Genomic DNA, 900940 nt, shown 5'->3' on the forward strand with positions numbered 1-900940 from the left:
CAGCTCCACTAATCAAAGCACACAAAAGTGGTATTTGAAGACGATTTGCACAGCGCAAACGAGGATAAAGGAGAGAGTCATTCTGCAAATTTTGATCCAACAATGACAGAGCCGACCATGACCGAAGAGAGGACAAAGCTTGAGGCCAGGGCTCATTGTCGAAAAGCAACTCGAGCTCCATACGGAGACGAGTACCCAACGCAGGCGGAACCAAATCAACAGGGTCTCCAATGCGCCAAGACCAAGGCCACAGTTGCAGGGTGGACTTAACCTGAAGAATGGATTGCACACCCAAAGTAAATCCCAAACGAGCTGCATAGCGAGCACCGCGTATGACCCTGCTGGGATCTTCCGCCACGCTTTCATCGTGAAGAAAAACGAGTTCCCGAGCGATCAAATGCTGGCGCCCACCATAGGGATCCAAGAGGTGCGAGTCGCCGTCAGCATTAAGTACCAAAGCCATAGCATTGACAGTGAAATCACGTCGAGAAAGATCATTTTCAAGCGAACTAAAAACAACCAGAGGATTCTCTGCAGGAAACGGATAAGTCTCAAGGCGTGCAGACGCCAAATCAATCATGACCATATCCAGCCGTAAATTCGCTGTTCCAAAGCGATCATGAAGCCGTAATTCCTGAATACGTCTGGGACCAAAATATGTCTGCAAACGAGTACAAAATAAATTCATATCACCCTCATATACAAAATCGAGATCAGGTGATCTTGGGTAGATGCAAGGGTCTATCTCAGAAAGAAGAGCATCGCGAACTGCACCTCCCACCAAAGCCAAACGACCATTATGCAAGTGCTCGGCCTGTAAAGCCAAAGCAGTGATCAGATCAGAAGGAATATCGAGAAACTCTAAGGCGCTAATAAGTTTCATTCATTACACCATTTCTACACAACTAATGGAAGTAAAAAAATTGCAACTGGAGAACATCAGCCCCAGAAACACGATCTAATATTAGCGGAACATCAGCGAGTGAGCAGTGCCGTGGCACCGGCCAATCAATTGAGAAAAAGTCAATAGAAAAAGATGGTGACAACGGAACTAACAAATCATTATCAATAAACCGCATAAGCAATAAATAATCACTCTCTTCTCATCGTTGATTGGTGACCGAGCATCATGACAGGGTTATTGGCAAGAACAACCAATGACCCACCAACCCAAAAACCAGGCAATAGAGCTGGATGACCTGAGAAAGACGCGAGTATCAAGGCCTGAATCCAAAGGAAAGCAAGTGCAAGTCCCGTGATATCAGGACCAGGATCACTCCACTGGATAACCAACTCTGTCCAAATTGAGTGAATAACTGTAGACAAAAATATTATCAAAACAACAAACATCAATAATCCACCAATAACATAAGATTCGAGAAGAATATTATGGGAATACCAATGACTTGCTGGCTCAGGCAAAGCCTTCATCAAAGCCTGAGCACGAAAACCCAAACCTAAAAATGGGTTGGCGCAGATCCACTCCCAGACAGCAGCAAACCTCATCAGCCGACCAGATGAACTGGAATCCTGGAAAAACGTACCTTTGTCAAGAATATCGACAATCTTGGGAACGAAAAAAACTAAAGTTGCGCTGAATGCAGCTAAACAAAACCAGCGGCAGTGCGGTACTCGCCTCCAAAACCACAAAAGGCCAAAAATAATCAGTGGCAATAATGCCAAGTATGCACTCCTAGTCACAGAAAGCCGTACACCCCACGAACCAATCAAAACAGCGCAAGCAGCATTCAATACAAGTAAGTTAGACCCGAGAGAACGATCTTCTGTATAACGGAAAACAAACAATAAAACACCTAAGACAACTAAGGATGCTGAAGAATGCCCAGCGGGAATTGGATTCAAGTCTTCAAAACCGAAACGCGAGTAATAAATACCGTCTTTCATTGGCATCATCAAATAAGCAACAGCACCAATGCATACAGAAATACTCCCCAACAATGCACATAAATCAATAGAAAAAGAACTGCGTCGCATCATCAAAATCCAAGGCAAACATAAGATTGAAATCAATGTTGAATTAACAAAACTCTTGGAAAGAGTAAAACCGCTTTCAATGAAGTCAACTGGCTCTATGAAAGTATCGAAACCAAGACGCAGAAAATAAAGAACCCAAAAGGCAAAGAGAGCGCTGGCAGTCAAAACAACACGACGTCTCTTCAAGAAAGAAACAGGTTTCCACCCAATATCATTAAAGGCAATACAAGTCAGGCCAATACTTATTAAGTTGGTCAATAAGAATGGCCTTGATTCTAATCCAAAATAATGCTGGATAGCGGCTAAGGGAATACGTGCGAAAACAAAAGCCCATAGCCAAACCACGAAACCAAAAGACAAAACACATCGATGAAACGCAGCAAGCACGGAAAAACCCGATTTAATCTTTGACTATAGACCTGAAGAGTAATACTCAATTACAAAACGACACCATTATTCCATTATACTCTGATAAAAGAACAAAGTGAATGCTAAACTTAAGGCACTATTCCCTAGTAAACTTTTAGATAGGGATCAATTAACAAAGTCAATCAATTTTGATGTCATCCTCTAACCGGAACAATTCTGAACAATGAAAAGCGGAGAAGCTAAATTCACCGTAGGCTTAAGCATTCCTACTTATGATAGAAAAGAAGAGCTCAATAGGCTTCTAGAAAGCTTGTCGCATCAATCATTGCTCCCAGATCAGATCATAATAGTCGACCAGAATGAGCCTGGGTTTCTAGATTTAGTTATTAGTGAATGGGCAGATAGACTACCGATTCAACACGATGTTGTGCCATATAAATCAGCCTCCAAAGCCAGAAACCACGGAGCTCAGAAGCTGACGACTGAAATTATTGCGTTCCCGGATGATGATTGTGTTTTTACAGAAAGGACTATTGAACTGGTCAAGCAAACCTTTTTCAACAATCCAAGCGTTGACGTCATTATCGGACACAAGCCAAACAGACAGTCTAAATCTTCTGCGCATATAACCAAGATTAAGCCAATAACAACGATTTTAAATTTATTTAACGCAAAAGCTGAGACATCAAATATATTTTGCAGAAAGGAGTTGATGCTGAAAATGCCAACACTATTCAATGAGTGTATTGGCCCTGGCGATCAAACAACCATTATCTCGAATGAAGAAACGGATTTGCTCATCAGGATGCTTAGAGAAAATGCACAGATTGGCCTTTGTGCAGAAATTCAGATTGAACATCACTCTTCACAAGTTTCTTTTAAAAGATCACTAAAATATGCTGAAGGTCGTTATGAACTCATCAGACGTCAAAAGCTTGGTCTATTTTATTATCTGATCAATCTTCTGCAGCCTCTCGTGAGACTTGCTAAGCATCCAAGTCTTGAAGGGCTAAAATATTGTGTAGCAACAATGCTGGGACGATCTGGTATTACCAGATTGATTCATCATTAATCAAATTTATCGCTTAAAGATCTTAGATTCAATGACTACAGAGCTTGACATTATCATTCCTGTTTACAATGACCAAGAAGGACTAAATAATACTTTGGCTTCAATAGAAAATCAAAATGTATCAAAAGAGCTGATTCGAGTGTTAGTCGTCGACAATGATTCGTCACCGGCGATACAAATACCCCCTACTAGTTTCGAGGTACATCTTCTGCACTGTGATCAAACTGGATCTTACGCTGCTCGTAATACAGCTTTGACAAAAGTGCAATCCAAGATTGTCGCTTTTACCGATGCTGACTGCATTCTTGATAGAAATTGGGTTAAGACTGGGATTCAAAACATTAACATCACTAGCAAACAATTGAGCAAACCAGGAATTCTTGCTGGAGAAATCAGCATCATCCCATCAAAACAGCCAGAAACTTCCGCTGATTTAGCAGACATACACTTCGGTATGACACAAAAAAAGTTCGTTAACCGCGGTCGGTATGGAATAACCGCGAATTTGTGGGCTAGAAGCGAAGATCTAGTTTTGCTCTCTGGATTTAATGAAAGCTTGAAGTCAGGTGGAGACCGTGACTTTTGTCTTCGTGCTCAACAACAATTAAATGCCAGTCTAATTTACGACCCTGATTGTATTGTTTACCATCCAGCTCGAAGCAAGAAAGAGCAAATTATTAAATCAAAGCGGCTGCTTGGAGGTCAGTTTGATAGGGCAAAAGGAAATCACGCAAAGGAGATTGCAGCATTATTTTTACATCTTAGACCTCTAATCAAAGAGACACTTGAGTCATTGATGATTCCAGTTTCAGCCAAAAGACGACTTGCGCTAATGTTTTTTGTATATCAAATCAGATTCTCTACAATTTCAGAATGGATAAAACTTTTTCTAAGAAAGAAAAAATCTTCAAGACTATAACTCAATCCAAAAACTATTCATTTGACTGCTGTAATTGGACAAGTCGTTTAAATGTATTAGATTTTTCTTGAAGATCTTGGTAGCTGCCTTGATGAACAATACGACCATCGCAAAATTCAAAAATACGATCACAACGTTGAATTGTCGTTAAACGATGAGCAATCACTACTGTTGTACATCGACGACCAATAAGGTCCAAAGCTTGGATCACATCTGATTCAGTTTGATTATCAAGTGCACTCGTTGCTTCGTCGAGAATCAGAAACTTGGATTGACGGTAAAATGCTCTTGCAAGAGCAATTCGCTGACGTTGCCCTCCCGATAAAGCAATGCCATTTTCGCCAATTTGTGTATATAAACCATAAGGAAGGTCAGCAACAAATTCATCGAGTTGAGCAGACTCAAGACATTCCCAAACACACTTCATATCAACATCATCTTCATCAATGCCAAAAGCAATATTAGATAAAACGGAATTATCAAGTAGCTGAATATTTTGTGGAACTTGAGAGCAGCATCCATGCCATGCATCAATTTCTTGTTCCGATATGACGTCGACACCATCCAAACACAATGAACCCTTTTGAGGTTTCAACAGTGATAGCAGCAAATTTGCAGCAGTACTTTTTCCACTTCCAGTAGGACCAACAAAAGCCACTCGCGAACCTACAGGTATTGAGAGAGTGATATCACTCAGTACCCAACGATCAGAAGAAGGATAGCGATAGGAAACTTGCTGAAGAGACACTGTTCTCTTAGGCAATATCCCTGCAGATGAAACATAAAGAGGTGAATAAAACGATTGTTCGACTTTTAATCCAAGCAATCGGTTAATGAGTGACAACTCTGGCAAACCACCACGCAGTTTCGCAATTGCAGTAAAAAGATCCTGTAAAGGTTTAGCCAACCTTAAAGCGCCAACAGACAACACTGCTAAGAAGGGCAAGATCTCAAGAATCTGGGATCTATCCTCAGAAAGCAGTCTAGGAATAACCCCTATTGCAAATATTGCAGTAATACCCAAGGGCTCAATGATCATCCTTGGGATTTCAGGAAGCACAATTGATTGAGCATCCGCCTGCTTAAACATTAACGTTGCGTCTTTAAACCGTTTAGAGAAATAATTTTCAACTCCAGCCAGTTTGACATCATTAATTGACTTAAACACTTCAAAAAAAGTTTGAGTAAAGACATCTCTTGTTCTCACTTTCTGAGACGAAGCCAATCGGAGCGTTGGAGTCATTAATGCTGTCATCAAGATATAGGCAACAAGCATGACGAACAACAGCCCGACAGCAGTTATCCCTCCGATATAGATGATTCCAACCGTCAAGATTGCAATTGTGACTATATTACTGATGCCTCGCAATATTGGAGTAACAATTTCGCGCAATAAACATTCTAAATTCCCAAGCAATTCAGATGAAAGTCGAGCGAGGTTATTGGAAAGGTGATACTCATAAGGTTGCTGAATGATCCCTGAAAAAATGCGATCAGACAAGTCCAGCCAAATATCACTGGCTATCTGTTCCTGGACGAAGCGGAGAGTAATCTTAACTATTGATTGCAACCATATTAGGCCAATAAAGATAATCGCAAGCCAGAGAGATTGTTCGAGCTCGCCACCACCAAAAAAACGAATTCCAGGAAATATATTACTAAGACGGCCACCCACTAAGGCCCCGGAGAGCCGCCCCACAACAGCAATTGATGCAAAATCGAGAATACCGGGGACCAAGGAAAGCCAAAAAAGCCCTCGCATCGACCTAATGCGTCGCTTCGGGAGATAACCGAGCAGCTGCCTGAGCTGATTGATGGATTGGCTTCCACCGATGCCCGCCACGTTGAACGCTTCACTGTCTGTTCAATTTATTGGCGCACAAGCCAATTAAGTCAGCGACAAGCCAGACACTAAACTGATCGTCCAACAATAGTCGCCAGAATTCTCTTCAGTATTGCTTTAATCCTGCTGATCCGATGGCGTTGGCGTAAAACAACAGTGGGTGAACTGCGGAGTAGATCAGAGTTTATATGCCAAAAATAAAATCCTGATTCCAACTGCTTGATCACTGATGACCAGCCATCGATCAAACGTTGTTCAGACACTTCATTCAAGATGCTACTGATTTCATGATCATCGCCACTCCACTCGAGTGGGTAATTGACGGCAGCCAGAATCCTGCTGACATCATATTTGAGGTTTCCACAGCCGATCTGATGAGCAGTAGTCCCTGGCGTCAGTAAATCTGATAGAGCATGATTAAAGCTCGTAAAAACAACACAACCACTGGCTAATGCTTCTACTGGAGGCAAGCCAAAACCCTCAGATACACCCCTACCACGCCAATACTCGGCAGAATCATAGATATATACTTTGGCGTCTCTGAATAATTGAACTAAATCATCAACCCAACCAGACTGAAGGCAAACATTAAGACCCTCATCTCTCAGTGCTGGCAGCAATTGATTGATCACATAAGGACTGCTTTTCCTCGCTTGAACCAAAACATCGATTGGCCTGGGCCTTGATACTGCTGGATCATTTGGCCTCATCCACTGAGGCTCTAGAGCATTAGGCAGAAAGAAGAGAGGATTGCGTGGTGCTCGATCAGCCCAATAACCCAGAGTATTTCGGCTTACTGCAATGACAGGTATTCCAGGAGGAAGATCAAATCCATAACCAGTGCTATGGGCTTGATAAATAACCTGACGACCACGAAGTTTCTTCAACAGTTTAGGAACATCAAATCCCCAACTGACCAACCACAAAGAACGATCATCATCAGCTGGCAAAACAAGAAGATCTTCGAGGAAAGAACAGTCTGGATTCCTTTCTCGATAAGTCACAACCTCCGTGGTCAGAAGGCCTGAAAGAATCCTTGCTGTTTGCAGAGCGACAGTTAGCCCACCACAGCGAAAACGGGCTCCTGTACCAGGTACAAGAACCCTTACTCGGTCAAAGCGACGCTGATTGTCAGTGTCGATAGGCTGGTTCAAGCAGCGGCGGTTTCTGTGCTGCCACTGCGCTGACGGCGGGTCAGGAAGCCGAACAGCACCTTGCCGATGGCCGCCACCAAATTGCCTTCAAGCTCCTTGAACATATGCATGTTCATGTGAAAAGCGTTGTTCGCTTCCTCAACGATGCGATCAGCGGTATCCTGATCGATCGGAAGCTCATCCATTGTGGCGCGATAGGTCGTTTTGAAGGCCTTCTCGTCAGCGATTTCATCGAACACGTAGAAACGCAAACCGTCATCTCCATCCATGTTCATCGCTTTCTGAGCGATGTTCTTCAGGATCTGACCACCGGAGAGGTCACCCATGTAACGGGTGTAGTGATGACCAACAAGCAGTTCGGGTGACTCCTTAGCCACTTCACGAATCCGCTCGACATAAGCCACTGCAGAAGGTGAGGGCTGGATCTCATCGTTCCAGTTTTCACCGAAGTAATAGACAAGATCCTTCTCAAGCGACTCACGTCGGTTCAGCTGCTCCATCCCCACAGGGCCGACCACAGGGTGGTCTTTGAGTTGACCCACTTCTTCCTCCATGGCGGAGTAAACGAAGTAGAGGTCGGCAACGAGCTTGCGATAGCTGGATTTATCGACAACACCCTTAAGGAAGCAGCTAACGAAACCGGTGTTCTCGGCCATCGTGTGAGCTTTCTTGGTGCCTTCACGGAGCTGAGCAGCCAGAGCTACGGACATGGGATGGACACTTGATCGGGGTAAGCAACCATAAAATCGATCTTCGTTTGAGAGACCGAAGGGTTGCGAAGGGTTACGCCGCTGTGCCCGTCGCTGCCGGATTGGAGAACAAATAAAACAAGTCTCGACAGATTCCACGCAGCTGCTGAACCTGCTCGGGCTGAGGCAGGTGCGAACCCTCAGGCTGCCAATCGCCCACGGTCACCAAACGCCAGCGTTCACCGTCGTAAGTCATTCCACGCATCAACACCCCCAGCAGATCTGGGGCGGCGGGAGATTCAGCCGCATCAGCCTTCTGCAGCCGTAACTGCAACAACAGACTGCGGCACTCCAGACGAGGACTCCAACCGGGGAAGTGAAAGGCCAGATCCAGTGTCTGATCCTCTTGCCAGCGGCGCGTTTGGGGATCATCGCGCCAGGGATTGAGATTGACGCTGGCGGCCGGGAAACGATCTCTCACCAGGGTCACGGCCGAAGCCAAAGCCTGAGCGAGCTGCACGCTGTCAACCGCTTCTCCTGCGTTCACCAGTTCATCGTCGATGACCACAGGTTGAAGGCTGCCGAGCCGAAGCGCCAGTGGCCGTTACGGTTGCGATCATGATTCCGAGCACTCTCAGCTCCCGACTCAGCCTCTACGGACTAGTGGGCGTGGTAGCCGCAGCCGTGCATGCCCTGGTTTTGTTGGGGCTGGGCCTATTCATGCCCCTGTGGCTGGCGAATCCCCTGGCCTTTCTTGCCGCATCACTTGGCGGCTATCTGGGGCATGCACGATTCACCTTCCGCCCGGAAACCGGTGGCCAAAGCTTTGCCCGACGCTGGCTGGTCATTCAATACGTGGTCAATCTCACGGTGAGCGGCGTCTTGCCTCTCGCCCTCCCCAACGCGCTAGGCGAGCCAGTGCGTGTCGCCATGCTGGTGTTCACCCCCACAGCACTGAATGCCCTGATCTGGTCTAAGGCAGCACGGTTCAGCCAGCGGCGGAGGGATTGCCGAGTCACCCCACGACGCCATGCCGATGATCTCGGACTCAGCCCGGCCACCAACCAGGCCATTCTCGAACTCGCCAGCCAAGGAAGGCTGGACAGCAGCAGCCTGCTGGTCAATGGCCCTGTGGCAGCCGACGGCTTTCACGCTTGGCAGAAGCTGAGACAGACCCATCCTCAGCTGCAGATCTGTATGCACCTCTGTCTCACCGAAGGACCGTCGAGCGCTGACCCCGCTTTGCTGCCTGACCTTGTGAATTCACACGGCCATCTGAAGCGATCGTTCGGACAGTGGTTGTTGCTGTCGCTGCTACCGCGCCGACATCCCACCCGACGTCGAATCGAAGACCAACTGGGACTGGAATTAGACGCCCAGATCAAACGCTTCCGCAGCTTCTGCGGTGATGCACCTATTCATCTGGATGGCCATCAACACATTCACTTGGTGCCGATCGTGCTGAGGGCTGCTCTGGCGAGAGCTGGCAGCAACAGCATCACCTGGATGCGCCTGACAGAGGAACCGCTGCCCACTGGTCTGCCCTTGCGCTATTGGAGAGCAGCCATCCGTCACTCAGGACTTTTGAAATGGCTGGTGCTGCAACTGCTCAGCCGCAGAGCTCGGCCCGCCATCCGGCGCTTCGGACTTACCAGCAATCAGAGCTTCGCCGGCGTGCTGTTCACCGGCCAAATGGCAGGAGCTCCAATCCTTGCTGCCTGGAGGGAGCTCAGCAGTGTGGAACCACAACCTGGAGCCACCCCGCCGCTACTACTGGCCCACCCCGGTGCTCCACTCAAGCTCGATCTGGTGAAAGCAGGATTCTCCGTATCCCAGAGATTCGCCGCTTCAACCTGGCGACAGCGCGAATGGCGTGCTCTTCAGGACTTGTGAACCCGGCGGATGAAGTAGTGAGGGCGTGACTTCGCCTCCACATAAATGCGGCCGACATATTCACCAAGCACCCCGATGCCGATCAGCTGAATTCCTCCGATGAACAGCACCGCCACCATCAAGGAGGCATAACCCTCAACATCCACACCAAACAGAGCCGTGCGCAGGATGATCACCAAGGCATAAAACAGGCTGAGGGAAGAGACCAAAACGCCAATCCCTGTCCACATTTTGAGTGGCAGAACAGAGAACGAAAAGATCCCATCGAACGCATAGCCAAACAACTTGAGCGGACTCCAGGAGGTCTGCCCTCCCTGCCGGCTAACCCGCTGATAAGGCAGCTCGACGCTCGAATAGCCCGTCCAGGGAAGAAGACCTTTAGAGAAACGACTGGACTCGCGCAACCGGGTGACTGCATCAAGAACAGCGGCATCCAGCAGTCGGTAATCACCGGCTCCCTCCTGGAGCTCAATCGAATCGACCACCTTGTTGAACACCCGATAAAACCAGTGCGCGCTGGCAACCTTCAAGCGAGATTCCTGATCCTGTTCATCACGCACCGCCGTGACCACTTCAGCTCCGGCACGCCATTGGCGCACCATCTCTTCAATCAGCTCGGGGGGGTGCTGCAGGTCTGAGTCAATCAACACGGCTGCGCCGCAACGACCGTTGACATGGTCAAGGCCGGCCAGCATCGCTGCTTCCTTGCCGAAATTGCGGGTGAGTTCCAGCAACGTCACTGGCGAGCCCCCATGATCCTGAATCCAGGCGCGGATGCGTTCAACGGTTGCGTCGGACGATCCATCGTCAATCAGCACCAGCTGATCCACACCAGGCACTGCCAACACGCGCTCCACAAAACGCATGATCACCTCCTGTTCGTTGAAACAGGCCGCGACGACCCAGACACCCTCTGACTTCGACATGGGATGGAGGTCGGATCGCAAATGACTGTAGGGATCACCCTTCAAGTCATAGGCTCTCGACAACGTGATGTCGCCCGTCGACAACCCAGCCATGGCTCAGTTCGAGAAGCTCACAGCCCCCACAAAGGGAACGCCGATTCGCTTTGAGAACGGACAGCCCGTGGTGGCCGACAACCCGATCATTCCCTTCATCCGTGGAGATGGAACGGGCGTCGACATCTGGCCAGCGACGCAGAAAGTGCTAGATGCTGCCGTAGCCAAGGCCTACACCGGCACCAAAACAATCGAATGGTTCAAGGTCTACGCCGGTGATGAGGCCTGTGATCGCTACGGCACTTACCAGTACCTGCCTGAAGACACTCTCGAAGCGATCCGCACCTACGGCGTTGCCATCAAAGGCCCCCTCACCACCCCTGTTGGTGGAGGCATCCGTTCACTGAATGTGGCGCTCCGTCAAATCTTTGACCTGTACTCCTGCGTGCGTCCCTGTCGTTACTACGAGGGCACACCAAGTCCACACAAGCGACCGCATGATCTCGATGTGATCGTCTACAGGGAAAACACTGAAGACATCTACATGGGTGTGGAGTGGGAGGCCGATGACGTTGTGGGTCAGGAGCTTCGCAAGCACCTGAATGAAGTGGTGATTCCTGCCAATGGCAAACTCGGCAAGCGCCAGATCCCTGAAGGCTCAGGCATCGGCATCAAGCCGGTCAGCAAGCACGGCAGCCAACGTCACATCCGCAAAGCGATTCAACACGCCCTGCGTCTGGAAGGCGACAAACGCCACGTCACCTTGGTGCACAAGGGCAACATCATGAAGTTCACCGAAGGTGCATTCCGCGACTGGGGTTATGAGCTCGCAACGACCGAATTTCGCAACGTTTGCATCACTGAGCGGGAAAGCTGGATCCTCGGAAACCTGGATGAAAATCCTGATTTAAGTGCGCAATCCAACGCGCGCATGATCGAGCCCGGCTACGACAGCCTCACGCCCGAAAAGAAGGCTGAAATCGACTCAGAAGTTCAGAGCGTGATCGACACCATCGGGCCGAGTCATGGAGACGGCAAATGGAAGCAGATGGTGATGGTCGATGACCGCATCGCCGACAGCATCTTCCAGCAGATCCAGACACGTCCTCAGGAATATTCGATCCTGGCTACCCTCAATCTCAATGGTGATTACATCTCCGATGCAGCCGCCGCAATGGTGGGTGGCCTGGGGATGGCCCCGGGCGCAAACATCGGTGAGACAGCAGCAATCTTCGAGGCAACACATGGCACGGCACCAAAACATGCCGGCCTCGACCGCATCAACCCTGGCTCAGTCATCCTGAGTGGAGTGATGATGCTGGAGTTTCTTGGATGGCAAAAGGCCGCCGATCTGATCACCAAAGGCCTCAGTGCAGCGATCGCTGACCAGCAAGTGACCTATGACCTGGCCCGACTCATGGACCCGCCGGTCGAACCTGTGAGCTGTAGTGGTTTTGCTGATGCGGTCATTCAACACTTCTGATCGCAGCAGAAGCACTGCGTCACAAACGATGATCAATGACGTGGTGAGGCTGCAACAGGAGGCCTGCAAAAAATGAGACAGGACCGGTTAGAAGAACTGCGCGATGGCCTCATTGGAATCGTTGGGGAACAGCAGGTTCTAACCAGCGCCGAGCAAACCAAACCCTATAGAACCGGAATTCGTGTTGGCCAGGGTGGAGCCTGTGCAGTCGTGATCCCACGAGATCTGTTGCAGCTTTGGCAAACCCTGGAACTTTGCGTAAAGCTCGACAAAATCATCATTCTTCAGGCCGCAAATACTGGCCTGACCGGTGGATCGACTCCCGACGGAGACGACTATGAAAGGGATCTCGTCATCATCAATACATTAAATCTGAATCGCTTAATTTTACTGAAAGGCGGAGCTCAGGTTGTTGCCTTTGCTGGCTCAAGTTTATATCAACTGGAAGAAAAGCTCTCACCACTGGGCAGAGGACCTCACTCTGTGATTGGTTCATCCTGCATTGGCGCATCCGTCGTCGGGGGAATCTGCAATAACTCGGGCGGAAATCTTGTCAACCGTGGTCCGGCCTACACGGAATATTCACTCTTTGCACGTGTCAATCAAGATGGAATACTGGAACTCGTGAATCATCTCGGCATCGAACTTGGCGCATGCCCTGAAGAGATACTGACCACTCTGCAACAAGCTGATTTCAACACAGAAGACCTAGCAGAATCTGAGCGACTGGCCTCTGACCACGACTACCAAGAACGGGTGCGAGAAATCACATCTCCCATCCCAGCACGCTTTAATTCTGACAAAAGACGCTTGCACGAAGCCAGTGGTTGCGCAGGAAAACTGGCGGTCTTTGCGGTACGGCTCGACACTTTTCCAAAACCCAAGAAAGAGAAAGTTTTTTACCTGGGCACCAACAAACCCGAAGACCTAACCGAACTACGCAAACAGATCCTTACCAACTTCAAAGTCCTCCCAGATATGGGCGAATATCTTCATCGCAGTTATTTCGATGGTGCTGATCTTTATTGCAAGGATGCTTATCTAGCAATTAAATATTTCGGCACTGGATTTATTCCGAGGTTATTCGGAATCAAGCGAAACGTTGATCGAATCGTATCCCAATGGCCAATAACACTGTTTCAAGATCACTTTTCCGACAGAACGCTGCAATGCATCTCCAGGCTAACGCCGGATCATTTACCACCCAGAATGAGATCATTTCGGAACCAATATGAACACCATATGATTCTCCTTTCAAGCGACCAATCGATCAAAGAAACTCAGAGATTTCTCGAAAAATGCTGGCAAACCGATGAAAATCATGCCTATTTTGAATGCTCCGAAACCGAAGGGAAAGCAGCCTTACTTCACCGCTATGTTGCTGGGAATGCACCAGCTCGCTACCAGACCTTAAACAAAGAAGATTCTGGGGAATTGCTACCACTTGATGTTGCCTTGCCCCGAAACTGCGAAACGTGGCACGAGATTCTGCCTGAAGAGATTCTCTCGCAGATGGCCGAATCCTTCCAAATGGCACATTTCCTCTGCATGGTCTTTCACTGGGACTTTGTTGTCAAGAAAGGAGTCGATGCAGGAAAACTAAAAAAGCAAATTTTAGATCTCCTCGATCAATCAGGCGCTAAATACCCTGCTGAACATAATGTTGGTCACTTATACAAAGCAGAAACAGATCTCTCCAATTTTTATAAAAAAATAGATCCAACCAACAGCTTCAATCCCGGAATTGGCAAAATGTCAAAGTCAAAAAACTACCAGCAATGCACCACCCCAGGCTAATTCGAGAAAAAAGCAAATATGCAGAACTTCTGCAGAAAATCTCTGATTCGTCATTAAGGGGTAAAATTATCAGACTTAATGTTATCCACTGCCTGGGATGAATCAAAACGTTTCCGCCCCACGAGTGGTCAATGTCTCGGACCTCCGCGATCTTGCCAAGAAACGTTTGCCAAAAATGGTTTTTGGCTACATCGACAGTGGTGCCGACAGAGAACAGACCTTGGCACAGAATTGCAGTGCCTACAATGAAATCCTGTTCAGGCCTCGATGTGCTGTTGCGACCCCTGAGGTTGAATTAAAGATTTCAGTACTGGGGCAGAATTTTAACTTGCCATTCCTGCTTGGTCCTGTTGGCAGCAGCAGAATGTTTTACCCTCAAGGAGAAGTTGTTGCCGCAAGAGAAGCAGGTAAAGCAGGTACTGGATATACCCTGTCGACACTTTCAGGATGCCGACTGGAAGATGTGAAACAAGCCACTGAATGTCCTGCCTGGTATCAGCTTTACCTGCTGGGAGGCCGAGACGTTGCCCTGAAAACAATTGAACGCGCAAAATCAGCTGGATTTTCAGCGATCGTACTCACGATCGATACACCGGTATCCGGCTTACGTGAACTTGATGTTCGCAACGGAACCAAAGAACTGCTGTCTCAGAATCCTCTGACGATGTTACCATTTCTCCCACAAATGCTGGCAAAGCCTTGTTGGTTAAGTCAATGGTTTGGAGATGGAGGGTTAATGAATTTCCCCAATGTGGTCCTTGAAAATGGACCGATGGGATACACCGAAATTGGACCAGCACTGGAGCAATCTGTTGTCACCTGGGATGATCTCAAATGGATACGAGAAGCCTGGGGAGGAAAATTAATCATCAAAGGAGTTCATATTGGTGACGATGCTCGCAAAGCAGTCGACCTTGGAGTCGATGCTGTGGTTGTTTCTAATCATGGTGCTCGGCAATTAGACAGTGTTGCACCAACGATTCGTGTTCTTCCTGAAATCGTGAAGGCCGTAAAGGGGGAGATCGATGTCTTGATGGATGGTGGAATCCGACGAGGTAGTGACGTTGTGAAAGCTTATTGCTTAGGAGCCAAAGGAGTGTTGATTGGCAGAGCTTATGCCTATGGGCTTGCTGCTGGAGGTGGTCCTGGCGTTGCCCGTGCCATCGAAATCCTGAAAACGGACATCATCAGGACGATGAAATTACTGGGCTGCGATTCAGTTCACAAACTTGACCGTTCATACATTCAAACCCCTCAATCTTGGGGGTCCTGAACAAGCACCACCAGGCCAAAGATCCTGACCTCGAACCTTCATGATTTCAGCCCAGCTAAATCATCAATGCGACAAAATGATCTCGGGTGAACAATTGATTGACGTTATCTAACTTCAAGTTGTTCCATCATTCTCCAGGCCTTAGCGAGTGTTTGGCCATCACCAAGATTGCCGGGGAATGTGATCACAGGCAGACCACTCACATCAGCGATGCCGTCTTCAGGCATGGGCCGCACCATCGAGAGCCCTGGCATCAGCTGGCCCTCCAGCAGCACAGTCCCCAGGCCCAGCCCATCAGCCAGCACGCTGCCGGTGGTGATCCCCCCTTTGCTTATCAGATAGCCCAGCTGAGGCGCGAGCGCTGCCACCAAACGTGCTGTGAGCTGAGCAAGAGCCATGCCAAAACGGAAACGCCGACGGTCGGCGGCCGGCCCCTCACCGAATTGCAACTCCCCACGACTGGTGTAGAGCACAGGTGTTTGTTGCCGATCCAAAACCAACCGAATCCAGTCCAGCCATTCCAGCTCCAGATCAGCCAGCAACAAATCTGGGGTACTCCCCTCAAGCACCCTGGCAATCCGGGCCACCGGCAGCTCAAGCCCAGTGGTCCCTGATTCATTCAGCAAAACCTCCAGCTGCTGGTCTGCCAGAGGCACATGGGAGCCCACCACGACGAGCCCCGGAAGCAACGTGCCATCTGAATCACAACGACGCAGCTTGACCAGATCATCAACCTTGAGAGGCTGCGGACCGAGGGGCTGTCTGCCCCCATTTACCAGCCCATTAATCAGGCTTGCAGCTGAGCGAAACAGGAATCTGCGCCTGCCCTGCAAGTAGTGCACTGCCGCCCCAAGTGCATCCAGTTGCTCTTGTCTCTCGGCATCCACAACCACTGAACAGTTGCCATCCAGCGCCTCCAGCCAGCTCACCAATGCTGTGAAACCGTTCGAGCCATCAGCGCAGGGTTCGCCCTTCCTTTGAGCAGCAGCGCGGTCGAGCTGCTGCCCTTGCAAGCGCAGGACAGAAGCAGCTGCAATGGCGCCGCCACTCTTTTCCTCCAGCCAGGCATCCAGACAACTGGTGCTGAAACCAAAACTGCGGTCGCGTGCGAAGGGGGTCGTATGGACCGGTTGACCATGGAGAAGGTGCACCCCGTCCACGGTGGTGCGTCCACCGGGCAGAAATGCAGGCACATGCAGCGTGGCGTGGACTGCACTGAAGCGATCACCCAGCTCCGCCGCCAACACAGCGGGCTCAAGCACCCCATGACCACGCAAGGTGGAGTCCCCCCTGCTGACCAGCAAAAATTGCTGGTCATTGATGCCCTCCGCTGCAAGAGCTTGCTCAAGCGAAGCAACGATCTCACGATTGCGTGCAGCCGCGGCCTCCGGCAACAGAGCACGGGTGTTCGCCAACACGAACAGCAGCGGAGAAGGGTGACGCAGTCCCTGACGCAGGGTCTGTACATCCCAGCGCAGCAGCAAGGGACAGCTATGCAACGTTTGGGATCCGGTGGGATCGTCGTCGATCACCACAATCTTCCTGGCAGCCTCAGCCACTGCAGCTTCGGCAACGCTCACGACAGCGTTTTGCAAATGGCCACTGGACTTCGCCAAAGCCTGTTCCTGTGCATGAGCATGCGTCAGCTGACGCTGTAGCGGCAGGAGAGCGTGGTGCTCTCGCCAATGCCCAGCTGCAGCCTTCGATCACCGCTGATCAGAGCCTGCCGCGGGCCTGTCCAGGGCTCAAGGCAGACCATGGATCGAGGAGGCTCGGTCCAAACCACCGTGAGATCCATGGGCTCGTGATGCTGAAGCTGCAACCGGGTGCCTGCCTGCTCATCCACCAGCGTCACCGCTCCGGCGGCGTGCGCGAGGAAGTCGACCCCCTCAGCCAGGCGACTCAATTGGACGGAAGTCTCGGCTTCAGCCATCTCCAAATGATTGAAACAACGGCCAGGCAGACCTTCTAAATCGATGCAGGAGAGATCAGTCACCTTGAAATAGGGGTGAAGCCCGAAGCTGAAGGGCATCGGCTCGCTTTCAGACTCGGAGGTGTTGCTGACCGTGATGGTGATCTCAAGCGCAGCACTGAGCGGCCTGATCTCCATCTGGATTCTGAAACCAAAGGGGTAGGCCTTCCAGGTGTCAGCACAGTCCTCGAGGCTGAGCATCACACCACTCTGATCAGCCAACAACGCAATCTCCCAGGGCAGGTCACGAGCAAATCCGTGCTGCTTAAGGGTGAAGTCACTACTGGCGAGCGGCAGAGAATCATTCGGCAGATTGCCGCAGATCGGAAACAGCACCGGAATGCCACCCCTGATGCTCTTGGCTGGATCGGCGTAGCGCTCCTGATCGAAATAGAGCATTTCGCGGCCGTTGCATAGCCATTCCGTGACCAGGCCACCACGCTCGGGCACAACCCGCAAGCGATCACCACTGCTGGGATGCACATACTCCCAGTGGGCATAGGGAGCGGACTGTTGGCGAAAGGTCATGGCCACAGGACCGGGACACCCAAGATTGGCCAGAAACTACCGGGAAGGCTGCAGATCCTGCTTGTTTTCACCAGCAAGATTCGACAACCACTCCAGCAATGCCGCATTGACCTGATCAGGGACCTCATCATGCGGACAGTGACCGGCTTCAAGCACAACCTCAGTGGTGGCCTCAGGCGCATGGCGCTGGAAGCTGGCCCGACGACCTGCAGCATTGATCCAGGGATCGCGGATGCCCCAGAGCAAAAGCAAAGGCGACTTCAGACAAGCGAATAACTCATCCAACGGCTGTCCGCGGGGGATATCGAACACCGTGCGGAACACTCCGAAAGCACCGGCATCGAGAGAGGGGCGGCGAATGGCCTCGATCAACCAGTCATCAACGTTGGTCTTATCGATGTACACCTGATTGAGGGTGCGGCGAATCGTGGCGGGTCGCCTGAGGTTCTCAAACAACAACCGCTGCAGGACAGGATTCTTCAGCAATGCTGTGCTGATCGAGCGCCGTGCACTCGGCCACCAGCCTTTGGGTTTCGCCGACTGCTCATCGCTGAAAGGGCCAGCAGCGTTCAGCAAGACAACGCCGGCCGCTTCATCCCCTAACTCAGCCCCAGCGGCAAGAGCAGCGAATCCACCCAGTGAATTGCCTGCGATCACCGTGGGCCGGCCAATGCGTTCGCGTACATAGGCCACCAACTGATCACGCCAGAGAGCACCGCCATAGGCCAGACCTTCAGGCTTGGCACTGCGACCAAAACCGAGCAGATCAATGGCATGAACCTCGTGGGTGCTTGCCAGCACTGGGATGTTGTGGCGCCAGTGATCGGTGGAAGCCCCAAAACCATGCACAAGCAACACAGCAGGCCGCTCGAGATGACCCGACTCTGGATCAGGCCCAACACAGAGACCATGCACGGCATGACCTTGGAACTGCCACCAGGGCTGCTGGGCCTCTCTCACCGCGTCCTTTGCTTGAGGTAGGGATGCTAAGCATCCTTTTTCGCCATCGACCTGACAGGCCGATATCGCCGCGATGCTCGATCAGACCACAGGCTTGCTTCTGCAAAGCAGCACACTCAGCGGTGGCCTGTTCTGGGCCATTGCCGTCTATCTGCCACTGAGTGCACCACTCAGCCGCTTTGAAGCGAGCCTCGAAAGCGGTCCCCTCAGCGCCCCATGGCGTCAGGCCGCATTGGTGATCAGCAGCTTGCTGCTGGCCCTCACCGTTGGCGTGGTGGTTCAACTGCTGCTGGGTTGGGCTCTGGGTCCGGGCTGGGCATCAAGCTTGGCGCTAATCACTATTGGCTGGAGTCTGTTTCTGTCCCTGGCGCGGAAGGACTGAGGCTCAGAGCAGACCCACAGGATCTGCGGCCACCTCCTCATCAACCTTGTCGTCGTCATCTGGCTTGTCGTCGCCGATCACCAGACGCAGAAGCACAGGAGCGAGGAAGGTTGTGCCGATCACCATCAACAGGATGGCCGCCTCGAGAGACGGAGACAGCAGCTTGGCGCTGGTGCCAAGACCCAAGAAGATCAGGCCGACTTCACCGCGGGGCATCATCCCCAGGCCCACGACCAGGCGCCGGGTGGGTTGCTTGCTGACAAAGGCCCAGCCTGAGGCAATCTTGCCGATGATCGACACCACCAGCAGAAAGCCTGCAACGATCAGCGCCGTCTTGCTGGAGGGATCGGATGGATTGATCACAGAGAGATCCATCCCCGCGCCGACCAGCACGAAAAACACCGTGGCGAAAAGCGTCACGATCGGCAGAACCGCCTCCTGAATGGCACGGTTGTGCTTGGAGCTGCTGAGAATCAGACCGGCAGCGAAGGCGCCCAGAGCAGCCTCCAAACCGATCGCCGTCGCCGCGAAACAACTGATGGCCAGGATCACAAAGGAGGCCACCAGCACTTCCCCAGGGGCCTTCAGCTTGTCGATCAACCAGTCAAAGGCGGGCGCCGCCGTACGGCTAAGGCCAATAGCCGCCACAACGAACACGGCAGCAGCAGCGACCAGCTTCACGATCGGGCCGATCTCCAGGGAGCCCCCGCCAGCCAAGGCCACCACGATGGCCAGAATCACGATGCCGAGGATGTCATCGAGAACGGCAGCGCCGATCACGATCTGACCTTCACGGGTTTTGAGGTATCCCAGCTCACCAAACACGCTGGCGGTAATGCCGATGCTGGTGGCCGTCATGGACGCACCGGCAAAAATCGCCGGAATCGCATCCACGTGAAAAATCGCCATCAGACCCCAGGTGCCAAAAGCGAAGGGCAGCACCACACCAGCGACGGCAACAGTGAAGGCCTGTGCGCCGACAGCAATCAGTTCCTCCAGCTCACTTTCCAGGCCGGTGAGAAACAACAGGGCATAGAGACCCAGCTCAGCCACCGACTCAAGCGAGGGAAAACTCTCGCTGTAGATCTCCGGAACCACTTCCGGGGGGACATTGACCAGCCCGCTGACCAACCCCACCAACCCTTGACTGAGCTCCACCTGGGTTTCCGGCGGCACCAGCAGATGCAGTCCTGAAGCACCGATCAGCACACCGGCCAGCAGCTCACCAAGGATCGTGGGCAACTGCAAACGCACCAACACTTCGGCAAGGACGCGGGCCGCCACGAAGATCAGCACAAATCGGGCCACCCCGATCAGGGTTTCCGCCATCTCCAGATCATGAGGCGAAATCTCAGCCAGCAACGGCATGAGTAAAGGCGGCATCGCAGCAGCGAGCATCAGAAATGTTGATTCCTCTCGGTGGGACCTTATCCCTAAACGGGTTTCCGCAATGCTCAAGCTGACGCTTCAGCGGGAGCATCACGCCCTGAACTGATCCTGAGAGTGCAGCTGCATAGCGCCAACGGTCGGAAAACTTCCGCCGAAACAAATAGATGGTCTGACTGGAAACCCTGAATTTCATGCATTAAGGATGCGATCCGAGCCAACCTCAAGGCATCTCCCGAGAAGCGATGAGCACCTCCGAGCCCCTCGACCTGCGATTACCGACTCCGGGATGTTCCGTGGATCCGGAACGAGCTGGGCTCGATGCCGATTCCGTGTTCGATGGAATGACCGAGCACTTATTCTTCACCCTCGGCAAACTCGCACCGTCAGCCAGCCCCCATGACCTCTACATGGCGCTGAGCTATGCAGTACGCGATCGCTTGATGACGCGTTTTCTGGCCAGCAAGGAAGCGATCCGCGCCAGACCCCAGAAAACCGTGGCCTATCTCTCGGCTGAGTTTCTGATCGGTCCGCAGCTGGCTAACAATTTGCTCAACCTGGGCATCCAAAAGGAAGCGGAAGAGGCGCTCAAACGCTTCGGGATCGAATCGCTGCAGCCGATTCTTGAGGTGGAGGAAGAGCCCGGTCTGGGCAATGGCGGGCTCGGCCGTCTTGCCGCCTGCTACATGGAATCGCTGGCCAGCCTCGAAATTCCTGCCACCGGCTATGGCATTCGCTATGAGTTCGGCATCTTCGACCAACTAATCCGCGACGGTTGGCAGGTGGAGGTCACCGATAAGTGGCTTAAGGGTGGCTGGCCCTGGGAGCTGCCACAACCCGATGAAGCCTGCTTCGTGGGCTTCGGCGGCCGCACGGAGAGCTACATCGACGACAAAGGCAACTACCGCTCGCGCTGGATCCCCTCAGAACATGCGATCGGCGTGCCTCACGATGTGCCTGTGCTCGGCTACCGCGTGAATACCTGCGATCGCCTGCGTCTATGGCGAGCGGATGCCACCGAAAGCTTCGACTTCTATGCCTTCAACATCGGCGATTACTACGGCGCCGTGGAAGAAAAGGTGGGCAGTGAAACCCTCTCGAAGGTGCTGTACCCCAACGACGGCACCGATGAGGGACGTCGCCTGCGCCTGAAACAGCAGCACTTCTTCGTGTCCTGCTCGCTACAGGACATGCTGCGCAGTCTCGACTGCCGCGGCCTGCCTGTGGAGGACTTCCCCCTGCACTGGACCGTTCAGCTGAACGACACGCACCCTGCCATTGCCGTGGCCGAGCTGATGCGTCTATTGATCGACGACCGCCACCTGGAGTGGGACAGAGCCTGGGACATCACCAGCCGCTCGGTGGCCTACACCAACCACACCCTGCTGCCTGAAGCTCTGGAGAAATGGGATCTGGACCTGTTCAGCAGCCTTCTGCCACGCCACCTCGAGCTGATCTATGAGATCAACCGTCGCTTCCTGCAGCAGGTGCGGCTGCGCTATCCAGGCAACGACTCCATCCAGCGCAAGCTTTCGATCATTGATGAAGATGGAGGCAAGGCCGTGCGCATGGCCCACCTGGCCACCATCGGCGCACACCATGTGAATGGCGTTGCTGCTCTGCACTCCGACCTGGTCAAACAGCAGCTGATGCCGGAATTCGCTGCGCTATGGCCCGAAAAATTCACCAATGTGACCAATGGCGTCACGCCCCGTCGCTGGGTGGCTCTCTCCAACCCCGAGCTCTCGGCGCTGCTCGATGAACATGTGGGTCCGGAATGGGTCACCGACATGGATCGGCTTCGCTGCCTCGAAGACCGTCAGCACGACCATGAATTCCTCGAACAATGGGGCGACACCAAGCTCTCCGTTAAACGCAAGCTCTCCAGCTACATCCACCGCAACACAGGGGTTCTGGTGGATCCCTCCAGCCTTTTTGATGTGCAGGTGAAGCGCATTCATGAATACAAGCGCCAGCACCTCAATGCGCTGCAGATCATTACCCAGTACCTGCGCATCAAGAACGGCCAGGCCGACGGATTGGCTCCACGCACGGTGATCTTTGGCGGCAAAGCAGCCCCTGGCTACTACATGGCCAAGCTGATCATCCGCTTCATCAACGGCATCGCCGAAACGATCAACGCCGATCCCGATATGGACGGTCGCCTGCGGGTGGTCTTCCTGCCGGACTACAACGTGAAGCTCGGGGAGCAGGTGTATCCAGCCTCTGATCTCTCCGAGCAGATCTCCACGGCTGGCAAGGAAGCCTCCGGCACCGGCAACATGAAATTCGCCATGAATGGGGCACTCACCATCGGCACCCTCGATGGGGCCAATGTGGAGATTCGCGATCGCGTGGGTTCAGAAAACTTCTTCCTGTTCGGCAAGACAGTGGAAGAGATCGCTGCACTCAAAAAGAGCGGCTACCGCCCTCGCGAAGTGATCGGAGCGATTCCGGAGCTGGCGGAAGCCATCCGACTGATTGAAATGGGTCACTTCAGCAATGGCGACGGCGAACTGTTCAGACCACTGCTGGACAATCTCACCGGCAACGATCCTTTCTTCGTGATGGCCGACTTCGCGGCCTATTTGCGGGCCCAGGATGCTGTCAGTCGCGCCTGGACGGATCGCATGCACTGGAACCGGATGAGTGTGCTGAATGTGGCTCGCACGGGTTTCTTCTCCTCAGATCGCTCCATCCGCGATTACTGCCGGGAAATCTGGAACGTGGAAGCGATGCCTGTCGAGATCACCTGCGACATCAACTGAGGTCTCTCACAACAACCGGGCCCTGATCAACAACCGGGGCCTTCAAAGTTGTCGTCTTCAGATTCGTCTTGTTCAGATTCTCAGTTGTGATCAGGCAGATCAGGAGTTTGGTGGAGAAGCCGGTTTAACCGCAGCCGATCAGCGTTGAGTGGATCAGGCGCCAGCTCGCCCGCTAATTCGCGGAACTTTTGCTCAATATCCTCAGGAACGCGGACGTCAAAGATGCGTTCCATTAGCGCCTCTATCGAGAAAAGATGCGCGTTGATGTTCTCCATATCAGCCATCGCCTGCTGAAGAGCATCCGTGGGCTCATCAGCGCTACCCACTGGAGTGGCATGCACCTGACCATCGCTGGAGCGAGGACCGTGCTGCTTTTGCAGGTCTTCCAGCACCCGGCCAGAGAGTGTGCGGAAGGATTGAAGAGCTGCCCAACTCAATTCCTGCTGCTGGCGGAGGGTGGGGTTCTCGCGAATCAGCCGATCATGCTCCCTGTAGAAGCGTTGACAGTCTGGACATTGGCAGGGTTCTTCTGGCACTAGGAACCCGAAACTCGAGAACCATCATGACATCTGATCAGGCTGCGAGGGGCGGCTCAGACGAAAACCCACCGTCGCTATCGCTACCTCCATCAAAACGGTTGTCAGCATCTCCCTCAGCAAGACCTGGCAAAGGGATTTCGATCGAGGTCACGACTTGGATCACATCTCTTAAGCGCATGGAATCGGCAAACCAACCCATAGCTTGCTCCGTATCACCACGACGTTCCGCATCACTTGCTTGATCGTCGTGCGCTTCTGCCAGCAAAGCCAACCAACAGAGGCAACGCGCCTGAACCACAGAAAGATCGAGTTCCGTGGGCTGCGAGTCGGCAATGCGCTCGCTTTCCTGTTGCACCAAAAGCTGAAGCCGTAAATCGTGAAGCTGGGTCATGGAGCCGGATTCACTACTACAACGCTAGCGAGGGCGTCGAGCCTGGCTACCCCACTAAATGTAGTGCTAACTACCGCTAGACGTTTGCGCGAACCCAGGTGTAGCGCCCGACAAGCATCAGGGCTCGAAGATCAGATGGGCAAGCAACTCAAGACCTCTTGAACAGGCACTCAAATCGCGCGCAAGAACCCAAAAAGCAGGACTGAATACGGGGCTGGCGGGACTCGAACCCACGACCTACGGTTTAGGAAACCGTCGCTCTATCCAGCTGAGCTACAGCCCCTTTACAAGTCATTATGGGGTTTGAAAGCAGGAGAGGTGATCGCAACCGAATTGCAGCCCAGTGCTGAGATCCGGTTGAGGAAAGTCCGGGCTCCCCGATGGCCAGGCTTGCTGGGTAACGCCCAGTGCGGGTGACCGTGAGGAGAGTGCCACAGAAACACACCGCCGATGGCCGGTTCGCCGGCACAGGCAAGGGTGCAAAGGTGCGGTAAGGGCGCACCAGCAGCATCGAGAGGTGCTGGCTAGGTAAACCCCGGCCGGGAGCAAGGCCAAGGAACGATGACTGGCCATCTGTCCCGTTCCGATGAGTGAGCCGCTAGAGGCCGCCGGAGACGACGGTCCCAGATAGATGATCACCCCCTTCCCTCGGGAAGGAGAACAGAACCCGGCTTATGACCTGCTTTCACACTTTTAAGGGAACTGCTCAGAGCACATGAGCCCACCACCACGGCCACTGGAGGAGCTCTGGGATGCGCTCAACCAGCCCTCCAAACAACTCGAGCAAGGGGATAAGGCCCTGTTGCAGGAGGCACTCACCCACACCTCCAGTGGCTTGAACCCTCATCACGAGCAGCTGGAATTTCTCGGCGATGCGGTACTCCGTCTCACCGCCACTGAATTCATCGCTTCCGTGTATACCTATATGCCCGTGGGCGAACGCTCCAGCCTCAGGGCCCAACTGGTGAGCGACCGCTGGTTGGCGGAGCTGGGTTCAACGATTGAGATAGAGCGCTGGTGGCAGATCGGCCCCAAAGCCAGCGGCGACCTCACAGCTGCAGCCACCATCCGCGCAGAACTCAGCGAAGCATTGATCGGAGCTGTTTACAGGATCAATGGGCTGACAGCCGTGCATCAATGGCTGACACCCCACTGGCAACGCAGCGCTGAGGCGGTTCTCTCGGACCCACACCGCGGCAACTACAAATCCGCCCTGCAGGAATGGAGTCAGAGTGGGGACCTTGGCTTGCCTGCCTACACCTGCGAAGAAATCAGCCAACGCCATGGTGACCCGCGCCGTTTTCGCTGCAGGGTGACCCTGCCGCCGCAGCTGGCAGCTGAAGGATGGGGCCGCTCACGGCGTGACGCCGAACAACAGGCCGCCCGCGCCGCCTTAGATCAGCTGACTGGCAGTTGAGCGGAGCCCTTCAGCTCAGCACCGCAATGATCGCAATGGCTGGCCTCGCGGCGATGGTCGCGATGACCGCAGCTGCTGCAGACACGCCTGTCTTGCCGGGCCTGCTGAATCGATTCCACCGTGACGATGCCAGTGGGGATGGCGATGATCCCGAAACCCAGCAACATCACCACCGCCGCCAGCAAGCGTCCAAGCACTGTCTGGGGCACGAAATCGCCGTAGCCCACCGTGGTCATGGTCACGATGGCCCAGTACACGCCCTGACCAACGGTCTGGAACTGGGTATCGGGATGACCGCTCTCGATCACCACCATCAGATAACCCAACACCACCTGCGCCATCACCACAAAAAACAGAAACACGCCGATGCGGCGAGCACTGGCGCGCAGTGCACGGCCCAGCATCTGCGCCTCATCCAGAAAGCGCAGCAGCTTGAACACACGCAACACGCGGGCGAACTTGAAGACCCACAGCACCAGGCCACTACGGATCTGTGGCACGAAAAAAAACAGAACGGCTGAAAGATCAATCAGCCCGTAAAAGCTGCGCGCATAGGCCAATGGCTTCGGCGAGACCCACAGATGCAGCAGGTAATCCGCCATGAACACCAGCAGGCAGAAGTGTTCAAGCGTGCCCACCCAGGCTGGAATTTCCCCGGGCATTGCCACGCGCATCGGGTGCGGTTCAACCAGCAGTCCTGCCACGCTCAGCAGGATCGTGCCGAAAATCACTAGGTTGTAGACCCTCCCTGAACGGGTATCGGAATCAAGAACGACTCGCCGGAGCCGCTGGCGCAAAGCGACCTGCATCGGCGCTAGTCGGCGCTGAGATCTTTGATGCGCAAGGTGACGAGCTTGTCCCAGTTACCACCTTCAAACAACACGGCGGCTCGATCCCCACTGATGCGCTGCACGAAACCGGTGTAACCGTTGTAGATGGAACGCTGATCCACCACCGTCACCGTGGCACCGGGCAGAATCGGAGCAGCGGAAGCCATGAAATCGCAGGTCAGTCGTCGAGTCATTATCGACAAACGTCTGGATAGTTGGTCAGAAACCCCAAACCCATTTGATCCAGCCGTTGCGACGGTCCATCGATCAGGCTTGATTTCACTGAACAAAAAAGAGGTGGTGAGTTTACTTTGCGAGTCTTAGAAAACAACGACTCTTCCAGTCATCGCCGATCAGATGGTTTCCGCAGAAAACAAAAGACGGGGCATTGTCTTGGCTGGAGGAAGCGGCACTCGCCTGCACCCAATCACCCAAGCCGTGAGCAAGCAGCTGCTGCCGGTCTACGACAAGCCGATGATCTATTACCCGCTCAGCACGCTGATGCTGGCGGGAATTCGTGAAGTCTTGATCATCACGAACCCCCACGATCAACCTGCCTTTGAGCGGCTGCTCGGCGATGGATCGCGGTGGGGTATGGACATTCAATATGCCGTTCAGCCCAGTCCTGATGGACTGGCCCATGCCTTTCTGATCGGTGCTGACTTCCTCAATGGATCAGCTACAGCACTCGTTCTAGGCGACAACCTGTTCCATGGTCATGACCTCGTCCCACAACTGGTCAGCAGTGATCAACACAGTGAAGGGGCCACGGTGTTCGCCTACCCGGTGAGCGATCCAGAACGCTATGGCGTCGCTGAGTTCGATTCGGATGGAAAGGTTCTCAGCCTTGAAGAAAAGCCCGCCAAGCCCAAAAGCCGGTATGCCGTGACGGGTCTGTACTTCTACGACTCCAGCGTGGTGGAGCGCGCCAAAAGAGTGAAACCCTCCCCCCGCGGAGAACTAGAAATCACCGATCTCAATCAGATGTATTTGGACGACGGGTTACTGCGCGTGGAGCTCATGAGCCGTGGCATGGCATGGCTGGATACAGGGACGTGCGACTCTTTAAATGATGCAGGGAGCTACATCCGCACCCTCGAGCACCGTCAAGGGCTCAAAGTCGGCTGTCCAGAGGAAGTGGCCTGGCGCCAGGGCTGGATTAGCAACAGCTCCCTCGAAGCACTCGCCCTTCCGCTGAAAAAGAGTGGCTATGGAACGTATCTGCTGCAAATGCTGGAAGAAAGCGTTAGCGACCATGCCACTCTGCAAAGCAGCCTTGGGGTGAGTCATGCAGGTTGAACAGCTGCACAGCCCAGGGGGGGCAACAGTTGAAGGTCCCTTACTGATCACGCCAACGATTTTTAGCGACGACCGAGGTTGGTTTTTTGAAACTTGGAACCAGCGCATCTTCAATGACGCCGTTGGCGAAAGCGTGGTCTTTACCCAGGACAACCACTCGCGCTCAACCCAAGGCGTATTGAGGGGACTGCACTACCAACTGGCACCAGAACCTCAGGCCAAACTTGTCCGAGCCAGCACGGGTGCCATTTTTGATGTGGCTGTTGACCTGCGTCAGAGCTCCCCAACCTTTGGTCAATGGGTTGGAGCCGAACTCAATGCGGAGAACAAGGCCCAGCTTTGGGTTCCTGAAGGGTTCGCCCATGGCTTCCTCACCGTGAGCAAAAGTGCAGAGGTGCAATACAAGGCTCGAGGCTTCTGGAACAAGGCCTGCGAACGGGCCATTCTGTGGAGCGACTCTGATCTTGCAATTGCCTGGCCGTTGGAACGGCTCGAGGGTGCAGGTCTCAGTCTGTCCGGCAAAGACGCTGTAGCCCCAGGTCTTCAAGCAGCAACGACGACGGGAGATGTCTTCTCATGAAGGTCTTGCTCACAGGTGCAGCGGGACAACTAGGCCAGGCCCTACAGGCATCAACCCCGGCTGAAATCTCACTCATTGCCACGTGTCGAAACGGCGGGGATGGTCGAATCGCCCTCGATCTTGCCGATGCGAATGCCTGCCAAGCCGTTGTGCAGGAACACAGTCCCGACTGGGTACTCAATGCCGGGGCTTACACCGCTGTGGACCAAGCGGAATCGGAACCAGAGCTCGCCAACGCCGTCAATGCGGAAGCTCCCGAGGCCTTCGCAGTAGCCCTTAAAGCGATCGGAGGGAGGCTCCTCCAAATCAGTACCGATTTTGTTTTTAACGGAGCTCAAGGGTGGCCTTATCAGCCTGATCAAACCAAAACTCCACTTAACGTATACGGCGCATCAAAAGCAGATGGTGAAGATGCAATCCTGCGCGTTTTTAAGGACGAGGCTCGCGCCCACATCCTTCGCACCAGTTGGATGATGAGTCCAGTTGGGAACAATTTTGCCCTCACAATGCTTCGACTACACCGTGAACGCGAAACCTTCGGAGTAGTGAGCGATCAACTTGGCTGCCCAAGCAGCACAATCAACCTGGCAAGCGCCTGCTGGCAAATCATCAAATTGGCCTCTCAAGGCAACCTACCTACGGTGATGCACTGGTCTGATGCAGGCGCCGCCAGCTGGTATGACCTATCGGTGGCTGTAGGCGAACTGGGGGAAGAACTCGGCCTGCTCAACACTCCCGCGCTGGTGCATCCAATCCAGACCAGCGACTATCCAACACCGGCTACACGGCCGAGCTACTCACTGCTGGATTGCAGCGGGACACGCAAAGCACTACAGCTCAACGGAGAGCACTGGCGAAAAGCCCTCAAAACCGTTTTGTGGTCAAACGCTCAACAAGCAAGAGCAACTCATTGATCCGCTTGATTGCCCAATACCAGTTCCTTCGCCCCCTCCTTCTCGAAACGGTTCATGTCCACCTCGATGCCCACCGCCGCCGATCTCCTCGGACGACGTAAACGCATTCTCGTGACGGGCGGAGCTGGGTTCATCGGCGGTGCGGTCGTCAGGCGGCTCCTGAGCGAGAGCGATGCGATTGTGTTCAATCTCGACAAAATGGGATACGCCAGTGATCTCACGTCGATCACACGCACCTTGACTTCCCTAGACACAGGGAGGGCGCAGCGGCATCAACTCCTCAAGGTTGACCTATCAGATGCCGAGACGGTCCGACAAGCCGTCCGTACAGCAGATCCTGACCTGGTCATGCACTTGGCTGCAGAAAGCCATGTGGATCGTTCCATTTCTGGGCCAGGGGTTTTTATAGAGAGCAACGTGCTCGGTACATTCAACCTTCTGCAGGCCACCCGAGAGCACTACGAAAAACTCGATGGGCATCGCAAGGATGACTTCCGATTGCACCACATCAGCACCGACGAAGTGTTCGGCTCCCTTGGAGCCGAGGGACGATTTTCTGAAATAACGCCCTACGACCCGCGGAGCCCCTACTCCGCCAGCAAAGCAGCCAGCGACCATCTGGTTCAGGCATGGCATTACACCTACAACTTGCCGGTCGTTCTCACCAACTGCTCAAACAATTACGGACCTTGGCAATTCCCAGAGAAACTGATCCCGGTCGTGATCCTCAAAGCATCAAAAGGAGACGACATACCGCTCTATGGCGATGGATTGAATGTTCGCGACTGGCTATTCGTTGAAGATCATGTGGATGCACTCCTGCTGGCGGCATGCAAAGGAATGAATGGTCGTAGCTACTGCGTAGGTGGCCATGGAGAAAAAACAAATCGCGACATTGTCGAAACCATTTGTAGACAACTGGATCAACTTCAGAGCACTGAATACTCCCACCTTGAACTCATTCAACGCGTCACAGATCGACCGGGGCATGATCGTCGATACGCCATTGACCCGACCCGCATCAGCACAGAACTAGGATGGTCACCACGCCATAACATCAGCGAAGGATTAGAAGCAACGGTTCGCTGGTATCTCAGCCATCAAGATTGGTGTAAAACTGTTCGAAAAAAATCTGGCTACGATGGAGAAAGGCTAGGGTCATTATAAAATTAACTGACAGTGAAACAGTTATGATAGTCGCCGCGAAAGACAAATAGGCGCAATTGATTACATCATTAACATGCAATTCTTGCCCGCAGGCCGCATTGATTGATTTAAATAAAACACAATAGCAGAATATTTGGAGGAAATTTCTAGCAGAAAAAGATTCTTTCTTGTCGCATCCTTGTGTCTTTATAAATAACTCAAAATACGTAAATTTACGGCACAAAGCCAAAATGATCTTTCTTAGATAGAGAGCTCATCCACCACCATCAACGTTGCACCAGGCAGGATCTGACCGGCGGAAGCCATGCAATCAAGGGGAAGTCGTGGAGGCATTATCGACAAACGCCTCCAGAGCTGTCATCCGTGGCCTCAGACTCCGATTTCCAGACTGCATCAACCGACGAGGGCTGGCTGGCCGTTGGCACGGTTGTGGCTGCACAGGGCTTAAACGGCGAGCTACGCGTGAACCCAGCCAGTGATTTCCCCGAACGTTTCACAAAGCCAGGGCCTCGTTGGCTTCGGCACAAAGGCGCAACTCCACAGGAAATGATGCTGATCAGCGGTCGCCAACTCCCGGGCAGGAGTCTGTTCGTCGTGCGTTTCAAGGGGGTCGACAGCCGAAGCGCTGCTGAAGCTCTGGTGGGTCAGAAGCTTCTCGTGAGCTCCACAGATCGACCCGAGCTTCAGGAGGGAGAGTTCCACCTGCTCGACCTTGTAGGCCTGGAGGCCCGTCTCAATGCAAACGACAACGCTGTGGTCGGCACCGTGAGCGATCTAATCAACGGAGGCAACGACCTGCTGCAAATCACCCGGCCGGATGGACGCAAGTTGCTGATTCCCTTTGTGGAGCAGATCGTTCCAGAGGTGCATCAAACAGAAGGCTGGCTACTGATCACCCCACCGCCGGGACTGCTGGACCTGTGATGCCTACCGGGTGACAGCAACAAAAAAGCTGCGCAACAATGGCGCCAAACACCGAGCGTGTGCTGTGACCACCTCTCTGATTCCGGTGATCCTCTGTGGTGGCACAGGAACGCGCCTTTGGCCTCTCTCCCGAGCGAGTTATCCGAAGCAGTACTGGGCACTCGGCGGCAATGGCGATGAAACCCTGCTGCAGCAGACCCAGCAACGTCTAGAAGGCATCGAAGCACTGGGTGATCCTTTGCTGATCTGCAACGACGACCACCGTTTCATCGTGGCCGAACAGATGCGCCAAATCGGCATTCAACCTGGCGCCATCCTGCTCGAACCAATGGGGCGCAACACAGCTCCAGCAGTGGCGGTTGCCGCCCTGCAAGCGACAGCCGACGGCGAAGATCCACTTTTGTTGGTGCTCTCTGCTGACCACGTGATTCGCGATGCCGCACACTTCCGCAGCGCCATCGAAGCCGGCCGCAGTACAGCCGAGGCAGGGCGTCTGGTGACCTTCGGCATCGTGCCCACCGCTCCGGAAACCGGCTACGGCTACATCGAGGCTGCCGAATCCCTCCAAAAGAGCAGCCTCACGCCGGTGCCGATCGCACGCTTTGTAGAAAAGCCAGACCAGGCCACCGCAGAACAATTCCTGGCCAGTGGATGCTTCACCTGGAACAGCGGCATGTTTCTGTTCAGGGCAAGCGCCATGCTCTCGGAACTCGAACGCCTGGCGCCGGAAGTGGTGAGCTGCTGCAGGGCCGCCCTAGAGCAGGATGTGGCAGATCTCGACTTCCTGCGACTGGAGCGCGAAGCCTTCGCCAAGTGTCCCAACGTGGCCATTGATGTGGCTGTGATGGAGCAGACCCAGCTCGGTTCAGTGATTCCCTTAGCTGCAGGCTGGAGTGATGTCGGCAGCTGGAGTGCCCTCTGGGAAACCGCCGACCGCGATGAGGACGGCAACGTGCTGCGTGGGAAAGTGATCAGTGAGGGAAGCCGCAACTGCTACCTGCGCAGCGAACACCGCCTGGTGGTGGGACTCGGTGTGGAGAATCTTGTCGTGGTCGAAACCGACGATGCGGTACTGATTGCTGACCGCAATCAGGCACAGAATGTGAAAACGATCGTGAAGCAACTGGAAGCTGATGGCAGCCCTGAAGGCAAAGCGCACCGCAAGATTTATCGTCCTTGGGGCCACTACACAGGCGTCGTAGAAGACAGCCGCTGGCAGGTGAAGCGCATTTCAGTGAAGCCAGGCGCCAGCCTTTCCCTGCAGATGCATCACCACCGCGCCGAGCACTGGATTGTGGTGAAGGGCACTGCCGTCGTTGAGCGAGACGGCGAGTCGCAGATGATCGGTGAAAACCAAAGCACCTACATCCCCATGGGCTGCAAGCATCGACTCACCAATCCCGGCCGGATACCGGTTGAGCTGATTGAGGTCCAGAGTGGGGCCTATTTGGGTGAAGACGACATCGTGCGCTTCGACGATGTTTATGGGCGCAGCAATGTAGAAGCAGCCGCTCGAGCTGCAATCACTCGACAGTGACGCTCTTAGCCAAGTTGCGGGGCTGATCGACATCCAAGCCGCGGTGAGCAGCAATGTGATAGCTGAGCAATTGCATCGGCACCACCGTGAGCAAAGGGCTGATCCATTCGCTCACCTCAGGCACCGGTAGCAGTTCATCAAACAATTCCGTGTCTGCGCAGATGGGGGCAACACCGATTAACTGAGCATCGCGGGCCTTGGCCTCCTGGGCATTACTGAGCACTTTTTCGAACACCGAGCCTGGTACGGCAATCGAGATCACCGGCACATTCGTGTCGAGCAAGGCAATTGGGCCATGTTTCATCTCACCTGCGGGGTAACCCTCTGCATGGATATAACTGATTTCTTTGAGTTTCAGAGCCCCTTCCAATGCGATCGGGTAGTTGATGCCACGCCCTAGGAAGATCACATCCTGGGTTTCAGCAAAACGGTGGGCCATCGCCTCAGAAAGCTGGTCATGCTGGGCCACAAGCGAACTGAGCTGGTCAGGCAAACCGCGCAGCTCATTCACCAGGGCAGCGATCTCAGCTTCGCTGCGGGTGCTGCGCCGCGCCGCAAAGGCCAGGGACAGGGCATAAAACGCTAAAAGCTGGCCAAGGAAGGTCTTAGTGGCTGCAACCCCCACTTCGATGCCGGCACCAACGTCAAGGATGTAAGGCACCTGACGAGCCAGAGAGCTTTCCACCCGGTTGGTCACGCCCAACTGACGTGGAGCGAAGGCAGGATCGTCATGGACACGCCGCCGTTCAGCATCCATGGCCAGAGCGGCCAGGGTGTCTGCCGTTTCACCGGATTGGGTTACGCCGATGGTGAGCGTGTTGGCAGCCAACGGTGGAGGGGCATAGCGGAATTCACTGGCGTAATGCACGCTGGCTGGAACGCCCGCAAACTGCTCCAGAAGATGGGCTCCCACTAGCGCCGCGTGGCGACTCGTCCCACATGCCAGGATCTGGAGACGCTCGATGTCGGCGTAAAAGCCTTCATCAAAGGGCAGAGCTACGGGATTGGCAGCCTGCAAATGCAACGGCAAGTGCCTTTCAACCCACAAGCGTGCGGTCTCAGGCTGCTCATGAATCTCCTTGAGCATGAAGTGGCGGAACTGGCGCTTGTCGGCCACATGCTCCTGGCCGCTGAGCAGCGTCGGGCTGCGCTGCTGACGCTCACCGACATCGTTGTAGAGCTCAATGCCAAGCGGGCTAAGCAAGGCCACCTCACCGTCCTCCATCGGCAAGACGGTGCGGGTGAAGCCAGCCAATGCAGGCGTATCGCTGGCACAGATGAATTCGCCCTCCCCCAAACCAATCAGCAAGGGTGCCGCCTTGCGAGCCACCACCAGAGCACCGGGAACATTTGCCCACAACACCGCCAAGGCATAAGCACCTTGAAGCCTTGGCAACACGGCCTGTACGGCCCGCAACAGCGTGTTGCCATCAGCAGGCTGGCCAGCGGCACACTGTTGCTGCAGCTCCGCGGAGACCAAATGCGGAATCACCTCGGTGTCGGTGTCTGAGCGGAAGCTGACTCCTCCGCTCGTGAGCTCTTCACGCAGGGCCCGATGGTTTTCGATGATGCCGTTCTGCACCACGGCCACATCACCAGCACCATCGCAATGGGGATGAGCGTTGTGGACCTCCGGCTTGCCGTGCGTCGCCCAGCGGGTATGGCCAATACCACAGAAACCGGGTGCACCCTCCTGATCCACCCTTGCGGTGAGATTGACGAGCTTGCCCTTGGCTCGAATGCAGTGCAACTTGGCAGTCGCATCGTTCGCCGACATTTCAATCGTGGCGATACCAGCGGAGTCATATCCGCGATATTCCAGCTGCCGGAGCCCTTCAAGCAGGAGAGGTGCTGCCTCTCGGGAGCCAATCACCGCGACTATTCCGCACATACAAAAAAGCCCGGCGATGCCAGGCCGAGCTTATGAGTAACTGAGCTAAAAAACGACTTTGACGATCAATACGCCAGACCCATGCTTCGGGTGGTCTCATCACCGAGATAGACGCGGATGCTGAGGAAATCTGTTGGGCATGCGGTTTCACAACGCTTGCAACCAACACAATCTTCCGTGCGTGGAGAGGATGCGATCTGGCCAGCCTTACAGCCATCCCAAGGCACCATTTCGAGAACATCCAGAGGACAGGCACGAACACACTGAGTGCAGCCGATGCAGGTGTCGTAGATCTTGACGGCGTGGGACATGAATCCCTCTGAGAACAGGTGACTTGGTATCAAAGTAACGGGCCTTGGGGACACTGAGGCCGAGCGCGCTCTCGGCCGTCACCGTTGTTAACGCCAGGTGGTTCTCCAAGCCCAAAATTGGAAAGACTCAGGCAAGCCCGTAAGATGCGGCGTCCCGTCTTCACGGCCATGTCCCAGGAAGCGATCCTCGAAAAAGTCCGTTCGATCGTGGCTGAGCAGCTCAGCGTCGATGCCGGCGAAGTCAAGCCCGAATCGAATTTTCAGAACGATCTTGGTGCCGACTCACTAGACACCGTCGAGCTGGTGATGGCACTGGAAGAAGCCTTTGACATCGAAATCCCAGACGAAGCCGCTGAAGGCATTGCCACCGTCGGCGACGCAGTCAAGTACATCGAAGACAAGCAGGCCTGAGGATCGGCAGCATGGTGGAGGGTCTCCAACGCGTCGTGGTCACCGGCCTCGGCGCGGTGACACCGATCGGCAACAGCGTTGCCGACTATTGGTCCGGTCTCACCTCCGGCAGCAATGGGGTGGCATCAATTTCATTGTTTGATGCCTCTCGGCATGCCTGTCGATTTGCCGCGGAAGTGAAAGACTTCGATCCAACTGGTTTCCTTGAGCCCAAGGAAGCGAAGCGCTGGGATCGATACTGCAAGTTCGGTGTTGTCGCAGCCAAACAGGCTCTTGCCCATGCAGGGCTGGAGATCTCCGAAACCAACGCGGAGCGGATCGGCGTCAGCATTGGCTCCGGCGTGGGCGGGCTGCTCACGATGGAAACCCAAGCCCATGTGCTCGAGGGCAAGGGACCGGGGCGAGTGAGCCCCTTCACGGTGCCAATGATGATCCCCAACATGGCCACGGGCCTGGCAGCGATCGCCCTCGGAGCCAAAGGGCCAAGCTCAGCTGTCGCCACGGCCTGTGCAGCGGGTTCCAATGCCATCGGCGATGCCTTCCGTCTGCTGCAAATGGGCAAAGCCGACGCCATGATCTGTGGTGGCGCAGAGTCCGCCATTACTCCCCTGGGAGTGGCCGGCTTCGCTAGTGCCAAGGCACTGTCGTTTCGTAACGATGATCCAGCCACTGCCAGCCGACCGTTCGACAAAGAACGCGACGGCTTTGTGATTGGTGAAGGATCAGGCGTGTTGGTGCTTGAAACCCTCAGTCACGCCAGGGCCCGCGGCGCCACGATCCTGGCCGAAATCGTTGGCTACGGAACCACCTGTGATGCACACCACATCACCTCACCAACACCCGGCGGTGTCGGCGGAGCAGCCGCCATGCGCCTCGCTTTGGAGGACGGAGGTCTGAGTGCCGAGAGGATCGACTACGTCAATGCTCACGGCACCAGCACCCCAGCAAACGACAGCAACGAAACCGCAGCCATCAAGAGTGCTCTCGGCCAACGCGCCCAGAAAATTCCTGTGAGTTCGACCAAATCGATGACAGGACATCTCTTGGGTGGCTCTGGCGGCATCGAAGCCGTGGCCTGCGTGCTTGCTCTGCAACACAATGTTGTTCCCCCCACCATCAACTACATCAATCCCGATCCCGACTGTGATCTGGATGTGGTGCCTAACGCCGCCCGCGAGCACACACTGACAACAGTGTTATCCAACTCGTTCGGTTTCGGCGGCCACAACGTCTGCCTTGCCTTCCAGCGCATGAACTGAACCCCTGAAGTCAGGTTCACCTCCGGTGACTCTGACAATGCTGTTTCAGACTGATCCAACTCCTTACTGCTTCTCGAATCTCACGCCATGGTCGCCGCGCCCGCATCTCTCGACACCCTCTGCATCAACAGCATCCGCATGCTGGCCGTTGATGCGATCAACAAGTCCAAGAGCGGCCACCCAGGTCTGCCCATGGGTTGCGCCCCAATGGGGTATACGCTCTGGGACAAGTTCCTGCAGCACAACCCGAAGAACCCCAAGTGGTTCAACCGAGATCGCTTTGTGCTATCTGCCGGTCACGGCTGCATGTTGCTTTACGCACTGCTGCACCTCACGGGCTACGACTCGGTTTCGATCGATGACATCAAACAGTTCCGACAATGGGGATCGAAGACGCCTGGACACCCTGAAACCTTCGAAACACCCGGTATCGAGGTAACCACAGGCCCCTTAGGTGCAGGCATTTCCAACGCTGTGGGTCTGGCCATCGCCGAATCTCACCTTGCTGCAAAGTTCAACAAGCCCGACGCCACTGTTGTTGATCACTTCACCTACGTGATCATGGGTGACGGCTGCAATCAGGAGGGTGTGTCCTCCGAAGCAGCGTCCTTAGCTGGCCACCTGAAGCTGGGCAAGCTCATTGCCCTCTACGACGACAACCACATCACCATCGATGGCCGCACGAACGTTTCCTTTACCGAGGACGTGCTCAAGCGGTATGAGGCTTACGGCTGGCACGTGCAGCACGTGGCTGATGGCAACACCGATGTGGATGCCATCTCCAAGGCCATTGAAGCTGCCAAGGCTGTCACCGACAAGCCCTCGATCATCAAGATCACAACGACAATCGGTTTCGGCTCACCCAACAAGAGCGACACCGCTGGGGTACACGGCGCTCCACTGGGTGATGAAGAAACGGAACTGACCCGCAAGCAACTGGACTGGAACTACGGTCCATTTGAAGTGCCTCAGGACGCGTACGACCAGTTCCGTCAGGCCATCGATCGCGGCGCGAGCCTGGAGGCGGAGTGGAATCAAACCCTGGCGACTTACCGCTCCAAATACCCGACAGAATCAGCAGAGTTTGAGCGCATGCTGCGCGGCGAACTCCCTCAAGGTTGGGACAAGGATCTGCCCACTTACACAGCGGACGACAAAGGTCTTGCCACCCGTAAACATTCCCAGATATGTCTGGGTGCATTGGGTCCCAATCTTCCTGAACTGATTGGTGGATCTGCCGACCTCACCCACTCCAACTACACCGACATCAAAGGCGAAACAGGTTCCTACCAGCCAGAGACCCCTGAGAAGCGTTATCTGCACTTTGGCGTTAGAGAACACGCCATGGCAGCTGTACTCAACGGCATCGCCTATCACAACAGTGGTTTGATCCCCTACGGCGGAACTTTCCTCGTCTTCGCCGACTACATGCGCGGCTCGATGCGCCTCTCGGCACTGAGTGAGCTGGGTGTGATCTACGTGCTCACCCACGATTCCATTGGCGTTGGAGAAGACGGACCCACCCACCAGCCAATCGAGACCATCCCTTCATTGAGAGCGATGCCAGGCCTGCTGGTGTTCCGACCCGGCGATGGCAACGAAACAAGCGGCGCTTACAAACTGGCGATCGGCAACCGTCACCGTCCCAGTGCGCTCTGCCTCAGTCGGCAAGGCATGGCAAATCAAGCCAATTCATCGATTGAGAAAGTGGCACTGGGTGGTTACATCCTCGAAGACTGCGATGGGACGCCCGATCTGATCCTGATCGGTACCGGCACCGAGCTTGACCTCTGCGTGCAAGCCTCCAAACAGCTCAGCGCCGAGGGCAAAAAAGTTCGCGTGGTCTCCATGCCCTGCGTCGAACTGTTTGACGAGCAAAGTGATGCCTACAAAGAAGAAGTTCTTCCCAGCTCTGTTCGCAAGCGAATCGTCGTGGAAGCCGCCGAATCCTTTGGCTGGCACCGTTTCATCGGCCTTGATGGCGACAGCGTCACAATGAACCGTTTCGGCGCGTCCGCGCCTGGCGGCACATGCATGGAGAAGTTCGGCTTCACCGTTGAGAACGTAGTAGCCAAGTCAAAGTCACTACTCGGTTGACGTTCAAACAAGCTCCAACATCGTCAAAACACGGAGGAGGAAGATATGTTCCTCCTCATTTTTTGAATCCAAAATCAGGAAAAGGGAGGAAGAGAAGATTCTTCTTAAGTGGTATTACAAATGTGTTCATCACAAACCTAGTCCTTCAAAGCTTATTAATAACCCAGGCAACATCTATAGGCATGGCTACAATGATAAGCCAAGTCTGCAACGGATGCTTTGGGTATATTTTGTATGGAAGACTAGTCTTCAATTTCTCTGGAGGTAATGATATTAAAAAAATATCACGTTACTACATATGGCTTGCCGGAGCCTGGCTCATCAATTGGCTTGGCATAGCATTACTAGTAGAGAAAGGCGTCAAAGAAAGCCTAGGGGGAATTATCATGATAGCTCCGTTAGCCTGCGCGTCATATATAATTCAAAAAAACTGGATCTTCACTGATGGCAATACTTAGTATAATCATCCCTTGCTACAACGAAAAGAATACAATCAAAGAGCTTTTAGAAGCAGTGAACAAATCTCCACTCTCTGAAAAAGAAATTATAGTCGTAGACGATGGCTCAAATGATGGAACTAGAGATGTTCTCAAGTCAATAAGCGATCAACAGGATATTAAAGTCATTTTTCACAAGGAAAACCGAGGTAAAGGAGCGGCCCTAAGAACAGGATTTCAATCTGCCACAGGGGATATATGCATCGTTCAGGATGCTGATTTGGAATATGACCCACGTGAGTATTCGTTAGTGATAGATCCCATAATTCAAGGCAAAGCAGATGTTGTTTTTGGCAGTCGCTTCCAAAGCGGACGGCCACACAGAGTAGTGTATTTTTGGCACAGGATAGGAAATGGGATTCTGACCCTGCTAAGCAATATATTTACTGACTTAAACCTAACCGATATGGAAACATGTTACAAAGCATTCAAAACAGAAATAATTCAATCAATAAGAATACAAGAAGACAGATTTGGTTTTGAGCCGGAAATTACAGCAAAAATATCGAAAAAAAATCTTAGAATATACGAAGTTGGAATATCGTATTACGGCAGAACGTATGCTGAAGGCAAAAAGATAGGATGGAAAGATGGAATACGTGCGATCTACTGTATACTAAAATACAATCTAGCGTGAGTATCGCGAGCCAACGGCAAACAAGATATTAAAAATAACATGACCACCAATTTGGCTAGCACAAAATAAATAAAACAAAAATCAACTTTAACGCAACTGCTTAATTTCAACCGATTCAATGTAATCATTCACCATATCAAATCCAGTAACTCCGTCTAGATTTCGCAAAACACTAAGACTAAAAATAGCATTAAGCAGTTGAAGGCCTAACAACAAAGAGATGCCCAGTAAAAAGACAAGAATCGATGAAGTCCATCCAGGTATAGGAGGAAAAACTCCAAAGAAGAAATTAATCACCAAGATCAAAGAAACAAAAAACATTGAGCAAAGAGCAAAACTATTAACAATCAGAAATCTCGTGATAACTTCTTCAGCAAATGTACCAATCGCGATAATTCCAAGTGTGATCAGCTTGGCCTTACCGCCCATTTTCGAAGATCCTGAATAACGAAACCCCCTAGATACTGGAAGAGACGTAAAAGGGAAACGCGAACGTATAAGAGCGGTGGCAATATGGCTTTGGGCGACAGGACTTTTAATAAGAGCCAACGCACAAGTAGAACGGAGAATCATAAAGTTTCCAAAGTCTATTCTTTTACCTGATAAGAATTTGAAAAAAATTTTATATAGAAAATAACCAAGCTTAAATACACGATCTTCATGACGTCTCTTTCGGGAAGCAACTACAGCAAATGAAGTGGGGGTAAGATTATTTATTGAATCATAAAGACGTGGAACATCTATGGGACGATCCTCTCCATCACAATCCATCAATATATATTGACTGTTATGTGCGTATTTGTTGTAAGCATAAGCCAATCCAGTTATTAATGCCTTTTGATGACCGAGGTTTTGAGATAAATTCAGTCCAATAATTTCAGAAATTGAAAACGGAGCAAGAGACATTTTTACGGCATCTACAAGATTATCGATGGGAAAGTAATTCCATGGCGAATCATTAACATAAACCAACGAAACGTCAACATTATTTCCGATGAGATGAAGTGCCTGGTTTAAACCCAAGAACAGTTCCTTGAGAGATATTTGGTCTTCGTACGAAGGCGTAATTATTGTAAGACGCTTTCTCATTCAGCAATGAATTTCCAGTGGTCATATGCAATAATGGTACAGCACTTTAAGCAGTTTTGGGACATATTGCGTATCAGTACCCTGGATCAGAGTTAGAGGTTTTCGCGAAAGCAACAAGATGGAAAAAATATTGGAGCACAATGATCAAGGAGCATATAGGGCAACGAATATTAGAGATTGGCGCAGGGATAGGGAGCAATATGAGCTATTACATATCAAATAAAACCAAAAGTATTACATTGATTGAGCCAGACAAAATGCTATGCACTGACCTGAAAAATGAATATGCCAACAACCATTCGAAATTGAATATAAGAGTGATAAATGGCTGCATTTCAAGCATCAATTCAAGTGAGCATAAATTTGATTCAATACTATATATTGATGTACTAGAACATATCGAAAAAGACAAAGAAGAATTGCTCAATGCATCAAAGTTTTTGGACAAAGACGGATGCATTGTGATACTTGCACCAGCTCATAACTACTTATATTCAACCTTTGATCAAGCTGTGGGCCACTTTAGGAGATATAACAAACAAATGCTATTACTGGCAGCACCCTCAACATTAACGTTAGACAAAGTAAGCTACATAGATTCCGTGGGTTTGTTACTATCATTAGCGAATAAATTAATACTTAAAAAGGCAATACCAAATCATAGACAGATAAGATTCTGGGACTCGAAAATAATTCCGATTTCAAAAAAGATCGACAGGATAATTAACTACAGCTTCGGAAAGACAATAATTGGAATATATAAAAAGTTACCAACAGAAATTAAACAATGAAATCAAGAACAAAACAGCGTGCTGCTATTACTGCAACAACAGTAATATGTGAGCTATTAGGTAGGTTTTTATTCCCCAACTGGGATGTCAATTATCTAATCTACGGAGCTCGTTATTACATGGAAAATGGTGCTCCTTGGATGGATGTTTGGACAGGATTAGATACAATTAACGGCATAATAGGGCATCTACTAGGTAGTCCCGAGCTGGCAATAACTACTGTAGGCATAATAGTGGCAATAACTGCGACTCTAACAATTGATGAGGTTTTCTATCGACTAGAAGCATCAAACAAGGCAAGGTTTGCTGCAATTATAGGTACTGCTTTATTTTTCAAACCCACTCTAGGTGGATGGGTTTCTGATCATGTGAGTTACATAATAGGATTAGCGCCAGCAATCATATTTGTATTCAGTAGATTTAAGTTATCCAAATCACTGATAATTGCAATAGGTGCTTGTTTGTCTATTGGTCTTACTCTGAAATTAAATTCTTTTTTAACAGGATACCTGTTTAGCGTTGGCTGGATAGCACTCTATCTAATACTTGAAAAATTAAATACAAAGAAACCCATCACAATGCAAAAAATATATAATTACTTTGCAGTATGTTTAATTTCGACTGGAATTGTCGCTGCAATAATGACATTACTAGCAGGTCTTGGGCCGAACTTATATATTAATATTTTCAATACCTATAAGTTGGCATCTGAGTCAACTGCGATTAGCCAGTTTTCACTAGAAAGGGTTCTAAGATTGCCATTACAAATCAATATTCAAGAGGCAATTAGCAATAATAGTCGCGGAGTACTAATCTTTGTCCCATTCGTCGTACTTTTTTGGACATCCCTAACAAGATCGACAATAAATATTTTGAAAAGCAATGACAAAAAACAATTTGATAGGCATTGGGTTGCACTATTGCTGATAGTCTCAACGTCAATAGTGTGCTTTAGCTTAGGAAGAGGTCTATCACATCGACTATTTTTACTTCCAGCAGGGATACTCTTAAGCCTAGATAAAGCAAGCACAAACAAGATATTCAATAAAATTTTTACATCTGCGCTCGCTTTTTACTTTATATTTACCTGGACAAGTCTTGCATGGGCTCAAAAAAATCTAGAAAAAAATCGTCCCTATAACTCAAGAATTTATCTTAACAAAAACCCGCAAATAAAAAAGCTATGCATGACAAGTATTGATGCTAATAAACAAGTCAACTACTCAGAATTTGCAAAATTAAAAATTTTACCAATCAAAATCAACGAAGAATCAAATAGTTATAAAAACAAATGCTGGAACTCAAACCAAGCTAGAGAACAAATTGCTGGTTTAATGCATGTCCAAGAGCCAGCGAATGCATTGGGTTTCAGCTTTAAAAACGTTTATCCAGGTGAAGGAGATTACACTGAAAAATGGGATGCCAACAAACGAAGTCCTACATATCGAGAAGATTGGGTCAGGCGCCAAGCGCAATGGATAAACTCTCATAAATATCCTTACTTTATGGAACGAATAGAAATCATGGCAGAAGAAGAAGCCGTGCCAGGTTACTTAGAAAATAAAGTTCCTAGAATAAAACAACTACGGAAATTAGTCGTGTTAACAGACAGTCGATTGATAGGCACTATAGATGATATAGGTTTTTGGGAAACAAAGTGGGGCAGGGAAGAATAAAATTGAGCAAGTAACGGCAGGATATGAATTATCGACAGCTAGGTTTTAAAATATTCATTGAATTGAAATTTAGTGGCCAAAAGTACCATGCATACGGAAGCAAATGGGACTACTGTGCATAACATTCTACTAACATCTCCACTCATAAGCACGAGAATAATTGAAATAACAAGTACATACAAGAACTTCCTGAAAAACTGCAAAATTGATCTTGATGTTTCAAAGCTCTTATTCGACAAATACAAGTATAATGCAACAAATATACTTACAACTTGTAGAATGCCAAGATCAATTAAAATATGTCTGGCCAGGATGGCTGGATGTGAAATATAATGCCAGGAAACTTGTTGAATATTTCCAAAATGATGCAAGGTAGTGGTGAACAAATCATAAGAGTAACTATTTTCCGAGATAGCAAAATCTTGAGTAGGGAAATAGTGGTTGACAGTGATCTGGATTAACTTATTAACAGCAATTGAAAGAATAATTGATAAAGACAAAAGGCTTAGGGACCTTTTTTTACTTGATGAAGCGACCATCATCTGAGGCAAATAAGCAACAATGCGTTCATTTAATGGTGTAAATATGATTGATACAAAAGGTGTCCAGTATTCATTTGAAACTATTGAAATGTAAGTGATTAAAATTGCAAATAATGGGACTGCTGAGTCAACCATTGGCGTAGAGATATTCTGAATCGTTGCTGGGTTTAAAAATGACAGAGCCACAATTGCAAATGATGAAAACCATTCACTATTTTCAACCACATGTAAAGCGAGCAAAAGTGTAATAGAAGCTGCTAAAGAGACAATAGCTGTGTTAACAATAAAAAAAGATAATCTTGCTTGTGGAGCATCTTCTGAAGATAATTGATCTGTTGAATCTAGGCTCAAAACATTTGAAAATTGTCTAGCAATAATAGGAATTCCGACGCGATATTTATGTATTGGACTAACATTAAAACTCCCATCGTGCATTTGAATATAACTAATTGAATCTCCTTGGCCTGTATTTTGATCTAAATCAAAGAAGTAGAAAGACTTATAACCTGCTCCAAGAAAAATTAAAAAATATACTAACGTAGGCGCAACAAAGTGTAAAATGAATTTTTTTATTTTATTCATCATTAATTTGATTTGTCTGTGCAATCACGCAAAACAATCTAAATGCAATGCATGTGGTAACTAAATAATAGCGCATACCGTGACGGCAGACTCAGATCCAGAAATTAATTTGCTTCTAATAAAAAAATAAGTGCTGAATTGCGAAGAAATGACCATGTATAATGAAGAAACTAATTAAGGATTGAATTTAAATGAAATTAAAAATTCTCTCAAAATCAATCTATATTTTTCTTTGCAGTTTAATGCTTTATTTATGCATGTCACGTAGCCTAGCAATGCCTATTCAGGGAGATGAAGCAGGTACATATCTTCGCCATGTGACTCAAGGCTGGAATGGTTATTTGAATTTGAGCACAGCTAATAACCACCTTTTAAATACAAGTTTAGTTTGGATTTCTACACTATTTGCACCATTCTCAGAAACCGCAATTCGATTACCAAGCCTATTAATAAGTGCTTGGTTTTTTTTGTGGTATATACCAAAAAGATTCACACCGAGCTCCTGGATATTGCGTCTAATGTTTGTAAGTATTGCGTTTATACCATATTACTTCAATGAATATCTGTCTATGGCAAGAGGCTATGGAATGGCATCGATTTTTGCATTATGCTCACTGAACGAATTAGCAGCATTTCAACAAGCAGAGTCGCGACATATAAAGCTTTACTTAACCTCACTATTCATAAGCTTGAGCTGCTTATCTTCGCTAACAATATTTCCGCTTTTCATTGTAGTCAATATCGGTATTTTAAATTACTTGCTTAACGATAGCAAGTGGGTATTTGGTTGGACAGACTTAAAGCGTTGGGAAAGAGTAAAAATCATTTATCTAATCCCAATGGTATTCACACTTTTAATATCTACATATACTTTCATTCGAATTAAATTATCAGGCGTAGCTACGATTGCAGGAGGTTCTGAAAGCTTTTTTGGGTGGCTGATCGAAATTCCCAATGGCATTATTACACCCTTACAAGGGGCTATGCTTGGAGGAGACTTTCCGCGGTTAGCACCAAGCCCATACCTCGAACACATAATAAGTATTCTAATACTAGCCTTAATTTCTTATCAATTAGTGAGATTTTTCAAAACCTCAAATAGAAAAAATCCCTGGCTATTTGGATTTTTTTTGGTTCTTATATCAATAACTTTAATCTACTTTCTTTCCCTGATTGGAAGCTACCCACATGGAAGAGCTTGGATTCCCTATTGGCTGCCTTTAGTTTACATAGCACTTACTCCTATCTTCAGCTTAAATCAATTAGCGATTAACTCTGAACAATTCGCTGGCTTAGAAAAAAATCTACTAGCAATTTCAATTATACTATCGTTAATTACTATTGCATCGACCTTAGCTCAATTTGAAACCAGATTTACCTATGAGTTAAGACCCTTTTATTATCAATATAAATCTCTAATGCATCATTCGAGGGCAGGAACAATACACTGCTTAGCCTACAAAGATATAAACGATGAGGTTTTAAAATTTTATTTCCTTAACAAGGAAGGTCCGATAAAACCACTCATTCAATGCCCGAAAGGGATAGACTCTCCAACAGGGTTCATGCAATTTTCTCATAAAAATAAAGAACCATTTTTCAAACAATGAGGATTAAAATGTTTGCCAACTTTATATCTTGGCTGCCAGCATACGCTTAAAGCAAAGTGTCATTTCAAAAGTTGTCAATCATAAAGGTTTAAGGGGATCACGAAAATTCTCACTAAAGAACTGGGGGATTAATAGATTAATCTTATGACTTATTTAGAAATCAAGAGCATTGGCCAATTTGAAATCAGAAAAGTTCAAATGCAAAGCTACCATATAGAAAAGATATTGCTCTTTTTCAAGAATTCAAAATAATGTCATTCAATAATAAAAGTATGCGAGAGTATTAGTGAGAAACCAGATCTCTCATTCTCGACCAGAGTCAGATGTCAACCTTCATTCAATATCGCTACAGTAAGGAGTTATAAATTTTCGATGACAGTGCCTGGTTCAGCAAAACGTCGAGCAGCGAAATTCCTGAACGAGGGAAGAAGCTGCACCAGTCATATCAAGTGCAACGCCATAGTCTACAAACTGCCCAAAACTGTCCAAAAGCCACTAATAAATGGCCCGATGAGGCTGAGTCTGCTCAAACCAAAACCGGAGACGCTTAAACGGATGTAAAATAGACCTACTATTCGCTTAACGTGAATTCATTATGAAAAAATGACATAAACTTCATGCTTACAAGCTTTATCCAACAAACCTGAAATGTCAAATCAATGCGGAATTTAATTACAGGCGGTGCCGGATTCCTTGGCTCCCACCTAACTGATCGCTTAATGCAAGCTGGCGAAGAAGTAATTTGTCTGGACAATTACTTCACAGGCAGAAAAGAGAACATCAGAAACTGGATTGGACATCCCAATTTTGAATTGATTCGCCACGATGTCACAGAACCAATCAAATTAGAAATCGACCGCATCTGGCATCTAGCATGCCCAGCCTCTCCTGTGCATTATCAGTTCAACCCAATCAAAACAGCCAAGACAAGTTTCCTAGGCACATACAACATGCTAGGACTGGCAAGGCGAGTTGGAGCACGCTTCTTACTTGCCAGCACCAGCGAAGTGTATGGGGATCCAGAGGTTCATCCCCAACCGGAAAGTTACCGAGGCTGTGTCAACACAATCGGTATTCGCAGCTGTTACGACGAAGGAAAACGCATTGCTGAAACCCTCTGTTTCGACTACCAGCGCATGCATGGATCGGAAATCCGTGTGATGCGGATTTTCAACACCTATGGCCCGAGGATGCTTCCAAACGATGGACGGGTTGTCAGCAACTTCATCGTTCAAGCTCTCCAAGGACAAGCACTAACGCTGTATGGAGATGGCAGTCAAACCAGATCTTTTTGCTACGTGGATGACCTGATCGAAGGCATGATCAAACTGATGAACGGAAACAAAACCGGTCCCATCAACATTGGGAACCCCAATGAATTCACCATCCGTCAGTTAGCGGAACTCGTGCGCGATCGCATCAATCCAAAACTGGAACTCATCACCAAAACCCTGCCCCAGGACGACCCACTCCAACGCCAACCCATCATTGATCTAGCAAGGCAGGAACTTGGCTGGGAGCCCAAAATTCCCCTCTCAGAAGGTCTTCAACCCACCATTGACTGGTTCCGCAAAGAACTCAAGAAGAAAGTCGAATAAACCACGAGCACAATGAATCACCACCAAAAGCAATCACTTTTGCTCTTGGCAGTGATTAGAACAGAACTCAATCATTCAGCTTTATCCATCTTCACCCCGGACAACTCAGCACCACCTTTGACTTCCAACACCTTCTCCAAACCTTCAAGATCCTCATCGGTGATCTTGGTCTGCATCGGACAGTGCTTGGGACCACACATCGAACAAAATTCAGCCTGCTTATAAATATCAGCAGGCAAAGTTTCATCGTGATACTGCTTGGCACGCTCGGGATCAAGCGACAACTCAAACTGTTTGTTCCAATCAAAGGCGTAGCGAGCCCGGCTGAGCTCATCATCTCGATCACGGGCACCGGGGCGATGCCTGGCGATATCAGCTGCATGCGCTGCGATCTTGTAGGCAATCAAGCCTTCACGCACATCATCGGCATTGGGAAGACCCAGATGCTCTTTCGGAGTCACATAGCAAAGCATTGCAGTGCCATGCCAACCGGCCATGGCAGCGCCGATCGCCGAGGTGATGTGGTCATACCCCGGTGCGATGTCAGTTACCAAGGGTCCCAGAACATAGAAAGGTGCCTCGTTGCACTCCTCCATCTGCTTCTTGACGTTGAACTCGATCTGATCCATCGGCACATGGCCTGGACCCTCGACCATCACCTGAATATCTTTCTCCCAGGCACGACGCGTCAGTTCACCAAGGGTATGCAGCTCGGCCAGCTGAGCAGCATCCGAAGCATCGTGCTGACACCCCGGCCGTAACGAATCACCAAGCGAGAACGTGCAGTCGTAGCGCTTGAAAATCTCGCAGATGTCATCGAAGCGGGTGTAGAGAGGGTTCTGACGATGGTGATACAGCATCCACTGGGCGAGGATGCCGCCGCCACGACTGACGATCCCGGTGATGCGACCCTTCACCTTGACCAGATGTTCGATCAGCAGGCCAGCGTGAATCGTCTGGTAGTCGACACCTTGCTGACAGTGCTTCTCGATGATGTGGAGAAAATCATCCTCCGAGAGCCGTTCAATCGATCCATGCACACTTTCCAGAGCCTGATAAACAGGAACGGTGCCAATCGGCACGGGTGAAGCCTTGATAATCGCGGTGCGCACATCATCAAGATTGACGCCGCCGGTGGACAGGTCCATCACGGTGTCGGCACCATATTTCACAGCCAGATTCAGCTTCTTGACCTCTTCCTCGGCGTCCGAGGCATTGGGAGAAGCGCCGATATTTGCATTCACCTTGCACTTGCTGGCGATCCCAATCGCCATGGGCTCAAGATTTTCATGGTTGATGTTGGCGGGAATAACCATCCGGCCACGTGCCACCTCCTCCATCACCAAGGTCTCGGGAAGGTTTTCCCTCCTGGCGACGTAGACCATCTCCTCGGTCACCAGGCCCTGACGGGCGAAATGCATCTGGGAAACGTTGGACTGTCCGCGACGGGACTGAACCCAGGAGGCACGCATGATCCATTCAGCGAAGGAACTGCCAGGGGCCGGCCTGCTAACCGTGGATCACATTGGTCACTTCCCTATCGCCGGAATGACCCGGATCAGGTTCAGAGGGTGTGATCTCAGCCATGAGGATCGCGAACGATCCAGGGCACCCCTAGTGGTGACCAATTACTAGCAACGCCGTTGGGAACGCACCGTCATCGAAGCTGCAATCCGTTGAGTGCCGCTGCGATGACTCGATGGTCTACGTCTTGCTGCAGTGGCAACAATAGAGCTCTGGCTTGCTCACCAATCGGTTGATCAACGCTTTCACGAACAATGCGGCCCAAAATCTCTGCTCCGCTGACGCGAACAGTGCCATCCGCATCAGTGATCGCGGTACTGGCCAGGTCAAGTAGCCAACCGAAATCGATCTCCGGCTGTTCCGCCAGAGCCGAAAGAATGCTGCAACGCACAAGCCATGCACTATCGGCATCAAATGCTGACTTCAGCAATGGCCAAGCGCGGGCAACGCCATAGCTGGCAAGGGCATTGGCAGCTTCGGCACGCACATTGGCATCACCATCACTGCGCAGCAGCCGCTCTAATACGGTCCAACCCTGCTCAGTGCGCTTGTAGCCCAAACCGCTGCAGCTCAAGGAGCGCACGAGAAAAGCCTCCTGCTCACTGCCCAGCACCAATAGAGGAACAGCGTCCTCATCTCTGCAGAAGCGCAACTGGGTGAGGGCCGGCATCGCTCGCAATGGATCACCAGAACCGATCGCCTCTCTCAGGGCATTGAGATCAGGTTCACCGCCCTGAGGCTGCTGCGGTGTGGACGCCATCAATTCAATCCTCCTGAAAACGACTGCTTCGCAAGGCCACCAGCAGCTTGTGCCGCCGTCGACGACGACCCACCACTGCGTGGATCACCAAGCCAGAGCCGACCAGGATGGCAGGAACAGACTGCCAACGCTCGGTGCCCTCTCGCTGAACAAGCGCTAAGACGCCCAGGCACACCAGCAAGGGTGCGGCCAAAGACAACAAGACTTGCAGACGGGTGCGAGGCGGACGATTCATGTCGTCGGTTCCCAGGCCAGCATCGTTGCTGTGAGCACACGGATTCCGACCCCTAGGCAGCGTTCATCAGGCAAAAAGTGTCCGTTGTGAAGCGGCGCACATCCCTCAGGACCCGCCACACCGAGCCGAAACATCATGCCCGGCACATCCTGGATCAACTCTGCGAAATCCTCGGCGCCTAAGGAGGGCTGTTCCAAGCGCAAGACCTGATCTGGGCCAAGCTGCTCGATGGCACAGCGCTCAAGCAGAGCCGTGAGTCTGATGTCGTTATCCACCGGTGGAGCAATACAGCGATAGCGGACCGTTGCTGTTGCACCGAAACCCTCGCAAAGAGCTCGCACCGTCTCCTCGATCCAACGAGGCAGATGATCGTGCAGATCGTTCGATAGACAGCGCACCGTTCCCAGGAGGGTGACCCGGTCGGCAATCACGTTGAACGCCTTGCCCCCTTCGATACGCCCGAAGCTCACCACAACTGGGTGCAAGGCATCAAGCCTGCGACTGATGGCCTCCTGGAGGCCAGTGACCACCCTTGAAGCGATCCAGATCGCATCCACCGACTGATGAGGCCTGGCGCCGTGGCCCGCCTGGCCATTGATCTCGATTTCCAGTTCACCTGCCGCCGCTGTGAGGCTGCCGCTGCGCAAACCGACGCTGCCTACAGGCAAGGAGGGGAACACATGCAAACCAAACAACGCTTGAAGGCCATCGGTGGCTCCTGCCTCGCGCATCCAGCGCGCCCCTTGAGCGATTTCCTCTGCTGGCTGAAACAACAAGCGCATTCCAACAGGTAGGTGCGGCTCAGCCGCCAGCAACTTGGCCACGCCTAAACCAACCGTGCTGTGCAGGTCATGCCCGCAGGCATGCATCACGCCCTGCCGCAAGGAGGCATAGGGCAACTCCGTTTGCTCCTCAATCGGCAGTGCATCCATATCCACGCGCAAGCCGAGTTTCGGACCCTGCTCAGGGCCAAGATCAGCCACCACACCCGTGCGTCCAACGCCTTCGCGAACACGCCAACCGGCCTGGCGCAGATCACCCGCAATCAGTGCAGCGGTTTGATGCTCTTCGCCACTGAGCTCAGGATGGGCATGCAGGTGACGACGCAACTCAATCAACTCCGGCAACAGCGCGTCCAAACGCTCGGACCAGGTAGCAGTGAGGTTCATGACACCTCCAGAGCGAGAAAGCGCTCAAGATCGGCAATCGGCCGTGGCGGCCAGCGGCGCACCTCGGCCAGCCAAGCGGCATCGCGATAACTGGGATCAAGACCTGAAGCAGCGGCCCAATGGCTTTCCGCTTCACCGCGCGAACCTTCACTCCAGAGCAAAGCACTCAAAGCTGCTCTGGCATCGGCGAACAAGGGGTAGCGCCGGATAAGATTGCGCAAATTTCGTTCTGCTTCTTTCAGATCATTGAGTTGGTAGAGAGCCAGAGCATCACTGGATCGGGCCATCGCGAATCCTGGCCTTGCATCAGCGGCTAAGCGATAAAGACGCTGGGCTTCCTGCCATTCTCCCTCTGATCCACGCACATTGCCGAGGTTGTAGAGGGCTGAGGCATCACTCGGGTCTCGTTCCAGAATCCAGTCATAATCGGCTGCGGCCTCAGACCAGCGCTGCAAGGCCTCTTCAGCCGTACCACGATTGAGATGGGGGTCAGCATCGTTGGGGGCCAGCTCCATGGAGCGGGTTTGATCGGCGATGGCTCCCTCTGGATCACCCAACATCAAACGTATGTTGCCGCGATTGCTCCAAGCCGCCGCATCGTTAGGAGCAAGATCGAGCACCTGATCCCAGACCGGAAGTGCCTGCTGCGGATCGCCTGCACGGCTGAGAGCAAGAGCACGATCGAACAGCTCCGGCAAGTGATCAACTTCAGCTGCCAATGCCGAAACAGGAGAGGCGATCAACCAAAGCGGTAGGAACCAACCGATCAGGCTCTGCATCCGACTCAACCACCATGACGCCCTCGACTTCATCACAGTGAACACGCTGTGCCTTGAAGACCATCAAGCTGCGACCAAAAGAGCAGCGTCACCGTTTCTTAAATCGTCGAAGTCTTCAATCAGCGTATCGAGCATGAACAGCTCTGTGAGAGAGCTGAACAACACCGAGCACAGTTGTCAAGCAGCAGCGAGATGGTCACGACCAGCAGCCGTCACCACCCGGCCACGCGGAGTGCGCTGCAAAAAACCGAGCTGAAGTAGATACGGTTCAACCACTGACTCCAAGGTGGTGGGATCTTCTCCAAGAGCCGCCGCAAGGGTATCCAGTCCGGCGGGACCGCCTCCATGGGATTGGAGCAGAAGCTCCAGCAGCCTGCGATCACTGGCGTCCAGACCGCGGCCATCCACCCGATGCAACGTGAGGGCTTCATCGACTAATGCACGGTCGATCACTCCGGAGCAGTCACGAACACAGGCCACATCTCGCACCCGACGCAACAGTCGGTTGGCAATGCGAGGCGTCCCCCTGCAGCGGAGTGCAATCTCAGCGCATGCATCGGCCGTGAGATCGAGGTCGAGCAAACCGGCGGCCCGCTCGACAATCGACTGCAAGTCGTCCAAGCCGTAGAACTCGAGACGCTGAATCAAGCCAAAGCGATCGCGCAACGGTGAACTCAACGCACCTGCGCGGGTTGTGGCACCGACCAGTGTGAACGGCGGTAAGTCCAGTGCACGGGTTCGCGCAGTGCTTCCCTTGCCAACGGTGAGGTCGAGTCGACGATCCTCCATGGCCGGATAGAGCAGCTCCTCGGCCACCCGGCTGAGTCGATGAATCTCATCGATGAACAACAGCTCTCGTGGCTGCAGATTCACTAAAAGACCAACGATGTCGCGGGGGCGCTCAAGCGCCGGGGCGCTGGTGATGCGGCATTTCACTCCCAACTCCTCAGCCAGCACCATGGCCATGGTCGTTTTGCCAAGACCAGGCGGGCCGTAGAGCAACACATGATCGAGAGCATCGCCGCGGCCCAGCGCGGCTTGCACCGCAATGACAAGCACCTGCTTGAGCTCACGCTGACCGATGTAATCCTTCAGACACTTGGGCCTTAAACCGTCATCGCGAGAGGCCAGCGCCGCTGGATCGAGACCGTCTCCTGGTTGCCGGCCCGCATCGACCACCCGATTGGGCTCACGCTCCTTGCGTGGACGTGGGGATCCTGCGCTTGAGGAAACAATGGCCATGTGGGAAGAGTACCGAGACCTGGATAGGGTCGGAGCATCAAGCGGCCGATAGGCCAAACAGGCAATGGCCAAAGGTGGAGGCAAGAAAAATGCGGCAGCTCGCGCAGCGGCCAATCGCTTACTGGCAGACAACAGGCTGGCCAGGCATCAATACGACATCCTGGAAACGCTGGAAACCGGCATTGAACTAGTGGGCACCGAGGTGAAATCCATTCGAGCCGGCCAAGCCAATCTCCGGGATGGTTTCTGCCTGATCCGGAAGGGTGAAATGCAGCTGCACAACGTGCACATCTCACCCCACACCCATGCAAGCGGGTATTACAACCACGACCCGCTGCGCGTGCGCAGGTTGCTGGCCCACCGACGCGAAATCGACAAGCTGCGAGGGCAACTCGATCAAAAAGGGCTGACGCTGATCCCGCTCAACATGCACCTCCAGGGCTCCTGGATCAAACTCACCATCGGTCTTGGCAAAGGCCGCAAGTTGCATGACAAGCGCGCTGCCGAAAAGGACAAGCAAATCAAGAAAGAGACCCGGGCTGCCATTGCCCGCTACTGACTGCCCTCATTGGGTTCTGCAGTGGAATCAGAGGTGGAGTCACTGGTCAATGGATTGGCTGCATCAGCCTCTTCACCGGGAGGATCCTCAGCACCAGCAGGCCGGGGACCGGGGGGTTCCGGAAGCGCCTCGACAGGGCCCTCAGCCCCAGTGGCCGAGTCGGGAATCGGGTTGAGATCAACCTCCGGCAACGGTTTCGGTGCTGGCGCATCGGCGCGACAGGAGAGCGTCAACAAACCGGACGACACGCCGTCGTTGGTGACCAGCACCTGCACAGGCGAACCTGCTTCCTCAGGCAAGGTCACAACACGCAGCGGTCCGCGATCGGCAGCGACCTCACCATTGGAGCCATAAACAGTCATCTGCATCAAAGGAGTGCCGTTGATACCCAACACCAGGCGACGACCAGCGGGGACCGAGATCGAGATCAGGCGTGCACCACCAGCGGAGACTCGGCTGGACAGAACCGTGGGCGCCTGTGCACGCGCTTGGACCTGTTCAATCCTCACATCCTCAAGGCTGCGCAATGCGGCAGCGATCCACAGCTGACGGAAAGGCTCAGGCGGCTTCACCCCTGCCGGAACTCCAGGAAGCAACGCCTGAGCCGAAGCGCTGACCAGCTGCTCCACCACCTTGTTGTTCACACCCTGCGACACAAGGGCCTGGCGTTGCCTTTGCCAGTCGGCAGGCTTGAGCTGTCCCAGACGACTGCGCAGCGCCGGCGGCAGTTGCTCCACCCTGGCCAACCACTCCTCGGCGAGTTCGTTCCAGACACTCCTCAAAGGGGTGTCTTCGAGGGAATCACTCGGCAGACGACCGCCACGCTCAGGGAAACGGGCCATCAGGCTCGCATCCACCAACTGCAGAAACCAACTGCGATCAACCTGAAGGGCTCGTAGACGACTGAGCAGCTGCTGACGTTGATCAATCTCCGCAGGAGGAAGGCTTGCGGAAGGGGAACGCCCGATCAGATCGCGAGCCGTGGAGGGGGCACCAGTGGGGGAATTGCCGCGAGTGAGCAGAAACCAACCTATGGCTGTTCCCACCAGAGCCGAGACCAACAGGGCACCGACAACGGGCCAGAGACGGCCTTCCGCCGCAAGCTGTCGCTGCTCCGCTGAAGGTCGGCGCCGTGCTTCCTCACGAGCTGTGGCGCGAGATGGGTTGAACGACGGCAAATCCGGAGACTCACTTGCCACGAGCGGCGAGTGATCCGAAACAACTGGAGCCAAAACCAGGGTGCGCTCAGCCCGCGCCTGAGGCCCTGTTGTTTCAGGCATCGACACAGCCTGCAAAGCCTGGAGGGCATCAGCAGCCACCTCAAAACGGTGCCCGAGCTGTTCAGACAGCAATCTTTCCAATACCTCTCGATAGGAAGGATCCAGATCGAGCTCGTTGGGGAACAACCATGCCTCCGCATCTACCTGCAACAACTGCGCAGGGGGACGGCCGGTGAGCAGGGTCAGAGCCGACACACCGAGACCATGCAAATCCATCCACGCAGCTGCAGGGTCCTGCCGGACCTGCGAGGGAGGCGCATAAGCCGGCGAGGCTGCGATGAGAGGCTGCTGACCGCAGCGCTGCAGCAACCCGAAATCCAACAGCACGGGCAGACAATCCTGATCGCGCCGCAGCAGATTGCGGGGATTGAGATCGCCATGGACCAGCTCCTGACCGTGCAGCACAGCCAGAGGAGGCAACAGCTGCCTCATCAGCAGCAGCACCTCTCCAGGGCCGAACACCAACTGGCGCTGAAGGCGTTGGGTCTGGATCTGACTCAGAGTTGAGCCCTCCTGCCACTCACGCACCAGCCAAAGACTGCCCTGTTGCTCAAGCAGGCCTCCAAAGCGTGGAATCTGGGGATGCAGCAGTGACTGCATCGACGGCCACAGACTGCGAAAGCGATCCTGAGTCGCCTGAGTATTGAGTTGCCGCAACGCAACGGGTGCATCACCCGCCAACTGATCAGCGGCACGCCAGAGAGTCCCCTGGGGATGGTCTGGATCAGACGACAGACAGCGGTCTAGGCGATACCGGTCGGCCAACAACGTGCCGATCACAAAGGAGTTGCGATTTGGGCCGATGGTAGGGGCAGTCTTGCGCTGACACCCGACGGGGATCCCACTAACGTCACCGCCAGCATGATTCCCATCCATGGCTTCCGGCTCACTCCTGAATCGACTGATGGAGGTGCGTCGGACCAGTGAGGCATTGATTGAGCCCCTCAATACCGAAGACCTCAACCTGCAGGGCATGGCCGATGCCAGCCCACCCAAGTGGCACCTTGCTCACACCACCTGGTTCTTCGAAACCTTTGTGCTGAAGCCCAACCATCCGGACTACGTCCCAGCGGACCCGCGTTGGAGCTATCTGTTCAACTCCTATTACGACGCTGTTGGCCCACGCCAACCGCGACCGCAGCGAGGGTTACTCAGCCGGCCACCGATGGAGGAAGTTACAGCCTGGCGGAAGCGGGTGAATCTTGCTCTCGAAGAGCTTTTGAAGCGCCACAGCGAAGCACCTTGGCTGGATCTGGTGGAACTGGGACTTCACCATGAGCAGCAGCATCAGGAACTGATGTTGATGGACCTGCTGGATGGATTCAGCCGTCAGCCGCTCGAACCGGCCTATCGCAGCGACTGGACTGAACCGTTTGATGATCAGCCGATCACTACCGGCAAAACGTCAGGCTCCCAACGCCACGAACCCTGGCTCGACTGCCGTGGGGGCCTGGTGGAAGTGGGCCACAGCGGTGATGCCTTCCACTTCGATAACGAAGGCCCGCGGCATCGAACCTGGCTGGAGCCCTTCAGCATTGCGTCTCGGCTGGTGAGCAATGGTGCTTACCGGTGCTTCATCGACGATGGCGGTTACCAACGCCCTGAGCTCTGGATGAGCGAGGGCTGGGCTGAGCGCAGTCAGCGCAACTGGGAAGCACCCCGCTACTGGAGACGTGATCCGGATGACCAAGGTCCCTGGCGTTGGGAGTTCACCCTCGCTGGCCGCTGCCCACTGGAGGATCACCTGCCAGTTCGACACCTCAGTTGGTTCGAAGCGGATGCCTATGCGCGCTGGGCCGGCGCCCGCCTGCCAAGCGAAGCGGAATGGGAATTAGCCAGCCATGAGCACGGGGCATCACTTCAACAGAGCCATGGCCAGCTGTGGCAATGGACCTCAAGCCCCTATCGCCCATACCCAGGCTTTCAACCTGCAGCGGGAGCTGTGGGCGAATACAACGGCAAATTCATGACCTCCCAGTTCGTGCTGCGGGGCAGCAGCCAGCTCACACCCAGAGGCCATTCCCGCGACACTTACCGGAACTTTTTCACCCCGGCCAGCCGCTGGATGGCGGCAGGTCTACGCCTGGCCCAATGACAACCCAAACGCCTGCGCGTCCTCAACTGATCGATCTGCATCCGCCCAGCGCAGACATGCACCGACTGGTGCAGGACGGTCTGCAACGAGAGCCCCGTCAGCTACCAGCGTGGTTCCTCTACGACAACAAGGGTTCTCGCCTGTTTGATCAGATCTGCCAGCAACCGGAGTACAGCCTCACCCGAACGGAAATCGCCTTACTGGAATCGGCAGCAACGGACATGGCCCGTGCCATTGGATCAGGTGTGATCGTTGAATTCGGCGCAGGCAGTGCCCGCAAGGTGGGGCCGCTGCTGGAAGCGATGCAGCCTTCCGCCTATGTGGCCCTCGACATCAGCGCCGAGCACCTACGCCAGTCAACGTCGGCACTTCAGACCCAACATCCCGGGGTGCCGATGCTGGGAATCTGCTGTGATCACAGTCAGCTTGATGTGCTTCCAGACCATCCGTTGATCCGTGGGACAAGGCGGGTGGGGTTCTTTCCTGGCAGTTCCCTCGGCAACTTCACTCGTGACGAAGCCATTGCGCTGCTGCGCAGATTCCGGGACCTGCTCGATGGAGGACCGCTGTTGCTGGGACTTGATCAGCCCAAATCAAGGTCCAGGATGGAGGCCGCCTACAACGATGCCGCAGGTATCTCCGCCGCCTTCGCCTATAACCTGCTGCAACGACTGAACAAGGATCTGGGCGCAAACTTCAACCCAGACACGTTCCGTTACGAGGCCGTCTGGCAGGAAGCAGAGAGCCGAGTGCGCATGGCCCTGATCAGCGAAGGCAACCAAACGGTATTGGTGGCTGGTGAACCATGGACCTTCAGCGCAGGACAACCGCTTGTGACCGAATACAGCGTCAAATACTCAGTGAAGATGGCCCTTGAGCTGGCCAAGGACGCAGGCTGGCGCTGGTGCCAGCGTTGGCATGATCCTGCTGATGACCTTTCCCTGCACTGGCTGGAAGCGGCAGACTGAACAGAAACACGTTCAGCCCTGATTTCATCATGAGCATGAGCAACGCTGCCAGGGCTGATTGATGTCGCCGACTTGGCTGGATCAGCTTGAACAGAACCTGGAAGAGCGGTTGGATGCCTTTCTGCACTCCAATCCCGATCAAGACCACCTGCTGCAGGAGCAGCATCTGCAAGACCGACAGCGCGATCTCAGCAGCCGACGTGATCTGATGCAGATCCAGGCCAGAGATCTGCGACGGCAGCTGCTGTCACTGGCAGAGCAAGTTCAGGCCTGGGGAGAACGCACCAAGAAGGCGCGCGATGCCGGAGCCGATGACCTGGCATTGCGAGCTGAACAGCATGTCAAAACCCTGATGAATCAGGGCAGAGATCTCTGGAATGAGCTTGACGAGCTGGGTCGGAATTTCCGAGATCTAGATCAACAGATTTCCCATCTCAATCAGAAGGCGTCACAACAACGAGGACATCGCAGCCTGGATGAAGACTGGGCCTTGTTTGAAGCCCACCAAGAATTAGAGGAGATCAGACGTCGCCAAGGGCTCAGCTGATTCCTGGATCAATCAAGCCTTGGGAGCAGGAGGCTCAAGGCTGACGTTCTCGGGCGGTGGGGTCGGATCAGGATCGGCAATCAGCATGTGCTGAAGCACGATCTCAGGACGCTCGCTGTCGCGCCAGCGAATCCGATAAGCGGGCATCTTGGTGCCTCGGCTGGTGGTCTGCTCAACGGGCTCCATCACCCAGCCGCGGCGGGAGCGCCCCTGGGGATTGCGCTTGACCACCGCATCGGCGTGCTTGAAGCGGAAACCTACGCGCTCACCACTCATTGGAAAGGGACCATGCCACTGTGCTCCATTATCCACCCTGAGGGCACAAGGCAACCTTCCAACACACTCAAACCTCAGGGCGAAGCAGCGGGAAGGCAATCACGTCGCGGATGGAAGGGCTGTCCGTAAGCAGCATCACCAATCGATCGATGCCGATGCCGAGGCCACCTGTGGGAGGCATGCCCACCTCCAGAGCATTGACGAAATCCTCATCCAAGCCCTGCGCCTCCAGATCGCCAGCGGCTTTGCGCTCCTGCTGTGCTTCCAGGCGCTGACGCTGATCGACTGGATCAGTGAGCTCGCTGAAAGCATTGGCGTGCTCTCTGCCAACGATGAACAGTTCAAAACGTTCAACCAACCCGGGCTTACTGCGATGCGGACGAGCCAGGGGCGAAATGTCCAGGGGATAGTCCATCACGAACGTGGGCTGGATCAGAGTGGACTCCACAGCTTGTTCAAACGCTTCATTCAGAAGCCGTCCCACGGAATCGGCCAATACAGGAACGTGCAGACCCTTCGCTGCCATAGCCGCTGCGGCTTCCTCTCGATTGCTGAAGGCATGAAAATCCAAGCCGGTGGCGTCCTGGACCAGCTCATGCATGGTTGCGCGCCTCCAGGGAGGAGTCAGATCAATCTCGGTGCCTTGATAGGTGATGGTCTGACTAGCACAAACCTCCTGGCAGACAGAACTGATCATCTGCTCAGTGAGCTCCATCATCCCCAGGTAATCGGAGTAGGCCTGGTACACCTCCACGGACGTGAATTCAGGGTTATGTCGAGTGCTGATGCCCTCGTTGCGGAAGATCCTGCCGAGCTCGTACACACGCTCAAAGCCCCCCACAACCAGTCTCTTGAGGTGCAATTCCGTGGCGATTCTCAACGTCAGCGGCAGATCCAGAGCGTTGTGATGCGTTTCAAACGGCCGAGCATCAGCACCACCCGGCTGGCTCTGGAGAACGGGTGTCTCGATCTCGAGGAAGTCGCGATCATCCAACCAGCGCCGGATTGAGCTCACTGTTAGCGCACGCCGCCGGAAGGTTTCCCGCGACTGAGGGGTCACGATCAGGTCGAGATAGCGCTGCCGGTAGCGCTTTTCCACGTCGGCGAGACCATGCCACTTATCAGGCAACGGCTGCAGCGCCTTGGTGAGCATGGTCCACTCGGCAACTTTCACCGAAAGCTCACCGCGATCCGTTCGGCGCAGGATGCCGCTCACACCGATGAGGTCGCCCGCATCCACAAGCGACGTGATCTGGGCAAACGACTCGCCCAGAGTCGACTTCTCCAGAAACAGCTGGATCGTGCCCGTCTCATCAGACAGGGTGAAGAAAGCAAGTTTGCCCATCACCCGTCGCGTCATCACCCGACCGGCGACGGCCACGTTGAGATTCCGCTCTTCCCCATTGGGCAGATCAGCGTGGACGGCCTGCAACTGAGCCATCCGATCGGTTGGATCGAAATGGAGGGCATAGGGGTCTACACCCTGCTCCCTGAGTGCATTCGCCTTCTCTAAGCGGGTCTCTCGCAGTTCTGACACGGAAAAGAACTCACATGGGCGCCATCCTGCCGGTCGATGGTGCCATCAAGTGAGAAATCGGCGTCAGAACGTCAGCAGGACGATCTCAACTCGCCACTGCTGCAGGAGCGTTATCACCCATGCGCTGGGAGGAATAGCCGATACCGCGCACCGTGAGAATCAGTTCAGGATTCCGGGGATCCGGTTCAAGTTTGCCGCGCAGGCGCGCCACATAAACATCAACCACTCGCAGATCCGCAGCACGGCGAGGTGGATAACCCCAGAGCTGCTCAAGAATTTCTGCACGAGGAACAACCCGACCAGGTTCCCTGAACAAGAGCTCAAGCAAGCTGAATTCGGTGTAAGTCAGTGAAATGCGCTCACTGCCTCGCGTCACTTGGCGACGGTTGGTGTCCACAACAAGGTCACCAACGCGCACGACTCCTTGCCCAGTCGGCAATTCACGAGGCTCAGCGGTGGCCGAACCTCTCCCTACGCGACGGAGAATCGTGGCAATTCTGGCTTCCAGTTCTTTGGGACTGAAAGGTTTGGGAAGGTAGTCATCTGCACCGAGGTCAAGACCTGCCACTCGTTCAGAGATGGCTTCAAGGGCCGACAAGAAAATGATTGGGACACAGGATTCGGCCCGCAGACGCCGACAAACTGCGAAACCATCCAGTTTCGGAAGCATGACGTCGAGAACGACGAGGTCTGGCGATTCGCGATGGAACACCTCAAGGGCCTCCTCGCCATCTTCTGCACAGACAACGCGATAACCAGCTAACTGAAGTCGCATCACCAAGACACGACGGACTGCAGGCTCGTCGTCGACGACCAACAATGTGGCCTTGACGGACTCTGGAGCTCCCTGGAGAGACCCATCGCCATCAAGTTGGTGGGATGGGCCTTCGGGCATACACTCCATCGGGTAAGAATTGCAACCCTACAGTTCGACGTGAACGGATCGAGCTCCGCGATCCAAACCGGGAACAGGTTTTGGCTTCTTTTAAGAATTGAAGCAGTCGCTCAACAAGGGGTTCAGGGCCATCGGGCACTGGCATAACGGTTCCATTGCTGCTCTGCCTCAAGCACGGCCTGATCACTGCTGATCTGACCCAACATGGCCCGCTGCAACTGGGTGTAGATGATGCTCTGCAAGCGCTTCACCCCCGGAGTCGCAGGCACAAGCACCCGGGCAGTGTTCAAGGTCTCCGCCGACAACAGACGTGCGTCACGGATCTGAGCCTCAGCAGGATTGGATGGCTGCTCAGCCTCAAGCTCGGCACGAATCGCAGACAGCGCTTCAAGAGAAGACGGCAGCACTCTCGCCTCTCGCGCGAAACGAGCTTGATTGGTTCCGTTGGTCAAAAACAGGGCCAGTTCTACAGCTTCGCCAGCCTGCTGACTCTGCCGAGGCACGGCAAGCGTCATCAAGGCCACATTGGCTGTGCCGTCCGAACCAGTCAGAGGTGGCTGAGGCGTGGTCACCGCAGCCACACCGGGGGCATTGGTCTGAATGCTGCGCAGAAACTCAGCGCCGCTGGCAAGCAATGCAAGCTCACCACTCTGGTACAGCTCAATGGCCCGCCGCTGCCCCTGACTCACCACTTCCCGAGGCAACAAACCTTCGCGATACAAATCAGTCCAGAACGCAAAGGCCTTGCGACCTGCCGGCGTGTTGAATGCGGCTCTCTGACGTGCATCCAGAAGACGGACGCCCATCTGCACGAACGACTCCAAAAGCTCTGCGGAATCGTCTGGAACCGTAGTCACAAAGAGGCCGTAACGACCCGTGCGCTCGCGGATGCTGCGGGCATACGCAGGCACTTCATCCCATCGACGAGGAGCCCTGGGGAGACCCGCCTGACGCAGAAGGTCACCGTTCACCAAGCTCAGACGGACCGTCAGATACCAGGGGATGGCGATCTGACCTGCCTCAGGATCCCTGGCTGCCTCCCAGACTGATGGCAAGTAGTTCTGCTCTGCACCAGGCGGCAAAAGAGCTGTGAGATCAGTGAGGCCACCCTTGCTGGCCAGATTGGCGGCGAAAGGAGGATTGAGGTTCACCACATCAGGTGCGGTGCGTGCAAACACAGCCGCTAGCAGCTTGCGCTCTACCGACCCCCAGGGGAGGTCTGTCCATCGCACCGGTGCCTCTGGATGGAGCTTGTCCCAAGACCCAAGCAGGTCATCCATATAAGGGTTGAACTTTGGGGCCAACTGCAGGGTCCAAAGCTGGAGAGTTCCCTCAGGAACGAAACCCGGACGACACCCCCAGATGAACACCGCCAAACCGGAGAGAGCCAGGCCGGACAGAAACCGGCGCCGTCGCAAAGACACAATCATGCGGGTGCTCGCCGTCGCCACAAAAGCAGCTGCCAGGATCCAATTAACGGTGCCAGCAGTCCAGTGATCAAAGCCTGGGCGAGCGTGGTGTGCAGCGCCCACGACTGGGTCAGTCCATCGGATGATCCCAGCACCAGCCACTGGAGCCATAAGGACAAACCCAGAACCAGCGCGCCGATCCAGGCCAGCAATCCCAGATTGAGGCTGCGCTGAATCGGCGGGCCGCGGCGTCCCAGCCGTCCCCACCACCAACCCATCAAGACCAGAGCGGGCACCTGACTGACATCCCCGAGGCTCAGACCATCCAGCACAAGTCCAATCGCTGCTCCTGCAATAGCACCGGCAAGCGGACCATCCACCAATGACCAGGGCAGCAACCAGAGGATCGCCCAACTGGGCGGAACACCATCCAGGTTGATCCAGGACGGTACTGCCATCTGCAGGATCGGCACCAAGAGGGCAGAAGCCACGCAGATGGGTTGTCGATGTAGGCGCGTCATCCGTCAGCGCACCTTGACCTGGACCCAATCGATGGCATCAGGCGGGGCGATCAGCTGCACGAGAGCGGTTGGCGCCGGGACCGATCTGGCATTAAGCGACTGCACCACTGCCACGGGCAAATTTGGTGGCAGCAGAGTGCTCGCCGGTGAGGTACTCACCAGATCACCTGGACGGACCTGGATGTCCTTATCGAGAAATTGCAACTGTGGCCGGGCTGTTCCAAGGCCTACCAGCAGCCCATGCTGCTGGGTGCGCGGCAACCAAACGCCGATGCGACTACCAGGAGCCGTGAGTAGACGGACGCTGCTGGTGGTGGGTGTCACGCTCTGAACCCTGCCGACCAGGCCTCCAGGACCGATCACTGCATCATCCTTGCCCACACCTTCAATCGAACCTTTGCCCAGCAGCAACTGTTGCCACCAACCCGATGCTGTGCGTGAGATCACCGCAGCCTGAAGCCAGTCTCCCGACGACTGCTGATCCAGCGCCAACAAACCCCTCAGGCGAGCGTTATCTTGCTCCAGAAGCTCCAGCCGGGACAGCTGCTCCTGCTGTTTGGCAGTTTCAATCCACTCGCGCTGAGCAGCCCCGGGCCAGAAGGGCCGACTCAGCAAGGCGAAGCCATCAGCAAAGCCAGCCCCTTTGCTCAGACGGACCAAACCAAGGGCTAGCAACAACACCAACCAAGGCCATAGCAGCTGGATGGAGCGCAGCCTTAAGCCCTGGGGCCTCTGGGAGGAACCCATGGCGATTAGAGAGCGGAAGCAGAGCGAACAAATTCAGGTGTGTCGAGCACCCTCTGCAGACGCTTGTAATCCTCAAGGACCTGACCACAACCCTTAACCACGCAAAGGAGTGGCTCCTCGGCGATGTGGGTGAAAATCCCAGTTTCATGGCTGATCAGATCACTGATGCCGCGGACCAACGCTCCGCCACCGGCCAGCATGATTCCACGATCGACGATGTCGGCGGCAAGCTCGGGCGGAGTGCGCTCGAGGGTGCGCTTCACAGCCTCCACAATCACGTTCAAAGGCTCTGCAATGGCCTCACGCAGATCGCCTGCCTGCAACTGAATGGTGCGTGGCAGCCCAGACAGCAGGTGAAGGCCGCGCACATCCATCACCGTTTGATCGAACTCGTTATCAGGGAACGCCGAACCGATGCGGATCTTGATCTCTTCAGCGGTGCGCTCACCCACGACGAGGTTGTGCACTTTCTTCAAGTAGACGCCGATGGAGTCACTGATCTCATCTCCGGCAACGCGGACCGACTCACTGAGCACGGTGCCACCCAGACTGAGCACCGCCACCTCGGTGGTGCCGCCGCCAATGTCGACAATCATCGTGCCAACAGGTTCAGTGACCGGCAGACCGGCGCCGATTGCAGCAGCGACAGGCTCATCAATGAGATGAACTTCCCGTGCTCCGGCAAGGCCGGCCTCACGGACAGCACGTCGCTCCACGCCGGTGACCCCACTAGGGATCCCCACAACCAGACGAGGGGCCACGATGCCGCGGCCTTCATTGCCTTTCTGAATGAAGGTTTTCAGCATCTGCTCAGCCGCATCGAAGTCGGCGATCACACCATCGCGAAGGGGGCGAACAGCACGAATATTTCCAGGCGTGCGACCCAACATCAGCTTGGCCTCGTCACCAACGGCCATGGTCACGCCGCGTTCGAGATCCAGGGCCACCACGGAGGGTTCCTGCAACACGATGCCCTTGCCAGAGACGTAAATCAGGGTGTTGGCAGTACCCAGGTCGATGCCGATATCGCGGGACAACTGGAAACGGCGGAACAGCACTGGCGAGAACACATTTCGGCGAATCATAGGGGCAGTCTCAGACCCCATCTGTTACAGATTCGTTTGAAGATGGAACTTCTAGAAGGCAGCCACGACAACCGACAGTTTTGACAATCGTGGCGCATCATTGACCCACAAACAGGAGAGATTCAATGGGTGTCAACTCCGTGACTTTGGTCGGACGTGCCGGCCGTGATCCAGAAGTCAGGTATTTCGAATCAGGCAGCATGGTGGCGAACCTCACCATCGCCGTGAACCGCCGCAGCCGCGACGACGAGCCCGATTGGTTCAATCTAGAAATCTGGGGAAAACAGGCTCAGGTGGCAGCCGACTACGTGAAGAAGGGTTCCCTGCTCGGCATCATTGGAAGCTTCAAGCTGGACCGCTGGAACGACCGCAACAGTGGTGAAGAGCGCTGCAAACCCGTGGTTCGGGTTGATCGACTGGAACTTCTGGGCTCGAAGCGAGACAACCAGGAAGCAGGCGGCAATTTCGGAGGCGGAAGCCCCAGCGACGAAGAAGTGCCCTTCTGATGTTGGCCTGATCGCTCAGTCCGCCATCAATCGGCGGACTGACGTCGCCTCCAAATCCGAAGACCCAACCAGATCCCCCCAGCGAGAACGGCGACCAACAACAACACCTTGATCACCTTGCTGACCGGATCGATCCAGACCTCCACGTTGCTGTAGCCCTCGCCAAGGATCATGCCGGCGACAGTCAGCAACAGGGTCCAGATCAAACTGCCGGCCGTCGTCCAGATCAGGAAAGGCGTGATCGGCATCAACTCGATCCCAGCTGGCACTGAAATCAGAGTGCGAATGCCTGGCACCAGTCGCCCCCAGAACACCAAGGCAGTTCCATAACGGCTGAACCAACGGCGGCTACGAGACAACTCCTCAGGGCTGATACCGATCCAGCGACCATGTCGACTGAGCCACTGCTCGATACGTTCTTCATTGATCAGGCGGCCAATCCCATACCAGGGCAAAGCACCAAGGACGGTGCCAAACAGACCCGCGATGACGACTGGAACCAACTGCAGCTGGCCTTGCTGAACATAAAAACCTCCCAGAGGCATGATCAGCTCGGAGGGGATCGGAGGGAACAGGTTCTCCAGGAACATGGCCGCAAAGATTGCGGCGTATCCCGCCCAGGGATTGGCTTCTACGGCTTGGCCAATCCAATCGGGCAGTTGGGTTACAAATTCGGTGAGCCCCATGGAGCATGCTGAAGTCGTGGCAAGTCTTCCATGAAGCAACCCTGAAAGCTCAGATTGAGACCATCAGAGCTTTCATTGATGTCTTCATCCAATAAAAAAGCCAGATCACAACAGTGACCTGGCTGAAGAAAACAAGCGAGAAAACTTGTTCGGCCAATAATTCAGTAGCGGTAATGATCCGGCTTGTAAGGACCTGCAACCGGCACATTGATGTAATCGGCCTGATCCTTGCTGAGCTCAGTGAGCTGGGCACCGATACGACCAAGGTGTAAACGCGCCACCATCTCGTCGAGGTGTTTCGGCAGAACGTAGACCTCCTTTCCGTACTCTTTACCCTTAGTGAAAATCTCAATCTGAGCCAACACCTGGTTGGTGAAAGAGTTACTCATTACGAAGCTGGGGTGACCTGTGGCGCAACCCAGATTCACTAGACGACCCTCTGCAAGCAAAATGATCTTATTGCCGCTGGGCAGGGTGATGTGATCAACCTGAGGCTTGATGTTTTCCCACTCATAATTCTTGAGTGAAGCAACATCAATTTCATTATCGAAATGACCGATGTTGCAGACGATCGCCTCATCCTTCATCTTCACCAGATGCTCATTGCGGATCACCTGATAGTTGCCCGTGGCAGTAACGAAGATGTCCATTTGTTCGACAACATCTTCCAGACGGACGACGCGATAGCCCTCCATGGCTGCCTGTAAGGCACAGATGGGATCGACCTCAGCAATGCAAACGGTTGCGCCCAGTCCACGCAAGGACTGAGCGGAACCCTTGCCCACATCGCCATAGCCGATCACCAGCGCCTGCTTGCCAGCAACCATCACGTCGGTGGCACGCTTGATGCTGTCAACCAGTGATTCACGGCAACCGTAGAGGTTGTCGAATTTGCTCTTGGTGACCGAGTCGTTGACGTTGATGGCAGGGAAAGGCAACTCGCCACTCTTCTGCATCTTGTAGAGACGAGCCACACCCGTGGTGGTTTCCTCAGTGACACCCTGAATCTGCGCTTTTGTGCGGCTATAGAAACTGGAATCCTGAGCAAGCTTCTTCTTAATAGAAGCGAAGAGGTAGGTCTCTTCCTCATTCGAAGGGTTGTCGAGAACAGTGATGTCCTGCTCAGCCTTGCTGCCCAACATCACCAGACCTGTGGCGTCGCCACCGTCGTCGAGAATCATGTTGGGTGAGCCACCATCACCCCACTCGAGGATGCGGTGGGTGTACTCCCAGTATTCCTCCAGAGTTTCGCCCTTCACTGCGAACACGGGGATTCCATTGGCTGCAATCGCAGCTGCAGCATGGTCCTGCGTCGAGAAAATATTGCATGAAGCCCAACGCACGTCAGCGCCAAGCTCAACCAGCGTTTCAATCAGAACCGCGGTCTGGATGGTCATGTGCAAAGACCCGGCGATGCGGGCACCCTTCAGGGGCTTTTCGCTGCCATATTTTTTGCGCAATGCCATCAGGCCAGGCATCTCGGTCTCGGCGATATCGAGTTCCTTGCGGCCGAAATCAGCCTGGTTGATATCAGCAATGACGCAATCGACGCCAAGCTTCAGCTCAGCCGCGGACGTGGGCGCTGCCACCATGGTTTGTGTGCTCCCTAAAAGAGTGTGGAGTTGAATATCTGCGGAGACTCCGAGGCTTCGGGCTCGCTGCTTAAGCAATCTACCGATTGGAGCTGGATCCTGAAGGACCTGGAGGCCACACGAGCCCTGGGTAGGTATCTGGTGCAACAGCCTGAGCGTCCATCACTACTACTGCTCGAGGGCACTCTCGGTGCAGGGAAAACCTCACTGGTGCAAGGCATTGCCTCTGCGATAGGCATCGACGAACCAATCACCAGCCCAACCTTTGCCCTTGCTCAGCACTACCCCCAGGGCAAACCACCACTGGTTCACCTGGATCTCTATCGCCTGGAGTTGGCAGCCGCAGCCGATGACCTATTCCTTCAGGAAGAGGAAGAAGCAGTGGGGATGGGAGCCATCCTGGTTGTGGAATGGTCGGAACGACTCAGCCTTGCCCTGCCGGAAGCCTGGCGAGTGAAGCTGACTCACCGGAGCGAGGGAGGCAGGCTGGCAACACTGAACAAAAGCGATCAGATCAGAACCCAGACCCATCAGGAGTCGAGTTGATCGAGAAACTCCACAACCATGCTGGGCAAAGGTTGAGGATCGATCGCCCCGGCACCGGAACAGACCAGCGCTCCGCAGGCTGCCGCATAGCGCACAACCTGTTCCACCACAGCTGCACTGAGCTGAAGTGACTGGCCAGTTGAAGGGGTCAGTGTCACCAGTTGATGCAGCAGTCCTGCCGTGAAAGCATCTCCAGCTCCGGTGGTATCAACAATCTGAGCCGGTTCCAGAACCGTCATCGAACCCTTGTGTCCGGCCATGAACCACCGCACCGGATGACCGCCGTCAGTCACCAGCACATCCGGCTGCTGAGGCAACGAAGTGCTGATCTCTGCGGGATCACTGCTGCAAAACAGCCACTCCGCTTCTTCCCTCGCCAGTTTGATTAATCCAGCTTTCTGAAGAAATGGTTGCATCAGAGCCAGCGCATGCGGGGAAGGACCTGCAACTGGGTCCGCTGAGGGATCCCAGAACGTGGGCCGCCAGTTCACATCGAGGGCTATCTGCACTCCATTCCGCTCGGCCTGACTGACCGCAGAGCGCAAGGTTGCCGCAGAGTCCTCTGTGGCCAGAGGAATGGTGCCGATCAACAGCCAGCGAGCTTCCGCAGCCAAAGCACACCAGATCGGATCAAGACTGCTCTGATTCAAAGCCTGATCGGCAAAGCCCTCGCCACGATCGCCAGCAAATCCCTGAAAGACACGTTCTCCAGTGGAATCACGGCGCACAAGCACCACGCGGCTGGGGCGTTGCGGATCAATCTGGAGACCACGCAAATCAACCCCGCGATTGCCCAACATCTCCTGAAAGTTATTACCGATGACATCGGCACCGAGCCGACCGATGAAGGCGACCGATGTTCCAAGCCGCGCCAACGCGCAGGCCACATTGGCAGGAGCGCCACCAAGACGGTCATCACAATCCACTGGAGCAGCCAAGGCAGGGTCACACCCCAGTGGTCCGAGCCGATCAACGAGGGCTTCACCAAGACACAGCACCTGCGGAGCGGAATCAGACATCAGAGCTGCGGCAGCTATCAGCAGCGTGGCCAGAAATTCCGCAGACGTCAGGCAGCGCAATCGCTGTTCAGCTTCAAAGCACGTTCAGTCGTCATTCAAAGAATGGACGTGCAATGAAACACACTTCAACCAAGCCGCTCAAGCAAGGTGCTCAAGCAGGGCGGCGATGATGCGTCCATTCGCGGCAGGGAAGGGGTAATCAGCGAGGTTGGACGGCTTCACCCAGCGCACCTGCTGACTGGCTAGAGGTTGGGGATCTCCTGTAATCCAACGACAGAGATAAACCTCAAAGCGAAGCTTTTTGTGGCTGTAGGCGTGATTCACCGTGATTAGCTTTTCATCAACGCTGACTTCAATAGCCAGCTCTTCCCGCAACTCACGTCGGATGGTGTCTGTAATGACTTCATCAGGCTCCTGCTTGCCCCCTGGAAATTCCCATAGACCACCCAACAGGCCCTCATTCAGGCGCTGATCGATCAGAACCTCAGCTGCGTCGTTGAGGACCACACCCACACCAATCACTTGAAAGGGGATGTCACGTGGTGCCTCTTTCACGGGGTATTGCTGAGGAGAACCGGCAGCGTAAGCAGCACAGTGCGCATCCCAGGGACAAAGCTCACAAGAAGGACGACGTGGGGTACAGACCGTGGCACCGAGATCCATCAGGGCCTGATTGAGATCACGGCTGAGGCCTGGAACGGCATCAATCAACTCTTCGCTCCAGGCCCAAAACTGAGCCTGCGCTCGGATTGGAGGCACTGGATGGGCATGCAACCTAGCCAGCACCCGACGCACATTTCCGTCGAGGATGGCCAGAGGGCTATTGAAGGCCGACGACAAGATGCCACCGGCTGTGCTGCGGCCGATACCGGGCAATGCCAGCCAGATCTCCTGGTCGAAAGGCCAATTATTGAAAGGCATCGGATCGTTTCCATCCCGTTGATGGCGCTGCAATTCAGTGAGCAGCAACCGAGATGTTGCGTGCAAACGACGGGCACGTGAGTAATAACCAAGGCCCTGCCAAAGCAACAACACCTGCTGCTCCGACGCCGCAGCAAGCACCTCAAGCTTGGGGAAAGCCTGCATCCATCGCTGCCAATAAGGCAGCACCACTTGCAACTGCGTTTGCTGCAGCATCACCTCAGCAATCCAGATCGGGTAAGGATCAAGACCTTCCTGAGCCGCAGGCCAGCGACCATCGGCCCTGAACATCCAGGGCTTCTGCTTTGGATCGCATCGTCCATGCTGCTGCCACCAGCTCAACAAAGACCGCGCAGCACATTCAGAACTTGTTGGAGACAACAAGGGTTCGCCGCACCGCTCAAACAGTGCTGTGGATTGATCCTTCACAGCGTGCAGGACTCCTCCTGACAAAACAGACCGCCGAAATGATGACGCACCTGCAAAAGGTCTTTGCAACCGTGCTGAAAAACGAATCCTGCAATGTCTGTCTGCATCAAACGATCGTGATCCCACTGGGGATCCTTTTCAATAAAAATCTCCAGGCGCGATGAAGACTTTCTACTAAATGATTTTCCACACTGACGCTGGCAGAGATCGCGTCTGGGGTCTCGTGCAACTCAGGCCGTTGACTGTCAACCTACCCATCACACTATGCCAATCAACTGACAACCAAAAAAGCGAATTGTTGGCAAACAAAAACCACTGATCGCGAGAAACGAGTGGTGAAGAGGCTTTTGCCTGCTTGCAAAAGCAACCTTTCACAGGCAAAAGCAACTTTTGAAGCTTCCGTAAGAAGTACGGGACTTTTCCCTGCCGCAACCAAAAGCCGCTCCCGCAGCGGAGGTCTACCCAAATAGCCCTGTGGAAAAACTGTGCAAAACCCCCGATCAACACGAAAACAATCGTTGTTCAGGGCTGCTGATCAATCCAAATCGGACCAGCAGAATCATCAATTTCTGCGTCCCCGATCACCGCCCAACAGAAATGTTCACGCATGCTCTCTGATGCGGTGTGGTCTGAAAAAAACCGGTAACGTCCGCTCTATCTGAGTGAGTTTCTGTGCGGCGAACCGTGTTGTGCACTTTTGCCGCCGCTGCACTGCTGGCCGGCTGTGGTACGAGCAAACAGGCAGCGCAGATGATGACCGTGCAGACGGCAACGATCGCCGAAAACACCTTTGAACCCAATATCCAGGCCATCAGTGTTTTGGAGTCCACCACCAATGTGGCCTTGATGCCAGAGGTCGATGGTCGTGTGGTCCAGGTGCTGGCTAAAGACGGTCAGAAGGTCAAAGCCGGTCAGCCAATTCTTGTCTTGGACAACGTTCAAGAAAGCGCTGCCCTTGATGCCGCAAAAGCACAGGCAGTCACCGACAAGCTCAACGCTGAGCGATACGAATTCCTTTATCAGAACGGGGCGGCCTCAGCCAAACAGCGTGATCGATATGCCACCCAGGCCATTGCCTCCCGTGATCAGGCGCGCACCGCAGCAGCCAACCTCGGGTACAAATTCGTTCGCTCGCCCATCGACGGCGTCATCGGCGACCTCGACAAGGTGAAGTTGGGGGATTACGTCAAGACCGGTCAACCGATCACGGGCATCGTTAACAACTCCAACCTGTGGACCTTGATGCAGATTCCTGCAACACAGGCGGGAGATGTGGCAATCGGCCAGGCCGTGAAGGTGGTCTCGCAGGGAAATCCTCCGGTGCAGGGAGAGGGGTCGGTGGTGTTCATTTCCCCCTATTTCGGAATGAGCGGCAACTCCACTGCCCCCAACACCTTGATGGTGAAGGCAGAGTTCCCCAATCTGACTGGAAAGTTGAAGACTGGTCAGTACGTCAAAAGCGCCATCATCACCGGACGCAAACAATCGCTCGCGGTGCCTGTACAGGCCGTGATGATGCAAGCGGAACAGCCTTTTGTCTACAAATTGATCCCTTTGAGCAGGGCTCTGCCAAAGATCAAGGCATCCGCAAATGTGCCTGCGGCAACGAAGAAAAAACTAGAAAAACTGCCCTCCAGCACGCCAATCGTGATCCAAACACCCGTGCAGCTGGGTCTATTGCAAAACAATTTTTATCCCGTCAAATCAGGGCTGAATCAGGCTGACGTCGTGGCGATCAGCAATACCAGCCGCCTGCGCAGCGGCATGCCGGTGAAAGTGGCGCCAGCCAGTTCTGCCACAACATCCAAGGACTGAATCAGCGATGTCCTTTTCCGACAAGTTCATCAAACGGCCGGTGCTGACAACCGTCTGCAGCATCTTGATCGTGCTCGTAGGCCTGATCAGCATCCCAAATCTGCCGATCGCCAACCTGCCGAACATTGCCAATCCACTGATTCTGGTTTCAGCCGTGTATGGCGGTGCCAATGCGGAGGTGACCGAGCAAGCGGTGACCAATCCACTGGAACAGCAAATCAACGGCGTCCCCGGCATCAGTTACATCTCCTCCAACAGCGACATGGAGGGGAACAGCGCGATCAGTGTCTATTTCGATGAAACGACCGACATCGACATCGACCAAGTCAATGTGCAGAACAGGGTCTCCCTGGCGATGACCCAGTTGCCATCGCAGGTTTCAGAGACGGGCGTCTCGGTGAAACAGAGCAACCCTTCCATCTTGTTGGCCTACGAGGTGGGTTCGAGTGAAGGCCAATACGACGCCGGTTACCTCAATGGCCTGATCTACGAGCAGCTCTATTACCCACTATCGAGGGTCGAAGGCGTGGCAACGGTGACCGTCTACGGCGGCGCCAATCCTGCCTTCTGGCTGTTCGTGGATCCCGACAAGTTGGCTGCGAATGGTCTCACGTCCGAGAATGTGATCTCGGCAGTGAAATCCCAGAACAGCATCGCTGTTGGGGGCCTAGTCGGTGGACCACCGGCCTCAGGCGATCAGGTCTTCACCTACCCGATTCTTGTTGAAAACAACGGCAATCTGATCTCGATCGAGCAGTTCGAAAATCTGATCATCAACCGGAGCGAGACCGGCAATCTCCTCAAGCTGCGTGATGTCGGAGAGGTGCGCTACGGCACCAACACCTACTCGGTTCAGGCCACCGATAAGAGAAGCAACCCCGCCCTCACTGTAGCGGTTTACCAGACGCCATCAAGCAATGCACTGGACGTCTCCAACGCGGTGGTGGAACAGATGGAACAGTTCGCAGCAAACGTTCCGCCAGGCGTTCAGGTCAAACAGATCTACAACATCGGTCAGTTCATCGAAGCCTCAGTCGATGGAGTCATCGATGCACTCGGTCTGGCAATCGTGCTGGTGCTGGTGATCCTGTTTCTGTTCCTCCAGAACTGGAGAGCAACCATCGTGCCAAGCCTGGCGATCCCAATCTCGCTGGTGGGCACCTTCGCCTTTCTGAACGTTTTCGGCTTTTCGATTAACCAGCTCACACTGCTTGGTCTGGTGCTGGCAACGGGCCTGGTCGTGGACGACGCCATTGTTGTGATCGAAGCGGTCTCGAGCAACATCGAGAAAGGCATGAAACCCCGTCAGGCAGCACTTGAGTGCATGGGAGAACTGTTCGGTGCCCTAGTCGCAACTGCTCTGGTGCTGATGGCCGTGTTCGTACCAGTGGCCTTTTATCCAGGCGGCATCGGCATCATCTACAAACAATTCGCGCTGACGATCGCTTTCTCGATTGCCATTTCAGCCTTCAACGCCCTGACGTTTTCACCCATGCTTTCCGGGCTGATCCTTCCAAAGGAGCAACCGAGGCAACCCAAAGGCTGGGGATGGATCGTCGCCGGAGTGATTGTTGGACTCGCCTTCGGGAAGTTCAGCGCCAACTCTTTTGGCAACTGGACTTACATCGCCGGCGTGCTGATCGGCGGCTTTGCCGGTGCCAATCTCATCAGGATCTTCCGCAGCTTCAACGCCGGATTTGACCGACTGCAAAAGGGATACGCCAATCTGCTGGCGCGATTGATCAAAGCAAGAAAGCTCGTGATGGGAGGGCTGGCAGCAGGAATACTGATCACTGTGCTGGCCTTCAGCACAATCCCCAGTGCCTTCATTCCAGAAGAAGATCAAGGCTACGGACTCGGCGTTTTCCAGCTACAGAACGGTGCCTCCTTGGTCGAGACCAAAAAGCTCGGCACGCAAATTGCCCAAGTTCTCAGCAAAGAAGACGACATCGAAAACGCTTCAATCATTAGCGGCTCGGGCTTCAACGGTTCCAGTCCAGACCAAGGTCTTTTCTTCTTCGGACTCAAACCGCTATCGGAACGCAAGGGAAGTGAGCACAGTGCCGATGCCATCATCGATCGCCTGAATTCCCAACTGATCGAATTGAGTGGAGGACTGGCGTTTGCCATCGGTCCAGCCGCTGTGCCGGGCTTTTCACCCCAAGGCGGCTTCTATTTCCAGTTCAATGACCTCAGCAATGGCGCCTACAACTTCAACGAGCTCTCCGAGATGGCTGGCGAGCTGATCACAACAGCCAACACCAGTGGCGATTTCTCCAAGGTGTACACCCAGTTCAATCCCAGCTCCCCTGCAATCGGTCTTTCCATCGATCGTGACGTGATGGGTGCTCTGAACGTCGACTACCAGGAGGCAATGGACACGATCGCTGTTATTGCAGGTAGCAATTACTCAGGCCTCACCTACGAGAGCGGTCAGGTCCGCAACATTTACGTGCAAGGGCAAGCTGATCAGCGCAAGAGCGTTGAAGACATCCTCGATATCTACGTGCGCAGTCGAGATGGTGGCTTGGTGCAGGTGTCGCAGTTCGCCAGTGCTGATCTAAGCAGTGCTCCTTCCGTGATTAGCCACTACAACCTGTATCGCACGATTCTGATTCAGGGTGCCGAGGCCGTTGGCAAGAGCAGTGGTCAGGCGCTCACAGCCATTCAAGAGATCTTCAAGAAGCAAAATTTCACCAACATTGGCTCCGCCTTTACAGGCCTTGCCGCCCTTCAGCTCTCCGCCGGCAGCGCCAGCGTGGTGGTGTTTGGTCTTGGCGTACTGATCGTTTATCTGGTGCTCTCTGCGCAGTACGAAAGCTACGTAACGCCTGTGGTAATCCTTGCCACGGTTCCTCTGGCAATGCTGGGGGCACTGGCGTTTCTGGGAATGCGTTCGATCGATCTCAACATCTACGCACAGGTCGGTCTCGTTACCCTGATCGGTCTCGCAGCCAAAAACGGAATCCTGATCGTTGAAGTGGCTGAGCAACGGCTGGAACAGGGCATGTCTGCTACTCAAGCCGTAATCGAATCAGCCGAGTCGCGGCTACGCCCGATCTTGATGACAGCAATCGCGGCCCTCGCTGGTTTTCTACCACTAGTGGTCGCCAACGGGGCTGGTGCCCACAGTCAGCAGTCACTGGGAACCGTGATTTTCGGTGGCCTCGTTGTGGCCACGGTGCTGTCTCTGGGTGTAGTGCCGCCCTTTTATGTGGTGATCAAGGGCCTTGAGGCACGGTTGTTCAACCAAAAGCAGCAGGATGGCAACGACGATGCCTCAATCGCTGGTGCCAGCTGACTCAATCTGGACCTGGAAACAAGCCGATGGCTGCAGCCTCGAAGTCGCCTGGCAATGCCATGCAGACACTCCAGAGCATGGGCAAAAGAGCAGTGTTCCCGCTGTCGTCCTGGTGCATGGCTTCGGCGCCAGCGGCAATCACTGGCGGCACAATCTGCCTGTTCTGGGGAAGTACACCCGCACCTATGCCCTCGACCTGATCGGCTTCGGCAACAGCAGCCAGCCTCAGGCTTTGCTGCCAGGGGAGCAACCTGGATTTCACCAGTCAGATTGCAGTCAGGCCCTGGTCTACAGCTTTGATCTCTGGGGCCAGCAGGTTTCCGACTTCTGCAACGCCGTGGTGCAAGGTCCGGTGCTTTTGGTCGGCAACTCCATCGGCGGAGTGGTCGCGTTACGCGCAGCGCAGCTGCTTGAAGACCGCTGCAAAGGAGTGGTGCTGATCGACTGCGCTCAACGGCTGATGGACGACAAGCAACTGGCGACCCAACCTGCCTGGATGGCCTGGATACGTCCGCTCTTGAAAACATTGGTCAGCCAGCGCTGGCTGAGTACAGCCTTGTTCCGCAATGCTGCACGGCCAAGGGTGATCAGAAGCGTCCTGAAACAGGCCTACCCCAGTGGCAACAATATTGATGATCAGCTGGTGGAACTTCTCTACAAGCCAACGCAACGACCTGGAGCAGTAGAAGCATTTCGCGGCTTCATCAATCTGTTTAACGATCACCTCGCGCCAGATTTACTGGACCACCTTCAACAGCCCGTGGATCTGATTTGGGGCCAGAAAGACCCTTGGGAACCTGTTACTGAAGCCCAAGAGTGGGCAAAACGCTTCAGCTGCATTCACTCATTAAAAATATTGACCAACGCAGGTCACTGTCCCCATGATGAAAACCCAGAACAAGTCAACATCGAATTGATCAATATAATCCAAAGATATTAATTTACCGATAAAATATCGCCTGTTGCTTTGAGCTAAATTAAAAATTGTCGCCTGCTGAAAGAATTCAGCAGGCGACATAAGCCTCAACCTGATCACTGAGGCGACGCAGTCCAGCCAAACCATCACGCTCCAAATTACGGACCCGATCACGGCTGATTCCGATCACTCGACCGATGCCCGTGAGGCTCATCGGATCTTCCCCGTCCATCCCGTAGCGCATCCGCAGCACACGCTCCTGAAGTTCAGGCAGCTGACCCAACAGATCACGCAGATCTCCCTTCAAGCACTCACCTTCCACCTGCTCGCTCGGCAGTTCACCATCTCCTGCCAGCAGATCCAGCAGTTCGGTGTCATCACCGTCGCCCACCTTCATCTCCAAACTCACAGGCTGACGCGCACGGCACATCAGTTCCTTCACTTCCTCTTCCGGCAGCTCCACAAAGCCCGCCAGTTCGGTCACCGATGGCGTCCGACCCAGCTCTTGGCTCAGTTCACGCTGACCTTTCTTCAGCTTGTTCAGCATCTCCGTGATGTGGATCGGCAACCGGATCGTCCGGCTCTTCTCCGCAATCGCACGCGTGATCCCCTGACGGATCCACCAATACGCATAGGTGCTGAACTTGTAGCCCCGCGTCGGGTCGAACTTCTCCACACCACGCACCAGACCGATCGTTCCCTCCTGGATCAGGTCCAGCAGTTCCATATTCCGCTTGGTGTACTTCTTGGCAACACTCACCACCAGGCGCAGATTCGCTGCCACCATCCGCTCCTTCGCGCGGCGACCAGCTTGCAGCTTGCGCTTCAGCTGCGCTGCACTCAGTCCTGCTGCTTTAGCCAGCTCTGCAGGGGGCACCATCTCGCCACCACGCTGATCGCTCAGCTCTGCTTCTTGAGCTTCCAGCTCCATCAGCTCTTGCACCTGACGACCCAGCGTGATCTCCTGCTGATGGCTCAGCAGCGGCACACGGCCGATGTCACGCAGGTAGGAACGCACAAGGTCGACATCAGCACCTGCTGAACGAACAGCAACCGACTTACCGACAGAGCCCTTGGAGGATGCGGCTTTTGAGGGAACGGCCTTGAGAGGAGTCGCTACGGGCGCAGCGGCGATAGCAGGAGCCATGACGCTTCATTGAGTTGTGTAAAGCGTACTCCTAAGAAACGTAAACGTCCTCTCAGAAATGGCTGGCAGCGAGTAATTGGGTAGAAATACCTGCATTTGAGAGCAGCTGCGGCATGTTCAGCAACAGCCACTGCGCTGTTTTTAGATAAATAAGAGTGCCCACCACATCCGTGCAGGTGGTGATGAACGGTGTGGACATCAGCGCCGGATCCCAGCCCAGACGGTTGAACAACAAAGGAAACGCCGCGCCGGCCGTTGCAGCCAAGGTGGTGATTGCCAACAGACTGGTCCCCACCGACAGACCAACCAGCGGGCTTTGACCACGCCACCAGGCAAAAGGAACCACCAACAGCATCATCAACAGACCCAGCAACAGTCCTGCAGTCGCTTCGCGGGCAACAGCCCTGAACTGGCCAAGGGAGGTGATGCTTTGCGTGCTTAAACCACGGATGACGACAGTGGAACTTTGGGCACCCACGTTGCCGCCGGTTCCTGCCAACAGCGGAATGAACGCAGCCAGAAGCACCACCTCTTTGAGCACCTCTTCATTAAGGGCAATCACCTCTGAGGTAACAAAGCTGGCCACAACCAACACCGACAGCCACACCACCCGGCGTCGAGCGACCGTGAACAGATTGCTCTGGAAGTAATCGTCCTCATCACCGGCCTCCACTGCACCTGCTGCGTAAAGATCGCGCGTGGCCTCCTGCTCGATCACGTCAATCACGTCATCCACAGTGACGATGCCCACCAGACGTCGCTCCCGGTCCACAACCGGCACAGCCAGAAAGTCGTAACGCTGGATCGCCCGAGCCACCTCCTCCTGATCCGTATCGGTGTTAACGCTCACGACCTCCCTGGTCATGACATCGCCAATCCGGTCCTCAGGGTCTGCGGTCACGAGATCCCGCAGCGACAAGATCCCAGTGAGATGGCGCTGCCCATCGGTGACATAAAGGCTGTAGATCGTTTCTGTCTCACGTGCGCGGCGTCGCACAATCGTGAGTGCCTGAGCCGCGCTTTGAAACTCTTTCAAATCGATGTATTCGGTCGTCATCAGACGGCCAGCCGTTTCACTGGCGTAGCCGAGCAGCTGAGCCGTCACACGACGCTCCACTGGACTGAGCTCCGTAAACAGACGACGCACCACCTTGGCCGGCAGTTCATCAAATAGACGCACCCGATCATCCGGAGACATCTCCTCAACCAGCTCGAGCACCTCGCCGGAACGCAAGCGCTCCAGAAGGCTCTGCTGAATGGGTGGCTCAAGGTACTCATAAACCTCAATGGCCTCGTCTTTACCGAGCAAACGAAACGCAAGGGCCTGCATCGTGCGGGGCAGGCTGCCAATCGCCTCAGCCACATCCACGGGCTGCACCGGTGCAAGCAGAAGCTTGACACCGTCGTAATTACCCACACTCAGCATGGACTCAAGCTGGCGGGCGACCACTTCGACGACCCTCTGGTGGGAAGGGACATCGCTCAAAGCGAGGCTTTCACTAGAACCCGGTGCCTGATCCATGCCCCGTGTCCAGCGCACTCAAGTGTATGCCGATCCAAGACAGTTATCGTCTGCGCCAAGCGTTATCCAAAGCCATGGCTACCAGCATCAGCAGCGTTTCCGTGCGCACCCCCGACGGCAGCGAAAAATCTCTTGGCGCCTATGCGGGCAAGGTGCTGTTAATCGTGAACGTGGCCAGCCGCTGCGGCTTTACCAACCAATACACCGGCCTCCAGGCCCTGCAAGACAAATACGGCGCTCAGGGCCTTTGCGTTCTGGGGTTTCCTTGCAACGACTTCGGAGCCCAAGAGCCTGGCAGCCTTGATGAAATCAAGAGCTTCTGTTCAACCACCTACGGCGCCAGCTTCGAACTGTTCGACAAGGTGCATGCCACAGGCAGCACGACCGAGCCCTACACCACCCTCAATCAGACAGAGCCTGCTGGAGATGTGGCCTGGAATTTCGAAAAATTCCTCGTGGGCAAGGACGGCACCGTTCTCAATCGCTTCAAGAGCGGAGTGGCTCCTGAAGATGCTGAGCTCAGCAACGCTATCGAGGCGGCTCTGAAGGCTTGATCGCCAACGCATCGACGCTGCGGCCGATCCATAAACCCAGGGCTGCGCCACCAAGGCCCAGACCCAGGGTCAGACCAATCAGGCCAATGGCTGCAAGCTGTTGGCCTGAAACAATCAGGTCCACGCTATTCACCATCCAGCTGCTGAAGGTGGTTAACGAACCACAGAAACCAATCCCCACCAGCAACTGAATCCGGGGCCGATAGGGCAAGCCCAGCAGCAAGCCCAAAATCAGAGAACCGAGCACGTTAACCAGCACGTCTTTGTCGTCCAGCACCACACCAAACTGCCAGCGCATCAAGGCCCCTGGGACTGCCCCCACGGCGACCAACAGCAGCTCCTGAAGCTCCGTTCTGAAGGAAGGCAACTGTTCAGGCATTGACGAGTCCCAGACTGAAACCTGCAGCAGCAATCAGAAGACCAGCGATTACCGAGCCGGCGGTGAGCAACACGGCTTCGCCCCAGCGGCGATCACGCAACGTGACAAGCACCTCCACAGCAAAAGTGGAAAAAGTGCTCAGGCTGCCAAAAAAGCCTGTGCCAATCAGCAAAATCAGTGCAGAAGTAGGTGTGGATTGGTCGCAACGACCGGCGCGTTCGAGGCCGAGCAATAAGCCCAAGGCAAAGGCAGCCACAAGATTCACCACAAAGGTTCCCCAGTGTTTGCGCGGAACCAACGGTTCAAAGTGGTTAACCAGTCTTAAGCGCAGCCAAGCCCCAGGGATGGCACCCAAGCCAACCATCAACGCCTGGTAGGGACTGAACTCAGTGATGAATCCAACCCCGTTGCCGCTCGACGGAATCCGTCAGTGCAGGGCCAGAGCTGACCTTCACCTGAATCCAGTCACGGCCGTCCTCACTGCGCCAGCGACGCAACAACTGCAACGGTGTTCCGATCTCCAGTCGCCGTACAGCAGGAGCTGCAACGAGCGGACTGGATTGGAGCACACAGTCGCTACCACTGAGGAGAGGGCCACGGCCCTGCAGGCGGCGAACCTGGGGTAGGCGACGCTCAGCCCCTCCAGCTGGCAAAGCCACAGGGCCAAACAACGACACGCCAAGCAACCAGCTCCAACGCAGCATCACAGTTGCGGAGTGATTCATCAAATGTCGAGTGCTGACATATCGAGCTCAGCACTATGGGTTTCAATAAATTCACGCCTAGGCGCCACTTTATCTCCCATCAAAATTGTGAAAATGCGATCTGCTTCCAAAGCATCTTGAACTTCAACGCGTTTCATCGTGCGCGTAGAGGGATCCATGGTTGTTTCCCAAAGCTGCTGGGGCATCATTTCACCCAAGCCCTTAAATCGCTGGATGTTGTAGTTGGCCTTTTCGCCAAAACCATCCAACGTTTTTTGCAACTGCTGCTCGTTGTAACAGTAAGAATGCTTCTTCCCGCGCTCAACCTTATACAAAGGTGGGCATGCAATATAGATATACCCACCCTCGACTAACTCCTTCTGATATCGGTAGAAAAATGTCAAAATCAAAGTACGAATGTGGGCGCCATCCACATCAGCGTCTGTCATGATCACAACTCGGTGATAACGCAGATTTTTGGCATCAAAATCTTCCCCTTTAATCCCCAAACCCAGCGCAGTAATCAGGGCCTGGATTTCAGTATTTTTATAAATCTTAGCATCATCAGTCTTTTCAATATTGAGGATCTTGCCTCTCAAAGGCAGGATTGCCTGGAAACGACGATCACGGCCCTGCTTGGCGGAGCCGCCAGCAGAATCTCCCTCAACAATGTAGATCTCGGATTCAGCAGGATCGCGAGAACTGCAATCCGCTAACTTGCCAGGCAATGTTGAACTTTCTAAGACACTCTTACGCCGGACCAACTCCCGAGCGCGGCGAGCAGCTTCTGCTGCATTAAAGGCCTGAATGGCCTTCTCGAGGATCATGTCGATCACTCCCGGATTGAATTCCAGGTACTGACTGAGAGCCTCACCGACGAGATTATCGACGATGCCACGGACTTCCGTATTACCCAGCTTCGTTTTGGTCTGACCCTCGAATTCAGGCTCAGGCACTTTGACCGACAAGACTGCTGTCAACCCCTCACGAATATTTTCTCCAGCCAGATTGCTGTCGGCCTCTTTTCGCTTGCCTCGCTTGCGCGCAAAGGTATTGAGTGTTCGCGTGAGAACGGTCTTCAGACCCTCGATATGGGTGCCGCCATCCACCGTGCGGATGTTATTGGCAAATCCAAGAATGCTGTCGGAATAAGCATCAACGCACCACTGCAGCGCTGCTTCAATCGACACACCATCCTTTTCAGCATTCACATAAATAATTTCGGGATGCAATGCATCTTTTTCGGCATTCATATAGGCGACATATTCCTTGATGCCGCCCTCATAGAAATAAATTTCTTCGTAGGGCTTGCCTTCGGCATCACGGGCAGTTTCACGTTCATCGCGGAAAACAATCCGCACTCCTCCATTGAGATAGGCGAGTTCGCGCAGACGCGCCGACAGCGTGGCGTAATCAAACTCGATGCCGACCGTGAAAATTTGAATATCGGGCTTGAAGCGCACACTGGTGCCTGTCAGACCATTCTCAGAAGAAGGCTGATCTTCAGACACAAGACTCCCAATCGGAGCTCCACGCTCAAAGCGTTGACGGTGCACCTTGCTCTGACGGCGAACGGTGACTTCCACCCATTCGCTCAGAGCGTTGACCACCGACACGCCAACACCGTGAAGACCACCGGAAACCTTGTATCCACCTGCACCAAACTTGCCACCGGCGTGCAGCACGGTCAGCACCGTTTCCAGCGCACTCTTGCCAGTGCGGGGGTGAACGTCGGTGGGAATACCACGACCGTTATCGGTGATGCAAGCGGAACCGTCTTCACCCAGCACCACCTGAATCTCAGTGCAGTGGCCGGCTAGAGCCTCATCGACCGAATTGTCCACCACCTCATAAACCAGGTGATGCAATCCCCTCGGCCCGGTCGTGCCGATGTACATCCCGGGGCGCTTACGGACGGGCTCGAGACCCTCCAGCACCTGAATTTGTTCGGCGCCATAGGCCGCCTGAACTTTCGCGGCTTCGCTCATGCGATTTAGGTCGGCCAGGCTTCCTGTCAGGCTGAATCTACCACTGGCATGCCAGAGACGCTTGCAGAGGCCTCTGAGGCATCATTTTTTCAGGGGGTCCACCCCCGTTCCTCTCCATGTCCGACCCCAGCCCACCAGCAGCGCCAGGATCAGCGCAGCTCACACCACTGGTGGTGGTGCTGCTGGGACCCACTGCCAGCGGCAAAACGGCTCTAGCCCTCGACCTCGCTGAACGTTTTGAGCTGGAGATTCTGAACATCGATTCACGGCAGCTTTACAAGGAGATGAATGTGGGCACCGCCAAACCCACCGCCGACCAGCGACAACGAGTGACCCATCACCTCCTCGACCTGCGCCGACCTGATCAACCGATCACCCTGCGCGAATTTCAGGACGAGGCCCTTGCAGCGGTGAACAACAGCCTGGAGCAACGAGGTGCAGCTTTCCTCGTGGGAGGAAGCGGGCTGTATCTCAAGGCACTCACTGCTGGGCTGAAGCCACCCTCGGTCGCACCTCAGCCGGCACTGCGTCAGCAACTTGCACAACTAGGCCAAAAGGCCTGTCATCAACTTTTGAAGGATGCAGACCCTGCAGCAGGGCAACGAATCGCCGCGGCGGATGCAGTCCGCACCCAACGCGCACTGGAGGTTCTCTACGCTACTGGCAGGCCGATGAGCTCCCAGTCGAGTGCCAGCCCGCCTCCCTGGCGCGTGCTCGAACTCGGCCTCAATCCAGCCAACCTGCGCGAGCGGATCAGCCAACGCACGGAACAGCTCTATACCGAGGGGCTGATTGAAGAAACCCAGCAACTCAAGCAGCGCTACGGAGCTGACCTGCCACTCCTGCAAACCATTGGCTACGGCGAAGCATTACAGGTGCTGGGAGGGCATCTCGATCGAACCAACGCCATCGCGCAAACAACCAAGCGCACGCAACAGTTCGCCAAGCGCCAACGCACCTGGTTCAGACGTCAACACCAGCCGCACTGGCTCAGTGATACCGATCCCTTGAACGATGCCAGTCAGCAGATCGAAGCCGGTCTAGGGTGAGTCATGAAACCCCGCCGGGCCGAGATTGTTCTCCGGCAGCCTCTTCATCACTGAATGCCACCACGTCCCCGTTTTGACCGCCGTGCTCCTGTCAGGGAGCTCCCCAACATCAACGATCGCATCAACTACCCACAGCTTCGTGTGGTGGATGCAGACGGCACTCAACTTGGAGTGATTGATCGCGAAGAAGCGTTATCAGTGGCCAAAGAACGGGAACTGGATCTTGTTCTGGTGAGCGAAAAAGCTGATCCGCCGGTTTGCCGGATCATGGATTACGGCAAATACAAATTCGAACAAGAGAAAAAGGCCAAGGAAGCCAAGAAAAAATCGCACCAGACTGAAGTTAAAGAGGTCAAGATGCGATACAAAATTGATCAGCACGATTACGACGTGCGAATCGGCCAAGCCCAGCGTTTCCTCAAGGCTGGCGACAAAGTGAAATGCACCGTGATTTTCCGCGGCCGCGAGATTCAACACACCGCTCTTGCTGAGGTTTTGCTCAGGCGCATGGCCAAGGATCTAGAGGAACCAGCCGAGATCCAGCAGCCTCCCAAACGCGAAGGCCGCAACATGATCATGTTCCTCACACCGCGCAAAACGCCCCTGGCAAAGCAAGACGAAAAGGAAGAAGCTGCCAACAAAGCGGTACGCACGATCACAGCACCTCCGCGCGCGGCAGCAGCCAGGCAAATCAGCAAGCCTGCTGGGAACGGCTAACCAAGCCAATCAATAATTAGGTCAATAAAGCATTTGCAGATCGTCACAACTGAACTGGCAGTTGTGTGATGGCGTTGCTTCAACAAAAATTGTCAACACAATCGCTGCTTCGATGGCATCACATTGAGCTGAGCAACGCAGAGGCGCACAAAACTCATCGAGAAGCTCCAAACAACTGAAGGCGGAGCACTCTCAGCAATCGGCACAGGGACACTGACCACCAAAGCGATTGTCACCGACCCGTTAAGTCCTTAAGGTGGCCGCATCTTGATCTGGCCCAACGGCGTGCGATTCCACATTCAACAGGAAAGCGATATCCCGGCGTCGACCCAGCTCTACAACCAAATCTGCTTCGCGATAGCCGCTCGGCATTACCCACCAGGCCATCGCCTGCCAAGCACGCGTCAGCTGGCCATGCAAACAGGCCTTCACCGCAACACGATTAGCAAGGTCTACCGCCAGCTGGAGACCGACGGGGTTGTGGAAGCCATGGCTGGATCAGGGATTTATGTGCGCGATCAGCAGAAGCCACGAGAAGTCCGCACACCAACGCACATGCGCAATCGCGGGGTCACTGACCTCGACCGCGAAGTACGCAAATGTGTGGATGGTCTCTTGAATGCAGGCTGCACACTGCAACAGACACGGGATCTGCTCACTCGAGAAATTGATTGGCGCCTCCGATGCGGCGCCAGAGTTTTAGTCAGTACGCCTCGGGAAGACATCGGGGCCTCGATGTTGATCGCAGAGGAACTCGAACCAAGTCTTGATGTACCAGTGGAAGTGGTGCCGATGGAGGAGCTGGAAAGTGTTCTTGAAAGCGGCAGTAATGGCACCGTGGTGACCAGCCGCTACTTCCTGCAACCCATGGAAAAGCTCGCAAAGCAACATGGGGTGCGTGCGGTGGCAGTCGACCTCAACGATTTCCGTGAAGAGCTGGCCATGCTCAAAGAACTGCGTCAAGGCAGCTGTGTTGGTCTGGTCAGTATTAGCCCAGGTATCTTGCGCGCGGCGGAAGTGATCCTTCACAGCATGCGCGGCAACGAGCTGCTGCTGATGACTGCGACTCCGGATATCGGCAGCAGACTGCTGGCACTGCTGAGAGCATCAAGCCATGTGCTTTGCGATCGACCGAGTCTTCCTCTGGTCGAGCAGAGCCTGAGACAAAACCGGGCTCAGCTCATGCGCATGCCCCAAGTTCACTGCGCCGAGAGTTATCTGAGCGGAGACACCATCGAACTGCTGCGTAAGGAGATTGGCCTTCAAAGCAGCTGATACCTATCAGCTGCCAAAATGGCTACCCCCAAGCGCTAAGGGCGCGGCGCCAAGGCATGTTCCATCACATCAGCGCCGATTTGGCGATCATTCGTGAGCGTGACCCAGCAGCACGCGGAGCACTTGAAATCCTGCTCTGCTACCCAGGTTTCCAGGCGCTAGCCCTACATCGACTCAGTCATCGCCTCTGGCGTTCGCGTCTACCCCTGAAATTGCCTGCAAGATTGCTGAGCCAGCTTGGGCGAAGCCTCACTGGTGTTGAGATTCACCCTGGTGCAACTATCGGCCAAGGCGTCTTCATTGACCATGGCATGGGTGTGGTGATTGGTGAAACCACTGAGATAGGAGATCGCTGTCTGCTGTATCAGGGCGTCACCCTGGGAGGCACGGGCAAAAACCATGGCAAACGTCACCCCACGCTGGGCACCAACGTTGTGATTGGAGCCGGCGCCAAAGTATTGGGAGCCATCGAAGTGGGAGCCAACACACGCGTAGGTGCAGGATCAGTCGTCGTACGCAACGTGGAAGCGGATTGCACCGTTGTGGGGATACCTGGGCGCGTAATCCACCAAAGCGGTGTCCGCATTAATCCACTGGCTCATTCAGCACTGCCAGATGCTGAAGCGAGCGTCATCCGCAATCTGATGGAGCGCATTGATCAGCTGGAAGGACAAGTACGCAGTCTCAATGAGAACCTCAAAACCATGGCCGCGGCCACTGGTCGCCCACTACACGAGATGCGTAGCGGAGATGCTCAAAACCTCAAAGACCGCGAGATCCTTGAATTCCTGGGGGACAGACCTCCCAGCAGGAGCTAAATCAGGCTGTTGTTGTTGACCCTACGGATTGTCCGGAAGGCGGTGCCGGCTGGAACATGAACATCGAGTAGATCACGTTGCGACGCATGTTGGTCATCATGTCCAAGAACATGTCGTAGCCCTCGTTCTTGTATTCGATCAAGGGATCCTTTTGCCCGTAGCCGCGCAGGCCAACCGACTCGCGCAGGCCATCCATGGCCTGCAAGTGTTCACGCCAGAGCGTGTCAATCTGCTGAAGGATGAAGAAGCGCTCGGCTTCGCGCATCAGACCAGGCCGTTGCTGTTCGATCTGACCTTCCTTGAGGTCGTAAGCATTACGCAGCTGTTCTTGCAGGAAGGCCTTGAGCTCCTCCATAGAGAGTCCCTGCAGCTGGTCGGCGTTGAGATCTTCCAGCAAATACACAAACTCCTGCACCTTGCTGACCAGCTGAGCCACATCCCATTCCTCAGGAGGAAGATCCGGATTCACGTAGGCCTCCACGATCTCGTTCATGGTGCGCTCGCCATAGCCCACAACCTGCTTCTTGAGCTCGCGGCCATCGAGCACACGGCGCCGTTCTGAATAAACCGCTTTGCGCTGGTTATTCATCACCTCGTCGTACTCAAACACCTGCTTACGGATGTCGTAGTAATACGTCTCAACTTTTTTCTGGGCCCCCTCCAAAGAGCGGGTCAGCATGCCGGATTCAATCGGCATGTCTTCCTCAACGCGGAAGGCATTCATCAGACCAGCAACACGCTCACCGCCGAAGATGCGCAACAGGTTGTCGCCCAGCGACAGAAAGAAGCGAGTGGAGCCGGGATCACCCTGACGACCAGCGCGGCCGCGTAGCTGGTTATCTACTCGACGAGATTCGTGGCGCTCGGTTCCAATAACGTGCAGACCTCCCGTCTCTCTGACTCGGCCCTCTTCCTGCTTCACCACCTCGTCGTATTCGCCCTTGACCATGGCGATGGCAGCACGCAGTGCCGCAATCTGGGCATCATCGGTAGGTGCCTTCTCCGCCGCCGTTGCAATGCGGTCTTCCAGTTCAATCACCGTGAGAGCACGATCGCCCCAAGCCTTCACCAGATCCCTGGCGAGCTCAGCAAGAGCCTGATCAGTGACGTCAGTGAGCTGACAGGGATAGAGGCTGCCAAGGGCTTTGGCTTCGCTAGGAGCACTGCCATGGGGCCCGGAAGCCGGCGCTGCTTTTGCTGCAAAACCATCACCACCGTCCGTGCTGCGCTGCAGCGGCACGGGGGGACGATGGCCCTCCTCCGGACGTACCAGTCGTGGTAACAACACTTCCCGCAACTTGAGGCGAGCCATGTAATCGCTGTTGCCGCCAAGGATGATGTCGGTGCCGCGACCGGCCATGTTGGTGGCGATGGTGACGGCACCAGAGCGACCAGCCTGAGCCACAATCTCGGCCTCCCTCTCGACGTTTTCCGGCTTGGCGTTGAGCAGGTTGTGGGGAATGTTCTGTTCAGCCAGCAGAGAGCTGAGCAACTCGCTCTTTTCCACGCTGGTGGTGCCCACCAACACCGGCCGGCCCTGCTGGTGAACCTCAGCCGTCTCTTGAGCTACCGCACGCCACTTAGCTCCTTCTGTTTTATAGACCTGATCCACCCAGTCCTGACGAGCGCGCACCCGGTTGGTGGGCACGATCGTGGTTTCTAGCTTGTAAGTCTTCTCGAACTCGGTTTCCTCAGTCTTGGCCGTGCCGGTCATGCCTGCCAGGCGCGGATAGAGCAGGAAGAAGTTCTGATAGGTAATCGACGCCAGAGTCTGGGTTTCGGGCTGGATCTGCAGTTCTTCCTTGGCTTCAATCGCCTGATGCTGACCGTCACTCCAACGGCGACCCGGCATAACCCGACCGGTGAATTCATCGACGATCACCGCTTCACCGTCGCGAACGATGTAGTTCACATCACGGGTGAACAGATCCTTGGCCTTAAGCGCATTGGTGATGTAGTGAGCCCAAGGATCCTGAGGGTCATACAGATCATTCACCCCCGTCATCTGCTCGGCTTTGGCAAAGCCTTCATCGGTGAGGGTGCAGCTGCGCTGCTTCTCATCAACCTCATAATCGCCTTCAGGATCAATGCCGTCCTTGCCCATTTCAGCGGCACGCACCAATGCGTTCGCCACCTCGGCAGCCTTCTGATATTTCTCCTGCGGACGTTCCACCTGACCGGAAATAATCAGAGGCGTGCGGGCTTCATCAATCAGAATTGAATCGACCTCGTCGATCACGCAATACTGAAACTCCCGTTGAACCACTTCACTAATATCGGCGGCCATATTATCGCGCAGATAATCAAAACCAAGTTCAGAATTGGTGGCGTAAGTGATATCACAACCGTAATTAATGCGACGCTCTGCAGGAGCCATATCCTGCTGAATTAAACCCACAGAAAGGCCTAGAAAACGATGCACCTGACCCATCCATTCGGCATCGCGACGGGCCAGATAATCGTTCACGGTCACCACGTGAACGCCACGACCCGTTAAAGCATTCAAATAGCTGGGCAAAGTGGCAACCAGGGTTTTTCCTTCACCAGTTTTCATTTCTCCGATCTGGCCCTCGTGCAGGACCATTCCGCCGATCAACTGCACATCGAAATGGCGCATGCCCAGCACCCGCTTAGCGGCTTCGCGCACCACTGCGAAGGCATCGGGCAGGATCTCATCAAGAATTGGACGTTGGTTCTGAAGGCTTCCAGCCTCAGCCAGACGTTCCTGAAACGCAGTCGTCTTGGCGCGTAGCTCGTCATCACTGAGCGGCGCAATCTCCTCCTCCAGCAGATTGATATCGGAAACAATCGGCTGATACCGCTTCAGCTTGCGGGCATTGGGGTCACCCAGCAGGAGCTTGAGCATGGTGTTGACAACTACCCTCGAGCCCGAAAGCCTACCGGGATCTGGGAACAATTCATGGGGTTGCTCCAGCCTTTGAGCTGATCCAGCCAGATCCTGCGGCAGAAAAGCTGCTGATAACGCAGGCGTGCCTGTAGGCCGAGATGGCGTAGCAAAACCGGATCATCAGCAAGCTTCTGCAGCACCAACGGCAAATCCTCCGGCGTCTGCGACCAGTCGAGATCGGCCAGCTGACAGACCCAACCCATGCCAGAACGCCAACGCTGAAAAGCCAAAGCAGGCAGACCAGCAGCCATCGCCTCGAGCTGAACGATGCCGAACGCCTCATTGGAACTCTCTGAGGGCAACACGAGCAGATCTGCCGCCAGCAGCTGGCTCAATTTGTCGGCCTCAGGCAAGCGGCCATGAAATCGCACTACGCCATCAGGGCGAGATGCCATGAGCTGAGCACTGAGTGCTTCAAAGTCAGCCCGCCGCGGCCCATCACCGACAACATCAAGCGACCAGGAGCTCTCAACACTCGCCAGGCTTTTCAACAGCCAATCCAGACGTTTGTAGCTGCCAAGGCGACCTATGAACAGCACCCGCATCACCGGCTTGGCTTGCATCTGGAGCGATGACCGCGGCGCCACTAAGGCCGCAGCTTCCTGGTCGTGGCTGAGGCAGCAGGGCAAAACCGCAACTCGTTCAGAGCGGCAACCGCAACGCACCAATTCGTCTTTGAGCAAAGGCGAGGTCGTGATCACCCCGGAGAGCCAGGACACAACCGTGAGCGCCAGCCACTGATAAACGATGAAAAAGCGTCCTTTTAATCCTGAAGCAGGTTCGAAAAAAAAGTGCCAGTGGGCCGTCACACGTCGCCGAGGACGAACCAGACGGGCGAACAGCAGAACCAACAGCACCCCGATGGAGGGCAGATGACCATGCAGAGGCTCCTCCGAGCGCAACAACGACCACAACCCAGCCGATGGCAGCGGTAGAACCAATCGACCCAAGGGAGAAGTCCGCGCAAGCCGTCTGCGCGGGTAGTGGGCTGCGATGGCGTCCTTTTCGCTCAGGCAGCGACCCTGCGCATCCAAGCTCCAGACCGTTCCTCCCCAGACCATCGCCAACTCATGAGCCACCCGTTCGACCCCGCCATACCCCGGTGGCCACTCGCGCAGCAGCTGTTGGATGGGCTGGGGCCGCTGTTCACCAGGCACTGACGTCATTACCTCGGCGCTTTAAGGCCTTGAAACAGGTGAATTTTGTTGCACACAACAAGTGAAGACACAGGGAGACGGATGATGAGGCCTGCATCAAATGACCATGGCCCGCATCCATCTGGTTGAACATGCACCAGGAGCCCCAGGCCTGCGCCTGATGGGGCTTGGGCCAAACCTACGCCCGACACGCGGTCTGCTCAAACTTCGGCGCTTGCTTAATAAACACGCCTTCTGGGCCCAGGGCCGCAGCCGTCAACAACTGCGCGAAATGCTCAAAGGCAGCCTGGTGGTTGTGAGCCTCTGGCGCGGCAAACGCATGGTGGGCTTCGGGCGAGCCAGCAGCGATGGGATCTACAGAGCCGTGCTCTGGGATGTGGTGGTGGCCGGCGACCTTCAGGGTCGTGGGCTCGGGCGGCGGGTCGTTAAAGCGTTGCTGGCTTCCCCAAAATTGCGTGAAGTGGAGCGGGTGTATCTCATGACCACCAACAGCAATGGCTTTTATGAACAAATGGGATTCAGCAGCGTTTCCTCTCAACACTTGCTGATCCGAAAGCAATGATTCAACAAGCGGATGAAGAGATTCGAACTCTCGACCCTCTCCTTGGCAAGGAGATGCTCTACCACTGAGCTACATCCGCAGGCCAGCCGGTGAATGTCACCTGACGACCCGAGAAGCATGCACCACCAAGGGGCCGTTGGTCAATCCACCGTTCAAGCCACTGGCAATGCCTTCACAAGAGAGCCCATTTCCAGAGCCTGCAGGGCATAACTCCATCCCAGATTGCTCTTGATCCCTGCCCGCTCGAGCGCCTGTTGCATCGTGTCGGTTGTGAGCACCCCGAAGATCACGGGCACACCGGTGTCACGAGACACGCTGGCAATTCCCTTGCTGGCTTCGGCGACCACAACATCGAAATGGGGCGTGTCACCACGAATCACAGCCCCAAGCGTGATCACAACTTGATAACGACCGCTGCGAGCCAGCTGCTGGGCCACCAGAGGTAACTCAAAAGAACCAGGCACCCAGGCCGTATCCAGCTGATTGCTGTCTGCACTGGTGTCAATCCCATGGCGTCCAAGACAGTCAAGGCAGCCGCTCAACAACTTGGCCGTGACCAGATCGTTGAATCGGGCAACAACGACAGCGATGCGCAGTCCCTGCACATCGGTGAACCGTCCTTCAAAGGTGGCCATTACGCCTTGATCCGTTCATTCCATGTTCACACCCGGCCGGCGTGAACTGGATAAAAAAGATGCCCTTAGGCCTGGCCTCAGACCACGAAGAAGCTCATGCCCCAGTTCACCAGCACCAAGGCCACCCAGGCAATGCCACCCAGCAGAATCAAGCGATTGGAGCGGCCGCTGTCTTCATTAGAGGCGTAAAGAACAGGCACAGCCACGATCAACGCAAAGGACATCACCACCAAGGCCAGAACGGTGAGGGTGTTAAGAATCTGCATGGTGAATCGGTCGACGCCAGGTCGTTCACGGGGATTCTCACATGTAGAGGAGAGTCGTCTCCGTCGTCTGCGCATCAAGCTTCACAGCTTGTGGTGAACGCCATCGGTACGATCCAGCGACTTCCGGATGTCTCATGCCCCGCACCTGCCCCCAGCCCGAGGAGCAGTCGCTGCAGGGGAATCTGTTCGGCACTCCGGAACCGACTGATCAACCCACAGCCAGCTCTGCCAGGGCTTCTGAGGCCTTAGCCGCGGATGCACTGGCTGAGCTCACTGACGCCAGCCTCAGCGCTGATGCCTCTGCCCGCCCCAGACAGCGACAGGGCAACAACAGTGATCCCGACAAGGCCTCCAACCAGGCCGAGGAGCTGACCGGCTCAGACAGCGACGACAGCGATTCCCCGCCTTGGGCCCACCACAGCCAGGTGGATCAGACCCTGCTGACGCCGATGTTGCGCCATTACGTAGAGCTCAAGGCGGAGCACCCTGAGCGCGTGCTGCTCTACCGACTCGGTGATTTCTTCGAGTGCTTCTTCGAGGACGCCGTCGAGCTCTCACGTGTGCTGGAACTCACTCTCACCGGCAAGGAAGGTGGCAAGGCGATCGGACGCGTGCCGATGGCGGGAATTCCCCATCACGCCGCCGAGCGCTACTGCGCTGAACTGATCCGTCGTGGTTACTCCGTGGCGCTCTGTGACCAGCTGGAGAACACCCCCGCCAAGGGGGCCCTGCTCAAGCGCGGAATCACCCGGGTGCTCACCCCGGGCACGGTGCTGGAAGAAGGCATGCTCGCTGCCCGCCGCAACAACTGGCTGGCAGCGGTAGTGGTGGAACCTGCCAGCAGCAAGCAACCCTTGCGCTGGGGCCTGGCCAGCGCCGATGTGAGCACGGGCGACGTTCAGGTGATGGAACGCAGTGGCAGCGATGCCCTGCACCAGCACCTGGCCCAACTTGAGGCCTCGGAACTACTCTGGGCAGCCAGCGATGACGCCAACACGCAACGACCTGACTGGTGTCCTGAACGGCTGAGGCTCAGCCCGATGGCGCTCACACCCTTCAGCCGCCCCCAGGCCGAACAAGCCCTGATCAAGCACTACCGGCTGGCTGGGCTGGATGGCCTTGGCCTGCATGAACTACCGCTGGCCCTGAGAGCTTTTGGTGGGCTGCTGCAGTACGTCAATGACACCCAGCCGCTCGTAGAAGCAACCCTGGTGCCCCTGGATGTGCCGAAGATCGTGCAGGCCGGAGATGCCCTGGTGCTCGATGCCCAGACCCGACGCAATCTGGAACTGACGGCCACCCAACGCGATGGACAACTCCAGGGTTCACTGCTCTGGGCCATCGACCAGACCCTCACCGCCATGGGGGGACGATGTCTGCGCCGCTGGCTGGAAGCGCCGCTGATGGACCTCAACGCCATCCGCGAACGGCAAAGCGTGGTGAGCCTGCTGGTGAACCAAAGGCCCCTGCGCCAGAGCTTGCGTCGACTGTTGCGGCCGATGGGTGATCTGGAACGATTGGCGGGTCGGGCCGGCGCCGGTCATGCCAGTGCCCGCGACCTGGTAGCCATCGCCGATGGACTGGAACGCCTGCCACGACTAGCCAGTCGCCTGGAGGGAACGCTAGAGACATGGCCACAGGTGCTGGAGGCGCTGCTGCCACCCAATCCAGCACTCGCTGAGCTGGCCGCCGCCGTTCGCCATGCCTTGGTGGACGCCCCGCCTCTTTCTCTGAGCGAAGGCGGGCTCATCCACGACGGAGTGGATCTGCTGCTGGATGGCCTGCGCAATCAACTCGATGACCAGGACGCCTGGCTGGCCGAGCAGGAGCGCTTGGAGAAAGACCGCAGTGGCATCAGCAATCTGCGTCTGCAATACCACCGCACCTTTGGGTATTTCCTGGCGGTGAGCAAAGCGAAGGCATCCTCCGTGCCCGACTACTGGATCCGCCGCCAGACGCTGGCCAATGAAGAACGCTTCATCACGCCCGAGCTGAAGGATCGCGAAGGCCGCATCTTCCAGCTGCGGGCACGGGCCTTTCAGCGCGAATACGAGCTGTTCTGCAAGCTGCGCGACCAAGTGGGCTGCATGGCAACACCAATCCGCGAGGCCGCCCGTGCCGTAGCGGGTTTAGACGCACTCACGGCCCTGGCAGACACGGCTTCCACAGCAGGCTGGTGTGCTCCACAGCTGAGCGACGATCGCACCCTAAAGATCACCGCTGGCCGCCACCCAGTGGTGGAACAGTTGCTGGTGGAAACTGCCTTCACCCCGAACGATCTTGGTTTGGGAGCTGACACCGACCTGATCGTGCTGACAGGGCCCAATGCCAGCGGCAAAAGCTGTTACCTGCGCCAGATCGGCCTGATCCAACTGTTGGCCCAGATCGGCAGCTGGGTGCCTGCATCATCCGCGCAGGTCGGCCTTGCCGATCGCATCTTCACGCGGGTAGGCGCCGTGGATGATCTGGCTGCAGGCCAGTCCACCTTCATGGTGGAAATGGCCGAAACCGCCAACATCCTTCACCATGCCAGCGACCGCTCCCTGGTGCTCCTTGATGAAATCGGTAGGGGGACAGCCACCTTCGATGGCCTCTCGATCGCCTGGGCCGTGAGCGAACATCTGGCCGGCGATCTCAAGGCACGCACGGTGTTCGCCACCCACTATCACGAGCTCAACAACCTGGCGGAACAGCGGCCCAACGTGGCCAACTTCCAGGTGATGGTGGAGGAAACGGGCGAGGATCTTGTGTTCCTGCATCAGGTGCAGATCGGCGGTGCCAGCCGCAGCTATGGCATCGAAGCCGCCCGCCTGGCAGGGGTGCCCTCCCGCGTTGTGCAACGGGCCAGGCAGGTGCTCGATCAGCTGGCGGCCTGAGCGGCTCGCAGCAGGGCATTGGCTGCTGCAGCCACCAAACCGGCTCCACCGCGCGTTCCCTCCAGGCGGATCTGAGCCAGAGCCGTCGCCGCCAGATGGCGCTTGCTTTCAGGGACGCCCACGAAGCCAACCGGCATGCCAATCACCAGCGAAGGGGCAGGGGCCCCGGCATCCAGCTGATCAAGCAACTGCTCCAACGCCGAGGGAGCACTGCCCACCAGCAACACCGGCATGGGCTGGCCCTTCGCGCTTGCCACCTGCGTGAGCTCCGGCCAAGCCCTCAACATCGCCACGGCGGAACGGGTGGAGTCTTGCGGTGAAACCTCAGGAGCCCAATCAAGCAGGCAGCGCACGGACGTGCCCAGTGTGCGCGCAGCCATCGGCGTCACGGCAGCCGCAGCCATCGCCGTATCGGTGAGGATCGCTGCTCCAGCCTGCAACGCCGCAAGTCCCTGCTCACAGGCCCCCTCGCTGAAACGCAACAGCTGCTGCAGGCCTGGATCCCCGCTGCTGTGCACCAGACGTTCCAACACCTGCTGCTGCAGAGGATCAAGTCCCGTCTCCCCCAACAAGGCCCGAATTCGACGGATGCTTTCCGTGAAGATCGGATGGTCGGCCATTGCTGCACATTCCTCTGACGGGGACTGCCAGTCAGGGCAGACTTCGACATTGTCCGACGACACGCCTCAATGCCGATCCAGTTGTTCTGGGGCGATGATTCCGCCGCGCTGGAACGGGCGGTTCAGGCCTTGATCGAGAAGGCGGTGGATCCGAGCTGGGCGAGCGTCAATGTGAGTCGATTGGATGGCAGCGAGGCGGGCCAGGCCAGGCAGGCTCTGGAAGAGGCACGCACACCGCCTTTCGGCGCTGGCTCGAGGGTGGTGCTGCTACAGCGATCTCCCTTCTGCAACGCCTGTCCCAGCGAGCTGGCCGATCGCTTCGAAGCCTCTCTGAATGGCATCCCTGAAAGCACCCAGCTGCTGCTCTGCCATCCCTCCAAACCTGACGGTCGTCTGCGCACCACAAAAGCGCTGATGAAACGCATCAAGGCGGGAGAGGCCTGCGAGCGCAGTTTCAAGTTGCCGGCGGTCTGGGATGGGGCTGGGCAGCGCCAGCTGGTGGAGCGGACCGCTGAGGAACTGAACCTGAGGCTGGAGTCTGATGCGGTGGATGCCCTGATCGATGCCATCGGCAATGACAGCGCCAGGCTGACCATGGAACTGCAAAAGCTGGCTCTGCATGCTGAAAGCAGCGGAGAGGCACGCATCAGTGCCAGCTCCGTTGACAGCCTGATCGAGGGGCTCAGCACCAACGCTCTGCAGGTGGGGGACGCGCTACTGGCAGGCGATGCAGGCCAGGCGATTGCCTTGCTAGATGCCCTCAATGATGCCGGCGAACCGGCCCTGCGCATTGTTGCCACGCTCACTGGTCAAATCAGGGGATGGCTTTGGGTGATGCTGCTGGAACAACAGGGGGAGCGGGACGTTGGGGTAATCGCCAAAGCGGCGGGAATCGGCAACCCCAAGCGCATCTATGTGATGCGCAAACAGTTGCAAGGGCGTTCACCCCAGCGCTGCCTCAACCTGCTGGGCCGCCTGCTGGATGTGGAAGCAGCCCTCAAACGCGGCACCCAGCCCGGAGATGCTTTCCGCGATGGGCTGCTGGGCGCAACACAGTGAGACAATCGCCTGCGACATGAGGCGGCATGGATGGCCCTTCTGGTGCAGAAGTTCGGCGGAACCTCCGTCGGCAGCGTGGAGCGCATCCAGGCCGTGGCCAGGCGTATCGCCAACTGCAAGGAAGAGGGGCACGATCTGGTGATCGTGGTCTCGGCCATGGGTCACACCACCGATGAACTCACCGCCAAGGCCAACGCCATCAGCAGCAATCCACCCCAGCGAGAGATGGACATGCTGTTGGCCACCGGTGAACAGGTGTCGATTGCGCTGCTCTCCATGGCGTTGCATGAGCTGGGCGTCCCAGCCATCTCCATGACCGGCCCCCAGGTAGGAATCGTGACCGAATCCGCCCATGGCAAGGCCCGCATCCTCGACGTGCGCACCGATCGTCTACGCAGCCGACTGGCCGAAGGCCGCGTGGTGGTGGTGGCAGGGTTTCAGGGAACGAGCCAGAGCAGTGGCGGCACCGCCGAAATCACCACACTGGGGCGTGGAGGCTCCGACACCTCAGCAGTCGCCCTAGCGGCAGCCCTCGGTGCCTCGGCCTGTGAGATCTATACCGATGTGCCAGGCGTGCTCACCACCGATCCCCGCAAGGTGGAAGACGCCCAGCTGATGCCTCAGGTGAGCTGCGACGAAATGCTCGAACTGGCAAGCCTTGGCGCTGCCGTGCTGCACCCGCGCGCCGTGGAGATCGCGCGCAACTACGGCGTCACGATGGTGGTGCGCTCCAGCTGGAGTGATGAACCCGGCACCACACTCACCAGCCGCAACTCGCGGCCCATTGGCCGCGAAGGTCTTGAACTAGGCAGACCGGTGGACGGCGCCGAGCTGGTGGAAAACCAAGCCGTGCTGGCTCTCTCGCATGTGTCCGATCAGCCCGGCGTTGCCGCCCAGCTGTTCGAAAGCCTGTCTGAGGGCGGAGTGAATGTGGACCTGATCATCCAGGCCACCCACGACGGCAACAGCAACGACATCACCTTCACCGTGGCTGAAACTGACCTGGAGAGGGCTCGCAGCATTTGTGAATCCCTGATCCAGAAGCTGGGCGGTGAGTTGGTCGCCCAGTCCGGGATGAGCAAGCTGAGCATCAGCGGCGCCGGAATCATGGGCCGCCCTGGTATTGCCGCGGGCTTGTTCCAGACCCTCTCCCGGGTGGGAATCAATCTGCGTGTGATCGCAACCAGTGAAGTGAAGGTCAGCTGTGTGATCAATGCCGACGTTGGCAGCAAAGCTCTGCAGGCCACCCAGGAGGCCTTCGAACTGGAGGCCGGTCAGATCAGCCTCAATCCCAGTGCGAGCGGAGAAGCTGAGCCGGAAGTGCGTGGCGTAGCCCTCGACCGTGACCAGGCCCAGGTGAGCGTGCGCCATGTGCCCGACAAACCCGGAACCGCCGGAGCCCTTTGCAATGCGCTGGCCGACGCAGGCATCAGCCTCGATGCAATCGTCCAGTCGGAACGCCAGCACATCGATGGCAGCCGAGATATCAGTTTCACCCTGAAACGTGACGACCGCACTGCGGCGGATCGCGCCCTGAGTGCACTGCTGGCTCAGTGGCCTGGAGCCCAGCTCGAAGACGGTCCAGCCATTGCCAGGGTCAGTGCCGTGGGCGCGGGCATGCCTGCTACAGCGGGTACCGCAGGACGCATGTTCCGTTTTCTGGCAGAAGCAGGCGTGAACATCGAAATGATCGCCACCAGCGAGATCCGCACCAGCTGCGTGGTCGCTGAGGCCGATGGTGTGGCAGCACTTCAGGCCGTGCATGCCGGTTTCAAGCTGGGCGGCAGCACCCGCCATGCCGCCAAAGGGAGCGAATCACCTCTGGTGGCCTAGCTGAACCTCGGCAACTCAGCTCTGACCCACAAGCTTCTGGCGGAGCTTCTTGATCCGATCTCGAAGGTTGGCAGCCTCCTCAAAATCGAGCTTCTTGGCTGCGTCTTTCATCTTGACTTCAAGCTGATCGATCAGTTCGGGCAAGGCATCGAGAGCCATACCATCACTGTCATCCTCCAAGGCTTGAACCGCCTTGCTGGCGACCTGCACCAGGTCGGCATCGGGGCCATCGGTCTTGAGTTTCCGTGAGAGCTCGAGAAACGAAAGAATCGAATTGCTGGCTTTTTTACCGGCCGCCGTCGGCACAATTCCATGTTTTTCGTTGTGGACCTGTTGGATCTTGCGCCGCCGTTCGGTCTCCTCGATCGCCCTCGCCATCGAATCGGTCATGTTATCGGCATAGAGCAGCGCAACCCCCTCCACATGCCGCGCAGCCCGGCCGATCGTCTGAATCAATGATCGCTGCGCTCGCAGGAATCCTTCCTTATCGGCGTCCAGGATTGCAACCAGGCTCACCTCGGGCAAATCCAGGCCTTCCCGCAGCAAGTTCACACCCACGAGCACGTCGTACTCACCCAGGCGCAGGTCCTGAATGATCTCGATGCGCTCAATCGAATGGATCTCAGAATGCAGGTAGCGCACCCGCACCTTGTTCTCGGCCAGGTAATCCGTGAGGTCTTCCGCCATGCGCTTGGTGAGCGTGGTCACTAGCACGCGCTGCTGCTTCTCGGCCCGCGTGCGTATCTCTCCCAGCAAGTCGTCGATCTGACCTGTTGTCGGCCTCACCTCCACAACAGGGTCCAGAACTCCAGTGGGACGGATGACCTGCTCCGCCACCTGGCCATCACTCACCTTCACTTCCCAATCGCCGGGCGTGGCACTCACAAACACGGTCTGGCGTGCCTTCGTCCAGAACTCTTCGCCTTTGAGCGGCCGATTGTCGGCTGCACTGGGCAGACGAAAACCGTGGTCGATCAATACCTTCTTGCGGGCCTGATCGCCGTTGTACATGGCCTGAAGCTGTGAACAGGTGACATGGCTCTCATCAACAATCAGCAGCCAATCGTCGGGGAAATAATCGATCAGGCATTCCGGCGCGGAGCCCGGTTCACGTCCGGCCAGATGACGGGCATAGTTCTCAACGCCATTGCAATAGCCCACCTGCTGCAGCATCTCCAGGTCGTAGGTGGTGCGCTGCTCCAGTCGCTGAGCTTCCAGCAACTTGCCTTCGGTTTGCAGGAACTCCAGTCGGTCTTTGAGCTCATGGCGGATATCCTTCACCGCCGAATCCAAACGATCCTTCGGCGTTACAAAGTGCTTGGCCGGGTAAATGTTGATGGTTTCAAGACTCTGCAGGATTTCGCCGGTGGTGGGGTCGACGTAGCGGATCGCCTCCACCTCATCACCGAACAGCTCCACCCGAACAAGACGATCTTCATAAGCAGGCCCGATTTCCAGCACATCGCCCTTGACGCGGAAGCGACCGCGGGTGATGTCCATGTCATTGCGGCTGTACTGGTTATTCACCAGTTCGCGCAAAGAACCCCGAAGATCAAGAGATTCACCAACCCGAAACTGCACCGATGCCTTTAAGTATTCACTGGGTATTCCCAGGCCATAGATGCAACTGATGGAAGCCACAACAATCACATCGCGGCGTTCAAACAACGATCGCGTCGCTGAGTGACGCAGCATGTCGATCTCTTCATTGATCGATGCTGTTTTGGCGATATAGGTATCACTCACCGGCACATACGCTTCCGGCTGGTAATAGTCGTAATAGGAGATGAAATATTCGACAGCATTGTTGGGAAAAAATTCCCTCAGCTCATTGCAAAGCTGTGCAGCCAAAGTCTTGTTATGAGCCAACACCAGGGCGGGACGACCGGTCTGAGCGATGACATTGGCCATCGTGAACGTCTTGCCTGTGCCGGTCGCACCCAGAAGGGTCTGATAACGACGACCACCATTCACACCCTCCACCAGTTGAGTGATCGCCGTCGGCTGATCACCTTTGGGGGTGTAGGGCGCAGTCAGGTCATAGGCAGGCATGGTCCTCGCGCTGTAAACCCTGCAATGGGCACCCACGTTACGGGGCCCATTGGGGCGAGCGTGTCCGCAGCAATCAGACCCGGCTGGTGACCTGACTGCCTATGGCTTCACGCAGACCGCGCACTACAGCCACCATGGCCAGCTCATCATCAAGGCGATTAACCGCAGAACCAACGCCCACACCGGCTGCGCCGGCTGCGATCGCCATCGGCACGGTGACAGCCGAAAGACCTGATGCACACAGCACCGGTGCCGTCTCACCGGCGTGCTGCAGGGCAGCGCTGATGCTGTGAGCCGCGGCCAGAGTGGGAGCAGCCTTCTCAATCAGGCCAAGGCTGCCGGCACTGAAGGGTTTGGCACTGGTGCCACCTTCGGTCTGAATCAGATCGGCACCGGCCGCCACCAGATCCACCGCCAGCTGTTCCTGCTGATCCATCGGCAACACATGGGGAACGGTGACGCTCAGCACCACCTCAGGCAACAAACCGCGGGTACGGCCTGTGAGTTCCAGCACCTCTTCAGCTCCGAAGATGCGCCCCTGGGGATAGAAGGCATCGAAATTACCGATCTCCACCATGGCCGCACCTGCAGCCACAGCAGCCGGAAACTGCTCGGGATCCACCGACGACACGCAGACCGGCAGGCCACCGGACGCCTCAACCACCAACTTCACCAATTGCGCATCACAGGCCACATCAATCAGATCTGCTCCACCCAATCCAGCCGCGCGGGACACGCGAGCGACCGAATCCGCATTGAAGTTCATCAGACCGGCGATCACCTTCAGCGCGGAACGCTGTTCAAGGCTGCGGCGGAGGGCAGTAGGCAGCAGAGAAAGGCGGGACATCAAGCTGACATCAGATGAATGCATTCTCACACCGCACGAACAGGCAGGATCGAATCGACCTTCACCCAGAGCGATGAGAGCCGGCGAGCCTTGGCTGAACTGGCACGACAGACTGCACCGCCAACTTCTACAGAATCCCCAGCTGCTGCCCAAAGGGGCAACACTGTTGCTGGCGGTTTCCGGCGGTCAGGACTCGATGGCTCTGCTGGGGCTGCTGAGGGATTTGTCTGATCGGCATCACTGGACTCTGCAGCTCTGGCATGGAGACCATGGCTGGCATCCAGAGTCCGCATGCATTGCCAGCGATTTGGAGAGCTGGTGCCAGACGCAACAGCTGCCCCTGCTGATCAGCACCAGCAGCTTCAGCACCACCGGCAGCGAAGCTCAAGCCCGTGAATGGCGTTACACCGAGCTGCATCAGGCCTGTGAGCAGCTCAACCTCAACAGCCCTGCCAACCCCTGCCGCACGGTCGTGACCGGACACACCGCCAGCGACAGAGCCGAATCACTGCTGATACAACTCTGCCGAGGAACGGATCTGGCCGGGATGGGCAACCTGCGTTGGCAGCGCCCCCTCAATACTGAAGCAAGAGAAGACATTCACCTGGTGCGTCCACTGCTGCAGTTCAGCCGTGACGAAACCGCCGCCATCTGCCAGGACCTGCAACTACCGATCTGGACAGACCCGAGCAACAGCGATTCACGTTTCGATCGCAACCGCATCCGTCAGGAGGTCTTACCGGTGCTGGAGGCTCTGCACCCCGGCTGCAGCAGGCGCATGGCTGAACTGAGCGAGCGAGTGTCCCAGCTGCAGGACACCCAGAGCGCACTGGTGACGCTGAGTCTGGACAACCTGAAACGACAGGACGGCGCCTTACAACGATCGCCACTGCAACAACTGCCCGGTTCAGCACGACGACTGCTCTTGCATGGATGGCTGCAGACCCAAGGCATGCCAGCACTCTCGGCCAGGCAGCTTGAAGAACTGAGCACTGCCATCGGTCCAAGCCAACCACCTGGTGAGCGTCATCTAACCGGTCGGAAGCGACTCCACTGGTGCCGGGACTGGGTACAACTGGAAGACAGGAACTGAACTCACTTGGACGGCGACTTCCAAAGCAACTATCTCGCCGCTGAAGAGGCCTACGGCACTGGTGACTTCGAAACTGCGCAATCCATCACTGTTGAACTGCTCAATCAGCTGGAGCCAATCCCGGACGAGGGTGCTGAACGGGATGCAGTTCTGGCTTGGCGAGCCTTCGTGGCTTTACTAGCGGGCCACATTGACCTCTACGGCTTTCAAGCCCCTGATCAAGCTGAAAGGCATTACCAGCTGGTGCTGGCCAGTCACCCACAGGACACACTGCGGGAACTGGCGGAACAGGGACTGGAACGGATCAGGAGCGGTCGTGAGTCGGTGACCAGATCCACGCAGGCGACTGATCCAACTGAGGACCGATTCATGGCGTCTCTGGCAATCAAGGGCTCCCTTGCCTTAGTGGCTGACCCTTTTATCAACGAGGCATCCCCGGCCGTGGACTCTGTGGAGCCGAGCGTCGTCACAACCGCGATGCCCTGGCTCAACAACGACAAACAATCAGACGACGGTCATGACCAAACTCTCTCCATCGAGATCAATGCTGTAGCTGCGCCTGAGCCCGAAACTGAACCTCAGCCGATCAGTGAACAGGAACCTGAGCCTGGATCCGAACCTGAACCAGGCGGTGAACTTGGTCAGGAGACAACGACTGAAGCCTTAACCCAAGCAACCAAGACCAAAGCCGACCCGGAGATCAGCGACACAACCCGGAAACGTTTAAGGGAAGGCAGGATTGTGGTGAAACTTCCAGCAAGAGCCCAAAAGCCATCCGAGAACAACTCGGACAGCAGCCAGGCCCCTAGCCGATGGTCGTGGCTACAAAAAGCCTTACGCCGCAGCTGAGCGGCGACGGCGGGTACGGCCAGCGGGCATGTCTTGATCGACTGCTGGCGCTGCAGAGGCGGGTGCAGCAGGCGCAGGCTCCTTGGAGGGCGTGGGGGCTGGCGAAGCTGCGGCCACAGGTTCCTTCACTGGAGCCGACTTGGCCTCAACAGCAGCTGAGCGAGCTGTCGTGATCACCCGCGCTGGAGTTCCTTCACGGTTGCGATCTCGGCCACCACCACCGTGCCGACCAGCTCCATGACCACCGCCATGGCGACCACCACGTCCACGGGGCGCTGGACGATCATCGGGCTCAGCGTCCGCACGGCCTTTGTACACAGGTGTTCCTGCTGGTGCCGGCTGCACCAAACAGAGGATCAAAGGCTCCACCTGAAGTTCTCGGCGCATACGGCGGCTGAGACCGACTTCCACCTCCCGCTGCACACCCATCCAGTCGACATCCGGGGCCTTGCCACCGGTGTTGCGGGTGAGCTGCTTCCAGCGATTCTCAAGCACCCACTTGATTTCGCGTTCCGTCCACAGCGACATCTTGCGGGCATCGGCAGTGGTGACGACACCGCGAAGATTCACGCGAGGTGGAGCCACCATGGCGCCATCGGTACTGATAGCAGCAAGGATCGTGACGATGCCATCTTCTGCCAGTTGCTGACGTTCCTTCAGCACGCGGGCATCAACAATGCCGTTGCGCGACTGATCGAGCAGCTCGATACCAGCCTTCACAGGGTCCGACTTGGTGATTGAGTCTGCGGTGAGCTCAACAACATCGCCGTTATCAATGATCAGCGTGTTGTCCTCAGGAACGCCCATGGAATGACCGGTCCTGGCATGACGCACCAACATGCGGTGCTCACCGTGCACGGGCACGAAAAATTTCGGACGTGTGAGAGCCAGCATCAGCTTCTGGTCCTCCTGGAAGCCATGGCCAGAGACATGAATGCCCTCTCCCTTGCCGTACACGACCTTGGCGCCCAGCATCATCAGTCGGTCGATCGTGTTCACCACAGAAATGGTGTTTCCGGGAATCGGGCTCGCGGAGAAGATGATTTTGTCTGAGCTCTTGACTCTCACCTGCGGGTGTTCACCGCGGGAGATGCGACTTAGTGCGGCAAGGGGCTCACCCTGACTGCCGGTCATCAGCAACAGGGTTTCACGATCGGAGACATTGTTGATCTGCTTGATCGGCACAAACAGCTCATCCGGAGCACGCATGTAGCCCAGCTCACGGGCCTTGGCGATCACGTTGAGCATGGATCGACCCAGCAAGCCAACCTTGCGGCCGTTCTTAAGAGCAAGCTCAAGGATCATCGACACACGATGAATTGAACTGGCAAAGGTGGTGACGATGACACGCCCCTCGGCCTCGGCGATATGACGGTCAAGGTTGGAGAACACCGACCGCTCGGGAGGACAGAAACCCGGCACCTCGGCATTGGTGGAATCGCTGAACAAACAGAGAACACCCTTGTCGCCGTGGTGAGCCAGCCGAGCCAGATCGAAGTGCTCGCCGTCGACAGGGGTGTGATCGAACTTGAAGTCACCCGTGAAAATGATGGTTCCCACCGGTGTGGAGATGGCCAGCGAAAAGCTGTCGGCCATCGAGTGGGTGTTGCGGATGAACTCCACTGAGAAGTGCTGACCCACCTTCACCACGTCGCGAGGTCCGACGGTCTGCAAGGTGGTGCGATCGGCGACGCCCGCCTCATCCATCTTTCCGGTGAGCATCGAGAGAGCCAGTCGCGGCCCGTAGATCACAGGGATGTTGAAGTGCTTGAGATGGTGAGCAATGCCACCGATGTGGTCTTCATGACCATGGGTAACAATCATGCCGCGGATGCGCTTCTGGTTTTCTCGCAGAAAGCTGGTATCGGGCAGAACCACGTTCACGCCGTGCATGCCATCGCTGGGGAAAGCGAGGCCGGCGTCAACCAGCATCAGGTCATCGCCATATTCAAAAACGCAGGTGTTCTTGCCGATTTCATGCAGTCCTCCAAGAGGAATCACTCTCAGGGTGGGTTGCTTGGTTTGGGCAGTTGTGACGGTCATGGGGTCGCTTGCGTATGGAAAAAATCAATCAGGGAGGCGCACATCAGCGCTGTCAGCAGCCTTGGCGTCAGGTCTGACGCAGGGCATCGAGGGCTTCGGAGAGGGCAACGCGCATGGCGGGCTCCAGCGGAACGAGGGGAAGTCGGGGAGCACCCACCGGCCAGCCACTCAACTCCAGAGCGGCCTTCACCGGAATGGGATTGGTGGTGGCGAACATGGCCTTGAACAGTGGCAGTAACTGCTCATGCTGCGAAAGGGCAACCGCGTTCTGACCAGCCAGATATGCCTCAATCATGTTGCGCAGTCGGCGCCCCACCACATGGCTGGCCACACTGACAACGCCCACGGCTCCAACCGAGAGCATCGGCAGGGTGAGAGCGTCGTCACCGCTGTAGATCGCCAGGCGATGACCGCAGGCCTGACGGAGCTGGGAGACTTCTTCAGTGGTTCCGCTGGCAGCCTTGAAGCTCACGACATTGGCGCAATTCATCAGCTTGGCAACTGAGGCCGGCTGCATGTTGGAACCTGTCCTACCGGGAATGTTGTAGAGCATCAACGGCAGGTCAGACGCAGCTTCCGCAATGGCACGGAAATGGGCTTCCATCCCGTCTTGAGGGGGCTTGTTGTAGTAAGGCACCACCACCAATGCACCATCGGCACCGGCTGCCGCTGCCTCACGCGTGGCCTCAACCGCCTCACGGGTGCAATTACTGCCAGTTCCCGCAAGCACATGCACGCCAGGGCCCACGGCCTGCCGCACTGCCTCGAACATCTTCAGTTGCTCGCTCCAGCTGAGCGTGGGGGATTCTCCTGTGGTGCCGCACACCACTAGAGCTTCCGATCCCTCATCCACCAGGTGACGTGCCAGACGACCGGCGAGCGCCAGATCCACACCGCCCTCTGCATCGAAAGGGGTGACCATGGCTGTCACCAAACGGCCAAAAGGAGTGGGAGAGAGTTCTGCAGCAGTGCTCATGGCGTTCAGGCGGCGGGCAACAGCAGTTCAGCGATCTGGATGGCATTGAGAGCCGCACCTTTGCGGATCTGATCTCCACACAGCCAGAACTCAAGTGCGTTCTCTTCACTGATGTCCTGTCGAATCCTCCCCACAACCACCGGATCACGGCCAGTCACGTCCGTCGGCATGGGAAAGCGATTGCTGGCATGGTCCTCGAGCAGTTCCACCCCGGGGGCAGCGGCGAGCAGCTCGCGGGCTTCCGTCACGGGAAAAGGCTCAGCGAATTCCACATTGACTGCTTCTGAATGGGCGCGCAGAACCGGCACCCGTACACACGTCGCCGTGAAGCGAAGCTGCGGCAAACCCATGATCTTGCGGGTTTCATGGACCATCTTCATTTCTTCTTCGCAATAACTACTGGACTGCAATGGTGAGTTGTGCAGAAAAAGGTTGAAAGCCAATGAGTGGGGGAGAACCTCACTGTTGGGCGTGCCGCCATCAAGCACCACACGGGAGAGATCCTTCAGTTCCTCCATGGCCCGGGCCCCAGCACCACTCGCTGACTGATAGGTGCTGACGACCACCCTGTGCATCGGACGCTTCGCAGCCAGAGGGGCCAGAGCCAGCGTGAGCAAGATCGTGGTGCAGTTGGGATTGGCGATCACACCGTTGTGCTCAGCAGCAGCCTGCGGATTCACCTCAGGAACAACCAGAGGCACGCCGTCTTCCATGCGGAAGGCACTGGAGTTATCCACCATCACGGCACCAGCGGAAACAATCGCTTCACGCCATTGGCGAGAGACCGAACCGCCAGCAGATGCGAGCACCAGATCGACGCCCTGAAACGAGGAATCGCAGACTTCCTGAACCGTGATCGTCTGTCCATTCCAAGAACAAACCTGCCCAGCGGAACGGGCAGAGGCCAGCAGACGCAGCTCAGCAACCGGAAAGTTGCGTTCCTGAAGCAGCTGAAGCAGTTCCTGGCCCACCGCACCACTGGCACCAAGGACGGCCACCGTTAGAGGTCGATTCGGTAACGAGTTAACGGGGGTCAAACGGACGGGGACACAGAGACTGACGGGCAGGTGGTGCAACCACCGGCTGCAACGACCCTGAACACTTGAAGCCAGGGTGTGGCTTTTCCTACAAAGCAGCTTACGCGGGGGTGATGGTCAGGCACTTAATTAATGTGTTGGGCTGCTTGTACCTGCGACCCAGCCGATGAGTGCCGCCAGCCTGAAGGTTTCCACCTCCTCCCGTCCCGGTAGCCGACTGGCCGTGGAGGTCGCTGTTCCTGCGGAACGCTGTGAAGCCAGTTACGAGGAAGCGATCAAACGACTGAGCCGCAGTGTCAATCTGCCGGGGTTCCGCAAAGGCAAGATTCCCCGCACCGTGCTGGTGCAGCAGCTCGGAGCTTTGCGGATCCGTGCCACAGCGCTGGAAACGTTGGTCGACAGCGTTTGGCGCGATGCCCTCGAACAGGAAACCATCGAAGCTCTCGGCCAGCCTGAACTGAGCGGCGGCTTCGATGAACTGCTGGAGAGTTTCAAACCGGGTGAAGGCATCACGGTGACGCTGGAAACCGATGTAGCTCCCACACCAAAGCTGAAGAGCACAAAGGGTCTGAAGGCCGAAGCGGAGAGCGTCAGCTACGACCCGGCCCGCGTGGACGAAATGCTCGAGGACTCACGCCGCCAGCTTGCCACCGTGGTTCCCGTGGAAGGACGCAAGGCAGAGAAGGGAGATATCGCTGTTGTGGGATTCAAAGGCAGCTACAGCGACGACGGCAGTGAGATCGAGGGCGGCAGCGCCGATTCCATGGATGTGGACCTCGAGCACGGCCGCATGATCCCTGGCTTCATTGAAGGCGTGGTGGGCATGGCGGTGGGAGACAGCAAAACCGTTGAGTGCACATTTCCCGATGACTATCCCAAGGAGGATGCACGCGGTCGCAAGGCCAACTTTGAGATCGAACTGAAAGACCTCAAGACCCGCGAGCTACCTGAACTGAACGATGACTTCGCCAAGCAGGCCAGCGAACAGGAGTCTCTAGCCGATCTGCGCAGCGACCTTGAAAAGCGTCTGAAGGATGACGCCGAGCGCCGCGCACGCAGCAACCGGCATGACGCCTTGCTTGCCGCACTCGTGGAACAGCTCGAGGTTGAGCTTCCCGAAAGCCTGATCCAGCAGGAGGTTCGCAATCTGGTGGAACAGACCGCTGGACAATTTGCCCAGCAGGGCATGGATGTGAAATCTCTGTTCACTCCCGAACTGGTCCGCAACCTGATGGACTCATCACGCCCTGAAGCGGAGGAGCGCCTGCGCCGAAGCCTCGCCTTAACAGCGCTGGCCGAGAGTGAAAAACTCACAGTCGAAGACGGTGAAATTGACGCCAAGCTCGAGGATGTGAAGCAGCAACTCGCCGGCGAACGCGACATCGACCCAGAACGTCTTCGTCAGGCCGTGTTGGACGATCTGCTTCAGGAGAAACTCATGTGTTGGCTGGAAGACAACAGCACCGTCACTGACAAAGCACCTGAAGACTCAGGCAAAGAGAGCAAGGGAACAGCCAAGAAGGCCGCGGCCAAGAGTGGAAAACCCGCTGAAAAGAAAAAAACCACCAAGGCGAAAAGCGCCAAGAAGGACAATGATGACGCCGAAGCCTGATCTACAGCCATAGATTGCATGCAAAGCCCGCCAGCCGCCGAGTGATCGACGTCCGCAGTCACCATCCAATTCAGAACCGCTGGCAGGGGATTCAACCTGTCTCGCAGCATCCTCAGGCAGCTCCTGGAGTGCTGCCCACGGTGGTTGAACAGTCTGGTCGAGGTGACCGCGCCTTCGACATCTATTCCAGGTTGTTGCGCGAGCGGATCATCTTTCTTGGCACCGGTGTTGATGATCAAGTGGCGGACGCCCTTGTGGCTCAGATGCTGTTCCTCGAAGCGGAAGATCCCGAGAAAGACATTCAGATCTACATCAACTCCCCAGGCGGCTCTGTGACTGCAGGTCTGGCGATCTACGACACCATGCAGCAGGTGGCTCCTGACATCGTCACCATCTGCTACGGCTTGGCAGCCTCCATGGGAGCATTCCTGCTGTCTGGAGGTGCCAAAGGCAAGCGACTGGCGCTTCCCAACGCACGGATCATGATTCACCAACCCCTTGGTGGCGCTCAAGGCCAGGCTGTTGATATCGAAATCCAAGCCAAGGAAATCCTGTTCCTCAAGGAAACTCTCAACGGTCTGATGGCCGATCACACCGGCCAGCCCTTGGACAAGATTGCCGAAGACACGGACCGAGACAACTTCATGTCTCCTGCTGAAGCCGTTGATTACGGCTTGATCGATCGGGTTGTGGACAGTTTCGGAGACGGAGAAATCGTTACGGAGGGCTGACACCAGCCCGTTCTGTCGCGATCCTCAGTATCTGGGTTGAGATCTTTCCGATCCTGCTCTGTGTTCCGACTGACCTGCGAAGCGCCCGATGGCCAAGTTCGACGCCCATCTGAAGTGCTCCTTCTGCGGAAAGTCCCAGGAGCAAGTGCGCAAGCTGATTGCCGGACCCGGTGTCTACATCTGTGATGAGTGCATTGATCTCTGCAACGAGATCCTGGACGAGGAACTGATCGACGCGCAGGGTGGTGCCCGCCAAGGCAGTGAGCCGACGCGCAAGAGCGGCTCAAACCAGACTCGCAAGACCACAAAGCCTGCCCCGACCCTCGCCTCCATTCCTAAACCACAAGAGATCAAGGGTTTCCTTGACCAGCAGGTCGTGGGACAGGACGCTGCCAAGAAAGTGATGTCGGTGGCGGTTTACAACCACTACAAACGGCTGGCCTGGCAGGGCGACGGCAAAGGGGAAACGGAACAGACCGCCACCAGGCTGCACAAATCCAACATTCTTCTGATCGGCCCCACGGGGTGTGGCAAGACGCTGCTTGCCCAAACCCTGGCGGAGATGCTGGATGTGCCCTTCGCCGTGGCCGACGCCACCACCCTCACGGAAGCGGGCTACGTGGGCGAAGACGTGGAAAACATTCTGCTGAGGCTGCTGCAGAAGGCCGACATGGATGTGGATCTCGCTCAACGGGGGATCATCTACATCGACGAAATCGACAAGATCGCTCGCAAGAGCGAAAACCCATCGATCACCAGGGATGTTTCCGGTGAAGGGGTGCAGCAAGCACTGCTCAAGATGCTGGAAGGCACAGTCGCCAATGTCCCGCCGCAGGGGGGTCGCAAACATCCTTATCAGGACTGCATCCAGATCGACACCAGCCAGATCCTTTTCATCTGTGGCGGTGCATTCGTGGGGTTAGACGATGTGGTGCAGAAACGCATGGGTCGAAACGCCATTGGCTTTGTGCCCAGCGACGGACGCGGTCGCGGCAAGGCCACACGCGACCTTCAGGCTTCCCAGGTGCTGCGTCACCTCGAGCCCGATGACCTGGTGAAGTACGGACTGATTCCTGAGTTCATCGGCCGCATGCCGGTGAGCGCTGTTCTTGATCCACTGGACGAACATGCCCTGGAATCCATCCTCACCGAGCCCAGGGATGCCTTGGTCAAGCAGTTCAGAACACTGCTGAGCATGGACAACGTGAAACTTGACTTCGAGGCAGGAGCCATCGAAGCCATCGCTCAGGAGGCGCATCGACGCAAGACCGGAGCTAGAGCCTTGCGCGGCATTGTTGAAGAGCTGATGCTCGACCTCATGTACGAGCTCCCCTCTCGCAAAAACGTGCCGGACTTCACAATCACCCGCGCCATGGTGGAGGAGCACACTGGCGGCAAGGTGGTGTCGCTGCCCGGCAAGGATCGCCAGCAGGAATCAGCCTGATCGGACCAACCCCAGCGGTTCGGAAGACCCCCACTCTCTGAGCCTGTCTGAACAGGAACTTCGCGAGAGACTCAGGTCAGCCCACGATCAAGGCCATGGCCACCGCCGACCATCTAAGGGTTCCTCGTCAGCACGGTTTGTTCCTGCACCACGGGATCGATCTGGGCGATGGCTCGGTCGCCCATTACCTGGAAGGTCGGGAAATCCTGCGAAGCTCCCTCGAAGAGTTCAGCAGGGGGCAAGAGGTGAGCATGGTGAGCCATGAACAGGCATCACCGGCGGGGGTGACCCTGAGAAGGGCCATGAGCAGGGTTGGCGAACAGAACTACAACCTGCTGTTCAACAATTGCGAGCACTTCGCCAACTGGTGCAAAACAGGGCGGCATCGGAGCGGTCAGGTGGAGGACTGGCTCCATACAGGCAGCCTCGGTGCACTGGCACTCGGCCAGCTGATGCCTGCGGCCCTGCTCACCGGCCTGGGTGTGCTGCTGCGCAAGGGAGTCATCGATGAACAGTCTCGCCAACGTGCCAGGCGAGCTCTGGAACAACTTCAGAAACTGCGAATACGACTTATGCAGAAACTGGACAGCACCCTGGAACAGGCGGAGACCTGGATGCAAGGCATGCCTGGTCAGGGGGCTGATGAACGCGTGAATCGACGCAGTCGGCAGCTGTTGCTCACAGGCCGGAGCATCGCCGATGAACTCGCAACCGTTGAAGACATGGAAGAAAAGCTCCATTCACTGCTGGATAAGACCTCTCAAGCAGAAAACACAGTCTCAAGACCTGAACCTCGGTAGCCTCAGAATCCTGCCGGCAGTGCATGAGCCAGCCGTACCAGCCACTGCATCACAAGTACCGGCCCCAACGGCTTAATCAGCTGGTGGGCCAGGAAGCGATTGCGGCCACCCTTGGGCATGCACTGCGCACCGGACGCATTGCCCCGGCCTATCTCTTCAGCGGACCTCGCGGAACGGGTAAAACTTCCAGCGCTCGCATCCTGGCCCGGTCACTCAACTGCCTCAGCAACGACGGTCCGACGCCGGAACCCTGTGGCAACTGCGAACTGTGCAACACGATCGCCTCAGGCACAGCACTGGATGTCATCGAGATTGATGCCGCCTCCAACACCGGCGTCGACAACATCCGCGACCTGATCGAGCGCTCAAGGTTCGCTCCAGTGCAGGCGCGCTGGAAGGTTTATGTGGTTGACGAGTGCCACATGCTCTCCACCGCAGCCTTCAATGCGCTGCTCAAGACCCTGGAGGAACCACCTCCACAGGTGGTGTTCGTGCTGGCCACAACCGACCCACAGAGGGTTCTGCCCACCATCCTCAGCCGCTGCCAGCGATTTGACTTTCGGCGCATTCCTCTCGATGCACTTGAGCAGCACCTCCAATGGATCGCCTCAGAGGAGTCGATTCCCATCCAACCGGAAGCTCTGCATGTGGTGGCCCAACGAGCCCAGGGGGGCCTGCGCGATGCAGAGAGTTTGCTGGATCAGCTCAGCCTTCTACCTGGACCGATCGAAGCCGGAGCGGTATGGGATTTGCTGGGAGCGGTTCCTGAACAGGAGTTACTAGAGCTGGTGAAGGCCATGAGCACCAGTGAGCCCGTGACGCTGCTGGAAGCGAGCCGTCAATTGCTTGACCGCGGCCGTGATGCCGGATCCGTTCTTCAGGGCATGGCAGGGATCCTGCGGGATCTCGTGCTGATGGCCGCTGCTCCAAATCGACCTGAACTCACCGGTGTCTCCCCACAGTTCCGCGATCAACTGCCGGACCTCGCCAAATCCATTGGCCGAACACGACTGCTGCAGTGGCAAGCTCAGCTTCGAGGCGCTGAACAACAGCTGCGTCAGAGCGTGCAACCTCGGCTCTGGCTGGAGGTGCTGCTGCTCGGTTTGCTGGCTGAACCAGCCGCAACGACAAGCGCAGCAACTTCAGCACCAGCTCGAGTGAGCTCTGCGGCTCCTGAGGCTGCTCCAACACCAGCGCCTGCCCCAGCACCAGCTGTTGCTTCAGCATCCATCTCTTCAGCAGCCGTTGCCTCAAAAGCCGATCTCTCAACAGCCGTGCAAGCGGTAAGCCTTCCAGACACATCCAACACCCAGTCGCCGCCTTCACAGGCAGCTGCAACATCCGAGCCCCCAGCTGAAGCAGCTGCAACTACTCCCGCTCCAAGCGAAGACCTTGGTGAGCTCTGGCAACAAATCCTGGCCAGTCTGGAACTTCCCTCCACGCGCATGCTGCTGTCGCAGCAGGCCCGGCTGGTCCGGATCGACAGCCACCGCGCCGTCGTGCAGGTTTCCGGGAACTGGATGGGCATGGTGCAGAGCCGAGCAACCTTGCTGGAAAAAGCGATTGCAACTGCCATGGGAGGCAACCGTCAGCTGGTGCTCGAAAACCATGGAGGCGCAGCTCCGATGGCAGCAATGCCGAACCCAACAGCATCCACAACGGCACCACCACCTGCACCAGCTCCCAGCAAAGGCGTTCAGCTGCCTTCCCCCCCTGCATCGGCCGCTGTGGTGCCAAACAATGCAGCATCTCCAGCACCCACATCAGCAACGGCTTCTGCCCAGCCGCCGCAGGCAACTGCAGCTCCCTCGATTACCACCAGCCAGACAGCACCCGTTCAGACAGGCACTGCCGACGTGTCGGCTCAAGCAACAACAGTCCCGCCAGTGCGCGCTGAGCCTTCCGCCATGGATGAAAAGGTGAAGCGCTTCGCTGACTTCTTCAATGGTCAGGTCCTGGACGTGGACCTCAACAACTAAATCCCAGGTTCTGAAGCCTGAAGCTTCTCATCCTGTCCGCTGTGCGTGGTCTTGGCCCAGACCAATCGTTTGGGAAGAAACGCCATGCGCAGGGTGACCCAGGGGATCACAAGGAACCAGTGACTGAGATAGGCGATGCCCAGCAGAAGATTGAACAGACCCGGCGAGGGCAAATCGGGCCCTTCGCTGGGGCGTCGACAGCCACGCCAATAGGCAACCCCGGACACGCTGAAGGCCACGATCGACAGAGGCCAATAAGCCGGCGTGGTGCGGCTGATCACACTGGTGAACAGATCCGCCCAGGAGACCACGGGAAGGGCGTACTGAAGCAGGAAGAAACATGCCATATCCCTTCGCTGGGCAGGGGTCAGACGCGAAGAGATCAAGCCCGACCAGTAGTCGAGAAAGCGTTGCAAGCCTCCTTCGGCCCAACGCTGGCGCTGCTTCCAGAGTGCCTGAAGCGACTCAACGGCCTCCTCCTGCACCGGTGGATCCCAGAGGATGCCAATCCGAGCTCCGTGAAGCATCAAACGAAAACTCAGATCCAGATCGTCAGTGACGGTGTCCTCATTGAAACCACCGCAGGCTTCCAGCAGATCCCGGCGCAACAGCTCACCATTGCCGCGCAGTTCAGCCACTCCACCACCGGCAAGCCGTCCATCCTGAAGCTGGGCATCAAAGGCCATCTCCATGGCCTGAACACGGGTTAACCAGTTGCTGCTTGCATTCGTTACAGCTTTGCGCATCTGAACGGCGGACCAATCACCGCTGGTTGCGAAGGGCATCAACCGTTCCAGCTGATCCGAACTCAGCTGGGCATCCGCATCAAGAATCAGCAGCCATTCACCCTCGGTTTGAGCCAGAGCGGCATTGAGAGCACCCGACTTTCCTCCGCCGGCATTCCGAGGCCGGCTGATCACCCGCAAAGAAGGGAAACGGACCTGAAGCTCTGCGAGACGGTCGGGAGTGCAGTCTTCGCTGCCGTCATCCACCACACACAAACTCAGACGTCCATCGGGGTAGCGCAAGGCACTGAGGCGCTCCACCAGGCGAGTGACCACCGCTTCCTCATCACGGGCAGCAACCACCACATCCACCGTGGGGAAGAGCTCCGCTGACATGGCAGCTGAGAAGGACGGGGAATCATCCGGATCGCTGCCCTTTCTCTGCATGGTCTGCTGATCAGGGCCTCGCATCAAAGTGCGCAGGGCGTAGCCCCCGAGCACCATCGCCAGAGTGAAGGCAGGAATCAGGCTCCGGGATGGATCCAGCCAATGGGGCGCCGCGCCGGCCCAGCCACAGGCCGCCAAGAAGAAGACCGTCTTGCCGCGGCGGTGATCTCCAGTCCCTGCGGCCACAGCCCTCCCACCACGACGAAACATGGGGAACTTTAGGGGGCCTTAGCAGGAGCGTACCCAGAAGGGGCTGTGAATGGCCCCAGCTGGGTTCCGGGGTAATAGTGCTGCAGGATTCGCTGAGCACTCCAACCGCGATCGGCCATATCGATCGCACCTGCCTGAGACAGCCCCACTCCATGGCCAAATCCTCCGCCTTGGAAGCGCCAGACCCCCGCCCCTTCAGCGTCAACAACGAACAACGTGCTGGGCAAACGGCGAAGGGTGCGCCGGATGGCATCCAGTTCCAAGACCAAGGGTTTGGCTCCACGATCCCGATCAATCTCAAGGGCGAGAACCCTTCCGCTGGGCCCGCGCTTCTGCACGCTCACCGATGTCGGGACAGTATCTCCCTGGTCTGCAGCGGCTAGGGCCTGGGCTAGCTGTCCTGCGGTGTAAACACGGCTCCAGCGAAAACGGGGATGACCTGCTCCATAGGCACCACCCCCATTGTTCAACAGAGCCTGAACGTCCTGGTTGCTGCGCAGAGGCAGGGAGATCGACTGACCCCAAGCGGCCGCACCATCCGCTTGAACCTGCACGTAGGGAAGTGGCTCCATGTTCCAGGCCTCCTCAGCGTGAGCACTCACACCGCCATTGGTCGCGTGATACACCGCATGAATCGGCTGGCCATCCCACAACAAGACCTCCCCGGACGTGGCACGGATGGCCTGTCGAACGGCTGGGCTTGCCAGCCGTGGATCGCTGTACACCTGGCATTGGGTGTCACTGCAGAGGTGATACCCATCCAGAGCAAAACGATGGCTATTGGCCAAAGCCCATGTGCGAGCCAGCACAGCCTGAGCCTGCAAAGCAGCCGCTGGGGATCCCGCTCCGATCTCATGGGGCACCACCCCCTCGAGATAACGCTCGAGCGGAAGCTGCTCCAGCAACGTCCAGCTGCCATAGGCATCCGCCTGCAGGCGAAACGGTCCGCGCAGAACACCACCGTTCCAACGCATGCCATCAGGAGCTTGCACTTGCAGAGGCCCCTGCAGGGTGCGTCCTCCCTCGGGCCCCTCGAGCACGGGCATCACAACACTGCTGATGCGCTGACTGACCTCACGCAGGGACACACCTGCAAGATCAAGCGCATCAGTGGGGGCCCAAACCTCCCATTCGCCTGGATGAGCCACCTGAGCCTCCACCCCCTGACTACGCCATCGCTGAGCAATTTGATCGGCTGACTCGAAACTCGCAAAGGGTCCGGCCACACGTCGGGCCACATCGAGAGGTTCCGGGAGAGCGACGCGTCGCCAGCTGAAGCGCAGCCTGTCAGTCGACAACGCAAGCTTTCCGGCTTGATCCAGCAGTCGTAGTGGAGCAGCTCCCGCGCTGATCAACGTCAATTGAGAAGCCGATCGATCGGACCGAGTTCCTGCACCGAGATGATCGTCGAGTGACACCCAGAGAACGGAGTTACTGGCCGAGGGCGGCAATGGCACGCTTCGATGAGTCGGCACCACAACAGCCTCATCTTGAGCTTGAGAAGGAGGCGAAGGCTGCTCGACGACTTGGGCCTGACAACCCAGGCCCGCCCAAACCGGAAGCCAAATCCAGGAGAGAAGCCTGAAGACTGCAACTGGAGCGGAACGGGGCATCACTGCGGGCTGGACAGCTGATCTGAGCATGAACCTGAACAAAGGGTTTGGCTGAAGGCAGGTTGAGGTTCTATGTTTGTCGTTTGTGCCGCGCACTGCCAGAGAAATGCCCAAGCTCAAGACCCGCAAAGCAGCCGCCAAGCGGTTCAAAGCAACAGGCACTGGCAAATTCCTGAGACGCCGCGCGTTTCACAACCACCTGCTGGATCACAAAAGCCCAAAATTGAAGCGGCACCTGAAAACGAAAGCTGTCGTTGATCGCACCGACGAAGAGCGTGTCGCCCTGATGATGCCCTACGCCTGAGACGCGGCCTGCTTTCCAAGCAGTAGCTGATCACATTTTCCTTTAATTCCCTTTCTCAAGACCCATGGCACGCGTTAAAAGAGGCAACGTCGCCCGTAAGCGTCGCAACAAGATTCTCCGTCTGGCTCGTGGCTTCCAAGGCAGTAACGGAACCCTCTTCCGCACCGCCAATCAGCGGGTCATGAAGGCTCTGTGCAACGCCTACCGCGATCGGCGCCGGCGCAAGCGCGACTTCCGCCGTCTGTGGATTGCCAGGATCAATGCCGCAGCTCGCATGAACGGTGTGAGCTACAGCCGTTTGATCGGTGGTCTCAAAAAAGCTGATGTGCGAATCAACCGCAAAATGCTGGCACAAATGGCCGTGGTGGACCCCTCCAGCTTCGCCAGTGTGGTGAATGCAACTCAGGGTTGAATAGCGTCCCTTCACGGGAGCTCAACCAGCCTTCATGAATTCCTTCCTGCCGCAGACCTACCTGCTTGGACTCATTGGCTTGCTTGCTATTGCGGCTGTCATTGCAGGTCGGCAGCTTCTGCGGGTTCGTCGTGATGAATTAGAGCTCATTCGTCTTGAGCAATCCGAAGCTGGATCCTCCAAGGATGCTGGCGATTTGTATGAGCTCGCCTCCGTCCAATTACGCAAACGTCTTTATCCGAAGGCCACAGCAACATTGCGTCAGGCCGTGAAACGCCTGAACAATGAACCTCAAGAAGCACGGGCTCTAATCCAGAACGCGTTGGGATTTTCCCTGGCTGCTCAGAAGGATTTTTCAGGAGCTGTACGGCATTACAAATTTGCCCTGCAGGCCAAGCAGGACTATCCAGTGGCCCTGAACAATCTCGCCTTTGCTCAGGAGCGTTTGCTCAACAGGGAGGAAGCAGCAGACCTTTACCGCAAAGTGCTGGCACTTGAACCGTCGAACAAAACAGCAAAAAACCGACTCAAACGCTTGGAACGAGCAGCAGGAGGCCAAACAACCAGCTCATTCATCGAATCGCAGAAGAGCTCACCAGAGAGCTCTGACAGCAGGGGCTTCTGATCCAGGACAGCTTGGAGCCAAGCTCAGGCTGCCGCCGCGATTGGTAAGCCGTGGTGCCTGCCAGCTCGAAAGGGACATTCCCTGAAGAGCGAGGTAACTGCCACCAGGCTCGAAGTCGTCCGTGAGCTGGCTGGCAAGCGGCAACAAATCCAACTGATCCGACGATGCATTGAGATTGCCCTGCACCGGCGTGCTGATCTCGCCGATCTGCATGTTTCCTCTCAGATCAACCATCTGGCCGATGGGCTGAACACTCGCAAAGGTGAGTTTCACATCCACGCTGTTGCCACTTGAGAACGACATGTAACTGCCGCACCACTCTCTCGGCATCGACATAGCGATATTGGCGGCCCTGGCAATCGGATCAAAACGCTGAACCGAACCTTCAAGATCAATTGGCTCCGTCAAGGCGGAGGCATCGAGAGGTAGTGACGGTTCGAACGTCGCCGGAATCTCAATCGGCGCGTTCATGTCCATAGTGATGGGCATGACAAGAACGGAGGATGGCCGCAGGGTAGGTCCCTCAATCGTGGCCTGTTCGACTTCCGATCCGGTTCCCCACTAGTCCGCAGCTCATTCAATGGCTTCGACCCCGTCCAACACCGACCCACTTCTGATCGGTGGTCGGCAGTTCAACAGCAGGCTGTTCACCGGCACGGGCAAGTATCCGAATCTGGAAGCGATGCAGCAAAGCCTCGTTCGCTCCGATTGCGACATGGTGACCGTGGCCGTCAGGCGAGTGCAGACCGTGGCAGCCGGCCACGCCGGCTTGATGGATGCCATCGACTGGAAACGCATCTGGATGCTGCCTAACACCGCTGGCTGTGCCAACGCGGATGAAGCCGTGCGTGTGGCCAGGCTGGGCCGCGAGCTGGCCAAGCTGGCAGGCCAGGAAGACAACACGTTCGTGAAGCTGGAGGTGATTCCCGACAGCCGGCACCTTTTGCCGGATCCCTTCGGAACTCTTGAGGCTGCTGAACAGCTTGTGAAGGAGGGATTCACAGTGCTGCCCTACATCAATGCCGATCCGCTGCTCGCCCAACGGCTTGAAGAGGTGGGCTGCGCAACAGTGATGCCCCTGGGTTCACCGATCGGATCCGGACAGGGGCTGCGCAACGCATCAAACATCGCGCTGATCATCGAGAACGCCTGTGTTCCCGTCGTGGTGGATGCCGGGATCGGGGTCCCCAGTGAAGCCGCCGCCGCTCTGGAAATGGGCGCCGATGCCGTCTTGGTCAACAGCGCCATTGCCCTAGCGGGCAACCCTGCGGCGATGGCTGAAGCGATGGGTCAGGCGGTTCAGGCGGGCCGCACTGCTTACCTTTCTGGCCGACTGCCAAAACTCGAACAAGCCAGTGCCAGCTCTCCAACCACCGGCCTGGTCAAGTAAAGACTGGTGAAGTGACATGAAGCAAGCGACATAAATGAGGTCATTAAGCAATTGCACTCATAAGGTCCGTCCAGTCACAACGGACCCATGCAGGTCACAACCGAAGACGGTGGACGTCTGAATGCCTTTGCCAAGGAGCCCCGCATGGAGGTCATGGCCAAGGAAACCAGCCGCAGCAGTGCCTCCAGAGCGTTGATCATCAGCGGCTCAGTGCTGGTGGTGGCACTGATGGCCCTAACCGTGGCTATCAGCTGAAAACCCTGTAGTAGCTTGCACCTCATTGGCGGCTCGCACGCTTCAGCAGGAGTTTGGGGTGAAAGTTCTCGTTCTCGGTGGTGACGGCTTCTGCGGCTGGCCCTGCGCCGTGAATTTGGCTGATCAGAGCCACGATGTTGTGATCGTGGACAACCTGAGTCGCCGCAAGATCGACATCGACCTGGAGGTTGAATCGCTCACACCGATTGCCAACATCGGTGATCGCCTCAAAGCCTGGGAAGAGACCGGCGGCAAGCCCATGCGCTTCGTGCACATGGATATCGCCCACGAGTACGAGCGCCTGGTGGATCTGCTCAACCAGGAGAAGCCTGAGGCGGTCGTGCACTTCGCTGAACAGCGCGCAGCGCCCTATTCGATGAAAAGCAGCGCGACCAAGCGCTACACGGTCGACAACAACGTCAACGGAACCCACAACCTGTTAGCCGCCATCGTGGAATCCGGCCAAGACATTCATGTGGTCCACCTAGGAACCATGGGCGTCTACGGATACGGCTCCCACAGAGGCGCCACCATCCCAGAGGGCTACCTGAAAGTGGAAGTGCCCCAGCCCGATGGCAGTCGCTTCGAGGAGGAAATCCTCCACCCGGCAAGCCCTGGCAGCGTTTATCACATGACCAAGACGCTGGATCAGCTGCTCTTCCTCTATTACAACAAGAACGACAAGGTCCGCATCACAGACCTGCATCAGGGCATCGTCTGGGGCACGAACACAGAGGCAACCGATCGCGACCCACGGCTGACCAATCGTTTTGATTACGACGGCGACTACGGAACGGTGCTCAATCGCTTCCTGATGCAGGCGGCCATTGGCTATCCACTGACCGTGCACGGCACTGGGGGGCAGACACGCGCGTTCATTCACATCCGCGACTCCGTGCGCTGCGTCCAGCTGGCCCTGGATAACCCACCAGAACAAGGCGAAAGGGTCAAGATCTTCAACCAGATGACCGAAAGCCACCAGGTGGGTGAACTGGCCAAGAAAGTTGCAGCCCTCACTGGAGCCAAGGTGAACAACCTGCCCAATCCCCGCAACGAAGCAGTTGAAAACGACCTGATCGTTGACAACCGTTGTTTCATTGAGCTCGGGCTCAACCCCACCACACTCGATGACGGTCTGTTGAAGGAAGTGGTGGACATCGCCACCCGTTACGCCGATCGCTGCGATCGCAACCGCATCCTCTGCACCTCAGCCTGGACCAAAACCCAGGCCCAAGCCATCGGCTCCGCCTCCTGATCAGGCCATTCCCTTGAAAATCGCCTTCTTCACCGAAACCTTCCTGCCCAAGGTCGACGGCATCGTGACCCGCCTCACCAAAACGGTGAAGCATCTGGTGGACGCCGGCGATGAGGTGATGGTGTTCTGTCCAGAAGGCTGTCCGGAGGAGTACATGGGTGCCCGCCTGATCGGTGTGCCCGCCATGCCTCTGCCGCTCTATCCGGAGCTGAAGCTGGCTCTGCCGCGGCCAGCTGTCTCCGAAGCGATCGACAGCTTCGCGCCAGACCTCATCCATGTTGTGAATCCAGCGGTGCTGGGGCTCGGGGGCATCTGGCTCGCCAAGACCAAATCAATCCCGCTGGTTGCCAGCTATCACACCCATCTGCCCAAGTACCTCGAGCACTACGGCATGGGCATGCTCGAGCCATTGCTATGGGAACTGCTGAAAGCCGCCCATAACCAGGCCCTTCTGAATCTGTGCACCTCCACCGCCATGGTTCAGGAGCTCAGTGACAAGGGAATCCAGCACACGGATCTCTGGCAGCGAGGGGTGGACACCGACCTGTTCAGTCCTGAGCTGCGCAGCAATGCAATGCGCCAACGCTTGATGGGCGATCAAGACGACCGCGGCGCTCTGCTGCTCTACGTAGGCCGGCTCTCCGCCGAGAAGCAGATCGAGCGGATCAAACCTGTGCTCGAAGCTCTTCCCGATGCTCGTCTGGCGCTGGTCGGTGACGGACCCCACCGCCAGCAACTGGAAAAACATTTTGAAGGCACGGCCACCACATTTGTGGGCTACTTAGCCGGTGAAGAGCTGGCAAGCGCCTATGCATGCGGTGATGCTTTCCTCTTCCCCTCCAGCACGGAAACTCTCGGACTGGTGCTGCTGGAAGCCATGGCAGCCGGTTGCCCGGTGGTTGGAGCCAACCGCGGCGGCATTCCCGACATCATCACCGACGGCGTGAATGGCTGTCTCTATGAACCCGACGGCAACGATGGAGGTGCTTCCAGCCTGATCACAGCCACGCGTCGCCTGCTCGGCAATGACATCGAACGCCAGTCCCTGCGCAGAGCCGCCAGAGAAGAAGCAGAACGCTGGGGCTGGGCAGGTGCAACGGAACAATTGCGCGGCTACTACCGAAACGTTCTCCAGAAGCAGCAACTGAGCGCTGCCGCCTGACTCATTGCTTGCCGCGGGTGCGGTTCCAAACCTCCATCACCTTTTTGGCCATTGGCAGTGCATGCACTGATCCGCCACCAGGTGTGTTCTGGGCAAAGGCCACGATCACGATCTTCCCCTCTGGATAGGGCGCATACGTGGCGAACCAGGCGTGGTCCGGTCCACCGGTGCTGTCTTCAGCAGTTCCTGTCTTGCCTCCGGCCGGTGGAATCCCAGGACCGTTCAATCCGTAGCCAGTGCCATCTGATACCACCTTGCGCAGACCCTCGCGGATCGTGTTGAGCGTGGATGGTTTGATATCGACTTTTGTGCGCCGAGCAGGGTCAGTCCAGTCGAGCCCCTGATCAGCCAGATGGGGGGTGACCAGCCAGCCACCATTGGCGAACACGGAATAGGCCCTGGCCAACTGGAGGGGCGTGATCTGAACCACCGACTGCCCAATGGAAGCACTGGCCATGTCTTCCGGAATCCAGGGGGTCGTTCCAGGGTCGGCCCAGCCACGACCGGCCGCCGCCCAGTCTTCATCACCCACGAGCCCCACACTTTCCTCCCAACCGATCTCTATGCCGGTCTTCTGTTGAAAGCCCAGCGCATCCGCCGCTTTCTTCAGAGCAAGGGATCCTGAGCCAACGCCCACTTGGTAGAAAAAGGTGTTGCTGGAAAAACGCAACGCATCGGCATAGCCGATACGGCCAAAGCCGGCACCGTTGTGATCAGGGAAGCAATGACCTCCATAAGTGATGCAGGCGGTGGTGTTGAGTTGCGTATCAGCAGGAAACTTGCCGGACTCCATGCCGGCCATCGCCGTCACAGCCTTCCAGGTGCTGCCGGGGTCATAAGCATTCATGGACCGGCTGAGCAATGGCTTTTTCGGATTGGAAAACAGTGCGTCGTACTCCTTCTGGGTGGTGACGAGCTTGGAGAAGAAATTGGGATCGAATGTGGGCTTGCTGGCCAGAGCAAGAAGGTCGCCATTGCTGGGATCCATCGCGACGATCGCACCACCAGGCTTGTCGGCCAAAGCCTGCTCCGCTGCCTTCTGTAGATCCAGATCCAGCGTGAGCTTGAGGTCCTTGCCGGCAACCGAAGGTCGATCGCCAAGATGACGCTGCACCTCACCCATGGCGTTCACCTCGAGCATCTGCCCACCCCAGGCACCGCGAAGATGGGTTTCGTAGGCTGCCTCCACACCGATGCGCCCGATGCGATCTCGGATTTTGTATCCCTTTTCGGCGAGGGTCTTGTATTCCTGCTCCGTGATGGGCTGGGTATAACCCAGGGCATGAGCCGCCAGGGTTCCGTGAGGGTAGAAGCGCAGGATGTCCACATCCACCTGAGCCCCCTTCAACCCCTGCGACTGCTCACGGAAACGCAGAACCTGCTCAGGCTTGAGATCGGTAGCCAAATTGATGCGATAACCGTCCCGTGCCTGTCCGCTGCCGCGGCGCTGATCCAGAACGGCCTCATCAAGACTCAGCAAGCGGGCCAGACGATCGCGCAGGGCCGGCCAGCTGGCATCGTCGACCAAGCGAGGCTCGACATAAAGGGAGTAGGTCAATTTGCTGGAGGCCAACACCCGCCCTTTGCGATCCAGCAGCCGTCCTCGTGTCGGTGAACGAGGAACAAGGCGAATGCGATTCTCATCAGCCAGTTCGCGGTAGCGGGACCCCTCAAGCACCTGAAGCCACACCAGGCGGGAGACCATCGCCGCACTCACCAGCAGAACGAGCGCCAAAAGCACCAGTGGCTGCTGCCGCAAACCGCTCTGACGCTGACCATCCCGTTGCGAGAAACCAGAACCCGCCATCCCAGTCAACTCACCCTGTTCATCAGCGCATCCAACCGCTGCAGACGCCCATCAATCCGTGCCAGAACGTCCTGCAACTGCGACGCGTCACTGTGATCCGAATCGAGACTGTCTTGCGGCGCCACAGGCTCATCCACCTCCACCTGGACAGACATCACAGGATTTCCCAGCCCAGGGCTGATCTGATCCAAGCGTTCACGAACCTCCCGAGCCGCGGCTTCACCCTGCTCTCGCAGATCGCCAAGGGGATCATCCCCTCTGGCGACGGACTCAACGGCCCTGGCGGGGCCATCCGTGCGGACGCGATCGACAAACGCCAAACCCATCGGTAGAACCTCCTGCATCAGGGCCAGGCGCAGCGAATCAAGTGGTTGGCTATCGGCCATAGAGGCGGGCCTAATGATTCAACGAAGTCCAGTCTGCTCCGAAGGGAGAACAAGTGTCGGACAGGCTGAACGAGAGGACCCCAATGACCAGCCGATCACACCGGACAGCACGACAATCGCCACGATCGGAACCAAAGCATGATGCGTAGTCTCGAGGGCAATCCACTCAGACCAGCCACGCCAGAAGCGATCCCGGGCAAACCGACGCTTCTCCCGGCTTTGAAGTCGTACCCGCCTTCGGTACGACTTCTCCACCCATCGCTCGAAGGAGCGCTTCTTGGTGATCGCCATCTTGCGCTCGACCTCAAGCAGCTGGCCTGACGTGAGCTCGGGATGAAACGTTCCGATCAGTTCCAGACTTTTCAGGAACATCTCCACCGCGCCATCCTTGATCTCCTGATCGGAGGGATCCAGCAGGGCCCACTCCAACTCTGGATAGAAACGGCCGCGATTCTGCTGGATCTGATCCTCATTCAACTGTCCAGGCTCGCGCAACCAGCGATCGGTGTTGCTGTCGAAGCGTCGCCAGTAGAGAAACGGATTGATGTAAACGGTCTTGCCAGCAAGCTGGATGCTGTCCTGCTGAAGACGTCGCTGCAGTTGCTGGTCCTGCTGTTGGGCAGCGGTCACATCCTTGAAGCCGGGGGCCAAGGTTATCGGTGCTGGCAACGGCCTACCAGCCCCCTGAAGGGACTAATTGACACTCCCATTAAGGGCCAACTTGGACTGGCAAAAAAAGCAACTGACTCAGCAATGAGCCAGCCAGTGCTGGATTTCAAAGCCTGAACTATTCCCACTCAATGGTGCCAGGCGGCTTGCTGGTGATGTCCAGCACCACACGGTTCACACCTTTCACCTCATTGACAATGCGATTGGAAATGGTCTCCATCAAGTCGTAGGGCAAGCGCGACCAGTCAGCGGTCATACCGTCTTCACTGGACACGCATCGGAGCACAATCGGCCAGGCATAGGTGCGCTTGTCACCCATCACCCCCACCGATCGCACAGGTAACAGAACAGCGAAGGCCTGCCAGATGTCGTGATAAAGACCAGCCTCCTTCACCTCTTCACGCACGATCAGGTCAGCATCACGGAGGCAGTCGAGCTTCTCAGCTGTAACTTCGCCAAGGATGCGAATAGCCAGACCCGGACCAGGGAAGGGATGACGACGCACGATCTCCTCAGGAAGTCCAAGTGAACGACCCACCTTGCGCACTTCGTCTTTGAACAGCTTGCGCAGCGGTTCCACCAACTTGAACTGAAGATCCTTGGGAAGGCCACCCACGTTGTGGTGGCTCTTGATCTTCACGGCAACCCGCTCACCGGTCTTGGGGTCAACGTTGGTTCCTGCACTCTCGATCACATCGGGATACAGCGTGCCCTGGGCCAGGTAATCAAAAGGACCTAGGCGACGACTCTCCTCTTCAAACACACGGATGAATTCGGTGCCGATGATCTTGCGTTTCTGCTCGGGGTCCGTGACGTCCTTGAGCTTGGTCAGGAATCGTTGCCGGGCCTTGATGTACTCAACGTGAATATTGAACTTGCGGTCGAAGAAGTCCATCAGGAACTCAGGCTCGCCCTTCCGCATGAAGCCCTGATCAATGAACATGCAGGTGAGCTGATCACCAATGGCCTTCTTGAGCAAAAAGGCCAAGGTTGATGAATCCACGCCACCTGAGAGAGCGAGCAACACCCTCTTGTCACCCACCTGATCGCGGATCTGCTTAACAGCTTCCTCAATGAACGTTGCTGTCGTCCAGTCAGGCTCGCAACCGCAAATGTGATAAACGAAATTACGAATCATCGCCATGCCGCAGGTGGAATGGACCACCTCGGGATGGAACTGCACGCCATACAACTGGCGATCATGATTGGCAACGGCCGCCTCAGATGTATTGGCCGTATGGGCAAGACGCACGAATCCCTCCGGCAGCGCCTCCACCGAATCCCCATGACTCATCCACATCGTGGAGCCGTTATCCACATTGGTGAGTAATTCCGTGGGATCGTCCACTTCAAGCGGTGCTTTGCCGTACTCCGCTTTACCGGTGGCTGCCACCACACGACCGCCCAACTGCTGCACCATCAGCTGCATGCCGTAACAAACACCGAGAACTGGAATCCCCATCGACCAGATCTGTGGATCACAGAGGGGAGCACCATCGGCGTACACCGAACTTGGGCCACCGCTGAGGATGATCCCCTTAGGCGCGATTTGACGCAGCTCTTCAACGGATGTGCTGTAGCCCAGCACCACGGAGAACACCTCGGTCTCTCGGACCCGGCGGGCAATCAGTTCGGAGTACTGGGAGCCGAAATCAAGAATGACGATGGCCGGCTGACGCGGACCTTCAATCGGAACCTGGGACATCTCGCACGAAAGCCGTGGAACGGTAGGCCGCGAAATCGGCCGCCAATGAATCAGCGTAGAGAAGGGCCTTGACCTGAATCAGCAGCCAAAGGATGCAGTTGAACGCCGCAATGCCGAAGCATCAGTAGAGCTTCAGGCCCTGCCCAACGCAGCTGACGATCGCGGTTGAACAAGGCTGCCCCAACTCGCATGCCGGTGCAGCCATAGCGCTTCAGATACGCCTCACTCCTGCCTTCAACCGCCTCAGCCACGGCCATCCAGAGACCCATAGCCTGCTCCAGATCATGGGCTTGCAACCAACACCAGGCCTGTTCCATCGAAGCGGTTTGAAGCAGGGCGCGAATGGATTCCAGATCGAGGCCCTGCTGCACGGCCAGAGCAGCCAATACTTCAAGACGTGCATCAGCGAGGTGGTGATGGGTGTGAAAGATCCCTCCCGCCAATTTGATCAGTTTTCCGTGATATCCGAGCACGAGCAGCTGCCGCACTCCGGATTCAGCAGCAGCCACCAACAAGGGGCCGATCCAGTTTCCTGACTTCAGTAGCGGCTGATGATCAGACAGTCCCAGCTGCTCAGCCAGATCCAAACCGTTTTCACCAATGACAAGCGTCAACCGACCTGCGAAACCGTTCTGATCAGTGAGCTCACGCAACCGCTCACGAGCCAACTGCAACTGATCAGGGGAAGCGCTGGTCTGCACCTCAGCCTGCGTGCCAATCAACGCGAGACCCTCAACCACACCGAAAGCTGAATTGCTGGTGCGCAATGCCAACTCCCGTCCGCGGGGCAACACCACCTCAACATCCAGGCCACCCAAAACCTGCAACAGATCGCTGAGATTGAGCTCAAGCAACTCACGGGCGAAACCTGAAATACACAGTGACCCGTCTTGCTCCAGCCGACCAACGCCCTCGCCGGCGTGGATCTGCAATCCCTCCCCAGGGGAGCGAAGGCTCACAAGCACCCAGATCTCCAGGCCGCGGGTGAGATCCAATCCAGCTCCGGGATCGCAGATGCTGATCGCCATTGCCTTGTCACCACCATCCAGCAGCGAGGCCGCATGCAGCTCCACACGACGCAGCCCCTGTTCAGCAGGAATCCTGAGATCAACGCTCGTGGGCGCTGCGGATCGAGCAAGAACAAGCGCCGCAGCTCGCGCCGCAGCCGCCACCCAAACAGGCAGGGTCAGCCCGAATCCTGAATCGGCAGACGTTGTGGCGATGGGAAAACCTACAGATCATTTTTTAGAATGGACGATTGGCACCCATCGAGCCCGTGCAGGACAAGCTCACCCTGATGATCCCGGGACCCACCCCGGTGCCCGAAACAGTGCTCAAGGCCATGGGCCGCCACCCGATCGGCCATCGAAGCGGCGAATTCCAAGCCGTGGTGGAACGCACCAATACACAGCTGCGCTGGCTGCATCAAACCAACAGCGATGTGCTGGTCATCACCGGTAGCGGTACCGCCGCCATGGAGGCGGGAATCATCAACACACTCAGCCGCGGAGACAAGGTGCTCTGTGGTGACAACGGCAAGTTCGGCGAACGCTGGGTGAAAGTGGCGCGGGCCTACGGCCTGGATGTGGAAGTCATCAAAGCCGAGTGGGGTCAACCACTCAATCCAGACACCTTTCGCAGCGCACTGGAAGCCGACACGACCAAATCAATCAAGGCAGTGATCCTCACCCACTCCGAAACCTCCACCGGAGTGATCAATGACCTTCAGACCATTAGTGGCCATGTCAAAACCCACGGCACGGCTCTCACCATTGCGGACTGCGTCACAAGCCTTGGAGCCGCGAACGTGCCAATGGATGCCTGGGGCCTAGACGTTGTCGCCTCCGGCTCCCAAAAGGGCTACATGATGCCCCCTGGCCTGAGCTTCGTTGCCATGAGCGATCGAGCTTGGAAGGGCTATGAACGCTCCGATCTCCCGAAGTTCTACCTGGACCTTGGCCCTTATCGGAAAACAGCCGCCAAGAACAGCAACCCCTTCACTCCGGCAGTGAATCTCTACTTCGCACTGGAAGCAGCGCTGGAGATGATGCAAACCGAAGGCTTGGAGGCAATTTTTGCTCGCCATTCCAGGCATCGGGCAGCTTCCCATGCAGCCATGAAGGCTATCGGTCTGCCACTGTTCGCCGCGGAAGGGTATGGCAGTCCTGCCATCACGGCTGTAGCACCGGATGGCATTGATGCGGAACAGCTACGCAAGGCTGTCAAAGACCGCTACGACATCCTGCTCGCAGGCGGTCAGGATCATCTCAAGGGCAAAGTCTTCCGAATCGGACATCTTGGATTTGTCTGTGACAGAGACGTGCTAACAGCAGTGGCAGCAATCGAATCAGTTTTGCAATCACTCGGTCTGCACAAGGGCTCGATGGGTGCTGGGTTGAGTGCCGCCTCAGAGATTTTGAGTCAGTGAAAAGCTAGAATGACTATTGAGAAGTTTCCAACATGAGATAAGATATTCGAATGCGGGTGTAATTCAGCGGTAGAATGTCAGCTTCCCAAGCTGAACGTCGCCGGTTCAAATCCGGTCACCCGCTTTATAAATTGATGAACAATAATCTTCTAGCTTCGACTACCCCAATTGGATGTTGAAGCTCTCGGTTTAATCAGTTGAATAACCTGTGGGCCAACGCTACCGGCTCTGCGTTCATGATTGAGAGCCCTTAAGATCATTTGAGCTGATCCAGCAGTATTTCCTTCGCTTGCCTGAGCGCGCGCTTGATCAAACCATTGGCGTGCTCGGATGAGCAGTTGTTCGCGATCAGGCTCCACGGATTGAAGAGGTACAGCAGATTTCAACAACGTCGTCAAAGCGACAATGCAATAATTGCATGAATAATATCAAACGATCGCGGAAAGTATCAATTCACAAAAAGCGAAGAGTCCAAATATTTGAACTCGGGCTTCTTGCGTCTCAAGCCCGTTTCATGTCGACAGGAGCAATCACAACTCAAGTGCCTGGTTCTTCGATATTGCCGCCCATATCCGCGATCTGAGCACGCAACTGATCAGATCTTGATCGATCGCCTCTGGTAATGGCTACAGCTAAAGCGAATTCAAGCTTTTCAAGCTGATGACCACCTTCAAAGAAACCGCTGCAATTCGCAGACGACAATCCGGGTGAACTTGGAGCGTGGGAACAACGGCTGTTGCCGGTATTGCGAGGACCAGAGGTTGAAAAAGTGGTGGATGCCATGATCGGCTTTCTTTTTATTTTGCCACCTGTGACCAGCTTTATGCAGCTTCAGCCTCGTATTCAGACTCACTCATAGAAGGCTGAGACAACGCTCCTGCAGAGTCGGAAGCCGCATCCGAACTGAGCTCAGTGCTGTTGAGCAACTCCTGGCAATCAAGCAGAAGTTGGTCCACGTCATCGAGGCGCTGCCGTTCTTCAGCAGGCATGGTTTCTGCCTCGCTGCGATGTTGACGGACCTGCAGTTCCAGACTCTCGAGCCGCTGTTCAAGCTTCACCAAGCGCTGCGACAAGGCGTTGAGCATCTGGGCGACATCTTCCGCCGTACGAGTGATGCGGAAGGACACAGACTGAGTCATCCGAAGACAGGCGAGTGTTGGCCTGATGACAACACATGGGTGGCCAACTCTCAAGAGCAGTGCAACAAGGCCATCCCGCTCTGCCTTCAAACTGAGAGATCTGCTGCCTGCGGGTGCCATGCCTTCTCTGATGACCCTGCTGGTGTATGCCCTGGCCGGCACTGGCATGGGACTGCTCGCCATGAAAACTGGAATTCCCGCAGCACCGCTTGCGGGCGCACTGATCGGTGCTGCAGTCGTGAGCATGAGCGGACGCGTTGAAGTTGCCGCATGGCCGCCCGGTACACGCACCGCTCTTCAAATCGGAATCGGGACTGTGATCGGCACCGGACTGACGCGAACCTCTCTTGAGCAGCTGCAACAACTCTGGAAGCCTGCGGTGCTGATCACGCTCACGCTGGTGATGACAGGTCTAGTGATTGGTTTGTGGACCAGTCGTCTGCTTGGTGTCGACCCGCTCATCACCCTGCTGGGAGCAGCGCCCGGTGGAATCAGTGGTATGAGCCTGGTCGGAGAGGATTACGGAGTTGGCGCCGCTGTTGCGGCACTGCATGCCGTACGACTGATCACCGTGCTTCTGGTCCTGCCACTGGTGGTGAAACTGCTCACCCCTCTCGGACTGGGCAATTCCTGATTCACCTCTGGACAGCCAAACGCGAGCCGATACGTTGACGTATATCGCCTTTTCTGTCCATCCATGGCCAGCCTCCGCACCCGCCTCGCCGTCCTGCTGCCTCTGGCGGGGATGCTGCTCGTAGCTGCACCTGTGGAGGCGGCCAGCGCCGACTCAAAAAAAGGCGCTCAGGTTTATTGCTACATGCGCAGCAACGGCAATAGTCACGCCGTGAGCTTCGAAGCCTCCTATGCCTTGATCAAGCGTCAAAGCAGTGGAGTATTCAAAACATCTCCGAAGCATGCGGCGGTGATGATCACCGAAACCGTGGTGGAGGAACCGGGCAGCTATCCGGATTGCGGTCGTTATCTCGGAGATCTATTCGGAGACAAAACCTCCAAGAAGTCCTCAAGAGCCACTCGTCAGAGCTCAATCACTAGTAGTGATTCCAACAGCGAGACTTCAACGGACTGGGATGCTGATGCTCGTTACAGCTACTGAAACCTTTGTCATTGCTTAGGCCTGCGCGAGCCGATTGGCGTTCCACATGGCCGCAGTCGGCTCTCCTGATTGGTGTTCTGCTGCTCACGATCCAGGCCTGCAAGAAGACCGAGAGTCCTCAAGCTGCGTCACCAAATCCCCAGGTGACAACATCCAGTTGCCTTGAAAACCTCAATCTGGAGCAACTGGACAAAGCCCTAGAGCAGTGCAATGTGGTTGTGGCAAGTCACCCTGACAATCCAGTACCGCTGACCGACAGGTCACTGATCCAGACCCTCATGGGGCGTGATGATGAGGCTTGCGCTGATGTGAGCCAGGCCATCTCCCTGCTGAATAGCCGGAACAAATCCAAAGACCCTCTTCTCAAGCACGAGCTAGAGGTTCGTCAGCAATCCTGCAAACATCGGGCCACCAGCGCCGGCAACGGCTGACGATCCACATTGATGCGACGGGGACCCAGCAGCAACTCGATCTTGTCAGCTTTGCTCGCCACCAGACCATCCACAAGTTGATCGGCCAGACCAAGCTGAAGCCAATGGCTGGTCAGCCCACCATCCATGCCGATGCGGTGGCAACGATCCTCAGCCTGGTCAACATCGCCTGGAGTCCAGGGACGCTCCAGAAGCACAACCTGACGTGCCCGATGCAGTGTGAATCCCAACCCTCCGCAGCCATAGGTCGCCAAAAGCAGGTCGGTTCCACCAGCCTGAAAATGATCGACTGCAGCCTGTCGCTGTTCCGGTTTTTGCCGACCGGTTAACAGAACACCACCCAGCCGCTCCTGCAGGAGCTGCAGCGGTGACACGAAGGAGCTAAAGAGCACGATCGCCTGACCATCAGCACGCAACTGCTCCACAAGCGCCTGAGCAGCGGGGAGCTTGAATTCGGCCGCAATCATGCGCAGGGAGGTGAGCACAGCCAGTGATTCAGCATCCGAACGCACTTCGCCGAGCTGAACGCGTCGGCGATAGTCCTCCACCACAAGACGCAGGCGGTGATCGAATCCCAATGCCTGATCGGTAGCCAGTGCAATGCCATGGCAGCGGCGCTGCTTGGCGGGAAGCCCCAGCACCTGCTGCTTGCGTCGATGCAAAACCAATGGTCGGGTAAGGCGCCGCAATTCCTCCAGACGACTTGCACCATCGGCACGCCAGCGTCGCCGACCACCCTGCTCAGTCCAGTGTCCTTGGCAAAAGATCTCCTCAAAGGAACGCTGATCACGAGCCAGTGGATGATCCATGGCCGCCAGTAGCGGAAAAAACTGAATCGGTCGACCATTGCGGATGGGTGTGCCCGTGAGCATCCACACCGCCCGCAGCCGCGGATGGCGGGCCAAGCGCAACAGGGCCTGGGTTCGCTGAGCCTGAAGCGACTGGGCGAAATGAGCTTCATCAACCACCAGAAGTGTTCCGGCTTCTGGAAGGTCGGCCGGCAACCGGGCCCAACTGTGCAGTGTGCACTCGAGATCGAGAGACTCCACTTCGCGCTGCCAGTGCGGATGAAGTCCCACAGGAGCGATCACCATCAAGCGCAGAGGTACGGCACGCATCAGTGCGCGAGCCGCCAATAGCGACGTGAGCGTCTTTCCAAGACCCATCTCATCAGCCAGCAAGGCTCCGCGACGTGCCAGCAACCAACGAGCACCCGAGCGTTGATGAGGCAGCGGTACACGGCCATCCGCTAGGGGCTGATCCAGGTCGGCACGAGCCATCAGCTCCCGGTGACGAGGAAGCGGTGGCAGTGGATGACGATGCCAGTCCAGCCAACGCAACAGTTCGTCTTCAACCCGAAAACGTGAACCCAAACGGTCGAGTAGGTACTCGGCTGATGCCAGTGGAAATTCCCAGCCATGTTGCGAACCTTTCCAGAGTCCCCGAGGCCTGATCCGGCCCATCTGCGCATGGGTGACGGCATCAAAGGGGTAGGTGACCCTCACCAGTCCTGAAGGGGTCAGCCCAAGACTGCAGCAGGACGTTGATGATGCCGTAACGACATTTCAGCAAATGCAATTGTATTGCTTCTTGTGCTCCCAACAAGGGGCTTGAAGCTCAAAGATCACACTTCAAAAAGTGCCAAAAATGCAGCGAAGAACACATTGACGAACCCAGCGAAAGCGCCAGAATTCTCTCAACCGAACCATTCGGATGCATAACAGGGACGCGGTTTTCCTTGAAGATCTATGCCCCAAACTGCGAGTCCGAAGATGGCGTCAATCACTACATACTTACACCGGTAAAAGCTGTATTTACTGCGGAAAACAATCTGAATCGATTGATCATATTCTTCCAAGAGCTAAGGGCGGTTTAAGCACCACCGAAAACTGCGTTCCAGCCTGTCTCTCATGCAATGGGCACAAATCTGATTCTGAAGTTTTTGATTGGTATCGACGCCAACGCTTTTACGATCCGCGACGAGCCATGGCGATCCGTGCCTGGATGGATGGAGATTTGCGGCTTGCCCTGAGACTTCTGCAGTGGGCTCAACCCGAATTGAATCAAACCACTCATGCATCAATGGCACCTGATGCATCACTCAATCACCAGAGTCATCAGAACTGGGGCCTCGAGGCTGCCTGAAACGACTGAACCCGATCCTGCATCACCAAACTCTGCAAGCTTCTGCTGAATGATGCTGCTGACAAATTGAGGCCTGCTGTTCAGGCTGCTCGGGTGCCAGCACAAAGGCCGCACTCACCAACACCGAGGCGAAGACGGTTGCCGCCAAGCGACGCAGAGCAGTGCTCTCGCCAGTTTCCACGACCATGCTGCGATTGCCAGCACTTCGAGGCAGCATGGATGACTGAGACGACATCAGGGGAAGACAGGAACTGGTCACGGCTGAATTACCATTGATACGTTTGTACTCATGACGGAATCACTTGTCAACCGTTGCCGATCGCTGCCAGCTGGATCCACGTTGTGCATCCTTGGAGCCGGCTTCAGTGGACGCCGGCTGGCGACACTGGCTGAGGCCCTGAACATCAGGGTGCTCACCACGAGCAGAAACCCCGATCCCGAGAGCAGAGATCTACGTTTTGACACTGCTCAAGACCTGATGCCAACTGACGCTGAGCTGGATGGCGTGACCCATCTACTGAGCACGATTCCACCAGGGCGGGATCAGAACGACCCTGTGTTGCGGACACTGGGGCCTCAGCTCAGGCAACTGCCGCTTCGTTGGGCGGGCTATCTGTCGACCACAGGCGTCTATGGCGACACAGAGGGGGCCTGGGTGAGTGAAGCGGATCCACCACAACCCGGTCAGGACCGCAGCCGCAGACGCCTGCTCTGTGAACAGGAGTGGCTGAACAGCGGTCTGCCGGTGCAGATTCTGCGGTTACCAGGGATCTACGGACCAGGTCGCTCACCCCTAGCGGCTGTGAAGGCCGGCAGCCTGAAGCCTGTCCATAAGCCGGGCCAGGTGTTCTGCCGGGTGCACGTCGATGACATCGCCGCGGCCTGCCTGCACTTAATGCACTGCTCTGCTGCAGGACAGCACCCTCCCGTTGTGAACCTCTGTGATCATGAACCCGCTCCAAGTCATGTGATGCAGCGCCATGCCGCAGACCTTTTGGACTGCGACCTGCCAGAGACTCGCAATTACACGGATGCTGAAGCTGACATGAGCGCCATGGCCCGAAGTTTCTGGGCCGAAAACCGCAGAGTGAGCAACGATCTTCTCTGCAAGACACTTGGCTACACCATGATTCATCCCAACTTCCGCAGTGGGCTTGCCCACTGTCTGAAAGCGGAAAGACTCATGGGGAATCCGACTCAGAGCGCTTCGGACTCAGCAGAGGAATCTGATCCAGCTTTAAGGGCTGATCAGGATCGATAAAGGTCAGACCTGCATCATGCAGCAAGCGACTCCACTGAACTTCCAGCCATCCCTGCCGAAACGCCGTTCCCAGGCCGTAGAGCAACAGGCCGATCACCAGCCAACGCAGCATGACCCCATCCATCGAATGCCATGAAGCTAAGCAGCGCCTCGTAATCGCACTCGGTGATCCTGCTGGGATCGGCATGGAAGTCACGCTGAAAGCCCTGGCTGATCCCAGGCGGCCAGCGGACATGCCGATGCCTCTGCTTGTCGGCTGCAAGGCCAGCCTGCAAAAGACCGCTGACCAGCTCAGAGTGCATTCGCAGGATGCCATCGCAGATCCAGATGCATTGAGCATTGAGGATTTACCAGTGCCCGGAGGGCCTCTCGAGCCCGGCGAGGCAGGACCAACAAGTGGAGAGGCCGGTTTCCAATGGCTGAGCAGAGCTGTGGAGCTGGTCCAACAACAACAAGCACGGGCACTGGTGACCGCACCGATCGCGAAACATGCCTGGCATCAAGCCGGACATCGCTATCCCGGCCAGACCGAACGTCTTGCGGAACTGGATGGACGCGACACTGCCTCGATGCTGTTCACGGCTCTCTCACCGGCAACCGGATGGAGGCTGAACACCTTGCTGGCCACCACACACATCCCGCTTGGACAAGTACCAGAGGTTCTCACGGCGGATCTGGTTGAACGCAAGCTCGATGAACTCGCTGGGTTCTGCCTGCGTTTCAATCCCGCTCCTCAATTGCTGGTGGCCGGCCTCAACCCGCATGCCGGAGAGCAAGGACAACTGGGAGGTGAAGAGCAGCAGTGGCTGAACCCGCTACTGGAGCGCTGGGCGAGCAAGCATCCTTGCGTGCAACTGAGAGGCCCCCTCCCTCCAGACACGTGCTGGTTGAGTGCTGCTGAAGCCTGGAGCAACAGTGCTGCTCAGGCCGGACCTGATGGAATCCTGGCCCTGTATCACGATCAGGGCCTGATTCCGGTGAAGTTGCTGGCCTTCGATCAGGCCGTGAACACCACTCTGGGCCTGTCTTTTCTACGAACCTCCCCCGATCACGGCACCGGCTTCGACATCGCCGGACAAGGAGTGGCAAGAGGAACAAGCATGCTGGCCGCCATCCAGGCGGCCTGGGAACTCAGCCGGGCTTGACGCGCATCAGCACCTGACCGAATTCCACCGGGGTGCCGTTATCCACAAGGATTTCAACCACTTCACCTGCGACCTCGGCCTCCAGCTCGTTCATGAGCTTCATGGCTTCAAGAATGCAGATTGTCTGACCGGCATTGATCCGATTACCGATCTCCACGAAGGGAGCTTCACCTGGGGCAGGAGCGGTGTAGAAGGTACCGACCATGGGTGCTATGACATCCACCAGGTCAGAACGGGAACCCGCCGCAGCCGGTGGAGCCGCTGAGGCTGATTCTCCCTGGGCGGGAACATCAACTACTGGCACCGGTGCTGGAGCCTGGGCAACAGGGACCACCGGGGCAGCCACGGCTGTAACCGGCAGGTTGCGACGAACTTCCAGACGGAAGTCGTCGCCTTCAAGGCGGAACTCCTGGATATCGCTTTCACCCAGGGCATCCAAAAGCTTGTGCAGCTGATCGTGATCGAGTTGCATAGTCAGCTGCTCTCCCGACCCAGATAGGAATCATTGCGCGTGTCCACCTTGATCTTCTCGCCAATCGAGAGAAACAGAGGAACCATCACCTGAGCACCAGTTTCAAGGATCGCAGGCTTGGTTCCACCGGTGGCAGTATCACCTTTCACACCAGGATCGGTCTGGGCGATCTCCAGCACAACGGAGTTGGGCAATTCCACTTCGAGAGGCTTCTCGTTCCACGAGACCACACTCACTTCCATGCCCTCCTTGAGGTACTTGCGGCTGTCACCGATCTGCTGAGCGGTGAGGCGAGTTTCCTCATAGCTCGACATGTCCATAAAGACATAGTCCTCACCCTCCATATAGGTGTGCTGGAGAGTGGCTTTCTCCAGAACAGCCTGAGGCAGCATCTCTCCGGCACGGAAGGTTTTGTCGACAACGCTCCCGGTCTGAACCGCCTTGAGCTTGGTGCGAACGAAGGCCGACCCTTTGCCAGGCTTCACGTGCAGGAACTCGACCACGCGCCAAACGGCACCGTCGAGCTCGATCGTGGTGCCGGTGCGAAAGTCGTTGCTGGAGATCATTCCCGCCGAACGGTTCAGGGGATCATACGGCTGTGCCAAAGTCCTTTCAGCACCTGGGGTTCTCCTTGGCGATTCGGTTGGGATTTCAGCGCAATAGCGCATGGCTTATCAGCCTGCTGATCATGGTTGGCCTGGCCTGGACTCCTCCGGCCTGGGCGGGACTCCCCCAGGGAAACGCCGTGCAGGATCCGGCAGCGATCCTGCGTGATTCGTTGCCCATGAATCAGCAGGACCTGCGCGATCTGCAACATCAACTTGAAGGCACCAGTGATGACTTGCGTGCCAAGCGCTGGAGTGCTCTCGGACGCGGTCTCAAACGCACGCAATCCCTGCTGAGCAACAGAAGGGAGGCGATCATCGCCGCGATGCTCAGCGAGGATCAATCCAAGGCCGAGCAAATCCTTGATGCAGTGGCCGATGAACTGAAAGTTCTGCAGGAACGCATTGAAAACAAAGACAAAGCCGGATTTATCCAGTCACGCCGCAAGACCCTCAGCCAGATCGGTGATCTGGAATCACTGCTGATTGATGATCGGCTGCCTGACATCCCATCGGAATTCGACGACCTGCCACGGCTGGCAGGCCGAGCCACCGTGGTCATCGAAACCACTGAAGGCGATCTCACGGCTGTGGTGGATGGTTACAACGCACCGCTGACTGCGGGTGCATTCATTGATCTCAGCCTGAAGGGCTTCTATGACGGCCTGCCCTTCAACCGTGCGGAAGATTTCTACATCCTGCAGAGCGGAGATCCCAAAGGACCTGACATTGGCTATGTGGATCCAAAAACCAAGCAGGAACGCCACGTGCCCTTGGAAATCCGTGTTCCTGATGAACCGGAAACCCTTTACAACCAAACCTTCGAAGACGTCGGCATGTTCAAAGCCACTCCGGTGCTTCCCTTTGCCACCCTGGGAACGCTGGGTTGGGCACACTCCGATCAGGCCCTTGATGACGGCTCATCCCAGTTCTTTCTGTTTCTGTACGAAGCAGAGCTGACACCAGCAGGGCTGAATCTGGTGGATGGGCGCAATGCAGCCTTCGGTTATGTCGTTGACGGATTCGATGTGCTCGAGGAACTGGGCGTCAACGATGAGATCAAACGGATCAAAGTGGTCGAAGGGGCCGATCGACTCCAGAAGCACGCCTGAGCTCCGTGACGGTCACACTGGCTGGGCTGGGTGAAGCGGAGCTGCTCAGGCGGCTAGCTCGTTTCGCTCCTCCTGGCCAGCTGGCTGATGACACGTGCACCTTGGCCGCCGACACCCGGCAGCTGCTGGTGAACACCGACGTGCTTGTGGATGGCATTCACTTCAGTGACCGCACCACAAGTCCAGCGGATGTGGGCTGGCGGGCCGTGGCAACCAACCTGTCGGATCTGGCAGCCAGCGGAGCCGTTGCTGTGGATGGGATCACAGTGGCTCTGGTGGCACCGGGAAGCACTCCATGGAGCTGGGTTGAGGATCTGTACCGCGGTATCAGCGAAGCTCTCAACTGCTATGGAGGGATCCTGCTGGGAGGAGACTGCTCCGCAGGCACAGAAAAACTGATCTCGGTCACCGCACTCGGTCGACTCGGGCCTTTACGCCTGCACCGTGGTGATGCTTGTCCAGGCGATTGGCTCGTCACCAGCGGGCCCCATGGACTAAGCCGTTTAGGGCTAGCACTGCTTCAAGGTGATCCGACTCTGGATGGCACCAGTGCACTGATGGAAGCCCTTCAACACCAGGCCATCAGCCAACATCGCCGCCCCAGACCCAGGCTGGATGCCTTAACCACACTGATCGACAACAAGCCTGAAAACTTGCCCTGGAGAGCCGCCGGCACGGATAGTAGTGACGGTCTCCTTGCAGCGGTGCAGGCTCTTTGCAACAGCAGTGACTGCGGAGCTCAACTCACCCATGACTGGCTTCCGCGAGCGGAAGGCTGGCCCGCTGGCGAGCTCTGGGATCAATGGTGCCTGAACGGTGGCGAGGATTTCGAATTGGTGCTGAGTCTCCCAGCCTTCTGGGCCCAACGCTGGCTTGAACATCAACCGGACAGCCGGCGGATCGGCTGTATCATCGAGGAGAGCAATCAGATCGTCTGGAGTGAGACCGGCCGTCCTGTGACCGCTGCAGAGTTTGATCACTTCGAATCTGCTCTGAATGATGCGTGACCAAAACAATCCCTCCCAGTGGGAGGGATTGAAAATCAGCTCAAATCCTGATTATTTCCAGTTCCTGGCCACGACCTCGGCGAGGTCCACAACTCTTTGGCTGTAGCCCCACTCGTTGTCGTACCAGGCAACGATTTTGAAGAAATTGTCACCCATGGCAAGGGTCAGATCCGCGTCAAAAATGGTCGACTGATTCGTGCCGGCATAGTCGCTGGACACCAAGGGCAGATCGCCGTACTTGATGATCTTGCTCATCGGACCATCAGCAGCTGCCTTGAGGATCGATTTGATCTCATCCACGGAAGAGGAGCGGTTGGACTCGAAAACCAGATCAACGGCTGAAACGTTCGGAGTCGGAACGCGCATGGCGATACCAGTGAACTTGCCCTTCACAGCGGGGTAGACCAGAGCCACGGCTTGGGCTGCACCCGTGGAAGTGGGAACCATGTTCACAGCAGCGGCACGAGCACGACGCAGATCGCGATGGTTGTTGTCGAGAATCCTCTGGTCGCCTGTATAGCTGTGAATGGTGGTCATCAGGCCACGGTTGATGCCGATCGACTGATCGATCACTTTCACCAGCGGGGCGAGGCAGTTTGTGGTGCAGCTGGCGTTGCTGAGGATGTCGAAATCTTCATGACGGTATTGATCCTCATTCACACCGACCACGAACGTGCCGACCTTGGGGCCTTTGCCAGGAGCGGTGAGAATCACCTTCTTAGCGCCGGCCTGAATGTGCATGCTGGCCTTCTCGTCGGTGTTGAAGACACCGGTCGACTCAAGAACCAGATCCACACCCCAGTCCTTCCAAGGGCAATTGAGGGGATTGCGGTCGGAGAAGAACTTCACCTGCTTGCCATTGACGATCATCGAATCGTCAGTGGTTTCGATCTTCACGCTGGGATCCAGCTTGCCCAGAATGGAGTCGTAGGTCAGCAGGTGAGCACTGGTCTTGGGGTCCGAGGTGGCATTTACGCCCACAATCTCGATGTCGGTGTCAGCGCCACGGCTGATCCAACCCCGCATCACATTGCGACCGATTCGGCCGAATCCATTGATCGCAACGCGCAGAGTCATATGAGGAGCGGACAATCCGCAGGGAATGGCCGCTGATCATACAGAAATCGCTAATTTCCAATGAATCAGCCCCAGCATCAAATTTTTGAGGGGGCTAGCGCGACAGTCTGCGCCGATTGGTGGTCAGCAGGAAATGCTGATTTATCGTGCGCGTCCACGGCATTTGTTCTTGAGCAGATCGCTTGACAGCCCTTCCTCAGTTCACTTCATCGGTGCAGGGGGAATCGGCATGTCTGCCCTGGCGAGAATTCTGCTCAGCCGCGGTCACCAGGTGAGTGGCTCCGACCGCAAAATGTCCCCAGCAATGGAAGCCCTCCAATCGCTTGGGATGGTGGCTTTCGCCTCGCAAACTGCAAATAATTTTGATGAACTGAAAACACGTGGTTTAGCCACGCCCTTGGTTGTGATCAGCAGCGCCATCCCCGAAAGCAATGCTGAACTGGCCGCAGCCCGGCAATTGCAGCTAACTGTCTGGCACCGCTCCGACCTACTCGCTGCCCTGATCGATCAACAGCCGTCGATCGCAGTCGCGGGAAGTCACGGCAAAACCACCACAAGCACAGTGGTGACGTCACTTCTTCACAGCGCTGGTGAAGATCCAACCGCTGTGATTGGTGGCATCGTTCCCTGCTACGGAAGCAACGGACATGCGGGCTCGGGCCGGCTGCTGGTGGCAGAAGCCGATGAATCCGATGGCTCCCTGGTGAAATTCAACGCAACCCTGGGGGTGATTACCAACCTGGAACTGGATCACACCGATTACTACAGGGATCTCGATGATCTGATCACCACCATGCGCCGCTTCGCCGCCGGTTGCGGTCGACTGCTTGCCAATCAGGACGACCCGATCCTGAGCGAACACTTCCAAGCTGATGCCTGGTGGTCAGTGCAACGCAGCGACAATGTTGATTTCGCCGCTCTGCCGGTAGCCCTTGAAGGCGATCACACGGTTGCCGATCTGTATGAACAGGCTGAGTACGTCGGCCGAATCACGTTGCCGCTGCCAGGGCTGCACAACCTGAGCAATGCCCTGGGGGCTCTCGCTGCCTGTCGTTTGGAAGGAATTCCTATCGAGCGTCTGGTCACCCATCTGAACGAACTCAAGACACCTGGACGCCGCTTCGACTATCGGGGCGACTGGCAGGGACGTCTGGTGGTGGACGACTACGCCCATCACCCCAGTGAAGTGGCGGCGACCCTGGCGATGGCCGCTCTGATGGTGTCCAGCGGGCGAAGCCCACTGCCGCGAAGTCCAAAACGACTGTTGGCGGTCTTCCAACCGCATCGATACAGCCGCACTCAGGAATTTCAGAACGAGTTCGCGGTGGCTCTCTCCAACGTCGACATCGTTGTTCTGGCTCCGGTGTTTTCAGCCGGTGAAACTCCAATCCCCGGTGTCAGCAGCGAAGCCCTGGCATCGTGCATTCAGCAACACAGTGCCGATCAGACGGTTCTGGTAGCCGACACCATGGACGAACTGGCTGATCTTGTTCGGGAGCACAGCTGTGCTGATGACCTCGTACTGGCCATGGGAGCCGGTGATGTGAACAGTCTCTGGTCACGGCTGTCACCGAACGCCTTGCAGGAGCAGACGTCATGTCAGTCGACACTGACAGCTTGAGAGACCTGAAGGAACAGGGAATCCTGCAAGAGCAGGTGTCCCTGGCCCACTACACAACCTGGCGAGTGGGCGGACCAGCGCAATGGTTGGCCGAACCGAATCAAGCCCAGCAGATTCCCACCCTGCTCCATTGGGCAGCAAACGAAGGATTACCCGTCCGTGTGATCGGTGCAGGCTCCAATCTGCTGATTGCTGATGCAGGGCTTCCAGGACTCACTCTCTGCCTGAGACGGCTGCAAGGACTTGATCTGGACGCCCAGACCGGCAGGGTGCGGGCAAGTTCCGGTGAACCGATCCCGACCCTTGCAAGACGTGCGGCGAGAAAAGGATTGCAAGGACTGGAGTGGGCCGTGGGCATCCCTGGCACCGTCGGCGGAGCCGCTGTGATGAACGCCGGTGCCCAGGGTGGGTGTACCGCTGAACGGCTGCTCAGCGTGGATGTGGTTCCTCTGCAAGGCGATGATTTCAGGGTCCGGAGGCTTGCGCGGGAATCGCTCGATTTCGCGTACCGCCACAGTGCTCTACAGACCCAACCATTCCTGGTGATGGCCGCCGAATTTCAGCTGGAAGCAGGTCATGATCCGGCCGAGCTGCAACAGCGCACCAGCGAAAATCTCAACCATCGCACCAGCACCCAGCCCTACAAGCAACCGAGCTGTGGCAGCGTCTTTCGCAATCCAGAACCTGCAAAGGCCGGTCGTTTGATCGAAGGTCTTGGCCTGAAAGGCCGCCGTGTCGGTGGGGCGCAAGTCTCTGAAGTGCACGCCAACTTCATTATCAACACTGGAGGAGCCCGGGCTGCAGATATCCGCAGCCTGATTGGCTTGGTGCAACAGGAGGTAGCCGATGCCCACGGCATCCAGCTCCAGCCTGAAGTAAAACGACTGGGGTTCGAGATGGCGGCCTAACCTTTCGGTTCCTTCAGCGATGCCATGGCCGGGTTCGGACTTCCCAATTTTGGACAGCTCACCGAAGCCTTCCGTAAGGCACAGCAGATCCAGCAAGACGCTCAGAAACTGCAAGAAGAGCTAGATGCCATGGAGATCGAAGGCAGCAGCGAAGACGGCCGAGCCTGCATCTGGCTCTCCGGCAACCAGCAGCCCCTACGTGTGAAGTTGGATCCCAGCCTGCTGAATGAAGGGCAAGAAGCCGCTGAAGCGGCCACACTCGACGCACTTCAATCGGCCTACGAACGCTCCACTGGAACCATGAAGGAGCGAATGCAGGAGCTCACCGGCGGGCTCGATCTCAACCTGCCCGGAATGGGCGGCTGATCTCAAGAAGCTGCTCCACAGCTTTGCGATACATGGGATAGCGCTCCCAGTCGCGAGTCACACCACAACCCGGTTCATCCCGGTGCAGGCAGTCACGGAAACGACAGGGATGTTGATCAAGCTGGACACGCAGTTCTGGGAACAGCACTTCCAGATTGGAAACATCATCCGGTAATTCCGGACGGTTGAACCCTGGAGTGTCAGCAACCCTGGAGCCAGGAGAGAACGCATGCAATTCCACATGACGCGTGGTGTGACGCCCCCTCTGCAGACGACCTGACACCGCACCCACCCGTAACGCCAGTCCAGGCAGGAGACCATTCAGCAACGAACTCTTACCCACACCCGAGGGGCCGCAAAGCACCGAGATCGGAACAGTGGCTAAGTGGGCGCGCAGTTCTTCCAGGCCCATTCCAGAACGAGTGGACACAAGAATCGGTTCATACCCCCATCCCTGCAAACGTTTGCGCAGTTTTGACAAGGCATCGGCATCCAGCAGATCGCACTTGGTCAGCACGAGCAACACCTGCAATCCGGTCTTCTCAGCCGTGAGCAAGAACCTGCTGACCTGATCGGCATCAAAAGCAGGTTGCTCAACGGCGACCGCCACCAGGATGCATGAGGCATTGGCCACGGGAGGACGAACCAGAAAACTGCTCCGAGGTTCCACTTCCGCCACCACAGCCCTGGCGTGATCACAGTCAATGGCTTCCACACGCACACGATCACCCACATGGACCGCAGCACCACGATGGTTCAGTCGGGTGCGACGCGTGCAGAGCAAACGGGGAGGAACATCGACAGGTGGGGCCTCAAGCTCCACCTCGAGATAGTTGGCCTGCAGTGCAACGACCATGCCCGGATGCAGCTCATGGCTAATCACCGGCACAAATCACCTTCAGTCGCACCTGAACATCCGAGAGACGCTCCACATGGACCTGATGGCCATCACGGCGCAGTCCCGGAACCACCATCTCTTCTGGCTCACCAGGATCGAGATCCACCTGAAGGCACTGACCAGCAGTCATGCTCTCAAGAGTGAGCCGACAGCGAATGAAATTGAGCGGACAGGGCGTCCCACAGAGATCGAGCTGACGATCGGGGAGACGTTCCGTCATGGTCAACGCTGTCCGAACAGACGAGCAAACAGGCCACTCTTGTGGTGATGGTGCTGCTCTCCCCTGGCGGAGTGATGACCGGCCAGCTCTTCGAGCAGTCCCTTCTCTTCAGTGTTGAGACGAGTTGGCAGCTTCACATTGACCGTGATGCGTTGATTGCCGCGAGCCACAGGGTTGCCCAGCTTGGGAATGCCCTTGTTGTCAAGGGTGAGAACGGCATTGGGTTGCGTTCCAGCAGGAATCTCGAGGCTGGTTGGCCCGTCCACTGTGTCCACTTCGATGGTGTCACCGAGAATCGCCTGGAGATAGCTCACCTTCACTTCGGAGTGGACCGTCAATCCATCCCTCTGCAACGACGGATGGGATTTAACAGTCAGGAACACGTACAAGTCGCCAGAGGGGCCACCCCGTAAGCCAGCATTGCCCTCACCGGTCACCCTGAGACGAGTACCGGTGTCAACACCAGCAGGAATATTGATCCGCAACTTCTTGCGCACCTGAGTGACACCCTGTCCGCCACAGGCATTGCAGGGATCAGCAATCACCTGACCACTGCCATTGCAGCTGGGACATTCCGCCACTTGGGTGAAACTGCCGAAAGGGGTCCTGGTTGCCCGGCGCACCTGGCCAACACCTCCACAGGTCGAGCAGGTGGTGGGGCCACTGCCGCTCTTGGCACCGCTACCGCTGCAGGTGCTGCAGGTTTCCAAGTGAGGAACGCGAATCTCCCGCTCCTGTCCGAACACCCCCTGCTCAAAGTCGATCGTGAGGTCATAGCGCAGGTCATCTCCCTGCTGAGGTCCGCGACGGCGTTGCTGACGACCACCACCGGCGGCTCCACCGAACCCGCTGAAGAAGGTTTCAAAAATATCGGCAAATCCACCCATGTCGCCCATGTCGGGCATGCCAGCAGCGCCACCGAGCCCCGCCTCACCGAATTGGTCGTAGCGACCACGGGTCTGGGGGTCACTGAGAACCTCGTAGGCACGTCCGATCTCTTTGAATCGATCCTCTGCGCCAGGGTCTTTGTTGATGTCGGGGTGATATTGGCGAGCCAGTCGCCGATAGGCCCGTTTGAGGGTGTCGGCATCAGCATCCCTGCTGACACCGAGTAGCTCGTAGTAATCGGCCATCAGCTGGACGTCCTGAAAATCACAGTAAAAGCAGAGGTCTGATCAACTGTTGGCATCTCCCGAAACCTCCCCTTCAGAGGCGACCTCAGCATCAGAAGTGGACGTCTCGCTGCCGGCAGCTTGTTGTGGACCAGGCCCCATCGACACCTTGACCATGGCGTGACGCAGGACGCGGCCATCGAGGTGATAACCACGCTGCAGCTCCTCAATCACCACATCCTCTGGATGCTCCTCACTGGGCTCACGCAACACCGCCTCGTGCAGGGTTGGATCAAACTCCTGGCCAACCACTCGCATCGGAGCAACACCCAGCTGTTTGAGCACCTCAACCAGCTGTTTGTAGAGCCCCTGATAGCTGCGGTGAAGCCCCTGCGCTTCTTCCGTCTGAGGATCGAGCTGCTGACGAGCACGCTCGAAATTGTCCACAACGGGAAGGATTTCAGTGAGGGTGCTGCAGATGAGCTGCAGCTTGAGATCGTCCTGGTCGCGACTCTGACGCTTGCGGAAGTTGTCGAAGTCCGCAGCAATGCGTACGTACTGACCGCGCAACACCTCATGCTCTTCTCTGAGCGCGGAGTGCTCCTTCTCGAGCTGCTCAAGACGGGCGTCGTTGTCAACGGACTGAGTCCCTGACTCCGATTCGGCTGTCCCTTCAGTCGACGCTGACTCGTCCACGACTGGTGTCGTGTCCAGAGTTTCATTTGGCGTCACGGCAGGTTGCTGGCCGTCGGAACCAGCCGATGACGGATCCTGCGCTGGGGTGGAAGCATCGCCACTCATGCTGACCGGTTGCGAATTCACGTCTAGACATGTTGATAGGTGAGGCAGTCCTCCCACAAGCGGGGGAAGCCCGCACCTTTCTGCGACTTTGATCCGTGAGCTACGACCGCCGGCATCTGGAACTGGAACTTCTGTTGCAGCGAAACATCCCAGGCGAGCTCGTCAGCACCGATGAACCCTCACTGCTCCAGGAACTGAAAGCGAAGGGGTTTGATCCTGTTCGCCACTCTGCACTTGCCGAACGCCTGACGGAGCTGCTCAGCAAGAGCGTAGGGATTAAGGATGAAGTTCCGGCGCAAGAACCAGCGATCACAGAAACATCGCAGCGATCCAACGCCGCCGTCGCAACCAACACCCAGACCTCGGCTCCGGAAGGTTCAGACAGCGAAAGCGTGGCGGAAACAGCCACGTCTTACCTAAAGGATTTCACCGTCGACGGGATTCTGGAAGCCGATCCAGATGAAAAAGCTGAGGACTCCACAGGACCGCAGGATCTTGAATCCGGCCTCAACGATGCAGAACGCTCCCCCGTGATCGATCTGGTAGATCGCATCCTGATGCAGGCCCTTGAACTGGATGCAAGCGACATCCATGTGGAGCCTCAGCAAGCCGGACTTCAACTGCGCTTCCGTCAGGACGGAGTGCTGCAGAGCCAGATCGAAACCCTTCCGAGCCGACTGGTGCCGGCCGTGACCTCCAGGTTCAAGATCATGGCGGACCTGGACATCGCCGAACGGCGCGTCCCACAGGACGGTCGCATCCGGCGAAGGTTCCAGAACCGCACGGTGGATTTCCGCGTGAACAGCCTGCCGAGCCGCTACGGGGAAAAGATCGTGCTGCGGCTGCTGGACAGCTCCGCCACGCAGCTGGGGCTCGACAAGCTGATTACCAATGCTGAAGCACTTCAGCTCGTGCGCACCCTGGGGTCCAAACCCTTCGGGATGATCCTGGTGACAGGGCCGACTGGATCGGGCAAGTCCACCACGCTGTATTCCCTGCTGGCCGAACGCAATGAACCGGGGATCAACATCTCCACAGTTGAGGATCCGATCGAATTCGCCCTACCAGGTATTACCCAATGCCAGGTGAACCGGGAAAAAGGCTTTGATTTCAGTCAGGCACTGAGAGCCTTCATGCGCCAGGACCCAGACGTGCTGCTGGTCGGCGAAACACGCGATCTGGAAACAGCGAAAACAGCCATCGAAGCTGCTCTCACTGGTCACCTGGTGCTGACCACGCTCCACTGCAATGACGCCCCTAGCGCCATCGCCAGACTCGACGAGATGGGTGTGGAGCCTTTCATGGTCAGCGCCTCACTGATCGGGATCGTGTCCCAGCGTCTACTTCGGCGGGTCTGTCCCCAATGCCGTGTTGCCTACCGGCCGGATCCCGAAGAACTAGGTCGCTTCGGGCTGATGGCAAGCAACGAGGCGGACGTCAGTTTCTTCCGTGCCAACCACCATGAAGGCCAGGCCGAGCCTTGCCCCATGTGTCAGGGCAGTGGTTACAAAGGGCGAGTCGGGGTCTACGAAGTGCTGCGCATGAACGAAGCGCTGGCGACCACCGTGGCCAAGGGCGCCACCACCGACATGGTGCGCCAGCTGGCTCTTGAGGGAGGCATGAAAACACTTCTGGGTTACAGCCTCGATCTGGTGAGAGAGGGGCACACAACCCTGGAAGAAGTGGGCCGCATGGTGCTCACGGATTCCGGCCTGGAATCAGAGCGACGGGCCAGAGCCCTGAGCACGCTCACCTGCGGTGGCTGTGGTGGCGGACTTCAGGAAGGTTGGCTGGAATGTCCTTACTGCCTGACCCCACGTCACTGAGGAGCAAGCGATGGAGCTGATGATCGAGGACCTCATGCAGGAACTGGTGGAGAAGGGAGGCAGTGACCTGCATATCGCCAGCGGCCAGCCCCCCTATGGACGCTTCAGCGGACACCTACGAGCGATGCGGGATGAGGCTCTGCAGGAGGAGAGTTGCAACCGTTTGATCTTCTCGATGCTCAACAACAGCCAACGCAAGACTTTGGAGCAAACTTGGGAACTCGACTGCGCCTACGGACTCAAAGGAGTGGCGCGTTTCCGGGTGAATGTTTGTCGCCAGAAAGGCAGCTATGCGGCCTGCCTTAGAGCACTGGGCAGCACGATCCCAAGCATCGAATTGCTGAACCTCCCACCCGTGGTGGTGGAAACCAGCAAGCGACCACGAGGACTGGTGCTGGTCACCGGACCAACAGGCTCAGGCAAGACGACCACCCTGGCGGCGCTGCTCGATGACATCAATCACACCCGCGCCGAGCACATCCTCACGATCGAAGACCCAATCGAATTCGTTTACAAAAGCGATCGAAGCCTGGTGCACCAGCGCCAGCTCAATGAAGACACCCGCAGTTTTGGCAATGCACTCAGAGCAGCCCTGCGTGAAGACCCGGACGTGATCCTGGTGGGTGAAATGCGCGACCTGGAAACCATTCAGCTGGCCATCAGTGCCGCGGAAACCGGTCACCTCGTCTTCGGCACTCTGCACACCAGTTCTGCCGCCCAAACCGTGGACCGCATGGTGGATGTGTTCCCGCCCGCACAGCAAACCCAGATCCGCGTGCAACTGTCCGGAAGTCTGGTGGCGGTCTTCTCCCAGACGCTTTGTCGTCGCAGCAATCCCGAGCCTGGTCAGTTCGGCCGAGTAATGGCGCAGGAAATCATGATCAATACGCCTGCCATCGCCAACCTGATTCGCGAAGGCAAGACCGCTCAGCTGTATTCACAGATTCAAACCGGAGGCGAACTGGGGATGCAGACCCTGGAAAAAGCCCTGGCAGATCTTGTAAGTGATGGCGACATCGCTCTACAGGAAGCATTGGCGAAAGCCAGCAAACCTGCTGAGCTTGAACGGCTTGTCGGCAGCTGAGAGGTCCACTCCCACCATGGCCACATTCACTGCCACCTACACCTCCGCGACCGGTCAGGAGAGAACGCTCACGGTCAAAGCCAACGATGTGGCCACGGCCAGGCGTCAGTTGAGGCGAAGAGGCATTAAAGCCACCGAGTTGCGTACCAGTGAAACCGGTTCTGGGCGAAACAGGAAAAAGGAAACCTCTGCCAAAGCCGATGGAACATCCGGCGGGAGCTTGCTCTCAATCGATCTGGGAGAAGCTTTCCAGAAACCTCCAGGCGTGAAGGAAAAAGCAGTCTGGGCGAGCAAGCTGGCGGTGCTGGTGGATGCAGGGGTGCCGATCGTGCGCAGCCTCGATCTGATGACCACTCAGCAGAAGCTGCCGATGTTCAAAAAAGCGCTCACTGCAGTCGGCACGGAAGTGAACCAGGGCACCGCGCTGGGCACTGCGATGCGTCAGTGGCCCAAAGTGTTCGACCAGCTCACCGTGGCCATGGTGGAAGCCGGTGAAGCCGGCGGGGTCCTGGATGAATCACTGAAACGGCTGGCAAAGCTTCTTGAAGACAACGCCCGCCTGCAGAACCAGATCAAGGGTGCACTCGGTTACCCCGTGGCGGTGCTGGTGATCGCCATCCTGGTGTTTCTGGGGATGACCATCTTCCTGATTCCAACATTCGCGGGGATCTTCGAAGATCTGGGCGCGGAACTACCACTGTTCACCCAGGTAATGGTGGACCTGAGCGAGCTTCTGCGCTCATCCGCAGCTCTGCTGTTTGCCGGTGGTCTTCTGGTGGCTATATGGCTGTTCAGCCGTTATTACGCGACCGATAAGGGGCGGCGTGTGGTGGATCGCTTGATGCTCAAAGTGCCCCTGTTCGGGGACCTAATCATGAAAACGGCAACCGCACAGTTCTGCAGGATCTTCAGCTCACTGAGTCGAGCAGGCGTCCCAATCCTGATGGCGCTAGAGATCTCCAGTGAAACGGCAGGGAATTCGATCATTTCCGACGCGATCCTCGACTCGAGAGCACTGGTTCAGGAAGGAGTACTGCTAAGCACAGCTCTGACACGTCAGAAAGTGCTGCCCGACATGGCTCTGAGCATGCTCTCGATCGGCGAAGAAACTGGCGAAATGGACCAGATGCTCAGCAAGGTGGCCGACTTCTATGAAGACGAGGTGTCTGCCTCAGTGAAAGCACTCACCTCAATGCTGGAGCCGGCAATGATCGTAGTGGTGGGTGGCATCGTTGGTTCGATCCTGCTGGCAATGTATCTGCCGATGTTCACCGTGTTTGATCAGATTCAGTAACCACCAGCTGGGATTCGGCAGCGGCGATGGCCTGGCCAGCCAGCCAGCCGCCACTCCAGCAAGCCTGGAAGTTGAATCCGCCGGTGACACCATCCACATCCAGCAGCTCACCGGCGACATAGAGCCCTGAACAGCGACGACTTGCCATCGTGGCCAGATTCACTTCGCCGAGGGCCACTCCACCAGCAGTGACGAACTCCTCACCAAATGGGCCGCGGCCCTGAATAAGCAGGCGCTGAGCGCTGAGAATATCGACTAGGTGGCGTTCAACCTTCAACGGCAGATCCGCCCAACGGCGCTCACCATCCACAGCAACAGCAGACAGAAAAGCCTGCCACAAGCGACGCGGTAAGTGCTCAAACGGTTTGGCCGAAATCAAGGTGCGACGTGCCATGTCCACCCGCCACTGCCGCAGCCTCTGCTCCACACCCTGACGGCCTAGGCCCCCACTCCAGTCCACCTTCAGTTCGCCCTTGTAGTGGCTGTCGTGAAGCGCCCGAGCGGCAAAAGCCGAGAGTCGCAGCGTTGCCGGACCACTGAGTCCGCGATGAGTGATCAGGACCCGACCTGTTTGCCGGAAGCGCTGATCACCGAGCTTCAGATCAAGGCTCACCTCATCAATGGCAATGCCACTGCAGGCGGAAAGTGCTTTGGACTGCAGCGACAGGCTGAACAACGAAGGAACAGGCGGCACCACGTGATGACCGAGGGACTCCGCGAGCTTTCGACCACTGGGATGACCACCGGTGGCCAACATCACATTGCGAGCCTTCAATGGCTGATCAAGCCCACGCCCATCAACCACAAAACCACCATCCCTCTGCACCTCAACCCGCTGCACCATCACCTTGGTCCGCAGTTGCACACCCACCCGAGTCGCGGCGTTCTGCAAGCAGTGGATCACCGCCTCCGAACGGTTCTGCTGCGGAAACATGCGTCCGTCTGGTTCCTCAACAAGGGTGAGGCCATGGTCATCAAACCAGGCGACCGCATCACCACAGGCGAAACGACTGAACGGACCCCGCAACGGTCGACTGCCACGGGGGTAATGGCTGGACAGTTCAGCGGGATCCCAGCAGGCGTGCGTGACATTGCAGCGGCCACCACCACTGATGCGCACCTTCTGAAGTGGCTCCGGCGTGGCCTCCAGAACCACAACCTCGCGCAAACCCTGCTCAGCCGCAGTGATCGCTGCCATGTAACCAGCAGGACCACCACCGATCACAATCAGATCAAGCGGCCTGGAAGCGCAGAGCGATTCCGTTGTTGCAGTAGCGCTTGCCGGTGGGCCTGGGACCGTCATTGAACACATGACCCTGGTGGCCGCCACAGCGGCTGCAGTGGTATTCCGTGCGCGGAACAATCAACTTGAAATCTACTTTCGTGTCGATGGCACCTGGCAGGGGCTGCCAGAAGCTTGGCCAACCCGTGCCACTGTCGAACTTGGCCTGCGATGAGAACAACGACAGATCGCAACCCGCACAGTGATAAATACCGGATCTCTTCTCGCTGTTGAGCTCACTGGTGAACGGGGGCTCGGTGCCTTCCCTGCGAAGCACCTGATACGAATCCGACGACAAACGTTTCTTCCATTCCTGATCGGAGAGATCCCACTTGGAATCCGATGCATCAGAGGCAGCGGCAACCTGCTTCGGAGACCGGAAAACACCAACCAGGCCTGAAATCGTGGCGAACAGCATGGAGCGCCTGCTCAATAGCCACTTTTCGAAGCTGGAGGGCATCACAGATGTCGCGTCGTTGCTTGAACCGTTCTAAACAACTCGGAACCAAGAACCAGGCAGCATGGAGGGATGGATTCCCTCACCAGAACCGATCGGGAACCTTGCTGGCGCTTCAGCATCGCTCCAATGCTGGACTGCACAGACCGGCATTTCCGCCAGCTGATGCGCCAAATCAGCTGTCATGCATTGCTGTACAGCGAAATGGTGGTAGCCCAGGCACTTCACTACACCAAGCGAAGGGAACGCCTACTCGACTTCGATGTAGAGGAGCATCCGATCGCACTGCAAGTTGGCGGCGATCAGCCATCACTGCTCGCCGAGGCCGCTCGCATGGCAGCGGACTGGGGCTATGACGAAATCAACCTCAATGTGGGCTGCCCAAGCCCTCGAGTTCAGGCCGGCAATTTTGGAGCCTGCCTAATGGCAGAACCCGAACGCGTCGCCCGCTGCGTAGAAGCGATGGTGACCGCCAGTGCCCTGCCGGTGACGGTGAAACACCGTGTTGGTATTGATGATCTGGATAGCGACACCCTGCTCACTGCTTTCGTGGATCAAGTGGCCGCGGCCGGTGCCACCCGCTTCAGCGTGCATGCGCGCAAAGCCTGGCTGGATGGCCTCGATCCCAAACAGAACCGCACGATCCCTCCGTTACAGCACGAGCGTGTGATCGCGCTCAAGCAACGAAGGCCCGAGCTCATGATCGAGCTCAACGGCGGACTCGATACCCCAGAGCAGTGCCTATCTGCTCTGAATCACTGCGACGGCGCAATGGTTGGCCGGGCCGCCTATGCCCATCCTCTGCGCTGGGCAGCGATGGATGCCCTGATCTATGGCGATGCTCCACGGACCTTGAAAGCCTCGGACGTGATCACAGGCCTGATGCCCCATGCCGAACGCCACCTTCAACGGGGTGGCCGTCTGTGGGATCTCTGCCGCCACTTAGTGCAACTGGTTGAAGGGGTTCCGGGTGCCCGCCACTGGCGACGTGACCTTGGTGAGCAAGCCCAGCGCACAGGGACAGATCTCAGCGTGCTGGAACATTCAGCCCGGCAACTCAAAGATGCCGGGCTTTAAACGTTGAACTGAACGAATCGGTGACTCAACCTTCGGCGCCGCCGTAACCGCCGTAGTCATCTCCACCGCCATCACCGCCGCCGTCATAGCTGCTTCCACCATCGTTCGGGGAAGCACCACCACGGCGACGACTGCGTCGACCCTCTTCCACACCACCTCCGTAAGGAGAACCGGACTGATCTCCACCGCCAGCAGCTCCACCACCGCTGTAACCGCCACCGGACGAACCGCCGCCATAGCTGCGATCTTCCCAGCCTCGGGCACCGGAGCGACGATCGCCACCGCCGCCGCCGTAGCCACCACCGCCGCCGCCGTAGCCACCACCGCCGCCGCCGTAGCCACCACCGCCGCCGCCGTAGCCACCACCACCGCCGCCGTAGCCACCACCACCGCCACCACGACGAGGTGCACTACCGCGGGGCTCAGCCTTGTTGATGCGGAGGGGACGACCCATTAATTCAGCGCCCTGGAGAGCCTCGATCGCCGCGGCCTCCGCCGCTTCATCGACCATCTCCACAAAGGCGAAACCACGCTTGCGACCGGTGTCACGCTCAAGAGGAAGGGCACAGTTCGTGACCTCTCCATGAGCGGCAAACAGTTCGATCACGTCTTCCTGCTCAGCGCGGAAGGGCAGATTGCCGACAAAAATGCTCACTTGACTGCTGGACCTGAAGAGAAAGGACCCAATCGGATCAGACAAGCCATTAGTTCAGGATCCATGGAAGGACCAACAACCTCTGGCTCTCTAAGGGTAGACCCGGTCTCGCGAAATGATCAGTGATTCGTTAATCCGAGCCGATCGCTCCAGAGCGCCAACTGCTCCTCAACCCGCTCAAACCCAGTACCGCCTTCACTTAGGCGAGCGGCGACAACCTGACGGGGAGCGAGAGCATCAAACAGGTCTGCGTCTATCGAGGGGTGAAACTGCTGCCAACGTTCAAGGCTCAGATCACGCAGCAACACTCCATCGCTCAGACATTGCTTCACCACGGAACCAACGATTTGATAGGCCTCGCGGAAAGGGACCTGTCGGGCCACCAGATAGTCGGCTACATCGGTGGCATTGGAGAAATCTGATCCAACAGCAGCCTCCAGCCGATCAGGACGAAAGCTCAGCCCTTCCTCGATCAGGATCGTCATCGCCTCAACGCACTGGACGATGGTGTTCACCACATCAAACAGCGCTTCCTTGTCTTCCTGAAAATCCTTGTTGTACGCAAGCGGCAGCCCCTTGATCATGGTCAGCAGCCCCTGCAGATGACCAAACACCCGACCACACTTGCCACGGACCAGTTCAGGAACATCAGGATTCTTCTTCTGTGGCATCAGGCTGCTGCCAGTGGCGCAACGGTCGCTCAGACGCACAAATCCGCATTCCTCCGAAGCCCAGAAGATCACCTCCTCGGCCAGACGGCTGAGGTGCACCATCAACAACGATGCTGCAGCTGAAAACTCCACAGCGAAATCGCGATCACTCACAGCATCAAGACTGTTGGCATAAATCCCCTCGAATTCAAGGGCTGCAGCAGTGCTGCGACGATCAATCGGCACCGGCGTTCCAGCCAAGGCTGCGGCACCCAGTGGTGAGCAGTTGACCCGCTTGCGCACATCCTGAAACCGTTGACGATCCCGCTCGAGCATCTCCACGTAAGCAAGCAGGTGGTGCGCCAAACAAACGGGCTGCGCCCTCTGCAGGTGGGTGTAACCGGGAATCAGCGTGTTGCGGTGCTCAAGCGCCTGACGCAGCAGAGCGGTCTGAAACAGCCGCACCTGCGGGTCGAGCTCATCGATTCGACGACGAAGCCACAGACGCAGATCCGTACCCACCTGATCGTTGCGACTGCGGCCGGTATGCAGCTTTTTTCCTACCGGCCCCAGCAGTGCAATCAACCGACGCTCGACAGCGAAATGCACATCCTCATCGTCGAGACCGGGATTGAAGCTGCCGGCAGCCGCCTCTGCGCGGATCTGTTCCAGACCGCTGCAGAGCTGATCAGCCTCCACCGACTCAATGACTCCGCACTCAGCCAACATGCGGGCATGGGCCACAGAACCATCCAGATCCTCCTGAAGGAGATGGATGTCGAAGCCGATCGAGGCATTGAAGCGTTCGATCGCCGGATGCAGTCCCTGTTCGAACCGGTCACTCCAGGTGGCGGAGCCTCCGCCCGTCACTCCACCTGCCATGGGCCACCCTCAACACAGATCCCTTCAGCTTGTCAGGCCGGAGACCGTGGAACCGATGGCAACATCAACCCTTCCCGAACCTTGAGAACCACCATCGAGGCATCATCCTCGAGCTGTCGATCCGGCCCCACAAAGCGATCAAGACGGCCGAACAACTGATCAAGGATTCCCTGCGAACCCGTACCCGAACGACAGGCGGTCTCGAGGTTGCGGATCAGGCGTGCCTCATCGAAGCGGTCACCCGTCAACCCAGGGGCTTCGGTGACGCCATCGGTGTAATACAGCAGCACATCACCGGGTTCGAGCACCGTGGAACCACTTCCGTATTCCGCTTCAGGCTGCAGACCGATCAACAGACCAGGTGCATCCAAACGACTGATGCAGCGTTGCTGAGCCCGCCAGATCAAAGGCGGATTGTGCGCAGCATTGGCAAAGCGAAGCCGACGCGTTCGCGGATCAAAATCCGAATAGAACAGCGTCACAAAACGGTGCGACTGGGATAGATCCTCAAGCGCGAGCTGGTTGAGGTCATGAAGGATTCGGTCCGGCGGTAATCCGCTCAGCACTTCCGCACGCAACATGCCGCGCAGCATCGTCATCAGCAGACCGGCTGGAACGCCCTTACCCATCACATCGCCCATCACCAGCGACCAGCGACCTCGCTCACGACGACGACCGATCAACTCCGGTCGGGTGGGGATGAAGTCGTAGTAATCACCACCCACCTGAAAAGCCGGACGGCAACGGGCCGCCAGTTCGACCCCCTCAATCACCGGACAATGATCCGGCAGCAACTGGGCCTGAATCTCAGCACCGATGCTGAGCTGGCGATCCATTCGCTCATGCAGGCGGGCCTCCTGGAGCATCTGATCGTTTTCGATCGCAACACCGGTGAGATCAGCCACCAGCTGCACATTGCGACGATGGGCATCACTCCAGACCAGCGAGCCAGACGTGTTGAACACATAGAGACGTCCGCGCTGGCGACCTCTGGCCACCAGAGACGTTGCGAACACACCAGCCGATCCGAGGTGACTTTGCACCAGTCGATCCAGGCCAAGCACGAGGGCATCATCGGAACCGAACCCGGCCGAACGTCCAGGCTCATGGTTGATCACCGCCTGCAATAAGGTCTCCGACCGCAACACGGACTGCATCTGCAACTGGTCAGTCCACAGACGCCCGTCAGCCTGATACGGGATGAGCAATGCACCATCGACACCCACCAGACGAGCAGCCACCACGGGCACAAGCTCAAGGAAACGATTGAGGTTGGTGAAACTGCGCAGCGCAAAACCAATCGAGACAAGCAGCTCTTGATTGGCGCGCTGTTCCTTGGAAAGACTGTCGAGCAACTGACGCAGCGACGTTGTCGCCGTCAGTGACGGAGGCCCCGAACGAAGCGAAGAAGCCGGATGGCGCCGTGATGGATTGCTGCTCACGGCAACCCCTGGCAGGAACCGCAAGGTAGCAACTCTGACCGGAGAAAGCTGAAGGCTTTAGTTCCGCCTTGGGAACAACCTTCAGCGACCTGCCAGCAGTGCTTCAACAAACTCGAAACTGTTGAACGGCCGCAGATCCCTAATTCCCTCACCGGCTCCGATGAATCGGATCGGCAACCCTGCCTCGGAAGCGACCGCCAGAGCAACTCCACCTCTGGCCGTTCCATCGAGCTTAGTGATCACCACACCGGTGAGACCAACAGTTTTGGCAAAGGCCATCGCCTGGTTAAGACCGTTTTGTCCCTGACTGGCATCCAGTACAAGCAGGGATTCCACATGAGCTTCAGGAGCCAGACGATCCACGACGCGACGAATCTTCTCCAGTTCTTCCATCAGGTTGTGTTTCGTCTGCAGGCGACCGGCCGTGTCGACCAACACAAGATCCGTGCCCTTGGATCGGGCGGCTCCAATGGCATCGAACACCACTGCCGCTGGATCAGCGTTGGACGAAGGGTTGGCAATCACCGGCACATCACTGCGATCTCCCCAGACCTGCACCTGCTGTACGGCCGCGGCACGGAACGTGTCGGCCGCTGCGATCATCGCCGAGTAACCACTACGGACCGCGAGGTTGGCAAGTTTGCCAAGAGTGGTGGTTTTACCCACACCGTTCACACCGACCATCAACCACACATTGAGCTGATCACGCTGAGGAGCCAGCAACTTCACGCCGCTGTCGCGCGTGGGCTGATCGAGCAGATCACGCAACTGTTCCTTGAGGAAGCGGATGCCCTCGGTGGGATCCACCACCTGCTCATTCATGCGCCGTCGCAAAGCATCCAGCACCTGGTCTGTGGCCTGAACTCCAGCATCTGCGCGCAGAAGCAGTGACTCGAGGTCATCAAGCACCTCCGGAGTGAGCGGGTCATCGCCGAGGTTTTCCAGCAGACCTGTGACAAAGCCCTGACGGGTCTTCTCAAGGCCCTGTCGCAGACGCCCAAGCCAATCGATCTCTTCAAGAGTGATCTCATCAGAGCGAAGACCTTGAGCGGCAAGAACCTCTGCTGACCAGGTGAAGGTTTCGTCGAACTCGCCAAGACTGGGCTCATCGGATTGATCAACGGTCTGCTGAGGCTGAACAGGCGCGGGCTTGGCTTGCTCAGCAACAACAGGGGCTGGAGCCTGCTCCAACTGCTGCTGTCGTTCCTGCCGCTGAGCCGCAGCCTGCTCAAGCAGAGACAGTCCAGGGGCAGGGGGCTGTTGCTGTGAGGAAGGCTGTGGCGCATCGGATTCCGATGCTGAAACCACAGAGTCAGGCGCAGGTGGCTCAGAAGACACCACAGGCGGTTCATCCGTCACGGACGATTGCGGCGCCACGGACTGCGTGGTCTTCTCAAGCTCCTTCTGGGCTTTCAGACGGGCATAGGCCTGCCGTGCCCACTCAAGTGGGTCATCCTCTTCCGAAGCAACGGCCCGCTCGGATTCAGCTCCAGCGGACTCCGGTTCTGACTGCGGCGATTCTTCGGCCGGTGCGGCCTGTCTTGAATTGTCCTGAGCAGTTGCAGGATCGAGGGTCTGCTCAGACTTCGATGGCTGCTCAGAAGGCTGGGGAGCCTCGGCGCTTCGATTGAACCAGTCGTAAACCATTCGAATAAAAGCAGCGCCTAAGCGGTGGCGTTCTGAAGACGCCGCAGAACCCCATTGATCATGCGACGGCCCTGTTCATCGCTGTAGCGATTGGCCAGCTCCACGGCTTCACTGCAGGCTACGGAGGCCGGCGTGTTCATCGAACGAAGATCAACCACAGCCAAGCGCAGGATGTCGCGATCAATGCGAGGCAGCCGACTGAGTCTCCAACCCTCCATGACGCCGTCGAGTTGATCGTCAATGTCCTGACGAGACTTCAGGACTAGCTGAATGCGGCGCATGGCTTCCTGACGAACCTGTTCCTGATCAGCAAGCGCCAAAAGACGCGGCAATTCAAGACTGGCCGACAGACCATTGAGAACTTGTTCTGCCCCTGTGAGCGTGTCGCGCAAATGGGTCCGCACAGAAGCCAGATCAGTGGAGTCACTGCCCTCCTGCAACTCACTATCGAGCAGCGATTGCTGAGCTTTTTCCAGATCGCCAGCGCAATGATCAAGCACCTCGCGCCAGTGCTGCATCAAGCTGTCGAGTGCTTTCTGAAGCAGTGTCTCGAGATTCTCCTGCGCCGCTGAGGAACGCTCTCGTTCAGCGCACTGACCGAGCACAAACAGTGCAAGCTCACGGGAGAGGGTTCGGGTCTGCATAAAGCGGCGGGATGTCTCGAACGACTCAGGACGATGAGGGTGCCACAGATGCTCTGAGCTGAGCGATCAGACTGGAAAAACTGCGATTCACCGGTGCTTCGCGTTCATCCGGATTCACAATGCCAGCGGAAATGATGGTTCTGAACGCATCCTCTACAGAAATATCGAGTTCTCTGACTGAGGCCTCAGGGACAAGCGTGTACCAACCTGTGGTGGGATTAGGGGCCGTAGGAATAAACACGCTCAGCAAGTTCTGACCGAGATCGGACTGAAGAGACGGCCCCACCTGGCCTGTGACAAAACCAACGCTGTAAAGACCTTCGCGCGGGTACTCCACAAGCACGACGCGTCGAAAGCGGCGGGAGTTATCGCGGAGAAACGTTTCCAGGAGCTGCTTGAGCGTTTTGTAAACGGAACCAGCGAGAGGGATGCGCTGCAGCGTTCCTTCTCCGAATTCCAGCAGCCATCGACCAACGATGTTTCTCGCCATCAACCCAATTAAGAGGATTCCCATCAAGGGAACCGTCAGCCCAAGCGCCAGATTGATCAAATCCTGGAGCAGAGGATTGAGATTGATGAATGGATTGAACTGTTTAGGAATCGATGTGACGAACGCCAGCACAAATTTGCTGACAATCGTGGAAAGCCAAATGGTGGTGGCAAGCGGAATGACCACCAGAAGACCCGCAATCAGATCGTTCTTGAGATCATTCTGCAGCCTGGCGCTTAGCGGCAGGTCAGGTCTTGGATTGGACTGAACCAAGGAACGCCTGGGGCCTGGAGCCAACGAGTCACACCAACCTAACCAGCGGTCAGAGGACAGCGCCGAGAGCGAGCAAGACCAGCGCCACTGCCAACACAACAGCACTGATGGTGCCGCCGAAGAAACGCTGGTTCATCGTGAGATCACGTTGGCGTTCCGCCTGCTGAATCTGCTCAGTCATCTGTGAGAGCTGTTTGTCAATGAACGTCTCAGCAGCCTGAATTTTGTCCTCCTCGGTGGCATCAACTGGAAGCTGACCTGCCTGAGCCAACTGCTCGCCAAGAACCTTCACGTTCTCTGGATTCGCCGACTGTTGACGGGCCATCTCGAGCTGACTGCGCCTTTGCTCAAGGGTCTGATCCGCCTCTCCCATCAGGGATTGATTCCCTGTAATTCCAAGCGGAATCACCGCGATCATGACCACGGCGAGAACTGCGGAAATAATGCAAACGACCCAGCGAATCGGCGTGCGGAGCTGTTGCGGGTGATCCAGACGGGACCCAATCAGCATCAACAGCAAACCGACAAAACCCATCGGAGCCTGGCTCACAAGGCGTTCGATCAAAAGCTGTTGAAAAACCCCATCACTCCATTCGGCAGCACTGAGCACCACTCCGATCTGTAATGCGAGCAGAAGCACCAAGGTGATTCCCAACCAACGCAACAAGGGCGCGGCACGCAAAGAAGAGTATTGGGAGGGAGCTGACACGGCACGATGCCAAAAGGGTGCCCAACTTTAAGGTCAGGTTTTTGAATGTTCCATTCAACGTTGCAGAGCTGAGCCTGGCCCTCAAACAAAGGGCCGAGGAGGAGGGATTCGACCCCGTTGGCATCGCTTCACTACCAGGCAGCCAACGTTTGCAAATGCGGACTGCAGCGTTGCAGCGCTGGCTAGAAGCAGGCCACCAAGCAGACATGAACTGGATGGCGGCACCGCGTCGCCTTTCAGCAGCAAGCCTTTTGGAGGGGGCGCAAAGCATCCTGGCGGTGGGCTTGAACTATCACGTCGATGCCGAGCGCCATCCCAACCGTTTAGCAGTCGCCCGCTACGCCTGGGGAAGGGATTATCACAGGGTTGTGAATCAGCGACTTCGACGGGTCGGTCGCTGGCTGGAAACCATTCGACCTCAGTGTCGCTGGCGCGTCTGCGTGGATGCTGAGCCACTTCTCGACAAAGCCTGGGCGGAAGAGGCTGGGCTTGGCTGGATCGGCAAACACAGCAACGTGATCCACCCCAGGAGGGGCTCATGGATGGTGATCGGCCATCTGATTACGACAGAACATCTCCAAGCCGATCAACCAGCCAAAGCACGGTGCGGTCAATGCCGCGCCTGTATCGAAGCTTGTCCAACCAGTGCGATTACAGAACCGTTTGTGGTGGATGCACGACGCTGCATCGCTTTTCACACTCTTGAAAACCGCAATCCAGAACTGCCTGCTGCCATGGCCGAAGCCATGGGGCCCTGGGTCGCTGGATGTGACATCTGTCAGGACGTCTGCCCTTTCAATCAGGGCGCGATTCCATCCAGCGATGATCCTGATATGCAACCGAGATCCTGGTTGCTGGACCTCCAGGCAGAGCACATCCAACGCTGGACGGACGAGGACTGGGACGAGCGGCTGCGGGGATCGGCGCTACGCCGGATCAAACCCTGGATGTGGAGACGCAATGCCGCTGCAGCGAGACCTGACAATCCCCCTAGTGTGAGCTGATTCTTGGATCAGCGATGGGAGTTCAAGCTCGTAGAGGACGGAGCTGGCATCGGGCTCTGATGATCACGATGCTGACAGGGACCCTTGGTGCTCTCAACGCTGCACCAGCGAGGGCTCTGACCCCATACGTCTACACACCCAGCTCCCAGGAGCTGGAGGGAGCCGGTGTCGGCATCGGCCGTACCGCTGCACAATTGCTGCGCCTGGGGCAACCGGAGGAAGCAGCAAGTCTTGCTGCACTAGCGGTCAGACTCCAGCCAAATGACGAACGACTGTGGTCGGTTCTGGCTGAAGCACAGCTGCGCAGCGATCAGCTCAAAGCGGCCGCCGGCTCACTGGCCAAGGCCAAAGCACTGAAACCGGGGAAAGCCGGACTCTGGTTTGCAGAAGCATCGATTGCACTGCGCGACGAGCGTCCTGATGACGCCATCTCTCTTCTCGATGAGGGTCTACGACTAGACCCCAAAAACGCAGGTGCTTACTTTGATCTCGGCAATGCCCGCGTGATGCAGTCGGACCTGAGACAAGCTCTGAAGGCTTTTGAACAGGCCACAACCATCAAACCCAGCTTCTGGGAAGCACTGAATAATCAAGCTCTGGTGCTTTTCGAAATGGGCAACACACCCGAAGCCATCAAACGCTGGCGTTCCGTGCTGTCGATCAAACGCAACCCAGAGCCGATGCTGGCTCTGGCCGCTGCGCTCAATCAACAGAATCCTGACGACGCTGAATCGCTTGAACTGGCTCGCAAAGCGCTCGCTGAAGATCCCAACTACGTGCTTCCAGGGCATCAGGAGAATCAACTCTGGGGCTCGAAACTTCGCCAGGCGACTGACGTTCTGCTGACGACACCCAGCCTCAGAGAAGCCGTCGAACGTGCTGAAGCCAATGCCGATCCCAAATCAGCTGAGTGATTCAGAACGAAGATCTGTAGGCTAAGCGCCTTCTGCCTTCTTGATTCCGGAGCGGATGGCCGAGGAGCGCGTTCAACCGATCGCCCTGCATCACGAGATGCAGCGCTCCTATCTCGAGTACGCGATGAGCGTGATCGTGGGTCGGGCCTTGCCGGATGTCCGCGACGGTCTCAAACCAGTTCAGCGCCGCATCCTGTACGCGATGCACGAGCTTGGGCTCACACCGGATCGCCCGTATCGCAAATGCGCCCGCGTCGTCGGCGACGTTCTCGGTAAATATCACCCTCACGGTGATCAGGCGGTTTACGACGCGCTGGTCAGACAGGTCCAGACCTTTTCCAGCCGCCATCCGCTGCTGGATGGCCATGGCAACTTCGGTTCCGTGGACGATGACCCACCTGCCGCAATGCGTTACACCGAAACGCGACTGGCACCGATCGCTCATGAGGCACTGCTCGATGAGATCGGCGACGACACGGTCGATTTCGCTGCCAACTTTGATGGGTCCCAACAGGAACCGACAGTCCTGCCGGCACAGCTGCCGTTTCTGCTGCTGAACGGCTGTGCTGGCATCGCGGTGGGCATGGCCACCAGCATCCCGCCCCACAACCTCGGTGAAGTGGTGGATGGGCTGGTGGCGCTGGTGCGGAAACCAGATCTGAGCGATGAGAAATTGCTGGCTCTGATCCCAGGTCCAGATTTCCCCACAGGCGGTGAAGTGCTGCTCGGCAGCGGAATCCGTGATACCTATCTGCGTGGTCGAGGCAGCATTCCGATGCGGGGCGTCGCCCACGTGGAGGAAGTGCAACCAGGAAAGGGCAAACACAAGCGCAACGCGGTGATTGTCACTGAGCTGCCCTATCAACTGAGTAAGGCTGGCTGGATCGAAAAGCTTGCTGAACAGGTCAACGACGGAAAGATCGGTGGCATTGCGGACATACGCGATGAAAGCGACCGCGAAGGCATGCGGATTGTGGTGGAACTGAGGCGAGACGCTGATACGGACACCGTTCTCAAGGACTTGCAGCGCCGAACGTCTCTACAAAGCAATTTCGGAGCCATCCTGCTGGCACTGGTAGACGGTCAACCTCGGCAACTGTCGCTGCGGCGAATGCTTCAGACCTTCCTGGAATATCGGGAACTGACGCTGATTCGCCGAACCAGCCATGCCCTGCGCAAAACAGAGGACCGGCTCGAGGTGGTGGAAGGCCTGATCACAGCGCTGGCTTCTTTGCAGAAAGTCATCGCCATGATTCAGGAGGCGCGCGACGCATCAACGGCCCGAGCAAGCCTGATGGTGCAACTGGATCTCAGCGAGCGACAGGCTGATGCGGTTCTGGCCATGCCCTTGCGACGGCTCACGGGGCTGGAGCAAGAGAGCCTGCGCCAAGAAGCCGATGAACTGCGAGCTGAACGGCAACGACTGAAGCTGTTACTGGACAATCGCGAACAGCTTCTGGATGCCCTGGTTCAGGAGCTCCGCCAGCTGAAAAAACGCTTTGCCACCCCTCGACGTACACGTCTGGTGGAAGGAGGTGATCACCTGCTGGCGGAACGGGCAGCAAGCCAGCGCCCCAATGCCGAACTGCAACGCCGTCAGGCCCTCGATGCTCTGCCACCTGAATCGCGCATCCTGATCCAAACCGACGGTCAAGTGAAGGTGGTGAGCCCCCAGCTGCTCGGCCGATTGCACCTCAATGAAGCAGTCGATCTGGGCGACGAACCCTCTCCGGCACGACTGATCCTGCCGATCAACCCTGCACCGCGATTGCTGGCACTCACCGCCAGTGGTCGGATCGCACTGGTGCGCTGGGAGTTTGCAGGTCAGCAACCTGGAGGCCTGGAGCGATTCCTCCCGACAGCTTTAGAGGGCGAAACAGTGATCAACCTTCTTCGACTTCCCGCTGTTGATGACAAAGACACCAACAGCCGATCATCGCTTGGTCTGCTGACCACAGACGGACGCTTCAAACGACTTCCATTAGATGAAATTCAGGAGCTCTCAGGTCGCGCTGCCACCATCTTGAAACTGAAGGAAGGTGTTTCACTGCTTTCAGCAGTGATCTGCGAACAAGGTGGAACCGTGGCTCTAGTGAGTGACATCGGTCGAATTCTCTGCCTTCCAGTGGAAGAGCAGTGCCTGCCCTTGATGGGCAAGTTGGCCCAGGGGCCAATGACCATGCGCATGCTGCCCGGAGAAAACCTTGTGGGAGCTGTCAGCCAACCCGCTGACAGCAGCAGTTCTGAATCAAACAACAGTGGGGAGGTGCTGATCGGCACCAACAACGGTGGCCTGATTCGCGTCTCCCTAAGCGAACTGCGCCGATGCAAACGTGGAGATCTAGGGGAAATCGCTGTGAAACTGAATGGCGATCAAAAAGAAAGCGAGCGACTGGTCTCAGTCTGTGAAAGCGCGGATCTAGTGGGTGTGATAACCAACAAAGGGCGCCATGCCCGCATCGAAAACACAACAATCAGCATGGATAGCAATCAACCTACGCAGCTGAGATTCAAAGCAGAAGAAACACTGGTTCAGCTTGTTCCTCTAATGAGCTGAATTCATTTCAAGAACTGCAGTTCCCCTCCAACCACTCGAAGTAGTTCTCATCAATATCTCCAGTCACATAGTGACCATCAAAACAAGACATTTCAAGTTCCTGGATATCAGTACCTTGAACAATGCTTTTCTTGAGATTATCAACACTCTGATACACAACATGATCGGCAGCAAGAACATCTGCGATTTGATCAGTCGAGCGTCCATGAGCTAGAAGCTCTCCCCTCGTGGGCATGTTGATTCCATACACATTGGGAAAGCGCACAGGCGGCGCAGCCGATGTGAATGTGACCTGATTGGCTCCAGCGTCGCGCGCCATCTGCACAATTTCCCTGGATGTCGTACCACGCACAATGGAATCATCCACAATCAGAACATTCTTTCCAGCAAATTCAGTCCCCAACGCATTGAGTTTTTGCCGTACTGATTTTTTTCTTTCCGCTTGTCCTGGCATGATAAACGTACGACCCACATAACGGTTTTTATAAAATCCTTCGCGATATTCGATCCCAAGTTGTTTTGCCACCTGCATTGCGGAAGGTCTGGCTGAATCTGGTATCGGCATCACAACATCGATATCACCAGCTGGTATTGAGTCAGAAATTGTTTTTGCAAGCAGATCTCCCATGCGAAGCCTTGTTTCATAAACAGAAATTCCGTTCATAACGGAATCTGGCCTTGCGAGATAAACGTATTCAAAAGCACAGGGAACAAGCTGAAAAAACTGCGCACATTGACGTTGGTGCAGGTTGAAATCAAAGTCGATAAAGATTGCTTCTCCAGGTTCAACATCACGAACAATTTCATAACCACTGTTTTCAATCACGAGCGATTCACTCGCAACGATCCATTCATCTCGTCCGTTTTTCGCAGCCCTGCGGCCAAGAATTAACGGTCTAATGCCAAAAGGATCACGGAAAGCAAGAAGGCCGCGGCCTGAAATCAGAGCAATCGCTGCATAGGAGCCCTTGACTCTGCGATGCAACGACGACACGGCATCAAACAACTGATCGGGAGAAAGATCAGGACCAGTAAGATGGGATTGAATTTCAGTGGCAAGAACATTCACCAACATCTCCGTGTCGCTGGAGGAGTTGGTGTGACGTCGATCAATCTTGAAAAGATCCTGTTCGAGCTGACTGGTATTGGTCAGATTGCCATTGTGAACAAAGGTGATTCCATACGGAGCGTTGACATAAAAAGGCTGGACTTCATCTTCAGCTGCAGCAGCTCCACTAGTGGCGTAACGAACATGGCCAATACCAACATTGCCAAGAAGTTTGCGCATATCGCGCGTTCGGAATGCTTCACGAACCCGTCCACGTTGTTTATGGACGTGAAATGTATAGTTATCCATCGTGACAATTCCTGCAGAATCCTGTCCACGATGCTGAAGCAGCAGAAGATTGTCATAGATCTGCTGATTAACAGAATCAACAGAAAAAACTCCAATAATTCCACACATAACTACGACTCGCTAACAAAGTTATTCAGTGATTCAAATATGACAATTAAATTCATAAATAAATCATCAATATAATCAGCTCGAAAGCCAAACAACGCAGGAAACAAAGTCATTTCAATTTTAGCAAAGCGACATATGGTCATTCAGCAAGCTCCCCGTTGCTATCAATTCTTCGCGGTAATGAACTGCTGTAGACATCACGACACTGCTCAATCTCCAGATTCAGACAAGGGTGATGATCAACACGAACCTGAAGGCAAGGCTGTTCGGTCACAACACCAATCCGAGTGATTGGCAGATCGTCCTGCTCAACTAACAGCGCTTCCCATGGACCCATGCGATCTGCCTTGACCGACACCACGATCCGACTCCCACCTTCCGCAAAAAGAACACGATCCAAACGCACACCCTGAACACTGAGGTCGATCTGGATTCCCAACCCCGAAGCAATCGAAGATTCCGCCAAAGCCACGCAGAGACCGCCATCGCTGCAGTCATGAGCTGAGCCCAGCAGACCGCGAGTAATCGCCTCACGCACAAGACAGCCAACCTTGGCTTCCATCGGAAGATCAGGCAAAGGTGGTCGTCCAGCCAAAGACCCTGTGATCAGCTGTTGATAGGCACTGCCTGCCAAGCCCAGAGAGAGAGCCTCGGCGTCATCAGGGCCGACACCAATAAGGTAAATGGAATCCTGAGCCTGTCGCCATCCCAGACCAATCACGGTCGCGATGTCATCGACACCACCCACCATGCCGATAACAGGCGTGGGGTGGATCGGCTGCAGGGTGCCGTCATCTTTTTTGATCTCGTTGTAGAGCGAGACATTGCCACCGGTCACCGGGGTGTTGAGAGCTCTGCAGGCATCCGAGATACCGCGGCATGCCTTTGCAAGCTGCCAGTAGCCCTTGGGGGTTTCAGGCGAAGGAAAATTGAGATTGTCGGTGACAGCGAGAGGTTCAGCACCCACACAACTCAGATTGCGTGCAGCTTCAGCAACAGCTGCCTGGGCACCCCGTTCAGGATCCAAAGCAACCCAACGATTGGGACAATCCACCGTGGCAGCCACTCCCTTGGTTGAGGCATCCAGCGATCCTTCACCCTGCTGCGGCCGAAGTCTGACCACCGCTGCGTCTGCGGATCCAGAAGACACCACGGTGTTCGCCAAAACCTGCTGGTCGTACTGACGATGCACCCAGCGTTTGCTTGCAATCGTTGGATCATCCAACAAGCACAGAAGACTCTGACTCCAGTCATGGTCTTGGCTTGGGAGGGGAAGATCCGCTTCTGACCAACGCCACAGCTCCTGAATCTCAGCAGGAGGTTCGCTGAGCAAATCATGGTGATTGATCGGCGTGTCTTCCGCCAAAGCCCTCGAAGGGACCTCTGCAGCCACAACGCCTGCCTGAAGCACGCGAACCACAGGATCAGCCAAGACACGACCCACGACAGCCGCCTGCAGACCCCAGCGGCGGAAACGCTCCATCAGAGGCTCTTCGCGGCCAGCACACACCACGAACAGCATGCGCTCCTGCGATTCAGACAACAGATATTCGTAGGCGGTCATGCCCTGCTCCCGCGCAGGAACTTTGTCGAGATCCAGCTCAATTCCCAGATCTCCTTTGGCTGCCATTTCCGAACAACTGCAGGTGAGACCAGCAGCCCCCATGTCTTGAGCGGCGACCACATCACCGCTCTGGAATGCTTCCAGACAGGCTTCAATCAACCCCTTTTCCAGAAAGGGATCTCCCACCTGCACAGCGGGACGATCATCCAGAGAAGCGGAACTCAGCTCAGCACTGGCAAAACTGGCACCTCCCATGCCATCACGACCGGTGGTGCTGCCCACATAAACCACGGGGTTACCAACTCCAGAAGCCCCGGACTTCACAATGTCGTCGGTCTCCATCAGACCGAGGGCCATCGCATTGACCAGAGGATTGCCGCTGTAAGAGGGATCAAAAGCCACTTCACCACCCACGGTGGGCACACCCACGCAATTGCCGTAATGGGCAATGCCAGCCACTACGCCCTGCATCAATCCAACATTGGCGGGATCATCCAGGGGGCCGAAACGCAAGGCATTCAGCAGAGCGATCGGACGAGCACCCATGGTGAAAATGTCGCGGAGGATTCCACCAACACCTGTCGCGGCACCCTGAAAGGGTTCCACTGCCGAGGGGTGATTGTGGCTTTCGATCTTGAACGCGAGGCGATGGCCTCCGCCAAGATCCACCACACCGGCGTTTTCACCGGGACCCACCAGGATGCGAGGTCCGTCTGTTGGAAAACCACTGAGCAGCGGTCTGGAGTTGCGGTAACAGCAGTGCTCTGACCACATCACCCCGAACATGCCGAGTTCAGCCCGGTTGGGGTCTCGCCCCAGGCGACGTTGAATCTCGACGTAATCCTGCTGCGTGAGCCCTTCCTGACGGAGGGCGGCCGCGACATCAAACGTCTCAGCCGCAGAAGAAGACTGGACCACAGTCAACAGGTCATCTGCTCCCAGTGTTGCCGACGGCCCGACCGTGCCAATTAGATCCAGGGATCTCCATCTCGTTCACCAGGCCGTCGGTTCTGCATGGCCGGCTCTCGATCGATCCAGTCGTCGTCATGCCAATCCTCCAGCGGATCTGAATCCATAGGTTGGGAACGATCATCAGGCTCGTTGAGATCACGGCGAGAGGGGTAGTCGTCCCAGGGAGGTTCCTCCAACCACCCCTCAAGCCGTTCACCGGCACGATCACCAAACTGTTGCAACTGCTCCCGCCAGTGACGAGACCGACGAACGAAATCCTGACGAACGCTGGAGCGCGCCTCGGGAAGATCATCCAGATCACGAAGACCGGTGGAGACCAACCCAGGCTGCTGGTCAACAATGCGATCAGGCGTGAGCCGCCAGCGGCTGCTCCCTGGCAGACGTGGATCGCTGCGAGACACCAGATAATGCAGGATCTCTCCTGTTGAGGGAACAAAGGCGAGGTCTGCAACCTGGCCAAGGCGCTCTCCAGCGACATCGAGCAAGTCGGCATCCAGCAGGGTGGGAAGCCGCTCAAGGGTGAGCTGATCAATGTCTGAAGGAGCCCCTTTCACAAACACCTGCTGATCATCGAGACCACGACACTGATCAAGTCTCCAGACAGTGCGGGAGTTACGCAGAGCGGAAGGACGACTCACCCAGCCCAACAGGCGATGCACCGGAGGATGCATCCAGGCCATCACCCCAATGCCGTGATCAAGTCCCTGATCACAACGCACACGGTGCCTGAGTAGATCGCTGAGCAGAAGTGGGTCAGGCAGCGTCAAGGTCAGGAACGAATCTGAACAGGCATCACTAGATATGTGAGGCCTGAAGCATCATCTGATGGTGAAAGGATGGCTGGGGTTGTCGGGGCATTGCACTGCAGGCGAACGCGTTCCGAATCCATCGCTTTCAAACCATCAAGCACATAACGCACATTGAATGCGATCTGTACAGGGTCACCTTCAATCTGAGCCGATAGGGACTCGGAACCACTGCCAACATCCTGAGCATCCGCACTGATCTGAACCAGACTCTTGTCAGGATCACTGCCGATGCGAACAACATTGTTGTGCTGATCAGCCAAAACAGCGATGCGTTCGAGTGAAGCCACGAAGGCCCGACGATCAAGATCAAGCGTGCGATTGAACGAATCTGGAATGAGCTGGCGGTAATTCGGGTAGGTGCCCTCAAGGGTGCGACTGGTCACCATCTGATCAGCGGCCAGAACCACAACCTGACCGCTTTCGCAAAACAGACTCACAGCATCTGTTCCTTTCCATCCCGCCATCAGACGTTCCACTTCCCTCAGGGAACGGGCCGGAAGGGTGACAGCAAGGCCAGGCTCTTCCGAAGCCTCCTGGTCAGAGAGAGCAAGAGGGTCCTGCAGTGCGTCATCGACACTGAGCACTGCCAGACGATGACCATCCGTGGAAGCAGCCTCAAGGCTGGTGCGATCAAAACGGAGATGCACACCTGTGAGCAGCTGCTTGGCTTCGTCGGAACTGCTGGCAAACAGCGTGCTGCGCAGTGCTTTAACCAGAGCTGCTGGATCCAGTTTGAGCGCTGTGCCGTTCTCGACCAGAGGCAGCTCCGGGAAATCATCCGCAGGCATGCCGCGCATCTGGTAGCTGCCACTCAAGCTGGTGAGTTCAACCTGTTCTCCGGCTTCATCGGTGACAAGGGTGATGGGCGAATCGCTGGAAAGACGCGAAACGATCTCACCAAACAGTCGTGCTGGCAGCGTGACCGCACCACTGGTTTCAACGGTCGCAGCCAGGGACGTCTGAATGCCCAGATTGAGGTCAAAACCAGTGAGGCTCAACCGATCAGTGCCGGCATCCGCGGTCAGCAACACGTTGGCAAGTACCGGATGGGTCGGTCTTACTGCAACCGCCCTGCTGACCAATTGCAGCGCAGCGTTGAGTTCCGTTTGGGAACAAACCAGTTTCATGGCGACGTTGTCCGCTGCAAGGCCTGAGGTCACCCACGGTTTCACAGGGACGCACGAAGCGCAATGGTCCAAACGAACTTGCAGTTCTTTCTGCTTACTGGCTGTTTAAGTCTTTTAGAAAAAAACTAAAACAGTCGTAGTAGGGCCTGTGGAAACCGTGGAAAACCATCAAGCCCCTTGCTGACCAGCTCTTTTCTGATCACACAGGCCTGGGGAATCTTTTTGCGCTGATGAGGAGAAACGGCTGTTTTTCACAGAATTAACAGCCTGGGGAAATCTGAAGGGTCATGGAGGAGGGTTTTTGAGCCTGGATCTCCACAGCTTTCAGGCATGGTTTTCCGCCAGCTTCCGCAGGCAGTTCGTCATCTGGTTGCTGTTCCTCTTCGCTCGTTTGACATCAAAAAACCCCTTTTTGGAAGGGGCTCGTTCGAGATGGAGACCATGTGCGGCTGAGCTGATGATTCAGAAACCCATCACTTTGGCCACCGTGCCCAGGTCGGGGTTCAGATCGGTATGGAAGGCAGCGTCGTTGTTGTTAATGGCGCAATCGGGGTCTTTGAGTCCGTTGCCTGTGAGCACGCAAACCACTGTCGCTCCTGCAGGCACTTCATCTTTGCGTTTGAGCAGACCTGCCACTGAAGCCGCGCTGGCTGGTTCGCAGAAGATGCCTTCTTGTCCTCCCAGCAGCTTGTATGCCTGAAGGATTTCCTCATCGGTCACATCCAGGAAAGCGCCGTTGCTTGCTGCCCGTGCGGCCATGGCTTTCTCCCTGTTCACAGGATTGCCGATGCGAATCGCTGTGGCAATCGTTTCTGGATCGCTCACGGTCGTTTCGTTGACCAACGGAGCTGATCCACTGGCCTGGAACCCCATCATTCTCGGCAGAGTGCGGCTTCGGCCTGCCTGGTGATACTCCTGGAATCCCATCCAGTAGGCGGTGATGTTGCCAGCGTTGCCCATCGGGATGCATAACCAATCTGGGGCGTCACCAAGAGCGTCGATTAGTTCGAATGCGGCTGTTTTCTGGCCCTGCAGGCGATACGGGTTCACCGAATTCACCAAGGTGACTGGGTACTGATCTGACACTTCCCTCACAATGTCGAGTGCCTTATCAAAGTTGCCGCGAATGGCGAGCACCTCGGCGCCGTAAACCAGTGCCTGAGCCAGCTTCCCTTGGGCGACATATCCATCGGGGATGAGCACGAAGGCCCGCATCCCTGCCCGTCGTGCATAGGCCGCGGCTGCCGCTGATGTGTTGCCGGTACTGGCACAGATCACCGCTTCACATCCAGCCTCCTTGGCCTTGCTGATCGCCATGGTCATCCCCCGGTCCTTGAATGAACCAGTCGGATTCAACCCGTCGTATTTCACGTAGACCTTCACCCCTTTTCCGATCCGTTCAGCGATCGCAGGCACGGGGATTAACGGGGTTGCGCCTTCCCTCAAGGTCACCACCGGAGTCGAGTTGCTCACTGGTAACCAGGTTCTGTAAGCCTCAATCAGCCCTGGCCAGTCCTGCATGACGGGAGCAGGGGAGAAACGGCGACGGAAGCTGTTGAGCAGTGACACCTGCGCAGGGCAATATTCCTCAGGAATCTATGTGGCAGGCACTGCAGCCTGGTTCAGTTGCTGCCGTCCTTCAGACCGTCCAGGGGGGAATCTGAGAAGAACTGCACTAAGCCCGCGATGGATTCTGCTTTTTGTATCACGGTAAGGAGTGCAGGGATATTCACTTCCATCACGTCCGATGGATAGGCCTCAAGAAATTTGATCGCCGTCAATCCGCCTTCACCGATCTGCAGACCGTTGATAACGCCAGCGCGGATGGCTGGAACACTCACCGAGGGAGCGGGCAGTCTCAGTGGATAGATGATCCGAGCCACCCTGGTCAGAATCACATCTCCGATTCTTGTGGACATCAGCCTGCTGGTAAGCACCAGCGGCAGATTCAGCTCCTGATTGAGCAGTTTCGCCACGTCCTCAGGATCCTGACGACTCAGTTTGAGGAGGTCGACCAGCAGTCCTCGCGCTTCGCCTGTTTCAGCCAGGTAAGCGAGGTCCGCAACACTGATTGAACGGATGAAGGCTCCACTGACTAGTGCAATGTCTTTGGCGGCGTGAACGGGTTGGAAACAACTCAGTAGGCTCAGAGCCATCGCCGAGCCTGTTGCCAGAGCGTGCCTGCGAAGGCGTGATCGTGCAGACATGGGCAAATTGAGTTGTGCGGAATCTAGGGGGAGACTCCTGCTGCTGCTTTGACCAGTCGGACAACTCCTCGTTCGGCCAAACCCTGTGCGAGTTCAACTCCCATGCGACGTGCGTCGGGTTCACGCATCAATCGGGGTAAGCGGCTGAAAAGCAGATCTGGACTGAATCCAGGCAGTTGTTGGAGCACTTGGATCAGCTGACGGACGGGTTCAAGATCCATATAGAAGTCCTGATCCAACTCGGCTCCTGACGCCATGAGGCGGGAGGGTTGTAACGGACGGGGCAGACGCCGGCCAAGGCGTTGCAGGGTCATCCATCCCAGTGAATCGATGCGATCGGCTGCGGTTTCAACGAGCTGATGGCGCAGCATGCCCCCATGGGTTGACACCAGGAAATCCAGAACTTGGTCCAGCAGGGCTTCCAGGTCCAGCTGATCTTGACTTGCTGCACTGGCCACCAGATTTTCTAACCGCGTCCAGCTGAAGATGTCGCCGTCGAACAACATCTCCTTCAGGCTCTGGCGAAGCTGTGGATCAGGATCTTCCATCAGCCGGCGGGCGAAGTAGGGATAGGCAGCTCCGAGAATCTTGAAATCGGAATCCACGCTTAGGGCAATCCCCTCCAGGGTCACCAGTGAGCGGATTATCAGTGCGTAGTAGGGCGGAACTCTGAACGGGAACTTGTACATCACCCCAGAGAGATCATCGGTGACCGCTTTGAAGTCCATGCGGCTGACACCTGCTTCCAGCGCCTGACTGAACACGGTTTCAAACGCCGGAACAATGGGCTCCAGATTCACGTCCTCAGCGAGGAAACCAAGGTTGACGAAATCCTTGGACAATTTGCCGAAATTGCGGTTCACCAGATGGACCACGGCTTGGATCAATCCGGTGCGTGATTCCCTAGAGACCTCGCTCATCATTCCGAAATCCAGGTAGCAGAGCCGTCCATCAGAGAGGGCCAGCAGATTGCCTGGGTGTGGATCGGCGTGAAAAAAGCCGTGCTCAAGAAGCTGTTGCAGGCTGCAGTTCACGCCCACAGACACCATGTCGTCAGGATCAATGCCCATCTCTCTCACCGCCTCCAGGTTGGTGAGCTTGACTCCGTCGATCCATTCCATCGTCAGTACCCTTCGACTGGTGGCCTCTCGATAGATCTTTGGAACGGCGATCCGGGGATTCTGTTGATGCAGCTCGCTGAATTTTTCCGCATTCGAGGCTTCATTGAGATAATCCATCTCTTCAAACACCCGACTGCCCAGTTCATCAATCAGGGCAACAAGATCGCTGCGGATCAGGCCGATGTTGCTGTTGAGCCAGGCAGCGATGTTGCGCACGATGTAGAGATCAAGCGTGATCTGCTCGCGTAAACCTGGCCTCTGCACTTTCACAGCAACGCGTTGACCGTCGTGCAACGTTCCCCGATGCACCTGGCCAAGAGAGGCAGCGGAGATCGGCTCGCGTTCCAGTTCCGCGTAAATGCTGTCGACGGGAGCGCCCAGGTCGTCCTCGATACAAGCCATGGCCAGAGCGCTGTCGAACCCTGGAAGTTGGTCCTGCAGCTGGGCAAGTTCCTCCAGGAGCACCGGAGGCACGATGTCTGGACGTGTGGAGAGAGCCTGGCCCGCTTTGATGAAGGCCGGTCCAAGTTCCACTAATAGTTCAGCGCATTCTCGTGCCCTGTTTCGAGCCCGTTTTTGATCCTTGAGCAGCTGGAAGATCCAGTCGAAACCGATGCCGATCAGCAGCATTCCAATCGGCACCAGTGTCTGCCAAAGACGCCGCAGCAGCCGTTGGGGATGACCCGCGTAGATCCGGGTGATGGCTGCCGGGTCATACGTGAGCAGACCGGCAGCTTCGATGAAATCTCCGAGTTCTTGAGGGGCCACTGGCCTCAATGCCATGTGCACCCCTTCTAAACGAGCTGAGCCGCCGCTACGGTCGGCTCCAACACCGTGGTCTGCCGTGCTAACCGGCCTGCGACTCGAGAACATCGCCTTAATCGACAGCCTTGATCTGGCATTTGATCAAGGTTTTTCGGTGCTGACCGGCGAGACGGGAGCAGGAAAGTCGATCCTTCTGGATGCTTTGGATGCCGTGCTTGGAGGTTTGCAGGCAGGTGCAGGTGCGCGTCTGCTGCGGTCCGGTTGTGACCGAGGCGTGATCGAGGCCAGTTTTCGTCCTGGCGCAGCCGCCAGCCGCTGGTTGCTCGAGCAGGAGATCAGCCATGGAGAGGAAGACTTGGTGGTGAGCCGTGAATGGCGGCGTCAGGAGGATCGCCTTAGCAGCCGCTCAAGGCTGAACGGTGTGATGGTGAATCGTCAGCAACTACTGGTGCTGCGTCCTTTGCTGATTGATCTCACCGTTCAGGGTCAAACCCAGCAGCTGGCACGTCCTGGTCAGCAGAAACGCTGGCTTGACCATCTCGGCGGAGCTTCTCTTGATGCTGAGCTCAGCCAGGTTCGTCGTCACTGGAACGATTGGCTTCGCTGTCAGTCCGAGCTTGAGCGGGCTGAAACGGATCGGTTGCGTCTGGATCAACAGCGTGAGGAGCTGGAGCTGTTGCTGGCTGAACTCGAGCGAGCTGAGCTTGATGACCCCGAGGAAATTGATCAGCTCGAACGAGAACAGGATCGTCTCGTTCATGGGGTGCGCCTGCAGGAGGGTCTGGGTCTGTTAATCGGGCGTCTTCAGGACGGTGCTGATCAGGCACCCTCAACGCTTGATCACTTACTGGCCTGCAGCCACGAGCTGCAGCAGATGCAGGGTCTCGACCCGTCGCTGCAGTCTTTGAGTGAGCGATGTCTCGATCTTGAATCAGGTGTTCAGGATCTGATCAGGGAGCTGGAGGGTTACGGAGCCTCTTTGGACAGTGATCCCCATCGTTTGTCAGTGCTTCAGGATCGTCTGGCCGAGCTCAAGCGCCTGGAACGCCGGCATGGTCAGGATCTGATTGATTTGATCAAGCGCCGCGATGAGTTGCGTGACCGTCAGCAGTTTGGTGGCGTTGATGCACTGCTTGAGCAGTTGCGCAGCCAGGAGCATGCGGCTTGTGTCAACCGTGATCGCAGCAATGCTTCGCTGAGTTCAAAGCGGTTGATTGTTGCGGCGGAGCTTCAAGAGCGGTTGATGGACCATCTCAGGCCGATGGGATTGTCCAATGTGCGTTTTGAGGTCTCTGTTGAGCCGTCTGAACCTGGCGAGAGCGGTGCGGATGCGGTGTGCTTCTTGTTTTCAGCGAATCCAGGCCAGCCCATGGCACCGCTTGCTGAAGTGGCTTCCGGGGGGGAGATGTCGCGTTTTCTGCTGGCTCTCAAGACCTGCCTTGCCGAGGTGGATGGATCCAGCACCCTGCTCTTCGATGAAATCGATACCGGAGTGAGCGGTCGTGTCAGCGGTGCCATGGCTGATCTGCTTCGCCTGTTGTCGCGCCATCGTCAGGTGTTCTGTGTCACCCATCAGCCACTGGTGGCTGCTGCTGCTGATCATCATTTCCGCGTCAGCAAAGATGTTTGCGATGGGGTCACCCATTCGCGAGTGTCCCAGCTGCGGGACACTCAGGAGCGTCAGCGTGAGCTGGCTGAACTGGCAGGCGGTGAGCGCCGTGAAGCCGAGGCTTATGCAGCCAGCCTTCTGGATCAGAAAGCAGCATGAGCATCATCTGATCTCAGTAGAATCATCAGTTCCTGAGATCCAGCCGTATGGGGCGAACCGCTCCCACATCAAAGGCCTCGTCTCCTGCGGAGCCAGTGAAACTCGCGATTGGATCAGAAGAGAACGTGATTCGCGTTCGCGGTGCTCGCCAGCACAATCTCAAGAACGTTGATCTCACCATCCCTCGCAACAAGATGGTGGTGTTCACCGGGGTGAGCGGCAGCGGTAAAAGCTCCCTGGCTTTCGACACCATTTTCGCTGAGGGTCAGCGTCGCTACGTCGAGAGTCTTTCCGCCTACGCGCGTCAGTTTCTGGGTCAGGTCGACAAGCCGGATGTTGATGCCATTGAAGGCCTTTCACCGGCGATCTCGATCGATCAGAAATCCACCAGTCACAACCCACGTTCGACTGTCGGAACCGTCACCGAGATTCAGGATTATCTGCGTCTGTTGTTTGGTCGGGCCGGCGATCCGCATTGCCCTAAGTGTGATCGTCCGATCCGGCCGCAGACCATTGATGAAATGGTTGATCAGATCCTCACCTTGCCTGAATCCACGCGGTATCAGCTGCTTGCTCCGGTTGTGCGTGGCAAGAAGGGCACCCACGCCAAATTGATCAGCGGCCTGGCCGCCGAAGGTTTTGCCCGGGTGCGGATCGATGGAGAGGTGCGCGAGCTGGCCGACAACATCGAACTCGACAAGAACCAAAGCCACAACATCGAAGTGGTGGTCGATCGGCTTGTTGCTCGTGAGGGAATCCAGGAACGACTCACTGATTCCCTGCGCACCTCACTGAAACGCGGAGATGGCTTGGCCATCGTTGAGGTGGTTCCTAAAAAGGACGAGCAACTTCCTGAAGGAGTCGACCGGGAGCGTTTGTTCTCCGAGAATTTCGCTTGCCCCGAGCATGGGGCGATCATGGAAGAGCTTTCACCAAGGCTGTTCTCGTTTAACAGTCCTTACGGTGCTTGCGAGGCTTGCCATGGAATCGGCCACCTGCGCAAGTTCACGCCTGAGCGAGTGGTTCCAGATCCCTCACTGCCTGTCTACGCCGCAGTGGCTCCCTGGGCCGAGAAAGACAATTCCTATTACTTCTCCCTGCTTTATTCCGTTGGGGAGGCCTTTGGGTTCGAGATCAAGACTCCCTGGAAAGACCTGTCCGAAGAGCAGCAGGATGTACTGCTCAATGGCAGTCGCGAACCGATCCTGATTCAGGCCGATAGCCGTTATCGCAAGGGAACCGGTGCCTATCAGCGTCCTTTTGAGGGGATCCTGCCGATTCTTGAGCGGCAGTTGCGTGATGCCAGTGGTGAAGCCCAGCGTCAGAAGTTGGAGAAATATCTGGAACTGGTTCCCTGCTCCAGTTGTGCAGGCAAAAGATTGCGCCCTGAGGCATTGGCCGTGCGCATGGGCTGCTTCCGAATCACGGATCTCACCGCTGTGAGCGTGGGCCAGACCCTTGACCGGATTGAGCAGTTGATGGGTGAGGGTGCTTTCGAGGGCAGTGAACCACTTCTCACGAACCGTCAGATGCAGATCGGAGATCTCGTGCTGCGCGAGATCCGCATGCGATTGCGTTTTCTGCTGGATGTTGGTCTCGACTATCTGAGCCTTGATCGGCCGGCGATGACGCTGTCCGGTGGAGAAGCGCAGCGAATCCGTCTGGCGACTCAGATCGGTGCCGGTCTCACCGGAGTGCTGTATGTGCTCGATGAACCAAGCATTGGTTTGCACCAGCGAGACAACGATCGCCTGCTCGCCACCCTTGAGCGTCTCCGTGATCTGGGGAACACGCTGGTGGTTGTGGAACACGATGAAGACACCATTCGCGCTGCCGATCACGTGGTGGATATCGGTCCAGGAGCCGGTGTGCACGGAGGCCACATAGTGGCGCAAGGATCTCTGGATGATCTCCTGAACGCGGAGGACTCCGTGACAGGTGCTTATCTCAGTGGTGAGCGAAGCATTCCCACGCCTCCGGAACGGCGCTCGGCAGGGACTCGCAGCCTCAAGCTGCTCAACTGCAATCGCAACAATCTCAAAGACCTGAGCGTGGAGTTTCCGCTCGGACGCCTGGTCTCCATTACTGGAGTGAGCGGTAGCGGCAAGAGCACGTTGGTGAATGAGTTGCTTCACCCTGCGCTGGAGCATGGCCTCGGCCACAAGGTGCCTTTCCCCAACGGTCTCGGCGAGATGCGTGGCCTCAAGTCGATCGACAAGGTGATCGTGATCGATCAGTCACCGATCGGCAGGACTCCCCGTTCCAACCCCGCCACCTACACCGGTGCCTTTGATCCGATTCGTCAGGTGTTTGCAGCCACGGTTGAAGCGAAGGCCCGCGGTTATCAGGTGGGTCAGTTCAGTTTCAACGTCAAGGGCGGTCGCTGCGAAGCCTGTCGCGGTCAGGGGGTCAATGTGATCGAGATGAATTTCCTGCCGGATGTGTATGTGCAGTGCGACGTGTGCAAGGGCGCCCGATTCAATCGTGAGACTCTTCAGGTCACCTACAAGGGGCACACCATCGCCGACGTTCTGGAGATGACCGTTGAGCAGGCGGCAGACGTGTTTTCTGCCATTCCGCAGGCGGCTGACCGACTACGGACCCTGGTGGATGTGGGTCTTGGGTACGTGAAGCTGGGTCAGCCGGCACCCACGCTCTCCGGCGGTGAGGCGCAACGGGTGAAGTTGGCCACTGAACTGTCCCGCAGGGCCACCGGCAAGACGCTGTACCTGATTGATGAGCCCACTACTGGCCTGAGTTTCTATGACGTGCACAAGCTGATGGATGTGATGCAGCGTCTTGTGGACAAGGGGAATTCGATTATCTGCATTGAACACAATCTCGATGTGATTCGTTGTTCCGACTGGTTGATCGATCTCGGTCCCGAGGGTGGTGATCGCGGTGGAGAGTTGGTGGCCTGTGGAACTCCAGAAGAGTTGGCCCAGCACCCAACCAGTTACACCGGTCGCTATCTCGCCAGGGTTCTGAAGCAACATCCCCCTCAGAGTGCTCCTCTGGCGGCATGACGTCCTTCCCGTATTTCCGCTTGCGAGGCTTGGCTGCAGCCTTGGCTTCGCTGCTGGTCGCCCAACCGGTGGAAGCGGTTGAGCGGCTCACCTTCACCTTGCCTTTGCTGGATGAGAACATCAGCCTGGATTTGAGTAGGGCCACCAATGCTTGGGAGCTGATCGATTCCAATCCAGATCTGCAGGAGCTGGATTTGGCAGGCGATGGATCTGTGCAGAAGTTGATTGAATCGCTGCTGACGGCCCCTCTCCCTGAAGAAACCAGCAGCATTGTTCGCCAATCTCTTGGCCATCCCCTTTTTGAACAGCTGCTTTTGGCTGTTTCCGAATTGGTTGAGGTCAAGGGTCTTCCAGCCGACACCAGCGGGCGCATGGTGTCTAAGGCTCTGGCCGCGGCCTATCGGGATGATCAGCCCCATCTACTGGGATTTTTGCGTCAAGTTCCAGGAGATGAGCTCTCGATCAATTTGCAGGCGCTCTCTTTCTACGCCAAAAGACTCAGAGCCAACCAGGACGATGCACGGGCCTTGGTGCAAAAGGGCACCGCAGCCAAGCCTGTGTCTTCAACGATCGTCGCTGCAGCGGCATCCGGCTGGACCCGCAGGCAACGCTCCGTTGCGGTGAACCATCGTCCGCAACCTCTACAGGTCACGGAGATCTTCCCGAACGCAAAGTCCAACGGTCGATTGGTGGTGATCTCCCATGGGCTCTGGGATGACCCCTCCAGTTTTGAGGGGTGGGCCTATCTGCTCGCTGCCCATGGCTATTCCGTGTTGCTTCCCGGTCACCCGGGCAGTGACGCAAAGCAGCAGGAGTTGATGATCAAGGGCAAACAGCCACCGCCGGCTTCAGAAGAACTGCGTTTGCGTCCGATGGATGTCACGGCCGTGATTGATGCGGTCGAAACCGGCAATCTGCTTTCTGGTTCCTCTGTGCAAACCGATTCCGTTGCGGTTGTGGGTCATTCCTGGGGTGCCACCGCGGCTCTGCAGCTGGGTGGTCTTCAGACCACAAGCCGAAAGCTGAGTGCCCGTTGTCAGGATCCACGTGATCCAGACCGCAACCTCAGCTGGGTTTTGCAGTGCAGCTGGCTCAAAGGTGCCGATCACGGCTCGTTGGCTGATCTCAGGGTTCGGACAGCGGTTGTGGTCAGTCCTCCTCTACGACTGCTGTTCGACGAAGCCAGTGGCCCGTCGATGCATGCCAAGGTGCTGCTGGTAAGCGGGACCCGCGATTGGGTTGTTCCATCGGATCCTGAAGCGGTCGTTCCGCTTCGCAATGGTCAGCCTTTGGCCAATGGACACCGCATTGTGTTGGCCTCAGGAGGTGATCACTTCAATCTCTGGGCTCCTGTGGGTGCTGAAGAACCACCGATCCTGGGACCCTTGATCCTTGCTTGGATCAATGATCATCTGGGAATCACTGATTCGCTCAGCTTCCAGGGCGGTGGTTGGGGTCATCAACGTGTGCCACTGATGGATGTCACCAGCCAATTATGAAAATTCTTTACGCCATATCAGTGTTGTAAACAAGACTTTTTTGTCTGCATTTCTACATCCAAAAAATTCTCAAGTCACAGTGCTGGTCGGCCTTAAACCACCTTGAAGGCAAGCGATTTGGGCGTGTTTTTGCATTGCCGTCTTTCAGTTGTCAGATTGTTTTTATCTTTTCGAAGTTCTAGATCACCTAACCCTTGATCGGACACCAGGACCTGTTCCTGAACGTGTTGGAGGTCTTGTGGGACTGAAGCTGCTGCATCTTCATCTCCATGGCTTATTTCGCTCGCAGGATTTGGAGCTTGGCCGTGATGCGGACACTGGAGGTCAGACCCTCTACGTGTTGGAACTGGCCCGCAGCCTGGCCAATCGCGCCGAGGTGGCTCATGTCGAGGTCGTCACGCGGCTGATTCAGGATCGGCGAGTGTCTCTCGACTATTCCAAACCTCTCGAGCCGATTGCACCTTGTGCATCGATCCGACGATTCAGTTTTGGTCCGCGGCGTTATTTGCGTAAGGAACAGCTTTGGCCGTATCTCGATGAGCTCGCCGATCAGCTGGTTCGTCATCTTCGTGACAGCGACAATCGTCCCGACTGGATTCACGCCCATTACGCCGATGCCGGCTATGTGGGGGCCCTGGTCAGTCGACGTCTTGGAATTCCCCTTGCATATACAGGCCATTCCCTAGGACGTGAGAAGTTGCGCCGTCTGCTTGCGGCTGGTGGAGAGCATGAACAGATCGAGCAGAATTATTCGATCAGTCGGCGCATCGATGCTGAGGAACTGGCTCTTGCTCATTCCGATCTGGTGATCACCAGCACGCGACAGGAGCGTGATGAGCAATACGCCCGTTATGGCTGCTTCAACCCTGACCATGCGGAGGTCGTGCCACCGGGTGTAGATAGCAGACGTTTTCATCCTCAAGGCAACTCGGATGAGTTCACTGAGGTGTCAGAGCTCTTGAGTTCATTTCTGAGGGAGCCCGAGCGTCCACCTCTGCTGGCCATTTGCCGTGCAGACCGGCGCAAAAACATCCCTGCGCTCGTTGAAGCATTTGGTCGATCTGCGGTCCTGCGGCAGCGTCACAACCTGGTGCTCGTGCTTGGCAATCGTGAGGACTCTCGCCAGATGGATCGTCAGCAGCGGGAGGTTTTTCAGCAGATCTTTGATCTGGTTGACCGTTATGACCTCTATGGCTCCGTTGCCTATCCCAAGCACCATCGCCTTGATCAAGTCCCGGCCATCTATCGCTGGGCCGCGGCTCAACGCGGTTTGTTCATCAATCCAGCGCTAACCGAGCCTTTCGGTCTCACGCTGCTTGAGGCTGCGGCATCGGGTTTGCCGATGGTTGCCACCGATGACGGGGGGCCTCGAGAGATTCTGAGTCGTTGCGACAACGGACTTGTCGTTGACGTGACCGACCGGGAATCGCTCCAGGATGGATTGGAGCGTGCCGGTGCTGATCGCGATCGCTGGCGGCGGTGGAGCGACAACGGCGTGGAGGCTGTCAGCCGTCACTACAGCTGGGATGCTCATGTCTGCGGTTACCTGGCGCTGATGCAAGAGCGTCTGAAGCGCTCGAGCACGGTGACTGTTTCGTCGCAACTGTTGGCGACGCCATTGGGGCTGAGTCCTTTTGGCTCCCGTCTGCTGCTGCTGGATCTCGACAGCAGTCTTGAACAGCCGGATCTCAAGGATCTGCAGAGTTTGCGTCAACAGCTGACGGCACCGTCTGCCCAAGCTGCCCAGACCAGCTTCGGCATCACCACTGGACGGCCTCTCGGTGTGGCCCGGCAGCGTTTCTCGGAGCTTCATTTGCCTGACCCGCAGGTCTGGATCACCCAGGCGGGTACACAGATCCACTACGGCGAAGAGGAGCAGGCAGATCGCTTCTGGCAGGCTCAGATCAGCGTTGACTGGCAGCGCGAGTCTGTGGAGCAGACCCTCTCCGATCTTGGCGATCACATCAAACTGCAGAAACCTGAGCACCAGGGTCAGTTCAAGGTCAGTTATCTGCTGGAGCAACCGGGCCCTTCCGTGTTGCCGCTGATTCGCCAGCGTTTGCGCCAGAGCGGCCTGCATGCAAGGCCTCAATTGCGCTGTCACTGGTTCCTTGATGTGCTTCCCATGCGGGCCTCGCTGAGTGAGGCGATTCGCTTTCTATCGCTGCGCTGGGGTTTGCCTCTGGAACACATTCTTGTGGTGGCCAGTCAGCAGGGGGATGCGGAGCTGGTCCAAGGTCTGCCGGCGGCTGTGGTGACTGCCGATCATGACCCCTGTCTCGATGGCTGTCGCCATCAGCAGCGGGTTTATTTCGCCAATCGGTCGCGTTTGATGGGTGTGCTGGAGGGTCTCCAGCACTACCGCTTCCTCAACGCCCGGTCCCGACTGGATTAGGCCTCGATCTGAAGCGTCATAGCACCAGCGCTGCGATCAGCCTTTGCCTGGGCATCAGCTCGGTGGTCGCCACAAGCCAGAGCCACACCCATGCGCCGGCCGGGGCGGGCCTCTTCTTTCCCGAACAACAACACTTGGGTGTCGGGTTCGCTCAGCGCTGACTCCAGGCCGCTGAAGCTCACCCGGCTGCCATGACGGTCCGCAAGAATCACTCTGCTGGCAGCCGCTGTGGCACAACGGATCGTTGGGATCGGCAAACCAAGCACAGCTCTCAGATGCAGTTCGAACTCACTGAGGTTCTGGCTGATCAGAGTGACAAGACCCGTGTCATGGGGACGCGGGGACAGCTCTGAAAAAATCACCTCATCACCGCAGAGAAAAAACTCCACTCCGAACAGACCGGCCCCCCCCAGGTTGTCGGTCACGGTGCGGGCCATGGTCTGCGCTTTGTGTAACTGCTCTTCGCTCAGTTGGGCCGGCTGCCAGCTGCATTGATAGTCACCATTGGCCTGTTCATGTCCGATCGGTGGGCAGAAAAGGGTGGATCCGTCGCGTTGGCGGATTGTGAGCAGAGTGATTTCCTGATCAAAGTGCAGGAACTCTTCCACGATCACCTGGTTGGAGGTGCCACGTGCATTGGCCATGGCCGCTTCCCACGCCTGATCAAGATCTTCAGCGTTTTTCACCACGCTCTGCCCCTTCCCGGAGGAGCTCATCACCGGTTTCACAACCACCGGCCACCCCAAGGGTTCTGCAGCGTTGTGCAGGTCTTCGGCACTGGACGCATAGGCGAAGCGAGCGGTGCTCAGCTCAAGCTCTGCTGATGCCAGGTCGCGGATTCGATCACGGTTCATTGTCACGGCAGTGGCGCGGGCCGTGGGAATCACGGTGATGCCTTCGTCCTCCAGTTCGGCCAGTGCATTCACGGCCAGAGCTTCAATCTCTGGAATTACCACGCTGGGCCTGTGGCGTCGCACCACCTCCAGCAGTGCCTCAGGCTCGGTCATCGGCAGCACCTCCGCCAGATCTGCCACCTGCATGGCCGGTGCCCCGGCGTAGCGATCGCAGGCGATCACCCTGCAGCCCAGGCGCTGGGCGGCAATGGCTACCTCTTTGCCGAGTTCACCACTGCCTAACAGCATCACGGTGGCTGGAAACGTCGTCATGGCCTTTTTCAGGGCAGCATGGATTGATCCTCGCCCCACGCCTGATGCTCTCATCACTGAGCTTCACTCCCGTCGCATTTACGACGGCTGGAGATGCTGCTGATGGGCTGATGTTCGGCTGGGAGATCGCCACGGTGCAGAAATGGGCCTTGATCTATCTGGGTGCTTCGCTGCTGGCGTTTGTCATCGTCTGGCTCGTTGGAGCTCTGCGCACGAGGGTCTGAGATCCATCAGCCTCACGGTTCGAGGTCATGCATCAGGGTCAGTTGGCGTTCCGCTGGTTCCTCGTTCACAAAGCCCCACGACTGGAAGATGTCAGCATCCGTGTGGGTGATGTGTTGAGCGCCATTGCGCTGTTCCAGCACGAATCCTCTGTCGGCCATGCGGCGCATCAGGCTGGCGGCCTCCTCGAAGCGAGAGGCCATTGCCTCAAGGCTGGTGCAGTCGGCGGTTAGACCTGCTTCTTTCCAGGTGAAGTAACTCATTGTCGGCCGGCTCAGGTGGGGCGGAGAACGATACCCAGCATGATCAGCCCTGCTGTCGCGAGCCAGAACATCGGCACCACCACCTGCTCAGATGTTCCACCCAGTTCGAAATGGTGATGGAGAGGGGCCATTCGCAACACCCGGCGTCCCACACCATCCGGCCCCTTGGTCGCCTTGAACACCCACACCTGGATGATCACCGACAGCGATTCAGCCAGGAAAACACCACCCATCACCAGCAGCGGCCAGAGGCTGTTGGTCAGCAACGCCACGGCACTGAGTGAAGCACCCATCGCCAGGGAGCCCGTATCTCCCATAAACACGCGTGCCGGGTTGCGGTTGTGAATCAGAAAGCCGAGCCAGCAACCGGCCATCGCCATGCAGAACGCTGCCATAGCAGGGTCACCCTCGTTGCCGCGCAGCATCAACTGCAATCCCAGACCTGTGAAGATGAGGGCCCCGCAGCCTGAGGCGAGGCCGTCCAGTCCATCGGTGAGGTTGGTGGCGTTACTTTCCGCAAGGAACACAAACAAACCCAGTGGCCAGATCAGCCAGCCAAAAGCAATCACCATCCCGAAGGGCAGGTTCACCGTGGCAGGGATCCATCCCTGCCAGGCTGACCAGCCCAGAAACACGATGGCTGCTGCACTTTGCAACAGAATTTTCCCTCTGGGTTTCAGGCCTGTGTTGGTGCGTTTGGTGAGGCTGCTCCAGTCATCGATGCCGCCAATCACCATGTAGGCCAGCGTGACCAGACCAACAGCCAACAATTGGGCGGCGCTGCGGCCTTCCCAGCTGATCAAGCATCCTGCAATCACGCCGATGGGGACCACCAGCAGGCCACCCATCGTTGGCGTGCCGGATTTAGTTTGATGCGTTTCAGGACCCTCGGTTCGGATCACCTGGCCCATCTTCAGTGCCCGCAGTCGCGGTGTTCCCCACCAGGTGACAACAGCAGAGATCAGCGTTGCCGTGAGCAGTGGGAGGCTCAGCAGGCTGTTGGGAATCCAGCGGTCTGATGCAAAGGCCGCCATCACGACGGCCATGATCAACACAGCAGCTGGAACACGTCCGTCGAGACGAGTGGATCGATCTGCAGAAGCGCTCAAGTCCCGTGGACGAATCGCAGGGACCTTAAATCAGTCTTCCCAGTTTTCTTCGTTCTCTTCCTCGGCCTTGTAGTCCTCTTTCTCGCCCATCAGCGCGGAGAGCTCTTCCTCTTCCACCGTGCTCACCTCGGGTGAACTGGACTCCTCGTCCTCCACCAGGCGACCGCTGGTTTCAAGCCAGCTCAACAAATCGGGCTCCTCTCGCAGCGGAAGCACCGGTGCAGGCTCTTTGCGTCCGTAACGGGTCAGGGCCGGGTTGACGTTGTCGAGGCCGCTCAAGTCTGTGAGAGCTGAGGACAAGATCTTCAGAGCCAATCCTTCATCATAGAAGACTGCGCATTTCCTGTTTTTGAAGAAAGCGGCGATTCTCGCTTCCGTCTGGGGAATCTCTCTACTGATCAGTGCGCTTCTGCGCGTCTGGGGACAGCACCATCCACAGCCTCTGCAGCCCAGTGCCGTTCCTGTGCTGGTTCTCCTGTTCGTGCCTTCAGGGCTGATGGCTGGATGGCTGCTCTGGTCGTCCCGCGGGAGTGGAGAATCGGAGTAGTTCCGATACAGATCAGGAGTCCGCTTGATGGGACGCGCCAAGAAGGTTGTGCTCGCGTATTCCGGAGGTGTGGACACCAGTGTCTGCATTCCTTACCTCAAGCAGGAGTGGGGAGTCGACGAGGTGATCACCTTCGCTGCAGACCTCGGTCAGGGTGATGAGTTGGAGCCGATTCGCCTGAAGGCTCTGGACGCTGGTGCAAGTCAGTCTCTGGTTGGTGATCTGATTCAACCTTTCATCGAGGAGTTCGCTTTTCCAGCGATCCGGGCCAATGCTTTGTATGAAGGCCGCTATCCACTCTCCACAGCCCTGGCACGTCCGCTGATCGCCAGAAGCCTCGTGGAGGTGGCTCGGGAGGTTGACGCCGATGCCGTGGCTCATGGCTGCACCGGCAAGGGCAACGATCAGGTGCGCTTTGACGTGGCGATTGCTGCCTTGGCTCCTGATCTGAAGGTGCTCACACCTGCCCGTGAATGGGGAATGAGCCGCGAGGAGACCATTGCCTACGGCGAGCGTTGTGGGATTCCCGCTCCAGTGAGCAAGAAGTCTCCCTATTCAATCGACCTCAACCTGCTGGGCCGCAGCGTCGAGGCGGGTCCGCTTGAGGATCCGATGGTTTCGCCTCCGGAGGAGGTGTTTGCGATGAGCGTTTCCGTGGATGCGGCGCCGTCTCAGGCTCAGGAGATTGAAATCGGCTTCGAGGCAGGTAACCCTGTGAGCATTGATGGCGTGCGGCTGGCTCCGGTTGAGCTAATTCGTGAAGCCAACCGTTTAGCCGGAATGCACGGTATCGGCAGGCTCGACATGATCGAAAACCGGGTGGTCGGTATCAAGAGCCGAGAGATCTATGAAACTCCCGGTTTGCTCCTGCTGATTCAGGCCCATCAGGAACTGGAGAGCCTCACACTGGCTGCTGATGTGCTTCGCACCAAGCGTCAACTGGAGATGCAGTGGGCGGATCTGGTGTATCAGGGCCTCTGGTTCGGACCGCTCAAGGAAGCTCTGGATGGATTCATGGATCGCACTCAGACCCACGTGAATGGCATGGTCCGCCTTCGACTGCAGAAGGGCAATGCCATCGTCACGGGGCGCAGGTCCAGAGACAGCAGCCTCTACGTTCCTGAGATGGCCTCCTATGGAAGCGACGATCAATTTGATCACCGTGCTGCAGAGGGTTTCATCTACATCTGGGGATTGCCCATTCGGCTCTGGTCGGCAGCCCGACGTCGTTAGTTATTTGTGAGTTGCGGACTGAATCAGGCGGCGTTCCGATCGGATCGCCGTTGAAGGTTCTGTCGTGTGTTGCGCCAACGTTCCAGGAAGGGAATGGGAATGTCGCTCAGCGGCTTGGAACGCTCCTCAATCAGGGGCAAAGCAGGTTCACCCAGCATCTGCTGCGCTCTCGCTAGCAGCCGGTAACGCTCCATCAGTGGTTCGAGGCGTTGCTGAAATTTGCGCTCAAACAGCTCTGGAAGCTCACTCAGCAGGGATTCATAACCCTCGATCATCTTTTCGAGTTCAGAGATGCGCGCTCGCAGAGCATCCGTTTCGTGTTCGTGCTCTCGGTCAGCCTGCACCACGTCCAGTGATGGGTTCCAGAGAGGCAATGGTGCCTGATGGTCGGCTTCCTGAGGCTGCATGACCGAACGGTATCGCCCGGTCAGCAGTTGATCAATGCCCTTGCTTCAAGCGGAAGCTTCGGCTGTTTCAGGCTGTGCTGCGGGTTCAGTGCCTGGAGCCACGCGGGGAGCCGGGAGTGGTCCCTCTTGCTTGACGGTGAGATAGCGGATGACGTCTTCGCTGAGGCGCATGGCTTTCTCAAGAACCGCAACCTGCTGTCCATCACCGTTGTGGCTCAGCTGAACGTAGATGCCTTCCTTATGCTTCGCGATCGGATAGGCGAGGCGACGCTTGCCGCGCATCTGGTTGTCCAGAACATCAGCACCGGTTTCCACCAGGATGTCGCGGTACTTGGTGAGATGAGACTCAACTTCCTCTTCCGGAATGTCCGGTCGAAGGATGTACATGGTCTCGTAGTAAGGCGTCTGGGTCATGGAGACAGATCCGACAGGGACTGAAGGCTCACTGCGTGAGCGACGGATTCAACAGCCTATCTCCTTGGGGTTGACACTCTCAGTAGAGCTGCATGCGGACCGCTTGGCTCAACCCGGGAAGATCGGGCTCTCTGCCGCGGATGCATTCGATCAAAGCGAAGAGCACCACGGCCAGCACCGCCACCACCACCGTGCTTGAAAGCGTGCGCAGCATCAGACCACTGCTGAGCGGTTGCAACAGGATGGCAAAGGCGTAGCCGAGCAGCACCACGATGATGTCCACCAGCAGGGCCTGGAGCGTGTTGAAGCGCAGGAAGTAAGGCACGTTTGGATTGCGCACGACAGCCAGGAACAGCAGGAAGAACACCAGCAGATTTCCGAAAGGGATGCCCCGCTCGAGCAGCACCAGAGGCAATGCAGGCAGCGTGAGCCACTGCATCCAGGGGAACTGACCCATCAGATGGCTTCCGAAGGGAATCGCATCGCTCCAGGGCAGCACGTACACCAGCAGACCCAGGAACCGTTGCCAGACGGGAATGGCCATCGCAGCCTCGATAGTGGCCCGAGCGTAGAGCGTGTCATTCGATTCAGTTGGGGGATCGTTCGGGTTAAGCCTGATGCGCATTCAGGCTTCGAAGAGCGCCTTCCCGCATCTGATCAACCGGCACATCCGCGCGACCTGACCATCGACGCAGGGCGGCAGCTCCCTGCTGAACCAGCATTTCCAGGCCATCGATGGTGCGGCATCCGCGCTGTTGACCCAGTGCAAGCCAAGGCGTTGGTCGTGGCGTATAGATCAGGTCGTAGAGGGTCACGGATGCATCAACACCTGCCCAGAGATCACTGCCGAGCGGCATGGCGTTGTCACCTCCATGGCCCTGCATTCCCACAGGAGTGGTGTTCACCACAAGTTTCGATTGCTGCAAGACCCTGCCGAGCGGTTCCGGATCAAAGCTCATGGCGATCAGCGGCGCGCTGTCGCTGCCCTGGCCTGCACGCAGGTCGTTCAGAAAGTCAGCCAGCGCATCAGGGCGTCTACCGGCGACATGGATTGCGGTTAGGGGAAGTTGCTGCAGCCCCGCCACCACGGCCCTGGCGCTGCCACCGCAGCCCAGCACGACTGCTTCGGCACCCTGCCACTGCTCTGCTTGCAGCTTCAGTGGCGCCAGAAAACCCTCCATATCAGTGTTGTGGCCATGCCAGCCTCCTTCTTTGAGGGGTGTGAGCGTGTTCACGGCACCCAGTCGTTTGGCGAGGGGGCTCAGCTCTCGGCAGAGACCCACCACCTGCTGCTTGTGCGGAATCGTCACGCTCAGGCCGCGGCACCCCATGGCTTGCAATCCATCGAGCACCGCCTTCAGATCTTCAGCGTCACAGGGAAATGCCAAGTAGCGCCAATCGAGCGCCATGGCCTCTAGGGCGGCGTTGTGCATCACCGGTGACAGGGAGTGGCTCACGGGTTGTCCCAGCAAGCCGATGACTGCAGTGGTTCCGCTGATCATTCGGGGAAGCGCGATCCTCTCCACCAGCCTGCTGCGTCATCGGTCTGTTCGGGAACCACACCTCGCCTGGAGGCATTGCCTCTGCCGAAGATGCAGAGGATCTAATCAGTTACTAAGCGGAGCAAGGAGGCACGGATGGGCAAGGTTGTCGGCATCGATCTCGGAACCACCAACAGTTGTGTGTCGGTGATGGAGGGCGGCAAGCCCACCGTGATCGCCAATGCCGAGGGCTTCCGCACCACGCCGTCGGTGGTGGCCTACACCAAGAACCAGGATCAACTGGTGGGTCAGATCGCCAAGCGCCAGGCGGTAATGAATCCCGACAACACCTTTTATTCCGTGAAGCGATTCATCGGCCGTCGGGTTGATGAAGTGAACGAGGAGTCGAAGGAAGTCAGTTACACGGTGGAGAAGGCTGGCTCCAATGTGAAGGTCAAGTGTCCGGTTCTCGAGAAGCAGTTCGCCCCTGAGGAGGTGTCTGCCCAGGTGCTGCGCAAGCTGACAGAAGATGCCGGCAAGTACCTCGGAGAGTCTGTGACCCAGGCGGTGATCACCGTTCCCGCTTACTTCAATGATTCCCAGCGTCAGGCCACCAAAGATGCGGGCAAGATTGCCGGCCTTGAGGTGCTGCGCATCATCAACGAGCCCACCGCTGCGGCTTTGGCTTACGGGCTCGATAAAAAGAGCAATGAGCGGATTCTGGTGTTCGACCTCGGTGGTGGAACCTTCGACGTGTCGGTTCTCGAGGTTGGTGATGGTGTCTTTGAGGTTTTGTCGACCTCCGGTGACACCCACCTCGGCGGTGATGACTTTGACAAGGTGATCGTTGATCACCTTGCCGACACCTTCAAGTCCAATGAGGGCATTGATCTGCGTCAGGACAAGCAGGCTCTTCAGCGCCTCACCGAAGCTGCTGAAAAAGCCAAGATTGAACTCTCCAGTGCCACTCAGAGCGAGATCAATCTGCCGTTCATCACGGCCACTCCAGAAGGGCCCAAGCATCTCGACCTCACCCTGACCCGAGGCAAGTTCGAGGAACTGGCGTCCAAATTGATTGACCGCTGTCGTGTGCCTGTTGAGCAGTCGCTCAAGGACGCCAAGTTGTCGTCCGGTGAGCTGGACGAGATCGTAATGGTGGGCGGTTCCACCCGGATTCCAGCTGTGCTCGAACTGGTGAAGCGAGTTACAGGCAAGGATCCCAATCAGACAGTGAATCCTGATGAGGTGGTGGCCGTAGGTGCTGCCATCCAAGGCGGTGTGCTCGCCGGTGAAGTGAAGGACATCCTGTTGCTGGACGTCACCCCTCTTTCTTTGGGTGTGGAGACTCTCGGCGGTGTGATGACCAAGATGATCACCCGTAACACCACGGTGCCCACCAAGAAGTCTGAGACCTACTCCACTGCCGTGGACGGCCAGACCAACGTGGAGATTCACGTGCTCCAGGGTGAGCGCGAGATGGCGTCCGACAACAAGAGCCTCGGAACCTTCCGTCTTGATGGCATTCCCGCTGCTCCCCGCGGCGTGCCTCAGATTGAAGTGACTTTCGACATCGATGCCAACGGCATTCTCAGCGTCACCGCCAAGGACAAGGGCAGCGGCAAGGAGCAATCCATCTCCATCACTGGAGCCTCCACCCTCAGTGACTCCGAGGTGGACACCATGGTCAAGGATGCCGAGGCCAATGCCAGCGCTGATAAGGAAAAGCGCGAGCGCATCGATCTCAAGAACCAGGCTGAAACCCTCGTTTATCAGGCTGAGAAGCAGATGGAGGAGCTCGGCGACAAGGTTGATGCAGCCGCCAAGACCAAGGTGGAGGAGAAGCGCACCAAGCTCAAGGAGGCCACTGAGAAGGAGGATTACGATGCGATGAAGACCCTGCTTGAGGAATTGCAGCAGGAGCTTTACACCGTTGGAGCCTCTGTTTATCAACAGGCTGGCGCTGAAGCCGGTGCGGCTCCTGGTGGCGACTCAGGCGCGACTCCCGGAGGGGGTTCTGGATCTGGTGAGTCTGGCGATGATGTGATCGACGCTGAATTCACTGAATCCAAGTGATCCTTGAAGGCCAATCCACGTGGCTTGAATCCTTGTGTTGCTTTCCCCGTCTGTGATCAGACGGGGTTTTTGTTGCATAAAAAAGGGAGCGAATGCTCCCTTTTGATTTGCGAGTTGGTTGAGACGCAGTTGATCTAGAGGTTGCGATCGTTCAGTTGATGGAATCGGCAGCAGCTTTGGCTTGGCTCACAACTTCAGGTGGCAAAGAGACGTAGCCCAGATCAGGAGCTTGCGACTGTGCTTCCTCGGAAAGCATGTAGTTGAAGGTCTTCTTCAACAGTGCCGTTTTGTCGTCGTTGCCTGTCTCATAGGCCAGCACCCAGGTGAAGGTGACGATCGGATAGCCCCCATTGGGATTGCGGTTGCCTCCGATCAGATCGGGGCCGAGGTCAATGGAACCCAGAGCTTCGCTGGCTGTGGCATTGGTGGGCTTCACCTGTTCACCCGAAGCGTTCTGCACTGCAGCGGCCTGGAGAACACCCTTCACATAGGCCAATTCCACATAACCGATGCCTCCAGCGATTTGATTCAGCTGGGCGGAGACACCCTCATTGCCTTTGGCTCCAACACCGGTTGGCCATTTGACCGACTTGTCTGCACCAACATCCTTTTTCCATTCAGGGCTAATGGCTTCCAGATGTTTCGTGAAGTTGTAGGTGGTGCCGGAGCCATCGGAACGGTGAACCACATTGATCGCCTTGTCGGCACATCCGAGTTCGCTGTAGTTCGTGATCTGCCCGAGAAAAATGCCTGCCAGTTGTTGCTGGGTGAGTGATAGATCGCAGCCGGGGTTGTTGTAAGCCACGGCGATCGCACCCGCGGTCATTGGGATTTGCACCACACCGCGACTCACCTTGGCGATGGCTTCAGGTTTCATCGGCTTGTCGGATGCGCCGAAATCGACGGTTTCCGCCGTGAATTGACGCACACCAGCACCCGACCCCACGGATTGATAGTTGACCATCACGCCTTGGGGCGACAATCCCTGAAACCATCGCTGGTAAATGGCTGCAGGGAAGGAAGCGCCTGCTGCGGAGAGCTTTCCCTGGACTTTTTCATCACTACCACCACTTGAGGAGCAAGCAGCCAGGCTGAGCCCTGCGGCCACACCCGACATGACAGTCAGCGTTCTCGTGAGAAAAGAGCGTTGCATGAACTCTTCTAAAAAAATCGATGGAGAGTGAAGAACACTCGGGTTGAACTTATTGCAATGCGAGGAGTCCAGATTTAAGGGCTGGTTAGCAATTCTTTATGAATGTGTTGGCTAACCCATTCAGCGGTTGCGGGTGCCAGCAAGACGCCGTTGCGGTAGTGGCCTGATGCCAGCAGCAGTCCAGGTTCGATCTCTTCCAGTAGAGGAGCAGGTTTGCCTCGTGGTCGGGCACGCAAGCCATGCCATTGGCCGAGCAGTTGAGCATCGTCAAGCCAACTCGGGGCCAGCTCGTTCAAGCGTTTCATGGTCTCTGTGGCTGCAGGATCGGCGTTCACGCCAGGTTCCAGCGTGGCTCCGATCCACATGCGATCGTGTCCGTGGGGAATCAGATTGATGCCGCCGCAGGTGAGCACTGCTGGCCAGCCTGACCATGGCTTGGCCGGCCTGTTGAGCTGCAGCTCCAGCACCTGTCCGAGCACGGCATCCATGGGGCGTTGATGCCCAAGGCTCTGCAGCAGTTGAATGCTGCCCAAAGCAGAGCAGATCACCACCAGATCCACTGACTCGTTCCTTCCTTCAGCGGTGATGAGGCGCCACTGGCGCCGGGTTCCGCTGCCAGGGCGTCGCAGTTCCACGACGTTTGTTGCCCGTCGCTCCACGTTGTGTTGAATCAGGCTCCGCCTCAGGGCCTTCAACAGCAGCAGAGGATCGACCCGTCCATCACGTTCGGAGAGCATTGCCCCGTGACCAGCCTGGGGCCAAACCGGATCAGCCTCATCAAGCCTGTCGTTGGCGATGAACTGCAGTCCTGAACAAAGTCTTGAATCAGCAAGCTGTTGCATCCGCTGGGCTTCATCGGCACTGCCAGCGAGCTGGATCAGCGGAGTGTCCAGATGCAGAGGTGATTCCGGATGGTTGAGTTCTTCAACCCAGGCTGGCCACAGCGCCATGCTGCGTTGGCGCAATCTCCAGGCCCGACCGCTCGAACGGCGGAAGGCATGACCCATGAGCACGCCCAGTGAGGCTGTGCTTCCATTCAGATCACGATCAGCCGGCCTATCTGGGATCGGCGTAGCCAGTGATGGGTCTGCAAGCAGAACGCTGTGCCCTTGCTCGGCAAGTTGCCAGGCGGTGCCGGTGCCGGTGACCCCGGCACCAATGACGGAGATGGATGCGATCAGCTCAGAGCCTGCTCGGGGATGACAGCGGCGTAATTGGCAAAGTCAGCCTCAAGATCGTCGTAAGACTTCTGAAGTTTGGCGCTGTCCTGCAGACGAGCGGCTTCATCGAGATCAGCCATGGCGTCCTTCAGGGACGTTGCCAATTTGTTGGCTTCTGCTCGGTCCTGGGGAAGCAGCCGCTGATTGATGTACAGCATTTCGCGGCCCACTTCCTGCATGGGGCCATGGATCAGGTTGCGAGTGAAGGTCCAGTCGCGTTCGTCGACGAGCTTGGCCAGTTCAGGCAGCCGATCCCTGGCAGCCGTGAACCCTTCCACCTGGCGGCGGATCACAGCCATATCCTCTGGGCTGATGGTGGCAGGATTGGCATTGGCGCTGCCATCACAAGCTGCGAGGCCGAAACAGAGGGCGAGGCAGAGGCAGAAGGCGGCCACGCGGCGCAGGGCGCTCAGCATCGGAGTTCAAAAGAGAGGTGGCGACTTTAACCGCCACCTAAATTCAATTGATCTATTGCTTTACGAGTGTGCGCTCATGAGGGTGGACAAGGTGCTGTTGGCTTCCGTCCGCAGACCTCTGCAGCGATTTCTCGACGAAGACAAGGTGGAAGCTCTGATGGCCTCGATTCGCAAGGAGGGTTTGCGCGAACCGATTGATCTGCTGGAAGTGGATGGTCAGCTCTGGGGTTTCAATGGCTGTCACAGGGTTGCAGCCCATGAACGTCTTGGATTACGAACCATTCGTGCTCGGATCCGACAGGCCACATCCAGGGACTTGAACCTGCATCTCCGCTGAGACGCAGGCAACCCCCGGGCTCAGAATCAACGTTGTCATTTCACTGACATCTTTGTCTTCCGCTTCGGTCATCCTTCAGTTGATCTGTCCGGATCGTCCGGCACTCGTGAGTGAACTCGCCGGTTGGGTGGCTGCGAACGGCGGCAATATCCGTCATGCGGATCATCACACCGATTCCGATGCTGGTTTGTTTCTCAGCAGGATTGAGTGGGATTTGGAGGGCTTCGGTCTGCCTCGTCAGGCGATTCCATCAGCAGCGGAGTCTCTGGCACAACGGCTCGGGGGCGAGGCTCAATTGCACTTTTCCGACGATCATCCCCGTGTGGCGATTCTGGTGAGCAAGCAGAGTCATTGCCTGCTTGATTTGCTCTGGCGTGCCCGCAGTGGGGAACTGCCGATGCAGGTTCCCATCGTGATTGCCAACCACCCTGATCTGGAGAGCAGCTGCAAGGAGTTCGGGGTTCCTTTTATGCATGTACCTGTGACCCGCGAGACCAAGGCTGAAGCTGAGCAAACCATTCTTGAGCTGCTGATTGAACATCGGGTGGACCTTGCGGTGCTGGCCAAGTACATGCAGGTGCTAAGCGGTAGCTTCCTCGAACAATTTCCCAATGTGATCAATATCCATCACTCATTTCTGCCCGCTTTCAAGGGCGCACAGCCCTATCATCGAGCCTGGGAACGGGGCGTGAAACTGATCGGTGCGACGTCTCATTACGTGACCGAAGAATTGGATGACGGCCCGATCATTGAGCAGACGATCGCTCATGTGAGCCATCGCGATGAGGTGCAAGACCTGATCCGCAAGGGTCGTGACACTGAGCGACTCGCTCTGGCCAGGGCTTTGCGCCTTCATCTCTGCCGACAGGTGATGGTCTATCGAGGCCGTACGGCAGTGTTCGCGTGATGGTCTGGCTGGATCAAGGTCGACCCTCTCTGGCGTCTGCGCGTGGTTGGCGCTGCTTTCAGCTCGGCCTGTTTCTGCTGCCGTCGTCAGCCCTGCTGGGAAGTCTGCTGCTTTTCCCAGCATTGTTGTTCGGTTGCGCTGGGCGTGAATGGCCCTCTTGGCGTGACCCCTGGAATGCTCCGCTGCTGCTGGCTTCAAGCCTGATGATTCTTGGCTGCTTTGGCGCCTATGACCAGGGACTCGCCTGGGTGGGTCTGGGAAACTGGATCCCTTTTTTCTGGGGTTTCTGGGGTTTTCAGCCGTATGTGATGAGTGGTGAGGCCCGGCGCCGCTCTGCCCTTTTGCTGGTGGCAGGCAGTGTTCCTGTGGTGGTCACCGGTCTTGGCCAGCTCTGGTGGGGATGGCAGGGACCGTGGCAACTGCTGGGTGGATTGATTGTGTGGTTCATGGCAGCAGGTGGCCATCCCGAGGGGCGTCTTTCGGGACTGTTTGATTACGCCAACATCGCGTCCGCCTGGTTGTCCATGGTGTGGCCACTGACCCTGGCTGCTCTCGTGCAGCAGGGATTGAACCGCTGGCGTCGTGCGGTGGTGCTGATCCTGGCCGTGTTGTTGGTGGTGGCGTTGGTGCTCACAGAATCCCGGAATGGTTGGGGTGCACTCGTGCTGGTGGTGCCGTTGGTTCTGGGTCCACCCAGCTGGCCCTGGTTGATTCCTCTGCTGGCGGTGTCGCTTTTGCCGGTGTTGCTGGCAGTGCTTCCCGGGGTGCCGCTGATGCTCCAGGATCCTGCCCGGACTCTGGTTCCTGAAGGTCTCTGGGCTCGCCTCAACGACAGTCAGTACGCGGGAGAGCGGGTCCTGGCTTCCACGCGCATCAGTCAATGGAAAGTTGCGCTGCAATTGATTGGTGAACGGCCGTGGCTTGGCTGGGGAGCTGCAGCGTTCTCAGTGATCTATCCCCTGCGCACCGGTCAGTGGCATGGCCATGCTCACAATCTGCCGCTGGAGCTGGCGATTGGTCATGGTCTGCCGGTGGCCGTGCTGCTGGTGGGCTTTGTTGTAGCCCTGTTGGTGGTGAGCCTGCGCCGAGGACTGTCTGGGCTGTTCGACCGGGCCTGGTGGACGGCATTCTTTGGGCTGATGGTTCTGCACGGAACGGATCTGCCATTTTTTGACAGCCGTCTGAACATTGCCGGCTGGATTCTGCTGGCGGGTCTGCGAGCGTCCTTTAGTCCTGAACTGTCGGAGTGGCTCCAGCCAGAGACAGACTCTGGTGCTTGAGCAAGGTTTTTCGTCCTAAAGGCCCGTTGAGATGGTCCCAGGGCAGCACGACGGCTTCATCCCAGTTGTCGTGGACCACCTGCTCCCATGGAGGGGGCAAAGGCAGATCAACCCCACCGCTTCTGGCCCCCGGCAATTCGCCGGCTCTGCTGCTGCGGTAGGCCTTCTTCCAGCCTCCGAGGCTTTCCTGAGATCCTCGGACTGCGGCGATCACCGGAGCCAGACGGCGGTCACTGCGAGAGAGCAGAGCTTGGATCACACTCCAGCCGTAACTCTCCGGCCGTAGATCAATTCCCTTCGGCTTCAGTCGTTTGGCCAGTCGTTTGAGGCGTTTGTCGGCTTCAGGTCTCACGCCCTGCCATTGGAAGGGGGTCTGAGCCTTGGGCACAAAGGTGCTCACTCCCAGGGTGAAACGCAAACCAGGGGTGGTCTTCTTGAGCTGAAGCAGCAGATCTGCGGTTGATTCCACATCCTCCTCCTGCTCACTAGGAAGCCCCACCATTCCGTAGAGCTTGAGGGCACGCAGTCCACCTTCTTTGGCATGGCGCGCAGCGGCACTGATCTCCTCATTGCTCAGCTTTTTGTTCACCACCTCCCGGATGCGTTCGCTGCCGCTTTCAATGGCGATTGTCAGTGATTTGCTGCCGCGTCGGGCCAGTCCGCTCGCAAGCTCAGTCGTCACGGTGGCTGCCCGCACCGAACTCACACTCACTCGCACGTCATCAAAGCGGTCATGACCGAGCCAGCTGAGCAGGTCTGCGAACTGTGGATGCTGAGTGACTGATGCACCCAGGAGTCCCAGCCTGCGCGTTGCCACCAGACCTTTCTCGACAGCAGGGATCAGGCCGTCGTCTAGAGAGGGCGTGCGGAAGGGAAGCGTGAGATAACTGGCCAGACAGAAACGGCACAGTTCCGGGCAGCTGCGCACCACCTCCACCATGTGGATATCAGGCCACGCGGATTCCGGGGTGATCACCGTTGAATGGCTGAGGCTGTTGCCACGCCAGGTTTGCTTGCTGATTGTTGGTGGTAGATCTGCTTCGATCGGGTCGATGCTTTGCAGACAGCCGTCATTGCCGTAGCGGGGTGCGTACAGCGATGGCACGTAAATCCCAGGCACCTGAGCCAACCGCCGCAGGCGCACGGATCGTGATTCAGACCGCACCTCTTGAAGCGTGTCGATGAAGCTGGGCAGCAGCTCTTCGCCGTCGCCCAGCAGGATCACATCGAAAAAGGGAGCCAGAGGTTCGGGGTTTGCGGTCAGCACAGGACCGCCACCAAACACGATTGGATCCTGATCCGAGCGCTGTTCGCTCCAGATGGGAATCCGTTGTTGCTCCAGCAAATCCAGCAGCACCGGACCATCCAGTTCCCAGCTGAGGGAGAGTCCGAACAGATCGCACTGCCGATGTGGCGGATCGCTCTGATCGGTGAACAGGCGCCGCACATCAAGATCAGACCGCATGGCCAGGGTGGCCCAAACGATTTGATAACCGAGGCTGGTTATCCCCACTGTGTAAGTGCTGGGAAAGGCCATCACCGCACGCAGGGCTCCGGTTTCCGGCACAGCCGGATCAAACAGCAGCGTTTCCTGGTTCAGGAGGGCCTGGGCTTCAGATGTTCATCCTGAAGGATCAATGATTCAGATGCTCCAGCCAATGTCATCAAGGCTGTACTCCTGCGACGTGAAGATCTACAGACACCTGTTGTTTGTCTAAGCCATGGAATGAAGGGAGTTCCTATGGATCAGGCTTTTTGGTGTTGTTTTTAGGAGGTGTTGATGGTTTGGGAGGGTCAAACTTTCTGCGTCGAATCGACCCCTCCCAAGCGTGGTGAATGCCACCGCGTCGTTCCCTGCGGGCGTCTAGGTGATCCTCCTCCAACAGCTCCATGCCCAGCTGGCGCTCATAGATCGAGCGGTCATCAAACAAACGCGCCACAAGGAAGCTGGCCAGACAAGCCACCAGGATCGGCTTGAGGATCAGCAGATCCTTGGTGAGCGCAAAGGCCAGGAACATCGCCGTGATCGGTGTGCGCGAACAGCTGGCCACGAAGGCACCCATCCCGGCGAACACATAGGTGCTGGGCACGTGTCCGGTGAGCGCTTCCACCCAGATGCCGCAGGCCAGACCGATGGCGCCTCCCAAGGTGAGCATCGGATAGAACAGCCCGCCTGGAGCCCCCGATGCAGCAGCCAGACCGGTGCTGAAGAAGAGCACGATGAAGGTGCCAAGCGCCATGGGGATATCGGCCTTGCCATCAGCGATCAGGTGCTGCAGCCCTTCCAGGTTGTGAAAATCCTCAGGCAGAAAGGCGTACACACCGCCCAGAACGCCACCACTGATCACCATGCGCAGCACCAAGTGATCGCCGAACCAGGCATTGCCCTTGCGTTGCATGGCGAGCACATAGCGGCAGTAGAGCTCCGCCAGCACCCCAATCACAACGCCAAGCCCGATCAGATAGCCCAGATCGATCGGCAGGAAGTTCACCAGTGGTGTGTATTCCCGTTCCAGCTGGAATCCCTGTGTGGCATCGAGGCCGCCTCCACTGGAATTGAGGCCTGCCAGACCCAGAACGTCTGCCCAGGCATCGGCCCAGAAGGTGGTGACAATCACCAGCAGCAACACCACCGGTCTGGCGGAGTGCAGCAATTCCTCGACGGCGTAGACGAAGCCCCCGATCGGGGCACTGAACACTGCTGCGATACCGGCTCCGCCTCCGGCGGCCACGATCAAGCGGCGGAAGGCCACGGGTGCTTTCAACCAGCGCGCCATCTGCCATGCCACGGAGCCGCCCATTTGAACCGCAGGTCCTTCCGGGCCGAGAGGGAAGCCGCTGCCAATGGCCACGATCCCAGCCACCAGCTTCACCAGGCCCACCTGAAGCCCCATCGGCACCGCCCGGTGTTTCAGGAATCCCATGATGTGGGTGATGCCTGAGCCGCCAGCGGCTGGGGCCAGGTAGGCCACCATCAGCCCTGAAATCAGCCCGCCTAAGGCTCCGAGTCCAGGCAGAACAGCCCAGGCCGGCAGATCCGCCAGCAGTTCCAGTCGCCAGCCACTCAAGACTTTGATGCCGGCCTTGAACAGCACACCGGTCAGGGCAGCGCCCAGGCCGGTGAGCATCAAGGCCAGCACCACAACCCACCATCGTCTCTCCAGCAGACGTCGGATGCTGCGGCTGGAGCCGAGCTGGTGGCGGCGTTGTTTTAGTTCACTGAGAACGACCATGGAATGGCCAGTCGGGGATCAGGCCCCGGCCAGCATCTGGGCCTCCTCATCTGCGCTGACAACCCGACCCTGATCCTCGAAGCCACTGATCTGGTCAAAATTCAGATAGCGGTACAGCTCATCGGACAGAGGATCGATCTTTGCGGAGGCGATGCTGCGGTACTCGTCCGCTGTGGGGATCCGGCCCAGCTGGGCACAGACCGCTGCCAGTTCGGCGCTGCCGAGGTACACCTGGGCGCCTTTTCCGAGGCGGTTGTTGAAGTTACGGGTGCTGGTGGAGAACACGGTGGTGTCGTCCTCGACCCTGGCCTGGTTGCCCATGCACAGGGAGCATCCCGGCATCTCCATGCGTGAGCCGGCCGCTTCGAAGGTGGCGTAATAGCCCTCGGCCTTGAGGGTCTCTTCATCCATGCGGGTGGGAGGGCACACCCAGAGGCGGGCCTTGTTTTCACCGGCTCCCTCGAGCACTTTGGCCGCGGCTCGGTAATGGCCGATGTTGGTCATGCAGGAACCGATGAACACCTCCTGCACCGGCGCTCCAGCCACCTCGCTGAGCAGCTTCACGTTGTCGGGATCGTTCGGGCAGGCCAAAACGGGTTCCGTGAGTTCATCGAGGTTGATCTCAAGCACCTCGGCGTATTCGGCATCGGCATCAGCGCTGAGCAGCTGGGGATTAGATAGCCAAACCTCCATCTCCTTGATGCGGCGGGCCAGGGTGCGCGCATCGCTGTACCCACGCGCAATCATGTTCTTGAGCAGGGCCACGTTGCTGCGCAGATATTCGCTCACCGTTGCTTCGGAGAGCTTGATCGTGCATCCAGCACAGGAGCGTTCTGCGCTGGCGTCGGTGAGTTCAAAGGCTTGCTCGAGCTTCAGATCAGGGAGGCCTTCGATCTCCATGATTCGGCCATTGAACAGATTCTTTTTGTTGGCTTTCTCCACCGTCAGCAGACCGCGTTGAATGGCGACCCAGGGGATGGCGTTCACAACATCACGCAGGGTCACGCCGGGCTGCAGAGAGCCGCTGAATCGAACCAGCACCGATTCAGGCATGTCGAGGGGCATGGCGCCAATGGCCGCAGCGAAGGCCACGAGGCCAGAGCCGGCTGGGAAGGAGATGCCAAGTGGAAACCGGGTGTGGCTGTCACCGCCGGTGCCCACAGTGTCGGGCAGCAGCATGCGGTTCAGCCAGCTGTGGATGATGCCATCGCCGGGCCGCAGCGCAACGCCGCCGCGCTGAGCGAAGAAATCGGGCAGGTCCTTCTGGGTCTGAAGATCCACAGGCTTGGGATAGGCCGCGGTGTGGCAGAAGCTCTGCATCACCAGGTCGGAGGAGAAGCCCAGACAGGCCAGCTCCTTCATTTCGTCTCGAGTCATCGGCCCGGTCGTGTCCTGGGATCCGACCGTGGTCATCAGCGGCTCGCAACTGGTGCCTGGCCGCACACCAGTGAGTCCGCAGGCCTTACCCACCATTTTCTGAGCCAGGGTGAATCCTTTGCCAGTGTCTTGCGGAGCGATGGGGCGGATGAACAGCTCGGAAGGCGGCAAACCAAGCTTGGCGCGCACCTTGTCGGTGAGGGCTCGACCGATCATCAGAGGAATACGGCCACCGGCGCGCACCTCATCACTGATCGTGGCTGGCTTGAGTTCGAAGCGGCTCACCACCTCACCATCCCGTTCGATCGTGCCTTGGTAGGGGCGAATGGTGATCACATCTCCGGTGTTCAGACCGGTGACATCACATTCGATCGGTAGCGCGCCCGAGTCTTCTGCGGTGTTGAAAAAGATGGGGGCGATTTTTCCGCCCAGAATCACTCCACCGGCTCGCTTGTTCGGGACGTGCGGAATGTCGTCGCCCGTGTGCCAGAGCACTGAGTTGATAGCGCTCTTGCGTGAGCTTCCTGTGCCGACAACATCACCCACGTAGACCACGGGATGGTCACCTTGCTGCAGCCTTGTGATCGTCTGAAGGCCTTCAGGGTCTCGGGTCTCCAGCATCGCCAGGGCGTGCAGGGGAATGTCCGGACGGGTCGTGGCATGGGTTGCTGGAGAGAGATCATCGGTGTTGGTTTCGCCTTCGATCTTGAAGACGGTCACGGTGATGGACTCAGCCAGCTCTGGTTTGGAGGTGAACCACTCCGCTGCTGCCCAGCTGTCCACCACCTGTTTGGCGAAACGGTTGTCTGCCGCTAGCTCCATCAGTTCGTTGAAGGCGTCGTACACGAGCAGGGTGCGGCTCAGGCCCTCAGCGGCACATCCAGCCAGCTCTTCATCGCTGTGTTTGAGCAGCTCAATCAGGGCGGCGACGTTGTAGCCCCCCACCATCGTTCCAAGCAGACGGATCGCTTCCAGCGGTGACACCAGCGGGCTGGTCGCTTCGCCCTGCGCCACAGCACTCAGCCAGGTTGCCTTCACATAGGCGGCTTCATCCACCCCAGGTGGAATGCGTTCACTCAGCAGATGCAGCAGTTCCTGCTCTTCTCCAGCAGGCGGGTCCTGCAGCAGCTCTGTGAGCGCTTTGGCCTGGCTGGCATCGAGTGGCAGCGCTGGGATCCCCTGGGCCAGGCGTTCTGCAGCGTTCTCGCGGTAGGTGCTCAGCATCGGAATCGGCGCAGGAACGGCAAAGGCACTTCATTCTCCTGCGTCACCGTTCCATGCTCACGCCATGCGCTCTGAAGCAGCTTGCGTAACGTGACCTCATTGATTGCTCAGGGCATGACCACCACTCACGATCTGCATGTGGTGGATACCCTGCCACTGGTTTCACCGGCTTTGCTGCACGGGGATTTCCCAGCCGACGCCAGGGCCACTGAAACCGTCGCCACCGCCAGACAGCGCATCCAGGCCATTCTCCGGGGAGAGGACCATCGCTTGCTGGTGATCGTTGGCCCCTGTTCCGTGCACGACGTGGATGCGGCCCTTGACTACGCCCGCCGCCTCGCCCCCTTGAGGGCTCGTTATGCGGGGGAACTGGAGGTGGTGATGCGGGTTTATTTCGAGAAGCCTCGAACGACTGTGGGCTGGAAAGGATTGATCAACGATCCCCACCTCGATGGTTCCTACGACATCAATACCGGTTTGCGGATGGCGCGTTCTCTGCTTCTGGATCTCGCCCGGGACGGCATGCCCACTGCGACGGAATTGCTGGATCCTGTGGTGCCGCAGTACATCGCCGACTTGATCAGCTGGACTGCAATCGGTGCCCGCACCACAGAAAGTCAGACCCACAGAGAGATGGCCTCTGGTCTTTCGATGCCCGTGGGCTACAAGAACGGCACCGACGGCAGTGCAACCATCGCCATCAATGCGATGCAGTCAGCCTCCAGTCCCCATCATTTCCTGGGGATCAATTGCGAGGGACATGCGTCCATCGTGAGCACCACCGGTAATCCCTATGGCCATCTGGTGTTGAGGGGAGGCAACAGCGGCAGCAACTACCACCTCGAGGCGGTTCAGGAGGCATGCTCGGAATTGGCTAGAGCTGGCCTGCCGGATCGTTTGATGGTCGACTGCAGTCATGCCAATTCCAACAAGGACTATCGCCGTCAGGGCGAGGTGCTCAGGGCTGTGGCTGCTCAGGTTCAGAAGGGATCAACCCATGTGATGGGTGTGATGCTGGAGAGCCATCTGGTGGAAGGCAATCAGAAAATCAGCGCTGATCGCTCCTCACTCACCTACGGACAGAGTGTCACCGATGCCTGCATCAGCATTGAAGCAACGGCTGAGTTGCTAGCTGAGCTGGCTGAATCCGTGAAGAAAGCTGGCACTCCTGCATCCGGGATTCCGGTGGCTTGAGCAGTCATCAAGGTGGCGGCCGTTCAAACGGTCATCCACATCCAGCTCAGCCCCACCGCCATCGGCACAGTGAGGTTGTCGATTCCCCAGCGGCCCCATTGCTCGAGGCCAACGGCCAGAGCACAAACAGCGATCAGACGCAGGGGATGTAGAGGACTCTGGCTGATCAGCACCAGCAGAATCAACACCAATGCTGTGACCAAGCCCATCGTGACCGTGCCAGCAAAGGATTTCCGCTGTTGCCACACGGTCCAGCTGGGAGATGACACGCCTCGGCCCACAAGGCCCGCCAGCCCATCGGCACAGGCCATGACCAGCACTCCGGCGCAAACCGCAACCGCTTGTTCGGGCCAGAACAGCAGCAGCAGCAGACTGATGGCTAGTCCATACGCCACGGTTCCGTAGCTGTTGCGGTCGACATCCTCAACAGCAGGTAGAAGTTGGATACGGTGATTGATCGCGGTGATCACGGTGACGGCGATGGCCACTGGCACTGCAATCGATGCTGGAATTGAGAACCACCATGCCAGAACAACGACAGGACCGGTGCCGATGTGCACGATCTTGCGACTGAGTTCTCGTTGTTCGGGCCATCGCTTCCGACAGACCAGAGCTGCTGAGAGCACCAGTAGCATCCAGATGCCGATGATCAGCAGGGACGAGAGCAAAAACTCAGGCCGCTTGCTGATGGTTGGTCATCACACGCAACTTCAAGATGGCCTTGGCTTCCAGCTGCCGCACCCGTTCCCGCGACACATTGATTTGACGGCCGATTTCAGCCAGCGTCAGTGGTTCGGCTCCATCCAGTCCGAAGCGCAATTTGAGGATTTTTTGCTCACGCTCATTCAACTGAGAGAGCCATCCGCCCAGGTGTTCCTTTTGAATGCTGCGATCCATTCCCTCCATTGGCTCAGCACCATTGGGATCTGGAATCAGTTCACCGAGCGTGCTGCGATCTTCTTCGCCACGGGCATGTGCATCCAGGGATGCGCAGGGCGCGCTTTGGGCAATGAGGTCTTCGAGATCGCGAGGTTCGATGCCCATCGCGCTTGCCAGTTCGAGTCGATTCGGTTGCCGACCGAAGCGGTGAGAGAGCTCACGCGTGATGCGGCGCATCTTGGAGAGCTTTTCGCTGATGTGAATCGGCAGACGAATGGTGCGTGCGCTGTTGTCAATCGCGCGAGTCATCCCCTGGCGAATCCACCAGTAGGCATAGGTCGAAAACTTGTAGCCCATGGCCGGGTCGAACTTGTCGACGGCCCGCTCCAGGCCGATGGCTCCTTCCTGAACGAGATCGAGCAGCTCCAGGCCCTGGTTCTGATATTTCTTGGCAACGCTCACGACGAGGCGGAGGTTGGCGGCCATCATCCGATCCCGAGCACGCTTACCCATGCGGATGCGGTGACGCTGCCTGGGAGTGCGATCCTCCTCAGCAATGTCGAGTAGCTCCTTCATAGCTTGCACATGATGAGCAAGCTCTATTTCTTCGGCTGCAGTGAGCAGTGGAACTCGTCCAATGCTGCTCAGGTAATAACCAATTGAATCAGTGGCCAAGCGCCCGCTTTGACGTGACGAGCGACTTGAAGTTGAGCGTGAACGTGCACTGCTGTCACGACGACCAGTGGTCGGCAACACAGGCTCTGATGAAGCAACTTTTTGAGTTACTCCTTCAGATTCCAGAGGGATCCCCATCACCCTGGCCTCCTGAAAATTAGATTTGGGAAAAATTTAGCACCCGGAGCAAAGTGTGAGCTGATTAAATCGAAAGTTTTTACGAATCAATGATGCAGTGTTAAGTCTCGTGGATCGAATATGAAATAAAGACAAAAAGCACAATTTCGCTGTATCGATGAACACGGGTCTTGCTTGATCAGTTTTTTGCGATCAGCCCTTTTCTCCAGGTTTCAATCAGGCTCAACTGCGAATTACGCTCTTCGCCCTCTGGATGGCGCTGACTGAAGGAACCATCGGTCTGCATATCGAATGATCCACGGTTGTCATCGAGATAGATCTGCATCAAACGTTCCAGTTGCTCCCGAAGCGCTGGTTCTTCAACGGGTGTCACAGCTTCAACGCGTCTGTCCAGATTTCTTGGCATCCAATCAGCGCTGCCGATGTAAACCTCCGGTTCGTTGTGATTGGCGAACCAGAACAGGCGTGAGTGTTCAAGAAAGCGACCGATGATGCTCACCACGCTGATGTTGTCGCTTACGCCCTCGCGACCTGGGTACAGGCAGCACATGCCGCGCACAATCAGTTCGATCTTCACGCCTGCCTGGGAGGCTTCGTACAGCAGGGCGATGATGCCTGGATCCACCAGTGAATTCATCTTGGCTCGGATATGGCCGCCACGGTCGTGCTGAGCATGTTCAATCTCACGGCGAATTAGATGTTCCATGCCTTTACGCAGTGATACCGGTGCAACCAGCAACTTGCGGAACTCCTGCTGTTTAGAGAAGCCGGTGAGGTAATTGAACAATTCCACCAGATCCTGGCCGAGTTCGGGTCGTGCCGAAAGCAGGCCAAGATCGGTGTAGAGGCGTGATGTCTTCGAGTTGTAGTTACCGGTGCCGATATGGACATAACTGCGGAGACGTTCCTTTTCCTTGCGCACAACCAGCACGATCTTGGTGTGGGTTTTTAGGCCCAGAACTCCATAGACGACATGCACTCCTGAGCTTTCCAGGTGTTTGGCCCACTGGATGTTGTTGTCTTCATCGAAGCGTGCTTTGAGTTCCACCAGCGCCATCACCTGCTTGCCGTTTTCCGCAGCACGAATCAACGCGGCGATGATCGGTGAATCCTTTGAGGTGCGATAGAGGGTCATCTTGATCCCCATCACCAGAGGATCGTCGGCGGCCTGGTTGATGAATTCCTCCACGGATGTGGAGAAGAGGTCGTAGGGGTGATGCAGAAGCACATCGCGGCGGCGGACCACCGAAAAAATGCTCTCAAATTCCTCCTCTTTGATGGAGCCGTCTTCGAGCATGTTGCGCTGGGCGCGACGCAGTACCGAGGGTGTCTGGCCTGAGTGGGACTCGTTCTTGAGATTCGCCAATGGGATTCCCATCAGACCGAACAGATCGTCGAGGCCCAGAGGACCGTCAACTCTGTAGAGATCCTCTTCCTCAACGGACATGCCATCCATCAGCATCTCGACAACGTCCTGTGGCATTCCCTCTGCGATCTCGAGCCGCACCACTTCGCCACCCATCCGTCGTTTGCGCAGGCCCTGCTCAATGGCGATCATCAGATCATCAGCTTCCAGGTCGCGCAGTTCCAGATCCGCATCCCGGGTGACGCGGAAGAAGTAGTGCCCCTCGATGCTCATGCCTGGAAAAAGAAGGCCGAGGTTGAAGGCCACCACCTGCTCCAGGGGAACGGCCGTGTGAACTGCCTCAGATTGTTCAGCTGCGAGGTCGGTGGGTATGGCAACGAATCGAGGCAAGATCGTCTGAGGCACCTTCACGCGGGCCAGCAGCCGCTGACCGGTGTCCGGATCGTCAATCAGAGCAGCCACATTCAGACTGAGATTGCTCACGAAGGGAAAGGGATGAGCCGGATCCACTGCCAGGGGGGTTAGCACTGGAAAAATCGCCGTCTGGAAGTAGTTGTCGACCCAGAGTCGTTGGCGTTCGTTGAGCTGTTCGTAATCGAGCAGATGGGCGCCGTGTTTGTGCAGTTTGGATCTGAGCTGGCTGCGGTAGTGCTCCTGCTGTCGTTCAAGCAGGGGTGCGAGATGTTCCCGTATGGCCTGCAGCTGTTCCAGTGGCGTGCGTCCGTCCTCGCTGCGCTTATCAATGCCCGCTTCCACCTGGGCCTTGAGGGAGGCCACCCTCACCATGAAAAATTCGTCGAGATTGTTGCTGAAGATGGCACTGAATTTGGCCTGCTCCAGCAACGGGGTCCGTTGATCCAGCGCCTGAATCAGCACGCGCTCGTTGAAGGCGATCCAGCTGAGCTCTCGGTTGATGTAGAGGTCGGTGGAGAGAGCGTTGTCACTCATCGGGTGACCAGATGTGCATGAACCGACTCGCGAAACGTAGCAATCGTCCAGAGGCTGGACTGCAGGTTTTTTGATGTTCTGCAGCTGGTTGAGTCATTGCGATCTGGAGGGCAGCGGGCTGCCTCCCACCAGCAGCATCACCATGATCAGCAGACAGGCACTGCCAACGAAGGGACTGATCTGTCCCAACAGGTCGTAGCTGAGTCCGGCCAGAGGTGGTCCCAGGAAACTCCCCAGGCTCTGCAGTGCCTGAAGGCTGCCCAATGCCGTGCCCTGGCCCTCCGAGTCGAGGCGGCGCGACACAAGACTGCGCAGGCTCGGGGTGACCAGGCCTGTTCCGGTGGCGAGGATGGCCACGGAACTGAACACGCCGATCTGAGCCTGTTGAGGTGATGTCGAGGGAATCAGCAGGCATCCAAGGATCACCAAGCCCAGACCGATTAGGGTCAGTTTCCATTCTCCGAGTTGTTTCACGAGGGGACCGATAAGGCCTCCCTGCACCACGGTGGCCACCACGCCCACAATCAGGAAGGCGGTTGTGGCGAGCTCTGGTCCCCAGTTGAAGCGCTGTTTGAAATAGAGCACCAGGATGGCGGTGAAGCCGTTGAAGGCCAGAAAGAACAGGAAGAAGCTGAGACAGAGTCGCCCGACAGCGGGGTTGCCAATCACCTTGGCGATCTGGGCGAAGGGGTTGAGGTCTCGTTTGCGCGGCATGGCTTGGCGCGCCGAGCGGGGATGGGTCTCGGGAAGCAAACCCAGCACCACCAGCAGGTTGAACAGGGCGAAACCGGTGGCCACCCAGATCGGCACGGTCACGTTGATGCGGGCTAGCTGTCCTCCCACGAACGGTCCGATGATGAAGCCGAGACCAAAGGCCACCCCGATCAAGCCGAAAGCGCGTGCCCGTTGTTCCTCCGGGGTGATATCAGCCAGCACTGCTCCAGCGGTGGCTGCGGTTCCGCCGCTCACACCATCGATGAGGCGAGCGCCGAACAGCAGCATCAGCGGTAAAGTGGCTCCCTTGGGCCAGTCCATGCTCACGGTGAGGGCGAACAGGCCCAGACCCAGCACCGAGCCTGCAACGCAGGTGGCGATCACGGGCCGGCGGCCGAAGCGATCACTGAGGGCTCCGATTAGGGGTGTGGCAGCAAACTGCGCGAGTGCGTAGCTGCCGGCCAGCAGACCCAGTGTGCGCCCATCGGCGTTGAAGCTCGCCAGTAGGAATGGCAGTAATGGGAAGACGATGCTTTCGCTGAGTCGGTCATTGAGCAGCGTCAGAAAGGCGCTGAGCAGAGTGGGGACACGTGGTTGCTGCAAGGCAGCCGCTGGGCAGGTGAGACTCACATTCCCATAGGCACTGGCCATGGTCCTGCGTTTGATCGTTCCTGCTGACGAGATTCTTCTCCGGGAGATCTACGCCGATGCCATCGAGAGTCAGGCTCCACAGTTGTATTCGGATCAGCAGGTGAAGTCCTGGGCAGCACTCGCCTGGTTGCCTGGTGTGCTGGATCAAACCCTGAAGCAGGGTTCCGGCTGGATCAGTGGTGAGGATGCCGCTTTTGCGATGCGTTATCCGCAGGACCGGCTTTCTCTTCTGTATTGCCGGGGCCGTGCGGCACGTCAGGGCCACGGCAAAGCGCTCCTAGAGAGACTTGAAGCCGATGCGATCGCGGATGGCGTCAGATCTCTGCGCACCGAAGCCAGTCAGTTCAGTCGTCCGTTGTTCGAGCGCTATGGCTGGAGCCTGGTTGCTCCGGAAACGATCACGATCGCTGGAGTGCCATTTGAGCGCTATCGGATGCACAAAGCACTGGGCAAGCTGCGCAGCTGATCAAGCTGATCCAGTGCTCGACCTTGCTCGAGGGCAGTGGTGGCCATCGCAATGCCCGAATCGAGATTGTCGCTCAGGCCAGCGTTCCAGAGATAGGCCCCTGCATTCCAGCGCAGAGCTTCGCTGAGGGGACCACGGTTGCTGAGCGCTTCGAGGGCCTGGCTCTTCCAGGTGCTCTCCGACGACCACACCACGTCTGCGTTGTGGCATCCGTGATCGCGGGGGTGAAGGATCAGACGTTCAGCCTGACCATCGCGGACACGGGCTGTGATGCAGGCCCGACCGATGGGAAGATCTGTTCCTCCTTCCAGGCCTTTCACAGTGAGCAGGTCGGTTTCGCCTGCAAGCCTGAGCGCTTCCCAGGCCCGGCTTTCGGTTGGTGGGTGCACAAACCCACTCACCAGAAGGTGTTCTCCCTGGTGGGCCGTCCATAGGAGCTCGAGGCTGGCCACGGGAGGCCGTTTTCCCAGTTCTTCCCGGTAATGAATCAGTGTTTCCGCGATCGAGAAATGATCCGGTTGATGGATGAGCGCGAAGCCATGTGTGTTGAATCCTTCCTGAACAGTTCTCAGGGGCAGTCCACCCAGATTCAGATCCAGAAGGCGGAACAGATCGATGGCTGTGATGCCGTATTTGATCGGCATGCGGTCACCCCCCTGCAGCACGACCGGTTGACCGCAAGCCACCAGCACCAGGCTGGTGAGTGGGTAGATGGGCGCAGTTCTGGTCCGACCGTCAAATGGCATGCCGAAGCAGAGCGGTCTTCTCTGATCGGTAGGGCTGTAAACAACGGGCCCCATCGATCGATAGGTGTCGAGCATGCCGGTGAGCTCTTGGGGCTCCGGCCGGCGTATGCGGTGCGCAATCAGGAAAGCGCCAATCTGTGCCGGCGTGGCCTCCTCCCTGAGCATGAGTGCCAAAGCATCTGCAGCTTCCTCTCGACTCAAGCCTTTGCTGGTGTGTTCGCCGCTACCGACTTTGCGTAGGTGCTGTTTGAAGCGTTCGCGGCCGCTGCCGACAGTGCTTGTCAAGGGCGGTACCAACGCTTCATGCAGTGTTCTGCAGCGAGGTCACTTTCAGGGGTAGCGATTGCTACCGATCGTTTCACGCAAGCATCGAGAGCCCTTCGAACCGTCCATGTTGAGGATGGCTGGGATTATGGCGCCCATCGGCGTAATAGAGCCGCTCAAGCACCAAACTTGTGGTGACGCTTGAGTTGTGATTCTGGTGATTCAGCAGTGTGGCTAGTGTGCGAAAAAGAGTGTTCACCGATCAGACGTTCAGTGAATTCAATAGAACAGTTTTGAATCCATCGAGATGTAGTCAATGCATCCAAAATAGGTTTTGGTTTTGGTTGCCTTTGTAGCTGTTTTCTGCTGCAAGGCGCGACAGTCTCTTTTGGATTTTTTGTATTTTTTATGACTGTTTCGTCCATGTCCACGCCATCACTGGCGGCCCCATCGTCCTCTACATTGACCGCCTCGTTGATGGCTGCCAAAAAAGCGAAAGGGATGAGTTTCGCGGATCTTGAGGCGGCTCTTGGGCTTGACGAGGTGTGGATTGCTTCTCTGTTCTATGGACAGGCCACAGCCTCTGCCGATGAGGCGGAGAAGCTGGCGTCCTTACTGTCGTTGGACCCCGCAATCACAGCTGCGATTCAGGAGTTTCCGACCAAAGGCAGTCTTGAGCCTGTGATTCCAACCGATCCCCTGATCTATCGCTTTTACGAGATCATGCAGGTGTATGGCATGCCGCTGAAGGATGTGATTCAGGAAAAGTTTGGAGATGGAATCATGAGTGCTATCGATTTCACCCTGGATGTGGACAAAATTGAAGATCCGAAGGGTGATCGTGTTCAGATTACGATGTCCGGAAAGTTTTTACCATACAAAAAGTGGTGATTCCACTTTTTGGTTTTCACTGAAGCAGTGTCATGAATTTTTCAAGCCCGACATTTGTCGGGCTTTTGTTTGCTCAGGTTCGAAATTGCTGTTGCAATTGTTGGCAGGCCAATTGTTTGCGTGATTCACTGCTGAGCGTTTGGCTGAGCTCTTTCAGCCAACGTTGACTGATCGGAGTTGCGATGCAGCCAAGGGCACGGAACGCAGCAGCAGCGACATCGTCGGATCCGGTTTTGCACAGATTCGATAGGCGTTCACTGATTACCGCCCCATCCCTGCGTTGCAACACCCGAATCGTGGCGATCACCACTGGATCGCGGAAATCGTTGAGGGGTTCAGTGCATAACTCGAGTAATTCCTCGTCGCTCAGGCTATGAGCGCGGAAACCCACTAACTGCAATCCCGCTAAGCGATGATGTTGTCCGGGGTGATGCAAACACTCCTTCACCACATGTTCTGGAACATCTGCACCCCAGCAAGACAAAGCCTCAAGGATGCACAGGTTGACTTCAGCTAATTCGGAGCTGTTTTTGAGTTGATCAAGCAGCCAGTCCCTCGCTGCTTGCTGGTGGCATAGTCCAGCTGCCAGTACAAGATCGGGAAGTGCTCCATGCTGCTGAATCAATCGTTCAATGATTGGCCAGCCTTGTTCAGCCAGCATTCCAAGTTTTTCGCATAGCGCACGGCGTAGCTCAACTGAAAAGCTGGGAGAGTAAACCTCCTCCAGCCATTCGGGCTCCAAAGGAGCACGTCGTGATTTTGAAAGCCGTTCCCAGAGAACGGCTTCATTCACGGGTAGAGACACAGAACATCAATCAGCGGGCGCCAAGCTCAGCGGCCAGCTCGCGTTCCAGTTTGTCATCATGTTCGCGTGGCAGCACGTTACCGATGTTGGTGCGGTGGGTGCTGTAAAAGAGCATGCCGATGAACACCATGCCGCCAATGATGTTGCCAATAGTGACGGGCAGGAAGTTCCAGAAAATGCACTTCCAGAAGGGAACTCCAGATCCGAGGATTGGCCCTGCGGTGTGCAGAAACTGATTCACCACAATGTGCTCCATCCCCATGGATTGGAAGGCTGTGATGGGTAGCCAGCAAGCCAGAATCTTTCCAGGCACACTTTTACTCACTAGGGCCATTGTTACACCGAGGCAAACCAGCCAGTTGGCGATCAAGCCTCGAATAATGGCCAGGAAGAATCCCATCGACTGAAGGTTCTCATATTTGACAACAACGTTGGTTTTATTCAACGCGATGATTTTCGCTGCCACCTGTTGCCACATTCCGCCACCATCAGCAGCTGATGCTGGATCAACTGTTCCTCCACTGGTGAGGCTGATCGCCATCAGAACTGCCACAACCGCAGTTCCAATCCAGTTACCGAGCCACACCCAACCCCAGTTTCGAAAGGTTGCACCCCAGGTGCTTTTACCTGCCCAGGTGGCCATTGGCAGAAGAGCGAAGTTGCCTGTGACCAACTCCATGCCAAACAAGACAATGCTGGCGAAACCGAATGGGAAGAGCAGGGAGCCCAGCCATGGTTGACCACTTTTGAGCCCCACTGTGAGTGCAAGGATCACGGCCAGACCAAGGATCGCTCCCGAATAAAATCCTCTGAGCAAGAGGTTTTTGACGCTGACGGTGGATTTCTTGCCACCGGCACCGATCATGCCGTCGACAAGTTCATTGGGTAGGACGTAGTCCATTTGTGAAGCAGTCACACTCACGAGTTCAATGCGGTTAAGAGGGAATGAAGCGGTTGATGAAGTCCTGAGATCAACAGTTAACCGCTGATCTTGTTCATTAATCTGGAAAATGCATCTTGCTGATGCGTAGCCCGTGAAATTGGTTGTTTATCTTGGCCAGCTTTTGTAAACCAGTTGACCAGTCTTGAGAACAAATCGCTGTTGCTAGACATAAATTAATAATGCAAATTTGTTGTCTGATTGGTTTGACTGTGATGGCCTCAAAAAGTCAGCACCAACACGGCAAAACGATTGATCTGTTCAGCTGTTTCAGCTTTTAGTTCGTGGTTTTGCGCCGAACTGTTCAATCAGCACTTCGCGCAGAACCTCTTTGATGTTTTCAGCTGGAATGGCCTTCTGATGGAGTTCACCCACCGTTGGATTGGGTCCCTGAGATCCACCAAGGGTCATCGTGTAGCCATCATCTGTTTTGCCCTCACTGTTTTTGGCTTTGGCGCCTGTTAGGCCGATTGCGCCCATGTAGGCCTGGCCGCAGCTGTTGGGGCAACCTGTCCAGTGAATTTTCAGTTCTTCTGGCAGATCAAGCTCCTGATCGAGCTCTTTGGCAGCTGCCAAGGCTTGATCCTTGGTGTTGGTGAGTGCAAATCCGCAATACGTGCTTCCTGTGCATGACACGGTGCCAGCCGAAATCGCACCAGGTTTGAGCGGAAATCGTGCGAGCAGTGGATCGCTTTCAAAAGCTTCGACCTGTGCTTTCGGCAGTCCAACAATGATCACGTTCTGATCTTCAGTGAGCCGCACTTCTCCGCTTCCGTAGGTGATGCTCGCTGTGGCCAGATCATGAAGATCCTGCGCTGTTAGGCGACCAACCGGAACGTGGAGACCCGCAAAGACCAGCCCATCCTGTTTCTGCGGGTGAATGCCGTAGTGCGATCGGGGCGTGGTGTCAAACACAGACCCGGGGTCGGGTGTTAATGGCCCGAACTGTTCTTCAACCTGATTGCGGAAGTTGTCGTGGCCAACTTCATCGAGATACATTCTGAATCGACCTTTCGGGCGTTTGTTGCGTTCTCCGTTATCTCTCCAGAGACGAATCACCGTATCGGTCATCCGACAAATTTCATCTGGCTTGACCCAGGCATTCAGCGGGATGGCATAGGCATTCATCTGTGATGAAAGAATGCCGCCAATCCACACACCAAAACCCATCACACCATCTTTTTCTACGGGATGGAATGCAATGTCGTTGTGAAGAAGGAAATTGTCTTTTGCACCGGCAACTGCCGTGTTCCATTTTCTGGGAAGATTGGAATATTCAGGATTTCCTTTGCGGTGATTCGTTAAAAAGTTTTCAAGTTCATCTGTGTAAGGCCTGGTGTCGAGGATTTCCTTCGGATCAATCCCGGCGATTGGGTTGCCGGTGACATTACGAGGATTATCAAAACCCGATTGGATCGTACTCAGACCAGCTTCTTCAAGGCGCTTGAGGATTTCCGGCAGGTCGCCAAGAAGCACTCCTCTCAGTTGCAGGTTCTGCCTGGTGGTGATATCACAGCTGCCGTTCTCTCCGTAGCGCTCAACAATGGAGCCGACAACGCGCAATTGTTGAGCGGAGAGTACACCGTTGGGAACCCGCAGGCGCAGCATGAATTTGCCGGGTGTTTTCGGCCGCCAAAACATTCCGTACCATTTCAATCGCAATTGAAGGTCGGTTTCATCAACCTGCTCCCACCCCATTTCGGCAAATTTATCAATTTCACTACCAACGAGCAGGCCATCTTTGGCCGACTTGTTCTGTTCGATTTTATTCAGCTTCTTGCCATCCAGATAGGGCCTGGAAGGAGAGCTAATCGTCATGATCTTGTTCAGCGAGGGGCGAATGATTGGTCATGAAATGCTGCTGATCAATCAAAGGGTCCAGATGACCTGCGCTTCAAAAAGAAGATGAGCGCTTTCGCGGCAGTTAAGAGGCTTGTCAGGGGTCTGTCGGTAGTGGATTGAACAATTTCCCGAGCCGACTGTTCAATTCAGGTGGGATGGACGAATTAGTGACTGTGGCTACATCTCAGCCGCCCGACCGAGCCCTAGAAGGCTGCCTTTCGCGGACTCAGTATTGACGTCCAATTTCTCCAATCATTCGGATGGCCCCGTAGCGAAGCATCTGCCAGACGCGTTTCATGGCGGCGAAATCCCGGCCGAGCTCACTTCGAAATCGGGCGTCTTTGTGACTAATGCTGCGTCTGTCATCGGTATGCCAATGACGATAAGCCCTTTCCGAGCGATAGCTTTGAACGGTGGAGTCTCGCTGGAACCGACCTTCAGAGACAGTGCGATCGATGGATCGACGGCGAGACATGGCAGCAGGAGGAATGACAATCCATCGATGACAACAGTCAGTTCGACCTTTGATCCGTGGCCATTGCTACGGAATAGCGATCTTCGTTGTCAGCGAGCGATCAGGTTGGTTGTGCATGGACGCTCAGGTGGCGTCGTTCCTGAATCATTAATCGAGCTGCAGCAGGCGCTCCAGCAGTGTCGTCAGGCTCCTGTGCAGTTGGAAGTTCTGACTGCCAATACACCACCTGCGTGTCCAGAACAGGCCAGTTGGTTGGTGCCTTTGTTGTTATGGCCTGGATCGCATGCGCGTGCGGATGTGCCTGAGATCAGACATCGCATGCAGCGTGAAGGTGCGGACGTTGAGTTGCTTCCTTTCCTTGGGTCTTGGCAGTGTTGGTGGGCTCTCGTGGCTGAAGCGCTTCAGCCCTTTGCCGCTCAGGGCTCGGTTCTGGTTCATCACCCATTGAGTTCCGAAGAGGCCGATCGTTTCCTCCTGGCGTTGTCCGAGCGCATGGGGTTGCCGCTGCTGTCCTTCGACGATTGGTCTGCCTATCAGAAAAGCCATCCCGAGGCGCACCCACTGATGCTTGCGCTGGCCCCCAATCGCATGACGGAGGCTCTGAGCGAGGCTGGAGGTCTTCCACCGCTTCTTGACCTCGCTCTGATTCGTCAGGGCCTGATCGACTTGCTTGCCGCTCTGCCGTGACGACTGCTGAAATCACCGGAACCGTTTATCTCGTCGGTGCAGGCCCTGGAGATCCCGATCTACTCACTGTGAGGGCCCATCGCTTGTTGGGTCGCTGTGATGCATTGGTTTACGACTCCCTAGTTCCTCGCGAGGTTCTTGACCTAGTGCCCGAGCACTGTGAGCGCCATTTCGTGGGCAAGCGGCGTGGGCATCACTCCGTTCCTCAGCCAAGTACGAATGCGGTGCTGGTGACGTTGGCAGCCCGCCACCGCTGCATTGTGCGTCTCAAGGGCGGGGATCCCTTTCTGTTTGGACGCGGTGGTGAGGAAGCTGCGCATCTGGTGAAACACGGCGTTTCGGTGCAGGTGGTGCCAGGGGTGACCGCTGGCATTGCCGCACCCGCCTACGCCGGCATTCCTGTGACCCATCGTCGCTCCGGTTCTTCCGTCACCTTCGTGACCGGTCATGAGGAGATCGACAAGCGCCGTCCCAGTGTGAATTGGCGCTCATTGGCCACAGCCAGTGATGGTCTGGTGATTTACATGGGTCTGCACAACCTGCCGAAGATCGCCGCTGAGCTGGAGGCAGGTGGTCTCAGTGCTGAGACCCCAGTGGCTGTGATTCAGCAGGGGACTGTGGCCGGGCAGCGTTGTCTCAAGGCGACTCTCTCAGAAGTTGCTGCGCGTACCCGCAGTGAAGGCTTTGCATCGCCCTCCGTGATTGTGGTTGGAGATGTGGTGAATGAGCAGGTGGAATCCTGTGCGCCACGGCCTGCCGATGTCACCATGCCAATCCCGTTCTGATGGTCAGGTTGGTGGCTGATCTGCGGATTCCTTCAGCCTCGATCTGAGCTGCACCAGGTTGCAGGGGCGGGTTTCGCTGTTCAGCTGGGCTGATATCAGTCGCTCCCAGGCTGTGGTGACGGCATCCTGTGATCCAGGCAGAACGAAGATGAACGTGCCGTTGGCCACTCCGGCGAGGCAGCGACTCTGCAGGCTGCTCGTGCCGATGGTCTGGAACGAGAGCATCCGGAACAGTTCGCCGAACCCATCGATGGTCTTGTCCAGCAAGGGGCCGATCGCTTCAGGGCTGCCGTCGCGTCCAGTCAGGCCTGTGCCGCCCGTGGTGATCACCACGTCAACGGCTGAATCGACGATCCATTGGCTGACGAGCGCTCGAATCCGATAGCGGTCGTCCGGACAGATTGCACGAGTCTGCAAGTGATGACCGGCATCGATCAGTCGTTGCTGAAGCAGATCTCCGCTCGGGTCGTTCTCCAGGGTCCGACTGTCTGAAATCGTCAGCAGGGCAATGGAAAGCACGTAGCGTTGATTGAGGTTTGATTGACAAACGCTAGAACCGTCAAGGTTTCGCATGGCACGGATGAATCAGGGGCAATCCGATGCGCCACCTTCGGTGAAGGTGTTGTTGTTTGCCTCACTGCGGGACCAGGCGGGTTGGTCTGATCGATGTATTTCACTGCATGGGCCTGCTGTGCAGACAGCCAGAGAGATCTGGGATCAGCTTGAACTGGGTGACTTACCCCAGGTGGTGCTTGTTGCCATCAACCACCACATCGTCAGCGCCGACCATCCAGTGAAAGCGGGCGACGAACTGGCTTTCCTGCCGCCATTCACAGGAGGTTGACCGTGCTGCCGAAGCCCGTCGACGTGCAGATTGTCATTCATGACCAACCCATCTCTGGTGTCTTGCAGCTCGATGCCTGGTTGCGGTCCCATATGGATGCTGCCACCGCGATCTTCATGGGCCGCGTGCGTGATGTCGCCAAGGATGGGCGACCGCTGGAGGCCCTGGAGCTCAGTCACTATCCAGGATTGTGCGAACGTTTGATTGAGGCCTCAGCTCGCCAGCTGCTGCAGCACCATGGTGGCCGTTCCGCGCTTGTGCTGCACCGTGTCGGCCGGTTGCTGCCTGGCGAGTTGATCGTTTTGGTGGCGATCAGCGCTGATCGGCGTGGACCTGCACAACGTTGCTGTGCAGCCTTGCTTGAGGCTCTCAAGCATGACGTTCCCTTTTGGAAGCGGGAATGGAGCAATGGCGTTGGGACCTGGCTGTCGGAGAACACACCGCTGTGACCCCAGGGGTGTTTCAGAGCAATCGCCGACGCAGCAGTTGTGCCCAGAGCTGATCTCCGCGTTCCAGTTCGCCCGACTCCGCAGGGATCTCCAACAGCAGATCCGCATTCTGGAGGGAGCCGATGCGTGAGGAGGCCTGGGATCCATCGACCCGGGCACGCAGTTCTCCGTCGGCAGAGCAGACCAATGAAGCCCGGGCCAGTTCCGGCCGTCCCGGCCTGCGCCGGTAAGGCTTCTCAAGGCTTACCCGCAGTCGAGGTAACAGCTCGGGTTCCTGCTGGCCCTCCAGCAGCTGCAGCGCTGGCCAGAGCAGCTGCAATGCTGTGACGGCTGCTGCAACGGGATTGCCTGGCAGGCCAAAGAACGGCACGTTATCGCCCACGCAGCCAAAGGCGAATGGCCGACCCGGTTTGAGGAACAGTTTCCAGAAGTCCACCTCGCCAAGCTCCGTCATCAGCGGCCGGATCCAATCGCTGTCACCGGCGGAGACACCTCCGGTGCTCACCAACACATCACAACTGAAGCTCAACTCAACGATCGTTTTGCGCAGGACTTGCGGTTGATCAGCTACCACCCGGCAATCCCACGCTTGATAGCCAAGACGCTTCAGCAGGCCTTTCAGCAAGGTGCTGTTGCTTTCCCAGATGGCTCCCTCAGGTCGTTGTTCACCCGGAGACACCAATTCATCGCCGCTGATCAGCAGCCCGATGCGTGGTTGGCGATAAACATTCAGTTGCTGGACGCCACAGCTGGCAGCTTGGGCCAGATCTGCAAGTCCGAGGCGTTGTCCCGGCATCAGCAAAGTGGACCCTTGACTGCATTCTTCGTTGGCCGGCCGGATCCATGGGTTGGCCGAGGCCTCGTGTTTCAAGCAAAGACTGTCGTTCACCTTCTGCACCAGTTCCTGGGGGAGAACCCAGTCAGCTCCTTCAGGCAAGGGTGCACCGGTGAGAATTCGAATGGCTTCACCGTGGGCAAGCACAGTGGGGTAGGGGGAGGCTGGCGCGGATCGACCCACCAACGTCCAGGTGTCATCAACGGCTGGTTGCTGACTTTGGCCCAGGGCATAGCCGTCCATGATTGAGGCCCTGAAGCCGGGAACATCGGCCCTGGCCAGCACGGCAGCTGCGTTCACGCGTTCCAGAGCGTCTGTTAATGGAACCGTCTCGATGAACGCTTCAGCACGTCGTGTTGTTCCCAGTTGGATCGCGTCCAGCACACGCGTTCGAGCATCTGCAAGCTGTAGGCCCTCTCGGCCATAGGGATCAGCAGCTCCAGCTGCCATGGCGACCCCCATCCTTGTGCAACAGCTGAATTCGGTTGATCGTCATGCCCGGCTCAACCGACTTCAACATGTCGTAGAGAGTGACCAGCCCGATGGAGACGCTGGTGATCGCCTCCATCTCCACGCCGGTCTGACCGGTCGTGCGGCAGCTGACCCGCACAGTCAGACCAGGCAACGATGGGTCCGGTTCAATCTCCACTGCAATGCCGCTTAGGGGCAAAGGGTGGCAAAGAGGAATGAGCTCGGATGTGCGCTTGGCGGCTTGAATGGCTGCAACGCGTGCCACGGCCATCACGTCTCCTTTGGATGTTTCGCCGTTCATCACCAGATCCAATGTGGATCTGCGCATCACCAGCGAACCCATCGCGGTCGCCTCGCGTTTGGTGATGGCACGATCACCGACTTCAACCATGTGCACCTCACCCTGACTGGTGAGGTGCGAAAGCTGTTCAGACATCGATGAATCGGGTGCTGACTGAGTTCGTCAGTGTTGATCAGCGCTCACCCAGCACCGACCACATTGCAGCCTGGGAGGTGATCAGGGGCTCGACCTGGGTTGAAGACGTTGACGTCTCGACTGGAGCGACTGATGCTCGCTGGCTCCGGACCATCTGTACGGCCAGAGAGGCCACGATGAATGCGCCGATGAAACCTGCTGCAATGGTGATTGGGCTGCGGCTTGCGCTGGTTGTTGAGTAGGAGGGAACCATTCGGAGATGGACAATCTCCATTCACTATGGATAAAAACTGTAAGAACCGCTACTGAGCTCACTGAAACTTTGCAGTGACGAACCTTCTTGCTGGGAGTGAATTCGCAGGAGGCCGGAAGCGAGTCCCTCGGAGGCCAACCAGCCATGGGCTGAGCCAAAAATCATTCCCAGACAGAGGGCGAAACGCATTGAAGTCATCAACGTTGAGCCGAGCATCTCTGCTTTGTGCTTCGTCGTTGGTCGTTGTTGCCACTGTTTCCAGCTAGAGATATGCAAACCGTTGTTGTTACTACCAATGCATCCGCAGCTGGATCAGTCGCGGCACTGTTTTGCATTCGAACAGGACTTCATCGGCTCCTGGCGATGTATCCCCTTATGTGTTCGCCGTAAACTTGATTTGGCAGGCATCAAGCTCAAGCTCAGTCACTGGTTGGCGATGAGTCATGAGCAGCGTCAGGGCCTCGTCGACTGGGGCGATTCCCCCGAGCACTTGGCGCAGATGCGTGAACATCTGCGCGCCTGCACCGCTGTGATGGTTGATGGCATGGTCAAAGATCTGCCTCCTGCCCTGGAGGAGCCCTGGCAGCGACCGGCTCAGCTTCCAGATCAGCTTCTGGATGCGGCTCGACTTCGTGGCATCGACCTGACGTCTCAGACCTGGAAGAAGCTGCGGGAGCTGGATCGCTTCGCCCTCTGCAAGTTGGCGCGTCCTGGCCATGATCATCACAACCTTGATGCCGCGTTCAGCGAAGTGCTGGGATGAGCATCCTGCGCAGCCTCTCCAGTCGTCCGCTCTGTTGTTCGACCGGTTGCATTACCGAGACTGCAGGTGCAACCACCACCGCCGTTGCCTTGAGTTCAGGTTGTTTGGAGATCGGGCAGGCTTGATCGTGCATCAGGGTGTTGGCCTCGCAGGCTTCGGATTGCGTGAACCCCCAGTGCATCGGAAGAAAGACTGAGCCCTTGCGGATCCGATCGGTCACGCTGACGCGTGCTGTGAGTGTGCCTCGCCTGGAGGTGATCGCCGCCAGGCCTCCATCTTCGATAGTGAATCGTTCCGCATCACTGGGATGAATTTCCAGGCGGGGTTCCGGGTGCATGCTGTTCAGGCGCTTCACTTTTCCAGTGCGCGTCATCGTGTGCCACTGACCGAGATAGCGGCCAACGGTGAGCACCAGTGGATAAATCTCACAGGGTGGTTCCGCCAGGCCCAGCGGAGTATCCGATTGGAAGCGGGCACGCCCGTTGGCTGTCGGGAATCGCTTGCCGACGTACAGACGCTTGGCTGCTTGCGTTGGCTCATGGCCGAGGGGGAAAGGCCATTGCTGGGGACCATGCTCGATCAGCAGTTGGTGGCTCAGCCCTGAAACATCGCAGATCCGGCTTGCGGACAGAGCAGCAAATTCGCTGTACACCTCTGCTGATGAGGCGTAGGTGAACTGATCGACGAACCCCAGACGACGTCCGAGCTCTGCGAAAACCTCCCAGTCGGGTCGGCTGTCGCCATGCTGTGGTCTGAACGCCGGGCAGAGCGTCACACGGCGCTCAGAATTGGTCATGGCTCCTGACTTTTCGCTCCACTGCGATGCAGGCAGCAGTAGGTGGGCGTAGTGGGATGTTTCCGTGTCGGCGTAGGCTTCGCTCACCACTACGAGGGGGCAACGTTCCATCGCTGCCTTGACCCGCTCGAGATCAGGCATGCTCACCAGGGGGTTTGTAGCAGCCACCCACCAGAGATCCAGTTCACCCCGCTCCATTGCTTCCACCTGTTGCCAGGCACTCAGTCCAGGTTCTGCAGCAATGGATCCTGAGGCCAATCCCCAGGCCTGCTCTACTTCGGAGCGATGGTCTGGGTTGGTCACCAGCCTGTAGCCCGGCAGCAGGTGGGCCAGGCCACCGGCTTCGCGGCCGCCCATGGCATTGGGCTGGCCTGTCAGTGAAAACGGTCCTGCACCGGGCTTACCGATTTCACCGGTGAGCAAATGCAGATTGATCAGTCCACTCACCACGGCGGTGCCCTCCCTGCGTTGATTCACGCCCATGGACCAGAGGCTGAGGATGCCTGCCTTGCGGCTCCAGAGCCTGCCAACGTCGCGCAGTTCTTGTTCTGTGACCCCGCAGAGCTTGGCGGTCTCCTCAGCTGTCCAGGTATTAATGGTTTTGGCGTAGTCAGAGAACCCTTCCGTCGCGGCATCGATGAAATCGCTGTCGAAGCCGTTGTCTTCAATGACGAGCCGAGCCAGACCGTGGAGTAGGGCGAGATCGGTGCCCGGGGCGATGGCTAGATGATGGTCGGCAATTTTGGCTGTGTCTGTGCAACGAGGGTCCACGACAACGATGGTGAGGCCCTTGGGATCACGTTTTTTGCGTTTAAGCAGGCGCTGGAACAGCACGGGGTGGCATTCGGCCGTGTTTGTTCCGATCAGGAATGCCACGGAACAGTGATCGAGATCCTCGTAGCAACAGGGAGGACCGTCCGAGCCAAGGCTGCGGGTGTAGCCGGCCACAGCTGAACTCATGCAGAGGCGGGAATTGGCATCGAAATTGTTGGTGCCCAGCGCTCCTTTCAAAAGCTTCTGAGCCATGTAGTAGTCCTCGGTGTGGAATTGGCCCGAGCCGTACATGGCGATGGCATTGGCACCTTTGCCGCTGAGGGTGCTGCGAATCCGCCCTGTCAGGAGGTCAAAGGCACTGTCCCAGCTGATTGGCTGGAAATCATCATTGAAGGTTGGCCGGTAGAGGGGCTGAGTGAGCCTTCCCTTGGCCAGGGTCTCTCCCACCGTGGCCCCCTTGATGCAGACCTGTCCCAAGTTCGATGGATGCTGTTTGTTGCCACGTGCTGTCCACATCGGGTTGCCTTCGGCATCCCGTTTCACAGATTTTCCTGCTTCTCCCGGTGGCATCAGTTCCAGACCGCAGCCCACGCCGCAGTACGGGCACTGACTCTGAATGCTCTTGCAGGGACTGGTCATCAAAGAGTCCGATTGAATGCAAGATCCCCGGTGCTCTCAGCACCAGGGATCGGTGATCTCAGTCGAGAGTGCTGATGGCTCAGCGAGCCATGGCAGGAGCTGATGACGAGGGACTTTCCCCTTCATGCAACTCATCGAAGGATCCCTTGGGTTCCTTGAGGAAGAAGAAGCAGAAGAAAGCCACGATCAAGCCTGCGATTCCCAGAATTTGGAAAAACGCACTGTTGGAGGCTGCGATCACCTCAGGGGAAGGATCCTTCCCTCCACCCATCCAGAGCGGCAGCAGGCTGAAAATGGTGAGGTAAGTCACGGCACCGACGTTGCCGTAGGCCCCAACCAGACCTGCCACCTGACCTGTGACGCGACGCTTCACCAGCGGCACGAGGGCGAATGTTGCGCCTTCCCCTGATTGAACGAAGAAGGAAGCAAGCATGGTGATCACTACGGCAATGAAGATGCCGGTTGAACCGCTGAATGTGCCCGGTTTGATCAGGCTCATCACCAGATAGCCGATGCCGAGGCCGGCTGTGAGAAAGCCCATGGTGTTTTTTCTGCTGCCGAGTTTGTCGGAGATCAGACCACCTGCTGGACGAGCGACCAGGTTCACGAAGGCGAAACAGGAGGCCAGGATTCCTGCGGTTGCTTTCGGCAGGTCGAATGTGGTTTCAAAGAACGTTGGCAGCATCGAAACCACAGCCAGCTCGGAACCGAAGTTCACGATGTAGGTGAGTTCGAGGATTGCCACCTGACGGAACTCATAACGATCTTCCTTGGGATACACCTTGGTTCCCATGATCAGATCACGGTTGGTGCGGATGATTCCCCAGGTTTGGAAAATGAACCAGACGAGTACAGCCAGCAGGGCCAGTGGATAAGTTCCAGCGTTCAGGAATCCAACTTTCTGAAGTCTCCAGCAGAGAACACAGAGAATTGCTGCGAAGGGAATATTCATACCTAGCAATCCCCAGAAATCTCTCATCGAAGTGACTTCAAGACCTGCAGTCTTCTCAGGACGTTGATATTCCTTTCCTGGAGGGGTGTCGGTCACGTTGAAGAAGTAGATCACTCCATATATGGCCGAGATGATTCCTGTTAATGCAATCGCTCCTCGCCAGTTCAGAGTGGCGCCAGTTGGCAGTTCGAATCCCCCGGAGAAGGAGAGAAAGCCAGCCACTGCAACAAGACTCAGCGCTGAAAAAGCGGAGCCGAAATTGCCCCAGCCGCCATAGATGCCCTCCGCCAGACCGATCTCTTTGGGAGGGAACCATTCGGCCACCATGCGAATGCCGATCACGAAGCCGGCGCCCACGATGGAAAGCAGCAGACGGGACACCACCAGTTGATTGAAATCCTGAGCTGATGCAAACATCAGGCAGGGAATCACCGAGAACACCAGCAGGGTGGAATAGGTGCGTCGAGGGCCGAATTTATCCAGCAACATGCCAATCAGCACACGGGCTGGAATGGTTAGCGCAACATTGCAGATTGCAACTGTGCGGATCTGACCAACGGTTAGTCCGAGATCCGCCTTCACTGTTGTGGCCAGTGGCGCCAGATTGAACCAAACGACAAAAGTTAAAAAGAATGCAAACCAGGTGAGATGAAGTGTTCGGTATCTCCCCTGGAATGACCAGAGTTCGCCAAGCATGGGGTTTGTTGGTGTGGAGATTCAAACCCCGGTGTCGAAACGAAGGCACTCAGGATTTCAAAATGCGGCGCTCATGCAGACCGCCGGATAATTGCACCATTTGGTGGCTACATGAATCGTTGCATCGGTTACAAAATTTCAGCCCTGACAGCCCGGTGTCATTTATGTCTGTCCCTGATTTGGGCCTTTTGGTAGTCGTTGTAACTGCAATGTCATTGGTCTGAAGTGTTACCAAGGCACAAGATCTTTGGCTCTATGTCTCGTCGTCTTCTGGGCGTTGTTCTTGCCGGTGGTGCTAGTCGACGTATGGGTGCAGACAAGGCTCTGCTGACCCATCCGGATGGATCGAGTTGGCTTGAGGCTCAGGTCCAACTGTTGCGCTCAGTGGGTCTTGAGGTTTGCGTCCTGACGGGTCATGGCCGTCATCATGCGCTGCTCAGTTCCCGTGAAGGTGTGACTGTTCAAGCTGAGCCCTGGCAGCCGGCAGGTCCTCTTTGGGCCTTGAGCTGTGTCTTGCACGATCGTGATGATGAAGCGCTGCTCACGTTGCCTGTGGATATGCCGGGCTTGCGTTCTGAGGCATTGCAGCAGCTGATCCGTTTCTGGAGATCGCAGCCATCAAGGGCACTTGTTGCCGATGACGGCTCCAGACTCCAGCATCTTTTGGGCATCTATCCATGCGGTGCGCTTTATCGCAAGGCGCTTGATGATGAGCTCACAGAGGGAAAGGGTCGTTGGCGCGGCTGGCTTGAACGGATTCCCCATGACACGGTGAAACTTCCTTCTGATCAGTTGGTCAATGTCAATCGGCCCATTGATCTGGCAGCGTTAACGGGATGATTGCCGCATCTCCCCCGATTGACCAGCGGGCTCGAGCGCTCGGTGTGCTGCGGATGTCGCTCACGGCACGCTGCAATCTGGCCTGTCCTTACTGCTGCCCCGATGCTGCGGATCCCCCAGGTCTGCTGAGCCTTGAGCAGCAATTGCGACTGATCCGGGTTGCTTCCCGGTTGGGGGCCCACACCCTGCGGCTCACTGGAGGCGAACCGTTACTGAGTGATCGGTTGCTCCCGCTGCTGGAGCAGGTTGCCTTGGGGCGTGCCACTCCTGGCAATCCTCTGCAGGGTCTGCGGCAGGTGGCACTCACCAGCAACGGAGCCTTGCTGACGCAGGAGCGGGCACGTGCTCTTCGTGCAGCTGGCCTCGAACGGATCACCATCAGTCTTGATGCGGTCGAGGGTGAGGTGGTGGCGCGCATGGCTGGCCTGCGCGGTGGGGAATCGGCTGGAAACCGTTTGATTCAGCAGGTGCTGGCGGGACTCGAGGCGGCTCGTTCGGCCGGATTTGACCCTGCTGTCGGGGCTTTGAAGCTCAATGCGGTGATCCAGCGCGGCGTGAACGACGATCAGTTGATTCCTTTGGCGATGTTGGCCCGTCAGCAACGGCTGGAGCTGCGTTTGATCGAATACATGGATGTGGGCAATCGCAACGGCTGGGCCATGGAGCAGGTTTTGCCTGCAGCCGTGATGGTCGATCGCATCAGCCGCCAATGGCCGTTGTCGTCACTCGGTCGATCACCTGGTGGTACTGCCCTTCGCTGGCGTTATCGCGATGGGGTCGCTGCCATTGGTGTGATTGCCTCGATCAGTGAGCCGTTTTGCGGAGACTGCAACCGACTTCGCATCACCGCTGATGGACAAGCCTTCACTTGTCTGTTTGCAGCTCGAGGAACGGATCTGAAACCGGCTCTGACTAGTGATGATGAGCTGGAGCGAGCGATCTGTACTCTCTGGCAGCGGAGGCTCGACCAGTACAGCGAGGAGGGCCGGGGCCAGGCTGCTTTCAGGACGTCACCTCATGCAGAGATGGCTTATCTGGGTGGCTGAACCGTTATCGACGGCACCGTTTCAGTAGAGAAAGCTCGGTAAAAACAGTTCAGAGTTCGGGCCTTAATTCGGCCCATCGGTGATGTTCGAACTGTTGTCTTTCGAGCGGTTTCGCGACACGCCTTCCGTGCGTTTCTTTGACGTCACGGTTGAGACGTCCAACGCCCGTGACTTGGTGATTCACTCCGGCCCTGCCGTGAGTCCACCAGATGACCCCCAAACAGGGGCCTGGCAGTTTTATATGCATCCCAATCAGGAAGACAATCTTCTGGCCGCCAGTGGCGGACGAACGTTTTACCTAGTGAATCTTGCCTGGGAGCAGCCGTTTCACATTGTTCGGCTTGAAAGTGGTGGCGATATCCTGCGCATCCCCCCGCGGACCTTTCACCGATCCATCTCTGATCCCGAGGGCTCTGTGGTGTTGAACCAGGCTGTTCGAAAGCCTGGAGTGTCTCTTGCGCAGGAATTTCGCGTTTACAACAGCGCGCGGATCCCTTTGCTGATGAAGACAACGACGACTTCGGCAGCGAAACCTCAGCTGCATGGGGTCAGACCCCTGCCTCAAGCGGCTTGAACTAAAGACTTTGGAGCTGTTTCGCTGCTTTCTTCTTCGGCGTTGATCGTCCAACTGAGTTCGCTGTCGGTGTTAGGCGGACCACTGAATGTTCCACTCACCGCTGCAGTGAGCTCTGGTTTCGATGATGTGGCCAACACCACATAGCGGTCGTTGACCTCGCGACCGGCGCTGGGGTCGAATCCCCTCCATCCTGCTCCCGGGAGGTATACCTCCGCCCAGGCATGTAGGTCGTACTGCTCCGGTGCCGGTTGCTGAAGCTGATAACCGCTCACGAAGCGAGCAGGAAGTCCTGCAACGCGACAGCAGGCCACCATCAACATCGCCAGATCGCGGCAAGAGCCGATGCGTTCCCGCAGTGTGCGGCCTGCCGTCCAGGCAGGACCAACGTGCCGTTGCGTATACATGACGCGTTCCTGAATCAGCTCCAACAAGTGGTTGAGAAAGGCCAGCATCTGCTGGTTGCTACCCATCAGTGCCTCTTGAGTGAGGTCAATGGCTGAGGGTTCGTGCTGGCCATTGGGCAGCCAACCCTCGAGTGCTCCCAGCAGGTCAACATTCAGTTGGCCCCGTGGATAAGGCAACGGTGGCTCGAGGTCGTTGAAGCAGAGCTCCAGAGATGGCGCAGGGCGTGTCTCGACCCGACTTCGGGCTTCGATACACAACTGGTTGGTGCTTCCCACAAAGTTGAGTCGCTGGACCTCATCGCCACTGGCAGTGAGCACCTCTCGTTGCAGATGTGGCTCAGGCAAAACGATGAGCTCATGGTCCAGCAGTGTCTGGAAACCCTGCCCTCGGGGCTTAAGGCAAAGCCGGTGATCGCCGAGGCTGACCGGCGCCTCGTAGCGATAGCTCAAGCGGTGAATGATGAAAGCGCGCATGCGGGTTCAGATGATGTGCGAGGAAAGTCGGCGCTCATGAAATAGCGCTTCTCGATGAGGCAGTGGAGCCGATTGAGGTCCTGCTGCAGTTGATCGATCGCTTGGTGAAGGCCGCCTTCGATGAGGTTGTCGATTCGGACGTAGCTCCAGCGGGCAAGCAGCTGACCGCGCAAACAATCCAGGTCATCGGGTTGCTTCATGACCGGTTGGGCTTGGATTTGTTGCAACGTGTCGCTGATTCCTTGAAGGCAGAACCGAACTGATCGGGGAAAGATCGGATCGAGCAGCAAGAATTGGGCAACGGATATTGGAGTGATTCCCTTCTGCATGCTTTGCCGGTACATCTGATAAGCCCCGGCGGTTCGAAGCAGGGTGATCCATTGCAGCTCGTCGAGCACGCCTCCGACCCCTTCGGGAATAGGCAACAGCAGGAAGTACTTCACATCGAGAATTCGAGAAGTTTTGTCCGCTCGCTCCATGAGTCGTCCCAACTGGCTGAACAACCAGCTCAGATCGCGGCTGAGCGTGGCATCAGTGATGCCGTAAAAGATTTGGCAGCCGCGCCGGATGATCCTCAATTGTTCTTGTGGTGGTTCCTTCCAGATGGTTTCACCCTTCTGCAGATTCCAGTGAAGATCATTGATCTGCTCCCACATCTCCGTGGTGATGACGTCGCGAATCTGCCGTGCGTTCTCGCGAGCCATCGCGATGCAGCTGACAATGCTGTTCCGGTTGTCTTGATCAAGGAGCAGGAAGTGGATGACATCCTTGGATGATCCAGATGGATAAGCCTTGTCGAAGCTGCGGCGATCACCGGTGGCATCCACTAAAGGCAGCCACGGTTCGGCACTGCCAGGAGGGCAGTCGAGAGCCATCGCTTCGCTGACTTCGAGAAAGCGCGAGATGTTTTCGGCTCGTTCCAGATAGCGATTGATCCAGTAGAGGGAGTCTGCGACTCGGCTCAGCACAGGACGGCCTCCTTTTTCTTCTCGGTTGTGACCCGCTGCTCATCCAGAATCCAGGTGTCCTTGCAGCCACCTCCCTGGGAGGAATTCACCACCAGGGATCCTCGCTTGAGAGCAACACGGGTGAGTCCACCTGGGCTGACCCAATTGCTTTGCCCACGCAGCACGTAAGGACGAAGATCCACATGACATGGGTAAAGCTCCCCCTCGCTGAGCGATGGCACGGTGGAGAGCTGAAGCGTTGGCTGGGCGATGAAGTTGCGCGGATTTTCTCTGATCTTCGAATCGAAGTCGGCCAATTCTGAGCGGCTTGCCTGCGGCCCGATCAGCATCCCGTAGCCACCTGCTTCAGCAACGGATTTCACCACTAGATGTTCAAGGTTGTCGAGGACGAATTGGCGATCCTTTGACCTTGCGCACAGATAGGTGTGAACGTTCTCGATGACCGGTTCCTCACCGAGGTAGTAGCGAATCATTGCCGGCACATGGGCATAGATGAGCTTGTCATCGGCAACCCCTGTTCCCGGTGCATTGGCGATGGAGACTCTGCCCTGACGCAGTACATCCATCAGGCCTGAGACTCCCAGCATGGAGTCCCTCCGAAAAACGGTTGGATCGAGAAAGTCGTCGTCGATGCGGCGATAGATCACATCAACCCGTCTGCGACCGTTCGTGCTGCGCATCCAAACACTATTGTCTTCGCAAATCAGATCCCGTCCCTCTACCAATGGGATGCCCATCTGCTGGGCCAGGTAGCTGTGCTCGAAGTAAGCACTGTTCATTACCCCTGGAGTCAGGATCACAACCTGGGGTGAATCACTCCAGGGAGCCAGGTCCTGGAGGGTTCGAAATAGGTGGGAGGGGTAATCGTCAATTGGCTTGACGGTGCGCCCCTCGAACAGGCTTGGGAAAAGGCGTTTCATGACCCGTCTGTTTTCCAGGAAGTAGGCCACGCCTGATGGACAACGCAGGTTGTCTTCCAGCACACGCCAGTGGCCGTTGCCATCGCGAATCAGGTCCAGGCCTGAGATGTGGCACCAACGATTGAACGGCAGTTCAATCCCTTGCATTTGTGGGAGCCAGCCTGATGAACTCTCTAAGTCCTCGCGGTCGACGATGCCATCACGAATGATCAGCTGTGAGCCATAGACGTCGGCGAGGAAACAGTCGATTGCCTCCAGTCGCTGCAGCAGTCCCTGCTCCAGGGTCTTCCACTCGCTCAGGGCAATCAGTCGAGGCAGGGGGTCGAATGGAAGAATTCGTTCGCTTCCCTCCTGGCCAGAGTCATTGAGGCGGAATGTGGCTCCAAGCCTGCGCAGCAAGTGACTTGCAGAGGCATGATTGCGTTTTAGTTCCGGCAGTCCGATCTGTCCCAGTGAACTGAGCAGCGGGGCCAGATTTTTGCGGGGACGTGCTGTACCACTGCAGAAATATTCGTCGTAGCCGACCGAGGGTCTGTAGTCGGTGAACATCCCTTAAAGGCGGGTTTACTTCATCCAAGAGCTCGCACCAGCCAGGTCTTGTGACTGTTGCTACGGATCCGTGTCGAGGGTGGTCTGATTTAAAAAAATCAGAAATATTATGTAGTGCTCGGTACGAAATTTCCTGGTTTGGATTCGATCATTAGAGCAACGACAGCTGCTGAAAAGTTTTTAGTTGTTGGAGTAAAAAGAGGGCTGATTGGCAGGCAGCCGCAGCCGGAAAATCTCCTTGTGTTTGTGTTTGTGTTTGTGTTTGCAGCTGGAAAATTCTCTGGAGCTTGAAAGGCATCAGTTGCAAGCCTTGTCCAGTCGCCCGTTGAGCCAACACAGCTCTCTATTTGTTTGAAATAGAGCTGTGAAGCACTCGGCTTTCACTCTTTGATCGAAAAAAAAGAGTCGATCAATCAGTGGGTGTAAGCCACGCCCCTGTATTTCAGCTGGACCATCATGGGGCGAACTTCTGCCTGGCGAGTCTGATAAGCCTGCCGGCGATAAGTGAGCTGTACAGCTGGTTTCTTTGCACACTCTTTGTGCTGGTCGTAGGTGTGGCCTCGATAAATAAGCGAGCTCATGATTCAGTTCTCCGAAGCAAGCTCAGGTCCCCGTTCCATGGCCTGAGTCGTACTGCGCTCCACCCAAGGATGAAGTGAACGTTGTGTAGCAGTAACTACATAATGATTGTGATTGATTGGATTCTTGTTCTGGTGTTCAGACTGATACCACTTTCGAAAAGTTTTGGATTCAGTGGTTGCTGTTTTGTAGCTGCCTGAACACATTGGTGAACAATTGGGTTCCATTCTTTTGCAGAAGCCCGCCGAGTCGGTTCCAGTCGCGGCGTAGCTGATGGGCTCCGTTTTTTCCGATTGCGCTAACGATGTAAGCGGCGTCGGCTTGAATCCACCGCTCCAGGTTTGGTTCTGAAATTTCGAGGTGGCACTGAAGGCCAACGGCATGTCGATCGATCTTGAACACCTGCTCTGGGCAGTGCAATGACGATCCAAGCAACGTGGCTTCATTGGGGAGTCGGATGCGGTCTCCATGCCAGTGCAGGACCAGTGCACTGGGATCAAGGCCATGGAGCAGCGGTTCTTCCCTGGTGTTGATCAGCCAGTGGATGGCTCCAATCCCCAGTTCCTTCAGTGGTGCAGCGGGTTCTCCCGTGCTGAGCGGCTCCACTGATCCTCCAGCCGCTACAGCCAGCAGCTGGGCTCCCAGGCAGATCCCCAACACTGGTTTTTTCTGCCGATGCCAGCTCGACAGCCACTCCAGTTCATGCCGAAGCCAATTCATCTTCGGGTCGTTGCGTTGGTTCACCCCCATCGGTCCTCCAAGTACCACAGCAATGGTGTCTGGAGTGCTGGCCGGGTCGGGTAGTTGCTCTCCGAGATCTGGACGGATCGTCTGGATGCTCATGCCTCGTTGCATTGCGAGTTCATGGATCAGATCAGGACCCTCGTGATCAACGTGTTGAATCACCAGCAGGGAGTGATTCACAACAAGAGGTAGCGCTGGGCGAGTGGCAGCACGTCGGCGGGCTCGCAGCTGAGCAGCTGGCCATCAGCGAACACCTCATAGGTCTGAGGGTCGACGCTCATCTTCGGCAGGGCGGAGTTGAGCTTCAGGGCGCTTTTGCTCACTCCGCGGGTGTCCGCTACCGCCACACAGGTTCGTTCAAGCCCCAACTGTTGTTGGAGATCGGCATCCATCGCAGCAGCGCTCATGAAAGTGAGGCAACTGGGGGCGAGAGCTTTGCCGTAGGCGCCAAACATCGGGCGGCCGTGCACTGGGCCCGGGGTGGGAATTGAAGCGTTGGCATCACCCATCTGAGCCCAGACAATCGAGCCGCCCTTGATCACCAGCTCAGGTCGGATGCCGAAGAAGCCTGGTTTCCAAAGCACCAGATCAGCAAGCTTGCCGGTTTCGATGGATCCCACTTCGCTGCTGATGCCATGGGCGAGTGCAGGATTAATGGTCACCTTGGCGATGTATCGCTTCAGTCGATGGTTGTCATTGCGGCTGGAGTCTTCAGGCAGCGGGCCTCGCTGCACTTTCATCTTGTGCGCTGTCTGGAAGGTTCGGGTGATCACCTCGCCGACACGACCCATCGCCTGGGAGTCACTGGCAATAATTGAGAAGGCACCAAGGTCGTGAAGGATGTCTTCTGCCGCAATCGTTTCGCGGCGGATGCGTGACTCGGCAAAGGCCACGTCTTCGGGAATTTTTGGATCCAGATGGTGGCAGACCATCAGCATGTCGAGGTGTTCCTCGAGTGTGTTGGTGGTGTAAGGCCGGGTGGGGTTGGTGCTGCTGGGCAGCACGTTGGTTTCGCCGCAGATTTTGATGATGTCCGGGGCATGTCCACCACCTGCGCCCTCGGTATGGAAGGTGTGAATCGTTCGCCCTTTGATGGCGGCAATCGTGTCTTCAACGAAACCGGCTTCGTTCAGCGTGTCGGTGTGAATGCAGACCTGCACATCCATCCGATCGGCCACTGAAAGGCAGGCATCGATCGAGGCCGGTGTGGTTCCCCAGTCTTCATGGAGCTTGAGGCCGCAGGCTCCGGCTCGCACCTGCTCTTCAAGGGCTTCGGGAGTGCTGGCATTGCCTTTACCGAAGAATCCCAAGTTCACGGGAAGCCCTTCGGCGGCCTGAAGCATCCTGCCGATGTGGAAGGCTCCGGGGGTGCATGTGGTGGCGTTGGTGCCGGTTGCCGGACCCGTGCCTCCACCCATCAGGGTGGTCACGCCGCTGGCTAGCGCCGTTTCAATCTGCTGGGGGCAGATGAAATGGATATGGGTGTCGATCCCACCTGCTGTGAGGATGTGGCCCTCGCCCGCAATCGCTTCGGTGCCGGGTCCTACAACGATGGTGACCCCATGCTGTGTGTCGGGGTTACCCGCTTTGCCAATGCCAACGATGCGCCCGTCTCTCAGACCCACATCGGCTTTGATGATTCCCCACCAGTCGAGGATCAATGCATTGGTGATCACGGTGTCAACGGCTCCTTCAGCTCGTGCTGTTTGCGCCTGGCCCATGCCGTCACGAATCACCTTGCCGCCGCCGAACTTCACCTCGTCTCCATATACGGTGAAGTCTTTTTCCACCTCAAGGATCAGATCCGTGTCAGCAAGACGCACGCGGTCGCCGGTTGTGGGGCCGTAGGTCTCGGCGTAAGCCTGTCGGGAAATGCGGTAGGCCATGGCTTAGGCGTCGAGGGGTCCGTTGATGCAACCGTTGAAACCGATCACCCGACGGGCACCGGCGAACGGAATCAGGGTGATGTCGCGACTGTCTCCCGGTTCAAACCGGATCGCCGTTCCTGCAGGGATGTCGAGCCGTTGACCGCGGGCGGCGGCTCGGTCGAACTGAAGGGCTGAGTTGGCTTCCGCAAAGTGGAAATGAGATCCCACCTGCACAGGCCGATCACCGCTGTTGGCCACGGTGATTGTGGTTGTGGGCCGGCCTGCATTGAGTTCAATCTCGCCGGGTTCGCAGAGAAGTTCGCCAGGAATCAACGGGTTCATGGGTCAGTGTTCAGCGGATCGGGTCGTGAAGCGTCACGAGCTTGGTGCCATCGGGGAAGACGGCCTCGATCTGCACCTCTTGCACCAGTTCGGAGACCCCTTCCATTACCTGATCGCGGCGCAACCAGGTGGTACCTTCCTGCATCAGGTCCGCCACACTTTTACCGTCACGGGCACCCTCGAGGATCAGAAAACTGAGCCAGGCCACCGCTTCAGGGTGATTGAGATGAAGGCCGCGTTGGAGGCGTCGTTCGGCCAGCAGTGCTGCGGTCACGATCAGGAGTTTGTCTTTTTCCTGGGGACTGAGTTGCATGGCAAGCCCTGATCGACGTCAGTGTGTCGCCGATGGTCTGAGCGCATGGTTCGCAGTGAACAGTGATCGTTGCAAAGGCTGTTTCTGTAAGGGTTGTTCCTGCAAGGGCCAAACCCGTGGAATCTTTGGCTCGTTCAGGTTTCTCAACAAACGGGTCCGTCTCCAGATGCGGCTGAACCAGAAACGCGCATCTCTGCTGGATGGACCTGCATAGCGGGCGATGAATCCCTGCTGGAGGCCTCCGCATCGCATCGTTCCTTCAAGCCCCTTGCGATCCTCACGCGCAGCAGCAATCAAGTCTTTAAGGATGTGGGCATACAGGGGCATGGGAGCGGCCCAGACCAGAGTTCCGAACACCGGTTGTTGGTGCAGGCCATGTAGATCATTGAGGCTTGAGTTCCCCAGTTCGAGCCTGTCCACCAGTTCCCAGGACTGCGACTCCGATTGGTTTGCGCTTACCCGTTGGATGCTCAACGACGACCGCCAGCGGCCTTGCTGCAGTGTTTCGCCAGCGGCGGTTCGGCCCAGGCGAACAATCTCTGCTCCCAGGAATGAGGCGTCTTTCGGTAGACGCACGCTGAGTTGCTGTTCATAGAGAGCGTTGGCGTAGACCACGAGTTCTTGGGGTAACCATTCCAAATCGCTGTGACTGCCGAGTTGGCAATTCACGTGTTGGCGTGCCCAGGATCCCTGCGGAGTCTGGCGGCTGCGACCGATGGAGCCATAGACCTTTTGAGCTGCGACGCTGGTGATCAGGCTGTGGCTGTTCGTCTCAAGAGCAACATCGATGTCGAGCTGGTCGCCGCCCACCAGTCCGCCAGCAGTGTGCAGCAGTGGGATTTCACGGCGGCCGTCAGCGCCGTCTTCTGAGCGCAGCAGTTTGAAGGGAGCACTGCAGCCGCCCTGGTGAATGGTGCGTTCACCTTGCTGGAAAAACTGCAGCCGGCAGTGTCCTTGCCAGGGATCGAGGCGTTGCATCACACCAAGCTTGATGCCCCCCAGCGATCACTCTGTAGCAATGCACACGAAAAGAAGGCTTGGTTCGTGGGCAGGCTCATGGCCAGACAGGGAAGGGTGGTGGTTGAACCTGTGATCGTGCTGGAGCATCGCCTATTGGTTGGAGGATGGACCAACGCCGAGGCGGTGGGTCGTTTGCAACTGCCGCTTACCGCAGACGAACGCACGGTTTTGCGTGGCCGCCGTCGCACCCCCTGCGGCAGGGAGTTGTTGCTGCAGTTGCCTCGTGATGGTGCTCTCCAGCCTGGCGATCTGCTTCTGGATCAATTGCGCAGTTTGCAGGTGGAAGTGATTGCAGCGCCAGAACGGCTTTTACGGGTTCGCGCGGCTTCTCCGCTTGAGCTCCTGCAGGCTGCCTATCACCTTGGCAACCGTCATGTTCCGCTTGAGCTCCATGAACAGGAGCTTCTGCTGCTTGAGGATTCGGTGCTGGCCGTGATGTTGACGAGTCGTGGACTTCAGGTGAGTGCCTGTGAACGGCCGTTTGTTCCTGACGGTGGTGCTTATGGCTGTGTTCATTCGCATCCTCATGGATTCGCTTCTGCATGACATCGCTCGCCTTGCTGCAGATGGTCAGTCCGGCGCTGCCCGTGGGTGCATTCAGTTATTCCGAGGGACTGGAAGTGTTGATTCAGTCCGGTGGTCTCAGGGATGAGCATGGGATTGAGCTTTGGCTCGCTGCAGAGCTTCAGCGGGGTGGCTTGCGCCTCGAAGCTGCAGCGCTCCCGGAGTTGGCTGCTGATCTGAGGCAATGGCAGGTCAGCGCTGATGCCAGTGCGCGAACCCGGGTGGTTGATCTGGATGGTTGGCTATTGGCGACGCGCGAAGCTGCTGAGCTGCGTGCCCAACAGCTTCAGATGGGCGGCTCTCTGCTTGAGCTGCTCGCAGAGATGGGTCACCCTCTGCCAGAAGCGCTTCCTCTGGCTTGGCCTGCTGCATGGGCTTGGGCATCTGTTGCTCTGCAAGTCGCTGAGCGGGAGATGGTTGAGGGCTATCTCTATGGCTGGGTTGCCAATCAACTCAGTGCTGCTGTGCGTTTAGTGCCATTGGGGCCAACAAGAGCCCAGGTTCTGCAGCAACGTCTGCTTCCTCAGCTCGTGGATGTGGCTGAACAGTTGTCTGGTGTTCACCCCCATGAGCTTTGGAACAGTGGTGTTGGCGTCTCGATGGCGCAGCTGGCCCATGCTGAGTTGTATTCCCGCTTGTTTCGAAGTTGATGGCTAGCAAGCTTCGTTTAGGTGTGGCTGGACCGGTGGGTTCAGGAAAAACCGCATTGGTGGAGGCTCTTTGCAGAGAGCTGCGCGATCAGTTGCAGCTGGCTGTGGTCACCAATGACATTTACACCCAGGAGGATGCTCAGTTTCTGACCCATGCAGGGGCCTTGGAGCCGGAGCGGATTCGCGGAGTCGAAACTGGAGGATGTCCGCATACGGCGATTCGGGAGGATTGCTCGATTAATCGGTCTGCGGTGTCCGAGCTGGAAGCTCAGTTTCCCAACTTGGATGTGGTGTTGGTGGAAAGCGGAGGCGACAATTTAGCCGCCAGCTTCAGTCCTGAACTGGTGGACTTGTGCATCTACGTGATCGATGTGGCTGCTGGTGACAAGATCCCACGGAAGGGAGGCCCAGGCATCACCCGCTCAGACTTGCTCGTGATCAACAAGATCGACTTGGCACCCTTCGTTGGAGCCGATTTGGGGGTGATGGAGCGTGATGCTCAACGGATGCGTGCAGGCCGTCCCTGGTGCTTCACCAATCTCCAAAGCGGAGAAGGTCTGGATTTTGTTGTTGAATTTCTGATGCAACAGTTACCGAATTAAAACGTATTCAAAAATTGTTATTACTTTTGCTGCCTTTGATACGAAATCAATGTTCGGCGTATGTGGCTGCGAGCTCATCACTCGCTTGATGCACATTTGTCGCAATAGTTACTTTGCTTAGACGCTGTTTAAGAGCTTTAATGTCATTATGTCCTCGTTGATACAAAACTGATTTTGAATCAGTCTTACTCAGTCACTTCCGCCATTCGGCGAGCATCCTGAATTGAGGATTTCATGAGTAATTCTTTGTCCAATCGGTTGTTTTCTGGCTTGGCTGCTGCCTCTATAGGCCTCGGCGTCACAGCATGTGCAGGTGGCGGTCAGGCCACCAACGCCACCTGTGATGACGAAGGCAATTGCACAGTCACTGTTGGCATTCTTCATTCTCTGACAGGCACCATGGCCATCTCGGAGAAGACCCTCGTTGATACCGAGAAGATGGCCATTGCAGAAATCAACGCCGCAGGTGGCGTTGAGGTTGATGGCAAGCAATACACCATTGAAACCATCGTCGAAGATGGTGCTTCCACATGGCCGACCTTCGCTGAGAAATCGAAGAAGCTGATCGACCAAGACAAGGTGCCAGTTGTTTTTGGTGGCTGGACTTCGGCCAGCCGGAAGGAAATGCTGCCGGTCTATGAGTCGAAGAATGCCTTTCTCTATTACCCGATTCAGTACGAAGGCCAGGAGTGTTCAAGCAACATCTTCTACACCGGCGCAACCCCGAATCAACAATCGGAGCCGGCCACCAAATTCATGTATGAGAAGTCGCCTGCTGCAGGCAAGGACTTCTTCCTGGTCGGATCGGACTATGTGTTCCCCCGCACGTCCAACACGATCACCAAGGCTCAGGTTGAGCAGCTTGGTGGCAAGGTTGTCGGCGAGGACTATCTGCCTCTAGGGAATACAGAGGTGGCTCCAATCATTGCCAAGATCAAAAAAGCTCTGCCTGATGGTGGTGTCATCATCAACACCCTTAATGGCGACCAGAATGTCGCCTTCTTCAAGCAGATCCAAGATGCTGGAATTACTCCGGCTAATGGTTATTACGTGATGAGTTATTCCATCGCGGAAGAAGAAATCAGCACGATTGGGCCTGAATTTCTTGAGGGTCACTACGGCGCATGGAACTACATGATGTCGATTGATACCCCTGCTTCCAAGAAGTTTGCTGCAGACTTCAAGGCAAAGTACGGCGCTGATCGCATGGTTGCTGACCCGCAAGAGTCGGCATACAACATGGTTTATCTCTGGAAAGCTGCTGTCGAAAAAGCCAATAGCTTTGACGACGACAAAGTGCGTAAAGCACTGATTGGTATTGAGTTCGATGCACCTCAGGGTCCTGTGAAGGTGATGCCAAACCATCACCTCTCTCAGACGGTTCGAATCGGTCAAATCACTAAAGATGGCCAGTTCGCGATCCTTGAAGAGACCAATGGCCCTGTGTCACCGCAGGCGTGGAATCAGATTCACCCTGATTCCAGTGGTTATGCCTGTGACCACACCGATTCCTCTAAGGGCGGTAAGTACAAGCTCTGATTCAGTTTCATACATTGACTGATCGCTGATTGGTCTTTGGAGGAGTTCCTCATGGGACTCCTCCTTTTGTTGTTCCACCGACTGTTTCAGTCTCGACTTCCGTGCAACTGCTTTTTGAAAGCCTGTTCAATGGTGTCGCCATCGGTTCGGTCTTGCTGATGGCAGCACTTGGATTGGCGATTGTGTTTGGCCTGATGGGCGTGATCAATCTCGCCCATGGTGAGTTGATCATGCTCGGGGCCTACACGACCTATGTGGTGCAGCTCATCTTTAAGCTGCCTGCAATGCAGCCCTACTACAACGTCTATGTGTTGGTTGCGATTCCCCTGGCCTTTGTCGTCAGTGGTGTCGTCGGCATCCTTTTAGAGCGAACCGTCATTCGTCGTCTTTACGGAAGCCCTCTGGAAACACTGCTGGCCACCTGGGGAGTCAGTTTGATTTTGCAGCAGTTCGTGCGCAGCGTGCCGATGGCTTATGCCGCCGGATTGGTCCTCGCTCTGGTGAGCGGATTTGGTTTGCCGTTGGTGCTTCCCGCTCAGTGGTTGATGGCGAAGCGTGCGCGTTTGATTCGTTTTGGCTCCTGGGCTCTGTCGGCCTGTTTTGGGGTTTGTCTTGCAGGGGTTCTGGCATCGCAGATTAACCGCATAGCCCGAGCGGATGCACGCAATGTGGATGTCACGGCTCCGCAGTGGATGCGTGGCGGACTTGACTGGATGGATCTGACCTTTCCTGTTCCTCGCTTAGTGATCATCGTGATGACCGTTCTCGCGGTGGTTGGTGTCAGCTTGTTTTTGAATCGCAGTGTTTGGGGAATGCGCATCCGTGCCGTCACCCAGAACCGCTCGATGAGTGATTGCCTCGGTATTCCTACCGACACCGTTGACGTGCTCACTTTTGGTATTGGATCCGGTCTCGCTGGAGTGGCTGGAGTGGCTGTGTCTCTGCTGGGGTCGGTTGGTCCCAATGTCGGGACGTCTTACATCGTGGGTTGTTTCATGGTTGTTGTGCTGGGCGGGGTCGGAAATCTCCTTGGCACTGTTCTTGCTTCCTTCTCAATCGGTTTACTGACTGATCTGATCGGTGCAGGTCGCTTGCTCACGATCTGGCCCGAGATGCCGGTACCGCTGGAGAAGTTGGTGACCTTTTTCGCTACAACGAGCATGGCTCAGGTGATGATTTTCGCCCTGATCGTTGTGTTCCTTCAGTTCCGTCCTGCCGGTCTTTTCCCGCAGAAGGGCCGCATGGTGGAGGTCTGATCGATGTTTTCATCTTTTTCACAGCGCCGCTGGACGATCGTCGGCTTGTGGGTGTTGATCGTCGCCGTGATCGTTGCGGCGCCGGCTGTCTTGCCTGTGTTCAGGCTCAACTTGCTGGGACGATTTCTGTCTCTGTCGATCGTGGCTCTCGGGATCGATCTGATCTGGGGTTTCACCGGTCTGCTCAGTCTTGGTCAGGGCATCTTTTTCGCGCTCGGTGGCTACGCCGCCGCGATGTACCTCCAGCTCAGCAACGCAGGTGATCTGCCCAACGGCATCCCTGAGTTTTTTGGTCTTTATGGCGTCAAGGAGCTGCCATTTTTCTGGCACCCCTTCGCTTCACCTTGGTTCGCGCTGATTGCGATCTGGTTGATTCCCGGGATTCTTGCCGCTGTGCTGGGTGGCCTTGTGTTCCGTAATCGGATTAAAGGTGTCTACTTTTCGATCCTCACCCAGGCAGCATTGCTTGTTTTTTACAACCTTTTCAATGGTCAGCAGAAGCTGATCAACGGCACGAACGGCTTGCAAACTCCGGCCACGAAATTGTTTGGCCAATACGTCGGCTCCGATTTGATGCAGCGCTGGTTCTTCTGGGTCACCGCCGTGGTGGTGATTCTGATCTGGGCCTTGTTGCGTTGGGTGGTGCGTGGTCGTTTTGGTGATGTGTTGATCGCGATCCGTGATGATGAAGCGCGATTGCGCTTTGCCGGCTACAACCCAACGTTGTTCAAAACGTTTGTGTTTGGACTCGCTGGTGCATTGGCAGGTATTGGTGGCGCGCTCTACACCGTTCAGTCGGGAAGTGCGTCGCCGCAGTTCATGGAAGTGCCCATGTCGATTGACATGGTCATTTGGGTTGCGGTCGGAGGCCGCGGAACTCTGGTGGGGGCGATTCTCGGAGCTGTGGTGATTAATTTCGCCAAGAGTCTCGTGAGTGAGGCGATGCCTGAGAGTTGGCTCTTCATTCAGGGTGGTTTGTTCATCCTTGTGGTGACCGCACTCCCGGAAGGGGTGATTGGTTGGTTCCGAGGGGATGGACCAGGCAATCTTTTGAATCGTGTAGGACTCTCTCGCCCTAGTGCGACGTATCCAAGGCTTGAACTGGATGGTCAGGAGGAGGTGCAGCCATGACCATGCTCTCAACAGGAGGTGAAGCTCTGTTGGAGCTGCAGCAGATCACCGTCAGCTTTGATGGTTTTCTGGCTCTGAGAGACCTCAACCTCAGCCTCACTCCTGGCGAACTTCGGGCGGTGATCGGCCCCAATGGCGCCGGCAAGACCACATTCCTTGATGTGATTACGGGCAAGACTGCACCAACTGAAGGCGACGTTGTCTTCAAAGGTTGTTCATTGCTGGGACGTCCAGAGCACCGGATTGCTCGCATGGGCATCGGTCGCAAGTTCCAGAGTCCAAGGGTGTTTGAACATTTGAGCGTTCAGGACAACCTTGTGCTGGCTGTGAATCAGCCGAAGCAGCCCTGGTCGCTGCTGGTCGGTGGCCTGAATGCCAGCCAGAGGGATCAGGTGCATCACTTGATGAGCATCGTCAACCTGCAGAACCGAGCCGACTGGGCCGCCGGTTCGTTGTCGCATGGTCAGAAGCAGTGGCTCGAGATTGCCATGCTTGTCGGCCAGGATCCAGATCTGTTGCTGGTGGATGAACCGGTTGCTGGTCTGACTGATGAGGAGACTGATCTCACCGCAGATTTGCTCAAGTCATTAGCTGGGGATCACACCGTGCTGGTGATCGAGCACGATATGGAATTCATCCGTCGTCTTGAGAGTCCAGTGACGGTGCTGCACCAGGGGCATGTGCTTTGTGAAGGAACGATGGATCAGGTTCAGGTCGATCCACGAGTGATTGATGTTTACCTCGGAACCACAGAGGAGGACAACGGATGACAACGCTTTTGGAAATGCGCGGTCTGAACACCTACTACGGGGAGAGTCACATTCTTCGCGATGTCGATCTAACCGTGAAGGCTGGTGAGATGGTCTGTCTGATTGGTCGCAACGGGGTCGGCAAAACGACCTTGCTCAAATCTCTGATTGGCTTACTTCGACCACGTCGTGGTGAGATTGTTTTCAACGGTATCCCCCTCGATCGTCAGGCTCCACATCAGCGGGCGCGTGCTGGTTTGGGTTATGTGCCTCAGGGACGCGAAATCATTCCGCAGCTCACAGTTGAGGAGAACCTCATGCTCGGTATGGAGGCGTTGCCGGGAGGTCTTGGCCGCCAACGAGGGATTGATCCTTTCGTTTACGACTTGTTCCCGATCCTGAGGGATTTCCTTCCTCGCAAAGGTGGAGACCTCAGTGGTGGTCAGCAACAGCAATTGGCGATTGCACGCGCGCTGCTTGGAAAACCCAAATTGCTCCTACTGGATGAACCCACCGAAGGGATTCAGCCCAATATCGTTCTTGATATCGAATCTGCAGTGCGACAGATCATTTCCCAGGCTGGAATTAGTGTTTTGCTTGTGGAACAGCATTTGCACTTTGTTCGCCAGGCAGATCGTTATTATGCGATGCAACGTGGTGGCATTGTTGCCAGCGGCCCAACACAAGAGCTGAGTCAAGCAGTTGTTGATCAGTTTCTCAGTGTTTGATCAAAAAGTTCAATTGCATTCGCCTGAATTAACTTGCCATGGCTGATTCGGGAACTTGATCATTGTCCATCGCGTAGTCGGCTGCATACGCTCGTACATCCAACATCTGACCTTGTGGCGACATCAGCCAGAGTTCCAACCGAGCCTCTTGTGGCGCTTCAAACCAGAACATCTCTTTGGGCATGACAACCTTTTCCAGGTAAAAGTGCGATTCCCCAATGCACTTCACAATCACCATCTTGTTGGTGTTGTTGCGGTACACGCATTCGATCATCTTGTGGCAAAACTCATTCCCCTAATGTCGTCAAAATCTGACAGGTCAAATGTCTGATTCGTCACAAAACCAGCCTCTGCAATATTTCAATTTTACGGGCTTGATACCAAATCCCTTGATTCGGTAGTTATCGCAACATTGCCTGAAGTTCGCTGAGTAACACCCATCATTTTTTGTTCGCTGATTGGCAAGAAAGGTCTTGCTTCATGCTCAGCCTCACGCTGCTGAGATTGTTGAAGCTTTGGCCTGGTTTTCGAGTCTGGCTGGTGAATGGTTGGGACGTCTGAGCCTGATGGCGCTTGGTGTGTAGCTCGGTGACTGGTGCCCGACTTTCCCAGCTGTTGCTAGGTCCATTGCAAAGGATGGATTGCAGCTGTTCAGTCGTGACCAGCTGGGCAGCTGATGGGCGATCGGCGAGGCCAACAGACCGCTCAGGCTTGGGCGCAGCAGGTCTGCAAACCTATGCAATGCAAGCTCTTCGCCATGACGGTCGTAGGGAAGACGGTTAATGGCGGAGTCGAGCCCGAATTGACGCACTCTGTCTTCTCCGACACGCCGGTAAAGCACCTCCAGGGTGGGTAGTTGGTCCATCGACATCACGCAGCCTTCGTGTTCCATCAGGCTGCGCAGCACGGTGCAGAAGATTTCGCTGGCCATGCGCTGCAGGCCTTCGTCAGGTTTGTTCCCCAGGCTTTTGTGCTTGTGATCAAACAACCCCAGATCCACCTGCGTAATTCGGCTTGGTGCCACGTGGCGATACACCTCGGAGAGCAGTCCCATCTCCAGTCCCCAGTCGGAAGGGATCCGCAGGTTCATCGCCAGATCGCGGGTGAAGGCGAACTCACCGGCCAGTGGATAACGAAAGGTCTGGAGGTAGCGGAGGTAGGGCAGTGCTCCGAAAATCTGTTCGAGGCTTGCCAGTAAGGGGCCGACGAACAATCGTGTGGCGCGCCCCTGCAGGGCCTGGGTTTCTAGCGAGAGTCGGCTGTAGAAGGCCTTCACATAGGCCATCCCATGGGATGGGTTGAGCAGTGGTCGCAGCATTCGCTCCGGATAGCCAGAACCAAAGGTGCGGATGTCTGCGTCAAACAAGCCGATTACTTCCGCCTGCTGGCAGGCCACTCCCAGTCCTTGCCACACAGCCCAGCCTTTGCCGGGCGGGCCGGTTAGATCCAGACCCAGGCTGCCCATGGAGGAGAGCACTTCATGCACTGCCGGGCCGTTGGTCCAGTGCACTTGCACTGGGAAAGGCATATTGGCAAAGAAGGCTTCTGCGGCATTGACGTCCTCGATGCTGTCGGCGGAGAGGGCGATCACCAGACTGGATAGTCCCGTGAGCGTCGACAGCGTGTCGCGGATCAGGCTCAGGGCCGGCCGCTTGAATTCCTCCATCAGACACGGAATTAGCAGAGCTGTGGGTCTCTGCCGAAGCTCCTGGTTGAAGTCGATGGCGTCGAGATTGCCAAGGCTGTAATCATGAACCGTGGCGATCAGGCTTTGCTGAAAATCCATGCGGTGTTCGATACGACAACAGAGGAGAAGAACTTGTTCCATACCTGAACGACGTTCTGGTGGAACCTGATGCAGCCTCCGCGCGATCAAACGCTGCGAACCCTGCTTAGTGATCTCTACCCGCACAATTCTTCCGGCGATCTCCAAGCGTTGTCGTCGCAATTGCTGCAAATTCTCGGACCGGCTTCAGCGCATGCCGATTCGGCAGACGCGAATCACTGCTGGCATCGAGACGATGTGGTACTCATCACCTATGCGGATTCTGTCATTGATGATGCAAAACCTGGATTGCAGGGGCTGCACAGCTTTGTGAACCGCCATCTGCAGGTGTTTGCATCTGTGATTCATGTGCTGCCGTTTCTTGAGTCCACCAGTGATGGGGGGTTTGCCGTTTCGAGTCATGAGCATTTGGAGGAGCGGCATGGCGACTGGAGTGATCTCGCTGCGTTGGCCGAGGGCCGCCGATTGATGGCCGATCTGGTGCTTAACCATGTTTCTGCGTCTCATCCATGGGTGCGTCAGTTTTTGAGAGATGAGGAGCCTGGTCGCTTGTGTGTGCTGGAAGCTGCCCCTGGTCCCTGCTGGGATGACGTGGTCCGTCCGCGCAGTTCAGCGCTGTTCACCCATCTGCAGAGCTCTGTCGGTCAGCGTCAGGTATGGACCACATTCGGACCGGATCAGGTTGATCTGGATTGGCGTTGTCCTGAAGTTTTGCTTGGCTTCACGCGTTTGTTGAAGCAGAAGCTCGCCCATGGTGTGCGCTGGATTCGACTCGATGCCGTTGGCTTCGTCTGGAAGGAGCCGAACACCTCATGCATTCATCGCCCTCAAGTCCATCGACTGGTTGAGGTGCTGCGACATCTGCTCACCTACGCCTGCGCTGGCGCAGGCGTGGTGGTGACGGAGACCAATGTTCCGGAGGAGGAGAACCTCTCCTACCTGCGCAGTGGTCGCGAAGCCCATCTCGCCTACAACTTCCCACTTCCTCCTCTGTTGATGGAGGCCGCCATGAGCGGGTCTGCCGATCTGCTCAACCGCTGGCTTTCGCGCTGGCCCCAACTGCCAAACTCCACTGCATTGCTCAACTTCACGGCTTGCCATGACGGCGTGGGTTTGAGGCCTTTGGAGGGTCTGATGCCCCAGCGGCGTCTGTTGAATTTGCTGATTGCCTGTGAGCAGCGAGGTGGCTTGGTGAGTCACCGTCGACTCGCTGATGGGGATGACGTTCCCTATGAGATCAACATCAGCTGGTGGAGCGCCATGGCCGATGCCGGTGTCGATCCAGCTCATCTTCAGCGCCAGCGTTTTCTGCTCACCGAAATGCTGAAGTTGGTGCTTCCAGGCATTCCTGCTTTTTATCTACCAGCCTTGCTTGCGAGTCCGAATGATCTGGCTCGCTTTCGTCAAAGTGGTCATCGCCGCGACCTCAATCGCCCTCAATTCAAAGCAGCAGCGCTGGAGCGGCGCCTTGATGATCCCGATAGCGATGCAACCGCTGTGTTGATGGCTCTGCGCCATGCACTCACGCTGCGTGCCGAGCTGCCTGCACTGCATCCGGACAGCGTCTTGGACGTGCTCAGTGTCGATCGCGTGGATCGTGTTGTTCTGCGTTGCTCCCATCAGGGTCACAGTTTGGTGGCTGTGCACAACTTCACAGCCTCACGTTTGACGTTTGATCCCACCGTTATGGGCGGCCGAGATGATCTGGTCTGGGTCGATCGCCTCACTGATCAGCAGTTTGCGCCGCGAAGGCGGCATGCACTCGAGCCGTATGCCGTGCTCTGGCTGGTGCAGGCATGACGATGACTCCACACTCCAACTGGTGGGTGGTGACTGATCTCGACGGCACGCTGATGGATCATCACTACGATTGGTCAGCTGCGAAGGACGCGATCCGTTGTCTGCAGCGTCACGGCATTCCCGTGATCCCCTGCACGAGCAAGACGGCTGAGGAGGTTCTCCGCTTTCGTGAGTTGGCGGGTCTGCATGATCCGTTCATCGTCGAGAACGGTGGGGCCATCTATGGAGAATCCGCGACTGGTGAGGTATGGCGCCAAGACCTGGGTCCATCCTGGAGACAGCTCAGACCGCAACTTGCTGATCTGGAGCGTGAGCTCGGGGAGCCGCTCCAGGCCCTTGATGATCTCAGTGACATGGATGCCGATCGGCTCTTAGGCCTCAGTGGGGAGGCTCTGCAGATGGCACAACGCCGTCAGTGCAGCGTTCCCTTTGTCCCACCGATGCTCCCTGAATCTCGGCATCGTCTTCAGGTGCTGGCTGAGATGCGTCAGCTGGCAGTGGTGCAGGGCAATCGTCTCGGTCATCTGCTGGGTGCCGGTGTGAGCAAGGGCCAGGCATTGCAGACCCTCAAACAACGCCAGGGAGTTCCGGACGTGAAGGTGCTGGCCCTGGGGGATTCGCCGAATGACCTGCCGCTGCTTGATGCCAGCGACTGTGCGGTGGTGGTTCCAGGAGCAGCTGGACCGCACCCCGAGTTGAAGGCCGGCGTGGCCGAGGGGCGTTACCAACTGGCGCCAGCACCCCATGACGAGGGTTGGTCGGCAGCAGTGTTGAAGTGGATTCCAGGGTTGCAAGACAACAACACGCTCCTTAGCTGAAAGCCTGTTTTGTTTCAGCCAAGAAGCAGCTGCTGCCACAGCTGCTTCGCTTCTGCAGAGGGATGCAGTTCCATTCCGTCGACCTGTGTGAGGGATCGGCAGCCCAGGCTGTTGATCAGCAGCACCTGGTCGTCAGCTTCCAGTGTTGGACCAATGCGCGTTTCTGTGACGAGTTCTTGTTGGAGTGCTTTGGCTCGCATCACACCTGGCAGGCAACCGCTGCTCAGCGGTGGGGTGATCCAGGCGCCGTGTCGTTTCACCAGCAGGTTGGCGCTGTCGCCGCAGCAGAGATCACCACTTGTGTTGCGCAGCAGAGCCAGTTCTGACCCCTGTGCTTGCGCTTCTCGCCTGGCCTGAATCGCCTGGCTGTAGGCGAGGGTCTTGCATTGGCTCAAAACACTGTTGGCGTTGCGTTGCTCCTGAACACTAATCCAGGCCTGCGCGGTTTGAAAATTGGGCTGATGGGGTTGAAGGGTGAGCCAGAAGCGGTGCTGAGTTGGATCCGGATCAGCTGTTGGTAAGCCGATTCCGCGGCCAGCAATGCTCCCCCGACTCCAGTTGAGACGCATCGCCCCCGCTGTGCCTGTTGTGTCCAAGCGTGCACGGCTGATGGCTTCTTCAACCAATTGCTCCAGCCAGGGGCGAGCGGGAGGAGCTGCCATCCCGAGCAGTGCTGCGCCGCGCTGCCACCGCTGCAGATGTTCACTCAGCAGCTGGGCACTTCCGTCCTGGACCAGAACAGTCTCGAATAATCCATCTGCAAGCTGCAGACCTCGATCCGAGAGCGGCATGCCCAGTGCATCGGCGCTTCCCCACTCGCCGTTATGCCAGCCAAGGATTGTTGCGGTCATCTGAGTGCCTCCAGCAAGGGCAGCAGCTTCCAGTCGAGTTCGTCTGCTTCTGCTTCTGGATCGGAGTCAGCCACAATTCCGCAACCTGCATGGAGCCGTAGCTGTGTGTCTTTACGCAGCAGCGTCCGGATCAGGATGTTGCTGTCGAAGTGGCCGTTCCAGTCGAGGTGGAGAATCGATCCGCAATAGGGGCCACGGCCTTGAGCTTCCAGTTCGTGGAGCCGTTGACAGGCTCTCAGTTTGGGTGCTCCTGTGATTGAACCTCCTGGCCAGCTGGCCTCCAGTAGATCCACCCAGCTGGCGTTCGAACGCAGCTGACCGGTGACAACGGAGGTGAGATGGTGCACGCGGGCATAGCTCTCGAGCCGTACAAGATCCGGTACCTGTACCGATCCAGGCCTGCAGACACGACCGAGGTCGTTGCGTAGCAGGTCCACGATCATCACGTTTTCGGCGCGATCCTTGGCGCTGCAGACCAGGTCTGCAGCTAGGTCGTCGTCGATGCATGGATCGGCATGGCGTGGCCGGGTTCCTTTGATCGGTCTTGTCTGGACTGCTCCGCTCGCCTCCACCTGCAGAAAGCGTTCGGGGGAGGTGGAGAGAACCGCTTCACCTGTGGCAGCACCGCTGCCAACCAGCAGACCGCTGAAGGGAGCAGGGCATTGATCGCGCAACCGTCCGTACAGCTCCAGATTGCTGACATTGTTTCTGAGAGTGCTGCTTGCGCAGCTGGTGAGGTTGGCCTGGAACAGATCGCCGCTGGCAATTAGCTCACGGATTGTGCTCACGCCGGCTTTGTATGTGGACCGGTCACTGTGCCGATGCCAGCTGCATCCAAGCGTCTTCCTTTGCCATGAAGTGATCTTCGTTGGTGTCAGGCGTTCCAGGGTCCTGGCCATGGCCGCGTGGCGTATGGGGTCGACGCCTTGCAGATGGATTTCTCTGGCCTTGAGATCAAATCGCAGCACAGGATCGTGGCGTGCGATCCAGAGGGTTGCCATCACATCGCGACGCCAGGGGTTGCCAGGTTCCGTCCAGGCGGCTGCGTCGTAGCTGAGCCATCCAGTCCAGTGGCCGTCCTTGAGGTGCCGCAGCGTTGTGAAGGGATTGGACGCTCCTGGATCACCCGGCAGCCCTCGGCAGCAGTACTGCTCCAGAGGATCAACCGCCAGGGTGATGTGCCGTCCAAGTTCGCTGCCATCTCCATCGAGCCAGATCAGGCCGTTCTCACCGTGAAGGTGAGCCAGGTTTTCAGCGACCAAGGCCGGCTCCAGCCATGGCAGACGGCTGCGCAACAGGGTCATCGGTTTTCGCTGCTGCACAGATCGGGGCGGCCGGCATCGCGTAGGGCGGCATCACGAATGCGACAGCTGTCGCAGACGCTGCACGGTTTGCTCCCACCGCTGTAGCAGCTCCACGTCGACTCGATGGGCACGCCCAGGCGTAGAGCTTCCTCCACGATCCGTTGCTTGCTCCATGTCACAAGTGGTGCCCAGAGCCTGGGGCCATGTCCTTCCCGGCCCACCTTGCTGCTGAGGTTGGCAAGGGTCTGGAAAGCCTCCAGATAGTCGGGCCGGCAATCGGGATACCCCGAGTAATCCACGGCATTCACTCCAAGAACGACGCGGTCTGCGTTGCGGGCTTCAGCCAGGCTGAGGCCGATGCTGATGAACACGGTGTTCCTTCCAGGCACATAGGTGTTGGGGATGACTCCCTCCTGCACCCCATGGGTCGGTAACGCCTGTTGTTGATCCGTCAGCGACGATCCGCCCCAACTGGCCAGGTTCACGCTGATGGTGTGGTGCTCGGCCAGGTTCAGAGCTTCGGCGATGGTATTGGCTGCCTGCAGTTCACGTCGATGGCGCTGGCCGTAATCGAACGAGAGCCCGATCACTCGCCCGCCCGCTTCCATTGCCAGAGCTGCCGCTGTGGCGGAATCCAGTCCGCCTGATAAGAGGGCAATCGCGGTGAAATCGGTCATGCTGAGCATTCTGTTGCCCTTGGGCTGATGACGAAGCCTCCGCATCAGTTGTTGAACCCGATTGCCTGCTTTGGAGCTGCTCTGTCGCTCTTCGTTTTGGCTGCGCTGCCTGGTGTTGCGATTCCTCGCCTGAATCTGACCGGTTATCCGGAGCCTGCCCCCGGCCTCAAGCGTTGGGTGATTCAGCCCTCGGGGCTGCTGCCTAAGAGCACAGATCCACTCATCTCTGCACATCCACTCGACTGGCGGATTCAGTTGATAGTGGGCCAGACGGTCAGCCTCGATTGCAACACCATGCGCCTTTCAGGCTCTGGGATGACCATGCGCATGCTGCCCAAGGCATCCGGTAAGTCCCTGTTCGAAGTGAAGGGACCCGTTGCTGTGATCAGCACCAAGATGGCCTGCCCTGATGATCAGCCCACCCGAACGTCTTTCCTATCGCTGGGCAAGCAGCCCTACCTGGTTCCCTACAACGCCTCCTGGCCGATCGTTGTGGATCTCCCGGTAGGCACCGAGCTGCGTTGGCGGGTCTGGAAAGCCGAGACCCGTCAGCAGATGGGAGTGCAGCTCTGATCAGAGTTGCCGCAGCGAGTCGGTTTTGCTCTGGAAGGTGTTCAGCAACAGTTGCAGATAACTGACACTGCGCAGTTTGATGTTGGCTGTGAGCGACATGCCCACCTGAAGGGGCAGCTGCTTGCCGCTCTTGAGTTTGAGTTGCTGGCTGTCCAACTTGATCACTGCTGGGTAGGTGTACTCCTGGCGCATCTGCTGTGGATTGGGAGGAAGTGCGTCTGATCCCACCGATTCAACGGTGCCTTCCAGCACGCCGAAGTCACTGGCTGGGAAGGAGTCGATGCTGATATCAGCTGGCTGACCTGCTCGTACAAAACCAATCTTGTTACTTGGAATCATCACGTCGGCCTCCAGGGTGTTGAAGGGCACCACCTTCAACATCACTTCCGACGACATCGACTGAGAGATGAAGCCAGGGTTGTTGATCTTGAGATCGAACACGATCCCATCCACGGGTGCGCGCAAGGTCTGGTTCTTGTTGGTCACCCGCACTTCGGTGAGGTTGGCGTTGAGTTGGGCTCGTTCGCTGCGTAGACCAGCCAATTCAGCATTGAGCTGTTCGATCTGCTGGTCCACCTGGTTGATCTGACGGCGACCATCAATCTCGCGTTTGGTGAGTTCTCCTTTGAGCTCCTGCACTTTGTTGCGCTGCTGGAGGTACTGGATGTCAGGGACTGCGCCGTCTTTTGCCAGGCCTGCGAGGCGATTAAGGATTTCCTGCTCGAGGCCGAGATTGACTCTGGTACTAGCTAACTGTTCGCGATTCAGATCAAGCGTGCGCTCACGTTCCTGTTTCTTGAGCAGGAGTTGTTGTTGCTTTTGGCTGATCTGGGTTGTTTTCTCATTCACACCATTCGTCAGCGACTTGAGCTGCTCGGCGCTGCTTTCCTGATCGAGTCGGATCAGAGCCTCCCCTTTGCTGACCCGCTGACCATTTTTCACCAGGATTGCCTCCACTACTCCGCCTGGTGGAATCCGCACATCTTTGACATTGCCGACTGGTTCCAGCTTTCCAGTGGCCACCACAACTTCTTCGGTGCGAGCGATGGCCAGCCAACCGATGCCGATCACGGTGGTGCCGATCAGGCTCCAGGTGACTGTTTTCATCCAGAAACGGCTCTGCTGCAGGACGTTGTCCTGATCGGAGATCGTTGTGATCCGACTCTCAAGCGCGGAGCGGGCCTGCTTGACCAATTTGCCCGCTGAGGTGTTCTTGTCGTTGCCGTTGGGATCCATCGTCATCTCAGCTGGCCTCCTGCTGGCGGTAAAGCGCGTAGTAACGACCGCGTTTATCCATCAATTCAGCGTGGGATCCCTTTTCCACCACAGCACCCTGGTGCATCACCACGATCAGATCGGCGCGGCGGACGGTTGAGAGGCGGTGGGTGATGAAGAAAACCGTGCAGTCATGCAACGACTGAATCAAGTTGTCGCAGACCTTGCGTTCGGTTTCGTAATCCAGGGCGCTGGTTGCTTCGTCCATCACCAGCAGCTTGGGATTGGCCAGAAGCGTTCGGGCGATGGCGATGCGCTGGCGTTGGCCTCCGCTCAGGGAGGCACCCCGTTCTCCGACAGGTGTGCTGTAACCGGAGGGCAGTTCCATGATGAAATCATGGGCACAGGCCACCTTGGCGGCCAGCACGATTTCCTCACTCGATGCGTCAGGCTGAGTGAGAGCGATGTTCTCGCTGACGCTGCCTGAGAAGAGCAGCGGATCCTGTGGAACGATGCCGATCTGACGTCGCAGTGAATACAGCTCGACCTTGTCGATGTCGTAGTTGTCGATCAGGATCCTTCCTTGATTCGGGGAGTAAAGACGAGGCAGCAGCTTCATCAGCGTGCTTTTGCCGCTGCCGCTTTGGCCAACGATGCCTACGAAGGTTCCAGGCTTCACCTTTAGGCAAACATCGCTGAGCACTGGAGCCGTTCCTGGCGAGAAGGCGAAGCTGAGGTTGTCAAAGTGCACGGCACCAATGATCGGCGGGAGGGGAACCTTGGCTTTGTCTTGGTCGTCGGATTCCTGGGGGGTGTCGATCACATCAGCCAGTCGCTCGAAGCTGACCCTCAGCTCCTGGATGGTCTGCCAGATCGAGGAGAGACGTAGCAAGGGCTGGGTGACGTAGCCGGAGATAATCCGGAAGGCGATCAGCTGCCCGAGGGTGAGCTCGCCAGACAGCACGAGGGACGCGCCGACCCAGAGCACCAGCAACTGGGAGATCTTCTGCAGCACCTGAGAGGTCTGGCTCAGGGCCGTTCCTGTGATGGTTTTTTCGAAACTGCGATTGATGTACTGGCCGTAGCGGTCCTGCCACGTCCAGCGGCTGATCATTTCCACGTTCTGGCTCTTCACTGTTTGAATGCCGGTGAGCACTTCCACTAGATGGCTCTGCGTGGAGGCGTTGGCCTCGGCGGATTTGCGGTACTGCCGGCGGAACAAAGGAGCACCAAGCAGAGTCAGGCCGACTTGAATCGGCAGGACGGCCAGGGCGATCAGCGTTAGCACCCAGCTGTAAATCAGCATCACCACGATGTAGATCACGGAGAACGCCGCATCCAGCACTGTTGTTAGGGCCTGACCGGTGAGGAAGTTGCGGATTTTTTCCAGTTCGCTGATGCGGGAGCCCAGCTCTCCGACGGGGCGCCGGTCGAAGTAGCCGAGAGGAAGTCTCAGCAAGTGGTCGATAACCTCAGCGCCCAGGCGTTGATCGATGCGATTCGTGGTTTCCGAGAAGAGGTAGGTCTTGAGACTTCCTAGGACTCCTTCCAGCAGCGTTACAGCAACGAGGGCAATGCCTAATACCTGCAACGTGTCGAGGCTGCGCTGGTTGATCACCTTGTCGATGATCACCTGGATCAGAAGTGGATTGGCGAGGGTGAACAGCTGCACCACGAAACTGGCGAGCAGCACTTGAATCAGTACACCGCGGTAGCGCTTTAAGGCAGGCCAGAACCAGCCAGGTCCGAACTTCTGCTCCGGGGTGGTGTTGGTGCGATCCAACAGCAGCAGATCGATGCCCTCGGGGAAGGTGCTCTCCAGCTGATCGGCATCCAGTTCCACGAAGCCCTGGCTTGGGGAGGCCAACAGCAGGCCGCGCTGATCACTGCGCACCGCCAGGGCAAAGGCCTCACCCCAGGGCACAAGGGTTGGGGTCTGCAGGCGTACCCCCATGCGAGCTGCCACTTTGGCGCCAGAAACGTGCAGCCCGAGGCCAGCTGCAATCTGCCCACAAAGTCTCAGGCTCGGTGTTTGACCTCGCCGCAGCTGATCGCGCAGGACGCGTTCGATCGCATCGCGACGGAACGGCAGCTTCATCAACTTGGTGAGCATCTGGAAGCAGGCCAGGGTCTCCTCCAAAACCCCTTCGCCGGAAACAAAGAAATCGCGATTACCTTCGTTTGTCTGGTTAAAACGGCTGATCGGTGGGCGTATAGGGGCCTGAGGGATTGAGGCACTGTTGCTATTCCCCGCTGAGCGGCTCACCATCTCTGCTTCGACAAGCTCTGGTGGCTCTTCAAGAGCCACTTCCCTTAGAGCGTCCTTGGGTAGAGCAATCAGTCGGGCAGGCAGGCCATGTTTGTTTGGTGTTAAGGCAGCGATGGTTTCGGCATCGCTGAGCTCATCTCCGAGTGAAGCGTCCGTAGTGTTAGCCGGCTGGCTGGCGAGGAATAGTTGCATTCCGCTGCTGAGAGCGCCTTCGATGGCGCTGGAATTTCTTGCATCCAGCATCTGAGCAGCTGGCAGCAGCTCAGTCAGCAAGTCGGTGAGCGAATTTGTTTGTCTGGGCGAATTTTCGAGCTTTCTTTGCAGCAGGTCTGCCAGTTCCGCTTCCCAGAGATGGTTTTGGCAGGCCTTGGCGATGACCTGGTCTGTCGTAATCAGATTGAGTAGCTGTTCATCGCGCAAGCTGTAAGCCACCAGCTCAGTCGCAGCTCGTACCTCTTCACAGGGACATCCCCGCAGGAGAGAGGCCAATCCGATGAAGCTCCCTTGTTCAAGTCTAGCCAGGGTGCTCAGACGTCCATTCTGGTTTCCGATCAGACGGGCACTGCCACTGTCGATCAGCAGAATCTGGCTGGGTATGAAGCGTCTTTCACAAAGGGGTTGCCCAAGCGCGTAACGCTGGATTTGTCCCTGAGACAGAAATCTGGTGCGCAGAGCATCAAGCCCATCAGACATTTTGTTGTCCAGAGTCCTCAGGGCATCGAAATGCCATCTTCAACCGAAAGAAGAGATTTGACCACTGCTTTGGTTTCGCTCACCAACCAGTCCTGGAGAAGTTCGTTGGCCATGCGCTGACGCATCGCGTCGTTGAAGCTGGCCTCTTGGCGTTCGTCCAGACGAGCGACGACCCACCATTGCTCGATCAGGATTGGTTCTTGCACAACCCCTGGAGTTGCTGTTCGCAAAAGCTGTTGAAGTCTGGGATGGGCTTGTTTCAGGCTTCCTGGCCCTACTTTTCCGCCACTGCGTTGTTCAGGGCCTTCACTGTGGTCTGCGGCTAAGTTTTCAAAGCTGGCTTCATTGGCCTCTAATTGGAGGTAAAGCTCGTAGGCCATGCCTGAGTCTTTAACGCGTAGAAGGCTGTAGGAAACCTTATCTATTTCTTCTTTGCGTTGCAGAAAATGCGCCTCCGCCTGATTGCCAAATTCATCGATGGCCAGCTTAGAGAGTTTGACAGGAAGGCTTAATTGATGGAGAAGTTCATCCTTAGTAAGGTAGTGATTATCTAGCCAATTGTTCAATAATGCATCATTCTCCAGTTGCTCTTTTTGGCAATGCTCTATGAGTGCTTTTTGAATTAGGTCCACTGGAATTTTCAATGATTCAGTAGCTTTTTCAATTAACTGTCGGCGAACAAGTGATAGGAGAAGATCTTTACTTCTGAGCAAGTCAAGGGTATTTCCACCTAGGGCTGTGAGTGACGCTTGAAGAGCGTGACGGAAGTCGTCCATGAGTCAGAACCTAGCGTTGGTTCTCGGTGGCTTGCTATTGATCACTCTCAGTGAGGCAACAGCGGGCCGAGGTCCAGAGCAAAGGCCTGACGACCTTCCAGTCGTCTGAGCTCAACGTGTAGATGGTCGGTGCTGGCGGAGCCGCGCCGGCCCACTCGGCCGATGCGTTCACCAGCTTGCACCAGCTGACCGGTATGAACGTCAGCACTTTGAAGATGGGCGTACACAGTTTGCCAACCCCGGCCATGGTCGAGCAGCACCGTGAGTCCATAGCCACTGATCGACTGCACCAGCTGCACCCTTCCGGAAAGCATGGCCAGCACGGGTGTTGAGGCAGGGGCGATCAGGTCATGGCCCACATGCATGCGCCAGCGTTGGAGTTGGTCTGAGTAGCGCCAGCCATAGGGCTGAACCTCCTCGGCAGGTTGAGATAACGGGTACACCAGACGCAGCGTTTCGCCTTTGCGAAAGGGACGGTATGAGTCGGGTAGTCGTCGAGGACGCGATTGGCTCAGCAAGGCCAGATTTGAGACACCGGTGCGTTCAGGCACCCGTTCGGGTTGGACAGGCTGAGCACAGATGGTCGGACCCAGATTGACCAAGGCCATCTCGATCACCATCCCCTTCGCTGTGATCGGCAGCAGGTTGTTGCGCTGCATGGCAAACGGATCTGATTCAGCTGTTGTATCGATTCAGCGCACGCCGAGCCATTTGTGGTTCTGCAGGCTCAGCCGCCAGCGTCCGTCTCCCTGTGCTTTGGTCACCGCTAGCGCCTGGCCTTCCTGGCTCTCCCAGCCCGGTTGCACCAACCAGTGAGCCTGAGGAGCTTGAGCCGCCACCATATCGGCGAACAGCAGATCTGCAGCTTCATGAACCACCACCTTCAATTCATGGCAGCAGCTGAGTAGATCCTGCCTTGGTGGTTTGTGTCGTTTCGGTGAGAGTGTGATCCAGTCGGGGCTGCCGCTGAGGGGATCCACGCCGCTGGTTTCGAGGTGAATGGGCAGTGAACAACTGCTGCGGATCGCGCTCGTGAGCGGTTCGAGTGGGTGATGCAATGGTTCCCCGCCTGTGATCACCACGAACGCTGCACCCGCCTCGGCGGCCTGAAAGGCATCCTGCGCAAGGTCGGCGACGCTTCGTTGAGGGTGCACGTGTGCAGACCAGGAATGCTTGGTGTCACACCAGCTGCAGCCCACTTTGCAGCCACCAAGGCGGATGAAAAAAGCGCTGCGACCTGCGTGTAGCCCCTCCCCCTGCAAGGAGTGGAAGGTTTCCACCAACGGCAGGCCGTTCATGGACTCGGCAGTGCTCAAGGGTTGCGGCTGGCCTCAGGGAAGTCGCGGCCGCCGACGGCAGAACCCTGTTGACGCATTGCCTCGCTTGGACTGGAGGGCAAACGCTGTTGGGCTGCCTCGATCAAACCGCGGAACAGCGGGTGGGGCCTGCCCGGGCGCGACAGGAATTCCGGGTGGTACTGGCAAGCCGCGAAGAAGGGATGGCCCGGCAATTCGATCAGCTCCACCAGACGGCCATCCGGTGAGCTGCCGCTGATTCGATAGCCCGACTCGAGGAAGAGGCTGCGGTAGGCGTTGTTGAACTCATACCGGTGCCGGTGGCGCTCGTAGACCACTTGATCGTCGTAGAGGCGTGCAGCCATCGAGCCTTCTGCGATTCGGCAGGGATAAACTCCCAGACGCATGGTGCCGCCGAGATCGACGACGTCCTGCTGCTCTGGAAGCAGGTGAATCACTGCATGTTGGCTGTCTGGATCGAGCTCAGCACTGGATGCATCGGTGAGACCGGCCTGATTGCGAGCCCATTCGATCACCGCTGTTTGCATGCCGAGGCAAAGACCCAGGAACGGCACTCGTTGTTCCCTTGCCCAGCGAATGGCGGCCACCTTGCCGTCAACTCCCCGGTTGCCGAAGCCACCCGGCACCACAACGGCATCCATGCCTTTGAGCAGGCTTTCGGCTCCGTCGTTTTCGATCTGCTCAGCGCAGACCCAGTGCAAATCCAGTGAGGCATTCTGCGCCAGACAGGCGTGGCGAAGCGCTTCGACAACCGAGAGGTAGGCGTCGTTGAGTTGCACGTACTTGCCCACCAGCGCCACCTTCACGGTCGGTCCTGGGTTACGCATTTGATGCACTAGTTGGGCCCAGCCCGCCATGTCGCTGTCATGGTCCTCCAGTTGCAGAACATCGAGGACTTCGCGGCAGAGGCCTTCGTCTTCAAGGGTCAACGGCACGGCATAGATGCTGTCGGCATCGAGGGAAGGGATGACGGCTCGTTCAGGAACCCCGCAGAAGCCGCCGATCTTGCGTTTGAGTTCCGGGTTGATGTCCCGATCGCTTCGGCAGACCAGCACATCGGGTTGGATGCCGATGGATCGCAGCTCCTTGACTGAATGCTGGGTGGGTTTGGTTTTCAGCTCTCCTGAGGTGCCGATGAAGGGCAGCAGGGTCACGTGGATGTAAGCCAGGTCGTGGCGACCCACATCGCCGCGGAATTCACGGATGGCTTCCAGAAAGGGCAGCGACTCGATGTCACCCACGGTGCCGCCGATTTCTGTAATCACCACATCGGCGCCACTATTGGCGGCAACGCGATGGATCCGTTCGCGGATCTCACCGGTGATGTGGGGAATTACCTGCACCGTGCCGCCGTTGTAATCACCGCGACGCTCCTTATTGATCACCGACTGGTAGATCGAGCCGGTGGTCACGCTGTTGAGGCGAGACATCGCCGTATCCGTGAAGCGTTCGTAGTGACCTAGGTCGAGGTCAGTCTCAGCCCCGTCTTCAGTGACGAAGACTTCACCATGCTGAAACGGACTCATCGTGCCTGGGTCCACATTCAGGTATGGATCCAGCTTCAGGATCGACACGCTGTAGCCACGTGATTTCAGCAGGCGCCCCAGGCTGGCGGCCACGATTCCTTTGCCGATGCTGGAGACGACACCACCGGTGACGAAGACGAACTTGGCCATGAACCCCTGGTCGATTCTTCAATGTACCGATTGCACCAAGGGGTTGAGTTCTCGCTGAGGGTCAGCCCTCCAGCAGGCTCCTGAGCATCCAGGCGGTTTTTTCGTGAATCTGCAGGCGTTGGGTCAGCAGGTCAGCGGTGGGTTCATCGCTCGCGGCCTCCGCTAGAGGAAAGATACTGCGAGCGGTTCTGGCTACGGCTTCATGGCCAGTCACCAGCTCCCGCACCATGTCGAGGGCAGCAGGTTGCTCGGTGACTTCCTTGATGGAGGCCAGTCCGGCAAGGGTCGAGCCGCCGTAAGGGGCCACCACGCCGAGAGCCCTGATTCGTTCGGCGATCTCGTCTAGGGAGTTCCACAGCTCGGTGTACTGGTCCATGAACATCAGATGCAGGGTGTTGAACATCGGACCGGTCACATTCCAGTGAAATCCATGCGTTTTTCCATACAGCACATAGGTATCAGCCAGTAAGCGACTCAGGCCTGCTGCGATCTCCTCGCGCTGTTCCTGAGCGATACCGATGTTGATCTGGGGCGCGCTGGCCATGGGAGTGGATGGGATAACGGTTACTTGGAGTTAGGAATCCAGGCCCAGGATGTAGTCCTTTACCTTGGATCGCCGCTGTGGTTGACGCAGCTTGAGCAAGGCGCGCGTCTCGATCTGGCGAACCCTTTCCCGAGACAGCGCCATCGCTTCACCGATTTCCGCCAGGGTGCGCGGGTGATCATCTTCGAGTCCGAAACGGCTGCGGATCACTTCCGCTTCCCTTGGTGTGAGCTCATCCAGCAAGTGCTCCAGGTCGTCATGGAGGGAGTCGCGGGTGAGGGTCTGCTCAGGCGTGGCACTGCCGTCTTCCAGCAGGTCTCCCAGCTGGGTGTCTTGGTCCTTGCCCACGCGGGTCTCCAGGGAGACGGAGCGAGGAACCCGCATCAGGGTCATGCGCACGGTTTCTTCGCTCAGCCCCAGTTCCCTGGCCAGATCACTCACCGACGCCAGTCGCCCCTTTTCGGTGGCAATCTCCTGCTGGACGCGTTTGATGCGGTTCAGTTTTTCGGTGACATGCACCGGTAGGCGGATTGTTCGACTCTGGGTGGCGATGGCCCGGGTGATTCCCTGTCGGATCCACCAGTAGGCGTAGGTGCTGAAGCGGAAGCCTCGGGTGGGGTCGAACTTCTCAACCGCCCGCTCAAGGCCCAGCGTGCCTTCCTGAACTAGATCCAGCAGCTCCATGCCCCGTTGTTGATACTTCTTGGCCACCGCCACCACAAGGCGCAGGTTGGCCTGAATCATGCGGTCGCGGGCCCTGCGGCCTTCACGAAGTCTGCGCTGCAGTTCCTTGGCCTCAAGGCCCACCTCGTCTGCCCAGAGGCTGTACCCCTCATTCAGCAGTCGATTGAGTTCCTCCAGGGGCAATTCAGCTGCCCGTGCCCATTCCTGACGTGTGGGCCAATGGCTCACCTGATTGGCTTCGCGCAGCTGCAGTTCCTCCAGATCCAGCAGGATCCTGATTGCAGCATGGCGATTACTGAGGTCCCGCTCCTGCAACAGCAGTTTCTCCCGCGCCTGGACCAGGCGAGAGAGAGTGACTTCTTCTTCGCTCGTGAGCAGGTCGACTCGACCGATGTCCTGCAGGTACAGGCGCAGCAGGTCGTTGCCACCGCTCCAGCGGATCGGGGCATGCCCCGTCGATCGCGCGTGTTTGGCCAAGAAACCCTGGATGGCTCACTGTCCTTCCAGGGTTGATGCTCTGAGGGTTCAGTGCTCCGAACCGCTGGTTTCTGTTCGGGTTCTAGTTCGCGGTCTCGTCGTTCTCTTCGACCCAGGTGCTGGCCACATGCAGCTCCTCAAGCTGCTTGTCGGCAACACCGCTGGGAGCGTTCGTCATCAGACAACGAGCTTGCTGAGTCTTGGGGAAGGCGATCGTGTCACGGATTGATTCCTCGCCGGCCAGCAACATCACCATCCTGTCGACGCCGAAGGCTAGGCCTCCGTGGGGCGGAGCCCCCACATCAAGAGCGTCCATCAGGAAGCCGAACTGCTCCTGGGCTTCCTCCAGTGGCAGACCCACGGTCTGCAGCACCTGTCGCTGTAGGGCCGAGTCATGGATGCGCAGCGAGCCACCACCGAGTTCGAGTCCGTTGAGTACGAGGTCGTAGGCCTGAGCGCGGGCTTGTGGCAGTGTCTTGCCCCACTCCGATGGGTCGTTGCCCAGATCTTCGCTGTTGGGAGCGCAGAAGGGGTGATGCAGAGCCTCAAAACGATTCTCATCGCTGTTGAACTCGAACATCGGGAAATCCACGACCCAGAGGAAGTTCCATTGGTCGTTGTCCCGGTCGGCTTGGACCATGCCCAGCTCCTTGGCCAGATACTGACGCACACGGTCGAGGGCTTTGTTCACCGTGGCGGTGTCACCGGCACCGAACAGCAGCAGCGTGCCTGGCTGGGCTCCGGTGCGACTCAGCAGCTCCTGCTTCTGTACCTCGCTGAGGTTGTCTTTAATCGCGCCGATGGTGTCGATCTCGCCTCCTTCGCGCACGCGGATGAAGGCCAGGCCACCGGCTCCAGCGGCCTGGGCCTCACTGAACACATCTCCACCGGGCTTGATGCGCACATTGGAAAGGACGTCGTTGCCGCCTGGCACCGCAATCACCTTCACCGAGCCGCCGGACTTCACCGCACCGCTGAACACCTTGAACCCCATGTCCTTGACGATGTCCGAAACGGTCACCAGCTCCATGCCGTAACGGGTGTCGGGCCTGTCTGTGCCATAGCGTTCCATGGCGTCTTGCCAGGTCATGCGCGGGAAGGGTCTCGGCAGCTCGATTCCTTTTACCGTCTTCCAGATGGTGCAGATCAGCGATTCATTCAGCTCCAGGATCTCTTCCTGGTCCATGAAGCTCATCTCGATGTCCAGCTGGGTGAATTCCGGCTGGCGATCGGCGCGCAGGTCTTCGTCGCGGAAGCAGCGGGCCACCTGGTAATAGCGCTCGATGCCGCCCACCATCAGCAGCTGTTTGAACAGCTGGGGCGACTGGGGCAGGGCGAACCAGTCGCCGCCACACACGCGGCTGGGCAGCACGTAATCACGGGCGCCTTCCGGTGTGGAGCGCGTCAGGACGGGAGTCTCCACCTCAATAAAGCTCTGCTCCTCTAGGAAGCGGCGCGCGGCCTGGATGGTCTGGGCGCGTAGGCGCAGGTTGTCGTTCATGCGCTTGCGGCGCAGATCCAGATAGCGGTGGCGCAGGCGCAGCTCCTCGCGTGTGTTCTCCTCGTCGTGCACCGAAACGGGGAAAGGGAGGTTTCCTTTCACGCTGTTCAAGACCTTGATACCGCTGGCCAGCACCTCCACAGCACCGGTCGCCAGCTTGTCGTTGAGAGATTCGGCAGGGCGGGCTCGCACCTTGCCATTCACCTGCAGCACGGTTTCGCTGCGTAGATGTTCGGCCACAGCAAAAGCCTCAGCGCCCAGGTCGGGGTCAACGGTGATTTGCACGGTGCCGCTGCGGTCGCGCAGGTCAATGAAAATCACACCGCCGTGGTCGCGGCGTCGATCCACCCAGCCGCAGAGCTGCACCTCCTTATCAATGTGCTGCTTGCGCAGGTCGCCGCAACCGTTGCTGCGCATGGGAACTATCAGCTGGTGACAGGCGAGTTTCCCATAGCTCGGGACCCTTTATCCACGTCGGTAGAAGGGCCGCTTCACCACTGTGGCCGGTTGCACCTGCCCTCGGATCTCCACGCCCAGTTCGCTGCCGACTTTGGCCAGTTCCTTGGGCACGAGGGCAAGGGCGATGGCTTCTTCCAGGGTGGGTGACCAGCTGCCGCTGGTGACCACCCCCACCTTTTCTCCGTTGTGCATCACTGGGTAGTCGTGCCGGGCAATGGCGCGTCCCTGCAGCTTCAGTCCCACCAGCCGCTGGGAGGCCCCCTGGGCGGCGACTTGCTCCAGGGCCTGTCGTCCAACGAAGTCTTGCGGCATTTCGAGGTGCACCAGCCAACCCAGGCCTGTCTCGAACGGGTTGGTGCTGGCGGTCATGTCCTGGCCATAAAGATGCATTGCGGCCTCCAAACGCAGGGTGTCTCGTGCTCCTAGACCGCAGGGCTCGACATCCAGTTCGAGCAGTTGCGCCCAGAGTTTGCGACCGTCTGTCCGGCTCAGCAGCAGTTCAGCACCGTCTTCTCCCGTGTAGCCGGTTCGGGCGCAGAACACCTGGTCGCTCAGCCCTTGCAGTTGCAGCAGGCGATGGCCAAAGCGGGGTAGCTCGTGCAGAGACTCTCCGCTGAGTGTCTCGAGTATTCCGATCGCCTTCGGACCCTGCAGGGCGAGTAGCACGCCATCCCGCTTTTCATCTTTAACACTGAGACCTCGCGGTTCCAGCTGCTGTTTCAGCCAGGCCGTGTCGCTGTTTGAGCAGGCGGCATTGATCACCACCAGCACGGTGCCGTCGCCGGATTCAGTTTCCCCCTGGTCGTAGACGATCAGGTCATCACGGATGCCGCCTTTGTCGTTCAGCAGCACGGTGTAGCAGGCCTGCCCCACTCCGATCCGGTGCAGGTCTGTTGGCACCAGAGTCTGGAGTGAGTCTTTGGGGTTACTGCCTTCGATTCGAAGCACGCCCATGTGGGAGATGTCGAACATCCCCACGCCTTCACGCACGGCTTTGTGCTCTGCGATGAGCCCTGAGAACTGAACTGGCATTTCCCAGCCAGCGAAAGGAACCATGCGGCCCTTGGCATCTCGGCAGAGGTCATGGAGAGGCGTGCGTTGCAGATCCATGACGGAGATCAGGCGTTCACAGCGGATCCTATGGATGATGTTCCGGTTTGCGTTGGAAGTGGAAGCAAAGCCGCAGATTGCGCCTCCAGCATCGACCGCTACTCAAAGCGTCCTTAGCTTGAATGACCCCGTTCAGAAAGCCTTCTGTCAAAGTCTTCCTGCCAGTCCTGTCAGCACTGCATCCCTGCACAGGGCGGTGGGGGTGGTGGATGGTGCAGGTTGCGCAATCTGACGGTTCACGTTGAGCTTGCACGCGTGATTTGGTGCCATCACTGGACGGCTCGTGCCCCGGTGCTTCCTGGCCTCGTGCCTCCTGACCAGCCTCTCGTTGGAGGCGACCGACAGTTGGATCTTGGATCTTCCGTGGATGGTCTTGGTCAGTCCGGAGAGCCAGCGCAGGTGTTGTGAACCAACGGGGTGTGTTGTTTCAATTACAACAACCCTTGAATCGGCCGTAACAATAAGGAGACTGATCGTGATTCGCGTTTCCCTTGTCGGTCCCCACCCCTATGCCGACCGCTGTTCAGCTGATTGCTGAGCATCGCAATGTTGAGCTATTGCTGCTGCCGACAGGGAGCATCCTGTTTGAGCGGGGTGAGTCGGTGAGTGCTCTTTACGCGATTGAGCGTGGACTGGTGGAGCTCACGACCGGTGGTCGTGACCGCCTCCGCTATGGCGACGGAGAGGTCTTCTTTTATGAAGACCTGGTGGTTGATGACGCACATCACAGCCGAACAGCGCGTGCGATCACCCCGGTGCACGTGCTTCGGTTGGATCGCAACAGCTTTTTAGAGCTGATTCACAGGCATCCCACACTCGTGCTCAGCCTGCTCAGTGGTCAGCACCGACGACTGCGGGAGCAGCGTCTTGGCGCTGCTCACTTTTACTGAGCCATCAGCAGCAGCAGGCTGCGGGTCACCTTGGCTGCCAAAACGCTGCTGATGCCACTTCGGTCCAGTTGAGGAGCCAGTTCAACAACATCGGCTCCGACAAGGTTGTGGTGGCGTAATTCGCTCACCAGTTCAGCGAAGTGTTGCCAGAGGAAGCCGCCTGGTTCGGGTGTCCCTGTGCCCGGCATCACGGCCGGGTCAAACCAGTCCAGGTCAACGGTGAGATAAAGAGGTTGGCCCCGCAAATTCCGCAGTCGGCAGACCATCTGATCGATGGGCACCAGGCGATTGCTGCTGCGCAGTTCGGAGAACTCTTCCCTAGTGCCGCTGCGAATCGCGATTTGCAGTAGCTCCCGGCTGGGAAGCACGTCTAGGCAGCGCCGCATGGCACACGCGTGGCTGTGGCGAGATCCCAGCCATTGATCGCGGAGATCCGCGTGAGCATCTAGCTGCACGAGCGCCAGAGCAGGATGCCGCTTGGCGACTGCGGCGACAGCTCCGGAGCTGATGGAGTGTTCTCCGCCCAGCATCAACGGCTTGAGCTGTAGGTCTTGGACATGGATCGTGGCGTTGTGAACGGCCTCCAGCACCGGTTCGGGAGCACCAAAGGGGATCTCGACCGCTCCGAGGTCGGCGTAGGCCATGGTTTCGAGGTCAAGGTCGAGCTGGGGGCAGTAGGTCTCAAGGCCTGTACTCACCTCCCGCACGGCTGCAGGTCCGAAACGGGTGCCTGGCCTGAACGATGTCGTGCCGTCATAGGGCACGCCGAACAGGCCCACCTTGCAGCCGTCTGGATCCCGGCTGGCGCCCATGTAGATCGCCCCTTCTCGATCAAACAGTGAGTGGCCCGAAATGTTCACGCCAAGAGCTCCCGTTCGATGAAGGCAGGCATCGCTTCAAAGGCACCGGATTGCCAGCGTGGGCTCCAGATCTCGCAGGCTGCGGCGATCCTGGCCGCCCGCTCTGGGTCGGGGTTTCGGTAGCGGGGGCCGTCCACCGCCGCGAACGTCCAGCTCCACCAGCCGCTGGGGTACATAGGCACCCAGCCGTAAAGAGGGTCGGCATGGCCGAAGACATCCTTCAGCAGGCGAACAGTCTCGATATGAACCTTCCGGAAGGCTTCCGGTGATTCGCTCTGGGTGGCGAAGACGCCTCCCGGCCTGAGGATGCGCCGGCAGTGCTCGAAGAAGCTGCGGTTGAACAACCCTTCGGCTGGACCTGCCGGATCGGAACCATCCACGATCACCACGTCGTAGCTGGCGTGTGTGGAGTCCGCGGCCCAGGCAATGCCATCGCCCACCGTGAGGTGAAAGCGGGGGTCCTGCCAGCAGCCTCCACCCAGCGAAGCCAGATGCTTCTGACTGAGTTCCACCACCCGGCCATCGATCTCCACCATGTCGAGATGTTGGACGCCTTGATGGCGAAGGCATTCGCGGGCGGTACCGCCGTCGCCACCGCCGATCACCAGGACCCGTTCAGTGGCTGCGGCAGCGCAAAGAGCTGGATGCACCAGTGATTCGTGGTAGTGCCGTTCCTGGTGCTCCGCCGTCATCCAGCAACCGTCCAGCAGTAGCCCTTTGCCGTAGCGCTCGCTCTCAATCACGGTGATGTGCTGAAAGTCGCTTTGCTCTTCCACCAGCACTCGTCCTGCGAGGCCATAACGAACCCCTTCATGGTGTTCATCGATCCAGCCGCCATTGGCCGCGGATGCCTTGTTCATGAAGGTTGTGGAGGATTCCTTCCTCCAGCTAAGAACAGCGTTGGTTCATCGTTGCCCCGCAACCGACCCAGACTGCCGAGATCCCTTTCAGTGCTCGCTGGAGTCGGAGCGTGATTCAGGATCTGCCGATTAATGACCGTTTGGTGATCCCAGCCGCTGAGTTGCAGTGGCGGTTCTCCAGGTCCTCGGGTCCGGGCGGGCAGGGAGTGAACACCACCGATTCGAGAGTGGAGCTGAGATTCGACCTGAAGAGTTCCAAGGTCCTGGGTCCGTTTCGGAAGGCCCGGTTACGACAGCAATTGGCATCGCGACTGGAGGGGAACTGTCTGAGGGTGGTTGCTGCTGAGGAGCGTTCCCAGTGGCAGAACCGTCAGAGGGCCATGGCGCGACTGGCGGACTTGCTGAGAGAAGGACTTAAGCCACCGCCGCCGAAGCGCAGGCCCACACGACCGGGGCGTTCTGCTGTTCAACGCAGGCTGGATGCCAAAGGCAAGCGCAGCGAACTCAAACGTCGCCGGCAAGGCCGGCCCTCACTGGATGATTAGAGATTGGCCCAGATGCATTCCTTGGTTAAAGTGTGATTAAGCAAGCTGTCTTGGAGGTGGATTGATGAATCAATCGCATGCTCACCATCCCTCAGCTGATCTGGTCAACCTGATGCGCCTTGAAGAAGGTGCCAGGAGTTGCACAACCCGTGAACAGGCCCGCGCATTGATCCGCGAAGCCGACCAGGTCAAGCGCAGCCTCTGGGGCAAAACGGAAGGCACGATCGCTGCACACGACTAATGCCGATCAGCTGATCAGTGTTCCTGATCCTGAGATTCGCTTCGGATCGCTTGCTTGGCCTGCTGCCACAGCTCCTCCAGTTTTTGGATGCTGTGGCCTTCCAGATCACCGTCCAGAGCTGCTTCCACCCGTGAGAAGCGATCCAGGAAGCGTTGATTGGTGCCTGCCAATCCTTCCTCCGGGCTGATCTCACACCAGCGGGCCACATTCACCAGGGTGAACAACACATCTCCAAGCTCCTCCTGTGCATGGGCTTTGTCGCCTGAGCAGATGGCGTCCTTGAGCTCCTCGAGTTCCTCATTCACCTTGCTCCAGACGCCGGCGATGTTCTCCCATTCGAATCCAGCCTTTGCGGCTTTTCTGGAGATGGTCATCGCCCCAGAGAGGGCCGGCTGTCCACGCACCTTGCTGGCCAGCTGATCGCTGAGGGGAGATGCAGAAACTGCAGCAGCTTTGGCCCCAGCTTTTTCCTGCGCCTTGATGGCTTCCCAGCTGATGCGAACAGCTGCGCTGTCGCGGGCTTCGGCGTCAGCAAAGACATGGGGATGGCGACGGATCAGTTTGTCGCTGATGCCCGCTGCCACAGCATTCAGATCGAAACGGTTGTCTTCCTCGGCGATGCGTGCATGCAGCATCACCTGCAGCAGCAGGTCGCCGAGCTCCTCCTTTAAGTGCTGGTCATCGCCATGACGGATTGCATCGGCCACCTCATGGGCTTCCTCCAGCACGTAGGGGGTGAGGGATTGGTGGGTCTGTTCCAGGTCCCAGGGGCAGCCTCCTGCGGGATCGCGTAACTGTGCCACCAAGTTCTCCAGCCGGCGCAGGGGGTCCTGGTGCTGGAACACGTCGGAGCCTGAGGCCATGGAAACCGCACACGCTTGTGGTCACCCTCTCACCGACGTCGACGCCTTCGCCAGGGTTTTGCGCACTCTGCAGGCAGTGGATCTCCATCAAGGATTAGATGCAGCCATACGCTGCTTTCCAGACCCAGCAGGATGCCGATCAAGGTCCGGGGATGTTGCCTGAATGTCATCACAAGGTGTGGCCATGCCTGGGACGGGGTTGGGATGGCAGGTGCAAGCAGGGATGCAGCGCTGATCCAGATCAGCAGCATCAGGGCTGACAGCCATGCCAATCGCAGTGCCATGCCAATTAGGGGGCCGTGGGATAAGAGAGATCGATGCGGAAGCAGGCGTCGATAGGGCCACCAGATCGCACCCAATACCCCCCAGCGCCTGAGTGCGGCGGATCGCACGTCAAGGTCTGGTGATAGCCAGAGGCCTCCCACGATGAAGGCCAGCGCCGTCAGGGCACCGTTGATCCATCCCAGCCACCATCCCGTCAGCAGGCCCATGGGCAGGCACCAGGCCAGGGTGGCCCGGTCATGGTCTCGGCCTGAGGCCACAGCAATTCGTGTTGAGCTGTTCCAGCGTGCCTCGATCAGGCAGAATCGGCTTCTAGGGCGATTAGCTCAGCGGTAGAGCACCTCCCTTACAAGGAGATTGTCACAGGTTCGATCCCCGTATCGCCCATTCCGAGCCATCACTTCAAAACGCAGCTCTAAAGCGGTAACAAGGCTTGCTGCTGAGAAGCGGCCTAGGCAGGAGCTAAGCCAAGTTCTGGCTGCTGGATTGCGTTCAAGGTGTTGTTCAGCTCGGCAACATCAAGGAGCCCTTCAGCGCTGAACCATGGAGAGTTTTCCCAGCTGAAGCCTTCGCCAAAGGTGTTGTCTGGAGCGACGACATACCAATGGCAGTCAACGTCTGGTAGGTCCACCGAGCACTGCGCCCAATCGGCTTGCCATTGCGGAACTTGCACCCACATGACAGCTGCAAGGACGACTGAAAACAGGCTTTGCAGCATCGCCATCTCGATCGAGGAGGCTGACCCTACTCGTGGGTGAACTCAGAACGATGTTCAGATCTTGAATGGCCTGATCCAGCCCCACAAAAAAACGCCCCTTTCTCAAGGGGGCGCGAAATGAGGATCCGTGTCATGGGTATTCAACTCGAGATTTCTGAGCTGTCCAGCCGGTCAGTGATGACCAACTATGACTCAAGTCCGACAGCGGACTGTTGGAGAAGGTCGAAACGGACAATCAGGACGCCCCGATCCGCAGCAGCCACGCTTGTTTCCGCTGATGTGCAGATGCGCTCTTCAGCCAGCAGGGTTTCAGCACCTTTCCCAACCGAATTCAGCTGAGGTCAGTTCAGTCACCGGGAGCCACGTCAGCATCCATGTGATTGCCATGATCGAGCCGCGGGGAAATGAAAGGCCCACGCACGTCTAGACAAACCCGGCGGCGTAATGCGGATTGCAGCGTCGGGTTAGTCAACGTTGCTCAGGCGTTGAATCCTGCTTGATCAACCAGATTTTGTCGCTTTCTCGTTGGTTGATGAAGGGATCGACCAGAGCATCTCGATCCGTTGTTTGCTTTCCTCTGCTGAATGCTGTGGTGACGTCTGCCATGTGGAGGCGGCTGAGCATCGTGTTGGGCTCTTCAGCCAACTGCTTCTGGACATTGGATCCATCGCGGTTCAAGCCACCATCTCGGAAATCTGTTCTTGTGTCTGTCAAGCAGGGGACACATGTCTCGCAATGCTCAGCTGCAGGGCCCCATCGCTTTTGGCGAAGTAATCAGGGCAGGCATGAGGCTGCTGCTTGCTGGAGTCGATCGAGCCTTTGCTCACGGGAGCCCCATAGTCCGATCAGCTTAGGCCGCCTCTTGTCTGGCATGACTGAGAAGCGTTCATCCCGATAGATCTGTTTAAAGATCGCATCGACTTCTGCTCGGTAAGGAAGATCGACGGGTCTGATGCCGTCATCCTCCATGTCCACTGGCCAGCGATCAGTCATGGTGACAAAGACTACTAAATCAAGCCTCTGAAGTGTCTCTCTGACTCTCGTTAACATTGCTTCCACAAATGCATTATCAATATCGGTTGTTTATTTATCGGCTGTGTATTGCGAGTAGGCGATGTAATCAATAGGTGCGCGATCGAAAATCACAAAGTCGTTGATTGATGCATAAAGATTCACGCGACTAGCGTTGTAATACATCTGGATGCCGTTGTGAAGACGGTTGCTTTCCTGACGGACTCGGATGTCATACATTTCGCCATCGAGGGCACGAAACGGCTCCTCTTCACGTGTGTATTCGGGATGCCGTTTGATCCAGTCCCAGACCAAGGTGCTTTTGCCGAGAGAGTGAGATCCGCTGATGGCGATGCGCATGTTGAGATCGGCGGTCGAGGCCCGTCATTCATTATGTTTCGACCTCAATGAATTGATCAGCCAGACATCGGTTGAGCGTCGATGTCTGGCTTGGATCACTGTTAAAGACCAATGGTGTGGAGTAAGCCTTCGCTACTGATCAATTCCGTTGCGATCGCAGCAATGAATCCGAGCATGGCTAGACGCCCGTTTAACTTCTCTGCCCGTGCGTGGAACCCCCAACCAGCGTCAGGTCCAGCAAGTTCCATTTGTGGTTCCTTGGGGTAGACGTTGTCGTGCCCCTCAAGATCGTGAGTCACCAGTCCGGTGGGTGCCTGGAGTGTGGTTGCTGTCATGGATGTCTCCGAGTGGGACCTGTTTGGTCTACGCCTGCTGTTGGCTGCGTGGGAGGCAGGACAGCCGCCCATGCAGGTTCGGTTTCAGGACCTTTTCAGACGGGTCCCACGGGAGCACATTCATCGATTGGTTGTCCCAAGTGCGGGACACGGACCTCCGCCTACTTAGGCAAGTTTTCAACCGCACGGTGCATGAAACGTTTCACCAGCGGCATGGGCCAACCTTCGCGCTGCAGTGACTCAGCAATGTGATCAATCTGGAGGGCAATTTCCTCTGCGACTAGATCCTCCAGCAGGGATTCGGAATGGTCAGTGCTGCTTGTCATGGGGATGGATGGCATCCATTTGCTTTAGCCCTGGTTCAGACAGGCCCGCAAATGCTTCAGCAATTCAGGAAACAATTGCGCATTTGCTTGCCCAGGTGATTTGGGTTGGCCAGAACTAAACCATCCGCGCAGTCTTGATGGCACCGAGCTCTCCCCAGCGGCATCCCGACGACATCACCCACCATCTGGTGCGAGCTTTTGGGGTTCTGGTCGGGGTCAGCGTTGTGGCTGTGGTGGTCTGGCTTGTCACTGCTTCGCAAGCCAACAGCTCCAGACTGCCGCTGGACAATGCGCTGGATCGTGTTGACTCCCCCGAAAGGACTCTGATTCGAGTACCCCACTAACTCGCCAGGTCTGGACCTGTGGAGAGTCACTGGAGAGTCATGGTTTCTGTGGAGAGTCACATCTCCGAGTCTCTAGTGAACTGGCGGTGAACAGCGTCGCCAGCCTGTCTTCAGCATCGTCTCCCAAGCTTCCATGGCGTTGTGTCTGAGCATGCGTCGTCGTGACTGGGGCTCGGGCGGATGCGGTGGTACCCATCCATAAGTTCTCACGGAGACCCACTGCTCCTCGGCCGATGGCGTGTCGGGTTTGAACTGCACCAGCAGCTTTTGTTCACCGTTCACCAACCACCCCTCTCCTCCTGACTTCACTGGGGGTTCTGGGGTGGTTCGATTGCGGTTTGGCATGTTCAGCAGTTTGATCACACCCTGATCAGAAGGATCACCAGGCCCAATGCTGGCTTGATCCGTTGTTGGTGTGATTCAGCTCTTTGGACTGCATCTGTTGCAGAGCCCGAAGAATTCCAGCGTGTGAAAGATCAGCTTGAAGTTGTCCGTTTTCGGAGCCTGCACGTTCATTTCATGAATCGGGCACTGCTCGAGTGTCTGCGTCGTGCCGCAGCTCACACAGGTGAGATGGTGCTGATCACGATCGACCGGTGCGTAGAGCGCTTCGCCTGTCGGCAGATGCCGGCAGCGCACCTTGCCCTGTTGATGGAGTTTGCGCAGATTGCGATAAACGGTTGCAAGCCCCATGGCGCCCGGTTGCCCTTCCAGGGAGCGATGCAGCTGCTGGCCGGTCATTTCGGACTGACTCTTTTGCAGTTCCTCCAGCAGCAATTGCTGCCTTTGCGTGCCTGTGGATCCTTGCTGCTCCATGCTGAAATCTGACCTCATGCCGCTGCGCCTCTGCTCTGGATCAGTTCGGCACTGATTGCCCAAAGGCGCGATCTCTGTTCTTGGCTGCGAGCGGCGCGAGCCACGGGCTGCTGTTTTGGAGCACCTCGCAGTCCTCCAAACTGACTGGGGCCGTAATGCTCTCCACCTTTTGCTGAGGGGGATGTTGCCGCCAGTAGCTGCGGTAGTGCCCCCTGTACTGCGCTCTGAAACATGGGATCCATCAATCGGTAAGCCAGGGCTTCCTGCCAGGCGCCACTGGATGCCACCGAGAGCGGTTGAAGATTCGTCCGCGCCAGGCCTGGATGGGCCGCCAGCGATCTCACGCTGCTTCCAGATTGCTCGAGACGCTGATTGAGTTCCAGTGCAAACATCACATTGGCCAACTTGCTCTGGCTGTAAGCCTTCCAGCGGTCGTAGCACTTTTCACCGCTCAGGTCATCCCAATCGATCGCTCCGAAATATTGCGCTCCCGAGGTGACAGTGACGACTCGAGCGTGCTCACGGCCCTCCATCAGAGGCAGTAAGGCCTGCGTCAGAGCGAAGTGGCCAAGGTGATTCACCGCGAACTGCATTTCATGCCCCTGCTGACTCAGCAGCCGTGGAGGTGCCATCAATCCCGCGTTGTTGATCAAAAGATCCAACCGCTCGTAGCGCGACCGAACCTCTTGGCAACAGGCATCGACACTGTCGAGATCAGCGAGATCCAGGTCGAGCAGGTCCACGCCTGAGGACCCCAGCTCTAACAGTTCCGCGCGGGCCGCCTCTCCTTTGCGGCGGCTGCGACAGGCCATCAGCACAGTCGCTCCCGACCGGAGCAAGGCCCGCGTGGTTTGGAGGCCGAGGCCGCTGTTGGCACCTGTGACGAGGGCGATCCGTCCTCGCAAGTCAGGCATGTCGTCGATGGTCCAGCCCATGCGGCGAAGTCAGCGCCGGATCAGTCTCGCGGGTTCGCTCAGTCTTCGGGGAAGAGCAGGTCAGCAAGCTCGTCGGCATCCACGTCATAGACGCGCGCCAGCGAAGTTTCGATCGCGCTGGTCACCTCGCCAGGCAGGAAGCGCATGGCATTGAGAGCGTCTTCAGCTATCTCGTCGGTGAGCAGGACGTCCTCGGAATTCAGTTTTTCGTCGTTGATGATGGCCATCACCCAGCTCTGATAGGCATAAACCAGATCCGAGAACTCGAGTTCGGGATCATTGAGATCCAGGGTCATGGTCAGGCGTAGACGCGCAACACCAGTCTGACCCCCGGGGGAGAGGATGTCTTCAAGTGAGGGTCAGCATGAGCCGTCCGGATCCCGAACAGTTGCAGGGCACGCTTGTGGACTTCGCTCTGCTGGAACTGATTCGCCAGCACCGCGAGAGCTTTCAGCCGCTCTGGACCGTTGATAGCTGGGCCAAGTTGATGATCTGGCTTTCGCTCAATTGCGGTTTGTCCGGAGAACGCGATGCCCTGGAGCACTTCGCCGCTGCCCTTGGTGAACGCATTACCTCGCGGTTGCGTCGAACTTTCTTTGAGCGAGAGCTGGCGGATCTGGAACTTCAGGTGCTGGCTGATCCGGCTGAAAAGCAGGTTTTGCTGTTGTCGCAGGCTCCCCAGGACCCTGCCGTGCTCAGGCCTGATCGACTCTCAGCAGCTCTGGACAGGGTGGGACTGACCGACCGGGTTGTTGCGGAACGCAGTCGTTGGCAACAGCTGGAGGCCGTGGTGGCGATTCCCTGGAAGGGCTGATGTCTGAGAACAACGGCACCAGCCTGATCGGTCGCTACGGCAATGCCGGCTATGAAGCCGTCGCGGATGCGGTGATGGCATTTTTTGATCGACGCACTGACTTGCACCGACCGGGTGTTGCCTTCGGTCCTGCCGGAGATCAGCAGCCGTCGAAGCTGAGCACCGATATCAGCCTGGTGGCCATCGATCGAGAGGATCCGGAGTCCTGTGCCCTCTCAGAGGTGATTGTCCGGGGCGTTCGTGCGGGGTTGGATCGCTATTTGCAGGAACGCCCCCTGTTCCGTGAAGTCTGCCCTGACCAGTCTCTGTTCGTGTTGCCGATTTTCAATCTGCAGCGCTACGCGCCCGGTGAGGGATTTCGTCAGTGGCACTGCGACTGGACCATCAGCGATGAGGCGACGGAACCTGTTCATCGCGTTCTGGCTTGGATCCTCTACTGCGACACCGTGGCTCAGGCCGGTACGGAGTTTCACTGGCAGCAGCATCACGAGGAGGCGGTGCGCGGAAAACTGGTGATCTTTCCTGCTGGCCCCAGTCACATTCACCGCGGCAGGGTGACGCAGAAGCACAGCAAAACCATTGCCACAGGTTGGATCAACGCAGGGACACAGGAGGGTTATCTCCAGCGCTTGGCTCGCTCCTGAACGCTGGGATCTCACGCACGGTGTTGACCTGCTGTGGGAAAGGAATTTCAATCCCGTCCCGTTTGAACGCTGTCCAAATCGCCTGATTCACCTCACTCACAATGCCGATGTTGTTCATGGGGTCGGAGATCCAATAGCGCAGTGAATATTCGATGGCGGAGTCGCCGTAGTGCACCTGCAGCGCTCTCGGCGCTGGATGATTCAGCACTCTTGGCACGCTCAGAGCTTTCTGCTCCAGGAGCTTCAGCACCAGCTGGGGGTCATGGCGATAGGCGGCACCAACACGGATCTCAATGCGCCGCATCCGGTCGGTGGCGGTGTAACTGGTGGGCTTGCGCGGTGAAAAACATCTGGTTGGGAATCAGCAGTTCCGCGTTGTCTCGATCTCGCCAGAGCAGGGTGGCGCGCAGGCCCAGCTTGTTGTTGTCGCGGTCTTAGTTTTTTGGACAGCTCTTTTGCGAGCATGGATCGCTGTTGTTGATCGCGTCCCGTGTCCGAGCTGGCCAAGACCTATGACCCGGTGGGCACCGAGGCCCGCTGGCAGAAGGCCTGGGAGGACCAAGGTGCTTTTAATCCCGACCCCAAGGCGCCTGGGGATCCGTTTTCGGTGGTGATCCCCCCTCCGAACGTGACTGGCAGCCTGCACATGGGCCACGCCTTCAATACGGCCTTGATCGACACGATCGTGCGCTACCAGCGCTTGGCGGGAAAAAACGTGCTCTGCCTCCCCGGCACGGATCATGCTTCGATCGCGGTGCAGACGATCCTGGAGAAGCAGCTCAAGGAGGAGGGCAAGACCCGTCATGGTCTCGGCCGTGATGCGTTTCTGGAGCGGGCCTGGAAGTGGAAGGCCGAAAGCGGTGGCCGCATCGTCGATCAGCTGCGCAGGCTCGGCTATTCGGTGGATTGGGGTCGGCAGCGTTTCACCCTGGATGAGGGCCTCAGCGAAGCCGTCAAAGAAGCCTTTGTTCGTCTGCATGAGCAGGGTCTGATCTATCGGGGCGAGTATCTGGTGAATTGGTGCCCTGCCTCCGGTTCGGCTGTGAGTGATCTGGAGGTGGAGATGAAGGAGGTGGATGGTCACCTCTGGCATTTCCGTTATCCGCTCAGCAGTGGCGAGGGCCATCTGGAAGTGGCCACCACCCGACCCGAAACCATGCTTGGCGACACGGCCGTGGCGGTGAATCCCAGCGACGAGCGCTACGCCCATCTCGTGGGTCAGACCCTCACACTCCCCTTTGTGGGTCGTGAGATTCCGATCGTGGCTGATGACCACGTGGAGAAGGAGTTCGGTACTGGTTGCGTCAAGGTGACGCCTGCCCATGACCCCAATGATTTCGCCATAGGCCAGCGCCACGGTCTGCCCCAGATCACGGTGATGCGCAAGAACGGCACCATGAACAAAGAGGCCGGTGAGTTTGAGGGGCTGGATCGCTTTGAGGCGCGCAAAGCGGTGGTGGCTGGTCTCGAAGACCTTGGTCTGCTGGTGAAGGTGGAGGACTATCGCCACAGTGTTCCCCACTCCGATCGTGGCAAGGTCCCTGTGGAGCCTCTCTTGTCCACGCAGTGGTTCGTCAAGACCGAGCCGTTGGCAGCTCGTTGTCGTGAAGCGCTGGAGAAGCAGGATCCACGCTTCATTCCCGAGCGCTGGGAAAAGGTCTATCGCGACTGGCTCACCGACATCCGTGACTGGTGCATCAGCCGTCAGTTGTGGTGGGGACATCGCATTCCGGCCTGGTTCGTGATCAGCGAGACCGGTGGCAAGTACACCGACACCACGCCTTATGTGGTGGCACGCAACGACGCGGAAGCTCTGGAGAAGGCCAAGGAAACGTTCGGTTCAGCCGCCGTGATTGAGCAGGACGAGGATGTTCTCGACACCTGGTTCTCCAGCGGCCTCTGGCCCTTTTCCACGTTGGGTTGGCCTGACGCCAACAGTGCCGATCTGCAGCGCTGGTACCCCACCAGCACCCTGGTTACAGGCTTCGACATCATCTTCTTCTGGGTGGCCCGGATGACGATGATGGCTTGCGCCTTCACGGGCGAGATGCCGTTCAAGGACGTCTATATCCACGGCCTGGTGAGGGACGAGCAGAACCGCAAGATGAGCAAGAGCGCCGGCAACGGCATCGATCCGCTGCTGTTGATTGAGCGTTACGGCACCGATGCTCTGCGTTTCGCGTTGGTGAGGGAAGTTGCTGGCGCCGGTCAGGACATCCGCCTGGATTACGACCGCAAAACAGACACCTCTGCCACTGTTGAAGCCTCACGCAATTTCGCCAACAAGCTTTGGAACGCCACCCGTTTCGCGTTGATGAATCTCGATGGCGCGACTCCGGCTCAACTGGGAGATGCTGATCCTGCTGCTCTGCAGTTGGCGGATCGTTGGATCCTGTCACGCCTGGCCCGGGTGAATCGCGAAACAGCAGACCGCTATAGCCGTTACGGCCTGGGGGAAGCGGCCAAGGGGTTGTATGAGTTTGCTTGGAACGACGTTTGCGACTGGTATCTGGAGCTGAGCAAGCGCAGGCTGAATCCAGGGGACAACGCCAGCGCTGAGGCACTCGCTGACCAGCGCACTGCCCGGCAGGTGCTGGCCAAGGTGATCAGTCAGATGCACCTGATGCTGAATCCGCTGATGCCCCATCTCACGGAGGAGTTGTGGCACAGCGTTACCGCAGAGCCTGAGACTAAGTTTTTGGCACTTCAGGCCTGGCCGGCCGTCGATCAGGCAGCGCTGGATGACGATCTTGAGGCCTCATTTGCCGAGTTGATCGCCGCCATCCGCGTGGTGCGCAATCTACGCGCGGTGGCGGGCCTGAAGCCATCCCAGACCGTTCCGGTGCGTTTCGTGAGTGGCCGCGGCGATCTTGTTGAGGTGCTGCAGCAGGGGATGGCCGACATCACGGCGCTCACCAGAGCTGAAACGGTTCAGGTGATGACGCCGTCTGAGGCGGATGCAGCACCAGTGACCAAGGCTTTGGCTGGTGTCAGCGGTGAGCTTCAGGTGCTGCTTCCGATTGAAGGCTTGGTGGATCTCGATGCCTTGAAGGTTCGTCTGGAGAAGGACATCGCCAAGGCCGAGAAGGAGATCAAAGGTCTCTCCGGTCGACTGGCTAATCCCAATTTCGCTGACAAGGCACCGGCTGCGGTGGTGGCGGAATGCAAGGTCAACTTGGCTGAGGCTGAGTCACAGGCTGATCTGGCCCGCAGGCGTCTGGAGGATCTCAGCTGAGTCGCCTGTGCCGCTCAGATCCCTAGCCTTCTCCCAGCTCTGGTTGTGACCGCTGGACTCTCCGTTGATCAAGGTCGAAAGGCTGAGCAAGACGTACCGCGTTGCTGATAAGCAGCCTGGCCTGGCCGGCACCTTGCGCCATTTTCTGCGTCGTCGCCAGCGGGATGTGTCGGCGGTTCGGGATGTGTCTTTTGCGATCGCTCCCGGAGAGATGGTGGGTTTTCTTGGAGCCAATGGCGCCGGCAAGACGACCACGCTCAAAATGCTGTGTGGCCTCATCTATCCCAGTTCTGGTCAGGTGATGGTGGCTGGTCATCACCCCCAGCGACGGCACCCCGATTTTCTGCGGCGCATCACGTTGGTGATGGGCCAGAAGCAACAGCTCATCTGGGATTTGCCGCCGATGGATTCGTTGCGCGTTAACGCGGCGGTCTATGGCATTCCGAATCGAGTTGCCAGCAGACGGATTGCCGAGCTGTCGGACCTACTTGAGCTGGGCGAAGAACTCACCCGTCCGGTGCGCAAGTTGTCGTTGGGTCAGCGCATGAAGGCTGAGCTGCTCGCTGCCTTGCTGCATGAACCGGAGCTGTTGTTTCTGGATGAGCCGACCCTGGGGTTAGATGTGAACGCCCAGTTGCGGGTGCGCCAGTTTCTGGCCGAGTACAACCGCCGCACCGGTGCCACTGTTTTACTGACCAGTCACTACATGGCTGACATCACGGCTCTTTGTCCCCGTGTGTTGCTGATTCACCAGGGTCAGTTGTTCCATGACGGTCCCCTGGATCGCCTCACCAGTCGTCTGGCGCCGGAGCGCCATGTGCGGCTTGAACTGGAAGAGCCCGCTCCTGCCGAAGCCTTCTCTGGATTAGGTCATCTCGACAGCCTTGAGAACTGCGAGGTCAACCTGCGGGTGGACCCGGCATCACTCACCAGGGTTCTGGCACAGATCCTGGAACGTTTTGAGGTGCGCGATCTGGAGGTGAATGACCCTCCGATTGATCAGTTGATCGGCGAGTTGTTTCGCCAGGGAAGCCTCTGATGCGTCTCTTCGGGCTCAATCGTCGAATCGTGCGCGCTCTGTTGGGCAGTCAGTACGCGCACATGCTCGAGTACCGCGCTGAGATCGCACTCTGGGCTTTGTCTGGAGTGCTCCCGTTCATCATGCTCAGCCTCTGGAGCGGCAGTGACGCCCGGTCTCAACTGGGTTTAGACGGGGTGGCTCTGGACCGTTATTTCCTCAGCGCCTTTCTGGTGCGTCAGTTTTCGGTGGTCTGGATGGTTTACGCCTTCGAGGAAGATGCCCTGTTGGGCAGGCTCTCGCCCTATCTGCTTCAACCGTTGCATCCTCTCTGGCGCTACGTGGCCTCCCACCTGGGTGAGCAGCTCACCCGGCTGCCCTTCGCTGCCGGCATTGCCGGTGTGTTTTTTTTGATTCAGCCGCAAGCCTTCTGGATTCCATCGCTGGGTGGATTTCTGCTGGCCTGGATCGCCACCTGGATGGCCTTTGCGATCGCCTTTTTGCTTCAGAGCCTGATTGCGACGCTGTGTTTCTGGAGCGAGAAAGCCACAGCGCTGGAGCGGTTGCTGTTTCTGCCTTTTCTGTTCCTCTCCGGATTGCTGGCTCCCTTAACGGCCTTCCCACCCGCGGTGCAGAACTGGGTGCGCTGGACACCCTTCCCCTATCTGATCGATTTTCCAGCTCGGGTCTTGTCTGGTGATCCGGTGGATCTGGCAGCAGGTTTCGCTGCACAGCTGGCGTGGGTGGGCTTGCTTCTGCCGCTGGTGTTGTTGCTTTGGCGAGCCGGTGTTCGGCGCTATAGCGCCATGGGGGCCTGAGATGGGGCGCTACTTGCGAACCTTGCGACGTTTCTGGGGAACCGCTCTGGCCACCCAGCTGGAATATCAGCTGAATGTGGTGGTGGAGCTGCTGGCCGTGGTCCTCAGCCTCGGCGGCAGCCTGCTGCTGTTGTCTCTTTTCTTTGGTCCCGGCCGGGAGCTTGGGGGGTGGAACTGGAACCAGGCTTTGATCGTTCAGGGGTTTTACACCGTGTTCGACGGCATGACGACCGCCTGGCTGAGGCCCAACCTGGGAGCGATCGTCACCTATGTGCGTGAGGGCACCCTTGATTTTGTGCTGCTCAAACCGATCGACAGTCAGTTCTGGGTGTCACTGCGCACCTTCGCTCCAGCGGGACTGTCTGAAGTCGTTCTAGGCCTAGGCCTGGCCGCTTGGGGAGCGCACCAATCCGGTGTCGTGTTCACTCCGGCTGTGCTGGTCACCGTGTTGCTGATGCTGACGGTGGCCGCAGTGATTCTCTATTCGCTGTGGTTTCTGATTGCTGCCACCAGCATCTGGTTCGTGAAGACTTGGAATGCCACGGAAGTATTGCGGGCAGTGCTGGCATCGGGCCGCTATCCGCTGGAGGCTTATCCCGCTCCCTTGCGGCTTCTGTTCACCCTGGTGGTTCCTGTGGCGTTTCTCACCACAGTGCCTGCTGAGGTGCTCTTGGGCCGGGCTTCACTCCCCTTGCTTGCCTTGGGTTTTGTCTTGTCAGCAGTGTTTTTTGCTGCTGCCCGAAGCTTTTGGTTGTTTGCACTGCGTCACTACACCTCGGCGTCCAGTTAACGGAGGTGATTCGGCTCTCATGACGTTGGGTTGCTTCGATTCAGTGAATTGATGAAGGTGTTCGAATCGGAGCCTGGTGCTGGATACAGCGTGGTGCAATCAAAGGCAAAATCAGCGCCGCTGCGTTGAACAATTCCAGCAATATCAAGAAAAATGGATTGTTGAATATCAAGCCAGTCTTTCCATACCGTTGTTTTGGTGAAGCAATAAACCATCATGTTGATCGATGATGCATCCCATTCGTTGAAGTTCACAAGAATGGTTTGGCTCTGATCAATGCCTGGATGTTGCTGAAGGTGTTTTCGAACCTCCTTAGAAATGCCGTCAATTTTTCCTAAATCTTCATAGCGCAAGCTGATATTAGCTCGAATTCTGCGGTTATACATTTCGCCTGGATTTTCAATTGGGTTTGTTGCAAACACTGAATTCGGAATATATAAGGGACGGCGGTCAAAAGTGCGAATTCTGGTGTAGTACCAGCCAATGTTTTCAACTGTCCCTTCCAGGTTGTTTGCGTTGATCCAGTCTCCTTCGCGGAATGGGCGGTTGAATAACAGCATGAAGCCAGAGAGAAAGTTCTGACTGATTTGTTGGGTCGCGAAGGAGAGGCCGATTCCTGCTCCGCCCAGCATGGTGGCAATGGCTGCTGGCGGAACTCCGAAGTTCACCATTAGAACCGCGGTCGCAACAAGCAGCACAAAAATGGTGTAAATCCTGCTCATCATGTTGATCAGCATGGCTTCATCCTGCTGATCCTCAATTTGAATCCATCGCCTCATCGATGCAGATCGCACCACGGTCTGGCCGATATTCATCATGGCCCAGGTGATGCTGGCGATCACAAGGGTTGTGGAGATTTTGTTCACTTGAGACTGAGCGACTAGTCCGAGTTCAAGCTGTTTGTTCAGTTGATGGATGATCCAGCTGGCATAGAGAGAAACGCCAAGTCCGAACAGCACAGGGCGCCGCAGGGCTGCTGCCAGATGGCTGCCCATGTTGCGTCCATGACGGCTCAACACCTGAAGTAGAAGCCAGGCACCCACAAGCACCAGGGTTCCTACCAGTAATCCAGTGTTGGTCTGCAGGAATTGCAGCTGTAACTTCACAGCCAATTGAGGCCCGGGCATGAGTCTCTTGTGTCGTAGTCGAGAACCTAGCTCACGTCGGTAGTGTTTCTGCTGTGCGGAGAAACCCACCCAGCAGCACGTGCCGTCGGAGCAATTGATGTCCCATAGCAGGCCGCAGGTATTTCACTCAATGTCTCGATCGTTGAGTCAGAAAATGACTTGTTCAGTGTTCCTTTGTCAGCGCCTATCGGATCAAGAGCGGTGCGGTCCAGTTGTTCCTGCTGCGCATAGAAAGGTGATGGCACCGATGGAGGAAGTATGGAAGCTATTACTCAGCTGATTGATGCACACGCGGTTCTGGGATGGCTGGAGTCTCCCGCAGGAGCTCTGCTGTTTATTCCGCTTTATGCCATCTGGGTGACGCTGCTGCTCCCCGGGATCTGGGCTTCGATGCTGGCTGGCGCGTTGTATGGCCCATGGTTAGGAAGCCTAATTGTGTTTGCGGGGGCGAGCCTTGGAGCGGAGGCTGTGTTCCTGCTTAGTAGGAACTGGCTCAGGGGCTGGGCGCAACAACGTTTGAGCCGTTTCCCGAAGTTGCTGGCGATTGAGAAGACCGTCAGTCGTGAGGGATTTCGCCTGGTGTTGCTGACGCGCCTCTCACCGGCGTTCCCGTTTTCGTTATTGAACCTGGCTTACGGACTCAGTGAGGTGAGTCTGCGGGATTACAACTTTGGTTTGATTGGAATCATTCCCGGAACCATTCTGTTCTGTGCTCTCGGCGCTCTGGCCGGCAGCGCTGCCAGGTTTGGTGAGGTGCTAGCTGGAGAGACCTCAGCGCAGGCCTGGGTACTTCGTGTCGTGGGAGTGCTGGCCACGGTGGCAGTGGTCTGGTTGGTGGGGCGTTCCGCTCGCAAAGCCCTTCAGGAAGCAGGAGCTGATGCTCAAGATCCTGAGGCTTGATCAGGATCAGGCAGGCGCCAGTCACGCAGAGCGGCGATGACAATAAACCAACCCAGCCGGGCTTTCGATGAGAATCCGCTGCGGCTGTGGAGGTCGGCATATTTGGCTCGACCGCATTCAGTTTTGATCCATCTGAAGACCAATGGACGGAGTCTTTTTGCGGTTTTCATTGGATTGAAGATAGAGGTTTTGAGCCACTGTATTTATTGATTTGATTTGGTATTACGCTGATCGTTACGTTGATGTCTTCAAGGCCTAGATCTTCTTTTCCTCTTTTCACAATGGCTGCAGAAAGATTGTTAGATAAGTCTTCTGTAAGCACCCCTTTTGGTGCGCTGAAGACCAAGTCCACTGTGGCTTTGTTGTCACGGACTTGGACATTACTGAACAGCATACGTACTCTCTGCCAGAGGTAGGGGTTATCGCTGGTGACTTTGAGCTCACGGACCTGCCCGGCTTTAAAGGCATCGAACTTACTTTCAATCTCCTGCTTGATGCTGAAATCGTGCAGCGCGGAAGAGAGGGGTATGCATAACAGTCCAAGTAGACCCAACCAAAGCAACAGATTTCGCCAGCACTGAACAAGGCTTCCGTAGCGCTGCACAAGGAATACGAACAGGCTCGCCACCGTGATTCCGATCAGGTTGGCGAGGAACAACAGAAAGGAGCCTTCGGAAATCTGATTGGTGATGCCGGCTACCGTTCCTCGACCAAACACCGCAACCACCTCTTTGCCTATGCTCAGGCCGATACCGCAGACACACAGCGGTGGAACCAGCGCCACGGCGACTGCGACTCCGGCCAGTGAATTGGATAGTCGTTCACGGGTCATGCTGAATGATCCGGCCACAGCCGCCGCAACAGCTATGCCCAGATCGATCAGGTTCGGAGCTGTGCGGGAGGTCATCTCCCGGTTCACTTCACTCACATCCAGCAGTGATGCCAGTAATGCTGAGGTGGCAACCACGGTGAGCACGCCGATCACCACCGTCAGCAGCGAGCGCTTTGCCAGCTTGTTGTTGCTGATCGAGAGTGCAAAAGCGAGGCTGAGGATTGGGTCCATCAGCGGCGCCACGATCATCGCTCCGATCACTACTGCGGCGCTGTTGGAGATCAGTCCCAGCGTGGCGATCACCGCTGCGCAGAGCAGCAGCACGAAAAAACCGAGTGAGGGTTTCGATGAGGCGATTTGGGCCTCGTAAAGCTCCTTGCGTGGGATCCGGCTTTCGAGGTTGATCTGCCATTCACCGGACAGATTGTTCAGAAAGCTTCCACAGGGAGATGAGGAGTCCAATGGGGCTATGTGTTGAACATGACGGCCTGTTCAGTCTCCGTCATCACAACCCGCGATCGGATGCATTGATCACGGGCCACGATTTTTAGAGTTCGGTGGATTGGAGCAAGGTGATCAGTTCCGCTTCATCGATCACATTGATGCCCAGTTTGTTGGCCTTCTCCAGCTTGCTGCCGGCCTCCTCTCCAGCGAGTACGAAGGAGGTCTTTTTGCTGACGGAGCCGCTGACTTTGCCACCTGCGGCCTCAATCAGCTCTTTTGCCTGACTGCGGCTCATTGAGGGAAGTGTGCCTGTGAGGACCACGGTCTGCCCGGAGAGCACTCCATCCGATTGGCTGCGACTTGCCAAGTCTTGACGCTCTTGCTCACTGGTAGCCAGTGAGAGGCCCACGTCTAGAAGTTGCTGAATCAGCCTCTGATTGGCTCCGGTGTTGAACCATTGCTGCAAGCTCTGAGTGATCTCAGGACCGATCCCATGCAGGTCGCTGATCGCTTCTGGGTGATCAATGGCGGTTTGGGACAGCGTGGCCACGTCTGGAAATGCTGCTGCGAGGGCTTTGGCGTTGACCTCGCCCACGTGGTGAATGCCGAGTCCATAGAGCTGGCGTGCCCAGGGCTGGGCACGGGATGCCTCCATGGCTGACACAAGGTTCTCCGCGCTTTTCTCCCCCATTCTTTCCAGGCTGCTCAGCAGTGCGGCATCAAGGCGATACAGGTCGGAGATCGCATGCACCAGGCCCCTCTCCACAAGCTGTTCGATCAATTTTCCGCCCATTCCCTCCACATCGAGAGCTCCCTTGCTGACCCAGTGACGCAGAGCGCCGCGCAGGATTGCCGGGCAACTGCTGTTCACGCAGCGGGTTGCGGCTTCACCGTTTTCACGAACCAGCTCGGAGTTGCAGCTAGGGCACTGATGGGGAAGGTCAAGGGGCTGAGCGCCTTCAGGCCTGAGTTCGGGAAGCACGCGAAGCACTTCAGGGATGATTTCACCGGCCTTGCGCACCACGATCGTGTCGCCGCTGTGGAGATCCAGTTCCGCCAGCCGGTCGGCGTTGTGCAGGGTGGCCCGACTGACGCTGGTGCCAGCCAGAGCAACCGGTTCGAATTCGGCCACTGGGGTGATCACGCCGGTGCGACCGACTTGGCAGGTGAGGCGTACCAGCCGGCTTGGAGCTTCCTCGGCGGGGTATTTCAGAGCGATGGCCCAGCGTGGTGCTTTCTGCGTGAATCCCGCGGTGTCCTGTAGGCGCAGGTCGTCGAGCTTCACCACCACTCCGTCTGTGGCGTAGTCAAGGTCGTGACGGCGGCTGTCCCATGTGTTGAAGAAGGTCTCCACCGCAGCGAGATCCGGCAGCAGGGCTGCATTGGGATTAACCCGGAAGCCTGCGCTTCTCAGCCAGCTCAAGCATTCCCACTGGCTGGTCGGGCGTGGCCCATCCCAGTCTTCCGGTAAGTGCAGTGTGTACGCGAAGAAATCCAGTCGCCGTGCCGCTACGACTTTTGGATCGAGTTGGCGCAGGGTGCCGGCACAGGCATTGCGGGGATTAGCAAAGAGCGGTTCATCCCGCGCTGCACGTTCGGCATTGATGGCAGCGAAGGTGCGGTCGGGAATCAGGGCCTCGCCACGAACTTCCACCCAGTCGGGTGGGGGATTCAGATGCAGCCTCAGGGGGATCGACGCGATGGTGCGCACATTGGTGGTGATCTCTTCTCCCTGTTCCCCATCGCCGCGGGTGGTGCCTCGGATCAGCACTCCGTTCTCGTAACTCAGAGCGAGGGCATTGCCGTCGATCTTGAGTTCACCGACCATGGCTAGTGCCGGCACGGGTGCACCCGCTTGTGGCTCTCTGTCGAGCACCTTCAGCAGGCGTGCATACCAGCTGCGCAACTCTTCGGGGCTGAATGCGTTGTCGAGGCTGAACAGCGGGATGCGGTGGGTCACGCTGGTAAAGCCCTCGGAGGGCGTTCCCCCTACGCGCTGGGTCGGACTGTCGCTGATCACCAGTTCGGGGTGAGCTGTCTCCAGATCCAGCAGTTCGCGGTAAAGCCTGTCGTAGACAGCATCCTCCAGTTCGGGAGCATCCAGCACGTAGTACGCGTGGGCGGCCCTGGTGAGCAGCTGCCTCAGTTCAGCGGCGCGCTCGCTGATCTGATTCGGCGCGGTGTCTGGAGCTGGAGCGGTCACGGGCAGGACGACTCAGCTTTTGACGGTGGCGATCCGCTCGATTTTCCAGGTGTCTTCCACCTTGGTGAAGGTGAAGTCGAGGGGCATCTCTTCCTTGTTTTCCGCGATCAGCTTCACGGTGAGGATCATGCTGCCCTCCTGCAAACGTGGCCGACCGGATTTGAGGTTGCGAAAGCGGTTGAGCTTTAGGCCTGCGAGGAAGCGAATGAATTGCTGTCGGTTGACGTGCTGCCGGTACGACTTGGTGGTGAGCAGATAGGCCGCATCCACACGGCCTGCCGCCACCTGCGTGAAAAATTGCTTGATCAGCGGGTTGATGCCGCGGGCGCTGAGCACCAGCTTCACGGCGGTGATCGTCCAATAAAGAAGCAGGGCACCACCCCCGGCCAGGAGGGCCTTGCTCCCGATCTCCCGCACCAGACCCAGATCCATCAGCTGATTTCAAGTGAGTGCAGAGTCTGACTGACGGACCGCTAGATGGAGGCAGACTGGGCCGACGATGTTGTTCAAGGCCATCGCCACTCATGCCGCTCGAGCCGCTGCTCCCTCTGTTTCATCGCCTGAATCGGGAGCATTTCGAGGGAGCTCTCTGCCAAGGACATCAACCCTTGCTGGCGTTGCGTTGGAGTGATGGTCGCTTGCGTCGTACGGCCGGTCTCTACCGGCGAGGACCTGCTGTCGCGCCCCCCTTCGGACGAGAAATTGTGTTGTCCAGGCCCTTGCTGGACCCTCTACCGAGAGAGGCTACTGAAAGCACCCTCTGTCACGAGATGATCCATGCCTGGGTGGACTTGGTGCTGAAGCGCGAGGAGGGGCATGGACCCTGCTTTCGACATCGCATGGAGACCATCAACGCCGCTCAGACACGATTTGAGGTCAGCGTTCGCCATTGCTTCCCTGTGCCACAGAGCTCTCCGCGCTGGATTGCGATCTGTCCTCAATGCGGCCACCAGACTCCGTATCGCCGCAGGATGCGTCAGGCGGCCTGTCGATTGTGCTGCGATCGGCTTCATGGGGGTCGCTGGAATGCCAGTTGTCTGCTTCGCTACGAACCAGCAGCGGAGCTGAGCTGAGCGGAATGGAGGTTTTTCTCTGGGTGTTGGAGGCAGGCGGCGTTTCGATTGTGCTGATTGGCCTGCAACGGGAGCGTTGGTTGCAGCACAGACGTCGGTAACGTCGGTGCATGGATTCACGTCGACAACGCTCGCAGCGCAGTCCTGATCCCTTGGACCGGCGGCTTGACCGCTGGTTGGATACCGGACGTCAGCTCGTGGATGGTGTCTCCGGAGCTAGACCGGGGCGACGCAGTTTCGATCGCCTGGATGGCGCCTCCCGCTTGGATGCGATGGGTCGTTGGGTTGGTGACCGAATCGACTGGCTGTTGGATGAAGAGGATGACTGGCGTGAGGTGTCTGAGCGGCCGCAGAGTTGGCAGTCCGCACGGCCTAAGCCTGCGGACGTTTCTCCATCGCTTGAACGATCAACGCCTTCTAGACGCAAACGGCCACTGCAGGCGCTCTCCCGCCGCCAGCCGGTGTTGCCTCCGTCCGTAACCACGACATCGTCTGTGAGTCCGTCCGTAGAAGATGATGTCTGGCCAGAAGATGACAGTTTCCGGGTAGAGCGCTGGAAGCGATCCGCCAATCGTGATGCTGTGACAGATTCTGGTTCTTCTCCGACAGCTTCTTCTTCGACAGCCTCATCACCAACCTCTCGGTCGTCATCCCGACGTCCCTTGCCACGTTCCAGTCGCCGTCGTGATTGAGCGACAGCATTTGGAGCAGGCTCTCAAGCAAGCCGAAGCCTTACGGATGGCCTGACCCAATCAGCTCAGTGCCGGTTGCTCAGTGGCCGGCACACTTGATAGCCGCAGCCCCGCTTGTTCAGTTGATGGTTGACGTCTTCCACCAGATCGGTGGGTAGCTCTTCGGCCATCTGATCAGCTGTCGTGGTGATCGATGGCGAGCCGGCGGTCATGGCCTCCAATAGATCTGTCCATTGGCTGATGCGCTCAGATCGCGATACTGGCCTGTAACCACATCGCTCAAGAATATTGGCGCAAAGATCAGCGTTCCAGAGCACCGAACGTCCACTCCGATGTGGTGTGAGTTGATCAACGGCACCTGCCGCGAGTGCTGCGTCTGTGGGACGTCCGTGTCGGTCACGCCATCCCTCATGTTCGAGGGCACGTCCGCAGTGGATTGAGGAGATGCCGAAATTGCGGCCCAGATCGTTGAGGGTTATCCAGGTGGAGGTGGCCATGGAACCATTGCCGATGAAGCCATGATTGCTCCAGCACAAGAGCCGGCAAGTTGTCAAGTGAAAATCCGCATCAAACGCTGATTTTCTTCATGACGTTGCATGAAGCGGTCGCCGCGGCGCTTCGCCGAGCCAGCGCTCAAGTGCTGGGCTGAACACTTCACGGATCACGGTGAGTTCTTTGCCCTGCCGAAAGAAGCGGTAATGGCGGCTCCAGAAGGGCCCTTGTTCGCCAAAACCTTCTTCCAGCCATGGCTCTGTGACTAGTGCTAGTCCATCCACTTCACGGAACAGTTCCGAGCGTCCTTGGGTGAGGCTGAGCCAGATCGGCTGCTCACGGTTACTCAGATTGCGCTCCGCTTCATCCTGATTCCACCAGCTTTCGGCCCAGGCCAGTGTGGTGGCGCCACATTTCAGCCACACTTGGCGGCGCAGCAGGGGTGGTTGCAGTTCCTGAACCTCCGCGGGTCGTGGTCCACCTGTTGTGTTGTTGAGGCTTGCGTCCGCGTCCATCGCGATCAGACGCACTTGCACGCTGTGACCTGTGAGCAAGCGCAAGTGCCTGGTGGGACTGCCATCTCCGAGCAGCATCAGTCTCCATGGGCCTGGCAGCCAGCCAGGTTCGTCGCCTGCCAGAACAGAGGATGTCGGGGCTTCCCACAGCACAGAAGGGGAGGGGATCAGGGCGCTCACCGTGTTCAGAAGGCACCTCCCACACTCAGGGTTTGCCTTGCACCTGATCGCTCAATCACCGCGCCATTGGCGCTGACGCTTTGCAGAGTCCAGCCGCTGTTGCCGATTGCTTCACCAGGAACCGTGGTGAGGGAAAGGTCACCGAGTTGAAAGATGGCTGAGCCGTCCCCGTTGCCGGCGTGAACGACACCAACCAGCAGAGGTTGCGGTGCGACCGCTGGTGCTTGACCAGCGAGTGAAGTGGTGCTGGTGACCTCGGCTGTCGGCAGTGGAACCGTGATCGGATCTAGTTGTGTTGACGATGCGTTCGGTAGTGCGGCGATCTCCAGTTCGTCTGCTGTTGGAGTCGCTTCGCTCGATGGCTCCGTGGCTGTCTGTGATGTGGTGATTGGAGCAGGTTTGTTTTGGTTGTTCGTGCGTTGAATGAGTTGGTTGTTGCGCAATCGTTCGACCAAGGCGAGATTGCCTTCCCGCTCCAGCGTCTGCTGGCTCAGCCGCCAGTCCAGTGCCAGGCCGCTGCTGCCCAGAACAGCAATCAGGCCCAGGGCTGCCAAAGAGACCTGAGGCCAAGACAACTCTGCTGGACTTTGATGACTCGCTTCCTGCTTTGTTGACTGCGGATTGACCTGGACCTGCACGGTCTTCAGGATGTTGTCGTCATCGTTGAACACGCGGTCGAGGACCTGCTCAGCGCGCAGGTTCCAGTAAGCCCTGGATGTGGGGATTTGAGGGGGCAACGCAGACCGGTCGTTGGTCCAACGCTATCGAGCATTGCTGCTTGAAGCGAGTGTCGTGCGCTTCTGGTCGCGGCGCTGCTGCAGTTCCAGCCAGACGAGCAGGGCGCTGAGATCAGCCTGGCTGACACCAGGAATCTGGCTGGCCTGGCCCAGGGTTAGCGGACGCACGTCAGTCAGTTTTTCGCGGGCTTCGCGCGACAGCGTGTTGATGTTGGCGTAATCGATCCCTGCGGGCAGTTTGCGTTTGCCCTGACGTCTCACCTGATCGATTTGTTGCTGTTGCCTCTGGAGATAGCCGCTGTATTTGATATCGATCTCAGCTCCTTCCCTCACCGGTAGGGGTAGATCGGCATCAGCCAAGCCAAGGCGTACCAGGTCTGCTGCGTGCATTCCTGGTCGGCGCAGTAGGTCGGCCAGGGTGATCGACCCTTTGATCGGTGCGCCGGTCTCTGCTTCCACAGCCGCTGCCACCGGGTCGCTCACTTTGAGCCGCTTGCTCTGCAGCCTTTGCTTTTCGGCTTCCATGGCAGCGAGCTTCTGCTCGAATAACTGCCAGCGGCGGTCATCGATCAGGCCTAGGTCTCGGCCGAGAGGTGTCAGGCGCCTGTCGGCGTTGTCGCCGCGTAGCACGAGGCGGTATTCACTGCGGCTGGTCAGCACCCTGTAGGGCTCGCGCAGATCCTTGCTCACCAGGTCATCGATCATCGTGCCGATGTAGCTGCTTTCCCGGGAGAAGTGCATGGCCTCCTGGCCGCGGATGCGCCGCACAGCGTTGAGTCCGGCGACAAGGCCCTGAGCAGCGGCCTCTTCATAGCCGGTTGTGCCGTTGAGCTGACCTGCGCTGAATAGTCCCTCCACCCGCTTGGTTTCCAGTGATGGCAGCAGTTGGGTGGCTGGAAGGTAGTCGTAATCGACTGAGTAAGCCGGTCTCAGCATCACGCACTGTTCCAGTCCAGGCAGGCTGCGCAGCAATTGCAACTGGATGGGCTCCGGCAGCCCGGTGGAGAACCCTTGCACGTAAATCTCGGGAGTGTCGCGACCTTCGGGCTCCAGAAAGATCTGGTGGCTGTCCTTATCGGCAAAGCGAACGATCTTGTCTTCGATCGACGGGCAGTAGCGGGGCCCCTTGCTGTCGATCACGCCGCCGTAGATCGCGGTGAGGTGCAGGTTGTCCTTGATCAGCTGATGGGTTGCCGCAGTAGTTCGGGTGATGTGACAGCTCATCTGTTCGCCACTGCTCCATGAGCCTGGGTCAAACGAGAAAAAGCGGTCTGCCGCGTCGCTGGGTTGTTCCTCCAGTTGATCGAGCGCGATGCTGCGCCGATCGACACGCGCTGGAGTGCCGGTTTTAAGACGGTCGGTGTGGAAGCCAAGCTGCTGCAGGGCTTCAGTGAGTCCTTCAGCAGCCTGCTCGCCGGCCCGGCCAGCGGCCATCGACTGGTGCCCGACCCAAATGCGGCCTCCCAGGAAAGTACCTGCAGTGAGTACAACCGCTTTGGCGCCGTAAACGCTGCCGAAATAGGTGCTCACACCCGTGATGCGGGCGGCTGTGCCTTGGCTGGGATTCCAGGCTTTTCCGCCGCCGTTTGGATCGCCTTCGATCTCCAAACCGGTCACCATCGCTTCGCGCAGAGCCAGGTTGGGGGTGTGTTGCAGCAGTTGCAGCATCTGGCGTGAGTACTGCCGCTTGTCGGTCTGGGCACGCAAGGCCCACACGGCTGGGCCGCGGCTGGCATTGAGGATTCGCTTCTGAATGGCCGTGGCATCTGCGAGGCGCCCGATTACGCCACCGAGGGCATCCACTTCATGCACCAGCTGGCTCTTGGCCGGTCCACCCACGGCCGGATTGCAGGGCTGCCAGGCGATTCGGTCGAGGTTGAGGGTGAAAAGCGCTGTGTTAAGCCCTAGGCGGGCAGCCGTGATCGCAGCCTCGCAACCTGCATGACCTCCTCCCACGACGATTACGTCGAAGACTTCAGTGGGGTCGGGACTGCTGCTCATGCATTCATTATCGGAATCAGTAGCGCTCTGGCCCCATTCACGTGCTGAAGGTTGTTGAGAGGTGTTTCATGTCAACCGTTTCACCACAGGTCAATGGTGCTTTGGTTTTGATCTGCATCGAGGCTCGAGATGGTCGGTGCCATCTGCAGAGATAGAAAGCTCTCCCAATTTGTGTCGGGACTGGTCTGTTGGGGTGTTAGGTCAATCTCCTCAAAGCTGGAATCAATTTGGTTGGATTCTTTGGGTAGTTCTGTTGCCAGTGTGATTTCGTTGGATGGTTGATTATCTTTTTGATCTTTTCTCAACCCGTTTGTTTGTGCACCATTGATCTGCTTCATGCTGTGTATTGCCATGCTGGTTATCAGAATGAATGGAGAAAGTGCGGCTCTGAGTAGTAGGAAAGCAGGTGACTCTTCTTCTTTCACAGTGCTCAATTCCAGGTCAATATTTTGATTTTCAGAGTCTGATAGACTGGTGTTGTCTGATGCTTGCATGAAACCTTCAAGAGTTAATTCGTTGGTCTTAGGAAGACTAATTGAAAAGATTTCAGTTTGTATTTGCCCCGGATTGTTACTGCTCTGCAGGCTTATCGCAATGTCTAGAGTGGAAATAGTCTCTCCTAAGCCTCTGTTATTGAGGTTGGCCCAAACGATTTGGGGCTGGTCCCAGTTTTTAGGAGTAAAATGAAGAATATTGGTCGAAAGTGTGGCGGGCAAAGTTTTGGCCTGAAGTTGTACCTTTGTGTCCTGATCAGGTTGCTTCAAAAGAGAGATGAAAATTGGAATTTCACCTGCTCTTTGATTTGGAACAGTATCTTCCCAGTCGGTCAGTACAAAGTTGGGAAGCATGACGCGTACGCCATTGTTCAGATTAAACGATGTCAGCTGATCCCACTGAATGGGTTGTGTTCCTTCTGTGCCAGTAACACCTTTTTGGGAATCGAATAATTCCGAATTCGCCGTTTGCAACTTCAAGATGCTGAGGTCATTGGAAGCGATAAGAAATGAGTCAGCAGACGTTAGGAAGTTCGAAAATTGGTTTGTTGTCGAACTTTTGTCGTTGCTTAATGAGCCGATCAGAGCATCAACGGTTTGACTACCTGCAGAGCTAGTAGTGTCTTTTGCTCCACTGACTGTGATATCGAAATTTTGTGAGGATGTAAGCGTTCCGTCGCTTGCATAAAGTGTGAAAGACTCAGTGAATGTCTGATCTGCTGCAAGATTATCGACCGCTGCAGTGTTTGGAGTATAGGTATATGCCCCAGTTGAGGAGTTGACATTGAGTCGTCCGTAAGACCCATTCATGACAGTGCTCGTAGTGCTGCCTGAGCTAATTCCATATTCCAAAACAGCTGATTCATCCGGGTCTGAAGCTATTAATTGGCCTGTAAGGTTTGTACTAGAAATTGACGTAGAATTTTCTTGATCGGCCACTGTTCCTCTTGTGATCGAGCTAAGTGTTGGCGCGTCATTGACCCCCGTAACTTGGATTTTGATGTTGGCACTGTCCTCATTTGCGAGGTCAGTTAATGTGTATGCAAAATTATCAATTTCTTTGTCGCCAGCATCTAATTTGTCTGCGTTATTTGCTGTGAAACGATAAGAGCCATCCGAATTAACAATCAATGAGCCGTAGGTTCCTTTTAATTCAGAACCTATTGCTTCGCGACTGAAGCTGCCGCTACTTGTTTCTTCTCCTGTCTTGATGCTTTTGATAAATAGCTTGTCACCGTCAATGTCGGTATCATTTTTTAAGATACCCTGGTGAGAGTCAAACAGTTTTGAGCTATCTTCATTGACATCTGCAGCATCATTGATTGCTGTAGGTGAATCGTTTATTCCAGTGATCGTGATTGTAATTTCACCAGTATCGATGCCTTCATCAGTACTTTGACTGTCTGTTATTTTGTATGTGAAAGTTTCGGTTGCTGTTTCACCTTCGAGTAATTTTTGAGCTGCTGTTTCTTGAGCGGTATAGCTGTATGTGCCATTCGATTCAATGGTCATTTGGCCATATGTTCCTGTCAAAGTTGCGCCTGCCGCAAACTCAACATTCGATTCTTGTTCGCTGCCGGCTCGAAATGATGTGATCGAAAGTGTATGGCTTTCAGGGTCAGTATCGTTCGCAAGTAAATTTGTTTGTGTAGGCGTTGCCACTGTCGATCCTGCATCGACACTTGCTGTTTCGTTAGTCGCAGAAGGGGCATCATTTCGCCCTCCAACGATGATTTTTGACTGGATTCCTGCCGAACTTGTGTCGCCGTCGTTGACAACCCAATCAATAGTCCTTGCACCAATCACAGGGTCTGCATCATCGGTATTGGTGTATGTGACTGTTTGCAGGGCGCTGACGTAATTCGCCTTTGTTGTTGATCCGCTCAGCGTCAGTACACCTGTCGTGGAATTCCAGCTTCCTGATACCCCGTAAGCATTTGTGAATGCGAGTTGATCTTCTGAGCTGACATATGTGTCACTGGAGATTGTGACAGTTGCGGATTCAATATTGGTATCATCGATATCACGTATATCAAGACTGCCGTCGATGACGATGACGTTCCCTTGACCTTCAATATATTTTTTTGTCTTAATTGCGTCGACGAGAAATGGATCATCGTTGACACCTGTAATGGTGATGGTTAGTTCTGTTGAGTCGGTTAGTTTTCCATCGCTGAGTCTGTATGAAAATATGTCGCTTTCTGTTTCTCCGCCAGCAAGTGCATCTGCTGTCGACTTGTTGGCGATATAGCTGAATGATCCATCTGTCTGTAGTGTCAGTTGTCCAAAGTCGCCATCGAGCGCTGTATTGAATTGGCCGACGCGTGGTGAGCTTGCACTGAGTACACCAGCATGGAAACTATTGATTACTAAGGTGTCCCCGTCTTCATCAGTATCGTTGCTGAGTATGAGCCCGGAAGCTGCCGTGATGTTGAGTGTTTCGTTTTCATTCACGGACCCACTATCTGCTTCCGCTACTGGTGCATTATTGACATCGATCACATTAATGCTGATCTCTGCTGTTGTCGTCAGAGTTCCATCTGTTGCAGATATTTCTAAGGTATGCAAATCACTCTTGTCGTGGTCGAGAGATTTTCCCGCTGCTAGTAATATCTTTCCTGTGCTGGATTCAATCTCAAAGAGGTCTAGGTCATTGCCATCGGTGATTGAGTAAGTAATTGAATCACCATCTTTATCTGTATCATTGCTTGAAGTGTTGTCATTTAGATCAAGTATTTCGCTCCCGCTGCTTATGTTCTCTAGAACATCTTCGCTTTGATCGGAAATCGAAGGTGGATTGTCATTGTCAGTGTTCTTGGTCGTGGTGGTGGCTGTTTCATTGCCTGCGTAGCCGCCTGTGTTGGAAGCGGTGGCGGTGAGTGTGGTGGTGATGTCGCCATCTTGCAGGCTGTCATCAACTCCTGTGACGGTGATGGTCTGAGCTGTATCCCAGTTGGCTGCGGTGAATGTCAGCGAAGAGGAGCTGAGTGAATGCTCCGTGCTGTCGGCACCGGTGAGGGTGACGGTGACATTGGCTGTGGGTTGAGCATCAAGAACGACGGTGAATGTGGATGTACCACCGGCTTCTGTGGTGAGGAGATTGCCTGAGCCATCGGTGGTTCCGGTCTGGGCAATGGTGATGCCGGAACTGTCGTTATCAGTGTTTTTGACTGTGGTGGTGGCTGTTTCATTGCCTGCGTAGCCGCCTGTGTTGGAAGCAGTGGCGGTGAGTGTGGTGGTGATGTCGCCGTCAACGAGGTTGTCATTGGCACCGGTGACGGTGATGGTCTGAGCTGTATCCCAGTTGGCTGCGGTGAATGTCAGCGAAGAGGAGCTGAGTGAATGCTCCGTGCTGTCGGCACCGGTGAGGGTGACGGTGACATCGGCCGTTGGTTTGGCATCAAGAACAACGGTGAATGTGGAGGAGCCACCGGCTTCTGTGGTGAGGAGATTGCCTGAGCCATCGGTGGTTCCGGTCTGGGCAATGGTGATGCCGGAACTGTCGTTATCAGTGTTTTTGACTGTGGTGGTGGCTGTTTCATTGCCTGCGTAGCCGCCTGTGTTGGAAGCAGTGGCGGTGAGTGTGGTGGTGATGTCGCCGTCAACGAGGTTGTCATTGGCACCGGTGACGGTGATGGTCTGAGCTGTATCCCAGTTGGCTGCAGTGAATGTCAGCGAAGAGGAGCTGAGTGAATGCTCCGTGCTGTCGGCACCGGTGAGGGTGACGGTGACATCGGCCGTTGGTTTGGCATCAAGAACAACGGTGAATGTGGAGGAGCCACCGGCTTCTGTGGTGAGGAGATTGCCTGAGCCATCGGTGGTTCCGGTCTGGGCAATGGTGATGCCGGAACTGTCGTTATCAGTGTTTTTGACTGTGGTGGTGGCTGTTTCATTGCCTGCGTAGCCGCCTGTGTTGGAAGCAGTGGCGGTGAGTGTGGTGGTGATGTCGCCATCGTCGAGACTGTCGTCGACTCCTGTGACGGTGATGGTCTGAGCTGTATCCCAGTTGGCTGCAGTGAATGTCAGCGAAGAGGAGCTGAGTGAATGCTCCGTGCTGTCGGCACCTGTGAGGGTGACGGTGACATTGGCTGTGGGTTGAGCATCAAGAACGACGGTGAATGTGGATGTACCACCGGCTTCTGTGGTGAGGAGATTGCCTGAGCCATCTGTGGTTCCGGTCTGGGCAATGGTGATGCCGGAACTGTCGTTGTCCGCGTTTTTAACGGTTGTCGAGACAGCCTTTGATCCCGAAAAACCTCCTGTATTGGAAGCGGTGGCGGTGAGTGTGGTGATGATGTCGCCATCGTCGAGACTGTCGTCGACTCCTGTGACGGTGATGGTCTGAGCTGTATTCCAGTTGGCTGCGGTGAATGTCAGCGAAGAGGAGCTGAGTGAATGCTCCGTGCTGTCGGCACCGGTGAGGGTGACCGTGACATTGGCTGTTGGCTCATTGTCAAGAACAATGCTGAAAGCGGATGCACCACCTGCTTCTGTGGTGAGGAGATTGCCTGAGCCATCGGTGGTTCCGGTCTGGGCAATGGTGATGCCGGAACTGTCGTTATCAGTGTTTTTGACTGTGGTGGTGGCTGTTTCATTGCCTGCGTAGCCGCCTGTGTTGGAAGCAGTGGCGGTGAGTGTGGTGGTGATGTCGCCATCGTCGAGACTGTCGTCGACTCCTGTGACGGTGATGGTCTGAGCTGTATCCCAGTTGGCTGCAGTGAATGTCAGCGAAGAGGAGCTGAGTGAATGCTCCGTGCTGTCGGCACCTGTGAGGGTGACGGTGACATTGGCTGTGGGTTGAGCATCAAGAACAACGGTGAATGTGGATGTACCACCGGCTTCTGTGGTGAGGAGATTGCCTGAGCCATCTGTGGTTCCGGTCTGGGCAATGGTGATGCCTGCTGTTTCGTTGTCGGTTGTTTTGACTGTGGTGGTGGCTGTTTCATTGCCTGCGTAGCCGCCTGTGTTGGAAGCAGTGGCGGTGAGTGTGGTGGTGATGTCGCCATCCACGAGACTGTCGTCGACTCCTGTGACGGTGATGGTCTGAGCTGTATTCCAGTTGGCTGCGGTGAATGTCAGCGAAGAGGAGCTGAGTGAATGCTCCGTGCTGTCGGCACCTGTGAGGGTGACGGTGACATTGGCTGTGGGTTGAGCATCAAGAACGACGGTGAATGTGGATGTACCACCGGCTTCTGTGGTGAGGAGATTGCCTGAGCCATCGGTGGTTCCGGTCTGGGCAATGGTGATGCCGGAACTGTCGTTATCAGTGTTTTTGACTGTGGTGGTGGCTGTTTCATTGCCTGCGTAGCCGCCTGTGTTGGAAGCAGTGGCGGTGAGTGTGGTGGTGATGTCGCCATCGTCGAGACTGTCGTCGACTCCTGTGACGGTGATGGTCTGAGCTGTATCCCAGTTGGCTGCAGTGAATGTCAGCAAAGAGGAGCTGAGTGAATGCTCCGTGCTGTCGGCACCTGTGAGGGTGACGGTGACATCGGCCGTTGGTTTGGCATCAAGAACAACGGTGAATGTGGAGGAGCCACCGGCTTCTGTGGTGAGGAGATTGCCTGAGCCATCTGTGGTTCCGGTCTGGGCAATGGTGATGCCGGAACTGTCGTTATCAGTGTTTTTGACTGTGGTGGTGGCTGTTTCATTGCCTGCGTAGCCGCCTGTATTGGAAGCGGTGGCGGTGAGCGTGGTGGTGATGTCGCCATCGTCGAGACTGTCATTGGCACCGGTGACGGTGATGGTCTGAGCTGTATTCCAGTTGGCTGCGGTGAATGTCAGCAAAGAGGAGCTGAGTGAATGCTCTGTGCTGTCAGTACCTGTGAGGGTGACGGTGACATCGGCCGTTGGTTTGGCATCAAGAACAACGGTGAATGTGGAGGAGCCACCTGCTTCTGTGGTGAGGAGATTGCCTGAGCCATCTGTGGTTCCGGTCTGGGCAATGGTGATGCCGGAGCTGTCGTTATCAGTGTTTTTGACTGTGGTGGTGGCTGTTTCGGTGCCTGCGTAGCCGCCTGTGTTGGAAGCAGTGGCGGTGAGTGTGGTGGTGATGTCGCCATCGTCGAGACTGTCGTTGGCACCAGTCACGGTGACGGTCTGAGCTGTATCCCAGTTGCTGGTTGTGAATGTCAGCGAAGAGGAGCTGAGTGAATGCTCCGTGCTGTCGGCACCTGTGAGGGTGACGGTGACATCGGCCGTTGGTTGAGCATCAAGAACGACGGTGAATGTGGATGTACCACCGGCTTCTGTGGTGAGGAGATTGCCTGAGCCATCGTTGGTTCCGGTCTGGGCAATGGTGATGCCACTGGCAGCGAAAATCCTTACGTGTCCAGAATTTACGCCTGCAGCACCCCTGTGAAACATCGCTCCAACGGCAACACTTTGTCCGTCGCCGCTGAGGCTTACCCCACTGTTCCCAACAGAAGCACTTGCACGATCATCTTCTGCTACTCCATGAATGTTTGAACCAACTTTTGTCCAGGTGTCACTGCTGCTCTGATACTCATAAATTCTTACGCGGCCGGCGTTGTTAGCTGCACCATCGGCCCATTGGGCGCCTATCGCTACTCGTTGTCCGTTTGCAGAGAGACTGACGGTCCCACCAAACTGTTGGCCATTTGCGTTGCCGTCAATATCTGCTCCAAGCTGTACTTTGCTAGAACCGCTAATGTCATAGATACGAACATGTCCTTTATTGCCTCCACCATGCAAAGGAGCTCCAATTGCAATGATATTTCCGTCGTCTGATAGTGAGACGGATCCTCCAAACTTATCATGTGCTGCTGTGCCAATGATGGTGAACTTTAACGACCATGTGCTGCCGCTTTTGTCGTAAACTCTGACCCGTCCTTTGTCAGCAACTCCGCCGCTGTTAAATCCATTCGAGCCGATTGCGACTCTGTTGCCATCTTCTGATATTGCGACTGAAGTGCCTGCGTATTCTTTCTTTTGTGTGCCGAGAATATTGCTGCCAACTTGATCCCATGCTGACCCATCCCATGTATAAATTCTTGCAAATCCTTTTCCGCTAAACTTCTTGACAGAACCAAATATTACCGAGTCGCCATCTCCAGATAGTTCCAGGGATGCGCCTGCTCGTCCCCCTGAGAGGCCTGCAATCGTGCTACCAAGTTTGTTCCATGTGCTCCCTGAAAGTTCATAAATAGAGATTGCACCGGATTTATCTCCTCCGTTATCATCTCTCGGTGCGCCAATGGCGAGTCTTGTGCCATCATTCGAGAGGCTTACTGAAGCGCCAAAAAAGTCTCCTTTGTTATCGCCATCGATGATCGCAATTTGTTCCCATTCGTTGTTGTTGTTTAATCTGTAAGTAGCAACACTTCCTTGTTGAGAATTGTAAGTACGATCATTCCAGCTTCCAATCGCTAATGTGCTTCCATCGCTCGATAGGCTGACAGCTTCCCCGCTCCTTGCACCTTTTTTTCTGCCTTCGATTTCATCATCTATTTGAATCCAATCCAAATCACCTTGCCAGGATTGGAGTTCACTGATTGGAACTAGTTCGGAAAGCTGCCGAGTATCTCCATATGGATTGGAGGTCTGAATTGCTTCTTTGTTGATCCTGCTTTGGCTTGTAAAGATCTCCGCTTTGGCGATCTCTCTGAGTCGATCAATGAACGCTTGATTTTGGCCGATTTGGCAGCACCACAGCACCAACGTGCTGATCTGCCATTCGGCTATGTCGGCGGCATGGCGCAGTAACGCGGCCTGATCGATCCAGGCGTCAGCCAACTGAATCCCTTGGCTGTTGCCATGGGCTAGGAGATGCAGTTCTTTGGCGGGTGTGCCTTGTTGCCTGCGTTGCTTGAGTGCCTCGCCGATCGTCGTCAGAGGAGAGCTGGTTCGATCAAGACAGATGCCAGCTTCTGCAGCCTCATGCCGAAGGGGAGGTAGCCCCAGGCCAGGAGCGACTACAACGGCTATTGAATGGTTTCGGTGCACTGGAGAGCAGTGCGAAGCAGCAGAAGAGGTGTCAACCTCTTCTGCGTCGATGGATTCAGTTGCTTTTGGGCTGTCCTCAGCCAACTCTCATTTGAATCTCAGAAACATTATTTGCCATGACAGAGGTTTTTGCATGAATGCAAGAGCCCGAGAGTGCGAAATCTTTTAGTCACGGGTTTTTCACCTTTCAAGACGGCTTTTCGTGAGATGGTTCGTTGTGACTGCACCTCCAGGTTTTTACAACAGCACTGTGCGACCTTGCTTTGGTTTTGAAAGCCGCATTGCGTCGCGATCTCTTGACTTCTTTTGAAGGCAATTCGTTCGCGTTCAGCAGGTTGCGGCTAATCCAGATCGTGAGGCCTAGGCCGCCAGGTTGCGGAAGCGCGTGAACTGGGGCTCGAACAGCAACTTCACCGTGCCTACCGGGCCGTTGCGGTGTTTGGTCACGATCACTTCCGTGATGCCCCGGTCGGGAGTTTCGGGGTTGTAGTACTCATCTCTGTAGATCATCAGCACCAGATCAGCGTCCTGCTCAATCGAGCCCGATTCGCGTAGGTCGCTGAGCATCGGTCGTTTGTTGGTGCGCGATTCCACGCCACGGCTGAGCTGAGACAGGGCAATCACAGGTACGTTCAGTTCCCTGGCCATGCCCTTGAGCGCTCTTGTGATCCTTGAAATTTCCTGCACTCGGTTATCGGGACTGGACCCTTCCATGAGCTGCAAGTAGTCGATCACGATCAGCCCGAGCTCCTTGCCTTGTTCGGCCATCAGTCGCCTACAGAGGGAACGCATCTCCAGCACGCCGGAGTTGGGTTTGTCGTCGATGTAGATCGGCAGCTGGCTGAGGGTGTTGATGCCCTGGCCGATCAGCGGCCATTCCTCTTGTTGTAGGCGGCCTGTGCGCAGCCGGCCTGCTTCGATGCCTACTTCCATCGACAGCAATCTGTAGGTGAGCTGCTCCTTACTCATCTCCAGAGAGAACACGCACACCGGCAGGTCGTGCAACTGGGCCACGTTCTTGGCCAGGTTGAGCACGATCGATGTTTTGCCCATGGCGGGGCGTCCGGCCACGATGATCAGGTCACTGCGCTGTAGGCCCTGGGTCATGGCGTCCAGGTCGTAAAAATTCACCGGGATGCCCGCCACGGAGGTGCCCAACGAGCGGCTCTCGATTTCGTTGAAGGTGCTGGTGAGAATTTCGGCGGTGGGCGTCAGACCCTGCGATGGTTTTTCCTGACTGATTGCGAAGATGGTCTGCTCGGCCTTGTCGAGCACCTGCTCCATCGGCAGGCCCTGATCAAAGCCCAGCTGGATCACTTCGTTGCCCGAGCGGATCAGCTGCCGGCGCAGATACTTATCCATCACCAGGCGGGCCACCTGTTCGATCGATGCGGTGGAGGCCACACGCTCTACAAGCTCCACTAGCCTGCTGCTGCCACCCACTTTTTCGAGGGCACCGGTATCAGCTAGCCAGGCGGTCATCGCTGTGAGGTCAGTCGGTTTACCCTGGCTATGGAGCATCACCGCCGTGCGGAAGATCTCTCGATGGGCATTGAGATAAAACGCTTCCGGTTGCAGCACGTCGGCCACGCGACCGATGGCGTCCGGGTCGAGCAGGATGCCGCCCAGCACTGCTTCTTCCGCCTCCAGGTTTTGCGGCGGTATCGAATCGGGCAGGGACTCGAAGCTGGGTTCTTCTCTGCGGCGACCTTTGCCGAAACCGCGGCGTTCCTCCTCGGTGGACTCGCCACCGGAATCTGACAAGGGAACGCTCACCATGGCGGCAGCAGCTCAGAAAGAAGAACCACTCTGACGCACCTTGTCGGTGACATCAGAGTCATTTTTGCTCTGTGCTCAGTAGCTGACCACTTCCAGGTTGATCTCAGCGGTCACTTCGCTGTGAAGCTTCACCTGAACCTTGTAGTTTCCGGTCCGATGGATGTCGGGCACGGTGATGTCACGACGATCCACTTCTTTCTTGGTGGCTTCTTCGATCACCTCCGCCACATCACCATTGGTGACGGTGCCGAAGAGCACGTCGTCTTCTCCGGTTTGCTTCTTCACGGTGAAGCGACCGATGGTGTCGAGGGCTGTGCGGAAAGCTATGGCTTCCTCCTTGAGAGCAGCCTGGCGCTCAACCTCCTTGGCCCTGCGGTGCTCCACCTGCTTCATCACCGCGGGGGTGACAGGCACGGCTTTGCCGAAGGGCAGCAGGAAGTTGCGGGCATAACCAGGCGCAACTTCCACCAGATCTCCATCCCGGCCGAGGCTGAGAACGTCCTCATTCAGTACGACTTGTACGCGCTTGGCCATGGGAGAACGATCCTGACGACGTCTGTTTAGCGATCGACAACTTTACGACTTCACGGGCAGGCGCACTTTGGTGGCCAGGCCAAGGGCGCGCATCAGGCGGATGTGCTCCCAGGTGAGGTCGATCTGACCCGCTTGCAGGCCGTGACGAGCCGAGTGGGGGAAGGCGTGGTGGTTGTTGTGCCAGCCCTCTCCAAAGGTCAGTGCTGCGACCCACTTGTTGTTGCGCGAATCATCGCCGCTTTCAAAGGCCACGGTGCCCCAGCAGTGCGTGGCGGAATTCACCAGCCAGGTCACGTGATACACCAGCACCAGGCGTAAAGGAATGCCCCAGAGCACTAAGGCCCAGCCGCCGGCACCTGTGGCGCTGCCGATCCAGAACAGCAGACCAGCCAGGGGCAGCTGCAGAACCAGGAACCAGTTGTTCAGCCAGCGGTAGTAGGGGTCCTTGGCTAGATCACCGGCCATGCGGGGTACATCCTTCATGGCTGGAATCGCATTGAACATCCAGCCCATGTGACTCCACCAGAAGCCTTTGTTGCTGTTGTGGTGATCCGCATCCGTATCGGAATACTTGTGATGATGCCGATGCAGTCCAACCCAGTCGATGGGTCCGTGCTGGCAGCTCAGGGCGCCGCAGGTGGCAAAGAAGCGCTCCAGCCAGCGAGGCACTCGGAAGGAGCGGTGTGAGAGCAGTCGGTGGTAACCGACGGTGACACCCAAGCAGGCAGTGACCCAATACAGCACCAGCAGGCTGGTGACGGCCGGCCAACTCCAGAAGCCAGGAGCGAGTGCCAGGAGTGCCAGGGCATGGATCACGATCATGAACCCGATCGTTACCCAGCTTTTTTCGGTCTTGGCAGCCATAGGCGCCTTGCTCTTGGGGCGCCGGTAGGGCTGGATTGCCAGCTTGGGGCCACGATGCGAAACTGATTTCCGACTGGGTGGCGAAGGCGTTCTAATCGCGCTTGGTGCCATGACTTGGTCCCGGTTGATCTCTGCACACTACACGCGATACGGATACGTATCAAGCAATGGATAAGGCAAGCGGTTCTGATCATGTGACCAAGGGTTACCGCCAGCGTCTCGAGGAAGGGCGCCAGGCGATGGCCCATCTAATTCATGTGTGGCATGAGCGCAATGGCTGGTCGCACAAGGTGTTGCCTGCTCTGGCCGATGCCTTGGATCTTGGTCGTGTGCACAACTCCCAGATCTCCAATCTCCGCAACGGCAAGCTCTCGTCTCCAGGGCCGGAAGTGTTCCTCGCTCTCGGCCAGGCGAATGCCGTGCTGCACCAGGGGCTGGAGGCGATCCGCGACCAGCTGGCGGAAGTTCACCCCGATCTATTGCGGGTGCTGAGCGACAGTGCCGTTCCTCTGCTCGCGGCCCATGGTGAGCCGCTCGGTGCTGGCGAGCTGCTTGAGATCTTTGTCGGCCTCGGACCATTGCCGCCAGGTTTCGATTGGCGGATTGATCAAATGGAAGCGGCTGCCCTGAGTGCCGCGATTGCCGACAGCCTTTGCCGCGGTAAGGCTTGGCGTCAGTGTCGTGATCAGGTGATGGAGGCCTATCCGGTCACCAAAAACCAACGCCGCGATCGTTTTGCCGAAGTGATGGCTGGCCTGCGCGAATACAGCGCCGAGGAGCTCGACGGAGAGTTCCTCGACCTTCATGCCACACACATGGCCTTAGAAGGCAGCAAGGGCCAGAGCGCTGAGGCGTTTCTGGCCGAGTTGCGAACGGCTGCTCAGCCGGGATAGCGCGCCTGACGCACGCGCCTGGTCAGCCCAAGCTTCTGCAGCATCCGGATGTGCATCCAGGTGATGTCGAACTCGAACCAGCGCAGGCCGTGGCGTGCGCTGCCCGGATGGGCGTGATGGTTGTTGTGCCAACCCTCTCCGAACGACAGCACAGCCACCCACCAGCAATTGCGTGAGAGATCCGGGCAGTCGAAATTGCGATAACCGAAGGCGTGTGTTGCCGAGTTCACCAACCAGGTGACGTGATACACGACCACCAGACGCAGAGGAATGGCCCACAGCACCAGACCAACACCGCCTCCATGAATCTGGGCTGCATTGCCGTAGTAATAGAGCGCCAGTCCGATCGGAATCTGCAGCACAAGGAACCAGCGATCCAACCAGACGTAGAAGGGATCTTTGAGCAGGTCGCCGCCAAATCGTTCTTTGTGCTCAAGAGCGGGGATTTCGTGCAGCATCCACTCGCTGTGGCTCCACCACAGGCCCCGGCCTGCATCGTGATGATCATTGGGTTGATCGGAAAACTTGTGGTGGTGACGATGCAGGGCCACCCAGTCGATCGGTCCGCTTTGTGCGGCCAGGGTGCCCATGATCACCAGCACCCGCTCGAGCCAGCGGGGCACCTCAAAGCTCCTGTGTGCCACCAGACGGTGCAGGCCGAGTGTCACCCCGAGCACCGTGGCCCAGTAGAGAATTCCGAAGGCAATGGCTCCTTGAATGCTCCAGAACCGTGGCAGCAGAGCAATGGTGGCCAGCACGTGCATCGCCACCATGAAGGACGTGGTGCCGCCTTTGAGCTTGCGCTGTTTACGCGGCAGTCGTTCACGGGGCGCCATCACCGCCGCGCGCATGCGCAATTCGCGGTTTGAGGTGGTAGCTGCCGGAGTGGTTGTAACCAAGAAGTTTCTCCTTGAACCAGATCTGTCGTGGTTGGAACGGCTATAGCCGAAACCAAAACAGTTGGTTGGGAGTGTGAATGTAAAAGAAAACAGCAGGCTTTTTGCGGTTCTCCCATGCCACAGGCTTCAAATCGCTACGGAGAGAGCAGTGGTGCAGAGGGGATGAATCTCAGTGAAGCCAGGGCATTTGCTCGCAGCAAGGTCGCTTCTGTACGCGAGCGTCAGCAGCCTTTTGCCCGTCAGCGCACCGCGGCTGTGGCTGATCGCCTGCAGAGGGTTCTGGCCGCGTTTGAGGCGGAGCGGGTCGGCACTCAGCATTTCGCCTCCGTCAGCGGATACGGGCACGGTGATCAGGGCCGGGAGGTGATCGACCGGGTGTTCGCACGCGTTCTGGGTGCGGAAGCAGCCGCTGTGCGACTTCAGTTTGTGAGCGGCACCCATGCCATCGCTGCCGCTTTGTTCGGTGTGCTCCGTCCAGGCGATCGCATGTTGTCCATCACAGGGCGTCCCTACGACACGCTTGAAGAGGTCATTGGTCTGCGTGGAGAGGGGCAAGGATCCCTCAAGGACTTCGGCATCGACTACGACGAGTTGCAGCTCAGCGATGCCGGGACTGTGGACGAGCAGGCCCTCGAGCAGGCCTTGGCTCAACCGCGTCGACTGATCCTGATTCAGCGCAGCTGTGGTTACAGCTGGCGCCCCGCGCTAAGCGTGCAAGTGATCGGTCGCCTTTGCTCCCGCATTCACGAACGGCAGCCTGACTGCGTCTGCTTCGTGGATAACTGCTACGGCGAACTGGTTGAGGCCCAAGAGCCGCCTGAGGTGGGTGCGGATCTGGTGGCCGGTTCATTGATCAAAAACCTGGGAGGAACCATCGCGCCCGCCGGTGGCTACATCGCTGGACGCTCCGATCTGGTGGAACAAGCCTGTTGCCGTCTCACTGCACCAGGGATTGGCAGCGAAGGGGGGACTGGTTTTGATCTGCACCGACTGCTGCTGCAGGGACTGTTTCTGGCGCCTCAGATGGTGGCTGAAGCCTTGATCGGTGCTGATCTCGTGGCAGGTGTGTTCGCTGATCTCGGATTCCCGGTGCATCCCGTTGCGGGTGCATCCCGCAGTGATCTGATCCAGGCCGTGCAGCTGGGGGAGCCTGAGCCACTCAAGCTGATCTGCCGTGCCTTTCAGGCCTGTTCCCCGGTGGGCTCTTACCTGGACCCTGTGCCGGCGGCGATGCCAGGTTATGCCAGTGATCTAGTGATGGCCGGTGGCACCTTCATTGATGGCAGCACCAGCGAGTTCTCCGCTGACGCGCCCTTGCGCGAGCCGTTCAATCTCTACGTTCAGGGCGGGACCCATCACGCCCATGTCGAGCTGGCCCTGATCAAGGCGTTGGAAGCCCTGGCTGCGGCAGGACATCTGAATCTGGCGCACACTGATTGAGAGACGCTGGTGCGGCCCGATGGCCTTCGACTTTCCTGCCTCCTACCGCTACGCGGACAGCCATGAATACGCCTGGCAGGACGCTGATTCAATCCGCATTGGCTTGAGCGCTTATGCCGTGGATCAACTCGGCGACATTGTGTTTGTCGATCTCCCCGAGGTGGGTTCTGATCTCAGTCGTGGATCCAGTTTCGGCACCGTTGAGTCGGTGAAGGCTGTGGAAGAGATGTATGCCCCCCTCAGTGGCGAGGTTGTGCAGCGCAATGAAGCTCTGCTGGCTAATCCCGAAGAACTGCAGAAGGATCCCCATGGCGAGGGCTGGTTGCTGGTGATTCGTCCAAGCGATGAGACGCAGCTCGAGCAGTTGATGGACGCCGCGACTTACTCCGCGAAGGTTGCCGCGACCTGATATCACATCGTCGTCAGGCGCAAGTTGCCTAAAGTCTGCGCCTTCTGTGGCTGCACCATGACCCTGCTGGACCAGCGCATGGTGGAGACTGCTTCAGCAAAGGCTCTTCCGCCTTTCGCCCAACGCCATATCGGCCCGGGATCCGAAGCCAATCAGCTGATGCTCGATCGGCTCGGCTTCAGTGATCTTGAGCGCTTTTTGCAGGCCGTCGTCCCGGAGGACATTCTCGATTCAAGTCCGCCCAAGGGGCAGCTTCCGGACGGCGTTGGAGAAGCCCAAGCGCTTTCTGAACTACGTCAGCTTGCCGGTCTCAACCGCGTGACGCGGTCGTTGATCGGCCTGGGCTACTACGGCACGGTCACGCCCGCGTTGATCCAGCGGCAGGTGTTGGAAAACCCCTCCTGGTACACGGCTTACACCCCTTATCAGGCCGAAATTGCTCAGGGACGCCTGGAGGCACTGCTCAATTTTCAGACCTTGGTCAGTGAGCTGACCGGCCTGCCGATTGCCAATGCCTCGCTTCTGGATGAGGCCACTGCGGCTGCAGAAGCGATGTCGATGAGCTTTGGCGTTTGCAAGCGAGCTGAAGCCAGCCGTTTTCTGGTGGATGCCGCCGTGTTGCCACAGACCCTGGCAGTTCTGCGCACCAGGGCCCAGCCAATCGGGATTCAGCTCGAGGTGGCTGAGCCGGATCAGTTCGCCTGGGGTGAAGATGTGTTCGGAGTGCTGTTGCAGCTGCCTGGACGCTGTGGCCGGCTCTGGGACCCCCGTTCCTGTATGTCCAGGGCCCATGAGCATGGCGCTTTGGTCACGGTGGCTATTGATCCACTAGCTCAGGTGCTGCTTGAGCCGGTGGGTGCTCTCGGTGCCGATATCGCCGTAGGCAGTGCCCAGCGTTTTGGCGTGCCGATGGGTGGAGGCGGCCCCCATGCGGCGTTCTTTGCCACCCGCGATGCTTACCGCCGGCAGGTCCCCGGGCGCATCGTTGGCCAGTCAAAAGATGGCGAAGGCAATGTCGCACTGCGTCTTGCCCTGCAGACCCGTGAGCAGCACATCCGCCGAGATAAAGCCACCAGCAATATCTGCACCGCCCAGGTGCTGCTGGCGGTGATGGCTTCTTTTTATGCCGTTCATCACGGGCCGGAAGGTCTCGAGGCGATCGCTCGACGCGTGCTGCATCTGCGCTGTCAGCTCGAAGACGGACTGAGCTCGCTTGGACTCCCTCTACCCCAGGGATCTCGTTTCGACAGTGTTGATGTGGTCTGTGCTCAGGCTCCGCGCGTGCATCAGCTGGCAGCCCGAGCTGGGTTCAACCTGCGTGTTCTGCCCGATGGTGCGGCGATCGAACAGGCGGAAGGCTTCGGCATCAGCCTGGATGAGCTCAGCGACAACAAGGAGGTGTCTCGGTTGCTGTCGCTGGTGGCTGAGGCCACGGGAGGCCATCTTTCAGACCTGCCGGATACCGCAAAGCAAGAGCAAGCTCTGGCTAGCTTGCCGCTGCGCTCCAACCCCTGGCTTCAGCAGCCGGTGTTTCACCGCTATCGCAGTGAGACCGAGCTGCTTCGCTACATCCAGCGTCTGGTCAGCAAAGACCTTTCGCTGGTGCACGGGATGATTCCTCTTGGTAGCTGCACCATGAAGCTCAATGCGGCAGCGGAGCTGGCGCCTGTGAGCTGGAGGGAGTTCGGGAGCATTCACCCCTTTGCCCCCGCTGACCAGCTGAAAGGCAATCTGCGCATGGCGCAGGACCTCGAGAGCTGGTTGGCTGAGCTCACCGGTTTCGCCGGTGTGTCTTTGCAGCCGAATGCAGGTTCCCAGGGGGAGTTCGCTGGTTTGCTGGTGATTCGCGCCTGGCATCAGGCAAGAGGCGAGGGCCATCGCAATGTTTGCCTGATTCCCACGAGTGCCCACGGCACCAATCCAGCCAGTGCCGTGATGGCTGGCATGCGTGTGGTGCCGGTGGCCTGTGATGAGCAGGGGAATGTCGATGTCGACGATCTGCGCAGCAAGCTCTCTGAGCACGCCGATGTCCTGGCGGCGCTGATGGTGACGTATCCCTCAACCCATGGGGTCTTCGAGACTCGAATCCGTGAGATTTGCAGCCTGGTTCATGACCATGGAGGTCAGGTGTATCTGGATGGCGCCAACCTCAATGCTCAAGTCGGTGTGTGCAGGCCAGGAGCGTTTGGGGCCGATGTCTGCCACCTCAACCTGCACAAAACGTTCTGTATTCCCCATGGCGGTGGTGGACCAGGGGTTGGCCCCATTGGCGTGGGAGAGCATCTGTTGCCATTTCTTCCTGGTCATCCCTTGATGCCCTGCGGCGGTGACCAGTCCATTTCAGCGGTATCGGCTGCCCCCCTGGGCAGCGCAGGCATCCTGCCGATCAGCTGGATGTATCTGCGTTTGATGGGCCCTGCTGGCCTGCGGCAGGCCACGGCTGTGGCCTTGCTATCGGCCAATTATCTGGCGCATCGGCTGGATTCCCATTACCCGGTGCTGTTCCGGGGAGAAGGCGGGCTTGTGGCCCACGAATGCATTCTTGATCTGCGCGATCTGAGGCGCAGCGCCGGCCTTGAGGTGGATGATCTGGCGAAGCGTCTGATGGATTACGGCTTTCACGCTCCGACGGTGAGCTGGCCGGTGGCGGGCACCGTGATGGTTGAACCCACTGAAAGCGAGAGCCTCGAAGAGCTGGATCGCTTCTGCGACGCCATGATCGCGATCCGCGCCGAAGTCGCGGCGATCGAAAACGGTGACAGCGATCGTGAGAACAATCCCCTACGCCGCGCTCCCCACACACTGAGTGCTGTCACGGCCGACCACTGGGATCGTCCCTATTCCCGGGAACAGGCTGCCTTCCCGTTGCCGGATCAGCGGCAAAGCAAGTTCTGGCCGGCGGTGGCCAGGATTGATAACGCCTATGGCGATCGCAATCTGATCTGCACCTGCCCCAGTGTTGAAGACATGGCTGCCGCCACTTCTGAGGCGATGGGTTAAATTTTACCGAAATCGGAAATTAATCTTCGATTTCTAATCGTGCAATGAGAACTTTGATCACACTGCACAGCATTCACCGTCGCAAATGGGGAATCAATGAGTCGCGACACCAAAAAACCAATTGAAACGACGGAGCAGACCTCAGACTCGCTGCAGCTTCCCGACATTCCTGATTGCCTTCAGGCTGCCCTTGGCCGAGGGCATACCTTGCCGATCGAAGGCACCAACGTGCTGAGAGTTCCCTTTGGAATTCGTCAGGCACGACGTCAGCGTCCCGAGCGTCCTGACCGCTGGGCAACGCTGGTGATCCCCATTCAGTCTCAGGGATCGCCCACGCCACCTCCTCAGGCGGCCTGAGTCTTCAGGCGACTGAGATCAGGCTTTTGTCCTGCTCCAGTCGCCAGTCCAAGAGTGCTTTCACATCCGCCAGCGAGCAGGTCGGGGTGCGAAAGGGCAACAGTCTCATCGGGCTTCGTTCCGGTCTAACCAGCCAGCTGCTGTTGCGTTGTTGCAACAGGACAAAGCCGCGGTAGCGAACTGCGTACTGAGGATCCCGGGTCAGGCCCATTCGTGGAATGGAAATTGTTAGTGACCTCGCTATTTCAGTCCTCTAGATGTGGTGTGTGCATGAAATCCCGATTCTCTTTTGAATTGATTTCCGTTTGATTGCAGTGGCCAATCTTGATTCACCCGCTTGTTTTTGATTCATTCGCTGATTAATTCATTCACAGCTGCAGTGGTTTCATTTGCATGAGGCGCTGGATGAGGTCGGCAATGCTGTCGTCTTTCGCTGCTTTCGAGTAGTTGCTGAGCAATTGGCGCCCCACCACTTGTGCGCCGAGATGGGTGAGCTGGACCCTTAGCGACACCAGCAGCTCCATTCCGCCGCCTCCGGAGAAGCTGGCCATGGCGATCGGCCGACCGTTGAAGAGAGACCGGAAGTCATCTCCCTGAACGGACAGCCAGGCGATGGCGTTGGTCAGCACCGGCGGAATTGAACCGTTGTATTCCGGTGCGCAGATCACCCATCGCGGAGCTGCCCTCAGTTGTTGCTGCAATGGCTGCACGCCGTTCGGCATGCCTTGTTCATTCGCGCGCGGTGTGAACAGGGGCAGCTCGAGTGTGGTGAGGTCGAGCAGATCAGCGCTGCTGCCCTGAGCCTGTACTTGGTCCACGAAGCGTTGGGCCAGTTTGAGGTTCTCGCCGTTACTGGCGGCAATCACCAGCACATCAGCACTGTTCTCCTTGCTCATGATCAGTATTCATGTCGCAGGTTTGAATTGTGACGACTTTTCCCAGAGAGTGTCTGCCAAGTGGTCGTCCTCCTGTTGGGGCCGCTTAGTAGTTAGCGCCGCTACGTCGGTGGTGGACGGCTGTGGAGGCTTCCTGATCCAACACGCCGCCATGATCCAGCTCGGCATAGATCAACCAGTGATCTCCGCATTCCATGCGCTGGCTCACGCGACCTTCCAGCCAGGCCAGAGCCTCGGGGAGCAGCGGTTGTTCATTCGGACTGGTCTCGAGTTCCAGCCCGCTGAACCGGTCGGCGCCAGGTTGAAACGGTTGCAGGAACTGTTTCATCGGTCCGCTTTCGCGCCCCTCGGCCAGCACGTTCAGCGCAAAGCGATCGCCTTTGTGCAGCAGGGCTTCCACGGCGCGGTCCTTGGCTACGGCCACCGTCAGTCCAGGAGGTGTGAAGCTGGCTTGGCTGACCCAACTTGCCACCATCGCGCCGCTGAGTTCTCCCTTACGCGTGGTGAGGATGCACAGGGATCCGACCACCCGTCCGAGGGCCAGCACAGCCGGATCGCTGCGGCTTTCGCTCATGCTTCCGGCGTTACGGCGTTGGGCACGCTTCTCCGCCTGCAGCAGTTTGCGGGCGAAACGGGTGCCGGTTTCCTCCAGCTCTTTCACCTTGGCTCGATCAGGGCTGAATTTGACCCGGATCGGCTCGAAGCCGAAACTGAAGCCGCCATCTCGCAGCTTCGTTTCCAACAGGTCCACGGCTTCACCGCTCCAGCCAAAGCTGCCGAACACTCCCACCGGTTTGCTGCGGTCACCCTCTGCCAGCAGAGTTCCTAAAGCGGAGACCACCGGGGTGGGTGCGTGACCACCGAGGGTGGGTGAGCCGATCAGGATCCCATCCGCGGACTGGATCGCTGCAACGAGTTCTTCCGATGGTGTGAACTCGCAGTTGAGGCTGGTAACTCGAATGTCGGTGCGACTCACGCCTCGGGCCAGGGCATCGGCAATCGCTGAGGTGTTGCCGTAAGCGCTGGCGAACAGCAGAACCACATTCAGGCTGGATTGCTGGTGACTTTCACCCCAGCGGTGGTAATCATTCAGCAGGCTGCGCCAGCTGGCATCGATGGCGGGCCCATGGGCTGGCGCAATCGTGCGGATGCTCAGTTCCTCCAGCCGCTCCACCAGCAGGTCAACCTTGCGGGCCATCGGTGCCATCAGGCAGTCGTAGAAATGGCGACGCTCTTCTTCGGTGCTGCTTCGGTTGGCTTCCGCCCAGACGTTGGTGCAGAGATGGGCGCTGAAGAACTTGTCGCTCATCAGCAGCCCGAAGCGCTGTTCGAAGGCCATCAGTCCACCCGGCCAACGCGGCGTTGGTGCTGGCAGCAGCAGCAGGTTGCGCCCGTTGCTCAACGGTTGAAATTCTTCCCGTCGGATCACTCTCAGCGGCGGGAATGGGGGTAGTGCTGCCTGCTCCTCTTCCACTCCAGGGGGCGTGGGTTTGCGTTGGTTCCAGAGCTCCTCCAGCAGCTTGGCGCCGGGATTGGACGCGATCAGCTCAAGGCCTGGATAAATCCCGGCCAGTTCCTGCAACAAGGCCACACGGTTGGGATTCACGTGCCCCACGACAATCAGCAGGGGCTGATCCCTGGCCGGCAGAGCGTCCAGAAGAGCAGGAACAAAAACGCTGCTGTAGGCCATTCCCGGTGGATGCACGAGAACGGCGGGCTGCTCCACGCCAGTTGCATCAGGGCCTGCCTCAAACAGAAAACTGTTGGCCGTGCTGCCACGCTCCAGTGCGTATTCCAGCTCGAACCGCAGACGCTGAGGGCTCAGTCCCCGCAGGCAGATCAGGCCCTGGTCTATTGGCAGGTTGATCACCTGCCGGTCAGCGGATGCCGAGCTGGCAGCGACGGTGGTGACCATCAGTAGTGGTTGCCCGTTTTGCGGTGATGAACGGCGGTTCGCCCGTCGATGTCGGCCACGTTGCCCTGCTCAACCAGTGCGTAGATGATCCAATGATCCGGACCTTCCATCCGCTGCTCCACCCGACAGCTCAGGTAGGCCAATGCATCAGTGAGCACAGGGCCGCCTTCAGCGGCACCGTGCAGCACATTCACTCCCTCGAATCGATCGGCGCCTGGGGGAAAGCGTTTGAGGAAGTGCTGCATTAAGGGCTTGTAGCGGTCCTGCCGGAGTACGTTGATCACAAAGCGATCGCCGACCTGCATCAGCGCTTCAATCGCTCGATCCTTGGCCACGGCGACACTGAGGCCGGGGGGGCGGAAACTGGCCTGAGCCACCCAGCTGGCCACCATCGCTCCACTGCGGCGGGCATCGCCCTCGCCCTGGCTTGCGGTCACGATGTACAACCCGCCGGTGAGGCGGCCGAGTGCCTTGTCGAGGTTGGCATCAATACTGCGCAGTGCTTCGATCGATTTTTTTCGGGTCAGGATCTGTCCGAGGTCAGTTCCTGATTCCTCGCAGCGTTGGTAATCACCGCCCTGGGGCAGCTGGCGGATACGCAGCGGTTCAAAGGCTGGTTTCAGACCCTGGTTGCGCAGCTGCTCGGCAACAGCATCAATCGGCTCATCGTTGCCACCGAAAGCGTCGTAAACCCCAACCAATTGCTTGGGCTGCAGAGCAGCCAGAAGAGTTCCGATCGAGGCCTGCAGTTCACCATCCGGTTCCGCCGGCCAGGTGGGAACCACCACCGCCTTGGCTTCGCCAACCAGTGCGGTCAGTTCCTGTGGATCGGTGGCCCGCAGATCCACCAGCTGAACCTGTGCATCGGCTTTACCGATGCCGTGGGCGATGGCCTGGCTGAGACGGTCCGAGAAGCCGTACTGGCTGAGATAGCAGACGGCTGCATAGCTGTCGCCCTTGCTGCGTTGGCTGCTCCATTCCCTGTAGTCGTTCAACCAGTGGCTGAGGTGTTGGCGCAGCAGGGGGCCATGCCCCACGGCGACGGTGTTGATCTCCGGTAAGGCATCCATGCGCTTCAGTGCCTGCAACACACTGCGAGCGTTGGGGCCCATCAGGCAGTCGTAATAGAAGCGGAAGTCCGGTGCGATGGCCCCAGGGTCCGAGTCGAACAATTCTTCGGAGCAGTAATGCAATCCGAAGGCATCGCAGGTGTAAAGAATCCCGCTGCCGTGATCGAAGGAGAAGATCGTGTCGGGCCAGTGCAGGTTGGGAGCACTCAGGAATTCGAAGTGATGCTGAACGCCTGTGTCCGGACTGGTGCCCAGATCCAGTTCATCGCCGGTTTTCACAGCTCGCGATTTGAAGGGGCGGTGCACTTGGTCTTGGAGGAACTGGATCGCCACCTTGGAACCCACGATCTCGATGTCCGGATTGAGGTCGATCAGATCGCCGATCAGTCCGGAATGATCCGGTTCGGTGTGACTCACGATCAGATGATCGATTGCCATCGGATCGATCTGCTCCTTCAGCAGTGGCACCCAGGTGTCGCGGAACTTGGCGTGGCTGGTGTCGATCAGGGCGTTGCGTTCGCCGCGCACTAGAAATGCGTTGTAGGTGGTGCCGTTGCGTAGCCCAAATTCAATATCGAATCGGCTGCGTTCCCAGTCCAGGGAACGGATGGTGGTGCTGTCAGGCGCGATCGGCTCGCACTGCAATGTGAGTCGGGGGGTCACAGCAGTGGAGTTCGTGCTGTTCAGGCTTGCCGTGACCATGACTGAATCGCGCGTTGTAACCAACTTTACGGAGATCTTCAGGTCATCGGACCCGGGCTGAGGGCTTCGGCTACACGAGGCAACCAGTCCACCAGGCCTGGTACCGCGATGATCAAGGCCAGGACTGCAACCTGCAGGCCGACAAACGGCAGGGCGCCTCGATAGATATCGCTCGTGCTCACTTCATCGGGAGCCACGCCGCGCAGATAGAACAGCGCAAAGCCGAATGGCGGTGTGAGGAAGGAGGTCTGCAGGTTGGCGCCAATGATCACGCCAAACCACACCATCGCTTCGGGCCCCAGCAGCTGGCGTGCGGCAGGCAGCAGCAGCGGCACGGCGATGAAAGCGATTTCGAAGAAATCGATGAAGAAGCCCAGCAGGAAGATGATCAGCATGCTGAACACCAGGAAACCCACGCGCCCTCCCGGCAGGTTGAGCAGCAGTTCGGAAATCAGCTGATCGCCGCCCACACCGCGGAACACGAGGCTGAAGGCGGTGGATCCCATCAGGATGGCCATCACCATGGCGGTGGTCCGCATAGTGCTCTCACAGACATTCGAGAGTTGTTGGCGGCTGAAACCGCCATTAAGGCCTGCCAGCACCATGGCGCCGACTGCTCCGATCACGCCCGCTTCAGTTGGAGTTGCAATGCCGAAGAAGATGCTTCCGAGCACCGCCACGATCAGAGCGATCGGTGGCAACACCGACTGCACCAATTGCAGAGGATGACCTGAGCCGGTGAGCTCGGGCTTGAGTTCGGGTGCCAGCTCCGGCTTGAGCGCACTGATCACCAGCACGTAGATGGCGAACACGGCTGACATCAGCAGGCCCGGCAGCAGCGCTCCGATGAAGAGATCGCCGACTGAAATGCCGAGCTGATCACCCAGCACCACCAGAACAATGCTTGGGGGGATGATCTGCCCGAGCGTGCCCGACGCCACAATCACACCTGTGGCGAGGCTTTTGTCGTATCCCGCCCGCAGCATGGCCGGCAAGGAGATCAGCCCCATGGTGGTCACGGTCGCTGCCACCACTCCGGTTGTCGCCGCCAGAAGTGAACCGACAAGAACGACGGCCAACGCCAGGCCGCCGCGCAGGCGTCCCAGCAGCCGGCCCATGGTTTCCAGAAGCCGTTCGGCAATGCCGGAGCTCTCCAGCATCGAACCCATGAACACAAAAGCGGGGATGGCCAACAGGGTGAAGTTGGCCATGATCCCCAGGATTCTCTGGGGTAGGGCGGTGACGAACTGCGGTTCGATTTCTCCGCTGAGCATGCCCAGCAGGGCAAAGATCACCCCAATCCCACCAAGACAGAAGGCGACGGGAAATCCGCTCAGCAGCGCCATGATCAGCGCCAAAAACATTCCGGGAGCCAACACCGCCGAGGGGTCAAAGCTGATCACCCAGCCCAGGGCTTCGATTTCGATCACAGCGTGGTGCCTCCCTCTTGGTGCTGCTCATCGGCAGCTTGGGTGGCCTCGGGGTTGCTGAGGGCCAGCCGCAGCCGAAGTGCTTCTGCGATTCCCTGCAGCCCTAACAACAGAAAGCCAATTGGGATGAGCGATTTCACCCAGGTGCGTGGCAGCCCGCCTGGATCGGGCGACATCTCGCCAATGCTCCAGGAGCGCAGCGCTGGTGCAATGGAGATCGCCATCACTCCGAAGGCGAAGGGCAGCAAGAGCAGCAGAATGCTGTTGAGCTCCTGACGGTTGCGGCGGCGTGGTGACCAGCGGCTCTGCAGCACATCCACACGCACGTGGCCCTGTTTCTGCAGAGTCCAGCCGAGGCCGAGCAGAAAGATCAGATCGAAGAGGTACCACTGGGCCTCGATCAGCCCGTTGGAGCTGAGATTGATCCCGATGGCAGAGCCCAAATAGCGGCCAACAACGTTCCAGATTCCGATGGCCAGCATCAGCAGCACGGACCAGCGCGCCAGCCAGGCGGCCGCAGCGTTGAGGCGATCGAACAGGCGCACCATTCCGGAAAGAGGTTCGCTCATCCTTCACCTCCCTCCGCCCTGGTGTTGAACTTCGCCAGCGGCAGCTCGTTGATGCGATTCCAGTTCAGCGTTTCTTTCTGGAACAGCCGCCAGCGTTCCAGTAAATCTCGGAAGCTGGCATCGTCAGCCGCCAGATCTGCAAACAACACGCTGGTGGCTTCCTTCGCCGCTTCGAGGATGTCGTTGCTGTAGGCCTCAAGTTTGATTCCCTGCCGCCGCAGCCTCAGCAGCGCCTCGCTGTTGCGTTGTTCGTACTTGCTGAGCATGCCCAGATTCGCCTGGTAACAGGCTGTGCTGAACATGGCTTGATACTCCTTCGGCAATTTGTCCCAGGCAGTGCGGTTGACCAGCGCGGTCAGGCTTGGCCCAGGTTCCCACCAGCCTGGGTAGTAGTAGTACTTCGCTGCTTTGGGGAGTCCGAGTTTTTCGTCGTCGTAGGGGCCGGTGAACTCCGCTGCGTCGATCGCTCCCCGTTCCAGTGCCAGATAGATCTCGCCGCCTGGCAAGACTTGAACATTCACCCCCAGGTTGGCCATCACCTTGCCTCCCAGTCCTGGGATGCGCATCTTCAAACCCTTGAGGGACGCCAGGTTGTCGACAGGTCGCTTGAACCAGCCGCCCAGTTGACCCCCCGTATTTCCGGCAGGGAAGCTCTTGGCTCCGAAGTCGGCGAACAAGGCGTCCATCGCTTCATTGCCGCCTCCCTGATAGAGCCAGGCATTCTGTTGCTGGGCCGTGAGCCCGAATGGCACGGCAGTGCCGAAGGCGAACGCCGGATTCTTGCCCACGTAGTAGTAGCTGGCCGTATGGCCGCATTCCACGGAGCCGGCTTGCACGGCATCCAGCACTTCAAGTCCGGGAACAATTTCACCGGCGGCAAACGGTTCGATCGTGAACCCTCCGCCACTCATCGCCTTCACCTGTTCACAGATGGTTTCGGCACCTCCGTAAATGGTGTCGAGTGAGACCGGCCAGCTTGTTGCCATCCTCCAGCGCACCTGGGGAAGGCTGCTGCTGCCACCGTTTTCAGCACGACGAATCGTGCAAGCGCTCAGTGCTCCGGCTCCGGCTGCAGCGGCGAGCGCTTGCCCACTGGTCCGGAGCAGCTGCCGACGTTGCATCACGTGCTCCTGGTTTGGTCGCCTTGTAGACGACGCTGTCTGGGCAAGATTATCGATCGCCCCCGGTTTGATCCTGGTTTCGCAATCAAAAAAAGCCCCCTGCGTTGGCAGAGGGGTGAACCGTTCTCTTTTGGTTGAGGCTCAATGCATTGTCATCAGCTTTCGACCTTCACCGACACGGTGGTGCGGTTATCGGTTTTGGGCGCCTCGATCATGAGGATGCCGTCGCGGTAGCTGGCCCGAAGAGCGTCGCGGTCGAGAGAATGGGCAAAGCGAAAGCTGCGGCTCCAGTTGCCGTAGCGAAATTCGCTGAGCAAGGTGTTGTTGGTCGATGCTTCGGCCTCATCGGCTGAATTGGCCTGAGGGTTCAAACGCTCAGCGCTGACGCTGAGACTGCGGTCGCTGGCTTTCACGTCGATGCTGTCGTGAGCCACGCCGGGGAGTTCCAGGCGAATGGAGTAGTGATCTTCGGTTTCGTGAATTTCGGCGGCTGGTACACGTTCGACCTGTGAAAGCTGCTGGTCTAGACGCTCGAACAGATCAAACGGTGACTGACGAAGGGTGATCATGGGTAACTCCTGAAGAGTGATGTTGATGGGGTGTTGACATCACCCACAACGCCAATATGTGCGGGCTTATTGACTCTGAGCAGGGGGACAACCGTCCGATTCTGTTCGGTCTAGGCCACCAGATTCGGTTGTTACGACAGCTATTTCGCAACAACCGAACATTGGCGCATGTCGCTCACAGCCAGGACCAGCTTGAGAACGCTGCCGCCTGCCCGCAGTTTTGGCCTTTGTCGTCCCAGAGGGTCCAGATTCTTGCGTTGTTGATCATGAATCGTTGACCGGTTCGTGACACCCGCACGCCGCTATAGCCCTCGAAAGCGTCTTGGTTATGCGCGCGTTGTAGGGCGGAAGCGCGTTGCTCACGTGCTTCTTCCTCCGCGGTGCAGCGGGAGGGCATGCCGATCATTTCTTGCCAAGACCGCTCCCAAAGACGCAGAGCGATGGCATTGGCATAAATCAGGCGGGGATCATGGCTGTTGTCGTGGGCGAGAACCGCCATCTCGCTGCTGAACAGGTCCGTTGCAGGGTCTGCACAGTTCAGTAGTGGTCGCTTGAAGGCCCGTTGGTGAGACAGCATCAGCCTGGAGATCAGGCACTGCGACTCCGGCGTCTGCCAGGGCGCTGATTCAGCCACCGGCCGCCATGGCTTCCAGCATGGCCCGCTGTGCCAGGGCCTGACCCTGATCACGTAGGTGCTGCAGAAAGCGAGGTCTGGATTCGGGGAAGCGTGGCTCCTCAGCCAGGGGAAGATCGCCGGCTGCATCAAGGCCTGTATCTCCTTCCATCGCGGGGGTGATCACCACCAGATCACCATCGAGGTTGGCTTCGTAACGCCACCAGAGCGTGGGGTTCAGCACCGCTGGATGCGGCGGCGTGATGGTGTCGTCCGGGTTGGACTCGCCGCCATCCGCGGGTGGAATTGATTTGCGTTCAGCTTTGGCCTGATCGGCCCTGGCCTGCAGGGCCTTGAGTCGGTGTTGTGCCAGGTTTTCCAGCAGCTTCGTGCGCGTGCGCCCCCTCAGCTGAAACAGCACGAAGGGGTCTTCGCTGAAGCGTTCTCCCATCAGGAAGTACACCGCACTGATGTGCTTGCAGGGATTGGCTTTATCCGGACAGCTGCATTCACTGCGCACCTCCTGCAGCTTGAAGGGGAAGAGCCGGCGGCCACTGGCCGCAAAGGCTCGTTCGATGTCCGCCGGCATGATTCCGGCCAGGAGCTGTGCCGACCAGCGGGCCTTTTGCGTCAGGGCTTCCAGCACAAAGCCCCAGTCCTCATCGCTCAGCACATCAAGCCAGAGCTTCACTTTGTAGGGGTCTTCATCGGTTCCCTGAACGCGGGCATGTACTCGTCGTCCTTCAAAGCGAATCGATGTCACGTGTCCTTCACGGGCGTAGGTCCAGGCCCGTTCGAGGCGTTTTTTGAAGCGGTAGGAGTTGATCAGCTCCATCCACTGTTCAACCCACCAGGGTTGCTGTCCAAGTCCCTCGTCACTCAGTGAGGTGTTGATGCCGCTGCTGTTGGGGGTGATGGTCATCGCGTCAGGAGGGATTGTCTTCCAGGCTCACCAGCTCCTTGAGCTGGCCCATTTCGAGTCCTCCGAGCCATTCCTCGCCGGAGCCCACGATGTCTTCCGCCAGTCTGGACTTCTCGCGGATCATCCGGTCAATCTTTTCTTCCACCGAGCCGCTGGTGATGAACTTGTGCACCATCACGCGGTTGGTTTGCCCGATGCGATAAGCCCTGTCTGTGGCTTGGTTCTCCACCGCTGGGTTCCACCATCGATCGATGTGGAATACATGGCTGGCCCGGGTGAGATTCAGTCCCACGCCACCGGCCTTGAGTGAGAGCAGGAAAAGTTGTGGTCCGCGGGGATCTTCCTGAAAACGATCGACCATGGCCTGTCGCTCCGTCTTGCTGGTGCTGCCGCTGAGGAAGGGCACCTCGCTGCGCCAGCGGCGTTGCAGATACTCCCTCAGCAACGTTCCCCATTCCGCGAACTGGGTGAAGAGCAGAGCACGGTCGCCGGCCTCGACCACTTCTTCGAGGATTTCTTCGAGCCGTTGCAACTTCGCGGAACGTTGCAGGAAATCCTCACTGGCGTCCTTCTCCTTCAGCGCAAGGGCGGGATGGTTGCAGATCTGTTTCAGGCGGGTCAGTAGTCCCAGCACCTGTCCGTGGCGTTTGCCCCGCGGAGCACGGGCAATGGAATCGAGGGTGTCCTCGACGGTTTTGGCATAGAGCGATTTCTGTTCCTTGCTCAGCCCGACCCATTCGCTCAGTTCCACCTTCTCCGGCAGATCAGAGATGATCGCCTTGTCGGTCTTCAAGCGCCTGAGGATGAAGGGTCCCACCCGCGACTTGAGGTCACGCAGTGACGACATGTCGCCGTAGCGCTCGATCGGCATCCGATAGCGCTGGCGGAAAAATTCCTCCTCACCCAGAACCCTGGGGTTGAGGAAATCCATCAGAGCCCACAACTCACTCACCCTGTTCTCCACCGGCGTGCCGGTGAGGGCGATGCGAAAGCGGGTGCCCTTGCGGGTGCGGGCCAGATCGCGCGTGGCCTGGCTCTGTTTGGCCGACGGGTTCTTGATGGCCTGAGCCTCATCGATCACTGTTCCTTGCCAGTCGAAGCTCTCCAGCAGCTCGATGTCCCGTTGCACCAGTCCGTAACTGGTGAGAACCAGGTCGACATCTTTGAGAGTTTTTTTGAGAGCAGCCAGAGTTGTGGGCCGTTTGGGGCCGTAGTGCTCATGCACGTTGAGCTCAGGCGTGAAGGCTGCGGCCTCCCGTTTCCAGTTGGTCAGCACCGATGTAGGGGCCACCAGCAGTACGGGCTTCTTCAGTTCCTGTTCCACCTTGAGGTGTTGGAGGAAGGCCAGCAGTTGGATCGTTTTGCCCAGGCCCATGTCATCGGCCAGGCAGGCACCCTGGTCGAAACGGTGCAGGAAGGCCAGCCAGCCCAGCCCACGCTCCTGATAAGGCCGTAGTTGTCCACAGAATCCTTCAGGTGCGGGCAGTGGATCCGGTGATTTCTGCTGGTGGTACTGCTCAAGGACCCCCTGAAGCCTGGGGCCGGCATCGAAGGCATGCACGGGTAGGCGCATCAGCGTGTCGCCCTCGGTGGCTGTCAGTCGCAGGGCATCGTCCAGGCTGAGCTCTGGATTGGCGCCACAGAAGCGTTCAGCGTTCTTGAGGTCATTGGGCCGCAGTTCGATCCACGCTCCTTTGTGACGCACCAGCGGGCTGCGTTTGCCACTCAGGCGTTCCAGTTCGCGCAGGGTGAGCGTGACGCCGCCGATCATCAGCTCCCAGCTCCAGTCGAGGCTTTCGCCCAGGGTGAAGCCGCGGGACCGCTCGGGCAGTTCCGCTTTGATCGCCAGTCCCAGTCGGCTGGCCAGCCCGCCGGAAAGGCTCGGCGGCAGATCGACGCCCACACCCACATCGCGCAGTTGACGTGCGGCCGTGCGCACCAGCACAAAGGCTTCCGCAGGGGCGAGCTGCATTGCTTCCGGTGTGGCGCTTTCGAGGCCCCGCTCGATCGGTTCGAATACCGTTAAGGCACGCCCCATGCCCTCCAGTAGCACTTCGCTGGGGTGCTCCACGGGAATCTCTCCCAGCTGAAGACCCTTGGGGCCTGCAGCCCATGCGGCACTGGCCGGCAGCTTCAGTGTGGGGTCTGACTCCGCCTGCAGGAAGAAGCGCAGGGGCCAGAGTTCCTCGCCCTCAGCCGGTGTGGCCAGTTCGAGGCAGGCCCGTGCTGCAGCAACATTGCCGGCCACGCCCTCTCGCCAGTGGTGGCTGGCGGTGGCTAAACGCTCGGCATCTTCATCATTAAGGTTGATCACGCCGGTTTCAGAGCTGAGAGCCTCTTCCCAGGCGCAGAGCAGTGGGTCCAGGCCTTCTTGATCAGGGCTGAAGCCTTTGCGCAGCTGGGCATCCAGTAGGTCTTCCAGCAGGGTGGCTACGCGCAGCCGGCCGCTGCGGGGTCGACAACAGGCCACCGGATTGGCGGCTCGCATCGCCTCCGGTCGCAACCGGGTCATGCGGTTGCTGCGTTTTCCGGTTGGTTCGCGCCAGGGCAGGGCACAGGTGGCAACCAGGGGGAGTCCTCCCGCCAGATCCTCCAGCCGGCGCCGGTCTTCCTCCCGATTGAGCAGTGGCACCCAGCGGGCTCGGTGTGGGTAGCCCTCGCCCTTGCTCAGCTCCACCTGGGGCAGCCAGCGGCCTCGTGCCACCAGGCTCAGCGCCCAGCGCTGCATGTGGCTCCACCAGCGCAGTTCATCGGCTAGATCCGGATGACGACCTGAAAGCGGCAGCTTGGCCAGCCACTCAGTGGCAGCCATCGGTTCGATGGCCAGGCCCTGCACCTGCCAGGGCCACCATTCGGTGGTCTTTGGTATCGGTTCACCGGCCTGCAGCGGCAGACCACACCACGGTGGGTCGTCTTCGGAGGATGTCTTTGCGGCTGCCGAGCGCTGGCGTTTGGGTTTGACGCTGCGACTGGGAAGGGTCAGGCAGGCCGTTGCGTCAATGATTCCGTCTGGCAGCAGGTCACGATCCGTGAGTAAGGTTCGCAGTTCCTCAGTGCTGAGAGTGAAAGGATGAATGGCGGGGGTGGCGCCCGGTCCCATCGGCTCGGCCACACGCCAGGTGTCAGCCCACACGAGCAGAGCAGCTCGACCGGAGCTGCTGGGAGTACGAATGGCCGGAAGCCAGGTGGCGTGCAGCAGGCTCATGGCCGCGACGCAGACAACATGCGTTGGGTTCCGTGTAGCAGGAGCGAACTGCCGATCAGTGGCAGCCACCCCATCACGAAATCCTTCACTAATGATGCCAGGGAATCAGCATCTGCCCAAGGGGAGGGCAGGCACATTCCCAAACTGCGGATCCCGCAGACCGCTCCGACGAGTCCAGCCTGCAGATGAGAGTCCTCCGGATCCACACGAACAAGATGAAAGGCCAGCAGTCCGTAGAACAGTCCGCAACCGGTGGATCGCACCGCCTGATCCACTCCGCAGGGCAGGCTGAGTAGCCCTGCCGCTAGTCCTGCGATCAGGGCCCAGCCCAGGGAGCGCAGTCTCAATGCTGCGCGACTCTGCTCGTCGGTGCTATCGGCCAACGTCGGTGGCAGCTCAAAGGCGATCATGGCTGGAGGACCTGCTGTTCAAGCCCGAACCCGCCATGGCTGTTGCACGATCGTCGCGAAACGAGGCAGCTGGTCCCCGCACTGGTGCGGAGATTCGGGAAGCGTTCCTCGCTTTTTATGAGCAGCGTGGTCACAGGCGGATGCCCAGTGCCTCACTCGTGCCTGAGGACCCCACGGTTCTGCTCACGATCGCGGGAATGTTGCCGTTCAAGCCGATCTTTCTCGGTCAGCAGCAACGGCCTGCTCCTTGTGCGACCAGCAGCCAGAAGTGCATTCGCACCAACGACATCGAAAACGTGGGTCGCACAGCCCGGCACCACACCTTCTTCGAGATGCTGGGCAACTTCTCTTTTGGGGATTACTTCAAGCAGCAGGCGATTGAGTGGGCCTGGGAGCTGAGCACGGTCGTCTATGGCTTGGATCCCAAGAATTTGGTGGTGAGCGTCTTCCGGGAAGACGATGAAGCTGAGCAGATCTGGCGTGATGTTGTTGGCGTCAATCCGAAGCGCATCATCCGCATGGATGAAGCCGACAACTTTTGGGCCTCAGGCCCAACAGGACCCTGTGGTCCTTGCTCGGAGATTTATTACGACTTCAAGCCCGAACTCGGTGATGAAGGAATCGATCTTGAAGACGACGATCGTTTCATCGAGTTCTACAACTTGGTGTTTATGCAGTCGAATCGCGATGCGGAGGGCACGCTTACACCGCTGGCGAATCGCAACATCGACACCGGGATGGGTCTGGAGCGCATGGCTCAGATCCTGCAGAAGGTTCCTAATAACTATGAAACCGATCTGATTTTTCCGCTGATTCAAGCAGTAGCTGATTTGGCTGGTGTCGACTATCGCCAGCTCGACGATAAGGGCAAAACCTCGCTCAAGGTGATCGGCGATCACAGTCGAGCCGTGACGCAGTTGATCAGCGATGGCGTCACGGCCAGCAATCTTGGTCGTGGCTACATCCTGCGCCGCTTGCTGCGTCGGGTGGTGCGGCATGGACGTCTCCTGGGCATCGATAAACCGTTTCTCAAGACCATGGGTGAGGCGGCCATTGCGCTGATGCAGGCGGTGCATCCTCAGTTGGTGGAGCGTAAGGAGGTGATCCTGGCGGAGCTGCAACGTGAGGAAGCCCGGTTCCTGGAGACCCTGGAACGGGGAGAGAAACTACTGGCGGATGTGCTGGAGGCCAAGCCGGAACAGATCAGCGGTGCGCAGGCTTTTGAGCTGTATGACACCTATGGGTTTCCACTCGAGCTCACGCAGGAAATCGCTGAAGAGCATGGTCTGGCCGTTGATCTGGCCGGATTTGAACTGGCGATGGAGCAACAGCGTCAGCGAGCTAAAGCCGCTGCCGTGAGCATTGACCTCACATTGCAAGACGCCATTGATCAGGTGGCCTCGGGAATTGATGGAACCGATTTCCGTGGTTATGAGCAGCTCGAGCAGAGCAGCTGTGTTCAGGCACTTGTGGTGAACGGGGAACCGGCGCAACAAGCCGTTGCTGGTGATTCCGTGCAGGTGGTGCTTGACACCACTCCCTTCTATGGCGAGGGAGGCGGTCAGGTGGGCGATCGCGGCACTCTCGCAGGTGAAGGTCATGACGGCGACGGCCTGATTGTCAGTGTGGAATCCGTCAGCCGGAATCGCAGCGTGTTCGTTCACAGCGGTCGGTTGGAGCGCGGTGCGTTGGCGGTCGGCGATGTGGTCCAGGGTCGCGTGGACCGCAGCTGCCGTCGCCGTGCTCAGGCAAATCACACCGCCACGCATCTTCTGCAAGCAGCTCTCAAGCAATTGGTGGACCCAGGCATCGGTCAGGCCGGATCGCTGGTGAACTTTGATCGCCTGCGTTTCGACTTCCACTGTCCGCGGGCGGTCAGCCCTGAAGAACTCGAGCGCATCGAGGGTCTGATCAACAGCTGGATCGCTGATGCCCATGAGCTTCAGGTGCAGGAGATGGCGATCGACAAGGCCAAGGCCGCAGGCGCGGTCGCCATGTTCGGGGAGAAATACGCCGATGTCGTCCGTGTCGTCGACGTGCCCGGTGTGTCGATGGAACTCTGCGGCGGCACCCACGTGGCCAACACCGCTGAGATTGGCATGTTCAAGATCGTGGCGGAAAGTGGCGTCGCCGCCGGTATTCGCAGAATTGAAGCTGTCGCTGGCCCCGCCGTGCTGGGTTACCTCAACGAGCGCGATGCGGTGGTGAAGCAGCTGGGGGATCGCTTCAAAGCGCAGCCTGCCGAGATCGTGGATCGTGTGGTGGCCCTCCAGGAGGAGCTCAAGGCCACCGGCAAGGCCCTGGCGGCTGCCCAGGCCGAGCTGGCGGTGGCCAAGGCCGGTGCTTTGGCCGCCAAGGCTGAGGCCGTGGGTGAGTTCCAGTTGTTGGTGGAACGCCTCGACGGTGTGGATGGCGCCGGTTTGCAGGGGGCAGCCCAGAGCCTGGCGGATCAGCTGGGGGATGGTGCGGCCGTGGTCATCGGCGGTCTGCCGGATCCCGGCGACACGGGCAAGGTGATCCTGGTGGCGGCCTTCGGTCAGCAGGTGATTGCCGCCAAGCTCCAGGCCGGCAAATTCATTGGCGGCATCGCCAAGCAGTGCGGCGGCGGTGGCGGTGGTCGCCCGAACCTGGCCCAGGCCGGTGGTCGCGATGGTGCGGCCCTCCCTGGTGCACTTGAGGCGGCTAAGTTAGAACTTATGGCTGCACTGGGCTGATTCAGACAGCTTCTCGACTATCCCTTTGGTTTTGCCACGCGTTTGACAGGCCTGGAATGTTGTCGGCAATCAGCTAAATAGCGGAGGCCTTTTGGAGTGTTTTTTTAAAATTTAAATTCTTAATGCTGAATTTCAGCGGGCATGCTCTAGTGATGTATTTCTTGGTTAGCTCTACTTAAGTCTTTGGCTGATTGATGTGTCACGCCTGTTCGATCTGATGATTTCGATATACTGATTAAATTATTGTTGCTTCGATCAGTGATTTTTTGGATAATCTTAGAAGAAAATCTTTGATTTTTTCTTCGAAAGCTTCGACATTGCATTAAAAAGCGCACCCTCACTAAGGAGAGTGCGTATACGAATTCATAAGAACTTCTGAAGAAATTTGTTACCTCCTATGAACAGTCAAGAAGGATTCCTGGCCTCTACGGCCAACGCGATAACCAACAACTTCGACTCTCCAGATTCCAGGTTCAGGATTCGCTGTCTCCGCAACTTCCCAGACGCCGTTGATGCTGATTGATGATGCAGCGATCGTTCCGTTTGGACGCACGATCCGTAGGTCTAGATCGTTATGAGTTTGGTTGACTGATTCTGGCCACCAGACTGCCGCTTTTAATCTTCTTGCTCCACGTGGCACACGAATCGGGATTGATTGACGTCGACGGTTATGGATAACGAGCCTTGCGGAAGTCGCACTGCCTTGAGATGGCAGCTCTACGAGGCCAACACCTGTTGTGTTGTTCTGCGCGTTCCAACCACTCCTTTGACCGTTAAGCAACAAGAATGAATAGGTAAATCCTGGATTGATTCTTCCATAATTGCCCATCCATGAAGCTATCAAGTTGGCTACGGCACCGCCATAAGGTGTAGATCCCGATGTACCACTAAATGTTCCAAGGTTTGAGTTGCCTCCTTTCCTGCCGGTCTCACTAAGTGAAAAGAACTGAATGTCAGGTTTAACGCGACCATCGCTTGCTGGTCCTCTGGACTGGTTGTTGTACTGGGCAGGATTGTTGCCTCTATTATTTAGATAGATGGCTCCAACTCCCAGTGCTTTGTGAGCTCGCCCTGGGTTATTGACCGTGCCTGCTGTTGGCCCATTATTGCCATTGGCTCCAATAACAACCATCCCAGCATCGTATGCGTTATCGGCAGCTATTGCGGTAGAGCTATTTTCTCCCCCGCCGTATTGCATTTCGGCTGTGATCACTTTTGCGCTAGAGCTGACGGCTCTCTGGAATGCCCTTAGGGCCCCAGTGACACTTCCACAAGCGCGTGTATTGCAGGGGGCAGCTAGACTTGGGTTGGGATCATTGTAAATAATATAGGAATCTACTCTTGCATTTGTCACTCCTCGGAAGCGATTGCCGAGAGCGTTGGAGCCAACCATTATTGATGCGGAAGATGTTCCGTGACCATTAGGTTCGACGTCTCCAGTTCTGCGCCCTCTTCCAAGGCAATTTCTGCCTCCATTAACGCAATCCGCATTTCTAGAGATTCGATTTCTTAGAAGATTGTGTGTTGCTTGTACACCTGAGTCGAATAATGCAATCCTGTTATATCGATTAAATGGTCTGTAGCGATCACTTTCCATATCCCTGCGAACGCGTGCGACGTCATTGTTTGGACTTGCGTCTTGAGGTGCTGGGTATTTAGTGTTGTCTTCCTGGACGTACTCGATGCCTTGGCTTCCTGCAATTTTGCTAAGTGCTCCAAGATTTTTAGAAGGAATTCTTCCGGCGACTGAGTTGACGATCCAGAAGCTTTCTTCTGGCTTGAACCCTAGCCTTTTTAGAGCTTTCAGGCCCTGTAGCCTTTGCTTGCTTGTTTGGGCTTGCTTTACCAGCCGAGCAGCAGCAGCTTTGCGTTTTTGTTCCGACGTGGGGAAGTATGGAATCTTGTAATCTTGTTTGAACCTCACGACGATCGAAACTGTTCCGTCGGAGTTGACTTTTGAGTTTCGCAGGCCGGGGCTTGTTGATGAATAGCGGGGTCTTAGTGCGCTTTTTTTTGTTTTAGCTGGTTTGTAGGTAGTCTCAGTGACTTTTATTGGACTGGCTTTGCTTTTTCCAGTCTCAACTGTCACTGCTGTGTTTGGTTTAGGCATCCTTACTCCATACGGGTTGTATGGGCTTCCTGCAGGTGCGGCGCTAGCACTTCCAGCACTCAAAGCACTTGCAGTTAGGCTTCCAGCCAGTAAGGCAACAATCTTTTTGTTCATCTGCTCTATTGAGAATAAGTTTAGAGTTCCATTTTTATGATGAACACCGCTCAAAGCTGCCTACCTTAATTTTATGAATATTTTCTTTTCGGCTACATATTATGTTTCCTCGTTCGCCTACTCTCCATTCCGCTACAGTTCACGCCTTAGCTGACTAGGAATGAGACCTAAGGATGTTTGTGGCTAATTTTATTGGCTGTTATAAGCTCGATTTTTAGCCGCTAGGCTTTGAATTCTGTCGTGAAATACGAGAACATAAAATTTTGTTCTTTTCCATAGTGGCTATTTATTATCATCTTCATGAAGATACGTAATCTGATTCATAGGCAAGCTTGTATCTAGTTCAATTATCGACACGATAGAGCTTATCAGCCAAGACCAAGCAATGGTGATTAGCTCTATCTCATTATGACTTTAATTATGGGGCTGAAAAAGATTGTCTTATTGCTGCTTCAACTGTGTGTTTAATGGCTTTAGTATTTTCGCCTTGTTTGTTTAAGCCATTGACCACCATAAATCCTCTAAGTCCGTTTGTGCAACCTATCAGGACGGAGCTCAGTTGCGCATCGTAATAACCCGGTTTACCTTCTCTTTTCTGAGGTAAATACCCACCATGCTGATAGCATTTAACTCCAGAATATGGTGAAAATTCCTCTCTCAATCCCATTCGATCGGTTTGCATTTCTCTTCTAAGGCTTGAAGTCAGCAGAGGGCCGTCAAACATTGCTCTTGCGAAAATATTTAGCTCATGAGTAGAAAGTTGAACGCCAGCGCTGCCAGGCTTAAGTGACCAATCTCCGAAATTTGTTGAATTTCCGCTTCCTAAGACAGTGTTTGGCCAAGCATAAAATAATGGAGCATCTGAAGCAGGCTTGTAGCGTACATTTCTAATTCCGATTGGCCTAAACACGTTGGCGTTCATGTAGGCCTGAAATCTTTCACCCACTTTTTTCCCGATTTGCGCATGATTCCAGTTTCTATATCCATCAAGAGAAGCAACCAAGATCCTTGCTAATGCATAATTTGCATTTGCATAGACAGTATTCCCCTTCCCACAATTGACCTCTATTTCTTCGCCAGGCGCCGGGCGAAATACATCTGGGCCTGCATCTGATTCTGCTCGTTGTCGTACTTCCCCGTGAGTGGTGCCGCTGCTGCCACTACACTTTCCATCTTTATATTTAGTAAAGCCAGTCTTATGGCTAAGTACTTCCTTAAAGGTTAAGTTATTGACATAAGGCTTTGCGTTCCAGTTGGATGGCAGGTATGGACCAATTCTAGAATTTAATGTGATTCCAGGTGTGTCTGTGACAGCCTTGATTAAGCCGACAGCCGTGGTTGATTTGGTGACGCTGGCAGGATTGAGTCTGTCATTCACCGTAAATGCTCTAGAGCCAGAACCGCGATATGGGCCAGTTGCACCAGAGATTTTTGCATTTCCAAGAGAAAATTCGTATGCATATTTGTACAATTGTTTCTCGCCTAGAGGATTGACTCTTGCCTCTATATTTTGCTTTAGAGCATTGAGGCTAAAGCAGTAATTGCTTGTACATGCTTTACCACGTGTTTGTGGGTTCTCTCCTGTTCGGAAGATGACTGATATTCGTGGTTTACCGTTTTTGTCATTCGCAGTGATTAGAGCTGGAAGGTACCCCTCTTGTCGCTTGGAAAAGAAATCATAATTGTATTGACTGTTTGTTGCTCCGATATAATTAATTTGGCGTGGATCACCTGATTTTTTTTCCTCCCAAATTGCGGCATAATAGGGTATTCCGTTGAAGGTGTATGCGGAAATATGGTTAAGTCTCATTTGCTGATTTTGTCGGCCAATCTCTCTCATGAAGGCCTGGTATGTCATTCCATGTCTTGCAAACTTACGGCGGTCACCTGGATTAATTTTGTCCCAGATTGCTGTGTAATATACTTTTCCCTTTACATTGTAACCGGATACATAGCTTAAGCTGTACCCAACTCTTTTAAGGCGATTATATTCCTCTTGATATTTGCTGCTGCTCATCATGAATCCAATGGCTTGTCTTGGCACTCTTCTTTTTTCCCAGATTATCGCGTATCGATCTTTCCCATTGTCTTCATAGCCGTCTACTACAATTGCTTGGAATTCTCCCCCTTTTATTTTTTCTCTTATTTGCTTGTTGAACTCCCTGCGTGTCAATCCGTGCCTGGCTATGTAGCCGGGGCCTTGAATCTTTTCCCAGATAGCAGCAAATCGTGCGCTTCCTGATCGCGTATATCCATCTACATATTTAAGTCTGTAGCCCGCAGCTCTTCTCCTGTTCGCCTCAGATTGATATTCTTGTCCAGTCATATTGTGGCGAGTAAAGTAAGCTGGTCTCGCAAGGCTCTGTGAGCTAACTGCCAAGCTTCCAAGTATTGCAACTTGCATTAAGTTTCTGAAAGTATATTTCATCACAAATAAGTAGTTGAGGGCTTTTTTTTATAGTGCTTCTTTGCGAGAACCATTAGGCTTGCCTTCGCATTCTTTTAATTTTTTGATTGCTTTGCTAGAACTATTGTAAACATGTATCTTTTGCTTCAGTCGCGACTGCTTGTCAGTTATTTGTTTTAACGCTTCCGAGCTTTGTTTTTGAGGTTGTTTGGGATGGTGCTGAAATCTTGCTATTGGTTCCGCATTATTATCAATTCCCGTGAGATTGAATTATGTTTGTTGTTAACGGCGATTTAGTTCTAGAGGATCGGGGTTGATCAGATCCCGGATGTAATTTAGGAGTAGATTATGGTTCTCATTCTGGTTGACGTGATTGCCCCGACGGCAACTCTCACTGACTGGCGACATCATTTTCCCCACGAGATTGCTGTCAAAAAAACATGGACTGGACCAGAGATTATCATGGAATGGCCTGAAGTTGAGCTGGTTTATTTATAACTCGGAAGTCGCCGCAGTGCTTGCCATTTACGAAGAAACTAACTTCGCTCAGTAATTCTAAGGCTTCCACTTCGGCCAAAGTGTGGACTTGATTGTCGTGGCGGACATCAACTTCGATTCTGCCCTGGGTCAGCAACGTCAATGTCTCCATCGAGTCGCTTTGCCGACACACAATTTCTCTTTCAATTGCGACGATCTTCTCAGGATTGAGTTCCTGCTGGTGGGTTGCTAGCTAGCAGTACTTCGGTCGTTCTCGAAACGCCTGCCGCTGAGGTTCATCTCACTACATGGGTTTACTCCTGCTCTCTCCTGCTTGCCTCCATTCGTCCAATAACGCCAGCGCCTATGGAAGGATCAGCTAGGCATTGCTTCAGGCAGCCTCAGCTCAGTGCGCCACTCGTTGAGGGGCCGATCCCAGCCCTCTTCTAGTTTGCGTGCGATCACAAGCTCAGCATCCAATCCCATCTGGAAGCCCTTCGCTAGTGCACGCAGCATCGGAGCCAGAGGTTCATTGTTTTGCAGTGCTGTGAGCATGCCTCCGAAGATCAGCATCACCGCCAGTGGGGATCGGTTCTGTGCAAGGTTGAATCCCTGCAGGCCCAGTTCACTGACACCATCGACTCCAAACCCGGTCAGTACATGCGTGATGTCATGGGTTTCCTTCAGACGGTGCACGATGTAATCACGCTTATCGCTGATTGGTGAAGGGTCAATCAGTGTTTCGGGTGTGATTCCCTGGCTAATCAGCTGATCGGCATAGCAGCGTCCGAGCGTGCCCGCGGGAAGTTTCTGGAGTGCCGACAAGTCAATCGGCTGCGGACGCCAACCATCGCTCACCAGTTGAGCAAAGGTGGGATTGTCCAGCAGATGGCGGATCATCTGTTCGGTAAGCGGGCTGTCCTTCAAGCTGGCGCCTACGGCGAAGACGCTGTCGAGAGAGCCGGGGTTTTTCAGAAAGGCCGCTAGGCTGGCTAGAAGCTTCAGACTCTGTAATCGTTCTCCGAGTTTGATATTCATTGGTTTTTGTGACTATCTATTGTTTTCCTTTCATTCTAGCAATGTTTATATGAACTCTGGCGATGTTGCATCTTGTCCAGACGATCCTGCAAGTTTTCCACTGCAGGATCCAGTGTTTGATGTCGTTTGGAACCTTGTGGCATCGGCGATGTTGCTTACACCCATTGAATTTCCAGTTTGATAATACTTGCGGTAATTGCCAGAAGTACTGCAAACATATGTTTTCTCTGTCTTGGGCAACTTGTTGTTTGGAACTACAAGATTGTTTGCTCCGCGTAGACGTGGATAGGGTGTTCTGGCTGCGATTAGCCAGTCCGATCCCAGAATCGACAGAAGAGTGACATCAGGCACCCCATAAAGCTTCTTGTAGACCAGATTGATCGCATGACTTTCAGGTAGAAGGTTCTGGCCACTCATCGTCTCGATGATCAGTTGTGAGAAGCGATCTTTGCTCATCATTTTCTGATTCAGCAACACACCTTCGGGGCTGAAAGTTGCCTCTTCACCGGCTTTGAGTTGCACCAATGTGTCTGTATTGCCGATCAGATTGGTCATTTCTGAAATTTGTACCTTCTCTGCAGCTTGGGGTGGAGAGCTTTCGCGCTTTGGCCCCATTGCAATTTGCATAGGACTGCCTGTGTTGAATTCCCTTGCCTGCCAAGGCATCGGAGATGAGGCTGATGGTCGCTGCAGGTTTGGATCATCTACAAAGCCTCCCTTGGTGGCAAACCTGTAACTGATCTGTCCGCCGATCACCGTGTCCAGAAGATTGTCGTATTGGCCGTAGGTCGACAGCATCACCTGATTGCCGATTGGGACATTCACCCCAATCCGTCCTCCTCCAAACGATTCGCCAATCCCATAGAGCACATAAGGGGAGAGTGACAAGGTGATGGATTGATCTCCAACGTCGGCAATGGGGATGCCGATCTGACCAATCGCATATCCGAGGTTATTGACGCATTGATCCAGAGGAATCCCACCGTTCACCCCGAACTGCCAGCGCCCCTTTTGCCAAAGACCTCCTAGTGCAAGCTGAGACTGAAAACAGCCAGCGCTATCCCAGCCGTCGTACCCCATCAACACTGAACTGATACTTCTGTTATCAGGGTTGAACCACTTGTATCCCAGTTCAGTGCTGGCACCCCAGGCGGCATCAAAATTGCTGCTGGCGGTGGTGTAGCTGTACAGGAGATTGCTTCCCAAGCTCTGACTGAGCGGCATAAAAAAGGAAGCGTCACCAAGGATGAGCCCTGCTGCTTCTCCTAGGGTCTCCCCTGATGCATTGCCACCCCAAGCACTAGATCCGAAGCCGATGACTGGATTCAGCGTTGGGTACATCGACAGGATGTCCTGGCTGTCTTCCGTCTTCGACTCATGAACGGCGTCTCCCACCGAGGCTTCTCCGCTCAGCACTGCCAGTTCGTATGTGCCGTTGTCTTGAACGCTGAGCACGTAGGTCGTGCCACGGATGCCGAGCACTTTGCTGCCTAGGCAGGTGTTCTGGGGGCCATTGACCAATACCTGACCCCGATCCAGGCGGAAACAGTCTTCTCCAAGTCGAATCAGGCTGTTCTTGCCCAGAAAGCCGAGAGCGCGGCGATCGAATAGCACCTCAGCTCTGCTACTGCCGGTGCTTAGCTCCTGTCCCCGATCGGCGGTTTCATTTACTGAGGCCTGACGACGATCAATGAACACCTCACGGCCATCGATGATGCGGCGGAGGGTTGCGCTGTTGAACGGAGCTGCAGCCGCTTCAGGTGTGATCAGGACTGCGGCGCATGAGAGGGCTAGCAATTTCCTTGACACATGCATCGTTCGCTCTCTGCAGCAGACATGTCGTTGTTACTGAAGAGTGTCTGGCCGGTCGTCGGCATCAGTGTCAGTTCTAAGTGCGAACACCTGCTGCTCCCCCTGTCCTCGAATTGTGAAGGTGCCAATGTTATGCAGAGGAATATCGCCTTCGATCTGCTCGGCCACAGCCGCGCTCATCACGATCGACTGGCCAGTTTGTTTTGCGATCGTTTCCAGGCGACTGGCTGTGTTCACGGCATCACCGATAACGGTGTAGTCCATCCGGCTGGCACAACCGATGTTCCCGCTCAGGACCCAGCCATGGCTGAGCACAATCACCTGCTGCCAGGGTCTCTGGCCTTGCTCTTCCCAGCCGCGGTTGAGCTCCATCAGCTGTCTCTGCAGAGCGATTGCGGTTCTGACCGCCGCGCGCACATTTGCGCTTCGGTTCTGTTTCAGCGGCGCGCCGAACACGGCTAGGACAGCGTCGCCGATGAATTTGTCAACGGTCCCCTGCTCGAAATGCACGGCATTCACCACCTCACTGAAGTACTGATTTAGGCGGGTCACCAGTTCCTTCACCTTCCCTTGTTCCGTCATCTCCTTGGTGAAACCGGTGAACCCCCGGATATCACTCATCAGGATCACCACATCCATCATCTGTCCGCCCAGCAGGCCATCTGCCTCTTCTGGTTGGTTCGCGATCTCGGCCGCCACTGCAGGAGAGAGATAGCGCCCAAGAGTGCGGCGCAGACGCCGTCGCTGCCACTGCAGTCGCACCGTTGCATCGGCACTCGTCACGATCCCCGTGATTGCCAAACTGCCTGCTAGCCCTAGAACCGGCAGCAGAACTCCGCTCCAGACGATAAGACCAGCGCTGCCTGCAACTAAAAGCCCTGAACTTCCCAGCAGCAAACCCAGACGAGACAGCGGTCGTTCAAGTCGGGCCACGCTCACTCCGGCGACCATCACCAGCAACGCCATCACAACATTCCATGCTCGTGGTGTGGGGATCCAGTGCAGTGAGCGGGAATCAAGGCGGTTGGCCAGTTCCGTTGCATGTAGTTCAACTCCCGGCATACCTTGCGCACCTGAGAACACTGCCGGGTGGAGATCCTGCAAAACGGCTGCTGTCGGACCCACTAGAACCAGAGCATTACGCAGCAGCCCCGACTTCTTGATTGCGGCATACGCATTTGGCTCAATCAGTTCCCAGATCGAGAGGGTTGGGATGGTTCCTGGTGGACCGTAGGGATCCAGCAGGTCCCGTCTGTGGATGCTGAGATCAGCGGACTCGCTCTGTTTCCTGAGCAGCGCGACGGCCAGGCCATCAGGAATCGCTGAACCTAGCTGTTCACGTATGGGCTGACTGATCTGTCCCGGTCGGCGCCGGATTACTCCATCACTGTCCGGTTCGCCGTTGAGCAGTCCTCTATCGATGGGCTTGTCAGTAGGCCGCAAAGTTGGTGTGACATCCAGCAGGGACATTCCTGCAACGGGTCCTCGGCTGTTGAGAACCTGCACTCCAAGAACCACCTGCTCACGATGACGTTGCAGAGCCTCAGCGAACGCCGCATCGTCTTCGTTTCCATGGATGCTGGACGACTCAAACAGCAAATCGAAACCTACTGCGGTCGCTCCCGCTTCGATCAGGCGTTCCAGCACCATGGCATGGATTCGCCTTGGCCAGGGCCACTGGCTCAGGCTTTGCAGTAACGGATCGCTGCTGAGATCTGCATTGGCCGCCTGTTGCAGACTGAATTCGTCAATCGCTACGATTTTGAGCCGATCGGGCACTGGTCGCACCCCGCGGGTTTCCTGCACCACTCCAGCGAAACGCAACTCGAGGCGGCTCAACCATGTGTTGGTCATTCCCCCGCTCACGGCAACCACACCGCTGAGGATCAGGACGGCGCTGTGGCGATGCAGCCATCGCGGAACAGGTAGTTTGCTCATGACTGGTCCAGTGTCCGCTCTAGACGTCTGAGCTGCTCCGCAGTGCTGCATAGAGCCTGTTCGGTCGACTTGTCCAGCTCCTTACAGCATCGCTCCAGCAAGGGCTTGTCTCGTGTGCTGAGTGCTTCGAGACCCTCCAAAATAAGCGCCAGATGATGATTGGTTTGTCGGCATCGATGACTGCTCAGAGCCAGTAGTTCCATCACCAGATCGCTGTCATAGATAGCGGCTTGTAGGAGGTCATCCGCCTGCACGGCTAGCAGTTCCGCCGGACCGCGGCTGACGGTCACGCTGGCGCTGTGACGCTGATCGCCGATCAATGCCATTTCCCCCACCATTTCATCAGGACCGATCGTGGCGATCAGCTGTGGCCGTCCACCCGACTCAGTTCGCTCCACGCGCAGTTCACCTGCCTGTACGACCAGGATTCGTTCAGCCGGAGTGTCTTGCTGAATCACCACCTCCCCGATCGCCGGTTTGAGTGTGGTGTGATTCAAGGCTGATAAATGAGTGCTTAAAAGCATTCGCAACCGATCGCGCATCCTGCTGAGCTGTTGGTTTCTGCCCTCCATGCGCGACCTGGGAGCTGTTGAGCCAATGCTGGCCAGAGAAGATTGATGAGGCTCTCTTCCCGTCATGTACTGAAGCTCCCCAGGACCGAACGTCTTGCTGTGGCAGAGCCAGTTGCAGCCTGACGTCAACATCGTCATGGTGATCTTGTGGCTTGCCTTCCTTCCGGTCGCACTCCTTATTGACAATGCCTGCGCTCACGACTGAGGAACTTGGCTCTATGCCGTTGTTCGCCTGCCTCCTGACGGAGCAGCTGACCCTGCTGCTTGATCGTCATCGCGTGACTAGTCATCAGCTCGACCAGGTGATTGTGATGGAGCAGGACTGGGGGGAATCACTGTTCTTGATCCGTGACGGCTTAGCCAAGGTGCGCACGTACACAGCTGACGGAGATGAAGTGATCATGTCTCTGCTGGGACCCGGTGATGTCTTTGGTGAAATGGCCGCACTGGATGGCGCTTCACGTTCTGCAGACGTGGTTGCCTTGACGCCTCTGCATCTGATCAAGATGCGGTCGGCTCCCTTTGCTTCGCTGCTGGGTCAGCTCGCTCCATTCGCGCTGGCGCTGGCGAGGTTGGAGGCCAGTCGACTGCGTGATCTCAACCAGCGTTTTGCTCTACAGAGTGCCGATGCCACCACTCGATTGCTGGATGCGCTGGCGTATCTGGCGCGTAAAAGCTCAGGGGGGCAGGATGTACAAACGGAACTCCCGCCCCTTGCTCAGAAAGAGATCGCACTTTTGGCGGGTTTGGCAAGGGAGACGGCTTCACGCACGCTCAGCAAGCTGAGAACCCGCGGAACCGTGGCTGAGAACAACGGTCGGTTGCGGATCGCCGATTCCCAGCCACTGGTCAAACGCGGCCTGCTGCAGGTTTGAGCTGATCGGCGCGTTGTCAGGCCTGCAGGTATGTGCTCTGTTGCAGGCTGTTGCTCACATGGCTGATCAGCAGTCGGGCGTCACTGACCCCGAGCCTGCCTTCGCGGATGGCTTCTTCGCTGGCCAGGCGCAGGCGTTCCAGCATCAGATCAGGGTCATGTTCCATCGCTTGTAGAACATCAGCGTTGGTGTCGCCCCGCACAACATGATCCAATCGGTAGCCACCACCCGGAGCGAGGCGGATGTGTACGGCGTTTGTACTGCCAAACAGATTGTGCAGATTACCCATTACCTCCTGATAAGCGCCTGCCAGGAAGAGGCCGAGAAGGTACGGCTCCCCTTCCTGCGGGGTATGCAGTTCGAGCAGTGTCTTGCTCTTGCCTCCTTCGATGAAACGGGCCAGCTTTCCGTCGGAGTCGCAGGTGAGGTCAGCAATGCTGCCAAGCTGATCAGGTTCTTCATTCAGACGATGAATCGGCATCACCGGAAATAGCTGGTCAATCGCCCAGGTGTCCGGAGCGGATCGGAACACTGAGAAGTTGCCGTAATAGGTGCTGGCCAGACTGGCGCGCAGGCTGTGCAACTCTTCAGGCATATCGTCGTCCTGGGGGAGCAGTTTGACGATGCGACGTGCACAGGCCCAGGCGAGTTGTTCCGCCCTGGCGCGTTCTGGCAGCCTCAGATAGCCGAGACGAAAGGCACTGAGAGCATCCTGTTTGAATTTAAGAGCATCATTCCAGGCCTCCTGCAAGTTGCCCTGGCTGATACCGCCCAGCGTGTCGTGGAGGTTTCTCACGATCAGTGGGTCGTCCTCACGCGGCACCGGGATCTCGTCAGGGGCTCCGCCGTTACCGAGGATGTCGAACACCAGCACGCTGAAGTGGCTTGCCAGGGCTCTTCCGCTCTCACTCACAAGAGTGGGCACTGGCACACCGCAGGGTTCACAGCACTCCTTCACCGTCGCCACTACATCGTTGGCGTAGTTCTGCAGGGAGTAATTGGTTGAGGCTGCCGTGGCACTGCGGCTGCCGTCGTAATCGATTCCAAGTCCACCACCCACGTCCAGGTATCCCATCGGCGCGCCAAGCCGGTGCAGTTCGCCGTAGATCTGCCCTGCTTCCTGAAGAGCGTCCTTGAGCACTGCGATGTCGTTGATCTGGCTGCCGATATGGAAATGCAGCAGTCGTAGGTCGCCTAGAAGACCCGCGTCCCGAAGCGTTTCGGTGGTTTCCAGCAATTCGGGGATTGAAAGGCCGAACTTGGCGCGATCGCCCACTGAGCTGCCCCAGCGGCCGGTACTGAGGCTGGAGAGGCGGGCGCGGATGCCGATCATCGGTGCAGCTCCGAGGACCTGGCTGGCCTGAATGATCCGCTCCACTTCATCGGGTTGTTCGATCACCACCACCGGCTGCTGACCGAGACGTCGAGCCAGGATCGCCGTCTCGATGTAGCGCTGATCCTTGTAGCCGTTGCAGATCAACAGAGCCTCAGGATCGTTCAGTAGCGACAGGGCGATCAACAGTTCCGCCTTGCTGCCCGCTTCCAGGCCGAAATGCCAGCGCTGGCCGCTATCCACCAGCTGCTCCACCACATGACGCTGCTGATTGCATTTCACAGGAAATACGCCCTGATAACGACCGACATAGCCGTAGTGGGCGATTGCGCGATCGAAAGCCGCATGCAGCCTTTCAAGGCGATCTTCGAGGATGTCATCGAAACGGATCAGCAGAGGCAGTCCAAGATCCCTCTCCTGCAATCCTTTGACCAGATCGACTAGATCAATGCTGCCGCCGCGGTCACCGCGTGGTTGCACTGTGACGTGACCGCGGGAGTTCGTGGAGAAATAAGAATCCCCCCAACGGTCCAGATCGTAGAGACCAGCTCCGTTTTCAACGGTCCAGGTACCGGCAGTGTCGGAGCGAGCCATCAGCGTCAATCAGCGCTCAAAGAGCATCAGCAGCAGAAATCTAAGCAGGGTTTCTGTATAGATCAGGGCCCAGGCATCCCTGTTGCTTGCCAAGCGGGCCATCGGGCACGGACGATGGCGGCGGTTTTACTTATTTTATGGCTGCCGAACGTACCTTCATCGCCATCAAGCCGGATGGTGTTCAGCGTGGTCTTGTGGGCGAGATCCTCGGCCGCTTCGAGCGCAAAGGTTTCAAGCTCGTGGGTCTCAAGCAGATCACCGCCAGCCGTGAACTTGCTGAGCAGCACTATGGCGTGCATAAGGAGCGGCCGTTTTTCGCTGGTCTGGTGGACTTCATCACGTCGGGCCCGGTGGTCGCCATGGTTTGGGAAGGCGATGGGGTCATCGCCAGTGCCCGCAAGCTGATCGGTGCCACCAAGCCACTTGAGGCGGAACCAGGCACCATCCGTGGTGATCTGGCTGTCAACATCGGTCGCAATGTGATCCATGGCTCAGATGCGGCCGAAACTGCTGCATTCGAGATCGGGCTCTGGTTTCAGGCCTCCGAACTCAATGACTGGAGTCCTTCTGATCAGGCTTGGCGGGTCGAAGACTGATTGTCTGGCGGTTGATCTGAATCTGAATACCCTCGGAACATTGTCCCGGGGGTTTTTTTGAACGCTGAGTCGTTGCTGCTGCTCGAGGCCCTTGAAGGAGTTGTTGATCAGGCGTTTGCAGATGTGCAGCCTTGCACGTTTGCTCCAGGGGACAGTCTGATTCAGGAGGGGGGGCCTCCAGCTGACCTGATTTTAATTTCCTCAGGTGTTGTTCAGGCCAGTTGGGAGGGGTTGTCGCCACAGCAGGCTCCACTGCTAGGTCCTGGCAGCGTGCTCGGTGACATCTCCTTTCTCTTGGGTGGTGTGGCCCGGGCCAGTGTGATGGCCCGTGAGCCGGTGGAGGCTCTGCGTCTTTCGCAGCTCGCTCTCCATGAACTGATGCAGTCGAACCCTGCGCAGGGGCAGCGTGTCTTCAAGGCTTTGGCAGCCATCAATGCCCAGCGTTTGCTCACGCAGACCCATACCCATGGTCTTTGTGGGGTGGCAGGACTTGGCGCTCCTTCTCTGATGCCGCCGGAGTTGGCCGCTGCTGTGATTCGTTTCAAGCAGTGTGCCGCTGCGGTGGAAGCCGATTTTCGCCGCAGTGAACCTAACGCTGTTCTGCGCAGGGATCTGGCAGCAGCGTTTGACACTCTGGTTCGTCTTACAGGCAGTCTGTTTCCAGCACTTTCGGGAGATACCCCGGCACCTGACAACCCCGCTCTTCAGGCTCTGCGCATCGAATTGCTTCCCTATCTCTTGCTGACCCGCTCGGCGGAGAGGATGTATCGCAAGCCCCGTGGTTATGCCGGCGATTTCCTCACGATTGCCTGGATGTATGCCGATGAGCCAGGAGGTGCTGGGGAGTTGGGCACACTGCTTGATCGCTGTTTCCTAAATCAACCCGCGGCCAAGGCCGTACGCAATCGCCGTGGACTGTTGCGGGAGGAACTGCAACGTGCTCTGACACTCACCGACCAGCGGCCGTTACGGGTAACAAGTCTGGCGTGTGGTCCGGCTGCAGAGATCTTCGATCTTCTTCTTGAAGATTCCGATCTTGCTGATCAGGTGCAATTCACTTTGGTCGATGTTGATCAGAAGGCGCTTGAATATGTGCGGGAGCGTCTTGTTCGTGAAGGCCTTGAACATGTGGTGCGGCTTGAACGTCGCAATCTTCTGCACCTTTGTGTTGGTCGACAAAAACTCGACCTTGAGCCTCAGCATCTGATCTATTCCATCGGCCTGATTGATTATTTCGATGATCGGATTGTCACTCGTTTGCAGACATGGATTCACTCTTGCCTAGAACCCGGCGGACGCTCGATCCTCGGAAACTTTCATATAAACAATCCCACTCGCGGCCTGATGGATCACCTGCTCGACTGGCGTCTGATTCACCGTGATCAGGCAGCCATGGTGAAGCTGGCGGAGTCGGCCGGGTTCCCTGTGGGTCTCACTCAGTGCAGGTTCGAAGATGCCGGCGTTAATCTTTTTTCGATTGCGACCCGCGAAAACTGATTTCAATAATATTTAAGTTTTCACGCAATATGTTTTACATGACATGTAGTCATTTGCATTGATTTTTTGTTTTAATTCTGAGCATTTGCCATGAAGCTTGTGCGTCAATGTATTGATTATTTCAGTTTAAATTTGCCTTCGTTTTAAGTGAAAAAGTCGCAGAGCTGGATATTCTTGCCATCTTTGATGATTACTGGCAAGTTCTTTGCTTGTAGCAGTAGTTTTTGGATTTCTGTAGCTCTTATTCTTGTCTTCGTGGGTTCATCGATTAATTGCCGTAAAGGTGTAGAGGTGCGTTGTTGAATGCTTCTGGTAAATATGTATAGTCATGGCATTTTGACTGTTGATATGATGACTATATTATTCATGACTACCCCCGACATTATGGCTGAAATGTCAAATGAATGGACTAATAACTTGCGCAAGCGCAAGTTGGACCATGAGCGACTCCAATCCTTGTCCAAAGAAGCTCCCGATCGGCAAACTTTTTTGCAATGGCGTTCACCTCGCCCTGGTAGATCTAATCCTGAAAACCTTACTAATCAATTCTGGGTTTATGCGATACGTCACGGAGGCAGTTCATGGGGATTGAGCCAGGATTTTGGGGTACTAGATGAATTTCAAGCGGGTCCTTGCTTCTCTTTTCAGCGATATGGCCAGGCTAAGGTAATTCTCGAAGACGGAAGACGTGTTCTTATTGGGGGTGCACATGAAGATTTTTATGATCCTGGCTTTTGGATCTACAATGATGTGGTTGTTATCGAAGACGATAAAGTTACCATTTATGGTTATCCGCTAAAAACCTTTCCACCAACAGACTATGCATCAGCAACGTTAGTTGGAAATGAAATCTGGATTATTGGTAATTTGGGTTACCGGGAACATCGGGACGAGGCTCCCACAAAGGTGTTTATCCTCAATACCAACGATTGGAGTATTCGTGTTGCTGAATGTCATGGTAACAGCCCCGGTTCGATATGGAGCCACTGTGCTGAGTTATCAAGTGATGGCAAGCAGCTTCTTATTAGTTCTGGTGAATGCCATTGTAAATTAGTAGGTCTTCCGGACCAGTCTTTAATTAATCCTAGCCTGTATGTATTGAATCTGGAAAATTTTAGCTGGACAATGTTTTCAAGAGAGTCGAAATGCCGTGAGTGGCAAGTTAGTGGTATTAGCGAAAGAATGTTGAGTCGATCATTCGATCTAAATCCTGATACTATTCCGAATAGTAATATGCTCAAAAATCTCCTCCCTTTTCTACAGGGAGGCCTTCAGTTCCGTATTCCCTGCGATCCTGATGAGGATGATTTCTTGACGCTTACGGTTCAGGACTTGGGCCATCCTGTGAAAGTAAGGCTTCAGGGTGAAATAGAAAATTTTGAAAAATTTTATGATTTGCAAAAACTTCTCAACGACTTGCTGGAATTAATAGAACTCAATTATGGAATTGGTCCGCTTAAGTTGGTGCCAATGGAGAGACAGAAGGTCGTCAATTGATAACCGTTTGCATTTTGATAGTTATTGCAATGATCTAGTTGTTGTTAATAGTCTGTTAGCGCGATGTTGAGCATGTTTGTGCGATTGAATCATTTTTTGTCAATTTTGGCAGCGCTTGTGTCATCATTTTTGTGGTTTGGGGTGTTGTAGTTCTAAGGAGAATGGCTAAAGGTGGTTGTTCTTTTCCTCTCTAGTAGATACAATGTTTCAGTTGGGTGCTGTGAATCGATCCCATATAAAGTTCGGTAGAAGTTTTGCAAGATCGTTCTTCGGCTGATTCTCTGCTACAAGATCGGCGATCAGTTCAGAGGTTGCACCAGCCATGAGAACGCCGTTGCGATGATGGCCGCAGGCCAGCAGAAGCCCTGGAATCGGGCTGATTCCCAGCAGCGGTCTTTCATCAGGTGTGCAGGGACGGAACCCCCACCAACGCTCCATAGGAGGCCAGCTCTCGGCTTCGGGTAGGAGAGAAGCAATTCCTTGTTTCAGGGTGGTTTGTCCTTGTGGAGTGAGCCCTTCGCTGAAGCTGGCATTGCGTTCGCTGGTGGCGCCGACCACCACCAGCCCATCTTCGCGGGGTACTAGATAAATCCCCGGGCCGAAGATCACGCGCCTGAGGGCACCGCGCGGACTCTGCAGCGACAGCATCTGACCTTTTACTGGGAACACCGGCAGCTGAGGTAACAGCTGTCCGCTCCAGGCGCCACTGCAGAGCACGGCGCGTTCGCAGGTCAGTGTTGCTTCTCTTCCCTCCGAATCCCTTGTGTGCACTCCGCTCAGGTGGTCATTGGCCGTGAACAGTTCCAATACCTCTACTCCCTCTTGAAACTGCACACCGCGATCCACGCAGGCGCTCTCCAGAGCTCGCATGAGCTGACGTCTGTTATCGATCTGGCCGTCCTGGGCGAACAACAGTCCAGCTCTCCAGGCCGAGTTGATGCCTGGCAGTTCCTGCACTAACTGCTCGCGGTCCAGGTGCTCGCCTAATGCCGCTGTTGGGTAACTGTCCCGTTCGTCTGCGCTGTGGAAGGGCACCACGATGCCCGTGGAACGAAGCCCGCAAGGCAGACCACTATCGGCCTCGATCTGGGCGACCCAGCTGGGTATGCGTCTCAGACTGATTTGTCCTAGGTGCAGTAGCGCTCCTTCGAGGCCTTCGGCGTGGGGCGCCAACATCCCGGCAGCAACGAAACCAGCTGCTTCATTGCGGCGTCTGCTCAGCACCGTCACTGGGATGCCACGGCGTGCCAGTTGATGGGCGACGGCCAGTCCCATCAGGCCTCCACCAAGGATGAGCACCGGTTGAGGGGCTGAGCTGTCTGAGGCGGTCATGACCGAATGTCTAGCCTTTCCATAGGATCAAGCACTTATCGATCCTCTCAACGGATGTCGGCACCTTCAGCGACTGAAAAGGCCTGGGAAGCTGTGATAGGCCTTGAAACCCATGTGCAGCTGGGCACCGACAGCAAGATTTTCACGGCAGCTTCCACCACCTTTGGGGATGATCCCAACACCCACATTGATCCGGTGGTTTGTGGTCTGCCGGGAACGCTGCCGGTGTTGAACCAGAAGGTGCTCGAGTATGCGGTCAAGGCTTCGATGGGCCTGAATCTGAACGTTGCGGAGCACTGCAAATTCGATCGCAAGCAGTATTTCTATCCGGATCTTCCGAAGAACTACCAAATCACTCAATACGACGAGCCGATCGCGGAAGAGGGTTGGATCGAGGTGGAGGTGGCTGAAAAGGGCAAGGACACCTATCTCAAAAAGATCGGAATCGAGCGCCTTCATATGGAAGAAGATGCGGGCAAACTTGTGCACGCCGGCAGTGATCGTCTGGCGGGATCTACCCATTCGTTGGTGGATTACAACCGAGCTGGAGTGGCGCTTGCAGAAATCGTCAGCAAGCCGGATTTACGCACGGGTCGTGAAGCTGCTGAATACGCGTCGGAGATCCGTCGGATTGTGCGTTACATCGGAGTTAGCGACGGCAACATGCAGGAGGGATCGCTACGATGCGACGTGAATATCTCCGTGCGCCGAGGGCCTGATGCCCCCTTCGGCACCAAGGTGGAGATCAAGAATATGAACTCCTTCTCCGCGATTCAGAAGGCCTGCGAATACGAGATCCAGCGTCAGATCAAGGCCTATGAGAGCGGTGAGCCGATTGTTCAGGAGACCCGCCTCTGGGATGAGGGCAAGCAGCTCACCAAGAGCATGCGTAGCAAAGAAGGGGCCAGCGATTACCGCTATTTCCCCGATCCTGATCTGGGACCCATCGAAGTGAGTGTTGAACAGCTTGAGGCGTGGAGGGCGGAACTGCCTGAGTTGCCAGCCGCCAAGCGGCATCGCTACGCCGATGATCTGGGTCTGTCTCAGTACGACGCCCGCGTGCTCACCGATGAGCGTCCGATGGCCGATTACTTCGAGTCGGTGGTGAGTGAAGGTGCTGACTCCAAGCTCTCAGCCAATTGGATCACAGGCGACATCGCTGCTTATGTGAACAGCAACCGGCTGAGTTACGCAGAACTCCCGTTCCGTCCCGATCAGTTGGCGGAGATGGTGAAGCTGATCGATGGCGGCAAGATCAGCGGCAAGATTGCCAAGGAAATTCTTCCTGAACTGCTGGAAAAGGGCGGTTCCCCCAAGGCGATCGTGGATGAGCGTGGGCTGGGAATGATCAGCGACCCTGTGGCGATCACTGCCATTGTTGAGGACCTTCTCGCCGCTCATCCCGATGAAGTTGAGGCGTTCCGTGGTGGTAAGACCAAGCTTCAGGGATTTTTTGTGGGCCAGCTGATGAAAAAGACCGGTGGTAAGGCAGATCCGAAACTTGCCAACCAGGTTCTCAGCCAGAAGCTGAAGGGTTGAACTTTCTTGAGATCCCAATTCATCAGGGCTGTGAATTAGTGCATAGTCTCGATTAAAAACCTCTCTGGCTAAGAGAGGTTTGGTGTCTTTAGTGGATCTAAACTTCTTAGTTAAAGAGATCAGCTAGCCCTTGGCCAATGAGTTTACCGAGGTGGTTTCCAAGCGCTTGTCCTAGTTGGCCACCTGTGCTTGGTGGATCGTCGCTTTCCTCGGCGATTATGTCTTCGCTACCGTCATCGATTTGTCCCCAGTCTTCATCGGAGAAGTCGTTGGCATCATCTTGGAATTCATTGTTTTCAATACTGTCATCTTCAAAGCCGAATCCTTCGTCTTGGGAAACAGTTTCTTCATGGCTAATTTCGATCACATCTTCAGAGTGATGATCGGTGTTGTTGCCTGCTTGTTGGCTGCCAGCGCCAACAGCTGGTTGACAGCTGATTGCTGGACTTGTGATGTCGATTGCGCTGCGTGCGACTAGAGCTTCGGTTGAGCGATCAAAGCAGTCCCAGGCGATGTTCATAGCCTGAGCAGCCTGACCTTGGCTGAGGCTGGCACCTGCAGAGAGAGTCAGTGCGGTGAGAAGAGCTGCTGAGCGGTTCATGTCGTGAGGAGGAGAGGAGAAAAGAGCGGAGTGTGTTCCGCCGATGTCTTCACGATCTCCTGAATTCGCAGATGAGTTGTTGACCAAGGTCTCAGTGCGTTGTGATTCTGCTCACACCACTTGAAAAAGGCTGTTCCAGAAAGGCATCGTCTGCTGAAATCCAAGTTTTCGGGTTACGAATGGCCGTAAAAAATCCTTTTGAATAGGCATTAAATCAACCCGAATCTGCGAAAGGGGAAAGAAAGATTTATCTCGTAAATTTGAAAGGACATCCAAGTTTTTTTGGATTTTTTACGCAGTACTCTTCTACAAGTAAGCCTGCTGCTTGAGCATTGCAAGGTGCAGTGTCAGCTTTACAGCTCCACCGTCCAGAAGGCCTGGATTTGCCGCTATAGCAAATGCCTAGCCAGGGATATCTTTTTTTGGTGCGGTCGTGGTCGTACCAGTATTCTCCTCTGAATACACATTCAGATTCAAAATTTAGGACAAACTGTCCTTTCTTGCCTTCATTGTTTATGAATCTACCTTGAACTTCTTGCTCGCGTCTTGTGCTTGGTCTCCAAAATGTGTTTGTTATTTTGATTGATCCATAGCCATTTCCATACTTTCCGCGGTCGTATGTTCCGGACGTCTTTTGAAACGTCATCGGGCCAAAGCTTGTTATAAACGTCCTGGTGTATGCAGGTTGAAAAAAGCCCGAGAGGTCAAGACCACTATTGCCGCTCCCTGTCATTTTTAAAGTGCCCTTCCATGGCGCTCCTGGAGGAAAATCGCAGACCCCAAATTTACCGGAAAATTTGTTTGAATTGAACTTTAAATTGACGATTCCCCAGTAGTAAGAATCTTTTATTTTGTATTTACATCTGGGAGTATCTTGTTTTTTGTTGATCCAATGCCCTATAAAATATCCCTGCTTGCTCCTTGTTCCGAGAAGTTGATTTCCGTTAAAGATCCCAAAGTAGCTATTCCCTCCTTCGCTCTTTATTTGTAGTTCTCCCTCGCTAGAGTTCCAGTATTCGGTCGTTTGTGCATGAGTTTTATTGCCAAAGATTCCGCTAATTAGTGTTGCTGAGGCTATTAAGTATGAGAGAAGATTTAATTTTTTTGAATGCATGGTTGAATTTTTATTGCTTTAAGGTTGGCTTTGCTTGGTGGAGGCTGTCATCATTACTTTTAAATCCTTAATAAAGCTTGCAGGAGTTAGCCCCTACTCTTTTCCTGCAGTGACTCTTCAGTTAAAGAGATCAGCTAGCCCTTGGCCAATGAGTTTACCGAGGTGGTTTCCAAGCGCTTGTCCTAGTTGGCCACCTGTGCTTGGTGGATCGTCGCTTTCCTCGGCGATTATGTCTTCGCTACCGTCATCGATTTGTCCCCAGTCTTCATCGGAGAAGTCGTTGGCATCATCTTGGAATTCATTGTTTTCAATACTGTCATCTTCAAAGCCGAATCCTTCGTCTTGGGAAACAGTTTCTTCATGGCTAATTTCGATCACATCTTCAGAGTGATGATCGGTGTTGTTGCCTGCTTGTTGGCTGCCAGCGCCAACAGCTGGTTGACAGCTGATTGCTGGACTTGTGATGTCGATTGCGCTGCGTGCGACTAGAGCTTCGGTTGAGCGATCAAAGCAGTCCCAGGCGATGTTCATAGCCTGAGCAGCCTGACCTTGGCTGAGGCTGGCACCTGCAGAGAGAGTCAGTGCGGTGAGAAGAGCTGCTGAGCGGTTCATGTCGTGAGGAGGAGAGGAGAAAAGAGCGGAGTGTGTTCCGCCGATGTCTTCACGATCGCCTGCTTCGTGGGCTAAAAAGATGACCCTGATCTCGGGGATTTGTGATTTTGGTCACAGTGCATTTGATAGCTACGACAAAGCCCCTGCTTTAGCAGGGGCTTTGTCGTGCTTACTGTGTTCTCGAAATGGTCGTGAAAAAGTAAAATGGACATTAGAATACGATTGGCCATAATGCCCATTTTCTTTTACATAAGGTGGTGGTTGGGTTGATATTAGTGTAGTTCAGGTGTGGCTTAAATGTGATGCTCGTATTTGCATATTGGCGCAGTAGTTATTATTGCTTTATCCTTCTGGTACTCCAGTCCATGCCCCATTCCATGTGCCACTGTGCCTGTATAGGGTAAACGTCGGAGAATTAATTGCAAGAGCATCGATGTCTATGTGCCAAGGCCCTAATCCATAACCCACCACTTGTGCCTTGAGTGCAAATCCAGGAGTAATAGAAAAGTTGAAGTCGTATTCGTTATTCTTTCCTGTGACAAGTGGATTTGCTAAGTTTCCAGCTCGATTGAAGTTGAAGTTCAGATGACTTGTTCTTGAGCTGACTCGTTGGTTGCTGCCGTTTGCTTTACGCCAGTGCTGTCTATAACCTTTGCCTCTAGTGTTCAGTGCTAGATAAGGATTCGCCTCTGCGCCTGCTACGCCATATTGTAGCTGGCCCGCAAATAGATCAACTGGTGCCACCATTCGAGCTAAGTTGACTGTTGATGATGCATTTGGCCAGTTATATTGTCCATTGCGGATTGAATCAAGGGCAGAGCATTGGAGGCCTGAGCCATAGCGTCTCCGCATTTGATTGCAGGTTGGAAGTTTTTTCAGGAAGTCGACTTCTGGGACTGTCCATCGTGTCAAATCTGTTGATAACGGGTCTGGACCTGGCATGTCGCCAAGAAGTGCGAAAGAGCAGCTGTTTTGTTGACATAGTCTCGCGAGTAGCTCCTTTCCACCAAAAATATCTTGGTTGCGTAAGTTGCTGCCTCTGAAATCGGCCGCATTTTTATTGCCCGTATTCACATTGATGGTAATTGCCCCCGAGCGACTCCTCGAATTGGTTAGGCGCGCTGTGGTCGTAACGTTGAAGCCGGCTCGTATGCCGTAAAGATATCCATATCTGAGTTCGAATCCGAACCAGTACTGTGTGCATCCAGGCCAAAAAGGGTTGTAGTCAACGCAAACGATGTTCCAGCGGTCGCCGATTGAAGCTCGGTGGTTGTTCGTGAATCCGTTGAGTAGTTCGTACTGAGTTCTCTCTCCTTCATTGCTGACAGCCCACGCAAGTGGTTTGTGGGGTTTCAGAAGCCTCTCAGTTGTTTTGTTTGAGGCTAGTAGTATTTGGTGATTGAAGGTTTTAAGTTTTTCGGGATCAAATTCTTTCCACCCCGTGTTTATTTGTTCGGTTGAAGACCGGAGGTTTCCTGCGCCTGGCATGACGTCTCCTCCTCTTGGAATCCTGATATTTTGTCCTGGCGATGTGCCTGGAGATTGCCCTCCCGTTTGTCCTGAAGTACTTCCTGCTCCATCGCGTGGATTGCTATACGCAAAGACAGCGGCAGGTATAAATTTTGATACACGTTCTCGGACTACGGGCATCGCAGCAAGTCCTGTGTAAGCGGCTTGTAGGGTGCTCATTTTCTGTAAATTCCAGCCTCTTAGTCTTGACGCAAGCGCATGATTCGTTTTATATGTCGACTTAAATATTCTGACTTGCTTTTCTAGAGTGCGGTATTGATTCTTGTCATATTTGGACTCTATAGAGGTAAATTCTTTCGTGCTCTTGACGCAGATAAGATTGGCTGATCTACTTTTGTCATTACAGTTAAAGACTTTTTCGGGGGTAAAGCTCACCCGCTGGTAAAGAAGTACTTCTCCTGTCTTGAGGATGTCTAGTTTCACTGTTGCTCCTGTCAAGCTCGCTTGTTGTCTAAATCGTTTATCTGTGTTGATTTTGCGAATAATGAGGTTCGAGTAGATGGGGCGGAGAACTGCGTCGATAAATCCGCTATCAGTCTTTCGTACACGTGCCTTGTATGCCGCGATGACTAACGGTGAGAGAGCCTGCTTAAATCTCTTGTAGTCGCTAAGAGTGTTTATAGATAGTTGGACTGCGCTCTGCCTTGCGTTTAGCGACCTCTTAATATTTGTTACTGAGGATGTGTTTCTTTTCTTATGCGTTTGGGCTGAGGCATTGGATGTTGAAAGTGTTGTGGCAAGGGCTATACCGCTCAGAATTGCTGGGAAGAGGGCGAGACTGCGCATCTTCAAAGTATTCGGACATTCTCAATCTATATTGAACTTTTAAGCGAGATTTTGACTGTTTAATTATTTTTGCTTCTTTTCATTAAAGAAGCTTATTCAATAGTTGCTTTGTTTGCTGATGGCCTTGTAGTCTCCCTTGCCTTGGGTAGGGTGTTTTTTCTTACGCCTGTTTGGGTTGTCGGCTATGAGGTTTGTCTTGGATAGGCAGGCGCTTTTGTATTTGTGATGCCTTGACTGCGGTTAAGTGCATACGTTTTGAAGGCGCTCAAGTGGATAGAGAAGCCTTTTTTGTTACCCACGTAGATGCTCATCTGTGGAGGTGAACCAGGAGTTCCACTCCATTAAACGTTTGGTTTCATGACCAAGGCTTCGTGGAATGTATTGGTTCTTTTTTACTTTCGCGAAAAAATAGAAGTTTTGCCTGCTGGCAGAACAGAATCGATCTTTATTTTGTTTTTCATTGGGTTTCTGTTCAAATGATCTCGTTGCTGAAGCATGTTTAGATTCACTCTGATTGTGATTTCATGTTTAAATCCATATAGGAAATAGAATGTCTGCAGTTAGCACTTTTGAATTGAATGGTTTTCAGGTGCAGTTTAGTATTCAAAATATTCGATTTTTTGCTAAGGCGATTAAGCTCAGGGATTGTTGGCTGGTCCATTTGCCGAAAGTGCTCTTAAAATATCGTCCCTTTGTGTCACGGTTTTCCATTGTTTGATTCTGCTTGGTTAAGTTTTTGTTGACTGTTTTTTATTTCAAAATTTCATCTTAGTTAAGCTCGATTGCTTGTGTTCCGGGCCAATCCTCTCCCTGTTCTGTTCGTGGCGCGAATTATTATCTAACCTCGGCTTGTTGCTGTACAGAAATTGTATTTCCTTTGCATTTTACTGATTTGCGACTGTTGAGTAGACCATTTTCGGTGGGATTTGCGCATCTATATGCTTGTTGAAAGCTCATCGAAGCAATGCTGGGTTTAATGTCTCTGCATCTCTTGATTTTATTTTGAACATGTCAAATTTATTTTATGCATTAACAGTGTCCGTGGCATTTGTAGTGGTGATCACATATAAAAAGCTCCCCTGTTTTTGGGGAGCTTTGTGCTGGTGAGAGATGTCTTGAGAAGTGATCAGCGGTTGCGGTTCGAGAAGGTATAAGTGATTCGCCCGTAGTCCCCGCCTTCAGAAGTGTTGTTCACCCGCAATGTCTTGCTGATTGTTTGACCAGGGCGAACAATCATGAAGGGTGATCCTACAGATGTGCCATTGCGTCGAACTCCAATCCTGCGTCCGTCAAGGTCATTGCTGTTACAAGAAGTTCCCTCATAAAGCTCCATTGAGACCCAGATCTTGGCGACCCCCCTGTTATCAACTTCAACGCGATCCCAGTCTTCGATTCTGACTTCTCCGCCTGCGCAGTGTCGCGGGCTATTGCTGCGTCCGGAGGGCTTGAATGCGGTGGCGCTAGCCTCACGTTCTACATTGATAGTCGATGATTCGTTGTAATTTTTGAACTCATTTCTGAAGGTCTCGTCATCTTTGATGCGATAAGCCTTGCTTAGGGTCAGGCGTTGAGTCGCTGATCGTGGCGGATCAGAGATAGCACGATTCGTTAGGGGTACTGTGGCTGAAATGTTACCGTTGCTGAAGCTGAATTGGGCGCGTTGGGCCCGTGCATCTGGGATTCTGCGGATCAGTGTATTCATTTGCTGTGTGATTAAAGTATTGATGGATGGCAGATAGTTTTGGAATACGCCATTGAGCCTTTCTCGTACTTTATTGTTCATAAAACTGTCAGGAATGACATCAAAGCCACTTCTGATTGACCACTGTCCACCCACGCCAATGTTGGAGATGTTCGACAGCGTCATGTTTCTGTTGAGGATAAGATTGGCGGTAACTCGACCGTTATTCCAGTGCAGGTCAGGGACAGCATGGTCTTTCCATGATCCAAACCATTTATCCTCGACTTGAAATTCAGTTCCAGAGCTTTCGAAGGATGTTGTTAAGCGCAAGCCTTCGCGTGTGCCTGTAAGGAGCATGCTCCGACTGTTGAGATTGTCGGGCATGATTTTCAGATTGAGTGGTCCACTCGGGTTGTAATAGATGTTTGAAATTTTCTTCGTTTGTTGCGATGTGGGACCAATTTTGAAGCGGGCATAGCTTTTTCCTCTGCTGTTGTAGAGCTTCAGTGAGCTGTTGTTGAGCTGAGGCTGAACCAGTCTTGCTATGGCTTGGCTGGAGCAGGTAATTCTTGCGCTGCTAAGGCCTTGAAACTCAAGTTCGCAGCCTGCGCTTTGAATGGCGCGGAGTGCTTGCGCCTGTTGGTTGGGGCTGATGGCTTGTGCTCCCCGGGGCTGTAGTAGCTCGCCACCTGCGCCGACGCTCATCAACAGAGCAAAGGTGGCGGCAACAGCGCGCTTGGAAGGATTGCTTGGCATTGTTCTTTGAGAAGAGAATGATTTCATCGGCCGACTTGGCTGATGAACTAAGTGTTCTCTGCTCGTGTGATTAATCCCTTGATCTGGCTTTCATGAACCTGTGATTTTGGTCACAGGGCTGGCTATTTCAGATAGTCAGTTCAGATATGCCTGATGAGCGTTTCAAGTACTTCTTTGAATGCCTCTGGATTCCCGCTGTTATCAATTACCCGATCTGCGTGTTGACATTTTTTGCGCAACGGCCACTGGGCATGGATCCGTCTTGCGGCGTCCTGAACGCTGAGCCCGTCTCGCGCCATGAGTCGTTCCATTTGTTGCTCTTTCTCGCAGTGCACGACCCAGATCTCACTACAGAGCCCATCCAAACGGGCTTCAAACAGCAGAGGAATCATGAGTACAACCCTAGGCTCATGGCGAAGGCGTGCCAGCTCGGCTTCAAAACGCCTGCGCACCAGCGGATGGATCAGTTGTTCTAGCCATTGCCGCTCTTCGGGATCGTTGAACACGATCTGGCCCAGGGCGATTCTGTTGATACTGCGGTCTTGCTCAGTTGCTCTTTGAGCTGGATTGATGGGCTCCGCGATGGTCGGCCCATAGCGCTGATAAACGAGCGTGTTGCCGGGGCTTCCAGGGGCTAAGACTTCATGGGCATAAATGTCGGCATCCAGAACCGGCAGCCCGAGCTCTGCCAAGTGGCTCCCCACACTGCTTTTGCCGCTCGCGATACCTCCTGTTAACCCAATGCGGCGTTGCGTTCCTTGCCAGCGTGGCGTTGCGCTCAAGAGAGAGGAGAACAGATAGAGCATCAGTCTGTCTCTGCGGGTTCGGTTTATGGCGGCAGTTGCCGGCATTAAATAAGGCTGTGGTTTGCCTCGCTGGATATCTAGATGGCGCAATCTGTTTGCTGGTCTGCTGTTGCAGGCGGAGTAACTGCTCCAGTGGGCTTTCAAGCTGCCGGCATTACAGCTGGCCTGAAAGACTCCGGTAAACCGGACCTCGCCTTGTTGATGGCGCCGCACAATGCTGTCTGTGCCGGCACCTTCACGACCTCGGTGGTGCGTGCAGCCTGCGTTGACCTCTGTGCTGAGCGCTTGCAAACCAGCGAGGGATTTTGCAGAGCTGTACTGATTAATTCTGGCCAGGCCAATGCCTGCACCGGAGACCGTGGTCTGATCGATAGCCAGCGGGCCACTCAGGTTCTGGCAGATCGGCTGGGCCTATCAAGTGATCAGGTTTTGATCTGCTCGACGGGTGTCATTGGGGTGCCAATCCCGATGCAGCTGTTGCTGGCCGGTCTGGATCCGCTCGTGGAGGCTCTTGCAGTCGATGGCGGTTCAGCGGCAGCGAAGGCGATCCTCACCACGGATTTAGTGGAGAAGCAGATCGCTGTTGAGGCCGAGATTGAAGGCCGCATTGTGCGCATTGGCGGGATGGCCAAAGGTTCTGGAATGATTCACCCGGATATGGCCACGATGCTCGGCTATCTCACCTGTGATGCCGGAGTGCCATCAGAGGCTTGGCAGGCCATGGTTCGCCGTGCCGTTCAGCGATCGTTCAATGCCATCACCGTGGACGGCGATACCAGCACCAACGATACGTTTTTGGCCTTTACCGCGGGTGAACCTCTGCCGGCCGATCAGCTCGATCGGCTTGAACAGGGAGTGACTCTGGTCGCTCAATACCTGGCGCGTTCGATCGCTCGAGATGGAGAGGGTGCGACCTGCCTGATCGAAGTGCTGGTGGAGGGAGCTGCATCAGAAGCAGACGCATTGCAGATGGCCCGCACTGTGTGTGGATCATCGCTGGTGAAAACGGCTGTGCATGGCCGTGATCCCAACTGGGGCCGCATCGTGGCGGCGGCTGGACGCTCAGGAGTGGACTTTGATGCGCAGGCGGTTTCTCTCTGGATCGGAGAGCATCAATTAATGGTGAACGGTCAGCCGCTTGGCTTTGATCGGGAGGCGGCGGCGACCTATCTGCGAGCGCGGGCCTCAGGCCACTACCTAGACGATGATGCTGTGGTGATCCGTCTGCTGGTCGGCTCCGGTCCTGGCCAAGGTCGTGCCTGGGGCTGCGATCTGTCTGATCAATACGTGCGCATCAACGCCGATTACACAACTTGATCAATTCAAGGAGGTGATGCAGCACCGGCGATCAGAGGCGAAGATGGGCCGCGCCGACAGTTCGGTGTTGTTCGTACCTGCCCGAGCGATGACTACGACCACCTCTGATCAGCAGCGGCCTCGGCGCCCTCGTTACTGGGTGGCTCCTCTTGTGGCGGGCGCTTGTTTTGCTCTCGGTTACGGCATCACCCAGCGGGTGGTGTTGATGCGGCAGACCTTGGAAAAGCCTCAGCAGGCCACGTTCCGCCCGAACAGCTTTCCTGGAGAGACCTTGGATGGATTGAGACGACGGTATGGCGCTGATCAACCGTTGATGGGGGACGTTGCTGCGAAGGAAGCTCTGGATGCCGAGCAGCGCAAGGCCAACGAGCAGGCCGACGCCATCGCCAAGCAAGTGAAGCAGCTTGAGCAAGCGCAGCAGGCTGCTGTGTCACAGCCTGGGACGGATCAAGAGGAGCCAGTGTCCACTGCTGCACCAGTGGCGGCACCTGCTCTGGATGTTGACCAGCAGGAGAGTGCCGATGGGGCTCAGCCCGCTGAGGTTTTGACTCCCAACGATGAGGTGGTTGCGCCTGAGCCGGCGACTGCCACTGACCCTTTCGTCGAGCCTTCTGTTCAAGTGGCGCCGGAACCGGAATCTGCCGCTGTTGCCACTCCTGAGCCTGCGGTTACTCCCACTCAACCAGCCATCGATGAGTCGCTCATCATCAACGCACCACCGGCCACAGCACCGTCGACTCCACTGGCGCCCTGAGGTTGGTCACAACCCTGTCGGCGTATCTGCCACAGTTTCTTCATCGCTAGTCAGGCCATGACTCCCCCGGACGCCCTGTTGAGAGCGGCGATGAATCGTCTAATCGCCCGGGTGGGTGAAGGTGTGGCCGATGCAGCTGCTGGTGTTGCTGTTGCTGTTCAAGATGCGCCTGAGCGCATTCGGCAGGAATGGGATCTCTTTCAGGAAGAGGTCAAGGCAGAAGCCGAACGTTTGCAACACGAGGAACAGCCCCGCTCAGCATCCGCAGCTGAGCGCTCGGGCACAGAGAATGAGTCGCTGCAGCAGCGTATCGATCGGCTGCGTGCTCAGGTTGCTGACTTGAGCACGCGCTTGGAGGAACGGTCTTGAGTCGTTGGTGGGCGCGCCCTCTCCCTTGGCGCAGGGGGCTGAGAGCGCTGCGCATTTGGCGCACGGTGTTGGTGCTGCTGTTCCTGCTCTGGTGGGACAGCTGTGGTTGGACGTACCCAGGCGGGGTTTCTCCGGAGCGTCGTCAGACCCGTCAGCAGCAGCGCGCCCGCTGGCTGACCAGGGAATTGCTCCATCTCGGTTCGGCGTTCATCAAGCTCGGTCAATTGCTTTCGGCGCGTCCTGATGTGCTACCGGCGGGCTGGGTCGCTGAACTGGCTGATCTCCAGGACAAGGTTCCGGCTTTTCCGTTTGATCAGGCCCAGGCTCTGTTGGAAGCAGAGCTGGGTGCGCGCTGTGCGGAGATCATTGATCTCGATGAAAACCCTCTTGCAGCTGCATCGTTGGCCCAGGTGCATCGAGCCAGCCTGCGCAGTGGTCGTCAGGTGGTGCTCAAGATTCAACGCCCCGGTCTGGAGTCGCTCTTCCGGCTTGACCTGGAGGTGATGCAACAGGTGGCATCCGTGCTGCAGCGTCATCCTCAGTGGGGCCGAGGTCGTGACTGGGTGGCCATCGCTCAGGAATGCCGGCGTGTGCTGTTGCGTGAGCTGGATTTTCGTCTGGAAGCACAGCACGCTGCCCGCTTTCGTCAGCAGTTTCTGGATGACCCCCGCATTCGTGTTCCCGGTGTGATTTGGGAGCTGAGTACCCGTCAGGTCCTTTGTCTCGATTACATGCCGGGCATCAAGATCAACAATCGTCCTGAACTCCTGGCGGCTGGCATTGATCCGGGTGAGGTCGCTGAGATCGGTGCCGCCAGCTACCTGCAGCAGTTGGTGCGTTTCGGCTTTTTCCACGCCGATCCCCATCCCGGAAATCTGGCGGTTGCCAGCGATGGTGCCCTGATCTACTACGACTTCGGAATGATGGGGCAGCTGTCCGAGCGGTTGAGACGACGGCTGGGTTCCATGGTTCGGGCAGCAGCGTCTCGCGATGCATCGGCTTTGGTGGAGGAGATGCAGGTGGCTGGTGTTATCGCCACAGATGTGGATCTCGGGCCTGTGCGGCGTTTGGTTCGTCTAATGCTGCGGGATGCACTCACGCCTCCCTTCAGCGCTTCGGTGATCGACAAATTGTCGGGTGATCTCTACGAGCTGGTGTATGGCCAACCGTTTCGTCTGCCGGTGGAGCTGATCTTTGTGATGCGAGCGCTGTCGACTTTTGAGGGCGTGGGACGCAGCCTTGATCCCGGCTTTAGCCTGGTAGGGATTGCTAAGCCTTATCTGCTGCCTCTCATGACTTCCAGTGGATCCGGTTCCAATGATCTCTTCAATGAACTTGGCCGTCAGGTGGGCGCCCTCAGTTCTCGGGCCGTAGGGATTCCCCGTCGCTTGGATGAAAGTCTCGAGCGACTTGAACAGGGAGATCTGCAGCTCCAGATCCGTATGGGTGAATCGGATCGTCAGTTCCGCCGCATGGTCACCGCTCAGCAATCCATTGGTCAGTCGGTGCTGCTCGGAGGACTTGCTCTGGCGGCGGCTGTCATCGGTGCCAGCGTTCGTCCGCTCTGGGCTCTGCTGCCATTAGGTGCGGCTGTCCCGGTCGGAATGGGCTGGCTCAAGCTCCAGGTCAAACTTCGCAAGGATGCGCGTATGGAGTCCTTGTCTTCTTCACAACGTTAATTTGGCTTAATTGCCAAATTCTGGTTGTTTTGAGGTGAATGATTCAAGCAGTTAGCTAAATCATTTGATCTTAATTCGCGGCATGTAATAGTAATTTTGTCCGTGCCTGTTTTTCTTGAGTGCGTCTGAAGTTTTTGTTTTGCCTTCTCGCCGCAGTCGTAAATCCTTGATGTAATGACTTACCTTGCGTTCTGATGAGCTGATTCAGGCGTTGCCGCGGGGGCCTTGGCCCACTGCACCGGCATAGACAGCCTGGCTGCCCAGTTCATCCTCAATGCGCAGCAGCTGGTTGTACTTGGCAACCCGCTCACTTCGGCTCAGAGAACCCGTTTTGATCTGACCAGCCCGTGTGGCGACAGAGAGATCGGCGATGGTTGTGTCTTCGGTTTCACCGCTGCGGTGGCTGATCACGCTGGTGTATCCCGAGCGACCGGCGAGGTCGATGGCCTGAAGAGTTTCAGTGAGAGAACCGATCTGGTTCACTTTGATCAGGATCGAGTTGGCGGTGCCGCTGTCGATGCCCTGTTGCAAGCGTTTGGTGTTGGTAACAAACAGGTCGTCACCAACCAGTTGCACCTTGCCGCCGAGGCGCTCGGTCAGCAATTTCCATCCCTCCCAGTCGTCTTCGGCAAGGCCGTCCTCGATTGAAACGATGGGGAACCTCTCAACCAACTGTTCAAGTTGGCCGACCATTTGAGCGCTGTCGTAGCTGCCGCCATCAAAGGCATAACGACCATTCTCGAAGAATTCGGTACTGGCAACATCCAGAGCCAGGGCGATCTGTTCGCCAGGCTTGTAGCCGGCCTTTTGAATCGCTTCCACCAGAATCTCGCCCGCTTCCACGTTGCCCAGATCAGGAGCGAAGCCTCCTTCATCACCCACGGAGGTGCTCATGCCTTTGTCCTTGAGCAGTCCCTTCAGGGTGTGGAACACTTCGGTGCCCATGCGCAGCGCCTCTCGGAAGCTTGGGGCGCCATGGGGAACCAGCATGAATTCCTGGAAATCCAGGCTGTTGGCGGCGTGGGCGCCACCATTGATCACATTCATCAATGGCACCGGCAACAGCGTGGCCATCGGTCCGCCCAAATAGCGGTAGAGCGGCAGTCCAAGACCATTGGCCGCTGCACGGGCATTGGCCATGCTCACCGCGAGGATTGCGTTGGCGCCGAGGCTGGACTTGTTGTCGCTGCCGTCGAGTTCCAACATCGCTGCGTCTACGGCTGCCTGATCCAGGGCAGAGAGTCCACAGAGGGCGGGGGCTATGCGCTCCTCGATGTGATTCACGGCCTGGATGACGCCTTTGCCCATGTAGCGATCGCCGCCATCGCGCAGCTCGTGGGCTTCGTGGGCACCGGTGCTGGCACCACTAGGCACGATGGCCCGACCACTGGCTCCACCTTCCAGCAAGACTTCGGCTTCCACCGTTGGATTTCCGCGGGAGTCGAGCACCTCACGGGCCACGATGGTGTCGATGACGAGGTCGAGGGAATCGAACACGTGATGCGGATCAAAGACTTGGCGATCCTATGGGTCCCCCTGCAACGCTGATTCCTCATCCCTGCCAACAGGCCACGACCCCTGCTGCTCCTCTACCGCTGATCTTGGGGATGCACCATGCTGGTGACAGCGATTGACCCCGATCATGCGCATGCTGCACACCATGCTTCGGGTTGGAGATCTGGAGCGATCGCTCTCTTTTTATACCGATGTCCTGGGCATGCAGTTGCTTCGCCGCAAGGACTATGCCTCCGGTCGTTTCACACTGGCCTTTCTGGGCTACGGCGACGAAAGGGATCACACCGTGCTGGAGCTCACGCATAACTGGGACACCGAGCATTACGACCTGGGTGATGGGTATGGCCACATCGCTCTCGGGGTGCAGGACATCCATGCCACCTGTTCGGGGATCGCTGAGCGAGGAGGAAGGCTCGTGCGCGCACCGGGCCCGATGAAGCACGGCAGCACGGTGATCGCTTTTCTGGAGGATCCCGATGGATACAAGGTGGAGCTGATTGAGCTTGCGTCCCGATCGACGGCCGCTTGAGTGGAGTCGCCCGCGATGACATCCGATTTCGGCGTGACCCCTCAACCTCCAGCCAGTCTCACGGTGGAGCCAGATCGTTTCAGCGATGACGCCTGGGAGCTGTTGCTCTCTGCCCAGGATTCAGCCCGTCGCTGGCGTCACGGTGATCTGGATGTGGAGCATTTGCTGCAGGCTCTGTTCAGTGATCCACGCTTTGAGGCGGACGTGGCCACATTGCCATTGCCTCAAGACCAGTTGCTCGATCAGCTCGAGGGCTTTCTGGAAGACCAGCCCATGGCCCGAGGTGATGAGCTGTTTGTCGGTGAAGATCTTGAGACCTTGCTCGAGGCGGCCGACAGCGTGCGTGGGCTCTGGGGGTCAAGGCTGATCGATGTGTCGCATCTCTTGATCGCCATCGGCCGTGATCCACGGATCGGCGCTGATCTGCTGTCTCGTTTCGGCTTGCCGGCTGATCGCCTGGAGGCCGAGCTGCGCAGACCCACCCCATCCGCTGCCTCTCCACCGCTCAATCCTCCTGCTCCTGTGATTCGTTCAGCAGCGCCAACGCCTGTTGTTCCACCTGTTCAGTCGTTGACTGAGCCTGTTCAGATCGGGCAAGGGCCGTCGGACCCCCTTGAAGATTCGGCGCTTGACCTGGCCAATGAGCCAGAGCCCATGGCGCTGGATCGTTATGCCCGTGACCTCACTGCCGCTGCGGCGCAGGGCCTCCTGGATCCTGTGGTCGGTCGTGATAGCGAGATCCGCAGCTTGATCAAGGTGCTCTCGCGTCGGGGTAAGAACAATCCTGTTCTGATCGGAGCGCCCGGTGTTGGCAAGACGGCCATTGCCGAGCTGCTGGCCCAACGCATCGTTGCCGGCGAAGTCCCGGAATCGCTTCAGGGATTGCGGCTTGTTGCCTTGGATGTGGGTGCTCTGATCGCTGGCGCCAAATTTCGCGGGCAGTTCGAGGAGCGCCTGCGAGAGGTGCTGCAGGAGGTGAGTGATCCAGAGGCTGGAGTGGTGCTGTTCATCGATGAATTGCACACCGTGGTCAACAGCGACCGCTCCAGTGCCGACGCTGGCAGCCTGCTCAAGCCTGCTCTGGCCAGAGGCGATCTGCGTTGTATTGCTGCAACCACGCCAGAGGATTACCGCCGCACAGTGGAAAAGGATCCAGCTCTGAACCGTCGCTTTCAGCAGGTGCAGATCTCCGAGCCTTCGATCGACCACAGCGTCGAGATTCTGCGGGGCGTGAAGGAGCGCTACGAGCTGCATCACGGCGTGACGATCACCGATGCCGCAGTGACGGCTGCTGCACGCCTTGCCGATCGATACATCAGTGATCGTTGCCTGCCAGACAAGGCCATCGATCTGATCGACGAAGCGGCGGCACAACTCAAGATGGATGTGACGTCTAAGCCCCAGGTGGTGGAGGACGCCGAGATGGATCTGCGTCGCGTTGAACTGGCTGTGCTCGCGGCAGAGCAGGCTCCTGAATCGGAGCGTGTGCAGCTTCAGCGCCAGCGACTTGAGGCTTCGTCTCAACTCACTCAGCTGCGTGAGCGCTGGCAGGCAGAGCGGGAACAGCTGCAGGAACTGCGCCAGCTACTGCAGGAAGATGAGGATCTACGCCATGCCGTTGCTGAAGCAGAGCGCCAGGGCGATCTGGAAGAAGCTGCGCGGCTTCAGTACGACCAGCTGCATCGTCTTCAGCAGCGTCGCAGTGACCTGGAGGAGTCGCTCAAGAAGGCGCAGCAAGAAGGCACGGCACTGTTGCGGGAGCAGGTGGAAGCCGAGGACATTGCCGATGTGGTGGCCCGTTGGACCGGGATTCCCATCCAGCGCCTGCTGGCAGGCGAACGTCAGAAGCTGCTGGAGCTTGATCTGCGCCTGGGGGAGCGTGTCATCGGCCAGTTCGATGCCGTGGGGGCTGTGGCCGCGGCGATTCGTAGGGCCAGAGCCGGCATGAAGGATCCTCGACGCCCCGTGGGTTCATTTCTGTTTCTGGGGCCGACAGGTGTGGGCAAGACCGAACTGGCTAAGGCTCTCGCTGGCCAACTGTTCGACGAGGAGGAGTCCATGGTGCGCCTCGACATGAGCGAGTTCATGGAGCGCAACGCGGTCGCGCGCTTGCTCGGGGCCCCCCCCGGTTATGTCGGTTACGAGGAAGGAGGTCAGCTGACCGAAGCGGTGCGTCGTCGTCCTTACGCCCTGTTGCTTCTCGATGAGGTGGAGAAGGCTCACCCTGATGTGTTCAATGTGCTGTTGCAGGTGCTCGATGACGGACGTCTCAGCGATTCGCAGGGGCGCACGGTTGATTTTCGCCACACTGTGGTCGTGATGACCAGCAATCTGGCCAGCCGGGCCATTCTTGAATCAGCTCGCCAGGACAGGGAAGCGGGAGCACCAAGTGATCCATCCGCTCTAGATGGGGCTGTGGATGAAGCTCTGGGGCGACATTTTCGGCCTGAATTCCTGAACCGCATCGATGAAGTGATCCGGTTTCAGCCTCTTGGACTCGACGATCTCAACAAAATTGTGCGCCTGCAGTTGGCTGATCTGGCCACGCTGCTGAGAGAGCAGGGGCTTGAGCTGCGCGTTGAGGAAGGTGTGATTGAAGCGATCGTGAGCCTCGGTTATGAGCCGGAGTATGGAGCGAGGCCCTTGCGTAGGGTGCTGCGTCGTCGTCTGGAGAATCCCCTGGCGACTGAGTTGCTGGAGGAGCGTTTCAGCGGTGCTCAGGCGGTTCGTGTGCAGGCTGGAGCGACTCCGAACGCCCCCTTCTTGTTCGAGCCTGAATAACCTCTAATTGAGGCGTCCGGTACGATATTCAATTGCTGTCACGTGCCTTAAAAGCCGGCGTCAGCACCGGCCCAGACGACTTTTTGATCCGTCATCCGTGACCAGCCCCACTTCCGAGGACACCACAGCAGCGACGCCCCCCCCCTCATTAGGCCCTGAACAGCCTGAGAAAAAGGGCGGTTTTCTGCAAGCCACCTTTGAAGAGTTGAAGCTTGTGGTCTGGCCCAGCCGACAACAGCTGTTCAGCGAATCCATCGCCGTGATCCTGATGGTGAGCCTCTCCGCTGCGGCCATTGCCGCTCTGAGTCGCTTCTACGGCTGGGCTGCGTCCCAGGTGTTCCGTTGAGTCCTGATCCGGTGCATTTTCCCAGTTCATCCTTCGCTCCTGCCTTGCCTCGTGTCTGATCTCGATCAAAGCCAGTCGGACTCCAGTGAGGTGCTTGATCTTCCTGCGCCGAATGACGGAGAAGAGGGCACCCTTGAAACCCCCACAATCCGCACGGGCGTTGCCCGCTGGTATGCGGTTCAGGTGGCATCAAGTTGCGAGAAAAAGGTGAAGGCCACGCTCGAGCAGCGGGCTGTGACGCTCGGTGTGAGTAATCGCATTCTTGAGATCGAAATTCCCGAAACGCCTGCGGTAAAAATCAAAAAAGACGGCAGCCGCCAGTCCACTGAGGAGAAAGTGTTCCCCGGTTATGTGCTTGTGCGCATGGTGCTGGATGAAGACACGATGATGGCCGTGCGCAGCACCCCAAACGTCATCAACTTTGTCGGGGCGGAAGATCGTCGTGCCACCGGTAAAGCACGTGGTCATATCAAGCCACGCCCCTTAAGTCGTCAGGAAGTCGACCGCATCTTCAAGCGTGCTGCCGAGAAGAAGACGGTTGTCAAAGTCGATCTCATTGAGGGTGATCAGATTTTGGTCACTGCCGGCCCGTTTAAGGATTTCCAGGGTGAGGTCATTGAGGTGTCGGGTGAGCGCAGCAAGCTCAAGGCACTCCTCTCCATCTTTGGTCGTGAGACACCAGTCGAACTTGAGTTTTCCCAGGTGAGCAAGCAGAACTGATATTGGCGGCGGCCGTCTCCCTGCGGAGGGCGGCCTGAGGGGTGGTTCTTCACCCCGCCGCACCTGCCCCGAGGGCCAGGTGATCCGCAGATGTTCAACTCCGTCCGCCGATGGCCAAGAAAGTCGTAGCTGTGATCAAGCTGGCCCTTCAGGCCGGCAAAGCCAACCCTGCACCGCCCGTGGGTCCTGCCCTCGGTCAGCACGGGGTCAACATCATGGCGTTCTGCAAGGAGTACAACGCCCGCACCCAGGACAAAGCCGGGTTCGTGATTCCGGTGGAAATCTCGGTCTTTGAAGACCGCAGTTTCACCTTCATCACCAAGACGCCCCCAGCGTCCGTGTTGATCACCAAGGCTGCTGGAATCGCTAAAGGTTCCGGAGAGTCCGCCAAGGGAAGCGTTGGCTCCATCAAGCGATCCCAGCTTGAGGAAATCGCCAAGACCAAGCTGCCCGACCTCAACTGCACCAGCGTTGAGTCGGCCATGCGCATCATCGAAGGCACTGCCCGCAACATGGGCGTCGCCATCAGCGACTGACGCTCCAGCGCCAGTCATTGCTCACTTCCAATTTCTTCAGGGGGAGACCTTGCGGTCGTCTGAACCCCATCTAAGCCATGCCAAAACTTTCAAAACGCCTGGCCAGCCTCGTCACCAAGGTTGAAGAGCGTGCTTACGAGCCGCTTGAAGCCATTCAGCTGGTCAAGGACAACGCCAACGCCAAGTTCGACGAGACCATGGAGGCGCATGTGCGTCTCGGGATCGATCCCAAATACACCGATCAGCAGCTGCGCACCACCGTGGCACTGCCTCACGGCACCGGTCAGACCGTGCGCATCGCGGTGGTCACCAGTGGTGAGAAGGTTGCAGCGGCCAAAGCAGCCGGCGCCGAGCTCGCAGGCGATGAGGATCTGGTCAACACCATCAGCAAGGGGGAGATGAACTTCGACCTGCTGATCGCTACCCCAGACATGATGCCCAAAGTGGCCAAGCTGGGTCGTGTGCTCGGCCCCCGTGGTCTGATGCCCAACCCCAAAGCCGGTACCGTCACGACCGATTTGGCGGCCGCCATCAAGGAGTTCAAGGCTGGCAAGCTCGAATTCCGTGCTGACCGCACCGGCATTGTGCACGTGCGTTTCGGTAAGGCCAGCTTTGATGCTGCCAACCTGCTAGACAACCTGAAAATGCTTCAGGAGACCATTGATCGCAATAAGCCCAGCGGCGCCAAGGGTCGTTATTGGAAGAGCCTGTATGTGACCTCCACGATGGGTCCTTCAGTGGAAGTGGATATCTCAGCCCTTCAGGACATCAACAAAGAGGGTTGATCCAGCTCATCCCAGCCAGCCTCCACTCTGGTGGGGGCTTTGATGTAAGTTTGAATGCTGGCGAAAGCCAGACAACGGGCACGCGCCCGGCCAAAGACAGCAGGTTGCTTCAAGAGGTTGTTACCAACCGTTCTAGATGCATAAGTCCTGCCGAGGCAGACGCGACGATTTTGCTCCCTCATGGGATTGGATCGATACGCGGCCTCGTCTCCTTCGGGAGCACTGAACGGCCGTGTGTCCAGCTTGTTCCCCCGATCCGATCCAAATCCTATGGGCCGCACTCTGGAGAGCAAGCAACAGATCGTCGAAGAGCTCAAGCAGCTCCTCGGTGAGGCCGAAATGGCATTGGTCCTGGATCACCAGGGTCTCTCCATCAAGGAAATGTCTGATCTGAGGACTCGTCTTCGGGCCAGCAACGGCGTTTGCAAGGTGACCAAAAACACCTTGATGAGACTCGCCATTGATGGTGATAGTGCCTGGTCCAACCTCGATCCCCTTCTGAGTGGTACCAACGCTTTCGTCCTGGTTAAGGGCGATGTCGGCGGTGCAGTCAAAGCCCTTCAGGCTTTTCAGAAGGACACCAAGAAGTCCGAAACCAAGGGCGGCCTTTTCGAAGGCAAGCTCCTGTCTCAGGACGAGATCAAGGCCATCGGTGACCTTCCCACCAAGGAAGTGCTCATGGCTCAGATCGCTGGTTCCATCAATGCCGTTGCCACCAAGGTGGCTGTGGGCATCAACGAGGTTCCCTCCGGTCTTGCTCGGGCGCTCAAGCAGCACGCCGATTCCGGCGAAAGCTGAACGTCTTCGACCCGACTGTTTTTTTGATCTGTTGCTGAATCCCAACCATGTCTGCAAAAACCGACGAAATCCTCGAATCGTTGAAGTCCCTTTCCCTGCTTGAAGCTTCCGAGCTTGTTAAGCAGATCGAAGAGGCCTTCGGCGTCTCCGCTGCCGCATCCGCGGGTGTGGTGATGGCTGCCCCCGGCGCTGCCGCTGGTGGTGGTGGCGAGGCCGCTGAAGAAAAGACCGAATTTGATGTTGTGCTGGAAAGCTTTGATGCTTCCGCCAAGATCAAGGTCCTCAAGGCTGTGCGCGAAGCCACAGGCCTTGGCCTGGGCGATGCCAAGGCCATGGTCGAGGCTGCTCCAAAGACCATCAAAGAAGGTGTCTCCAAGGACGACGCCGAAGCCCTCAAGAAAGCCATTGAAGAGGTGGGCGGCAAGGTCACTCTCAAGTGATTTTGTTGGATCGGCGGCCTGCGGTTGCTGATCCTTTCCCTTCAATCGATACCGACCTTCGGGTCGGTTTTTTTTTGTCTGGACGATTGCAGCCAATCGGGTTTGGCTGTACAAAAAAAAGCTCTGCTTGAAGCAGAGCTCAGAAGTGAAACGCATGACCGGAGTCTGTCCTTGTTTCGACCCGGAAGATGCGTTGTCCACTCCTCACACTTCGACAACGTAAAAAATTGCTTTGGAAATTGCGCGTTGTGCTGGGGCGCTCTGTCAACTGTCCTTCCGTGGGGCCGCGGCTCAGGGTCGAAAGGGAATCACTGTCAGACGGACCGGTCCACTTGGCTGTGAAGGCGGCATGGGCAGGCTGGCGGTAAAGGTCAGGCTTCGATCAAACGTTCTCGCCTTGCTGACGGCCATCAGCGTGTTCATCGGCTTCGGATTGGCGAAATACACGTGGCTCAGCGTGCGCCCCTTGTAGCTGCGGCGTTCGAGCGACCAGCCTGGCTCCAGCGTCAGTTTCACAAAGGCGTTTTTATCCCTGCGTACTTTGTTGGCTCTGGCCACTGTGATGCCGCCACCGCGCACAGAGTCCATCGCCTGCAATGCCAGACCGTTTCTGCTCTGTTTCAGACGCAGGCGATAGCGCTTGTCGACATCGTTGCCGGACGTGCGCAGCGAGTAGCCGTTGCTGTCCAGGTAGCGGCTGCAGATTCCCGTGAAATCGAAGTTGTTCAGAGAAGGGTTCATCAGTCCGTCCTGACGTTCCTCCCAGCAGAGCGGCCTGGCTTTGATCTGTTCCAGCACCAGAAGCTTCCAGCGATCTCGTCCCACTGCCTGGGCCAGGATTGCGAAACGTTCCTCTTGCAGTGGACTGCTGTCGAACAGGGCCCGGGCCCATCCAGGCAGGCTCCCGGCCATCGCCGCCAGTCCTACGGCAGCAGCACTCAGCGCAGCTTTGCGGAAGTAGGTTCGGCCCATGGCCCAGTCCTCCTGGGTGTTCAAGAACCGTGTTGTACCGAAGAAGGCGTGAGGTGACCAATGGCTGAGGCTGATCAGAGAGGTCGCGTTGTGGCCGCTGCCACTGACGGAGCCTGCAGCGGTAATCCTGGCCCCGGAGGCTGGGGGGCCTTGATCCGCTTTGAGGACGGCAGTGTGGAGGAGTTCGGGGGTGCCGACCCGGCCACCACCAACAACCGCATGGAGCTGCAGGCAGCGCTGGCCATGTTGGAGAGGCTGGCGGAGTTGCCTCGTCATCCCGATCTCACCCTGCGCACAGATAGCAAGTACCTGATCGATGGCCTGGGCTCTTGGATGGCGGGTTGGAAACGCAAGGGCTGGAAAACCGCAGCGGGCAAACCCGTGCTCAATCAGGACCTCTGGCAGTCCCTCGACGCTGCCCGCCTCTCCGATGTGCCGCTGACCTACGTGAAAGGTCACAGCGGTGACCCGGATAACGATCGGGTCGATCAGATCGCTGTGGCTTTCTCCAAGGGGACATCGCCAAGGCTTGGTCGAGCGTCTCAAGCTGCCCCCTCCAAACTCGACAGAACAGTGGATGGGCCACAAACGCAGGGAGATGACTTGGCACCTGAATCCCTGCAACAGCTCCTCACCAGGCTGGAATTGGCCGATCGTTTGGCTGCTGGCGGATATGCCCTGTCCCTGGTGGAACTGGCCCAGCTGGTGGAGCAACCGCTGACGCGCCTGGCAGAACGACAACAGACCTGGAGCTGGCGTGATTGGCTGGTGGAACCGGCCGAGGGCGATTGCTGGCGGCTGCGCCGCGCCGAGGCAGGATCGAGATAGATCGAGGAACCCAGATGACCCAGCCGTCATCGTCCGGGGTGATGTCCACCGCAGGTTTCTATCGGCGCTGGTTGGGACCTGTGCTGGCCAAAGACGAAGGCATGGATGCTGAACAGCTCAGCCGTGCTGCCCTTCAGGCATTGGGTCAGTGCAGTCTTCGCCGCGAGTGGCCGGGTTTGTCTGGTGTCCTTGATGGTGTGGCAGCTGAACTGACACGCCGTGACCTGCGCTTGGAGCAGGTGTTATTCGGATGCCGTTTCAGCAATCCCGTGGGGCTGGCGGCTGGATTTGATAAAGACGGTGTTGCTGCTGGGGTCTGGGATCGTTTTGGGTTTGGGTTTGCCGAAGTCGGCACCGTCACCTGGCATGGCCAGCCTGGCAATCCGAGGCCGCGGCTGTTTCGTTTGGCCCAGGAGCGCGCGGCATTGAACCGCATGGGTTTCAACAACAAAGGTGCAGAGGAGCTGCGTCGCACCCTCGAGCGACAGGCTCTCCCGCCGCGCGGTCAGCGACCTGCCGTGCTCGGGATCAATCTCGGTAAATCGAAGGTGACGCCGCTGGAGCTGGCGGCTGATGACTACGCCTCGTCGCTGGAAATGTTGGCGCCACTGGCCGACTATGCAGTGATCAATGTCAGTTCGCCGAATACCCCTGGTCTTCGTGACCTCCAGGACGCCACTCAGTTGCGACGACTGGTGGAACGCTTGCGCAGGCTGCCGGGCTGTCCGCCACTGCTGGTGAAGATCGCACCGGATCTCGAAGATGACGCCATCGATGGCATCGCCCGCCTGGCCTATGAGGAGGGGCTCGCCGGTGTGATTGCCGTCAACACGAGTCTCGATCGGCTTGGGTTGGCTCAGCGGGTGCTGAGCCAAACTGGCCGCAGCCTTGCCCAGGAAGCTGGGGGTCTCAGCGGTGATCCGTTGCGCCAGCGGGCTTTGGAGGTGCTGCGTCGGTTGCGTGCAACTGCTGGTCCAGCACTGCCGCTGGTGGGGGTCGGTGGGATCAGCACGCCCGAGGCCGCCTGGGAGCGGATCGCTGCCGGAGCGTCTTTGGTTCAGCTGTACACCGGTTGGATTTTTGAAGGTCCGGATCTAGTGCCCCGCGTCCTGGAGGGGCTGATCGAGCAGCTGGATCGTTACGGCATTCGTCACATAAGTGAAGCGGTGGGTAGCGGCGCCCCCTGGCACTAGCCGATACCCTTCCAGCAGGGTCGCAGCACCCACTGGCTTGGAGTTGCATCGTGGTGCTTGCAGAACTGCGTGATCGCTTCCCGGCTCTGGACAGCTGGGTAATGCAGGTGCAGGGTCTGCTCGATCCACGCCGAGTGCTGCTGGCACCGGAGGATGAAGCGCTCAATCTGGCCTGCTGGTCGCAGGATGACTGGGCCTTGTCGAATCTTGTTCTTCCGCCTGATTTATGCCGCTTCGGTCAGCCTCTGAACCGTGAGGCGCTGGGGGAGACCATTGCTGATCTGCTGCTGGAACAGGGGCTGAGTCTTCCTCAGGTTGAGGTTGAGCTGCTGTTGCCTCTCACAAGTTGTCAGTGGCGTCTGCTTGAGGGGGCAGCATCGGCTGCGCTGAGCTGCGGCGCTGAGCTGCGGCAGCTGCATCCTGAGCTGGGCTGGTCGCTGGCTGTGCAAGACAGTTACCTGGATCTGCTCCCTCAGCCGCGAGCCGATTCGGCCCTGGTCGTGGGGACGGATCGACTGCTACTGCAGGCCTGGGTGAGCACCCTGGAGGAGGCGGATCTTCCATTGCGGCGTGCTGAATGGGTGTTGTCGGCCGCCTGGCGAGGGCTTCGCGATTCCCAGGCTGGCACTGATGAGCGACTGGTCTGGTTGGTGGAGCAGGCGGGTCGCTGGCGGTTGTTGTTGTTACGCAAGGGTTGTCCAGAGTTTGATTTCAACCTGCAGTCCTCGGAGCACCCTGCGCTCAGGCATGAGGTGCTGGAGCTCGTTGAAGCCTGGGATCCAGTCGGCATGCCGGGGTGGTGGATCACTGCCGCACCTGAGTGGCAGGGCTATTGGGGCGCAGAGCATGATTCCCGGCATGGACCTTTGCATTCCGATTCCGAAATGTCGTTGTTCGAGCTTGCTCTGACGGCGTCCCGGGGGAGGGACGATGCCTGATCGATCGGTTGAACAGCAACTGCCTGATCTCCTGCGGGAACGCAGGCTCGAGCTCGGGTTGCCCGAGCCTGCCGGGTCATGTCAACCCATGCGCCCGTTGCTGTTGCGCGGGGCCTTGATCGGTGGGGTGGCGGTGCTTCTGTCCCTTGGTTCGATCGTTGTCATCAGACTGATCGAAAGCCAGCACAAGCAGCAGTTGCAGCTGTTGTCACCCTTCGAGCAGCGAGTGCAATCAACGGAAGGCCGCCTGCGTATTGCCAAGCGAAAAGTGGCCACGATTCGAGAGGACAATCTGCAAATCGCTGAGCAGTTGGTGGCTGTGCCGGCGGGCTCACCCCTGCTGGTGCAGTTGGGCCTTGTGACGCCAGTGGGCGTTCAGCTCGAGGATGTTTCGGCGCAGAACGACTTGATCAAAGTGTCTGGAAAGGTGGGGCTGGGTGGTCAACCAGGTCCGCTTGAGCGAGTCAACGCTCTCCAGCTCGCGTTGGAGCGCTTGCCGATCTCCCAGACGAATGGCGTCAAGGTATTGAAAGTCACCAGGGATGATGGCGAGGCGCCTTCGGTGCGCTTCAGCCTTGACTGGTCGCTTGATGCCACGGCTAAACCCTCCCTTCAGCAGCTTCAGCAGTTCGGTGCGGTTGGCCTAGCGCAGCGCTATCGCTTGCTGGAGCAGCAGGGGGTCGCACCGTGACGAATCTCAGTCCTGATCGTTCAGCCTGGCGGCATCGAATCACCAGGGAGCGCGTTTTGGTCGCTGTTCCGGCTCTGATTGGTTTGGCGTTGGCTTCTGGGGTGCTCGCTGCAGTGGGATGGCCGGGATTGGATCGGCTCGATCAACAGCGTCAGCGGATCGCAGAGCTCTCTAGCAAGCGTGCCACTCTTCCTCTTTTGGAGGCTCAGCTCAAGCAGAGCGACAAAACGCTTGGTGAAGTGATGCAGCAACAGGCTCAGCTGATGACCCTGTTGGCAGGTCGTGGCCAGATTCAGACGTTTCTGGCTCAGCTCAGCCGTATTGCCGCCGCAAGCGGTGTGGTGATCACTCTTTATGAACCGGTCCCGGCGAGTTCACTGGAAGCCTCGAATCGCAGCGGAACCAGGGATCAGAACATCAAGCGCACGGGCGGTGCAAAAGAGACCAACGATCCACTCAAGGAGCTTGGATATGTGAAAAGCTCAGTGTTGTTGCAGGTGGAGGGGCCTTATCAGGGATTGCTGAAGTTCTTGAGGGGCATGGAGCAGCTTGAGCTTCTTGTGCAGCCGAGTGATCTCGAGCTCACTGCTCTCGAGGCTCCCGCAGAAGTTGAAGGTCAGTCGGTGAAGATCGATCTGCCTCGCACACGATTGAAGTTGAGGATGACTTTTTTTGATCAAGTGCCGAAGGCTGGCGACGGTGCCTTGAGCTCTACGGGGTCTTCTGACACGAAGGGCAAAGGAGAACAACCCTCGTAAGGCGGACTCCTGACCTATTCATTGCAGCCGTTTCAAGAGGGCTGGCCTTGGTCGAATCCGATCGATACCATCCGCCCATGTTCACGGGGTTCAGGCCCGGGTATGCCGTCCCCCTCTTCACGACTCACAGCACTCTTGCTCGTCGCTGGTCTCAGCGTTATTGAGGTGGGCCTGCTCGATGGCTCTGTCCGATCAGGTTCTCGTGCGGCACTGGCCCAGGGGGCGATCTCCCTGGGCATTCGTCGCGGAGAGGCTGGTGTGGAGGTTGTGGTTCAGGGGGTTGGCGCCCAGCCGGTTTTACAGCAACGGCTCAATGGCCAGGTTTGGGAAGGCAGGTTGCAGACGAAGGGCACCCCTGGGTTGAGCAATGGTCGTCATCAGTTGTCTGATCCCGCTTCAGGTTTGCAGAGAGTGGCCATCAGGGGTTCGGGTGATGCCTACGAGCTTGAGGTGGTTCCCCAACCGGGGATGACCTTGCAGGAGCCTGTGGTGAGTGCGGATGGACGCAACTTGATCTTGCAGTTTCCAGGTCTTGTTTCCGGTCCGATGTTGCAGACCGGGCGTTTGGATTTGAATACGCCTGGAGTCGTTCCTCAGGCCCGCTATGCCCCCCCCCTGCGTCCAAGGGCTGTGGCACCACCGCTGGGCGATATGGCTGTGGGAACGATGGTCTTGCAGAACCGTAGCTTTGTGAATGTGAGTGGGCCGCCGGTAACCCTCACACTCAACAATGCACCAGCCAAAGATGCATTGATGGCATTGGCAAGATTGGGTGGCTATGGCTTCGTGTTCGTAGCTGATCCCACTGCTGGTGGAACGGCTGGTGCGCAAGGTGTTCAGGACGATTCTCAGGGAGGTTCCGTTTCAATGGCTTTCCAGGGTGAAAGCTACGCGCGAGCTCTGAATGGTGTGTTGCTGGCCTCGGGCCTTCAGGGCAAGCTTGATGGTCGTACTTTGTTGGTCGGAAGAACAGCTGCTTCAAAAACTTTCGGGCCTCAGATATCCAAGGTGATCCGACTCAATCAGGTCAGTGCGAGGGGTGCTGCGGAATATCTAGGAAATCTCGGAGCAACTGTTAATTTTACTAATACGGTCATGATTACGTCTGGGCAGACTGCTTCGGAAGGTAACGCTGATATTAGTAATACTGCTTCTCAAGAAAGTTCTCAACTGACTTCAACGGAATCATTTGGTGCGTCGGCGGGGCCTCTTCGTGGCTTGGTGTTGACGACTGACTCAAGGTTGCAAACGGTGACTCTTGTTGGCGACTCGTTATTGGTTCAGGTGGCTGAGAATTATTTGAGGCAAATTGATCTTCGTCAACGGCAAGTTGCCTTGTCTGTGCGCATATTGGATGTAGCACTTGCTAATGATTCGACGATGTCGAATAGCTTTGCTTTCCGCAGTGGCAATAATTTTATTGTAAGTGAAAGGGGTGAGTTGGTTGGTGCTTTTGGCGCTTTGCTTCCTCCCACTGATAAAAATTTTGATACTATTTCAGGCGGAGCTTCCAGTGGGAAAAGCGAACGTGTAACTCTTGACGCTGGACAAGCAGAGATTGAACGGTCTCCGATAAGCCCTGCTCGTATTAACCCGGGAAGCGTTTATCCAGAGAATCAATATTTTAATCTTTTTAAGGCCATGATTGAGTCTGCAAATACTAAAACATTGGCGGCGCCAACTTTGATTTTGAGTGAGAATCCATCAGAAATATCTGGAGGTGCCGAAGTTGCGGCGTCAGGGGAGGATTCGGCTTTCTCCACTGCCTCAATTGGTCGTCCCCGCGCTAATGAGTCTTTCGTGACGGTGGGCACGCAAGTGGTTAAGAGTTTTGATGTTCAGGCAGGTCAAAATGGTGCGGCGAATACCTGCCAGCCAGAATTCGGAACTGCCGGCCTTACATTTGGCGCTCGGGTTTCTAAAATTGATGACAATGGTTTCGTTTCCTTCGCCCTATCTCCCTCAATTGCAGCTGTAACAAAAACGGAACCAATTGCAGGGTGCGGAACCGTCAGTATTTTGAGTGTTAGGAGATTGGATACGGGAAGTCTGCGAGTTCGAGATGGTCAAACTTTAATTTTGACTGGTGTTATTTCTGATGAGGACCAGCAGACTGTTAGGAAATGGCCGGTATTAGGTGACTTGCCCTTCATTGGTCAATTCTTCAGGAGTAGTCTAGGGAAAAGATCGAAAAGAGAATTAGTTATTATGGTCACCCCTCGCATTATTGATGATGCGAATGGCGGTAAATTTGGTTATGGGTATCGACCTAGTCTGCCTGCCGCTCGCCAAGTTTTAAGTGGAAGTTAGCCATTAATGATTTATAAACCTAGTCCTAAAGGAGTTAATGCTTTAAGAGCAATGGGTGTGAGCATTTGTAGGCTGCTGATTGCTCCCTCTAAAAGCTGTCCGCCAATGCCTTTGCCTTCGTTAGCTGATCGATCTTGAAAGCGTCGTTGGCTTACTGAATCAGCGGCCTTATTGAGTTTCTTTGCCCACTCTTTCGAGCCTTGCGCATCATATAGAGCTGCCGCGAAACGGAAATCAGTGGCTGCACGTTCGTCTTTTGCTTGCTCGCTACGGCTGATGCCTCGAGCTACCCAGCTCAAGGGGTTTTTCGGTTGGCTGCGGATCGCCTCACTGAACAACTGCTCGGCCGCTGGCCATCTGCCGGCCTGGAAAGCTTCCACTCCTGCGTTGTGCAGCGCTGCATGACTGCGGATGCCAGCACTAATGCCACTAGCACCATGCCAGTGAGCTTCATCTAAGGCGTTTGGACTCAGTTGTGCACCCGTGAGGTCTGCTTCGCGTAAATCCGTTCCGTACAGCCGAGTCCCCGTCAGGTTGGCCCCTCGCAGTGAGGCACCTCGCAGGCTGGTGAAGCTGAGATTGGCACCACTGAGATCAGCACCATCCAGCTGTGCCTGACCCAGATTGGCTCGCATCAGTTTGGCGTCGCTCAGGTCAGCATCACGAAGGTCAGCGTGTACTAAATCGGCATCCGCCAGTCGGCAACCGCTACAGCGTCGCTCCTGCAGCAGCTGAATTAGCGCATCACTGGCCTTCACCTGCGTGCTGGTGATGCTCAGCAGAGCACTTAGCACTACCACTCCAGAGAGCTGTTGGATTTTTGTAAGGCTGCATTGGGAGTCTTTCATCGGCTGCAGCTCTCAGCTGACTGGTTGTATCGGTCTCTGCCGCCGCCGTCGAGAGCGACTGGGCAGGATGATGTTGTGTGTTGCTTGCGTTGATCTTGAGCAGCGGCCTTCCACCGCATGGAGGCAATTTCTCTCAGGAAGCTCTCCGCCTCGGCTTGAAGTCGTCGCAGATCCTTGATGCCAGTGCTTCGCTGGTGCCCTTCCGTCCTCCAAGGGTTCTGCGGCGTGCTCTGAAGCAAGGGATCAGTGGCAGCGCTCTGCGCAACTATCCCGACCGCGAGCAGCAAGAACTTCGCCAGGTGATTTCCAGTTGGCATGGTCTTGAGCCCGAGACCGTGCTGCCCGGTAATGGTGCAGCGGAACTCTTCACCTGGGCTGCACGGGATGCGGTCGGGTGCGGTCTCAGTGGCCTGCCTGAACCTGGCTTTGCGGACTATCGCCGAGCGCTTGCTTGCTGGGATGGTGCTATGCGCAGACTGCCTCTCAGCCTCAGTTGGCCGGGAACCTGGCCCCAGCCATGGCCGTTGCCTGTAGGGCCGGATCAGCCTTGTCAGGTGCTCTGGATCACCAATCCCCACAACCCCACGGGTCAGCTCTGGAGTCGCGCGTCGCTTGAGCCGCTGCTGAAGCACTTCGCATTGGTGATTTGTGATGAAGCCTTTTTGCCTCTCGTGCCCTCAGGAGAAGCCCAGTCTTTGCTGCCTCTGGTGGAGAGCCATCCCAATCTTGTGGTCATCCGCAGTCTCACCAAGCTGTTCGCGATTGCTGGGTTGCGTTTGGGCTATGTCGTGGCTTCTTCAGAACGATTGAAACGCTGGCAGCGGTGGCGTGATCCCTGGCCAGTGAATGGTCTGGCGCTGACTGCCGGTCGGTCCGTGATGGCTGATCCATTCGGAATGGATCGATGGTTGCAGCGAGTGCAGGCCTGGGTTTCCCAGGAGGGGAACTGGTTTCATCGCCAGTTGACCCATCTGCCCGGTTTGACTCCCATGCCATCAAGTGCCAACTATCTGCTGCTTCGTGGCGAAGCCTCTCTTCTGGATCTGCGAGAGCGTGTGGCGCGCCGTGGGGTGCTCCTGCGCGACTGCCGTTCGTTTGAAGGTTTGGGCGAGAACTGGCTGCGCATTGGTCTTCAGGATCGCCCCGGCAACCTGCGCATCCTCAGAGCCTTGAAGCAGGAACTGCGCTAACGACGAGTTCAAGACATCAGTGCCTTCAGCACCATCGCCAGCTGCTGATCGGCGTCGCGCATCGCCAGCTGTTGCATGGCTTGTTTCATCCTCGGCAGAGGGTTCTCAGTGGCTTCACGGCCGCCGAGTCTTGTACCGATTAAACGCCAGAGCGTCTCGCGCAGGGTGGGATGGTTCGGATCGTGCTGGTGCACGATCACGGCGGCTCCCAGGGCTGCGGCACTAGCCGCATTGGCGTCCTGATGCTGATCTGCGGCCTGCGGAAAAGGAACCAACACAGAGGGCGTCCCGCTCACGGCCAGTTCGCTGAGGCTGCCGGCTCCTGCCCTGCTGATCGCTAGATCAGCATGTTGCAGCAGTCCGGGGATGTCGTCGCTGAAGGGCCGCTCCACCAGGGCGGCGTGCTCGATGCTGTTCACATCAGGGTCGTTGCTGCCTGTGAGGTGAACCACCCGGCAGCCCTTGCTGAGTAGCTCTGGCAGCAACACGCGCACCATGCGGTTGAGGCCAAGGGCTCCCTGGCTGCCGCCCATCACCACAAGCAAAGGCCCTTCACCTTTCGGGACCCAATGTGGAAGTGGCTGGGGTTGCAGAAACGCATCCCTCACCGGTGTGCCCGTGACCACGGCCGCACATCCAGGGATGCGACTTGCTGCTGCATCAAGACCAACGGCCACCCGGGTGCAGAAGCGCCCAAGCAGCCTCGTCACCCGACCTGGAATGGCATTGGATTCGTGCAGCACAACGGGGACACCGCACCAGCGGGCTCCGAGGATTGCCGGTGCGGCGATGTAACCACCGGTGGTGAAGACCGCATCGATCTGTTCCCTACGGATTAACCGGCGCACATCGCGGCTGGCCCCCAGCAGCCGCAGCAACTGGATGAGTTTGCGTAGGCCGCGGCCCTGGAGACCTCCGGCTTTCACGGTGACGAGCCCGTATTGCTCAGGCACCAAAGTGGTTTCCAGGCGATCTGGAACCCCCAGCCAGCGCACGCTCCAGTCGGCTGGAAGTGCTTCCGCCACCGACAGCGCAGGAAACAGATGGCCACCGGTGCCACTGGCGGCGATGAGAAGCCGGGGCATGGGAGCGGACTACGAAAACGCGGCCTAACTTAGTTCGACTGCTGAGGCTGATTCATGGTTCCGCTCCTGCGAGCCTCTTTGGCGACTGTGCTCTCGAGCGCGGCGGTGATCAGCACGATGCCGGCACTGGCGGCCAGCGGCGATGCTGTTGATCTGAGCGCCCGCTTGCAACTGGCCCTCAATGCAGACGATCGCGTGGAGGCCCTGTCCGCCTTGATGGCACCGGATCAGGCATCGACACTGATCGAGCGCTTTCGTCGCTTCAGCATGCGTTTTCCTGAAACCCGCTGGGCCGTGAGGCCAGGTCAGGCTCTGGATGATGGTCGCCCTACGGTGCAGCTGGCTGTGAGCGGCACCCGCCAGCAGGATGGGCTCAGCTATTCCTTTAAAGCCAATCAGCGCCTGGCTTTCTCCACAGAAGCAGGCCTGATCACTGCTCAGGAGGTGCTCAGTGATCAGTCGGTGCTCACCAGTTCCAAAAAGCCCCTGCCGATCTCATTGCTGATTCCCGACACGGTGCTCACCGGCAGTCGTTACGACGTGGATGTGGTGGTGGATCAACCCCTGGGCAAGGCAATGCTGGCCGGAGGTCTCACCCCTGTGACTGCCCAGCAGGTTCTTGTGCAGGAGAGCCCCGATGTTCAGCTCGAACCGCTCGGTGGTGGCGGCTTGTTCAAGTCGGTTCAGGCTCCCTTTCAGCCTGGGATTCAGACCTGGGCAGCCCTGCTGGTGCACCCTGACGGGGTGATCACGGTGAGCAAACGCGTGCAGGTCGTCGACGACAAGAGCAAGCTCAATCCTTGAGCTGCTGAACTCGGTAGGGGTTCGCAGGAAGATTTCGGCGCAGTGCTGACACATCCGCATTCCCGAGTCCAGCGTCCATCAGGGCCTGCTCCTGATCATGCACAGCCTCGGTGATCGGCAGCTTCAGGCCCGCTTGATGCGCTGCGTCGAGTGCAATGCCGAGATCCTTGTGATGCAGTGCCAGCTTGAAGCCGAGCGGGTAGTCGTCGTTGAGCATGGCCTGGGAGCGATGCTCCAGTGCCCAGGAGCCGGCAGCTCCCTGCCGCAGTGCATTCACCACTTGCTGCATCGGCAGCTGCAAGTGCTGTCCGAGGGTAATGGCTTCCGCTACTGCGGCGTAACTGCCAGCCACCAGCACTTGGTTGATCGCTTTGACCTGCTGTCCGCTGCCCACGTCGCCGAAATGGTGGATTGAGCTTCCGATCACCTCCAGCAGCCCTCGCGCCTTGTTCACTGCAGCAGTCTCTCCACCACAGAGCACGGTGAGTGTGCCGGCCTTTGCGCCTTCCGTGCCGCCGGTGACGGGAGCATCGATGTAGGCAATGTCTCGTTTGGCGAGACGTTCAGCCATGTCTTTTGCGGTGGATGGGCTGATGGTGGAGCAGTCGATCACGAAGCTGCCCTGTCCCAGGGCGGGCCCTGCACCCTGTTCACCCCAGAGCACTGACTCCACAGCAGCATCGTCGCTGACGCAGAGCAGCAGTGCATAACAGCCACTCACTGCTGCTGCTGGGCTTGCTGCGGGCAAGGCTCCGGACAAGCCGGAATCAGTTTCCGCCACACGACTGCGGGTGTGAACCTGCAGTGGATAACCGGCGGCTTGAAGGTTCACCGCCATCGGTAATCCCAGGGCTCCCAGGCCGATGAAGGCCAGTCGGCTCTTGGGCGTGAGATCACATCCGGTCATGGTTGCAGGCCATTTGAGTCAGATCCTGGCCCGGCACTCGCAGCAACCTGAGTGCGTTCACTGTTGATGGTCTTCATGGCGTTCACCAACCGCTGGCGACAAGCACTCCTGATTCCCTGCTTTGCCCTCACAGCTGCTGCTCTGCAGCAGTCCGGCGGAATCGCGGAAGCGGCTCCAGGCAGGCGGATGCCGGAATCACAGCTCACACAAAGTCAGAGGCAGCAACTGTTCCAGGTCCGCCGCAACTGGGGACTTCGCAGTTACGACCAACGGCTTGCGCTGCTCAAGTCTGGCCAGAGCTGCCTTGAAAGGGCTCAGACTCCACAGGCCGCTCAGGACTGCATGAAGCAACAGTGGCAAGCTCGCCGGCGTCTGATGAAGCAGGGGCGTGAGGTCGTGAATGCCGAGCGTCGCCGCTTGGGGCTTACGCCTTTGCCCGATTTTCGCTGGCAAGGCCGAGGGAGGAGGGGCTGAGGTTCCTCCCTTGGCCTGGCACTTATGAATCAGGCGGCGTCGAGGGCGGAAACGCCAGGCAGCACCTTGCCTTCCAGCAGTTCCAGGCTGGCGCCTCCGCCGGTGGAGATGTGCGACATCTTCTCGGCCAGACCCGCCTTCTCCACTGCTGCAACCGAATCACCGCCGCCGATGATCGTGCAGCAGCCTTTGCCGCTGAGTTCAGCCAGCGTGGTGGCGATGGAGTTGGTGCCGGCTGCGAACTTGTCGAACTCGAACACGCCCATGGGGCCATTCCAGATCACGGTCTTGCAGTCTGCGAGTGCGTCTTGGAACACCTTGATGGAGTCAGGACCGATGTCCAGCCCCATCCAGCCATCGGGGATGGCGTTGATGTCAGCGATCTGACTGTTGGCGTCGGGAGCGAAGTTGTCGGCCAGCACAACATCGGTGGGAAGCAGCAGCTGCACACCCTTGGCCTTGGCTTTGGCCTCGAGCTCCTTGGCGAGTTCGAGCTTGTCTTCTTCCACCAGGCTCTTGCCCACTGACAGACCACGCGCCTTGTAGAAGGTGAAGATCATGCCGCCGCCGATCAGCACCTTGTCGCACTTGTCGATCAGGGCTTCGAGCACGCCGATCTTGGAGCTCACCTTGGAGCCACCCACGATGGCGGCGAGAGGGCGCTTGGGATCGTCAACAGCACCCTGCAAGTACTGAAGCTCTTTCTCCATCAGGAAGCCTGCCACGGAGGGCTTGAGGAACTTGGTCACGCCTTCGGTGGAAGCGTGAGCACGGTGGGCGGCGCCGAAGGCGTCGTTCACGTACACCTCGGCCAGTCCGGCCAGCTTTTCGGCAAAACCAGCTTCGTTCTTCTCTTCTTCCGCGAAGAAGCGCACGTTCTCCAGCAGAACCACATCGCCGTTAGCCATGGCGTTCACCTTGGCTTCGGCGTCAGGTCCGATGCAGCTGTCGGTCTTGGAGACAGGCTTGCCGAGCAGTTCGCTCAGACGGGCAGCAACGGGTGTGAGACGCATGGCGTCATTCACCTGACCCTTGGGCCGTCCGAAGTGGGCGGACAGGATCACCTTGGCGCCCTTGTCGATCAGGTCCTTAACGGTGGGCAGCGCGGCACGGATGCGGGTGTCATCGGTGATCGCACCGGCATCGTTCAGGGGTACGTTGAAATCGACCCGCACGAGAACACGTTTTCCGCTGAGGTCGGCGCCGGAGAGGCTGGCCAGGGAACGCTTCGCCATGAGGGTTGTGTGGTGCGGTAAGAAAACGGGGAGAGATTAACCCGAGTTCTGCAGGCCCAGCGCTAGGACTGGCTTAATGGGGGGCGGAGGTCGTTTGAATGTTCGAGACCGTACTGTTGCCTATCGATCCGAGCCGTGAGGCCCTGGAGCCTGAGGGCAAGGCTCTGGAGCTCGCGCGCCGTGATGGCAGTCGTCTGGTGCTGCTGTCGGTTCTGACGCCTGTGACTGGGAAGAAGCATGATCATGAAGCAGTTGCAGGGGTGCTTAGTCAGACCCGTAAACGCTGTGAACAGGCCGGCGTCATCTGTCAGGAGGTCGAGCGCAGTGGCAAGCCGGCCTCGGTGATCTGTGATGTGGTTAATGACTTGAATGTGGATGTGATCGTGATGGGAACCAGGGGTGTGAATTTGGAATCCGACAGCGGCAGCACCGCCGCACAGGTGCTCCAGCTGGCTCCCTGCCCTGTGTTGGTGGTGCCGTGAGCTCACCACCGATTCAGTGGTATCCAGGCCACATCGCCAAGGCAGAGCAGCAGCTCCGTCGCAATCTCGACAAGGTTGATCTGGTGATTGAGGTGCGCGATGCACGCATCCCCCTGGCCACAGGTCATCCCCACCTCAGCCGTTGGATCAAGGGCAAGCAGCATCTGCTGGTGATCAACCGTCGAGACATGGTCACTGCTGAGGCACGAACCGCCTGGGAGGCATGGTTCAAGGGCCAGGGCCAGCGCACAGTTTGGTGTGATGCCAAGGCGGGCACCGGGGTCAAGCAGGTGCAGCAGGCGGCGATTCGTGCCGGCGATCAGCTGAACGAACGGCGGCGGAACAGGGGCATGCGCCCTAGGCCGGTACGGGCGCTCACCTTGGGTTTTCCCAATGTGGGGAAGTCAGCGCTGATCAACAGGCTGGTGAAGCAGAAGGTGGTGGCCAGTGCCCGTCGGGCTGGTGTCACCCGGACCCTGCGTTGGGTGCGCCTTGGCCAGGGCATCGACCTGCTGGATGCGCCGGGAGTGTTGCCGCCCAGGCTTGATGATCAGCAGGCCGCGTTGCATCTGGCCCTCTGTGATGACATCGGCCAGGCTGCCTATGACGGCGAAATGGTTGCTCAGGCGTTTTTGCGGTTGTTGATGGGTCTGCAGCAGCAGCCGTCTTCCGGTGTGGCGCTTGCTGTGTTGCAAGGGCGTTATGGCACGCCTTTGTCCGGTGAAACCGAAGACCCGGCCCTTTGGCTTCAGGCCGTGGCCCAGCGCCATACCTCCTCAGACACGGCGCGCATGGCCCAGCGCTTGCTGGACGATTTCCGTAAGTCGGCGTTGGGCAGCATCGCTTTGGAGTTGCCGGCATGACCCCTGCCTGGAGCCGCCCTCCGCTGCCGGAAGAAACGTTCACCGATGGGTTCGGTGAGGGCGAGGGGGAGTTGCTGTCGCTCACCTATCCCAAGCCGCTGCCGATGCGGCTGGACCGTTGGCTGGTGAGTCAGCGCACTGAGCAGAGCCGCGCCCGCATTCAAAAGTTTATTGATGCCGGTTATGTGCGTGTGAACGGCAAGACCGGTAAGGCCAAGACGCCCTTGCGGCCTGGTGATGAGGTACTGCTTTGGATGCCGCCTCCTGAACCGCTCCCATATCTGAAGCCCCAGCCGATGGATCTCGATGTGCTCTTTGAGGATGAGCACCTGATCGTGATCAACAAACCGGCTGGTCTCACCGTGCATCCGGCGCCTGGCAACAAAGACGGCACGCTCGTGAATGGTTTGCTGCATCACTGTCCTGATCTGCCTGGCATCAGCGGCAAGCTGCGTCCAGGAATCGTGCACCGTCTCGATAAGGACACCACCGGTTGCATCGTGATTGCCAAGAGCCAGGAGGCCCTGGTTCGCCTCCAGACCCAGATTCAGCAACGCATCGCTTCAAGGGAGTATCTGGCGGTGGTGCATGGTGTGCCCACAGGAGACAGCGGCACGATTGTGGGAGCGATCGGTCGTCATCCGGTCGACCGTAAGAAATATGCGGTTGTCAGTGGAGACAATGGCCGTCATGCCTGCACGCACTGGAACCTGGAGGAGCGACTCGGCGATTATTCGCTGTTGCGTTTCAAACTTGATACTGGCCGCACCCACCAGATTCGGGTGCATTGCGCGCACATCAATCACCCGGTGGTGGGCGATCCCACCTACAGCCGCTGCCGCAAATTGCCGATTGAATTGCCGGGCCAGGCTCTTCATGCCTTCCAGCTCGGCCTCGACCACCCGATTAGCCGTGAGCGGATGCTGTTTGAATCTCCACTTCCGCCGGTGATGGAGAAATTACTGATGGTGCTCAGAAGACGCGTTTGATCCAAGTTTGCTTTTTGAAGCAACTGTTTGCATGCTGAATGAGTGCAATTGATCGTTATCAATGGGGCCAGTAATAAGATTTTAGTTCGAGTTTATTCGTGGCATTGCTGATTACTTTTGGCCTTCTATTCCTGTAGCCAGATTCGACTCAGCTTGGCGTGAGTGCCGTCGTAATAGCTGCGCGCAATGCCGTCGTTGATCATGCGGGATCGTGGATCCTTCCCGAATTGGTCGGAGATGGAGAAGGCCATGAACAGGGTCATCAGTTTCTCCGATGCTGGTGTCACCTTCGGCTCTGGAGGCATGGTCTTCAAGGCCGAACGCATTGTCAGCATGTCGTCGAGAATGGCATCGGCCTTCTCTGACTGCAGGAGGCCAATGCAGGTTTCCGCAACGTCGCAATCCACTATTTTTGCGCCATTGCTTTTCAGGATTGACGTTTGGATATATCCAGGGATGGCGGCAAATGTGCTGTTCTTCAGGATTTCGAAGTTGAGGTCCTCCATCTGATTGCCGGAGTTCGCGTTCGTTTCGCTGGTGGCGACTTTCAGGATGAACGATGTGAAATAGGCCGTGAGCAGAACTCTTGCGAATAGGGAGCCGATGGAGATCAAACGGGTGCGGGTATGGCGTGTGTGATCCGTTGAGAGCAGCAGGGTCTTCTGAAGGATGAAGATCAGTTGGTGCCGCTTGCGCTTATCCGCAAGATCAGGCCTTTTCCGCTCCACGAACCAAACCGGTAGCGCGAAGATGCAGGCGATCAGTGCTAGTCCAAGGAAGATCAATAACACCTGCTTCGATAACAAAATGCGCAGCATTTTGATGGCGGCGGGTTCCTGGTTGTCCAGCGTGTAGATCTTCAGGTCACTGCTGGCAGTTGGAAAGGAAAACCGGAATTGTTTGCTGCGATTTTCGTTGATCAGAACACCGGAAATGGCCAGATCAGCTTGGTTGGTTTGGATGGCTTCCAGCAAGTCTTCAAAGCTGTCCGCTTTGCGAATGCGATAAGGAATCTCGCGTGTTTCGGCGATCATGCGCCAAAGATCGATCTCAAACCCTGCGGGAACGCCTTTACGGTTAACGGCGTAGGGAGGATTGGGAAACCAGATCACGTCTACAGGATCCTGAGCATCCTTGATCTCATTGTTGGCATGGGACGGCTGAGGAAGACCGCCCATCGCACAAACCCAGAGAGTGCCCAGGCTCAGGATTAGGACGGTTCCAAGTCGTCTCGACATCACAGGCCACATCGCAATGGTGACTAGTCAAATCCACGATGTGCTTTCTGCTGCGGTTGACTTTGTCCAGGGGCCTGAGTCATCCCTTTGGCATCGCCAGGGATGATTCAGGCATCTGACTCTTTGCGGCTTGGCCGTCGTGCTCAGAGCGGTGTGATTTCGCTACCTGCTGCCACCAATATGGCTTCGCTCAGCGCTCCGCTACGGCCTAGATCCGTGCCTGCGAGGGCATTGAATCCCACTGTCATGGACTGGCCAGCACCGATGGTTGAGCCCCAATCCGCTCCAGAGAGTTCATAGCGATAAAGCTCTCCATCAAGTTGCTCAGTTGCCACGTTGACTCCCCAGGATTCGCCATAAAACCTGTGGTTGCTGTTGAAGCTCACCGACCAGTTGTCAAGTTGCTGTTCGCTCTGATTCGTCACCGTGAGAGAGGCAGTGAATCCACCCCACCAGAGATCGCCACTCACTTCAACATCGACAGGTTCGCCTGTTAGAAGATCAGTCTTGTCTGGTTGTGGCTCTGGGAGAATGGGGCCTGGCAAAGGAACGGTTTGTGGCTCCGGATTGATAACTCCAGGACTTGATAGCGCCTCCAGATTTTGAGCGAGTGGATTGCCCAGCGAAACAATTCCCTGGTAATAGTTGATCACCGTGGGATCAGAAACATCCAGTGCCGGCCATTGCGGCCAGTCGAAGGTGTCATTCATGAAGGGTTGGTCCTGATCCCATCCCAGCACCGTGAGGTGGTTGATGTCATGGGCAATCGCCACACCTTCAATGTCTAAAAATCCATGGGTGCGGCCATGCATCCAGCCTCCGTAATGGGGCTCCATTTTCAAGGTGTTGATGAAGTTGTCCCTCAACCCGGATTGCTCGATGTAGTCGGCAAATCCCTCATGGCCAAACTCACGGACCATTCCCATCACGTCGTCTTGGGATCCCAGTCGTGCCGTTCGTTGGATGTCGGCCAGGATCTGAGGGTCATAGGCCTGATCTGCAATCCAGCCCACCTTGGCTCCCTGCATGGCATACCAAAGGCCAACCCCCTTGGTGTCATTTCCCCAGGCTTGAGAATTGTTGGTCAGGCCGTTGGCAAAAGCCCATTCGCCGACCGCTTCAATGCCTACAGCGTCAAGTCCTGCGAAAGCACGCAGGCCGTTGTAAGCCTCCAAGGCCTCGGTGGTGATAGCTGTGCGCCCTCCGACCAGTTCGTTGTGCTCGGAATTGTGATTGGAGTCATGGAAATTTCCCCAGCTGTTGATATCCGTGTAATTACCTGCAGTGGCGGCTTGCTGATGCATGGAGTGATCGTGGCCGGCATGGTCGCCCATTCCGGCAGTCTTCATCGACATGGCGCCCATGGCTGTTTCGCTGATCGGCATCCCGGCCATGGTCATGGCGGAGTCGGGATTGGAGTCGGTGCTGGTGCTGGTGTTCAAGCCAGCCTCTGAAACCAGCATCTGTTCGGTCAGGCTGCCGTCGCGTCCAAGGTCACTGCCCTGTGATCCGTTGAAGCCAACATTGATCGTTGCTCCTGCTGGGATGCGACTGCCCCAATTCGCTCCTGTGAGGGTGTAGCGCGTCAGTCCGTTGTCCAAGGATTCGCTTTCGAGAGCGACTCCCCAGGCATTGGGGTCGAGTTGATGGCGACTGGTGAAGCTGATGCTCCAGTCTTCAAGAGCTTGATCACTTGAATTGGTGATGGCTAGGTCGGCAGTGAAGCCGCCCCACCAAATGTCCCCACCGATTGAGACCTGCAGTGACTCAGATGGCGTCATGGCATGAATGAGAGGTACAGATCCAGTGCAGCGACGAGATGTGATTCAGATCTGTCTCACGAAAGTCGGGATGTGTCCGGATCATTTCGTGTTGAGGGAAACGCGGTCGCTGCCTTGGTTGTTCCATTCACGGCTGAAACCGTATGAACGCCAATCCTGCAAATGGGGGGTTTTCTGGAGCGCGGGTTAGGGAATGAGCCCGAGCCTTAATGCTGCGGAGACGGCACTGGCTCTGTTGCTGACGTCCAGGCGCGTGAGGATCTCACTGCAGTGATCGCGAGCAGTGTTGACGGAGATGTTGAGCTGATCTGCGATTTGACGATTGCTCCGCCCCTCGGCGACCAAGGCGAGAATTTCAAGCTGGCGTTCTGACAGCACTTTTGCATTCTCCCGGGCAAGAATTCTTTCCCCCTCCAGGAGACTTGGATCCTCATAATGTTTGCCTTGCTTCATGGAAGTCAGAGCGTTAATCAACGCTCCGGAGCGTTGCTCCACACTCCGTTCATTCAGAATTGCATCAACGTTCAGTCTTCGGGCAATTCGCAAGCTGCTTTTGCCTTGACGATTGATCAGGAGCAGTGTGCGATGGTTGATAGGGAAGCGTTTGCAGTCACGCAGCAAGTCCAGTCCGCTTCCGTCATTGAGTTGCTCGGATACGAGAAGCCAGTGAGGGGTATTGACGTTTTTCAGATAAATCATCGCTTCAGCTCTGGAGTCATAAAAGCGCCTGATTCTTTTGCTTTGCATCCCTGAAAGTCGCAGCATTTGCTCAACTGCAAAAAGATGTGGGTAGAGGCAGATGAGTAAATCTTGATCGTGGACCAGTGAACGAATTCTGCGTGCTTTTTCAAGATCGCTGGTTTGACTTTCGTTTTGGGGCATACATCAACTTGGCAAGCGCGGACAGGCTTCGACGAGTGTTCGCGTGATCTCGGCTTGTGGTTGATGCAGCAGTCGGTCGCCAGGTCCCTCCTCCACGACATGTCCTTTGTTGAGCACGATCAGTCGATGGCAGAAGCCACTGGCCACTGAAAGGTCATGGGTGATGAAAATCATGGCCAGCCCGAGCTCCTGCTGCAGCTGGCGCAGCAGTGCCAGAACCTCAGCCTGGATTTCGGCATCCAGCATGCTCACGCTTTCATCACAGATCAGCACCTTAGGTTTCAGGGCCAGGGCTCGGGCGATGGCGACCCGTTGCTGCTGGCCCCCGGAAAGCTGGCGGGGTAGGCGATTCTGATAACGATCTGCGGGTACAAGCCCGACGCGTTCCATCAGCTGACGGCCTTGTTCTCGAGCGGCCGCTGGTGAGGCCAAATTGTGGATGCGCAGAGGATCGACGATGGCGTCCACCACCGACATGGCTGGATTCAGGCAGGCCAGGGGGTCCTGGAACACCATCTGAATGGTCCGCCATACCTGGCGCGCTTCACGTCCCCGCAGTCTCAGCAGATCCTTGCCGAGGAGCTGCACCCTGCCGCCACGAATCGGTGTGAGTCCCATCAGGGCACGGCAGAGGGTGCTTTTGCCACAGCCAGAACCTCCCACCACTCCGAGGGTTTCACCAGCTCGCAACTGGAAGCTGATGCCGTCAACGGCCTTCAGCCAGGTTGGATTCCAGGGTGGACCACCCAGGTTGTGCCAGCAGCGCAGTTCCTGTACAGCCAGCACCGTGTCGGTGGCAGGTGCTTGAGGGGTGCTTCCCCCTTCTCGAGCGCGGGCAGCGGTCAGCAGCCGTTGTCCCACTCTGGAGCTGGGATAGGTGAGGACCACATCGCTGCGGTTGACCTCCACGACGCGACCACCGTCCAGCACGGCCATGCGTTCGCACCAGCGATTGGCCATGGCCAGATCGTGGGTGATCAGCAACAGAGCACTACCAAGTTCCTCACACAGCGCTCTCAGAACAGCCATCACCTGGCCTGCCACGGCCACATCCAGGCTTGTGGTGGGTTCGTCCGCGATCACCAGGGGAGGGCTCAGGGCAATGGCAAGGGCGATGGCCAGGCGCTGGCGCATGCCGCCGCTGAATTCATGCGGGTAGGCGCGGAAGCGAGTGGCGCCGATGCCCACCTGCTCCAGCAGCTCCTCGGCCCGCTGGAGACGTTCTGCATGGTTCATGCCTGGCCGATGTGCACCCAGGGTGTCCAGCAGGTGACCACCCACGGTCATCAGTGGATTCAGGCGTGTCATCGGATCCTGAAACACCAGTCCCACCGACTCACCGCGCAATCTCCTCAGATCGGCAAGGCTGAGGTTGCGGGGATCGTGACCGTTCAGGATCAGGCCTCCTTCGCAATTGCTGCCCGGAGGCAGCAGTTGCAGCACTGCTCTGGCCACCGTGCTCTTGCCGCAGCCGGAGGGACCCACCAGGGCAAGGCGTTCGCCGGGATGCAGTCGCAGGTCAAGCCCATCGAGGGTCCAAGCCTGGCTTCCTGGATAACGAAGTCGAAATTGTTCGAGCTCCAGGACAGTCCCTGGCGCGGTTGTCATGGCAATCGAAGCGCAGGTGCTCATGGCTACATACCATGGATTCACCTGTCGGGTCGGATGCTCAACGCCACCTCCGAGACGGTCGAAGTGCAGATCCGGAACGGATCCGCTGCACCGTCTTGTGGTCTTGTGGCTCTGAGAGATCGGCCTATCCGTTCAGCCGACGACTACGGTATTCACCTGCCTGCCTGGTTGCGTGAGTGCATCGATCACGTGCCACCAGGGATTGGTCATAGCTGTCCCACCGACTCAGAGGCTCTGCTAGCAGCGGCCTTCGATTTTGCCTTTCAGCTGCATGAGGGCCAGTTCAGAGCCAGCGGGGACCCTTACATCGTTCATCCGGTGGCGGTGGCTGATCTTCTCAGGGATATCGGTGCCAGCGCCAGTGTGATTGCTGCAGGCTTCCTCCACGATGTGGTGGAGGACACGGACGTCACCCCTGAGCAGCTAGAGAGTCACTTCGGTCCGGAGGTCCGGGAACTGGTGGAAGGAGTCACCAAGCTTGGAGGTCTTCACTTCACCAATCGCACCGAGGCTCAAGCTGAAAACCTGCGCAAGATGTTTCTGGCGATGGCCAGCGACATTCGAGTTGTGCTGGTCAAGCTTGCAGACCGGTTGCACAACATGCGCACGCTTGGGGCGTTGCGCGAGGAAAAGCGCCAGCGCATCGCCCGTGAAACGCGGGAGATTTATGCACCTTTGGCCAATCGGCTTGGCATCGGTCGCTTCAAATGGGAGCTGGAGGATCTGTCCTTCAAGTTGCTCGAGCCGGATGCCTTCAGGGAGATTCAGCAGGAAGTTGCGACCAAGCGCAGCGAGCGCGAGGAACGTTTAGGAGTCACCGTTCAGTTGCTCAGTGATCGATTGGCAGCTGTCGGGCTTGAGAACTGTGAGGTGAGCGGCCGTCCCAAGCACCTCTTCGGCATCTGGACCAAGATGCAGCGGCAGCAAAAAGCCTTCCACGAGATCTATGACGTGGCGGCCCTGAGGATCCTCACCCCCAGTGTTGAGGCTTGTTATCGGGCTCTGGCGGTTGTGCACGACACCTTCCGCCCCATTCCCGGGCGCTTCAAGGACTACATCGGTTTGCCCAAGCCCAATGGCTATCAGTCGTTGCATACGGCTGTGATCGGACGTCATCGTCCGATCGAAGTGCAGATCCGAACATTGGACATGCACCGGGTGGCGGAGTTCGGCATCGCCGCGCACTGGAAATACAAGGAGGGTGGTTCACCAGCCGCTGGTGGAGACACGGAACGCTTCAACTGGTTGCGGCAGCTTGTTGATTGGCAGCAGCAAGGGGGGGCTGACGACCACAACGACTACCTCGCTTCGATTAAGGAAGATCTCTTCGATGAAGAGGTGTTCGTCTTTACTCCTAAAGGCGACGTGCTGGGTTTGCGCAAGGGATCGACGGCCGTGGATTTTGCCTATCGCATTCACTCGGAAGTGGGTAATCACTGCCATGGCGTGCGCATTAACGATCGACTCTCCCCGCTGTCGACGCCGCTTCAGAACGGTGATTTTGTGAATGTGCTCACGAGCAAGACAGCGCATCCCAGCCTCGACTGGCTCAACTTTGTGGCGACGCCCACGGCTCGTAATCGCATCCGTCAGTGGTACAAGCGCAGCCATCGTGATGAAACCATCGAGCGCGGCAAGGATCTGCTCGAGCGGGAGCTCGGCCGCAGTGGATTCGACTCGCTGCTCAGCAGCGATGCGATGACGCGAGTGGCAGAGCGATGCAACCTCCTCAGTACTGAAGACCTGCTTGCTGCCCTCGGATTCGGAGCCGTCACCCTGCATCAGGTGCTCAATCGGCTGCGAGAGGAGATCCGCCTGCAGGCCACGATCGAGGAGGCGCCGCTCAGCAATGAGGATGTGGCCCGCCAGCTGGTCCAGCAGGCCGAAACTACAACTCCCCGCTCAACTCATGAGCAACAGGACCCGATCCTCGGTGTCGAGGGGCTCGACTACCGTTTGGGTGGTTGTTGCAGTCCCCTTCCTGGCGAGCCGATTCTGGGCACGGTTGCCCTCGGAAACCATGGCATCACCGTGCATCGCCAGGACTGCTCCAATGTGGAGGCGATACCCAGTGAACGGCGACTTCCCGTTCGCTGGAATCCAGTCTTGGCAGCAAGGGAGCAGCGCTTCCCAGCGCAGCTTCGCATCGAGGTGATCGACCGTGTGGGAATTCTCAAGGACATCCTGATGCGCCTCTCCGATGGACGCATCAATGTCAGTGACGCCCGTGTCAAGACCACTTATGGAAGACCGGCGCGTATTGACCTTCGTCTGGAGTTGGCCAGCGCCGAGCAGTTGCAGCGCACCATGCACCAGATCCGTTCGATGGCGGATGTGATCGACATTGCACGAACGGGTCAGTGAAGACCTCGGTGCAATGACGGACCTTTGCAAGGTTCATGTCGTGCTGGCTCAGTCTCAGGAGGAGCGTGAAGAGATCTTTGCCTTGCGATATGAAATTTATGTGGAGGAGATGGGAAAGTCTCCTCCAGATGCGGATCATCGTCGTCGCTGGATTCGTGACTCCCTCGACATAGCAGCTCGGTTGTATGGCCTTCGTGATTCTGAGGGCAAATTGGTCGGCACGCTGCGCCTGAATCTGCTTGGTGATCTCGATGACCCTGACAGTCAGCTCCGAGTGATGGCAGAGGCTTTGATGCCCTTGTTAGAGCATGTCTCTTGGAAGTCGATGTCCTACACCTCGAGATTGATGCTTCAGGCGGCGTGCCGAGGTGGCACGCCGCTTGGACTGCTCTTCAACCGCTGTTACGGAGATGCCATCCAGGCTGGAATCCGTCTGGATCTCTGCCACGCCAATCCAGGTTTGGTGGAGTTCTATGAGCAACTGGGATACCGACGTTTCTGCTCAGGGGTTGACTGGCCAGGGATTGGCTATCAGGTGCCGATGTTGCTGGCTCTCAACGATGTCTCACATCTGAAGATCAGTCGCTCTCCTCTGATGCGTCATCCCCATGGTCGAGTCGCTGAGGATCGCTGGGGTGATGGAGCTTTCTTGTCGGGGCTGTGCGCGATGTATCAGGGGTTGAATCACCGGTTGGTGGAGCCGGATCAATTTTGGGATCAGGTGGGTGCCGCTCTCTGCGATCAGAACAATGAGATTCCTCTTTTCCAGCGGATGCAGGACGAACAGGTGAGAGCACTGCTGAAAACAGGCACTGTTTTGTCATGCCAGGCAGGTGATCGTTTGGTGAGGCAGGGAGATCCTCAGCAGGATTTATTCGTTGTTCTGGAGGGGGTCGCTGAGGTTTGGCGTCAGAAGGACAACGGCGAGCGCCTTTCACTTGCTCTGCTTCGGACCGGTTCGGTTTTCGGAGAGATGGGCTTTCTCGGCCGTCAGCGCCGCAGTGCCGATGTCGTAGCAGTCACTTCCCTGCGCGTCCTGGTGTTGACTCAGAACTTTCTTCGTCGTGCGATCAAATCCCATCCCGAGGCGGCAGCGCTGATGCTGCGTAATTTGTCGATGGTGCTTTCAGAGCGTCTGTCGAAAACCACAGATCGTTTGTGGCAGCTCAGTCAATCCCCTTGAGTTCATATGGCTATGCAGTCCGATTCCTCTGCAGGCTCCTATGACTTTGCTGCTCTGGGAGAAGAGAGTGGAGAGCTGGAGCGCCTGCAGTTGCAGGCTCGACGATCGGCTGAGCTTGAACTTCAGCTGCTTCGGCGCATGGGTCTGAAAGACGGTCTTGATGTACTTGATCTTGCCTGTGGTCCTGGGGTGATCACGCGTTTGATCGCTGAGAGTCATCCATCCAGTCGTGTCACCGCGATGGATCTCAATGAGGCACTGCTTGAGCAGGCGAAGTCTGAAGCAGTTGCCGTCGGCCTTAACACCATCCACTTCGTGCGGGGTGATGTCTATCAACCTCCACTGCCAGAGGCCAGTTTCGATTTCATCTACGCAAGGCTTCTTTTTCAACATCTTGATCAACCGAGCAGGGCACTCGATCAGGTGCGGAGATTGCTGAAACCCGGAGGTTGCCTTTGCATAATGGATATCGATGACGACTGGCTCACTCTGGTCCCTGAGCCTGAAGGTTTTCGTGCTTTCACCCAGGCTGCGGCACGAGCCCAGGCCAAGCAGGGAGGAAACCGACGTATAGGCCGTGAACTCGGAAGGCTGATGCAGCAGTCGGGCTTCGTCAATGTTCACCTGAATGTCGAGACGATCACCTCGTGTCAGTTGGGGATGAGGGCATTTCTAGACATCACTCTCGGTTTCAAGCGACTTCTGCTTCAAGGTGATGAGCTCGAGGCTGCGTTGAGAACGCTTGCGGATGCGGATGCCCTGATTGATGCCCCCGATGCGTGGGCATTGGTTGGAGTCTTTCTCGCAACTGGTGAAGTCAGTTCTGAATGATTAGTTCTTCGAGCTGGTCAGTGAGATATTCGGAGCGTGGGTATGACTTCGGCGTTCGAGTCCATGAAATAGATGACCTTGAAACTGTTGCTTACCGGGCGTGATCGCTCTTTGATGATTCAACGGACAAGATTCAGCGTTTGCGCTCTTGCTGGTGAAGCCAACGCAGGCTGATCCACCAGCCGAGCGTCGCGCAGATGGCCCCTGTGATGCTGGAACCAAGCAGCAAACGGCTGATCACACTCCAACCCAACTGGCTGAAGCCATCCTGCTGAAGGGCGTCGAAGCCTGGCCATGCGCGACCCGGGCCGAGCACTAGAGCCCCGATCTGGTAGTTGAACCAGTAAAGCGGCAGATAGGTGAAGGGATTGCTGATCCAGGTGCCAGCGGCTGCCAGCAGATGGTTCCCGCGCACCACACTGGCGAGGGCGATTCCCACCAGTGTCTGTAAGCCAAAAATCGGAAAGCAGCCGCAGAAGATGCCGGCAGCGAGTCCACGGGCGCGCTGTCCTGGAGTGCCTTCCTGTTGCCAGATCCATTGCAGACTTCGCTGCAGGCGTCGATGTGCCTTTCTCAGCATCCGGCCCATGGGAGTGTTGGCGGTTCTCGCATGGCACTGAGGATGTGATCGTAGGGAGTGGGGTAGGGGCTGTTGCAGCGCTGCGATGCAGGAGATCAACCTGGAGAGGCAAACCATTGCTGCCGTGGCCACAGCAGTGGCGCCCGGCCAGGGCGGCATCGCGGTGATTCGCCTGTCAGGCCCTGATGCTCAGCGGGCGGTGAGCGAGATCGCTTGCTTCCCCGGTGCACAGCTGTGGGAGAGCCATCGGGTGCTTTACGGCCACGTGATGGCAGCCGATGGAGTGGAGCGACTCGATGAGGTGCTGGTGCTGTTGATGCTGGCCCCGCGCAGTTTCACCGCTGAAGACGTGGTGGAAATCCATTGCCATGGCGGCGTGATGGCCGTGCAGCGGGTGATGGCCCGTGTGCTCGAGCAGCCTGGGATTCGCCGTGCATTGCCCGGTGAATTCAGTCAGAGAGCCGTCCTGAAAGGGCGCCTCGATCTCACGCGTGCTGAGGCGATCGGCGATCTGGTGGCTGCCCGCAGTCAGCGTGCTGCGCAGTTGGCCATGGCAGGGGTGGATGGTGGCATTCAGCGCCGGATCCAGGTGTTGCGCGAACGGCTGCTGGATCAGCTCAGTGAGCTGGAAGCCCGCGTTGATTTTGAGGAGGATCTGCCAGCTCTCGATGGCCCTGCGTTGCTGAAGGCTCTGCAGTCGGTGCGCGACGAGCTGCTGCAACTTGTGGCGGATGGGGAGCGCAGTGTCGCCCTGCGTCAGGGGTTGCGGGTGGCGCTCGTCGGCAGGCCCAACGTCGGCAAGAGCTCACTTCTGAATCGGCTGAGTCGGCGGGAGCGAGCCATCGTGACCGATCTACCTGGAACCACAAGAGACCTGCTGGAAAGTGAAATCGTGCTGGAGGGCGTTCCGATCACGCTGCTCGACACCGCCGGGATCCGCAGCACCAACGATGCGGTTGAGCAGCTGGGTATTGCCCGCAGCCACGATGCTTTGGCCAGTGCCGACCTGGTTGTGCTTCTGTTTGATCTCGTTGACGGCTGGACCGCTGAGGATCAGCTGCTGCGAGAGCAGATCCCAGCTGATGTGCCCTATCTGCTGGTGGGAAATAAGGCTGATCTCAGTGATCTTGCGGCTCCGGCCGATGTGCATCTTTCTGCGGTGACAGGTGTTGGGGAAGCGCAGCTGGTGCAGGCTCTTCTGGATCGTTGCGGCGCACTCAGCGACGGCTCCCTGCTGCTGGCGCTCAACCAACGACAGGCTGATTTGGCACGGGTGGCTGCTGCTGCTCTTGATCGCAGTGAGCAGGTTGCCGCCGATGGACTGCCCTGGGATTTCTGGACGATTGACCTGCGTGAAGCCATTCACAGCCTTGGCGAGATCACGGGGGAAGAACTCACGGAATCGGTGCTGGACCGTATTTTTTCCCGCTTTTGCATTGGCAAATGAAGTTGGTAAATAAAGCGCTGCAGGTTTGGCCCGAACCGTCGTGCCCGCATGATGGATCCAGGCCTGTAAGCGGGTGGTTCCGCAGTGATGAATGTTGAGCAGCCTTTAACGGCACCCCGGCTTCAGGCGCAACTTCAGCACTGGCTGGCAGAGGATATTGGCCGAGGCGATCTCACCGCGCCCGCCCTGAGCGGACGGCGGGCTCAGGCGAGCTGGATCGCGAAGCAGGAGGGTGTGTTCTGCGGCGGCAGCCTTGCTCTGCAGCTGTTTCGCCTGTTGGATCCCAAGCTCGAGGCCGAGTGCCTGGTGCCCGATGGTGCTGCGGTGCAGTCCGGCGACACGCTGCTCCGACTCGACGGTCAGGCCACTGCCTTGGTTGGGGCTGAACGGACCGCGCTGAATCTGGCGATGCGTCTTTCCGGCATCGCCACGGCCACAGCGGCCCTGGTGAGAGAACTGCAGGGAAGCGGTGTGCGCCTTGCCGACACGCGTAAGACGACACCGGGCCTGCGCGAACTTGAGAAGTACGCCGTGCGCATGGGTGGGGGTGTCAATCATCGACTGGGCCTAGATGACGCCGCCATGCTCAAGGAAAACCATCTGGCCTGGGCGGGTGGCGTTGAAGCATCGATTGCCGCTGTGCGGGCCTCAGCTCCATGGCCGGCGCGGGTGATTGTGGAAGCGGAAACCGAGCAGGAAGCTTCGAAGGCCGTGATTGCCGGAGCAGATGCTGTGCTGCTGGATGAGTTCACGCCTGAGCAGCTGATCAGCTTGGTGCCCAGGTTGCGCCAGCTGGCGGTGGAGCGGGCTGGCTCCGGGGCTGTGGTTCTCGAAGCCTCCGGGATTCAACCCGTTGATCTGCGCGCCTATGCCGCCACAGGCATCGATCTGATTTCCACCAGTGCTCCTGTCACGCGCAGCCGTTGGCTGGATCTGAGTATGCGTTTCGCACCTGCCGGGGGATGATCAGGGCTTGCCAAGCCCGTTGATCCGTCCATGCTCCGCATCGCCAACGCCCTTGAAATACAGTTGCGCGGTGCGATGCAACGGGCGTTCCCCGAGGCCTGGGCTGACGCGGGGGAGGCTGGCTTGGACCCCCAGTTGGCGCCAGCGAGCAAGCCCGAATTCGGGGATTTCCAGTCCAACGGTGCTCTGCCACTGGCCAAGCCGCTGAAGCAGGCGCCTCGTCAGATCGCCACGGCCATGGTCGAGCAGCTGCAAGCGGATACAGCCTTCTCCGAGCTGTGCCTGGAGGCGCAGATCGCAGGCCCTGGGTTCATCAACCTCACGATCCGACCCGAGCGCCTGGCTGCGGAAGTGGCCTCCCGCCTGGGCGATGAGCGGCTTGGCGTTCCGCCCGTCCAGGTTGCTGCGCCGGTGGTTGTGGACTTCTCCAGTCCCAACATCGCCAAAGAGATGCATGTGGGGCATCTGCGCTCCACGATCATCGGCGACTCCTTGGCTCGGGTGCTGGAGTTTCGTGGCCACCCGGTGTTGCGGCTGAACCATGTGGGCGACTGGGGCACCCAGTTCGGGATGCTGATCACCCATCTCAAGCAGGTTGCTCCCGACGCTCTCGAGACCGCTGATGCCATCGACCTCGGTGACCTCGTGGCCTTCTACAGGGAGGCCAAAAAACGCTTTGATGACGACGAGGCGTTTCAGACCACATCCCGCGAGGAAGTGGTGAAGCTGCAGGGAGGGGATCCTCTGTCGCTCAAAGCATGGGGGCTCCTGTGTGACCAGTCGCGGCGCGAGTTCCAGAAGATCTACGACCGGCTCGACATCCGCCTCAGTGAACGAGGTGAGTCGTTCTACAACCCCTTCCTGCCGGCGGTGATCGATGGGCTGAAGCAGGTTGATCTGCTGGTCACCGACGACGGGGCAGAGTGCGTCTTCCTGGAAGGGGTCAGCGGCAAGGACGGCAAGCCGCTGCCGGTGATCGTGCAAAAGAGTGATGGGGGCTTCAATTACGCCACAACCGATCTGGCGGCGATTCGTTATCGGTTCGCTGCAGCTCCCGATGGTGATGCAGCCTGCCGGGTGATCTACGTGACCGATTCCGGTCAGGCCAATCACTTTGCGGGAGTGTTCCAGGTGGCCGAACGGGCTGGCTGGATTCCCGATGGCTCTCGCCTGGAGCATGTGCCCTTCGGGTTGGTGCAGGGAGAAGACGGCAAGAAGCTCAAGACCCGGGCCGGTGACACCGTGCGTCTGCGTGATCTGCTCGATGAGGCGGTGGAGCGCGCTGAAGCTGACCTGCGTTCGCGCCTCCAGGACGAAGAGCGCAGTGAGCCTGAAGACTTCATCAATCATGTGGCCAACACTGTTGGCCTGGCGGCGGTGAAATATGCCGACCTCAGTCAGAACCGGATCACCAACTATCAGTTCTCGTTTGATCGGATGCTGGCCCTCCATGGCAACACGGCTCCCTACCTGCTCTATGCACTGGTGCGGATCGCTGGCATCGCCCGCAAGGGTGGCGATCTGGATGTCTCAACGGCTCAGCTGCAGTTCAGTGAACCTCAGGAGTGGGCTCTGGTGCGTGAACTCCTCAAGTTCGATGCCGTGATTGCTGAGGTAGAGGAGGAGCTGCTTCCCAATCGGCTCTGCAGCTATTTGTTCGAGCTCAGCCAGGTGTTCAATCGTTTTTACGACCAGGTGCCAGTGCTCAAGGCCGACGCCGCTTCGCTGCCCTCGCGCCTAGCCCTTTGCCGTCTCACCGCCGACACCCTGAAAACAGGACTCGGTCTGCTGGGAATCTCAACTCTGGAGCGGATGTGAGTGGTTCCCCAGTGAGCGGTTCCTCTCTGCCTCGGCTCCTGTTGTTGGCCACTGGTGGCACCATCGCCGGCCAGGCGAGTGACGTGACCTCCTTGAATCACTACTCAGCAGGCGTCATCACTGCTGAGGAGTTGTTGCAGTCGCTCCCCCAGCTGAAGCAGCTTGCTGCAATTGAGGTGGAGCAGATCGCTAATGTTGATAGTGCGGATTTGACCTTCGATCACTGGCGCCGATTGGTGGCGCGTATCCGCGAGGCGTTGGCCGTCGATCCTGATCTGGCGGGGGTGGTGATCACCCATGGCACCAACACGCTGGAGGAAACCGCCTGGCTGTTGCAGTTGTTGATCGATGACCCGCGTCCGGTGGTGCTGGTGGGGGCGATGCGGCCGGCAACGGCACTGAGTGCTGATGGTCCGCTCAATCTGTTTCAGGCCATGCAGGTGGCCAGAGCGCCGGAGTCCCTTGGGCAGGGGGTGCTTGTGGTGATGGATGGCTGGATCCATGCAGCTCGCGAGGTCACCAAGGTCGCCACTCAGGGGGTTGGTGCCTTTGAAAGCCCTGGTGTCGGCCCCTTGGGTTGGGTGGATGATGCGGGGGTGCACCTGCCTCCAGCGCAGCCAGCACGTCCTGTTCCTTTCTCAGGCCTTCAGCTTGCCGAGCCCTGGCCCCAGGTGGCGATCCTGCATGGTTGCGTCGAGCCTCCATCGTTCCTGATTTCTGCCCTGCTTTCGGCCGGCGTCCGGGGTCTGGTGTTCACGGGCACTGGGGCTGGCCAGCTGTCGGTGCTTGAACGCTGCGCTCTTGAAGACTGGCCAGGGCCGCTGCCGCTCATGCTCAGGGCGAATCGCTGTGGTTCCGGGCCCGTGCATCGTGATGAGCAATTTGCCCGCCTTGGCCTTTTGCCCGCCGGGCGGCTCAGTCCCCAGAAAGCGCGAGTGTTGTTGCTGCTGGCTCTGATGGCTGGATTGGACAGGGCCCAACTCTCTGACTTGATCTGAACGCTGCATGCCTGGCTTGACCGTGGCTCATGAGGAACAGCTGTAGTGCGAGATGCCTCCGGCGTTGAAGAATTCCTCAGGTTTCAGTTGGTCGTAGCGGGCCGCTAATTCCAAAAGCAAGGAATCATAGGGTTTGGCGAAGACCTGCTGCAGCTCATGCACCAGGCTGTAGTCACCATGGGCTGCTTGTTCATAAGCCGGTGCAATCAGCCATTCACGCCATGTGATGGCGGGATTGGTGAGCTGCATGGATCTGGATGTCTCGCTCAGGTCGCAGTTGAGTTCCAGTTGATGTCGCCACCGTTGCAACCAATTCATCCAGCGTTGATCAATCTGGTGATCGCTGGGTCGATAAAAGCTCCGCTTCAGGGCAGCTACCTGTTCAGGGATGGCTGAGAGCTCTCGGAACACCATCGTGTAGTCCGCGGCTGAGTCGACGCATAACTGCAGGAGCTCTCTCACCAGTTCTGGGGAGTGGTCGGCAAGGCCAAGCTTGCGTTGCCACATGCTGTCGAGAGCCTCCTGCATCGCGGCTTTAAAACCCTCCTCAAGGCTCTCGAGGCGAGTCATGGCTTCCGGGTGATCCTGTAGTAACGGTTTCAGGGCTGACACGAACGTCTGATAGTTCTTGCCTGCCGCCGCCGGCTGATTGAAGAAGGCGAAATGCATGCCGCCACCGGTCCAGGGCTGAAAGCGTGGGTCGAACAGTTCGCAGAATCCGAAGGGTCCGTAATCAAGGGTGAACCCTCCGGCAGCGCAGTTGTCACTGTTGAAGTTGCCCTGGCAGTACCCCACACGGATCCAGTCAGCAACCATTGCCGTTAGGCGTCCGCGGAACAACCTGGCCAACTCCACCACCTGCTCGTTGAATGGCAACGATGGCTCGATCTCCGCGTGGTAATTCCGATCGATGAGGTGCTCCACGATCATCTGCAGCTCACTCAATGCCTTGGGGTGGCTCTTGTTGCGGGTGCGTCTGGCAAACAGCTCGAGTTGACCCACTCGCAGAAATGATGGAGCCACTCGTGTGGTGATCGCTGCAGGGTTCTCCACCAGCACATCAGGATCCATGGATCGAGACTGATCCGAATACCAGGGCCGACGTACGGTCTCGGCATGGGAGACGTAGAGGGTCAGGGAGCGTGAGCTTGGAACTCCCAGTGCATGCATGAACTCTTGGGCCAGAAATTCGCGCACGCTGGAGCGCAGCACGGCACGACCGTCAGCGCCACGGCAATAGGGCGTTGGTCCACCGCCCTTCAGCTGCAGTTCCCAGCGACGTTCCTGGAAGAGACCCTCGAATACGGAAATGGCACGACCGTCGCCGTATCCGTTGCCATTGCCGAATGGACATTGCTGATCGTATTCAGTGCCGTAGATCGACAAGGCATAACCGGTGGCCCATCCATAGGGGAGCATCGGCTCGCGACTCACGCTGATGTCGCCGGAGAACAATCGCCGGAAGCTGTCATCCTGTGCCAACTGATCACTGAGTCCCAGTTCTTTGAACAGCTCGTTGCTGTGTGCCACGTACTGCGGTGCTGGCAGAGGTGTTGGTGTAACCGGCACGTAGTGCCCAGATCGCACCTGACGCACCTGGTGATCGTGTCCGTTGACGGTGGCTTCGGGATCCGGTGTGAGTTGGCTCAGCAAGGAGTAATCGACGTGTTTCGCGAACGCGGCGAATGTGTCGGTTGAGGAGGATGCGCTCGAGCTGGCTGGCATCAGGCCGTTGACTGCAGTGTTCCCATCATCGGCATGATTGCCACGACTGTTGGGATGAGATGGAGGTCGATAGCTTGTTGGTTGACCTTCGTTGGCAAGGTTGATGGGTATGACCGCACCGATTCCTTCGCCTTCAGCACGCCCTGATGTTGAGCGCCTCAAGGGTTACAGCGCACCGCTGGAAGGGCGCCGTGGTTTGCTTCGGCTTGATTTCAACGAGAACACGATTGGCCCCAGCCCGGCGGTTGCTGAGGCGCTGCGGGCCTTTCCGGCGGATCAGATTGCGGTCTATCCGGAATACGACGGGTTGCGTGAGGCCGTGATCGCCAACCTGCAGGCGTCTCCGGCCGGGCTGGCCTATCCCCTGTCCATCGAACAGGTGGGGCTCTTCAACGGTGTGGATGCAGCGATTCATGCGGTGATTCACGCCTATGGCTCCCCTGGAGACACCCTGCTCACCACAAGTCCCACCTTTGGTTATTACGCCCCTTGCGCCGGGATGCAGGGGATGGTCGTCGAAGCAGTGCCCCATGTCCTGCCAGGTTTTCGCTTTCCGCTGCAGCGGATCCGTGACGCTCTTGAGCGACGACCACGGATTCTGATGCTCTGCAATCCCAACAACCCCACTGGTACGCGGTTGTCGGTGGAGCATGTGCTGGAGTTGGCGGCGTCCGCGCCCGACACGCTCGTGGTGGTGGATGAGCTCTATGAGGCCTTCACGGGAGACAGTGTGTTGCCGACGGTCGATTTCGGGCTGCATTCCAATCTGTTGGTGCTGCGTTCCCTCGCCAAGACGTCTGGACTCGCGGGCTTGCGTATCGGTTTCGCGTTCGGGCATGCCGATGTGGTCGATCGGGTCTGCCGCGTGACCGGTCCCTACGACGTGAACAGCCTTGCCGTGACGGCGGCTTTCGCTGCTCTGTCTGACCAGGCCTACACCGATCACTATGTGGCCGAGGTGTTATGCGCTCGCGACTATCTCGTAACTCAGTTAACGCAATCTGGTTCCGCCTTCCATTGCGACGGAGGTAACTACCTGCTGGTATGGCCGCGGCGATCGGCCGAAGAGGTGGAGCAGAAGCTGCGCAGCTCCGGCATCCTGGTGCGCTCCATGGCCGGCAAGCCGCAGCTCGATGGATCTCTGCGCGTGAGCATCGGCACCCATGCGCAAATGCAGAGGTTCTGGGAGTGTTACCGAAAGCTTGAGCGCTGAGCGGACACTCAGCGCATCACCTCGATCACTGTGCTTTCGTTCAGGTTGCTAGGCAGCGAGAGGCTGGGTCCAGCCTTTCGAACCTGTGTACCGCTCATCGCATCCAGAAAGGGCTGAACCCCACCTTGGTCGCAGCCGCTCGGAGCCTCACCATTCACGTATTGCACGGGGATGACCCGGCGTGGATTCAGCTGCCTCACCACATCGGCGGCTTCTTCGCCGTCGTACACCTTTGCTCCGCCTCCAACCCCGATGATCAGCACATCAGGGCGACCCAACAGCACCCTGTCTTCACCGCTGAGTGGGGCTGCTGTCCCTCCCAGATGGGCAAAGCTCAAGCCTCCCTGCTGCCAGCGCCAGATCGTGGCGTTGCCGAAACGACGTCCTCCCATGCGGTCATGCGGAGCGGAAAATCCCTCCAGGTCCATGCCGCCAACGCGATAGGAACCCGGCTTGGAGAGGTAGGTCCCACCACCAATCCGCGCGCCTTCATCAGGGAGTTCGGAGCTGGCAAGGGTTACGTTGGCGCTGACGCGTGGTTCGGCGAGTCCCGCAGCGCAGCCCACGGCCCGGAAGGGGTTCACCAGCACCGACTGGCCGCCGCCACGAATCAGCAGAGCGCTGTGCCCATAGCTGGTGATTGAAACGCCTGCGGCCTGCACAGCGCTGCCGCTGATTCCGCTCACCATGGCGGATGCGGCCAGGAAGACGATGGCCCGCCCAGGAACCTGTCTGTTCAGGAAAACGGTCATGGGGGAATGCCTGCTGGCTCAGGAAGCTAGCAGTGCTGAATGCGTCCTTCAGCCACGCGTAGGAAGTTGGCCAGCAGCTTGTGCCCTGCCTCCGTCAGCACGCTTTCCGGATGGAACTGCACGCCCTGGAGATGGTGATGCTCACGATGACGCAGTCCCATCACGGTGTCGTCCTCCAGCCATGCAGTGACTTCCAGGCAGTCCGGAAGACTGCTGCGATCAGCAATCAAGCTGTGATAGCGGGTGGCGGTGAGGGGCTGGGGCAGTCCCGCGAAGACGCCTTCACCGCGATGCAACACCGGGGAAGTTTTGCCATGCATTAGTTCTGCCGCCCGCACCACCTTGCCTCCGTAGGCCTGAGCCAGAGCCTGATGGCCCAGGCAGACACCCAGAGTGGGAATGTTGGGTGATAACTCCTTCAGCACATCCAGGCAGACCCCCGCTTGGTCAGGATCTCCTGGTCCAGGCGACAACAGGATGGCATCGGGACTGAGGTCGCGGATCTGGGCAACGCTGAGCGCGTCGTTGCGTTCCACGCGCAGATCCTCGGCTAGAGGGTGCTGAGCCGCTAATTCCCCGAAGTACTGCACCAGGTTGAAGGTGAAGCTGTCGTAGTTGTCGATGACAAGCAGCATCGCTTAGAGGCCAAGGCGAAGAATCAGGGGGGGAAGCACCAGCAGCAGAGCAATCACCAGAGAACTGATGGCTGCCACCAGAACCGCTGCTGCAGCGCAGTCCTTGGCGACTTTGGCCAGAGGGTGGAAGCGTCGACCGATGGCCAGATCCACCACAGATTCGATGGCTGTATTGAGCAGCTCAAGCACCAGTACGGCCGCCACAGTCAAGACCAGCACGGCCAGCTGAATCGCTGGTAACTCAAGCCACAGGCCCAGGAAGAACACAACGCTGCCGATCCCCAGGTGGATGCGGAAGTTGCGTTGGCTGATAAAGCCGTAACCCAGTCCCTGAGCCGCATAGCGGAAGCTGGACGGCAGGTCGCCAGCGATTTTCCAAGCTCCTCTGTGGGCAGCGTGGTGGGCACGTCGGGTACTGCGCTGGCTGATCTCCTCGCTCAACGGAGCTCCATCGTCAGGGGTCCGGAGTGATTTCATCTGTTGATTCACAGTTGATCTCACCGTGGGATTGAACGATACCGGCCATGGCAACCAGTTGCTCCTGGCATTGCAGCATCGCTTCCAGCTTCGAATCATCGGGATGATCCCATCCCAGCAGATGCAGCAGCCCATGGCTCACCAGCCAGCAGAGCTCTCGTTCCAGACTGTGCTCCTGCTCACGAGCCTGACGCTCTGCAGTTGGGACAGACACGATGATGTCTCCCAGCTCAACGCTGGGGCTGCCGTCAGGGGGCATGTCCGCTTCTAGTGCTGAAAAAGACAACACATCGGTGGCTCTGGGCTTGTCTCTCCAGCGTCCGTTCAAAGCGGTGATCTCGGCATCATCCACAAACTGCAGACCTAGACAAATTTCCTCGCAGTCCAACAATTGTCTGGGAGTGGTGTCGCCACCGGTGCTGATCAGGTGTTGCAGCCAGAGATCCAGGGTTGCGGCCCAGGTGTCTCCCTGGCTGAGACGCTGATGGGCTTCCGTTCCTTCTGCGGCCTGGATCAGCTGCTGTTCCGCTGGAGTGAAGGCCAGATCGATGGCAAAAGCCCGTGCGCTGCTCACTGGGGCAGCGTTGGACGCCCCAGCCAGGCGACCACAAGAATGAAGCCGATGAACCCTGCGGCCGTGAGTCCGAGATGAAACAGGCTCTTGCTGCCTTTGCGGACCATGTTGCGCATCGCCTGCTTCACGAAGCTGGGCGGTGGCGTGGTCGGGGTGCTGTCGGTCGAAGTCTCGATGCCGTCGGCCTTTGAACTCATGGTCAGCTGTCCTCATCCTGTCCTGGGCTGTCGACACCTTGGCGCAGCAGCGCCTGGATGAAGGGGTCGAGATCGCCGTTCATCACGCCCTGCACATCGTTGGTCTCCTCCTGGGTGCGCAGGTCCTTGACCATCTGATACGGGTGAAAGACATAGTTGCGGATCTGATTGCCCCAGGCGGCCTCCACGATGTCGCCTCGAATGTCGGCGATCTCTGCGGCCCGTTGTTCTTGGGCGATCACCAGCAGCTTGGCCTTGAGCTGGGCCATGGCCTTCTCCTTGTTCTGCAGCTGGGAGCGCTCCTGGGTGCAGCGCACAGCCAGTCCTGTGGGGATGTGCAGGATGCGCACGGCGGTTTCCACTTTGTTGACGTTCTGTCCACCGGCTCCGCCCGAGCGGCTGGTAGTGACCTCCAGGTCTTTCTCGGGAATATCGAGCTCAACTTCCTCCTCGAGTTTCGGCATCACCTCGATACCTGTGAAACTGGTCTGGCGCTTGTCGTTGGCGTTGAAGGGAGAGATGCGCACCAGGCGATGGGTGCCTTTCTCATTGCGCAGGTACCCATAGGCGTAGCGCCCTTCGATTTCGATCGTGGCACTCTTGATTCCTGCTTCCTCGCCCTCGCTGAGCTCATTCACCGTGACTTTCATGTCATGGTCTTCGGCCCACCGGGTGTACATGCGCAGCAGCATTTGGGCCCAGTCCTGTGCATCCGTGCCGCCGGCTCCGGCATTGATCGAGAGCACGGCTCCTTCTTTGTCGTACTCACCGCTGAGCAGGCGCTCCAGCTCCCATCGATCGAGATCTTTGCGCAGTTGGTCAAGGCCCCCCTGGGCCTCGGCGAGCATGTCGTCATCGGCCTCCAGGTCATAGAGCTCGAGCGTGGCCTGGGCATCGGAGACAGCTCCCTGCCAGGTCGTTAACTGCAGCAGCTGTGCCTTCACCTCATCGAGGCGTCGCATTTGCTTCTGAGCGTTTTGTTGGTCATCCCAGAAGTCAGGCTGGGCAGCAAGTTGCTCAAGGTCTTGTTGTCTGGCGTTCAGTGCAGGAACGTCAAAGACAGTCCTGGGCATTGCCCAGGCGATCAGTGAGCTCGGAGAGGTCGCGCTTGAAGTCGGTGAGGTCGAGCAACGGTGTGCGTTGAACGGATTTCGCGACCTTATCAGTGCGGAATCTTGGTTCCTCTCGTTCGGGATGCTCAGGTCACCCACCGTTTGCAGGCTGAGCGCCTGCATAAGATCGATGTCCCGTAATGAGGGCTCCATGCCGAGCGTCGAGATTTACACCTGGCAGACGTGCCCTTTCTGCATCAGAGCCAAACAGCTGTTGGATCGCAAGGGCGTCTCCTACTCCGAGTTTTCCGTTGATGGTGATGAGCCGGCTCGCGATGCCATGGCGGCCCGAGGCGATGGCCGCCGCAGCGTTCCTCAGATCTTCATCGACGACCAACACATTGGTGGTTGTGATGAACTGCATGCTCTCGAGCGGGCCGGTGAACTTGACGCGCTGCTCACCTGAGTTCTCTGACCCGACCGCTGCTCATGCGTCACCTGTTTGTGCTGGATCCGCTGGATCGGATCAATCCCGCCAAGGATTCCACCGCTGCGCTGATGCAGGCCGCCGCCAGATCTGAGCTGGAGGTCTGGGCTTGTACTCCGGCTGATCTGATCGCGCTTGGTGATGAACCTCTGGCGATGGCCATGCCGGTTCAGCCTGAGCCCTGGATCACTGCCGGCGAGCGTGAACGGCTGCCGCTGGCCACGTTCCAGGTGATCTGGATGCGTCAGGACCCTCCGGTGGATGAGGCCTATCTCTACGCCACCCATCTTCTCGATGTCGCAGAACGGGCTGGGGTTCGTGTTCTCAACCGCCCCGATTCGCTGCGCACTTGGAATGAAAAGCTCGGCGCTCTGCGCTTCAGTCGCTGGATGGCCCCCACCCTCGTCTCCGGCAGGGTGAGTGAGCTGAAGTCGTTTGCTCAAGCGCACAGCGAGATTGTGCTCAAACCCCTGGGAGGTCGTGCAGGTTTGGGAGTGATCCGGGTCTCGTCCCAGGCTCCTGGGCTCAAGGCTCTTCTGGAATTGGTCACAGAGCAGGAACGTCTGCCCGTGATGGCTCAGTGTTTTCTTCCTTCTGTGAGTGAGGGCGACAAGCGCATCTTGTTGGTGGATGGTGATCCGCTGGGTGCCATCAATCGGCGGCCAGCCGATGGAGAATTTCGCAGCAATCTTGCGGTTGGCGGTCAAGCGGAAGCGACGGAACTCAGTGAGCGGGAACGCCAGATTTGTTCAGCCCTGGCGCCTGCTCTGAGGGCAGAAGGCCTGTTTTTTGTGGGCATCGATGTGATCGGCGGCATGCTGAGCGAGATCAACGTCACCAGTCCCACTGGAATCCGAGAGGTGGAACGACTGATGAGCCAGCCTCTTGCTGATCAGGTGATCGCGCGTCTGCGCGACCTGCTTTGAGCGTTCAAAATTGGGGTCTGGTCATCAGGAAAGGTTTTGCTGAAAAGAGGTCTGCGTTGGGGAACAGCTCTGTTGGTGGGTCTGGCCGGAAGCCTGACCATCTCCGGTCAAGCGATGGATGCCAGCTCCACACCGCCGCTGATTCCACGTGAGGTGTTGTTCGGCAATCCGGAGATTGCCGGGGTTCAACTCAGCCCTGATGGCACCCGCATTGCCTACCTCGCTCCTTACCGAGGAGTCCTCAACCTCTGGGTCCGTGATCTGGATGGTCGTGAAGAGCCCCATCTGCTGACTCGGAAGACTGATCGGCCGCAACAGGCTGCCGATTGGACTGCTGATGGGCGCTTTCTGATCTCTAGCAGAGATGCACAAGGGGATGAAAACACTGTGCTGGTGCGAATTGACCCTCGCACAGGGGAGTCGGTTGATCTCACCCCAACATCTGGTGTCTTGGCGGTTGTCACTGCCTCAGACCGCGATGTACCTGGTGAATTGGTGGTTGGCCTCAATGATCGTGATCCTCGCTATCACGATCTTTATGTGCTCGATATTGCCAGTGGAGCGCGCAAACTGCTTTATCAAGTGGATGACGGTCGACCAGTTGGAGTCGATCGCCTCAATGGTGAGTGGCATCCCTATCTGCGCACCGAAGCCTTGGCCAATGGCGGCCAGGCCTACGAGCTTCGCTTGCCTGGTGAGAAGGAGTGGCGACCCTTTCTCAAATTCGATTTCGAAGATGCTCGCTTATCTGGGCCAGCAGGGTTTACCCGTGATGGTCAGTGGCTGTATGGGCAACTGAGCACGGGAGCAGACAAACCTCGACTTGTGCGTTGGAGTCGTCAGGAGCTGGAGCGCTGCACGACCGACTGTGGTTTTGAAGTCGTGCACCGTGCAACAAGTGGAGCGTTAGGCATCGCGTTGAGTCAAATCGAGACTGGCGAACCCTCGGTGCTGGTCGAAACGGATCTGCGCAGTCAGCGTTTCGTTTTGGATTCTTCGCTGCGCTCTGATTACGACGCCTTAGAACGTTTGGCGGGCTCCAATGAGTTCTCGGTGTTCGATCGCGACAGGAAGGATCGGCTCTGGTTGGTTGTGGTCGCTTCCGATCGTCAGGGCGAGCAAATCTGGCTCTGGGATCGGGATCGCCGTCAGCATCAACTGTTGTTTTCAGTTCAGCCAAGACTGGACGATTACACCCTGGCGTCGATGGAAAGCCTCGACCTCAAGGCCCGGGATGGCCGGCGGATTCCGGCGTATTTAACGCGCAGTGCTCTCTCCAGCGATGGGCCGCAGCCTCTTGTTCTCGTCGTTCATGGTGGCCCTCAGGCCAGAGATTATTGGGGTTTAGATCGCACCCATCAGTGGCTTGCTAACCGGGGCTATCACGTGATGAGTGTGAACTATCGCGGCAGTACTGGTTTCGGAAAGGCTCACCTGCTGGCAGGAGAAGGTGAGTGGTACGCCCGGATGCAGGATGATCTTGTTGATGCCGTTCGCTGGGCTGTGGATCAGGGCATTGCTGACCCTGACAAACTGGTGATCAAGGGCGGGTCCTATGGCGGCTATGCCGCTTTGGCTGGATTGACGCGTGATCCAACTTTGTTTGCCGCAGCGGTTTCAGAAGTCGGACCCTCCAATCTCCGCACATTGTTGGCAGCGATTCCTCCTTATTGGGAAGCCATTCGCATCAATTTTGAACGCATGATTGGTGTCGGCAGTGTGGACCTCGATGCCATTTCTCCGATCAATCATGTGGATCAGATTCAACGCCCTCTTCTGTTGGGTCACGGAGCCAATGATCCGCGGGTGAGTTTGCAGGAGAGTGAATCCATCGCCGCTGCAATGACGGCTCGCAAACTGCCAATTGATTTTGTTGTGTTTCCTGATGAGGGGCATGGCTGGGCCAATCCCCGTAATGCTTTGGCCTGGGCAGCGTTAGAGGAGCACTTTCTCCATCACCACATCGGCGGGCGCGTGGAACCCTTCGGTCATGTGCTTGAGCAGTCATCAATGGATTGGCGACTGCGCTCCTTGCCGACCCCCTGACACCAGATCAAGCTGATCGGCGAGGACGGTGAGCTTGAGCCCCACTTCCTGCAGTTCACGTTCGGCCACCGACCCGCGCACCAGTCCAGCTCCGGCCGTGAGGTCGAGCTGGGTGCCGCGGGCATGACCGCAGCGGATGGCCACACGTAGTTCCGCATCCCCAGCGCAGTCGATCCAGCCGATCGGTGCTGCATAGCCATCGCGATCGAATGGCTCAAGGCTGCGCAACCAGCTCATGGCCTCGCGTCTGGGCAGGCCTGCCACAGCCGGAGTCGGATGGAGCACTCCAGCCAGAGCAAGGGGTGATTGGCCAGGAGCTGGAGTCGTGATAGGGGTATGCAGATGGATCAGTTGCCCGTGTCTGGCCAGTTGCGGACTGCGCGGACGCCGTGGCTGCAGTCCTTGAGCAGTGAGATGCTCGGTGATCGCCTTGACCACCAGTTCATGCTCGCGCCGGTCTTTGTCGGAGTTGAGCAGCGAGGTGGCGTGGTCGTTGCGTCCGGCAGTGCCGGCAAGCGCATCGCAACGCAGCTGCCCATTGCGCAAGCTCAGCAGTCGCTCAGGTGAAGCGCCGAAGAAGCTGTCCTGCTGGTTGCGCTGCCATAGGAACCGGCAGCTGCCTGCTTGCTGGTAGCGCAGGCGTTTCAGCAACAGCAAGGGGTCCAGGGGTGAGGTCAGGCTCACCGAGTGGCGCACGGCGAGAACCAGCTTGTGCAGTTCACCCCCGTTCACCAGTTCCAGGCCTCTCTGAAGCGCCGTGGTGTAGCGCCGTTCCCAGTCGCCGGGTATGATCCTGCCGCTCAGATTGCCTGAGCTCTGGCCTGGCCAGCTCCTCCAAGACTGCAGCTTCTCTGCCATCAGCCAGAGCGACTCTGCGAGTGAGCGCACATCACTCATCTGTTGCGCAATGCCGTGCAGACGCAGCCAGCCGTGCCGTCCATGACGACTGAGTTGCCAGCGAGGCAGAACGGCCTGAACCGAGGGCATGCTGCCCTGTGGCTGGAGTTCTCCGCTCTGCTCGAAGAAGGAGAAGGCCAGCAGGATGCGGGAGCGGGCCTGAGCCGGTGCTTCAGGCGTTCCCTCGAGGATGCGTCCGAGCGTGATGTCACTGAAACGCTGAGCCAGTTCAAATCGACGGGGACCTGACATCTCCAGGTGATGGCAGCGGCCGGCTGCAGCAAGACAAATGCCTGGTGCACCATCCCAGAGGAAACGGAACGGATCGGCATCCTCGAGATCAGCAAGCTGCAGCAGTGGATCCAGCCCCTGCAGCGGTACTGCTAAGCCGAAGACTCCGTCGTCCATCTGGCGCTGATCCCACACACGCATGGCACCCTCCAGCAGGTCGCTGAAGTGCACCGCAGGTGAACTGTCGTGGGGCGCGGCCGACATCTTGACGGCAGGACGATGGATTACTGCTCAAATGTATGAGTCTTGAAGAGGGCTCCACGAGTCCAGTCCATGCCAGATCAACAGGCTGTTGCAACCCTTCACTCCCGCGGCGACGATCGCCGGCGTCTCTGGAAGGCAGCGATCAAGTGGCCGATGTACTCCGTTGCGGTGATGCCCGTGCTGCTTGCGGCCGGATGGCGACTGGGTTCAGGCTTTCCGGTGCGCTGGCTCCAGGGCTTCGTTTTTCTGTTGGCAGCGGTGCTGCTGCTGATCTGGGAGAACCTCAGCAACGACCTCTTTGATGCCGAGACCGGCGTCGATGATCAGGGCAAGCCCCATTCGGTAGTGGCGCTGGTAGGTCGGTCACGTCCTGTTCAGCATCTGGCCACGCTTGCTCTGCTTATGGGACTGATGCTGATTCTGTGGATTGCGCTCAGGAGCAGTCTTGCAGTGCTGATGCTGGTGCTGGTGAGTTGTGGTCTCGGGTATCTCTATCAGGGACCTCCCTTACGTCTCGGCTACAAGGGCCTAGGTGAACCGCTGTGTTGGCTCGCTTTTGGTCCTTTCGCCACTGCAGCTGCGTTGTTGGTCATCGCCCCTTCAACGGATGTCGTGCCCTGGGACACCGCTTTAGTCCTCGGCTCCGGCCCTGCTCTGGCGACAACGCTGGTCTTGTTCTGCTCGCATTTTCATCAGGTTGAGCAGGATGCGGCGCATGGCAAGCAGTCTCCAGTCGTGCGCCTGGGTACTGCGCGGGCAGCATCCTTGGTGCCGTGGTTCGTTGCAGGCACCCTCGCTCTGGAATGGGCCCCTGTGCTGCATGGCGACTGGCCACTCACCGCTCTGTTGGGAGCCTTGGGGTTACCGGCGGCCTCCTCATTGATCCGGTTGCTTCGCACGCATCATCACGAGCCTGAACGGATCACAGGCAGCAAGTTTCTGGCGTTGCGATTTCAGGCTCTCAATGGCCTCGGTCTGAGCATCGGTCTAAGCCTGGGTCCATGGTTTGGCTCCCCTGTTCTGCTGCCGGGTTAAGTCCATGACGCTGCGGCTGGCGATTCGTTCCTATGCCTATTCCCTGTTGCGTCCACTGCGGACCGCTTCAGGTGCTTGGCAGCAGCGTGAGGGTTGGTTATTGCGTCTGACCTGTGCGATCTCCGGTCAGGTGGGCTGGGGCGAGGTGGCTCCGCTGGATCCAGAACACCGTCCTGTCTGTGCAAGGGCTCTAACGCGATGGCAGAACTCCGGGGATGTGGAGTGCGAGCGAGATCAGCTCGAATCACTGCTGCCGACGCTGCCGGCTGAAGTTGGCTTTGCGCTCGGTGCTTCCTTAGCGGAGCTGGATGGCGTTGTTCAGGCCTGGCTTCCTGCCCCGAGTTCGGCCTGTCTGCTGCCCGCTGGACCGGCCATGCTGCCGATGCTGGACCAATTGCTGGCGACTCATTCAGTGGATGAGCCCCTCACTGTGAAGTGGAAGGTGGCAGCGACGAACTGGGACCATGAATGGTCGTTATTATCCAGGCTTCTAGACCGGCTGCCGCCCGAGGCTCATCTGCGTCTGGATGCCAATGCCGGCTGGGATCGGACTGAGGCGGATCGATGGGCTGGAGTTCTGGAGGGAGATCCCCGTCTGGACTGGCTGGAGCAGCCACTGGCAGTGGATGATCTGCAAGGCCTGCAGGATTTGGCGAAGCGGGTTCCTGTCGCCCTCGATGAGTCGCTGCTCAAGCATCCGGCTCTGCGGGAGCAGTGGCAGGGCTGGCAGGTGCGGCGCCCCCTATTGGAAGGAGATCCCAGACTCCTGCTGCGCCAGTTGCAGGAAGGCCGGCCGCGGCTGATGCTCAGCACCGTCTTCGAAACGGGTATCGGCTTTCGCTGGCTGGCGTTGATGGCAGGGCTCCAGCAGCGAGGCCCCACGCCCGTGGCTCCAGGGCTGGCTCCAGGTTGGTGCCCTGAAGGTCGCCTGTTCAGCTCTGATCCTGAGCAGGTGTGGGCTGCGGCTGCGCTGGGCTGCTGATGAGCCGTTTGAGGGATCTGCGCTGTGACCCTGCCCAGCCTGGTCAGGCTGCTGCGACTCTCGAGGCAGACCTGGCCAAGGGTGCTTGGGTGCGACTGCTCCCTTCCGACGTTCAGCCGGAGCGACAAGTCCTGGATGTTGATGGCCTGGATTGGCCTCCTGGACCAGGAGTGGTGTTGTCTACCGGAGGCAGCAGCGGTGGACGACAGCTCTGCCTCCATCCCTTGTCGAATCTGGATCGCTCGGCCCATGTCTGCGGGTCTTGGCTGGAGACGATCGGCTTGGAGCCAGCCTTAACTCTGGTTTGGAATCCTCTGCCGTTTCAGCACGTGAGCGGTCTGATGCCTTGGTGGCGTGCCCGTCACTGGGGCGCAGATCATGCCTGGATCTCCCCCGCTTTGATCAAACAGCCGGCTTTGCTTCTCAAGCACAGCCTTCAGCATCCAGTCTGGCAGCGGCGTCCAATGCTGCTTTCGCTGGTGCCCACCCAACTGCGGCGGCTACTGGCTGATCCCTGTGGACGCTCCTGGTTGGCTGAGATGGCGGTGATTTGGGTTGGTGGTGCAGCCTTGCCAACCGATCTGGCCGATCAATCGCGCGACTTGGGCATCAGGCTTGCCCCCTGTTACGGCGCGACGGAGACAGCCGCAATGGTGACGGCCCAGGCGCCGCTTGATTTTTTGGCCGGCACGGGTGGTTGTGGGCGCCCCCTTGACGGTGTGCGTCTGCGACTGAATCAGCAGGGAGCTCTGGCCGTGCACTGCGACCGCTTGGCTACAGCCAGGCTTGATGGCACAGGCAGCCTCTGTGCGCTGTCGGACGCGAATGGTTGGTGGCATTCCGCTGATTTGGCGGAACTTGAAGGCTCACCAACGGATCCCCAGCTGCATCTTTTGGGACGAATCGATGACGCCATCCATTCAGGTGGGGTCACGGTGTTTCCTTCACAACTGGAGCAGAGGCTTCTGCGCGAGGCCCGCAAGCAAGGGCTACCGCTCGATGCTGTGCTGTTGCTGGGATTGGTCAATCGTGAGTGGGGTGAACGACTGGTGGCTCTTGTTCGCTGGTCGTCTGCTGATGTGTCGTTGGACGCTTTCGACTGTTTACGCAGATTGGTGTCCGAATGGCCCGCAGCGGAACGTCCTCAGCATTGGATCCAATGCCAGGAACTGGAATGCTCTGCCGCTGGAAAGTGGGAGCGTGCGCGTTGGCAGAACTGGTTGAGCGCACATCAATCAGCTCAGTCATCAGCTCAGAAATTCTGAATGTGTAGCTCGATGATGCATTTATTTGCTCAATCATTGCTTTGTGAATATCACTTTTGAGTCGGTTCTGCTTCATTTCATTCACGAGAAACTGCCGCATGGCTGATGGTCATGAACTGGCGAGCTCAGTCGCATGACTGACGGATTTGCCTGTTGAGCGATTTGAGCTTGTGGTGGCAATGGCCCATGTCTGACCTGTGACCAGAGCATCCAGCATGCGCTGATGCCTCTCTCTGCGAATGGCTCGGGCAAAAAATCACAAAAGGAGTACGTTCTCTTTGCCACAGATGGGCGTATCAAATTTATTCCGACCCCCTGAATCGGCGCCTGAATTGTGAATTAGTTTGCGCTTTGTCCTCTTGGTATATCAACCAACTCTTAGGGTATTTTTCTGAGTTTTACTGGGTTTCTTCGTTGCCAGTTCCCCTTCGGCCTTTTCGGCCTACCTCTCAAAACATACGTGTGAGCACAATTGATGCTCCCTCGATTGAAGGGGATGTTGTTGATAACGCTGGTGATGTGATTAATCGCTGTTATCGCCAGATTTATTTTCATGCAATGAGTAGCGATAGGGATCGCTATCTTGAGTCTCAACTTAGAAATGGTTCAATTACGGTTAGAGACTTTATCCGCGGTCTGTTGCTATCAGATCGTTTCATGCGTGGTTATGTTGCTTGCAGCAATAACTATCGCCTTGTCGAGCAGGTCATCGGCAGGGCCTTGGGTCGCAAGGTGCGAGACAATACCGAGAAATTAACCTATTCCATTGTTATTGCTGAGAAAGGATTTGAGTCTTTTGTTGATCTAGTCCTCAATAGTGAGGAGTATATGCAGAGGTTTGGCTACGACACTGTGCCGCTGGAGATTTCAAGAGTTTTGCCAGGTCGGGCTGTGGGTGAAGCACCTGTTTATCAGGAGTTCCCTCGATACTCTTATGACTGGCAAGAAAAGTTGATTTCAAACGACATGATGATGTCGATTGAAGATCACCTGAACTTCGGGCCGACGAAGTCTTTCGCAGAGAAAGTGCTGTATGAGCGTCCTTCTGATAAGGCATTCCGATATATCATTCCGTCCTTTGTGATCCTTTCGGGATTGATTGTTGTTGGGGTGGTGAAAGTCTTTACAAGTATCTTTGTGGTGGGCTGAGTTGCCTAATAAGCAGCTCTCACCATTGCTTCCTTTTTCTTTTCAATCAATTCTTCGAAGCTGATCCAGTGAATGCAGTCCACTGGGCAGGTGTCGATTGCTTCGTTGATCACCATGGTTGAATCACCGTCCTGGCGAATTGCTCGGCACTTTCCAGTCTCTTGGTCCATTAAAAATGTGTTCGTCGCCACGTGGGCGCAATAGCGACATCCAACGCAGACTTTTTCGTCGACCCAGATGGCTTGCAGTCTCAGTTCTCCGCCCAAGCAAGGCTCTAGGCCTGATGGTGAGGTGATGTGATGAGACGGTGCAGTAAAGGCGGCCGAGCTTTCAAAGGCTGTTTCAAACCTCGTTTCAACGTCTGAAGGTGCTGTAAATGCCGCAGAGGTGTCGAACATTCTGGTCAGCTTCTATGGCTTACGAATCGCGAAGCTGCGCAATCTCTGCTCAATTTTGAGACTTGCGACTTTCAAAATGCTGCAGGAGGACTCCACTGATTGAAGAGGTGATGAATGGTTTGCTCTGATGTAGGAATTAAAATCTTTTTAGGAGGTTTGATTGGTTTTGTATTGCTTGATCGCAATCTGAAGCTGACCGATTGCGGCTCTACCAATGTTGTAACTGGCCCAGCCCAGGGCAAGAAAAATTGGTAATGCCACGATCAGAATTCTCAAATCCATCGCCAATTTGAGATGACTCACAAATTAGCTTTGGTGCAATTTTTTTCAGTGCTCTTTGACGGCGTCTCGCGTTGCAGATGGCTGATTTCTGCGCGGATTCTTGAACTTGTCGATGTCACAATTGTGTCGCCATCGACCTCGGGTGCTTAGGCGGATCTTGCCCCGCTACGGCCAAGAGGTTGGCTCGGTGGCTGGCTCAGAGTTCTTTGATTTGCCCAATCTCTGCAGCCTCGATCCAGCGTGAGATTGCGTCTGGTAATGGGCAGCATCGGCGCGTTTGTGTATTGATGGCCAGCTGTCTGATCAAGCCATTGGCAACGACCTGGTCGTTCAGCAGAAATTGACTGCGAACTTCAAAACATCCCTGATTAATCCGTTGTGGCGTCAGTCGAACCAGCAGTTGATCTCCCCCATGCACTGCTTTGTTGAAGCTTGCGCTGCACTGCACGACAGGTAGTGCAGTGTCGGGCCAGCGTTCCTGGTCACGACATCCAGGGAACACCGTTTTGGCTTCAATGCCATAGAGCTCCAGGCTCTCTTCCCATGCCTCATGGCACCAGCGCAACAGCTGATGGAAATGCATGACGCCAGCGGCGTCCGTATCACCGAAGCGCACGGTTCTGCTGAGGTTGAGCCAAGGGGGCCTTGCCATCAGCTCACGTTCTGGTCGCTTTGGCCAGGACTTGTCACCTTGGGATCAGTGAGAGGTTGGGGTTGATGAGGGGATTGGTGCATTTCTTCTTGGCCGATACGGGCGTGTGGACGCTGCTTTTGGCGTTGTTGTTGGGCGCCTTGCAAACACGGCAGCAATGGACTCTCAGCCGTTGGTCCGAAGCCTCTTTGCTTTGGATCGCGTTCTGGGTTCTAGGCGTGGGAGGTGTCTATGGATTCATCATGCATCTTGTCTTCGGGTCGTTCCTGGCAGAACAGATTGGTTGGCCCAACAGTCCTTTTCAGTACGAAGTGGCTTACGCCAATCTCACGATCGGCATCCTCGGTTTCAGTAGTTTCCTGTATCGCAAACGTGATTACCTTTTGGCGAGCATGGTGGCTTTCGCCAGTTGGTTTTTCGCTGACGGGATTGGTCACGTGGCTTCGCTTGTAGTGGATCAGAACAACGCTCCTTCCAATGCCGGCAGCGTGCTGTACACCGATCTTCTGACGCCTTTGCTGGTCCTTCTCCTGCTCTGGATAAGTCGAGGTGAACGTCGCCGGCTGAGCTGATCAACGATCGACGGATCCCATGATCACGTCGATAGAGCCAAGGATCGCCATGATGTCGGCAACCTTGTGTCCCTTCAGGATGTGAGGAAGGATCTGCAGATTGTTGCTGTCTGCGGCACGAATCTTGAAGCGCCAGGGTGTGACGTCGTTGTTACCCTGAATGAACACGCCAATCTCGCCCTTCCCAGACTCCAGTCGGGTATAGAGCTCGCCATTGGGGATCTTGAACGTGGGTGCCACCTTTTTTGCCACGTACTGGTAGTCAAAGCCGGCGAAATCGCTGTCTTTGCCCTCGGCCATGCGTTTGGCCTCCAGGTTTTCCGTTGGACCACCAGGAATCATGTCGCAGGCCTGGCGAAGAATCTTGAGGGATTGGCGCATTTCTTCGACACGAACCCTGTAACGGGCGAAGCAGTCGCCCTCTTTCTCCCAGACCACATCCCAGTCGAAGTCGTCATAGCACTCGTAATGGTCAACCTTGCGCAGGTCCCATGGCACTCCGGAGGCCCTCAGCATCGGGCCGGAAAGGCTCCAGTTGATGGCTTCTTCCCTGCCGATCACACCTAGCCCCTCAATGCGCCGACGGAAGATCGGATTGTTGGTGATTAGCTTTTCGTATTCATCAATCTTGGGGCCGAACCAGTCACAGAAGTCGCGACATTTTTCCAGCCAGCCCCAAGGCAGATCGGCTGCCACACCACCGATGCGGAAGTAGTTGTTGTTGATCAGGCGTTGACCGGTGGCCGCCTCCCAGAGGTCGTAGATCATCTCCCGCTCTCGGAAAATGTAGAAAAACGGCGTCTGTGCGCCGACATCAGCAAGGAAGGGACCCAGCCAGAGCAGATGATTGGCGATGCGGTTGAGTTCCAGCATCAGCACTCGGATGTAACTGGCCCGCTTCGGAACAGGAATATTCGCCAGTCTTTCAGGGGCGTTCACGACGATCGCTTCGTAAAACATGCCCGCCGCGTAATCCATCCGGCTCACGTAGGGCACGAACATGACGTTCGTGCGGTTTTCGGCAATCTTCTCCATGCCGCGATGGAGGTAGCCGATCACCGGCTCGCAATCGAGAACATCCTCTCCATCGAGAGTCACCACAAGGCGCAACACCCCATGCATTGAGGGGTGGTGGGGGCCGAAGTTGACCACCATCGGCTCCGTGCGCGTTTCCATTTGCGTCATGGGGCCGTGGCAGAGCAAGTGCGTTGGATCTTAGGAAGGACCCATGCCCGATCTGCCATCCAGTACCGCCCAGGGCTTCATGCATGTGCCGGTTCTGGCCGAATCGTTGATGCAAACGCTGGCCGCAGAGCTCAGTGAACAGCGCCAGTCAGGCGTGTTCATTGATGCGACGTTGGGTGGTGGAGGCCATAGCGGTTTGTTGCTGGATCGCTACCCACAGCTGCGTCTGCTGGGGCTCGATCACGATCAATCTGCCCGTTTGGCGGCGGCCGAGCGGCTGGAGCATCATGGGGATCGCGTCACGATCGTGGCGACCAATTTCGCTGATTACACCCCTCCTCACCCGGTTGCATTGGTCCTGGCCGACCTTGGGGTGAGCAGCCCTCAGCTGGATGTGGCGCAGCGGGGATTCAGCTTTCGGCTGGATGGTCCCCTTGACATGCGGATGGATCAAGTTGGGGGAGGGGAAACCGCGGCTGAACTGATTGCAAGGCTGGACGAATCAGATCTGGCGGATCTGATCTACGCCTATGGAGAGGAGCGCTTGTCGAGGAGGATTGCTCGCAGGATCAAGGCTGATCTGGACGCCAGCGGAGCCTATGCCGGTACGGCGGCCCTGGCCTATGCGGTGGCTGGCTGTTATCCACCCAAGGCCCGCCGTGGTCGGATTCATCCCGCCACACGCACGTTTCAGGCCCTGCGGGTTGCGGTCAATGATGAGCTGGCGGTGCTTGACCGCTTGTTGCAACAAGCCCCCGACTGGCTCCAGCCTGATGGCCTGCTGGCAATTATCAGTTTTCATTCCCTTGAGGACCGGCGTGTGAAGACGGCCTTTCTCAGTGACGATCGCCTGCAACGCGTCACTCGGAAGCCATTGAGAGCAGACGAATCAGAGCAGCAGCTCAATCCGCGCAGTCGCAGCGCAAAGTTGCGCATTGCCCGCCGCCGCCCCCCCCAGTCAAGCCCTCCCGAGCCAAGGTCTGAAGCATGACCTGGGCCTGGACGAGTGATGGGGTGTGGTGGATTGCCCTGCTGGTTCAGCTTCTGTCGATTCCAGGCTCGTTTTTGCCCCTGCTTCCAGGCCTGATTTGGTTGCCGGTGGGATCCCTTGTCTGGATGGCGGCTGTGGGTTGGGCGCAGGCCTGGCCTGAGTTTGTTCTGGCGCTTGTGTTGTTCGGCTTGGGTCTCATCGCTGATCTTCTTGCTCTTGGATTGGCATCTGCACGTCTGAAGGCCAGTCGCTGGTCTGCGGCGGGAGCCGGTGTGGGTTTGCTTATCGGCGTGCTGGGCTTGCTGCCGGCCCTGCCGTTCGGCGGGCCACTGCTGGGGGCTTTTTTGGGGCCATGGCTTGGAGCAACGCTGGTGGAAACCTTGGTCACAACAAAGCCACCCCGGAATCTGGGGTGGCTTGAAGCGTTGCGTCAGGGATCGGTGGTGGGTCTGGCTGTTGTGGCAGGGCTTCTGATTAGTCGCCTTGCTCAGCTGCTGCTGGCAGTGCTGGGTGTCGCAGCGTTTGTTGCTTTGAGTTGTTTTTAACTGTTGAGAAAACCAGTCTGATCATCAGTGCCAAACAACTGACGATAAGCAGCCAGCGAGATACAGATCACCACGGGACTTGCGACGAGCAGGCCAACACCATTGAGAATAATTCCGACGGTCAAAATAATCGTGTTGACGATCAACAGCAAAAGCATCCACCACCATGTGGCATCAATAATCTTTTGGCCTTTCTGAATGTTTTCAACCGGATTGCCTGTTTGTAGAAGTGCAATAGCAGGCAAAAGTTTTTGGTTGACTGAGAGATAGATGAAAATCACCATCCCTGTAATCAGGGGGATGAAGCCGGCGAATGTGCTTGCTGCAAAAAATTCATTGGTGAGCCACCGAAGCACCAAAACAATGATGGCAACGATGATGGCAAGAACGATTTGATTGATGAATAAACGTCCGGCTGCATTGCCGTCCCATCGCACCAAGTCAGAGAACGAAGGCTTGGCTCCATTGAGCGACTTCCAAGCTCCGCGGATCAGACCCATGATTCCCCAGAGGCTAATCACTGTGCTGCCAATGGCAACAACGAGAAAATAAGCAATGGGTACGCTGTCGTTCGCTAAGGCGTGTGCCCCGCGCACGATGATCTGAAACAGAATCCAGACGCTGCCAGCCAACAGGGTGAACAGCACCAAAGGCCATGGGGCTCTGGCGAAAGCATTCCATCCGTCTTCAATGGCTTGAAGCACGTGGAGCCGCTGCTTGGCCGGTGTCTCAGTCATGAATCACTGGGGAACTTGCGCGGAAGGTAGCTTCTCTGACACTTTTTTCCAGAGGTTGTGTTACGCGTCTTTTGATCTCAGCGCTGGGTCATTGTCTGAATTGCGGTTGTGATGACCTCGATCGTTCCGTCAATGTCTGCCGCTGTGGTGTCGCGTCCCAGGCTCAGTCGCAATGACCCTTCCGCCTCTAGACGGCTTCGGCCAATGGATCGCAGAACGTGAGATGGCTCGCCGCGACTGCAAGCAGAACCACTGCTGCAGGCCAGTCGGGATCGCAGTGCCCGATGCAGGCGACTACCTGAGATGTCGGGCACTGTGAGATTGAGGTTGTGGGCCAGCCGAGGTTGCAGCGCCCCGTTGAGCTGGATCGTTGGATTGCGATCTTTGAGCCCTTCCCACAGCTGATCTCTCAAAGCCCGCAGTCGCGCCTGGCGCTCATCCAGGTCGTGTAATGACAGCTCGGCTGCAGCAGCCATGCCCATGATCAGTGGCACCGGCAAGGTGCCCGCCCGCAGGCCCTGCTCCTGTCCTCCACCCCACTGAAGCGGTTGTAGCTGGGTGCCAAGTCTCACCACCAGCGCGCCGATGCCTTTCGGTCCATTGAATTTGTGTGCGCTGAGACTGATCAACGCACAACCCAGTGCTTTGGCATCCAGGGGGAGATGCCCGTAGGCCTGGGCCGCATCGGTGTGCATCGTGATGCCGTGGCTGCTGCAGATGGCACTCAGGGCCTGGATCGGTTGAATAACGCCGATCTCGTTGTTGGCCACCATCACACTGACCAGCTGGGTGTTGGACTGAATGGCCTGTTCCAACTGTTGTTCCGTGATCAGGCCGTTCTTTTGTGGAGTCAACAACGTGATCTCAAATCCCTCCTGCTTCAGCTGCAGAAGGGGGTCGAGCACCGCGTGATGCTCACTGGCCACGCTGATCAGATGTCCTGCTCCACTGTCGGACAGCGCGCAAGCCCTGGCATGGCCCAGAAGCGCCAGGTTGTTGGCTTCGGTGGCGCCACTGGTGAAGATCAGTTCCTCGGATTTGATTCCCAGGCTGCTCGCAAGGCGTTCTCTGGCTGAGCCGATTGCAGCGGCGGCTGTCAAGCCAAGCCGATGTTGCCGGCTTGATGGATTGCCCCACTGCTCGCGCCACCAGGGCTCCATCGCCTGGATCACTGAGGGATGACAGGGTGTGGTGGCCTGGTGATCGAGGTTGATCACAACTTCACTGCTCTCAAGTAACTGTGTGGGGTCAGCATGGTGTGACTCTCAGATTGTCGCGATGCACTCCATCCGTTGGGTCTTCAGTTTGGGGCTGCTTGCGTCGGCAGCTTTTCACCCCGCTGTCGCTGAGGGGTTCGATCGGGAGCAGATCCTGGAGCAAATGAAGGCATCGCGCCCGCTCGATCTGGTGGTGATTGATCAGCGTGATGGAGCTCAGCAATACACGCTTGGAATCTTTGCGGTTGAGGGAGATTCAGTGGATCCTGAAATCCGCAGGTTCAAGCTCTGGCACGAATCTCCCGACAATTTGTTGATACCAACTGAGTCGGTGAACTGCGGACTTGAGCAACCGCTGCGGGTGACCCGGGGTACATCAGCCATCTATGTACGCAAACTCAATCCTGGGGGGTCGATGAATGCGTCCACGCGCGAAGACCATCTGGTTTGGTGGGCGGCCTGTCATCCCGAACTCGCTGGCCAGGATCCCGCCGGTCTCGCGGACAAGGCCAGAGAGCTCGGTTATTCCACTGAGTTGATCGAATCCCAGGAAGTGTTGCGGTTGCCAGCGCCCTAACGCTCCTAGATTCCGGCCAGATGAGGTCAGGCCTTGACAACCTCCCAGCCCGAACAACCCTCTCAGGCCTCTCAGCCTGAACAGTCAAACCCTTCTGAACAGCCCACACCGTCCGAACAGCCAACGGTGCGATTGCTGCTGGTGGACGATGAACCTGGGCTGCGTTCAGCAGTGCAGGCCTATCTCGAGGATGAGGGGTTTGATGTCACCACGGCTGTGGATGGTGAGGATGGTTTCGCCAAGGCGCAGCAGATGCTGCCAGACGTGGTGATTAGCGACGTGATGATGCCCCGGCTCGATGGTTATGGGCTGCTCAACAAGCTCAGAGCTGATGAGCGTCTGGGCGGTACACCCGTGATCTTCCTCACCGCCAAAGGCATGACGGCGGATCGCACCCAGGGCTATCTGGCGGGTGTTGACGATTACATCCCTAAACCCTTTGACCCGGATGAGCTGGTCGCGCGCGTGACCAACGTGGCTCAGCGTCAGCAGCGACTGTTGCAGGAAGCAGCCCGCTTCGCTGATGCCGACATGGGCCAGATGGCCAAACAGATCACGGAGATTCGCTCTCTGCTCGCTCAGGCGGAGGCACTGCCATCCAGCGACCCTGTGCAGCACAATTTCACGCCCAGGGAATCCAGTGTTCTGCAACTGGTGGCGGAAGGATTGATGAACAAGGAAATCGCTCGCCAGCTGGAGACATCAATCCGAAATGTCGAGAAGTACGTGAGCAGGTTGTTTATCAAAACCGGCACGTCCAGCCGAACGGAGCTGGTGCGTTACGCCTTGCAGCATCGTCTGGTGGAGTGACAGGCCAACAGGCAGAGCCTTTGCCTGAAGGTTGGCGTCCAGCCGCACTCAATCAGGGATGGACGTACAGAGACATCACTGACTCTCACGATCAAGGCACGCTGATCAGCGTGCTAATGGCTCAGCGTTACGCCCACTCCTGCGAAGACGTCTGGCTTCGCCGAATCGCTGCTGGTGAACTCCGACTCAACGGAAAGCTTCTGCTCAAGGATCAACCGCTGCCGGATCAAGCAGAACTGCTCTGGTGCCGTCCTCCATGGATCGAGCCTGCCATCCCAGACATCTGGTCGGTTGTGCATGATGACGGGGATCTGCTGGTGATCAATAAACCGTCCGGACTGCCGGTGATGCCCGGTGGCGGCTTTCTGCAGCACACGCTCTCCACTCTTTTGGATCAGCGCGGTCGCCAGCTGGGTGAGCCCCTGGTTGCCAAACCCGTGCATCGCCTCGGTCGCTTCACCTCCGGATTGCAGGTGTGTGCACGCCAGCCCACCACCAGAGCCGCTCTTTCGCGAGCTTTTAAGCCGTCCTCAGGAACCCGAAAGCTTTATCAGGCCTGGTCCCAGCGTGTCGCAGGGCTTGAGTTCGGGATGTCTCTTGCGGTGAATACGGATGTGGTCGAGCGGACCCATCCCTTGCTGGGATGGGTCTGGGGACCATTGCCCCCAGCGGATGGGTTGATCCGGCGACGTCTTAAAGCCCACAGTGAATTTACGCTGCTGGAACGCTGCCCCCAGGGAGATCTTCTGCAGGTCGCGATCACAACGGGTCGCCCTCATCAGATCCGCATCCATCTCGCGCAACTGGGGTCTCCCCTGCTTGGTGACCCGCTCTACATGAACGATCAGCGCATCAGTGATGTCGCCACTCCGGGAGACGCGGGCTATCGGCTCCATGCCTGGCGTCTGCAGCTGGATGATCTGCATCTCAGCTGTGAGCCGCCATCGACGTTCTGATGCTGCTCAAACTCGCCAAGACTTTTCAGCATCGGGTGATTTCAGAGGTTGATGCCATGCCTAGGTCGGTCTCCGCGGTTTTTGTTGGCTCGCTGCTCTGTCTGCTCGCGGGCTGTTCCACCGACGGTTCCGGGGGCGATCAGCGGCAGGCCAAACAGCTCAAGGTGCTGTTCTGCAATGTGGAATCAGGCACCTTCATTGATGCCAATCGTGATTCGGTCCTGTCGGTGGGTGATTCGGTCAGCTACCGACTTGCCGTGGCCAGGCTGGGCGGAGCAGTGCAGGGGTGTGAACAGGCGAATGGTTCCTTCTATGGGCTTGAACAGGTGGTTGAACGACGAGTCCTCAAAGGCGAAACCGTGTTCCTGACCCATGCCCAGGGAACCCTCACCTTCAAGGACGGCAATATCCAGACCCGTTCCCTTGGCTCGCTTCAGTCCAGCGCCGCTGTGACACCTAGCCTGGAATCAGGGGCATTGACTCTCTCGCTCGGAGATTTGTTCCCTAGCAATCACGGGGCGACCCTGATCGGTCAGGGCGGCGCTTTCAGCGGCACTGTGGGGACTGCTGATTTTGTCAGTGATACCCCTCCCTACGCGCTGCTAAAGCTGCACAGTCAGTTCGGGTCCTGACGGATCCTGAGCCCTGGTCTTTTCGAGGTGCTGTTCAGGCCTTGTGAAATTCGATCAGCCTGGAGAAGTAGAACGGCGCTTTGTTGAGGCTGCGTCGCACTGGTTTGAAGCCGCAGGCTTCCGCGGCCGCCACAATCCCTTTCTCCTTGAGGGTGTAGGCGCGGGTGGTTTTGCTGGGGCCTGGGAATAACTGGCCGATACCTTTCAGTGCTGCCAGGAGCGGCGTGTAGGGCGCGAAGCTCACGATCAGGCGTTGTTCGCTGAGAGAGCAGAGGTGCCGCACCATCTCTTCAGCAGCCTCCTGGGGGTAGTGAATGAACACATCAAGGCAGCACACGGTGTGGAATAAGCCGCTGAGACTTTCCAGATCACTGGCTGCGAAATTGAGCTTTGCCATGTCCAGGCCCGCATCACGCGCCCGGCGCTCAGCTTCCTTGGCCATGGCTTCAGAGATGTCGCTGGCATTGATGAAGCCGGCTCCCATGCGCCCCAGGGGGACGCTCAAACTGCCGACGCCGCAACCGGCATCGCAGAAACTCACATTGTTGAACTGCCCACTCTCCTCGATCCAGGCCAGCACTTCATTAACGGTTTTCTGGTGTCCGATCCTGATATTGCGCTGGACCTTATTGACGTCATCGCTATCGCTGTAGATACGGTTCCAACGATCGAATCCCGTCGTCTCGAAATAGCCCTTCACTTCCTGTTTCTCGGCCTGCTTGTCATTCAGCAGTTGCTCGGGGGACATCAATTCACTCGCAGCGGCGGAATCTTAAGCAGCCTGCCGCCAGGCCAGCTTTCGTTCTGACTCGTTCCATTCCCAGCGCAGCAGATCGTCCAGTCCATCTCCAATCAACATGGGGTCTTCAAGGCGTTCCGCAAGCACTTCTCTGGGAGCCATGGTGGACGCCCAGATCGCACCATCCGCATCACCGCTCCAGCTGGCTAGACGGCAGGTGCCTTCGAGCAAGGGCAGGGTCACGCCGGCCAAGGTGCCGTCTTCCAGTCGGCAGGTGCCGTTGTTCACCAAGAGCACTCGCTCATCCCAGCGATGTTCACCCTCCGACAGCCCGTAGGGCGCCAGGGCATCACTTACCAAAACCAGCTGATCCCCCGCCATCTTCTGCAACAACACCGCTGTGGTGGGATGCACATGCACTCCGTCGGCAATCAGCCCAAGCGCAATGTCGCCGCGACGGCAGGCTTCTCCCAAGGGCCCAGGAGCGCGGTGGTGCAGTCCCGGCATGGCATTGAAAGCGTGCGTGATCATCTCGACGCCCTGTCTGAACGCCAGGGCTGCCTGATCGGCATTTGCGGTGCTGTGACCCAGAGCCACATGGATGCCGAGCCCTTTGAGTTCGTTGATCAATTCCTGAGCACCCGGTTGCTCCGGCGCCAAGGTGATCAGGCTGATGTCGGTTTCAAATCCTGCGATCCGTGCCTTTAGGGCCGCGACGCTGGGGGCAGCGATGTGCTCCAACGGGTGTGCACCCCGCCGTGCTTCCGCAAGGAACGGGCCCTCAAGGTGTGCTCCCAGTAGCTGGCAGCGGCCCGCTTGATGCCGGTCACGGGCCTGCCGGAGAACGTTCAGGGATTGGCGTAGCGGGGCCACAGCACAGGTGACCAGGGTTGGAGCGATCGCCTCGACCCCATCGCGCCAAAGCAGCTCCAGCAACTCCAGGAGTTTCGGCAAATCCTGTTGCGTGAGCTCCGTGAAGGCCAGGCCCAGGCCCCCATTGATTTGCAGATCGATCCCCCGACGACTAATTCTGTCTCCTTGCCAGCTTTCCCCGGCCATCGCCCCACCGGCCGGCATCGGACCAGCGGCGATGATCAGATTGCGATCATCCACGCTGAGCCAGGACAGACCTGCATGGTCGTGGTTTCTGGGGCGCTGGGGCAGACGTACATCGGTGATCCGACGCATGCGGTTGGGCCGGCTCAGGCCGGTGCGGGACGATGGCAGTCTCGCTGTCCTTCCGGTTCTTGCCTGTGGCCGAGTTGCCATCCCCCCCCATTGATCCAGGTTCGGTGCCCAGGGTTGCCGTCATCATGGGCAGTGATTCCGACCTTCCCAGCCTCCGTCCTGCCGTCGAGGTGCTGGAACAGCTGGGGGTGGCGGTGGAGGTACGCGTGCTCTCGGCGCACCGCACGCCTTTGGAGATGGTCAGCTTCGCCCAGCAGGCTCGCCAGCGTGGGCTGGCCGTGATTGTGGCCGGTGCCGGTGGCGCAGCTCATTTGCCTGGAATGGTGGCCGCACTTACCACCTTGCCTGTGATTGGCGTACCGGTGCAGAGCAAAGCACTGTCAGGCGTCGACTCTTTGCATTCGATCGTGCAGATGCCCGGTGGTATTCCCGTGGCCACGGTGGCGATCGGCGGAGGTCTGAATGCGGGCTTGCTGGCTGCACAGATCCTTGCTGTCGAGGGTGGTGCGCTGGCTGAACGTCTGGAGGCCTACCGCAAGCAGCTTCATGACACGGTTGTTGAGAAGGATGTCCGTCTGAAGGATCTGGGCAGTCGTGACTATCTCGAGCGAATGACTTGATCTCCGGCCATTGCCGACCTTCGCTGTTGCCGCCAGCCGGCATTTTTGGTGCCATGAGGTGAGTGCCGTTTTCAAGCTGAGCTCCTTTTGATCTGCACCTCCTTCAAACCATGACGTCCTGGCCAGCCTGGATTCGCTGGGGATTGGTGCTGCCGTTGCTGACCCTCAACCTGTTCGTGATCCGTCAGCTCCTCCTGCCGCTGGCTCCCTTCCCGGGACTGTTTCTCACCGCCGCGCTGATCGCGTTTCTGCTGGATATTCCCTGCCGCTGGCTCACCGGTCGAGGGATGCGCCGCTGGGTGGCGATCGTGCTTGTCACTCTCGCCACGATCGGGGCATTGGTCTTCGCTGCGCTGACCCTGGTGCCGCTGCTGATTGAGCAGCTTGGCCAGTTGATCAATGCTCTTCCAGGACTGCTCTTGGCGGCCCAGCAGTGGGTGAACCGTCTCCAGGAGTGGGCCTCAATCCGTGGGCTGCCCACGGAGTTTGGCGACCTCAGCAGTGATCTGCTCTCCCGTGCAAGCACTGTGGCCAGTCAGCTCAGCCAGAGCTTGCTCAGCATTCTCGGGGCCACACTCGGCACCACGATCAACACGGTGATCGTGCTGGTGTTGGCGGTGTTCTTCCTGATCGGAGGTGAATCGATCACGAAGGGTCTGGCCCGCTGGCTGCCCGATGCGTGGCGTGGGTTGGTGACCGGCACTCTGGCTCGGACCTTTCGTGGCTACTTCGGCGGGCAAGTGCTGCTGGCGCTGATCCTGGCCTTGGGTCAGATCGTGTTGTTCACCCTTCTCAAGATCCCCTATGGCGTGCTGTTTGCCGTGCTGATCGGATTCACAACCCTGATCCCCTACGCCAGTGCTTTCACGATCGTCGCCGTGAGCGGGTTGCTCGCTTTTCAGGATCCCAGTAAGGGCCTAGAGACTCTGGTGGCCGCAATCGTGGTCGGTCAGATCGTTGATCAGGTCATTCAGCCGCGTTTGATGGGAAGCATCGTGGGGCTGCAGCCGGCCTGGCTGCTGATTGCTCTGCCCCTGGGAGCAAAGGCCGGAGACCTTTACGGCTTTGGAGAGTTGTTGGGTCTGCTGCTGGCAGTCCCTGTCGCCAGCTGCCTCAAGACGTTCGTGGATGCCTGGGCCGAGCGTCAGGGCATCCACGTGGTCGTCAGCAGTGCAGTCGTCAGCGAGGTCAGCGCTGGGCAGGAATGATGTTTCTGGAGATCAGCTCGTTCACCACCTGATCCACGCAGTTCGTCAGGTCTGCCGCTCCGGTGTCGACAGAGAGTTCCGGAGTGTCTGGTGCTTCATAAGGGCTTGAGATTCCCGTGAATTCCTTGATTTCGCCGGCCCGTGCCTTCGCATACAGGCCTTTGGTGTCGCGCTTCTCGCACACATTCAGATCAGCGGCACAGAAGATCTCGATGAAATCTCCGTCGCTCACCAAGTCGCGCGCTTTGTCGCGGTCAGCACGGAACGGCGAGACGAATGCCGTCAAAACAATGGCGCCAGAATCCAAAAACAGTTTGGAGACCTCTCCGATGCGGCGGATGTTCTCCTCACGGTCGGCGTCGGAAAATCCCAAGTCCTTGCAGAGGCCATGGCGAATGTTGTCGCCGTCCAGCACATAGGTGCTCAGTCCTCGCTCGAACAGGGCCTGATTGACCGCGTTGGCAAGCGTGCTTTTGCCCGCACCGCTCAGGCCTGTGAACCAGAGAATGGCGCTTCGGTGTCCCCGTTGTTCAGCGCGGGCTGCTCGATCAACCGATGCCTGATGCCAGGCGATATTGGTGGAAGCACCCTGGTTGGTCAGCTGGCCGTGGCTGGACGAAGCGGTCATTGGGATCCGGCGGTCTGGGGCAGCCATTGTCCCTCAGCTTGCATCTCTTTGAGCCTCGTTCAGCTTCAGCCCCCAGCGCGCTTGGGACGGTATCCCTCTTTGTTGAGCAGTTCCAGTGCGAGCTCCACCTGATCGCCCTGAAGTTCGATCAGGCCGTCTTTTGCGGTGCCACCGCTGCCGATGCGTGTCTTGAGTTTCTTCAGCAGTGCTTTGAGTCCTTCTTGGTTGAGCTCCAGACCGCGGATCACCGTCACAGTCTTGCCGCCTTTCCCCCCACGGGTCGGCTGCACCCGAACGATTTGCTGGGCTTTTGCAGTGGGTTGCTTCTCGGGGCTGCTCGGCCGCTGCAGACTGTCTGTGTTGCTGAATTCCTGCCACCCGCCTTTCGGCATTGCTTCTGCGCATCCGACACCATCCTGCCGTTTTCGTGATGACCGACTCAGCGTCCACGCCTAGATGGGCTGACTCAAGCCAAGGCCTTGGTCGCTGGATCGAACACTTGATCGGTATTGATCTGCTGAGGCGTCCCCTGTTTTTCCAGGCACGTCAGATGATTATCCGAACGGCGGAACGCAACGGCATTCCCTGGAGAGTCCGTCGCCGTGAACTCGAGAAGGCTGCAGCACCGTTGTTGTCGAGCAGCATCACTCCAGGCCTGGTGCCGCCCGCCTACTACGTGGCGCGTTTTCACGCCTATGAACAGGGCAATCTCTGCTGGCAGGCTGCTGCCGAAGCGGAGCAAGCCACCGATGCGATGGCCCTGCGCATCTGGCCGGACGAGGCGCTGGCACCATCTGTGGCCCAAGCCCGTCTGCGGGATGAGATCCACCGCGCTTTGGCGCCGCTCCTGAACGGATCCATTGATCAGGTGCTCGATCTTGGCTGTTCAGTGGGAGTGAGCACGTTGTATCTCGCAAGCTGGTTGTCTGAGCGGGCAGAGCAGCGCCAAGAGCCCGCACCTCGGATTCAGGGCCTGGATCTTTCCCCCGACATGCTCGCAGTGGCTCGTGTGCGTGATCGGGAGGGACTCGTGGATGGCTGGTTGCATGCAGCGGCGGAGGACACGGGTCTGGCGGATGCGTCCTTTGACCTGATCAGTCTTCAGTTCGTTTGCCATGAGCTGCCTCAGGATGCGACCCACGCCGTGCTGGGGGAGGCTGCTCGGTTGTTGCGGCCAGGAGGTGCTCTGGTGATGGTGGATCAGGATCCCGCCTCCTCCGTGCTTCAGCGCCTTCCAGCGGCAGTCGCCACATTGCTCAAAAGCACCGAGCCCTATATCGAGCAGTACTTCGGCCTCGATATGGCTGCGGCCCTGCGGACGGCAGGGTTCCGGAATCTTCAAATCAGTGCCTGTGATCCACGGCATCGCGTGATTGCCTGCTTACGCTGAGCCAACGCTTCAAAGGCCGCGCGCGCGGTCAGCTGCACCTTGACCAGCACCCTGCCACCCAAGCCCACCGCTCAGGATCTGGCCCTCAGCTCCAGGCCTGCCTCCTCCGGTCGTTTCGGCCGTTTCGGTGGTCAGTACGTGCCTGAAACGCTGATGCCTGCCCTGGCTGAGCTGGAGACGGCCGCGGCTGAGGCCTGGAAAGATCCGTCTTTCACCTCAGAGCTCAACCGCCTGCTGCGCAACTACGTGGGCAGGGCCACACCTCTCTATGAAGCTGAGCGGCTCACAGCCCATTACCGCCGCAGTGATGGCGGACCCAGGATCTGGTTGAAGCGTGAGGACCTCAACCACACCGGCGCCCACAAAATCAACAATGCGCTCGGGCAGGCGTTGCTGGCCCTGCGAATGGGCAAAAACCGGATCATTGCCGAAACAGGAGCTGGTCAGCACGGGGTCGCGACGGCCACGGTCTGCGCTCGCTTCGGGTTGAAGTGTGTGGTGTACATGGGTGCTGAAGACATGCGCCGTCAGGCTCTGAATGTGTTCCGCATGCGTCTTCTTGGTGCCAGCGTTCAGCCTGTGACCGCCGGCACCGCCACGCTCAAGGACGCCACCAGCGAGGCCATCCGTGACTGGGTTACGAATGTGGAGACCACGCATTACATCCTCGGGTCAGTGGCAGGCCCCCATCCCTATCCGATGTTGGTTCGCGACTTTCATGCAGTGATCGGAGAGGAGGCCAGGGACCAATGTCAGCAAGCGTTCGGTCGTTTGCCAGACGTGCTGATGGCTTGCGTTGGTGGGGGTTCCAACGCCATGGGTCTTTTTCATCCCTTTGTGGAGTGCAGCGATGTGCGTCTGATCGGAGTTGAGGCCGCCGGTGATGGCGTCGCCACAGGCCGTCATGCCGCCACGATGACTGAAGGCAGGGTCGGTGTGCTTCACGGTGCAATGAGCCTGTTGTTGCAGGATCAGGACGGGCAGGTGCAGGAAGCTCATTCGATCAGTGCCGGCCTGGATTACCCGGGAGTTGGGCCTGAACACAGCTACCTGCGTGAGATCGGCCGGGCCGAATACGGCGCCGTCACCGACGCTGAAGCGCTCCAGGCGCTTCAACTGGTGAGCCGCTTGGAGGGCATCATTCCTGCCCTCGAGACAGCGCATGCATTCGCCTGGCTTGAGACCCTCTGTCCAACCCTGCCGGATGGCACTGAAGTGGTGTTGAACTGCTCTGGTCGTGGTGACAAGGATGTGAACACGGTCGCCGAGCAGCTTGGCGACGCACTCTGAAGATTCAGAGCATGTCTCAGCTCAGTAAGCGCTCCAGGGTGACAGCAACGGAGTTGACGGCCGCACGAGCGGTCGCGTAGGCCATCCGCATGGGGCCGATCAGGGCAACCTGGCCCACGCCTCCGTCACCGCTGCGATAGCTGGCCTGAACGACTGAGCAGCGGCTCAATGCTGTCTCAGGATGCTCACGTCCGATCCAAACGCGCCCGTCGGACCAGGCAGGTGCGGGAACAAACGCTGCCGGGTCACTGTCCATCAGGTCGAGAAGAGGCCTCACCCTGGCGCTGTCACTGAATTCGGGTTCAGCCACGAGCCGCGACACCCCATGCACTAACGGTGCCTGCTCGATCGGGCGTTGGAAGAGATTGCCGTTCTCCAGCGCGTCCTGAAGTGCCCTTCCGCAGGATTGTAGCTGCTGTGGCAGACAGCTCCAGTCCAGCTGTCCGGCCTGCACCAGTTGGTCTGAGGTCCAGCGTTCTAAGGCTTCCACCTGACCGGCACTGCCGTGGGGCAGCCGCAGATTGAGGTGATGGGCCTGGCTGGAATCGCCCACGAGCATCACCAGCAGGCGGTCCTCACTGCGCACCAGGCGAATGGTTCTGAGATTGCTTTGGGATCGTTGCGGCGGGCTGATCAGGCTCATCAGACCTGTGAAATCCGTCAGCCGGCGTGCCAGCTGCAGCAGCAGGTCATCCAGTGCCGCCCAGCGCAGGCTCAGCTGGGTCAATTCCCGCTCCAGGTGATGTGCACCCGCACCGGGTTCGGGCAGAAGGCAGTCCACATAGTGGCGGTAGCCCTGGGGGCTGGGCACGCGCCCCGCTGACGTGTGTGGCTGGGTCAGGAGTCCACGCTGTTCCAGAGCTCCCATGGCCGAACGCACCGTGGCCGAACTCGCTTTGATTCCGAATCTCTGCACTAAAGCGCGACTGCCCACTGGTTCGATGGTGTCGACATAGTGGTGGACCGTGGCCTGAAGAACCTCCTGCTGTCGTCGGGGCAGCGGCTTCACGGAGATCACCTTGCGGATCGTGATCTTACGAAGAATCAGTCAGGGAGATTGGTTCCTGTCATGAATGCATGCCGTTCGGCTGACTGGCGCGCTGATCAGTAGCGCGGCACTGCGGGATCCACCACAACGCTCCAGGCGTCAATGCCACCCTCGAGGTTCCAGACGTCCAGGGATGGTCGATTCTCGAGCAGCCAGCAACCGAAATTCCAGCTGCGCACACCGGCATGGCACAGCACCACGATCGAACCACCGTTTGGCAGCACGTCATCAATGCTCCCCATCCAGTTTTCAGCATCACTGAGGGGCAGATGCTTCACCGGGTGCGGAAATGGAGCGATCACCAGTTCCTGCTGCTCCCGCACATCCACAACGGTCAGATTGGTGTTGTCGTTGAGCCAGTCGTTCAGTTCGCTGGCCTTGAGGGGTTTTGGGGTGGGTCCATTCATCGCTTCAGTCTGGCTTTGGGCTGGCACAGCACCATGGATAGATAGAAGATGAGCACCATGTGCTTCACCGCCTGTTCATGAAAGGGCGCTCGTTCCTGTTGGCTCTGGTCGCTGTGGCGATGGTGCTGCTCACCCTGGCGCTGGGTGTTTGGTGGGCGATGGCTCGTCAGAGCCCGCTGCGGATTATGGACCGGCCCCTTGAGCTGCCCCGCGCAGCACGGTTTATGCCAAGTGATGCAGCCCTGACGCTGCACTGGCTGGTCGACTCGCGTCAGGTGCCTGCTTACGCCCAGGCCGTTGCGCCCGTTCGCCAGCGCCAACTGGTGAATGACAGCACCCGTCAGCTCAGAGATGGTGCCTTTGCTCTAGCCGGCCTTGACTTCAGCACTGAGCTGGCCGGCTGGATTGGGCCCGAAGTCAGCTTTGCAGTGCTTGACGCTCCTGCACAGCAGTCCGGGGAACAACCCAAGCAGGGTTGGGTCCTGGCACTGTCCAGCCGCGATGAAGATGGGGCCAAGCGCTTTCTGCAGCGTTTCTGGCAGACCCGAAGCCTGGCAGGCACCGATCTTCAGATCTCCCGCTACCGCGGTATGGGACTGATCAGCGGTCGCGGTGCCCTGCTGGGAAGGGATCCCCAACCGATCGCCACGGCCTTGATCGACGACGATCTGCTGTTGCTGGCTTCAGGGCGAGGCGTGCTTGAACAGGCGCTGGATGTCTCTCAACTGGACAGTCAGCATCAGCTCGGAGACCCTGTTCTGGCCGCTGATCTGCAGAGCTTCGGTCGTGGTGCTGCCGTTCTGATTGCCACCCCTGGTGCGATGGACCGCTGGCTTGGGGTCCCCTCAGCGATCACTGCCCGTGAAGACCTGCAGGGGCTGGTGGCATCGCTGACACCGCAGGGCGCTGATCTGGCGCTTGATGCCGTGGTCCACTTCCGTGAGCCTCTGATTCCCCGGATGTCTCAGCTGGCGGACAGCGATGTGTTCCTTAGAGATGCCGGTGGTGATGCGGAGACAGTCGCTCTGCTTACGAATCCTGCGGCTCTTCTGGCTGCCGATGCCAATGAGCCCCTGGCTCAGTGGATCGCTCCCCTTCTGCGGCAGTCGATCGAATCCCTGTCGACCGGGGCCGCGGCTGCCGTCGCCGGCCTCGATGAGGGGCCCATGCTTTGGCAGCAAGGGCCGCAGGGCTGGGTGTTAGGCACCCGGCCGAATCGTCCCGATCCCGAAGTGGTGGATCAGCGACTTCAGGGGCTTGGGTTGACAGGCTCCACTCTCGACAGCGAAGGTCAACCTGTTCAGGTCTGGACCCGTCTGGCTCGTCAACGACGTCGAGGAGAGGAGTCGCTGCAAGCTGAACTTGCTGTCGCTCTGGAGCGGCATATCGGTGTGAACTGGTGGGCAGAGACCCTCGATGGTTTGCGCCGTCGCGGTGAGAGTGGTGACCTGATGCAGCGACAGCAGCAGCTGCAGCAGCTGCAGTCCGCGAGTCAGTCAGTGCTGTCTCAGCAACTGGCACTCGCTGCGGCGCCAAGCCGCTTGCACCTTGGTCAGTGGCGACCCTGGGAGCTGGTGCAGGGGGTGGCAGGTCGATCACTGTTGCCAGCTGTGAAAGGTTTGGCTGTCTCTGCTGGGGCTGACCCAAACGCCACCTCCGTTCAGGATGAACGTGTGAGCAGCTTGCGTCTCCGTGCGCGACTCCAGCTCGGTTGATCTTCTTCTCCTGCGCCATGGCATTGCCGCAGAACGGTTCTGCGGCCGTGATCATCCCGATCGCCCCCTAACCGATCGCGGCATGCGGCGAACTCTGGAGGTTGTCCGACAACTGCGGATGCTGGATGTTCAGGCGGACACACTGATCAGCAGTCCTTACCGGCGATGCATGCAGACCGCTGAGTTGGCGGTCCAGGCTGGGTTAGCGAAGTCGATCTGTCTGGATTCAGCCCTGGAGCCAGGCGGTGACCCGTGGCCGTTGGTCTCCCGCGTTTCCGGCTGTTTCCTGTTGGTTGGCCATGAGCCAGATCTGAGCACTCTTGCGGCGACGCTGATCGGAGCACCCGCCAGCAGCCTGCGCTTGCGTAAGGCGGGATACTGCCATCTCAGTTGGCACGCTGACCTGAGCGATCCTCGGGGTCAGGCTGAACTGCAGGCATTACTCAGGCCTCGTCTTTTGCTCCCGCGCTCCGTTTAAGTTGCCCTTGCGCTGAAGCGGAGGTTGGTGAGTCAGAAAAATGGTGCCGAGATCCGTCATGAGCGAACGGGTCTGGTGTTCCGCCCCGGACTTGAGGGGGTGCCTGCCACCCAGTCGTCCATCTGTGACATTGATGGTCATGCAGGCTGCCTGTCCTATCGCGGCTACCCCGTCGACGATCTGGCCACCCACTGCAGCTTTCTGGAGACCACCTACTTGCTGATCTGGGGTCAATTGCCCACTCCTCAGCAGTTACGAGACTTTGAGGACGAGGTGCAGATGCACCGACGCGTTAGTTTCCGCGTCAGGGACATGATGAAGTGCTTCCCCTCCGATGGGCATCCGATGGATGCCCTGCAGTCCAGCGCAGCGTCTTTGGGTCTGTTTTATTCCCGTCGTGCCATCGACGACCCTCAGTACATCTATGACGCGGTGGTTCGGCTGATCGCCAAGATCCCGACCATGGTCGCCGCCTTTCAGCTGATCCGTAAAGGCCAAGATCCCATTCAGCCCAGAGACGATCTGGCGTATTCCGCCAATTTTCTCTACATGCTCATGGAGCGTGAGCCAGATCCTATGGCCTCAAGGATCTTTGATCAGTGCCTGATCCTGCATGCGGAGCACAGTCTCAATGCGAGCACTTTCAGTGCCCGCGTCACCGCCAGCACACTCACCGATCCTTATGCGGTCGTCGCCTCAGCCGTCGGCACGCTGGCTGGCCCCCTTCATGGCGGGGCCAATGAAGATGTCCTGGCGATGCTCGAAGAGATCGGCACACCAGATCAGGCCGCAGGCTATCTCGATGAGGCCATGGCCAGCAAGCGCAAGATCATGGGATTCGGTCACCGTGAATACCGCGTCAAAGATCCTCGTGCGGTGATTCTTCAGGCTCTTGCTGAAGAGATGTTCGAACGCTTTGGTCACGATGAGATGTACGACGTGGCCAGAGCTCTGGAGACAGCGGCGGAAACTCGTCTCGGCCCAAAAGGGATTTATCCCAATGTGGATTTCTATTCCGGACTTGTTTATCGCAAGCTGGGTATTCCCAGAGATCTGTTTACGCCGGTCTTTGCCATCGCAAGAGTGGCCGGATGGCTGGCTCACTGGCGTGAACAGCTTGGTGCCAATCGGATCTTTCGGCCATCTCAGATCTACACCGGCAGTGATCTGCGCCAATGGACGCCACTGGAGGCCCGAGTTCCAACCATCACCACTTAAGTTACATTCATCACACCTTTGCTCATGGTGACTTTCCTCGCCACCAGCGCACCGGCTCTGGTCAGTCCAGGCCTGGATCTGGAACGAAGTTTCAGTCAAGCTCTCGAGGGCTTTGGACTGTCTGAGCAAGCAGCTCGTTTGATCTGGCTGCCACTACCCATGCTGTTGGTGCTTGTCGCAGCAGTGGTAGGGGTTCTCGTCACCGTTTGGCTCGAACGCAAGATCTCAGCAGCGGTTCAGCAGCGCATTGGACCTGAATATGCCGGGGCACTCGGTGTTCTTCAGCCCCTTGCGGATGGTCTCAAATTGCTGGTGAAGGAAGACATCATTCCCGCCAGGGCCGACAGTCTGTTGTTCACGCTCGGCCCTGTTCTGGTCGTTGTTCCAGTGATTCTGTCCTGGTTGATCGTTCCCTTCGGTCAGAACCTTTTGATCAGCAATGTCGGTGTAGGCATTTTTCTGTGGATCTCTCTCAGCAGCGTTCAGCCGATCGGCCTGCTGATGAGCGGATACGCCTCGAATAATAAATATTCCCTGCTTGGAGGTCTCAGGGCAGCTGCACAGTCGATCAGCTACGAGATTCCCCTCGCTCTCGCTGTGCTTGCAGTGGTGATGATGAGCAATTCCCTCAGCACCGTCGACATCGTCGATCAGCAAACTGGAGCGGGAATCCTCAGTTGGAATATCTGGCGCCAACCTGTCGGCTTTCTGATTTTCTGGATCTGCGCCCTGGCGGAATGTGAACGCCTTCCGTTCGACCTCCCCGAAGCGGAAGAGGAGCTGGTTGCCGGCTATCAGACCGAATACGCCGGCATGAAGTTCGCGCTCTTCTACCTCGGCAGCTACATCAATCTGGTGCTCTCAGCTCTGCTTGTTTCGGTCCTCTATCTCGGTGGCTGGGGCTTCCCTTTGCCGGTGGAATGGCTGGCCGGCTGGCTGGGGCAATCGGTCGATGCTCCTCTCGTCCAGGTGATAACAGGCACAACAGGCATTGTGATGACCGTGCTGAAGGCCTATCTGCTCGTTTTCATTGCCATTCTGCTGCGCTGGTCGACGCCGCGGGTTCGCATTGACCAGTTGCTTGATCTTGGTTGGAAGTTCCTGCTGCCACTGGCTTTGGTCAATTTGCTCGTGACCGCAGCGCTGAAACTTGCATTCCCGGTCGCCTTCGGGGGTTAGGTTTAATTACCTAGGCTCTTGACTCAGCGGTCACTCCGTCTCCCTTCCCTCAGGCCATGTTCGGTTTTCTCAAACAGGTTGGTGACTACACCAGAGATGCCGTCGACGCGGCGCGCAATCTCACCCAGGGTCTGGCCGTCACCTTCGACCACATGAAGCGCCGTCCCGTCACGGTGCAGTACCCCTACGAGAAGCTGATCCCCTCGGAGAGGTATCGCGGGCGCATCCATTACGAGTTTGATAAGTGCATTGCATGTGAGGTGTGCGTGCGCGTCTGCCCGATCAATCTGCCCGTGGTGGATTGGGTGATGAATAAGGCCACCAAAAAGAAAGAACTGAGGAATTACTCGATTGATTTCGGGGTGTGCATTTTTTGTGGAAATTGCGTGGAGTACTGCCCCACCAATTGCCTTTCGATGACGGAGGAGTACGAGCTGGCGGCATTTGACCGTCACAGCCTCAACTACGACAACGTCGCACTGGGGCGTCTCCCTACCAGCGTGACCACCGACCCATCAGTTCTGCCTCTGCGGGAATTTGCTTACCTTCCGGCCGGCGAAATCGATCCCCATGTTGTGGATCCCGATCGCCCACGGGCTGGGAAGCGACCTGATCAGCTGCTGGCTGCCATGAAGTCAGCCGCAGCTGTTTCAACACTGGATGCGGGAGAATCGACCACGGTGTCCACGGATCGCAAGGAGAGTGCTGAATGACGATCGCAGCGTCAACGCAACTGATCTGCTTTCTGGTGCTCAGCTCTGTGGTTGTGCTGGGAGCTCTCGGGGTGGTGTTGCTCAGCAACATCGTTTATTCGGCCTTTCTGCTTGGGGGCGTGTTTCTGGCAGTGGCTGGTTTGTATCTGTTGCTCAATGCCAGTTTCGTTGCTGCAGCCCAGGTGCTGGTCTACGTCGGTGCTGTGAACGTGCTGATCTTGTTTGCGATCATGCTCGTCAACAAAAAAGAAGACCTTGCTCCAATTCCAGGGTTGACCTTGCGTCGCCTGCTTTCTGGTGGCGTCTGTGCCGGCCTCTTCGCCTTGTTAACAAGGGTCGTCCTAACAACTCCGTGGGCGGAAGGGCCAGAGCCGATTGGCGAAGACGCCACGGTTCGAATCGGTGAGCACCTCTTCACGGACTATCTGCTTCCCTTCGAGCTGGCCTCGGTTCTTCTGCTGATGGCCATGATTGGAGCCATTGTGCTGGCTCGACGCGATGTTCAGGCCGTCGATCCAGGCACTGGTGAAATTGCGGATCAAGGCCTGATTGAAAAGGCCCGGACTCCCCTGCTGGTTGATCAACCACCTTCCTGACCTTTCCCTGCCTTCTTGTCATGCTCTCCGAGCTGCTGTCCGGTTCCGTTCCTCTCGAGGCCTATCTGCTTGTCGCCGCAGTGCTGTTTTGCACGGGCGTCTGGGGGCTGATCAACAGTCGTAATGCTGTGAGGGTGCTGATGAGCATCGAGCTGATGCTCAATGGTGTGAACATCAATCTGATGGCGTTCTCCTCCTATGTGGATGGCCAGCTGATCCGTGGTCAGATTTTCTCAGTGTTCGTGATCACCGTGGCTGCTGCTGAAGCGGCGGTTGGCCTGGCCATTCTTTTGTCGCTTTATCGCAATCGCGTCACAGTGGACATGGAACGCTTCAACCTTCTGCGCTGGTAGGGCCGGCGCCCTCATCATGCGTCTGCATCGGGTCTGGTTGATCTATAGGGCTGAAAGCCCTCTGGCTCTGAAAGAGGCCAAGGCCTGTGCCAAGACGCTCGAGTCTCTTGGCGTAACTGTGTCTGTGGCGATGAGCGGTCTCAGCGCGGATCCCTTCCCAGGCCTGCTCGCGTCTGAACCGGAACTCCCTGACCTGGCGGTGGTGCTTGGAGGCGATGGCACGGTTCTTGGTGCTGCAAGGCATCTGGCTGTTTATGACGTGCCGATTCTCTGTTTCAACGTCGGCGGTCATCTGGGCTTCCTCACCCATGAACCAGGGCTGATTCGGCGTGATGGTCTGTGGCGACGCCTGCAGGACGACCATTTCGCGATGGAACGTCGCATGATGCTGCAGGCTGTCGTGAATCGAGCCGATGACCTCAACTGTTCTGTGTCTGGAGAAGGGGGGCAGGCCGAGGATGACATTGAGCGTCATTGGGCTCTGAATGATCTGTATCTGCGTCCCTGTCAGGAGGATCTTGCGCCCACCTGCACCCTTGAACTGGAGATTGACGGAGAAGTGGTTGACCAGGTCCGCGGAGATGGTTTGATCCTGGCGACTCCAACCGGTTCAACCGGTTACGCCATGGCAGCCGGAGGACCCATCCTTCACCCAGGAATTGACGCCATCATCGTGAGCCCCATCTGTCCGATGAGTCTGTCCAGTCGTCCGGTGGTGCTTCCACCTAGGTCGAGATTGGTGATCTGGCCGCTTGGAGACGGATATCGGCCAGTGAAGCTCTGGAAGGACGGCGCCAGTGGGCCGGTGCTGTGCCCTGGTGAATGCTGCGTGATTCAAAGGGCTCCCCATCACGCGCTGATGGTTCAGCTGGAGCAGTCGCCCTCTTACTACCGCACCCTTTCACGCAAGTTGCACTGGGCCGGGAGCCTGGTGGACACGATGCCCTCGCCCAACTGACAGCTCAGCGATGCCCCTTGAGATCGAACGCCGTTTCCTTGTGACCGGGTCTGGCTGGCGTGCCCATGCAGGAGAGCCACAGCACCTCAGACAGGGCTATCTGGTTTCGAGTGAGGACGGTTTCACCGTCCGGGTGCGGCTTCGGGCGGATGGAAAAGCTTGGCTCACGCTCAAGGCGCCCGCGGAGGGAATCGCGTGTCATGAATTCGAATACGAACTGCCGTCTGCTGATTCCGAAGCCCTCTGGACGCTTGCGCCCCATCGGTTAATCAAGACCCGGTTTTCCTTGTCGCTTCCCGGTGGCGAGTGGGTGGTGGATTGCTTTGAAGGAGACAATGCACCGCTGGTGCTGGCGGAGGTAGAGCTCAGTGACGCCTCAGATCTCGTTGACCAACCCGAGTGGTGTGGTCGGGAGGTCACCGGCGAAGGGCTCTGGAGCAATGCAGCACTGGCTTATCAGCCGATTTCAAGCTGGCCTCTGGAGATGAGACAGCGTCAAGGTCTGGAGTCGACTTAAGACAATCACTCCACGACCCTTGAAAGAGTCTTTGGTTTTCCTTTAGGTTTGGATTGGGAATCATGAAGTGACTCGTGCACGGCCTCTACGACCACGATGGAATTCTGCGATTCATCGGACTGGATCGGGAGGCCTGTGTCGCGTATGCAGAGCTGTTCGACCTTTCTCTGGCCAGTTGCTCCCTAATGGATCTGCCTGTGCCTCTGCCGCTGGCAGTCAGGACGCGTCAACGGATGATTCCGGGAGTAGGCAACAGTTGAAGCCATCGCGGCAGATTTTCCCGTGATCCATGGCCCAATTCAGCAGGGCAACTCTGTTCTTGGAGCCAGTCTTGGTGAAGACGTTGCTGACGTGATTGTCTACCGTCCGTTTGCTGATGGTGAGCCGCTCTGCAATCTCCTGGTTGGTCAATCCCTCTGCGACCAGTTCGATGATTTCGACCTCCCGTGTCGAGAGTGAGATGTTCGAGGACCCATGTCCATCGCCATTCACCATGCTGGACACCGACGATTCTTCCTCCTCCATCCTAGGCATTCTTTCCTGACTGGCGATCTTCCATAGTGGCCATCAGAAGCATTTGAAGGGTTTGGGTTCAGCGCTGCAGCGCAGTCTTGAGGCTGGTGCCGTCACCGTCACGGCTGAGGTGATGCCACCCCGTGGGGGAGATCCCAGTCATACCTTGGCCATGGCCAATCTCCTGCGCGACTGGGTTCAGGCCATCAATGTCACTGACGGCAGCCGCGCTGTGATGCGCATGAGCAGTCTTGCGGTGTGCCGCTTGCTGTTGGACGCCGGGCTTGAGCCTGTGCTGCAAATGGCAGGGCGTGATCGCAATCGCATTGGGATTCAGGCGGATCTGCTCGGTGCCCATGCGCTCGGTATCCGTAATTTGCTGTGTCTCACTGGGGATTCAGTGAAGGCTGGTGATCAACCTTCCGTTCGCCCGGTGCATGAACTGGAGTCGGTGCGGCTGCTCCAGCAAGTCAGCGCTTTCAACCGGGGTGAGGACCCTGTGAAGGAGAGCCTGCCTGATGGCCCCACAGCCTTATTTGCAGGAGCTGCCGCTGATCCGCACTGTGCCAGCTGGTCGGGGCTCAAGCGCAGGCTGGAGCGTAAACGCGAAGCAGGTGCTCGTTTCGTTCAGACCCAAATGGTGATGGATCCGCAGGTGCTAGAGCGTTTCTGCCGAGACATGGCTGCTCCGATGGAGCTGCCTGTTCTGGCAGGGGTGTTTCTGCTCAAGTCAGCGAGGAATGCCAGTTTCATCAATCAGAAGGTCCCTGGAGCCAACATTCCAGACAGCCTGATCGCGCGACTGGATGCCGCCTCAGATCCTGCGGCCGAAGGCATCGCCATCGCGGCTGAGCAGGTCCGGCAATTTGCCGGGATTGCTCAGGGCGTCCACGTGATGGCCGTGAGAGCGGAAGAGCGGATTCCTGAGGTGCTGGAGCGAGCTGGTCTCAGCTCGCAGCAGTTGTGAGGTCAGTCCCGAGCAGTTCGGCCATCGCTTTCTGCTGAGGGGATGGCTCAACCAGATCCTGGCGCCGGGCATCGGTGATCAACCAGTCGAGGGCAGCTTCCTGAAGATCGAAATGGTCGCCATTTTTGCCAACGCAGTAACGGCCGAACACCAGTTTTTCTACGAGCTGGACGCCTGCGCCGATGCGTGAGTAGTCGAAGATGATCGAATTATCGATTGTGGCGCCTTCGCAGATGTGGCAGCTGGGCCCGATCATCGTGGGGCCTATCAGCGTTGCTCCGTCTTCGATCTTGGTCATGCCACCGACATAGACGGGGCCCTGAACGTTAATCCGGTCCCAGTTGGCCGCCACATTCAGGCCGGTGTAAACCCCAGGACGAACCTCTTTGCCAGGAATGCCCACCTGGCGAACATCACCCTGAAGCACACTTCGGATCGCCCGCCAGTAATCGGGAACCTTGCCGATGTCGACCCATTCGAACTCCATGGGTAAGGCATAGAACGGTGCACCGACCTCCACAAGCCTGGGGAAGAGATCCGAGCCGATGTCGAAGGACTCACCCGAAGGGATGTGCTCAAAAATCTCTGGTTCGAAGAGATAGATGCCTGTATTGATGGTGTCGCTCAGGGCTTCGTCCACCTTCGGCTTTTCCTGGAAGGCCTGAATTCGTCCCTCTGCATCACTCACCACAACGCCATAGCTGCTGACCTGTTCCTTCGGAACGCGTTTGGTGATCAGGCTGGCGAGGGCACCTTTCTCCCGGTGACGTCTCACCGCTTCGGTGAGATCAAGGTCGATGAGTGCATCGCCACACAACACCACAAAGGTGTCGTCGAAGAACGTCTGGAAATCCTGGATTTTCTTCAGCCCGCCAGCTGAGCCCAAAGCGTCACCGATCAGTTCGCCATCTTCGATACGGCCTTCAAAGCTGTAAGCGATTTCCACTCCAAATCGCTGGCCATCTCGGAAGTAGTTCTCGATCTCCTCGGCCAGGTGGGACACATTGACCATCACCTCTGCGAAACCATGCTCCTTGAGCAGTTCCAGCAGGAATTCCATCACCGGCTTCTGCAGGATTGGAATCATCGGTTTGGGGATCACATGTGTGATCGGCTGAACCCTTGTTCCCTTGCCCGCGGCCAGGATCATCGCCTTCATCGGCGTTACAGGCTTACAACGGATAAGCCAACATAAGGGTGTGGTTAAGCGGCCACGGCCCCCTCGGCCGGCATGACAGCTGGCACGTCCAGGCTGGTCAGAGGCATCTGGGCCATGGTGCCTGGAGCAAGTAGCCGTTTGAGTCGGATCGGACCGTGTAGCGAGTCCATCTGCTCCAGCTCAACCTGGCCTTGTGAAGACAGGAACAGAAGTGCCCAGAACACCCCTACGCGGTCCTTATCCAGGTCGTCGTCGGCAATGTCGTTCCATTGAGTCACCAGGTGTTCGAAATTGACCCATTGCAGGGCTGCTTCCCAGCCGTTCAGGAAGACCCCCATGGCTGCTGTGGTTTCCGGCAGTTTCTCTCGGTGAGCGAGGGCGGCCACCTGAGCGATTGCTTCCTTGTTGGAATAGCGCTTCTGACGCTGGCGTCGGCGCATTTCCAGTTCGTCTGATTCGAGCTGCTCTGCAATCGATTCCAGTTGTTCAATCAGTTCCCCCAGCGTGACCGGGCGCCGCAGCGGTGGTGGAGCCACCGGTCGGCGTTGCAAGTGTCGCTCGGGGTGGCGAGGGATGTCGAAGCTTGGATCTAGCCATCCCTGGCTAGCAAAATCCACCTCAAACATCTCCTCAACCTCTGGTTGTGGAGGAAACGTGCTGGCTTCAAGCACTTCCGCTTTGAGGCCCACCAGCACTGACGCTGCCAGGAAGGCTTCACTGCTGTCGGCCAGGTCACGTTCATAGCTTCCGCCGCGTCGCTTCAACGCTTCCTCAACCTGGCGGGGAACTTCGATCCGTTGTTTCAGCTGATCCAGAAAGCCATCGACCACAGCGATGACATCCACATCCCATGGATCAAGATCACCCTGCTGAGCAGCGTCCTGAAGCAGGCGAATCGCGAGCCTTGCACCGGCATCGGCTCTCTGATTCAGCCCGGCATCCATCTCAGCCTGTGGCCGTCTTCAGGAAAAATACCGGTGATGGATCGACCGGGCCAGCCCCTAGCAGCGTGATTGATCAGGATCCGTTGCCAGACATCAGCTGAGGCGCTTTGAGCATGGCTGGCGCCAGGCTGCCACGCCGAATTAAAGGTGCTGTCGGTCGGCTGATCACCTCCATCGCGGCCACATCTCGGTCAACCAGTGCTTCGATCGCTGTGCGGTAGCTGTCCGTCATCAGTCGCGGATAGAGACCAATTCCGATGATCGGCACCAGCAGACAGCCGATGATGTAAATCTCGCGGGGCTCCGCATCCACCAGGTTGGTGTTGGTGGTGAGCTGAGCGTTTTCCTTGCCAAAGAAAATTTCTCTCAACATCGAGAGCAGATAGATCGGCGTCAGGATCACACCGATTGCAGCGAGTCCGTCGATCACGATCCTGAAGCTGAGTGTGTAAGCCTCGTCGGTTGCGAAGCCTGTGAACACCATCAATTCACTGACAAATCCACTCATGCCCGGGAGTGCGAGGGACGCCAGGCAGCAGACGGTCCACAGAGCAAACATGACCCGCATCTTCTGGCCCACCCCACCCATCTCATCGAGCTGCAGGGTGTGGGTGCGGTCATAGGTGGCACCCACCAGGAAAAATAGGCTGGCCCCGATCAGGCCATGGCTGATCATCTGCAACATCGCGCCACTCGTTCCTAGAGCGCTGAAACTGCCGATGCCAATCAGCACAAACCCCATATGGCTGATAGAGCTGTAGGCAATTTTTCGTTTGAGGTTGCGCTGAGCGAAGGAGGTGAGGGCTGCGTAAATGATGTTGACAACACCCAGAACGACCAAAAGTGGTGCGAACTGGGCATGCGCTTCAGGCAGCATTTCGGCGTTGAAGCGCATCAGGGCATAGCCGCCCATTTTCAGCAGGATGCCCGCCAGCAGCATGTGCACTGGAGCTGTCGCTTCACCGTGAGCATCCGGCAGCCAGGTATGCAGTGGAACGATCGGTAATTTGACTCCGAAGGCGATCAGCAGACCGGCGTAACAGAGCAACTGAAATCCTGTGCTGAAACCCTTCTGTGCCAGCACGGTGTACTCGAAGTTGGGCGTACCGCCTCCCATGAAGCCCATGGCCAGAGCCGCAAGCAGGATGAACAGCGAGCTGCCAGCCGTGTAGAGGATGAACTTGGTGGCGGCGTACTGACGCCTCTTGCCCCCCCAGATGGCCAGCAACAGATAAACAGGCAGCAGTTCCAGTTCCCAGGCCAGGAAAAATAACAGCATGTCCTGCACTGCGAACACTGCGATCTGGCCGCCATCCATGGCCAGAATCAGAAAGAAGAACAGCTTGGGTTTGAAGGTGACCGGCCATGCGGCCAGGACCGCCAGCGCGGTGATGAAGCTGGTGAGAAGGATGAGAGGCATGGACAACCCATCGGCCCCAACTGCCCACGTCAGTCCCAGATCTGGTAGCCAGCTGACCCGTTCTGAGAGCTGCAGGCCGCTGAAGCTGGGGTCATAACCGCTCAGATAGGCCCCCACCGTGATCAGAAAGGTGACGAGCGCGATGCCCAGAGCGAACCAGCGGACTTGTCGCCCTTCTCCTTGATCAGGGATGAAGGGGACGATCAACGCGCCCACGATCGGGAAAAGGATGGAAAGACTCAGCCAGGGGAACTGAGCTGGAATGATTCCTGCTGCGATATCCGCTGCAGGGTCAAAGGGAGCACTGACGGCAAACTCCAGCAACGAAAAGGCCTTTCACCACTGTTGGGAGTGTAGAAATCCTGGCTGTACTGACACTGACTCGATAGGCGTTGACACACATAAGCCGGTTGATGTGCTGATCTGCTGATCAGATCTCTCCAGAACCCTGAAGATCGGGAAAACGTTGACCGTCTCAACAACCACAACGTTTGAGGTTATTGACATGGTCGGTGCATTTATCTCCATTTCCGTGCAGCTCCCTCTTTGTCACCTTGCTGGATTCAGCACGACAAGGGCGTTGTTTTCAGAGATAAAGAACCTGTCGGTTCAGCAACAAAAAAGCTCCCTTGTTGAGGAAGCTTCACGAGTTCGAACAATCATCGAGATCTGCAGAATTCAGATCAGAAACGGAAGGAGGTCTTCACCAGGCCGCCTAAATTGATTGAAGCTTTCTTCCTGAGTTGCAGCTCCCAGAGGTCTGCTCAGCTTGAAGAAGGCATGATCCAGCCTCGATGATGAATGAGGCACTGTGTACTTGATGAGGTCAATTAATCGGGCCACCAAGCACACCAAAGAGCACCACCAGCCCAATGACACCACCAAACACGATCAGGGCGTAGAACTGGGCGCGGCCGGTTTCGAAGTATTTGAGACCTTCGCCGCTGCCCAGCGTGAGCAGGCCGGTGAGGTTCACGACGCCATCAACCACTTTGGCGTCAACTTCCAGCACCTCTCGTGCAATTTTGCGGCTGCTGCGGACGAATAGCTTGTCGTTGATGTCATCCAAATACCACTTGTTGGAAAGAAAGGCATTCACGGCTGGGAAGCGAGCTGCCACCAGTTCACCTAGATCGATTCGACGCAGGGCATAGGCGAGCACAGCCACGCTGATTCCGATCACGGAGATGGCAACTGAGGCTCCTGCCAGAGGGAGGAATTCTCCCCAACTGAAATGCTCCGCCATCTCAAGGGCTTCTTCGGGGTCAAGAAGTCCGGCAAAGCGGCTGTTCCACGGAGTACCGAGCAGACCGATCAGGACGGAGGGGACCGCGAGCACCACCAGCGGCAGGGTCATCGGCCATGGCGATTCATGCAGGCTGCCCGCATGGTGGGCATGTTCCTCATCCACAGCCTTGCCTGCGGCAGCCATCAGCTGAGCCTGCATGGCCTCATCGTTGCCGCGAAAGTCTCCCTCGAAGGTGAGGAAATAAAGCCGGAACATGTAAAACGCGGTCATGCCGGCGGTGAGAAAGCCCACCACCCAGAGGATGGGAAATGTGCCAAAGGCCTGGCCAAGAATTTCGTCTTTGCTCCAGAAACCTGCCAGCGGAGGGATGCCACTGATGGCGATGCAGCCAATCAGGAAGGTAATCGCTGTGATCGGCATCTTTTTGCGCAGACCGCCCATCAATCGCATGTCCTGGGCGAGCACAGGTTCATGTCCCACCACGTCCTCCATGGCGTGAATCACTGATCCCGACCCCAGGAAGAGCATCGCCTTGAAGAAGGCATGGGTCACCAGGTGGAACATGCCGGCAACGGGGGCTCCACAGCCCATGGCCAGCATCATGTAGCCCAGCTGGGACACGGTGCTGTAGGCCAGTCCTTTTTTGAGATCCATCTGGGTGAGGGCGATCGAGGCTCCCAGAAAGCAGGTGATCGTGCCGGTGACGGCGATGAACACGCCCACGCTCGGAAACTGGCTGTAAAGCGGTTCGAGACGTGCCACCAAAAACACGCCGGCAGCCACCATCGTGGCGGCGTGGATCAGTGCCGAGATCGGTGTTGGCCCTTCCATCGCATCCGGCAGCCAGACGTGAAGAGGGAACTGGGCCGATTTCGCCATCGGACCCATGAACACAAACAGACAGAGAAGGAGAGCTGCCCAGCCCGGCACGATGCCGTTGCTCACTCCCGCTGAAAGCCCATCGGCGATTCCCTGGAAGTCGAAACTGCCTGTGGCCCAGAACAGACCGAGGATGCCGAGCAAGAGGCCGAAGTCACCAACCCTGTTGACCACAAAAGCCTTCTGAGCGGCATGTGCTGCGCCGTCTCGGTCGTACCAGAAGCCCACCAGCAGATAGGACGACATGCCCACCAACTCCCAGAACACGTAGATCTCGAGCAGGTTGGGGCTCACCACCAGTCCAAGCATCGAACTGCTGAAGATGGCCAGGTAGGTGAAAAAGCGCACGTAGCTCTTGTCGTGCGCCATGTAGCCATGTGAGTAGATCATCACCAGCAAGGCCACAGTGGTGACCAGAGCCAGCATCACTGCGGCAAGAGGGTCGACCACATAGCCCATCGGCAGGATGAAATCCCCTGCGCTTGCCCAAATAAAAAGGTGTTCAACCGGTGGTGCTCCTCCCAGTTGCTCCAAGAGCACCGCATAACTGATCACTGCGGCAGCACCAATGCAGCTGATCAGCAGCACGGCCACCGGTTTTCGCAAACGGTTGATTGTGCGGTTGAAGCTGATCAGACCCAGACCAGTGATCAGGGCCCCGAACAAGGGCAGCACTGGAATCAACCAGGCGGAGTCGGCAGCCGAGGGCATCCAGACAAAACAGCTTATAGCGAGTGTAGGCAGCTCAGTTCAACAATTCTCCGAGACGCGAGTGCAGAAAGGCCATGCCTCCTCTGGGGATGTAGCGGTGCGCCCACCAGAACACCCCGACTGCGATGGCGATGCCCAGCTGAGCCGGTCGGACCAGCTCGCTCAACATCAGCTGTTGGCGCCCATCGATCACGGCCGCGAACGGAACCACGGATGTTTCGGCCTGAAGACTGTCGAAAGCTTCTCCAAAGCGGGCTTTGAGTCGTCGGTCGCCATGCCAGACGGCAAAGAGATGATGCGCAATCAGCCCTGCACAGGTCACCAGCATGAAGCTGCTTCCAATCCAGAGTGCATGGCTCATGCACCAGAGAATCTGACCGACAGCCTGAGGATGTCGGCTGATCCGGATGATTCCTGTGGCATAGAGACGCACCTGAGGCTTAAGCACCGCAGGGATCTCCAGCAGGTTGTAGGTGGCTGGGTAGAGGAACAGGAAACTGATCGCCGTCACAACCCAGATGGAAGGCACCATCCCTGGCACACCCTGAAGATTCCAGATCCGGATGCCGTCATAGCGGTGAGCCAGGAAGTAAGCGATCACCACAACGGCTGAGGGAATGCTCAGGGCTGCAAACACCAGTCGCCAGGCTCTCGCGCCGATCTTGGCCTCAGCCCGTGTTCGCAAGGCTGCGCCACCGCTGTGAATCACTGCGAAAACAACGAGCAACCCCAGCATCACCAGGCTGCTGTGATGGATGCCTGCTGTTGCGTCAGCCAACGAGATGCTGCGAGAGCAGTGATTCTGGCGTTCTGTAGGGAAAGGGACCCTTACAGTTTTTGGGCTTCTGCTGTTTTTCGGGCAGCTTTCCATGGCCGATCTGCCCTTCACCCTGGATCAGCTGCGCATCCTGCGGGCCATCGTCAGTGAGGGCAGTTTCAAAAAGGCAGCCGACAGTCTTTATGTGACCCAGCCGGCGGTGAGCCTGCAGATTCAGAATCTGGAGAAGCAGCTGGAGGTTGCCCTGTTCGACCGTGGCGGTCGTAAGGCTCAGCTCACAGAAGCGGGCCACCTTCTGCTCAGCTACTGCGATCGAATTCTCAGTCAGTGTCATGAGGCGTGCAGGGCGCTAGATGATCTTCACGACCTCAAGGGGGGCTCTTTGCTGGTTGGCGCCAGCCAGACCACCGGGACTTATCTCATGCCTCGCATGATCGGTTTGTTCCGCCAGAAATTCCCGGATGTGGCCGTGCAGCTGCATGTGCACAGCACCCGGCGCACCGGCTGGAGTGTCGCTAATGGACAGATCGATCTAGCGATCATCGGTGGTGAACTACCAGCTGAACTGAATGAACTGCTGCAGGTTGTGCCCTATGCCAGTGACGAGTTGGCTCTGGTGCTGCCTGTGAAGCACCCCCTCGCGCGTCTGGTGGAGCTCAGCAAGGATGACCTTTATCGGCTTGGTTTTGTGAGCCTGGATGCGCAGTCGACCACTCGCAAGATGGTTGATCAGTTGCTCGGCCGCTCCGGATTGGATGTGCAGCGGCTGCGGATAGAGATGGAACTGAACTCATTCGAAGCGATCAAAAATGCCGTTCAGGCAGGCCTGGGCGCGGCTTTCCTTCCAGTGGTCTCGATCGAGCGTGAGCTCACTGCCGGGACCTTGTTACGCCCAACCGTCGTCGACCTGCAGGTGCGTCGTCAGCTCAAGTTGATCACGAACCCATCCCGCTATTGCTCCCGAGCAGCCGAAGCCTTCCGGCGAGATGTGTTGCCGGTCTTTGCAAGTGCTGACAGTCCCTTGCGTCAGGGAAGGGCTGCCGCAGTGCCTCAGGACATCAGCTCTGAGCAAACCGGGGAGATCGATCAGAACTGATCAGCTTCCGGAGTGATTCCGACAGTGTCATCCGCCACGCCTCGGGTCAGGAACTTGTTCTGAGTGATATCAGTCTGGTAAACGCACCGCACAACAGGTTTGTCACGCACTGAGCCGATGTAGGCGAAGGTGTTCATGCGCTGTTTGCATTCTCTTTCCTGCGCTGAGGTGATAGCCCCTTCCTTGCGCAGCACCGCCCAGTTCTCTCTTCGAATCACGCATCCAGGCTGCAGGGTCGGCTGAGTGACAAAACTGCTGGATGGATTCAGCGTTGTATACATCTCGATATCCATCACAAAGGCACTGGCACCCCACTGCCTGCAGAACTCGGGATCTGGTACTGCCATGTCCAGCTGTTGTGAGCTGGCGATGTTGCCTTGGTCGCCCTGAGTGGTGCTGGTGACGGCACTGCCAATGCCGATTCCCACAATTAGAACCCCAGCCAGCACAGCAATGGTGGCCGTGTTCAAGCTCATGCCGTTGCCACCATTCTTCGGAGGTGGTGGCCCTCCGTATCCTCGGCCATCTCGACGGTCATCCCTGCGCGGCTCATCACGGCGCCGGTCACCGCTTCTCCGGTCGTAGCCGGAACGGTCGTAGGGGGATCGACTCACAGCAGTTCAGGCGTTCTGGGAAGACCCATCGAATAGTTGAGGACTCGGCAGTCGGGGTTGTAACTAAGCTTTCCGGCCTGCAGCAGCTCGCGGATGCATCCTTCGAGTTCCGTGCCGATGCGACGCAGGTTGTAGTCATTCAGAGCTTGACCGTCATGGCTCTTGACCAGTTCGCGGAAGCGTTGCTGGACAGTCTCGACGGTGCTGTCAGACCAGACGAATTCGTTGTCGGGATCCAAGTCGAGGGTGAGTTGACTCGGGTCGGCGACCAGATCACCATTCTCGACCCGCGCCGTGAATAGGCGCACGTGACGGGTGGTGCTCTTCAGCAGGGTCTCGGCCATGAATCAAGCGAAGCGATGCGAACACCGCGCAGGCGTATTGCAAGTGACTTTAGGAAGCGGAGAGGAGACCTCTCCTTTTAAGGTTGTTTTCAACTTGTGTTCAGAAGCATGCGTGTCGCCATTGCGGGGGCCGGTTTGGCAGGTCTTTCCTGCGCCAAGTATCTGGCCGATGCTGGCCATACGCCTGTCGTGGTCGAAGCTCGCGACGTGCTCGGTGGCAAGGTTGCAGCCTGGAAAGACGAGGACGGTGACTGGTATGAGACCGGGCTCCACATCTTTTTCGGGGCCTACCCGAACATGCTTCAGATCTTCAAAGAGTTGAACATCGAAGACCGGCTGCAGTGGAAGAGTCATTCGATGATCTTCAATCAGCAGGAGGAACCAGGCACTTACAGCCGCTTTGATTTTCCTGATCTGCCAGCCCCTGTGAATGGTGTGGCCGCGATCCTGGGAAACAACGACATGCTGAGCTGGCCAGAGAAAATCAGCTTCGGCCTAGGCCTCGTGCCTGCGATGCTTCGGGGGCAGGGGTATGTCGAAGAGTGCGACAAGTATTCCTGGACCGAGTGGCTGCGGGTCCACAACATTCCCGAACGGGTGAACGATGAAGTGTTCTTAGCGATGAGCAAGGCGCTGAATTTCATCGACCCCGATGAAATCTCCGCCACGGTTGTGCTCACAGCCCTCAATCGTTTTCTGCAGGAGAAGAACGGCTCCAAAATGGCTTTCCTCGATGGAGCACCGCCGGAGAGGCTCTGCCAGCCGATGGTGGAGCACATCGAATCGCTTGGCGGTGAGGTTCACCTCGATTGCCCGCTGCGTGAAATCAAGCTCAATGACGATGGCTCTGTGGCTGCCTTCCACATCGGTGGCATCAAGGGCAAGGAGAGCTTCGATCTCACCGCCGATGCCTACGTCAGTGCTCTACCAGTGGACCCTTTCAAGTTGCTGCTCCCGCAGCCTTGGAAGCAGATGGACGTTTTCAAAAAGCTCGACGGCCTGCGTGGAGTGCCGGTGATCAACCTGCATCTCTGGTTCGATCGCAAGCTCACCGATATCGATCACCTGCTGTTCAGCCGCTCGCCACTGCTCAGCGTCTACGCCGACATGAGCATCACTTGCAAAGAGTACGAAGACCCTGATAAGTCGATGTTGGAGCTCGTGTTCGCTCCTGCCAAAGACTGGATCGGACGTTCAGATGAAGAGATCATCGAGGCCACGATGGGTGAACTCACCAAGTTGTTCCCCATCCACTTCGGTGGAGATAACCCCGCCACGCTGCGGAAATTCAAGGTGGTGAAGACACCTCTGTCGGTGTACAAAACCACGCCTGGTTGCCAGCAGCTTCGTCCGGATCAGACCACGCCGATCAAAAACTTTTTCCTGGCGGGCGATTACACAATGCAGCGCTATCTCGCATCCATGGAAGGTGCAGTTCTCAGCGGCAAACTCTGTGCAGGGGCGGTGGACCGTAAGAGCGATCAACTGGCATCATCGTCTCCAGCCATCGAGCCGGTTTCGGCCTGAGACATGCCTCTCGCAGCTCCGGACCTCGACGCAGCCTTCGAGGCCTGTCGTCGGGAGACCGCCGAGTGGGCCAAAACGTTCTATCTCGGAACGCTGCTGCTCCCCCATGAGAAGCGTCGGGCAATCTGGGCGATCTACGTCTGGTGCAGACGTACCGATGAGCTCATGGATAGTCCTGAGGCTCAGGCTCGTCCTGTGGAAGAGCTGGCCGATCGTCTGAATCGCTGGGAGTTGAAAACCCGCGACCTGTTCAAGGGACAGGTCGCGGATGAGCTCGATGCGGTGATGGTCGACACGCTCGAGCGTTTTCCTCAGAGCATTCAGCCCTATCTCGACATGATCGAGGGACAGCGCATGGATCTCACCTGGACTCGCTACCCCCGTTTCGACGATCTCAGGTTGTACTGCTACAGGGTTGCAGGAACAGTTGGCCTGATGACTCAGGGGGTCATGGGTTTGGATCAGGCTTACAGCTCTGCGCCTTGGAGCGATCGTCCTGATACGTCAGATGCCGCAGTTGCCCTTGGAATCGCCAACCAGCTCACCAATATTCTTCGTGATGTGGGAGAAGATCGCGGTCGTGGTCGGATCTATCTGCCGTTGGAAGATCTTGAGCACTTCGGATATTCCGAAGATGACCTGATGGCAGGTCGAATCAATCAGGCCTGGAAGGATCTCATGGCGTTTCAGCTGAGCCGCGCTCGTGCGTGGTTTGATCGCTCTGAGGCTGGAGTGCGCTGGTTGTCCCGCGATGCTCGATGGCCAGTCTGGACATCCCTTCGCCTCTACAGGGGGATTCTGGATGTGATCGAGCGCCACGATTACGATGTCTTCAACAAGCGCGCCTACGTGGGAAAGTTCAACAAGTTCCTTGATCTTCCTCGCTCTTTTGTCCTCGCTCAGTCTCGCTAATCGTCTTAGGCCAAAAAAACCGGTCATGTCAGATGACCGGTGATGCTGATCAGATGAAACGACTGTTCAGACAGCCGTTTTCTGATTTCCAAGAAGTTCCTTGAGCTTGGAAAGTTCACCTGCCCAGCGGGGATCTGGTGCCTCTTCGGCTTTGGCATCACTGTGAACAACCTTGTTGACAGCTTTGCGAGCTGAGCCCGGTGCATGGCCACTGGCCTGTCCGCGTCGCCCACCGCCGCCGGCATTGCTGTCGCGTCGCTCCGAGCGTTCGACACGGAGTGAATTCCCTCCGAGTTCCTTGCCGTTGAACTGCTCAATCACGGCATCAGCGACTTTTTCGTCGTCGACGTTCGCGAAGCCGAAGCCCCTGCAGGCACCGGTTTCACGGTCGAGAACGGCCTTGAAGCGAATTCCCTCCCCAACGCTGGTGAGCTGAGCTTCAAGCTCTTTGCTCTCAAAATTCTGCGGCAGATTGCCGATGTAAAGACGCACGCTCATGAAACGGGGAAGGGAAACGGAAGACTGCGTGTCAGGCCGATCGTTGTCGTCACTGCAAGGGCAGTTAATCACAGGACCCATCCAGGTCTGTCTGAACCTCTTGGTGGAACAACCAGGATCGGGCTGCGTTCAGCGCCTGCTCGCGAGTTGATACTCGACCATAAGCGTGCTCAAGGCTCAAGTGTTGAATCAGAGCGCCCAGAGTGGGGCCAGGCGAGATCTGGAGGGTTTCCTGCAGGTCTGTGCCATTGAGTGGTGGCCGTGGATGGAAGAGGGGGTCCTGGGGGTCTCTCCAGCGCTCCAGCCATGACTGCTGTAGTGCTGCGGGCCAAGTAAGGATGAGCGCAGGTAAATCTTGCTCAAGATCCATGTGGAGCCGTAATCGTTCTGGCTCCGTTAAGGCATCGGGACAAGGACATCCCCCGCTGGCTGTTGAACGCTTGATCCAGTAACGCAGTCGTTCACAGCGCTGCAGCTGTCGGCGACTGAAACGAAGCTCTTTCAGTCCGGTATCCGGCAGCAGCCTGGTGATCCTTGCGAGCGGCAGGGCTTGCTGGCGTTCGCTGTCTGTGAGCAGTTCGCTTGTATTTGCCGTCCCGAGCGGTTGTTGATCACCAGGGGCTGAGCTCTGCCTCGTCCAGGGCTTCAAAAGCTCCAGTTCCAGAAGAGTCGCCATGGCGCGGTCGGCAGCAGGTGCTGCCACAAGCCGCAGCAGTTCAGCCTGCATTCGTTCCGGCGCTGCACGGGGAAGCAGGGAACGGTTGCGGTGCAGCATCTTCAGCGTCTGAGCGTCCAGGCGCATATTCAGTTCCGCGATCAGGCGCAGGCCTCGCAACAAACGCAGGGGATCCGCCTGAAGATTGGCTTCGTTAACCGCGACCACCCTGGCGTCCTGCAGATCCTCAAGACCACCTGTGGGATCGAGCAGCCTTGGGGTGCCGTCAAAGCTGAGGGCAATGGCATTCAGCCGGTAATCGCGACGGTTCAGATCGTCCTCCAGCGTCTTCCCTTCCTGTCGGGCCAGATCGATCGTCCATCCCCCCAGCACGAGGCGGGCCATGTCCCGTTGCTCATCAAGGACAACACAGGCCCCGCCAAGCTTCTGCGCCAGCTGTCGTGTGCTCTTGAGGGCGTTGTCCGGCACCACCAGGTCCAGGTCAGGAGCATCAGAAAGCCTGTCTAGGAGTGCATCGCGAACGGCCCCTCCCACCAGCACTGATCCCATCGGGAGCTCTGTGGGCCGCACCGGCCAGCTCTCTGGTTTCAAACGCTGCCAGATGATTTCAGCCAGCCTGCCGCGATCTCCCGTCAGAATGGATGACGAACTGGAGCGGGGGGGCATGTGCATCTGTGTGGACTGCCGCTGGGTGGACCGCTGTCAGGCCTATCACGCTGTGGAGCGTCAGCATGGTGCCCCCCATCTCGCTGAGACACCTGATCTGAAGCCTGCGGATCCTCGAATCCACATCAGCGTGATGGACTTGCCGGCCGGGCAGGTCGGTGTCGAATGGGATGTGCGTGGCTGTGGATCGTTTCAACTGGATCAAGGGCGTTGGAGTCGACTCAGGCCGGGTGAGGAGGTGCCTACATGAGCGACTGGCTGCTCGCTCTGCACAGCTCCACAGAAACTCTTGGGATCGCACTGGTGGCTGCAGAGGCCCCCATCGGGGAAGCCCGCGTGATGTGTCGTTCGCTTGGACGCGCGCTCACCAATGAGCTGGTGATCTCGCTGCAGCAGCTGTTGCCCGCTGATCATTGGGCAGATATCAGAAGGCTTGCCGTGGCAACAGGACCGGGCGGATTCACAGGTACCCGTCTCACTGTTGTTTTGGCCAGGACGCTGGCTCAGCAGTTGGGGACACCACTGCACGGTGTAAGCAGTTTCGCCTTAATGGCTCCAAGGCTTCATCAACAGCTGCCGGAGCTGCAGCGCGACCAGCCGTTTTCGATTGTGCAGACCCTGCCCCGTAGGAGACAGGTCGCTGGCCGCTACAGGATTGTGAAGGCCAAGGTGGAGGAACTGGAATCCCCTCGCTTGCTCAGCGAGCGCGATCAGCCTGCGCCAGCTGTTGAGATGGCTATTGATGTTCCTGCAGATGTGCGGCAACTACTGCGCTACTGCCGTGAGTGTCATGACCGAGACCTTCCAGGTCCATGGGACCCGGTCCTGCCGATCTATCCCACTTCCCCTGTGGGGCCAGTCTGATGGGGTTTGGTGGTCGCTCGCTGCTGCTCTGTGCAGCCGTTCTGACCGGAGCCGCTTTAGCTGGTCCACTGCGCCCCTTCGCGGAAGCTGCTCTCACGAATCATCAGCCCCAGCACATTCTGGTGCTCGGTGGCGATGCTGATCGTGAGCGGATGGGTCTGCATCTGGCGCGCCGGATGAACCTGCCTCTGGTCGTGAGCGGGGGTACCAACCCTGAATATGCCCAGTCTCTGGTGCGTGATGCAGGTCTCACGCAGGACCGGGTTCGATTGGATTACAGGGCGAAGGACACGCTCGGAAATTTCACGTCGCTGGTGGACGAACTGCAAAGGGATGGGGTGCATCATCTGTTGCTGGTCACCAGCGAAGACCATCTGCCACGGGCGATGGCTGTTGGCGGCATCGTTGCTGGCAGCCGTGGTATTCGGCTGACAGGTGTTCCAGTCAGCTGTCGGCCCCAATGCCTTGATGAAAGCCTGAGCAAGCGTGTTGGAGATGGATTGCGTGCGGCTGCCTGGGTAATCACAGGTCGGGATTTCAAGCCATGGGCTCGAAGACACTGGCCTCAGCTGTTCAGCGCTCAATAATCGAGCAGGGCGTTGATCCGTCGTTGCAGTTCGCGTGTCGTCGCCTCCAGGTCCGGTTTTCGCCTGCTGTTTGGTGCGGGAATGGGCGTGCCAATTCGCATCTCAAGCTTCACCAAGCGCGGCAGATTGCGACCTGTACCCAGGGCTCTGTGGCTGTTGAGGATGGCGACTGGCAGAAGCGGAGCTCCTGACCTCGCCGCCAGCAGAGCTGCGCCCGGCATGGGCTGGTTCACGCGACCATCCGACTGTCGGGTTCCGTCGAGAAAGACGCCGATGGCCCAGCCTTCGTTGAGTCTGGCGGTGGCTGTGCGAATGGCTTCACGATCGCTCGCTCCACGCTTGACCGGGTAGGCGCCGCAGGCTCGGATCAGATGGCCAAGGATCGGGATTCGGAACAGCTCGGCTTTGGCCATGAACGACACCGGTCGTCCCAGAGCATGGCCAAGCAAGGGTGGATCGAGATGCGATCCATGGTTCGCCACAACAACCAGGGGGCCGTCCATCGGCACGTTGCTGTTGCCGCGGGTGCGTCCGCGGAACAGCATCCTGAACACTGGAAACACCAGCAGCCCACTGACCAGTCTGTAGGTGAGGCTTGGACGCGGCGCCTTCAGTGGCTGCAGGTCGCTGGTGTTGGTTGCAAGGTTGCTGCTCACATTCACAGACCCAGGTCGCCAACGCTTGCAAGCTGCGACGTGGTGACCCCTTTCATGGCACGTTTGGCCAGACCGCTGAGCACGTTGCCAGGACCGATTTCAACCAGGGTGTCCACTCCCGATGAGGTCATTGCCGCCATCGTTTCCCGCCAACGCACGCCAGTGGTCATCTGGCGACGCAGTCGTTGCTTCAGCTCACCGGCATCGCGGCTGGGGGTGGGGTCGGTGTTGCTGAACACCGGGAAGCGCGCATCTGCGAAGGCCACACTGTCGAGATGGGACGCGAAGGCATCTGCCGCCTTCGCCATAAAGGGGGAATGAAAGGCTCCGGAGACGGCGAGGGGAATGGCTCGTTTGCAGGTGAGTGCTTCACTCAGCGCGTTCACCGCCTCTGGGCTGCCTGACAGCACGACCTGGGCATCACTGTTGTCATTGGCAATCACCACACCTTCAGTGGCATCCACAAGGGTCTCAAGTTGGCTGCGGTCAAAACCGATCACTGCCGTCATCGCGCCTCCTCCTGCACTCGCCATCAGCTCCGATCGGCGTTGCATCAGCTCCAGGCCGGTGGCGGCATCGAACACACCAGCCGCGTAAAGCGCCACCAGCTCGCCAAGGCTGTGTCCGGCCACCAGGTCGGGTTGCCTGCCCTGGCGCAGCAACTCATCCACAATCAGCGATTCCACCGCAAACAGAGCCGGCTGGGTGTTGCGGGTGTCGTTTAAATCGGAGGGGCTGTCAGCATCTGAGCCTTCACCCCGGCAGATCTTGAGAAGGTCTCTGCCAAGTAGGTTCGATGCCAGAGCGAAGCGTTCCTCCGCGCCAGGCAGGCTGAGGACGGGGTCGGCCATGCCGGTTTTCTGAGACCCCTGACCGGGGAACACCCAGGCGATCGACATTCACAGTGGCGCAACGGTGTTGGGAGCCTAGGCGGGACCCTGCCAGCGCAATAGGGCTGCTCCCCAACTCAGACCAGCTCCAAAACCACTGCTTGCTAGGAGGTGTCCAGGCTGGATTTTGCCGTCCCGCACGGCTTCATCAAGAACCAGAGGGATGGTTGCCGCTGAGGTGTTGCCGTAGTGCGCCAGGTTGCTCAGCACTTTGGCCCTGGGAATCGCAAAGCGATCGGCGACGGCATCGAGGATGCGCTGATTGGCTTGATGCAGGAGCAGCCAGTCGATTGTTTCAGGGCTAACCGCACAGCGTTCAAGCAGGCATTCCAAGACCGCCGGCACTTCGCGCACGGCGAATTTGTAGACCTCCTGACCATTCATCTCGATCGGTCGGTAGCCACCCCGACGATGGCGAGCATCGTCTGCCAAGGGTGCATCGCTGTCGATAGCAGGCAGGTTCAGCACCCCACCGCGGGCCCCATCACTGCGCACCAGAAACCCCAGGAGTCCGTCGTCATCGCTGGCTTCAAGGGCGACAGCGCCGGCACCATCGCCGAACAGCACACAGCTGCGGCGGTCATCCCAGTCCACGAAACGGCTCAACTGATCAGCACCGATCACAAGAGCCCGTCGCATGGCGCCTGTGCGCAGATACTGAGCGGCCGTCACCAGCGAAAACAGAAAACCGCTGCAGGCGGACGTGAGATCAAAAGCCACGGCATTCGAAGCGCCCAGTGCGGCCTGTACTGCCGGGGCTGAGCCAAACAGATCATCTGGCGTTGAGGTCGCCAGCAAAACCAAGTCGAGGCTGTTAGCGGACCAACCGGCCATCTCCAGAGCCGATCGTCCGGCATCAGCTGCAAGGTCGCTCAGGCGTTGATCTGGACTGCTCACCCGTCGCGTGGAGATGCCTGTACGGCTGCGGATCCATTCATCGCTGGTTTCCACACGCTGACCCAGCTGATGGTTGGTGATCACCTGGGCTGCCTGGGCGCTGCCGCTGCCGATCAGAGCGACGCCTCGAGAGTGCGGTGATGCTCCAGCCAAAAGAGGGTCCAAGCAGTGGCGTCAGTCAATCACAGTCCGCCAGAACGCCTGTCAGGCAAGGGGGTTGATCATGCTCGCGAGGTGGTTTTAGCTCCCAGCTGGGCGAGATGATCCATCACGCCATGACTGGCGGCGGAATGGGCCAGTCGCAAGGCGCTGACAACTGACAAGGCTTTGCTGCTGCCGTGGCCGATCACGCAGATGCCGTTCACGCCCAGCAGCAGTGCTCCTCCATGTTCGGCATGGTCCAACCGCTTTTTGATGCGCTTGAGGTTGCTGCGCAGGAAGGCGGACCCCACCTTGCCTCGACGTCCACGTGGCAGTTCGGCTCTGAGGACGCCAAGCAGCACGCTGCCAACCGATTCAAGGAACTTGAGCAGAACATTGCCTGTAAAGCCGTCACAGACCACCACATCGAACTCTCCCGACAGCACATCTCGCCCCTCACAGTTGCCGGCGAAGTGCAGACGTGATTCTTCGATGAGCAGCTCATGGGTGCGCACGGAAAGATCGTTGCCCTTGCATTCCTCCTCGCCGATGTTGAGCAGTCCGATCCTGGGTTGGTTCACCTGCAGCACATCTCTGCTGTAGATGTCTCCTAGCAAGGCGAACTGGTGCAGGTAGGAGGGCTTGCAATCCATGTTGGCTCCCACGTCGAGTACCAGTACTGGCTGGCCGGGATCTTTGGTGGGAAACAGGGCACCGATGGCGGGTCGGTCGATGCCGGCCAGTCGTCCCAGCCGGAAGATGGCTGAAGCCATCACAGCCCCGGAGTTGCCTGCGGAGTAAACGGCTTGGGCCTCGCCTCGCTTCACGAGATCCATGGCCACGTTGATGCTGGCGTCGCGTTTGCGTCGCACCACCGTGGCCTCCTCATGCATTTCAACGGAGGGGCCGCTGGTGATCAGTTCCAGCCGGCCTGCATCAAGCGCGGCATTCAATGCGTCATCAAGGCCTGCAGCGGTGGCAGCTTCCAGCACCCGGTCCATTTCGCCGACGAAGCGGATTTTCACGGCCAGCCGTTCGATGGCCTGGAGGCATCCCTCCAAAATCGGCACAGGAGCGTTGTCACCCCCCATTCCGTCCACGGCCACCCACACACGGTCGCGGTCGTCGATCTCGAGTTCTTCGCCCGGGATCCCGCCCTGAAGGCGTCGGAGGGGATCCATCACGGGTTGCAGCACGGAGCCGGCCATGCTGCCGGCGCTGTTCACCACAGTTCCCGCCATGGAGGTGACGGAACCTGCCACATTCCCGGCGGCATTCGCTGACGTGGTTGCAGTGTCCATCAGGGTGGTCACTGCAGCATTGCGCCGATACCAAATCACAAGGCGTCGAACAGCCTTGGATCGGCGGGCTTTGATCCTCGGCGCAGCGTCCGGGGTGAGGTCAGGATCCTTCGGAGGCAACAGAATCGACGATGCGCTGGAACAAGTAGCCGGTGCCGCGAGCCGTGAGGATCAGCTCGGGGTTGGCCGGGTCGTCTTCCAATTTGGAACGAAGACGTGAGATATGAACATCCACGACCCGGGTGTCGACGTGGCGTTCAGGGGTGTAACCCCATACCTCCTTCAGGATCTCACCGCGGCTGAACGGTTCGCCTGATCGGCTGACGAGCAGTTCAAGCAGACTGAATTCCATCCCGGTGAGACGGATGCGCTCATCGTTGCGGAACACCTGCCGCTTGTTGGTGTCGATCTTCAGGTCTGAGACCTGGATCACACCAGAGTTGGGGATGCCGGCAGCGTGCTCTTTTTCCACGCGGCGCAAAACGCAGCGGATCCGAGCCTCAAGCTCCTTCGGACTGAAGGGTTTGATCACATAGTCGTCCGCCCCGAGCTCCAGGCCTGTGATCCGGTCAGCGACATCGCCGAGAGCTGTAAGCATCACGATCGGAACATCCGACTCCTTGCGCAGTTCCTGACAGACCCCGTAGCCATCGAGCTTGGGCATCATCACGTCGAGTACGACCAGATCCGGGTTGCATTCCTGGAAGCTTTCCAGGGCCTCGGTTCCGTCGCAGGCCGTGACGACGTTGTACCCGATCATCGAGAGCCGGGTTTCGAGGATCCTGCGGATACTGGCCTCGTCATCCACTACGAGGATGGTTTCCTTAGAGGTGGAGGGTGCTGAGGCCGTCATATCGCCGGCAAGGAGCGAAGATAGTGCTCACAAATAGGTGATTAGCGGGTTCAGTCGTTCACGTAGCGCCAACTTTCTTCATCATTCGACGTGCCCCGATCGGCCAATCTCTACGTCTGTCAGAGCTGTGGTGCCCAGACACGGCAGTTCTTTGGGCGGTGCAGCAGCTGCGGTAGCTGGAATTCTTTGGTGGAGCAATCGGCGCCCAAGGACGACGGCCGCCGCCGTCGCTCCGGGGCCGATCCCACCGCCGCACCGAAGGCGCGTCGATCCACGTCAATGGCATCCCTCGGCGATCAGCCCCTTCAGCGCATCGGCAGTGGTTACGGGGAGCTCAATCGCGTTCTTGGCGGCGGACTGGTCCCTGGATCACTGGTACTGGTGGGGGGGGATCCTGGGATCGGCAAGAGCACACTGTTGTTGCAGAGCGCATCAGCCATTGCACGGGATCGTGTGGTGCTCTATGTGAGTGCCGAAGAATCTGCACAGCAGGTCAAGCTCCGCTGGCAGCGGCTCACTGCTGACATCAGTGATCTGCAATTGCTGGCGGAGACGGATCTGGAGCTGGTTCTGCAGGAACTAGAAGCTCTGAGGCCAGATGTGGCCGTCATTGACAGCATCCAGGCCTTGCACGATGCCGAACTCTCCAGTGCACCTGGTTCCGTTGCTCAGGTGAGGGAATGTGCGGCTGCCCTGCAGAGACTGGCGAAGCGTCAGAACACCGCGCTGCTGCTTGTGGGCCATGTCACGAAGGAAGGCGCGCTTGCCGGTCCAAAGGTGCTGGAACACTTGGTGGATGCGGTGCTCACCTTCGAGGGAGATCGTTTCGCCAGCCATCGCCTGCTTCGGGCTGTCAAAAACCGGTTTGGTGCCACCCATGAGCTGGGGGTGTTTGAGATGCGTGGTCAGGGCCTAGAGGAGGTTGGGAATCCCAGTGAGCTATTCCTCAGTGGTGAGCGGGCCAATGGTGTGGCAACGATCGTTGCTTGTGAAGGCACCCGGCCGTTGGTGGTCGATCTGCAAGCGCTAGTCAGTGCCACCAGCTATGCCAGTCCCCGAAGGACTGCCACCGGTATCGCCGTCAACCGTCTGCATCAGATCCTGGCCGTGCTCGAAAAGCACATGGGCCTGCCACTCTCAAGGTTCGATTGCTATTTGGCCGTGGCTGGTGGCCTGGATGTGGAGGAGCCCGCGGCAGACCTGGGAGTGGCCGCGGCGGTGGTGGCCAGTTTCAGAGATCTGACTCTGCCGGCCGGCACCGTCCTGCTCGGGGAACTTGGCCTGGGAGGTCAGTTGCGACCGGTGGGCCAGCTCGAGTTGCGGCTGCAGGAGGCTGTTCGTCTGGGCTTCAGACGAGCCGTCGTGCCTCGTGGGAGTGGCCTGGGTCCGGTCGCTTCTGGTTTAGATTTAGACCTGATGGAGGCGGGGTCCATCACAGAAGCCCTCGTGTTGGGCCTCGGGGTGAACCCTGAGGAGGAGGCCTGAGCCCCTGGGTCGCCTCAGAAGTAGACGTCGACATTGCTGCGGCCACTGGATTTGAGCCAGTTCTCGATGTCGAGATAGCCCCCTGGATTCAGACGCACTGCCTGCGTCCAGGCTTCAGCGGCTTTGTCGAGCCAGACGTCTGCTTCATCGCGGCGACCTTCTTCTTCGGCAATTCGTCCGCGTTTTTCGTAGATCAGCCCCATGTTTTTGAGACACGACGGCTGTTTGGGATTTTCATCAAGAGCCTGTTGATAGGTCTCGATGGCCCTGTCTTCTTCGCCGTTGCTCATATAGATGATCGCCATGTTCTTGAGGGTTTCTCCACGATCGATCGGGTTCTCCTCGAGCTTGAGGCTCTCCTCATAGTTCTCGAGGGCTTCGGCGTAATCACCGTCGTTCTGCGCAGACAGTCCGTCGCGGTAGTACACATAGGCCTCCTTGGCCCGGGCATTGATCGGCAGCAGCTTCACAATCAGGTCGGCCATGACCGTGAAGCTCTTGTCGATGAAGTTGTCGTTGCGGTTGCTGCGTGGCACGGAAAGCCGGACGGATGAAACCATCCTGAACCCAACAGGTGCTGCCTAGCGTGGAGTGGTGTGAACCGTTGAAGTGTCAGCAGCGTCTTCCCATCCACTTGACCCAACCGCTCACTCCCATGCGGTTCTCCTCGATGTCGAGGGAATGAAATGTGGGGCGTGTGTTCGTGCGGTGGAGCGCACGCTGCTCGCTCAGCCAGGTGTGCAGGAGGCAAGTGTCAACCTTGTGACCCGCAGCGCCTGGCTTCGACTCGATGGCGAGGCGACATCGTCGTCGCAACCGTTGCTTGATGACGTGCTGGCGGCTCTGCAGGGTCGTGGTTTTTCAGCACAGCCCCGTCAGAGCGGGTTGTTTGCCAAGGGAACTGAGCCCGATCGGACCAGGGGATGGTGGCAGCAGTGGCGACAGCTGATGGTCGCTCTTTTGCTGCTGCTGCTGTCGGTGCTTGGTCATCTTGCCGAGGCTGGAACGCTCTCACTGCCGTTGATCGGCAGGCTCGGCTTCCATGCTGCCCTGGCCACGGTGGCTCTGCTCGGGCCTGGTCGCCCGATCCTGATCAGTGGCTGGTCTGCGGTTCGTAGCGGTGTGCCCAGCATGGACACCCTTGTCAGTCTTGGGGTCGGCAGTGCCTACCTCGCAAGTCTGGTGGCGCTGATCTGGCCTTCGGTGGGGTGGCCTTGTTTTTTCAATGAGCCCGTGATGCTTCTCGGGTTCGTGCTGCTGGGGCGTTTTCTTGAGGAGCGAGCCCGCCGGCGGACGGGCAGAGCCCTGCAGGAGCTCGCTGCACTCCAGCCCGATAGCGCTCGCCTGTTGATGGCGGACAACACGGTTCGCGAGGTTCCCGTTGCTGTGCTCCGGCCAGGCGAATGCATCCAGCTGCTCGCTGGAGACAGGATTCCTGTGGATGGTGTGGTGAGGAACGGTTGTTCTGCTGTGGATTTGTCGAGCCTCACCGGTGAACCGCTGCCGCTCGAGGCCAAGCCAGGGACGGAGCTCAGTTCCGGTTGCCTCAATCTCGAGGCCAATCTGGAGATGGAGGTTCAGCGCGTTGGCAGCGACACGGCCCTGGCCCGGATCATTGCCCTGGTTGAGGAGGCTCAGGCCAGGCGAGCTCCTATTCAGGGGCTGGCCGATAGGGTCGCGGGCCGTTTTTGCTACGGCGTCGTCAGCCTGGCGCTCATCACCTTCCTGTTTTGGTGGCAGCTGGGTAGTCGTCTCTGGCCGCAGGTCCTGGAGGTCCCTGTGGTGCTCATGGACCATGGCCATGATGCTGCGCTTCATGGCTCCCTTGGCGTTGGGGCTCAGACACCATTAGGTCTGGGACTTCAGCTGGCGATTGCCGTGCTTGTGGTGGCCTGCCCCTGTGCCCTTGGTCTGGCAACGCCCACGGTGATCACGGTCTCTTCAGGACTTGCCGCACGCCAGGGCTGGCTATTCAGAGGCGGAGATGTGATCGAGCAGTCCGCCTCCATTCAGCGGATGGTCTTTGATAAGACCGGAACGCTCACTCTGGGTCGCCCGCTCGTGGATGCGGTAATGGCCAGTGACGATCCCTCTCGCACGATCCAACTGGCAGCGAGTCTGGAACAAACCAGCCGTCATCCTTTGGCCCATGCCCTCTTGCAGGAGGCCCAGAGGCTCAATCTCACACTCTTGCCGGTAACAGCCAGTCGGACCCTGCCAGGTTTCGGCATGGAGGGCACACTCGAGTCGCTGAAGGGACAACTGCGTGTGGGCTCTCCCGAATGGCTGCAGCAGGAAGGTGTGCTGTGGTCTGAAACGCAACGACAGGCGGTAGAGCAAGCTGTTCATCGTGGACAGACGCTCGTGGCCGTTGGTCTCGATGCCGAGCCGCTGGGAGTGGTGGCGATTGATGACCGCCTCAGGCCTGACGCCCCTGTTGCACTGCAGCGTCTCAGGGATCAAGGTCTGGCCGTTGGGATGCTCAGTGGTGATCGTCGTCAAGCCGTCGAAAAAATCGGCCAGATGCTTGGCTTTTCAGCTGACGAATTGGCATGGCAACTTCTCCCGAATCAGAAGCTGGAGCATCTCGAACACTGGCGCACTAACGAGACTGTGGGAATGGTCGGGGACGGCATCAATGATGCTCCGGCCTTGGCTGCGGCGGATCTGGGAATCGCCGTGGGAACCGGTACGCAGATTGCTCAGGACACCGCAGATTTGGTGCTGCTTGGTGATCGGCTCGAGGCTTTGCCGGAAGCCCTGACTCTGGCCAGACGCACGATGGCCAAGATTCGGCAGAACCTGTTCTGGGCGTTCGGCTACAACATGATCGCGTTGCCAGTTGCTGCAGGCGTTCTGTTGCCAGGCTTCAATCTGCTCTTGTCTCCGCCGCTTGCGGCACTGCTCATGGCCCTCAGCTCCGTGTCGGTGGTTCTCAATGCCCTCAGCCTGCGTGTCCGCTGATCATGGCTGGACGTTTTCTGGTGCTTGAGGGCATCGATGGCTGTGGCAAAACCACGCAGCTTCGTCAGCTCGCCGACTGGCTTCCAGACAGTGGTCTGATGCCCTCCGGAGCGACGCTCCATCTCACGCGTGAACCTGGCGGCACACCCCTGGGTCGTGCGTTGCGCGAGCTGCTGCTCAATCCACCTGACGAGTCGGCGCCGAGTCCCACCGCTGAATTGCTGCTTTATGCCGCAGATCGCGCTCAGCATGTGGAACGTTTGATTCGCCCTGTTTTGAATCGGGGGGACTGGGTTCTTAGCGATCGTTTCAGCGGCTCCACCATCGCTTATCAGGGTGATGGTCGTGGACTGGATCTGCAGACCATTCTTGATCTTGAGCGGATCGCCACGGCTGGTGTCACTCCGGATCTCACCTTCTGGCTTGATCTGCCATTGCAGGAGAGCCTCAAGCGTCGCGGTGCCCGCATCGATGATCGGATCGAAGCTGAAGGAGAGGCTTTCCTTGCCAGGGTGGCCGACGGATTCCAGCGGCTGTCAGCCGAGCGAAACTGGACTGCGGTGGCGGCGGATCAGAGCGCTGATCAAGTGCAGCAGGTCATTCGCACACGGCTGAGGGATTGGCTTGGAAAGGCACTGCTGTGACTGAGATGTTGTTCGGCGAGTTGCAGGGGCAGCCGCTGGCGCAACGGCTCCTCGTTGCGGCTCTGGAGAACCGCCGACTGGCTCCCGCCTATTTGTTCAGTGGACCTGATGGGGTGGGACGACGTCTTGCAGCGCTCCGTTTCCTGGAAGGTTTGTTGGGCGGAGGTCACTCCACTCTGCGCGAACGCCGGCGTCTTGAAGAACGCAACCATCCAGACTTGCTTTGGGTGGAGCCCACCTACAACCATCAGGGTCGTCTGATCCCACGATCGGAAGCCGAGTCAATGGGCGTGAGCAAGCGAACTCCTCCGCAGGTGCGCTTGGAGCAGATCCGTGAGCTAAGTAGATTTCTGGCCCGCCAGCCTTTGCAGTCACCGAGAGGTTTGGTGATTCTTGAACAACCTGAGGCCATGGCGGAGGGAGCCGCCAACGCACTGCTGAAGACCCTTGAAGAGCCAGGGCATGGGCTGTTGATCCTGTTATCCGCTGCACCGGAACGACTCCTGACCACCATCCGATCGCGATGTCAGCAGATCCGTTTCACACGCCTTAGCGAGGAGTGCATGCGTTCAGTGCTGTCGCAATTGCCTGAAGGACAAGGGGAGCAAGCACTCGGCCTGGCGGCCAGTCATCCAGAGCTCCTGGCCCTGGCTGGTGGATCGCCTGGGGCTTTGCTGGACCATGTGCGGATGTGGAAAAGCATTCCTGAAGAGCTCAGACAAAAACTCCGGACCCTTCCAACAACGCCTTTGCAAGCTCTGGGGTTGGCGCGAGATGTCTCAGAGCAGCTGGAAGGAGATCAGCAGCTCTGGATGATCAACTGGTGGCAGCACCATCTCTGGAATGCATCCAGTCAGCCTGAGCGTTTGAAGAGGCTGGATCGTCTGCGCCAGCATCTTTTGTCGTTTGTTCAACCCAGGCTGGCCTGGGAGGTCGCGCTACTCAATTTGATTGAAACTTGATCAATTTCTGATCAAGCGCTTGCGCGACTCTCCTGATCTTTTTGTTCACGGTCTTGGCGCGCCTGAGCCAAAACGTCTTGTAGACCTTCAAGCTGAGCTCCAGTGGGAAGCTCTAGGCAATAGCCGGCTCCGTAAACCGTTTTGATAAAGCGGGGTTTGCGCGGATCAGGCTCCAACTTGGTGCGCAAGTGGCGCACATGCACTCGGATCGTTTCGATGTCGTCGTCAGGCTCGTATCCCCAGACTTCCTTAAGAATGAGCGAGGGAGCAACAGTCTGACCATGACGCTGCAATAGGCAGTGCAGCAGTTCGAATTCGAGGTGCGTTAGGCGTACAGGTCGGTCAAACCAGATCGCTTCAAACCGTTCCGGCACCAAGGTGAGTGGACCGTAACTGAGGATTTCGTGATGGTTGCTGCTTGTTCCAACCGGTGCTCGATCGCTGCGTCGCAATAACGCCTTGACCCTGACTTGCAGCTCCTCCAGGTCGAAGGGCTTGGTTAAGTAATCATCGGCTCCGGAATTGAAGCCACTGACTTTGTCTTTGGTTCCACCGAGTGCCGTGAGCATCAGGATCGGGATGGCCGCTGTGCGCTCATCGCGTCGAAGACGTTGACAAAGGGTGAGTCCATCAACTTTGGGCAACATCAGGTCCAGCAGGATCAAATCCGGGCTGTACTGCAGCGCCAGTGCCTGGCCTTTGATTCCATCGTCGGCGCTTTGCACGTCGAAGCCACTGTGCTCAAGGTGACCACTCACCAGTTCACGCATGTCCCGGTCGTCTTCGATTAGCAGGATGCAGGGCTTCATCGACAGAGCAGCGGAGGAAAAAGTGGACGAGGGTATGCCGCGTCATTGCTTGACAGATTCTCTCAAGGTTCTTTGTGGCTTGCATTGATGTCCTTGAAGAGAGTCAGGTGGATCTCTTGGCTCAGAACTGCTGCTGCTACAAGGGTTTCGGCCTGCTTCGACTCGACTTGGCAGTGCGGCCTCTAAAGAAAGTCTTCGGTTTCGGAGCCCAACTGTTAAGGAAATTCCGTTTTTCAAGGCATTTTCCAGGGTGGCGATTCAGCTGCAGCGATGTTCAGCTGTTCAAGTTGGCGATAGTCCCTGAGATTTATTCAAAAAAAATCACCACAACTCCGCGAGTTATGGCGATGAAGTTGGTCAAAACTCCCCGGGCGGGATTCGAACCTGCGACCAATCGATTAACAGTCGACCGCTCTACCGCTGAGCTACCGAGGAATGTGACGTGGAGAACCTACCCCTCAGCCATGCCGTCCCGCAAGGGGTTCAAGTCGTCTTCGCAGCGCTGGACCGTTCTGCCATCCCCCGACTCGTCCTCGCTCCATCCGGGCAGCTCCATCAGCATGATCCAGCTCGCCTAGTCGGTGGGTGATCCAGAGAGCTGTTAACGGAGAGCTGGAACGGTGGCAGAGCTGTTGGACTGTGCTCAAGATTGCTGACTGACTGGTGGGATCCAGCAGGGCTGTGGGCTCGTCGAGAAGCAGAAGTGTTGCTTCACTGGCCAGCGCGCCGGCGATGGCCAGGCGTTGCTTCTGCCCTCCGCTCAGGGTGTGAATCGGACGGCCCGCCATCCCTGCAAGTCCGACCTGCTCCATCAGTCGATGGATTCTGTGCCGTTGTTCATGACGGCTCAAGCCGAGAGGCAGATTGAGCAGAAGCTCGCTGCCGCAGCTGGGTAATAACAGCTGATGGTCTGGATTCTGGAAGACCAGGGCTGGTCTTAGGTCATGGCAAACAAGGCCCGACTGAGGACTGATCAGGCCGCTGATAATTCTGAACAGAGTGCTTTTGCCGCTGCCATTGCTGCCAACGAGCATCCAAAGTCCAGGGCCCGGTACCTCGAAACTGCAGCGTTCAAGAGCTTTTGTGCCGCAGGGCCAGCTATAGCTAACTCTTTCGAACCTCAGTCCTGCCCGCGCGGTCTGTTGATCCGAGCTCATGCAGGTTCAGCCATCCAGAGAGAAGCCAGGGCGCTTGCTGCCCCCGGCTGCTGCAGTTTTTTCGTAAATCTGCACCGCAAGCAAATCGCTGGTCAGCACACTGAGCCGTTTTCCTTCAACCTTCTCGCAGGTGAGTTCGAGCAATCGTGGCTGCCCCTGCTCGAGGGCCGTCCGCACTTGTTGATAGAGCCCCTCTGCAGCGTCATGCTCCTTTCGCTGCACGGACACGGGCATGGGACTCATGCGCAGAGCCAGCTCAATCACGTACACGGTTGGATCTCTTCACTGCGCTCATCTTCGCGAATGAAAGGCAGCGGTGTAGTAATGAGCATTTCTACTTATGTCGCGCTCATTTTCTGAATCAGTGCCCACAGAATCGCTGACTCCAACTAGGCTCATTACGTAAAGCTTCATGAAGCCCCCTCATGACGATCGCTGTAGGACGCGCGCCACAGCGGGGATGGTTTGACGTCCTCGATGACTGGCTCAAGCGCGACCGCTTCGTTTTTGTCGGCTGGTCCGGCATTCTTCTCTTCCCAACGGCCTACTTGGCCATCGGTGGCTGGCTCACAGGCACCACCTTTGTCACCTCTTGGTACACCCACGGCATCGCCTCCTCGTACCTGGAAGGTTGCAACTTCCTGACTGCAGCTGTGTCCACCCCCGCTGATGCGATGGGTCACAGCCTTCTGTTGCTCTGGGGCCCTGAAGCCCAGGGTGATTTCGTTCGCTGGTGTCAGCTCGGCGGCCTCTGGGCCTTCGTTGCACTGCACGGTGCTTTCGCACTGATCGGCTTCATGCTGCGTCAGTTCGAGATTGCCCGTCTGGTCGGCATCCGTCCTTACAACGCCATTGCCTTCTCCGGTCCGATTGCGGTGTTCGTCAGTGTCTTCCTGATGTACCCCCTCGGCCAGAGCAGCTGGTTCTTCGCGCCCTCCTTCGGTGTGGCAGCGATCTTCCGATTCCTCCTCTTCCTGCAGGGCTTCCACAACTGGACCCTCAACCCCTTCCACATGATGGGCGTCGCCGGCATCCTCGGCGGTGCTCTGCTTTGCGCAATTCACGGTGCAACGGTGGAAAACACCTTGTTTGAGGATGGTGAGCAGGCCAACACCTTCAAGGCGTTCGAGCCCACCCAGGAAGAAGAGACCTATTCGATGGTCACCGCCAACCGCTTCTGGAGTCAGATCTTCGGTATCGCCTTCTCCAACAAGCGCTGGCTGCACTTCTTCATGTTGTTCGTGCCTGTGATGGGTCTGTGGACCAGCTCCATCGGCATCATCGGCTTGGCCCTCAACTTGCGCGCCTATGACTTCGTGTCACAGGAAATCCGCGCTGCAGAAGATCCCGAATTTGAGACCTTCTACACCAAGAACATCCTTCTGAATGAAGGTCTGCGTGCCTGGATGGCACCGGCTGACCAGCCGCACGAAAACTTCGTCTTCCCTGAAGAGGTTCTGCCCCGTGGAAACGCCCTTTAATCGATAATTCATTGAAGGGAAAAGCGCCTGCTTTGTCAGGCGCTTTTTTGCTTTTTCAAGAGCTAGTTACTGATCTAATTTCTCTAAAAGTCGGCGATGTGGTCACTGCTATTCTGAAAATTTGCTCAGTCTTGCAAGGCGTTACCCTTGACTCAGTAACTTTGATAAATATATAATTGCTTTCAGGATTTATTTAATAATTTTTTAGTGATCGTGAAGACCCAGTTTTTTATGTAATCTAATATAGAGTCATAATTGGTTGATTCTTATTGATATTATTGGTTTGATGAAAGTGTTTTCGCCTTGCTGATGCAGAAGCCTGAACCCGCCTCAGTCAGTTCTCAGAGATCCATCATTTGGATTGCTTCAGGCTTCTGGATTCTCACTTTCCTTATTCAGATTTGGCGCCTTGAGAGTCTTAGTGCCAGTTATGACCAAGCCCTATTTTTGCAAGAGATTTGGTCAACAGCTCAAGGTCGACCGTTTGAAAGCAGTCTTTCATCAGTTCTTTCAGGGCCGGTACAGGTAGGAGGTTCGTTGCCCTGGGTGGATTATTTGCATCTTGGTCAACACGCCAATTTTTTGACCTTGGCGGTTTCCCCATTGGTGGCATTGCTAGGTGCCTTGGCGCTTCCATTGGTGCAGGTGTCGACACTCACTGTTGCTGGTTTGTTGTTGTGGCGCATTGCATCGCGTCGTTTGCCTCCTGAGCTCGCTTTCAGGTTGACCTTGGCTTATTTCCTAAGTGGAGCTGTCATTGGCCCTGTTCTCGAAAATTTTCATGATCTGATCTGGTTGCCTTTGTTGGGTTTTTTGGTGGTCGAGGGTTTGCTTGAAAGTCGAATTTGGCAGGTGCTGATCTCGGCTTCTCTTTTATTGCTCGTAAGGGAGGACAGTGGCCTTGTGTTGTTTTCCCTTGGTCTCTGGGCGTTGGTGCGTCGTTCAGATGTGCGTTGGTGGGGATTGGGATTGATGATTGCCTCATTTGTATGGGTTCTCTTGGTGACAGGTTGGATTCAGCCATCAGTTGACTCTTCATTGGCTGATCGTTTTCTGACGGAGAAATTTGGTCACCTAGTGGATGATCCTTCAGGAGGAACTTTTAGTGTGTTGATCACTATTTTTCGCCGTCCTTTTGCAGTATTCCTCGCGTTGGTATCTCCACCTGTTGCAACTCTTGGATTCCTCTTGGCACTCAGCTTGCCTTTGCTTTTCGTCCCCCTAATCTCCGTGGATGCAGCGCTTTTGGTTTCAGGACCGTTGTTTGTTGCTTTGGTTTCCCAAGGGCAGACGGCTTTGGCAATCAATTTGCGTTATGTATTGGCACTTGTTCCTGGTCTTTATTTGGGATCTGTGTTGTGGTGGGAGTCTCATCCACAAGCTTGGCAAGGTCGACGTTTTCGTCCTTTTTGGACAGGGGTCCTGAGCCTCAGCCTAGTTCTTACTGTCGTCGGTAATCCTCATCGAAGTTTGTCGGCAATTATTCCCGATAGTTTTGTGCCTTGGGCTTACGTTTCTCCTCAAACAATGTTGGAGCGACGCGAGGCAGCTAAGAAAGCGGTTGCAAAAGTGCCAGAAAGAGTAAGCGTTTCAGCTGATACACCTTTGCTCCCTCTTTTGGCGCAGCGGGAAGAGTTGGTTCGTTTCCCGAATTCAGTCCAATTCAAGGATCGGCAGGGTGCGGTGCGTTCAGTGGACTATGTCGTGACCTTCCCTGGTTACTACACTCCCCTGGCGCCAGTTTTCAAAGGTGAGCGACGTGTGCAGATCAAAATTCGCGAGCAGGTTCGAGAATTAGTTACTCAAGGTGATTACAACCTTATCCATTGTGAAGGGGGGGCACTTGTGCTCCGTCGGGTGCCAGGCAAAGTTCCAGCCCAGAAGACCACTCACGGCATTTCCAGCCATTGCGATGCGCTTGATTAAGCAAGTCTGTCTGGATCGTTTTGGTTGAACCCCAGCCGGCATCATCTGGATTCAGCAGCATGGCCGTCCAGCGGCTGGTTTCTAGCAGTTTTTCGGATTGTTGTTTCGGGAAGGCAATCCATTGGCGTTGAGTTAGATGAGGTGCCAGGTAACTGGTACTCATCACGCGCGCGTGAGAGGGCACGAGGCTGATGGCTTCTGTCGCGTCCTGACGCATGCCGAGCCGTTCAAGGTAAGGCCCCGTGAAGAACCAAGGTTTGGCTAATGCCAGCCAGCAGAGAATTGCCCATCCCACTATAAAAGAACGGCGCTTGCGTGATACGGATCGGCCTTTCCGCTCGCCTGCGGCAAGGCCGTCGATGGCAGCAACAACGGCGATGACAGCAAGCGGCAGGCTGTAGTGATGAATCAGCGTGCGATAGCTGCTGGATGAAGAAAGCAGATTGACAACAACCAGAGGCAATCCGATCAGCAACACCGGTAATGATGTGCGTTTCCAGAGAACACCGCATGGGAGTGCAAGGAGCAGGAGGTAAAAAGCTCCTCCGATCCAGTCGAGACTGCTGAGGACCTCAACCGGGTTGCCGTTTAGGTGTCCAAACATCTGTGCTGCTGCTTTGGGTCCTTCGCCATGACGCAGCCAGGGATAAAGCCAGCGGCTGAGCATCAACAGCCAACCTCCTGACAACAAGGTGGCAGCTGTGCTCCAGCGCCAGCGACGTCGCCAGGCTTGTTCAATCGCCATGCCGGCAATGATCAGCAGTAGTCCGTCTCTGAATCCCAGCAGACTCAGCAGCAACGTGATCCACAGGATTGGACGACCCGCCCTCTCAGCCCAGAGAGCAAGTGCCAGCACAGGCATCCCCCACACTTCCGGGTGGAAATCAAACAGATTGCAGTTGAAGACCACTGGTTGAAGCCACCACAGCAGACAAGCCAGCCAGCAGAGTTTGCGTGGCAGCCGCGCCTGAGTTGCGAGCATCCAGATCGGAATTGCTGTGAAGCTCAACGCCAGAGCCTGGGAAGCCAGTAACCAATCCAGTGACGGTTGGATGGCGTAGAGCCCGCCACTCAGATAAAGCCACCAAGCGGCGTGATCTGCCAGGAGGTGGACTCCTTCCATCGACGATACCGGTGGCAGACCCTTGCTCACCAACCAAGCCCATTGATCAAAAAGCCCTAGGTCGTAGGCGTTGCTTTGCAGAAGCCAATGTCGGGTAGCAGAACAGCTCCATCCCAGTAATCCGATCAGAAGACTGATTAGCCAGAGTTGGTTCGGCAGTTTCAACGATTGGCTATTGCCCTTCATGGCCTTCCTCGATGTTCTCTGGAGAGAATGGGCAGTACCAGAGCTGCCAAGGGGCCTTCCCTTGACTTGATTTCAGTTGCGCCCCGTCTACTGCGCATCCCTTGGGAGCTTGCTGACTCACTACCCAGTATTCGCCTTGGATTTTGTTAGTGTCCTGCAGCATTTTTCGATTTGCATACCAGCCCATCGACGGTCGTGTGGGTCCATCGAGGACGACCTCGGCGTCGGCTGGTAGCTCCCGGATCGCGTTGGCAACTGGTCGAGGGTCCCAGCTCTCATTCAGCTCCCAGAGCCAAAGTTGGCTGTGCCAAAGCGCAAGCAGGGCAGAACCCCACCCTATAAGCAGTGTGATGAGCCCACGCCATCGCTGTTGTTGCGTTGCTTGAATCAGTTGTTGGCCTCCTAAGAGGAGGCCGCTCCCGGCGCAGACCACAGCCAATCGCGGCACTGCAATGGACTGACTGCTGAGAAACATGATCAAACTTGCAAGCAGCAAAACTGCTCCAATCAGCAGCCAAATTTTGCCAATCCATCGGGGTCTGCCGGAGACCAGTACGTGATGTAGGCCTTCGGCACAGAGCAAAGCAATGGCAGGCCAGAGAAGGTGGCTGTACCAGGGCAGTTGGCTGCGCAGCGGCAGCACCAGCGCAGAGCTTCCCATCATCAGACCCAGTTCCCAGCGTCCAGCTGAGTCACTTCGCTGTTGCCAGGCCAACCTGATGCCAAGCGGAAGCAGGAGCAGCCATGGCCAGCCTCCCTCGAGCACCTCAGTGATCGGCATGATGAAAGCTCCGGTGCTGTCTCCCACCACACCAGCTACACGACTGAAGCCCTGTCCGCCCCACATCACGAGCGCAGAACTACCTCTTTGAGCGAGGTGCCAAATATGCCAGGCAACCCCCGGGCTGATCCCTGCGCAAACCCAGAGAAGTGAAGTGGCCCTCCAGTGGCTTTGGCGCCGGTCCAGGACGCTAATGCCTGCTGTGATCAGCACGAACCCAACCAGTGCAGGCGCCTTCAGCATCAAGATTCCGGTGGCTCCCAGTCCTGCCAGTAATCCATGCCAAGGCGTAGAACGGCTGCTAAGCCAACCTGTCCAAAGCAGTAGAACGCTGGTCACGAGGCTCCCGTCCAGCATTGCTAGCCGCCCATGGCGTGCCATGGGCATCACCGTCATCAAGATCAAGGCGGCAAGCATGGCCTTGTTCTCTGCCCCATGCCCTCCAAGCTGACGACGCAGCAGTAGCAACAAGGGGATGGCGAGGCTGGCGATCAGGCATGGCATCAGCCTCACGGCCCACTCGTTGTTGCCGAAGAACTGAGTGGATGCTCCGATCAGCCAGTGCAGGCCAGGAGGCTTGTTGAGATAGGCCTCGTCCCATTTCCAGGCCAACAACCAGTCGCCTCCGGCAGACCCCCAATCCCATCGGGAGATGGTGGAGCGAGCCACGCTGGCGACCCTGCCTTCATCCCAGTCGCGCAGTGGCTGGTTTCCTAGACCAGGCAGCCAAAGGAACAGGGTGAGGAGCCACATCAGCACAGGCTTTGCGGTTCCGTTATGGTTCAAGTGTCCTGACCGCAGTGATGTGAAGGCATTTTCGATCGTTCGCGGTCTGGGTGGCTTCGAAGGCATCACCGGCGTTCACTTAGCCATCCGGGAGGAGGTGTCCATGAGTTCCAGTTCTTTGATGCAGGGTCTGCTGATTGCGGAGAACGCCGGCTGACGGCATTTTCTTCTGACTGATCAATCGGTTCCGCGCCAGAGTGGACCCGGCGAGAGCCCCCGGCTGGATTTCCAGGCGGGGGCATCGTTTTTGGCCCTGATCCGTAGTCAATTGTCGCCCTAGAGAGGGCTGATTTCGTCGCCGTTCTTACACAAATTGCCAATTTGTGTAGTGCTTACTACAAGTCAAGGTCTGGGCTGTCACAGAGCCTCTCTCAGTAGCTTGCTTCGTCGATCAATTTAGGTGTGGCGTTTTATACGCCGGTTCTGTGTGTGAGGACCCTTCCCCATGAAATTGTTCAAGCAACTGTTGGTTGCTCCTGCTGCCCTGGGCCTTCTGGCTCCGATGTCTGCTGGCGCGACTGACGTCAATGTTGCTGGTGTTTCCGACTACGCCTCTGTGTCTTCTGACGCGGCTGCTGCGGAGCAGGTCACCAGCATCAACCAGTTCAACGATGTCTTTCCTGCTGACTGGGCTTATCAGGCTCTTAGCAACCTGATCGAGCGCTACGGCTGTGTTGCTGGTTATCCCAACGGCACTTTCCGTGGCAACCGTGCAATGACCCGCTTTGAAGCGGCTGCACTGCTGAACGCCTGTCTCGACCGCGTCACCGAAGTGACCGACGAGCTCAAGCGTCTGATCAAGGAGTTCGAAAAGGAACTCGCCATCGTCAAAGGCCGTGTTGACGGTCTGGAAGCCCGTGTTGGCGAACTGGAAGCAACCCAGTTCTCCACCACTACCAAGATGTCAGTTAACAGCTTCTGGGTTGTTGGCGCGGCTTCTTATGGCGGCGATGCCAAAGGCTATTACGACGGAACGACTACTACAGAGTCAACCGTAGATACAGCTGATTACGCAGCGAAAAAAGCTGGTGCAACTTCATTCTCCTACGACTATCGAATTTTCCTTGATACAAGTTTTACCGGCAAAGACCTTTTAAGGACGCGAATTCGTGCCGCAAATATTTCCGATCTTTACTCTGGCAACGTTGTCTCAGCTGGTGGAACTTCAGTTGTAGGCCTTTGGAGCCAGGAATACGGATACAACACCAGCAATAAGCTTGAAGTTGACAGGGTTTACTACCAGTTCCCTGTTGGCGAAGATTTCAAATTGACTGCTGGTGCAAAAGTCCGTCAGGATGACATGTTGGCTGTTTGGCCTTCGGCTTATCCCTCAGAGATGACGGTTGACTTCTTCACCTATGCAGGTGCTCCAGGTACATACAACCTTTCCCTTGGCGCTGGTGCAGGTTTCATTTATTCCAAAAATAATTGGAACATCAGTGCCAGTTATCTGAGTATTAACGGAAACAACTCAGACCCCAATTCTGGTGGTCTTGCCAGCGATGGTGCTGGCTCGAACGGAACGGTTCAGCTCTCCTATGCTCCTGAACAATGGGGCATTGCGGCTGCTTACAATTACGGGTCAACCGACAATGGTGTCGGCCTGTATGCTGGTAACGGAACTCCTTACGCTAACAAGCTTCAGACTTACGGTGTAACGAACTCAGCAGCCTTAAGTGCATGGTGGATGCCTGCGGAATCTGGGTTGATCCCTTCAATTAGTGCTGGTTGGGGCATCAATTCAACCGGTGACTCTTCCCCTTACGGTACTAATCCGATTAAGTCTTCGACTTCTCAGTCTTGGTATGTCGGCCTCCAGTGGGATGATGCCTTCCTGAAAGGGAATGCACTCGGATTTGCAGTTGGCCAACCCACTTTTGTGACCAGTATCGATAAGAGAAATTCAGACGATGATTTCGTCGCTGATGGTAATTATGCCTTCGAGCTTTTCTACATGTTCCAGGTCACGGATAACATAGCGGTGACGCCTGCAATTCATTATTTCAGTCGCCCTTTGGGTAATTACACAGGTGGCGGTGGTAGTACCACTACATCTGGTACTTTCAATAGTTTCGGTGGACTGATCAAGACCACGTTTAACTTCTGATATCAGCCTCAGGCCTGATTCTTCATTGCCCCCTCAATTGAGGGGGCTTTTATTTGAAAAAGTTCGTTTTTAGTAAGCACTTTTCCAATCCGAAGGGCAGCGTGTTGAACTCCTTTGAGAGATGGCATCGTTTTCAATCGGTATTGGTACAAGTTGGATGATTAGATGGATTTGATTCAGCACACGACTCCTGAGCCGAATGCCCATCGCTTCTGATATCACAGCGTTGGTAGGTCGTACACCTCTGGTACGGCTCAATCGTCTTCCTAAGGCTTTTGGCTGCAAGGCTGAAATCGTTGCCAAGCTTGAGAGCTTTAACCCCACTGCTTCGGTGAAAGACCGAATTGCAGGCGCCATGGTTGAGGCGGCTGAAAAAAGTGGAACGATTAAGCCTGGCAGCACAGTGCTGGTTGAACCCACTAGCGGTAATACCGGCATTGCTCTGGCGATGGTTGCAGCTGCGCGCGGTTATCGACTCATTCTCACCATGCCCGACACCATGAGCACGGAGCGGAGATCGATGCTCCGTGCTTACGGCGCGGAATTACAGCTCACCCCAGGTAATGAAGGGATGCAGGGTGCGATCGCTCTCGCCAGGGAGTTGGTTGACGAGATTCCTGGAGCGTATCTGCTTCAGCAGTTCGATAACCCTGCCAACCCTTTCGTCCATGAAGTGTCCACTGCAGAGGAAATTTGGCAAGACACCGAAGGGCGACTCGATGCTTTAGTTGCAGGTGTGGGGACAGGAGGAACCATCACCGGTTGTGCCCGGGTGCTTCGCAGCCGGCAGCAGGATTTGCAAGTCATTGCAGTGGAGCCTGCTGCAAGCCCGGTGCTGTCCGGTGGAGCGGCGGGTCCGCACCGTCTTCAAGGCATCGGTGCTGGCTTTGTTCCTCCGGTGCTGGAGCAGGAACTCATCGATGAGGTCATTACTGTGACCGATGAGGAGGGTATGGAGCTTGGCCGGCGTCTGGCCAGAGAGGAAGGACTGCTCTGCGGAGTGAGCAGCGGAGCAGCTGTTGCTGCAGCCTTGAAGTTGGGCCAGCGTCCAGCGATGGCCGGTCGCCGAATCGTGGTGATTCTTGCCAGCTTCGGCGAGCGTTATCTCTCGACTCCGATGTTCAGTGCTGCATCTGTTCTGCCGGCGCGCAGGGATGGTCAGCTTTGAGCCCTGCATTATTCGATCATTCGGATCAGCCCCAGGATCCCTATGCAGTGCTCGAGGTGACATCCAATGCCACCCAAGCCGAACTCAAAGCTTCCTATCGACGCTTGGTGAAGCAACACCATCCCGATGCGGGAGGAGATGAAGAGCGAATTCTGTTGCTCAATGCAGCCTGGGAGCAAATCGGTGATCCCGAGGCCAGGCGAAGTTTTGATCGCGAGTACGGATCCTCGGAGTCTGCCCGTGAGGAAGCACGGGCCCGCGGTGCCCGCAATGCCCGTGCCAGTCAGGCGGCACGGCGTGCATCAGGCCAGGGAGCCAGCGAAGATCAGGCACTGTCCACTTGGCTTCAGAAGGTCTACGCCCCGATTGACCGTCTGCTCGGTCAGGTGATCAATCCTTTCACTGGGGAACTGAAAGCTCTTTCGGCAGATCCTTATGACGATGATCTGATGGAAGCGTTTTGCAGCTATCTGGAACAGAGTCGAAACCGATTGGAAAAGGTCAAAAACCTCTTTCAATCACTGCCGACTCCGCCATCGGCCCGAGGCTTTGGCCTAAGCGTGTATCACTGCCTCTCTCAGGTAGAAGATGCCGTTGCGGAGCTGGAGCGTTACACGATGGGTTACGTCGACAGCTATCTCCATGACGGACGGGAGATGTTGCGGGAGGCTCGTCAACGTCGACAGCGTCTTCAGCAGGAACGACGCAGGCTGGAGATCGGTTGATGGGTGCTTGGCCGTTCCGTTTCTGCCTGATCCTGATCTGGCTGGTGTCCACCGTTGCTGATCGTCTGTGGTGGAGCCATCACGCGGGTTTGCCGTCCTGGGATCAAGCGGATTACCTCAACAGCGCGCTTGACCATGGTCGTGCCATCGGTGTTCTGGCCGGAGGCGGTTGGCAAGGCTGGAACGCTCTCCTGGACCTTTCGCCCAAGATCCCCCCTCTGGCGTCCTTGGTGAACGGAACGGTGATGGCTGTGGCTGGCGACTTTCCTTCTGAAGCGGCATGGACGTTGAGCTTCTGGAATGGCCTGCTGCTGGTCTCAAGTGCCTTTTGGGCACTCCAGTTTCTGCGCCCAAGACGATCGGCCAGGGGATTCGCCTTGCTGGCTGCCTCGGCTGTAGCCCTGGCCCCGATGCTGCTCGAACTCAGGACTGATTACGTGCTTGAGCTGCCCTTGACCGCTTTGGTCACGTTGGCGCTTTGGCGCTTAGGAGTTTGGTGGAGTCCGCGTTGTGGAGGTCACTGGTGGCAAGCCCTTTGGGCTGCGCTTGCGGTAACGCTCTCGGTTTTGGTGAAACAGAGCGCGCTTCTGGTGTTGCTTCCTGCGCTGGGCTGGTCACTTGTTGCCGCCCTGCGGATTGGCAGAGGCCGGCGACTGCAGGCGCTGGTGGGATCCATGTTGGTTTTGGTCTCGGTGTTCCCCTGGCTTCGGCATAACTGGATCACGACCCTGGGCGGTACCAATCGGGCAGTGATCGAATCTGCCGCCCGCGAGGGTGATCCTGGTGTGTTCAGCCTTGATGGTTGGTTGTTTTATCTGCGACAAGTTCCTCCGCAGATCGGCTGGACGTTGCTTTGGATCGGGCTGGCTGGGCTTGTACTGGTAATCAGTACCCGTTTCAGGTCGCCAACCTCACTGGGCTCTGATCACCGTGATCGCAGCTATGCCTGGTGTTGGCTGCTGGGAACTCTCTTTCTGGGCTGGGTGGTGACCAATCTCAGCCCCAATAAAGATCCCCGTTACATGGCTCCGTTGTTGCCGCCATTACTGTTATTGCTGAGCCGCGGCTGGTGGCAGTGGGGCGTGTGGATCAGTCAACGCTGGCCTGCTCGATCAGCCTGGCTGCCTGGATTGGCTCTCACTGCGGGAGCACTGGTTGCGATCGCACCAGCTTGGACTGCCCAATATGCACGTCTGAAACCAGGAAATCGGCATCCGCTGCGAGCGATCGTTGAGAAAGCTGGTGGCGCGGATCCCTTCGCTGATCCAATCACCTTGATTGTTGTTCCCAGTACGCCTGATCTCAATCAGCACAATGTGAGTTACTACGGCCGCCGCAACGGAGGCCGGTTGGTGGGTCGCCAGCTCGGCGGCAGTACTGATCACATCCAGCCCGTGTTGGACCATGCCAACTGGGTCTTGCTTGCTGAAGGTGACCAGGGCTCGGTCCGCAGTTCTGCTCGTTCCTTGGATCATGCTGTTCGTGAGAGCGGGGTCTTTGAGGAAGTGGAGGTGTTTCCGCGTCCACAGGGAGGCAGTTACTCGCTCTGGAAGCGACGGATCGATTCAAAGGTTCCCCAGGGTTTCGAACAGCGGTTTCCCCAGCTCGCTGCAGGATTGGCGCAAGGACCTGCAGGGCTCGATCCCGTCTTCAGCAGTGTGGCGATCGAGCACATGCTTGATGGCCATTTCAGTTATCGAGCACCACTGCGGAGGGCGGCTCTTGAACGCCTCAAGCAGGATCAATCCGATGAAACTGCTCGCTGGAGTCTGGCCCTCCTGGCGGTCCTGACCAATCGGCCTGCTGAGGCTGCTCACCATTTCGAGCGACTGGAGAGTTCCAACCCAGAAAGTCCATGGCCTAGTGCTTATCGCAGCGTGGTTTTGCTGGCGGGCTGGAATCCTTGGTCTGCTTCCTCGGTGGCCTCAGCTGCAGTCGAGCGACATGGGCAGCATCCCATTCTGGTGAGCCTTGAATCGCTCGCAGCTGTTCTTGGCGGAGCCATCTGGCGACTTCCTGAGGCTGTTCAGTCGGTGCCCGCCGCCATCACCACAGTTGAGGAATCGCTCAATCCTCAGGCGAACGGCTCCAGCTGATCGATGCGCAACCAGACATCGGGTACCGGACGCCGCCAGCGCACCTGCCCGTAGTCGCCCTTCACTACTAACAATTCTCCAGGACCATCGAAGATGTAAGCCGGTGGATAAGGATCGCTGGCTCCGGCCTCAACGCTGCCGGCATAGGCCGCTCGGTTGACCCGCACCAACGCACCTTTTTTTAGGGGAGCGGGGGGCTTGGCAGCTGCTGCAGGGCTCGACTCTGTCTCTGCCATCACGGGTCGTTATTCGCAGCTCAGGCTAGAACCCTTCAAGACCACTTCCGCAGTTGGTTTGGACAACGGCCTCTCGCTTTATCTGGTGGCATTCGGCGGGTTGCTGCTGGTTTCAGTGCTGCTGGATGACCTTGCGGCCCGGGTGAGGGTTCCTGGAATCCTCATGGTGCTGCTGCTCGGTCTGCTGATTGAAAATCACGTAGTGGTTGTTCCCGGTAGTCATGAAATCACACTGCTGAGTCTCGATCAGGCCAAGCAGATCACTGAAGCAGCTCTTGTGCTGGTGTTGTTTTTCGGAGGTCTCACCACCAACTGGCAGCAGGTGCGTGGAGTGATTCGCCCAGCGGCTCGTATGGCCACCATAGGTGTGCTGATCACGGCAGCACTGATCACGTTGGTGGTCTTTGGCTTCGGTCTGGCGCAAGGAACGGAGTCGAGCACCGTCCTCCTCCCGCGCAGTCTTTTCGTTGGGGCCATGGTTGCGAGCACCGATGCTTCAGCTGTTTTGGCTCTGCTCCGTCCGCTTCAGGGCCGACTGCCGAAGCCGCTCACCGATCTGATCGAGTGCGAATCCGGGTTCAACGACCCCATTGCCGTCGTGCTTGCTGGACTGGCTCTGGCACTGGCCGCTGGTGAGGGCGTCGGCGCTGGTTTGCTGGTGACGGATCTGATTCGTCAGTTCCTGCTCGGAATACTGATCGGTTTCCTCGGCGGCAGTCTCACGGTGCAGTTGCTGGGAACACGCATGGGGCTGAATCAGACCTCGATGCTGCCGGTGGTCAGCCTCGCCTTGCTCATGGTGCTCAGCGGTGGAACTTCGCTGCTGGGCGGCAGTCCATTGCTCGCGGCCTACGTCGCGGGGCTGGTTCTTGGCAACAGTGCCGATCTTGACCAGAACGGCCTGGAAGAAGCCCATTCCAGCTACGCAAAAATGGCCGAGCTCCTGCTGTTTCTCTGCATGGGGCTTGTGGTGAATCCTCAGGATGTGGTTCACGCCGTCGGTCTGGCTTTCGTGCTGTTTCTGGTGATGCAGCTCGTGCGCTTGCTGATGGTGCAGATCCTGCTCTGGCGCACGCCCTTCAGCTATGGCGAACGGATTTTTGTTTGTTGGGCAGGCCTGCGCGGCGCCGTCCCCATCGCGATGGCCATCAAGGCCTGGTCGACTCCAGGTGTGGGCTGGGGTGTAGAGATGCCTCCGCTTGCTCTGGCCGTGGTGCTGTTTGGCCTCTTCATCCAGGGCTTTGCGCTGGTGCCCATGGCGCGCAAGATGAATCTCACCTTGCCAGCTGAAGACACTGATCCCTCCATCGCTTCCTAACCTCGAGCACTTGACGCCGCCGTTGCAATGCGCCTTCTGCTGATTGGATGCACGGGCTTGGTTGGTCGTGGTCTGATTCCCGTTCTGCAGGCTGCCGGTCATCAACTCACCATCGTCAGTCGCCGTGCCTCACCGGCGGCCTTCCCCTCAGACGTTGCAGGACGTCTTCAATGGATTCAGGTGGATCCAGCTATGGCATCTAGCTGGTCTGAGTCCACGTCTCTGCATGATGCATTGGCCGCCAGTGATGGCGTTGTGAATCTCGCTGGTGAACCGATTGCTGAACAGCGATGGACTGTTCAGCACCTTGAAACCCTCGAGTCCAGTCGTCTTGAGACCACCCGTCATCTTGTGAGTGCCTTGGCCACGCTGGCCAAGCCTCCATCCGTGCTGGTGAATGCCTCGGCTGTTGGCTATTTCGGCACCAGTCTTGATGGACGCTTTGAGGAGAGCAGCCCCGTTGGGCAAGATTTTCTGGCCCGTCTGTGTCAGAAGTGGGAGCAGGCTGCCGCTGAAAAGCCTGCAGCAACTCGGCTCGTTGTGCTGCGAATCGGCATTGTGTTGTCCTCTCAGGGAGGGGCTCTCGCCAAAATGCTGCCGGTATTCCGCGCAGGCTTCGGCGGCCCGATCGGCTCCGGTCAGCAGTGGATGAGCTGGATTGAACGTGGCGACTTATGCAGGATTATTCAGAGTTCCTTGGAAACGGACTCCTGGTCTGGAGTGATCAACGCTGTGGCTCCCGCCCCTGCGACCATGGCTGTCTTTGCTGGAAGTCTTGGCCGTTGTCTTGGCAGACCAAGTCTTCTGCCGGTGCCAGGTCCGATGCTGCAGCTGCTACTGGGTGATGGCTCCAAGGTTGTTCTGGAGGGGCAGTTCGTGAGTTCGAGTCGCCTCGAGGGGCTTGGTTTCAACTTCCTCTGCCCGACTCTGCCCGTTGCACTCGACGTTGCCACCAGCTCCAGCAACCGCTGAGCACGGCTGCGCCCATCAGCAGGCCGATGGCTGGTGTGAACAGGGGTTCCCAAAGGCGCATGAACAATTTCATCGGCGCTTCCAGGCCCTGACTGCTTCCAATCACTGCAACAGCGAACCATCCCGCCCCAGCCATGACCAGGAAGACATTCAGGACAAGGATGCGATCCAGCCAGCGTTTCCAGGCGGGTTCGGAGTTCGGCTGACTCATTCGGAAGGCTGCAGCAGCTGAGAGATCGATGCCGCCATCCTGCTGCCGCCGCCGGCTTTGCCGAGGCGGTTGAGTGCTTCGTCATGGCAGCGTCGCCGTAGCTGTTGATCAAGATGGCTGCGCTCCAGGAGCTCGAGGGCTAGTGCAGCTGTGCGTTCAAGGGTCGCTGGTGCGCCCACTTCGCCATCCGCACAGAACACGGTTGGACCCAACAGACGGCGCTGGGCTTCCGCAAATCCTGCAGTGAACTGAGGACCTCGACCCACCAACTGCAGCACCGGTCGGGCCAGCCCCACAGACTGTTCCGCTGCCGTTCCTGCCATGCACAGCAGCAGATCGGAACTGTGCAGGACTGCTCCGAATCCACCCCGGTGGATCTGTACGCGATGGGCGTTGCGAAACAGCAGGGTTGTTGGTCCGTTGTCGGCCTTTTGAAGGCTCCAGCCGATGGGGTTAATCAGCGTTGACAGTGCAGTGTCGGAGAGTGAGGACACCAATGCCAGTTCAAGCTGCAGCTCACCACTGCTCAGTAACGGTGCCGGTAGTTGTTCCACCACTCTCAGCAGAAGCACCAGGTTTTGCTCCAGCTCAGGTCGGCGGCTTCCTGGCAGCAGTCCCATTCGTCGGCGTGCCTGTGGCAAGCGACGATCGTCCCTCAGGATCGGATCCATGAACGGATTGCCCAGAAACATGACTGGCTTGCGCAGCTGTGAGCTCAGATCGTCTGCACTGAGCTGATCGCGGCTGAACACGGCCTGAAAACGTGGGCTGCGCAAGCACTCAGCGCACGGCCAGGGCAGTCGCAATTTCCCCTCATAGTGACTTGAGTAGGCCACGAGGTAAGTCGTGACAGGCCGTCTGCAGAGCCAGGCGGCCATTACTGGAATCACATCGCCAATTACCACCACTTGGTCGTAGCGCCCGGCGATACGCAGCAACCTCAGCAGGCGTAACAGCAGATAGGCCACCTGTCCTTGCAACAGCTCCGTCAGTCGACCACGCAAGCTGGTGTACCCCATGCCACCCGTGCTGAATTCCTGGGTGCCTCCGATCAGTGCGATTCCTGCGTCCCGATAAGGCTGTCCTTTGCCCACAAGAGGAAGAGCGTCCACTGCATGGCCTTCGCACTGGAGTGCCTGTCCAAGCAGCGCACCAGAAAGATCCTCCCCATGGCCGTTGCTGAGTAGCAGCAGTCGGCCCACGTCAGAGCTCCAACCAGGCCTTCACCTTGAGCAGTGCCGGCCACTCCGGTCGGCGGTTGAGACCGTCGTCAATGGATTCCTTCAGTTCAGCTCCAACTTCGGGTGCAAGTGCCAGCACCTGCTGAACCACTTCAATCTGATCCCTGACGCCTTTGGCTTTGGTCTCCAGCATCGCCAGACACAGATTGATGCGGGCCTGAGGATCCTGATTGTTCAGCTTGACGGCCATCCGCGCAGAACGCAGAGCTTCTTCTGACTGATCACTCAGTAACTGCAGCCATGCCAGACACGTCCAGCCTGCTGACTGGCGAGGGGCCGCTGCGGTGATGGTCTCAAAATCAGCGAGCAACTCCTGCGCAGGAGCTCCTTGCTGGTAACGGTTCATCGCCTGCTGGAAGAGACTTTCCTGGCTGGACTCCATGGAGTGCTGATCGGTCGGGCAATGACTTCAGATTCCCACAGCAGCTTGATGCTCCTCGATGGATCAAACGGCGAAGGAGCTTCCGCAGCCGCAGGTCTGAGTGGCGTTGGGGTTGGTGAAATTGAAGCCGCCGCCGATCAGCGCAGTGCTGAAGTCCAATTGCATTCCGTAGATATAGAGCAGGCTTTTGGGATCACAGATCACTTCAAAACAGGCGCCATCGGGTGCTTCGTATTGATATCGCTCGTCGTCGTTCTGAATGTCTGTCGCAGGGACAAAATCCATCGTGTAGCTCATGCCGCTGCAGCCTCCCGAGCGCACGCCCACCCTCAGAACCTGCTGGCTTCCTTGATCGCTGCAAAGTCTGGCCAGCTGCTGCATGGCAGGCCCTGTAATCAAGATGCCTTTTCCGTCTCTTGCGGTATGAGACTCACTGGCTGTCGCTGTCTCAGCTGTGGTTTCGATGCTGGACATCGGGGGCACTGGCACTGGATCCTGTGTTCACTTTATGAACCCTTCGCTTGTTCTGCCTAAAGCAGTTGAGCCTGATCAATTCATAGAGTCCTCGCAGTTGCACTGATGACGGTGCGGGTCGCGATTGTGGGTTCTGGGCTGGCTGGCCTCTCCGCTGCTGTGGATTTGGTGGATGCAGGCCATGAGGTAAATCTCTATGAGGCTCGTCCTTTCATGGGCGGAAAGGTGGGCAGCTGGGTGGACCCGGATGGCAACCACATCGAGATGGGGTTGCATGTCTTCTTTTTCAATTACGCGAACCTGTTCGCGTTGATGCGCAAGGTGGGTGCTTTCGACAATCTCTTGCCCAAGGATCACACCCATTTGTTTGTCAATCAGGGTGGTGACCTGCGGGAACTGGATTTCCGATTCCCCATCGGTGCCCCTTTCAACGGGCTTAAAGCCTTTTTTACCACCCCCCAGCTGGGTTGGATCGACAAACTGCGCAATGCTCTAGCTCTCGGCACCAGTCCGATCGTTCGAGGTCTGGTCGATTACGAAGGCGCGATGCGCACGATCCGAGCTCTGGATTCGGTCAGCTTCAAGGACTGGTTCGTGGGCCATGGCGGCAGCCCAGAGAGCATCCGCAGGATGTGGAACCCGATTGCCTACGCGCTTGGATTCATCGACTGCGAAACGATTTCCGCCCGCTGCATGCTGACCATCTTCATGATGTTTGCGGCCAAAACCGAGGCCTCCAAACTCAACCTGCTCAAGGGATCACCCCATCGTTGGCTGACCGGCCCCATTCTTGATTACATCCAACAGCGTGGAGGCAAGCTGCATCTACGCCATCCGGTGAAGCAGGTCGAGTTCAGTGACGGTGATCACCCCGAAGTGACTGGCCTGAAGCTGGGCACCCCTGATGGCGAACAGCATGTTGTTGCCGATGCCTATCTGGCCGCATGTGATGTGCCCGGTATCCAGCGCCTGCTCCCAGGCGAATGGCGTCGTTTCCCGCAATTTGAGGCCATTCATCATCTCGAGGCGGTTCCGGTGGCCACGGTCCAGCTGCGCTACGACGGTTGGGTTACGGAACTCGGCGAGAGCAAGGATGTGAGTCGTCGCGACCTTAATCACCCCGCTGGTCTCAACAACCTGCTGTACACGGCCGATGCTGATTTCAGCTGTTTTGCCGATCTTGCCCTGGCGAGCCCGGAGGATTACCGCAAGCAAGGTGAGGGGTCTCTGCTGCAGTGTGTTCTGACCCCTGGCGATCCCTGGATGCGCAAGTCCGTTAAAGACATTGTTGAGCACACCGATCGCCAGGTCCGGGAGCTGTTCCCCTCCGCCGCAAACCTCACACTCACCTGGAGCAATGTGGTGAAGCTGGCGCAGTCTCTCTACAGGGAAGCGCCAGGAATGGAGCCTTACCGACCTGACCAGAGCACGCCGATCAGCAATTTTTATCTGGCAGGGAGCTATACCCGCCAGGATTACATCGACTCCATGGAAGGAGCCACCATGAGCGGACATCTTGCCGCTGCTGCCATCCTGGGGCAACCGGCTCGACTTGCCGTGAACACCGCAGTGGCTTGAATCGATGGGACGTTGGCTCGAACATTCCGTAACCACTGAAGTAAAGGCTCCCGTTGATCAGGTTTGGCATGTCTGGAGCGATCTGGAGGCGATGCCCAAATGGATGCGCTGGATCCAATCCGTTAAAACCCTCGATGATCCCGACCTCACCGACTGGACATTGGCAGCACAGGGTTTCCGTTTTCATTGGAAGGCCCGAATCACTCAGAGGGTTGAAGCTCAGCAACTCCATTGGGAATCGGTCGGAGGTCTGCCCACCAAAGGAGGGGTGCGCTTCTACGCCGAACAACCTCAGCTCACGGCCGTGAAGCTCAGCGTGACCTATGAACTGCCAGGTGTTCTGGCCCCCTTGATGGAACCCAGCATTCTTGGTGGAATCGTGACGAAGGAACTTCAGGCCAACCTTGATCGATTCCGCGATCTGGTGGAAAGCGGATACGCAGCGCAGAGCTGAGGTGACGGCCTCCCGTATCTCGGCCTCAGTCTCTTGGGCGTCTTTGCTTTCGGTTGTCGTTCTAGGTGGCCTTAGCGGATGTGGACAGGAAGACAACAAAGCGCCATCAGCCGAGATGCTGCCGTCTCATCAGCCTGCGCCAGAGATGTCTTTGCCCAGGCCCTCCTCACTTGCTACTGGCCTGATTCCCCTGCCCACTCGTGAACAGGTCTTGTCATCCGTTCCGGAGGGTCGGGCTGACCCTTTCGCGCCCACCATTGTCAGCTCGACGGCCATGACTTCTCAGGTCGATCCGGACGCGGCAGCCGGTCCAGATTTCAAGTTGAGGGGTGTGGTGGCCGTCGGTGCTGAACTGCGAGCGCTTGTCAGCCTCTCTAAGGTTTCCGGGACGGTCTGCGTTGGACCCCGCGGCCGTTGCCCCGGTGATGCTGCGGCCCTGCTGCCGATCGGTTGGACCGTGAACAGCATCGATCTGGATCGAGGTTGTTTGAGTCTTTCAATCTCCAGAGAATCTCAGCGACTCTGCATTGCCTGAATGCAGGCCTGTACCAGTCCATCCATGTCGTGAGGTGTCGCCTCCTGATCCACTCTGCCCAGTAGTTCTTTGCAGCGTTGGCTGGTTTGTGGCCCGATTGAAACCACTGCAGGCTTTTTGAACAGCTGCTCAATGTCTGAATGTCCGAGGGCATCCGCCAGCAGCTGCACGGTGTGGGTGACGGTTTTCCCGCTGCTGAAACTGATCACGTCGACCTCTCCATTCTCCAGTGCTTTCAGGGTGTCTGCAGGAATGGATGTTGGGCAGCGGGATTCGTAGGCCGCCACCTCCACCACCCTTGAGCCGGCTTCTCCGAAGGCTTCTGCCAGAAGAGTGCGTCCGCCGCTTTGCACCCGCGGCAGCAGGATTCTCAACCCCCAGCCAGACACAGGGAAATGATCAATCAGGCTGTCGGCGACGAATGTGGGCGGTACGAAATCGGCCGGTGCCCCAAGTTCTTCCAAACGCTGAGCAGTCTTCCTTCCCACGGCTGCAATCTTGAGACTTTCGGGGCGTTGCATCAGTCCTTGTCCCTTGAGCTGCAGCCGCGACTCCACGGATTCCACACCGTTGGCACTGGAGATAATCAACCAGTGAAAGTTCTCTAGGTCAGCGAGGGCATCGTCGAGCGGAGCCCAGCTGTCAGGCGGGCCGATTTCCAGAGCCGGTAGATCGAGAACCCTTGCGCCAAGCGACTGAAGCAGCCTGCGGCCTTCGCTCTGCTGTTCACGGGCGCGTGTGATCACCACCGTGGTTCCCAGTAAAGGCTGGGTTTGATCGGCGCTCATGCGCTGGCCTCATCGTCCAGCTTCACCAGTCCATGCACCTGGGCATGCAGCGCGTTGGCTTCTTCCTGTCGCTCCTGTGCGCGCAGCAGCTCGATGGCCTGGCGGAAGCCTGTGCGAGCACCATCGATATCCCCCCCCAACAGCCTGGCCACGGCCAGGTTCTGATGGCTTTCCGCGTGGGAGGGATTCACGCTCAGGGATCGCTCGTAAGCCTTGATCGCAGCTATCAGATCGCCACGACGGCGCTCCATCAGCCCCAGGTTGTACCAGGCGAGTGCCACTTCGGGGGCCCGTTGACAGGCGGTTGTGGTGAGCTGAATGGCTTCCTCCAGTTCGTTGCGCTGCATCAGCAAGGCCGCCAGGTTGAGACGCGCACCCAGGCTTAGACGGGTCTCCAGCGGTTGTTGAAGCGCCTCTCGATAGCACTTCACGGCAGCTTCACTGTCTTCTGAAGTCAGAGCGATTCCGAGATTGAGCAGCAGTTCATAGCGTTCAGCACTGCTGCTATCGCCTTCGGGCAACTGCTTCAGGCCGTGGCGAAGAAGCCTGAGCCCCCTGTCCCGGTTGCCGTCGCTGACCTCCAGAGCTCCGAGCTTGGCGCAGGCATAAGGGTCATTCGGCTGGTCTTTCAGCCAGCTCTCCATCGATTGACGCAGCCTGTCCGCCTTATCCGATCCAGCCAGCAGATCCGGTCGATACCCCTCATGCAGCAGAGCTGGTTCGGTGCAGTTGGCAATCCGCCAGCCGGGTTCCTGCTTGAGCAGCGCATCCACGCTCTCGTCGATCATCGAGTGGTAGGGCTTGCTCCATCGCAGTCGTGGATGTCGGCGAAACAGGCGGCTCACGTTGGAGTAGGGAGCCATTGCGGCTCCCAGTTCGTGTCGCAGCAGATTGATCACCAGCACATCCGGTTGTGCCATCAAGGCTTTGAGCTGCGGGATTGCTTCTGAGCGGAGCTCTTCGTCGGCATCGAGCACCAGCACCCAGTCACCCTTCACGAGCTCTAGGGCCGCATTGCGTGCCGGCGCAAAGTCTCCTGGCCAATCCATCCGTTCCACCCGAGCGCCGCAGGCCTCTGCCAATGCGATGGTGCGATCCACTGAGCCGGTATCGAGAAGAACCATCTCATCCGCGAAGCCCTTGACAGACTTGAGGCAGTCCTCGATCCGCGCTTCCTCATCGCGCACGATCATCGAGAGGCTGAGCATGTTGGTGATGAGCACTGCCGCAGAGGCTAAGGCGGTTCCAACGCTGCGGTTTCGACAGGCTTCGTTTGTTTAGTCGGTGAAGTCTTGGCGTTCGTGCGCCTCCTCCTTCAAACCCCACATCCGATTCAAGAGCTGCTGCTGTGCTTCAGGCATCTGACCCGGGCTGTACCCCGCAGGAATGCTGTCCGGGATGAGTTTGCGCAGAGAGTCCCACCGGTAGGGACAGCCATAGACCGCCAAGCCCGATAGGCGCTCAACTCCCAGCAACTGCTGGATGGCTTCAGCCCAGGATTCTTGGCGCTGCTGGCCGGCGCGGAATGGATTGCCGCGCAGAAACAACTGCAGGAACACGGGCCCCTCTCCCAGTCGCTCCAGGTCAAGCGGCCCGGCGGGGAATTTCTCGGTGCTCCAGGGCTCAATCCCCCTCTCGTGGCAGATCAGAGTTTTGTATCCATGGCGTTCGGGTGTGGTGATCGCCGCAGTACTGGCATGCAGGAATGGGCAGGGGAGAACGCCATCCACCCGGATCAAGGCCATACCGGTTTGATCACGATGTTGTGAAAGCAGTGGGCCCTGCACCTCCAGTGAGCTGTCGATCAGTTCCATGCACAACGCGCGGTCTGTTGCTGATTCGAGCTCAACCTCGGTGTCGCTGAAGCAGAGCTTTTCGCAGCGATGCAAGGCTTCTGTTCGTCGCTTTAGTGACTCGTGCAGGCGGGATTCAGGGATCCTTCCCTCTGCCAGTGCTGCACAGATTGCATCAATCGCCGCATCGGCATCAGCGGGCATCAGGATCAGATCGGCTCCAGCAGCAAAGGCCTGAACCGCGGCTTCTCCAGGACCTGTCGTCCTGCTGATCGCCTCCATCACCAGTGCGTCGGTGACGACAAGGCCAGTGAAACCAAGCTCTGATCGCAGTAGATCTGTCAGCACCGCTTTTGACAAAGTCGCCGGCTGCGAGTCGTCCAGGGCCGGAATCAGTAGATGTGCTGTCATCACACTGGCGATTCCCGAGTCGATCAATCTCCGGAATGGCACCAGTTCCACCTGGTCGAGCCGGCTGCGTCCGTGATTGATCAGAGGCAGCGCTAGGTGGGAATCCTGGTGTGTATCGCCGTGACCGGGAAAGTGCTTGGCGCAGCCGAGAACACCAGCGGAATCAAGGCCACGTTGAAACGCTGCCACGAGATCCGCAACGGACTCAGGTTGATCGCCCCATGCCCTCACATTGATCACAGGGTTTTCAGGATTGCTGTTCACATCGCAGACCGGAGCGAGCACCCAGTTGAGGCCGCAACGTTGCGCCTGCTCCCCGGTTGTGCGGCCGTAACGCTCAGCCAGCTCTAGAGCCTGTTTCGGGTTGGTTTGATGCAGCCTGCCCAGCGCCATCGGTGGTGCCAACCAGGAAGCACCAGGGAATCTCTGGCCAATTCCTTCTTCCACGTCGGCGCAGAGCAGCAGGTCTTCGCTGTCGCTCCAGCTGCGGAGCGTTCTACATCGCTGCTGCAGCTCCGTGGCTGTGCCACCCAGCAGGATCACCCCGCCAACTCCCGACTTCAGCAGTCGCTGCAGTTCACGATTGCAGTGCTCCCAACGTGGGTACTGCCTCTGCCGGTCTTCACGATGGCCGCTGGCACGGATGACCAAAAGCCTGGCCACAGCCCAGCGACGCTCAGCCTCAGTCATTGAAGTCTGAAGACTCGGCATCGTTGCTGCCGGCGGGGGGGGTGCCCTTCACCTCACGCTCTCGCTCCAGTTCTCCGAGCAGGTGCAGAACGGACGTTCCCTTCTCGAGGCCGCGGTCGAGCTGAAACACCACTTCAGGCGCTCGTCTCATCTGCAGACGACGACCCAGTTCCCCCCTGAGGTAGCCACTGGCGGCCTGGAGACCATCCATGACCTCTATGCGAGCTTCGTCGTCCGCCAGCACGCTGACAAAAATTTTGCAGTGCTGAAGGTCGCCGCTGACCTCAACGTTCGTGATGCTCACCATGCCCTGATGCACGCGCTCATCGCGGATGCCATTGATCAGTAGCTCACTGATCTCTCTCCGGATGAGGGCTGCAACGCGTTCAACCCGACGTCCCGGGGCCATGTCAGCTCTGCGGTGCTGAAGACACCATGGCACGCAGTACAAAGCTCAGACTGAGGAACCCACTGATCAGAGCGCCGATTAGGGCGACGGCTGTGACCGGATTGCTGCGACGACGTGCGAGTGGTTCTGCGACTGAATTGATCACACCCAGGCTGAAAGCGATCAAGTAGCGCGGGTAGCGCGTCACGTTGATGAAAAATTCTTTCATGTCCAGTTATTGCAGGGTGTCTTGGGGACTCCGCCGGTGGTTCCGGAATGGCTGAGACTTGCGGCAAAGAGAGGGCACTCAATGACAAGCAGTAAGTTCTCAATAAGAAGACTTTGTTGACACATTTCAGTCTATCCGGAGCAAATACAGAAGAAGAATGACCTTCTGGTTCAGGGGTTTTCACACAGGCGACCTTGGACTCAGGAACACTCCGAGGCGGGAGTAAGTCATTTGTTATAGCGGCTAGTAATTTTTGTTGATCCAATTAAGGGGAGGTTGACGACCTCTAAATCACACCAAGATTGGGGGAGTCGGCATCGAGTCTCCTTTTTTTTACCTTTGCAGGCTCTAAGCAGGTCTGCTTGAGGAGCCCCTTCGGTATCGGTTCGAGCGGCTTTAGTAGGCGACATGATTGCTAAGGAGGATTGAATGTTGTTGAGCTTGGAAATGAAAGGTTCCTTCCTTTTCAAGGCTTTGCTGTTGCTGGGGTTCTGCGGTGGCGCCTGTGCCGGATCAGTCACGGTTGAGGGCATGGATCGAGAGATCACCGTTAATCAGGCTCGGAGCAAAGTGCCCCAAGGGAAAAAGGTGACTGATACCTCCTGCGCCACCATTTAGGTCCGTTTGGATCCGAGATATCGCTGCACTGTGATCTGGGAGTGAAATCACATCCGCTTCACCCTTTCAGCTGAATCGGCAATCAGCCATTAGTCATCGCTGTGGACAGTCAGCTCAAGTTGTCGCTGGCACTGTGCACTTCAGTTTTTGCTTGAAGCTTGGAGATCCTCGATCTTTTCCCGAGATCCATTTTCAAGGGCCATCTGCCGGAACAGCTGTTCAATCAGTTGCTCAGCATCAGCGCCGATGTTCTGGCTTATCCGGGCGCTAGTCCTGACGCTTCAGTCAAGCTGGCGGGTCAACTCAGCGAGCAACGTGAGCTCAGTGGGGGGCATCCCGCGATCCAGCAGTTGTGTTCAACGCATGTGCTCCCTGCCTGTGACCGCTGGATCGCCCATGTGATGGGTCGTCAGCCTCCGCAGGGCCGCGGTCCATGGGTGCCTGGTCGCTATCAGTTGCAGATGGTGGATCTCTGGCTCAACTGTCAACGAGCTGGCGACTACAACCCCACCCATACCCATGGGGGCAGTTTTTCAGGCGTGATCTTTCTGAAAGTGCCGCCACAAATCAATGGCCAATGCTTTGACGGTCAGCTCTGCTTTCACGGTCCTGAGGATTGGCATCTGCAGTCGTTTCGGACCGGCATGGCTCACTACGTGCTGCCCGTGCCAGGTGAGTTCTACGTCTTCCCCGCCTGGCAACCCCACTCCGTTGCACCCTTCCGGGGTGATGGAGAGCGTTGGTCGATTGCGTTCAACGTGCTGGCGGCCCCTCTTCAAGCGTCGAAGCCGGGTCAATCCACTGGTGTCTCGACCCAGCAACGCATCGGAGCCGCATCGCCTCGAAGCTCACAGTCAACGCCAAGGAATGTCTCGCTATCCAGTGGGCGAACAATGCCGAGGGGATTCTGAGCAAGGTGGGGGTTAGTCGTGAAGGCTGCTCCAGATCCGATGGCGAGGAGCAGATCTGAATGGCTACCGTTCCAGCGCCTGACCTGGCTTGGACATGCTGGAGCTTCATCAGTTTCGTCACTCGGCTTTCTGCCTCAAGGTGCGGATGGCGTTGCAAGCCAAGGGACTCAGTTTTCGCGAGGTTGAGATCACGCCTGGCATCGGTCAGATTTCACTCTTCCGTCTTTCCGGTCAGCGGCAGGTCCCTGTTCTTGTTGATGGGGATGAGGTGGTGTCCGATTCCAGTGCCATCTGCCGATATCTGGAGGAACTCAGGCCTGAGCCAGCTTTGATTCCAGCGGATCCTCGCCAGCATGCTCAGATGCAGCTGATTGAGGATTGGGCCGACACCACTCTTGCTGCTGCCGTCAGGGCTGCGCTTGTTCAGGCGGCTGCCGATGATGCTCAGCTGCGCGACGTGCTGCTTCCGGATGATGTCCCCTCACCAGTGCGCCAGGTGATGTCGGGTCTGCCAGGTGGTTGGCTCAGCAGTCTTGGAGAATTGCTTGGTCAGGAGCAGAGAGCGTCGATGCTCAGCAGTCTGTGCGCCGTCGCCGATGGCGTGGATCTCAATAGCTATCTGGTTGGAGATGGCATCAGCCTTGCGGATCTTGCGGTTGCTGCCCAGTTGTCGCTGCTGCGTTTTCCTGCTTCCTCGGGAGAATCACTCGCCGGCCGAGGGGTTCCGGGGATTAGTGATCATCCCCGTCTTCAGAATCTGTTTCGCTGGCGCGATCAACTGGAGACCCGGCTGATCAACCTTGCTCCAGCGCCAGTGGTCTGAGCGTCAGTCTGAAACGGCTGCTGCGTCCCTCCAGCGTTTGATCGGTTTTGAGCCCTGGCCCTGCATGGCTTACCTGACGCTGGTCAGCGCAGATGTCATCTCCACAGCGCACATAGTGCGTGAGAGTCTCAATCCGGCTCAGTCTCGGCGCCCCCGGCCCGTGCAGGATCTGCAGGACGAGTTCATCGCTGAAAAAATTAGAGGCCTCTTTCGGGCTCGTCTCTCGCCGGCCAATCACGGTGGTTTCGAGCAACACATCGTCTCGAAACCTCGCTAGCTGACGGTTCACCTGGCTGGAGTCCTGTTCGACCGACAGCAATTGCTCGCCAAGCAGTGCTTTTCCCACTGCGGCAGCGTTGAAAGGGCGGTCACCGATGAGTTCGCTGCGACGGTTGCGCAGGAAACGAACCTCGTGCACCAGGGGGGGATCGTTGGGAATGGGTTGGCCTGAATCATCCAGTGCCTCACTGGTCACTTCCCATATCCCTGAAAACCAGTCGGGATAGATCAGGTCTTGTTTGGCGCGGGGGCGAGGCAGAGGTGCCGGCAGGGACCATTGCGGCCAGCTTTCGAAGCGCTGCTCAAGGAAGCTGATTCCACGATCACTGGCCGCGGCGGCGGACTGGACTGACACAAGCTGCAGCAGCATGGTGATTAGCAGTGTCAACAACGCTTTTGCCATGTCCGACCCTCTGATTCGATCCCTCGATCACTACGTGGTGTTGGTGCCAGGCGAACCTGAACAGCTGCTCACAGCGGCCGACACCCTGACATGGCTTGCCGGCCGACTGCAGGATCTGGACCCCTGGCCTTCGGATCTCAGCAGTTGCAAGAGCCCGGAACAGGCGGCACTGCGCCTGTTGGATACAGCCTGTGAACTGGAAATCTCGCCTGGCATCGCTCTGCAGTGGTATGCGGTGCGTCTCGATCCACCCGGCTCCTGAGCCTCATTCCGGACGTTCTTTGGGTGGATCCTTGATTAATTCCGGCAGCAGCTGAATGATTCCGTCTGCAACGACGTCGGCTGATTCGGATTCGATCACCACTGTGAGATCGGCCTCGTCGTACAGAGGGCGTCGCTGCTTGAGAATCTCGTCAAGTGTTTCGGCAGGATCCCCTGTCATCAGCATCGGCCGTTGCGTGGAGTCGCTCTGCAGGCGTTGTAGCAGCTGACGGCGTTCGACATCGAGCCAGATCACAATGCCCTGGTGCATCATTCCCCAGTTTTCGGTCCGGGTGACAACGCCGCCACCGGTCGCCACGACAAGGGAATGACGTTCGCTGATGGACCGCATCACCTGCGTTTCGAGGCTGCGGAATTCCTCTTCACCATCACGTTCAAAGATTTCGGAGATGGTGCAGCCAGCCACTTGCTCGATCACCGCATCCGCGTCGACGAATCCATACCCCAGCCTCTCCGCCAAAGGCCTGCCGGTGCTGGTTTTTCCGCTGCCCATCATGCCCACGAGATAGAGACTGCGTCCTCCCAGACGCTGCCGCAGGGTTGGAGTGGTCTCCGCCATGACTCGGAATTGCCGTTAGCTCATTAGGATGCCCTCTGGCCGGACCGTCACATGACTGAAATGAAGTCAATTGCACGTCATGGCCGCGGACGTGGCTGCGTGATCACACGACGCGCCTGTTTCAGTGCAAGCCACCGGTACTGGTTGCCTGAATTGTCCGCTGATGACAATGCCGCGCGCTTCGGCCCCTGTGCACTGGCTCCTGGGCATGGTCACAACTATGAGCTGATCGTGTCGATGGCCGGTGGCCTTGATTCGCATGGCATGGTGCTCAATCTCTCGGAGGTGAAGCACGCCATCCGCAGCGAGGTCACCGGTCAGCTCGACTTTCGCTTTCTCAACGACGCCTGGCCCGAATTCGATGTGTCCAAGCCGGAGGGTTGTTTACCCACCACTGAGGCCATCGTCCGGCAGATTTGGGCTCGTCTGAGTCCCCATCTGCCCATCACGGCATTGCGCCTTTACGAACAACCAGGCCTCTGGGCCGACTATCTCGGACATCCCATGGACGCCTTTCTCACGATCCGCACCCATTTCGCTGCTGCCCATCGTCTGGCAAGACCTGAACTCAGCCAGGAAGAGAACGAGCGCATCTACGGCAAGTGCGCACGTCCCCACGGTCATGGTCACAACTATTTGGTAGATGTCACGGTGCGAGGCTCCATCGATCCGCGCTCAGGCATGGTTTGCGATCTGTCCGCGCTGCAACGCCTCGTGGACGACCTTGTGGTCGAGCCGTTTGATCACACATTCCTGAATAAGGATGTGCCCTTTTTCGCTGAATGCGTCCCCACCGCTGAAAATATCGCCCTTCATATCGCCGATCGCCTCTCGTCTCCCATCAAGGCGATTGGTGCCAATCTCCACAAAGTGCGCCTTCAAGAAAGCCCTAACAATGCGGCTGAGGTTTACGCCGAAGTTCCACAGCTGGAGATGACTCCTTCGGCGCTTGAGGCGGCACTTCCTGTCTGAATTCTCCTCATCGATTCAGCGCCCCACGGTTCGTCTGGTGCTGGCTGTCAGTCTTGATGGTCGTCTGGCTCCACCGAGCGGAGGAGCTGCTCAGCTGGGTGGATTGGCTGATCGTCGTGTCCTTGAGGAGGCGCTCGCCTGGAGTGATGCAGCCCTGATTGGAGCGGGCACACTCAGAGCCCATCACTCCAGTTGTGTGATCCGTGATCGTGATCTGCTGAACCAGCGTCAAGTCCAAGGACGCTCGCCTCAGCCAGCAGCATTGGTGGTCAGTCGTCAGGTTGGATTTCCTCTGGAGTGGCCTTTTTTCCAGCAACCTTTCGAACGTCATCTGCTGTCTGGATGCGACGGGTCTGCTCCTGGCTTCCAGTCCTGTTGTCGGTTGTCGTCCTGTTGGAGCGAAACGCTGAACGATCTGGCCTCCAAAGGCTGGTTCCGGCTGGTCCTACTTGGTGGCGCTGTTTTGATTCACTCTTTCCTGGCCCAGGATGCGGTTGATGAGTTGCAATTGACCCTGAGCCCCAGGATCCTGGGCGGATCCTTTAACTGGTTGCTGCAGTCGGACACTCCATTACCAGCGTCGCTGGCGTGTCCACAGGCGTGGACTCTGGAGGAGGCGCGTTGCCTTGCAGACCATGAACTCCTGGTGCATTACCGACGGAATCGCTCCATCAATGCCTGAACGGGCCTCTGATTCAGGCTGGATTGGGGCAGACCAGTCAGGGAGGCCAGGCAACGCCTTATCACCACAAGCGCGTCGTCGCCGACTCTGCCTCTCACTATTTCTGTCAAAACTCCCAGCTCTCTGCCACTGCGGCTGGTTTCTCTGACCAGACACTCACTCACAGGGCGGGCCAGTGTCCGGCAGGGCTGCTCGACGGCGGTCTTTAACAAGCTTTTCGGAGCGATTTCGGCAGCAACTCCATCCAGAGTCTGTTCAGCTAGATGACGGCATTCGCTCACAAGCAGACGTTCAATCCGAGGTTGTAACAGCTGAATCAACGGCTGGAACAGCCCCGCTTTGGCGTTTTGATGCTCGGAGCTCACTTCTAGAAGCAGCGGCGAGAGCAACAGAGCTGTGGCCCATCTCAGGTTTTGCCGAGTCCATTTGGGCATGACCACGGCCCAATCGCGTCTTCATTGTCTCCCCTTCGGGTTGCGCTGGTTAGTGTCATTGCCGAGGCGTTTCAATTGGCCCTGGATGGCATCGCTCACGGCTCGTTGGCATCGCAGCATCCATGAAATTCCCCAGTCGCAATGGGAGGACTTGCTTGCAGAACAAGTGAGCCCGTTCTATCGCTGGTCCTGGCTGGAGGCTCTGGAACACTCAGGCAGTGTGGCTCCGGATCAGGGCTGGCAGCCACTGCACCTGTCGCTTTGGAGGGGCGAAGAGAGCCTGATTGCCATCGCTCCTCTTTATCTCAAGGGTCACAGCTATGGCGAATTCATTTTCGATCAGTCTTTTGCACGCCTGGCAGGTGATTTGGGACTGCGCTACTACCCCAAGCTGATCGGCATGAGCCCCGTCAGCCCTGTTCAGGGCTATCGCTTCCATATCCATCCCGATGAAGATGCGCAGGACATCACAGTCATGATGTTGCAGCTGATTGATGAGTTTGCTGCTCGCAACAACATTCTCAGCTGCAACTTTCTCTACGTGGACCCTCTCTGGCAGCCCTTGGCGGAAGCTGCTGGCTGTGCGGCATGGGTGAATCACCAGAGTCTTTGGTCAGCAGAAGGACAGAAGGATTTTTCCGACTATCTCGCAAGCTTCAATGCCAATCAGAGGCGCAATATCAAGCGGGAACGCAAGGCGGTCAACCAGTCAGGACTGGTCGTGACCCCATTGACCGGACCAGAACTCACGCCTGAGCTGCTGGAGAGGATGCATTCCTTCTACGAACAGCATTGCGCCCGTTGGGGCCCTTGGGGGAGCAAATATCTTCAGAGCACATTTTTTGATCGACTGGTTGACCCCGCTCTGGCAGGGCATGTGGTGCTGTTTAGTGCCCACCGCGGAGATCCCGTTGAGCCTGTAGCGATGTCTCTGTGCATTCAGGATGAGTCCCATCTCTGGGGGCGCTACTGGGGCAGTGAAGAAGAGATCGATTGCCTGCATTTTGAGGTCTGTTATTACGCTCCGATCGAGTGGGCTCTGCGTCGGGGCCTGCACAGCTTTGATCCAGGAGCGGGTGGCAGTCACAAGCGCAGACGTGGTTTTGTGGCTCAAGCCCGGACCAGCCTGCATCGCTGGTATGACCCGCGTATGGATGGTTTGATCCGTTCCTGGCTACCGAGGGCGAATGGTCTGATGGCAGAGGAGATCGAGGCCATCAATGACGAGCTTCCCTTCCGCAGCAAGCCGCCTGAATTGATGGCCTGAGGCGATCATTTGTAAGGTGTGATGATGGCAGAAGTCACCTCCTCACTTGATGATCAGCTTTCACAGCGATTCATCGAGCTCGACCCGTCTGGTTACTTCCTGATCAAGCTGGATGCCGAGGCCGGCGAGCTCGTCGCTGAGCATTACAGCAATGATCTTGATGAGCGAGGCCGTGCGATTGACCCGGAAACAGGAGAGGTTCTGGCCTGCCGTGGCGGTGGCCCCCGTAAGCCGAGCACAAGCTTCCGTGGCAGAACCGCAAAGGAGCTGGGCATTGCGCTGACGGAGGCTGATGGAACTCGTCCCGTCAGCCGTCTGGATCATGCTCTGTATCTAGGCCGAGAGTTGCAAAAAGCAGAAGCCTGCCTGAAAGCTGGAGTGGCCTACACGCAGGACTGAATCAGTTCAGGCCGTCATCAGTTCGCGGGATGTGCTGGGTTCTTCGGGAGGGAGAGATTCCAGCTGTTCGCGAATTTCGCGTTGAACGATCGCGCGGTACTCAAGGAAGTGTTCGTTGTGGGCGAGCACCACCAGGAATTGCTCCAACATGGCTGGATTGCGTCGAGCCATGCTGAGCATGTAACGCCAGAAGCGAATGCGAGTGTCCCGTTTGATTCCCTGTCTCCAAACCACGATGGACAAAGCTCTGATATCAGTCCAGGTGGGCAGTTTTGATGTGCCCTTCCAGCGGGGAGCTCCCATCTTCAGGTAGTAGGAGTAAACCCGATCCATGTATGCGTTGGGTTCGTAGAGCGCACAGAAGGCATCCACGTATTCGTTGGCGATGTCCCGGATGGGTCGGGTGGGTTTGAAATTGAGCAGGTTGGTCTGGTTCACACCCTTGGCGGCGGACTTGTCCTGGATCAGTCGGCCCTCTTTCTCAAGGCGATGCCAAAGCGCTGTATTCGGAAGGGCCTGCAGCATGCCCATCATCGCCGCCGGGATTCCGGTTCTGGTCACGAACTCAACGATGCGTCGGCCGGCGCCGTCTTTTTCACCGTCGAAACCGATTATGAAACCTGCCATCACACGGATGCCGTTTGCGGTGATCCTGTCAACGGCAGCATCCAGAGGGTTGCGGGTGTTCTGGAGTTTTCTGGAGGTTTCGAGACTGGCTTCATCGGGAGTTTCGATGCCGAGAAAGACACTCTCGAAGCGCGCTTCATGCATCATGCGCATCATCTCCTCATCGTCGGCCAAGTCCACCGAGGCCTCAGTCGCGAAGCTGAAGGGATAGCCGCGCTCTTCCTGAAACTGTTTGATCTGGGGGAGTAGCTGCTTGGCGTTGCGCTTGTTGCCGATGAAGTTGTCATCAACCAGAAAGATCGATCGCCTCCAGCCGAGGTCATGCAGATACTGGAGCTCTGCGATCAGCTGTTCCGGTTTTTTCGTGCGTGGCTTGCGTCCGTAGAGAACGATGATGTCGCAGAACTCGCAATTGAACGGACAGCCCCTTGAGAACTGAACGCTCATCGAGTCGTAGGCCTCGAGCTGCAGCAGATCAAAGCGGGGGATGGGAGTGGAGGTCACATCAGGCTTGTCGCCTTCCGCACTGAACCGCCCACCACTCTCACCTCGCTGGATCGCTTCGATGAACATCGGCAGGGTGATTTCACCCTCATCGAGCACCTTGAAGTCTGCTTCGGCGATTTCCGGAGCATCCGGCGTTGAACTCGCATAGGGACCTCCAACAGCAACGGTGAGTCCGCGTCGCTTGGCTTCGGCGATCTGGGTCTGCATATCGTCTTTCTGGACGATCATTCCTGAGATCACGACCAGCTCGGCCCAGTTCCATTCGTCATCAGTGATCTCTCGCACGTTGCGGTCGACCAGCTTCATATCCCACTCCTGGGGCAGGAGTGCTGCCACAGTGACTAGCCCCAGAGGAGGCAGCAGCACCTTGCGATTTACCAACTCCAGAATCTTCTCGTAGCTCCAGAAGGTCTTCGGGAAGAGGGGGTAAATAAAGAGGGTGCGCATGATCCGGAGCGAGAAGGTGGTCTGTCTGTTACTTGCGGTCGACCCTGCGGACAGAACCTTCCGTTTCTATTTGATTTCGTTGTGCAGAAGCTTAAGGGGGATTGGGTAATTCCAGGCCTGATGTCTGATGTAATAGGTCTTGCAATCTTTGACATTCATGGGCGTCCTCATCTACGTGAGTTTGGTCGGAGCAGGGCTGGCAACTGCTGTGACGATCAGTTTTGTTCTGCGCCGGATCAAACTGATCTGACTTCAGTCAGCACAGATCCGCCGCGGCGCCAGATCTCAAGCAGCGCCAAAACAATGCCAAGAGTGCCACTAATGGTGAAGGTTGCCTGAAGACCAAAAGTGACCGTGACTTGCGCGGCGATCAGACTACTAAGCCCACCGCCACCCAGAAAGGCAATTTGACCAAGACCTGCCATCCGCCCGCGCAGGATCTGGGTCGAACCCACCTGAGTGATCAGGTTGCTGCTGCTCAGAAGCCCTGCGGTACCTGCTCCGATTAAGAGAGTCATGGCAAGCAAGAAGGGCACATCACCTCCAATGGCCATCCCCAGCTGAGCCACTGCGGTGACTAATGCAAACCCTGCCAGGGTCAGAGAGGGTCTTCGGCAGAAACGATGACTGTTGCGTTGCAGCAGCAGTCCACCAGCAATGCTTCCCAGGGCCAGAACGCTGGTGAAAGCTGCAAGATCCATCGGTGCATTCCCGAGCTCACGAGCGGCGATCAAGGGCCCAAGTCCAGGGTGGAAGAACCCCACCACACACATCAAGCCGGTGAACATCAGCACGTGCCTCAGGGTGCTGCCGCATTCCCGCCAGGCCACCCGTAACGACGCCTTTTTCCCAGGAGCACTGCGCTCCTCCAGTTCCGTTTTCGGATTCAGCAGCCAGATCACACTGGCGATCGGGAACAGATAAGTGGCTGCATCCAGAGTGAGCGCCGTGGCCGGACCCGCCAGAGTGATCAGTAGGCCCCCCAGAAGGGGGCCCATTAGCTTGCCGACGTTGAAGACCACCGAGAAGCTCGTCAGGAAGGGTGCCAGCTCGGAGTTGTCGTCCACCAGCAGAGCGCAGTACTTATTGCGAGCCGTGAGTTCATAGGCACCGGCAATGCCCACCAGCAAGGTGCTGGCCAGCAGCATCCAGACCTGTGCTTGTCCGTCGAAGATCGGGATGGAAAGCGCTCCCAGCAGGCTTGCGCATAGCAGTGCCCACTGTGCCTGGATTAATACCCGCTCACAGCCAACACGATCGGTGCGCACGCCTGCCGGGCCGCTTACCAAAATTGTGGGAAGGGAGAGTGCGGCAAAATTCAGCGCCAGCACCATGGGTGCTTTGGTTTCATCCATCAGGATCCAGCCTTTGGCCGTGATCCCTGCGAAGGAACCGGCAGTGCTCAAGCCGGATGCGATCAGGAAAATAATGCGTTGGCTTGCATGTGATGAAGGGTGGCTCAATGGCTGCTGCGAGCTGACGCAACCATCTCGCTTGCCCCCACGATCTCGCCGCTCAGGTCGTAGATGTCGGCTCCGTTGATTCGTACTGGAACCATGGTTCCCGGTTGTGCTTGCAAGCCGTCAGCACGGGGCTGAACCTGCACTTCGCCATCCACCTCAGGTGCGAAGCGAGCGCAGCGTCCGATCATGGCTCCTGTGGTCGGGTTGTGCTGCTCGATCAGGACATCCACGGTGCGTCCCACCCAGCGGGTGTTGGCTTCGGCTGAGATCGGCTGTTGCAGGGTCATCAGCCGATCTTTCCTGGCGGTGGCAATCTCGGCTGGTACGGGATTCGGGAGCTTGGCCGCAGCGGTCCCTTCCTCCGCTGAATAAGTGAAAACCCCAACGTGATCGAATCGCTGGCTTTCAAGGAACCCAGCCAGGTGGTCAAATTGCTCCTCTGTTTCACCGGGGAAGCCCACGATCAGCGTGGTGCGCATCACGGCATCCGGCAGTTGCTCCCGCAACTGACTCATCAATCGTTCGTTGACATCCGCCTGCCAGGGACGGTTCATGGCTCTCAGCACTTTGGGGTGGCTGTGCTGGAGAGGCAGATCGAGATAGGGAAGAACGTTGGGGACATCCCTGTAAGCGGAGATCACTTCAGGAGTCAGGCCTGTGGGGTAGGCGTAATGAACCCGAATCCAGGGAATCTCCACTTCGCCGAGGGCCCTGAGCAGGTCTGCAAGCCGAGGACGTCCGTAGATGTCCAGCCCGTAATTGGTAGTGATCTGGCTGATCAGAATCAGTTCCTGAACGCCCTGTTCCGCCAGTTGATGGGCTTCTGCAACGATTGATTCGATCGTTCTTGAACGCTGATTTCCGCGCAGATGCGGAATTATGCAAAACGCGCAGCGATAGTCGCAACCTTCGGCCACTTTGAGATAGGCAATCGCTTCGCCAGTGGTGCGATATCTGGGCAGTGTTTCATCGCCGACGAACGTCGGGTTTTTGCTGACCCGATTGACACGTTCTCCAGCTTCGACCCGCTCAAGCACTTCCACGATGTGCTGGTAATCGCCAGTGCCCACAATGGCTTTGGCTTCCGGCAGGGACTCGAGCAGCTCCTCCTGAAAATGTTGCGCCAGGCAGCCGGCGATGATCAGTTCCTTGCCTTGCTCAGCGAGTCCCACCAGTGTGCGGACTGATTCTTCCCGGGCTTCCTGGATGAAGCTGCAGGTGTTGACCACCACCACGTTGGCGTCACTTTCGTCACTGCTGACGCCATAGCCCGCTCGCGTCAGCAGGCCGAGCATGTGTTCAGTATCGACCCGGTTCTTCTCGCATCCCAAATGGGCGAAAGCCACGGTCGGGCGTGTGCTGACCATGTCGCGTCCGGGAGCTTGGTCCGGTGACATGGGCACGACGCATCAACTCTCACCATAAATCTCGCGCTGATTGCTGCCAAAATTTCAGCAATCAGTTTCGTGCGCATGGGTACCACCCGACTCACCAGCCGACGTCGTCAGGATCAGGGCTTCAAATGGGCACGCATCAGCATGGCGGTGCTGGCAACCGTCGGGGTGATCGATACCGCTTCGATCACCCTTAAGCGTTGGGGGATGTTCGGTGACCTCACCTGTCCGATGGGCGGAGATGGGTGCGACACAGTCCTGAATAGCCCCTGGGGGACCCTTGTTCAGACGGATGGCTTCAGCATTCCGTTGTCCTTTGCCGGTCTGCTTGCTTACCTCGCTGTTCTGGTGATGGCTCTTGTGCCGTTGCTGCCGGGATTGATGGAGAACCGCAGTGAGCTGTCCCGGCGCACCTGGTGGGGACTGTTCACTGTTTCCCTGGGAATGGCTGTCTTCAGCTTGGTGCTGCTTGGCTTGATGGTCTTCAAGATTCAGGCTTTCTGTTTTTTCTGTGTGCTTTCAGCGACGTTGTCGATTCTGTTGCTGATCCTTTCCGTGATCGGCGGTGGATGGGACGACCCCTCACAGTTGTTCTTTCGGGGCATTCTCCTGGCTTTGGCAGTGTTGCTCGGCAGTCTGATCTGGGCCTCGGTTCTGGACCCTGAACGCCCCGAAGCTGCCGTGACCGGCCCTGGTGCACCTCCTCTTGTGACGACCGAAAGCACTCCTGCCAAGGTCGCGCTGGCTGAACATCTCACCGCCATGGGAGCTGTCATGTATAGCGCCTACTGGTGTCCTCACTGTCATGAGCAGAAGGAGGACTTCGGTTTAGAAGCTGCCAAAAAGCTCACCGTCGTTGAATGTGCTGAGGATGGTCAGAACAGTCAACGCGCCCTCTGCCAGAGCAAGAAGATCGAAGGCTTCCCCACCTGGGAGATCAATGGAAAGCTTGATTCAGGCGTCAAAGATCTGAAAACCCTTGCAGGTTTGTCCGGCTTCAAGGGAGACACCAACTTCTGAAGGCCCTTCCACCTCTGAGTAGCCCAATGTCTGCCACGCCTGTTGGTTATTCAGTGACGCTGCGGGTCTGAATCCCTTCTCCTTTCATCTGCCGACTGTGTCGGCGCCACTGGGGAAGGGAGCAGGGGGCATCACTGCGGAAATGTCCTCCCCGACTTTCGGTTCTAAACAGACAGGCTTCCAGGAGCAGGGCAGTGGTGCGCTGACGATGGATGAGATCGAGTAGCAGGTTCAGTTCCTGGCGACTGGGCTCCTTCAGTTCCAGCAATTGTTGATGGGATTGGCGATGAACGATGCACAGCAATTCTTCCCGCTCCAGCGGACTCATGGCACTCCTGGTCATCTGCAGCAGTGTCTGCATCCCCGCGCGGGAGCGGTTGACTCCTGCCACATCCCAGCACTGTTCACTCAGCTGATCGATGCTGCGCGTTAGCTCGCCGATGCTGGTGTTGCTGCGGGCATGGATCTCACTGGTGCTGATGCTGTTTCCCCGGTTCCTCCAGTGTTCTCTTTCATCCTCTGAAACAGCTGGCAGGTCGATCGCTCCTAGTTGGCGAGCAAAGACGAGGCATTCCATCAGGGAGTTGCTCGCCAGACGATTGGCACCGTGCAGCCCGGTGCAGGCCGCCTCCCCAACTGCGTAGAGGCCTGGCAGCGATGTCGCGGCATTGAGGTCCGTTGCGACGCCTCCCATCCAGTAGTGGGCTGCAGGCGCCACGGGGATTGGTTGCTCAAGAGGATTGAGATTGTGGTTGCGACAGCGCTCAAGAATGGTGGGGAAGCGGCGCTCGGCCTGGTCGCGGGGGATCCCTGAAAGGTCCAGGCCGATGTGATCTATGCCCTGGAGGCGCATGCTTTTCAAGAGTGCACGGCTCACCTGGTCTCTTGGAGCGAGATCAGCCCCTGGCAGGTCAGTGACCGGACTGTTCCCCGCGGCGTCCACGAGTCGTCCTCCTTCTCCACGCACCGCCTCGGAGATCAGAAAACAGGGAGCTCCGGGAAGCTTCAGAGCTGTGGGATGAAATTGAACGAACTCAAGATCTTCAACCGCGGCCCCTGCAGCCCAGGCCAGGGCGATGCCCTCTCCTGCGGCTTGAGCTGGATTGGTGGTGTTGGTGTAGAGGTGCCCTCCGCCTCCAGTGGCGAGGACCACGGCTCTCGATCGAATCCATTGCAGCCTGCACCCGTCCAGAACCTGGACGCCGCAGCAGTGTCCGTTCTCCACCCAGAGCTGGCTGACGCGAACACCCCGCCGATGCAGCAACCCAGGCCTCTGCTCGGCATGCTGCCGAAGCACATCGACCAGAGCATGGCCGGTTCGGTCCTGGACATGCAGCACACGGTGATGACTGTGCGCAGCCTCGAGGGTTGTGGCCAGGCTCCCGTCGCTGTTCCGATCGAAATCCATCCCCAGCTCGAGCAGCCTGTCGACACAGTGCGGTGCCTGTTCAACGAGCAGACGAACAGCATCGCCGTCGCAAAGACCTGCGCCGGCATGGATGGTGTCTGTCGCATGGCTGCCGCTGTTGTCATCGCGACGAGTGACGGATGCGATCCCGCCCTGGGCCCATCGGCTTGATGAGCGCTGGCTGGTGTTGCGGTTGACCAGCAGCACTCGAAGCCCGTCTGGCAGCTCCAGGCAGGTCATCAGGCCTGCGGCTCCAGCACCAACCACCACGACGTCCCAGGGACCTGAGGGGATGGGTTCGCTGCCAGTGCCCAAGGGTTTCATGTCAGCACCAAAAAACCGCCGGGTTGTCCGGCGGTTTGACCGCAATCTGAGCAATCCAATCAGTGGCGATCGGCGTTTTCAGTGAGCTGCCTCAGCGGTACTGGCCATCATTGATCCGATCGAAACCCTCGTTGAGAGCAATCGATGGTTCGGTCACCGTGAAATTGTCGCGATACTTCTCGAACAGCTCTTTCTGCCGATCGGTGAGATCCAGCGAAAGAACGTCATTCACACTGTCGTAGGGGCCACCCAGCACGATCTTGCCGGCGAGTGTGGGATACATGCCAGGGAACTGCTGGAAGCGACGAACGGAGGAATTGTTGAGATCCACCTTCTCGCCACGCTCGGCGATCTTGTCGTCAGCCACGTTGCGGATGTCAGCCGCCTGAACGCTCGCGGGTAGTAACAGGCCCATTAGCAGGCCTGCCATCACAAGAATGCCTGTCAGCCAGGACAGCAGACGCTTCATGGAACTCTCCGTCTAGAAGATCGGAACGGGATGATTACCGGCACTGCCGGCTTGCAAACCATACAAGTGCAATTGCCGGGATCAGTTGCAAGGAGTCGCAGTTTTTTGCAGTTCGTTTCAGACCAGGCCGCTGAGTTCTGGCGCGAGCAGAGACAGCGACAGAAACAAGCCATCAATCAAGAGGGTTGTGAACAGCACTGCTGCTGCTACAGCCCAGCTTCGATCTGATGCCACGGACAGGCTGCTGCGAGATCTGCAGTACTGAACAAGCTGAAAAATGATGATTCCTGCAGCGCTCACCGTCAGCAGAGAGGTTGGCCTCAGCACGAAGGCCGCAGCGTCCTGGAGGAGAACAGAGGCTTCTGCAGGGGATGCTGCAATCACTGCAGGCCAGAGAGCCATCACACCGGTGAGTGCCATGGCCAGATCCGTAAAAGCTGTGCCTAGCAGCGATGCCAAATAGAAGACACATCCAAGACGCCATCGCGTTTGCAGGCCAGTGATTGCCAGAGGCAAGGCAAACGCTTCCACAGGGAGATGCAGTACTGGGTGGCAAGCGAGCCACCCCCAGAAAAGGCTGCCAGCCAGCCAGCTGCCACTGAAGCCAACCAGCAGAGCGCCGAAGTCCTTCCATCGACTGGGTGCGATCGAGTGGGTGATCACGCCCACTGAAAGGAGCACAAAACCGAACAGACAGGAGCTGAAGGGCTGTTCGCGCACCCATGGAGCCTGCACAAAGACAGGCAGCACCACGAGCATCGATGCCCAGAAGGGTAATCCGACCCTCCCAAGAGCGATCGGCTGGACCGGCTCAACAAGGGCTTGGTTGCGTATCAGCCCACTGAACAACGATCCACCCCCGCCTGAACGTGAAGAAAGGACTGTGACCATAGAAGATTTGCGCCTCATTGAGCGTTTTTGTGAGGCGTCTGATGTCATCGGACGTTGGGCCTGGCGATAGCGTCCTCAAACTTGTGTTCAGGACGCCAGACGTGTCAGAACCCGGACTGCTCGAGGCCATCTGGAGAAATATCGTCCTGGGAGTCGTCCAGGGGCTGACTGAGTTTCTCCCGATCAGCAGCACGGCCCATCTGAAGGTGGTGCCCGCTCTAGCCGGCTGGCAGGACCCCGGTGTGTCGGCCACAGCGGTGATCCAGCTGGGCAGCATCGTTGCGGTGATCGGCTACTTCCGCGACGACCTTGTGGGGGTTTGGAAGGGCATCAGCGCTGCCTTGCGGAGAGGTCAGTGGCGTGAGCCGGAAGCCCGCCTGGGGATTGCAATGGCCATTGGCACTGTGCCGATCCTGGTGGTGGGGCTTGTCATCAAATTGTTCTGGCCTGGTTATGAGACGTCTCCTCTGCGCAGCGAACCGGTGATCGCCGTCGTTTCGATTGTGATGGCGTTGCTACTCGCCCTAGCAGAGAAGCTTGGCCCGCGCCTCAAGCGACTCGATCAGGTGCAAGGGCGTGATGGCCTGGTGGTGGGTCTGGCGCAGGTGCTCGCTCTGATCCCTGGGGTATCCAGATCGGGAAGCACGCTCACCGCCTCGCTGTTCGACAGCTGGAAGCGTCCGGATGCGGCCCGATTTTCATTTCTGCTGGGGATTCCAGCCATCACCCTGGCTGGTTTGGTGCAATTAAAAGATGCATTCAGTGAGCCCAGCGCCGGTGGTCCGCTACCTCTATTGATTGGAATTGTTTCTGCAGCAGTGGTCTCCTGGCTGGCCATCGACTGGCTGTTGAAATACCTGCAACGTCACAGCACCTGGATTTTTGTGATCTACCGACTCCTTTTCGGAGTGTTACTGCTGGTCTGGTGGTCCGCCGCCGGCCCAAACTGAGAGCAGTTGCCTCCTTGCTGTGTGGAATGAGCCTTCCGCAGGAGTTGCTGTCACGGCTCTGGATCCTGCAAGCCCCTCACGACAGCCTGAACCTGCGGTTGTGGCTTCAGTCGAGTCAGGCTCCATTGGAGAGGAACTGGGATTTGAACCAGGAGATCAGCTGCTCAGCATCAATGGCGTCCGTCCCCGAGATCTCATTGATTACCGCTACCTCATTGTTGAGGAGGAGCTGACGCTTGAGGTTCGTGACAGCGCCGGTGAGCTGCATTGCGTCGAGTTGGAGAAGGATGCCGACGATGGTTTGGGGCTTGGTTTCACCGAAGCTCTCTTTGATGGCCTTCGTCAATGCACCAACCGTTGCCCCTTCTGCTTCATCGACCAGCAGCCGCCTGGCCATCGAGACAGTCTTTACCTGAAAGATGACGATTATCGACTGAGCTTTCTTTACGGTTCCTATCTCACTCTCACCAACCTGAGTGATGCCGACTGGGAGCGAATTGAGCAGCAACGGCTGACACCGCTTTTCGTCTCAGTGCATGCAACAGACCCCGATCTGCGCTCCACTCTTCTCGAGAATCCACGAGCAGGAAAGCTGCTGCAGCAGCTGGAATGGTTTGCGCAGCGCAAGTTGCAGATTCATGCGCAGGTGGTGGTGTGTCCAGGTCTCAATGACGGTGATGCACTCGTCAACACTCTGCGCGATCTCGCTCGTTTTACAGGTGTTGAGTGGCCTGCTGTGCTTTCAGCGGCAGTGGTGCCGGTGGGCCTGACGCGCTTCCGTCCGCCTGGTGATGGGTTACGGGCCGTCACCCCTGAAGATGCCTCGAGGGTCATTGATGCAGTGGAACCGCTGCAGTCGGAGTTCCAAGGGCGTTTCGGCAGTCGTTTTGTTTGGCTGTCGGATGAGTGGTATCTGATTGCGGGTCGTCCCCTTCCCCCTCGCCTCAGCTACGAGGATCTCCCTCAGCAAGAAAATGGTGTTGGAACGATCAGGGCGTTCCTCGAATCGCTGGATGAAGCCACGGAATCATTGCCAGAGCGTGTTGTTGAGCCACTGCGCAGCAGCTGGGTGGTGGGTCGTCTCGTGGATAAGGCTCTGGAGACCGTCACTGAGCGCCTCAACGGGATTGAAGGCGTCTGCCTGCAGATGCATGGTCTTCCTAGTCCCTACTGGGGGCAGGATCAGGTGGTCACCGGTTTGTTGACTGGTCAGGATTTGCTAGATGGCCTCAAGGATCAGGACCTGGGGGATCAGTTGCTGTTGCCATCAGTGATGTTGCGGCAGGGCCAGCCTGTATTTCTCGATGACATGACTCTGGACCAGGTTCAGGCACAACTTCCTGTCCCGATTCGGATTGTTCATGGAGCAGCTGACATCGTGGCTGCAGTGCTCGGAGATCTAGAAAAAACCACCTAAAGTTCTCCAAGACCAGGATTCAATGTGCGCCGGACAGCTGCAAGCCTTTTTCTGATTGCAGGCTTTGCGCCCTTTCATCTCGCTGGAGTTGCTTCCGCTCAAGAGTCTTTGGAAGTGTCCCCAGACAACAGTGCCGCTCTGATCGATCAGAGCACCCTGCCGACGGCCATTGAATTGAAGGGATCCAGGCCTCAGGCAGACCCCTCGTTGTTGCCTCCAGCGGCAACAACACTGCCGGACACGCTCGATTCACTGAACGCACCACCGAGCCTTGCTCTGCCCAATCAGCCTGGTCAAGTGCGCATTCGAGAGCTCAGACCGCTCACGCTCGCTGAAGTTGAACAGCTGGCTGAAGTCAACAATCCAGGGTTGAAAGCCGTGGCTCTCCAGGTGCAGCAGGCTAAGTCGAGCTTGAGAGCGGCAATCTCCAGTTGGTATCCAACTCTCAATCTCACCGCTAACGGTCTGCCTCAATACCTAGCTGGTGAACAGCAATCTTTCGCTTCTGGGCAGAGCGGAACCCTCACTAAAAGTAAAATTTCTACGGCCAATTTCGCTGCTCAGCTGAATTGGAATTTGATTGATCCTGGCCGTGTTCCTGAGATTGCCTCAGCACGCGATACTTTTGAGAAATCTCGAGACTCTTACCTCATCGCTCTCAGAGATCTTCGCCTATCTGTGGCGACTGCCTATTACGATCTCCAGCGCTATGACGAACAGGTGAATGTTGGCAAGCAGTCTGTGGCTGCTTCTCTAATTAGCTTGCGAGATGCACGTGCTCGTTATCAGGCAGGAGTCGCAACCAAGCTCGAAGTGCTTGAAGCTGAAACTCAACTTGCCCGAGACCAAGATATTCTGACCGGTAATCTTAATTTCCAGGCCCGATCCCGTCGGGACTTGGCAAGGATTACTGATTTGCCGCAGGATGTAACTCCGACTGCCGCTTCGCCCTCACGAGTTGTTGGGATTTGGCAGCCATCACTTCAGGAAAGTATCGTTGCGGCCTATGCCTTCCGAGAAGAGCTCGATCAAATTATTCTTGATATTTCAATTAATAATAGTAACGCAAATGCTGCCCTGTCTGGAGTGCAGCCAGTCCTAAGTATCTTTAATAATTTTAATTCACAGAGATTCCAAGGTCAGTCCAGAGCTGTCCCTCCCGTTAATACTGATGCCTACGGTTGGACCGCTGACAATACCGTCGGTCTTGCGGCAACTTGGAATATTTTTGATGGGGGACGCGCTCGTGCTCAGTATCGACGAAACAAGCAGGCTGCCGATGCAAGTGCTTATGAATTTGCCGATAAACGTGGAAAAATTCGCCTTCAAGTTGAGCAAAGCTTCTACGATCTACGAGACAACCAACAAGCAATCCGTACAACTTCTCGAGAAGTGTTATCTCAGCGAGAAGCGTTGCGTCTAGCCAGGCTTCGATTCCAGGCAGGTGTAGCGACGCAGCGTGAGGTGGTTGATAATCAGAGGGACCTTACCAGAGCTCAGCTGCGTTATGTAGAGGCACTTAGTGATTACAACATCACTATTTCCGAGTTGAGGAGGTATACCGGACTGGATGAGGTTGCATCCTGTCCGCGTTTGGATTTACCCGCCGAAAAATCTCAATCATTATCGATAGAAGAGTTTCCGATCGAGCCAACTCCGCTTATACCCGCCTGCCAAGCTTCTCTGCTGGGATCTTGATGATGAGGCAACGTTGACCTCAAGATTCCTCAACCCCCAGCAGTTACTCGCCGTTCATCAGCTGCTCGACAGGGTCGCAGATCGGCAAAGACAGGATTTCGGAAACATCGTTTCCGATACCAAGGCAGATGGATCCTTGATCACCGCTTGTGACCGATGGAGCGATGAGGCCTTGGTTAACGGTCTCTCTACGCTGGCTCCCGCTGAATTCACCCTCAGTGAGGAGGGAGAGAAAGCATGTCCATCTTCCTCTGCCTTCTGGGTCGTAGATCCTCTCGACGGCACCACCAATTTCGCTGCCGGAATCCCTTATTGGGCGATTTCTGTGGCTCGTTTTGTCGACGGCCGACCGACTGAGGCTTTTCTAGACATCCCCTCTCTGCGTCAACGGATTGTGGCGATTAGCGGGCGAGGAGCCTGGCGCAACGGCAACGCTCTTTCTCCAGAGACTCGTCTTCAGTCAGGCAGTACCTGTGTTTCGCTCTGTAGTCGAGCAATTCGGGTGCTGCAACGCCGGCATCAGGATCCTTTCCCCGGAAAAATTCGCTTGCTTGGTGTTGCCAGCCTGAATCTGGTCAGCGTCGCTATGGGACAGACAGTTGCAGCCTTGGAGGCCACACCCAAGATCTGGGATCTGGCAGCAGCCTGGCTGGTTCTCAGCGAACTGGGCTGTCCCCTGCAATGGCTTGATCACGATCCGGCGGCGCTGACGCCTGGACAAGATCTTTCCGATGTCAGTTTTCCTGTGATCGCAGCGAGTTCGCAGGCTGAACTTGAGCGTCTCAGGCCCTGGGGAGAGTCGTTGCTGCTTCCCTGATTGGCTGATCAGTTGCGTTAGGGGATGTTTGTGAGTTATGTTTTTGGACTGCGCGGCAGGCGGAAGCCTGGAGCGCAGCCACTGAACATGAAGAGCGCGAGCTTGTAATGTTTAGAGGTGCTTACAAGGCCAAGAGGGAGCGATCCCACGGTGTTGTAGGTTTCACAAGCGGTCGCGAGACCGCACCGCCAACCGTTCCTGATAGGGAACGCGACGGCAGAACCTGGACAATCGAAAAGTTTAGGAACTGACGCTTTCATCGCGTCGAGTTTCGGTTGCTGAGCTGAAAGGTTTGGTGATTGAGCTTGATGATATAGCGATGTAAGTGTGAGGTCCCGTCAACAATTTTTAGTTGCAAAGAAGCAGCGTGCTTACAAGATTGGAAGTTTTCACGAGCTTTTAATGTTGTCGGTGTGCGCGTTGTGGAGCAACGACCGGATCTGAGATCCTGGAAAGTCACGAGGGAGAGATTCTAAGTGCACTCTTAAGAACCCTTCTGTCAGAGGAAGGTGGTTTTAACTGCAATCAGTGCGCCAGTGCTGATGAGTGGGTAAAGCAAATCAAGTTGAAGAGGTGAAAGCCTTTAAGAGGACTTGATCTACAACGGAGAGTTTGATCCTGGCTCAGGATGAACGCTGGCGGCGTGCTTAACACATGCAAGTCGAACGAACCTTCGGGTTAGTGGCGGACGGGTGAGTAACGCGTGGGAATCTGCCCTCAGGAGGGGGATAACGGCTGGAAACGGCCGCTAATACCCCATATGCCGAGAGGTGAAATGAATTTCGCCTGAGGATGAGCCCGCGTCTGATTAGCTAGTTGGTGAGGTAAGAGCTCACCAAGGCATCGATCAGTAGCTGGTCTGAGAGGATGATCAGCCACACTGGGACTGAGACACGGCCCAGACTCCTACGGGAGGCAGCAGTGGGGAATTTTCCGCAATGGGCGAAAGCCTGACGGAGCAACGCCGCGTGAGGGATGAAGGCCTCTGGGCTGTAAACCTCTTTTCTCAAGGAAGAAGATCTGACGGTACTTGAGGAATAAGCCACGGCTAATTCCGTGCCAGCAGCCGCGGTAATACGGGAGTGGCAAGCGTTATCCGGAATTATTGGGCGTAAAGCGTCCGCAGGCGGCCTTTCAAGTCTGCTGTTAAAACGTGGAGCTTAACTCCATCATGGCAGTGGAAACTGTTGGGCTTGAGTGTGGTAGGGGCAGAGGGAATTCCCGGTGTAGCGGTGAAATGCGTAGATATCGGGAAGAACACCAGTGGCGAAGGCGCTCTGCTGGGCCATAACTGACGCTCATGGACGAAAGCCAGGGGAGCGAAAGGGATTAGATACCCCTGTAGTCCTGGCCGTAAACGATGAACACTAGGTGTCGGGGGAATCGACCCCCTCGGTGTCGTAGCCAACGCGTTAAGTGTTCCGCCTGGGGAGTACGCACGCAAGTGTGAAACTCAAAGGAATTGACGGGGGCCCGCACAAGCGGTGGAGTATGTGGTTTAATTCGATGCAACGCGAAGAACCTTACCAGGGTTTGACATCCTGCGAATCTCTTGGAAACGAGAGAGTGCCCTCGGGAACGCAGTGACAGGTGGTGCATGGCTGTCGTCAGCTCGTGTCGTGAGATGTTGGGTTAAGTCCCGCAACGAGCGCAACCCACGTCTTTAGTTGCCAGCATTTAGTTGGGCACTCTAGAGAGACCGCCGGTGATAAACCGGAGGAAGGTGTGGATGACGTCAAGTCATCATGCCCCTTACATCCTGGGCTACACACGTACTACAATGCTACGGACAAAGAGCAGCAAGTTCGCGAGGACAAGCAAATCTCATAAACCGTGGCTCAGTTCAGATCGTAGGCTGCAACTCGCCTACGTGAAGGAGGAATCGCTAGTAATCGCAGGTCAGCATACTGCGGTGAATACGTTCCCGGGCCTTGTACACACCGCCCGTCACACCATGGAAGTTGGCCACGCCCGAAGCCGTTACTCCAACCCTTGTGGAGGAGGACGTCGAAGGTGGGGCTGATGACTGGGGTGAAGTCGTAACAAGGTAGCCGTACCGGAAGGTGCGGCTGGATCACCTCCTAACAGGGAGACAAACAATGATTTTGATGTCTGAGTACTTAATTCTTAGGCCAAAATCCTGTCACCTTAGGTCGATCGGTACCTCAATTTTGAAGTCAAGAATGCATAGAGATATGGATTGCTTGATGGAAATTTTCAGTTCCTAAACTTTGTCTAGGTCACATCCCACAAGGGTTGAGTCTTCCTGGGCCATTAGCTCAGGTGGTTAGAGCGCACCCCTGATAAGGGTGAGGTCCCTGGTTCAAGTCCAGGATGGCCCATTCGGTGTTGGGGGTTTAGCTCAGTTGGTAGAGCGCCTGCTTTGCAAGCAGGATGTCAGGAGTTCGAGTCTCCTAACCTCCACTGATCGAACTCAATCTCCATCTTCTGAATGATGGAAGGTGAACTCGAATGTGATGTGATTTAGATCTGTCCGCTGGCATGACCCCAGCTTCCTGTCATTCTGAAATGACGTGAATTATCACGACCTTTTGGTTGATAAGATGCTGGGCTCGAACTGTTTTATCAGTTTGATGTCTAGCAGAACCTTGACAACTGCATAGGAAAAAGTCTGTAAGAATAAAGCATCTCTCATGGATGCATCATTCTTTTTTAGGATGATGTCAATTCTTGAGCAAGAGCCGAGACTCCATAACGTTCTTCTAATTGTGTCGAGCAATTGGGAGTTTGATGATTGATTCAGCAATGAATCGTTCAGAATCTGTTTCAACGACAGCAAGCGTTTTGGAGATGAATGGTCAAGCTACAAAGAGCTCACGGCGGATACCTTGGCACACAGAGGCGATGAAGGACGTGGTTACCTGCGATAAGTCTCGGGGAGCTGGAAACACGCTTTGATCCGGGAATTTCCGAATGGGGCAACCCTTAGAACGGCCAGCTGAATCCATAGGCTGGCACGAGCCAACCCAGCGAACTGAAACATCTTAGTAGCTGGAGGAAAGGAAAGTAAAAACGACTCCCTGAGTAGCGGCGAGCGAACGGGGAAGAGCCTAAACCGATGGTTTCGACCATCGGGGTTGTGGGACAGCAATGTGGAAAAGGGATGTTAGTGGAAGTGTTTGAAAGACACGCCAAAGAAGGTGAAAGCCCCGTACACGAAAACTGAACTGACCTAGCTGTATCCCGAGTAGCACGGAGCACGTGAAATTCCGTGTGAATCCGCGAGGACCACCTCGTAAGGCTAAGTACTACTGTGTGACCGATAGCGAAACAGTACCGCGAGGGAAAGGTGAAAAGAACCCCGGGAGGGGAGTGAAATAGAACATGAAACCGTGAGCTTACAAGCAATGGGAGCCCGACTAATCGGGTGACCGTGTGCCTGTTGAAGAATGAGCCGGCGACTTATAGGTACTGGCGGGTTAAACCGGAAATGGTGGAGCCATAGCGAAAGCGAGTCTGAATAGGGCGTTTGTCAGTATTTATAGACCCGAACCCGGGTGATCTAACCATGGCCAGGATGAAGCTTGGGTGATACCAAGTGGAGGTCCCAACCAACTGACGTTGAAAAGTCACTGGATGAGCTGTGGTTAGCGGTGAAATGCCAATCGAACCCGGAGCTAGCTGGTTCTCCCCGAAATACGTTGAGGCGTAGCGTCTCGTGCTCCAGCAGGGGGGTAAAGCCACCATTTCGGTGCGGGCTGCGAGAGCGGTACCAAATCGAGATGAACTCTGAATACCCTGTGTGTAGCGAGGCAGTCAGACTGTGGGGGATAAGCTCCATGGTCGAGAGGGAAACAGCCCAGACCGCCAGCTAAGGTCCCCAAATCAACGCTAAGTGATAAAGGAGGTGGGATTGCCCAGACAACCAGGAGGTTTGCCTAGAAGCAGCCATCCTCAAAGGAGTGCGTAATAGCTCACTGGTCGAGCGATCCTGCGCCGAAAATGAACGGGGCTAAGCGTTGTACCGAAGCTGCGGATTTATGGTAGGGGAGCGTTCTATGTGGGGCGAAGCGTTAGCGTGAGCGGGCGTGGACTGCATAGAAGTGAGAATGTCGGCTTGAGTAGCGAAAACATGGGTGAGAATCCCATGCACCGAAACCCTAAGGGTTCCTCCGGCAGGCTCGTCCGCGGAGGGTTAGTCTGGTCCTAAGGTCAGGCCGAAAGGCGTAGTCGATGGATAACAGGTCAACATTCCTGTACCGGTTATGTTTTGGGAAGAGGGACGGAGAAGGCTAGCCGAGCCAGACGTTGGTTACTGGTTCAAGCGTTCGAGGCTATGAGGAGCGGCGAAAACGTTCCGAGCTGAGGCGTGAGTACGAGCTGCTACGGCAGCGAAGTCGGTGATGTCATGCTTCCAAGAAAAGCTCTATACCCGTTAAGGCATAACTGCCAGTACCCGAAACCGACACAGGTGGGGTGGTAGAGAATACCGAGGTGCGCGAGGTAACTCTCTCTAAGGAACTCGGCAAATTAGCCCCGTAACTTCGGGAGAAGGGGTGCCACCGCAAGGTGGTCGCAGTGAAAAGGCCCTGGCGACTGTTTACCAAAAACACAGGTCTCCGCTAAGTCGCAAGACGATGTATGGGGGCTGACGCCTGCCCAGTGCCGGAAGGTTAAGGAAGCCGGTCAGCGTAAGCGAAGCTGGCGACTGAAGCCCCGGTGAACGGCGGCCGTAACTATAACGGTCCTAAGGTAGCGAAATTCCTTGTCGGGTAAGTTCCGACCCGCACGAAAGGCGTAACGATCAGGGCGCTGTCTCGGAGAGAGGCTCGGCGAAATAGAATTGTCTGTGAAGATGCGGACTACATACACCCGGACAGAAAGACCCTATGAAGCTTTACTGTAGCTTGGTATTGTGCCCGGGCTCTGAATGCGCAGGATAGGTGGGAGACGTTGATCTAGTGCTCGTGGGTACTAGGGAGTCAATGGTGAGATACCACTCTTTCAGAGCTAGGGTTCTAACGTTCACCCGTTATCCGGGGAGCGGACAGTATCAGGTGGGCAGTTTGACTGGGGCGGTCGCCTCCTAAAAGGTAACGGAGGCGCACAAAGGTTTCCTCAGGCTGGTTGGAAATCAGCTGACGAGTGCAAAAGCAGAAGGAAGCTTGACTGTGAGACCTACAAGTCGAACAGGGACGAAAGTCGGTTTTAGTGATCCGACGGTTCTGAGTGGAAGGGCCGTCGCTCAACGGATAAAAGTTACTCTAGGGATAACAGGCTGATCTCCCCCAAGAGTTCACATCGACGGGGAGGTTTGGCACCTCGATGTCGGCTCATCGCAACCTGGGGCTGAAGTCGGTCCCAAGGGTTGGGCTGTTCGCCCATTAAAGCGGTACGCGAGCTGGGTTCAGAACGTCGTGAGACAGTTCGGTCCATATCCGGTGTATGCGTAGGAATATTGAGAGGATTTCTCCCTAGTACGAGAGGACCGGGAGGAACGCACCTCTGGTGTACCAGTTATCGTGCCAACGGTAAACGCTGGGTAGCCATGTGCGGAGTGGATAACCGCTGAAAGCATCTAAGTGGGAAGCCCACCTCAAGATGAGTATTCCCATGGGGTAACCCAGTAAGGTCACGGGAAGAACACCCGTTGATAGGCTCTACGTCGAAGTCCAGTAATGGATGCAGCGGAGGAGTACTAATAGACCGAGGGCTTGACCATGATTTGGTTCTTGCCTGAGGCGATGATTTATTCGATTCAGACGCATGATCAACGATGAAAGTTGTTGGTTATGTCCTATGCAGTTCTCAGGGTTCAACCTTGGGAATGTTTTCTATCCTGGTGTCCATAGCGTTGTGGAACCACTCCGATCCATCTCGAACTCGGTTGTGAAACGCAGCAGCGGCGACGATATTTGGGGGGTAGCCCCCTGAGAAAATAGCTCGATGCCAGGTAAAACATTTCTGTCACGCATGTGATGCGAAGAAAGCCACCCTTGAGGGGTGGCTTTTTTTGTGCCCTGGCGCGCTAGTTTGGATCGATAACTTTGACAGAATTCATGGCGATGATGCTGTCGATTCGTCAAATTTGCCGCTCTCTTTGGAGGGCTTGTCTGCGTTGGGCATCTTTTGATTGTGTTGATCTCAGTGCCGCTTTCGCTTACTACACACTTCAGTCAATCTTCCCGATTCTGCTGATTTCATTGTCTTTGGCGTCCTGGCTTCTTGGACGCCAGCCGAACCTTGATGATCAAATTCTGATCTATGTCAGCAGTGTGCTACCGCCTCCTGCGGTTGAGATCATTCGCCAAACTCTTCAGCAACTTGTTTCTCAGGGATTTGGTGCTGGCCTCCTTGGTGCAGCCGTTTTGTTGGTCACTGCTGGCAATGTTTATTTGACATTGCAGCGTGGAGCTGACCGTTTATGGCGTGATGTGTTGCAGCCATTGCCTGATGCATTGCCGCTTGGAGCTCAGGCTTATCGCTTTGTGCGGGTGAGAATCGAAGCCTTTTTCGTTGTGATTTTGATAGGCCTTCTCATCGTTGTTGATCAAATCAGCGTCAATCTGCGAATGGCACCGGCGGCGTTTGTTGATGAACTGGCTCGCTCCTTGCCTTGGCTAACCGATATTTTTCCTGATTTGCCTGTGCTTCAGTTTGGTCGATTGTTGATTCCTTTTCTGGGTTTCTCAGGCATGGCTTTGTTGTTGCAGTTCTTGCTTCCAAGTCGAAAAGTTCCTTTTGTGCCATTGATTCCTGGCTCCTTGTTGATCGGGTTTTTGCTGACAATCCTCAATCTTGCTGTCAGTCGAAGTGTTTTGTCACTGGGGTCTAGATTTCAAGCTTATGGCGTTATCGGCGGAGTCCTTGTGTTGACATTGTGGATCTGGATGGTTGGCGTTGTGATTTATTTCGGACAGTGCTGGAGTGTGGAGCTGGCCAATATGCGTATGAAGAAGGGCGGTGATCCGTTCTTTCCTGTCGTTCCAGATTGACCTGAATCAGAGATCATAGAGATCCTTCGTTCAACGGGGTTTGGTTGATATGGGTCGACTGCCTCCTCTGGTCTGGCTCCTGGCCCTCTTGTTGTTGCTGCCGACGCCTCTCGGTAGAGCATTGATCGATGTGATTGGCGGAGTGGCCTTGGTTCTGCTGACACTCCCTGTGATCCTCGGGGGTGTGGGTTGGATTGGGTGGAAGGTGTTGCAAAGCCGAATGCAGTTTTGTCCCAACTGCGGTTCAGCATCGTTGCAGGCAACCCCAGTTTGTGCCGTTTGTGGGTCTTCTTTTTCAACAGCCGATGCCTCCAGTGTTGCCAACTCGAAGGTTGAAGTTGATTCAACCCCTGCCAGTTCTGTCACGATTGATGTGACTGCGGAAGATGTAGAAAACTGAGGTGGATCTGGTTGGGTTGGTCACTCAGGCATTGGATCGATCGGTTGGTTCTCTTTTTCAAGCTCCACAAGACGGCGTTCACGCAAATGCAGAAAGAAGGGTCCACCGCAGGCAAACGACACGGTGACGCAGAGCAGCAAGGAGACCCACCAGCGTTTGACCTGCAAACGGCGCCCTTCAATGGTGATCCAGATGGTGAATGCCGTGGCGCCGATGATCAGATCGCGGCTGAGGGATCGTGACGCTGCAGTCAGATTGGCATCCTTGATGAAGCCACTGAGATCGAAGCCTGAGCCCGTTCCCGTCTGCATGAATTCCAGATTGGCTTGCCAGGGCAAGACGGCACCCAGCACGGCCAGAAACAGATAGCTCCAGATCAGAACACTACGCATCATTCCGCTGCTCAAAGGTCTCAGTGGTCAATGTTTCTTGATCGAGTTGAAGAATATTCTGTTCTGTTTGGCTGAGGAGTTGTTCACATCGATTCAGATAAATCTCTGCTCGTTGATAACTGCTCTGAAGTTCGGATAACGGTAGAGCTTCATCCTGAAGTCTTGCTAGGAGCAGATCGAGAGCCTGAAGCGCCTCCTCATAGTTCAGTGCTTCAGCTTCCTTGCGCCAAGTCGCCTGTGGATCGTTCTTGATCGTTTGGGATTTTTTCGGCATGGAGAGAAGTGGGCGTTGGCATCAATTTCAATTCAGAGGGTTTCATCTGGGTCAGGGGGATCCAATCTTGGCCTGAACGGATTGGACAGTCACGCCAATCTGCCCATCTCGAAGCTGAATCACCAGATCGTCATTGGGCTTGGCTTCACTCACCGAATCCAACACTGTGCCGTTGAGCTGCATCACCTTGGCAAAACCTCGCCTCAACCAGCGATCGGGTGAGAGGGCCTTCAGCAGTTGCTGGCGTTGATCCAACTGCAGTCGGCTGCGCTGCAGCACAGTTTGTGGCTGAACACTTTGCAGCAGTTGATGCTTCTGCCGCAGCCGCTCTCGTTCTCGCTTGAAACGCCATTGTTGTTGTTGAACCAACTGCAAACGTTGCTGCCGGACTGTTTGTAAGGCTGAGTCTCGACTCGGAAAGAGGCTGACGATCGCCGCGGTGGGGGTGGCAGCTCGGTGATCCGCCACCAGATCGGCCACGGTGAGGTCGTCTTCGTGCCCCAGACCTGTTACGACCGGACAGCAGAAAGAGGCAATGGCACGACAGACCTGTTCGTCGTCGAACACCATGAGATCCTCTCGGCTTCCTCCTCCTCTGGCCAGAACCAGAGCATCCAGCTTCAACTGAGGTTGCACCTGGTTGAGTTGCTCCAGTGCTGCGCAGATTTGTGGAGCGACGGAGCCCTGAACTGGGATAGGAACAATCAGCAGCTCGGCCAGTGGCCATCGCTCTCTGGCTGTTCTCAGCATGTCCGCTAAGGCTGAACTGGGCACGCTCGTTAACAGCGCAATTCGAGTTGGGACTAACGGCAGATGTCTTCGTGCTGCTGGATCAATCAACCCTTCTGATGCCAGCAGCGCTTTGACAGCTTCAAAGCGTCGCTCCACGGTGGAGAGACTCGGGCGGATGTCGATGGCTTGTACGGCGAGACTGGCTCGTGCCGCCCAGAAATTCAGCTTTCCCACCACCGTGATGCCGTCTCCGTCCGCCGGCACGTAATCGAGTTGGTTTAACCGTGAGGCCCAGCAGACCACCGTGATGGTGGCCTCCCCATCGGTGAGGTTCATCCAGAGATGTCCCTTCTTGACCTGGGGTCGTGATGCACTGCCCTGGACCAGAAAACGGGGGGCGAAACCACGCTCGAGCAGTGAGCCGATAGCGCTGTTGAGCTCCTTGACGGAGTAGCTGGGGATAGCGTTAGCGATCAAGGCGGCGATAGGCGAAACCCCAGTAGATGCAGATAGCACCAGCGATCACACTGAGGATGCGGCCCCATTGCTGGTCCAGCTGGGTCAGCCCGATCGACAGAAGCACCAGTGCACTGCTCAGCAACCTGGCACCATCGCGGCGATTGCCGGCGAAGAAACGGGGCAAGGGCAGAGAACAACTCTGCATACTCTCTCGCAGTGACGGCAGACATTGAAAAACCCCACCGGCATGCCGATGGGGTTTTGGAGTGCTTATCGCTCTCAGTGCGTGATGTCGCGATCAGCCGAGGCCGATCTGGGACAGAATGCCTTGGCCGGTGAGCAGCTCGGTACCCAGGCCGATGACGAAGCCCATCATGGCCAGGCGGCCATTCCAGGTTTCAGCAAAGTTGACGAAGCCGAAGCGGGATGCGTTGTCAGACATGGGTCGTGATCCGTGACTTCAACCAATGTAACAAACAATGGAGTTTTGTTGCCTGTCGTGAATGCGACATTACGACCACTTCTTTGACTTGCTAGTGGGAACAGCTGTCATCGGTGATTCCGGCCACGGGTGTTTCGGGTACCGGCCGCGCATCTCACGACGCACGTCGTCGTAGCTGCCGGCCCAGAAGCCCGCAAGGTCCTTGGTGCGCTGCAAGGGACGGCCAGCTGGGGACAGCAGTTCAAGGGTCACCGGCAATGCTCCGTTCAAAAGGATCGGTCCCTGGCTGCTGCCGAACATTTCTTGCAGCTTTACCGACAGCACGGCGTCGTCATCTCCGTAAGTCACTCTGGCGTCTCTGCCGCTCGGAATCCTCAGCCGCTCGGGAAGCAAGGTGTCCAGTTCCCGTCGCTGTGCCCAGCTGAGATCACTCCACAACGCTTCGATCAGGTCGTCGCTGTTCAGGTCTTGCCAGCTCTTGCAGCTCAGGCTGGCCTCATTGATCCAAAGCTCAGGTGCTCTCTGCAGTTCTTGGAGTGTGCGATTGGGCCATGGCGACCCCAGGTGGATGTGGGCAATCTGAAGGCGCCGACGCAGCTGTTCGCAGCGTTCAGTCCAAGGGAGAGGGTTGAGGCCATGGTCGCGAAGGTGCTGCAGCAACGCATGGCTCACCAGATCGGCCGAGGGGCGGGGCAGCTGCTGGCGCTGCAATTCGATCGCACCAAGGCTCAGCACTCGCTCAGCGCGGAGTCCCTGCTGTTTGTCGTTCCACATAACCTGTTCATGCCACTCCCCCTGTTCAGACGCGATGTCTTCGAGGTAGCGCCGGCTGATGGGCACCGCCAGGCGAATGCGTGCATCGCGCTTCTTTAGATCAAGTCGGGCGATGGCCAGGGCTTCGGCGCTGCACAAGGGGTCTGATGTTGGCAGTAGAGCGCCACGACCCTGTCGCAGCAGGAATGCTCCTGGTCGTTCTGGTCGAGCCAGGGCAAGCCACTCGGGGAATGCCGTGGCGATCAGCCGGGCGACAGCGAGGTCCTCTGGGTCGTTCAAGGCCAACGGCGCCTCTGGTGGCTTGATCCCACGCAGTTGTCTTTGCCACTGCCGGCTCTGCTGGCGCATGCTGCCGAGGCCGTCGTGACGATTGGAGCGCGCTGTGTCTCTCAGCCGCTGCAGACGATGGCCGATGTCACACCCATGATCCCGGCTTCCGGGGAGATCACGTTCACTCAGTAGCGCAGCCAGATCGCAGGCCAGTGATTCAAGTCCCCAACGCCTCGCTTGGATCAACATCAGCCCCAGCCTTGGGTGCATGCCGAACGCTGCCACTTGTTGGCCAATGGCTGTGATCCGCCCCTGATCCGTCAGCAGTTTCAGCTGTTTTAGCTGTTGCTGCCCTTCCTGGAGCAGTGGTTTTGGTGGTGGCTCTAGCCAGTCGAGCTCTTCTCCCAGACCAGCACCCCACTGCGCCAGGTCAAGAACGGTGGGTTGTGGATCGGCCCGTTGCAGTTCCGGAGGGTCTTGGGCTGGTCGGCGTTGCTCGTCAGCTGCTGACCAAAGGCGCACGCAGCGTCCGGGTCCCTGACGACCGGCTCGTCCCCGCCTCTGATCCGCGCTGGCAACGCTGGCTGGCACGGTCACCAACCCCTCCATGCCGGTGCCTGGATCAAAACGCGTGTGGCGATTTAAGCCCGCATCCACCACAAGGCGTATGCCATCCAGGGTGAGAGAGCTTTCCGCGATGGATGTCGAGAGGACAATGCGTCCCTGCCAGCACTGGTCGCAGGGCCTGAGGATTTCAGTCTGAAGTTTGAGGGAGAGCTGGCCATGCAGTGTCAGCACCTGCCAGTTCTGCAGATGCTGCACTCCCATGAGCTTCTGCCGGCACCGTTCGATCTCACGCACGCCGGGGAGAAAGACGAGCACCCCAGGGGGAGTTTCTGCCGTGTGACGAGCATGTTCGAGTTCGAACAATTCCTCCCCGAGCGCCCTCAGCACATGCGTTTCAAGCTGCTCTTTGTTGCGAGGCGGGCAGTGGCGTGTCTCCACCGGGAACGCTTGTCCCTGACTGGTGAGCGTGTCAGCAGCATCGAACTGAGCACTCAGCGCTTTGAGCTGGAGGGTCGCTGACATCAGCAGCAGCTTGAGATCCGGCCTCAGCAAGCGTCTGGCTTCTCGCAGTAGTGCAAGGGCAACGTCACTGTCGCGTCGGCGCTCGTGGAATTCATCGAAGATCACAACTCCCACCCCAGGAAGGTCGGGCTGTGATTGAAGACGCCGCAGGAACAGCCCGTCAGTGATGGTTTCGATGGTCGTGGCGTCTGAGCGTTTCTGTTCGTTGCGGACTGAGTACCCCACGCGTTTGCCCACTGGTTCGCCGATGGACTCAGCCATTCTTGTCGCAGCCGCTTTCGCCGCCAGTCGTCGCGGCTCAATGAGCAGGATGCGGCCCTCAGCTCGCGGAGCGTGGACCAGTTCCCCCATTAATGCCAGAGGAACTCGGGTGGTCTTGCCTGCACCAGGTGGTGCCTGAAGGATCAGCGTTCCAGAGCTGTGCAATCGAGCGCAGAGCTCAGGCAGAAGACCATCAATGGGAAAGGAACCCAAGGGCGACGATCGGCGTCAGCTGACGAAGTTGAGTATCCCCAGCAGCAAAATGCTGGTCAATGCACCCATTGCAGTGAGCAAGCGGATGAGCGGTGCGCTGCGGTGTTTCAGCGTGGCCATGAAGAAATCCTTAAAGGCCTAACTAGAGACTTTTAGCCCGATGTTGAACGGCTTGGCTGTATCTGTAGGCACGGCGTTACACGCAACGAGCTGCCGAAGGGAAATCGCACCAGCCCCCTGAGGGCGGTCAGCGCACGTGACGAGCCCCATCAACCGGGTGGTAATCCTCTCCGGTGAGTTCCTCGTAGACGATCGCAGGCAGTCCTGTCTCGAACATCGTCTGCAGGGCTTCTTTCAAATAAGGGTTCCAGCCACCGGTGCTGACCTGGCCATGCCTGACGGTCCAGTCCCAGGTGCCCTGAAGATCCCTGGGGATTCGCCCTTCGCGGTCGCGTCGAGCGACCAGATCGAGTGATTCCACCAGCCCCACCTGGATTGGATCCTTGCCGTAGGCGGGCGTCAGGCTGAGTTCCAGACGCACAGGATCTTCCTTGAGCAGACGCAGTCGAAAGCGGGGAGGGAGTTTCACAGATTTGATCACCGCGGCAACGATCCGTGTTCTTTGATCCAACAGGAGGTTCCCCCTACGAGTCCGAGTCGAGCTGCCAAGCAGCTCACTTATCTAAGCCTATTCATTCGGGCGTACACCAGGTTCGCCAGCCTCATCCTCACCACTGAATCGAACCGTGAGCAGGTCCTCCTCGGTCAATCGGCCATCACCATCGAGCAGTTCCGGATGAATGGTGACTTTGCCCGTTCGGTCTGAAGGGGTTTCAGTCGTTCCTGGAGAACGCACCGCTGCGCTGAACCCTCGTCCCATCACCCGGAAGGCCTGCCACAGCAAGGCTAGGAAGACCAGTCCGTAAATCAGGGGAAAAAGACTGCTGATCATGGGATGACGGCGGTTGTCGAGCTGGGACACACCCTCTCTCGCCCCCCATCATCGCTATTGCTGGCCCAGTTGTGTTCGTTCATGGCGCACTGTTGGTTGCATCTGGTCATGGAATCAAGGGAGAGCCCCCCTATCCGCAGTGGATTGACCTCATTAAGGTCAGTTTCTCCACATTCCTCATTGCCCTCTCCATGGCTGTGGCACCCACTATCTCTGTCAAGAATCCTGTTGCGGTGACGCGTGTCCGCCGGCGGGTCCTGCCTCTGATGATGGGGCTGTCGTTGGCGGCTCCGGTTGGGCTGGCCTTACCGCAGCGGAGTGCTCTTGCCGCACCTCAGGTTCCAGCTTCAGCGGGTCTGGCAGCTCAATCCTTTGTGGCAGCGGCCGTGGCGAAAAGCGGTCCTGCAGTGGTCACGCTGGAAACGCAGCGAACGGTGCGAACAGCCCATGGATCTGGGTTGCCAAATGGACTGTTAATGGATCCCTTCTTTCAGCGATTCTTCGGCTTGCAGGGCTCGGCGGCTCCCAGAGCCCGAGTCGAACGTGGTCAGGGCAGTGGTGTGATCTTCGATGGGCAGGGACTGGTGCTGACCAACGCCCATGTCGTTGAGAACACGGATCGGGTGATGGTGGGATTGCCTGATGGCAGACGCGTGTCCGGCCAGGTGGTGGGTCAGGACTCGGTGACCGATCTCGCGGTCGTGAAGCTCCAGGGAGGAGGTCTCTGGCCAACCGCTCCGCTTGGCGATTCGGATCGGTTGCGCGTTGGCGACTGGGCCATCGCTGTCGGCAATCCTTTCGGGCTTGAGAACACCGTGACCCTGGGAATCGTGAGCAACCTCAACAGGAACGTCTCCCAGCTTGGAATCCAGGGCAAACGTCTGGATCTGATTCAGACCGATGCGGCGATCAACCCCGGGAACTCCGGTGGCCCTTTGCTCAATTCCGCGGGTGAGGTCGTGGGGATCAACACATTGGTGCGCTCGGGTCCTGGCGCCGGCCTTGGATTCGCGATCCCGATCAACAGGGCCAAAACGATCGCCTTGCAGCTGGTGAACCAGGGACGAGCCAGTCACCCCATGGTGGGGATCGGTTTGTCGACGATTCCAGCGTCAATGCCTGGCGGGACCGTGCCACCCGGCGCAGTTGTCCGCTCGGTGATGCCTGGTGGACCAGGAGCTCTGGCCGGCCTTCAGGTCAACGATGTCATCGTGTCAGTGGGCGGACAGGCCGTGCGTAATCCAGCTGAAGTGGTGACAGCCATTGATCGCAGCGGTGTTGGTCAGCCACTGATCCTCAGCGTGCGGCGACAGGGAAGGCAACTGCCAGTGACGGTGAGGCCCGTTGAGATGCGTGCTCTGAAGATGCCCTGATCTGGGTCAGGCGTCATCCGCATCCTTCAGTTGCTCAACGCAGCGTGTGATGCATTCACCATCGTCTAGGGAGCATGTGGTGATGCACTCGAAATAGGTTTCCACGGCATCCCATGTCTGCTCATGGTCTCCTGCTGGATTGGGGCTGCTCAGGTTGACGTCTTGGATACCGGCGGACTGAATTTCAGCGTTTCTCATCGAGTGCCGGGATCGGTGATGTCAGCCTATGCACACGTTCAGGGCGGGTAAAGTGAAATAAGTCTTCCTGCCTAACAGTTCGTGAAGTTTCGTCTTGCGTGCCGCTGGATTGGACTTATGCCGCACTTTTACGTTTCGCGTCTCGCTCTTTCTGCTTCTCGCGTTTGGCCTTTCTCTTTGCGTCCTGTTGCGCCTGCCTGAGGGCGGCTTCGGCGGCCTCTTTCTCCTCGGCTTTCTTTTCAACGTAATAGGAGTAGTCCCCTCGATAAAGCACGAGTTCGCCATCCCGCAGCTCAACGATGCGATTGGCAACACGGGAGATGAAATAACGATCATGAGACACGAGTAATGCCGCTCCCTCGTAGGCGCAGAGAGCGTCTTCCAGCATCTGTTTGGCTGGGATGTCGAGATGGTTGGTGGGCTCGTCCAACACCAGGAGATTGCAAGGTGTCAGCAGCATCAGGGCCAGTGCAAGCCGTGCCTTCTCGCCACCGCTGAGCTTGCCGACCTCTTTAAAGACGGTGTCGTTGCTGAAGCAGAAGCTGCCCAGCAGCGAGCGCACCTGGGTCTGCGTCCAGTCCGGTACCGCTTCAAACATGGTGTCGATCACGGTTTTGCTCAGGTCCAGAGCCTCTGCCTGGTTTTGTTCGAAATAACGCGCGATCACTTTGTGTTCGCCTAGGCGGGCAGATCCCTCATCCGGTGACTCCATCCCCATGATCAGTCGCAGAAGCGTGGATTTGCCCGCTCCGTTCGGCCCGACAAAAGCAATGCGATCCCCTCGCTCCACCTCGAGTTCCGCTCCGAGAAAGAGGATTTGGTCGCCGTAGCTGTGGGTGAGGTTCTCCATCAGAGCGACTTGGGCGCCGGACCGGGGTGCATCCGGGAACCGGAAACTTGGTCCGCCAACGCTTTCGATCGGAGCGTCAACCAGCTCCACCTTGTCGAGCTGTTTTTCCCTGCTCTTGGCCTGGGTGCTTCGCGTGGCACTAGCCCTGAATCGATCGATGTAGGCCTGCTGGGTGGCGATCTCCTTCTGCTGACGGTCAAAGGCCGCCTGAGTCGCCTCCTTTTCCAGCTGCTTCTGTTCCAGATGCGCGGTGTAATTGCCGAGATAACTTCTGGAGATTCCCCTTTCGGTGGCGACGATCTGGTTGCAGACTCGATCGAGAAAGGTTCGATCGTGACTGATGACCACCAGGGCTGCTGTTTGTTCTTGCAGGTAGCCCTCAAGCCACTGGATTGTTTCCACATCCAGGTGGTTGGTCGGCTCATCGAGCAGCAGTAGATCCGGTTCCTGAAGAAGAATCTTGCCGAGGGCGATGCGCATCTGCCAGCCACCCGAATAGTCCCCGACCTGACACTCCGCACTGTCTGGCGTGAAGCCGATCGTGGGCAGCAGCTTGTCGATGCGAGCATCAAGTTCGTAGCCATGCAGGGCTTCGAATCGGTTTTGCAGTTGTCCCAGCTCGTGGATCAACTCATCGAGGTGGTCGGGATCTTCAGCTGCTTGGTCAGAGCCCATTGCCTCCTCTACTTCGCGCTGGCGGTTCAGCACCCTGGCGGCTTCCCCAAACGCCTGAAAGAGTTCCTGCCGCACTGAGCGATTGGGGTCGACATCGAATTCCTGCTGCAGGAATGCGATGCGTGGTTCCCCCTGGCGAACGACCGAGCCGCTGGTCGGCTCTTCATGGCCCGCGATCAACCGCATCTGAGTCGATTTGCCTGCGCCGTTGACACCCACAAGGCCAATGCGATCGCCTGGTTTGATCTCCCAGGTGACGTCCCGAAGCACTTCCCCTGTGGGATAGATCTTGCTGACGTGCTCGAGTCGCAGCACCGGTGAAGACGCGGAGAAATTACATCATCTCGCGTCGAGGTGTGGGGCAGACTGTGCTCATAGAGAGAAGCTGCGTTGATGCGAAGGCTGGAGCAGGTCGCCGCCCTGGTAGTGGCCGCAGGGCTGGCTCTGGTGAGTTACTGGTTGTTCTTCAGCTGGGCCGGGGGAGGTGGCAGCAGGGATCGTTTGCCTGTTCCGGCTTCACCCAGCCAGTCCAGCCAACTGATCAGAGACCGCCCCTCGCTTTGACCAGCCACTGTTTGCTGAGTTCGTCATCCAGGCTGTTGATGAACGCCTTGACCTCGTCATGGGTCACTGAAAGGTTCATCTGTTCTCCCACCTGACAGATGGTCTGAACGGCTCCGTCAGGATTCTGAAGAGCCTGCCTGAACAAGGCGCGTGTCAGATCCCGGTCCTGTTCGATTTTTGCGTAGAGCTCTGCAGCGTTGCTCATGGAGCACAACCATCTCCATCAACCCTATCCATGCCCGCCCTGAGCGCCCATGGACCTTCTCTGTTAGGCAGCCTGGTCGAGATCGGCTTCCTTGAGGCCCGCTGCGGAGGCATCCTCCATGCTGCGCGCATCCATGCAGAGAACCTTGCGGAGCTGCGCATAGTTGGCCGCCTGGGACACCCTGCCTTCCTGGACAGCTCCGTATTCAGCTCGCTGCAGCACATGGTGCAGGTGTGTGAGCAGATAGGAACTAATCACAGCCGAGACCAGTACATCGCTGTTTTCAGCGGCACGGCGGGATCTACGCGAGCCGCCAGCCCTTCGGTTGCGAGGGGCTGGCTGACGGGTGCTGGGGGCCTGGCTGGTTGTGCGTGGCATGGCAGTCCTGGCGGAATCGTTGAAGTGCAGTCCTGGGGTGATGAGCCGCGTGGAAGGGGTGAATTGATGACCGCATCATAGTGCTGGATACTACCCTTGCGCATCTCAGTACACTTTTAGGTATCTCTGACTCACGATTCGTGGCGACCCGCCAAACCTCATCCAGCGGGAAGCCGAAATCGCCCCGGATTCAGGTGGTTCTGCCAGAAGATCTCTGTCTTCGCCTCACAGCTCTTGCTGAGCAGGAGTCCCGAACCGTCAGCAACATGGCCAAAGTGTTGATTCAGCAGGGGGTTCAGAGGCTGGAGCAGTCCGGTTCCGCAGTGGTGCCAGCTCCGACATCCACGGAGCGATTGCGTTCCGCTCTCGAGGCGCAGCAGCCTCGTCGACTCCGGGGCGCTCCCAGGCGGTTGCGGTTGCACCGACCCGGCTGAGAGGGTTCAGGCCGGTTCGGCGCGGACCCCCAGAACACAGCTGCGTTGAGATCCAGTGATCGATGGCGCATTGCCTGGATGATTGCGGTGATGCCACCAGGCCAGCAGCGCGAACACCAGGGCTTCGCGCGTCTCGCATGGCAGTCCCAACTCGTCGCTTGGACGCACTCTGAGGCCATGGCAACGCGCCTGCAATTCCCGCATCAGAGTTCTGTTGCGGCGCCCTCCACCGGCCACCACCATCTCTACGGGCAGGGGAAGGTCGAGATCGCTCAGATGCTGTAGATCCTGAGCTACCACTGCAGCTGTCAACGCTGTGATTGTGGCCATTTGGTCTTCGGGGCAGGCCGGTTGAAGCTCGCTGAGCCTCCGTTCCAGATCCTTGAGACCGAACAGCTCCCGACCGGTCGACTTCGGTCCTCTCTTCAGGAAATAGGGCTCATGGAGCCAGCTCGTCAGCGGCTCACCCATCACCTGCCCCAGCGCAGCCATGGCTCCGTTCTTGTCACAGCGCTCTTTCCCATCGCTAAAGACGGTCATCGCTAGGTCAATCAGGCTGTTGGCGGGGCCGCAGTCCCAGCCGAGCACAGGTTGTTTCCGGTCTGGACCTCGTGATGGGGGAATCAGGGTGATGTTGGCGATGCCGCCAAGGTTCAGTAGTGCCCGCCAGCCTTCGATCCTGCCGATCAGAGCCACATCTGCCATGGGTACCAGGGGTGCACCCTGCCCTCCCAGAGCCAAGTCGGTGGCTCGGAAGTCGTACACCACAGGTCGCTGCAGTATTTGTGCGAGCAGCGGACCCTGAAGCATCTGCCAGCTGCTGCCACGTCGGCTCTGGCCTCTTGTGTCGCAGTCAGGTGGGCGGTGCCAGATGGTTTGACCATGGCAGCCAACGAGGCTGGCTGAACGATCGGGATCGCATGCTTCAGCAGCCTTTGCCTGATGATCAGTGATCGCTTCAGCCAGTTCTAGAAAGGCCGCTGCAGGCGCTGCTTCACCCTGGGCCACGGCCAGCATGCGCTTGCGTAGATCTGAGGGATAAGGGCAGAAAGCACTGTGGATCAGGGTCCAGCGTGGGCGGCTTGATCGTCCACTGAACTCAGCTAGAACTGCATCCACTCCATCGGCGCTGGTGCCGCTCATTAGCCCGAGAACGCGCATGATTCCGCTCAGGTGCGGGGGAGGTTCTGGAGGTCATCCGTCAAACCCATCACCACCAGAACGTGGCCTTCCATCAGAACGTGTGTTGCGGGTGGATTCACCATCAGGTCGGCAGCCGGGCCGGCTGCCAGCACATTGACGCGGTAGTTCTTACGCAGGTTGAGATCGCGCAGTGAGAGACCAACAAAGCGCTCCGGCACTTTGATCTCCTCGATCGAGTTGAGCTCGTCGAGCTCCAACCGCTCCATCAGATTGGGCCGAACTAGTTCAAGACCCAGGCGCTCTCCTTGCATCCGCGAAGGAAACACCACGCGGTCGGCACCAACGCGTTTCAGCATTTTTTCGTGCAGATCGCTGGTGGCCCTCGCAATCACCCGGCGCACTCGAGTGCCCTCGCTGTCTTTGGCGATCAGGGTGGCCGTGATGCTGGCTTCGATCGGTTCGCTGATCGCCACGACCACGGTGTCCATGTCGAGGATGCCTGCTTCCCTGAGCGATTCCTCGTCAGTGCAGTCGAGGACCCTTGCTTCGATCGATGGCTCAAGTTGCCTGAGTTCCTCGATCGCCTTCGGGGAACGGTCCACTGCAAGCACGTCTGCTCCGCTCTGCATCAACTGGCGGCAAACAGCACTGCCGAAGCGTCCGACGCCCACGATTCCGAAGCTGCGGGGGTCGCTGTCTTCAGCAGGCGACCAGTGCCACCAATCCCTCATGGCATTAGCCCCAACGAGTCGCGTTCAGACATAGAGATCCTCACGGGGATAACCAATCCGATTCTGGCGCTGCAGCTGGTTTCGGTCGAAGCTCTCCCAGATGGCACTCAGCAGCAGCAGGATCCCCAGTCGGCCCACAAACATTCCCACCACCAAGATCAGCTGACCAAAGCGCCCGAGCTGTTCAGTGACGCCCAGGTCCATCCCCACGGTGGCAAAGGCTGAGATGCAAGTGAACAGCAGTTCCAGGAAGGTGAGTGGCTCTTCGCCGTTCTGATTGGTGGTGAGGGCAAGAAGCAGTGCCATCACAAGCACAAACATCAGCGATGCCATCACGATGCTCACGGCCCTCAGCACCACCTTGTCGGGAATCTGACGATGCCGGATGACGACATCATCCTGACCGCGAAGTGTGGATCGCGTGGCGGCCATCAGTGCTGCCACCGTGGTGGTCTTGATGCCTCCACCAGTGCCGCCAGGGCTGGCTCCGATGAACATCAGGGCCATCAGCAGCAATAGTCCGGAGTCGGAAACACTGTGTTCGGAGAGTGGAACAGTGGTGAAGCCAGCTGTGCGAGCACTCACGGATTCGAATAGGGCGCTCATCAGCCGCTCAGGCCAGCCCATCGTGGTGAGGATGTGCCCTTTGGAGAGGGATTCAGTCAGCAGTAGCCCGAAGGTCCCGATCAGGATCAGCAGAATCGAGGTTCTTAGCACCAGTCGCGTGTGAAGACTGAGATTGCGGCGTTTAAGTCGTTGACGGTTGCTCCAGAGATCGCTGGTCACACGCCAGCCGAGTCCACCCAGAACGATCAGCAGCATGATCACGGCATTCACCACCCGATTTGTTCGGTAGCTCTCGAGGCTGTCGTTCCAGAGGCCGAACCCCGCGTTGTTGTAGGCCGAGATGCTGTGAAACAACGATGCCCACAGCCTTTCTCCACCCGCAGGAAGGTCTGAAAAACCGTAGGTGTAGAGCACAACGGCGCCCACCATGATCAGCACCGCTGCAGTGAGGGCAATGCTTCTGAACGTGCCGCCGACGCCACCCACGCCGAATTGATCGAGGGTCTGGCCACGATCCAGGCGACGTCGTAGGGAAGCTCCCCGCACCACAAATCCCTGCAGGAATGTGGTGATCGCCATCAGTCCGAGGCCTCCCACCAGGATCATGACCGCCAGAACGCCTTGGCCGACGACGGTCAGATCCTTGCCGACGTCGATCACGGTGAGGCCTGTCACGGTGACCGCGGAGGTTGCTGTAAACAAGGCTTCCCAGAGTCCGACACTCGTGCTGGAGCAGAGCGGGCTGGACAGCAGCAGTGTCCCCAGGGTGATCACCAGCAATCCAGTCACCACCGTGAACTGGGGCACTGTGAGGCGCCGGTGCCAAGCCTGAGTGCGATGAATGGCCCGAGGCAGTGCCATGCGCTTAGCCTCCTCCCGCCTGGGCAAGGATCAGTCCTGGAACCAGAAAGGTCATCAGCAACATGAGACCGGCTCCGTAGCGAGCTACATCGAAGAAGCGGTAACGGCCTGGTCCGAAAACCATAAGGTTGGTCTGGTATCCCATCGGAGTGAGAAACGACTGACTGGCGCCAAACAGCACAGTGAGCAACAGAGCCTGGGGGGTAAGACTCAGAGAGGGTGCGAGCTGCGTGGCCACAGGAACCAGCAGTGCCACCGAGGCGGCATTGCTCATCACGCTGGTAATCAGATTGGTGGCCAGAAAAATCACCAGTAACGCCCAGTAAGCCGGCCAGTTCAGGAGCAGCCTCTCCATGTCGGACGCCATGGCATTGGCCAAGCCACTGGTCTGCAGAGCCACACTGAAGCTGGAAAGAGATCCGAGCAGAAGAATCACATCCAGTCTGATCGAGCGCTGAACCTCTCCTGTTCTTAGGCATCCCATCAGCACCAGCAGCACAACGGCCATCAGCACTGCGGCAACCAGGGGCACGGAGGTGACTGTGGGCACCAGCAGCATCAGAGCCGTAATGGTCACGGCCTGAGGCTTGCGACGGATGGTGGGTAAATCGTTTTCAAGCTGGTCGAGCACCAGCAGATCGTTGCTGGCCTGAAGCCCTCGGATCGCATCCAGAGGGGCTTGTAGCAGCAGCACATCGCCCTCACGTAGAACAGCCTGGCCAAGTCGCTCCTGAACCGTTTGCTGACCTCGGCGGAGTGCAAGCACCGTTGCGTTATGGCGTTGTCGAAAGCGCAGCTCCCGCAGACTTGCACCAGCCAATGTGGACCCAGCTGGCAGCAGAACCTCCACGGTTTTCTGACCGTCTGCGCCTTCGCTGGACATGGCTGGCTTGGCGTTGACTACGTCGAGATGATCAGCGGAAGGACGATTGGCGGAGGCCAGCTGAATCGTGTGGTCTTGTTGCAGGCGAAGCAGATCTGCGCGTGTGACCCTCAGCAGTAGGCGGTCTTCCGCCTCGATGCAGCGGTCGGCCAGGGGTGGAAGGATCCGCTCGCCACCTCGCTGCAGCTCGAGAACGTCGACATCGAAGCGACGTTGCAGCCTGCTGTGCCTCAGGGTCTGTCCGACAAGCGAGGACGAACCTGGGATGGTGACTTCGGTGAAGTATCCAGTAAGCGACTGGTTAGTGCTGAGCTGATCATCGGGCACATTTCGGTCTGGCAGCAGGGCGCGAGGGGCAAGCAGCATGTAGCTCGCTCCGGCGAGCCAGACCGGCACGCCGATGGCGCTGAAGCTGAAGAGATCCAGGGACCCATAGCCCAATTGTTGGCTGACGTCACTGGCCAGCAGATTCACGGAGCTGCCCAGCAGGGTCAGGGTGCCGCCCAGCAGTGTGGCGAATGACAGAGGCAGAAGAACCCTGGATGGTGCGATCCCTCGCTTTTGGCACCAGCTCTCCAGCACCGGAAGCAGGCTGGCCACAATCGGGGTGTTGGGCACCACGCCAGAGATCGGTGCCACCACCAGGGTCAGCAGACCCACCATGCGCCTAGGAGTACGGATGCGTTCGGAGGCAATCAGTTCTCTCAGGCGATCAAGGGCGCCGCTGCGGAACAGGGCTGCTGAAACGGCGAACAGTCCCATCAGCGTGATCAGTGCTGGGCTGCCGAAGCCGCTCAGGGCCTGTAGAGGGGTCAGCACTCCGCCAATCATCAGCAGCGAGACACTGAGCAGCCCCACCAGCTCTGGCGCCATGGCTCCGCTGATGAACAGGGCCACCGCGATCAACAGCACAGCGAGCGTGACCAGAGCGTCTCCGTTCTGCAGAGCGGCACTGAGCTCAACCATTGGGGGGTGCGCCTGTTGGCTCCGTGACAGGTGGGCTGACTGTTTCTGGTGTGGACTCCCAGAACGTCTGTTCAAGCCATGTTCGCAGACCCCTCAGGCCTGTCCCCTGCGTGGCGGAGAGGTAGAGGGCTTCGGGCTCCAGTTCACGGATCTGCTGCAAAGCTTCTGCATCACATCGGTCGATCTGGTTGGCCAGCACCTGTCTGGGCTGCTCACAGCCAAGACTGTCGAGGATGGAGTGCACAGCTTTGAGTTGTCCCTGCCAATCGGGATCTCCGAGATCCACCACCAGCAGGAGCTGGTCTGCATTGCGGGTTTCCTCCAGCGTGGCCATAAAGGCTTGCATCAAAGGGGCCGGCAGTTCACGGATAAATCCCACCGTGTCGGTGATCAACAGCTCGCGGGGTGCTGCTCCAGCCCTCGGCAAGCAGAGCCGACGTGTCGTGGGATCGAGGGTCGCGAACAGAATATTTTCGGCTTGGACCGGGCCTCCTTGAGCGCGATCACACAGCGCATTGAGTAGCGATGACTTGCCGGCATTCGTATACCCAACGAGAGCCACACTGGGAATGTCCTGACGTCGCTCTCTCAGCCGGGCTCGGTGTGCTCCCAGCTGGCGAAATTCCCTGCCTAGGTGTTCGATACGTCGGCTGATGGCACGCTTGTCTTTTTCAAGCTGGGTTTCTCCAGGTCCGCGGGTGCCAATGCCCCCCCCCTGCCGAGACAGGCTCAATCCGCGTCCGGCAAGTCTTGGCAGTCTGTAGCGGAGTTGGGCCAGTTCCACTTGCAGGCGACCTGCAGCACTGGAGGCCCGCTGGGCAAAAATGTCGAGGATCAGCTCGCTGCGATCCATGACGGGACTGTCCAGTAGCCGCTCCAGGTTCCTGGCTTGAACAGGGGTGAGCTCTCTGTCGGTGATCACGAGCGTGGCGCCGTGCTTGCGGATGTCCAGAGCAGCCTCTTGGAGTTTGCCTCTGCCCCAGAGGGTATGAGGATTAATCTGTCCCTGACGCTGGCGGCAGACGGCAACTGTATTTGCACCGGCACTGCGGGCCAACCCTTCCAGTTCGGCCAGCTCACGCTCGTTCCGTGCTGGGTCCGTGCCGGTGAGAGTGAGCAGCAGCACCTGGTCCACCGTTGCCGTGTGCTCCTGCGCTGACTGAAAGGGTTCGCTATGCGGATCTCCTTGCCCCGCAGGGGTGTCGCAGTGGCAGAGAATCGTTAGATCGCCCGTTTCGCCACAACTCCAGCCGCTCTCTGCTTGGGGATTTGGAACCCAGAGGGCACCGGAACGGATGCCACTGGGAGAGATCACTGCCTGATAACGCAGCCACGACTCCGGCTGAACATCCAGGGCGATCACCGCATCGCGACCATCAGGGACCAGGTCTGGAGAACGCCGTTCATGCAGCGTGCTGATCAGGCGCCATTGCCTGGGGCGGCGCCTGGAGCCGCCCTGAAGATGTCGGTCCAGTCGATCGGATTCTCCGAGAGGGCCAACCCAAAGCAGTCGGCAGACGCCACGGTCGTCGATCAGCAGATGCAGTGTTTCCTCGAGCTTCACAGCCAGCTCGGCAAGCCGCTCCAGCGTGAAAACGTCGGCGCCGGAATCATCGGGGTGGCGACGATGGCTGAGACGATCCAGCTGTTTGAGCTGTGATGGACGCAGCCCCCTGGTTCGTCCTGCCAGGTGAGCCTGTTTCAAGGACTGACCAGCCAGGCTCCGGCTGCGCGAAGCCCCAGCGACAGACCTGGTAACCGGGTCAGATAGGTCAGTCGGCGTAGCTTGAAGGCCAGAGGACCGGCAACGGTGAGGCCTAGGCCGGTGATCGAGGCATCGCCAATGCCGAGGCTGAGCATTTCGCCGAGATCGTTGAACACAAAAGTGTTTGCATCACGGTCCCGCAGCTTTGCCTTCAGCTCCTGAGCTGCAAATTTACCTTGCTGGATGGCTGCCTGAGCCGAATGAGGCCAGCTGGAAAGCTCATTGGCATCAGGATTCACAGCAATATCTCCGAGAGCCAGAACCTCTGGATAACCCTGCAGGCGGAGCGATTCAGTCACTGGCAGTCGCCCCTGATGGAGCTCCAACTTGGGAGAGATGTCAGGAATGCTGGGACGGCTGCCTGCGGTCCAGACCAGTCCGTCATGATTCTGCTGGGACGAGCCCTGTGCTCCGCTTAACATCACCGAAGTCGCTTTCACAGACTCCACTTTGGTGTTGAGGTGAACCGTGACACCACGCTTCTTCAAGGCTTTCTCGGCCTGCTCCCTGTTGAAGGCCTTCGATCTCGGCAGGATCTGATCACCGAGCTCAACGAGTTGCACTGTGGCGGCACCGTTGAGCATGTCCACGAGCTTGCAAGCCAGTTCAACCCCCGTGGCACCCGCACCAGCAATCACCAGGGAGCTCGTGCCTGATGGGCGCCGACGCAGCTCCTGAACTCGCTCCTGCAGAGGTTGTAGATCAGTGAGGGTATGGAAATTCAGGGCGTTGTCGCGGACTCCTTGGATTCCAAAGTCTGCGGGTTGTGCACCTGTGGCGATCACTAGCTGGCTGTAATGCAGGACGCGCCCCGATGCTGTGGTGACGGACCGGGCATCGAGGTCGATGGAGCTGGCACGGTCTTGCAGGTGACTGATCCCATGTCCCTGCAGCAACGATGCGTAGTCAGGTGCAACCTCCCATCCCTTCAGCTCTCCGCTCATTAATTCGTAGAGCAGAGGAACGAAGACGAAGCGGTCACGAGGTTCGATCAGCACTACCGCTGGTCTTGGATGCAGGCGACTGAAGGCAAGCGCCGTTGACAATCCGGCAAATCCACCACCGATCACCACGATCGGTTGAAGTTGCCCGCTGGCAGGGGGAGTCAAGGCATTCTCTGGTGCGTGTTGAAACCATAGGCAGACCTGTGGTCACCTCGGCATTGGAGGATGGAGTGCATGAGCCAGGGCATCACAGACATGATCAGCACCGCTGGTGGTGTGGATTCCGGCACAGAGGCTGCCGGTCTCGAAACCCTTCGCGCGGAGCTGGAGCCGCTGGAGCCTCTGCAGCGTCTGCAGTGGGCACTCAATCGATTCGGGTCTGGCTTCGCGATGACCACCAGCTTTGGGATCCAGTCGTCTGTCTTGCTGCACATGCTCAGCCGCCTCTCCGGAGGAGAGACCGTGCCTGTGATTTGGGTGGACACGGGATATCTGCCCGCCGAGACCTATCGCTATGCCAGCACTCTCTGCGAGCGACTGGGCACTCGGCTCGTTGTGGCGCAGTCTTCGATGTCTCCTGCCCGCATGGAAGCAGTCCACGGAAGGCTCTGGGAGACCGGACGAGAGCAGGACCTCGATCTGTATCTACGTCTCCGCAAAGTGGAGCCGCTGGAGGCAGCACTGAGTGGACGCGAGGTGAGCTGCTGGGCCAGTGGTGTGCGACGCGGCCAGACAGAGCTGCGCAAGACCATGACTGTGCTCGATCCGATTCGTGAGCGTCTGTCTCTACGCCCCTTGTTGCGTTGGACCAATCGGGATGTCTTCTATTACATGCAGGAGCATGACTTGCCTCAGCATCCGCTCTTCGATCAGGGGTATTCCACCGTTGGCGACTGGCATTCCAGTGCTCCAGACGGCCTTGAGTCCGAGGGCCGCGGCACCCGCTTCGGTGGACAGCGTCAGGAGTGCGGAATCCACGTGCCCGGAGTGATGGGCGATGGCATCTGACCATGGCCTCTGAGCAGCGCTGTCTGCTGATCGGCAATAGTCGCTGGCACTGGGCCGAGCAATCCAGGAGCGGTGTCTGGAGCTACAGCCATTCCCAGCCGCAACTGTCGCTATTGGAGGGATCTCCACCACTTTGCTCGTGGGCGGCAGTGGGACCTTTACCTGCCCATTCCGTGCTCAGGCCAGACAGGCGTCTCTGCCTGGATGGGATTCCGCTTCGACATGTGCCGGACTGGCTTGGCATCGACAGGGCGCTGGCGGGATGGGGCGCCTGGACCCAGTCAGCAGAGGCTGGCCCATTGATGGTTGTTGATGCCGGCACCGTGCTCAGCCTCACGCGCGTGACTGCAGACGGTGCCTTCAATGGCGGCTGGCTTGCGGCCGGATTGAGGCTGCAGTTGCAGGCCATGGCAGCAGGCACTCAGGCGCTGACAGATCCTGACGACCAGAGGCAGGATCCCTGCGATGGCCTGTCGTTCCCCAGGGATTCGTGTGAGGCGATGCGCCGGGGAGTGATCGAAAGTCTTGTCGGTTTGATTCTCCGAGCCCAGGACCTCGATCCTTCTCCGCTTTGGCTCTGCGGCGGTGATGCTCCGCTGCTGGTGCAAGCTCTGCAGACCCAGGGGCTTGAGCTGAATCATGCCCCTGAACTGGTGATGCAGTCGCTGGTGACGCTGGTCAGCCCAGCCCCAGATCGCTCAGCACTTGATCAGCCATTGCATCGGCTTTGACCTTTCTGTAGATCAACTCAATCTTGCCCTCAGCATCCACCACGAAGGTGTGACGCATCATTCCCATGAATTCACGGCCCATGAATTTCTTCAGGCCGTAGCTTTCGTAGCTGCTGGCCACTGCGCATGGTTCTTCGTCGGTGAGCAGGGTGAAGGGGAGTTCTTGCTTGGCAATGAAGCGTGTGTGCGATGAAGCGTTGTCTTTGCTGATGCCCAGCACTTTGATGCCATTGGTCTTGAGATCGCTCCAGCGGTCGCGGAAGTTGCAAGCTTCTTTGGTGCAGCCTGGCGTCGCATCCTTGGGATAGAAATAGATCACCACTCGCTGTCCTTTCAGAGATGAAAGCGTGAGGGGTTCGCCGTTCTCATCTGGAAGTGTGAAGTCAGGGGCGGGATCGCCGATCTGCAGAGTCATGGATAACCGGACTGTCGGCGGCAGCGTAACTGCGTTGTGGATGCAGCAGATCGCTCTTGATGCTCCGGCTGGCGACCTTGTTGTGAGCAGCCAGGAGCGTGCTTGTGCCGCAGGCCTGACGGCGTCTCGGGCACAGCAGTTCCTTGCCTCACGCGGCTGGATGCGCAGTTGTCTGTCTTCCCTGCATGGTGTTGAATCTTTGGAGGTGCCGCTGACCGCACCACCGGGTGCTCCACCTCAGCTTCCGGATGGGTGGGGCTATGTCAGCCTCAGCCACTGTGCTGATGCCTGTCTGCTGGGTTGGTCTCAAAAGCCCATCGGAGTTGACTTGGAGCGTGCCGATCGAAAGATCCATGCGGCAGCGGCCTTAGTGCGCCGTTTTTTCACCGAGTTCGAGCAGGGTGAGCTGATGGAGCTGGAAGGCGACCAGCTGCGACAGCAGGTTTTGGACCGATGGCTTCTGAAGGAGGCTGCGATCAAGTGGCAACAAGGTTCTTTGGCGCAGGATCTTGGTTTTTGGGAGGTGGGCTCCAACCTTCGTACTGCTGTGCATCACGGTTTGAATCTCAATGTTGCTGCCCAGTTGTGGTCTCAGGGGGAATGGCGACTTGGGGTTGTCGTTTCCGAGAAGGAATTTCTGCAGGACTGTGTGCTCTGCGCAGCGTGAACAATCTTCAGCTCGATCGACATGAATGCTGTTTGGGATGGACTCCACTGAATGAAGGAATCAACATTGATGCTTCGCTGTGAGATCCAAGCATCTACTGAGATACATGAGTCTTGCCGAGATGGTCCTTGTGAGGCGAATTTCTCCCCATCTGCGCTATGGGGCGGTGATTTTGTTGGCAAGTCTTTTTCCTATGGATAGGATTAAAAAGACGTCTTTTCTCGCCGTCCGTGTTCACCCGTTTTGCAGCCGGCGCTCTCGCCGCCGCTTCCATTTCCACTCTGGCTGTCGCCGCTGAAGCTGGCACCAAGCGCCCCGTGCGCTGGGTCTCAGGTGGCGCTGTCTGGACTACCAAAGCCTCATCTTTCGCCAAGTTCTTCAACGACGGCGAAATCACTGACCGTGCTCTTGAAGCTGGCCTGAACAACTCCGGTTGGACTGCTGATGAAATCCAAGAGGGCATGTCCAAGAGCTACGACGTAGATCTGGTTGGTGTTTCTCGCTTCCTGTACTCCGCCGATGGTGTGAAGTTCCTGGACGACCAGACCCGCAGCTACTTCCCCTACTGGCAGAAGAAGAAGACCGCCGTGGTCGCTCTTCGTTCCGCGATCATCCTCGATGCAGCTGATGGAGAAATCTCCTCTGCCGGCATCATGAGGCAGCTGCCCGTTGACTTCCGTCTGAACGACAACGGCGTTTCTGACGGTGCTCAGAACGTTTGTAAGGACGGTCTCAGTGGCGATCAGGCAACCTCCCTGCTGTCCTGGTATGTGTTCCTGCCCGCATGCGTGCAGGCCAACCAGATCCTCCCCGCTGAGCCTGTTCGTACCGCACCTGTTCGCGGCCTCTGGTGATTGTTGAGAACCCTCACCGGTTCATCAACTTTGCTCTTCAAGCTCCGGCATCGCCGGGGCTTTTTTATGACAGATTTTGATGCAAGGTGTCAGGCCAGTCGACCTTCGATTCGCCAGTGACGAAGACTTTGGGGGAGATGGTTGCCACGTTGCTGTAAGAGTTCGCGACGCAGCTCTGATAGTTCGGTTTCACTGGCTTCACCGGTTTTTTCAAGAGCCTTTCGGTAAGGACGGTTTTCTCCGAGCCATCGTTCGATCAGGCTCGGCTCAATGGAGAGCTTCAGGGATTCTTGCCAGCTGCTCTGGTTCGTGACCCAGCCGCAGCGCTCAAGCTGGCTTAGCAGCCTCTGACGCTGTTCCTCTTGGCTTAGCCAGATGGATTCCAGAGCAGCCAGGGTCTGAAGTGATGACATCGATGTGCTCGCTCTCTTTTCACTTATGAGCAGCTCCAGTAGTCCCCCAGCTGGCCCAAGTTGGGGTTCACTCAGCAACAGCCTCAGTTGAGCGCCGCTTGTCGAGCGGGAGCTCACACGGGCCCAGAACGTTTCAAAGTCAGCACCATTGAGATCCTCCTGATTCAGCCGCCCGCCGACCACTTCGAACTGGTGGTCCGGGCTCAGTCGTTCCAGGTCGGAAGCATCGGCCAACATGGCCGGATGATTGAGAGGATCAAGCAACTTCAGCTGTGCTTCCAGTCGTCGCTGTTCTGTTGAAGATGCACAGAGAATCGTGAGTCCTCCTTCGGCCACGGCTCCGAGGGGATCAAGCGACCAGAGCAGCGAACGCCCGCCAAGGATCAATACGCGATCCGTGCGTTGCCAGCCGAGATCGGACCACAGTTTCTGCCGCAGCTCCTGAAGTCGTTCGCCATCCACTGACAGTTGACGTTGCAGCCACCGTTCCAGCTGTGGTTGCTCCGGTCCGCTGCTCACCAACAGCGGGTGTTCGTCGACAGCCTCAGCTGAGGCTGCGAGCTGAGCAGCGCGCCGTTCCAGCATCCGTTCGCGTCGTTGTCCTTCCCAGCCCTGGCGACTAGGTGACCAGAAGGCTTCACCCTGAAGGGCACTTGGCAAATACTGCTGAGCCACCCAGTGTTCACGAAAAGCGTGGGGGTAGCGATAGCCCTTGCCGTCACCAAAGGCATCGCCATCGCGGTTGGCGTCGCGCAAATGGGCAGGCACTTCCTGACGCTGTGCTTCACGGACCTGACGCAGTGCTTCGAACATGCCGCTGGTGCTGTTGCTTTTTTCAGTGCATGCCAGGTAGAGAGCTGCCTGGGCCAATGGATACAGTCCCTCCGGCAGTCCGATGCGCTCAAAGGCCGCGGCGCAGGCTTCGACCACCACCACGGCCTGGGGGTCCGCGAGGCCCACGTCTTCCCCAGCTGAGATCAGCATGCGCCGGAAAATGAAACGGGGGTTTTCACCGGCTTCAATCATTCGTGCCAGCCAGAACAGTGCTGCGTCGGCGTCCGAGCCCCTCAGGGATTTGATGAATGCGCTGATCGTGTCGAAGTGCGCATCACCCTGCTTGTCGTAGAGCACGGCGCGCTGCTGAATGGATTCCTCAGCAATGCCAAGGTCGATGGCGATCACGCCATCCTGATTTTCAGGGGTGCTTTCCACTGCGAGCTCAAGTGCATTGAGCAGGCTGCGTGCGTCACCTCCCGCCACATTGACGAGATGGGCCGAGGCCTCAGCGCTGATCTCTACATGACGATCGCCATAGCCACGCTCTTTGTCGTGCAGCGCAGTCAGTAGCAAACGACTGAGGTCGTCCGGCCCCAAGCTCTGCAGACGGAACAACCTGGACCGACTGACCAGCGCCTTGTTGACTTCGAAAAAGGGGTTTTCTGTCGTGGCACCGATCAGGGTGAGTGTGCCGTTCTCCACCCATGGCAATAATGCATCCTGCTGGGCGCTGTTGAAGCGATGCACCTCATCGATAAACAGGATGGTGCGCAGCCCATGGCGTTCGAGGCGTTGACTGGCATCGGTCACTTCGGAGCGCAAGTCTTTCACGCCCGCCAGCACGGCATTGAGAGAGCTGAAATGGGCTCGTGTGTGGTTGGCAATGATTCGCGCCAGGGTGGTCTTTCCGACTCCCGGCGGGCCATGCAGGATCAGATTGCCGACACGATCGGCTGAGATGGCTCGCCGCAGCAGGCGACCCTCCGCCAGGATTGCTGCCTGACCCACGAATTCATCGAGATTGCGCGGCCGCAGGCGATCGGCAAGGGGAGCCTGCCGCTGCCGAGCTGCCTCGCAGTGATGGCTGAACAGATCCTGTTTCAGAGGTCCGCCCACGGCGTCGATTCCCGGTGAGACGATTCTTGCTCAAGTTGAGCCTTTGGCATCAAGAGCGCCGTCATAATGCGACCGACAGAGTCTTGACTGTGCGTCTCAACCGACCCCTGATCCCCTTGGTCCTGACGGCCTTCATGCTCGCTGCCTGCGGTAAGGGCGGCGATGCGCAGAGGCCCCTTCCAGAAGTGAAGAAGGCCGCTGTTCGCGAGGCTGTGTTCACGGAGGATGTCGACACAGTCAGCACCCTGGAGGCCGGCGATCTGGTTCAGCTTGCGGCTCAGGCATCAGGCCGGATCATTGAATTGAAGATCACTCAGGGAGATCGGGTGACTGCAGGTCAGTTGCTCATGACCCTTGATCAAGCTCAGGAGCAGGCCAAACTGGCCGGGTTGAAAGCCAAAGAGCAGAAGGATCTGCTTGAGCTGAAACGCTATGAATTTTTGGTGCCGCTTGGTGCCGCGGAAGCCTCAGAGCGTGATCAGCGGCGCGCAATTTATATCGCCTCGCGAGAAGAGGTCAGAGCTCAGGAGGCCACGCTGGCTTACAGCAATCTGCAGTCACCGATCGCTGGAACAGTGGCGGACGTCTCCGTTCAGGTCGGGGATGTGGTGAGAAATGGCGACCCATTCACCAAGTTGATTCGCAACAACATCCTGGAGGCCAGGGTGGAGGTGCCGTCTTCCTATGCCAGTCGCATCAGGGTTGGTCTACCGGTGTTGCTCAGTCTTCCGGGTCGCAATGAGGTGATGGCAAGCAGCTCGGTGATGTCGGTTGATCCTGGGATCAACTCCGGAACCCAGGCCCTTCTGGTGAGGGCTCAATTTCCCAATCCAGATGGCAAGCTGCGCAACGGTCAGAGGTTGCGGACCAGGGTTCAGCTCGACTCCCGTCAGCAGCCATCCGTTCCCTTCGCTGCCGTGACGCAGACGTCCGGTCAGAGTTTTGTGTTCCGTCTTGGCACTCTCAAGGAGCTTGAAGCGCAGCCTGGTAAGGCTGATCTGGCCAGGATCAAACGGGGGATTGACCGGGGCGTGATTCCTTCCGCCACCCTGTTTGCGCTGCAAACGCCGGTCAATCTCGGTGCCCTCCAGAACAATCGCTATCCGGTCACCAAAGGTTTGAAGCTGGGCCAGAACGTGATCACCAGCAATCTTCTGAGCCTGCGTCACGGTGTGCCGGTGAAGGTGCAGAATTGAGCGACTGAGTCATGTCCGCCTCTAATAATTTCATTACCAGGCCCGTTCTCACAACGGTTTGCAGCATCCTGATCGTGATCGTGGGATTGATTGCGATTCCAATTCTTCCGATCGAAAACCTCCCGGACATCGCTCCTCCCACCGTCAAGGTGAGGGCCAACTACACCGGTGCCGATGCCGTCTCTGTTGAGGAGGGTGTCACCAGTGTTCTTGAGCAGCAGATCAACGGTGTCGAGAACATGGACTTCATCAAGTCCAACAGTTCCGCCGACGGGGTCAGCTCCATTGATGTGGCTTTCGCCAGCGGCACCAACGGTGACATCAACCAGGTCAATGTTCAGAACCGTGTGGCTCTGGCAGAACCGCAACTCCCTGAGGAGGTGCGCAAGGCCGGCGTGAGCGTCAATAAAGCGTCCAACTCGATTCTGCTCGTTTACAACTTTGGCAGCGCGGATCCTGACCAGATCACCTACAGCGCTGAGACGATCAGTGGGCTGCTGGATCTGAACCTCACCGATGCCATCAAGCGGGTGAGTGGTGTCGGCGACCTCACCTACTTCGGCAATCGAAAACTGGCGTTTCGGCTGTGGCTTGACCCCGACAAGCTCACCAGTTTTGGCCTCACCTCCAGCGATGTGGTCAACCAGTTGTCCAGTCAGAATCGTCTTGTCGCTGCTGGCCAGGTTGGTGGTGAGCCCTCCCCGAAAGGGCAGCAGTTCACCTTCACCGTGCAGTTGCAGGGCCGCCTGCGCAGCGTTGAGGAATTCGAGCAGATGGTGGTGCGAACCGCTGAGGAGGGAGGTTTGGTGCGCCTCCGAGATGTGGGCAGCGTCCAACTTGGTGGTGAGTCATATGCCGTCAGCGCGACCGATCTTCAGGGTGTTCCGTCTGTTGGTTTGGCTGTTTATCAGCTCTCGGGCAGTAATGCTCTCGAGGTCTCCGATGGCGTGAAGCAGGTGTTGGCCGACTTTGAGAGGACCATGCCTGTGGGCATGAAGATGGAGAAGATCTACGACAACACCGACTTCATCAGCGCCTCCATCCAGGGCGTGGTGAATTCCCTGCGGGACGCGGTGGTGCTTGTGGTTCTGATTCTTTTTCTGTTTCTTCAGAACTGGAAGGCCACGCTTGTTCCGGGGATCGCGATCCCTGTGGCATTGATCGGCACCTTTGGCCTGGTCCTTGGCTTCGGCTTTTCCCTGAATCAGCTGACGCTGTTCGGTCTGGTGCTGGCTACGGGTCTCGTGGTCGACGATGCGATCACCGTGATCGAGGACACCTCCACCAAAAAATCGGAGGGGATGACGGCGTTGGAGGCAGCGAAAGCCACCATGGACGAGCTGTTCTCAGCGATCATCGCCACCTCGCTGGTGAAGTTCGCAGTGTTCCTGCCAGTTCTGTTTTTTCCTGGCGCGACGGGAACGATTTACAAACAGTTCGCAGCCACGGTGATCTTCTCGATCGCTATCTCCACCTTCAACGCTCTCACCTTCTCACCGATGTTGTCAGCACTGCTGCTGGCGCGTGAATCAAAGGATCCTGGACGGCGGAGCTATGCCATCGCCGGCACGGTGATCGGTTTTGTGTATGGATTGCTGGTGGTCGGTGCTGGAGCACCTCTGGTGCTGATCCCGATGGCGGTTGGTGCCTTGATTGGTCTGCTGCTGGGGCGCTTGATCGATCGACCGGTCACACTGCCTTTCACCTTTGGTGGAGCCATGACCGGCTTGATTCTTGTGGGGGTCAGTCGGGTCATTCCAGTAACGCTCTATCCAGCTCTAGGCCTCACCCTGGGTTGGTTCACACCGATCATTTTCGCCAAGTTCAACAGCGCTTATGCCGTGATGGAGAGCCGCTACGCCTCCGCTTTGGAGTGGGCTCTCGGTCGTCGCCGACTGGTGATGAGCATCCTCGGCATCGGCATCCTGCTCACGGCCGTTGCTTTTCGGACCATTCCCGGTGGGTTTGTGCCGATCGAAGATCAGGGTTATGCAATTGGCGTGGTGCAAGCGCCGGAGGGCGTCTCCACCCAGGTCACTGAAGCGATTAACCAGCAGGTGGCTGCCGTACTGCGTACGGAAAAGAACATCACTGCGGCATCAGTGTTTAGCGGTGCAAGCCTGGATGGCAACAGTCCCAACAAGGGCCTGTTCTTCTTTGGCACCAGGAACTGGTCCGAGCGAAAGCAACGGGATCAGACCGTGGGTGCGATCGTGGAGAGGCTCAATCAAAAGCTTGCCCGTTCGGTGGATGGTGCCAGGGTGTTTGTTGTTGAACCTCCGGCCATCCCTGGCTATGGCACTGGCGGTGGATTCGAGTTTCAGCTTCTCGATCAGAGTGGTGGGGCCTACAGCCTGGCTGATTTTTATGGCACGGCAGGGCGACTGATCCAGGCGGGTAACGCAGACCCCGATCTCAACCGTGTCTACACGCTGTTCGCTCCTGAATCGCCACAGATCGAGATTCAGGTGGATCGCGATCGCATGGCCGCGGTTGACGTTGACTTCGGAGCTGCCATGCAGACCTTCAGCATCAATTTCGGCGGCCTCTATGTGAACGACACCTTTCAGGAGGGCAAAGTGCGTCGGGTCTACGTGCAGGCTGATGCTGAAAGCCGTGCGACTCCCGAGCGCCTTTCAGCCTTGTACGTCAAAAGCTCTAACGGTGATCTGATTTCGCTCGCGGAGTTTTTCAGCGTGCGTGAAACGCTTGGCCCCACGGTGGTGCCTCACTTCAATCTCTATCGAGCCATCAAGATCGAAGGGACGCCTGCGGCCGGAAAGAGCTCTGGTCAGGCGATTACAGCGATGAAGGGGATCTTTGAGACCATCAATCCGCAGGGCCTCAGCTTCGACTGGACTGGGATTTCTCGTGAGGAAGTGAAGGCCGGTGCCTTGGCGGTGGTGATCTTTGCGCTTGGCATCCTGGCGGTGTATCTGGTGCTGTCGGCGCAATACGAAAGCTATTCCGATCCGCTGATCATTCTGATGACGGTACCGACAGCCATGCTGGGAGCACTCGCCTTCCTGGCCTTGCGGGGTGAGGTGCTCAATGTCTATGCCCAGGTGGGTCTGGTGATGTTGATCGGCCTGGCTGCTGGCAACGGAATCCTGATCGTGGATATGGCGAATCAGCGGATGCAGGCTGGTGCCGATGCACTAGAGGCTGCTCGTTTTGCCGCAGGTTGCCGCCTCAGGCCGATCTTGATGACAGCGATTTCCTCCCTATTCGGCTTCATGCCGCTCATCTTCGCCAGTGGTGCCGGCGCCCGTAGTCAGACGTCCCTCGGAGCAGTTGTGTTTGGTGGTCTGTTGATTGCCACCGTTCTGTCGCTCTTCGTTGTGCCGGTGTTTTATGTCGTTCTCAAGTCTTTGCTGGGGCCTACGCAAGACTCGAGACTGAGTAGCTCATGAGACGCGATCTGAAGCCCCAATCCTGCAACTCTGCGCCTTCTGGATTCAACGGTTTCAAGGTGCTCTGGGCTTCCTTCATCGGTACCGGCATCGGCGTCATCCTCACGATTTTTCTCGGCACATTCATTCGCAATACACCGGCCGAGATTCCTCGCACCAGATTGCTTTATCTCCGAGGCGTCGTGATCGCCTCCGCCATGCTGTTTGGCTCATCGATCGAGAGCATGCGTCAGCTCCAGGAGAGTGCATCCGAGGAGGAGTATCGCTCGCAGAAGACGACTTGGCGGGGGCAGCGGCGTCGCTGACGCTCAGGTGATCACGGTGGGGCAGTCCATTCCTGTGCGCTGCTGAATCTCCCCCAGCGAGTTGATGCTGCTGATCATGTCGGCCAAGGCGATCTGGGGATCCTGATGGAGATCACCACTGCTGGGCACATAGCTCTCGAGATACACCCGGATGGTGGCTCCCTTGGTTCCAGTGCCAGAGAGGCGCACGACAACGCGGCTGCCGTCCTCCAAAAGGATGCGCAGGCCCTGGCCCTGGGTGACCGACTGGTCCACAGGGTCGGTGTAACTGAAATTGTCGGCCCCAGTGATGGTGCGACCGGCGAAGGGTTGGCCGATCAGACCAGGCAGGAGGCCTTCGAGACGGTCATACAAACCATGGGCTGCGTCGGTGGGTACTGCCTCATAGTCATGACGTGAGTAGTAGTGCCGCCCAAAGCGCTCCCAGTGGCTGCTCATGATGTCCGCCACGCTGCAACGACGCACTGCGAGGATCTGCAACCAGAACAGCACGGCCCAAAGACCGTCTTTTTCACGCACGTGGTTGCTGCCGGTGCCGAAACTTTCTTCGCCGCAGAGCGTGATGCGGCCGGCATCCAACAGATTTCCGAAGAACTTCCAGCCGGTTGGCGTCTCGAAGCATTCAATGCCCAGTTCCTTCGCCACCACATCAACAGCGGAGCTGGTTGGCATGGAGCGCGCGACGCCTGCCAAGCCTGAGGCATAGGCCGGAGCCAGCGTGGCATTGGCCGTGAGGACGGCCAGGCTGTCGCTGGGATTCACAAAACAGTGGTGACCGAGGATCATGTTGCGGTCGCCGTCACCGTCGCAGGCTGCACCGAAGCGGTAGTCGTCTCCCTTGAGGAGAAGATCCGCCAGATCGTGGGCGTACGTGAGGTTGGGATCCGGATGCCCGCCGCCGAAATCTTCAAGTGGAATGCCATTGCGCACGCTGCCGGCTGGTGCTCCCAGCAGATCCTCGAAGACACGTTTGGCGTAGGGACCCGTGACAGCATGCATCGCGTCGAAGGCCAGCGGGAAATCGTTGCGCAGCAGATCCCTGATCTGATCGAAATCGAACAGTTGCTGCATCAATGCCACAAAGTCATCGACACCATCGATGATCTCAACCTCCATGGCACCGATGTGGTGCGTTCCTGGAGTCCCGAGACTCAGCTCGGGAGCTTCAACAATGGCGTATCGCTCCAGTGACTTGGTGCACTCGAACACCGCATCGGTGAAGGATCCTGGTGTGGGGCCACCGTTGGCTCCATTCACCTTCACTCCGAAATCGCCATTGGGGCCGCCTGGATTGTGGCTGGCTGAAAGGATGATCCCGCCAATGGCCTCTCGCTTGCGGATCAGGTTGGACGCGGCCGGTGTGGAGAGAATGCCATCGGTGGTGATGATCACCTTGCTCAGGCCATGGGCTGCGGCCATGCGCAGGATCACATTGATGGCACGCAGATTGCCGTAACGGCCATCGCCTCCGAGCACCAACGTGCCTCCTTGCACGCCCGGAAGGGTGCGAAACACAGCCTCAACGAAACTTTCGAGATAGTGCGGTTGCTCAAATTGAGCACTGCTTTTGCGCAATCCGGAGGTGCCCGGCTTCTGGTCGGTGAAAGGGGCTTCGAGCCGCACGAAGATTGGAGCGGGTTCTGCCGAGGCGGAGGCGGTCATCCCTGACGGGAGCGGATACCGGGAACCCTTACACGCCAGATGCTGTTCAGGGTTGTCGGCGCGACCAGTTGTCGCAGCTACTTTTCAGGCGTCAAGGCTTCTGAAGTGTGATGGAGATCAATCACCCCAACCCCGGCCTTCTCTATTTGTGTGCAGGAACAGAAGGTGTTTGAGCACTTAAGTCTTAGCTGGTGCAGGAGGTTGCTTCGGTTTCTCGGGTGCTGAACAGACCAACGTCAGACGGCGTGCCGGTCGATCGATACTGTCGCGGCGCTGGAAGCTGTTGGTGGTTACCACCTGTGAGGCCTGCACCAATTCCCAGACGGTGTCTTTGCAGGCAGCCGACAGTCTGGGATTGTCCATGAGCGGATCGGCAAGGCTGCGAGTTTTGCTACAGCTCTCCTGGTCGTTGGCGCGCGAACAGCTATAGGCCAGTAGCTGGAGTGAACGCAGTTCTTCCCTGGTCGGGAAAGGAACCTTTTTTGGCTTGGCTTGAGCTGTTGAGGGCAGCAGCAAGGCCAAGCCCAAAAGGAACAGTGGCAGTCTCACGGGGATGGCCCATCACGTCGCGGCATTCTGACCTGAGATCGGTCATGCCGACGATTTCAGAAACGCAGTTCAGTGATTGATCTTTGAGCTGGGGTGAGATTTCTTTTAAGCCATCGCCTGGATTGATCAATGTCTGAGTTGAGCCAGATTCGCTGAAATCTCTGAAGTTTTGCGGCAAGGGCAGATCAGTGATGCCTGCTCCCACCACTTGGCCTGCCTGGCTGCAGCTCAGCAACACTGGTGTCAGCAGGGGCAATAAGCCAAGTCGATGAACATGTTTCAGCAGCCTTTTCAGTACCTGCTGGGTTTCGACTGCTGGCAGTGTTCCACCGCCCAACATCTTGCTGACGAATCCGTCAGTGAGGCATTTCAGAGGTTTTCAACATCCCTACAAACCAGAGGCTGCTGAGCACGAGTGCCAGGCCAACACCAGCACCGATCCCGACTTTTGCCATCGTGAGAGGTACAAGAACCGGGAATGCAACGGCCCCTGCAACGGGGGTAATGGCCACAGTCCAGCGCAGGGCTTTTCGGTTCACTCTCACAGGATCAGAACCACTCAGCTTTGGCTTCGCTGGCAGGGTTGCTGTTGTCTTCAGGGGTGACGCGCTCGAAGTTGAGCGTGATGTTGCGCTTCTGCTCACCATCTGCAGCGATCGCTTCAACGGCGTAGGTCTGCTCTCCGTCACGGAAGGGAACCTGGATGCGGAAGGTTCCATCGCTGGAGAGAGGCACTTCCTCACCGCCGATGGTCAGGCGAGCGGAAGGATCAGTGGCGCCGTAAACAATCAGCTCCGCATCAGCCACAAGCCAGAAGGTGCGTTGGCGAGGGGCCACTCCTCCGAGACCGGACTCATTGAGGCCGCTTGCCCATAAGCCAGCCCCGGAATCACTGAGACCACGCTGATCCCCGGAGAGTGAGTCCTGTTCGTGCAGAACTTCTGAACCGACTCGGCGGCTGCGGAAGTGGGTGGTTGCACTCTGATAGAGACGCTCATGTAAGCCGCTGTCGGTGGGCTCGAAGCTGGGTGTGTTGACTGGTGCCGGTGCAGGAGCAGCTGTTTCGAGGCTGAAAGGTACAAACTGATCGAGGATCTGGTCGCTGGGGTGGAGGGCCGGAACCCTGGCAACAGATGAGAAGGCCAGAGAGATCCATTGGCTGCCCGCGCGGAAGCCGAGTTCAACGCGGTAGTCGCGGTCGCAGAGAGGAACGGGCAGGTACCACTCGGTGCTGTGACTATCTACAGGCACTTCCTGGAGAGTGTGGGGGTGCGCCGAGCCGTCCTGCAGGCCCGTGACATCAGCCAGGCGAAGATTCAGGTGTGCGGCGCCTTCGCTTTGAGCGCGGCGTCGGTCGTCGTCTGAGATCTCCCAGAACACATAAGCCCACTGGGGGTCTCTGGGGAGGAAGACAACGCGGGTCTCGGACGAGGGGCGCGAGGGTGGATTGAGTTCCGCTTCGATGGCCTTGAGATCACCGCCACGACGTTCCTGCTTTTCGGCAATCGCGGAGACCAGGTCTTCCTTGCTCTTGCGGCTGTAGAGAGTAACGCCGAGATCACTGGCCATCTGACGCAGCTGACGCAGGGTCATGCGGGCGAGGGATGTGATGGCTTGCGTCACGGTCGGGCTACCGGGTTTCTTTGGGATCAGTTTGCTGGAAAGTTCCCGTTTTCAGGGAGCTGGATCGCTCGTGGTCAGCATCTTCTGACTGCATGAGCTGCCCAGACCGCATCCGTTTCAGGTCTCACGCTGCAGACAAAAAAGCGGAGCCCCACAGGGGACTCCGCTCCAACATCTTCGCCTGGGGACGCGATTCAGCGGCCGATGCTGCGGTAAGGAACTTTCGAGAGATAATCCATCTCGAGGTTGCCTTCGGGAGAGGCTGAGCCTGCGACGGCCATGCCTCGAACCCAAGGCAGATAATCTTCGCTGAAACCACCGCGAGAGCGGTTGGCGCGTGCCGGAAGGCTCTTGGCTTTGCCGGTGTAGATGATCTTGGGGAAACCGAGAATTCCCCGGTAGTACTCGTCGTAACGAGGGGTGGTGATATTGAAGGGTGTCTCACCCAACTCCCTCCCGGGAAGCACGCGATTGCGTTGGAAGGGAACGTTGTCGTAGCCGAAGGCGTCGAGATATTCCTCACTGTCGAGAAGGGCATCCACGATGCCTTCGACGCCCTTGGTCGCAATCACAATCGACCAGGAGATCTCCTCGGAGCGACCGTGGGTCTTGCGTCCCAGAATTTTCTGGACAAGGTGACGAACCACTTTGTAGTTCGAGTTGAAGCCGTAAAACGTTCTTTTAAAAGTGTCCGAGAGACACAACCCGCGGATGAAGTCGCGAACGGTGATCTGCCCATCACGCAGCTGTGATTCCAGGAAGCTGTCGCGGTCGCTCTTGAACGCGTGAAAGAAGATCTGGCGGTAAGCCGACTCGATAACCGTCTCGATGTTGTCAGCGTCCATCGAGATGTCCATCTGAAGGGAACGCTGGGTTTCTTCAGAAGCAACGCTTAGAGCTGCGACGCGATTGTTTTGCGTGGTTGGTGCGTACTGAAGAAGAGGAATGGCCACTCGAGTCGGAACACACTGGCTGGATCGTATAAGTGGGAGTCATCACACTCCCTTGCGGCCTCCTGCCTACTCACAGTCCGTAACAGAAGACACTTACCAGCCGAAGGGTGATACGAGCGCTGTCATCCCTTGCGAGCCGGTGGTTGAGCTGTCGTTTTTGAGCCTGGTTTCCACGCAGAAGGACGCGTTATTGGATAGTCCCTCAACGGTGCTGGAACGGATACGCACGTCGGGGCCGGAGAAACTAAAGCGTTCCCAGACGGTCATCATTTCGTAGCTCGTGCAGAGAATCAGCCCATCCCGGTCGTCCATCTCAAAGGTCGACGTTGCTGGCGCTTTTTCTGCGTAGCCCTGATCCCGGAGCATGGTGCCGGAGCGAGCGGTCTCACTGTCTCCGATCAACGCGAAGCAGGTTTCACCGTCGTGAGCATCGCCATTGCGGTCCCATGCCATCGAGGCGCTCCAGCGCACGTAGCTGCCGCCAATGATCAGTCCAGGATCCTGCTGGTGCTGGCGTGCCATGGCCAGCAAACGTTCATCATTCAGTTCCAGGTCTTCGACCACGATGAGCGAGCCGCCTGCTTCGCTGCGACGGTGCAAAAGGTGATGCACGCTCCGTTGAGAACGCCAGCTTCCGCAGCTCAGTCGAAAGAATGTCGGCGCGTCGGGGATGTCCAGGGTCATCGGCTGCGGACGGTCTTTCTTGGATGATCGCAGGAGAGCGATCGCTTCGCGATGTTCGGAGTGCATCCAGCAATCGGTTCACTCAAAGCTCGACAAGCGCTGACGGCTGTTTGCTTCGGCGTGTTGGATCAAATCGTTGAGATGGAGCTCGAGTGGAGTGAGCTGCAGCTGCCTGGCGAGCTCTTCAAGCTGGCTCGCAATCACCGTGAACTGCATCATCAGCTGTTCCCGGAACTCCGCATCGTTGGCCAGCTGAGGCTGGCAATCACACCAGTCCTGCCAGTGATCCCGCGTTGGCAAAGGCCCTTGCTGCAGCGGCATGGCGATCTGCTGAAACGTCGCCAGACAGTGGGCCTGCAGCCGCAGAAGGTGGCGGTCGACGGCGGGCAGAAGCGTGGCGTCGATGCGTTCGATCTGCTGCCGGTCCAATGGGCCTGAAACCGGCGCTGGATCAATGCTCACGGGTGGGATCCGGGTGTGGATTCGTTGGACATCGCGCCTGATGGGCTGATCTGAAAACCGCAGGAATGTCCTGATTCCAGCCTCCAGTGCACTCTTTCCACCCGACAGTCAGGGAATGTCATCCGAATCAGTTGAAGTTCCTGGTCGCAGACAGCTGGAAATTCTTCAGCGATTCTCTGGACTGAGCAATGAAATTCATTGATGCACCAGCCGTGCCCGTTCTCCGCTTGCACCATTTCGCTGACATACCCTTCATTGCTGCGCAGGCTGACCAATCTGCGAATGCGTTGTTCAAGCGGTCCTTCGCCGACTTGGTGCCTGTACTGATGTGCTTTCTCGTGGGCCTGTCGTTCGAGCAGGGTTGCCAAGGTCTCAGGCGGCAGGCTTGTCGCCATCGACTCGAGCAGATTCAGCGCAAAGGTGTCGCTGCCATCTGGAAAGTGTTGATGGCCTTGCTGCGTGAGTCTCCATTGGTTGGAAGGCCGACCCGGTCCAGCCGTAATCGAGCTCGCTTCGACCAGTCCTTCTTCTTCCAGGGTGCGCAGATGACGGCGCATCGCCTGAACCGAGATCCCCAGTTCGTTGGCCAGAGCACCAGCACTGATCTCACCCTGCCGCAGGAGCAAGGTGAGCGTTGCTTCACGAGTGGGAGCCTGAGCTGACGCGCCCATGAGATCGGGGTGATGGTTTCACCATGCCACGGGAACGCGCCAATTGCCTTGGGTCATGCCGGGCAGGCGTGGAGAACGATCTCAGAACAAGGCTTGGTCGCTGCAACGTCCGCCGAACTGCTTGCTCTTGATTCTTCGCACTGGATCAGGGTGGCAACCGCCTCTGATGGTGAGAACGGCGTGCATCCATTGATGTCATTCCAGGCTTCCATTGGGTGATCGCCTGAATTAACGGTTCCTAAAAGCGGCTCTGGATGCCGAGTCGATCACGACCTGACCCAGGTGGAGGTGGTGCCTGTCTGGTCATTGTTTCCTGGTGGCGCCGCGCCGGCAGGGTTTTCCGGTTAGAACCGACGTCCGTCACAATGGTCACATGGTCGGGTGATGGATCCGTGCTCTAGGCTCCAAATACGAAACCATTTTGTTTCGTATCTCCCTGGCTTCGACACTCTTGCCAACGTTCGCCGCCATGACTGAAGCCCTCGCCGGCAATCAAGAGCCAACCATGGAGAGCTTGGACGTTATTCGCAATATCGCTGAGACCGGCGCGAAACGCACCAGCACTTTCTTTTTTGGCGATCGTGATGTTCTGGCCATATTTCTAAAGGAGCTGGCCCGTCACAGAAACGACCTGACGGGAGCTCTTTGCTCATGACGTCCACCTCCACGCGAGATCTCGTTAGCCAGCCGTACAAGTACGGCTTTGTTACTGATATTGAGACTGAAAAGATCTCCAAGGGCCTCAGCGAGGAGATCGTGCGACTCATCTCCAGCAAGAAAGAAGAGCCTGAGTTTCTTCTTCGCTTCCGTCTCAAGGCTTTCCGGCATTGGCTCACACTCGAAGAGCCTGACTGGGCTGAGCTGGGTTACGACCCGATTGATTATCAAGACATCGTTTATTACGCAGCTCCCAAGCAGCAGGTTAAAAAGAGCTCACTCGAAGAAGTTGACCCCAAGCTGCTTGAGACCTTCGACAAACTTGGGATTCCTCTGAGTGAACAGAAACGCCTGAGCAATGTTGCTGTTGACGCCGTTTTCGACAGTGTTTCGATTGCCACCACTTACAAGGAAAAGCTTGCTGAGCATGGCGTTGTGTTCTGTTCCTTTAGTGAAGCTGTTAAAGAACATCCAGAGTTGATTGAGCGATATCTCGGCTCTGTAGTGCCGAGTAACGATAATTATTTTGCAGCTCTCAACTCCGCTGTTTTTAGTGATGGCTCCTTTGTATTCATTCCCAAAGGTGTCGAATGTCCGATGGAGCTTTCCACCTATTTCCGGATCAATTCAGGAGATACTGGACAGTTCGAGCGCACCCTGATCGTGGCTGAAGAAGGTGCCTCCGTGAGTTACCTCGAGGGTTGCACTGCCCCGATGTTCGACACCAACCAGCTCCATGCGGCGGTGGTCGAACTGGTGACCCTTGATGATGCGTCGATCAAATATTCCACTGTTCAGAACTGGTACGCCGGTGACGAGAACGGCGTTGGCGGTATCTACAACTTTGTGACCAAACGCGGTCAGTGTCGTGGCGCACGCAGTCGCATCAGCTGGACTCAGGTGGAGACTGGTTCAGCGATTACTTGGAAGTATCCCAGTTGTTTGCTACAGGGGGCAGATTCTGTTGGTGAATTTTATTCAGTAGCGCTCACCAACAACAAACAGCAGGCTGATACCGGCACAAAAATGGTGCATATCGGTGCACGGACTCGTTCCACCATCGTCAGCAAAGGGATCAGTGCCGGCAATTCCAGTAACAGTTACCGCGGGTTGGTGCAGATCGGACCTGCGGCAAAAGGTGCGCGCAATTACAGCCAGTGCGATTCGATGTTGATCGGAGATCAAGCTGCAGCCAACACCTATCCCTATATCCGCTCTCAGCAGCCTGAATCTGCAGTGGAGCATGAGGCCAGCACCTGCCGAATCTCAGAAGATCAGCTCTTCTATCTGCAGAGCCGCGGCATCGGTTTCGAGGAGGCCGTCTCGATGATGGTCAGTGGTTTCTGCCGTGATGTGTTTAACCAGCTGCCGATGGAGTTCGCCGCCGAGGCCGACAAACTTCTTGCCCTGAAGCTTGAAGGGTCTGTTGGTTGAACCCGCCTTTCAGGCTCAATTTCTGACGATCATCTTCCCTGTTCTGTTTTAACTGTGATTCGCCCCGACGCTGAGCTTCTTCTCGACATCAATGATCTGCATGCCTCTGTAGAGGATCAACCCATCCTCAAAGGCGTGAATCTGAAGATCAGAGCCGGTGAAATTCACGCGATCATGGGCCGAAACGGCAGCGGAAAAAGCACCCTCTCCAAGGTTCTGGCCGGCCATCCCGCCTATCAGGTCACCGGCGGCAGTGTTCGTTACCGCGGAGAAGACCTGTTCGAACTGGAGGCAGAAGAGCGTGCTCGGCTTGGTGTGTTCCTGAGCTTTCAATATCCAGTTGAGATCCCCGGCGTCAGCAATCTGGAATTTCTGCGCGTGTCCACCAACGCGAGCCGCGAAAAGCGGGGTCAGGAAGAACTCGACACTTTTGACTTTGAAGACCACGTGCGCGAGAAGCTCAAGGTGGTGCAGATGGATCCTGCATTCCTCGAGCGCAGCGTCAACCAGGGCTTCTCCGGTGGTGAGAAGAAGCGCAATGAAATCCTGCAGATGGCACTGCTGGAACCGGTGGTAGCGATCCTGGATGAAACCGATTCCGGTCTGGATATCGACGCTCTGCGCATCGTGGCTGGTGGTGTGAATCAGCTCTCCAGTGAGCAGAACGCCACGATCCTGATCACGCATTACCAGCGATTGCTCGATGAAATCACACCCGATTACGTGCATGTGATGGCCGCCGGCCGCATCCTGCGCACCGGCGGCCGTGATCTGGCTATCGAGCTGGAGAAAACTGGCTACGACTGGGTTGATAAGCAGCTCGCTGCCGAGGAAGTGGCCTGATCATGGTGAGCAGTGTGCTGGCACCGGTGCAGCAGCGAGGACGGGAAGCCCTCCAACGGCTGGGACTGCCCACTCGTAAACAGGAAGCCTGGCGACTCACCGATCTCAAACGTCTTGAGGTTTTAGCCACACTTCCCGAGGTCAGCGAGACCTCCAACCCCTTGATGCCTGAGGTGTCAGATGGTGTGACGCGGCTGGTGCTCGGAGGACAGATGGATCCTCTGGACGGTGTTTCGCTTCCGGAGGGCATGACCCCTCTCACTGATGCTGAGCTGAATCGTCACCTCGGCCAGACCCTGTATCACTGCGGATGCTCCGAGGCCTGGCCCGTTGAGCTCAATCATGCTCACAGCCAGCACGTTCTCGCTCTGCGGGTTTGCGGCAAGGTCTCCGATCTGGAACTTGTGCTTGCCACCGGGGCTGGTCTGACTGCCACCCGGGTGTTGTTGCTGCTGGAGTCGAATGCGGAGCTGGAGCTTCTGGAGGTCTTCCCATCAGGATCTTCATCATCTGATGGGCAATGCGCTCATAGCCATGTGCTGGAGGTGCATCTGGGGCAAGACGCGCGGTTGAATCACGGTGTTCTTGCTAGTGGCAACGGTGACGCGTCGCTGATGGCTCACCTTGCTATCGAACAGGAGCCTCGCAGCCACTATGCGTTGACCAGTGTTTGTCGAGGTTGGAGATTCGGACGCCTCGAACCGCGTGTGTTGCAACTAGAGGGTCAGGCCACCACAGGGATCCATGGCCTCTCTTTGACAACAGCTGACGAACAATTCGCGACGCACAGCAGCATGCGTTTCGGTGGTCCTGAGGGTGAGCTTGATCAGTTGCAGAAAGCTGTTGCGGCTGATCGTTCCCACAGCATTTTTAACGGTGCTATTCAGGTGCCCAGAGCGGCACAGCGGACGGATGCAGCCCAACTCAGTCGCAGTTTGCTGCTGTCGCGGCGTGCGCGTGTTGACGCCAAGCCTGAGCTGGAAATCATTGCCGACGATGTGAAGTGTGCACATGGCGCCACGATCAGCCAGCTGCAGCAGGAGGAACTTTTCTACCTTCGGAGTCGAGGAGTTGACGGCGACGAAGCAGCTGCGCTGCTACTCAGAGGTTTCTGTTGCGAAGTGGTGGATCGCCTGCCAGGAGCTGCCAAGGCCTGGATGGCTTCCGGAGCGATCGCTGACCCCTCTCGACCCCTATGACCACACTGTCTCGTGATACCGGCGTCTCTCTAGCGGAACGGACTCGTTCTGATTTCCCGATTCTTGATCAGCGATCCTCTCAGGGCGACCCTCTGATCTATCTCGATCACGCCGCCACGAGCCAGAAACCCCGGGTAGTTCTCGAAGCGATGCAGGCCTACTACGCCTGTGATAATGCCAATGTGCATCGAGGTGCACACCAGCTCAGTGCCAGGGCCACCGAGGATTTTGAGGCGGCACGCACCACCACCGCCGCCTTTGTCGGAGCAGCTGGTCCTCAGGAGATTGTGTTCACCCGCAATGCCACGGAGGCCATCAACCTCGTAGCCCGCAGCTGGGGTAACGCCAATCTGCGTGAAGGGGATGAGATTCTTCTCACATTGATGGAGCACCACAGCAACCTGGTGCCCTGGCAACTCCTGGCTCAGCGAACGGGCTGTGTTCTGCGCCATGTCGGGGTCACCGAAACAGGTGAACTGGATGTTGACGATTTCCGTTCCAAACTCAGCGATCGCACACGACTGGTCAGCCTTGTGCACATCAGCAACACCCTGGGTTGTTCTAACCCTCTGGAGCTGGTGATTACGGCAGCACATGCAGCCGGTGCATTGGTACTGGTGGATGCCTGTCAGAGCCTTGCTCATCAACGCACCTCGGTGTCGGCTTTGGGAGCTGATTTCTTGGTGGGTTCATCGCACAAGCTCTGTGGACCCACCGGGATGGGTTTCCTCTGGGCGAAAGAAGCCCTGCTGGAGGAGATGCCGCCCTTCCTTGGCGGTGGAGAAATGATTCAGGACGTGCATCTGGATCACAGCACCTGGGCCGATCTTCCGTACAAGTTCGAGGCCGGCACGCCCGCCATTGGTGAGGCCGTGGGCATGGGCGCTGCGCTCAGCTATCTCGAGCAGATCGGTCTTGAAAACATCGCCGCTTGGGAAGCGCAACTCACGTGGCATCTGTTCAATCGTCTGCAGGCGATTGACGGTCTGCGCATTCTTGGCCCAACGCCTCAGCAACAGCCTGGTCGTGGTGCTCTCGCCACCTTTCTTGTGGATGGTGTTCATGCGAACGACATCGCCGCCATGCTCGATCTTGCTGGGATCTGCATTCGCAGCGGACATCACTGCTGTCAGCCACTGCACCGCCACTATCAAGTCACCGGTTCAGCCCGCGCCAGCCTCAGCTTCATCACAACGATGGCGGAGATCGATCGCTTTGCTGATGAGCTGCAGGGCGTGATCACATTTTTCCGTGACAATTCCTGAGCCATGGGCATGGCCTTGGCCATGAGTCGCTGCCATCACGGGTTGAGTGCTTCGCGGGGATGCTGTGAAGCGGACAGGCAGATTGGCCCAGGTCTATCGACGCGATCCGGATGAATATTGATGGCCAGGCCTGGCGCACCATCGGACTGGAACCGGACGGTCGCTCGGTCTGGGTGATTGATCAGACCCAGTTACCCCATCGCTTCGGAACCCGCTCCCTCAGCAGCTGTGAGCAGGCGGCTGCGGCCATCAGCACCATGGTGGTTCGTGGCGCTCCGTTGATCGGGGTGACCGGTGCCTATGGCCTGATGCTGGCTTTGCAGAATGACGCCAGTGATGCAGCCCTGGCGGCGGCATTTGACCAACTCAATGCCACGCGCCCCACAGCTGTGAATCTGCGCTGGGCGCTGGAGCGTGTGCGTGATCGTGTGTTGGCGTTGCCTCCGGCGAAACGGGCAGTTGCCGCTCGGGAGGAGGCCGGTTTGATCGCTGATGAGGATGTGGCCATGTGCTCCGCCATCGGTGACCACGGCCTCGAGATCCTCCAGCGGCTCGCGGCGGCCAGGCCAGAAGTCCGCAAAAACAAGCCTTTTCAGGTGTTGACCCACTGCAATGCTGGCTGGCTGGCCACGGTTGACTGGGGTACGGCATTAGCCCCGATCTACAAGGCCCGACGCGCCGGTCTTGATCTTCATGTATGGGTGGATGAGACCCGACCGCGCAACCAGGGTGCATCGCTCACGGCCTACGAGCTCGGCAGAGAAGGAGTTCCCCACACCGTGATCGTGGACAACGCTGGAGGTCACCTGATGCAGAACGGTGAAGTGGATGCGGTGATTGTGGGAACGGATCGCACCACCCGCCGTGGAGATGTCTGCAACAAGATCGGGACCTATCTGAAGGCCCTGGCGGCTTATGACAACGCGGTACCGTTCTATGTGGCGCTCCCCGCATCAACCATTGACTGGAGCCTGGATGACGGGGTGGCGGAGATCCCGATCGAAGCCCGCTCCCCCCAGGAGGTCACGGCAATTCAGGGCCGTCTGCTCGATGGACCAGCGGCAGGCACTCTGGCTCAGGTGCAGCTCACACCCAATGGCAGTGATGGCTTCAACCCTGCCTTTGATGTGACTCCTGCCCGGCTTGTCACTGCGCTGATTACCGATCGGGGTGTGGCGGATGCCAGTGAGGAGGGGCTGAAGAGTCTGTATGGCTGTGGCTGATCGCTTCGATGATCAAGTGCTGAGGCAACAGCTGGTGACTGTGGCGCGCCGCATCAATGGCACAGGCCTCAATCAGGGCACTTCCGGCAACCTCTCGGTTCGGATTGATGAGGGGATTTTGGTCACTCCCAGTTCCCTTCCTTATGAACAGATGGAGGTTGGTGATCTGGTGGCAATGGATCTGTCTGGACAACCCCTGAAAGAGAAGCAGCGGCGACCGTCGTCGGAATGGCGCCTTCATGCGGATGTGCTCAGCTGCCGCCCCGAAGCCATGGCGGTGCTTCATTGCCACCCGATTCATGCCACGGCATTGGCCTGCCATGACCGCGGCATTCCTGCATTTCACTACATGGTTGCCGTAGCTGGTGGTGATGAGATCCGTTGTGCTCCCTATGCCACTTTCGGGACGAAGGAACTCTCCGACAACGTGGTGAATGCTCTGGCCCAACGCAATGCTTGTTTGCTGGCCAGGCACGGAATGGTGACGCTGGGGAAAGATCTGGAGTCCGCATTACGAGTGGCGGTTGAGGTGGAGACCCTGGCGCGGATGTATCTGCAGGCTCTGCAGCTGGGGGAGCCCCCGCTGCTCTCCACGCACCAGATGCAAGCGGTGCATGCCCAGTTCCGCGGCCTTCACTACGGTCAGGCGAATCAGAGCCCGAGCTGACGACGGAAGAAACGCTCCGTTGCCTCCAGAACCTGAACCTTCACGGCACTGTTGCGGAAGCCATGACCTTCCTCTGCAAAGGTCTGCACCTCGACAGGAAGCCCATTGCTGCTTAGAGCGGCGGCCATGCGTTCCGTTTGTTCCGGCACCACCACCTTGTCCTGCAGACCCTGGAAAAAGATCACTGGGCAGCGAATGGATTGCGCATGCTGGAGCGGTGAGCGCTGCTCATACCGGGCCCGCGCCTCAGGCCAGGCCCCCACAAGCGAGTCGAGATAGCGGGCCTCAAAGCGGTGTGTCTCCGAAGCCAGAGAGGTGAGGTCGCTGACGGCGTAGCGGCATGCTCCTGCCCGGAACACATCGGTGAAGCAGAGGCAGGCAAGGGTGGTGAATCCACCGGCGCTACCTCCTTCGATGGCGATCTTGTGCGGATGGGCCTGGCCGGCCTCCACAAGAGCCATTGCAGCGGCGGCGCAGTCCTGGACGTCCACGACCCCCCAGCCGCTGTTCAGTCTGTCCCGGTAAGCCCGCCCGAATCCGGTGGACCCTCCGTAATTGACATCCACCACTCCCCAGCCTCGGGTTGTCCAGAACTGGATGCCAAGGTTGAGGCCGCGGCCAGCCATAGCGGTTGGTCCGCTGTGGCTTTTTACAAGTAAGGGCGTCTCGCTGCTGGCTCCACCCAGGGGCGGGTAGTACCAGGCGTGAGTGCGCAGGTTGCCAGCGCCTTCAAACCACAACGGTTCGGCGCTGCTGATGGCTTCGCTTGGTAGTGCGGCCTCGCCGGCTGGAGTGTGCTGCCAATAACCGGTGCTCAACTCCAGCTCCAGCAGACCCTGGCCGATCTGGCAGCTGCTGGCGATCACCACGGCCCGTCCTGCGTCGGCATGGAGATCGGCCAGATCATCGAAGGGCTGATCCAGGTTGAGGATCGTGCCGTCGCTTCTCAGCTGCTTCAGCTCCCAGCGACCTTCAGAGCAAATCGCTGCCAGTAACTGCTCGCCATCCCAGGCACTGGTGCTCATCCCAAACACCCACTGGGGCATGGCGGTTTCCGCCTGCATGGGCCAGGGACGCTCCCAGTTGCGCTTTCCGCTGGCGGGATCGGCAAGCCGCATCAGGTTCCACCAACCACTGCTGTCTTCGGCAACGATCAGGCTGCCGTCGGGTTGCCACAGGGGTTGAAATACGGAGATGGCCTGCTCGGCATCCGGTCGGCTCCCGGCCAGGGTCTGCACCTGCATCAGCTGTCCCTCTGGCGAGAGGCAGGTGCAACGAAGCTCGCTGGCATCCCAGGGCATGGCGGGCTGTCGCCATTCCACCCAGGCCAGCTGGCTTCCATCCGCGCTGAGCGCCGGATAGCCGACGAAATCATCGGCTGCGTGAAGCACCTTGGGATGTTGATCGCTCTGATTCAGGGCAACGCTCACCAGCTGGTCACGGCCGTTGCACTCCATCACTCCCAACCAGCGCAGCCGTTTCTGATCAATCAGGCCTCCTCCAAGGGCCCATGAGCCTGGTGCGCTGATGCGAATCGGTTGTTTCGCTGTGAGGGCTGCGCAATCCTCACTGCCCAATCCACGCCAGGTCTGCTGCCAGAGACAGCCGTCGCCGTCGTCGATCCAGGTCAGTAGCAGGTTGTCTCCCATCAGGGCCACGGCCATGGCTCCACCGCCGTATTCATGAATGCGGCAGCGCAGGTTGGCGGGTGCTGCCGTCAGCTCTTTCGCTGTTGCATCGGTCTGGAGCCAGGGGCGGATCATGGCTGTGGTCCGTCCTTTCTCATGAGGTCGCTGCTCCAGCCAGAGAACCCAGTTGCCCAGAATCCGTGGTGATTTCAAAACGGGCAGGCGTCCGAGGGCGGTCTTCGCGGACAGGGGCTGAGAGCTGCTCATCGCTGCAATCGGATCCAAATGGGAAGACTGCCTAAGATCAGCACAGTTTTGATTCAGGTTGAGACCTTGGCCAGGAGCTTCGCCCAGTTGGCACGATCCGCCGAGAAGACCAGTTCTTCAGTGGCCGTGCCTAAGAAGCCTCTGGATTCTCCTCCGCTTCACATCCACAAACTTGGTGCTGAAGCGCTCAGGGTTGAGGGCCGCCGTGTCGGCAAGGTTGATGAAACGGTCAGGGATCTGGCCAGAGACATGCTGCGCAGCATGTACTCGGCCCGTGGCATTGGCCTGGCCGCTCCCCAGGTGGGCGTCGACAAGCAGTTGCTGGTGATCGATCTCGATCCGGAAACCCCGAGCACACCGCCCCTGGTGTTGATCAACCCCGAGATCATTTCCTCCAGTGCAGGGCTAGACACCTACGAAGAAGGTTGTCTGAGTATCCCTGGGGTTTATCTGGATGTGGTGCGACCCACCGCGGTGCAGGTGAGTTTTCGCGATGAGATGGGTCGACCGCGCACGATGAAAGCCGATGGCCTGATGGCCCGCTGCATTCAGCACGAGATTGATCATCTCAATGGGGTGCTGTTCGTCGATCGGGTCACCGACAAAGACGGACTCCTCAAGGAGCTCAAGGACCACGGCTTCCAGTCCACAGACGTGCGTTCCATCCCCTGATGCCATGCCGATGAAACCCCTTGCAGGGCTGTTCCTGGCCCTGGCCTGTGTTCTCGGCATCGCTGCCACAGGAAGTGTGTTCGAACTTGCCTATGGCGATCCTGATCTTGGTGTCACGCTCACCCGATGGATTCTCGGGCTGACACTCCCGGCCACGATTGGGTCACTTTTGGTTGCGATTCGACTCAACAAACCGGCCTGATCTAGGCAGCCGAAGAGCCTCGGCACTTTTACGATCCAGATACATTCTTTTGCTTCGATGGCCCGTTTACGGATCGCCGCTGCCGCTCTCTCGGTTTTCGGTGCCACTGTCGCCACAGGACTTATCTCTTCGGTGCGTGCTCAGGGCTCCCTGTTCACGACCGCTGAGGTCGATGCAACAAAGTTTGTTTTGGTCTCTGCTCCGATCGGTTCCGGTGAACGATCCCAGCTGAACATCTACGAGCAACGCACGAGTGCTCGTCCCTGTTACTCGGTGAGTGGCGTGGCTCCGGGGGTGGTGGATCCGTTGCTGGCAACCTTTGATTTCACGGGTATCTGCAATCGCTATATCGACGGCAACGGTTATTCGCTGCGCATCGGCGCTGACGACCTGGGTACCAGCTATCGCCTTACGGTGATCAAGTCAGCGAATGACGTTCAGTTGATGGCTCTGCCCACGCGCAATCCATCGGAACCCACTTTTTTAGTGGCTCGGGCAGGCGGCTTCGGCAACAATTTCGTTCAGCTGAAGCTCGAGCCAGGCTGGCGGCTGATGCGCCGTCAATACGGCAAGCGCACCCTCGGACATCTTTATGTGTACCGCGATGGCGTGCAGTCGGACTCAGGCAGTGCGGCTGAGACAGCTGTCCCTGACGAAACCGAATAGACCTCTTGAGGTCACTTGCTAGGTTAGTGCGCTGGAAATCTCTTGCTTGTTGAATGACTCAGGTCACGGTCGGCGAAAACGAAGGCATCGAATCGGCGTTGCGTCGCTTCAAGCGTCAGGTCTCCAAGGCTGGAATCTTCGCTGATCTCAAGCGTTTGCGTCACCACGAAACACCGATCGAGAAGTACAAGCGCAAAGCTCAGCAGCGTCGCCGCCGTCGCTGAATCAGCTTCGGCCGGTGAGTCGATCAACATCTAGTTCTTTGTTGGTGCAGTTTTAGTTTTTGGAAAAGGGCCGAAAATCCGTATTTCGGCCTGTTGGCTTCCTCCTCTGTCCTGTCGAGACTGAAGGAAGAGATGAGGAATCAACACCATGGGTCGTTCACTCAATGCATTCCGCTCCTGGATGGCTGAAACCCTTTCCCATGCCATGGGAAATCCCAGAGAAGAGAAGATGACTGTTCCTCCATCCATCGGACCTCAGCCTTATCGGGATGATCCCAGGTCAGCTCGATGAGCCGTTGAGCCTGATGTCGCCTGGACCTTGGTCAGCTTCATGGCTGAGCAACATCGAAACTTCTGAAACGAAGAGCAAAGGCCAGATTCTCAATGGACACCTGGTCACTGGCACAGAGGTCGCCCACTGTCCTGGCAACCCGCAGCAGACGTAGTCCGCTGCGCATGCTCAAACGTCGTACCCGGATCACCTCCTCCAAGTGGCAGATGGTCTCTGTACTGAATCGCCAATGTTGCTACAGGCCCTCAGCATTGAGTTCCCTGTTGGTCAGACCATCAGGATTGCGCTCACGCATTCGCACCCTGGCGCGACGAATTGAGGCCGCGTTGAACGTCGGATCCTGCTCAGGGGACTCCTCAGCCATGCTTCGCCGCAAACTGTCGTGATTTGCTGGTTCGAGTTTCAATTGCAGATCCATCCGGTCGAGCAGTGGTCCTGATAGCCGCCCCCAGTAGCGACGACGTTTCAGCTCACTGCAGATGCAGCGGCGATCGCCTGACCATCCACAAGGACAGGGATTGGCCGCAGCGACCAGGGTCACCCGGCTGGGGAAGCGGCAGCTGAACCTTGCTCTGCTCAACCAGATCACGCCTTCCTCGAGGGGCTGGCGTAGCTGGTCGAGCACTGATCGAGGGAATTCGGTCAGTTCATCTAGGAACAGCACTCCACCGTGGGCGAGGCTCAGTTCTCCTGGTCGGAGATGGGCACCCCCTCCAAGCAATGCGGCAGCTGTTGCGCTGTGGTGTGGGCTTCGAAAGGGTCGTTGTTGAATCAGCTGCCCTTTCCCACGGATGAGTCCGGCAATCGAATGCAGGCGGGTGATTTCCAGGGCTTCCTCCCTGTCCAGAGGAGGAAGCAGAGACGGCAACTGATGGGCCAGAACTGTTTTGCCGCATCCAGGCGGACCCACCAACAACAGATGGTGACCTCCGTCAGCAGCGATGGCGAGTCCCTGACGAGCCAGATCTTGTCCAGGAAGGTGCAGCAGTTGATGGGTTGATTCAGAGGTTGAAGCGCTTTTCTGAATGACTGGTTGAGCGGATTGGCTGCTGCGTTGATGCGCTCCATTTCGGCCACTACGAAGACGTTCCACGAGCTCTCGAAGCGTGGATGCGCTGCGGATCAGCAGGCCGGTTACCAGGGAGGCCTCGGCTGCATCATCTGCCGATACGGCAAGCGCGCGGGCATCTTGCTCAGCCGCCTGGCAGGCGATAGCCAGGATTCCACTGCAGGGCCTGATGCTGCCATCCAGCCCCAGCTCTCCGGCACACCAAAGCCCATTGAGAACAGGTGCATAGAGCTGCCCACTCGCCACGAGCAAAGCCAATGCGATGGGAAGGTCGAAGGCGGGACCTTCCTTGCGCAGGTCTGCAGGTGCCAGGTTCACCACCACCCTCACGCGCTCCCGCGACACTGGATGGCGGTATCCGGCAAGCCCACCAACTGAAGGCCAGGCAACCCTGGAGCCAGATCCACCTCGACGGTCACAGGAATGGCATCGAAACCGAGAAGGGACGCACTGAGGCAGCGTGCCAGCATTGGAATGATGAGCGGTTCAGGGATCTGATGCCCTGCCTGTCCCATCACCTGCACGACCCCCAGCCCCTGTGCCATGGCCGAGGACACGATCTTTTCTCGCATCCTGAGGGGTGAGATTCCTTGCGATGAGGTTTACAGCGATGAGCATTGCCTCGCCTTTCGCGACATTGCTCCCCAGGCTCCCGTTCACGTGCTGGTGATTCCGCGTGAGCCGGTCGTGGGCCTTCAGGATGTCGGCGAAGAGCATGCTGCTCTGCTGGGGCATCTACTGCTTGTTTCGGCTCGGTTAGCCAAGCAGGAGGGGCTCAAGGATTGGCGAACGGTGATCAATAGTGGTGCCGCTGCAGGCCAGACCGTGTTTCATCTGCATGTGCACGTGATCGGAGGTCGCGCACTGGACTGGCCCCCCGGTTGATGCAGATTCAGTGAGAATGACTTCATGACAACCACCCCTCGGCGTCCTGCCCAGGGACTGGGTGCGCAGCTGGGCAAGCTGCAGCGCCTGGCCCAGCCCTATTTCCTCCCTGTGGAGGAAACTCGCACCTGGCAGTTCTTGTTGCTGGTGCTCTCACTGCTGCTTGTGGTGATCGGAGTCACGCTTGGGTTGCTCACGCTTGTTGTGGCACTGACGGATCAACTGATCCCGACACTGCAGGATCGCTTTCTCCCCGGAGTCGATGAGATCGTTCGATCGATCTGGTCAGGCTGGATTGGTCCGGTCGTGCTCGCTTGCTCGCTGGCGGGTGCCGGTTTCTTCATTGCGTTCCGCAGCAAACTCCGGCAAGGCCGTTGGCTTCCCTGGTTGCTGCTTGGTGTGATCGCCCTGCTGATTCTGGTGATCAACGGCATCAACGTCGGCATCAGCTATATCGCCCGCAATATCGAGAACGCACTGGTTGCCTACGACGTCTCAAGTTTCTGGAACATCGTCGCCATCTATGCGTTCTGCCTGGTTCTTGCCCTGCCGATTCGCGCGGTGCAGAGCTATCTGATCCCCAAGGTGGGTTTGATGTGGAGGCGCTGGCTCAGCTCGCGTTTACTAGGTCGCTATCTCTCCAATCGGGCTTACTACGTTCTCAATCCCAACGATGAGAACGCTTCTGATATCGATAACCCTGATCAGCGGATCGCCGACGATACCCGCAGTTTCACGATCACCAGCTTGAGTGTTGTGGTGGAGGTGATCACGGCTCTGCTCACCTTCTTCAGTTTCATCCTTGTGCTGTGGGGAATCAATGGTCGTCTTGCCCAGCTGCTGATCGTTTACTCGGTCGTTGGAACCACTCTCATTGTTTATGCCAGCCGCAAGCTGGTGGCCTTGAATTATCAGCAGCTCAAGCTGGAAGCCGACTTCCGTTATGGGCTGGTCCATATCCGCGATAACGCCGAGTCGATTGCCTTTTATGGCGGCGAAAAGCAAGAGGGGAAGGAGGCCAATCGCCGACTTGACGGCGCTATCACCAACTACAACCGACTGATTATCTGGGAGTCGCTGATCAGTGTGATTCAGCGTTCTTACGATTACTTTTCTCGCTTTCTCCCTTGGCTGGTTATCGCACCCATTTACTTCGCTAAGGAGGTTGATTTTGGTGTTTTCGGACAGGCCAGCATCGCCTTCTCTCAGGTGCTTTTTTCAGTCAGCTATATCGTCAACAACATTGATCGTCTGGCAGCCTTTTCAGCCAGCATTTCCCGGCTGGAGGGTTTTCAGGGAAGGGTTGATGAGATCACGCACCGCAGTGAAGACGATCAACTCGGCACTCTTCATGACGCCAAGGAGGTCGAGGCAAGTCGGCTACTACTCAGTCATGTTGATCTGGTGCCTCCTCAGAGCGACCGGGTTCTGATCAAAGACCTCAGCCTCAGCATGGAGGCCCGCCAGCGGCTGCTGGTGGTGGGCCCTTCAGGTTGCGGCAAGACGTCATTCCTGCGGTTGGCGAGTGGACTCTGGCCGGTCAGTGGTGACGGTCATCTGGAACGTCCTCCCGCCGGCGACATGCTCTTTATCCCCCAGAAGCCCTACATGCTGCTGGGTTCCCTGCGTGAACAGCTGGCCTATCCACTCCAGCCCGATCGCTTTGATGCTGATCAGTTCCGCTCCGTTCTCCAGGAAGTGCGGCTGCCTGATCTGGTTAACCGCTATCCCGATCTAGATGTGAAGCAGGACTGGCCGCGCCTGTTGTCCCTGGGCGAGCAGCAGCGTCTCGCCTTTGCCCGGTTGCTTCTCAATGCTCCGCACATGGTGGTGCTTGATGAAGCAACCAGCGCTCTGGACGTCGCAACGGAACGGCACCTTTATGAACTGCTTTGTCGACGTGAAATTTCATTCATCAGTGTTGGCCACAGGCCAACTCTTCGAGAGTTCCATGACACGGTTCTTGAACTCGATGGCAAGGGAGGATGGCGTCTGCTTCCCGCGGCAGGCTATGAATTCGGCCGCGTTTGATCCCCGATGACTTCCGAGACCGACTCAGCGAAGCCTCCTGAGGCTCCTGCCGACCAGACACCCTCAGCAACCACAAGTGATGTTCCTGCATTCGGCTGGAGCGGTTATGCAGAGCGTGTCAATGGCCGTTTCGCCATGATCGGCTTTCTTTCAGTGCTGCTTGTGGAAGCGCTGAGCCACGACACCTTCCTGCATTGGTCCGGTCTGGTGCCCTGAGCGGCAATCGTGGATCAAGGTAAACGGATCAGATCCACATCCCATCGCCCCTGGCGGCTCACCTGCACAGCAAGGAGACGTCCTGACCCATCCAGGCTGACCTCTCTGGGAACTCCTGCGGGTTCCACGGGTAAGCGTTGCAGGATTCCCACACCACGGCGGTAGAGCATCAGTTCCGTGCGTCCATCTCGGCTGCGGATAAGGGCAATGCGATTGCCATCAGCGCTGACGCTGACACTGATCGGCTGGGCATCCGCCTGATTGATGCCAGGCAGCGGCACCGGCTGACCGTTGCGTAGATCCACAAGCTCGACGCGCTCCCGACCGTTGCGACTGGCGATCGACGCCAACCAGCGGTTGCCCATGGAGGGCCATCGCCGGCTGTCTGAACTGCGCTGCAGGGCACTGCTGATGCCACGCTCGGGGCGTAGACCGGATGGACCACAGCCCATCAGGCAAACCCCAAGCAGCAGTGCCATCAATCGCCGCCATTGAGCTCTCATGGCTGAAGCTCTGCCGGATTTGAGCGGCGTAGCCCACCGCGTCGATCCGGTTCGAGCAGTCCGCTGAGATCAAGCAGTTCCACCTGCCAACGTCCTCGATCGGCGGTCTGCACCGCTAGCTGACGTCCATCGGGCGAGAGGCTCAGTCGCACGGGAGTACGACCTGAGGGGAGGCGAAGCGGATGGGCTCGGCCACTGAGTCGGTCTTCGATCAAAACAAGCCGTCGGTTGCCGCGCTGAATGATCACCGCCAGATAGCGACCATTCCAACTCAGGGAAGGAGAGCTGTGGGGCTGTTGCCCGTTGAGATGGCGCAGCTGCAGACGACCGCCGCCACGAAGGTCTTTTAACTGCACGGTCGGTCTGCCGCGCTGGTCAACAATCACAGCCAGCTTGCTGCCGTCTCCACTGAGGGCGGGCTCCTGCTGCTGTTCAGGAAGAAGGGAACTTGGAGCTCGCTGAGTTCTGCCGGTACACCCTGCCATCAGCAGGCCAATCAGCAGCAGCAGCGCAGGGGAGCGGATCAGTCGTCGAAGCGGGAGCTGTTGTCCCTTGGACGCGAACTGCGGGGAGGCGTTCGTCCTGAATCCTGGGGACGCGTGTCGGGCGGGGTCCCCTGGCCAGGCTGACGTCTGCTTGGGCTGTAGGCCGCATCTTCAGCAGCTTGACGGAACGGTGTCCCCTGAGGAACTCCAGGCGGTGTTGTCGCTGCTGAGCGATTGATAAAAGGCGAACGGGATACTGATCCCTGTGACTCCTCGGATGGGCGAGCGGAGGATGTACGAGCGGAAGATGCGCGAGGCGAGGCGGTTGATGGTCCTCCTTCGCGGGCAGAAGCCGCGCTGGGCCTGCTGCCGCGTCGCTGGTCCTCCCGCTGATTACGGCGATCACCGAAGCTGGGGCCCGTTGATGGGCGGTCGTCGTCTCGATTGCCGAAGCGGGCCATGCGGCGATCCTGCTCGCTGTCCTGCCTCCAGCTGGAGGGTTCTTCAGGCCTGCCACGTCGTCGACTGGCGGCTTGCTCAGGAATCGCTGCTCTGGAATTTCGGCGTGGGCGGTAGAAGTCGTCCTCCTGGCCTTCACTGCGATCAAATTCCTGGCCTGCGAAGCGGCGTCTCAGTGGCTGAGGTTCGTCGAAGCTGTCGTAGGAGTCGTCGTACCCGCCGCGCATTCCCGGGGCTTGCCCCCTGGCGGGCGGTTCGTCATCGAAGTAGGCCGAGCGGCGTGCTTGCTCTGCTGAGATTCCTCGCAAACGAACGCTCTCGTAGGCGAAGAAAACCGTTGTGCCGGCCAACAAAAACTGTCCGAACTGGAGAATCGGGTCAAGTCTCCAGCCCTGGAAGAAGAGAATTCCGCCGCAGAGCAGGCCGATGGCCGCAAAAAAAACGTCGTAATCGCGAGCGAGAGCAGGCTTGAAGCTGCGCATGAAATACAGCATTGCGCCGCCAACGGCCAGCACGATGCCAACGATGCTGGCCCAATTAAGACTGGCGTTAACCACGATTAGGACCTCGAAAAGCGTTCACCGGATTCTTCGAAACCGGGAACTGTTGATTCAAGTTTACGAAGTGCGCCAGTCCCTTCAGAGCTTTCGGTCCACCTGGTCGGTTTGGCTGAAGAGGAACAGTGCGATGGAAGCAGGCACCACCACGATCACGGCACCCGCGACCAGGCTGAGAAGGAAATTGGTGAGGGAGGGAGTCATAGCGATCGGGCCGGAACCAAACCCTGGATTCAAGGCAAGAGCGATCTTAGGGATCGTTGGCGACTTTCTACGATGCTGATCCCGTTGCTTTGAGCTTTGTGACGCCGACACTGCTTCAGGTTCTGCCGACAGTGCATCTGATCCTGGGTCTGCTGCTGGCCGCATGGAGCTTGATGTTTCTCATGCGGATCGTGCTCACCTGGTATCCCAAGGCCGACTCCAACTCAGGGGTCTGGGCTGTGGTGATCTGGCTCACAGAGCCTGTGCTGGCCATCACACGTCGTGTTGTGGCACCGATCGGGGGTGTTGATGTGACACCGGTTATCTGGCTCGGCTTGGTCAGCCTCGTGCGTGAGCTGTTGGTGGGTCAGCAGGGTGTGCTTTCACAGATCCTGATGCGTTCCCAAGCCATCGCTTGAATGGCCATCGTTCAGGTCAAGGTCAGGGGAGCATTTCCTGTTCAACGAATTTAGTGTGGACGTCGCCGTTAATGAATTCCGGTCGTTCGATCATCTCCAGGTGGAAGTCGACCGTTGTTGGGATCCCCGTGACAGCGCATTCATTGAGGGCTCGCTTCATGCGTGACAACGCATGGGTGCGATCAGTTCCCCAAACGATCAGCTTGCCGATCAGAGAGTCGTAAAAGGGTGGGATGTCGTAACCGGTGTACACGTGACTGTCGACGCGCACTCCAGGACCTCCAGGGGGTAACCAACCGGTGATCCGTCCCGGTGCGGGGCGGAAGTTGTGGCGCGCATCCTCTGCATTGATGCGGCACTCGATCGCGTGACCACGCAACTGAATGTCTTTTTGAAGAACGCTGATCGGCTCGCCTCCGGCGATGCGCAGCTGCTCAGTGATTAGGTCAACGCCTGTGACCATCTCAGTGACAGGGTGCTCCACCTGGATGCGGGTGTTCATTTCCATGAAATAGAACCCACCGCTGCGGTCCAGCAGGAACTCGACGGTTCCGGCGCCCTCATAGTCAATGCTGCGTGCTGCAGCCACAGCCGCTTCGCCCATGCGTAGACGCAGCTCAGTGTCAAGGGCTGGGCTGGGCGCCTCTTCCAGCAGTTTCTGGTGGCGGCGCTGAATCGAGCAGTCACGTTCGCCGAGATGAACGACGTTGCCGTGCCGATCGGCCAACACCTGCACTTCCACGTGACGCGGGCGGTCGATGAATTTCTCCATGTACAGCCCAGGGTTCCCGAAGGCTGCTTCTGCCTCCCCTTGTGCTGCCTTGAAGAGCGTGTCGAGCTGATCAGGGCTCTGGACGAGTCGCATGCCTCGGCCTCCGCCACCAGCCGTGGCCTTGATCATCACGGGATAACCCATGCTGGCTGCGAGTTCAGCCGCTTCCTTGGTTCCTGAAAGCAAACCTTCGCTGCCGGGAACGGTGGGAACACCCACCGATTGCATTGTGGTTTTGGCGGTGGACTTATCGCCCATCGAGCGGATCGCGTGGGGCGACGGTCCCACAAAGATGAGGCCGTGGTCGCGGCACATTTCCGCGAACTTGTCGTTTTCGGCCAGAAACCCGTAGCCGGGATGGATGGCGTCAACGCCCCTGGAGGTGGCTGCCGCAAGAATGTTGGGAACGTTCAGATAGCTGCGGTTGCTGGGGCCTTCGCCAACACAAACCGCCTCATCTGCCAGTTGAACGTGGAGAGCGTTGCGATCAACGGTGCTGTAAACCGCAACCGTGGCGATCCCCATCTCCCGGCAGCTCCTCAGAATTCTGAGAGCAATTTCGCCGCGGTTGGCGATCAGCACCTTGCCGATGGGCATCCCGCAGTTACCAAGCCAGGGCGGATCGTATCAGTGTCCGTGCTTGCGCGTTCATCCCTTCCCTGAGGGGGCAGCCGGGAGAGCATTAACAGGCACCCCAGCCGGTATGATCGGTCCCTGATGAAGCCCGAGGGGCTGAATCGACCACGCGGATGTGGTGGAATTGGTAGACACGCACGTTTGAGGGGCGTGTGGCTTCGGCCTTGCGAGTTCAAGTCTCGCCATCCGCATTTCTCTTCCAAAAGCTGATCCGCTTCGCTTGACGTTCCGATCCACGGATCCAAAGCTCTCTGTGGTGTTCGTGTCCAACGGACCCGGCGAGCTGAGCACCTGGGTTCGCCCGTTGGCGGAACAGCTGCACCAACAATTGCTGCTCAGGCCCAGAGCCATGCATTCGCCTCTCGGCCTGAGGTTGGTGCTGGTGCCATGCCCCAACGCCACAGGCATGGAAGCTGAGGCTGCCGTCCGCTGGCAGCAGTTTGATCGCATTATTCCTGCGGCTCAGTTCTGGTCTCTATTGCTTCATCCGGCTCGGTTCGGTCAATGGCCCGCTCAAGGAGTGGTGGTTTTTCTCGGTGGCGATCAGTTCTGGAGTGTGTTGCTCTCCGCACGACTGGGTTATCGACACATCACCTACGCCGAATGGGTGGCCCGTTGGCCGCGTTGGAATGACCGCATTGCGGCGATGGCTCCGGAGGTGCAACAGCAGTTGCCGAAGCGCTTTCGTTCGCGTTGCAGGGTTGTGGGTGATCTGATGGCCGACCTGTCCAGCCATGCCAGAGCAAGCGATCCTTTGCCTGAAGGGGAATGGGTTGCGCTGCTGCCGGGATCCAAGCCAGCCAAACTCAGCGTGGGTGTTCCTTTTCTGTTTGAAACCGCCGATCGATTGAGGGCGCAACGCCCAGGCTGTCGATTCCTTTTGCCCGTTGCACCCACCACCAGTGCTGAGGACCTGCTCCGTTACTTAGGCCCTGCCAATCGCATCGCGGAGGGGTATACGGCCGGTGTCAGCGAGGTGCTCCCCCCTGGGGATGGCTGGCCCTGGAGGCGCATGCTGACCGAGGCAGGCACACTCATCCATCTGCAGGAGGACCCTCCTGCCAATGGAGTGCTGAGTCAATGCTCACTGGCACTCACCACGGTGGGTGCCAATACTGCTGAACTGGGAGCTCTGGGAGTGCCCATGATTGTGCTGGTGCCCACCCAGCATCTGGGTGTGATGCAGGCCTGGGACGGTTGGATGGGCCTGTTGGCCCGCTTGCCTGGATTACAGCGACTGATCGGCCTTCTGCTCAGCGCCTGGAGGATGAGAAACCATGGTCTGCTGGCCTGGCCGAATATTTCCGCAGGCCGGATGGTGGTCCCTGAGCGGGTTGGCGCCATCACACCCGAGCAGATCGCAGCCGAGGCATCGGGCTGGTTGCAGCAACCTGAGCGGCTGCAGGGTCAGCGCGAGGATCTCAGGGCGCTGCGGGGACAGCCGGGAGCGGTGGCGGCTCTGGCTGAAGAGGTGAGGAGCCTGCTGCCAAAGGCTCTTTCCGACTAGCTTTTGATACGCAGTTCCGATCAGTGCATGACCACGCCATCAACCTCCGGTAGTGATCGCGTTGAACGCTCCCCTGAGGAGTGGAAGCAGCAGCTGACTCCTGAGCAGTTCCAGGTGGCTCGCCGAGGAGGCACTGAACGGGCCTTCACCGGTGCTTACTGGAATCACAAGGGCGACGGCATCTACCACTGCATCTGTTGCGATACCCCTTTGTTCAGCTCCAGCACCAAATTTGAATCCGGTACCGGTTGGCCCAGTTTCTGGCAGGGAGTCAGTTCCGGGGCCATCATCACCAAGGAAGATTTCAGCCATGGAATGGTGCGCAGAGAAATCGTCTGTGCACGCTGTGATTCGCATCTGGGACACGTCTTCAGCGATGGACCAGCACCCACGGGACAGCGCTACTGCGTCAACAGCGCGTCACTGCAGTTCAAGGATGGTGTTCATTCCTGAACGGATTGCTCCTGATCAGACTCTTGCACTGGCCTGATTGATTCACCAGGGATCTTCAACAGGCTCGCCGGAAGCCTGCTGTGGTGGCTCGTTATCCCATGGTTCGCGCGCTTTCGGCTCCAGGTCTAGGGGTTGGCGCTCCATGGGTTGCATCTCCATTGGTTCCACATCCAGTGGCGCTCCGGGGCGTTCTACAGGGCGGCGTGACGCCGGACGGGGACGCTCGTCATAGCGAGGACGTTCTCCATAGCTGGATGGATCGCGTTCGCCAATGGGGTTTGCATAGCTGGAGGGCTCGGGCTCTCGATAAGCCCGTTCTTCCTGGTCTTGAGTCCGGTAACGACGATCGTCAAGCTCCGGCTCGCGCCTGGAATAGCGCTCTGGCTCCCTGTAGGGCTCGGGTTCATCGATGGACAGTTCATCCAGGTAGCGGCGCCGGCGCATGTCCTGTTCCCGTGGCTGTTCCAGCTCCACATATTCCAGTTCCGGCTGTTCGGCCTCAAACCGTTCGCTCTGAGAGGCCTCAAGTTGGCGTGGTGCCGTCTCAGCTGGCTGACCAGAGCTCAGTTGGTTCTCGACGGGCACAACATTGAGGCGGTAGCGCTCCCTCTCCTGCTCCTCCCAGCTGGCACCCCCCACTCCCAGCTTTTCCAGGAATCCACTATTGAGCTGTTTGAGTTTGTCTTCGGCGCCCTCGTAAACGATGATCCGGTCAGCACCGCTGCTGACGATCTCCTCGACCGGAATCTCCCAGGTGCTCAGCACCCCTTCACCCAGCAGTGGCACACCCAAAGCCCCCATCACCAGGGTGGTTAGTTCACCGGTTTCGATGTCGAACGAGAAGCCCAGGACTCGGCCGAGTTGCTGCCCTGATTCCGTGATGACCTGGCAATTGATGATGCGGCTGTAACGATCAGCGGCAAAGCCTTCGCTCAGGGAGTCGGCTGAGTCGACAAGGATCACGTCCCCCACCTGGCGGATGCGGTCGAGGGGCATCCAGCGCGGTAGGCCAGGCAGGAACCTGGTGAGCGGGTTGTCGCGCAATCCCAGGGCCACCACTTCACGGCGGTCAATATCCACGACCACTTCTCCTACAACGCCCAGGCGTCGACCGCTGTCGCGGGTGATGACCTGCGTACCCATCAGTTCCGACCTCAACCAGAGGCGGTCACTGGGCACGTTCGCCAGGGGGTCATTCGGAGTTGACGACAAGCTCAACCGCGGGCCTCAGCCGGAGGGATGCGTGACATTTTGGCGCAAGGACCCCGCGCTGGCTGTTCAGGCTGCATCGGGAAGTCCCACCACCTGAGTGTGGGCACCGCGGGCCTGGGTCACGCCAATGGTGCGAGTGGAAGCTCCGATCATGGGGCGGCGGTGGCTCACCACCAGGAACTGAGCCTGTTCGGCCTGGCGGGCAATCAGGGCTGCCAGACGTTCCACATTGACGCCATCCAGGAAGCTGTCCACCTCATCGAGGGCATAGAACGGTGATGGGCGGAAGCGCTGCAGCGCGAAAAGAAAGCTGAGTGCGGTGAGCGACTTCTCTCCACCAGACATTGCCGCCAAGCGTCTGACGGCTTTGCCCTTGGGATGGGCCACGAGTGTGAGGCCACCCTCAAGCGGATCGTCTGGGTTGTCGAGTTGAAGCTTGCCATCGCCATCAGAAAGGCTGGCGAAGATTTCGCGGAAATGGCTGTCGACCGCCTCAAAGGCTTCCATGAAGGCTTCCTGACGCAGCGTGGCCACGGTTTCAATCCTAAGCAACAGTTCTTCCCGCTCTTGGCTGAGTACATCCAGCCGTTCGCCCAGGTCACCCAGACGTTGTTCAAGTTCTTCTAGTTCTTCCAGGGCCAGCATGTTGACCGGTTCCAGGGCTTCCATCCGCAGCTGCAATTGCTGCAGGCGTTCCTGAAGGCTCTCCAGACCACTTTCACGCAGCTCGTCGGTGATCTCCGGCAGGGGATCAGGCAGCGTTGCCCGCAGCTCCTCCAAGCGCAGTCCGCCGTTGCGCAGCTGCTCTTCGAGTGAGCTGCGCTCCTCGCGAAGGCGCTCCAGTTCCCAGCGGGCCTGCTGCAGTGCTTGCCGCTGTTCAGCGACGGCAGCCTCGGCTTCATCTCTGGCGCGTCGTTCTTCCCCGAATCGGGTTTGCAGTTCCTGCTGCTGAGTTTCCAGTGCATCCCTGCGGGTCTTCAACGCCTGTTGCTGTTCACGCCACCGGCCATGCGCTTCCGAGAGAGCCTGAACCGCCTGCTGAAGCGATGTTTCCTCCCGCTCAATCGCCTGCTGCTGATCTCCGAGTCTCTGTTGTGAGAGCTGTCGGTCGCGTTCTTTCTGCAGCAGTGCATCGCGTTGCTGCCGTGCGGCCTCAAGACCAGAATCCACCCGCTCTAGGTCCTGCTGTAGAGCTTGCCAGCCTTCAGCATCACCACTGGCTTCGAGGCTGGATTCCTGGGAATTGAGCTGATTGAGTTGCGTTTGCAGCGGGTTCAGGCTCGTTTCGAGCTGATCCAGCCTGAGGCGGTGTTTCTGCTGGGCTTGCTGCAGCTCGCAGAGTTTGCGCTGACGCTGCTGCACGCGTTCAAGTAGTGGTCCATGGGAACGCTTGGCGGCCTCGCGTTCTGCTTCCAGAGCGGCCTGGCGCTGTTCCAGCTGCCGCAATGAGGGCCGCTGCTGATCCACTGCCTCCACCAGCCTATGTTCTTCCCGTCGACAGGCGGCAAGGCTCTCTCCCAGCTCCAGCAGTCGCTGACGCAGGGGGGCCGCTTCATCGCCATCACTGCTGGCGCCGAAGCTCAGCCCGCCTCCGCGCTGCGAGAAGCTTCCGCCGGTCATGGCCCCACTTTTTTCAAGCAATTCACCCTCGAGGGTGACGGCCCGTGAACGGCCCAGGAATTGTCTGGCACTGTTCAGATCGCTGAAGACCTGAGTGTCACCGAAGACGTAGGCGAACACGTCTGCATAGATCGCTTCGTAGCGAATCAGGTCGACAGCGCGTCCCATCAGGCCACTCCCTTCATCCGCCTGGGGCCGGCGTCCACGAGCCGTAGCAGCCATCGCTCCCGCGCCAGGAGCTCGGATCTTGTTGAGCGGCAGGAAGGTGAGTCGACCGGCGCGGCGACTTTTCAGCAGATCAATCGCGCGAGCCGCAATGCGGTCATCGTCCACCACCACCTGAGCCATCCTTGCGCCGGCAGCCACTTCAAGGGCCAGGCGATGGCGTTCATCAACTTCACCAAGCTGCGCAACATGGCCATGAATTCCTTCCAGGCCCGATTCGAGCAGCAGCCTCAGTGCGCCAGTTCCCCTGCTTTCCTGAAGGGCTTCCCGACGGCTGTCGTGGCGGGCAATGTCGCGCTCGAGCCGTGTCTGTTCCTGCTCGAGTCTGGAACGGGTGCGTTGCTGGATCGCGACCGACTCCAGCAGTTGCTGAAGTTGCTCTCTGCCGCTGCGAATCGACTCCAGCAGCGTCTGCCACTCCTGCTCGAGCTGCTCCAGCAGCGTCTGGACCCGCTGATCTTCCGCCCCGTCCTGATCTCTGTCCTGTTTCAGCTCCAGTTGTCGTTCTTCGTCCTGCCGGAGCCGTTCCAGCAGCTGTTGGCGTTCCTCCTGAAGCGGTGTGACCCGACCTTGAAGCTCCTGGCGTTGGCCGGAGCGCTGCTTTTGCTCTTCGAGCCAGGTGCCTGAGCGGCCTGCTACTTCTCCCAGCCGCCGCCGGGAGAGCTCCACGGCTGCTTCGGCATCTCTGCAGTCCTGCTCGGCTTTCTCCAGCAAGCCGTTGTTGGTGTTGAGGCGTAGGTCTTCCGTTTTAGCCTGCAGCTGGCCGCGGCGAGCTTGCAGCTGATGGCGCAGTCCCTGCAGGCGTTCTCCCTCCTGCTGATGCTGGCTTGCCTGCCGTTCCAGTTCGCGGCTCTGTGGATCCAGCCCCGCCAGTTCTGCCTGCACACTCAGTAGCTGGTCTTCGCCGAGGGCTTTGACGCTCTCCTGAAGGGTCTGCAGTCGTCCCGCCGCATCTTGAAGGCTGAGATCGCGTTGTTCGATTGAGCGGGCATCGCTCTCCTCCTTGGCGCTGAGCTGTTCTTGTCGCTGCTGAAGGCGTCGGCGCTCAGCCTGAGCCGCTTCGAAGGCCAACACCAGCTCCTGCCTGCGGCCCTGCTGGAGCTGGTCCTTGAGTTCCTGATAAGCCCTGGCTTTGGCGCAGTCTTTTTCAAGCCGCTGTCGGGCCGTCAGCAGTTCCTGCTCAACGATGCGGCAACGCTCCTGGCGCTCCTGAACCTCATCGAGCTTGCGCCGGGTTTGTTCAATGCGGGTGTCGAACAGTGCCACACCGGCCAGCTCATCGATCAGGCCACGCCGATCGCGGTTGCTCATCGAAACGATGCGGGTCACGTCCCCCTGCATCACTACATTGCTGCCCTCAGGGTCGATGCGCAGTCGGCGCAGCTGGGTTTGCAATTGCTGGAGGTTGCACGCGACCCCGTCCGCGCTGTAGCTACTGCTGTAGGAGCCTCCTGGCATCACCCGCAACTTGCGCGTAACGGTCCATTCCGTCTGATCTGACCGGATCCAAGGACCCTCCTCAGGGGGTTCCAGTCCTTCCTCGGCGGCGTCAGGCTGCCATTCAGAGAGGTCGAAACGAACACTCACTGTCGTTTCTGCTGATTTGCCGGCCTTCAGCACATTGCTATTCACCAGATCAGGCAGGCGATCGGCACGCATCCCTTTGCTGTTGGCCAGGCCAAGACAGAACAGCACTCCATCGAGGATGTTGCTCTTGCCAGATCCGTTTGGCCCGGTCACCACCGTGAAACCGGGTTCCAGGGGGATGCTCATCGCTCCCCCGAAGGACTTGAACTGTGTCAGCCCGACCTGATTGATGTGGACCAACAGGGGCAACGGCTGTCAGCTTTCTGAAATTAGCGGAGCCTTGAAAAAGCTCAAGTGCTGTTTGCAGTGCAGCTGTCCTATGGCGTGCGCATGCGGCACCGCTCTGCTGTGATTTCCAGAACAACGGGTTCGCTCAGGCCAATCACAGCCATTCCTTCCAGCTCCACCTGGATGGGTTGATTGGGATCAGCGGGCAAGGCGCTTCGCATTGGGCCTGCCACGACGCGACGTGCCCAACCCCTGTTGCCGGATACGGAAGCTGCCTCCCGATCGAGCCATACCAGTCTGTGCGGTGGCAACGGTGTGGCTTGCACCGCAGGACCGTCCAATTGCGGAATTGCCTCCAAGCGCCAGCTGCGGCAGTTGTCTCCGTCCTCGAGCAACAGATCGAGGTGGCAGCCGCCCGGGTCATCCGGGGCCCCTAAATGCTCCAACAGGGCGTAGCGCAACTGATGGCCCACCAATGCCAATGGGTGTCATCTCAGAGTTACCACCCCTACCCTGCGGTAGGCCGTCAGGATCGCCATGGATTCAGCACCCTCATCAGCCGATGCGCCTGCGGACACCCAGGATCTGGCCTACCGCTTTCGGGATCGCTTTGAGAGTCTCTTGCCAGAGATCCAAAAGCGCTGGCCTGAAGTCACCCATCAAGCACTTGAAGCCACCCGCGGCAGTTTCGATGAGGTAGTTCATCTGATTTCTGCCCAGAGCGACCGGGCTGCGAGCCTTGTCACTGTTCAGCTTGAGGAGTTGCTCCATCAGGCCGGAGATCGCACCCGCAACCTCGCTGACAACCTTGATCCGCTGGAGGAGCAGCTTGAGCATCTGCTCGATGAGCTAAACCGCACTCTCAGGCCGAAGCTTGAGAAACCGGTGCGCGACAGCCCCCTGATGTCACTGGCGGTTGCTGCTGGTGTAGGGATTCTGGTGGGTGCCCTACTGACCGGTGGACGGAGATCCTCATGAGTGAACTGCCCCGTTCCGAGCAATCGCGCTCCAGAGGACTTGGCGCTGCCGCCCGGGTTACAGCACTCGCAGGCTCAGTGATGGATCTGCATGTCCGTATTGCTTTGCAGGAGGTGGATCGCGAGAAACGGCGCCTGATCAGTGGCGGTGTGTTTCTTGCCATGGGGGGCACGCTGATGCTGCTCGCCCTTGTGGCTGTTGAAGCAGCCCTACTGGTGTGGATGCTGGAATCCTGGGGTTGGTCGTTGATCCAAGCGCTGCTGGCGATGGCGATCCTCAATGTGGTGGTAGCTGGATTCAGCCTGCGGGTTGGCGGTCAGCTCGCCAAAGGGCCTTATCTGCCTCAGACACTGGAAGGTCTGATGCGAACCACGAGGGCTGTTCTCGGTAAATGAATCGTCTGTGTTCAGTTCTCCTGAAGGACTGGATCCGATGAGCGCTTGTTCAGCTCGTAGTGCAGCCAGCGGCAATCCAATCCACCGTTGTTCACGGGGATTCTGCGCTTTGCTTTGAGGCGCAGAGCTCCGGTTAATTCTCGATTGCCGCTGAGCAGCCACAGATCCCAGCCGCCGTAATTTTTTTTCAACACTGCTCCGAGCTCTCTGTAGAGCTCTTGGAGCTCAGTGGTGTGGCCCAGTCGCACCCCATAGGGCGGATTGCAGACCACCACGCCGTGGTCTGCCTCTGGAGCCGGTGCATCCCTGAAATCTGCTTCAACGATTTCGATCACGTCCTCCAGACCCGCTGCGCTGATGTTGTCGCGTGCCTGTTGGGCAATCTTTGAGTCCTGCTCATAGCCCATGATTCGTGGTGGATTGTTGATGGGCTGCTGCCGTTTCTGGGCTCTGCGTTGTTCTGCCTGCCACTGATCTGGATCGAAATCCGCCCATGACTCCAGGAGGAAGTTGCGATGCAGAGCAGGGAATCGCTGCAGTGCCATCGCGGCAGCTTCAATCAGCAGCGTTCCTGAACCGCAGCAGGGATCGGTGAGTGGGGTGCTTCCGTCCCAGCCAGTCAGTCTGATCAGCCCTGCGGCAAGGTTCTCTTTCAGTGGAGCCACCCCCACGGCGGCTCTGTAGCCCCTGCGGTGCAGGCTGCCGCCGCTGCCGTCCAGGCTCAGGCTCGCATCACCACGATGCAGGTGAACATGCAGGCAGAGATCGGGTTCGTCCAGATCGATCGACGACCGCTCCCCCCACAGATCACGCTGGCGATCAATCAAGGCATTTTTCACTTGGAGCGCCGTGAAGTGGCTGTGGTTCAGCCCGGGAGCAGTTCCGGTCACATCCACCCGAAAGCTCATCGACGGATGCAGCCAGCGTTCCCAGTCGAGGGCCTGCTGAACTCCGTCGTAAAGCGAATCGCGACCGTCGCAGCGGAAGCGTGCCATCTCCCGCAACAACCTGAAGGGCAGCCGGCATTGCAGGTGAAGCCTGTAGAAACAGGCCATGTCGGCTTGAAATGCTGCGGCACGACGGAATGGTGTGACCTCTTTGGCACCGAGTGTCTGCAATTCCTGGCTGCCGATCTCCTCGAGACCTTGGGGTAATACGGCGACGCCATGAATCAACTGCGGCGCATGTCGGTACCCACTCCCCAAGACTTCCTGCTCCGCTTCACCACTGCTGTCAGAATGACAACGTCCGGTCTCGACCGGACTAGGTGATCCACACCAGTGTTCCGGACAGCGGTTCGATTCCGCTCAGCTCCATTCCCCCTTCTCGGGGCTGCAATGGTTTCGACGGGGCATAAGGAGGGTGACTGAAGCCTGCTCGGTAAGAGCAAACCCGTAACTGCGAACAACATCGTTCGTTTCTCCCGTCAAGCAGCCCCTGTTGCTGCCTGACCCTTAAGGGAGATGGGGTGAAGTCAGCCTTATCACCCAATTGACTCGCGGGGGCTGGAAGGCCCCCTCAACTATTGCAATCACTGGAGTCTTGGATGCGATCTTCCCGAGGCTTTGGCTGTGTGACCCAGAATGTGACCCGAAGTTGGTCGTTTCCGGCCTAAGTGACCCGCCTGGGGTCACAAGCGACTGCTGGTGAGAAGCAGGGAGTTCTAGGGAAGTTGGCAGAAGTCAGGTGAGCACTGGTCTAGATACCTTTCATTTGTTATTGCAATGCAATAAAATAGGGGCGGTTCATCAAGCCGCCCCGTGAGGATCACCTACGCCGACAGATGAAACATCTGTGTCCTTAGTTTAGTTCAACGATGCCTAAACGGAGTCTTCCCATCTTTGCTGAATTGGTGCTATCTGAGTTGCAGCAAGAGGCTGCATTTCAAAAGCAATCAATTGATGATGACTGCCCCTCGGTCCCGCAGGGCTGCCCAATGTCCAATCCCCAAAGCCGTCGTGTTGCAATTGAGGTCAGCGAATGATTGATGTAGATCAGGCTATTGATCAGTCCTACCAGCAAGCGTCTGAGGTGGAGACTGTTGCCCGGCGACTAGAGGCCAGGATTGAACAGATCCCAGGTGCGAAAGGGTTTCTCCCTGGCAGGAAATATGGAACGCCGGTGAACTTCAAAGCGATCCAAGAAAATCTCACTTTGGCTACTTTGATTTCTCGTTCTGATGCTGCGCTGGCTCACTACTGCGGGCTGGATGCCTCGGTGAAGCACCGCATCGATGAGCAGCGGGAAGTTCAGAACATGCGGGCAGAGGCGCTTCGGATGCAGACCGAGCAGCTGGCAGCACGAAACCGGCAGGCACGCCAAGACCGTGAAGCCCGCCAGTCACTGGCTAGCTGGCAACGCGGTTACCGGAGCGTCTGATGCTGAGTCGTCCTCACCCTTGTCTTGGCTGGCTCTACATCAGCCCTGCTGACACCCGGCGGGTCATGGATCGCCTGCTGCACTATCGCGATCTTGAACTGGCTCAGGATCGCAACTTCACTGGAATGCCTCAGGCATTTATTGATTGGACTTGGCTTGGTTGGCTTCCCAGCAACCTTCATCGATATGAGGAGCAGGTCAGGCAACACATCGCCTATCTCGACGGGAAGCTCAGCACCCTGAACCGTGAGCTTGAACAGCTTGCTGGTGGGGTGCTGGATAACCGTGATGCTGCCGCTGATCTACGCGAACGCTTGCAGCGCCAGCTTGATGCTCGGGAGTTGCCGTGATGCGATCAGTCTTTTTGTTCGATTGGCTCTTCGCTCAACCAGTAGACACCTTTGAACTTCTTTTTCGCGAGCTGTTCAAAAGCAGACATCTCCATGTTGATCGTTGCTTTGAACTCAACGTTGAGTTCTTGACCAGCGGAATCAGCCCTTATTTTCGTGACCATCTCTCGACCTTCATGGTCGTCAGGGTTGATCGAAAAATGTCCTGGGGCAAGCATGCCCATAAGTCCTTTGCAGCTATCCCAACCATCCACCGCAGCCATGGATGGGCGCATCCCCTGATTGGGGGATTCTGCAGATGGGAGTTGGCGTCATGACCAACCTTCTTGATCACATCCCCCGCACTCCATTGCTTGATGGCGTTGACCATTGGCCTAAGTCAGCAACACGCAAGCAGTGGTTTGAGATCACACGTCGTCTTGTGCAAACCACAATCGATGAAATGGATCTGGACCCCGCTGCCATCAGTGAGGTCGAAGAAGCTTTTATCGGTGCGGGGTTGCTGTGATGCGTTCAGAAATTGCAGGCAAATCTGGCAGCCGCCGCATTCCAACCATCACCAAATGGTTCCCATCCTCTTGGCCCATTACTCAGTTTTTTTCGACAATTTGTTTCCCGTCCAGATCCATTAACAGGACCCGATTCGGTAACTCCTCCTGCTTTGAGAAAGTCGAAGGCGATGTTGTAATAAACCATGTCTCCTCTACGCAAAATCGACTTGGCATCTACCCAAGCGATAGTTCCATACCAACCCATTTCTTCACCCATAGTGCCTGGCTTTGGAGGACTGTATTCGCGCCATACAACTATCCAAGTTTCTCCAGCAGAGCTATTAGCCGGATTGAGCACTTCGATTCCAATAAATGCGCCCATCGTCAGCAATGCGCCCGACGCTGTGGCAGCAGCAAGACGCCGAATGGTCTTCATCAGCACGGAGTAACTATCCGGTAACTAGCCATGACCACCCAGACCGAAAATAAGCTCCGCGTCCGTAAGGCAGCAGGATGGATCCTGCAGGGTCACTCCATCAGCCACGTTGTGGCCAGGATGGCCGAATCCGAGGGGGTCAGCAGGCGTACGGCCCGGCGGATCGCAGCGAAGGCAATGGATCTGGTCTACAAGGACCTCGAGGCGGTGGACGCTACGAACCCTCAAATGGCCACGGTTTTGATCCACAACCTGCAGGAATGCATGGCTCGCGGGATGGAATCAAACAACATCGGTGCTGCTGTTGCTGCTGCGCGTGAGTTGAGCGCGATGCTCGGGATCGGGAAGCACAACCAACGGTCGCCGAACCAGTACTACCAGCGTTGATCACTTACAGAATTTTTTTCTGACAAGCATGATTGCTCCACCGGGAGCACCTGGAGTTGGAGGCATCCATACTCCTGGGACTGATTGATCTAATTGTGCATAGGTTGACCCAATATTTCTTTCGCAACTAGTTCTTATCCATTCATATTTTGCTTCGTCTCTGTTTTTTACTGACATATCTCCTTTTGTCGTCCTATAATACATCGCAAATTGAATTACATTTCCATCCTTTTTCACCCCGTCATTGTAATAAGATTCTCCGTCTGGTTTGTCGTAGTGGTTTATCCATTCACCACTAGCCATGTCAGGAGGAGTAGTGGGTATGGGGGCGTCCCACAGGAAGGCTGTTTCAGGCGTGAAACCCCAATCTTCCTTTGCTGCTGTTCGCTTGCAGTAAAGCAGTGCTACGGATTCAATGCCTGATCCTTTGGGGATAACGGCCCAAGGAGCATTCCGTATTGAAACACCTGTCGGTCGAAAGTAAAAGTCTTTATTTTTACAATTAATATCTAGTTTTCCTTCAACTTGCCCTTTTTCAGTTGTAAATTTGGATCGAAATCTAAAAGAGTTTTCATTCAATGGTTTATAAGTGGAAACCCTGATCCACATCACCGCAACCTTATTCTCGTTGAAGCCTGTAGGTATCCAGGTATTTTTTCCTGATCCATCTTTGATTTGAGAGCGGTCAACAGGTTCGGCATCTATTTCTTCTACTTCGTCATCCCAAGCCATTTGGGCGAGCAGAACTTCATCAATGAGGGGTGAGGCTTGAATTGCAGATGGGCAGCTGAAGCCGATGCCAAGGGCTGAAGCAGTCAGCAAAGTGAAAAAGGGTTTCATGCCGTGTTGGTCACCTCTCACCCATTCTGCAGCTGTGCCAGTCCTATCTCGATCTCATTCGCAGGCTGAGACGGGAAATTATTGGACCAGGGTTGGACACGAAAAAACAGATCTCACTGGGCTCAAATCTCATCTCATCTGCTGAGAGCCCAGGCCCCGCAGGGCCCGAGTCTCACCAGATCAGCCGAACTGTCCTGCGTCACTGTCTTTAAGACGGTTACGCCGAGCGCGACTGGCCGCCCTGTCCTTGCACTTGGTGCTGCAGTACTTACCCGGCCGCCCTCGAGTGTTGGCCGTGAAGGTCTTGCCGCACTCCAAACATGCCCGTTCTTGTGGAGCATCGGACTTTTCGGACCTTTCGGACAGGGGCTCTGAGGCCGGTGGCGAAACAGGGTCCGATATGTCCGATAGGTCCGTAGCGGGGAAGAAGGGCAGCACTGCATCGACTGGTCTGAACAACCTGGTCGGCTGACCCCTGCCATCACCTCGTGCCGAACGTTCCCGGTCGAACTGGATCAACTTCTTTTGTAGAAGCGCATCCATAACTTCCTTGGACCGCTTTCGATCGAGGCCAAGCGCAGCGCCCAGGTGCGGCCGATCCATGCCCAGCTTGGTGGTGACCCAGTGATGGGTCATGTCTCTGAGGGCACCGCTTTGCCGCTCGGGGAGTTTGTCGAGGATTTCCTCCATTGCTTGCTGCCGGGCAACCTCCGCAGCGGAGCCATGGCTGATCCAGTTGGAGCCGTCATCGACTTGCTCGATCAGCAAGTCCAACGGCCTGCCAGCTCTACCTTCTGTGGTGACCTTGACCCGATAGTCCGCTGGGGCCAGCGGGTTGTCCTCAGGATCAGAGACCCACGCCAGGCTCACGGTCTGACTCACTGCCGCAGGGAGAGCAGTGGTGCCCCGGGAGGCGCTTGATGCTCGGCCCTTCGCCGAGTGGCGGTTGCTGTGGTGAATGACGATCAGGCTGGCGTTGTACGGCGCGATCGCCTCCTGCAAATCCAACAGCGGGTCGGCATAGCTGGCGCTCTTCTCCTCCAGGCCCAGCGCAGCGGTGGCCGCGGCGTAGGAATCCAAAAGGATGATCAGGTCGGGGAAGGCCCTGCAGAACTCCACGATCTGATCGATGCCGCTCTCGTCCAAGTGCAAGGGACAGCCCTTGTGAAACACGCCAACGATGGCGTCGTCGACGTTGCCCTCTGCATCGCTAAGCCCTGCGCGAAGCAGACACTCCTGCCAGTCGTTTTCGGTTTGATCCGGACCCACAATCAGGATCAACGGCTCCGCTCCCGGTAGCGCCTGCCCCAGGAATGAATGGTCCCCGCGCCGGATCCGGCCGAGCACCATCGTCATTAGCCGCGACTTGCCGACCTTCGGCAACGCGATCACGAGTGTGGTGGTCGCTGCCATCACCACACCTGTCCACAACCATCGGGCCTTGGAGAGCTTGAGCTTCCCGCCGCGGGGCACCGGCTTGGCCGCACCGGCCAGCTCTCGGCGGGCATCCCAGATGTACTGCTTCAGCTCCTGGTTGCTGAACTCAGTTTCAACATCGCGGGTGGCATCCTTCAGGTGAACCATTCGATCCTTTGATTCGATCGAGTCGTCCTGAACAATCCGCAGGGCATCAGCCTTGATCGTCTTGATGTCGGCAGCAGGGCCGAAGCCAACGGCGGTAGGACCGGTGCTGTTCTTCAGCTCTGCGCTGAGGTTGGGGTGTTCGACGTATCCCATCACTCCACCTCCCCGAGGTAGTGCCACCGGAAGTGGTCGGCCATGGCCTTCTGTTTGATCAGTGCCCTGGAGGCCCGCTCCAAGACTGCGGTCTGTTGCTCCCAGCCCTGCTTGGCTTTGGTCTTCACCAAGCAGTCGGATACGGCTTCGGCGCTGCTGGTGATCAGTGCCAGCAAATGCTGCAGCTCTGGCCAGGGAGTGGTGTGCAGTTGGAAGTCGGTGATGGCGAGTGCAAGATCGGCGTCGGCGATGACGACCTCTATCCAGGCCATGTAGCTGGAGTCCTTCGGGGCCTGCTTGGCGACCTGCCGGATCCGTGTCTTGCCGAGCGCAGTGTGAGCGCGGAAGACATAGCTGTTGCCAGAGTGCCCGCCATCGGTGGTAACCAGTGCGGCCTGCTCACCATTGATGTCGATGACATCGCCGATGCGGATGTTGCTGGGTGGGTGGTTGGTGTCACCGATAAAGCAATGCCAGACGCCATCACCCCAACGGCAATGACTGTTCCGGCACCTGCCGCAAACCGGGCAAGGGGTGCGACGACTGGATGATTGCGTTATGCGGCCATGCCGCTGCTCTGCCTGTATTGCAGATACGCGGCCAAATTGGCGTCTCGTCCGACCGTGGCGACTGCGTTGTCGCCGGGTTTTCTGAGACTGTCGCGGATCAGTCCCGTTGTGGACTGGCTTGCTATTGAGAATTGGACATGAGTCCCTGTCCAAGACAGACAAAGACTGGGAAGACACTTGCTCCCCGGCGGTCGGGCCTAGATTTGATTCGTAGCTATTCAGATCCAGGCCCGCCGCTAGAACGGCGGGTTTTTTCATGGATCAGGCCCAGAGATTGATTGTCTTATTGATCACTTTGCCTCCGCTGCTTCGAAGGTTTCCACGGTGCTGGGCGCAGGGCGCTTCCAGTTGGTGAAAGCCCGCTCTACGGCCTCACTATTCCACTGAAGAGGGCTGCGGGCTGATGCGCCTTTGCGTCGCCAGTCCTGCCCCTCGCGGAACATTGTGGTTTTGTTCTTGAGGGCTAGAAGTGTTTTGTCGCTGATGCCGAGGATCTGTTTCATCCTCGCGGTGTCAACCCAATTGTTCACTGTGTAGGTGGGGGTTATCCGCGCATCGCTATGGCTTCTCTAACCCAAGGCTCACACCTATAAAGCCAGTTCTCATCTGGATTTTGGGCATGAGCCCTGGCGATGATTGCAGCAACAAACTCCACGCAATCTCGATTGATCTTGGAAGTGCCAGCGGGGAACTTGAGAGTCCGGCCGTTGATTTTCTTTGACCTGAGTTGTGCGTATTTGTCGTGCTTAGCCATGGGCGAAACGGGGGTGATCTATGAGGCTTGGACTAGATCAACTCCCCTCGTCCCACCGAATAATCGATAGTCAGGTTCTCAGAAAGGGAACCCACCGGATATACGATCGGCGGGGCAACTTTCGAGTGATGTTTCATATCTAGCAGGACGTTTTCTTCCCGTCTACCCCTAATTTCCCTTCAATTCCGTCCCGCGGCTTTTTCGAACGCGTCCAACATCGTTTCGGTGCTGGTGTTGATGTAACTCTCGCGGTGAACTTTGACCGAGTGCCCGCTGGCCAAAGCCGCGTCTGCATCAGCGATTCCGAAGCGTGCGCACCGGTGGGTGAATGAATCACGGAAGGCGTAAGGCTTGAGCTGGAGCCCTTGTTTCGCCTTCTCGGCGACCAGTGATTTCCATTCCGGTTGTCGGCGCAGGAACTTGCCGAGGGCTGCTCCATCGACTCTCTCGACCGGGGGCCATGGCAGATCGTTCAGGCCCCGCCAGCCGTCCCACCAGACCTTCTCGCCACCGTGATCAATGAATGGCAGGGGAACCAGCCAACGCTGCGGTGTGAGGCGTTTGCCAGCCTTCTTCTGATAGCTGCAGTGGAGCTGCTCCTGGCCGCGGCTGTTGGTTCTCAGCTCCAAGTGGCGGCTCCTGTCTGCCTCGCAGGGCCTCAATCCGAACGTGGCGCAAAGGCGCAGCACTGATGCCCACCCTGGGCTTCGCTGTTCGATGGCCTGGATTAGTTCCAGGATCTCAATGTCAGTGAGGTCGCTCTTCCCCTTCACAGCAGCGGCGGCGCTGTCTGAGCCCCGCAGGTCCTCGTACAGGGCCTCTGGGATCAGCCACATCCCTGGGCGGTAGTCCATCGAGACCGCGTAGGTCAGCAGGTTCTTGATCGCCAGGCAGCACTCCAACCGGCTTGCGTCTTGCTCGCCCCAGGTCTTCAGCGGAGTGCCGAACATCTTCCCGGGCTTCTTGTTGACCCTGGGAGCAGACAACACTGCATCCAACAGTTGAGCGCCGGTGCGCGGGGGTGTGTTGCTGCGAAGCAGCTTCAGCATCACCTCCCAGTAGCGGCCATAGGACGCCTCGAAGGTGCTGTCCTTGATCCTGTTTTTCCGAGTCTGGAGGTGGTTCCGATATTTCTCGCAGACCTGAATCCAGGTCCAATCCTTTTTCTCGGCATGGGTGGTGGTCTTGCCCAGCACCGCATCGCGTGCGGTCTTCAGGCTGTGATCTTCGGTGTGAACCGCCTTGTAGATCCGACCGATCCATTGCATCGCCTCCGCCACGTTGCGGGCCTCCCAGGTGAGGGGCAGAACTGCTTGCTCCCCAACACATCGATCGCCTGATCGGACACGCAGTCGGATTTTGCTGGTGGCGGTGTGCCGCACAACGCTCCAGCCGGGGTAAGCCGACTTCACCGCACTCTGGAAACCAGGACCGAAATCAGCCAAATGACCCGTTTTGTGACCCTGATTGTGACCCAGGATGGCCTTAGCTTCAACCCGCCTTCCGTGGGATTCCCTCGGATTCCATTGCTATGACTGGGTTAAATCTGAGACCGCAGTTTGCGACTAGGCGGCGGACAGTTGTATCACCCAATTGACTCACGAGGGCTGGAAGGCCCTCACCACCATTCCACCGCAAGCGAAGTCGGGATTACGCCACTCCCGAAAAATAGCGGTGATGCCAAAAGTGATGCCAGCATTCCGCCTGTCTTGGCAGGTATGGATAAGGCCGAGGCGTTGGCTTATGTCAGCCGTCTGTTTGATGCCACTCAGGCCGGGGCTGTCATCTGGGGAGACCGTCTCCTCCTCAAGCGTTTCCTCACACAATGCAGCCGAACTGGTTCCGCGGAGACCCAGGAGGGCTACAGGCGGGAGTTGCGGCATTTCACCCGCTGGCGGGATCAGAACCACCCGCATCTGCATCTGCGGGAGCTGGATCCTGCGCTGGTTGATGACTGGGTGTCCCAACTGCGGGAACAGGTCGCTGCCGAAGAGCTGAAGCCCCGCAGCTTTAACCGCCGGATCAGTGCTGTCTCCAGCCTTTACCGCTGGGCCTCAGAACCCACGCGATCAGCGGTAACTGGCATCCCTCGCAATCCCCTGCCCAGGCGCTCCACCTATGTAGTGCCGAAGCTGGCCAAGCCGATGTCAGAAGACGATCTCGGCATGGTGCTGGCCACCATCGCTAACGCTGCCAACAGCAGTGCCACAGCTCGCCGGGACTTCGTGATGGTGAAGGGCAGCTACCTACTCGGCTGCCGGGTTTCTGAACTGTGCCGCCTGCGATGGAGGGATATTGAGCCTGTTGAGGGTGGCGGTCAGATCGACCTCCTGGGCAAGGGGAGCAAGGCCCGAACGGTCCGCGTCAGCGCAGAGACGCTCCTCTTGTTTGAGGGCTTGGGCCGCGGCGAACCTGATGACTGGTTGTTCCCCAGCAACAGGCGTGAGGGGCCGATGACTCGGCAGGGCATTGCTGCTCGGATGGCCAAGTGGGGCAGGGCTGCCGATGTGCACCTTTATCCCCATCGTTGCCGGCACACCCACGCCACTCACAGCATCCGGCGAGGAGTTGATGTCTTCACGCTTCAGGCCACCCTCGGCCACAGCTCTGCATCCACCACCGGCGGTTATGTCGCGGCTAATCCGGGCGACAGCAGTTCGTTGCGGCTGGGATAGATGGCTGCCTACTTCTAGTATCTATGAATCAATATTTTGTCTAAAAATGTTGAGTTAATTGCTAATCCTCAAGGCTGGCACTAATTTTGCCGAAAGTTTTTATTCATTATGAACTACATCGAAAAACTTCGAGAAGACCTCGCCAGTAGCGACCCTACTGACAGGAATAATGCGATTTTTAAGTTAGTTGCCGCAGTAGCCATCACGCTGATTGTGGCTTGTGCAGTTATTGTTTCTGCCTACGATTGGATTTCGTCAGACTTTGAGCGAGTTCAAAATGTCTCCATTATTGGAGGCTTGGTGATAACCATTGCTCTTTCTTGGGGTAGTGGATTGGTTGGTAAGATTCGAAGAATCTTGAAGATAATGCTGCGCGACTTCGAGTTTTACAAATTTACGACTATCGACATTGGAGCCATTGTGTTTTGGTTCTGCCACTGGATTTTCTGGTCCGTTTTAATTGCTTCTTGTTTCATTCGTTATTTTGATGCTTCCACGAGATTTTGGTTTGTAATTCTCTGTGCTTTCCTCTTGTTGTTGTCAAGGGTATTTATCGAAGCTGTTATCGCTTTGCAGAGGGTTGCTGAGAATACCAACCCTGACAATCAAAAGAGTCTGCCTGGATCGTGATACCTATCATTTTATAGCGATGGATTATGTGATAAGTTGCTTGAAGAGTTGTAGAAATCTGGCATCAAAAAAGGGGGAGTAGTTTGTCATCTACCCCCCTCTTTTTATTGAGATCGCAGGGCACCCCCGCACTGATATTTTAGCGTAAAGAAGAGGGGATGGAGGCAGCGCTCTCTGCCAGGCTATTAAACCCCAGAGAGGTTTTTCTGTCTTGCTCATTCTGGCTCTACGGATAGAATGAGAAAGATCATCTATGTGGCTAAATGAGTCGCAGATTTTACTTTTTGTTGTTTGGCGATTTGGTGATTAGGCAGCTTCGGGATGAGTCTCAGAGGGTTCTTCATTGTTTGGATGATGGCGTGCCTAATCCTCCAGTTACTTGATGAATGATCTCCTCCGATCTCCGCAAGGTCGCAATCTGTCTTGCGGAAACTCACAAGGACTACCCGGACGCTCTGCCGGAGTTGGTGCCGATGTTTGCCGGGATCATTGCGACCACTCAGCGACAACTGCTCGCCCACCTGTTGGACACGGAGGCTGATTGGCCATTGGCAAGGCAACCAACGCCACGATGAAATCTCGGGTTGCTGCCCTGAAGGCTTTGATCCTCAGCGGCAGCTCCAACAGCACCTGCGTCGAACATGCGGCACTGGAATGGGGGTTAAGCCGTCGTCAGTCGTACCGCTTGCTGAAAACAGCATGGACTGAAGTCCGCGAAGACGTGAATGCCACTGGGCTTGAACGCCAGGAAATGCTCTGCTGGATCATTCACCAGCTGATGTCTGCTGCCGGTGAAGGCGTCAAACACAAGCAGCCATCCGTCACTGTCGGCGCTTGTAGAGAGTTGGATTCGCTGCTGGGGCTCGGCGTTAACAGCAGCAACCGTGGTCGCTATGGCTGGCGGCGCTAATTTTCCGTAATACTGATTACGACCGATGAAGTTCTTCTTTTTGGTTGCAATTTTGTTCGCGCCTTCCGTAAGAGCTGGCTTGGGCAATGCGGAACTTACCAAAAGTGATCTTAGCTATTACCACCAGAACTTTATTGTTTTTGAGGCATATTGTGGTTATAGATCAAAAAGTACTAGCAAATGCGCAGTTGCTATAACCCCAAGCAGACTCTATGTAGATGATAATTTTATTCCGCTTAATTCGATTCGAAAGGTATTCGTTGGAACAAATCACAGCGGTCTCACGGGTGATCGTTTCCGAGAGGCTGCTACCGGTCTTAAAAGAAAACGCTCTGAAGTTATGGGCTTGTACTACAAGAAAGAAGACGGAACACTAGGCGCCGCTGCGTTTGCTTTTGGACGTGAGTCCTGCAAAAATGCTTTTAATGTAACTTTAGATTTTGTACGAAACGGAGGAATTATTCCTGCTACTGATGTTCGACTTAACGGACCGTGTGGTCTAACTGATGATACATCTTTTGATTTAGAGACCAACTATAAATAGGTTTGAAATTTCTTATTCAGAAGCTTTTGACGTAACTCCAGTTACGGAAATCATTCGGGTGGAAGCGATGTTCGCCTAGGTGGTGATTCAGACCGTTGCTATGATCGTTGAACAGACCTGCTACCTATGTCAGAAGAGCAACTCAAAGCCTTCTTAGAAAAAATCAAAGTAGACACCAGCCTGCAGGAGAAGCTCAAAGCAGCTGCTAATGCCGATGCTGTGGTTTCTATCGCGAAAGAGGCTGGATTTAGTATCTCTGCTGAAATTTTGAAGAAGGCTCAAGAGCTTTCGAAAGAGGAACTGGAAAGCGTGGCTGGTGGAGGCGCTAGCTGTGGGCATTATAGCTGCTCTACTGGGCCGTGTGACTGGCACTTACTGTAAACGGTTACGGCCTACCTACTAGTGTGTGAGGCCTACTGGTTAATACTCAAGAGCCTACTCATCAAAGCCTCTGCAACTGCAGGGGCTTTTTATTTCTTCAATCACCCCATACCCACCATCAATCAGCCTTTGATACCTGGCACGATTGAGCGCAGTAATTATTAGTTAATAGCAAGTCAACATAGCTGGCAGTCTCAGCAGTCCGGAGTCACATGGGTGACCAGGTCGGCATTGACCCAGCGGATCACACCTGAATCCACATCAGCGATCTGGGACAGGTTGTGGATCTTCGGATCCTGAGCAGCTCCCCCGCAGTGGATGACCTGACCCATCCACCAGTCCTTGGTGCCGCAGATGCATGTTTCTCCACAACGCGATTGGGGTATGGGAAACCATGCTGAGGTCAGATGAGTGAAAGAGATGCAATCCCAGGTTGTGGATGATGCACCACCTTGCGGCCGAATTATTTTTCCGGGAGAGTATTTGTACTTACTTCTCCTTCATGACAAGCGAGAACCTTCTTGTTCTATTCGTCAGCTTTTCTTGCGCCTGCCTGGTCCTAAGTATCTACAAAATGAATCGCCCTGCTGAGGGCTGAAAAGCAGGCTGGTAGCGCTCCCTCGCATCAAGACAGGAACAAGTCAGTCTTCATGCGACCGCCAAGAACACCTGCTTCGGTCACTTATTAAGACGATGATCCTGACCAGAACCCAGGCAAGTGCCACGCCAAGCAGGATTGAGAGCAGTGTCTCCACAGCAAAACGATTGAGGTCACCAGCAAGCGCTGGATGAACTCAATATGCCTTCCGATCAGGGGTTTAGAGCGACAGTTAACGATCAGTCGCGTGCAGGCTTCCCCTTGTCTTTGACGATGTTGTTCTTGGCCGAAGCTTTTGAAGCTAGAGCCGCTTCCAGACGCTGCAGCTGCGCATCGCGCAATGCAGCGGAAATGCTGAGTGTCAGGTCAGTCATTGATTGGCGTTCCCGACTGCTTCAAGCGCAGGGCTTAATGCCGTCGAAAGGGGGCCTTGAGATCTGAGAACTTGCGAAACATAAACAACCCGCGGCGCCTGGCCAGGTAGCAAAAATGCTTAAGTCAGCGGTTTGCAACATAAGCATCAACAAGCTGCACCAACTCCAATCCAACGGTATTGCCCACTGGGTTGTTGCGAGACCAGGCCGTTACGGGGTGGCGGTCAACCAGTCATCAGGCGAATGTTGCGCCACAACGCCATCGAAGCCTGCGAAACGATGCAGAAGACAGGCAGTTGGAAGCGTTGCCCGCTCAGTTAGTGACTTTCCGTAAGTGCAGTTGAGACGAAACAGCGGGATAAAAGATAACAGATACTGACAAAATAGATAGAACGATCATAATGAGAATTGCTCTTTGTTAATAAATGATCAAAAGACGCGAGTTCTTATCATTATCCGCCAGCGCGGTTGCCGCATCAACCCTCATCCCGAGACCATCGATCTCCAAGACAGAGCAGCCATCATCTCAATCAACAGACATAAGCTCTCTCCGTATTTTTCCAGCCATTGGAATCTGCAGAGTCGGTGGAAGTCGCCAATGGTTTTACGCACCCGAAATTCCCGGACTCCCTCCGGAAGACAGGGATCATTACAAAGATGGCACATCCCTGGTGAAGAAGCAGGTTCAAAGGTTCAGAATCTATGCATTCGATAAGAACAATAACGTCATTGGCGAAATCACATCTAATGAGGCAGATATCACCTGGGGCACACACCTTGCAAATACAAAGGCAGCTTGGTACGAGTTCTATAATCCACTCGATAATGGCAAGCTTGCACCACCCATTCCGGGAAAAAAAAGGAACAGACAGGTCAAATCAAGCCAACAACGCGAAGGAGAACTGGTTGTCAATCCCGGACTGGTTGAAATCTCTGGCACCAATACCAATACAGGCGGGAAAGAAAGAAAATATCAATGCGTGGATGAGTTCATGCAATCACAACAAGTTAAGCTTGGACATCTGCAGACAGATCGCAATGGAAGGCTGCTTGTTTTTCCTGGTGACGGAATATCGATCAGCCCAACAGGCCAAAAAATTACAAGCTTTGCCGACAATGATGAGTGGATTGATGATTGGTGTGATGGTCCGATCTTTGCCAGGGTGCGTATAAAATCAAATGGAAAGACCATTCAGGCCGAGCATGCATGGGTGGCATGTGCTGGGCCAAACTTTGCGCCGGAAATCACCCCGATCGTCACGCTGCATGATCTGATTCAAGGCTTAAATATCAGGCAAGGTTGGAGCGAAAGCTCTAACCATGTCTCTTTCCGCCGCGACATCTACCCGATCCTGCGGCGACTTGACATGATGCGATGGGTATCTGAAGCCGCTCTGTTGCGTCAGGGCTGGGTCGATATCGGATCGATCAACAGCGAGGAAGCTCTGCAAACACTGGCGGACAACAGCAGAACAAGCCAAAGCGCGCGCAACAGAATTTTCACCAATATCAGAACCCCAGCCCATCTACGCAAAAGCAGCCATGCAACCAACGAAGGCGTCCTTCCATGGATGAAAGGTGATGGAGTCGACTATCCAGATGGACCCATGGATATGTTCAGCGTCACGGAAGAGCAATATTTGAACTTGAAGCTCTGGGCGGAGGGAGAGTTCGTCAATGACTATCAAACAATCCAACAGGAAACCATCAAAACCTTCGATGACATTCCTGTCGCACAACAGCCACAGGCTTTAAATCAGGCCGCACTGGAAGCCTGTTCCGGTGGTGCCTTCCATCCTGGTGTTGAGCTGACCTACAACCTGCGTCATCCCACCATGTATCAACGTTACTACAACAAACAGAGCGAACCCTTCCGCATTGCTCTCGGGAATCGTAGATCCCTAAGCCAAGACCTCGGTCCAGAATTAACAAGCACAATCCTGCATCAAGGGTTCAATGACGAGCCATCACCGATAGCTCAGCAGATGCCCGGAGACCTCACACGGTGGATGGGAATTCCGTGGCAATGTGATGCATTTAGTTGTCAGAACGTTGATACGGAAAGTGACTTTCCAACGGCAACCTGGTGGCCAGCGAATGTACCGATTGATGTGCTTCCAGAACACCTCTTTGAACGTGCAAACGATCCAAATCTGAGCCGAAGCGAGCGCATGCTTTTTGCTTCACAGCGAAAACGATGGTCGAGACGCGTTGCGGGTGTGGGCTATCACGCCAATCAGGGGTACTGGGATGGAATCGAAAACATGATTTCTCTATGGCAGAGGATGGGATTTATCGTACGAAGATCCCCAACGCTTCTCGATACACAGCAACTGGCGGATATCTCTGGAGACTTTTTCGTCGAAACCGGGCGGGGGCTGGTTGATTTACCGTCTCCAAGCGACAAAAATCGACCATGAGTGTTGCTGTCATCGGAGGTGGCATTTCCGGCTGTGTGGCAGTCCTATGCCTGCATCAACAAGGTATTGAAACAGTATGGATTAAACCAACCGTCCGTTTAAGCAATCGACTGGAGTGGCCTGAATCAATCAGCTGGCAAGGGCTTGAACGACTGGCGGAATTCATCGATCTGGAAACTTTTATCAATGACCATGGCTTTCCAGAACATGTACAAAGTTCATGCTGGGGCTCAAATCAACTCTTGAGCCGTTCCAAGCAGCGTATGAGCCGACAGTCGAATGACACGCAGCTTGTCAACAAAGCAGCCTTGATTGAGATTCTGTCCAGAAAAGCTGAAAGCACATCATGCGAACTGATTCGAGGGCGTGTTGAACGGATTGAACGCCAAAAAAATATCTGGCAATTGCACATCAATCACCAAGCTGTGAGATCCGTAGATGTCCTTATTTTGGCCCATGGCAATGGTCCATCAAGCCGTTTTTCTATTCCAGTGAAAGTAACAACCACTGATATCCTTCAATGCCATCATTGGATCCTGTCAAAGAACAACACGGAAGCAGAACACAGCAATACAGGATCTCTCGTTGAAGCTTGTCCCGAGGGATGGTGGTATGCAGCCACAATGGGCCTTAACAAAATCTCAATTACCTCGTTTCAGCACCCGACCACCATCACAGCTGACCATGGGCAAGCCGAATATCTGCGAAACCGACTGAACAACACGATTCACCTGAAAAGCTGGATCCAAGAATCACAGTGGCGCCATTTTCAAAGACCAAGGATCTTTCGTCTTCACTGCCAGTGCAGAGAACAATTTTCTGGGGGTGGATTTGATGCGGCTTCCCCCTTCTGGTTCAGTGTCGGAGATGCAGCCGCAACGCTTGATCCATTGTCCTCATTCGGCAGCACAAATGGAATATGGAGCGCAAGCAAAGCCGCAGAATCCATTGGCTCGATCCTCAATAACCTCAACAGCAACGCAAGCAAGAATTACAACAATGCCATGCATCGACTCCACCACATAACGCTGCTGCAAAGGCAACAGATGTATGACCTGGAACAACGCTTCAAACAGCACCCGTTCTGGATATACCGTACAGCCAGGCCCGCCGCATCAACGACCTAAGCCAAGGTTTGCTTAAACCAGAGGATTACTGATCATCATCTAGGTATATGGGTAGTGGCGGATCAATTTGCTGCTGCGATCACTACTGGTTCCAGGTTTCACAGCGAAGAGGAAAACCAGGCTGCACAGAGCCGCACAAACATATCATTTGAACAATGGAGAACATGCAGATCGGATTGCGCTAATCGAAAAGGAGATTTACGTCCCAGCATGCAAGAAGCCTAACCCTGAATATTGTCGAAAAAATCCACCTGTCTAGGCTTCAAGCGCGCTTTCTGACAATCAAAGCAACTTCAATGCTCACTGGACTTCTCCAAATGGGCATTGCCGTATGCAGCATCGTGGTGGTTACGGTTCATTGACTCAATTTTGGGCAAGAACTTCTACTAATTCATCGCTTGAAGATTTTACGATTAGTGGATGCTGGAACTCTCAGACAGGCGTTTCTCGGATAGATACTCACTCTTATGAAATGACCTCTTATGCCATGAGAAATAACGACGAGTGCTGAGTAATGTTGGTGACTCGATTCAACGCAGCGTCACCGCTGTGGAAGCGTTGCCCGCCTAGGTGGTGATTCAGACCGTTGCTATGAATGGTGAACAGACCTGCTACTCATGTCAGAAGAGCAACTCAAGGCATTCCTCGAAAAAGTCAAAGCAGACACCATTCTTCAGGAAAAGCTCAAAGCAGCTGCTGACAATGATGCTGTTGCTGCGATTGCGAAAGACGCTGGGTTTAGCATCTCTGCTGATGACTTGAAGAACGCTCCATCGATTCTGAGACGATACGCTCCATCAAGAGAGCTTTCTGAAGAGGAATTGGAAGGGGTGGCTGGTGGTGGCGAATTTACTGGGGTGGTGCTCTCTTAGAATTCTAGCTTTGAAGATAGATGTACGACGATAGTTTTATTGCTTCAATCACTCCAAAAAGACCAACAATCAGCCTTCAATACCTGGCACGATTGAGCGCAGTAATTATTAGTTAATAGCAAGACAACGTCGCTGAAAGGATGGTGAAGGCGCATCCCCTAAACGGGTGATTTCGTCAGTCAGTCGCTGGATGAACTGAGGGCTCAGGTTGAGGCTAAGGGGCTCAATCCCTAGTTGGCTTTTGGCAGTCGTACTCGTAATCAAGATCAACCGACTTTCCTTCCCAGCCCTGAGATAGCAGTTCTCTGCCCAACTCGTAACTAAAGGGTGTTAGTTCTCCTGAACTGCGATCAATGACGTTCTCGTCTCGCCAGTGGTTCTCTGTATGTTCATCCGGTGAATTCCACTCAGTGCTAATCACAATTTTGGTTGGAGTCACCTTGGTGACGATGTACTCAAACTCATAAGTCTTCCCGTCCTCGCTATCTACATATTCCATCGTGGCTATGTCTAATTTCGGGTCAATAAAAAAAGTATCGTCCCCAGATTCACCGTCCTTTGTCCAAGTGCAGGTGATCTGAAAAGGCTCTTCTGTCGTTATGTCTGCGGCACCAGCACAAGAAGCGGTGAGCAGCAGCGGCAGAGCTAGGAGGAGTCGTTTCATTAGCTGGCCTCCGCAAAGGCTTTCCGAACACTCCTCCATCCTGACGTTCGGTAGCTGCGGTGATGCACCTCAACTGTGTGTCCCATGGCCGCGGCGATCAGGGTGTCGTCTTTCACGATCCCGTGAGCCCGGACGCTGAATGTGTCCCGGAATGAATAGGGCCGCAGCCATTCACCTCTGGCCTCGTATTCGGCCACTAACTGCTGCCAGTAGGGCAGACGCCTGAGGAAGGCCCCGAGCGTCTTGCCGCTGACTGTTCGGGGCAGTGTGAGCTGATCCCAGTTCTCTTCCAGCTCGAAGGTGGTGCCATTGCGGCCCTTAATCGAATGTGTGCCCTAGGCGCTGATCAAAGAGGATCCCCCGGTCACCCGTCGCATCGCTACCGATAGCGACCGTCTCAACCGGAGTTGCGGAAAGAATTCCATCGCGGAGTTCTGGACGGTTTCGCCTTCGTGTCCACATGCCGAACAAGGACCGCCCGCAGGTTGAAAGGCACCCACCAAAGAAGGGTGTCGGCTGGCTGGTGAACACTCAGCAGGGAAAGGTCTGCAGCTTCACCAACGCCAATCCGACTTCTCATGCTCAATGGGTTGTTGTCGAGACCAGACCGTTACGCGGCAGTGGTCAGCCGGTGATCAGACGGATGCTGCGCCATAACGCCATCGAAGCCTGGGAGACCATGCAGAAGTCAGGCGCCCTGAAATGGCGGCACTCAAAAAGTTGAGATTAAGTTTATGAGCTTCGTTGAAGGCTTGAAATAGTAACTAATCCCGCAAATATCATCTGCTTTGACATCTATCAGCCCAGCATCTACGTGCTTATTTTGATTAAGCCACCATGCCGGAAAGGCAATGTCACCGTAGTAAATGCTGCCGTCTTCGGTTGTGTTTCTCGCTTGTGCGTATGTTGCAAAAGCGCCAAGACCCTTGCGGGGAAGGTTGTCACTAAATCTTGTATGGAATAAAGTCGCTTGGGTTTTGCTGTCTGAAAGCCTGCAGCTAATATTATCTTTTAATTTTGCATCTGTTGAAGTGAGCATGTAGGTAATTGATGAAACCTTTCCACCCGGAAGAACTATTGCGAAGCATGAGTAAAGCTGAGCGCGTCGAGCAGCTTCGCCAAAAATCTTGCACTCATTCTCCGTAAAACTGATGATTGCGTATCTTGTTGTATCCCCTTCTTTGAACTCAATAGATTCGCTTTTTTGCATCCCGCTCGCAAACGATCCTTGGATAAAGCCAAATATAATTCCAAGATAAATGATTGTCGCTAATGATTTCTTTGTCATAACAACCCTTTTTGATATCTCCATTGATAGCTCGCTTTTGGTCTATGCCCATACGTGACGTCTCAATCTTTTCCATGCTTGCACCCGGGGGCAGGTTTGCCCTGCTTTCAGTCAGCGATGCAGGCAGCCATCTCGATAGTTTCCGGATGCCGACCAAGGACCACCCGCTAGTTAATCGCCACGCACCAAGGAAGGGTGTCGGCTGGCTGGTGAACACTCAGCAGGGAAAGGTCTGCAGCTTCACGAATGATTCGCCCACGGCACACGCTCAATGGGTTGTCGTCGAGACCCGCCCGCTGCGCGGTGGGTGGTATGGCGCTGAGTCAGTCCTGGGCGGGGTCAGAATCGAGAAATGGGTGTGAGGGTTTGGAATCTGCAGGAATGGACCGATTCTGGAGACGTCAATGACGATGCGGTCAGACCCTGTTCTCCAGCGAACATCGTGGATACCTCTCGCCAGGAACGGGCATGCATGGCGCACCCATCGCCTAGTGGTCCATGAGGCGGAAGGCTGGGCCGAATTGCGACCGAACCTTCCTCACAGCAGGCCATTGCTGATTGTGAGTGAGGCAACGGGGCTGATCCTGATCGTCTGGCAGATCGCCAGAGACGTTCTGTCGTCCACTGATGTCGTAACGACCGGCTGGCTCGCTTGGCTGACCGTCGTTTTGATCTTTATGCCCATCTATGCACTAACGCTGCGGACGGTTGTTTTCGATTTCCGATCCGGTCGTTTCTGGGAGCAGAGGATGGCCTGGCAAGCTCGGCCGAAAGGTGCTCCCCCAGCCCCTCCGGCTCGATCAACCGCAGCTGTTGGTGGCAGTCTCAGTGGGATTTATGCCATTCAATTGCTGGGGGAAAGCGTTTCAACTTCAGGAGCATTTGCTCCTCAGGGGCTTTCGCATCTGCGACACCGATATTTCTACAAGAGCTATGAACTCAATCTGGTCAATCGTCGTGGTGGACGGCTCAATCTGATTGATCACGCTGATCTGGCCGGACTGCGTCGCGACGCTGATCAACTGGCCTGGTTCCTGGATGTTCCGCTCTGGGATGGGGTTAACAATCAAGGCATGTCGATGACCGATCTGAAGATGGAGGTGTGGCGCAACAATTTCTGACGCTCAGGCATAACGCCATCGAAGCCTGGGAAACGATGCAGAAGTCAGGCGTTTGGAGGCGTTGCCCGCACAGGTGGTGACTTAGTCGATGACTTTGGCTAGTCCTGATAGCAGCAGTTGATTGAGGCTTGCCAAGTTCCTACGGCGGCGCAAGGCGTGATCAAGGATTTAGAGCAATAGAGCCTGCATGTAAGCCGGGACCTGACTTTGAGGCATGCAAGCGTGATTTCTTCATCGCAGGAGCTGGACTCTTGTTTTGGGGTGTCGCAGCGATTGCCATTACTGGGCTTGCCAGCTGGTTTGCCTTATCCGGCAGATTGAACCTGGCGATGGTGACTCTTGAGCAAAAGATCCGGTCGATGCTTAAGTCCGAGAGAAAGTGATCCCTGCGGCATAACGCCATCGAAGCCTGGGAAACGATGCAGAAGTCAGGCGGGTGGAAGCGTTGCCCGCCTAGGTGGTGATTCAGACCGTTGCTATGAATGTTGAACAGACCTGATAACCATGTCCCTAGAAGAACTCAGGGCATTCCTCGCCAAGGTCAAAGGTGATTCCAATCTTCAGGAGAAACTAAAAGCAGCCAAGTCACCTGAAGATGTTGTAGGCATTGCTAATGAACATGGTCATGAATTCTCCGCTGACAAGCTCCGTCAGCTCAGTGAAGAGGAGCTGGAAGGTGTTGCTGGCGGGAAACTTAAGTGGCATGAAGCAGATGTGCCTTTAATGGGTTATCCCATTGATTGTCTTTGATAAAGAAAAAATCTAACACCGCGGCAGACCAGTGCTATTACTGCTGAACAGACCTGCTACCTATGTCAGAAGAGCAACTCAAGGCATTCCTCGAAAAAGTCAAAGCAGACACCATTCTTCAGGAGAAGCTCAAAGCAGCTGCTGACAATGATGCTGTGGTTTCTGTTGCCAAAGAGGAGGGATTTATGATTTCTGCTGACGACTTGAAGCAGTCTCAATCAAGAGGTAGAGAATTATCAGAAGAAGAGCTGGAAGGTGTTGCTGGTGGGGGGACTAAACAATGCATTGTAACGAGAGTTGGGTGGGACTAAGATGACCACGGCTTGATATAACTGATGAATGTCATAGGCTCTTTTAATACTAGTATTTACTATATTTTACGCATAAAAAGACCAGCAATCAGCCTTCAATACCTGGCACGATTGAGCGCAATAAGTGTTAATCATAAACTTTGCAACTGTTCGTTGCTATAACCGGTTTAACTGCGCATTCCTAATGTCAGAAGAGCAATTCAAAGCCTTTCTAGAAAAGGTCAAAGCAGACACCATTCTTCAGGAAAAGCTCAAAGCAGCTGCTGACAATGATACTGTTGCTGCGATTGCGAAAGAGGCTGGGTTTAGTATCTCTGTTGATGACTTGAAGAACGCTCAATCAGAACTTTCAGGTGAAGAACTGGAAGGCATTGCTGGCGGCAACAACTATCTAGGAGATAAAATGACTCGTCCTGGCTTTATTTGTCTCGTGTCTTTCTTCAAGTAACATACCAGAGCTTACACACTCAAAGCCCTTGCATTAGCAGGGGCTTTTTAATTCTTTGACCACTGCTTTATTACGCCTAAATGCCATCCAATATCTGGCACGATTGAGCGCAGTAATTATTAGTTAATAGCAAGACAACGTCGCTGAAGGAGTGGTGAAGGCGCATCCCCTAAACGGGTGTTTTCGTCAGTCAGTTGCTGGAAGGATGTGGCTGACGAGGTCTGCGTTCACCCAGCGAATCGCTCCGGTATCGACATCAGCGATCTGAAAGAGGTTGTGGATCTTTGGATCACGGGCAGCACCGCCGCAATGGATGACTTCACCCATCCACCAATCCTTCTCGGCCTTCTCTCCGGTCTGAAGGTCGTGTTTGACGATGACCGTCATGCCTGGAGCGACATCCAAAAAGATGGGCCGCTCTGACTCTGGTGAGTTGTAGACCCCATGGTCAACCGACATAGGCACGAAAACAGGACGCCTGTACTAGCAATGCCAAGGGCTACAAGCGTCGATCCTTAATTCCGCTTACTGCTTGCCTGAGCGAAAGCACTGCGCACGCCCTTCCATTCCGAAGTCCTGTAGCTGCGGTGATGAACCTCAACCGAGTGTCCAAGGGCCGCGGCGATCATCGTGTCGTCAATGGCGTAGCCATGCGCCCGGACGCTGAATGTGTCCCGGAAGCTGTATGGCCGCAGCCATTCACCTCTGGCCTCGTATTCGGCCACGAGCTGCTGCCAGTAGGGCAGACGCCTAAGGAACGCTCCGAGGGTCTTGCCGCTGACTGTTGGGGGCAGTGTGAGCTGATCCCAGTTCTCTTCCAAGTCAAAGGTGGTGCCATCGACGGCCACGGCCTCCAGCCAGCGTGGCTCGGTCTCTTCTTTGACTCCGCCGCGTGTTGTGTAGGTCTTGCCCTTAGTGACGCGGAGCTGTGGCTCTCCTGCGTCATTGGTGGCCAGGGCGATGAACGAGATCTCCCATGGCCGGACACCAAAAACCCTGCTGATTTTCACGACGTTGCCCCAGGTTTTTGGGAGTAGTCGGATTAGCTCCAGCACCTGCTCATCAGTTAGCACTGCTTTCTTTCTGCGCTTGCCGTCAGCACCACGCAGCTCCAGATAGTCCTTCTCACCAATCAGGAAGGTTTGCGGTTGCCGGTGTTCAGCAACGGCGTATTCCAGAAACTTCTTTAGAGCTAGGCAGCACTCCAGCCGACTCTTTGGCATTTCGATCCAAGGCTTGAGTTCTTCGCCTTGCTTGATCCCAGGCTTTTGATTGACCCTCGGATGGGCCAGGACACGCCTTGTCAGCTCTTTGCCTGTCTGTGCTGCTTTGCGGCCCTGAAGGTGCACCAGGGCGACGTTTAGATAGCGCCCATAGCTTGAGTCGAAAGTCGTCTCAGCAATTCGGTTGCCCTGAGTGAGCTTGTAATCCTTGAACGCGGTGATGATCCCGGGCCATGGAGTCACCACCTCGTCAGCTTTGTGGTCACTGACAGCCAGCACGTCAGAGATGGCGGCTTTCAACGTGACGCCGCCTTCCATGACCGGGCCATAGATGCGCGTCAGCAGACCTTGCACAGGCTGGATGCTGTTTTCCGCCCATGGGTATGGAAGCGTTGCTGATGCGCTGGCTATGCCCGTCCCTGCCGGGAATTGCAGCTTTAGTCGCACCTTTCCGTAATGCTCAGACAATCCCCATCCACGCCAGTGCGCAGACGCTTGCAGTGATCTCTCCCATGGCTGCTTCTTTGACTTCTGGGCCAAGTTTCGGGATAAATCTCGGGATAAAACTACTCTCCTCGACTCTCCTGCGCAACTGACATGTATCCAGAAGTACTGTCATAACGGGGGTTTGAGTTGAAATCCCTTGGTGTGACTAACGCTGTTTCAGTGCTATCACCCAAATGACTTTCAGGGGCTGGAAGGCCCCCGTCAGCATGTCTGGTTAGAGGTCATCAGACCATGGAGCGGCCACTTGAGCTGTGTTCCACAGTCATTTGTTGGTGGTTAGGAACCACCAACAGGCAGAGTGTGGGGATGAATCAGCCAAGTCTTCAAAAACTTCGATCACTCCGACTCGATGCACTAGCCCGTGACGACAGGGCTGTGGCTGATCTCAACGCTCGAATCTCGAACTCTCCCGACTATTTGGTGGAGGAGCTGATGAACAAGCATGGGTGGCCTGCCCATGAGGCCCTTTGCGCTGTTCAGCAACTACAAGAGAAAGTTCTTCGCAACACAACAGAGCAGGCTGCAGCCTGAGCCGTGATGTTGAGCATGGTGTTGTGCTCATGGGATGACGAGCCAATGACTTATGGATGAGGACACCAGCAAAACAACCAAAACGGTCTGGTTCTGGGCAATCGGTCTGAACGTGATCGCTTGGGGCGGCTATCTCGTGCTGACCAGAGTGATGGGAATCACCTTTGATTCGGTTCGTTAGAGCCTGAGCTCACGTTTCGTCTTCGCAGCTCAGAGCGAGCAGAAGAGATCAGATGTCAGATCGACCAAGAAGCCTTGTGAAGGACTAGATCGAACAGATCCAGGCCAGTGTCCTGATGGTGCTCAGAACTTGCGCGGATAAGGGGGATTCCCAGCCAGTTCGACGTTGATCTCTTTGCAGATATTCATCCATGCTCCAAGTCCAAAGTTCACACCGTTTGGACCGTCGATGAAATCCTGGAACTGCTGCGCAGTGATGTCCTCACGCACTTCCCAGATGCAGAACGCAGGTCCTTCTGGACCAACCGGGCAGAAGCAATGGTTATAGAAACCATCCTTCAAATTATTCGCGACTGCCTCATCCCAGCCTCCTCCCGGAGCCATGGCTTTCTGAGCTGTCTCCCACCATTGCTGGGCTTTCCCGGCCCGAAACTCATGGTGAACATGGAAGAACTTAGATGCCATCAATCGATGCCAAGTGCCTTTTTATTATCGCCTTTCTCTGCTGTTGCCCTCGTATCTGAAGCTTCTCAATACGGTTTTGATCTTCGAACGGTTGAGGTGGCAGTTTGCAACGACTCCAAAAGGATCGAGAGGTGTCCTTTTCTTTGTCTCTCGACCAACCAACGCCAGCTTGCTTGTTGAGGGGAATTGCCTGGTGCAGCACTTAAGAGGAAGACCTCGGTGATTTTTGCCAAAATTTAATGATCCAGGTATTGCTGACTTCATTGTTCCCAATCCTGCCTCTTTAGTTTGAAATTAGTTTGGGTTGTTCAATAAAAATGAATGCATTCCGGCGTATCAAAAGCAAAATCAAGGCTGAAATTCTCTCGGTTTTTGTGACCTCACTTGAAATTTGCTACGGGACCTATGGAAGCATCTGAATTGATACCACTACGCAATCTTTTTGATGTGTACCGCCTGGATCAGCTTTCTTTTGCCTCTTCTTTTGGACCGGTCCATTTACAGCTGGGGCCAATTGGACATGCTAAAGCGCGAAATGGCTTGTGATATCCCTCGCGAATAAATTCACCAATTGGTTCGGCATGGGCAGTGTGGATTTCCATTCGAATCGTGCCTCTCCCAGAGTTCTAGAGTTGCATCAGGAACAGTCAAGGTGCGATAACAATTTCTCCTCATGCCGCAGCAACCTGGCTGCTCAATAGTTCAAGCACAGGGCACTCAGCTTTGGTCAGCCTCTGCTTCACATGCATAGGCTTGCTGGGATTGGTTTCAGAGCTGCTTCCACTTGATAGCGTTGGCGAGGTCAGCTTTATTGGACGACGCCATGATTACTGCCTTGACTGGTTCGATGCCATCACAGCTCTCACTGCATATCCTTGGCTGAATCAACTCTTGGTGTAATTAGCAATGATCGAAACCACTGTTCTCGATTTCGAGCTCAGCAATACCTTCCAAGAATACAAAGCCTATATGGAAGCACTTGAGCAGCAGATCATGTTCTCAGAAATGGGTGTCAAGATTTTCTATCTCGGTGTTTCTCAGGAAAACCCAAAAAGGGCAACCGTCATCTTTCAAGGGCCGGAAAATGTTCTGTATGATATTTTCATGAACCCGCAGACCAAACCAATTGTTGAGGCTTCTGGCCATATTTATGAAGGGACGGTAATCACGCGTTGGCTTGCTGATTAGATCTATAGCGAAACAGTGGTATTTGCTCGTCTAGGGGAGTCAGTCACACCTACCTCGCTGCTTGATTATGCAATTTTTGAATCTTTAACTTGGTCTTGACTGATTTCAAGTATATGTTACGAGCGCTCAATTCATATGTTTGCTAGGTGTGTAAAGCCGCAATTCTTTAATTTGCGGTATTGACAATGGGGTTGGTCAATTCTCAGTCGCAAACAGAATATAATTATATAGCAGTTTTTTTAAGATAGTCCTTTAATTATCTTCGCTATAAACATTATTAGCCAAGGGAAACTCTGCAGCAGTGGTTCATTGCTATGCCAGATTGCTTTGAATTTTCAGGACGTTGCTTTAGCGCTTTTATAGAGACTGAGCGTGAAGCAGGCTGCCCCAAAGCTCACGACAAGAACCAGGAGATCAGTTGTTCCAAACATGGCGGTTGAATCATTTACAGAACTTTACGCAAGCTGTTGCGAAAAGTAAAGACCTCTGTGGGGGGTAGGTCGTCAGTCTGGTGATCGCTCTCGGCGACTTCCCTTGATTTCTTGGAGTGCCCTATGAGGGTTGACTTTGAGACAAGCCTGGCTTTCACAGCAAGAACTTTGTCCGGAGAATCATTTGCGACAACTCACTGAGCTGTCTGGTTGATTTTGTAAATGCTCAGAACGAGGCAGGCAGTCGAAAAGCTGACGAACAGAACAAGCAGATTTGAACTCGTCATAGAGGTGAACTAAGTACAAATACTCTAAGAGTTCAATGCGTCTGTTGCGAGTGGCTTGGTTGCTCGAATGGCAGACGTCATCGCAAGACTATTCAAGCTTGATTCATGCCCTCAAGAGAGTCGTTGCCTTTACTGAGTGATATCAGGTTGGTCACAACTTAAATATCGACTTCGACCAAACCATGAGTGAGGGCAAAAACAGCAGCTTGAGTTCGATCTCTAACTCCTAGCTTCTGGATTGTAGTACTGACATGACTTTTGATTGTTTCTGAAGACAAGAATAACGATTCTGCAATTTCAGAATTTTTCATCCCTTGGATAATGCAGCGCAGAACCTCACTCTCGCGTTCAGACAATGGATCGATGAGCTCAGGAGGTTGTTTGATCGTTGCTGTAGCGGCCGCACGAACTGATTTCGGATAATAGACACCACCATTGTTTGTCGTGGTCAGTGCATTAATGAAGTCTCCATGCCCTGATCCCACCGATGACATGAACATAACTCCATCTGCTCCAGCGTCCATCGCTTCATGGACAACATCAGTTGTTTCTCGCCCTAGAAAAATCAGGGCAGTAATTTTGGGATTGTGTGTTTTGATTCTTTCTACAAGACGAATACCATATCCTTTCTCAAGATCTTCGCTTGTAATCAAAAGGTCAGGGTTGAATTTTAGCTGTAAGTCTATTCCTTCCTCTTCAGTGGTTGCCCCACCAATCAGTGATTGTAGAATAGGCGTGCAAAGACATAAAGCAGTCAGTGTTAATCTGTTTTTACTACAAACCAAAACTTTTTTGCTGCTTAACAGCGCTTGGCATCGGTCAGCTGCTTGCTTAAGAGGAAGTTCGTTCGGGTTGATGAGCACGCGCTGGACATCTTTTGGATTAGGCTAGTGAGTTCGTGGCTTGAATGCAATTCATTGTGGCCTCACACAGCCTGAACATCTCATGTGATGATCTCTAAGGCTCAATACGGGAGCATCCCCGATTTTGGTCACTTGTGTGGAACAACCGAGACTCAATGATGCGTCAAGAGGCAATAGAGGTTTTCGCGTTGACCAGCATCAGCTTCAGCATTACTGCATAGGCATCAATAGAACAACTTATTTTAACGAATGATGCTCATTAGAGTGGTGGATTGGAATACATCAATTTAAATTTTTAATCAATTTTCTTGGCACAGTTTTCCCCTCCCGATGATGTAGCGCCTTACGCGTGGTCGCTTGTTCTGTTATTTGGAATGGTGATTTTGAGTATTGTGCCGCTTTATGAGGCTCGCTTTAAAGCTCAGTTTGAGATGAGTGATCTTTCGTCTCTACGTGCAATGTTTGATCGTTATCTCGCCTGGGGGAAAAGAGCCAGCTGGTCTCAGCAAAATAGTTTTGAATCATTCTCTCTGCATGCTCCGGTAGCTATCCTGGCTATTCTTGTTGCTATGAATGGTCTTCCGCTTCCAGCTTTTGCGGTTGTTGTTGCATTTGTGCATCCAATCCTTCGAGCTGCTTATCTTGTTTCTTATCTTGTGAATATCTCACTTCTCAGGTCCGTATGCTGGGTTTTTGCTTCGCTTTGCAGTGGCTTTCTTTACGGAGTCTGTTTGTCGGCCATAATTTCAACTTGAGGAACTTTTTGATTATTCGAGCTCTCTACTCTTATGATCAAGCTTGTACTAAATATTGTAAAATTGATGGCAATATTTTCTTTTTATTAATAATTAGTATTTTGTATTTGCGTTGATTCTAGTATTTCTCATGATCAAGATAGTTGGCAAATTTTTGGATCATATCGATGCAGAACTGTCGATCGACTCCGTGGACTGTTTTCCAGCTTTCGTACATCACACTTAGATCTTCCCAGGCATTGTCATACACAGTTCTTGGGTAGTTATTTTGCTTTGAACGATCCATGTGTTGAGTCCTATTCGTTACGAGTAGCATTTTCTTTCTAAATAGTAGCCACTTGCTATTGGCAGCTTTGCTATTGGATTAGTTGTCGTCTTGAAATTTATAAGTTATTTAGAATATTTTCACTGTTTGGCGACATATTGCATGGATTGCTGTCAGCACTAAATTCTATTTTTGACCATTGCTCAGAACGTCTCGTAGGCCAGTCCTGTTGAGACGAATAGAAAGCCTGCAATAAAAATGCCAGCATAGATCAGCATGATTCGCTTGTTCACCGGACGATTCTCGAACCGAAGTCATCAATAGCAACGGTCAATTCTCCACCCATGTGTTGCTGAGCACTAAGGAGAGCGAAGAACAGGTCTTATGATCAGATGTCTCTTTGATTAGATGCAAAAATTACTATCTGTGATCAGCAGTTTGTTTCAGTGGCTCTCTAAAGCTCTGAAAGGTGGTGAAAGCTGGTTCTTGGTCATTGATGAGGCCGTTGTTGCTCAGGAAGACTTTGCGAATCAGCAAAGGAAACTTGACCAGCAACGAGATCAATCGATTCGTCAAGATAGATTTAATCGGCGCTACGAATCCCAGTGCTTTGTGTCATCAGATCGCCTGACATTTAATGAAATCTGGATGACGTTGAGTCCTATTTCTGTCTTTAAGTTTTTGCGATATGCGCTTAGCGATGTTGTCTAATCAGCTGATCCTAATCTTATTGTATGTCTTTGCGTCTAAATTATTACGAGTCGACCTCACCTTTGCGGTGATTTGAGATTTCATTGGCGCGACGATCAGCTTTTGGAGCGCCTTGATTTTGCCCTCAGCCTTTGAGCCCGCTGTCGTCGCGGACTATGTTGTGCGCCAGTTTTTGCTCTGAGTCCGATGCACTGAAAAGCCTTCTTCGTATGAATTCATGAAGTTCTATAATGGCTGCACTTGAGCTTTGAACCATTAGCGACCTTTCTGCAAAGCGCATTCCTGCGCGTACCCTCCGACGCGGTTACATCAGTGAGTTCTTGAGTATGGCCAAAACTGTTCAACCACAGGGCTTTGCACCACAGGAGATTGATGATTTAGATGGTTTTGATTATATGGATATTGCCTCGCGGGTTAAAAAATAAATAGTGTCATGACTTTAAAGCAGTCATTTCTCAGAATTTAATTGACTTGTTTGTATAAACTAAGGTTTGAACGATGATTTCAGTGCAGGATCGTCCCCAAGTCCCACCTGCTGTGACCATCAGTACATTGCGTGAGTCGTTAGTTTGTCTATCATAAACTTAGTTTATAAATGTCTTTATGCATTTTGCTACCCCTACTGACGAAAATATTGATCTTATTTGGGCGCGTATTGTTAAAGCTATGAGTAGTGGTTCAAATCATCTTGTATGCCCCAATGCTTCTAGCTTTGTCACAACTAAAGATGGTCTTGAATGTATAGTCCGTAGTGCTAATGGAGTTTTACTGGCTAATTGTTATTCTGAAGACGATCGAATGGGTGGTCGTCGATGGACTATTAATCTTGTCAAATGAAGATATACGCTGAAATTTGTTCATTGTTTCGATTTTGAGACCTAAGTTTGTCGGTCTTGTCTTTGCTTAAAGCTTAAAAATAGCTTGCTCTTGGTTGCGTCTGTTGCCATCTCTTTCGCTGAGTTTTAAATTCAACTTATTCAATAAAGCTAAACAGTTGATGTAACTATCTTAATTTAAGATAGTTATTCATTTGTAATTGGCTTGTCAATTGCTTGTATCTTGAGATTCCTTTCGTTCTGTTTATGAACTCTCGCGAGACAATGCCCTTTTATATGGGAAGATTTCAGCAGTGTCAGCAGTCAGAACAAGATCTTTGTGCTTTCCTTTCTAGGCTCAAGGATGATGCGACTCTTCAGCAAAAAATCGCACAGGCGAATAATGAAGATCATGTCGTTGCGATTGCCTTGGCCGAGGGCTTTGTTCTCGATAAAGAAAAGTTTTGGTTATATGAATCAAAGCGATTCAAGAGATATGTTGAGCGCCGTGGCTTTTATTCAAAGGAATAATCGAATCTCCCTTTGAATACTTGTTTTTTGACATCTGGAATTTGCCTTCTTGTGGGATTGTTGTACGTTATTTTTGTTCAATTATTCAATCAGAGTCTGACGGCTTGTTCTGAATACTCTTTTCATGCTAGATCTATGCATACAAACGTAATGATCGCACTTGTTTGATTTTAATCAAGTGATTAGATTTTTGCGTGCTGCTTTTCTTATTGCAGTGCGGTCTCAGTGATTCAATCGATACATGCCTTCGCTAATTTGCATTTGCTGTTTTCCCTGATATGCAGCATTGTGCACAAGAGATTGCGTTTATTATGATTTTCATGAAAAACACTATTCTGTCAATTGTTTTTGTCTTTTGCTTGTCTTTTTTTACTGTTGTTCCTTCTGCCGAATCGCTCGATCTTGAATTAAGCCAGCTTGACCTCGTGAAATGTGATACTGCTGATCCTGCCTCTAAACAGCCAAAAGGCTATCGTTCAGGGTGCTATATTTTGGATGGGGAAATTAAAAGTACTGCTAAAAGTTTGATCAAGGATGTTGATGTTTTTGCGTTTATCTATGATGCTTCTGGCGAAGAAGTGCTACCTAATCGTCCTAGAATAGGTTCTATTAATAATGTACCTGTAGGAACTAGCCAATTTTCTGTGCGTGTGCCAATTCCATCATTTGCAGTTCCTCCATTTACGATTAAAAAAGCAAAAGCTAAAGTCGCAATACCAGTTCCAACAATATCTAAAGACTCTTCTGATGAGGATATTCTACCTCTCGAACGTAGTATCGAAAGTTAATCCTGAAGATCGATCTTTGTCAATCAAACCTATCTCTGTTTCTTTTAATTAGGTCAGACCGCTGGATGGTTTTCCAGCGTTGTACTTTAAATTCTTGGTTTTCTGATTTGTTGACTGCCGATAACCCAGCTCCTTTGCTGTTTCTTGATTGCAAATGTTTGCATATGGTTAACTTGCAGGTATCAAACCTTGGCTTAGCACCTCGCGCTAGATAAGTGTTTTTACTTAGAGTGAAGGGGTTGCATCAAGAACGTGTTTGTCGCGCTTGGTCTATTCCTTGCTTTTGGGGTTGGCTTGTTTGTGTTGTCATTGTTTGAGTGATCCCGATTGATTCATTGGCTTTTATGTCCTTGTTACTTGCGTGGGTTGTATTGATAGTGACAATTCAGGTCCATTCACAACTATCTTTTTTGTTGATTTTGTGCGATCCTGTCCAGGTCAATTTTTTTTCTTATGACTTTTTTGATGCATTGGTCTTTTAAGACTGGATACCATGAGATTGCAGCCAAGAAGTTTTTATCAACTGGTGCGCCTTTCCCAGCCTGTCAATCTTGGAAGCGCTTTCATGGCCCAGGTTCCGTCGAAGGTTGGATCTTAGTCGATGCAGATAATGCTGATGCATGTTATGAACATGCTGCTGAATGGGCAGAATATCTTGATTGGGAAGTGACTCCTGTTCTGACTGATGATCAGGCTGGTCCTCTGATTGCTAAGGCATACAGCTAATCCTATATTTTCTGCACAATGCTTCACTCGAATAGAGAGGAGCGTTGTGCTTTCTAAATGCCCTTTTTGAAGGATCTACTTACATGTTTTTCGATATTCTTATCTTCTAGCCTGCCTTCTTGCATATTCTTTTTTTTGACTATCTAATTTATCGTGTTGTAATGCATCGACTCAATTTGTGAGTGATGACTGACTTGTTGTCGACCATTCTTCAATATGCTGTTTGTTTGGTTTTAGTTTTTCCCCGCATGACACTTAGTGAGTTTTGCCAGTGGCTGAAACCCGATCGATCGTTGCCATTGCCGACTTATTTTTAGTTTTTGTAGCATCTAAACCCTTCAATTGAACTTGATGATTCTCAGCTCTGTTAAAAATGTTGAGATCTTCGCTTGTTTCTCGTTCACAATTGGCTTGCGACTTGGATAATCGCTGCTCTATCAGTCTTAATGGCTGTTTTGAGTATGATGCAGGTGGGCACCGGCATCTGGATTAAGGAGTTGTCGGGCTGACAACTCCTCAATCCCTTTTTGACTCCCTTCAAGCTGTTTTGCTTCATGGATTTGATTGTTGATCAATCAATTCCAACTTTTTTCTTTTTTAATACATAGACTTGGCCTTTTAAGGTCGAGGTAAATTTCTTGGATTAATGACAAAGCACTTAATATCACGCATGATTGATTTTGGCGACACAAATAGATGTTCTGAGATTGTTTTGTAAGACCATCCTTGTTGCCTTAGTGCCATAGCAATTCTCACGCGTTTACTTCGCCAACCTCCACTTGGCCCTAGTCTTCGAGATATTTGATTCGATGAGCTCACTGACATTCTGAGGTTATCATATGATCAATTATCGGCTTTTAAGCGATCTTTCTGTGTCAGCAATGATTGTTCCCACGGTAGATTTTGAATTCTGTATTTCTACCTAGTGGCTTGCTTACAAAGTTGATGCTGCTTTTCTTTCTTGATCTATTGTTTGATTTCCCATGCATTTTGCTTGTCACATTCGTTTCAACTTGGTGTGTGTATTGTGCCGCTCCTAGTCTTTGCTGCTTGGGCTCCAATGGCCATCATTAAGATTTGATCATATCAATACTGTTACTTCTAATTGTTATTAAAGCTGTTTAAATTCTTCATCATTTGTGACTGCTGAAAATATTTTTCTCCCTTCATGATCGTTTCACAGTCCTGGCTCTAGGCCATGTTTTGCTGGTCTTAAGGTATGGCATCTCTCGTTCCTACAACACTGATGTCATTCCACCTAGCAATATTTACTTTTCACAAGCTTTCGCTTTTTTTCGTGACGTTCCGCTCGCGTGGCTGTCATACGCTACGAGCTCGAGTTAAAAAAGAATTCATGGCTCGTCTCATAAATTTTTACCTTGAAAACTATTGTTAACGGACGATTAGAGCAAATTGATCGGTTATTAGGTTGTGATTGCCTTTCATTTTCCCAATGCAATCGTATGGAAATTCATCAGTCACTTATGACTGGTGGGCGGGAAATTCTGGAGTAGCGAAGCGCTCCGGCTCTTTCATCGCTGCGCATGCTGCACATGCCGGTCTCATCATGTTCTGGGCCGGAGCATTCACACTTTTTGAACTCGCTCGATACGACGGCTCCCTGCCGATGGGTGAGCAGGGTTTGATTTTGATTCCTCACCTGGCTGGTTTGGGGCTCGGTGTTGGGGATGGCGGAGTCATCGTCGACTCACAGCCCCTGATTGTGGTGGCTGCAACCCACCTTGTTTCTTCAGCAGTTCTTGGCGCTGCTGGTATTTGGCATACTCTTCGTGCTCCTAAGGATCTTTCCGAATCAACTGGGCGCGCCAAAAAGTTCGATTTCAGCTGGGATGATCCCAAGAAGCTCACTTTTATCCTTGGTCATCACCTGATTTTCCTTGGTCTGGGTGTCATCGCCTTCGTTGAATGGGCTCGAGTCCACGGCATTTACGATGCCTCACTTGGAGCTGTTCGTACTGTTGAGCCCAATATTGATTTGGGTATGGTCTGGGGCTATCAGACAAACTTCCTGACTATCAGTAGTTTGGAAGATGTGATGGGTGGTCATGCTGTTCTTGCGTTCATTCTCACAATTGGTGGTGTTTGGCATATCATCAGTTCCCCTTTCGGTCCTTTCAAAAAAGTCCTGATCTACAACGGTGAGTCGATCCTTTCTTACTCACTCGCGGGCATTGCATTAATGGGTTTTGTGACAGCGATTTGGTGTGCACAAAATACGACGATTTATCCCGTCGAATTGTATGGCGCTCCTTTGAAACTGAATTTCGCCTTCTCTCCTTACTTCACCGACACGTCCACTCTTCCGGGAGATGCACACACGGCTCGTGCGTGGTTGGCGAACACTCACTTCTACCTTGCCTTCTTCTTCCTTCAGGGACATCTCTGGCATGCTCTCAGGGGCATGGGTTTCAACTTCAAGAGCGTTGTGAATGCTTTTGAATCCATGGATAAGGCAAAAATTAACTGATTCCTCATTACGGTCAGTTCACTGCAAAAGCCCCTGTTTAAGGGGCTTTTTTTTGTCTATTTTTTCTTGCCCCTTGATTGACTTGTTGTCTTGAACCATTGAGTGTTGACGCAAAGAGGTGTTGTATACCTCAGATGTTGACAATGTTCTGGTATTGAATTCACATTCTCGTCAACAACTTGAGCCCTTTTGATTCATGCTTGATCCTTGCATAGACTGTGAGCTTCAGGATGTTTCGATCTGTTTTGCTGCGTTCGGTGCGTCTGGTGTCATCGTTTTTTTGCTAATTGTCGAACTGCTTAATAAGACCCCTCCGCATGATTCATTTTATACCTGAAAGCCCGCCTCCATGCATTTAGCTTTGCTTAAGGATTGCGTGTCACTCTCTTGTCTGGTAGTCAATCTGAATTGCTCGCCACTCATTCCAAGGTGGTTGATTTATACCTTGAGACAACATGTGCTGGATTCATCTCTGATAGCGCTTATCAATCTCTCATCTGTCTTGAGCAATCTGCCGACAAGATTGATCAGAAGCTCATCAAGCACCTCAAGCAGAGGATTTCACAAGGATCAATCTCTGTTGCTACTCCTGCGACCTAGTTGTCTTGTCTACGTAGCGTGATTCCATTTTATACGACGGCTTGTTAGCTGTGCTTCGGTGCCAGTGCCGCACTCTTTCAAACTAAATGAAATGGTGCAACATATGCCTCAAGACAAGGTCCTTTGGATTGATCTGCAACCGACCTTGCATTGTCTCAATAAGCGTGTTGCTCAATTACTAAGTCGATCGTTCGCTGTACAGCGATGGTCTTTTCAGCATGATCTCGATGAGTCTTGCTCTGTGGCCACGGTGCATGACCTGCTTCGACAGACCCTTGTTGGGTCCTCCGAGCCGATGCATCTGGTTGGCCACGGTATCAGTGGCACGATTGCTTGTCTTTTTGCAGAAAAGTACCCTGATCTGGTAAAATCTCTTACACTGCTTTCTGTTGATACCCTTTCAGCCAACCACTGGTCCTCTCACTACTTGGACATGCGGAGTCAATTGCCATCTTCTAGGCAAGCCATTTTGAGACATTTGTCGTCTTTGCTCTTCTCCCAACAAAATCCTCGTACTGTTGAGGTGTTTCCTTGCCTTTTGGCAAAATGTTTAGACAATGAATTTATTCAAGGTTCTATAGTCAATCAACAGCATATTCCAGATTTAAGTACACCTAGAGAGGTGCCAACATTTGTTTTGAATGGTGAAAGAGATTTTGTTGTTGACACTAATTCACGCGACCGATGGTCTAAATCGCTAAAATCTGGAGATCGATTTGTTTGCATGGAAAAAGGTCGCCATTTCTTTCAGTTTGATCAATCTCAACATGTAGCCCAACTGATTACAGCATTCATTCAAATGGTTCCTGGTCCATGGATTGACCGTGAGCTTAGTTCCAATGACTTCACCTCTCTCGCTCGGAGTTAATTATGTCGGATATTTTCGAAGCTGATGTCATCATTGTTGGCGGTGGTCCAGCTGGTTGCGCCTGTGCCCTCTATACAGCTCGCTCCTCATTGAAGACTTATATTTTAGATAAAAATCCAGCCGTTGGTGCGCTCGCAATTACCCATAAAATTGCAAATTATCCTGGCGTTCCAGCAGATACTTCTGGTGCTGATTTGCTCAAAACGATGAGAGATCAGGCAATTAGTTATGGTGCAATTTATCAGCAGGTTCAAGTCTATGGAATTGACTTATCTGGCTCTGAAAAAACAGTTTATACGCCTGAAGGAACCTTTAAAGGGAAAACTCTTGTTCTAGCAACTGGGGCAATGGGACGCACATCCACATTCCCTGGTGAAGATCAGTTTCTTGGTCGTGGTGTCAGTTACTGCGCCACGTGTGATGGTGCATTTTACAAAAATCAGCAAGTTGCAGTTTATGGTTCTAATCAGGAGGCCATTGATGAGGCTCTTGTTTTAACCAAATTTGCTTCGACTGTTCATTGGATCACGAACAGTAAGCCAAATACAAATTGCACCGGCCTCTCTCAGCTTCAATCCGCGCCAAACGTGAAGCACTGGAAGCGAACACGGTTGACTTCTGTGGATGGTGACGATTCTGGGGTAACTGCAGTTAAGCTCCAAGAATCAGGTAATGATGAAGATACTCAATTGGATGTGAATGGTGTCTTTGTTTATTCGTCTGGTAGTTTGCCAATTACCGATTACTTGCATGGTCAGATTCCTTTGACTGAAGAAGGTGGTGTTCAAGTCAACGATGACATGATGACAGGTTTGGACGGTGTTTGGGCGATTGGCGATATTCGCAATACCCCTTTTAAGCAGGCCGTTGTTGCTTGCTCGGATGGTTGCATTGCGGCAATGTCGATCGATAAATTTCTAAATCAGCGTAAAGAAATCCGTGTCGATTGGGTACATCGCTAATGAGCAATAAAAAAAGCGCCCGAAGGCGCTTTTCATTTATTCCCTGACCAATGATGATCAGGCTTCTGAATTGATTTGCGCGACCCAGGAAGACAGGCGTTGGTCGGTGAGTTCAGATTCGTTGTCTTCGTCGATAGGCAGTCCACAGAACTTACCGTCGATCACACTCTTTGACTCATCAAAGGTATAACCTTCAGGAGATACTTGACCAATCAGTTTTGCGCCAGATTTTTGGAATGCGCTATAAAGCTCTTCCATGGCGTCACAGAAATAGTCGCCGTAACCTGAGGAGTCGCCCAGTCCGAGAATCGCAACGGGCTTACCAGCGAAATCTTGATCAGGAATTTCAGTAATCAGGTCGTCCCAGGCTGTACCTGAACGTGCTTCATCGGCACCTGTGTTCCAGGTTGGAATGCAGCAGACGAGAGCTTCTGCAGAAGCCAATTCGTCGACACCGCTGATGCTGTCTACATCTTTGGCATCAGTCCCCAGAAGTTCCTTCAGGCGATCGGCAATATCTTCCGTTTTGCCCGTTGATGTTGCAAAGAAAATCGTGAAAGCCATAGGAATTGGATAACTCGATCATCATCCTTGCTTCCGGCCAAGGTTGTTCCCGCTTTTGACGCGCTTCTTGGTTGTATGTGACGCGCTCTCCTGTAATTTTGCTACAAGCTTGTGACATTTTGTGTTGACCTTGCTGTTTTTAGCACGGCTCTCGTCACATCTGCAACGGCATCCCTTTTGGCGATGTCATTTCGCGATATTCGGGCAATGCTTGGTTGAATTCAGCCTCTCTGGCGCGTGACAGCCATTTCTTGCGTTTGAGTGAGTCAGATTCGATGTAGTCGATAAACGCTTCCAGGTTTTGCTTGCCCGTCAAGGTCGTGGCTACCTTCTTCTTTTTCAAAAACTTTATCCTTCGCTTGTATTATCGCCTCCGACGTTTTTACGTGATGTTGTATCGATTGTTGTTGGTTTGATTTGTGGTTTAGGTAGTCGTATTGGTCTGACGATTTTAATTCTGATCTTTGTGTTCTCGTCGCAGGCTGTTGTTGTTATCACTCGGTAAATTTGCATTATTTTGTTTTGATGAGTTTTCAGTCTCTCTTTTATTCCTGACTATTTGTTTTAATATTAGAAGGAGTTTTTGCTTGGTTTCTGGAGTCAGTTGTTCGTCTTGTTGATCCAGTCTGCCGCTTGATCTAATGCTTCATGTCTTTCGTCGATTAGATGTTTGATTCCAAATTGCGCCAGTCTTTGTTTGACTTTTCCGCTTGCCCCCGTCACCATTACTCTGCGCTGCTGTCGTTCAGCCTCTTTAACCATTCTCTCGATGGCAAGGCTTGCTGTGACGCCTAGAAGTGGCACATCTGTGATGTCAAGAAGTAGCACTTTGTAGTGCCTTACCAGCATCATCCGTTCACTAATTCCCTTCGCTGCGCCGAAACTTAGCGGGCCTTGCATTCGGAACAGAATCAGATCATCACCACAACGTTTCATTAAACCCTGCTCTTGCGTCGTCAGATGCCCCGTTCCGGTGTTCATGTTGCCGAGTTGATGATTCGTCAGCGATTCAATCGTCAGCAAATTGGCCACGAACATTCCTACAAGAACGGCCCCGATTAGATCCCAGAACACTGTCATGAAGAGGACTCCCCACATCACGAGTGCCGTTTTGAACGACAGCCTGTGAGCTCGAAGCAGGAAGCCCCAGTCGATGATGTCCAGCCCGACCTTGATCAGGATTCCCGCTAGTAGTGCTGTTGGGATGCCTTCGGCAAGTGGGCCGGCTCCTAACAACAAGACAAGCAGCACCACGGAGTGCGTCATGCCTGACAGCGGTGTTCGTCCGCCTGATCGGATGTTGATCACCGTTCTCATCGTTGCTCCTGCACCTGGGAGCCCGCTGAACAGTCCTGAGATGCTGTTGGCAATGCCTTGACCCACCAGTTCCCGGTCTGATCGATGGCGGGTCTGACTGATGTTGTCAGCCACTAGCGATGTGAGTAACGAGTCAATCGCTCCGAGCAAAGCAAGCACCAGCCCCGATTTGAGCAGTAGCGGGAGGTGGTTGCTCCAGTTCGGAGCGCTGAAGCTCAGTCCTCCTTCAGGGATCGAACCGATGCGAGGCAGGTCTTCTGGAAATAGCCACAGCGCGAGTGGCGTGATCAGCAGAAGGCCCAACAACGGTGAGGGGATCACTTTGGTTACCCGTCTTGGTGCGGCGAACACCACCACAAGTGTCGCGATGCCGACCGCCACAGCTGCGGGGTTGGGCGTGAAATTAGTGCTCACCATTTGCAGCGAGGACGCCACTCCTCCCTGGCTGCTGATCCCCAACAAAGGGCCAATCTGGAGGCACAGAATGATCACGCCGATCCCCGACATGAACCCGGAGACCACGGAATAGGGAACTAGAGTGATGTATCGCCCGAGGCGAAGCACCCCCATCAGGATCTGCAGCAATCCTCCAAGAACCACTGCGGCCATCACCATGGCAAGCATGTCTCCCTGGCTGAGCTCCCGGATTGCTCCGACTGCCGCGAGACTGCTAATTACGCCTGCCACCGTCACACTCATCGGGCCTGTCGGTCCGCTCACTTGGGCCGGCGTTCCGCCAAACAGTGCCGCAAAAAAGCCTGTGATGATCGCTCCGTAGAGACCGTAAATCGCCCCTCCTGGGCCTAGCGCTGCATTGCCGAAAGCCAGGGCTAGGGGCAGTGCCACGACTGCAGCAGTGACACCACCTGTGAGATCTCCCCGCCAGTGTCGCCATTGAAAGCCGTTGATCAGGGGACGCCTGCTCGCGGTCATCGTGTTAGGGGGTCCCGGGCATTCCAGACCAGATCCTTAGGCCCTCCAGGGATTGCACACCTTCCCGCCGCTCACCGTTGGGCAGGATCCAGGTGGGATAAGCCCGGATTTCCTCTTGTTTGCAGGCAGCCGCTTGGATCGGTAGTTCCTTTGGTTTCCCGCATTCCACGTAGGGAAGATGTATTGCCGCATCGCCGAATAGTCGTGCTTGGTACTGACATGCCGGGCAGCGCCAGGATCCGTAATAAATGACCTTGGTTCGGCTCAGAAAGTCAGCCAGAGCGCCGGGATCGGGACTTGCTTTGGCTGTGCCATTGCCAATGAAGGCGATGTTGAGGCTGCTGAGTGCGCCAAGCAGAAGAACTTTGAGCATTTGCGAAATGTACGTGCGTTCCGACGTACGGGCATCCGGCCTCCTTCATCGGTGCCGAACCCCGGACGGAACTGGGACACTGAGACCAATCGGAGCTCTAGGAGCGCAGCGATCACCATGGCCGGCAGTGGATACCGCGATTACTTCAAGGTGCTCGGGGTAGAGCGCAGTGTTGATGCCGATGCGATCAAGCGGGCTTTTCGCAAGTTGGCGCGTAAATATCACCCCGATGTGAATCCCGGCGATGCCAATGCTGAGGCCAAATTCAAGGAGGTGAGCGAAGCCTATGAGGTGCTTTCCGATCCGGATAAGCGCCGCAGATATGAACAGTTTGGTCAGTACTGGAATCAGGCCGGAGCTCCTGGTGCTGGAGCGGGTACCGGAGGGTTTGACGTTGATTTTGGCCGCTACGGCAACTTCGACGATTTCATCAATGACCTGTTGGGTCGTTTCGGCGGCCCTGGTAATGCAGGCTTTGGAGGCGCTCCAGGCGGGTTCGCCGGCGGTGGTTTCCCTGGTGGTGGTTTCCCCCGAGGGGCCTCGAGGACTCCCTTGAATCTCGATGCTGAAGCCAGTGTGAAAGTGACCTTCGCCGAGGCTTTCCGCGGTGCTGAGCGAACTCTCTCTGTGAATGATGAGAGGGTTCAAGTCAGGATCCCTGCCGGGGTCAAAACAGGATCCAGGCTTCGGCTCAAAGGCAAGGGGAATTTGCAGCCGGGAACCGGACGCCGCGGAGATCTCTATCTCAGTCTCGAGGTGCAGGCGCACCCGGTATGGCGCCTCGATGGTGATCAGCTACGTGCGGACCTGCCCGTCTCCATTGATGAGCTTGCTCTTGGTGGCCTGGTGAAGGTCATGACACCTGACGGTGAGGCTGAGGTTTCGATTCCCGCCGGCACATCGCCTGGCAGGAGCCTGCGACTGAAAGGGAAAGGTTGGCCCTTGAAAGCCGGTCGTGGTGATCTGCTCCTCAATCTCAGCGTGCAGTGGCCCAGTCAATGGTCGGATCAGCAGCGCAATCTGCTGGAGCAGCTCAGAGAAGCCCGAACCGACGATCCCCGTAGCGACTGGCTACAGAGCGCTCGTCTTTGAGACCCTGACGGCTGTTGCCGCTTACGATCTCCTGCACCGATCAAGGCTGCTGATGGACCTCACCTACCGCCCGCGTCGCCTGCGCCGCTCGCCGGCGTTGCGAGCCATCGTCCGTGAAAACAGTCTTTCCCCAGCAGACTTCATTTATCCGTTGTTTGTGCATGAAGGTGCTGGAGTGGAGCCGATTGGCGCCATGCCGGGCGCCAGTCGCTGGAGCCTTGATCAACTCACTGGTGAGGTGAAACGTGCCTGGGATCTGGGCATCCGTTGCGTGGTGCTTTTCCCCAAGGTGGCTGAAGGACTTAAAACCGAGGACGGGGCTGAGTGCTTTAACGAAAATGGTCTGATCCCTCGTGCAATCCGCCAGCTGAAGCAGGAGATCCCTGAGATGGCGATCATGACGGATGTCGCCCTGGATCCTTATTCCTGTGATGGCCATGACGGCATCGTGAGTGATCAAGGCGTTGTGCTCAACGATGAAACCATTGAGCAGCTTTGCAAACAGGCTGTGATGCAGGCCCGTGCAGGTGCTGATCTCATCGGGCCCAGCGACATGATGGATGGTCGAGTCGGTGCCATCCGCGAAGCCCTTGACGATGAAGGCTTTGAGCACGTCGGTGTGATCAGCTATACAGCTAAATATTCATCCGCTTATTACGGCCCCTTTCGCGAAGCACTGGATTCAGCCCCGCGCGCGACGGGTAGCAAGCCGATTCCTAAAAACAAGGACACCTATCAGATGGATCCTGCCAATGCCAGGGAAGCCATCACCGAGGCCCAACTCGATGAACAGGAAGGGGCCGACATCATGATGGTGAAGCCAGGTCTTGCTTACCTCGACATCATTCATCGTCTCCGTTTGGAGTCGGAGCTGCCCATCGCTGCCTACAACGTCAGTGGTGAATATTCGATGGTCAAGGCAGCGGCCGAGAAGGGATGGATTGATGAGCGATCCGTGGTTCTCGAGACGCTGCTCAGCTTTAAAAGGGCTGGAGCTGATCTGATCCTCACTTATCACGCTTGCGATGCCGCTGAATGGTTAAAGCAGGGATGATCGTGTTGACCAGGAGCTGAGATTGGCAGTCTCTGGTGTGGGTTGCCTGAGCACTCGTTCGTTTCTGAGGGCTTTCGATCCTTTCCTGGATTGAATTCACAGTCAGGCCACCGCTCCGGGGGCTGCGACCTACAGAATATGTGGGCTGAATGAGATCGTTCATGTCTGCCGTGCAGCGCCTTGGTCATGTCGCCATCCGCGTCAGCGACATGGAACGAGCTGTGAGTTTTTACACCGGCCTTGGCATGCGCATGGTTTGGGAGGCCAACGACTGGTGCTACCTCGAAGCTGGTGATTCCCGCGATGGTCTGGCTTTGCTGGGGCCTAAATACAAGGCTGCAGGTCCCCATTTCGCCTTTCATTTCCGCGATCGCGCAGAAGTGGATGTGGTTCATGACCGCTTGAAGGCTTCAGGTGTCGCGGTGGGTGGTGTTCATGACCATCGCGACGGCACGGCATCCTTTTACCTACGCGATCCCGAAGGCAACTGGTTGGAGATGCTCTATGAGCCTCCGGGGGGAATCCCCACGAATCAACCTGGAGTCGCTCAGCCCGATTGATGTCCGCTCTTGAAGAAACACTGGAGCTGCTCGAGTGGCCGCGCCTCTGCCAGCATCTCTCCAGCTTCACCAGCACGCTCCAGGGGCGACGTCACTGCTGCCAAGGTTTACTGCCGGAATCTCTTCCTGAAAGCCTCATCCTTCAGGCGAAAACGCAGGAGATGGCAAGCCTGGATGGCCTTTTAGATGGAGGCCTCAGCTTCCAAGGGGTGGCTGACCTTGATCTGATTCTGCTGCGTTGCAGCAAAGGAGGTGTTGCCTCCGGTGAGGAGCTGCTCGCAGTTGCCGACACCCTGGCCGCAGCGCGTCGTCTGCGCCGAAAGATCGATGATCCTGAGCTCAGGCCGGTGTGCACTGCTCTGCTCTCGGATGTGGCCACCTTGCCGGAGCTGGAACAACGCCTGAAGTTCGCCATTGAAGAAGGAGGTCGCGTCGCCGATCGGGCCAGTGCCAAGCTGGAGGGACTGCGTCGGCAATGGCAAGAGCTGCGTTCACGCAGGCGCGACAAGTTGCAGGATGTGATCCGCCGCTGGGCAGCACATCTTCAGGACACGGTGATCGCTCAGCGGCATGGACGACCTGTGCTCGCTGTGAAAGCTGGAGCTGGTGGCCAGTGTCCGGGCATGGTTCATGACAGTTCCGCCTCGGGCAGCACAGTGTTCGTCGAGCCTAATTCGGTGGTCGATCTGGGGAATCGGTTGGCGGATCTCGACGGCAGGATCCGTGAGGAGGAGCAGCGTGTTCTCGCCGAAATCAGTGCTGCTGTTGCTGAGCAGGTCGATGGTTTGCTCGCACTAATGGCGGTGCTGTTGGATCTAGACGTGGCTCTGGCACGAGGTCGTTACGGGCAATGGCTGGGTGCTGTTCCCCCTCGGCTCGAGGCCGCCAGTGATGCTCCGTTCACACTGCAGAATCTGCGTCATCCTCTGCTGGTGTGGCAGGAGCGCAAAGAGCAGGGGCCATCGGTCGTTCCCTTCAGCGTTGATGTCTCGGCTTCTCTGAGGGTGGTTGCGATCACTGGGCCAAACACCGGTGGCAAGACCGTCACGCTCAAAAGTCTTGGGCTTGCTGCACTGATGGCACGTGCAGGGCTCTGGCTCCCCTGCACCGGCAGCCCAACCCTGCCTTGGTGTGCCCAGGTTCTCGCTGATATCGGCGATGAGCAATCACTGCAGCAGAGCTTGTCCACCTTTAGTGGCCATATCAAGCGCATCAGTCGCATCCTGGAGTCGATCGGCTCGGGCCCAGCTCCTGCTCTAGTGCTGCTTGATGAAGTGGGAGCTGGGACGGATCCCAGCGAAGGCAGTGCTCTGGCCACGGCTTTGTTACGTGAGCTGGCCGATCGTGCCAGGCTCACCGTGGCCACGACCCATTTCGGTGAGCTCAAGGCTCTCAAGTACAACGATCCCCGTTTTGAGAATGCGTCGGTTGCTTTCGATAGTGAAAGCCTCTCTCCGACGTACCACTTGCTCTGGGGAATTCCTGGTCGAAGCAATGCTCTCGCCATCGCCACGCGGCTCGGTCTAGATGCCGGGGTGATTGATCAAGCTCGCAGCCTTCTCTCACCACGCGGGGATGGGGAGGCCAACACTGTGATCCGTGGACTAGAGGAACAACGTCAGCGTCAGCAGGCTGCTGCCGAGGATGCAGCTGCCCTGTTGGCCCGAACTGAACTGCTGCATGAAGAGCTGCTGAAGCGTTGGGAGACACAGAAACAACATTCCGCTGAACGGCAGGAACGGGGCAGGCAGCGCCTCGAGACCTCGATTCGCTCAGGGCAGAAGGAAGTACGGCAGCTCATCCGTCGTCTCCGTGACGATCAGGCCGATGGTGAAACGGCACGGAAAGCCGGTCAGCGTCTGCGCAAGCTCGAGGACCGTCATCGACCTGAGCAAGAGCGACGACAGCATCTGGGTTGGCGACCTCAGGTGGGTGATCGCATCCGTGTTCTGGCACTCGGCAAAGCTGCTGAGGTGCTGGCTGTTTCTGATGATGGCTTGCAGCTGAATGTGCGCTGTGGGGTGATGCGAAGCACCGTTGAGCTTTCAGCTGTGGAGAGTCTTGATGGACGCAAACCTGAACCTCCAGCACCCGTGGTTCAGATCAAGGCGCGCCGAGGCAGTGGCGTTGCTGAGGTGCGGACCTCACGCAACACAATTGATGTGCGGGGCATGCGTGTGCATGAAGCTGAGGCTGCTGTTGACGACGTTCTGCGAGGGGCAAATGGCCCTGTCTGGGTGATCCATGGCATCGGCACCGGTCGCCTCAAACGTGGCTTGCGCGACTGGTTGGCTTCACTGGACTACGTGGAGCGTGTGCTGGATGCTGAGCAGGGTGATGGTGGCGCTGGATGCAGTGTCATCTGGGTGCACTGAAGAGGGCTTCGCTTCAGGTCAGATCGGGAAGCACCGGGGTGTCGTCTCGTTCTGATGGGGGTGTCGGCACGGGAATGGCGTCCCCTTGGTCGTCAAATAAGCGCCATCCATGGGGATCAGCATCTAGATGAATGCGACTTCCTGGTATTGCTCTGAGACCCGGATCTGCCCTGACCTGCACCAAGTGCTCCCCATCGAGCAGCCTGCAAGTGATCAGCTGTTCGTTGCCCAGCACTTCACTATGACTGACGTCTGCCTGCAGGTTTCGGTTGGTGGCAGGTGCCACCTTGAGATCTTCGGGACGAATGCCGCCATGGAGCCGTTGGCCCTCGAGACCTGCCAGTGCCGCACTGAGGGGACCCTCCACACTCACCCGGCGTTCGCCCAGGTGGAGTGTCTGGCTGCGACCCACCTGGACTGGCAGCACATTCATGGGAGGGCTGCCGATGAACTGGGCCACAAACAGGTTTGATGGCCAGCGGTAGAGATCCATCGGTGTGCCCAGTTGCTGAAGCCGACCCTGATTGAGTACGGCGATCCGGTGACCCATGGTCATGGCCTCCACCTGATCGTGGGTCACGTAGAGAGTGGTGGTCCCCAGCTGACGCTGGAGGTCCACGATGCGAGTACGGGTGCTGCCGCGCAGCTTGGCATCGAGATTGCTCAGCGGTTCGTCCATCAGAAAGACATCCGGCTGACGCGCCATGGCTCGCCCGAGAGCCACCCGTTGTTTCTGACCACCGGATAACTCCTTGGGCCGTCGATCCAGCAGCTGATCTAATTCGAGAGCCCGGGCCACCTCCAGCACCCGATGTTCCACCTTCGCTTCCCGTTCAGATCGGACTTGAAGCAGGCGCGGCAGCTCGCGTGTGCTGCGATGCAATTGGTCATGGAGCTGCTCGATGGCACTGCGGTGGCGGCTGCGACGCAGTCCGAACCCGAGGTTGTCGCGAACGCTGAGATGCGGATACAGCGCATAGCTCTGGAACACCATCGCCACATTGCGCTTGGCAGGCCTCAGCTTGGTTACAGCTTGCTGCCCCACCAGTATTTCACCCGCACTGGGTGTCTCAAGGCCTGCCATCAGCCTGAGCAAGGTGCTCTTACCACAGCCGGAAGGACCGACCAGAACCAGAAATTCACCATCTTCAATCGACAGTGAGAGGTCACGAATAACCTCGACGGGCCCCTCACCACCACGACCTGGATAGCTCTTGCTGAGCGCCTCGAAGCGAACGCCGGCCAAGCTCAATCTCCCGTGCCTCGCGATCCTAGGGTTGGTGACTGGTCCCGATCGAAGCTTTTCGTGCAGTTCATCGACCAGGCGCGCATCACCGTCCGTGGCGGCCGTGGCGGTGATGGCATCGTGGCCTTCCGTCGTGAGAAGTACGTTCCAGCCGGTGGTCCCTCAGGCGGTGATGGGGGGCATGGATCCCACGTGGTCCTCGAGGCTGACTCGAATCTTCAGACGCTGCTGGATTTCAAGTACAAGCGATTGTTTGCAGGCACTGATGGTCGTCGGGGCGGCCCCAATCGCTGCACCGGTGCGTCTGGCCAGCCTCTGGTCATTCATGTTCCCTGCGGAACGGAGGTGCGACATCTCACCACCGGCATCCTCATGGGTGATCTGACCGCGCCTGGAGAGCAGCTCATGGTGGCGTTCGGAGGCCGCGGCGGTCTGGGAAATGCCCACTATCTGAGTAACCGCAACCGTGCGCCCGAAAAGTGCACTGAAGGTCGCGACGGAGAGGAGTGGCCTCTCCAGCTTGAATTGAAGCTGCTGGCCGAGGTCGGAATCATCGGTTTGCCCAATGCCGGCAAAAGCACGTTGATCAGCGTTTTGTCTGCAGCCCGTCCCAAGATCGCCGATTACCCCTTCACTACCTTGGTGCCCAATCTCGGTGTGGTGCGCCGTCCGACCGGAGATGGCACGGTCTTTGCCGATATTCCTGGCCTGATTGCCGGTGCCGCCCAGGGTGCCGGACTCGGGCATGATTTTCTTCGCCACATCGAGCGCACCCGCCTGCTGATTCACGTGGTGGATGGAGGGGCGGATGATCCACTGGGTGATCTGAAGGTGGTGGAGAAGGAGTTAGAGGCTTATGGCCATGGCCTGGTGGATCGTCAGCGCTTGCTCGTCGTGAACAAGCTTGAGCTTCTGGATGAGTCGGGTCGCGACGCATTAGTGGAGGCTCTGGAACAAGAAAGTGGTCGGAGGCCACTGTTGATTTCAGCTGTGATGGGTCAAGGACTGAAAGATCTGTTGAATCAGGTCTGGATGGAACTTGGCGTCTGAGCCATTTGCTTCATCCATGGACTTCATCCATTTGTCGAGAAGCGTGTTCGGGCTCCCACGAAGACTTGTGCGTTCAGCGTTGGATGGCGATAAAGGGAACAATGAGAGAACGTCCGATGACCTTCTTCACCTGTTTCGACACCCAGGGCCAGTTGATCGCTCGCTGTCAAACGCCCCAGCAAATCGAGGCCCTGCGCCGTCGCGGTCGTCCAATTGCCGGAGTGCATGCCATGAAGCCAGAGGAAGCCGTGGTGTGCAGCCTCACAGGCAGCCCTGCCGATTTCAACGAAGATCAGTGACCCAAGCGGCATGGTTCACTATGCCGAGCTCTTGATCGTGGCTGCTCAATAAAAAAGCGGGGATCGTTCCCCGCTTTTTTATTGAGTTGATCGTGCAGCGAACGATTCAGTCGTCATAAACGCGGCACTCATCAGCTTCCGGGTTGTTTTCACAATAGAGCTCAATGGGAGTGGGATCGTGGCTGTCGCCGGGATGCTCCTTCTTGTAGTCCTGCAGGGACTCAAGCTCTTCGCTGAAGTGGCGAACCTTGGCATCGTTGCCCTCTGCCTTGGCAGCTTCGAGCTCGCTCTGGTCCTTCTTGATGTGCTCGTCGATGGATTTCATGGAGTCGTTGGCGTGTCCCAACCAATGTCGACGCCCACACCATACGGCCGTTGCGCTGTGCTGCCAGCTGCCAGACATCAGACCTCGTTTCCGTATCAACACTCATGACCTTGTCGAGTGACCTCGGCTACCAGCAAAGAAGAAAGGGTTCGTGGTCATGGTGCGAATCAGGCAACGACAGGGGCGCCACTTCATGGATGAAGAGGGCCGCATGTTCTGGATCAATGGTCCGGAGAACTTCTGCTATCTCTCAGAACAGCGTCAGTGGCGTTGCGGTCTGAGCTTTCAGGAGGTTCTTGAGTGGAAGCAATGTGCTCCTTCAGGGCTAGTGAGTCAGCGCTTCAGCTCACTACAGGCCGCCTGCGAGGCCTTCGAGCACAACCGGATTTTTTGGTCGCATGATCTTTACCTGCGTCGCATGGGTGACCAGATGGCCTTGCATCGCTCAGCGGACGATTACCGCCCCACCGTGATGAAACTGGCGGAAGCCTCTGGTCGAGCAGTGAGACCAGCGCCGTGGAGTGGTCGCCCCTCCACGCCATTGAGCTGTCCTGTTCCCTTGACGAACTCCAACGTGGGTGTGGTTGGTGACTCTGGCGGAGAACTGACGCATCCTCGTCGTCGTCGCCGTTCTCTCAGGGAACCAGTTCACTGAGTTCCAGCCAGCGTTCTTCACTGGTTTCGAGCGCTTCCAGCAGGCTGGCCAGATCGTGGCTCAGGCTGGTGAGATCGCCCTGGCCGCTGGAGATGGCTTGCTCGAGGTCTGCTTTGCGCTGCTCCATCTGAGGTAGTTCATGTTCCAGTGATTCCAGTTCTCGTGATTCCTTGAAACTGCGTCGACGTGGACCCTGGTTCTTCGAAGCCAGCTCTTTGCTGGTTTGCTCCCCATTGGAGCGATTGCGGTTGCCTTCAGCCGCGGCACTCTTTTCTTGGTTCCGGCGATGGTCAAGAAAGGCGCTGTAGTTGCCTTCAAAACGCTGCAGACGTCCTTGCTCGAAGCAGAACAGACGATCGACGGTTCGATCCAGAAAGTAGCGGTCGTGAGAGACCACCACCACACAGCCGCGAAAGTCTTCGAGCAGGTCTTCCAGAACGCTCAGCGTTTGAACATCGAGATCGTTGGTGGGTTCATCCAGCAGCAAAACGTTGGGAGCCTGAATCAGCATTCGACACAGACTCAGCCGTCGTCGCTCCCCTCCTGACAACTTGCTGAGCGGACTGTGCTGCTGAGCGGGCGGGAATAGAAATCGCTCCAACAGCTGGGAGGCACTCAGTTGCTCTCCTCCTAAATCAATTCGAGATGCGGCCTCTTCGACAAATTCGATCACCTTGCGCTCGAGTCCACGCCCTTCTGTGAGTGCATCGGTGTGCTGGTCGAGATAGCCGAGATGCACTGTTTCCCCAAGGCGGAGACTGCCAGCAGTGGCTTGCCGCCGTCCGGCGATCAGGTCCAGCAGGGTGGATTTGCCGCTGCCATTGGGTCCGATGATCCCGATCCGATCCTCGGGACTGAAGCTGTAGGTGAAATCCTTCAGAAGGACCGGGCCGTCGGCCTGGCCATCTGCGGTGACCGTCAGTTGCTCAGCTTCGATCGCGAGCTTGCCGATCCGACGGCTGACGCTGCTCATCTCCAGTTGGCTGCGATTGGTTTTCGGGTGTGCTGCCCGCATCTCCTCGATTCGCTGAATGCGAGCTTTCTGCTTGGTGCTCCGCGCCTTCGGGCCCTGACGCAGCCAGGCCAGTTCCCGTCGCATCACGCTCTTGAATCGGGCAGCTTCAGCGGCTTCTGAGACCTCCTGGTCAGCTTTGCGCTGCAGATAAGCGCTGTAATTCCCATCAATGCTGGAGGCCTGTCCCCGCTCCACTTCCACAATTCGGCGTGTCACACGGTCGAGCACATAACGGTCGTGTGTAACGAGCACCACAGCTCCTGGGTACTGATCCAACCAGCTCTGCAGCCATTCCACAGCAGCTGCATCCAGATGGTTTGTCGGTTCATCCAGGAGAAGCACATCTGGGCCGGCAACCAGTGCCGAGGCCAGGCCCACTCGCTTGCGATAGCCCCCGGATAAATCCTCCACCGGGCGGTGTAGATCGCTGATTCCTAGGCGCTGCAGCACCTCCTGGCACTGTTGCTCAAGCCCCCAGGCTCCCTCCTCGTCCATGCGTTCGCTCAGAGCACCGAGTTTTCGCATCAGCGTTGTGTCATCAGGAGACTGGGCCACCGCCTCAGAGACGGCGCTGAAGCGCAGCAGGAGCTCCCGCTTTTCTCCACAGCCGGCCAGCACCTGTTCCAGCACGGTGAGCCCAGGCTCCACCGTGCTGTCCTGACCAACCAGCTCAATTCTCAGACGGGAGGAGCAGCGCCGCTCTCCGCCTCCAAGTGGTTCCTTTCCTGACAGAACCCGCAGAAGAGTGGATTTACCGGCTCCATTCGGTCCGATCAATCCAACCCTGTCCCCTTCACGGATATGCAGCGTGAGGTCCTCGAACAGGGTTCGGATGCCGAAATCTTTGGAAGCATCAACCAGGCTGATCAGACTCACGAGCCTCCGACCTCGCGCTGGGCGTCCAGATAAGCAAACACGCTCTTGTCTCCGACATCGGCTGCTGCCTCCATGCCGAACTTCCGCACGGCGAGCACGACCAGTAGCAGCCCCGCGACCAGCACCAACATCCCGCAAGGGCCGTTGCCAATCAGCCCCAGCAGCCTTCCCAGAAGAGCGACAGGAAGGAGCAGTGTGAGGCCCACGGCCTCCGGACGACGGAAGCAGAAGAATTCCTTGAAGCCTATGCCGGTGAGAGCCGCAAACATCGGTCCAATGGCCAGGAGCCATCGGGGCTGGCTTGCCAGCGTGTCGAGGGCTTCATGGGCTGATGTCTGAAGCATCAGCACCAGCCAACCCAGACAGCCAAGCAGCCAAAACAGCTGCAGCGCGTGGTGGAGCGGCCGCAGATAAATATGAATCCACTGCAGGGCCAGCCCGAGGCTGATGCTAAGAGGCAGAAGCCAAAGCCAGGCCCAATGCCCCCCAACCAGCCACCATTGCAGCAGCCCTGCGCTCAGTGAGATGCCGCTGACCAGCAGACAGATCCTGTAACGCTGAACCTCCTCTCTGTCCGTCGACGTGATGGTGAAAGGTCCATACATTCCGTCGAACTGGGGATCGGCGGTTGTCATGGCAGGGGAATGGTGCTGTTAACCAGTGTGCTCAGCTTCGGGCCTTGCGGAACGATTCCGCCGGGATTCAGAGGAAAGAGGGCGCCGAAGTAGTCATGGCGCCAGGCTGCTGCGTCGCAGGTGGCGTCCACTCCAGGCAAAGCCATGAACCGTTGTCGCCATTTCCACAGTTCAGGCAGCATCCAAAGGGGTTTTGCGCTACATCCGAACAGGGGGGCGTAGACAGCCTCCCAGCGAATCAGGGTTGGGAACAGGCGCACGTCGGCAAGGGTCAGGGTCGTACCGCAAAGCCATGGACCATCCTGCCTGAGACTTCGTTCAAGCTTCTCAAGAGCATTAGCCATGGCGGCACTTGCCTGGTCATAGGCCGACTGGTTCCGGGCAAAGCCGCAGCGGTAAACCCCGTCGTTCACAGCTGGCTGTAGAAGCTGCTGCCAGCTTTCAATCCGTTCCTGCAGGCTGACAGGAGCCAGGTCTGGGGCTTCAAGTGCTGTAGGCCAGCGATTCAGAGCCGAGCTGAGTGGCGTGCTGTCGTTGCCGAGAAGCCGTGGCTGGTGTTGTTCGTTGCGGCCAGGATCCACCAGCACCGGCACCGTCGCTCGCAGACTGGGTTCCGCCCCGCAGCGGCGATACAGCTCTAACAAACTAGTGCAGCCCAGCCAGCTGGGATCCAGTCGCCATCGTCCCTCCTCGTGGTCAGCCTTGACGGTGATCACCTCGAGACTGCTCTCAAGACCTCGCAACTTCACCATCAGCCAGGCGCGGTGTGCCCATGGACAGCTGCGTCCGATCAGCAGCCGCGGTCGTCGGTTTGGGTCTCGCTCCTGCAGATCCTCTGCCTCCGGGACCGACGTTTGCATCGGAGCGCTGTCTGGCCGTTGGTAGTTGCCCTGGTCATCCGCGGGCCCTAGCCCTGTCATCAGGCGTCGCCACTGCCACTGCCAGCCCTTTCGCACACTGCGAACGATCAGTGGAGGAATCGACATCACGGTTCCGTTTCAAGGGATTGTCCTTCAGGCTATGGATGAGTGCAGCGACCTGATGGCAAGCCCCCGAGTGCTGGTGGTGGCTGGTACCCACGGCAATGAAGTCAATGCTCCCTGGCTTCTGGAGCAATGGGCTGTTCAGAAGGAGCTGATTGACGCGTGTGGATGTGTCGTCCAAACAGTGATTGGTAATCCGGAGGCCCGCGCCGTGGGTCGTCGTTATTGCGATCGCGATCTCAATCGTTCCTTCCGTCCCGATCTCCTGCAGCAAAGCGCGACCAACCCCGAGCAGTGCGATCGTGAAATGCTTAGGGCTCTGGAACTGCAGCGCAAGTTCGGGCCTGAGGGCCAAACACCCTGTGACCTGGTGTTTGATCTGCACAGCACCACAGCTGCGATGGGTAACTGCCTGGTGGTGTACGGCCGCAGGCCAGCTGATCTGGCCCTAGCTGCGCTGGTCCAGTCATCGCTGGGGCTGCAGATCTATCTGCATGAAGCCGATGTCGCGCAACAGGGTTTCATGGTGGAGCGCTGGCCTTGCGGACTTGTGATTGAAGTGGGGCCAGTGCCTCAAAGTGTTCGCAGACATGACATCGTTCAACAGACGCAGCTGGCGCTTCAGGCGGTGTTTCAGGCCATTGCTGATGTTGTCTCCGGCGAAGCCAGCTATCCCCACCAGCTTGTGCTTCACCGTCATCTCAAAAGCCTTGATCTGCCTCGACAGGCCTCAGGTGAAGCTGCAGCCTTGATTCATCCACAGCTGCAGGATCGCGATTGGATCCCCCTGCGCTGCGGTGATCCTCTGTTTGTTTCGGCTCAGGGAACAACCATTGCCTATGAGGGACCGGATGGAGTGATTCCCGTCTTCATTAATGAAGCGGCTTACGCGGAAAAGGCCATTGCCCTCAGCCTCACGAGCCGCGAAGAATGGCCTCTGTCCAAGAGCTGGACAGAGGCCCTTGCCCTCCTGTTGAACGGGAATCAGCGCGGCGATCCGTTGTAAATGATGCTGAGGACACTGCGACCGTCTGGAGCAATCTGAATTTCGGTTTCCGTGGTGGCAGCGCTGCCGTCTTCAGGCCAGCCAGGATTTCCACCAAGGAAGCTGAAGGTGTAACCGCTTGGAGAGTCATCGACAAGACAATCTCCGCCGCCCGAGCTGGTCTTGAACATGCAGGGCTGGGGGCGGTAGACGCTGAGCCCACCGTTCTCGGTCACAGCTGTGTTGCGCGCCAGATTTAAGGCACGCACCTGGGATGCTGGCAATGGTGCCTGTGCCATGACTGGAGCGCCGGCAAAAGCCCCTGTTCCAGCGATCACAGCCAGGGCGGTTAAGGAAGAGAGGTTCATGACCTTGGTTAAGACTCTTCTATCGGAGACAGAGCAACAGCGTCTGTCAACTAATCCGTTGTGGTCTGTTGACCGGGGATTCAGGGGATCGGACCGTTGTAAGGAACAGCCAGGATCCGCTCTCCGTCTTGTGAGACGAGCACTCTCGTTTCCAAAGTGGGACGCGGGGGTGATTGCTGCTGCCAGCCTGGTGGGCCGCCGAGGAAACCGAACAGAAACCCCTGATCCGATTTGGAGATCAGGCATGAGCTTGCCCCTGTCTCATACATGCATGCTGCGGCGCGGTAGGACGCGAGCCCACCGTTCAAAGACTCCGCTCGCATCCTTGCGAGGTTCGCTGCCTTCGGCTGTGCGACTGGCAAAGAGGGTGCCGCTTGCACAGCACCGATGCTTCCCAGGCAGAGCGCAAGCCCGGTGGCGGTTGTCAGCAGTCGGTTCATGGGTTTCCTGTCTGCGCTCACAGCCTGATGCCCATGGTTCGTGAATGGTGTTTCTCGGGACTGGGAAGGCATGTCTCGCTGTGACTGGTGATCCAATTCACTCCCTAGAGATTTATCCACAGGCCCATGTGCCCTGTTCGAGCGTGCAGGGCAAGCTGCTGACCTTGCCATTTTCCCAATAGATCCTCAGCCGATCGTCGGCGGTGCCGCTGCGGAAGGTGATGGATTTGATCGGCCCGGGTGGGACACGCTCTCCACTGTCATCACTACCAGGCATGTTTTTGCTGACTCGTCGTTCAAGCTGGTCGACACGGTTTTGCAGCTCACTGATTTGCGCGTCGCGACTGATGTTGGTTGATGGCTGAGTGTCAGCCCGTTTCTGGCAGGCACTGGTCAGAGCCGCTGTCATGAAGACGGTGAGAGCCATGGCCAGCGATCGAACGGCGGGGGCTGAAGAGGGATGCATGACCGCGGCGTTATGGATTGATTCAGTGTGGGTGTTCAGCCAGTTTCGACCAGTCGTTCACTCCAGTAAACGACTGCGCCCTGAGATTCCAGTTCATGACGCCTGTGGCGCGCTGCCTTGGTGGGAACGGTTTCCTCAAGACGCTGTCCTGCGATCAACCAACGAATGAGGACCACAGGTGTCTCCTGAGACGCAGCCTGAGAACCTTAAGCGATCCTTTAGGGGCTTTGGCTTTGGGCGGGCCGTGCCTGAGCGAGGTCTCAATGGTTCTTCACGTCGGCTTCATAAAGCAAGCGACATCTTGCGCAATGTTGCTTTACAATCATGCTTGGCAGGGCTTCCTGCCCTTCCGTAACCGTCTCCTCGGAGACATTCTTTCCCGTTCTCATGACCACCACCATTCAGCAGCGCTCCGGCGCTAATGGCTGGCAGCAGTTCTGCGAGTGGGTCACCTCCACCAACAACCGCCTCTATGTGGGCTGGTTCGGTGTGCTGATGATCCCCACCCTGCTGGCTGCCACCACCTGTTTCATTGTTGCGTTCATCGCAGCACCCCCCGTCGACATCGACGGCATCCGTGAGCCCGTTGCTGGCTCCTTGATCTACGGCAACAACATCATCTCTGGTGCTGTTGTTCCCTCCTCGAACGCCATCGGCCTTCACTTCTATCCCATCTGGGAAGCTGCTTCTCTCGACGAGTGGCTGTACAACGGCGGTCCTTACCAGCTGGTTGTCTTCCACTTCCTGATCGGCATCTTCTGCTACATGGGTCGCGAGTGGGAACTCTCCTACCGCCTCGGCATGCGCCCCTGGATCTGCGTTGCTTACAGCGCACCTGTGGCTGCTGCCTCCGCCGTGTTCCTGGTGTACCCCTTCGGTCAGGGTTCCTTCTCTGACGGCATGCCCCTGGGCATCTCTGGCACCTTCAACTTCATGTTGGTGTTCCAGGCCGAGCACAACATCCTGATGCACCCCTTCCACATGCTTGGTGTGGCTGGCGTCTTCGGTGGTTCACTGTTCTCCGCCATGCACGGTTCACTGGTGACCTCCTCCTTGGTTCGTGAAACAACCGAGAACGATTCACTGAACTATGGCTACAAGTTCGGCCAAGAGGAAGAGACCTACAACATCGTGGCTGCCCACGGTTACTTCGGTCGCCTGATCTTCCAATACGCGTCGTTCAACAACAGCCGTAGCCTGCACTTCTTCCTGGCTGCCTGGCCCGTTGTCGGCATCTGGTTCACCGCCCTTGGCGTGTCAACCATGGCCTTCAACCTGAACGGTTTCAACTTCAACCAGTCCATCCTTGATGGTCAGGGCCGCGTCCTGAACACCTGGGCTGATGTGCTGAACCGCGCCAACCTCGGCATGGAAGTCATGCACGAGCGCAACGCTCACAACTTCCCTCTCGACCTGGCTGCTGCTGAGTCCACTCCTGTGGCTCTGCAAGCTCCCGCCATCGGCTGAGGCTGAAGTCTCCAAGAGATTCAGCTTTAGCTGAATCGGACAGCCCCCTCGGGAGAGGGGGCTTTTTACTGGCTGGCTGGTCGGTCAGTGAGCTGCTGGATCAGTGAGCTCTCAGATCAGTCATTCAGTGATCCGCTTTGCCATTGCAGGCTTCTGCGGAGAGCCACGGGAAAACCAGAAACACTCACCTGCGCAGGCAGACCATCACTGTCCATGGGCTGCATGGTGTTGAGATCAATGGTTGTTTCCCGAATCAGCTTCGAGGGTCGAGACCACTCAAGAAGCGTCAGAGATGGTGGTGAAGTCACACTGCTGCCGATGATCTGGCGTGGTCCGCTGCCCATTGCTCCCAGGCTTAGCAGCCGTAAACCCATTGATTCAGAGGGGTACCAGGCGTGGTGGTGACCCGAGATCACCAGATCAACCCCACCCCTCCGCATCAAACCGGCCAGCTCCTGTGGATTGGCTATGCATTCTCCAGAGCGCGCCCTTCCTTCGCTGAAGGCTGTGAGCGGCAGATGGCCCATCACCATGCAGAGATCGTCAGGTTGGCGATGGGTGGAGTTCAATGCTGCCTCGATCCATCGTCGTTGTGAAGAATCAACGTTGGCTGAAGAGGCATCGATTACGACCAAAAACAGTCCAGGACGTCTCCATACGTACTGAAAGGGAAATCGCTCGCTTTGTATGAACCCGGATTGCAGATCTCCGCGATTCTCGTGCCAGAACAGATCAGCCTGCTGGCGCTCACGCCCATAGATCCAGCCTCCTTGATCTTGTTGACTCGATCCATCGTGATTGCCAATGGCGGGGAGCAAAGGAATCCCTGCTTGTTGAAGCGGTGCTCGAACCGTTTGATCAAGACCAGTCCACATCGCTTTGAGCTGGCTGTTGGTCAGCGATCTTTTCTGGCCAGCCACCATGTCTCCAGCACAAAGCACGAGGTCGGGTTGTTGCCGCAACAGCAACGCCACTCCACGCTCAACGGCCCTGCTGTAACTCGTACTTCCGTAGGAACCGTTGAGGTCGCTGATCAAGCCCAGTTTCAACCCGTCAAGGGTCTGAGTGGTGACTGAGCCCAGCTGTTGTGATCCGGTTTTTCGCGACAGGCCATCCAGGATGCCGCCTGAAAGAGCTGCGCCAGCGATCAGCCTTAGAAAAGTTCGGCGTCCGGTCGGGTTCATCTGCCGAGTTTATGGCCGGAATCAATGCATGGATGGCATCAGATTCCGGATGATTTGCTGAAGGTTGAGTCCTGTAATCCCTTCAGCAACTGGCAAGAAGATGGTGTCCACTCAGCAAAACTGTCATGGGGTATCGAACGCATTGCCGGAATTTTGTGACAGCGGATTGTTTTCGGGCTGGCCAGCCTCAGCCTGTTTGATTGGTGAGGGTCGTTCGATCTCAGACTGCTCGAATTCCTGAGCAGGAGGAATCATTTTTTTCGGCCCAACCACATCGACAGCGGTGCGTTGGACGACAAGCTGGTAATTACTCTGTAAGAGTTTGTTGATCTCCTCTTGTACCAAGGTGACCTGTTTGTAGCTCGGAAGGTCGGGATCTGTCACACGAACAATGATCCGAATAATGCCTTCTTCTTTATTCTTACCCTTTTGGGTTGTTTTCCAGTCAATGTCAACATGCTCCACATCAACTAATTCCGAATCGCTGAAGGTCAGAGTTTCATTGACAAGAAATTTACGGACCGTTTGTTCCACCATGGATTGCCTATTTTCTCGATTGGCTTGAGTCAATAATCCGATGAAGCTGCCTCCCAGTGGAATCAGCAACAGGCCTGTGAGTGTGAAGCTGGCCACACTGAGTCGACTTCGGATCAGCTCATGGCGGAATTCGGGGTCTTTCCAGGCCATCAGGACCAACCCGCCCGTGAGAATTCCCAGAAGATTGGTGGCGAAAAGCAATCCAGCTCCGCGGGCATCACTCCAGCTTTGGTGAGAGAGCAACAGTCCCATCACGCAGACAGGAGGCACTAGAGCCACGGCGATTGCCGTTCCCGCCAGCGAACTCACCGCATCGCTTCGCAACTTCGCATAGGTCGCTAGACCTCCTGCCACGAGTGCGATTCCCAGATCAAGCAAATTGGGCGAAGTCCTGGCCAGAACCTCAGTCCCGAATTGTGGCAAGCCAGTGACTGAACCGAGCAGAAAGGAGAGCATCGTGGTGCTCAAAACCCCCACCAGCAGAGTGCGCAGAGATCGACCCAGCAGCCTTACTTCCCCCAGCAGGATGGCGAAGGCTGCGGCCCTGAGAGGCATGATCCATGGAGCCACCACCATGCCGCCGATGACCACTGCAGAGCTGTTAGCAAGCAGGCCCAGGGTCGAGATCAGGCTTGCTCCAATACTGAGCACAATGAACACCTCGTCCAAGGTGGCATCGCGCATGTGACTGCGACGTAGTTGACTGATTTTGCGGCTGGACAAGCTGCCCGACTCCATGAACTCGTCAATGGTGAGGGCAGTCTGATTGTTGGCGCTCACCTGTTCAGGTTCGAGTGACGCAAAGAGTTCCGATCTAAGGATTCACGAATTGTTCTGAGCTTTTCAACGGTTGGTTGTCTGCTGTTATGTGCATCACAAGCTGAGCCGACGACTCAACGAATGCAATGACGTCACTGCTGTACATCGTTTTATGAGTTTTTCTGGATTTTCGGAAGGTCGTGCTTTTGCCACAGCTTTTGGCAACGAGCGCTGGGGAGAGTTCACTCAGCCAAAATCAAGGGTGATCGTATTCGCCAGTACCAACTTCCAAATCATTAAAGATTTGATTGCTGTTGCAATGGTGAATTCCAGCAGTCCTTCCATTAAGTTATGGAGCCGTCTTCTGCGCGATGTCTCCCTCTGATTTGTCTTCTTTGGAGTGGGAGGCAGATGGTGAAATGTCTGCCCAAGACACCTGGGATCTTGTGAATCGTTTAGCGAAAGTTGAAGAACAGGAAAAAGCATCGAGTTTGTTGCAGCTGTCTTCAAAGCACAGCCATTCCAAAGGAAGGAAGTCTCAGCTTGAGAACTAATTCGGCAGCGGTCAAATTTTAAAAAATAATGTATGTTTCTAGGATCGATATAGAAAGACTATAAAGTAGCAATTTGATGTGAATTAGCACCATTCTTTTTTATTGGCTCGCTCCTAAATTGCATTGTTTTGGGTGTAATGAGAGTGACTCGTTTCATGTCCTGCCTTAATCGAAATCGATGTGCGGATCAGCCCAGTGCATAGGAAGGCTTGAAGTTAGAAGGTTGATTTTGCAACGATTAAAGTTCGCTTTAGCTTTGAGCTAATTGAGGTTGCTACTTAAACTCTCAACCATTCCTTCTGTTGTCTCTATGGGGATCAACTGTCCTGTGAAGTCACAGGGAACGTTTATTTGCGACGCTTGGTAAGATCACCGAAGTCATCGTCGTTGGGTTGCATGAATTGCCAGACGACTGGCACCGTGAACACCACAACAAGCCCGATGGTGGCCCAAATTGCAACGGTGTAGTCACCCATTGAATCTATTCCTGCAGCGGTGACCATAACGGGAAACCGTCTGAACAGGCCATCATCCGTAGTCCATGATTCCCAGCCAGTGAGGATGCGATGCCTTGATCGCGCTGCTATCCATTGTCTGGATTCAGTTGGTGCCCTTGTGTGGTCTTTATCCGCCGACGCTTCCAGGAGGTGTGTGCATCGCGCTTGGCGTTCCTCCTCAGCAGGCTCTCCAATGCTTGGAGCCATGACTTATGGGGCTTGAGTCGTGCTCTTGTGGGCAGTGCGGTCTTCCCGGGACAAGTTGTTCGGCATTCACCTCTACATGTCCCACTGGATCGATTAAGGTTGAAACACGTTGGCCCTAAGAAGGGCGCAGTTCGATCTCAAGCAGGCAACGGGGTTTGAGGCGCTGTAGGAGGTTCTAATGAACACCCTCGCAATAATCAAAGAAAAAGAGCTCAAAGCTCGTCGTCTTCATGACGCTCAGCATTCTTTTGCTGCTTCGTCTGAGGGTTGTGATGTCACGTCGGCACACATGTCACCCACCAAGCTGGTGGATTGCGCGATCTGATTTCAGTGATCGGATTTCGTGAATCCTTGCCCCGTCAATGCGGGGCTTTTTTTTATGCGAGCAAACTTGCTTCGTGCTCATTGCCGACGGACGATATCTGAGTGGCTGTCTTGATTGTGTTCGTTTAGAACCCTCCGAACCGAAGGCACACTTCCAAGGCTCCAAGTCCGAACAGGAACGTGCCACCAAGAAACGCCAATTCTTTTTTACTCTTGGCCATGGGTCGAAGGGCGGGGCCCAGAAACAACGTTGGGCCAAATCTAAAGGAAATCTGAAGGCCTAGCATTTCGAAAGGTTGCCGTTTCAGAGCTCCCTCCTTCCTGTGTTGCACAGGTTCATGACATAAGCTTCACAAACCAGCTGGTTTGTGGTGTTGCTTGACAGATCTAAATACTTTTCAGAAGGAATAATCTGGAGCTACCAACCATTGCGCTGAAATTTCAGGAGAGGCTGCGGGCTGAGCTGTTTGGGTTGGGCCACGATCTCTCTAACCCGTGCCTCAGCTCCAATCCGATCTCTTAGACGCGGATGCATGGAAGCCGGAGCTGCAGGCAGAGCAGGATGAAAGAAGGCGAGACGGTCTGTTTTGGTTGGGCGTCAAAAAACCCTGTTGCAGCCGAAGTCTTCGACTGCAACAGGGTTCAACACCGAAGCCGATGACCTGACTTGAACAGGCGACCCACGCTTTACGAAAGCGTTGCTCTACCGGCTGAGCTACATCGGCGGCCTTAGGAAATTAACATTCAGGTTCACGCAAACAGCTTTTGAGCGCTGAACCCGAGGGAGATCAGGGGTTGGACCCGGCCATGCGGGAACGGCTGCTGCGTGAATCACGCACCCCCTGGCGTGGGCTGCGACGGTTGCTCTGGATCGCCTTGTTCGCTTCCGGAGGTCTCGGCCTCTTCGTGATGAGCTTCAGCATCAGTGCTGGCACCAGTGATGTTGGGACTGACCTGGCCATTCAGGTCGGGGCTGTGGTCCTCTTCGGGGGATTGCTCTGGTTCGATCGTGATCGGGGCGACGGCTGAAGCTATTTCATCGTCGTTTTCTGCAGAGCTGATTTTGCTCTTTTCCGAGCTCTGTTCAAGTAAGTCTGAATTGGCTGCCGTCTCTGCGGATTCTGGTTGAGAGTTCGGTTTTGAATCGAGAGCTGGTTTCTGAGTTGATTGCTGATCAGTTTCAGCATTGCTGCCGGCGACATCGCTGTATGAAGCGCCCTCGCCATTCTGATAGTCGTCGTCGGGCTCTTTGAGGAGCTCTTGTTCAACGTCGATGGCTTCGACGTCAATAGAGGCCACTGCGTTATCCGCGTCTTGATCGTCTCCTGAGATGACCTCTTGATCCTCGTTGTTCGTTTCAGGCAAGTCCTCCATGACGATCTCATCAGCATCGGTTTCAGCAGGATCAGTTTGGGGATCGGGCGCTGGATCAGGTGCTGATGGCTTGAGTTCGTCTTCGCTCTCGTCTTTGGGTGATGCCTTTGATGGCTGTCCACGTTTCTCTGCGGCCTCCCATTCCAGAAGCGGCGGTTGCAGCAGCCCAAGGCCAAGGGACAGGTGGGTGGTCTGCAGCTCGGCAGGGATGATTGGCGTGAGGTCTGCGAAGCTCTGGTCGCTGCGCGTTAACAGCCAGATGGCCTGGAAGAGCTGTTGCCATTGCCAGAGGATGAGTGTCAGCAACGGTCCAGCCAGCAGCAACGCCGTCAACCGGCTGCTGTTCTGCGTGGGCGAGAAGTTCACGACCAACAGAGCCGATTGGTCGACCCACCAAAACAGCGGCAGTAATAGCGCAATGCCGATGATCAAAGCTGCTTTCAGGCCAAGTGGCTGCTGAATGGCGCTGATGCGGCCTTGATCAAGACTTCGCTTGGCAGGCGCAATGCGAACCAGGAGCAGTGATGCCCAGTCGGCGGAGCGCCGCCACAGCAGCACGCCGGGTGCGACGACAGCCAGGCCCCAGATCAGCAGACGCTCGAGAGCTGGGACCGGACCGTATGCAGGTCCGGCCAAGATGAGCCTCATCAGCTCGAGCTCAAGAGGAATGACGGCTAGCGCCATCAACTGAAGCCAGAGCAGTGGCTCTCGGCGGCTGATCATCAGGTGGTGAGCTTGCGGCGCTGAGTCACCATCTTGAAGGCTTCGATGCGATCGCCTTCTTGCCAGTTAGCGAAACGATCGGTGCCCACACCACACTCGAAACCAGTGGCCACTTCTTTGACGTCGTCTTTGTTGCGACGCAGTGAGTCGAGATCGCCGGCATAGACAATCTCCTTGCCGCGGTGGACCCGAACCTTGCAGTTGCGCTGAATTTTGCCAGTGGTGACATAACAACCGGCCACAGCACTCTTGCCAATGGTGAACACGGCGCGGACTTCAGCTTCACCCAGGGCTTCCTCGACAAGCTCGGGTTCGAGAAGACCTTCCATCGCCAACTGGATATCTTCCAGCAGCTTGTAGATCACGTCGTAATCACGGACATCCACGCTGTTGGCATCAGCAGCCTTTCTGGCGCCTGAAGCCATCGAGGTGTTGAAGCCAATGATCACGGCTCCGGAAGCAGCCGCGAGGTCCACATCGGTCTCGGTGACTTCCCCAGGTGCTGAAAGCAGAACTCGCACTTGGACTTCGTCCTTGGGCAGCTGCTCCAGAGAACCGAGAATGGCTTCCACAGAACCCTGGACGTCGGCTTTGAGGATGAGGTTGAGCTCCTTGAGTTCTCCTTCATTGGCCTGTCCAGACATTGCCGTGAGCGAAACCCTGCGAGACGCCATTTGCTGGGCGAGGCGGGTCGCTCGGGCGTCGGAGGCTCGATCGCCGACAACGGCCCGTGCGGACTTCTCATCTGCGTAGACCTCAAATTCATCGCCGGCGGTGGGGACCTCGCTGAATCCGAGAGCTTCCACTGCGAAGGAGGGACCGGCGTCCTTCAGGCGCATTCCCGCATCGTCGACCATCGCCCGTACTTTTCCAAGCACTGGCCCAGCTGCCACCACATCACCTGTTCGCAATGTGCCGTTCTGAACCAGGAGCGTGGCCACAGGACCTTTGGCCTTGTCGAGGTGCGCTTCGATCACCGTGCCGCGGGCCATGCGATCGGGATTGGCCTGCAGGTCTTCTACTTCGGTGACCAGCAGCAGCATTTCCAGCAGCTTGTCGATGTTCTCTCCCTTGATGGCGCTCACAGGCACCATCACCACATCGCCGCCCCACTCCTCTGCAAGCAGGTTTTGTTCAGATAACTCCTGCTTGACGCGGTCAGGAGAGGCTCCTTCCTTGTCGATCTTGTTGATGGCCACCACGATCGGCACTTCTGCAGCGCGGGCGTGGCTGATGGCTTCAAGCGTCTGCGGGCGGACACCGTCATCGGCTGCCACCACCAGAACAGCGACGTCCGTGACCTTGGTTCCCCTTGCACGCATGGCCGTAAAGGCTTCGTGACCAGGTGTATCCAGGAAGGTGAGCTTGCGCGCTGCGTTGTTGTGTTCGATCTCGACCTGATAAGCACCGATGTGCTGGGTGATTCCACCGGCTTCTCCAGCGGCGACCCTTGCTTTGCGGATCGCATCCAGAAGACTTGTTTTGCCATGATCAACGTGGCCCATAACGGTCACCACGGGTGGACGTCGGATCAGGTGTTCCCGATCTGCTTCTTCGATCATCTCGACGGTCTTCTTGGCCGCCTCCTCAACGTCGTCTTGAAGGACCGGCACACCGAATTCCTCGGCCACCGTTTCGATCGTTGGCATATCCAGGGTCTGGGTGACCGTGGCGATGATCCCCTTGAAGAAGAGGGATTTGATGATTTCTGAGCTCTCCACGCTGAGCATGTCGGCGAGCTCCTGCACCGTGAGGTTGTCCTCCGGCACAACAATCATCTCCGGCCGTACTTGCTTGGCTTCTCGTGCTGCACGCAACTCCATGGCCCTGCGGCGCTGACGCTGGCGAGCGGTTTCCTTGCGCCGCTTGCGCATGGCCGCCACAGGTTTGGGTGTGGTTCTCTGCTGGGATTTGGGTTTGGCGGGACGAGCAAGGCTCGCCGACAACACCATGTTTTCCTGTTCACCGGCAAAACCACCGGTCTGCGCTGCCAACGAATCATCGTTTTCGCCGATGATGTGTACCTTCTGGCGTTGCTTCTGAGGAGAGCGATTGCGCAGTGCTTCGAGCTTTGCACTGTCATCCCAGTCGGGGCGGCCGGGGCGTCGTTGTCCGCCAGGACCTGCTCCAGGACGGAAGCCCGGACGACGTGGGGCCGTTGCAGGAGAGGGGGTTGGCCGATTAACCGGTGGTGTGGCCTTCGGGCCATCCCCACGGGGTGAGACAGGAGTGCCATCGGGACGGCGCGGTGGCGGTACGGCTGGTCGACCCGTGGGCTTCTGCAGTTGCATGAGCTCACCGGGAGCCACCGGTTTCCGCATGCCGGGCGGCATTGCAGGTCGATTGGAGCCAGCTCCACTGCGAGGCCCCGCACCAGGCCGCCCTCCTTCACCACGGTTGCTAGTGCTGTCGCGACGGATCGGCTTGCCCACCAACTCAAGGGTGCTTCCGGGGCGTCCGGCACCTGGGCGGCCAGATGGTGAACCCGGTCGAGTGGGTGCGCCTGGACGTTGTGCTCCAGCTGGCCGCTGGGGTGAGCCGGTGCGCTGACCAGCGGGAGCTCCGGGTCGGGGAGCCCTTGGTCTTGGGGGGGCACCTGTTCCAGGCCGCTTCGGTTGGGGGCGACCAACCATTTCAGGCTTGGCCGGCCTCTGCGGGGCTGGCACCGTTCGGTTCACCGGTGATTTGGGCTGGGGCCGTCCTGGCGGTGGAGGAGTTGGGCGCGCACCTCCTTCGCTTGGTGCCCGACGGATCGGCGCCGTATTGCGGGGTTTCGCTGCTGTTGAGGGTGAGGGCGCACTAGGTCTGGCCGGCGGCGCGGTTGGCCTGCTGGCGGTGCGATTTGGTGCTGGGGCAGCAGCGGGTCGAGGTGTCGGCTGCTGGGGTGCCTGAGATTGGCGTTCAACCGGTTTCTGAGCAGGCTGCTTCAGAGGAGGTTCCTTGCGAACCAGTGTCTGTGGTGGTGCTACGGGTTTTTGCGCCGTTGTTTTCGGGGGCGCACCGGCCTGAGGTGCTGCAGGTTTTGCAGGAGCGGCGGGCCTTGCAGGCGGTCGCTGGGGCGAAGCTGTAGCACGGGTGGGTGCTGCTGGAGCAGGAGCCGGTTTCGGCTGGGCTGGCTTGACTGGTGCAGAGGCTTCAACGCCGGCGGCCTTCTTCACCGAAAGGATTGACTTCCCTGGTGCGGGTTTCGAGGGAGCTGCAGCAGGACGGGGAGCACCACCGCTCTTCAACATCGTGCGGATCTTGCCTGCCTCGGATTCGCTGATCGAGCTGCTGTGGCTCTTGGCCGCAATGGACAGCTTCTCAGCGGCATCCAGCACGTCTTTGTTGTCCAGGCCAAGGTCCTTGGACAGCTCATAGATTCTGACTTTGCCGCTGCTGGTCATTCAGGTCTCCGGTCGGTCCGGGCACGTGGTGCTCGGGGCACCACACAAGGTGGGGCCAGTGTTCATCTTGCCTCAGCGGCTGATTCCTTGTTTGGTTTCAGCCGCGTTCTCAGCTCCTCAATCGCGCTGTCGGGCACCTGGCATCGCAGGGCTTTGTGCAGGCGTTTTCGGCGCTGTGCTTCCTCAAGACAGCTCTCCTTACGACAGAGATAGGCCGAACGACCCATGCCCTGATCCAGGAGAACCCCGTCCCGATGGTCGCGGATGACCCGCCAAAGAATGCTGCGATCAAACAGCTCTCGGCAGGCGACACACCGACGCAGGACAGGGCGTGAGGTGTTCACCGGGTTCCTTCCTCGTTGGAATCACTAACCACCTCTTCAGTCTCACCCTCTTCCTGGCCTGTGGCAGCGTCCGATGGCTCTGAGTCAGCGGCCTCTGATTCAGCTGACTCCTCGTAAATGTCAGCATCAGCCATTGCTTCGTCCGATTGTTCGCCGTACTCCTCCTCGTCTTCCGGCAGGGGATAGAGCTCGCGTAGGCGGGCATCTTCTTCCGCTCTGGCGGCCTGCTCAGCAGCGAGTCGTTCCTCGGCTTCATGCTGTAAGGCCTCCTCCTGCTCGCGTTGGGCTATCAGTTCCGAAACAACGGCATCCTCGGCGGCCTGGTCGTATTCGCTCGCGTTTTTAATGTCGATCTTCCAGCCGGTCAGTCGTGCTGCCAGCCGCACATTCTGACCTTCGCGCCCAATCGCCAGGCTCAACTGATCCGGAGGAACCAGCACGTGGGCATGTTGACCGACGGGGTCGACAAGCCGAACGACATCAACTCTTGCGGGACTGAGCGAATTGGCGATGTACTGGCCAGGATCCTGTGACCAGCGGATCACATCGATTTTCTCTCCGCGGAGTTCATTCACCACCTGTTGAATCCTGGAGCCGCGGGCGCCGATGCAGGCTCCGACAGGGTCCACCTCGCGCTCGATACTGTCCACGGCAACTTTGGTGCGGGGACCCACAGATCGTGAAGGGGGATTGGCTTCCCTCGCTACGGCAACGATGCGCACGGATCCTTCTTGGATTTCCGGCACCTCATTTTCAAAGAGATACACCACAAGACCGGCATTGGCTCGGCTCACGAACAGCTGAGGACCTCGCCTTGGCACCTCGCTGACCTCTTTGAGGAAGACTTTGAAGGTGGCGTTAGCGCGATAGTTGTCATTGGGTAGCTGATCACGACGAGGAAGCTCCGCTTCCACTTCAGGGCGCCCCAGGCCTGAACTCACAGCCATGATCACGGACTGGCGTTCGAAGCGGATCACTCGGGCCGTCAGGACTGGATCTTCAAGGTCGGCGAATTCTTCCTGAATCATGCGTCGCTGTTGATCACGCAGCTTCTGGGCCAATACCTGCTTGGTTGTGGCCGCAGCCATGCGGCCGAAATCCTCTTTTTCCGGTGTGACATCCAGGACAACCGTGTCTCCTGCCTGGGCGTCTTCAGCCACCTGCATCACTTCAGCCAGTGCGATCTGATGGTCTTCGCTCTCAACCTCCTCCACGATGATCTTGCTGGCGAGCACCCTGTAGCCCTCTTCTTCCAGATCGAGAGCGACGTCGAAATTACTGAAGTATTCCTCGTCGAACGGGTCTTCCCCAATGCCCAGATACAGAGTGCGGCGGTAGCGCTCATAGCCCTTGAGCAGTGCTTCCCGCAAAGCGGCTTCAACCACCTGCGGAGGAAGCTTCTTCTCCTCACTGATGTCATCAATCAGGTTCGTGAGGCCGGGAAGAAGAACGAGTGCCATGGCGGTGACGAGGAGGAGTGAAGGAGAGGAAAATCGGGAGCGGTTGTGATCTGGTCAGCCTGTGGGGCTTGTGAGTTCAACGCTGATCACTGAATCCCTCGGGATCCGTTTGACCCGGCCGCGCATGTTGATTTGCACGTGGTCTTCGGTGCGTTCCAGCAGGGTTCCCGACAAACGCTGCTCCCTGCCTTCGTCGTCCTGATGGACGACATCAACGGGATAGCTCCGGAAGGTCTGAAAATCCCTGTCCGACTGGAGCCTGTCCCCAATCCCGGGGCTGCTGATCTCCAGAACATAGGCCTCCGTGAGCAAAGCAGAGGCTTCGATGGCCTCTCCCATTGGTGCACTGAAACCAGCGCAGTCATCCAGGGAAACGTCATCTCCATTGCCGCGTCGGATCTGCACCTGCAGCGTCATCGGCTGCAAATGGGTCAGTACTTGGGCGCTAACCAGTGCAAATCCATGGCTTTCAGCCGTGGCCTTGGCCAAAGAAATGAGATCCGGTAGAAGTGGATGAGGCAAGGGCGAGGGAAAGGGTGGTCTCGGGCTCAGGCCCGATGGTGGATGCGTTGATCACCCTCCCGGAGAGAGGATCTCACCGGGCCGTGATTTCATTTTAAAGGATTGCCAACCCCCCAATTTCCGCGTGGAGTTCGCATACGTTTTGATCAATCCCTGCGGCTGAGCTCCGATCAGCCAATGGAAGGCCGACTCTGCACAGCTCTTCTGATGAATGACCCCAATTCTGGATTCGCTCTCGTTGATTCAGCCCAAATGTTCTGATTGGCCCCCTTAGCGTGAGCGCAGTTATTTCGCTCTTGTCTGTGGTTCCTGGCCGATTGTCCAAGCAATGGGTTCTCAGGTGGTTGGGAACCCTTTCCATTGCTCTGTCATTCATTTTCCTGCCGGCCAGGGTGCTTGCAGCCAATGCACTTCCCGGCACTCACAGTTTTGTGGCAGATGCAGTGCGCAACGTTGCTCCGGCAGTGGTCCGAATCGATACGGAGCGGGTCGTGGAGCGCCAGCCCTTTGATCCCAATCTGATCGACCCGCTGCTGAGGGATTTGCTCGGTGAGCCCGGCTATGGACCGGAGCGTCAGCGTGGTCAGGGCTCCGGAGTTGTGATCGACCGGGAGGGGTTGGTGCTCACCAATGCCCACGTTGTTGAGCAGGTGGAGGAGGTCAATGTCACCCTGGCCGACGGCGATCAACGGGATGGTGTTGTGATCGGGCGTGATCCAGTCACAGATCTGGCGCTGGTTCGGCTGGAGGGTGGTGAGTCTCCGAAGCCGGCCAGGCTCGGTGACTCCGATGCGCTGGATGTCGGTGACTGGGCCATTGCTCTGGGCACGCCCTATGGCCTCGAACGAACCGTCACCCTCGGAATTGTCAGCAGCTTGCATCGCAACATCAGCAGCCTCGGTTTCAACGACAAGCGTCTCGATCTGATCCAGACCGATGCAGCCATCAACCCGGGAAACTCAGGAGGGCCCCTGGTGAATGCTGATGGTCGTGTGATCGGCATCAACACCCTGGTGCGATCCGGCCCTGGCGCGGGACTTGGCTTTGCTATTCCCATCAATCTGGCGAGCCGTGTTGCTGAACAGCTGCAACAGGCCGGAGAGGTCGTTCATCCCTATCTCGGGCTCCAATTAATTCCTCTCACGGCGAGAATCGCCCGGGAGCACAACCGGGATCCCAACGCACTGGTTGAGCTTCCTGAACGTTCGGGTGCTCTGGTTCAGTCTGTTCTTCCTGACAGTCCTGCTCAGCGAGCCGGCTTGCGTCGCGGTGATTTGGTGGTCAAGGCAGGAGATGTTCCTGTGGATGATCCCCAGACACTGCTCCAGCAGGTCGATCAGGCTGAGATCCATCAGCCCCTCACACTGCAGATCATCCGTGGTGAAAAAGACCTTCAGCTGCCTGTCAAACCTGAACCGTTGCCGGGATTCGGCTGAAACTCTTGCTACGGTCTCGCCGGTTAAAACTTGAGCGATGTCAGATCTTCAGAACCAGATGAAACGGGCCGTCGCGGAAGCGGCGGTTGAACAGTTCCGTGACGGCATGATCGTGGGGTTGGGATCTGGTTCCACTGCAGCTCTGATGATCAAGGGGCTCGGGCAGCGCCTGGCATCCGGACAGCTCAAGGACATCGTCGGAGTCACCACGTCGTTTCAGGGTGAAGTGCTTGCTGCAGAGCTTGGTATCCCCCTGCGCAGCCTGAATGCTGTGGATCGGATCGATCTGGCCATCGATGGTGCCGATGAGGTGGATCCTGCGTTCCAGCTGATCAAGGGCGGCGGTGCATGTCACGTCCAAGAGAAGCTTGTCGCGGCTCGCGCTGAACGTTTCGTTGTTGTTGTGGACTCCACCAAGCTGGTGGATCGCCTGAATCTTGAATTTCTTCTGCCCGTTGAGGTTCTCCCCGGTGCCTGGCGTCAGGTCCAACAACAGTTGGCGGCGATGAATGGACAAGCCGAACTGCGCATGGCTCATCGCAAGGCCGGACCCGTGGTGACCGATCAGGGCAATCTCGTGCTGGATGTTCACTTTGAAGCAGGGATCATCAATCCTGTGGATCTGGAGCGAAGCATCAACAACATCCCCGGTGTGCTGGAGAACGGGTTGTTTGTAAACCTTGCTGATGAGGTGCTTGTTGGTGAAGTGAACGACGGTGTGGCCGGTGTTCGTCGATTGGACAAAGCAAGCTGATCGTCAGTCCAGCCGGACCTTCACCGAGTTTGCGTGGCTGTGCAGTCCTTCGCTGTCGGCGAGTTCCACCACAGCTCCGCCCGTGGCTTCAAGGGCTTCCCTGTTGAATTCGATCATTGAGGTGTGGCGCATGAAGGTTTCTACGCTCAGAGCGCCGCTGTAACGCGCTGAACCGCATGTGGGCAGGGTGTGGTTAGGGCCGGCGAGGTAATCACCGACCGCCTCGGGGCTCCAGGGACCGATGAAAATGGCGCCTGCCTGCTGAATGCGATCCGCCAACATCCTCGGTCGCTCGACAAGCAGCTCCAGGTGTTCCGGTGCAAATCGATCGCTGAGGCGTGCGCAGGTTTCAAGGTTGTCGCAGACCACGACCAGCCCCCACTGACCGAGGGATTGCCTACAAATGGCCTCACGGGGATGCTTGCTGAGTTGAGCTTCGAGCTCCGCAGGCAGGGCATCCGCCAGCGACTGGGATGTGGTGAGCAGGATGGCGGCAGCCAGTGGATCGTGTTCTGCTTGCGCCAGAAGATCCGAAGCGACTTGAGCAGTTTTGGCCGAGCCGTCGGCGATGACCAGCACTTCGCTGGGGCCAGCGAGAGAGTCGATTCCGACCTGCCCGTAGACCAGCTTTTTGGCGAGAGTCACGTAGAGGTTTCCTGGCCCACTGATGACATCGACGCGGGGGATGGTCTCGGTGCCCAGGGCAAGAGCCGCGACCGCTTGGGCGCCTCCGATTCGATAGACCTCCTGCACCCCTGCCAGGTGTGCTGCCGCCAGCACCGTGCGGTTTACCTGGCCATTCCGTCCTGCCGGAGTGACCATCACCACTTTTTCCACGCCGGCTGTTCTTGCAGGCACTGCATTCATCAGCACCGTGCTCGGGTAGGAGGCCCGCCCACCAGGTACATAGAGACCCGCAGCCTGCACCGGTCGCCATCGCCGTCCCAGTCGTTCGCCATGAACGCCCTGCACATCGAGATCCTGTGGCTTCTGACGCTGATGAAAATCCTGGATCCGACGATGGGCGAGTTCCAGGGCGTCTCTCAGATTTGAGGGGCTGCTCTCCCAGGCTTGTTGCAGCTCAATCGCTGGAACGCGCAACGGCTCCGGACGGAAACCATCGAACTGTTCAGTCAGCGCCATCAGGGCACGGTCGCCTTCATGGCGGACGCGTTCGATGATGGTTTCGACCGTTGCGGTTGCCTCCCTTTGGGCCTGGCCAGTGGTGCGGGTTGAAATCCGATCCAGTTGTTGCTCAGCCCCGGCTGCGCTCTCGAGGCACCTGGGCAGACTGCTCGCAGCTGGCTCTGTGCTCAGGGTGGTCATCAACGCCCGTCATCAGGTCTCTTCAAGCTAGGGCCACTGCGAATGACCTCGATGGGAACCAAGGGTCCCTGAGTTAAGGTTATGGATTGTCGATGAGAAATCCGCCTCTGTGGCCAATAACAAGTCCTCAAAGAAGCGCGTCGAGATCGCTGAGCGCAATCGCCTCGAGAACAAGGCCTATAAATCGGCCATGCGCACTCTGATGAAGCGTTGCCTGAGTGCCTGTGACGCTTACACCGCCACACCCGGCGATGAAGCGAAAGCCGGTGTTCAGACCAGTATGAATGCTGCTTTCAGCAAGATCGACAAGGCTGTCAAGCGTGGCGTGCTGCACCGCAATACCGGCGCTCACCAGAAAGCAAGACTGACGGTTGCCGTGAAAAAAGCGATTGATCCAGCTCCTGCTGCGGGCTGACTCGCGATGTCCGGGTCGGGTCTAAGGACTCAATCCCTGCAAAATGGATCCTGAAGGCGCGTTTCAGGATCCGATGACCACTCCGGTGTTAATCGACAGCCACTGCCACATCGTCTTTCGAACCTTCGAAGATGATCTTGAGGCTGTCGCCGAACGTTGGCGGGGGGCCGGTGTGACGTCGCTCCTGCATGCCTGTGTCGAGCCGAGTGAGATCCCGGCCATCCGCTCGCTGGCGGATCGATTTCCGGAGATGCGTTACTCCGTAGGTGTTCATCCATTGGATACCAAACACTGGAGTCAGGACACACCCGATGTGTTGCGCCTGGCAGCACTCGATGACAGTCGGGTGGTGGCCATCGGCGAGCTCGGTCTCGATCTTTTCCGAGACAAGAATTTGGATGAGCAGCTTGCGATCCTGCGGTCCCAGCTCGATCTTGCTGTGGAGCTCAACCTGCCGGTGATCATCCATTGCCGCGATGCGGCAGAGCCGATGTTGACGGAACTGCGTGCGCGACGGCTCGAGGGACGTTGTCCGGCCGGCGTGATGCATTGCTGGGGAGGAACCCCGGAGGAGATGCATCAGTTTTTAGAGCTGGGGCTTTACATCAGCTTTAGCGGCACCGTGACGTTCCCTAAGGCGGTGCCGACCCATGACTGTGCGCGGCAGGTTCCTCAGGATCGATTCCTGGTGGAGACCGATTGTCCGTTCCTGGCGCCGGTGCCTCGTCGGGGCAAACGCAATGAGCCTGCGTTTGTGGCTTCGGTGGCCACACGTGTTGCCGAACTACGCCAGCAGTCGCTTGAGCAGGTAGCCCAGGACAGCACTGCCAATGCAAGGCGTCTGTTCAGGCTTCCCTGACCTTGGAGGTTGCAGAAGCGCGAAAGTGTAAGATGACTTATTGGCCTGGCCAAGCATGGTTTTCTGTGCTTGGGCTCCCGAAGCGTCCATTACCGTCCGGTGCATTGACGACGTCAGCTGTTCTGACCCGAGTCTTCTGAAGCCAGCAATTGCGGAGGTCGTCCCTGCCTAAGGGGCGGCAGCCGCTGTTTTGGTTGAAAGCTCACTCCACGGTTGAACCGGCTGCCTCCTTCAGGCCCCACTGTCCCCTCCGATACCTGCAGGTCTCCGCATGAGCAGCAGCGCGATTCAGGTCGCCAAGACCGCCACCTATCTGCCCGATCTGGTGGAGGTACAGCGTGCCAGTTTCAAGTGGTTTCTTGAGAGAGGTCTAATCGAGGAGCTTGAAAGCTTCTCACCGATTACCGATTACACCGGCAAGCTCGAACTCCATTTCGTAGGTAGCGAGTACCGGCTGAAGCGCCCTCGCCACGACGTGGAAGAGGCCAAGCGTCGTGATGCGACGTTTGCTTCACAGATGTATGTGACCTGCCGTCTGGTCAACAAGGAGACAGGCGAGATCAAGGAACAAGAGGTGTTCATCGGCGAGCTGCCATTGATGACGGAGCGGGGGACGTTCATCATCAACGGCGCAGAGCGCGTGATCGTGAACCAGATCGTGCGCAGCCCTGGGGTCTATTTCAAAGATGAAATGGACAAGAACGGACGTCGCACCTACAACGCCAGCGTTATCCCTAATCGCGGTGCTTGGCTGAAGTTTGAGACCGATAAGAACGATCTTCTGCACGTTCGGGTTGATAAGACCCGCAAGATCAACGCTCACGTGCTCATGCGTGCCATGGGCCTGTCGGACAACGATGTGATCGACAAGCTCCGGCATCCGGAGTACTACAAAAAGTCGATTGAAGCCGCCAACGACGAGGGCATCAGCTCCGAAGATCAGGCTTTGCTTGAGCTCTACAAGAAGCTGCGTCCGGGTGAGCCGCCATCAGTCAGTGGGGGACAGCAGCTTCTGCAGACCCGTTTCTTTGATCCCAAGCGCTACGACCTCGGTCGAGTGGGTCGCTACAAGATCAATAAGAAGCTCCGTCTCACGATTCCAGACTCCGTGCGCACCCTCACCCATGAGGATGTGCTGTCCACCCTTGATTATCTGATCAATCTTGAGCTGGATGTTGGTGGTGCCAGCCTCGATGACATCGATCATCTGGGTAATCGCCGGGTCCGTTCCGTGGGTGAGCTGCTTCAGAACCAGGTGCGTGTTGGTCTGAACCGCCTTGAGCGAATCATCAAGGAACGGATGACGGTCGGTGAGACCGACTCGCTCACCCCTGCCCAGCTGGTCAATCCCAAGCCGCTCGTCGCCGCCATCAAGGAGTTCTTCGGCTCCAGTCAGCTAAGTCAGTTCATGGATCAGACGAATCCATTGGCTGAACTCACGCATAAGCGTCGTATTTCAGCTCTTGGTCCAGGAGGTCTGACCCGGGAGCGTGCAGGCTTTGCTGTGCGTGATATCCATCCTTCCCACTACGGCCGTCTCTGCCCGATCGAGACGCCTGAAGGCCCTAACGCCGGCCTCATCAATTCACTTGCCACCCACGCCCGGGTGAATGAATACGGTTTCATCGAAACCCCCTTCTGGAAAGTCGAGGAGGGGCGGGTGCTCAAGCAGGGCGATCCGATTTATTTGTCAGCGGATCTCGAGGACGAATGCCGTGTCGCCCCTGGAGATGTGGCGACCGACAGCGACGGAACGATCCTCGCTGATTTGATCCCTGTCCGATACAGGCAGGATTTTGAGAAGGTCCCCCCCGAGCAAGTGGACTACGTGCAGCTCTCACCCGTGCAGGTGATCTCTGTTGCCACCTCCTTGATCCCTTTCCTGGAACACGACGACGCCAATCGCGCATTGATGGGCTCCAACATGCAGCGTCAGGCTGTGCCGCTGTTGCGTCCGGAGCGTCCGCTGGTAGGAACAGGTTTGGAAACCCAGGTTGCCCGCGACTCGGGGATGGTCCCGATCTCCAGGGTGAATGGCACCGTTACCTTCGTTGATGCCACAGTGATTGTGGTGCAGGACGAAGAAGGTCTCGAACACACCCATTTCCTCCAGAAATACCAGCGTTCTAATCAGGACACCTGTCTGAACCAGCGTCCGATTGTTCGACAGGGAGACCCGGTGATCGTGGGTCAGGTGCTTGCAGATGGTTCAGCCTGTGAAGGCGGTGAGATCGCTCTTGGTCAGAACGTGTTGATCGCTTATATGCCCTGGGAGGGGTACAACTACGAGGACGCCATCCTTGTGAGTGAGCGTCTGGTCAATGACGACCTCTACACCTCGGTGCACATCGAAAAGTACGAGATCGAGGCTCGTCAGACCAAGCTGGGGCCAGAGGAGATCACCCGAGAGATTCCCAACGTTGCAGAGGAAAGCCTCGGCAACCTCGATGAGATGGGCATCATCCGCATCGGAGCATTTGTGGAGAGCGGCGACATTCTTGTCGGCAAGGTTACGCCGAAGGGTGAATCCGATCAGCCCCCTGAGGAGAAACTGCTGCGCGCGATCTTCGGTGAAAAAGCCCGTGACGTGCGCGACAACTCACTGAGGGTGCCCAGCACCGAACGTGGACGTGTCGTGGATGTACGCATCTACACCCGCGAACAGGGTGATGAGCTGCCTCCCGGCGCCAACATGGTGGTGCGTGTGTATGTGGCTCAACGCCGCAAAATCCAGGTTGGCGACAAGATGGCCGGCCGCCATGGCAACAAGGGAATCATCAGCCGCATCCTCCCGCGTGAGGACATGCCCTACCTCCCCGATGGCACTCCTGTGGACATCGTGCTGAATCCTCTCGGCGTTCCCAGCCGAATGAATGTCGGCCAGGTGTTCGAGCTCCTGATGGGGTGGGCCGCTTCCAATCTCGACTGCCGAGTGAAGGTTGTGCCCTTCGATGAGATGTATGGCCCTGAAATGTCCCAGCAAACCGTCGAAACCTTCCTGAAGACAGCGGCCAAACAGCCTGGGAAGGAGTGGATCTACAACCCGGATGACCCCGGCAAGCTTCAGCTGATTGATGGCCGCACCGGTGAGCCTTTTGATCAGCCTGTGGCAGTGGGTTACTCCCATTTCCTCAAGCTGGTTCACCTGGTGGACGACAAGATCCACGCTCGCTCGACCGGCCCCTACTCCCTGGTCACCCAGCAACCTCTGGGGGGCAAGGCCCAGCAGGGTGGTCAGCGTCTCGGAGAGATGGAGGTGTGGGCTCTCGAGGCTTACGGCGCCGCTTACACCCTCCAAGAGCTGCTGACTGTCAAGTCCGACGACATGCAGGGACGCAACGAGGCTCTCAACGCCATCGTTAAAGGCAAGCCGATCCCCCGCCCTGGGACGCCGGAATCGTTCAAGGTGCTGATGCGCGAGCTTCAGTCGCTGGGTCTTGACATTGCCGTGTTCACCGATGAAGGCAAGGAAGTGGACCTGATGCAGGACGTGAATCCACGTCGCAGCACCCCCAGTCGGCCCACCTACGAATCTCTGGGTGTCGCTGACTACGACGAGGACTGACGGATCAACGAACGAACCGACAAACCGCTCCCTCTTCCTTAACCGTCAATGACCAACAGCAACCTCCGGACCGAGAACCACTTCGATTACGTCAAGATCACACTCGCCTCACCTGATCGGGTGATGGAGTGGGGTCAGCGCACCTTGCCCAATGGCCAGGTGGTGGGCGAGGTCACCAAGCCTGAGACCATCAATTACCGAACCCTCAAGCCCGAGATGGACGGGCTGTTCTGTGAAAAGATCTTCGGTCCTTCCAAGGACTGGGAATGCCATTGCGGCAAATACAAGCGGGTACGTCACCGCGGCATTGTCTGTGAGCGCTGTGGCGTTGAGGTCACTGAAAGCCGGGTGCGCAGGCACCGCATGGGCTTCATCAAGCTTGCAGCCCCTGTCTCGCATGTTTGGTATCTGAAGGGCATCCCCAGCTACGTGGCAATCCTGTTGGATATGCCTCTGCGCGATGTGGAGCAGATTGTCTACTTCAACTGCTATGTGGTGCTGGATGCTGGTGATCACAAGGATCTCAAGTACAAGCAGTTGCTTACTGAGGACGAGTGGCTGGAGATCGAGGATGAGATCTATGCCGAGGATTCTGAGATTGAGAACGAGCCGGTGGTCGGTATCGGTGCGGAAGCTCTGAAGCAGCTGCTGGAAGATCTCACCCTGAATGAGGTGGCTGAACAGCTGCGTGAGGACATCGCCAGCAGCAAAGGTCAGAAGCGCGCCAAGCTGATCAAGCGCTTGCGCGTCATCGACAACTTCATTGCCACCAATGCCCGTCCCGAGTGGATGGTGCTCGATGTGATTCCGGTGATTCCTCCTGATCTGCGCCCGATGGTGCAGCTGGATGGTGGTCGTTTCGCCACCTCAGATCTCAATGATCTCTATCGCCGGGTGATCAACCGCAACAACAGGCTTGCGCGTCTGCAGGAGATCCTTGCCCCAGAGATCATCGTCCGCAATGAAAAGCGGATGCTGCAGGAGGCCGTGGATGCCCTGATCGACAACGGCCGCCGTGGTCGCACCGTCGTCGGTGCCAACAACCGACCTCTGAAGTCACTCAGCGACATCATTGAGGGCAAGCAAGGTCGCTTCCGTCAGAACCTGCTCGGCAAGCGTGTCGACTACTCCGGTCGTTCCGTGATTGTGGTGGGTCCGAAACTGAAGATGCATCAATGCGGCCTGCCGAAGGAGATGGCGATCGAGCTGTTCCAGCCGTTCGTGATCCATCGTCTTATCCGTCAGAACATCGTTAACAACATCAAGGCCGCCAAGAAGCTCATCCAGCGTGCGGATGACGAGGTGATGCAGGTCCTTCAGGAGGTGATTGAGGGGCATCCGATCATGCTCAACCGAGCACCGACTCTGCACCGACTCGGCATTCAGGCTTTTGAGCCCAAATTGGTGGATGGCCGTGCCATCCAGCTCCATCCTCTCGTCTGCCCTGCGTTCAACGCTGACTTCGATGGTGACCAGATGGCTGTTCACGTGCCCCTGGCGATCGAAGCCCAGACCGAGGCCCGCATGCTGATGCTGGCGAGCAACAACATTCTTTCTCCTGCCACCGGCGAACCGATCATCACACCATCGCAGGACATGGTGCTCGGTACGTACTACCTCACGGCGCTTCAGCCGCAGATGAGTCCGATTGAATTCGGGGACCGCAGTCGCACGTTCTCTGGTTTAGAGGACGTCATTCATGCTCTGGAAGACAATCGTCTGGGACTGCATGAGTGGGTCTGGGTTCGCTTCAACGGTGAGGTTGAGGACGACGACGAGCGCGATGAGCCCCTGAGCAGTGAAACCCTCTCCGACGGCACCAGGCTTGAGCAGTGGACCTACCGCCGTGATCGTTTTGATGAAGAGGGAGCTCTGATCAGCCGCTACATCCTCACCACCGTGGGCCGTGTGGTGATGAATCACACCATCATTGATGCAGTGGCAGCCACCTGAACGATCAAGACCGACCTACTCCAACAACACGATTTCTCAGCGCTGTCATGACCTCCACTCCTTCCAAATCCCGTAAATCCGCCAAGTCTTCCAAGTCTTCCAAGGCTGCCAAGGCCGCTAAGGCAGCCGCCGCCGCCGCTAAGGAGGCGCGTGCCCTAGCCAAAACTCCCCCACCCTTCCGCAACCATGTGGTTGATAAGAAGGGCCTTAAGCAACTGGTTGCCTGGGCTTTCAAGCATCACGGCACGGCGGCCACGTCTGCCATGGCAGACCAGCTCAAGGATCTTGGCTTCAAATACGCCACTCAGGCTGCGGTGTCCATTTCTGTGGATGATCTGAAGGTCCCCGAAGCGAAGCAGGATCTTCTAGGAGAGGCGGAAGAGTTGATCACGGCCACTGAAGAGTCTTATCGCCTTGGTGTGATCACGGAAGTTGAGCGTCATACCAAGGTCATCGACACCTGGACGGAGACCAACGAGCGTCTGGTGGATGCGGTCAAAAAGAACTTCAACCAGAACGATCCACTCAATTCGGTGTGGATGATGGCCAACTCCGGTGCTCGGGGCAACATGTCCCAGGTGCGCCAGCTGGTCGGCATGCGTGGCCTGATGGCCAACCCTCAGGGGGAGATCATTGACCTTCCGATCCGCACCAACTTCCGTGAAGGCCTGACCGTCACCGAATACGTCATCTCCTCCTACGGCGCCCGCAAGGGTCTAGTGGATACGGCACTGCGGACAGCTGACTCCGGCTATCTCACACGCCGGCTGGTGGACGTCGCCCAGGACGTGATCGTGCGCGAGGACGACTGCGGCACGATGCGTCGGATCGTGGTGAAGGCAGAGAACGGCAAGTTCGGCAATCGTCTGGTGGGTCGTCTCACTGCTGATCAAGTGGTGACTGGCGAGGGTGAGGTGCTTGCCGAGCGCAACACCGAAATCGATCCCCCCCTCTCGCAGCGGATCCAGAAGGCCGGGGTGGAGGCAGTGAGCGTTCGCTCACCGCTCACTTGTGAAGCCAACCGCTCGGTTTGCCGTAAGTGCTACGGCTGGGCACTGGCACACAACGAGCTGGTGGATCTCGGCGAAGCCGTCGGCATCATCGCTGCTCAGTCGATTGGCGAGCCTGGAACGCAGCTCACCATGAGAACGTTCCACACCGGCGGTGTGTCAACCGCCGAATCCGGCGTGGTCCGCTCCAAGGTTGAGGGCACCGTTGAGTTCGGTGCGAAATCACGCGTGCGTCCCTACCGCACCCCCCATGGGGTCGATGCTCAGCAGGCCGAAGCTGATTTCAAGCTCACCATCAATCCCTCCGGCAAGGGCAAGGCTCAGAAGATCGAGATCACTAGCGGTTCGCTGCTGTTTGTGGACAACGGCCAGGAGATCGCCACGGACGTGACCGTCGCTCAGATCGCTGCTGGTGCAGTCAAGAAGAGCGTTGAGAAGGCCACCAAGGACGTGATCTGTGATCTGGCTGGACAGGTCAGCTACGACCCCACGATTCAGCCCAGGGAAGTCACCGACCGCCAGGGCAACATCACGCATAAAGCACAGCGTCTCGGAAGGATGTGGGTGCTCGCCGGGGATGTGTACAACCTTCCCCCCAATGCCCAGCCTGTGGTCACCGCTGGCGCTCAGGTCACGGAAGCTCAGGTGCTCGCGGAAGCCAGTCAGGCCAGTGAGTACGGCGGTGCCGTCCGCCTGCGTGAAGCCCTTGGAGATTCACGTGAGGTGCAGATTGTCACCACGTCGATGACCTTGCGTGACTTCAAGCTGCAGGGTGAATCCACCCACGCTGGTGAGATCTGGAATCTGGAGGCCAAAGACGGCACCCGATACCGCCTCAACACGATCCCCGGCAGCAAAATCGGCAGTGGCGAAGTTGTCGCCGAACTCAACGACGATCGCTTCCGCACCCAGACCGGTGGACTGGTGCGTTTCGCTCCCGGTCTCGCCATCAAGAAAGCCCGATCTGCCAAGAACGGCTACGAGGTCAACAAGGGCGGAACCCTTCTCTGGATTCCTCAGGAAACCCACGAGATCAACAAGGACATCTCCCTGTTGATGATCACTGACGGTCAGTGGATCGAAGCCGGTACTGAGGTGGTGAAAGACATCTTCAGCCAGACGGCTGGCATCGTCACCGTCACTCAGAAAAACGACATCCTGCGCGAGATCATCGTGCGCAGCGGCAGCTTCCATCTCTGCACTGAGAAAAAAGCTCTTGAGCGTTTCACCGGTGACGGTGTGATGGTCAATCCCGGTGAACCGATCGCCAAGGGCATCAGCACCGACGCCATGGTGTACGTGCAGACCGTTGAAACACCAGAAGGCTCAGGTCTACTGCTGCGTCCAGTTGAGGAATACACCATCCCCAACGAGGCACAGCTCCCTGATCTTGGACATGTCAAGCAGCCGAATGGTCCTCACCTCGGCCTGAAGGCAACCCAACGCCTGTCGTTCAAAGACAACGAGCTGGTTAAGTCCGTTGAGGGTGTGGAGCTGTTGCGCACACAGCTGATGCTCGAAACATTCGATACCACGCCGCAGATGACGGTGGATGTGGAACGCGTGCCTGACAGGCGTGCCAAGACGATCGAGCGCCTTCAGCTCGTGATTCTGGAGAGCATCCTGGTCCGCCGCGACACGATTTCCGACTCCAGTCACGGTTCCACCCACACCGAACTCCAGATTGAGGACGGTCAGTCGATCAAGGCTGGTGACGTGGTGGCCACCACTCAGATCCTCTGCAAGCAGGAGGGTGTCGCCCAGATGCCTGAAGCCACTGAAAGTGAGCCGGTGCGCCGCCTGATTGTTGAGCGTGCGGAAGACACCGTGACCATCAGCACGTCCGCCAAGCCTGCGGTGACTGTGGGTCAGCGCATTGTTGACGGTGATCTTCTCGCCGAAGGTCAGCCCGCTGATTGTTGCGGCGAGGTGGAAAAGGTGGATGCCAAGTCCGTGACGCTGCGCTTGGGGCGTCCCTACATGATTTCACCGGATTCCCTCCTGCACGTCCGCGACGGCGATCTGGTGCAGCGGGGAGACGGTCTTGCACTGCTGGTGTTCGAACGTCAGAAGACCGGTGACATTGTTCAGGGTCTGCCCCGAATCGAAGAGCTGCTGGAAGCCCGGCGCCCGCGGGAGTCAGCGATCCTCTGCAAAAAGCCCGGCACCGTTGAGATCAAGCAGGGCGAAGACGACGAAACGACTGTGGTGACAGTCATCGAGACCGACGATGTCATCGGCGAGTATCCGATCCTGCTGGGCCGCAATGTGATGGTTAACGATGGTCAGCAAGTGACGGCCGGCGAGCTGCTGACGGACGGTCCGATCAACCCTCATGAGCTGCTGGAGTGTTTCTTCGAGGATCTGCGCAGCCGCAAGCCGTTGATGGATGCTGCCCAGGAGGCAATCGCCAACCTGCAGCATCGTCTGGTGACGGAGGTTCAGAACGTCTACAAATCCCAGGGCGTTTCAATCGATGACAAGCACATCGAGGTGGTCGTGCGTCAGATGACCAGCAAAGTGCGGGTCGAGGATGCGGGCGACACCACCTTGTTGCCTGGTGAGTTGATTGAGCTTCGTCAGGTGGAGGACACCAATCAGGCGATGTCGATCACTGGCGGAGCTCCAGCCGAATTCACTCCGGTTCTGCTGGGGATCACCAAAGCCTCCCTCAACACCGACAGCTTCATCTCCGCTGCCTCCTTCCAGGAGACAACACGGGTTCTGACTGAAGCTGCCATCGAGGGCAAGAGCGACTGGCTCCGTGGTCTCAAGGAGAATGTGATCATCGGCCGCCTGATCCCTGCAGGCACCGGTTTCAGTGGCTTCGAAGAGGAGCTTCGTGCCGAAGCCGGTCCCCATCCCGACATCCTTGCCGAGGATCCCGTCGGTTACCGCCGTATGCAGAACCTCCGTCCGGACTACACCGTCGACATGCCTGCAGCTCCCGTCAAAGATGCCACTGCGGTTCTGGATGACCCGAGCGATGCCGATCTTGAGGCCACCCGCAGCCGTCATGGCATCGAGGGCGGTGCAAACTTCGCCGCCTTTGCCCGCCCTGATGCTGATAATGAGCTGAAGGAAGAGCAGGTGGTCGATGCTGAGGCGGTTGAGGGGCTTCAGGAGGAGGGACTTCTCAGCGATGAGTGAAATCTGTGGTCGCCTTCGCGTCCATCACCCTGTCCCTTTCAAACTGTGCGCTGAAGCCGGCTCTGTTCATGCTTGAACCCACCACGATTCCCGTTCGTCGTCTGCCTCGGTATGGGTTCCACACTCACACCGAGCGTCTGAATGGACGCATGGCCATGCTCGGTTTCATTGCCTTACTTGCGGTGGAAATCAAGCTTGGACACGGTCTACTGATCTGGTGAGCAAAGCTCTGCTCGGTTGCAGCGCAGCCGAGCTCCAGGACTGGGTGGTGTCCCAGGGGCAGAAAGCCTTCCGCGGGCGTCAGCTTCACGACTGGCTTTATTCCAAGGGTGCACACTCCTTGGATGACATCACTGTTCTGCCCAAGGCTTGGCGAGCCACGCTCAGCGATCAGGGGGTGAGTATCGGTCGCTTGAAAGAGGTGCATCGCTCTGTGGCTTCCGATGCCACCACCAAGTTGCTTTTGGCCACTGATGACGGTGAAACCATTGAAACTGTGGGTATTCCCACGGATCAACGTCTGACCGTTTGTGTGTCCAGTCAGGTGGGCTGCCCAATGGCCTGCCGTTTTTGTGCCACGGGAAAAGATGGGCTGCAGCGTTCATTGCGGACCCATGAGATCGTCGACCAGGTGCTCAGTGTGCGGGAGGTGATGGATCGCCGTCCTTCTCACATTGTGTTCATGGGAATGGGCGAACCTCTGCTCAACAGCCGTGCAGTGCTGGAGGCGATCCGCTGTCTCAGTGATGATTTGGGCATCGGCCAGCGCCGGATCACAGTGAGCACCGTCGGCGTGCCAAAAACTTTGCCTCAGCTTGCTGAGTTAGCCATTGAAACCCTAGGCAGAGCTCAATTCACCCTTGCGGTGAGTCTGCACGCGCCCAATCAGCAGCTGCGGGAAGATCTCATCCCCACCGCCAAGGCCTATCCCTATGACGCTCTGCTCAACGACTGCCGCCACTATCTGGAGGTCACCGGCCGGCGGGTGAGCTTCGAATACATCCTGCTTGGACAACTCAATGACCGCCCGGAGCATGCCGAGGAACTGGCTGATCGTGTCGGCGGCTTTCAGAGTCACGTCAATCTGATTGCCTACAACCCAATTGAGGAAGAGGAGTTTCAGCGGCCATCACGTGAACGCATCGAGGGATTTCGCAGCGTGCTGGAACGCCGTGGCGTGGCTGTCAGCCTGCGCTCCAGCAGAGGCCTGGATCAGGATGCGGCTTGTGGTCAGCTGAGGCGATCGCGACAGAAGTAAGGGAGACTGCGATGATCTGCGCGACTCCATGGCTCCGATCGACTGGACCATTCTGATCGTGTATCTGGCGGCCACGCTGGCCCTCGGTCTCTGGTTGGCTCGACGCAATCGTGGTGAGGACGATTACTTCGTGGCTGGCAGGCGGCTCAGCGGCTGGCTCGCCGGTGCTTCGATGGCGGCCACCACGTTTTCAATCGATACCCCTCTTTATGTAGCGGGAATCGTGGGCACGCGGGGCCTCGCGGCGAACTGGGAGTGGTGGGGCTTCGGGCTGGCGCATGTGGCGATGGCCGTGGTGTTCGCACCGTTATGGCGACGCAGCGGCGTGCTCACTGATGCCGCATTCACGGAGCTGCGATATGGAGGCCCTGCCGCTGCCTGGCTGCGCGGTATCAAGGCTTTTCTGCTGGCGTTACCGGTGAACTGCATCGGCATCGGTTATGCCTTCCTCGCTATGCGCAAGGTGGTCGAGGCACTTGGCATCGTGTCCGATCAGCCGATTCAGGCAGCCGGTGGCCTTCCCGACACGTTGGTGCTGCTGATCATCGTGGCCGCCCTGGTGCTCGCTTACACCGTTGCCGGTGGATTGTGGGCCGTGGTGATCACCGATTTCATTCAGCTCTTGCTGGCACTGCTGGGGGCAGGTGCTGTGGCGTGGGCTGCTGTTCATGCTGCCGGGGGAATGCAATCACTGCTGGATCAGCTGGATGCGCTGGGCCGCCCTGAACTGTTGTCGATCGTGCCCTGGCGCTTGGGCTCCGATGGTTTCGACTGGATCGGTGGTGCGGGGATCAGTGTCTCCACCTTTCTGGCTTACCTCACCGTGCAGTGGTGGAGTTTCCGCCGCAGTGACGGCGGTGGTGAGTTCATCCAACGGATGCTGGCAACCAAGGATGAACAGCAGGCGCGGCTCGCAGGCTGGGTGTTCCTGGTGGTCAACTACCTGCTGCGCAGTTGGCTCTGGGTGATTGTGGCCCTGGCGGCCCTGGTGCTGCTTCCTGACCAGGCCGACTGGGAACTCAGCTATCCGACACTCGCGGTTCAGTTTCTGCCCCCGGTGGTGCTCGGACTGGTGGTGGTCTCTCTGGTGGCTGCCTTCATGAGCACCGTGAGTACATCCGTTAACTGGGGAGCGAGTTACCTCACTCACGATCTGTATCAGCGCTTCCTGCGGCCCAATGCTTCTCAGCGGGAGCTTCTGTTGGTGGGTCAGCTGATGAGTGTGTTGCTGCTGGTGCTGGGTGTGGTCACCGCGTTGATCAGCGACAGCATCGGCACGGTCTTTCGGCTGGTGATCGCCATCGGCACCGGCCCGGGTGTCGTCCTCGTGCTGCGCTGGTTCTGGTGGCGGATCAATGCCGCAGCCGAGCTGGCCGCCATGCTCTGCGGGTTTGTGGTGGGCCTGGTGACCTCGGTGGTTCCTCTGCTTCAGATCGCTGACTATGGAGAACGCTTGATGGTGACCACAGGCTTCACGGCGGTTGTCTGGATCACGGTGATGCTGTTGACCCCGCCGGAGTCCCCGGCTGTTCTGGAACGGTTCGTGCTGAAGGTTCGTCCTCCGGGACCTGGCTGGAGCCAGTGGCGCCGTGGCCTTGAGGCGACCGCATCAGAATCCCTCTCAGATCTTTTGGCTCGTTTTCTATTCAGTTCTGGGTTGCTGTTTGGAGCTTTGCTTGGATCAGGCGCATTCCTGTTGCATCAGCAGCTGATGGGTTGGTTCGGCATGGTTCTGGCAGTGGTGTCTTGGATGCTTCTGCGCTGGACCGGACGATCCGCTGCTCCGGTCTGATCGGGCGCCAGTCACAATGCTCAGACATCCGGCAGCGATTTGGCTTTTTTCCGCAGCACCTTGCTTCCCATCTTGATCGTGGCACTGTTCGCGCTGGCCCTTGTCGCTGTGAGCGCTCGCATCTGGCTCCCAGGCGACATGCTGGCGCCCGCTCCGATCAGCTGAGATTACGATTAGTAGATGGGCGATTCATCCAGCATCCAGAACGAGGAGCTCATGGCTGAGCTGGCCATTGATCCTGATGTGCTGGCGCGTGAACTCGCCGCAGAGCTCATGGGCGATCCCCTCGATGAGATTGCCCCGGATGATCCGGAAGGCGATGCCCTAGAGGCGGTTCGAGCTTGTGATGAGGGCCTGGAATGGCTCAAGCAGGGGCATGACCAGCGCCTTCAGGGACTGAGGGTGTTCTGTGAACATCGCGACCCCCGTGCCGTTCCCCTGCTCCTGCCACTGCTCGATGAAACCTGTCCAGTGGTGCGGATGAGTGCTGTTTATGCACTGGGTCGGAACCCTTCCTTGCAGGCTGTGGAAGCTCTGCTGCGGCTTCTGCAGCTCGACAGTAATGCTTACGTCCGTAAGGCCACGGCGTGGAGTCTTGGTAATTACCCGGATGCGCCCGTGCTCAATCCATTGATCAGGGCCCTGCAGGTGGATGTGGCATCTGTGCGTCTTTGGGCTTCTGTGTCACTCGCGGAGGCTGGCAGCACCTCTCCTGTGAAGGCTGATCTCGCGGCAGGTCAGCTGCTGCTGAGCCTGAAGATCGACAGTGAACCCGTTGTGCGCAGCAACTGCATCTGGGCCCTGGGACGGCTTCACGATCAGCTTGTGAAACCCCGTCAGGATGAGATGGTTGAAGCTTTCGTGGCAGCTCTGCTTCAGGATCGTGAAACAACGGTGCGTGATGAAGCCCGCACTGCCCTTGAGCAGCTCGATAATCCCGAGCTCGTGGATCGTCTTCAGACTCTGCTGGACGAAGGTCTTTTGATCTGATCCGATCACGTAACAGGGAACTCCGGCTCCTATCACTTCCCCTTAACATGCTTTCAATTCTGTGATGGAGCATGCCTCAGCGCACAGTGCGATTTCGCATTCGCCCCGATGGTCGTGTTGAAGAGCGGGTTGAAGGGGTCACCGGTGAAGCCTGCTTGCAACTCACGGATCGTCTTGAAACAGCGCTAGGCACTGTTGAACGACGCCAGCCCACTTCCGAAGCTTTCACTTCGACCCAGCCCGTCACTCAGTCCCAGTCCCAGTCCGTCGAGCCTTCCTGATGTCTCATTTCAGTACTGTTAAAACCGAACTCCGTCAGCTGGCTCCGCTGCGTCGAGCTCTCGAGGATCTGGGCTACACGCCCGGCGACAGTCAGCAGACCGTGCGTGGTTACAAAGGACAGACCGTCGAAGCTGAGCTGGCAGTCTCCGTTGACGGTGGTGCCGACTTCGGGTTCCGATGGAATGAATCGAATCATGCCTACGAGTTCGTCACTGATCTGGACTTGTGGCGTCAGCCTGTGCCTGTTGAGCGTTTTCTCTCCCGTCTGACGCAGCGCTATGCACTGCGGTCAGTGCTGGAAGCCACGCGTCATGAAGGATTTGATGTCACAGAGCAGCGTGATTGCCAGGATGGATCTATCGAGCTGGTGGTGACCCGTTGGGACGCCTGAACCAGGTCTTTTGTCCAGAAGGTTAATCCTGTGAACAATCCAGCGGCTGTCGCCTATGTCGCAACGTCTTTTGATCAAGACGAGCGGACAGGATTGGAGCCTGTTCTGGGCGGCAGGCTTCAGCCCAAGGCGGTGTGGGTTGATGAAGCGGCCTGTATTGGTTGCCGTTACTGCGCGCATGTGGCCACGAACACCTTTGTGATTGAGCCTCATCTCGGGCGCTCCAGGGCAGTTCGTCAGGATGGCGATACCTCTGATTGCATCCAGGAAGCGATCGAGACCTGTCCTGTGGACTGCATCCACTGGGTTGCTTTTAATGATCTGCCAGGGCTCAAGCGTCAGCTGGATGCTCAGGAACTGCTGCCGATGGGTGTTCCGTCTCCAGCTCGACCACGTCGTCAGCTTCCTCGTAACACTCATCACGGCTGATGGGGAGTTCCGATCTGCCAACCCGTCGCTTCGGGCGCACCGAGATTTCAATGCCAGTGCTGTCACTGGGAGGCATGCGCTTTCAGCAGAGCTGGAGTGATCTTGAGGCCGATGCGATCACAGCTCAATCCCAGCAGTTGTTGCAGAGCACGCTGAAACGAGCAGTGCAGAAGGGTTTTCATCATGTGGAAACCGCCCGCCACTACGGCAGTTCAGAGCGACAGCTCGGCTGGGCCCTGCCGGATTGTCCTGATCCATCGCGAATCCTGCAGACCAAGGTTCCACCTCAGTCAGATGCGGCGCTTTTCGAAGCTGATCTTGAACTTTCATTCACCCGTCTCGATGTGGATCGTGTGGATCTGCTTTCGATTCATGGCATTAATCTCCATTCCCATCTCGATCAGACGATCCGACCCGGAGGCTGCCTTGATGTCGTGCGTCGCTGGCAGGCCCAAGGCCGGATCGGTCATGTGGGCTTCTCCACCCATGGAGACACCGATCTCATTGTTGATGCCATCGAAACGGGCGTTTTCGATTACGTGAACCTGCACTGGTACTTCATCCGTCAGGACAACGAGCCGGCGATCGCAGCAGCCAGTCGTCAGGACATGGGCGTGTTCATCATCAGTCCCACCGATAAGGGTGGGCACCTGCACACACCCGGTCCCCGTCTGCTGGAGCTCACGCAACCCTTGCATCCGATTGTGTTCAATGATCTCTTCTGCCTCCGTGATTCGCGGGTGCACACGTTGAGCCTTGGTGCTGCACGTCCCCAAGACCTTGATCTGCATCTCGAGGCGGTTTCCCTGCTGGATCAGGCGGAGGAGTTGGTGGCGCCGATCGAATCTCGCCTTCGACTTGCGGAATGCGATGCCCTTGGTGCCTCTTGGCTGACAAGTTGGAGAGAGGGATTGCCCGAATGGCAGGACACACCAGGGGAGATCAACCTGCCGATGCTGCTTTGGCTGCACAACCTGCTTGAGGCATGGGATCTGGAGGGCTTTGTCAAGGCGCGTTACGGCTTGCTGGGTCGTGCCGGTCATTGGTTTCCGGGAGCCAATGCCGATGCGCTTGATGCCAGCGTGAGTGAGGAGCTGCTGTTGTCGGTTTTGAATGACAGTCCCTGGAGGGACCGTATTCCCAGCCTTCTGCGCAGCCTGCGTGAGCGGGCGGGCGGCTCTGTTCAGGAGCGACTGTCGTCGGCTTGAACCCCGAGGGGCATTTTGCTGGGCATGCCTGTGGCCCGTGGGTAGGCCCTGGGTGTTGCTGCTTCAGGACCAATCCTGACCAGGGTGCGAGCTCCTCGCTCGCAGGGCAGTTCCATGCGTTGCAGCCTTAGAGAGCGAGCTCTCAGCGGCTTCAGTGCTGATTGGAGCGCCATGTCATCCGTATCGTGCCAGCGCCCGCGATAGAGCAAGCCCTCTCCGCTCCTGCGCAACAACGGCACGAGGTATTCCGCCACCACCGGAGCTGCGCCCACGGCACGGGCCATCGCAAGATCAAACATGCCTCGACAGCTGGGATCTTGACCCGTGCGTTCCACCCGTTCTGTGCGGACCAGCACCCGATTGCCGAAGCCCATCGACTTCGCCATTGCAGCCACGGCCGCTGTCTTGCGTCCCACTGAATCCACCAGGGTCAGCTCAGCGCCTGGAAGAGCAATCGCCACAGCCAGGCCAGGGAAGCCTCCGCCTGTGCCCACATCGATGCAGCGGCGAGCAGTGTCTGGGCTCATCAGCTCGGGTAACAGAGGCCAGAGGCTGTCAAAAACCTGAGCAATCCAGAAATCTTCCCCCTCCACCAGCCGGGTGAGATTGACGCGGCTATTCCAGTCTTCAAGCAGCTGCTGAAGCTCAATGAACTGTCTTAGCTGTCCGGCATCAGGGCTCCATCCGAGCAATTTCCAGAGCTCGGTTCCCGGATTGGCGAACGGCGATGTGTCCGGCATGGCGGCCTAACCGTCACACCTTTCTAGAATGGCGTTGAAGCCCAGGTGCTGCTCAACGCAATGGCCCCTCAGGCTCAGGACATCACCTATTACGAGCGACTGGGTGTTTCTCGCAGTGCTGATGCTGATTCTTTGCGCCAGGCCTTCCGTCGCTTGAGCAAGGCGGTGCATCCAGACACCACCCGTTTGCCGGCACAGGATGCGGCTCGCCAATTTCGGCTGCTGCGAGAAGCGTATGAGCAGCTCGCCGATCCACGTCGTCGTCGTGTGTACGACGCTGCGCTGCGGGAAAGGGACGCGATACATCAGACCGTGATGCCTTCCCTGCCGGTTCCTCATGCGATCGGTCAGCGTCGTCCCCTCTCCGGTGGTGAATGGCTCTCACTGCTCTTGTTACTGGGGTCTTTGCTGCTTTGTCTGCTGCTTGGCGTTGGTGTGGCCTGGAGCCGAGGACTTGAACTTCAGGTGCAGCCGAGTTGGCTAGTGGAGGAGCAGACTCAGCTCATGGATGCGCAGCCCGGTGATTCCGATGGCATCACTTCCTTCAGCGGACACGCCGCTCAACCAGCATTCCCTGCGGGCACTTGAGCAGTGGTTGCAGTCGCTGGGCGCCACCCGCAGTGATCAGGACCCCTGCGACTGGGTCTGGGAGCAGCCAGCCTGGAGTGCACTGCTGAGGCTCGATCAGCAGGATCTTGGAGTGATCTGGACTTCGGAGCAGCCAACCCGCTCCTGTTCCTACCCCTATGGCCTGACACGAGAGGATGTGGAAGCTGCACTCCGTCTTGGTCCGTGAGCATCAGTGGTTTCGACCAGGGCTCATCGGCCAGGCAGAGCATCCAGCCCACTGTGAAGAGCGTCGTAGCACTGATCCAGCTGGTCGTCGCTGATGCAGAGCGGCGGCAGCAGATAAACCACATCCCCGAGGGGACGGATCAGCACGCCCTGATCTCTCACGAGGCCGCGGAGCACCTTGCCTGCAGGATTGAGATACCCCTGCTCACCGTCGGTGACGAGATCAAAGGCGGCGATGGTGCCGCAGAGCCTGACGCGTTGCACCCTGGGATGGTCGGCCAACCGCTCCAGCCTGACTTGATGGCGTTGTTCAAACTGCTCATGACAGGCAGGGTCCGCTTCGAGCAAATCCAAGCTGGCATTGGCCGCTGCGCAGCCGAGTGGGTTGGCGGTGAAGCTGTGACCATGCCACAGGGTTTTGGTTGGATCGCTGCCGAGGAATTCCTGAAAGATTGCTTCGCTGGCCATCGTGATGCCCATCGGCAGGAATCCGGCGGTGAGTCCTTTGGATAGTGCCACCAGATCCGGCTGGATTCCCGCTCGCTGGGATGCCAGCAGGCGGCCGCAACGACCAAAACCGGCAAGGACCTCGTCGGCGATCAGCAGGCTGCCGGCGCGTCTGACCTGTTGTTCCACGGCCTGCAGAAACTGAGGCCGAACCATGCGCATGCCGCCAGCACCCTGGATGAGCGGTTCGAGAATCACCGCCGCGGTGGGCGTTTGCAGAGCCAGTGCCAGGTCATCAAGAGCCCTCTGTTCACTGGCTTCTACCGTTTGGTCATTCCAGTGGGTCTGGGGCCAGGGAACCCGTCGCACCGGAAACAGCATTGGATCGAACGGTTCACTAAACAAACTGCGTGCTCCGACCGCCATCGCTCCGAAGGTGTCGCCGTGATAAGCCCCATCGAATGCGATGAGTTGCTGGCGTGGTTCGCCGCGGTTGTGCCACCACTGCACGGCTGTTTTGAGGGCTACTTCCACCGCGGTGGAGCCGTTGTCCGAGAAGAAAACACGATCCAGTCCAGTTCGCTGGGCCAGGCGTGATGCCAGTCGTTCCGCTTGAGGATGGGTGAATTCCGCGAAGATCACCTGCTCAAGCGTGGCGGCCTGCTCAGCGATTGCAGCAGCAACCACCGGGTTGGCATGGCCGTGAAGCGTGACCCACCAGCTGCTGATCGCATCAATCAGAGGTGGTCCTTCAGCTCGATAGAGCAGGGCCCCCTCACCGCGTACCACCTGCTCCAGAGCCGGCGTGGTGGTGATCGACGTGAAGGGTGGCCAGAGGTTGGGGTGATGGTTCCGTGACACTGGGCACGCTTGAAGGCCTGTGGTCATCATGGGCGCAGGACTGCGAGGCCAGCTATGGCCATGAATCAGACAGACAACCATCGAGTGCGGTCAACATCCAATCGATTTGTGGAGCCGGCTTTGCAGCGCCCTCGCTGTGGACCTGGCAGCGATGGTTGTCGAAGCATTTTTTTTGAAGGTGGATGGCCCTCGATCAAGGCGCGGCTTGAAATGCGTGGCTGGTCACCCTCCCAGATTGAACAGATTCATGAACAGCTTCGTCAGGGATGGACTCTGTCCATGGCCGTGCGCCACGTGGCCCTACTTATGGGCAGATGCCCTTTGAGATCTCGACCCATGGGTTGAAATCATTGCCTGAGCTCTCTACTTGCAGACGTTGCTGTCTTGTTCTCCGAGGGTTGCGATCGGCCCGCAGTTGAACCAGCGCACAAGCTGCACTTCAACATCGGTGAACAGCACTAGGATGCCGCCGCAGAGGAGCGCAACGGCAACTGTGGCCCAAGTCTGACGGCTTGTCATCGGTTGTCCGGATGGTTCGCAAATGCCTCGAACTTAGGGCCGAGGCCTTGGTCGCACCATGCATGGCGCAGAGTTTCCGCGTTGAGAGGATGCAGGGGGGGCAGTTCCGCCAGCACAGGAACATCGCCAATCTCACTGAGAGTTCGCGGATTGTCGGCATGGGCAGGCCCATTCAGAATCAAGCCGACCACAGGGATCTTGCGGTTGCGTAGCGCTTCAAGACTGAGCAGGGTGTGATTCAGTGTGCCCAGCCCGCTGCGGGCCACCAGAACAATGGGCAGCATCCACTCCTGCAGCTGATCGATCTGCTGCAAGGAGCGAGTTAGTGGGACATGCAGTCCGCCGGCGGTCTCCACCACCAGTGGCCTGTTCCCCGTAGCTGGAAGCGTCAGTTGCGTCGGATCAAGGCGTCTGTTTTCGAGTTCCGCTGCCCAATGGGGTGAAACAGCTGCCTGGAAGGCATAGGTCTCGGCGATCCAGCGATCGGAGGGAAGGTCGATCAGCTCCACCACACGCTCACGATCACCGCCGTCCTCCAGACCGCTCTGCACCGGTTTCCAATACACAGCATTGAGCCCCTGGACCAGCAGTGCACTGACCACTGTTTTGCCCACATCCGTGTCGGTGCCGCAGACCACAAGGCGCAGTGCAGCTGAGCTCGGTCTCATCTTTGGATCAGCAGCAACTGGATCACCCAGGTGAGTCTGAGCTGTCCCGCACCATCATGATCGGGCCAGGCCTGCTGCAGTATGCGCCAGTCTCGAACCGGCAGCGACGGCTGCGTGCTGCAGTCCGCTCCAACCTTGCGCAGCGGTTTCAGCAGCTTGGGCAGGGTTGGAGCTACAGCATTGCAGTGCATGTCTTCCCGCATCCTGATCTGATCCGCCCTGACCCATCGGAGCAAGGCTTCCATCGCTGGGAAGGCAAGAGCTGTGCAGGGGATGCCGGTGGTTTCCGCGGCCCGATGCCACTGAGGGAAGCAACCTTCGACCGGCAGTGCTACCGCCAACCATCCCCCCGGAGCCAGCTGATGCAGCCAATGCCGGATCACCTCACCGGGTGTCGGTAACCAGTGCAAACAGAAGCTTGATGCCAGCAGACTGGGAGCCTCAGGCCATCGTGGCAACGGTCCTCTCAGATCCCATTGCTGGGTTTTGGAGGAGAGCGGTTGTTGGCGAAGCATGGCCTCGCTGCCGTCCACACGCAGTACACGTTGCCCTGGGTGCCGGGCTTCCAGCGCCTCAGCCAGGTGTCCGGTGCCGCTGCCGAGGTCGACCCAAAGTCCTCTGGGGACGGCCTGTTGTCTGCAATGGTTCGCCAGCTGTCCGGCCACAGCATGCTGCAGCGTTGCTGAGGCGTTGTAGTTCTGCGCCGACTGATTGAAACGGCTGAGGACTTTGTCGCCCCAGTTGTCGATGGGGGCCATCAGTTTGCTCGACTGTTGTGATCCAGCCACTGCTGGACCCGCACGAGCAGATCCGGGACCAGCAGTGCGTGACCGACATCCTGGAGCTGCCATTGCTCGGGCGCATCCTGCAGGTGGCTCGTGAGAGCTAAAAGGTGTTCACGGCTTGCTGCCGGCGCAACGATCGCATCATCCATCCCATCTACTACCAGCACACGGGCGGTTTTTGGCAGGCCCGTTGGCAGGCCCGAGGTTTTGATCAGGCGCTCAAGATCATCTTTCAGACAGTCCCTCCCACGCTGGGAGAGTCCGTGCTGTTCCGGTCCAAGTGGCAGACCGCACAGATCAGCGGGTTGCGCTGCGCGTTTCAGGAAGGTTCTGAGCATCGTGGCCTCTCCGGGACTGCCGATCGCGTTCTGCATGCCCCGAAGGCCAGTGCGCAACGCCCTCCCCTCCAGCCCCTGCGGAACGAATCGCCCGAAGCTGGCGAGCAGCACCACATCCGTGGCCTGGTTCAGCACAGAGGGTTCCAGAAGATGGGGGCCGAGGGAATGGGCGATCACGACCCTGCGCTGCCTGGCCTTGTATGGGTTTGTGCCGCCGCTGGCTGGCTCTGCCCAGTTTGGATTGCAAGATCGCCTGTTGCCGTAGCCGCGTTCGCCGCTTTGCCAGAGCCAGCCGCGATGGCTGAAATGACGCTCCCATGGAGCCCAAGCTGTGCTGTCGCTGCTCCAGCCATGCATGGCGATGACCTGTTTCATCAGCAAACCTGGCCATCTGACAGGGCCCTCAGCAGTGATTCCAATGTCTCATCGGGAAGGAGGCGATGCAGAACCAGACGTAGCCGGGCACTGCCTTCCGGAACGGTGGGTGGGCGGATTGCAGCGGTTAAAAGGCCCGAGAGTTCGAGATGGCGTTGCAAATTCAGACATCGCTGATCCTCTCCAACGAGCAGTGGCACGATCGGCCCGCCACCTGTCGGTCGCGCCCAGCCTGCGTCGACGAGGCGGTCACGCCAGGTGTTGCTGCGTTGCACCAGTGTCTGGCCCCAGTCGGGGTTGTTCCGCATCAGCTCCAGAGCGGCAAGAGCTGCTGCAGCCAGGGGTGGTGCTAGTGCAGTTGTGTATCGGAAGGCTCCGCTTTCCTGAAGCAATTGCTCTCCAAGCTCGCCATTGCAGGCCAGGAAGGCTCCGCCGCTGCCGAAAGCCTTGCCGAAGGTGCCGCTGAGCATCGTCACTCTCCGTTCTCCAAAGCCGAGGCCACGGCCTCCTTCGCCAAGTACACCGAGGGCATGGGCCTCATCCAGGAGCAGGCTCGCGTTATGGCGCTCGCAGAGTGTTGCCAGCTCATGCACCCTTGGACTGGTGCCTTCCATGCTGAACAGGCTTTCAGTGATTACCAGCAGGTGCGCGTCTGGATGCTCGCTGCGACAGCGCAGCATCAGACGCTCCAGCGATTCAAGATCGTTGTGGACAAAACGCCGGAGTCGGGCACCGCTGGCTTGCACGCCCACCAGCAGTGAGTGATGAATCAGCCGATCCGCGACAACGGTGGTATGCCTGTTTGCCAGGGCTTTAACCGCCGCAAGATTGGCCTGAAACCCGCTTGGGAATAGCAACACTCTTTCGCGGCCGAGCCATTGCGCCAGCTCTGACTCCAATTGGTCATGCACAGGGCGGCTGCCGCTCACCAGCCGTGAGCCGCCTGCTCCTACGCCGCTGCATCGCAATTGCGCCTCGGCCGCGGCGATCAGGGAAGGATGCCGGCAGAGGCTCAGATAATCGTTGCTCGCCAAGTCAAACAGCTCCGGGCCACATGCCGAACCAGCGGTGACGGCCTGCACAAGCTCCTGCTTCCTGGCAGGCGACCAGGTGCGCAGCTGACGGAGACGGGCCGAAGAAGTGCTCATGCATGCAGTCTCGGTCCACGCCGATCGTGTTGGGGATGCACTGCCCTTTTGGCGGCGTCCCTAGGATTGACTCATGGCGGATCAAGACAACCAGCCTTCAGAGCCCGTGCAGGGAGGGTCGCCGGATCCGTCGCAGTTGTTTCCTTTTCCGCTGGATGACTTTCAGCTGGAGGCGATCGACGCTCTGAACCAAGGCCATTCCGTGGTAGTCAGTGCGCCCACAGGATCTGGAAAAACCCTGATCGGTGAGTACGCCATCCACCGCGCCATGGCACATGGCCAGAAAGTTTTTTACACCACACCACTGAAAGCTCTGTCCAACCAGAAGCTGCGCGATTTCCGAGAGCAATTCGGTGCGGAGAACGTGGGCCTGATGACCGGTGATCTGAGCGTTAACAGGGATGCCTCAATCGTGGTGATGACCACGGAGATCTTCCGGAACATGCTCTATGCCGAGGCGGACGAGCACGACGATCCACTCGCCGACGTGGAGGCCGTGGTGCTGGATGAGTGCCACTACATGAATGACTCTCAGCGCGGCACCGTTTGGGAGGAATCAATCATTCACTCACCGCCGCCTGTCCAGCTCGTGGCGCTCTCGGCCACGGTGGCCAATGCCGGGCAGCTCACTGATTGGATCGAAAAGGTGCACGGTCCCACCACGCTTGTGCTGAGTGACTTTCGGCCTGTGCCATTGCATTTCGGATTCTGCAGTGCCAAGGGGCTGCACCCGTTGCTCAATGAGCAGGGCACAGGCCTTCATCCCAACTGCAAGGTCTGGCGAGCTCCCAAGGGATACAAGCGCAAGGGCCGTTCCCCCAGGCCTCCGCAGCCCGAACCGCCACCGATCAGCTTTGTGGTGGCCCAGATGGCCGAGCGCGACATGTTGCCAGCCATCTACTTCATCTTCAGTCGTCGTGGTTGCGATAAGGCCGTTCGCGACCTGGGGGTGCAGTGCTTGGTAACCGAGGCGGAGCAGGCCCGAATCCGTGAGCGTCTCAACGCCTACACATCAGCCAATCCTGAAGCTGTTCGCGATGGCATTCACGCTGATGCCCTGCTGCGTGGCATTGCTGCGCACCATGCAGGAGTCCTCCCGGCCTGGAAGGAGCTGATTGAGGAGTTGTTCCAGCAAGGTCTGGTGAAGGTGGTCTTTGCCACAGAAACACTGGCGGCGGGCATCAATATGCCCGCGCGCACCACAGTGATTGCGTCACTGTCCAAACGCACAGAGCGTGGCCATCGCCCCTTGATGGCCAGTGAGTTTTTGCAGATGGCTGGTCGAGCAGGACGGCGTGGACTCGACTACCAAGGCTATGTGGTCACGGTGCAGAGCCGTTTCGAAGGAGTTCGCGAAGCCGGTCAGCTGGCAACGAGTCCTCCAGATCCGCTGGTGAGCCAGTTCACCCCCAGTTATGGGATGGTCCTCAACCTGCTGCAGCGCCATGATCTGGCCAAGGCGCGCGAGCTGGTGGAACGCAGTTTCGGCCGCTATCTGGCCAGTTTGGACTTGGTCGAGGAGGAGGAGATCCTTGAGCAGTTGCGTCTGCAGCTTGGGCAGTTGCAGGGGTCGGCCGGTGATGTGCCGTGGGAAGACTTCGAGGACTACGAAAAACGGCGTGGGCGACTGCGTGAAGAGCGGCGACTGATGCGCATCCTTCAGCAACAGGCCGAGGAAACCCTGGCGCATGAGCTCACGCTGGCTCTGCAGTTTGCGAGCGTCGGAACGCTGGTCAGCCTGAAGGCCCCGCAACTGCGTGGTGGCGTTACTCCGGCGGTGATCGTGGAGAAGTGCGAGGGGCCGGGACAGTTCCCGCTGCTGCTCTGCCTCACCATCGACAACGTTTGGTTGATGTTGCCCTGTCAGGCGGTGGTGAGCCTGCATGCGGAGCTGAGCTGTCTGCAAGTGGATGGCGTCTTAGCTCCAGAACTCGGTCGTTCCGGTGAGCTCCGCCATGGGGATCAGAGCAGCGGTGGTCTGGCTCTGGCAGTGGGGCATATGGCTCAGCGCCATGACATGACGACCCCTCAGTACGACCTGGCAGGAGAAGTGCTCTCCCAGGCGCAGACGGTGCAGACCCTTGAAGCCGATCTGGAAGCTCACCCCGCCCATCGCTGGGGAGATCGAAAGCAACTTAAGAAGCACCGTCGGCGCATGGAGGACTTGGAGCTGGAGATCACTGAGCGGCAGCAACTGCTTCACCATCGCGCCAACCGTCACTGGGAGACCTTTCTCGCTCTGATGGAGATCCTTCAGCACTTCGCAGCTCTTGATGAGCTCGAACCCACGGAGATCGGTCGCACCGTGGCGGCTCTCCGAGGCGACAACGAACTCTGGCTTGGTCTGGCCCTGATGAGCGGTCACCTTGATGATCTGCCGCCGTCAGAGCTGGCCGCCGTGTTTGAAGCGATCAGCACGGAGGTGAACCGTCCGGACCTCTGGAGCGGATTCCCAGCGCCACCCCGTGCCGAGGAGGCACTGCACGACCTCTCCGGTCTGCGACGTGAGTTGCTGCGCGCACAGGAACGTCATCAGGTTGTTGTCCCGGCCTGGTGGGAGCCCGAGCTGATGGGACTGGTGGCGGCATGGGCCAGTGGCACGGCCTGGAATGACCTGATTGCCAACACCTCTCTGGATGAAGGTGATGTGGTGCGGATCATGCGCCGCACGGTGGATCTGTTGGCACAGGTTCCCTACTGCGAAGCGATCAGTGAGCAGCTACGCAGCCATGCCCGTCAGGCCCTCAAGGCGATCAACCGTTTTCCTGTTGCCGAAGCTGATGATTTGCAGAAGGCTGCCGCAGCGGAGTCAGAGGGTCTCAATCCCGCTACGGAACGGGCCGCCTGATAGCGGTTTCTTCAGCCCTGCTGACGTGCCATGTCAGCGGGATCGATGATGCGGTCGAAGTCCTCAGCGCTGACATAGCCAAGGTCCAGAGCCGCATCGCGCAAGCTCAGACCCTGCTCATGGGCGTATTTCGCAATTGAACTGGCCTTGTCGTACCCGATCATCGGAGCCAGAGGTGTCACCAGCATGAGGGACTGCTCAACATCACGCTGAATCCTGGCCCTGTTCGGTTCGATTCCCTCGACCATGGCCACCCGGAAGCAGCGGCAGGCATCCGTGAGCAGGGTGATCGATCGAAGCAGATTGAAGCCGATCAGCGGCTTGTAGACATTCATCTGTAGGTGGCCGCCAGCTCCGGCCATCGCCACTGCAGCATCCAGGCCGATCACCTGAGTGCAAACCATGGCCATCGCTTCGCACTGGGTTGGGTTCACTTTGCCCGGCATGATTGAACTTCCCGGCTCGTTCTCGGGCAGATGCAACTCAGCGAGTCCTGCGCGCGGACCACAGGCCAGAAGGCGGATGTCATTGGCGATCTTCAGCAAGCTCCCGGCAAGCAGGCGCAGCTGTGCCATCGCATGGACTAGCCCGTCGTGGCTTGCCATCACAGCAAATTTGTTGGGGGCTGAGCTGAAAGCGAGTCCCGTGAGTTGCGCCAGTTCCTGAGCAGCCTGTTCGGCGAAACCATCGGGAGCATTCAGGCCCGTTCCCACCGCGGTGCCGCCGAGTGGCAATGGATAGACCTCCGCGAGACTGCATGCAACGCGAGCGCGGGCGGCCGCGATCTGGTCGCGCCACGCTGAAGCCTCCTGTCCAAGGGTGAGCGGAACCGCATCTTGCAGATGGGTGCGGCCGATCTTCACAAGGTCTTTCCAGAGCTCGGTTTTGGCTGCGAAAACATCGATCAATCGATCGAGTTCAGGAAGCAGTCGATGTTCGACACCTGCGGCGGCTGCCACGTGAATTGCCGCAGGAAAGGCGTCGTTTGTGGATTGGGAACGGTTGACATGGTCATTGGGGTGCACGGGCCGGTGGCTGCCAAGCGGCTCACCGGCAGCCTGAGCCGCCAGGTTGCTGATCACCTCATTGACGTTCATATTCGTCTGGGTGCCGCTGCCGGTTTGCCAGACGCGCAAGGGGAACTGATCATCATGCTGACCGTCTGCAATCGCTGAAGCCGCCGTCGCGATGGCGGCACAGTCGCTCTCACTGATGACGCCGAGGCGAGCATTCACGCTTGCTGCTGCCTGTTTGATGCGGGCGAGAGCATGAATCAGCTCCGCAGGTAAGAGGTCGTCCGCAATGTCGAAGTTCTTCAGAGACCGTTGTGTTTGCGCTCCCCAGAGAGCCTCTGCGGGCACTTCCACGGCTCCCATGCTGTCGTGTTCGATCCTGGTCGCTTCTGACATCGCAGGGCAGGTGAATGCGTTAAGAACGTGGACCCGCTTCGGGTCTGAGCACGAGGAAAATGATCAGCAGCATGCCGCTGACGCTGACGACCACGTAAATCCAGTCTGCATAGGGGGTCCAGAACATGGTTCAGACCAGGCCTCAAAGCCCAAGGCGTTCCCAGATCACCCCCAGATTTGCCTGGTGTAGATCGGTGCTGAAGCAATCGTCTAGTTGCTGGGGGCTCAGCTTGGCTGTGACTTCCGGATCAGCTTCAAGGTTGCGGCGGAAATCCCCCCCATCGTTATTCCAGGCGCTGTGAGCATTGCGCTGCACCACTCGATAGGCATCTTCCCTGCTCATACCTGCATCCACCAGCCCGAGCAGCACCCGCTGGCTGAACACCACGCCGCCGTACACGTTCATGTTGCGGAGCATGTTGCCGGGGTACACCCCTAGACCTGCCACCACAGCTGTCATCTCCCGCAGCATGAAATGCAGTGTCACCGAGCAGTCGGGGAGCATCATTCGCTCGGTTGAGCTGTGGCTGATATCCCGCTCATGCCAGAGCGCCACATTCTCCAATGCGGCGACGACATAGCTGCGCAGCACTCTGGCCAGACCGCTGATGCGTTCACTGCGAATGGGGTTGCGTTTGTGCGGCATGGCCGAGCTGCCTTTCTGACCTTTGGCAAAGCTCTCTTCCACCTCGAGCACGTCCGTCCGCTGAAGGTTGCGGATTTCAGTGGAAAAGCGATCCAGTGAGGCGCCGATCAGTGCCAGGGTCTGGACATAATCGGCATGTCGATCGCGAGAGATCACCTGGGTGCTCGCGGTATCGGGGGTGAGGCCCAGCCGATCGCAGGTGAGACGTTCCACCTCTGGGTCAGTGTTGGCATAGGTGCCCATGGCTCCGCTCACCTGACCCACGGCCACATCCCGCTCCAGCCGTTCGAGTCGCTCGGCATTGCGGCGGGTCTCGGCCAGCCAGCCAGCCAACTTGAAGCCAAATGTGATCGGTTCACCATGAATGGCATGGGAACGCCCGATCATCACGGTGGACTTGTGTTCAGACGCCAGTTTGGTTATGGCCGCGTCGAGGGCGCTGAGTTCATTCCTCAGCAGAACGACGGAAGCCTTGAGCTGCAAGGCCAAACCGGTGTCCAGCACATCGCTGCTGGTCATTCCTACGTGGATGTAGCGACCTGCATCGCCGACGTGCTCGTTGACGTTGGTGAGAAAGGCGATCACGTCGTGACGCACTTCCGCTTCGATTTCGAGGATCCGTGCTGGCTCAAAAGCCGACTTGCTGCGGATGTTCTCCATGGCCTCGTTGGGAACGCGTCCCAGGCTGCAGTTGGCCTCACAGGCAGCCACTTCAACATCAAGCCAGCTCTGGTACTTGGCCTGATCGGTCCAGATCGCGCCCATTTCGGGCAAGGTGTAGCGCTCGATCAAGGGATCGCAGACAAACGGTCAATCCTCGACCATACGGTGACGCAGGTTCGTTTCCAGGTTCTCAGGCAGAACGCAGGCGCCGATGTTCCACTTCCCATTGCACGTGCTGTCCCCACGCTTGTTGTCGAACCGTGCAGCGTCCACCTCGACATTCGATCACTTGGAAGGGGGGGAGATCGTTGGGGTGATTTTCGATGGTGACGAAGGTTCCGGGATGCAGGAGTTCCACCACGTTGAGAGGTCTGGGGCGGTGCCGTGGCTGCTGCTTGGCGGACATAACCGTGTTGCGGTTCGGATCGATCCTCAAGGAGTTGTCTGGGTTCCTTGGAGAACCACGCAGGTTTGTTCGGATTTCGCCTCTGCTTTTATGAAGAAATGGCTCGTAAACGCCGACTGGATCTGCATCTGCTCACTTTGGGCCTGGCTGCATCACGCCAGCAGGCCCAGCGATTGATTCGTGCCGGCAAGGTTCGTGATGTTCATGGACAGCGTCTTGAGAAGCCTGGCCAGGAAGTGGCGGAAGAGTCGCTGGTTCAGGTGGAGCAACCGCCGCGATTCGTTTCAAGGGGTGGAGAGAAGCTACTGGGTGCTTTGCAGGTCTTCCCCGTTGAGGTGAGCGGACGCGTCTGTCTCGATGGTGGAATTTCAACTGGTGGTTTTACCGATTGCTTGCTGCAGCACGGCGCTAGCCGTGTCTATGGCATTGATGTCGGTTACGGCCAGACCGCCTGGAGCCTGCGCACCGATGAGCGGGTGGTCTTGCGTGAACGAACCAACTTGAGGCGTCTGACAGCCGAGGAGCTGTATGGGGAAGCCGATCAACGCCCGACACTGGCCGTGGCCGATGTGTCGTTCATCGCGCTCTCGTTAGTACTTCCAGCTCTGCGTGGTCTGATGATCACTGAGGGCCTTGATGCCAAGGACTGCGAGGCCATCGTGTTGGTGAAACCTCAGTTTGAGGTTGGACGGCAGAGGGTCGGTAAAGGCGGTGTGGTGCGTGACCCAGCGGCCCACATTGATGCCATTAACGATGTGATCGAAGCAGCTCAGCCGCTTGGCTGGAAGCCATCGGGGCTGGTGGCGTCTCCCCTGACCGGACCAGCCGGTAACCATGAATATCTGCTGTGGTTGACCTCTTACATCGACCACGAGGTCGACACTCCAATGATTGAGAAGCTGGTCTCAGCAACCTTGAGTGAGTGATGGCAGCAGCACTTGATTCAGAGCGCTGATCCGTCGCGATCGCCTGTACGAATCCGAACCACGGTGTCAACCGGTGAGATGAAAATCTTGCCGTCTCCGATTTCACCGGTCTTCGCGGCTTCGGCAATAGCATTGACCACGGTGTCAACACGAGCATCGTCGATGACCACCTCGATTTTGAGCTTCTGCAGGAATTCCACTGTGAATTCCGAACCGCGATAACGCTCAACCTGCCCTTTCTGGCGGCCGAAACCACGGACTTCGCTCACGGTCATCCCGACGATTCCCGCATTCACCAATGCAAGCTTGACGTCTTCAAGCTTGAAAGGGCGGATGATCGCTTCGACTTTTTTCATTGCTGTTATCCGGCTTTTGACAAGCTAAGAGCTCAGGAGTGTTGGGTAGGGATCAGGGAAGGAAGTGGATTCATGCTCAGGCCGGCTGCAGAGGCGTCAAACATCAGTGTTTCAGCGTCCGTCCGACTCACAATCACGTGACCTTCGGCGAGGAGTTCCCAGTGCTCGGATTCGAAATGGGTCTGAAGCCAGAGGATTCCATGAACGCTGGCTGGGACCAACCGGAAGGAAGGGCCTTCAGCGAGCAAGCGGAGATCCATGTAGAAGCCTCAGTCGACAACCCCATTACGGCTTGCCGATGCTTTTACGGATGTACGCGTTGATACCGAATCAGGAGTTGAGTGGCTTCTTGGCCTGTTCGCGGCGGTGCTGATAAACGCTGCCGCGGTAATGGAGTTCCACGGTTGACTCAGCCGCCGCTGCATGGCAAAGAGGCGCGTCGTAGTGCTGACCGCGATAGGTGTGATCAACCCTGGCTGGGCTTAGGCGCTCATGCTGCGCCGGGTTGTAGGGGATGCCGCGATAGGTGCGTTGTGTAGTGGTCATAGGAGTGGCATCGAAGAGGGTGGTGAGTGCTCCGATCGTTGATCGGGACCGCTTCGTGGGAAGGAGCGTTGCTTCGCCACGCGGGTGGCTAGTTCCGGCTGAAGAGGTCTGTAAGAGCAGGCCCGAGCTCAACGATTTGTCCTTCAATGCATTACTACCGCATAAATGTTGTTCATGGTGAACAGTTTGGAATGAATCAAGGCTCGAAATCGTGAATTTCCAAGGTCTGTTCTGCGCTTGCGACACTCATGTCGGGTTTTAAGGTCTTCACAAACCGTTGTGTCGTCTCTCGACCATGAGTGCATCCCCCGCGGAAACCACCCGAACTCCCCTTTATGGGGAACGGGCCATTGCCGATGCAGAGCTGATCTGTTTTGAGAATCCTCGCCAGGGCCGTGCCTATGAGGTCTCGATCGAGCTGCCTGAATTCACCTGTCTCTGTCCTTTCTCTGGTTACCCCGATTTCGCTGTGCTTCGACTTCTGTATCAACCCGGGCCTCGGGTCGTTGAGCTGAAGGCCATCAAGCTCTACGTGAACAGTTACAGGAATCGCACCATCTCCCACGAAGAGGTCGCCAATCGAATCCTCGATGACTTGGTTGAGGCTTGCGATCCGGTTTGGATGCAGTTGGAGGCTGATTTCTATCCCCGCGGAAACGTGCACACTGTGGTGCGCGTCAGCCATGGAGAGCGCCAACCCTGTTAATTAGCAGGGGAAGCTCTGTGGCAAAGCCCGCAAGGTTTCGATTGCAAAGGCCGCCGACGTGAAGCTTGGCTTGCTGTGTCTCAGCAACAGCCCAGATCTGACGTGTGGCCACCATGCTCAGCCCACCCCCTAGCAGCGTGATCGCAAAGCCTGCATAAACCAGTGGCACGCCTGGATCACGCTTGAGCAGCAGTCCGCTGGCCGGCATGATCTCGACCACTCTCAGCGGCAGTCCTCGCACCTCAGCCCCGTCTCCACCGGGTCTGAGATTGGTGATCAAACTTCCGTCTGAATCAAACACCTGCACGGGACCTTGTTCACTGCCGGTGCTGAGGAACACCGGTTCACTCCCATCTGGACGTGTGGGGAGAACCAGTCCCCAGATCTGGTCGCCAAGTTCTGGAAAGTTGCTTAATGGCAGTTGCAGCAAGGGGCTGCGGCCAAGCTGCACGGTGATCGTCGCCAGCGACCAGTCCGCTTGGTAAACGGTGATGCCCTGATATCGCAAAGGATGATTCACGCTGATCGTTCGTTCCTCTTGTTGATTCCCTTGAGGGCTGAGCAGCAAGGTCGAGCTGAATTGTTCCGGTCGGCCTGCGGGATCTCTCTCAATGGCGAAATCCTGCAGGGTGAGGCTCAGTCTGTTCTCGCCGGCTGGACTCAGCAGATCAAGTGAGCGTCCAGGGGCGAGAAATCGCTCCAGCCGTTGTCCTGCCAGTGCACCCCAGGCTGCTCCAATTAGCAGCAGGACCAGACCTGTATGAACCAGCAAAGGGCCCACGCGACCGATGACGCCTCGTCGGGCGGCGAGTCGACCGTTCTGCTGTCTCACGTTCCATCCCTGTTCTCTGAGCTCCAAGGCCAGATCATTCAGTGCGGCGCTGCTGTCGCTGCAGGCGACGGTCTCTGCCAGGGCCAGTTTGCTCAGTTGGCGTGGGCGGGAATAATCCGTCCAGCGCAGAGCCGCTTTCAGTGACGGCCATTGACGCCTCCAGCTGCACAAGGTGAGTGCCAGCCCGAGCAGTGCCAACAGCGAGAGAAACCAGACGCTTGAGTAAACGTGATTGAGCTGCACTTGCAGCATCAGGTTTCCGTTGATCAATCCCAGCCATGGGTCGGCATTGAAGCGTTCCAGGTAGAGCTCAGGTGCTTCTTGCTGAGGGATGATCGTGCCTACGGCACTGGCCAGTGCAATCAGCAGCAACAGCAGAATGGCCAGACGCAGGCTCGAGAGCACTGCCAGCAATCGTTTGAACAAACGCATGCTTAGACCAGCCTCGTCAGCAAAGTGAGCGTGCCGATCGTGAGCAGCACGACACCACTGATGCTGGGGATCCAGCGACTGATCGAGCGCATCGCCATGAGCTTGGGAAGGGACGCCGCCATGCTTCCAGCAAGCAGCAAAGGCAGCACCTGGCCGATTCCGAAGCTGCTGAGATAAACCAGTCCTGTGATTACGTTGCCACTGCTGGCAATCCAGCCCAGAAGAACGGCCAACACAGGAGTAGTGCAGGGAGAAGCGGCAAGACCGAAGGCCAGGCCAGCGGCAATCGGTGCCAGCGGTGCTGGCACCTTGCGGCTCCAGGCATTGGGATCTGGGCCTGCCGGCAGGGGCAGTCGCACAACTCCAAGCAGGTTGAGCCCCATCACCACGGCCAGCAACGCAACCAGGGTGGGGATCAGACCAGGCACCTGGCCGTAAATGCCACCCAGCAGTCCGCTTAGGCTGCCCAGCATCACCAGGGCCCCCACGATGCCTCCGCAGAATGCAAGGCTTCGCTGCCAAGCAGGTTGATCGCTTTCAAATCCGGCTAGGTACGCCAGCGTCACCGGCAGCAGCGACAGTGAGCACGGTCCAAGGCTGGTGAGGGCTCCCACGACCAGAACGGCACCAAGACTGAGCGGACCAGGCTGCTGAAGTGCATGGTTCAGTAGGTCTTCACCGCTTTGGGCCAGATCGGACAGTGCCAGGTCGAGGAAGGCGATGGTGAAGCCGGTTCAGAAAAACTCGGAGTTCAGCCTATCGATCAGGGCGTGAACGGCGTTGATCCGATGCCAGTCGTTGAGCTTGGCCTCGCCCACCGATCAAGCCTGTGGATTCCAGAGAGCAGCGGATCAGAAGTCCCACGATCATCAAACTCGAAAGCAGTGAGTTGCCTCCATAGCTCACCAACGGCAGTGGCAGTCCGGTGGTCGGCATTGCTCCGGATGCCACGGCCACGTTCATCACCGATTGGCCTACCAAGAGTGTCGCGCAACCGATGGCAACGAGCCTGGCCTGATTGCTGCGGCATCGGAGGGCAACGCGCAGTCCCAAATAGCCGATCAACATCAGGAAGAGAAGCAGCAGCAAGGAGCCCACCAGTCCGAATTCTTCGGCGTAGACCGCGAAGATGAAGTCGGTGCTCTGAATCGGCAGATATTGAAGTTTCTGGGTCGAGAGACCAAAGCCCTGGCCGAAAACCCCGCCCGAGCCAATCGCCAGCAAGCTTTGAATGAGTTGATATCCATCACCCTGCGGATCCTTCCATGGATTCAGAAAGGAGATCACGCGTAGACGTTGGTATTCGTTGATCAGGATGCTGGCGGTGCCCAGCAGTGCTCCTCCGATGGCCGTCCCGAACAGCTGAAACAGCGGAAGTCCTGCTGAGAAGGCCATTAGCCAGATCAGAAGGCCGCTTAACGCAGCTGTGCTCAGGTTGGGTTGCTTGAGAATCAGCAGCACCAGAATCCCAAAACTGCCCAGCCAAAGCAGCTTCTGATCCAGCCCGGTCCGTTTCCAGTGTGCAAACAGGTTTGCAGCTTGCAGCACTACAAACGGTTTCACGAGTTCGGAAGGCTGAATCTGAATTGGGCCGATCACCAGCCAGCGGCTGGCGCCGTTCACGGTGGTTCCCATTACCAGGGTCGCTGCAATCAATAGGCAGCCAATCCAGAGTGCGGGCCCCGCCCATTTCAACCAGCGCCGCAAATTGATCGATGCGGTGAATGACATCAGGCTCCAGCTGGCTGCCATCCACACCAGCTGCCTTTTGACGTAGTACGCCCCTTCTCCTTGTTCACGGGCCGCGACCCACCAGCTGGCTGACGCGAGCACCAGCAGGCCTGCCAGGCTCCAGATGGCCGAGAGTGTCAGCAGCAGGCGTGCTTCCGCAGGCCAGAGCGACCAGTCGAGCGGAAGAAACCGCTCCCAGAAAGGCTTGGATTCAGCAGCAGCCTTCTGCTGTTCCCGCAGGGTGCCCTGACGTGAGGATCGACTCCTTTTGGAGATCACGGTGGGGCTGCTCAAAACGATCGGAGGTGTTGCATGTATTGAGCCGTCCTTAGGCCGGTTTGCCAAGGGATCACAACAAAAAACCCGACCAGAGGCCGGGTTTGAACACACCTTTGAATTGGATTTCAGTTGCCGACGTTGACCTGTTGCCCGCCGGTGCAGAGCTCCACCTTAATAATGCGTCCACCCTGTTTCTGGATGCGCTGTTGTTCAGCGAACCAGCTGTCGTAGGGAACCCACTTGGTGAAGAAGGTGTTCTGCAATTCGCGCTGCGTCCGAACCTTCTCAGGGCTGGGGATGCAGGCGGTGACTTTGAACAACCGCATGGGGCTCAGTTGCCGAGACCGGAACAGATGTAGTCGAAGTACACACCCATCTCGTTGCCAGCATCAGGGCCGACCAGTGAGGCGGTGACCTCTTTCATGGCCTGAATCGCCTGAACTGTTGCTCCGATGGGGACTCCCAGGGAGTTGTAGGTCTCTTTCAGACCATTGAGCACACGCTCATCAAGAATGGAGGTGTCGCCAGCGAGCATGGCGTAGGTGGAGTAACGCAGGTAGTAATCCAGATCGCGGATGCAGGCTGCATAGCGGCGGGTGGTGTACATGTTGCCACCAGGACGGGTGATGTCCGAGTACAGGAGCGCCTTGGCCACAGCGTCGCGGATGATGGCGGAAGCATTCGCACTGATGGTAGCGGCAGCCTTCACGCGCAGCTCACCGCTTGCGAAGTAGCTCTCGAGGTTGCTCATGGATGCCGTATCCAGGTAGAGACCTTGGACGTCGGACTTGTTGATGACGTTGGTGATCGCGTCTTGCATGGACTCAGGAGTGACGTGAAGGGGCGTTGGTTCCGGTGATCAGGCGAGAGCGCCCACCACGTAGTCGAAGTAGAAGCCGGCTTCCTCGGCATCAGCACCACTAAGGATGCCCATTGCCACGGTTTTCATCTCACGAACGGCTTCTGCCATGGCCTCGAGGGGAGTTCCGAGGGATCGGTAGAGCTCACGGGCTCCGATCACGCCGATCTCCTCGATCGGGGTCACGTCACCAGCGACTACGCCGTAGGTCACAAGACGGAGGTAGTAATCCATGTCCCGCAGACATGTTGCGGTCATTGCTTCTCCGTAGGCGTTGCCGCCAGGAGAGATGACATCAGGACGCTTCTGAAAGAGCTGTCCGCCTGCAGTCTTGACGATGCGTTCACGGCTCTCACTGAGAACCTGAGCGACTCGCAGGCGACGTTGGCCTCCGCTGACGAACGCCTTGATCTGGTCCAGTTCTCCTGGACTCAGATAGCGGGCTTCGGCGTCCGCGTTGATGATCGAGTTGGAGACGATGCTCATGCAGTTCTACCTCGAAGCAAGCAGCCACCCGTAGGAGGCCGATATCCGGTGAGTGGTGTGGTGATCTCGATTGAGATCGTGAAGCAGCTTAAGGGCCGCAGTGCCTCGAATCGCGGAGATCCGAGTCGGAATGCCATCAGATGTTGTATCTGTTGATCTTCCGTTGTGGAATGCATGCTCCTCGCAAGGCGAGGGACACATCTGCCTCCTTAATTCTCAGGCAGCGATCTGGAGAGTCTGTGTCCCGGTAACAGATCTTCATTGCCAGTGTGCCCTGCGCTGTTTGAACTTCTTGTTGTTTATTGAGGTTCTTTTTTATAAACAGCCAGCACAAACTAGGAGGGCTTAGTCACTCCACTTTGACGTTAATTGATGTTCTTTGACAGTAAAACTCTCTTTTGAACGGAATGTTCAGAGTGCTTTATCGGGTCGTGGGGTCAGGCCCGCATTCCCGCCGTAGAGACTTGCCGTTCGAGTGATGGTTGACTGCGGCACGCCACTGCGTGAGCTCAGTGTGCTGAGCCCAGGTACATCCGAAGGCTCAGAACCGGTTTCGGCGCGGAGTTCCAGCAGATTGCGCACGGCAGTCGGTTGGCCAGATGCAGCTCTCACCTGGAGGAAACGGCTGGTCTCCGATGGGGTGGAGGCTCTTCCAAGCAGAGCGATGCTCGCTGCGGTGGCAGCACGAAGTGGCGCCATCCGCGAGAGTCGATCCTGGAATGGTTCGCTCAGGGCAACTGATTCGACGAAGCCATCGAGATCAATCTGCCCATTTCTGAGCAATGACTTAGCTGACGTCAGGCGCTCTGTTTCCAGTGGCACGCGATTCAACAGTTGTCGGTAAGTCGCATCAAGGATCTCGCGTAGCTCGGATTCACTAGACACCCGCGCGAGGGATGCCTGGGTGGGAAGGCCCTCGCGTCGCTTGTAACCACTGGCATCGCCAAGAGGAAGTGCCGCCTGAAGCCCAGCTTGTCCACGGTTGGACTGGGATGGACGGGACCACTGGTTCAGCGTGGCTGCGGAACCGGATGAGCGCCGAAGCATGAAAGCGGCCAGCTGTTCCGGGGGAGTGAAGCCACTGATGTCGGCTGTCCACTTTCCGCCGAAGCGGCTGCGCTGACTCTTGTCAGCGATATTTCTCTTGGTGACGTCACCGGTCGTTCGGAGTGCTTCGCGACGGATCGCTTCTGGCCGTGGAGTCATTGACACGTTGACTCTGGCCCCGATCGAGGGATCCAATGTCCTGCGTAATCCCGGAGCACGACGGGTGGTCAGGTCTTTGGGCGTAATGAAGCGTTCGTATGGAACGGTGTCTTCACCGAAGCAGTCGCTGTAGTCCTTGCTGTCGATCAAGGCATCGACCAATCCGTAAAACCCTCGGCGAGCTGCGGTGTCGAAGAGAGCATCGATCTCCCAGCGACCGAAGGTGGGCCTGCCCAGAAGGCGGCGGTGCATCACTTCGATGGACTTGGCGATGTAAAGGCCTTCCCAGTAGCGACGGCGAAAGGCATCCGAGCGAGCCACGCTACGGATGAAGTCGCGGAGGCTGATGTCTCCGTTTTCCAGACGGGCTTCCTGGGAGTTGAGGCGTTCTCCTTCGTAGCCGGAGTTGCCAAGCACCTGGATGTAGACGGCTTTGATCACCGCCTGGGTTGAGGATTCGGTGTTGCGAATACTCGGCTGGCCGCCGCGGCGTGGAAGCGCCGAACCGCCTGTGGAGATCTGCTGGAGTCGAACCACTCGCGGTCCTACCTTGCGAGGCCGGCTGCCCCGGAACTGAGGACTGTCCATTTGTCCCGGTTGCGCCATGCCATTGCTCACCAGCAGGCGACGGGTGTCGTAGCTGAAGGGTGCGGGACGCGTCGTCACCGAAGCCGTGTCTGAAGGGAAGATCGCTCCGTACTGATTGCCGACGGGATCATTGCCGCCGCCGTAAACATGCTGATCAGCGAGAGGCTGACGGTAAGAGGCATACAGCGTGACGTATTGGGGTGCTCCCTCGAACGGTGCGCTGAAGCGGAACAAACGTCGGTTCGAGCCCCAGCCAGCACTCTCCTGTGCCTCTTCACCCAGGTCGCGCAAGTAAGGAACAGTCTCCTCACCAAAAGTTTGCGCATATTCGCTGCTGTTCACGATCACATCAATCAGACCGTTGAGTCCCTGGTCGCTGACGATCGAAAAGGCTTTGCGGAATTCCTCGAGCGAGCTGACGCCGCGTCCAAGGAAATGGCGGTAGGCCAGTTCCACCACCCGGCTGTTGACAAAGGGTCCGTAAAACTGATTCCGGTATTCCTTGCTTCGGCCCAACGCGCGGATGAATTCCCGCATTGAAATCTTGCCCTGCACCAGCTGGCTGGCTTCTGAACGACAGGGGGTCTGGGAGTAGCCCTTGGCGATGTCGCGCTCAAAGACCTGTCTGTAGGCGGCTCGAATGATTTCAGCTTTCTCCGCTCCGGACAGGCCAGGGCGCATTTCGAAACGCTGTGCTGATTCGGATGCCAGGGCGTAGATCGCTGGGAGCTGAAGCCCTTGGCTGACACGGCTGCCGAGCTTCTGTTTTGTGGAAGGCGTCGCAATGGCGAGTTCCTTCAGGAGCACGTTGAAGCAGTCGATGGTGAGTCGGCGGGCCTCTGGGCGCTCCCGAAGCAGCTCTGCGCAGGCTCCTCGCATCTCCTGAAGGGCCACATTGGTGGCGGTCAGAGAACAGTTCTTGAGAAGGATGTCGCGCAGTCCGCGCGTATTCACCGCAAGGATGCTTGGGTCTCCGGCCACCAATGCATAGCCCACATAGCGAAGAAACCAGCCCAGGTCGCGCACCGATTTGCGCATGAATGCAGGGCCGTACTTGGCCACGCTGATGGCGGTGAAACCCGTGGGCAGAACGACGCGTACATCGGCATCGCCGCCGCCGACATCGAGAAGCCGGGTGAAGAAATTGCCGCGCTTGGTGATGCTGCTGTCACCCGTGAAGGTGCGCACGGATTGTTCGAAGGCGGCCTGGTCAGCCGCCAGCGGGGCGGTATCGATGGCCTGTGCCCGGGACACTTCGCCTGTGCTGAGTGGCGCCTCGAGGAACGAAAGTGGAGTTCCTCCGACAAAAATCCTGTTGGCCGCGCGGGCGACGATCGCTTCAGCGTTGCTGGCGATGATCTTTGAAGCTTCCAGGCGGTCATTGCCGCTGCGGAAGAAGGTGATCAACGTGTCGAGTTCGCCCCCGTCAGGGAAACGGTCCTGTTGTTCCGCCTGACGAACGCTGGAGAGCGGCAGGGTGTCGAACAGCTGTGGGGAAACCCTTGGGCTGCCGCTGCTGGCGGTCACGGTCATGAACGGGAGCAAGCCGGATTCGGCCACGTTACGGCTCGTCCCGAGGGCTCTCGAACAGGCATGAACAAATGTTTGCAGGGGTTGCTCCTTCAGACCCGTTTTCGATGCCCACCCTGAAATGGTTCAGACCGAATAATGAGATCGGAAACCGACGCGCCGATGAACCCCAAGCCCTCGGATGCCGCCACCCCTGTGGTGAGTGACTTTTATGACCGGTTCCCATATCCGGGGGATCCGCTTCAGGACGGACCGCCTCCCGGCTACAACTGGCGCTGGTGCCATGAAAGCGTTCTGGCAGCAGTGCATGGTGCAGTGCCATCGCAGGCTGATCCAGCGGCTTCTCTGCGAATTCTTGATGCGGGTTGTGGGACGGGCGTCAGCACGGATTACCTCTGTCACCTCAATCCAGGAGCGCAGATCCTGGCGGTGGATATCAGTGCGGGAGCTCTTGAAGTAGCCCGTGAACGCTTGCAGCGATCCGGTGCCGCGGATCAGGTGGATGCGTTGCGTCAGGAGCAGCGCAGTCTTCTCGATCTCAAGGGTGAGGGACCCTTTGACTACATCAATTCCGTGGGCGTTCTGCATCACCTGCGCCAGCCGCTGGCGGGAATGAAGGCTCTGGGTTCGCTGTTGGCAGACACAGGATTGATCCACTTGTTCCTCTACGCCGATGGGGGACGTTGGGAGATTCATCGAACCCAGCGTGTGTTGTGCCGATTGGGTGCTGGTAGCGGAGCCGAAGGTCTGCGTCTGGGCCGTGAACTCTTTCAGGTTTTGCCTGAGGGCAATCGTCTGCGCCAGAACTATGAGCAGCGTTGGCTGATCGATACCGCTGCCGATTCGAATTTCGCTGATATGTATCTCCATCCGCAGGAGACCAGTTACGACCTCAGGCGCCTCTTCGACCTGATCGAAGCCGCCGGACTTCAGTTCGCCGGCTTCTCGAATCCCGCTGTATGGGATCTGAGCCGTTTGCTGTCAGGTGAACTGCTGGAGCGTGCAGCCATGCTCCCTGAGCGTGAACAGTGGCTGCTGGTTGAAGACCTCGACCCTGAGATCAGTCATTTCGAGTTCTTTGTGGCCAAGCAACCCGTGCAATCCAACCGCTGGGAGGACGATTCAGCCTTGCTCCAGGCCATTGGTCGGCGACAGTCGTGTTTATGGGGTTGGCCTTCCTCCAGCCTTTTGGGTCCGGATCTGGAGCCGATTGCTCTCTCGGCATCCGAGCTGGCATTGCTTGAAGCTGTTGAGCGCCAGCCCAAAACGGCTTTGGGTGACCTCAACCTCGGGCCTGAGACCGTTTCAGTGGCAAGAGGTCTCTTGTCGCGCCGGCTGCTGCTTCTGGAAGCTTCCAGAACCTGAGCGTGAGAAAACGCGTGATAGATTCCGCGCGCTTCCTCAGGCACTGTTTGCTGGCTAACGACCCCACAGAATCACCCGCGGCAACCGTTGCGATCGATTCTGGAATGGCCGACTACGCCAGACTTCAACAACGCCTGATGCTGGCCACTCTGGCGGTTTCACTAGTTGCGGTTCTTGTCGCTCTGGTTGGTTTCGACGCCATGGTTGCCCGCAGCCTGTTGGTGGGTTCTTGCGCTGGTGTTCTCTACCTGCGCCTCCTCGCCCGCAGCGTGGCTCGGCTCGGCGGAGGTTCCCGTCAAGTGGGTCGGTTTCAGTTGGTTGTGCCTGTGCTGCTCGTTGTTGCAGCGGCCAAGTTCCCTCAGCTTGAGATCCTTCCTGCTTTCATCGGCTTCCTTCTCTATAAACCCGCCTTGATTCTTCAGACCGTCATTGACGGCTGAGCTCGCGCATCCCCTTCTGCTTTCAATGGCTTTGCTGCCTTTCACACTGCCTTTCGCTGAACTGGAGGTCGGGAACCATCTGTATTGGCAGATCGGCAACCTCAATCTTCACGGCCAGGTCTTTCTGAGTTCCTGGATCCTGATCGGCGCTCTCCTTGCTCTCGTCCTTGTTGGTACGCGCAAGTTGGATCGCGACCCAAGAGGCGTGCAGAACCTGCTCGAATTCCTCTGGGATTATCTGCGTGATCTCGCTCGTGATCAGATCGGAGAAAAATATTATCGAGAGTGGCTGCCCTTCATTGGAACCTTGTTCCTGTTCATTTTTGTGAGCAATTGGGGTGGCGCTCTGATTCCTTGGAAAGTTTTTGAACTTCCTGAAGGTGAACTGGGTGCTCCTACGGCAGACATCAACACCACAGTGGCGATGGCTCTGCTCGTGTCTCTCGCTTACTTCTATGCGGGATTGAGCAAAAAAGGTCTGAGATTTTTTGAGCTCTATGTAGAGCCAACTCCGATCATGCTTCCCTTCAAGATCATTGAGGAGTTCACAAAACCTCTTTCACTGTCTTTCCGACTTTTCGGAAACATCCTGGCAGATGAACTTGCGGTTGGAGTTCTTGTTTATCTGGTTCCTCTAATCGTTCCTCTGCCTGTGATGCTGCTTGGACTGTTCACCAGTGCGATCCAGGCTCTGATTTTCGCGACATTGGCTGCCTTCTATATCGGCGAAGGTCTGCATGAACACCACTAGGTGACAAATGCTCGCCGTTAAGGCGATCTGCTAAACACTTCTGCGCGTAGGTCCGACGCTCATGACTCGGGCCCGCTCTCTTGCAACAGAGAGTGTCCCTGCGCAGGGGGAACCAATCCCCACTTCATTTGCTCAGCGCTACTGCGCATCCCCCCCCAACGCTCTCAACATGGATTCCATTACTTCCGCAGCTTCCGTCGTTGCTGCTGGCCTGGCTGTTGGCCTGGCGGCTATCGGCCCTGGTATCGGTCAGGGCAGCGCTTCCCAAGGTGCTGTTGAAGGTATTGCCCGCCAGCCTGAAGCTGAAGGCAAGATCCGCGGCACCCTGCTGCTTTCTCTGGCATTCATGGAGTCGCTGACGATCTACGGCCTGGTTGTGGCTCTGGTGCTTCTGTTCGCCAACCCCTTCGCCGGTTGATCCATCTCCTGGGAGCTCCCTCAGTTTGATGGCAGCTCCCAGGTGTGATCCTTCTTCTCTTCATCAGCTTTTCCTCAGCGCTCCTCTTTCATGACCTGGCTTCTGCTTGCTGAAGCAGCGGTGCCGGAGGGAGGTCTTTTTGACCTCGATGCCACCTTGCCTTTAATGGCAGTCCAGGTGGTTCTCCTGACCTTCCTGCTCAATTCCCTCTTCTTCCGGCCGGTCGGCAAGGTCGTGGAAGATCGTGAGGGTTACATCTCCACAAGCCTTGCTGATGCCAAGCAAAAGCTTGAGCAAGTCCAGCGTCTTGAGGCTGAACTCACTGAACAACTCCGAGGCGCTCGCCAGGCCGCTCAGGCCGCCATCCTCGAAGCTGAGCAGGAGGTTGACAATCTGTATCGCGAGGCCATCGCGACAACTGAAGCCGATGCCAATCGCACGAGGGAACAAGCCCGTCGTGAGATTGAGGCACAGCGTGAGCAGGCTCAGTCGCAGCTGATGGGCAAGGTCGATGAGTTCAGCACAAAGATCATTCAACGTCTGCTGGCTGTTTCATGATGTCTCTTGTCACCTTGTTTGCTGCAGAGGGTGGTTTCGCGATCAACCTCAACCCCCTTGAGACAAACCTGATCAATCTGGTCATTGTCATCGGGTTGCTCGTCTACTTCCTCAAGGGATTGCTTGGCGGCATTCTTGAGCGTCGTCGTGAATCGATTCTCAAGGAATTGAACGATGCTGAAAACAGGCTCAAAACTGCCACCACAGAGCTGAGCAAGGCGCAGGCCGACCTCGGTTCTGCCAAAGAAAAAGCTGAGAAGATCCGTGCCGATGGCCAAGCCAGGGCACAAGCCATCCGCACGGACGGTGAGCAGCGAACCATCGCGGCAATGGCTGCCCTCAAGCAGGATGCCCTTGCTGATCTGAACGCCGAAGGTGCTCGTCTGACCGAGGAGCTACGGCGTGAAGCTGCTCTGGCCGCCATCGACAAAGTGATGGCCGATCTGCCCGGACGTCTCGATGCTTCGGCTCAAGCCCGTCTCATCGACGCCTCCATCAACAATCTGGAGGATGCCTGATGCCCCTTCTCAATACCTTGGCCACCCCTTACGCCGAAGCGTTGTTGCAGGTGACCAATGCTCGCAATGAGTCTGATGACGTGGCAGCCCAGTGCAAGGAGCTCATTGCTCTCTGGGACAGCAGTGAGTCACTGCGAGATGCCATGACCTCTCCGGTGCTTGAGCCAACGGCCAAGAAGAAAGCCCTTGAGCAGCTCCTGAGCGAGCAGATCCAGCCTTCATTGCTGAATCTGCTCAAGGTTCTGGCCGATCGCTACCGCCTCACCGCTTTTGATGCCGTTCTGAGTCGGTATCTCGAGCTTTACCGCGAATCCCGCAAGATTTCGCTGGCCCATGTCCGTTCGGCTCAGGCCCTGACCGACACTCAAAAGGCATCGCTGACCGCCAAGGTTCAGTCCATGGTCGGCAGCGGGTCCGTTGAGATTGACCTCACCATCGATCCGAGCCTGATTGGCGGCTTCGTGATCAATGTGGGCTCTCAGGTCATCGACGCTAGTCTTTCCGGCCAAGTAAGGCGACTCGGTCTCTCGCTTGCTAAGGCGGGCTGACCGTTTTTTTCTTCACCCTTCAGATTTTTCTCTTATTCCCCGTCAAAGGGTTTACCAGCCATGGTTTCCATCCGTCCCGACGAGATCAGCGCGATTCTCAAACAGCAGATTGAGGACTACGACAAGTCTGTTTCTGTCAGCAACGTTGGTTCTGTCCTGCAGGTGGGTGATGGCATCGCCCGCGTTTACGGCCTCCAAGAGGTGATGGCCGGCGAACTCGTTGAATTTGAAGACGGCACTGAAGGCATTGCCCTCAATCTTGAGGATGACAATGTCGGCGCCGTGCTGATGGGTGAAGGCCTCGGCATTCAGGAGGGCAGCACCGTTCGTGCAACCGGCAAGATCGCGTCGGTTCCTGTCGGCGATGCTCTGCTGGGTCGTGTCGTGAATTCCCTTGGAGTTCCTCTCGACGGCAAAGGTGATCTCGCAACGACTGAGACTCGTCTGATTGAGTCTCCCGCTCCGGGCATCATTCAGCGCAAGTCGGTGCATGAGCCCATGCAGACCGGCATCACCGCCATCGACGCGATGATTCCCATCGGTCGAGGCCAGCGTGAGCTGATCATTGGTGACCGCCAGACCGGCAAGTCTGCTATCGCGATCGACACCATCCTGAATCAGGCCGATCAGGACGTGATCTGTGTGTATGTCGCCATTGGTCAGAAAGCTGCAAACGTCGCCCAGGTGACGGAGGTTCTGCGAGAGCGCGGCGCACTGGATTACACGGTGATCGTTGCTGCAAACGCCTCCGATCCTGCTGCACTGCAATATCTCGCTCCATACACGGGTGCTTCGATCGCCGAAGCCTTCATGTACAAGGGCAAGGCCACCCTGGTCATCTACGACGACCTCTCCAAGCAAGCTCAGGCTTACCGCCAGATGTCGTTGCTGCTCCGTCGTCCGCCCGGACGTGAGGCCTACCCCGGCGACGTGTTCTATTGCCACAGCCGTTTGCTCGAGCGAGCTGCCAAGCTCTCCGATGCCATGGGCAAGGGTTCCATGACGGCTCTGCCGATTATTGAGACCCAGGCTGGTGACGTTTCCGCCTACATCCCCACCAATGTGATTTCGATCACCGATGGTCAGGTGTTCCTCAGTTCCGATTTGTTCAACTCGGGTCTGCGTCCTGCCATCAACGTGGGTATTTCAGTGAGCCGAGTTGGTGGTGCTGCCCAGACCAAGGCCATCAAGAAAATTGCTGGCACACTCAAGCTCGAGCTCGCTCAGTTCGATGAGCTGGCTGCGTTCTCGCAGTTCGCTTCCGATCTTGATGCAGCAACGCAGAAACAGCTCGGACGCGGCAAGCGTCTTCGTGAGCTTCTCAAGCAGCCTCAGTTCAGTCCACTGATCCTGGCTGAGCAGGTCGCCATTGTTTATGCAGGCGTTAAGGGCCTAATTGATGATGTCCCCGAGGATCAGGTGGTTCAGTTCTCCCGGGAGCTACGCGAGTACCTGAAGAGCAACAAGCCTGAGTTCATCAAGAAGGTTCAGGACGAGAAGGTGCTCAGCCCTGAGGCGGAAACCATTCTCAAGGAGGCTATTTCCGAAGTCACCTCCACCATGTTGGCTTCCGCCAACTGAGGCCCTGAGACATGGCAAATCTGAAGGAGATCCGAGATCGGATCAAATCTGTTAAGAACACCCGCAAGATCACTGAGGCCATGCGTCTCGTGGCTGCGGCCAAGGTTCGGCGTGCTCAGGAGCAGGTCCTGCGCAGTCGCCCCTTTGCGGATCGGCTCGCTCGTTTGCTTGAAAACCTCCAGGCACGTATGCGTTTCGAAGATGCCGATGCTCCCCTTCTCGAGCAGCGCAATGTCGAGACCATCACCCTGGTCGCTGTCACCGGCGACCGAGGTCTCTGTGGCGGCTACAACGCCAACATCATCAAACGCACTGAGACGCGTTTTGCTGAGCTTCAGGGCAAGGGCTACAAGGTTGATCTGGTGTTGATCGGTCGTAAAGCCATCAGCTATTTCACGAATCGGAGCTACCCCATTCAGGCCACCTTCACTGGTCTTGAGCAGGTCCCGACAGCTGATGAAGCAGGATCGATCGCCAATGAGGTGTTCGCTGAGTTCCTCTCCGAGAGCACCGATCGTGTTGAGATCATCTACACCAAGTTCATCAACCTGGTTAGCTGTAATCCTGTTGTTCAGACTCTGCTCCCCCTTGATCCTCAGGGGATTGCTGAGGCTGATGACGAGATTTTCCGTCTCACGACCAAAGACGGAGAGCTCCGGGTTGAATCGGGTGCAGGGCCGGCTAATACCCAGCCCCAGCTGCCTTCGGACATTGTGTTTGAGCAGAGCCCTGACCAATTGCTCAATGCCCTTCTGCCCCTTTACCTGCAGAACCAGTTGCTGAGATCTCTTCAGGAGGCTGCAGCCTCTGAGCTTGCAAGCCGAATGATGGCGATGAACAATGCCAGCGATAACGCCAAGGCTCTCGCCAAGACGCTCACCCTTGATTACAACAAGGCGCGTCAGGCGGCGATTACGCAGGAAATTCTTGAGGTTGTGGGTGGCGCCGCTGCAATGGCTTGATCCGCTTGCGGATTGATGCCTCATTTTTTCGATCGTTCAGCCGGCCATGAGGCCGGCTTTTTTTTGCCAGCGCTGATGCAAGGACGCTGAGGTGGATTCAGGCGGCCTCTACGCTGAGCAGAAGCCATCGTTGGGAGTGTTCCAAGAAAGATGAGCGACACCACATCTGCTGTTTATGCCATCACCCTTGAGCTTGATGGCCAGCGTCACCATTTTCAGTGCCGTGACAACCAGACCGTGTTGTCCGCTGCTGAAGAGGCCGAAGTGCCCGTGCCCAGTTCCTGTTGCGCGGGAGTCTGCACCACCTGTGCTGCACGCATCCAAGAGGGTGAGGTTCACCAGCCTGATGCGATGGGGGTCAAGGAGGATCTGCGCAATGAGGGCTTCGCTCTTCTCTGTGTTTCCTTCCCTCGTAGTGACCTCATGGCGGTGGCTGGCCAGGAGGATGCCCTGTATCAGGCTCAGTTCGGTCAGTATCAGAGCTGATTCTTCAACAGGGTTCTGTTCATCTATCAGCAGGGATGTTTTCAAGCCTCGGCGTGCGGCAGTTCCATGAAGCTGTCGTAATCCATGTCGCGCAGCTCTTTGCCGCTGCTGGAATGCAGATTCTCAAGTGCCTCTCTCACATCTGTTTGAGGAAAGAGTGTTTGTCGGTGTTGCTGGCTTGCTCGAATGCACCGGTCAACCCGAGCACTGAGGCCTGAAACTTGCGCAGTGGATCGGTTGCGAGGATCACAGCGATGGCACCTGATTTGTTTTCGGTCTTTGCCTTTTGGTCATGAAGCTCAGTTTCAGGAGGTTGTCGCTGATCAGTCCCGAGTTGTGCGCTATCGACGATCTTCGCGCCTGGGTTCTCGAGCAGCTTCAACGGGAGGGTGAGCCGTTGCGCTGGGCGATCACCTCCATCCAACACTCCGCTGAAACATCCCAGGTTGCGCTTGAGGTCGAAGCCGTGTTGATCAACCCATGACGGTCTTCGCTGCGCCGTTGCCCACGCTGATGGTTGTGCCGACGGGTATCGGCTGTGAGATCGGTGGGTTCGCTGGCGATGCCCTGCCAAGTGCCCGCCTGTTGGCGGCAGCCAGCGGTTGCCTGATCACCCATCCCAATGTGATCAATGGAGCCTCGTTGTACTGGCGTGATCCACGCATTCACTATGTGGAGGGTTACAGCCTCGATCGTTTTGCCTCAGCTGCCTGGGGACTGCGCCCGAGGCGCAGTCAGCGCATCGGCCTGTTGCTGGATGCCGGCATCGAATCGGACCTGCTGCTGCGACATCGTCAGGTCGCGGAGGGCTGCAGGGCCAGTCTTGGCCTTGATATCAACGCGGTAGTCCTCACTGATGAGCCTCTGGGTGTGCATCTGGCTGCCGGTGACAGCGGCACAAGCTGGGGGACTTTGGATCGACCCGATACGCTCCTGAGAGCGGCAGAGCGCCTTAAGGCGGCAGGTTCCACCGCCATTGCAGTGGTGGCTCGATTCCCCGACGATCTGGACACTGAGACTTTGGCGGCCTATCGCCACGGCACGGGTGTCGATGCTTTCGCCGGCGCTGAAGCGGTGATCAGTCATCTGCTGGTTCGGCATCTGCAGATTCCCTGCGCTCACGCGCCAGCGTTGGAGGCCCTGCCCCTCGACGTTGACCTTGATCCCCGTGCTGCAGGGGAGGAACTCGGCTACACCTTTCTTGCCTGTGTGTTGGTGGGTCTGAGCAGGGCGCCTGATCTGCTGGATCTGTCCTCAGGCTGTTCGATGGCTGGAGATGATCTCGTCGCCGACCAGCTGGGTGTCGTTGTGGTGCCGGATGGTGCGCTTGGAGGGGAGGCTGTGCTTGCCAGCCTGGAACGTGGCGTTCCTGTGATCGCGGTGAACAATCCAGGCGTGCTGTCGGTCAGTGCAGAGGCTCTGGGTTGTGGGAATCAGATCCTGAAAGCCAGTTCCTACCCAGAAGCCGCGGGCCTGGTGACCGCCCTGCGCGAGGGCATCGCCACGGCGTCTCTCGTTCGACCTCTGCCTGCCATGCAGGAGCTGAATTGATGGCACTGGGCTTTGCAAATTCCGGAGAGCGTCCCTGTCCATGCGGAAGCGGAGATCCACTGCTTCAGTGCTGTGGACCGCTTCATCGAGGCAGGCTGAAGGCGGAGACCGCCGAACAATTGATGCGATCCCGCTATTCCGCTTACGCGCTCTCGGAGGTGGATTATCTGATCGCCACCCACCCTGATGCCGCCAGTGCAGCTGCTGAGCGAAAGCGAGAACTGCGGGCCAGTTGCCGCCAGACTCGATGGCATGGCCTCAAGGTGCTTGCCTCTGAGGCTGGTTGTTCGGATGATCTTGAGGGAACCGTGCGTTTCGAGGCCGTTTTCAGCGCCGGTGGGCAACGCCACGTGTTGAAGGAACACTCGCTGTTCCGCAGACGAAATGGTGCAGCGACGGGGGAGTGGCTCTACATCCGCTCCCTGGACTGAACGATCAGCGCAGGCAGGCCATCGGGTGGCGCGGTGGAACCCCCAGCGCTTTGGCGACTCCTGGATGGCAGACCGCTCCCTTGACAGTGTTCAGACCCGAGAGCAGTTCTGGACGCTCGGTGACGGCCTCCTCGAGGCCTCGGCCTGCGATGCCGAGGATGTAAGGCAGGGTCACGCTGACCAGAGCTTCGGTGGAGGTGAAGGGCACGGCCCCGGGCATGTTGCCAACGGCATAGTGCTGCACGCCGTGGATGAACACCGTTGGATCCGTGTGCGTGGTTTCACGGCTCGTGGCCACACACCCTCCCTGGTCAACAGCGACGTCGACGATTGCTGATCCTGGCGTCATCTGCTTGACCATCTCCTCATCCACCAGAGTTGGTGCCCGGCCGCCAGGGGTCAGCACTGCACCGATCAGCAGATCCGCGGTTGGTACCAAACGCTCCAGTAGTCCACGACTGCTGACCATGCTGATCAGCCGCCCACGGCGGTCGGCCTCAAGGCTGCGTAACCGCTCGGGGGAGCGATCCAGAAGCAGCACCTCGGCATCCATCGCTGCAGCGAGTCGTGCCGCATTCCAACCCACTGTGCCGGCTCCCAGCACCACAACGCGGGCCGGGCGCACGCCGGTGCAACCACCCATCAAGACGCCGCGGCCGCCATTGGGCCGTTCCAGAAGCCTTGCTCCCACCTGCGCAGCGAGTCGTCCTGCGATTTCGCTCATCGGGGCCAGTAGCGGAAGGCTTCCGTTCTCCAACTGCACCGTTTCGTAGGCCACACCTGTGGTGCCGGCATCCAGAAGGGCCTCTCCCACCTGGCTGTAAGCCGCCAGATGCAGGTATGTGAACAGCACCATGTCGTCCCGCAGAAGACTGAACTCCTCCGGCTGCGGCTCCTTCACTTTCACCACCAAGTGAGCCGCCCAGGCTTCCTCCCGGTTCACAAGCCTGGCTCCTGCCGCTGCAAAAGCGTCGTCACTAATGCCTGCCCCGGCCCCGGCTCCGTTCTGAATCCGCACCTCAAGGCCGTGGGTTACCAGTTCGCGGACCGCATCCGGGGTGAGCGCCACACGCTGTTCATCGGCCTTGATCTCAGTGGGTACCCCGATACTGGCCATCGGGGCCGTCAGAACGGAATGGGCCATGGAGGACGGAGTCGTCTCTTCAATGTAGCTCAGACGGCGGCGATCGGCAGCCGCCAGCCACTGCCGAAGGCCTGGGCACTCACCTTCAGCAACGGTGCTGCCTGTCTGCGCTTGAATTCAGCCCTTCTGAACAGGCTCTCGATCCGTTGCACCTCTTCAGGATCGTGGCCAGCAGTTATCAGCTGCTGTCCGCTAAGGCGGTGTTCGATCATGTCGATCAGCAAGGGGTCAAGACGGTCGTAGTCGGGGAGTGAGTCACTGTCTTTCTGGTCTGGGCGCAGTTCGGCACTGGGAGGTTTCTCGAGGATTGCGCTGCCGATCAGCGCTCCCTCGGCCGGCAGGGATAGGTCCTTGCGGCAGAGGCTTGCCTCGCTGCTGTCGATCCATTGGCACAACGCAAACACGGTTGATTTGTACAGATCACCGATCACGGCCAGGCCGCCGTTCATATCGCCATAGAGGGTGCAGTAGCCCACTGCGAGCTCCGATTTGTTCCCGGTGGTGAGCAGTAGCTGTCCCTGCTGATTGGCCATGGCCATCAGCAGAGTGCCGCGGATGCGCGACTGCAGATTTTCGGCTGTCACCCCTGAGGGAACGCTCTCCAGGGCTGGGGTCAATGTCGTCTGGAAACCATCCATCAGGGTTTCGATCGGAACGATGGTGTGGGTGATTCCCAGTCGATCCGCAAGGTTGAGGGCATCTGCGAGTGAAGCTTCTGAACTCCACGGAGATGGCATCAGCAGAGTTTGCACCTGATCGGACCCGAGGGCCGCGGCAGCGATCACCGCCACCAGCGCTGAGTCGATGCCTCCACTCAGGCCGAGCAGGACGTTCTGGAAGCCACATTTGCCGGCATAGTCCTTCACTCCAGTCACCAGAGTGCGGAACAGCGCTTCCATCTCCTGCTGTTCAGCCTGGATTCGCTGCGTCACGGTTGATTGATTGGCTGCAGATGGTGCCCTGTCTGCGGCATTCCAGATCTGTATCGCTTCTCGGCAGTCCGGAAGCTGCAAAAGCGGCGTCTCGCAGTTGCTGCCCATCACGAAGCTGGCTCCGTCGAACACCAGTTCGTCATTACCTCCCACCTGATTGACGTAAACCACTGGGCAGCCAAGGCGCTGCGCCGCACGTGCGGCCAACTGACGCCGCAGGGCAGCCTTTCGGCGGCCAAAGGGTGAGGCTGAGCAGTTGATGAGTGCATCGATCCGCGCGGGGATCAGATCGGCCACAGGGTCTGGTCCCACGAGGCGACGGCCATGTAGTTCTTGGTCGACCCACAGGTCTTCGCAGATGGTGATCCCCAGTCGCCAGTTGCGGTCTCCGTTATGGAGTGTGATCTGTCCAGCTCCACGGCTTGGCCTGAAATAACGCGTTTCGTCGAAGACGTCGTAACTGGGCAGAAGTTGCTTGCGGGCCACCACCTGATCACCGCCGACTTGCACGAGGGTGATGGCGTTGTACAGCGCAGGATGTAAGGCATCGTCTGCTGGATCAGCGACTCCCACCAGAAGCGCGATGTCCGACTGACGGGCGGCCAGGCCACTGCGGAGCGTGTCGAGGGCCTCCCGTTGCCGTTGCAGGTGCGTGGGGCTGAAGAGAAGATCCCTTGGTGGATACCCCCAGAGCGAGAGCTCGGGCGTGACCAGCAGGTCCGGTTGGCGGCCCGTGGTCTCGATCAGGCTGTCGAGGCCTTGCAGAATGCGGGTGGCATTGCCCAGCAGGTCGCCCACAACAGGATTGATCTGGGCCAGGGCAACGCGCATCGGCACTCAAGGTTTGGTGGCATTGAATCCATAAAGATTGTGCTTCAGCAGCAGCGGCCAGAGGCATTCCGGCACCTGATGTCGTTTCTGCTTTTGTTTCACCTGTGAACTGGCAGCCGCGGGAATGACCAGAGGCACCACTCGCGCAGAGGCACCCATCTGGCGAAGGGTCTCCAAAGTGCACGGTTCCAGGGGCCATCCCTCACGGGGCACGATGCCGAGATTGCATTGCTGCAACATGCGCTGAGACTCTTTCCATGCTGGGATCTGTTGAGCGAGATCGCTTCCCACGACAAAACAGAGGCGGTGGTCAGGCCAACGTTCGCTGGCTCGTTTCAGTGTTGTGACGGCAAAGGGGCTGCTCAGCTCCTGGGCTAGTTGAAGCCGGGGGCTGGCGATCGACTCAACTAGGGTTTTCAGCAGGTCATAACGCTGACCAAGATCGGCGTCATGGCGTTTCATCGGGTTGTCACTGGCCCATGTGGCGACTCGGTCAAACTGGGTTAACAGTCCTTCCAGCAGCGCCTGATGGCCCACGGTCGGAGGGTCGGCACTGGTTCCGAGCAGTGCAATCTCAGCTCTGGCCGTTGTCGCCATGGTCAGGGCAACAGCGAGGGCAGCGGTGGACGTGTCTGCTGCTGGGGCCACTCCTGCATCAGCTCGACGATGCCTTGATCCGACTGTGCAAGCCGCCGCATCAGAGTGGCTGGCCCTGGCTGAAGTCGGCGCCCTCGGCCCCGTTCCTCCAGTAGCCAGCGTGCCGTCATCCGACCGGTGCGTCGTGTCGTGTGCACGGCCAGTGCCGCCTGGGCCAGTGCCACGGGTGCGGCAGGGGCCAGTGTCAGGCCAGCACTGAAGGGTGCGGCCAGCAGCAACAGCTGGCGCAACGCGCCCAAGACGACCTGGAGCCCCAGCTGTGCTCCCCCCAGCAGAGCGTTCTGTCCACTCAGTTGGCGGATCAATTTGCGGGCCGCTGGTCCGCCAAGAGGAAGGCCATACAGAGAGCAAAGCTGGCGGACAAGGGCCGCATCACAGGCGAATCCCCCAGCCAGATCCAAAAGCAGCAGCGGGTTGGCAGCAACGCCGGTGGCCTTGAGCGCGGCGTAGCGCCCGATCAGTCCCTGGGCTTCCCTCCGGCGTCGCTGCAATCTGCCTGTCTCCAACTGTTGCTGAATGCGTGTGGCCTGCTTCAGGCTGTTGAGCAACAGCAGGCTCTGACCGTGTTGTTCCAGCAGACGGCTGAGACCGCTCGCCAGTGCGTCCACGTCGGCCGGTTGCTCACGGCTGCGGATGCGGCCATCGCTCAGTTGAACAGCCCGGCGCGGTGCGGCGGACACCGCCAGTGGAGTCGGCAGTCCTGCTGGAAGTCGGCTGTGGATGCTGCGCAGCAGATCCGGCAGTTGATCCTCTGGCCAGCAATCGCTGCGGTTCAGCACCGTCAACACCGGCTTGCCCATGGTCTGGAGCGTATCCAGGGCCTCAAGTTCCACACGTGTGATGTCGCCGTCCAGTACGAGAAGCACCAGATCGGCATGCAGCGCTACCCTGGCCGCCAGTCGGGCCCGAGCCGGACCATCCACTTCGTCGATGCCAGGGGTGTCGACCAGTTCGACTTTCAGCAGGCCTGGAACAGTTCTTGGCCAAGCCACGGCCTGTTGCTGACGCGTGCAGCCGTGGGCCACATCCGTGGCCATCAGCTGCTGACCGACCAGGGCATTCACCAAGCTGGACTTGCCGACGCCCACTCGGCCGAAGACCGAGATCCGAAGCCTGCTTTGATCCAGGCGTTCAAGCTGGCGATCCAGAAGCTGGAGCGCGCCGGCCAGAAGACCCTGTTCGCGCCGATTCAGTTCAAGCTTGTCTCTCCAACCCTGCAGCAGATCTCTGCAGCGATCCTCCATGGCCCTCATGGCGCTACCTCGCCTGAGGTCTTTCTCCACCAGCCGGCCAGAACGGCCAGTACGGCCTCCGGGCCAATCACGCCAACGAAGCCACCGAATTCATCCACCACGACACGTACACCGCTGTTGTCGCGATGGAAGCCGGTCAGCAGGCGGTCGGCTCGGATCATTTCGGGAACGAACTCAGCCGGCTCACTGAGATCGGCTGGCGTGAGATGTCCCTTGTTGCGCACCAAGGCGCTCAGCAAACGGTCACGGTTGGCGACGCCGAGAACCTTGTCAACCGCGTCGCCCAGGACCACCCACCACTGCGCTTCGTTTTCAAGCAGTTCAACACGCAACTTCTCGATGTTGCAGGCGCCATCCAGTGTTGGAGCTGCCACTCGCGGTGTCATCAGATCACGCGCAGTGAGGTCGTTGAGCAGGAAGACCTTGGAGATCATTGCGGCTTCATCGGCCTCGATCTGCCCTTTCTGAGATCCGAGTTTTGCCAGCAGCCGGATCTCTTCCTCATCCGTGCTGATCTCACTCTCTTCGGTAATCGCCGGAAGCAGTCGCTCCAGCAGTAGCACCAGAGGTCGCATGATCACGCCCAGCCAATGCAGAACCGGAGCGCTTGCCAGGGAGACCGGCAATGCCAGGCGGCTTCCGATCGCTTTGGGCAGGATCTCCCCAAGCAGGATCACCAGAACCGTGAGGCTGACCGAGAACAGAGCCAGAGCTCCATTGCCCGCCTCCATCTTTTCCGTGAACACCCAGGAGGCGTAGCCACCGAGCATCAGGCTTCCGAAGATGTTGAAGCCGTTGTTGGTGATTGCCAGCACCGACAGAGTCCGACCCAGACGCAGCCTCAGCTGGGCCAGCCTGCGTGCTCCGGCTACCGGTTTCGGCCGGGCCGCAAGTTCATGCACGCGCACCGGATTCACGGTGAGCAGCGCTGCTTCCACTCCGGAGCAGAGGGCGGATCCGGTCAGCACCACCACTACCAACAAGAGAAGGATCAGCAGGTCGGAGGTCATGCTCGGGCGCTTTGACTGCCATCCTGACGTTTCTCCGGTGCCCTGTCTCTGTCGTGGCTGATCTCGCCCCTGTTGTTGATGCTCAGCTGTTCGCGGATCGGCGTGAGCGGTTCCTGGCTGAACTGGGCGGGGTCGCCGCGGTGATCCCTGGCGCGACGCTGGTCACACACCATGCGGATACGGAGTGGCCGTTCCGCCAGAACAGCGATTTCTGGTATCTGACAGGGTTTGATGAGCCCGATTGCGTGGCCTTGTTCCTGCCACATCGCCCTGAGGGTGAGCGGTTTGTGCTCTTCGTGAATCCCCGCGAGCCGGCTGCTGAGGTCTGGACCGGTCGGCGCTGGGGTTGTGAGGGTGCGGTGGAGCGCTTCGGAGCTGATCTCTCCCATCCGCGCGTGGAGCTCGATGCCCTGCTTCCTCAGTACCTCGATGGTGCGGAAGGCATCGCCTTTCGTGTTGGTAGTCATCCATCGATCGAACCTCTGGTGTTGCGTTCGTGGAGTGCGCAGCTCGATCGGGTTTCACGCACCGGCAGTGCCGCGCAGGCTCTGGTGGCGCCCTGCCCGCTGCTGCATCGGATGCGCTTGCGCAAGCAACCCGCTGAGCTGGAACGGCTCCGTGAGGCGTGCAGGATCTCCGCCTCCGCCCATGAGCTGGCCAGGGCTGCCGTGCGTCCCGGAATGACCGAGCGGAAGATTCAGGCTCTGATCGAACAGCATTTCCTCGAGCTGGGAGCCCGTGGAGCCGCCTACGGCTCGATCGTTGCCGGCGGTGACAACGCCTGCGTGCTGCACTACATCGACAACAGTGCAGTCCTACAGGACGGGGATCTCCTGCTCATTGACGCCGGCTGCTCCCTCCGCGACTACTACAACGGCGACATCACAAGGACATTTCCGGTCAGCGGCCGTTTCAGTGGAGAGCAGCGGGAGCTTTATTCCCTGGTGCTTGAGGCACAGGAAGCAGCGATTGCCAGGGTCAAACCCGGTCACACCGCCGAGGACGTGCATGACGCGGCTGTGCATGTTCTGGTGCAGGGTCTTGTGGATCTGGGACTGTTGGTGGGAGAGGTGGATGGCTTGATCGAGCAGGGAAGCTACCGGCATCTGTACATGCATCGAACTGGCCACTGGCTTGGGCTGGATGTTCACGACGTCGGTGCCTATCGGCTCGGCGAGCATCATGTGCAGCTGGAACCAGGCATCGTCCTAACGGTGGAGCCTGGTCTCTACATCAGTGACCGTCTTGCGGTTCCCGAAGGACAGCCTGTGATTGACGAGCGCTGGAAGGGGATCGGTATCCGCATTGAGGACGATGTCGCGGTCAGGGACCTTGAGGACGTCTCCTGTGGTCATGAAGTACTCACTGCCGGAGCTCTCAAGGCTGTTGCAGACATGGAGCGCTAAGGGTCGGACTGCGTCAGCGAATGGACGCTGAGTGCCCCTGGTTGTCAGCTCCTTTGCTGCCCTTCGACCATTGGATCGCTGCTTCAGTACTGGGCAGGATCAGATCCGCACCGGCGGACATCAGCTGCTGCTCATAAGCGCTTCGTTCCTGACTTCCGGGCAGAAGATGTGGTGGTGACACTGCGAGACTGATCCACTGCCGATCCGGTCGTTGGGTTCTGGCGTTGAGAACAGTCTGAACATCAGCAACCGTGTCACCCAGGTAGGCGACAACGCCTCCACTGCGATGGGGTAAAAGTCTGTCGCTGAGTTGCACAAGACCTGTGGGGTCAGGTTTGTCAGGGGCATCGCCCATGGCGATCAGGGGGGGATTGACCAGTTGCAGACGCTGCTGCAGCACGAAGCGTGCCGAAGGAGGTTCCGCGCCACTCACGAATCCCCAACCCCAGCCGTTCTGATCCAGCGCGGTAAAGAAGTCGCGTTGCACTCGTAAGGGTTCATCGCTGATGTACCCCGTCCATGCGCCTGGATCGCCATCGGGATCGCCGCCAAAATAGAAATTGCTAAAGACATCGATCAGGTCATGTCTGGCTGGCAGTGATGTGCCGTGCCTGCGCAGCAGCTCGAGGCTTGCATCCCAATCGTTGTTCCAGCGTCCCTCGCCCTTGAGAGCATCGATGCAGGCCGGAGCGGGCAGCCAACCGCTGTAATGCTCAACGGTTGCCTGGAGGGCTCTGCGATAACTGCCAGATACATCACGGATCACTCCGTCGATATCGAACAGCAGAAGCTGGCTGGTGGATGCGTGCCGGTCCAGGGGGATGGGTTTTGGCGGCTGGTAGGTTAGTTCTTTGTCCTTGATTCTTGAGCGCTGACACCATGACGGTTTCCGAAGGCGCTGCCGTCGACCAAGAGGTCGCTACCGAGGCAGCAGCAGCTGATCAGGCTCCTAAGAGCACGGAGACTCCTAAGAGCGCAGAGGCCGATCAGCAGCAGGAGCCAAAGGAAGGTCGTCCAGTGATGCGTGGCGGCAGTGCTGCATTGGCATCAGCCACGATCGATGCTGATGGTGTGCCATCGGGATACACCCCGAAGGCTGATGAGGGACGCTTCCTGCTGAAGATTCTCTGGTTGCCCGACAACGTGGCGCTTGCCGTTGATCAAATTGTTGGTGGCGGGCCCAGTCCTTTGACGGCTTATTTCTTCTGGCCTCGTGAAGACGCCTGGGAGACTCTCAAAAGTGAGCTCGAAGGCAAGTCTTGGATCACGGATAACGAACGTGTTGAGGTGTTGAACAAAGCCACTGAAGTGATCAATTACTGGCAGGAAGAGGGCAAGGGCAAGAGTCTGGACGATGCCAAGCTTAAGTTCCCCGATGTGACCTTCTGTGGTACCGCTTGATTCAGCTCAATCAGCATTGTGTTGATTTCAGCAGGCAATCAATTGCCTGCTTTTTTATGTCGAGAAATCGTTTTAGGGCAATTTTTATACAGTTTTTGCCTCAATGACTGGATGATTTGGAACGCCTGCTCGGCGCCGATTTGAATTGATTGTGTACAACGATGCTTTGCTCTTGTTGCCTCTAGCCTGGAATAGTGTGTTGCTTCAGGGTGGGTCTTCGATGAGTGGGTTTTGATGCTGCCACTCATCAGAATGATTGCTTGATTCTTTGATGGTGATATTGATCACCAATTACGTCGAATTTGGCCGTCAGGTCTCCGCAATAGTCTGTTACACTCTCACGGAATATTTTTAATGGGTTGATTTCTTTCTCTCCTTTGCTCGCGCTTGGGTTGTCCTCTGCAACGTTCGCGGTGACATCCAGTGTGGATATTTTGAATGGACTCGCTCAATTCAAAATTCAGGAAATTGAAAAGTCAGCCCTTCATGTCAAGAGTGGGAAAAATGTTTTTCAGGCTCTTTCGCCACTGCTGAACAAGCGATCCATGGCCGCTTTGTTTGAGGAGCATTGTTTGCATGAGTCTGCCGCAGTCGAGGCCGCTTCTGCCCCGCTGTCTGAATCTGCTTGGGCTGCTGAAAGCTTTGAAGCGGCGCCCGATTCTGTTGCTCAAGTCTGTTCGTTTGCATCCTTCGCCGACTACCTGAATGAGTTGTCGCTGAAGGCCTATTCTCTGCCCGCTTCAGGTGTTTTCACTTCGGGCTTCGGGCCGCGCTGGTCGCGGCATCATTCAGGTATCGATATCGCTAATCACGTTGGAACATCCATTTTTGCTTCACGGCGTGGAGAGGTTGTTTTCGTGGATTATCTCGGTGCTTATGGGCTGATGGTTGAAATTAAGCACCCCGATGGCTACAGGACGCGTTATGCGCATTGCAATGAAGCTCTTGTTCGAGTCGGTGAGACTGTTAGTCGGGGTGATTTGATTGCAAAGATGGGAAACACAGGCCGCAGTACAGGGCCCCATCTTCATTTTGAGATCAGATCGCCTGAAAATATCGCGCTTAATCCAGCATCCTTCCTGGAAGGAATCCTGATTAATCAGAAGTTGTAAGCCTTTTGCTGGTTGCTGGTGAATCTCAAAGTTGAACAGCATTGATTTGCAAGATCAAACATTTGATCTCGTAAATCATCCTCTGCCTTGAGAGTGATCCCTCACGGCAAGGCATAGATCATCAACTCTGATTGATTGCTGCCTGGGCGCGGGCTCTTGCGCGGTTCAGGCTCTGTTGGGCCTTTACTTTTTCAGGCGAGGTTGGCTGGCCTTCCAATTTGCTGACTGCGCTACGTGCAGCCTGCAGTTCGCTTTCAGCAGAACCGCCATCAATCGAGCTTCCCAGTTCAGCGGAGTTCACCAACACAGTGACATCATCCGCTTCCACTTCCGCAAACCCACCCATCAAGGCGATGGATTTCCAACCGCCGTCCTGACGGACACGCAAAACGCCCACATCAAGCGCTGCCAGGAGTGAAACGTGGCCGGGAAGAATGCCCAGCTGCCCAGTGGTGCTGGGGAGAATGACCTCATCAGCAGAGCCATCGAACACGCTCTGGTCTGGTGCCAGCACGCGGAGGGTGAGGGACATGGATATGGAGTGTTTGGGTTAAAAGCTTGGGCTCAAAATGAAAGGCATCTGGGGCATGAATCTCATGCCCCAGATGCCATCACTTGGCTTCTTCGGCCATCTTTGCAGCCTTGGCCTTGACTTCGTCGATGTTGCCAACGAGGTAGAAAGCCTGTTCAGGAAGGTGATCCAGTTCACCAGCAAGAATCTGGTTGAAACCACTGATGGTTTCCTCGAGCTTCACGTACTTGCCGGACATGCCGGTGAAGATCTCAGCCACAAAGAATGGCTGGGAGAGGAATTTCTCGATCTTGCGAGCACGGTCAACGGTGCGGCGATCGTCCTCGGAGAGTTCGTCGAGACCGAGAATCGCGATGATGTCCTGGAGCTCCTTGTAGCGCTGAAGCGTGGACTGCACGCTGCGAGCTGTGCGGTAATGCTCGTCGCCCACAACAGCGGGCTGAAGCATGGTGCTGGTGGAGTCGAGCGGGTCCACAGCGGGATAGATGCCCTTGGACGCGAGGCCACGGTTCAGCACCGTGGTGGCGTCTAGGTGAGCGAAGGTGGTCGCGGGAGCTGGGTCAGTCAGGTCATCCGCAGGGACGTAAACCGCCTGGATCGAGGTGATGGATCCTTCCAGAGTGGAGGTGATTCGCTCCTGAAGTTCGCCCACGTCGGTGCCGAGCGTTGGCTGGTATCCAACAGCGGAAGGCATGCGTCCGAGCAGTGCGGACACCTCTGAACCGGCCTGAACAAAACGGAAGATGTTGTCAATGAACAGCAGCACGTCCTGCTTGTTCACGTCACGGAAATGCTCGGCCATCGTCAGGGCTGAGAGGCCCACACGCATGCGAGCACCGGGAGGCTCGTTCATCTGCCCGTAGCAGAGCGCCACCTTTGACTTGGAGAGGTCATCGGCGTTGATCACACCTGAATCCTTGAATTCCTCGTAAAGGTCGTTGCCCTCACGGGTGCGCTCACCCACACCGCCGAACACGGAAACACCACCGTGTTCCTTGGCAATGTTGTTAATCAGTTCCTGGATCAGCACGGTTTTGCCGACACCGGCACCACCGAAAAGACCCACTTTTCCGCCCTGGCGATAGGGAGCCAGGAGGTCAATCACCTTGATGCCGGTCTCAAAGACCTTGGGCTTCGTTTCCAGTTCCGTCAGTTTGGGAGCTGAGCGGTGGATCGGAGCTGTCGTGTTGGATTTAACCGGCCCCTGTTCATCGACAGGCTCGCCGAGAACATTGAAGATGCGGCCAAGGGTTCCTTCGCCGACGGGCACTGAAATCGGTGCACCGGTATCGAGGGCCTCCATGCCACGGACAAGTCCGTCGGTGGCACTCATGGAAACTGCGCGAACACGGTGATCGCCCAGCAGCTGTTGAACTTCAGCGGTCAGGGCAACCGCCTGCCCGGCGGTATTGGTGCCTTCGATGCGGAGAGCGTTGAGAATTTTGGGCAGCTTGCCGGCGGGAAATTCCACGTCCAGAACCGGGCCAATCACCTGGCGGACAACGCCCTTGGTACCGGCGGAGGCGGGAGCAGCAGCGGCCATAAGTAAGGGGGTGTGAGAGGGAAGCGTCTAGAGCTAACCCTTCCTGAGCGGGGCAACGATACCACCGTCGCGAGAGAGGGGGGCGTGGTTCGGTCACCCGCACGCTTGTCCCGTGGCCGAAGTGCAGAACCCGGACATAGGTTGGCACTCGTCGACCTTGAGTGCCAGCTCGAGTCGCATCGGCGCTTCGGCGCACTGTCCCTGCTCCTGCAAGAACCCATGGCAGCTGTTTCTCTCAGCGTCTCCACTGTTAAGCCCCTCGGCGATCGCGTTTTCGTCAAGGTTTCAGAATCCGAGGAGAAAACTTCCGGTGGCATCCTGCTCCCCGACACCGCGAAGGAAAAGCCTCAGGTGGGCGAAGTTGTTCAAGTTGGCCCTGGTAAGCGCAACGACGACGGTTCCCGCCAGTCTCCTGAAGTAGGCGTCGGCGACAAGGTCCTCTACAGCAAGTACGCAGGCACCGACATCAAGCTCGGAAGCGATGAGTTCGTGCTCCTGTCCGAGAAGGACATTCTCGCCATCGTCAACTGACTGCCTCCTGACTGCCACGCGTCTGAGACAGGTCGGTAGTCACCAACTATTCCTTTCCATCCATTTCCGCCCCCATGGCCAAGCGCATCATTTACAACGAGAACGCTCGCCGCGCTCTTGAAAAGGGCATTGACATCCTGGCCGAGTCCGTTGCTGTGACTCTCGGCCCCAAAGGTCGCAACGTTGTTCTTGAAAAGAAGTTCGGTGCTCCCCAGATCATCAATGACGGCGTCACCATCGCCAAAGAGATCGAACTCGAAGACCACATCGAGAACACTGGTGTTGCTCTGATTCGTCAGGCTGCATCCAAGACCAATGACGCAGCTGGTGACGGCACCACCACTGCGACCGTTCTTGCCCATGCCATGGTCAAGGCTGGCCTGCGCAATGTTGCTGCGGGTGCCAATGCCATAACCCTGAAAAAGGGCATCGACAAAGCGTCGGATTTTCTGGTCGACAAGATCAAAGAAAACGCCAAGCCGATTGCCGATAGCAATGCCATCGCCCAGGTGGGCACCATTTCCGCTGGTAACGACGAGGAAGTGGGTCGGATGATCGCCGACGCCATGGACAAAGTTGGCAAGGAAGGCGTGATTTCCCTGGAAGAGGGCAAGTCGATGACCACCGAGCTCGAGGTCACCGAGGGAATGCGCTTTGACAAGGGGTACATCTCTCCCTATTTCGCCACCGACACTGAGCGAATGGAAGCCGTCCTGGACGAGCCCTACATTCTGCTCACCGACAAAAAGATCGGCCTCGTGCAGGATCTCGTGCCCGTGCTCGAGCAGATTGCTCGCACTGGCAAGCCTCTGCTGATCATCGCTGAGGACATCGAGAAGGAAGCTCTTGCCACTTTGGTGGTGAACCGTCTGCGCGGTGTCCTGAACGTGGCTGCGGTGAAGGCTCCCGGTTTTGGTGACCGCCGTAAGGCCATGCTGGAAGACATGGCTGTGCTGACCAATGGTCAATTGATCACTGAAGACGCCGGTCTGAAGCTTGAGAACGCCAAGATCGAGATGCTTGGCACTGCGCGTCGCGTGACCATCAACAAGGACACCACCACGATCGTGGCCGAAGGCAACGATGTGGCCGTGAAAGCGCGGTGTGAGCAGATCCGTAAGCAGATGGACGAAACCGAGTCCACCTACGACAAGGAGAAGCTTCAGGAGCGACTTGCCAAGCTCGCCGGTGGTGTTGCTGTGGTGAAGGTGGGTGCTGCCACCGAGACCGAGATGAAGGATAAGAAGCTTCGGCTTGAGGATGCCATCAACGCGACCAAGGCTGCTGTTGAAGAAGGTATCGTTCCTGGAGGTGGCACCACCCTTGCTCACCTGGCTCCCACACTCGAGCAGTGGGCATCGTCCAGCCTGGAGGGAGAGGAGCTGATCGGAGCCAACATTGTGGCTGCAGCTCTGACTGCACCACTGATGCGCATCGCTGAGAACGCTGGTGTCAATGGCGCTGTTGTGGCTGAAAACGTGAAGGCCAAGAACTTCAACGATGGCTACAACGCGGCCAACGGTGACTATGTCGACATGCTTGCTGCCGGCATTGTCGATCCCGCGAAGGTGACGCGTTCCGGTCTGCAGAACGCTGCGTCAATCGCAGGCATGGTGCTGACCACCGAATGCATCGTTGCTGACATGCCCGAGAAAAAAGACGCCGCACCAGCCGGTGGCGGCATGGGCGGTGGCGATTTCGACTACTGAGTCGCAGCTTCTCGATCAAAGCCGCCTCGGCGGCTTGTTAAGCCCCGCTGTTGCGGGGCTTTGTTGTTGTCAGCTAGGGATTGAATTCAGGCGGCCCGTGGCGCTTTTGTCGACGTCTCGGATCTGGACGCCTCCACTCTCCCTGCCCCTCAAAATGTTCGCGGTGAACAGTTTTTGGCGCAGAGGGTCTGAAATGGTATCGACGGTTACGGGAAACACGTGTTTCAGCCTCGCCTGAGGCGATTTTTGATCGCCCTTCTGGTGGTTCCAGCATTTCAGCTGCTGAGTTCTGCCCTGCTGCCTGCGTACGCAGGTGATGCATCACTTTCGTCTGCCGACAACACTCTGATCCTCACCTCGGCGGCACTTGTGCTGCTGATGACTCCTGGATTGGCGTTTTTCTACGGAGGATTCGTTCAGGCTCGCAATGTGCTCAACACGATGGCGATGAGCTTCGTGATGATGGGCATCGCCACGCTGGTGTGGGTCAGCTTCGGATTCAGTCTTGCCTTCTCCGACGGCGGAGCTCTGAATGCCGTCATTGGCAATCCCTTCTCCTTCGCCATGTTGGAGAACGTCCCTGACATTTGGCCTGGCCTGGCGATACCTGGACTCAGCTTCGCTCTCTTTCAGGGCATGTTCGCGATCATCACTCCGGCTCTGATTTCAGGGGCCTTGGTGGAGAGGATCAGTTTTCGCTTCTGGTGCGTCTTCACCCCCGTGTGGCTCCTGGTGGTGTATGCCCCTCTTGCTCATATGGTCTGGGGAGGTGGTTGCCTTGGGAAAGACCTTGATTTCGCTGGAGGCACGGTGGTGCATATCAGCTCTGGTGTTTCTGCTCTCTTGCTTGCTGGCCTTGTTGGCTGGCGCAAGCAGTGGCCCAATTCGGTGCGCCCACCTCACGATGTGACTCAGATCTTGCTCGGCACTGGTCTGCTCTGGTTTGGCTGGTTCGGTTTCAACGGCGGCAGTCAGCTGAGTGTCAGTGGTGCTGAACTCCCCTTCACTACGACGCATATCTCTGCAGCAACTGGCTTGGTTGCTTGGTCATTGATCGAAACATGGCGTGATGGCAAGCCCACTGCTGTCGGTATGGCGACCGGGGCTGTGGCCGGTCTGGTGGGCATCACCCCAGCAGCTGGGTTTGTGACGCCAGCTGCTGGGATGGCGATCGGTGCGATCACTGGTCTGCTTTGTTATTGCTCTGTGCAGCTCAAGGTTTCGCTGCGTTTTGATGATTCCCTCGACACCTTTGCAGTCCACGGTGTCGGTGGCACAGTCGGCGCGATCCTGACCGGTGTCTTCGCTAGCACTGAGCTGATCGCCACTCACCCTGCAGCGCAGGTTTTTGCCGAGAAGGGCAGGTTTGGCTTGATCGCTGATCAGTTTCAGGTTGTGCTTGTGGCCTATGGGTTGGCGGCCCTTGGGACGCTGCTGATCGCAGCAGTCTTGCGAGGTCTTGGCCTTCCGTTCCGAGTAACGGAAGATGCTGAAAACCTTGGTGTTGATGTGCGTGAGCACGGTGAAGAGGCCTATCCGGAAAGGATTGGTTCTCCCCAGTTTCATTAAGTCGCGATTCGCTTGGAGCTGTTGTTGCCGGCCCTGCTGACTTAGTTCAGCCAACCGGCACTCAGGATCACTGCCAGGGTCAGAAAGATGGCCAGGGTGGTCCAGGTGATGCGGTTGAGGGTCGCTTCAGCGCTGCTGGCACTGGTAAACGAGGTGCTACCACTGGCCGCAAGCCCACCCATGCCATCACCTTTGGGGCTGTGCAGCAGCACAAACAGGATCAGCAAAAGGCCGCTGCCGATCCAGATCCAGGAAAGAACGGTGGTAATCATGGGCTGATTTTATGTCCGAGCCGATCAGACCGGTTGTGGCAGGCGAGCGGTGGAGGGCACAGGTGTCTCGATTGGTTCGATCAGAGTGCTGCCGGTCATGGCATCGGGTTTCTCGAGATCGAGCAGTTGCAGAAGAGTGGGTGCGATGTCAGCTAACCCGCCGTTATCTCGCAGGCGGATTGCATTCCCCATGCCACGCAATTTTCTGCGTTCTCCCTCCACAAGAATCAGAGGAACGGGATTGGTGGTGTGTGCCGTCCAGGCCTGACCATCGTCGCCTTGCATGCGCTCGGCGTTGCCATGGTCTGCAGTGATGATCATCGTTCCTCCCATGCGTCCCACGGCATCGAGCAACCGTCCGATGCACTGGTCCACTGTCTCAATGGCTTCGACGGCGGCCTCCATCACGCCGGTGTGTCCCACCATGTCTGGATTGGCGTAGTTGATCACCACCAGGGAATAAACGCCCTTCTCGATGGCTTCGATGCAGCTCACGGTAAGGGTTTCGGCGTTCATGGCCGGGGCCAAGTCATAGGTGGCGACGCGTGGGGAGGGCACCAGATGACGGTCTTCTCCTTCCAGAGGCTGCTCAACGCCACCGTTCATGAAATAGGTGACATGGGGGTATTTCTCTGTCTCCGCCGTTCGGTACTGGCGCAGTCCGTTTGATGCCACAACCTGGCCCAGCAGGTCATCAAGGGACTCGGGTGGAAAGACCACTTCCACAGGCAGCCCGGCTTCGTACTGCGTGAACGTGACCACGTCCAGCTGAGGTTGATTGGGGAGTTCGAAATCGGCGAAGTCGTTCCTCGCCAGGCACTGAATGATCTGGCGGGCCCTGTCGGGTCTGAAATTGAACATAAGCAGGGCATCGCCATCGTTCAGATGGGTTGCTTGTAGACGCGTCGGTTCCACGAATTCATCGGTGGTGCCGCCGTCGTAGCTGGCTTGCAGCACTTCAGCCGCCGACAGCTCGCTTACTGGAACCTCAGGGGAGGTGAGCAGTTCATGGGCGCGGGCTGTGCGCTCCCAGCGCCGGTCGCGGTCCATCGCCCAGTAACGGCCACAGATGCTGGAGATTTCACCCACTCCACAGGACTGGATGGTGTCCTCAACCTGCTTCAAGTAGATCGGAGCACTCTGCGTGGGGGTGTCCCGTCCATCGGTGATCGCATGGATCGCAACGTGTTTCAGGTCTTCGTCGGCTGCCCACCGCAGCAGTCCGCACAGGTGATCAACGTGGCTGTGCACGCCACCGTCCGAGCAGAGGCCTAGTAGGTGAAGCGTGCCGTTGCTTGCACGCAGACGTTCGGCCAGTTCATGCAGTTTCGGAACGGCACGCAACTGGTTGTCGCGCACCGTGTCGCCAATCCGCACGAGTTCCTGGCGGATGATCCTGCCCGCGCCGATGGTGAGATGCCCAACCTCGGAATTGCCCATTTGTCCATCGGGCAATCCCACATAGGCGCCGCTTGCCTCAATCAGCGTCTTGGGGTAAGCGTGACGCAGCGCATCGATTACGGGAGTACTGGCGGCTCGGATGGCGTTGTGGTTGGCATCGCTGCGCTCGCCCCACCCGTCCAGGATCGCCAGAACAACTGGAGCAATGGATCGCTCCCTGCTTGGTCGTCCTGTATGGCGATCGGCAACGTTCACTCAGCTCTATCCGTTCTTAAGGTCTTCTCTAGATTCACAAGTTACCCCCGGATCCCGCCCCTGGTGAACTCCTTTGCTGACGATGGTCAGCTTTTGCGGATCTGGCAGGTGATATCCGACATACAGTCATCTACCCCACTGCATCGGTCATGGTGACGTCTGGGAACAGTGAGCGGATCGAGATCCTTTCAGCCGAGGGCGTCGGCAGAACTCTGTCGCGCCTGGCTTCCCAGGTTCTTGAATGCGTGGGAGAGGTCGAGCAGTTGCTGCTGTTGGGAATTCCCACCCGTGGCGTTCAGTTGTCAGCAGTGCTGGCGCGATTCCTTCAAGAGCAGAGCGGTCAGGCGATTGCCCAGGGCACGCTCGATCCGACCTTCCATCGCGATGATCTCGAGCGAGTGGCCATGAGGCCTGTGCAGGCGACAGAGCTGCCGGTGAGTGTCGAAGGTCGTGATGTGTTGTTGGTTGATGACGTGATTTTCACCGGCCGTACCGTGCGTGCTGCGCTGGAAGCGATCCAGGCCTGGGGACGGCCCCGCAGGGTGATGCTGCTGGTGATGGTGGACCGCGGCCATCGGGAGCTGCCGATTCAGCCTGACTTCTGCGGTCGATCCGTTCCCACGCGGCGGACCGAAACCATCGAGCTCAGGCTCTTGGATATTGATGGAGAAGAAGGCGTTTTCCTCAGGAGTGTGCAGGCGGAGAAATGAATTTCCTGCCTGCTCACGGTCTTCATCGTCTCTTCGCCCTGCAGAGGCTCTCTGGTCCTTCCTCAACAAGAACGCCGCCCAGATCAGCACACCCGGCAACGAAAGCACTCCACGGATCCATGCCGCTGGACAGCCGCTCTTCGACAGCTGTATTCAGACGTTCAGGATCCACCGTGTGAGCCGGTAGAGCCCCATGGCTGTGATGTTCCTGCCGATCGCGCAGATTCTGGATGGCTTCCTCCACCTGTCTGCGAAGAGGTAGGGCATGGTCCTGCCACCAGGGGTGGTCCAGTTGATTCAGCACGCTCAGTGCTTCCCACCACTGCTGTCGTTGCACTTTGTCCCTCAGCCGCTCGTGATCGACTTTGTTGCGATTCCAGGTCTCGCGCAGGCTGTCGCTTAGCTGTGTTCCCGGCCTCTGGCCCTTTTGTTCCAGAGGCTTGAGGGTGATGAGGGCCAGTTTGAGATCTCCCGCTCGGAACTGATCCAATGCCCGCTCACGCAGGGTCTGGCGCCACAGGAGCAATCTGTATTGATCTTTGCGTCGTTGCTCTTCGCTGCCCACATTCGAATTAACAAGCTGTGACTGCAGGGTGAGTGCTTGACTGCTTTCGCCTCCTTCCCAGGCAAGTTCAGCCTGGCGGCGACGGCAGACCGCCTGCTCACTGGGTGCGTCCCGGTCCAGCCATCGCAGTGCTGCCAGCTGTTCGCCATAGCTCAGGCAGGCCTCAAGATCTTCCCGTGAAGCTGCTTCACGCAGGCGACCCGGTAACTGCTGTTCCCACCAGTACGCATAACCACAAAGGGCTGCGACACCACCCAGTGTGGCGATCAGCCAAAACCTCGCGAGATGGCGACGCAGCGCCAAGGGTGGTCAGGGAACGACAAACTCCTTTCTATAAATGTTGTCGCCAACACACACGTTCTTGTGGACGGCACGATCACCGCACGGTCCCGAGTGGTCTCGGGTCCAGGCTTTCTCCGGTCCGCAGATCCTCTCCCTCCAGGATCAGTTCCGCTTGATCATTGAGATGGAAACGAAGTTTCAAGCAATCTTCTCCAGGTTGTCCAGGAGGGTCCAGGGGGAGCTCACAGGCGGTGTCTGGCCGCCTTGTGACGTCATCCCACCCATCGGTTTTTTCAATGACCTTGGGCAGTCCATTGATCATCACCACTTCATGTCTTGTCTCCCCTCTTGACTCTCCGAGCACCAGCTCGAGTGACTGCTGGTCTGGACCACTGGCGCTCAAGATCAATTCCAACGGCTTGCTGGAGGGCCAGGGCTGACCCGGTAGGAACAGGGGATGCCAGTGATGGGTGTTGCTGCGTTGGTTCCAGCAGCGCAGTGAGATTCCACGCTGCAGCAGGTCCTGCATGCGAACTCCTGGAGTGAGGCTCAGGGCGCCGCAGGCAACCGCCTCCATCGGCGGCGGTGTCAGCAGTGGTGTGGGCGCAAGCTTCTCGGTGAGCCAATCGCGCAGCTGGGGAAGATGGGCGCCTCCTCCGACCACCACGACACCGTCGAGATTTTCGGCAGGACAGCCGTTGAGTTCCGCATCACGCAAGGTCTTGCTGAGCAGTCCTTCAAGGGCGTCAAACAGCCCTCGCTCCTCGAGCAGTCGGCTGAACTTGTGTCGATCCATCGAGAGTTTGCTCGGAGCGTCAAGATCCGGGCTATTGGCTGTTTCCGTAAGGCTCTCCCGATTGAGGATCTTCGGATCGCTCAGGCGACATTTGAGGCGTTCCGCCGCATTCAGCAGAGCCATCAGACCATTGCCTTCTTCCGGCAGGCCCTCTGGACAGAGTTCGTCGAGAATCCATCGATCAAGGTCCCTGCCACCCAGGTTGATGCCGGCTTTGCCGAGCACTTTGGCCTGACGCAGTGTCTGACGGCTGTTGGTGAGGTCCTGACCGCGGAAGCGAAGCAGCTGGGCCACTGGGGCGGCACGACCTTCACCTCCCTCGAGAGCGACCAGGGACAGATCCAGAGTTCCTCCGCCGAGATCGACCACTAAAAGCTTGGATCCAGCTTCCAGACCAGCGCCGAGTGCAGCTGCCGTTGGCTCATCCACAAGAGCGATCTCTGCAACCTGCATCGGTTCGCAGGCTTTCAGAAGCCAGTCGCGATAGCCGGAGCCCTGATCCACGGGGGCTGTCAGCACCAAGCGTTCGATGCTGAGTTCAGGGGGCATCCGCTTCCAGATTTCAGTCAGAAGCCGCGCGCCAGCCTGTTCCGGGCTGAGCCGTCTCTCGGCACTCTGCGGATCTGATGCCATGCCGATCCAACGCTTGAAGTCGCGGTGGAGCTGAGGGGCATCGCGTTCATGCAGGCCGTTTTCAAGCACCTCAAGCCCGACCAGCGCTGGACCTGAGACCGCATCCTCCGCCCAGATCAGCGATGGGATCGCTCCTGTCTCACGGGTAATGGCAGGTAGATCGAGCAGATCTATTTCAGAACGCTCAGCAGACTGAAACGCCACCACCGTGGTGGTGCTTCCTAGGTCGATCGCCAGGGTGCCGACGTTGTAAGACGCGTCGGAAACCTGAAGGTTTTGTTCGGCAGCGAGGGGCTGAACCACCGCTATGGGCAGGTTGGAGTCAGGTCGAGGCTACGGGGAGTAACGATGGATCGCTTAAGACGGCTGGTGTTTTCCTTTTATCGGGAGGATCCGCAGATCGAGGCTGAGCTCGAACCGCTTCGAGACTGCAGGATGTCACGCAGCTGGGGCAGCATCCGCATCGAGTGTGTAGATGCGCAGCACCTCGAGGAGGTGAGCGCACTACTCAGTTATTTACGTCGACCTCTGGCAGCGATGGGGCTGGGTCGCCAGATCGTTCTGAGGGTTCCAGGGCGTCCGCAACGCAGCTATCCCATGCATGTTCCTTTCCACAGCGATCTGCTCACTTAGGATTCAGGATTCTTGCGTTTTTGGCATGCTCTCTGCCGGAGTCGATCATCAGGATCTCGCCAAGCGCGGTGAAAGCCTGATCCGTCAGTCCAGCAATCGTTATCTGACCACTGTTCGGATTGCTTTCCGTGCCAAGCAGCGTCGCTTCGACGATTTCGATGGTCTGCTTGAAGAGTCCAGCGTGAAGCCTGTGCAACGCGCCATCGTTGAGCTGAGTGACGAACAGGATCAGCCTGATCTCCTTCCTGGATGATTCAACAGGAGGGCCCAGGCTGGAGATTGTCCAGGGACCCCTCCCGCTCAGTGTTTTCCGTCCTCATTGGCGGAGAACACTGGGCTCTCGAACTCACGGAGAGTGAGGCGTGCGAGCTGGCTTCACTGATCGCTGATCTGACAGATCAACATCGCTCTATTTGCGATCAGCTCATGGCGGAGGAATCCATCAGCGTGGAATTGGAGCGTGGCAGTTGGTGGGCTTGCCTTGAAGGTGATCGTTCGCGCTGGTCGCTTCGGGGTATCTGCCGCGGTGATGGTGTTCAGGCTCGTGGCCTCGAGGTCTGCTGGCCTGACCCTGCTGCGCAGGCCATCGCCGAGGCGATGAGAACGGTGTGGGACAGCAGTAAAGATTAGAGCAGCTAATCAATGGCTCTTCATTGGTTTTCCCCCGGTCTTTCCCACGCTGGAAGGTGCTTTTTCCACAGGCTTCAGAGCATTTGGGTTGGTATAGCCGACGTTTGTGGAAAACCGGATTCAGGGGGTCGGTTTTGGTTGACGAATCACGCCGATGGCTCTTTCGCAGCTAGAGAAGGAGATCGCTTGCTGGAAATGGTTCTGGCGGCTGCAGTCTCACTGGGAGAGTCAGTGGGAATGGCTCCTGAGTTGCTTCTTGACTCGGGCCGGCATCTGTGGAGAACTAGTTGGCATTCGAAGCGTTTGCATGCAGTTGGCCGATCAGTTAAAGCAGGCTCAGGCATCAGCACCAGACCAGATTGTCGAGGCGGCCACTGCTGCTGAGGAGTCAGCAGTGAGCTTTCAGTCCGAGCTTCCTCAGCCCTTGCAGCAAGCCATGGTTGCGTTCATTGAACGCTGCCCGAACTGGGATCAATACCGCCTGGTTCAGGCCGCTCTGGCCGGATTCCTGATTCAGCACGGAGTGGAGTCAAGAGAAATCACGCGCCTTTATGTGGGCAACATGTTCCGTCGAGAATCCCTGACCCAGGGCGTCTGAGTCCTGCAACTTGCCATCAGCAGTAAGGCGCTGAACGGAAGACTCAGCAGCAGGCCGAGGAAGGCTCCCATCAGGCCAATCAGGTTGACCCCGATCATCAGACCAAGCAGAGCCAGAACTTTCAGCCGATTGGTCTGAACCAGCCGGCGACTGTGTTCCATCGCTGCCAGTGGACGGTGACCGTGATGGATCAGAAGAGGAAGGGCCAGGATCTGGCTCAGGGTCCAGAGGCTCAGTGCAAGTGCTCCAGCGATCAGAAACAGAGTCGAGAGCACGCCGCTCTGCCTGGCTATCAGTGCGCCGATGATCCTGATGGAATTCAGGCCTCCGATGAGGATCACCCCTTCCAGTAGCACTAGGGCGGCTGTTTGCCGGAAGATCCATCGCAGTTGTTGACGCTCCTGGACAGGCTCGTCCTGTTGTGCCGTTTGGATCGAAGGAAGCAGTTGGTCGGCCAGGCGCAGCAAGGCCACAACTGCTAGGAGCGTCGTGGGAATCGTTGTAAGAAAGAGCACATCGCTGATGGTTGTCTGCCACCAGCCATCTCCCTGCTGAAGATCCTTAGAGATCAAACTCAGGCCTGTGACAGTGATCAGCATCAGAGCTGTGAGGCCCACAAAGCGCCAGGGAGCCTGGCTGAAACCGACCCAGGCTCTGGGAATGATGGTTGTGAGAGGAATTCGCTCTGTCAGGCGATGTTCCCTTGGTTCATTGAATTGAGCCAAGTCGCTTGAGGAGGTCTTGGGCGATTCGGTCATCCACAGGAAGAATCGACAGTCGATTGCCTCGTCGAACGACGGCTAGTTCTTCCGGTTGATAGGACTGACGCAAGTCCTCAAGACTCAAGATGTCTTGAAATCTGCCTCGATAGGCCAGACGCACGCAGTCCCAGCGTGGTGCCTCAGGTTTCGACGCAGGGTCGTGATATTTCGATGATGGATCGAATTGAGTGGGATCTACCAGTCCTGTTTCCGTCACCTCCATCAGGCCGATGATCCCAGGGGGCTTGCAATTGGAGTGATAGAAGAAGGCCTGATCGCCAACAGCCATCGTGCGCATGAAATTACGCGCCTGGTAATTGCGAATCCCGTCCCAGAGAGTTGTCTGCTCCTTCTCAAGATGATGAATCCCGTAAACATCGGGTTCACTTTTCATCAGCCAGTAGGCCACGCGTTCTACGAAATTTTTCCCAGACTAGGTTGATCGATTCGTTTCGATCAGCTTCCGGAAGTGATTGCCACGAGCTTCAAAATCGGAGTACTGATCAAAGCTGGCGCATGCAGGCGACAACAGAAGGCTTGCAGCCTGCTGCTGTCGGGCCAGTTCCAGAGCGTGCGGAACAGCCTCTTCCAGGCCTCGATGCGTGCTGACAGCGCCGGGGAAGGCAGATGCTTCGATCAGGCCACGCAGTTCGTCTGCTCCGGCGCCGAATAGCACAACAGCGCTGCTGCGCTCCTTCAGAAGTTGCAGCCAATGCTGAGCGTCGCCTTGTTTGGTCTGACCTCCTGCCAGCAGCACCACCGGATTGGGTACGGACTGCAGACCCACGGCAGCTGCGTCGTAGTTGGTTGCCTTGCTGTCGTTGAACACAGCAACGCCTTGAACGGTTCCGAGCGATTCGAGTCGATGGGGAACCCCATCGAAGCAGCGCAACGCTGATTCAATGGTTTCCGGAGCTAATCCAGCTTCGAGAGCAGCTGCAGTGACCAGAAGCATGTTCTGACGGTTGTGCTCTCCAGGCATGGCGAGAGCATCGGCGCAGAAAAGCCTTCGCTCTCCTTCGCAGACCCAGCCGTCGTCACTCAAGCTCAACCGATCGCTGGCGCTGTCTGAGCGTATCTGGCCGGTTCTGACCCAGCTCACCTGGGTGTCTCCCCAGCCGCCGCGAGTTCGGCTGATCTCAGGGTCATCGCCATTGAGAATCGCCAGCTGGGATCGTTCCAGCAGTCCGCGCTTGATCGCTCGATAGGCGTCTAGCGATCCATGTCGCTCCAGGTGGTCAGGGGTCAGCGTCGTCCAGATCCCGATGCGCGGAGCGACGACGTTGGCCGCTTCAATCTGATAACTGCTCATCTCCATGACCACCCAGTCGGGCAGAGGGCTGGAGCCTTCAAGGCAACCCAGAGCTAGTTCTGCGGCGGAATACCCCACATTCCCGGCCATAGGAGCCTTTAACCCCCCATGGTTGAGCACGTGGTGGAGGAGATGGGTCACGGTGGTCTTCCCATTGGTCCCGGTGATGCCAATCCAGGGATGTTTCTTGAGGGTCTGCCAGGCCAGAGCCATTTCTCCCTTCACCGGAACTCCCCGGCTTCGTAAGGCCTCAAGAGTTGGATGCGTCCAGGCGATGCCAGGACTGATCACCACCTGATCGATCTCATCGAGCCAGGGCTCGAAACTGGAGATCTCCAGAGGTTGTCCGAGCTGGACATCAATGCCCTGCTGTCTGAGGTCCGCGGACTTTCGCCTGCAAGAGACGTTCTCAGCCTTCTCGAGAACCAACACCTCAGATCCCTGGGCCTTGAGCAGACGGGCTGCACCGATTCCAGAGCGTCCGAGTCCGACCACGACACTCAAGGTCATGCTTTTCGTTCTCTGCTCACGAGGGAAGTGGGCGATACTGGAATCGAACCAGTGACTCCTACCGTGTCAAGGTAGTGCTCTACCTCTGAGCTAATCGCCCGCATTTTCACCCTTCAGAGGATCTGCGGTGACGGTTGAGCGCTTGCCCACCGGATGGGACTGAAGTTAGCAGCTCACCGGCGCAGCATCTCCACTCGCCAGCGATCGCGTTTCGTGATTTCGAGATTTAAGACTTCCACGCTTCCCCGGTCCTGAAGCTGGAGTCGGTCGCCGACTTTCAGCTCACGACTCGCCTGCCGAACGGGATGCCAGTTGAGCCGCAGCTTTCCATCCTTGATCTGACGAATCACCTTGGAGCGTGACAGTCCGAAACCCGCTGAGGCGATGGCATCCAGGCGGCAGGATGCCTCCACGCTGGTCAATCGCTTTGGCAGTCGTTGGGCAGGCCACTGCAAGTCGTCGATGCTGACCGCCTCGACGGTCAGCATGACGTCGCGCACTTGTCCGGTCAGGCCGTTGAGATGAAGTGCGGCCTCTGGTGTGCATACGGCCTGGGCGCCACGATCTCCCCGAAGCCAAAGATCGCCGAGGCCATCAGCTTTTGCACCAAGATCAATCAGGGCCTGGCGCATGTCTTGCGGTTCAGCCCGATCAAACAGGAAATTACCCTCAAGCCTCAATCCAGAGATTGGAGTCGGTTCTGGTGGCAGTTCTTGATCGCTGCGACTGAGCTGGAGACGACAGCGTTCGGTGTCTGGTCTTCCACCGTCGCGGACCACTCGCAGTTCAGTGAGCGACTCGAGGCGGCGCGAGTCCTCCAGTTCAGGGCCGCTTAAAAAGCCGCTCCAGCTCGGTTGCCAGGTGCGCAGCACTTCTTCCGCCTGTTCGATCATGCGATGCATGGCCTCTGGCTCAGCGAGCCCTTCGATCAACGTCTCACGAGGAAGACTCACAGCTCACTCAGGCGGACCACCTGCTGAGGACGAACTTTCTGAACGAGTTGCCAGGGCACTTCAAGGCCTGCTGGGGTTTCAAGCAGTAGCAACCAAAACTGCTCGTTATGGCGGTTGCGCAGGATACGGACTCCGTCCTCGTTGTCGGAGGGAACACTTGCTGCCGCGGCGTAGCTCCCCATCAATCCTGAGCCCATGCCGAGCAGGCCGCCGATCAGTGCTTCTCCGACAGCACCGAAGCGCGCAAAGGTATCGAGCGTGGTGATCTGGGTGAAGGTCAGCCCAGCCATGAAGCCGAAGGGCATCAGCCAGCGAGACATGGAACGCTGGCGGCGGCTGCGGGCCATGCTCGGGTTCAGCAGATCGACCTGGTCAATCTGCTCCGCTTTGAGGCGGCCCGCTTCATTGCCTTCAGCCTGTTCAGGCGCGACCAGCACGACTCGGATGAGCGGTTTACCGGACTCCTGAAGGTCCTGGACAAGAGTCTCGGCGGCGGTGCGTTCTTTGAGCACCAGGACGCAGACAGGCATAAGCGGAGCGGTGCGGACTTCCATTCTCCACGGAAGTCCAGGACTTCAGCGGGGGGCTTGGGTTCGGAGTGAGTCAATCTCCCTTTTCAACACTGATGTTCGGACCGATCTCTAAACTTCTGAACGGCTTTCTCTCCGCCGCTGGATGACCAAAGTTCTTGTTTCAGACCCCATTGATCAGGCTGGGATCGACATCCTCGGGCAGGTTGCCCAGGTGGACCAGCGGACAGGCCTGTCTCGGGACGAGCTCAAGTCAATCATCGGTGACTATGACGCTCTGATGATCCGCTCGGGCACTCAGGTCACCGCCGATGTGATCGAGGCGGCGGACCGTCTGCGCATCATCGGTCGGGCCGGCGTGGGGGTCGACAATGTTGATGTTCCTGCCGCCACCCAGAGAGGTGTGCTGGTCGTGAATTCACCCGAGGGCAACACGATCGCGGCAGCGGAGCATGCCCTGGCCTTGTTGTTGTCGCTATCTCGCCACGTGCCACAGGCGCATGCCTCCATGCGAGCCGGTGCCTGGGACCGCAAGAAATATGTGGGCAATGAGCTCTACAAAAAGGTTCTTGGGGTTGTGGGTCTGGGCAAAATCGGATCACATGTTGCCAAGGTTGCCAAAGCGATGGGGATGGAGGTGATCGCATTCGATCCCTTCATCTCCGCTGACCGCGCTCAGCAGATGCAGGTCCGACTCACGACCCTGGAGGATCTGTTCCGTCAGGCCGACTACATCACGCTGCATATACCCAGAACGCCCGATACCGAAAATCTTGTGAATGCGGAACTTCTCCGCTCAATGAAATCGACGGCCAGGATCGTGAACTGTGCTCGGGGGGGCATCGTTGATGAGGCTGCCATCGCCGAAGCCATTAATCACGGTGTGATTGCTGGAGCCGGTTTGGATGTCTTCGCCTCTGAACCTCTGGGCCAGGACTCTCCACTACGTGCAGTCGAGCGCGGGCTGGTGTTGACGCCTCACCTCGGGGCTTCCACAGAGGAAGCCCAGGAAAATGTGGCCACCGATGTGGCTGAGCAGATCCGCGATGTGCTGCTTGGACTCCCAGCTCGCAGTGCCGTGAATATTCCAGGTCTCAGCGCCGAGATCATGGAGCGTCTGAAACCCCACCTGCAGCTCGCCGAAACCCTCGGCCTACTCGTGAGTCAGCTGAGCGGTGGCCAGGTCCAGGAACTGGAGGTGCGTCTTCAGGGTGAGTTCGCTAATCATCCCTCCCAGCCCCTTGTAGTGGCAGCACTCAAGGGACTGCTCACCAGCGCTCTCGGAGAGCGCATCAACTACGTCAATGCCTCTCTCGAGGCCAAGGGGCGCGGGATCCACGTGCTGGAGGTTAAAGACGATGCCAGCCGCGATTTTGCGGGGGGGTCCCTGCAGCTCACGACCCGCGGTGGACAGGGTGGTCACAGTGTGACGGGTGCGGTGTTCGCGGATGGTGAACTGCGAGTCACCACCATCGATGAATTTCCGGTGAATGTGCCGCCGAGCCGACACATGTTGTTCACCCGCCATCGGGACATGCCTGGAATCATTGGCCATCTCGGCTCGCTGTTGGGTGAACACAACGTCAACATCGCCTCAATGCAGGTGGGGCGCAGGATTGTGAGGGGAGATGCCGTGATGGTGCTCAGTATTGATGACCCGATTCCGCCTGCGCTTCTGGCCACCATCAACGGCATTAACGGGATTCAGGAAGCCCATCCCGTCACGCTGTGATGTGGTGGCGTTTGTCTCTGCCGGTAGAGACTGAGCTGGAGGAGTCGCTTCTCTGGAAGCTGAACGTTCTCGGTCTGCACCGGGTGGCCATACAACATGCACCTGAGACGCCAGATCAACGCACTCTTCTGGCCTGGTTGCCGGCCCATGAGTGGCCTGAAGACCAGCGATCTGAGCTGATCAGCAGTCTTATGCCTCTGGCTGAAACCTTCGGCCTCGCTCTGGCTCAGCCGGTTTGGGATGAATTAGCTGATGAAGACTGGAGCCTCAGCTGGAAACAGCACTGGCAGCCAGACCCTGTGGGTGAGAGGCTGCTGATCCTGCCGGCCTGGCTTGATGTGCCTGATGAGCATGCTCAAAGGCTTGTTTTGAGGATGGATCCAGGCAGTGCCTTTGGAACCGGCAGTCATCCCACCACCCGCCTCTGTCTTGAAGCACTTGAGCAACAGCCCCCTTCAGGCTTGAGGGTTGCGGATCTGGGTTGCGGAAGTGGAGTGCTCGGACTTGCTGCACTCGGGCTTGGGGCTCGTCAAGTGCTTTCTGTCGATACCGATTCCCTGGCAGTAAGCGCAACGACAGACAACGCAGTTTTGAATGACCGTTCTGTGGATGCGATCAGGGTGAGCCAGGGGTCGGTAGAGGTGCTGGCGACGCTGCTTGAGGATCAGCCTGCAGATCTGCTCCTCTGCAACATCCTTGCTCCGGTGATTGAGGCCCTTGCGCCTCACTTTCAATCTGTGCTCCGCCCTGGGGGGCGGGGGCTGCTGAGTGGCCTGCTGGTGGAACAGGCACCGAGGCTCATAGAAGTGCTGGGGAGCCTGGGCTGGTCGGTTGAGCCGCTTGCTGAGCAAGGTCGATGGGGTTTGCTCGAGATTCGGCGCTAGCCTTGATAAGTGAGCCTTATAAATTCTTCTATTTTGATTGGGCTTACACCGAAACGGGCATCGAAGCGTGTGCCTTGACGCCTGGACGATGTAGAAATGATCAGTCCGGCAGGCTCGTTTGTTACGAGCCTCTGCAAATTCACTCCATCCATGGCTTCTTTCAAGGTCACCCTGGTCGCCGAAAGCGAGGGTCTCAACAAGACCATTGAGGTTCCCGACGATCAGTACATCCTCGATGCCGCTGAAGAGCAAGGCATTGATCTGCCTTATTCATGCCGTGCGGGTGCCTGTTCCACCTGTGCCGGCAAGATCACCTCGGGTACTGTTGATCAGTCCGACCAGAGCTTCCTTGATGACGATCAGATCGAAGCCGGATTCGTGCTGACTTGCGTGGCCTATCCCACCTCCGACTGCACCATCAAGACCCATGCTGAGGAAGAGCTCTACTGAGCTCCAGGCCTTTTGATCACAAGCCCTGACGACAGGGTTCGTTGCCACCTCCCCGCGGGGGTGGCTTTTTGCTGTCAGTGTGGTGCCATGTGGCTCTCTTGCCGATGACCGCCGTTCCCGCCGCACCGTTGAGACCTGAGGTGGAACGGTTGCTTGACCATGGATCGGTGCACACCAGCCCTGGAGGCCAGTACAGCTTTCGAGTGATTGGGCCCTGCTGCCGCCTCTACGACCGCGAAGAACTCCCCTGGCCCTGTTGTCGGCTGGCATGGCGCAGCAAGGAGCCCAGCTGGCGCCGGGTGGGCCGTCGCTTTGTTGCTGATCTCGGTTCGCGTCGTTGCCCGTCTTATTCCGTTGAACTGCTTCAACCTGGATCGAGACCAACGGTCACTGTTCTCACTCTTTTCCCCATGCGCTTCACGGCTGAGATGCAGGAGTGGTGGTACAGCCGTCGCCCTCGATCCATGGATCCGGGTAATCTTGCGCCCTGAAGGCCCACATGTTGTTCAATCAGTTCAGCTGATAGATCCGGCGTTGACCGGATCGATCCATGTGAATCAGAAGTAAATCTTGCCGCCGCCCCATTCCTGGCCAAGCACCTTCGGCGCCACGAGGATGTAGGCCGACATCAGCTCTAGATCTTCGTCGGTGAGATCACGCATTGCCGGATACAGGTCACGGCTGCGCATGCTGGGGTGAAGATCTGCAATGCTGTACTCGCCGTCGTAGGAGGTGGGATCCTGCATGTAGTCCACAAGCGCGGCGATGTTGTCGCGCGATGGTGTGGCCAGTGCCAGGGTCTCAGGATCGAGGCCAACGTTCTGGTTGGTCTTGGTGATGCCGCCGGCATGGCATGTGCCGCAGCTGGTGTTGAACACTTTGCGTCCCGCCTTGACCTGTTGTTCGCTGAAGGTCACCGCGGTGCCTTCAGGGTCGGAAGGAACGGTCAGTATCTCGGCATCCCACGGGGCGGCCTGAGCGGGGGAGCTGATCCACAAGACAGCCAGCACCGGCAGGACGATCAGCAGTCGGCTCAGCGACTGTCGCAGGTTGGAGAGAAAAGGAACCATGAAGGATGCCCGAGACAGATGGATACAGCGCACCAAGCTCTTGTATCACGCTGAAGTATCAAACTGACGCTGTTCAGGCTCCACCGATCACGAACTGTTGCAGCATGTAGTCCGTGATGAAGCGGATACATCGAGGCAGAGAAAGTCTTTTGCCAGGACCGTGTTCGGGAAGATGGCTCTGGCTTCTGTCAGTAGATCGTCTGCTGTCACTGCGTTCCCAGGCGCATAGCGGGGGCTGAGATGGGTGAGCACAAGTTGGCCGACACCCGCTTCAGCCGCGGTCTGGGCCGCCATCGTGCTAGTGGAGTGCTGACGCTGGAAGGCCATGTCGGCCTCCGCATGGGAAAAGGTGGATTCGTGAATGAGCAGGTCTGCACCCTTCGCCAGGGTGACGGCTGCTTCGCAGAACACGGTGTCCGTGCAGTACACAAGACTTGCTCCAGCTTTTTCGGGCCCGCACAGGGTTCTGCCGTCAATTTGCCGTCCATCCTCCAGAGCGACGGTTTCCCCTCGCTTGAGGGACGCATAAACCGGTCCGGGGGGGATCGCCAATTCCTGAGCTTTTTGGATGTCAAAGCGACCGGGCTTCGGTTTTTCCTCAACGCGATAGGCATAGGCAGGAACGCGATGGTGCAGCGGTGTCGCCCGCACGGTGAGATCTGCGTCCTCAAAAATGATTCGATTCGCTTCAGCGGCACTGCGGACCTGGTGCACCTCGAGGGGATACCCGATCCTGGTTGAGCTAGTTCGCAATACTCCCTCCAGATAGCTCTCGAGAGGATCGGGTCCGTATAGATCCACCCCACCACTGCTGCCGCTCAGGCCAAGACTGGCCAGCAGGCCTGGAAGACCGAAAACGTGGTCACCGTGCATGTGCGTGATGAAGATCCTGCGCAGCTGCGACAGCCTCAGATCACTGCGCAGGAACTGATGCTGGGTCCCTTCACCACAGTCGAACAACCACAGTTCCGAGCGCTGAGCCAGTCGCACGGCCACCGCTGAAACGTTGCGGGCTCGGGTTGGGACTCCAGAACTGGTGCCCAGAAAGGTGACCTGCACGGCATGGTGGGCTCAATGGTCAATCTGCCATGAAGGCCTGGCTGCAGTCCGCTGGGCGGGGCACACTGAGCAACCATTGGCCTCCCGAGTGGTTCTGCACATCTCCATCGGTCGGGCTGCTGCTGGAGTGGCTCTGATGCTGCCGGTTGCAGTGGTTGCTCTGGTTGCTGAAGCCAGGACTGCGGTGACCGCTCAGGAGCCGCAGATGCGTGTTTTGGTGGCCGAAGGTTCGGAGTTGATCCTGCGCGCCGATGGCGATCATCCCCTGCTGGTGCACGGCCTCGCCAACAACGAACGCCGCCTTCAGCGTCTGCAGGTTCGCTTGCGGGATGGTCGGCTGACGATCGCGGATGGCCGGGCCGATGGCCATGCCTCGCTTCGGATCAGCACGACTGACCCTCGCGGTATGTGGCTCGGGCGCCGCCGTTATCGCGGTGACCTGCTGCTGGTGGTCCGCGGCGGCAGGATCCGGGCGATCAATCAGCTGGGTATCGAGACGTACCTTCCCAGTGTTGTGGGCAGTGAGATGCCAGCAAAGTGGCCGCTGGCAGCTCTGCAGGCTCAGGCGGTCGCTGCTCGGACCTACGCCCTCCGCCAACGAGGACGCAAGGCGGATTTCGATGTGAAGGCCACGGTGAGCAGCCAGGTCTACAAGGGAATCGAATCTGAAACTCCAAGAACCAGGGAAGCGGTTGCCACAACGCGCTCGCTGGTTCTGGTGCATGGCGGCCGTTTGATCAATGCTGTTTTTCACAGCAGTTCAGGGGGATCCACTGAGCCCAGTGGCGAGGTTTGGCAAAACCAGCTCCCCTACCTCGTGAGTGTTCAAGATCATGACCAGCACAGTCCTGTGCATCGCTGGAACCAGCGTTTCGAGGCCGGTGATCTACGCCGCCGCTTTGAGGAGACTGGCGGACTGGAGCGGTTGCGTGTGCTCAGCACCAGCTCCACCGGCAGGGTGCGTTCAGCGCGGATTCAAGGCCCGCTTGGATCATTGGTGCTCACGGGCCGCCAACTGAGACAGCGGCTGGGCTTGAAGAGCACGATGGTGAGCTTTTCCCTGCTGCAGGGTGATGCTGGAACTGCAGTCGAGCCGTTGGATCCTGTGGATCAGGATTCGCAAGCTCCGTCTCAGCTGATCGGACTCTGGCGGGATTCCGCCAGTGGTTTCAGCGGAGCGGCTGATCAGGGACCAGCCGGTCGCGTCATTGCAGCACCTCCCTTGCCCCCTCCTCCAGTCAGCTTGCGCCAATCCTCATTGATCCCCGCTGGAAGAACTCCAGAAACTTCTCGCAGCACGATTGTGCTGGAAGCAGAAGGCCAGGGTTATGGCCACGGTGTGGGCATGAGCCAGTGGGGAGCCCATGGTCTGGCGAGTCAGGGCGCTGATTTCCGTGAAATTCTCCATCACTACTACCGCGGGGCAACGATCAGGCCATACCGACCGGCTGATGACCCATCAGTGGCATTCAGGGCCGGTTCGGAGCCAGCCTTGATGGGTTGACCTGCAGCGATCGTTGCGTGCCCCAGTTTCTGTCCAGATGTGCAGTGCAGCACCGCCCGGATCCGCGCGCATTAATGGAGGCGATTGTGGATCATGTGGCTGCCTATCTCGCCACGGCCCTTGACCATGAGCGCTTCAAGCCGCTGGGAATGGCGACCGGAAGGACAATGGAACCGTTCTACGCGGCTCTGATTAAGCGTCTGATGACATGGCCGGCGCCGCAGCTTGAACAGTTGAAGCGCTGCTGGCTGAGTTTCAACCTTGATGAATACGTGGGTCTGTCGCCAGGCGATAGCCGCAGCTTCGCCGCTTACATGCATGCCCAGTTGGGTTGTTATCTCGACCTTTCTCCCTGCCAGCTGCAGCTGCCGGATGGAATGGCCAAGGATCCTGCCGAGGAGGCGAGACGCTATGGCTCTGCGCTGCATCAGGCAGGGGGGATCGGCCTTCAGCTGCTGGGCCTAGGTGGTAACGGTCACGTGGGTTTCAATGAGCCGCCGTCTCCAGCCGGCAGTCGCTGCCGCGTGGTGACGTTGCAGCAAGCCACGCGGATTCAGAATGCCAGTGCTTTCGGCGGAAACTCCGAAGCGGTGCCTGAGCAGGCCATCACCCTTGGTCTGGATGAGATTCTTGCTGCCGACGAGATCCATCTGATCGTGACCGGAGCGGCCAAGGCGGAGATTCTGCGCACAGCGTTGCTTGACCCTTGTAGTTCCGAAGTTCCCGCCAGCTGGCTGCAAAGTCACTCGAGCGTGCATCTCTGGGTGGATGATGCGGCCTGTGCCCACCTTCCGCTGTTGTCTTGAACCGCTGGCAGTTTTGGATTGACCGAGGCGGCACGTTCACCGATCTGGTGGCACGTCATCCTTCTGGCCAGCTGTTGGTGCGCAAGGTGCTGTCTGAGCAGCCGGACGCTCCCGGAGATCCGGCTGTTGCGGCCATGCGCGAGTTGATGGGGCTCACTTCGGAGCAGCGGATTGATCCTGGATTGATCGAGGAACTGCGGTTGGGCACCACCGTGGCCACGAATGCACTGCTTGAGGCAGCTGGTGAGCCTGTGTTGCTTGTGACCAATCGCGGTCTGGAGGACCTGTTGCTGATCGGTGACCAGCACCGTCAGCATCTTTTTGCGTTGGCAATTCCCGAGCCACCTTCGCTGCTGGCCGCCGTTGAAGAGGTCCCCTGTCGTCTGGATGCGGAAGGCAGGGAGTTGGAAGCACTGCGGCTCGACGATGGGTTCATGCAGAGGCTTGTGCGTCATCACAAGGCCGGGATCCGCTCTTGTGCCATCGCTCTGATGCATGCCTGGCGTGATCCTGTGCATGAAAAGGCTCTGGCGAAGCTAGTGCGAACCGCGGGGTTCAAGACGGTGGTCTGTTCCCATGAGGCCAGCCCACTGCCGCGCCTGGTTCCCAGAGGACAAACCACGCTGGTGGAGGCTGCCGTCAGGCCTGTGCTGTCCGCCTACCTGGCACAGGTTCAAGCCGCTTTGGGGGATCAGACCCGATTGCGGGTCATGACATCCAGTGGGGCTTTGCAGCACCCCAGTTCGCTGCTTGCCAAAGACACGATCCTGTCGGGTCCGGCCGGCGGCATGGTCGGAGCTGTTGCTGCCGCTCAACAAGCTGGCCTTGGTGCTTCCGCCCTAGTGGGTGTGGATATGGGGGGCACGAGCACGGATGTGTTTTGCCTGCCGGCGGGCGCTGCCGACCGGGAGTGGGAACGGAGTGCTGAAACGGATATTGCCGGATTTCAGCTGACAGCGTCGCGGCTGCCGATCCACACCGTGGCGGCAGGAGGGGGATCGATTGTCAGTGGCGATGGCGGTCGCCTCACGGTGGGTCCACGCTCGGCAGGTGCTGACCCAGGCCCAGCCTGCTACCGCCGAGGTGGACCTCTGGCCATCACGGATTGTCATTTGCTGCTGGGCCGACTGCAGGTGACTGCCTTCCCGGCGGTGTTCGGACCGGACCGCGATCAGACTCCTGATCTTCAGGCGACCCGGGATCAGTTCCAGGCGCTTTCATCGCAACTGGGTCAGGCTCCCGAGCAGCTGGCCGAAGGTGCTCTTGACCTCGCTGTCGAGGCGATGGCGGGAGCGATCCGCCACGTGTCGCTCTTCCGTGGGCATGACATCCGTGGAGGTGCACTGATTGCCTACGGCGGTGCCGCAGGGCAGCTGGCTTGTCGCTTGGCCGAATCTCTGGGGCTGGGTCAGGTGCTGTTGCATCCTCTGGCGGGTGTGCTCTCGGCCTATGGCCTTGGGCAGGCCCGTCAGCGTCAGCTGCATCAGCGATCGATCCGCCGTCCTCTGGATGCTGCTCTGCTCGCTCAGCTGCCCGCCATGGTCAGGTCGGATCTGAACACGGCGTTCCTGGAGTTGCAGAAGCTCACGGCAGCTTCCACAACAACACCAGAGCATCAGATCAGGCTTGAGCTGCGCGATACCTCTTCGGAACAAGGGCTGATGCTCTCCCTGGTATCAGCTTTGGAAGAGCTGGATCAGGATCAGCTGGAAAGCTTGTTTGACCAGGCGCATCAACGTCGGTTTGGCTATGCGCCGCCTCGTACGGCTCCCCTGATCGCCGAACGCCTTGAGGTGGAGGTGCTGGATGCGATCGCGGAGAGCTCCTCGCCATCAACCTTTGAATGTCATGGAACCGCAGCCACTGCATCGGTCACTCGATCAACCATGGTTCAGCGTGCTCGCGTTCATTGCAGAGAGCAGGGCTGGTGTGAGTTGCCTGTGCTGGAGCGCTTGCAATTGAAGAGCGATCAGCCTCTATCGGGGCCCGCGCTCATCCTGGACCCCACGGCGGCCATCGTCCTAGAGCCAGGTTGGACGGCCCGGCTGCTGGTTGACGGCAGTGTGCTGCTCGAGGCTTCATCGAGGCCTGCCGCTGAACGGTCCTCTGCCGGGGCGGATGCCAGTGGAGTGAGTTCCGACCAGCACTTGGACCCGGATCCTGTTGATCTCAGCCTCTTCCATCACCGTTTTATGCAAATTGCTGAGCGCATGGGAGAGCGGCTGCGTCAGACCAGTCGTTCCGTGAATATGCGGGAGCGGATGGATTTCTCCTGTGCGCTGTTCGATGCACAGGGGGCGCTTGTCGCCAACGCTCCTCATATTCCAGTGCACCTGGGTTCGATGGGTGATGCGGTTGAGGATCTTCTGGGTCAGATCCGCCAAGGGGAGAGGCCTGCGTTGTCGGCCGGAGACACCGTGATCAGCAACGATCCATTTCACGGTGGCACTCATTTGCCCGACATCACCGCGATCACACCCTGCTTCGTGGAGGGAGACCCCGATCCCTTCGCCTTTGTGGCCTGTCGCGGGCACCACGCGGATGTAGGAGGGCTGACACCAGGTTCGATGCCTCCCTTCAGCTCCAGCATTGAGGAGGAAGGTCTGCTGGTGCGCAATCACTTCTTGAACCCACGGGGAACGCCGGATCGTTCGGCCTGGAATAAGTGTCTGGAGGGGGTCAGCTCACCTCCCAGAGACCCCGAACTGCTCTGGGCAGATCTTCAGGCCCAGGCAGCCGCCAATTATCTGGGGACTGAACTGTTCGATCAGCTTCTGCAGCTTGAGGGCCGCCAGCGAGTTCGGCGCTATCTGCAGCATGTTCAGGACCATGCGGCGCGAAGCGTTCAGAGGCTGATCGGCTGCTTTGAAGACAGGACCTTTGAGGTTGCGCTCGATAACGGTGCCAAGCTCAAGCTGGCCTTGACGGTCGATCGGAAACGGCAACAAGTCTTGCTCGATTTCCGTGGGACAAGTCCCCAGGGCACGCACAATTTCCATGCTCCATTGGCGGTGACCAAGGCTGCGGTTCTGTATGTGATCCGTTGTTTGGTTCAGGAGCCGATTCCCCTGAATGCCGGATGTTTTCGGCCATTAACCCTGATTGTCCCGGAGGATTCCCTGCTCAACCCCAGCGCACCGGCTGCAGTGGTCGGCGGCAATGTGGAAACCTCGCAGGCTCTCTGCAATCTGCTGTTTGCATCACTCGGGGTGATGGCCGCGGGCCAGGGCACGATGAACAATCTCACCTTCGGTGACGGGCGTCGGCAGTATTACGAGACCATCGCCGGAGGCGGAGGAGCAGGCAAGGGTTTCTCTGGATCAAGCGGTGTGCAGACGCACATGACCAACTCCAGGCTCACGGACCCCGAGATTCTCGAGCAGAGATTTCCAGTGAGGCTTGAACGTTTCGGCTTCCGCCGAGGCAGCGGTGGAGCTGGCCGCTGGCGAGGAGGAGACGGCCTGGTGAGGGAGTTTCGTTTTCTGGAACCGATGACTGCAGCTTTGTTGTCTGGTTCCAGGACCGTCGCCCCTTTTGGTCTGACAGGTGGAGAACCGGGTGAAACAGGAACGGCTCTGTTAACCCGTGCTGATGGAACTGTGCAGGTGCTGGATGGATGCGTGCAGCTTCAGGTCAAAGCAGGGGATCGATTGCTGATCGCCACTCCCGGTGGCGGTGGTTTTGACCCAATCAAACGCTCAGCTCATCCCTTAGTTCGTCCTTCAGTTCGAGGTTCGCGCTGACATTGCAGATGTCATCGAGTTCCTCCAGGGCATCAAGCAACTTCAGGCACTGTTGGATGTTGTCTTCGTTGTCCGGTCTCACCTGGGTGAGAGGGTGCCAGCAGTGCGACCATTCCGAGACTTCCCAGCCTTGATCGCGGAGTCCGTTCTGGAGGGATTCGAGTGCTGCAAAAGGACCATGCACCAAGGCCTCTTCGCCGCTTCTGAGTTCATAACCATCGGCCTCCAAATTGAGCAGGCATTCCAGTAATGCCTCCTCATTAATTACCGCGGCCTGGAGGCTCACTTCACTGCGGTGCTGGAAGAGATAACTCACGCATCCACTTTCACCGAGGTGGCCGCCGTGTTTGCTGAAGGCCAACCGCACAGCCGCTGCTGTGCGGTTGCGGTTGTCGCTCAGTGCCTCCACCAACACAGCCACTCCGCCCGGGCCGTAACCCTCGTATCGGATTGATTCAAGCTGTTCCGTGTCACCAGCCTTGCCAGAGCCTTTGGCGATGGCTCGTTCGATATTGCTCGCTGGTACGCCAGCGGCCTTGGCCTTGACGATCGCAGTGCGCAGCTGGAAATTGCCATCGGGGTCACTGCCCTGGCGTGCAGCCACGGTGATTTCGCGTCCGATCCTGGTGAACACAGCACCTCGCTTGGCATCCACCACCGCCTTGGTGCGTTTGATCTGGGACCATTTGCTGTGGCCTGCCATCGGATGCTTCGGCGTCCGTCTGCTTCAAAGCAAATTACTGAGGTTGCAGCATCAGCCCCGAGCTTCAAACACCACCTTCGGTTTCAGACCATCTTCTGCATCGGGAACACCGAGTCCGAGCATGCGCCCACCCTCACTGAGAATGACCACAGCATCCGCCGTGCCGCTGATGCCAGGAGTGATCCTGCGCCCACAGCTCCAGTCCAGCTGTTCGCTCGCAGTGAGCAGGCGCTGAGGCAGATGAGGCAAGGCCAGCTCGGGTCTTAGCAAGGTGATTTCGCCTTGGCCGACCACGTCTGGAGCATCAGGCAGAGGTACCGCCTGGTGGTCATGGAAGCCGAGGGCCTGGGTCCGCCTGAGACTGGCCAGAGAACCTCCGCATCCGATTGCTGCTCCGAGATCTCTGGCCAGTGAACGGATGTAGGTGCCTGCTGAGCAGTGCACCTCCACGCTCAACTGGGCTAGTGCAGCATCCCATCCCAAGAGATGCAGTTGATGAATGGTCACAGACCGTGCTGCAAGCTCCATCTGCTCGCCGCGACGGGCCCTGGCATAAGCCCGCTCACCATCCACATGGACCGCTGAGACCTGAGGGGGCTGTTGGCGAATGGCGCCGCGGAACTGACTGAGTGCCTGATCCAGTGTTTCTGAGCCCAGCTCGGGGACGGATTGTCTGGACAGTTCCTCTCCTTGCAAGTCGTCGGTGTTGGTGCTGATCCCTAGCTGGATCACGCCTCGATAGGTTTTCTCACCTGGTAGGTACGGCAACAGTCTTGTCGCCTGTCCCACGGCGATCGGCAGCACGCCTGTCACCGCTGGATCCAGAGTGCCGCCATGGCCAACCCTGCGGATGCCTAGCAGCCGCCTGATGCGAGCGACGCAGGCATGGGAGGTGAGCCCAGCAGGCTTGTCAATGACGGCGAAGCCGATAGGCGCAGTCAAGGTGCGAGCTATGTCCAGCTGTCGACTGTGGCACCTTGCCTTTGGCACCAGTGGGCTCGCACGTAGGTTTGCCCGGTTGCGTCCTGAAGCTCCATGCAGCCACTCAATGCCTCCGCTGGTGTGGATATTCAGGAGTTTCTCGAGAATGGCTTCTCCGTAAAGGAGCATCTGGCGTCTTATCTGTCGCTCTCAGCGGCGGATGTTGCCGAGCGATTGCCCCAGAGCACGGAGGATCTGGCGGCGATGCATCCGGGAGCTTTCGACCCCGAGCGAGCTGCTGATTTCTATGAGGACACCGTTGGCACGGGCCATTTGTTCGAATTGGCAGCATGGCATCTCAGCAGTGCCGACTACATCGCCGACACCCTGCGTCTGCAGCAGCAGTTTGCGCATGGTGACGTGCTTGATTTTGGAGGCGGGATCGGAACGCATGCTCTCGCTGCAGCGGGGCTGGAGGGCGTTCGGCATGTCTGGTTTGTCGATCTCAATCCACAGAACCGTGCATTCGTGCAGGATCGTGCTTGCCGTCTGGGACTTCAGGAGCGTGTGAGTGTCCATCGCGATCTCGACAGCCTTCCGGGGCGGCGTTTCGACACGGTGGTTTGCCTTGATGTGTTGGAACACCTGCCCGACCCCTCGGCGCAGCTCATGGAGTTTCACCGCCGCCTCACTCCAGGCGGCCGGGCACTACTCAACTGGTATTTCTTCAAAGGGCATGACGGTGAGTACCCCTTCCATTTCGATGAACCGCAGTTGGTGGAGGATTTTTTCCGCTGCCTTCAGAGTCGCTTCCTCGAGCTGTTTCATCCCTTGCTGATCACAACAAGGGTCTACCGTCCGCTTGAGAACGTCTAGCCGAAAAGATCGATGGCACAGATCGCCGGACAAGGGCGCTTGGTGGTTCGCTTAATTGTGATCAAGAAGCTGCTGCTCGCTGGGGCTCTGTTCGCGATCAGCCTGGCCGCCGTGTTTGGTGATGTTCATTACGCCGAACTCTCTGATTTCGCCGAAACCTGGGGGAATGCGGACCGTCAATTCCTTTCTTCGCTGGCAGCGAAGGGAACCCTGCTGGGCCCAACACGTCTGATGCGTCTGGCCTTGGTCTCGGGGCTCTACGCCGCTTTGATCCTTGTAGCGGCCTGGGCCACCTGGGTTGGACGCCGCTGGGGCGAATGGTTGCTTGTCGGGGTGCTCGGTCTCGCTCTGCCTCTGGAACTTGCGGATGCCCTGCATGAACAAAGCCCCAGAACATGGGTTGTTCTGGGGCTCACTGTGATTGGTCTTGTGTTGACAACCCGTCTGGCTCTGAGCTCGGAGCGGAGCCCGTGACGGGAGAGGTCGTTCTGGTCAGACCGTAGCTGTGATGTTGATGCGCTTCCGATTGCGCAGACCGCGCTTGATCGTCTCGAACTTCACGACGCCATCGGTCAGAGCAAAGAGAGTGTCATCTTTGCCGTGACCCACATTGACTCCAGGCAGCACTGAGGTGCCGCGCTGACGGATCAGGATGGAGCCGGCGGTGACGGATTCTCCGCCGTAAGCCTTCACGCCGAGACGCTTGGAATTGGAATCGCGGCCGTTGCGTGTTGAACCTGTGCCTTTCTTATGAGCCATGGGGAGGATTTTGAAGAGGAGAACTTTCGTTGACGTGGATCTGGATGATCAGCTGATGGCTTTGCCACTTACGGAAATCGACTGAACCATGACTCTTGTCAGCTCCTGACGATGACCATTCTTGCGACGGGTCTTCTTTTTGGGGCGCATTTTGTAAACGATCACCTTGGGGCCGCGGCGGTGCGCCATCACCTTCAGCTCAACACTGGCGTCCTTGACATAAGGCTTGCCAAGAGTTGTGCCCTTGGAATCCTTCACTAAGAGAACGTTGTCGAGGGTGACGGTTGCGTCGACCTCAGCATTGAGCCGGTCGAGATCGTAGTAACGATTGGCCTGCAGCCAGAACTGCTGACCGGAGGCTTCGACGATCGCGTAGGACCCTGTTTCGGGAGCTGCAGAGGTTGTGGAGCTGGTTTCGGCCATGTGCTGAGAGACGCGGTCAGGCTCGGACAAGCCGATTTGGCCTGAACCGCAATCGAAAGACAAACAAAGATCCTCGGTCTTCTTAGTCCCTTTCGTCAAGATTCAGCTCAGGACCTTGTCGCGGTGGATGGCTCGTCCGGCACTCACGATCGCTTTGCTGCTTCAAACGAGAGATCTCGTTGAGGTCTGTTGCCAATGGCTGCCGGTGAATCGCTACTCACCCGTGGATCTTGGTGCAGTCGAGTCTGGTCAGGGTGTTGTGGAACTGCTTTCCCGCCAGCGCGAAGCGGTGGATGCCGTTGTCATTGAGCAGTGCCTGCTGGACGACAAGACCCGTGAAGCCCTCAGCAGCGAGGGTTTGTTGTTCCCCGCCGTGGTGGTGGGTGAGTTGATGGGTCGCGTGGATTACCACCCTGAAGAGCTCCATCTGCCTGGAGACCAGCTGGAGCAGCTTGGGTACAACGTTGATGCCTCTATTTCACGCTTCCTGCGCCAGGGCCAGAAGGATGCCAGGCCCGAAGACGGTGCTGAACAGAACGCCATGCCTGCGATGGAAGGCAGTGCCTGGAAGCTGTCCAGTCGTCTGCAGGAGCGCCTCGGCTATCTGGGCGTCTTCTACAAGCGAGACCCCTCGCGCTTTCTTGCCAATCTGCCTCCTGATGAGCAGCGGGACCTTGTTCAGTCGCTGCAGCGCACTTACCGGGACCTGTTGATCAGCTACTTCAGGGATCCGGCTGCGGCCAACCAGGCACTGGAGAGTTTCGTGAACACAGCCTTTTTCGGTGATCTGCCCATCACCCGAGCTGTGGAGATCCACATGAATCTCATTGACGACTTCTGGAAGCAGCTCAGACTTGAAGGGCATAAAAACGATTTTCTTCAGGACTATCGCCTCGCTCTGCTCGATGTCATGGCTCACCTCTGCGAGATGTATCGACGTTCGATCCCTCCGGAGGTCTCCCTGACACCCGCGGCAGGGGGACGTCGCGTTCTCACCGATCCGGAGGTGGCTCCATGAGCCCACGCAAGACTTACATCCTCAAGCTCTACGTGGCCGGCAACACGCCGAACTCCATGAGGGCGCTCAAGACTCTGCGCAACATCCTCGAGACGGAGTTCAAAGGCGTCTATGCCCTGAAAGTGATTGATGTGCTCAAAAATCCGCAGTTGGCGGAGGAGGACAAAATCCTCGCGACACCGACTCTGTCCAAGATCCTCCCGCCGCCGGTGCGTCGGATCATCGGCGATTTGTCCGATCGTGAGCGGGTGCTGATCGGTTTGGACCTTCTCTACGACGAACTCACCGATAACAACCTCACTTCATCGTTGATGGATGCGTTGGAAGAGGCGGAGACAGGCGAATCAGATTCTTAAGCCTGCCCGTGCACTCGCAGGTGATGACTCGTTTTTTCCTTACCTTGCAGCCATAAGAGCGTCGTTATGCAGATCTCCAGCTCCAGTGGTTCTCCACAGATGCAGGTTCAGAAGCTTCCGACAGGGATCGAAGGTTTTGATGATGTGTGTCATGGTGGCCTTCCTATCGGTCGCAGCACGCTGATCAGCGGTACCTCCGGTACCGGCAAAACGGTTTTCTCTCTTCATTTTCTGCACAACGGCGTCGCCCACTTCGACGAACCAGGGATCTTTGTCACCTTCGAAGAGTCGCCGCTCGACATCCTCCGCAATGCCGCCAGCTTCGGTTGGAATCTGCAGGAGATGGTTGAACAGGACAAGCTGTTCATCCTTGATGCTTCTCCCGATCCCGATGGTCAGGATGTGGCCGGAAGTTTCGACCTGTCCGGTCTGATCGAGCGGATCAACTATGCCATTCGCAAATACAAGGCGAAACGGGTGGCGATCGATTCGATCACCGCGGTGTTTCAGCAATACGACGCTGTGTTCGTTGTCCGTCGCGAGATCTTCCGTCTGATTGCTCGTCTCAAGGAAATCGGGGTCACCACCGTGATGACCACAGAGCGCATCGACGAATATGGGCCGATTGCTCGCTATGGAGTTGAAGAGTTCGTCTCCGACAACGTGGTGATCCTGCGCAATGTGCTCAAAGGAGAACGCCGGCGGCGCACCGTGGAGATTCTCAAGCTGCGCGGCACCACGCACATGAAGGGAGAGTTCCCATTCACGATGGGTGCGCATGGGATCAGCATCTTTCCGCTTGGTGCCATGCAACTCACCCAGCGCTCGTCCAATGTGCGGATCAGTTCGGGCGTTCCCCGTCTCGACGAGATGTGCGGCGGGGGGTTCTTCAAAGACTCGATCATTCTCGCCACAGGAGCCACGGGCACTGGCAAGACCCTGCTGGTCTCGAATTTCATCGAGGATGCTTGCCGCAATAAAGAACGCGCCATCTTGTTCGCTTATGAGGAGTCGCGTGCCCAGCTGCTCCGTAACGGCACCAGCTGGGGCATCGATTTCGAACAGATGGAGCAGGACGGTCTGCTCAAGATCATCTGCGCTTATCCGGAATCGACGGGCCTCGAGCATCACCTGCAGATCATCAAGACGGAGATCAGTCAGTTCAAGCCTTCACGGATGGCTATTGACTCCTTGTCTGCCCTCGCTCGCGGCGTCAGCCATAACGCCTTCCGTCAATTCGTCATCGGCGTGACCGGATACGCGAAACAGGAAGAAATCGCTGGCTTCTTCACGAACACCTCTGAGGAGTTCATGGGCAGCCATTCGATCACTGACTCCCACATCTCCACCATCACCGACACGATTTTGCTTTTGCAGTACGTGGAGATCCGTGGAGAAATGGCCCGTGCCGTCAACGTGTTCAAGATGCGTGGTTCCTGGCATGACAAGGGCATCCGTGAGTTTGTGATCACCGGTAACGGTCCGCAGATCAAGGATTCCTTCTCCAACTTTGAACGGATCATTTCTGGGGTGCCGAATCGGGTCAGCAGTGATGAGCGCAGTGAGCTCGCGCGCATCGCTCGCGGCGTCGCTCCCGACGCCTGATCAGCTTTCTGTGTTCTGCGTCAAAGCCAGGCGTTCGTCGTCACTTTGGCGTTCAGCTTTCCACCTCAACTCCTCGGGGTCTTCCTGAGCTAGCGGCAGCTCAAACCAAAATGTGGTGCCAACGTCAGGCTCACTGGCCATTGAGATCATGCTGCCGTGTTTTTCGAGGATGCCTCGAACGATCGACAGTCCAAGGCCAGTGCCCACCTCGGTGTGAACAGCATTCTCAACCCGGTAAAAGCGCTCAAAGATGCGTTGCTGGCTTTCTTCACTGATGCCATAGCCGGTGTCACAGACTTCAACCCGGATCTTCGGCAATGGTGAACTCAGGGTGCAGGTGGGCCCATAGTTGCTGTGGATCTCTGCTTCCGAAGGTGTCATCTGACAGCTGTCTGGCCAGGTGTAAGCCCTGACCGTTAGTCGCCCGCCGCTGCGACTGAACTTCAGAGCATTGCCGATCAGATTGTCGAGAACCTGCAGGATCAGGTCCCAGTTACCCAGAACATCGGGGAGGTCGCGGTCAGCTTCCAGGCTCAGCTCAACCTGCTTGTCGCTCGCGTTGAGTTGATAGCTGCGCAGGGCTTGCTCCAGGCCAGGACGGAGATCGACTGGAGAAAACTGCACAACGCGATTGGATTCCAGCCTGGACAGATCGAGAACGTCGTTCACGAGTCGGGTGAGGCGATCTGTCTCCGAATTGGCAACGCCAAGAAATTCTTTTCGATCCTCTTCGCTGAGCTGGTCTCCCATGTCGTGGAGAGTCTCCACGTAACTCTTGATGTTGAACAACGGTGTGCGTAGTTCGTGGGAGACGTTGCTGATGAAACGGCTCTGAGCGGCATTCAGCTCCACTTCCCGTGTGAGGTCCTGGATGGTGACGGCGATGCCCTTGAGGGTGTCGCCGCTTGGTTCGCGCACCGCCTGGATCACGAAACGCAGGGTCCTCGGTGGATCGCCAATACTGCTGCGCAGCTCATTGGTGTCCGTTTGCTTTGAGAACACGGCATCGAGCGGGTCATGCAGTTCAACGGACAGCAGTTCCGGCAGCTCATTGAGAAAGTCTTGGCCTTCGAGATTGCGACCTTCCCAGCGGAACAAGCGTCGCGCCGTCGGGTTGACGAGCACGATGCGACCATCACCGTCGAGCAGAACCGCGCCGTCGGCCATGGTGGCAATCAGCGACGCCTGCTTGACCTGAGCTGCCTGTAGTTCTTCGATGTTCGCTGCGTCATAGTCCTGCAGCTGTGAGGCCATGGCGTTGAAGCCATCCAACAGTTCTCCCAATTCGCCACCCATCGGCAGGCCGATGCGAGCGCGGAAGTCACCATCACCAATCGATCGGACGCCTCTCAACAGCTCCTTGACCGGACGCGTGATGGTCAGCGCGTTAAAAACAGCGCCCAGAATCACCAGAACCCAGATTGAGATGAACACAGCCACCGTGACCTCACGGGTGAGGGCGGCACTGGCGAGAGCGGTCTCGTTGGGGTTCACTCCAAGAGCCAGCACGCCGAGGTAGTTGTTGTTCTCAACCAGCGGCACGAACACATCCGTGACTTGCCCCTGGGGCGTCATATGCTGGCGGACCAGCGGATTCTGAGTTCGGTTGCGCAGTTCATCAGGCAGTTCCAGACGCCGGCTCAGGCGCAGATCTGCATTGCTTGCATCATCACTGCCGCTGACGGGAATACCCAGATAGACAATGCCGTCAGGGTCGGCGAAAAAGATGTAGCGGAGGCTTCTGCTCGAGCGCCAGAAGGTTTCCGTGACATTGGCGAGTTCGCGATCACGACCTTCAGCCACCAGCTCGCTGACATTGCCCGCCAGCAGCAGGCCTAGATCCCTCGCGTAACGGGTGTCGTTCATCGCCGTGTCGCGCTGAATCCCATTCAGCGCGAAGAAGGTGATGCCCGTCATCATCAGGCTCACCACCAGGGTGGCCACAGCTAGCAGTTTGGTCTGAAGGCTGAATTCGGCCCACCAGGAGCGGGCCTGCGGCCAAAACCCCCTCGTGGTTGTTTGCTCAGCTCCGGCGATTGGAGTTGCCCATTCCGCAGGGGCCTCGTTCTGAGCCGTGGCTGGATCGCTGGCCATTCCGCCGAATCACATCGACCTAGCCTAGGACCGGCGCACCTGGTGACCGATGTCGCGACGGAACTGCATCCCTTTGAACCGCACCAATGCGAGTCCTGCGTAGGCGCTGGCGAAGGCTTGATCAAAGTCCGCCGCCTGGGCGACCTGCGTTAGTACCCGTCCTCCGGCAGTTATCACCTGGCCATCGTCTTGACGATGTGTCCCGGCATGAAACAGTTGCCGCTGTTGGTCGGGATCAGGCTGCAGCTGAATGAGATCTCCCTTGCGTGGAGTCTCGGGATAGCCCTCAGCGGCTGCGACAACACAAGCGCTGCATGTTTTGGCAACCGAGAGTTCGGGTGCCTGATCCAGACAGCCGAGGGCGCAGGCCTGCAGAACCTTTGCGAGTTCAGGACCCATCAGGGGCATCAGGGTCTGGCATTCAGGATCACCGAAGCGACAGTTGAATTCGATCACCTGGGGCCCTTGCTGGGTCAGCATCAGGCCGGCATAGATCACTCCTCTGTATTGGATTCCCCGTTCTCTCAGGGCCTGCAGAGTGGGTTTGAGCACAAGCTGCTGCACCTGATCGAGCCCAGACTGATCAAGCAATGGAGCGGGTGCGTAGGCCCCCATGCCTCCGGTGTTCGGCCCCCGATCGCCCTCGAGCAGCCGCTTGTGGTCTTGAGCTGGCGGTAACAGCACCATGCGCTCGCCATCGCACAAAGCGAAAACGGACACCTCAGGACCTTGAAGGCGTTCTTCCACAACCAGCCGCTCGCCTGCGGAGCCGAAGCGTCCAGCAAAGGCCTCACGGATCGCTGCGGCAGTTTCTTCGAGGGTTTCGGCGACAGTCACTCCCTTGCCGGCTGCCAAGCCATCGGCTTTCACCACCAGTGGTCGTTGCAGCTCTTCCAGCAGCTCCAGCCCCTCACTGGCGCTTGCGACAGTCCAGTGCCCCGCGGTGGGAATTTTGGCTTCGTGCATCAAAGCCTTCGCCCAGGCTTTGCTTGCTTCCAGTTGGGCTCCTTCGGCGCTGGGGCCAAACACCGCCAGTCCTGCATCTCGCAAACGGTCGGCCACCCCGGCGGCCAGGGGTGCTTCCGGTCCGATCACTACCAGATCGATCGCCTGCTCCCTGCAGGCTTTGATCAGGCCCGCGGCATCCTGTTCCCCAACCGCTAGCGATTTGCAGCCGTCGAGGTCTTCGGTTCCTCCATTTCCAGGAGTCACCCACACAGCCTCAACTCCTGGGCAGCGGCGCAAGGCCCAGGCCAAAGCCTGTTCACGGCCACCACCACCCACCACGAGTAGATGTCGGAGCGGAGGCAGGGTCTGAGGACGGGAGCTGGAATGGGCCATGGAGGCAAGCGTTTCGGGCGGAGGCCCTTAGGTTTGAACGTCCCTCCGCTGTTGTTGATGGCGGAGAGATCGTCCCATTTTTGTTGAACGCCTTCCGGCCCATGGGTTTGCTCCCTCTGCCTCTTTCACTTCTCTTGGCGGCGGTGCCAGGCTCTGCAGGGCCTGGCTCCTCGGTGTCGCTCCAATTCGCAGCGCCAATGCCCCAGGAGGCCTTTGAGATTGTGCTGATCGAAGGAGGTCTTGCTGATCTGAAACTGGCCTGCGAGCAGTCGGCCAGCTTTGGAGCCAATGAACGTCTCCAGTTGCTGCGTGATCGACTGATGCTGGTTGCGCCAGCCCCGCAGACGTTTGATGTGGTGATGGCCAATGCCAGGGCTCTGATGTCCTGCAAGGCGCCAGATAGCGCACAGGTGGTCCTTAGTCGCTACGGACCCGGTCCAGGCCCTCGCCGTCGGGAATGGTTGCTGTTGTCCTGGCAGGCTGCCAGTGCGGCATTGGACCAGGAGCGCATTGTCCTGGCGCTGTTGCGTTTGGCGGAAGGAGATCTCACCAGGCTCGATGCGGAGCAGCTTGTGGTGGGTCTGGATGGGCAAGGACTGCCCACCACTCGATCAGCTCTTGATCTTCTGGCCGAAGCGCAGATTGCCTCCGGGCAGCCCGATCAGGCTGTGATCACCTTGCTTGCCGGGCGGACGACAGGGGTCATTGCGGCACGTCGTCTGGGTCTCGCGGCTGAACTGCTGGGTGTGATGGAGTCCGAACGCAGCGCATCGTTGATCGAGGCGGCTCTCGATCAGGCGGCGGCTGAGCAGGCCTGGAACCAGGCGGAGGACTTGCTGCGGTTGCAGCTGCGGCTTGAGCTTGCCAGTGGCGGCAGCGGTGATCGTCCCCGGGAACGTCTGCGGCGGCTGGCAACCAGGGTGGATGATCGCTTCACTCTGTTGAATCTTGATCAGGATCTGCCAGGAGTGTCTCTTCATAAACACCAGCAGCTGCAGCAGCAACTGCGTTCTCCACAGGCACCGGGTGGCCACGCCGCGCTGGGAGAATCACCATCACCTGAAGCCGGCGCGACCGGCGTCAATGAGCAGCCATGACAATTCCCCACGGCGACCTTCTCTACGAGGGCAAAGCCAAGCGCATTTATGCCGGTTCAAGCGACCAGCAAGTTCTGGTGGAGTTCAAAAATGATGCCACTGCTTTCAATGCTCAGAAAAAGGCTCAGCTGGCAGACAAGGGGCGTCTCAACTGCAGGATTTCAGCCTGTTTGTTCGAAGTGCTGGAGCGGGCGGGAATTCCCACCCATTACTGCGGAATCGCTGAGGAGACTTGGATGGTTGTCCAGCGCGTCGAGGTGATTCCAGTTGAGGTGGTGCTGCGCAACATCGCGACTGGCTCGCTTTGTCGCGAGACGCCGATTGTCCAGGGCACAGTCCTTGAGCCGGCTTTGCTCGATCTGTATTACAAGGATGATGGTCTCGGTGATCCGTTGCTGACGGATGCTCGCCTGGCATTGCTGGGACTGGTCTCCAGCGAGCTGCGGGAGCGGATCGAGGTTCTCGCCAGAAAAGTCAATGTGGTGCTGATTCCTTTTTTCAAGGAAATCGGCTTGCAGCTGGTGGATTTCAAGCTTGAGCTTGGGCTGAATGCTGCCGGTGAGCTGCTTGTGGCTGATGAGATCAGCCCTGACACCTGTCGGCTCTGGAACCTGTCGTGCACAGATGCGGAGGAGCGCATCCTCGACAAGGATCGATTCCGTAAGGACCTAGGTGGAGTGATCGAGGCCTACGGGGAGGTCTGCAAACGGGTACAAGGGGCCTGCCCGACACCCCGCAACTGCAGTTAAGTTCAGCGACGTTTGTGGCCGGCTCGGCCGACTTCCGTCTCCCCAATGGTCGCTTTCTCCTCCAGCCGAACCAAGAACGCCGTTCGGCGAGGTGCAGTGGGGTTTGCCCTCGCTCTGCCCTTGATTAGTGGCCTGCCCCTTCAAGCCCAGGCTGAAGATATTCAGGTTGCTGCTGAGGCTGAAGCGGTTGATCCACAGGGTGTAGAGGCAGAGATAACGGAAGAGCAGATCGAGGTCGAGCAGATTGAGGTCAACCCTGTCCCTGCAGCAACACCTGTTGCCGAGCCGATTGACGAAGGGTCTGAACAGCCCAGGGTGCTGATTACCGAGGTGATCATTGAGGGCATCGATGGACACCCCGAACAGGAGCGTCTCGAGCTCGCTGCTTACGACGCCATGCGTGTGCGCCCTGGAAGCAGGGTGACGAGGGAGGAGCTGAAGCTTGATCTCGATGACATTTACGCCACCGGATGGTTTTCAGACGTACGCATTGAGCCGGTCAACGGTCCCTTGGGTGTTCAGCTTGCTGTTCAGGTGGTGCCCAATCCTGTGATGACTGAGGTTGTTCTCGAACCTGAGGACAACAAGATTGAGCCCCAGGTTATTGAGGACACCTTCAGTTCCGATTACGGCCGCACGCTCAACCTCAATGAGTTGCAGCTGCGCATGAAGCAGCTGCAGAAGTGGTACGCCGATCAGGGTTATTCACTCGCTCGCGTGAGTGGGCCCACCAGGGTGAGTCCTGATGGCGTCGTGCAGCTGAAAGTGCTGATCGGCAGCGTGGCGGGTATCGAGGTGAAATTCATCAACAAGGAAGGGGAAGACACCAACGAGAAAGGAGAGCCGATCAACGGCAAGACCAAGCCTTGGGTTGTGAGTCGGGAGATCTCCATCAAGCCAGGAGAACCCTTCAATCGCAATCAGCTCGAGAGCGACATCCGGCGTTTGTACGGCACCTCGCTGTTCAGTGATGTGAAGGTGACCTTGAGACCTGTGGCTGGTGAGCCAGGTTTCGTCACCATCGTTCTCGGCATCGTCGAGCAGTCCACTGGCTCCCTTTCAGGTGGTCTTGGCTATAGCCAAAGTCAGGGCGTCTTTGGTCAGGTTCAGCTTTCCGATAGCAATCTGTTTGGGCGTGCCTGGGACCTGGCACTCAATGTCACTTACGGACAGTTCGGCGGGCTGGCTAACCTCACCTTCTCCGACCCTTGGATCAAAGGAGACAGCCATCGCACCTCTTTCCGGACTTCCGTGTTCCTGAGCCGGGAAGTTCCTCAGGTCTTCCAGAGCCAGAACAATGGAGACATTGTCAGTCTTCGCGAATATCAGAACAACAATTCTGAGTATTCCTATTCAATTGACTCTACTAACAATCCGGCTAATAGTAAATTTGGTAATGTTACTGATGCCACTGAGCAATTTGGCAGCACCAGCTGGTTTGACTACGAGGGTGATTCAATCGCGTTAGAGCGTGTTGGTGGCAACGTAATTTTTTCCCGTCCGCTCAATGGTGGAGATCCTTTTAAGAAGGTCCCCTGGCAGATTCTGGCTGGGCTAAATCTTCAGGCTGTTCGTCCGATTAATTATGCAGGTGATACCAGGCCCTATGGAATACCCAACGATAAGATTAAAAATGATCGAATAGACAATGACGAAGTCATTTGTACCTCGTTTAATTGTGCCGATCGAAATACTCTTGCGAGTGTTCGACTTGCAACCACTTACAACACATTGAATGACGGTAGAAACCCGACTTCGGGTAATTTTTTCAGTTTTGGCACTGAGCAATACGTTTCGATTGGAGAGAACTCGCCAACCTTTAACCGCGTTCGCACCAGCTACACCCATTTCATTCCAGTTAAATGGTTGAAGTTCTCCAAAGGCTGTCGTCCTAAGGAGGGTGAACCGGAGAACTGCCCTCAGGCCTTGGCTTTTCAAGTCAAGGCGGGCACCGTGATCGGTGATTTACCTCCCTATGAAGCCTTCTGCCTGGGTGGATCCAATTCAGTTCGTGGCTGGTTCGATTGTGATTTGGCTGTCGGTCGCAGTTTCGGAGAAGCAACCATCGAATACCGCTTCCCAATCTTCAGTATTTTTGCCGGCGAAGTGTTTATCGATGCAGGTACGGATTTCGGATCTCAATCCAATGTTCCCGGTAAGCCTGGCGAGCTGCTGGATAAACCTGGCTCGGGTGTTTCTCCAGGTGTTGGTGTGATCGTCACCACGCCCGTGGGGCCACTGCGTCTGGAAGTGGCCAGCCAAAACTTCACTGGAGATTACCGCTTCAATTTGGGCGTCGGCTGGAAATTTTGATGGGCTTTTGGCCTCAGGATTACGACGGAGCCTGGACCCTGGAGGGACCAGCCAGCCGCAGCGGCATCGGCCTGCATAGCGGTGATCAGGTCTCCGTCACCCTTCAGCCTTCGCCTCAGCCGGGCGTCTGGGTGAGCTGGCCAGCAAACGGCGGTGAGCCGCTCAAGCTCAAGCCTTCTCAGGTGCGAGACAGTCCGCTCTGCACCACCCTTGAGCTGGGTGATCGCAAACTCGCCACGGTGGAACATCTGCTCGCAGCCATCGCCGGGTGTGGTCTCACGCACGTGCATCTCGAAGTTGAAGGCAGCGAGATTCCCCTTTTGGACGGCTCCTCTCAGGGATGGGTGGAAGCCATCGCTGAGGCTGGTCTTGCCCCGGCATCAACACCTGCTCCCGCTCGGCCGCAGCTGCAGCAACCGATAGCTCTGCATCGAGGCAGCAGTGTGATCACCGCTACTCCTGCTGAACAGTTCATGCTGGTGGGTGTGATTGATTTTCCCCAGCCGGCCATCGGTCGTCAGCAATGTGCCCTTGAGCTGACGCCAGAAAGCTTCGTGGCAGAGATCGCTCCAGCCCGCACCTTCGGCTTCCGTGAGCAGGTGGATCAACTGCGTGCAGCGGGGCTGATTCAAGGTGGAGCCCTCGATAATGCCCTGGTCTGTGATGGCGACCAATGGCTAAATCCACCTCTGCGCTATCCCGATGAACCGGTGCGCCATAAGCTTCTGGACCTGATCGGTGATCTGGCGCTTGTGGGTTTTCCGCGGGCGCAAGTGCTGGTCTACCGCGGCTCCCATGGTCTGCACACCGACCTGGCAGCGGTCCTGGCCGATCGATCCGATGCTCAGCGCTGAAACGATTTGACTTCCTCTTCCGCTACCGCCGCAGCCCAGCCTCTGCTCACAGCGGAGCAGATTATGGGACTGCTCCCCCATCGCTATCCCTTCGCGCTTGTGGATCGCGTCCTGGAGCACGTGCCAGGAGAAAAAGCAGTGGCCATCAAGAACGTCACGCTCAATGAGCCTCAGTTCCAGGGCCATTTCCCCGGGCGCCCGTTAATGCCCGGGGTGTTGATTGTTGAGGCCATGGCCCAGGTGGGCGGCCTGATCGTCACCCAGATGCCCGATCTGCCCAAAGGTCTGTTTGTGTTTGCTGGTATCGATGGCGTTCGCTTCCGCCGTCCGGTGATTCCCGGTGATCAGTTGCTGATCACCTGTGAGCTGCTGAGTCTCAAACGCAAGCGTTTTGGCAAGGTGAAGGCGGAGGCCACGGTGGATGGTCAGCTGGTCTGCTCAGGTGAGCTCATGTTCTCGCTGGTTGACTGAGCATGATGAGTGAACAGCGATCCCCCGCCGTGACTGCTGAGGACCGTCCTCCCCAGATTCATCCGCTTGCGGTGGTCGATTCCCGTGCCGAGCTCGCCGCCGGTGTCGTGATCGGTCCTGGTGCCGTTGTGGGCCCTGATGTTCGCATCGGCTCAAACACTTGGGTCGGGCCTCACGCGGTGCTTGATGGTCGACTTGTGATCGGTGACCACAACAAGATCTTCCCTGGTGCCTGCCTGGGGCTTGAGCCTCAGGACCTCAAGTACAAGGGAGCTCCGACAGAGGTGGTGATCGGACATCACAACACCATCCGTGAATGCGTCACGATCAACCGGGCGACGGACGAGGGTGAGCAGACCCGCATCGGCGACCACAACCTGTTGATGGCCTATTGCCATCTGGGACATAACTGTCTTCTGGGCAACGGGATCGTGATGTCCAACGGCATCCAAGTTGCCGGTCATGTTCTGATCGAGGACAAGGCTGTGATCGGTGGATGCTTGGGAATCCACCAGTTCGTGCAGATCGGCGGGATGGCTATGGTTGGAGGCATGACACGGGTGGACAGGGATGTGCCTCCCTATTGCCTTGTTGAGGGTCATCCTGGAAGAGTGCGCGGCCTCAACCGCGTGGGTCTGCGCAGGCGGGGACTTGATCGCAAGGATCAGGGTCAGGAAATCAAACAGCTTCAGGATGTTTGGGCACTGCTCTATCGCTCGGATAACGTCATCGCTGAAGGTCTGCGGCTGGCCCGTGAGCAGCCCCTGATGCCTCTGGCCGATCATCTCTGCTCCTTCCTCGAGGGATCGATCAGTCAAGGACGGCGTGGCCCCATGCCTGCTGTCGGTGGTCGCTGATGGTGCGTGTGCTGATCAGCACCGGTGAGGTGTCTGGTGATCTTCAAGGAAGCCTTCTGGTTCAGGCTCTTCATCGCCAAGCTCGCCTGAGGAGCCTCGATCTCGAGGTGCTGGCCCTGGGCGGACCACGCATGCATGCAGCCGGTGCGGAACTGCTTGCCGATACGGCTCCACTGGGTTCGATCGGTCTGCTGGAGCATCTTCCCCAGGTCGTGCCGACGTTGAAGCTGCAGTCGCGTGTCAATAAGCAGCTCAGTGCCAGGCCTCCTGATGCAGTGGTGCTGATTGACTACATGGGCGCCAATGTGCGTCTGGGCAAGCGTCTGCGCCGCAAATTGCCTGAGGTGCCGATCACCTACTACATCGCCCCACAGGAATGGGCTTGGCGCATGAATGACAACGGCACGAGCAGCCTTTTGTCTTTTACCGATCGCATCCTGGCGATCTTCCCCCAGGAAGCATCCTTCTATGCATCCCATGGTGCGCAGGTCACCTGGGTTGGTCATCCTCTGCTTGATCTTGCCGCAGGCAAGCCCGACCGTGCTGAGGCTTGTCGACAGCTCGGTCTTGATCCGAAAGGACGGCTGCTGTTGCTGATGCCCGCATCCAGGTCGCAGGAGCTGCGCTATTTGATGCCTGCGCTTGTTGAGGTGGCTGCACGTTTGCAGGCACGTGATCCCCAGCTGATGGTGATGGTGCCTGCAGGCCTCAGTCGGTTCGAGCGTCACCTGCAGGAAGGGCTTGAAGCCGCCGGTGTACGTGGACGGGTTATTCCAGCCGCTGATGCGGATGCGCTGAAACCGGCCCTATTCAGCGCGGCGGATCTCGCGCTTGGAAAGTCGGGAACAGTGAATATCGAGCTGGCTCTTCAAGGGGTACCCCAGGTGGTGGGGTACCGGGTGAGCCGGTTGACGGCCTGGGTGGCGCGCAATGTGTTGGGCTTCCATGTTGATCACATTTCGCCTGTGAACCTGCTGCTCAATGAGCGTCTGGTTCCCGAATTTGTGCAAGAAGACTTTGCTGCCGACCAGTTGCTTGCCAAAGCCATTCCGCTGTTGGAGAACCCTGAAGCGCGCCAAACGATGCTGAGTGGCTATGAACGACTGCGCCAAACGCTGGGGGAGCCGGGAGTGACCGATCGTGCTGCTGCCGCCATTCTCGATCAGCTGTTTACTTGAGCTCGCTTGTGATTCAGATCCTGTTGTCGATGGTTGTGGGAGCTCTGCTCCTGGTCTCACCTGCTTTAGTGCTTGCTGAGGAGCAGAGCGCCGTGCTGGCTGGGGGCTGTTTCTGGTGCATGGAGAGTGATCTGGAGAAGCTTCCAGGAGTGATCTCGGTGGAAAGCGGCTACAGCGGCGGCAGTGTTTCCGAGCCGACTTACAACCAGGTGAGTGCTGAAACCACCGGGCATCAGGAGGTGGTGGAAGTGCTGTTTGACTCCGAAAAGATCAGTTATCCGAAGCTTCTCCAGTCGTATTGGCGCAATGTGGATCCCCTCGACGGTGCAGGTCAGTTCTGTGATCGTGGCGACTCCTACCGACCGATGATTTTCACCGGTGATGATCAACAGACCAGCGAGGCTCTTGCTAGTCAATCAGCAGCTGCCAAGGAGCTCGGTGTATCTGAATCCGCTCTCAAGGTGGAGATCAAACCTCTTGAAAAGTTCTGGCCTGCTGAGGATTACCACCAGAATTTTGCCGAATTGAATTCAGTGAAGTACAAGTACTACCGCTGGGCTTGCGGACGAGATAAACGCCTCGATGAGGTCTGGGGTGACCAAGCTCGCAGCGGAGATGCTTGGACGAAGTGATCGTTGTCTACAGCGGGGCGCATCAACTTCTGATGGTTTGATTGCGGGAATCTGAGGAAATTCTGTAGCGATCGTTGCGCTCCGATTCAGTTACTTCTCAGTGAAGGTGCGGGTTTTACGCCATCGACGATACAGATTGGACTGCGTACCATTCTGCAGTGAGTTGTGAAAGGTCTGTATGTATCTGCTGACCATCAAAGACGGTCTCGTGACGCGTCATGTTGGTCCGTATCCATCCCCGAAACAGGCTTCCGACGATTTAGAGCGCGTCATGGCCAGTTGTTCGGAGAGGGCACGCTGGCAGATTCATGCGCTCGAAAATCCTCGCTCTCTGACGATGGTTGCTGCGTCCTGAGAGAGATCAGGCTCTGAAGACTCAGATCATTCGGCTTCTCAATCCTGCGTTTCTGGCCTTGTTTTTTGGCGCCCGGGATAACCACGCAGAAGTCCGGATTCGATCATCAGCCCTACGCCCGCGTTAATGGCGATCAGGCTGAGCGTGCCGTACCACCACCAGGGACCACCGTCGCTTCCCGCCAGCTGGAGTGTTCTGCGACTGACAGCCTCCCCGAACAGGCAGAGACCTGCCGGCAACAGCAAAACACCCAGCTGGGCGCGTACATACCAGCGAAGAGGGCTGGAGGCCATGTAGCTTGAACATCTCACAGGTGAATTTAGGCCTCGGCGGTTGAGGCCTGTTTCATGACCCAGTTCACCAGCGTGCGTACCCCGTAGCCAGTGGCTCCGGAGGGATTCATTCCGCGACCTTTGTCACTCCAGACCGTTCCGGCAATGTCGATGTGGGCCCAGGGAATGCCGGCATCTACGAACTCTTTGAGGAACAGGGCGGCGGTGATCGATCCACCGGGGCGAGGTCCGGTGTTCTTCATATCGGCCAGCAGCGATTTGAGGCCTTTGCGATAGGAGCTGTGCATCGGCATGCGCCAGAGTCCTTCTCCGGCATCGCTTGCAGCGGTTTCCAGATCACTCGAGAGCGCATCATCCGGGGTCCAGAGTCCGGCGATCTCATCACCGAGGGCGACCACGCAAGCACCGGTGAGCGTTGCCAGATCAACGATGGCGTCGGGCTTGAGCTTGGAGGCATACACCAGGGCATCGGCGAGGGTGAGGCGTCCCTCCGCATCGGTGTTGTTGATCTCGATTGTGGTGCCGTTGGATGCCGTGACGATGTCGCCGGGGTGAACCGCGGAGCCGTTGATCATGTTTTCGCAGGCGGCCACCACCATGTGCACTTCCACTCCTGCAGGGCGCAGCTCAGCAATGCTGCGCATCGCTCCAAAGACCGACGCGCTTCCGCCCATGTCAAACTTCATCATGTCGATCTGGGCGGCACCGACCTTGAGGTTGTATCCGCCGGAATCGAAGGTGAGTCCCTTGCCCACCAGAACCAGTCGTTTCTTGGCGACTCCGCTGGGCCGATAGGTGAGGTGGATGAATTTAGGAGCCATGTCCGAGCCCTGGCATACCGAGAGATAGGAGCCCATGCCTCGCTCCTCGCAGTCGGATTGTTCCAGCACGGTGAGCTCAAGACCATGCTCATGGGCCAAAGCTGCCGCGGTGCGGGCCAGTTCTTCCGGGGTGACGCTGTTGGGTGGTGCCGCCACCAGTTCCCTGGCCAGCTCCACGCCGGCGCAGATCGGATGAACTGTTTCCAGAGTCTGCTTCAGGCCCGTTGGCCATTGGCCCAGCAGCTCCACCTGTTCAGGCCGTGGGCTGGGTTCGGGCTTGCTGCGAAAGCGCAAGTCGCTGTAGAGCGCCAGGCGCACAGCTTCAGCAGCGGCAGTGGCATCAGCGATGAGGTCTACGGATCCCCACGGCAGCAACAGCCCAAGGGAGCCTCCCTGGCCCTGTGCTGCGCGGGCGGCGGCCGCAGCGGCCATGCGCAGGCTGTCGCGTTCGATGGATCCGGCCTCTCCCAGCCCCAGCAGCACCAGGGTGGTGCAGTCACCGCGCAGCAATTGAAGGCTGGCTAAGTCACCGCTCTTTCCTGTGAAGGGCTTCTGCTTCAGCCACTCCTTCAGCTGAATGTTGAAGCGCTGTTCCATCGCCTCCAAAAGGCCTTGGGGATCGTCCTGGGGTATGCCGAGCGCCAGAACCGAACCACTCCAGGCCTCAGGGGTGGCCGGAGAGAGGGAGATTTTCATGGAGAGCTGATGCCTGAGCCGTTGCCTGAACCGATGCTAGGAGCTGTGCTCAGTCGGCTTGAAACGGCGTGGCCCAGCGATCGCGCGTTTCCTTGTTGAACGGTGGCTGCCAGCGACGGATCAGGGTCTGTTCCAACTGCCGCCGCGCCTTGGTGGCTCTGGGCACATCGCCCCAGAAACGAATGCTGGTTCTGCAGCTCAGACCGCAGTGCATGCAGGCTTCCTGATAAGCCGCGAGGTAAGCCTTGCAATCGTGCTCCCCCTTCCAACGCCGATCGGCCGCCATGGTTTCTCCGATGTAAAGCAGGATTGGGTGTTTCAGGCCGGCGGGTCGATCCATGACCCAGTACAACGCCGCCCCTTGATGGGGGCTTTGCGGCCAGCGCCAGAAACTCAGCGGCAGCGGTTTGAGCGACAAAGGCTGAACCCTGGCCGCTTCAGCCTGCTCACTGCCGAACAGGCTGCTTTGCTCTTGCCTGGGGCTGTCGGATTCAAAGAGAGGGCTCTGGAAGCTGTGGATGCGTTCCTGCCAGCTTTTTAGCTGCTGCCAATTCAGTGCCAATTCAGCAGGTTCGTTCTCATGAGAGGCAGGGGCGGGCTGCTCGAAAAGATTGCCCTGGCGAGGAGAGGAAGGCATTGCCGTCAACCTCGCGGCGGCAGGCTCGGGCCGGCTGGTCTGGCCCCGAATCGGACACGCCCGATCAAAGCCTCTACCGTTGCCGGGGGAAGGCAGAGTCTCTCCTGTAGATCCGCGAGGTTCTGAAACGGTTCGCGCCGTCGTTCGGCGATCAGGCGTTCCAGCCGCTCATCGGGCCACGGGAGGGTTTTGGCCAGCAGGATGGGGCTGGCGGCATTCAGATCCAGCGGTGAATGCTTGGGTAACTGCGGGGCATCGCCGTGCCAGCGAAAAATCAGATGGGGTCTCCATTGCTCGCAGAGACTCTCCGAGATATCGAGCAGCTGAGCCAGATCCTCGATCTGGCTGAATTGCACTCCGCCCTGCTGTAACCGCAGCAGCTGATCCACCATCACGTCGCTGCAGCCCGGTAACTGGCGCCATTGTTCCGCCGTGGCCCTGTTCACGTCGATGCACCAACTCGGAGCGACCGTTGTTTCTTCTGAAGGCGCAGGGCTGGTGTCCACGCGCAATGGATCCTTGGGTAGATCACCCATGGCCTGGAGCACCTTGCGGGCCAGTGGATCGAGCCAGTGCCGGCGAGCCATCGCCGCGTTTCTCCTTTGCAGCCTGGCCAGGACCCTAGGTCCAGCGCGGCGGCCTGGTGGGAACCTGCACCAGCCCCTCACGAAATGCTGTGACAACAGCCATGGTTCGGTCCCTGGCCGGCAGCTTGCGCAGCAGGCTGCCGACATGAGTTTTCACGGTGTCAATCGACACCAATAAAGCGTCGGCGATCTCCTGATTGGTCATGCCTCGGCAGAGGCCGCGCAACACGTCCTCTTCCCGCATGGTGAGTTCCTGCAGTGGCACTTGATCGCCGCTGCAGCGCAGCCTGCTGTGGTGCAACACGCCACTGATCAGTGGATCGAGATACTGCCCGTCGGTTTCGATGGCCGTGAGCGCTGCAGCCACCGTGCCCGTTCCGGTGGCCTGAGCCGAGCAGATCCCATGGCAGCGGGCATCGATGGCATCCAGGATCGTGCGCGGGATGGGGCGCTGAAGCAGCATCAACACCTTGATGTCGGGGTTGTGGTCTCTCGCCCGACGCACGAGGCTGGTGCCACTGCCGCCCTCGAGGGTGTCCGTACACAGCAACAGATTGGCCGCGCTGCTTTGAAGCCTCAGCAGGCAGTCGTCCTCGCTGGTGCAGGCCGCCACCAGAGGGCCCTGGCCTTCGAACCAGGCCGTCCAGCTGCTGAGCAGCACAAGGTCAGCGGAAGCGATGGCGGTGCGACTTCGCTTGAGCAGGCTGTTGCCCTGGCGGGACCGTTGTTGCAGAGACGGGATCCGTTCGCTGAGATCCAAGGAAGGGAGAGGCTCGAGGCCGTTGCCGCTGACCAATTTATGTTGACCGGAATCGGGGGGTGTGGATCCGCACTGTTACGGGGAGCTCAAATTGTCCAGAATCACACCAGTTGATCGGTGGGCCATGGCGTTCTTCGACTCAGACATCGTGCAGGAGGAGGCCAAGCGTCTGTTCGGCGACTACCAGCAGTTGATGCAGCTGGGTTCCGATTACGGCAAGTTTGACCGCGAGGGCAAAAAGAAGTTCATCGACACGATGGAGGAGCTCATGGAGCGCTACCGCGTGTTCATGAAACGCTTTGAGCTGTCGGAAGACTTCCAGGCCAAGCTCACGGTGGAGCAGCTGCGCAGCCAGTTGGGCCAGTTCGGGATCACCCCGGAGCAGATGTTTGAGCAGATGCAAGGCACCCTGGAGCGGATGAAAAGTCAGCTGGAACAGCCACCCAGCTGAAGCGGCCCGTACGATTCAGCCCGCAATCGCTCCCTCGCCCATGGCCTCGACACCGTCTCTGCCGGCATGGCTGTCGCGTGGCATGGCCGATCTTTTTCCAGCCGGCGATGGTGATGACGCCGATCAGTCGCTGGCGGCGCGGCTGAGGCAGGCAGAGAAAGAGAGCCGCTCCCTGCGCATCAAGTTGGGAATCGACCCAACTGGCAGCAACATCCATCTGGGTCACAGCATCCTGTTTCGCAAGCTGCGGGCTTTTCAAGATGCGGGGCATACAGCGGTGTTGATCATCGGCGATTTCACTGCCCGCATCGGCGACCCCACTGGTAAAAGTGCCACACGGGTGCAGCTCACCGCTGAAGAGGTTGAGGCCAATGCCGCCACCTACCTGGCACAGCTGGGCCAGGGGCAGCCAAAGCAGACGGCACTGCTTGATTTCGAGACCCCTGGCCGCCTGGAGGTGCGCCATAACAGTGAGTGGCTGGCAGGTTTGGATCTGCCTCAGGTCATTGGCTTGTTGGGTACGGCCACCGTGGGTCAGATGCTCGCCAAAGACGATTTCTCCAACCGTTACGGCAGCGGTGCACCGATCGCCCTGCATGAATTCCTTTATCCGCTGCTGCAGGGCTATGACTCCGTGGCTGTGAATGCCGATGTGGAGCTGGGCGGCACTGATCAGAAGTTCAATGTGGCCATGGGCCGCGATCTGCAGCGCCATTTCAACAAGGGCACCCAGTTCGGGTTGCTGCTGCCGATTCTGGTCGGTCTGGATGGCGTGCAGAAGATGAGCAAAAGCCTTGGCAACACGGTGGGTCTGGAGGAAGACGCGCTGTCGATGTATTCCAAGCTCGAGAAGGTCGGCGATGCCGCCATCGATGACTACGTGACCCTGCTGACCGATCTGAGTCCGCAGGATTTGCCGGACAACGCACGCGAGAAGCAGAAGGCGATGGCTCTGGCGGTGACCGCCAGCCGGCATGGCATGGAGGCAGCCCAAAAAGCGCAGAGCGATGCAGCCACCCTGGTGAGCAGTGGCGGTGATGCCGGAGCGGATGTGCCTGAAGCCTCTCTTTCAGCAGTGAATTTTCCTGCGAAGGCCTTCTATCTGCTCAGTGCTGTTGGCATCTGCGCCAGCAGCAGCGATGCTCGCCGCCAGATTAAGGGCGGTGCGGCGCGCCTGGAGGGCGAGAAGATCACCGACCCGAATCAGGAGTTCGCCTCGGCGGCGGAACTGGACGGCAAGGTGCTGCAGCTGGGCAAGAAGACCTTCCGCAGGCTCACTTCCTGAGCAGGGTCACGCTCGCTTCGTATTCGCTCAGGCTCTGATCGCAACTCAGCAGCTTGATTTGCTCTTGCTGAGCCTGAGCAATCAGCAAACGATCAAAGGGATCCTTGTGGTGCCAGGGCAGGGTCTGAACTGCCAGGCAGTGCTCGGCTCGAATGGTTAACTCTTCAAAACCTTCCCGTTGGAGCTGCTCGCGTAATTCAGCAGCATCGAACTGAAAGTCCACCCGGTTGAGCGAGCATTTGATCGCAACCTCCCAGAGGCTGACAACACTCATGAAAAAGCGTTGTTGCCTATTTCCCAGTTCTGGGATCAGCGTGGATGGCAGTTGATCTGGTGTGAAGGCCAGCCAGATCAGCAGCTGCGTGTCGAGCAGCCTGGCGGGGCTTTCCGGCTGGACATCAGCTGAACATGGCGTTGATGTCGGCAGCAAAGTCTCCTTTCACATCAGCGGTGGCGATGCCTTGGCTGCGCATGAACCCCAGCTTTCGCCTACGCGGTGTGGTGTCCACAGGCACCAGCTTCACCAACGGTTTGCCGGCCCGAGCAATCACCACGTCATCTCCATCGAGGGCCTGCTCCACGTAACGGGAGAGATGGGTCTTGGCGTCGTGGAGATTGACCTGCATGGGGCTGATTTAGCCGGGCTGCCTGCTAAGGCATCTCAACGCCGGCGCGACAGGATGGAATACGGATTACCCACTTGCCTTGGCCCCGTCGCTCACTTCTGACCCCGCCGATCGGATCATCGTGGCCCTCGATGGCATGGCGCCCGAGCAGGCGCTGGCGTTTGCCGGCCAAGTGGAGGGGCTGCGTTGGGTGAAGGTGGGGCTGGAGTTGTTTGTGCAGGCTGGGCCGGAGGTGGTGGCGCAACTGCGCGAGCAGGGCTTGCGGGTGTTCCTCGATCTCAAATTTCACGACATCCCCGCAACGATGGCGGGGGCTTGCCGGCGGGCAGCGGCACTGGGGGCGGAACTGATCACGGTGCATGCCTGCGCCGGCAGCGAAGCACTCAAGGCGGCCCAGGCCGCGGCGGTTGAAGGGGCCCAAGGCGCTGGCCAACCCGCCACCACCCTGCTGGCGGTGACGGTGCTCACCAGCTGGGAGGAGCAGCGACTGCAACGGGAACTCGCCATTGCCCAGGACATTGCCGAACGGGTGCCGGCGTTGGCGCAGCTGTCGGCGACTGCCGGCATCGGCGGCTGTGTGTGCTCACCCTTGGAGGCCGAGGCATTGCGGGCCCGGCACCACGAACCGTTTGCGTTGGTCACGCCAGGCATTCGCCCGAAAGGAACCGCAGTGGGCGATCAGGCCCGTGTGATGGGGCCTGCTGAGGCGATTGCAGCTGGCGCCAGTCAGCTGGTGATCGGCCGGCCGATCACAAAGGCCGAGGATCCCAGTGCGGCGTTTGCCGCCTGTTGCGCAGAGCTCGTGTGCTGATCGCTGACCAGCAAGAGCTAGCCCTCTCACTCAATGGAGGGAGGGAATAGGCACCTCAGCAGCTCCCTGTGTCGCAACCAGGGTTTGGATTTTCAGTCTTTCTTGCCCACCTTGGGTTCGGTGCCGTTGATCAGCCGTTGAATGTTGCTGCGGTGGCGCCAGAGCACCAGCGCCATTGCCACCAGGGCCACCACCAGATTGGCGTTACTGCCGGAACCGGCGGCCATCAGCAGCGGCAGGCTGAGCGAGGCCACCACACTGGCGAGCGACACGATCCGGCTGAGGCTGAACACGGCCATGAACATCCCAAAGCAAGCCAGCCCCACTGGCCAGGCCAAGCCCAGGAACAAACCAAGTCCGGTGGCAACGGCCTTGCCGCCCTTGAATCCCAGCCATATCGGCCAGATATGGCCGGCCAGGGCTGCAAGACCGGCCAGCACCTGGATCCAGTCGTTGAGTGGATTGTTCTGGGTGAGGGCGCTAGCGATCAGAACCGCGGCTGCTCCTTTGGCCACATCCACCAGGAACACCACCAGAGCAGGGCCTTTGCCCACGTTGCGCAGCACATTGGTGGCGCCGGTGGAGCCGGAGCCGATGCTGCGCAGGTCGATGCCCTTGCACCATTTGCCGGCCAGGAAGCCGCTGGGTAGGGAGCCGAGCAGGTAACCCAGCAGCAGCGTGAAGAAGGGCATCAGAGCAGGTCGTCTTCGTAGTCATAGGTTTCGCCTGGACCGGCTGCAAACGCCAGCCAGAGCGGGAACTGAAGCACGGGAATGTCCACCACTCGTTGCGCTGCATCGATCAGGATCAGGGGCACTTCACCGCGCTCCTCCAGCCGGTCGGCGCGCTCCACGAGGGCATCGCCACGTTCAAACAGAACGATCCCGCTGCTGGGGCCGAAATCTTCCCGTCCCAGGCCTAGCGCATCCTGCAGGCCTCGTCGCCAGTCACCCAGCCGTTCGGGTTGTCCGGCCAGAACCAGCGTCTGGAACTGATCGCCGTAAAGCTCGCCGATGACGGCGATCAGGGCAGCCCCCAGCAGCACGTTGCGAGGTCGATTGCCGCGGCTGGCCTGAGCTCCCCTGCCGCCCTGATTGAAAAACCAGTCTTCGAGTACAGCGATGTCGCTGTCGTCGAGGCTGCGGCGCAGTTTCCAGGGTTCGGCATAGAAGTCGGGCTGCTCAAGAAAACGTCTGAGGTTGGTTCGGATCAGCTCTTCATCAGGACGGAAGGTGTCGGCCAGAGCCGGCGCGCCGCCACTGTTCGCTATGGCCTGTTCGGCGGCGGCCTCAGCTGCCTGGGCATCCAGTGGTGAAGGTTTCACCACCACAGGCTGCGCCACTAGCTCCAGCGTCTCCACTGACTGGGCCAGCCCCTGCAAGGCTCCACCCAGATACTCCTGAAACCCCTTCACACGTCTGGCGATTGCATCGGATTGGCCAGCAAAGCTGGCGGCCATGTCTTTCTCCAGTTGCTGCTTGCGCTGTTGGAGGCTTTCAATCTCCTGTTGCAGGCCGTCGCGCCGCTTCTGCAGATCCACCAGGGCCAGTTGGATCAGCGTTTCAGACGCAGGCTGCACGTCTTCGCTGGCTGTGTGGGATGCCTCGCTGGATGCATCGTTGGCTGCCTCTGTGGATTGCGGCGTGTCCTGGAGTGGCAGATCGTTGTCGTCAGGCATGGTCGGCTTCTCCTCAACTCATTTCAGCGGATTGCGGGGCTCATGGCCCAAACACAACGTTCTCGTTGTGTTCAAGTGTTGGTTTGGCTTAGGGCTTCGGGGTTTCCAGGGAGCCGACCCGTTGTTCCAACTGTTGCCGCAGCTCAGCAGGGTTGAAGAGGATCGGCAGGAAGTGGATGCTCTTGAGTTCGCGGAAATAGAACAGGCCTGGTAGCCAGGGGGCAAACAGTCGCCAGCTCTGCCATTCGGCGTAAGGGAAGCTGCGCAGCTCCTGCTTGCCTCGCCACACCACCAGAGTGTCGTTAGTGAATTCCAGCCGCAGGCTGTAGGTCTGCACCAACAGGAAAACACCAAACAGCCCCACCACCACGGTCGGCCATGGATTGAACGGCAGTGGCAGCAGGCAGAGGCTGAAGACGATGATCAGCAGCGCCAGACGGGGGCTGGGGCTGATGCTCACGCTGTTTTGGTCAGGCTCAGACGGTGTTGTGGTCATGGTGGTAAGAAGCTGCTTCAGCCTCCGAAGAGGATCTGAGTCAGGAAGACGTCCATCAGGGCCACGGTGACCAGGATCATCACCACGGCACCTGTGGTGCTGGTGCCAACCTCTTTCGGCCCTCCTTGGGTGGTCATGCCCCAGCCGCAGGACAGCACCGCAATTTGAAGGCCGAAAATTAAGGCTTTGACCAGCATGAACGGCAAATCGTCCGGATCGAGCCAGGTGCGCACTGAGGTCCAGAACACAGCGGGCGGAATCTGGTAAATCTCCGTGCTGCTGATCTGGCCTCCCAGGATTGCCACAGCAAAGAACAACAGACACTGCACCGGGGCCATCACCACCATGGCGATCAGGCGGGGAACGACCAGGTACTCCACCGGGTCGGTGCGCAACATTGTGATGGCATCCACCTGTTCGGTCACCTTCATGGTCCCTAGCTGTGCCGCGTAGGCGGTGGCCACCTTGCCTGTGAGCAGGGTGGCCGTCAGCAGAGGGGCAATCTCACGAGCTAGGCCAATCGCCAGGACGCCGCCAACCGTGGAGTTGGCGCCCATGTTGCTTAGTTCCTTGGCGACCTGGATGTTGAACACCGTGCCCGCAGCCAGTGCCGTGATGATCACGATGAGGAAGCTTCCAGGTCCGGCTTCCTGGAGTTGATCCAGCAGATCAACAGTATTAATCCTTCCCTTGGCGGTGGCGGTGACTGCCTGTCCGCCAATGATCAAGCTGCTGCCCAGCCTCTTTAGCCAGCGGGGCGATTGGATGCGGGCTCGGAGGCGAGATGAAATCATGCGCGTTGCATATGGGCGCCGCGGTCAGGCCAGCGTCGCATCACCACAAGTCCCAGACCTACTAAAACTGCTGGAATGAGGCCCATGCAAAGGCGGATGGCAATCAGAGCTGTTTGAGGCTGTTCGATAAAATTTAAGGCTCCGTCGCAACTCTTGGTGGAGATATATCCAGTTAGAGAGAGCAATGTGCCAAACACGCTCATACTCAGCCCGATGATCAGTTTTTGACCGAACACCATCCATGCGGTGTAAAGACCCGCGGGGTGAGTTGGATCAGCATCGATCGCATCGGGAAGTAAAGACCAAGGAATCAGGTAGGCCGTTGATGCGCCCAGCCCAACCAGCATGATCAGTGTGACAACGGGAATCAAAGCGTTTCGGCCACTGTTTTCAGCGATTGGAGATAGGGCCATCGAGAGCAGGCAAGCGGTGATCCAGATGCTCGACCCCCAGCCGAGAGCCTTGATTCGCCCATGGCGGTTGGACAGCACGCTCCAGAGTTGGAGTCCGATCAAGGCCGCAATGTTGAAAGCGAGCAAGAGCAAGGTGGCGATACTTGCCGGAACGTGAATGACTTGAACAAGCCAGATCAGTGCAACAACCTGCATGAGCTGGAGGCCAAACCACAGCAGCAGATACAGCCCCAGCACCATCAGAAAACGGGAATTGGAGCGAATGCGATGAAGTTGTTTGCGTAGAGGCTCCTTATTGCCACTTGGTTGTTGAGCTTTTTTGGCATAGGGGGCCAAACCCCAGCAGCAGAGCAAGGTCGCTATGGCAGCGATCGTGCCAGTGATTTGTCCCATCAAGACATAGCCGCCTCCGCCTTCGCGCAAAGCAAAAAAGGCAACGAGCAACCCCATCGTTCCTGAGATGATGGAACCGGTGAAGCGAGCTGCGTTGAGACGGGTTCGGATTGCAGTGTCTGGGCTGAGTTCTGTAGAGAGCGCGGCAAAGGGCAGATTCACGCTTGTGTAAGCGGTCATCAGCAGGATGGCCATCAGCACGTAATACAGCGTGCGTTGGCTGATGTCTCCCTCTGGAACCCACCACATGGCGGCCAAGCTGATGCCTAACGGCAGGGCGGCCCCAAGCATCCAGGGAAGTCTTGGCCCCCACCGGCTTTTGGTGTGATCGCTCATCCAGCCGATCAGCGGATCATTCACGCCATCCCAGATTTTGATCACCGTGAGCAGTGAGCCAGCAATGAACGCTGGAAGGCCTGCTGCACAAGTGAAAAAGGGAAACAGGTAAAAGCCGAGTGTTGTCGCGGCGAGTCCGGTCCCTGCGTCTCCAAGTCCATACGAAAACATCAGACGGCGGCGGGAGCCCTCAGGGCGAGCTGCAGAAGTGGTCAATCCGAATGAGGGGGCTCGCTGACCGTCATAATGCTTGGGGATATGAACGCACCAGCTCCGCCCTCTCGAAGGTTGGTTCGTTTGTATTAATGCGGGCGTAGTTTAGTGGTAAAACCTCAGCCTTCCAAGCTGATGATGCGGGTTCGATTCCCGCCGCCCGCTTTGTTGCATTGCTCCAGGCCTTTGGGCTTGCTTCTTAGAGCTTGATGTTGTCGGCGTACTCCCGAGCCATCATCACCACCAGACTTCGGGCTTCGAGGGGGACGCCGTCCGGACTCCAAGGTTCCAAGGTCTGGGGAAGGTCCTCACCTGCAGGAAGGGCCGTATCGATCAGGCGATGCCAGGGAGATGCCGGCTGGGGCAGATCAAAGTGCATGGCCTTGAAGTAAGCGTTGAAGCCAGCCCAGAGAACTGCTCCCCGTTTGCCGCGATGCAGGCTCATTGCCAGGCAATGGGACCAGCTGGCCCAGTCGGGTTTGCCCAGTTCCACCCCATGCCACTGGCGCCACAAACCATCGGGATCGCTGTTGCGGCGCTGCTGTTGCGGTTCGTAGTGGCTCATCACTGGGTTCAACAGCTCGGCGAGCTCTGAGCGCAGTCGCAGCAGTCGCTGCACGAAGATGAGCAGCTCCGTATCGCAGTGCTCCTCGGACCAGATCATCCAGCTGAGCGGTGTGTCCTGGCACCAAGTGTTGTTGTTGCCTCCCTGGCTGCGGCCAACTTCGTCGCCCATCAACAGCATCGGTACGCCGCGCGCCAGCAGCAGGGTGCTCAGCATGTTGCGTTGCTGACGCTTGCGCAGAGCAGTGATGGCAGGGTCACTGCTGGGACCTTCAACTCCGTGATTCCAGCTTTTGTTGTGATTTTCACCGTCGCGGTTGTCTTCACCATTGGCGAGGTTGTGCTTCCTGTTGAAGCTCACCAAATCCATCAGTGTGAAACCGTCATGGGCCGTGAGCAGATTCACGGAGCTGCCTAAACCTGCAGGTTTGCCGTCATAGAGATCAGGGCTGCTGCGCAGGCGCTGTGCCATGGCCCAAGTGCTGTCCTCGTCGCCTTTCCAGAAGCTTCGCAAGGCATCACGAAACCGCCCGTTCCAGGTCCCGATGCGCCGAGCCGGGAAGTCATTCAGTCGATAGAGACCACCGCAGTCCCAGGGCTCGCTCACAAGTTTGAGCTCACTAAGTAGCGGGTCAGCCTCCATCGTTTCGAACAGTGCGGGTTTGTCCAATGGCTTCAGACCTTCGCCGCGACTCAGGGCAATGCCGAGATCGAAGCGAAAGCCATCCACTCCCAGTTCCAGTGCCCAGCAGCGCAGCGACTCCAGAATCAGTTCACGGCTGAGCGGATGGTGGGCGGCAATGGTGTTGCCGCAGCCACTCACGTCTTGGTAATCACCCTTATCGGTCTGGTGGTAGTAGGTGCGATCGGCGAAGCCACGCCAGCTCAGGGTGGGGCCATCAGCGTTGCCTTCGGTGGTGTGGTTGTAGACAACATCAAGCAACACCTCCAGGCCAGCGTCGTGACAGGCCGCCACCAGATCGCGCATCTGATCTCTGGCCTTCATGGGGTCACCGCCGCCCACATAGCCCTGATGAGGAGCAAACCAGCTCAGTGGGCTGTAGCCCCAGATGTTGTCTCGCCCAGGAGGCGCATCCTGGGGATCGAAGGCCTGCACGGGCAGCAGTTCGATCGTGGTGACGCCCAACTGCTTGAGATAAGGGATCTTGTCGATCACTCCCAGCAGGCTGCCCTGTCGATCAGGAGCTACGCCGCTGTCGCTGCGTTGGGTGAAGCCTCCAATATGCAGCTCGTAGATCACCGTCTGCTGCCAACTGTGTCGAGGTCTGGGATGCGCATCGAAATCGAAGCGGTCCCGTTCGCAGACCAGTCCCTTCAGGCAGCAATGGGTGTTCGGTGAAGCACCGGTGGCGGCTTCGCGTTGATAAATCGACCAGCCCGTGATCGCGCGCGCACACGGATCCAACAGCACCTTCGCGGGCCGGAAGCCATGGCCTCCCGGTGCGAGCGGCCCGAACACTCGATAGCCATAGCAGCAACCTGCCGTCAGTCCCTCCACCTCCACATGCCAGTAATCGCCAGAACGGTGGTTGCTGTCGTTGAGATCGATCAGTTGATCCGGACTGCTGGCTTCAGCGGTGGAGAAAATCAGCAGTTCAACCCGGTTTGCACCTGGCGCTGCCACCGAGAAATTCACACCATCGGCGGTGATGCTGCTGCCAAGAGGCCAAGGCTTGCCTCGCCGGACCGTGCTCAAAGATCCACTCCCAGGAGGCGGGTTAAGCCTTCAAAGTAGTGATAGCTCCGGTGATTCATCGTGTCTGTGATGACCTCCTCGCTGGAGCCAGGCCGCCCGCCTGTGCAAATCCGGCCTGATCTCTGGCTGTTTCCGCCTAACCGCGACTGTCGTGGTGGCTCGTCCTGGTGGCTCGACGTGGATCCTGAGCCCGTTCTGATCGACTGTCCGCCGCTCAGCGAAGCCAGCTTGGAGGCTCTGCGGCAACTGGCGCAAGGCCGTTGCGCCCGCATCCTTCTCACCAGTCGAGAGAGCCATGGACGCTTGCGGAGTCTGCAGCAGCGCATGCAATGGCCCGTGCTCGTCCAGGAACAGGAGGCTTATCTGTTGCCGGGCGTTGAGCAGCTCGAAACGTTCTCCGAGGAGACCGTCACACGTTCAGGCCTGCGACTGCTCTGGACGCCAGGCCCTACGCCTGGTCATGCCGTTGTGCATGCGCCGCTGCCTGTGAATGTGCTGTTCTGCGGACGTTTGCTTGTGCCAGTGGCCAAAGATCAATTGGCACCTTTGCAGCACCGGCGCACCTTTCACTGGCCTCGGCAGCAGCACAGTCTGCGTCAATTATGCCGGTGGCTTCCATCAGAAGCCGCTCCAGCACTGGCTTCTGGGGCTGGTCTAGGTGCTCTGCGTGGTGGTCATCTGGCTCCCTTTAACAGCTGGAATCAGCAGGCCAATGCAGCATTTGACACGGTCTGATTCATATGAGATTCGGTGAAAGCATTGCGGCACGGTGTTTTTCGGTTGCAGCACAGCGATTGTCTCCATACGATTAGCCCGCCTAGGGAAGCCGTGCGGATGTCGACCTCCGCATCGTCGATCCAACCGCTTCCGCCACTTTCCCCCACCCAATGAACAAAGCCGATCTCGTCAACCTGGTTGCCGCCCGCACCGAGCTCACCAAGACCGATGTGTCTCTGGTGGTAGATGCCGCCATCGAAACCATCATCGATTCCGTTGTGGAGGGCAAAAAGGTCTCCATCCTTGGTTTCGGTTCCTTTGAACCTCGTGAGCGCTCTGCCCGTCAGGGTCTGAACCCCAAGACCGGCGAAAAGATCAAGATCCCCGCCAAGCGCGTGCCCGCTTTCACCGCAGGCAAGATGTTCAAGGATCGTGTTCAGGGCTGATTGACTGCCTGAACGCTTGATCGTGGTGGTCCTCTCGGGCCACCCTTTTTTGTGTGGACCTTCCTGATTGTCTCCGGGCCGTTTTTGAGCAAGGGCGTCAACAGCGTCTCCTGGGTTATCGCGGCCGTTTCGCTCCGACTCCCTCAGGTCCCCTGCATTTGGGCAACCTGCGCACGGCGCTGATCTCCTGGTTGCAGGCCCGTCTTCAGGGTGGTGAATGGTTGCTGCGGATTGATGATCTCGACACTCCGCGCATTCGGCTTGGCGCAGTCGACTCAGCTCTCAAAGACTTGCAATGGCTTGGACTGCACTGGGATGGTCCAGTGATCATGCAGAGCCAGCGGCTCAGGCTTTACAACTCCTGCCTCTCTGCACTTCGGAGTGACCAGCTGCTGTATCCCTGCCGTTGCAGTCGACGTCAACTTGGTGCCGGTCGGCGCTATCCAGGAACCTGTAGGGAGATGGCAAGGGGCTGGGGTCTGCAGGATGGACGCCTGCCGGCCTGGAGGCTGAAAGTGAAGGCCGTGGATGAACCCCGCTGCGGTGATCTGGTTCTGCGCCGCGCCGATGGATTTATTGCCTATCACCTTTCAACTGCAGTGGACGAGCTGGCACTGGGTATCACCGAGGTGGTTCGGGGCTCTGATTTGGCCGCAGTGTGTATTGCCCAGCAGGCGGTGATCGCTTCGCTGGAGGAGCAATCGCCCAGCTATCGACACACACCGCTGCTCTGCGATTCGGAAGGGCAGAAGCTCTCCAAACGTGAACAGGCCGAAGGGTTGGCACCTCTTCAGGAGAAGCAGTGGTCATCGCAGCGGGTGGTGGGATGGCTGGCCGCTTCGCTGGGTTTGGTCGACGAGCACTGCTCCTTATCGGCTTGCGAGCTGCTGCAAGAGATTCAGGCTCGACCCCTGCCGCTACAGGGATGTTGGGATGAGGCAGATTCTTAAGGAATCCTTCGGGATCGCAGCCGCTTGTGGCTTCCACACTGAAGTTGGGTTTTTGGGTTCAGGCATGGCGATCTGCTCCAGCTGCGGAGGCAGTGGCATTCAACGCATCAGCGAGCAGCGCTTCCGGACCTGTCATGACTGTCTGGGCAGAGGTGTGCTTCGGCCTGTCGCCTCTCCCACAACATCAACATACCCAGCGCGTTCTGTCGTTGGCTCTCTCGAGGAGCGATCTGAAAAGCTCAAAGAAGTGGTCATCAAGAAAGCGGTGATTTCCGCTTTTGCCAAATAAAAAATGCCGCTGCTGCCACGACAGCCAACAGGGGTACAGCCGTGAACAGTAAGAGTGCGACTGCGGTCCAGTCGGTATACATCCGATCATCGATCGAGTGATCTCATTCTTTCAGTTGTTCTCGCGGCCAGCTCAAGAGTTGGTTTGTGAATGCTTGGAAGCACGTCAAGTCGTTGCTCTCTTTACACCTCTTGGGTAACAACCTCTTGAACAATTTGCTCAGGGCGTGGATGTCTGGAACGATCGCTCTTGTGATTGGCAGTGTTGCAGCGCCGGTTCATGCAGCGTCTCTGGATGGAGTGCGTCCGCTTCTTTTGGCATGTTTTAAGACCGCTGATGCATCCAGCTGTGATCGAGCTCTGATGCTCACTGAGGCGATGCAGCGTCGTGCCGCCGATCGCCAGCTCTATCCCTGCCAGACCCTGCTACTTGGTCTGCAGGCGGAAGTGGTGATGGTGCAGCTTGCTGAACAACGGGGTCAGAAAGTTTTTGAGACATTGCGGGATAGTGAACGCCTCTGTGCAGGCCTTTGATCCACTGCTCACGATCCCATTCACAATGGGGTTCCATGCATCAAGCGTCGTGCGCGTGTTTCTAACGAGCGTTGTCGCTCTGGTCACGATCGGCACCAGTCTGGCCAATCCTGTTCGGGGGCAGGTGCGTTTTGATGACTGCCAGCCTGTTGCGGGTGGTGGGATCACTTGCAACACAGTTCCTTATGGCAACACCCGGGCCGACATGATTGACGGTGAGTTCGGCCTGATGGATCAGGCCAGTCCTGGCTGGGCGGAATACAACCCCTATGAGGGGTACGACGACATGCTGGGTGGCAACCAGACGTGATGGACCACCCTCAGCGTGCTGGCTGCACCACCTTGCTGAGGAAGTCATGCATGTGTTCAATAGCCAGATTCAAGTTCTGAAGTTCGCTATGCCCTGATTGTTTGCGTGGTTTGAAGCTGTGATCACCATCGGGCATCCAGGCGAGTTGTATTTGCTCTGATAGCCCATAGTTGTTCACGTCCTTCCTGTTGCCCATCGCATCCCGCTCTCCCTGTATCACCAGGGTTGGCGTTTGCAGATTCTGCAAATGCTCCACGCGTAATGTCTTTGGTTTGCCAAGAGGGTGAAAGGGATAGCCCAGACAGATGCATCCCAAAATCTTGTTTTGGCTCCACAACGCATCGGCAAGCAGGCTGGCGATCCTCCCACCCATGGATTTGCCTCCGATGATCAGCGGTCGCTTCGCGAGCAGAGAGCTCACTTGCTCGGCATAACACTGCAACAGGATGTCGGCTTTGTTGGGTGGTCTTTTGCGACCACTGATGCGTTGCTGGGCCATATAGGGAAATTCGAAGCGGATTACCTGCCACCTCTGATGCGCAAGTCCTTCGGCTATGTGCTGCATGAAAGGGCTCTCCATACCAGCGCCGGCACCATGGGCCAGCAGCACTGTCGCTGGTCCTGTCGTAGGCCCACACACCAGCGTGTTGTCCATGCAGTTCTCAGGCGGGGCGTGAGTCTTTGTTGACTCAAGGCTGTCATGCCAGCCCTGTGCAGACGCGATTGGGGGCTTGGGGCTGCTTTTGCAGACTTGTGCTCAAGAAGTGTCTTGATCAATCAGCAAATTGGTTATGAGGAATGACTTGGTTTCGGTCTTGTCAATGAATCAATATGTATCTTTAAAATGATCGAATGTCTTCATTGCACGAAGCTTTTGCTTGAAACATCTGTATTGGTGGTGAGTAAAATTATGATTTAAAATCAATGTTTATGTTGCTCGTCATCGCATCAGGATTGGCCCTGTCGGCGCAAAACAAGGCGGATTGGTCAATTTAGATCGCTTTTGAGGCGCAAATGACGCCTAGGCGGTTCAAAAATATCACCTTGTCGCCATCAATTTGATTGACAAAAATGAGTCAATGCGATTGATGCATTGAGGCCAAAATGGTGCATCAATCAATACCTAGAGAACAAGACACTTCTCTAATGTCTTTGAAACGACGTTGTTGTTGTGTTCAACTACAAGATCCTATTGGTTGCTTCCCCAATAGCTTTCTCGGTCATCAGCACCGCGTTTTGGCTGACCAGGTGGGAAATTCTTGTCTGGGGGAAACAGTTTTTTGGAGTGCCTTCGATTCAGAATCGTAAAGAGTGGATCGATAGCCCTCTGGCGCCTTTCCAAAGGAAAGATGGAGGTTACCCTGTGTTTACCGTCAGGACCCTGGCCGTGAATGCATTGGGTATTCCAACAGTGTTCTTTTTAGGTGCGCTTGCTGCAATGCAATTTATCCGTAGAGCAACGCTTTACTAAACGCATGAATTCATTTGAATTTGTTGAAGAGTTTGTCTTTGCCGCGGTATATTTCTCGGCTTTGATTTGGTTATCGATGAATTTGGTCTCTAGCTATATTTATTTAGTAAGTTGATTTTTCTTGTCCTGGGTTTTGTCGCAAGACTTTGGTCTTGTTGACCTTTTGCCTCCAGGGCCTTTTTAATAATTGAGTAAATTCGATCTTTACTGCAACGTCGAAGCTATGTTTTCGATGATATTTTGCTCCTGAAGGGTGTAGATAGCCCTGTAAAGTGCTGAGTCAGCACCTGCTTCACCGCTGTGAATCCTGATGAGAGCCTGTCGAATCAGTTCTGCAAGAAGTGCTTGAGTTTGATCTTCCAATTTTGATAGAAAACTCTTCCTTAATCTTACGTTGCGCATGATTTTTGGTACCTCATCTTGGACCTGTGCAGGCGATCAATGAGATTCAGCGTAGTGAGATATTTCTCCCGTCACTGCTCGATTTGTTTCACCTCAGCGGGTCATGTTGTCAAAGTGCCGCACTTGCTTGCCTTAAGTTTTTCAATAAAAGGAGTGCCTGATGGAATTAGTTAATCGCATTGTTAGGCCGTTGTTTAGATCCTTTGTTGCGATTCTGTTCGGCGTGCTGTTGATGTTGCCATCAAAGGCATTGGCGATTTATCCAAGCGGTGGAGGTCTTCCAGATCTTGGGCTTGATCGAAGTCTGCAGGGAAGCGATCAGGCGACAGAGGCCTTCAAGGAGAAATTTCCTTTTTACGAGCGAGATGAAGACGGAAAGCCGATCACCAAGGAGTTTGTCAAATACGACTTAGCCAATTATGACCTGTCTGGTCTTGATCTGAGAGGTGCTTTATTTAGTGTGGCGACTCTGCAAAGAGCAGATCTTGAGGGTGCAAATCTTGAGGGCAGTATCGCCTATGCAACGCATTTTGAAGAGGCAAACCTCACAAACGTGAACTTCAGAGATTCAGTTTTGACCAAGAGCTTTTTTATGGCGACGACGATTGACGGGGCTGACTTTTCTGGTGCCATTATTGATGCTCCTCAGCGAGAGGACATGTGTTCTAGGGCTACTGGCGTAAATCCAGACTCTGGTGTTGAGACCTACGACAGTCTTGATTGCATCAGCCTGAACATCCGTTCTGCAAAGTCGTAGGTTTTCGAGTCAATCTCATAATCTTTCTGATGATCGGCCCGGAGAGTGCCGTAATTTTTTCATCGCAAAATAAGATTGACCTGAAAGGAATCCGTCAATCTATATCGACTTTTGACTTGTTTTGCTTTCTATTCGGTCATTCTGCCAAGGCGAATTTGGCGTTGGATCACGTTCTGAAGGTGTTCCACTTTTCTTTCAAGTTCCTCCACTCGTTGTTGAAGTCCATCTCCTTGTTTTCGATCCCTAGGTTGAATGTTCTGCCTTCCTTCGTTCATCATTTCTGAGTAAGTCAGAGCTCTGTTGATTTTGATGTTTTTAGCATTAGATACTGCATCGTTTCCTGTGTTCGGCATCATGTGAGTAGAAAAGCTGAAAATCTTAGAGCTATATCATTAAAGATTGAGGAGTGTTGTTGTCGATTTTTAAAATAAGATGAGCGAGAGCACAATGCCAGCGACGATCCCTTTGGCAAAGGCTAACCACAAGATCTGATAATCAGATAGACCAGTCTTTTGTTGTATTTTGACGATCAATCTCTTGTGAGCACGAACGAGACGGTTACTCATCAATGATCCTTGCAGATGAGAACATCATGAGTATGACTTGCTGGGATGGCAAGTCGTTGCGATTTGCTTGGTTCAGGATCACTTGTCATCAGGCTCCCAGTGCTCCCTCTTGTTCAGCGACTCAGCAGCTTGTGAGCGCTCAATGCTTTTGCTGGAGGATTGAGCTGGGTCAGTTCGTACAACGTTAGAAGCCCTTTTCAGGTGTTTCGAACTCCCTGAACAGAGCACCGGCTTCTTCAGCGCAATCCTGTTTGATCAGTGCACGAATGCGATCCTCCCACCATGGCCCAACACTGGCCTGAGCATGTTGGAGAAATACTGGATCAGTGAATCGAGGCTTCGCATCCTCAGATTCTGTGAAGTCGCGTGTTGACAAGACTGATCTCTGTGATGGCGAAAAATTACTGCCCCGCTCAGAACAGCATGTATTGATCAGATCACGCTCAAGTAGCGATTGAAATCCCTGGCCTTGGCTGCGATGCGTTGTTGACGACGATCATTCTGCTTGTTGCTGGCTTTAAACCGGCTTGCATCGCTGCTATAACGCGTCATGCTGCTTCTGTTCTGAAACGCGTGAGGGGTTATGAAGTGCATCCCAGGGATTGGGGTCTTGGCGCTGCTCGGCCTCAGTTTGAACAGCTCTGCACTAGCCAATATCAAAGACGAATTTCAGCGTGCTCAGGGTTGTGACTTTTTCAAAGCTGAATATGTCAGCGATGTTGGTGTTTATAAGGATTCGAAGGTGCGTTTTTGCATCAGTGCTGATCGGCAAGAATTGATCTATGTGATGGCCATGGGTACATCATGGGTGGTTCCATTTAATCGTCAATATCGTTCTAGAGGCATCCTGAGCTTGAATACATTGGAGGAGAACCGCCTTGTTCTTTATCAGAAAGAAGACGGTGTGGTGACGAGAAAAGTGCTTGGGCGCAAGCGTGGTTCTTGACCCGCTGAATCGGGTCATCTAGCCAAGTCGCTCGCTCTAATCCGCTTGTCTGTTAGGGCTTTGCTGATCTGTTTTTGTTGCTGCGTCGTCGATGAACTCTTCGATCGTTAGCTATTTGACAGTCTTCCTGGGATTTCGATGAAAAGCTTTGCCAAAACGGATCAACATGGCTTACCAAGCGCGGAATTCTCAGGCTCCACGGCGAGGTTCCATGCCCCCGAAGCACCAAGATTCCACAAACTTGAAAATTGCCTCGTCAACTTCATTGACAGAAGAATGGCAGCCAAGCCAGTCACAGCTTGAAAATCAAATCAACAGCGCGATCGAAGATATCCGAATGAGTCTTCAGACCCTTCAATCTGAAATCGGAGCGAGCGATCGCTATGTCTTAGGGCTTCTGGATGTAGTTGCCGACGATTACCGTGCACAGCTGCCATCTGGGAAATCCTGATCGTTCCCATTCCGCGTACTGAAGCCGGCTTAGAGACCTTGCATAAGAGGTGATTGATACAGGCAGTTGTAAATAATTTTACGCATAATTGCCAATCATTGCAAATGATTGCTGTCTATATCAACCGACGCTCGTTTGGATTGCATCGAGAAGATGATTCATAGTTAGTTGATGCAGGAGAGGCGTTTAGGCATGGTGATGCTTAGTGCTTTGGTTGGTGTTTCACTGATTTTTTGGTTCACAATCGGTTTTTTGAGTCACGTCAGCTGGTTTCAAAACGCTTTCAGGCGTGAGGCTGAGAAGATTGACCGTCAGCAGCTGGCAAGTCAGGGTCAAAGTCAAATCGTTACTGGTGCTGGAAGCCTTACGGCCAAAAAAGGTTTTGTGCTTGCTTATTGGGACGATATCAATCAATCGTTCTCTTCTGGCGCGTCTCAGAAAGCGGAGCGTAGCCCGATTGTCTTCGATATCGCAGCCATTAATCTCGTGGCATTCACTTCGATTTGCATCCTTGCATTTGTGAGCAGGGGCCTATTTCATTCATTGGGTTTAATGTAAAAATTAGCAGTAATAAGCCAATCAGCGTTTGTATTAGTCTAGTTTAAGGCTGAATGTTAGTCGTCGATTCGCTCTAATAAGACGTTGCATTGTTGGTCCATCTTTACATCCCACTTTATGTTGTTTTTGATGGCTTCAAATTCGTAGAGGCCATCATCAATATCTTTGTCGATCACATTGAATCCTCGCGCGGTCAGTTTTTGCGCACATTCGGTAATTGTGCGGGGTTGGGCATGCGCAGCCATCGCTGTCATGCCAACCATTCCTGCCGCGATCAACAGCGAGGACTTGAAGAAAAATCTCATAGAGGCTCCGTTGCCGACTAGTCGACGTCTAGCAACGGAGGTTTGATCTTGCCAAGGGCTAGAAATTCAAATTGAGAATTAATTGGAGCTCACTTTTTTCTGCAATAGCCGGCTCCGATGTTCATCCACCCTTCCTTGCAGGCTTCTCCATTCGTGGGTGCAACCTGATAATAGATCGGTGAAACACATGTTGTACCAAGCGTGTTGACATAACCCAGGGGGCATTGGTTATGTCCCTGAGCTTTGGGGATTTTTTTCTGGGCAAGTGCAGCACTTGGTGCCACGAGCAGAGCGAGCAGAATCAGGAGTGATGGTCGCATCGTGAGTGTTGGGTGTTCTTTGAAATTTGTTTTAAGCCAGGTCTACGGTAATGGCTAGTCATCCGACCACATCTAGTTCTCCTGCAGGTTCACTGGTCGGCCCGCAAAAAGCCGTGTTCATGCGTGGGCTGACTCACCGATCGCGTCCGGCGACTCGCTTTCTCGCCGTTTTGATCTCTTCGGCTTGATTTCAATGTCTTGATGCAATCGCATTCAGCGCTGTTGCTTTTGGTCGCAGGCAGGGAGCGGTGTTTGTTGCGTTGTTGCCTTAACGCAGCGGCGGAGGCTACTGTTAATGCACCGCAATATTGAGTTGTTTCGGCCCGCAAAGCATGATTGGTTTGGTGATTGGAAATCTTGAACTTGATGCGCTGACTACGACTGTTTTTGTGATTGCAACAGTATTCTTTCTAGGCAGTTTTATCTTCGTTTCTAGGACCAATGACATGATTGGTTCCTTGAAATCTTTGTTGCCTCAAAGGAAGAACAGAAAACCTCTGCCAGGGCCGGATGAGCCACTCTGATTTTGTATTGGTTTGATTGTATTCAGTAGATTGCTTTTTGCAGATTTTCGCTATTCAGACACCCTTTTAGAAGCGGGTTTTGCAGCGAGCGCCATGAATTTGTAGCTCGCTTTCAAAGCGATTGTTCGACGGACTGTACGCGTGAGGAGCTTTATTTCCTGTGTCTAAGGCCCCGGCTGAGCAATCGAATCTCTGTTGATCAATTTTTAATTGAAAGGTCTCTACTTGCAGGCTTGGTTGTTGTTTGGGTATGGGTTTTGGCTTGCCCAATGCTGGCATCGGCGGTGTTATTGGTCCTGCTAGAAGCAATGCGACCCACATACAGCCCTCTCAGTCATTGTCGATTGTGTCCTATGTCAGCGGTGAGGGGAAGTGGGCTAGGGCTATACAGCGATGAGCTCAAGCCAAAGCAGCCCGCTGAGGGATAGTGCTGCAATGGCAAGCGGTAGCCAATTGTCTTTGAGAACGCGAGTCATCCAGTGTGCGCATCTGCCTCAATAAACCGAGCTCTGGTTCAATGGGCAAGGTTTTGAAGCATGCAAGCTGAGTCCTGAATATGGATTCAGCGGTCAGACTGGTCGCTGCTGCTTCGGTTGCATGTCACAGGAAATCCCGCTTCAGGAACAGGTGCGCAAATGGTTTCGTAGTCACCTGTTGGGCCGTGAGGTGGAGCTTCAAGAGCTCTATGAGCTTCCTCAGAGTGAATTAGATCTGTTGATGGCAGAAACCGCAGAAATCCGTTCAGACGTCGAAAACCGTGCTCGTAGCCATGGTCGCTGGTGTACTGCTGGATACATGCTGGAACTGGCCCGGATCATTGATGCCAGAAGGGCAGAGGTTTGATGAGCACTTCTCTCTTCTGGTTTTACCCCGAGTTGCGGTCCATCACTTTGTTGAGCACGGCTGTTTTGATGCGAGAGCGGTCTCGCTCTACATAGATCGCAGCCCAGTGCTCCGGCTTGTTTTTGCTATGGATCGCCTTGATTTCATCATCAAGCTTGTAAAGCACTTCATCGACAAATGCTTCCGGGCTGTTCCCAAACGTGTCGTGCTTGCTCAGCAATTTGTCGAGTTTTTTGAAGAGTTGCGTAGCTCGCGACATGAATTAGGGCAGAATTTCTCTTAATCATGCCTCTTTGCGTGGCGCGGAGCGGACTTGATTTGAGATCGCTGATTCTTGCTGCCGCCGATCGCCGATCAGCAATATCGCTGCTGATCAATTAGAAGGAGGTCGTCTGGTGCCTATTGTTCATCCATGTCCAAGACTTCTTCCCAATCCTCCGGATTCTATCCACTCGCCATGGTCGACATGTGGCAAGACATGCGTGCTCTGGTTGAGCAATGGGAATTAAAATATAACTCAAGCCCGGAAGATGCAGCTGCTGCTTTTCAAGAATTCTCTGCAGCTCTGGTGGATCAGCCGCAAAGTGCATGAATGCGAAGTGATCACCAGTTCAAGCTTTTTAAATGACAAGGACTTTATTAGCGCTTTGCATGTACACAGACACCATCAGGCTATAAGCCATGGCGATGTATTTCTTGTCTGAGTCATTGGCCTGGTTCATAGCCTAATTTAGTTTGCAAATTAATAATCTCCTCCGTGATCTATCTAGATCCATGGTCTCCTGATGCATCGATAAAGTGATCGTCTCCAAACTCATTCTTCTCTGAGGCTCTATCCGAATCAGCCGAGGAGCCCTCAGTCGAGCTGACGCTGCACTCCCACTCACTGGACATGATCCTTTGGCTGTTGATCGTGGCCCTGCGGCAGGACTTCAAACGTTGAGCTAACAGATTGCTGGTTTTGCCAACCCATTACCAGACAACGCTGCCCTTCGGCAATGAGTATGTGATCTCAGGCACATGTTCTTTGCGATACACATACTGAAGGCAGGAGAGGCGTCGAGCACTTCTCCTTTGGTGATAGGTAGACGGAGGCCGCGAAGGCCTCCTTTTTTTCTGACTGCTGCTGCTGAGAATCAATTAATCCTCGAACCCATCCCAGCCTTCCTGCCCAATTCCGTCCAGTCCGTGCAGAACGTGGGTCACCTGGGTCGGATGAACCCAGCGAATGGCTCCGTCATCAACGTCTGCGACCTGAAAAAGCGAGTTCAGCCTTGAATGTTTCTCCCATCCCTCGCAAAAAATAACCTGTCCAAGCCACCAGTTTCTTTCGATATCAACTCTTTCACTGGCTGGAGTTAGCTCTCTTACGATGACAAATTGACCAGGTCGGATCGACAGAAAAGGCGAAGCTGCATCAATGAGGTTTGAGCTGGGCGGCCCCAAGGGAGGATAGGTCGGCATGGAAGTACGTTTGTTCTTCCTCTGGTCTAACCCTGGTTCGACGTCCAAGGAAAGAGTAAACACACGCACTTACAAGGATTAGGTATTACTCCTCTGCTGACCTGCCGATGTCGTGTCATGACTGGGTTTCAAGCCAGCCTCCGCTACGGATCCAGCGAGTGTATGGTTTCGCCTAGTCCGATGCTGCCATTGAGTGGAAGCATCGGAGTCGCAGTTAGACGACCAATCGAACCTGTCGACGATTGGATTGACAGCCTGGCATCAGTTGGCCTCAGCTCCTGGCATCGCATGCTGCATGAAAAGCAATGAATTGAGCCACCAGCCTTGAATTTGTGCAACATGGCCTCGATCAACAGGCTTCCAGTTGCTGGCTGTCAGACCAGTCTTCTGACAGTGTGCTCAGCAGATCGCGAATCGCATGATTGGAACATGCGGTGTCCTGAACAAGGTCATCAAGGATCTGCTCGATCTGATCACAGGCTTGATTGACTCGTTTGAGCTGCTCCTCAACGGGCCAATGCTCCTCCATTGCCAGTGTGGTTTCGTCCATGGACCAGAGACGGTGGCAGTTCAACCGATCGTCACCACAATCACCCCATCTGTCGACCCGCATCTCTACCGGTTCGAAAGTCTCAAAAATGAGGTTGCCCTTGACGCCGTTAAGCAGCCTTGTTCTGGCCCTCAGAGAGCTTTCTATGAGCTTTATCCGCTTTGCGAATGATTTTTTGAGCTTGCTCCCTCGTTAAGCACTCTTCTGCTTTCAGCTTGAGCCTCACAAGTTTGCGGTGCTGTTTGTCTGGGTTCATCTATTTCACCTGCTTTCAGGGGCTTGTCACTCAATCGTGCTTGGAAGGTTAAAACGCGGTTAAGCAGCTTCATCTTACAGCTAGCCACCGTAGTTAGTCACGGTGCGAATGCCCTGTTGTGGAGCGTTGTTTGATCATTCAGAGATCACACCATCAGCTGTTGGTTCCTTCGCTGAGCGATGGGTGATACCAATGCTCTATTGAGCTTTCGTTGTCGCGCCAGCTCATGGCCATGATCTCGGCGCTGCATGGCTTGATCTGCTGTGGCCAAAAGCCAAGAAATTGACTACGCAATACTCGGCTCCTTTGCCATGAAAGCCCTTTCGCTGCTTTTCGCTTGAAGTCACGGTTTTAGAGTTCGCGGAAGTTCGCAGAAGTTCGCCGCTAAAGCCTCAGGAGCGACTGTTGATTATTTTTTTGAGAGAGAATCCTGGCGGCCGCGACGAAGTCATACTTTTGCATGTTTTTATTGCGCATTTGCTCACGTAGATCTGCATCGTGTTGTCTTGCTGTTGGTTGCATTCGTCCAATGTGGGCATAAGGAATTGACGAGTGAGTGTTAACCTTTAATGGCTGTATTGATGCCAATTGTAAATGTTTGGCGAAGCAATCGTTACAGCAAGGGTTTTTTGCGCGGGCAAAATTCAGTTTGAATGAAAGGGAATTCATGGAGCTTGCAAATCAAGATCTTTCCGCATATTTAATGATTGGTTCTCTGGCCGTTTTGGTCTTAGGAACGCTCTTGTATGGGATTTACACCGCATTTGGTGCTGGCTCTGCGCAGCTGACAGATCAGATTGAAGAGCATTCAAGGCTGCATAAGCTTGGTATTGCTCATTCTCATCAAGGCCAAGGCAGGGCTGTTGCTCGTGGTGGGCATGCTCATCCAAGCCATGATGTCATCAAATCCTGAGCTCTTGAGTTGTTCCATGTCCATATCGAATATCATTCGCCTTGGCCAATGACGCTGGTACACCTCGATTCCTTAGGCTTTCTCAGGTGATTGAGATGACTGGTGTTGGCAAAACGTTTATTTATACTCACATGGAAAAAGGTAGTTTTCCAAAGCAGATTCAAATTGGTTCACGGACAGTAGTGTGGTTAGAGCAGGATATTATTGAATGGATGAAGACTAAGATTCATCAGCGCTAAAGGTTGTTAGGAAGCTCGAATGAGTCCCTTCGCAGTGTCGTAATCCATTCTCCCCGTCTAGTCCGACACTGCAGAGGAGCACAGTGTCGGCTGTTTCGTAGACGACCAATCGCATCCTGTCAAGACCACGATTAGGTCTACAAAATGGCATGGAGTTCTTGATCAGTCTGCATCACTTGTATCATCATGAATGGTGAAATGACCTTCTTGGATTCGTGGTTGACTTCTTGCGTTCACGGCTCTGATTCTTAGTTAAATTCAATATGCGAGCTTGTCTCCTTCCTCAAGAATGCTGAAACAGGCTTCGCTGTTATTCGTTCTTAGGCGAACCATGTCCTGATATTCAGGTGCCTCATAGGCGGCTTTCGCTGCTTCAACGCTCGGACATTCAATCAGAACAGTGAGAAGGCCAGGGTTCCCTTCCCTGACGTCACTGTGCGCATCTCGGATAAACATTTTTGCCCCACATTTCTGGAGATAGGGTTAGGCGGCGGCGGCGTACACCATGAAGCCTCTGGGATCGTTGATGGTGCCTCTTGCCAGCCAGTAGCCCTTCGCCATGAATTGATAAAACTCTGTTGTTCATTCTGATGATCTCGTTTGTTTCACGCAGTTCTCGTTGTTTTCAGCTTTGTTTACTCAGACACAGTGATGGACCCCTTGTTTTGCGAACAAGGGGTGCACCCGTTCGTTATCTCTCAACGTCTGACAAGCAGAAAGAGAGAAGCAGTAGCAGGGCTACGGCGATCAGCATCAGCTGTCTGGATTCATTCCATCATCCCGGAAGCGGAAATAAACCGCGAGCACGAACACCCAGAACAAGGCTAGAAACGCAATCATTGTCAGATCGTCAGTGCGTTAAACCGGTGGATGGCGGCAATTATGAATGGTAATGAGTATTTATACTGTGTCCTGCGAAACCTCAGGCAGCGAACAGCGCATCGGAGGCTTTTGAGCTCAGAGGTGAGTGAGTGCTTGATTGAGAGGTCTTGTTCTGCGGCTGCTCCGTTCAGGGGCTCTCGAGGGAACGGGCCGTTCTGTCGTATTGAGTTTCAGCCTTGTCGATGACAGAGACTCAATCGCTGATCATGGTCTGCTGGGTTCGATGACTAGAGGTTCAGTTATTGCCTGTTTGATGATGATGGTGTGACTTTGACGGGTAGCAATTTTTTCCAAAGGTTCGTGGATTACCAAGCCTGCTCCGAAGATGCATAGACCAGTGAAGGCGATTGAAATAGGTAGCACCCACGTTGCAGGTGTTTTTGGATGTGATTGATCCATCTGTAACCGCGAGGCTTTGCAGTATTCAAACTGCTAGAACTGACGATGAGGATGAGAAATGGTGCTTTCTCGCGTAACAAGGCTCATCATCATGTGATGTCGATTGGTTTGATGCACTTTAGATCTGCGGTCTTGTTATAAGTTGAGAGAACTTTGGAATCGCTTAACCGATTCCCATAACTTTTTTGTAGGCAGGTCTCCGTTTGGTCTCCTCGATGAGTATGTCAATCTGCGGATAAGGGCTTAGATCTTCATTCGGAAAAAATAGCTTGATGTAGGCAAGATAAGCTGTCACCGCACAGTCAGCAGCACCCCAGGTATTGCCGACCAGAAAGCCCTCTGATAGCTGCGTGTTGAGTTGCTTGAGAAGCCTCGGAAGTATTTTCGTTTTCTGGTCTGGCACAAAAATGGCAAAGGCCAAAGTCGAATTGGCGAAATGAGTCCACTGGCTGATCAGAGACTTTTCAGATGAACTCGTCGCTTCTCTGCCGTGATGTTCGGCAAGGTGAAGCAGAATCGCACCTGATTCGAACAAGGTGGTTGGCCTTCCTGCTGCATCTGTGACCGACTGGTCGCACATTGCCGGAAGTTTCCCAAAAGGGTTCACCGAAAGAAAGTCGGCTTGCAAGTTCTGACCAGAACTCAGAGCGATGTCGACGAGTTCATAGGGAATGCCTTTCTCTTCCAGGTACCACCGGGGCATTGAAGCGCGCGTTTGCGGCCCTCCGTAAATTGTGATCGTCATTGATGGCCAGATTTCATTGGGATATTGAAAGTATCGTTCACAACAGCAGAGTCATGCTAAAGACTCTTTTAGATCATATAGAGAGGCAGGCCATTGTTGCGAAAAGTGCTATGCCTGTCGATTTTTTCCTCGTTATGAGGAATTAGCGTCTGTTTTTGTGGGATTGTACCCGAAAATGTCGAGCATTTGATTTCTCAAATTAGCCGCAATTTTTAATGCTGGTAGCAGGCGCTTCTCTTGAGCGGGTCTTTTTTTGATGACGTATTCAATGTCTTTTAAAACCATGTGAATCATATTTATTGCCAGAATGCACTGGGCTTCTTCACAATGATGTTGTCGTGTGTCTGTGTACATTGCCACAACTTCTTTGATGTAGTCTATAAAAATAATTTTTGAGTTGTCTTGGGCGAATGTATCCGCAGGCTTCCATCCCAAATGTTCAATCAGCTCTCTGCAGCCAACAAGCGCAGACCGAGTCTGTGCGTTCTCTTGAATCTGTGACTTGATGAAATGATAAATATTTGATATGCAGTATTGTATTCCATAGATAAGACTATCTTTTTCCTCTAAATCGTTTTGGATTCTCGACCAGACAATTCTTGCGATTCGATCATCTGGAAGCATTTTCGATAATTCTTCTAATTCAATTGAGCGTGAATTTAGCTCTTCATTGAGATCATGATTCATGATGATATTTCAATAGCCATAGGTAAGATCTATGGCTGAGCGCATAAGACATTCCAAGTCAATACTAGCCTGACTGCTCGATCCCAAACATCCGACGGGATTAACGATTCGCGACTGAACCAGCGGGAATGCTGACAGTCCCGAGAATCATGTTTATTGAGGAGAGGGATGCATGTGATGCTCAATGGATTTCAGCAAACTGTCAGGCCTTGTCTTGGTTATCGTTGGTGCAGTCCTTTTGGTGACCGCTGTTCAGCTTTACAGCTTCTGGGTCAGCGAAGCCCTGCTGGCCTCAGCAAGGAAGAGCTTGGACGAGAAGGTCGAGACTTTCAAACGCTCCATTCCGAACTTGTCTTTGCGACGACGTAAGGCTGCATAACAAACAGCCGCTGAGCTTGAAGATATGACGTTGTTAATGCCTTACATCCTTTCAAAAGCCTTCGTTGTTGATCATCAACCATCAATGATTTCAATCTTGAAAAGAGCGCTCTTCCATGACCTCGGTTAGACGTGTGATAGCTGATGCCAGTTGAGACTGGGGGTCAGGCTTTGATGATTCAACGACTTCTTCTTGACGCTTCATTTTTTCAACAAATCTCACAACAATAAAGCAGGCAAAAGCAATGACAATAAAATTAATCGTCGCCAGAATAATTCCTCCCCCTGGCAATTGTGCTAAGGATTGAACATTCGCTTTTTCCAATGCTGGTTCAAGTGCATTGGTCATGATTAATTTGATAGTTGCATTAGCCATCTTCCCGAATGCACCTGCGATGATCACAGCAACGGCTAAGTCGGCCACGTTGCCTTTGTTGATAAAGGCTTTGAAATCCGAAAGGACTGTTGTTCTTTTTGCCATGGTGACATGATCGTCTCTCCTACTCTTTAGCTACGGATTGCCTAATGACCCCTGGATGGAGTCATCACCATATGTCCCTACGCCTTGCCGAAGGCATTGATGGTTCTTTCTATTCTTTTTTTGATCGCATATCCGGTTGCCCATTGGACCGATGAGTACCAATCTGCAGGGTTTGTTTGAAGGATTGTCATGCTTGGTTTGATTGATATTGATTCTAATGAAGTGATGCTGTTTTTTCGAACCAAGCTGGTAAATTTCCTGATAAGCATATTGTTTGATCAGGTTCAATATGATCCTTTTCAGTTACAACAAACCATTTTTCTTTGGCATTCTCTGGTCCGTCTTCAAGATAGAGGTCGCTCGGTGCCCTGCTTGGGCATTTGCCCGTCATTAGCACGGTTTGATCGGCTGCATCAGCAACGGGGACAAGTAAGATTCGTTCTGCATTGAGCCCATAGAATTCATCGGTGACGACGTTATATTTTTGCGTGTTTGCATTTGCTCTATTGGGTGATGTCAGTAATAAGACCGCTGCCAGAATCAAGCCCCAGGTACAATGAATCAACGATGCCAATCTTTTATTAAATATCGTGGGTGACATGTGATAATTTATTGATGCTTTCATTGGTTGATGGTGATTGTTGAATATTTATTTCTTGGAGTAGATCTGGTCTAGAAAAGTGGCGGTTTCTTCAACTTCCAACATTAAATCATCCATCGACATGATCAGTGTCCATGCCGCGATGGCTGCATCTTGATCGGTCACATAAATGGCCATGAGTCTTTTTTTCCATTGCTCCGGCTGTCCGTCATAGTTGGCTTTAAATTCGTAAAAACTTGGCCTCATGGAATAATCTCTTCTTCTGTCATTGATTAACACTGCGCTTTGACCGTGCATGAGCGACTTCATACGCAAAGTTGTAGCATTTGATCGCTCTTCTGTTTGTGCGGCACTCCCGCTGGGTTTTTTAAACAGCAATTCATCGTTCTGGCGACTAGGACTGAGCCAAGCCCTCTCTAATCCTGTTCTGTTGATCTCTGCCTAACGTGATATCTTGAATAGTTCTGTCATGTCTTGGCTTAATGTTGTTCAAGTGCTACAGATTAGCAGTTGTGGAGATCATGATGGTGGCAATACGAATCTGTCTCAGAGGTGATAGGGCCTTATTTTGACGAGGTCTTTGATCGGAGTCGTGCGCGTAATCCAGTGGATTTGATGTTCTTCATCAGTTTCCCTGCGCGCCAGGATCAGCATCGGTACTGACGGTAGACCTCGTTCAATCTGGTCGCGGTAAAGGCTTACAAGCTGTCGATACCGTTGTGCTGACCACCCATGGTTTGTTTTGTCGCGACTCTGCCAGTAGGCATGCAGAGCCCGTTGACAATCTTCCATCCCAAATTCCAGCCAACAATTCTGTTGAGCCAGTAGTGGATCGATTCCTTGCGCCATCAGTTGCTGGTAATGCATCAGCTCAGGCGCTTCATCGCGTCCATCAGGAGGGATGTATCTCATCAGCTCGCTGAGTCGTATGCGATCGAGTCGCAACCAGCATCGATCTCTCAGGAGCACTGGAAGCTCCCATGACCAGGCTCTGGCTTTGCTGACATCCAGTAGGACATCACGTAGTCCAAGGCGTTGGCGTTCGGTGAGCCCTGCTAGAGGCTGAGTGTTGGATGCCACTGGTCCCTCGCCCCTCTGCAACTCCATGATGATGTCTTTTTGGATCTGCTTCCCGTTGCCTCAGCTCACACCATCACGTGGATCATTCGATCAGTGCTGATGAGCTCTGGTGGTGGTGGGGGGGGGGGGCTGAAGACGCACGTCAACCCAATGATGATCCGCTCTTGAACAAATGCTCAAGGTTCGACATCTCAAGTGAGGAGGTCAGCTTGGGGCTTGATCAGATTGCCAGACGTCTGACATTGGATCCCACACCGGCTTGGAGTAAGAGCCGCGTAGCTCCTGTTGTGGTCGTGTGATTCCAAGTTCTTGATGACACTCCTTGGCGATCTGAATGGATTTCTGGTGGAATTCCTTCCAAGGAAGCAGTCTCTTCCCATTCCAGATTGGGGGTAAACCGGTTGCATCGAAGATTTGATTGAATTCATCAAAATTTTTTTGTAGATCCTGTGGTTGTCATGTTTGTTCTGAAGCGTGGAATTTTGATGAGTTTTTCAATGGTGCTTTCTCCATACATCTTTCGAACGATTGTGTTAATAGTGTTTGTTTTTCCCAGCCTTTTTGGCCTGAAACAACCATTAGAGATGACAGTGCAATGAGAAGCACGATTCCTAAAACTAAGGTTGGACGACCTGGATGATGCTTGTTATTTTGCTCTTTCTGACTGCTCATTTAGCGTCATTCACGTTCATCCTCTGACCAGTGGCACAACTTTGTTCTGTTCCATGCCTGCAAGGCTTAATCGTGTTGTCTGTTCGGCCTTGACATGTCGAAGCTCCCCACTGTCGGTATCGACAACAGCCAACATCTTCACACCGTGAATTTCATTGAATTGATCTGGATTTCCAACGATCCATCCCATCCACCAGTCAGTATCAGTTGGGTCAGGATTGAGCGTTGACTGCACGAGAACCAAGTCTCCTGCTTTGACCCCGATAAAGGGAGGTCGGTTATTCCTTGATGGCATGGCTCTCCAGCTTTGCTGTTCAGAACCTCACAACCTGATGTCGCCAAAGGCGTAGATGTTTTCTAAGGTCTGAATTTGGAAAGGGCCATAAGCATTAGAACCTATTCAAAGATTGAGTACTGTTGTTTCGCAGGCATGCTTCATCTTTTCTCTACAATGAGTTGCCTTAAGAGTTGATCCCCATGCTGACCAACGACGAACAAGAAGAGCTGCTCGCCGCAGAAAAGCGTCAATTTCCTGGCAATGCTGATCTTGGTCGTGTCGATACCCAAAAGGCGACCATTCTCGGTCAGGCTTGGGTCAAGTGGCGTCGTGCAGAGATTCAGCGTGAGGCATCCTCTCAGGGTGAGCCATCTTGACCTCAGTTATTGACGAATCGGGTGTCTGAGAACCCCTCGCCTTGCTGAATTGGCTTTCTACGAATTGTGTTCAGATCAAGATTGCGAATGTTTTGTTGACTGATAGCCATCGTTTTGTGCCTCGCTTTTGATTGAGCCTCTGGCCTTAACCGTGCTTCGTATGTTGTTCGAGGAGCGTGTGTATTGCTCTGCCTGGCATCCTCTGACTTGAGTGGCCAAACTTTGTTGGATGACACAGCCCCACTTGTCACGATCGGGTTTTGACTGTTCCCAGGACTTTCTTATGGCAGCTGGTTAGGCCTAATGGCTCAACGCCAGAGGGATCAGATGGCTACTCAGGCAGTTCGTCAAATTCAGTCCGAGAAGATTGGATGGATTTGCGGACACCGTCGTGTTGTGTGTGTAACTTTTGATGGAGGACCGTTGGAAGACCATGGCTTTTGAAGCGAAGGACAAGACTGAGAGGTTTATGGATGCCGCTAAGGAGCGTGCTAGGGCAGCGATGCATGAGACCTCTCCCAAGCTGACGTCTCTTGAGAAGGGGATGCTGAAGGCTCTGAAAAGCCGTCAGCGACCTGTTAAGCACAATCAAAAGACCACGGTCCGAGGTTGAGCTGCTGTTGAAGCACCCCTTGATCAGCTGGAGTGTTGCAGCTAAATCCTGATGTCACCGAACTCAGATGAGAGTTCGGTGACTCATCCTCCTGTTTTCAGGACTAGAAGGATTTGCTGATGATTCCGCCTGAGCACTGTCTCCGTCACCCCCTCTAACATCAGTAGTTGTTGTGATCAGACTTGCACCAACTTTTTATTCAAAAGTAACGTGCTGATCATGATTCACCGTTCAAAACATAAATTGTGCCTTTATTTTTTTGCGGCGAATCGCGTCTCAGCGAATTCCAGTACGAATCATTTCAGCAACATTATGACCATTCGTAAGTTGAGCTAATTCACATAAACATGAATGTGAATTAATTGGCGACTTTATTTGGGCGCCGAACTTTTGCGATTTCTAAATAATTTCAGTTTTGCAATGCTAATAATTGATGCAATCTTTTGATATTAAGATGCTTTGAAAAATGGACTTATCGCATCGCGACTCGGCGGTGAATCAAGAGCAGGTCTGCGATATCGAGTTTTTCCATTTCTTCCAAGAGCTCTTCGTAGTTCAAGGTTGACGTCGCTTGGGCTGAACTTTGCGAGTTGACCATCTGATATCAACCTTAGATTATTAACAAAATAGTCGAACCGTAACGGTTTGTAAACGGTCAAATGTTGCAGCGTTGACCAGCGTGGCCTTTGAAGGAGTTTTTGCGCATGCAGAGCAGTCGCCCTGTGGCGCTTGTGACAGAGGCTTTCCATCGCATGCTCAGTGCAGGTCAGCATGACGTTTCAGTGTGCTCAAGGTCCTGAGTTATTGAAGCGATAAAGCGCTTCTGGTTCGGTCGCACACCCCATAGGTCAGAACTGGTGATCTTTCTTGTGGGTGTCTTTGCAATGCCAGAACCCAAAACACCATCATTCCCAGACGTGCCCGCACACGGCTGTCATCGGTTGAGGCATTGAAGACAGGTTGATCGTCTCGAGAATGGATGTTGGGAATCATTGCTCTCAATTGAGGACGGTCTTCTATCACGCCTGGTTTTAGGTCGATGTGCCGAATTGGGCTCCTGCGGTGCTTCCGGCTGTTTTTGTTGCACGTCAACTTGCCAGCCTTGCTTGTTGAGCCTTTTGGCTCCGATGGATGCTTGTTCCCTTGGCACTTCAACGAGGCGGAATGCCTCACCTTTGCTGCAATACAGCCTGGTTTGTCCAATCACAGCCTTGCCTCTCGATGTTTGAACACAGCCAATTCGCCTCATACCTTGTCTCGAGCAAGGTCCTAAAGGCGAACTTGCTTGGAGGCCTTTCCCAGTTCGTCAGCGACCACTAGCGCGCATCAACTGACAGGTTCTGAATTGAACGTCACCACGATAAAGGCAATATTTCCACTACATCTCTTGAATGTGCTTCAAATGAAAGAGCAAGTATTCAGTGGGGCCACAATGATAAGAATGTGGGCTTCACTCGTATCGCTTTGGTAAGCTGACTGCAAGAGCAAGGCCTTGGTTGTTCATCGAGCCAATGATGAAATCGCTGTTCATCACCCTGCTTTCGACCAGTCTTGTGGGATGCTTTTATTCATCTGAGCAGAAAGCAAAAGAAGCCTGTGAAAAGTGGAGAGTGAAGCGAGCTGAAGTTACGATTGCTAGCTTCAGAGATGAGCAGCCAGCTCAACCAGTTGATAGAGCCAAAGAGTTGGAACTCGCTTTGAGTGCGATCGACAAGGAAGATTTAAGCTCTTACAGAGATGCCGAAAAGTTTCGCGCAGAAACAAGAGCATTCCAGATTGATTTTTTCGCTGCTCTTGTGGAGGAGGATCAGAAGGGTCTTGAAATGATTGATCATCAAGTCACTGCCCGCTGGTGCAGAACAGACAGCGCGATCAGCCAAATCCTCGGTTATGAAAATAAAAAAGTTATCACAAGCGTCTGGCAGAATAAGCAAGGAGCAAAAGGCAAGGGTGAAGTGGCTAAGCGCTACCGTTATTGATTTCAGCAGATCATTGACCAGTGTTATTTGATTGGGTTGGCAGGGTGAATTGTTGGCATTCTTTCTGGGTACTATTTTGAGTTAAATGCTTCTGTCGCTGGCATCGCTTCATTCTGTTTACTGGTGTTGGTCATCATTCCTTGAGCGATTGCCAGTAGGCCCATGAGTACGCCCAGAGATAAAGCGGTCAGCATTAGTCTGTTTGTGGTCATTGATCTGCACTTCTTTAATCAGCTTTGTTGCTTGCTTGGTAGTCTTTCTGTAATGTCAGGCCTGCCATGAACCAATTGTTTGCGGAAATTTCAAGAATTGTAGGCCTTGCTGTTTGTCTACAGTTGTACGGTCTTGTACATACTCTTGCCGCTAATTATGGTACCGATGAAAATAAAGCAAAGAAGATTGAAAGAGATGGTTTCTTTTCCAGTCATACCTGGAAGGTGGCGTTGGGTGGAGCTGTTTTCTTTTGGGTCTTGGTATTCAACTGGGGTAAAACGTGCCTCAAGGCTTAGGTTTTAGTCATTCCCTGCGAGCGGCTTGATGTCTTCGACCACTTCATTCTGTTGGCTGTGAAACTCTTCTTGCTCTTGGGTCTCTGATCTTCGCTGACTCGCCGGTTTTTAGTTCTTGGATGGAATTTGGAATAGTGCTTTGGCATTTTCAGCTAACTTGTGCCAGTCGGCTACATGCTCGGCATAGCTATTCCAAATGTTGTCTTCAATGCGAAGGCTAAGAATTACTTCTCCTGATTCAGATGTGATCTTCAGTCTGATTCCTCCATTCCGATGAAGAACCCATGCTCCATCGCTATTTTCTAGGTCGATAAGGGCATCGTGCTTTTCTTTTGTGATGCACTTAGTCGTTAATTTGTATTTAGTGCAGTAATCAGCCAGTGCCATGAGTTCTGAAATTCCATTCAACCTGTGCATCCGCTGAATGGTTTGAAGTCTCTTTTCAATGCAGTTAGCGGTTTGGTGCCACTCCATATCTTTCCAATGGCTTTTCTCTTGTTTAGCTATTACTGCTTGCTGGTTGAGTGCAACGTGAGAGCAGCCTCGGGCAGGCAACAAAAAAGTGTTCCCGGTACTCCCGAAAACCCCGTAACGACTGACGCCCCCTGATGGATTCGAACCATCGATCGACTGCTTAGAAGGCAATTTTGAGCCCAGTCGTAGCACGGGTTTTCACGGCTATGACTGGCTTTTTAATGCCTGTGGTCGATTGGGGGTGACCCTGAAAAGGGCATTACTGGAGCCATCTCAGGCAGTGGCTCCAGTTCGTTTCAGGATCGACCGACTTCCTGTTGAGCAGTCGGTCTTTCGCTTGGTGGGCAGACGGTTTCGCCAGACTTCACCAATGCCCAATAAGGAAAGCCCACTCGTCGATAGGCACGCACCGAAGAACGCGTCGGCTGGTTGCTGAATGACCAGCAGGGGAATGTCTGCAGCTTCACGAATGATTCGCCCACTCCGCATGGCCAGTGGGTCATCGTCCAGACCCGAGCATTACGCGGCAGTAGTCAGCCAGTCATCAGACCGATACTCAGGCACAACGCAATCGAAGTCTGCGAGACCATGCAGAAGTTAGACGGGTGGAAGCGGTGTCAGCCCAGGTGATCCCGGACTGCTGAAAACAGGTAGTTTCACCGATGTTCTGGCTGATACAGCGCGGTTAGAAATGACACGAGGTCAGAGGTCACCGGGAGTCACCTCAACGACCTTCAGGGGCCCAGGGGGGCCCCTTCTTAATGGAGCTTTGCGGAAAAGCATTGCCGCTTGGTAGGTCCGCTTAGTGCACTAGTGGGGTTTTTTGTTTGTCTTCAGTGGGCGGGTCGGGGCGCGGGGAGTTTGAAGACAATCATGTAGGCCTGTGATGGTTCAATCCATACAGGATTGCCAAGCTTGGGGCATGTTCGCGTGCCGTGACGATGCCTAGCCAGTCAACACAACAAGCAACAAGAAGAATTCTGGAGTCCAGTGGAACACTGATCAAAAATGATCACTTTGTTTATGCATCGGGAGACCATGGATCTGGATGGATCGCGAAGGATCTCATTAATTTGAATCCTAAATTGGCCTATGAATTAGGACAATTGCTCGGCCAAGAAATTCATCGTCATGGCTTACAGCCTGATGTTGTCTGTGGACCTGCAATTGGCGGTGTCATTTGTGCTCAATACACAGCACTGGCGCTTGGCAGCCGCTGTGTATTCACTGAACGAGTCATTAATGAAGAAGGGAAAACCATTGACTTTGAAATAAAGCGTGGTTACGTCGAGGCCATCAAAAATCAATCTATTCTGATTGTTGATGACATTATCAACACAGGCTTTTCAGTGCAGCTTACTTACCAAGCCATAGCACAAGCTGGTGGTAACCCACTTGGAATTGCAGCTTATGTGAATAGAGGTAATGTTGGAGCGCAAGAGCTTGGGGTGAAAAATTTTATTTATCTCGATGAAATCAGTCTTCCAGCATGGCCTGAAGAGGCCTGCCCGCTTTGCGAAGCTGACATGCCCGTCAATGTTAAGTACGCACATGGAGCAGAATTTATCAAGCGATGACAAGTCCCTTATCCTTTTAAAAAAAGCTTGAACTGTCGATCATTCTATTTGGCTTTTGAATTTCTCTATAGCACTATGTATTGCGATTTCCTGAGTCAGCGATATCCCAAAATAATTTGAATGACAAAGATCTTGCCAAGATCCGGTACAATAAAAAATCGCTCCGTGCTTTTGCCATGCAGATCACTCGTAATTACGTTGATAATGCTATTCAATTGCTTGAAATTGGTGCTATCGATCAGTTCCTAGCCAATTATGTTGCGGAGAACGTCCAATGGATTATAACAGGCTCAAGTGTCCTTGCTGGTGTTTATACGTCTAGGATTGAATTCATCAATACTGCGATCTCAAGGCTAAAGTCTTCATTGGATGGAGGCATTCAGTGGAGGGTAAACAATGTCATCATGGATGGCTCCTTCGCTGTTCTGGAGATGACCTCCAAGGCTGTTTCTAAAAACGGTGAGCCTTACAACAATCAGTATGTTTGGATATTAGAGTTTGACGGCAAAATGTTTCACAAGGTGCGGGTGTATTTTGATGATATTTTGGTAGATAAAATTATTAAATAAATTGCAACTAAGCCGACAATGGTTTTGCCAGCATCAGGGTGCGATAGCAGTAAAAGTTTAAAGCTTTATTTGCTTGACCTCCCCACTCATATTGAACGAATGAAGCTGTTCTCTCCTCTCTCTGCCGCTGTTGTTGTCGACGCTTCATTCATTACTGTAAATCTCGTTAAAGCTCTGTATAATCATTCCTTCTCCTCTGACGTTTTAAGTGGATGCCGCTGCACTGATAGCAAAGGCTGCTACATGAATATTCAAAGTGATCTGCTTGATGCATATACAACTCGCCGTTAATGATTAGCGAATACCCTTGTCGGGAAGCCTGAAGCCATGACAGCGAGGCTGAGAGCTATACAAGACCCGAAAGGGGAAAGCAGGGGAAGTTGAGTATTCGCTATCGATCTCCCGTTAAAACACTTCAAACCAATCAAGCCACGATTCATGCGTGAGCTGGGGGGGCTTAGTTGTTCGTAGCATTGGGCTTGGTCTGATATTGAGCCAGTAGGCTGCAAAAAGAAAAAATCAGTCAACCATGTATCAAAAAATACTAGGCATTCTTGCTCTGTCTTTTGTCATCGTTGGATGTAACATTGACATGAGCAACCTTAAGGATTGCAAGGACAAAGACGGCAACCCACTGCCAGAATGGGTGTGCCGAAAAGGAGCCTCTGACAGCGAGTCAGGTGAATAAAAAAGACGCGCTCTTCTGTCGGGAAATCTGAAGCCGTCGCGTTGTGGCTGAGAGCTATACAAGACCCGAAAGGGGAAAGCAGGGGTCGTTGAGTAGTCGCTATCGATCTCCCGACAAAACAACACCGCACCAATAAAAGCTTATTTTCCCAGTGCTGGCCTGGCTTTAACCGCCATTGGACGCTTTAGGTGGGACGTGCCCGGCTTTGAGCACAGTTTTGGGCACAAAAAATAAAAACGGCTTTCAGCAAAGGCTGAAAGCCGTTCCAATGACTGACGCCCCCTGATGGATTCGAACCATCGACCGACTGCTTAGAAGGCAGTTGCTCTATCCAGCTGAGCTAAGGGAGCCTCCTAGGCATTCTTGCAGTCAAACCAAAGAGCTGCATCTAAGGTTGAAGGCTGCTCAAATTGCTCCATGGCACCCAGCCGGCTTACTGACAGTCAAAAGCAGGAGCTTTTAGTCCGTTATCGCTCCGGCGAGTCCAGCGCTGTCCTCGCTGCGTTTTACGGATGCAGTCCCAACACGGTCAGCCGCACGGTTCGCGCTCTGCTGACTCCAGAGCAATACGACGAACTCAAGTCAGTGCGCGCTCGCGCTGCCACAACCACACCCGAGGCTGATCCCGTGGGTGCCCCTGAGCTGCCTGAAGCTGCAAAGGGTCCTGGGCAACTCTCTGAGCGGTTTGTTGAGCCTGAGCAGTTGGAGGCAGAAGAAGGCGATGGCAGTGCGCCGCTCGCCCTTGATGATGCCGATGATTTTGGAGGCGACGATGCTGATGATGTCGGTGATGACGAGGCCTTCGATGGGACATCGGATGATGTCTTTCAGGAGATCGCCGTTCTGCCTGTGGATCTACCGCAAGTCAGCAGGGAGCAGGTCAGCTGTCGACCTTTTGCCGCCGGTGTGCTCCCCGATAGTGTGTACATGCTGGTGGACAAGACCGTTGAGCTGGATCCAAGGCCGCTCAGTGAGTTCCCTGAATTGGGTGTTCTGAATCCAGAGGAGCTGGTCCGCCAGGCCCTCTGCCTGTATTCCAGCCCACGTTCTGCAAAGCGTCAGTGCGGACGTAGTCAGCGCGTGATCAAGGTTCCTGATACCAAGGTGTTTGAGAGCACGTCTCGCCACCTGCTTGCCAGGGGAATCACCCGCCTCCTGCTCGAAGGTGCCTTGTATTCACTCGACGCCTGATTCAACGTTGTGAGTTCGGCATCAACACCACTGCGAGGCTGCCACCGCTGATCACTCCCAGCACAGTGCTGACGCCAACAATGAACCCTGCAGGGAGTGGGGCTGTCGTCCCAGCGCCCAGTTTCAGCCTGTAGCGCTCACTCAGGTTCTGTGCTCCAAGGCAAAGCACGACAAGCAAGGCGACACTGCCGCCCAGGGTGATCAGCAGCAGTCTCAGGCGCAGCAACATGCCGCGGGTTCAGCGAAGCTTTGCTCAGTCTGCCTGTTTCTGCTCCTCATGCAGTAGTGCGTAGAGCTCACGTCGTGATCTTCCGGCGCTCTTGGCCAGATCCTTCGCTGCATCACTGGGCTTCATGCCTTGCTCGATCAGTGCTGCGAGTTGCTCGCGGCATTGAGCGTCATTCATGGCGACTTGTGCCTGTTGCGGAGCCCCACCCAGCACCAGGGTGAATTCACCCTGGGGAGGTTGTTCTTTGAAATGCGTCAGGGCCGCGATCACGGTTGGTCCCACCTGTTGTTCATGTCGCTTGGTCAGTTCACGGGTCACCTGTAGAGCCCGTTGATCACCACAGAGTTCCTGGAGTTCTTCCAGCAGTTTCATCATGCGATGGGGAGCCTCGTAAAGCACGGTGGTGCGTTGTTCTGCAACCACTGCTGTCAATCGTTCGCGTCGCTCGCGCCCCTTGGCAGGCAGAAACCCTTCAAAGCAAAAGCGGCCACTGGGAAGGCCACTGCTGACCAGCGCTGTGGTGGCAGCGCAGGGGCCGGGAATACAGATCACGGCATGGCCGGCTTGTCGTGCTGCAGCCACAAGGTCTTCTCCAGGGTCACTGATCCCGGGTAATCCGGCATCGCTAATTACGGCAACGCTGTGGCCGCTGCTGAGTTCATTCAGCAACTGGGGAATGCGGCTGTGCGTGTTGTGCTGATGAAAGCTGCAGCGGCGCGCTTTCGATCCCAGGGCTGTGAGCAGTTGTCCGCTATGGCGGGTGTCTTCGCAGGCAATCATGTCTACGGCGATGAGCAGCGCCCGTGCTCTCGGTGAAAGGTCACCCAAATGACCTATCGGTGTGCCCACCAGATACAGAACACCAGCTTCCGGTTCGGCGCGCTGCTTCACAATGGCTCCGCCCAGATCACTCCATGATGCCGACTGCGATGAACCTGCCTGCCGGCATCAGTCAGGACAGCCTTCTAGAGGCACTGCGCCCTCTCTGCTGGGGAGCTGCAGACATCCTGCGGGCCTATGCCCGCGGTGAGCAGCCTCCCCATGGCTTTTCACGGGCACTGAGTGTTGACCATGGTGGTGAGGGACCTGTTTCTGCGGCGGATCTGGCCGTGAATCAATGGTTGCTGGAGGGTCTGCATGCAGCGTTTCCTGATGCTGGTTGGACCTTGCTCAGCGAGGAGACGGCCAAGGAGCAACTCACTGAGGGCGAGCCATTGCCTGCCGAATGGCTCTGGATTCTCGATCCTCTGGATGGCACCAAGGATTTTTTGCAAGGCACTGGTGAATACGCGGTGCATCTGGCGCTGGTGCAGGGTCAGCGTCCGGTGCTGGGTGTGGTGTTGCTTCCGGAGGCGGATGAGCTGTGGTTCGGTCTGGTGGGTGATGGCAGCTGGTGTGAAAATCGCACCGGTCAGCGCGGCCCCGTGCGCTTCAGCGACCGCAATGCTGAGGGAGAACTGATCATGGTGGCGAGTCGCAGTCATCGGGATAATCGCCTGGAGCGACTGATCGCGGCTCTGCCTCTCGCCGGCTCCAAGGCAGTCGGCAGTGTGGGCTGCAAGGTGGCCACCATCCTGCGCGGTGAGACCGATCTCTACATCTCGCTCTCAGGCAAAAGTGCTCCCAAAGACTGGGATATGGCAGCCCCTGAGGCCGTGTTGCTGGCGGCTGGTGGTGCCTTCACCCATGCGGATGGTCGACCGCTCTCTTACAACACCGGTGATGTGCGTCAGGCGGGTTGTCTGATTGCCAGCCATGGAAAAGCCCATGCCGCGCTTGAAAAGCGAGCGGCAGAGGTCATGCAGACAATCGATCCTGGTTTTCAGGTCTGAGGCTACCCCTCAGGAGAGGGGCGCAACAGGTGTTGGAGCAGGTTCCGGCTCCGTGTCTTCGCCGTTCTGGGGTACACCGCGCAGGGTCAGGTTGATCCGGCCTCGGTTGTCGATTTCGCGGACACGAACGGTGACCTCGTCGCCCACCTTCACCACGTCTTCAACCTTCTCGACCCGAGCCTCTGACAGCTGGGAGATGTGGATCATGCCCTCCTTGCCAGGAAGGATCTCCACAAAGGCGCCGATTGGAATGATCCGGGTGATCGAACCGCTGAACACCTCGCCCTCATTCACCTTGCGGGTGAGACCTTCGATGATCTTCTGAGCTTCGTCAGCCGCCGCACCGTCATGGGACGCGATGGTGACAATGCCGCTGTCTTCGATATCGATCTTGGTGTTCGTGCGCTCGGTGATGCCCTTGATCGTGCGGCCACCAGGACCAATCACGGTGCCGATCAGTTCCGGGTCAATGCGGAAGCTGAGCAGGCGAGGGGCATGGGGTGACATGCCATCACGGGGGGTGTCAATTGCCTCCAACATCTTTTCGAGGATGTGGAGACGGGCAGGACGCGCCTGGTTGATGGCCTCGGCAATGGTTTTGATCTCCAGACCGGTGATCTTCATGTCCATCTGCAGGGCGGTGATGCCCTTGTCGGTGCCGGCCACCTTGAAGTCCATGTCGCCGAGGAAGTCCTCGATGCCCTGGATATCAGTGAGGATTCGAACCTCTTTGCCCTCTTTGATCAGACCCATGGCGGCGCCGCTGACGGGTGCTTTCAAGGGCACACCGGCGTCCATCAGGGCCAGGGTGCTGCCGCACACTGAACCCATTGAGGTGGAGCCATTGGAACTAAGCACCTCACTCACCACCCTCACCACATAGGGGAAGGTGTCCTTCGCTGGCAGCACGGGCAAGATGGCCCGCTCGGCAAGAGCTCCATGGCCGATTTCGCGCCGGCCAGGGGAACGCATCGGTTTGGTCTCGCCCACCGAGTAGGGAGGGAAGTTGTAGTGATGGAGGTAGGTCTTCTCCGTGTTGGGGTTGAGATCGTCCATCTCCTGGGCATCGCTGGGTGTGCCCAGGGTTGCGGTCGACAGCACTTGCGTGAGGCCGCGCTGGAACAGGCCAGAGCCATGCACTCGCTTAGGCAGCACGCCGGCGGCCGCGCTGATTGGACGCACCTGATCGAGACTTCTGCCGTCAACACGCTTGCCGTCCTTGACGATCTGCTGACGCATCAGCTTCTTGGTCAGGGCTTTGAAGCTGGTGGGCAGTGCTTTGCCGTTGCCTGAAACCAGCTGACGGACGGGGTCGGAGTCCTTCAGGCCATCAATGGTTTCCGCTGTTTGATCACGGATGGCATCGAGCTTTTCGTCGCGCTCAGCTTTGCTTTGATCGAACTGGCTGAGCACATCGCCAATCGACTTACTGCAAGCCTTCTCCAGATAAACAGGCAGGGTGGTGTCTTCGCTGGGAGCCTCGGGCTTCACCTGCTCGATTCCAGCGTCTTTAAGGATCGACTCCTGAGCCTTGATAAGCTCACAGACAGCTTCGTAACCGAAGTCGATCGCTTCAATCACATCCCCTTCAGGCAGCTGATTCGCCCCGGCCTCAACCATCACCACGCCATCGGGGGTGCCGGCCACGACCAGATCGAGATCTCCGCGTTCGATCTCTCGAAAGCTGGGGTTGAGAACAAAGTCGTCGCCCAAGAGGCCAACCCGTACCGCGGCCATCGGTCCTTGGAAAGGAATGCCCGCTAACAGTGTTGCCATTGAAGCGCCAGTCACCGACAGCACATCCGCAGGGACGCGCTCATCGAGAGACATGCAGGTGGCCACGATTTGGATGTCGTCTCTCATCCAGCTGGGGAAGAGAGGCCGCATCGGCCTGTCGATCAAACGGCAGATCAGTGTGGCTCGCTCGGGAGGTCTGCCCTCGCGGCGCATGAAACTTCCTGGGATGCGCCCTGCTGCGTAAAGGCGTTCTTCGTAGTCGCAGATGAGGGGAAGGAAATCGATGCCTTCGCGCCCTTTGGATCGGGTGGCTGTGACGAGCACCGAAGTGTCACCGCATTCGATCATCACTGAGCCACCGGCCTGGGGGGCATACCGCCCCGTGGTCAACCGAATCTCCCGACCGTCAAAGGAGATCGACTGTGTCTGACCTTGCACTGTTGTTTATGTCTTTCTGTCAAGGTTGATTCTGGCACTTCACAGGATTGAAACGTCAATCCCACTGAATCCAATTTGAATCGCTCTGTGACATCCATCAAAAAAGGAGGTGTTCAAACACCTCCTCAACTGCATCACTTTTGAGCAAACTCTCGACAAATCACCAGCTCGACTTCACCACGCCAGGAAGCTCACCTTTGTGGGCACGCTCGCGCAGCTGATTGCGGCAAAGCCCAAAGTCGCGATAAACACCCCTGGGTTTGCCGGTGGCCCAGCAGCGGTTGCGCATACGGGTGGGTGCACTGTTGCGGGGTAGTGCCTGGATCTTGCGATGGATCGCAAGGCGCTCCATGGGGTCCTGCGCTGCGTTGAAGGCGGCCATCAGGGCAGTCCGCTTGGCTGAGAAGCGCTCAACCATCTTCTTGCGCTTCGCATCGCGGGCGATCATCGACTTCTTGGCCATGCAGCGAGTGAAAAGGAGCAGTTCAATCAGCAACCATACAGTTTCATTGGCCAATCAATTGACGCACCACCGGTAACTGGCTCGTGTCACGCACGATCAGCAACACACTGAGGCCGAGTACCAACAGCAGACTGGACTGCATCACAGCCAGCTGAAACCGTTCCGGCAGTGGGCGTCCGCGCAGACCCTCTAACAGGAGAAACACCAGCTGTCCGCCATCGAGCAGCGGCAGGGGCAAGGCGTTAAGGACGGCCAGGTTGATCGAGATCAGCGCCAGAAATAGGGCTAGACCCGAGCCTCCCTGACTCGAGAGCTGGGCTCCCATTTCCACAATTTTCACGGGGCCTGAAACCTGCTGAGCGGTGGCACCGAAATTGGTGAACAAGCCTGCATAGCCCGACACCGTTCTGCTGAAGAGCCCGCCGAACTGTTGGCTAGACACGCTGATCGCCTCCAGCAGCGAGCGCACGGGACGGGTGGAGCCGCTGACGACTTCCTGAAGCTGAGCGCCGATACGACCGACACCCTGCTGGTCGGCTGGCGTCAGCTGAAGCGGAGTGAGCACATCGTTACGCAATACCTGCAACTTGAGCGGCTGACCAGGGCTGTTGCGGATCGGGTCGACGGCGGCCTGGACGGCCGGCTCTCCACGGCCGAGATCAATGGCGTCGATCGACAGGATGCGGTCGCCAGGTTTGAGTCCAGAGAGAGCTGCCGGTTCACCGCCTTGCACGCTCATCACCATCACGCCTGGTCCTGGTTCTCCAGGAACTCCAGTGGTGGCGGTGTGTCCCACAAGAACCAACCAGGCCAGCAGCAGATTGGCCAGCACGCCTGCGCTGATCACCAAGATCTGCTGAGGAATCGGCCGGTTACGCAGTAGATCCGGATCATCTTTGGGAATGTCGCTCTCTTCATCGTCTTCGGGGAATGAAACGAACCCACCCAGGGGGAGCAATCGCAGGGCGTAGATCACGCCGCCCTGCTCGGTTTTGAGCAAGGCCGGCCCAAATCCCACGGAAAAGCCGTTGACGCGAATGCCCTGCAGTCGGGCAGCCAGGAAATGGCCCGCTTCATGAATGACGATCAACAGCCCCAGAGCCAGCAGTGAGGCCAGAACGTTCATGGAACCCGTTTCAGTCGGCTCATTCTGGCTGGATTCTGTCCCTACCGAAGTAAGGCACGAGTGCCTGAGGCAGCAACACACTGCCATCGGGCTGCTGACCGTTTTCAAGCAAAGCTGCCATGGTGCGGCCGATCGCCAGACCACTGCCATTCAGGGTGTGCACCAGCCGGGTGATTTTCCCTTCCTTGGTGCGGATCGAGGAACGCCGTGCCTGAAAATCACCGCAGACGCTGCAACTGGAGATCTCCCGGTAGGCACCGGCGCCTGCGAGCCACACTTCAAGGTCGTAGGTGCGCGACGCGGAAAATCCCAGATCACCTGTGCAGAGTTCCAGCACCCGGTAGGGCAGTTCCAGAGCCTGAAGCACCGCCTCCGCATCCGCCGTGATCTGCGCGTGAGCTTCGGCTGAGTGGTCGGGGTGCACAAACCAGTACAGCTCCACTTTGTTGAACTGGTGCAAGCGGATCAGTCCTCGGGTGTCTCGGCCGTAACTCCCCGCTTCCCTGCGGAAGCATGGGCTGTAGGCCACGTACTTCAGAGGCAGCTGATCTCCTGGAATGATTTCGTCGCGATGCAGAGAGGTGACAGGAACTTCTGCCGTGGGCGTTAGCCAGAGATCGTCCTCAGCACAACGGAAGCTCTCCTCAGCAAACTTCGGCAGCTGGCCTGATCCGGTGAGACTGGCGCTATTCACCAGTACAGGTGGCAGCACCTCTCGGTAGCCCTTGCTGCCATGCAGGTCGAGCATGAAGTTGATCAGAGCGCGCTCCAGGCGAGCGCCCTGGCCGAACAGGGTCACGAATCGGCTCTGGGCAATCCGCACGGATCGCTCGCTATCTAGCAAGCCAAGACGGTCAGCGATGGCCCAATGCTCTTCCAAGCCCTCTTGTTGGCGTGGGACGCCCCAGCTGCGCACCTCGATGTTGTCGTTTTCATCCTTGCCATCAGGGCTGTCGGTCGATGGCAGGTTGGGAAAGGTGAGCAGCTGTTCCTTCAAGCGTGAGGCGAGCTGCTTCTCCTCGTCCTCGAGAACGGACACCTTCTGCTTGATGGCGTTGCCTTGCTGACGCAGATCGGCGACTTCAGCCCCTTTGGGATCGGCCCCGGCTTTGATTTTTTGCCCGACATCCTTGCCGATGCGGTTGCCCTCCGCCTGAAGAGTGCTGCGCTCTTCTTCGAGATCCCTTTGATGCTGTGCGATCTGCTGCAGAGGGCTGAGATCCACATTCAGGCCTCGGCGTTCCAGCTGAGTCGCAATCAGCTCAGGGTTCTCTCGCACCAGACGCTGATCGAGCACAGGGGTTCGGATGATCGCGCCGGCAGCCTAGGCGTCCGCTGTCAGAGCTCTGTTTGGGCTCAGAAAACCTGGCCAACCATCACAGCCGCCACGGCTGAGAACAGTGTGATTCCAAGTGCTGTGACTGGGTTCTGGCCTTGAGCGACGGCAACCGTGGTGATAACCCCGGCTCCAAGGCAGGCAGCTGCCAATTGGGTGGTGAGTTCAGAGGAACGGTTCAATTCCAGTCTTTCGACAGTTCCTGGAACTTACGGAGCCTGACTGGGTTCGTCTCGGGTTGAGGGGGTGGATTGTTACGCCGCGTCAGGGTTCGTTACGGCTCGCAATGATGCGGGTCTGGCCCGTCCGGCGCTGGCCCATTGCTTGAGGCTTTCCATCTGCTCCCAAGCCGTGCGTGACAGGGGCACAAGTTGCGATGCCGCCAGGATCATGTCACTTTCCGTGAGTTCACGGATATCGGCGAAGGCCAGGTGCATAGCTTCAATTACCACCTGTTCCAATTCAGCGCCGGAATAGCCGTCCGTGCGATCGACCACGGTTGACAGCGGCAGATTGAGGCCAGGGCGACGCCGTTGTAGGTGAAGGCTGAGGATGCTCAGACGCTCCTCTCTTGACGGCAGATCCAGCAGGAAAATTTCATCAAATCGTCCCTTACGCAGTAGCTCCGCCGGTAGACGCTCCACACCGTTCGCTGTGGCCACCACAAACACCGCAGAGCGTTTCTCTGCCATCCAGGTGAGCACGGTGGCCAGAACGCGCTGACTGGTGCCTCCGTCACTGCGGCTGTCATTGCCGAATCCCTTGTCGATCTCATCGATCCAGAGAACGCAGGGTGCCATCGCTTCCGCCCGCTGAATCATGTCGCGGGTTCTGGCTTCACTGGCTCCAACCAGTCCGGAGAAGAGTCGGCCCACATCCAGTCGAAGAAGAGGCATCGACCAGCTATGGGCGATTGCTCTGGCGGTGAGGGACTTGCCGGTGCCCTGTGGTCCCACCAGGAGCACTCCTCGAGGCAGGGGAAGTCCGAAGCGGCGTGCATCGTCGTTGAAGGCTCTGTGTCGTTGATCAAGCCAATGCTTGAGCGTTTCGAGCCCGCCGATGTCGCCAGGTGTTGCATCGGTTCGGCAGAACTCCAGCACTTCGCTGCGGGCCAGGGAAAGCCGCTTCTCCTCCAGCACATCCACCAGGTCCTCGCGGCTGAGTGATCCACGTTGTGCGAGTGCTTTGGCGGCCACATGCCTCACCCTTGCTTCGCTCAGGCCGCAGCAGGCATGAGTGAGTTCCTCGAGCACATCAGCCTCCAGGGCCCGACCGCTGGCTCTGGCGATGTTGGCCAACAGTGTTCGCAACTCCTGCTCCTGGGGCAAGGGCAGATCCATCAGCGTGAGGGCTTCATCCAGGTCGGCTGGGGGCGTCCATTGCCCGCAGGTCACGATCAAGGTGTGTGGCGTGGTTCGCAGTTGGCTGGCAAGGTTCCGCAGCATGCGGGCGATTCCCGGGTCCTCACAGAACCGGTGCACATCCTTGAGCAGCAGCAGGGTTGGACTGGAAGGGGAGCGCTCCTGCAGCCACTGCAGCACCGCCATCGGCTGTCGGGCACCCAGCTGTTCCTGGCCCAAGGCGCCACTGAGGCCTCCCACGAAATCCCAGCAGGTCAGTGTGCGATCGGGAAGTCGCTCCGAGGTCTGACGCAGCAGCGTTTCCACGCGCTCTTCCTCATGGCTGCGGATCCAAATCAACGGTGTGCCTGATCGGATCAAGAGATCCAGCTGTGCGATCCAGTTATCAGTCATGGTTCGTCCCGTTGTGTTGCATCGACGACTGCAGATCCTTCAGGGCCTGCCAGCGGGGATCAGGTGTTGTCTCCTTGCTGGTTGAGGAAGTGTCCGATGATGTTTGCGGCATTCCTGGGCAATGCTCCCCGCAGCGATTGACGACCGACATCTGAAGGCTGAGCTGTTCGAAAACCCAGCGTTCCGGTTCGAAATCACCTCGCGGGTTCAGGCACTCCATGAGGCCATCGGGTGAAGTCGGATCGAGCCCCTCTTCGGCGAGATGATCGTCGCTCGGTTCTTGGCCCAGCCAGATCAGTTCTTTGGAGACAGCGCTGAGCTGTTGGTTGAAATGACCGAGGCAACGATCGCAGCGCAGGCAGACGATGGTCTGCACCGACCCTTCAACCTCGAGGAGATTGCCGAGATGTTCTGCCCTGAGAGTGCCTCGCACGGGGGTGAGGCTGGGCATCTCATCGAGTTGACCATCCACTGACCAGACCCTGGAGGTTCCCAGAGCTTGTAGCTCCCTGAGCGGTACCGGCTCAAGGCCGGGAATCATTTGTTGCCGCCCTTTGGCTCGAAAGGCAAACGGCTTCCAGGGACGCCACCGGCGGCGGCTGGTGCCGGTTGCTGCTTGAGCTGTTCGTCAAGGATGGCCTGGAGATTGTCTGGTAAAGCCTCACGGGTTAACAGGAAGGTCTGCAGGGCTTGGAAGATATTGGCAATGACCATGTAAAGCAGAACGCCGGCCGGCAGAGGGAAGAACAAGAACATTCCTGTGATCATCACCGGAGTGATCTTGTTGGCTGTGGACTGCTGCGGATTCGCAGGCATGCCCATCCCTGAAAGCAGCTGGGAAATGAACAGGCTCAGACCGAAGGAGCCCACGAGGATGGCGATATCCCAGTTGACGGCTCCGTCGGTGTAGAAGCCCACCTGTCCAAGAGCCTTGATGAACAGGAAACCGCTGCGGGCGGCCAGACCGGGGATCTTGCCCTCAACGGTCGCATCACCAGGAGCCAGCGCGGTGATCTCTCCAGCTTTGGAGACCGACACGATCGATTCGCCTTTGGTGACCGTCCAATCAGGCAGGAAAGACTTGCCGTTCTCGACCCCGTCCAAGACCTCTGCGAACGGCTCTCCGCTCTTGGTCTGGAGCTGGATCTGGACGTTGTCACCAGTGCCGATCTTGGTTCCACCGGGCAGGCTGGCGATCACGGGGACGTGATCAGTTTCCGTAACGAAAATCGAATGGCTCGCGCTGCTGAACGGTTTTGGCTCCACCGCCGCGATTTGCTCGGCGGGCAGCACTTTGAGATTGAGGGTGTAGGGAACGTCCGCGAACGGTGATCCACGCAGCGTGGCGAATAATGCAAACAGAATCGGCATCTGCACCAAGAGGGGCAGGCAACCGGCCAGCGGGCTGCCGAATTCCTTCATCAATTTGCCCAACTCCTCCTGCTGTTTCTGAGGATTGCTGGCGAAGCGGGACTTTATCTCGGCCTGCCGCTTCTGCATCACCGGCTGGGCGATGCGCATGCGCCGTGCGCTGCGGATGGATCCTGCGCTGAGCGGAAACAGAGCCAGGCGGATCACCACCGTGAGAGCCACGATCGCGAGCCCGTAGCTGGGCACCAGTCCATAGAAGAAATCCAGGATCGGCAGCAGCAGATTGTCGGAGATGTAACCGATCACGATGGCGTTCCGATGGGCGGTGAAGGGTGATGCCAGTGTGCAACAGCGTCGAGGCCGTTGCGTTGACGCTCAGGATTAGGCAGCGAAGCCTTTGCTTGGAATGCTGTCAGTGCTGGAACCGTTGGATTCGGGCCTGCTTTTGATGCGTTCCTGGATGTAGGTCTCGACCTGACGGAAGTTCGGCATCGAACGAAGCTCCAGTCGTGATCCATCCGTGAGCACGAGAACCATGTCTCCCCATGCGCCAAAACCACGGGGTACGCAGCGCACCTCGCGGATCTGGCTGTAGACCACCTGGCTGCGGTCCTTGCCCATCCAGCCGCCGCTCACGGACACCCGTCGACTGGTGATGCGGAAGCGCAGCCACAGAGTCCTCACGATGGCCCCCACGGTGAATGGCAGGCCAATCAGGGTGAAGCCCAGAAGAACGTTGAAGATGAGATCTCCTTTTGCAGGGCCGCCCTCGTAGAAGGTGTCTTCCTGTATTGAGCTGGTCATGACTTCAGGCCCGCCTGTACAAGCAATCTGTCGCATTCTTCCAGCAAGTCGTGATCCTCTGTGGCTGCTCCAGGCTTCAAACTGACCAGAACCCAGGCGCTGGCGTGCTCTGGTGCGTGTTCGAATCTTGAACGCAGGTGATCGTGCAGCTGTCGCCTCAATCGATTCCTGATCACGGCGCGCTTACTCACCTTGCTGCTGATCACCACAGCCACTCTGCAGGTTTCAGGAGTACTCGGGCTGACCGACGCCATCGGAGTCGCCGGGCGTTTGAGCAAGGAATGTTGGGCTGAAGCCTTTCTCAGCACCATCAAGGTGCCGTGGAAGCGTTTGCCTTTTCGATGCAGATGGTCAAAACAGCGATGGCCGCGCAGACGCATGGATGCCGGCAGGACCATCGAAGCAATCCGAACCAATCAAACGGACAGGCGTGAACGTCCGCGCTTGCGGCGGCTGCGAATCACACGACGTCCAGTGTGCGTACGCATGCGCACTCTGAAACCGGAAACGCGCCTGCGCTTGCGACTTGTGCCTCCGAGAGTTCGTTTCGTCATGGGATTTTTCCGGCACCCGGCATTTCGTCAAGGGGCGACTTTATCAGCCGGGGTCAGTCGATATCCACAAGCCAGCTGCCGAGGTAACCAGATATGGGAACGTCTCCGGGGGCTTGCGCTAGGGCATTGAACTGGAACATTCCCCCCTGGCTCGGGTTGAAGACGTTCATCACGACGGCGTAGGTGCCGCCAGTCGGGATCGGAGTGTCGGGAAAAACTTCGATCGCCGTTTGTTTCTCGTTGACTTCAAACACCGCCGGCAGCACTTCTGTGCATTTGCTTCGAGCGAGCACCCCTCCCAGCTTCATTTTGCAAAGGGATAAAGCTTCCGGACGGATTTTTGCATCGAAATAACTGGGAACAGTGATGCTTAGCTTGAGGATCGCGGTCTTGCGATCCTTCTTGCGCAGCATGAAGTAGTACTCAGAGCGATCACTTCGGCGTTGGCTGCTTTGTACGAAGTAGAGCTTGCGATAACCAGCGTCTGAATCCCATCTGAATTCCAGAAGGGAAGGTGTGTTCTGTGCAACGGCAGGCTTGATCAAGCTTGGCAGCAGAGCCGTTCCGCCGATGATTCCGCAGCCGATCAGAGCTGTCACACCAGCACTGAGTTTTGGACTGGGAGGAAAAAGTCGTTTCATCGTGATTCGGGAGCAGTCGGCGCGAATGCCGTGAGTCGTGAACGGATTGTCCTGAGAATCTTCCGAATGCAGGTGCTTCGGGGGTCGGCCCTTGATCTGTCAGTTGTGACCAGATCGGTCCGGGCGTAGACGCGCGGCTGACCTCAGGTACGGATGGTGCAGCTGCCGATCAGCAGGAATCCAGGCGTGGGCGAGTAGCCGGATGCAACGTGCAAGATCCCCCTGGACGACCATCTGCTGCACATCCAGAAGGGCCACGTCCTCCCAGCCTGATCGGTGGCGCGCCGCCGCTGCGGGAAAGCTGGCGTCCAGGTCGGAGGTCACGGAGAACGTCACCGAGACCAGCTGTTCGGGATCCAGACCGTTCTGATCCATCAGGGCATCCACCAGCTCGGCAACAGCCTCTCGAATGGCATTTGCGCTGTTATCAGCGCAGGTGGTGGCACCGCGCAGACCTCGCAGCAGCCGGGGGGCTGTCATGGTCTGTACATCCAGAGGGGTTGGCCGCTGAGCTCAAGTTCCGTGGTCAGTAACTGATCGAGTCGTAGCAGCAGACTTGATCCAGGTAAGCCCTGCAGGAGACGCTTGCGCGGCTTGCCAAGGGTCACCGGCCGGCAGCGCTCTTCATCAAGCTCAGCCAAACGGGCTGCCACCAATCGAGCCTGTTCCTCGTCGCCCAGTTCATCAACAAGGCCGAAATATTTGGCCTGTGCTCCACTGAACACCCGCCCATCAGCGAAGGTTCGGACCTTGTCCTTGTCCAACCCACGGCCCTCGGCAACGGCGCCCACGAATTGGTCGTAACTGCTGTCGATCAGGCTTTGGAGCAGCTCGCGCTCCTCCGGACTGAGGGCTCTATCAGGAGAAAGAATGTCCTTGAAAGCACCGCTCTTCACGGTTTCGAAGCGGACACCGACTTTCGCCAGCAGTTCCGAGAGGTTGTTGCCCCGCAAAATCACACCGATCGAGCCGGTGATCGTGCCGGGATTGGCCACGATCGAATCGGCTGCCACGCCGACATACACACCTCCTGAGGCAGAAATGTTGCCGAAGCTGGCCACAACCTTGCAGCCTTTTTCGCGCAGCCGCAGCAGAGCTGCATGGATTTCCTGACTGTCGCCGACTGTTCCCCCTGGACTGTCGATGCGCAGCAGGAGAGCTGGAAACTCCCGCTCCTGCACGTCGCGCAGAGCCTTCAGCACCCTGCGTCGTGTCGAGCCACTGATCGCGCCCTCAATGACGATGCGCGCCATGCGGCGTTTGGACTTGCGGCGCCACAGCCACCCCATGATCCTCTGTTCAACTCGCCGGATCTTAAAAAGGACCCTGTCGGCCTAATTCCATGACGACCCTGCAGCGCGGGCTGCTGATGGTGTTGCCCTTCGCTCTGTGGGGTACCGCAATGGCGGCTATGGCCCCTCTGGTGGAGTCGGGCGGGGCTCCTTTGGTGGCCTGTCTGCGTCTGCTTCCTGCTGGCATCGTGCTGCTGATCGCTGTGCCTTTTTTGGGGAGGCGGCTGAGCGTTGATCCTGCTGATCGTGGCTGGTTTCTGGTGTTCACTCTCGTGGATGCAATTCTCTTCCAGTTTTTTCTGGCCAAAGGGCTGCAGGGCACTGGTGCAGGCCTCGGATCAGTCTTGATCGATTCGCAGCCGCTGATCGTGGCTCTGCTCGCGCGCTGGCTGTTCGCAGAGTCGATCAATCCGATCGGCTGGATTGGCCTTGTGGTCGGACTGTCCGGCATCGTCTGTCTTGGAGTCCCGGCACCGCTGCTCCAGCACTGGTGGTTGCAGGCTGATCTTTCCGATCTGCAGACCGGCTGGCAGGACGGCACGGGCTGGATGCTGCTGGCGGCACTGGCGATGGCTCTGGGCACTGTGCTGTGTCGCTTCGCCTGCAAAAACAGTGATCCCGTGGCTGTTACCGGCTGGCACATGGTGTTGGGTGGAGTGCCTCTGCTCGTCTGGCATGGTCTCGACGCCAGCACAGCTCTGATCCCAGCTTGGTCGGCCCTCGACTGGGCTCAAATGGCCTATGCCTCGCTTCTCGGCAGTGCTCTGGCCTATTCCCTGTTTTTCTGGTTCGCGAACCGCGAGGACCTCACCGGTTTCAGTACGCTGGGCTTCCTGACGCCAGTGTTTGCACTCGTCTCCGGGGGAGTGTTGCTGGGAGAACGCCTCGACAGCCTGCAGTGGTTGGCAGTGCTGTTGGTGCTGATCTCTGTGCTGTTGGTGAGTCAGCGACAGCGCCTCTGGGAGCCCTGGGTATCGGCGTCGATCACGCGTCCTGGAGACCTGAAGGCATGACCGATCGTTCTCTAACTCTTGTGCTGGTTAGCACACCTGTCGGACAGCTCGGCAGCGGCCGGGGCGGTGGTGTTGAGCTCACGCTGGGATCGTTGGTGAAGGGCCTTGCCCAGCGTGACCATCGCCTGCACCTCGTTGCACCTGAAGGCTCCTCTTCACCGGTGAAGGATGAGCGAGTGACCCTCCACACCGTTGCGGGTGTTGATCAGCCGAGTTGGCAGCATGCGGACCGGAACGCTCCGATGGAGATTCCCAGTGATGCTGTGCTGCCTCGACTCTGGGATCGGGCGCTTGAACTGGCCAGCGATGTTGATGCATTCCTCAACTTTGGATACGACTGGCTGCCGTTATGGCTGACTCCCCACGTCGAGCCGAAGATTTTTCACCTGGTGAGCATGGGCTCCGTGTCTGCGGTGATGGACTGTGCTGTGGCCGATCTGGCGCGCTGGGATCAGCGCCGCCTCGCCTTTCACACCTGTCGGCAAGCCGACGACTTCGCCCTGATTGAGCCGCCTGAGGTGGTGGGTAATGGTTTTGATCTCTCCCGATATCAGCTGCAGTTCACAACGGATGGTCCACTGGGCTGGGCCGGACGAGTAGCGCCTGAAAAGGGGCTTGAGGATGCGGCATCGGTTGCGGCTCAGCTTGGTGAGACACTGCGTGTCTGGGGGCTGGTCGAGGACGACGCCTATGCCAGGCGCGTTGAGAGTGCTGTTCCAGCAGGAACAATTGAGTGGTGCGGCTTCAAGCCCACCGCAGAGCTGCAGCGTGAACTTGGCGGATGCAGAGCGCTGCTCAACACACCGAAGTGGAACGAGGCCTACGGCAATGTTGTGGTTGAGGCCTTGGCCTGTGGTGTGCCGGTGATCGCCTACGACCGCGGTGGTCCTGGAGAGATCATTCAGAACGGCGAAACCGGTTGGCTGGTGGCTCCCGATGATCGGGAAGCTCTTGCTAGAGCGACACTTCAGGCCTCGGCCATCGACCGTGTTGCCTGCCGCCGCTGGGTTGAGCGCTGCGCGAGTCAGGAGGGATTGGCCACTCGGGTCGAAGCCTGGATCCGCAGGGGACTGACACCAGGAGATGGCACCATCTCCTGATGACAGCGGATTCATCAGCTCCGACTTCTTCGGTCGTTCTTCCAACCGTTCGGCAGCGACGGCATGGAATGCTGCTCATCCTTGTGCTGGCAGTAGCGATCTTCTGCTGGAAGCTCGGCAGCACCGGTCTCGTTGATGAAACGCCTCCATTGTTCGCGGCGTCGGGCCGCGCCATGGCGGAGACCGGTGACTGGCTCACACCCAGGGTCAACGGCTTGCCTCGGTTCGACAAACCACCCCTGGTGTACTGGCTGATGGGCCTGGGATATGTCCTGCCGGCAGGGAGTGTCTGGGACCCTCTCGGCACTTGGGCGGCCCGTTTGCCTTCAGCCCTGGCCTCGGTGCTGACCATGCTCGCTCTTGGGGACACCCTGCTGCGTTATCCAGTGCGGGGCGATTCGTTTCCTCGTCGGACGGCCATTGCCGCATCCCTGGCTTTTGGCCTGTCTCCGCTGGTGCTGATCTGGAGCAGAACCGCTGTCAGTGATTCGTTGCTCACTGGAATGCTCGCTCTCAGCCTTCTCTGCCAGTGGCGCTGCTATGCGAGTGGATCGGGTCGGCGTTGGTGGCTTGCCTGGATTGTTCTGGCCTTCGCCGTGCTGACCAAGGGTCCGGTGGCGGTTGTGCTTACAGGCATCACCCTTGTGCTGTTCGCCTTGATTCGCCGGGATCTCTCAGGTCTGTGGACGTCTCTGAGGCCTTTGCAAGGACTTGTGATCACAGGCCTGATCAGTCTTCCTTGGTATGTAGCCGAGCTGCTGGTGGAGGGCCAGCCTTTCTGGGACAGCTTTTTTGGCTATCACAATCTTCAGCGACTTACCAGCGTTGTGAACGACCATCTGCAGCCCTGGTGGTTTTTCGGACCTGTGCTGGTGGTGGCGTCATTTCCCTTCACCCCGCTGCTGGTCTTTGGGCTGGGACGAGTGATTGCCGATTTCGCGGGAGGTGCTTCCTTGCGGCGCATTCCCGTCCGCGACAGCCTCGGTCATTTCGCCGGCTGCTGGTTGCTGGCGGTGTTTTTGCTGTTCACTGCAGCGGCAACCAAGTTGCCCAGCTATTGGCTTCCTGCCACACCTGCCGCCGCCTTGCTGATCGCTCTGACCGCTCTTCCCCCGTCTCTTCAGCAACGAAAGAGTTTGTGGATTGCTTGGTGTTCAACGGCGCTTTGCACAGTGATCCTGTCGTCTGGTCTGCTGGCATCGCCCCTTTGGATTCCACTGATTCAGGATCCGGAGATGCCCACCCTGCCGGCTGAGCTGCTGGCCAGTGGCTTGGTGATCAGGGCTGCGGTGTGTTTCGTGGTTGCCGTCCTGGTTGGAACCAGGAGTTTCTGGGGCGCTGTGCCCGGACGACTGCTGGCCTGGCAGGGACCCATGGTGCTGTTTCAGCTCATTGCGCTCGTGCCGATGATCCAGCTTGGGGACCGGGTTCGTCAGTTGCCGGTGCGCCAGGTCGCACAACAGGTTGTGGCGCAACGCCGGCCAGGGGAACCTCTGGCGATGGTCGGTGTGCTCAAGCCTTCACTCCACTTCTACACAGACCAGGTGGTGCTCTACGAAGGCCAATCCAAGTCTGCGTTCGTCAACCTCGCTGATCGTCTCAGCCGTGAGCAGCGACAAGGTTTCCAGGGTTTGCCTCGCACGGAGGTCGATGCGTCGCCCTCGGTGCTGGTTGTTATCAACCAGGGGACGGCAGCCAAGCAGCACTGGCAGGGCCTCAAGCCGCAAAAACTGGGGAGCGCCGGCATCTACGAGTTGTGGCGTTTGGACAGGTCTCGACTTGAGCAGCGTGCTGCGGATTTGCGCAAGGAGGGTGTGGATCTCACCTGGACAAGACCACGACCCGAGCGCTACTGATCGCGTTCAGCTGGTTCCGACAACTCGCTCAGCTCGATGCGGCGGCAGAAACTGCAATGGCCCCACTGGGCCATCTCTCCCATCGGTGAGGGTGTTCCACAACGTGGACATGCAGCGATGCCATGCACATCAATACGACTGGGATGGCGTTTCCACTCCTCGAGCGGATCTCCGACCACCTGACGCGGCGCAGGATGGTGTTGCTGAATCCGCAGATCGCGCACGGGATGGCCTGCGGCACGAATGGCTGCGAGCAGCTGCGGTTTGCTGTAAAGCAAGGCCTGGCGCCACTGGGGATGGCTGGCTCCCACGGTCAGCATTCCACTCCGCATGGCTAGCGGTTGGCAATGGCTGGAGAGTGGATCGCCCGCCAGTTTCGGCCAGTCTTGCCAGAGCGCAGCAAGTGAACCCTCCTGTCTCCAGCTGCTTTGGAGAGCCTCCAGACATCCGCTGATCGCCTGAACGGGTGCCGGTTCAGGTGGCATCAGCACTTCCCCTTTCCCGAAGCGGCGTCGCTGCGATTTCGGGGCCCGACCCATGCCAATTGCCGATTTGAGCCGACCTTAGGCAGGCACTGTTGATTTGCTCGCTACCCTCAAACTGCTGCTCGCCCCGATCCATGGGTTTCTTCGACCGGCTCAGCCGACTGCTGCGCGCCAATGTCAACGATCTCGTGAGCAAGGCCGAGGATCCCGTCAAGATTCTCGATCAGTCCGTGGCGGACATGCAGGAGGATCTGGTGAAGTTGCGCCAGGCTGTCGCCATGGCGATCGCCAGTCAGAAGCGCCTTCGTAATCAGGCCGATCAAGCGGAATCTCAGGCTCGCACCTGGTACGAACGGGCGGAGCTCGCTCTGAAGAAGAACGAGGAGGATCTGGCACGAGAGGCACTCACCCGTCGCAAAACATTCCAGGAGACCTCTGCCTCTCTGGCCAAGCAGGTACAGGGTCAGGACGCTCAAGTGGAAACCCTCAAGAAGAGTCTTGTGGCACTCGAGGGCAAAATCGCCGAGGCGCGCACCAAAAAGGACATGCTCAAGGCCAGGGCCCAGGCGGCCAAGGCTCAGCAGCAGCTCCAGAGTGCCGTGGGGAACATGGGTAGTAATTCCGCCATGGCAGCCTTTGAGCGGATGGAAGACAAGGTTCAGGCGATGGAAGCCAGCAGTCAGGCCGCGGCTGAACTGGCTGGGGCCGATCTGGAGAGCCAGTTCGCAGCCCTTGAGGGTGGAGATGATGTTGATGATGATCTTGCAGCCCTTCGCCAGCAACTGGCGGGTGGGCCCGAAGCTGTTGCATTGCCAGCAGCTGATCAGGGCAAAGCGGATGCTGTTCAGCCGGTGAACGTGTCTGAGGTCGACAACGACCTTGAAGAGCTCCGCCGATCCATTGACAAGATCTGATCACGGAGTCGTGATCGGCCGACGTGAACACCCGCCCTGAACCGAAGACGTCTCTTGATGATCACCTCTGATCGCCTCGCAAGGCTCGGTAGCGGTGTTTTTGATCGCAACGACCGGCGCAAGTCGGTCTATGTCGAGAGTGAACGGCAGCAGCATCAGGGTCTAATTGACTTGTCTCTCGGCTCCACTGATCTGGAGCCACCACTCGCTGCCGTGAAAGCGATGGCCGAGGTGCTTGAGCATCCCTCTAGCTCCTCCTACTGCCTCCATGCAGGGACACAATCGTTCAGGCGTGCGGCTGCCGCATGGGTTCAGCAGCGGTTCGGCGTTCCAGTGGATGCTGAGACGGAAGTGCTCCTGTTGGTGGGATCGCAGGAAGGCACAGCGCATCTGCCTCTTGCAGTTCTTGATCCCGGTGATTCGGCTCTGATTCTTGACCCCTCCTACCCCTCTCACCGGGGTGGCCTGGAACTGGCGGATGCAGACATCTACACCCTTCCGCTCACCGCTGAGCGGAATTGGGCTCCAAACTTCGACGCGCTCTCCGCTGACCAATGGCAGCAATTGCGTCTGATGGTGCTCGGTTTTCCTCATAACCCCACCGCCTGCACCGGAGAGCAGGCCTGGCTTGATGAGGCCATGCACCATTCGGTTCAACACGATTTAGTGCTGGCCCACGACAACCCTTATGTGGATCTGGCGCTGGAGGGTGATGCCCCGTCTCTGCTGCGCTGCCCCCATTGGCGGGAGCGGGGAATTGAATTCTTCTCTTTGTCCAAGGGATGGTGTCTCGGGGGCTTCCGGTTGGCGTTTGCGGTGGGAGCTGCTCCCTTGATTCATGCGTTGCGCCAGCTGAAAGGTGTCGTTGATTTCAACCAGTGCCAGGCCCTCCAGCGGGGCGCAGTGGTGGCGCTGGATCAACATGCCGACTGGCCATCACGTCTCCTGCCCATTTATCGCCAGCGCCGCGATCGCATGCGACAGGCCTTGGCTGATCTCGGCTGGATCGTGCCGATGCCATCCATGGCTCTCTACCTCTGGATGCCAATCCCGGAATGGGCGAGTGCCAAGGGCTGGAGCGACGAACAGCTTGCGGCTGAGCTGCTGGAGCACTGCGGCGTAGCGCTGACCCCTGGTTCCGGTTTTGGTGATGTGGGTCGTGGGTGGCTGCGGCTGGCTCTTGTCCGTCCGGTCGAAGAGCTGGAGAAAGCTGTCGCTCGCCTGTATCCCTGGTGGGAGCAGCACCATTGACCTTGTTGCGTACGGGCCGGGGGCGACTGCTGCACGATTTACGCCGGCATGGTCATGATGCTTGGTGGCTGAGGCGCTTGGGCGTGTGTGCCAGCACCGAGAGTGAGCTGACTCAATGGTTGGTGCAGCGGCCCTGGTCTGGCCTCTCTCCTCGTGCTGTGTTGGCTGACCATCAGATCCGTGGCCATGGACAGTACGGACGTCGCTGGATGGCGCCGATGGGCGGTGTCTGGTTGAGCGCGGCTCTCCCCTGGCCTCAGCAGCAATGCTCAACGGGGTTGTTCGGTCTCACCGTGGCCCTTGCCCTGGCGGAGCAGGTCGAGTCCACTGGCCTGCAGGTGTCCATCAAGTGGCCCAATGATCTGATGATTGAGTCCCGCAAGCTGGCCGGTGTGCTGCCCTCTCTGGTCTTCCGCGGCAGTCGGGTCCGTCTGGCTCGAATCGGGGTCGGGCTCAATGTGAATAATCCGGTTCCTCCTGGAGCGATCTCCCTGAGGGAACTGCTTTGTTCAGGGAGATGTCGGCTGAGGATCTGGCAAGGAGCCGTGCTGCGCGCACTCGACCGCGCCTGCGAGTTGGCGCTTGAGCCCAACATGGTGGTCCGTCAGGCCGAGCAGCGTCTCTGGGCTGCATCGGTGGCTGATCCAGGCACGGGAGAGTCCTGGCAAGTGCGAGGTATCGGTATGGACGGTCGTCTGCTTCTGAAACAAGGGACCCGGAGGACCAGCTGGACTCGTTGGACAGACAGTCCTGATCAGGATCTCTAGAGTCTCGCTCGATGAGACCGTCTTTATCCGTTGGTTCTGCGTTGGCTTGCCGCATCGGTTCTGTTGTCCATTCCTGCTCTGCAGGGGCCAGTGACCCCTCCTGAGCTCAAGCCGCTGCCGCCGCCGCTCAGCTTCGACCGTTCGCTGGAGTCCCTAGAGCGAAATCGTGTCATCACACCGCTCGAGCGTCGCCAGATTCAAACCGGGGAACAGTTCCGACCCATTGATGTTCCAGCCTTCCAGCAGGCCTGCCGAAGCGGTGCGTTGTCGAAGCAGGAATGCAGCAGTGGTGTGGCCGTGCGCCGCCGGAGTTATCGCCTGCAACCGCGCGTTGTCTGGAAAGACCATGATGAAACGCTGACCGGCTTGTCCAGACGCGGTTTCGATGGCACACCGCTTCCTCCGATTTCAGTACCGGTGAAGGCTTTGCTGGCAGGTTCCGCTGCAACGTTCCGTCTCGAGACGGTGTTTGCGGTATCGCCCCGACCGGCTTCGATCTCTGGCAACGGCGATCGCAAGCTGCTGTTTCCGGTCATCGGTTCAGCCATCACCACAAGTGACTTCGGCTGGCGGATCCATCCGATCATCGGAAGATGGTTGATGCATGCCGGCAAGGATCTGGCTGCTCCTGAAGGGACCCCGGTGGTCGCTGCGTTGTCAGGAAACGTGCTGAGCAGCGGTCTGGCGGGTGGTTATGGCATTGCTGTGGAGCTGGATCATGCCCAGTCCAAACGTCGGACCCTTTATGGACATCTTTCAGAGATCTACGTGAAGTCCGGCCAGAAGGTTCGCCAGGGTGAGGTGATCGGTCGTGTGGGCAGCACCGGCCTCAGTACCGGACCTCATCTGCATTTTGAACTGCGTCGGCCTGAGGCCGGCGGCTGGGTGGCTGTTGACCCTGGCGATCTGGACCTCAATCCGCTCACTGCTTCTGGCGCCGATGCCGTGTCACTGCTGGTGGGGCAACTGATGACCAGTCTCGAGCGTTCTCAAGATTCAGACGTCTGAGCCTGACGCTCTTCTCGCAAGATGAAACCCACACCTCTGACGGTGTGAATCAAGGTTGCTCGTTCACTCGATTCGATCTTTTGGCGCAAATAGCGGATGTAGACATCGAGCAGATTGTCGTCGCCGTAGAAGTTCTCACCCCAGACTCCGCGCATGATTTCAGAGCGCTCGAGCACTTTCCCCTGACCATGCATCAGGAAATTGAGTAACTCGTATTCCTTCACGGACAGCTGGATGAACTGGCCTGAACGGGTCACATCCCTTGTGCTGGTGTTCATCACTAGGTCTGCAACCTGAAGAGTTTCGGGATGATCTCCGTAGCCAGACCCTGCAGAGAACGTGCTGGCACGTCGTTGCATGGCCCGCAGTCGTGCCATTAATTCCTCAATCGAAAAAGGCTTCACCAGATAGTCGTCGACCCCAGCATCCAGGGCTGTCACACGATCAGCCACATCGTCGTGGCCGGTGAGCATCAGGATCGGTGTGGTGATGGCGCTGCTGCGGATTCGCTGGCAGATGTCCACACCGCTGAAATCTGGAAGATTCCAGTCCAGAACAATCAGGTCAGGAGATGGTTCCGTGCGGGCTCGGATCAGGCCCGTGGCTCCATCAGCGGCCACATCCACTTCATACCCCTCAACCTCCAGTTCCATTCTCAGGAGTTCCGTGAGACGAGCCTCGTCATCGACGAGCAGCAGCCTGGTCTTCGGAGTGGCTGTGGAGACCATGCAATCCAGTACACCCACGAACCAGCCTAATCAGAGCGCTCAACTCGGCCGTCACGGAAATGGGCCACCCGTTCGGCACGAGCCGCCACATCATCTTCATGGGTGACCAGCACCAGCGTGATGCCCTGGTCGTGCAGGGCATCGAACAGGTTCAGTACGTCATCCGTGGTGCGTGAGTCGAGGGCGCCGGTGGGTTCATCGGCGAGAAGAAGAGCAGGCTGATTGATGATGGCCCTCGCAATGGCGACTCTTTGCTGTTGACCGCCGGAAAGCTGATTCGGCTTGTTCTGCATCCTTTCCCCAAGGCCCACACGGTCCAGCGCTTCTCTAGCTTTGTCCCGTCTCTGCTGGGGTGAAAGCCCTGCGTAGATCATCGGCAGCATGACGTTCTCGAGAGCCGTCGCGTGAGGCAGTAGATGGAATTGCTGAAACACGAAACCCAGCTGTTGATTGCGCAGATCCGCAAGGGCATCGTCATCAAGCTCCTCCACTGCACTCCCATTGAGGTGATAGGAGCCGCTGCTTGGGCGGTCGAGGCAGCCCAGAATGTTCATCGCAGTGCTTTTGCCGGATCCGCTGGCACCCATTACGGCGAGATAGTCGCCTTTGCACACGGTTAGATCAAGTTGATCAAGAGCTCTGACCAGGCCAGCTCCGCTTCCATAGATCTTGTCGACTCCACGCAATTCAGCAACGGGGGAGCGTTGAGCCGGCGCTCCGTCAGCCAAGGGTGGCTCCGGAGGCATTGGCGATCGCTTGTTGCAGGATCGGGGTTCCTGCCACCGCATCATTGGCCCACTGGAATAGCGGATTGGAGAGGATTCCACCAACTGCGGTGACCACCACGCAGGTCACTAGTGCCACGCGCAGTGGAGGCAGTCCAATGGTGTTCCACTGGATTGGCGGATAGGACTTCACTGCATCGGAGGCTTCCTGGGGCTCCTTGACCACCATCATCTTGATCACCCCGATGTAGTAGTAGATCGACACCACTGAGGTGATCAGTCCCACCACCACCAGCAGATACTGGTGATCAGCCCAGCCCGCAAAGAAGAGATAGATCTTGCCGAAGAAACCCAGCATCGGTGGAATTCCTCCCAGTGACAGCAGGCAGAGACTGAGCCCAAGCGTGATCAGAGGATCTTTCTGGTAGAGACCGGCGTAATCGGAGATGCGATCACTGCCGGTGCGAATCGAGAACAGGATGATGCAGGCAAAGGCCCCCAAGTTCATGAATAGGTAGGCCGCCATGTAAAGGACCATGGCGGCGAAACCGTCCTCGGTGCCGCACACCAGGCCAATCATCACGAAGCCGGCCTGACCGATGGAGCTGTAGGCCAGCATCCGTTTCATCGAGGTCTGGGCGAGCGCAACGACATTGCCGAGGGTCATGCTGAGCACCGCCAGAACGGTGAACAGCAGCTTCCACTGCGTGTCGAAACTGCCGAAACAGCCCACCAGGATGCGCAGAGCCAAGGCGAAACCGGCGGCTTTTGAACCCACAGACAGGAAGGCGACCACCGGTGTTGGAGATCCTTCGTAGACGTCTGGTGTCCACTGGTGAAAAGGCACTGCAGCGATCTTGAACGCCACGGTTGCCAACACGAACACCAGTGCCAGAGCAGCTAGAGGTGTCGGACTGGTCAGCAGTGACTGCCCGATCGCTTCCAGGCTGGTGGAGCCGCTGAGTCCATAAAGCAGTGAGGAGCCGTAAAGAAACACCGCAGCTGCGGCAGAACCCACCAGCAAATATTTCAGCGCTGCTTCCGAACTGCGCGCATCGCGTTTCATGTACCCGGAGAGCAGGTAACTGGCGACTGACAGGGTTTCCAGAGACACAAAAATGCTCACCAGATCGGTGGCACCGCAGAGCAGCATGCCTCCAAGTGTTGCTGCCAGAAGGATTGCGGCGTATTCACCAACAGGGGTTCCTCCCTGTTCGGCATACCTCCAGCTGATCAGCAAGGAGAGCAGAGTTGAGCAAGCCACGACGGCCCTGAAGGCAATCGCCAGGTGATCGGAAAGAAATGCGCCCAGGAACGATGGCTCCAGTGGAGCGTTCCACTGCAGGGCAAGCAACACCAGGGCTGTGCCCAGACCTGCATAACAAATGGGTGGGACCCAGCGCACAGAGACTTTTTCGCCTGCTAAGTCCACCAGCAGGGTGGCCAGCATCGCCAGCAGAACTGCGCCTTCCGGGGCAATCGCACCGGCGTTCAGCGCAAGATTGAGAAGATCACCCGGCGCTGCCAAAGGCTGGGTGTCGAGAAGCAAGGCACCCATCTCGGGCATGGCGCGCGCAGGGCAGAGCGGTTCGGGCGACTTTAGCCGCGCTTCCGTTCCTCCTTGTGGCATCGCGCGTATTCGCTGCAACTGGAGCGGCGGTGCGATAGAGAAGGGAACGGTTATCTGCCCTCTTTTGGCGCACACCCTGGTCATCGTTGAGAGCCCCACCAAGGCCCGCACCATCCGTGGATTCCTTCCCAAGGACTTCCGGGTGGAAGCCTCGATGGGGCATGTGCGCGATCTCCCGAACAACGCCAGTGAGATTCCAGCAGCGCAAAAGGGCCAGAAGTGGGCCAATCTCGGAGTGAACACCGAGTCTGATTTCGAGCCCCTTTACGTGGTGCCGAAGGACAAGAAAAAAACGGTAAAGGAGCTGAAGGACGCTCTTAAAGGTGCTGATCAGCTTTTGTTGGCGACTGATGAAGACCGAGAGGGTGAAAGCATCAGCTGGCATCTTTTGCAGCTGCTTGCACCGAAGGTTCCGGTGAAACGAATGGTGTTTCACGAGATCACCAAGGAGGCGATTGGCCGGGCTCTTGACCAGACCCGTGAGCTGGATATGGAACTCGTGCATGCCCAGGAGACGCGACGCATCCTGGACCGTCTGGTGGGATACACCCTGTCGCCGCTGTTGTGGAAGAAGGTGGCCTGGGGCCTGTCTGCGGGGCGTGTTCAGTCCGTGGCTGTGCGTCTGCTGGTGCAACGGGAACGTGCACGTCGGGCATTCCGCAGCGGTAGTTACTGGGACCTCAAGGCTGGTCTCGAGCAGACCGGCAGTCGTTTTGACGCCAAGCTCACCCACCTAGAGGGGCAGCGCATTGCCACCGGCAATGATTTTGATGAAAACACCGGCGAGCTCAAGGCCGGGAGCAAGGTCCGCCTTCTGAGTGAAGGCGATGCCCTGACGCTCTCCGAAACGGTTAAGTCGGAGGCATGGAGCGTCACGTCCGTGGAGGAAAAACCCACGGTGCGACGGCCCGTTCCGCCGTTCACAACCAGCACCCTGCAGCAAGAGTCAAACCGCAAGCTTCGGCTTTCTGCCAGGGAAACCATGCGTTGTGCGCAGGGTCTGTATGAGCGTGGTTTCATCACCTACATGCGCACCGATTCGGTGCATCTCTCTGATCAGGCGATCAGCGCTGCCCGTAGCTGTGTGGAATCGCGTTATGGCAAGGACTATTTGAGCAAGGGGGCCAGGCAGTTCAGCACCAAGGCCCGAAATGCACAGGAGGCGCATGAAGCGATTCGTCCTGCCGGTGAGAGTTTTCGTGCTCCACAGGAGACAGGTCTCGATGGCAGAGATCTCGCTCTCTATGAGCTGATCTGGAAGCGCACCGTCGCCAGCCAGATGGCTGAGGCCCGCCTCACCATGCTGTCCGTTGATCTAAGTGCTGCTGATGCGGTGTTCCGTGCCAGTGGAAAGCGCATTGATTTTCCTGGTTTCTTCCGTGCCTACGTGGAGGGCAGTGATGATCCCGATGCGGCCCTGGAAGGCCAGGAAGTGTTGTTGCCAGCGCTCAAACAGGGGGATTCTCCCAAGCTCAAAGACGTTGAGGCGCTCGGCCACCAGACCCAGCCTCCGGCTCGGTTCTCAGAAGCGTCCCTGGTCAAGATGCTCGAGAAGGAGGGGATCGGCAGGCCCTCTACCTATGCCTCGATCATTGGCACGATCGTGGATCGCGGCTATGCCGCGATCCAGAACAATTCACTCACGCCGAGCTTCACAGCTTTTGCGGTAACGGCTCTGCTCGAGGAGCACTTCCCCGATCTGGTTGACACCTCCTTCACCGCCAGGATGGAGAACACCCTTGATGAGATCTCTCACGGAAAGGTGCAGTGGCTGCCCTATCTAGAGAGCTTCTACAAGGGCAACGAGGGGTTGGAATCCCAGGTGCACCTGCGGGAGGGCGATATCGACCCTGGTGCTTCACGCACGATCGACCTCGAGGGCCTTCCCTGTGTGGTCAGAATCGGCCGCTTTGGTGCTTATCTCGAAGCCAAACGTGTTGGAGACGACGGTGAGGAGGAGCTGATCAAGGCCACCCTTCCGCGTGAGATCACCCCCGCCGATCTCGATCACGATCAGGCCGAGCTCATCCTCAAGCAGAAGGCTGATGGGCCTGAGGCCTTAGGTGAAGATCCGGAAACCGGAGATCTCGTTTATCTGCTGTTTGGTCAATACGGTCCCTATGTGCAGCGCGGGCAGGTGAGTGATGAGAACCCGAAGCCCAAGCGTGCATCACTGCCCAAGGGAGTGAAGCCAGAGGATCTCAGCCTCGATGATGCTCTGGGGCTGCTGCGGCTGCCCAGGCTGCTGGGAGAGCACCCTGACGGTGGCAGGGTTCAGGCTGGACTGGGTCGTTTCGGTCCCTACGTGGTTTGGGACAAGGGCAAGAATGAGAAGGACTACCGCTCGCTGAAGGGCGATGACGATGTCCTCGCAGTGGGACTGACCCGTGCGCTTGAGTTGCTGGCCATGCCCAAGCGTGGTCGAGGCGGTCGGACTGCGCTTAAGGATCTCGGTAAGCCCGAGGGCAGTGATGAATCGGTTCAGGTCTATGACGGCCCATACGGTCTCTATGTGAAACAGGGCAAGGTCAATGCCTCGCTTCCTGAAGGCAAGGGTGCTGACGACATCACCCTGGAGCAGGCGGTGGAGCTGCTGGAGGCCAAGGCCGCCAGCAAGAAGGGTGGCCGTAAGGCTTCCACCACCAAGAAACCTGCCGCCAAAAAGCCTGCGGCTAAGAAGCCCGCAGCCAAGAAGCCTGCGGCCAAGAAGCCTCCCGCCACAACGAAGTCAGGTCGGTTGCGTGCCAGTGCCGTGCGCGTGATTCGCCCTGCCGATTCCTGATGGGCATCAGGCTGTTCGTTCGGTCGTTGTTGCCCTTGCTGATGCTGCTGCAGGCCTGTGATGGCACATCATTCGGCCAGCGGCTGTCTGAAAGCTTTGACTCTCAGGCTGGGGATGTCAGCCCAGCTGGCACCCAGGCCGATCCAGACACCAGCGTGGTTGCCGACAAGGGCGAGCAGCAGTCCAAGGTCAACCAGAACGACAAGCCAACCGCCAGTGTGAGCAAGGATGGGGACGCGACCGAGTCCGAAGAGTCCGACCGCAAATCCGACCGCGAGCAATCGCCAGCACCGGCAGTTGCGACCGATAGCCCTAAGCCGAGATCCACTCCGGAGCGCACCCTGCCCTATCGCATCATGATTCGCCTCTCAGCCGCAGATCCAGCTGCTCCTGCGGAGGGAGTCACGGAGGCTCTTCGGCGTGCTGGCATTGGTTTTGAGGTGGAGACCATCGAAAAAGTGCCCGCCAGCGATCTGAATCAGTCCTCCAACCTCCAGCCGAAGCCTGCTTCCTGATGCGACCAGCCCTCAGCCATCGCCAGGCCCTGCGGATGATGGAATCCTCCTATCTGGCGGCCGCGTCTGCTTTGATCTGGCTGGCGCTCTATTACCTCCCGGTGGGTGGAGCTCTGTTCCGCCTTGCCTTGCCTCTGCCACTCGCCCTGCTGGCGGTCCGTCGAGGTGCCCGTGCCGGGGTCGAGGGCCTAGCTGTGGCGATTCTTTTGCTGATCGCCTTGATGGGGCCGGTGCGTGGACCCTTGATGCTGTTTCCCTATGGCTTGCTGTCCATTTGGCTCGGCTGGTGCTGGCTGCATCGCTGCAGCTGGTGGCTGAGCTGGGGGATCGGCCTGCTGATCGGTGCTGCCGGATTCCTTGTAAGGGTTGTTGCGCTTTCTCTGTTGGTGGGTGAAAACCTTTGGGTGATTATCACCCGAGCTGGTGCAGGCCTTCTGGACAGGTTGCTGGAATTACTGCAGTTATCGCTTGCACCTGATCTGTTGCTGGTTCAGCTGATGGCTCTCGCACTTGTGCTCATTCAGCAACTGGTGTATGTCCTCGCTCTCCACGCCCTGGCCTACTGGATTTTCCCCCGGTTGCAGGCCCCCGTCCCTGACCCTCCACCGCTGCTTCATGGACTGGTCGCCCTCGACCCTCTCTGACTCTCCGTTTGGGGTGCGTCGTCTGACCGGCTCGCCGGCCACGGTTCAAGCAACTCGCTTTGCAAGCCTCTGGTCTGATTCTGCGCAGCCGCTGCCGGATCTGCTGTTGGTGCTCGCGTCCACAAGGACCGCTGAACAACCGGGAATCTCCGCGGCGGGCTGTACCCCAGCAGCACGCCGTACAACGGCTCTGGCCGATGCGGAGCTGCTGCTGAGAGGGCCATCCGTTCCTCCGCTCTGGTGCCTGCCACCTCTTCCAGCGGGGGTGTCACCAGCCTTGATCAGCTGGGTGGCTTGCCAGCAGCTCGGTCTCGATCCGCAGGTTGCAGCGCTCGGATTGCCGATGTCACCGCAGTTCCCCCATCTCCGCTTTGAAGATCCAGGTTCCGGTCCTGCTGGTTGCGTCTCCAGCGGCCGTGCGATGCAGCCCAAACGGGTGCAGCAGCTGTTGGATCGTGGTCGGCGTCTTGGGCAACGACTGCGTCGTCCACTGCTGCTGGCGGAATGTGTTCCTGGCGGCACCACTACAGCCCTGGCCGTGTTGACGGGGCTTGGGTTGCCTGTTCAGGCACTGGTTAGTGGCAGTGCTCTTCATCCACCGATGGCGTTGAAGCAGCAGCTGGTGAGCGAGGGGCTCTCGCGCCTGCCTGGCCCCCCAAGCATCGATGCACAGGCCTTGCTCGCGGCCGTTGGTGACCCTTTTCAGGCCCTTGCCACAGGGCTGTTGCTCGGGGTGCTCGATTCGGATCAGCCCGTTCTGCTTGCCGGTGGCAGTCAAATGGCCGCAGTGCTTGCGCTGGCGCTTCATGCGGTTCCAATTGATCGTCGTCAGCAGCTCTGCGATCGGGTTCTGATCGGTACCACTGCATGGCTTGCTGCTGAGCGTCTGCAGGCTGCAACGTCTAACTCTTCGTTGTTCACGCTGCTCAGCAATTTGGAGCAGCACTATTCCGTTTCACTGCAGGCCTATGCCGCTGGCCTGCGCTTCTCTGCGAGCCGCCATGCGCGCCTGCGCGACTTCGAGCAGGGCCACGTCAAGGAAGGAGTCGGTGCCGGTGGCCTTGCTCTTCTGGCTCAATGGAGAGGTGTTTCCGTCGACACTCTCGTGCAGTCTTGTGATAGGGCCGTCGATCAGTTGCTCGCGGCCGGCCATCCAGGCACTGTCGCCCCGTAGGTTCGGACCATGAAGCCTGTTGTCGACCCGGCGCCATTGTTGAACCGTCGTCGGTTTCTTCAGTTCGCTGCTGTGACAGCTGCTGCCGGTCTCAGTGGCTGCAGCCGGGGAGGATCGGCTCCCACGCTGCGTGCATCAGCAGAAACTCTGCCGTCCATCTGGCGTCGTGATCTGCCGGGCCCCTGGCGTTTCGATGCGCTTTCAGGGGCGACTGCTCTGGAGAGTCCGTGGCCGTCGCCAACGGATCTGTTGGCTTTGACCGACGGCTGGTTGTCGGTGATCAGCCCTGAGCGATTGCAGGCGATCGCTGCTGATGGTCTTCAGTCGAGGATCGACCCTCTTGGCCAACGCTTCCTCAACGAGGCTCCACTGGTTTGGAAGAGCCTGCTGTTGCCGGTGGCCTTCAGCCCGTGGGTCATGGTGATTCGGCGTGATGGCAAAACATCTCCTTCACTGGAGGCCGGTTGGGACGCTCTGCTCGACCCGCAGCTCAAGGGCAAGCTGCTGCTGCCTTCCAGCCCGAGATTGCTGATTTCTCTCGCCGAGAGAATGGGAGATGGCGATGCCTTGCGACGCCTGCGTGCGTCGGCTCTCAGTTTTGATGACCGTTTCGGCATGAACTGGCTGCTGCAGGGCGATGCCAGGGTTGTCGTGCTGCCTCTGCAGCGCTGCATGGCGGCCCTCAAGCGTGATCCCAGGCTCACGGCTGTGCTGCCAGAGCAAGGCGCACCATTGCATTGGACGCTGCTGGTTCGTCCTGCCCAGACCGCTGAACCCATCCCCCAGGACTGGGTGCTGAAAGCCTGGAAGCAACCGCTGCTGTCTCGATTGTTGGCACAGGGCTGGATTCCGCCGCTGCCCAGGGGTGAGCTTGTTGGAGCGCAAGGTCGGATTCCGCTGCGACTGCGCCCGCTGGTGCTTCCGCAGCCATCGGTCTGGGCACAAAGCTGGATGCTGTTGCCACCTGATGCTGCAGAGCAGCACCGTTTGCAGCAGCTCTGGGAGGCGTCAGCCCCATAGCCGCCGTCGCGGTGCGGCTGCCAGCAGTCGATGGGTCTCCGCCAACAGCTCAGGGATCGGCAGCTGGTGCGGGCAGCGTGGCAGGCAGTCTCCGCAGCGGTCGCATTGGCTCGCATCGACCGTTTCCCACCAGTGCCCGGCACGGCCGATCAGGTTGTAGCGCTCCCCGGCAAATTCCATCAGGTCATGGCCATGGGCAAGATTGCGCAACCTCAGCAGCTCTGGGATCGGAACATCATTGGGGCATGGCAGGCAGGCACGGCACTGGCCGCAGAGCTCATGCCCCAGACGACTCTCCCGCAGCTGTTCAAGCTGTGCAAGCGCCCTTTGCTCCTCGAGATCCAATGGACCGTCGCTGGCTGCAAGTGATCGAGCCAGTTTGAGGTCAGCGGCGCTCTGGGCTCCCACGGTGAGTGTGCTGATGCCTGCTGCGAGCAGAAAGCGATAAGCCAGCTGCAACGGCTGGAAGGGACTGCAGTCAGCTTTCAGAAGATCACTCGGTGCCTGCAGGCGACCACCCTTGTCTGCCGGTGAAATCGCAAGCACGCCCATTGACCGCTCGAGGGCCCGCTGTGCCAGAGGCATGCGCGTGGGGTCAAGTAGATGCAGATGCAGGCAACAGAACCGAAAGCGATCACTGGCGATTGCACGCTCGATCAGAGCATTGGAACCGTGGCTGCTGAAGCCCACCTGGCGGACCTTGCCACTTGTGAGAGCCCAGTCGATCAGCCGGCCTCCCTCGCCGGAGAGCACCCAGTCGAGATGGCTGTCCAGGTTCAGGCCATGAATGGCCAGGTTGTCCAGTGTGTTGATCCTGAGTCTGCCGAGGCTGCTCTCGAGAGCCTCACGCCCAGCCTGAAAACTCTGCCCAGGCAGAAGCTTGCTGGTGATCACCCAGCCACCGTCTGCCGGGGCCAAGCCCTCCTTGTTCAGCTGAGCCAGCGCCATGCCCAGAAAGGCTTCAGCTGGCCCATAGGCCGGTGCTGTCTCAAGATGGTTGATACCAGCCGCAAGAGCTGCGCGTAACACCTGCAACATCTGGTCCGGAGACTGGAGAGCGCGCATGGTGCCGAGCGTGAACAGGCTCACATCGGCCCCGTCACCGAATGAGCGGCGCAGCACAGGCCGGGGGAGTGTGCTGCTCAAGGGTCTTGGGTGTCGCCCTGGGTATCTCTGGGATCTCCAGGTTGGCGTGATTCCAGGTGTCGTCCCAGGGCGGCGGGACTGATCCCGTCGAGGAAGCGACGGAATTCATCACGATCCTCCGCATCCGCTTCGGCATCGACGGCAATCGAGGCTTCCGCAACCACCTCCTCAAGCATCCAGATGCTGCTGCCGGTGCGAATGGCCAGTGCGATCGCATCACTGGGTCGTGCATCGATCTCCAGAAGGTTGTCATCGGCATCCAGGGCAGCCTCAAGCTCATCCGTTTCGGCCGTCGTGGTGTCGTGGTCGCTGTCGCAGAGGCGCAGGACGGCCCTGAAGGTGCTGTCTTCAATCGCGTGAATGATCACCCGCTCCAGCTGCAATCCCCCTGCGTCGAGCAATGCAGCCATCAAGTCGTGGCTGAGGGGTCTGGGCTGTGGCGAGTCATTGAGCCCAGCCATGATGTTGTGCGCCTGTGCCTGATCAATCCAGATCGGCACCTGGCGACTTCGGGATGGGTCCCGCAGCAGCACGATCGGACTGCGGCTGCTGGCATCCAGGGCGATTCCCGCCACGCTCATCTCGATCAAGTACGGCTCCGCCGCTCTCTCGATTATGACCAGTGCAGAGGGGATGGAGATGGGCAATGTTCACGGGGTTGGTCCAGGCGGTCGGTCAGGTCGAGCGACGTGGTCGTGCTCTGCTCGTTGAGGGCTGTAGTGCTTTTGCTCCACTTCAGCTTGGTGACAGCGTCGCCGTCGACGGTGTTTGCCTCACGGTGGCGTCACTGGTGGGCGACGGCTTTCTGGCGGATGTGAGCGAGGAGACACTGCAGCGCACCACTCTGGGAGCGAAGGCCGCTGGAGGAGGATCTGTGAATCTCGAACCTGCTCTGCGTCTGTCCGACCGTTTGGGTGGACATCTTGTGAGCGGCCATGTGGACGGCATCGGTGAGGTGGTCGCCGTGGAGTCTCTGCCCCAGTCATGGCATTTGGAACTGCGCTGGCGGGATGCGGACTTTGGCCGCTACATCTGCGATAAGGCCAGTGTTGCGGTGAATGGCATCAGTCTCACGGTGGCGGGTTGTGCTGATGCAGGGGCACGGTTCTGGCTTGCCGTGATTCCTCATACGTGGTCGGTGACAGCCTTGCGTGACCTGCAGGTGGGCGATGAGGTAAATCTCGAGATCGATCTGCTGGCTCGCTACACGGAGCGGCTGATCAGTGCCCGTGGCCCCCAGGACAAAACACCCCCGATCAGCGCTGCCTGGCTTGCAGAGCACGGCTGGGGTTGACCGGCGTCCACAAATCATGGCGGGATTTCAGAGGTCTCAATACCTTTCGGATGTTGTTCACTCTGAACTGTTCATGAATTCCGAGGACCGCTCCGAATCCCTGGGCACCTTCAAAGCCTTCTCGATCGCAGAGGGCATTCTTCTGATTGTCTTGGGCGTCCTGGCCCTGATTTTCCCTGTCATCGCTTCGTTCTGGACCACAGGCGTGATTGCCGTGCTGTTCCTCGTCGGCGGTGTGGTCGGCTGGATCAGCAACCTTGCTCGTTCCGGTCGGATGGGGCGTTGGATTTGCTTCTGGCGTTTGGTGGTGTCCACGTTGTTCATCGTGGCCGGCGCCTCGATTATCAGTAACTTCCGTGATCCGGGTGAAGCCGCAGAGCAAGTTGCTGCGTTCGCCTTGGCCATTGGCATCGTCTTCCTTGTCGAGGGCGTCGTGGCCTTCTTCAACGGACTGGCCAACAGCGGTCAGCCCGGCGCTGGATGGGCGATTGCCAACGGCGTCATCACCTTCATCCTGGGCTTGCTGATCGTCACCCTTAAGTTCTGGGGTCTGCTCTGGGTGCTCGGAACGCTGGTCGGCATCAGCTTCCTGTTCAGCGGAATCGAGCTGATTGCGTTCAGTTCCAGCATCGATAAAGGCCAGGATCCTCCTGCCATCGCTTGAACAAAACAGCCTGAGACAACAGCCCGAAAGATCAAACCCAAGTAGCAGCTGATCGCTGTCTCCTTGGGTGAAGAATCCCAGACTGTTCAGTCAGAGATTCGTCAGTCAGCTCGATTCGGCAAGCGGCAGAAGCGTGATCGTGCCCGAATCCTTGTTCAGCTCAATCTTGAATTCCTGGCCAGGAACAAGATCAAGGCGTTTGGTGTAGGCATGGCCAATCAGAAGATTGCCGTTGCCATGAACGCGCGTACGGAACTCAGCCTGACGTCCTCGGCTGCCTCCACCTGAACCACCATTGCTGGAGGGAAGTTTGTACCCCTTGGCTTCCACCAGGGCTCTGTAAAAACTTTTGCGCATCAGGCGGCCACTAGGACCGACATAACCGCAGCCTCGGGCGATTTCATCTTCAGGGCGGTTGCTGAGAGCTCGCGCCTTGTTCAGTAATTCCTCTCCAACCAGCATGTCTATCGGAAAAGACACATCAATTCTGACTCCAGACTGCAACCCGGGCAAGGATTCCGTCGAAGTTCTTTCACTTGATTCGATCTCGATGCTTGTTAGATCAGGTACAGAATCACAAAAAGAATGACCCAGATTCCATCCACGAAATGCCAGTAGAGCTCGGCGGCCTCGAGCGGAAAATGATTGCTGGCGCTGACACGACCTGAAGGTGTGCGGCATTGCCACCACACAATCAGGATCATCAGGGTCCCCAGGGTGACGTGCAGACCGTGGAAGCCCGTGAGGGCGTAAAAGGTGCTGGCGTAGAGATTGTCAGTGAGCCCGAAGGGCAAGCTGAAGTACTCCACCATCTGGCTGGCGAGAAAGGCCAGGCCTAGACCAGCAGTCAGCATCAGCCAAAGCCGGCAGCGTTCGTTGTTCTGTCTGCCCAGATTCACGCCAGCGCGGTGAAAGGTTGCACTGCTCACCAACAGCAGAATGGTGTTGAGTGTTGGCAGCGGCAGTTCAAGCTCATAAATCGCACCTGGCATCAACGGATTGACTGCCTTGAAGGTGAGATAAGCGGCGAAGAAGCCTGCGAAGGTCATGGCATCAGCCACCAGGAAGGCGGCCAGGCCAAACATGCGGTGATCCGGATGTTCAGCTCCGTGCTCTGCTCCGTGATCATCAATGTGATCGAGCTGAGCGTTTTGAGGAGTCAGTGATGTCATTGACCGCTTCTCCAAAGATCACTCCCGCTGGCGGAGTTCAGATCGATTTCGTCGGCGGGGGTGCCGTAGCCGTAGGGATGGGTCACCAGAGGGGGATCTCCTTTCCAGTTCTCAACCGGTGGTGGTGATGAAGTCAGCCACTCAGGAGTGAGTGCTCTCCAGGGGTTATCGCCTGCGATGGCACCGTAAAAGGCACTGGCGATCACATTCCAGAGGAAAGGAAGGGTGCTGATGGCCATCAGCAGTGCTCCTGCGCTACTTATCTGATTGACGAGCTCAAACTGCGGGTCGTATTCGGCAACCCTTCTAGGCATGCCGTTGAGGCCAAGCCAGTGCTGGGGAGCAAAGCAGAGGTTGAAACCAACGAAGGTCAGCAGAAAATGCAAACGGCCGAGATGCTCATCGAGCATGCGTCCGATGATTTTGGGGTACCAGTGATAGATCGAAGCGAAAATCACAAACACCGAGCCTCCATAGACGATGTAGTGGAAATGGGCAACAACGAAGTAGGTGTCATGAACGTGAACGTCAAACGGAACCTGTGCGAGTGCGACACCAGTGATTCCTCCGAGCACGAAGTTCACAATGAAGCCACAGGAAAACAGCACAGCACTGTTCAAACTGATTCGACCTCCCCAGAGTGTTGCCAGCCAATTGAAGAATTTGATTCCGGTTGGAACCGCGATGAAGGCTGTCGCAATCGTGAAGAACAGACGCATCCAGGGTGGAGTGCCACTGGTGAACATGTGGTGAGCCCACACCACCAATCCAAGAACAACGATGGCCATGATCGAATACACCATGGATGTATATCCGAACAGAGGCTTTCGACAGTGAACCGGAAGGATTTCGCTCACCAGGCCAAAGGCAGGCAGCACCATGATGTAGACCGCTGGGTGAGAATAAAACCAGAAAAGGTGTTGGTAAACAACAACATTTCCTCCCATCCCAGGATTGAAAAAACCCGTGTGAGCAACAATATCGAAGCTCAACATAATGAGTGTGCCGGCGAGAACTGGGGTGGAGAGAACCACCAGAATGCTGGTGCCAAGCATCGCCCAGCAGTACATCGGAAGCTGCATCAGCTTCAGCCCAGGACGCCGGAGCTTGAGAATCGTAGCGATGAAATTAATGCCGCCGAAGATTGAACTTCCACCCAGAAGCAGAACACTCAGAATCCAGATGATCTGACCGGTAGCAGGCGTTGTGATGCTGAGCGGTGGATAGGCTGTCCAGCCCGACTGGGCAGCACCCGTGATGAAATAGCTGCTGATGAGCATCAGTCCTGCTGGAGGAATGAGCCAGAAGGCAACCGCATTCAGTCTGGGGTAGGCCATATCCCTGGCACCCACATAGAAGGGAATCAGATAATTTCCGAAGGCCCCGTTGACCACTGGAACTATCCAGAGAAAGATCATCACCGTCCCGTGCAGGGTGAGGATCTGGTTGTAAACATCCCTGGCCATGAAGTCTGAAACCGGACTCAGTAGTTCGGTTCGGATCGCGCCCGCCATGGCGCCACCAATCAGATAGAAGGCAAATCCGCAAACGAGATATTGCAGGCCGATCACCTTGTGATCGACGCTGAAGCTCAGATAGCGAAGCCATCCCGTTGGCTGCAGAGAAGGTGACGCAGGCGCTGTTTTTTGCGGAGCTGTGATCGTCATGCTTCAGCAGCGGGGAGCTTTCGGTTGGACTGGAGCCAGGTGTCGAAGTCATCTGCGCTGTCGACCACGACGCTTGAGCGCATGCCTCCGTGGTAAGGACCGCAGAGCTCTGCGCAAACGATCGAGTAACTGCCCGTGCGGGTTGGAGTGAAGTCGAGCACGGTCGGCTGTCCCGGGATCACGTCCTGCTTCAGGCGGAATTCCGGAATCCAGAAGGCATGAATCACGTCCTTGGCCTCCATCCGAAGTGAAACCGGCCGGTCGACAGGGACATGCATTTCTCCGGAAATGAAGTCACCATCGGGGTAATGGAAGAGGAATGCGAACTGCATCGCTGTCACCTCGATGGGAAAGGGTGGGATCCCCGCCGTCGTGGCTGTCTGGGAATCCTGCGTCGAGCCGATGCCACCCCAGACGCGCTGATCAGCCACCGTCTCCGAACCATGGTTGCCATGTCCGAGTGGAACCATCCCTCCCATGCGTTCGTAGATGTCGTAGCTGTAGAGACCAACGAAGAGAACGACGATTGCCGGCACTGCAGTCCAGAACACTTCGAGTGGAAGATTTCCCTCCAAGGCCAATCCATCGCCGAGCTGTCCGGGGCGGCGACGGAAACGCACAAGGCTGAAAAGAATTAATCCGACTATTCCTACGAAAAGGATTGTGCCGATGCTGAACAAAACGCGAAACAACTCGTCGTAGATCGGAGCGTTGGCACTGGCATCAACTGGAAGAAGGTTGATGTTCTGACCGATCCACAGCCCCCCGAGGACGAGGAGCATTCCTAAGACCAGGGTGAGTATTGCTGAGGGGATGGGCACCCCGAACCTCAATTTGTGTCTCTTCAGGCTATGGAGGTTGGTTAATAATCACCACGCGCTGATTGTTAAGCAAGCCTGAAAATCCTTCGGTTTTTCTGAGTTCAAGGTCTCTCTTGTCAGCAAAGTCGCATCAAGTCTGAGATTGCAGATGTTGCAGTCGGCTACACATCGTGCCGTTCTGATACAGACGGCTACGTTCCGTGAATAACCATCTCCATTAAGGAGTTTGCGTTGACTGCATCGACTCTCAATCCGATTCGTCTCCGCCTGGCTCAGTTGGCTGCCCATCTTGTGGTGGCCCTTGTGGCTCTGGTGGTGATCGGCGGAGCGACGAGGGTCATGGAGGCAGGTCTTGCCTGCCCGGATTGGCCTCTGTGTTACGGCAGTTTGTTGCCTGGTCGTCAGATGAACGTCCAGGTCTTCCTCGAATGGTTTCACCGTCTCGACGCCTTTGTTGTCGGCGTGGCACTACTTGTGCAGATGTCAGTCGTGTGGTGGTACCGCCGCGACCTGCCCGGATGGTTGCTGCCGCTCAGCGGGCTTCTGGTGTTGATGGTTGTGCTGCAGGGAGGTCTTGGAGCGCTCACGGTGTTGAATCTGTTGCCTTCCGGGGTGGTCACGGCTCATCTGGCCTTGGCTCTCACGCTGGTGATCACGGTCAGTGGTCTGACCCAGACTCTTCTCGCATCTCCCCAGTCCATTGCTGCCCCTCGCTGGTGGATCGTTCTTGGTTCATTCAGTGTGCTGGCTGTTTCAGCTCAGTGCCTTCTGGGTGCTGGCATGGCCACGTCCTGGGCCTCACAGCGCTGTCTTGAGGCCGGCCAGTCTTGTCAATGGCTGTCTTGGCATCGTGCCTCGGCCACGCCGGCTGCTCTCTGTGTGCTGCTGTTCGTGCTGGTGGCCTTGCTCAGTGGGCGCTGGGGGCGAGAGCAGTGGCCGCTTCTGCTGACGGCTCCTTTGCTGGTGGGCACGCAGATCGGCCTTGGTGTCACAACGCTGCGTCTTGGCCTTTCACAGCCAGCAGTGACCGTGGCTCATCAGCTCGTGGCTTGTCTTCTGGTTGCCGTTCTCGCAGGGCTGACCTGCAGGCGTCAACCAGCTCCATCAGATCTACTTCCCGTCGTTCTCGACTCTTCTGCCCTGGAGGCCTGTCATGGCTAGTTCCACCACAGCTGCACCCTCGGTTCCAATCACGCGCGAACAGGTTGTTCCATCGCGTAAGCGCGTCAAGCTTCCTCCCTGGCTTGAGGTGGCCAAGCCGCGACTGATTCCTCTGTTGTTGGCCACGACACTCGGGGGCATGGCCTTGACCGAGGGCTGGCCACTCTCCTCTCCGCGGCTGGCCTGCACGCTTGGTGGAGGTGCTCTTGCGGCCGCAGCCGCAGGAGTCCTCAACTGTCTGTGGGAGCAGGAACTTGATGGCCGCATGCAGCGCACCAGCGGCCGTGCGCTGCCCTCGGGTCGACTGTCGCCAACAGCCGCTTTTATCGGTGCAATCTCCTGCACCCTGGCGGCGGCAACATTGCTGGTCAGTGGTGTGAACTGTCTCGCCGCCGGGCTGTCTTTGCTTGGGCTCTGCAGCTATGTCTTGCTGTACACAGCACTGCTCAAGCCAAGGACACCCCAGAACATCGTTGTTGGCGGTGTGGCTGGTGCCATCCCCCCTCTGGTGGGTGCAGCGGCAGCCACCGGACATGTTGGGCTGAGTGGCTGGTGGCTCTTCGCGCTCGTGATGGTTTGGACGCCGGCACATTTCTGGGCTTTGGCCCTGCTTCTGCGTGATGACTACCGAGCCGTCGGCATTCCCATGCTGCCTGTGGTGAAGGGGCCCGTGGTGACTGCTCGCGCCATTCGCCGTTATGGCTGGGCCACGGTGTTGATCAGCATGCTCGGTATCTGGGCACTGCCGGAGGGAGGACTGTTCTATGGCCTGCTGCTGCTTCCTTTTAACGGACGTTTGCTCCAGATGATCGGCAAACTCGGGGAAGAGCCTGACAGCATTGATCGAGCCAAAGGGCTGTTTCGTTGGTCGATTCTTTATCTCTTCGGGATCTGCCTGTTGCTGATCATCAGCCGTCTTCCTGCTGCTTCCCTGTTCGATCTTCAGCTCAGGGGATGGTTGATGACGCTGAGTGCGGGATTCCCTGGGATTGCTTCCTAGATTTCAAAAGATTGTTTCTGTGGGCGGGATGTCACTGCTTGAGCTGGATCAACTGGAAAAGTCCTATGGGACCGTTTCGGCTCTGAGTGGACTCAGCCTGTCGGTTCCCTCAGGTTGCCTTTACGGATTGTTGGGGCCGAATGGAGCTGGAAAGACCACCGCACTGCGCATCCTGGCCACACTGCTTGCCCCGGATCAAGGACGTGTCGTTGTTGCTGGGGTTGATGCGCTTCAGGAACCTCGAACGGTTCGTCAACTAATGGGGTACGTGGCTCAGGAGGTGGCGATTGACAAGATCCTCACTGGCCGCGAACTGCTGGCACTCCAGGGTGATCTTTACCATCTGCCGCGGCAGGATCGGAATCACCGGATTGATCAACTGGTGGATCGGATGTCGATGGGTGACTGGATCGACCGTCGCTGCGGCACCTACTCCGGCGGCATGCGACGTCGCCTGGATCTTGCTTCCGGATTGCTCCATCAACCGCAGCTGCTTGTTCTGGATGAGCCGACGGTCGGTCTCGATATCGAAAGTCGCGCTGTGATCTGGGAGGTGCTTCGAGACCTTAGCGATCAGGGGACCACGATCCTGCTGAGCAGTCATTATCTCGAGGAAGTGGAAGCACTTGCTGATCGGATGGCGATCATCGATGCCGGTCGTGTGATTGCAGAGGGTGCTCCAGAAGCCCTCAAGCGTGAGCTCGGTGGAGATCGGGTGACTCTGAGAGTGCGCGAATTCAGTGATCAGCCGGAAGCGGAACGCGTTCGTCAACTTCTCGAAGTGGTGGACGGCGTGAGACGGATCGTGATTAATCGCGCTCAGGGTTATTCACTCAATCTCGTTGTCGATGGTGAGCATGTCCTTGCAGCGCTGAAGCAACGCCTGGCGAGCGAGGCTTTCGAAGTGTTCTCCCTGTCACAGAGTCGTCCCAGCCTCGACGATGTGTATCTGCAGGCCACCGGTCGCACGCTGATGGATGCCGAGCTTGCCGTGGCCGGTCAGCGCGATCCCAAGCAGGAGCGACGCCAATCGATGCGTTGATGCCTCCCCTGATGTTCTCTCAGTTTCCGTCCCTTCAATGACCAGTCCTGCCCTCGGTACAAATCCCTCCAACTCCGACAACGGCTCGGCGATTGCCGAGCTTCTGCAGGAAACCTTCGCTCTCACGCGACGTCTGTTCCTTCAGCTGCAACGGCGGCCTTCCACGTTGGTAGCCGGTGTGCTCCAGCCATTGATCTGGCTGGTTCTGTTTGGTGCGCTGTTCTCACGCGCACCCGAGGGACTGCTGCCGGGAGGCATGAGCTATGGGCGTTTTCTCGGAGCGGGGGTGATTGTGTTCACCGCGTTCAGTGCTGCGCTCAATGCAGGGCTTCCAGTGATGTTCGACCGTGAATTCGGCTTTCTGAACCGCCTTTTGGTCGCTCCGCTGCGCAGTCGCAGTTCGATTGTTCTGGCTTCTGTCATCTACATCACGACGTTGAGTCTTGTGCAGAGCCTGGCGATCATGCTCACGGCATCTCTGCTCGGTTATGGGTGGCCAGGCGCGGCTGGTTTGCTGCTGGTGATGGTCACGTTGCTGCTGCTGGTGTTCGCAGTCACAGCATTGAGTCTCGGACTGGCCTTTGCCCTGCCGGGTCACATCGAACTGATTGCGGTGATCTTTGTGGCCAACCTGCCCCTGCTGTTCGCGAGCACGGCATTGGCCCCTTTGAGTTTCATGCCTCCCTGGCTGGGCTGGCTTGCATCGCTAAATCCCCTTACCTTCGCGATTGAACCCATTCGTGCCGCATATGCCGGCCCGCTTGATCTGTCATCGGTTCTCTTGGAAGCGCCTTACGGATCCGTTACAGGCACCACCTGCCTTCTGGTGTTGACGCTGCTGACGGCCGCCTTGTTCCTCCTGATCCGCCCTCTGCTCAATCGCAAGCTTGCCTGATTCCGTGAACCATTCCCCTTACCAGCATCAGGACCCTCGTCAGATCAGCCTTCAGCAATTGATTGAACAGGCGCTGCAACAGGACGATCAACCGTTGCTGACCCGATTGGAACAGCAGTGGGTTCATCGCTTCGGTGTCGACTCTCTGCCGGAAGGTTTGCTGGCTTCTGAAGACTCTTCGCCACCATCCATGGCACAGCCAGTGGCTGAGGTTGCTCCGATCGCTTCGCCTGAATCGAGTGCAGCGCCTGATGCACCTGAGGCCAAACCCGAAGCAACATCAGCTGTGGAATCTGAGCCCCCTAGTCCTGGGCTGAATCGTTTCAGCGCGTTGTTGAAAAACTGTCTGGATGACGTGGGTCGCGTAGTGGATCCTGAGATCAGCGCCGACACGCCGGCCCCGAGTCTTCGCCCGGTTCCAGCGGCCGGTCCTCAACGACTACGCCGCTGGCTGACACCTGTCAGCCAGCATGATCTGCCCAAAGCGTCCTGAGACGTCATGGTCGTCTCGTCCGAGAGTCGCTTGTCCCGGGACCATCTCCAGGGCGGCTTGATCATTTCGGTTCAGGCCCCGGAGGGTTCTCCGATGCGTCATCCCGATGTGATCGCCGCCATGGCCGAAGCCAGTCTTCGCAATGGTGCCGTCGGGGTGAGGCTTGAGAGCCCGGAGCACATCGGAGCGGTTCGGGAGCGTTGCCCGGATGCTCTGATCGTGGGCCTCTGGAAACGCTCCTTCCCTGACAGCTCCGTTTATATCACGCCTCGTTGGGAGGACATCAGGGCTGTCTGGGCTGCCGGTGCCGATGTGATTGCGCTGGATGCCACCGCCCGCAAGCGGCCCTCGGGCCAAGAGCTTGAGATGCTGATCGAGCAAGCGAGAACAGAGCTTGGTGCAACTCTGATGGCGGATGTCGACAGTGTTGAAAACGGCCTGAGGGCTGCGGCTCTGGGATGTGATTGGGTTGGAACGACCCTGTTTGGCTACACAGAAGACACCGCTCAGCTGTCTCCGCCGGCCATGAACCTGTTACATCCCTTGAGAGAGCAGCTTCCCTCTTCAACACTGCTGGTTTGCGAGGGGGGCATCGCTTCGGCTGTCATCGCAGCTGATGCCATCGATGGTGGCGCGGACGCGGTGGTTGTTGGGACAGCCATCACCGGTGTTGATCTCCAGGTGGCGGCCTATTGCAGGCACCTGAAAAGGCAGACTGTCTGAGTCCCGCGAGACTCATGCCATGTTGCGCCTGATTTCCCTCCCGGCGATGGTCGGCGGACTGGTTCTGGCTCTGCCTGTTGCAGGTTTACCGATGGGCGAGCTCCAGGCTCTGAACAGAGAGCTGGGCCATCTCTGCAGCAAGCCCCCGCGAGAAGCACTGGCAGTTTGTCGGATTCACGCACGCCTGGTTCAGGTTCTCTGAGCAGAACCAGACATGCGTTGACGCTTTACATCATTCCGGGCATTCCCATACCGCCCATGCCACCCATGCCGCCCATTCCACCCATGGGATCACCGCCGGCTGCTGGCGGAGCAGCGGGCTCAGGTTTGTCGGCCACAACCACTTCAGTTGTGATCAGCAGTGATGCAATCGAAACAGCGTCCTGAAGTCCAAGGCGGACCACCTTGGCGGCATCAAGGATGCCCGCCTGCAGTAGATCCTCGTAATTGCCCGACACGGCATTGAATCCCTGGCCGGAGCGTTGCACCTGCTCCACGACGATATCCCCGTTCGCGCCGGCATTGATGGCGATCTGCTTGAGGGGAGCACTCAGGGCGCGCTGGACAATCTCCACGCCAGTTCGCTGATCACCTTGCAGCTCAGCAGCAACGGAATCAAGGGTTCCTGCCAGTTGCAGCAATGTGGAGCCACCCCCGGCAACAATGCCTTCCTCAACGGCGGCTCTGGTGGCATTCAGGGCATCTTCGATGCGCAGCTTGCGGTTTTTGAGCTCCGTTTCGGTGGGTGCTCCCACCTTGATCACGGCAACGCCACCAGCGAGTTTGGCAATGCGTTCGGTGAGCTTTTCGCGGTCGTACTCCGACTCGGTGTTGTCGAGTTCACGCCGAATGGAGGCCACACGCTCTGTCACTGCGTCTCGGCTTTCCTCGCCAGCGACGATCGTCGTGCTTTCCTTGCTGATCGTGATTCTGCGGGCGCGGCCGAGATCGGCGAGTGTGACCTTCTCGAGGGTCATCGCCCGGTCTTCGCTGATCACTGTGCCGCCGGTGAGGATGGCGATGTCTGCCAGTGCAGCTTTACGGCGCTCGCCAAACGATGGAGCACGCACAGCAGCGACCTGCAGAACGCCGCGGTTTTTGTTGACCACCAGGGTTGCCAGAGCTTCCCCGTCCACCTCTTCGGCCAGAACCACCAGGGGAGAGCCGGACTGCTGAACGGCTTCTAGAACCGGTACCAGGTCGGCCACTGCACTCACTTTGCGGTCAGTGAGCAACAGCAGTGCGTTGTCGAATTCGCAGATCTGGCGGTCACCGTCGGTGACGAAATAAGGGGAGCTGTAGCCACGGTCGAAGGCCATGCCTTCAGTGACATCGAGCTCAGTGGCCAGCGATTTGGATTCTTCGACGGTGATCACTCCGTCGACGCTGACCTTATCCATCGCTTCTTTGACCATCTGACCCACCTCTTCATCGCCGCCGGCGCTGACCGTGGCCACCTGACGGATGGCATCTCCGCTGACGGCCTGGCTTCGCTCAGCAAGACCTTTAACCACATGTTCAACCGCCGCTTCCATGCCACGGCGAAGTTCGATCGGGCTGGCTCCTGCTGCCGTGTTGCGCAGACCTTCCTCCACCATGGCTTGCGCCAGCACGGTCGCTGTGGTGGTGCCATCTCCGGCTTTGTCTTTGGTCTTGGACGCCACCTGCTGGATCAGTTTGGCGCCGATGTTTTCGAAGGGATCCTCGAGCTCGATCTCCTTCGCAATCGTGTCGCCGTCATTGATGATGTCGGGTGCTCCGAATGACTTCTCAAGCACCACGTTGCGACCGCGTGGACCAATAGTGACGCGCACTGCATCGGCGAGAGCATTCATCCCCCGCTCCAGCGCAGCGCGAGATTCATCCGAAAAACTGAGAAGCTTGGCCATGATCGACACTTACCCGTTCGTCAATGTCCCACAACGACAGGACTCTTGACTTCCTGCTGGAAGTGGGGAAAGCCGAATCATCGGGCGCTGATCTCTGCTGGAGGGGGCTGCGCTCGTTAGCGTTGATTCATGGCCAATTCAGGAGCACTGTTCTTTGTTCTGCTGGCCGGTCTGGCCGGGATCATGGCCTTGGTCTACGTGCCGTTGCGGATATTTCTTACCGCAACAGAGCGCAGCCGCAGATTCAGATTGCTGCAGCGGATCCGCAAATTGAGGGATGAACTGGGTCAACCTCTTGAGCCTTAACGCAGCAGGCCGCAGCTGACCTTGCTCAGCCCATCACCATGCCGCCGTCAACCTGCAGAACCTGACCGGTGATGTAGGCCGCAGCAGGGTCAGCTGCCAGAAACCGCACAGTCCCGGCGACCTGTTCCGGGGTTCCGAATTGACCCAGGGGGATGGCCGCGAGAATGCCTTCCGCATCCAGGTCCTTGGTCATGTCGGTGGCTATGAAGCCCGGAGCCACGGCATTCACGGTGATGCCACGGCTGGCCATCTCCTTGGCGGTGCTTCTGGTGAACCCCACGACGCCGGCTTTGGCTGCGGCGTAATTGGACTGTCCAGCATTGCCCATCAGGCCAACGACAGAGGTGATGTTGATGATCCGTCCACTTTTCTGCTTGAGCATTGGGCGGGTCACCGCCCTGGTGCAGAGGAAGACACCACTCAGGTTCAAATTGATGACGGCTTGCCAGTCTTCGGTCTTCATCCGCATCAGCAGACCGTCGCGGGTGATGCCAGCGTTATTGACCAAGACGTCGATCCGGCCACTCCGCTCGATCACGGACTTGATCAGGCCATTGACAGCGTCCTCCTCGGCAACGTTGGCCTGAAGGGCATAGGCCTGACCACCAGCTTCCTTGATCTCATTGACCACCGCATTGGCTGCATCAGGTGAGCTGGAATAGTTCACGACCACCTCCGCACCCGCCTCAGCCAGGGCGAGGGCAACGGAGCGACCGATTCCTCGGCTGGCGCCGGTTACCAGAGCGATCTGGCCATCAAGGGTGCGGATGCTGTTCATGCAAGGACCTGTGATCCGCTGATCGTACGGACCTGCAGGACCAGCTTTCATTCATTCGTTTGCATGCCTCGCATCGTTTCCACCTCGTCAATGGCATCGCCAAGAATTTGACGAAGATCTTGCAGTTGCTGCTTGCTTCCCATCACCACAAGCATCTGTCCTGGGGCCAAGGTGACTTCGCCATTGGGATTGGCCAACAGGGTGTTGTTGTCACGGATGGCGAGCACCATGGCTCCAGTGCGTCGTGCCAAGTCAAGGTCCTGCAGGCTGCGGTGGGCGATCTGACTCATCAGTAGGGGGTCTTCACTGAGGCGGAATTCTTCGATTTCGCAGTCGGATCCCGCAAGTAGATCCGTGAAGTCGACCGCCAGTGGTCGCAGGGCCGTCGTCGCCATCAGCCGACCACCGGCCACGTAAGGGCTCACCACCACACTGGCGCCTGCCAGTTCAAGTTTCGCCGCCGCTTCCTCGCTGTCAGCCCGTGCGATCAGACGACAGCGCTGCTCAAGTCCGCGGGCGCTCAGGATCACGTAGAGATTGGCTGCATTGCTCGGTAGTGCGGTCACCAGGCTTCGGCAACGATCGAGCCCTGCCTCCATCAAGGTTTCGTCCAGGGTGGCGTCGGCCTGGAGCACTTGGAGTCCGCGTTCTTCAGCAGCTTGTTTTCGCAAGGGGTCAAGTTCGACCACGAGCACCGGTGCTTGTTCGAGGAGCAGCTGCTCACCGATCTCACGACCGATCCTGCCGTAGCCGCAAAGAATGACGTGGTCTTGCATGCGCCGCAGCATCCGGCGAAACCTCAGCTCCCGTACCTGACGGAAGTATCCGGATTCTGACAACCCCAGCACGCGCTGAATCGAGAGCTGAACAACCAGCAGTCCTCCGGCAATGATCAACACCGTGACCAACCGCCCTGGCTGGGACAGAGGCTCCACTTCTCCGTAGCCAATGGTGCTGATCGTGATCAGCACCATCCAGAGGCAATCTCCCCAATCCCATCCTTCGGTGATTCGGTAACCGATGGCTCCGCCGAGGACCAACACGGTCAGTGCAAGACCTGGCACTAACCAGGGCCTCGCGAGGTGTCTCAGTTGACGGCTACGGCCACTGAGTAGATCGTGTCGTCTGCTCCGCCGGGAGCGCATCATCAGAAGCCGAGAGCTTGCATCACGTCAGAGACCGTGAGTGAGGACAGATCCTCGCGATCAAGTCTGCGAATCATCTCTCTTTCGGGAAGCTGGTCCGCTTTGGCGCCCAAGGCAACCAGAGGCAGCCCGCAGTAGGTGGCCATCAACTGGGTTAGGGAACAACTGCTCAGAACGACATCAGCGCAGGCCACGGCAGCGGCTCGCTCGGCGACGGGCAGGTTGGTCGGCAGAACAAGGCTGCGCAATTGGGGCAGCTTGTTGCGGATGGTCTCCGGGAGTGACGCCCAGCGTTCCTGAGGCCAGTCACCAGGGAATGCGCCGGGGGCTAGCAGCAGCAGGGGGCCATCTCCTGATGGCTGAGCACTGCGGGCTTTCTCCATGGCACTCGCAGGCAGGCTGAGGCGGAAGGCATCGGCATTCAGAGAAACGCCCATCGGGGACAGAAAAGCTTCAAGCTTCTGGGGTGTCCAGCCTGATTCCACCGTGGCGGATGCCGTACTGGCGAAGCCTTCCGTGGCCACCCGCATGGGGATATGGCTCATTGACAGCATTAAATTCACCTGCCTTCCGGTGGCGAAATTGAGGCATGCCTGGAAGTCAGGCTCCCTGACCAGTCCCAGAAGATTGGCCCAATCCGACAGATTCGGATCCGCCTCGAAGGGGAAGGGAATCACTTTCTTCACCGCCGGAAGCATGGTCCATAACCCGCGATGGGATGGATCGCAGGCCACCTGAAGGCTTGCCTCAAGCTGATCAGCGGCAGCAGCGAGAGCCGGCAGGCGCTCGAGCTGTTGCTGAAGGCTTCCGGGGCTGAGAGCGAGAACGCGCATGAAGCAGCAGCACAGGTGGTGCGAGCTGATTGTATGGAGGCCGTTTCAGACTGCTGGCAGCAGGAGTCGCTTGTGCATCTGTTGATTGCCGCAGCGGGCAGCGGCCGGCGTATGGGAGCTGATCGCAACAAACTGCTGCTGATGCTTCGGGGCAGGCCGCTGCTCGCCTGGACCCTGCGGTCGGCGTTTGCGGCTGAAGCCATCGATTGGATCGGGGTGATCGGTCAGCCTGCGGATCAGAACGAGATTGCCCCCCTTCTGCATGGAGCACCCAAGCCTGTTGCCTGGATCGAAGGTGGCAGCACACGCCAGGAATCGGTGGAGCGAGGCTTGGTCGCATTACCCGGGGAAGCGCGGCATGTCCTGATCCATGACGGTGCCCGCTGTCTGGTCGATCCCAGCCTGTTTAACCGCTGCGCTGCAGCGGTTCTTGGTGGGGATGCGGTGATCGCTGCGACACCGGTCACCGACACGATCAAGCGTGTGGATGGAGGGGGAGTCATCACTGAAACACCGGATCGGGCTGAGCTTTGGGCCGCACAGACGCCCCAGGGTTTTGCTGTTGCTGCCCTGCGGGAAGGCCATGCCCAGGCCAGGGCTTTCGGTTGGTCGGTCACCGACGATGCCTCCTTGTTTGAACGCCTGGGATGGCCAGTCAGGGTGCTGGATGCTGGTCCCGCCAACATCAAGGTCACCACGCCATTCGATCTCATCGTGGCGGAGGCTGTGCTTGCTCAGCGTTGATTCGGCAGCTGCAGAGTCAGGGTGGCGTTGATGCCATCCAATTGGGCGCGAACGCCCAACGGCAGAGCCGCATTGCCTCCGTTTCCGTGACCCACGGGTAAATCCGCAACCACAGGACACCCCAGGTCCTGAGTGCGTTCTCGCAAAACCTGCTCCAGGCTGAACGAGTGAGCTGGATCGCTGTTCTCTGCGTCATCGCAACCGCTGAATCGACCGAATCCAAGGCCTGCCAGATTCTGGAGAACGCCTATCAGCCGCCAGTGGGTGAGCATTCGATCAAGGCGGTAGGGAGCTTCACCCACGTCTTCGATCACCAGGATTGCGCCACGCAGATCGGGTAGGTGATGGCTGCCGAGCAGGTGGGATGCCACCGTGAGATTCACCGTGATCAATGGCCCAGATCCCGTGCCTTCAGCCCAGCTCGTCCCTTGAAGGGACGCAACTGGATGCCCAAACAGCAGATCATGAAGACGCTGTTGGCTCCATGCAGGTTCGCCAGCCAGCGTTGTGACCAATGGTCCATGGATGCCGCCTCCAAAGCCGCTCGCCATGCGGCTGCAGAGCAAGGCCGTGACATCGGAGAATCCAAGAAACCACCCTTCCTTCCAGGGAACGCCACGTTCCAGAAGACGGGCGGCTCCCCAGCCCCCTCTGGCACAGGCCAGCAGTGGGCTCCCCGCATTAGCAGACAGGTCGCTGGATCGTACGCTGTCGCGTCCTGCCAGATAGCCCCAGTGTCGCCCCAGACAGGTCGGGGTGTTCACGTTCAGCCCCCACGACTCGAGCACGGCGATCCCTGCTTGCAGGCTGGCTTCATCGCAGACCGCCGAGCTTGGAGCAGCAATGGTGACGCTGTCGCCCACCTGCAAAGGACTGGGTAATGACCAGGGGTGTGCGGATTGCGGCATCAGACCAGACGTGAAAGCACAAGGCCGATGAGCAGCAACGTACCGATCTGGACCTGACGTCCGAAATGGCGGGCGTAGACCGCTGCTGGCTGTTGCTCACTGGCTTGCAGGGTTTGTGTGGAGCGCCACAAACCAATGGTGGCAATCACCCAGAAGGGCCAGAAAACGATCCCCACATCAGCTGCTGCAGCGGCAATAGCCAGCGACGCTGCTGTGAGCCCATATCCCGCTCGCACGGTTCGGATGGCGTTGCCTCCGAGCGTCAATGCGCTGCTGCGCAGGCCGAGCCGCTTGTCATCCGGACGGTCGGCCATGGCGTAAACCGTGTCGAAGCTGAAGGTCCAGCACAGGGTGGAAAACCAGCAGCCGATCAGGGGGATCGACGGGCTGATGCTGCCTGTGAAGGCAGCCCAGGGGATCAGCACAGCAAAGCCCCAGCAGATGGCCAGCAGTGCCTGAGGGAATGGAAACCAGCGCTTTGCGGATGGGTAGATCAGGATCGGGGGGAGGGCTAGGACGGCCAGCTGCAGGCAGATCAGCATCTGGGACGACAGGCTGAGCACGACCCCCAGGGATAGAGCCAGCAGCAGCACGAGCCCAGCAGTCGCCTGGCTCCGGTTCAATGCACCGCTGGAGAGGGGACGTTGGCGTGTGCGTTCGACCTCTTTGTCAATCCTCTGGTCCCAGAGGTCATTCGCGATGCAACCGGCCCCGCTCACGGCCAGGCCGCCGATCAGGATCTGCACGATCAGTGCTGCAGGGGGCGGGGCGTCCGGTGCGAGCCACAAACTCCAGCCCGCTGGCACGAGAAGGATCAGGCGACCAGTCGGCTTGTTCCATCGTAGTAGTGCCACCCAGGGCGACATGACGCGAGAAAAGGTCGTGCCAGTCACGTGCGCAGAACCCGAAGCTTGAATTTTCGGAACCTTAATCAGCGGCCACCCGGCCCGGAGCACCGATGGCAGAGTGGGCCCGTCTCCATCACGGTGCGCCATGTCAGGTGCCGAGTCTTCCCCAGCGGCCGCGGTGGACCCCAACAATCAGATGGCGAGACAGTCATCGCACCGTGATCCGGGTGGATCGCCAAAAGTCAGAACCGTGGCCGCAATTGATGTGGGCACCAATTCCACCCACATGCTCGTGGCTTCGGTGGATGTGGCATTGGGAACGTTCAGCATCGATCTGGCCGAAAAGTCCAATACCCGTCTGGGGGAAAGAGACCCCGAGACCGGTGAACTGACCCCTGAAGCGATGACCAGAGGGTTGGAGAGCCTTCGCCGTTTTCGCGAGCTGGCTGTAAGCCATCAGGTGGAGCAGGTCGTTGTCGCAGCGACCAGTGCTGTACGAGAGGCACCAAACGGCAGGGACTTCCTGCAAACCATCAAAGATGAACTCGACCTGGATGTGGATCTGGTCAGTGGTCCGGAGGAGGCACGACTGATCTACCTGGGCGTGTTGTCGGGCATGCCCTTCGGCGATCGTCCCCATCTGGTGCTCGATATCGGCGGAGGCTCCACGGAGCTGATCCTGGCGGACGGTCGGGACGCCCGCGCACTCACTAGCACGCGTGTCGGTGCCGTGAGGCTGCAGCGGGATTTCGTCAAGGATGATCCGATCCCTCCCCAACGTCGCTCATTCCTGCAGGCGTTCATCCAGGGCTCGCTGGAACCAGCCGTGGACAAGGTGCACCGACGGATCAAGCCGGGAGAGACTCCGGTGCTTGTCGCGACCAGCGGCACGGCAATGGCTATAGGTGCGTTGGCCGCTAGCGAAGACGACCGGCCACCGCTCAAGCTTCATGGATACAAGGTTTCAAGGCAGCGCCTGAACCGTGTCGTGGACCGTTTGGCCGTCATGACACCGGAGCAGCGCCGTGGTCTGGCGGCCATCAATGATCGGCGCGCGGAAATCATCGTGCCGGGTTCGCTCATCCTGCAAACCACCATGCAGATGCTCGGAGTCGATGAACTGGTTCTGAGCGAGCGGGCGTTGCGCGAAGGGTTGATCGTGGATTGGATGCTGCGCCATGGCCTTCTCGAAGACCGCTTCAGTTTTCAAAGCAGTATCCGCCAGCGCACCGTGGTCCATCAGGTGCAACGTTTTGCGGTCAATCAGGCCCGTGCCGAGCGGGTTGCCAGTCACGCACTCACTCTCTACGACAGCACCCACAAGACCTTGCACCGAGATGACGGATCCGGTCGGGATCTCCTCTGGGCCGCAGCCATGCTTCATGCCTGTGGTCAGCACATCAACCTGAGTGCTTATCACAAGCATTCCTGGTATCTCATTCGCCACGGTGAGCTGCTGGGTTATTCCGAATCCGAACATCTGATGATCGCGGCTATCGCCCGTTATCACCGCCGCAGTCTCCCCAAGAAGCGTCATGAGTCCTGGCAGGCGCTTCAGACCCGGGCTAACCGCAGGACAGTGTCAGAGATGGCGTTGTTACTGCGTTTGGCCGCTGCGCTGGATCGACGCCCCGATCCTGTGGTTCAGACGTTGAAAGCTGAAGTGAAAGGCAGTGATCTGATCCTGGAGCTGGTGCCGGAGCGTGTGAATCAGAACCTCAGCCTTGAACAGTGGAGTCTCGAGAGTTGTGCAGCTCTGGTGAGGGATGTCACCGGTCTGCGCCTCAAGATCAGAGTTCAGGATTGAGTTTGTACCAGCGCACCTGATCGATGGGTCCGAGCGGCTTCGGTGCAGCGTCTCCCTCACTAATCAAAACCAGGTCAGGACGTCCGGGGAGGATCTCCAGTTGTGAATCTGCAGGGAGGATTTTGCTCTCAGAGAGGGTTCCCTCGTACACAACCACGCCTTCGCCATTACGGATTGAGACCCAGCTGGGTTCTGGGCTGCTGATGGAGATCTGTGCTGAAGCTTTGCCCTCGGGTGAAACGGGTGGAGGGGGTGTCGCAGTGGGTTGTTCCACCACCGTGACAGCCTTCATGGAGGCAAGCTCAACGGAGCGACGCTGACTGGCCACCACCATCGCTCCACCGGTGACAGCGCCGATCGCCAGAGCGGCCAGGGCCAGGCGCTGCCAAGGCATCACAGGCCTTTTGCTGCTTTCCGAACTCGTCGAGATACGACCATTGGCGACATCGCTTTTGGCATCAGCACCGGACAGGTTGGTCGTGGTCTTAGGCGCTGGCAAAACGTCTTGAAGTCTGCTGATCAGGGAGTCGCTATCGAGGCCGAGCTTGGAAGCGACCCTGCGGGTCATCGCTTTGATAAAAACCGGTTCTGGAAGTTTCTCCAGTTCACCTGTCTCCAGAGCCTGCAACTGTTCGCTGCCCATCTTTAAAGATTGAGCCAGTTGATCGCAGCTCAGGCCCTGTGTTTCGCGGGCCTGACGGAGCAGGTCACCGATCTCCTGCAGGGTTGAGAAGGTTGCTCCATCCTTCGCCTGCTCGGAATCCGATAACGACATCCGACCCTTACTGAATTCGTTGGAGTGAAATTAAGCTCGATTTTCAGTTCTGTCAGTGCCACGAGGCACACAGAGACAGTTGCCACATCGGAATTCATTCTTTCCTCCCTTGGCATGCGGGTTTTCGGTGATCGTGAGAGAGGGAGTTCAGCATGATGAAATCAATGCGGATCACGCAACTTTTGCTAGATGTTCTGGTGGACACTCAGATCCCCAATCGCATCAACTTCATCGGGGCTCTGGGCCGCTATGAGTCGCCGGAGTCTGCCTCGCGTGCCTGTCATCGCTGGGCGGACTCCGCTGGTCAATACAGCATCCGCAGAACTGGTCTGTGGACCAGCACTTTGCAAAATCCAGTGCAGTTTTGCAAGCAAGAAGCCCATCAATTTGTTGGTTACGAGGTGCCGAAGGAGCGTGCTGCTGAAGTCAGCGACAACCCTGAAGATCCGAAAGGATTTTTAGCAGGTGAAGTGCCAGAGGCGGAGGACTCAGGCAAGCGTTGGCGGTACAGACGCAAACGCTGGTCGCTTGTCATTCCCTTCTGAGCATGGACCCAGACGTTCGCAATCTGGTGATTGCTCAGCTGCTTGTGATCGTGATTCCCGTTGGGACATTGTTCGCCATCTGGCTCTGGATGCTCACGCTCCGTCAACGCTGATTGGAGCTGCGCGTTGAAACTTCAAGCAATGCCAATCATTGGTGCCAGCCATTCAGCATGCACGGCTGAGAGAGCTGTCATGTTGAAAGCATGCACTGCTGGATTGGTTTTATCAGCAACCCAGAGCAGCGCAAAAGGCGCATTGAGGGCGATCTGCATGCGCCATCGCCAAGTGATGATTGCCCAGATTCTTTGAAGAATCGGGTTCTTCATTCCAAGCATCGAATGACCCAGAAAGTGCAAGAATTTTGGCGTATCCACTCACGGAACTGCGGATTGACTTCTGTCGTGATACCAAGTGGTGCTCATGAGCCAAAAAAAAGGAGGGTCCCACCCCTCCTTGGTTCGACGCATCTCCGGTTGATGACCCGAAGACGGATTGATCTTGCACGAAAGTCTTTAAAACATCCGTAGTGATCAACACCTTGAAGATCTAGGCAGTCAATTCTTCTGAGATCGACAGGGTGAGGTCCGAGTGGGGTGTTCGTAGCTCAATCAGAGATTGATAGTCCGTTGACTCATAGGCCGACACGGCTGACTGGAGAGATGGGAACTCGATGATCACATTCAAAGAACCAGGGGTGCCTTCGCGAACATCACACTGAACATCGCGAACCAGAAATTTGGCCCCGACGGTGGGTAGCCATTCAGTGAGTCGACTGATGTAAGGGACCATGGCCAGTGGTGTGTGAATCGTGCCTGTGCTGATCCAGTAGCCCTTTGCCATGACAACAGAAATGTGTTGCACCGAATGTAGTTGGACTTGTCCTGATCGGAGCTGTGCATGAAGCAGGTTTCTGATCACTGAAGCTTGATCACAGCTCAACGACAGGAGTGACAACTGAAGACGGCCAAGACCGCATCCCTTGAGATGCATCACATCCTATGATTTGAATCTCGAATGCGAGACAATTCATCTCTCTGATGATTCTTTAATTCCCGGTTTCTCTGGCCTTTGTTAATGCTGATGTTGCTCAATAACTGCGCATGATAATGAGATAAAAACCCTGCCAAGCAAAGGTTTGAGATGCATGGGCGATACTGGATTCGAACCAGTGACCCCTTCCGTGTGAAGGAAGTGCGCTACCACTGTGCTAATCGCCCGATCGATCAATCCTAAAACACCACCTGTCCGGATTGTTTATCGCTTGGGCCGGAATAAGTGGTCATGATCAGGCGAATAGAGTTTCGATCGCAGATTGGTTGAACGAAAGGCCGGACTGATCACAAACAGCGTGGTGCGAATCAGATTGCGATCGTGTGTGACCTTTGCCATCTGATCGAGAGGCACCAGATCTAACGATTCATCAGGCCAGCTGACCCGGTATCCGATGGCGACCGGGGTGTCTGCGGGGTAATGCTCAAGAAGCGTCGACTGGACCTCGTCCACATGGCGGGCGCTGAGGTAGAGACAGAGCGAGGCCCGCAGGCTGGCCAGGTGCCTCAGCTCTTCGCGTTCCGGAACGCCGGTTCGGCCTCCGCTACGACTCAGCACGATGGTTTGTACAAGGCCTGGGATGGTCAGTTCCGCCTTCAGAGCCGAGGCTGTTGCCTGATATGCGCTGATGCCAGGAACCACTTCCACTTCAATTCCTGCATCGGCAAGTCCGCTGACCTGCTCGCTGAGCGCTCCGTAGAGACAGGGGTCGCCATCGTGAAGACGCACCACGTTCTTCCCGGTGCTCACACGCTCAATCATCAGTGGAAGAACCTGTTCAAGCGTGAGCGTGCTAGTCCGGATCTTTTCGCACCTGGCAGGCGCAAGATCCGCGATCTGAGGCGACACAAGTGAGTCAGTCCAGATCAAAACATCAGCATGGGCAATGCGGTCTTCGGCACGGCGGGTCAGTAGATCAAGTGCTCCCGGGCCAGCACCCACGATTGAGATCATGCTCATGAAGGGTCTGCCTTCTTGAGGCCGGGATCCGGAAGTGGCGACTTGCGTCCATACAGCCAGAACAGACCGAAGCCGGCGATGGACATCAAACTGAGGCTCATCAGCTGAGCAATGCGCAAGCCACCATCACAGAACGGAGGTTGTCCGCCAAGGCAGAGCGGGTCGATCCTCAGGCCTTCGATCCAGATGCGGCCAAGGCTGTAGCTGAGCAGATAGATGCAGCTGAGAGCTCCTGATGGCAGGGAGATTTTGTTTTGGCGGCCGAGCCGGAAAAGCACCATTAACAACACAAAGATTCCAATGTTCCAGAGGGATTCGTAGAGAAATGTGGGGTGGAAGAATTCAGCAGTTTTGAAAACACTTGGCCGGTTTGCTGCGGGAATAAAAAGTTTCCATGGCAGATCGGTGGGGACTCCAAATGCCTCTGAATTGAAAAAGTTTCCCCAGCGGCCAATGGCCTGTCCCAACACCACAGAGGGCACCAACACGTCCAAAACATTCCAGAACGACACCCGTCGCCAACGGCAGAACAAAATCACCGCCAGCGATCCCCCTAAGAGAGCTCCATGGATGGCAATGCCTCCTTTCCAGATTGCGAAGGCATCCCACCATGAGCGTTGGTAGGAATCCCATTCGAAGGCGACGTAATACGTTCTCGCACCGATGACTGCTGCCAGCACAAGGATTGGCAGCAGGTCACTGATCAGATTGGCATCCAGGCCGCGCTGTCGCGCCAGCCAGCTGGAGAGATTGAGTCCGATCAAGACTGCAACCGCAATCAGCAGTCCGTACCAACGCAGTACGAAAGGCCCGAGCTGAAACAGCTCGGGCCCGGGGGAGGTGAAAATTGCAGGGATCAACACTGAGCTCAGACACCCTCAGCGGCTTGCACCTTCTCAATCTGCTTCTTCTTCAGAACCAACATGATCTGGGCCAGCGAAACAGCTGCGAAGAACGCCAACAGACCATAAATCCGAACGGGGTTCTGAAGCACAACTTCAGCATCAACCTGTCCGAAACCACCCACATTTGGATCGTCGGTCAGGGGAGTACCCGCTTCAATGGCGTCTCCGACTCCGACAACCAGAGCAGGACCCACGGGAATGGTTTCAGTGGCGGTCTCGCCGTCGGCGCTAGCGATGCTGATGATCTTGGCCCCATTGTCGCCGTCTTCAATTGATGAGACGGTTCCAGTAGCGGGAGAGGTGTAAACGGTGTTGTTGCTCTTTTCTCCGGTCGGATAGACCTGGCCACGGCCTCGGTTACCTCCAACGAAGATCTGATATTTGCCGAAGTGGATGTTGCTGTCGGTGGCTGGATCCGGAGAAAGGACAGGGAAGACGATTTCCTGGTGCTGATCACCTGGAATCGGACCTACGAGAAGAATGTTGGGTTGATCGTCGCTGTACTGCGTGAAATAAACACCTTCGGTTTCCTCCTTGATCTCATCGGTCCAGCGGTCCTGTGGGGCCAGGGTGAAGCCATCAGGAAGCTGGATGACAGCTCCGACCTGTAAGCCAACATCGCTGCCGTCGGCTCCGATTTCCTGGAGCCCTTGCTCATAAGGAATTTTCACTGCCGCCTTAAAGACCGTGTCAGGAAGAACGGATTGAGGAACCTCTGCCTGGGTGATTTTCTTGGCGAGGTGGCAGTTAGCACACACGATCTTGCCAGTGGCTTCTCTTGGCGAGGCGTAGTTCTGCTGAGCCCAGAAGGGGTAGGCCCAGCTGCTTGATGGAGCCGTGAACACGGCAAGGCCCAGGATCAGGGCTGCGAAAAGTGAGGGGAGAATGCGGCGCATCGGAGGCGTGTTTCGGGAGAGAGCGGTGGGCAAAAGGTTCTTGATCAGCCCCACCAAGGCTTCTCACCTGTTCGGAAGTCGGTTTCGGTCCATTGGCTGACAAAAACGTTGTCGTCCTCAACGCTCACATTGGCCAGGGCCAGCGAGAGTGGCGCCGGACCTCTCACAACTTTGCCGGTGGCGTCGTACTGGCTGCCATGACAAGGGCACATGAACTTGTTGGCGCCACTGTTCCAGGGCACAACACAGCCCAGGTGGGTGCAGATGGCATTGATGCCATAACTGCCGATGGCGTCTTCCCCTTCAACGATCAAATACGTGGGATCACCCTTCAGACCCTGAACAAGGCTGCGGTCACCTGTGGGGTGGTTGCTGAGCCAGCCGCTGAGTGTTACGGCGTTACCGAGCTCATCCTTGGCACTGGTGCCGCCGCCGCTTCCTGCAGCCCGTGGAGGAATGAAGTAATTCACCACCGGATAGAGCGCTCCGAGGGCGACGCCGGTCACAGTCCCAAAGGTCAGCAGATTCATGAACTGCCTGCGGCCCATTCCGGGCACATCAGCGGCTGGCATCTGAGTCATATCTGACGTTCGTTGGGCACTGGATGGGGCCCATTATGGGCTCTATTAGGTCATGTCACACTTTGCGGAGACTGGATTTTCATTGATGTTCAAGGTCTTGTTCAGTGCGCACTGATCACTCCTCCCCGCTGGAGTCGCTCCCTCTGAGCGTCGATGAAGTCATCGACCTTTTGCGCTCTCGCTGGCAAGCCAGCTACGACCTGCAGCTGGTTACCAGGCGCCGACGGATGTACTTCCAGGTGATGTGGGCCTATCTCGAGCAACAGTCCTTCCCATTGGATGAGCCTGACTACCGGGCTCATCTCGCGGAAGTCTTGGAAATTGTGAATCGACTGGGGGAAGCGGAGACTGTCCGGGACTGGTTGCTCACGACGCGGGACAAGCCGCGACTTGGAAAGGCGCTCAGTCTGCAGCTGCAGGGGGAGGGGACTCTGGAGGAGTTTCTGCTCTGAACCGTTGAACCGCTGCGACAAGAAGCACTCCGATCAGGTATAGACCGGTGATCGCCCCAGCCAGCAGCAACATGGTGACCGGGTCTGTCGACGGCGTCAGGACAGCGCCGGCAAGGGCTGAGATCAGCACGACCCAGCGCCATGCTGAAAGCATGCGTTGCCAGTTGACCAGGCCGAAGACTCCCAAAAGAAGCTGCAGAACAGGCAGCTGAAAGGCCAGTCCCGTCGACAGCATCAGCAAGAGCACGAAGTCCAGATAGCGCTCAATCGACCAGATGGGCTCCACAACATCGGCGCCGTAGCTGACGAGAAAATTCAGCGCAGCAGGCACTAGAGCCCACCAGGCAAAGGCAAGGCCGGCCAGAAATAGAACGGCTGATCCAGCCACCGACGGCGCAATCAACCGGCGCTCTCCTTGGGTCAGGCCTGGCAGAACAAAGGCCAGCCCCTGATACAGCACATAGGGCAGTGCCAGCGTGAGACCTGCATAGCCGGCAACTTTGAAAGACACGAACAAAAATTCGCCAGGAGCCAGTTGCAGGAAGCGGATCGAACCAGCAGGCTCTTCCAGAATTCTGACCAGAGGACGCACCGCCACAAGGCAGGCCAAGGCACAGACAACCACTGCGGCAAGACTGCGCAGCACCCTCTGACGCAGCTCCTCCAGGTGGTCGACCAGAGGCATTTCCACGTCGTTGGGGGGACCGGCCTGAACTCCGATCCGAATCGGCGGCGGCGGTGACAGCTTCGGGGACTCTTCAGGCGTGATCGGCGTCAGAGGTGAGCGAGCAGTTGGCTGGAGTCAGGCTAGGGGTTCCCAAGCTTCAAGGGCTTTCTGTGCACGGTCCGGTTCCGCCCAGACCAACTCGGCTTGACGATGTCTCACGGTTCCTGGAGCAGTGCCCGGGATTCTCTGCAAATGTTCCACGCCAGTCATAACCACCGGCACACGTCTATTGCCCTTGGCCCGACTGAACCAGGCGGCAAGGTCTGCCGCAAGCTGCAGGTCTGGTTCGCCAGCGGCCGCTTCTGAGGCCTTCAGCACCACGTGGCTGCCTGGACACTCCTGCGCGTGAAACCAGAGGTCCCCTGCACGAGCTTGACGCAGGCTGATCCATTCGTTCTGGCGATGGTTACGCCCCACCTGAATCACCAGTCCATGCTGAGAGCGGATCTCCAGTGGCTGAGGTTGCCCCGGTGGCGGACCGCTACGGCGACGGCGACGGCGAGGGGTGAGCAGTTCCTCCAGTTCAGCCTTCAGCTCAAGCAATTGTTGGTTGCGGTCGCCTGCCTCGTCCCAGTCCGCCTGCATCAGGTCTGCCAGAAAGCCTGCGCTGCCGTCAATCAGCGCGAGGCGTTGATCGTGGTGGACCAGTCGCTCTTCGATTAAGGGAATGGACCTGCGCAGTCGCTTCGCCCGTTGGTAAAGCTTCTGGGCCTGCTCAATGCTTCCCCTGTCGGGAGCGGCCTGACACAGAATGGAATCCGCCTGACGTTGCAGATCATCGGCGCCGCCAGTGGCCTTCAGCCGCTCGACCTGCTCGAGGCGCTGAGCCTGTTCTCGTTGTCGGCTCTGTTCCAGAAGCTGTTGAAGGTCCTGGCTTTCTTTCAGCAGTTGTCGCTGGTTAAGTTGCTTCCGGTAATAGAGCCCTAGACGCAGGCTGAGTGATTCGCTGTTGCTCGATGAGTCGGCCGGGTCGTTCCAGACGCGATAGCCGCCGGCCTCATCCAGCTGAAGGATGAAGTCGTCACAACTGAGTTGGTTCAGCCATCGCCTCCAGCGCGTATGAAGCAATCGCCATTGCTTGTCGCTGATCTCTTCGACAGGAGTGCTGGCTGAGAGCGGTATCGGTGCCTGATCCTTCGAGGAGAAGTTGATGAGTTGCTTCGTTAGCGCGGGGCTGATGCCTTGATAGGTGTCGCGCAGCGCTTTGCCGAGATCGACCGGCACCAAGGTCAGTCTGCGCCGCCATTGTTCGAACGGTTCCTCGCAGCTTGGCGGCAGGCTCTGCAGTGCCGGTGGTGGGATATAGGGGTCCCCAGTGCTGAGCGGACGGACCCGTGACTGGTGCTGTCTGACCTGCCTGGCAATGGCGGTGATCCGTTTCTGGTCATCGAGCAGCAGCACATTGCTGTGACGTCCCATCAGCTCCAGGACCAAAGTGCGCACGCTCACCTCGCCAGGGCGTGGAGCGAAATGAAACAGCACAACCCGCTCAAAGTTTCGCTGCTCCAGTTCCACCAGGGCCAGCTGCCTGAGGCCGTGTTGAACCTGTTGAGCCAGAGTGCTGCCACTGCCAATCCGGCTAGGTGATGGAATCTGAACCAATCTGGCGGCGTCTGCCTGCCAGCTGAGTTCCAGCCACACCATTCCTTTGAGGTTTCTGAAGCCCAGATGCAGGCTCTGCTGATTGGGTTGTTGTGCTTTTTCAAAGCGACTTGGAATGATCTGTGCTCGCAGATCTGCCAGCACCGCCCGAAGGCTGGTGAGGTCCATCACCTGAAGCGTGCTCTTCGCCATCGCTAGCGGGTGGCCTTTCGACTGGGGTGCCTTCCTACCCTGCTGCCTGACCGCACACAAGCCATGGCAACGACCGACCGCCGCGCCAGGCTCGCTTTGCTGACAGGCCCCAGCGGCGTTGGCAAAGGGACTCTGGTGGCACGCCTACTCGAGCGTCATCCCCAGCTCTGGCTTTCTGTTTCCGCCACCACCCGTGCTCCAAGAGAGGGTGAACAGGACGGTGTTCATTACTTCTTTCACTCGCGCGAATCGTTTGAGCAACTGGTCAGCGAGGGAGGGTTGCTGGAGTGGGCTGAATTCGCCGGCAACTGCTACGGAACTCCGAAGCAACCCGTGATGGAGAGACTTGAGCTAGGAACTCCTGTCTTGCTGGAAATTGAACTCGAAGGTGCTCGTCAGGTGCGTCGCAGCTTCCCTGAAGCTCTGCAGATCTTTCTTGCACCCCCAAGTTTTGAACAACTCGAGCAACGAATCCGGGGCCGCGGCACCGAAATGGAAACCGCGATTGCGAAGCGTCTAGATCGCGCCAAAACTGAACTCCAAGCTCAGCAGGAGTTCGATGCTGTTGTCATCAACGATGACCTGGAAACCGCTCTAATTGATCTAGAGCGGTTGATGGAGCTTGCCGAGGCCTGAGCGATTAGAGCGGGTGGAACAGCAGGTCTGGGAAGAATCTGTTCCACTCGATCAGGATGCCCGCAGTCAATGTGAACCAGATGGCGGCAACCACAGGTGCAGTGGAGAGAAATTTTTTCATCGTTGAACAGTTCAGAGAGATGAGATCTTGTAATCAGCGGGGTGAAACTGTGATTTTCGAATCACTCTCAGTCAGCTTGCCACTGTTGAACTCTGCAATAGCAGCAACAGGCCATGTTGCAGCTTTGACAACAGAGTTCAAGGCCAATTTCATGTCCAGCTGAATCTCGAGCATGTTCTGGTCCTTGCGACCACGAATGGCTTTGAGATAGTCACGACCAGCCCAGCCAATGGTTCCTGTGATGTATAGGAACATCAGTCCGGGAAGCACGAAATCACCAGCATGGTTCCAGCGACCGTCAACGATCAGATGAGGAAGACCATCTTCACCACAGGAGGCCTTGCTGTACATCTTGAAGCGAGCGACAGCCTGTGGCGTTGAGGCTGCACTGGCACGTTGCTGGAATCGTGCACTTTCAGAACAGGGAGTCAGTCCTGCAACATCAGCTCTGGCGACCGGTGCGAAGCCGAATACCAGCAGGGCCGACAGCGCGAGGGCGAAGAAACGACGCATCGGAACGGTTCCTGTTGAACCTGCCCTGGGGAGGCAGGATGTATCAAATTAACAGTAGTGGAGGCTGTTGACCTGCATGGCCAAGGTCCTAGCCCTCGAAACAAGTTGTGACGAGTCTGCCGCGGCTGTTGTGGAGCACAGCGTCGGTCGCCTGAGGGTTCTGTCGCATCGGATTGCGTCTCAGATCGAGGAGCACGCCCAATGGGGCGGCGTGGTGCCGGAGATCGCCTCACGCCGGCATGTGGAAGCCCTCCCCCACTTGATCGAGAAAGCGCTCAATGACGCGGGACTGTCGATCAGCGATCTGGATGCGGTGGCAGCCACTGTCACCCCAGGTCTGGTCGGGGCCCTGATGGTGGGTTCGGTGACGGGCCGCACCCTGGCAGCGCTTCATCGCCGACCCTTCATCGCCATCCACCATCTCGAAGCCCATCTGGCCTCGGTTCGGTTGGCATTATCCCCGCCAGCGCCGCCCTATCTCGTTTTACTGGTGAGCGGAGGACATACGGAATTGATTCGCGTCGATGCGACGGGAGTGCTGGAGCGCCTCGGGCGCAGTCATGACGATGCCGCTGGAGAAGCTTTCGACAAGGTCGCACGTCTGCTGGGACTTGAGTACCCAGGAGGACCTGCGATCCAGGCCGCTGCCGTTCAGGGGGATGTCAGCCGTTTCAGCTTGCCGAAAGGCCGTGTTTCAAAACCCGGAGGGGGGTTTTACCCCTACGACTTCTCATTCAGCGGCCTGAAAACGGCGATGCTTCGTCAGGTGGAGGCTTGTCGGACTTGGGACGAACCCTTTCCCCTGGCGGATCTGGCCGCCAGCTTCCAACAAGTCGTTGTGGATGTGTTGGTCGATCGCAGCCTCCGCTGCTGTTCCGAGCTCGGCCTGTCCACACTGGTGATGGTGGGTGGAGTTGCGGCCAATCAACGGTTGCGTCAATGCATGCATGCAAGAGGTGCTGAGCAGGGGGTTGATGTACACCTGGCGCCGCTTAGCTACTGCACTGATAACGCCGCGATGGTGGGAGCTGCTGCCCTTGGACGTCTGAACTCCGAAGCCATTTCCAGTTCTTTGGCTCTGGGCGTTTCAGCACGCTGGGCTCTCGAAAACTGCGCTCCTCTGTATCAATCGAATCCGCCTTTCTGAATTTCAGTGCATAGGGTGTCGCGACTTGCACTCCGGTGATGTCTATCAAGGCCGAGACGCGCCAGCAGAACAACGTCGAGGAGGTTGATTCCGGTGAATTGAATGCCTGGCGTAGAGGTTTCACCCCTCAGGCCGAAATCTGGAATGGCCGACTTGCCATGCTCGGTTTGTCGATTGCACTCGGAACTCTGTTTGTGATCAGGGCCTCAACCACTGTCATGCCTGCCTCCTGACAATAGGATGTGATTGTCATCCCCGTCCCCTCAGGGCCTGAGCCAGTTCATTCGGTTTCAAGCTCTGAGCGACAGCATGGTCAGGTTCGACTCTCTGTTGCTCCACAAGATCCTGGAGGCATTGATTGGCGGTGATCATGCCGTCGAAACCACTGCGTTTCATTATTTCCTCCACTTCATCCAAGGCTCCCCGCTGGATGTAGTCCTTGCAGGCCTCAGTGTTGATCAGGATGTCGTGGAAGGCCGCCCGCTTGCCGTCTGTGGTACGAATCAGACCCTGTGAGATCACGCCGAGCAAAGACTCCGACAGAGAACGCCGCACGTTCTCCTGGTCCTCAGGCGGGAACATGCCGAGCACCCTCTCCACGGTTTTGACTGCTGAGTTGGTGTGCAGTGTTCCAAACACCAGATGCCCGGTCTGAGAGGCCTCCAGCGCTGTACTCAGTGTTTCCTGGTCGCGGATCTCACCGACGAGGATGACGTCGGGATCTTCACGCAGTGCCGCTTTCAGAGCGTTGTGAAATTTCAGGGTGTGCAGTCCGACCTCCCGATGTCGGATCAGTGACCGCTGGCTTGTGTGCACGAACTCAACCGGGTCCTCAATGGTGAGAATGTGTCGATTCTGGTTTCGATTGATCCAATCGATCATCGCCGCAAGCGTTGTGCTTTTCCCGGATCCGGTCGGGCCGGTGATCAGGACGAGACCCTTGGGGCGTGAGGACAGCTCACGCAGAACATCGGGCAGTTTGAGTTGCTCAAGGGTCAGGATCGTCTGGGGAATGAGCCGTAGAACCATCGCTGGCCCACGCAAAGAGTCCAGAAGGTTGATGCGCACGCGCACGAAAGGAAACGCATGGGCCCCATCGAATTCCTTGATCTGATGGAAATCATCGATCTGCTGCGGGGTCAGGATTTCCTTCAGCCAGCGTTGGAAGGTTTGCTGAGTTGAGCAGGGCCACTCAGTCGTCAGCATCTCACCCCGGGCCCGGTATCGAGGACGTTCACCGACGCCAAGATGAACGTCTGAATGTCCTTTGTTATGGGCGATGCGCACAATTTGCTCCAGGCTGGGTGTCTCATCCTTCCCGTCGCTGATCGCTGCGGCTGCAGGTGATGGATGCCCTGGTGTGGAGACGGCACCAGCGGGAAAGCCCGGTGGAAAGATCGGCTTGCTCACACAAGTTTTGGACGTCTTCGCTCAGCTTCGCCAAAGCTGGGCCATTGGCAAGTGAAGGCTTGCTGGGAGGTGGGTGAAACCCGCTTAGGATTTCGCCATTAACACACGGTTTATGGCTGCCAGGCCCCGCGTCACCATCGTCCTTGGCACCCGCCCGGAAGCCATCAAGCTTGCCCCAGTCATAAATGAATTCCGAGGCTGTTCAGCTCTCGAAACACGGGTGGTTCTGACTGGACAGCATCGTGAGATGGTCATGCAGGTGATGGATCTCTTTCAGTTGAAGGCCGATCAGGACCTTGATCTGATGGCGCCGCGCCAGACCCTCACGCATGTGACCTGCGCGGCTCTTCAGGGCCTCCGCGATGACTTCCAGGCGTTCCCCCCGGGGTTGGTTCTGGTCCAGGGAGACACCACCACGGCCTTCGCAGCAGCCCTAGCTGCCTTTTATGAGCAGATTCCGGTTGGCCATGTGGAGGCCGGTCTGCGAACAGACAATCTTTTGGACCCCTTCCCAGAAGAGGCCAATCGCCGTCTGATCTCCCAAGTTGCCCAGTTGCATTTCGCTCCCACGGAGCGCTCGGAAGCCAACTTGAACGCCTCCGGTGTGGTTGGTCGTGTGATGGTCACTGGCAACACGGTGATCGATGCGCTGCTGCGCATGGCTGAGCAGGCACCGGCACTCTCTGATCTGCCCATCGACTGGGCCAATCAGCGCGTGATTCTGGCCACGGTCCATCGCCGCGAGAACTGGGGTGAGCGCCTGAACAGCATCGCCGCGGGCATGCTTCAGGTGCTTGACAGTCATCCGGACACCATTCTGTTGTTGCCCCTGCATCGCAATCCCACGGTTCGCGAGCCTCTGCGTGCCTTGCTCGGCGACCATCCCAGGGTGGTCCTGAGCGAGCCCCTGGACTATGACCGGCTGGTCGCTGCGATGAAAGGGTGCACACTGTTGCTCACCGATTCCGGTGGCCTCCAGGAGGAAGCTCCTGCGTTGGGGAAGCCAGTGCTGGTGCTGCGTCGCACGACTGAACGACCCGAGGCTGTTGATGCCGGCACCGCTCGATTGATCGGGACCGACAGTGACTCGATCGCCCGTGAGGCTTCATGCCTCCTCGATGATCCGAAGGCCTATGAACAGATGGCCAGGGCCGTGAACCCCTTCGGAGATGGTCGAGCCAGCGGCAGGATTCTTGAAGCTGCACTTGCCTTGCTCAACGGCTGATGCCGCCTTCAGTCCCTGCGGCCATTACCGCTGGGTCCTGCGTCGTTCAATCCGCAGGCCGTCGCAGACTGACCCTTTCAGGGAGCTCCTGTTTGTTGGTCTCAATCCTTCTTTGGCCGATGCTGGTCGTGATGACCCCACACTGAGGCGACTCCAGGGTTTCGCTCGAAACTGGGGCTATCACCAGCTGGTGGTCCTCAATCTGTTCGGGAGGATCTCACCAGCCCCAACAGCTTTGCGTCGTTGCAGTGATCCCGTCGGCCAGCATTCCGACCGCGTGCTGATGCGCTGGTTTGAGAGATGGTCCCGCGCACCCACCTGCGACCTCTGGTTGGGTTGGGGTGCGTCGGGCTCCCTGTATTGCCGTGACCAGCAGGTGCAGATGATGCTCGCCAAGGCTCTGGCTGTGCGCCTGCAGGGGGCTTCTCCACTCGTGATCGGAACCACCCGCAGCGGGCAACCTCGACACCCGCTCTATATGGCTGCGGGGAGCCAGCTTTTCCCCTGGGCCTGTACGGTTCGCTGATGACACGCACCCCTCGCCGCTACAAGATTTCGCTTCATCTCTCGGGAGGTCAAACAGAGGTGGTGCATTTCCCGACTCTCGAAACATTCCAAGAGTGGTATCAGGGTCTGGTCAATGGCGGGAGTGGTCAGGCTTTCGTCAACATCCCACTCGGCGATCTCGAAGGGGAATATCTGGTGATCCGTCCCGAAGCGATCATCGGCGTGCGTGTGGAACCGCAATTCGCATCCATCGATGACGCCTGAGAGGCTCGGACTGCTCTGGGGCATCACGGTGTTTGCCGGGGCCGGTGCGCGATTGCTCGCCGCCCTGTCAGGCTTACCAGGGGTGGTGCTGTTGCTGTTGTCAGGACTGCTGATCGGACGTTCTGGCCTCGGCCTTGTGGAGCCTCTGGACCTGGGAGAGGGGCTCGAGACAACCGTTGGCCTGCTTGTCAGTCTCGTTCTGTTTGATGGAGGGCTGAATCTGCGCTTGCCCGGCGACACCATCAAGGCGACCGTGCTGCGGATTTCCGTGCTGCGTTTGTTGCTGTCGCTGGGTGCGGGAATCCTGGCAGCGCATTGGCTGGCTGGACTGGGATGGTCAGTAGCTGCCGTCTACAGCGCCATCGTGTTGGGAACGGGGCCCACGGTGGTCACGCCAATCGTGCAACAGATTCGCCTGGCTCCTCCCCTTGGGGATGTTCTGGAGGCGGAGGGACTGGTGCTCGAGCCTGTGGGAGCCGTTCTGGCGCTGCTGCTGCTTGAGCTGTTGCTTGGCGATCTCTACGGCTGGAGAGGTCTTGCGATTGGTCTGCTGTCGCGCCTCGGTGGTGGGGTACTGATTGGAGTTGCGGTTGGATGGCTGCTGGCGGAGCTGTTGAGACGTTTGCCTTCAGAGCATGCCGTGGGCTTACGGCTGCAGTTGACCCTTGGCGTTCTGTTTCTGATGTTTGCCATTTGCGAATGGCTGTTACCCGAGTCCGGTTTGCCGGCATCAGTCGCTGCAGGCGTTGTGGTGGGCCGTCGTCCCTCAACACAGGCTGCACAGCTCGACGAGCTGATCCGCGAATTGGCCAGATTGGCAATCACGATGCTGTTCCCGCTGCTGGCGGCTGATGTGTCGTGGGCTGAACTCAGTCCGCTGGGTTGGGGTGGTATCAGTTGTGTTCTGGTGCTGATGCTGCTTGTGCGTCCGGCGGCAGTGGGCGTGGCCACGATTGGATTGCCACTGGACTGGCGCCAACGCCTGTTCATGGGATGGCTGGCGCCGCGAGGAATTGTCACGGCCGCCGTGGCATCCCTGTTTTCGATTCGTCTTGAGCAGGCAGGGATTCTCGGCGCAGGAAGACTTCAGGGTCTGGTGTTCCTCACGATCCTGATGACTGTGGGATTCCAGGGTCTGACAGCCCAACCCCTGGCACGCGTTTTGGGTTTGATTCAATCCGAGCCTGAGGTGTCAGGTGAGGCAGCGCTTGAGCCGGGGCAGGTCTTGCCCGATCCTGGCCAGCAATGACCAGGTCGTGATCAGATCCGGCCCCTGGAGACGGCCAAGTAGAGCAGCACGCAACGATTTCATCAAAACGCCCTTTTTTACGCCGGCTTTGTTTGCGGCATCTGCAAGCAGTGACTGAGCCTTTGCGGTGTCACTGCCGTCCCATGGATCACTCTCAAGTGATTCCAAAAGCTGACCGATCGCGACCTTGGCTCCATCGGCTTCCAGTTGCTTGAGGCCATCGTCCTCAAGCTCAGGGCAAGCAAAAAAGGGTTGTGCCTGGTCAATGCCGTCTTTCAGCAGGGTGAGAGAAGGGCCGACCAGTTCGCATAAAGCCAGGCTCCAGCTCACGTCCTCAGGCAGGTTCCATCCCTCCTCTCTCCAGAGCGGCGAGATGTCATCAAGCAGTTGCTGCGGTGTGAGGCCATGCAGAACCTGTGCATTGAGCCAGTTGAGCTTGTCCCAGTCGAAACGCGCACCTGCTTTGTTCACTCGATCGAAGCTGAACACCTCGGCTGCCTGCGGGAGGGTGAAGCGTTCCTCCATGCCTTCGGGAACGGACCAGCCCAGCAGGGTCATGTAGTTGGCGATCGCTTCCGCCGTATAACCCATGGACCGGAAATCATTGATCGATGTGACGCCGTCACGCTTGGAGAGTTTGCGTCCCTCGGCATTGAGGATCAGCGGGGTGTGGGCAAAGACCGGCGCGGCTAGCTCGAGAGCCTGGTAGAGCAGAAGTTGCTTGGCGGTGTTGGCAATATGGTCCTCGCCTCGGATCACATGCGTGATCGCCATGGACGCGTCATCGACCACCACCACAAGGTTGTAGAGAGGGTCTCCGATCTGATCGGCTGGAGCACGACGGGCAATGACCATGTCACCGCCGAGATCAGCTCCGCGCCAATGCATTGGCCCTCGGACAAGGTCACGCCACTGGATCTCTTCACTGTCGTCGATCCGGAAGCGGATCACCGCTTCACGGCCCTCGGCTTGGAACGACGCCTCCTGCTCGGCCGTGAGCTGTCGATGTCGATTGTCATAGCGAGGTGCTTTGTTCTCAGCTTTCTGGGCCTCTCGCATGCTTGCGAGCTCCTCTTCGCTGGCGTAACAGCGATAGGCGAGGCCGCGGTCGAGCAACAGCTGGATGGCAGCCCGATGCTCGTGGACCCGCTCGCTCTGAATCGTGGGATCTTCATCCCAGTCGATGCCTAGCCATGCCAGTCCATCGAGGATGTTCGCGGTGAATTCCGGCTTGGAGCGCTCCTTGTCAGTGTCCTCAATTCTCAGCAGGAACTGGCCCTTCTGGTGTCGCGCGAACAACCAGTTGAAGACCGCTGTTCTCGCCGTTCCAATGTGGAGAGTGCCCGTTGGACTTGGGGCCAGACGAACACGCACCATTGCGGGGCTCGGGATGAAGAACGGGACCGACGGGATTCGAACCCGCAACTTCCGCCGTGACAGGGCGGTGCTCTAACCGGTTGAACTACGGTCCCAGATCTGATTCAGATCGACGGTGCTCGTCCGTTGGAATCTGATCTGTGTCGCTCGCGCGACATCGAAAGTATCGACTGTTGCCCTGCCCTCCGTCAATAAGCGCGTTGGTCGGGTTCTGAACAACTGGCTTCAGAACCCATCACGCCTGGATTGCCACCAACCTTTGCGATGCGTTCGTGTTTCAGATTCCGTTCAATTGATCCTTGGAAGCCTTGGTCAAGCGGGGATCAACAGATTGAACCAACGTGTGGATGTCATGCAGAGCATGGGTTCTTCTTCAAGCTCTGGCAGCGTTCTCAATCGGACTTGAATCTTTGCTCAACCACCAGTAACGATTCGTACCGACAGCACACCCGCGGACGCCATAAAAAACCGGTGGCAGCTGCCACCGGCCTCAGTGATCCCATGAAGGGACGAATTCAGCTTGGTCAGGGACGGAAACCTGCAGGTTCGATTAAGCGAACTTGATTGCCACGGGCAGTGAACTCACGGCCCTGGTCGCTTTGCACGACCACACGTCCTCCGGATTTGACGCGAATGACACGGGCACGAACCCAGCCGAGTGCGGCTGATTCGAGGACCTTGACCACATCACCAGGTTGAAGATCCAACTCCATGCTCGAAACTAGGAAACTGCAGAAGGGGCCATCGGACGCGCCGTGGAGGACTTGAACCCCCGACATCAGGTTTTGGAGACCTGCGTTCTACCAACTGAACTAACGGCGCAAGGCGATTGGCCCCTCGACCATCACAAAAGTGATGGCATTGGATTGAACGAGGCCTAAGCCTCAGCGATCGAAGCGCTGCTTCACGCGGGTGGCCTTGCCCACCCGTTCCCGCAGATAGAAAAGCTTCGCCCTACGTACCTTACCTCGGCGCTCCACCTTGATGGAGGCAACTTGAGGACTATGCAGCATAAAGACTCTTTCAACGCCGATGCCCTGAAAGATCCGACGGACCGTAATGGTCTGGTTGACCCCGCCGTGACGCTTGGCGATCACTACTCCTTCGTAGGGCTGGACGCGTTCCTTGTTGCCCTCGCTGATGCGAACGCCGACACGAACAGTGTCCCCGACATAGATGTCGGGAAGGTCGGTTTTCTGCTGCGCTTGCTCAAACTCTCTGATCAGCTCAGAAGGTTTGAGGCGTGCAGCCTTCGTTGCGGCTGGAGCAGCAGTCTTCTGGGACTCGTTCTCAGTGCTTGTGACGTCTGCGCTGTCTTGTGCAGATGTGTCTTTCTGGTCCGCTGCCATCCCAGCTCCGAGTAATCACGCCAAACAACCAGCTTACCCTGCCGGCCCACCGTCCACTGAGCGTTTCTTCCAAGCGTTTCTCCAAGACTGCAGCATCATTCCTCCGCCGGTGATCAACATCCAGAGCACTCCCAGTGCATTGAGAACAACCACGACGGGTTCAAGCTGCGGTCCCAGCCATTCCCCTTCATGCAGGCTCATCAGCCAGTGGGCGCTGTCTCGACTCACCCCGAACCAATCGCGCGCGACCCGGTAGCTCAGACCTGTGATGACTGTGGTCATCAACGGCAGAAGAACCAAGGGCGCCACCCTGCTGTGCCAGCGCCGCAGTCGTGCCATCCAGAGAGCCACCGGCATTAGCTCGTCACCATTGATAGCGTGACAGCAGGACGTCGGGACTGCCCGAAGGAATCACCGATGAACTTGTTCGCTGATCTGCTTGCTTCGACCAAAACCGGCAGCGTGACTGCCACAGGCCCGCGCATCCAGCAGCGTCGGGGAGTGGAGATCAAGTCGGCGAGAGAGCTGAAAATCATGGCCAAGGCCAGTCGCATCGTGGCGACTGTGCTCCGCGAAATCATGGAGATGGTCGAGCCCGGCCAGACCACCGCCGATCTGGATGCCCATGCCGAGCGGCGCATCAGGGAAATGGGAGCAACCCCAAGTTTCAAGGGATACCACGGGTTCCCCGCCAGCATCTGTTCCAGCATCAACGATGAGGTGGTGCACGGCATTCCCAACAACAGAAAGGTGATTCATGCCGGCGATTTGCTCAAAGTGGATACGGGAGCCTTTTACGAGGGCTATCACGGCGACAGCTGCGTCACCATCTGTGTCGGAGAGGTCAGTGATCCGGCGGCAGCCCTCAGCAAGGTGGCTCAGGAATCACTGATGGCCGGATTGGCTCAGATCCGCTCGGGGAACACCCTGCTCGATATCGCTGGAGCCGTTGAGGATCGTGTCCATGAAGCTGGTTTCAGTGTGGTGGAGGACTACACGGGTCATGGTGTTGGCCGCAATCTCCACGAAGAACCTTCCGTGTTCAACTTCCGAACGGACGTTCTGCCGAACGTGAAGTTGCGACCTGGCATGACATTGGCTGTGGAACCGATCCTGAACGCCGGCAGCAAAGCCTGTCGCACGCTCAAGGACCGCTGGACTGTGGTCACTCGCGATGGCAGCCTGTCTGCGCAGTGGGAACACACGATTGTCGTGACATCCGACGGATGCGAGATCCTCACGGATCGTGGCGATTAGCCCACAACAGTCGGTTGTAGGTCAAACGCCCCAGTTCAACCAAAGGCATCGCCAGCAAAGTGAGTGGATTGGGGGTCACGATGATCAGTGGCAGTCCCAAGTCGGCTTGCCAAAGAATCTGACCTGCCACGAAATCAGCTGACATCACACCGATCGGATTGAGGTCAGAACGGAACGGACCGAGCACCAGCTTGCGAAGGGTCGGCAGCCTGGACCGTTGCTGACGCGGTGCACTCCAGCGCAGGCTGACGAGTTGGCCGATCAAGCGCTTGCTCAGCTCATAAGCAGGGCTCAGGGCCGGTTGGATCTCGGCTTCCGATGTGTTCACCCACAGTTCCGGTGGATATGTGTCTTGCTGGAGGTTCCTCTCCAGCTGCTCAAAGCGCTGCAGAAGCCTCCATTGGCTGAGCGCATTGATCTCAAGTGCATTGTTCAGGCTCTCGGGGCTTTGGTCGCCTCCGGGGTTGATGCCGTGGTTGAGCACAAGCAGATCGAGACCCCTCAGGGTGGGATCGAGTTCCTCTTCCTTTCCGCAGCTCCAGCAAACCCACTCCTGTGGTCCGGTCAGACTGTTCATCTCCGTTGGCTTCGGGCGATGACTCAGAGCAACGACCCAGGCGCCCTTTTGTCTGAGTCGGCGCGTGAGTGCACGACCCAGTTCACCTCCTGCTCCAGTGATTCCCACCCTGCGACCTGACCAGGTCTCTGCCATGGAGCTTGAGTCGGAGGTCCTTCGCAAAGGCTGGGCCATGGCGGTGAACTGGTGCATGCTTGGGACAGCTCGACGGTATGACGTTGTCCAGTCCGTCCAGTGACGCTCAACTGGCGCTGTTCGCTCCTTATTGCGGGGGGCTTCGTCGAGAGCAGTCCCTCAGGCATGCTCTTGAACAGCTGCCCCTGGGCCAGTTCGATGGAGAGCGTGTCCGCATTGGTTCTCAGCCCCATCGATACCTGCTGACCTGGAGTCCTGCCAATGCCCCGCTGCAGACGTGCCGCTGTGAGTTGCGATTTCATGAACAGGGTGATCAGCTGTATCCGTTCGAATGCCCTGCGCATCAACTGCTCGATTGGCTGATGCAAGTTGTGGAAGCTGGCCGTCAGGATCTGCCGGACAGCTTCTGGCAGTGGTTGTTGCTCGAGCAGATTGAGGAGGATGGTTCCCCTTAAATTGTGGGAATCAACCTCAGATCTCCCTGATGGGCTCAACGCTGCTGATCGGATCCTGTGAACCCTTCAGCGGCAAGTCCGCCCTAGTGCTCGGGATTGCAAGGCATCTGCGCTCGGTCGGCATTCGGGTTCTTTTTGGAAAACCGCTTGCCACAAGTCTGGACTGGGAGTCTGATCAAGGTGTTCTGCCTTCGCCGTTGATCGATGACGATGTCCGTTTCGTTGGAGAGACCCTCGGTCTGCCTCATCAGGACCTGATCCCCTCTCTGCATCTCCTGTCTCCCGAGACTGCACAGCAACGGCTTGCGAAGGGAACCTTGGCTGCTGGAGAAGGTCTTGAGAAACTCAGGACCAGTCTTGAGCAGTCAGAAAACAGTGTCACCCTGCTGGAAGCCGCCGGCAATCTCCATGAGGGTTTGCTCTACGGCCTGAGTTTGGTGCAACTGGCCCGCGATCTCGACTCACCGGTGGTGCTCGTGCATCTTTGGGAAGACAGTCGCAGCGTAGATGCGTTGCTGGCGGCCAGTCAGCAGCTCGGTGATCGACTCCGCGGGGTGGTGCTGAACGCAGTCACTCCTGATGATGTGGAAAGCCTGGAACGTGATGTCGTGCCGTCTCTTCAGGCGCTTGGAATCAAGGTGTTTGGTGTGATGCCCCGTTCTCCTCTGCTGCGCAGCGTCACGGTGGGCGAACTCGTGCGTCGGCTCGATGCTCGGGTGATCTGCTGCCAAGAGAAGCTCGACCTGTTGGTGGAGACTCTCAGCATCGGGGCGATGAATGTGAATTCAGCAATGGAGTTCTTCCGCCGCCGCCGCAACATGGCTGTGGTGACCGGAGCAGATCGCACCGATATCCAGCTGGCAGCCCTGGAGGCTTCCACGCAATGTCTGATTTTGACCGGTGCTGGAGATCCACTCCCTCAGTTGATCAGTCGAGCGGATGAACTGGAAGTTCCCCTGCTTAAGGTCGAGCAGGACACACTCGGGACCGTTGAAGTGATCGAGCAGGCGTTCGGTCACGTGCGACTGCACGAAGCGGTGAAAGCGACTTATGCCTTCCGTCTTGTGGAAGAACACTGCCGGCTTGCAGACCTGCTCAGTGCCGTGGGACTGGAACACCTTGTGATCGGCTCAAAGTGATGGTCCCTACAGGGTTCACCGCTGCTAGCGTCTAGGAACGCTCGCAGGTAGTCATTGAGCCGATCCCTTGATCTTCCTGCAATGGACAGGGTCGACACCCTTGCCCAGGAATTGGCCTTGCTCCAAGACAAGGGAGCGCGGAGGATTGCCATCCTCGGAAGTCGTCATGTTCCCGTGGTCGCCATTCATCTGATCGAGCTGATCGCCCGATCGCTGGCTCAGGAAGGCCACTCTCTTGTCACATCCGGTGCGCAGGGGGTCAATGCAGCCGTGATTCGAAGCGTCCTGGCTGTGGATGCCTCCAAGCTCACGGTGCTTCTGCCGCAGAGTCTGAGTCGCCAAGGGCCAGAGATCCGTGATCAGTTGGAGACGGTTCTGCACCTGATCGAAAAGCCCGAACACGACGATCTGCCCCTGCCGATGGCCAGCAGCCTCTGCAACCAGGACATCATCAGTCGTTGTGACCAACTGATTTGCCTGGCTTTCCATGACAGCGAGACATTGCTTGCAAGCTGTCGCAATGCCGAAGACATGGGCAAGGTGGTCAGCCTGCTCTTTTTTGACTGACGTTTAAGGCGAAGGAGGGGTTGGCAGAACCTGGAGCCTGGTTCCCTCCCTACTGATCACAAGCACGCGATCTCCGGCATGCAGAGGAGTCTCGATATCCAGTGAACTGGCAGCCCAGCTCTGGCCATGCCAGCGAACCCTCCCTTCTCCTCCGGGCTTAATCGGGGCCAAGACCTCGGCTGTGTTGTCGTTCAGCAGTCGCCGTCCTGGCCGTGGATTGCGTTGAGCAGACCACCTGCTCAGCCAAAGCGTTCCCAGCACTGAGAGGAGACTGAACAGGATGATCTGAATCCAAACCTGCAGCGGCAGCAAGGCTGTCAGTACGGACACGACAAGACCGGCGAAGACGCCGAACATCAAGCCATCAAAACTGGGCTGCACCAGCTCCACCGCCAGCAGAACGCCAGCCACCAGCAACCAGATTAAAGGACTCCAAAGAGGTGGCATGTCTGGTGGCTGCTTCCCCTCACTTTGGGGACTAGCGTCGCTTCAGACATCCATTCGTCATGGAAGCGCTGCTGAGCCTGCCTGCACTGATCCTGATCGCACTGCTGGGCAGTGGCAGCGTCAAGGTCACCAGCGGAGGCCGCTCGCGTCTCGTCGAGCGGCTTGGCAAGTTCGACCGTGAGTTGCAGCCTGGGCTCTCTGTCGTGATTCCCGTTGTCGAACGGGTGGTCAGTCATGAGTCGCTCAAGGAACGGGTTCTGGATATCCCCCCTCAGCTCTGCATAACGCGAGACAACGTCTCCATCGAGGTCGATGCGGTGGTGTATTGGCAGTTGCTCGAGCATTCCCAGGCGTATTACGCAGTGGACAATCTGCAGGCAGCGATGGTGAATCTGGTGCTGACCCAGATTCGTGCCGAGATGGGCAAGCTGGATCTCGACCAGACCTTCACCACTCGCAGTGAGGTGAATGAGCTTCTGTTGAAGGAGCTTGATGAGGCCACCGATCCATGGGGTGTGAAAGTGACTCGCGTTGAAATGCGCGACATCAATCCTTCGCCGGGCGTTAAGCAAGCGATGGAGGCTCAGATGACTGCTGAACGTGAGAAGCGCGCTGCGATTCTGCGTTCCGAAGGAGAAAAGGAAGCCCAGTTGAATGAGGCGCGTGGCCGTGCTGAGGCTCTCGTGCTTGACGCACGTGCCCAGAAGGAGGCAATTCTGCTGGAGGCCGAAGCCCAGGCGAAGCAGCAAGGTGTGATGGCTGAAGCGAAGTCCGAAGCGGCACGCGTCATGGCCAGGGCACTGTCTGAGAGCCCGGAAGCGGAAGAGGCAGTGCGCCTGATGCTGGCTGAAAACTGGATGGCCATGGGGCAGCGCATGGCTGACTCGCCGGCCGGCAGCGTGCTGATGGTGGATCCTCAGTCACCTGCCTCACTGCTTGCTGCTCTGAAGCAATTCCAGCAAGGCAAGGATTAGGCAGCTAGAAGAGCTTTGGCTCCTTCGATGTAGAGGATTCCGGTGCAAAGCAGAGCACCGGCCCAGCACAGTCCTCTCAGGGGCGGAACATTGGCCACATAGGCCGGCAAATAAATCAGACGTAGCACGGGCTGGAGCAGAGCTGCGGGGATGGCAAGGCCCTGAAGCACGCCGATTTGCAGCACGGCGATCAGGGCTAGAAGTGCTGCTGGAGCATGAAGGCTGAAAGCTTCGAAGCTGTTCTGATGGGCCCAGCTGGCTCGTTTCCCCCAGTCTGGAAGTCGTTCGAACATGGCCCTCGGAGCTTTCATGTCGTCCAGGGTGAAGTCCGCCTGTGAACGGGCAGCACCCAGGGGAATGATGCTGGCGACCACTACAGCTCCCGAGAACACAAGCGACAAGGCATAGGGCGCCGAGGGTGTCTGGGTGAGAAAGTCCGTGATGAACACAATCAAGGCAATTGCGGATAAAACGATAGTGATCGACTCTCGATCGACGCGATTAACCCGACTGGATCCCCAAGTCGTCTGCGTCCGTTGTCCTTCTGGCTGCCTGAAGCGTGGTTTGGAACGGAGTTGCTGATTGAAGATGACGCTTTTATGGCTATCCGTCTGTTGTTAGATCTCATGCTGAGAGCGGCTTCAAGAGCGTTGCTAACCTTCAACCACTAACGATTGTTCAATGGCTTCGTATTCATTTGATGTGGTCTCTGATTTTGACCGTCAGGAGTTGGTGAATACGCTTGATCAAGTTCGTAGGGACGTTTCTCAGCGCTATGACCTTAAGGATTCTGGTACAGAGATCAATCTTGAAGACGCCGCGATTGTGATCACTACGGCCAGTGACATGACCCTTCAAGCTGTTGAAGATATTCTGCGAGCCAAGGCGACAAAGAGAAATCTCTCTTTGAAGATCTTTGATTTCCAGACGGCAGAGACAGTGGGTGGTAATCGTGTGCAGCAGACCGTTCAATTGAAGAAGGGACTCAGTCAGGAACTTGCTAAGAAAATGAGCAAGATTGTCCGTGATGAGCTTAAGAAAGTCACCGTGGCGATTCAGGGAGACAGTCTCAGAGTGACAGGCAAGAGTAAGGATGATCTCCAGCAGGTGATTCAGTTGTTGCGTTCAAAAGAGGATGAGCTGGATGTGCCTCTTCAGTTCGAGAACTATCGCTGAATTTTAGAGACTCAAATTGATCTGTAAGCCTCCGGCCCAGATTCCTGGGACTTTGCCTTCACAGCCTGGATTAATAATCCATTGCTTCACTGGTTGAATTTGCAAGATTTCTGAAACATCAAAGGAATCATTCAATTCAATCGCTCCCTCGTGGCTCAGCCAAGGGTTGATGGTTGGGCTGAAACTGGTTCGACCCAGTTCCAAAGCAAGCACGTCAAGTTGTCGGCCAGGAATGATGCCTTGGCTCCGCGAGCCACCTGCGATAAATGTTGGATAAAGGTATTGGCAGGGTCCAAGCTCACGATGCCACCACAGGCTTCTCCTGGGTCTGCAGTGATGCAACCACGAGGGGCAGCCCGATCAACGCCTTTTTGAACCGGCTCCCCATGCCGCTGCTGGAAAGTGGCATCGGCAGTGACCCAGATTCAGGCTCTAGGCGATCGCAGCGAAGCTGTCGCGGAACGCCTGAATCGTGGCTTCGATGTCTGCGTCCGAATGGGCCAGGGAGGTGAACCCTGCTTCGAAGGCTGACGGAGCCAGATAAACACCACGCTCAAGCATGGCGCGATGCAGTTTGCCAAAGCGTTCAGCGTCTGTTGCCTTCGCTTCTTCAAAGTTGCGTACAGGCCCTTCGCAGAGGAAGAAGCCGAACATGGCGCTCACGCTTCCACTCGTGATCGGAAGGCCTGCAGAGGTTGCTGCTTCCTTGATGCCAGCGACCAGTTTTTCAGTGGTGGCGGTGAGCTTTTCGTAGCTACCGGGCTGTTTCAGAAGCTCAAGTGTCTTGATGCCCGCCGTCATGGCAAGGGGATTTCCGCTCAGGGTGCCGGCCTGGTACATGGGGCCTGCAGGAGCCACCATCTCCATGATTTCGCGTCGACCGCCGTAGGCCCCTACGGGAAGCCCTCCACCGATCACCTTGCCCATGGTGGTGAGATCAGGGGTCACACCGAAATGCGCCTGCGCTCCGCCGTAACTGATGCGGAAGCCTGTCATGACCTCGTCAAAGACCAGAAGAGCGCCGTTTTCCTTGGTGAGTTCGCGCAAACCCTCGAGGAAACCAGGCTCAGGCTGGATAAACCCTGCATTGCCAACGATGGGCTCGAGGATGACACCTGAAATGGCATCAGGGTTTTCAGCGAATAACTGCTTGACGGCCTCCAGATCGTTGTAAGGCGCGGTCAGGGTATTGGCGGTGGTGCTGCGGGGGACGCCAGGTGAGTCAGGCAGGCCGAGGGTGGCCACACCGGAACCGGCCTTTACCAGGAACATGTCCGCATGGCCGTGGTAGCAACCTTCGAACTTGATGACCTTGTCGCGACCTGTGAAGGCGCGCATCAGACGCAGCACAGCCATGCAGGCTTCTGTGCCGCTGTTCACGAAGCGAACCATCTCCACACTGGGGACGGCGTCGATCACCATCTCCGCCAACGTGTTTTCAAGTGCGCAGGGAGCTCCGAAGCTGGTGCCCTTCTCAATCGTTTCCTGCAGCGCACTGATCACTTCTGGATGGGCATGACCGCAGATCGCGGGTCCCCAACTGCCGATGTAGTCGATGTATTTGTTGTCATCAACGTCCCAGGCGTAAGCGCCCTTGACCCGATCGAAGACGATCGGCTGGCCACCCACAGATTTGAATGCACGCACTGGGGAGCTCACGCCACCAGGCATCAGAGCCTGGGCGGCACTGAAGAGCTCCTGGGAGCGACTGGTGTTCAAGCTTGGTGCTGTCACGGGGGCGGATGCCAAAGGGCCGATGCAAACCGTGCCACATCCTGACCCAAGAACGTGCCAAATCGGCTGATCTGTGTACGAAGAGGGGATTCCGGAACTTGTGATACCAGCCTCGGCATCGTGTTTGAGCTCCTGATCAACCCGTGCATGAACAGCGTCTGAGCAGGATTTGAGCCGATTTTCAGCCTGATGCGGCGTTGTATCACCTGCGCAAGAACGGCTTGTTTAAGACTGTGACGGATCGAGCATGAACTTGCCCTCCCTTGTTTCAGACCGAAGCATCAGCGCCTGGGAATCGCCTTTTTGCGATCAGATTGCTTCGAAACAGCCTGTGGCTTAATCCATGCCGAAGCTGTCCGGATCGTCCTCGCACTCCTCTTCCAGCTCCCAGGAGAGGTCAACGACCACGGGCGCATGGTCGCTGGGTTGCTCGCGGTCGCGCTCCTGTTTATCGATCTGGCAGCTCAGGGCAAGCTCCTGCAAGTCGGAGCTGAGATAGATGTGATCAATTCTCCAGCCGCTGTCGCGGTTCCATGCACCACTGCGGTAGTCCCACCAGCTCCAGTGACCGCTGCCCGTTTCGAAAAGCCGGAAGGCGTCTTTGAGATCATCTCCAAGCGCTTGAGCAAGGGCGTTGCGTTCGGCGTCTGAAGCCATGATTCCGCCGCTGAGACGATCAGGGTCATGCAGGTCTCTGGCTTCGGGTCCGATGTTGAAATCACCCACCATGCAGAGGGGCTCATCCCTGGTCTGAGCTGCTCGCAGATATCTCTCAAGGCATGAGAGCCACTTCAGTTTGTAGTCGTATTTCTCGGATTGGAGGCTGGAGCCGTTTGGCACATAGAGGTTGACCACCCGGATCCCATCCACCAAAGCACTGATCACCCTCCTCTGCTGGCTCAGTTCTTCAGCTTCAGGATCAGCCTCCAGTTCTCCAATGAACCCCAAGCGCACATCTTCCTGAGGCTGCCGGCTGATCAGGGCCACGCCGTTGTACGACTTCTGACCATGGAAGCTGACCTCGTACCCCCTTGAGCGGAAGGGCTCGAGCGGAAAGAGCGGATCATCGACCTTGGTCTCCTGAAGGGCCAGCAGATCAACACCGCTCTGATCCAACCAGCGGAGGACGTGATCCAGTCGCGTGCGAATCGAATTGACATTCCAGCTTGCGATCTGCACTGAAACCCTGATGCACCTGATTGGAGACCCTTAGCATCACTCTGATCCGAGCATTTGATCTCATGCAATCGCTCCGCGTGATCTCTGGTCTTGCGTTCGCTATCTGCAGCGGTTTGCTTTCGGTTGTTCCTACTGCTCAGTCTCAGACCACGATGTCACAGCCGACTGTGCTCGAGCGCAACCAAGACCGCGATATCTACAACACTCTTCCAGGTGAATCCAAGCAGAAGGGATCGGTGCTGGATGTCACGAATCCCATGGAGTTGATGCGGTCTCTGCGTCAAGCAACCTCCATGAACGATGCTACCGATCCAGTTGATGCCATTGATGAGGCGCTCAGGGAGTTGTCACAGCCTTAGGGCCTGGGCTTGCCGGTCGATTGCGCGCCGCTTCGAGCGCCCAGCGCAGTTCAAGTGTCTCGAGATCCATACCCGTTGAGGCCAGATTTTTGCTCAAGGGCATGGCCTTGCGCAGTAGAGCGATGGCATCGCCTCCTCGACCTTGATCTCGTTTCAGCAGGGCAAATGCCAGTAATGGTTCAGGTCGTTTGGGGTTGTCGTTGATCAGATTGCGGTAGCGATCGGCAGCAGCTTTTGATTCTCCGGACAAGCGCTCGAGGTCGGCCAGTAGCAAACCCAGTTTCAGTCGCCGTTCAGCTGGCAGGGAGTCGAAACGTTTGTTCAATTGCTTCATTGGCTCTATGACCTGGTCGGTCTCCTGTGCGAGAAGAGCCCATAGGGTCATCACCTCAAGCCGATCGGGGTGAAGTCGCTGCAAAGGTCTCAGGGTGCGAACCGCTGCTTCGCGATTTCCGTTCTCGTAGTGTGTGCGAGCCAGTAAAAGTGCCCAGCGCCAGTCGCTCGGATGCTCCTGAACCTGGATTTTGAGAATCTCCAGCCCTGAGACGTCGTTGTGGGAGGACTGGCTCTGGATCGTGGTTGCAGAGGGCGTCTCGGGCCAGATCTGGTTCACCATCCAGCCTGCGATCAAACAAAGGCATGAGACTGCGCCCAGCTTCACCAGAGTTTCCGTTGTTTGACGGCTGTAAACCGGCACCGTGTCGTGGGAACGCCCGACCAGTCTGAGGCTCTTTGTCGAAGCTGGCTAGAGTTGCCGCGGGCCAGTGGATGCCCCTGAATCTGATGCGCGACCATCCCATTCCCGCGGTGACCGAGCCGCTGCAGTACCGGGCAATCGGCGTCGTGCGCGGAGTATTCCGGCCCGAATCTGAAGATCAGAGCACCCGTGGCCACTTGATTGATGGCGACGGTAATGAGATTGATGCCGTTGTTCTGGGCCGCATGCTGACGTTGATGCGCCGTCATCTCGATATGGGCAAGCCTCACCTCTGGGTGGTGTACCCGCGGTGCAGGGAGGCCGGTCAGTTGCATCTCCAGATCGCTGGAATCTGGGAGCCCAGCACTCTTTCAGCTTCGGATGCGGAGACGGAATCTGGTGACACATCCATCGATGCGTTGCCTGAAGGTGACGATTATTTTTCGATCAGGGGCGAGCTCATCTATACGAAGCCGGAAGCTTCGGAGGTAGTGGTCAAGGTGCGTCAGCAACCCCGCGCTGACGGCTTTCGGCCCTTGCCGTTCAAGTTGCAACTCAGTGGTGAGATTGAGCTTGCGCACCTGCGCCATTTCGTCAGCCTCGATGTGCGTCGCCAGGGACAGATGCTTCAAGTTCAGTCCGCCGAGGTGATCGCACCGATGCCCACCCGTGGTGGCAAGGGGCGCGGTGGTGCCTCCCGCCGTCCCGCAGACCGCAGTCGGACGGCTAGCAGCTGATGAATGCCTCTCCGGTCTCCAGTACCACTGCCGGTTTGGCGGTGGCCGGTTGCACAGGGCTCGCGGTGTTCGGACCGCTCGTAGGTCTCTCGCCTGCCTGGATCGCTCTGCTCGTGGGTGGCGGCTTGCTTGGACTCACCATCGATGCCTCTCAGTTGGAGGGAATGGGCGGGCATCTTCTGGCTGAAGCTCTCCCTGGAGGAAAGATGCGTCTGCGACGGGTGGCGCGCCATGAGGCAGGTCACTGGCTGGTTGCGCGTGAGGAGGAGATGAAGGTGCGTCGTGTTCTGGTGGGCACTCGTTCCTGTCTGGAAGCAGGCCTGCGTAGCAATGGAGCCACCGAATTTGAGCTTCCGGATCAGGTTCGATTACCCCTGGAAGACCTGCGCCGCTGGAGTCGTGTCCTTCAGGCAGGGATGGTGGCTGAGACCCTCCTGGAGGGATCCGCTCGTGGCGGGGCTGATGATCGGGCACTGCTCGGCAGGATCTGGGGATTGTCAGGTCAGGATGTGGCTACCGCGCAACGCGAGCAGCGCCGTGCTCGACGTGAGGTTGAACAGCTTTTGAAAAAGCGTCTTGAGGATCTGGATGTCATTGCTGACAGGCTGCTGGAGGGCCTCGATCCGGAGCTGACATGACCCCTGGCAACGCCGCTGCCTACGTGGTGGACTGTCCCACCGGTTTGGCCGGAGACATGTTGCTAGCAGCCTGTCTTGATCTGGGGGTCCCCCCTGAGGTGATTCATGCCCCTCTGCGGGGGCTGGGCTTTGAGAACGCCTATGTGCTTCGTGTTGAGGAGGCCCGAAACGGCGGTTTGCGTGGACTCCGTGTGGATGTTGAAGGGCGAGACCCCAATCCATCGCATCGACACTGGGGAGAGTTGCGCCAAAGGATTGGTAATGCCGTGCTTGCTCCTTCATTGCAGGCGCGGGTGCTGTCGGTGTTTACGGCCCTCGCTGACGCTGAAGCAGCCGTTCACGGCATTCCCTCTGACCAGGTGCATTTCCACGAAGTTGGAGCCATTGACAGCTTGGTGGATGTGGTTGGTGTCTGCGCTGCCATGGAGCATCTCCAGCCGCTGTCGATCTTGTGCGTCCCCCCTCCGGCGGGACGGGGCTCGGTTGCCACAGCTCACGGGCGACTGCCGGTCCCTGCTCCAGCAGTTCTCGAGCTGGCGCGACGTTATGGTGTCCAACTGCGCTGCGGCGATGACTGGCCGGAAGCTGAGCTCACAACTCCGACCGGTCTGGCTTTGATGGCTGTGCTTGCTGATGGGTTCGGATGGCCAGATCAGTTGGCTCCAGAGCTGGTGGGAACTGGCCTTGGCCATCGTCAGCTGGACCGTCCCAACCTGTTGCGCCTCATTCGCCAGCACCCTCTGCCTCCTGTTGAAATCAACCAGCCCCGTTGGCAGGACCTGATCATCCAGGAGGCTTGGATTGATGATTTGTCGGCTGAAGCCTTGGCATGGCTGATTCAGCAGCTGCGTGATGCGGGTGCCTTAGACGTGGCCTGTTGTCCGTTGCAGATGAAGAAGGGTCGCCCAGGAACTGCCGTCACGGCCCTGGTGCTGCCTGATCAGGCAGCGGATCTGCGCCGGATCTGGTGGAGGGATAGTCCAACGCTGGGACTGCGCGAACGACGTCAGGGGCGCTGGGTGCTGCCGCGTCGTGGAGGAGTCCTCCACACTCCATGGGGCGAGCTGGCGGCCAAGCAGATGTTGAAGCCGGATGGAACCCAGTCCGTGAAGCCCGAGCGGGATGCCCTCCAGCAGCTTGCACAGCGCGCCGGTCTCCCTCCAGAAACTCTCTGGCAGCAGCTTTCTCAGGAACCCATTGAGTTCAATGCCCAGCAGGAGTGGACATGCTGAAGCGTTTCCGATCCCTGCTGTCGGTGAAGCCTCCCGGAGGCCTGAAGCTGTGGATCACCCTGATCACGCTCGGATTTGTGGGCTGGGCGCTGGTGGGTCATGCCGTAGGACTGCGCTCTATGTCGATCACGTCTGAGGGCTGGTGGTGGCTTGTGCTTGCTCTCGGCCTCAGTTGGCTGAGTTTGGTTGCAAATGCAGGTGCCTGGCAGGTTCTGGTGCAATGGCTGGGCCATGGCTCAGGCTCAACACCGCTTGTATCTCTGTACTTGAGCAGCAATTTGCTCAAATACTTGCCCGGCGGGGTGTGGCATTTCCTTCAGCGTGTGCGGACCTTGGGCCCTTCCATTGGTACGGGGCCGGCACTTGTGTCCGTTTTGCTTGAGCCCATGTTGATGGCAGTGGCAGCCCTGCTCTGGGTTCCCTTCGGTGGCTGGCAGAACGGCCTGGCCTTGCTGACACCGCTCCCCGCTTTGATGCTGTTGCCACGCTGGAGAGAACCTTTGCTCTGCAGGCTTGAACGCAGCCGTTTAAGGCAACTCAACCGCTCTGATCCTGATCTGGGCTCTTTGCCTCCTCTGGAACAGCTGGGCAGTGGGCGTGATGTTTATCCCTGGGCACCGCTGACGGCCGAGCTGGTGTTCATCGCCTCCCGCTTCTCTGGTTTCTGGTGCTGCATTCAGGTGTTCGGGCTGACCTCGGTGCTGCCGATTGGCCACTGGATGGCAGCCTTTGCCTTGGCGTGGGTCACAGGACTTGTGGTCCCTGCTGCTCCAGGGGGGGTGGGTGTGTTTGAGGCAGTGTTGCTTCTGCGCCTGGGTTCGTCCGTGCCGGAGGCAGCATTGCTTGCAGTGGCACTCAGTTATCGCCTTGTGGTGACTCTTGCGGATCTGCTGGCCGCGGCAGGTGTGAAGGTGGACCGGCTGATTGCCGATCGTTGGGATCAGCTGAGCGCTTCCCCGCAGTCTTCGCCGGGCTCTTCCAGCTGAACAGTGCAGTGCTCGATGCCCTTCTGGCGCATCGCTTGCCTGACTTCGCTCAGTAGCTGCGGATCCTGGTGACTAAGGTCAGCAGCCCTTTGGAGGTGAACAGTGAGGGCAATGCGCGTTCCGCCGATGGACCAAATGTGCAGGTGGTGGACACCCTGCACGCCAGGCATGGCTTGCAGATCGGCCAGAATGACTGCCGGATCGATCCGATGGGGAATCTCATCCATCAATTCGGCCAGACCATCGCGCAGCAACATGATTCCGAGCCATCCCACGCTCAGGCCGACTCCAAGACCTGTGAGTGGATCAATCCATCTCCAGCCGGTGATTCCGGCGACCAATGCGCTCAGCAGCACCGCAGCTGAGACGGCTGCATCGCCAAGGAGGTGAAGAGCTGCTGCTCGACGGTTCAGATCCCCATGATGATCGGAACCGAACAGACGGGCAGAGACCAGGTTCACGAACAGACCAGCGCCTGCGGCAATGGCGACCGGCCAGGCCACCACTAGCTCCGGTTGACGGAACCGTTGGACGGACTCCACGCAGACCACCGCGGAGGCCATCAAGATCAACACGGCGTTGGCGACGGCTGCCAGCTGGGTCGAGCGTCCGAATCCATAACTGAATCGCCCCTTTGCAGGTTTCTGGCTCAGGCTCTCCGCGCCCCAGCCCATCAGGAGGCCCATCACGTCACCGACGTTGTGCAGGGCATCGCCGATCAATGCGATCGATCCGAAAGCAATCCCCACGGCGATCTGCAAACCGCTCAGGCAGGCATTGAGCACAACCGTCGAGCGGAATGCCTGCCGGCTGTGGCTGTGGTGGTGATGATGTTCCAGTCGACCCTGGCAGCTAAAACCATGATGGTCACAGTCTTGCCGGCTTTACCATCGCCAGCACAGGCACTTCCCTGCCCTCTGGGGGCTGGGTGGGAGTTGATTCACAACGTTGAACTCCCAGACCGGGGATTGGATGGAGCGCGTGTGGGTGGCTTCTCCGCTGTGGCCTATCAGCGAAAGCATGACCGCCTCTGGTTACTCAGCGACGCAACCACTGGCTATTTGGTTTCTTTCACTGGCCTGAGCCGTCTGTTGCAGGGTGAGCAGGCATCGCTGAAGGGTGGTCGACGTCTGCTGTTGAGGGATCGAAAGGGGGCGCCTCTGCCGGCAGACTTTGACGGTGAGGGCCTGGTGCTCAATGGCCATCACGTCTGGATTGTCAGTGAGGGGCGCCGACGCCCTCAGAGAAGGGCAAGACTGCAGCGTTACAACCTCTTGAACGGACGCCTGCAGCGCGAGGTCCCGCTCCTTGCTGATTGGCAAGAGAAGGAGGGGCAGGGACTTGCATCCAATCGAGGACCTGAATCACTCACGCAGATGGCATCCGGTGATCTGGTCTTGGCAGCCGAAGCTCCGCTTATTCAGGACAGGGAGAAACAGGGTAAGGACTGGGTTCGGATCGCTCGTCTCCGCCCCGGTCCGGATCAGCTGCTCGAACCCATTGGCAGATTCGAGATTGGACCAGCAGGTGCATCGGCCAGTCGGAAGCACTGTTTGACCGAACTGCTGGGCCTTGAGGGAGATGCAGCAGTTCTTTGGCTGCTGCGCAGTTTTGCCTTGCCTGCGGGGTGGTCTGCCCATCTTCAGGTTCTGCGTCTGGCGGGAAGCGAGTCACCGTCAGCTCCGCCGATTCAAGCGATGCAAAGTTGGGATCTGTTGGCCGATGGTCTGCCATCAGCTGCTCTGCCATCAGCCAACTGGTAGGGCATGACCTGGGGGCCGGTGATGAAAGACGGTCGAATTTCGCTGGTGCTGGTGAGTGACGATGGTTTTCACCTTTTGCAGAGCAGCTGGCTGTCCGTTCTGGCACCGCGGCATGGACCGGACTGTGTTCCCGAGCGATTCACCTTCTGAGCTAGGCAATTACTCCGTATCCCGATCCAATCGGGGAACCAGGGCTGATGAAGCAATCAGACCCAGAACCAGAATCATCAGTGCCGGCCAGAGAGCAGCAGCGAGTCGTTCATCGCCTGCGTACTGATAGACCCTCACAGCGAGCGTGTCGAAATCGAAAGGTCGTAGAGCGAATGTGAGCGGAAGCTCCTTCACGGTGTCCACGAACACCAGTAGGCTGCCGACAAGGATTGGGCCTCGTAGAAGTGGCAGGTGAACCCGTCTGAGCACGGCCGGCCAACGCAAGCCCAGCCCTGTTGCTGCTTCGTCAAGGCTGGGAGAAAGCCTCTCCAGAGCTGCATCAATTCCACCCTTATTCACCGCGAGGAAGCGGTCGCTGTATCCCCAGAGGAGAAGCAGGATTGGAGACAATTGCCAGGGTCCTCCAATCACCAGCAGGGCGAGCGCCAACACAGCACCTGGAATCGCATATCCCATGCCCGCCAGAAACGTCACACCTCTGAGCCATCTGGCACGACTCCAGCGTTTGGCAATGGCCAGCAACAGGGCTGCTACGCCCGCCAGCAGGGTCGCTGCCAGCGCGAGGCCCAGAGTGCGCAGGGTGAGCAACAGCAATTCGGGTGTCAGGCCGGTGGCCAACTGCTGCCAGTTCATTCCGCCCCACACCAACGGAATGCCAATTGTGATCAGAGGCGGGATCGCTCCAAGCACCTGGGCTGAGAAGGCCCGTCCGCCGCTCAGCATCCATGCCGGAGATTCTCCTCCGGCCACACCTTCGGACCAGCGTCGGCTGCGGCTGCGCAGACGACGTTCTCCGAACAGAAGGATCAGCACGATGCAGAGGGTGATCAGGGCGAGTCCCACAGCTCCCGTGGGATTGCCTTCCATCCTCCAGGCCTGAACGATTCCTGCCGATAGGCTGGGAATGCCAAGCAGTTCCACTGCCCCAAGCTCATTCACGACCTCCATGCCCATCAGGGCAATGCCGGCTCCGATTGCTGGTAGGGCCATGGGTAGTGCGATCCGGCGGAAACTGTTCCATGGCCCAACTCCTAGTGAGCGGCAGGCTTCCAGTTGCCGGCGTCCACAGATGGTGAAGCTTTCGGTGCTGAGCAAGAACACATAGGGGTAGGTGGTCAGCGCCATCACCGCGATTCCCCATCCCATCCCGTTGATGGTGATTCCCTCCAGACTGCCGATATCCACCAGAGTCGCCGCCAGTAGATACGACGGATTGGCCAGCGGTAGCAGCTGGGCGATCCGCAGCCAGCGGCGACCTGGGAAACGACAGTTCGCCAGCAGCCAGCCGTTGGCGGTACCGATCACCCCTCCCACAAGGCTCGTGCCGAGCAGGAGCACGACAGTGCCACGGATTTGGAGCAGTCCGTCTGGGCCCAGACTGGCGTTTCCCGTGCTGAAGCCTCGCAGGCCTTCGCCCAGCAAACCGATGACCGGAAGCAGGGCAAGGAACGCAATCGCAACGGCTCCCGCTACCAGCAAAAAGCGGCCTGAAACCATGCGGCGTGTCCTGGCGAGAACTCCTTGATCAAGAGGGTCTGCCTTGGAAGATCTGTCGCTGTTCACGTTTTAATTACTTGCAACGACGGGTGTTCAGGGGCTGAGCCCGCTTTCGGGTCTGTTGCTTGAATCCAGCCAGGGTGGCGATTTCCATCCAGACCGAATCTGATGCGTCGAGGAAGGAAGGCTGGCAAAACAGGCGCAGCAGCAGTTTTGAGAAGGGTATTCAATAACTCGGCTGCATGCATAAAAAAACCTCAGCAAAAGCGAGGGTTTGAGCAGTGAATCAAATTCAAACGTGTTGTTCAGCGGTCGCTGCGACGCACGGGGATCGGAACAAGGGCGGGTTCCATCAAGCCACCACCACCGTTGTCGTCATCGGAATCGAGCAGCAGCCAGAAGGCAAGCGCCAGAGCCATCAACAGACCACCTGCCGCGAGAACTTCAACCATGCCCTCTCCTCATTGCATGCCAGCCTAATCGTGTTTGCTGAATACGGGGCAACTTCGCCTGCACTTACTGATCAACAGGCACGACAACGCATTCTTGAAGCTGATGTCTCAGGGCGTCATGGTCGAGTCCACGGCCGATCAGCACCAGTTGGTTCTTGCGGGTTCCGGTCCAGTCGCTGTCGTCGATTGAGAAGCGTTTGCCTGCCAGATGGAATACGTGACGTCGCTCGCTTTCCTTGAACCAGAGGATTCCTTTGGCTCTAAAAACGCTTTCGGGCAGGTGGTTGTCGAGAAAATTCTGAAAGGCTCTCAGATCAAAGGGATCACTGCTTGAGAAGGACAGTGACGTGAAGCCTTCGATGGCCAGATGATCCGCGGATCCGTGGTCATGGTGGCTGTGGCCGTGGTCATGCTCATGGTCATGGTGGCTGTGGCTGTGGCTGTGGCCGTGGTCATGCTCATGGTCATGGTGGCTGTGGTCATGCTCATGCTCATGGTCATGGCTGTGGTCATGGCTTTCGTTCACCACTCGGTCGGATTCGAACAGACCCACGCTCAGGAGAAGGGGCAGCGGTACATCCCCCTTGACTGAGTGCAGGATGCGTGCGTCCTTTTTGACGTCGCGCAGCTGTTGTTCGACATCCTTCACGCGCCCTTCATCGACAAGATCGGTCTTGTTGAGCATCAGGATGTCGCCATAGATCACTTGTGATCGGCCGACTTCGCTGGCAATGGCCTCTGCTCCGAAGTTCTCAGCATCAATCAAGGTGATGATCGAGTCGAGCCTCGTCAAATCACGCAGCTCGCTGCCCAGGAACGTCATGGCAACTGGCAGTGGATCAGCCAGACCCGTGGTTTCCACCACCAGGTACTCGACAGGTTTGGGTCTGTTGAGGATGCGGTCGACGGCCTCTAGTAGCTCGCCGTTAATGGAGCAGCAGATGCAACCGTTGCTCAGTTCGACCATGTCTTCGTTGGTGCTCACCACCAACTCGTTGTCGATGCCGATTTCCCCGAATTCATTCACGAGAACAGCTGTTTTCAGACCCTCCTGATTGCTCAGGATGTGGTTCAAAAGCGTCGTTTTCCCAGCTCCAAGAAAGCCAGTGAGAATCGTCACCGGCACAGCGGCTCTCTTCACGCTGGATGTCATAGGAAAATTGCCTGTCTAAGAATCATTCTGGCAGCGGCTTACAGCAAGGCGTCGATGGATCGCGCCAGCTCGGCATCCAGATTGCTGAGCCCTCCCAGGTCGTGCGTGGTCAGTTCGATCGTCACCCGGTTGTAGACGTTGCTCCAGTTGGGATGGTGCTGCATCGATTCCGCCAACAGGGCAACCCTGGTCATGAAGGCGAATGCCTCACTGAAATCGCTGAACTGCCACTGGCGCTTGAGGCGCTCATCCCCCACCTGCCACTGCGTCAGATTGGCGCGAAGGTCTTCGCGTTCCTGAAGGCTGAGCAGTGCTGCCATTGGACATCATCGTTGAACTTCAGCTCTAGCCTGGAGCGTGAGCAGCGGTTCTAGTCATTCGATGTTCAACAGACTGGGCTGGCTTCTGCTGATTCTTGTTCCCATGGTCAGCGTTTCACCGCTTCCGGCAAGGGCGCAACGCGTGGTCAAGAAACTCACTGCTGAGTGCCCGATGGGCTACATCGATATGTCAAACGGCAAGTGCAGCGCTCTCGGATTGATGAGCTACACCCTGCGCCCGGCGATGGATGAGAACTGTCCGTCTGGTTGGAACCCCATGGGCGGTGGCTATTGCCGCAAAGACTGAATCAATCGCCAGATCCGCGGGACAATGTGTTGAGTGTGCGGTCAGCTTGCGAAGCAGGGCTTGGTTCATGACAGACGTCGACTATCTGATCAATCGATTTCACGAGCTGTTCAGGCGCCAGGATGATCAGCGCCAGTTGAAACGGCTGACGCTCGAGGAACAAAAGGATCAGGAGATCGGCTCTCCTGAAGACGATGGAGAGCTGCCATAAGCGGACTGTCGATCTCGACTACGCCCTTGAAACGCCGTTTCAATTAGAACAGCGTTTCCGCCAGATCTTGGTAGATCATGCGACTCCTGTATTTCGCAGCAGTTTTCGCTACGGCCTCCTGGCTGATCGCTCTGCTATTGCGCAAGCTCGTCGCTGTCCGACAAGTCAACGTGATTGTTGAATCCCCTGAACGAACAGCCCAGGTCAATGCCCTCGAGAGGGCTCTGCGAGCTGAAGGTGGGGAACCCGATTCCAGTGCAAGTGACGATCAGGAGTTGTCCTGACGGTTGATGGCTTTAAGCCAGATCGATCAGGCATTTCCGTTCTGGTCTCTGTGCTCCGATCTGGAAGCTGGTTAAGGTCTTTTTAGATCGATGAAGCCAATGGCTGCCGGGACAACGGCTTGGGATCGTCTTGGCTCGCACCTTCACGAAACCCAGGTTATGGATTCCATAACCAGGACGCTCTACTGGGATCAAAACACCCGAATGCCAAGCGGTGGTGCAGCTTGGCGGGGTGAGCAACTGGCTCTGCTGGCTCGCCAGCTCCATGCACGCCAGAGCTCTGCGCACTACGCGGAGCTGATCGCGGAAGCCCGTGATGAGTGGCGAACCCGCTCCAACAGTGGAGATCCCCCTGAGATTGTTACTAGCCATGCCCGCAACCTGGATCTGCTTGAGCAGGATCTCCAGCGGCAGCAGGCACTGGATCCTGATCTTGTCAGTGCTCTGGCCACTGCAAAATCCCAGGGTTACGACCTTTGGCAACAGGCCCGCAGGACTTCCGACTTTGCTCTGTTTGCACCAGCTCTTCGTCTGATGGTGGAGCTGCGGCAGGAACAGGCCCGTCAGCTGGCAGAACCGCGAAGTTGCTGGGAAACCCTCG

926 protein-coding genes, 15 tRNA genes, 3 rRNA genes, 1 other RNA gene, 3 pseudogenes and 1 riboswitch (2 of these 949 running past the window's edge) are annotated in these 900940 nt (G+C 57.1%); of the genes and pseudogenes, 454 read left to right on the forward strand and 494 right to left on the reverse strand.

The annotated features are described in order from the left end of the window. Positions 1–883, reverse strand: partial view of a CCA tRNA nucleotidyltransferase gene (locus SIB42_RS02060; protein ID WP_067093279.1) — the 5' portion only. The gene continues 365 nt to the left of window position 1, outside the view; 883 of the gene's 1248 nt are visible here — the first part of the coding sequence; the start codon lies at positions 881–883; its stop codon lies off the left edge, out of view. 209 nt (positions 884–1092) lie between these two features. Then, on the reverse strand, positions 1093–2355 hold the full coding sequence (locus tag SIB42_RS02065; protein ID WP_074160712.1) for an O-antigen ligase family protein: 1263 nt from the start codon (positions 2353–2355) through the stop codon (positions 1093–1095). A 232-nt stretch (positions 2356–2587) separates the two neighbouring features. Between SIB42_RS02065 and SIB42_RS02070 the strand changes: the two genes are divergently transcribed. Together SIB42_RS02070 and SIB42_RS02075 are read left to right on the forward strand one after the other, a co-directional pair. After that, positions 2588–3436: a glycosyltransferase family 2 protein gene (locus tag SIB42_RS02070; protein WP_067093281.1), complete on the forward strand. Its 849-nt coding sequence runs from the start codon at positions 2588–2590 to the stop codon at positions 3434–3436. A gap of 31 nt (positions 3437–3467) precedes the next feature. Further along, positions 3468–4355 carry a glycosyltransferase family 2 protein gene (locus SIB42_RS02075; RefSeq protein ID WP_067093282.1) on the forward strand — a complete coding sequence of 296 codons (888 nt, stop codon included), beginning with the start codon at positions 3468–3470 and terminating at the stop codon, positions 4353–4355. A 13-nt stretch (positions 4356–4368) separates the two neighbouring features. On the opposite strand, the gene SIB42_RS02080 is transcribed toward SIB42_RS02075, so the two are convergent. The 4 genes from SIB42_RS02080 to SIB42_RS02095 form a co-directional block, all read right to left on the reverse strand. Beyond that, a complete protein-coding gene (locus SIB42_RS02080; RefSeq protein WP_231856344.1) occupies positions 4369–6198 on the reverse strand; it encodes an ABC transporter ATP-binding protein in 1830 nt (609 codons plus the stop codon). 68 nt (positions 6199–6266) lie between these two features. Further along, entirely contained in the window at positions 6267–7352 is a 1086-nt protein-coding gene (locus SIB42_RS02085) for a glycosyltransferase (RefSeq protein ID WP_231856345.1), read from the reverse strand. Further along, positions 7349–8062 carry a heme oxygenase (biliverdin-producing) gene (locus tag SIB42_RS02090; RefSeq protein WP_067093284.1) on the reverse strand — a complete coding sequence of 238 codons (714 nt, stop codon included), beginning with the start codon at positions 8060–8062 and terminating at the stop codon, positions 7349–7351. The genes SIB42_RS02085 and SIB42_RS02090 overlap by 4 nt, the downstream gene beginning before the upstream one ends. A 73-nt stretch (positions 8063–8135) precedes the next feature. After that, complete coding sequence (locus SIB42_RS02095; protein WP_067093357.1) at positions 8136–8588, reverse strand: hypothetical protein; 453 nt, start codon at positions 8586–8588, stop codon at positions 8136–8138. A gap of 50 nt (positions 8589–8638) precedes the next feature. Between SIB42_RS02095 and SIB42_RS02100 the strand changes: the two genes are divergently transcribed. After that, positions 8639–9934: a ChbG/HpnK family deacetylase gene (locus tag SIB42_RS02100; RefSeq protein ID WP_413328312.1), complete on the forward strand. Its 1296-nt coding sequence runs from the start codon at positions 8639–8641 to the stop codon at positions 9932–9934. On the opposite strand, the gene SIB42_RS02105 is transcribed toward SIB42_RS02100, so the two are convergent. After that, a complete protein-coding gene (locus SIB42_RS02105; protein ID WP_067093358.1) occupies positions 9922–10860 on the reverse strand; it encodes a glycosyltransferase family 2 protein in 939 nt (312 codons plus the stop codon). The two genes, SIB42_RS02100 and SIB42_RS02105, sit on opposite strands and share 13 nt — an antisense overlap. Before the next feature lie 91 nt (positions 10861–10951). Here SIB42_RS02105 and SIB42_RS02110 point away from each other — a divergent pair, with 91 nt between their 5' ends. The 3 genes from SIB42_RS02110 to SIB42_RS02120 all read left to right on the forward strand — a co-directional run bounded on the left by SIB42_RS02110 (position 10952) and on the right by SIB42_RS02120 (position 15446). Next, positions 10952–12376 (forward strand): NADP-dependent isocitrate dehydrogenase, encoded by a 1425-nt coding sequence (locus SIB42_RS02110; RefSeq protein WP_067093285.1) that lies wholly within the window; start codon positions 10952–10954, stop codon positions 12374–12376. Between the two features lie 72 nt (positions 12377–12448). Next, on the forward strand, positions 12449–14173 hold the full coding sequence (gene dld, locus SIB42_RS02115) for a D-lactate dehydrogenase (RefSeq protein WP_067093286.1): 1725 nt from the start codon (positions 12449–12451) through the stop codon (positions 14171–14173). 97 nt (positions 14174–14270) lie between these two features. After that, a complete protein-coding gene (locus SIB42_RS02120; protein WP_067093287.1) occupies positions 14271–15446 on the forward strand; it encodes an alpha-hydroxy acid oxidase in 1176 nt (391 codons plus the stop codon). Between the two features lie 104 nt (positions 15447–15550). Here SIB42_RS02120 and SIB42_RS02125 read toward each other — a convergent pair whose 3' ends face one another. Genes SIB42_RS02125 through SIB42_RS02135 form a run of 3 tightly spaced genes read right to left on the reverse strand, consistent with a single transcriptional unit; the run spans position 15551 to position 18906 of the window. Beyond that, a complete protein-coding gene (locus SIB42_RS02125; RefSeq protein ID WP_413328315.1) occupies positions 15551–17041 on the reverse strand; it encodes a four-carbon acid sugar kinase family protein in 1491 nt (496 codons plus the stop codon). A 47-nt stretch (positions 17042–17088) separates the two neighbouring features. Next, complete coding sequence (locus SIB42_RS02130; RefSeq protein ID WP_067093288.1) at positions 17089–17946, reverse strand: galactose mutarotase; 858 nt, start codon at positions 17944–17946, stop codon at positions 17089–17091. A gap of 36 nt (positions 17947–17982) precedes the next feature. Continuing rightward, entirely contained in the window at positions 17983–18906 is a 924-nt protein-coding gene (locus SIB42_RS02135) for an alpha/beta fold hydrolase (RefSeq protein WP_067093289.1), read from the reverse strand. A gap of 73 nt (positions 18907–18979) precedes the next feature. Between SIB42_RS02135 and SIB42_RS02140 the strand changes: the two genes are divergently transcribed. Continuing rightward, complete coding sequence (locus SIB42_RS02140; protein ID WP_067093290.1) at positions 18980–19288, forward strand: hypothetical protein; 309 nt, start codon at positions 18980–18982, stop codon at positions 19286–19288. Between the two features lie 3 nt (positions 19289–19291). On the opposite strand, the gene SIB42_RS02145 is transcribed toward SIB42_RS02140, so the two are convergent. Next, positions 19292–20686, reverse strand: coding sequence for a cation:proton antiporter (locus SIB42_RS02145; protein ID WP_197459857.1), 1395 nt, complete (start codon positions 20684–20686; stop codon positions 19292–19294). Positions 20687–20919: 233 nt separating this feature from the next. Here SIB42_RS02145 and SIB42_RS02150 point away from each other — a divergent pair, with 233 nt between their 5' ends. Continuing rightward, positions 20920–23442 carry a glycogen/starch/alpha-glucan phosphorylase gene (locus SIB42_RS02150; RefSeq protein WP_067093291.1) on the forward strand — a complete coding sequence of 841 codons (2523 nt, stop codon included), beginning with the start codon at positions 20920–20922 and terminating at the stop codon, positions 23440–23442. An 80-nt stretch (positions 23443–23522) separates the two neighbouring features. Here SIB42_RS02150 and SIB42_RS02155 read toward each other — a convergent pair whose 3' ends face one another. From SIB42_RS02155 to SIB42_RS02165, 3 genes are all read right to left on the reverse strand, one after another. Further along, a complete protein-coding gene (locus SIB42_RS02155; RefSeq protein WP_067093292.1) occupies positions 23523–23978 on the reverse strand; it encodes a hypothetical protein in 456 nt (151 codons plus the stop codon). Between the two features lie 37 nt (positions 23979–24015). Beyond that, positions 24016–24372, reverse strand: a complete 357-nt coding sequence (locus tag SIB42_RS02160; protein ID WP_067093293.1) for a hypothetical protein — start codon at positions 24370–24372, stop codon at positions 24016–24018. A gap of 209 nt (positions 24373–24581) precedes the next feature. Further along, a tRNA-Arg gene (locus SIB42_RS02165) sits at positions 24582–24655 on the reverse strand. 22 nt (positions 24656–24677) lie between these two features. Here SIB42_RS02165 and rnpB point away from each other — a divergent pair. Together rnpB and rnc are read left to right on the forward strand one after the other, a co-directional pair. Next, positions 24678–25063, forward strand: an RNA gene (rnpB, locus tag SIB42_RS02170) — RNase P RNA component class A. A gap of 24 nt (positions 25064–25087) precedes the next feature. Then, complete coding sequence (gene rnc, locus SIB42_RS02175; RefSeq protein WP_067093294.1) at positions 25088–25789, forward strand: ribonuclease III; 702 nt, start codon at positions 25088–25090, stop codon at positions 25787–25789. Here rnc and SIB42_RS02180 read toward each other — a convergent pair. Beyond that, entirely contained in the window at positions 25771–26598 is an 828-nt protein-coding gene (locus tag SIB42_RS02180; RefSeq protein WP_067093295.1) for an ion transporter, read from the reverse strand. The genes rnc and SIB42_RS02180 overlap by 19 nt on opposite strands. Positions 26599–26603: 5 nt before the next feature. Next, on the reverse strand, positions 26604–26786 hold the full coding sequence (locus tag SIB42_RS02185; RefSeq protein WP_067093362.1) for an NAD(P)H dehydrogenase subunit NdhS: 183 nt from the start codon (positions 26784–26786) through the stop codon (positions 26604–26606). Between the two features lie 190 nt (positions 26787–26976). On the opposite strand from SIB42_RS02185, the gene rfbA reads away from it, so the two are divergent. From rfbA to SIB42_RS02215, 6 genes are all read left to right on the forward strand, one after another. Further along, entirely contained in the window at positions 26977–27918 is a 942-nt protein-coding gene (gene rfbA, locus SIB42_RS02190) for a glucose-1-phosphate thymidylyltransferase RfbA (protein WP_067093296.1), read from the forward strand. Continuing rightward, positions 27908–28498 (forward strand): dTDP-4-dehydrorhamnose 3,5-epimerase, encoded by a 591-nt coding sequence (gene rfbC, locus SIB42_RS02195; protein ID WP_067093297.1) that lies wholly within the window; start codon positions 27908–27910, stop codon positions 28496–28498. Before rfbA ends, rfbC begins: the two co-directional genes overlap by 11 nt. Continuing rightward, on the forward strand, positions 28495–29412 hold the full coding sequence (rfbD, locus tag SIB42_RS02200; protein WP_067093298.1) for a dTDP-4-dehydrorhamnose reductase: 918 nt from the start codon (positions 28495–28497) through the stop codon (positions 29410–29412). The genes rfbC and rfbD overlap by 4 nt, the downstream gene beginning before the upstream one ends. Positions 29413–29466: 54 nt before the next feature. Next, on the forward strand, positions 29467–30579 hold the full coding sequence (gene rfbB, locus SIB42_RS02205; protein WP_067093299.1) for a dTDP-glucose 4,6-dehydratase: 1113 nt from the start codon (positions 29467–29469) through the stop codon (positions 30577–30579). A 354-nt stretch (positions 30580–30933) separates the two neighbouring features. Next, on the forward strand, positions 30934–31503 hold the full coding sequence (rimM, locus tag SIB42_RS02210) for a ribosome maturation factor RimM (RefSeq protein ID WP_067093300.1): 570 nt from the start codon (positions 30934–30936) through the stop codon (positions 31501–31503). Positions 31504–31567: 64 nt separating this feature from the next. Next, positions 31568–33040, forward strand: a complete 1473-nt coding sequence (locus tag SIB42_RS02215) for a mannose-1-phosphate guanylyltransferase/mannose-6-phosphate isomerase (protein ID WP_067093363.1) — start codon at positions 31568–31570, stop codon at positions 33038–33040. On the opposite strand, the gene glmS is transcribed toward SIB42_RS02215, so the two are convergent. Both glmS and psaC read right to left on the reverse strand, forming a co-directional pair. Continuing rightward, positions 33027–34931 carry a glutamine--fructose-6-phosphate transaminase (isomerizing) gene (glmS, locus tag SIB42_RS02220; RefSeq protein ID WP_067093301.1) on the reverse strand — a complete coding sequence of 635 codons (1905 nt, stop codon included), beginning with the start codon at positions 34929–34931 and terminating at the stop codon, positions 33027–33029. The two genes, SIB42_RS02215 and glmS, sit on opposite strands and share 14 nt — an antisense overlap. A 65-nt stretch (positions 34932–34996) precedes the next feature. After that, a complete protein-coding gene (psaC, locus tag SIB42_RS02225) occupies positions 34997–35242 on the reverse strand; it encodes a photosystem I iron-sulfur center protein PsaC (RefSeq protein WP_006850103.1) in 246 nt (81 codons plus the stop codon). A 168-nt stretch (positions 35243–35410) separates the two neighbouring features. On the opposite strand from psaC, the gene acpP reads away from it, so the two are divergent. From acpP to SIB42_RS02250, 5 genes are all read left to right on the forward strand, one after another. Beyond that, positions 35411–35653 (forward strand): acyl carrier protein, encoded by a 243-nt coding sequence (acpP, locus tag SIB42_RS02230; protein ID WP_066910276.1) that lies wholly within the window; start codon positions 35411–35413, stop codon positions 35651–35653. A gap of 11 nt (positions 35654–35664) precedes the next feature. Continuing rightward, positions 35665–36912 (forward strand): beta-ketoacyl-ACP synthase II, encoded by a 1248-nt coding sequence (gene fabF, locus SIB42_RS02235; RefSeq protein ID WP_067093302.1) that lies wholly within the window; start codon positions 35665–35667, stop codon positions 36910–36912. An 87-nt stretch (positions 36913–36999) separates the two neighbouring features. Next, positions 37000–39009 carry a transketolase gene (gene tkt, locus SIB42_RS02240; RefSeq protein ID WP_067093303.1) on the forward strand — a complete coding sequence of 670 codons (2010 nt, stop codon included), beginning with the start codon at positions 37000–37002 and terminating at the stop codon, positions 39007–39009. Then, the gene (locus SIB42_RS02245) at positions 39006–39467 is read left to right on the forward strand and encodes a GtrA family protein (protein WP_082824993.1); all 462 of its coding nucleotides are present in this window, start codon (positions 39006–39008) and stop codon (positions 39465–39467) included. The genes tkt and SIB42_RS02245 overlap by 4 nt, the downstream gene beginning before the upstream one ends. After that, entirely contained in the window at positions 39454–40143 is a 690-nt protein-coding gene (locus tag SIB42_RS02250) for a glycosyltransferase family 2 protein (protein WP_067093305.1), read from the forward strand. The genes SIB42_RS02245 and SIB42_RS02250 overlap by 14 nt, the downstream gene beginning before the upstream one ends. Positions 40144–40230: 87 nt before the next feature. On the opposite strand, the gene SIB42_RS02255 is transcribed toward SIB42_RS02250, so the two are convergent. Beyond that, positions 40231–41232: a glycosyltransferase gene (locus SIB42_RS02255; protein ID WP_074160713.1), complete on the reverse strand. Its 1002-nt coding sequence runs from the start codon at positions 41230–41232 to the stop codon at positions 40231–40233. Between the two features lie 140 nt (positions 41233–41372). Here SIB42_RS02255 and SIB42_RS02260 point away from each other — a divergent pair, with 140 nt between their 5' ends. Further along, on the forward strand, positions 41373–42023 hold the full coding sequence (locus SIB42_RS02260; protein WP_082824994.1) for a class I SAM-dependent methyltransferase: 651 nt from the start codon (positions 41373–41375) through the stop codon (positions 42021–42023). Next, entirely contained in the window at positions 42020–43699 is a 1680-nt protein-coding gene (locus SIB42_RS02265) for a hypothetical protein (RefSeq protein ID WP_156485136.1), read from the forward strand. The genes SIB42_RS02260 and SIB42_RS02265 overlap by 4 nt, the downstream gene beginning before the upstream one ends. Before the next feature lie 38 nt (positions 43700–43737). Here SIB42_RS02265 and SIB42_RS02270 read toward each other — a convergent pair whose 3' ends face one another. Next, positions 43738–44847: a hypothetical protein gene (locus SIB42_RS02270; protein WP_156485137.1), complete on the reverse strand. Its 1110-nt coding sequence runs from the start codon at positions 44845–44847 to the stop codon at positions 43738–43740. A 167-nt stretch (positions 44848–45014) separates the two neighbouring features. Here SIB42_RS02270 and SIB42_RS02275 point away from each other — a divergent pair, with 167 nt between their 5' ends. After that, positions 45015–46433 (forward strand): hypothetical protein, encoded by a 1419-nt coding sequence (locus SIB42_RS02275; protein WP_156485138.1) that lies wholly within the window; start codon positions 45015–45017, stop codon positions 46431–46433. 659 nt (positions 46434–47092) lie between these two features. Then, the gene (locus tag SIB42_RS02280; RefSeq protein ID WP_067093310.1) at positions 47093–48031 is read left to right on the forward strand and encodes a UDP-glucuronic acid decarboxylase family protein; all 939 of its coding nucleotides are present in this window, start codon (positions 47093–47095) and stop codon (positions 48029–48031) included. 71 nt (positions 48032–48102) lie between these two features. On the opposite strand, the gene thiC is transcribed toward SIB42_RS02280, so the two are convergent. The 6 genes from thiC to ruvB form a co-directional block, all read right to left on the reverse strand. Beyond that, positions 48103–49503: a phosphomethylpyrimidine synthase ThiC gene (gene thiC / locus SIB42_RS02285; protein WP_067093311.1), complete on the reverse strand. Its 1401-nt coding sequence runs from the start codon at positions 49501–49503 to the stop codon at positions 48103–48105. Positions 49504–49548: 45 nt separating this feature from the next. Further along, positions 49549–49657: riboswitch (TPP riboswitch) on the reverse strand. 31 nt (positions 49658–49688) lie between these two features. Next, positions 49689–50315 carry a HEAT repeat domain-containing protein gene (locus tag SIB42_RS02290; protein WP_067093364.1) on the reverse strand — a complete coding sequence of 209 codons (627 nt, stop codon included), beginning with the start codon at positions 50313–50315 and terminating at the stop codon, positions 49689–49691. Positions 50316–50319: 4 nt separating this feature from the next. Continuing rightward, positions 50320–50550 carry a DUF3188 domain-containing protein gene (locus SIB42_RS02295; RefSeq protein WP_067093312.1) on the reverse strand — a complete coding sequence of 77 codons (231 nt, stop codon included), beginning with the start codon at positions 50548–50550 and terminating at the stop codon, positions 50320–50322. Further along, positions 50547–51719 (reverse strand): amidohydrolase, encoded by a 1173-nt coding sequence (locus tag SIB42_RS02300; protein ID WP_067093313.1) that lies wholly within the window; start codon positions 51717–51719, stop codon positions 50547–50549. Before SIB42_RS02300 ends, SIB42_RS02295 begins: the two co-directional genes overlap by 4 nt. Next, positions 51716–52498 carry a tetratricopeptide repeat protein gene (locus SIB42_RS02305; RefSeq protein ID WP_067093314.1) on the reverse strand — a complete coding sequence of 261 codons (783 nt, stop codon included), beginning with the start codon at positions 52496–52498 and terminating at the stop codon, positions 51716–51718. Before SIB42_RS02305 ends, SIB42_RS02300 begins: the two co-directional genes overlap by 4 nt. 177 nt (positions 52499–52675) lie before the next feature. Next, entirely contained in the window at positions 52676–53740 is a 1065-nt protein-coding gene (gene ruvB / locus SIB42_RS02310) for a Holliday junction branch migration DNA helicase RuvB (protein ID WP_067093315.1), read from the reverse strand. A 64-nt stretch (positions 53741–53804) separates the two neighbouring features. Between ruvB and smpB the strand changes: the two genes are divergently transcribed. Beyond that, positions 53805–54299 (forward strand): SsrA-binding protein SmpB, encoded by a 495-nt coding sequence (gene smpB, locus SIB42_RS02315; protein ID WP_067093316.1) that lies wholly within the window; start codon positions 53805–53807, stop codon positions 54297–54299. Here smpB and SIB42_RS02320 read toward each other — a convergent pair. Then, positions 54293–56455, reverse strand: coding sequence for a serine/threonine protein kinase (locus tag SIB42_RS02320; RefSeq protein WP_197459858.1), 2163 nt, complete (start codon positions 56453–56455; stop codon positions 54293–54295). The genes smpB and SIB42_RS02320 overlap by 7 nt on opposite strands. Between SIB42_RS02320 and egtB the strand changes: the two genes are divergently transcribed. The 3 genes from egtB to SIB42_RS02335 all read left to right on the forward strand — a co-directional run bounded on the left by egtB (position 56454) and on the right by SIB42_RS02335 (position 59189). After that, the gene (egtB, locus tag SIB42_RS02325) at positions 56454–57674 is read left to right on the forward strand and encodes an ergothioneine biosynthesis protein EgtB (RefSeq protein WP_067093317.1); all 1221 of its coding nucleotides are present in this window, start codon (positions 56454–56456) and stop codon (positions 57672–57674) included. The genes SIB42_RS02320 and egtB overlap by 2 nt on opposite strands. Then, positions 57671–58642, forward strand: a complete 972-nt coding sequence (gene egtD / locus SIB42_RS02330; protein ID WP_067093318.1) for an L-histidine N(alpha)-methyltransferase — start codon at positions 57671–57673, stop codon at positions 58640–58642. The genes egtB and egtD overlap by 4 nt, the downstream gene beginning before the upstream one ends. A gap of 61 nt (positions 58643–58703) precedes the next feature. Further along, entirely contained in the window at positions 58704–59189 is a 486-nt protein-coding gene (locus SIB42_RS02335; protein WP_067093319.1) for a hercynine metabolism protein, read from the forward strand. A gap of 12 nt (positions 59190–59201) precedes the next feature. Here SIB42_RS02335 and SIB42_RS02340 read toward each other — a convergent pair whose 3' ends face one another. The 7 genes from SIB42_RS02340 to SIB42_RS02370 form a co-directional block, all read right to left on the reverse strand. After that, on the reverse strand, positions 59202–59465 hold the full coding sequence (locus SIB42_RS02340) for a hypothetical protein (protein WP_006042532.1): 264 nt from the start codon (positions 59463–59465) through the stop codon (positions 59202–59204). Positions 59466–59532: 67 nt separating this feature from the next. Then, on the reverse strand, positions 59533–61002 hold the full coding sequence (gene lysS, locus SIB42_RS02345) for a lysine--tRNA ligase (protein ID WP_067093320.1): 1470 nt from the start codon (positions 61000–61002) through the stop codon (positions 59533–59535). Between the two features lie 85 nt (positions 61003–61087). Continuing rightward, entirely contained in the window at positions 61088–61897 is an 810-nt protein-coding gene (rpaB, locus tag SIB42_RS02350) for a response regulator transcription factor RpaB (RefSeq protein ID WP_067093321.1), read from the reverse strand. A gap of 122 nt (positions 61898–62019) precedes the next feature. Then, the gene (locus SIB42_RS02355; RefSeq protein ID WP_197459861.1) at positions 62020–63327 is read right to left on the reverse strand and encodes an ABC transporter substrate-binding protein; all 1308 of its coding nucleotides are present in this window, start codon (positions 63325–63327) and stop codon (positions 62020–62022) included. After that, positions 63324–63827 (reverse strand): rod shape-determining protein MreD, encoded by a 504-nt coding sequence (locus SIB42_RS02360; protein WP_067093322.1) that lies wholly within the window; start codon positions 63825–63827, stop codon positions 63324–63326. Before SIB42_RS02360 ends, SIB42_RS02355 begins: the two co-directional genes overlap by 4 nt. A 3-nt stretch (positions 63828–63830) precedes the next feature. Further along, on the reverse strand, positions 63831–64574 hold the full coding sequence (gene mreC / locus SIB42_RS02365) for a rod shape-determining protein MreC (protein ID WP_067093323.1): 744 nt from the start codon (positions 64572–64574) through the stop codon (positions 63831–63833). A gap of 5 nt (positions 64575–64579) precedes the next feature. Beyond that, positions 64580–65632 (reverse strand): rod shape-determining protein, encoded by a 1053-nt coding sequence (locus SIB42_RS02370; RefSeq protein WP_067093367.1) that lies wholly within the window; start codon positions 65630–65632, stop codon positions 64580–64582. A 152-nt stretch (positions 65633–65784) separates the two neighbouring features. On the opposite strand from SIB42_RS02370, the gene SIB42_RS02375 reads away from it, so the two are divergent. Continuing rightward, positions 65785–66165, forward strand: a complete 381-nt coding sequence (locus SIB42_RS02375) for a single-stranded DNA-binding protein (protein WP_067093324.1) — start codon at positions 65785–65787, stop codon at positions 66163–66165. Between the two features lie 26 nt (positions 66166–66191). On the opposite strand, the gene SIB42_RS02380 is transcribed toward SIB42_RS02375, so the two are convergent. Continuing rightward, a complete protein-coding gene (locus tag SIB42_RS02380) occupies positions 66192–66851 on the reverse strand; it encodes a DedA family protein (protein ID WP_067093325.1) in 660 nt (219 codons plus the stop codon). 161 nt (positions 66852–67012) lie between these two features. Continuing rightward, positions 67013–68443 carry an adenosylhomocysteinase gene (gene ahcY, locus SIB42_RS02385; RefSeq protein WP_067093326.1) on the reverse strand — a complete coding sequence of 477 codons (1431 nt, stop codon included), beginning with the start codon at positions 68441–68443 and terminating at the stop codon, positions 67013–67015. Between the two features lie 24 nt (positions 68444–68467). On the opposite strand from ahcY, the gene tsaE reads away from it, so the two are divergent. Then, a complete protein-coding gene (gene tsaE / locus SIB42_RS02390) occupies positions 68468–68989 on the forward strand; it encodes a tRNA (adenosine(37)-N6)-threonylcarbamoyltransferase complex ATPase subunit type 1 TsaE (protein ID WP_074160714.1) in 522 nt (173 codons plus the stop codon). On the opposite strand, the gene SIB42_RS02395 is transcribed toward tsaE, so the two are convergent. The 3 genes from SIB42_RS02395 to SIB42_RS02405 all read right to left on the reverse strand — a co-directional run bounded on the left by SIB42_RS02395 (position 68974) and on the right by SIB42_RS02405 (position 71465). Then, the gene (locus SIB42_RS02395; RefSeq protein ID WP_067093369.1) at positions 68974–70008 is read right to left on the reverse strand and encodes a carbohydrate kinase family protein; all 1035 of its coding nucleotides are present in this window, start codon (positions 70006–70008) and stop codon (positions 68974–68976) included. The genes tsaE and SIB42_RS02395 overlap by 16 nt on opposite strands. A gap of 138 nt (positions 70009–70146) precedes the next feature. Beyond that, a complete protein-coding gene (gene mutT, locus SIB42_RS02400; protein WP_082825001.1) occupies positions 70147–71220 on the reverse strand; it encodes an 8-oxo-dGTP diphosphatase MutT in 1074 nt (357 codons plus the stop codon). 134 nt (positions 71221–71354) lie between these two features. Further along, positions 71355–71465, reverse strand: coding sequence for a hypothetical protein (locus SIB42_RS02405; RefSeq protein WP_082824995.1), 111 nt, complete (start codon positions 71463–71465; stop codon positions 71355–71357). 577 nt (positions 71466–72042) lie between these two features. Here SIB42_RS02405 and SIB42_RS02410 point away from each other — a divergent pair. The 3 genes from SIB42_RS02410 to SIB42_RS02420 are packed head-to-tail and all read left to right on the forward strand — an operon-like array spanning position 72043 to position 77414. After that, a complete protein-coding gene (locus SIB42_RS02410) occupies positions 72043–73173 on the forward strand; it encodes an efflux RND transporter periplasmic adaptor subunit (RefSeq protein ID WP_231856348.1) in 1131 nt (376 codons plus the stop codon). 7 nt (positions 73174–73180) lie between these two features. Beyond that, entirely contained in the window at positions 73181–76474 is a 3294-nt protein-coding gene (locus tag SIB42_RS02415; protein WP_067093328.1) for an efflux RND transporter permease subunit, read from the forward strand. After that, entirely contained in the window at positions 76449–77414 is a 966-nt protein-coding gene (locus tag SIB42_RS02420; RefSeq protein ID WP_067093329.1) for an alpha/beta fold hydrolase, read from the forward strand. The genes SIB42_RS02415 and SIB42_RS02420 overlap by 26 nt, the downstream gene beginning before the upstream one ends. Before the next feature lie 64 nt (positions 77415–77478). Here the strand turns inward: SIB42_RS02420 and SIB42_RS02425 are convergent, their stop codons facing one another. Continuing rightward, on the reverse strand, positions 77479–78537 hold the full coding sequence (locus tag SIB42_RS02425) for an RpoD/SigA family RNA polymerase sigma factor (RefSeq protein ID WP_413328333.1): 1059 nt from the start codon (positions 78535–78537) through the stop codon (positions 77479–77481). 52 nt (positions 78538–78589) lie between these two features. Next, positions 78590–80059, reverse strand: a complete 1470-nt coding sequence (gene mgtE / locus SIB42_RS02430) for a magnesium transporter (RefSeq protein ID WP_067093371.1) — start codon at positions 80057–80059, stop codon at positions 78590–78592. Positions 80060–80133: 74 nt separating this feature from the next. On the opposite strand from mgtE, the gene SIB42_RS02435 reads away from it, so the two are divergent. Next, a complete protein-coding gene (locus tag SIB42_RS02435) occupies positions 80134–80613 on the forward strand; it encodes a glutathione peroxidase (protein WP_067093731.1) in 480 nt (159 codons plus the stop codon). On the opposite strand, the gene SIB42_RS02440 is transcribed toward SIB42_RS02435, so the two are convergent. From SIB42_RS02440 to gyrB, 4 genes are read right to left on the reverse strand one after another with little or no spacing between them, the layout of a single operon-like run. Continuing rightward, positions 80588–80992: a fluoride efflux transporter FluC gene (locus SIB42_RS02440; RefSeq protein WP_067093372.1), complete on the reverse strand. Its 405-nt coding sequence runs from the start codon at positions 80990–80992 to the stop codon at positions 80588–80590. The genes SIB42_RS02435 and SIB42_RS02440 overlap by 26 nt on opposite strands. Beyond that, a complete protein-coding gene (locus tag SIB42_RS02445) occupies positions 80985–81356 on the reverse strand; it encodes a fluoride efflux transporter FluC (protein ID WP_156485141.1) in 372 nt (123 codons plus the stop codon). Before SIB42_RS02445 ends, SIB42_RS02440 begins: the two co-directional genes overlap by 8 nt. A gap of 22 nt (positions 81357–81378) precedes the next feature. Beyond that, positions 81379–81717 (reverse strand): hypothetical protein, encoded by a 339-nt coding sequence (locus SIB42_RS02450; RefSeq protein ID WP_067093374.1) that lies wholly within the window; start codon positions 81715–81717, stop codon positions 81379–81381. Beyond that, positions 81717–83684 carry a DNA topoisomerase (ATP-hydrolyzing) subunit B gene (gene gyrB / locus SIB42_RS02455; RefSeq protein ID WP_067093375.1) on the reverse strand — a complete coding sequence of 656 codons (1968 nt, stop codon included), beginning with the start codon at positions 83682–83684 and terminating at the stop codon, positions 81717–81719. Before gyrB ends, SIB42_RS02450 begins: the two co-directional genes overlap by 1 nt. 116 nt (positions 83685–83800) lie before the next feature. Between gyrB and miaA the strand changes: the two genes are divergently transcribed. The 4 genes from miaA (at position 83801) to cysE (ending at position 87543) form a co-directional block, all read left to right on the forward strand. Then, entirely contained in the window at positions 83801–84733 is a 933-nt protein-coding gene (miaA, locus tag SIB42_RS02460; RefSeq protein ID WP_067093376.1) for a tRNA (adenosine(37)-N6)-dimethylallyltransferase MiaA, read from the forward strand. A 54-nt stretch (positions 84734–84787) separates the two neighbouring features. Then, complete coding sequence (infC, locus tag SIB42_RS02465) at positions 84788–85450, forward strand: translation initiation factor IF-3 (RefSeq protein WP_067093377.1); 663 nt, start codon at positions 84788–84790, stop codon at positions 85448–85450. 285 nt (positions 85451–85735) lie between these two features. Further along, positions 85736–86725: a GntR family transcriptional regulator gene (locus SIB42_RS02470; RefSeq protein ID WP_067093734.1), complete on the forward strand. Its 990-nt coding sequence runs from the start codon at positions 85736–85738 to the stop codon at positions 86723–86725. Positions 86726–86781: 56 nt separating this feature from the next. After that, entirely contained in the window at positions 86782–87543 is a 762-nt protein-coding gene (gene cysE / locus SIB42_RS02475) for a serine O-acetyltransferase (RefSeq protein ID WP_067093378.1), read from the forward strand. A gap of 1 nt (position 87544) precedes the next feature. Here cysE and secA read toward each other — a convergent pair whose 3' ends face one another. Then, on the reverse strand, positions 87545–90409 hold the full coding sequence (gene secA, locus SIB42_RS02480) for a preprotein translocase subunit SecA (RefSeq protein ID WP_067093379.1): 2865 nt from the start codon (positions 90407–90409) through the stop codon (positions 87545–87547). An 11-nt stretch (positions 90410–90420) separates the two neighbouring features. Continuing rightward, entirely contained in the window at positions 90421–91617 is a 1197-nt protein-coding gene (locus SIB42_RS02485; protein ID WP_067093380.1) for a glycosyltransferase family 4 protein, read from the reverse strand. Between the two features lie 97 nt (positions 91618–91714). On the opposite strand from SIB42_RS02485, the gene SIB42_RS02490 reads away from it, so the two are divergent. Next, a complete protein-coding gene (locus SIB42_RS02490) occupies positions 91715–92170 on the forward strand; it encodes a GNAT family N-acetyltransferase (RefSeq protein WP_067093739.1) in 456 nt (151 codons plus the stop codon). 7 nt (positions 92171–92177) lie between these two features. On the opposite strand, the gene SIB42_RS02495 is transcribed toward SIB42_RS02490, so the two are convergent. From SIB42_RS02495 to psbZ, 3 genes are all read right to left on the reverse strand, one after another. After that, a tRNA-Gly gene (locus SIB42_RS02495) sits at positions 92178–92249 on the reverse strand. A 73-nt stretch (positions 92250–92322) separates the two neighbouring features. Continuing rightward, complete coding sequence (gene ribH, locus SIB42_RS02500) at positions 92323–92805, reverse strand: 6,7-dimethyl-8-ribityllumazine synthase (protein ID WP_067093381.1); 483 nt, start codon at positions 92803–92805, stop codon at positions 92323–92325. Between the two features lie 77 nt (positions 92806–92882). Continuing rightward, positions 92883–93071 carry a photosystem II reaction center protein PsbZ gene (gene psbZ / locus SIB42_RS02505; protein WP_011932021.1) on the reverse strand — a complete coding sequence of 63 codons (189 nt, stop codon included), beginning with the start codon at positions 93069–93071 and terminating at the stop codon, positions 92883–92885. Positions 93072–93205: 134 nt separating this feature from the next. Between psbZ and mutS the strand changes: the two genes are divergently transcribed. After that, positions 93206–95947, forward strand: coding sequence for a DNA mismatch repair protein MutS (gene mutS, locus SIB42_RS02510; RefSeq protein ID WP_067093382.1), 2742 nt, complete (start codon positions 93206–93208; stop codon positions 95945–95947). Here the strand turns inward: mutS and SIB42_RS02515 are convergent. Further along, positions 95932–96567 (reverse strand): precorrin-8X methylmutase, encoded by a 636-nt coding sequence (locus SIB42_RS02515; protein ID WP_067093383.1) that lies wholly within the window; start codon positions 96565–96567, stop codon positions 95932–95934. The two genes, mutS and SIB42_RS02515, sit on opposite strands and share 16 nt — an antisense overlap. Positions 96568–96636: 69 nt before the next feature. Here SIB42_RS02515 and holA point away from each other — a divergent pair, with 69 nt between their 5' ends. Then, positions 96637–97626: a DNA polymerase III subunit delta gene (gene holA, locus SIB42_RS02520; RefSeq protein WP_067093384.1), complete on the forward strand. Its 990-nt coding sequence runs from the start codon at positions 96637–96639 to the stop codon at positions 97624–97626. Positions 97627–97656: 30 nt separating this feature from the next. Continuing rightward, the gene (locus tag SIB42_RS02525) at positions 97657–99459 is read left to right on the forward strand and encodes an aspartate kinase (RefSeq protein WP_067093385.1); all 1803 of its coding nucleotides are present in this window, start codon (positions 97657–97659) and stop codon (positions 99457–99459) included. A gap of 15 nt (positions 99460–99474) precedes the next feature. On the opposite strand, the gene uvrB is transcribed toward SIB42_RS02525, so the two are convergent. Both uvrB and SIB42_RS02535 read right to left on the reverse strand, forming a co-directional pair. Continuing rightward, complete coding sequence (gene uvrB / locus SIB42_RS02530; protein WP_067093386.1) at positions 99475–101511, reverse strand: excinuclease ABC subunit UvrB; 2037 nt, start codon at positions 101509–101511, stop codon at positions 99475–99477. A 73-nt stretch (positions 101512–101584) separates the two neighbouring features. Continuing rightward, the gene (locus SIB42_RS02535) at positions 101585–102358 is read right to left on the reverse strand and encodes a DUF561 domain-containing protein (protein WP_067093744.1); all 774 of its coding nucleotides are present in this window, start codon (positions 102356–102358) and stop codon (positions 101585–101587) included. Positions 102359–102431: 73 nt separating this feature from the next. Between SIB42_RS02535 and tilS the strand changes: the two genes are divergently transcribed. Together tilS and SIB42_RS02545 are read left to right on the forward strand one after the other, a co-directional pair. Beyond that, entirely contained in the window at positions 102432–103451 is a 1020-nt protein-coding gene (gene tilS / locus SIB42_RS02540; RefSeq protein WP_067093387.1) for a tRNA lysidine(34) synthetase TilS, read from the forward strand. A gap of 6 nt (positions 103452–103457) precedes the next feature. Beyond that, positions 103458–104300 (forward strand): hypothetical protein, encoded by an 843-nt coding sequence (locus tag SIB42_RS02545; protein ID WP_067093388.1) that lies wholly within the window; start codon positions 103458–103460, stop codon positions 104298–104300. On the opposite strand, the gene SIB42_RS02550 is transcribed toward SIB42_RS02545, so the two are convergent. The 3 genes from SIB42_RS02550 to SIB42_RS02560 all read right to left on the reverse strand — a co-directional run bounded on the left by SIB42_RS02550 (position 104286) and on the right by SIB42_RS02560 (position 108317). Continuing rightward, the gene (locus SIB42_RS02550; protein ID WP_067093389.1) at positions 104286–106343 is read right to left on the reverse strand and encodes a ribonuclease J; all 2058 of its coding nucleotides are present in this window, start codon (positions 106341–106343) and stop codon (positions 104286–104288) included. The two genes, SIB42_RS02545 and SIB42_RS02550, sit on opposite strands and share 15 nt — an antisense overlap. A gap of 67 nt (positions 106344–106410) precedes the next feature. Continuing rightward, the gene (dapA, locus tag SIB42_RS02555) at positions 106411–107319 is read right to left on the reverse strand and encodes a 4-hydroxy-tetrahydrodipicolinate synthase (RefSeq protein ID WP_067093390.1); all 909 of its coding nucleotides are present in this window, start codon (positions 107317–107319) and stop codon (positions 106411–106413) included. 5 nt (positions 107320–107324) lie between these two features. Then, positions 107325–108317: an aspartate-semialdehyde dehydrogenase gene (locus SIB42_RS02560; RefSeq protein ID WP_369818422.1), complete on the reverse strand. Its 993-nt coding sequence runs from the start codon at positions 108315–108317 to the stop codon at positions 107325–107327. 205 nt (positions 108318–108522) lie between these two features. Here SIB42_RS02560 and tig point away from each other — a divergent pair, with 205 nt between their 5' ends. The 5 genes from tig to SIB42_RS02585 all read left to right on the forward strand — a co-directional run bounded on the left by tig (position 108523) and on the right by SIB42_RS02585 (position 114922). Further along, positions 108523–109968, forward strand: a complete 1446-nt coding sequence (tig, locus tag SIB42_RS02565; protein WP_067093392.1) for a trigger factor — start codon at positions 108523–108525, stop codon at positions 109966–109968. 41 nt (positions 109969–110009) lie between these two features. After that, on the forward strand, positions 110010–110699 hold the full coding sequence (gene clpP, locus SIB42_RS02570; RefSeq protein WP_067093747.1) for an ATP-dependent Clp endopeptidase proteolytic subunit ClpP: 690 nt from the start codon (positions 110010–110012) through the stop codon (positions 110697–110699). An 88-nt stretch (positions 110700–110787) separates the two neighbouring features. Continuing rightward, positions 110788–112143 (forward strand): ATP-dependent protease ATP-binding subunit ClpX, encoded by a 1356-nt coding sequence (gene clpX, locus SIB42_RS02575; protein ID WP_067093393.1) that lies wholly within the window; start codon positions 110788–110790, stop codon positions 112141–112143. Between the two features lie 95 nt (positions 112144–112238). Then, positions 112239–112943, forward strand: a complete 705-nt coding sequence (locus SIB42_RS02580) for a lecithin retinol acyltransferase family protein (RefSeq protein WP_067093394.1) — start codon at positions 112239–112241, stop codon at positions 112941–112943. Positions 112944–112966: 23 nt separating this feature from the next. Beyond that, positions 112967–114922: a DNA polymerase III subunit gamma/tau gene (locus SIB42_RS02585; RefSeq protein ID WP_067093395.1), complete on the forward strand. Its 1956-nt coding sequence runs from the start codon at positions 112967–112969 to the stop codon at positions 114920–114922. Here the strand turns inward: SIB42_RS02585 and SIB42_RS02590 are convergent. Both SIB42_RS02590 and SIB42_RS02595 read right to left on the reverse strand, forming a co-directional pair. Continuing rightward, positions 114919–116304 (reverse strand): glycosyltransferase, encoded by a 1386-nt coding sequence (locus tag SIB42_RS02590; protein WP_067093396.1) that lies wholly within the window; start codon positions 116302–116304, stop codon positions 114919–114921. The two genes, SIB42_RS02585 and SIB42_RS02590, sit on opposite strands and share 4 nt — an antisense overlap. Before the next feature lie 8 nt (positions 116305–116312). After that, on the reverse strand, positions 116313–117917 hold the full coding sequence (locus tag SIB42_RS02595; RefSeq protein WP_067093750.1) for a SpoIID/LytB domain-containing protein: 1605 nt from the start codon (positions 117915–117917) through the stop codon (positions 116313–116315). A gap of 106 nt (positions 117918–118023) precedes the next feature. Here SIB42_RS02595 and rpmI point away from each other — a divergent pair, with 106 nt between their 5' ends. The 3 genes from rpmI to SIB42_RS02610 all read left to right on the forward strand — a co-directional run bounded on the left by rpmI (position 118024) and on the right by SIB42_RS02610 (position 119258). Then, on the forward strand, positions 118024–118221 hold the full coding sequence (gene rpmI / locus SIB42_RS02600) for a 50S ribosomal protein L35 (RefSeq protein WP_066908876.1): 198 nt from the start codon (positions 118024–118026) through the stop codon (positions 118219–118221). 64 nt (positions 118222–118285) lie between these two features. Beyond that, positions 118286–118633 (forward strand): 50S ribosomal protein L20, encoded by a 348-nt coding sequence (rplT, locus tag SIB42_RS02605; protein WP_067093397.1) that lies wholly within the window; start codon positions 118286–118288, stop codon positions 118631–118633. Between the two features lie 34 nt (positions 118634–118667). Beyond that, positions 118668–119258: a hypothetical protein gene (locus tag SIB42_RS02610; protein ID WP_067093398.1), complete on the forward strand. Its 591-nt coding sequence runs from the start codon at positions 118668–118670 to the stop codon at positions 119256–119258. On the opposite strand, the gene SIB42_RS02615 is transcribed toward SIB42_RS02610, so the two are convergent. Further along, positions 119226–119747, reverse strand: a complete 522-nt coding sequence (locus tag SIB42_RS02615) for a hypothetical protein (protein WP_067093399.1) — start codon at positions 119745–119747, stop codon at positions 119226–119228. The genes SIB42_RS02610 and SIB42_RS02615 overlap by 33 nt on opposite strands. 91 nt (positions 119748–119838) lie before the next feature. Between SIB42_RS02615 and SIB42_RS02620 the strand changes: the two genes are divergently transcribed. From SIB42_RS02620 to SIB42_RS02635, 4 genes are all read left to right on the forward strand, one after another. Continuing rightward, the gene (locus SIB42_RS02620) at positions 119839–120648 is read left to right on the forward strand and encodes a thiazole synthase (RefSeq protein ID WP_067093400.1); all 810 of its coding nucleotides are present in this window, start codon (positions 119839–119841) and stop codon (positions 120646–120648) included. An 87-nt stretch (positions 120649–120735) separates the two neighbouring features. Next, positions 120736–120903, forward strand: a complete 168-nt coding sequence (gene psb34, locus SIB42_RS02625; protein ID WP_067093401.1) for a photosystem II assembly protein Psb34 — start codon at positions 120736–120738, stop codon at positions 120901–120903. 58 nt (positions 120904–120961) lie between these two features. After that, positions 120962–122158 carry an NAD-dependent epimerase/dehydratase family protein gene (locus SIB42_RS02630; protein WP_067093754.1) on the forward strand — a complete coding sequence of 399 codons (1197 nt, stop codon included), beginning with the start codon at positions 120962–120964 and terminating at the stop codon, positions 122156–122158. Between the two features lie 13 nt (positions 122159–122171). Continuing rightward, positions 122172–123320, forward strand: coding sequence for a glycosyltransferase family 4 protein (locus tag SIB42_RS02635; RefSeq protein ID WP_067093402.1), 1149 nt, complete (start codon positions 122172–122174; stop codon positions 123318–123320). 1 nt (position 123321) lies between these two features. Here SIB42_RS02635 and mrdA read toward each other — a convergent pair whose 3' ends face one another. The 5 genes from mrdA to cbiD form a co-directional block, all read right to left on the reverse strand. Continuing rightward, on the reverse strand, positions 123322–125127 hold the full coding sequence (mrdA, locus tag SIB42_RS02640) for a penicillin-binding protein 2 (protein WP_067093403.1): 1806 nt from the start codon (positions 125125–125127) through the stop codon (positions 123322–123324). A 5-nt stretch (positions 125128–125132) separates the two neighbouring features. Beyond that, the gene (locus tag SIB42_RS02645; RefSeq protein ID WP_067093404.1) at positions 125133–125513 is read right to left on the reverse strand and encodes a hypothetical protein; all 381 of its coding nucleotides are present in this window, start codon (positions 125511–125513) and stop codon (positions 125133–125135) included. Positions 125514–125531: 18 nt separating this feature from the next. Beyond that, complete coding sequence (locus SIB42_RS02650) at positions 125532–126143, reverse strand: hypothetical protein (protein ID WP_067093757.1); 612 nt, start codon at positions 126141–126143, stop codon at positions 125532–125534. 157 nt (positions 126144–126300) lie between these two features. Then, complete coding sequence (gene guaA / locus SIB42_RS02655; protein ID WP_067093405.1) at positions 126301–127887, reverse strand: glutamine-hydrolyzing GMP synthase; 1587 nt, start codon at positions 127885–127887, stop codon at positions 126301–126303. 50 nt (positions 127888–127937) lie between these two features. After that, the gene (gene cbiD, locus SIB42_RS02660) at positions 127938–129110 is read right to left on the reverse strand and encodes a cobalt-precorrin-5B (C(1))-methyltransferase CbiD (protein WP_067093406.1); all 1173 of its coding nucleotides are present in this window, start codon (positions 129108–129110) and stop codon (positions 127938–127940) included. Between the two features lie 53 nt (positions 129111–129163). On the opposite strand from cbiD, the gene SIB42_RS02665 reads away from it, so the two are divergent. Together SIB42_RS02665 and SIB42_RS02670 are read left to right on the forward strand one after the other, a co-directional pair. Next, on the forward strand, positions 129164–130315 hold the full coding sequence (locus tag SIB42_RS02665; protein ID WP_067093761.1) for a pyridoxal-phosphate-dependent aminotransferase family protein: 1152 nt from the start codon (positions 129164–129166) through the stop codon (positions 130313–130315). 52 nt (positions 130316–130367) lie between these two features. Further along, positions 130368–130439: transfer RNA gene (locus tag SIB42_RS02670), tRNA-Gly, on the forward strand. A 413-nt stretch (positions 130440–130852) separates the two neighbouring features. Here SIB42_RS02670 and SIB42_RS02675 read toward each other — a convergent pair. Together SIB42_RS02675 and SIB42_RS02680 are read right to left on the reverse strand one after the other, a co-directional pair. Next, complete coding sequence (locus SIB42_RS02675; protein WP_067093407.1) at positions 130853–131098, reverse strand: hypothetical protein; 246 nt, start codon at positions 131096–131098, stop codon at positions 130853–130855. A 38-nt stretch (positions 131099–131136) separates the two neighbouring features. Further along, the gene (locus SIB42_RS02680; protein ID WP_067093765.1) at positions 131137–131454 is read right to left on the reverse strand and encodes a chemotaxis protein; all 318 of its coding nucleotides are present in this window, start codon (positions 131452–131454) and stop codon (positions 131137–131139) included. A 25-nt stretch (positions 131455–131479) separates the two neighbouring features. On the opposite strand from SIB42_RS02680, the gene SIB42_RS02685 reads away from it, so the two are divergent. From SIB42_RS02685 to SIB42_RS02695, 3 genes are all read left to right on the forward strand, one after another. Next, positions 131480–132088, forward strand: coding sequence for an AbrB family transcriptional regulator (locus SIB42_RS02685; protein WP_082825004.1), 609 nt, complete (start codon positions 131480–131482; stop codon positions 132086–132088). A gap of 63 nt (positions 132089–132151) precedes the next feature. Continuing rightward, complete coding sequence (locus SIB42_RS02690; protein WP_067093409.1) at positions 132152–132568, forward strand: DUF6554 family protein; 417 nt, start codon at positions 132152–132154, stop codon at positions 132566–132568. Between the two features lie 5 nt (positions 132569–132573). After that, positions 132574–132999: a tetratricopeptide repeat protein gene (locus SIB42_RS02695; protein ID WP_231856354.1), complete on the forward strand. Its 426-nt coding sequence runs from the start codon at positions 132574–132576 to the stop codon at positions 132997–132999. Here SIB42_RS02695 and SIB42_RS02700 read toward each other — a convergent pair. Next, the gene (locus tag SIB42_RS02700; RefSeq protein ID WP_067093769.1) at positions 132954–134462 is read right to left on the reverse strand and encodes a DEAD/DEAH box helicase; all 1509 of its coding nucleotides are present in this window, start codon (positions 134460–134462) and stop codon (positions 132954–132956) included. The genes SIB42_RS02695 and SIB42_RS02700 overlap by 46 nt on opposite strands. 250 nt (positions 134463–134712) lie before the next feature. Between SIB42_RS02700 and SIB42_RS02705 the strand changes: the two genes are divergently transcribed. Further along, entirely contained in the window at positions 134713–135144 is a 432-nt protein-coding gene (locus tag SIB42_RS02705) for an HNH endonuclease (RefSeq protein ID WP_067093410.1), read from the forward strand. A 22-nt stretch (positions 135145–135166) separates the two neighbouring features. On the opposite strand, the gene SIB42_RS02710 is transcribed toward SIB42_RS02705, so the two are convergent. Further along, positions 135167–135403 carry a serine protease inhibitor gene (locus SIB42_RS02710; protein ID WP_231856355.1) on the reverse strand — a complete coding sequence of 79 codons (237 nt, stop codon included), beginning with the start codon at positions 135401–135403 and terminating at the stop codon, positions 135167–135169. Positions 135404–135433: 30 nt separating this feature from the next. Here SIB42_RS02710 and SIB42_RS02715 point away from each other — a divergent pair, with 30 nt between their 5' ends. Next, positions 135434–136405 carry an SDR family oxidoreductase gene (locus SIB42_RS02715; RefSeq protein ID WP_067093412.1) on the forward strand — a complete coding sequence of 324 codons (972 nt, stop codon included), beginning with the start codon at positions 135434–135436 and terminating at the stop codon, positions 136403–136405. A 110-nt stretch (positions 136406–136515) separates the two neighbouring features. Continuing rightward, complete coding sequence (pdxA, locus tag SIB42_RS02720) at positions 136516–137550, forward strand: 4-hydroxythreonine-4-phosphate dehydrogenase PdxA (RefSeq protein ID WP_067093413.1); 1035 nt, start codon at positions 136516–136518, stop codon at positions 137548–137550. On the opposite strand, the gene accB is transcribed toward pdxA, so the two are convergent. Then, positions 137537–138022, reverse strand: coding sequence for an acetyl-CoA carboxylase biotin carboxyl carrier protein (gene accB, locus SIB42_RS02725; RefSeq protein ID WP_067093414.1), 486 nt, complete (start codon positions 138020–138022; stop codon positions 137537–137539). The genes pdxA and accB overlap by 14 nt on opposite strands. A gap of 2 nt (positions 138023–138024) precedes the next feature. Beyond that, positions 138025–138588, reverse strand: a complete 564-nt coding sequence (efp, locus tag SIB42_RS02730) for an elongation factor P (RefSeq protein WP_067093415.1) — start codon at positions 138586–138588, stop codon at positions 138025–138027. 32 nt (positions 138589–138620) lie between these two features. Here efp and SIB42_RS02735 point away from each other — a divergent pair, with 32 nt between their 5' ends. Together SIB42_RS02735 and thiL are read left to right on the forward strand one after the other, a co-directional pair. Further along, complete coding sequence (locus tag SIB42_RS02735) at positions 138621–139739, forward strand: peptidylprolyl isomerase (RefSeq protein ID WP_067093416.1); 1119 nt, start codon at positions 138621–138623, stop codon at positions 139737–139739. A 5-nt stretch (positions 139740–139744) separates the two neighbouring features. Continuing rightward, complete coding sequence (thiL, locus tag SIB42_RS02740; protein WP_067093417.1) at positions 139745–140746, forward strand: thiamine-phosphate kinase; 1002 nt, start codon at positions 139745–139747, stop codon at positions 140744–140746. Between the two features lie 51 nt (positions 140747–140797). Here the strand turns inward: thiL and gap are convergent, their stop codons facing one another. Continuing rightward, a complete protein-coding gene (gene gap, locus SIB42_RS02745; RefSeq protein WP_067093418.1) occupies positions 140798–141823 on the reverse strand; it encodes a type I glyceraldehyde-3-phosphate dehydrogenase in 1026 nt (341 codons plus the stop codon). A 169-nt stretch (positions 141824–141992) separates the two neighbouring features. Between gap and murC the strand changes: the two genes are divergently transcribed. From murC to SIB42_RS02760, 3 genes are read left to right on the forward strand one after another with little or no spacing between them, the layout of a single operon-like run. Continuing rightward, positions 141993–143444 (forward strand): UDP-N-acetylmuramate--L-alanine ligase, encoded by a 1452-nt coding sequence (murC, locus tag SIB42_RS02750; RefSeq protein WP_067093776.1) that lies wholly within the window; start codon positions 141993–141995, stop codon positions 143442–143444. After that, positions 143420–144352: a UDP-N-acetylmuramate dehydrogenase gene (gene murB / locus SIB42_RS02755; protein WP_067093419.1), complete on the forward strand. Its 933-nt coding sequence runs from the start codon at positions 143420–143422 to the stop codon at positions 144350–144352. The genes murC and murB overlap by 25 nt, the downstream gene beginning before the upstream one ends. Positions 144353–144376: 24 nt before the next feature. After that, a complete protein-coding gene (locus SIB42_RS02760) occupies positions 144377–144718 on the forward strand; it encodes a YbaB/EbfC family nucleoid-associated protein (RefSeq protein ID WP_067093420.1) in 342 nt (113 codons plus the stop codon). On the opposite strand, the gene rsgA is transcribed toward SIB42_RS02760, so the two are convergent. The 4 genes from rsgA to grpE are packed head-to-tail and all read right to left on the reverse strand — an operon-like array spanning position 144693 to position 147749. Beyond that, positions 144693–145574: a ribosome small subunit-dependent GTPase A gene (gene rsgA, locus SIB42_RS02765; RefSeq protein ID WP_067093780.1), complete on the reverse strand. Its 882-nt coding sequence runs from the start codon at positions 145572–145574 to the stop codon at positions 144693–144695. The genes SIB42_RS02760 and rsgA overlap by 26 nt on opposite strands. 19 nt (positions 145575–145593) lie before the next feature. After that, the gene (locus SIB42_RS02770) at positions 145594–145836 is read right to left on the reverse strand and encodes a sulfurtransferase TusA family protein (RefSeq protein WP_067093421.1); all 243 of its coding nucleotides are present in this window, start codon (positions 145834–145836) and stop codon (positions 145594–145596) included. Positions 145837–145838: 2 nt separating this feature from the next. Continuing rightward, positions 145839–146969: a molecular chaperone DnaJ gene (dnaJ, locus tag SIB42_RS02775; protein WP_067093422.1), complete on the reverse strand. Its 1131-nt coding sequence runs from the start codon at positions 146967–146969 to the stop codon at positions 145839–145841. A gap of 42 nt (positions 146970–147011) precedes the next feature. Further along, positions 147012–147749, reverse strand: a complete 738-nt coding sequence (gene grpE, locus SIB42_RS02780; RefSeq protein ID WP_067093423.1) for a nucleotide exchange factor GrpE — start codon at positions 147747–147749, stop codon at positions 147012–147014. A gap of 95 nt (positions 147750–147844) precedes the next feature. Here grpE and SIB42_RS02785 point away from each other — a divergent pair, with 95 nt between their 5' ends. From SIB42_RS02785 to SIB42_RS02795, 3 genes are read left to right on the forward strand one after another with little or no spacing between them, the layout of a single operon-like run. Continuing rightward, positions 147845–149575, forward strand: coding sequence for a GspE/PulE family protein (locus SIB42_RS02785; protein ID WP_067093424.1), 1731 nt, complete (start codon positions 147845–147847; stop codon positions 149573–149575). A 10-nt stretch (positions 149576–149585) separates the two neighbouring features. After that, the gene (locus SIB42_RS02790; RefSeq protein ID WP_413328354.1) at positions 149586–150659 is read left to right on the forward strand and encodes a type IV pilus twitching motility protein PilT; all 1074 of its coding nucleotides are present in this window, start codon (positions 149586–149588) and stop codon (positions 150657–150659) included. Between the two features lie 16 nt (positions 150660–150675). Continuing rightward, entirely contained in the window at positions 150676–151953 is a 1278-nt protein-coding gene (locus tag SIB42_RS02795) for a type II secretion system F family protein (RefSeq protein ID WP_067093426.1), read from the forward strand. On the opposite strand, the gene SIB42_RS02800 is transcribed toward SIB42_RS02795, so the two are convergent. Both SIB42_RS02800 and msrB (SIB42_RS02805) read right to left on the reverse strand, forming a co-directional pair. Then, positions 151928–153256 (reverse strand): NAD(P)/FAD-dependent oxidoreductase, encoded by a 1329-nt coding sequence (locus SIB42_RS02800; RefSeq protein WP_067093427.1) that lies wholly within the window; start codon positions 153254–153256, stop codon positions 151928–151930. The genes SIB42_RS02795 and SIB42_RS02800 overlap by 26 nt on opposite strands. Continuing rightward, a complete protein-coding gene (msrB, locus tag SIB42_RS02805; RefSeq protein ID WP_067093428.1) occupies positions 153186–153695 on the reverse strand; it encodes a peptide-methionine (R)-S-oxide reductase MsrB in 510 nt (169 codons plus the stop codon). Before msrB (SIB42_RS02805) ends, SIB42_RS02800 begins: the two co-directional genes overlap by 71 nt. A 69-nt stretch (positions 153696–153764) precedes the next feature. Here msrB (SIB42_RS02805) and dusA point away from each other — a divergent pair, with 69 nt between their 5' ends. After that, on the forward strand, positions 153765–154769 hold the full coding sequence (dusA, locus tag SIB42_RS02810) for a tRNA dihydrouridine(20/20a) synthase DusA (protein ID WP_067093430.1): 1005 nt from the start codon (positions 153765–153767) through the stop codon (positions 154767–154769). A gap of 25 nt (positions 154770–154794) precedes the next feature. Here dusA and SIB42_RS02815 read toward each other — a convergent pair whose 3' ends face one another. The 7 genes from SIB42_RS02815 to SIB42_RS02845 all read right to left on the reverse strand — a co-directional run bounded on the left by SIB42_RS02815 (position 154795) and on the right by SIB42_RS02845 (position 162161). Next, positions 154795–155424 (reverse strand): RNA recognition motif domain-containing protein, encoded by a 630-nt coding sequence (locus SIB42_RS02815; RefSeq protein ID WP_413328358.1) that lies wholly within the window; start codon positions 155422–155424, stop codon positions 154795–154797. A gap of 119 nt (positions 155425–155543) precedes the next feature. Further along, positions 155544–156956 carry an argininosuccinate lyase gene (gene argH / locus SIB42_RS02820; protein ID WP_067093431.1) on the reverse strand — a complete coding sequence of 471 codons (1413 nt, stop codon included), beginning with the start codon at positions 156954–156956 and terminating at the stop codon, positions 155544–155546. Positions 156957–156988: 32 nt separating this feature from the next. Next, positions 156989–158398, reverse strand: coding sequence for a PP2C family protein-serine/threonine phosphatase (locus tag SIB42_RS02825; RefSeq protein ID WP_067093787.1), 1410 nt, complete (start codon positions 158396–158398; stop codon positions 156989–156991). Positions 158399–158479: 81 nt separating this feature from the next. After that, positions 158480–160045, reverse strand: coding sequence for a signal recognition particle-docking protein FtsY (gene ftsY, locus SIB42_RS02830; protein ID WP_067093433.1), 1566 nt, complete (start codon positions 160043–160045; stop codon positions 158480–158482). 17 nt (positions 160046–160062) lie between these two features. Continuing rightward, the gene (gene nusB, locus SIB42_RS02835) at positions 160063–160689 is read right to left on the reverse strand and encodes a transcription antitermination factor NusB (RefSeq protein ID WP_067093435.1); all 627 of its coding nucleotides are present in this window, start codon (positions 160687–160689) and stop codon (positions 160063–160065) included. A 25-nt stretch (positions 160690–160714) separates the two neighbouring features. Further along, positions 160715–161452 (reverse strand): DUF502 domain-containing protein, encoded by a 738-nt coding sequence (locus tag SIB42_RS02840; RefSeq protein WP_067093790.1) that lies wholly within the window; start codon positions 161450–161452, stop codon positions 160715–160717. Between the two features lie 49 nt (positions 161453–161501). Continuing rightward, positions 161502–162161, reverse strand: a complete 660-nt coding sequence (locus tag SIB42_RS02845) for an HpsJ family protein (RefSeq protein ID WP_067093437.1) — start codon at positions 162159–162161, stop codon at positions 161502–161504. A 41-nt stretch (positions 162162–162202) separates the two neighbouring features. Between SIB42_RS02845 and queG the strand changes: the two genes are divergently transcribed. The 3 genes from queG to SIB42_RS02860 are packed head-to-tail and all read left to right on the forward strand — an operon-like array spanning position 162203 to position 166636. Beyond that, positions 162203–163165, forward strand: a complete 963-nt coding sequence (gene queG / locus SIB42_RS02850) for a tRNA epoxyqueuosine(34) reductase QueG (protein ID WP_067093439.1) — start codon at positions 162203–162205, stop codon at positions 163163–163165. Between the two features lie 59 nt (positions 163166–163224). Then, the gene (locus SIB42_RS02855) at positions 163225–164079 is read left to right on the forward strand and encodes a tetratricopeptide repeat protein (RefSeq protein ID WP_369818423.1); all 855 of its coding nucleotides are present in this window, start codon (positions 163225–163227) and stop codon (positions 164077–164079) included. A gap of 55 nt (positions 164080–164134) precedes the next feature. Next, complete coding sequence (locus SIB42_RS02860) at positions 164135–166636, forward strand: DNA topoisomerase (ATP-hydrolyzing) subunit A (protein WP_067093794.1); 2502 nt, start codon at positions 164135–164137, stop codon at positions 166634–166636. 7 nt (positions 166637–166643) lie between these two features. Here the strand turns inward: SIB42_RS02860 and purF are convergent, their stop codons facing one another. From purF to SIB42_RS02895, 7 genes are all read right to left on the reverse strand, one after another. Further along, positions 166644–168101 carry an amidophosphoribosyltransferase gene (gene purF, locus SIB42_RS02865; protein ID WP_067093443.1) on the reverse strand — a complete coding sequence of 486 codons (1458 nt, stop codon included), beginning with the start codon at positions 168099–168101 and terminating at the stop codon, positions 166644–166646. 139 nt (positions 168102–168240) lie between these two features. Further along, positions 168241–170583: a phosphoribosylformylglycinamidine synthase subunit PurL gene (purL, locus tag SIB42_RS02870; RefSeq protein WP_067093797.1), complete on the reverse strand. Its 2343-nt coding sequence runs from the start codon at positions 170581–170583 to the stop codon at positions 168241–168243. A 50-nt stretch (positions 170584–170633) separates the two neighbouring features. After that, on the reverse strand, positions 170634–171404 hold the full coding sequence (locus SIB42_RS02875) for an RNA methyltransferase (protein ID WP_067093445.1): 771 nt from the start codon (positions 171402–171404) through the stop codon (positions 170634–170636). A gap of 2 nt (positions 171405–171406) precedes the next feature. Next, the gene (dnaN, locus tag SIB42_RS02880; protein WP_067093800.1) at positions 171407–172573 is read right to left on the reverse strand and encodes a DNA polymerase III subunit beta; all 1167 of its coding nucleotides are present in this window, start codon (positions 172571–172573) and stop codon (positions 171407–171409) included. Between the two features lie 462 nt (positions 172574–173035). Continuing rightward, a complete protein-coding gene (gene thrC / locus SIB42_RS02885) occupies positions 173036–174094 on the reverse strand; it encodes a threonine synthase (RefSeq protein WP_067093803.1) in 1059 nt (352 codons plus the stop codon). A 101-nt stretch (positions 174095–174195) separates the two neighbouring features. Then, positions 174196–174780 (reverse strand): alpha/beta hydrolase, encoded by a 585-nt coding sequence (locus SIB42_RS02890; protein WP_067093447.1) that lies wholly within the window; start codon positions 174778–174780, stop codon positions 174196–174198. Positions 174781–174803: 23 nt separating this feature from the next. After that, positions 174804–176684 (reverse strand): ABC1 kinase family protein, encoded by a 1881-nt coding sequence (locus SIB42_RS02895; protein ID WP_067093450.1) that lies wholly within the window; start codon positions 176682–176684, stop codon positions 174804–174806. Positions 176685–176745: 61 nt separating this feature from the next. On the opposite strand from SIB42_RS02895, the gene recN reads away from it, so the two are divergent. From recN to SIB42_RS02915, 4 genes are all read left to right on the forward strand, one after another. Further along, positions 176746–178434: a DNA repair protein RecN gene (recN, locus tag SIB42_RS02900; protein ID WP_067093453.1), complete on the forward strand. Its 1689-nt coding sequence runs from the start codon at positions 176746–176748 to the stop codon at positions 178432–178434. Positions 178435–178481: 47 nt separating this feature from the next. Next, a complete protein-coding gene (gene uvrA, locus SIB42_RS02905; protein WP_067093455.1) occupies positions 178482–181460 on the forward strand; it encodes an excinuclease ABC subunit UvrA in 2979 nt (992 codons plus the stop codon). Continuing rightward, on the forward strand, positions 181457–182959 hold the full coding sequence (locus SIB42_RS02910; RefSeq protein WP_067093457.1) for an alpha/beta fold hydrolase: 1503 nt from the start codon (positions 181457–181459) through the stop codon (positions 182957–182959). Before uvrA ends, SIB42_RS02910 begins: the two co-directional genes overlap by 4 nt. A gap of 238 nt (positions 182960–183197) precedes the next feature. Then, positions 183198–185354, forward strand: a complete 2157-nt coding sequence (locus SIB42_RS02915) for an HAD family hydrolase (protein ID WP_067093811.1) — start codon at positions 183198–183200, stop codon at positions 185352–185354. Here SIB42_RS02915 and purT read toward each other — a convergent pair. Further along, positions 185351–186520: a formate-dependent phosphoribosylglycinamide formyltransferase gene (purT, locus tag SIB42_RS02920; protein WP_067093459.1), complete on the reverse strand. Its 1170-nt coding sequence runs from the start codon at positions 186518–186520 to the stop codon at positions 185351–185353. The two genes, SIB42_RS02915 and purT, sit on opposite strands and share 4 nt — an antisense overlap. A 44-nt stretch (positions 186521–186564) precedes the next feature. Here purT and SIB42_RS02925 point away from each other — a divergent pair, with 44 nt between their 5' ends. Beyond that, complete coding sequence (locus tag SIB42_RS02925; protein ID WP_067093808.1) at positions 186565–186744, forward strand: cytochrome B6; 180 nt, start codon at positions 186565–186567, stop codon at positions 186742–186744. 12 nt (positions 186745–186756) lie between these two features. Here the strand turns inward: SIB42_RS02925 and SIB42_RS02930 are convergent, their stop codons facing one another. The 3 genes from SIB42_RS02930 to SIB42_RS02940 form a co-directional block, all read right to left on the reverse strand. Then, the gene (locus SIB42_RS02930; RefSeq protein ID WP_067093462.1) at positions 186757–187005 is read right to left on the reverse strand and encodes a hypothetical protein; all 249 of its coding nucleotides are present in this window, start codon (positions 187003–187005) and stop codon (positions 186757–186759) included. An 11-nt stretch (positions 187006–187016) separates the two neighbouring features. Continuing rightward, the gene (mraY, locus tag SIB42_RS02935; protein WP_231856370.1) at positions 187017–188051 is read right to left on the reverse strand and encodes a phospho-N-acetylmuramoyl-pentapeptide-transferase; all 1035 of its coding nucleotides are present in this window, start codon (positions 188049–188051) and stop codon (positions 187017–187019) included. Positions 188052–188144: 93 nt separating this feature from the next. Next, positions 188145–188414, reverse strand: coding sequence for a DUF3134 domain-containing protein (locus SIB42_RS02940; protein WP_082825010.1), 270 nt, complete (start codon positions 188412–188414; stop codon positions 188145–188147). Positions 188415–188463: 49 nt separating this feature from the next. On the opposite strand from SIB42_RS02940, the gene SIB42_RS02945 reads away from it, so the two are divergent. Together SIB42_RS02945 and SIB42_RS02950 are read left to right on the forward strand one after the other, a co-directional pair. After that, positions 188464–188661, forward strand: coding sequence for a hypothetical protein (locus SIB42_RS02945; RefSeq protein ID WP_067093465.1), 198 nt, complete (start codon positions 188464–188466; stop codon positions 188659–188661). 27 nt (positions 188662–188688) lie between these two features. After that, complete coding sequence (locus tag SIB42_RS02950; RefSeq protein WP_067093468.1) at positions 188689–189894, forward strand: argininosuccinate synthase; 1206 nt, start codon at positions 188689–188691, stop codon at positions 189892–189894. Between the two features lie 23 nt (positions 189895–189917). Here SIB42_RS02950 and SIB42_RS02955 read toward each other — a convergent pair whose 3' ends face one another. The 4 genes from SIB42_RS02955 to SIB42_RS02970 form a co-directional block, all read right to left on the reverse strand. Further along, on the reverse strand, positions 189918–190301 hold the full coding sequence (locus tag SIB42_RS02955; RefSeq protein WP_067093470.1) for a hypothetical protein: 384 nt from the start codon (positions 190299–190301) through the stop codon (positions 189918–189920). A 45-nt stretch (positions 190302–190346) separates the two neighbouring features. Beyond that, positions 190347–190715, reverse strand: coding sequence for a 30S ribosomal protein S6 (gene rpsF / locus SIB42_RS02960; RefSeq protein WP_067093473.1), 369 nt, complete (start codon positions 190713–190715; stop codon positions 190347–190349). Positions 190716–190794: 79 nt separating this feature from the next. Then, positions 190795–191259, reverse strand: a complete 465-nt coding sequence (locus SIB42_RS02965; RefSeq protein ID WP_067093818.1) for a Tic20 family protein — start codon at positions 191257–191259, stop codon at positions 190795–190797. 64 nt (positions 191260–191323) lie between these two features. After that, positions 191324–192217: a shikimate dehydrogenase gene (locus tag SIB42_RS02970; protein WP_067093476.1), complete on the reverse strand. Its 894-nt coding sequence runs from the start codon at positions 192215–192217 to the stop codon at positions 191324–191326. Positions 192218–192352: 135 nt separating this feature from the next. On the opposite strand from SIB42_RS02970, the gene dnaK reads away from it, so the two are divergent. Next, positions 192353–194269 (forward strand): molecular chaperone DnaK, encoded by a 1917-nt coding sequence (dnaK, locus tag SIB42_RS02975; protein WP_067093478.1) that lies wholly within the window; start codon positions 192353–192355, stop codon positions 194267–194269. Between the two features lie 151 nt (positions 194270–194420). Here the strand turns inward: dnaK and pstS are convergent, their stop codons facing one another. From pstS to psbQ, 3 genes are all read right to left on the reverse strand, one after another. Continuing rightward, a complete protein-coding gene (pstS, locus tag SIB42_RS02980) occupies positions 194421–195422 on the reverse strand; it encodes a phosphate ABC transporter substrate-binding protein PstS (RefSeq protein ID WP_067093484.1) in 1002 nt (333 codons plus the stop codon). A gap of 74 nt (positions 195423–195496) precedes the next feature. Next, positions 195497–196603 (reverse strand): NAD(P)/FAD-dependent oxidoreductase, encoded by a 1107-nt coding sequence (locus SIB42_RS02985; protein ID WP_067093486.1) that lies wholly within the window; start codon positions 196601–196603, stop codon positions 195497–195499. After that, positions 196600–197058, reverse strand: coding sequence for a photosystem II protein PsbQ (gene psbQ, locus SIB42_RS02990; protein ID WP_067093487.1), 459 nt, complete (start codon positions 197056–197058; stop codon positions 196600–196602). Before psbQ ends, SIB42_RS02985 begins: the two co-directional genes overlap by 4 nt. Before the next feature lie 91 nt (positions 197059–197149). Here psbQ and SIB42_RS02995 point away from each other — a divergent pair, with 91 nt between their 5' ends. The 3 genes from SIB42_RS02995 to SIB42_RS03005 are packed head-to-tail and all read left to right on the forward strand — an operon-like array spanning position 197150 to position 199582. Beyond that, positions 197150–197395, forward strand: a complete 246-nt coding sequence (locus SIB42_RS02995; protein WP_413328617.1) for a sulfiredoxin — start codon at positions 197150–197152, stop codon at positions 197393–197395. Positions 197396–197447: 52 nt separating this feature from the next. Then, positions 197448–198302: a formyltetrahydrofolate deformylase gene (purU, locus tag SIB42_RS03000; RefSeq protein WP_067093490.1), complete on the forward strand. Its 855-nt coding sequence runs from the start codon at positions 197448–197450 to the stop codon at positions 198300–198302. Then, positions 198302–199582 carry an O-antigen ligase family protein gene (locus tag SIB42_RS03005; RefSeq protein ID WP_067093492.1) on the forward strand — a complete coding sequence of 427 codons (1281 nt, stop codon included), beginning with the start codon at positions 198302–198304 and terminating at the stop codon, positions 199580–199582. The genes purU and SIB42_RS03005 overlap by 1 nt, the downstream gene beginning before the upstream one ends. Here the strand turns inward: SIB42_RS03005 and SIB42_RS03010 are convergent. The 3 genes from SIB42_RS03010 to acnB all read right to left on the reverse strand — a co-directional run bounded on the left by SIB42_RS03010 (position 199530) and on the right by acnB (position 205416). Beyond that, a complete protein-coding gene (locus tag SIB42_RS03010; RefSeq protein ID WP_067093821.1) occupies positions 199530–201119 on the reverse strand; it encodes a B12-binding domain-containing radical SAM protein in 1590 nt (529 codons plus the stop codon). The two genes, SIB42_RS03005 and SIB42_RS03010, sit on opposite strands and share 53 nt — an antisense overlap. Before the next feature lie 202 nt (positions 201120–201321). Then, positions 201322–202815 (reverse strand): ClC family H(+)/Cl(-) exchange transporter, encoded by a 1494-nt coding sequence (locus tag SIB42_RS03015; protein ID WP_067093494.1) that lies wholly within the window; start codon positions 202813–202815, stop codon positions 201322–201324. 18 nt (positions 202816–202833) lie between these two features. Continuing rightward, the gene (gene acnB / locus SIB42_RS03020; protein ID WP_067093496.1) at positions 202834–205416 is read right to left on the reverse strand and encodes a bifunctional aconitate hydratase 2/2-methylisocitrate dehydratase; all 2583 of its coding nucleotides are present in this window, start codon (positions 205414–205416) and stop codon (positions 202834–202836) included. Positions 205417–205530: 114 nt separating this feature from the next. Between acnB and SIB42_RS03025 the strand changes: the two genes are divergently transcribed. Next, complete coding sequence (locus SIB42_RS03025; protein ID WP_067093824.1) at positions 205531–206610, forward strand: 3-deoxy-7-phosphoheptulonate synthase; 1080 nt, start codon at positions 205531–205533, stop codon at positions 206608–206610. 23 nt (positions 206611–206633) lie between these two features. Here the strand turns inward: SIB42_RS03025 and SIB42_RS03030 are convergent, their stop codons facing one another. From SIB42_RS03030 to SIB42_RS03045, 4 genes are all read right to left on the reverse strand, one after another. Next, positions 206634–207278, reverse strand: coding sequence for a diacylglycerol/polyprenol kinase family protein (locus tag SIB42_RS03030; RefSeq protein WP_231856357.1), 645 nt, complete (start codon positions 207276–207278; stop codon positions 206634–206636). A 4-nt stretch (positions 207279–207282) separates the two neighbouring features. Continuing rightward, entirely contained in the window at positions 207283–208302 is a 1020-nt protein-coding gene (locus SIB42_RS03035) for an RpoD/SigA family RNA polymerase sigma factor (protein WP_067093499.1), read from the reverse strand. Positions 208303–208480: 178 nt separating this feature from the next. Continuing rightward, complete coding sequence (gene ppk1, locus SIB42_RS03040; protein ID WP_067093501.1) at positions 208481–210616, reverse strand: polyphosphate kinase 1; 2136 nt, start codon at positions 210614–210616, stop codon at positions 208481–208483. Between the two features lie 93 nt (positions 210617–210709). Further along, positions 210710–211981 carry an MFS transporter gene (locus SIB42_RS03045; RefSeq protein WP_074160720.1) on the reverse strand — a complete coding sequence of 424 codons (1272 nt, stop codon included), beginning with the start codon at positions 211979–211981 and terminating at the stop codon, positions 210710–210712. Between SIB42_RS03045 and SIB42_RS03050 the strand changes: the two genes are divergently transcribed. Next, positions 211980–212447, forward strand: coding sequence for a GNAT family N-acetyltransferase (locus tag SIB42_RS03050; RefSeq protein ID WP_067093503.1), 468 nt, complete (start codon positions 211980–211982; stop codon positions 212445–212447). The genes SIB42_RS03045 and SIB42_RS03050 overlap by 2 nt on opposite strands. On the opposite strand, the gene SIB42_RS03055 is transcribed toward SIB42_RS03050, so the two are convergent. Further along, the gene (locus tag SIB42_RS03055; RefSeq protein WP_067093505.1) at positions 212408–213478 is read right to left on the reverse strand and encodes an anthranilate phosphoribosyltransferase family protein; all 1071 of its coding nucleotides are present in this window, start codon (positions 213476–213478) and stop codon (positions 212408–212410) included. The genes SIB42_RS03050 and SIB42_RS03055 overlap by 40 nt on opposite strands. A gap of 155 nt (positions 213479–213633) precedes the next feature. Next, positions 213634–213945: a hypothetical protein gene (locus tag SIB42_RS03060; RefSeq protein ID WP_197459864.1), complete on the reverse strand. Its 312-nt coding sequence runs from the start codon at positions 213943–213945 to the stop codon at positions 213634–213636. On the opposite strand from SIB42_RS03060, the gene cynS reads away from it, so the two are divergent. Next, positions 213896–214348 carry a cyanase gene (cynS, locus tag SIB42_RS03065; protein ID WP_369818426.1) on the forward strand — a complete coding sequence of 151 codons (453 nt, stop codon included), beginning with the start codon at positions 213896–213898 and terminating at the stop codon, positions 214346–214348. The genes SIB42_RS03060 and cynS overlap by 50 nt on opposite strands. Positions 214349–214421: 73 nt before the next feature. Here cynS and SIB42_RS03070 read toward each other — a convergent pair whose 3' ends face one another. From SIB42_RS03070 to SIB42_RS03085, 4 genes are all read right to left on the reverse strand, one after another. Further along, on the reverse strand, positions 214422–215141 hold the full coding sequence (locus SIB42_RS03070) for a HEAT repeat domain-containing protein (RefSeq protein WP_231856358.1): 720 nt from the start codon (positions 215139–215141) through the stop codon (positions 214422–214424). Positions 215142–215163: 22 nt separating this feature from the next. Then, positions 215164–216054: a formate/nitrite transporter family protein gene (locus SIB42_RS03075; RefSeq protein WP_067093515.1), complete on the reverse strand. Its 891-nt coding sequence runs from the start codon at positions 216052–216054 to the stop codon at positions 215164–215166. Positions 216055–216363: 309 nt separating this feature from the next. Further along, positions 216364–217911, reverse strand: a complete 1548-nt coding sequence (locus SIB42_RS03080; RefSeq protein WP_067093518.1) for a ferredoxin--nitrite reductase — start codon at positions 217909–217911, stop codon at positions 216364–216366. A 250-nt stretch (positions 217912–218161) separates the two neighbouring features. Further along, positions 218162–218410: a hypothetical protein gene (locus tag SIB42_RS03085; protein ID WP_067093521.1), complete on the reverse strand. Its 249-nt coding sequence runs from the start codon at positions 218408–218410 to the stop codon at positions 218162–218164. A 111-nt stretch (positions 218411–218521) separates the two neighbouring features. Here SIB42_RS03085 and SIB42_RS03090 point away from each other — a divergent pair, with 111 nt between their 5' ends. After that, complete coding sequence (locus SIB42_RS03090; RefSeq protein ID WP_369818424.1) at positions 218522–219097, forward strand: DNA mismatch repair protein MutS; 576 nt, start codon at positions 218522–218524, stop codon at positions 219095–219097. Then, positions 219094–219882 carry a uroporphyrinogen-III C-methyltransferase gene (gene cobA, locus SIB42_RS03095; RefSeq protein WP_067093525.1) on the forward strand — a complete coding sequence of 263 codons (789 nt, stop codon included), beginning with the start codon at positions 219094–219096 and terminating at the stop codon, positions 219880–219882. The genes SIB42_RS03090 and cobA overlap by 4 nt, the downstream gene beginning before the upstream one ends. 3 nt (positions 219883–219885) lie before the next feature. Here the strand turns inward: cobA and moaB are convergent, their stop codons facing one another. After that, positions 219886–220455: a molybdenum cofactor biosynthesis protein B gene (gene moaB, locus SIB42_RS03100; RefSeq protein ID WP_067093528.1), complete on the reverse strand. Its 570-nt coding sequence runs from the start codon at positions 220453–220455 to the stop codon at positions 219886–219888. A gap of 7 nt (positions 220456–220462) precedes the next feature. Here moaB and SIB42_RS03105 point away from each other — a divergent pair, with 7 nt between their 5' ends. Both SIB42_RS03105 and SIB42_RS03110 read left to right on the forward strand, forming a co-directional pair. Continuing rightward, positions 220463–220726 carry a MoaD/ThiS family protein gene (locus SIB42_RS03105; RefSeq protein ID WP_067093834.1) on the forward strand — a complete coding sequence of 88 codons (264 nt, stop codon included), beginning with the start codon at positions 220463–220465 and terminating at the stop codon, positions 220724–220726. Between the two features lie 50 nt (positions 220727–220776). Continuing rightward, on the forward strand, positions 220777–221175 hold the full coding sequence (locus SIB42_RS03110; protein ID WP_231856372.1) for a molybdopterin synthase catalytic subunit: 399 nt from the start codon (positions 220777–220779) through the stop codon (positions 221173–221175). Between the two features lie 13 nt (positions 221176–221188). Here the strand turns inward: SIB42_RS03110 and SIB42_RS03115 are convergent, their stop codons facing one another. The 3 genes from SIB42_RS03115 to SIB42_RS03125 are packed head-to-tail and all read right to left on the reverse strand — an operon-like array spanning position 221189 to position 223170. Continuing rightward, a complete protein-coding gene (locus SIB42_RS03115) occupies positions 221189–222472 on the reverse strand; it encodes a molybdopterin molybdotransferase MoeA (protein ID WP_231856360.1) in 1284 nt (427 codons plus the stop codon). Then, the gene (gene moaC, locus SIB42_RS03120) at positions 222441–222917 is read right to left on the reverse strand and encodes a cyclic pyranopterin monophosphate synthase MoaC (RefSeq protein ID WP_067093535.1); all 477 of its coding nucleotides are present in this window, start codon (positions 222915–222917) and stop codon (positions 222441–222443) included. The genes SIB42_RS03115 and moaC overlap by 32 nt, the downstream gene beginning before the upstream one ends. Before the next feature lie 37 nt (positions 222918–222954). Beyond that, positions 222955–223170 carry a hypothetical protein gene (locus SIB42_RS03125; protein ID WP_074160727.1) on the reverse strand — a complete coding sequence of 72 codons (216 nt, stop codon included), beginning with the start codon at positions 223168–223170 and terminating at the stop codon, positions 222955–222957. A gap of 295 nt (positions 223171–223465) precedes the next feature. Here SIB42_RS03125 and SIB42_RS03130 point away from each other — a divergent pair, with 295 nt between their 5' ends. Continuing rightward, on the forward strand, positions 223466–223933 hold the full coding sequence (locus tag SIB42_RS03130; RefSeq protein WP_067093540.1) for a nitrate reductase associated protein: 468 nt from the start codon (positions 223466–223468) through the stop codon (positions 223931–223933). On the opposite strand, the gene SIB42_RS03135 is transcribed toward SIB42_RS03130, so the two are convergent. Together SIB42_RS03135 and SIB42_RS03140 are read right to left on the reverse strand one after the other, a co-directional pair. Then, entirely contained in the window at positions 223914–226142 is a 2229-nt protein-coding gene (locus SIB42_RS03135) for a molybdopterin oxidoreductase family protein (RefSeq protein ID WP_067093542.1), read from the reverse strand. The genes SIB42_RS03130 and SIB42_RS03135 overlap by 20 nt on opposite strands. 79 nt (positions 226143–226221) lie before the next feature. Further along, positions 226222–227790: an MFS transporter gene (locus SIB42_RS03140; protein ID WP_067093545.1), complete on the reverse strand. Its 1569-nt coding sequence runs from the start codon at positions 227788–227790 to the stop codon at positions 226222–226224. Positions 227791–228045: 255 nt separating this feature from the next. Between SIB42_RS03140 and SIB42_RS03145 the strand changes: the two genes are divergently transcribed. The 3 genes from SIB42_RS03145 to SIB42_RS03155 all read left to right on the forward strand — a co-directional run bounded on the left by SIB42_RS03145 (position 228046) and on the right by SIB42_RS03155 (position 230250). Next, complete coding sequence (locus tag SIB42_RS03145) at positions 228046–228630, forward strand: molybdenum cofactor guanylyltransferase (protein ID WP_074160722.1); 585 nt, start codon at positions 228046–228048, stop codon at positions 228628–228630. Further along, positions 228627–229676, forward strand: coding sequence for a GTP 3',8-cyclase MoaA (locus SIB42_RS03150; protein WP_067093547.1), 1050 nt, complete (start codon positions 228627–228629; stop codon positions 229674–229676). Before SIB42_RS03145 ends, SIB42_RS03150 begins: the two co-directional genes overlap by 4 nt. 82 nt (positions 229677–229758) lie before the next feature. Beyond that, the gene (locus tag SIB42_RS03155; protein ID WP_067093550.1) at positions 229759–230250 is read left to right on the forward strand and encodes a redox protein; all 492 of its coding nucleotides are present in this window, start codon (positions 229759–229761) and stop codon (positions 230248–230250) included. Here SIB42_RS03155 and SIB42_RS03160 read toward each other — a convergent pair. From SIB42_RS03160 to SIB42_RS03170, 3 genes are read right to left on the reverse strand one after another with little or no spacing between them, the layout of a single operon-like run. Further along, entirely contained in the window at positions 230238–231131 is an 894-nt protein-coding gene (locus SIB42_RS03160) for a transglutaminase family protein (RefSeq protein ID WP_067093554.1), read from the reverse strand. The two genes, SIB42_RS03155 and SIB42_RS03160, sit on opposite strands and share 13 nt — an antisense overlap. Next, on the reverse strand, positions 231104–232099 hold the full coding sequence (locus tag SIB42_RS03165; protein ID WP_067093557.1) for an alpha-E domain-containing protein: 996 nt from the start codon (positions 232097–232099) through the stop codon (positions 231104–231106). Before SIB42_RS03165 ends, SIB42_RS03160 begins: the two co-directional genes overlap by 28 nt. After that, positions 232093–233568, reverse strand: a complete 1476-nt coding sequence (locus SIB42_RS03170) for a circularly permuted type 2 ATP-grasp protein (protein WP_067093559.1) — start codon at positions 233566–233568, stop codon at positions 232093–232095. The genes SIB42_RS03165 and SIB42_RS03170 overlap by 7 nt, the downstream gene beginning before the upstream one ends. 114 nt (positions 233569–233682) lie before the next feature. On the opposite strand from SIB42_RS03170, the gene SIB42_RS03175 reads away from it, so the two are divergent. Beyond that, positions 233683–233859, forward strand: a complete 177-nt coding sequence (locus SIB42_RS03175) for a hypothetical protein (RefSeq protein ID WP_156485143.1) — start codon at positions 233683–233685, stop codon at positions 233857–233859. Positions 233860–233981: 122 nt separating this feature from the next. Here SIB42_RS03175 and SIB42_RS03180 read toward each other — a convergent pair whose 3' ends face one another. The 6 genes from SIB42_RS03180 to SIB42_RS03205 form a co-directional block, all read right to left on the reverse strand. Next, positions 233982–234149, reverse strand: coding sequence for a DUF4278 domain-containing protein (locus SIB42_RS03180; RefSeq protein WP_074160723.1), 168 nt, complete (start codon positions 234147–234149; stop codon positions 233982–233984). A gap of 169 nt (positions 234150–234318) precedes the next feature. Further along, complete coding sequence (locus SIB42_RS03185) at positions 234319–235071, reverse strand: type 1 glutamine amidotransferase (RefSeq protein WP_067093562.1); 753 nt, start codon at positions 235069–235071, stop codon at positions 234319–234321. Next, positions 235068–236777 carry an urease subunit alpha gene (gene ureC / locus SIB42_RS03190; protein ID WP_067093564.1) on the reverse strand — a complete coding sequence of 570 codons (1710 nt, stop codon included), beginning with the start codon at positions 236775–236777 and terminating at the stop codon, positions 235068–235070. The genes SIB42_RS03185 and ureC overlap by 4 nt, the downstream gene beginning before the upstream one ends. Positions 236778–236780: 3 nt before the next feature. After that, on the reverse strand, positions 236781–237101 hold the full coding sequence (locus SIB42_RS03195; protein ID WP_067093566.1) for an urease subunit beta: 321 nt from the start codon (positions 237099–237101) through the stop codon (positions 236781–236783). Positions 237102–237111: 10 nt separating this feature from the next. After that, complete coding sequence (locus SIB42_RS03200; RefSeq protein ID WP_067093570.1) at positions 237112–237414, reverse strand: urease subunit gamma; 303 nt, start codon at positions 237412–237414, stop codon at positions 237112–237114. Positions 237415–237432: 18 nt separating this feature from the next. Then, on the reverse strand, positions 237433–238392 hold the full coding sequence (locus tag SIB42_RS03205; protein ID WP_067093572.1) for an urease accessory protein UreD: 960 nt from the start codon (positions 238390–238392) through the stop codon (positions 237433–237435). 78 nt (positions 238393–238470) lie between these two features. Between SIB42_RS03205 and ureE the strand changes: the two genes are divergently transcribed. The 8 genes from ureE to urtE all read left to right on the forward strand — a co-directional run bounded on the left by ureE (position 238471) and on the right by urtE (position 245653). Beyond that, the gene (ureE, locus tag SIB42_RS03210; RefSeq protein WP_067093840.1) at positions 238471–238980 is read left to right on the forward strand and encodes an urease accessory protein UreE; all 510 of its coding nucleotides are present in this window, start codon (positions 238471–238473) and stop codon (positions 238978–238980) included. Then, positions 238977–239648: an urease accessory protein UreF gene (locus SIB42_RS03215; RefSeq protein ID WP_067093574.1), complete on the forward strand. Its 672-nt coding sequence runs from the start codon at positions 238977–238979 to the stop codon at positions 239646–239648. The genes ureE and SIB42_RS03215 overlap by 4 nt, the downstream gene beginning before the upstream one ends. Continuing rightward, positions 239648–240250, forward strand: a complete 603-nt coding sequence (gene ureG / locus SIB42_RS03220; RefSeq protein WP_067093577.1) for an urease accessory protein UreG — start codon at positions 239648–239650, stop codon at positions 240248–240250. Before SIB42_RS03215 ends, ureG begins: the two co-directional genes overlap by 1 nt. Positions 240251–240484: 234 nt before the next feature. Beyond that, on the forward strand, positions 240485–241789 hold the full coding sequence (urtA, locus tag SIB42_RS03225) for an urea ABC transporter substrate-binding protein (RefSeq protein WP_067093579.1): 1305 nt from the start codon (positions 240485–240487) through the stop codon (positions 241787–241789). A gap of 101 nt (positions 241790–241890) precedes the next feature. Then, the gene (locus SIB42_RS03230; protein WP_067093582.1) at positions 241891–243045 is read left to right on the forward strand and encodes an ABC transporter permease subunit; all 1155 of its coding nucleotides are present in this window, start codon (positions 241891–241893) and stop codon (positions 243043–243045) included. Between the two features lie 3 nt (positions 243046–243048). Beyond that, positions 243049–244176, forward strand: coding sequence for an urea ABC transporter permease subunit UrtC (gene urtC, locus SIB42_RS03235; protein ID WP_067093584.1), 1128 nt, complete (start codon positions 243049–243051; stop codon positions 244174–244176). Next, a complete protein-coding gene (gene urtD / locus SIB42_RS03240; RefSeq protein ID WP_067093587.1) occupies positions 244173–244946 on the forward strand; it encodes an urea ABC transporter ATP-binding protein UrtD in 774 nt (257 codons plus the stop codon). The genes urtC and urtD overlap by 4 nt, the downstream gene beginning before the upstream one ends. Further along, complete coding sequence (gene urtE / locus SIB42_RS03245) at positions 244943–245653, forward strand: urea ABC transporter ATP-binding subunit UrtE (RefSeq protein WP_067093589.1); 711 nt, start codon at positions 244943–244945, stop codon at positions 245651–245653. The genes urtD and urtE overlap by 4 nt, the downstream gene beginning before the upstream one ends. Positions 245654–245681: 28 nt before the next feature. Here urtE and SIB42_RS03250 read toward each other — a convergent pair whose 3' ends face one another. Then, complete coding sequence (locus SIB42_RS03250; protein ID WP_067093594.1) at positions 245682–245927, reverse strand: DUF1830 domain-containing protein; 246 nt, start codon at positions 245925–245927, stop codon at positions 245682–245684. Positions 245928–246143: 216 nt separating this feature from the next. Beyond that, a complete protein-coding gene (locus SIB42_RS03255) occupies positions 246144–247439 on the reverse strand; it encodes a glycosyl transferase (RefSeq protein WP_067093597.1) in 1296 nt (431 codons plus the stop codon). Positions 247440–247508: 69 nt separating this feature from the next. Here SIB42_RS03255 and SIB42_RS03260 point away from each other — a divergent pair, with 69 nt between their 5' ends. Then, positions 247509–249239, forward strand: a complete 1731-nt coding sequence (locus tag SIB42_RS03260; RefSeq protein ID WP_067093599.1) for an alpha-amylase family glycosyl hydrolase — start codon at positions 247509–247511, stop codon at positions 249237–249239. After that, positions 249236–250057, forward strand: a complete 822-nt coding sequence (locus SIB42_RS03265; protein ID WP_067093601.1) for an HAD-IIB family hydrolase — start codon at positions 249236–249238, stop codon at positions 250055–250057. The genes SIB42_RS03260 and SIB42_RS03265 overlap by 4 nt, the downstream gene beginning before the upstream one ends. A gap of 14 nt (positions 250058–250071) precedes the next feature. On the opposite strand, the gene SIB42_RS03270 is transcribed toward SIB42_RS03265, so the two are convergent. Genes SIB42_RS03270 through queC form a run of 3 tightly spaced genes read right to left on the reverse strand, consistent with a single transcriptional unit; the run spans position 250072 to position 252889 of the window. Next, the gene (locus tag SIB42_RS03270) at positions 250072–250908 is read right to left on the reverse strand and encodes an aminotransferase class IV (RefSeq protein WP_067093604.1); all 837 of its coding nucleotides are present in this window, start codon (positions 250906–250908) and stop codon (positions 250072–250074) included. Next, a complete protein-coding gene (locus SIB42_RS03275) occupies positions 250905–252212 on the reverse strand; it encodes an anthranilate synthase component I family protein (RefSeq protein WP_067093607.1) in 1308 nt (435 codons plus the stop codon). Before SIB42_RS03275 ends, SIB42_RS03270 begins: the two co-directional genes overlap by 4 nt. Further along, on the reverse strand, positions 252209–252889 hold the full coding sequence (gene queC, locus SIB42_RS03280; RefSeq protein WP_067093843.1) for a 7-cyano-7-deazaguanine synthase QueC: 681 nt from the start codon (positions 252887–252889) through the stop codon (positions 252209–252211). Before queC ends, SIB42_RS03275 begins: the two co-directional genes overlap by 4 nt. Before the next feature lie 27 nt (positions 252890–252916). Here queC and SIB42_RS03285 point away from each other — a divergent pair, with 27 nt between their 5' ends. Continuing rightward, on the forward strand, positions 252917–253462 hold the full coding sequence (locus SIB42_RS03285; protein WP_067093609.1) for an ecotin family protein: 546 nt from the start codon (positions 252917–252919) through the stop codon (positions 253460–253462). On the opposite strand, the gene SIB42_RS03290 is transcribed toward SIB42_RS03285, so the two are convergent. The 10 genes from SIB42_RS03290 to gcvT all read right to left on the reverse strand — a co-directional run bounded on the left by SIB42_RS03290 (position 253463) and on the right by gcvT (position 266182). Beyond that, on the reverse strand, positions 253463–254698 hold the full coding sequence (locus SIB42_RS03290; protein ID WP_067093848.1) for an HlyD family secretion protein: 1236 nt from the start codon (positions 254696–254698) through the stop codon (positions 253463–253465). Between the two features lie 7 nt (positions 254699–254705). Then, a complete protein-coding gene (locus SIB42_RS03295) occupies positions 254706–257639 on the reverse strand; it encodes a peptidase domain-containing ABC transporter (protein ID WP_067093612.1) in 2934 nt (977 codons plus the stop codon). 17 nt (positions 257640–257656) lie between these two features. After that, entirely contained in the window at positions 257657–258415 is a 759-nt protein-coding gene (locus tag SIB42_RS03300; protein WP_067093614.1) for a peptidylprolyl isomerase, read from the reverse strand. A gap of 47 nt (positions 258416–258462) precedes the next feature. Continuing rightward, positions 258463–259074, reverse strand: coding sequence for a M23 family metallopeptidase (locus SIB42_RS03305; protein ID WP_231856362.1), 612 nt, complete (start codon positions 259072–259074; stop codon positions 258463–258465). 33 nt (positions 259075–259107) lie between these two features. Then, entirely contained in the window at positions 259108–259713 is a 606-nt protein-coding gene (locus SIB42_RS03310) for a 7-carboxy-7-deazaguanine synthase QueE (protein ID WP_067093616.1), read from the reverse strand. A 14-nt stretch (positions 259714–259727) separates the two neighbouring features. Further along, complete coding sequence (locus SIB42_RS03315) at positions 259728–261407, reverse strand: CTP synthase (RefSeq protein ID WP_067093618.1); 1680 nt, start codon at positions 261405–261407, stop codon at positions 259728–259730. Between the two features lie 61 nt (positions 261408–261468). After that, positions 261469–261951, reverse strand: a complete 483-nt coding sequence (locus tag SIB42_RS03320) for a Dps family protein (RefSeq protein WP_067093620.1) — start codon at positions 261949–261951, stop codon at positions 261469–261471. A gap of 30 nt (positions 261952–261981) precedes the next feature. Beyond that, on the reverse strand, positions 261982–263112 hold the full coding sequence (locus SIB42_RS03325; protein WP_067093622.1) for an RNA polymerase sigma factor, RpoD/SigA family: 1131 nt from the start codon (positions 263110–263112) through the stop codon (positions 261982–261984). Between the two features lie 82 nt (positions 263113–263194). Continuing rightward, on the reverse strand, positions 263195–265030 hold the full coding sequence (aspS, locus tag SIB42_RS03330) for an aspartate--tRNA ligase (RefSeq protein WP_067093624.1): 1836 nt from the start codon (positions 265028–265030) through the stop codon (positions 263195–263197). Positions 265031–265078: 48 nt separating this feature from the next. Beyond that, positions 265079–266182, reverse strand: a complete 1104-nt coding sequence (gene gcvT, locus SIB42_RS03335; RefSeq protein ID WP_067093626.1) for a glycine cleavage system aminomethyltransferase GcvT — start codon at positions 266180–266182, stop codon at positions 265079–265081. 219 nt (positions 266183–266401) lie between these two features. On the opposite strand from gcvT, the gene SIB42_RS03340 reads away from it, so the two are divergent. Then, a complete protein-coding gene (locus SIB42_RS03340) occupies positions 266402–266590 on the forward strand; it encodes a hypothetical protein (RefSeq protein ID WP_231856363.1) in 189 nt (62 codons plus the stop codon). Positions 266591–266673: 83 nt separating this feature from the next. Continuing rightward, positions 266674–267072, forward strand: a complete 399-nt coding sequence (locus SIB42_RS03345) for a cyclic nucleotide-binding domain-containing protein (RefSeq protein ID WP_231856364.1) — start codon at positions 266674–266676, stop codon at positions 267070–267072. On the opposite strand, the gene speB is transcribed toward SIB42_RS03345, so the two are convergent. Both speB and speE read right to left on the reverse strand, forming a co-directional pair. Beyond that, positions 267066–267884: an agmatinase gene (gene speB, locus SIB42_RS03350; protein WP_082825013.1), complete on the reverse strand. Its 819-nt coding sequence runs from the start codon at positions 267882–267884 to the stop codon at positions 267066–267068. The genes SIB42_RS03345 and speB overlap by 7 nt on opposite strands. A 44-nt stretch (positions 267885–267928) precedes the next feature. After that, positions 267929–268792, reverse strand: a complete 864-nt coding sequence (speE, locus tag SIB42_RS03355) for a polyamine aminopropyltransferase (RefSeq protein ID WP_067093642.1) — start codon at positions 268790–268792, stop codon at positions 267929–267931. A 110-nt stretch (positions 268793–268902) separates the two neighbouring features. Between speE and arfB the strand changes: the two genes are divergently transcribed. Further along, entirely contained in the window at positions 268903–269337 is a 435-nt protein-coding gene (gene arfB, locus SIB42_RS03360; protein ID WP_067093645.1) for an alternative ribosome rescue aminoacyl-tRNA hydrolase ArfB, read from the forward strand. 64 nt (positions 269338–269401) lie between these two features. Beyond that, a complete protein-coding gene (locus tag SIB42_RS03365; RefSeq protein WP_197459862.1) occupies positions 269402–269578 on the forward strand; it encodes a hypothetical protein in 177 nt (58 codons plus the stop codon). Positions 269579–269592: 14 nt separating this feature from the next. Here the strand turns inward: SIB42_RS03365 and mazG are convergent, their stop codons facing one another. Then, positions 269593–270441: a nucleoside triphosphate pyrophosphohydrolase gene (gene mazG / locus SIB42_RS03370; protein ID WP_067093648.1), complete on the reverse strand. Its 849-nt coding sequence runs from the start codon at positions 270439–270441 to the stop codon at positions 269593–269595. 29 nt (positions 270442–270470) lie between these two features. After that, a complete protein-coding gene (locus SIB42_RS03375; protein ID WP_067093651.1) occupies positions 270471–270983 on the reverse strand; it encodes a metal-binding protein in 513 nt (170 codons plus the stop codon). Positions 270984–271038: 55 nt separating this feature from the next. Between SIB42_RS03375 and SIB42_RS03380 the strand changes: the two genes are divergently transcribed. Further along, positions 271039–271110: transfer RNA gene (locus SIB42_RS03380), tRNA-Val, on the forward strand. Positions 271111–271174: 64 nt separating this feature from the next. Here SIB42_RS03380 and SIB42_RS03385 read toward each other — a convergent pair. The 6 genes from SIB42_RS03385 to SIB42_RS03410 form a co-directional block, all read right to left on the reverse strand. Next, a complete protein-coding gene (locus tag SIB42_RS03385; protein ID WP_067093857.1) occupies positions 271175–271441 on the reverse strand; it encodes a hypothetical protein in 267 nt (88 codons plus the stop codon). A 468-nt stretch (positions 271442–271909) separates the two neighbouring features. After that, positions 271910–272155 (reverse strand): hypothetical protein, encoded by a 246-nt coding sequence (locus SIB42_RS03390; protein WP_067093656.1) that lies wholly within the window; start codon positions 272153–272155, stop codon positions 271910–271912. Positions 272156–272215: 60 nt separating this feature from the next. Continuing rightward, the gene (locus SIB42_RS03395; protein ID WP_231856365.1) at positions 272216–272434 is read right to left on the reverse strand and encodes a hypothetical protein; all 219 of its coding nucleotides are present in this window, start codon (positions 272432–272434) and stop codon (positions 272216–272218) included. Positions 272435–272524: 90 nt separating this feature from the next. After that, positions 272525–272812 carry an AAA family ATPase gene (locus SIB42_RS03400; protein WP_231856366.1) on the reverse strand — a complete coding sequence of 96 codons (288 nt, stop codon included), beginning with the start codon at positions 272810–272812 and terminating at the stop codon, positions 272525–272527. A 101-nt stretch (positions 272813–272913) separates the two neighbouring features. Then, a complete protein-coding gene (locus SIB42_RS03405; RefSeq protein WP_067093659.1) occupies positions 272914–273147 on the reverse strand; it encodes a chlorophyll a/b-binding protein in 234 nt (77 codons plus the stop codon). Positions 273148–273308: 161 nt separating this feature from the next. After that, on the reverse strand, positions 273309–273488 hold the full coding sequence (locus SIB42_RS03410) for a hypothetical protein (RefSeq protein WP_413328390.1): 180 nt from the start codon (positions 273486–273488) through the stop codon (positions 273309–273311). Positions 273489–273610: 122 nt separating this feature from the next. Here SIB42_RS03410 and SIB42_RS03415 point away from each other — a divergent pair, with 122 nt between their 5' ends. Then, entirely contained in the window at positions 273611–273817 is a 207-nt protein-coding gene (locus tag SIB42_RS03415) for a hypothetical protein (protein ID WP_067093663.1), read from the forward strand. Positions 273818–273889: 72 nt separating this feature from the next. Here SIB42_RS03415 and SIB42_RS03420 read toward each other — a convergent pair whose 3' ends face one another. From SIB42_RS03420 to SIB42_RS03435, 4 genes are all read right to left on the reverse strand, one after another. Further along, positions 273890–274162 carry a DUF1651 domain-containing protein gene (locus SIB42_RS03420; protein ID WP_067093860.1) on the reverse strand — a complete coding sequence of 91 codons (273 nt, stop codon included), beginning with the start codon at positions 274160–274162 and terminating at the stop codon, positions 273890–273892. Between the two features lie 75 nt (positions 274163–274237). Then, on the reverse strand, positions 274238–274651 hold the full coding sequence (locus SIB42_RS03425) for a transcriptional repressor (protein WP_231856367.1): 414 nt from the start codon (positions 274649–274651) through the stop codon (positions 274238–274240). Beyond that, entirely contained in the window at positions 274648–275568 is a 921-nt protein-coding gene (locus SIB42_RS03430) for an oxidoreductase (RefSeq protein ID WP_067093667.1), read from the reverse strand. The genes SIB42_RS03425 and SIB42_RS03430 overlap by 4 nt, the downstream gene beginning before the upstream one ends. 38 nt (positions 275569–275606) lie before the next feature. Then, entirely contained in the window at positions 275607–275864 is a 258-nt protein-coding gene (locus SIB42_RS03435) for a hypothetical protein (RefSeq protein WP_067093670.1), read from the reverse strand. Positions 275865–275932: 68 nt separating this feature from the next. Between SIB42_RS03435 and SIB42_RS03440 the strand changes: the two genes are divergently transcribed. Both SIB42_RS03440 and SIB42_RS03445 read left to right on the forward strand, forming a co-directional pair. Continuing rightward, on the forward strand, positions 275933–276382 hold the full coding sequence (locus tag SIB42_RS03440) for a protein phosphatase (protein WP_067093674.1): 450 nt from the start codon (positions 275933–275935) through the stop codon (positions 276380–276382). Next, the gene (locus SIB42_RS03445; RefSeq protein ID WP_067093678.1) at positions 276382–277026 is read left to right on the forward strand and encodes a 2OG-Fe(II) oxygenase; all 645 of its coding nucleotides are present in this window, start codon (positions 276382–276384) and stop codon (positions 277024–277026) included. Before SIB42_RS03440 ends, SIB42_RS03445 begins: the two co-directional genes overlap by 1 nt. On the opposite strand, the gene SIB42_RS03450 is transcribed toward SIB42_RS03445, so the two are convergent. Next, complete coding sequence (locus tag SIB42_RS03450) at positions 276977–277330, reverse strand: mechanosensitive ion channel family protein (protein WP_231856368.1); 354 nt, start codon at positions 277328–277330, stop codon at positions 276977–276979. The two genes, SIB42_RS03445 and SIB42_RS03450, sit on opposite strands and share 50 nt — an antisense overlap. A gap of 186 nt (positions 277331–277516) precedes the next feature. Between SIB42_RS03450 and SIB42_RS03455 the strand changes: the two genes are divergently transcribed. From SIB42_RS03455 to SIB42_RS03470, 4 genes are all read left to right on the forward strand, one after another. Continuing rightward, positions 277517–280261 (forward strand): valine--tRNA ligase, encoded by a 2745-nt coding sequence (locus tag SIB42_RS03455; RefSeq protein ID WP_067093682.1) that lies wholly within the window; start codon positions 277517–277519, stop codon positions 280259–280261. 64 nt (positions 280262–280325) lie between these two features. Continuing rightward, a complete protein-coding gene (locus SIB42_RS03460; RefSeq protein WP_067093686.1) occupies positions 280326–281300 on the forward strand; it encodes an ATP-binding cassette domain-containing protein in 975 nt (324 codons plus the stop codon). Then, positions 281300–282097, forward strand: a complete 798-nt coding sequence (locus SIB42_RS03465) for an ABC transporter permease (RefSeq protein ID WP_067093689.1) — start codon at positions 281300–281302, stop codon at positions 282095–282097. The genes SIB42_RS03460 and SIB42_RS03465 overlap by 1 nt, the downstream gene beginning before the upstream one ends. A gap of 1 nt (position 282098) precedes the next feature. Then, positions 282099–282887, forward strand: a complete 789-nt coding sequence (locus tag SIB42_RS03470; RefSeq protein ID WP_067093694.1) for an ABC transporter permease — start codon at positions 282099–282101, stop codon at positions 282885–282887. 17 nt (positions 282888–282904) lie between these two features. Here SIB42_RS03470 and SIB42_RS03475 read toward each other — a convergent pair whose 3' ends face one another. Beyond that, on the reverse strand, positions 282905–284014 hold the full coding sequence (locus tag SIB42_RS03475) for a mechanosensitive ion channel family protein (protein WP_067093697.1): 1110 nt from the start codon (positions 284012–284014) through the stop codon (positions 282905–282907). Positions 284015–284272: 258 nt separating this feature from the next. Here SIB42_RS03475 and SIB42_RS03480 point away from each other — a divergent pair, with 258 nt between their 5' ends. Beyond that, a complete protein-coding gene (locus SIB42_RS03480) occupies positions 284273–284914 on the forward strand; it encodes a TVP38/TMEM64 family protein (protein WP_067093700.1) in 642 nt (213 codons plus the stop codon). Here SIB42_RS03480 and SIB42_RS03485 read toward each other — a convergent pair. The 4 genes from SIB42_RS03485 to SIB42_RS03500 form a co-directional block, all read right to left on the reverse strand. Beyond that, a complete protein-coding gene (locus SIB42_RS03485) occupies positions 284896–285084 on the reverse strand; it encodes a hypothetical protein (RefSeq protein WP_067093703.1) in 189 nt (62 codons plus the stop codon). The two genes, SIB42_RS03480 and SIB42_RS03485, sit on opposite strands and share 19 nt — an antisense overlap. After that, the gene (locus SIB42_RS03490) at positions 285081–286208 is read right to left on the reverse strand and encodes a TIGR00341 family protein (RefSeq protein ID WP_067093706.1); all 1128 of its coding nucleotides are present in this window, start codon (positions 286206–286208) and stop codon (positions 285081–285083) included. The genes SIB42_RS03485 and SIB42_RS03490 overlap by 4 nt, the downstream gene beginning before the upstream one ends. Positions 286209–286293: 85 nt before the next feature. After that, complete coding sequence (gene ligA / locus SIB42_RS03495) at positions 286294–288357, reverse strand: NAD-dependent DNA ligase LigA (protein ID WP_067093867.1); 2064 nt, start codon at positions 288355–288357, stop codon at positions 286294–286296. Positions 288358–288405: 48 nt separating this feature from the next. Beyond that, positions 288406–288825: a hypothetical protein gene (locus SIB42_RS03500; RefSeq protein ID WP_067093707.1), complete on the reverse strand. Its 420-nt coding sequence runs from the start codon at positions 288823–288825 to the stop codon at positions 288406–288408. Positions 288826–288917: 92 nt separating this feature from the next. On the opposite strand from SIB42_RS03500, the gene SIB42_RS03505 reads away from it, so the two are divergent. Further along, positions 288918–289466: a SprT family zinc-dependent metalloprotease gene (locus SIB42_RS03505; protein WP_067093710.1), complete on the forward strand. Its 549-nt coding sequence runs from the start codon at positions 288918–288920 to the stop codon at positions 289464–289466. Positions 289467–289576: 110 nt separating this feature from the next. Then, a complete protein-coding gene (locus tag SIB42_RS03510; RefSeq protein WP_074160724.1) occupies positions 289577–290158 on the forward strand; it encodes a hypothetical protein in 582 nt (193 codons plus the stop codon). Positions 290159–290223: 65 nt separating this feature from the next. On the opposite strand, the gene SIB42_RS03515 is transcribed toward SIB42_RS03510, so the two are convergent. From SIB42_RS03515 to SIB42_RS03550, 8 genes are all read right to left on the reverse strand, one after another. After that, positions 290224–290655 (reverse strand): hypothetical protein, encoded by a 432-nt coding sequence (locus SIB42_RS03515; protein ID WP_067093870.1) that lies wholly within the window; start codon positions 290653–290655, stop codon positions 290224–290226. A gap of 87 nt (positions 290656–290742) precedes the next feature. Continuing rightward, the gene (locus tag SIB42_RS03520) at positions 290743–291336 is read right to left on the reverse strand and encodes a chorismate lyase (protein WP_082825014.1); all 594 of its coding nucleotides are present in this window, start codon (positions 291334–291336) and stop codon (positions 290743–290745) included. A gap of 14 nt (positions 291337–291350) precedes the next feature. Continuing rightward, the gene (locus SIB42_RS03525; protein ID WP_067093721.1) at positions 291351–292082 is read right to left on the reverse strand and encodes a hypothetical protein; all 732 of its coding nucleotides are present in this window, start codon (positions 292080–292082) and stop codon (positions 291351–291353) included. A 24-nt stretch (positions 292083–292106) separates the two neighbouring features. Then, on the reverse strand, positions 292107–294083 hold the full coding sequence (mnmG, locus tag SIB42_RS03530; protein ID WP_067093726.1) for a tRNA uridine-5-carboxymethylaminomethyl(34) synthesis enzyme MnmG: 1977 nt from the start codon (positions 294081–294083) through the stop codon (positions 292107–292109). Between the two features lie 80 nt (positions 294084–294163). After that, a complete protein-coding gene (locus SIB42_RS03535) occupies positions 294164–302623 on the reverse strand; it encodes a VCBS domain-containing protein (RefSeq protein ID WP_413328398.1) in 8460 nt (2819 codons plus the stop codon). A 276-nt stretch (positions 302624–302899) separates the two neighbouring features. Then, positions 302900–304318: a replicative DNA helicase gene (gene dnaB, locus SIB42_RS03540; RefSeq protein ID WP_067098718.1), complete on the reverse strand. Its 1419-nt coding sequence runs from the start codon at positions 304316–304318 to the stop codon at positions 302900–302902. 75 nt (positions 304319–304393) lie between these two features. Beyond that, positions 304394–304852, reverse strand: a complete 459-nt coding sequence (rplI, locus tag SIB42_RS03545) for a 50S ribosomal protein L9 (protein ID WP_067098714.1) — start codon at positions 304850–304852, stop codon at positions 304394–304396. Between the two features lie 42 nt (positions 304853–304894). Beyond that, positions 304895–305716, reverse strand: a complete 822-nt coding sequence (locus tag SIB42_RS03550; RefSeq protein WP_369818484.1) for an acyl-CoA desaturase — start codon at positions 305714–305716, stop codon at positions 304895–304897. A 167-nt stretch (positions 305717–305883) separates the two neighbouring features. On the opposite strand from SIB42_RS03550, the gene SIB42_RS03555 reads away from it, so the two are divergent. Next, positions 305884–306609, forward strand: a complete 726-nt coding sequence (locus SIB42_RS03555) for a hypothetical protein (RefSeq protein WP_067098709.1) — start codon at positions 305884–305886, stop codon at positions 306607–306609. Here SIB42_RS03555 and SIB42_RS03560 read toward each other — a convergent pair. Continuing rightward, entirely contained in the window at positions 306597–307460 is an 864-nt protein-coding gene (locus SIB42_RS03560; protein WP_369818485.1) for an acyl-CoA desaturase, read from the reverse strand. The genes SIB42_RS03555 and SIB42_RS03560 overlap by 13 nt on opposite strands. A gap of 210 nt (positions 307461–307670) precedes the next feature. Here SIB42_RS03560 and SIB42_RS03565 point away from each other — a divergent pair, with 210 nt between their 5' ends. The 4 genes from SIB42_RS03565 to SIB42_RS03580 all read left to right on the forward strand — a co-directional run bounded on the left by SIB42_RS03565 (position 307671) and on the right by SIB42_RS03580 (position 312714). Further along, entirely contained in the window at positions 307671–308948 is a 1278-nt protein-coding gene (locus SIB42_RS03565) for an aminotransferase class I/II-fold pyridoxal phosphate-dependent enzyme (protein WP_067098742.1), read from the forward strand. Between the two features lie 19 nt (positions 308949–308967). Beyond that, a complete protein-coding gene (gene gcvH / locus SIB42_RS03570) occupies positions 308968–309357 on the forward strand; it encodes a glycine cleavage system protein GcvH (RefSeq protein ID WP_067098702.1) in 390 nt (129 codons plus the stop codon). Between the two features lie 57 nt (positions 309358–309414). Continuing rightward, positions 309415–312357 carry an aminomethyl-transferring glycine dehydrogenase gene (gene gcvP, locus SIB42_RS03575; protein ID WP_067098699.1) on the forward strand — a complete coding sequence of 981 codons (2943 nt, stop codon included), beginning with the start codon at positions 309415–309417 and terminating at the stop codon, positions 312355–312357. A gap of 96 nt (positions 312358–312453) precedes the next feature. Beyond that, positions 312454–312714 carry a hypothetical protein gene (locus SIB42_RS03580; RefSeq protein ID WP_067098696.1) on the forward strand — a complete coding sequence of 87 codons (261 nt, stop codon included), beginning with the start codon at positions 312454–312456 and terminating at the stop codon, positions 312712–312714. Positions 312715–312718: 4 nt separating this feature from the next. On the opposite strand, the gene SIB42_RS03585 is transcribed toward SIB42_RS03580, so the two are convergent. The 12 genes from SIB42_RS03585 to SIB42_RS03640 form a co-directional block, all read right to left on the reverse strand. Next, positions 312719–312925, reverse strand: coding sequence for a hypothetical protein (locus SIB42_RS03585; protein WP_067098693.1), 207 nt, complete (start codon positions 312923–312925; stop codon positions 312719–312721). Positions 312926–313082: 157 nt separating this feature from the next. Then, positions 313083–313610: an NAD(P)H-dependent oxidoreductase gene (locus tag SIB42_RS03590; protein WP_067098690.1), complete on the reverse strand. Its 528-nt coding sequence runs from the start codon at positions 313608–313610 to the stop codon at positions 313083–313085. Between the two features lie 85 nt (positions 313611–313695). Continuing rightward, positions 313696–315525: a diflavin flavoprotein gene (locus SIB42_RS03595; protein ID WP_067098687.1), complete on the reverse strand. Its 1830-nt coding sequence runs from the start codon at positions 315523–315525 to the stop codon at positions 313696–313698. Further along, positions 315525–317297, reverse strand: a complete 1773-nt coding sequence (locus tag SIB42_RS03600) for a diflavin flavoprotein (RefSeq protein ID WP_067098684.1) — start codon at positions 317295–317297, stop codon at positions 315525–315527. The genes SIB42_RS03595 and SIB42_RS03600 overlap by 1 nt, the downstream gene beginning before the upstream one ends. 38 nt (positions 317298–317335) lie before the next feature. Further along, positions 317336–318727 (reverse strand): TRAP transporter large permease, encoded by a 1392-nt coding sequence (locus SIB42_RS03605; protein WP_067098682.1) that lies wholly within the window; start codon positions 318725–318727, stop codon positions 317336–317338. Beyond that, on the reverse strand, positions 318724–319296 hold the full coding sequence (locus SIB42_RS03610) for a TRAP transporter small permease subunit (RefSeq protein ID WP_067098679.1): 573 nt from the start codon (positions 319294–319296) through the stop codon (positions 318724–318726). Before SIB42_RS03610 ends, SIB42_RS03605 begins: the two co-directional genes overlap by 4 nt. Further along, positions 319293–320417 (reverse strand): TRAP transporter substrate-binding protein, encoded by a 1125-nt coding sequence (locus tag SIB42_RS03615; RefSeq protein ID WP_067098676.1) that lies wholly within the window; start codon positions 320415–320417, stop codon positions 319293–319295. Before SIB42_RS03615 ends, SIB42_RS03610 begins: the two co-directional genes overlap by 4 nt. Before the next feature lie 155 nt (positions 320418–320572). After that, positions 320573–320986, reverse strand: a complete 414-nt coding sequence (locus SIB42_RS03620) for an Hsp20/alpha crystallin family protein (protein ID WP_067098674.1) — start codon at positions 320984–320986, stop codon at positions 320573–320575. Positions 320987–321161: 175 nt separating this feature from the next. Then, on the reverse strand, positions 321162–321620 hold the full coding sequence (locus SIB42_RS03625) for an MEKHLA domain-containing protein (RefSeq protein ID WP_067098671.1): 459 nt from the start codon (positions 321618–321620) through the stop codon (positions 321162–321164). Further along, a complete protein-coding gene (locus SIB42_RS03630; RefSeq protein WP_067098668.1) occupies positions 321613–322521 on the reverse strand; it encodes an SWIM zinc finger family protein in 909 nt (302 codons plus the stop codon). The genes SIB42_RS03625 and SIB42_RS03630 overlap by 8 nt, the downstream gene beginning before the upstream one ends. A gap of 4 nt (positions 322522–322525) precedes the next feature. Continuing rightward, positions 322526–325726 carry a DEAD/DEAH box helicase gene (locus SIB42_RS03635; protein WP_067098666.1) on the reverse strand — a complete coding sequence of 1067 codons (3201 nt, stop codon included), beginning with the start codon at positions 325724–325726 and terminating at the stop codon, positions 322526–322528. Further along, complete coding sequence (locus tag SIB42_RS03640; protein WP_067098663.1) at positions 325723–326136, reverse strand: hypothetical protein; 414 nt, start codon at positions 326134–326136, stop codon at positions 325723–325725. Before SIB42_RS03640 ends, SIB42_RS03635 begins: the two co-directional genes overlap by 4 nt. Positions 326137–326171: 35 nt before the next feature. Between SIB42_RS03640 and alaS the strand changes: the two genes are divergently transcribed. Continuing rightward, positions 326172–328850: an alanine--tRNA ligase gene (gene alaS / locus SIB42_RS03645; RefSeq protein ID WP_067098661.1), complete on the forward strand. Its 2679-nt coding sequence runs from the start codon at positions 326172–326174 to the stop codon at positions 328848–328850. Between the two features lie 388 nt (positions 328851–329238). On the opposite strand, the gene SIB42_RS03650 is transcribed toward alaS, so the two are convergent. From SIB42_RS03650 to SIB42_RS03680, 7 genes are all read right to left on the reverse strand, one after another. After that, a complete protein-coding gene (locus tag SIB42_RS03650; RefSeq protein ID WP_156485309.1) occupies positions 329239–331128 on the reverse strand; it encodes a S8 family peptidase in 1890 nt (629 codons plus the stop codon). 364 nt (positions 331129–331492) lie between these two features. Next, entirely contained in the window at positions 331493–333502 is a 2010-nt protein-coding gene (locus SIB42_RS03655) for a serine hydrolase (protein WP_074160793.1), read from the reverse strand. A gap of 439 nt (positions 333503–333941) precedes the next feature. Further along, positions 333942–334121: a hypothetical protein gene (locus tag SIB42_RS03660; protein ID WP_197459942.1), complete on the reverse strand. Its 180-nt coding sequence runs from the start codon at positions 334119–334121 to the stop codon at positions 333942–333944. A 212-nt stretch (positions 334122–334333) separates the two neighbouring features. Then, complete coding sequence (locus tag SIB42_RS03665; RefSeq protein WP_067098656.1) at positions 334334–334996, reverse strand: Coq4 family protein; 663 nt, start codon at positions 334994–334996, stop codon at positions 334334–334336. A 45-nt stretch (positions 334997–335041) separates the two neighbouring features. Then, positions 335042–336793, reverse strand: coding sequence for a hypothetical protein (locus SIB42_RS03670; protein WP_231856507.1), 1752 nt, complete (start codon positions 336791–336793; stop codon positions 335042–335044). A gap of 48 nt (positions 336794–336841) precedes the next feature. Continuing rightward, the gene (locus tag SIB42_RS03675; RefSeq protein ID WP_067098650.1) at positions 336842–338746 is read right to left on the reverse strand and encodes a CHASE2 domain-containing protein; all 1905 of its coding nucleotides are present in this window, start codon (positions 338744–338746) and stop codon (positions 336842–336844) included. Further along, positions 338743–339456: a cyclic nucleotide-binding domain-containing protein gene (locus SIB42_RS03680; RefSeq protein WP_082825123.1), complete on the reverse strand. Its 714-nt coding sequence runs from the start codon at positions 339454–339456 to the stop codon at positions 338743–338745. The genes SIB42_RS03675 and SIB42_RS03680 overlap by 4 nt, the downstream gene beginning before the upstream one ends. 47 nt (positions 339457–339503) lie before the next feature. Between SIB42_RS03680 and SIB42_RS03685 the strand changes: the two genes are divergently transcribed. Beyond that, positions 339504–340193, forward strand: a complete 690-nt coding sequence (locus SIB42_RS03685; RefSeq protein ID WP_067098736.1) for a Crp/Fnr family transcriptional regulator — start codon at positions 339504–339506, stop codon at positions 340191–340193. Between the two features lie 16 nt (positions 340194–340209). Here the strand turns inward: SIB42_RS03685 and speA are convergent, their stop codons facing one another. Then, positions 340210–342120, reverse strand: a complete 1911-nt coding sequence (gene speA, locus SIB42_RS03690) for a biosynthetic arginine decarboxylase (RefSeq protein ID WP_067098733.1) — start codon at positions 342118–342120, stop codon at positions 340210–340212. A gap of 137 nt (positions 342121–342257) precedes the next feature. Here speA and ndk point away from each other — a divergent pair, with 137 nt between their 5' ends. The 3 genes from ndk (at position 342258) to SIB42_RS03705 (ending at position 345710) form a co-directional block, all read left to right on the forward strand. Further along, a complete protein-coding gene (ndk, locus tag SIB42_RS03695) occupies positions 342258–342716 on the forward strand; it encodes a nucleoside-diphosphate kinase (protein WP_067098647.1) in 459 nt (152 codons plus the stop codon). Between the two features lie 72 nt (positions 342717–342788). After that, a complete protein-coding gene (locus SIB42_RS03700; RefSeq protein ID WP_156485307.1) occupies positions 342789–344213 on the forward strand; it encodes a cyclic nucleotide-binding domain-containing protein in 1425 nt (474 codons plus the stop codon). Positions 344214–344579: 366 nt separating this feature from the next. Continuing rightward, complete coding sequence (locus SIB42_RS03705; RefSeq protein ID WP_156485306.1) at positions 344580–345710, forward strand: hypothetical protein; 1131 nt, start codon at positions 344580–344582, stop codon at positions 345708–345710. A 207-nt stretch (positions 345711–345917) separates the two neighbouring features. Here the strand turns inward: SIB42_RS03705 and thiO are convergent, their stop codons facing one another. Next, entirely contained in the window at positions 345918–347042 is a 1125-nt protein-coding gene (thiO, locus tag SIB42_RS03710; protein ID WP_067098641.1) for a glycine oxidase ThiO, read from the reverse strand. Positions 347043–347096: 54 nt separating this feature from the next. Here thiO and gatB point away from each other — a divergent pair, with 54 nt between their 5' ends. Further along, positions 347097–348581, forward strand: a complete 1485-nt coding sequence (gatB, locus tag SIB42_RS03715) for an Asp-tRNA(Asn)/Glu-tRNA(Gln) amidotransferase subunit GatB (RefSeq protein ID WP_067098637.1) — start codon at positions 347097–347099, stop codon at positions 348579–348581. Positions 348582–348687: 106 nt separating this feature from the next. On the opposite strand, the gene SIB42_RS03720 is transcribed toward gatB, so the two are convergent. The 6 genes from SIB42_RS03720 to coaE all read right to left on the reverse strand — a co-directional run bounded on the left by SIB42_RS03720 (position 348688) and on the right by coaE (position 356443). Further along, a complete protein-coding gene (locus tag SIB42_RS03720) occupies positions 348688–349101 on the reverse strand; it encodes a hypothetical protein (protein WP_413328412.1) in 414 nt (137 codons plus the stop codon). A gap of 328 nt (positions 349102–349429) precedes the next feature. Then, complete coding sequence (locus SIB42_RS03725; protein ID WP_413328414.1) at positions 349430–350296, reverse strand: hypothetical protein; 867 nt, start codon at positions 350294–350296, stop codon at positions 349430–349432. Positions 350297–350413: 117 nt separating this feature from the next. Next, on the reverse strand, positions 350414–350827 hold the full coding sequence (locus SIB42_RS03730) for a hypothetical protein (RefSeq protein ID WP_413328412.1): 414 nt from the start codon (positions 350825–350827) through the stop codon (positions 350414–350416). 423 nt (positions 350828–351250) lie between these two features. Further along, the gene (locus SIB42_RS03735; RefSeq protein WP_156485210.1) at positions 351251–353224 is read right to left on the reverse strand and encodes a hypothetical protein; all 1974 of its coding nucleotides are present in this window, start codon (positions 353222–353224) and stop codon (positions 351251–351253) included. Positions 353225–354350: 1126 nt separating this feature from the next. Next, positions 354351–355688: a hypothetical protein gene (locus SIB42_RS03740; RefSeq protein WP_156485211.1), complete on the reverse strand. Its 1338-nt coding sequence runs from the start codon at positions 355686–355688 to the stop codon at positions 354351–354353. A gap of 113 nt (positions 355689–355801) precedes the next feature. Continuing rightward, positions 355802–356443: a dephospho-CoA kinase gene (coaE, locus tag SIB42_RS03745; RefSeq protein ID WP_231856433.1), complete on the reverse strand. Its 642-nt coding sequence runs from the start codon at positions 356441–356443 to the stop codon at positions 355802–355804. Between the two features lie 105 nt (positions 356444–356548). Between coaE and argJ the strand changes: the two genes are divergently transcribed. The 4 genes from argJ to SIB42_RS03765 are packed head-to-tail and all read left to right on the forward strand — an operon-like array spanning position 356549 to position 360586. After that, positions 356549–357784, forward strand: a complete 1236-nt coding sequence (argJ, locus tag SIB42_RS03750) for a bifunctional glutamate N-acetyltransferase/amino-acid acetyltransferase ArgJ (protein ID WP_067096052.1) — start codon at positions 356549–356551, stop codon at positions 357782–357784. Between the two features lie 43 nt (positions 357785–357827). Further along, positions 357828–358538 carry a hypothetical protein gene (locus tag SIB42_RS03755; RefSeq protein WP_197459899.1) on the forward strand — a complete coding sequence of 237 codons (711 nt, stop codon included), beginning with the start codon at positions 357828–357830 and terminating at the stop codon, positions 358536–358538. Between the two features lie 57 nt (positions 358539–358595). Next, complete coding sequence (locus tag SIB42_RS03760) at positions 358596–358907, forward strand: hypothetical protein (RefSeq protein WP_067096057.1); 312 nt, start codon at positions 358596–358598, stop codon at positions 358905–358907. Then, complete coding sequence (locus SIB42_RS03765; RefSeq protein WP_067096060.1) at positions 358904–360586, forward strand: ABC1 kinase family protein; 1683 nt, start codon at positions 358904–358906, stop codon at positions 360584–360586. Before SIB42_RS03760 ends, SIB42_RS03765 begins: the two co-directional genes overlap by 4 nt. Before the next feature lie 204 nt (positions 360587–360790). On the opposite strand, the gene eno is transcribed toward SIB42_RS03765, so the two are convergent. Beyond that, positions 360791–362083 carry a phosphopyruvate hydratase gene (eno, locus tag SIB42_RS03770; protein ID WP_067096062.1) on the reverse strand — a complete coding sequence of 431 codons (1293 nt, stop codon included), beginning with the start codon at positions 362081–362083 and terminating at the stop codon, positions 360791–360793. A 145-nt stretch (positions 362084–362228) separates the two neighbouring features. Between eno and gloA the strand changes: the two genes are divergently transcribed. From gloA to rplL, 8 genes are all read left to right on the forward strand, one after another. Continuing rightward, complete coding sequence (gene gloA, locus SIB42_RS03775) at positions 362229–362630, forward strand: lactoylglutathione lyase (protein ID WP_067096306.1); 402 nt, start codon at positions 362229–362231, stop codon at positions 362628–362630. Between the two features lie 15 nt (positions 362631–362645). Next, positions 362646–365411, forward strand: coding sequence for an ATP-dependent Clp protease ATP-binding subunit (locus tag SIB42_RS03780; protein ID WP_067096065.1), 2766 nt, complete (start codon positions 362646–362648; stop codon positions 365409–365411). A gap of 97 nt (positions 365412–365508) precedes the next feature. Further along, the gene (gene secE / locus SIB42_RS03785) at positions 365509–365757 is read left to right on the forward strand and encodes a preprotein translocase subunit SecE (RefSeq protein ID WP_067096068.1); all 249 of its coding nucleotides are present in this window, start codon (positions 365509–365511) and stop codon (positions 365755–365757) included. A gap of 51 nt (positions 365758–365808) precedes the next feature. Next, positions 365809–366477: a transcription termination/antitermination protein NusG gene (gene nusG, locus SIB42_RS03790; RefSeq protein ID WP_067096071.1), complete on the forward strand. Its 669-nt coding sequence runs from the start codon at positions 365809–365811 to the stop codon at positions 366475–366477. 110 nt (positions 366478–366587) lie between these two features. Beyond that, a complete protein-coding gene (gene rplK / locus SIB42_RS03795) occupies positions 366588–367013 on the forward strand; it encodes a 50S ribosomal protein L11 (RefSeq protein ID WP_067096075.1) in 426 nt (141 codons plus the stop codon). Positions 367014–367090: 77 nt separating this feature from the next. Further along, the gene (gene rplA / locus SIB42_RS03800; RefSeq protein WP_067096078.1) at positions 367091–367798 is read left to right on the forward strand and encodes a 50S ribosomal protein L1; all 708 of its coding nucleotides are present in this window, start codon (positions 367091–367093) and stop codon (positions 367796–367798) included. Between the two features lie 270 nt (positions 367799–368068). Further along, the gene (rplJ, locus tag SIB42_RS03805; protein WP_067096079.1) at positions 368069–368596 is read left to right on the forward strand and encodes a 50S ribosomal protein L10; all 528 of its coding nucleotides are present in this window, start codon (positions 368069–368071) and stop codon (positions 368594–368596) included. Positions 368597–368643: 47 nt separating this feature from the next. Next, positions 368644–369036 carry a 50S ribosomal protein L7/L12 gene (rplL, locus tag SIB42_RS03810; protein WP_066909258.1) on the forward strand — a complete coding sequence of 131 codons (393 nt, stop codon included), beginning with the start codon at positions 368644–368646 and terminating at the stop codon, positions 369034–369036. 291 nt (positions 369037–369327) lie between these two features. Here the strand turns inward: rplL and SIB42_RS03815 are convergent, their stop codons facing one another. Further along, positions 369328–370008 carry a DUF3747 domain-containing protein gene (locus tag SIB42_RS03815; protein WP_067096081.1) on the reverse strand — a complete coding sequence of 227 codons (681 nt, stop codon included), beginning with the start codon at positions 370006–370008 and terminating at the stop codon, positions 369328–369330. Between the two features lie 60 nt (positions 370009–370068). On the opposite strand from SIB42_RS03815, the gene SIB42_RS03820 reads away from it, so the two are divergent. The 6 genes from SIB42_RS03820 (at position 370069) to SIB42_RS03845 (ending at position 376726) form a co-directional block, all read left to right on the forward strand. Continuing rightward, positions 370069–370836, forward strand: coding sequence for a ribonuclease H family protein (locus SIB42_RS03820; protein WP_067096091.1), 768 nt, complete (start codon positions 370069–370071; stop codon positions 370834–370836). 14 nt (positions 370837–370850) lie between these two features. Then, a complete protein-coding gene (locus tag SIB42_RS03825; protein ID WP_067096309.1) occupies positions 370851–372029 on the forward strand; it encodes a quinone-dependent dihydroorotate dehydrogenase in 1179 nt (392 codons plus the stop codon). A 50-nt stretch (positions 372030–372079) separates the two neighbouring features. Continuing rightward, positions 372080–372967: a hypothetical protein gene (locus SIB42_RS03830; protein ID WP_231856434.1), complete on the forward strand. Its 888-nt coding sequence runs from the start codon at positions 372080–372082 to the stop codon at positions 372965–372967. Continuing rightward, positions 372960–373658 (forward strand): pilus assembly protein, encoded by a 699-nt coding sequence (locus tag SIB42_RS03835; RefSeq protein WP_067096094.1) that lies wholly within the window; start codon positions 372960–372962, stop codon positions 373656–373658. The genes SIB42_RS03830 and SIB42_RS03835 overlap by 8 nt, the downstream gene beginning before the upstream one ends. Continuing rightward, entirely contained in the window at positions 373655–374416 is a 762-nt protein-coding gene (locus tag SIB42_RS03840) for a hypothetical protein (protein WP_067096097.1), read from the forward strand. The genes SIB42_RS03835 and SIB42_RS03840 overlap by 4 nt, the downstream gene beginning before the upstream one ends. Before the next feature lie 102 nt (positions 374417–374518). Beyond that, the gene (locus SIB42_RS03845) at positions 374519–376726 is read left to right on the forward strand and encodes a type II secretion system protein GspD (RefSeq protein WP_067096100.1); all 2208 of its coding nucleotides are present in this window, start codon (positions 374519–374521) and stop codon (positions 376724–376726) included. An 11-nt stretch (positions 376727–376737) separates the two neighbouring features. Here the strand turns inward: SIB42_RS03845 and SIB42_RS03850 are convergent, their stop codons facing one another. Then, positions 376738–377574 (reverse strand): pentapeptide repeat-containing protein, encoded by an 837-nt coding sequence (locus tag SIB42_RS03850; protein ID WP_067096104.1) that lies wholly within the window; start codon positions 377572–377574, stop codon positions 376738–376740. A gap of 95 nt (positions 377575–377669) precedes the next feature. Between SIB42_RS03850 and SIB42_RS03855 the strand changes: the two genes are divergently transcribed. Then, complete coding sequence (locus SIB42_RS03855) at positions 377670–378764, forward strand: pyridoxal phosphate-dependent aminotransferase (RefSeq protein ID WP_067096315.1); 1095 nt, start codon at positions 377670–377672, stop codon at positions 378762–378764. Between the two features lie 8 nt (positions 378765–378772). Here SIB42_RS03855 and SIB42_RS03860 read toward each other — a convergent pair whose 3' ends face one another. Next, positions 378773–379849: a UDP-N-acetylglucosamine--N-acetylmuramyl-(pentapeptide) pyrophosphoryl-undecaprenol N-acetylglucosamine transferase gene (locus SIB42_RS03860; protein WP_067096107.1), complete on the reverse strand. Its 1077-nt coding sequence runs from the start codon at positions 379847–379849 to the stop codon at positions 378773–378775. A gap of 54 nt (positions 379850–379903) precedes the next feature. Here SIB42_RS03860 and SIB42_RS03865 point away from each other — a divergent pair, with 54 nt between their 5' ends. After that, positions 379904–380653 (forward strand): hypothetical protein, encoded by a 750-nt coding sequence (locus SIB42_RS03865; protein WP_067096110.1) that lies wholly within the window; start codon positions 379904–379906, stop codon positions 380651–380653. Here the strand turns inward: SIB42_RS03865 and SIB42_RS03870 are convergent. Continuing rightward, positions 380643–381560 carry an NAD(P)-dependent oxidoreductase gene (locus SIB42_RS03870; protein ID WP_067096111.1) on the reverse strand — a complete coding sequence of 306 codons (918 nt, stop codon included), beginning with the start codon at positions 381558–381560 and terminating at the stop codon, positions 380643–380645. The two genes, SIB42_RS03865 and SIB42_RS03870, sit on opposite strands and share 11 nt — an antisense overlap. Positions 381561–381635: 75 nt before the next feature. Here SIB42_RS03870 and SIB42_RS03875 point away from each other — a divergent pair, with 75 nt between their 5' ends. Continuing rightward, complete coding sequence (locus tag SIB42_RS03875) at positions 381636–382034, forward strand: hypothetical protein (protein WP_067096113.1); 399 nt, start codon at positions 381636–381638, stop codon at positions 382032–382034. Between the two features lie 29 nt (positions 382035–382063). On the opposite strand, the gene SIB42_RS03880 is transcribed toward SIB42_RS03875, so the two are convergent. After that, the gene (locus SIB42_RS03880) at positions 382064–383269 is read right to left on the reverse strand and encodes a phosphoglycerate kinase (RefSeq protein WP_067096115.1); all 1206 of its coding nucleotides are present in this window, start codon (positions 383267–383269) and stop codon (positions 382064–382066) included. Positions 383270–383367: 98 nt separating this feature from the next. On the opposite strand from SIB42_RS03880, the gene SIB42_RS03885 reads away from it, so the two are divergent. From SIB42_RS03885 to SIB42_RS03895, 3 genes are read left to right on the forward strand one after another with little or no spacing between them, the layout of a single operon-like run. Continuing rightward, positions 383368–383751, forward strand: a complete 384-nt coding sequence (locus SIB42_RS03885; protein ID WP_067096117.1) for a universal stress protein — start codon at positions 383368–383370, stop codon at positions 383749–383751. Further along, the gene (gene ylqF, locus SIB42_RS03890) at positions 383748–384614 is read left to right on the forward strand and encodes a ribosome biogenesis GTPase YlqF (protein WP_067096119.1); all 867 of its coding nucleotides are present in this window, start codon (positions 383748–383750) and stop codon (positions 384612–384614) included. Before SIB42_RS03885 ends, ylqF begins: the two co-directional genes overlap by 4 nt. Then, positions 384611–385603 carry an RluA family pseudouridine synthase gene (locus tag SIB42_RS03895; RefSeq protein ID WP_067096122.1) on the forward strand — a complete coding sequence of 331 codons (993 nt, stop codon included), beginning with the start codon at positions 384611–384613 and terminating at the stop codon, positions 385601–385603. The genes ylqF and SIB42_RS03895 overlap by 4 nt, the downstream gene beginning before the upstream one ends. A gap of 125 nt (positions 385604–385728) precedes the next feature. Here SIB42_RS03895 and SIB42_RS03900 read toward each other — a convergent pair whose 3' ends face one another. The 4 genes from SIB42_RS03900 to SIB42_RS03915 all read right to left on the reverse strand — a co-directional run bounded on the left by SIB42_RS03900 (position 385729) and on the right by SIB42_RS03915 (position 391112). Beyond that, entirely contained in the window at positions 385729–386841 is a 1113-nt protein-coding gene (locus tag SIB42_RS03900) for a transporter substrate-binding domain-containing protein (RefSeq protein ID WP_197459900.1), read from the reverse strand. 143 nt (positions 386842–386984) lie between these two features. Then, positions 386985–388622 (reverse strand): cellulose binding domain-containing protein, encoded by a 1638-nt coding sequence (locus SIB42_RS03905; RefSeq protein ID WP_067096128.1) that lies wholly within the window; start codon positions 388620–388622, stop codon positions 386985–386987. Between the two features lie 186 nt (positions 388623–388808). After that, on the reverse strand, positions 388809–389387 hold the full coding sequence (locus tag SIB42_RS03910; RefSeq protein WP_413328426.1) for a LuxR C-terminal-related transcriptional regulator: 579 nt from the start codon (positions 389385–389387) through the stop codon (positions 388809–388811). Between the two features lie 120 nt (positions 389388–389507). Continuing rightward, positions 389508–391112 carry an ABC transporter ATP-binding protein gene (locus SIB42_RS03915; RefSeq protein ID WP_067096318.1) on the reverse strand — a complete coding sequence of 535 codons (1605 nt, stop codon included), beginning with the start codon at positions 391110–391112 and terminating at the stop codon, positions 389508–389510. A gap of 57 nt (positions 391113–391169) precedes the next feature. Here SIB42_RS03915 and SIB42_RS03920 point away from each other — a divergent pair, with 57 nt between their 5' ends. From SIB42_RS03920 to SIB42_RS03930, 3 genes are read left to right on the forward strand one after another with little or no spacing between them, the layout of a single operon-like run. After that, positions 391170–393500 carry a RelA/SpoT family protein gene (locus tag SIB42_RS03920; RefSeq protein WP_067096132.1) on the forward strand — a complete coding sequence of 777 codons (2331 nt, stop codon included), beginning with the start codon at positions 391170–391172 and terminating at the stop codon, positions 393498–393500. Beyond that, the gene (locus tag SIB42_RS03925) at positions 393481–394683 is read left to right on the forward strand and encodes a cyclic nucleotide-binding domain-containing protein (RefSeq protein WP_231856436.1); all 1203 of its coding nucleotides are present in this window, start codon (positions 393481–393483) and stop codon (positions 394681–394683) included. Before SIB42_RS03920 ends, SIB42_RS03925 begins: the two co-directional genes overlap by 20 nt. A 6-nt stretch (positions 394684–394689) precedes the next feature. Beyond that, positions 394690–395514, forward strand: coding sequence for a class I SAM-dependent methyltransferase (locus SIB42_RS03930; RefSeq protein ID WP_231856437.1), 825 nt, complete (start codon positions 394690–394692; stop codon positions 395512–395514). Positions 395515–395647: 133 nt separating this feature from the next. Here SIB42_RS03930 and SIB42_RS03935 read toward each other — a convergent pair whose 3' ends face one another. Next, the gene (locus SIB42_RS03935) at positions 395648–396103 is read right to left on the reverse strand and encodes a DUF2062 domain-containing protein (RefSeq protein WP_067096138.1); all 456 of its coding nucleotides are present in this window, start codon (positions 396101–396103) and stop codon (positions 395648–395650) included. Positions 396104–396179: 76 nt separating this feature from the next. Between SIB42_RS03935 and mnmE the strand changes: the two genes are divergently transcribed. The 4 genes from mnmE to SIB42_RS03955 all read left to right on the forward strand — a co-directional run bounded on the left by mnmE (position 396180) and on the right by SIB42_RS03955 (position 401323). Continuing rightward, on the forward strand, positions 396180–397541 hold the full coding sequence (gene mnmE, locus SIB42_RS03940) for a tRNA uridine-5-carboxymethylaminomethyl(34) synthesis GTPase MnmE (protein WP_067096140.1): 1362 nt from the start codon (positions 396180–396182) through the stop codon (positions 397539–397541). 87 nt (positions 397542–397628) lie between these two features. Beyond that, on the forward strand, positions 397629–398507 hold the full coding sequence (gene nadC, locus SIB42_RS03945) for a carboxylating nicotinate-nucleotide diphosphorylase (RefSeq protein WP_067096143.1): 879 nt from the start codon (positions 397629–397631) through the stop codon (positions 398505–398507). Between the two features lie 30 nt (positions 398508–398537). Further along, entirely contained in the window at positions 398538–400325 is a 1788-nt protein-coding gene (argS, locus tag SIB42_RS03950) for an arginine--tRNA ligase (protein WP_067096146.1), read from the forward strand. A gap of 26 nt (positions 400326–400351) precedes the next feature. After that, on the forward strand, positions 400352–401323 hold the full coding sequence (locus tag SIB42_RS03955; protein ID WP_067096323.1) for an asparaginase: 972 nt from the start codon (positions 400352–400354) through the stop codon (positions 401321–401323). 27 nt (positions 401324–401350) lie between these two features. Here SIB42_RS03955 and SIB42_RS03960 read toward each other — a convergent pair whose 3' ends face one another. Next, complete coding sequence (locus SIB42_RS03960; protein WP_067096148.1) at positions 401351–403048, reverse strand: protein adenylyltransferase SelO family protein; 1698 nt, start codon at positions 403046–403048, stop codon at positions 401351–401353. 109 nt (positions 403049–403157) lie between these two features. Between SIB42_RS03960 and SIB42_RS03965 the strand changes: the two genes are divergently transcribed. Further along, entirely contained in the window at positions 403158–404261 is a 1104-nt protein-coding gene (locus SIB42_RS03965; RefSeq protein WP_156485213.1) for a pyridoxal phosphate-dependent aminotransferase, read from the forward strand. Between the two features lie 8 nt (positions 404262–404269). On the opposite strand, the gene SIB42_RS03970 is transcribed toward SIB42_RS03965, so the two are convergent. From SIB42_RS03970 to prfB, 6 genes are all read right to left on the reverse strand, one after another. Continuing rightward, on the reverse strand, positions 404270–404950 hold the full coding sequence (locus SIB42_RS03970; RefSeq protein WP_231856442.1) for an MBL fold metallo-hydrolase: 681 nt from the start codon (positions 404948–404950) through the stop codon (positions 404270–404272). A gap of 89 nt (positions 404951–405039) precedes the next feature. Continuing rightward, entirely contained in the window at positions 405040–405648 is a 609-nt protein-coding gene (locus SIB42_RS03975; protein WP_067096158.1) for an anthranilate synthase component II, read from the reverse strand. Positions 405649–405651: 3 nt separating this feature from the next. After that, entirely contained in the window at positions 405652–406125 is a 474-nt protein-coding gene (locus SIB42_RS03980; protein ID WP_067096161.1) for a diacylglycerol kinase family protein, read from the reverse strand. Then, entirely contained in the window at positions 406103–406699 is a 597-nt protein-coding gene (gene ybeY, locus SIB42_RS03985) for an rRNA maturation RNase YbeY (protein WP_067096164.1), read from the reverse strand. The genes SIB42_RS03980 and ybeY overlap by 23 nt, the downstream gene beginning before the upstream one ends. After that, positions 406696–406896 carry a DUF3285 domain-containing protein gene (locus SIB42_RS03990; RefSeq protein WP_067096167.1) on the reverse strand — a complete coding sequence of 67 codons (201 nt, stop codon included), beginning with the start codon at positions 406894–406896 and terminating at the stop codon, positions 406696–406698. The genes ybeY and SIB42_RS03990 overlap by 4 nt, the downstream gene beginning before the upstream one ends. Positions 406897–406898: 2 nt before the next feature. Next, positions 406899–408027, reverse strand: a protein-coding gene (gene prfB, locus SIB42_RS03995; RefSeq protein WP_156485212.1) for a peptide chain release factor 2 whose coding sequence is annotated in 2 segments (ribosomal slippage) — positions 406899–407951 and positions 407953–408027 — 1128 coding nt in all. Because the reading frame shifts where the segments join, the coding sequence is not laid out codon by codon here. Between the two features lie 132 nt (positions 408028–408159). On the opposite strand from prfB, the gene grxC reads away from it, so the two are divergent. The 3 genes from grxC to SIB42_RS04010 are packed head-to-tail and all read left to right on the forward strand — an operon-like array spanning position 408160 to position 411407. Then, the gene (gene grxC / locus SIB42_RS04000; protein WP_067096172.1) at positions 408160–408414 is read left to right on the forward strand and encodes a glutaredoxin 3; all 255 of its coding nucleotides are present in this window, start codon (positions 408160–408162) and stop codon (positions 408412–408414) included. 23 nt (positions 408415–408437) lie between these two features. Further along, positions 408438–409361, forward strand: coding sequence for a glutathione synthase (gene gshB / locus SIB42_RS04005; protein WP_067096175.1), 924 nt, complete (start codon positions 408438–408440; stop codon positions 409359–409361). 36 nt (positions 409362–409397) lie between these two features. Continuing rightward, positions 409398–411407 (forward strand): S9 family peptidase, encoded by a 2010-nt coding sequence (locus SIB42_RS04010; protein ID WP_067096177.1) that lies wholly within the window; start codon positions 409398–409400, stop codon positions 411405–411407. Here SIB42_RS04010 and SIB42_RS04015 read toward each other — a convergent pair. After that, entirely contained in the window at positions 411369–412799 is a 1431-nt protein-coding gene (locus tag SIB42_RS04015; protein WP_067096180.1) for an isochorismate synthase MenF, read from the reverse strand. The two genes, SIB42_RS04010 and SIB42_RS04015, sit on opposite strands and share 39 nt — an antisense overlap. 69 nt (positions 412800–412868) lie before the next feature. Between SIB42_RS04015 and menA the strand changes: the two genes are divergently transcribed. The 4 genes from menA to SIB42_RS04035 all read left to right on the forward strand — a co-directional run bounded on the left by menA (position 412869) and on the right by SIB42_RS04035 (position 417230). Then, positions 412869–413834 (forward strand): 2-carboxy-1,4-naphthoquinone phytyltransferase, encoded by a 966-nt coding sequence (gene menA, locus SIB42_RS04020; protein ID WP_067096183.1) that lies wholly within the window; start codon positions 412869–412871, stop codon positions 413832–413834. 4 nt (positions 413835–413838) lie between these two features. Beyond that, a complete protein-coding gene (locus tag SIB42_RS04025) occupies positions 413839–414816 on the forward strand; it encodes an o-succinylbenzoate synthase (RefSeq protein WP_067096186.1) in 978 nt (325 codons plus the stop codon). Then, positions 414816–416081: an AMP-binding protein gene (locus tag SIB42_RS04030; protein WP_067096326.1), complete on the forward strand. Its 1266-nt coding sequence runs from the start codon at positions 414816–414818 to the stop codon at positions 416079–416081. The genes SIB42_RS04025 and SIB42_RS04030 overlap by 1 nt, the downstream gene beginning before the upstream one ends. Positions 416082–416543: 462 nt before the next feature. Next, complete coding sequence (locus tag SIB42_RS04035) at positions 416544–417230, forward strand: phycobilisome rod-core linker polypeptide (protein WP_231856438.1); 687 nt, start codon at positions 416544–416546, stop codon at positions 417228–417230. Between the two features lie 5 nt (positions 417231–417235). On the opposite strand, the gene SIB42_RS04040 is transcribed toward SIB42_RS04035, so the two are convergent. The 3 genes from SIB42_RS04040 to SIB42_RS04050 form a co-directional block, all read right to left on the reverse strand. Beyond that, on the reverse strand, positions 417236–417628 hold the full coding sequence (locus SIB42_RS04040; protein ID WP_082825063.1) for a ferredoxin: 393 nt from the start codon (positions 417626–417628) through the stop codon (positions 417236–417238). A gap of 147 nt (positions 417629–417775) precedes the next feature. Beyond that, a complete protein-coding gene (locus tag SIB42_RS04045) occupies positions 417776–417910 on the reverse strand; it encodes a photosystem II protein Y (RefSeq protein WP_067096336.1) in 135 nt (44 codons plus the stop codon). A 196-nt stretch (positions 417911–418106) separates the two neighbouring features. Further along, a complete protein-coding gene (locus SIB42_RS04050; protein WP_067096189.1) occupies positions 418107–418562 on the reverse strand; it encodes an acyl-CoA thioesterase in 456 nt (151 codons plus the stop codon). Positions 418563–418651: 89 nt separating this feature from the next. Here SIB42_RS04050 and SIB42_RS04055 point away from each other — a divergent pair, with 89 nt between their 5' ends. After that, complete coding sequence (locus tag SIB42_RS04055; protein WP_413328436.1) at positions 418652–419134, forward strand: DUF6790 family protein; 483 nt, start codon at positions 418652–418654, stop codon at positions 419132–419134. On the opposite strand, the gene SIB42_RS04060 is transcribed toward SIB42_RS04055, so the two are convergent. Further along, positions 419135–420319, reverse strand: a complete 1185-nt coding sequence (locus SIB42_RS04060) for an NAD(P)H-quinone oxidoreductase subunit H (protein WP_067096192.1) — start codon at positions 420317–420319, stop codon at positions 419135–419137. Positions 420320–420362: 43 nt separating this feature from the next. On the opposite strand from SIB42_RS04060, the gene rsmH reads away from it, so the two are divergent. After that, positions 420363–421310 (forward strand): 16S rRNA (cytosine(1402)-N(4))-methyltransferase RsmH, encoded by a 948-nt coding sequence (gene rsmH, locus SIB42_RS04065; RefSeq protein ID WP_067096194.1) that lies wholly within the window; start codon positions 420363–420365, stop codon positions 421308–421310. Then, complete coding sequence (locus SIB42_RS04070) at positions 421307–421855, forward strand: DUF456 domain-containing protein (protein WP_067096197.1); 549 nt, start codon at positions 421307–421309, stop codon at positions 421853–421855. The genes rsmH and SIB42_RS04070 overlap by 4 nt, the downstream gene beginning before the upstream one ends. Here SIB42_RS04070 and SIB42_RS04075 read toward each other — a convergent pair. Together SIB42_RS04075 and SIB42_RS04080 are read right to left on the reverse strand one after the other, a co-directional pair. Further along, complete coding sequence (locus SIB42_RS04075) at positions 421852–422502, reverse strand: hypothetical protein (protein ID WP_413328438.1); 651 nt, start codon at positions 422500–422502, stop codon at positions 421852–421854. The genes SIB42_RS04070 and SIB42_RS04075 overlap by 4 nt on opposite strands. Positions 422503–422669: 167 nt before the next feature. Further along, positions 422670–423809, reverse strand: a complete 1140-nt coding sequence (locus SIB42_RS04080; protein WP_067096203.1) for a cysteine desulfurase family protein — start codon at positions 423807–423809, stop codon at positions 422670–422672. A gap of 61 nt (positions 423810–423870) precedes the next feature. Here SIB42_RS04080 and SIB42_RS04085 point away from each other — a divergent pair, with 61 nt between their 5' ends. The 4 genes from SIB42_RS04085 (at position 423871) to SIB42_RS04100 (ending at position 426784) form a co-directional block, all read left to right on the forward strand. After that, complete coding sequence (locus SIB42_RS04085) at positions 423871–424386, forward strand: hypothetical protein (protein ID WP_067096206.1); 516 nt, start codon at positions 423871–423873, stop codon at positions 424384–424386. 126 nt (positions 424387–424512) lie between these two features. After that, a complete protein-coding gene (locus SIB42_RS04090; protein WP_067096341.1) occupies positions 424513–425196 on the forward strand; it encodes a response regulator transcription factor in 684 nt (227 codons plus the stop codon). After that, positions 425193–426152 (forward strand): pseudouridine synthase family protein, encoded by a 960-nt coding sequence (locus SIB42_RS04095; RefSeq protein WP_231856441.1) that lies wholly within the window; start codon positions 425193–425195, stop codon positions 426150–426152. Before SIB42_RS04090 ends, SIB42_RS04095 begins: the two co-directional genes overlap by 4 nt. After that, complete coding sequence (locus tag SIB42_RS04100) at positions 426152–426784, forward strand: hypothetical protein (protein ID WP_067096209.1); 633 nt, start codon at positions 426152–426154, stop codon at positions 426782–426784. The genes SIB42_RS04095 and SIB42_RS04100 overlap by 1 nt, the downstream gene beginning before the upstream one ends. A gap of 34 nt (positions 426785–426818) precedes the next feature. Here the strand turns inward: SIB42_RS04100 and bchM are convergent, their stop codons facing one another. Further along, entirely contained in the window at positions 426819–427532 is a 714-nt protein-coding gene (gene bchM / locus SIB42_RS04105; RefSeq protein ID WP_067096213.1) for a magnesium protoporphyrin IX methyltransferase, read from the reverse strand. A 24-nt stretch (positions 427533–427556) separates the two neighbouring features. Beyond that, complete coding sequence (locus tag SIB42_RS04110; protein ID WP_067096216.1) at positions 427557–428711, reverse strand: N-acetylglucosamine-6-phosphate deacetylase; 1155 nt, start codon at positions 428709–428711, stop codon at positions 427557–427559. 32 nt (positions 428712–428743) lie between these two features. Here SIB42_RS04110 and purE point away from each other — a divergent pair, with 32 nt between their 5' ends. Both purE and SIB42_RS04120 read left to right on the forward strand, forming a co-directional pair. Beyond that, on the forward strand, positions 428744–429331 hold the full coding sequence (gene purE / locus SIB42_RS04115; RefSeq protein ID WP_255359907.1) for a 5-(carboxyamino)imidazole ribonucleotide mutase: 588 nt from the start codon (positions 428744–428746) through the stop codon (positions 429329–429331). A 110-nt stretch (positions 429332–429441) separates the two neighbouring features. Further along, complete coding sequence (locus tag SIB42_RS04120; protein WP_067096219.1) at positions 429442–430539, forward strand: AI-2E family transporter; 1098 nt, start codon at positions 429442–429444, stop codon at positions 430537–430539. Here SIB42_RS04120 and cysC read toward each other — a convergent pair. Continuing rightward, positions 430520–431167 carry an adenylyl-sulfate kinase gene (gene cysC / locus SIB42_RS04125; protein ID WP_067096349.1) on the reverse strand — a complete coding sequence of 216 codons (648 nt, stop codon included), beginning with the start codon at positions 431165–431167 and terminating at the stop codon, positions 430520–430522. The two genes, SIB42_RS04120 and cysC, sit on opposite strands and share 20 nt — an antisense overlap. 65 nt (positions 431168–431232) lie before the next feature. Next, entirely contained in the window at positions 431233–431559 is a 327-nt protein-coding gene (locus SIB42_RS04130; protein ID WP_067096222.1) for a translation initiation factor, read from the reverse strand. Positions 431560–431597: 38 nt separating this feature from the next. Between SIB42_RS04130 and SIB42_RS04135 the strand changes: the two genes are divergently transcribed. Then, entirely contained in the window at positions 431598–432557 is a 960-nt protein-coding gene (locus SIB42_RS04135) for a class I SAM-dependent methyltransferase (RefSeq protein WP_067096352.1), read from the forward strand. A gap of 39 nt (positions 432558–432596) precedes the next feature. After that, positions 432597–433847, forward strand: coding sequence for a tryptophan synthase subunit beta (gene trpB / locus SIB42_RS04140; RefSeq protein WP_067096225.1), 1251 nt, complete (start codon positions 432597–432599; stop codon positions 433845–433847). Positions 433848–433863: 16 nt separating this feature from the next. On the opposite strand, the gene hrcA is transcribed toward trpB, so the two are convergent. Both hrcA and SIB42_RS04150 read right to left on the reverse strand, forming a co-directional pair. Continuing rightward, positions 433864–434856, reverse strand: a complete 993-nt coding sequence (gene hrcA, locus SIB42_RS04145; protein ID WP_067096355.1) for a heat-inducible transcriptional repressor HrcA — start codon at positions 434854–434856, stop codon at positions 433864–433866. 95 nt (positions 434857–434951) lie between these two features. Beyond that, the gene (locus SIB42_RS04150; RefSeq protein WP_067096358.1) at positions 434952–435302 is read right to left on the reverse strand and encodes a rhodanese-like domain-containing protein; all 351 of its coding nucleotides are present in this window, start codon (positions 435300–435302) and stop codon (positions 434952–434954) included. Between the two features lie 77 nt (positions 435303–435379). On the opposite strand from SIB42_RS04150, the gene SIB42_RS04155 reads away from it, so the two are divergent. The 9 genes from SIB42_RS04155 to SIB42_RS04195 are packed head-to-tail and all read left to right on the forward strand — an operon-like array spanning position 435380 to position 443029. Then, positions 435380–437017, forward strand: coding sequence for a DUF3352 domain-containing protein (locus SIB42_RS04155; RefSeq protein ID WP_067096361.1), 1638 nt, complete (start codon positions 435380–435382; stop codon positions 437015–437017). Continuing rightward, on the forward strand, positions 436995–437495 hold the full coding sequence (locus tag SIB42_RS04160; RefSeq protein ID WP_067096228.1) for a SixA phosphatase family protein: 501 nt from the start codon (positions 436995–436997) through the stop codon (positions 437493–437495). The genes SIB42_RS04155 and SIB42_RS04160 overlap by 23 nt, the downstream gene beginning before the upstream one ends. Before the next feature lie 27 nt (positions 437496–437522). Beyond that, complete coding sequence (locus SIB42_RS04165; protein WP_067096364.1) at positions 437523–438713, forward strand: citrate synthase; 1191 nt, start codon at positions 437523–437525, stop codon at positions 438711–438713. 24 nt (positions 438714–438737) lie between these two features. Continuing rightward, a complete protein-coding gene (gene nuoH / locus SIB42_RS04170; RefSeq protein WP_066909075.1) occupies positions 438738–439892 on the forward strand; it encodes an NADH-quinone oxidoreductase subunit NuoH in 1155 nt (384 codons plus the stop codon). Between the two features lie 56 nt (positions 439893–439948). Then, entirely contained in the window at positions 439949–440605 is a 657-nt protein-coding gene (gene ndhI, locus SIB42_RS04175) for an NAD(P)H-quinone oxidoreductase subunit I (protein WP_067096231.1), read from the forward strand. Next, complete coding sequence (locus SIB42_RS04180; protein ID WP_067096234.1) at positions 440602–441201, forward strand: NADH-quinone oxidoreductase subunit J; 600 nt, start codon at positions 440602–440604, stop codon at positions 441199–441201. The genes ndhI and SIB42_RS04180 overlap by 4 nt, the downstream gene beginning before the upstream one ends. A gap of 20 nt (positions 441202–441221) precedes the next feature. Beyond that, positions 441222–441554 carry an NADH-quinone oxidoreductase subunit NuoK gene (gene nuoK, locus SIB42_RS04185; RefSeq protein WP_066909066.1) on the forward strand — a complete coding sequence of 111 codons (333 nt, stop codon included), beginning with the start codon at positions 441222–441224 and terminating at the stop codon, positions 441552–441554. A gap of 16 nt (positions 441555–441570) precedes the next feature. Next, positions 441571–442512, forward strand: a complete 942-nt coding sequence (locus tag SIB42_RS04190; protein WP_067096236.1) for an NAD(+) kinase — start codon at positions 441571–441573, stop codon at positions 442510–442512. A gap of 10 nt (positions 442513–442522) precedes the next feature. Continuing rightward, complete coding sequence (locus tag SIB42_RS04195; RefSeq protein ID WP_067096239.1) at positions 442523–443029, forward strand: CYTH domain-containing protein; 507 nt, start codon at positions 442523–442525, stop codon at positions 443027–443029. A gap of 216 nt (positions 443030–443245) precedes the next feature. Here the strand turns inward: SIB42_RS04195 and SIB42_RS04200 are convergent, their stop codons facing one another. Further along, positions 443246–443524 carry a helix-turn-helix domain-containing protein gene (locus SIB42_RS04200; RefSeq protein WP_066909057.1) on the reverse strand — a complete coding sequence of 93 codons (279 nt, stop codon included), beginning with the start codon at positions 443522–443524 and terminating at the stop codon, positions 443246–443248. 91 nt (positions 443525–443615) lie between these two features. Between SIB42_RS04200 and SIB42_RS04205 the strand changes: the two genes are divergently transcribed. Further along, on the forward strand, positions 443616–444509 hold the full coding sequence (locus SIB42_RS04205) for a methylenetetrahydrofolate reductase (protein ID WP_067096366.1): 894 nt from the start codon (positions 443616–443618) through the stop codon (positions 444507–444509). On the opposite strand, the gene SIB42_RS04210 is transcribed toward SIB42_RS04205, so the two are convergent. The 5 genes from SIB42_RS04210 to SIB42_RS04230 form a co-directional block, all read right to left on the reverse strand. Then, positions 444490–445668: a nucleotidyltransferase family protein gene (locus SIB42_RS04210; RefSeq protein WP_067096245.1), complete on the reverse strand. Its 1179-nt coding sequence runs from the start codon at positions 445666–445668 to the stop codon at positions 444490–444492. The two genes, SIB42_RS04205 and SIB42_RS04210, sit on opposite strands and share 20 nt — an antisense overlap. A 44-nt stretch (positions 445669–445712) precedes the next feature. Then, positions 445713–446612: a segregation/condensation protein A gene (locus SIB42_RS04215; RefSeq protein ID WP_067096248.1), complete on the reverse strand. Its 900-nt coding sequence runs from the start codon at positions 446610–446612 to the stop codon at positions 445713–445715. 73 nt (positions 446613–446685) lie between these two features. After that, positions 446686–448356 carry an NAD(P)H-quinone oxidoreductase subunit 4 gene (locus SIB42_RS04220; protein ID WP_067096252.1) on the reverse strand — a complete coding sequence of 557 codons (1671 nt, stop codon included), beginning with the start codon at positions 448354–448356 and terminating at the stop codon, positions 446686–446688. 502 nt (positions 448357–448858) lie between these two features. After that, positions 448859–450871 carry an NAD(P)H-quinone oxidoreductase subunit 5 gene (locus tag SIB42_RS04225; protein WP_067096255.1) on the reverse strand — a complete coding sequence of 671 codons (2013 nt, stop codon included), beginning with the start codon at positions 450869–450871 and terminating at the stop codon, positions 448859–448861. Positions 450872–450905: 34 nt separating this feature from the next. After that, complete coding sequence (locus SIB42_RS04230) at positions 450906–451607, reverse strand: NnrU family protein (protein ID WP_067096369.1); 702 nt, start codon at positions 451605–451607, stop codon at positions 450906–450908. A 133-nt stretch (positions 451608–451740) separates the two neighbouring features. Here SIB42_RS04230 and SIB42_RS04235 point away from each other — a divergent pair, with 133 nt between their 5' ends. Next, complete coding sequence (locus tag SIB42_RS04235; RefSeq protein ID WP_067096258.1) at positions 451741–452745, forward strand: LysR family transcriptional regulator; 1005 nt, start codon at positions 451741–451743, stop codon at positions 452743–452745. Here SIB42_RS04235 and SIB42_RS04240 read toward each other — a convergent pair. Together SIB42_RS04240 and ndhM are read right to left on the reverse strand one after the other, a co-directional pair. After that, complete coding sequence (locus SIB42_RS04240; protein WP_067096260.1) at positions 452736–453359, reverse strand: DUF3172 domain-containing protein; 624 nt, start codon at positions 453357–453359, stop codon at positions 452736–452738. The two genes, SIB42_RS04235 and SIB42_RS04240, sit on opposite strands and share 10 nt — an antisense overlap. Beyond that, positions 453356–453703, reverse strand: coding sequence for an NAD(P)H-quinone oxidoreductase subunit M (gene ndhM, locus SIB42_RS04245; protein ID WP_067096263.1), 348 nt, complete (start codon positions 453701–453703; stop codon positions 453356–453358). Before ndhM ends, SIB42_RS04240 begins: the two co-directional genes overlap by 4 nt. 108 nt (positions 453704–453811) lie before the next feature. On the opposite strand from ndhM, the gene pds reads away from it, so the two are divergent. Together pds and SIB42_RS04255 are read left to right on the forward strand one after the other, a co-directional pair. Further along, entirely contained in the window at positions 453812–455230 is a 1419-nt protein-coding gene (gene pds, locus SIB42_RS04250; protein WP_067096266.1) for a 15-cis-phytoene desaturase, read from the forward strand. A 3-nt stretch (positions 455231–455233) separates the two neighbouring features. Then, positions 455234–456142 carry a phytoene synthase gene (locus SIB42_RS04255; RefSeq protein WP_067096269.1) on the forward strand — a complete coding sequence of 303 codons (909 nt, stop codon included), beginning with the start codon at positions 455234–455236 and terminating at the stop codon, positions 456140–456142. Positions 456143–456208: 66 nt separating this feature from the next. On the opposite strand, the gene SIB42_RS04260 is transcribed toward SIB42_RS04255, so the two are convergent. Both SIB42_RS04260 and SIB42_RS04265 read right to left on the reverse strand, forming a co-directional pair. After that, a complete protein-coding gene (locus SIB42_RS04260; protein ID WP_067096372.1) occupies positions 456209–456640 on the reverse strand; it encodes an RNA recognition motif domain-containing protein in 432 nt (143 codons plus the stop codon). Between the two features lie 64 nt (positions 456641–456704). After that, positions 456705–457982 carry a tRNA nucleotidyltransferase gene (locus SIB42_RS04265; protein ID WP_067096272.1) on the reverse strand — a complete coding sequence of 426 codons (1278 nt, stop codon included), beginning with the start codon at positions 457980–457982 and terminating at the stop codon, positions 456705–456707. Between SIB42_RS04265 and SIB42_RS04270 the strand changes: the two genes are divergently transcribed. From SIB42_RS04270 to SIB42_RS04280, 3 genes are read left to right on the forward strand one after another with little or no spacing between them, the layout of a single operon-like run. Continuing rightward, positions 457981–458232, forward strand: coding sequence for a Ycf34 family protein (locus tag SIB42_RS04270; RefSeq protein ID WP_067096375.1), 252 nt, complete (start codon positions 457981–457983; stop codon positions 458230–458232). The genes SIB42_RS04265 and SIB42_RS04270 overlap by 2 nt on opposite strands. Next, positions 458229–458846 (forward strand): tRNA (adenosine(37)-N6)-threonylcarbamoyltransferase complex dimerization subunit type 1 TsaB, encoded by a 618-nt coding sequence (gene tsaB, locus SIB42_RS04275; RefSeq protein ID WP_067096275.1) that lies wholly within the window; start codon positions 458229–458231, stop codon positions 458844–458846. The genes SIB42_RS04270 and tsaB overlap by 4 nt, the downstream gene beginning before the upstream one ends. Further along, positions 458846–459433: a YdcF family protein gene (locus SIB42_RS04280; RefSeq protein WP_067096277.1), complete on the forward strand. Its 588-nt coding sequence runs from the start codon at positions 458846–458848 to the stop codon at positions 459431–459433. The genes tsaB and SIB42_RS04280 overlap by 1 nt, the downstream gene beginning before the upstream one ends. Here SIB42_RS04280 and SIB42_RS04285 read toward each other — a convergent pair. The 5 genes from SIB42_RS04285 to rpaB (SIB42_RS04305) all read right to left on the reverse strand — a co-directional run bounded on the left by SIB42_RS04285 (position 459427) and on the right by rpaB (SIB42_RS04305) (position 464171). Continuing rightward, the gene (locus SIB42_RS04285; protein ID WP_067096380.1) at positions 459427–460089 is read right to left on the reverse strand and encodes a lysophospholipid acyltransferase family protein; all 663 of its coding nucleotides are present in this window, start codon (positions 460087–460089) and stop codon (positions 459427–459429) included. The genes SIB42_RS04280 and SIB42_RS04285 overlap by 7 nt on opposite strands. 2 nt (positions 460090–460091) lie before the next feature. Beyond that, on the reverse strand, positions 460092–460988 hold the full coding sequence (gene fabD, locus SIB42_RS04290; RefSeq protein ID WP_067096280.1) for an ACP S-malonyltransferase: 897 nt from the start codon (positions 460986–460988) through the stop codon (positions 460092–460094). Between the two features lie 27 nt (positions 460989–461015). Beyond that, on the reverse strand, positions 461016–462029 hold the full coding sequence (locus SIB42_RS04295; protein WP_067096385.1) for a beta-ketoacyl-ACP synthase III: 1014 nt from the start codon (positions 462027–462029) through the stop codon (positions 461016–461018). Positions 462030–462097: 68 nt separating this feature from the next. Next, on the reverse strand, positions 462098–463438 hold the full coding sequence (plsX, locus tag SIB42_RS04300) for a phosphate acyltransferase PlsX (protein ID WP_067096283.1): 1341 nt from the start codon (positions 463436–463438) through the stop codon (positions 462098–462100). Continuing rightward, complete coding sequence (rpaB, locus tag SIB42_RS04305; RefSeq protein WP_066909001.1) at positions 463419–464171, reverse strand: response regulator transcription factor RpaB; 753 nt, start codon at positions 464169–464171, stop codon at positions 463419–463421. Before rpaB (SIB42_RS04305) ends, plsX begins: the two co-directional genes overlap by 20 nt. 90 nt (positions 464172–464261) lie before the next feature. Here rpaB (SIB42_RS04305) and radA point away from each other — a divergent pair, with 90 nt between their 5' ends. After that, positions 464262–465656 carry a DNA repair protein RadA gene (gene radA / locus SIB42_RS04310; RefSeq protein WP_067096285.1) on the forward strand — a complete coding sequence of 465 codons (1395 nt, stop codon included), beginning with the start codon at positions 464262–464264 and terminating at the stop codon, positions 465654–465656. Between the two features lie 14 nt (positions 465657–465670). Here the strand turns inward: radA and SIB42_RS04315 are convergent, their stop codons facing one another. Next, positions 465671–466216 (reverse strand): photosystem I assembly protein Ycf3, encoded by a 546-nt coding sequence (locus tag SIB42_RS04315; RefSeq protein WP_369818455.1) that lies wholly within the window; start codon positions 466214–466216, stop codon positions 465671–465673. 49 nt (positions 466217–466265) lie between these two features. Here SIB42_RS04315 and SIB42_RS04320 point away from each other — a divergent pair, with 49 nt between their 5' ends. The 3 genes from SIB42_RS04320 to SIB42_RS04330 are packed head-to-tail and all read left to right on the forward strand — an operon-like array spanning position 466266 to position 470226. Beyond that, complete coding sequence (locus tag SIB42_RS04320; RefSeq protein ID WP_255359908.1) at positions 466266–468620, forward strand: heavy metal translocating P-type ATPase; 2355 nt, start codon at positions 466266–466268, stop codon at positions 468618–468620. A gap of 2 nt (positions 468621–468622) precedes the next feature. After that, on the forward strand, positions 468623–469264 hold the full coding sequence (tmk, locus tag SIB42_RS04325) for a dTMP kinase (protein ID WP_067096289.1): 642 nt from the start codon (positions 468623–468625) through the stop codon (positions 469262–469264). Positions 469265–469269: 5 nt separating this feature from the next. Further along, positions 469270–470226, forward strand: a complete 957-nt coding sequence (locus SIB42_RS04330) for a DNA polymerase III subunit delta' (RefSeq protein WP_067096391.1) — start codon at positions 469270–469272, stop codon at positions 470224–470226. Between the two features lie 11 nt (positions 470227–470237). Here SIB42_RS04330 and SIB42_RS04335 read toward each other — a convergent pair whose 3' ends face one another. The 4 genes from SIB42_RS04335 to SIB42_RS04350 form a co-directional block, all read right to left on the reverse strand. Further along, entirely contained in the window at positions 470238–471035 is a 798-nt protein-coding gene (locus tag SIB42_RS04335; RefSeq protein WP_067096292.1) for a response regulator transcription factor, read from the reverse strand. Between the two features lie 363 nt (positions 471036–471398). Further along, a tRNA-Asn gene (locus tag SIB42_RS04340) sits at positions 471399–471470 on the reverse strand. 23 nt (positions 471471–471493) lie between these two features. Beyond that, positions 471494–472192: an ABC transporter ATP-binding protein gene (locus SIB42_RS04345; RefSeq protein ID WP_067096295.1), complete on the reverse strand. Its 699-nt coding sequence runs from the start codon at positions 472190–472192 to the stop codon at positions 471494–471496. A gap of 6 nt (positions 472193–472198) precedes the next feature. Next, positions 472199–472462 (reverse strand): hypothetical protein, encoded by a 264-nt coding sequence (locus SIB42_RS04350; RefSeq protein WP_067096303.1) that lies wholly within the window; start codon positions 472460–472462, stop codon positions 472199–472201. Between the two features lie 155 nt (positions 472463–472617). Here SIB42_RS04350 and psbD point away from each other — a divergent pair, with 155 nt between their 5' ends. Beyond that, the gene (psbD, locus tag SIB42_RS04355; RefSeq protein ID WP_006041823.1) at positions 472618–473673 is read left to right on the forward strand and encodes a photosystem II D2 protein (photosystem q(a) protein); all 1056 of its coding nucleotides are present in this window, start codon (positions 472618–472620) and stop codon (positions 473671–473673) included. Positions 473674–473982: 309 nt separating this feature from the next. After that, entirely contained in the window at positions 473983–475599 is a 1617-nt protein-coding gene (locus tag SIB42_RS04360; RefSeq protein WP_074160804.1) for a DUF2079 domain-containing protein, read from the forward strand. On the opposite strand, the gene SIB42_RS04365 is transcribed toward SIB42_RS04360, so the two are convergent. Continuing rightward, the gene (locus tag SIB42_RS04365) at positions 475493–476908 is read right to left on the reverse strand and encodes a DUF2079 domain-containing protein (protein ID WP_067099132.1); all 1416 of its coding nucleotides are present in this window, start codon (positions 476906–476908) and stop codon (positions 475493–475495) included. The genes SIB42_RS04360 and SIB42_RS04365 overlap by 107 nt on opposite strands. Then, the gene (locus SIB42_RS04370; protein ID WP_067099135.1) at positions 476895–478442 is read right to left on the reverse strand and encodes an ArnT family glycosyltransferase; all 1548 of its coding nucleotides are present in this window, start codon (positions 478440–478442) and stop codon (positions 476895–476897) included. The genes SIB42_RS04365 and SIB42_RS04370 overlap by 14 nt, the downstream gene beginning before the upstream one ends. A 52-nt stretch (positions 478443–478494) precedes the next feature. On the opposite strand from SIB42_RS04370, the gene SIB42_RS04375 reads away from it, so the two are divergent. From SIB42_RS04375 to SIB42_RS04395, 5 genes are all read left to right on the forward strand, one after another. Next, complete coding sequence (locus SIB42_RS04375; RefSeq protein WP_186989461.1) at positions 478495–478632, forward strand: hypothetical protein; 138 nt, start codon at positions 478495–478497, stop codon at positions 478630–478632. A gap of 288 nt (positions 478633–478920) precedes the next feature. Next, the gene (locus tag SIB42_RS04380) at positions 478921–480582 is read left to right on the forward strand and encodes an iron uptake porin (RefSeq protein WP_413328455.1); all 1662 of its coding nucleotides are present in this window, start codon (positions 478921–478923) and stop codon (positions 480580–480582) included. A gap of 199 nt (positions 480583–480781) precedes the next feature. Continuing rightward, positions 480782–481750 (forward strand): cysteine synthase A, encoded by a 969-nt coding sequence (cysK, locus tag SIB42_RS04385; RefSeq protein ID WP_067098747.1) that lies wholly within the window; start codon positions 480782–480784, stop codon positions 481748–481750. Beyond that, on the forward strand, positions 481747–482475 hold the full coding sequence (locus tag SIB42_RS04390; protein WP_067098751.1) for a J domain-containing protein: 729 nt from the start codon (positions 481747–481749) through the stop codon (positions 482473–482475). The genes cysK and SIB42_RS04390 overlap by 4 nt, the downstream gene beginning before the upstream one ends. Then, entirely contained in the window at positions 482475–484571 is a 2097-nt protein-coding gene (locus tag SIB42_RS04395; protein WP_067098753.1) for a 4-amino-4-deoxy-L-arabinose transferase, read from the forward strand. Before SIB42_RS04390 ends, SIB42_RS04395 begins: the two co-directional genes overlap by 1 nt. Here the strand turns inward: SIB42_RS04395 and ndhO are convergent. Further along, complete coding sequence (gene ndhO, locus SIB42_RS04400; protein ID WP_067098756.1) at positions 484550–484807, reverse strand: NAD(P)H-quinone oxidoreductase subunit O; 258 nt, start codon at positions 484805–484807, stop codon at positions 484550–484552. The two genes, SIB42_RS04395 and ndhO, sit on opposite strands and share 22 nt — an antisense overlap. Positions 484808–484865: 58 nt before the next feature. Between ndhO and SIB42_RS04405 the strand changes: the two genes are divergently transcribed. After that, positions 484866–486125: a cation:proton antiporter gene (locus tag SIB42_RS04405; protein ID WP_067098757.1), complete on the forward strand. Its 1260-nt coding sequence runs from the start codon at positions 484866–484868 to the stop codon at positions 486123–486125. Between the two features lie 27 nt (positions 486126–486152). Beyond that, complete coding sequence (locus tag SIB42_RS04410) at positions 486153–487097, forward strand: TIGR01777 family oxidoreductase (RefSeq protein WP_067098760.1); 945 nt, start codon at positions 486153–486155, stop codon at positions 487095–487097. On the opposite strand, the gene SIB42_RS04415 is transcribed toward SIB42_RS04410, so the two are convergent. The 4 genes from SIB42_RS04415 to SIB42_RS04430 form a co-directional block, all read right to left on the reverse strand. Further along, positions 487033–487308: a hypothetical protein gene (locus tag SIB42_RS04415; protein WP_074160795.1), complete on the reverse strand. Its 276-nt coding sequence runs from the start codon at positions 487306–487308 to the stop codon at positions 487033–487035. The genes SIB42_RS04410 and SIB42_RS04415 overlap by 65 nt on opposite strands. Next, the gene (locus tag SIB42_RS04420) at positions 487305–488510 is read right to left on the reverse strand and encodes a lipid-A-disaccharide synthase-related protein (protein ID WP_067098764.1); all 1206 of its coding nucleotides are present in this window, start codon (positions 488508–488510) and stop codon (positions 487305–487307) included. Before SIB42_RS04420 ends, SIB42_RS04415 begins: the two co-directional genes overlap by 4 nt. Position 488511: 1 nt before the next feature. Further along, the gene (locus SIB42_RS04425) at positions 488512–488931 is read right to left on the reverse strand and encodes a hypothetical protein (RefSeq protein ID WP_067098767.1); all 420 of its coding nucleotides are present in this window, start codon (positions 488929–488931) and stop codon (positions 488512–488514) included. A gap of 63 nt (positions 488932–488994) precedes the next feature. Further along, on the reverse strand, positions 488995–489405 hold the full coding sequence (locus SIB42_RS04430; protein WP_067098769.1) for a HesB/IscA family protein: 411 nt from the start codon (positions 489403–489405) through the stop codon (positions 488995–488997). Positions 489406–489516: 111 nt separating this feature from the next. On the opposite strand from SIB42_RS04430, the gene zds reads away from it, so the two are divergent. The 3 genes from zds to SIB42_RS04445 all read left to right on the forward strand — a co-directional run bounded on the left by zds (position 489517) and on the right by SIB42_RS04445 (position 491972). Beyond that, positions 489517–490983 carry a 9,9'-di-cis-zeta-carotene desaturase gene (gene zds, locus SIB42_RS04435; RefSeq protein WP_067098859.1) on the forward strand — a complete coding sequence of 489 codons (1467 nt, stop codon included), beginning with the start codon at positions 489517–489519 and terminating at the stop codon, positions 490981–490983. Positions 490984–490987: 4 nt separating this feature from the next. Next, the gene (locus SIB42_RS04440; RefSeq protein ID WP_067098778.1) at positions 490988–491437 is read left to right on the forward strand and encodes an SRPBCC family protein; all 450 of its coding nucleotides are present in this window, start codon (positions 490988–490990) and stop codon (positions 491435–491437) included. Between the two features lie 145 nt (positions 491438–491582). Beyond that, on the forward strand, positions 491583–491972 hold the full coding sequence (locus SIB42_RS04445) for a hypothetical protein (protein WP_413328460.1): 390 nt from the start codon (positions 491583–491585) through the stop codon (positions 491970–491972). Here SIB42_RS04445 and SIB42_RS04450 read toward each other — a convergent pair. From SIB42_RS04450 to SIB42_RS04475, 6 genes are all read right to left on the reverse strand, one after another. Continuing rightward, positions 491951–492760, reverse strand: a complete 810-nt coding sequence (locus SIB42_RS04450) for a uroporphyrinogen-III synthase (protein WP_067098783.1) — start codon at positions 492758–492760, stop codon at positions 491951–491953. The two genes, SIB42_RS04445 and SIB42_RS04450, sit on opposite strands and share 22 nt — an antisense overlap. Beyond that, complete coding sequence (locus tag SIB42_RS04455; protein WP_067098786.1) at positions 492757–493968, reverse strand: TPR domain-containing glycosyltransferase; 1212 nt, start codon at positions 493966–493968, stop codon at positions 492757–492759. Before SIB42_RS04455 ends, SIB42_RS04450 begins: the two co-directional genes overlap by 4 nt. Before the next feature lie 69 nt (positions 493969–494037). Next, on the reverse strand, positions 494038–495654 hold the full coding sequence (locus tag SIB42_RS04460) for a glycoside hydrolase family 3 N-terminal domain-containing protein (RefSeq protein ID WP_067098789.1): 1617 nt from the start codon (positions 495652–495654) through the stop codon (positions 494038–494040). After that, on the reverse strand, positions 495647–496063 hold the full coding sequence (gene rbfA / locus SIB42_RS04465; RefSeq protein ID WP_067098792.1) for a 30S ribosome-binding factor RbfA: 417 nt from the start codon (positions 496061–496063) through the stop codon (positions 495647–495649). The genes SIB42_RS04460 and rbfA overlap by 8 nt, the downstream gene beginning before the upstream one ends. 1 nt (position 496064) lies before the next feature. Next, complete coding sequence (locus SIB42_RS04470) at positions 496065–496271, reverse strand: DUF751 family protein (protein ID WP_066911775.1); 207 nt, start codon at positions 496269–496271, stop codon at positions 496065–496067. A 227-nt stretch (positions 496272–496498) separates the two neighbouring features. Beyond that, positions 496499–496804, reverse strand: coding sequence for a hypothetical protein (locus SIB42_RS04475; protein ID WP_156485311.1), 306 nt, complete (start codon positions 496802–496804; stop codon positions 496499–496501). 243 nt (positions 496805–497047) lie between these two features. On the opposite strand from SIB42_RS04475, the gene SIB42_RS04480 reads away from it, so the two are divergent. Together SIB42_RS04480 and SIB42_RS04485 are read left to right on the forward strand one after the other, a co-directional pair. Then, positions 497048–497800, forward strand: coding sequence for a putative 2OG-Fe(II) oxygenase (locus tag SIB42_RS04480; protein WP_067098797.1), 753 nt, complete (start codon positions 497048–497050; stop codon positions 497798–497800). Between the two features lie 94 nt (positions 497801–497894). Further along, the gene (locus tag SIB42_RS04485; RefSeq protein ID WP_067098800.1) at positions 497895–498623 is read left to right on the forward strand and encodes a glutathione S-transferase family protein; all 729 of its coding nucleotides are present in this window, start codon (positions 497895–497897) and stop codon (positions 498621–498623) included. On the opposite strand, the gene SIB42_RS04490 is transcribed toward SIB42_RS04485, so the two are convergent. After that, complete coding sequence (locus tag SIB42_RS04490; RefSeq protein ID WP_231856508.1) at positions 498595–499305, reverse strand: DUF6816 family protein; 711 nt, start codon at positions 499303–499305, stop codon at positions 498595–498597. The genes SIB42_RS04485 and SIB42_RS04490 overlap by 29 nt on opposite strands. Between SIB42_RS04490 and SIB42_RS04495 the strand changes: the two genes are divergently transcribed. Beyond that, entirely contained in the window at positions 499304–499567 is a 264-nt protein-coding gene (locus SIB42_RS04495) for a chlororespiratory reduction protein 7 (RefSeq protein ID WP_067098802.1), read from the forward strand. The genes SIB42_RS04490 and SIB42_RS04495 overlap by 2 nt on opposite strands. A 3-nt stretch (positions 499568–499570) precedes the next feature. On the opposite strand, the gene SIB42_RS04500 is transcribed toward SIB42_RS04495, so the two are convergent. Then, positions 499571–500146 (reverse strand): shikimate kinase, encoded by a 576-nt coding sequence (locus SIB42_RS04500; RefSeq protein ID WP_067098805.1) that lies wholly within the window; start codon positions 500144–500146, stop codon positions 499571–499573. Positions 500147–500197: 51 nt separating this feature from the next. Here SIB42_RS04500 and SIB42_RS04505 point away from each other — a divergent pair, with 51 nt between their 5' ends. Continuing rightward, complete coding sequence (locus tag SIB42_RS04505; RefSeq protein ID WP_067098810.1) at positions 500198–501118, forward strand: 6-pyruvoyl trahydropterin synthase family protein; 921 nt, start codon at positions 500198–500200, stop codon at positions 501116–501118. Further along, positions 501096–501800 (forward strand): RibD family protein, encoded by a 705-nt coding sequence (locus tag SIB42_RS04510; protein ID WP_231856509.1) that lies wholly within the window; start codon positions 501096–501098, stop codon positions 501798–501800. Before SIB42_RS04505 ends, SIB42_RS04510 begins: the two co-directional genes overlap by 23 nt. On the opposite strand, the gene SIB42_RS04515 is transcribed toward SIB42_RS04510, so the two are convergent. Beyond that, entirely contained in the window at positions 501770–502234 is a 465-nt protein-coding gene (locus tag SIB42_RS04515) for a hypothetical protein (protein WP_067098813.1), read from the reverse strand. The two genes, SIB42_RS04510 and SIB42_RS04515, sit on opposite strands and share 31 nt — an antisense overlap. 85 nt (positions 502235–502319) lie before the next feature. On the opposite strand from SIB42_RS04515, the gene SIB42_RS04520 reads away from it, so the two are divergent. Together SIB42_RS04520 and SIB42_RS04525 are read left to right on the forward strand one after the other, a co-directional pair. Then, the gene (locus tag SIB42_RS04520) at positions 502320–503501 is read left to right on the forward strand and encodes a GNAT family N-acetyltransferase (protein WP_067098815.1); all 1182 of its coding nucleotides are present in this window, start codon (positions 502320–502322) and stop codon (positions 503499–503501) included. Between the two features lie 24 nt (positions 503502–503525). Then, complete coding sequence (locus SIB42_RS04525) at positions 503526–503900, forward strand: DUF4346 domain-containing protein (RefSeq protein ID WP_082825128.1); 375 nt, start codon at positions 503526–503528, stop codon at positions 503898–503900. A 6-nt stretch (positions 503901–503906) separates the two neighbouring features. Here the strand turns inward: SIB42_RS04525 and SIB42_RS04530 are convergent, their stop codons facing one another. From SIB42_RS04530 to rimO, 3 genes are all read right to left on the reverse strand, one after another. Continuing rightward, positions 503907–505481 carry a B12-binding domain-containing radical SAM protein gene (locus SIB42_RS04530; protein ID WP_067098822.1) on the reverse strand — a complete coding sequence of 525 codons (1575 nt, stop codon included), beginning with the start codon at positions 505479–505481 and terminating at the stop codon, positions 503907–503909. 236 nt (positions 505482–505717) lie between these two features. Further along, the gene (locus tag SIB42_RS04535; protein WP_067098828.1) at positions 505718–506944 is read right to left on the reverse strand and encodes an MFS transporter; all 1227 of its coding nucleotides are present in this window, start codon (positions 506942–506944) and stop codon (positions 505718–505720) included. After that, the gene (gene rimO, locus SIB42_RS04540; RefSeq protein WP_231856511.1) at positions 506941–508341 is read right to left on the reverse strand and encodes a 30S ribosomal protein S12 methylthiotransferase RimO; all 1401 of its coding nucleotides are present in this window, start codon (positions 508339–508341) and stop codon (positions 506941–506943) included. Before rimO ends, SIB42_RS04535 begins: the two co-directional genes overlap by 4 nt. A 75-nt stretch (positions 508342–508416) precedes the next feature. Between rimO and SIB42_RS04545 the strand changes: the two genes are divergently transcribed. Continuing rightward, positions 508417–509358 carry a vitamin K epoxide reductase family protein gene (locus SIB42_RS04545; protein WP_067098831.1) on the forward strand — a complete coding sequence of 314 codons (942 nt, stop codon included), beginning with the start codon at positions 508417–508419 and terminating at the stop codon, positions 509356–509358. A gap of 46 nt (positions 509359–509404) precedes the next feature. Here SIB42_RS04545 and nadB read toward each other — a convergent pair whose 3' ends face one another. The 3 genes from nadB to SIB42_RS04560 form a co-directional block, all read right to left on the reverse strand. Further along, positions 509405–511090, reverse strand: a complete 1686-nt coding sequence (gene nadB / locus SIB42_RS04550; protein ID WP_067098834.1) for an L-aspartate oxidase — start codon at positions 511088–511090, stop codon at positions 509405–509407. Positions 511091–511181: 91 nt separating this feature from the next. After that, positions 511182–511559 (reverse strand): photosystem II complex extrinsic protein PsbU, encoded by a 378-nt coding sequence (psbU, locus tag SIB42_RS04555; protein ID WP_067098846.1) that lies wholly within the window; start codon positions 511557–511559, stop codon positions 511182–511184. A gap of 117 nt (positions 511560–511676) precedes the next feature. Next, positions 511677–512450, reverse strand: a complete 774-nt coding sequence (locus SIB42_RS04560) for a DUF3120 domain-containing protein (RefSeq protein ID WP_082825125.1) — start codon at positions 512448–512450, stop codon at positions 511677–511679. A 41-nt stretch (positions 512451–512491) separates the two neighbouring features. Here SIB42_RS04560 and SIB42_RS04565 point away from each other — a divergent pair, with 41 nt between their 5' ends. The 11 genes from SIB42_RS04565 (at position 512492) to SIB42_RS04615 (ending at position 524688) form a co-directional block, all read left to right on the forward strand. After that, the gene (locus tag SIB42_RS04565; RefSeq protein ID WP_067098848.1) at positions 512492–513400 is read left to right on the forward strand and encodes an undecaprenyl-diphosphate phosphatase; all 909 of its coding nucleotides are present in this window, start codon (positions 512492–512494) and stop codon (positions 513398–513400) included. 19 nt (positions 513401–513419) lie between these two features. Further along, positions 513420–514817 carry a TIGR03279 family radical SAM protein gene (locus tag SIB42_RS04570; RefSeq protein ID WP_067098851.1) on the forward strand — a complete coding sequence of 466 codons (1398 nt, stop codon included), beginning with the start codon at positions 513420–513422 and terminating at the stop codon, positions 514815–514817. A gap of 24 nt (positions 514818–514841) precedes the next feature. Next, positions 514842–516515 (forward strand): TolC family protein, encoded by a 1674-nt coding sequence (locus SIB42_RS04575; RefSeq protein ID WP_067098854.1) that lies wholly within the window; start codon positions 514842–514844, stop codon positions 516513–516515. A gap of 13 nt (positions 516516–516528) precedes the next feature. Beyond that, complete coding sequence (locus tag SIB42_RS04580; protein WP_067098856.1) at positions 516529–517332, forward strand: inositol monophosphatase family protein; 804 nt, start codon at positions 516529–516531, stop codon at positions 517330–517332. Between the two features lie 600 nt (positions 517333–517932). Beyond that, positions 517933–519417 (forward strand): 16S ribosomal RNA (locus SIB42_RS04585). A gap of 183 nt (positions 519418–519600) precedes the next feature. Next, positions 519601–519674 (forward strand) — tRNA-Ile (locus tag SIB42_RS04590). 9 nt (positions 519675–519683) lie between these two features. Beyond that, a tRNA-Ala gene (locus SIB42_RS04595) sits at positions 519684–519756 on the forward strand. Positions 519757–520149: 393 nt separating this feature from the next. Beyond that, positions 520150–523015 (forward strand): 23S ribosomal RNA (locus SIB42_RS04600). Positions 523016–523131: 116 nt separating this feature from the next. After that, positions 523132–523248: ribosomal RNA gene (gene rrf, locus SIB42_RS04605) — 5S ribosomal RNA — on the forward strand. The 16S, 23S and 5S rRNA genes sit together here with 2 tRNA genes alongside, the layout of an rRNA operon. 104 nt (positions 523249–523352) lie before the next feature. After that, on the forward strand, positions 523353–524288 hold the full coding sequence (locus tag SIB42_RS04610; protein ID WP_156485230.1) for a YihY/virulence factor BrkB family protein: 936 nt from the start codon (positions 523353–523355) through the stop codon (positions 524286–524288). 49 nt (positions 524289–524337) lie between these two features. After that, a complete protein-coding gene (locus tag SIB42_RS04615) occupies positions 524338–524688 on the forward strand; it encodes a hypothetical protein (RefSeq protein ID WP_067096720.1) in 351 nt (116 codons plus the stop codon). A gap of 20 nt (positions 524689–524708) precedes the next feature. On the opposite strand, the gene SIB42_RS04620 is transcribed toward SIB42_RS04615, so the two are convergent. From SIB42_RS04620 to SIB42_RS04655, 8 genes are all read right to left on the reverse strand, one after another. Beyond that, on the reverse strand, positions 524709–525080 hold the full coding sequence (locus SIB42_RS04620; RefSeq protein WP_067096783.1) for a DUF2834 domain-containing protein: 372 nt from the start codon (positions 525078–525080) through the stop codon (positions 524709–524711). Further along, positions 525073–525354 (reverse strand): exodeoxyribonuclease VII small subunit, encoded by a 282-nt coding sequence (xseB, locus tag SIB42_RS04625; protein WP_067096717.1) that lies wholly within the window; start codon positions 525352–525354, stop codon positions 525073–525075. The genes SIB42_RS04620 and xseB overlap by 8 nt, the downstream gene beginning before the upstream one ends. Positions 525355–525405: 51 nt before the next feature. Then, positions 525406–526563, reverse strand: coding sequence for an exodeoxyribonuclease VII large subunit (xseA, locus tag SIB42_RS04630; protein WP_067096714.1), 1158 nt, complete (start codon positions 526561–526563; stop codon positions 525406–525408). Beyond that, the gene (locus tag SIB42_RS04635) at positions 526553–526729 is read right to left on the reverse strand and encodes a hypothetical protein (RefSeq protein WP_369818458.1); all 177 of its coding nucleotides are present in this window, start codon (positions 526727–526729) and stop codon (positions 526553–526555) included. Before SIB42_RS04635 ends, xseA begins: the two co-directional genes overlap by 11 nt. Positions 526730–526843: 114 nt before the next feature. After that, on the reverse strand, positions 526844–526987 hold the full coding sequence (locus SIB42_RS04640) for a chlorophyll a/b-binding protein (protein WP_066911871.1): 144 nt from the start codon (positions 526985–526987) through the stop codon (positions 526844–526846). Between the two features lie 69 nt (positions 526988–527056). Beyond that, a complete protein-coding gene (gene hrpB, locus SIB42_RS04645; protein WP_067096709.1) occupies positions 527057–529594 on the reverse strand; it encodes an ATP-dependent helicase HrpB in 2538 nt (845 codons plus the stop codon). A gap of 247 nt (positions 529595–529841) precedes the next feature. Further along, positions 529842–530225: a hypothetical protein gene (locus SIB42_RS04650; RefSeq protein WP_066911878.1), complete on the reverse strand. Its 384-nt coding sequence runs from the start codon at positions 530223–530225 to the stop codon at positions 529842–529844. Positions 530226–530282: 57 nt separating this feature from the next. After that, positions 530283–530546 (reverse strand): DUF2973 domain-containing protein, encoded by a 264-nt coding sequence (locus SIB42_RS04655; RefSeq protein WP_067096781.1) that lies wholly within the window; start codon positions 530544–530546, stop codon positions 530283–530285. A 191-nt stretch (positions 530547–530737) separates the two neighbouring features. On the opposite strand from SIB42_RS04655, the gene SIB42_RS04660 reads away from it, so the two are divergent. Next, positions 530738–531919: a trypsin-like peptidase domain-containing protein gene (locus SIB42_RS04660; RefSeq protein ID WP_067096778.1), complete on the forward strand. Its 1182-nt coding sequence runs from the start codon at positions 530738–530740 to the stop codon at positions 531917–531919. Positions 531920–531925: 6 nt separating this feature from the next. Here SIB42_RS04660 and SIB42_RS04665 read toward each other — a convergent pair whose 3' ends face one another. After that, a complete protein-coding gene (locus SIB42_RS04665) occupies positions 531926–532117 on the reverse strand; it encodes a hypothetical protein (RefSeq protein ID WP_067096706.1) in 192 nt (63 codons plus the stop codon). Between the two features lie 115 nt (positions 532118–532232). Beyond that, on the reverse strand, positions 532233–533957 hold the full coding sequence (locus tag SIB42_RS04670; protein ID WP_067096703.1) for an ABC-F family ATP-binding cassette domain-containing protein: 1725 nt from the start codon (positions 533955–533957) through the stop codon (positions 532233–532235). 78 nt (positions 533958–534035) lie between these two features. On the opposite strand from SIB42_RS04670, the gene SIB42_RS04675 reads away from it, so the two are divergent. Beyond that, entirely contained in the window at positions 534036–534206 is a 171-nt protein-coding gene (locus SIB42_RS04675) for a hypothetical protein (protein WP_186989391.1), read from the forward strand. Here SIB42_RS04675 and SIB42_RS04680 read toward each other — a convergent pair. Both SIB42_RS04680 and SIB42_RS04685 read right to left on the reverse strand, forming a co-directional pair. After that, the gene (locus SIB42_RS04680; protein WP_067096700.1) at positions 534184–534411 is read right to left on the reverse strand and encodes a hypothetical protein; all 228 of its coding nucleotides are present in this window, start codon (positions 534409–534411) and stop codon (positions 534184–534186) included. The two genes, SIB42_RS04675 and SIB42_RS04680, sit on opposite strands and share 23 nt — an antisense overlap. Before the next feature lie 63 nt (positions 534412–534474). Next, the gene (locus SIB42_RS04685; RefSeq protein WP_067096697.1) at positions 534475–534789 is read right to left on the reverse strand and encodes a hypothetical protein; all 315 of its coding nucleotides are present in this window, start codon (positions 534787–534789) and stop codon (positions 534475–534477) included. 140 nt (positions 534790–534929) lie between these two features. Between SIB42_RS04685 and SIB42_RS04690 the strand changes: the two genes are divergently transcribed. Beyond that, positions 534930–535223 (forward strand): ribbon-helix-helix domain-containing protein, encoded by a 294-nt coding sequence (locus SIB42_RS04690; RefSeq protein ID WP_067096694.1) that lies wholly within the window; start codon positions 534930–534932, stop codon positions 535221–535223. Positions 535224–535229: 6 nt separating this feature from the next. Here the strand turns inward: SIB42_RS04690 and SIB42_RS04695 are convergent, their stop codons facing one another. The 6 genes from SIB42_RS04695 to SIB42_RS04720 are packed head-to-tail and all read right to left on the reverse strand — an operon-like array spanning position 535230 to position 543248. Further along, entirely contained in the window at positions 535230–536384 is a 1155-nt protein-coding gene (locus SIB42_RS04695; protein WP_067096691.1) for an anhydro-N-acetylmuramic acid kinase, read from the reverse strand. Between the two features lie 8 nt (positions 536385–536392). Beyond that, complete coding sequence (locus SIB42_RS04700; protein ID WP_067096688.1) at positions 536393–537097, reverse strand: potassium channel family protein; 705 nt, start codon at positions 537095–537097, stop codon at positions 536393–536395. 24 nt (positions 537098–537121) lie between these two features. Then, positions 537122–538525 carry a TrkH family potassium uptake protein gene (locus SIB42_RS04705; protein WP_067096685.1) on the reverse strand — a complete coding sequence of 468 codons (1404 nt, stop codon included), beginning with the start codon at positions 538523–538525 and terminating at the stop codon, positions 537122–537124. A gap of 4 nt (positions 538526–538529) precedes the next feature. Next, a complete protein-coding gene (locus tag SIB42_RS04710) occupies positions 538530–540374 on the reverse strand; it encodes an SLC13 family permease (protein WP_067096682.1) in 1845 nt (614 codons plus the stop codon). Beyond that, positions 540367–542079: a GTPase HflX gene (gene hflX, locus SIB42_RS04715; RefSeq protein ID WP_067096679.1), complete on the reverse strand. Its 1713-nt coding sequence runs from the start codon at positions 542077–542079 to the stop codon at positions 540367–540369. The genes SIB42_RS04710 and hflX overlap by 8 nt, the downstream gene beginning before the upstream one ends. Next, positions 542076–543248 (reverse strand): NAD(P)/FAD-dependent oxidoreductase, encoded by a 1173-nt coding sequence (locus SIB42_RS04720; RefSeq protein ID WP_067096676.1) that lies wholly within the window; start codon positions 543246–543248, stop codon positions 542076–542078. Before SIB42_RS04720 ends, hflX begins: the two co-directional genes overlap by 4 nt. 69 nt (positions 543249–543317) lie before the next feature. On the opposite strand from SIB42_RS04720, the gene SIB42_RS04725 reads away from it, so the two are divergent. Beyond that, the gene (locus SIB42_RS04725) at positions 543318–544091 is read left to right on the forward strand and encodes a phosphoadenylyl-sulfate reductase (protein ID WP_082825069.1); all 774 of its coding nucleotides are present in this window, start codon (positions 543318–543320) and stop codon (positions 544089–544091) included. 2 nt (positions 544092–544093) lie between these two features. After that, on the forward strand, positions 544094–544822 hold the full coding sequence (locus SIB42_RS04730) for a type III pantothenate kinase (protein ID WP_067096674.1): 729 nt from the start codon (positions 544094–544096) through the stop codon (positions 544820–544822). On the opposite strand, the gene bcp is transcribed toward SIB42_RS04730, so the two are convergent. Beyond that, a complete protein-coding gene (gene bcp / locus SIB42_RS04735; protein WP_067096671.1) occupies positions 544770–545237 on the reverse strand; it encodes a thioredoxin-dependent thiol peroxidase in 468 nt (155 codons plus the stop codon). The two genes, SIB42_RS04730 and bcp, sit on opposite strands and share 53 nt — an antisense overlap. Here bcp and SIB42_RS04740 point away from each other — a divergent pair. After that, complete coding sequence (locus SIB42_RS04740) at positions 545236–545904, forward strand: 4'-phosphopantetheinyl transferase family protein (RefSeq protein WP_067096668.1); 669 nt, start codon at positions 545236–545238, stop codon at positions 545902–545904. The genes bcp and SIB42_RS04740 overlap by 2 nt on opposite strands. A gap of 230 nt (positions 545905–546134) precedes the next feature. After that, positions 546135–546758 (forward strand): alpha/beta hydrolase, encoded by a 624-nt coding sequence (locus tag SIB42_RS04745; protein WP_067096665.1) that lies wholly within the window; start codon positions 546135–546137, stop codon positions 546756–546758. 89 nt (positions 546759–546847) lie between these two features. On the opposite strand, the gene SIB42_RS04750 is transcribed toward SIB42_RS04745, so the two are convergent. Beyond that, the gene (locus SIB42_RS04750; protein ID WP_067096772.1) at positions 546848–549052 is read right to left on the reverse strand and encodes an AAA family ATPase; all 2205 of its coding nucleotides are present in this window, start codon (positions 549050–549052) and stop codon (positions 546848–546850) included. A gap of 146 nt (positions 549053–549198) precedes the next feature. Between SIB42_RS04750 and SIB42_RS04755 the strand changes: the two genes are divergently transcribed. Genes SIB42_RS04755 through SIB42_RS04765 form a run of 3 tightly spaced genes read left to right on the forward strand, consistent with a single transcriptional unit; the run spans position 549199 to position 553978 of the window. Continuing rightward, positions 549199–550260: an efflux RND transporter periplasmic adaptor subunit gene (locus SIB42_RS04755; RefSeq protein WP_197459908.1), complete on the forward strand. Its 1062-nt coding sequence runs from the start codon at positions 549199–549201 to the stop codon at positions 550258–550260. Between the two features lie 11 nt (positions 550261–550271). Further along, positions 550272–553673, forward strand: coding sequence for an efflux RND transporter permease subunit (locus tag SIB42_RS04760; RefSeq protein ID WP_067096661.1), 3402 nt, complete (start codon positions 550272–550274; stop codon positions 553671–553673). Continuing rightward, positions 553670–553978, forward strand: coding sequence for a hypothetical protein (locus SIB42_RS04765; RefSeq protein WP_067096658.1), 309 nt, complete (start codon positions 553670–553672; stop codon positions 553976–553978). Before SIB42_RS04760 ends, SIB42_RS04765 begins: the two co-directional genes overlap by 4 nt. Positions 553979–553981: 3 nt before the next feature. Here SIB42_RS04765 and SIB42_RS04770 read toward each other — a convergent pair whose 3' ends face one another. The 8 genes from SIB42_RS04770 to sufR form a co-directional block, all read right to left on the reverse strand. Next, positions 553982–555640: an alpha-D-glucose phosphate-specific phosphoglucomutase gene (locus SIB42_RS04770; RefSeq protein ID WP_067096654.1), complete on the reverse strand. Its 1659-nt coding sequence runs from the start codon at positions 555638–555640 to the stop codon at positions 553982–553984. A gap of 177 nt (positions 555641–555817) precedes the next feature. Beyond that, positions 555818–556189, reverse strand: coding sequence for a hypothetical protein (locus tag SIB42_RS04775; protein ID WP_231856450.1), 372 nt, complete (start codon positions 556187–556189; stop codon positions 555818–555820). Positions 556190–556545: 356 nt separating this feature from the next. Continuing rightward, a complete protein-coding gene (locus SIB42_RS04780; RefSeq protein ID WP_197459906.1) occupies positions 556546–556728 on the reverse strand; it encodes a hypothetical protein in 183 nt (60 codons plus the stop codon). Between the two features lie 10 nt (positions 556729–556738). Beyond that, positions 556739–557812, reverse strand: coding sequence for a DUF4912 domain-containing protein (locus SIB42_RS04785; RefSeq protein WP_067096649.1), 1074 nt, complete (start codon positions 557810–557812; stop codon positions 556739–556741). 194 nt (positions 557813–558006) lie between these two features. Next, positions 558007–558765: a phycobilisome rod-core linker polypeptide gene (locus SIB42_RS04790; RefSeq protein ID WP_067096647.1), complete on the reverse strand. Its 759-nt coding sequence runs from the start codon at positions 558763–558765 to the stop codon at positions 558007–558009. Between the two features lie 93 nt (positions 558766–558858). Continuing rightward, the gene (locus SIB42_RS04795) at positions 558859–559449 is read right to left on the reverse strand and encodes a phycobiliprotein lyase (RefSeq protein ID WP_067096763.1); all 591 of its coding nucleotides are present in this window, start codon (positions 559447–559449) and stop codon (positions 558859–558861) included. Positions 559450–559527: 78 nt separating this feature from the next. Next, complete coding sequence (locus SIB42_RS04800) at positions 559528–559911, reverse strand: hypothetical protein (protein ID WP_231856449.1); 384 nt, start codon at positions 559909–559911, stop codon at positions 559528–559530. Continuing rightward, a complete protein-coding gene (sufR, locus tag SIB42_RS04805; RefSeq protein WP_067096642.1) occupies positions 559908–560582 on the reverse strand; it encodes an iron-sulfur cluster biosynthesis transcriptional regulator SufR in 675 nt (224 codons plus the stop codon). Before sufR ends, SIB42_RS04800 begins: the two co-directional genes overlap by 4 nt. 469 nt (positions 560583–561051) lie before the next feature. On the opposite strand from sufR, the gene SIB42_RS04810 reads away from it, so the two are divergent. The 7 genes from SIB42_RS04810 (at position 561052) to SIB42_RS04840 (ending at position 567870) form a co-directional block, all read left to right on the forward strand. Continuing rightward, positions 561052–561237 carry a hypothetical protein gene (locus tag SIB42_RS04810; protein ID WP_156485229.1) on the forward strand — a complete coding sequence of 62 codons (186 nt, stop codon included), beginning with the start codon at positions 561052–561054 and terminating at the stop codon, positions 561235–561237. After that, positions 561234–562673, forward strand: a complete 1440-nt coding sequence (sufB, locus tag SIB42_RS04815) for a Fe-S cluster assembly protein SufB (protein ID WP_067096636.1) — start codon at positions 561234–561236, stop codon at positions 562671–562673. Before SIB42_RS04810 ends, sufB begins: the two co-directional genes overlap by 4 nt. 54 nt (positions 562674–562727) lie before the next feature. Next, positions 562728–563516, forward strand: coding sequence for a Fe-S cluster assembly ATPase SufC (sufC, locus tag SIB42_RS04820; protein WP_067096633.1), 789 nt, complete (start codon positions 562728–562730; stop codon positions 563514–563516). A gap of 2 nt (positions 563517–563518) precedes the next feature. After that, entirely contained in the window at positions 563519–564715 is a 1197-nt protein-coding gene (locus SIB42_RS04825) for a SufB/SufD family protein (RefSeq protein WP_067096630.1), read from the forward strand. Further along, positions 564712–565980, forward strand: a complete 1269-nt coding sequence (locus SIB42_RS04830) for a SufS family cysteine desulfurase (RefSeq protein ID WP_067096627.1) — start codon at positions 564712–564714, stop codon at positions 565978–565980. Before SIB42_RS04825 ends, SIB42_RS04830 begins: the two co-directional genes overlap by 4 nt. Positions 565981–566090: 110 nt before the next feature. Continuing rightward, positions 566091–567203, forward strand: a complete 1113-nt coding sequence (mtnA, locus tag SIB42_RS04835; RefSeq protein ID WP_067096624.1) for an S-methyl-5-thioribose-1-phosphate isomerase — start codon at positions 566091–566093, stop codon at positions 567201–567203. Beyond that, entirely contained in the window at positions 567190–567870 is a 681-nt protein-coding gene (locus tag SIB42_RS04840) for a class II aldolase/adducin family protein (RefSeq protein ID WP_067096621.1), read from the forward strand. The genes mtnA and SIB42_RS04840 overlap by 14 nt, the downstream gene beginning before the upstream one ends. Here SIB42_RS04840 and SIB42_RS04845 read toward each other — a convergent pair. Next, the gene (locus SIB42_RS04845) at positions 567855–569765 is read right to left on the reverse strand and encodes a prolyl oligopeptidase family serine peptidase (protein WP_067096761.1); all 1911 of its coding nucleotides are present in this window, start codon (positions 569763–569765) and stop codon (positions 567855–567857) included. The two genes, SIB42_RS04840 and SIB42_RS04845, sit on opposite strands and share 16 nt — an antisense overlap. Positions 569766–569831: 66 nt before the next feature. Between SIB42_RS04845 and def the strand changes: the two genes are divergently transcribed. From def to SIB42_RS04870, 5 genes are all read left to right on the forward strand, one after another. Beyond that, positions 569832–570437, forward strand: a complete 606-nt coding sequence (gene def, locus SIB42_RS04850; RefSeq protein WP_067096758.1) for a peptide deformylase — start codon at positions 569832–569834, stop codon at positions 570435–570437. A 4-nt stretch (positions 570438–570441) separates the two neighbouring features. Then, positions 570442–570639 (forward strand): hypothetical protein, encoded by a 198-nt coding sequence (locus SIB42_RS04855; RefSeq protein WP_067096618.1) that lies wholly within the window; start codon positions 570442–570444, stop codon positions 570637–570639. Between the two features lie 57 nt (positions 570640–570696). Next, positions 570697–571305 (forward strand): DUF3747 domain-containing protein, encoded by a 609-nt coding sequence (locus SIB42_RS04860; RefSeq protein ID WP_067096615.1) that lies wholly within the window; start codon positions 570697–570699, stop codon positions 571303–571305. Between the two features lie 53 nt (positions 571306–571358). Beyond that, positions 571359–571529, forward strand: a complete 171-nt coding sequence (gene rpsU / locus SIB42_RS04865; RefSeq protein WP_006043142.1) for a 30S ribosomal protein S21 — start codon at positions 571359–571361, stop codon at positions 571527–571529. Positions 571530–571677: 148 nt separating this feature from the next. Beyond that, positions 571678–571821, forward strand: a complete 144-nt coding sequence (locus SIB42_RS04870; RefSeq protein WP_197459905.1) for a hypothetical protein — start codon at positions 571678–571680, stop codon at positions 571819–571821. Positions 571822–571858: 37 nt separating this feature from the next. On the opposite strand, the gene SIB42_RS04875 is transcribed toward SIB42_RS04870, so the two are convergent. From SIB42_RS04875 to SIB42_RS04885, 3 genes are read right to left on the reverse strand one after another with little or no spacing between them, the layout of a single operon-like run. After that, entirely contained in the window at positions 571859–572011 is a 153-nt protein-coding gene (locus tag SIB42_RS04875) for a hypothetical protein (protein ID WP_369818460.1), read from the reverse strand. Positions 572012–572056: 45 nt separating this feature from the next. After that, positions 572057–573235: a YifB family Mg chelatase-like AAA ATPase gene (locus SIB42_RS04880; protein WP_369818457.1), complete on the reverse strand. Its 1179-nt coding sequence runs from the start codon at positions 573233–573235 to the stop codon at positions 572057–572059. Next, positions 573217–573435 (reverse strand): hypothetical protein, encoded by a 219-nt coding sequence (locus SIB42_RS04885; RefSeq protein WP_369818456.1) that lies wholly within the window; start codon positions 573433–573435, stop codon positions 573217–573219. Before SIB42_RS04885 ends, SIB42_RS04880 begins: the two co-directional genes overlap by 19 nt. Between SIB42_RS04885 and SIB42_RS04890 the strand changes: the two genes are divergently transcribed. Genes SIB42_RS04890 through SIB42_RS04900 form a run of 3 tightly spaced genes read left to right on the forward strand, consistent with a single transcriptional unit; the run spans position 573434 to position 576022 of the window. Continuing rightward, a complete protein-coding gene (locus SIB42_RS04890) occupies positions 573434–573775 on the forward strand; it encodes a histidine triad nucleotide-binding protein (protein ID WP_067096610.1) in 342 nt (113 codons plus the stop codon). The genes SIB42_RS04885 and SIB42_RS04890 overlap by 2 nt on opposite strands. A 24-nt stretch (positions 573776–573799) precedes the next feature. Further along, entirely contained in the window at positions 573800–575806 is a 2007-nt protein-coding gene (locus SIB42_RS04895; protein WP_067096607.1) for an ABC transporter ATP-binding protein/permease, read from the forward strand. 6 nt (positions 575807–575812) lie between these two features. Further along, positions 575813–576022 (forward strand): chlorophyll a/b-binding protein, encoded by a 210-nt coding sequence (locus SIB42_RS04900; protein ID WP_067096604.1) that lies wholly within the window; start codon positions 575813–575815, stop codon positions 576020–576022. A gap of 14 nt (positions 576023–576036) precedes the next feature. Here the strand turns inward: SIB42_RS04900 and SIB42_RS04905 are convergent, their stop codons facing one another. The 4 genes from SIB42_RS04905 to psbX all read right to left on the reverse strand — a co-directional run bounded on the left by SIB42_RS04905 (position 576037) and on the right by psbX (position 578230). Then, on the reverse strand, positions 576037–576474 hold the full coding sequence (locus SIB42_RS04905) for a TolB family protein (protein ID WP_067096755.1): 438 nt from the start codon (positions 576472–576474) through the stop codon (positions 576037–576039). A gap of 47 nt (positions 576475–576521) precedes the next feature. Beyond that, positions 576522–577010 (reverse strand): TolB family protein, encoded by a 489-nt coding sequence (locus SIB42_RS04910; RefSeq protein WP_067096565.1) that lies wholly within the window; start codon positions 577008–577010, stop codon positions 576522–576524. Positions 577011–577048: 38 nt separating this feature from the next. After that, entirely contained in the window at positions 577049–578026 is a 978-nt protein-coding gene (locus SIB42_RS04915) for a Ycf66 family protein (RefSeq protein WP_067096562.1), read from the reverse strand. 81 nt (positions 578027–578107) lie between these two features. After that, the gene (gene psbX, locus SIB42_RS04920) at positions 578108–578230 is read right to left on the reverse strand and encodes a photosystem II reaction center X protein (protein WP_066910860.1); all 123 of its coding nucleotides are present in this window, start codon (positions 578228–578230) and stop codon (positions 578108–578110) included. A gap of 89 nt (positions 578231–578319) precedes the next feature. On the opposite strand from psbX, the gene SIB42_RS04925 reads away from it, so the two are divergent. After that, the gene (locus SIB42_RS04925; protein WP_074160764.1) at positions 578320–578649 is read left to right on the forward strand and encodes a YggT family protein; all 330 of its coding nucleotides are present in this window, start codon (positions 578320–578322) and stop codon (positions 578647–578649) included. Positions 578650–578671: 22 nt separating this feature from the next. Here SIB42_RS04925 and accC read toward each other — a convergent pair whose 3' ends face one another. Then, positions 578672–580018 (reverse strand): acetyl-CoA carboxylase biotin carboxylase subunit, encoded by a 1347-nt coding sequence (gene accC / locus SIB42_RS04930; protein ID WP_067096559.1) that lies wholly within the window; start codon positions 580016–580018, stop codon positions 578672–578674. 148 nt (positions 580019–580166) lie between these two features. Between accC and SIB42_RS04935 the strand changes: the two genes are divergently transcribed. From SIB42_RS04935 to msrB (SIB42_RS04945), 3 genes are all read left to right on the forward strand, one after another. Further along, positions 580167–580248, forward strand: a tRNA-Leu gene (locus SIB42_RS04935). 29 nt (positions 580249–580277) lie between these two features. Continuing rightward, positions 580278–581564 (forward strand): glycosyl transferase, encoded by a 1287-nt coding sequence (locus tag SIB42_RS04940; protein ID WP_067096750.1) that lies wholly within the window; start codon positions 580278–580280, stop codon positions 581562–581564. Between the two features lie 27 nt (positions 581565–581591). Further along, on the forward strand, positions 581592–582017 hold the full coding sequence (gene msrB / locus SIB42_RS04945) for a peptide-methionine (R)-S-oxide reductase MsrB (RefSeq protein WP_067096556.1): 426 nt from the start codon (positions 581592–581594) through the stop codon (positions 582015–582017). Between the two features lie 42 nt (positions 582018–582059). Here the strand turns inward: msrB (SIB42_RS04945) and SIB42_RS04950 are convergent, their stop codons facing one another. The 3 genes from SIB42_RS04950 to SIB42_RS04960 all read right to left on the reverse strand — a co-directional run bounded on the left by SIB42_RS04950 (position 582060) and on the right by SIB42_RS04960 (position 587365). Next, positions 582060–583235 carry a PRC-barrel domain-containing protein gene (locus SIB42_RS04950; RefSeq protein WP_067096553.1) on the reverse strand — a complete coding sequence of 392 codons (1176 nt, stop codon included), beginning with the start codon at positions 583233–583235 and terminating at the stop codon, positions 582060–582062. Between the two features lie 60 nt (positions 583236–583295). Continuing rightward, positions 583296–586847 carry a chromosome segregation protein SMC gene (gene smc / locus SIB42_RS04955; RefSeq protein ID WP_231856448.1) on the reverse strand — a complete coding sequence of 1184 codons (3552 nt, stop codon included), beginning with the start codon at positions 586845–586847 and terminating at the stop codon, positions 583296–583298. A 131-nt stretch (positions 586848–586978) separates the two neighbouring features. Continuing rightward, positions 586979–587365 carry a hypothetical protein gene (locus tag SIB42_RS04960; protein ID WP_197459907.1) on the reverse strand — a complete coding sequence of 129 codons (387 nt, stop codon included), beginning with the start codon at positions 587363–587365 and terminating at the stop codon, positions 586979–586981. A gap of 61 nt (positions 587366–587426) precedes the next feature. Between SIB42_RS04960 and SIB42_RS04965 the strand changes: the two genes are divergently transcribed. Beyond that, on the forward strand, positions 587427–587867 hold the full coding sequence (locus SIB42_RS04965) for a glycine zipper domain-containing protein (protein WP_067096550.1): 441 nt from the start codon (positions 587427–587429) through the stop codon (positions 587865–587867). Beyond that, positions 587864–588262, forward strand: coding sequence for a phage holin family protein (locus SIB42_RS04970; RefSeq protein ID WP_067096547.1), 399 nt, complete (start codon positions 587864–587866; stop codon positions 588260–588262). The genes SIB42_RS04965 and SIB42_RS04970 overlap by 4 nt, the downstream gene beginning before the upstream one ends. An 11-nt stretch (positions 588263–588273) precedes the next feature. Here the strand turns inward: SIB42_RS04970 and SIB42_RS04975 are convergent, their stop codons facing one another. Beyond that, complete coding sequence (locus SIB42_RS04975; RefSeq protein WP_067096544.1) at positions 588274–589467, reverse strand: THUMP domain-containing class I SAM-dependent RNA methyltransferase; 1194 nt, start codon at positions 589465–589467, stop codon at positions 588274–588276. An 826-nt stretch (positions 589468–590293) separates the two neighbouring features. Here SIB42_RS04975 and SIB42_RS04980 point away from each other — a divergent pair. Together SIB42_RS04980 and SIB42_RS04985 are read left to right on the forward strand one after the other, a co-directional pair. Continuing rightward, the gene (locus tag SIB42_RS04980) at positions 590294–590641 is read left to right on the forward strand and encodes a hypothetical protein (protein WP_413328490.1); all 348 of its coding nucleotides are present in this window, start codon (positions 590294–590296) and stop codon (positions 590639–590641) included. Continuing rightward, positions 590641–590991: a hypothetical protein gene (locus SIB42_RS04985; RefSeq protein WP_067096536.1), complete on the forward strand. Its 351-nt coding sequence runs from the start codon at positions 590641–590643 to the stop codon at positions 590989–590991. The genes SIB42_RS04980 and SIB42_RS04985 overlap by 1 nt, the downstream gene beginning before the upstream one ends. 5 nt (positions 590992–590996) lie before the next feature. Here SIB42_RS04985 and SIB42_RS04990 read toward each other — a convergent pair whose 3' ends face one another. Next, positions 590997–591254 (reverse strand): hypothetical protein, encoded by a 258-nt coding sequence (locus SIB42_RS04990; protein ID WP_067096533.1) that lies wholly within the window; start codon positions 591252–591254, stop codon positions 590997–590999. Between the two features lie 2 nt (positions 591255–591256). Between SIB42_RS04990 and SIB42_RS04995 the strand changes: the two genes are divergently transcribed. Next, positions 591257–591499: a hypothetical protein gene (locus tag SIB42_RS04995; RefSeq protein WP_231856447.1), complete on the forward strand. Its 243-nt coding sequence runs from the start codon at positions 591257–591259 to the stop codon at positions 591497–591499. A 5-nt stretch (positions 591500–591504) separates the two neighbouring features. Here the strand turns inward: SIB42_RS04995 and SIB42_RS05000 are convergent, their stop codons facing one another. Next, entirely contained in the window at positions 591505–591924 is a 420-nt protein-coding gene (locus tag SIB42_RS05000) for a hypothetical protein (protein WP_156485225.1), read from the reverse strand. A gap of 24 nt (positions 591925–591948) precedes the next feature. On the opposite strand from SIB42_RS05000, the gene SIB42_RS05005 reads away from it, so the two are divergent. Continuing rightward, on the forward strand, positions 591949–592305 hold the full coding sequence (locus SIB42_RS05005; protein WP_067096530.1) for a hypothetical protein: 357 nt from the start codon (positions 591949–591951) through the stop codon (positions 592303–592305). Here SIB42_RS05005 and SIB42_RS05010 read toward each other — a convergent pair whose 3' ends face one another. The 5 genes from SIB42_RS05010 to SIB42_RS05030 all read right to left on the reverse strand — a co-directional run bounded on the left by SIB42_RS05010 (position 592306) and on the right by SIB42_RS05030 (position 597650). Beyond that, positions 592306–593145 carry a hypothetical protein gene (locus tag SIB42_RS05010; protein ID WP_067096527.1) on the reverse strand — a complete coding sequence of 280 codons (840 nt, stop codon included), beginning with the start codon at positions 593143–593145 and terminating at the stop codon, positions 592306–592308. It lies immediately after the preceding gene. A 180-nt stretch (positions 593146–593325) separates the two neighbouring features. Continuing rightward, the gene (locus SIB42_RS05015) at positions 593326–594909 is read right to left on the reverse strand and encodes an AAA family ATPase (protein ID WP_156485224.1); all 1584 of its coding nucleotides are present in this window, start codon (positions 594907–594909) and stop codon (positions 593326–593328) included. Further along, on the reverse strand, positions 594882–595709 hold the full coding sequence (locus SIB42_RS05020) for a hypothetical protein (RefSeq protein WP_156485223.1): 828 nt from the start codon (positions 595707–595709) through the stop codon (positions 594882–594884). Before SIB42_RS05020 ends, SIB42_RS05015 begins: the two co-directional genes overlap by 28 nt. A 32-nt stretch (positions 595710–595741) precedes the next feature. Next, positions 595742–595954, reverse strand: coding sequence for a hypothetical protein (locus tag SIB42_RS05025; RefSeq protein WP_067096519.1), 213 nt, complete (start codon positions 595952–595954; stop codon positions 595742–595744). A 430-nt stretch (positions 595955–596384) separates the two neighbouring features. Further along, positions 596385–597650 carry a hypothetical protein gene (locus tag SIB42_RS05030; RefSeq protein WP_067096514.1) on the reverse strand — a complete coding sequence of 422 codons (1266 nt, stop codon included), beginning with the start codon at positions 597648–597650 and terminating at the stop codon, positions 596385–596387. 114 nt (positions 597651–597764) lie between these two features. Here SIB42_RS05030 and SIB42_RS05035 point away from each other — a divergent pair, with 114 nt between their 5' ends. From SIB42_RS05035 to SIB42_RS05060, 6 genes are all read left to right on the forward strand, one after another. Further along, positions 597765–598880, forward strand: a complete 1116-nt coding sequence (locus tag SIB42_RS05035) for a tyrosine-type recombinase/integrase (RefSeq protein ID WP_413328495.1) — start codon at positions 597765–597767, stop codon at positions 598878–598880. 108 nt (positions 598881–598988) lie between these two features. After that, the gene (locus SIB42_RS05040; RefSeq protein ID WP_067096508.1) at positions 598989–599510 is read left to right on the forward strand and encodes a hypothetical protein; all 522 of its coding nucleotides are present in this window, start codon (positions 598989–598991) and stop codon (positions 599508–599510) included. Between the two features lie 386 nt (positions 599511–599896). Next, positions 599897–600085 (forward strand): hypothetical protein, encoded by a 189-nt coding sequence (locus SIB42_RS05045; RefSeq protein WP_067096505.1) that lies wholly within the window; start codon positions 599897–599899, stop codon positions 600083–600085. After that, positions 600082–600420 (forward strand): hypothetical protein, encoded by a 339-nt coding sequence (locus tag SIB42_RS05050; protein ID WP_067096502.1) that lies wholly within the window; start codon positions 600082–600084, stop codon positions 600418–600420. The genes SIB42_RS05045 and SIB42_RS05050 overlap by 4 nt, the downstream gene beginning before the upstream one ends. A 25-nt stretch (positions 600421–600445) precedes the next feature. Next, entirely contained in the window at positions 600446–600964 is a 519-nt protein-coding gene (locus SIB42_RS05055; RefSeq protein ID WP_156485222.1) for a hypothetical protein, read from the forward strand. Between the two features lie 126 nt (positions 600965–601090). Further along, the gene (locus SIB42_RS05060) at positions 601091–601345 is read left to right on the forward strand and encodes a Nif11-like leader peptide family natural product precursor (RefSeq protein ID WP_067096498.1); all 255 of its coding nucleotides are present in this window, start codon (positions 601091–601093) and stop codon (positions 601343–601345) included. Positions 601346–601539: 194 nt separating this feature from the next. Here SIB42_RS05060 and SIB42_RS05065 read toward each other — a convergent pair whose 3' ends face one another. Both SIB42_RS05065 and SIB42_RS05070 read right to left on the reverse strand, forming a co-directional pair. Then, positions 601540–601812 (reverse strand): DUF3104 domain-containing protein, encoded by a 273-nt coding sequence (locus tag SIB42_RS05065; RefSeq protein WP_074160762.1) that lies wholly within the window; start codon positions 601810–601812, stop codon positions 601540–601542. Between the two features lie 370 nt (positions 601813–602182). Continuing rightward, entirely contained in the window at positions 602183–602317 is a 135-nt protein-coding gene (locus SIB42_RS05070; RefSeq protein WP_255359910.1) for a hypothetical protein, read from the reverse strand. 425 nt (positions 602318–602742) lie between these two features. On the opposite strand from SIB42_RS05070, the gene goxA reads away from it, so the two are divergent. From goxA to SIB42_RS05085, 3 genes are all read left to right on the forward strand, one after another. Next, positions 602743–604737: a CTQ-dependent glycine oxidase GoxA gene (gene goxA, locus SIB42_RS05075; RefSeq protein WP_082825067.1), complete on the forward strand. Its 1995-nt coding sequence runs from the start codon at positions 602743–602745 to the stop codon at positions 604735–604737. After that, the gene (locus SIB42_RS05080) at positions 604734–605864 is read left to right on the forward strand and encodes an NAD(P)/FAD-dependent oxidoreductase (RefSeq protein ID WP_067096495.1); all 1131 of its coding nucleotides are present in this window, start codon (positions 604734–604736) and stop codon (positions 605862–605864) included. Before goxA ends, SIB42_RS05080 begins: the two co-directional genes overlap by 4 nt. A 617-nt stretch (positions 605865–606481) precedes the next feature. Next, positions 606482–606736, forward strand: coding sequence for a Nif11-like leader peptide family RiPP precursor (locus tag SIB42_RS05085; protein WP_067096493.1), 255 nt, complete (start codon positions 606482–606484; stop codon positions 606734–606736). A 223-nt stretch (positions 606737–606959) separates the two neighbouring features. On the opposite strand, the gene SIB42_RS05090 is transcribed toward SIB42_RS05085, so the two are convergent. Next, positions 606960–607400, reverse strand: coding sequence for a hypothetical protein (locus tag SIB42_RS05090; RefSeq protein WP_067096489.1), 441 nt, complete (start codon positions 607398–607400; stop codon positions 606960–606962). Further along, the gene (locus SIB42_RS05095) at positions 607400–607597 is read right to left on the reverse strand and encodes a hypothetical protein (RefSeq protein ID WP_067096487.1); all 198 of its coding nucleotides are present in this window, start codon (positions 607595–607597) and stop codon (positions 607400–607402) included. Before SIB42_RS05095 ends, SIB42_RS05090 begins: the two co-directional genes overlap by 1 nt. A gap of 263 nt (positions 607598–607860) precedes the next feature. Between SIB42_RS05095 and SIB42_RS05100 the strand changes: the two genes are divergently transcribed. Beyond that, on the forward strand, positions 607861–608124 hold the full coding sequence (locus SIB42_RS05100; RefSeq protein ID WP_067096485.1) for a DUF1651 domain-containing protein: 264 nt from the start codon (positions 607861–607863) through the stop codon (positions 608122–608124). Here SIB42_RS05100 and SIB42_RS05105 read toward each other — a convergent pair. Then, positions 608113–608688, reverse strand: a complete 576-nt coding sequence (locus SIB42_RS05105) for a hypothetical protein (protein ID WP_067096483.1) — start codon at positions 608686–608688, stop codon at positions 608113–608115. The two genes, SIB42_RS05100 and SIB42_RS05105, sit on opposite strands and share 12 nt — an antisense overlap. A 74-nt stretch (positions 608689–608762) precedes the next feature. Here SIB42_RS05105 and SIB42_RS05110 point away from each other — a divergent pair, with 74 nt between their 5' ends. The 5 genes from SIB42_RS05110 (at position 608763) to SIB42_RS05130 (ending at position 611318) form a co-directional block, all read left to right on the forward strand. After that, on the forward strand, positions 608763–609050 hold the full coding sequence (locus tag SIB42_RS05110; RefSeq protein ID WP_156485221.1) for a hypothetical protein: 288 nt from the start codon (positions 608763–608765) through the stop codon (positions 609048–609050). A 42-nt stretch (positions 609051–609092) separates the two neighbouring features. Beyond that, complete coding sequence (locus tag SIB42_RS05115) at positions 609093–609809, forward strand: hypothetical protein (protein ID WP_156485220.1); 717 nt, start codon at positions 609093–609095, stop codon at positions 609807–609809. Between the two features lie 504 nt (positions 609810–610313). Next, complete coding sequence (locus SIB42_RS05120; RefSeq protein ID WP_067096473.1) at positions 610314–610559, forward strand: Nif11-like leader peptide family natural product precursor; 246 nt, start codon at positions 610314–610316, stop codon at positions 610557–610559. Positions 610560–610621: 62 nt separating this feature from the next. Beyond that, positions 610622–610870, forward strand: a complete 249-nt coding sequence (locus SIB42_RS05125; protein ID WP_067096471.1) for a Nif11-like leader peptide family natural product precursor — start codon at positions 610622–610624, stop codon at positions 610868–610870. 184 nt (positions 610871–611054) lie between these two features. Beyond that, the gene (locus SIB42_RS05130) at positions 611055–611318 is read left to right on the forward strand and encodes a Nif11-like leader peptide family natural product precursor (protein WP_067096736.1); all 264 of its coding nucleotides are present in this window, start codon (positions 611055–611057) and stop codon (positions 611316–611318) included. A 186-nt stretch (positions 611319–611504) separates the two neighbouring features. On the opposite strand, the gene SIB42_RS05135 is transcribed toward SIB42_RS05130, so the two are convergent. Continuing rightward, positions 611505–611777: a DUF3104 domain-containing protein gene (locus SIB42_RS05135; protein WP_074160760.1), complete on the reverse strand. Its 273-nt coding sequence runs from the start codon at positions 611775–611777 to the stop codon at positions 611505–611507. A 56-nt stretch (positions 611778–611833) separates the two neighbouring features. Further along, the gene (locus SIB42_RS05140) at positions 611834–612988 is read right to left on the reverse strand and encodes a hypothetical protein (RefSeq protein ID WP_413328503.1); all 1155 of its coding nucleotides are present in this window, start codon (positions 612986–612988) and stop codon (positions 611834–611836) included. A 366-nt stretch (positions 612989–613354) separates the two neighbouring features. Here SIB42_RS05140 and SIB42_RS05145 point away from each other — a divergent pair, with 366 nt between their 5' ends. Both SIB42_RS05145 and SIB42_RS05150 read left to right on the forward strand, forming a co-directional pair. Continuing rightward, positions 613355–613579: a hypothetical protein gene (locus SIB42_RS05145; protein ID WP_067096734.1), complete on the forward strand. Its 225-nt coding sequence runs from the start codon at positions 613355–613357 to the stop codon at positions 613577–613579. Between the two features lie 52 nt (positions 613580–613631). Continuing rightward, the gene (locus SIB42_RS05150) at positions 613632–613760 is read left to right on the forward strand and encodes a hypothetical protein (RefSeq protein ID WP_255359909.1); all 129 of its coding nucleotides are present in this window, start codon (positions 613632–613634) and stop codon (positions 613758–613760) included. Positions 613761–613882: 122 nt separating this feature from the next. Here SIB42_RS05150 and SIB42_RS05155 read toward each other — a convergent pair whose 3' ends face one another. Further along, the gene (locus SIB42_RS05155; RefSeq protein WP_067096462.1) at positions 613883–614224 is read right to left on the reverse strand and encodes a hypothetical protein; all 342 of its coding nucleotides are present in this window, start codon (positions 614222–614224) and stop codon (positions 613883–613885) included. Positions 614225–615130: 906 nt separating this feature from the next. On the opposite strand from SIB42_RS05155, the gene SIB42_RS05160 reads away from it, so the two are divergent. Beyond that, entirely contained in the window at positions 615131–615412 is a 282-nt protein-coding gene (locus SIB42_RS05160; protein WP_067096459.1) for a DUF3764 family protein, read from the forward strand. Between the two features lie 876 nt (positions 615413–616288). On the opposite strand, the gene SIB42_RS05165 is transcribed toward SIB42_RS05160, so the two are convergent. Continuing rightward, positions 616289–616993: a response regulator transcription factor gene (locus tag SIB42_RS05165; RefSeq protein ID WP_067096456.1), complete on the reverse strand. Its 705-nt coding sequence runs from the start codon at positions 616991–616993 to the stop codon at positions 616289–616291. Positions 616994–617301: 308 nt separating this feature from the next. Between SIB42_RS05165 and SIB42_RS05170 the strand changes: the two genes are divergently transcribed. The 8 genes from SIB42_RS05170 to SIB42_RS05205 all read left to right on the forward strand — a co-directional run bounded on the left by SIB42_RS05170 (position 617302) and on the right by SIB42_RS05205 (position 626502). Then, positions 617302–617748 carry an MAPEG family protein gene (locus tag SIB42_RS05170; protein ID WP_231856445.1) on the forward strand — a complete coding sequence of 149 codons (447 nt, stop codon included), beginning with the start codon at positions 617302–617304 and terminating at the stop codon, positions 617746–617748. A 673-nt stretch (positions 617749–618421) separates the two neighbouring features. Next, positions 618422–618724, forward strand: coding sequence for a hypothetical protein (locus tag SIB42_RS05175; protein WP_156485218.1), 303 nt, complete (start codon positions 618422–618424; stop codon positions 618722–618724). 1082 nt (positions 618725–619806) lie between these two features. Next, complete coding sequence (locus SIB42_RS05180; RefSeq protein ID WP_156485217.1) at positions 619807–620070, forward strand: Nif11-like leader peptide family natural product precursor; 264 nt, start codon at positions 619807–619809, stop codon at positions 620068–620070. Between the two features lie 320 nt (positions 620071–620390). Then, positions 620391–620858, forward strand: a complete 468-nt coding sequence (locus tag SIB42_RS05185; protein WP_156485216.1) for a hypothetical protein — start codon at positions 620391–620393, stop codon at positions 620856–620858. A 453-nt stretch (positions 620859–621311) separates the two neighbouring features. Then, positions 621312–621584: a DUF3303 domain-containing protein gene (locus SIB42_RS05190; RefSeq protein ID WP_067096451.1), complete on the forward strand. Its 273-nt coding sequence runs from the start codon at positions 621312–621314 to the stop codon at positions 621582–621584. A 1453-nt stretch (positions 621585–623037) separates the two neighbouring features. Continuing rightward, positions 623038–624072, forward strand: a complete 1035-nt coding sequence (locus tag SIB42_RS05195) for a chlorophyll a/b binding light-harvesting protein (RefSeq protein ID WP_067096448.1) — start codon at positions 623038–623040, stop codon at positions 624070–624072. A gap of 841 nt (positions 624073–624913) precedes the next feature. Then, positions 624914–625540: an alpha/beta fold hydrolase gene (locus SIB42_RS05200; protein ID WP_197459904.1), complete on the forward strand. Its 627-nt coding sequence runs from the start codon at positions 624914–624916 to the stop codon at positions 625538–625540. Positions 625541–625542: 2 nt separating this feature from the next. Next, a complete protein-coding gene (locus SIB42_RS05205; protein WP_067096442.1) occupies positions 625543–626502 on the forward strand; it encodes an NAD(P)/FAD-dependent oxidoreductase in 960 nt (319 codons plus the stop codon). 57 nt (positions 626503–626559) lie between these two features. On the opposite strand, the gene fldA is transcribed toward SIB42_RS05205, so the two are convergent. The 4 genes from fldA to SIB42_RS05225 form a co-directional block, all read right to left on the reverse strand. Next, on the reverse strand, positions 626560–627066 hold the full coding sequence (fldA, locus tag SIB42_RS05210; RefSeq protein ID WP_067096439.1) for a flavodoxin FldA: 507 nt from the start codon (positions 627064–627066) through the stop codon (positions 626560–626562). Positions 627067–627220: 154 nt separating this feature from the next. Beyond that, on the reverse strand, positions 627221–627382 hold the full coding sequence (locus SIB42_RS05215; protein ID WP_231856444.1) for a hypothetical protein: 162 nt from the start codon (positions 627380–627382) through the stop codon (positions 627221–627223). A gap of 284 nt (positions 627383–627666) precedes the next feature. After that, entirely contained in the window at positions 627667–629316 is a 1650-nt protein-coding gene (locus SIB42_RS05220; RefSeq protein WP_067096433.1) for a SulP family inorganic anion transporter, read from the reverse strand. A gap of 4 nt (positions 629317–629320) precedes the next feature. Continuing rightward, entirely contained in the window at positions 629321–629689 is a 369-nt protein-coding gene (locus SIB42_RS05225) for a hypothetical protein (protein ID WP_067096430.1), read from the reverse strand. 117 nt (positions 629690–629806) lie between these two features. Between SIB42_RS05225 and SIB42_RS05230 the strand changes: the two genes are divergently transcribed. From SIB42_RS05230 to SIB42_RS05245, 4 genes are all read left to right on the forward strand, one after another. Continuing rightward, positions 629807–630781 (forward strand): DnaJ C-terminal domain-containing protein, encoded by a 975-nt coding sequence (locus SIB42_RS05230; RefSeq protein ID WP_067096428.1) that lies wholly within the window; start codon positions 629807–629809, stop codon positions 630779–630781. Positions 630782–630833: 52 nt separating this feature from the next. Beyond that, a complete protein-coding gene (hemB, locus tag SIB42_RS05235) occupies positions 630834–631835 on the forward strand; it encodes a porphobilinogen synthase (RefSeq protein ID WP_067096425.1) in 1002 nt (333 codons plus the stop codon). A gap of 161 nt (positions 631836–631996) precedes the next feature. Beyond that, complete coding sequence (locus tag SIB42_RS05240; RefSeq protein WP_067096422.1) at positions 631997–632395, forward strand: VOC family protein; 399 nt, start codon at positions 631997–631999, stop codon at positions 632393–632395. Beyond that, positions 632395–634770 carry an endonuclease MutS2 gene (locus SIB42_RS05245; RefSeq protein ID WP_067096418.1) on the forward strand — a complete coding sequence of 792 codons (2376 nt, stop codon included), beginning with the start codon at positions 632395–632397 and terminating at the stop codon, positions 634768–634770. Before SIB42_RS05240 ends, SIB42_RS05245 begins: the two co-directional genes overlap by 1 nt. Positions 634771–634783: 13 nt before the next feature. On the opposite strand, the gene SIB42_RS05250 is transcribed toward SIB42_RS05245, so the two are convergent. Next, entirely contained in the window at positions 634784–636016 is a 1233-nt protein-coding gene (locus tag SIB42_RS05250; RefSeq protein WP_067096731.1) for an ABC transporter ATP-binding protein, read from the reverse strand. A gap of 60 nt (positions 636017–636076) precedes the next feature. On the opposite strand from SIB42_RS05250, the gene cgtA reads away from it, so the two are divergent. Together cgtA and SIB42_RS05260 are read left to right on the forward strand one after the other, a co-directional pair. Beyond that, positions 636077–637066 carry an Obg family GTPase CgtA gene (gene cgtA, locus SIB42_RS05255; RefSeq protein ID WP_067096729.1) on the forward strand — a complete coding sequence of 330 codons (990 nt, stop codon included), beginning with the start codon at positions 636077–636079 and terminating at the stop codon, positions 637064–637066. A 116-nt stretch (positions 637067–637182) separates the two neighbouring features. After that, positions 637183–637365: a hypothetical protein gene (locus tag SIB42_RS05260; protein ID WP_067096726.1), complete on the forward strand. Its 183-nt coding sequence runs from the start codon at positions 637183–637185 to the stop codon at positions 637363–637365. Between the two features lie 106 nt (positions 637366–637471). Here the strand turns inward: SIB42_RS05260 and SIB42_RS05265 are convergent, their stop codons facing one another. Beyond that, positions 637472–637690, reverse strand: a complete 219-nt coding sequence (locus SIB42_RS05265) for a CP12 domain-containing protein (protein WP_067096415.1) — start codon at positions 637688–637690, stop codon at positions 637472–637474. Between the two features lie 193 nt (positions 637691–637883). On the opposite strand from SIB42_RS05265, the gene SIB42_RS05270 reads away from it, so the two are divergent. Beyond that, the gene (locus tag SIB42_RS05270) at positions 637884–638345 is read left to right on the forward strand and encodes a hypothetical protein (RefSeq protein WP_413328519.1); all 462 of its coding nucleotides are present in this window, start codon (positions 637884–637886) and stop codon (positions 638343–638345) included. Here the strand turns inward: SIB42_RS05270 and SIB42_RS05275 are convergent. The 4 genes and pseudogenes from SIB42_RS05275 to SIB42_RS05290 all read right to left on the reverse strand — a co-directional run bounded on the left by SIB42_RS05275 (position 638326) and on the right by SIB42_RS05290 (position 641857). Then, the gene (locus SIB42_RS05275; protein ID WP_413328634.1) at positions 638326–639738 is read right to left on the reverse strand and encodes an ABC-F family ATP-binding cassette domain-containing protein; all 1413 of its coding nucleotides are present in this window, start codon (positions 639736–639738) and stop codon (positions 638326–638328) included. The genes SIB42_RS05270 and SIB42_RS05275 overlap by 20 nt on opposite strands. Then, a pseudogene (locus tag SIB42_RS05280) lies at positions 639736–640170 on the reverse strand (ATP-binding cassette domain-containing protein); the annotation flags it as partial. The pseudogene SIB42_RS05280 and the gene SIB42_RS05275, both read right to left, overlap by 3 nt. A 62-nt stretch (positions 640171–640232) precedes the next feature. Then, positions 640233–640871, reverse strand: a complete 639-nt coding sequence (locus tag SIB42_RS05285; protein WP_067096406.1) for a DUF2301 domain-containing membrane protein — start codon at positions 640869–640871, stop codon at positions 640233–640235. Then, positions 640868–641857: a glutathione S-transferase C-terminal domain-containing protein gene (locus SIB42_RS05290; protein ID WP_067096403.1), complete on the reverse strand. Its 990-nt coding sequence runs from the start codon at positions 641855–641857 to the stop codon at positions 640868–640870. The genes SIB42_RS05285 and SIB42_RS05290 overlap by 4 nt, the downstream gene beginning before the upstream one ends. Before the next feature lie 55 nt (positions 641858–641912). Here SIB42_RS05290 and SIB42_RS05295 point away from each other — a divergent pair, with 55 nt between their 5' ends. Beyond that, positions 641913–642860 (forward strand): aspartoacylase, encoded by a 948-nt coding sequence (locus tag SIB42_RS05295; RefSeq protein WP_067096723.1) that lies wholly within the window; start codon positions 641913–641915, stop codon positions 642858–642860. Here SIB42_RS05295 and SIB42_RS05300 read toward each other — a convergent pair. From SIB42_RS05300 to SIB42_RS05315, 4 genes are all read right to left on the reverse strand, one after another. Then, complete coding sequence (locus SIB42_RS05300) at positions 642839–643207, reverse strand: hypothetical protein (protein WP_067096400.1); 369 nt, start codon at positions 643205–643207, stop codon at positions 642839–642841. The genes SIB42_RS05295 and SIB42_RS05300 overlap by 22 nt on opposite strands. Before the next feature lie 80 nt (positions 643208–643287). Then, the gene (locus SIB42_RS05305) at positions 643288–643719 is read right to left on the reverse strand and encodes a hypothetical protein (RefSeq protein WP_413328524.1); all 432 of its coding nucleotides are present in this window, start codon (positions 643717–643719) and stop codon (positions 643288–643290) included. Positions 643720–643759: 40 nt separating this feature from the next. Further along, positions 643760–644113, reverse strand: coding sequence for a hypothetical protein (locus SIB42_RS05310; protein ID WP_067096394.1), 354 nt, complete (start codon positions 644111–644113; stop codon positions 643760–643762). 35 nt (positions 644114–644148) lie between these two features. After that, positions 644149–644289, reverse strand: coding sequence for a hypothetical protein (locus SIB42_RS05315; protein ID WP_197459903.1), 141 nt, complete (start codon positions 644287–644289; stop codon positions 644149–644151). A 211-nt stretch (positions 644290–644500) separates the two neighbouring features. Between SIB42_RS05315 and psbA the strand changes: the two genes are divergently transcribed. Further along, entirely contained in the window at positions 644501–645580 is a 1080-nt protein-coding gene (gene psbA / locus SIB42_RS05320; RefSeq protein WP_066904623.1) for a photosystem II q(b) protein, read from the forward strand. A 116-nt stretch (positions 645581–645696) separates the two neighbouring features. Here psbA and SIB42_RS05325 read toward each other — a convergent pair whose 3' ends face one another. Together SIB42_RS05325 and SIB42_RS05330 are read right to left on the reverse strand one after the other, a co-directional pair. Then, positions 645697–646764: a metallophosphoesterase family protein gene (locus tag SIB42_RS05325; protein ID WP_067095656.1), complete on the reverse strand. Its 1068-nt coding sequence runs from the start codon at positions 646762–646764 to the stop codon at positions 645697–645699. A gap of 123 nt (positions 646765–646887) precedes the next feature. Continuing rightward, a complete protein-coding gene (locus tag SIB42_RS05330; RefSeq protein WP_369818454.1) occupies positions 646888–648081 on the reverse strand; it encodes a DUF389 domain-containing protein in 1194 nt (397 codons plus the stop codon). Positions 648082–648232: 151 nt separating this feature from the next. Between SIB42_RS05330 and SIB42_RS05335 the strand changes: the two genes are divergently transcribed. Both SIB42_RS05335 and SIB42_RS05340 read left to right on the forward strand, forming a co-directional pair. After that, a complete protein-coding gene (locus SIB42_RS05335; protein WP_067095659.1) occupies positions 648233–648445 on the forward strand; it encodes a hypothetical protein in 213 nt (70 codons plus the stop codon). Continuing rightward, positions 648432–648614, forward strand: coding sequence for a hypothetical protein (locus SIB42_RS05340; RefSeq protein ID WP_115125626.1), 183 nt, complete (start codon positions 648432–648434; stop codon positions 648612–648614). Before SIB42_RS05335 ends, SIB42_RS05340 begins: the two co-directional genes overlap by 14 nt. Positions 648615–648961: 347 nt before the next feature. Here SIB42_RS05340 and SIB42_RS05345 read toward each other — a convergent pair whose 3' ends face one another. Both SIB42_RS05345 and SIB42_RS05350 read right to left on the reverse strand, forming a co-directional pair. Then, the gene (locus SIB42_RS05345) at positions 648962–649117 is read right to left on the reverse strand and encodes a hypothetical protein (RefSeq protein WP_231856422.1); all 156 of its coding nucleotides are present in this window, start codon (positions 649115–649117) and stop codon (positions 648962–648964) included. A gap of 1177 nt (positions 649118–650294) precedes the next feature. Beyond that, a tRNA-Thr gene (locus SIB42_RS05350) sits at positions 650295–650367 on the reverse strand. A gap of 82 nt (positions 650368–650449) precedes the next feature. Here SIB42_RS05350 and SIB42_RS05355 point away from each other — a divergent pair. Beyond that, positions 650450–650671 (forward strand): DUF3493 domain-containing protein, encoded by a 222-nt coding sequence (locus tag SIB42_RS05355; RefSeq protein ID WP_074160755.1) that lies wholly within the window; start codon positions 650450–650452, stop codon positions 650669–650671. A 513-nt stretch (positions 650672–651184) separates the two neighbouring features. On the opposite strand, the pseudogene SIB42_RS05360 reads toward SIB42_RS05355, so the two are convergent. From SIB42_RS05360 to rimP, 5 genes and pseudogenes are all read right to left on the reverse strand, one after another. After that, positions 651185–651739: pseudogene (locus SIB42_RS05360) on the reverse strand (low-complexity tail membrane protein); the annotation flags it as partial. Beyond that, complete coding sequence (gene infB / locus SIB42_RS05365) at positions 651739–655125, reverse strand: translation initiation factor IF-2 (RefSeq protein ID WP_067095667.1); 3387 nt, start codon at positions 655123–655125, stop codon at positions 651739–651741. The pseudogene SIB42_RS05360 and the gene infB, both read right to left, overlap by 1 nt. A 62-nt stretch (positions 655126–655187) precedes the next feature. Further along, entirely contained in the window at positions 655188–655469 is a 282-nt protein-coding gene (locus SIB42_RS05370) for a YlxR family protein (RefSeq protein WP_067095672.1), read from the reverse strand. Beyond that, positions 655466–656929 carry a transcription termination factor NusA gene (gene nusA / locus SIB42_RS05375; protein ID WP_067095675.1) on the reverse strand — a complete coding sequence of 488 codons (1464 nt, stop codon included), beginning with the start codon at positions 656927–656929 and terminating at the stop codon, positions 655466–655468. The genes SIB42_RS05370 and nusA overlap by 4 nt, the downstream gene beginning before the upstream one ends. A gap of 54 nt (positions 656930–656983) precedes the next feature. Further along, positions 656984–657451: a ribosome maturation factor RimP gene (rimP, locus tag SIB42_RS05380; RefSeq protein WP_067095678.1), complete on the reverse strand. Its 468-nt coding sequence runs from the start codon at positions 657449–657451 to the stop codon at positions 656984–656986. Positions 657452–657816: 365 nt separating this feature from the next. On the opposite strand from rimP, the gene SIB42_RS05385 reads away from it, so the two are divergent. Together SIB42_RS05385 and rpiA are read left to right on the forward strand one after the other, a co-directional pair. Continuing rightward, positions 657817–658887 carry a trypsin-like peptidase domain-containing protein gene (locus SIB42_RS05385; protein WP_067095974.1) on the forward strand — a complete coding sequence of 357 codons (1071 nt, stop codon included), beginning with the start codon at positions 657817–657819 and terminating at the stop codon, positions 658885–658887. Positions 658888–658924: 37 nt separating this feature from the next. Beyond that, entirely contained in the window at positions 658925–659641 is a 717-nt protein-coding gene (rpiA, locus tag SIB42_RS05390) for a ribose-5-phosphate isomerase RpiA (protein WP_067095681.1), read from the forward strand. Positions 659642–659644: 3 nt separating this feature from the next. Here the strand turns inward: rpiA and hisD are convergent, their stop codons facing one another. After that, entirely contained in the window at positions 659645–660967 is a 1323-nt protein-coding gene (gene hisD / locus SIB42_RS05395; protein WP_067095684.1) for a histidinol dehydrogenase, read from the reverse strand. Between the two features lie 109 nt (positions 660968–661076). Here hisD and rpsT point away from each other — a divergent pair, with 109 nt between their 5' ends. The 14 genes from rpsT (at position 661077) to SIB42_RS05465 (ending at position 678269) form a co-directional block, all read left to right on the forward strand. After that, the gene (rpsT, locus tag SIB42_RS05400) at positions 661077–661382 is read left to right on the forward strand and encodes a 30S ribosomal protein S20 (protein WP_067095687.1); all 306 of its coding nucleotides are present in this window, start codon (positions 661077–661079) and stop codon (positions 661380–661382) included. Positions 661383–661455: 73 nt separating this feature from the next. Continuing rightward, entirely contained in the window at positions 661456–662241 is a 786-nt protein-coding gene (locus SIB42_RS05405) for a TatD family hydrolase (protein ID WP_067095977.1), read from the forward strand. A gap of 271 nt (positions 662242–662512) precedes the next feature. Continuing rightward, on the forward strand, positions 662513–665806 hold the full coding sequence (gene rpoB / locus SIB42_RS05410) for a DNA-directed RNA polymerase subunit beta (protein WP_067095690.1): 3294 nt from the start codon (positions 662513–662515) through the stop codon (positions 665804–665806). Positions 665807–665854: 48 nt separating this feature from the next. After that, positions 665855–667759: a DNA-directed RNA polymerase subunit gamma gene (locus SIB42_RS05415; RefSeq protein ID WP_067095693.1), complete on the forward strand. Its 1905-nt coding sequence runs from the start codon at positions 665855–665857 to the stop codon at positions 667757–667759. A 47-nt stretch (positions 667760–667806) separates the two neighbouring features. After that, on the forward strand, positions 667807–671919 hold the full coding sequence (locus SIB42_RS05420; protein ID WP_067095696.1) for a DNA-directed RNA polymerase subunit beta': 4113 nt from the start codon (positions 667807–667809) through the stop codon (positions 671917–671919). A gap of 68 nt (positions 671920–671987) precedes the next feature. Beyond that, positions 671988–672140 carry a high light inducible protein gene (locus SIB42_RS05425; protein ID WP_066911119.1) on the forward strand — a complete coding sequence of 51 codons (153 nt, stop codon included), beginning with the start codon at positions 671988–671990 and terminating at the stop codon, positions 672138–672140. Further along, positions 672137–673177 carry a 23S rRNA (adenine(2503)-C(2))-methyltransferase RlmN gene (rlmN, locus tag SIB42_RS05430; protein WP_067095700.1) on the forward strand — a complete coding sequence of 347 codons (1041 nt, stop codon included), beginning with the start codon at positions 672137–672139 and terminating at the stop codon, positions 673175–673177. The genes SIB42_RS05425 and rlmN overlap by 4 nt, the downstream gene beginning before the upstream one ends. 28 nt (positions 673178–673205) lie before the next feature. After that, complete coding sequence (locus tag SIB42_RS05435) at positions 673206–674969, forward strand: sodium:solute symporter family protein (protein WP_067095704.1); 1764 nt, start codon at positions 673206–673208, stop codon at positions 674967–674969. Positions 674970–675008: 39 nt separating this feature from the next. Then, positions 675009–675134 (forward strand): hypothetical protein, encoded by a 126-nt coding sequence (locus SIB42_RS05440; protein WP_255355652.1) that lies wholly within the window; start codon positions 675009–675011, stop codon positions 675132–675134. Positions 675135–675149: 15 nt separating this feature from the next. Further along, positions 675150–675959 carry a HEAT repeat domain-containing protein gene (locus SIB42_RS05445; RefSeq protein WP_067095707.1) on the forward strand — a complete coding sequence of 270 codons (810 nt, stop codon included), beginning with the start codon at positions 675150–675152 and terminating at the stop codon, positions 675957–675959. 71 nt (positions 675960–676030) lie between these two features. Then, positions 676031–676240: a DUF2997 domain-containing protein gene (locus tag SIB42_RS05450; RefSeq protein ID WP_067095710.1), complete on the forward strand. Its 210-nt coding sequence runs from the start codon at positions 676031–676033 to the stop codon at positions 676238–676240. After that, positions 676240–676632 (forward strand): DUF1257 domain-containing protein, encoded by a 393-nt coding sequence (locus SIB42_RS05455; RefSeq protein ID WP_067095713.1) that lies wholly within the window; start codon positions 676240–676242, stop codon positions 676630–676632. Before SIB42_RS05450 ends, SIB42_RS05455 begins: the two co-directional genes overlap by 1 nt. Before the next feature lie 30 nt (positions 676633–676662). Next, a complete protein-coding gene (locus SIB42_RS05460) occupies positions 676663–677061 on the forward strand; it encodes a ferredoxin (RefSeq protein ID WP_067095715.1) in 399 nt (132 codons plus the stop codon). After that, positions 677061–678269 carry an aldo/keto reductase gene (locus SIB42_RS05465; protein ID WP_067095719.1) on the forward strand — a complete coding sequence of 403 codons (1209 nt, stop codon included), beginning with the start codon at positions 677061–677063 and terminating at the stop codon, positions 678267–678269. The genes SIB42_RS05460 and SIB42_RS05465 overlap by 1 nt, the downstream gene beginning before the upstream one ends. Here SIB42_RS05465 and SIB42_RS05470 read toward each other — a convergent pair. Then, positions 678245–679009, reverse strand: coding sequence for a 16S rRNA (guanine(527)-N(7))-methyltransferase RsmG (locus tag SIB42_RS05470; RefSeq protein WP_067095722.1), 765 nt, complete (start codon positions 679007–679009; stop codon positions 678245–678247). The two genes, SIB42_RS05465 and SIB42_RS05470, sit on opposite strands and share 25 nt — an antisense overlap. Positions 679010–679069: 60 nt before the next feature. Here SIB42_RS05470 and SIB42_RS05475 point away from each other — a divergent pair, with 60 nt between their 5' ends. Beyond that, the gene (locus tag SIB42_RS05475) at positions 679070–679597 is read left to right on the forward strand and encodes a J domain-containing protein (RefSeq protein ID WP_067095725.1); all 528 of its coding nucleotides are present in this window, start codon (positions 679070–679072) and stop codon (positions 679595–679597) included. Next, entirely contained in the window at positions 679539–679805 is a 267-nt protein-coding gene (locus SIB42_RS05480) for a DUF3143 domain-containing protein (RefSeq protein ID WP_231856424.1), read from the forward strand. Before SIB42_RS05475 ends, SIB42_RS05480 begins: the two co-directional genes overlap by 59 nt. A 23-nt stretch (positions 679806–679828) precedes the next feature. Here SIB42_RS05480 and bioA read toward each other — a convergent pair whose 3' ends face one another. From bioA to SIB42_RS05510, 6 genes are all read right to left on the reverse strand, one after another. Beyond that, the gene (bioA, locus tag SIB42_RS05485; RefSeq protein WP_067095728.1) at positions 679829–681139 is read right to left on the reverse strand and encodes an adenosylmethionine--8-amino-7-oxononanoate transaminase; all 1311 of its coding nucleotides are present in this window, start codon (positions 681137–681139) and stop codon (positions 679829–679831) included. A gap of 336 nt (positions 681140–681475) precedes the next feature. Next, complete coding sequence (locus SIB42_RS05490; RefSeq protein ID WP_197459896.1) at positions 681476–681631, reverse strand: hypothetical protein; 156 nt, start codon at positions 681629–681631, stop codon at positions 681476–681478. Further along, entirely contained in the window at positions 681628–682299 is a 672-nt protein-coding gene (bioD, locus tag SIB42_RS05495; RefSeq protein WP_067095733.1) for a dethiobiotin synthase, read from the reverse strand. Before bioD ends, SIB42_RS05490 begins: the two co-directional genes overlap by 4 nt. Further along, positions 682296–683057 (reverse strand): methyltransferase, encoded by a 762-nt coding sequence (locus SIB42_RS05500; protein ID WP_067095736.1) that lies wholly within the window; start codon positions 683055–683057, stop codon positions 682296–682298. The genes bioD and SIB42_RS05500 overlap by 4 nt, the downstream gene beginning before the upstream one ends. Continuing rightward, positions 683057–683797 carry an alpha/beta hydrolase gene (locus tag SIB42_RS05505; RefSeq protein ID WP_067095983.1) on the reverse strand — a complete coding sequence of 247 codons (741 nt, stop codon included), beginning with the start codon at positions 683795–683797 and terminating at the stop codon, positions 683057–683059. Before SIB42_RS05505 ends, SIB42_RS05500 begins: the two co-directional genes overlap by 1 nt. After that, on the reverse strand, positions 683797–684945 hold the full coding sequence (locus tag SIB42_RS05510; protein WP_067095738.1) for an aminotransferase class I/II-fold pyridoxal phosphate-dependent enzyme: 1149 nt from the start codon (positions 684943–684945) through the stop codon (positions 683797–683799). The genes SIB42_RS05505 and SIB42_RS05510 overlap by 1 nt, the downstream gene beginning before the upstream one ends. Positions 684946–685018: 73 nt before the next feature. Between SIB42_RS05510 and SIB42_RS05515 the strand changes: the two genes are divergently transcribed. Next, positions 685019–687793 (forward strand): DEAD/DEAH box helicase, encoded by a 2775-nt coding sequence (locus SIB42_RS05515; RefSeq protein ID WP_067095740.1) that lies wholly within the window; start codon positions 685019–685021, stop codon positions 687791–687793. A gap of 11 nt (positions 687794–687804) precedes the next feature. Here SIB42_RS05515 and fumC read toward each other — a convergent pair whose 3' ends face one another. The 4 genes from fumC to SIB42_RS05535 form a co-directional block, all read right to left on the reverse strand. Continuing rightward, positions 687805–689202, reverse strand: coding sequence for a class II fumarate hydratase (gene fumC / locus SIB42_RS05520; RefSeq protein WP_067095744.1), 1398 nt, complete (start codon positions 689200–689202; stop codon positions 687805–687807). Between the two features lie 19 nt (positions 689203–689221). Then, a complete protein-coding gene (locus SIB42_RS05525) occupies positions 689222–689329 on the reverse strand; it encodes an adenylosuccinate lyase (protein WP_067095746.1) in 108 nt (35 codons plus the stop codon). A 15-nt stretch (positions 689330–689344) separates the two neighbouring features. Beyond that, complete coding sequence (gene purB / locus SIB42_RS05530; RefSeq protein WP_067095749.1) at positions 689345–690640, reverse strand: adenylosuccinate lyase; 1296 nt, start codon at positions 690638–690640, stop codon at positions 689345–689347. A 61-nt stretch (positions 690641–690701) separates the two neighbouring features. After that, positions 690702–690917, reverse strand: a complete 216-nt coding sequence (locus SIB42_RS05535; RefSeq protein ID WP_067095752.1) for a hypothetical protein — start codon at positions 690915–690917, stop codon at positions 690702–690704. 98 nt (positions 690918–691015) lie between these two features. Here SIB42_RS05535 and SIB42_RS05540 point away from each other — a divergent pair, with 98 nt between their 5' ends. After that, complete coding sequence (locus SIB42_RS05540; RefSeq protein WP_067095986.1) at positions 691016–691843, forward strand: TlyA family RNA methyltransferase; 828 nt, start codon at positions 691016–691018, stop codon at positions 691841–691843. Between the two features lie 17 nt (positions 691844–691860). On the opposite strand, the gene SIB42_RS05545 is transcribed toward SIB42_RS05540, so the two are convergent. The 3 genes from SIB42_RS05545 to SIB42_RS05555 all read right to left on the reverse strand — a co-directional run bounded on the left by SIB42_RS05545 (position 691861) and on the right by SIB42_RS05555 (position 692877). Continuing rightward, complete coding sequence (locus SIB42_RS05545) at positions 691861–692199, reverse strand: P-II family nitrogen regulator (RefSeq protein WP_067095755.1); 339 nt, start codon at positions 692197–692199, stop codon at positions 691861–691863. 32 nt (positions 692200–692231) lie between these two features. Beyond that, positions 692232–692459 carry a hypothetical protein gene (locus SIB42_RS05550; protein ID WP_067095758.1) on the reverse strand — a complete coding sequence of 76 codons (228 nt, stop codon included), beginning with the start codon at positions 692457–692459 and terminating at the stop codon, positions 692232–692234. A gap of 70 nt (positions 692460–692529) precedes the next feature. Continuing rightward, entirely contained in the window at positions 692530–692877 is a 348-nt protein-coding gene (locus tag SIB42_RS05555; RefSeq protein WP_413328542.1) for a DUF4278 domain-containing protein, read from the reverse strand. Positions 692878–693040: 163 nt separating this feature from the next. Between SIB42_RS05555 and queF the strand changes: the two genes are divergently transcribed. Then, the gene (gene queF, locus SIB42_RS05560; RefSeq protein ID WP_067095761.1) at positions 693041–693451 is read left to right on the forward strand and encodes a preQ(1) synthase; all 411 of its coding nucleotides are present in this window, start codon (positions 693041–693043) and stop codon (positions 693449–693451) included. On the opposite strand, the gene SIB42_RS05565 is transcribed toward queF, so the two are convergent. The 7 genes from SIB42_RS05565 to SIB42_RS05595 form a co-directional block, all read right to left on the reverse strand. Then, positions 693423–694715 carry a cytochrome c biogenesis protein ResB gene (locus tag SIB42_RS05565; RefSeq protein ID WP_067095764.1) on the reverse strand — a complete coding sequence of 431 codons (1293 nt, stop codon included), beginning with the start codon at positions 694713–694715 and terminating at the stop codon, positions 693423–693425. The two genes, queF and SIB42_RS05565, sit on opposite strands and share 29 nt — an antisense overlap. Positions 694716–694717: 2 nt before the next feature. Next, on the reverse strand, positions 694718–695383 hold the full coding sequence (locus tag SIB42_RS05570; RefSeq protein WP_067095768.1) for a cytochrome c biogenesis CcdA family protein: 666 nt from the start codon (positions 695381–695383) through the stop codon (positions 694718–694720). A gap of 88 nt (positions 695384–695471) precedes the next feature. Continuing rightward, positions 695472–696740 carry an FtsW/RodA/SpoVE family cell cycle protein gene (locus SIB42_RS05575; RefSeq protein WP_067095772.1) on the reverse strand — a complete coding sequence of 423 codons (1269 nt, stop codon included), beginning with the start codon at positions 696738–696740 and terminating at the stop codon, positions 695472–695474. Positions 696741–696850: 110 nt separating this feature from the next. Further along, positions 696851–697051, reverse strand: coding sequence for a phycobilisome linker polypeptide (locus tag SIB42_RS05580; protein WP_006851140.1), 201 nt, complete (start codon positions 697049–697051; stop codon positions 696851–696853). Between the two features lie 5 nt (positions 697052–697056). After that, positions 697057–697545, reverse strand: coding sequence for an allophycocyanin subunit beta (apcB, locus tag SIB42_RS05585; RefSeq protein ID WP_067095780.1), 489 nt, complete (start codon positions 697543–697545; stop codon positions 697057–697059). Positions 697546–697584: 39 nt separating this feature from the next. Further along, positions 697585–698070, reverse strand: coding sequence for an allophycocyanin (locus tag SIB42_RS05590; protein WP_067095786.1), 486 nt, complete (start codon positions 698068–698070; stop codon positions 697585–697587). A 411-nt stretch (positions 698071–698481) separates the two neighbouring features. Then, positions 698482–701397: a phycobilisome rod-core linker polypeptide gene (locus SIB42_RS05595; RefSeq protein ID WP_067095991.1), complete on the reverse strand. Its 2916-nt coding sequence runs from the start codon at positions 701395–701397 to the stop codon at positions 698482–698484. A 159-nt stretch (positions 701398–701556) separates the two neighbouring features. Between SIB42_RS05595 and SIB42_RS05600 the strand changes: the two genes are divergently transcribed. The 13 genes from SIB42_RS05600 to SIB42_RS05660 all read left to right on the forward strand — a co-directional run bounded on the left by SIB42_RS05600 (position 701557) and on the right by SIB42_RS05660 (position 711003). Then, on the forward strand, positions 701557–702759 hold the full coding sequence (locus SIB42_RS05600) for a class I SAM-dependent methyltransferase (RefSeq protein WP_067095789.1): 1203 nt from the start codon (positions 701557–701559) through the stop codon (positions 702757–702759). Positions 702760–702863: 104 nt separating this feature from the next. Further along, entirely contained in the window at positions 702864–703199 is a 336-nt protein-coding gene (locus tag SIB42_RS05605; RefSeq protein WP_066911091.1) for a hypothetical protein, read from the forward strand. 25 nt (positions 703200–703224) lie between these two features. Further along, positions 703225–703950: a F0F1 ATP synthase subunit A gene (atpB, locus tag SIB42_RS05610; RefSeq protein ID WP_067095994.1), complete on the forward strand. Its 726-nt coding sequence runs from the start codon at positions 703225–703227 to the stop codon at positions 703948–703950. A 169-nt stretch (positions 703951–704119) separates the two neighbouring features. Next, positions 704120–704368 (forward strand): ATP synthase F0 subunit C, encoded by a 249-nt coding sequence (atpE, locus tag SIB42_RS05615; RefSeq protein ID WP_007098848.1) that lies wholly within the window; start codon positions 704120–704122, stop codon positions 704366–704368. Positions 704369–704458: 90 nt separating this feature from the next. Then, positions 704459–704926 carry a F0F1 ATP synthase subunit B' gene (locus tag SIB42_RS05620; protein WP_067095796.1) on the forward strand — a complete coding sequence of 156 codons (468 nt, stop codon included), beginning with the start codon at positions 704459–704461 and terminating at the stop codon, positions 704924–704926. Beyond that, positions 704923–705444 (forward strand): F0F1 ATP synthase subunit B, encoded by a 522-nt coding sequence (locus SIB42_RS05625; protein WP_067095799.1) that lies wholly within the window; start codon positions 704923–704925, stop codon positions 705442–705444. Before SIB42_RS05620 ends, SIB42_RS05625 begins: the two co-directional genes overlap by 4 nt. After that, positions 705444–705992 (forward strand): ATP synthase F1 subunit delta, encoded by a 549-nt coding sequence (atpH, locus tag SIB42_RS05630; protein WP_067095801.1) that lies wholly within the window; start codon positions 705444–705446, stop codon positions 705990–705992. Before SIB42_RS05625 ends, atpH begins: the two co-directional genes overlap by 1 nt. Before the next feature lie 60 nt (positions 705993–706052). Next, positions 706053–707573 (forward strand): F0F1 ATP synthase subunit alpha, encoded by a 1521-nt coding sequence (atpA, locus tag SIB42_RS05635; protein ID WP_067095805.1) that lies wholly within the window; start codon positions 706053–706055, stop codon positions 707571–707573. A gap of 11 nt (positions 707574–707584) precedes the next feature. Then, positions 707585–708535 (forward strand): F0F1 ATP synthase subunit gamma, encoded by a 951-nt coding sequence (locus tag SIB42_RS05640; protein WP_067095810.1) that lies wholly within the window; start codon positions 707585–707587, stop codon positions 708533–708535. A 150-nt stretch (positions 708536–708685) separates the two neighbouring features. After that, positions 708686–709021: a 2Fe-2S iron-sulfur cluster-binding protein gene (locus SIB42_RS05645; protein WP_067095813.1), complete on the forward strand. Its 336-nt coding sequence runs from the start codon at positions 708686–708688 to the stop codon at positions 709019–709021. Positions 709022–709313: 292 nt separating this feature from the next. Continuing rightward, positions 709314–709505 (forward strand): hypothetical protein, encoded by a 192-nt coding sequence (locus SIB42_RS05650; protein WP_074160752.1) that lies wholly within the window; start codon positions 709314–709316, stop codon positions 709503–709505. Then, a complete protein-coding gene (locus SIB42_RS05655; RefSeq protein WP_067095819.1) occupies positions 709502–710572 on the forward strand; it encodes a DUF3326 domain-containing protein in 1071 nt (356 codons plus the stop codon). The genes SIB42_RS05650 and SIB42_RS05655 overlap by 4 nt, the downstream gene beginning before the upstream one ends. Then, positions 710572–711003, forward strand: a complete 432-nt coding sequence (locus SIB42_RS05660; RefSeq protein WP_067095822.1) for a YchJ family protein — start codon at positions 710572–710574, stop codon at positions 711001–711003. Before SIB42_RS05655 ends, SIB42_RS05660 begins: the two co-directional genes overlap by 1 nt. 4 nt (positions 711004–711007) lie before the next feature. Here the strand turns inward: SIB42_RS05660 and ald are convergent, their stop codons facing one another. From ald to SIB42_RS05685, 5 genes are read right to left on the reverse strand one after another with little or no spacing between them, the layout of a single operon-like run. Further along, the gene (ald, locus tag SIB42_RS05665) at positions 711008–712147 is read right to left on the reverse strand and encodes an alanine dehydrogenase (RefSeq protein ID WP_067095824.1); all 1140 of its coding nucleotides are present in this window, start codon (positions 712145–712147) and stop codon (positions 711008–711010) included. Positions 712148–712176: 29 nt separating this feature from the next. Next, complete coding sequence (locus tag SIB42_RS05670; protein WP_067095827.1) at positions 712177–713910, reverse strand: NAD+ synthase; 1734 nt, start codon at positions 713908–713910, stop codon at positions 712177–712179. A 6-nt stretch (positions 713911–713916) separates the two neighbouring features. Next, positions 713917–714507, reverse strand: coding sequence for a nicotinate-nucleotide adenylyltransferase (locus SIB42_RS05675; RefSeq protein ID WP_067096007.1), 591 nt, complete (start codon positions 714505–714507; stop codon positions 713917–713919). Between the two features lie 2 nt (positions 714508–714509). Beyond that, a complete protein-coding gene (locus SIB42_RS05680) occupies positions 714510–715820 on the reverse strand; it encodes a GTP-binding protein (RefSeq protein ID WP_067095830.1) in 1311 nt (436 codons plus the stop codon). Next, positions 715817–716830 carry a CNNM domain-containing protein gene (locus SIB42_RS05685; protein ID WP_067095833.1) on the reverse strand — a complete coding sequence of 338 codons (1014 nt, stop codon included), beginning with the start codon at positions 716828–716830 and terminating at the stop codon, positions 715817–715819. Before SIB42_RS05685 ends, SIB42_RS05680 begins: the two co-directional genes overlap by 4 nt. A 53-nt stretch (positions 716831–716883) precedes the next feature. Between SIB42_RS05685 and SIB42_RS05690 the strand changes: the two genes are divergently transcribed. Beyond that, positions 716884–718236 (forward strand): aminopeptidase P N-terminal domain-containing protein, encoded by a 1353-nt coding sequence (locus SIB42_RS05690; protein ID WP_067096010.1) that lies wholly within the window; start codon positions 716884–716886, stop codon positions 718234–718236. A gap of 13 nt (positions 718237–718249) precedes the next feature. Here the strand turns inward: SIB42_RS05690 and SIB42_RS05695 are convergent, their stop codons facing one another. Next, positions 718250–719002 (reverse strand): haloacid dehalogenase, encoded by a 753-nt coding sequence (locus SIB42_RS05695; RefSeq protein WP_067095836.1) that lies wholly within the window; start codon positions 719000–719002, stop codon positions 718250–718252. Positions 719003–719115: 113 nt separating this feature from the next. Between SIB42_RS05695 and SIB42_RS05700 the strand changes: the two genes are divergently transcribed. Beyond that, entirely contained in the window at positions 719116–719637 is a 522-nt protein-coding gene (locus SIB42_RS05700) for a 30S ribosomal protein PSRP-3 (protein WP_067095839.1), read from the forward strand. 413 nt (positions 719638–720050) lie between these two features. Further along, the gene (locus tag SIB42_RS05705; protein WP_067095842.1) at positions 720051–720749 is read left to right on the forward strand and encodes a M23 family metallopeptidase; all 699 of its coding nucleotides are present in this window, start codon (positions 720051–720053) and stop codon (positions 720747–720749) included. Positions 720750–720870: 121 nt separating this feature from the next. Here the strand turns inward: SIB42_RS05705 and atpC are convergent, their stop codons facing one another. Both atpC and atpD read right to left on the reverse strand, forming a co-directional pair. Further along, a complete protein-coding gene (gene atpC / locus SIB42_RS05710; RefSeq protein WP_067095845.1) occupies positions 720871–721281 on the reverse strand; it encodes an ATP synthase F1 subunit epsilon in 411 nt (136 codons plus the stop codon). A 79-nt stretch (positions 721282–721360) separates the two neighbouring features. Then, a complete protein-coding gene (gene atpD / locus SIB42_RS05715) occupies positions 721361–722824 on the reverse strand; it encodes a F0F1 ATP synthase subunit beta (RefSeq protein WP_067095848.1) in 1464 nt (487 codons plus the stop codon). 219 nt (positions 722825–723043) lie between these two features. Here atpD and groES point away from each other — a divergent pair, with 219 nt between their 5' ends. The 3 genes from groES (at position 723044) to SIB42_RS05730 (ending at position 726633) form a co-directional block, all read left to right on the forward strand. Then, positions 723044–723355 carry a co-chaperone GroES gene (gene groES / locus SIB42_RS05720; protein ID WP_066911278.1) on the forward strand — a complete coding sequence of 104 codons (312 nt, stop codon included), beginning with the start codon at positions 723044–723046 and terminating at the stop codon, positions 723353–723355. Between the two features lie 74 nt (positions 723356–723429). After that, complete coding sequence (gene groL, locus SIB42_RS05725) at positions 723430–725064, forward strand: chaperonin GroEL (protein WP_067095851.1); 1635 nt, start codon at positions 723430–723432, stop codon at positions 725062–725064. Positions 725065–725310: 246 nt separating this feature from the next. After that, positions 725311–726633: an ammonium transporter gene (locus SIB42_RS05730; RefSeq protein WP_413328551.1), complete on the forward strand. Its 1323-nt coding sequence runs from the start codon at positions 725311–725313 to the stop codon at positions 726631–726633. Positions 726634–726674: 41 nt separating this feature from the next. Here the strand turns inward: SIB42_RS05730 and secG are convergent, their stop codons facing one another. After that, positions 726675–726905 carry a preprotein translocase subunit SecG gene (secG, locus tag SIB42_RS05735; protein WP_067095859.1) on the reverse strand — a complete coding sequence of 77 codons (231 nt, stop codon included), beginning with the start codon at positions 726903–726905 and terminating at the stop codon, positions 726675–726677. Positions 726906–726929: 24 nt separating this feature from the next. Continuing rightward, positions 726930–728561 carry a 2,3-bisphosphoglycerate-independent phosphoglycerate mutase gene (gene gpmI, locus SIB42_RS05740; protein ID WP_067095861.1) on the reverse strand — a complete coding sequence of 544 codons (1632 nt, stop codon included), beginning with the start codon at positions 728559–728561 and terminating at the stop codon, positions 726930–726932. 149 nt (positions 728562–728710) lie between these two features. Here gpmI and pyrR point away from each other — a divergent pair, with 149 nt between their 5' ends. After that, positions 728711–729271: a bifunctional pyr operon transcriptional regulator/uracil phosphoribosyltransferase PyrR gene (gene pyrR / locus SIB42_RS05745; protein WP_067095863.1), complete on the forward strand. Its 561-nt coding sequence runs from the start codon at positions 728711–728713 to the stop codon at positions 729269–729271. A 22-nt stretch (positions 729272–729293) separates the two neighbouring features. Here the strand turns inward: pyrR and SIB42_RS05750 are convergent, their stop codons facing one another. Next, positions 729294–730139 carry a hypothetical protein gene (locus tag SIB42_RS05750; protein WP_067095864.1) on the reverse strand — a complete coding sequence of 282 codons (846 nt, stop codon included), beginning with the start codon at positions 730137–730139 and terminating at the stop codon, positions 729294–729296. Positions 730140–730212: 73 nt separating this feature from the next. Then, positions 730213–731856, reverse strand: coding sequence for an Hsp70 family protein (locus SIB42_RS05755; RefSeq protein ID WP_067095867.1), 1644 nt, complete (start codon positions 731854–731856; stop codon positions 730213–730215). 39 nt (positions 731857–731895) lie between these two features. Between SIB42_RS05755 and SIB42_RS05760 the strand changes: the two genes are divergently transcribed. The 4 genes from SIB42_RS05760 (at position 731896) to SIB42_RS05775 (ending at position 733408) form a co-directional block, all read left to right on the forward strand. Further along, positions 731896–732180: a hypothetical protein gene (locus tag SIB42_RS05760; protein WP_067095869.1), complete on the forward strand. Its 285-nt coding sequence runs from the start codon at positions 731896–731898 to the stop codon at positions 732178–732180. A 25-nt stretch (positions 732181–732205) separates the two neighbouring features. Continuing rightward, complete coding sequence (locus SIB42_RS05765; protein WP_067095871.1) at positions 732206–732433, forward strand: DNA-directed RNA polymerase subunit omega; 228 nt, start codon at positions 732206–732208, stop codon at positions 732431–732433. Further along, the gene (locus tag SIB42_RS05770; protein ID WP_067095878.1) at positions 732430–732810 is read left to right on the forward strand and encodes a DUF1818 family protein; all 381 of its coding nucleotides are present in this window, start codon (positions 732430–732432) and stop codon (positions 732808–732810) included. The genes SIB42_RS05765 and SIB42_RS05770 overlap by 4 nt, the downstream gene beginning before the upstream one ends. Positions 732811–733117: 307 nt before the next feature. Further along, complete coding sequence (locus SIB42_RS05775; RefSeq protein WP_067096011.1) at positions 733118–733408, forward strand: DUF2811 domain-containing protein; 291 nt, start codon at positions 733118–733120, stop codon at positions 733406–733408. Here SIB42_RS05775 and SIB42_RS05780 read toward each other — a convergent pair. From SIB42_RS05780 to SIB42_RS05805, 6 genes are all read right to left on the reverse strand, one after another. Further along, complete coding sequence (locus tag SIB42_RS05780; RefSeq protein WP_231856427.1) at positions 733360–734166, reverse strand: hypothetical protein; 807 nt, start codon at positions 734164–734166, stop codon at positions 733360–733362. The genes SIB42_RS05775 and SIB42_RS05780 overlap by 49 nt on opposite strands. Further along, a complete protein-coding gene (locus tag SIB42_RS05785; RefSeq protein ID WP_067096012.1) occupies positions 734117–734563 on the reverse strand; it encodes an EVE domain-containing protein in 447 nt (148 codons plus the stop codon). Before SIB42_RS05785 ends, SIB42_RS05780 begins: the two co-directional genes overlap by 50 nt. 39 nt (positions 734564–734602) lie before the next feature. Further along, entirely contained in the window at positions 734603–735991 is a 1389-nt protein-coding gene (gene murD / locus SIB42_RS05790; protein WP_067095885.1) for a UDP-N-acetylmuramoyl-L-alanine--D-glutamate ligase, read from the reverse strand. A gap of 28 nt (positions 735992–736019) precedes the next feature. After that, a tRNA-Val gene (locus SIB42_RS05795) sits at positions 736020–736091 on the reverse strand. Between the two features lie 73 nt (positions 736092–736164). Continuing rightward, positions 736165–736944 (reverse strand): photosystem II S4 domain protein, encoded by a 780-nt coding sequence (locus SIB42_RS05800; RefSeq protein WP_067095888.1) that lies wholly within the window; start codon positions 736942–736944, stop codon positions 736165–736167. Beyond that, positions 736941–737474, reverse strand: a complete 534-nt coding sequence (locus tag SIB42_RS05805) for a hypothetical protein (RefSeq protein ID WP_067096015.1) — start codon at positions 737472–737474, stop codon at positions 736941–736943. Before SIB42_RS05805 ends, SIB42_RS05800 begins: the two co-directional genes overlap by 4 nt. A gap of 145 nt (positions 737475–737619) precedes the next feature. Here SIB42_RS05805 and serA point away from each other — a divergent pair, with 145 nt between their 5' ends. From serA to SIB42_RS05825, 4 genes are all read left to right on the forward strand, one after another. After that, on the forward strand, positions 737620–739206 hold the full coding sequence (serA, locus tag SIB42_RS05810) for a phosphoglycerate dehydrogenase (RefSeq protein WP_067095890.1): 1587 nt from the start codon (positions 737620–737622) through the stop codon (positions 739204–739206). After that, a complete protein-coding gene (gene prmA / locus SIB42_RS05815; RefSeq protein ID WP_067095898.1) occupies positions 739206–740090 on the forward strand; it encodes a 50S ribosomal protein L11 methyltransferase in 885 nt (294 codons plus the stop codon). Before serA ends, prmA begins: the two co-directional genes overlap by 1 nt. A 150-nt stretch (positions 740091–740240) precedes the next feature. Continuing rightward, a complete protein-coding gene (locus SIB42_RS05820; RefSeq protein WP_067096018.1) occupies positions 740241–740540 on the forward strand; it encodes a ferredoxin in 300 nt (99 codons plus the stop codon). Between the two features lie 104 nt (positions 740541–740644). Next, on the forward strand, positions 740645–741031 hold the full coding sequence (locus SIB42_RS05825) for a hypothetical protein (protein WP_067095901.1): 387 nt from the start codon (positions 740645–740647) through the stop codon (positions 741029–741031). A 66-nt stretch (positions 741032–741097) separates the two neighbouring features. Here the strand turns inward: SIB42_RS05825 and psbV are convergent, their stop codons facing one another. Both psbV and SIB42_RS05835 read right to left on the reverse strand, forming a co-directional pair. After that, positions 741098–741610: a photosystem II cytochrome c-550 gene (gene psbV, locus SIB42_RS05830; RefSeq protein ID WP_067096021.1), complete on the reverse strand. Its 513-nt coding sequence runs from the start codon at positions 741608–741610 to the stop codon at positions 741098–741100. An 87-nt stretch (positions 741611–741697) separates the two neighbouring features. Beyond that, positions 741698–742669 (reverse strand): ribonuclease Z, encoded by a 972-nt coding sequence (locus SIB42_RS05835; RefSeq protein ID WP_067095903.1) that lies wholly within the window; start codon positions 742667–742669, stop codon positions 741698–741700. A gap of 136 nt (positions 742670–742805) precedes the next feature. Here SIB42_RS05835 and SIB42_RS05840 point away from each other — a divergent pair, with 136 nt between their 5' ends. The 3 genes from SIB42_RS05840 to SIB42_RS05850 are packed head-to-tail and all read left to right on the forward strand — an operon-like array spanning position 742806 to position 748722. After that, a complete protein-coding gene (locus tag SIB42_RS05840; protein ID WP_067096024.1) occupies positions 742806–744173 on the forward strand; it encodes a SpoIID/LytB domain-containing protein in 1368 nt (455 codons plus the stop codon). A gap of 17 nt (positions 744174–744190) precedes the next feature. Then, positions 744191–744979 carry a glucosamine-6-phosphate deaminase gene (locus SIB42_RS05845; protein WP_231856428.1) on the forward strand — a complete coding sequence of 263 codons (789 nt, stop codon included), beginning with the start codon at positions 744191–744193 and terminating at the stop codon, positions 744977–744979. Then, positions 744976–748722, forward strand: coding sequence for a hydantoinase B/oxoprolinase family protein (locus SIB42_RS05850; protein WP_067095905.1), 3747 nt, complete (start codon positions 744976–744978; stop codon positions 748720–748722). Before SIB42_RS05845 ends, SIB42_RS05850 begins: the two co-directional genes overlap by 4 nt. Here the strand turns inward: SIB42_RS05850 and SIB42_RS05855 are convergent. Continuing rightward, a complete protein-coding gene (locus SIB42_RS05855; RefSeq protein WP_067095906.1) occupies positions 748670–749425 on the reverse strand; it encodes a YebC/PmpR family DNA-binding transcriptional regulator in 756 nt (251 codons plus the stop codon). The genes SIB42_RS05850 and SIB42_RS05855 overlap by 53 nt on opposite strands. Before the next feature lie 51 nt (positions 749426–749476). Further along, positions 749477–750367, reverse strand: a complete 891-nt coding sequence (truB, locus tag SIB42_RS05860; RefSeq protein ID WP_067095908.1) for a tRNA pseudouridine(55) synthase TruB — start codon at positions 750365–750367, stop codon at positions 749477–749479. 93 nt (positions 750368–750460) lie between these two features. Here truB and SIB42_RS05865 point away from each other — a divergent pair, with 93 nt between their 5' ends. Together SIB42_RS05865 and SIB42_RS05870 are read left to right on the forward strand one after the other, a co-directional pair. Further along, a complete protein-coding gene (locus SIB42_RS05865; protein WP_067095911.1) occupies positions 750461–751222 on the forward strand; it encodes a class I SAM-dependent methyltransferase in 762 nt (253 codons plus the stop codon). Positions 751223–751234: 12 nt separating this feature from the next. Continuing rightward, on the forward strand, positions 751235–751696 hold the full coding sequence (locus SIB42_RS05870) for a DUF2127 domain-containing protein (protein ID WP_067095913.1): 462 nt from the start codon (positions 751235–751237) through the stop codon (positions 751694–751696). 18 nt (positions 751697–751714) lie between these two features. Here the strand turns inward: SIB42_RS05870 and rpmA are convergent, their stop codons facing one another. Together rpmA and rplU are read right to left on the reverse strand one after the other, a co-directional pair. Then, complete coding sequence (rpmA, locus tag SIB42_RS05875; RefSeq protein WP_067095922.1) at positions 751715–751981, reverse strand: 50S ribosomal protein L27; 267 nt, start codon at positions 751979–751981, stop codon at positions 751715–751717. Positions 751982–752029: 48 nt separating this feature from the next. Next, on the reverse strand, positions 752030–752404 hold the full coding sequence (gene rplU, locus SIB42_RS05880; RefSeq protein ID WP_067095923.1) for a 50S ribosomal protein L21: 375 nt from the start codon (positions 752402–752404) through the stop codon (positions 752030–752032). A gap of 127 nt (positions 752405–752531) precedes the next feature. Here rplU and SIB42_RS05885 point away from each other — a divergent pair, with 127 nt between their 5' ends. The 3 genes from SIB42_RS05885 (at position 752532) to kaiC (ending at position 755383) form a co-directional block, all read left to right on the forward strand. Further along, a complete protein-coding gene (locus SIB42_RS05885; protein WP_067095925.1) occupies positions 752532–753422 on the forward strand; it encodes a circadian clock protein KaiA in 891 nt (296 codons plus the stop codon). Continuing rightward, on the forward strand, positions 753419–753778 hold the full coding sequence (gene kaiB, locus SIB42_RS05890; protein ID WP_067095928.1) for a circadian clock protein KaiB: 360 nt from the start codon (positions 753419–753421) through the stop codon (positions 753776–753778). Before SIB42_RS05885 ends, kaiB begins: the two co-directional genes overlap by 4 nt. Before the next feature lie 66 nt (positions 753779–753844). Beyond that, on the forward strand, positions 753845–755383 hold the full coding sequence (gene kaiC / locus SIB42_RS05895) for a circadian clock protein KaiC (RefSeq protein WP_413328560.1): 1539 nt from the start codon (positions 753845–753847) through the stop codon (positions 755381–755383). On the opposite strand, the gene SIB42_RS05900 is transcribed toward kaiC, so the two are convergent. Continuing rightward, positions 755384–757477, reverse strand: coding sequence for an ATP-binding protein (locus SIB42_RS05900; protein WP_082825054.1), 2094 nt, complete (start codon positions 757475–757477; stop codon positions 755384–755386). It abuts the gene before it with no gap. Between the two features lie 24 nt (positions 757478–757501). After that, positions 757502–758818 carry a phosphoribosylamine--glycine ligase gene (purD, locus tag SIB42_RS05905; protein WP_067095933.1) on the reverse strand — a complete coding sequence of 439 codons (1317 nt, stop codon included), beginning with the start codon at positions 758816–758818 and terminating at the stop codon, positions 757502–757504. Between the two features lie 101 nt (positions 758819–758919). Here purD and SIB42_RS05910 point away from each other — a divergent pair, with 101 nt between their 5' ends. From SIB42_RS05910 to msrA, 8 genes are read left to right on the forward strand one after another with little or no spacing between them, the layout of a single operon-like run. Then, complete coding sequence (locus SIB42_RS05910; RefSeq protein ID WP_067095934.1) at positions 758920–759915, forward strand: hypothetical protein; 996 nt, start codon at positions 758920–758922, stop codon at positions 759913–759915. Continuing rightward, on the forward strand, positions 759912–760664 hold the full coding sequence (purC, locus tag SIB42_RS05915; RefSeq protein ID WP_067095936.1) for a phosphoribosylaminoimidazolesuccinocarboxamide synthase: 753 nt from the start codon (positions 759912–759914) through the stop codon (positions 760662–760664). Before SIB42_RS05910 ends, purC begins: the two co-directional genes overlap by 4 nt. Positions 760665–760709: 45 nt before the next feature. Next, complete coding sequence (locus tag SIB42_RS05920) at positions 760710–762977, forward strand: BamA/TamA family outer membrane protein (RefSeq protein ID WP_067095938.1); 2268 nt, start codon at positions 760710–760712, stop codon at positions 762975–762977. Next, complete coding sequence (gene lpxC, locus SIB42_RS05925; RefSeq protein ID WP_067095941.1) at positions 762977–763831, forward strand: UDP-3-O-acyl-N-acetylglucosamine deacetylase; 855 nt, start codon at positions 762977–762979, stop codon at positions 763829–763831. The genes SIB42_RS05920 and lpxC overlap by 1 nt, the downstream gene beginning before the upstream one ends. Positions 763832–763873: 42 nt before the next feature. Further along, positions 763874–764302: a 3-hydroxyacyl-ACP dehydratase FabZ gene (gene fabZ / locus SIB42_RS05930; protein WP_067096030.1), complete on the forward strand. Its 429-nt coding sequence runs from the start codon at positions 763874–763876 to the stop codon at positions 764300–764302. Positions 764303–764307: 5 nt separating this feature from the next. Next, the gene (gene lpxA, locus SIB42_RS05935; protein WP_067096032.1) at positions 764308–765159 is read left to right on the forward strand and encodes an acyl-ACP--UDP-N-acetylglucosamine O-acyltransferase; all 852 of its coding nucleotides are present in this window, start codon (positions 764308–764310) and stop codon (positions 765157–765159) included. After that, complete coding sequence (gene lpxB / locus SIB42_RS05940) at positions 765159–766337, forward strand: lipid-A-disaccharide synthase (RefSeq protein WP_067095944.1); 1179 nt, start codon at positions 765159–765161, stop codon at positions 766335–766337. The genes lpxA and lpxB overlap by 1 nt, the downstream gene beginning before the upstream one ends. A 29-nt stretch (positions 766338–766366) precedes the next feature. Next, complete coding sequence (msrA, locus tag SIB42_RS05945; protein WP_067096036.1) at positions 766367–766969, forward strand: peptide-methionine (S)-S-oxide reductase MsrA; 603 nt, start codon at positions 766367–766369, stop codon at positions 766967–766969. Between the two features lie 393 nt (positions 766970–767362). Here msrA and SIB42_RS05950 read toward each other — a convergent pair whose 3' ends face one another. From SIB42_RS05950 to SIB42_RS05970, 5 genes are read right to left on the reverse strand one after another with little or no spacing between them, the layout of a single operon-like run. Next, positions 767363–767617: a hypothetical protein gene (locus SIB42_RS05950; protein ID WP_067095947.1), complete on the reverse strand. Its 255-nt coding sequence runs from the start codon at positions 767615–767617 to the stop codon at positions 767363–767365. 26 nt (positions 767618–767643) lie between these two features. Beyond that, positions 767644–769134 (reverse strand): leucyl aminopeptidase, encoded by a 1491-nt coding sequence (locus SIB42_RS05955; protein ID WP_067095950.1) that lies wholly within the window; start codon positions 769132–769134, stop codon positions 767644–767646. A gap of 49 nt (positions 769135–769183) precedes the next feature. After that, positions 769184–769771: a hypothetical protein gene (locus tag SIB42_RS05960; protein WP_067095952.1), complete on the reverse strand. Its 588-nt coding sequence runs from the start codon at positions 769769–769771 to the stop codon at positions 769184–769186. 5 nt (positions 769772–769776) lie between these two features. Beyond that, a complete protein-coding gene (locus SIB42_RS05965) occupies positions 769777–770358 on the reverse strand; it encodes a type II secretion system protein GspK (RefSeq protein ID WP_067095956.1) in 582 nt (193 codons plus the stop codon). A gap of 34 nt (positions 770359–770392) precedes the next feature. Next, the gene (locus SIB42_RS05970; RefSeq protein ID WP_067096039.1) at positions 770393–771118 is read right to left on the reverse strand and encodes a response regulator transcription factor; all 726 of its coding nucleotides are present in this window, start codon (positions 771116–771118) and stop codon (positions 770393–770395) included. 124 nt (positions 771119–771242) lie between these two features. Here SIB42_RS05970 and SIB42_RS05975 point away from each other — a divergent pair, with 124 nt between their 5' ends. Both SIB42_RS05975 and tyrS read left to right on the forward strand, forming a co-directional pair. Next, positions 771243–771569, forward strand: coding sequence for a DUF1825 family protein (locus tag SIB42_RS05975; protein ID WP_067095958.1), 327 nt, complete (start codon positions 771243–771245; stop codon positions 771567–771569). A 40-nt stretch (positions 771570–771609) separates the two neighbouring features. After that, on the forward strand, positions 771610–772854 hold the full coding sequence (gene tyrS, locus SIB42_RS05980; protein WP_067095961.1) for a tyrosine--tRNA ligase: 1245 nt from the start codon (positions 771610–771612) through the stop codon (positions 772852–772854). Here the strand turns inward: tyrS and SIB42_RS05985 are convergent. Together SIB42_RS05985 and SIB42_RS05990 are read right to left on the reverse strand one after the other, a co-directional pair. Then, positions 772844–773284 (reverse strand): type II toxin-antitoxin system VapC family toxin, encoded by a 441-nt coding sequence (locus SIB42_RS05985; RefSeq protein ID WP_231856429.1) that lies wholly within the window; start codon positions 773282–773284, stop codon positions 772844–772846. The genes tyrS and SIB42_RS05985 overlap by 11 nt on opposite strands. Then, the gene (locus SIB42_RS05990) at positions 773253–773480 is read right to left on the reverse strand and encodes a type II toxin-antitoxin system Phd/YefM family antitoxin (protein WP_067095964.1); all 228 of its coding nucleotides are present in this window, start codon (positions 773478–773480) and stop codon (positions 773253–773255) included. Before SIB42_RS05990 ends, SIB42_RS05985 begins: the two co-directional genes overlap by 32 nt. A 79-nt stretch (positions 773481–773559) precedes the next feature. Here SIB42_RS05990 and pyrF point away from each other — a divergent pair, with 79 nt between their 5' ends. After that, complete coding sequence (gene pyrF, locus SIB42_RS05995; protein ID WP_413328567.1) at positions 773560–774291, forward strand: orotidine-5'-phosphate decarboxylase; 732 nt, start codon at positions 773560–773562, stop codon at positions 774289–774291. Between the two features lie 92 nt (positions 774292–774383). On the opposite strand, the gene plsY is transcribed toward pyrF, so the two are convergent. From plsY to SIB42_RS06020, 5 genes are all read right to left on the reverse strand, one after another. Beyond that, entirely contained in the window at positions 774384–774983 is a 600-nt protein-coding gene (gene plsY, locus SIB42_RS06000; RefSeq protein ID WP_067092616.1) for a glycerol-3-phosphate 1-O-acyltransferase PlsY, read from the reverse strand. Beyond that, entirely contained in the window at positions 774983–775969 is a 987-nt protein-coding gene (locus SIB42_RS06005) for a DUF3086 domain-containing protein (RefSeq protein ID WP_067092618.1), read from the reverse strand. The genes plsY and SIB42_RS06005 overlap by 1 nt, the downstream gene beginning before the upstream one ends. An 88-nt stretch (positions 775970–776057) precedes the next feature. Next, positions 776058–776465 carry a DUF3119 family protein gene (locus SIB42_RS06010; RefSeq protein WP_067092620.1) on the reverse strand — a complete coding sequence of 136 codons (408 nt, stop codon included), beginning with the start codon at positions 776463–776465 and terminating at the stop codon, positions 776058–776060. Between the two features lie 17 nt (positions 776466–776482). Further along, positions 776483–777232 (reverse strand): MlaE family ABC transporter permease, encoded by a 750-nt coding sequence (locus SIB42_RS06015; protein ID WP_067093108.1) that lies wholly within the window; start codon positions 777230–777232, stop codon positions 776483–776485. Positions 777233–777255: 23 nt separating this feature from the next. Next, positions 777256–778572, reverse strand: a complete 1317-nt coding sequence (locus tag SIB42_RS06020) for an MFS transporter (RefSeq protein ID WP_156485111.1) — start codon at positions 778570–778572, stop codon at positions 777256–777258. Positions 778573–778708: 136 nt separating this feature from the next. Between SIB42_RS06020 and SIB42_RS06025 the strand changes: the two genes are divergently transcribed. Continuing rightward, positions 778709–778779, forward strand: a tRNA-Gly gene (locus tag SIB42_RS06025). Positions 778780–778813: 34 nt separating this feature from the next. Here the strand turns inward: SIB42_RS06025 and SIB42_RS06030 are convergent. Next, positions 778814–780895: a glycogen debranching protein gene (locus SIB42_RS06030; protein ID WP_067092624.1), complete on the reverse strand. Its 2082-nt coding sequence runs from the start codon at positions 780893–780895 to the stop codon at positions 778814–778816. Between the two features lie 69 nt (positions 780896–780964). Here SIB42_RS06030 and SIB42_RS06035 point away from each other — a divergent pair, with 69 nt between their 5' ends. The 6 genes from SIB42_RS06035 to SIB42_RS06060 all read left to right on the forward strand — a co-directional run bounded on the left by SIB42_RS06035 (position 780965) and on the right by SIB42_RS06060 (position 784140). Beyond that, positions 780965–781630, forward strand: coding sequence for an MBL fold metallo-hydrolase (locus SIB42_RS06035; RefSeq protein WP_067092626.1), 666 nt, complete (start codon positions 780965–780967; stop codon positions 781628–781630). A gap of 152 nt (positions 781631–781782) precedes the next feature. Next, positions 781783–782058, forward strand: coding sequence for an HU family DNA-binding protein (locus SIB42_RS06040; RefSeq protein WP_006043393.1), 276 nt, complete (start codon positions 781783–781785; stop codon positions 782056–782058). Between the two features lie 53 nt (positions 782059–782111). Continuing rightward, positions 782112–783008 carry a tRNA glutamyl-Q(34) synthetase GluQRS gene (gene gluQRS, locus SIB42_RS06045; RefSeq protein ID WP_067092628.1) on the forward strand — a complete coding sequence of 299 codons (897 nt, stop codon included), beginning with the start codon at positions 782112–782114 and terminating at the stop codon, positions 783006–783008. Positions 783009–783072: 64 nt separating this feature from the next. Continuing rightward, positions 783073–783297, forward strand: a complete 225-nt coding sequence (locus tag SIB42_RS06050; protein ID WP_156485067.1) for a hypothetical protein — start codon at positions 783073–783075, stop codon at positions 783295–783297. Between the two features lie 230 nt (positions 783298–783527). Further along, positions 783528–783830, forward strand: a complete 303-nt coding sequence (locus SIB42_RS06055; protein WP_067092633.1) for a hypothetical protein — start codon at positions 783528–783530, stop codon at positions 783828–783830. Beyond that, on the forward strand, positions 783805–784140 hold the full coding sequence (locus tag SIB42_RS06060; RefSeq protein ID WP_369818408.1) for a lactate dehydrogenase: 336 nt from the start codon (positions 783805–783807) through the stop codon (positions 784138–784140). The genes SIB42_RS06055 and SIB42_RS06060 overlap by 26 nt, the downstream gene beginning before the upstream one ends. Before the next feature lie 10 nt (positions 784141–784150). On the opposite strand, the gene SIB42_RS06065 is transcribed toward SIB42_RS06060, so the two are convergent. Then, the gene (locus SIB42_RS06065; protein ID WP_067092636.1) at positions 784151–784795 is read right to left on the reverse strand and encodes an alpha/beta fold hydrolase; all 645 of its coding nucleotides are present in this window, start codon (positions 784793–784795) and stop codon (positions 784151–784153) included. A gap of 672 nt (positions 784796–785467) precedes the next feature. On the opposite strand from SIB42_RS06065, the gene psbF reads away from it, so the two are divergent. The 5 genes from psbF (at position 785468) to SIB42_RS06090 (ending at position 789291) form a co-directional block, all read left to right on the forward strand. Continuing rightward, the gene (psbF, locus tag SIB42_RS06070; RefSeq protein ID WP_067093110.1) at positions 785468–785611 is read left to right on the forward strand and encodes a cytochrome b559 subunit beta; all 144 of its coding nucleotides are present in this window, start codon (positions 785468–785470) and stop codon (positions 785609–785611) included. A 562-nt stretch (positions 785612–786173) separates the two neighbouring features. After that, positions 786174–786770, forward strand: a complete 597-nt coding sequence (locus SIB42_RS06075; RefSeq protein ID WP_082824959.1) for a pentapeptide repeat-containing protein — start codon at positions 786174–786176, stop codon at positions 786768–786770. 1176 nt (positions 786771–787946) lie between these two features. Further along, positions 787947–788282, forward strand: a complete 336-nt coding sequence (locus SIB42_RS06080; protein ID WP_231856281.1) for a hypothetical protein — start codon at positions 787947–787949, stop codon at positions 788280–788282. Positions 788283–788493: 211 nt separating this feature from the next. Further along, positions 788494–788733: a hypothetical protein gene (locus SIB42_RS06085; RefSeq protein ID WP_156485068.1), complete on the forward strand. Its 240-nt coding sequence runs from the start codon at positions 788494–788496 to the stop codon at positions 788731–788733. A gap of 192 nt (positions 788734–788925) precedes the next feature. Further along, positions 788926–789291, forward strand: a complete 366-nt coding sequence (locus SIB42_RS06090) for a hypothetical protein (RefSeq protein ID WP_156485069.1) — start codon at positions 788926–788928, stop codon at positions 789289–789291. A gap of 56 nt (positions 789292–789347) precedes the next feature. Here the strand turns inward: SIB42_RS06090 and SIB42_RS06095 are convergent, their stop codons facing one another. Together SIB42_RS06095 and SIB42_RS06100 are read right to left on the reverse strand one after the other, a co-directional pair. Further along, positions 789348–789596 (reverse strand): PepSY domain-containing protein, encoded by a 249-nt coding sequence (locus SIB42_RS06095; protein ID WP_067092659.1) that lies wholly within the window; start codon positions 789594–789596, stop codon positions 789348–789350. An 89-nt stretch (positions 789597–789685) separates the two neighbouring features. Continuing rightward, positions 789686–789916: a hypothetical protein gene (locus SIB42_RS06100; protein WP_067092660.1), complete on the reverse strand. Its 231-nt coding sequence runs from the start codon at positions 789914–789916 to the stop codon at positions 789686–789688. A gap of 1121 nt (positions 789917–791037) precedes the next feature. Here SIB42_RS06100 and SIB42_RS06105 point away from each other — a divergent pair. The 3 genes from SIB42_RS06105 (at position 791038) to SIB42_RS06115 (ending at position 791875) form a co-directional block, all read left to right on the forward strand. Beyond that, complete coding sequence (locus SIB42_RS06105) at positions 791038–791283, forward strand: hypothetical protein (protein WP_067092664.1); 246 nt, start codon at positions 791038–791040, stop codon at positions 791281–791283. After that, positions 791261–791566: a hypothetical protein gene (locus SIB42_RS06110; protein WP_156485070.1), complete on the forward strand. Its 306-nt coding sequence runs from the start codon at positions 791261–791263 to the stop codon at positions 791564–791566. Before SIB42_RS06105 ends, SIB42_RS06110 begins: the two co-directional genes overlap by 23 nt. Positions 791567–791695: 129 nt before the next feature. Next, positions 791696–791875, forward strand: coding sequence for a hypothetical protein (locus tag SIB42_RS06115; protein ID WP_067092668.1), 180 nt, complete (start codon positions 791696–791698; stop codon positions 791873–791875). 548 nt (positions 791876–792423) lie between these two features. Here the strand turns inward: SIB42_RS06115 and SIB42_RS06120 are convergent. Both SIB42_RS06120 and SIB42_RS06125 read right to left on the reverse strand, forming a co-directional pair. Beyond that, positions 792424–792747, reverse strand: coding sequence for a DUF3104 domain-containing protein (locus SIB42_RS06120; RefSeq protein ID WP_067092670.1), 324 nt, complete (start codon positions 792745–792747; stop codon positions 792424–792426). Between the two features lie 349 nt (positions 792748–793096). Continuing rightward, on the reverse strand, positions 793097–793297 hold the full coding sequence (locus SIB42_RS06125) for a hypothetical protein (RefSeq protein ID WP_136975551.1): 201 nt from the start codon (positions 793295–793297) through the stop codon (positions 793097–793099). A gap of 854 nt (positions 793298–794151) precedes the next feature. Here SIB42_RS06125 and psbN point away from each other — a divergent pair. Together psbN and SIB42_RS06135 are read left to right on the forward strand one after the other, a co-directional pair. Continuing rightward, positions 794152–794466: a photosystem II reaction center protein PsbN gene (gene psbN, locus SIB42_RS06130; protein WP_231856283.1), complete on the forward strand. Its 315-nt coding sequence runs from the start codon at positions 794152–794154 to the stop codon at positions 794464–794466. A 41-nt stretch (positions 794467–794507) separates the two neighbouring features. Continuing rightward, positions 794508–794705: a helix-turn-helix transcriptional regulator gene (locus SIB42_RS06135; protein ID WP_231856284.1), complete on the forward strand. Its 198-nt coding sequence runs from the start codon at positions 794508–794510 to the stop codon at positions 794703–794705. Positions 794706–794963: 258 nt separating this feature from the next. Here SIB42_RS06135 and SIB42_RS06140 read toward each other — a convergent pair. The 7 genes and pseudogenes from SIB42_RS06140 to SIB42_RS06170 all read right to left on the reverse strand — a co-directional run. Next, positions 794964–795173, reverse strand: a pseudogene (locus SIB42_RS06140) (DUF1330 domain-containing protein); the annotation flags it as partial. 976 nt (positions 795174–796149) lie between these two features. Then, entirely contained in the window at positions 796150–796731 is a 582-nt protein-coding gene (locus SIB42_RS06145) for a glutathione S-transferase family protein (protein ID WP_067092677.1), read from the reverse strand. A gap of 132 nt (positions 796732–796863) precedes the next feature. After that, positions 796864–797418: a hypothetical protein gene (locus SIB42_RS06150; protein WP_067092680.1), complete on the reverse strand. Its 555-nt coding sequence runs from the start codon at positions 797416–797418 to the stop codon at positions 796864–796866. A 469-nt stretch (positions 797419–797887) separates the two neighbouring features. Beyond that, complete coding sequence (gene mscL / locus SIB42_RS06155) at positions 797888–798277, reverse strand: large conductance mechanosensitive channel protein MscL (protein ID WP_067092690.1); 390 nt, start codon at positions 798275–798277, stop codon at positions 797888–797890. Between the two features lie 214 nt (positions 798278–798491). Continuing rightward, a complete protein-coding gene (locus tag SIB42_RS06160) occupies positions 798492–798878 on the reverse strand; it encodes a hypothetical protein (RefSeq protein WP_156485071.1) in 387 nt (128 codons plus the stop codon). Between the two features lie 48 nt (positions 798879–798926). Beyond that, positions 798927–799256, reverse strand: a complete 330-nt coding sequence (locus SIB42_RS06165) for a hypothetical protein (protein ID WP_197459833.1) — start codon at positions 799254–799256, stop codon at positions 798927–798929. Positions 799257–799424: 168 nt separating this feature from the next. Continuing rightward, on the reverse strand, positions 799425–799985 hold the full coding sequence (locus SIB42_RS06170; protein WP_067092692.1) for a hypothetical protein: 561 nt from the start codon (positions 799983–799985) through the stop codon (positions 799425–799427). 50 nt (positions 799986–800035) lie between these two features. Between SIB42_RS06170 and SIB42_RS06175 the strand changes: the two genes are divergently transcribed. Next, positions 800036–800257 carry a hypothetical protein gene (locus tag SIB42_RS06175; protein ID WP_067092693.1) on the forward strand — a complete coding sequence of 74 codons (222 nt, stop codon included), beginning with the start codon at positions 800036–800038 and terminating at the stop codon, positions 800255–800257. Positions 800258–800414: 157 nt separating this feature from the next. Here the strand turns inward: SIB42_RS06175 and SIB42_RS06180 are convergent, their stop codons facing one another. Together SIB42_RS06180 and SIB42_RS06185 are read right to left on the reverse strand one after the other, a co-directional pair. Further along, complete coding sequence (locus SIB42_RS06180; RefSeq protein ID WP_156485073.1) at positions 800415–800630, reverse strand: hypothetical protein; 216 nt, start codon at positions 800628–800630, stop codon at positions 800415–800417. 16 nt (positions 800631–800646) lie between these two features. Next, positions 800647–800925, reverse strand: a complete 279-nt coding sequence (locus tag SIB42_RS06185) for a DUF3104 domain-containing protein (protein WP_156485074.1) — start codon at positions 800923–800925, stop codon at positions 800647–800649. A 182-nt stretch (positions 800926–801107) separates the two neighbouring features. Here SIB42_RS06185 and SIB42_RS06190 point away from each other — a divergent pair, with 182 nt between their 5' ends. Together SIB42_RS06190 and SIB42_RS06195 are read left to right on the forward strand one after the other, a co-directional pair. After that, complete coding sequence (locus SIB42_RS06190) at positions 801108–801284, forward strand: hypothetical protein (RefSeq protein WP_156485075.1); 177 nt, start codon at positions 801108–801110, stop codon at positions 801282–801284. Between the two features lie 2109 nt (positions 801285–803393). Then, on the forward strand, positions 803394–803876 hold the full coding sequence (locus tag SIB42_RS06195; RefSeq protein WP_156485076.1) for a hypothetical protein: 483 nt from the start codon (positions 803394–803396) through the stop codon (positions 803874–803876). Positions 803877–804493: 617 nt separating this feature from the next. Here the strand turns inward: SIB42_RS06195 and SIB42_RS06200 are convergent. Both SIB42_RS06200 and SIB42_RS06205 read right to left on the reverse strand, forming a co-directional pair. Continuing rightward, the gene (locus SIB42_RS06200) at positions 804494–805030 is read right to left on the reverse strand and encodes a hypothetical protein (protein ID WP_067092701.1); all 537 of its coding nucleotides are present in this window, start codon (positions 805028–805030) and stop codon (positions 804494–804496) included. 125 nt (positions 805031–805155) lie between these two features. Beyond that, positions 805156–805362: a hypothetical protein gene (locus SIB42_RS06205; protein WP_231856325.1), complete on the reverse strand. Its 207-nt coding sequence runs from the start codon at positions 805360–805362 to the stop codon at positions 805156–805158. On the opposite strand from SIB42_RS06205, the gene SIB42_RS06210 reads away from it, so the two are divergent. The 3 genes from SIB42_RS06210 (at position 805289) to SIB42_RS06220 (ending at position 807005) form a co-directional block, all read left to right on the forward strand. After that, positions 805289–805489, forward strand: coding sequence for a hypothetical protein (locus tag SIB42_RS06210; RefSeq protein ID WP_231856286.1), 201 nt, complete (start codon positions 805289–805291; stop codon positions 805487–805489). The genes SIB42_RS06205 and SIB42_RS06210 overlap by 74 nt on opposite strands. Positions 805490–805800: 311 nt before the next feature. Then, positions 805801–806436: a phosphoribosyltransferase family protein gene (locus tag SIB42_RS06215; protein ID WP_067092703.1), complete on the forward strand. Its 636-nt coding sequence runs from the start codon at positions 805801–805803 to the stop codon at positions 806434–806436. 116 nt (positions 806437–806552) lie between these two features. Continuing rightward, positions 806553–807005, forward strand: a complete 453-nt coding sequence (locus SIB42_RS06220; RefSeq protein WP_067092704.1) for a hypothetical protein — start codon at positions 806553–806555, stop codon at positions 807003–807005. Positions 807006–807969: 964 nt separating this feature from the next. Here SIB42_RS06220 and SIB42_RS06225 read toward each other — a convergent pair. Further along, positions 807970–808043, reverse strand: a tRNA-Arg gene (locus SIB42_RS06225). A gap of 67 nt (positions 808044–808110) precedes the next feature. Here SIB42_RS06225 and SIB42_RS06230 point away from each other — a divergent pair. After that, positions 808111–808884 (forward strand): DDE transposase family protein, encoded by a 774-nt coding sequence (locus tag SIB42_RS06230; protein WP_067092707.1) that lies wholly within the window; start codon positions 808111–808113, stop codon positions 808882–808884. A gap of 1 nt (position 808885) precedes the next feature. Here the strand turns inward: SIB42_RS06230 and SIB42_RS06235 are convergent, their stop codons facing one another. Both SIB42_RS06235 and rsmI read right to left on the reverse strand, forming a co-directional pair. Then, complete coding sequence (locus SIB42_RS06235; protein WP_067092708.1) at positions 808886–809113, reverse strand: hypothetical protein; 228 nt, start codon at positions 809111–809113, stop codon at positions 808886–808888. Between the two features lie 24 nt (positions 809114–809137). Next, entirely contained in the window at positions 809138–810004 is an 867-nt protein-coding gene (gene rsmI / locus SIB42_RS06240; protein WP_067092709.1) for a 16S rRNA (cytidine(1402)-2'-O)-methyltransferase, read from the reverse strand. Between the two features lie 23 nt (positions 810005–810027). On the opposite strand from rsmI, the gene SIB42_RS06245 reads away from it, so the two are divergent. Next, entirely contained in the window at positions 810028–810945 is a 918-nt protein-coding gene (locus SIB42_RS06245; protein ID WP_067092710.1) for a 3'(2'),5'-bisphosphate nucleotidase CysQ, read from the forward strand. A 9-nt stretch (positions 810946–810954) separates the two neighbouring features. Here SIB42_RS06245 and SIB42_RS06250 read toward each other — a convergent pair whose 3' ends face one another. From SIB42_RS06250 to sppA, 14 genes are all read right to left on the reverse strand, one after another. Then, positions 810955–813120, reverse strand: a complete 2166-nt coding sequence (locus SIB42_RS06250) for a polyribonucleotide nucleotidyltransferase (protein WP_067092712.1) — start codon at positions 813118–813120, stop codon at positions 810955–810957. 160 nt (positions 813121–813280) lie between these two features. Further along, entirely contained in the window at positions 813281–813583 is a 303-nt protein-coding gene (gene rpsN / locus SIB42_RS06255; protein WP_067093113.1) for a 30S ribosomal protein S14, read from the reverse strand. A gap of 43 nt (positions 813584–813626) precedes the next feature. Beyond that, positions 813627–814709 (reverse strand): M50 family metallopeptidase, encoded by a 1083-nt coding sequence (locus SIB42_RS06260; RefSeq protein WP_067092714.1) that lies wholly within the window; start codon positions 814707–814709, stop codon positions 813627–813629. Positions 814710–814728: 19 nt separating this feature from the next. Beyond that, complete coding sequence (gene serS, locus SIB42_RS06265; protein ID WP_067092717.1) at positions 814729–816006, reverse strand: serine--tRNA ligase; 1278 nt, start codon at positions 816004–816006, stop codon at positions 814729–814731. A gap of 59 nt (positions 816007–816065) precedes the next feature. Further along, entirely contained in the window at positions 816066–816227 is a 162-nt protein-coding gene (locus SIB42_RS06270; RefSeq protein ID WP_170951744.1) for a hypothetical protein, read from the reverse strand. Positions 816228–816299: 72 nt separating this feature from the next. Continuing rightward, positions 816300–817799: an AAA family ATPase gene (locus SIB42_RS06275; RefSeq protein WP_067092719.1), complete on the reverse strand. Its 1500-nt coding sequence runs from the start codon at positions 817797–817799 to the stop codon at positions 816300–816302. Continuing rightward, complete coding sequence (locus tag SIB42_RS06280) at positions 817792–818340, reverse strand: YceD family protein (RefSeq protein ID WP_067092721.1); 549 nt, start codon at positions 818338–818340, stop codon at positions 817792–817794. Before SIB42_RS06280 ends, SIB42_RS06275 begins: the two co-directional genes overlap by 8 nt. After that, positions 818337–819476 (reverse strand): membrane protein insertase YidC, encoded by a 1140-nt coding sequence (yidC, locus tag SIB42_RS06285; protein WP_067092723.1) that lies wholly within the window; start codon positions 819474–819476, stop codon positions 818337–818339. Before yidC ends, SIB42_RS06280 begins: the two co-directional genes overlap by 4 nt. A gap of 75 nt (positions 819477–819551) precedes the next feature. Further along, complete coding sequence (locus tag SIB42_RS06290; RefSeq protein ID WP_067092726.1) at positions 819552–819974, reverse strand: PH domain-containing protein; 423 nt, start codon at positions 819972–819974, stop codon at positions 819552–819554. Continuing rightward, positions 819971–820372, reverse strand: a complete 402-nt coding sequence (gene rnpA, locus SIB42_RS06295) for a ribonuclease P protein component (protein WP_067092728.1) — start codon at positions 820370–820372, stop codon at positions 819971–819973. The genes SIB42_RS06290 and rnpA overlap by 4 nt, the downstream gene beginning before the upstream one ends. An 18-nt stretch (positions 820373–820390) precedes the next feature. Further along, positions 820391–820528, reverse strand: coding sequence for a 50S ribosomal protein L34 (gene rpmH / locus SIB42_RS06300; RefSeq protein WP_074159280.1), 138 nt, complete (start codon positions 820526–820528; stop codon positions 820391–820393). A gap of 53 nt (positions 820529–820581) precedes the next feature. Beyond that, entirely contained in the window at positions 820582–821169 is a 588-nt protein-coding gene (locus tag SIB42_RS06305) for a DUF2808 domain-containing protein (protein ID WP_067092730.1), read from the reverse strand. 99 nt (positions 821170–821268) lie between these two features. Further along, complete coding sequence (gene aroH, locus SIB42_RS06310) at positions 821269–821649, reverse strand: chorismate mutase (protein WP_067092732.1); 381 nt, start codon at positions 821647–821649, stop codon at positions 821269–821271. Continuing rightward, the gene (sppA, locus tag SIB42_RS06315; RefSeq protein WP_067092734.1) at positions 821646–822458 is read right to left on the reverse strand and encodes a signal peptide peptidase SppA; all 813 of its coding nucleotides are present in this window, start codon (positions 822456–822458) and stop codon (positions 821646–821648) included. Before sppA ends, aroH begins: the two co-directional genes overlap by 4 nt. A 53-nt stretch (positions 822459–822511) precedes the next feature. Between sppA and SIB42_RS06320 the strand changes: the two genes are divergently transcribed. The 3 genes from SIB42_RS06320 to SIB42_RS06330 are packed head-to-tail and all read left to right on the forward strand — an operon-like array spanning position 822512 to position 826430. After that, positions 822512–823474, forward strand: coding sequence for a DMT family transporter (locus tag SIB42_RS06320; protein WP_067092736.1), 963 nt, complete (start codon positions 822512–822514; stop codon positions 823472–823474). Then, on the forward strand, positions 823471–824574 hold the full coding sequence (locus tag SIB42_RS06325; RefSeq protein ID WP_067092738.1) for a glycosyltransferase family 4 protein: 1104 nt from the start codon (positions 823471–823473) through the stop codon (positions 824572–824574). The genes SIB42_RS06320 and SIB42_RS06325 overlap by 4 nt, the downstream gene beginning before the upstream one ends. Further along, on the forward strand, positions 824574–826430 hold the full coding sequence (locus tag SIB42_RS06330) for an ArnT family glycosyltransferase (RefSeq protein ID WP_067092740.1): 1857 nt from the start codon (positions 824574–824576) through the stop codon (positions 826428–826430). The genes SIB42_RS06325 and SIB42_RS06330 overlap by 1 nt, the downstream gene beginning before the upstream one ends. Here the strand turns inward: SIB42_RS06330 and SIB42_RS06335 are convergent. Then, positions 826424–826969, reverse strand: coding sequence for a DUF721 domain-containing protein (locus SIB42_RS06335; protein ID WP_067092742.1), 546 nt, complete (start codon positions 826967–826969; stop codon positions 826424–826426). The genes SIB42_RS06330 and SIB42_RS06335 overlap by 7 nt on opposite strands. 80 nt (positions 826970–827049) lie before the next feature. Here SIB42_RS06335 and SIB42_RS06340 point away from each other — a divergent pair, with 80 nt between their 5' ends. From SIB42_RS06340 to SIB42_RS06355, 4 genes are read left to right on the forward strand one after another with little or no spacing between them, the layout of a single operon-like run. Beyond that, entirely contained in the window at positions 827050–827829 is a 780-nt protein-coding gene (locus SIB42_RS06340) for a PspA/IM30 family protein (RefSeq protein WP_067092744.1), read from the forward strand. A gap of 57 nt (positions 827830–827886) precedes the next feature. Continuing rightward, positions 827887–829080, forward strand: coding sequence for an aminotransferase class I/II-fold pyridoxal phosphate-dependent enzyme (locus SIB42_RS06345; protein WP_067092745.1), 1194 nt, complete (start codon positions 827887–827889; stop codon positions 829078–829080). Beyond that, complete coding sequence (locus SIB42_RS06350) at positions 829062–829847, forward strand: biotin--[acetyl-CoA-carboxylase] ligase (protein WP_067092746.1); 786 nt, start codon at positions 829062–829064, stop codon at positions 829845–829847. Before SIB42_RS06345 ends, SIB42_RS06350 begins: the two co-directional genes overlap by 19 nt. Before the next feature lie 30 nt (positions 829848–829877). Then, positions 829878–830855, forward strand: a complete 978-nt coding sequence (locus SIB42_RS06355) for a M23 family metallopeptidase (RefSeq protein ID WP_067092747.1) — start codon at positions 829878–829880, stop codon at positions 830853–830855. Here SIB42_RS06355 and SIB42_RS06360 read toward each other — a convergent pair. The 3 genes from SIB42_RS06360 to SIB42_RS06370 are packed head-to-tail and all read right to left on the reverse strand — an operon-like array spanning position 830837 to position 833875. After that, positions 830837–831583, reverse strand: a complete 747-nt coding sequence (locus SIB42_RS06360) for a response regulator transcription factor (RefSeq protein ID WP_067092748.1) — start codon at positions 831581–831583, stop codon at positions 830837–830839. The two genes, SIB42_RS06355 and SIB42_RS06360, sit on opposite strands and share 19 nt — an antisense overlap. 26 nt (positions 831584–831609) lie before the next feature. Continuing rightward, entirely contained in the window at positions 831610–832329 is a 720-nt protein-coding gene (locus SIB42_RS06365) for an ABC transporter ATP-binding protein (protein WP_067092750.1), read from the reverse strand. Further along, positions 832304–833875, reverse strand: a complete 1572-nt coding sequence (locus SIB42_RS06370; RefSeq protein ID WP_067092752.1) for an NAD(P)H-quinone oxidoreductase subunit N — start codon at positions 833873–833875, stop codon at positions 832304–832306. The genes SIB42_RS06365 and SIB42_RS06370 overlap by 26 nt, the downstream gene beginning before the upstream one ends. A 127-nt stretch (positions 833876–834002) precedes the next feature. Here SIB42_RS06370 and topA point away from each other — a divergent pair, with 127 nt between their 5' ends. From topA to SIB42_RS06395, 5 genes are read left to right on the forward strand one after another with little or no spacing between them, the layout of a single operon-like run. Further along, positions 834003–836720, forward strand: a complete 2718-nt coding sequence (topA, locus tag SIB42_RS06375) for a type I DNA topoisomerase (protein WP_067092754.1) — start codon at positions 834003–834005, stop codon at positions 836718–836720. Further along, positions 836720–837235, forward strand: a complete 516-nt coding sequence (locus SIB42_RS06380) for a hypothetical protein (protein ID WP_067092756.1) — start codon at positions 836720–836722, stop codon at positions 837233–837235. Before topA ends, SIB42_RS06380 begins: the two co-directional genes overlap by 1 nt. Continuing rightward, entirely contained in the window at positions 837235–837879 is a 645-nt protein-coding gene (locus SIB42_RS06385; protein WP_067092759.1) for a DUF2232 domain-containing protein, read from the forward strand. Before SIB42_RS06380 ends, SIB42_RS06385 begins: the two co-directional genes overlap by 1 nt. Continuing rightward, complete coding sequence (locus SIB42_RS06390; RefSeq protein WP_067092761.1) at positions 837851–839053, forward strand: nicotinate-nucleotide--dimethylbenzimidazole phosphoribosyltransferase; 1203 nt, start codon at positions 837851–837853, stop codon at positions 839051–839053. Before SIB42_RS06385 ends, SIB42_RS06390 begins: the two co-directional genes overlap by 29 nt. A 9-nt stretch (positions 839054–839062) precedes the next feature. Continuing rightward, on the forward strand, positions 839063–840073 hold the full coding sequence (locus tag SIB42_RS06395) for a twin-arginine translocation signal domain-containing protein (RefSeq protein WP_067092764.1): 1011 nt from the start codon (positions 839063–839065) through the stop codon (positions 840071–840073). Here the strand turns inward: SIB42_RS06395 and SIB42_RS06400 are convergent. Then, positions 840062–841138: an aldo/keto reductase gene (locus SIB42_RS06400; protein WP_082824975.1), complete on the reverse strand. Its 1077-nt coding sequence runs from the start codon at positions 841136–841138 to the stop codon at positions 840062–840064. The two genes, SIB42_RS06395 and SIB42_RS06400, sit on opposite strands and share 12 nt — an antisense overlap. Before the next feature lie 77 nt (positions 841139–841215). Next, positions 841216–841800 (reverse strand): bifunctional nuclease family protein, encoded by a 585-nt coding sequence (locus SIB42_RS06405; protein ID WP_067092768.1) that lies wholly within the window; start codon positions 841798–841800, stop codon positions 841216–841218. A gap of 65 nt (positions 841801–841865) precedes the next feature. On the opposite strand from SIB42_RS06405, the gene SIB42_RS06410 reads away from it, so the two are divergent. Both SIB42_RS06410 and SIB42_RS06415 read left to right on the forward strand, forming a co-directional pair. Then, entirely contained in the window at positions 841866–842513 is a 648-nt protein-coding gene (locus SIB42_RS06410; protein WP_067092770.1) for a riboflavin synthase, read from the forward strand. A gap of 73 nt (positions 842514–842586) precedes the next feature. Continuing rightward, positions 842587–843177 (forward strand): HdeD family acid-resistance protein, encoded by a 591-nt coding sequence (locus SIB42_RS06415; RefSeq protein WP_067093114.1) that lies wholly within the window; start codon positions 842587–842589, stop codon positions 843175–843177. Positions 843178–843282: 105 nt separating this feature from the next. Here SIB42_RS06415 and SIB42_RS06420 read toward each other — a convergent pair whose 3' ends face one another. The 4 genes from SIB42_RS06420 to SIB42_RS06435 all read right to left on the reverse strand — a co-directional run bounded on the left by SIB42_RS06420 (position 843283) and on the right by SIB42_RS06435 (position 846837). Next, entirely contained in the window at positions 843283–843639 is a 357-nt protein-coding gene (locus SIB42_RS06420; RefSeq protein ID WP_067092772.1) for an AbrB family transcriptional regulator, read from the reverse strand. Positions 843640–843734: 95 nt separating this feature from the next. Next, positions 843735–844349: a heme-copper oxidase subunit III gene (locus tag SIB42_RS06425; RefSeq protein ID WP_067092774.1), complete on the reverse strand. Its 615-nt coding sequence runs from the start codon at positions 844347–844349 to the stop codon at positions 843735–843737. Then, entirely contained in the window at positions 844346–846016 is a 1671-nt protein-coding gene (ctaD, locus tag SIB42_RS06430) for a cytochrome c oxidase subunit I (RefSeq protein ID WP_067092777.1), read from the reverse strand. Before ctaD ends, SIB42_RS06425 begins: the two co-directional genes overlap by 4 nt. Then, complete coding sequence (locus SIB42_RS06435) at positions 846013–846837, reverse strand: cytochrome c oxidase subunit II (protein WP_067092779.1); 825 nt, start codon at positions 846835–846837, stop codon at positions 846013–846015. Before SIB42_RS06435 ends, ctaD begins: the two co-directional genes overlap by 4 nt. Positions 846838–847068: 231 nt before the next feature. Here SIB42_RS06435 and SIB42_RS06440 point away from each other — a divergent pair, with 231 nt between their 5' ends. Genes SIB42_RS06440 through SIB42_RS06470 form a run of 7 tightly spaced genes read left to right on the forward strand, consistent with a single transcriptional unit; the run spans position 847069 to position 852353 of the window. Then, on the forward strand, positions 847069–847998 hold the full coding sequence (locus SIB42_RS06440; RefSeq protein ID WP_067092781.1) for a COX15/CtaA family protein: 930 nt from the start codon (positions 847069–847071) through the stop codon (positions 847996–847998). After that, positions 847991–848998 (forward strand): heme o synthase, encoded by a 1008-nt coding sequence (locus SIB42_RS06445; RefSeq protein WP_067092784.1) that lies wholly within the window; start codon positions 847991–847993, stop codon positions 848996–848998. Before SIB42_RS06440 ends, SIB42_RS06445 begins: the two co-directional genes overlap by 8 nt. A gap of 28 nt (positions 848999–849026) precedes the next feature. Continuing rightward, positions 849027–850040, forward strand: a complete 1014-nt coding sequence (locus tag SIB42_RS06450) for an ATP-binding cassette domain-containing protein (RefSeq protein ID WP_067092786.1) — start codon at positions 849027–849029, stop codon at positions 850038–850040. 37 nt (positions 850041–850077) lie between these two features. Then, positions 850078–850935 carry an ABC transporter permease gene (locus SIB42_RS06455; RefSeq protein WP_067092789.1) on the forward strand — a complete coding sequence of 286 codons (858 nt, stop codon included), beginning with the start codon at positions 850078–850080 and terminating at the stop codon, positions 850933–850935. A gap of 4 nt (positions 850936–850939) precedes the next feature. Continuing rightward, entirely contained in the window at positions 850940–851428 is a 489-nt protein-coding gene (locus tag SIB42_RS06460) for a hypothetical protein (protein WP_156485080.1), read from the forward strand. 6 nt (positions 851429–851434) lie between these two features. After that, positions 851435–852151: an N-acetylmannosamine-6-phosphate 2-epimerase gene (locus tag SIB42_RS06465; protein ID WP_067092793.1), complete on the forward strand. Its 717-nt coding sequence runs from the start codon at positions 851435–851437 to the stop codon at positions 852149–852151. A gap of 19 nt (positions 852152–852170) precedes the next feature. Beyond that, positions 852171–852353 carry a hypothetical protein gene (locus tag SIB42_RS06470; protein WP_067092795.1) on the forward strand — a complete coding sequence of 61 codons (183 nt, stop codon included), beginning with the start codon at positions 852171–852173 and terminating at the stop codon, positions 852351–852353. A 25-nt stretch (positions 852354–852378) separates the two neighbouring features. On the opposite strand, the gene groL (SIB42_RS06475) is transcribed toward SIB42_RS06470, so the two are convergent. Beyond that, positions 852379–854040, reverse strand: a complete 1662-nt coding sequence (gene groL / locus SIB42_RS06475) for a chaperonin GroEL (RefSeq protein WP_067093115.1) — start codon at positions 854038–854040, stop codon at positions 852379–852381. A 129-nt stretch (positions 854041–854169) separates the two neighbouring features. On the opposite strand from groL (SIB42_RS06475), the gene SIB42_RS06480 reads away from it, so the two are divergent. Beyond that, positions 854170–854346, forward strand: coding sequence for a hypothetical protein (locus tag SIB42_RS06480; protein WP_115125113.1), 177 nt, complete (start codon positions 854170–854172; stop codon positions 854344–854346). A 25-nt stretch (positions 854347–854371) separates the two neighbouring features. Here SIB42_RS06480 and fabG read toward each other — a convergent pair whose 3' ends face one another. The 3 genes from fabG to SIB42_RS06495 are packed head-to-tail and all read right to left on the reverse strand — an operon-like array spanning position 854372 to position 857102. Beyond that, complete coding sequence (gene fabG, locus SIB42_RS06485) at positions 854372–855124, reverse strand: 3-oxoacyl-[acyl-carrier-protein] reductase (RefSeq protein WP_067093116.1); 753 nt, start codon at positions 855122–855124, stop codon at positions 854372–854374. 47 nt (positions 855125–855171) lie between these two features. After that, entirely contained in the window at positions 855172–856272 is a 1101-nt protein-coding gene (locus SIB42_RS06490; protein WP_082824961.1) for a potassium channel family protein, read from the reverse strand. After that, a complete protein-coding gene (locus tag SIB42_RS06495) occupies positions 856272–857102 on the reverse strand; it encodes a glycosyltransferase family 9 protein (protein WP_067092798.1) in 831 nt (276 codons plus the stop codon). Before SIB42_RS06495 ends, SIB42_RS06490 begins: the two co-directional genes overlap by 1 nt. A 72-nt stretch (positions 857103–857174) precedes the next feature. Between SIB42_RS06495 and ispD the strand changes: the two genes are divergently transcribed. After that, positions 857175–857846 (forward strand): 2-C-methyl-D-erythritol 4-phosphate cytidylyltransferase, encoded by a 672-nt coding sequence (gene ispD / locus SIB42_RS06500; protein WP_067093118.1) that lies wholly within the window; start codon positions 857175–857177, stop codon positions 857844–857846. On the opposite strand, the gene SIB42_RS06505 is transcribed toward ispD, so the two are convergent. Beyond that, the gene (locus tag SIB42_RS06505) at positions 857837–858754 is read right to left on the reverse strand and encodes a S66 peptidase family protein (protein WP_067092801.1); all 918 of its coding nucleotides are present in this window, start codon (positions 858752–858754) and stop codon (positions 857837–857839) included. The genes ispD and SIB42_RS06505 overlap by 10 nt on opposite strands. Continuing rightward, positions 858754–859647 carry a 4-hydroxybenzoate polyprenyltransferase gene (locus tag SIB42_RS06510; RefSeq protein ID WP_067093119.1) on the reverse strand — a complete coding sequence of 298 codons (894 nt, stop codon included), beginning with the start codon at positions 859645–859647 and terminating at the stop codon, positions 858754–858756. The genes SIB42_RS06505 and SIB42_RS06510 overlap by 1 nt, the downstream gene beginning before the upstream one ends. A 151-nt stretch (positions 859648–859798) precedes the next feature. Here SIB42_RS06510 and SIB42_RS06515 point away from each other — a divergent pair, with 151 nt between their 5' ends. After that, positions 859799–861409 carry a Ppx/GppA phosphatase family protein gene (locus SIB42_RS06515; RefSeq protein WP_231856319.1) on the forward strand — a complete coding sequence of 537 codons (1611 nt, stop codon included), beginning with the start codon at positions 859799–859801 and terminating at the stop codon, positions 861407–861409. On the opposite strand, the gene SIB42_RS06520 is transcribed toward SIB42_RS06515, so the two are convergent. Further along, complete coding sequence (locus tag SIB42_RS06520; RefSeq protein ID WP_082824962.1) at positions 861393–862184, reverse strand: helix-turn-helix domain-containing protein; 792 nt, start codon at positions 862182–862184, stop codon at positions 861393–861395. The two genes, SIB42_RS06515 and SIB42_RS06520, sit on opposite strands and share 17 nt — an antisense overlap. Positions 862185–862348: 164 nt before the next feature. Between SIB42_RS06520 and SIB42_RS06525 the strand changes: the two genes are divergently transcribed. Then, positions 862349–862729, forward strand: a complete 381-nt coding sequence (locus tag SIB42_RS06525; RefSeq protein ID WP_156485081.1) for a hypothetical protein — start codon at positions 862349–862351, stop codon at positions 862727–862729. Positions 862730–862863: 134 nt separating this feature from the next. Here the strand turns inward: SIB42_RS06525 and SIB42_RS06530 are convergent, their stop codons facing one another. The 7 genes from SIB42_RS06530 to petC form a co-directional block, all read right to left on the reverse strand. Then, complete coding sequence (locus SIB42_RS06530; protein WP_067093121.1) at positions 862864–863055, reverse strand: hypothetical protein; 192 nt, start codon at positions 863053–863055, stop codon at positions 862864–862866. Between the two features lie 220 nt (positions 863056–863275). Next, positions 863276–863569 (reverse strand): DUF1330 domain-containing protein, encoded by a 294-nt coding sequence (locus tag SIB42_RS06535; protein WP_067093122.1) that lies wholly within the window; start codon positions 863567–863569, stop codon positions 863276–863278. Positions 863570–863874: 305 nt separating this feature from the next. Next, positions 863875–863946: transfer RNA gene (locus tag SIB42_RS06540), tRNA-Val, on the reverse strand. Positions 863947–863983: 37 nt separating this feature from the next. Further along, on the reverse strand, positions 863984–864739 hold the full coding sequence (gene cobM / locus SIB42_RS06545) for a precorrin-4 C(11)-methyltransferase (protein ID WP_067092808.1): 756 nt from the start codon (positions 864737–864739) through the stop codon (positions 863984–863986). Continuing rightward, positions 864736–865587 (reverse strand): prolipoprotein diacylglyceryl transferase, encoded by an 852-nt coding sequence (gene lgt, locus SIB42_RS06550; protein WP_067093124.1) that lies wholly within the window; start codon positions 865585–865587, stop codon positions 864736–864738. The genes cobM and lgt overlap by 4 nt, the downstream gene beginning before the upstream one ends. 20 nt (positions 865588–865607) lie before the next feature. Then, positions 865608–866540, reverse strand: a complete 933-nt coding sequence (gene petA / locus SIB42_RS06555) for a cytochrome f (RefSeq protein ID WP_067093123.1) — start codon at positions 866538–866540, stop codon at positions 865608–865610. 44 nt (positions 866541–866584) lie between these two features. After that, the gene (petC, locus tag SIB42_RS06560) at positions 866585–867121 is read right to left on the reverse strand and encodes a cytochrome b6-f complex iron-sulfur subunit (protein WP_067092811.1); all 537 of its coding nucleotides are present in this window, start codon (positions 867119–867121) and stop codon (positions 866585–866587) included. A 104-nt stretch (positions 867122–867225) separates the two neighbouring features. On the opposite strand from petC, the gene SIB42_RS06565 reads away from it, so the two are divergent. After that, on the forward strand, positions 867226–867573 hold the full coding sequence (locus SIB42_RS06565) for a DUF3067 family protein (protein ID WP_067092813.1): 348 nt from the start codon (positions 867226–867228) through the stop codon (positions 867571–867573). Here the strand turns inward: SIB42_RS06565 and tatC are convergent. Then, positions 867524–868258 carry a twin-arginine translocase subunit TatC gene (gene tatC, locus SIB42_RS06570; protein WP_067092815.1) on the reverse strand — a complete coding sequence of 245 codons (735 nt, stop codon included), beginning with the start codon at positions 868256–868258 and terminating at the stop codon, positions 867524–867526. The genes SIB42_RS06565 and tatC overlap by 50 nt on opposite strands. A gap of 117 nt (positions 868259–868375) precedes the next feature. Continuing rightward, positions 868376–870094: an NFACT family protein gene (locus SIB42_RS06575; RefSeq protein ID WP_067092818.1), complete on the reverse strand. Its 1719-nt coding sequence runs from the start codon at positions 870092–870094 to the stop codon at positions 868376–868378. Positions 870095–870157: 63 nt separating this feature from the next. On the opposite strand from SIB42_RS06575, the gene gmk reads away from it, so the two are divergent. Continuing rightward, the gene (gmk, locus tag SIB42_RS06580; RefSeq protein ID WP_067093125.1) at positions 870158–870730 is read left to right on the forward strand and encodes a guanylate kinase; all 573 of its coding nucleotides are present in this window, start codon (positions 870158–870160) and stop codon (positions 870728–870730) included. Between the two features lie 4 nt (positions 870731–870734). On the opposite strand, the gene psaJ is transcribed toward gmk, so the two are convergent. Beyond that, on the reverse strand, positions 870735–870851 hold the full coding sequence (gene psaJ, locus SIB42_RS06585; RefSeq protein ID WP_066905917.1) for a photosystem I reaction center subunit IX: 117 nt from the start codon (positions 870849–870851) through the stop codon (positions 870735–870737). 33 nt (positions 870852–870884) lie between these two features. Then, entirely contained in the window at positions 870885–871364 is a 480-nt protein-coding gene (locus tag SIB42_RS06590) for a Photosystem I reaction center subunit III (RefSeq protein ID WP_067092821.1), read from the reverse strand. 76 nt (positions 871365–871440) lie between these two features. Here SIB42_RS06590 and tsaD point away from each other — a divergent pair, with 76 nt between their 5' ends. After that, positions 871441–872511 carry a tRNA (adenosine(37)-N6)-threonylcarbamoyltransferase complex transferase subunit TsaD gene (gene tsaD / locus SIB42_RS06595; protein WP_067092824.1) on the forward strand — a complete coding sequence of 357 codons (1071 nt, stop codon included), beginning with the start codon at positions 871441–871443 and terminating at the stop codon, positions 872509–872511. Between the two features lie 38 nt (positions 872512–872549). Next, positions 872550–872744, forward strand: a complete 195-nt coding sequence (locus SIB42_RS06600; RefSeq protein WP_067092826.1) for a high light inducible protein — start codon at positions 872550–872552, stop codon at positions 872742–872744. A gap of 16 nt (positions 872745–872760) precedes the next feature. On the opposite strand, the gene SIB42_RS06605 is transcribed toward SIB42_RS06600, so the two are convergent. Continuing rightward, on the reverse strand, positions 872761–873921 hold the full coding sequence (locus tag SIB42_RS06605; protein ID WP_067092828.1) for a type IV pilus twitching motility protein PilT: 1161 nt from the start codon (positions 873919–873921) through the stop codon (positions 872761–872763). A gap of 112 nt (positions 873922–874033) precedes the next feature. Here SIB42_RS06605 and wecB point away from each other — a divergent pair, with 112 nt between their 5' ends. Genes wecB through SIB42_RS06625 form a run of 4 tightly spaced genes read left to right on the forward strand, consistent with a single transcriptional unit; the run spans position 874034 to position 877166 of the window. Continuing rightward, positions 874034–875146, forward strand: coding sequence for a non-hydrolyzing UDP-N-acetylglucosamine 2-epimerase (gene wecB / locus SIB42_RS06610; RefSeq protein WP_067092831.1), 1113 nt, complete (start codon positions 874034–874036; stop codon positions 875144–875146). Beyond that, on the forward strand, positions 875127–875672 hold the full coding sequence (locus tag SIB42_RS06615; protein ID WP_413327670.1) for a DUF1643 domain-containing protein: 546 nt from the start codon (positions 875127–875129) through the stop codon (positions 875670–875672). The genes wecB and SIB42_RS06615 overlap by 20 nt, the downstream gene beginning before the upstream one ends. After that, complete coding sequence (locus tag SIB42_RS06620) at positions 875672–875917, forward strand: hypothetical protein (protein WP_067092835.1); 246 nt, start codon at positions 875672–875674, stop codon at positions 875915–875917. The genes SIB42_RS06615 and SIB42_RS06620 overlap by 1 nt, the downstream gene beginning before the upstream one ends. Next, positions 875907–877166 carry a cation:proton antiporter gene (locus SIB42_RS06625; protein WP_067092838.1) on the forward strand — a complete coding sequence of 420 codons (1260 nt, stop codon included), beginning with the start codon at positions 875907–875909 and terminating at the stop codon, positions 877164–877166. Before SIB42_RS06620 ends, SIB42_RS06625 begins: the two co-directional genes overlap by 11 nt. On the opposite strand, the gene gltX is transcribed toward SIB42_RS06625, so the two are convergent. The 6 genes from gltX to SIB42_RS06655 form a co-directional block, all read right to left on the reverse strand. Further along, positions 877110–878543, reverse strand: coding sequence for a glutamate--tRNA ligase (gene gltX / locus SIB42_RS06630; protein WP_067092840.1), 1434 nt, complete (start codon positions 878541–878543; stop codon positions 877110–877112). The genes SIB42_RS06625 and gltX overlap by 57 nt on opposite strands. A gap of 21 nt (positions 878544–878564) precedes the next feature. Then, positions 878565–878638 (reverse strand) — tRNA-Asp (locus SIB42_RS06635). Positions 878639–879067: 429 nt separating this feature from the next. Then, positions 879068–879256: a hyperconserved protein Hcp gene (locus SIB42_RS06640; RefSeq protein ID WP_006043540.1), complete on the reverse strand. Its 189-nt coding sequence runs from the start codon at positions 879254–879256 to the stop codon at positions 879068–879070. Positions 879257–879292: 36 nt separating this feature from the next. After that, positions 879293–879365: transfer RNA gene (locus tag SIB42_RS06645), tRNA-Trp, on the reverse strand. A 62-nt stretch (positions 879366–879427) separates the two neighbouring features. Then, positions 879428–879892, reverse strand: a complete 465-nt coding sequence (gene rplS / locus SIB42_RS06650; protein WP_067092844.1) for a 50S ribosomal protein L19 — start codon at positions 879890–879892, stop codon at positions 879428–879430. A gap of 33 nt (positions 879893–879925) precedes the next feature. Further along, the gene (locus SIB42_RS06655) at positions 879926–880249 is read right to left on the reverse strand and encodes a peptidase (RefSeq protein ID WP_082824963.1); all 324 of its coding nucleotides are present in this window, start codon (positions 880247–880249) and stop codon (positions 879926–879928) included. A 60-nt stretch (positions 880250–880309) separates the two neighbouring features. Between SIB42_RS06655 and map the strand changes: the two genes are divergently transcribed. Further along, positions 880310–881149, forward strand: a complete 840-nt coding sequence (gene map, locus SIB42_RS06660) for a type I methionyl aminopeptidase (RefSeq protein WP_067092847.1) — start codon at positions 880310–880312, stop codon at positions 881147–881149. On the opposite strand, the gene SIB42_RS06665 is transcribed toward map, so the two are convergent. Then, complete coding sequence (locus SIB42_RS06665; protein ID WP_082824964.1) at positions 881130–881918, reverse strand: SDR family oxidoreductase; 789 nt, start codon at positions 881916–881918, stop codon at positions 881130–881132. The two genes, map and SIB42_RS06665, sit on opposite strands and share 20 nt — an antisense overlap. Before the next feature lie 2 nt (positions 881919–881920). Here SIB42_RS06665 and ebsA point away from each other — a divergent pair, with 2 nt between their 5' ends. The 3 genes from ebsA to SIB42_RS06680 all read left to right on the forward strand — a co-directional run bounded on the left by ebsA (position 881921) and on the right by SIB42_RS06680 (position 884022). Next, a complete protein-coding gene (gene ebsA / locus SIB42_RS06670) occupies positions 881921–882316 on the forward strand; it encodes a type IV pilus biogenesis protein EbsA (protein ID WP_231856290.1) in 396 nt (131 codons plus the stop codon). Positions 882317–882345: 29 nt separating this feature from the next. Next, complete coding sequence (locus SIB42_RS06675; RefSeq protein WP_067092849.1) at positions 882346–883455, forward strand: phosphotransacetylase family protein; 1110 nt, start codon at positions 882346–882348, stop codon at positions 883453–883455. 81 nt (positions 883456–883536) lie between these two features. After that, complete coding sequence (locus SIB42_RS06680) at positions 883537–884022, forward strand: DNA recombination-mediator protein A (RefSeq protein ID WP_413327674.1); 486 nt, start codon at positions 883537–883539, stop codon at positions 884020–884022. 3 nt (positions 884023–884025) lie between these two features. On the opposite strand, the gene SIB42_RS06685 is transcribed toward SIB42_RS06680, so the two are convergent. Beyond that, on the reverse strand, positions 884026–884433 hold the full coding sequence (locus tag SIB42_RS06685; protein WP_231856291.1) for an NfeD family protein: 408 nt from the start codon (positions 884431–884433) through the stop codon (positions 884026–884028). A gap of 95 nt (positions 884434–884528) precedes the next feature. Here SIB42_RS06685 and SIB42_RS06690 point away from each other — a divergent pair, with 95 nt between their 5' ends. Beyond that, a complete protein-coding gene (locus tag SIB42_RS06690; RefSeq protein ID WP_067092857.1) occupies positions 884529–885443 on the forward strand; it encodes an SPFH domain-containing protein in 915 nt (304 codons plus the stop codon). Here SIB42_RS06690 and SIB42_RS06695 read toward each other — a convergent pair. Further along, positions 885440–885892 (reverse strand): MAPEG family protein, encoded by a 453-nt coding sequence (locus SIB42_RS06695; protein ID WP_369818409.1) that lies wholly within the window; start codon positions 885890–885892, stop codon positions 885440–885442. The genes SIB42_RS06690 and SIB42_RS06695 overlap by 4 nt on opposite strands. 232 nt (positions 885893–886124) lie before the next feature. On the opposite strand from SIB42_RS06695, the gene SIB42_RS06700 reads away from it, so the two are divergent. Beyond that, positions 886125–886619: a YajQ family cyclic di-GMP-binding protein gene (locus SIB42_RS06700; RefSeq protein ID WP_067092859.1), complete on the forward strand. Its 495-nt coding sequence runs from the start codon at positions 886125–886127 to the stop codon at positions 886617–886619. Between the two features lie 432 nt (positions 886620–887051). On the opposite strand, the gene hemL is transcribed toward SIB42_RS06700, so the two are convergent. Together hemL and xth are read right to left on the reverse strand one after the other, a co-directional pair. Beyond that, positions 887052–888353 (reverse strand): glutamate-1-semialdehyde 2,1-aminomutase, encoded by a 1302-nt coding sequence (hemL, locus tag SIB42_RS06705; RefSeq protein ID WP_067093130.1) that lies wholly within the window; start codon positions 888351–888353, stop codon positions 887052–887054. Positions 888354–888689: 336 nt separating this feature from the next. Beyond that, entirely contained in the window at positions 888690–889532 is an 843-nt protein-coding gene (gene xth / locus SIB42_RS06710; RefSeq protein WP_067092861.1) for an exodeoxyribonuclease III, read from the reverse strand. Between the two features lie 62 nt (positions 889533–889594). On the opposite strand from xth, the gene SIB42_RS06715 reads away from it, so the two are divergent. Next, positions 889595–889891: a hypothetical protein gene (locus SIB42_RS06715; protein ID WP_067093131.1), complete on the forward strand. Its 297-nt coding sequence runs from the start codon at positions 889595–889597 to the stop codon at positions 889889–889891. On the opposite strand, the gene SIB42_RS06720 is transcribed toward SIB42_RS06715, so the two are convergent. Further along, positions 889869–890588: a tetratricopeptide repeat protein gene (locus tag SIB42_RS06720; protein ID WP_067092862.1), complete on the reverse strand. Its 720-nt coding sequence runs from the start codon at positions 890586–890588 to the stop codon at positions 889869–889871. The genes SIB42_RS06715 and SIB42_RS06720 overlap by 23 nt on opposite strands. Positions 890589–890674: 86 nt before the next feature. Between SIB42_RS06720 and SIB42_RS06725 the strand changes: the two genes are divergently transcribed. From SIB42_RS06725 to SIB42_RS06740, 4 genes are read left to right on the forward strand one after another with little or no spacing between them, the layout of a single operon-like run. Then, positions 890675–891325: a hypothetical protein gene (locus SIB42_RS06725; protein WP_067093132.1), complete on the forward strand. Its 651-nt coding sequence runs from the start codon at positions 890675–890677 to the stop codon at positions 891323–891325. Continuing rightward, on the forward strand, positions 891325–891963 hold the full coding sequence (locus tag SIB42_RS06730; protein WP_067092863.1) for a hypothetical protein: 639 nt from the start codon (positions 891325–891327) through the stop codon (positions 891961–891963). The genes SIB42_RS06725 and SIB42_RS06730 overlap by 1 nt, the downstream gene beginning before the upstream one ends. After that, positions 891960–893195 carry a nickel pincer cofactor biosynthesis protein LarC gene (gene larC / locus SIB42_RS06735; protein WP_067092864.1) on the forward strand — a complete coding sequence of 412 codons (1236 nt, stop codon included), beginning with the start codon at positions 891960–891962 and terminating at the stop codon, positions 893193–893195. The genes SIB42_RS06730 and larC overlap by 4 nt, the downstream gene beginning before the upstream one ends. Further along, on the forward strand, positions 893189–894181 hold the full coding sequence (locus tag SIB42_RS06740) for a lysylphosphatidylglycerol synthase domain-containing protein (protein ID WP_067092865.1): 993 nt from the start codon (positions 893189–893191) through the stop codon (positions 894179–894181). Before larC ends, SIB42_RS06740 begins: the two co-directional genes overlap by 7 nt. Here the strand turns inward: SIB42_RS06740 and SIB42_RS06745 are convergent. Beyond that, positions 894136–894942: a cation diffusion facilitator family transporter gene (locus SIB42_RS06745; RefSeq protein WP_413327680.1), complete on the reverse strand. Its 807-nt coding sequence runs from the start codon at positions 894940–894942 to the stop codon at positions 894136–894138. The two genes, SIB42_RS06740 and SIB42_RS06745, sit on opposite strands and share 46 nt — an antisense overlap. Between SIB42_RS06745 and SIB42_RS06750 the strand changes: the two genes are divergently transcribed. Beyond that, complete coding sequence (locus SIB42_RS06750) at positions 894883–895944, forward strand: esterase-like activity of phytase family protein (RefSeq protein WP_231856293.1); 1062 nt, start codon at positions 894883–894885, stop codon at positions 895942–895944. The genes SIB42_RS06745 and SIB42_RS06750 overlap by 60 nt on opposite strands. A gap of 3 nt (positions 895945–895947) precedes the next feature. Next, the gene (locus SIB42_RS06755; RefSeq protein ID WP_231856294.1) at positions 895948–896094 is read left to right on the forward strand and encodes an esterase-like activity of phytase family protein; all 147 of its coding nucleotides are present in this window, start codon (positions 895948–895950) and stop codon (positions 896092–896094) included. 9 nt (positions 896095–896103) lie between these two features. Here the strand turns inward: SIB42_RS06755 and SIB42_RS06760 are convergent, their stop codons facing one another. The 4 genes from SIB42_RS06760 to SIB42_RS06775 all read right to left on the reverse strand — a co-directional run bounded on the left by SIB42_RS06760 (position 896104) and on the right by SIB42_RS06775 (position 899537). Continuing rightward, the gene (locus SIB42_RS06760; RefSeq protein WP_067093133.1) at positions 896104–897612 is read right to left on the reverse strand and encodes an ABC transporter permease; all 1509 of its coding nucleotides are present in this window, start codon (positions 897610–897612) and stop codon (positions 896104–896106) included. Positions 897613–897917: 305 nt separating this feature from the next. Continuing rightward, positions 897918–898064 carry a hypothetical protein gene (locus tag SIB42_RS06765; RefSeq protein WP_186988898.1) on the reverse strand — a complete coding sequence of 49 codons (147 nt, stop codon included), beginning with the start codon at positions 898062–898064 and terminating at the stop codon, positions 897918–897920. Between the two features lie 64 nt (positions 898065–898128). Further along, positions 898129–899217: a CobW family GTP-binding protein gene (locus tag SIB42_RS06770; RefSeq protein ID WP_067092867.1), complete on the reverse strand. Its 1089-nt coding sequence runs from the start codon at positions 899215–899217 to the stop codon at positions 898129–898131. 38 nt (positions 899218–899255) lie between these two features. After that, positions 899256–899537 (reverse strand): 4a-hydroxytetrahydrobiopterin dehydratase, encoded by a 282-nt coding sequence (locus SIB42_RS06775; protein ID WP_067092868.1) that lies wholly within the window; start codon positions 899535–899537, stop codon positions 899256–899258. Positions 899538–899574: 37 nt separating this feature from the next. Here SIB42_RS06775 and SIB42_RS06780 point away from each other — a divergent pair, with 37 nt between their 5' ends. The 4 genes from SIB42_RS06780 to SIB42_RS06795 form a co-directional block, all read left to right on the forward strand. After that, a complete protein-coding gene (locus tag SIB42_RS06780; RefSeq protein ID WP_413327684.1) occupies positions 899575–899844 on the forward strand; it encodes a hypothetical protein in 270 nt (89 codons plus the stop codon). Positions 899845–899911: 67 nt separating this feature from the next. After that, positions 899912–900055, forward strand: coding sequence for a hypothetical protein (locus SIB42_RS06785; protein WP_156485083.1), 144 nt, complete (start codon positions 899912–899914; stop codon positions 900053–900055). Positions 900056–900132: 77 nt separating this feature from the next. Continuing rightward, the gene (locus SIB42_RS06790) at positions 900133–900339 is read left to right on the forward strand and encodes a hypothetical protein (protein WP_067092869.1); all 207 of its coding nucleotides are present in this window, start codon (positions 900133–900135) and stop codon (positions 900337–900339) included. 99 nt (positions 900340–900438) lie between these two features. Further along, positions 900439–900940 carry the 5' portion of a carboxypeptidase M32 gene (locus tag SIB42_RS06795; protein ID WP_067092870.1) on the forward strand. The gene runs 1031 nt beyond the window's last position, so only the first 502 of its 1533 coding nucleotides appear in the window; its start codon is at positions 900439–900441; the stop codon falls past the right edge of the window.

The sequence above is a fragment of the Synechococcus sp. MIT S9508 genome (assembly GCF_047303045.1).
In the GTDB taxonomy this organism is placed as follows: Bacteria; Cyanobacteriota; Cyanobacteriia; order PCC-6307; family Cyanobiaceae; genus Synechococcus_C.

Bases quoted from the DNA above. Each gene is read 5' to 3' on its own strand.
- SIB42_RS02070 (WP_067093281.1), top strand. From the start codon at position 2,588: ATGAAAAGCGGAGAAGCTAAATTCACCGTAGGCTTAAGCATTCCTACT.
- SIB42_RS02075 (WP_067093282.1), top strand. From the start codon at position 3,468: ATGACTACAGAGCTTGACATTATCATTCCTGTTTACAATGACCAAGAA.
- SIB42_RS02090 (WP_067093284.1), bottom strand. From the start codon at position 8,062: ATGTCCGTAGCTCTGGCTGCTCAGCTCCGTGAAGGCACCAAGAAAGCT.
- SIB42_RS02105 (WP_067093358.1), bottom strand. From the start codon at position 10,860: ATGTCGAAGTCAGAGGGTGTCTGGGTCGTCGCGGCCTGTTTCAACGAA.
- SIB42_RS02110 (WP_067093285.1), top strand. From the start codon at position 10,952: ATGGCTCAGTTCGAGAAGCTCACAGCCCCCACAAAGGGAACGCCGATT.
- dld (WP_067093286.1), top strand. From the start codon at position 12,449: ATGAGACAGGACCGGTTAGAAGAACTGCGCGATGGCCTCATTGGAATC.
- SIB42_RS02120 (WP_067093287.1), top strand. From the start codon at position 14,271: ATGAATCAAAACGTTTCCGCCCCACGAGTGGTCAATGTCTCGGACCTC.
- SIB42_RS02130 (WP_067093288.1), bottom strand. From the start codon at position 17,946: ATGACCTTTCGCCAACAGTCCGCTCCCTATGCCCACTGGGAGTATGTG.
- SIB42_RS02140 (WP_067093290.1), top strand. From the start codon at position 18,980: ATGCTCGATCAGACCACAGGCTTGCTTCTGCAAAGCAGCACACTCAGC.
- SIB42_RS02145 (WP_197459857.1), bottom strand. From the start codon at position 20,686: ATGCTCGCTGCTGCGATGCCGCCTTTACTCATGCCGTTGCTGGCTGAG.
- SIB42_RS02150 (WP_067093291.1), top strand. From the start codon at position 20,920: ATGAGCACCTCCGAGCCCCTCGACCTGCGATTACCGACTCCGGGATGT.
- SIB42_RS02160 (WP_067093293.1), bottom strand. From the start codon at position 24,372: ATGACCCAGCTTCACGATTTACGGCTTCAGCTTTTGGTGCAACAGGAA.
- rnc (WP_067093294.1), top strand. From the start codon at position 25,088: ATGAGCCCACCACCACGGCCACTGGAGGAGCTCTGGGATGCGCTCAAC.
- SIB42_RS02180 (WP_067093295.1), bottom strand. From the start codon at position 26,598: ATGCAGGTCGCTTTGCGCCAGCGGCTCCGGCGAGTCGTTCTTGATTCC.
- SIB42_RS02185 (WP_067093362.1), bottom strand. From the start codon at position 26,786: ATGGCTTCCGCTGCTCCGATTCTGCCCGGTGCCACGGTGACGGTGGTG.
- rfbA (WP_067093296.1), top strand. From the start codon at position 26,977: ATGGTTTCCGCAGAAAACAAAAGACGGGGCATTGTCTTGGCTGGAGGA.
- rfbC (WP_067093297.1), top strand. From the start codon at position 27,908: ATGCAGGTTGAACAGCTGCACAGCCCAGGGGGGGCAACAGTTGAAGGT.
- rfbD (WP_067093298.1), top strand. From the start codon at position 28,495: ATGAAGGTCTTGCTCACAGGTGCAGCGGGACAACTAGGCCAGGCCCTA.
- rfbB (WP_067093299.1), top strand. From the start codon at position 29,467: ATGTCCACCTCGATGCCCACCGCCGCCGATCTCCTCGGACGACGTAAA.
- glmS (WP_067093301.1), bottom strand. From the start codon at position 34,931: ATGTGCGGAATAGTCGCGGTGATTGGCTCCCGAGAGGCAGCACCTCTC.
- psaC (WP_006850103.1), bottom strand. From the start codon at position 35,242: ATGTCCCACGCCGTCAAGATCTACGACACCTGCATCGGCTGCACTCAG.
- acpP (WP_066910276.1), top strand. From the start codon at position 35,411: ATGTCCCAGGAAGCGATCCTCGAAAAAGTCCGTTCGATCGTGGCTGAG.
- fabF (WP_067093302.1), top strand. From the start codon at position 35,665: ATGGTGGAGGGTCTCCAACGCGTCGTGGTCACCGGCCTCGGCGCGGTG.
- tkt (WP_067093303.1), top strand. From the start codon at position 37,000: ATGGTCGCCGCGCCCGCATCTCTCGACACCCTCTGCATCAACAGCATC.
- SIB42_RS02250 (WP_067093305.1), top strand. From the start codon at position 39,454: ATGGCAATACTTAGTATAATCATCCCTTGCTACAACGAAAAGAATACA.
- SIB42_RS02255 (WP_074160713.1), bottom strand. From the start codon at position 41,232: ATGAGAAAGCGTCTTACAATAATTACGCCTTCGTACGAAGACCAAATA.
- SIB42_RS02260 (WP_082824994.1), top strand. From the start codon at position 41,373: ATGATCAAGGAGCATATAGGGCAACGAATATTAGAGATTGGCGCAGGG.
- SIB42_RS02265 (WP_156485136.1), top strand. From the start codon at position 42,020: ATGAAATCAAGAACAAAACAGCGTGCTGCTATTACTGCAACAACAGTA.
- SIB42_RS02275 (WP_156485138.1), top strand. From the start codon at position 45,015: ATGAAATTAAAAATTCTCTCAAAATCAATCTATATTTTTCTTTGCAGT.
- SIB42_RS02280 (WP_067093310.1), top strand. From the start codon at position 47,093: ATGCGGAATTTAATTACAGGCGGTGCCGGATTCCTTGGCTCCCACCTA.
- thiC (WP_067093311.1), bottom strand. From the start codon at position 49,503: ATGCGTGCCTCCTGGGTTCAGTCCCGTCGCGGACAGTCCAACGTTTCC.
- SIB42_RS02290 (WP_067093364.1), bottom strand. From the start codon at position 50,315: ATGGCGTCCACACCGCAGCAGCCTCAGGGCGGTGAACCTGATCTCAAT.
- SIB42_RS02295 (WP_067093312.1), bottom strand. From the start codon at position 50,550: ATGAATCGTCCGCCTCGCACCCGTCTGCAAGTCTTGTTGTCTTTGGCC.
- SIB42_RS02300 (WP_067093313.1), bottom strand. From the start codon at position 51,719: ATGAACCTCACTGCTACCTGGTCCGAGCGTTTGGACGCGCTGTTGCCG.
- SIB42_RS02305 (WP_067093314.1), bottom strand. From the start codon at position 52,498: ATGCAGAGCCTGATCGGTTGGTTCCTACCGCTTTGGTTGATCGCCTCT.
- ruvB (WP_067093315.1), bottom strand. From the start codon at position 53,740: ATGGCCATTGTTTCCTCAAGCGCAGGATCCCCACGTCCACGCAAGGAG.
- smpB (WP_067093316.1), top strand. From the start codon at position 53,805: ATGGCCAAAGGTGGAGGCAAGAAAAATGCGGCAGCTCGCGCAGCGGCC.
- egtB (WP_067093317.1), top strand. From the start codon at position 56,454: ATGGCTTCCGGCTCACTCCTGAATCGACTGATGGAGGTGCGTCGGACC.
- SIB42_RS02320 (WP_197459858.1), bottom strand. From the start codon at position 56,455: ATGGATGGGAATCATGCTGGCGGTGACGTTAGTGGGATCCCCGTCGGG.
- egtD (WP_067093318.1), top strand. From the start codon at position 57,671: ATGACAACCCAAACGCCTGCGCGTCCTCAACTGATCGATCTGCATCCG.
- SIB42_RS02335 (WP_067093319.1), top strand. From the start codon at position 58,704: ATGTCGCCGACTTGGCTGGATCAGCTTGAACAGAACCTGGAAGAGCGG.
- SIB42_RS02340 (WP_006042532.1), bottom strand. From the start codon at position 59,465: ATGAGTGGTGAGCGCGTAGGTTTCCGCTTCAAGCACGCCGATGCGGTG.
- rpaB (WP_067093321.1), bottom strand. From the start codon at position 61,897: ATGCCCGAAGGCCCATCCCACCAACTTGATGGCGATGGGTCTCTCCAG.
- SIB42_RS02355 (WP_197459861.1), bottom strand. From the start codon at position 63,327: ATGATTGTGTCTTTGCGACGGCGCCGGTTTCTGTCCGGCCTGGCTCTC.
- SIB42_RS02360 (WP_067093322.1), bottom strand. From the start codon at position 63,827: ATGACGCGCCTACATCGACAACCCATCTGCGTGGCTTCTGCCCTCTTG.
- mreC (WP_067093323.1), bottom strand. From the start codon at position 64,574: ATGGGTTCCTCCCAGAGGCCCCAGGGCTTAAGGCTGCGCTCCATCCAG.
- SIB42_RS02375 (WP_067093324.1), top strand. From the start codon at position 65,785: ATGGGTGTCAACTCCGTGACTTTGGTCGGACGTGCCGGCCGTGATCCA.
- SIB42_RS02380 (WP_067093325.1), bottom strand. From the start codon at position 66,851: ATGGGGCTCACCGAATTTGTAACCCAACTGCCCGATTGGATTGGCCAA.
- ahcY (WP_067093326.1), bottom strand. From the start codon at position 68,443: ATGGTGGCAGCGCCCACGTCCGCGGCTGAGCTGAAGCTTGGCGTCGAT.
- SIB42_RS02395 (WP_067093369.1), bottom strand. From the start codon at position 70,008: ATGTCTGATTCCGCTCCGCAGGTGCTGTGTCTTGGTGAAGCCCTCGTT.
- mutT (WP_082825001.1), bottom strand. From the start codon at position 71,220: ATGTTCAGGGCCGATGGTCGCTGGCCTGCGGCTCAGGAAGGTCTTGAT.
- SIB42_RS02405 (WP_082824995.1), bottom strand. From the start codon at position 71,465: ATGCAGACAGACATTGCAGGATTCGTTTTTCAGCACGGTTGCAAAGAC.
- SIB42_RS02415 (WP_067093328.1), top strand. From the start codon at position 73,181: ATGTCCTTTTCCGACAAGTTCATCAAACGGCCGGTGCTGACAACCGTC.
- SIB42_RS02420 (WP_067093329.1), top strand. From the start codon at position 76,449: ATGCCTCAATCGCTGGTGCCAGCTGACTCAATCTGGACCTGGAAACAA.
- SIB42_RS02425 (WP_413328333.1), bottom strand. From the start codon at position 78,537: ATGGCTCCTGCTATCGCCGCTGCGCCCGTAGCGACTCCTCTCAAGGCC.
- mgtE (WP_067093371.1), bottom strand. From the start codon at position 80,059: ATGGATCAGGCACCGGGTTCTAGTGAAAGCCTCGCTTTGAGCGATGTC.
- SIB42_RS02435 (WP_067093731.1), top strand. From the start codon at position 80,134: ATGGCTACCAGCATCAGCAGCGTTTCCGTGCGCACCCCCGACGGCAGC.
- SIB42_RS02440 (WP_067093372.1), bottom strand. From the start codon at position 80,992: ATGCCTGAACAGTTGCCTTCCTTCAGAACGGAGCTTCAGGAGCTGCTG.
- SIB42_RS02445 (WP_156485141.1), bottom strand. From the start codon at position 81,356: ATGGTTGGCTTGGGTGCCATCCCTGGGGCTTGGCTGCGCTTAAGACTG.
- SIB42_RS02450 (WP_067093374.1), bottom strand. From the start codon at position 81,717: ATGAATCACTCCGCAACTGTGATGCTGCGTTGGAGCTGGTTGCTTGGC.
- gyrB (WP_067093375.1), bottom strand. From the start codon at position 83,684: ATGAGCGAAGCCGCGAAAGTTCAGGCGGCCTATGGCGCCGAACAAATT.
- miaA (WP_067093376.1), top strand. From the start codon at position 83,801: ATGTCCGACCCCAGCCCACCAGCAGCGCCAGGATCAGCGCAGCTCACA.
- infC (WP_067093377.1), top strand. From the start codon at position 84,788: ATGCCACCACGTCCCCGTTTTGACCGCCGTGCTCCTGTCAGGGAGCTC.
- cysE (WP_067093378.1), top strand. From the start codon at position 86,782: ATGTTCCATCACATCAGCGCCGATTTGGCGATCATTCGTGAGCGTGAC.
- secA (WP_067093379.1), bottom strand. From the start codon at position 90,409: ATGCTCAAGCTCCTGCTGGGTGACCCCAATGCCCGCAAGCTGAAGCGG.
- SIB42_RS02485 (WP_067093380.1), bottom strand. From the start codon at position 91,617: ATGACGTCAGTGCCTGGTGAACAGCGGCCCCAGCCCATCCAACAGCTG.
- SIB42_RS02490 (WP_067093739.1), top strand. From the start codon at position 91,715: ATGGCCCGCATCCATCTGGTTGAACATGCACCAGGAGCCCCAGGCCTG.
- ribH (WP_067093381.1), bottom strand. From the start codon at position 92,805: ATGGCCACCTTTGAAGGACGGTTCACCGATGTGCAGGGACTGCGCATC.
- psbZ (WP_011932021.1), bottom strand. From the start codon at position 93,071: ATGCAGATTCTTAACACCCTCACCGTTCTGGCCTTGGTGGTGATGTCC.
- mutS (WP_067093382.1), top strand. From the start codon at position 93,206: ATGCCCCGCACCTGCCCCCAGCCCGAGGAGCAGTCGCTGCAGGGGAAT.
- SIB42_RS02515 (WP_067093383.1), bottom strand. From the start codon at position 96,567: ATGGCCGACCATCCGATCTTCACGGAAAGCATCCGTCGAATTCGGGCC.
- holA (WP_067093384.1), top strand. From the start codon at position 96,637: ATGCCGATCCAGTTGTTCTGGGGCGATGATTCCGCCGCGCTGGAACGG.
- SIB42_RS02525 (WP_067093385.1), top strand. From the start codon at position 97,657: ATGGCCCTTCTGGTGCAGAAGTTCGGCGGAACCTCCGTCGGCAGCGTG.
- uvrB (WP_067093386.1), bottom strand. From the start codon at position 101,511: ATGCCTGCCTATGACCTGACTGCGCCCTACACCCCCAAAGGTGATCAG.
- SIB42_RS02535 (WP_067093744.1), bottom strand. From the start codon at position 102,358: ATGTCCCGCCTTTCTCTGCTGCCTACTGCCCTCCGCCGCAGCCTTGAA.
- tilS (WP_067093387.1), top strand. From the start codon at position 102,432: ATGAGAGCCGGCGAGCCTTGGCTGAACTGGCACGACAGACTGCACCGC.
- SIB42_RS02550 (WP_067093389.1), bottom strand. From the start codon at position 106,343: ATGACCGTCACAACTGCCCAAACCAAGCAACCCACCCTGAGAGTGATT.
- dapA (WP_067093390.1), bottom strand. From the start codon at position 107,319: ATGAGCACTGCTGCAGAACTCTCTCCCACTCCTTTTGGCCGTTTGGTG.
- tig (WP_067093392.1), top strand. From the start codon at position 108,523: ATGAGTGCCGCCAGCCTGAAGGTTTCCACCTCCTCCCGTCCCGGTAGC.
- clpX (WP_067093393.1), top strand. From the start codon at position 110,788: ATGGCCAAGTTCGACGCCCATCTGAAGTGCTCCTTCTGCGGAAAGTCC.
- SIB42_RS02580 (WP_067093394.1), top strand. From the start codon at position 112,239: ATGGCCACCGCCGACCATCTAAGGGTTCCTCGTCAGCACGGTTTGTTC.
- SIB42_RS02585 (WP_067093395.1), top strand. From the start codon at position 112,967: ATGAGCCAGCCGTACCAGCCACTGCATCACAAGTACCGGCCCCAACGG.
- SIB42_RS02590 (WP_067093396.1), bottom strand. From the start codon at position 116,304: ATGTTTCGTCGTGGTGGGAGGGCTGTGGCCGCAGGGACTGGAGATCAC.
- SIB42_RS02595 (WP_067093750.1), bottom strand. From the start codon at position 117,917: ATGCCCCGTTCCGCTCCAGTTGCAGTCTTCAGGCTTCTCTCCTGGATT.
- rpmI (WP_066908876.1), top strand. From the start codon at position 118,024: ATGCCCAAGCTCAAGACCCGCAAAGCAGCCGCCAAGCGGTTCAAAGCA.
- rplT (WP_067093397.1), top strand. From the start codon at position 118,286: ATGGCACGCGTTAAAAGAGGCAACGTCGCCCGTAAGCGTCGCAACAAG.
- SIB42_RS02610 (WP_067093398.1), top strand. From the start codon at position 118,668: ATGAATTCCTTCCTGCCGCAGACCTACCTGCTTGGACTCATTGGCTTG.
- SIB42_RS02615 (WP_067093399.1), bottom strand. From the start codon at position 119,747: ATGCCCATCACTATGGACATGAACGCGCCGATTGAGATTCCGGCGACG.
- SIB42_RS02620 (WP_067093400.1), top strand. From the start codon at position 119,839: ATGGCTTCGACCCCGTCCAACACCGACCCACTTCTGATCGGTGGTCGG.
- psb34 (WP_067093401.1), top strand. From the start codon at position 120,736: ATGCAGGTCACAACCGAAGACGGTGGACGTCTGAATGCCTTTGCCAAG.
- mrdA (WP_067093403.1), bottom strand. From the start codon at position 125,127: ATGGCGGGTTCTGGTTTCTCGCAACGGGATGGTCAGCGTCAGAGCGGT.
- SIB42_RS02645 (WP_067093404.1), bottom strand. From the start codon at position 125,513: ATGGCCGATAGCCAACCACTTGATTCGCTGCGCCTGGCCCTGATGCAG.
- guaA (WP_067093405.1), bottom strand. From the start codon at position 127,887: ATGTCCCAGGTTCCGATTGAAGGTCCGCGTCAGCCGGCCATCGTCATT.
- SIB42_RS02675 (WP_067093407.1), bottom strand. From the start codon at position 131,098: ATGGCATCCACCACTTTTTCAACCTCTGGTCCTCGCAATACCGGCAAC.
- SIB42_RS02680 (WP_067093765.1), bottom strand. From the start codon at position 131,454: ATGACTCAGTCTGTGTCCTTCCGCATCACTCGTACGGCGGAAGATGTC.
- SIB42_RS02685 (WP_082825004.1), top strand. From the start codon at position 131,480: ATGACAACACATGGGTGGCCAACTCTCAAGAGCAGTGCAACAAGGCCA.
- SIB42_RS02690 (WP_067093409.1), top strand. From the start codon at position 132,152: ATGGCCAGCCTCCGCACCCGCCTCGCCGTCCTGCTGCCTCTGGCGGGG.
- SIB42_RS02700 (WP_067093769.1), bottom strand. From the start codon at position 134,462: ATGGGCCGGATCAGGCCTCGGGGACTCTGGAAAGGTTCGCAACATGGC.
- SIB42_RS02705 (WP_067093410.1), top strand. From the start codon at position 134,713: ATGCATAACAGGGACGCGGTTTTCCTTGAAGATCTATGCCCCAAACTG.
- SIB42_RS02715 (WP_067093412.1), top strand. From the start codon at position 135,434: ATGACGGAATCACTTGTCAACCGTTGCCGATCGCTGCCAGCTGGATCC.
- pdxA (WP_067093413.1), top strand. From the start codon at position 136,516: ATGACCCCATCCATCGAATGCCATGAAGCTAAGCAGCGCCTCGTAATC.
- accB (WP_067093414.1), bottom strand. From the start codon at position 138,022: ATGCAACTCGATCACGATCAGCTGCACAAGCTTTTGGATGCCCTGGGT.
- efp (WP_067093415.1), bottom strand. From the start codon at position 138,588: ATGATCTCCAGCAACGACTTTCGCACCGGCACCACGATCGAGCTCGAC.
- gap (WP_067093418.1), bottom strand. From the start codon at position 141,823: ATGACTCTGCGCGTTGCGATCAATGGATTCGGCCGAATCGGTCGCAAT.
- murB (WP_067093419.1), top strand. From the start codon at position 143,420: ATGTCAGTCGACACTGACAGCTTGAGAGACCTGAAGGAACAGGGAATC.
- SIB42_RS02760 (WP_067093420.1), top strand. From the start codon at position 144,377: ATGGCCGGGTTCGGACTTCCCAATTTTGGACAGCTCACCGAAGCCTTC.
- rsgA (WP_067093780.1), bottom strand. From the start codon at position 145,574: ATGGTCGTTGCACTGCAGGCCAACTATCTCGAGGTGGAGCTTGAGGCC.
- SIB42_RS02770 (WP_067093421.1), bottom strand. From the start codon at position 145,836: ATGACGGAACGTCTCCCCGATCGTCAGCTCGATCTCTGTGGGACGCCC.
- dnaJ (WP_067093422.1), bottom strand. From the start codon at position 146,969: ATGGCCGATTACTACGAGCTACTCGGTGTCAGCAGGGATGCTGATGCC.
- grpE (WP_067093423.1), bottom strand. From the start codon at position 147,749: ATGAGTGGCGATGCTTCCACCCCAGCGCAGGATCCGTCATCGGCTGGT.
- SIB42_RS02790 (WP_413328354.1), top strand. From the start codon at position 149,586: ATGGAGCTGATGATCGAGGACCTCATGCAGGAACTGGTGGAGAAGGGA.
- SIB42_RS02795 (WP_067093426.1), top strand. From the start codon at position 150,676: ATGGCCACATTCACTGCCACCTACACCTCCGCGACCGGTCAGGAGAGA.
- SIB42_RS02800 (WP_067093427.1), bottom strand. From the start codon at position 153,256: ATGACGGTCCCAGGCCCACCGGCAAGCGCTACTGCAACAACGGAATCG.
- msrB (WP_067093428.1), bottom strand. From the start codon at position 153,695: ATGCCCTCCAGCTTCGAAAAGTGGCTATTGAGCAGGCGCTCCATGCTG.
- dusA (WP_067093430.1), top strand. From the start codon at position 153,765: ATGGATTCCCTCACCAGAACCGATCGGGAACCTTGCTGGCGCTTCAGC.
- argH (WP_067093431.1), bottom strand. From the start codon at position 156,956: ATGGCAGGTGGAGTGACGGGCGGAGGCTCCGCCACCTGGAGTGACCGG.
- ftsY (WP_067093433.1), bottom strand. From the start codon at position 160,045: ATGGTTTACGACTGGTTCAATCGAAGCGCCGAGGCTCCCCAGCCTTCT.
- nusB (WP_067093435.1), bottom strand. From the start codon at position 160,689: ATGCAGACCCGAACCCTCTCCCGTGAGCTTGCACTGTTTGTGCTCGGT.
- SIB42_RS02855 (WP_369818423.1), top strand. From the start codon at position 163,225: ATGATCACGATGCTGACAGGGACCCTTGGTGCTCTCAACGCTGCACCA.
- SIB42_RS02860 (WP_067093794.1), top strand. From the start codon at position 164,135: ATGGCCGAGGAGCGCGTTCAACCGATCGCCCTGCATCACGAGATGCAG.
- purF (WP_067093443.1), bottom strand. From the start codon at position 168,101: ATGTGTGGAATTATTGGAGTTTTTTCTGTTGATTCTGTTAATCAGCAG.
- dnaN (WP_067093800.1), bottom strand. From the start codon at position 172,573: ATGAAACTGGTTTGTTCCCAAACGGAACTCAACGCTGCGCTGCAATTG.
- thrC (WP_067093803.1), bottom strand. From the start codon at position 174,094: ATGCAGGACTGGCCAGGGCTGATTGAGGCTTACAGAACCTGGTTACCA.
- SIB42_RS02890 (WP_067093447.1), bottom strand. From the start codon at position 174,780: ATGTCTGCACGATCACGCCTTCGCAGGCACGCTCTGGCAACAGGCTCG.
- SIB42_RS02895 (WP_067093450.1), bottom strand. From the start codon at position 176,684: ATGGCATTGAGGCCAGTGGCCCCTCAAGAACTCGGAGATTTCATCGAA.
- uvrA (WP_067093455.1), top strand. From the start codon at position 178,482: ATGGGGCGAACCGCTCCCACATCAAAGGCCTCGTCTCCTGCGGAGCCA.
- SIB42_RS02910 (WP_067093457.1), top strand. From the start codon at position 181,457: ATGACGTCCTTCCCGTATTTCCGCTTGCGAGGCTTGGCTGCAGCCTTG.
- purT (WP_067093459.1), bottom strand. From the start codon at position 186,520: ATGACGACGTTTCCAGCCACCGTGATGCTGTTAGGCAGTGGTGAACTC.
- SIB42_RS02925 (WP_067093808.1), top strand. From the start codon at position 186,565: ATGCTCTCATCACTGAGCTTCACTCCCGTCGCATTTACGACGGCTGGA.
- SIB42_RS02930 (WP_067093462.1), bottom strand. From the start codon at position 187,005: ATGAGTTACTTCACCTGGAAAGAAGCAGGTCTAACCGCCGACTGCACC.
- mraY (WP_231856370.1), bottom strand. From the start codon at position 188,051: ATGGCCGTCGTGATGGCGGCCTTTGCATCAGACCGCTGGATTCCCAAC.
- SIB42_RS02950 (WP_067093468.1), top strand. From the start codon at position 188,689: ATGGGACGCGCCAAGAAGGTTGTGCTCGCGTATTCCGGAGGTGTGGAC.
- SIB42_RS02955 (WP_067093470.1), bottom strand. From the start codon at position 190,301: ATGCAGCCTCAGGAAGCCGACCATCAGGCACCATTGCCTCTCTGGAAC.
- rpsF (WP_067093473.1), bottom strand. From the start codon at position 190,715: ATGACCCAGACGCCTTACTACGAGACCATGTACATCCTTCGACCGGAC.
- SIB42_RS02965 (WP_067093818.1), bottom strand. From the start codon at position 191,259: ATGGCCATTCCCGTCTGGCAACGGTTCCTGGGTCTGCTGGTGTACGTG.
- SIB42_RS02970 (WP_067093476.1), bottom strand. From the start codon at position 192,217: ATGATCAGCGGAACCACTGCAGTCATCGGCTTGCTGGGACAACCCGTG.
- dnaK (WP_067093478.1), top strand. From the start codon at position 192,353: ATGGGCAAGGTTGTCGGCATCGATCTCGGAACCACCAACAGTTGTGTG.
- pstS (WP_067093484.1), bottom strand. From the start codon at position 195,422: ATGCAACGCTCTTTTCTCACGAGAACGCTGACTGTCATGTCGGGTGTG.
- psbQ (WP_067093487.1), bottom strand. From the start codon at position 197,058: ATGCTGAGCGCCCTGCGCCGCGTGGCCGCCTTCTGCCTCTGCCTCGCC.
- SIB42_RS03005 (WP_067093492.1), top strand. From the start codon at position 198,302: ATGGTCTGGCTGGATCAAGGTCGACCCTCTCTGGCGTCTGCGCGTGGT.
- SIB42_RS03010 (WP_067093821.1), bottom strand. From the start codon at position 201,119: ATGGCCTTTCCCAGCACTTACACAGTGGGGATAACCAGCCTCGGTTAT.
- SIB42_RS03015 (WP_067093494.1), bottom strand. From the start codon at position 202,815: ATGGTCGTTCTCAGTGAACTAAAACAACGCCGCCACCAGCTCGGCTCC.
- acnB (WP_067093496.1), bottom strand. From the start codon at position 205,416: ATGCTGAGCACCTACCGCGAGAACGCTGCAGAACGCCTGGCCCAGGGG.
- SIB42_RS03025 (WP_067093824.1), top strand. From the start codon at position 205,531: ATGACCACCACTCACGATCTGCATGTGGTGGATACCCTGCCACTGGTT.
- SIB42_RS03035 (WP_067093499.1), bottom strand. From the start codon at position 208,302: ATGGGGATCCCTCTGGAATCTGAAGGAGTAACTCAAAAAGTTGCTTCA.
- ppk1 (WP_067093501.1), bottom strand. From the start codon at position 210,616: ATGAGTGACAACGCTCTCTCCACCGACCTCTACATCAACCGAGAGCTC.
- SIB42_RS03050 (WP_067093503.1), top strand. From the start codon at position 211,980: ATGGTCCTGCGTTTGATCGTTCCTGCTGACGAGATTCTTCTCCGGGAG.
- SIB42_RS03045 (WP_074160720.1), bottom strand. From the start codon at position 211,981: ATGGCCAGTGCCTATGGGAATGTGAGTCTCACCTGCCCAGCGGCTGCC.
- SIB42_RS03075 (WP_067093515.1), bottom strand. From the start codon at position 216,054: ATGGACTACGTCCTACCCAATGAACTTGTCGACGGCATGATCGGTGCC.
- SIB42_RS03080 (WP_067093518.1), bottom strand. From the start codon at position 217,911: ATGACGATTAGCTCTCCTTCCAGGCCCTATCTGGATGGCAAGAAGCTG.
- SIB42_RS03085 (WP_067093521.1), bottom strand. From the start codon at position 218,410: ATGTCTCGCCGTCGATCCATCGATCGCACTGTCTCTGAAGGTCGGTTC.
- moaB (WP_067093528.1), bottom strand. From the start codon at position 220,455: ATGCGAAACCTTGACGGTTCTAGCGTTTGTCAATCAAACCTCAATCAA.
- SIB42_RS03105 (WP_067093834.1), top strand. From the start codon at position 220,463: ATGAATCAGGGGCAATCCGATGCGCCACCTTCGGTGAAGGTGTTGTTG.
- SIB42_RS03115 (WP_231856360.1), bottom strand. From the start codon at position 222,472: ATGGGGGTCGCCATGGCAGCTGGAGCTGCTGATCCCTATGGCCGAGAG.
- moaC (WP_067093535.1), bottom strand. From the start codon at position 222,917: ATGTCTGAACAGCTTTCGCACCTCACCAGTCAGGGTGAGGTGCACATG.
- SIB42_RS03125 (WP_074160727.1), bottom strand. From the start codon at position 223,170: ATGGTTCCCTCCTACTCAACAACCAGCGCAAGCCGCAGCCCAATCACC.
- SIB42_RS03130 (WP_067093540.1), top strand. From the start codon at position 223,466: ATGCATCCGCAGCTGGATCAGTCGCGGCACTGTTTTGCATTCGAACAG.
- SIB42_RS03135 (WP_067093542.1), bottom strand. From the start codon at position 226,142: ATGACCAGTCCCTGCAAGAGCATTCAGAGTCAGTGCCCGTACTGCGGC.
- SIB42_RS03140 (WP_067093545.1), bottom strand. From the start codon at position 227,790: ATGCTTGGCGAACTCTGGTCATTCCAGGGGAGATACCGAACACTTCAT.
- SIB42_RS03145 (WP_074160722.1), top strand. From the start codon at position 228,046: ATGTCTCGTCGTCTTCTGGGCGTTGTTCTTGCCGGTGGTGCTAGTCGA.
- SIB42_RS03150 (WP_067093547.1), top strand. From the start codon at position 228,627: ATGATTGCCGCATCTCCCCCGATTGACCAGCGGGCTCGAGCGCTCGGT.
- SIB42_RS03155 (WP_067093550.1), top strand. From the start codon at position 229,759: ATGTTCGAACTGTTGTCTTTCGAGCGGTTTCGCGACACGCCTTCCGTG.
- SIB42_RS03160 (WP_067093554.1), bottom strand. From the start codon at position 231,131: ATGCGCGCTTTCATCATTCACCGCTTGAGCTATCGCTACGAGGCGCCG.
- SIB42_RS03170 (WP_067093559.1), bottom strand. From the start codon at position 233,568: ATGTTCACCGACTACAGACCCTCGGTCGGCTACGACGAATATTTCTGC.
- SIB42_RS03180 (WP_074160723.1), bottom strand. From the start codon at position 234,149: ATGAGCTCGCTTATTTATCGAGGCCACACCTACGACCAGCACAAAGAG.
- ureC (WP_067093564.1), bottom strand. From the start codon at position 236,777: ATGGCCTACCGCATTTCCCGACAGGCTTACGCCGAGACCTACGGCCCC.
- SIB42_RS03195 (WP_067093566.1), bottom strand. From the start codon at position 237,101: ATGAACCCGTTGATTCCTGGCGAACTTCTCTGCGAACCCGGCGAGATT.
- SIB42_RS03200 (WP_067093570.1), bottom strand. From the start codon at position 237,414: ATGCAACTCAGTCCCCAGGAAAAAGACAAACTCCTGATCGTGACCGCA.
- SIB42_RS03205 (WP_067093572.1), bottom strand. From the start codon at position 238,392: ATGCAACGCCTCGATCCCTGGCAAGGACACTGCCGGCTGCAGTTTTTC.
- ureE (WP_067093840.1), top strand. From the start codon at position 238,471: ATGGCCAGACAGGGAAGGGTGGTGGTTGAACCTGTGATCGTGCTGGAG.
- SIB42_RS03215 (WP_067093574.1), top strand. From the start codon at position 238,977: ATGACATCGCTCGCCTTGCTGCAGATGGTCAGTCCGGCGCTGCCCGTG.
- ureG (WP_067093577.1), top strand. From the start codon at position 239,648: ATGGCTAGCAAGCTTCGTTTAGGTGTGGCTGGACCGGTGGGTTCAGGA.
- urtA (WP_067093579.1), top strand. From the start codon at position 240,485: ATGAGTAATTCTTTGTCCAATCGGTTGTTTTCTGGCTTGGCTGCTGCC.
- urtC (WP_067093584.1), top strand. From the start codon at position 243,049: ATGTTTTCATCTTTTTCACAGCGCCGCTGGACGATCGTCGGCTTGTGG.
- urtD (WP_067093587.1), top strand. From the start codon at position 244,173: ATGACCATGCTCTCAACAGGAGGTGAAGCTCTGTTGGAGCTGCAGCAG.
- urtE (WP_067093589.1), top strand. From the start codon at position 244,943: ATGACAACGCTTTTGGAAATGCGCGGTCTGAACACCTACTACGGGGAG.
- SIB42_RS03250 (WP_067093594.1), bottom strand. From the start codon at position 245,927: ATGATCGAATGCGTGTACCGCAACAACACCAACAAGATGGTGATTGTG.
- SIB42_RS03255 (WP_067093597.1), bottom strand. From the start codon at position 247,439: ATGGATTTTCAGCAAAGCCTGATCGCCACGGTTCATGATTACAGCCTT.
- SIB42_RS03260 (WP_067093599.1), top strand. From the start codon at position 247,509: ATGCAGCCTCCGCGCGATCAAACGCTGCGAACCCTGCTTAGTGATCTC.
- SIB42_RS03265 (WP_067093601.1), top strand. From the start codon at position 249,236: ATGACGATGACTCCACACTCCAACTGGTGGGTGGTGACTGATCTCGAC.
- SIB42_RS03270 (WP_067093604.1), bottom strand. From the start codon at position 250,908: ATGACCGCAACAATCCTTGGCTGGCATAACGGCGAGTGGGGAAGCGCC.
- SIB42_RS03275 (WP_067093607.1), bottom strand. From the start codon at position 252,212: ATGACCCTGTTGCGCAGCCGTCTGCCATGGCTGGAGCCGGCCTTGGTC.
- queC (WP_067093843.1), bottom strand. From the start codon at position 252,889: ATGACCGATTTCACCGCGATTGCCCTCTTATCAGGCGGACTGGATTCC.
- SIB42_RS03285 (WP_067093609.1), top strand. From the start codon at position 252,917: ATGACGAAGCCTCCGCATCAGTTGTTGAACCCGATTGCCTGCTTTGGA.
- SIB42_RS03290 (WP_067093848.1), bottom strand. From the start codon at position 254,698: ATGGATCCCAACGGCAACGACAAGAACACCTCAGCGGGCAAATTGGTC.
- SIB42_RS03295 (WP_067093612.1), bottom strand. From the start codon at position 257,639: ATGTCTGATGGGCTTGATGCTCTGCGCACCAGATTTCTGTCTCAGGGA.
- SIB42_RS03300 (WP_067093614.1), bottom strand. From the start codon at position 258,415: ATGGACGACTTCCGTCACGCTCTTCAAGCGTCACTCACAGCCCTAGGT.
- SIB42_RS03305 (WP_231856362.1), bottom strand. From the start codon at position 259,074: ATGCAGCGCAACAACCTGCTGCCGATCACAGCGAAGGGGATGGTGATC.
- SIB42_RS03310 (WP_067093616.1), bottom strand. From the start codon at position 259,713: ATGAACGGCCTGCCGTTGGTGGAAACCTTCCACTCCTTGCAGGGGGAG.
- SIB42_RS03315 (WP_067093618.1), bottom strand. From the start codon at position 261,407: ATGGCCAAGTTCGTCTTCGTCACCGGTGGTGTCGTCTCCAGCATCGGC.
- SIB42_RS03320 (WP_067093620.1), bottom strand. From the start codon at position 261,951: ATGGCCAGCGCGCCCCAGATCAACATCGGTATCGCTCAGGAACAGCGC.
- aspS (WP_067093624.1), bottom strand. From the start codon at position 265,030: ATGCGCAGCAACGGTTGCGGCGACCTGCGCAAGCAGCACATTGATAAG.
- gcvT (WP_067093626.1), bottom strand. From the start codon at position 266,182: ATGGATCTGCAACGCACGCCTCTCCATGACCTCTGCCGAGATGCCAAG.
- speB (WP_082825013.1), bottom strand. From the start codon at position 267,884: ATGGGCGCCAGCCGGGATCCAGACGGCTGCAAGGTGGGCCTGTTCGGC.
- speE (WP_067093642.1), bottom strand. From the start codon at position 268,792: ATGAACAAGGCATCCGCGGCCAATGGCGGCTGGATCGATGAACACCAT.
- SIB42_RS03365 (WP_197459862.1), top strand. From the start codon at position 269,402: ATGAATCAATCGCATGCTCACCATCCCTCAGCTGATCTGGTCAACCTG.
- mazG (WP_067093648.1), bottom strand. From the start codon at position 270,441: ATGGCCTCAGGCTCCGACGTGTTCCAGCACCAGGACCCCCTGCGCCGG.
- SIB42_RS03385 (WP_067093857.1), bottom strand. From the start codon at position 271,441: ATGCTGCAAAGCCTGTTTTCAGTCGTCCTTGCAGCTGTCATGTGGGTG.
- SIB42_RS03395 (WP_231856365.1), bottom strand. From the start codon at position 272,434: ATGACTGATCGCTGGCCAGTGGACATGGAGGATGACGGCATCAGACCC.
- SIB42_RS03400 (WP_231856366.1), bottom strand. From the start codon at position 272,812: ATGCGCATCGCCATCAGCGGATCTCACTCTCTCGGCAAAAGCACCTTG.
- SIB42_RS03405 (WP_067093659.1), bottom strand. From the start codon at position 273,147: ATGACAGCAACCACACTCCAGGCACCCACCGGACTGGTGACTCACGAT.
- SIB42_RS03410 (WP_413328390.1), bottom strand. From the start codon at position 273,488: ATGCCATCCATCCCCATGACAAGCAGCACTGACCATTCCGAATCCCTG.
- SIB42_RS03415 (WP_067093663.1), top strand. From the start codon at position 273,611: ATGGCACCGAGCTCTCCCCAGCGGCATCCCGACGACATCACCCACCAT.
- SIB42_RS03420 (WP_067093860.1), bottom strand. From the start codon at position 274,162: ATGCCAAACCGCAATCGAACCACCCCAGAACCCCCAGTGAAGTCAGGA.
- SIB42_RS03425 (WP_231856367.1), bottom strand. From the start codon at position 274,651: ATGAGGTCAGATTTCAGCATGGAGCAGCAAGGATCCACAGGCACGCAA.
- SIB42_RS03430 (WP_067093667.1), bottom strand. From the start codon at position 275,568: ATGGGCTGGACCATCGACGACATGCCTGACTTGCGAGGACGGATCGCC.
- SIB42_RS03435 (WP_067093670.1), bottom strand. From the start codon at position 275,864: ATGACCCTGGATCTCAATGATCCCGAACTCGAGTTCTCGGATCTGGTT.
- SIB42_RS03440 (WP_067093674.1), top strand. From the start codon at position 275,933: ATGAGCCGTCCGGATCCCGAACAGTTGCAGGGCACGCTTGTGGACTTC.
- SIB42_RS03445 (WP_067093678.1), top strand. From the start codon at position 276,382: ATGTCTGAGAACAACGGCACCAGCCTGATCGGTCGCTACGGCAATGCC.
- SIB42_RS03450 (WP_231856368.1), bottom strand. From the start codon at position 277,330: ATGCGGCGCATTGAGATCCGTGTTGGTGCCGCCTATCGCCATGACCCC.
- SIB42_RS03465 (WP_067093689.1), top strand. From the start codon at position 281,300: ATGCGTCTCTTCGGGCTCAATCGTCGAATCGTGCGCGCTCTGTTGGGC.
- SIB42_RS03470 (WP_067093694.1), top strand. From the start codon at position 282,099: ATGGGGCGCTACTTGCGAACCTTGCGACGTTTCTGGGGAACCGCTCTG.
- SIB42_RS03475 (WP_067093697.1), bottom strand. From the start codon at position 284,014: ATGCCCGGGCCTCAATTGGCTGTGAAGTTACAGCTGCAATTCCTGCAG.
- SIB42_RS03480 (WP_067093700.1), top strand. From the start codon at position 284,273: ATGGAAGCTATTACTCAGCTGATTGATGCACACGCGGTTCTGGGATGG.
- SIB42_RS03485 (WP_067093703.1), bottom strand. From the start codon at position 285,084: ATGAAAACCGCAAAAAGACTCCGTCCATTGGTCTTCAGATGGATCAAA.
- SIB42_RS03500 (WP_067093707.1), bottom strand. From the start codon at position 288,825: ATGGATCTGGGTCTGGTGCGGGAGATCGGGAGCAAGGCCCTCCTGGCC.
- SIB42_RS03505 (WP_067093710.1), top strand. From the start codon at position 288,918: ATGCCGCTCGAGCCGCTGCTCCCTCTGTTTCATCGCCTGAATCGGGAG.
- SIB42_RS03510 (WP_074160724.1), top strand. From the start codon at position 289,577: ATGGATTCACGTCGACAACGCTCGCAGCGCAGTCCTGATCCCTTGGAC.
- SIB42_RS03515 (WP_067093870.1), bottom strand. From the start codon at position 290,655: ATGGCCACCTCCACCTGGATAACCCTCAACGATCTGGGCCGCAATTTC.
- mnmG (WP_067093726.1), bottom strand. From the start codon at position 294,083: ATGAGCAGCAGTCCCGACCCCACTGAAGTCTTCGACGTAATCGTCGTG.
- dnaB (WP_067098718.1), bottom strand. From the start codon at position 304,318: ATGGTGAGCGTTCCCTTGTCAGATTCCGGTGGCGAGTCCACCGAGGAG.
- rplI (WP_067098714.1), bottom strand. From the start codon at position 304,852: ATGGCCAAGCGCGTACAAGTCGTACTGAATGAGGACGTTCTCAGCCTC.
- SIB42_RS03550 (WP_369818484.1), bottom strand. From the start codon at position 305,716: ATGGCTGCCAAGACCGAAAAAAGCTGGGTAACGATCGGGTTCATGATC.
- SIB42_RS03555 (WP_067098709.1), top strand. From the start codon at position 305,884: ATGGATAAGGCAAGCGGTTCTGATCATGTGACCAAGGGTTACCGCCAG.
- SIB42_RS03560 (WP_369818485.1), bottom strand. From the start codon at position 307,460: ATGCGCGCGGCGGTGATGGCGCCCCGTGAACGACTGCCGCGTAAACAG.
- SIB42_RS03565 (WP_067098742.1), top strand. From the start codon at position 307,671: ATGAATCTCAGTGAAGCCAGGGCATTTGCTCGCAGCAAGGTCGCTTCT.
- gcvH (WP_067098702.1), top strand. From the start codon at position 308,968: ATGGCCTTCGACTTTCCTGCCTCCTACCGCTACGCGGACAGCCATGAA.
- gcvP (WP_067098699.1), top strand. From the start codon at position 309,415: ATGACCCTGCTGGACCAGCGCATGGTGGAGACTGCTTCAGCAAAGGCT.
- SIB42_RS03580 (WP_067098696.1), top strand. From the start codon at position 312,454: ATGAGTCGCGACACCAAAAAACCAATTGAAACGACGGAGCAGACCTCA.
- SIB42_RS03585 (WP_067098693.1), bottom strand. From the start codon at position 312,925: ATGGGCCTGACCCGGGATCCTCAGTACGCAGTTCGCTACCGCGGCTTT.
- SIB42_RS03590 (WP_067098690.1), bottom strand. From the start codon at position 313,610: ATGAGCAAGGAGAACAGTGCTGATGTGCTGGTGATTGCCGCCAGTAAC.
- SIB42_RS03595 (WP_067098687.1), bottom strand. From the start codon at position 315,525: ATGGTCACCACCGTCGCTGCCAGCTCGGCATCCGCTGACCGGCAGGTG.
- SIB42_RS03600 (WP_067098684.1), bottom strand. From the start codon at position 317,297: ATGGTCACGGCAAGCCTGAACAGCACGAACTCCACTGCTGTGACCCCC.
- SIB42_RS03610 (WP_067098679.1), bottom strand. From the start codon at position 319,296: ATGAGCGAACCTCTTTCCGGAATGGTGCGCCTGTTCGATCGCCTCAAC.
- SIB42_RS03615 (WP_067098676.1), bottom strand. From the start codon at position 320,417: ATGCAACGTCGGCAGCTGCTCCGGACCAGTGGGCAAGCGCTCGCCGCT.
- SIB42_RS03620 (WP_067098674.1), bottom strand. From the start codon at position 320,986: ATGATCACCCTTCGTCAGTCACCGTTTGATCTGTTCGAGCGTCTAGAC.
- SIB42_RS03630 (WP_067098668.1), bottom strand. From the start codon at position 322,521: ATGACCATCACCCCCAACAGCAGCGGCATCAACACCTCACTGAGTGAC.
- SIB42_RS03635 (WP_067098666.1), bottom strand. From the start codon at position 325,726: ATGAGCCTGCTGCACGCCACCTGGCTTCCGGCCATTCGTACTCCCAGC.
- SIB42_RS03640 (WP_067098663.1), bottom strand. From the start codon at position 326,136: ATGATCGCCTTTGAGCTGCCACCGACGTTGGCCGATAGCACCGACGAG.
- alaS (WP_067098661.1), top strand. From the start codon at position 326,172: ATGGCTGTTGCACGATCGTCGCGAAACGAGGCAGCTGGTCCCCGCACT.
- SIB42_RS03655 (WP_074160793.1), bottom strand. From the start codon at position 333,502: ATGAAATATACTTTCAGAAACTTAATGCAAGTTGCAATACTTGGAAGC.
- SIB42_RS03665 (WP_067098656.1), bottom strand. From the start codon at position 334,996: ATGAATATCAAACTCGGAGAACGATTACAGAGTCTGAAGCTTCTAGCC.
- SIB42_RS03675 (WP_067098650.1), bottom strand. From the start codon at position 338,746: ATGAGCAAACTACCTGTTCCGCGATGGCTGCATCGCCACAGCGCCGTC.
- SIB42_RS03680 (WP_082825123.1), bottom strand. From the start codon at position 339,456: ATGACGATGTTGACGTCAGGCTGCAACTGGCTCTGCCACAGCAAGACG.
- SIB42_RS03685 (WP_067098736.1), top strand. From the start codon at position 339,504: ATGCCTGCGCTCACGACTGAGGAACTTGGCTCTATGCCGTTGTTCGCC.
- speA (WP_067098733.1), bottom strand. From the start codon at position 342,120: ATGGCTCGCTCCGACACTGCCGGTACCTGGACCGTTGAAAACGGAGCT.
- ndk (WP_067098647.1), top strand. From the start codon at position 342,258: ATGGCTGCCGAACGTACCTTCATCGCCATCAAGCCGGATGGTGTTCAG.
- SIB42_RS03705 (WP_156485306.1), top strand. From the start codon at position 344,580: ATGACTACCCCCGACATTATGGCTGAAATGTCAAATGAATGGACTAAT.
- thiO (WP_067098641.1), bottom strand. From the start codon at position 347,042: ATGACCGCCTCAGACAGCTCAGCCCCTCAACCGGTGCTCATCCTTGGT.
- gatB (WP_067098637.1), top strand. From the start codon at position 347,097: ATGTCGGCACCTTCAGCGACTGAAAAGGCCTGGGAAGCTGTGATAGGC.
- SIB42_RS03720 (WP_413328412.1), bottom strand. From the start codon at position 349,101: ATGAACATCGCCTGGGACTGCTTTGATCGCTCAACCGAAGCTCTAGTC.
- SIB42_RS03725 (WP_413328414.1), bottom strand. From the start codon at position 350,296: ATGCATTCAAAAAAATTAAATCTTCTCTCATACTTAATAGCCTCAGCA.
- SIB42_RS03730 (WP_413328412.1), bottom strand. From the start codon at position 350,827: ATGAACATCGCCTGGGACTGCTTTGATCGCTCAACCGAAGCTCTAGTC.
- SIB42_RS03735 (WP_156485210.1), bottom strand. From the start codon at position 353,224: ATGCGCAGTCTCGCCCTCTTCCCAGCAATTCTGAGCGGTATAGCCCTT.
- SIB42_RS03740 (WP_156485211.1), bottom strand. From the start codon at position 355,688: ATGAAATCATTCTCTTCTCAAAGAACAATGCCAAGCAATCCTTCCAAG.
- argJ (WP_067096052.1), top strand. From the start codon at position 356,549: ATGGCGCAATCTGTTTGCTGGTCTGCTGTTGCAGGCGGAGTAACTGCT.
- SIB42_RS03755 (WP_197459899.1), top strand. From the start codon at position 357,828: ATGGGCCGCGCCGACAGTTCGGTGTTGTTCGTACCTGCCCGAGCGATG.
- SIB42_RS03760 (WP_067096057.1), top strand. From the start codon at position 358,596: ATGACTCCCCCGGACGCCCTGTTGAGAGCGGCGATGAATCGTCTAATC.
- gloA (WP_067096306.1), top strand. From the start codon at position 362,229: ATGCGCATGCTGCACACCATGCTTCGGGTTGGAGATCTGGAGCGATCG.
- SIB42_RS03780 (WP_067096065.1), top strand. From the start codon at position 362,646: ATGACATCCGATTTCGGCGTGACCCCTCAACCTCCAGCCAGTCTCACG.
- rplK (WP_067096075.1), top strand. From the start codon at position 366,588: ATGGCCAAGAAAGTCGTAGCTGTGATCAAGCTGGCCCTTCAGGCCGGC.
- rplA (WP_067096078.1), top strand. From the start codon at position 367,091: ATGCCAAAACTTTCAAAACGCCTGGCCAGCCTCGTCACCAAGGTTGAA.
- rplJ (WP_067096079.1), top strand. From the start codon at position 368,069: ATGGGCCGCACTCTGGAGAGCAAGCAACAGATCGTCGAAGAGCTCAAG.
- rplL (WP_066909258.1), top strand. From the start codon at position 368,644: ATGTCTGCAAAAACCGACGAAATCCTCGAATCGTTGAAGTCCCTTTCC.
- SIB42_RS03815 (WP_067096081.1), bottom strand. From the start codon at position 370,008: ATGGGCCGAACCTACTTCCGCAAAGCTGCGCTGAGTGCTGCTGCCGTA.
- SIB42_RS03820 (WP_067096091.1), top strand. From the start codon at position 370,069: ATGGCTGAGGCTGATCAGAGAGGTCGCGTTGTGGCCGCTGCCACTGAC.
- SIB42_RS03825 (WP_067096309.1), top strand. From the start codon at position 370,851: ATGACCCAGCCGTCATCGTCCGGGGTGATGTCCACCGCAGGTTTCTAT.
- SIB42_RS03835 (WP_067096094.1), top strand. From the start codon at position 372,960: ATGCCTGATCGATCGGTTGAACAGCAACTGCCTGATCTCCTGCGGGAA.
- SIB42_RS03845 (WP_067096100.1), top strand. From the start codon at position 374,519: ATGCCGTCCCCCTCTTCACGACTCACAGCACTCTTGCTCGTCGCTGGT.
- SIB42_RS03850 (WP_067096104.1), bottom strand. From the start codon at position 377,574: ATGAAAGACTCCCAATGCAGCCTTACAAAAATCCAACAGCTCTCTGGA.
- SIB42_RS03860 (WP_067096107.1), bottom strand. From the start codon at position 379,849: ATGCCCCGGCTTCTCATCGCCGCCAGTGGCACCGGTGGCCATCTGTTT.
- SIB42_RS03865 (WP_067096110.1), top strand. From the start codon at position 379,904: ATGGTTCCGCTCCTGCGAGCCTCTTTGGCGACTGTGCTCTCGAGCGCG.
- SIB42_RS03870 (WP_067096111.1), bottom strand. From the start codon at position 381,560: ATGACCGGATGTGATCTCACGCCCAAGAGCCGACTGGCCTTCATCGGC.
- SIB42_RS03875 (WP_067096113.1), top strand. From the start codon at position 381,636: ATGGCGTTCACCAACCGCTGGCGACAAGCACTCCTGATTCCCTGCTTT.
- SIB42_RS03880 (WP_067096115.1), bottom strand. From the start codon at position 383,269: ATGGCGAAGCGTTCCCTGGCCAGCCTCTCCGGCGCCGACCTCAGCGGA.
- SIB42_RS03885 (WP_067096117.1), top strand. From the start codon at position 383,368: ATGTTCGAGACCGTACTGTTGCCTATCGATCCGAGCCGTGAGGCCCTG.
- SIB42_RS03895 (WP_067096122.1), top strand. From the start codon at position 384,611: ATGACCCCTGCCTGGAGCCGCCCTCCGCTGCCGGAAGAAACGTTCACC.
- SIB42_RS03900 (WP_197459900.1), bottom strand. From the start codon at position 386,841: ATGTCGAGACGACTTGGAACCGTCCTAATCCTGAGCCTGGGCACTCTC.
- SIB42_RS03905 (WP_067096128.1), bottom strand. From the start codon at position 388,622: ATGACGCCATCTGAGTCACTGCAGGTCTCAATCGGTGGGGACATTTGG.
- SIB42_RS03910 (WP_413328426.1), bottom strand. From the start codon at position 389,387: ATGCTGCGACTTTCAGGGATGCAAAGCAAAAGAATCAGGCGCTTTTAT.
- SIB42_RS03915 (WP_067096318.1), bottom strand. From the start codon at position 391,112: ATGACAACCGCGCCAGGGACTGTCCTGGAGCTCGAACAATTTCGACTT.
- SIB42_RS03920 (WP_067096132.1), top strand. From the start codon at position 391,170: ATGCTCAACGCCACCTCCGAGACGGTCGAAGTGCAGATCCGGAACGGA.
- SIB42_RS03930 (WP_231856437.1), top strand. From the start codon at position 394,690: ATGGCTATGCAGTCCGATTCCTCTGCAGGCTCCTATGACTTTGCTGCT.
- SIB42_RS03935 (WP_067096138.1), bottom strand. From the start codon at position 396,103: ATGGGCCGGATGCTGAGAAAGGCACATCGACGCCTGCAGCGAAGTCTG.
- mnmE (WP_067096140.1), top strand. From the start codon at position 396,180: ATGCAGGAGATCAACCTGGAGAGGCAAACCATTGCTGCCGTGGCCACA.
- nadC (WP_067096143.1), top strand. From the start codon at position 397,629: ATGAATGTTGAGCAGCCTTTAACGGCACCCCGGCTTCAGGCGCAACTT.
- argS (WP_067096146.1), top strand. From the start codon at position 398,538: ATGCTCCGCATCGCCAACGCCCTTGAAATACAGTTGCGCGGTGCGATG.
- SIB42_RS03960 (WP_067096148.1), bottom strand. From the start codon at position 403,048: ATGCCAGCCAGCTCGAGCGCATCCTCCTCAACCGACACATTCGCCGCG.
- SIB42_RS03965 (WP_156485213.1), top strand. From the start codon at position 403,158: ATGACCGCACCGATTCCTTCGCCTTCAGCACGCCCTGATGTTGAGCGC.
- SIB42_RS03970 (WP_231856442.1), bottom strand. From the start codon at position 404,950: ATGGTGAGCGGAATCAGCGGCAGCGCTGTGCAGGCCGCAGGCGTTTCA.
- SIB42_RS03975 (WP_067096158.1), bottom strand. From the start codon at position 405,648: ATGCTGCTTGTCATCGACAACTACGACAGCTTCACCTTCAACCTGGTG.
- SIB42_RS03980 (WP_067096161.1), bottom strand. From the start codon at position 406,125: ATGAAATCACTCCGGACCCCTGACGATGGAGCTCCGTTGAGCGAGGAG.
- SIB42_RS03990 (WP_067096167.1), bottom strand. From the start codon at position 406,896: ATGAGTTCAAAGGCCGACGGCATCGAGACTTCGACCGACAGCACCCCG.
- grxC (WP_067096172.1), top strand. From the start codon at position 408,160: ATGCCGAGCGTCGAGATTTACACCTGGCAGACGTGCCCTTTCTGCATC.
- gshB (WP_067096175.1), top strand. From the start codon at position 408,438: ATGCGTCACCTGTTTGTGCTGGATCCGCTGGATCGGATCAATCCCGCC.
- SIB42_RS04015 (WP_067096180.1), bottom strand. From the start codon at position 412,799: ATGTCGGCCGCGCCCCACGACAGTTCACCTGCGGTGCACTTCAGCGAC.
- menA (WP_067096183.1), top strand. From the start codon at position 412,869: ATGCCAGATCAACAGGCTGTTGCAACCCTTCACTCCCGCGGCGACGAT.
- SIB42_RS04025 (WP_067096186.1), top strand. From the start codon at position 413,839: ATGACGCTGCGGCTGGCGATTCGTTCCTATGCCTATTCCCTGTTGCGT.
- SIB42_RS04030 (WP_067096326.1), top strand. From the start codon at position 414,816: ATGAGCCGTTTGAGGGATCTGCGCTGTGACCCTGCCCAGCCTGGTCAG.
- SIB42_RS04040 (WP_082825063.1), bottom strand. From the start codon at position 417,628: ATGTTCGACACCTCTGCGGCATTTACAGCACCTTCAGACGTTGAAACG.
- SIB42_RS04045 (WP_067096336.1), bottom strand. From the start codon at position 417,910: ATGGATTTGAGAATTCTGATCGTGGCATTACCAATTTTTCTTGCCCTG.
- SIB42_RS04050 (WP_067096189.1), bottom strand. From the start codon at position 418,562: ATGGCAAGGCCCCCTTGGCTCAACCTCAGCAGAACCGTGCGCTTCGGT.
- SIB42_RS04060 (WP_067096192.1), bottom strand. From the start codon at position 420,319: ATGACGCAAATGGAAACGCGCACGGAGCCGATGGTGGTCAACTTCGGC.
- rsmH (WP_067096194.1), top strand. From the start codon at position 420,363: ATGCCCGATCTGCCATCCAGTACCGCCCAGGGCTTCATGCATGTGCCG.
- SIB42_RS04070 (WP_067096197.1), top strand. From the start codon at position 421,307: ATGACCTGGGCCTGGACGAGTGATGGGGTGTGGTGGATTGCCCTGCTG.
- SIB42_RS04085 (WP_067096206.1), top strand. From the start codon at position 423,871: ATGCACTCCATCCGTTGGGTCTTCAGTTTGGGGCTGCTTGCGTCGGCA.
- SIB42_RS04100 (WP_067096209.1), top strand. From the start codon at position 426,152: ATGCTGCTCAAACTCGCCAAGACTTTTCAGCATCGGGTGATTTCAGAG.
- bchM (WP_067096213.1), bottom strand. From the start codon at position 427,532: ATGTCCCCCGAGCAACTGCTGAATGACAAGCAGGCCGAGAAACAGGAA.
- SIB42_RS04110 (WP_067096216.1), bottom strand. From the start codon at position 428,711: ATGCGTCGGATCACCGATGTACGTCTGCCCCAGCGCCCCAGAAACCAC.
- purE (WP_255359907.1), top strand. From the start codon at position 428,744: ATGGCAGTCTCGCTGTCCTTCCGGTTCTTGCCTGTGGCCGAGTTGCCA.
- SIB42_RS04120 (WP_067096219.1), top strand. From the start codon at position 429,442: ATGACGTCCTGGCCAGCCTGGATTCGCTGGGGATTGGTGCTGCCGTTG.
- cysC (WP_067096349.1), bottom strand. From the start codon at position 431,167: ATGACCGCTTCGTCCAGCCACGGCCAGCTGACCAACCAGGGTGCTTCC.
- SIB42_RS04130 (WP_067096222.1), bottom strand. From the start codon at position 431,559: ATGCCGAAAGGCGGGTGGCAGGAATTCAGCAACACAGACAGTCTGCAG.
- SIB42_RS04135 (WP_067096352.1), top strand. From the start codon at position 431,598: ATGACCGACTCAGCGTCCACGCCTAGATGGGCTGACTCAAGCCAAGGC.
- SIB42_RS04150 (WP_067096358.1), bottom strand. From the start codon at position 435,302: ATGAATGGACCCACCCCAAAACCCCTCAAGGCCAGCGAACTGAACGAC.
- SIB42_RS04155 (WP_067096361.1), top strand. From the start codon at position 435,380: ATGAAAGGGCGCTCGTTCCTGTTGGCTCTGGTCGCTGTGGCGATGGTG.
- nuoH (WP_066909075.1), top strand. From the start codon at position 438,738: ATGGTGACTTTCCTCGCCACCAGCGCACCGGCTCTGGTCAGTCCAGGC.
- ndhI (WP_067096231.1), top strand. From the start codon at position 439,949: ATGTTCGGTTTTCTCAAACAGGTTGGTGACTACACCAGAGATGCCGTC.
- SIB42_RS04180 (WP_067096234.1), top strand. From the start codon at position 440,602: ATGACGATCGCAGCGTCAACGCAACTGATCTGCTTTCTGGTGCTCAGC.
- nuoK (WP_066909066.1), top strand. From the start codon at position 441,222: ATGCTCTCCGAGCTGCTGTCCGGTTCCGTTCCTCTCGAGGCCTATCTG.
- SIB42_RS04190 (WP_067096236.1), top strand. From the start codon at position 441,571: ATGCGTCTGCATCGGGTCTGGTTGATCTATAGGGCTGAAAGCCCTCTG.
- SIB42_RS04195 (WP_067096239.1), top strand. From the start codon at position 442,523: ATGCCCCTTGAGATCGAACGCCGTTTCCTTGTGACCGGGTCTGGCTGG.
- SIB42_RS04200 (WP_066909057.1), bottom strand. From the start codon at position 443,524: ATGGTGAATGGCGATGGACATGGGTCCTCGAACATCTCACTCTCGACA.
- SIB42_RS04210 (WP_067096245.1), bottom strand. From the start codon at position 445,668: ATGAAGGCGATGATCCTGGCCGCGGGCAAGGGAACAAGGGTTCAGCCG.
- SIB42_RS04215 (WP_067096248.1), bottom strand. From the start codon at position 446,612: ATGGATGCCGGGCTGAATCAGAGAGCCGATGCCGGTGCAAGGCTCGCG.
- SIB42_RS04225 (WP_067096255.1), bottom strand. From the start codon at position 450,871: ATGCCCTCGGCTGCCGACTCCGCCTGGTTGATTCCAGTGCTGCCCTTG.
- SIB42_RS04230 (WP_067096369.1), bottom strand. From the start codon at position 451,607: ATGCTGGGGTTGCTCGTTGTTTTCGCAGTGATTCACAGCGGTGGCGCA.
- SIB42_RS04235 (WP_067096258.1), top strand. From the start codon at position 451,741: ATGGCCGATCTGCCCTTCACCCTGGATCAGCTGCGCATCCTGCGGGCC.
- ndhM (WP_067096263.1), bottom strand. From the start codon at position 453,703: ATGGCCGAGACCCTGCTGAAGAGCACCACCCGTCACGTGCGCCTATTC.
- pds (WP_067096266.1), top strand. From the start codon at position 453,812: ATGCGTGTCGCCATTGCGGGGGCCGGTTTGGCAGGTCTTTCCTGCGCC.
- SIB42_RS04255 (WP_067096269.1), top strand. From the start codon at position 455,234: ATGCCTCTCGCAGCTCCGGACCTCGACGCAGCCTTCGAGGCCTGTCGT.
- SIB42_RS04260 (WP_067096372.1), bottom strand. From the start codon at position 456,640: ATGAGCGTGCGTCTTTACATCGGCAATCTGCCGCAGAATTTTGAGAGC.
- SIB42_RS04270 (WP_067096375.1), top strand. From the start codon at position 457,981: ATGTGCATCTGTGTGGACTGCCGCTGGGTGGACCGCTGTCAGGCCTAT.
- SIB42_RS04265 (WP_067096272.1), bottom strand. From the start codon at position 457,982: ATGCCCCCCCGCTCCAGTTCGTCATCCATTCTGACGGGAGATCGCGGC.
- tsaB (WP_067096275.1), top strand. From the start codon at position 458,229: ATGAGCGACTGGCTGCTCGCTCTGCACAGCTCCACAGAAACTCTTGGG.
- SIB42_RS04280 (WP_067096277.1), top strand. From the start codon at position 458,846: ATGGGGTTTGGTGGTCGCTCGCTGCTGCTCTGTGCAGCCGTTCTGACC.
- fabD (WP_067096280.1), bottom strand. From the start codon at position 460,988: ATGTCGATCGCCTGGGTGTTCCCCGGTCAGGGGTCTCAGAAAACCGGC.
- rpaB (WP_066909001.1), bottom strand. From the start codon at position 464,171: ATGACGGCCTCAGCACCCTCCACCTCTAAGGAAACCATCCTCGTAGTG.
- SIB42_RS04315 (WP_369818455.1), bottom strand. From the start codon at position 466,216: ATGGTTTCATCCGTCCGGCTTTCCGTGCCACGCAGCAACCGCAACGAC.
- tmk (WP_067096289.1), top strand. From the start codon at position 468,623: ATGGCTGGACGTTTTCTGGTGCTTGAGGGCATCGATGGCTGTGGCAAA.
- SIB42_RS04330 (WP_067096391.1), top strand. From the start codon at position 469,270: ATGTTGTTCGGCGAGTTGCAGGGGCAGCCGCTGGCGCAACGGCTCCTC.
- SIB42_RS04335 (WP_067096292.1), bottom strand. From the start codon at position 471,035: ATGAAGCCCTGCATCCTGCTAATCGAAGACGACCGGGACATGCGTGAA.
- SIB42_RS04345 (WP_067096295.1), bottom strand. From the start codon at position 472,192: ATGAGCTCGGATCAACAGACCGCGCGGGCAGGACTGAGGTTCGAAAGA.
- psbD (WP_006041823.1), top strand. From the start codon at position 472,618: ATGACGATCGCTGTAGGACGCGCGCCACAGCGGGGATGGTTTGACGTC.
- SIB42_RS04360 (WP_074160804.1), top strand. From the start codon at position 473,983: ATGCAGAAGCCTGAACCCGCCTCAGTCAGTTCTCAGAGATCCATCATT.
- SIB42_RS04365 (WP_067099132.1), bottom strand. From the start codon at position 476,908: ATGAAGGGCAATAGCCAATCGTTGAAACTGCCGAACCAACTCTGGCTA.
- SIB42_RS04370 (WP_067099135.1), bottom strand. From the start codon at position 478,442: ATGTGGCTCCTCACCCTGTTCCTTTGGCTGCCTGGTCTAGGAAACCAG.
- SIB42_RS04380 (WP_413328455.1), top strand. From the start codon at position 478,921: ATGAAATTGTTCAAGCAACTGTTGGTTGCTCCTGCTGCCCTGGGCCTT.
- cysK (WP_067098747.1), top strand. From the start codon at position 480,782: ATGCCCATCGCTTCTGATATCACAGCGTTGGTAGGTCGTACACCTCTG.
- SIB42_RS04395 (WP_067098753.1), top strand. From the start codon at position 482,475: ATGGGTGCTTGGCCGTTCCGTTTCTGCCTGATCCTGATCTGGCTGGTG.
- ndhO (WP_067098756.1), bottom strand. From the start codon at position 484,807: ATGGCAGAGACAGAGTCGAGCCCTGCAGCAGCTGCCAAGCCCCCCGCT.
- SIB42_RS04410 (WP_067098760.1), top strand. From the start codon at position 486,153: ATGCGCCTTCTGCTGATTGGATGCACGGGCTTGGTTGGTCGTGGTCTG.
- SIB42_RS04415 (WP_074160795.1), bottom strand. From the start codon at position 487,308: ATGAGTCAGCCGAACTCCGAACCCGCCTGGAAACGCTGGCTGGATCGC.
- SIB42_RS04425 (WP_067098767.1), bottom strand. From the start codon at position 488,931: ATGGAGTCCAGCCAGGAAAGTCTCTTCCAGCAGGCGATGAACCGTTAC.
- SIB42_RS04430 (WP_067098769.1), bottom strand. From the start codon at position 489,405: ATGTCCAGCATCGAAACCACAGCTGAGACAGCGACAGCCAGTGAGTCT.
- SIB42_RS04440 (WP_067098778.1), top strand. From the start codon at position 490,988: ATGGGACGTTGGCTCGAACATTCCGTAACCACTGAAGTAAAGGCTCCC.
- SIB42_RS04445 (WP_413328460.1), top strand. From the start codon at position 491,583: ATGTCTTTGCCCAGGCCCTCCTCACTTGCTACTGGCCTGATTCCCCTG.
- SIB42_RS04450 (WP_067098783.1), bottom strand. From the start codon at position 492,760: ATGAGCGCCGATCAAACCCAGCCTTTACTGGGAACCACGGTGGTGATC.
- SIB42_RS04455 (WP_067098786.1), bottom strand. From the start codon at position 493,968: ATGCTCAGCCTCTCGATGATCGTGCGCGATGAGGAAGCGCGGATCGAG.
- SIB42_RS04460 (WP_067098789.1), bottom strand. From the start codon at position 495,654: ATGACTGAGGCTGAGCGTCGCTGGGCTGTGGCCAGGCTTTTGGTCATC.
- rbfA (WP_067098792.1), bottom strand. From the start codon at position 496,063: ATGGCCCCGGGACGTCGGGTTGAACGCGTTGCAGCCCTCATCCGGAGA.
- SIB42_RS04470 (WP_066911775.1), bottom strand. From the start codon at position 496,271: ATGAAAGAATTTTTCATCAACGTGACGCGCTACCCGCGCTACTTGATC.
- SIB42_RS04475 (WP_156485311.1), bottom strand. From the start codon at position 496,804: ATGCCCTCAACCGTGACTGATCCGGCACAGGCGCCACCGCAGAACCCC.
- SIB42_RS04485 (WP_067098800.1), top strand. From the start codon at position 497,895: ATGCTGGAGCTTCATCAGTTTCGTCACTCGGCTTTCTGCCTCAAGGTG.
- SIB42_RS04495 (WP_067098802.1), top strand. From the start codon at position 499,304: ATGTCCGACCCTCTGATTCGATCCCTCGATCACTACGTGGTGTTGGTG.
- SIB42_RS04490 (WP_231856508.1), bottom strand. From the start codon at position 499,305: ATGGCAAAAGCGTTGTTGACACTGCTAATCACCATGCTGCTGCAGCTT.
- SIB42_RS04500 (WP_067098805.1), bottom strand. From the start codon at position 500,146: ATGGCGGAGACCACTCCAACCCTGCGGCAGCGTCTGGGAGGACGCAGT.
- SIB42_RS04505 (WP_067098810.1), top strand. From the start codon at position 500,198: ATGACTGAAATGAAGTCAATTGCACGTCATGGCCGCGGACGTGGCTGC.
- SIB42_RS04515 (WP_067098813.1), bottom strand. From the start codon at position 502,234: ATGCCCAAATGGACTCGGCAAAACCTGAGATGGGCCACAGCTCTGTTG.
- SIB42_RS04520 (WP_067098815.1), top strand. From the start codon at position 502,320: ATGGCATCGCTCACGGCTCGTTGGCATCGCAGCATCCATGAAATTCCC.
- SIB42_RS04525 (WP_082825128.1), top strand. From the start codon at position 503,526: ATGGCAGAAGTCACCTCCTCACTTGATGATCAGCTTTCACAGCGATTC.
- SIB42_RS04530 (WP_067098822.1), bottom strand. From the start codon at position 505,481: ATGCGCACCCTCTTTATTTACCCCCTCTTCCCGAAGACCTTCTGGAGC.
- rimO (WP_231856511.1), bottom strand. From the start codon at position 508,341: ATGTCACCGGACCAAGCTCCCGGACGCGACATGGTCAGCACACGCCCG.
- SIB42_RS04545 (WP_067098831.1), top strand. From the start codon at position 508,417: ATGGGTACCACCCGACTCACCAGCCGACGTCGTCAGGATCAGGGCTTC.
- nadB (WP_067098834.1), bottom strand. From the start codon at position 511,090: ATGAAACCCTTGGGCACTGGCAGCGAACCCATCCCCTCAGGTCCCTGG.
- psbU (WP_067098846.1), bottom strand. From the start codon at position 511,559: ATGAAGCGTCTGCTGTCCTGGCTGACAGGCATTCTTGTGATGGCAGGC.
- SIB42_RS04560 (WP_082825125.1), bottom strand. From the start codon at position 512,450: ATGGTCACAGTCCTTTCTTCACGTTCAGGCGGGGGTGGATCGTTGTTC.
- SIB42_RS04565 (WP_067098848.1), top strand. From the start codon at position 512,492: ATGTCATCGGACGTTGGGCCTGGCGATAGCGTCCTCAAACTTGTGTTC.
- SIB42_RS04610 (WP_156485230.1), top strand. From the start codon at position 523,353: ATGGCGATGATGCTGTCGATTCGTCAAATTTGCCGCTCTCTTTGGAGG.
- SIB42_RS04615 (WP_067096720.1), top strand. From the start codon at position 524,338: ATGGGTCGACTGCCTCCTCTGGTCTGGCTCCTGGCCCTCTTGTTGTTG.
- SIB42_RS04620 (WP_067096783.1), bottom strand. From the start codon at position 525,080: ATGCGTAGTGTTCTGATCTGGAGCTATCTGTTTCTGGCCGTGCTGGGT.
- xseB (WP_067096717.1), bottom strand. From the start codon at position 525,354: ATGCCGAAAAAATCCCAAACGATCAAGAACGATCCACAGGCGACTTGG.
- SIB42_RS04640 (WP_066911871.1), bottom strand. From the start codon at position 526,987: ATGTCTGACAACGCATCCCGCTTCGGCTTCGTCAACTTTGCTGAAACC.
- SIB42_RS04655 (WP_067096781.1), bottom strand. From the start codon at position 530,546: ATGATCAGCAGTCTTTTTCCCCTGATTTACGGACTGGTCTTCCTAGCC.
- SIB42_RS04660 (WP_067096778.1), top strand. From the start codon at position 530,738: ATGGCTGTGGCACCCACTATCTCTGTCAAGAATCCTGTTGCGGTGACG.
- SIB42_RS04665 (WP_067096706.1), bottom strand. From the start codon at position 532,117: ATGAGAAACGCTGAAATTCAGTCCGCCGGTATCCAAGACGTCAACCTG.
- SIB42_RS04675 (WP_186989391.1), top strand. From the start codon at position 534,036: ATGCGAAGGCTGGAGCAGGTCGCCGCCCTGGTAGTGGCCGCAGGGCTG.
- SIB42_RS04680 (WP_067096700.1), bottom strand. From the start codon at position 534,411: ATGAGCAACGCTGCAGAGCTCTACGCAAAAATCGAACAGGACCGGGAT.
- SIB42_RS04685 (WP_067096697.1), bottom strand. From the start codon at position 534,789: ATGCCACGCACAACCAGCCAGGCCCCCAGCACCCGTCAGCCAGCCCCT.
- SIB42_RS04695 (WP_067096691.1), bottom strand. From the start codon at position 536,384: ATGCGCGTTCTCGGGCTAATGAGCGGCACCAGCGCCGATGGAGTGGAT.
- SIB42_RS04700 (WP_067096688.1), bottom strand. From the start codon at position 537,097: ATGAGGGATTGGTGGCACTGGTCGCCTGCTGAAGACAGCGACCCCCGC.
- SIB42_RS04705 (WP_067096685.1), bottom strand. From the start codon at position 538,525: ATGGCACTGCCTCGGGCCATTCATCGCACTCAGGCTTGGCACCGGCGC.
- SIB42_RS04710 (WP_067096682.1), bottom strand. From the start codon at position 540,374: ATGGTTGAGCTCAGTGCCGCTCTGCAGAACGGAGACGCTCTGGTCACG.
- SIB42_RS04725 (WP_082825069.1), top strand. From the start codon at position 543,318: ATGAGCCAGGGCATCACAGACATGATCAGCACCGCTGGTGGTGTGGAT.
- SIB42_RS04730 (WP_067096674.1), top strand. From the start codon at position 544,094: ATGGCCTCTGAGCAGCGCTGTCTGCTGATCGGCAATAGTCGCTGGCAC.
- SIB42_RS04740 (WP_067096668.1), top strand. From the start codon at position 545,236: ATGGATAACCGGACTGTCGGCGGCAGCGTAACTGCGTTGTGGATGCAG.
- bcp (WP_067096671.1), bottom strand. From the start codon at position 545,237: ATGACTCTGCAGATCGGCGATCCCGCCCCTGACTTCACACTTCCAGAT.
- SIB42_RS04755 (WP_197459908.1), top strand. From the start codon at position 549,199: ATGCTCGCTGCCTGCGGTAAGGGCGGCGATGCGCAGAGGCCCCTTCCA.
- SIB42_RS04760 (WP_067096661.1), top strand. From the start codon at position 550,272: ATGTCCGCCTCTAATAATTTCATTACCAGGCCCGTTCTCACAACGGTT.
- SIB42_RS04765 (WP_067096658.1), top strand. From the start codon at position 553,670: ATGAGACGCGATCTGAAGCCCCAATCCTGCAACTCTGCGCCTTCTGGA.
- SIB42_RS04770 (WP_067096654.1), bottom strand. From the start codon at position 555,640: ATGACCGCCTCCGCCTCGGCAGAACCCGCTCCAATCTTCGTGCGGCTC.
- SIB42_RS04795 (WP_067096763.1), bottom strand. From the start codon at position 559,449: ATGACCCTGGACATCCCCGACGCGCCGACATTCTTTCGACTGAGCTGC.
- sufR (WP_067096642.1), bottom strand. From the start codon at position 560,582: ATGGGCGCGTCAGCTCAGGCTCCCACTCGTGAAGCAACGCTCACCTTG.
- SIB42_RS04810 (WP_156485229.1), top strand. From the start codon at position 561,052: ATGACTGAAGCCCTCGCCGGCAATCAAGAGCCAACCATGGAGAGCTTG.
- sufB (WP_067096636.1), top strand. From the start codon at position 561,234: ATGACGTCCACCTCCACGCGAGATCTCGTTAGCCAGCCGTACAAGTAC.
- SIB42_RS04825 (WP_067096630.1), top strand. From the start codon at position 563,519: ATGGTGAGCAGTGTGCTGGCACCGGTGCAGCAGCGAGGACGGGAAGCC.
- SIB42_RS04830 (WP_067096627.1), top strand. From the start codon at position 564,712: ATGACCACACTGTCTCGTGATACCGGCGTCTCTCTAGCGGAACGGACT.
- mtnA (WP_067096624.1), top strand. From the start codon at position 566,091: ATGAATATTGATGGCCAGGCCTGGCGCACCATCGGACTGGAACCGGAC.
- SIB42_RS04840 (WP_067096621.1), top strand. From the start codon at position 567,190: ATGGCTGTGGCTGATCGCTTCGATGATCAAGTGCTGAGGCAACAGCTG.
- SIB42_RS04845 (WP_067096761.1), bottom strand. From the start codon at position 569,765: ATGAGCAGCTCTCAGCCCCTGTCCGCGAAGACCGCCCTCGGACGCCTG.
- SIB42_RS04855 (WP_067096618.1), top strand. From the start codon at position 570,442: ATGCCGATGAAACCCCTTGCAGGGCTGTTCCTGGCCCTGGCCTGTGTT.
- SIB42_RS04860 (WP_067096615.1), top strand. From the start codon at position 570,697: ATGGCCCGTTTACGGATCGCCGCTGCCGCTCTCTCGGTTTTCGGTGCC.
- rpsU (WP_006043142.1), top strand. From the start codon at position 571,359: ATGACTCAGGTCACGGTCGGCGAAAACGAAGGCATCGAATCGGCGTTG.
- SIB42_RS04870 (WP_197459905.1), top strand. From the start codon at position 571,678: ATGGGTCGTTCACTCAATGCATTCCGCTCCTGGATGGCTGAAACCCTT.
- SIB42_RS04890 (WP_067096610.1), top strand. From the start codon at position 573,434: ATGGCCGAGGACACGATCTTTTCTCGCATCCTGAGGGGTGAGATTCCT.
- SIB42_RS04885 (WP_369818456.1), bottom strand. From the start codon at position 573,435: ATGGCACAGGGGCTGGGGGTCGTGCAGGTGATGGGACAGGCAGGGCAT.
- SIB42_RS04895 (WP_067096607.1), top strand. From the start codon at position 573,800: ATGACAACCACCCCTCGGCGTCCTGCCCAGGGACTGGGTGCGCAGCTG.
- SIB42_RS04900 (WP_067096604.1), top strand. From the start codon at position 575,813: ATGACTTCCGAGACCGACTCAGCGAAGCCTCCTGAGGCTCCTGCCGAC.
- SIB42_RS04905 (WP_067096755.1), bottom strand. From the start codon at position 576,474: ATGGGCTGTGGTCCATCCGGTCTACGCCCCGAGCGTGGCATCAGCAGT.
- SIB42_RS04910 (WP_067096565.1), bottom strand. From the start codon at position 577,010: ATGGCAGGGTGTACCGGCAGAACTCAGCGAGCTCCAAGTTCCCTTCTT.
- psbX (WP_066910860.1), bottom strand. From the start codon at position 578,230: ATGACTCCCTCCCTCACCAATTTCCTTCTCAGCCTGGTCGCGGGTGCC.
- accC (WP_067096559.1), bottom strand. From the start codon at position 580,018: ATGCCCATCGGCAAGGTGCTGATCGCCAACCGCGGCGAAATTGCTCTC.
- msrB (WP_067096556.1), top strand. From the start codon at position 581,592: ATGACCACGCCATCAACCTCCGGTAGTGATCGCGTTGAACGCTCCCCT.
- smc (WP_231856448.1), bottom strand. From the start codon at position 586,847: ATGAGCATCCCCCTGGAACCCGGTTTCACGGTGGTGACCGGGCCAAAC.
- SIB42_RS04965 (WP_067096550.1), top strand. From the start codon at position 587,427: ATGGATTCAGCACCCTCATCAGCCGATGCGCCTGCGGACACCCAGGAT.
- SIB42_RS04970 (WP_067096547.1), top strand. From the start codon at position 587,864: ATGAGTGAACTGCCCCGTTCCGAGCAATCGCGCTCCAGAGGACTTGGC.
- SIB42_RS04985 (WP_067096536.1), top strand. From the start codon at position 590,641: ATGCTGAGTCGTCCTCACCCTTGTCTTGGCTGGCTCTACATCAGCCCT.
- SIB42_RS04990 (WP_067096533.1), bottom strand. From the start codon at position 591,254: ATGGCTGCGGTGGATGGTTGGGATAGCTGCAAAGGACTTATGGGCATG.
- SIB42_RS04995 (WP_231856447.1), top strand. From the start codon at position 591,257: ATGGGCGCATCCCCTGATTGGGGGATTCTGCAGATGGGAGTTGGCGTC.
- SIB42_RS05005 (WP_067096530.1), top strand. From the start codon at position 591,949: ATGACCACCCAGACCGAAAATAAGCTCCGCGTCCGTAAGGCAGCAGGA.
- SIB42_RS05010 (WP_067096527.1), bottom strand. From the start codon at position 593,145: ATGAAACCCTTTTTCACTTTGCTGACTGCTTCAGCCCTTGGCATCGGC.
- SIB42_RS05020 (WP_156485223.1), bottom strand. From the start codon at position 595,709: ATGAAAAAACCCGCCGTTCTAGCGGCGGGCCTGGATCTGAATAGCTAC.
- SIB42_RS05025 (WP_067096519.1), bottom strand. From the start codon at position 595,954: ATGAAACAGATCCTCGGCATCAGCGACAAAACACTTCTAGCCCTCAAG.
- SIB42_RS05040 (WP_067096508.1), top strand. From the start codon at position 598,989: ATGAACTACATCGAAAAACTTCGAGAAGACCTCGCCAGTAGCGACCCT.
- SIB42_RS05045 (WP_067096505.1), top strand. From the start codon at position 599,897: ATGATCTCCTCCGATCTCCGCAAGGTCGCAATCTGTCTTGCGGAAACT.
- SIB42_RS05050 (WP_067096502.1), top strand. From the start codon at position 600,082: ATGAAATCTCGGGTTGCTGCCCTGAAGGCTTTGATCCTCAGCGGCAGC.
- SIB42_RS05055 (WP_156485222.1), top strand. From the start codon at position 600,446: ATGAAGTTCTTCTTTTTGGTTGCAATTTTGTTCGCGCCTTCCGTAAGA.
- SIB42_RS05060 (WP_067096498.1), top strand. From the start codon at position 601,091: ATGTCAGAAGAGCAACTCAAAGCCTTCTTAGAAAAAATCAAAGTAGAC.
- SIB42_RS05070 (WP_255359910.1), bottom strand. From the start codon at position 602,317: ATGACTGACCTGACACTCAGCATTTCCGCTGCATTGCGCGATGCGCAG.
- goxA (WP_082825067.1), top strand. From the start codon at position 602,743: ATGATCAAAAGACGCGAGTTCTTATCATTATCCGCCAGCGCGGTTGCC.
- SIB42_RS05080 (WP_067096495.1), top strand. From the start codon at position 604,734: ATGAGTGTTGCTGTCATCGGAGGTGGCATTTCCGGCTGTGTGGCAGTC.
- SIB42_RS05085 (WP_067096493.1), top strand. From the start codon at position 606,482: ATGTCAGAAGAGCAACTCAAGGCATTCCTCGAAAAAGTCAAAGCAGAC.
- SIB42_RS05090 (WP_067096489.1), bottom strand. From the start codon at position 607,400: ATGAAACGACTCCTCCTAGCTCTGCCGCTGCTGCTCACCGCTTCTTGT.
- SIB42_RS05100 (WP_067096485.1), top strand. From the start codon at position 607,861: ATGCCGAACAAGGACCGCCCGCAGGTTGAAAGGCACCCACCAAAGAAG.
- SIB42_RS05105 (WP_067096483.1), bottom strand. From the start codon at position 608,688: ATGACAAAGAAATCATTAGCGACAATCATTTATCTTGGAATTATATTT.
- SIB42_RS05110 (WP_156485221.1), top strand. From the start codon at position 608,763: ATGCTTGCACCCGGGGGCAGGTTTGCCCTGCTTTCAGTCAGCGATGCA.
- SIB42_RS05115 (WP_156485220.1), top strand. From the start codon at position 609,093: ATGACGATGCGGTCAGACCCTGTTCTCCAGCGAACATCGTGGATACCT.
- SIB42_RS05120 (WP_067096473.1), top strand. From the start codon at position 610,314: ATGTCCCTAGAAGAACTCAGGGCATTCCTCGCCAAGGTCAAAGGTGAT.
- SIB42_RS05125 (WP_067096471.1), top strand. From the start codon at position 610,622: ATGTCAGAAGAGCAACTCAAGGCATTCCTCGAAAAAGTCAAAGCAGAC.
- SIB42_RS05130 (WP_067096736.1), top strand. From the start codon at position 611,055: ATGTCAGAAGAGCAATTCAAAGCCTTTCTAGAAAAGGTCAAAGCAGAC.
- SIB42_RS05135 (WP_074160760.1), bottom strand. From the start codon at position 611,777: ATGTCGGTTGACCATGGGGTCTACAACTCACCAGAGTCAGAGCGGCCC.
- SIB42_RS05145 (WP_067096734.1), top strand. From the start codon at position 613,355: ATGAATCAGCCAAGTCTTCAAAAACTTCGATCACTCCGACTCGATGCA.
- SIB42_RS05150 (WP_255359909.1), top strand. From the start codon at position 613,632: ATGGATGAGGACACCAGCAAAACAACCAAAACGGTCTGGTTCTGGGCA.
- SIB42_RS05155 (WP_067096462.1), bottom strand. From the start codon at position 614,224: ATGGCATCTAAGTTCTTCCATGTTCACCATGAGTTTCGGGCCGGGAAA.
- SIB42_RS05160 (WP_067096459.1), top strand. From the start codon at position 615,131: ATGATCGAAACCACTGTTCTCGATTTCGAGCTCAGCAATACCTTCCAA.
- SIB42_RS05175 (WP_156485218.1), top strand. From the start codon at position 618,422: ATGCAAAAATTACTATCTGTGATCAGCAGTTTGTTTCAGTGGCTCTCT.
- SIB42_RS05180 (WP_156485217.1), top strand. From the start codon at position 619,807: ATGAACTCTCGCGAGACAATGCCCTTTTATATGGGAAGATTTCAGCAG.
- SIB42_RS05185 (WP_156485216.1), top strand. From the start codon at position 620,391: ATGAAAAACACTATTCTGTCAATTGTTTTTGTCTTTTGCTTGTCTTTT.
- SIB42_RS05190 (WP_067096451.1), top strand. From the start codon at position 621,312: ATGACTTTTTTGATGCATTGGTCTTTTAAGACTGGATACCATGAGATT.
- SIB42_RS05195 (WP_067096448.1), top strand. From the start codon at position 623,038: ATGCAATCGTATGGAAATTCATCAGTCACTTATGACTGGTGGGCGGGA.
- SIB42_RS05205 (WP_067096442.1), top strand. From the start codon at position 625,543: ATGTCGGATATTTTCGAAGCTGATGTCATCATTGTTGGCGGTGGTCCA.
- fldA (WP_067096439.1), bottom strand. From the start codon at position 627,066: ATGGCTTTCACGATTTTCTTTGCAACATCAACGGGCAAAACGGAAGAT.
- SIB42_RS05220 (WP_067096433.1), bottom strand. From the start codon at position 629,316: ATGACCGCGAGCAGGCGTCCCCTGATCAACGGCTTTCAATGGCGACAC.
- SIB42_RS05225 (WP_067096430.1), bottom strand. From the start codon at position 629,689: ATGCTCAAAGTTCTTCTGCTTGGCGCACTCAGCAGCCTCAACATCGCC.
- SIB42_RS05230 (WP_067096428.1), top strand. From the start codon at position 629,807: ATGGCCGGCAGTGGATACCGCGATTACTTCAAGGTGCTCGGGGTAGAG.
- hemB (WP_067096425.1), top strand. From the start codon at position 630,834: ATGGACCTCACCTACCGCCCGCGTCGCCTGCGCCGCTCGCCGGCGTTG.
- SIB42_RS05240 (WP_067096422.1), top strand. From the start codon at position 631,997: ATGTCTGCCGTGCAGCGCCTTGGTCATGTCGCCATCCGCGTCAGCGAC.
- SIB42_RS05245 (WP_067096418.1), top strand. From the start codon at position 632,395: ATGTCCGCTCTTGAAGAAACACTGGAGCTGCTCGAGTGGCCGCGCCTC.
- SIB42_RS05260 (WP_067096726.1), top strand. From the start codon at position 637,183: ATGACCTTCTTCACCTGTTTCGACACCCAGGGCCAGTTGATCGCTCGC.
- SIB42_RS05265 (WP_067096415.1), bottom strand. From the start codon at position 637,690: ATGAAATCCATCGACGAGCACATCAAGAAGGACCAGAGCGAGCTCGAA.
- SIB42_RS05270 (WP_413328519.1), top strand. From the start codon at position 637,884: ATGGATGAAGAGGGCCGCATGTTCTGGATCAATGGTCCGGAGAACTTC.
- SIB42_RS05285 (WP_067096406.1), bottom strand. From the start codon at position 640,871: ATGACAACCGCCGATCCCCAGTTCGACGGAATGTATGGACCTTTCACC.
- SIB42_RS05290 (WP_067096403.1), bottom strand. From the start codon at position 641,857: ATGTCGATTCCTCCACTGATCGTTCGCAGTGTGCGAAAGGGCTGGCAG.
- SIB42_RS05295 (WP_067096723.1), top strand. From the start codon at position 641,913: ATGGCAAGCCCCCGAGTGCTGGTGGTGGCTGGTACCCACGGCAATGAA.
- SIB42_RS05300 (WP_067096400.1), bottom strand. From the start codon at position 643,207: ATGAACCTCTCTTCCTTAACCGCCCTGGCTGTGATCGCTGGAACAGGG.
- SIB42_RS05305 (WP_413328524.1), bottom strand. From the start codon at position 643,719: ATGCCTTCCCAGTCCCGAGAAACACCATTCACGAACCATGGGCATCAG.
- SIB42_RS05310 (WP_067096394.1), bottom strand. From the start codon at position 644,113: ATGCATCCCTCTTCAGCCCCCGCCGTTCGATCGCTGGCCATGGCTCTC.
- psbA (WP_066904623.1), top strand. From the start codon at position 644,501: ATGACCACCACCATTCAGCAGCGCTCCGGCGCTAATGGCTGGCAGCAG.
- SIB42_RS05325 (WP_067095656.1), bottom strand. From the start codon at position 646,764: ATGAACCCGACCGGACGCCGAACTTTTCTAAGGCTGATCGCTGGCGCA.
- SIB42_RS05335 (WP_067095659.1), top strand. From the start codon at position 648,233: ATGAGTTTTTCTGGATTTTCGGAAGGTCGTGCTTTTGCCACAGCTTTT.
- SIB42_RS05340 (WP_115125626.1), top strand. From the start codon at position 648,432: ATGTCTCCCTCTGATTTGTCTTCTTTGGAGTGGGAGGCAGATGGTGAA.
- SIB42_RS05345 (WP_231856422.1), bottom strand. From the start codon at position 649,117: ATGGTCACCGCTGCAGGAATAGATTCAATGGGTGACTACACCGTTGCA.
- SIB42_RS05355 (WP_074160755.1), top strand. From the start codon at position 650,450: ATGCGGGAACGGCTGCTGCGTGAATCACGCACCCCCTGGCGTGGGCTG.
- infB (WP_067095667.1), bottom strand. From the start codon at position 655,125: ATGACCAGCAGCGGCAAAGTCAGAATCTATGAGCTGTCCAAGGACCTT.
- nusA (WP_067095675.1), bottom strand. From the start codon at position 656,929: ATGGCACTCGTTCTTCTTCCCGGCCTCACGAACCTGATTGATGACATC.
- rpiA (WP_067095681.1), top strand. From the start codon at position 658,925: ATGTCAGATCTTCAGAACCAGATGAAACGGGCCGTCGCGGAAGCGGCG.
- hisD (WP_067095684.1), bottom strand. From the start codon at position 660,967: ATGACCACCCTGAGCACAGAGCCAGCTGCGAGCAGTCTGCCCAGGTGC.
- SIB42_RS05405 (WP_067095977.1), top strand. From the start codon at position 661,456: ATGACCACTCCGGTGTTAATCGACAGCCACTGCCACATCGTCTTTCGA.
- rpoB (WP_067095690.1), top strand. From the start codon at position 662,513: ATGAGCAGCAGCGCGATTCAGGTCGCCAAGACCGCCACCTATCTGCCC.
- SIB42_RS05415 (WP_067095693.1), top strand. From the start codon at position 665,855: ATGACCAACAGCAACCTCCGGACCGAGAACCACTTCGATTACGTCAAG.
- SIB42_RS05420 (WP_067095696.1), top strand. From the start codon at position 667,807: ATGACCTCCACTCCTTCCAAATCCCGTAAATCCGCCAAGTCTTCCAAG.
- SIB42_RS05425 (WP_066911119.1), top strand. From the start codon at position 671,988: ATGCTTGAACCCACCACGATTCCCGTTCGTCGTCTGCCTCGGTATGGG.
- SIB42_RS05435 (WP_067095704.1), top strand. From the start codon at position 673,206: ATGGCTCCGATCGACTGGACCATTCTGATCGTGTATCTGGCGGCCACG.
- SIB42_RS05445 (WP_067095707.1), top strand. From the start codon at position 675,150: ATGGGCGATTCATCCAGCATCCAGAACGAGGAGCTCATGGCTGAGCTG.
- SIB42_RS05450 (WP_067095710.1), top strand. From the start codon at position 676,031: ATGCCTCAGCGCACAGTGCGATTTCGCATTCGCCCCGATGGTCGTGTT.
- SIB42_RS05455 (WP_067095713.1), top strand. From the start codon at position 676,240: ATGTCTCATTTCAGTACTGTTAAAACCGAACTCCGTCAGCTGGCTCCG.
- SIB42_RS05465 (WP_067095719.1), top strand. From the start codon at position 677,061: ATGGGGAGTTCCGATCTGCCAACCCGTCGCTTCGGGCGCACCGAGATT.
- SIB42_RS05470 (WP_067095722.1), bottom strand. From the start codon at position 679,009: ATGCCGGACACATCGCCGTTCGCCAATCCGGGAACCGAGCTCTGGAAA.
- SIB42_RS05475 (WP_067095725.1), top strand. From the start codon at position 679,070: ATGGCCCCTCAGGCTCAGGACATCACCTATTACGAGCGACTGGGTGTT.
- SIB42_RS05480 (WP_231856424.1), top strand. From the start codon at position 679,539: ATGGCATCACTTCCTTCAGCGGACACGCCGCTCAACCAGCATTCCCTG.
- bioA (WP_067095728.1), bottom strand. From the start codon at position 681,139: ATGACCACAGGCCTTCAAGCGTGCCCAGTGTCACGGAACCATCACCCC.
- SIB42_RS05490 (WP_197459896.1), bottom strand. From the start codon at position 681,631: ATGACAAGCCGTCAGACTTGGGCCACAGTTGCCGTTGCGCTCCTCTGC.
- bioD (WP_067095733.1), bottom strand. From the start codon at position 682,299: ATGAGACCGAGCTCAGCTGCACTGCGCCTTGTGGTCTGCGGCACCGAC.
- SIB42_RS05500 (WP_067095736.1), bottom strand. From the start codon at position 683,057: ATGGCCCCCATCGACAACTGGGGCGACAAAGTCCTCAGCCGTTTCAAT.
- SIB42_RS05505 (WP_067095983.1), bottom strand. From the start codon at position 683,797: ATGAAACAGGTCATCGCCATGCATGGCTGGAGCAGCGACAGCACAGCT.
- SIB42_RS05510 (WP_067095738.1), bottom strand. From the start codon at position 684,945: ATGAGCACTTCTTCGGCCCGTCTCCGTCAGCTGCGCACCTGGTCGCCT.
- SIB42_RS05515 (WP_067095740.1), top strand. From the start codon at position 685,019: ATGGCGGATCAAGACAACCAGCCTTCAGAGCCCGTGCAGGGAGGGTCG.
- fumC (WP_067095744.1), bottom strand. From the start codon at position 689,202: ATGTCAGAAGCGACCAGGATCGAACACGACAGCATGGGAGCCGTGGAA.
- SIB42_RS05525 (WP_067095746.1), bottom strand. From the start codon at position 689,329: ATGTTCTGGACCCCCTATGCAGACTGGATTTACGTGGTCGTCAGCGTC.
- SIB42_RS05535 (WP_067095752.1), bottom strand. From the start codon at position 690,917: ATGTCCGCCAAGCAGCAGCCACGGCACCGCCCCAGACCTCTCAACGTG.
- SIB42_RS05540 (WP_067095986.1), top strand. From the start codon at position 691,016: ATGGCTCGTAAACGCCGACTGGATCTGCATCTGCTCACTTTGGGCCTG.
- SIB42_RS05545 (WP_067095755.1), bottom strand. From the start codon at position 692,199: ATGAAAAAAGTCGAAGCGATCATCCGCCCTTTCAAGCTTGAAGACGTC.
- SIB42_RS05550 (WP_067095758.1), bottom strand. From the start codon at position 692,459: ATGGATCTCCGCTTGCTCGCTGAAGGCCCTTCCTTCCGGTTGGTCCCA.
- queF (WP_067095761.1), top strand. From the start codon at position 693,041: ATGAGTGCATCCCCCGCGGAAACCACCCGAACTCCCCTTTATGGGGAA.
- SIB42_RS05565 (WP_067095764.1), bottom strand. From the start codon at position 694,715: ATGCGTTTGTTCAAACGATTGCTGGCAGTGCTCTCGAGCCTGCGTCTG.
- SIB42_RS05580 (WP_006851140.1), bottom strand. From the start codon at position 697,051: ATGCGGTTGTTCAAAGTCACCGCCTGCATCCCCAGCCCTGAGAAGGTT.
- apcB (WP_067095780.1), bottom strand. From the start codon at position 697,545: ATGCAAGACGCGATCACCAACGTCATCAACAAGTCCGACGTCCAAGGT.
- SIB42_RS05590 (WP_067095786.1), bottom strand. From the start codon at position 698,070: ATGAGCATCGTCTCCAACTCGATCATCAACGCGGACGCCGAAGCCCGC.
- SIB42_RS05595 (WP_067095991.1), bottom strand. From the start codon at position 701,397: ATGACCGTGACCGCCAGCAGCGGCAGCCCAAGGGTTTCCCCACAGCTG.
- SIB42_RS05600 (WP_067095789.1), top strand. From the start codon at position 701,557: ATGAACCCCAAGCCCTCGGATGCCGCCACCCCTGTGGTGAGTGACTTT.
- SIB42_RS05605 (WP_066911091.1), top strand. From the start codon at position 702,864: ATGGCCGACTACGCCAGACTTCAACAACGCCTGATGCTGGCCACTCTG.
- atpB (WP_067095994.1), top strand. From the start codon at position 703,225: ATGGCTTTGCTGCCTTTCACACTGCCTTTCGCTGAACTGGAGGTCGGG.
- atpE (WP_007098848.1), top strand. From the start codon at position 704,120: ATGGATTCCATTACTTCCGCAGCTTCCGTCGTTGCTGCTGGCCTGGCT.
- SIB42_RS05620 (WP_067095796.1), top strand. From the start codon at position 704,459: ATGACCTGGCTTCTGCTTGCTGAAGCAGCGGTGCCGGAGGGAGGTCTT.
- SIB42_RS05625 (WP_067095799.1), top strand. From the start codon at position 704,923: ATGATGTCTCTTGTCACCTTGTTTGCTGCAGAGGGTGGTTTCGCGATC.
- atpH (WP_067095801.1), top strand. From the start codon at position 705,444: ATGCCCCTTCTCAATACCTTGGCCACCCCTTACGCCGAAGCGTTGTTG.
- atpA (WP_067095805.1), top strand. From the start codon at position 706,053: ATGGTTTCCATCCGTCCCGACGAGATCAGCGCGATTCTCAAACAGCAG.
- SIB42_RS05640 (WP_067095810.1), top strand. From the start codon at position 707,585: ATGGCAAATCTGAAGGAGATCCGAGATCGGATCAAATCTGTTAAGAAC.
- SIB42_RS05645 (WP_067095813.1), top strand. From the start codon at position 708,686: ATGAGCGACACCACATCTGCTGTTTATGCCATCACCCTTGAGCTTGAT.
- SIB42_RS05650 (WP_074160752.1), top strand. From the start codon at position 709,314: ATGAAGCTCAGTTTCAGGAGGTTGTCGCTGATCAGTCCCGAGTTGTGC.
- SIB42_RS05655 (WP_067095819.1), top strand. From the start codon at position 709,502: ATGACGGTCTTCGCTGCGCCGTTGCCCACGCTGATGGTTGTGCCGACG.
- SIB42_RS05660 (WP_067095822.1), top strand. From the start codon at position 710,572: ATGGCACTGGGCTTTGCAAATTCCGGAGAGCGTCCCTGTCCATGCGGA.
- ald (WP_067095824.1), bottom strand. From the start codon at position 712,147: ATGGCCCATTCCGTTCTGACGGCCCCGATGGCCAGTATCGGGGTACCC.
- SIB42_RS05670 (WP_067095827.1), bottom strand. From the start codon at position 713,910: ATGCGCGTTGCCCTGGCCCAGATCAATCCTGTTGTGGGCGACCTGCTG.
- SIB42_RS05675 (WP_067096007.1), bottom strand. From the start codon at position 714,507: ATGGCGACAACGGCCAGAGCTGAGATTGCACTGCTCGGAACCAGTGCC.
- SIB42_RS05680 (WP_067095830.1), bottom strand. From the start codon at position 715,820: ATGAGGGCCATGGAGGATCGCTGCAGAGATCTGCTGCAGGGTTGGAGA.
- SIB42_RS05685 (WP_067095833.1), bottom strand. From the start codon at position 716,830: ATGACCTCCGACCTGCTGATCCTTCTCTTGTTGGTAGTGGTGGTGCTG.
- SIB42_RS05700 (WP_067095839.1), top strand. From the start codon at position 719,116: ATGACGGTTTCCGAAGGCGCTGCCGTCGACCAAGAGGTCGCTACCGAG.
- atpC (WP_067095845.1), bottom strand. From the start codon at position 721,281: ATGTCCCTCACCCTCCGCGTGCTGGCACCAGACCAGAGCGTGTTCGAT.
- atpD (WP_067095848.1), bottom strand. From the start codon at position 722,824: ATGGCCGCTGCTGCTCCCGCCTCCGCCGGTACCAAGGGCGTTGTCCGC.
- groES (WP_066911278.1), top strand. From the start codon at position 723,044: ATGGCAGCTGTTTCTCTCAGCGTCTCCACTGTTAAGCCCCTCGGCGAT.
- groL (WP_067095851.1), top strand. From the start codon at position 723,430: ATGGCCAAGCGCATCATTTACAACGAGAACGCTCGCCGCGCTCTTGAA.
- secG (WP_067095859.1), bottom strand. From the start codon at position 726,905: ATGATTACCACCGTTCTTTCCTGGATCTGGATCGGCAGCGGCCTTTTG.
- pyrR (WP_067095863.1), top strand. From the start codon at position 728,711: ATGGTGACGTCTGGGAACAGTGAGCGGATCGAGATCCTTTCAGCCGAG.
- SIB42_RS05760 (WP_067095869.1), top strand. From the start codon at position 731,896: ATGGATCGCTTAAGACGGCTGGTGTTTTCCTTTTATCGGGAGGATCCG.
- SIB42_RS05765 (WP_067095871.1), top strand. From the start codon at position 732,206: ATGCTCTCTGCCGGAGTCGATCATCAGGATCTCGCCAAGCGCGGTGAA.
- SIB42_RS05770 (WP_067095878.1), top strand. From the start codon at position 732,430: ATGATTCAACAGGAGGGCCCAGGCTGGAGATTGTCCAGGGACCCCTCC.
- SIB42_RS05775 (WP_067096011.1), top strand. From the start codon at position 733,118: ATGCAGTTGGCCGATCAGTTAAAGCAGGCTCAGGCATCAGCACCAGAC.
- SIB42_RS05780 (WP_231856427.1), bottom strand. From the start codon at position 734,166: ATGACCGAATCGCCCAAGACCTCCTCAAGCGACTTGGCTCAATTCAAT.
- SIB42_RS05785 (WP_067096012.1), bottom strand. From the start codon at position 734,563: ATGAAAAGTGAACCCGATGTTTACGGGATTCATCATCTTGAGAAGGAG.
- murD (WP_067095885.1), bottom strand. From the start codon at position 735,991: ATGACCTTGAGTGTCGTGGTCGGACTCGGACGCTCTGGAATCGGTGCA.
- SIB42_RS05805 (WP_067096015.1), bottom strand. From the start codon at position 737,474: ATGCCTGTCTGCGTCCTGGTGCTCAAAGAACGCACCGCCGCCGAGACT.
- serA (WP_067095890.1), top strand. From the start codon at position 737,620: ATGACCAAAGTTCTTGTTTCAGACCCCATTGATCAGGCTGGGATCGAC.
- prmA (WP_067095898.1), top strand. From the start codon at position 739,206: ATGTGGTGGCGTTTGTCTCTGCCGGTAGAGACTGAGCTGGAGGAGTCG.
- SIB42_RS05820 (WP_067096018.1), top strand. From the start codon at position 740,241: ATGGCTTCTTTCAAGGTCACCCTGGTCGCCGAAAGCGAGGGTCTCAAC.
- SIB42_RS05825 (WP_067095901.1), top strand. From the start codon at position 740,645: ATGACCGCCGTTCCCGCCGCACCGTTGAGACCTGAGGTGGAACGGTTG.
- psbV (WP_067096021.1), bottom strand. From the start codon at position 741,610: ATGGTTCCTTTTCTCTCCAACCTGCGACAGTCGCTGAGCCGACTGCTG.
- SIB42_RS05840 (WP_067096024.1), top strand. From the start codon at position 742,806: ATGCTGCCGGTTGCAGTGGTTGCTCTGGTTGCTGAAGCCAGGACTGCG.
- SIB42_RS05855 (WP_067095906.1), bottom strand. From the start codon at position 749,425: ATGGCAGGCCACAGCAAATGGTCCCAGATCAAACGCACCAAGGCGGTG.
- SIB42_RS05865 (WP_067095911.1), top strand. From the start codon at position 750,461: ATGCAGCCACTCAATGCCTCCGCTGGTGTGGATATTCAGGAGTTTCTC.
- SIB42_RS05870 (WP_067095913.1), top strand. From the start codon at position 751,235: ATGGCACAGATCGCCGGACAAGGGCGCTTGGTGGTTCGCTTAATTGTG.
- rpmA (WP_067095922.1), bottom strand. From the start codon at position 751,981: ATGGCTCATAAGAAAGGCACAGGTTCAACACGCAACGGCCGCGATTCC.
- rplU (WP_067095923.1), bottom strand. From the start codon at position 752,404: ATGGCCGAAACCAGCTCCACAACCTCTGCAGCTCCCGAAACAGGGTCC.
- SIB42_RS05885 (WP_067095925.1), top strand. From the start codon at position 752,532: ATGGCTCGTCCGGCACTCACGATCGCTTTGCTGCTTCAAACGAGAGAT.
- kaiB (WP_067095928.1), top strand. From the start codon at position 753,419: ATGAGCCCACGCAAGACTTACATCCTCAAGCTCTACGTGGCCGGCAAC.
- kaiC (WP_413328560.1), top strand. From the start codon at position 753,845: ATGCAGATCTCCAGCTCCAGTGGTTCTCCACAGATGCAGGTTCAGAAG.
- SIB42_RS05900 (WP_082825054.1), bottom strand. From the start codon at position 757,477: ATGGCCAGCGATCCAGCCACGGCTCAGAACGAGGCCCCTGCGGAATGG.
- purD (WP_067095933.1), bottom strand. From the start codon at position 758,818: ATGGCCCATTCCAGCTCCCGTCCTCAGACCCTGCCTCCGCTCCGACAT.
- SIB42_RS05910 (WP_067095934.1), top strand. From the start codon at position 758,920: ATGGGTTTGCTCCCTCTGCCTCTTTCACTTCTCTTGGCGGCGGTGCCA.
- purC (WP_067095936.1), top strand. From the start codon at position 759,912: ATGACAATTCCCCACGGCGACCTTCTCTACGAGGGCAAAGCCAAGCGC.
- SIB42_RS05920 (WP_067095938.1), top strand. From the start codon at position 760,710: ATGGTCGCTTTCTCCTCCAGCCGAACCAAGAACGCCGTTCGGCGAGGT.
- lpxC (WP_067095941.1), top strand. From the start codon at position 762,977: ATGGGCTTTTGGCCTCAGGATTACGACGGAGCCTGGACCCTGGAGGGA.
- lpxA (WP_067096032.1), top strand. From the start codon at position 764,308: ATGAGTGAACAGCGATCCCCCGCCGTGACTGCTGAGGACCGTCCTCCC.
- lpxB (WP_067095944.1), top strand. From the start codon at position 765,159: ATGGTGCGTGTGCTGATCAGCACCGGTGAGGTGTCTGGTGATCTTCAA.
- msrA (WP_067096036.1), top strand. From the start codon at position 766,367: ATGGTTGTGGGAGCTCTGCTCCTGGTCTCACCTGCTTTAGTGCTTGCT.
- SIB42_RS05950 (WP_067095947.1), bottom strand. From the start codon at position 767,617: ATGGCCTCCAGCCCTCTTCGCTGGTATGTACGCGCCCAGCTGGGTGTT.
- SIB42_RS05955 (WP_067095950.1), bottom strand. From the start codon at position 769,134: ATGAAAATCTCCCTCTCTCCGGCCACCCCTGAGGCCTGGAGTGGTTCG.
- SIB42_RS05960 (WP_067095952.1), bottom strand. From the start codon at position 769,771: ATGCCTTCCTCTCCTCGCCAGGGCAATCTTTTCGAGCAGCCCGCCCCT.
- SIB42_RS05965 (WP_067095956.1), bottom strand. From the start codon at position 770,358: ATGGCTCGCCGGCACTGGCTCGATCCACTGGCCCGCAAGGTGCTCCAG.
- SIB42_RS05975 (WP_067095958.1), top strand. From the start codon at position 771,243: ATGGCGTTCTTCGACTCAGACATCGTGCAGGAGGAGGCCAAGCGTCTG.
- tyrS (WP_067095961.1), top strand. From the start codon at position 771,610: ATGGCCTCGACACCGTCTCTGCCGGCATGGCTGTCGCGTGGCATGGCC.
- SIB42_RS05990 (WP_067095964.1), bottom strand. From the start codon at position 773,480: ATGCAGGTCAATCTCCACGACGCCAAGACCCATCTCTCCCGTTACGTG.
- plsY (WP_067092616.1), bottom strand. From the start codon at position 774,983: ATGCCCTTCTTCACGCTGCTGCTGGGTTACCTGCTCGGCTCCCTACCC.
- SIB42_RS06005 (WP_067092618.1), bottom strand. From the start codon at position 775,969: ATGCCTGACGACAACGATCTGCCACTCCAGGACACGCCGCAATCCACA.
- SIB42_RS06010 (WP_067092620.1), bottom strand. From the start codon at position 776,465: ATGACCACAACACCGTCTGAGCCTGACCAAAACAGCGTGAGCATCAGC.
- SIB42_RS06020 (WP_156485111.1), bottom strand. From the start codon at position 778,572: ATGTTTTCGTATGGACTTGGAGACGCAGGGACCGGACTCGCCGCGACA.
- SIB42_RS06035 (WP_067092626.1), top strand. From the start codon at position 780,965: ATGACCTCCTCGCTGGAGCCAGGCCGCCCGCCTGTGCAAATCCGGCCT.
- SIB42_RS06040 (WP_006043393.1), top strand. From the start codon at position 781,783: ATGAACAAAGCCGATCTCGTCAACCTGGTTGCCGCCCGCACCGAGCTC.
- SIB42_RS06050 (WP_156485067.1), top strand. From the start codon at position 783,073: ATGGCGATCTGCTCCAGCTGCGGAGGCAGTGGCATTCAACGCATCAGC.
- SIB42_RS06055 (WP_067092633.1), top strand. From the start codon at position 783,528: ATGTCTGGAACGATCGCTCTTGTGATTGGCAGTGTTGCAGCGCCGGTT.
- SIB42_RS06065 (WP_067092636.1), bottom strand. From the start codon at position 784,795: ATGGACAACACGCTGGTGTGTGGGCCTACGACAGGACCAGCGACAGTG.
- SIB42_RS06075 (WP_082824959.1), top strand. From the start codon at position 786,174: ATGGAATTAGTTAATCGCATTGTTAGGCCGTTGTTTAGATCCTTTGTT.
- SIB42_RS06085 (WP_156485068.1), top strand. From the start codon at position 788,494: ATGCCCCCGAAGCACCAAGATTCCACAAACTTGAAAATTGCCTCGTCA.
- SIB42_RS06090 (WP_156485069.1), top strand. From the start codon at position 788,926: ATGGTGATGCTTAGTGCTTTGGTTGGTGTTTCACTGATTTTTTGGTTC.
- SIB42_RS06095 (WP_067092659.1), bottom strand. From the start codon at position 789,596: ATGAGATTTTTCTTCAAGTCCTCGCTGTTGATCGCGGCAGGAATGGTT.
- SIB42_RS06100 (WP_067092660.1), bottom strand. From the start codon at position 789,916: ATGCGACCATCACTCCTGATTCTGCTCGCTCTGCTCGTGGCACCAAGT.
- SIB42_RS06105 (WP_067092664.1), top strand. From the start codon at position 791,038: ATGTCACAGGAAATCCCGCTTCAGGAACAGGTGCGCAAATGGTTTCGT.
- SIB42_RS06110 (WP_156485070.1), top strand. From the start codon at position 791,261: ATGCCAGAAGGGCAGAGGTTTGATGAGCACTTCTCTCTTCTGGTTTTA.
- SIB42_RS06115 (WP_067092668.1), top strand. From the start codon at position 791,696: ATGTCCAAGACTTCTTCCCAATCCTCCGGATTCTATCCACTCGCCATG.
- SIB42_RS06120 (WP_067092670.1), bottom strand. From the start codon at position 792,747: ATGCCGACCTATCCTCCCTTGGGGCCGCCCAGCTCAAACCTCATTGAT.
- SIB42_RS06125 (WP_136975551.1), bottom strand. From the start codon at position 793,297: ATGGACGAAACCACACTGGCAATGGAGGAGCATTGGCCCGTTGAGGAG.
- SIB42_RS06145 (WP_067092677.1), bottom strand. From the start codon at position 796,731: ATGACGATCACAATTTACGGAGGGCCGCAAACGCGCGCTTCAATGCCC.
- SIB42_RS06150 (WP_067092680.1), bottom strand. From the start codon at position 797,418: ATGAATCATGATCTCAATGAAGAGCTAAATTCACGCTCAATTGAATTA.
- mscL (WP_067092690.1), bottom strand. From the start codon at position 798,277: ATGGCAAAAAGAACAACAGTCCTTTCGGATTTCAAAGCCTTTATCAAC.
- SIB42_RS06160 (WP_156485071.1), bottom strand. From the start codon at position 798,878: ATGTCACCCACGATATTTAATAAAAGATTGGCATCGTTGATTCATTGT.
- SIB42_RS06170 (WP_067092692.1), bottom strand. From the start codon at position 799,985: ATGGAGTTGCAGAGGGGCGAGGGACCAGTGGCATCCAACACTCAGCCT.
- SIB42_RS06180 (WP_156485073.1), bottom strand. From the start codon at position 800,630: ATGAGCAGTCAGAAAGAGCAAAATAACAAGCATCATCCAGGTCGTCCA.
- SIB42_RS06185 (WP_156485074.1), bottom strand. From the start codon at position 800,925: ATGCCATCAAGGAATAACCGACCTCCCTTTATCGGGGTCAAAGCAGGA.
- SIB42_RS06190 (WP_156485075.1), top strand. From the start codon at position 801,108: ATGCTGACCAACGACGAACAAGAAGAGCTGCTCGCCGCAGAAAAGCGT.
- SIB42_RS06205 (WP_231856325.1), bottom strand. From the start codon at position 805,362: ATGACCCACTGGCCATGCGGAGTGGGCGAATCATTCGTGAAGCTGCAG.
- SIB42_RS06215 (WP_067092703.1), top strand. From the start codon at position 805,801: ATGCCTAGCCAGTCAACACAACAAGCAACAAGAAGAATTCTGGAGTCC.
- SIB42_RS06230 (WP_067092707.1), top strand. From the start codon at position 808,111: ATGGCACCCAGCCGGCTTACTGACAGTCAAAAGCAGGAGCTTTTAGTC.
- SIB42_RS06235 (WP_067092708.1), bottom strand. From the start codon at position 809,113: ATGTTGCTGCGCCTGAGACTGCTGCTGATCACCCTGGGCGGCAGTGTC.
- SIB42_RS06245 (WP_067092710.1), top strand. From the start codon at position 810,028: ATGATGCCGACTGCGATGAACCTGCCTGCCGGCATCAGTCAGGACAGC.
- rpsN (WP_067093113.1), bottom strand. From the start codon at position 813,583: ATGGCCAAGAAGTCGATGATCGCCCGCGATGCGAAGCGCAAGAAGATG.
- SIB42_RS06260 (WP_067092714.1), bottom strand. From the start codon at position 814,709: ATGAACGTTCTGGCCTCACTGCTGGCTCTGGGGCTGTTGATCGTCATT.
- SIB42_RS06275 (WP_067092719.1), bottom strand. From the start codon at position 817,799: ATGACTGATAACTGGATCGCACAGCTGGATCTCTTGATCCGATCAGGC.
- SIB42_RS06280 (WP_067092721.1), bottom strand. From the start codon at position 818,340: ATGATTCCCGGCCTTGAGCCGGTACCGCTCAGGGAGCTACAAGCTCTG.
- SIB42_RS06290 (WP_067092726.1), bottom strand. From the start codon at position 819,974: ATGACCAGCTCAATACAGGAAGACACCTTCTACGAGGGCGGCCCTGCA.
- rnpA (WP_067092728.1), bottom strand. From the start codon at position 820,372: ATGGTCCTGCCGGCATCCATGCGTCTGCGCGGCCATCGCTGTTTTGAC.
- rpmH (WP_074159280.1), bottom strand. From the start codon at position 820,528: ATGACGAAACGAACTCTCGGAGGCACAAGTCGCAAGCGCAGGCGCGTT.
- SIB42_RS06305 (WP_067092730.1), bottom strand. From the start codon at position 821,169: ATGAAACGACTTTTTCCTCCCAGTCCAAAACTCAGTGCTGGTGTGACA.
- aroH (WP_067092732.1), bottom strand. From the start codon at position 821,649: ATGACAGCCCCCCGGCTGCTGCGAGGTCTGCGCGGTGCCACCACCTGC.
- sppA (WP_067092734.1), bottom strand. From the start codon at position 822,458: ATGGGGTGGCTGTGGCGCCGCAAGTCCAAACGCCGCATGGCGCGCATC.
- SIB42_RS06320 (WP_067092736.1), top strand. From the start codon at position 822,512: ATGACGACCCTGCAGCGCGGGCTGCTGATGGTGTTGCCCTTCGCTCTG.
- SIB42_RS06325 (WP_067092738.1), top strand. From the start codon at position 823,471: ATGACCGATCGTTCTCTAACTCTTGTGCTGGTTAGCACACCTGTCGGA.
- SIB42_RS06330 (WP_067092740.1), top strand. From the start codon at position 824,574: ATGACAGCGGATTCATCAGCTCCGACTTCTTCGGTCGTTCTTCCAACC.
- SIB42_RS06335 (WP_067092742.1), bottom strand. From the start codon at position 826,969: ATGGGTCGGGCCCCGAAATCGCAGCGACGCCGCTTCGGGAAAGGGGAA.
- SIB42_RS06340 (WP_067092744.1), top strand. From the start codon at position 827,050: ATGGGTTTCTTCGACCGGCTCAGCCGACTGCTGCGCGCCAATGTCAAC.
- SIB42_RS06345 (WP_067092745.1), top strand. From the start codon at position 827,887: ATGATCACCTCTGATCGCCTCGCAAGGCTCGGTAGCGGTGTTTTTGAT.
- SIB42_RS06360 (WP_067092748.1), bottom strand. From the start codon at position 831,583: ATGGTCTCCACAGCCACTCCGAAGACCAGGCTGCTGCTCGTCGATGAC.
- SIB42_RS06365 (WP_067092750.1), bottom strand. From the start codon at position 832,329: ATGCCTCCGGAGCCACCCTTGGCTGACGGAGCGCCGGCTCAACGCTCC.
- SIB42_RS06370 (WP_067092752.1), bottom strand. From the start codon at position 833,875: ATGCCCGAGATGGGTGCCTTGCTTCTCGACACCCAGCCTTTGGCAGCG.
- SIB42_RS06380 (WP_067092756.1), top strand. From the start codon at position 836,720: ATGGGCATCAGGCTGTTCGTTCGGTCGTTGTTGCCCTTGCTGATGCTG.
- SIB42_RS06385 (WP_067092759.1), top strand. From the start codon at position 837,235: ATGCGACCAGCCCTCAGCCATCGCCAGGCCCTGCGGATGATGGAATCC.
- SIB42_RS06390 (WP_067092761.1), top strand. From the start codon at position 837,851: ATGGACTGGTCGCCCTCGACCCTCTCTGACTCTCCGTTTGGGGTGCGT.
- SIB42_RS06395 (WP_067092764.1), top strand. From the start codon at position 839,063: ATGAAGCCTGTTGTCGACCCGGCGCCATTGTTGAACCGTCGTCGGTTT.
- SIB42_RS06400 (WP_082824975.1), bottom strand. From the start codon at position 841,138: ATGCGCGCTCTCCAGTCTCCGGACCAGATGTTGCAGGTGTTACGCGCA.
- SIB42_RS06405 (WP_067092768.1), bottom strand. From the start codon at position 841,800: ATGAGCGTGGCGGGAATCGCCCTGGATGCCAGCAGCCGCAGTCCGATC.
- SIB42_RS06410 (WP_067092770.1), top strand. From the start codon at position 841,866: ATGTTCACGGGGTTGGTCCAGGCGGTCGGTCAGGTCGAGCGACGTGGT.
- SIB42_RS06415 (WP_067093114.1), top strand. From the start codon at position 842,587: ATGAATTCCGAGGACCGCTCCGAATCCCTGGGCACCTTCAAAGCCTTC.
- SIB42_RS06420 (WP_067092772.1), bottom strand. From the start codon at position 843,639: ATGCTGGTTGGAGAGGAATTACTGAACAAGGCGCGAGCTCTCAGCAAC.
- SIB42_RS06425 (WP_067092774.1), bottom strand. From the start codon at position 844,349: ATGACATCACTGACTCCTCAAAACGCTCAGCTCGATCACATTGATGAT.
- ctaD (WP_067092777.1), bottom strand. From the start codon at position 846,016: ATGACGATCACAGCTCCGCAAAAAACAGCGCCTGCGTCACCTTCTCTG.
- SIB42_RS06445 (WP_067092784.1), top strand. From the start codon at position 847,991: ATGGCTAGTTCCACCACAGCTGCACCCTCGGTTCCAATCACGCGCGAA.
- SIB42_RS06450 (WP_067092786.1), top strand. From the start codon at position 849,027: ATGTCACTGCTTGAGCTGGATCAACTGGAAAAGTCCTATGGGACCGTT.
- SIB42_RS06455 (WP_067092789.1), top strand. From the start codon at position 850,078: ATGACCAGTCCTGCCCTCGGTACAAATCCCTCCAACTCCGACAACGGC.
- SIB42_RS06465 (WP_067092793.1), top strand. From the start codon at position 851,435: ATGGTCGTCTCGTCCGAGAGTCGCTTGTCCCGGGACCATCTCCAGGGC.
- SIB42_RS06470 (WP_067092795.1), top strand. From the start codon at position 852,171: ATGTTGCGCCTGATTTCCCTCCCGGCGATGGTCGGCGGACTGGTTCTG.
- groL (WP_067093115.1), bottom strand. From the start codon at position 854,040: ATGGCCAAGCTTCTCAGTTTTTCGGATGAATCTCGCGCTGCGCTGGAG.
- SIB42_RS06480 (WP_115125113.1), top strand. From the start codon at position 854,170: ATGGCCAATTCAGGAGCACTGTTCTTTGTTCTGCTGGCCGGTCTGGCC.
- fabG (WP_067093116.1), bottom strand. From the start codon at position 855,124: ATGAACAGCATCCGCACCCTTGATGGCCAGATCGCTCTGGTAACCGGC.
- SIB42_RS06490 (WP_082824961.1), bottom strand. From the start codon at position 856,272: ATGATGCGCTCCCGGCGGAGCAGACGACACGATCTACTCAGTGGCCGT.
- SIB42_RS06495 (WP_067092798.1), bottom strand. From the start codon at position 857,102: ATGCGCGTTCTCGCTCTCAGCCCCGGAAGCCTTCAGCAACAGCTCGAG.
- SIB42_RS06505 (WP_067092801.1), bottom strand. From the start codon at position 858,754: ATGCCGCAATCCGCACACCCCTGGTCATTACCCAGTCCTTTGCAGGTG.
- SIB42_RS06515 (WP_231856319.1), top strand. From the start codon at position 859,799: ATGGCGAGACAGTCATCGCACCGTGATCCGGGTGGATCGCCAAAAGTC.
- SIB42_RS06520 (WP_082824962.1), bottom strand. From the start codon at position 862,184: ATGTCGTTATCGGATTCCGAGCAGGCGAAGGATGGAGCAACCTTCTCA.
- SIB42_RS06525 (WP_156485081.1), top strand. From the start codon at position 862,349: ATGCGGATCACGCAACTTTTGCTAGATGTTCTGGTGGACACTCAGATC.
- SIB42_RS06530 (WP_067093121.1), bottom strand. From the start codon at position 863,055: ATGAAGAACCCGATTCTTCAAAGAATCTGGGCAATCATCACTTGGCGA.
- SIB42_RS06535 (WP_067093122.1), bottom strand. From the start codon at position 863,569: ATGGCAAAGGGCTACTGGATCAGCACAGGCACGATTCACACACCACTG.
- cobM (WP_067092808.1), bottom strand. From the start codon at position 864,739: ATGAGCATGATCTCAATCGTGGGTGCTGGCCCGGGAGCACTTGATCTA.
- petA (WP_067093123.1), bottom strand. From the start codon at position 866,540: ATGCGCCGCATTCTCCCCTCACTTTTCGCAGCCCTGATCCTGGGCCTT.
- petC (WP_067092811.1), bottom strand. From the start codon at position 867,121: ATGACTCAGATGCCAGCCGCTGATGTGCCCGGAATGGGCCGCAGGCAG.
- tatC (WP_067092815.1), bottom strand. From the start codon at position 868,258: ATGCCTCTGGTCGACCACCTGGAGGAGCTGCGTCAGAGGGTGCTGCGC.
- SIB42_RS06575 (WP_067092818.1), bottom strand. From the start codon at position 870,094: ATGGCGAAGAGCACGCTTCAGGTGATGGACCTCACCAGCCTTCGGGCG.
- gmk (WP_067093125.1), top strand. From the start codon at position 870,158: ATGGCAACGACCGACCGCCGCGCCAGGCTCGCTTTGCTGACAGGCCCC.
- psaJ (WP_066905917.1), bottom strand. From the start codon at position 870,851: ATGAAAAAATTTCTCTCCACTGCACCTGTGGTTGCCGCCATCTGGTTC.
- SIB42_RS06590 (WP_067092821.1), bottom strand. From the start codon at position 871,364: ATGCGTCGTTTCTTCGCCCTCGCGCTGTCGGCCCTGCTGGTATTCGGC.
- tsaD (WP_067092824.1), top strand. From the start codon at position 871,441: ATGGCCAAGGTCCTAGCCCTCGAAACAAGTTGTGACGAGTCTGCCGCG.
- SIB42_RS06600 (WP_067092826.1), top strand. From the start codon at position 872,550: ATGTCTATCAAGGCCGAGACGCGCCAGCAGAACAACGTCGAGGAGGTT.
- wecB (WP_067092831.1), top strand. From the start codon at position 874,034: ATGGCTGCCAGGCCCCGCGTCACCATCGTCCTTGGCACCCGCCCGGAA.
- SIB42_RS06620 (WP_067092835.1), top strand. From the start codon at position 875,672: ATGACACGCACCCCTCGCCGCTACAAGATTTCGCTTCATCTCTCGGGA.
- SIB42_RS06625 (WP_067092838.1), top strand. From the start codon at position 875,907: ATGACGCCTGAGAGGCTCGGACTGCTCTGGGGCATCACGGTGTTTGCC.
- gltX (WP_067092840.1), bottom strand. From the start codon at position 878,543: ATGGTGCGTGTTCGTCTGGCCCCAAGTCCAACGGGCACTCTCCACATT.
- SIB42_RS06640 (WP_006043540.1), bottom strand. From the start codon at position 879,256: ATGGAGTTGGATCTTCAACCTGGTGATGTGGTCAAGGTCCTCGAATCA.
- rplS (WP_067092844.1), bottom strand. From the start codon at position 879,892: ATGGCAGCGGACCAGAAAGACACATCTGCACAAGACAGCGCAGACGTC.
- SIB42_RS06655 (WP_082824963.1), bottom strand. From the start codon at position 880,249: ATGCCGGTGGCTCTCTGGATGGCACGACTGCGGCGCTGGCACAGCAGG.
- map (WP_067092847.1), top strand. From the start codon at position 880,310: ATGAACTTGTTCGCTGATCTGCTTGCTTCGACCAAAACCGGCAGCGTG.
- SIB42_RS06665 (WP_082824964.1), bottom strand. From the start codon at position 881,918: ATGCACCAGTTCACCGCCATGGCCCAGCCTTTGCGAAGGACCTCCGAC.
- SIB42_RS06675 (WP_067092849.1), top strand. From the start codon at position 882,346: ATGGGCTCAACGCTGCTGATCGGATCCTGTGAACCCTTCAGCGGCAAG.
- SIB42_RS06680 (WP_413327674.1), top strand. From the start codon at position 883,537: ATGGACAGGGTCGACACCCTTGCCCAGGAATTGGCCTTGCTCCAAGAC.
- SIB42_RS06690 (WP_067092857.1), top strand. From the start codon at position 884,529: ATGGAAGCGCTGCTGAGCCTGCCTGCACTGATCCTGATCGCACTGCTG.
- SIB42_RS06700 (WP_067092859.1), top strand. From the start codon at position 886,125: ATGGCTTCGTATTCATTTGATGTGGTCTCTGATTTTGACCGTCAGGAG.
- SIB42_RS06715 (WP_067093131.1), top strand. From the start codon at position 889,595: ATGCAATCGCTCCGCGTGATCTCTGGTCTTGCGTTCGCTATCTGCAGC.
- SIB42_RS06725 (WP_067093132.1), top strand. From the start codon at position 890,675: ATGCGCGACCATCCCATTCCCGCGGTGACCGAGCCGCTGCAGTACCGG.
- SIB42_RS06730 (WP_067092863.1), top strand. From the start codon at position 891,325: ATGAATGCCTCTCCGGTCTCCAGTACCACTGCCGGTTTGGCGGTGGCC.
- larC (WP_067092864.1), top strand. From the start codon at position 891,960: ATGACCCCTGGCAACGCCGCTGCCTACGTGGTGGACTGTCCCACCGGT.
- SIB42_RS06740 (WP_067092865.1), top strand. From the start codon at position 893,189: ATGCTGAAGCGTTTCCGATCCCTGCTGTCGGTGAAGCCTCCCGGAGGC.
- SIB42_RS06755 (WP_231856294.1), top strand. From the start codon at position 895,948: ATGACCTGGGGGCCGGTGATGAAAGACGGTCGAATTTCGCTGGTGCTG.
- SIB42_RS06760 (WP_067093133.1), bottom strand. From the start codon at position 897,612: ATGGTTTCAGGCCGCTTTTTGCTGGTAGCGGGAGCCGTTGCGATTGCG.
- SIB42_RS06765 (WP_186988898.1), bottom strand. From the start codon at position 898,064: ATGGTTGAAGTTCTCGCGGCAGGTGGTCTGTTGATGGCTCTGGCGCTT.
- SIB42_RS06770 (WP_067092867.1), bottom strand. From the start codon at position 899,217: ATGACATCCAGCGTGAAGAGAGCCGCTGTGCCGGTGACGATTCTCACT.
- SIB42_RS06775 (WP_067092868.1), bottom strand. From the start codon at position 899,537: ATGGCAGCACTGCTCAGCCTTCAGGAACGCGAAGACCTTCGCGCCAAT.
- SIB42_RS06785 (WP_156485083.1), top strand. From the start codon at position 899,912: ATGACAGACGTCGACTATCTGATCAATCGATTTCACGAGCTGTTCAGG.
- SIB42_RS06790 (WP_067092869.1), top strand. From the start codon at position 900,133: ATGCGACTCCTGTATTTCGCAGCAGTTTTCGCTACGGCCTCCTGGCTG.